The organism is Streptomyces sp. AN091965 (genome assembly GCF_022698285.1).
Classification (GTDB): Bacteria; Actinomycetota; Actinomycetes; order Streptomycetales; family Streptomycetaceae; genus Streptomyces.
Genome location: NZ_JALDMY010000001.1, coordinates 6,937,501 through 7,860,246, shown reverse-complemented (window position 1 = coordinate 7,860,246; position 922,746 = coordinate 6,937,501). Strand labels below are relative to the sequence as shown.

The following is a 922,746-nucleotide window of genomic DNA, read 5'->3' as shown; positions in this document are numbered from 1 at the left end:
CGCCGCGTAGGCGTCGTCGGCGCCGGGCGCGCCCGCGACGAGCCCCTCGGTGGCCTCGTCCATGGCCTGCTGGGCGGCGGTGACGCCGGTGCGGCGGGAGAGGAACGCGCGGATCGTCTCGCCCGGGCGGCGGTCCGGCTCCTGCGGCAGGTGTCCGACGATCGCCGCGGGCGGCGACAGGCTGATCCGGCCGGACTCCGGGGCGTCGACGCCCGCGAGCAGGCGGAGCAGGGTGGACTTGCCGGCGCCGTTCGCGCCGACGAGGCCGATGACGTCACCGGGGGCGACGACGAGGTCGAGTCCCTCGAAGAGGGAGCGGTCGCCGTGGCCGGCGGCGAGTTGCTTGGCGACGAGGGTTCCATTCATCAGGGTTCGAGCCTAACCGCTGCCCTGGGCTGTGACGGTTGCCCCCGGACCACGACGGCGGGGGAAGCGCTACGCGTCGGGGCAGCCGGGGGCGGCGGCGGCCACCAGGACCGCGTCGGAGCTCCGCGCCACCACGTACGGCGCCCCGCCCGGCAGGGCCACCCGGTGCTCCCCGGGCTCCAGGACCTCGTCGAAGACCTCGTGGACGCGGGCCCGGCGCAGCCGCCCCACCCGGTAGGCCGTGAGCCGCACCCGGCACGGCGACGTGACCTCGGTGACCACCGCCCCGTCCGTGACCGCGAGCCGCGCCAGGCGCCGCGCCGCGGGCCCGGGGTCCAGGGCGTACTCGATCTGCGCGACGAGCAGCGGCACGATCGGCGCGAGCCCGTCGACGTACGCGACGTCGACCCCGGCCCGCTCGAAGGCCTCCCGCACGGAGCCCCGCACCCCCTCGGGCACGGCCTGCCCGAACGCCACGGCCCCGTACGTGCGCAGCTCCTCCGCCGGTACGCCCGCCGCGTCCGCGGCGATCTCCGCGCCGATGCCGATGGTGCGCAGGGCCGCGGCGAGCTTCGCGAGCAGCGCGACGCGCGCCCCGACCAGGAGCACGCGCCGTCGCACGGCGCCCGGATCGTCGCCGGTGAGCAGGCGGCCGAGCTGTTCGCGGTACTCCCCGCCGTGGAAGCGGAACGGACCTATGCCGCGGTAGCCGTTCAGCTCCAGGTCGGCGTGGTCGGAGGTCTGCCAGGCGAAGTCACGCCACACGTAGTCGTCGTCGGCGCGCTCGATGACGGCCGTGACGGCGCCGCACTCCAGGCCCTCGCACTCGGGACAGCCGTAGATGACGTACCGGCCGTCGAGCAGCGGCGGGTCCGCCTCCAGGAGGAGCCTGCGCACATGCGTGGTGAAGATCGCCGGGGGGATGTCGGACGCGAGCGGGGAGACGGCGTCGAGGTCGGCGAGCTGGAACAGCAGCGGACGGCCGTTCACCACGAAGTCGACGAAGTCGCGGTGCACTTGGTAGGCACCGCTCGCGAGAACTCCACCGGCGCGCATCGCCGGGGCCAGGCCGAAGGTCGCGTACTCGGCAAGCATGGTGTGAGTATCCCCACCTGTGGGGGCGTCTGCGCTCCCCTTGCGGGGTTCCGCTACGTTTCGGGGATGACGCATGGCGATGACACGGATGTGATCGTGGTGGGAGGCGGCGTCGCGGGGCTCACCACCGCGGTGGTGCTCGCGGAGCGCGGACACCGGGTGCGGGTGTGGACGCGGGAGCCCGCGGAGCGCACGACCTCGGCTGTTGCGGGCGGCCTGTGGTGGCCGTACCGCATCGAGCCGGAGGGCCTGGTCGGTGACTGGTCGCTCGTATCCCTGGAGCGCTACCGGGAGTTGGCGGCCGACCCGGAGCGCACGGGCGTACGCGTGGTCGAGGGCGTACACGCCGAGACGGGCCTGGACACGCTCGGCCCGTGGGCGAAGCGGGTGCCGGGGCTGAGGGCGACGACGGCCGAGGAGTACGCGGGCGTCGGCCTGTGGGCACGGCTGCCGCTGATCGACATGCCGGCGCATCTGGGGTGGCTGCGGAGCCGCCTGCGCGCGACGGGCGGGTCCGTGGAGGTCAGGGCGGCCGCGTCGCTCGCCGAGCCGCTGGCCGAGGCGCGGCACGTCGTCAACTGCTCGGGCCTGGGCGCGCGGAGCCTGGTGCCCGACGCGTCGGTGCGGCCGGTGCGCGGGCAGCTGGTCCTGGTGGAGAACCCGGGGATCCGGACGTGGTTCACGGCCGCGGACAGCGCGTCGCACGAGACGACGTACTTCCTGCCGCAGCCCCGCGGCCTCGTCCTCGGCGGTACCGCCGAGGACGGCTCGTGGTCCCTGGAGCCGGATCCGGCGGTGGCGGAGGCCATCGTGGCGCGCTGTGCCCGGGTGCGCCCGGAGATCGGCGGGGCGCGGATCATCGGTCACCGGGTGGGGCTGCGGCCCGCGCGGCCCTCCGTGCGCCTGGAGCGCGAGCGCACGCACGACGGGCGGGTCCTCGTGCACAACTACGGGCACGGCGGGGCGGGTGTCACGGTGGCGTGGGGCTGCGCGCGGGCGGCGGCGGACCTCCTGACGGAGGAGCCGGACCGGGCGCCGCGGGCGGAGTAGGCGGAGAGGCCGAGCAGGCAGCGCCCCGAAGGGGCGCGGGGCTGTGCCGATATGCGGCTCCGCCGCGCGGGCGCGACCGGCCACGACGGTCCCGCAGGCGATCGACGGCCCAGCGCGGCAATTCCAGCGAAGCGCTTGGAGGCGCCGCAGGCCGAGCAGGGCGGGGCCCCGGTGGGCCGGCCGGGGTCTTCGCCTCAGCCGGGCCCGCCCTCGGGTGAACCCGCCCCGGAGGGTGGACCCGGCCCGGAGGGTGGACCCGGCCCGGAGGGTGGGCCCGCCCCGGAGGTCAGGGCCTCCGGGGCGGGTCACGCCAGCGCGCACCCAGGGCGGCGGTCGCTTCAGCGGGCGGGGTCGGGCCGCGGCGACGGGGTGTCGCCGCCGGTCTCGGCGTCCGTGCTGTCGCTCGGGCCGATCTGGAGCTCGAAGTCCCCGTCGTACTGCTCGTGACCGGCGAGGACGGCCCGCTCCACGGCGTCCGTGCCGTGTTCGCCGCGCACGATCAGCGGGTCGTGGCGCAGGTCCTTCATCAGCGCCACGCACATCCCGATCATCACGAGGACGAAGGGCGCGGCCACGAGGATCGTCAGGTTCTGCAACCCGGTGAGCGCGTTGTCCTTGCCGTCGCCGATGAGCAGCATGACGGCGGCGACCGCGCCCGTGACGACGCCCCAGAAGACGACGACGAGGCGGCCGGGTTCGAGCGAGCCCTTCTGGGAGAGCGTGCCCATGACGATGGACGCGGCGTCCGCCCCGGACACGAAGAAGATGCCGACGAGGATCATCACGAGCAGGCTCGTCGCGGTGGCGATCGGGTACTCGTGCAGCAGCCCGAACAGCTGCGCCTCGGGCGTGGTGTCGCCCTTCAGGCCGCCGCCCTCCTTGACCTTCATGGCGCTGCCGCCGAAGACGGCGAACCACAGCAGGCTGACCGTGCTCGGCACCAGGATCACGCCGCCGACGAACTGCCGGATCGTACGGCCCCGGCTGATGCGGGCGATGAACATGCCGACGAACGGCGTCCAGGAGATCCACCACGCCCAGTAGAAGACGGTCCAGCTGCCCAGCCAGTCCGAGACGCCGTCACCGCTGGACGCCTCGGTGCGCCCGACGAGCTGCGGCAGGTCGCCCAGGTAGGCGCCGATGGAGGTGGGCAGCAGGTCCAGGACGATGACGGTGGGCCCCGCGATGAACACGAAGACGACCAGGAGCAGCGCGAGCACCATGTTGATGTTCGAGAGCCACTGGATGCCCTTCTCGACGCCGGAGACCGCGGACGCCACGAACGCGACGGTCAGGACCGCGATGATGGCGACGAGCAGGCCGGTGCTCGCCTTGTCCATCCAGTCCAGCTCTTCGAAGCCGCTGCCGATCTGCAGCGCGCCGAGGCCGAGGGAGGCGGCGGAGCCGAAGAGGGTGGCGAAGATGGCGAGGATGTCGATGACGCGGCCCCACGCGCCGTGGGCGTGCTTCTCGCCGATGAGCGGGACGAAGACGGAGCTGATGGTCTGGCGCCTGCCGCGCCGGAACGTGCTGTACGCGATGGCGAGGCCGACGACGGCGTAGATCGCCCAGGGGTGCAGCGTCCAGTGGAAGAGCGTCGTCGCCATGGAGGTCTCCATGGCGGCGGCCTGGTCGTCGGGGTGGGTGCCGGGCGGCGGCTTGGTGAAGTGGGCGAGCGGCTCGCTCACTCCGTAGAACATCAGGCCGATGCCCATGCCCGCGCTGAACATCATCGCGACCCAGGACACGGTGCGGAACTCGGGTTCCTCACCCTCCCGGCCCAGCGTGATCTTCCCGTAGCGGCTGACGGCGAGCCACAGGGCGAAGACCACGAAGCCGGACGCGGCCAGCATGAAGGCCCAGCCGCCGTTGTGGATCAGGCCCCCGAGCATGTCCGACGAGACGTCTTCGAGCGTGTCCGTGGCCGTGGCGCCCCACACCACGAAGGCGAGGGTGAGGACGGCGGTGACGCCGAACACCACCCGGTCGGTCTGGGGGGAGCGGCCGCCGGAGTGGCCCCCCACGGACAGTGGCGGGCCTCCTCCGGCGACCGGCTTCTGGGGTTCCTGCGTCACGTGTGCACCTTTCGCGGAGTGATCACGGCTGACGGTTCGTCGGTTGTTCTTCTCTCCGCTAACCCCCTACCACATGTGACGTGTCCCCGCCGGGCTCAACAGTCGGTGTCGGGCTGTCCCGTGACGAGGTGGTAGGCGGCACGGGCGTCGAGCAGCAGCGGCACCAGGGCGCGTGCGGGCTGGCGCAGCGGGACCAGGGCGCCGCCGTGGCCGTCGCCGCGCGCGCTCACGCCGTGCAGGTCGAGTTCGTCCTTGACGTCGGCGTACTGCTCCGGGGTCAGGCGGTAGCCGCAGGCCGGGTCCTGGATGACCTCGGCGGGCTCGGCCGGGTCGTTGTCGGCGCCGCCGAGGTAGACGGGACCTCGGTCGCGCAGGCCCTTGAGGCGGGACGCGGTGGTGGCGGCCTCCAGGCGCCACCTGTGCGCGTCGGCGTAGCTGAACAGGCCCTTCAGGGCGGAGAGTTGGGAGTGGACGCGGCGGCGGTTGTTGTGGGCCGGGTCGTTCTTCTCCTGTTCGGTGAGGGGGTCGACGCGGCTTTCGATGAGCAGGCCCGCGGCGTGTTTGATGCCGGAGACGTTGCGCAGGATGCGTTCCTGGCCGTCGCCCGCGACCTGTTTGACGGGCTCGCCGGTGACGGGGTCGGTCCAGATGCCGTAGGTGCCGGTGGTGTAGCCGTCGGCGGTGGCGGCGGGCCGGACGTAGTCGCGGGAGAGCTGCTCGGCCTCCCGGTGCACCGCGTCATCGGTGTTGAGGTTGCGCGGCCACAGGTCGAACAGGTCCTTGTCGTAGTACTTCGGCGTCGCGCCGTACTCGTGCAGGTCGTAGAGGGCGTCGGGGGCGCGGTCGCGGATGACGGCGGCGAGCGCGCGGGCCTCGGCGGTCTTGAGGGCGATGTGGTCGCGGTTGATGTCGACGCCGTCGGAGTTGCCTCGGGTGTTCGCGGCCCGGCCGTCCGGGTTGGCGGTGGGGACGACGAGCAGCGTGGTGCGGGACAGGAACCGCCGGGTCTTCGCGTCCTTGGCGTAGGCGAGGTCGCGGACCGTGCTCAGGCAGGCCTCGCGGCCCGACGGTTCGTCACCGTGCTGGCTGCACACGAGGAGCACGGTGGACGCGGTGCGGCGCTCGCCGACGCGGACGAGCTGGAGCGGCCTGCCCTGGTCGGTGGTGCCGATGCGGGAGACGGAGACGCGTGCGCTCGCCTTGTCGACGGCGGCGAGGAGCTGCTGCTCCTCGGGCTGACTGGTCCAGCGGGCCCCGCCGCTCTCTTCGAAGCCGGTGCGCGGCGGGGTGGCGGCGGCCTGCGCGGGTGCCGTCACGAGCGGGGCGGTGAGCGCGGCGCAGGCGCAGGCCAGGGCCAGTACGCGGATGCGGGACGTCATGAGGTACGGCCTCCCGGTCGGGGGTTCAGCGGACGCGCGGGGGCCACGCCGTCCAGGCGGGACTCGCGCGGAACGGTAGCGTGCGGGGCGGTCGTGAGGGCCTTGGCGCCGCCGACGAGCGGCACCCGCGCGAATGTGCGGGCGAGGTCCACGGTGAGGGTCGGGGTGTCGGCGGGGGCGGTGATGAGGTTCCGGTCGGTGCCGCCGACGATCAGCGCGAGCCGGTGTCCCTGCGGCACGACGTGGTCGCTCGCGGCCAGGTCGAGGGTGATGGTGACGGGTTCGCCCGGGGTGAGGGGGCGGCCGTGGTGGTCGTCCGCGTGGTTGCCGAGGTCGGCCCAGCCGCGGCTGAAGATGGTGTAGTCGACGGCCTTGGTGCGGGCCGCGGTGTCCTTGAAGCAGGCGCTGTCGCCGTCGGTGCTCGCGCCCCAGCAGCTGCGCGTGGGCAGGGTCGTGATGCCTTCGCCCGCGGCCGCGTAGTCGCGGATGACGGCGGGCCCGACGTCGACGAGTACGGCGCTCAGGTGCGCGGTGCGGGCCGACGGCGTGACGGTGACGGTGACCTTCGAGGAGCCGGAAAGGCGCAGGTCGCGGGCCAGCGGCCGGGTGGTGAAGCCCGCCTTGGCGGGGGTGGAGGTGTCGATGGCGGAGGCCCAGTCGGTCTCGCCGAGGCGCCGGTCGTCGGTGAAGGACTCGGTGCCCTTGCCACGGCGGGTGCCGAGCGTGCCGACGCCCGGATCGGTGCCCTTGGCGGGGCGGAGCGTCACGGTGTCGGTGGCGCGGGGCGGCCAGACGCGGTCGGTGGTCCACCGGTCGGGGGTGCGCTCGATGTCGGCCATGGGCTCGCGGTCGATGCCGTTGCGGTAGCCGAGGAGCTCGTGGTCGAACCAACGGTGCAGGGTGCGCACCCAGTCCGCGCGCCGGAAGTCGAAGGGGTCGACGTGCCCGGCCTGGCTGAGCCACAGCTTGCGCTGCACGCCCGCGTCGCCGAGGGCGTCCCACCACTGGCCGAAGTGCTTCATGCGCACGTTCAGGTCCTGGAGGCCGTGCACGGCGAACACACTGGCCCGTACCTTGTCGGCGTCCGGGACGTAGTCGCGCGCGGCCCACAGCGGGGTCCAGTCGCCGCTGCGCGGCGCGCCCTGGACGAGGCGCTCCTGCACGCGGCCGCAGCGGGCGCGGGCCTCGGGGCTCTCGATGCCGTTGGACAGGCCGTCGGGGCCGCTGTTGAACAGCGGGGCGCCCTTGGCGAAGTAGTAGTCGTACCAGGAGGAGATGGCGCCGATCGGCACGATGGTCTCCAGGCCCTCGACGCCGGTCGCGGCGACGCCGTTGGCGATGGTGCCGTCGTAGCTCTTGCCGATCATGCCGGTGCGGCCGTTGCTCCAGGTGGCGCGGGCGCGTTCGGCGCCGGTGCGCGAGGTGTAGGCGCGGGCACGGCCGCCCAGCCAGTCGACGACGGCCTTGCCGGACTGGATGTCGGAGCGGCCGCCGATGTCGACACAGCCGTCGGAACGGTTTGTTCCGGTGAGGTCGACGGCGACGTAGGCGTAGCCGCGGGGCACGAAGTAGTTGTCGTAGTACAGCGGGAACTGCACCGGCCTGCCGTCGGCGTCGTAGGTCTTCTTCTGGCTCTCGTTGCCCCGGCCGCAGCAGGCGTAGTAGGGGCTCGCGTCCATGATCACGGGTATCTCGCGGCCGTGCTGCGCGGGTTCGCGGGGGCGGACTATGTCGACGGCCACGCGGTCGGTCCTGCCGTCCTCGTCGCCGTCGACCCGGGTGTCGACCCACACGGACTCGCGTATCGCGTCCGCGTAGGAGTAGACGGGTCTGCTCTCCTTCGCCGTCCCCTGCGCCGTCGGGGTGCGCGGCGCGGTGTGCGCGGCGCCCGGGGCGAGGAGGGTGGCGAGCAGGGCGGCCAGTGCCGCCGTCAGAAGCGTTCTCCACATCGGCAGGCGCATGCGCGCGCGTATCGGCATGGCCGGAAGGTACACGCGTCAACTGCGGCCGGAAAGAGGGCCGCAGGGGGCGGTGAAAGGTGCGTGGGACGTCTTGGCACATGTCAGCCGAATGGCGATCGTGTGACATATGCGGCCATGGACATGACTGGGGGTCACGGGGCTCAATAGGGTCGATCGCATCGTGAGTTGTACGGCGCCGGACGGCACGTTCCCGCTCGCCACCCCGTGGCGCGGGGCCGCGTCGCCCGGCGCGATCCACCCGCACCGCCTATCACTTGGAGACTTACGTGCACCGCAGCAGACTCATCGCCCCGGGCGCGCTCGCCGCCTCTCTCCTCCTGGCGATCCCGGCGACGGCTGCCGACTTCACGCCCGGGGCGCCCGGCGTGGGCGACTCCTACTACCCCGACGCGGGCAACGGCGGCTACGACGTCTCGCACTACGACCTGCGGCTGAAGTACCAGCCGAAGACGGACCTGCTCGAGGGCACGGCGACCATCAACGCCACCACCACGCAGGACCTCTCGCGCTTCAACCTCGACTTCGGCCTGAAGGTGAGCGAGGTGCGCGTCAACGGCAAGAAGGCGGCGTTCGCGCGCTCGGGCGAGCAGGAGCTGGAGATCACGCCGAAGTCCGGCCTGCCCAAGGGCAGCGCCGTGACGATCGTCGTGCGGTACGCGGGCAAGCCCTCCGAGGTGAAGATCCACGGCTTCACCGCCTGGCAGCGCACGCCCGACGGCGGGGTCGCGGCCCAGGAGCCGGAGTCGGCCGCCTGGTGGTTCCCCGCCAACGACCACCCGCGCGACAAGGCGACCTTCGACGTGTCGGTGTCCGTCCCCGACGGCACCCAGGCCATCTCCAACGGCGTGCTCCAGCGGCAGAGCTCGCGCCTGGGCTGGACCCGCTTCGACTGGCGCTCCAACAAGCCGCAGGCGCCGTACCTCGCGACGCTCGCCGTCGGCAAGTTCGACATCACGACGGACAAGACCGAGAGCGGCCTGCCCGTCCTCAACGCCTACAGCAAGGACCTCGGCGACAACGCGGGGGCCTCGCGCGCCAGCATCGAGCGGACCACCGAGGTCGCGGAGTGGCTGGAGGAGGTCTTCGGCAAGTACCCCTTCAACGCGCTCGGCGGCTACGTGCCCAACGTGCCGACCAGCTTCGCCCTGGAGACCCAGACGCGGCCGTTCTACAGCCCGAAGGCCTTCGCCAACGGCTCCAACGTCTCCATCGTGGTGCACGAGCTGGCCCACCAGTGGTACGGCGACAGCGTCTCCGTGGAGAACTGGAAGGACATCTGGGTCAACGAGGGCTTCGCCCGCTACAGCCAGTGGCTGTGGTCGGAGAAGGAGGGCGAGGGCACGGCCCAGGAGCTCGCCGACTACACCTACGCCTCGCGTCCCGCCGAGGACCCGTTCTGGCAGGTCAAGCCGGGGGACCCGGGCCCGGAGAACCAGTTCCACGGTGCCGTGTACGACCGTGGCGCCCTGGCCCTGCAGGCGCTGCGGAACAAGGTCGGCGACAAGACCTTCTTCAAGATCCTGAAGGGCTGGCCGACGGAGCGCCAGTACGGCAACGCGAGCGTGGGCGACTTCGTGGCGTACGCGGAGAAGATCAGCGGCAAGCCGCTGTCGGCGCTCTTCGACACGTGGCTGTACAAGCCCGGCAAGCCCGCCGCCCCGGCCGCGAAGAAGGCGGGCCTCGTCCGCTCGGCGGCCAAGGACGCGCCGGCCAAGCCGAAGTCCTGGAAGAAGATCGCCGCGACGAACTCGCTGCACGACCACAGCTGACCCACACGGCGGCGGGCGGCGCCCCTGAAGGGGTGCCGCCCGCTGTCGCTGTCGCAGGTGCCTACTCGGTGAGCTCGGCCGCCTCGCGGTCGGTCTCCCGCGCGGCCTTGCGCTTGATCCCGTACCAGCCCGCGACGAGCGCGGCGGCGACGACCGGGATCAGGAAGAGCGTCTTGCGCCCGACCTCCGCGTCCTTCCACATCAGGCAGAGCACGGCGAGCAGGAAGGCGATCGTGACGTACTCGGTGACGCCGCTGCCGGGCAGCCGGAAGTTCGGCCGCGTGATCAGGCCCTCCTTGGCGCGCTTCACGAACGCCAGGTGACAGACCATGATGCTGATCCAGGTGCCGATGATCCCGAGCGAGGCGACGTTCAGGACGATCTCGAACGCCTTGTCCGGCACCACGCTGTTCAGGCCGACGCCGAGGACACCGATGCTCGCGGTGAGCAGGATGCCGCCGTAGGGGACCTGGTTGCGGTTCATCTTCGCGGTGAACTTGGGGGCCGAGCCCGCCATCGCCATCGAGCGCAGGATGCGGCCCGTGGAGTACAGGCCGGAGTTCAGCGAGGACATGGCCGCGGTGAGGACGACGAAGTTCATCACGTCGCCCGCGCCGGAGACGCCGATCTTGGAGAGGACCGTGACGAAGGGGCTCTCGTCGGCCGAGTACACCGAGCCGGGCAGGAGCAGCGCGAGGAGCACGACCGAGCCGACGTAGAACAGGCCCACGCGCCACATGATCGAGTTCACGGCGCGCGGCACGACCTTGTGCGGGTCCTTGGTCTCGCCCGCCGCGACGCCGACCAGCTCCAGCGAGGCGTACGCGAAGACGACGCCCTGGAGGACGATCACGACCGGCATCAGGCCGTTCGGCAGGAAGCCGCCGTGGTCGGTGATCATGTTCAGACCGGGCGTCTCGCCGCCGACCTCGTGCTGGGTGGACACCAGGAAGATGCCGACGAACATGAAGGCCACGAGCGCGGCGACCTTGACGATCGCGAACCAGAACTCCATCTCGCCGAAGTACTTCACCGAGATCAGGTTCACCGAGAGCACCACCGCGAGGGCGATGAGCGCGAGCACCCACTGCGGGATGTCGGTGAAGAAGCTCCAGTAGTGCGTGTACAGCGCGATCGCGGTGATGTCCGCGATGCACGTCGTCGACCAGTTGAGGAAGTACATCCAGCCGGCGACGTAGGCGCCCTTCTCGCCGAGGAACTCACGCGCGTAGCTGACGAAGGAGCCGGACGAGGGCCGGTACAGGACCATCTCGCCCAGGGCCCGTACGACGAAGAACGCGATGACGCCGCACACGAGGTAGGCGAGGGCGAGCGCGGGGCCCGCCGAGTGGAGGCGGCCGCCCGCCCCGAGGAAGAGACCGGTGCCGATCGCGCCACCAATGGCGATCATGTTGACGTGGCGGGCCTTGAGGTCCTTGCTGTAACCGGCGTCGCCCGCGTCCGCGGGGGCCTGGGACTCAGCGGCGCGCGCTGCGTCCACGGCGGCCGTGTCTACGGCGTCGTTGCTCACGTGGAAGGTCCACTCTGTGGTGCCCGGAAAGAGCTCCCGGGGTCCGGATGTGCTCCGGCCCGTGGCACCCCTGACGCACCACGGACCGACCCGACACCTTCCCTTACGCAACGCCGATAATGCGGTGGCGCACGTCACATAGCGGTACTTCTCACATGGTGAGAGCCGTGTGTACAGGCGCGTGTCACCCGGTGTACAGGCTCTCGATGAGGTCCCGGTACTTCTCCCTGATGACCCGGCGGCGCAGCTTGAGCGACGGCGTCAGCTCGCCGGTCTCGGGGCCCCACTCCTCGGTGAGCAGCAGATGGCGCTTGACCTGCTCGGTGCGGTTGAGGCGCGCGTTGGCCTCCTCGACGGCGCGGGCGACCTCCCGCCGGACCTCGGCGGCGGCCGCCGGGTCGCCCTCGATGCCGCGTGCGGCCGCCCAGGCGGCGGCCGCGTCGGGGTCCAGGACCAGGAGCGCCACCAGATACGAGTGGCCGTCGCCGTGGACCAGGGCCTGGCCGATGAGCGGGTGCTCCTTGAGGGCGTTCTCGACGACGGCGGGCGCGACGTTCTTGCCGGTGGAGGTGACGATCAGCTCCTTCTTGCGGTCGGTCACCCACAGATAGCCGTCCTCGTCGAGCCGTCCGACGTCGCCGGTGGCGAACCAGCCCTCGGCGTCCCGGACGTCGTCGACGCCGCCGTCGGCCCGCAGATAGCCCTCGCACACGTAGGGGCCGCGCACCAGGACCTCGCCGTCGTCGGCCGTACGGACCTCCATGCCGCGCAGCGGCTTGCCCACCGAGCCGAGCCGGAAGGCCCGGGGGCCGTTGGTCGTGACCACGCCGCTGGTCTCGGTCAGGCCCCAGGCGTCCACGACCACCAGGCCGAAGCCCGCCCAGAACCGGGCCACGGCCACCGGCATCGGGGCCGCCGCGCTCGCCGCCCACAGCAGCCGGTCGAGGCCGGCGCGCCGCAGCAGCGGATCGAGGACCTCCGCCTTGGCCGTGCGGAAGGCGGCGTCGAGGTCGGCGGGCGGGGGCTCGCCGCGCTCGCGGCAGGCCACGTGCGCGCGGGCCGTCTCGTTCGCCGCCTCGACGGCGCGGCGCCGCTCCTCGGGCAGGGCGGCGAGGCCCGCCCGGAACGCCGTGGCGAACTTCTCCCACACCCGCGGGACACCGAAGAACTGCTGCGGCCGCAGCTCGGCCACGGTGGCGGCGACCTGGGCGGGGTCGGCGCACAGGTGCACGGGCGCGACGCGCAGCTGCGGCAGGTACATGCCGAGAACGCGCTCCGCTATGTGCGCGAAGGGCAGGTAGCAGAGGTGGCCCGCGCCCGGCGGGAAGCCGATGGCCTCGTCCAGGGCGATGCCGTTCAGGACGACCCCGCGGTGGGTCAGGCGCACGCCCTTGGGGGCGCCGGTGGTGCCCGAGGTGTAGACGACGGTCAGCGGATCGGTGGGGCGGACCTCGCGCCAGGCCTTGTCGAAGGCGTCGGCCCGCTGCGCCCGGCTGCCGCTCTCGCGCAGCGCCGCGTACGTGCCGTGCTCCCCCGCCGCGGCCTCCTCGACGACCACGAGCCGCTCCAGGGGCGTCTCGGCGTCCGCGAGGGCGGGCTCCCAGCGGGCGAGTTCGCGCGCGCCCTCGACGACGGCGAGGCGGGCGCCGCTGTGCCGGGCGATGTGGGCGATCTGCTCGGGCGCCGACGTGCCGTACACGGTGACCGGGACGGCGCCGAGGTGGACCAGGGCGAGATCGCTCAGCCAGTGCTCGGGGCGGTTGGCCATCATCATCAGGACGTGCTCGCCCCGGCGGACTCCGAGGGCCGCGTACCCGGCGGCGAGGACCGCGACATCGCGCCGCACCTCGGCCCAGGTGAGCGTCGCCCAGCCCGGTCCCGCGCGCCAGGACACGGCGGGCAGGTCGGGGTGGTCCTCGGCGTTGCGCAGGAGCAGCGCGGGAAAGGTCAGGTCGGCGGGGTCTCCGGGAAGTCGCGGGCTTGTGCTCATGAACCCCTCCTCACGGTGTTGCGCCCCGAAGGGGCGCGGGGAACTGCGCGACCAGCCACGACGGACCCGCAGACAGAGGGCGGCCCGGCTCGGCAACTCGTACGCGTCCCACCGAGGGTGCAGCCGGGGCTACGTGGCGTGACTGCCCCGGAGACTTTCACAGCGGCGGTGGTACAGCAATACTGTTGCACCGCATTGCCGCACGACCTGGGAGGCGACGCACCGCCATGGCGACGGGCACGGAGGAGCAGGCGACGGGTTCGCACGAGGCGACCTACACGATCGACGAACTCGCCGCACGCGCGGGCGTCACCGTGCGCACCATCCGCTTCTACAGCACCAAGGGCCTGCTGCCGCCGCCCGTGATCGGCCCGCGCCGCGTGGGCCACTACGGCCCCGGGCACCTCTCCCGGCTCGCCCTCATCGAGGAGTTGCAGCACCAGGGCATGACGCTCGCGGCGATCGAGCGGTATCTGGAGCAGCTGCCGCCGGACCTGAGCGCGCACGACCTGGCCATCCACCGCGCGGTGGTGGCCTCGTGGGCTCCGGAGGGCGCGGAGGAGACCTCCCGCGCCGGTCTGGAGCGCCGGGCGGGCCGGGCGCTCTCGGCGGAGGACGTGCGGCGCCTCGCCGCGATGGGCGTCGTCGCGTACGACGAGGAGGCCGACCGCTGCCGGGTGGACCCGGGGCTGCTGCGGCTCGGCCTGCGGCTGCTCGACGTGCCGATCCCGCACGAGACGATCCTGGCGGCGCGCACGGTCCTGATGGAGCACACGCGCTCGGCGGCGCACGAGCTGTCGCGGCTCTTCCGCGACCAGGTGTCGGGGCCCTACCGCGAGCACGCGTCGGAGCCCGAGCACGTGGCCGCGATGAGGTCGCTCTCGGCCCATATGCAGCCGCTGGTGGTGCAGGCCCTGGTCACGGCGTTCCAGCGGTCCCTCAAGGAGGAGCTGAGGGAGTGGCTCACGGAGACGTGAGCCACTCCCCCGCACGGCCGTCGGCTCAGGCGTCGGTGAACTTCTCGCCGCGGTCCGCCTTCGCCACGAGCAGCGCGGGCGGCGCGAACCGCTCGCCGTAGCGCTCGGCGAGCTCGCGCGCGCGGGCCACGAAGCCGGGCAGGCCGCCTTCGTAGCCGTTGATGTACTGGAGCACGCCGCCGGTCCAGCCCGGGAAGCCGATGCCGAAGATGGAGCCGATGTTGGCGTCGGCGACCGAGGTGAGGACGCCCTCCTCCAGGAGGCGCACGGTGTCGAGCGCCTCGGAGAACAGCATCCGCTCCTGCATGTCCCGGAACGGGATGCTGTGCCCGGGCCGGGTGAAGTGCTCGCGCAGGCCCGGCCACAGGGCCGTGCGCCTGCCGTCGTCGCCGTAGTCGTAGAAGCCCTTGCCGCCGCTGCGGCCCGGCCGGTCGAACTCGTCGACCATGCGGTCGATGACGGCCTCGGCGGGGTGGGTGGGCCAGGTGCCGCCCGCCTCCTCGACGGCGCGCTTGGACTCGTTGCGGATCTTGCGGGGCAGCGTCAGCGTCAGCTCGTCCATCAGGGACAGGACCTTCGCCGGGTAGCCCGCCTGGGCCGCGGCCTGTTCGACGGACGCGGGCTCGACGCCCTCGCCGACCATCGCGACGCCCTCGTTGATGAAGTGGCCGATGACCCGTGAGGTGAAGAATCCGCGCGAGTCGTTGACGACGATGGGGGTCTTGTTGATCTGACGGACCAGGTCGAAGGCGCGGGCCAGGGCCTCCTCGCCGGTGCGCTCGCCCTTGATGATCTCCACGAGCGGCATCTTGTCGACGGGCGAGAAGAAGTGCAGGCCGATGAAGTCCACCGGCCGGGCGACGCCCTCGGCGAGCAGGGTGATCGGCAGCGTGGAGGTGTTGGAGCACAGGAGCGCGTCCGGCGCGACGACGTCCTGGACCTCCTGGAACACCTTGTGCTTGAGCTCCGGGTTCTCGAAGACCGCCTCGATGACCGCGTCGCAGCCCGCGAGGTCGGCCGCGTCGGCGGACGGCGTGATGCGGGCGAGCAGCGCGTCCGCCTTCTCGCGGGTGGTGCGGCCGCGGGCGACGGCCTTCTCGCACAGCTTCTCCGAGTAGGCCTTGCCCTTGGCGGCGGCCTCGGCGGAGACGTCCTTGAGGACGACCTCGATGCCCGCGCGGGCGCAGGAGTAGGCGATGCCCGCGCCCATCATCCCGGCGCCGAGCACGGCGGCCTTGCGGACCTGGCGCGGCTCGATGCCACGGGGGCGATTGGCACCGGAGTTGACGGCCTGGAGGTCGAAGAAGAAGGCCTGGATCATGTTCTTCGCGGTCTGGCCGGTGACCAGCTCCGTGAAGTACCGGGCCTCGATGGTCAGGGCGGTCTCGAAGTCGACCTGGGAGCCCTCGACGGCGGCCGCGAGGATGTTGCGCGGGGCCGGATAGGGGGCGCCGTTCAGCTGCTTCTTGAGGTTGGCGGGGAAGGCCGGGAGGTTCGCGGCGAACTTCGGGTGGGCCGGGGTGCCGCCCGGGATGCGGTAGCCGGGAACGTCCCAGGGCTGCTGGGACTCGGGGTGGGCGTCGATGAAGGCGCGGGCCTTGGCCAGCATCTCCTCGGGGGTGGCGGCCACCTCGTGCACGAGGCCGTTCTCCAGGGCCCGCCGCGGGGTGTACTGGGTGCCCTGGAGGAGCACCTTCAGCAGGGCGTCGGCGATGCCCATGAGGCGGACGGCGCGGGTGACGCCGCCGCCCGCGGGGAGCAGGCCGAGCGTGACCTCGGGCAGGCCGATCTTGGAGCCGGGCGCGTCGAGGGCGATCCGGTGGTGGCTGGCCAGACAGATCTCGTAGCCGCCGCCGAGGGCCGCGCCGTTGATGGCGGCGACGACGGGCTTGCCGAGGGTCTCGATGCGGCGCAGCGCGTTCTTGATCGCGGTGCCCGCCTCGAAGGCGGCCTGGGCGTTCTCGGGGCCGACCTGGATCATTTCCTTGAGGTCGCCGCCCGCGAAGAAGGTCTTCTTGGCGGAGGTGTAGACGATGCCGCGGATGGAGTCCTGCTCGGCCTCGGCGCGGTCGGCGATCGCGGCGATGGAGTCCTTGAACGCCTGGTTCATCGTGTTCGCGGACTGGTTCGGGTCGTCGAGGACGAGGGTGACGACGCCGGTGTCGTCCTGTTCCCAGCGGATGGTGGTGCTCTCGGTGGTCATGTGGTGGTCTCCGTAGAAGTCTTGGAAGGCAGTCCGAGCCGCTGGGGGTTACACACGTTCCACGATCGTCGCGATGCCCATGCCGCCGCCGACGCACAGCGTGGCGAGGCCGTAGCGCTTGTCCTGGCGCTCCAGTTCGTCGACGAGGGTGCCGAGGATCATCGCGCCGGTGGCGCCGAGCGGGTGGCCGAGCGCGATCGCGCCGCCGTTGACGTTGACCTTGTCCAGGCTCAGGCCCATGTCCTTGACGAAGCGCAGGACGACCGCCGCGAAGGCTTCGTTGATCTCGACCAGGTCGATGTCGTCGATGGTCAGGCCCGCTTTGGCGAGGGCCTTGCGGGTGGCGGGGGCGGGCCCGGTGAGCATGATGGTGGGCTCGGACCCGGAGACGGCCACGGAGACGATCCGGGCGCGCGGGGTGAGGCCGTAGCGCTCGCCGATCTCCTTGTTGCCGATGGCGACGAGGGCGGCGCCGTCGACGATGCCGGAGGAGTTGCCCGCGTGGTGGACGTGGTCGATCTGCTCCACCCAGTGGTACTTCTGCAGCGCGACGGCGTCGAAGCCGCCCAGGTCGCCGATGTCCTTGAAGGACGGCTTGAGCCTGGCGAGCGAGTCGGCGGTGGTGCCGGGCCGCATGTGCTCGTCGTGGTCGAGGACCGTCAGGCCGCTGCGGTCCTTCACCGGCACGACGGACTTCTCGAAGCGGCCCTCCTTCCAGGCGGTGGCCGCGCGCTCCTGGGAGAGGGCGGCGTACTCGTCGACGTCGCGCCGCGTGTAGCCCTCCAGGGTGGCGATCAGGTCGGCGCCGATGCCCTGCGGGACGAAGCCGGTGTCGATGTTGGTCATCGGGTCGTTGAACCAGGCGCCGCCGTCGGAGGCCATCGGCACCCGCGACATGGACTCGACGCCCCCGGCGAGGACCAGGTCCTCCCAGCCCGAACGGACCTTCATCGCCGCCATGTTGACCGCCTCCAGGCCCGAGGCACAGAAGCGGTTCTCCTGGACGCCCGCGACGGTGTCCGGAAGACCGGCCGCGATGGCGGCGATCCGCGCGATGTCGGAGCCCTGGTCGCCGACCGGCCCGACGACGCCGAGGACGACGTCGTCGACGGCCGCCGGGTCGAGGCCCGGAAGGCGGCGGGTGACCTCCCGCATCAGACCGGTGACGAGGTCGATCGGCTTGGTGCCGTGCAGGGCGCCGTTCGCCTTGCCGCGGCCGCGCGGGGTGCGGATCGCGTCGTACACGTACGCTTCGGAGCTCACTGGGAAGCCTTTCGGGGGAGGGTCGGTCGGGGCGGGGCCCGGCGGGTCGGCCGCGGGGCCCCGGGGCGGTCGGGGGCGTCCGGCGGGGGTCGGTCGAGGGGGCGCGGGTCAGTCGAGGAGGGCGCGGCCGATGATCTCCTTCATGATCTCGGTCGTGCCGCCGTAGATGGTCTGGATGCGGCCGTCGGTGAACGCCTTCGCGACGCGGTACTCCGTCATGTAGCCGTATCCCCCGTGCAGTTGCAGACAGCGGTCGGCGACCCGCTTCTGCAGCTCCGTGGCCCACCACTTGGCCATGGACGCGTGCACCGCGTCGAGCTGCCCGTTCGAGTGATCCACGATGCAGCGGTCCAGGAACGTGCGGGTGACGGCGCACTCGGTGGCCATCTCGGCGATCTCGAACCGGATGTGCTGGAGCTTGGCGAGCGGGCGGCCGAAGGCCTCGCGCTCCTTGACGTAGGCCTTGGTGATCTCCAGGAGGTGCTCGGCGGCGGCGATCCCGGCGACGGCGATGCCCATGCGCTCCTGCGCGAGGTTCGTCATCAGGTGGACGAACGCGCCGTTCAGCTCGCCGAGGAGGTTCTCCTTGGGCACGCGCACGTCGTGGAAGAAGAGTTCGGCGGTGTCCTGGGCCTTCTGGCCGATCTTGTCGAGGTTGCGGCCGCGCTCGAAGCCGGGCATGCCGCGCTCGACGACGAGCAGCGACAGGCCGTGCGCGCCGCCCTCGGGCGTGGTCCTGGCGACGACGATGACGAGGTCGGCGAGGATGCCGTTGGAGATGAACGTCTTGGAGCCGTTGAGCAGCCAGTGGTCGCCGCGGTCCTCGGCGGTCGTGCGGATGCCCTGGAGGTCGGAGCCCGCGCCCGGCTCGGTCATGGCGATGGCCGTGATCAGCGAGCCGTCGCAGAAGCCGGGCAGCCAGCGCCGCCGCTGCTCCTCGGTGGCGAGGCCGGTCAGATACGGGCCGATGATGTCGTTGTGCAGGCCGACGGCGAGGCCCGCGGCGCCCGCGCGGGTGAACTCCTCGGCCAGCACGGCGGCGTAGCGGAAGTCGGTGGTGCCGCCGCCCCCGTACTCCTCGGGCACGGCGATCCCGAGCAGGCCCTGCTTGCCCGCCGCACGCCAGGCGTCGCGGGAGACGATGCCGTCGCTCTCCCACCGCTCGTAGTGCGGCAGCACCTCCTTGGCGAGGAAGGTGCGCACGGTCTCGCGGAACGCGTCGTGCTCGGCGTCGAAGATCTGCCGTTCCATGGTCTTCCGTTCCGTCGTCGGGGGACGTGCGTCGGGGGTCGTGGCGGGCGGTGCGTGCGCGCTGTCCTCAGGAGTGCGGCGCGGCGTCGCGCAGCGCCGGCACGTCCCAGTCGCGGGCGACGTCCTCGGTGTCGGCGCCGGGGCGCGCGGGCCCGGAGCGCACCGCCGTGGGCGTCGCCGAGAACCGGGGCGCGGGCGCGGGCTGGGTGAGGCCGCCGTGCTCGGTGAAGGTGCCGCGGCCGGCCAGGTGCGGGTGGCCGGGGGCCTCGCGCAGCGAGAGCACCGGCGCCACGCAGGCGTCCGAGCCCTCGAACACGGCCGTCCACTCGGCGCGCGTACGGGTCTTGAAGCGGGCGGCGACGGCCTCGCGCAGCTCGCCCCAGCGGGCCAGGTCCCCGCGCGCGTCGGCGACGTCCTTCAGGCCCATCAGCTCGACGAACTCGTCGTAGAAGCGCTGCTCCAGGGCGCCCACGGCCATGGAGCCGCCGTCCGCCGTCTCGTACGTGCCGTAGAACGGGCAGCCGCCGTCCAGGAGGTTGGCGCCCCTGCGGTCCTGCCAGCCGCCCGCCGCGAGCATGCCGTGGATCATCGTGGCCAGATGCGCGGCGCCGTCCACGATCGCGGCGTCCACGACCTGCCCGGTGCCGTGCTCCTGGGCGTGCCGCAGCGCGGCGAGCACCCCGACCACGAGGTACAGCGAGCCGCCCGCGTAGTCCCCGACGAGGTTCACCGGGACGGTGGGCGGCTCCCCGGCCGCGCCGATCATGCCGAGGGTGCCGGTGACGGCGATGTACGCGATGTCGTGCCCGGCGCGCGGCGCGAGCGGGCCCTGCTGCCCCCAGCCGGTCATGCGGCCGTAGACGAGCCGCGCGTTGCGGGCGTGGCAGTCCTCGGGGCCGACCCCGAGGCGCTCGGCGACCCCGGGGCGGTAGCCCTCGATGAGCACGTCGGCGCGCTCGACGAGGTCGAGCACGCGGGCCGCGCCGCCCGGGGCCTTCAGATCGACGAGGACGCTGCGCTTGTTGCGGTTGGTGAGGTCGTACGCGGGGTCGATGGCGAGCCCGGCGCCACCGGGCCGGTCGACGCGCACGACGTCCGCCCCGAGGTCGGCCAGGAGCATGGCGGCGAACGGGCCCGGGCCGATGCCCGCGAGCTCCACCACGCGTACTCCGGCGAGCGGTCCGTGAACGCCCTTGTCCGGCACTGTCATTGAGCCCCCAGCGCTCTGCCGCCGCTATGACACAACTGATGTAACACCAGTGATGCTAAGAACGTGTTCCACTGGGCACAAGCCCTTGACGACCCCGAACGAGCAAGCGCTTAGCCGGGTGGCGGCGCCCGGGCGGCCCGCGGCGGCCCGCAGCGGGGTGTCCGGGCACGCTAGCCTCAGCCCCCGACAACGGCGCGGGACACGGCAGAGAGGTGCCATGACCAGTCACGACAAGGACCGTCCGTACGACATCGCGCTCTTCGGAGCGACCAGTTTCGTGGGCGCGCTCACCGCGGAGTACCTCGCCGCACACGCCCCAGCCGGGCTGCGCTGGGCGATCGCCGGGCGCGACACCGCGAAGCTGGAGCGGCTGCGGGAGCGCCTCGCCGAGGACCACCCCGCGTGCGCGGAGCTGCCCCTGCTCCGGGCGGACGCGGGCGACCCCGCCTCGCTGCGCGAACTGGCCGCCCACGCGCGCGTGGTGGCCACCACCGTCGGCCCGTACCTCACGTACGGCCAGGACCTGGTGGCCGCCTGCGCCGACGCGGGCACGGACTATCTGGACCTGTCCGGCGAGCCCGAGTTCGTGGACCGGATGTACGTACGCCACGACGCCCGCGCGCGGGAGACCGGCGCACGCCTGCTGCACGCCTGTGGCTTCGACTCGGTCCCGCACGACCTCGGTGTGTACTACACGGTGCAGCAGCTGCCCGAGGACGTGCCGCTGCGCGTCGACGGGTTCGTGCGCACCCACGCGCGCTTCTCCGGCGGCACGTTCGCCTCCGCCCTCCAGCAGTTCGCTCGCGGGCGCCAGCTGGTGGCCGCCGCCCGCGAGCGGCGGCGGCACGAGCCGCGCCTGGCGGGCCGCACCGCGTACGCGCCGCCGGGCCCGCCCCGCTACGCCGCGGAGGTCGGCGCCTGGGCGCTGCCGCTGCCGACGATCGACCCGCAGGTCGTGCAGCACTCCGCGCGGGCGCTGCCGCGCTACGGCCCCGACTTCCGCTACCGGCACTACGCCGCCGTGCGCTCGCTCCCGGTGGCCGTGGGCGGCGTCGCGGCGGTGGGCACGGTGCTCGCCGCCGCGCAGGTGCCCCCGGCGCGGCGCTGGCTCTCCGGTCTGGTCAAGCCGGGCGAGGGGCCGGACGCCGCGCGCCGGGCCGCGAGCTGGTTCTCCCTGAGGTACGTCGGCGAGGGCGGCGGGCAGCGGGTGTTCACCGAGGTGAGCGGCGGCGACCCCGGGTACGGCGAGACCGCGAAGATCCTCGCGGAGGCGGCCCTGTGCCTCGCGCTCGACGACCTGCCCGAGACCGCGGGCCAGGTGACGACGGCCATCGCCATGGCCGAACCGCTCATCGCGCGGCTCACGGCGGCGGGCATCGGGTTCCGGGTGGCCGCGGTGCGCTGACGTCCCGCGGTACCGGCCGGTTCAGCGCGTGGCCTCGCGCAGCGCCGCGCGGCACAGGGCGTCCGCCCTGCGGGTGGTCTCCGGCAGCCGGTAGCGGGGGGTGAGGTGCAGGGTGTGGGCCCGCGCGCGTGCGAGGTCCACCCGGTGGCCGACCGACACGAACACCGGCTTCACGCCCGCGCGCGTACGCAGCGCGGCGCCGACCTCCTCCGCGCCGTCGAGGAGCGGCGCCGCGCTGCCGCGCGCGGCGTCCGGGTCCTCGTACGCGAAGGTGAAGGGGTTCTTGGCGACGCCGATCGTGGGGCGCCCGGTGACCACGCCGAGGTGGCTCGCGAGGCCGAAGCGGCGCGGGTGCGCGACGCCGTAGCCGTCGCAGACGACCAGGCCCGGGTCGACGGTGAGGGCGTCCAGGGCGGCAAGCACCGCGGGCAGCTCCCGGAAGGCCAACAGGCCCGGCACGTACGGGAACGCGACGGTGCCCACCGCCGTGGCCTCCTCGACGACGGTGAGGCTCGCCGCGTCCAGGACCACGACCGCCGCGGCGACCACGTCCCGCTCGTCGTCGTACGCCACGTCCACGCCCGTCACGTGGCCGGTGCCGGGCGGCGGACCCGGCTCGTCACGCACCACTCGGGTGCGCAGGGCGTCCTGGACGGCACGGGCCGCCGCCTCGTCCACGGGCCAGTCGGCGGGCAGGGGCGGGATCGTCACGGTGGGCGTGTTCATGGTGATCTCAGCCTAGGGCCTCCCGGGAAGGGGGCTCCGGTACCGTTCTCGGGTCTCCGTCGTCCAGGGCGGGCGCATCGCGCGGGGCCGGGAAGGGTTGGCACAGGACGTGACATCTGGTAGAGCGCGACCACACCGCGAACCGCGAACCGCGAACCGCGAACCGCGAACCGCGAACCGCGAACCGCGAACCGCGAACCGCGAACCGCGAACCGCGAACCGCGAACCGCGAACCGCGAACCGCGAACCGGGCAGGCCTGAGCGCATAGTCGGAGGCCCGCGTGGGCGGTAGCGCGGAGCCGCTGCGGGCCCTGGTCGGGGGCGACGCCTGGCGCTGGTCGACGTTCCAGGGCAGCAGGACCCTGGTCGTGGCCGCGCGCACGGTCACCTCGACGGTACGGATCCTGGAGTGCCTGCCCGCGCTGCTGCGCGGCGACGGCCGGGTGACCGTCGTCTTCGCCCACGACCCGACCTCGGCGTTCGGCGAAGGCGTCGCGGACGTGCTGCACGACGCGGGCTGCCGGGTCCTGCCGTGGGACCGGCTCGGCGGCATCGCGCCGGACCTCGTGCTCTCCGCCAGCGAGAACATCGACGTGCCGGACGGGGACTACCCCGTCCTCGTGCTGCCGCACGGCATCGGCTTCCAGAAGCTCGTCCCCGACTCGCGGACCCCGCGCAGCCGGCTCTCCGGAGCCGTGCCGGACGCGCTCCTGGACACCGGCCGCGCCTGGCTCGCCACGTCGCACCCCGACCAGGAGCGGCAGTTGCTGGCCGCCCACCCCAAGGCCGCCGGGCGCACCCTGCCCGTCGGCGACCCCTGCTTCGACGAGCTCCTTGCGAGCCGGGAGCACGCCGACGCCTACAAGGCCGCCCTCGGCCTGGCGGACGGGCAGCGGCTCGTCCTCGTCAGCTCCACCTGGGGCCCGACGTCCCTGCTCGGCCGCGTGCCGGAGCTGCCCGCGCGGCTGCTCGCCGCGCTGCCCTGCGACGCGTACCGGGTGGCCGCCGTCCTGCACCCCAACGTGTGGTCCGCGCACGGGCCCTGGCAGATCCGCACCGTGCAGGCCGCCGCGCTCGACGCCGGGCTGCTGCTCGTGCCGCCGGTGCACGCCTGGCGGTCCGCGCTCGTCGCCGCCGACGTGGTGGTCGGCGACCACGGCTCGGTGACCCTGTACGGCGCGGCCCTCGGCAAGCCCGTGCTGCTCGGCGCGTACGGCAGCGACGCGGTGCCCGGCACCGCCGTGGCCCACCTCGCCCGCACCGCGCCCCGGCTCGACCTCGACGGCGACGTGCGCGCGCAGGTCGCGGCGGCGCTGCGCGCGCCGTCGGCGGCGGACCCGGCCGAGGTGGCCCGGCTGGCGTTCGCCGAGCCCGGCCTCGCGCTGCCCCGTCTGCGCGCCGCCCTCTACCGGCTGCTCGGGCTGCCCGAACCCACGGGCGAGGCACCGTCCGCGCTGGTCCTGCCGCCGCCCCGGGCCGAGTCGCGGGAGGTCACGTCCTGGGCGGTGACCACGTCCCTCACGGACGGCGCGCGGTCGGCGGACGGGCCCGTCGTGGACGTGGGGCGCAGGCCCGCCGCCGTGTCCGGCGCGGCCGGTGACACCGCGCGTACGTACACCCATCTCGCCTGCGACGAGGCCGAGCGGGACCGCCGCCTCACCGAGAGCGCGTCCGTCCTGACCGCCACGCGGCCCGCGCCGTCGGCCGCGGCGGCGCGGCGGTGGGCCGAGGACGCGCTGGACCGCTTCCCCGGTGCGCTGCTCGCCGCGTCGGCCGTGGCGGACGGCGGCGAGGACAGCGACGTCATCGTGGGCCTGCGCGACGGCCGGGCGGTGGTGGCGGGCACGCGCGAGGACACCGCGCCCGGCCTCGCGGCGGCCGTCGTGTACACGTGCCTGCGGGCCGGGCTGCCGCTGGAGGCGGCGGTGACGCTGCGCGTGGGCGGGCTCCCCGAGCGGCGGGTGACGCTGCGCCGCGCCTAGCGGCTCAGGCCGGGCCGAGCTCCGCGAGCCGGGCGCGCACCGCGTCCGCGCGGGGGCTGCCATAGGCCTCGTACACCTCAAGTGCCCTGGTCAGCAGGGGCCGTACGGCATCCGGGCCGCTTCCCGTGCGGCTGAGGAGATCGGCCAGGGCGGCCCGCGCGTCGGCCTCGTAGCCGTACGCCTCGGTCGTGTGCAGGGCCTCGGCCGCCGTGGTCAGGGCGCGTACGGCGTCGTCGGTCTCGCCCAGGTGGTCGTGGGCGAGGCCGACGGCGAGGGTGGCGCGGGCGGCCATGCGGTGGTCGGCGCGGGCGGTCAGGCGGGCGCGGGCGTCGCGCAGGGTGGCGAGGGCCGCGCGGGGCCGCCCGGCCGCGTCCTCGGCACGGCCGAGGAAGTACGCGGCGAGGGCGGCGCCGCGCTCCTCCCCCGCGGCCGTGTTGAGCGCGAGGGAGGCGCGGTAGGCGGCCATGGCCGCGTCCAGGTCGTGGTGTTCGAGGCAGCGGCCGAGGAACTCCTGGACGGACGCGCGCAGCACGGTGTGGCCCGAGACCTCGGCACAGGCGACGGCCGCGGCCAGCTCGGCGCGGGCCTCGTCGTGTGCGCCGAGGTCGAGCAGGGGCCGCGAGCGCAGGCTGCGCAGCCTGGCCTCGGCCGCGGGGTCGACGGCCGCGGCGGCCGCCTCGGCGCCGAGCGCGAGCGACTCCAGCCAGGGCCCGAGGTGCCGGTGGTGCAGGAACAGGACGGTGAGTGCCTCCGCCGTCTGCCAGAGGGGCACCTGGAGGCCGGGCACGCGGGCGGCGGCGCGCAGCACGCCGAGGATGTTCGGGTACGCGGCTTCGAGCCAGGCCAGCGGGGCGGCCCCGCCGGGCGCCGCGAACGGGTCGGGGGCGTCGCGCAGCACGTCGGCGAGGTCGGCGACGCGCAGCCGGTCCTGCCGCACGGCGCGGTCGGCGAGGGCGGTGAGCCGGAGGTAGTGGTCCAGGACGCGGGCGAGCGCGGCGCGGCCGCTCGCGGGCGCGTCCTCCTGCTCCGCGCGTTCGCGGGCGTGCAGCCGGACGAGGTCGTGGACGCGGTGGCGGCCGTCCTCGGCGGCCTCCAGGAGGCTCAGCGCCTCCAGTTCGCGCAGCTGGGCGCGGGCCTGCGCGAGGTCCGCACCGGCGGCCGCCGCGACGACCTGCTCGTCGAGGACGGTGAGGGGCAGCGTGCCGATGAGCCGGTAGAGCCGGGCCGTCGCGGGCGGCAGCGCGCCGTAGGCGAGGTCGAGGGCGGCGGTCATGGAACGGCTCCTCCCCACGGACAGGCCCGGCAGGCGGTGGGTGGCGTCGGCGAGTTCGTCGGCGAGGCGGGCCAGGGTGAGGCTGCGGGCCGTGCGCAGGCGCCCGGCGACGATGTCGAGGGCGAGCGGAAGGCGCCCGCACAGCTCGACGACGCGGGCGGCGGCCGCCGGGTCGGCGGCGACGGCTTGCGCGCACCGGTCCGCGAGCAGCCGCAGCGCACTGGCCGCGTCCAGCGGGTCGACGTACACCAGCTGGGCGTCGACGGACAGTTCGCCCAGCTCGCCGCTGTCGCCGCCGAAGGTGACGAGGACGACGCTGCCGGGGCCGCGGGGCAGCAGGGCGCGCACCTGCGCGGCACGGCTGACGTTCTCCAGGACGACCAGCAGCGGCTGTTCGGCCGTGCGGGAGCGGAAGCGGGCGGCGCGCTCCTGGAGGGAGTCGGGGATGAGGGGCTCGTCGACGCCGAGGGACCGCAGGAACTGTCCGGCGGCCTCGGAGACGTCGGCGCCCTCCCGCCGGTCCCGCAGGGCGGCGAAGTCGTGGTAGAGCTGCCCGCCCCGGAACAGGGCGCGCTTGCGTTCCGCCCAGTGCCTGATCACCGCGGTGGTGCCGACGCCGGGCAGCCCCTGGAGCACCGCGACGCCCACGGGGACGTCCCGGCCCGGTGCCGCGAGGGCGTCCAGACGCGCCAGGACGTCGACCTGGTTGAAGAACCGGGCGCTGAGGGGCGGCACTTCGTACGGGATCACGTGCTGCCGCGCCGGGGGCGGCAGTACGTTGAGGGTCACGTCCCCCGCGACATGACCGGCTTGAACGCTGTGGCCGTGCACGGTCCCTGACAGGTCGTTTCCCCCGCCGGGTGCCTCATGGTCGCCCAACTCGTCCTCCGCAAGGGTTCTTTGCCGACGCGACACCTCGGTGTGTGCCGTGCGGCTCACCGTATGCCGTGCGGCACCGGCGCGTACCACCGCGCCGCGCCGGTCCCGGCGTTCTGCAAGGTTTCGGCAAGGCACGGGCAAGGCTTCTGTCCGCGGTGCCGGGCATGTCCCTCGCAGAGTCCGTCTCACACCACACCGGGGGGATCCCGTGGAACGTACGCAGTGGCTGACGCTGCCCGGCTGCAAACGCGTCCTGGTCGTCGTGCACACCGAGGTGTACGGGCAGCGCCTGGGGGACGTGCTGCCGCTCCTGGAGTCCGACCTGCGGCTCCAGGTCGACTTCACGGTGGCACCGCACGCCTTCAACGCGGGCGCGCTGCGCTCGCTCCGGGCGCTCGGCACACCCGTCCTGCCCTGGCGCGCCGCGCTGCGCGGCGACTTCGACCTGGTGCTCGCCGCCGGGTCGCAGGGCGTGGACCGGCTGCGCGGCCCGCTGGTGCGGCTGCCGCACGGCGCGGGCCACATCAAGCTGTCCAGGCCCCTGGACGACCGGGATCCGGGGGCGCCGCGCACGGTCGGCGGGCTCGGCCCGCAGTATCTGACGCGGGACGGGCGGGTCGTCCCGGCCGCGCTCGCCCTCGCGCACGAGGAGGACCTGACGACGCTGGGGCGCAGCTGCCCCGACGCGCTGCCCGTCGCCGAGGTGGTGGGCGACGCGACGTACGACCGGATCGTGGCGAGCCTGCCGCTCCGGCGCCGCTACCGGGCGGCTCTCGGGCTGCGCGGCGGACGCAAGCTGCTCCTGGTCTGCTCGACGTGGGGGCCCGGCTCGTCCTTCAGCCGCCTCGACGCGCTTCTGCCCCGGCTGCTCACGGAGCTGCCCCGGGAGGAGTTCCAGGTGGCCGTCCTGGTGCACCCCAACGTGTGGGCCGGGCACGGCGACTGGCAGGTGCGCTCCTGGCTGTCCGCGGCGCGGCGGCACGGCATCGCCGTCCTGCCGCCGGAGGCCGACTGGCGGGCGCCGCTGATCGCCGCGGACTGGGTGATCGGCGACCACGGCTCGGTGACCCTGTACGCGACGCTGACCCGGGCCGCCGTGCTCCTCGCGCGCTTCCCCGAGGCCGACGTCGACCCGGCGTCGCCCGGGGCCGAGCTGGCCAGGGTCGCCCCGGCCCTGTCGTTCGCCCGCCCGCTGCCCGAACAGCTCGCGTACGCGCGCGCCGAGTACCCGGGCGAGCGGTACGCGCGCATCGGCCGCCGCATCTCCTCCGAACCGGGCCGCTTCGGACGCAACGCCCGGCGCCTGCTGTACCGCGTCCTCGGCCTCGGCGAGCCCGCGTACGCGCCCGCCCTGCCGCCGCTCCCGGTGCCCCGGCGCCGGTCGCGCGACCACCGGGACGAGGTGCCCGCGTGACCGGGCCCGTCCTGGTGTGCTTCGACGCGGGGTGCCCCGGCGGCGCGGGCGAGGCCTGGCGGGAGTGCGCGGACGTGCTGTACGGCGGCCGCCCGTACGCCACCGCCGAGGTGCCGGTGGTGGCCGGGCGGCTGCTGGCCCGGTATCCGGGGTGCGCCCTGGTGGCGCTGCGCGTGCGGGGCGGGGGCCGCGTCGCGGTGGGCCGTGGCGGCGCGTGGCACGGGCGTGCCGGGGGCGGGGGCGTCGGAGGCCTCCTGGCCTTCGCCGTCGCGGCGTACGGACACCTGGTTCAGGAGGGTGCGGGCGGGGCCGCGGGGTCCGTCGGCGGGAGCTGCCGGATGCGGCGGGCCAGCCGGTCGGTGTCGGGGGCCCCGGCCGACGTGTAGCGGGCCAGGGAGCCTTCGTACCAGCGAAGGGCCGTTTCCGGGTCGCCGCGGTCCTCGGCGCTCTCGCCGAGCATCTCCAGGACCCGGCCCTGCCAGTGCGTCGCGCCGGTCGCCTCGAACTCGGCGAGGGCGGCGCGCAGTTGCTCCTCGCCGACGGCCCGCTCGCCGCCGCCGATCAGGGTGCGGCAGTGGCCGATGAAGGCCAGGGCGCGGGCCGCGTCGTAGGGGTCGTCCTCGGCGAGCAGGTCGACGCGGGCGCGTGCGAGCGGCTCCAGGGCGTCGTCCGGGCGGCCCGCGGCCAGGGCGACGTCGCCGAGGCAGATCCGTGTCAGGGCGGTGCCGCGCCGGTGGCCGACCGCCTCGCGCAGGGCGAGGGCCCGCTCGAAGTGGTCGGCGGCCTCGGCGAGCCGCCCGGCGAGCCGGCACGACTGGCCGATGCCGTGCAGGGCCTGGGCCTCGGCGCGGTGGGCGGCCGTCAGGGCGGGGCCGCCGCCGTCCGGGTGCCCGGTCAGGCGGGCGACCTCGTCGCGGGCCGCGCGCAGGGCCTGGGTGAACCAGGCGATCGCCTCGTCGTGACGGCCGACGTTGCGCAGCCCGGTGCCGCCGGAGGTGAGCATGCGGCTCTCGCCCTCGCGGTCGCCCGCCCGGCGCGCCGCGGCGAGGCCCCGCTCGTGTGCCTCGATCCACAGGTCGTAGGGGCGCAGCCGCAGGAACATGGGCCACAGCGCGTCGGCGAGCTGCCACACACCGGCGTACATGCCCTTGGCCTCCGCGGTGCGCAGCACGGTCATCAGCTGGGTGCGTTCGGCGTCGAGCCAGCGCAGCGCGCCGGGCGCGTCGGCGAACGGCGGCTCCTGGGCGACGGGTTCGGCGTAGTCGCGGCGCAGCGTGCGGTGGCTCGGGCTCAGCAGGGCTTCGGCGGCGGTCGCGGCGGCGAGGTGGTAGTCCACGACGCGCCGCACCGCGGCGGCCGCTTCCGCGGCCGTCTCCTCGGCCTCGGCCAGACGCTGCGCGTGCGCCCGGACCAGGTCGTGGAACCGGTATCGGCCGAGGCCGGTGCGCGGGTCGGGGCCGAGGTCCTCCAGGAGGTTGACCTCGGCGAGCTCGTCCAGGACGTCCACGGCGGCGTCGCCGGGGCCCAGCCGGCAGGCGGCCGCGGCGACCGGCGGGGTGAGCACGGCGACCGGGGCCAGGCCCAGACAGCGGTAGCAGCGGGCGAGTTCGGGCTCCAGCTGGCGGTACGAGGCGTCCAGGGCGCCGCGCACGGCGTACTCGCCCTCGATGCGCAGCGCGTCCAGTGCGGGGGCGGCGCCCCGGCCGAGCGCGCCCGCCATCGCGGCGAGGGGCTGGCGGGGCCGGGCCGCGAGACGTGCGGCGGCCACGCACACGGCGAGCGGCAGGCCCGCGCAGGCCGTGGCGACCTTGAGGGCCGCCTCGGGCTCGCGGTGCACGCGGTCGGCGCCCACCCGGCGGCTGAGCAGCCGTACGGCGTCCTTGGCGGCGAGCACGTCGAGGGGCTGGAAGGCCGCGCCGTCCATGCCGAGGCCGGTCAGGCGCCCCCTGCTGGTGACGACGGTGAGCGCGCCGTGGGTGCCGGGCAGCAGGGGGCGGACCTGGGCGGCGCTCAGGGCGTTGTCGAGCAGGACCGCGATCCGTGCTCCGGCGGTGGCCGTGCGCCACAGGGCCGCGCGTTCGCGCAGTTCCGCGGGCGGCTGCTCGTGGCCGAGGGCGCGCAGGAACTCGCCGAGCAGTTCGTTGGGGCGGGCCGGGCCCTCGTCGGCGTGGCCGCGCAGATCGGCGTAGAGCTGGCCGTCGGGGAAGGCGTCGGCGTGGGCGAGCAGCCACCGGCGCGCCAGGGCGGTCTTGCCGACGCCCGCGGGGCCGCTGATGACGACGATCCGCGACGCGTGCCGGGCGGCGGCCACGAGCCGGTCGAGGGCGGCGAGTTCGGTGCGGCGGTTGGTGAAGTGGGCGGGCACGGGCGGGAGCTGGCGCGGGGCCGGGGCCGCCGGGAGCCGGGCCGCGGGGTGGATGTGGACGTCGCCGTGGATGCCGTGGGCCTGGACGACGGGGCCGGTGACGTGGACGCCGGGCCCGATGGTGTTGGCGGTGGCCGGGTCCGGTCTTCGGTCCGCGCCCCGAGCGGGGCCCGCCTCCTCGGGGCGGCCGGGGTCTTGGGGCCGGGACAGATCCGGCTCGGCGTCCGTCAGTTCGGTGAGCCAGGCCGTCAGGGCCACCGCAAGGAGTGGCCGCTCGCGCGCGTCCGCCGCGAGGGCCTCGGCGACCGCGTGCACGACCTCCGGATCCCGGTGCCCCGTCTCCGTGGCCGCCCAGGTGCGCACCAGGGCGGCCGTGGCGGGCGCGGCGGACGTCCGGGCGAGCACGCGCAGGGCGTCGCGGTGGCGCGGCAGGGCGGCGGCCCGCGGCAGCGCGGCCATCAGCGCGACGGCCGTCACCTGCTCCATTCCGCCGCCCTTTCCCCGCTTCACCGTGGCCGTGCGCGTTACCGTTCCAGCGTTGTACCCGCCCGCATCTGATCGAATAACTAAGCAATCCGAACGACAAAGCAAATCAAGCCAATAAAAGAAGTCGCATCCCCTCCCGATGTGAACGATATGGACCGCGTGCGATTCTTTAACGCCCAACCAGAGTGCGAGCCGACCTGCGGAGCACCGGGAGGCACTGGTGGACTTGGGCATTCGCGTCCTCGGCCCCGTCGAGCTGCGCCGCGCCGGGCACGGCGACCGCCTCGGGTCGGCGAAGGAGCGCCTCGTCCTCGCCGCCCTCGCGCTCGACGCGGGCCGCCCGGTCTCCCTGGACACCCTCATCCACCGGCTGTGGGAGGACGCCCCGCCCGCCAAGCCGCGCGCCAGCGTGCACGCGTACGCGGCACGCATCCGCCGCCGGCTCCGGGCCGTCTGCGACGGCGAGCTGCTCCTCCAGCAGGCGCACACCTACACGCTCGCCCTGCACCCCCGCCAGGTCGACTGCCACCGCTTCGCCGAACTCGCCGACCGGGCCAGGGCCCTGACCGACGGCGGCGGCGACGCCGAGGCCCTCGGCCTGCTGGGCGAGGCGGAGGAGCTGTGGCACGGCGAGCCGCTGGCCGGGCTTCCGGGGCTCTGGGCCGCCCGGGTGCGCGCGGGCCTGGAGGAGAAGCACCTCGCCGCGCATCTGACGCGCTTCGGCATCGAGCTGCGCCGGGGCCACTTCGCCGAGCTGGTGCCCGAGGTGGGCGCGCTCCTGGAGCAGTACCCGAGCGACGAGACGCTCGCCTGCCAGCTGATGACCGCCGCCTACGGCTGCGGGCGGCAGTCCGACGCGCTGCGCGTGTACGACACCGTCCGCCGAAGACTGCGCGAACAGCTCGGCACCGACCCGGGCGACGCGCTCACCCGGCTGCACCGGCTCGTCCTGAACGGCGCGCCCCTGCACGAGCTCCTGCCGCCGCCCGAGCCCGCCGTGGCCGCGCCCCGCACCCTGCCGAGCCACCCCGAACTGGTCGGCCGCACCCACGAGTTGGACACCATCCTGAGCGCGGCGCCCGCGCGGGCCGAGCCCGGCGCCGTCATCGCACTCCAGGCCATCTCCGGCATGGCCGGGGTCGGCAAGTCCCTGCTCGCCCTGCACGCGGCGCGGCGCCTCGGCGGCCGCTACCCCGACGGCCAGATCCACCTCGACCTGCGCGCGCACTCCCCCGGCCAGGAGCCCCTCACCCCCGAGGCCGCGCTGATGGCGCTCCTGCGGGTCCTCGGCGTACCGGCCCGCGCCGTCCCCGACACCCTCGACGAACTCGTCAACCTGTGGCGTACGTTGCTCAGCGCCCGGCGCGCGGTCATCGTCCTCGACGACGCGGCGGGCCCCGAGCAGCTGCGCCCGCTCCTGCCCGGCGCCTCCCCCTCGCTCGTGATCATCACGAGCCGCCGCCGGATCACCGGGCTTCCCGGGGTGCGGCCCGTCCTGCTCGACGTGTTGCCGCCGGACGACGCCGTCGCGCTCTTCCGGCGCCTGGCCGGGCCGGAGCGCACGGGCCGCGCCCACGAGGTCGCGGACATCGTCCGGCTCTCCGGCTACCTGCCGCTCGCCATCGAACTGGCCGCCGGACGCCTCGCCTCGCGGCCCGCCTGGACCACCGCGAACCTGCTCCACCGGCTCACCCACGGGCACGGGCGCCTCGCGGAGATCCGCGACGGGAGCCGCGAAATGGTGCGCGCGTTTGAAGTCTCGTACATGACCTTGACCGCCGAAGAGCGGGCTGTTTTCCGGAAGCTCGGGCTCCAACTCGGGCCGGATTTCGAGACGTTCACGACGGCCGCGCTCACGGGGCTTCCCGCGCACCGGGCCGAGCGCGTCCTGGAGTCCCTCCTGGACGCGCACCTCATTCAGGAGCCGCGGCCTGAGCGCTATGTTTTCCACGATCTCCTGGGTGAATATGCGCGTACGCTTTCCCTGTCGGAAGATCCAGCCGAGGCGCGCGACGGGGCGCTGCGCGGGCTGATCGATTTCTACGTACAGGCATCCGACGCCGCGGACCGCCTGGTCTATCCCCGCCGGGCCCGCCCCGACCTGCCCCGCCCCGCCCGCGGCCGCGCCCTGCCCGCCTGGCCGAGCCCCGACGCGGCCCGCCGCTGGCTCACCGCCGAACGCGCGGGCCTCGTCGCCGCGGAACGCCACTGCCGCGCCGAGAACGCCTTCGGCGACGCGGCACTGCTCGCCGGGGCGCTGGCGAACTTCCTGGACGAGGAGGGGTACGCGATCGAGGCGCAGCGGATGCACGAGTCGGCCGCGCGGCACTGGCGCACGGCGGCCCGCCCGGACGCGGAGGTCCGCGCCCTGCTCGACCTGGGGACGGCCCTGTCGCGCGGGGGCCGGTACGAGGAGGCGATCGCCGCGATGGGGCGTGCGCGCGAGGTCGCCGACCGCCTCGGCGACGCGGCGGCGCGAGCCGAGACCGAGCACCTCCTCGGCCTCCTGTACTGGCACCTGGGCCGCCAGCCGGAGGCTCTCGCCCACCAGAACGAGGCCCTGGCCCTGCGCCGGCCCACAGGAGACGGCTGGGAGATTGCCCGTTCCCAGAACAATCTGGGCATCACCCATCTGTACTTGGGAAATTTCGCGGATGCCGAGGAGCATTTCCGTTCCGCTGTCGAAGGCTTCCGCGCGTCCGGCGACGAGATCCAGCTGGCCCGCACGCTCAACAACCTGTCCGACCTCAGAACGGCCACCGGTGACCGCGCGGCATCGAGGGACTATCTGCAACAAGCCCTGCGCCTCCTGGAGAAATCCAGCAGCCCGTCCGCGCATGCCATCACTCAAGTAAATCTGGCCAATACCATGAGCTCGCCGACCGAGCTCAACTCGATGCTGGACCTGTTCCAGGATGCCTTGACCACATTCCGTCGCCTGGGCGACCTGCGGAATGCCTCGATCACCCTTCATGGAATGGGGCAGGCTCTGTTAGCCGCCCATGAATTCCACGAGGCGGCACACCACCACCGGCGCGCCCTGGATCTGGCCAGGAGCATCGGCGCCGCGCACGAGGAGGTCCAGGCACTGCACGGCCTGGGCACGGCGGAGCGGCACCTCGACCAGCCGGAGGCGGCGGCCGGGCACCTCACTGAGGCGGTCGCCATGGCGGAACGCACCGGAAACGGGCACGAAGCCGCGCGTGCGCGCGACAGCCTGAGCGTTCTACTCGCGGAGACGAAGCGGCGCGAACAGCGAAATCGACAGTCCCGCCGACAGGCCATGTAATACCAGAAGAGTTCCCGCCGAGGGCCGTGATCACAAAGGTGCCGCCCAAGGGTTGATCTTCCGTGCGCGCCGCGATACTACTGCTGCCGCACCCCCCTCCCCCCTCGCATCAAAGGCAAGGAATTACATGTCCGCAATTCCAACTGAATCCCGGCGGCGGGTCGCCAAGCGCGGTTCGATCGTCGTTCTCATGGCGTTTGTCCTTCTCAGCACCACAGCCATCTGCATGCCGTCGGACGCACGGACCTCGACGAAGCCCCCCACGCGTCTGAGTCGCTGAGCCCCGCACCGCGGCGACGGGCCGGTCCGTCGCCGCGCCTCCGCGATAGCCTCACGATCATGTTCGTCATGGAGCTCACCTACACCGCCCCGGTCGACCGCGTCGACGCCCTGCTCGCCGAGCACGTCGCCTGGCTCGACGCGCAGTATGCCGCCGGGGTGTTCCTCGCCTCGGGGCGGAAGAACCCGCGGGACGGCGGGGTGATCCTGGCCGTGGGGGACAGCCGGGAGGAGATCGAGAGGGTCGCGGCGCTCGACCCGTTCGTCACCGGCGGGGTGTGCGCGTACCGGATCACCGAGTTCCTGGCCACGAAGACGGCGCCCGCCCTTGCCGACTACCGGCAGCAGCTGCCCGCCTAGCGCCGTTCGAGGCGCGCCACGCGGCCCTTCTCGCCCGCCGCCCAGCAGCCGAGGTCCGGCGCGCAGTCCACGGTGTCGTACGAGCCCGCGTCGACCGTGCGCCAGGAGCGCCCCGCGTCCGTCGTGAGGTCGGTGCCGGTGGGCCCGACGGCGAGGGCCGTGGTGCGGCTGTACGGAAGCCAGGCGACGCCCGAGCGGTAGGCGGGCACGGGGCGCGCGGCCGGCCGCCAGGTGCGCCCGCCGTCGCGGGTCACGGCGGCGGCCCGGGGCGACGCCTCCCCGGCGCGGTAGTCGCCGCCGACGGCGAGCCCGTGCGTACGGTCGCGGAAGGCGAGGCCGAAGACCCCGCGCGCCGGGTCCCCCGCCGGGATCGGCGCGTCGGTGGCCGTCCAGGTCAGGCCCCGGTCGGCCGAGTGCAGGACCCGGGCGCGGGCGGCGCCCCCCGTGGCCAGCCACACGTCGCGCGGGCCCGCGCTCACCAGGCACTGGCCGCTCGCGGCGAAGGCGCTCTCGCCCTCCTGGGCGGCGGGCATGCCCATGGCCGGAAGGACCTCCCAGGAGCGGCCGCCGTCCGCGGTGGACAGGATGCGGTACTTGCCGTCCACCGGGTCGCTCATGGCGAGCCCGTGACGGCGGTCGAAGAAGGTCATGCAGTCGTAGAAGGCCTTGGGGTCCGGATTGCGGAAGGCCTCCGTCCAAGTCTTGCCGCCGTCGGCCGTGCGGTAGAGCCGCGAGGCCTCGCCCTCGCCGATCGCGAGGGCCACGGCCCGGCGTCCGTCGAACGCCTCGACGTCGCGGAACTCCAGGCCGGACGCCCCGGGCGGCGAGACGTTCCGCCAGTGCGCGCCGCCGTCCGCGGTGCGCAGCACGGTGCCCTTCGAACCGGCCGCCCAGGCCGTGCTCCGGCTCACGGCGGCGAGGCCGCGGAAGCGGGCGTCGGTGCCGGTGGGCTTGAGGTCCCAGCGCGGGGAGCCGCCCCGGTGCGCGGCGGCCCCGCCGCCACCGGCCTGCGCGGCCGTACCGCCCCGGGCCCCGGCCGCCGCTCCGGCCCCGGGCCCGGCCCCAGCCCCGGCCTCCGCCGCGGCCCGGTCCGCCGCCCCGGCCGCTCCCGGCGCGACCAGGGACGCCGCCGCGAGCGCCACCGCGCCCAGCGCCACTCCCAGACCGCTCGCCCCACGTCGCGTCACCCGTCCCGTACGCACCACACGCCCCCTGACGTCCGTATGCCTCAGCTGCCCCGTGGATCTCCTGGCGGGCGAAGCTAGCCCACGGCGCGGGTGGCGTCCAGATGGCCGAACCGGGGCACTCGTGGGGCCGACGGCCGGAACCGTGCCGCGGTTCTCGGTGTCGCGGTGACAGAGGTCACTCGGTCCGACCGGGCCTCGCATGCACGGATTCCCCGATTCCAACGTCTATTCAAGTGCCCGACCTCCGTCGTGCACACCCAGGTCGTCCAGTCGCCAGAGTCAAGGGAGCAGGCCTTGTCCACTGTCATCGAGCAGGCCGTCGAGGCCCGCCTGGTCGCCGCCGCACCCCGGATGCCGACCATTCCCGCCACGCTCCACTACGACCAGCGCGACCCCTTCGCGGTGCGCATGAGCTTCCCGGCCCCGGCGACCCTTGAGGGCGTCGAGGTGCACTGGACCTTCGCCCGCGACCTGCTCAGCCAGGGCGTGGAGGACACGGTGGGCGACGGCGACGTCCGCGTGCGGCCGTACGGCTACGAGCGCACGGTCCTGGAGTTCCACGCCCCCGAGGGCACGGCCATCGTGCACGTCCGCACCGGTGACCTGCGCCGGTTCCTGCACCGCACGATGGTCCTCGTCCCCGCGGGCCAGGAGCACCGGCACGTGGACCTGGACCAGGACCTGGCCGATCTGATGCGCGACGCCTGCTGAGGCACGGCCGCACCCCGGGCCGCCGCACCCGCCGCACCGGGCCGCCACGCCCCCGCACCGGGCCGCCGCGCGCCCCGCTGTCAGCGGCGGAAGAGGCCGTCGACCTCGCCGAAGTCGAGCCCGCCCGTCAGTGATCCGTACGTTCCCTCGGTGAGCAGTTCCCGCGCCGCCCCGCGCACCAGCGCGTGCGCCGCCTGGGCGATGCCGGAGCCGACGCTGACGCGCGCCACGCCGAGGGCGGCGAGCCGCGCCACCGGCGGTGCCCCCGGTCCCGCCATCACGTTGACCGGCCCGTCGACCTTCGCGACCAGGGCCTCGACGGTCTCCGGGTCCACCACCCCGGGGACGAAGACGCCGTCGGCCCCGGCGTCGAGGAACGCGGCGGCCCGCTCCAGGGTCAGCGCGAACCGTTCCGCCGCCCCCTCCCCCGCGCCGCGCAGATAGGTGTCGACGCGCGCGTTCACGAACAGGGGCACGCCCGCCGCGTCGGCGGCACCGCGCGCGGCCGCGATCCGCCCGGCCTGCTCGGCGACCGGCCGCAGCGGCTCGCCCCCGGTGTGGCGGCCGTCCTCGATGTTCACGCCGACCGCGCCGGCGGCGAGGACCGCCCGGACGGTGTCGGCGACGCCCGCGGCGTCCTCGGCGTAGCCGCTCTCGACGTCGGCGCTGACGGGCACGGAGACCGTGTCCACGATCCGGGCCACGGCGGCGAGTGCCCGGTCACGGGTGAGCCGGTCGCCGTCACCGGCGCCGAGGGCCCAGGCGAGCCCGGCGCTCGTGGTGGCGACGGCGGCGGCTCCCGCCGCCTCCACGAGCCGGGCGCTGGCGGCGTCCCAGGCGTTGGGCAGGACCAGCGGGGACCCGGGGACGTGCAGGTCGCGGAAGGCGGTGGCGAGGTCGTTCGCATGCGTCATGCGCAGCACTCAACCAGCCCCGCCGCACCCGGTCCGGCAGGAATCCGACACGGTCGTCGAGGACGACGCACCCGCGCCCGCGCCCGGGGCGGAGGGAAATCGTGTTGACAGCGCTTCCGGGCGCTTCTTACGGTGGTACCGCTTCTGTTGCCGCCGATTGGAGAAGGACGTTGCTCGTCTGAGGTCTTGAGACACCGCGTCACACAGCCGTTCCACCGCTGTGTGCGTCGCGTGCGACCTCGGCGTACGAGCCGTCCCGCCCCGGCACAGGGCCCTCCTTCCGTGTCCGGCCCCTCAGGCCCGCCACGTCCGGCCCCCGCGGTGTCTCACACGCGTTGCCCCCTTCACACCACCGAGCAACCGCGAGGCCGTATGTCTACCGTCCCCACCCCGTCCATCACCTGTACGTCGCTGTCCTTCGCCTGGCCCGACGGCACCTCCGTCTTCGAGGGCCTCCAGGCCGCGTTCGGCCCCGGCAGGACCGGGCTCATCGGCCGCAACGGCTCGGGCAAGTCCACGCTCCTGAAGCTCGTGGCGGGCGAACTCGCCCCGGCCGAGGGCACCGTGCGCACCGCCGACGACGTCGGCTACCTGCCGCAGAACATCACCCTCGGCACCGCCCTGCGGGTCGAGGAGGTCCTCGGCATCGCCGGGACGCGCGCCGCCCTGCACGCCATCGAGGCGGGCGACGTGCGCGAGGAGCACTTCACCGCCGTCGGCGACGACTGGGACGTCGAGGAGCGCGCCCGGGCGACGCTCGACCAGCTCGGGCTCGGCCACATCGGCCTCGACCGCACCACGGGCGAGGTGTCCGGCGGCGAGTCGGTGCTGCTTCGCCTGGCCGCGCTGCTGCTGCGCAGGCCCGGCGTCCTGCTGCTCGACGAGCCCACCAACAACCTCGACCTGTACGCCCGGCGCCGCCTGTACGCGGCCGTCGACGCCTGGTCCGGCGTGCTCGTGGTGGTCAGCCACGACCGCGAACTCCTGGACCGCGTCGACCAGATCGCCGATCTGCACGAGGGCGAGGTCACCTGGTACGGCGGGAACTTCTCCGCGTACGAGGAGGCGCTGGCCGTGGAGCAGGAGGCGGCGGAGCGCATGGTGCGCGTCGCCGAGGCCGATCTGCGCAAGCAGAAGCGCGAACTGGCCGACGCCCAGGTCAAATTGGCCAGGCGCAAGCGGTACGGCCAGAAGATGTGGGACCAGAGGCGCGAGCCGAAGATCGTCATGGGCAACCGCAAGCGGGCCGCCCAGGAGTCCGCGGGCAAGCACCGCATCCTGCACGAGGAGAAGCTCGCCGAGGCCAAGGAGCGCCTCGACGACGCGGTCGAGGCCGTGCGGGACGACGACGACATCCGCGTCGACCTGCCCCACACGGCGGTGCCGCCGGGCCGCACCGTCCTCACCCTCAGCAATCTGACGCTGCGTTACGGGGCGCGCGTACGGGGCGAGTTCGAGCTGCGGGGACCGGAGCGGGTCGCGCTCGTGGGCCGCAACGGCGCGGGCAAGACCACGCTCCTGCGGACCATCGGCGGGGACCTCGCACCGGTCGGCGGTGAGGCGCTCGCCCACGTGCCGCTGCGCTTCTTGCCGCAGCGGCTCGACGTGCTCGACGACGATCTGACCGTCGCCGAGAACGTGGCGCGGCAGGCCCCGGACGCGACCAACAACCGGGTCCGGGCCCGCCTCGCCCGCTTCCTGTTCCGGGGCGCCAAGGCCGACCAGCAGGCGGCGACCCTGTCGGGCGGCGAGCGGTTCCGGGCGGCGCTCGCGGCGCTCATGCTGGCCGAGCCGGCGCCCCAGCTGCTCCTGCTCGACGAGCCGACGAACAACCTCGACATGGCGAGCGTGCGGCAGCTGTCCTCGGCCCTGGAGGCGTACGAGGGCGCGCTGGTCGTGGCCAGCCACGACGTGCCGTTCCTGGAGTCGATCGGCATCACGCGCTGGCTGCTGCTCGACGGCGAGATCAAGGAGATCACGGGAAACCACCGGGAGAACATGGAAATCCAGACAGGAGCTGTCGGGTATCCCGAATAGCTTCGGCGGTATGCACGCAGCTACCGACCATGGCCACATCACCCTCACCGGCGCCCGCGAGAACAATCTGAAGGAGGTGGGCCTGCGCATCCCGAAGGGCAGGCTCACCGTCTTCACCGGCGTGTCCGGCTCGGGCAAGTCGTCGGTCGTCTTCGACACCGTCGCCGTCGAGTCGCAGCGCCAGCTCAACGAGACCTTCACCTGGTTCGTCCGCAACCGCCTGCCGAAGTACGAGCGGCCGCAGGCGGACGCCATCGAGGACCTGGCGCCCGCGATCGTCGTCGACCAGAAGCCGATCGGCGGCCACTCCCGGTCCACCGTCGGCACGATGACGGACATCTACTCGGTGATGCGGGTCCTGTTCTCGCGGCACGGCAGCCCGAGCGCGGGCCCGGCCACCGCGTACTCCTTCAACGACCCGAGCGGCATGTGTCCGGAGTGCGCCGGGCTCGGCCGCACCGTGCGGCCCGACTACGACCGCATCCTGGATCCGGCCAGGTGCCTGGCGGACGGCGCGGTCCTGTTCCCGCCGTTCGCCGCCGGGACCTGGCAGGGGCAGACGTACACCAACTCCCCCGACCTCGACCCGCACAAGCCGCTCGGCGACTTCACCGCCGAGGAGCGGCACTTCCTGCTGCGCGGGCGCCGGGACACCAGGAAGGTCAGCGTCGACAACACCGGCGGCGCCCGCGCCATCGACTTCGAGGGCCTCGCCGACCGCTTCGAGCGCCTCTACCTCCACCGCGACCTGTCGGCCCTGTCGCAGAAGACCCGCGACCTGGTGCAGGGCTTCCTCGTCGAGGGCCGCTGCCCCGCCTGCGCGGGCGCGCGGCTCAACCCGGCGGCGCTGGCCAGCCGCATCAACGGCCTGAGCATCGCCGACTGCGCCCGCATGGAGGTCACCGACCTCATCGCGGAGCTCGACCGCGTCGAGGGCCCGGTCGCGGGCCCCGTCGCCCGGGCCGCCGTCGCCGCGCTCGAACGCGTCGAGGCGATCGGCCTCGGCTACCTCAGTCTCGACCGCGAGACCTCCACGCTCTCCGGCGGCGAGGGCCAGCGCCTGAAGATGGTCCGGCACCTCGGCTCCAGCCTCACCGGGATGACGTACATCTTCGACGAGCCGAGCGTCGGCCTGCACCCGAGGGACGTGGGGCGCCTGGGCGATCTGCTGCTGCGCCTGCGCGACAAGGGCAACACCGTCCTGGTCGTCGAGCACGACCCGGACGTCATCGAGATCGCCGACCACGTCGTCGACATGGGCCCGGGCGCGGGCACCCACGGCGGCCGGGTCGTCTTCGAGGGCACCCCGGACGAGCTGCGCGCCGCCGACACCCCGACCGGCCGCGCCCTGCGGCGCCCCGCGCGGGTGAAGGAGCAGCCGCGCGAACCCGTCGGCGGCGCCTGGATCAAGGGCGCGGACCTGCACAACCTCCAGAACGTCAGCGTCCGCGTGCCCCTCGGTGTGCTCACCGCGGTCACCGGTGTCGCGGGCTCGGGCAAGAGCACGCTCGTCGCCGGGGCGTTCACCGCGCAGCACCCGGACGCCGTGGTCGTCGACCAGTCGGCCATCGGCATCTCGGCCCGGTCGACCCCGGCGACCTATCTGGGGGTCATGGACCGCGTACGGGCCCTGTTCGCCCGGCACACGGGCACGCAGCCGGGCCTGTTCAGCTTCAACTCCAGCGGCGCGTGCGAGCGTTGCCAGGGCCGTGGCGTCAGCTACAGCGACCTGGCGTTCATGGACCCGGTGACGACGACCTGCGAGGAGTGCGCCGGGCGGCGGTTCAAGCAGGAGGTGCTCCGGCTGACCGTGGGCGGCCGCTCGATCGCGGACGTCCTGGACATGACCGCCGAGCAGGCCCTCGGCTTCCTGGCGGACTTCCCCGACCCGGCGGTGCGCCGCCGCCTCGGCGCCCTGCGGGACGTCGGGCTCACCTATCTCACCCTGGGGCAACCGCTGAGCACCCTCTCGGGCGGCGAGCGCCAGCGCATCAAGCTGGCCACCCAGCTGCACAGGACCGGGACGACGTACGTCCTGGACGAGCCGACGACCGGGCTGCACATGGCGGACGTCGACGGGCTCCTCACCCTGCTCGACCGGCTCGTCGACGCCGGGAACACCGTCCTGGTCGTCGAGCACAACCTGGACGTCGTCCGGCACGCGGACTGGGTCATCGACCTCGGCCCCGACGGCGGCAAGCACGGCGGCCGCGTCGTCTTCGAGGGGACGCCGCGCCAACTGCTCGCCGCCGAGGGGTCGTTCACGGCGGAACACCTGCGTCGCGCGGTGGTCGCGTAGGCCTTCACCGCGGCCCGGTGGTCGCCGGGCCGCGGCGCGTGTTCACTTGCCGGTGAGGGAGATGGCCAGGTCCGTGATGTCCACGGCGGGGAACCGGCCGATGAGCTCGGTCTCGCCGGTGAACAGGTTGACGTTGTAGAGGCTGGACTTCACCGTGCCGGACGGCGGGCCGAGGATGGCGAAGCCCGCGTTCGAGACGGTCTTGCCGCCCGAGAGGGTGCTGTAGATGTCGAGGCCCGCGTTGGGCCCCGCGTCGACGCCCAGGGAACCGACCGACGACAGGGTGCCGTTGTTGGCCGGGGCCTGGACGACCAGCTGGTCCAGCTTGGTGTCGATGTCGAACAAGAGGGTGCCGGTGGCCCCGTTCAGGTCATTGTTCGTATAGGCGGCCGCGCTGACACCCCTGGCCAACCCGGGTGTGGGCGGAGTGGTGAGGACGCCGTCCTCGACCGTGGTGTGGTCGTTCAGGTTGTGCCGCAGGTTCTGGCCGTTGTCACTGATCACCCGGAGCCGGTCGGCCGCCGGGTTGAAGTCGACGCCGAAGTTGGTGCCGTACAGGTCGAACTGGAGCTGGGAGACCTTGGTGGCGGTCGGGGCCGGGACCTCGGGCGGCCACTTGAACGTGTAGATCCCGCCCTTGTCGCCGACCCCGTACAGCTTGCCGTCCTGGACGCGGAAGTCGATGCCGACCACCTTCTGGTCACCCTTGAGGCCGACGATGTCCCGCACCCAGTCCAGTTGCTGCGGATTGTCGGTCTTGAACGCGGCCATCGAGAGGCCGTCGCTGCTGATCCCGTACGCCTGGAGGCTCGGTGTGGCGGCGGGCGCCGCCGAGCCGGTGCCGGGCGCGCCCATCACGAGCGCTGTCGACGCGGTGAGGAGTGCGACCGCCGCCGCGAATCTCCTTCTGCCGTGCGTTCCGCTGCGAATCTTCATCGGTGGTTCCCTCCCGTTGTTCCTTGAATACGTCATGGGGCACATGCGAGGTGTCCCGATCGCCACGGCGTTCCCCCCACGGGCGGGTGCAGGGTTCCCATTAAGCCCAGGTCACCGGGGGCCGACAAGCGCTTGCCGGGACAAGGGCGCCCCGTTCGCGGAACTTTGCGCGCGGTGACAAACGAACGCCCGCCTCCCCGGCCGGAATGTGTGCGAGGTGTGAACGCCGACCGGATTCCCCCTGTCGGGCCCTTCGCGCGCGGTGGCATGCTCTCGGCCATGGGGAGCCTCTTCGCCGAGCTGGCCCGGCAAGCGGCGAACAGCGCGCGCCGGGAGGTAGAGACGTACACGCGCGAGATCCCGGAGTTCGCCTCCCTGGACGCCGACACGCGCGCGCGGGCCGAGACGCTGGAGTACGCGGTGTGGCTGCGCCGCCGGACGCTCGAACTGTCTCCGGACAACACCCCGTTGACGGCGAGCGACCTGGCCGACATCGCCTCGATGGGCGAGGTGCGGGGCGGCTCGGGGATGTCCCTGGAGTCACGGCAGCGGGTCCTGCGCCTGCACACCGCGCTGATGCTGCGCGAGATCAACGAGGCCGTCGAAGCGCAGCCCGGCGGCGGCGCCGAGGAACTCCTGCGGATGATGAGCTGGTTCGCCCCGCAGGGCGAGCGCGGCATCGCCGCCTACTGCCAGGGATTCGTGACCGCCCTGAGCCGCCGTCTGCCGTACGTCGAACAGGTCGCCCTGCTCGCCAGGGCGCTCCTCGCCGACGACCCCATGGCGGCGGAGCTCGCCGCGGCCGTGGACATGGAGCTGCCCGGGTCCTTCGCGGTGACGGTGATCCGGGTGCCGCACGGGGCGGGGGGCCGGCACGGCCCGGAGCGCGAGGTCGAGGCGCTGGTGAAGACCCACCGGGTGCCGATGGTGTGGTGCCCGGCGGGCGACGGGGGCGGCGAGCTGATCGCGCTGGTCCCCGGCACCGACCCGGACCCGGGGCCACGCACCGTGACCGACCGCGCACCCGATCGCCTCCCCGGGCTCGTGTTCGACCCCGTGCCCGACCTCGCTCTCGACCTCGTGCGGGACTTCGCCGGAGCCGTCGGCCGCCCCTGCGCCGCGGGCACCGCCACCGCACCGGTCGCGGAGCTCGCCGACGCCCTGGAAGGAGCCCGGCGGATCAGCCGGGCGACCCCGCTGCGCCGGGCGCCCGCCCGGCTGCGGCCGCACACCGCGGCGGACGTCTTCGTCGAACTCGCTGTCGTGGACGTGCCGTTCGTCGACTCCTGGCTCGCTACAGTGGCCCGGCACCTCGAACCCGGGCCGGACCTCGTACTCACTCTCGACGCCTACTACCACCACGACATGGACCGGGGAGCCACGGCGGCCGCCCTCAACGTGCACCCCCGCACCCTCGACTACCGGCTGCGCCGGGTCCGTGACCTCACCGGTCTCGCGCCGGGCTCGACGCGGGGCGTACGGGTCCTCAGCGCGGCCGTCACGCGGCGCCTGGCGGTGCGCTGAGACCACCGTCACTCTTTACTGCGGGTTTAACCTACGGGAACGTAACCTACGATGCCGTAGGTAACCCCGCTCGCGGCACCCCGTGGCGCCCCCTTCCGTCCCCCCTCCCCCTCCCCCTGGAGCACCCGTGACGCTCACCTCTCCCCACCTCGGCAGCCCGGACACCTGGACCGACGCCCGGTTGCTGTACGCGCTGGAGGAAGTGGTCGAGCAGGAGCTCAACCGCCATCTGAAGGTCGCCAAGGACTGGATGCCGCACGAGTACGTGCCGTTCTCCGACGCGCGGAACTTCCCCGGCCAGTTCGAGGACGGCGAGGCCTGGGCGGTCGGGCAGTCGCCCGTCACCGACGTCGGGCGCATCGCCCTCGTCGTCAACCTCCTCACCGAGGACAACCTTCCGAGCTACCACCACGAGATCGCCACGCTCTTCGGGCGCGACGGGGCCTGGGGCACCTGGGTGCACCGCTGGACAGCCGAGGAGGGCCGCCACGGCATCGTCATGCGGGACTACCTCCTCGCCTCCCGCGCGGTGGACCCGGACGAGCTGGAACGTTTCCGTATGGCACACATGAGCGAGGGGTTCGAGTCGGACAACCGGCACTCGATGCTTCACTCGGTCGCGTACGTGGCCTTCCAGGAGCTGGCCACCCGCATCTCCCACCGCAACACCGGGCACCAGTCGGGCGACCCGGTCTGCGACCGGATGCTGGCGCGCATCGCCACCGACGAGAACCTGCACATGGTCTTCTACCGCAACCTCCTCCGGGCCGCCTTCGACCTCGCGCCCGACGCCACGATGATGGCCGTACGGGACGTCGTCGTCGGCTTCCGCATGCCCGGGCACGGCATTCCCGGCTTCGAGCGGGCCGCCGCGAAGATGGCCATCGGCGGGGTGTACAACCTCCGCATCCACCACGACGACGTGCTCCAGCCCGTGCTGCGCTTCCTCAAGATCATGAGCGTTCCCGGGCTCGGCCCGGAGGGGGCGCGGGCCCAGGAGGAGCTCGGGCTCTTCCTCGACGGGCTCGACGGGGAGGCGCGGCGCTTCGACGAGCGGCTCGCGGCCCGCCAGGCACGCATCGACGCCAGGACCGGGGCCAAGGCCCGGGCCTGAGACCGGCCCGGCCAACAGCCCCACCGCTACCGCGCCGGGCCTTCCTCCCCACCCCCCCCACCCGATACCGCCCCGGCTCCGCGGGCCCGACCCCGACGCTCCGCGCTGCGAGTGGCGCCGCCCCGTGCCCCGACGGGGGCGGGTGGGCGGGGCGGGCCACGCCGCGGGAGCCGTCCCCGGCACTGGGCCGGGGGCCGGTGGGTGGGGCCGCCCCGGCCGCGGGAAGCGGCCCCGACGCCGGCCCGGGGCGGGTGGGCCGGACCGTGCGCCTCCCCGCTGTGGGCAATCGTCCCGCAGGGCGGGACGGGTGGGCACAGCCCCGGGTGCCGAGCAACCGCAGGAGCAGGGGCCCAGCGCCAGGGACCGCCCCAGGTGCCGCCCCGCGTGGAGGACAGGGGCACAGCCCCGGGTGCCGTCCGGCGCTGGGGAGCCAGGGTCCGCCCCAGGTCCGCCGGGACCGTGGTGCGGCTACGGCAAGGGCACCGCCAGCGCCGCGTCCCTGGTGTCGGGGAGGGCATGGCGGCGCAGAGCCGTGAGGAGGTCGCGCCACGGCGGGGGCCAGCCCGTGCGGGAGCCCAGGGTCTGGGCGAGGGAGACGGCGAAGAGGGGCCGGGCGGGGCCGTGGCCCGCGGCCAGGGCCCGGGCCACGGGCAGCAGGGCCGCCCCGGCGAGGGAGGCGTCCACCCCGGCCAGGCGCTCCGCCAGGGCCCGCGCGGTCGCCCCGGCAAGGACGGGCCGCCCCTCGTGCAGCTCCGCGACCCGCTCCAGGGCCGGCCCCACCGCCGCCCCGCCGACCTCCACCGCGGCCACCAGCAGCCCCACGGCCTGCGGCCTGAAGTCCTCGTACGCGGTGAGGAGTTCTCCCGCGCGCCGGGCCACCGACCGCCCCGCCGTCCCCTGCCGCACCACGAGCCGCGCGACCACGTGCTCGACCCGCCGCCGGGCCCCGAGCCCCGCGTCCCCGGGCACGGCGGCCAGCGAGGCGAGCGCCCGGCACAGGGCCTCGTCGCCCCCGACGGCCGTGACCGCCGCCGTGACCAGGCCGTCCGCGGCCGCCTGCCACACGGCCCGGCCCCGCTCCAGATCCGCGCAGGCCGCGCCGAGCACCTCCGCGACCCCGGCCGACCACGGCGCCCACCGGGGCAGCACGCCGAAGGCGAGGACCGCCGTCCCGGCGGCGTCGGCCGCACCCACGTCGCACACGAGGCGCGCGTACCGCTCCCGGTGCGCGGGCGCGACGTCCAGGGGCGACATCCGCAGGACGGCGAACCGCGACGCGGGCTCGCCCCGCACGGCGTCGGCGAGCAGCTCCCCCACGGGCGCCTCGCCGAGCAGCCCGCCGCAGGACGCCACGCACGCGGCCCGCACGTCCGGGTGGGCGCCCGGCGCCCGGTACGCCTCGCGCAGCAGGTCGGCCGCCGCCGTCGCGGGAAGGCGGGTGGCCGCGAGCCGCGCGGCCTCCTTGCGGCTGGTGACCTTGGCCCCGGGCCCGGTGAGGACCTCGCGCAGCGGCCCGGCGAGCAGCGAAGGCGCGGCGTACCGGGAGGCCCGGCCCGCCGCGTACACCGCGACCCGCGCCCGCTCGTCGCCCGCGTGCGCGAGCAGCGCGGACACGGCGTCGCCGGGCCGGTCCGTGCGGGCGAGCGCGGCGAGGCCCGCCTCGGCGAGGCGTACGTCGCCGGCCGCGCTCCAGTGCCGGGCGAGGTCCGCCCCGGCGCCGGGCACGGCCGCGCAGCGGGCGAGCGCGGCGGCGCGCTCCGCGAGCGGCAGCTTCTCGTCGGCCACGGCGGCCCCCAACTGCCGCGCCCACGCCTCCTGTTGCCCGGCCGTCCAGCGCCGCACCGCCCAGGGCGCGGCGCGCAGCGTCCAGGCGGACCCCGCGGCGAGGAAGCGGCCGTACGGCGGCCGCGTACCGAGCAGCGGGTCGAGCAGGTCGGTGCGGCGGTGGGTGAGGACGGTGCGCACGGGGTCGAGGGCGGCCGCCGAGGGCTCCCGGGCGAGGACGCGCGCGACGCGGTCGTCCCGCTCGGCCGAGGTCGGCGCGGCATCGAGCCACAGGCCGATCGCCGTGGCCGCCGTGGGGTTGTCGCCGCTCCGGACCGCCTGCCCCAGCAGCTCCTGGAGCGCGGCCATGCCCCGCGCGCGGCGCCCGACGGCGCGGGCGAGGGCGAACACCAGGCCGTGGTCCGCCTTCTCCGCACCCGCCTCGATCCAGGGCCGCAGCGCCTCGTACACCGCGTGTTCCTGGCCGCGCCGCAGCGCCCGGTCGAGCCGCCCGAAGTCGGCGCGCCCGGTGCTCCCGGTCAGGAGGGTGAGGGTGCGCAGCCCCCACCCCACCAGCTCGGTGCGGGGGTTGCCGGCGTGTTCGCGCAGCACGGCGAGCGCGAGGGAGCTGAGCGCGTCCCTGGTGTCGTACGAGCAGTCGCGCGCGGCCACGGCGTCGGCGGCGATCCGGTCGAGATGCGGCACGGCGTCGGGGGTGAGCAGCGCGGGCCGCACGGCGGAGAGCGCGTACAGGGCCTCGGAGCGCACCGGGTCCTGTTCGTTGGCGAGACGCTCGGCCATGTCCCGTACGACGAGGGCGACTTCAGACGCGTCGCGGGAGCGGGCCGCGTTGCGAACGAGGAACGGCCAGGCCTCGGCGCGGTCGTCGGCGACGGGGCGCCGCGTGGCGGCGACGAGGCGCTCGCGGACCTCCGCGCACGGCAGATGGGACTCGGCGGCGAGCACCGTGGTCCAGTACGCGCCCTCCGCACGGGCTCGGACGGCGACGCGGCGGGCCTCCTCGGCGGCGGCGTGGCGCGGCAGGACGTCCCACAGGGCGCTGTCGACGGTGGCGGCCCCGGGCCCGCGGCCCTCGACGGCGGCCGCGTACAGCGCGGGCCGGGCGGCGGGCGGGTGCGCGGCGAGCAGCAGGGTGAGGGCGGCGGAGTCGTCGGCGACGGAGCGGGCGTAGGCGGTGAGGCCGGGGCCGCCGTGCCGGGCGAGGCGGCGCAGCACGGACCGGGTCAGCCGGCCGCTGCGACGGATCGCCGCGCCCCACTCGCCGGTGAGGAGCCGCAGCACCCGGCCGGGCGCGACGGCGGCGAACACCCCGATGCGGGGGCTGAGTTGGCTGGGGAAGCGGGTCGGCGCGTACCGCTCCAGGAGGTCCAGTACGCGCAGCGGATCGTGTTCCGCGCCCGCGGCGAGGGCCGCACCGCACCGCTCCCAGCAGGCGTCGCGCAGGGCGTCGGGCGCGGCGGCGAGTTCGCGCGTGACGACGTCGAGCAGGACGCCGTGGTGCCGCTTGGCGAGCGCGCTCAAGGCGCGCACGGCGTACAGGACTTCGGGCAGCAGACGGACCACCACGTCGTCGGAGCAGCCGGGGAGGAGACGGGCCGCCTCGGCGTCGCCCCAGTCCCGCCGGACGCCGTCGACGAGCCGGTCGGCGAGGGCGGTGCGGTGCCCGGCGGCGAGCGCGCGCAGCAGATGGCGGCGCACGGCCTGGGGCGCGTCGGCGAGCGCGGCCTCGAAGGCGGTGTCGGGCACGCCCACGGCGTCGGCGGCGCGCAGGGCGTGGCCGCGGACGAACGCGTCGGGGTCGGCGAGGCGGGCCGCGATCCACGCGGTGTCCCCGGTGACGGCGGCGAGCAGCACCGCGACGCCGCGTTCGTGGGCGCGGCCGGGCACGAACCGGCCCGTGCTGTCGCGTCCCCGCCGGGTGCGGCCCCAGCGGCGGCCGGCCCCGGGCGCGGCCGCGCCGCCCTCGAGGACCGGGAGCCACTCCCGCACCTCGCCGCGGCGTGCCTGCCCGACGCGGGCGAGCTGCCGCATCCGTTCCGGGTACGGCAGCGGATCGAGGCCGGCGAGCAGACGGGCGGCCTCAGCGGCCGGATCGGGGCGAGCCATGCGCCGATTCTGCCCGGCGCACCCGGCCGGACGTACCGATTTACGACCCACGGAAACGGTGCCATGTTGGCGGGAGACGGCCCGGACCCACCGCGGTGACTCCAGCGGAGCGCTTGGGCACATCGTCGGCCCCTGGGGGTGGAAAGGCGTGGCACAGACACACGAGTGGATGTTCTACGAGGTCATGTGGCGCGGGTGGGCGGACCGGGCACGGGTGCCCCACCCCGTGCCGTGGTGGGCGCAGGCCGCCTTCCGGCGCTGGAGCGACGACTTCGACCAGGGCACGTACGCGTCGAAGGAGGCCGCCTTCGCCTCCAACGCCCTGTACCGCTACTGGCACATGGTGGGGGTGAAGGACCACCGCCAGGAGTCCCTGGTCGGCCAGGCGGGCGAGATCGAGCCGGTCTACGACAAGTACTGTCTGGCCTTCTTCCTGTACGACCCGGCGGCGGGCACCGTGCGCCTTCCGCAGCTGGCCGAGGGCGGCGCGGTGGAGCAGCGCGTCGAGGCACCGCACCTGCCCGTGGTGGTGACGGCGTTCCGCTCGGCGGACGGCGTCGCGTACGAGCAGCGGACGTTCGCCACCGCGGTCGGTGCGCGGCAGCGGGACCTGGCGGTGACCCGTCTCGCGGTGCGCAGCCCGGACGGGCGCCCCCGCGAGGGCTGGCTGTGCGCGGCGGTGCTGCCCGCGGGGCCGAGCGGCTTCCAGCGGCACGACCGGCGCGGCGAGCAGCTCACCGACCGGCGCCTGACGTTCCTGCGGTATCTCCCCGACGAGGCGCGGGTGGAGACCAACAGCGGCTGGGGCCCGGTGTTCGACGCCCCGCCGGAGCACTACGGCGTGTACGGCAACCCGGACTTCACCACGGACCCCGGGGCGTATCTGGTCCGCAGCCCCTTCCACGACCTGGTCACCGGCGGCAAGCTCAACGCGGCGCTCCAGGCGCAGGACCAGGTGGCGGGGTTGTGCAGCGCGGCGTTCGCGTGGCCGTTCCGGGTCGCGGACGACGGGGTGTTCACGCTGGACGTGCGGCTTCCGGTCGACCTGTACAGCGGCGCGGACGACCTGGCGGAGCTGCGCGCGACGCCCGCCGCGGACCTGGAGGAGGCGAACCGGGCGTTCTGGACGGCGAAGCTCCTCGGCCAGGGCGTGCGGCCCGAGCTGCCGGAGCCCGTGGCGCACCTGGCGGACCGGTTCAGGCAGTGCCGGGCGCAGCTGCTCGTGCTGTCCGACCACGGGGAGATCCACCCCGGGCCGACGGTGTACGACTCGTTCTGGATCCGCGACTCGTCGGTGGAGGCCACGGCGTGTTCGCTCGTGGGCGACACGGCCCTCGCGGAGCACCAGCTGGGCACGCACTACCCGCTGCGGTTCAACCGCGGCACGGGCCGGATCGGGCCGTGCGCCGAGTACGGCTTCTACGGCGGCCCGCACGAGAAGGACGACCGCGAGTGGGACAGCAACGGCCAGGCGCTGTGGGCGATCGGCCGCTTCGACCGCACGCGCGGCCGCGACGCCGCGTTCGGCGCGAAGCTGTACGCGCCGTACGTCGTCGACGCCGCGCGCTGGCTGCGCGACAACCGGGACCCGTACGGCCTGCTGCACAGCGGCTGGAGCGCGGAGCACCTCGGCGAGCGGGACAAGCCGCACTACTGGGACGACCTGTGGGGCCTGGCGGGCCTCTACGAGGCGGCCCGGCTCGCCGAGCGCCTCGGCACTCCCGAGGTGGCCGAACTCTGGGCGGCGTTCGACGACCTGAAGCAGGCCACGGCGGCCTCGATCCGCTGGGTCCTGGCCGAGCAGCGGCGGCGCGGCGACTGGGAGACGTACATCCCGACCGGTCCTGGTGACGTGGGGCGGCTCGACTCGACGATGATCGGCGCGGCGGCGTACTTCCATCCGCTGCGGCTGCACATGGGCGACAAGCTGGGCGGCGACGTCGACCGGGCGGCGCGCTGGACGCTCGACACGATGTACGCGCGCTTCGTCACCGGCGGCTTCCGGCACGAGGCGGCGTGGAACGCGTACGGGCCGTATCTGACGATGCAGCTGGCGCACGCGTATCTGCTCGCCGGGGATCCGGCGCGGACGGACGCGCTGCTCGGCTGGACCGTGGCCGCCGCGTCGCCGCGCACCGAGGGCCGGGCGGTGGCGCTCGGCGCCTGGAACGAGCAGCACGCCTTCCCCATCGCCTCCGACTACGGCGAGGTGCCGTACCGCCACTGGTACATGGGCGACATCCCGCACGGCTGGGCGGCGGCGGAGTATCTGCTCCTCGTCCGCGACATCCTCTTCTTCGAGGCGGACGAGGACCGCGACCCGCATGTGTACGTGGCGCCGGGCGTGCGCCCGCACTGGGTGCCGGACGGCGCGGCGGTGGCGGTCGGGGCGGCGCCGACGCTGTTCGGCGCCCCCTTCGGCTACCGGCTCGCGCACGACGCGGGCGAGCGCACGGTGACCGTGGACGTCACCGACGCGCCGGAGGGCGTGCGGTACGTCTATCCGTGCCGGTTCGGCCCGGTGCGGGCGGCCACGGCGGACGGGCGCCCGCTGCCGGTCGCGGGCGACGACGTGCAGGTGCCCGCGGGCACGGAGCGGTTCACGGTCACGTACGGCTGACGGGCCGCGGCCGCGGCGGGGCGGGCCGCGGCCGGGCGCTCAAGCGGTGCGCGAGACCCTCTCGCGCCGCAGGCTCTGCCGCTCCTTCTCGGAGAGCCCGCCCCAGACGCCGAACCGCTCGTCGTTGTCCAGCGCGTACGCGAGGCAGGCGGAGCGCATGTCGCAGAGGCGGCAGATGCGCTTCGCCTCACGCACCGAGCTGCCGGGGTCGGGGAAGAAGAAGTCGGGTCCGGTCTGCGCGCACAGCGCCTGCTCCTGCCAGGCCAGTTCGGCTTCGGTCACCGTGGTGTCAATGTGCATGCAACGATCGTGGACGAAAGCGCGAAACAACCGATCAACGTTCGATCAACGCGGCGTACGGGGCCCCCGGGGCAAGGGGCGACCGACCGTTCGGCATGACCCACCGTACGGGCCCGCGCAAGGCGCCGTCGCACCTTTGCGCGCACCGGGCGCGTCGCGCCGCGTCGCTTCAAGAATCCGAGGGCGGCCCGTCCACGACCGCGCGGGGTCGGATTCCCGTCACCCTCCGCCGAGCCCGCCGTCACCTTGTGAAGCCGAAAAAGATTCTGAGAGCGCTCTCAGTCACATCTCTTGACGCCGCGTTTTCGGGGCCGGGACAGTGAGGGGTGCCTCAGGCACAGCGACGCACCACCGCGCACCCGGGCCGCGCTCCTGCACCACTCCCCCCACGTTTCAGCCAGGAGAGAGATGCCGTGATCTCGCGCAGAGTGTTCCTGACGTCATCCGCCGCCACCGCGGGCGCCCTCACCTACCCCGCCTGGGGCGGCGCGCTCAGCCCGCGCGCCGAGGCGGCCCCCGCCACCTGCGAACTCGCCCTGCGGAACGCGTCCCTGCCGGGCCAGGTCCGCGCCTACGTCACCGGCCACGAGCCCGGCACCGGCCGCTGGCTGCTCCTCAGGCCGGACGGCGGCGTCCACCGCCCGGAGTCACCCCCGGCCCCGCGGACGCCACTGGCCGTCGACTGCGCCATCCCGCTGGGCCCGGCCGGATCCGCGCCCAAGGTCCTGACCCTCCCCCAGATGTACGGCGCCCGGGTCTACTTCGTGCGCGACGACAAGCTGGACTTCTTCCTCAACCCGGGCCCCGCGCTCGTCGAGCCCGCCTTCGCCACCCCGGCCGACCCCCACTACGGCCGCACGTGGTCGTTCTGCGAGTTCACCTTCAACAGCACCCAGCTGTACGCGAACATCAGCTACGTCGACCTGGTCACGGCCCTGCCCATCGGCCTGACCCTGGAGGGCGACGCCACGCACACCGTGGCGCCGCTGCCCGACGGGGCCGTCGACAGGATCGCCGCCGACCTGGTGGCACAGGCGGGCCGGGACGGGCAGCCGTGGGACAGGCTGGTGATCCGCGGCGGCGGTCGCGTCCTGCGCGTGATCTCGCCGCAGAACGTCATGGCGCCGTACTTCGACCGCCCCGACCAGATGCCGTTCCGCGACCTGTTCACGGCGTACGTCGACCAGGTCTGGGAGAAGTACCGCTCGACGGACCTGCGGATCGACCTCCAGGGCGGCCGGGGCGTCCGCGCGGGCCGGGTCTCGGGCGCGACCCTCACCTTCGCGGGCGGCCACGCCTTCGCCAAGCCGTCCTCGAAGGACGTCTTCACCTGCGACCACGGCCCGTTCGCCAACAACCCGTCCGACCCCGACGACAGGAAGGCCCTGCTCGCCCGGCTGGCCGCCGGCTTCAATCGCGGCCTCATGCTGACCCACCCCACCCAGCCGAACGGCACGACCGCCGCCGACTACTACCGCGGCCCCGTCACCAACCACTGGGCCCGCGTGGTGCACGCCAACTCCCCCATCGGCTACGCCTTCCCGTACGACGACGTACGCCCGGACGGCCAGCCGGACGTCTCGGGCGCGGCCCACGACGGCAACCCCCGCCGCTTCACGGTGTCGGTCGGGGCGTAGCGCCCGCCCCACGACGTGTGCCCCGGCCCGTGGAGGGCCGGGGCACGCGCGCGTCGCCGTGGGCCGCCTAGTCCTTCGCGGCCGTGAGGGGTTCCGTGACGGGGGCGGGGGCCGGGGTCGGCTTCGGGCGTGGAGCGCTGCCGAACTTGCGGACCAGGGGGGACTCCACCCAGGTGAACAGGGCGTAGGCCACGGCGAGGCTCCCCGCGAAGCAGCCGATGAGCGTGGCGAGGGCGGCGCCGTCCGACATGTCCTGGACCAGCCAGCGCTGGGCCGACACCAGGAACATGACGTGCACCAGGTAGAAGGCGAACGACAGCTCGCCGAGCTTGACCATCACGCGCCCGCGCATCGCCGATCGGGTCCCGCGCACGTCGGCCGTCGCGCCGGCGACGACGAGCGGCACGACCCAGAAGGCCGCCGTGCCGCCGACGCTGTAGAGGTACGGCACCTGGGCGTTGAGGAGGTAGCCGCCGAGCGCGAACAGCGCGGCCGGGACCAGGCCGACGCGCGGCACGAACCCGCCGAGGACGAGGCGCGCCACCACGATGCCGAGGACGAACTCGGCCATGCGGGTCACCGGGAAGAAGTACACGAACCACAGCTGCTCGTGGGTGAGGGGCTGGCCCGGCAGCAGCGGGGTGCCGTCGATGACGTTCTGGGCGAAGAGGACCGCGAGCCAGGGGACGGCGGCGAGCACCACGGCCGCCACCCACAGGCCGCGCACCGAGAGGCGTCGCACCAGCGGAAGCAGCAGCGGGAAGCTCAGATAGAACAGGACCTCGCACGACAGCGACCAGGCCACCGGGTTCATACCGGTGAGCACCGGCAGCTCCGGCACCCAGGACTGGACGAGGAAGAGGCTGGTGAAGAACTTCTTCGCCTCGAACGGGTCGGACGCGAGCAGCATGATCACGACGGTGGCCGCGAAGGCGAGCAGGTGGTTCGGGTAGACCTTGATCATCCGGCGCCGCCAGAAGCCCGGCACCGTGTCGCGCGGCCGTGCCGACCAGGTCAGGATGAAACCGCTCAGCACGAAGAAGAAACTCACGCTCGGCGTGCCCGCGTCCTTGAAGAGGTCGGTGAAGAACTCACCGGTATCACCGCGCAGGAACGTCATCCCCGAGGTCCCGTGGAATGCGAAGACCGGCAGAGCCGCGATGAATCGCATCCCGCTCAGGGACGGAAGTCTGGACAGTTTTGGACGTACGGCATCTGTGGCCATGGGAAATCCTCCGGTTGCTGCTGCCCCGTTGCGGGCACCACGTGCCCGTGGCGGGCCCCCCGGGCCCGCGCGTGCCGAACCGCGAGCGCCCCCGCCGAGCAGGTCACCCGAGATCCTCAAGTCGTCCATAGAGGCTGACGGTTGAAGATCCCCGCCGCAAGATTTCCCGGCCTTTTCGCTGTCCCGGGTACCGCCGGTTTCCCGGCCCGTGTACCGCCGACAGTACGGAGGGGGCGGAAGCGGAGGAAGGCTTCACCGCACCGCCGCCCCGACGGCCGCGTTCGGGCGCGGGACCCGGAGGAATCCGGAACGCCGTGCGGCAGCGCACCGCGCACCGGGGCACGGGCCGGGACCGGCTACCGCACGCGTTCGGCGAGGAATTCCTCCCAGGTGCGCTCGCCGACCGACGCGCCGACGAGCGTGAGGTTCTCGCCCGCGCGGTAGGCGCGGCCCGCCTTGCCGGGCATGCGGACCGGCATCAGGATGCGGTGCTTGCCGCGCGCCTTCAGATAGCCGCGGTTCAGCTCGCCCATGCCGTACACCTTCGGCCCGGCCAGGTCGGCCACCAGGCCCGCCGGTTCACCGAGCGTCAACTCGGCGAGCCTCGCGGCCACCTCCCGGGCGTCGACCGGCTGGAAGCGCAGTCCGCCGGGGACCGGCAGCACGGGCAGCTTCGCCATCTTCTCGGCCATGGTGAGCACGAGGTCGTGGAACTGGGCGGCACGCAGCGTGGTCCACGGAATGCCCGACTCCGCCACGGCGCGCTCGGCCGCCAGCTTCGAGCGGAACCACCCGAGCGGCACCCGGTCCGCCCCGATGACCGAGATGTACACCAGGTGGCGCACCCCCGCCGCCCGGGCCGCCCGCACCAGGTGCCCGGCCGCCTCGGCGTCGCCCTTGGGGCCGCCCGCCAGGTGCAGCACGGTGTCGACCCCGGCCACGGCCTCCTCCACGCCCTCGCCCTTGACCAGGTCACCGGCGACGTAGGTGATGCCGTCACCCGGCGCGTGGGCGTGCCTGCTGAGCACCCGCACCTCGTGCCCGGCCGTCCGCAGGAGCGGCACGACGAGCCGCCCGAGCGTGCCCGTACCACCCGTGACCAGGATCGATGCCGCCATGACTACTCCTCGCTCGTGGGGTCCGGGAGGGGGTTCCCGGGCGCTGCCGCCGGATCGGCGGAGTCATCGCTATGACCCCTGGCGGGAGAGAAGTGTGACCGGGTGCGCGGAAAACTTTCGGCGGGCGCCGCGGGACGCCCCTCTCCGGCGTCTCCGCCGCGCCCGTTCCTGGGGCGTCCCCGCGCCTGAGCACACCTGCGGGCGGCGAGCGCCGCCGTGCGGCGCCTGCTCGACCGGTGCCCGCCCGCGCCCCCTTCGGCTACGCCGACTCCCGTCGCACCAGTTGCGTCGGCAGGACGACGCTCGCCGCGTGCCCGACGTCATCGGCGCCCCGCGGCCGTTCCCGCGGGCGTACGCAGCTCTCGTCGGGGACGGGGCACCGGTCCTGGCCGCGCAGCAGCATGGCCGCCATCAGACGGCCCATCTCCTCGATGTCCTGGCGCACCGTGGTCAACGGCGGGTCGGCCTGCTCGGCCACGGGCAGCATGTCGTCGAAGCCGACGACCGCCACGTCGTCCGGTACGCGCCGCCCGGCCGCGCGCAGGACCCGCAGCGCACCGGCGGCCGACAGGTCGTTCGCGGCGAACACGGCGTCCACGTCCGGGCACCGGTCGAGCAGGTGCCGCATGGCGCGCTCGCCGCCCGCGGGCGTGAAGTCGCCCTCGGCGACGAGCCGCGCGTCCCCGGCGGGAAGCACGTCCCGGAAGCCGTCGAGGCGGTCGGCCGCCGATGTCTGGTCCAGGGCCCCGGTGATGTGCGCGATGCGGGTGCGGCCGAGCCCGGCGAGGTGCCGCACGGCCGTGCGTGCGCCGCCGCGGTTGTCGCAGTCGACGTAGCGCACGCTGTCCTCGCCGCCCGTCCAGCCGGGGCGCCCGCCGAACACCGTGGGGACGCCCGCGCCGTTGATGATGACCGGCAGCGGGTCGTCGAGGTGCAACGAGAAGACGAGGGCCCCGTCGACGTGGCCGCCGGACAGATAGCGGCCCACGCGCGCGTGGTCGGCGCGCCCCTCGGTGAGGAGCAGGACGAGCTGGACGTCATGGGCCGTCAGTTCCTTGCTGATGCCGCGCAGTTGGAGCGCGAAGAACGGATCGGCGAAGACCCGGGTCTCCGGCTCGGCGATGACCACGGCGACGGCGTCGTAGCGCCGGGTGACGAGGCTGCGGGCGGCGCGGTTGGGCACGTAGCCGAGTTCGTCCACGGCCCGTCTGACCTTCACGGCGAGGACTTCCCGCACCCCTGCCTCGCCGTTCACGACCCGGGACACCGTCGCGCGCGAAACGCCGGCCCGCGCGGCCACTGCCTCCAGGGTGGGACGCGCCCCTGCCTCGCTCACCTCGGAACTCCTCATCGGCGGTTGCGGATCAGAATAGCCGCGGCGGCTGCGCCCGGAGCGCGCCGGAACGGGCCCTCAGGCCGGTTCGCGCCCCCCGCTGTCCCCCGTTTCGGCGATGGTGCCGCGCGGTGCCGTGCCCCAGCATCGGGATCACCACCGCCACCGGAAGGAACCCCCATGAAGGTCACACGTCGGCTCGCCGCTCTGGCCGCGGCCCTGGTCACGGCCGCGAGCGGCGCCCTCCTCACGGGGGCGGCGCCCGCGGGCGCCGCAGCGCCCGACCCCGGGAGCCTGTTCCGCAACACGGGCAACGGCCTGTGCATGTCCACCGCCGACGACCCCGCCAACGCCTTCCAGGGCACCGCCACCTTCGCGCCCTGCGACCTCGGCGACCCCCGGCAGCGCTGGCGCCTGAACCTGGCGAACCAGCCCGCGTGGCAGATCTCCTCCGTCGCCACCGGCACGTGCCTGGCGGACGTGGCCGGCTGGGGCCTGGCCTGGCTCAGCAGGTGCGACGCGAACGACGTCGACCAGTTCTGGCACTTCAACGGCAACCAGGCCGGTGACCTGTTCTGGGTGTCGCACGACGACGGCAAGCTCCTGAGCACGCCGTACCGCGAGGGCACGTCCTATGTGACGGTCCGCCACGACCTGGCCCCCCAGGACCCGCGCTACAAGTGGCGGCTCCTTGGCTGACGACCGCCATCACGGGGCGCCGCGCAAGCGACGGACGAACGGGACGCGGAGGGCTCGGGCCCGAGCGGGGCAGGCAGGGATGGCGTGGCTTGCACAGGGCAAGAGAACCTCAGAAACCGGCAGTCCCACTCGCTGATCGGAGGCCCGCCGTGCCCGTCACCGCTCCCCACGTGCCCGCGCCCGTCACCGACCAGGTCCAGGAGCTCCAGGAACGCGTGGAACAGCTCAAACAGGCCGTGCACTCGCACGCGGTCATCGACCAGGCCATCGGCGTCGTCCTCACCGTCGGACGGATGACGCCCGAGGAGGCCTGGGACGTACTGCGCGAGATCTCCATGCGCAGCAACACCAAGCTGCGCACCGTGGCCCAACACATGCTGGCCTGGGCACGAACCGGCGCCCTGCCCACAGGCCTCCGCGTCGAACTGGAACGCCAGTTGGCCCAGCGCGAGGCCGCTTGACCGAGGAACGGGCCCCGCCGCAGAGGGAGGGAGCCCCCCTCAGGAGCAGCGGCCCGATCCGCGCCCACCGCGCGTCGGCCCACGGCACCCGGGCCGGCGATCGGCCGACCTCCACGGACCCGCCTAGTGATGGGCCCCGCCCGACTCCGGCTCGGCCCCCGCACGGGCATGGTGCGGCACGTAGTCCGGAATCGTACCGTCCGGCTTCTTCACCAGGAACAGCCCCACCATCCCCATGTCGGAGTGGCTCTGCACGTGGCAGTGGTACATCCACGCCCCCGCGCCGACTCCCTCTCCCGCGATCACCTGGAAGCCGAAGGAGTCCCCCGGTCCGGTGATCTTGTCGTCGAGGATCTGGCTGGGGTCGTCGGGCCCGGTCAGCATGCCCGTGCGGTTGTCCGCCCAGCGGTGACCGTGGATGTGGAAGGTGTGGTAGTACTCGCCGTGCGTGATCGACACGAACTCGACCCGGTCGCCCACGGTGGCCTCGAAGTCCGGGCCCGAGTGCGCGGGTTTGTTGTTGATCATCATGTCGTTGAAGACGATCACGCAGGTCCGGTCGGGCAGGACGTCGCCCTCGCGGCGCACGATCACCGCCCCGTAGAGGCCCTTGCGCAGGCCGCCGGTGCCGTGGTCGGTGCCGACCACGTGGTCGTGGTAGTGCCAGTATCCGGCCGTGCCGGGCCGCCAGGTGCCGTCCTTGCGGCGTCCGGGCACGTGCGTGCGCCAGGTGTACGTGCGCTTCTTGCCCGGCGCCACGTCGGACCTGGTGTGCTTGGTGCCGTCGCTGGAGATCTCGTAGTCCATGCCGTGGACGTGCAGGCTGACGGCGACATCCGTGGTGTTCTCGAAGTCGACGTGCAGCGTGTCGCCCTCGTTGAGCTCGATCAGCGGGCCGGGCACGGACGCCTTGCCGCGCTCCAGGCCGTACCCCATCTGCCCGTCGGGAAGCTTCTCGGCGTACATCGTGATGCGGCGCACCTCGCCGCCCGCCGGGGCCCTCCTGGGCGGCTTCTCGGCCGGTACCGCCTCGGGCGCCACGGCCGACATCGATGTCACCCCGGTCGCCGCGACCGCTCCGCCCACCAGCATCCGTCGGTTGAAGCTCCGTCTGTCCATGCCGAACTCCCCCACTGTGGAATGGAAACTGACACTGCGTCAGGCACGGTCGTGGCGCGCGAGGCACCGGATTCGGCCACACGCTAGCGGCAGCGCACCCGTTTCTCCACAGGCAGGACAAAGTTCGGGTGAAGTGACGTCATAGCCCTTGGCTAGCCGTCGAAAGAGGGCTAGCTTCAACCGCGCTGTTGCTGTAGTCGCCGCAGTCGTGACCAACGAGGGGTCGGTGTTCTCATGCGGCTCACACCGCGTCAACAACCCTTAACCACACGAGAGTTCGGCAGGTCCAGGTACAGAGCCACCCGTCGCTCCTGGGCGGCGGCCATGGCCGCGGGAGCGCTCGCGGCCGGGGTCCTCTCCGGGCCCGCCGCGTCCGCGCGCCCCTTCCCCGAACCGCCCAGTGACGCCGAGGCGATGAAGACAACGATGTCACGGGCCTTGCCCGCGCCCCCCGGTGGCGCGAACGTGCGGGTCCTCGCCTTCTACGGATCCGCGGCCCCCGGCGACGAGTCGCCGGTGGTCGACGCCGCCATCGCCGCGATCGAGAAGATCGGCCAGTCGGGCCCCACAGCCCAGCGGTTCACCGTCACGGCGACCGACGACCCGGTGGTGTTCACCGACGCCGGACGGCTCGGCAGGTTCAACGCCGTCGCGTTCGTCACCGGCGGGGGCGACGTGCTCGACCCCGAGCAGGAGGCGGGCCTGGAGGCCTACATGGAGGCGGGCGGCGGCTTCCTCGGCCTGCACGACGCGGCCCGCGCCGAGCCGTACTCCAGCTGGTTCACGGGCCTGGTCGGGGCCCGCCCCAAGGACGAGGGCCCCGCGGCCGTGCAGCGCGCGACCGTCGAGGTCGGCGACCGGCAGAGCCCGGCCACCAAGGACCTGCCCCTGGAGTGGAAGCGCCCCGACAGGTGGCTCAACTGGGAGACCAGCCCCTCGGGCGCCGTCCACACCGTGGCGCGGGTGCGCGAGAGCACGTACAAGCCGGACGCGGGCGCGAACGGCTGGGACCACCCGGTCTCCTGGTGCCGCGACTACGACGGCGGCCGCTCCTTCTACACCGGCATGGGCGGCACGGCCGACGCGTACGACGAGACGGACTTCCGGGCGCATCTGCGCGGAGCCCTGCTGTGGACGACCCGTCTGGTGCGCGCCGACTGCAAGGCGGCCATCACCGACAACTACAAGGCCGAGCGCCTGACGCAGCCCAACAAGCCCGGCCAGAACGACCAGATCGGCGAGCCGCACGGCCTGGTGACCGCCCCCGACGGCACGGTCTTCTCCATCGGCCGCGGCGGCGCCGACTCCTCCCAGCCGGTGATCACCGACTGGAACAACCCCGACGTCGGCAAGGGCCGCGGCGAGATCCACGTCTACGACCCGCGGACGAAGCAGGTGACGCTCGCGGGCGCCGTGAGCGTCTTCGGCAACAAGGGCGGCGGCGGTGAGCTGACCAAGAACGAGGAGGGCCTGCTCGGCATCGAGCTGGACCCGCGGTTCGCGTCCAACGGATGGGTGTACCTGCACTACACCCCGCACGCCCGGATCAACCGCGAGACGCACATGGGCGAGCGCTACGTCTCCCGCTTCACCTACGACAAGGCGTCCGGCAAGCTCGCCATGGACAGCGAGAAGGTGCTCCTCAAGTGGCCTGTACAGATCCACAGTTGCTGTCACGCGGGCGGCGGGATGGCCTGGGACTCGAAGGGCAACCTGTACATCGCGACGGGTGACAACAACTCGTCCGGCTCCAGCGACGGCTACTCCGGAAACAACCCGCAGCCGAACTTCAAGGGCGTCTCCTTCGCCGACGCCCGGCGCACGGCGGGCAACACCAACAACCTCAACGGCAAGATCCTGCGCATCCACCCCGAGGCCGACGGCACGTACACGCTCCCCGAGGGCAACCTCTTCACCGGCAAGGAGCCGGACGAGGGCGGCGGCAAGACGCGCGGCGAGATCTATGTGATGGGCGTCAGGAACCCGGCCCGCATCTCCGTCGACAAGAAGACCGACACGCTGTACGCGGGCTGGGTCGGCCCCGACGCGGGACAGCCGTCGACGACGTGGGGCCCGGCGAAGTACGACACGTTCGCCGCGATCACCCACGCCTCCAACCGGGGCTGGCCGTACTGCATGGGCAACAACCAGCCCTACCGCGACCGCAATCTGCCCGACCCGAGCAAGCCGCTGGGCTGGTACGACTGCGAGAACCTGCGCAACGAGTCGCCGAACAACGACGGCCTGGTGAAGATCCCGCCCGCCGAGCCCAACACCATCTGGTACTCCCCGCAGGGCGGCGGCATCGACTACCCGCGCGACGCGAACGGCGTCCCGAGCTACAAGACGGAGGAGCAGAAGCAGCTCCTGCCGTGGCTCAAGGGCGGCGGCCAGGCGACGATGAACGGCCCGGTCTACCGCTACGACCCGGCGAGCACCAGCGCGGACAAGTGGCCCGCGTACTGGGACGGCAAGTGGTTCGTCGGCGACTTCTACGACGGCGACCAGCCGCGGCACGCGGTGCTGACCGACCCCAGGACGGTCGGCAAGGGCGGTCTGCCGGTGCACGCCGAGTCCCTCCGCAAGATCGTTCCGGTGGGCAACGACCGCATCAAGAACCTCATGGACTGGAAGTTCGCCCCCGACGGCTCGCTGTACGTCCTCGACTACGGGCGCGGCTTCTTCACCTCGGACGCCAAGTCCGCGCTGTGGCGCGTGACCTACACCGGCGGCGGGGCCACCCCGGCCGCGGGTGACCTGGCACGGAAGGCGGGACGATGAGAGCGGACGGCGGGACGAGGGGGCCCGCGCGCGGGCGGGCACGGCCCGCGAGCGCCTGGGCGGCGGTGCTCGCCGCGCTCGCCCTGGTGCTCGGCCTGACCTCGGGGGCGGCGGCGCGCCCGGACGGGCCGCGCGCACCACAGCAGACCCTGACGTGGACCGCGGACAACGACATCAGCAAGTACACGTCGGCGCCGACGACGGCGGTCGCGGGCAAGGCCACGATCGTCTTCGAGAACAGCGTGGCGACCGGCAACACCACCGGCATGCCGCACACGCTGACGTTCGACGTCTCGGACCCGGAGTACAACAACGACGTCCCGCTGAACCTCCTCGCCAATCCGAATGACGAGAAGGGCGGCAAGTGGACCGCCGAGGTGACCCTCAAGCCCGGCCGCTACCGCTACTACTGCACGATCCCCGGACACGGGGCGATGCAGGGCATCCTCGTCGTGACGGACGGCGGGGGCGCGGACACGACGGCGCCGGAGACCGGGGCGAAGGTCGCCGGGGCGGCCAACTCCGACGGCGCGTACGTCGGTTCGGCGACCGTGACGGTGTCCGCGACGGACGAGGGTTCGGGCGTCGACAAGGTCGAGTACGCCGTCGGGGCCGACGGCGCCTGGCAGCCGTACACCGCGCCGGTCGTGGTGAACACGGTCGGCGCCCACACGATCCGCTATCGCGCGAGCGACAGGGCGGGCAACGTGGCGGCCGAGAAGGCGGTCGACTTCCGGGTCGTGGCGCCGCCGACCGACGACAGGACGCCGCCCGAGACCTCGGCGACGGTCAGCGGCGAGCAGAACGGCCAGGGCCAGTACCTGGGCATGGCCACGGTCACGGTGACGGCCTCCGACACGGGCTCGGGCCTGAACAAGGTCGAGTACGCGCTCGGCGACGGCGCCTGGACGGCCTACACCGCCCCCGTGATGGTGCACGCGGTGGGCACCCACAAGGTGCGCTACCGCGCCTCCGACAAGGCGGGGAACGTGGCCGCGGAGAAGGCGGTCGAGTTCACGGTGGTCGCGCCGCCGCAGGAGGACAGGACCCCGCCCGAGACCTCGGCGAAGGTCGAGGGCGACAAGAACTCCGACGGTGCCTACGTCGGCCGGGCGAAGGTCACGGTGACCGCGACGGACGCGGGCTCGGGCGTGGCCAGGGTCGAGTACTCCCTCGACGGCGGCCCCTACGTGACCTACACCGGGCCCGTGGTGGCCGACCGCGTCGGGCGGCACACCGTGGCCTACCGGGCGAGCGACAAGGCGGGCAACACCGCGCCGGCGAAGTCGGTGGCGTTCACCGTCGACGAGGGCGGCGGGGTCCCCGGACCCAACTGCCCCGAGTACGACGAGCGGTTGACGGTGTTCGTGGGCACGGTCGACACGGGCATCCCGAACCGGGTCACCAACAACCGCTGCCGCGTCGGCGAGCTGATCGAGGACGAGAAGGACTGGTCGTCGCACGCGCTGTTCCTCAAGCACGTCAAGTCGGTCACGGACCGCCTCAAGCGGGCGGGCGAGATCGACCTGCGTGAGTACAACAAGATCAACAAGGCGGCGAAGGAGTCCGGCATCGGCAAGCCCGGCCAGACCGAGGGCTACCGCCCCCTCTTCGACGGCACGCAGAGGTCCTTCGCCAAGTGGAGCCAGGTGGGCGGCGGTTCGTTCGGCCTGAACGCCGACGGCTCGATGACCTCGGGCACCACGAAGAACGGGCTCGGCATGCTGTGGTTCCCCGAGCGCACGTACGGCGACTTCTCGCTGAAGCTCCAGTGGCGGGACGACGCGCCCGGCTCCGGCAACGCCAACTCCGGTGTCTTCGTGCGCTTCCCGCAGGTCCACGACCATCCGGAGGAGTCGCGTCCGGAGTGGGTGGCCATCAAGTACGGCCATGAGGTCCAGGTCCTCGACCGGCCCGACGGCGACATGTACAAGACCGGGTCGGTGTACGGCTTCGACCGGGTCGGCCTCGCGGGCGCGGGCGTGACGCCCAAGGGCACCTGGAACGACTACGAGATCCGCGTGGTCGACCAGCACTACGCGGTCTACCGCAACGGCGTCCTGATCAACGAGTTCGACAACACCGGCGGCCAGGTCTTCGAGCCGCCGCGCGGCGACGACCCGGGCACGGACGGGCGCCGCTTCGCGTCCGGCTACGTGGGCCTCCAGGTCCACGGGGTCACCGACGTGGTGTCGTACCGGGACATCCGGATCAAGGAGCTGTAGGCGCCCCTCCTCCGAGGCGGGTTCAGCCGTCGTCGTGCTTCGCGCGGCTCGGCTGGACCCGCTTCGGCTCGCCCGGCATCTTCGGGTACTCGGGCGGATACGGCAGGTCGCCGAGGCCGTGGTCGCGCTCGTCGCGGTCCGCCTGTTCGAGCAGGCCCTCCAGCGAGAAGGCGTGCTCGTCCATGTCCCGGTGCACGTCGCCGACCTCCGCGAAGCGCCCGGGCATGGTGCCGAGGTCGAAGTCGCGGGGCACCGCGTCGTCCAGCTCCTCCCAGCGCAGGGGCGCGGAGACGGGCGCGTGCGGGCGGGCGCGCACCGAGTAGGCGGAGGCGATGGTGCGGTCGCGGGCGGTCTGGTTGAAGTCCACGAAGATCCGCTCGCCGCGCTCCTCCTTCCACCAGGCGGTCGTCACGGCGTCCGGCATGCGCCGCTCCAGTTCGCGCCCGCAGGCGATGGCGGCCCGCCGCACCTGGACGAAGGTCCAGCGCGGCTCGATGGGCACGAAGACGTGCAGGCCGCGCCCGCCGGAGGTCTTGGGCCAGCCGCGCAGGCCGAACCCGTCGAGCACCGCGCGGAGTTCGTGGGCCGCGCGGACGGCGTCGGCGTAGTCGGTGCCGGGCTGCGGGTCGAGGTCCAGGCGCAGTTCGTCGGGATGGTCGGGCGCGGCACTCCGCACCGGCCAGGGGTGGAAGGTGAGCGTGCCGTACTGGGCGGCCCAGACGACGGCGGCGACCTCGGTCGGGCAGATCTCGTCAGCCGTGCGGCCGCTGGGGAAGGTGATGGTGGCGGTCGGGATCCAGTCGGGCAGGTTCTTCGGCGCCCGCTTCTGGTAGAAGGACTCGCCGCCGACGCCTTCCGGGTAGCGCTCCAGGGTGGTGGGCCGGTCGCGCAGGGCCCGCAGGATCCCGTCGCCGACGGCGATGAAGTACGTGGCGAGGTCCCGCTTGGTGAAGCCGCGCTCGGGGAACAGCACCCGGTCCGGGCTGGAGAGCCGTACCGTCCGCTCTCCCGCCGTCAGCTCCACCGCCGCGCCCGCGCCACCCATGCGAGCCACGCTAGACGCCCGCGCGCGACCCCGCATATCGGGCGATTTCCCCTGCCCCGGAGCAGAATCGGGATCATGGACCTGCCGGTGATGCCCCCCGTGAAGCCCATGCTCGCCAAGTCCGTGGCGAAGATCCCGCCGGGCATGCAGTACGAGGCCAAGTGGGACGGCTTCCGCGCGATCGTCTTCCGGGACGGACCCGAGGTGGAGATCGGCAGCCGCGGCACGAAGTCCCTGACCCGCTACTTCCCCGAGCTGGTCGAGGCCCTCAAGGAGCGGCTGCCGCAGCGCTGTGTCCTGGACGGCGAGATCGTGATCGCGCGCGGCGGGCGCCTGGACTTCGACGCCCTCACCGAGCGGATCCACCCGGCGGACTCGCGGGTGCGGCTGCTCGCCGAGCGGACTCCGGCGTCGTACGTCGCCTTCGACGTGCTCGCCCTGTTCGACGAGCCCGTGGGGGACCTCTCGCTGCGCGACCGGCGCCGACTGCTCGCCAAGGCGCTCGAAGACGTGACGGCACCGGTGCACCTGGCGCCCGCGACGCTCGACGAGGAGGTGGCGCGGGAGTGGTTCGAGCGGTACGAGGGGGCCGGGCTCGACGGAGTGATCGCCAAGCCCCTCGACCTCAGGTACCGCCAGAACGAACGCCTGATGTACAAGATCAAGCACGAGCGGACGGCGGACTGCGTGGTCGCGGGCCTGCGCCTGCACAAGAGCGGGCCCGTCGTGGGCTCGCTCCTGCTCGGCCTGTACGACGACGCGGGCGCGCTCCAGCACGTCGGGGTGTGCGCCGCCTTCTCCATGAAGCGGCGCGAGCAGCTCATGGAGGAGCTCGCACCGCTGCGGATGGACTCCGTCGCGGGGCATCCGTGGGCGGCCTGGGCGGACGAGGCGGCCCACGAGAGCGCGCGGCTGCCCGGTGCGGTGAACCGGTGGTCGGGCAAGAAGGACCTGACCTGGGTGCCGTTGCGGCCCGAGCGGGTGTGCGAGGTGGCCTACGACCACATGGAGAACGGGGCCCGCTTCCGCCACACGGCCCAGTTCCGGACGTGGCGCCCCGACCGGGACCCCGCGTCGTGCACGTACGCCCAACTGGAGGAACCGGCGGGCTACGACCTGTCGGAGGTCTTGGGCTCGGCGCCGGCGTAGACAGGACGACGACGTACGTTCCGCGGCGCTCCGCGCCGGGGCCCTGCCTGGCAAGGCAGAGCCGTCATGGGCGGGTGGGTGGGAGATCCGCCGCGGTAGCGGCGGCACCCCCCCCCACCACCCGCAGACAATTTCCCGCCAAGCCCCACCCACCCCTTCCGCTCAGAAGAGCACGGCCGTAGGCTCCGCGCCTGACACAGGCGTTACCTACGGTAAGGGGAGGGCCGCATGGGGCAGCCGCAGCCAGCGGGGAGCACACGCCGGACGTTCGTCAAGGGCGCGGCGACAGCGGGCGGCGCGGCCGCCCTGGGCCTGGGCGGCCTACCCGGGTCCGCTGGCGCGGCCCCGCGCGCGAGACAGTCCGTCGCCGTGCTGGGCGGCGGCGTCGCAGGCCTCACCGCCGCCCACGAACTCGCCGAGCGCGGCTTCGCCGTCACGGTCTACGAGCGCCGCGCACTGGGCGGCAAGGCCCGCAGCTTCGACGTGCCGGACAGCGCGAAGGGCACCCGCAAACCGCTCCCGGGCGAGCACGGCTTCCGCTTCATCCCGGGCATATACCACAACCTGCCGGACACGCTGCGCCGCATCCCCTTCCCCGGGAACCGCAACGGCGTCTGGGACAACCTGATCGCGCCGCCGGAGATGAGCTTCACCCGCGCGGGCGGCCGCGAGGACATCCGCCTGCCGATCCCCGGCCGCGACGGCGAGCCCGCCGACCTGACGCCCGACGACATCGCCCGCGCCCTCACCGCGTTCCTCGACACCGCGTTCAACATTCCCGCGCACGAGATCGCGTACTTCGTGAACCGCGCCCTGGTCTTCCTCACCAGCTGCGACGAGCGCCGCGACGACCAGTGGGAGGCCAAGCCCTGGTGGGACTTCGTGCGCGCCAAGGACATGTCGTACGACTACCAGCGCATCCTGGCCATCGGCGTGACGCGCAACATCGTCGCGACGAAGGCGGAGGTGGCCAGCACCCGTACCGTCGGGACGCTCGGAGAGGCCTTCGTGTTCAACGCCCTGGGCCGGGGCGCGGACGGCCCGCCCGACCGCATCCTGAACGCGCCGACCAACGAGGCGTGGATCGACCCGTGGGTGGCGCATCTGAAGTCCCTCGGCGTGGAGTTCCGCGTGGGCTGGACCGTGCGCGAGGTCGCGTACGGCGACGGCCGGGTGACCAAGGCGGTGATCGAGGACGCCGGGGGCGCCCGCCAGGACGTCACCGCCGACCACTACGTGCAGGCCATGCCGGTGGAGCACGCCCGCAGGACGTGGGGCGCCGCGCTGCGGGCGGCGGATCCGCAGCTGCCGCGCTGCGACAAGCTGCGGACGGACTGGATGACGGGCATCCAGTTCTATCTGACCGAACGTCCCAAGGTCGTCGACGGGCACTTCAACTGCATCGACTCGCCCTGGTCGCTCACGGGCATCGCCCAGGCCGCGCACTGGAAGGGCCGTGACTTCCCCGCCGAGTACGGCGACGGGCTCGTGGTGGACTGTCTGTCGGTGGACATCTCCGAGTGGGACAAGCCGGGGATCCTGTACGGCAGGACGGCGAAGAACTGCACGCGCGAGGAGATCGCGCGCGAGGTGTGGGCCCAGCTGAAGGCCCATCTCAACGACACCGGCAAGCAGGTCCTGACCGACGGCAAGCTGCACTCCTGGCACCTGGACCCGGGCGTCGACGGCACCGGCGGCCCGGACCCGCGCAACGACGACGAGCTCCTGATCCACCCGGTGGGCACGCTGCACAACCGCCCGTCGGCCGCGACGAAGATCCCCAACTTCTTCCTGGCGGGCGACTACGTGGCCGTGGACATCGACCTCGCCACCATGGAGGGCGCCAACGCGGCCGCACGCCAGGCGGTCAACGCCCTTCTGGACCGGGTGGGTTCGAGCGCGCGGCGATGCACGGTGACGTCCCGCTACCGCCCTCCGGAGATCGAGGGGCTCAAGCGCGCCGACCGCACCCGCTACCGCCTCGGTCTGCGGAACGCCTTCGACCTCGGCTGACAACGGCCGTATTCGGGGTACATCCCCGGCATGGAACGGCGAACACGCGTGGGGCACACGACGGCGCGAGGAGCGCGGGGGTGGCGTGCGGCGGTCGCGGCGCTGGCACTCGCCGCGCTCGCGCCCGCCTGCACCCTCGACAGGGCGGGCACGGACGGGCGGCCGACGGGCCGGGACGAGGGCGGCCGGGTGCTCGCCGTGAAGGTCGACAACGTGGGCCCCGCACGCCCGCAGACCGGCCTGGAGGCGGCGGACGTCGTGTACGTGGAGCGGGTGGAGGCCGGGCTGAGCCGCCTGATGGCCGTCTACGCGCGCCGGCTGCCGCCGGTGGTGGGGCCCGTGCGCAGCGCGCGGGAGACGGATCTGGAGCTCCTTCGCCAGTTCGACGACCCGGCGCTCGCGTTCTCCGGGGCGCAGTCGAAGCTCCTCCCGCTGATCGACGCGGCCCCGCTGCGCGCCCTGCCCGCGGAGGGGGCGCCCGGCAGGGCCTACTACCGGGGCGGCGCGAAGCCCGCGCCGCACAACCTCTACGTCCGCCCGGACGCGCTGGGGGCCCGGGTGTCGGCCGACGGCCTGGAGAGCACGGGCTTCCGGTTCGGGCCGCGCCCGGCGGGCGGCACGCCCACGACCCGGCTCACGCTGCGCTTCCCCTCCGCGCGCTTCACCTTCACCTGGGTCGAGTACGAGGGGCGCTGGCACATCGCGATGGACGGCACGCCCTCCCGCACCGCGTCCGGGGCCGCGCTCGGCGCCGCCACGGTGGTCGAACAGCGCGTCGACATCCGTGACTCGCGCTTCCACGACCGCGCGGGCAGCGCGTCGCCGTTCAGCCGCACGGTGGGCTCGGGCAGCGCGCGGGTGCTGCGCGACGGGCGCGCGTACGAGGCGCGCTGGCGGCGCGACACACCGCGGGACGGCACCACGTTCACGACCCGCGACGGAAAGCCGCTCGCGTTCGCGAAGGGACCGGTGTGGGTGGTGTTCACCCAGGCGTGAGCGCGGTGGCGCTCAGGAGGGCGTCAGGGGCGCCGACCGCAGGTGCTCGGCGGCGTCCGCGACCCGCTGGGCCAGGCCGAGGAACAGCCGGCGCTCCTCGTCGGTCAGCGGGGCGAGGAAGACCTGGTTCATCCGGGCCGTGCGCACCGTCAGCTTGCGGTGGACGCGCCGCCCTTCGGCGGTGGGCCGCAGCAGGGCGCGGCGGCCGTCCTGCGGGTCGCGGACCTTGTCGACGAGGCCGCGGCGGCTGAGCCTGCTGATGACCTCGGCGACGGTCGACCGGTCCAGGCCCACGCGCTCGCCGACGCCGCGCTGATCGAGGCCGGGCTCGGCGACCAGGCTGTTGAGGACGGCGAACTGGGGGGACGTGGTCTCCTCCGAGACCATCGTGTTCCACAGGAGGTGGTGGGCCTGCTGGAGGCGGCGGGCGAGGTGCCCCGGATGGCTGGTCAGATCCACCGCGGCCATGGCGGTCCCCTCCCTGGCAGGACAGTTCGTGCACTGAACGATAGCCGACCTGAGGCAGCCTTGACGGCCCCACGGGGCGGTGGCAGCGTGAACGTGAGTTCGCGGGACGGCAGATGACAATAGTCAGTGCGCTGACGACTGTACGGAGATGAGGCTGCCCGGATGGACAAGGTGGTCGCCACGGCCGCGGCGGCGGTGGCCGACGTGGGGGACGGCGCGTCCCTCGCGGTCGGCGGCTTCGGGCTCAGCGGCGTACCGAACGTCCTGATCGAGGCGCTGCACCGGCGCGGGACCACGGACCTGCGCGTGGTGTCGAACAACTGCGGCGCGCTCGGCACCGGCCTGGCCGCGCTGCTCGCCGCACACCGCATCGCGCGCGTGACGGCCTCGTACATCGGCGGCAACGAAGAGTTCGCGCGCCAGTACCTGGCGGGCGAGCTGGAGGTGGAGCTGATCCCGCAGGGCACCCTCGCGGAGCGCCTGCGCGCCGGGGGCTGCGGCATCCCCGCCTTCTACACCCCGGCCGGAGTGGGCACACAGGTCGCCGACGGCGGGATCCCGTGGCGGTACGACGGGACGGGCGGGGTCGCGGTGGCCTCGCCGCCCAAGGAGACGCGGGAGTTCGACGGCGTGCCGCACGTCCTGGAGCACGGCATCCGCACCGACTTCGCCCTGGTGCGGGCGGCGCGCGGCGACCGGCACGGCAACCTGGTGTTCGCCAAGGCGAGCCGCAACTTCAACCCGCTGGCCGCGATGGCGGGACGGGTGACCGTCGCGGAGGTGGAGGAGCTGGTGGAGCCCGGCGCCATCGACCCGGACGCGGTGCACCTGCCGGGCGTCTTCGTGCACCGCGTCGTCGCCCTCGGCCCGCGCGAGGCCGCCGCCAAGCGCGTCGAGAAGCGGACGGTGAGCGGCTGATGGCGTGGACCCGCGAGCAGGTGGCGGCCCGGGCGGCGGGCGAGCTGCGGGACGGCCAGTACGTCAATCTGGGCATCGGCCTGCCGACGCTGATCCCGGGCTTCCTGCCGCCGGGCGTGGAGGTCGTCGTCCAGTCCGAGAACGGCGTCCTGGGCGTCGGCCCCTACCCCACGGCGGACGCGGTCGACCCGGACCTGATCAACGCGGGCAAGGAAACGGTGACGGCCCTGCCCGGGGCGGCGTACTTCGACTCGGCGCTGTCGTTCGGGATGATCCGCGGCGGCCACCTCGACGTGGCGGTCCTGGGCGCGATGCAGGTCTCCGCGCGCGGGGACCTCGCCAACTGGGCGGTCCCCGGGCGGCTCGTGACGGGGATCGGCGGGGCCATGGACCTGGTGCACGGCGCCCGCAGGGTGATCGTGACGATGGCCCACACCGCGAAGGACGGTTCGCCCAAGCTCGTGCGGGAGTGCGACCTGCCGCTCACCGGCAGGCGGTGTGTGCACCGCGTCATCACGGACCTCGGCGTCTTCGACGTCACCGAGGACGGACTTCAGTTGACCGAGTGCGCGCCGGGAGTCGGCGTCACCGAGATCGTCGCGCGGACGGCGGCGAAGGTGCGCGTCCCCGACGCGTGAGGACCGGCCCCGACCGGTCCGGAAGGGAGCGGCAGCCGCAATGACCCCCCATCCCCCGTACGAGGACCTGACCGCGCGCCGCAGGGGCGCAGGGCGGCCCGCACCGGGCGCGGCCCCGCGGCCCGGCACGCCCCCCGGCGTCCCGCCCTACCGCGGGGCCCTGCTGCGCCATCCCCACCGCTCCGCCGTGCCCGTCCGCGACCCGGAGGCCGTGGAGCTGACCGGTCCGGTCTTCGGCGTCGCGGACGTCACCGACTTCGAGCGCGATCTGACCCGCCAGCACACCGGCGAGCCCCTCGGCGAGCGCATCACCGTCTCGGGACGCCTGACCGACCGCCGCGGTCGGCCGCTGCGCGGCCAGTTGGTCGAGATGTGGCAGGCCAACGCGTCCGGCAGGTACGTGCACCGGCGCGACCGGCACGCGGCGCCGCTCGATCCGAACTTCACCGGCTTCGGCCGCTGTCTGACCGACGACGACGGCGCGTACTCCTTCACCACGATCCGGCCCGGTGCCTACCCCTGGCGCAACCACGACAACGCCTGGCGCCCCGCCCATCTGCACTTCTCGCTGTTCGGCAGGGCGTTCGCGCAGCGCCTGGTGACCCAGATGTACTTCCCGGCCGATCCGCTGCTCGCCTACGACCCCGTCTTCCTGTCGATCCCCGACGAGGCGGCGCGGGCCCGTCTCGTGGCCGCGTACGACCACGGTCTGACGGTGCCGGAGTGGGCGCTCGGCTACCGCTGGGACATCGTCCTGGACGGCCCCTCCGCCACCCGCTTCGAGGACGGTGCCGCATGAGCGCCACGCCGCCGCACGCGCCGACGCCCTCGCAGACCATCGGCCCCTACCACGGCTACGCGCTGCCGTTCCCGCGCGGCGGCGAGATCGCGCCCGCGGGCCATCCGGACGCCGTCACGCTCCACGGGTACGTGTACGACGGCAAGGGCGTGCCCGTGGACGACGGCCTCGTGGAGACGTGGCAGGCCGCGCCGGACGGCTCGCGCGCGGGCGCCCCCGGGTCGCTGCGCCAGGACGCGGTCAGCGGGGTGCCGCGGGGGCGCGACGGGGTGACGTTCACGGGCTTCGGCCGGGTGCCGACGGACCCGGACGGGCACTGGGCGGTCCGCACCCTCAGGCCGGGCGGCGTGCCGTACGTCTGCCTCGCGGTGTTCGCGCGCGGGCTCCTGGACCATCTGTACACGCGCGCGTACCTGACGGACGACCCGGACCACGCCCTGCTCCGCTCGCTGGCCCCCGACCGGCGCGCGACGCTGCTCGCGCGCCCGGACCCGCACGGCACGTACCGGTTCGACATCCACCTCCAAGGGGACGACGAGACGGTGTTCCTCGCGTTCAGGTGACCCCGGTGGCCGTGCGGCGGGCGCGCGGTCAGCGCGCCCCGTACACCGGCTGCGGCGGCTCGGCGCGGGAGAGCAGCTCCCGGGCCGCCTCGCCCGCCTCGGCCGGGCGCCAGCGGGCGCCCTTGTCGGCGCTGGGTCCGGGGCGCCAGCCCTCCATGACCGTGATGCGGCCGCCCTCGGCCTCGAAGACGCGGCCCGTGACCCCGGCCGACGCGGTGGAGCCGAGCCAGACGACCAGCGGGGACACGTTCTCCGGGGCCATGGCGTCGAAGGCGCTCTCCTGGGGGGCGGCCATGGTGTCGGCGAAGGTCTGCTCGGTCATGCGGGTGCGGGCGGCGGGCGCGAGGGCGTTCACGCGCACTCCGTAGGCCGCGAGTTCGGCGGCGGCGACCAGCGTGAGGCCGAGGATGCCCGCCTTGGCCGCGCTGTAGTTGCCCTGTCCCACGCTGCCCAGGAGGCCCGCTCCGGAGCTGGTGTTGACCACGCACGCGTGCGGGGCGCGCCCGGCCTTGGCGGCGGCCCGCCAGTGCGCGGCCGCGTGCTTCAGGGGCAGGAAGTGGCCCTTGAGGTGCACGCGCAGGACGGCGTCCCAGTCGTCCTCGTCGAGGTTGACCAGCATGCGGTCGCGCAGGAAGCCCGCGTTGTTCACGAGGGTGTCCAGGCGGCCGTACGTCTCCAGGGCGGCCTGGACGAGCGATGCGGCGCCCTGGGGTGTCGCGATGTCGCCGCAGTGCGCGACGGCGTCGCCGCCCGCCGCGCGGATCTCCTCGACGACGTCCTGCGCGGGGCCTTTGGAGACGCCGGAGCCGTCGAGGGCCGCCCCGAGGTCGTTGACGACGACTCGCGCGCCCTCCGCCGCGTACGCGCGCGCGTGCGCCCGGCCGAGGCCCCGGCCCGCGCCCGTGACGATCACGACGCGGCCCGCGCAGATCCCGGAATCGACGGCTGCGGTCATGCGGAACTCCTTCGTACGGGCGGGTGTTCGGCGCGCAGGGCGCGGGGCACGGGGGGTCAGTGGTTCACGGTCGCGGCGTCCAGGAACGCGGGCCGCTCGCCGCCGCCGTCCACCTGGAGGGCCGCGCCGCTGATGTACCGCGCGGCGGCGGAGGCGAGGAACACGCAGGCGTCGGCGGCGTCCGCGGGGTCGGCGAGGCGGCCGAGCGGGATCGTGCGGGCCACCGCGGCGACCCCCTCCTCGTCGCCGTAGTGCAGATGGGTGCTCTCGGTGCGGACCAGGCCGAGGACCACGGTGTTCACGCGCACGTGCGGGGCCCATTCGACGGCCATGGTGCGGGCCAGGTTCGCCAGGCCCGCCTTGGCGGCGCCGTAGGCTCCCGAGCCGGGCGAGGGGCGGGTGCCGCTGACGCTGCCGATCATGATGACGGCGCCGCCCGTCTCCTGACGGCTCATCACCTCGTGGGCCGCGAGGGAGGCGTACAGCGGGGCGAGCAGATTCAGCTGGACGATCTTCGTCTGGCGGGCGGCGGTGGTCCCGGCGAGGAGGCCGAAGGGCGTCCCGCCCGCGTTGTTCACCAGGACGTCGAGCCGTCCGTGGTCGGCGGCGACCCCGGTGATCAGGGCGTGCGCCGCCTCGGCGTCCCGCAGGTCCGCCGGGCGGAACTCCGCGGTGGCGCCGGGCACTTCGACGGGCCGCTCGGGCGGCTTGCGGGCGCAGATGACGACGTGCGCGCCGGCGGCCAGGAAGCCGCGGGCGATCCCGGCCCCGACGCCACGGGTGCCGCCGGTGACCACGACCACCTGTCGATTGTCAGTCATCGCTGCTACCTTCCTGAGCAACTAACAAATGTTTGGTTGAAGGCGCTGGTTGAAAGGTAGCGGATCCTCTGATGCCTGTCTCCACTTCGCCCCCCGAGGAGGGCGTGGCCGTCGTCACCGTCGACTACGCACCGGTCAACGCCCTTCCGGTGCGGGGGTGGTTCGCCCTGGCGGACGCGGTGCGCGCCGCGGGCCGCGACCCCGAGGTGCGCTGCGTGCTGCTCGCCGCCGAGGGCCGGGGGTTCAACGCGGGCGTGGACATCAAGGAGCTGCGCCGCGACCCCGGCCACGGCGCGCTGCTCGGCGTCAACCGCGGCTGCGCGGAGGCCTTCGCCGCGGTGTACGACTGCGCGGTCCCGGTCGTCGCGGCCGTCCAGGGCTTCTGCCTGGGCGGCGGCATCGGCCTCGTGGGCAACGCGGACGCGATCGTGGCGAGCGACGACGCCACCTTCGGCCTCCCGGAGCTGGACCGCGGCGCGCTCGGCGCCGCCACGCACCTGGCCCGCCTGGTCCCCCAGCACCTGATGCGCGCGCTGTTCTACACCTCGCGCACGGCCACCGCGGCCGAGCTGCACGCGCACGGCTCGGTGTGGCGGGTCGTGCCGCGCGCCGACCTGCGCGCGGCCGCCCTCGCCCTCGCGCGCGAGATCGCCCGCAAGGACGGCACGCTGCTGCGCCTGGCCAAGGCCGCGATCAACGGCATCGACCCGGTGGACGTGCGCCGCAGCTACCGCTTCGAGCAGGGCTTCACCTTCGAGGCGAGCCTGAGCGGCGTGGCCGCCCGCGTCCGCGAGGGTTTCGGCGCGCCCGCCGCGCCGCACGACAGCTCCGTACCGGCCGGGGAGGACACGGCATGAGCGATCCAGCGGACACCCCTCGGGCCCGGGGCGGCCGGGACAAGACCATGGCTCCCGAGAACGTCGTGGGACGCCTGGAGAGCGGGATGACGCTCGGCATCGGCGGCTGGGGCTCGCGCCGCAAGCCGATGGCCCTCGTGCGGGCCCTGCTGCGCTCGGACGTCACCGACCTGACCGTCGTGGCGTACGGAGGGCCTGACGTCGGCCTGCTCCTTGCCGCCGGGAGGATCCGCAAGCTGGTCACGGCCTTCGTGACGCTCGACTCGATCCCCCTGGAGCCGCACTTCCGGGCGGCCCGCGAGCGGGGCGGCCTCGACCTCGTCGAGCTGGACGAGGCGATGTTCCTGCAAGGCCTCACCGCCGCCGCCCAGCGCCTGCCGTTCCTGCCCGTGCGCGCGGGGCTCGGCTCGGACGTCCTGCGGGTCAACCCCCAGCTGCGGACGGTCGCGTCGCCGTACGAGGACGGGGAGGAGCTCGTCGCCGTCCCGGCCCTGCGCCTGGACGCGGCCCTGGTGCACCTGAACCGCGCGGACCGCCAGGGCAACGGCCAGTATCTGGGCCCCGACCCGTACGTCGACGACTTGTTCTGCGAGGCGGCCGACACGGCGTACGTGTCGTGCGAGCGCCTGGTCGACTTCCGCACACCAGCGGACGGCGCCGCTCCGGCCGCCTCCACCGCCTCACCCGCCTCACCCGGGACGACCGACCGGGCGGCACCCCAGACCCTGCTCGTCTCGCGGCACAGCGTGACGGGCGTGACCGAGACCCCAGGGGGCGCGCACTTCACGTCGTGCGTGCCGGACTACGGCCGCGACGAGCCCTTCCAGAAGGCGTACGCCACCGCGGCGGCCTCCCCGGACGCCTGGGCGGAGTTCCACGACCGCTTCCTGGCCGGCGACGAGGAGGACTACCGACAGGCCGTCCGCACCTGGCACAAGGAGCAGCGATGACGCGCACCACGACCGCCGTCACCCGCGCCGAGTACTGCGTGATCGCCTGCGCCGAGGCGTGGCGCGGCGACGGCGAGGTCCTGGCCGCCCCCATGGGCACCGTCCCCACGCTCGCGGCCCGGCTCGCGAAGCTGACGTTCGCCCCGGACCTGCTGCTCACGGACGGCGAGGCCCTGCTCATCGGGGACGTGCCCGCGCTCGGGGAGCGCTCGGCGGTGACGGAGGGCTGGCTGCCGTTCCGCCGCCATCTGACGATGGTGATGGGCGGGCGGCGGCACGTGATGATGGGCGCGAGCCAGATCGACCGCTTCGGCAACCAGAACATCTCCTGTGTCGGCGACTGGCACCGCCCCGCCCGGCAGCTCCTCGGAGTCCGCGGAGCCCCCGTGAACACCCTGAACAACCCGGTCAGTTACTGGATACCCCGGCACGCGCGGCGCGTGTTCGTCGAGAAGGTCGACATGGTCAGCGGCGTCGGCCACGACAGCGCCGCCGCGGCGGGCCCGTCCGCGACCCGCTACCACGACCTGCGCCGCGTCGTGTCGGACCTGGGCGTGTTCGACTTCGCCACACCGGACCGGTCGATGCGCCTGGTGTCCGCCCATCCGGGCGTGCCCGCGGCGGAGATCCGCGAGGCGACGTCCTTCGCGCTGGCCGTCCCCGACGAGCCGCCCCGCACCCGCGAGCCCACAGCGGCCGAACTGCGGCTGATCCGCGCCGTCCTGGACCCCACGGGGCTGCGCGAGCGCGAGGTCCGCCCGTGACGGCGGCGCCGCTCGCGGAGACCGCGCTGACGCGGCTCGTCGGCGTCCGGTACCCGATCGTGCAGACCGGCATGGGCTGGGTCGCGGGCCCCCGTCTGGTCTCGGCGGCGGCGCAGGCGGGCGCGCTCGGCGTCCTGGCGTCCGCCACGATGTCCCTGGATCAACTGCGCTCCGCGATACGGGAAGTGAGGTCCCGCACGCCCGCCCCGTTCGGGGTCAACCTCCGCGCGGACGCGGCCGACGCACACGACCGCGTCCGGCTCCTCATCGCCGAGGGCGTACGGGTCGCGTCCTTCGCCCTGGCCCCGTCCGAGGCCCTCATCGGGGAGCTGAAGGCGGCCGGAGTCGTCGTGATGCCGTCCGTGGGCGCCCGCAGACACGCCGAGAAGGTGGCGGCGTGGGGCGCGGACGCGGTCGTCGTCCAGGGCGGCGAGGGCGGCGGCCACACCGGTGACGTGGCCACGACCGTGCTCCTGCCGCAGGTCGTGGACGCCGTCGACATCCCCGTCGTGGCGGCGGGCGGCTTCCACGACGGCCGGGGCCTGGTCGCCGCCCTGGCCTTCGGCGCGGCGGGCGTGGCCATGGGCACCCGCTTCCTCCTCACGGCGGAGTCCCCCGTACCGGACGCGGTGAAGGCCCGCTATCTGGCGGCCACGGTCAAGGACGTCACGCTGACCTCGCGCGTGGACGGCCTCCCGCACCGGATGCTCCGCACGGACCTGGTGACGTCCCTGGAGCGCTCCGGCCGCGCCGCGACCCTCCTGCGCGCGCTGCGCCACGCGGCGGCGTTCCGCCGGATGTCGGGCCTGAGCTGGCCCGCCCTGGCGCGCGACGGCCGGGCCCTGAAGCGCGCCAAGCAGCTCAGCTGGCCCCGGGCCCTGCTCGCCGCGAACACCCCCGTGCTCCTCAAGTCGGCCATGGTGGACGGCGACCCGGACCGCGGCATCATGGCCGCGGGCCAGGTGGCAGGCGTCCTGGACGACGTCCCGACCTGCGAGGAGCTGATCGGGAGAATCATGCGGGAGGCCGAGGAGACGCTGAAGCGCCTGGAGGGGCCGTGGCCGCCGCGGCGGACGGCAGGGGTGGATTCAAGCCCGTCCGGCGTTTGAGGACGAGGCCGGAGTCCGATCACCCCCGACCCCGGCCCCGACTCTGGCCCCGGTCCCGGTTCCGGTTCCGGTTCCGCGAAACGCTAGACCCCCGCGAGGAACCGCTCGGCCCGGCCGACCAGCCCGTCGGCCCCGCAGCTGCGCGCCAGCGCGAGCCCGCGTTCCAGCTCCGACACGCTGCCCGAGGCGACCCCGTACTCCACGCGCGCGACCGCGTGTTCGTACGCGCAGGGCGAGGCCTCCAGATACGCGACGGCCTTCGCGTAGAGCGCCACGGAGCGCGGTCCCGAGGCGAGCGCGGCCTCGCACCGGAGAGCCTCGCCGATCGCCGTGTCCGTGCCGAACCGCTCGGCCTGCACGCGTGCGTCGGTGACCACGTCGGCGGCGCGCCGCGGGTCCTCGTCGGCGAGGGCCCGCGCCAGGTCGTACGCCCACGGCGCAAGGACCGTGTTGTACTGGCCGCGCGCGGTCAACGCCTTGGCGGTGGCCTCCAGTTCGTTGAGGCCCTCCTCCCGGCGGCCGAGGGCGAGCAGGAGCCTGCCGCGGACGGACATCGCGTCGGGGACGTAGATCGTGGAGGCGTTGGGCGGCGCGAAGCCGTAGCGGTCGGCGACGGCGCTGGCCTGCTCGGCGTGGCCGCGGGCGAGCAGCGTGTCGATGAGCATGCTGGCCGCCTCCCAGTGCATCGGCAGCCCGCCCTGGCCCACGCGGTCGGCGAGCCGCAGGCTCTCGCGCAGCGACTTCTCGGCGTCCCTGAGCCGCCCGCGCCTGCGGTACACATAGCCGAGGAAGGCGTGGGCGAGCGCGAGGTGGCCGCCGCTCCAGCCCGCCGTCTCGTACGCCTTGACGGCCTCGGTGAACAGGCTCTCGGCGCGGTCGAGCCGGTCGGCGAAGGCGTACGAACCGCCGAGCATCAGGCGCAGTTCGAAGCTCCACTCGGCGTCGGTCCAGCCGAGCCCGGGCGCGAGGCGGCCGTTGACGAGGGCGCGGTCGCAGAGCTCGACGACCTCTTCGGCGTTCTCACCGCGGGTCATCGCGTCGAAGGCGCGCAGGATGAGCAGGGCGCGCTCGGCGTTGTCGCGCCCGGCGAGGGGTCCGGCGAGGGCGGCGAGCCTGCGGGAGCGCCCCGGTGCGTCCTCCTCGCCCGCGTGGATGCCCTCCCACATGAAGTGCACGGCCTGGAGGCGGAGCCGGTCGGTGCCCGCGGGCAGTCGGGCGGCCTCCTCGGTGATGGCGCGCAGGCCGTCGCCGAGCTGGTCGTTGTGCACGAGGGCCTGCGAGAGGCGGCACACGGCGTCGACGCGCAGCTCCTGGCTCAGGCCGCTCGTCGACAGGGCCTCGCGCAGATGCCCGATGGTGGTGACGGGCGAGGTGAGCAGGGTGGCGCAGCCGAGTTCGTAGAGCACGCGGGCGTGCACGTCGGGTCGGGGCGGCTCGCGCAGGGCCCGCTCCAGGCAGCGCCGGGCGGCGTCGGGCGCGCCGACCGCGAGGTGTTCGGTGGCGGCCTCGCGCAGCTGCTCGACGAGTTCGGGATCGTCGTCCGGGATGACTTCGAGCAGGTGCCGGGAGGCCGCGGCGGCGCCGCGCCCCGAGCGGGTGACCGCCCAGGCGGCCTGGCCGTGCATCGCGGTGCGGGTGGCGGGCGGGATGGAGTGGTACACGGCGGAGGCGATCAGCGGGTGCACGAACTCCAGGCCCTCCTCTCCGCCGGTCACGATGCGGGCGGCGCGCAGCCGCTCGGCGCACTGCTCGGCGCCGTCGCGGGGCAGTCCCGCGAGGGTCGCGGCGAGATCGACGGAGATCGCGGAGCCGAGGATCGCGGCGGCCCAGGCGAAGCGGGTGACGTCGGTGCCGAGCTCTTCGAGGCGGGCGACGAGGCCGCGGCCGCGGGCGGAGCGGTTCAGGGCGCGCAGTTCGGCGGCCGAGCCCTCCACCGGTTCGAGCTCGCAGTCCTGCACCTTGGCGAGCAGCTCCACGGACTCGTACGGGTTGCCGTCGGTGACGGCCCAGACCTCGCGGCAGAACGGGCCGTCCGCGTGCTCGCCGAGCGTGGCGCGGGTGAGCCCGGCCGTGGCGTCCGGGGTGAGCTTGCGCAGCTGGGTCGCCGGGCGGGCGGCGGCGCCGATGCGCGCGAGGTGGCGGACGCTGTCGCCCTCGGCCTCGCCGGGGCGGTAGGCGACCACGACGAGCACCGGCAGGTCGTCCAGGCGCTCGGCGAACGCGGCGAGCCAGTGCAGCGTCTCCTGGTCCGCCCAGTGCGCGTCGTCGACGAGCAGCACCAGCGGCCAGTGGAGGTGGGCGAGGCGGGAGACCACCGCGATCAGGCCGTCGCACACGGCCTGCGGCTCGGGCCTGCCGCCACCGGGCTCGGCTATGCCGAGGGCGGGGCCCGCGATGTCGTACCAGTCGCCGAGGTACTCACGGGCCTCGTCGGGGGTGAGGGCCACGAGGGCGGGCTGGAGGAGCTGTCGTACGACGTTGAAGGGCACGGTTTTGAGGGTGGGGCCGCCGCGTGCCGCCCATACGGTGGCCCGGCCGTGGGCGATGCGACGCACTTCGGCCATGAGCGCGGTCTTGCCGAGTCCGGCGTCACCGCTGAAGACGAGCAGGCCGCCCTCGGTCGTCATGTCCGAGCACAGTCCGGACACGGCCCGCTCGGCCGCGCCGATTTCCTCGTCGCGCTCCCACAGCGGGGCCCAGGTGCCACCTCCGGGCCGTCCCTGCGTCATCGCGCTACCTCCCGGGGTCGCTCAATCGACGTACAGAACTTGAGACTAGCCGGGCCGGGGCCGCCGCGGAGCGAGGTCCGGCCAGCTCCTCCCGCACGGGTGACAGACGGTCATATGCCAGGCCACCTGCGGGGTACGGGTGCGGCGCGCCGGGGCGGCACCCGGGACGGGCGTGCGTCGGGGGCCACGCGGTCACAGCCGTTCGATGACGGTGACGTTGGCCTGGCCACCTCCTTCGCACATCGTCTGGAGGCCGAACCGGCCGCCGGTGCGCTCCAGTTCGTGCAGGAGCGTCGTCATCAGGCGGGCACCGGTGGCACCGAGGGGGTGACCCAGGGCGATGGCACCGCCGTTGACGTTGACCCTCTGCGGGTCGGCGCCGGTCTCCCGCAGCCAGGCGAGCACGACGGGCGCGAACGCTTCGTTGATCTCGACGAGATCGATGGCGTCGAGCGTCATGCCGGTCTTCTTCAGGGCGTGCGCGGTGGCCGGTATGGGGGCGGAGAGCATGCGGATCGGGTCCTCGCCCCGCACGGAGAGGTGGTGGACGCGGGCGCGGGGGGTCAATCCGTGGTCGCGCACCGCCCGTTCACCGGCGATGAGCAGGGCGGCGGCGCCGTCGGAGACCTGGGAGGAGCAGGCCGCGGTGATGCTGCCGCCGTCCATGACCGGGGCGAGGGCCGCCATCTTCTCCGGGGTCGTGTCGCGGCGCGGGCCCTCGTCGGCGACGACGTCTGCATAGGCCACGGTCTCGCGGTCGAAGCGGCCTTCGTCGAGGGCGCGCAGGGCGCGCCGGTGGGAGCGGAGCGCGAACTCCTCCATGTCCTGGCGGGATATGCCCCACTTGTCGGCGATCAGCTGGGCGCCGTGGAACTGGTTGACGGGCCGGTCGCCGTAGCGGGCGCGCCAGCCGTCGCTGCCCGCGAAGGGGCCCTCGGTGAGCCCGAGGGGCTCGGCCGCCCGCCGGGACGCGAAGGCGATGGGGATCATCGACATGTTCTGCGTGCCGCCCGCGACGACGAGGTCCTGGGTGCCGGAGAGGACGGCCTGCGCGGCGAAGTGCAGGGCCTGCTGGGACGATCCGCACTGCCGGTCGACGGTCACTCCGGGCACCTCCTCGGGGAGCCCGGCCGCGAGCCAGCTGGTGCGGGCGATGTCCCCGGCCTGCGGCCCGACCGCGTCGAGACAGCCGAAGACGACGTCGTCGACGGCGGCGGGGTCGACGCCGCTGCGCTCCATGAGCGCGGTGAGCACGTGGGCCCCGAGGTCGGCGGGGTGCGCGGCGGCGAGACCGCCGCCGCGCTTGCCGACGGGCGTGCGGACCGCCTCGACGATGAAGGCCTCGGCCATGGCTGCGTACTCCTCGCGTGACGGGCGCCGCGCGGCGGCGCGGGGCTAGGCGCGGACGGCGATGCCGTCCAGGACCATCGACAGGTACTGGCGGGCGATCTCCTCGGGGCTGTGGCCGCCGCCCGGCCGGTACCAGGACGCGGCGACCCAGACGGTGTCGCGCACGAACCGGTAGGTGAGGCGGACGTCCAGGTCGGCGCGGAAGGCGCCGTCGGCGACGCCCCGTTCGAGCGTGGTGAGCCAGGTCTTCTCGAAGCGCCGCTGGGACTCCAGGAGGTACTCGAAGCGGGTCTGGGCGACCAGGTGGCGGGACTCCTTCTGGTAGATCGCGACGGCCGCGCGGTGCCGGTCGATCTCCCGGAAGGACTCGGTGACGAGGGCCTCCAGGGTCTCGCGCGGGCCGAGCGGCGCGGCGAGGACCGCGTCGTACCCGTCCCACAGCTCCGTCAGGAACGTCCGCAGGATCTCTTCGAGCATCGACTCCTTGGAGTCGAAGTGGTAGTAGAGGCTGCCCGCGAGCATGCCCGCGGCGTCCGCGATCTTCCGGACGGTCGTGGCGTTGTACCCCTGCTCGGCGAAGACCTCCGCGGCGATGCCGAGGAGTTCGGCGCGGCGCTCGGGCGAGGGCGGCACCGGGGGCTTCTTCTGCTTCCGGGCCACGGGGGGCGTGACGGGGCTCTGGGTCGGCTGTTTCTGGGTCGGCACGGGCTCATTCTCCGCCTAGGGGTGCTGGCTGCTGACGGAGACCGTCTCGCCCGTCATGTACGAGGAGTAGCCGCTGGCGAGGAAGACGATCACGTTGGCTATCTCCCAGGGCTCGGCGGGCCGTCCGAAGGCCTCGCGCGCGGTGAGCTCGTCGAGCACGTCGGCGGTGGTGACCTTGGCGAGGTGGGGGTGCAGGGCGAGGCTCGGCGCGACCGCGTTGACCCGGATGCCGTGCGGGGCGGCTTCCAGGGCCGCGCAGCGGGTGAGGGCCATGACGCCCGCCTTGGCCGCGGCGTAGTGCGCCTGGCCCTCCTGGGCGCGCCAGCCGAGCACCGAGGCGTTGTTCACCACGACGCCGCCCGTGGCGGTGGCGCGCAGGCGGCGCAGGGCGGCACGGGTGCAGCGGAACGTGCCGGTCAGGGTGGTGTCGACGACCTTGTGCCACAGGTCGTCGGTCATGTCCGTGAGGGCTGCGGTGCCTCCCAGGCCCGCGTTGTTCACCACGATGTCCAGGGCTCCGTGGCGCCGCTCGGCGAGGTCGAGGAGGGCGGTCACGTCGGACTCGTCGGTCACGTCGCAGCGGACGCCGTCGACGCGGTCGGGGCCGAACTCGCCCGCGAGCGCGGCCACCGCGTCCTCGGTGCGGCGGGCGTGCGCGTCGCCGATGACGACGCGGGCCCCTTCCTCCAGGAAGCGGCGGGCGGTGGCCGCGCCGATGCCCGCGCCGGCCGCCGCGGTGACGACGGCGGCGCGGCCGGTGAGCAGACCGTGCCCCGGCACGTACGGCGGCGCTGCCATGGGCGATTCCCCCGATCGAGTGCTCGACGGCTGACCGCTGCCACGATAATCTACCAAACACTTGTTAGGGAAGAGCGGGCGGACGGGCCAGAGACGGGAGCAGGGCGATGGACCTCGACTTCACCCCGGAGGAAGAGGAGTTCAGACTGCGGGCCCGCGCCTGGCTCGCCGCGCACGTCCCCCGTGCTCCGCTGCCGTCCCTGGAGACCGCGGAGGGCTTCGCCGCCCATCGCGCCTGGGAGGGCACGCTGGCGGCGGACCGCTGGTCGGTGGTGTCCTGGCCCGAGGAGTTCGGCGGGCAGGGCGCCGACCTCGTCAAGTGGCTCCTCTTCGAGGAGGAGTACTACGCGGCGGGCGCCCCCGGCCGCGTCTCGCAGAACGGCATCAGCCTCCTCGCCCCCACCCTCTTCGACCACGGCACCCCTCAGCAGCGCGCCCGGGTCCTTCCGCCGATGGCACGCGGCGAGGTCATCTGGGCCCAGGCCTGGTCGGAGCCCGAGGCCGGGTCCGACCTCGCGGCGCTGCGCTCCACGGCCCGGCCCGCGCCCGGCGGCTGGCGCCTCAGCGGGCAGAAGACCTGGTCGTCGCGGGCCGCGTTCGCCGACCGCGCCTTCGGCCTGTTCCGCAGCGACCCGCGCGCGGAGCGGCCGCACCAGGGGCTCACGTACGTCATGTTCCCGCTCGACGCGCCCGGCGTCACCATCCGCCCCATCGGCCGCCTCGACGGCAAGCCCGCCTTCGCCGAGGTCTTCCTGGACGACGTGTTCATCCCCGAAGAGGACGTGATCGGCGCCCCCGGCGACGGCTGGCGCATCGCCATGGCGGCCACCGGCGACGAGCGCGGCCTGACCCTGCGCTCCCCCGGCCGCTTCCTCGCCACCGCCAACCGCCTCGTCCGGCTCTGGCACGCCCACGGCGACCCCGCCGACACGGCGCTGCGCGACCGGGTGGCGGACGCGGTGATCGGCGCCCGCGCGTACCAGCTGTTCACCTGGGCGCACGCCTCGCGGGCGGAAGCGGGCGAGAAGCTCGGCGCGCACTCCAGCCTGAACAAGGTCTTCTGGTCGGAGTACGACATCGCGGTGCACGAGGCGGCCCTCGACCTCCTGGGCGCGGACGGGGAGTTGACGGACCACGGCGAGCACCCCGACCCCGACCCGGCCGCCCCCACCCCTGCCGCCCCGGACCCCGCGCCCTGGACGGAGGGGTACGTCTTCTCCCTCGCCGGCCCCATCTACGCGGGGACGAACGAGATCCAGCGCGACATCATCGCCGAGCGCCTGCTCGGCCTCCCCAAGGGGCGGCGCTGATGAGGTTCCTTCTGGACGACGAGCAGCGGGTGTTCGCCCGGACCCTCGGCGGCGTGCTGAAGGCCGCGGACACGCCCGCGGTGGCGCGGGCCTGGGCCGCCGGGGACCACGCGCCCGGTGCCGCGGTGTGGCGACGCCTCGCGGACGCCGGGGTGTTCGCCCTCGCGGCGGCCGAGGAGTTCGAGGGCGTGGGGCAGTTGCCCGTCGACACGGCCGTGGCCTTCGTGGAGCTGGGGCGGCACGCCGTGCCCGGGCCGCTGGTCGAGACGGTGGCCGCGGCCGCGCTCCTTTCCCGCCTCGCCGAACTCGGTGTGCCGGGGCCCGCGAAGCGGCTCCTTCCACCCCTGGTGACGGGCGAGGCGCGGGCGACCCTCGCCCTCGCCGACACCGGGCCGTACGTCCTCGACGCCGACGCCGCCCGTCTCGTCCTGGCCGTCGACGCCGGGCGGCTGCGGCTCGCCCCCGGCCACGCGCGCGTGCGGGCCTCCCTCGACCCGGCGCGGCGGCTCGCGCGGCCGCTGCCCGGCGGGGAGGTGCTCGCGTCCGGGCCCGCGGTGGACGCGGCGGCGCGGTGGGCCCTGCGCTGGGCGGCGCTCGCCACCGCGGCGCAGTGCCTCGGCGTGGGGTGCGCGCTGCTCGACCGCACGGTGGCGCACGTGCGGCAGCGGACGCAGTTCGGGGTGCCGGTCGGTTCCTTCCAGGCCGTCAAGCACCGCCTGGCGGAGGTGCTCGTGGGGCTCGAGTTCGCGCGGCCCCTGGTGTTCGGCGCCGCGGTGTCGCTCGGCGCGGAGGAGGCCTGGGGGGACGTGGCCGCCGCCAAGGTCTGCGCGGCCGAGTCCGCGTACCGCGCGGCGCGGGCCGCGCTCCAACTGCACGGCGCCATCGGGTACACCGCCGAGTACGACATATCCCTCTGGCTCCTCAAGGCCCGCGCCCTGCGGGGGGCCTGGGGCGGCCCGAGCCGGTGGCGCGCCCGGGTCGTGCCCCCGCCGCCCTGACCCCCTCGGAGCTTCCGACCGGCGCACCGGCGCGGCGAAAGGGGGCACGCGGCGGCGCGGGGCGGTCCCGGACGCGCGGGGGAAATCAAGCCGGTCCGACGACGCGGGACCAGCGCGTCGGCGCTGCGGCGGGGCGGGTGCGGCGGCGCCGTGAAAGGGGCGGGCGGTTAGGGAAGGCATGGCTGCTCTGAGGTTGTGCGCGGGCACGGAGGCGGGCGGAAGGGGCGGGTGAGTGGGGGGAATTGAGCCTGGCGGGCCAGGGCGGCTGGAGGGGGCCCGGTGAGGTGCGGGCATAGTGGGAGGGACCCGGGCCCGGCGCACGGGCTGGCCGAACCGGAAAGAGGAGACTTCGCGTGCGTGTGATCGGCCTGATGTCCGGCACCTCCTACGACGCCATCGACGCCGGCGCCGTCGACCTCGCCCTCGACGGCGACCGCCTCGTCATGACCCCCCTGGGCCTCATCAGCCGCGGCTACGACGACGCGCTCCGCTCGGCCCTGGCCACCGCCCTGCCCCCGGCGACCACCAGCCTGGCCGACGTCTGCCGCCTCGACACGCTCATCGGGCAGGCCTTCGCCGCGGCGGCCGTGGAGGCGGACCGGGAACTGTGCGACGGCCGCGCCGAGTTGGTGGCCTCGCACGGCCAGACCGTCTACCACTGGGTGGCGGACGGCCAGGTGCGCGGCACCCTGCAGATCGGGCAGCCCGCGTGGATCGCCGAGGCCACGGGGCTCACCGTGGTCGCGGACTTCCGCCCGCGCGACGTGGCCGCGGGCGGCCAGGGCGCCCCCCTGGTGAGCCTGGTCGACCAGATGTGGCTGCGCGGCAGGCCGGGTACGCCCGTGGCGCTGAACCTGGGCGGCATCGCCAACATCACCGCCCCCGACGGCACCGCTTTCGACACGGGCCCGGCCAACGCGCTGATCGACGCGGCGGTGCGCGAGCTCACGCCGCAGGGCCGCGCGGCCCATCTGCCGTTCGACAGGGACGGGGAGCTCGCCGCGCGCGGCACCGTGCACGAGGGCCTCCTCGCCCGGCTCCTCGCCGAGCCGTACTACGCGTTGCCCGCGCCCAAGACGACCGGCAAGGAGCTGTTCCATCCGGCGTATCTGCGCGAGGCCCTGGCGGGCCTCGGACCGCTGGGCGCCGAGGACGTGGTGGCGACGCTGACGCGGCTCACGGCCGTGACGGTCGCCCACGCGGTGCGCGCGACCGGGGCCACGGAGGTCATCGCCTCCGGCGGCGGGGTCCGCAACCCCACGCTCATGGCGATGCTGCGGTCCGAGCTGGGCACGGCCGTGCCGGTCCGCGGCTCCGACGACCTGGGCCTCCCCTCGGCGGCCAAGGAGGCGTACGCCTTCGCCGTCCTGGGCTTCCTGACGGCTCACGGCCTGCCCGGCACGGTGGCGACGAGCACCGGGGCCCGGCACCCGAGCGTGCTCGGCTCCCTCACCCCGGGCCGCGCGGGCTTCCGCCTGCCGACCCCCACGGAGGCGGGCCCACCGACACGGCTCGTGGTGAACGGCCACACGCGCTGAACGGCCAGGCACGAGAAGGGCGGGGCCGGGCGTCGGCAGGAGCCCTGCGGCGGGCGCTCGCAGGCCGCCCCCGCCCCCCGCAGCCCCAGCCGCCGCGCCAGGCGCGGAGACACGTAGGGGTGGAGACCGGCGACGCGCAGAGCCCGGTGACGGCCGCGGACCCTCAGCGGGCGCCCGCACCAGACCCCCGGGATCCGGCAGCGGACAGACCCGCAGCAGGCGGAGGCAGGCGGCAGGCGGAGACCGGCGCCGGGCAGGGACACGCGGCAGCCGCTCGTATGCCGGTCCGGAACCCCAGCCACCGCAGCCCCAGCGGAGACCGGCAGCGGGCAGAGACCCGTGACGGACAGGGGCCGGCGGCAGCCGCTCGCACACCGGCCTCGGCAGCTCCAGCCACCGCACCGCCCACGGGGAAGCCCTCCGGCCGAGGGGAAGCCCTCTTGGCCGCCGTCCCCCGCCCGGGCCGAGCCGCCCGGCCCGGCCCGGGCATATCCGCGCGACAGGGGCGAAACCCCGCCGCCCGACCGGAGTTGGCCTGATCCGGCGGACCCCTCTCATCGGGCTTTCAGGCGGGGCCCATACGCTGACGCCCATGACGCACGCGACTCCTCCCGGCTGGTATCCGGACCCCGGGCAGACCCCTGGCGCCCCGCCGTCCGAGCGGTGGTGGGACGGGAACACGTGGACGGATCACGTCCGTGCGCCGGGCGGGGGCGGCTTCCCCACCCCCGGCTACTCCGCCCCCGGCTACCCGGCCCCCGGCTACCCCCAGCAGCCGCCGGGCCCGCCGCGGCGCCGCATACGTACGGCGATAGGCGTGGTCATCGCCCTCGCGGTGCTCGCGGGCATCGGCGGCGGGGTCTACGCGCTGACCGCCGACGGCGACGACGACAAGGACGGCGCCAAGTCCCCGGCCCCGTCGGCGTCCTCGAAGCCCGGCCCGGAGGACGACGGCAAGAGCGAGGGCCCGGAGGGCTCGCCGTCGCCGGGACCGTCCGGGCCGTCCGACGGCCCCCGGACCGAGGAGGGGTACGCCACCGACGGCGCGAGCGGCATCAGCATGCCCGTCCCCGACGGCTGGGAGGGCCAGTCGAACGGCATCGGCGCGGGCGTGACGACCGGCAAGTACCCCTGCCCCGGCGACTCCGCCAAACAGTGCGTGCGCGGCGGCGCCTTCTCCGCGCCCGCGGTCCGCATGAAGGTCACCGCGTCGACGCCGGAGGCCGCGGCCAAGGCCGACATCAAGAAGAACGCCGCGGAGTCCTACGGCGGCGCGATCTACGGCGGCGCCCCGAAGTCGCACGACCAGCTCGCCTCGAAGGCGGTCACGGTGGCCGGGCAGAAGGGCTATCTGGTCCGCTGGAAGGTCGACGCGCGCAAGGGCCCCGACGGCTACGTCCAGTCGCTCGCGTTCAAGTCCCCGGCCGACGGGATGACGATGGTCCTCGTCCGCTTCGGCATCGACATCCACGACGACGCACCGCCCCTGTCGTCCATGGACGAGATCACCAAGGGCATCAAGAAGGCCCGCGGCGGCGGGGGCGGAGGCGGCGACGGACAGCAGGTCCACGCCCCCGCGAACGGCCGGGAGCGGTAGGGACCGCCTGCCGGGCGGACCGGCGGCGAGAGCCCTCGCGGGCGCGCCGGTGGCCAGAGCCACCGCCGGGCGGGCCGAGCACGCTCGGCCCGCCCGGCGGTGGCGGCGCGCCGCCCCCGTCCCCACGGTGCGGCGCGGGCGGGCCCCGGTCCGGTCATCCCCCGGCCCCGGGCCCACGCTTCAGTCGGCGGCGGTGCCGCCCGCGAGACCGAGGACCGGCAGCAGCACCGCGTCCACGAACCGCGTCAGATACTCCGCGTCCGCGTTCTTGCCCTCCAGCATCGGCCGCACCCGCAGCACGCCGAAGAGCTGCGCGGCCACGAACTCCGTCGCCGGATGGTCCGCGGGCAGCTCGCCGCGGTCGACGCCCCTTTGGACGATGACGTCGATCGCCTGCACCTCCGGTTCCACGAGCGCCTCGCGCAGCGCCCGCTGGAGGTCCTCGTCCTGCTGGACGGCGTGGCTGAGCGCCTGCACCAGCATCGTGTCGCGCTCGCTCCAGGCCGCGGCCGAGCGCGCCGCCTCCCGCAGGTCACCGGCGACCGAGCCGGTGTCGATGCCCGCGAACCGCACACAGCGGTTGGCGCGCAGCGCGGCGGCCACGAACTGGGGCTTCGTCTTCCACTGGCGGTAGAGCGTGGATTTGCTGCACCGGGTGGCGGCGGCGACGCCCTCCATGGTCACGGCCTCGTACCCGCACTCGCGGAGCTGCTCCAGGACGGCGTCGTAGAACTCCTGCTCGCGCTCGGGCGTGAGCTTGGAGCGGCGCGAGGCGGACGCCTGGCCGCACCCGTGCTCACGTACCGGTTCCCGCGACGTCATGGCTCTTCACTCCTCGGTGGGGCGGCTCGCCGTGGCCACCTTATCGATACGCCAGTGTACCGGTACGCTTCCGTATCGGTACACTGGCGTATCGATGTGTGCGTTCAGGGGTGCCCACATCACCGCACCACCCAGTCGTCACGTAAAGGGGCCGGGGCATGGAAGCCCGCGAATCCCGCACCGAGGCCGCCTCAGGGGAGCCCGGGATACCCCCGGGGCCGCCGGGGGCAGCCGCCGTACCGCCGGTCGCGGCGGCCGAGCGCGCCGCCGCCCGGCCGCCCCTCGTCCGCGAACTCCTCCTCGTCGTGGGGCTCTTCCTCGTCTACAAGTTCGGCAGGCAGCTCGCGAACGGCCACACCGGCGAGGCGCTCCGCAACGCGCACCGCGTCTGGGACGCCGAACGGACCCTGCGGCTGCCCGGCGAGGGCCTCGTCCAGGACGCGCTGCTGCACGGCGGCGGCCTCGTACAGGTGGCGAACACCTACTACGCGGCCGTGCACTTCCCGGCGACGCTGCTCTTCCTGGTGTGGCTGTATCTGCGCCGGCCCCGGCACTACGTGTGGGCGCGGCGCGTCCTCGCCGTGCTCACCGCCGCCGCGCTCGCGCTGCACCTCGGCTTCCCGCTCGCGCCGCCCCGGCTGCTGCCCGCGGCCCACCTCGTGGACACCGCGCAGGTGTACGGCCCTTCCGTGTACGCGGCGAAGCCCGCGGCCGACACCATGGCCAACCAGTTCGCGGCCATGCCGTCGCTGCACTTCGGCTGGGCCCTGATGCTGGCGATCGGCCTGATCGCGGCGACCGGCTCCCGCTGGCGCTGGCTGTGGCTGCTGCACCCGCTGATCACGCTCCTGGTGATCGTCGGCACCGCCAACCACTACTGGCTCGACGCGCTCGCGGCCGCCGCGCTGCTCGGCATCGCGCTGGCCGTCGTCCGGCCGCCGCGCCCGGCGCGTTCCCGGGTGGTACGCCGCTGGGTGCCCGCCCCGGCCTCCGCTCCCGAACCGGCCCCCGCCCCCGAACCCGTCGGCTCCGGAGCCGGGCGGTGAGCGCCACCCTGCTGGCCGTCGCGCTCTCCCTGGTGTCGGCCGTCGCGTACGCCACCGCGGCCGTGGCCCAGGAGCGCCTGGCCGCGCGCCTCACGGACAGCGGGCCCCGGGTGCTCGGGCTGCTCGGCAGCGGGGCGTGGTGGGCGTCCGTCGGACTCAACGCCTCCGCCGCGCTGCTGCACGTCGCGGCCCTGAAGTACGGGCCGCTCACGCTGGTGCAGCCGCTCGGCGCGCTCACCCTGGTCGCCGCCGTGCCGCTGGGCGCGCGCCTGGCCGGGCGGCGCGTGACCCGCCTGGAGTGGCGCGGCACGGGGCTCACCCTGATCGGCCTGGGCGCGCTGCTGCTCACCGCTTCGGGCCCGGCGCCCGACGACACCCTGACCCTGCCGGAGGCCGTGACGGTCGCCGCGGTGACGGCCGCCGTCATCGGGATGCTCTCCCGGCGCGGCACCCGCCCCGGGCTGCGGCACGCGACGGCGTCCGGCTTCGCCTCGGGGGTCGCCTCCGCGCTCACGCAGACCGTGACGGTCGCGGCGACCGACACCTCCGGGCCGCTGTTCAGCGCGCGGGTCGTGGTCGTGGCGCTGCTCGTCGCGGCGTTCGCCGTGGGCGGCCTCTTCCTGTCGCAGACGGCGTACCGCGGCGGCCTGGGCGCGCCGCTCGCCGTGGTCACGCTCGCCAATCCGGTGGCCGCGTCCGCGATCGGCGTCGCACTGCTCGGCGAGCGGCTGCGGGGCGGCGCGGGCGGAATCCTCCTCGCGGTGGCGGGCGCGGCGCTGGCCGCGTACGGGGTGGTGCTCCTGACCCGCTCGCCGCGCTCCCCCGCGCCCGTCGCCGGGTCGCTGCCGTCGATCCCGGGCCAGCCGGAGCCCGCGGAGGCACTGTCGGCGAAGGCACTGTCCGCGCGGCGCGGCTGACACCTCCTGTACGCGCAACGGCGGCCGCGCTCCCTCGGGAGGGAGCGCGGCCGCCGCCGTACGTACGGGTGCGCGTCAGCCGAGGCCGCGCGAGTCCTGCTTGAGGGCCGTGTCGACGGTCAGGGCCGTCGCCACCACCAGGCTCAGGAGCGGCTCCGGGAGCTGGAAGTGGATCTGGAGGACGTAGTTGTCCGCCGTGGTGAACATCGTCTTGGCGAGGCCTTCCCAGGTCTTGGTGATCCGGGCCACCTCGTTGTCGGTGTGGTCGACGATCGAGAAGTTCCAGGCACGCCAGTTCTCCGCCTTGATGGCACCGACCTGCTGGCCGTTGGCCATCATCGCGAAGTTGATCTTCCCGAAGACGTTCTGCTGGACGATCTCGCCGACCTGCTGGCCGTCCGGGCGCTCCACGACGACCCGCGACTTCATGAACTTGCGGGGGCGGGTCAGGCGCAGCTGCGGCTGTCCGTGGACGTCGCGGATCTCCAGCGTGTGCGTCATGAACTGATCGAGGCTGGAGACGAAGCGGGCGACCTTCTTGAGCGCGCTCTGGTCGACCTGGGTGACCGAACCGAGCTGGTTGCCCGCCTGGTCCATGACCTTGTACTCGTTGGTCAGCTCGATGAGCTTGGCCTTCTGGTTCACCACCAGGACCGGCTCGGTGAACAGGCTGCCGCCGCCCTGCGCGGTCGGCGTGATGCCCGCCTGCTGCTGGACCTGGCGCTGGACCTTCGCCGGGTCGGCCGCCGGGGCCGCCTGCTGCGGCGCGGCGAAGGGCGCCTGCTCGGCGACGGCCTGGGCGGGGGCGGGCGCCGCCGGGCCCGCCTGGGAGGGGACCTGCTGGCCGGGCGCGCCCTGCTGGGCCGCCGTGGTGTGGTCGGTCCACTGCGCGCCGTCCCACCAGCGGAGCAGCTGGGAGGCGCCCTGGGGATCCGGGTACCAGCCTGCAGGAGTGTTCGATTGCGTTGTCACCCGGGCACACTACCCCGCCCCCCTGTGGGCTCCGCCAGCCCCGCGTTCCGCTCAGTGGAACGGTGTGAGCAGCACCTCCACCCGCAGCTCCCCGTCGGCCTCGCGCGCCGCCACCGTCCCCACCCGCCCCGCCGCCCGGACGTCCCGCTCCGCGAGGGCGAACCGGCCGAGCGTCTCGCGCGGGGCCCACAGCTCGACGGCCGCGGCCTCGGCCCGCAGGGAGAGGCGGGCGAGGGACTTGGCCTTGCGGACGTGCGCGATGACCTCACCGGCCGTCGCGAGGACCCTTGGGTCCGCGTCCCCGGCGAGCTCCCGCAGCGCGTCGGCCGACGGCCACGCGGCCCGGTGGACGCTGCCGTCCGCGTACCAGGACCGGACCTCCTCGGTGACGAAGGGCAGGACGGGCGCGAGCAGCCGCACCACCGTGTCCAGGGCGGTGTGCAGCGTCGCCCGGGCCGAGTCGCGCGCCGACGCGCCGCCGTGGTCGCCGTACGCGCGGGCCTTGACCAGCTCCACGTAGTCGTCGCAGAAGCGCCAGAAGAACTGTTCGGCGCGGTCCAGGGCGCGGGCGTGGTCGAAGGCGTCGAAGGCGGCCGTGGTCTCCTCGACGGCCGTGGCGAGCTCGGCGAGCAGGGCGAGGTCCAGTGGCTCGGTCGCCGCGGCGGCGCCCGGGTCGGCGCCGATGCCGAGCACGAACTTCCCGACGTTGAGGAGCTTCGTCGCGAGCCGCCGCCCGACCTTCATCCGGCCGACGTCGAAGGCGGTGTCCGTGCCGGGGCGCGCGCTCGCCGCCCAGTAGCGCACCGCGTCGGAGCCGTGCCGGTCGAGCAGGTCCGTGGGCGTGACGGTGTTGCCCTTGGACTTCGACATCTTCTTGCGGTCGGGGTCGAGGATCCAGCCGGAGATCGCGGCGTGCCGCCACGGCAGGGCACCGTGCCCCGCGTGGGCGCGCACGACCGTGGCGAACAGCCAGGTGCGGATGATCTCGTGGGCCTGCGGGCGCAGGTCCATCGGGAAGACTCCGGCGAACAGCTCCGGGTCGGTCAGCTGCCGCCCGGCGATCTGCGGCGTGAGCGAGGAGGTGGCCCAGGTGTCCATGACGTCGGGGTCGCCGGTGAAGCCGTACGGCTCGCCGCGCTGGTGCTCCGCGTAGCCGGGCGGGGTCTGCGCGCTGGGGTCGACAGGCAGCGCGGCCGCGTCCGGGACGATCGGGCGGGTGTGGTCGGGGCTGCCGTCGCCGTCGAGCGGGTACCACAGCGGGACGGGGACGCCGAAGAACCGCTGGCGGCTGATCAGCCAGTCGCCGTTGAGGCCGCCGACCCAGGCGTCGTAGCGGACCTTCATGTGCGGCGGGTGCCACTGGAGCTCCGCGCCGCGCGCGAGGAGCGCGGCCCGCAGCCGCTCGTCCCGGCCGCCGTTGCGCACGTACCACTGGCGGGTGGTGACGATCTCCAGGGGCTTGTCGCCCTTCTCGAAGAACTTCACCGCGTGCGTGACGGGGCGGGGCTCGCCGTGCAGTGCGCCGTCGGCGCGCAGCAGCGCGACGACGCGCTCCCGCGCGGTGTGCGCGGTGGCGCCCGCCAGTTCCGCGTACGCGGCGCGGGCCTCCGGCGAGGTCAGACCGCTCGGCGCGGTCGCGAGGAAACGGCCGTCCCAGCCGATGACCGGCCGGGTGGCGAGCCGCAGTTCGCGCCACCAGGTGACGTCCGTGGTGTCGCCGAAGGTGCACACCATCGCGATGCCCGTGCCCTTGTCGGGCGCCGCCAGGTGGTGGGCGACGACGGGGACCTCGACGCCGAACAGCGGGGTGCGCACGGAGGTGCCGACCAGGTCGCGGTACCGCTCGTCGTCCGGGTGCGCGACGAGGGCGACGCAGGCGGGCAGGAGTTCGGGCCGGGTGGTGTCGACGAGGACCGTGGCGCCCTCGGGGCCGCGGAAGCCGATCCGGTGGTACGCGCCCGGCCGCTCCCTGTCCTCCAGTTCGGCCTGCGCGACGGCCGTGCGGAAGGTGACGTCCCACAGCGTGGGCGCCTCGGCCGGGTAGGCGTCGCCGCGCGCCAGTTCGTCGAGGAAGGCGCGCTGGGAGGCCGCGCGGGCCGGGGCGCCGATGGTCCGGTACGTCCACGACCAGTCGACGGACAGACCGAGCGCGCGCCACAGCTCCTCGAAGGCCCGCTCGTCCTCGGCGGTGAGGCGCTCGCACAGCTCGATGAAGGTGCGCCGGGAGACGGGGACCTGCCGCTTGCCGGGCCGCTCGGGCGGGGTGAAGTCCGGGTCGTGGGGCAGGGCGGGGTCGCAGCAGACGCCGTAGTGGTTCTGCACCCGGCGCTCCGTGGGCAGGCCGTTGTCGTCCCAGCCCATGGGGTAGAAGACGTTCTTGCCGCACATGCGCCGGTAGCGGGCGACGGCGTCGGTGTGCGTGTAGGAGAAGACGTGGCCGACGTGCAGGGAGCCGCTCACCGTGGGCGGTGGGGTGTCGATGGAGAAGACCGTGTCACGCGGGCCCGTGCGGGCGGCGTCCGCGTCGAAAGCGTATACGCCGTTCTCTTCCCACCGCCGGGACCACTTCTCTTCCAGACCGTCGAGGACGGGCTTGTCCGGGGCGCCGCTCGGGCGGGGGGTGCGGGTCATGCTCCCGCATGCTAACCGCGCTCCCCGCCCGCGGGCTCGCCCTTTTCCGCGGCCCTCAGCGGGCCGTGGCGAGGGCCGGGTCGCTCGTTCCCGGTTCGCCGGTCTCCACGTGGCCCGCGAGGCGGCGGAGGAAGCCGGGGTCGGTGTCGGCCAGGACGGTCAGGTCGTACCAGCGCCTACTGGCGCGCAGGTCGACCGTGTGGTGGACGGTCGTTCCGGGCGCGACCCGGACGGTGTCCTTGCGGCCTCCGTAGGCGTTCGTGACCGTGAGCGCGCAGGTCACGGCCCCCGCGTTGGTGAACGTCAGCTGGAGGTTGCCGGTGGCGCGGTCGTGGCGGGCGGTGACCTCGGGCCCCGCCTTCTTGCCGGGACCCTTGAAGGTGCGCAGGAACCCGTTGGGGCCGTGGACGGACAGGTCGTGGCTGCCGCCCGAGTACGCCGAGTTCCAGGCGTCGGAGATCGTCTTCCCGGCCTCGGTCGTATACGTCCAGGGCCCGTCGCCGCGGTTGCCCGAGCGGACGTGGAAGCAGACCCCCGCCGCGTCTCCGCCGCCGAAGGTGAGCCGGAACTTGCCGTCGGCGGGCGTGGCCGCGCCGTCGACCAGCGGCGCGTACGGCAGCGGGCGGGTGCGCCGGGAGCCGGGCTCCTGTTCCGGCAGGGCCGGGCTCGCGGGCGGCTTCGGGAAGTAGTCGGGGTGGCGCGCGTGGTCCGGCGGCTCGTAGCCGGAGGTGCCGGGCAGCGCGGCCGGGGCGGTGTCCCGGCCCGCGAAGTCGAAGGCGGCGGTCAGGTCGCCGCAGACGGCCCGGCGCCACGGCGAGATGTTCGGCTCGCGCACGCCGAAGCGGCGCTCCATGAAGCGGATGATCGACGTGTGGTCGAGCACCTGCGAGCAGACGAACCCGCCGGTGCTCCACGGCGAGACGACGAGCATCGGCACGCGCTGGCCGAGGCCGTAGTGCCCGGCGGCGTACTGGGCGTTGCCGGGGAAGTGGTCGAGCGCGGTGGCGACGGTGGACAGGCCCTGGTTCGCCGAGGAGGGGACGTAGGGCGGCACGACGTGGTCGAAGTACCCGTCGTTCTCGTCGTACGTGATGAACAGGGCGGTCTTCGCCCACACCTCGGGGTTGGCGGTGAGCGCGTCCAGGACCTGCGCGATGTACCAGGCACCGTAGTTCACGGGCCAGTTGGGGTGCTCGCTGAACGCCTCCGGGGCGGCGATCCAGGAGATCTGCGGCAGCCGGTCCGCCTTGACGTCGGCCTTCAGGATGTCGAAGTAGCCGTCGCCCGCCTTGACGTTGGTGCCGGTGCGGGCCTTGTCGTAGAGGGGGTTGCCGGGCTTGGCGCCGCGGAAGGTGTTGAAGTAGAGCAGGGAGTTGTCGCCGTAGTTGCCGCGGTAGGCGTCCGCGATCCAGCCCCATTTGCCCGCCGCGTCCAGGCCGTCGCCGATGTCCTGGTAGACCTTCCAGGAGATCCCGGCCTTCTCCAGGCGCTCGGCGTACGTGGTCCAGCCGTAGCCCGCCTCCTGGTTGCCGAGGACGGGGCCGCCACCGGTGCCGTCGTTTCCGACGTGCCCGGTGAGCATGTAGTAGCGGTTGGGGTCGGTGGCCCCCATGAACGAGCAGTGGTAGGCGTCGCAGATGGTGAAGGCGTCGGCGAGCGCGTAGTGGAAGGGGATGTCCCCGCGCGTGAGGTACGCCATGGTCCGCTCGGACTTGGCGGGGATCCACTGGTCGTACGCGCCGTTGTTGAACGCCCGGTGGCCGCCCGCCCAGTCGTGGTCGAGCCCGGCGATGAACTGCATGCCCAGGTCGTCCGCGTCCGGATGGAACGGAAGGACCTCCTTGGCGCCGCTCTTCTGGTGCCACACCGGCTTGCCGCCGGGCAGCGTCACCGGGCGGGGGTCGCCGAAGCCGCGCACGCCCTTGAGGGTGCCGAAGTAGTGGTCGAAGGAACGGTTCTCCTGCATCAGGACGACGATGTGCTCCACGTCCTCGATGGAGCCGGAGCGGCGCCGGGCGGGCAGGGACGCGGCGCGGCCGATGCTCTCGGAGAGGGCGGAGAACGCGGCGGTGCCGCCGGCGAGTTGCAGGAACCGGCGCCGGTTGAGTTCGGGCATGGGAAAGGGACCTCACGTGAAGTGGGGGGCGTGGGCGGATGCAGTGTGCCAAGGGAGTCAGGCTGACGGAAGGGGTGGGCGGTGCGATGACCGCCGCGTGACCGGAAGGCCAACGTTGCGGCCCCGTGAACACTCCGCGGCCGGGGAATGCCCGCACGGCGGTCCGGCCTTGTGATCGTTGGTGCGGTGCCCGGGCGGTGCCCCGGCGATGCCCGGCGCCGCCCGACCCGTCCGAGGAGGAAGCGAGGAGCGCATGGCCAAGGCGTATGTGTACACCCGGCACGGCGGACCCGAGGTGGAGGCCCTCATCGACCGGGAGCCGCCGCGGCCGGGCCCGGGACAGCTGCTCGTGGCCGTACGGGCCGCGGGCGTCAACCCCGTCGACCACAAGCTCCGCGGCGGCTACCGCAGGCCGGGCCAGGCGCCCGCCGCACTACCGGAAGTCCTGGGCAGCGAGGCGGCGGGCGTCGTGACGGAGGTGGGCCCGGACGTCACCGGGTTCGCCGTCGGGGACCCGGTGTTCGGGTCCACGCTGACGGGCGGGTACGCCGAGTACACGCTGCTTCCGGTGGCGGTCGCCGCGCACAAGCCGGAGGGTCTCTCGTTCGCCGAGGCGGCGGCCCTGCCCGTCGCCGCCGCGACCGCGTACGACGGCGTCCGCCAGCTCGCCCTGCCGGCCGGGGCCACGCTCCTGGTCACGGGCGTCGGCGGCGGGGTCGGCGGCTTCGTGGCACGGCTCGCCCGCCACGAGGGGCTGCGCGTCATCGGCACCGCGAGCGACGGCAAGAAGGAGTACGTCGAGTCGCTCGGCGTCACCCACGTCGCGCCGGGACCCGACCTCGTGGAGCGGGTCCGGGCCCTGGCGCCGGACGGCGTCGACGGCGTCTTCGACCTGGTCGGCGGCGACCACCTGCGGACCGTCGCCGAGCTCGTGGCGGACCGCACGAAGCTGATCACCGCGGGCGGCAAGGGAATCGTCGGCGAACTGGGCGGCTCCCCCGTCGCCCGGGCCCGCACCGCCGAGGTCCTGGACGCGGTGGCCGCGCTCGCCGCGGCGGACGTGCTGCGCCCGCACCTCACGGCCGTCTATCCGCTCGGGCGTGCGGGCGAGGCCCTGCGGTCCGTCGAGTCGGGGCACGCGCGCGGCAAGGTCGTGATCGAGGTCGGCCCGTGACGGGCGGCGCGCACCCCCTGGACAACCCCGGGCTCGCCTCCCTGACCGGCCCGCACGCCCGGTTCGCCGAGCGGCGCGGGCGCGTGGTGCGCTACCCCGTGGACGTCTCGCCCTGGCTCGGCCTGCCCGCCGAGCCGGACGCGGCGGACTGGGCGGACCTGGCCGCCTTCGCCGGGGCCGACGGGTCGGTGCCGCTGCCCGGCGTCGCCGCCCGGGTGCCCGCGGGCTGGGAACTCACCTTCGACGTGGCGGGCGTGCAGCTCGTCGGCGGGGGCGTGGCGGCGGCGCCCGACGCCGACGCGGTGCGGCTCGGGCCCGCCGACGTGCCCGAGATGCTCGACCTCGTCGCGCGCACCCGGCCGGGCCCCTTCCTGCCCCGCACCGTCGAACTCGGCACCTATCTGGGCCTGCGGGAGGGCGGCGCGCTCGTCGCGATGGCCGGGGAGCGGCTGCGGCCGCCGGGGTTCACGGAGATCAGCGCGGTGTGCACCGACCCGGCGTACCGGGGGCGCGGGCTCGCCGCGCGGCTCGTGCGCGCCGTCGCCCACGGCATCCGGGAGCGCGGTGACACGCCCTTCCTGCACACCTCGGCGCGGAACACCGGGGCGATCCGCCTGTACGAGGCCCTCGGCTTCGAGCTGCGGCGCTCCCTCACGTTCCGGGCGGCGCGGCCGCCGCTCGGGGCGGCGGTGGCCGTGGCCACGGCGGCGGCCGCGGCCGCGGCGGCCGAAAACGGGAGGACGGCCGTCCGGTCCGGTTGATAACTTCCGGATCATGGAACCACTCGGCGAGAAAGAGATCCGCGCGTCCCTGGTGAACTGCTCCAAGGGCGAGGCGCGGCGCCTGACGCTGCCCCCGGGGTTCGCCGAGACCCCCTGGGACGACCTCGACTTCCTCGGCTGGCGCGACCCCAAGGCGCCCGAGCGCGGCTATGTGGTCGCGCGACGGCAGGGCGCGGCGGGCGAGCTCGTCGGGGTGGCCCTGCGGGCGTCCGCGGGGGCGCGCCGGAGCCTGCTCAAGTCCAGCATCTGTTCGGTGTGCGTGACCCCGCAGGCCGGGTCGGGGATCACGCTGTTCGTGGCGCCCCGCGCGGGCGAGGCGGGGCGCCAGGGCAATTCGGTGGGGCTCTACATCTGCGCCGACCTCGCCTGCTCGCTGTACGTACGGGGCAAGAAGACGTCGGCCCTGGCCCGGCGGTTCGAGGAGAGCCTGAGCCTTCAGGAGCAGAACGAGCGGACGCTCCGCAACCTCCACGGCTTCCTGGACCAGGTCCGCGCGACCGCCTAGTTACGTCAGATAGGCCAGGGCGGGGTGGGCCTGCTGGTAGGCGTCGGTCAGGCGGCGCGCCACCGTGACCGAGTCGACCAGGGGGTGCAGGGCGAAGGCCTTGACCGCCGCCGCGCGGGAGCGGCTCTCCACCGCGGTGAGCACCTCGCGCTCCACGGCCTTGACCGCGCAGACGAGCCCCACCGCGTGCCCCGGCAGCGGATCCACGGACACCGGGTGCGCCCCGCTCGCGTCGACGAGGCAGGGCGCCTCCACCACGGCGTCCGCGTCGAGCACCGGCAGGGTCGTGCGGTTGCGGACGTTGAGGATCAGTGTGGTCCGCTCGTCGCGGGCGACGGCCCGCATCAGGGCCAGGGCGACGTGCTCGTAGCCGCCGGACTCCAGGTCCTCCGCGGCCCGCTCCCCCGCCCCCGCCGCCTCCCGGCTCGCCGCCATGTACGTCGCCTCGCGTTCGGCGCGGGTGGCGTCCCAGGTCTCCAGGGCGGGCACCGCGGGTCCGCCGAGGGCGTCGTAGAACCGCGCCTGCTGGTCGCGCAGGAAGGCCCCGCGCGTCCGCTCGGCCCGCTGGTAGGCGGCGACGGCCTCGCGGGTGAAGTAGTAGTAGTGCAGGTACTCGTTGGGGATCGCGCCCAGGGCCTTGAGCCAGTCGGCGCCGAAGAGCTTGCCCTCCTCGAAGGACTCCAGGAGGTCCCGGTCGGCGAGCAGGCGCGGCAGTTCGTCGCGGCCGTCGACCCACAGGCCACGCAGCCAGCCCAGGTGGTTGAGGCCCACGTAGTCGGCCCACGCGCGGTCCGGCGCGATCCCGAGGAGGCGCGCGACGCGGCGGGCCAGGCCCACCGGCGAGTCGCAGATGCCGATGACCCGGTCGCCGAGGTGCCGGGACATGGCCTCGGTGACGAGCCCGGCGGGGTTGGTGAAGTTGATGACCCACGCCTCGGGCGCGAGCCGCGCCACGCGCCGGGCGATGTCGAGGGCGACGGGCACGGTCCGCAGGCCGTAGGCGATGCCGCCCGCGCCCACGGTCTCCTGGCCGAGCACGCCTTCGGCGAGGGCGACCCGCTCGTCGGCGGCGCGGCCCTCCAGGCCGCCGACGCGGATCGCGGAGAACACGAAGTCGGTGCCGCGCAGCGCCTCGTCGAGGTCGGTGGTGACCCGCACCGCCGGGGCGTCCGGCACGCCATCGGCCTGCTCGGCGAGCACCCGCGCGATCGCGCCGAGGCGCGCCGCGTCCACGTCGTACAGGACGACGTCGGTGACGCGGCCCTCCTCGTGGTCGTCGAGCAGCGCCCGGTACACCAGCGGTACGCGGAACCCGCCGCCGCCGAGAATCGTCAGCCTCACGTCTGCGCCACCTTGCCCTCCAGTCGCCCTGCGCCGCACAGGGCGCTCCCCTGAACTCCTACCACTTCAGCGGGGCGGCGCGCCGACCGCCCTGCCCGCCCACGGCGGCGCCTGTTCGACGAGGCCCTCGTGCCGCTCCCGCACGGGCTCGGGGAACGGCACCGAACGGCCCCGCTCCCGGTCGACGTGCAGCGCGAGCAGCTCGGTGGTCGCGACGGGCTCGGCGTCCGGCGCGGGCTCGGCCCCGGGCCCCTCGACGACGTACATCGCGTGGGCGAAGTGCAGCCGGCGCGCGAAGGAGCCGAGGACGCGGGTGCGGATCACCAGGTGGGCGCCCTCGGCGACCTGGCGCAGGAGCCGCACGTGGGCCTCGACGGTCCAGAGGGTGGCGCCCGTGGCGGCACGGTAGTCGGCGTGCAGCCCCGTCGCCTCCATCAGGCTGTCCGTGGCGCGGCCGAACGCCACGCCGTAGTGGGCCTCGCTCAGATGCCCGTCGTGGTCGATCCACTCGGGCGGCACGACCCGGCGGTACAGCGGCAGGTCGTGCCGGACTTCCCTGGTCATGCGCTCTCCTCACGGTTCGCTCCGGCGCACGGCAGCTCGCACGGGCGTTTGGGGCGCACCACACTTTCGCATCGGCGTATCACGCGATGGTGTGACCGCGAGCCCCACGCCGCTTCGAGCGGCGCGCCGGGGGTAGTGCCTGGCTGCCGTACGCCCCCTGTCTGAGGAGACATCCGTATGCCGCGGCCGACACGCCCCTTCGAACTGCCGGACTTCTACATGGTGCATCCGGCACGCCTCAATCCCCATGTGGACGAGGCGCGTTCGCACTCCCTGCGGTGGGCGCGCGGGATGGGCATGCTGGAGGGCTCGGGCGTCTGGGAGCAGGCGGACCTGGACGCGCACGACTATCCGCTGCTGTGCGCGTACACCCACCCGGACTGTGACGGCCGCGCGCTGTCGCTGGTCACGGACTGGTACGTGTGGGTCTTCTTCTTCGACGACCACTTCCTGGAGCTGTTCAAGCGCACCCAGGACCGGGAGGGCGGCAAGGCCTATCTGGACCGGCTTCCCGCGTTCATGCCGATGGACGTGGCGACGCCGATGCCGAAGCCCACCAATCCGGTGGAGGCGGGCCTCGCGGACCTGTGGCGGCGCACGGTGCCCCACATGTCCCTCGACTGGCGCGCCCGCTTCGCGGAGAGCACCCGCAACCTCCTGAACGAGTCGCTGTGGGAGCTGTCCAACATCAACGCCCGCCGGGTCGCGAACCCCGTCGAGTACATCGAGATGCGCCGCAAGGTGGGCGGCGCGCCCTGGTCGGCGGGGCTGATCGAGTACGCGACGGGCGCCGAGGTGCCGGCCGCCGTGGCGGACGCGCGCCCGCTGCGGGTCCTCAAGGACACGTTCGCCGACGCGGTGCACCTGCGCAACGACCTGTTCTCGTACCAGCGCGAGGTCGAGGACGAGGGCGAGCTGAGCAACGGCGTCCTGGTCCTGGAGACCTTCCTCGGCTGTACGACACAGGAGGCGGCGGACTCCGTGAACGAGCTCCTCACGGCGCGCATGCAGCAGTTCGAGGACACGCTGTTCACGGAGCTGGCGCCGCTGTTCGCCGAGAAGGCGCTGCCGCCCGGCCAGTGCGCGGACGTCCTCGCGTACGCCAAGGGCCTCCAGGACTGGCAGTCGGGCGGCCACGAGTGGCATCTGCGCTCCAGCCGCTACATGAACGAGGGCGCCACCGCCACGGCCTCTCCGCCGACGGGCCCCTCGGGCATCGGCACCGCCGCGACGGGCGTCAAGGAGCTGCTGTCCGCGACCGGCGCGCAGCGTCAGCGCCGCTTCACGCACCTGCCGTTCCAGCGCGTGGGCCCCTCCCGGATCCCGGACTTCGACCTGCCGTTCACGACGACGCTCTCCCCGCACCTGGAGCGCTCCCGGCGCGAGGTCGTCGACTGGTGTCTGCGGATGGGCCTGCTCCAGCCGCAGCCGGGCGTGCCCGCCTCGCACGTCTGGGACGCGCACAAGCTCGCCCGGTTCGACTTCGCGCTGTGCGCGGCGGGCATCCACCCGGACGCGACCGCCGAGCAGCTGGACCTGGACACCTGCTGGCTGGCGTGGGGGACGTACGCGGACGACTACTACCCGGCGGTGTTCGGCAGGTCCCGCGACCTGCTCGGCGCGAAGGTGTGCACGGACCGCCTCACCCTGTTCATGCCGCTCGACGGCTCCCCTCCCCCGCCCCCGGCCAACTCTCTGGAGCGGGGCCTCGCGGACCTGTGGGCGCGCGCGACCGCCCCGATGGACGCGCAGGGCCGGGCCGCGCTGCGCCGGTCCCTGGTGGAGATGACGGACAGCTGGCTGTGGGAGCTCGCCAACCAGGCGCAGCACCGCGTCCCGGAGCCGGTCGACTACATCGAGATGCGCCGCCACACCTTCGGCTCCGAGTTCACGATGAACCTGAGCCGCCTGGCCCACGGCGGGCCGATCCCGCGCGAGGTCCTCGACAGCGGTCCGCTGCGCACCCTGGAGAGCGCCGCCGCCGACTACGCGGCCCTGATGAACGACGTCTTCTCGTACCAGAAGGAGATCGAGTACGAGGGCGAGCTGCACAACGCCGTGCTCGTCGTGCAGAGCTTCTTCGACTGCGACCACCCCACGGCGCTGCACATCGTCGACGACCTGATGCGGTCACGCATGCGGCAGTTCCAGCACGTGGTGACGCACGAACTGCCGGTCCTGTGCGCGGACCTCGGCCTGGACGCGCGGACGCGGAGCGCCCTCGACGACCACGTGCGGCACCTGGAGAACTGGCTGGCGGGGATCCACGTCTGGCACCGCGACTGCGGCCGCTACCGCGAGGAACACCTCACGCGCGGGCCCCTGCCGGTGCCCACGGGGCTCGGCATGGAGGTCGTGCGCCCCGCCTGGCTGCGGGAGCTCGCCGCCACGCCCCGGCCCCTCCCGGCCTGAGCGGGTGCCGCCCTCAGGGGTGGCCGTCGCCGCTGTGGACCTGGCGGTACTCCTGCGCCGTCGGCTTGGGCACCTGGGTGCCGGGGCCGTACATGGCGCGGGAGAGCCGGGCCCGCAGCCGGTCGGTGCGGGGGACCTTGCGGGCCACGCCGTTCGCGTCGACGAGCGGCCCGACCTCGAACGGCACGGGCTGCTCGTGGGCGGTGAGCGTGTACCGCTCGGCCTGGCTGAGCGGCTGGTGGACCTCCACGTACTCGCCGTGCGGGAGGCGCTTGATGATGCCGCTCTCCCTGCCGTGCAGCACCTTGGCGCGGTCGCGCCGCTGAAGGCCCAGACAGACCCGGTAGGTGACGGCGTAGGCGAGCGGCGGCACTACGAAGAACGCGATCCGCACGAACCACGTGATGGCGTTGATGGACAGGTGGAAGTGCGTCGCCCAGATGTCGTTGCCGCCGCCGACCATGAGCACCCCGTACAGGGACAGCCAGGCGACGCCGAACGAGGTGCGCGCGGGCGCGTTGCGCGGCCGGTCCGCGATGTGGTGTTCGCGGCGGTCCTTGGTGACCCAGGCCTCCGCGAACGGGTACGCCGCGATCACCATCATGATCAGCGGGAACAGCGCGAACGGGATGAAGACGCCCAGTTCGAGCGTGTGCCCCCAGGCGTTGATCTCCCAGCTCGGCATCACCCGGATCAGGCCCTCGGAGAACCCGAGGTACCAGTCGGGCTGGGCTCCGGTGCCGACCATGTCGGGCCGGTAGGGGCCGAGCGCCCACACGGGGTTGATGGTGGCGAGGGCGCCCATGAGGGCGAGGACGCCGAAGACGAGGAAGAAGAAGCCGCCCGCCTTGGCGACGTAGACGGGGAAGAAGGGCGCCCCGATGACGTTGCGCTCGCTGCGGCCGGGGCCCGCGAACTGGGTGTGCTTGTGGTAGAAGACCAGGATCAGATGGGCCACGACCAGGCCCAGCATGATCCCCGGCAGCAGCAGCACGTGCACCGCGAACAGCCGCGGAATGATGTCGTGCCCCGGGAACTCCCCGCCGAAGAGGAAGAAGGAGACGTACGTCCCCACGACGGGGATCGACAGGATGGCGCCCTGCGCGAAGCGCACGCCGGTGCCGGACAGCAGGTCGTCGGGGAGCGAGTAGCCGGTCAGTCCGGTGATCAGGCCGAGCATCAACAGGGTCCAGCCGAACAGCCAGTTGAGCTCGCGCGGCTTGCGGAAGGCGCCGGTGAAGAACACCCGCATCATGTGCACCAGCATGCCCGCGACGAACACGAGCGCCGCCCAGTGGTGGATCTGCCGGATGAGCAGTCCGCCGCGCACCTCCATGCTGATGTCGACGGTCGACTCGTAGGCGCGCGTCACCAGGACGCCCTTCAGCGGTACGTACGTGCCGTTGTACTCGACCTCCATGCCGCTCGGCTCGAAGAACAGGGTCAGCCAGACGCCGGTGAGGATGAGGATCAGGAAGCTGTAGAGGCAGATCTCGCCGAACATGAACGACCAGTGGTCCGGGAAGACCTTGCGCAGCTGTGACTTGCCGAGGGTGTGGATGCCGAGGCGGCCGTCGGCCCAGTCGGCGAGGCGCTCGCCCTTGGCGGGCGGGGTGGGGCGTCCGTCCTGACCGTGGTCCTGGGTGCGTTCGCTCATGCGGCTCCCCCCTCGGGCGGCTACCAGCGTAGGCGCGCGTCCGGGCTGGGCCAACAGTGCGCACGTCCCCACGAGTCGAGGTGGCCGGTGGTCACCACTCCGCGAACGAGCCGTCCGGCTGGCGCCACACCGGGTTGCGCCAGGCGTGCCCGCGCCGGTCCGCGGCCCGCACCGCGGCCTCGTCGATCTCCACACCGAGGCCCGGCAGGTCCGTGCGGTGCGCATGGCCGTCGGTGAAGCGGAACGGCTCGGTGTCCACGACGTACGACAGCAGGTCGGCGTCCTTCTTGTTGTAGTGGATGCCCCGGCTCTGCTCCTGGATGAGGAAGTGGGGCGTGACCCAGGCGACCTGGAGGCTCGCGGCCAGGGCGATCGGGCCGAGCGGGCAGTGCGGGGCGAGCAGCGCGCCGTAGGTCTCGGCGAGCGCGGCGATGCGCAGCACCTCCGTGATGCCGCCCGCGTGGCTGAGGTCGGGCTGGGCGACGGCAATGCCCGCGGTGAGCGCGGGCAGGAAGTCGGCGCGGCCGTAGAGCCGTTCACCGGTGGCGAGGGGCACGGGGCTCGCGGCGACCAGGCCCGGCAGGAGATGCGCCTGGTCGGGAAGGAGCGGCTCCTCGGCGAACAGCGGGTGCAGCGCGGCCAGTTCGGGCAGGAGGCGGCGGGCGCTCGCGGGGGTGAGGCGGCCGTGGAAGTCGACGGCGACGTCGCGGTGCGCGCCGAGCACCTCGCGGGCGACGGCGACCCGCTCGACGACCGCCGCCGTCTCGGCGGGGGTGGTGAGGGGCGACGTCACCCCCGCCGCGTTCATCTTGACCGCCGTGAAGCCCGCGTCGACCTGCGCGGCGACCTGTTCGGCGAGCGCGCTCGGCTCGTCGCCGCCCACCCAGGCGTACACGCGCGCCCGCTCCCGCACGGGCCCGCCGAGCAGCGCGTGCACGGGCGCGCCGTACGCCTTGCCCGCGATGTCCCACAGCGCCTGGTCCAGGCCCGCGACGGCGCTGGAGAGCACCGGGCCGCCGCGGTAGAAGCCGCCCTTGCTGAGCACCTGCCAGTGGTCCTGGATGCGCGCGGGGTCCTTGCCCAGCAGATACTCGGCGAGGACGTCGACGGCGGCGCGCACGACCTCGGCGCGGCCCTCCACGACGGGCTCGCCCCAGCCGACGACGCCGTCGTCGGTCTCCACGCGGCAGAACAGCCAGCGCGGCGGGACGAGGAAGGTTTCCACCCGGGCGATCTTCAACTGCCGCTCCTTCGAAGCCTCTCGGGGTCAGGCCGAGTCCTTCACCACGCTCCAGCCGCCGTCCACGACCAGGCTCGTGCCGGTGACGTACGAGGCCTCGTCCGCGGCGAGGAACGCGATGGCCGCCGCCACCTCCGCGGGCGAGCCGAACCGGCGGGCCGCGGTGCCCACGACGCTCCGCTGCCGGTCCTCCTCGGTCATCCGGTCCCAGGCGGGCGTCAGGATCGGTCCCGGCAGCACCGCGTTGACGCGCACCTCGGGCCCGTACTCGACGGCGAGCTGCCCGCACAGGGACACCAGGGCGCCCTTGCTCGCCGCGTACCCGGGGTGGCCGGGGATGCCGTGGGTGGCGTGCACGGATGAGGTGACGACGACCGCGCCGCGGTGCGCGCGCAGATCGGCCAGGGCCGCCTTGACGCCGAGGAAGGCACCGGTGACGTTCACGGCGAGCTGGTGCTCGAAGGACGCCCGGGTCATCGCGTGCGCGGGGGCGATCTCGGAGGCGTAGGCGTTGCTGACGAGGACGCCGACCGGGCCGAAGCCGTGGGCGGCGGCGAGGACGCGCTCCCAGTCGGCGGCGTCGGCGACGTCGGCGCGGACGAAGGCCGCCCGTCCGCCGCCGGCCCGGATGCCCTCGGCGACGGCCGTGCCGCGCTCGGCGGCCACGTCGGCGACGACCACGGCGGCGCCCTCCCCGGCGAGGCGCACGGCGGTGGCGGCGCCGATGCCGGAGGCGGCGCCGGTGACGACGGCCACCCGGTCGGTGAAGCGAGCGCTTGCGTGCATGGCGAGGTCGTCCCCTTCTGCGGAGGGCGGCCGTCCCCTCCGGCGGCGGGCCACTGCGTTCGCACGCACGGTACCCCGCGCGGGTGCGCGAACGGCCGCACGGCGCCGCGCGCGGGTGCGGGGCGACGGTGTGAACCGCGCGGCCGGTCCTATCCTGGAGTACTGTTCCGCGCCGCCGGGGAACAGTCGCCGGGGGGGCGGGACGGGCCGAACGCTCCAAGCAACCGGGGGAATTGATGTCAGGCTCGGCGTGTACCAGGGTGCTCCTGGTCGATTCGCATCCCATCTCACTGACGGGGCTCCGCACCATCCTCGACGGCTGTCCCGATCTCGACGTGGTCGCCGTCGCCGAGGACGGGCCGGGCGCCGCGGTCCGCTTCCGCGAGCTGCGGCCGGACGTCGTCGTGGTCAACTCGCACACCGGCGCGGCGGAGGCGCTCGCCTGCGTGTGCGCGCTGTCCCGCCCGGCCCCGCCGCGGCCCGCGAACGTCCTGGTGCTGCTCGACAACGTGGACGCGGCGGCCGGGCAGGTCCTTCGGGCCGGCGTGCGCGGCCTGCTGTCCAGCGCGAGCGGCTCCGGCGAGCTGGCCGCCGCCGTGCGCGCCACGGCGGCGGGGCGCCCCGCGGGCGGACCCGCGCGGGCGCCCGGCGGCGCGGGCCCGCTGCGCCGCCTCACCGACCGGGAGACCGAGGTCTTCAGGCTGGTCGCGCGGGGCTTCAGCAACGCGGAGATCTCCCGGGAGCTGACGCTCAGCGAGAGCACCGTGAAGTTCCACATCCAGCGGATCATGGAGAAGCTGGGGCTCCGCAACCGGGTGCACGCGGTGATCTTCGCCTATGAGAAGGAGCTGATCCGCGTCGGCTCCTGAGCCGCCCCCGGCCGGCCCGTCACCGCGCGGGGCGGGCGGGCGCCGGCAGGATCTGCCGCAGCTTCGGCGACGGGTGCCAGTCGCGCTTCCACTCGCGCGGGTAGCCCACCGACACCTCCTCGTGCCGGATCCCGTCGTGCCAGGTGGTGCGGGGCACGTGCAGATGTCCGTAGACCACCGCCGCCGCGCGGTAGCGCACCGGCCAGTCGGCGGTGGCCTCCGTGCCGCACCACAGGGCGAACTCGGGGTAGCGCAGGATCCGGGTGGGCTCGCGCACGACCGGCCAGTGGTTGATCAGGACCGTCGGCAGGCCGGGGTCGACCGCGTCGAGCCGCTCCTTGGTGATCGCGACCCGGGCCCGGCACCAGTCCTCGCGGCTCGGGTACGGGTCCGGGTGCAGCAGCACCTCGTCCGTGCAGACGACCCCGGTCTCGTACGCGTACTCCAGCGCGTCGCGCTTCGCGTACGTCCCCTCGGGCCGGAACGTGTAGTCGTAGAGGAGGAAGAGCGGTGCGATGGTCACCGGGCCGCCCTCGCCGCGCCAGACCGGGAAGGGGTCCTCCGGGGTCAGCACGCCCAACTCGCGGCAGAGCTCGACCAGGTGGCGGTAGCGGGGCTCGCCGCGCAGCTGGTTGGGGTCGTCCCTGGGCGTCCACAGCTCGTGGTTGCCGGGCGACCAGATCACGGTGTCGAAGCGCTCGGCGAGGGTGCGCAGCGACCACTCGATGTCGGCCGCCATCTCCGCGACATCACCGGCGACTATCAGCCAGTCGCCCTCGTGTTCCGGCCAGAGCTCGTCGACGAACTTCCTGTTTTCGGGATACGCCACGTGCAGGTCACTGATGGCGAACAGCCTCGGTGCCCTCCGTGGTGCTGCAGATGTCGTCACCAAGTGAGGCTAACCGAAGGGGCTGGATCTCCCCTAGCCCGGCCGGGATAGTGGGCCGGGGACCCGGAAGCGCGACCGCAGAGGGGGCTGGGTTGGACGCGGGCACGACAGCGGGCCTACGGATCGCGGCTTCGGTCGTGGTGCCGCTCGTGAAGCGCCTCCTGCTGCCGCCGAAGGGCGGCCCCGGCGCGGAGTTCGGCGAGCGGCCGGTGCGGCTCGGCCGGCTCCTGTCCTTCACCGGCGACCGCCGCACCCTCAGCGAGGCCGACCTCTACCAGCTCGCGCGGGAGCTGGTGCGCCGCGCCGTCCGCGCGGCGGGCCCGCACGACCCGCCCATCGCCCCCGACGAGCAGAACGCCGTGGGCTACGCGCTCGGCCACACCCTGCGCGCCCTCGGCGACCTCGACATGGACGACGTCCAGGCCTTCGGCCTCGGCCCGCAGAAGCTCGCCGAGGCCCTGGTGCGGGCCAGCGCCCCGGAGACCCGGGCGCTGCTGAGCTCCGACGCCGCGCACCTGCACGACCGGCTGCTCGTCACCGCCTGTCTGCACCTGATCCACCAGTTCAGCAAGCGCCCCGGCTTCGAGGCCCGCACCCAGGTCGAGCTGCGCCGCGCCCTGAGCGAGCAGAAGGAGCAGCTGCGGCTGCTCCTCCAGCGGCTGCCCGCCACCGCCGTCGAGGACACCGCCTTCGAAGGGCGCTACGCCCGCTACGTCGCCGCCCAGCACAGCACCCTGACCCTCCACGGCGTGGACCTGCACGACGCGCAGAGCCAGGCCTGGCCCCTGGAGACCGCCTATCTGAGCCTGGAGGCGGTGCCCGCGCGCGACCCGGCCGAGCCGGTGCCCGGGTCCGGCAACGGCTACGCCGACGGGGACCCCGGCGGCGCCGACCCCGACTCCGAGCGCGCCACAGGCCCGGTCGAGGCCGCGCTCGCCGGGCACGACCGCGTCCTGCTGCGCGGCGTCGCGGGCACCGGCAAGACCACCCTGGTGCAGTGGCTCGCCCTCACCACCGCCCGGCAGGAGGGGGTGCCCGGCCATCTGCCGCAGCTCCTCGGCCGGGTGCCGTTCGTGCTGCCGCTGCGCACCCTCGCCCGCGAGGACGCCGAACTGCCCGTGCCCGACGGCTTCCTGCGCTGGATCGGCTGCCCCCTGACGGGCACCGAGCCCGCGGGGTGGGCGGTGCGGGTCCTCCAGGCCGGCCGTGGCGTGCTCCTGATCGACGGCGTGGACGAGATCCCGGAGGCGGAGCGCCCCCGCGCGCGGGCCTGGCTCGCCACCCTGCACGCCGCCTTCCCCGGCAATCTGTGGCTCGTCACCACCCGGCCTTCGGCGCTGCCCCGGGACTGGCTGGGCCGCGAGGGGTTCCGCGAGTTCACGCTCACGCCGATGCGGCCCGGGGACGTCCGGCGGTTCGTGCGGCGCTGGCACGAGGCCGCGGGCGCGGACGAGGAGCTCGCCACGACCCTGCTGCGGTCGGTGCGCGCCAGCCCGGAGCTGAGCCACCTCGCCACCAACCCGCTGCTGTGCGCGCTGATCTGCGCCCTGCACCGCGAGCGCAGGGGCTTCCTGCCGCAGGGCCGGGTGGCGCTGTACGAGGCGGCGCTCTCGATGCTCCTGGAGCGCCGGGACCGCGAGCGCGACCTGTACGGCAGGCTCCCGCCGAAGCTGGACGAGAAGTCCGCGACGGAGCCACTGAAGCGGTTCGCGTACTGGCTGATCCGCAACGAGCGCACCCGGCTGAAGCGGCAGACCGCCGTCGACCTCCTGGACAAGCTGCGCCCATCGGTGCCGCAGCTGGCCCGGGCCGGGAGCGCCGAGGACGTGCTGCGGCTGCTCCTGGACCGCTCCGGGCTGCTTCGCGAACCGGCGTCGGACGCCGTGGATTTCATCCACCGCACCTTCCAGGACTTCCTCGGCGCGAAGGCCGCCCTGGAGGAGCACGACATCGGGGCGCTCGTCGCGCACGCGCACCTGGACCCCTGGGAGGACGTCGTGCAGATGGCCGTCGCGCAGGCCCGGCCCGACGAGCGCGCCGAGCTCCTGACGCGGCTGACGGGCCGGGCCGACCGCGAGGACGACGACGGGGTGCGCACCCGGCTCCGTCTGCTCGCCCTCGCCTCGCTCGACCAGGCCACCCGGCTCGACCCGGCCGTCCGCGCCACCGTCGAGGAGCGGGCCGCGCAGCTCCTTCCGCCGCGCGGCATGCGCGAGGCGCGGGCCCTCGCCGAGACCGGCACGCTGCTGCTCGGCCTGCTGCCCGCCGCCGACGCCCTGACCGGCGACGCCGAGGTGACGACGGTGCACGCCATCTGCCGCATCGGCGGCGACGCGGCGCTCGCCCGCCTCCGCGACTTCCTGGCCACGCCGCAGCCCGCGGTGCGCGCCCAGCTCCTCGCCCACTGGGACCGCTTCGACACCGACGCCTACGCCGAGGAGATCGTGCGGCCCCTGCTCGCCGCCGGCGCCGCCGAGGCCGTCACGGTCCGCTCGCCCGCCGAGCTGAAGGCGCTCAGCGCCCTGTCCGGATACGAACGCGTGGCCCTGCAGGGCGACTTCAGCGAGCAGGACATCCTGGGCGCACTCGCCCCCGGCACGCTGCGCGAGCTGCGCCTGCGCGGCAACCTGCGCCTCACCGGCCTCGACTTCCTCGCCGCGTTCCCCGCCCTGGAGACGCTCGCCCTGCACGGCTGCCGCGCCGTCAGCGACACCGCACCGCTGACCCGCCTTCCGCTCCTTCGCCGGCTCACCCTCGCCGACCTGCCCCAACTGGAGCCGCTCGCCCGGCTCTCGTCCTGCCCGAGCCTGGAGGAGCTGCTGCTCGGCGCGGCCGTGCCGTGGCGAGGTCTGCGCGACCTGCCGCGGCCCGGCGCGCTGCGGCTCCTCGCGCTGCCCCCGGACGCGGTGGAGCTGGCCGCCGTCACGGACCTGACGGAACTGCGCGAGCTGCGTCTGCACAACGCGAGCGACCGGCTGCGGCCCGACGACTGGGACGCGCTGCTCGCCCGGCTGCCCGCCCTGCGCTCGCTGCGCCTGTCCCACGAGCAGCTGAGCATCATGCTGTTCCCGCCCGGCGCGCGCATCCCGCAGCTGACGCGCCTGGAGGTGCGGGCGCGCCCCGGCGCGTCCGTGTCCCTGCGGCGGATCGCCCGCCGTCTGCCCGGCCTTGAGGAGCTGCACCTGACGCTCTTCGACACCGTGGACCTGGTGCACCTCGCGGGTCTGCGCGCGCTGCGCCGGGTGCGCCTGGACTACCCGGGCGAGGTGACCGGGGAGGTGCCCGCGGGGGTGGAGCTCACGGTCCGGCCGCGGTCCTGAGCACCCGACCCCCTGCCCGCAATGTCCTGGCCAGGGAGGTGTGGGAGGTGTAACTTCTTTTGCCTTCGCGGCAGTTGACACGTGGTGGTTGACACCGGCAAGGAGGACGCCCCCGGCCCCGGCGCGAGCGGACGGACAGCAGCGGCAGACAGCGACGGACAGGAGCGGTTTCCGGCGAGATGCACACATCCGAAACACCTCGGCTGTACGCACGCGACCCGCTTCTGCACCACCTCCTCCCCCGGCTCACCGGCCTCGCCTACGCCGAACGCGCCCGCGTGCCCTGGGAGCACGACAAGGACCTGCCGCTGGTGCTGCTCACCGGACGGCACGGCATGGGGCGCACCGCCGTCCTCGCGACCCTGGAGCGGCACTACACGGGGCGGCTGCCGCTCGCCCGCGTCGACACCGCGGCTCAGGGCCTCGTCGTCGAGCTCCTGGAGGAGCTGGTGTGCTCCCTGGCCCCCGACCTGAGCCGACGCTTCCCGCTGCTGCTGCCGGGCCTCGTCGCCGTGTACGGCGGGTACGCCGACGGCGCGGAGCGGGACCGGGCCACCGCGCGCATCGCCCGGCTGCTGCTCGCCTGCCGCCTGGAGTCGGGACCGGAGCCGGGGGTCGCACAGACGTGGGAGACACGGGTGCGGGCGCGGCTCGCGGGGGCGGGGGCCGCGGCTGGAGCGGGGGCCGAGGCCGGGGCGGGAGCTGCTGGGGCCGGGGCGGGGGGTGCGACCGGGGCGGGGACCGAAGCCGGGGCCGGGGCGGGGACCGAAGCCCGGGCCGGGGCGGGGGCCGAAGCCGGGGCGCGAGGCGGTTCCCACGCCGTCGTGCACGCCGTACTCGCCGAGTACTTCGAGCGGTACGCCCGCGCCCGCAGCAGCGCCCCGCTGCGCCAGTGGTACCAGGACCGGTACGCCGAGACGCCCGAGACCTCCGCCGCCGCCCCCGACGGCCAGGGCGGCCCCCGCGGGCTCGAAGGGCTCCTCCGCCTCGCCGATTGGTTCCACCGGGGCGGCGACTACCGGCACGCCGCCGAGCAGACCCTCGTGCACGCCTTCCTGGAGGACGTCGCCGCCGCCCGCACCCGGTGGCAGCGCCTGAACCGCGACCCGCGCCCGCTCGCCCTGCTCGACAACACGCACTCCCCGGCCGGGGCGCGCCTGCTCGACCTCGTCCTGGAGTACCGGGCCCGGCCCGGCGCCGCCCACCACGACCCGCTGGTGGTCGTCGCCACCCGCCTCGGCGACGCGCCCCCGGACGCCACCGAGGCCCTCCACCGCGACCTGCCCGACCTGGTGACGACCACGGGCTGGCGGCGCGCGGGGCACGCGCCGTCCGCGGGCCTGGTCGTGGTGGAGCTCACCCCGCTCAGCCGCGACGACGTCCTGCTGATGCTGGACGCCGCGTCCGCCCCGCTGCACCCGTATCTGGCGTCCGCCCTGCACACCCTCACCGGCGGGCACCCGCTGGCCGGACGGGTCCTGTGCGACGCCGTCCTGGAGCACGCGTCCCGGGCCGGGCCCGCCGCGGCCCCGCTCGCCCCGCGCGATCTGCTCGACCTGACCACCGGGGACGGCCGCCCGGTCTCCGAAGCGATCCTGGAGCGGCTGCTTCCGTCGCCGCACCAGCGCGCCCGGCTCGTCCCGCTCTCGCTGGCCCGCGACAGCACGGCCGCGCAGGCCCTCGCCGCGCATCTGCGCCTGGAGGGCCCCGAGCAGCTGCCCGCGAACGCCGCCGCCGACTATCTGGAGGCCGAGCACTGGCAGCGGGACACCCCGCAGGACCGGCCGCTCGCCGCCGATCCGCTGCTGCACACGCTGCTCGTGCACGAGGCCCGGCGCACCTCGCGGGGCACCGGGTCGCGCCGCGGCTGGCAGGAGATGCACGGCTTCCTGCGCCGGCACCACACCACGCGCGGCGAGGACAGCGAGGCCGACGCGCTGCGGCACACGCTCGCCGCCGGGGACGCGAAGACCGTGGTGGCCGCGCTCTCCGAGGAGTTCCAGGCCGAGCAGGACCGGCTCAGCGCGCTGCGCTGGCTGACCTGTCTGCGGTACGCGGCCACGGCCCCGGCACCGCCCGCGGCCGACTGGGACGACGAGCGGGCCGCGATGGCCGCGGGCGCGCACGACGACCGCTACCGCGACATAGACGAGATCGACCGCTGCATCAACAGGCTGCTGCACGGCCTGTGGTACCTGTCCGACGCCACGGCGGAGCCGGAAGCCGACCTGTGCGACGACATCGGCGCCGAGCTCGCGTTCCTCTCGCTGCGCCACCGCACCTGGCGCGCCGTCCTCGGGCAGGCCGCGAGGACCTGGCCCGCCGCCGCCCGCGACAAGCGCCCCCTGCCGCTGCCCGAACTGTGAGGAAGCATGCGTCTGAGCCGCCGCCGCAACGGGTTCGGCCCCCTCGACAAGGCCGTCGCGATCGTGGTGCCGCTGGTCCTGATCGCCGTCGGCGTGGTCGTCTACCTGCTGCTGCGTCCCGAGGACTGCCCGGGCGGCCTGAGCGAGCACGGCGGGGAGTGCGTGGGCGTCACCCAGGGCGCCTTCGAGGGGGACGAGGGCCTCGACGGCCTCATCCGGGCCGTCGCCGACGAGAACGCCAGGGTCGAGCGCGCCTGGGAGGACCCGGAGCAGGGGCAGGCCCCCATGCCGTACGGGCGGATCGCGCTGATGATGCCGTTCACGTCGGACGAGGCGAGCGCCATGACGGCGGCGATGATCCGCCGTGCCCTGGCGGGCGCGCACGCCGCCCAGCTCAAGGCCAACAGCGGCGGCGGGCCGCACTACCAGCTCCTGCTGGCCCCCGACGGCAAGGACCTGGACCAGTGGCGGCCCGTCGTCGACGACCTGACCGGCCTGGTGGACGACCGGCGCTCCCCGCTCGTCGGGGTGACGGGCCTGCCGAGCAGCACGCCCGAGACCCGGGACGCGATGAAGGAGCTGAGCGCGCGGCGCATCGCGACCGTGGGCCCGGTCATCACCTCCGCCGACATGAACGCCCCGTACTTCTTCAAGACCTCACCGAACAACAGCATGTTCGTGGACGCGCTCGATCACTATCTGAAGCGGAACCGGGGCGACAGGAAAGGGTTCCTTGTATACGACAGCCGTCCGGACGACGTGTACTCGCGCAATCTCCACCGGCTGCTCCAGAAGAAATTCGGCAAGGCCTACGGGCTGCGCCAGCGCTCGGCCTCCTTCCTCGGCTCGACCGGGCCCGCCGCCGGCATCCCGCAGCGATTCCAGTCCGCCGCCCAGAAGATCTGCCTCACCGAATCCGACACGGTGTTCTTCGCGGGCCGCGACCAGGACCTGCCCGCCCTCGTGAAACGCCTGTCACAGGAGTCGTCCTGCGACCGCCGCAGCCCCGTGCGCATCCTGAAAGTCGGCATCGGCCTGGAGCCGACACTGACCACGGACGACCTCACCGCGATGCTGCGGGAAACGAAGACCAGGATCGTCGCGGCGGCCTCGGTCACACCCGCCTGGTGGACGCCGCGCGGGCTGCCCGCCAAGGGAGCCCCGGCGGGCCTCGGCGGCTTCCTGCGGATCTTCCACGACCTCGACGAGCGGTACGGCATCGGCGAGAAGCCCCTCGACGACGGCTACGCGATCATGTACCACGACGCGTTCACGCTGCTGTCCAACGCGTACGACAGGTCGTACTCCGAAGCAAACGAGAAGGCCGGGAGCGGCGACGGGACGCCCGCTCCGGCGCGCACGCCCACGAAGGACGACGTATACAACACCCTCATCAACGCGGGCATCGTCGAGCGGGACGGGCGCCTGCTGTGCACCAACTGCCTTCAGGGCGCGGCGGGTACGTACGCCTTCGAGCAGTCGCCCGAGACGCATCAGTGGCCGATCTGCAAGCCCGTACCGGTGATCGAGTACCCGGCACAAGGGCGCGGCGGGCCGGGGAAGACGTACCGGACTTTCGAGGGCACGTTCGCGTACCCCTGCCCGTGAAGTTCACGGCTCATCCATCGCGCTGAGGCACGCCTAAGTGACCTTGTCCCACCAGCCCTTCTTCCTATGGCACATGACACGAACACGTGCTCAGCACATTTGGCCGGAACCGACGGCGCAGTAGATGTTTACTCAACTTCCTGGTTGTCTAGACCCATTGACACTTCTGGAAGCGCTCTCCTACCGTCACCAAGGTCGCTCGGACAACGCTAAACACCGCCAAAAGCGTGTGGAGGAGTTCGTGAACAGCACTGAAGGTGCCCGCGATATCGCAATGGCCGCGCCCCGGAACGGCGAGGGCCTCCCCGACGTCAGTCTCGATCAAGCACACTCCCCGCAGAAAGTCCTGGCCCACGGCGATCTGCTCCGCCGATTCGTCGCGGACGAGGAGATCAAACCGGTCCACATGCGGATCGGCATCATGGGCGCCTGCAATATGCGTTGCAATTTCTGCAACTTCCATTCACCGAACGAGGAGCAGTTCTACGACCTGTTCTCGTTCAAGGACTCCATCACCACCGACAAGGCGATCAACCTCCTCAAGGAGTTCGCCGAGAACGACGGCCGCGCCGTGACCTTCTGCGGCAGCGGCGAGTGCACCATCCACCCGGGCTACGCGGACATCTGCAACGCCGGGCACGACGTGGGCCTGCACATCGGCCTGATCACCAATGGCTCCCGGCTCGGCCGGCCGAAGGTCGCCGACACCGTCATCAACACCCACACCTGGGTGCGGGTGGGCATGAACGCGGGCACGGAAGCCACGTTCAACGACATCACGCGCGACCGTGAGCAGACGTTCTCGAAGTTCATCGAGAACATCGGCCACCTGCGCGCGAACGCCGTCGCACCGGACTTCCGCATCGGGTTCAACTACGTGATCACGATGCAGAACTACCGCGAGATCCTGTCGGCGGCCCGCATCGCCCACGAGTCCGGGGCGCACTACGTCCGCTTCGAGCCCGAGTTCTACAGCGCGATGGGGCACGAGACCATCGAGACCGTCATGGCGGAGATCTCGGACTCCCTCGTCGCGGCCGCCGCGCTGTCCACGGACTCCTTCGAGGTGTCGGTGCCCAAGCTCGACCGCGGTCCGATGGACCAGGTCGAGGACGTCGAGGGCGACTTCGAGCGCTGCCACTACAGCCGCTTCGTGACCGCCGTCGGGGCCGACGGCCATCTGTACCCGTGCCCGCAGGTGCACCTCAACAGCCGCTACCGCATCGGCGACGTCGTCGACCTCGGGTACCCCCAGGTCCTCGAGGGCGGCCCGCGCGCCGAGTGGGAGGCCTCCAACCCCCGCCGCACCGACCTCTGCAAGTCCTGCTTCTACCGGCCGCAGAACGAGCTGCTCGAACTGCTCAAGCGGGGCCAGATCAAGCTGGACGAGGCGCTGGACGCCTACGCGATCGAGGTCCCCGAGACCTTGCACGCCGACTTCGTCTGAGCCGTCCTCCCCACCCGCCCTGGCCTCAGGGCGGGTCGGGCCCGGCCCCACGCGTCCCGGCCCGTCCGGCGTTCGAGGACGAGCGCGCGGCACGACCCGGCGGGGCCCGGGGGCGCAGCCCCTGGTTTCGGAGAAGGGGCGGGCCTGGGGCGCTCCGCGAAGGCCCACCACCCGCACCCACAGGAGCGAACGAAACCCGCATGCAGACCACCCACCTGCACCATCTGCTCACCGCCGGGCCGGCCCTGCGCTTCGCCCCGCCCCACACCCCCTGGTCCCGCGAACTCCGCGCCGTCGTGCAGCGTCTGGCCCGCGTCGAGCGCACCCCCCTGACCACGACCGGCACCGCCACGACCACCGCGGACGGCCTGCGCCGCGAGCGGCTGGCCTTCGCCTCCCCCCTGCGCGGCACCTTCCACGGCACCGTCACCGCCCCCGCGGACGCGGGCCCGCCCCTCCCCGCGGTCCTGGTCCTCGGCGGCAAGAACGCTCGGATGGAACAGCTCACCGGCGAGACGCCTCCGGACTTTCCCGACCGGAACGTCGCCGAGCACCTCGCCCGCGCCGGGTTCGTCACGCTGTCCTTCGAGCACGGCATCGGCGGTGGCCTCGACGAGGAACGCCGCGCGGGGCGGGACGAGGGCGCCCTCCTCGCGCACGCCTTCGCCCTGACGGGCCGCTCGCTGCTCGGCGCGCTCGTCGGCGACGCGCTCGGCGCCCTGGACGTGCTCGCCGCGCACCCGTGGGCCGACCCCGGCCGCGTCGGCGTGTTCGGGCACAGCCTGGGCGCGGCGGTCGCGCTGCACTCCGCGCTGCTCGCGCCGCGGCCCCTGCCGGTGTGCGCGGCCAGCCATCTGGGCAGCTACCCGGCCCTGTTCGCCCGGCTGCTCACCGGCTACGAAGGTGCCGTCCTGCCGGGCATCCTGGAGTACGCGGACCTGGCCGACCTGTACGGCGCGCTCGCCCCGGCCCCGCTCCAGCTCCAGTACGGCACCGCCGACTCCTTCCTGGAACCGGCCGACGCGCGCACCGCGGCCGACGCCGTCCGCCGCGCCTACGCGTCGGCCGGGGGCGACCTGGAGGTCCACGAGCTGGCGATGGGGCACGGCACCCACGTGGGCCACGCCGCCGCCTTCTTCACGCGGACCCTGTCGGGGCCCGCCGCCGCGCCCGCCGACGTACCCGCGCAGCGCATCCACTTCGACGTCGCGGACCGGCGCGCGGTCCTGGACCGCGTGGACGCGGCGCTCGCCACGGGCCACCTCACCCAGGGCCCCGAACTGGCCCGCTTCGAGGAGCTCTCGCGGACCTGGACGGGCGCCGAGGGCGTGGCCGTGGCGTCCGGCGCCGCGGCCCTGGAGATCGCCCTGCGGGTCATCGGCGTGGCGAACCGCACGGTGCTGGTACCGGTGAACACGTTCTTCGCGACGGCGGCTGCCGCCGTGCGGGCGGGCGCCGCCGTGCGGTTCGTGGACATCGAGCTGGACGGGCTCGGCCTGGACCCGGGCGCGCTGCGGGCCGCCCTTGAGCGCCACCCGGACACGGCGGCGGTCCTGCCCGTCCACATCGGCGGCATCGTGCCCCCGTCCCTCACCGAGGTGCTCGCGCTCTGCGCGGAGCGGGGCGTACCGGTCGTGGAGGACGCCGCGCACGCGCTCGGGGCCACCCTGAACGGCCGGTTCGCGGGCTCCTTCGGCCGGTTCGGGGCGTTCTCCTTCTTCCCCACGAAGGTCGCGGTCAGCGGCGAGGGCGGCCTGGTCACCTGCGCGCGGCCCGACGCCCCCGGCGGCGCGGCCGCCGCCGACGCCGAGCAGGTGCGGCGCTGGCGCGACCACGGCAAGAGCGCACAGGGCTCCACGCTGCACGACCGGCCCGGCGGCAACTGGCGCATGAGCGAGCTGCACGCCGCTGTCGGCACGGTCGACCTGGAGCGCTTCGAGAGGACCCTCGCGGCCCGCCGCGACCTCGCCCTCGCCTACGACGAGCTGCTCGCCGACGTCCCGGCCTTGCGGGCACACGCGGTGCCGTCCGAGGCGCGCAGCAACTACTACAAGTACCTCGCCTACCCGGAGGGCCCCGTCGACCGGCCGCTCCTGAAGAAGCGGCTGCGCGAGCGGCACGGCGTGGCCCTTGCGGGCGAGGTCTACGACCATCTGCTGTGCGACCAGCCGTACTTCGCGGACGCGGCGCCGCGCGCGGACGCCGAGGGCCCGTACGAGCAGGCGCGCTGGTTCGCCCGCCACCACATCGCCCTGCCGCTGTACCCGACGCTCACCCGGGCCGAGCAGACGCGGGTGGTCGCCGCTCTGCGCGAGGAGCTGTCATGACCGCCGCGCCACAGCGCCCGCCCGTCGTCTCGGCCTTCCGCCGGGGCGCGTGGCAGGAGTCCCTGGACACCGCGGCCCTGCCGGGCTCCCCCGCGCGGCGCCTCGCGCTCGTACCGGAGATCGTGGCGCACGCCGACCGCCGCTGGTGGCGGTCGGCCCGGACGGCGCTGCCACCGCTGACCGACCGCCGTGCCCGGATCCGCGCCGCCCTGGAGCTGTTCGCGCACGGCACGGTGACCGTGGGCGGCCTCGGCCCGCAGAGCGCGGCGGCCTTCCGCGGCGCGCTGTGGGAGAGCGCGGGGCTCCCGGGCCCGCTGGTCGAGCGCTGGTGCGCGATGCTGGCCGACGGCGCGGCCCACCGCCCCGCCCCGGACGGCGACGACGCGCTCGCCCTGGTCGCGCTGCCCGGCAACACCTTCACCTGCCTGGACTCCGTGCTCGACCAGGCCGAGCGGTCGGCCGCGGTGTGGGTACGGCCGAGCCGCCGCGAACCGCTGTCGGCGGCCCGCTTGGTCGCGGCGCTGCTCGCGGCGGACTGGCCCGCGGAGCGCATCGGCCTGTACCCCACCGGGCAGCGCGACCTGCACGGCCTGGTGAAGCTCACCGACCGGCACGTCGTGTACGGCGGCGCCGGGCTCGCCGCCTCGATGCGGGACGCGCCCACCCTCACCCTGCACGGGCCGGGGCGCGGCTGCGCCCTGGTGCCGCCCGGCCTGCCGGTGGACGACGCGGTGGCCTGGCTGCTGCCGCTGGTCGCCGCCGACTCCGGCCGGTTCTGCCGCAACGTCCGCACGGTGGTCTGCCTCGACGCCGACCCCGAGCCGGTGGCGAAGGCCCTGGCCGCGGCCCTCGACGGGCTGCACCCCGGGCCCGCCCCCGACCCGGCCGACCCCGACTGGCCGCTGACCGCCTTCCGCGACCCCGGCGAGGCCGAGCGCGCCACCGCCGGCGTCCGCACCCGCCTGCGCGCCGGTGACCGGCTGCTCACCCGCGAGCCGCCGGTCGTCGAGAGCGCGGGCGGCGACGTCCTCGTGCGCCCTCATCTCGTCCTGCTCGACGGCCGCTTCGCCGCGTCCGACGCCGCGCACCCGCTCGTCGGGCACGAGGCGCCCTTCCCGTTCGCCGCCGTGCTCGGCGCCACCGCCGAGGCAGGGCGTGCGATCGCCGACGACTCCCTCTTCGTCCACCGGCCACCGACCCCGCACTCCTAGGAGGAGGCCCATGACGACCACGGCCCGCGACGGGCACACCCCGCAGGTCACCTTCGCCACCCTGTACGACACGCTGCGTGGGCGCGTGCCCGAGCTCGCCGTGGATCTCGACGCGTGGACGCGGCGCATGATGCGCTGGCACTTCTCGCCCGAGACGGGCTCCCCCTTCTGGGTGGCCCGGCTGCCCCGGCTCGGCTTCGACCCGCTCAAGGACGTCGACTCCTTCGCCGCCCTGGAACTGTTCGGCCTGTTCGACAAGGGCGAACTGCGCGCGGCGAGCGCCCTCGACCTGCGCCCGCGCGGCTACCGCGACCGTCCGTTCCGGGTGTTCGAGACGGGCGGCACGACCGGTGCGCCCTGCCGGATCGTCAACGTCACGCGCCTCGCGTACGACGTCGAGGTCTACCGGACGGTCCTTGAGGCGCGCGGCGTCGCGGGCGGTGACGTGCTCGCGATGACGCCGAGCGGCCCGCACGCGTACGGGCACTTCGTGGAGGGGCTCGCGGACAGCTGGCACGGCGCGGTGTTCGCCATCGACTTCGACCCGCGCTGGGTGAAGGCGTCGCTGCGCGCGGGCGGCGAGGCCGACGCGTACACCTCCCACCTGGTGGAGCAGACCCTCACCCTGCTGACCGCCGAGCGCCCCGCGCTCCTGTTCACCACCTCGCGGCTGCTGCTCGAACTCGCGATGCGCCTGCCGCGCCCCCTGCACACGTACGGGATCCGCGCGGTGTGCACCGGCGGCACCACGTGCAGCGCCGCCGAGGCCGCGTTCCTGCGCCAGGAGCACCTGGACGGCGTGCAGTGGATCGACACGTACGGCAACACGCTGGCGGGCCACGCGCTCCAGGCCGACGCGGTGCCGGGCGCGCCCCGGCTGCCCGAGGGCACCGGCCACTCGTACCATCTGCCACCGCCCTTCGCGGTGCTCCAGGTCGTCGACCCGGAGGATCCGTGGCGCGAGGTGGCCGAGGGCGAGCGCGGCCGGGTGCGCGTCACCACCCTCCTCGAAGACCTCTTCCTGCCCAACCTCCTGGAACGGGACAGCGCGATCAGAACCGGGCCGCATCCGTGGTTCCCCTGGGACGGCGTGGCCGCGGTCCGGCCCCACCGCGACGGCCTCGCGGGCACCGAGGAGGCGGTCGAGGGCGTCTACTGACGCGGACCCACGACTATCCCTGACTGATCATCAACTCCGCTTGTACGGCTGCGCCTTGAGCTCTGCGGCCGGGCGCCGCCGTCCCTCTCTTTTGCTCTCTCGTCCCCTGTCGTAAGGACTGCTCTGTCGACCCTGACGTAAGGACTCCCTCGTGAACCTCTCGTCGAACGGCGTACCGATACCCTTTTCGCCCGAGCTCTTCGGCCCGCTGCGCCCCACCGGCACGGAGCCCCTGCCGGACCCCGCCGTGCTGCGGGAGCGGCTGCGTGCCGACGGCTATCTGTATCTGCCCGGGTTCCTCGACCCGGAGGAGGTGCTCCGGCTGCGCTCCGCGTACTTCTCGCTGCTTCCGCGCGGCTACTTCGCGCCGGGCACCACCCCGCGCGAGGGCGTGTTCTCCGGCCGGGTGCCGAAGGGTCTGCCCGAGCACGGCGTGGCCGGGCACCCGGCGCACGCCTTCGTGCGCTCCGAGACCTTCGACCGCTTCCTCGACAACCCCCAGCTCGCCAAGCTGGCCGCCGACCTCCTGGACGGCGACGCCCGGATGCTGCCGCGCCGCATCCTGCGCCACTTCCACCGGGGCACCGCCCGCGCCTCGCGCGCCCACGTCGACCTGGACTACATGGACGAGGGCTCGCCCCGGGTCGTCACGATGTGGATCCCGGTCGGCGACTGCCCGCCGAAGTCGGGCGCCCTGGTGTACCTGGAGGGCTCGCACACGCTGTCCCCCGAGGAGTACGAGCCGCTGCGCGACACCACGGACCGGCCGGAGGACCGGCGGCAGATCTGCCACGACCTGGAGTTCACCGCGCGCGCCCTGGACCGCCGCTGGCTGCACGCGGACTTCGCCGCCGGGGACCTGATGGTGCACGTGCCGAGCGTCATCCACGCCTCCCTGGACACGACGACGGACGCGATGCGGCTCTCCATCGACACCCGGTTCGTCCGCGCGGGCGACACCCCCGACCCACGCTGGCTGCGGCCCTGGTCGGCGGACGACGGGGCCTGAGGCGCCCTGCCTTGCAGGAACGTTCAGCTGGATCCGGTGGGACCCGGACGCCCCGCCGCGGCGATGATCTCGTCGACGATCCGGGCGTCCGACACCGGGCACGCAGGCGGCCGTCCGGCCGCGACCGCCGCCACGAAGTCGGCGATCAGGGGTTGGTGGGGGTTGGACGCCGGCGGCAGCGTCAACTCCCGTGAGCCGTGGGCCGTGCGCACGCGGAGGTGGCCCGAGTCGAGCGGGTCGAGCGTCAGGGTGCGGCCGTCGCCCACGACCTCGAACCGGTCCACGGGCGGCGCGTCGCCCCACTCCGCGACGACGCGCGCCCGCACCCCGGACGCCCAGGCCAGCTCCACCTCGGCCCGCCGCTCCGCGCCCGCAGGGAAGCGGTCCGTGAGCAGGCCGCGGACGTCGTCCGGGCGGCCGAACAGCATGACGAGCAGGTCGAGCCGGTGGCTGCCCGCGTCCGCGAGGACCCCGCCGCCCGCCACGGCCGGGTCGGTGCGCCAGCGCATCGGATGGCCGGGGCCCGGGGCGAAGGCGCAGCGGAACCGCACGTCCACGTGCGCGGGCGGCCGGCCCGCCAGCTCCGCGCGCAGCTGACGCACGGCCGGGGCGAGCCTGCGGTAGTACGCGACGGCGGCGGTCAACCCGCCCTCCAGGGCCGCGGCCTCGCCCAAGTCCTGGTCCAGGCCCCCGGCGAGCGGCTTCTCCACGAGCACCGGGCGCCCCGCCGCCAGCGCCGCGCGCGCCAGCGGGACATGGCGCACCACGGGCGTGGCGACGTACACCGCCTCGACCTCGTCGCCGAGCAGCGCGCGCTCGTCGCTGCCGGAGCCGCGCACGCCGTGCCGGGCGGCGACGTGCGCCGCCCGGTCCGGGTCGCGTCCCCACAGGTACACCGGTTCCTCGCCGAGGGCCCGCAGGGCGGGCAGCACCCGGCGCTCCACGACGTCGCCGTATCCGGCGACCGCCCACCTCACCGTCCGGCCGCCGTCACGGGACGATGACGACCTTCAGGGTCTCGGGCGGCGGCCCGTCGTACGGGGCGCTTTCGGCGTCGGGGTGCAGCGACCTGCTGGCGGACAACTGCTCCATGGCCTTGGGAAGTTCGTCGAGGGCGTAGGTGTGGGTGTGCAGGTCGGGCAGGCGCAGCCGCCCGGCGTCGCGGTGGACGAGCCGTTCGGCGACGGCCAGCGCCTCGGCGCGCGCGGTGTCCACGGGCTCGGCGGAGCTGTGCACGCGCAGGCCCTTGCGCTCCCACGTCACGAGGTCGACGGTGACGTGCGTGTCGACGTGGTGGGTGCCGAGCATCACGACGAGGCCGTTCTGCCTCACCAGGCCCACGCAGGCGTTGAGGGTGGTGGGCGTGCCGACGGCGTCGATCGCGACGTCGTACTCCTCCCCTTCCGCGGCGAACTCCTCCTTGAGGGCGGCCAGTCCGGGCGCGCTGCCGTCGACGTGGCGCACCGCGTCGGCGCCCGCCCGGCTCGAACGCTCCAGGCGCCAGGCATCGAGGTCGACGGCCGTGACGTGCGCGGCGCCGCGCCGCGCCGCCATCCGCAGCGCCATCTGGCCGACCGGCCCCTGCCCGATGATGACGACCCGGTCGCCCAACCGCACCCCGCGCGTGGCGTGCACGGCGAGCGGCAGCAGCTGGAGCATCGAGCCCTGCTCGAAGGGCACGGAGTCGGGCAGCACGCCGACGGCTATCTCCCTCGCGAGGGCGAACTCGGCGTAGCCCGACGTCAGCGGGGTGCGCACGAAGACGCGCTGCCCCGACGCGACGCGGGAGACACCGGGCCCGACGGCCTCCACGACCCCGGCGATCTCATGGCCGTAACAGCCCGTCGCGCAGTGCTCCCTGAGGCCGTAGTAGTGGTAGTACGCGAGGTCGCTGCGGTTGCAGACGCTGCACGCGCGGACGCGGACGAGCACCTGGCCCGGTCCTGGCTCCGGCACCGGCGCGTCGGTGACCAGCCTGATGTCACGCCGTCCGACAAGTTCGTACCGCCGCAAGGGGTTCCTCCTCAGCTCGGCCGCGTTCGGGCCCGGGGCGGCCCGCCGCGCGGTGGCGGGAGTCCGACCCCTGGCTCGTACACGAATTCCATCGCGGGAACGCGAGTCCTACAAGGTGGCCTCTGGGGTGGGGCGCTTCGGCCCGGGTGCCGGTCGGCTTCGGCCGGGGCTTCGGGTCGGGCTTCGGCCGAGACGTCGAGGCACGCTTCGCGCAAGGCGTCGGGGCGCGCTGCGGGCGAGGCATCGGGTCGGCTTCGACCTAGGCGTCGGGTCGGGCTTCGGCCGACACGTCGAGGCACGCCTCGCGCAGGCCGTCGGGGCGGGCTTCGGCCCAGGTGTCGAGGCGGGCTTCGGCCGAGGCATCGGGTCGGCTTCGGGCGAGGTGTCGGCGCGCTCTTCTGCCAAGCGCCGGGGCGCGCTTCGGCCGAGGTCAGGCCGCTGCGCCATGTGCTGGTTCACCTTCCGTTTCCTGGCGGTTCGCATGCCTTGACAGTCCCAAATGCCCTGAGCCAACATCCGATTGGCCTGTACCAAGTCGCGCAGCACGGTGTCGGCCTGCTCTCCCACCCCCGCTCCCCTGTCTCATCGGAGGTCCCGGCATGGTTTCGAGCAGTCCCCCGAGGCTGGAGCAACTCGCCAACTCCGTGCTGCAGCCGGGCTTCGTCGGCACCACCGAGGTCCCCGACTGGCTGCGCCGCAGGATCGCCGCCGGGCTCGGGGGCGTGGTCCTCTTCGGCCGGAACATCGTCGACCGGGACCAGGTCGCGGGCCTCACCGCCGCCCTGCGCGCCGAGAACCCCGACCTGATCGTCGCCATCGACGAGGAAGCGGGGGACGTGACGCGCATGGAGGCCTGGACGGGCGCGTCCCGGCCCGGCAACCTCGCGCTCGGCGCCGTGGACGACATCGACCTCACCGAGCGCGTCGCCCGCGACATCGGGCGCGAACTGCACGCGGCAGGCGTCTCCCTCAACTACGCGCCGAGCGCCGACGTGAACTCCAACCCGCTGAACCCGGTCATCGGCGTACGCTCCTTCGGCGCCCGCACTGACATCGTTTCCCGGCACACCGCCGCCTGGATCCGGGGGCTCCAGTCAGCCGGGGTCGCCGCCTGCGCCAAACACTTCCCCGGCCACGGCGACACCTCCGTGGACCCGCACTTCGGCCTGCCCCGCGTCACCGGCGGCGCCGAGGAGATCGCGCGGACCGCGCTCCCACCGTTCATCGCCGCGATGGAGTCGGGCGTACGCGCCGTCATGACGGCGCACCTGCTCGTGCCCGCGTACGACCCCGCGCTGCCCGCGACCCTCAGCCCGCGCATCCTGAACGACCTGCTCCGCGGCGAGCTCGGCTTCGACGGCATGGTCGTCACCGACGGCATCGAGATGGGCGCGGTCACCGACCGCTACGGCATCGACGGCGCCACGGTCCGCGCCGTCGCCGGCGGCGTCGACGCGGTGTGCGTCGGCGGCGAGCACGCCGAGGAGTCGACGGTCGACCTCCTCACGAGCGCGCTCGTACGGGCGGTACACGACGGCACCCTCCCCGAGGACCGCCTCACCGAGGCCGGCACCCGCGTACGGTCCTTCGCCACCTGGTCCGGAGCCCGCTCCCGCACCGCCACGGCCACCGGCCTCCGCTCCGACATCGGCCTGATCGCGGCGAGGCGCGCGGTACGGGTGCGACCGCGGAGGGAGGAGGAGGCGCTGACGGGAGCCGATGCGGAGATCGCTGGGGCTCCGGGGAGCAGGGAGGCCATGGGTACGCCGGGGACTCCTGGGCCCGGGGCCGGGAGCACGGCGGGGAACAGGGTCGCGGCGGTCGTGGCGGGCAGCGCGGATGCGACGGGCACCGCAGGCAGCACGGGCGCAGCGGGCAGCACAGACACAGCAGATACGGCGGGCAACACAGGCACAGCAGGCACGGCGGGCAGCACAGGCACAGCAGGCACGGCGAGGAGCACGGGTGGAGGGAGCACGGACGCGGCAGGCACTGTGACGAGCGCGGGCACGGCGGGCGCAGGGGGCGCAAGGGGCACAGCGGGCGCTCCGGGAACCCCGGTGGACCCCCTCCTCCCCCTCACCATCGCGCCGCACGTCGTGGAGCTGTCCCCCGTGATGAACCCGGCCGTCGACGGCGGCACGCCCTGGGGCGTGGCCGACCCGCTGCGCGCGCTGCGCCCCGACACGACGTCCGTGCGCCTGACGGAACTGGAGCTCGACGGCTTCGACGACGTCCTGGACCGGGCCGCGCTCACCCCGGCGGACGGCCGCGCACTCGTGGTGGTCGTCCGCGACGCGGCCCGCCACCGCTGGATGACCGAGGCCCTCGCCCGCCTCCTGCGCACCCGCCCCGACGCCCTCGTGGTGGAGATGGGCGTACCGACGGGTGTCCCCCTCGGCGCCGTCCACCTGATCACCCACGGCGCGACCCGAGTCTCGGGCATAGCGGTGGCGGAACTGCTCACGGGCCGGTCCCACGCCCCCGACCCCACGGAAAGCCCCACCTCGACCGAGCCGTTCACGGGCATCCGAGCGGGAACCTGAACCCTCCCCACACCCCACACAAAGAAGGCCCCTCAAGAGGGGCCTTCTTACTGGTGTCCGAGGGGGGACTTGAACTCTCCCTTCGGACACCAGCCCTCTGTGCCGTTGACCTGTTAGAACACCTGCGACACGCCGCAGAGTTGACGAGGCGCGCTGGTCATGCGTTCCCCCCGATTCGGACTGTTTCGGACCGCTGTTGGTCATGCGTTGGTCACGTGGCCAACGGTGCTGACCAGGGCTAATGCACCAGCGCGAAGCGCGCGATCCTAGCCACCCGGAAACCGGATTCAGACAGGCCCGTGGCCAACGGCCGTGGCACCTGCCAGACGCCCTTGACGCTACGCCTCAACAGGGCGACGCTCGTGCAAATTACTGTAAGCCACTCGACACCGGAGGCAGTGATGACACTACGGTTCATCGGGATCGATCCGGACACCGGGCAGCAGGGTTCGCCCACCGTGTGGGTGGATGAGAACAGGCGCGAGTTCGTGTTCCAAGGCTTGAATCCGACTGCGGAGCTTGAAGCGGAGTGCGCGGCTTTCGAGGTACCCGGACACGCTCCGGGCATCCCTCCGCACGAGGCCGTGATCCGAATTCTGTTCCGCATGATGTCGATGTTGAGGGAGGCGTGTGATGTCGCAGAGCGAGCCGGGATTTAACGAACTGCTGGAAGCCGCCAAGCACTCAGCCGTGCACCTGGAGATGCGCGACGTCTACGGAGTGGGCGACGAAGCCGACGACTTCGAGACCTGGAAGCGCACCGGGCAACGCGATGTGGACCCCAGTTCCGCCTACTGGACGCCTTGGGTTGATTTGATTCGGCGTACGGTCTCACGCGGCGTCGTCGTACGCCGTGCGCGTGTGGTCTCCGAGCCGGTAACCGATTACATCCGGTACGAGCACGCGGGCACCGTCGTCAACATCCATGCGGGAGAGCAGGTCCGTTGGCTGGCGAGGCGGCAGGCATCGGACATCGCGTTGCCAGGAAACGATTGCTGGGTGTTCGACGGTCAGTCAGTGCTTTTCAACCACTTCTCAGGTGAGGGCGATTGGTCAGAGCCAGGCTGGGAAGTGCGCACTGAGCCCGCCGTGGCTCAGCTCGCGTCGGCCGCGTTCGAGGCCGTATGGGAGCGCGGCACCCCGCACGAGAAGTACACGGTCTGAACAACGGAGTGCCGAGAGCCAACCCATGTCCGCCTCCCCCTCGTCCAGTGCACAGGCCGCCCGCGAGGTCATCGCCACTCGACTTCGAGACCTCCGCGTCGAGGCTGAGCTAACCGGGCATGAGTTGGCCATCCGGTGCGGCTGGAGCCCTGCCAAGTCGTCACGGATCGAGCACGCCAAGACGCCCCCGTCCGACGCGGACATTCGGGTCTGGTGCACGGCCTGCGGTGCGCAGGACCAAGCCGCGGACCTCGTGGCCGCGAACCGCCAAGCCGACCAGATGTACGTGCACTGGAAGAAACTCCATCGCCATGGGATGCGCAGGGCGCAAGAGGAAGTCGTTCCGCTCTACAAGCGAACCCAGAAGTTTCGTGTCTACTGCTCGAACGTCGTACCCGGCATGATTCAGACCGAGGCATACGCTCAGGCCCTGTTGTCAACGATCGCTGACTTCCAGGGCACTCCGGATGACTCGTCCGAGGCCGCAGCTTCACGTGTCGAACGGTCAAATGTCCTCCACGAAAGCGGCCATAGGTTCGCACTGCTCATGGAAGAGACCGTGCTGCGCTACCGCATCGGCGACGCCGACACGATGGCCGGCCAGCTTGGCTACCTACTGGCGGTCATGGCACTGCCGAACGTGAGTCTGGGAGTCATCCCGTTCACCGCCCAGCGGCGTGTCTGGCCGTTGGAAGCGTTCTATCTGTTCGACGACGAGCGAACGAGCGTCGAGCTCCTGACGGCCGCAGTGAACGTGTCGGCTCCAAGTGAGATCGCGGTCTACGCCAAGGCGTTCTCTCAACTTGCGGAGATCGCTGTGTACGGTTCGGATGCCCGCGCCCTCATCTTGGAAGCGATTAGCTCTCTCCGGTAATCCGCATGCAAGCTTGTGCAAGGTCCTGGCGGTTGAGGTTCCGCCGTTCCTAGCGTGGTCGTCATCGAACCACGCGAGGGGGCGGCGATAGTTCATGGCCAACGAGTGGACCCCCACCCTGGGGACGTACGCGGTGGACACGGCAGATGGCCGGATCGGAGAAGTGCGCCACTTGCTCGAAGGGAACGTGTACCTCGTTCCTCCGGGCGGTGGGATCGAGTGGGACGCTCCTCCCGAGCGACTGCGTAAGCCGACCGACGCCGAGAGATGGCAGGCGCAGGTGTGGACGCGCCCGGTGGGGTCTCTGCCGTGAGCACCCCGGCACGCATTCACAGGGGCCCCATATCTCCGTTACCGGCCCCTGAGTTGGTGTCGCTCGTGGACGACCCCAGCGGCCCGTACGCGGACTCTCCCGAGGGTTGGTGGACAGAGTACGGCGGGGCCCTGGATCAGCCCTCAGGGGTGGTGTACGGCCTCGCGCTGCCCCGGTGCTCCCGCCCGTGCACGCTGTGCGGAACGGCGTGAGTCGAATCGTGCTCGCCGGAATGTCGGGCCCGCCTGTGCAGGAGCGGCCCGCCCAAGCACCCCGCCTCGGTAGATCACGGCCCTAGGACAGCCCGAGCGCTGCCGAGGCGGGGGCTCAACGCCCGTCCGGCCGCACGCCTTCTCATTCCCGTGAGCGGAGTCGGCCGGGCGGGCCAGCAAGTGCAGTGCACCACTCCACGGACAGGAGAACGCACGATGAGCACAGCAGTACAGACGCGGACCCGTGACCCCCGTGTGGCCCTCAACGCCGTTCAGGCGCGCGTGCAGTACCTCGTAGATGATGTGGGAGTAACCGACTTGTGGGAGCGGGAGGTTGCTCTCCTGCTCAGGGACAGCGTGGCCGTGGCGAGCCTTGCTGAGCGCATCCTTGGTCAGGGCATCGCGTACCTGATCACCGCTATGGAGTGCCCCGGCGTAGACATGGGCGTCGGTAAGACCGTGGACATAGGCGTCCATCAGCTCATCCTCGACACGCCGCTCTACTTCGCTCTGTGCGAGGAGTACAACGGCGGGCGGTACAAGCACCACGCCCCGCTGATCGAGCGACGTCGGGACGGCACCGTGATGCGCACGGCCGAGCTGCTGCGCAAGAACGGCTTCGGTGTCGATGACGAGCTGTGGGCGGTCGACGCGTCCGACTGCTCACCGTGTGACAACAAGGTTCCCGACAGCCACTGACGCGGGACTAGAGTGCCCCCGCCCCAACTCCGAACGAGGGGCGGGGGCTCCCTCTTGCCCGCCCCGACACAGAGGAAGCGCCATTGCCCGCACGACACAACATCGAAAGCGAACGCGAGCTCTGGGACACCTTCGCAGAGAGCGCCAAGGACAAGGTGTTCGACGCTGATCCCGTCTTCTGCTGGACGCAGTACGCCGGGCACGGGCCCGGCCCCGAACTGCTGGGCGCCCCGGCAACCGTCCTGGAGAGCGGATGCGGTACCGGGCGAGCGCTGGCCTACCTCGCACAGCAGGGCGTGAAGGCAACGGGTGTGGACCTCTCGCCCGTCATGGTCGCCAACACCACCAAACGATGGGGGCCGTTGGGGGCACGGTTCGTCTGCGCCGAAGTGCTGGATCACCTGAGCGTCACAACCGAGACCTACGACGCCGTTTACTCGATCTTCGGGGCGGTCTGGTTCACCGATCCGACCAAGCTGCTCCCGCTCGTTGCCAAGCGGTTGAACCCGGGTGGTGTGCTCGCCTTCTCCCACCCTCCGGCCATCCCCGGCGCCTATGGGCCCCAGGGAATGTACAAGGGCGGGTTCGCGGGCAAGGCCATGTACACGTACCGGTACAGCTACACGCCCCGGAAGTGGGAAAGTCTCCTTCTGCGGGCCGGATTCGAGAGGGTGGAAGTGCGAGTTCTGGACGCTCCGGAGAAGGACCACATCGGCACCTTGATCGGCCGCGCCTGGGTCTCCTGACAGACTGTCCGAAGCAAAGCAAGAAGCCCCGGCCCATTCGGGCCGGGGCTGCTGTGTGGGTTGGTTGGTTAGAGGAGTGCTCGGAAGGGGTTGGCGTCGAGCGGTTCCGGGCGGTTCGGTTCAGGCGTGGGCTCCGGGGCCTGCTTGGGAGTTGAGCGGTAGGCGTCCATGCGGACGATCGTGGCTCGGTTCTCCTCACGCTCCGGGGCGGCCGGCCACAACTCAGAGTGACGGGGATCGTCCCGGTTCTGCTCACGCTCCGCGCTGGCCGGCTGCGGCGCAGCGTCACCGGAACTGTCACTGCGGAGTGTGAAAACGGTGGCCGGTCGGCCGGTCTTCCCTGACCGTTCCACCGTGACAGCGATTCCGGGCAGTTCCTTGACCTCAGTGGCCGACGCTCCCACGTACGGGAGCACTTGAGACGACGTGGCGCGTCCGCCGTGCAGTTCGATCCGAGCGCGCACCTTGTCCGCGAGGCTGAGCGGCTGACGCTTCATCTTCGGCGCGTCAGCCTCCTTGGTGATCCGTACGGCGTCCTGGACGGAGCGGCGGACGAGCGAGAACGCGGCTGTCAGGATTTCGTCCATGATCGTGTCGGAGCATTCGGAGGCCACGAGGCAGGCGGCCGCCCTGAGCGTCTGTTCTGCCGTTCGCTCGATCATCACGGCCTGTCCCTCGGGCAGGGTCTCGCCCAGGATGCGGGCGTACCGGCGAACGATCCGCCACAGGGGCCGGGCATTTTCGGCGAGGGTGATCACACGAGGCCGGGCGGTGGCCCAGACGTAGGCGTCGGACAGTTCCAAGCCGTCCACCTCGGGCAGGCTCACGCGGTCGTCATCGAGCATCGGCACAGAGCCGAACAACATCCTCTCTGGCGCGCTCGGCGCGGCCGTGCCCAAACGGGACGGCCCGGTTCCTGTCCTCGGTGTGGGAGCCGTGCGGCAACCACGACTGTGACGGCGGCCTGACCCATCACTGCCTGAGGGATGCTCCGCTGTGGACCGTCTACGCCGCCACCGGAGTGCGGCGCAGTGAAGCCCTGGGCATGAAGTGGTCCCTCATCAACTGGGCAGAGGTCTCCATCGAACTGGGCTGGGTCGTGGTCGAGGAGGGCAACACCTACCGGCTGCGCAAGCTCACCAAGGACGGCGACGCCAACGCCGTCATCTACGTGGACCAGGCCGTGATGAACGTCCTCAAGTGGCAGAAGGAACGCCAAGACGCGGAGCGCGAACGCCTCGGCCCCGCGTGGACAGATCATGACCTCGTGTTCGCCCGCGACGGGTTCAAGCTCCAGAAGGGACGTACAGCAGGCGGGCCGCAGGACCCCGAGAAGGTCTCGGCACGGTGGCGCACCCTGCGCACCCGCCTGAAGCTCCCCGAGGAGTTCCGCATTCACGACTGGAGGCACAGCAAGGTCACGAACGATCTGGAGGCCGGGGAGAACCCCGTAGAGGCCTCCGCCAACGTCCGGCACCACTCGCCGGGCTACACCATGGCCCGCTACGGGCACAGCAGGAAGAACGGCGCCCGGAAGCTCGCAGCCTCCGGAGCCAACAGGCTCGGCCTGTCATCCCTGGTCTGACCAGGGAACTCTCTGGACTGTTGGTCACGTGGTTGGTCACGCCACACCCCAGAAAAGCAGAAAACCCCTGATCAACAGGGGTCTCAGCTGGTGTCCGAGGGGGGACTTGAACCCCCACGCCCGATAAAGGGCACTAGCACCTCAAGCTAGCGCGTCTGCCATTCCGCCACCCGGACTAGGTGTCTGCCGCCTTTGCGGTGTTTCCCGCGGCGACGAGGACAACAATACCAAGGTTTCGGAGTGCCTTTCACCTGCGTATCCGCCGGGTACGCCGCGCCGCAGCGCGCCCCGCCCCGGCGGGCGGCTCCGCACCTAGAGTTTCACCATGAGTGACGGTTTGCTTACGGGTGCGCTGGGTGACGTACGGGTCCGGCGGCCGCGGGTGCTGTCTCCCCTGCGCGAGCACCTGCGGGACACGATGTGGTTCGCGCCGACGGCGGGCCTCGTGGGCTCCCTGCTGCTGTGGTGGGTCACCTCCGAGGTGGACGCGCAGTGGGTGCGGTTCCTCCAGGACCACGGGGAGTACGACGCGATCAAGGACATGAACCAGCTCGCCGAGGACACGAAGGTGGTGATCAGCACCATCGGCTCGGCGATGATGACCTTCATCGGTGTGGTCTTCAGCATCTCGCTGGTCGCCGTACAGATGGCGAGCGGCCAGTTCAGCCCCCGGGTGGTGCGGCTCTACGTCCGCTCGCGGATCACCAAGGCCACGCTGACGGTCTTCCTCGCGACGTTCCTGTTCTCCCTGATGACGCTGACGTCGTTCGACAGCGAGAAGGACCCGCGGCTCGTGACGAACGTGCCGCTCGTCGAGGGGCTGCTCGCCCTCCTCATGGTCCTCCTGAGCCTGCTGCTCTTCGTGGCCTATGTGAACGGCACCCTGCGGATGATGCGGATCGGCTTCGTGATCGACCGGATCGCCCGGGAGGCCTTCCGCGTGGCCGCGAAGCACCCGGCGGAGGGGCACGTCGACGACGAGGGCCTCGGCCCGGAGACCGCGCGGATCACCCACGAGGGCCAGGCCGGGGTGTTGCGGGACGTGCACATCGCCCGGGCGGTACGGGCCGCGCGCCGTCAGGGCGTCGTCCTGCGGCTGCTGCCGCGCACCGGGGACTTCGTGGTGCCGGGCACCCCCGTGTTCGCGGTGCACGGCGGCCCGCCGCCGGGGCGCCGCGCCCTGCGGTACACCGTGTACGTCGGGGTCGAGCGCACCTTCCACCAGGATCTGGGCTTCGGTCTGCGGCAGCTGTCCGACATCGCGCTGCGCGCCCTGTCCCCGGCCGTGAACGACCCGACGACCGCCGTGCAGGCCCTGGACCGCATCGTGCAGTTCCTCGCGGTCCTGGCCCCGTACCCGCTGGGTGCGCTGCGCCACCGCGACCGGCGCGGCACGGTACGGCTCATCCAGCCCGTGCCCGACTGGACGGACCTGGTGGACCTCGGTCTGACCGAGATCCGAGGCTGCGCTCCCGGCAACCCTCAGGTCACCCGGCGCATGCTGGCCGGCATCGACGACCTGCTGCTCCTCGCCCCCGAGGACCGCAGAACACCGCTCCTGCGCCACCGGGCCCTCCTCGAGCAGGCGGTGGAGCGGGTGGTGCCCGAGACCGCCGACCGCGAGTTCGCCCTGCTGCCGGACCGCCAGGGGATCGGCTGAGCGGGGGCGGGGCCGTACCGGCTGCGATCGGGGTCGTACTGGCTGCGAACGGGGTCGTACCGGCCGCGAAGGGGCGAAGGCCTCGTGGTCGCCAGGCGGGCGGTCGCGCTCGGCGTCTCCCCCACGCGTACGCCGACCGCCTCCAGGCCCGTCTTCTTGGCCTGCGCCGTCCCGGACGTACCGGAGACGATGGCTCCGGCGTGCCCCATGGCCCTGCCCTCGGGAGCGGTGAATCCGGCGATGGAGGCCGCCGCCCGCTCCTCCGCGTCGCCGCCGATCTCGCCGATCTCGCTGATCTCGCCGATGAGCACGATCAGCTCGGTCTCCGGGTCGGCTTCGAAGGCGGCCAGGCAGTCGATGTGGATGGTGCCGACGACGGGGTCGCCGCCAATGCCGACGCAGGTGGAGAAGCCGATGTCGCGCAGCTCGTACATGAGTTGGTATGTGCGGGTGCCGGACTTGGAGACCAGGCCGACGCTCCCGGGTTGGGTGATGTCGGCGGGGATGAAGCCCGCGTCGGACTGCCCGCGGGTGATGAGGCCGGGGCGGTTGGGTCCGATGATCCGGGTGCCATGTCGTCGCGCTCGCGCGCGTGAAAGGCGACGGTGTCGTGCACGGGGATGCCGTCGAACGCGTTCACCAGGACGCAGGTGACGGACGGGTCGCCGAGGACGACGGCCAGGCCGTGCGCCATGACCTGCGCGGAGGCGCCGCCGTCGATGTCGAGGAAGTTCGCGGGCCGGGCGCCGCGTCCCGCGACGGCGTCGGGCGTCGCCATGACGAGGCCCGCACCGTTGCCGATCACCCCGACCTCGCCGTCGAGCTTCACATAGGTGAGCCCTTTGGCCGCCGCGGCCGCCTCGCGCTCGTCGTCGTACGTCGCGTCCTGAGCGCCCCAGCGGGCCAGCCGGAAGCGCGCGTTGTCATCGAGGGTCACTTTCGCGTCAAGTGCGATCAGCTGCCCCTGGAGGGTGCGAACGAGAGGATTGGCCTCGACGAGGAGTGCGTCCTCGCAGGTCAGAACGCTTCATAGAGCGATCAGGACGTCAGCCGCCCCGGCGGGGAGGCCCGCTGAGGCGGCGATCGCGTCGGCCTTCCTCCGGGTCCCGCCCCCGGCGGGGTCGACGGGCACGCGCACCATCGCCTCGGGGCAGGTCACGGTGACGTCCTCGATGTCCGTACCCCCTCGGGCCGAGGCGATCGCGAGGAACCGCATCGAGGGTCGGTCCAGCACGTACGAGACGTAGAACTCGCTCTCGCTTGGGATCCGTTGGGCCAGCAGGACCGCGCGCACGGTGTGGCCCTTGATGTCCATACCGAGGATCTGGCGTGCCGTCTGCTCGGCGGCGGCCCGGCCCGCGGCCCGCTTCACCCCGCCCGGCTTGCCCCGGCCACCCGCCTTCACCTGCGCTTTCACAATGACGCGCCCACCGAGGTGCTCGGCTGCCGCGCGCGCCTCCTTGGCCGACGTGGCGACCTCGGCGCGCGGCACCAAGATGCCGTGTTCTTCGAAGAGTTCCCTTGCCTGGTGCCCGTACGGGTCCATGTTCGGCTCCTGTCCGAAAGTGCCGCATGCCCCCTGGACACCCTGCATCGGATGCGGGATAACGAGCTTCATACAGTATTCGTCGACTGTATGCAATGCACTGCGAGGGCGGCTCACGCCCCGTGCGAGCGCGCTCCAACTCCCCTACGAAGGGACAGGACTTCGTCATGCCGGACGACAGCAGCGACACGAGCAGCACCCTCATCTCCGGAGGGCATCTGGTCGCCAAAGCACTCAAGGCGGAGGGTGTCGACGTCATCTACACCCTGTGCGGCGGCCACATCATCGACATCTACGACGGGTGCGTCGACGAAGGCATCGACGTCGTCGACGTACGCCACGAACAGGTCGCCGCCCACGCCGCCGACGGCTACGCGCGCGTGACCGGCAAACCGGGCTGTGCCGTGGTGACGGCCGGGCCCGGCACGACCGACGCCGTCACCGGCGTCGCTAACGCCTTCCGCGCCGAGTCCCCGATGCTGCTGATCGGCGGCCAAGGAGCCCACACCCAGCACAAGATGGGCTCCCTCCAGGACCTGCCGCACGTCGACATGATGACGCCCATCACCAAGTTCGCCGCGACCGTGCCGGACACGGCCCGCGCGGCCGACATGGTGTCCATGGCCTTCCGCGAGTGCTTCCACGGCGCCCCCGGCCCGTCCTTCCTGGAGATCCCTCGCGACGTGCTCGACGCCAAGGTGCCCCTGGAGAAGGCACGCGTCCCGCGCGCGGGGCACTACCGCGCCTCCACCCGGTCGGTCGGGGACCCCGAGGCGGTCGAGAAGCTCGCCGACCTCCTGGTGCACGCCGAGAAGCCCGCGATCCTTCTGGGCAGCCAGGTGTGGACCACCCGCGGCACCGAGGCGGCCGTCGAGCTCGTCAGGACCCTCAACGTCCCCGCCTACATGAACGGCGCCGGCCGAGGCACCCTGCCGCCGGGCGACCCCCACCACTTCCAGCTCTCACGGCGCTACGCCTTCGCCAACGCCGACCTCATCGTGATCGTCGGCACCCCCTTCGACTTCCGCATGGGCTACGGCAAACGTCTCTCTCCGGACGCGACGGTCGTCCAGATCGACCTCGACTACCGCACCGTCGGCAAGAACCGCGACGTCGACCTGGGCATCGTGGGCGACGCGGGACTCGTCCTGAAGTCCGTCACCGAGGCGGCCTCCGGGCGCCTCAACGGCGGGGCGTCCCGGCGCAAGGAGTGGCTGGACGAACTGCGCGCGGCCGAGCAGATCGCCGTCGAGAAGCGGCTGCCGCAGCTGCGCTCCGACGCCTCACCCATCCACCCCTACCGGCTGGTCAGCGAGATCAACGACTTCCTCACCGAGGACTCCCTGTATATCGGCGACGGCGGCGACATCGTCACCTTCTCCGGCCAGGTGGTCCAGCCCAAGGCACCCGGGCACTGGATGGACCCGGGGCCGCTCGGCACGCTCGGCGTCGGCATCCCCTTCGTCCTCGCCGCCAAGCAGGCCCGGCCCGACAAGGAGGTCGTGGCCCTCTTCGGGGACGGCGCCTTCAGCCTCACCGGCTGGGACTTCGAGACCCTCGTGCGCTACGACCTCCCCTTCGTCGGCATCGTCGGCAACAACTCCTCCATGAACCAGATCCGCTACGGCCAGCGGGCCAAGTACGGCGCCGAGCGCGAGCGCGTCGGCAACACCCTCGGCGACGTCCCCTACGACCAGTTCGCACGCATGCTCGGCGGCCACGGCGAAGAGGTCCGCGACCCCGCCGACATCGGCCCCGCGCTGCGCCGCGCCCGGGAGTCCGGCAAGCCCTCGCTGATCAACGTATGGGTCGACCCGGACGCCTACGCCCCCGGAACCATGAACCAGACCATGTACAAGTGAGGTGTCCCTGCCATGGCTCACGAGACCCACACCGCCCCTCCCGCCCGGGCGGCGGCCAAGGCCCTCGACGGCATCCGCGTCCTGGACATGACGCACGTCCAGTCCGGGCCCTCCGCCACCCAACTCCTCGCCTGGCTCGGCGCGGACGTGGTGAAGCTGGAGGCACCGACCGGTGACATCACGCGCAAGCAGCTGCGCGACCTCCCCGACGTGGACTCGCTGTACTTCACGATGCTCAACTGCAACAAGCGGAGCATCACCCTCAACACCAAGACCGAGCGCGGCAAGGAGCTCCTCACCGAGCTGATCCGGCGCTCGGACGTCCTGGTCGAGAATTTCGGCCCGGGCGCGGTCGACCGCATGGGCTTCACCTGGGAGCGCATCCAGGAGATCAATCCACGTATCGTCTATGCCTCCATCAAGGGTTTCGGGGACGGTCCGTACACCGACTTCAAGGCGTACGAGGTCGTGGCCCAGGCCATGGGCGGGTCGATGGCGACCACCGGCTTCGAGGAGGGGCCGCCGCTGGCGACGGGTGCCCAGATCGGGGACTCGGGCACGGGCATCCACGTGGTGGCGGGGATCCTCGCGGCGCTGTTCCAGCGCGAGAGCACGGGGCGCGGTCAGCGGGTCAACGTGGCCATGCAGCATGCCGTGCTCAACCTCTGCCGGGTGAAGCTGCGCGATCAGCAGCGCCTGGCCCATGGCCCGCTCGCTGAATATCCCAACGACGACTTCGGCGGCGAAGTTCCCCGGTCCGGGAACGCCTCCGGCGGCGGCCAGCCCGGCTGGGCGGTCAGGTGCGCGCCGGGCGGCCCCAACGACTACGTGTACGTCATCGTGCAGCCCGTCGGCTGGCGGCCCATCACCGAGCTGATCGGCCGCCCCGAACTCGCGGACGACCCCGAGTGGGCCACGCCGGAGGCCCGTCTCCCGCAGCTGGCCAAGATGTTCCAGCTGATCGAGGAGTGGTCCGCCACCCTGCCCAAGTGGGAGGTCCTGGAACGTCTCAACGCCCACAACATCCCGTGCGGCCCGATCCTGTCGACCAAGGAGATCATCGAGGACTCCTCGCTCGTCGCCAACGAGATGATCGTCGAGGTCACCCACCCCGAGCGCGGCAGGTTCACCACCGTCGGCTCCCCGCTGAAGCTCTCCGACTCCCCCGTCGACGTCGTCACCTCACCGCTGCTCGGCGAGCACAACGAAGAGGTGTTCGCCGGTGAACTCGGCCTGGAGGACGAGGAACTGCGCCTCCTCAAGTCGAGCGGAGTGATCTGATTGCCGGCCGACGACCGCTCGGAGCGCGTGCGCGCCCTGCTGGACTCCGTACGCGCCGAGGGGCGCACCTCGCTGACGGCGCCGGAGGGCAAGATCCTCGCCGACGCCTACGGCATCGCCATACCCGGTGAGGAGCTGGCCCGTGACGTCGACGAGGCGGTGGCCCACGCGGCGCGCTTCGACGGACCCGTCGTCCTGAAGATCGTGTCACCGGACATCCTCCACAAGACCGACGCGGGTGGTGTGGTCGTGGGCGTGGAGGGCGCCGAGGACGTCCGCGCGGCCTTCCACCGAATTGTCGACAACGCACGCGCGTACGCGCCGACCGCGCGGGTCGACGGCGTACAGGTCCAGGAGTTGCTGCCCTCCGGCGCGGACGCGCGGGAGGTGATCGTCGGGGCGGTCACCGACCCGACGTTCGGCAAGGTCGTCGCCTTCGGGCTCGGTGGTGTGCTCGTGGAGGTCCTCAAGGACGTCACGTTCCGCCTCGCGCCCGTCGACGGCGACGAGGCCTCCTCGATGCTCGACTCGATCGCCGCGGCCGAGATCCTGCGCGGCGTCCGCGGCGCGGAACCCGTGGACCGCACAGCGCTGGCGCAGCAGATCCGCCGCGTCTCCCAACTGGTCACGGACTTCCCCGAGATCGCCGAGGTCGACCTCAACCCCGTGATCGCCACTCCCCGGGGTGCGCTCGCCGCGGACGTCCGCGTCATCCTCGGCGACCGGGCCCCCGAGGAACGGCACACCTACACGCGCGCGGAGATGCTCGCTTCGATGCGACGGCTGATGCAGCCCCGCTCCGTCGCCGTCATCGGCGCTTCCAACGAACCCGGGAAGATCGGCAATTCGGTGATGCGCAACCTCGTCGACGGTGGCTTCCCGGGCGAGATCCATCCAGTGAACCCCAGGGCCGATGACATCTTGGGCCGCAAGGCGTACAGGAGTGTCACGGATGTTCCCGGTGAGGTGGATGTGGCGGTCTTCGCGATCCCCGCCGCATTCGTCGCCAAGGCCCTGGAGGACGTCGGGCGCAAGGGGATCCCGAACGCCGTTCTCATCCCCTCCGGGTTCGCCGAGACCGGCGAGCAGGCGCTCCAGGACGAGATCGTGGCCATCGGGCGACGGCACGGAGTGCGGCTGCTCGGACCGAACATCTACGGCTACTACTCGACGTGGCAGGACCTGTGCGCGACGTTCTGCACGCCGTACGACGTGAAGGGCGGGGTGGCACTCACCTCGCAGTCGGGCGGCATCGGGATGGCCATCCTCGGCTTCGCGCGCACCACGAAGACCGGCGTCTCAGCGATCGTGGGGCTCGGCAACAAGTCGGACCTCGACGAGGACGACCTGCTCACCTGGTTCGGCGAGGACCCCCACACCCAGTGCATCGCCATGCACCTGGAGGACCTCAAGGACGGCAGGGCGTTCGTGGAGGCCGCGCGCGCCACCGTGCCGAAGAAGCCCGTCGTGGTCCTCAAGGCGGGCCGCACCGCGGCGGGCGCTCGGGCCGCCGGGTCCCACACGGGCGCGCTGGCGGGCGACGACGCCGTCTACGACGACGTCCTCCGGCAGGCGGGGGTGATCCGCGCCCCGGGGCTCAACGAGATGCTGGAGTACGCGCGGGCGCTGCCCGTCCTCCCCACGCCCCGGGGCGACAACGTCGTCATCATCACCGGTGCGGGCGGCTCCGGGGTGCTGCTCTCCGACGCCGTGACCGACAACGGCCTGCGGCTCATGGAGATCCCGCCCGACCTCGACGCGGCGTTCCGCGCCTTCATCCCGCCGTTCGGCGCCGCGGGCAATCCGGTGGACATCACCGGCGGTGAGCCCCCGTCGACGTACGAGTCGACGATCCGGCTCGGCATGGAGGATCCGCGCGTCCACGCGCTCGTCCTCGGCTACTGGCACACCATCGTCACCCCTCCCATGGTGTTCGCCGAGCTGACGGCCCGCGTGATCGCCGAGTTCCGCGCGCGCGGCATCGACAAGCCCGTCGTCGCCTCCCTGGCGGGCGACGTCGAGGTGGAGGAGGCCAGCCAGTACCTCTTCGAACGGGGGGTCGTGGCCTACCCGTACACCACGGAGAGGCCGGTCGAGGTCCTCGGGGCGAAGTACCGGTGGGCCCGCGCGGCGGGACTGTTGGGGGGCCGTCGATGAGGTGAGCAGCGCTCGGGGCGGACGGCGGCGCGCGCCGGCCGCCCCAGGACCCGTACGCGCGCGAAGGACCGGACAGGGGGCGCTGGCCAGCTCTTTCGACGCAAGGGGTGCGACTCGACCATGACCACCACCGACCGCACGACTCCCGTCCCCTTCAGGGAGGTGACGGACCGCAACGGCCGCCGGTACCGCATCGGCGAAACAGACGTCGACATCATGGGGCGACCGCGCTGGACCATGGTGCTCTTCCCGTGGATGGGCATGCTGGGCATCAGCTCCTCGGAGTACGCGTTCACCTCTGCCGAGGACACGCTGCACGACGCACACCTGTGGAGCAGCGGGCACATCTTCTGGCTGATGGGCGTCTGGGTGTTCTTCCAGGCAGCCGTCGCCTTCCCGGCCGGTCAGCTGCGCGAGAGCGGCAGGCTCCCCGCCCGCCACGCGATGCTCCTCGGCGCCTTCGGCACGGTCTGCGGCTACCTCGCGCTCGCGTACGCGCCGCACGTGACAGTCGCGTACGTCGGCTTCGGCATGTTCAGCGGCATCGGCGCCGGCCTGGTCTACGCGACCTGCGTGAACATGGTCGGCAAGTGGTATCCGGAACGCAAGGGAGGCAAGACCGGCCTGGTGAACGGCGGCTTCGCCTACGGCTCCGTGCCGTTCGTCTTCCTCTTCACGTCGTACATGGACTTGAGTAACTACCGCGGCGTCCTGATCTTTGTGGGCGTCGTCTGCGCGTCCGTCGTGGCGTTCGCCGGATGGTTCTTCAAGGACCCGCCCAAGGGCTGGTGGCCGCCGCACGTCGACCCTCTGAAGGTGTCCGCCGACCCGCGCGTCCGGCGGGCCCTGGAGAAGAACCCGCCCGCCGTCAAGCAGTACACCCCCAGGGAGGCCGCCCATACCCCGGTGCTGTGGATGATGTGGTTCTGTCTGCTGTGCACGGCCGGGATCAATATCTTCGGGATCGCCTTCCAGGTGCCGTTCGGCAAGGACATGGGCTTCGCGGGCGGTGTCGTGGCCACCGCGATGTCCCTGAAGGCCATCGTCAACGGCACGGGCCGGGGCGTGATCGGCTGGATCTCGGACCGCTACGGACGGCGCAACACCCTCATCATCGTCTGTCTCGTCCTCGGCACCGCACAGTTCGGCGTCCTGGTGTCGGGCTCCATGGGCAGCATGCCCTTCTTCCTGTGCTGCTCCATGGTCTCCGGTTTCGGCGGCGGCGCCATCTTCCCGCTGTTCGCCGCCATGACGGCCGACTACTTCGGCGAGAACCACAACGCCACCAACTACGGCATGGTCTACAGCTCGAAGCTGATCTCCGGACTCGTCGGCTCCGGCATGGGCGCCGTCGTCGTGGACGCGTGGGACTACGAAGGCGCGTTCGTCATCGCCGGCTGCATCGGCATCTGCTCGGCCGTGCTCGCGCTGTTCCTGAAGGCACCGGGCAGGCCACGGGCCCGGCGCGTCGTACCCAACCCGCACCCCTTAGGTGAGGAGATGGCTTGATATGACGGCGGAGCCCTTCGCCGAACACCCCGCGTCCGGCCGTGCGGACGCGCACGGATCGGACGCCCAGGGACCGGACACCCCGGAGCCCGACACACACGGGCCCGGCTCCCCCAGGCCGGACGCGCACGGGCCCGAGACCCGCGGGCCCGACGCTCACGACCGGGACGCGCCGGACCGGCCGTACCGAGAGCTCACGGACGCGCGCGGGCGCGTCTACCGGGTCGGCGAGAGCGACCGGCAGATCCTGGGCCGCCCCCGCTGGACGATGGTCGCCCTCCCCTGGGTGGCCATGATCGCCATCAGCGTCTTCGAGTACGCCTACGGAGCGGCCGAGGACACCCTGTCGGACGCGCACCACTGGACGTCGTCCAACACCTTCTGGGTGCTGAGCGTGTGGATCTTCTTCCAGGCCGGTGTCTCCTTCCCGGCCGGGAAGCTGCGCGAGAAGGGCATCCTGACCAGCCGGGCCGCGATGCTCACGGGCTCCGTCCTGTCGCTGCTCGGCTTCGTGAGCCTCAGCCACGCGCCCAACGTCGTGACGGCGATGGTCGGCTTCGGACTGCTCGGCGGCGTCGGCTCCGGACTCATCTACTCGACGTGCGTCAACATGGTCGGCAAGTGGTATCCGGAGCGGCGCGGCGGCAAGACGGGCTTCGTCAACGGAGGGTTCGCCTACGGAGCGGTGCCTTTCATCTTCCTGTTCTCCTACGGCTTCGACACCTCCAACTACCGCACTGTGCTCGACCTCGTCGGCTTCTACGTGCTCGCCGTGACCCTGGTGGCGGGCCTGTTCTTCAAGGACCCGCCGAAGAACTGGTGGCCCGAGAGCGTCGATCCGCTGCGGTCCGCGACGGGCACCCGCACGGCCGTCGCGCTCGCCAAGAACCCTCCGGCCGTGGCGCAATTCACCCCAGGGGAGGCGTTACGCACCGGCGTCGTGCCGCTGATGTGGGTGTGCATGCTCTGCTGCGCGGGAGTGTCCATCTTCGGGATCTCGTTCCAGGTGCCGTTCGCCAAGGAGATGGGGTTCGGGCCGATGATCGCCGCGTCGTCCATGGGCGTCATGTCGGTGATCAACGGCACGGGGCGCGGTGTCGTGGGCTGGCTCTCGGACCTGCTGGGACGGCGTCCCACGCTGACGTACGTGTGCCTGGCCCTGTCGGTGGCGCAGTTCGGCGTCCTGTGGGCGGGTGAGATCCGCAACGAGCCCTTGTTCCTCGTCTTCGCCTTCCTGTCGGGCTTCGCGGGCGGTGCTTTCTACCCGCTGTTCGCCGCCCTGGTCCCGGACTACTTCGGGGAGAACAACAACGCCTCCAACTACGGCATGGTCTACAGCGCGAAGCTGGTCAGCGGCCTGTTCGGTGGAGGCGTCGGCGCGATGGTCGTGCACTCCTGGGGCTACATCGGCGCCTATACGACCGCAGGAGCGGTGTCGCTGCTCGCAGCGGGCCTCTCCTTGCTGCTGCGTCAGCCGAGCTCTCCAGGCGCGCGTGGAGAGCTGGCACGGTCGGGCTGAACCGGTCCGGCCAGAAGGGGCCCCGGCCGCCTCGGCGACGGTCGGGGCCCCTGGCAGCGATCGGCTCACTCAGGGCGTCGATCGGCACCCTTGTACGGGCCCGTGGCCGGTCCGACCTTCCGGTCCCGGTCAGTCCCCGCAGCGCTCCCTCAGCGCGTGCAGGTGGGCGCTGGACTTCCGCGCGAAGGCGAAGGAGTCGGACGGGGAGTCGTGTTCCGCCTGCCAGTGGTGGTAGCGGCGCCCTCCATGGGTGCGGGCGGTCACCTTGGACAGGAACTTCTTGTAGTCGATGTCGCCGTCCCCGACATCGACCATGCGGTAGCCGTCGCGGGTGGAGTCGTCACGGATGCCGTCCTTGACGTGGAACAGCGGATAGCGGTGCGGCCGCCGCAGGACATAGTCGATCGGGTCGAAGGGCCTGGGGGTGCCGTCCACCTGCTTCCCGAAGCGGAACCGCGCGCTGTACGCCCAGTAGATGTCCATCTCCAGGTAGACCAGATCGGGGTCGGTCTCGGCGAGGAGCACGTCGTAGAGGCGCACGCTCGGCTTGTCCGTGGCGAAGGAGAACTCCTCCGCATGGTTGTGCTGGTAGAACTTCATGCCTCGCGCCCGGGCGGCCTCGCCGTACGTGTTGAAGTCCTCGGCGGCGCGCTTCCAGGCGTCGACGGTCGTGCCGTGGCGGAAGGGGCCCGACGCGGTGCCGATGTGGCGCAGACCGAGGGCCTCGGCGTCGTCCAGGACCTTGGTGAGGTTCTGCGCGAACGTGTACGCGTTCGGGTCACCGTCGTTGTAGTAGCCGACGTGGCTGCCGATCGCGGTGAGCCCGTGGTCGCGGACCAGTCTCTTGAGCTGGGCGAGCGTGATGGAGCCCGCGGAGCCCTGGGCGTACCCGGCGAACTCGATCTCGTCGTATCCGTACCTCGCCAGTTCGGCGAAGACGGCGGCGAACCCGAGGGACGACACCTTGTCGCGGAGGCTGTAGAGCTGGACGCCGAGTCGGCCGGGCGGCAGGACGGGGCGGCCGCGCCCCTTGCCGGACGGCCGGGACGAGGCCTCGGTCGGGGCGGAGGCGGCCGAGGCCGGGCCTGCGGCGGCAGCGGTACCGGCGAGCGCGGCCGCGGTGGCGCCCGCGGCGACGCCCAGCATGCCGCGCCTGCTCAGTCGGTGGGCGAGCTCGGGGTCGTCGGGCGTCGGCTTGCGGCTCATGCGGGCCTCCCGGGAGGGGGTCAGGGTGGTGTCAGGGATGGGTTCGAAGAACGCCTCGGGGTCAGGTCAGGGGCGAACCCTGATGGCAGCGCCCGCGCTCTCTGGTTCAGTGGAAACCACGCGGACGGGGCGGCGTGGACGACGCCACCGCCGAGCGGGGCGCTGACGGCGCCGCGTCCGCGTGGGCGCTCGCGGGCCTTCAGTCCAGCCCGGCGAGCCGGAGCAGCAGGGACTTCACATCGGTGGCCGCGACGCGGCCGGTGACAGCGCGGGGGGTGGAGCACAGAATGAGCGGTCCGGAATCGGGATCCTCACTCGTCGGGAGGCGGCCGTGGCTGCCGCGAATAGGTGACGGGTCCAGGGGCACCACCGCCATGCGGTAGCGCATGCCGAGCTTCTTGCGTGCGAGCGCTCCCGCTGCCTTCAGCCGGACGTAGGGGTCCTCGGGGTCCATGAACAGTTCGACCGGGTCGTAGCCGGGTTTGCGATGGATCTCGACGAGCTGCGCGAAGTCGGGCGCGCGGGCGTCGTCGAGCCAGTAGTAGTACGTGAACCAGGCGTCGGCTTCGGCGACGGCGACCAGCTCCCCCGAGCGGGGATGGTCCAGGTGGTGGGCCTTCTTCCCCTCATCGTCGAGGAGTTGGTCGATGCCGGCCAGGCCGTCGAGGGTCGCGCGGGTGGCCTCCAGGTCCTCCGGACGCCGCACGTACACGTGGGCGATCTGGTGGTCCGCGACGGCGAAGGCCCGGGAGGCCATCGGGTCGAGGTACTCCATGCCGTCCTGGGTGTGCACGTCCAGGAGTCCGGCGCGGCGCAGCGCGCGGTTGATGTCGACGGGGCGGCTCACCCGTGTGATGCCGTACTCGGACAGGGCGACGACGGTCCGGCCCTCGGCCTTCGCGTCGGCGAGGAGCGGGGCGATCACCGCGTCCAGGTCGGCGGCGGCCCGGTGGGCACGCGGGTCGTCGGGGCCGAACCGCTGTAGGTCGTAGTCGAGGTGAGGGAGGTAGCACAGGGCCAGGTCGGGTCGGCGGCTGTCGAGGATGTGGCGGGTGGCGTCCGCGATCCACCGGCTGGAGACGATGTCCGCGCCGGGGCCCCAGAAGTGGAAGAGGGGGAACGTGCCGAACTTCTCGGTGAGTTCGTCGTGCAGGGCCGGGGGCCGGGTGTAGCAGTCGGGTTCCTTGCGGCCGTCGGCGTAGTACACGGGGCGGGGGGTGACGGTGATGTCGGTGTCGGCGCCCATGGCGTACCACCAGCAGATGTTGGCGACGGTGTAGCCGGGGTGGGCGCGGCGGGCGGCGTCCCACAGCTTGTCGCCCGCGACGAGGCCGTTGTGCTGGCGCCACAGCAGGACGTCGCCGAGCTCGCGGAAGTACCAGCCGTTGCCGACGATGCCGTGCTCGGCGGGGGTGGTGCCGGTGAGGAACGTCGATTGGGCGGCGCAAGTGACGGCGGGCAGGACGGTGCCGAGGGGCGCTCGGGAGCCGGATTCACCGAGGTCCGCGAGGTGTGGCATATGGGCGAGCAGCTGGGGGGTGAGGCCGACGACGTCGAGGACGAGGAGCGGGTTCGGCCGTCCTGGAACGGGAGGTGTCATGGCAGTTCCTTCAGGCCGAGGTCCGTCAGGAGGTCACGGGCGAGGGTGAGTTCGGCGGCGATGCCGTCGACGAGCTGGGGGCGGGCGCGCGGGCGCAGCTCGGGCGGGAGGGCCTGCCAGGTGTAGGTCTCGACCTCGAGGTGGCGGGTGCGCGGGTGCGGTCCGCCGACGAGCAGGGCGAGGGCGTCCTTGAGGACGGAGAGCGTGGAGGTGAGCGGCGGCGCGGGAGCCGCGTGCAGTGGGACGTGGAAGTGGGCGCGCCAGGGCGCCGTGTCGGGCAGGGCGTCGGGGGCGAGGGCCTCGCCGAGGTCGTCGGTACCGCGCAGGACGGTGCCCGGGGTTCCCGCCGTGGCCGGGCGGGCGGAGCCGCGCGGCACGGTGCGGGTCTGGTGCAGGAAGCGGGGCTCGTCGAAGGCGGCGAGGGCCTCGCGTACTTCGGGGAGGTGGGGGTGTTCGGCGTGCAGGGCGGCGGAGAGCTGGGTTTTGACGACAGGGATGCCCGCGGCGGCGAGGGTGTCGAGGGCGGTGTGCGGGTCTTCGAAGGAGGTGGCGAGGTGACAGGTGTCGACGCAGACGCCGATGCGGTGGTGGCCGACCTCGGTGAGGGGTTCGATGGCGTCGCCGGTGGTCTCCACGATGCAGCCGGGTTCGGGTTCGAGGCCGACGCGGATGGACCGCCCGGTGAGTTCGGCGAGGGCGTCGAGGCGCTGGGCGAGCGAGCCGAGGGCGGTGTGGGCGGCCTGGGCGCGGGCCGGGCCGAAGGCGGTGCGCCAGGCCAGCGGCAGGGTGGAGATGGTGCCCTCGGTGACGTCGTCGGGCAGCAGCTGGGCGAGGACGCGGGCCAGGGAGGTGGTGTGCTCCAGGCGCTCCGGGTCGGCCCAGTCCGGCTTGTAGACGCGGTATTTGACCTCGGCGGAGCCGAAGCCCTCATAGGGGAAGCCGTTGAGGGTGACCACTTCCAGGCCGCGCCGGTCGAGTTCGGTGCGCAGCCCGCGCAGCGCGGCCGGGTCCGTGACGAGGGCGTGGGCGGCGTCCTTGGCGAGCCACAGCCCGATGCCGAGACGGTCGCGGCCGAGCCGCTTGCGGACGGGTTCGCAGTGGTCGCGGAGCTGGGCGAGGACGCCGTCGAGGGTCTCGGCGGGGTGGACGTTCGTGCAGTAGGCGAGGTGGACGGTGGAGCCGTCGGGGTGGCGGAAGCGCATGGCTCACGCCCCGCCGCGGAGGATGGAGTTGCCCTCGTGGGTGGCGTCGGTGTCCGCGACGTCCAGGGCGAGGCGGCCACTGAGCCCGTAGAAGGCGACGGGGTTGCGCCACAGCACGTGGTCGACCTCGTCCTCGGTGAACCCGGCGTCGAGCATCGCGTCGCCGACCTTGCGGGTCTTGAGGGGGTCGCTCCTGCCCCAGTCGGCCGCCGAGTTCACGAGGACGTGCTCCGGGCCGTACTGACGCAGGACCGCGACCATCCGCTCCTCGTCCATCTTGGTGTCGGGATAGATGGAGAAGCCGAGCCAGCAGCCCGCGTCCTTGGCTTCCTTGACGGTGGTCTCGTTGAGGTGGTCGATCAGGACCCGGTCCAGGGGCAGCGCGGACTCCGCGACGACGTCCAGGGTGCGGCGCAGTCCCGCGAGTTTGTCGCGGTGCGGGGTGTGCACGAGCGCGGGCAGCTCGTGGTCGGCGGCGAGCTGCAATTGCGCCGCGAGGGCGGTGTCCTCGGCGGGTGTCATGGAGTCGTAGCCGATCTCGCCGACGGCGACGACGTTGTCCTTCACCAGATACCGGGGCAGCAGGTCGAGGACGGGGGTGCAGCGCGCGTCGTTCGCCTCCTTGGGGTTGAGCGCGATCGTGCAGTGATGGGCTATGCCGTATTGGGCAGCGCGGAAGGGCTCCCAGCCGAGGAGGGAGTCGAAGTAGTCGGCGAAGGAGGCGGGCGAGGTGCGGGGCTGCCCCAGCCAGAAGGCCGGCTCGACGATCGCGCGCACCCCCGCTGCGTGCATGGCCTGGTAGTCGTCGGTGGTGCGGGAGCTCATGTGGATGTGGGGGTCGAAGATGCGCATCAGGACTCCTGCTCCTCGCCGGTCGGGGTCGAAGGGGCCGTGACGGTCACGGAAGCCACCGGGTCCGGGAGGTCCGAAGGGTCCGGCGGGGCGGCCAGGGCCAGAACGCGACGCAGATCGCCGGGGACGGGGCGGCCGGCGGCGGTGCGCTCGTCCGCGTAGTCGGCGAGCATCCGGGCCAGTTCGGCGTCGGCGTGGGCCCGGCGCTCCAGGTCGGCGACGGCGTCCACGGGCACACCGGTGAACAGGCACTTGAGGACGGCGTGCCGCCAGGCGTGCGAGGGGAGGTGAGCGGCGGCGTAGGGGCCGAGGGCGGCGGCGAGGAGGCGGGTGTCGTTGGTGCGCAGGGCGTCGTCGACCAGCGGCAGCGCGTCGGGGCCCGACACCAGGAGGGGCAGCGAGCTCAGGACGGCGCGGCGTTCGGCGGCGGTGCCCTGGTCGTAGAGGCGGGTCAGGGTGTCGGTGTCGGCGCGGGCGGCATGGAGCAGCAGCAGACGGGCGGCGTCGGCGTGCTCGGGTCCGCACCGGCGACCGGCCTCGGCGAACCGCAGCTCCCACGTGGGATGGGCGGCCCGGTCGTCGGCAGTGGGGTTCGCGGTGGCTTCGGCGACGGCCTGGTCGAGCCAGGCACGGGCGGCGCCACCGAGGGTGGCGTCGAGGCGGGAGCGGAGGTCGGCGACGGCGGGCGTGTCGGTCACGGGGTTCCTCCTCGGGGTGAGGCCTCGCGGGGCGGCGGCGGGACGGTGACAGGACCGGAGGGAGCACGAGGGGAGGTGAGGGTGCCGCAGGTGTCGGGCTGTGGCCGGGCGACGGCGGCGGCCCGGCGGAGGAAGTCCAGTGACTGGGCCGCGAGTTGCGGTCCGGCATGGGAGTGGCGGGGCAGCTCGACGACGGTCAGGCCTTGGTAGCCGGTGTCGGCGAGGGCGCGCAGCACGGGCGGGAAGTCGATCTCGCCGTGGCCGAAGGGGAGGTGTTCGTGGATGCCTCGGCGCATGTCCTCGATCTGGACGTGCCGCAGCCACGGGGCGGCGGCGCGGACGCAGTCGGCGGGTGACTGCGGTTCGAGGCACTGGCAGTGGCCGATGTCGAGGGTCAGGCCCAGGAGTTCGGGGTCGTCGAGGAGGTGACGGAGGTGGTGGAAGTCGGCGAGGGTGGCGAGGAGATGGCCGGGCTCGGGTTCGACGGCCAGCGGCAGGCGGGCCTTGGACGCGGCGTCCAGGACGGGCAGGAGTGCGTCGGTGAGCCGCGACCAGGCGGTGTTCACGGGGGTGCCGTCCGGTGTGATGCCGCTGAAGCAGTGCACGGCGTGGGCGCCGAGGTCCGTGGCGACCTGCACGGCGCGGACGAGGAGGCGGACCCGCTCGGCACGGCCCTGCGGATCGGGGTCCAGCAGGGAGGGCCCGTGCTTGCGGCGCGGGTCGAGCACATAGCGGGCGCCCGTCTCCACCGTGGCCGTCAGCCCCAGCCGGTCCAGGCGCCGGGCCACCTTCCGGGTGCGGGCGGCCAGGTCGGGGGCGAGGGGGTCGAGGTGCATGTGGTCGAGCGTGAGGCCGACACCGGAGTAGCCGAGGTCGGCGAGGAGGCCGAGGGCGTCGTCGAGACGGAGGTCGGTGAGGCCGTTGGTGCCATAGCCGAAGCGGAGGTGCGCGGGGGCGCCGTCAGCGGGGAGCCCTGCGGTCGGGTCCTCCTGGGAGGCCGGGGCTTCTGTGCGGGGGCCGTCGAGGTGCGAGGCTCCCCGCGCGGGTGGGCGTTCGCCCGGGGCGGTCATGTGACGCTCACCCGGCGGGCGAAGCGGCGGGCCGCCGGGGCCAGGCTCGCTGCGACGAGGGCGCTGCCGAGGGCACCGGACCGCGCGGCGAGCGCGGCCTGCAGCGGGATGAGGGCACGGATGCCGCCACCGACGGCGCGTTGGGTCAAGGGGGGTGAGGGGTTCAGGGCCGCGTGGAGGAAGGGCCGACCGGCGGTCGCGGTGTAGGCCAGGGCGAGTGCGGTCCGGGTGAAGGCACCGGTGTCCTCGCCCTGGCGGGCCGGGCGGGCCGGTCGAGTGGAGCCCGGCAGGCCGAGCCTGACTGCTGGCCGTCGGCCTGCCGGGAGCGAAGGAGGACCGTCCGCCGTCTGCGGGAGCGAAGGAGGACCGCCTGCCGTCTGCGGGAGCGATGGAGGGCCGCCTGCCGTCTGCGGGAGTGAAGGAGAGCCGTGCACCGCCCGCCGGTGCGAAGGAGGGCCGCTCGCTGCCCGCCGGGGCCGGGCCACTGCGTGGGCCAGCGCGAGGGTCGTGGCGAGAGCGCCCAACGGGGCTGTGGTGGAGCCACCCTGGGTCTCATGACGGGAGACGGAGGTGACGGCGAGGGTGTGCGCGCCGAGGGCCAGGGCGGCGGGCAGCGCGGAGCTCACCCGGCCCGCGCTCTCGCGGAGGGCCTGTCCCGCGCGGGCCACCCGGAGAGGCCGACCTGGGCCACCTCCCGAGAGAGCCCTGCCAGGGCTGTCTCCCCTGGCTGCCCCGGCGGACCCCGCGGCCTTGACTGGTCGGGCAGCCCCCGCAGTCCCGGTAGCCGTGGCCGTCCTCGTAACCGTGGCCGTCCTCGCGCGCCCGATTGTCCCGGCGGCCCTCGCGGCCCCAGCGACCCCGGCTGGCCCGGCAGCTCTCCGCCCCCACCCCGCCCCCACGCGCCCCGCGCCCGGCACCGAAGCCGTCGCCGTCGCCGTCGCGCCCAGGAGGAGGTCCAAGGCTCGGGCCGTGGCCATGGTGGTGGGGCCTGCCTTGGTGTGCTTGAGGGTCAGGTCGTAGGCCCAGACGGTGCCGGCCAGGGCGGTGGCCACGGTCAGGGCGGGGCGGCCCGCTCGGGCGGCCAGGGCCAGGCCCGCGGCGGTCAGGGCGGCGGCGGCCGTGAGGGCGGCGGTGGGGTGGACGCGGCCGGAGGGGATGGGGCGGTGCGGGCGGTCCACGGCGTCCTCGGCGCGGTCGGCCCAGTCGTTGAGGGCCATGCCCGCCTCGTAGAGGCAGAGGGAGGAGGTGAGGGCGAGGGCGGTGCCCCGGCCGGGGCGCAGGCCGGTGGCGGCGGCGCCTGCCAGGGCGTCACCGGGAACGGTGAACAGGGCGGGAAGCCGCAGGAGTTCGGCCCAGGCGCGGGCGTGGGCGCGGAGGGAGGGCACGGTTACTCACCCCGTCCCTGCAGGCGGGAGGCGAAGGCGGTGAGCGCGGCGTACTGGTCCCCGAGGGCCGCTGGCGCACCGGGGTCAGGGTCCTTGAAGTAGAAGGCGAGTTCGGGGCGGGGGCCGGTGAGGCCGTGGGCGTCGGCGGCGGAGAGGAGGCGGGCCAGATCGAGGATCAAGGGGGCGGCGAGGGCGGAGTCGCAGCCCTGCCAGGTGGTCTGGAGGATCATGCGGGTGCCGAGGAAGCCGTCGAAGGCGATGTGGTCCCAGGCGGTCTTCCAGTCGCCGAGGGCGGGGACGTCGTCGATGTGGACCTCGCCCTGGGGAACGGCGCCGAGGGTGTCGGCGAGGACGCGCTCCTTGCCCGCGTTCTTGGCGGCGGCAGCGTCCGGGTCGGCGAGGGCGGCGCCGTCGCCGCCGCCGAGGAGGTTCGTGCCGGACCAGGCGCGGACGGCCAGGGCCCGCTGGGCGAACATCGGGCCGAGCACGGAGCGAAGGAGGGTCTGGCCCGTCTTGCCGTCGCGGCCCGCGTACGGGAGTCCGCTGGACGCGGCTAGGTCGGCGAGGGCCGGGTGGTGCAGACCGATGGAGGGGGTGAAGTTCACATAGGGGCAGCCCGCGCGGAGGGCCGCTGTCGCGTAGAGGGAGCTGGCCGGAAGGCGGCGGCCCGGGGGTGACCCCACGCCGGGAGGCATTTCGGTGGGCCCGACGCACGCAGTGACCTCGGCAGACCTGGAGGACCCGGAGGCCCCTGTGGCCTCGACGGCCCCCGCGGCCCCCGCGGCCCCTGCGGCCCCTGCGGCCTCGGCAGTCCCGGCAGACCCCGTGGCCTCGGGAGGCCGGGGCAGCCCGGCGCACCCGGCGGCCTCGGCGGGCCCGACGGCCCGCATGGCCTCGGCAGACCGGGCTGGCACGGCTGACCCGGTCGCCCCGAGGGGCCCGCTCCGTACGGCAGCCCTGGCGGGCCCCGCCCCCGTCGTCGCGGCGGGCCCGGGTGTCGCCGTGAGCCGGGTCGGTTCCGTGGAGGCCACGTTGATGACGACCGCGCGGGCGAGGCCGTGGCGGTGGAGGAAGTCGGAGATTTCGGAGGTGAAGGCAGTGATGAGTTCCTCGTCGGTGCGGGTGTCGCCGGGCAGGGGGCCGCCGGTGCGGATCTCGGCGTCGGCGGCGACGAGTTCGGCGCGGATCGCCGTGGGCAGGCCGTGCGGCAGGACGCCCTGGGCGGCCAGCTGTTCGGCGCGTTTGGGCAGGGGGCACTCCACGGTGTCGTGGCCGCCGAAGACGAGGGAGGACAGGGCGGGCAGCCCGGCGCGGGCGAAGGCCGGGGTCTCCGTGACCATGCCGGTCGGTGGGTGCAGTCCTGCCGATATCGCCGCGCAGCCCGCGACGGCCGTGGTCGCGACGGACCCCCGGGCGCCGATCAGCCACACCCCCGTGGGCTCCTCGGTAGCGGTAGTGGACACGGCTGCCTCCTGTCTCGGCACGCGGTCGGTGCGCATGCGCTCAGTCATCACACGTGCCTCACGAGGAGGCAAGACGGCGACAAGACGTTGGGACGGTGGGCGGAGGTCCGGCGTCCTCCGCCCACCGCCGTCTATCGGGCGCCCGCTCCCCCGGCCTCGGGGGCGGTGGCGGACGCGGCGGGAGCGCGGACCGCGGCCAGGTCCTTCACGCGGATGTCGCGGAAGGCGACCTGGTCGTCGGCACCGTGGTTCTGGATGCCGATGTGGCCGTCGCGCAGGCTGCGGGCGGGGTCGGTGTTGGTGTAGTCGTTGATCAGGGTGCCGTTGAGCCGGATCCGCAGGCGTTCGCCCTCGACGCGGAGTTCGTAGGTGTTCCACTGGCCCGGCGGGTTCAGGGCGCGGTCGCGGGCGGCCAGGTCGGCGGACTGGAAGCCGTACACCGACCCGGTGGTCCTCTCCGGGGCGTCGGTGGCGTCGATCTGGATCTCGTAGCCGTTGTTGACGGCCGACCACGGGTCGTCGGAGGGCGGGAAGCCCACGAAGACACCGGAGTTGTCGTCCTTGTCGGACCCGGTCATCTTCCAGTCGAGCTTGAGGGAGTAGGAGGCGAAGGAGCGGTGGGCGTACCAGAGGAGGCCCATGCCGCCGACGGAGGTGAGGGTGCCGTCGTCGGCCAGGGCGAAGGACCCGGGCCCGGCCTGTTTCCAGCGGGTGAGGGAGGCGGCGGTGCCGTCGAACAGGGAGGTGTAGCCCTGCTCGGGGCGGCAGTCGGCCCGAGCTGCGCCCGTGGCGTACTGGATGCCGCCGAGGAGGTGGCGGCGGAAGGCGGGGTCGGCGTAGGACTGCTTGGTGTGGCCGCCGCCGGTGTAGAAGGAGCGCCCGGCGCCGCCGTCGACGGAGCTCTGGCACCAGGCGATGGGGTGGTCGCCGCCCATCGAGCCGCCGCTGTACGAGGACTCGTCGAGGGAGGCCAGGACCCGGGCCCGAGTGCGGGGATTGGAGCGGTAGTTGTACCACTCGTCGGTGCGGTCCCAGCCGGCGCCGAGGTGGGCCGTCGCCGGGTGGGCGTGGTCCTCGACCTTGATCTTCGCGGGCTGGACGGCCGGGTGCGACTGGAAGTGGGCCCCGACGAGGGCACCGTAGAACGGCCAGTCGTACTCGGTGTCGGCGGCCGCGTGGACACCGGCGTAGCCGCCGCCCGCGCGGACGTAGCGTTCGAAGGCGGTCTGCTGGGCGGAGTTGAGGACGTCGCCGGTGGTGGAGAGCCAGACGACGGCGTCGTAGCGGGACAGGTTCTTGAGGGTGAAGGCGCGGGCGTCGTCCGTCGCGTCGACGGAGAAGCCGTGGGCGGCGCCCAGGCCCCGGACGGCGGCGATGCCGTCCGGGATCGAGTCGTGGCGGAAACCGGCGGTCTTGGAGAAGACCAGGACCCGTTCGCCGTCCTTGCCGCCCGTGCGCCCGCCGTCGTCGGGGTCCGGCCGGGACTGTGCGGGACCCGAGACGCACCCGATCAGCAGGATGGCGGCCGCCGTGGCGACGACGAGCCGCGCGCGTGCGCGCATCGCGGTGCCTCCCTCTCAGCTCGTGGTGAAGGTGAAGTCGTCGACGTCGTACAGGGCGCCCGTGCCCGCGCCCTTGAAGACCAGATAGAGCGTGGTCGTCCCCGCGGGCGCGCCCGTGATGGCCGTGCTGACGTCGGTGTACGTCTCCCACGACCCGGTCGGGTCGACCTTGGCGCTGCCGAGCAGCGTGCCGTCGGCCGCGCCCGCGCGGATCTCCAGGGTGCCGCCGGAGCCCGCGGAGGCGACGCGTGCCGTCAGCTTCGTGGCGTTGCCCACCTGGTAGGGCTTGAAGGAGATCCAGTCGCCGTTGTGGATGTCACCGACCGTCTTGCCGCCGTGGGCGGGGGTGTGGCTGATGACGCTCACGCCCTGGGAGTCGCCGTAGTGCTCGGCCTGGCGGTGCCGGGTCTGGGTGACGTTCTGGTCGTGGGTGGTCAGCGGGGGCTGGCCGCCCGCGCCCTTGTCGGTGTACTCGGCGTCGAAGACGCCGAAGATGTTCGCGTTCGGGTCGTGCTCGCTGTCGGCGGACGTCTGGAGGGTGCCTTCGCAGCCGCCCGCGGAGGTGACCGGGTGGCCGTGGCTGTCGTGGCCGAGGATGTGAGTGACCTTGACCTTGGAGCAGTCGACGGCCCCGTTCGCGCTGTCTTCGGGGTCGGTCACGGTCACCTTGAAGGGCACCTTGTCGCCGAAGGTGAACAGCTGGCCGTCGCCGGGGAGTTCCAGCTTCACGGTGGGCGCGGTGTTGCCGACGGTGACGTGCGCGCTCGCGGTGCCGGTGCGGCCGCCGGGGTCCTTGGCGGTGACGGTCGCGGTGTAGACGCCGTTCTTGTCGTACGTGTGCGAGGGGTTCTGCTCGGTGGACGTGCCGCCGTCGCCGAAGTCCCACGCGTAGGTGAGCGCGTCACCGTCGGCGTCCGTGGCCCTGGCCGTGAACTGGGTCTTCAGCGGGGCCTGGCCGCTGGTCACCGTGGCCGAGGCCTCGACGACCGGCGAATGGCCGCCGGTGGCGTTCTCGATGCGGTACAGGGCGGAGTTGTGGTCTCCGTTGAAGTAGCCGGTGCCGTAGTCGAGGACGTACAGCGCCCCGTCCGGGCCGAACTCCATGTCCATCACTTGGGTGCCCTTCCAGGGGAAGGCGTTGATGGACCTCACGGCGCCGTCCGCGTCCTGGTCGATGCGCTTGATCCAGCGCCGGCCGAACTCACCCGCGAAGTAGTTCCCGTCGTAGGCCTGGGGGAACTTCACCGGCGATGCGAGGTTCGCGTCGTAGCGGTAGACCGGGCCGCCCATCGGCGACTCCGAGCCGGTGCCGAACTCCGGGACCGAACCGCCGTCGTACGGGATCCACGCGGGCTGTGCGGGCGGCAGCTGGGTCAGCCCCGTGTTGCGCGGCGAGGTGTTGCGCGGGGCGGCGCAGTCGAAGGCCGCGCCGGAGGCGCCGGTGGCGAAGTCGTAGTCGACGTACGCGTCGTTCTTGCCGGTGCAGTACGGCCAGCCGTAGTTGCCGGGCTTCGTCACGCGGGTGAACTCGACCTGTCCGGCCGGGCCGCGCTTCGGGTCGGCCTTGCCCGCGTCGGGGCCGTAGTCGCCGAGGTAGACGATGCCGGTGGGCTTGTCGACGCTCATCCGGAAGGGGTTGCGGAAGCCCATCGCGTAGATCTCGGGGCGGGTCTTCGCGGTGCCCTTGGCGAAGAGGTTGCCGCGGGGGACGGCGTACGAGCCGTCGTTCCTGACCTTGATGCGGAGGATCTTGCCGCGCAGGTCGTTGGTGTTGGCGGCGGTGCGCTGGGCGTCGTACGCGGGGTTGCGGCTCGCGCGCTCGTCGATGGGGGTGTAGCCGTCGGAGGCGAAGGGGTTGGAGTCGTCGCCGGTCGAGAGGTAGAGGTTGCCCTGCCGGTCGAAGTCGATGTCGCCGCCGACGTGGCAGCAGATGCCGCGGCTCGCGGGGACGTCGATGACCTTCTTCTCCCCGGCCAGGTCCAGGGTGCCGTCGGGCTTGAGCACGAAGCGGGACAGCCGGTTCACGCCGTCGAACTTCTTGAAGTCCGCCGCGGTGCCGTCGTTGGGCGCGTCGCCCGCGGGGGTGCTCAGGGGCGGGGCGTAGTAGAGGTAGACCGCCCTGTTCTTGCGGAAGTTCGGGTCGATGGCGACGCCCTGCAGGCCTTCCTCGTCGTGCGAGTACACCGGTATCTTCCCGGCGGTCTTCGTCTCTCCCCTGGCGTCCGTCAGGCGCACCGTGCCGTCGCGGGAGGTGTGCAGGACCGAGCGGTCGGGGAGCACGGCGAGGGTCATGGGCTCGCCCATCTCCGGCTCGCCCTTGGCGAGGGTGACCTGCTGGAAGTCCTCCGCGCGCGGTGGCGACGGCGCTTGGGCCGTGCTGTGGGGGGCGGCGACGGTGAGGGTTGCGGCGGTGAGGAGGGTGCCGGTGAGCAGGGCGAGGGCCTTGCGGGGGGTGGGGCGCGGTCTGTGCACGGGGTCCTCCGGTCGGGGGCCGTGTGGGACTGGCTGGTGCCTGGCGCCCGGGGTGCGCCGTCACCCCGGGAGTTATGTCCTGTACACCTCAGCGACGGTAGCCGCGTTTGTCCGTGGCGGATAGCCCTTGTGCGGCGGGGGTGTTGGGCTTCTTCCTTGGGCGGGACAAAGTGGGTGTTCCTCGCGGTGCGCCCCAGACCCACTCCTTCCCGAACCGGGAGCTGCCGCCCCCGCGCCCCCGCCTTTCGGCGCTCCGCGCCTCGTCCTCGAACGCCGGACGGGCTGAAGGGCCCCAGCCCAGCTCGGAAGGAACTACTTCGCGAAGGCCGAATCGAAAGAGGCTGCCGGGGGCTCGTAGTCGTACGTCTTGAGATGGCGGAGGGCCTCGGGGGCGCCCTGGAGGCGGTCCATGCCCGCGTCCTCCCACTCGACCGAGATCGGGCCGTCGTAGGAGATGGCGCGCAGCATGCGGAAGACGTCCTCCCAGGGGACGTCCCCGTGGCCCGCCGAGACGAAGTCCCAGCCGCGGCGCGGGTCGCCCCACGGCAGATGGGAGCCGAGGCGGCCGTTGCGGCCGTCGAGGCGGCGCCGGGCCTCCTTGCAGTCGACGTGGTAGACGCGCTCGCGGAAGTCCCAGAGGAACGACACCGGGTCGAGGTCCTGCCACACGAAGTGCGACGGGTCGAAGTTGAGGCCGAAGGCGGGGCGGTGGCCGACGGCGTCCAGGGCCTGCCGCGTGGTCCAGTAGTCGTACGCGATCTCGCTCGGGTGGACCTCGTGGGCGAAGCGGACGCCCTCCGCGTCGAACACGTCAAGGATCGGGTTCCAGCGCTCCGCGAAGTCCTCGTAGCCGCGCTCGATCATCGACTCGGGCGCGGGTGGGAACATCGCCACCAGGTGCCAGATCGCGGAGCCGGTGAAGCCGACCACCGTCCGCACGCCGAAGGCCGCGGCCGCGCGCGCCGTGTCGGCCATCTCGGCGGCGGCCCGGCGCCGCACGCCCTCCGCGTCGCCGTCGCCCCAGATGCGGGCGGGCAGGATCGCGCGGTGGCGCTCGTCGATGATGGCGTCGCACACCGCCTGCCCGACGAGGTGGTTGGAGACGGCCCAGCACTTCAAGCCGTACTTGTCGAGCAGCGCGCGGCGGCCGTCCACGTACGACGGGTCAGCGAGGGCCTTGTCGACCTCGAAGTGGTCGCCCCAGCAGGCGAGTTCGAGGCCGTCGTAGCCGAAGTCGCGGGCCAGCGAGCAGACCTCCTCCAGGGGCAGATCCGCCCACTGGCCGGTGAAGAGGGTGAACGAGCGGGGCATGACCGGTTCCTTTCCCGACGTCGGACGTCGCGGGCTGTCGCGGGACTCAGATCGCACTCGGGCCGTACTCGGGCCGTACTCAGGTCGCCACCGGTGCGGCCGCCACCGGCGTGTACACGGAGTTCTTCTGCGCGCTCTCCTCCACCGCGGCGAGCACCCGCTGCACGGCGAGCCCGTCGGCGAAGGACGGTTCGGGCGCGGCGCCGGTGGCGATGGCGTGCAGCAGGTCGCGGGCCTGGTGCACGAAGGTGTGCTCGTAGCCGAGGCCGTGGCCGGGCGGCCACCAGGCCGCCAGATAGGGGTGGGTGGACTCGGTGACGAGGATGCGGCGGAACCCGGCCGACGCGGCGGGTTCGGTGTGGTCGTGGAAGGAGAGCTCGTTCAGGCGCTCCAGATCGAAGGCCAACGAGCCGTCGGAACCGTTGAGTTCGAGGCGCAGCGCGTTCTTGCGGCCCGCCGCGAACCGCGTGGCCTCGAAGGTGGCGAGGGCGCCGGAGGGGAAGCGGGCCGTGAAGACGGCGGCGTCGTCGACCGTGACCTGGCCGACCGCGCCCCGGCCCGCCCCGGCACCGCCTGCCCGCGCGCCGCCCGCCCCGGCCTCCCCCGCCCCCGAGCCGCCCGTCCCTGTGCCGTCCGCCCCCGAGCCGCCCGCCGCGAGCCCGCTCGACGCGCCCTCCAGCAGCGGCCGTTCCCGTACGAACGTCTCCGTCAGGGCCGACACGCCCGCGACGAGCTCGCCCGTCAGGTACTGCGCGAGGTCCACGATGTGCGCGCCGAGGTCGCCGAGGGCCCCCGAGCCCGCCCGGTCCCTGCGCAGCCGCCACGTCAGCGGGAAACCGGGGTCGACCAGCCAGTCCTGGAGGTAGGTGAGGCGTACGTGACGCAGCGTCCCGAGGCGGCCCGCGGCGACCATCTCGCGGGCGAGCGCGAGGGCGGGCACGCGCCGGTAGTTGAAGCCGACCATCGCCAGCTGCCCGCGGGTGCGCGCCCGTTCGGCGGCGGCGACCATGGCCTCCGCCTCCTCCACGGTGTTGGCGAGCGGCTTCTCGCACAGCACGTGCTTGCCCGCCTCCAGGGCGGCGATGGCGATCTCCGCATGGCTGTCGCCGGGGGTGCAGACGTCGACGAGGTCGACGTCGTCCCGGGCGATGAGCGCGCGCCAGTCGGTCTCGGCGGCCGCCCAGCCGAGCCGGTCGGCGGCGGCGCGCACGGCCGCGCCGTCACGGCCGCAGACCGCCGCCAGCCGCGTCTCGACCGGCAGGTCGAAGACGCGCCCCACGGTCCGCCAGCCCTGGGAGTGGGCGGCGCCCATGAAGGCGTAGCCGACCATCCCGACGCCGAGGCGGCGCCGCGCGGCCACCGGGTCCCCCGCCGGCCCGGCCCCGGAAGCGGCGGCCCCGGAAGCGGCCTCGTGCTCCGTCTCACTCATGCGGTAACTCCTCCTGGTCGGCGCGTCGACGCCTGGTTCGCGGGTCATGCGCGGGCTGGGGACACCTCACTTGAAGCCGGTGGACATGTACTGGTCGACGTTGTCCTTGTCGACGACGGCCGAGTAGAGCGTGATGGAGGCGGGGATCTCGTACTCGGCCATGCCGCCGATGCCCTTGCCCTGGCCGAGCGCGCGGGCGAGGTCGATCGCGGACGCCGCCATCGTCGGCGGGTACAGGACGGTGGCCTTCAGCACGCCCCGGTCGGCCTTGATCTCCTGGAACGCGGAGAGGGCGCCCGCGCCGCCGACCATCAGGAAGTCGTCGCGGCCGGCCTGCTTGATGGCGCGCAGGGCGCCGACTCCCTGGTCGTCGTCGTGGTTCCACAGGGCGTCGATGCCCTTCTGCGCCTGGAGCAGCTGCGCCATCTTCGCCTGGCCGGACTCGACGGTGAACTCGGCGGCCTGCCGGGCGACCTTCTCGATGTTGGGGTAGTTCTTCAGGGCGTCGTCGAAGCCCTTGGTGCGCTGCTTGGTCAGCTCCAGGTTGTCGAGCCCGGCGAGCTCCACGACGCGGGCGTTCTTCGTGCCCTTGAGCTTCTCGCCGATGTAGTGCCCGGCGTTGAGGCCCATGCCGTAGTTGTCGCCGCCGATCCAGCAGCGGTAGGCCTGCGCGGAGGCGAAGATCCGGTCGAGGTTGACCACGGGGATCCCGGCCTTCATGGCCTTCAGGCCGACCCGGGTGAGGGCCTTGCCGTCGGCGGGCAGGATGACGAGGACGTCGACCTTCTTGTTGATGAGGGTCTCGACCTGGCCGATCTGGGCGGCCGTGTCGTTGGAGCCCTCGGTGGCCTCCAGGGTGACGTCCTCGTACTTCTTCGCCCGCTCCTTGGCGTTGTCGTTGATGGCGTTCAGCCAGCCGTGGTCGGCCTGTGGTCCGGCGAAGCCTATGGTGACTTCCTTGCCGGGCTTGTCGTCGGCGGGCCGGTTGTCGCCCGCGAGCGCGCCGTCGCTGCCGGAGTCCTTCGGCTCGTTGCTGGTGCAGCCCGTCAGGACGGCCCCCGCGGACACGGCGGCTGCCCCGAAGAGCAGCCCTCTGCGACTCGTGCTGTGTGGCATGGCGGTGACCCCTTCAGGTGGTGGCCGTACGGCGCTGCACCAGGACGGCGGCGACGATGATCGCCCCCTTGGCGATCTGCTGGACGGCGGTCTCCAGGTTGTTGAGCGCGAAGATGTTGGTGATCGTGGTGAAGATCAGCACGCCGAGCACGGAGCCGGTGATGGTGCCGCGCCCGCCGCTGAGCAGGGTGCCGCCGATGATCGCGGCGGCGATGGCGTCGAGTTCGTACAGGTTGCCGTTGGTGTTCTGGCCCGAGCCCGACAGGACGATCAGGAGGAAGGCCGCGATGCCGCAGCACAGGCCCGAGAGCAGATAGAGGTAGAGCCGCTGCCGCCGGACGTCGATCCCGGCCAGGCGCGCGGCCTCCGCGTTGCCGCCCACCGCGACCGAGCGGCGCCCGAAGGTGGTGCGGTTGAGCAGCAGCCAGCCGACGAGGGTCACGCCCGCGAAGACGAGCACGAGCGGCGGGACGCCGAGCACGTACGCGTCGCGCTCGCCCAGCTTCAGGACGCCGTCGACGGTGACCATCTGGGTCTTGCCGTCGGTGATCTCCAGGGCCAGGCCGCGCCCGGAGGCCAGCATGGCGAGCGTGGCGATGAACGGCACCATGCCGCCGTACGCGATGAGCAGCCCGTTGACGAGCCCGCAGCCGAGGCCGACGACGACGGCCGTGAAGAGGATCCCCGCGAAGCCGTACTCCTGGGTGGCGACGGTCGTCGCCCACACCGAGGCGAGCGCAACGATCGCGCCGACGGACAGGTCGATGCCGCCGGAGATGATGACGAAGGTCATGCCGACGGTGACGACGCCGATGACGGACGCCTGGGTGAGGATCAACTGGACGTTGTCGGTGTCGAGGAACGCGTCGGGCTGGGTGACGCCGCCGATCACGATCAGGACGGCCAGGACGCCGAGCAGCGACAGGGTCCGCAGGTCGGCGCGGGCGACGAGGGCCCACAGGGGGCCGCGCGCGCCGTCCGCCGGGGGGCTCTTCTCGGTGACGGGCCGGGCGGGCGATGCGGGCTGCGTCATGACTCCGGGCTCCCTTCCGCGGTGACGGTGTCTTCCGGGCCTCGACGGCCTTCGGGACCAGCCGGGCCTTCGGGGCCTCCCCGGTCTTCGGGGCGAGCCGGGCCTTCGGGGCCAGCCGGGCCCTCGCGGCCTGCCCGGTCTTCGGGGCCGCCCGGGCTCGCCCGGCCCGCCGCTGTGCCGGGTGCGCCCGGTCGGCCCGCCGCCGTGCCCGACGCCAGGACCAGGTCCAGTACGCGGTGTTCGTCCAGCTCGCGCGCGGGCGCGGTGTGCACCACCCGGCCCTCGCGGAGCACCAGGACGCGGTCGGCGAGGCCCAGGACCTCGGGCAGCTCGCTGGAGACGAGCAGCACGGCCAGGCCCTCGTCGGCCAGCCGCCGCACCACGGCGTACAGCTCGGCGCGGGCGCCGACGTCCACGCCGCGCGTCGGCTCGTCGAGCAGCAGGACCCGGCAGCCGCGCAGCAGCCACCGGGCGAGGACGGCCTTCTGCTGGTTGCCGCCGGACAGCGTGCGTACGGGCGCCGAGGGGTTGTCGGGCCTGAGCGACAGCTCCCGCGTGGCGGCGCGGGCGGCCTCCCGCTCCTTGCCCCGGTCCAGCCAGCCGCCGCGCGAGAAGCGGGACATGGACGACACCGACACGTTGCGCGTGACGGACTCCAGCATCAGCAGGGCCTGCGCCTTGCGCTCCTCGGGGGCGAGGCCGAGCCCGGCGCGCACGGCCGCGCGGACACTGCCGGGGCGCAGGGCCTTGCCGTGCACGCGGACGTGGCCCGCGGTGGGCCTGCGCGCGCCGTAGATGGTCTCCAGGATCTCGGACCGGCCGGAGCCGACGAGCCCGGCGAGCCCGACGATCTCCCCGGGCCGCAGCGCGAGGTCCAGGGGCGCGAACTCGCCCTCCCTGGCCAGGCCGTGGACGGTGAGGAGCGGCTCGGACGGCGGCTGTCGCGCGTCCTCCTCGGGCCGCTTCGGGAAGACGTACTCCACGCTGCGGCCCGTCATCAGCGCGACGATCTCGCGCGTCGGCGTCTGCCGCGCGGGCAGCCCGGCCGCGACGGCCCGGCCGTCCTTCAGGACGGTGACGCGGTCGCCGATGCGGCGGATCTCCTCGAGCCGGTGCGAGATGTACACGACCGCGACGCCGTCGGCGGTGAGGTCGCCGACGATGCGGAAGAGGTTGTCGACCTCGTCCGGGTCGAGCGCGGCGGACGGCTCGTCCATGACGATGAGACGTACGTCGTGCGAGAGCGCGCGGGCCATCGACACGATCTGCTGCTGGGCGGCGGACAGCTCCCCCACGAGGCGGGCGGGGCTGATCTCGGCGTGCCCGAGTCGCTTGAGCAGAGCGGCGGTCGACGCCTGGGCCGCGCCCCTGCGGACGACGAACCCGGCGGCCGTCGGCTCGTGCCCGAGGAAGACGTTCTCGGCCACGGACAGGTGCTCCACCAGGTCGAGTTCCTGGTAGATGGTGGCGATGCCGAGCCGCATGGCGGCGATCGGCGAGCGCAGGGTGACCGGGTCGCCGCGCCAGGCGATCGTGCCGCCGTCGGGCTGGTGGACACCCGCGAGGACCTTGATGAGCGTGGACTTGCCCGCGCCGTTCTGACCGAGCAGGCAGTGCGTTTCACCGGCCTGTACGTGCAGGTCGACGCCGTCGAGCGCGCGGACGCCGGGGAACGACTTGGTGATGCCGGACATGCGGAGCAGCGGTGGTTCTGGTGCCATGACGGTTCCCTCGTACGGGTGTGGCCGGTTTCAGGGCAGAGCAGGGTGCGCGCTGTACTGGGTGTGCCGGGGTGAGGTGCGCGGTGGCGGGCCGCCGCCGTGTCCGCGGGGCGGGTCAGGCCGGTGAGAACAGGTGGTCGCTGATGAGCCGGGCGCCGCCGGTGACTCCGGCGGCGGGGCCGAGCTCGCCGAGGACGATGGGGAGGTTGCCGGTCGCGAGGGGCAGCGACTGGCGGTAGACCTGCGTGCGGATCGCGGCGAGCAGGGTGTGGCCGAGGCCGGTGACGCCGCCGCCGATCACCACGAGGCCGGGGTTGAAGAAGCTGACGAGGCCCGCGATGACCTGGCCGGTGCGGTTGCCGCCGGCGCGGATCAGGTCGAGCGCGGTGGGGTCGCCCGCGGCGGCCGCCGCGGCGACGTCGGCGGCCGTGAGCGCGCCCGCCGCCTCCAGGCGGGCGGCGAGCTCCGGCGAACGGCCCTGGTGGGCGGCCTCCTGGGCGTCACGGGCGAGCGCGGCGCCGCTGAAGTGGGCCTCCAGGCAGCCCTTGTTGCCGCAGGCGCAGGGGCGCCCCTCGGGTTCCACCTGGATGTGGCCTATGTCGCCCGCGCTGCCGGTCGTGCCCCGGTACACCTGGCCGCCGACGACGATGCCGCAGCCGATGCCGGTGCCGATCTTGACGCAGAGGAAGTCGCCCACGGAGCGGGCCACGCCCGCGTGCTGCTCCCCCATCGCCATCAGGTTCACGTCGTTGTCGACCATGACCGGGCAGCCGAGCTCCTGGCTGAGCGCCTCCCGCACGGGGAAGCCGTCCCAGCCGGGCATGATCGGCGGGGCCACGGGCACGCCCTCGGGGAAGCGGACGGGGCCCGGCACGCCGATGCCCGCGCCGTCGAAGCCCTCCGCGAGGCCCGACGCCCGCAGCTTCGCGGCCATGACGAGGACCTGCTCGAAGACCGCGACCGGGCCTTCGCGCACGTCCATGGGCTGGTTGAGGTGGCCGAGCACCTCCAGCTCGGCGTTGGTGACGGCGACGTCGACCGAGGTGGCGCCGATGTCCACGCCGAGGAAGCGGAGGTTCGGGGCGAGGCGGATGTTGTGCGAGCGGCGGCCGCCGCGGGACGCGGCGAGGCCGTCGGCCACCACGAGGCCCGTCTCCAGGAGGCGGTCCACCTCCACGGCCAGCTTGGACCGCGACAGGTCCACCTGGTCGCCCAGCTGGGCGCGGGAGTTGGGGCCGCCGTCGCGCAGCAGGCGCAGCAGGCGCGCCTGGTGCGCGTTGGCGGGTCGAGCCGTCATGCGTCTCACGCGCCCCTCCCGCCTCATCGGCCTTGTCCCTCTTGCGTGTTGGGCTTTCGAGGGGAACGTAGCAGCGGGTGCCGGGGGTGGGAAGAACTTGCGCGCGAATTGCCCTCTACTTTCTCCTGCGGCAGGACAAAGCCGGGACCTCGCGGCGCGCCCCCGGCCCGCCCCTTCCCGAACCGGGTGCTGCCGCTGGAGGGCGGCGTCCCGTCAGGCGGGGGCGCGGTCGTGGTAGGTGCGGCGGGTGTGTTCCGTGTGGGCCCGCATCACGGCCATGGCCCGCGCCTCGTCCCGCGCGGCGATCGCCGCGATCAGCTCCCGGTGCTCGACCCAGGAACGGATGCCCCGCTGCCGCGCCACCGGCGTGTAGTACCAGCGGACCCGGCCGTCCACCCGGCCCGCGAGCTCGGCGAGGACCACGTTGCCCGCGAGCTCCATGACCTTGGCGTGGAACGCCGCGTTCGTGGCGACGACGAGGTCGACGTCCCCGTCGGCGACGGCCGACTCCCCCCGGGCGCAGAGCTCTTCGAGGGCGGCGATGCCCGCGGAGCCCGCGTTCGCCGCGGCCAGGCGGGCCGCCTCCGCCTCCAGGAGCGTACGGACCGTGAGCAACTGGTCCGCCTCCTCCTCCGTCGGCTCGTGGACGAACGCGCCCTGCGCGGGCCTGAGGTCCACCCAGCCCTCGGTGTTGAGCCGCTGGAGGGCCTCGCGCACGGGCTGCCGGGAGACGCCGAGGTGCCCGGCCAGCTCGCTCTCGACGAGGTGCTGGCCGGGCCTCAGGGCGCGGGTGGTGATGAGTTCGAGCAGCGCCTCGTAGACGCGCTCGCGCAGCGGGCCGGGCCGTTCCAGCTTGGGCACCGTCCCCTGCGGCAGTCCTGCGGACAACATCCCGTCCCCCTCCTGCGCCTCCTGGGCATGGGCTTTTGTCTACAGTTTACCGAGCACCGCGGCCAGGGCCAGAGGGAGTTGGGCCCGCCGCGGCCCGCGTCACGGGCAGCGCACGACTTGCCCCGCGTACGACAGGTTCCCGCCGAAGCCGAAGAGCAGCACCGGGTCGCCGGTGACGATCTCGCCCCGCTCGACCAGCTTGGAGAGCGCGAGCGGCACGGACGCGGCCGAGGTGTTGCCCGAGTCGACCACGTCGCGGGCGACCACCGCGTTCACGGCGCCGATGCGCTCGGCGAGCGGTTCGACGATGCGCAGGTTGGCCTGGTGCAGGACGACCGCCGCTAGGTCGGCGGGGGTGAGCCCGGCCCGCTCGCAGGTCGCGCGGGCCAGCGGCGGCAGCTGCGTCGTCGCCCAGCGGTACACGCTCTGGCCCTCCTGGGCGAACCGCGCGGGCTGGCCCTCGATCCGCACCGCGTGCCCCATCTCCGGCACGGAGCCCCACAGCACGGGGCTGATGCCGGGCTCCTCGTCCTCGCCGCAGGCCTCGACGACGGCCGCGCCGGCGCCGTCGCCGACCAGGACGCACGTGGTGCGGTCCGTCCAGTCGGTGATGTCGGACATCTTGTCGGCGCCGATGACCAGGGCGCGGGTCGCGGCCCCGGCCCGTACGGCGTGGTCGGCGGTGGCGAGGGCGTGCGTGAAGCCCGCGCAGACCACGTTGACGTCCAGCGCGGCGGGCGAGGGCAGGCCGAGCCGGGCGGCGACGCGCGCGGCCATGTTCGGCGAGCGGTCGACCGCCGTGGAGGTGGCGACGACGACCAGGTCCACGGACGCCGGGGCCCGGCCCGCCGCCGCCAGGGCCTTGGCGGCGGCATGCGCGGCGAGCTCGTCGACGGGCTCCTCGGGGCCCGCGATGTGCCGGGTGCGGATGCCGACCCGGGAACGGATCCACGCGTCGCTGGTGTCCACCATGCCCGCCAGGTCGTCGTTGGTCAGCACCTTGGCAGGCTGGTAGTGGCCGACGGCGGCGATGCGTGAGCCGGGCATGGGCGGGTCCCCTCGTGGTGCCGGAAGTACGGGACCGTCCAGTCTGCTGAGCGACTCACGGGTAGCAGGTGACGTAATGCGACAGGATTGGGACCGCTCGTTTGGATGCTTCTCATCATCGCGTCACCCGGTGAAGAGCTGTCTGGCCTTGTGTACGAGTTCATAGAGGCCGTATGCCAGCGGCACGGTCACCCAGAGCCAGGAGCCCAGGATCAGCGCGCGGCGGCGCGGCGGCGGCGCGGGGGCGCCCCCGTCAGCGGGCGGCGGGCTCGGCGGTGTCGTCATCGGCGGCCTCCTTCGGCACGGCGAGGTGGTGGCGGGGGTGGACGGGCCGGACCAGTTCGTTGGCGACGAACCCGACGACCAGCAGACCGATCATGATCGAGAAGGAGAGCCCGTACAGGGCCGCGCCCTCCTTGCCCGCGCCCTCCTGCCGGTCGGCCACCCAGTTCACGATCAGCGGGCCGAGGACCCCGGCGAGCGACCAGGCCGTCAGGAGACGGCCGTGGATGGCGCCCACCTGGTAGGTGCCGAAGAGGTCCTTCAGATACGCGGGGACGGTCGCGAAGCCGCCGCCGTAGAAGGAGAGGATGACCAGCGCGCAGCAGACGAAGAGCGGCTTCGAGTCGTCGCCGAAGCGGGCGATGAGCAGATACATCAGCGCGCCGGCGCCCAGGTAGACCCGGTACACGTTCTTGCGCCCGAGCAGGTCGGAGGCGGACGACCAGCCGATGCGGCCCGCCATGTTCGCGGCCGAGAGCAGGGCGACGAACCCGGCGGCCGCCGACGCGGAGACCGGCGTCGAGGAGTCGGCGAAGAAGTCCGTGATCATCGGCGCGGCCTTCTCCAGGATGCCGATCCCGGCGGTCACGTTCATGCACAGCACGACCCACAGACACCAGAACTGCGGGGTGCGCACGGCCTCGCGGGCCGACACCTGGGGCCCGCCGGACGCGTCCGCCGCGGCCGGGCCGCGGGTGCCCTGTGGCGCCGGGACCCGCACCAGGAGCACGCCGAGCGCCATGAAGACCGCGTACGTCAGGCCGTGCACCAGGAAGGCGAGCGCGATGCCGGAGGAGTCCGTGCCGAACGACTCCAGCATCCGCGCCGACCACGGCGAGGCGATGAGCGCGCCGCCCCCGAAGCCCATGATCGCGATGCCGGTGGCCATGCCGGGCCGGTCAGGAAACCACTTGAGCAGCGTGGACACCGGGGAGATGTAGCCGATGCCGAGCCCGATGCCGCCGACGAAGCCGTAGCCGAGGACGACGAGCCAGTACTGCCGTGTCGCGGCGCCGAGCGCGGCGAGCAGGAAGCCGGAGGAGAAGCAGACGAGCGCGACGGACATCGCCCAGCGCGGGCCGTTGCGCTCCACGAGCGTGCCGCCGAACGCGGCGGACAGGCCCAGCATGACGATGCCGAGCTGGAACGGCAGCGCGCTCTGGGTGCCGCTGAGGTCGAGCGCGGACTCCAGGGGCGGCTTGAAGACGCTCCAGGCGTAGGCCTGGCCGATGGAGAGGTGCACCGACAGGGCGGCGGGCGGCACGAGCCACCGGCTCCAGCCGGGAGGTGCGACGGGGGGCCTCATGATCCCGAACGGTAGGAATCCGGCGGGCCGTTGGGAAGGGGGCGGGCCGGGATTCGTCGACGGTATGCGATGTCGCACGGGGCCCTTGCCGCCCCAACTTCCATACTGTAGACAATATTCCATGAAGCGGCACGGCGTACGGGCCCCCAGCCCTCGCGGCGACTTCACCGGGCGCGGCCCCGGAGCCGCCCCCTCGGAGCCGGCGTGCCCGCGTCGCGGAGTCGGCTGCCACCGCGCGTCACGCGTGCAGGACAATGAGAACGTGAAGGTCACCTCGCCGCCCGGCGGCCCGGCGACCCACGGCAGCCTCGCCAGCAAGGGCCGCTCCGGCCACCAGCACGGACAGAACCGGGACTGATCGACATGGGACGAGTCACGGAGCGCCGCCGCGTCCTCCGCATCCGCGACGGCGCGGTCAGCGAGCGGCCCGACACGCTCGTCGCCGAGGAGCCGATGGAGATCCGCCTCAACGGCAGGCCGCTCGCCATCACCATGCGCACGCCGGGCGACGACTTCGCGCTCGCCGCGGGCTTCCTCGTCAGCGAGGGCGTCCTCGGCGCGGCGGACGAGCTGCGGAACATCGTGTACTGCGCGGGCGCCACCCAGGACGGCTCGAACACGTACAACGTGGTGGACGTGTCGACCGCACCCGGCGTCGCCATCCCGGACATCACCCTCGAACGGAACGTGTACACGACCTCGTCGTGCGGCCTGTGCGGCAAGGCCAGCCTGGACGCGGTCCGCACGACGGCCCGCTGGGCCGTCGACGACGGCCCCGACCCGCTGCGGCTCACCCCCGAACTCCTCGCGGAGCTTCCCGAACGGCTGCGCGCGGCCCAGCGCGTCTTCGACCGGACCGGCGGCCTGCACGCGGCCGCGCTGTTCTCCGAGGACGGCGAGCTGCTCGACGTACGCGAGGACGTGGGGCGCCACAACGCCGTCGACAAACTGGTGGGGCGAGCCCTGCAGAGCGGCCGCCTGCCGCTGTCCCGGACGGTCCTGCTCGTGTCGGGCCGCGCCTCGTTCGAGCTGGCACAGAAGGCCGTGATGGCGGGCATCCCCGTGCTCGCGGCCGTCTCGGCGCCCTCGGCGCTCGCCGTCGACCTCGCGGCCGAGACGGGGCTCACGCTGGTGGGGTTCCTGCGGGGCGCCTCCATGAACGTGTACGCGGGCGAGCACCGGGTGGCCTTGCAGGCCATGGCCGACCGGGGCTAGGCGGGGCCCCGGGGCCCCGCCCCCGGCTGCGCCCCGCTTGCGGCTGGGGTCACCGCGCTGCGCGCTCGTCCTCAAACGCCGGACGGGCTTGATCCCTGCCGGTTCACGTCCGGCGACTCCACCGCCGCCACCCGCGTCAGCATCTCCGTGAAGCGCGCGCGCTCCTCCTCCGACAACGGCGCCAGGAGGTCGGCGTTGGCCCTCTGGGCGGCGCGGGCGCAGCGCTGGACCGTGCGACGGCCCTCTTCCGTGATCGTCACGGCGTTCTTGCGGCGGTCCTTGGGGTCGGGCGTGCGGTCGACCAGGCCCGCGTCCTGGAGGTCGTTGAGGACGCCGACCATGTCCTTGGGGTCGAGCGACACGCTGCGGCCCAGCTCCGCCTGGGCGACGGGGCCGAGGTCGGCCACGGCGGACAGGACCACGTGGTGCCACATCCGCAGGCCCTCGGCCGCGAGGGCGTCGGCGACCAGGGCGCGGCCGCGGGCGGCGGCGCGGCCGAGCAGCCAGCTGGGCAGGGTGCGGATGGTGGACGGGGCGGGCGGGGTCTCACGCATGGGAGGAGCGTACCGAAGAATCGTTGGACTTCCCCATGAAACTGTGGTTATCGTTGGGCATCCCAATGGTTCTGCCCCGAGGAGACACGCATGCGTCGCGTTCGGTACGACCGGCCCGGAGGCCCGGAGGTCCTGCGGCTCGAAGAGGTGCCCGTGCCCACGCCCGGGCCGGGCGAGCTGCTCGTGCGCGTCGCGGCGGCCGGGGTGACGCTGCCCGTCGTGCGCAAGGTGCGCGAGTCCCCCGAGCCGATACCGCTCGGCGGCGAGATCGCGGGCGAGGTGGCCGGACTCGGCCCGGGCGTCACCGGCTTCGCGCCCGGCGACCGCGTCACCGGGCTGACCTTCGGGCACGGCTACGCCGACTACGCCCTGCTGCACACCGCCATGGCCTCCCCCGTGCCGGACGGCGCGAGCGCGACCGACGCGGTGGCCCTGGTCCGCAGCGGCCTGGTCGCCTACGGCGCGCTCCAGGCGGCGCGGCCCGCGCCCGGCGAGGCCGCGCTGATCACCGGGGCGGCCAGCGGCGTGGGCCATCTGGCGGTGCAGCTGGCCGCGCTCGGCGGCGCCGGGCGGGTGGTGGGCGCCGTGTCGGACCCCGCCAAGGCCGGCTTCGTGCGCTCCCTGGGCGCCACCGAGGTGGTCACGTACGACCGGGAGAGCTGGGGCGAGCCCGTCGACTACTGCCTGGACGCGGTGGGCGGCGAGCTGCTCGCCCCGGCCCTGGCCGCGCTCGCCCCCTTCGGCCGCCTGGTCGCCTACAGCTCGGGCGGCGGCACCGTGCGGGCGTACGACCTGCTCGTCGGCGCCAAGTCCGTGACGGGATTTCAGATGGCACTCATCGCCCGGGGACGCCCGGACACCTACGAGGCGTGGCGCCGGGAGCTGTGGCGGCTGTTCGGGGAGGGCGCGCTGCGGCCCGCCGTGCACGCCGCGTTCCCCCTGGAGGAGGCGGCGGGGGCGCACGAGGCCATCGAGTCCCGCGCCAACCTCGGCAAGGTCGTCCTCGTCCCGTAGCGGCCGACGGAGTGGTCACTCCAGCCGCATTCTCACCCGTTAGGAGGGTTGATTCCGGACCCGCTCGCCCGTATGGCTTCAGCTGCACGCGCGGTTCTTGTGCGGCCCCAGCGGCCCAAGTAGCGTCGGCGCCCCGCACCTTGGACATGGGATGTCCATATGTCCGGTCGATATGGTCACTACGAAGGGCCGCCGAATGCCCCTGAGACACCGCGCACGCCCCAGACCTCCCCGGCTCGACCTCGCCGCACCCCCTGCCCGCCTCCGCACGCCCCGGCGCACCGTCGCCGCGCTGACCACGGCCACCCTCACCGCGCTCGCCCTGCCGTCGGCGCTGAGCGGCTCGGCCGCGGCCGGTGACCGGGCGCTGCCGCCCTTCGAGCAACAGGTCCTCTTCAAGGCTTCCCAGGATCCCGGGTACACCTGCTTCCGTATACCGGCCGTGGTGAAGACGGCGAAGGGCACGCTGCTCGCCTTCGCCGAGGGCCGTGTCAACGACTGCAGCGACGCGGGCGACATCGACCTCGTCCTCAAGCGGTCCCACGACGGCGGCCGCACCTGGGGGCCCATGCAGGTCATCAACGAGGGCGCCGGGAACACCCACGGCAACCCGACGCCGATCGTGGACCGGGACACGGGCCGCGTCGTGCTCGCGGAGACGTACAACACGGGACGCACGGACGGCAAGAACTGCGAGGTGCCGTGCGACCGCACCCCGCACCTCCAGTACAGCGACGACGACGGCGTGACCTGGTCGCCGCCGCGGGACCTGAGCAAGGAGATCCTGCCCGCCGGCTGGAACTCCTGGTATGCGACCGGGCCCGTGCACGGCCTGCAGCTGACCCGCGGCCGCCACAAGGGCCGCCTCGTCTTCGCCGTGAACGCCGAGACGTGGAACGGCAGCCGGGTCACCGCCAACCACGCCGCGCTCATCGTCAGCGACGACGGCGGCGACCGGTGGCGGATCGGCGCCACCGACTCGTACCCCGTGGACGCCGCCGACGGCACGTTCCGGCAGAAGCCGTCGGAGATGACCGTCACCGAGCGTCAGGACGGCTCCATCTACGTCAGCGGGCGCGAACAGGACGGCACCGACCTCGGGCACCGCTCCCACACCGTCAGCCGCGACGGCGGCGACAGCTTCATCGCGCCCTTCCGCCCCCAGCCCGACCTGTACACGCCCCAGGTGCAGGGCTCGACGCTGCGGCTCGGCGACCGGCTCCTGCTCGCCTGCCCGGGCGACCCGGACCGGCGCCGCACCATGACCGTCCGGTCCTCCTACGACGGCGGCCGCACCTGGGACAGCTTCGACCGCGGCACCGTCGTCACCACCGACTGGTCCGGCTACTCGGACATGGTGCAGGCCGACGCCGACCACGTGGGCCTGATGTACGAGGGCGGCCCGGTCGACGCCCGCGACGAGATCCGCTTCGCGCGCTTCACCGAGGACTGGCTGAAGCCGCGGCGCGGCCCCGACCCGCACACGAGCGACTGGGCTCCCGGCGCGCCCGGGGCCGCGGTGCTCGGCGGCGCGCGCCGCACCGACGGCGTCACGGGCGACGCGCTCGCCTTCGACGGCACCGACGACGCGGTACGCCTGCGCTTCAGGCCCCAACTCCCGCTGGGCTCGGGAGACTTCACCCTGTCCCTGTGGTTCCGCTACTCCGCCACCAGCGGGGAGCAGCCGATGCTGTGGATGGGCGGCGTCGGCACGAACCAGCCCCAGGTGTGGCTGCGCGGCGAACCCGCGGCGGGCCGCGTCACCGGTCTGATCACCACCCGTGACGGCGGTACGCCGCCCCGCTCGGCGTCCCTGAGCACCCAGGGCGCGTACAACGACGGCGCGTGGCACCACGCCGTGCTGCGGCGCGCCGACGGGGAGCTCACGCTGTTCGTGGACGACACCGAGCTGTCCCGGCCCGACGTGCCGGGCACGGTCAGCCGCAACTCGCCGTTCGGCGTGCACATCGGGCAGCGCGTCGACAGCCGGGCCCACTTCGCCGGAGCCATCGACGAGGTACGGGTCTTCAAGCGCGCCCTGACCGACGCGGAGGTGGACGGGCTCGCCTCGGTGGCCGACCCCGGCGAGCGGCGGGCCGGCCGGTCCGCTGTGACACCGGACACCGTCGCCTGGCTGCCCATGGACCGCGTGCGCCCGAGGAACTAGCGTCCCGGGCGTGTCCCAAGCCACACGCCCGCTCACCGGTCCGACGGCGGCGAACCGGCAGCGGGGCGGCCCCGGTTCACCCGTGCTGTGGGTCGCCCTGCTGGCGGTGCTCGCCTGCGCGGCCGTGCTCCTGACGGCCCTTCCGGACGACGAGGACGACCGGAAGGGCCCGGCGGCGTGCACGGCCCGCGGCGTGGAGTCCTGGCGCCCCGAGACCGGCCTGACCGACGCGTTCGCCGCGTACGGCGACGACGCGGCGCGCGACGACGACTGGAGCGGCGGCGACGGCACCCACTCGGTGAAGCTGCCCGACGGGCGCGTCCTGTGGCTGTTCTCCGACACCTTCCTCGGCCGGGTGCACCCACCGCCCAACCAGCAGGGCAAGCCGCACAAGTGGCGCGACGGCGGCGCCCCGATGGTCCGCAACTCCGGGGTGGTGACGTCCCGCTCCGGAGCCCTGGAGCGGACCCTGCCCACGCCCCTGTTCGCCGACCCCGCGCCCGGGCAGTGGCGGTGGCCGGTCGCCGCGAAGGTCGAGCCGCGCACGCCGGGCGGCGACGAGCAGGTCGTGCGCGTGCTGCTGTGGACCCGGGCCGCGGGCCCCGCGCCGTGGATCTTCGGGGTGCCCGCCGCCACCGAGGTCGCCACGCTCACCCTGCCCGACCTCGCCCTCGAAGGGATCACGCAGATCTCCGACCAGCGCGGCGTCGCCGACCCCGAGCGGCGGGTGCTGTACGGCACCACCACGGTCGACGACGGCGACTGGACGTACGTCTTCGGCGGCAACGACGCGCAGACCGCCTCGCGCCCCTCCTCGCGCGCCTATGTCGCCCGCGTCCCGCACGGCGGCCTCGGCGACCCCGCGGCCTGGCGCTACTGGGACGGCGGCGACTGGTCGCGCGCCGGGGCGAAGCCGCGCTCGGTGCTCGGCGACGACGACCAGAAGGGGGTCGGCAGCGCGTTCACCGTGGTCCGGGACGGCGGCACGTACGTGCTGTTCACGATGGCGGCGGGGGCGCGGGGCCTGACCACCGTCACGTCGTACTGGGCGTGCTCGCCGAGCGGGCCCTGGTACGGCCCCGCCAAGGGCTTCGCGCCGCCGCTGCCCGCGGACTCGGCCGCGTACAACCCGCAGGCGCACCCCGCCCTGAGCGGCGGCGGCCGCCTCGTCCTGAGCTACGACGTGAACGCGCCGGACGCCACGGCGACGGCGGCGGGGCAGGCGAACGTCAACCGGAACGTGGAGCTGTACCGGCCGCGGTTCGTGACGCTGCGCCTGGCCCGGCCGGAGTGAACTCCTCCAGGTCGTGGGAGCGGCGCTTGGCGATCACCGCGCAGACCATCAGCTGCATCTGGTGGAAGAGCATCAGGGGCAGGACCGCGAGCGAGGCCTGCGCGCCGAACAGGACGCTGGCCATGGGCAGCCCGGCCGCCAGGGACTTCTTCGACCCCGCGAACTGGATGGCGACCCGGTCGGCGCGGTCGAAGCCGAGCCGCTTCGCGCCGTACCAGGTCAGGCTGAGCATCAGCGCGAGCAGCACCGCCTCGAGGCCGAGCAGCGCGGCGAGCCGGGCCGGGGTGACCTGGCTCCAGATGCCGCGCACCATGCCCTGGCTGAACGCGGTGTAGACGACGAGCAGGATCGAGCACCGGTCGATCAGACTCAGGACCTTCTTGTGCCGCGTGACGAAGCCCCCGATCCAGCGCCGCAGCACCTGCCCGGCGAGGAACGGCACGAGCAGCTGGAGCACGATCTTCACGAACGCGTCGGCGGAGAAGCCGCCGCCGGTGTCGGCGAGCAGCCAGGCCACGAGCAGCGGGGTGAGCACCACCCCGGCGAGGGAGGAGAACGTGCCCGCGCAGATCGCCGCGGGCACGTTGCCGCGCGCCAGCGAGGTGAAGGCGATCGACGACTGGATCGTCGAGGGCACCAGGGTCAGGAACAGGAAGCCGCTGTAGAGCGCGGGCGTCAGGACGTGCGGCACGAGTCCCTTGGCGGCGAGGCCGAGCAGCGGGAACACCAGGAACGTGCACAGCAGCACGGTGAGGTGCAGCCGCCAGTGCCGCAGCCCGTCCAGCGCCTCCCGGGTCGAGAGGCGGGCGCCGTAGAGGAAGAACAGCAGCGCGACGGCCGTGGTGGAGGCCCCGGACGCGACGTCGGCCGCGGTGCCCCGGGCGGGCAGGAGCGCGGCGAGGCCGACGGTGGCGAGCAGCACCGCGATGAAGGGGTCGACCGGCATCCACGACGGCCAGGACGGGCGTTTCACAGGGCTCCGTGCTCTCGGGGTCTCGGTTCTTCGGGCCCGTCCACGGGCCGGACCCGGTACGTGCCCTCTCCATGGTCCTCCTCTTCCACGTCATCGGGAATCCCGTAGACCGCTCTGACTGTCATCACGTACCGCGATAACCTGGCGGGGTGTACGACCCCGCTCAGCTGCGTACGTTCCTCGCGGTGGCCCAGACGTTGAGCTTCACGCAGGCCGCGCGGCGGCTCGGCCTGCGCCAGTCGACGGTCAGCCAGCACGTGCGGCGCCTGGAGGACGCGACCGGGCGGCCGCTGTTCGCGCGGGACACGCACCGCGTGGAGCTGACCGAGGACGGCGAGGCGATGCTCGGCTTCGCGCGCCGCATCCTGGAGGTGCACGAGCAGGCCACGGCGCACTTCACCGGCGCCCGCCTCGGCGGGCGGCTGCGCTTCGGCGCGTCCGAGGACTTCGTCCTGACCCGGCTCACCGACATCTTGCAATCCTTCCGGCACGAGCACCCGGAGGTCGACCTGGAGCTGACGGTCGAGCTGTCCGGCACGCTGCACGAGCGCCTGGACGCGGGCAAGCTCGACCTCGTCCTCGCCAAGCGGCGCCCGAAGGACCCGCGCGGCGAACTGGTCTGGCACGACGACCTGGTGTGGATCGGTGCGCCGCGGCTGCGCCTGGACCCGGGGCGCCCGGTGCCGCTGATCGTGTACCCGCCGCCGGGCATCACCCGGGCGCTCGCGCTGCGGGCCCTGGAGGACAGCGGCCGCCCCTGGCGGATCGCCTGCACCAGCGGCAGCCTGAACGGCCTGGTGGCCGCCGCGCGCGCCGGGCTCGGCGTGATGGCGCACTCGCGCGGCCTGGTCCCGCCCGGCCTGGTGCGGGTCTCCGACCGGCTCGGCCTGCCGGAGCTCGGCGCGGTGGACTTCGTCCTGCGGCACGGCGAGCGGCGCCCGGCCGCACCGGGCACCCACACGGCGGCGGACGCGCTCGCGGCGGCGATCCTGGCGGGCGGGGACCGGTTGCAGCGCGGGCGCGCCTAGCGCGTGGGCTGGTACGTCAGCTGCTTCACCCGGCGCAGGAACGGCGTCGTCTCCACGTGCTGGACGCCCTCCAGGCGGCCGATCTTCCCGCTGAGGTAGGCGTACAGACTCGCCGTGTCCTTGGCGACGGCCGTCGCCACCAGGTTGGAGGGGCCGGCCGTGGCGGCGGCGTAGGCGATCTCGTGGTGTCCGGCCAGGGCCTTGCCGACGGCGTGCAGGGCGGCGGGCGCGGCGGTGATCCACAGGACCGCGCCGGTGTGGTAGCCGAGGGCCTCGGCGCTGTACTCGATGTCGACGTAGACCGCCCGGGACTCCAGGAGCGCGGTCAGACGGCGCTTGACCGTGGACTCCGAGAGGCCGGTGGCGCGCTGGAGTTCGGGGTATCCGGCACGGCCGTCCGCTTCGAGCGCGGCCACCAGGGGTTCGTCCTCCGGCGCGATCCGGACCGGCCCCTCGGACCGCTCGGGGAGCTTCGGCGTCAGCGCCGCGAGCTCCGCGGCGCTCAGCGGCGCGAGCTTGCCCAGCCAGCCGCACGGCCCGCCGAAGAACGTGTGCAGGAGCTGGTGCGCGCGGATCTCCACGATGTGCGGGGTGCGCGGCAGCTTGCCGAGCAGCAGGTCGTGATCGCCCTGGGTGCGGGGCTTGGTCATGCACAGGACCTCCGTACCGCCGGAGGCCAGGCCCACCCAGAACGTGTCGGGGCGGCGGGCGAGCGCGTGCGCGATGGTCTGCGCGCCGTCCGGCGCGCAGCGCAGCCGGAGCATCCAGTGGTCCTGGCCGAGCCGCTCGGCGTTGCGCAGCACCACGACGCGGAGCCCGACCTCGGCGGTGAGCCGCCGGAAGCGGCGCGCGATGGTCTGGTCCGAGACGCCGAGCACCGCCGCGATCTTGCTGAACGGCGCGCGCCCGTCGGTCTCCAGGGCCTGGAGCAGCTTCTGGTCCAGTGCGTCGAGTATGGAGGATTCCATCGTCATGCACCCCTGAGATGTCGGATACCGCCGCCGTGCGGCCCATGGCCGTCACGATCGTCCGGCCGTCACGGATCGTACGGCATCGGAGCCACCGCCCGGTGGCGTACGGACCAGGGAACGGGAGTAAGACCATGCGCTCATGGGGGCCGTTGACGGCGGTGTGCCTGGGCACGTTCATGCTGCTGCTCGACGTGACGATCGTGGTCGTGGCGCTGCCCGACATGGCGCGGGCGCTCGACGCCTCGCTCAGCGATCTGCAGTGGGTCATCGACGGTTACGCGCTCGCGCTCGCCGCGCTGCTGCTCGGCATCGGCGCCGCCGCCGACGTGGTCGGGCACCGGCGCGTCCAGCTCGCGGGCACCGTCGTCTTCGCGGTCGCCTCGCTCGGCTGCGGGCTCGCGGCCGACGCGCAGCTGCTGGTGGCGGCGCGCGCGGTGCAGGGCCTCGGGGCCGCCGCGATGTTCGCCACGACGCTGCCGCTGCTCGGCGCCGCCTACCAGGGCAAGGAGCGCTCGGTGGCGCTCGGCCTGTGGGGCGCGGTGAGCGGTGCCGCCGCCGCGCTCGGGCCGATCGTCGGCGGGCTGCTCACCGAGGGGCCGGGCTGGCGCTGGATCTTCTTCGTCAACCTGCCGGTGAGCGTGGCCGCGGTGTGGCTGACGCTGCGCGCGGTGCCGCCGTCGCGCGGGCGCGCGGAGCGGCGCGTGGACTGGGCGGGCACGGCGACGTTCGCGCTGTTCGCGGGCGCGCTCACGTTCGGCGTGGTGCGGGCGTCGACGGTCGGCTGGGCCTCGGCGCGCACCGGGGTGACGCTCGCGGTGGCGGCGCTCGCGCTGCTCGCCTTCGTCGTGGTGGAGCGCCGCGCCGCGTATCCGCTGCTCGATCTGCGGCTGCTGCGCAAGCCCGCGTTCACCGGGGTCCTGATCGGCGCGATCGGCTACAACGCGGCCGCGTTCGGCGTGATCCCGTACCTCTCGATCTGGCTGCAGACGGTGCTCGGCATGAGCCCGGTGCACGGCAGCCTGGTCCTGGTGCCGCTGTCGGCCACGTCGTTCGTGGTGGCGGCGGTCGGCGGGCGCCTGCTGCACGGGGTGCCGGGGCGGTACGTCATCGGCGTCGGGCTGCTCCTGATCGGCGCGGGCGGCCTGGCGATGGCGGTACTCGACGCGGGCTCGTCCTGGGGCGCGCTCGTGCCGGGCCTGGTGCTCGCGGGCGTCGGCATCGGTCTGGTCTCGCCGGGGCTCGCGGGCGCCGCGCTCGCCGCGGTGCCCCCGCGCGACGCGGGCATGGCGGGCGGCGCGGTGAACACCTTCCGGCAGCTCGGCTACGCCCTCGGCGTCGCCGTCTTCGGCACGGTCCTGACCTCGCGGATGCAGGACGCGCTCGGCCACGACGCGGCACACACCGTGGCGGGCGGCGGGGCGGCGGCCGTCCGGGGCGCGATCTCCGAGCACAGCGTGCGCGAGGCGTTCGCGTCCGGGCTCAACGGCGCCTCGCTCACGGCGGGGATCACCGGCCTCGTGGCGGGGGTCGCGGTCCTCGTGATGGTCCGGACCAAGCGGACGGCCGACGCAGGTCAGGGGCCCGCCGAGTCCGAACGGACGGTCGAGGGCACGCCCGCGAAGCAGCTCCAGGCGTAACTTCCGCGTACAGATTCGGTGGAGATTACCCCACCGAAACTTACTCATCCGTCAGGAAACTGTCCGGCCCTTCCCCTTGTGGCCGCATTTCACCGGCTGACCTGTGACGATCGTGCCAGTTGGCCCGTTCCCCACCCCCCTCCCGGAAGGGACTGGGGTGGGGTACCGTCACCGGCGCTGTGCGGAGCGCCACAAGGAGCACCATTGCGCGAGTTCACGAACCCTCCCCTGGCGTCGGCTCCCAAGGTGGGCGGCCTTGCCGACGCCGTCTTCGACCATGCCCTGGAGGATCCGGTCCGCGTCGTGCTCGGGCGCAAGGGCGACGACGGCGTCTGGCGGGACGTGACCTCGGCGCAGTTCCGCGACGAGGTCCTCGCGCTCGCCAAGGGGCTGCTCGCCCAGGGCGTGCGCTTCGGGGACCGGGTCGCCATCATGTGCCGCACCCGCTACGAGTGGACGCTGTTCGACTTCGCCCTGTGGACGGTCGGCGCGCAGGTCGTCCCCGTCTATCCGACGTCGTCGGCCGAGCAGGTGTTCTGGATGCTGCACGACGCGCAGGTCACCGCGGCCATGGTCGAGCACGAGGACCACGCGATGACGATCGGCTCGGTCGTGGACCGCCTTCCGCTGCTCCGCTGTCTGTGGCAGCTCGACGGGGACGCGGTGCGCGAGCTCGGCGAGGCGGGCCGCGACCTGGACGACGAGGTGGTGCACCGCCACCGCCGCGCGGTCACGCCCGACTCCGTCGCCACCGTGATCTACACCTCCGGCACCACGGGCCGCCCCAAGGGCTGTGTGCTCACCCACGCGAACTTCATGTTCGAGGTGGACACGGTCATCCGGCGCTGGGAGCCGGTGTTCCACTCCAAGCGCGGCGACGAGGCGTCCACGCTGCTGTTCCTGCCGCTCGCGCACGTCTTCGGCCGCATGGTGCAGGTGGCGGCGGTGCGCGGCCGGGTCAAGCTGGGGCACCAGCCGAGCCTCACCGCGGCGGCGCTGCTCCCGGACCTGGCCGCGTTCCGGCCCACCTTCTTCCTCGCCGTGCCGTACATCTTCGAGAAGGTCTTCAACGCGGCCCGGCGCAAGGCCGAACGGGAGGGCAGGGCGGGCCCGTTCGACAAGGCCGTCGAGGTGGCCGTGAAGTACGCCGACGCGATGGAGGCCAAGGCCTTCGGCACCGGGCCAGGACCCTCGGCGGGCCTGCGGATGCAGCACCAGCTCTTCGACAAACTGGTGTACGCCAAGGTGCGCGAGGCGATGGGCGGCCGGGTGCGGCACGCGATGTCCGGCGGCTCGGGCATGGACCGGCGCCTCGGCCTGTTCTTCGCGGGCGCGGGCGTCACCGTCTTCGAGGGCTACGGCCTCACCGAGTCCTCGGCCGCCGCGACCGCCAACCCGCCCGAGCGCACCCGCTACGGCACGGTCGGCCAGGCCGTCCCGGGCACGACCGTGCACATCGCGGACGACGGCGAGGTGTGGCTGCGCGGCCCCCACGTCTTCCAGGGCTACCTCAACGACCCCAAGGCCACCGACGCGGCCCTGCACGATGGCTGGCTCGCCACCGGTGACCTGGGCGCCCTCGACGAGGACGGCTACCTCACGATCACCGGCCGCAAGAAGGAGATCCTGGTGACCTCCGGCGGCAAGAGCGTGTCCCCCGCCCAGCTGGAGGAGCGGGTGCGCGACCATCCGCTGGTCGCGCAGTGCATCGTCGTCGGCAACGACCGCCCGTACGTCGCGGCGCTCGTCACCCTGGACGCGGAGGCCGTCGACCACTGGCTCGCCCTGCGCGACAAGCCCCCGCTCGCCCTGGCCGACCTGGTGCGCGAACCGGACCTGGAGACCGAGGTGCGGCGCGCGGTGGTCGCCGCCAACACCCTGGTCTCGCAGGCCGAGTCGATCCGGACGTTCCGGATCCTGGCGCACCAGTTCACCGAGGAGCACGGCCTGCTCACGCCCTCCCTCAAGCTGAAGCGCAAGGCCATCGAGCAGGCGTACGCGGACGAGGTCGCGGCGCTGTACCCCTGACGGACCGGTCCGGTGGGCCCGTGGCGGCCCGCCGGTGGGTCACGGGTCAGCCGATCGAGACGCGCAGGATCTTGTCCGCGCCGTCGGGCCGGCCGCCGTTGTTGTCGGCGTTGGTCGTGGACAGCCACAGCGCCTGCGCGCCGGGCACGGCCGTCACCGCGCGCAGGCGGCCGTACCGGCCGACGTAGAACGCCTTGGCGGAGCCGACGTTCTCGTTGTCGGCGTTGATGGGGACGCGCCACAGGCGCTCGCCCTTGAGGGCCGCCATGTAGACCGCCCCGTCCACGACGGCGACGCCGCTCGGCGAGGCCTCGGCGACGCCCCAGGTCTGCTTGGGGTTGGTCATCCCGGACACGTTGCAGGTGCCCTCGCAGGTGGGCCAGCCGTAGTTCTTGCCGGGCTTGATGAGGTTCAGCTCGTCCCTGGTGGCGTCGCCGAGCTCGGCCTCCCACAGGCGGCCCTGCGGGTCGAAGGCGATGCCCTGCGGATTGCGGTGGCCCAGGCTGTAGACGAGCGTGCCGAAGGGGTTGCCGGGGGCGGGCTCGCCGTCCCGGGTCAGGCGCAGGATCTTGCCGTTGAGGGAGTTCTTGTCCTGGGCGAGGTTGCGGTCCTGGGCGTCGCCCGTGGTGGCGTAGAGATGGCCGTCGGGGCCGAAGGCGAGGCGGCCGCCGTTGTGGTACTTGGCCTTCTTGATGCCCTTGACCAGGACCGTGTAGCCGCCGAGCGAGGAGCCGTCGTAGGTCATGCGGGCGATGCGGTTGCCCTCGGCCGCGGTGTGCATGACGTACACGTAGTGGTTGGACGCCCACTGCGGGTCGACGGCGACGCCCATGAGGCCGCCCTCGCCGCCGGTGGTCTGCGCCTCCGGCACCGTGCCGAGCTGCTTCTTCGTGGCCCCGTCGGCCGACACCGACCAGACGCGGAAGTCGTCCCGCTCGGTGACGAGCGCGGACTTGCCGTCGGGGAGCCAGGAGGTGCCCCACGGTATGGTCCAGCCGTTCGAGACGGTCTTGACGCCGGTGGGCTCATCGGCCGGGGCGGGCGGCGCGGCCGCCGCCGAGGGGACGTGGGTCACGAGTCCCGCGGTGAGGACGGCGGTGGCCGCCAGGACCACGCTCCGGACGGTCGGCCTGCTGGTGCCGTGCATGGGTGCCTCCTGTGGGCCGGGGGGGGGGTGGGAGATGCCGGTACGACGCGTCAGACGAGCTGGTAGGCGCGCAGGTCGGACAGGAGCATGTAGGTGTCCCGGATCGAGCCGGAGGTGTCGCCGAGGGAGCGGTAGATGCCCCACTTGGGCCGCACCCGGTCGGCGAGGAAGGTGTCCACGCCGGACGCCTCCCGGTCGACGACCGTCGTGCCGCCGCTCATGAGGATCCAGCGCACGGAGCCCGCCGAGCCGTCGCCGATCGTGATCCGGAAGTCGACATCGGTCCACCGGTCGTGCAGCGGTTCCAGGGCCGTGCGGCCGACGAGGACGTCCTGCCCGAAGACCTTCAGTTCGATGGTCTGGTCGCCGCCGGAGCGGCGCAGGGACTGCACGACGAGCGGCGCGCTGCCCGTGCCGGGCTGCTTCATCTGCATGATGTGCGTGAACGTCGTGGTCGCCCGCAGCGAACTCGGCAGGAACATGCGGTAGGTGACCCGCCAGGTCTCGCCCCGCCGCCACTTCAGGTAGGTGTCGCCGGTGCGGCAGCCGGTGACCTCCTGGCGCTGGCGGTCGGTGCTGGTGTCGCGGTCGACGGTGTGGAGGGCGAAGCGGAAGGTGTCGCCCTCGGCGGAGATGTGCGGCGCGGCCTCGGGGTGCGAGTCGGCGCGGTCGTCCTCCAGGGTCTCGAAGGCGCGGGTCCCGACCTCGCGGGCGGACGGCGCCCAGCGCAGCTGCCATGCGACGGCGGCCGCTCCGGCGGGCGGCGCTCCGGCGGCCGTGGCGGCCGCGCCGAGTGCCGCGCCCAGGACGGCCCTTCGCGACGGGGTCATGCCCGGCTCACCTCTGTTTCCGCAGCTGTTCGTTCATGAGCAGGAAGGCGCCGAGCCCGTGGAAGTCGTTGGTCCGACGGGGCCGGGCGACGTAGAAGGCGTAGTCGCCGACGTTCGTGCCGATGGAGATGTCGGTGAGGTCGGTCAGCCCGTCGGGGCCGCGCGAGATCTTCTCCAGGACCCCTTGATGGCCGCGCCGGGCAACCTCGCGGTACGACGCGGAGACGTAGCCCTTCTCGGCGGCGCGCGCGAGGGCGTAGGTGAACATGCTGGAACAGGACGTCTCGGTCCAGTTCCCTTCCCGGCCCCCCTTGTCGGCGACCTGGAACCAGCGGCCGGTGGCCGGGTCCTGGGTGCGCGCGATGCCCGCCGCGAGCTTCCGCACGGTGCGCAGGAGCTCCTCGCGGCCCGGCCGGTCCTTCGCCGTGGCGTCGAGGACGTTGACGGCGGCCATCGCGTACCAGCCGATGGCCCGGCACCACTGCTCGGGGGCACGCCCCGTCTCCTTGTCGGCCCAGGCCGCGGTGCGCGACTCGTCGAAGGCGTGCTGGAACAGGCCGTTGTCCGCCTGGAGGTGGCGGGCGTAGGTGTTCAGCTGCGCGACGGCCTCGCGGTCGGCGTACGCCTCGTCGTCGAACTCCGCGCCGTACTCGACGAGGAACGGCGTCACCATGTAGACACCGTCCGACCAGAGCTGGTGCGCGCGGCTCGCGGCGTCGGCGTGCCAGAAGCCGCCGTCGGCGGTGCGCGGGTAGGCCTTGAGGCGCTCCCGGATCGTGCGCGCGGCGATCCGGTAGCGGTCCTCGCCCGTCTCGTGGTGCAGGATCACCAGGAGCCGCCCCGCCTGCATGCTGTCGAGGCTGGTGAACTTCTGCGCGGTGTTCCCGTCCTGGTCGACGAACCGGTCGACGTACGCCTTCACATACGTCAGATAGCGCGCGTCGCCGGTGCGCAGATACGTGCGGTACTGGCCGTAGAGGTAGAGCCCGACGGGGTACGACCAGCCGCCGATGGACGTCGGTGTGTGGCGGGCCATGGTGGATTCGACGAGGGCCACGGACCAGTCCTCGGCCGTGCGCGTCGTGGTGGGGGCGGCCGGGGTCGCGGGGGCGGTCCCCACGAGGCCCGCCAGGGCGAGGGCGCACGCCGCCACGGACAGGGCGGGACGTTTCATGATGCTCCTTCGCGGTAGGCGTAGTCGGCCGCGGTCCGCGCGGGCCGGCGCGCGGCGTCGACGAGGGCCCGCACGATCCCGTGGTCGGGCGAGTGCCGGCAGGCGGGGTCCGTGCGGGCGGCGTCACCCGTCAGGGCGTACGCCTGGCAGCGGCAGCCGCCGAAGTCGACCGTCCGCAGCTCGCAGGAGCGGCAGGGCTCGGGCATCCAGGCCTCGCCCCGGTAGCGCGTGAAGGCGGGCGAGGACCGCCAGATCCAGTCGAGCCGCCGCTCCCGCACGCTGGGGGCGGCCGCGCCGAGCAGCTCGGCGGCGGCCGGGCAGGGCAGGACCGTGCCGTCGGGCGCGACGGTCAGGGACACCGCGCCCCAGCCGCCCATGCAGGGCTTGGCGGTGGCGTCGACGTAGTCGGGGGCCACCCACACCAGCTCCATGCGCCCGGTGAGGTCGGCCCGCCACCGCTCGACGGTGCGGCGGGCGCGGGCCACCTGCTCGGGGTGCGGCAGGAGCGCGTCGCGGTTGCGCAGGGCCCAGCCGTAGAACTGGGTGTTGGCGAGCTCGACGCGCTCCGCGCCCCAGGCCAGGCCGAGTTCGACGAGGGAGTCGAGCGCGTCCAGGTTGGCGCGGTGCAGGACCACGTTCAGGCCGAGCGGCAGTCCGGCGTCGCGGACCACGCGGGCCGCCCGCTCCTTGGCGGCGGACGCCCGCGCCCCGGCGATGCGCCGGGCGGCGCCCGGGTCGGTGTGCTGCACGGACAGCTGCACGCTGCGCAGGCCCGCGGCCACGAGGGCGGCGAGCCGGGCCTCGTGCAGGCCGACGCCGCTGGTGACGAGCTGGGTGTGGATCCCCGCGCCGTCGGCGGCGGCCACGATGTGCGGCAGATCGCGGCGCAACAGCGGCTCGCCGCCGGACAGATGGGTCTGGACGACGCCCAGGTCACCGGCCTGACGGAAGACGTCGGCCCACTCCGCCCCGGACAGCTCGGCTGACCGACCAACCAGTTTGGTCGGGTTGGAGCAGTAGGAGCAGCGCAGCGGACAGCCGTGCGTGAGCTCGGCGAGCAGGGCCCAGGGGGGCTCCGGGGGCGGGGGCGGGGCGGAGTCCCGGGACGGGTCCGGAGCCGAAGGTGGCGCCGGGTCCGGGGGCGGGTCCGGAGCCGGGGGCGGCGCGGGGTCCGGAGCCGGGGGCGGCGCGGCGGCGGTCACCGCAGCCACCCCTCGTCCCGCAACTGCTCCAGGAAGACGGGCACTTCGGCGGCGACCGGCGCCTGTGGGTGACGCCGTGTCAGCTCCGCGACGATCGCCTCCACGTCACGCTCCCCGTCGCACAGCGCCACGATGCTTCCGGCGGCGCCGCGCAGGACCACCACCCGCTCGGGCAGGACGAGCAGGTCGACGCCGCGCACCCGGTCGTGACGGAGCATCACCGAGCGGGCGAGCACGGGCCGCCAGTCGAGTCGTACGAGGTCGGTCACGGCGGCTCACTCCTTCGCGTGGGCCCCGGCGGGGCCGCGGTCGACGGCGTCCAGCAGCGACCACAGCACGTCGCACTTGAAGGCGAGCGCGGCCACGGCCCGCTCCTGCTGTTCCCGGGTGCGCGCCCACGCGCGGACCAGGCCGAGCGCCTCCTGTCCGTCGCGGCCGCCCTGTTCCACCCGGCCGCGGAAGTAGGCGAGCCCGTCGGCGTCGATCCACGGGTAGTGCTGCTCGAACGCGGCGATCCGGGTGCGCATCAGGTCCGGCGCGGACAGCTCGGTGAGGGAGGCGGCCACGGCGTCGAGCGCGGGCCGCAGGCGGCAGAAGTTGACGTATCCCTCGACGGCGAGCCGCACCCCCGGCAGCACCCGCGACGCGTCCTGAAGCTCGTCGCGCCCGAGGCCCGCCGCCTCACCGAGCCGCAGCCAGCGCTCGATGCCGCCGTCGCCGGGGCGCTCGCCGTCGTGGTCCCGGATCCGGCGCAGCCAGCCGCGGCGCACGGCCGGGTCGTCGAACTTGGCCAGGATCAGGGCGTCCTTGACGGGGATGTGGCGCTGGTAGTGGAACCGGTTGGCGATCCAGCGGCGCAGCTCGCCGGGGCTGAGGTCGCCGTCGTGCATACGGACGTTGAAGGGGTGGTGGTCGTGGTAGCGCTCGGCGGAGACGGCCCGCAGCCGCTCGGTGAGCTCGTCGGGCGTCCACGGCTCGCGCTCGCCGGGCACCGTGCCGTCCTGGGTGGCCGTCCTCACAGCTCGATCACCATCCGCTCCACCGCGACGCCGAGTCCCCGCTCCGCGAGCTGCTCGTGCTGCTCGGCACCGGGGTCCCCGAGGGGGTTCGTATTGTTCAGATGCGTGTACAGACAGCGGCCCGGCAGGTGCGCGAGCCGGTGCGCGGTGCCACCCGGACCGGTGATCGGCAGATGGCCCATCCCGGTGGCGGTGGTGCGCGAGAACCCGGCCCGCAACGGCTCCTCGTCGTCCCAGAAGGTGCCGTCGACGAGGACGACGTCCGCCGCGCGGGCGGCCTCCTCGAAGGCGTCGCTCCAGGCGGCGAGGGCCGGTGCGTACAGGGCGGTGGCGCCGGTCCCGGTGTCCCGCAGGAGCAGGGCGACGGACCAGGCGTCCCCCTCCGCGGCGGACCCGGTGGCGTCGGCCGCGTAGCGCGGGCGCTTGGCCGAAACGGGCACCGCGCTCACGGCGACCTCGGCCCCCTCGTCCAGAGGCACGGCCGCGGCGGTCAGCTCGCGCCAGCGGATGGTGGTGTAGGGGCCGAGCACGGCCCCGAGGCCGAGCCGCTCGCGGACGGCGTACCGCACCGGCGCGGTGGCCCACACGTCCACGCCGTCGCGGGCCTCCCGCAGCCGGGCGACGCCGAGGGTGTGGTCGAGCTCCGCGTCGGTGAGCAGGACGCCGGCGAGCGGGGAGCGGCGGACGTCGGCCGCGGGATCGGGCAGCAGATCGGGACAGCCTTCGATCTGCTCGCCGATGTCGGGGGTGGCGTTGACGAGGTACCAGCGGCCCGGGCCCGCGCGGACGGCGAGCGACGCGTGGCGTCGGCGGCGCCCGGGGTGGGCACGGGCCCCGGCACAGCCGGGGCACGCGCAGTTCCACTGGGGCAGCCCGCCGCCCGCCGCGGTGCCGAGCACCTGGAGCAGCACGGCCGGTGCTTACCGGTCGGCGAGGCGGTACGCGGTGACCTCCAGCGAGGTCTCGACGACCGTGTACTCGGGGGTCTGCCAGGCCGTGGGGGCGGCCGGGCCCGGAGGAAGCTCCGACGTCTGCGTCTCGTGGCTGTTCATGGGCGTGTCCTGCCTTTCCTGAAGAAGTGGGGGGTTCAGGAGCCACTGGGATACACCACCATCGCTGTGCACAGCGTGTTCACATGGATGGCCTGCGTTCAGTGACGTGCAACAGAGTCGCGGCATGACGGGACGCGGTCAATGGTTCGGACCGATGAGGTCGGAGCTATATCCGGCCATTCTCCAGGGGCCGCCACGGCCCGGACCTGCCCCGGTGAATCCCGGATCCCCCGCCAGGAATGCGGCACGGCCGCCGATCGTTGACCATGGACGTACCACCCGACGACGCATAAGGATCGAAAGCCCGTGAGCAAGGTCCCCCCGATCATCCTGAACAACGGCATCGAGATGCCCCAGCTGGGCTTCGGCGTCTGGCAGGTGCCGGACGACGAGGCGGAGCGGGCGGTCGCGACGGCCCTGGAGTCCGGGTACCGCAGCATCGACACGGCGGCCGTCTACGAGAACGAGACGGGCACCGGCAAGGCCATCGCCGCCTCCGGCGTCGCCCGCGAGGAGCTCTTCGTCACGACGAAGCTCTGGAACAGCGCGCAGGGTCACGACGCGACGCTCCGGGCGTTCGACGAGTCCCTCGACAAGCTCGGCCTCGACTACGTCGACCTGTATCTGATCCACTGGCCGATGCCGGACAACGACACGTACATCGACACGTACAAGGCCTTCGAGGAGATCCTCGCGGACGGCCGCGCCAAGTCGATCGGCGTCTCCAACTTCCTGCCGGAGCACCTGGAGCGCCTCATCGACGCCACGTCGGTGATCCCGGCCGTGAACCAGATCGAGCTGCACCCGCACCTCCAGCAGCGCGCCGCCCGCGAGTACCACGCGCAGCAGGGCATCGCCACCGAGGCCTGGTCGCCGCTCGGCCAGGGCAAGGGCCTCCTGGAGGTCCCGGCGATCGTCGCGATCGCCCAGAAGCACGGCCGCACCCCGGCCCAGGTCGTCCTGCGCTGGCACCTCCAGCTGGGCAACGTGGTCATCCCCAAGTCGGTGACCCCGTCCCGCATCGCCGAGAACATCGCGGTGTTCGACTTCGAGCTCGACCCGGAGGACATGGCGGCGATCAGCGCCCTGAACGAGGACCGGCGGCTCGGCCCCGACCCGGCCGACTTCCACGTCGCATAACGCACGCGAGCGACGTCACGGCCCGTCCGCGCCCCCTCTTCCCCGGGGGCGCAGACGGGCCAGTTCGTCCTTGAGGGCGAGGACGTCGCGGTGGTCCGCGCCGAGCGCGGGCGCGAGGGCGGCCACCGCGCGTTCCAGGACCTCGACGGCCCCGAGGTGGTCGCCCCCGGAGAGCTGCGCGTCGACGAGGTTCCTGGTCATCGCCACGGTGCGGGGGTCCGCGTCACCGAACAGCTCGACGCACCCGTGCAGCGCGGTCCGATACGTCACGACGGCCCGCGCGGGATCCCTCGCCTCCAGGTGCGCGTATCCCAGATAGCTGTACGTCCTGAGCACGTCGGCGTGCCCGTCGCCGAGCACCCGGCGGCGCAGGGCAAGGACCTGGTCGAGCAGGGCGACGGCCCTGTCGTGGCGTCCGGCGCCGAGCAGCGCGACGGCCGTGCGGTCGAGCGCGGCCAGGGTCTCCTCGTGCTCGTCCCCCAGGCTCTCCCGCCGTACGAGCAGCGCCCGTTCGTACACCGGCAGCGCCCGGGCCACGTCACCCATCTCCGCGAAGAGCTCGGCGAGGCGGTCGTAGGACTCCCAGGTCTCCGGGGAGTCCTCGCCCAGCACCTCGCGCTGGAGGTCCAGCGTGCGCTCGTACAGCGGAATGGCCAGGCTCCACGCGCGGTTCGCCCCGTACGCGCGGGCCAGCCACGCGGACGCGCGCAGGGTGGCGGGGTGCCGTGGGCCCAGCGCCTCGTCCACCACGGACCGCCACTCCTTCGCCGCCTCGACCGCGCTCTGCGGATTCCCCGCCCGCACCTCGACGTCGACCAGGTGGCTCCACAGCCGCTGCGTCTCCGGGTGCGCCCCGCCGCGCGCCGCGCGGCTGCGCCGCAGGGCCTCGCGGTAGGCGTTGACGGCGTCGGGCAGCGTCTCCTCCCCGCCCTCCAGGGCGTGGGCGACGTCGCCGAGGGCGCTGATCACCCGGGGGTGGTCCGCGCCGAAGACGCGGGTGAGGTCGACGAGGACCTGCGTGCCCTCGCGCGATGCCCGCCCCCGCTCGCCCGTCGCGTACAGGGCGGCGGCGAGGCGGCCCCGGACGACGAGGGTGTCCGGGTGGTCCTCCCCCAGCTCCCCGCGCGCGGCGGCCAGGGTCGCCTCGTAGAGTTCCACCGCCGTGTGCGACCTCCCCAGGGCCAGGGCCAGGTCCGCGATGGCCGCGCAGGGCAGGACCAGTTGGGGGGACGCCTGTCTGCCGAGGGCACGGAACGCGGACTCGCGCAACGTCGCGAACTGCTCGTCCGCCGCGCCCATGTCTCCCGACTGGCGCTTGAGCGAGGCGAGTTCGACCCGCAGCAGGAGGATGTCCTGAAGCGCTTCGGGGTCGTTCGGGACGGGCAGCCAGCGCGCGGTCTCGCACCGCTGCACCGCCTCCCGCAGGCGGCCCGCCCGCCGCAGCGCGTTCACCAGCAGCCGTGTCGTCCGCAGGCTCTCCGGGGAACCGAACCCGGGACCGCGCTCCCGGCCCGCCTCCGCGCGCTCCAGCAGGGCGACGGCGCGCTCCGCCTGGCCCTGCCCGATGACGAACTCCGCCGTCGCCTCCAGGACGTGGACGAAGTCCGCGTCGTCGTCCTCGGGCGCGACCCGCTCGGCCACGTGGTCGACGTGCGGCAGCAGGGCCTGCCAGCGCGGCCAGGTGACCGGGTCCTCGGCGTCCTCCGGCAGCGCGCCGCCGAGACAGGCCGTGGCATCCGACCGCGCCGCGCGCAGGGCCGCCGGGCCGCGCCACGGGTCGCCCTCGTCCGGCTCGTTGAGGAACTCGTGCACCAGGGGGTGGATGCGCAGCGTGTCGCCGTCGGTGCTGACGAGGCCGGACTCCTCCAAGGTCTCCAGAGCGACGGCGGTGTCGATGCCGGACAGCAGGCCCAGCGGGACCGGCTTCGGGGCCAGGTGGGCGAGGACGTTCAGGACGCGGTGTGCGGTCGGGTCGTCCACCCTGCGCAAGGTGGTGCGGATGGCGTCCGCGGCCACGGGTCGGTCCCTGTCCGCCAGCGTCCGACCGCGTTCGAGGAACATCAGGTACTGGGCGGGGGACATCCCCTCCGCCGCCATGTGCACGGCCGCGGTCGACAGGGCGAGCGGCAGTCGGCCGACGGCTTCGGCCAGGCTGTGCGCGTCCCCCTCCGCCAGGTCCTGGTCCAGGCGGACGCGGAGCAGTTCGACGGCCTCCGTCGGCTCCATGGTGCCGAGTTCGAGGACAGGGCCGACGGCTTCCCAGCCGTGGGCCCGCCTGCTGGTGACCAGGACGCGGCCGCCCGTGCCCAGGCGCTCCAGGAGCGCGGCGATGTCGGCCGGGTTGTCCGCGTCGTCGAGGATCAGCAGCCAGTCGCGGTGTGCGGCCAGCCAGGCGGCGGCGTACTCGCTCATCGGCTCCCGCGTCACGGCGCCCGAGACCTCCGGCTGTAGGGCGCGGGCGAGCTCCGCGAGGCCTTCGGTCAGGGACGACGCGCGCAGCCGCCACACCGGGTTCAGTGACGCGCGGACGGCGTCGCCCGCTGCCCACTGCGCGACCAGCGCCGACTTGCCCGCTCCCGCGCTTCCCCGTACGACCACCGCGTGCGGGCCTTCCGGCTGCGGGCGGGGAGCGAGCAGCCTCTCGTCCAGGCGCTGGAGTTCCGCCGCCCGGCCCACGAACGTCGCCGGGCGAGGAACGTTCGTCAGACCCGGCGGAGCCGACACCTCGTGGGGCGCCGGGAGAGCGGTCACCGAGGGCTCTCCCACCATGGAGGACACGGCGTCCCCGCCCGGCCCCGGCCCGGCCGCCGGGCGGGGCGCCACCCGGATCGCCACCCCCCGAAGCACCTCCAGCGCCTCCTCGCTGACCAGCGCGAACGGCTGCCCCGCCGCGCCCAGTTGACGGGTGCCCCCGCCTCCCGCCACAGGGACCACCGCGCGGAAGGAGCGGGCCGTGGAGCCCATGCGGGACTCGATCTCCTCGCCCAGGCGGGTGAGGAGGTCGGTGACGGCCAGGGACTCGGGGCGCGGCAGGGTCTCGATGAGGGCGGCGCGGGCGCCGGGGGCGAAGTCGTAGAGGCCGCGCTCCGGATCGACGGGTTCCAGGAGGCCGCTGAGCAGGACCTCGGCGAGGTCGCTCGGCCGGGATCCGGGGGTGACGCGCTGCTGGATGAGGCGCATCACGGGGAGCGCGGGCACCGAGAGGGCGACGTGCGCGGCGAGGTCGGCGGCCGTGCGGGACGCGGCGAGCTGGAAGCGCAGGACGCGCTCGGCGATCGGCAGGTCGCCCTCCTCCGCGAGGGGCTCGGCGAGGGCGGGCGGGGCGGCGCCGACGTAGGTGACGGCGGTGTCGCGGGGCCGGTCGCCCGCCGCCGCGACCAGGGCTGCCCAGTCGGCGAGCCACTCCGGCGCGAGTTCGAGCACGGGCACGGGCAGGGCCCCGGCGGGGCGGTGGGCGCGGCCGTGGTGCGGGGTGAAGCGGAGTGCGCTGTTCGGGGCGTGGGCCCGCGCGGCGGTCGCCCTGCCGGGCACGGTGGGCGCGGCGGTGCGCCGCCAGAGGCGTTCGGGCAGCGGCTGGAGGACGGCGGTGGGGCCGCGCCGCGCCCAGGTGTGCAGGGCCTGCCCGGCGCGCCCGGCCCACCAGTGGGGGCCGGAGCAGTCGCTGAGGACCAGGGTGAGCTGACGGCCCGTGGGGTCGGCAGCGGCGGCGGGGGGCACGGCCGGGCGGCCGGGCGAGGGCCGCAGGCCGACGCGGGTGCCGAGGTCGGCGACGTACCAGAGGCGGACGTCGTGGAAGGCCCCCGTGCGCTGGAGCGCGGCCCGCAACTCCCCGGCCAGCGGCCGCCACACGGCCATCGCGGAGCCGGTGTCGACGACGAGGGCCAGGCGCAGCGGGCGGCAGGCGGCGGGCACCAGGACGGGCACCCAGGGGCGGCGCTCGGCCTGTCCGGCGGCGCGGGCGGCGGTGGCACGCTCGGCGGCGCGGGCGGCGGTGGCGTCCTCGTCCAGGACGCGGCGGCGGGGGTCGGGCACGCGCCGCTTGAGGGGGCGCAGGGAGCGCTGGATGGCAAGTTCGTGGCGCAGCGCCTGCGGGGCGGGCACGAGCACGTCGTCGGCGTCGGTGCCGGGCCGTGCGGCGCCGCGCGGCAGGTGCAGGGGCCTCCCGCCGGGCTCCGCGGCCTCCGCCGCCCGGTCGCCCTCGGCCGCGGCCTGCTCCTCGGGGTGCTCCGGGCCCGGCACCGGCGCCCGCTCCCCCGTGCCGCCCGCCGCGTGCGCGTCCGGCGGCAGGCGGGGCCCGCCCGGACGCGGCCGGGGGCCGTCCGCGCCCTCGGGGCTCTCGCATGCCTCGGGCAGCGTGCGGGCGAGCCACAGCATCTCCGCGAGTTCGAGGGGCGTGACCGGCGGGCCGAGGGCCTCAAGGGTGGCGCGCAGCCGGTCAAGCGTCATCGGGGCCCGTCGCCTCGCCGCTCAGATACGGGGCGACCTGGTCGGCCAGCTCGGCCACGCTCTCGGGCGGTTCGCTGAAGGCCGCGTGGTGGCACATGTAGATGGCGTTCAGGAGCTGGTCGTTGGCGAGCAGACCGCCGCCTCGCCGGTCGAAGAAGCGCCGGATGACCGCGTGCGCGCCCTCGGGCAGGGCGCCCGAGCCGTCGCCGACGACACCGCCGAGGTGTTCGCCGACGATCGCGGTCAGCTCCTCGACCGTGGCGGGCTGCTTCAGGTCGACGGTCACGCAGCGGCGCAGGAAGGCGGGCGGGAACTCGCGCTCGCCGTTGCTGGTCATGACCACGAAGGGGAAGACCCGGCAGGTGACGGTGCCGTCGCGGATCTCCACCCGCTCCGTGGTGCTGTCGGCCGTCATCACCTCGGCGGTGGGCTCGGCGCGCCGGGCCAGCTCGACGAGTTCGTACGACCCCTTCTCGAAGATGGTGAGGAGGTCGTTCGGCAGGTCGATGTCGCTCTTGTCGATCTCGTCGACGAGCAGCACGCGGGGGCGGGCGTAGGGCAGCAGGGCGGTGCCGAGCGGGCCGAGGCGCAGATAGTCGCCGATGTCGTCGGCCCGCTCGGGGCCCGCCGCCCCGTCGCGGGCGCGCCCGGCGGCGTACAGGCGCGTCAGCGGGTCGTACGCGTACAGCCCTTCGCGCAGGGTGACGCGGCTGGTGATGGGCCAGTGCAGGACCTTGCCGAGGCCGAGTTCGTGGGCGACGGCGTAGGCGAGGGACGACTTGCCGGTGCCGGGGGCGCCGGTGACCAGGAGCGGCCTGCGCAGATAGAGGGCGGCGTTGACCTGGCGCACGGCGTCGGCGCCGGGGCGGTAGCTGAGGGCCGCGTGCCGGTTGCCGCTGTCGGCGGGCGGGGCGGGCAGCGGCGGGCCGCCGGTGAAGCGCCGCCAGGGCGGCGGGTCGGGCAGCAGGTCGACGCGGTCGTGCGGGGTGCGGCCGCCGGTGTAGACGTGCCAGGCGCGCGACGGGTGTGCGGTCACCTCAGCCCCTCTCCTTGTTCCCCATGGCCAGCGGCGGGTCGGGCCTGCGCTCCGGGTCGTCCCAGAACAGCGCGAGGCGGTGTCCGCAGTGGCCGTCGCCGCCGCGCTCCGGGGAGCGGGCCTCCTTGCGCAACCTCATGACCTCGTACGGGAGCCGGTCGGGGTCGAGCGCGGACACCACCTGGGTGAGCCGGTCGAGGAAGGCGGCGGACGCGCAGTCCGCGTGGCCCCCGCCGCCGCAGTCGCGCCGCCGCCACAGCATGATGGGCATGCCGATGTCGAGCGCCGCCGACAGCCAGGCGTCGCCGGGGGTCGCCGCGTAGGCGAGGGCGCACAGCTGCTCCTGGCCGTCGAGCCAGTCGTAGAACTCCTGGTAGTCCCACGTCAGGGAGCAGGCGACGGGGTGGGGCCGGGTCTCGCCGCGGGCCCGCACGGTCTCCCAGCGCCGGCGGGTGAAGCGGCAGACCATGAGGGGTTTGAGGCGGTCCGTGTGGCGGACCACGACGGGCACGGCGCGCAGCGCCCGGGGCCGGGCCGCGCCGGGCTCGTGCAGCAGCCACTCCTCGAAGGGCTCGTCCATGAGTCCCTGCGGCACGACGAACTCCGCGATCCAGTCGAAGTCGGCGACGGCGCCGACCTGCGCCGCGAGCAGCGCCTCGACCTTCGTCCGCAGCTGCTGGGGGCGGACGCGGACGGGTCCCGCGCGGCCGACCGGGACCCCGTCGACGAGGGCGCACACGGACAGGTCCAGGCTCTTGGCCTTCGTCATCGGCTCCACCCGGACCATGAGGGACCCGGTGCGCACGGCCCTCCCGGCCGGGCCGCGCCCGGCGTCGTCCGGCTGCCAGCGCCGCGTCCAGGCGGTGAGGCGGGCGGCGACGGCGGCGGGCGCGTGGTCCCGCAGCTCGCGCAGCAGCCGTTCGACGCGGCCCTCGCCGGTCAGTTCCTCGGCGACGTACCGCACGGCGTGCCAGGCCGACCGGAAGGCGGGCAGCTCCCGCAGGAACGTCGGGAAGGCCTGGCGCACCGCCAGCGCCACGGCGGCGGGCGCCAGTTCGCCGCCGCCGAGGACCCTCCGCAGCTCGCGGCGCGGCGCGGGCTCCATCCAGGGAAGCGGCAGCAGGTCGTCCAGGTCCTCCCAGTGGCGGCGCACGGTGTCGAGGGGCAGCATGCGGCCCTGGGTGCCGCCGCGCTCGCCCTCCAGCTCCGCGTCGGTGACGATGCCGACGACCTCACCGCTCACCGGGTCGTACACCCCGGCGCCGCTGAACCCCTCGTCGAGGCGGCGCAGATGGGCCTTGTCGACGTCCAGCTCCAGCCATTCGCCGTGCAGTTGCCGGTCGGCGCTGGTGGTCACCGTGACGTACGTGCCGTCGCGCTCGTGCCCCTCGGGGAAGCCGAGGGCGCGCAGCACGTGGGCGGGGCGGCCGCGGTCCGGGCGCAGCGCGCCGAGGGGGGCGAGGGCGCAGGGCGCCGCGCGGACCGGGTGGTCGAGCGCGAGCACCGCGAGGTCGCCGGGGTCGCCGAGGGCGCGCCAGCCGCCCCTCCACACGACGCGCGCCGGTTCCTCGCCGCCGTCTCCGGGCAGCGCCACGCGGACCTCGGCGTGGCCGTCGACGACGTGGGCGCAGGTGATCACCCGCTCGCCGTCGACCAGCACGCCCGCTCCCAACGGCGGGCCGCCGCCGACCGCGTGGATGCGGGCACGCCAGTGCATGTCCGCCATTATTCGCCCCGTGCCGCGCCTTCCGCGCCCCCTGGGGCGCCCCCTTTCGACCACGTCAGCTTGACCGTCAGATGCCCCTCGGCCGCCGTCTTCGCGATGACGGCACCCGCGGCGACGCTCAGCTTCACGCCGAACTCCAGCTCGATCCCGTCCGGGTCGAGCGCCTGCTCCCGGAACGTGCGGAGCGCCGAGAGCGCGGCGCCGCGCACGTTGCCGAGGGCCGACTCGAAACGGCCCTCGACCTCCCGGACCCCGTCGTCGTCCCGGCGCGAGACGGACCGGTAGCCCACGTCCCGCGAGTCCATCTCCACGACGACGGGCCCGTCGTCGGACTCCCAGCGCATCAGCTCCCTCATGCCGCAGAACGTAGAGGCAACAGGCCTGCCGGAGCAGTGGAGTGGCGAAATCTACGTCCACCACGGCATGCGAATACGCATCCCCTCCCCCCGATTATTCAAGTTTGACTAGACTGACGGAATGGCTGAGAAAACCATCCCGCTGCTCCCCTGTCAGTCCATCCAGCCGGTCGTCGACTTCTACACCGCCCTCGGCTTCGAGACGACCTACCTCCAGAAGAGCCCGTACGCGTACGCCGTCGTCGAACGCGGCCCCGTGGAGCTCCAGTTCTTCGGCATGAAGCAGTACGACCCCGCCGGGTCGTACTCGGGGTGCTATGTCCTCACCGACGACGTGGACGCGCTGTACGCGGCGTTCCGGGCCGGGCTCAAGGCCGCGTACGGGAAGGTGCCGCGGCGGGGGCTGCCCCGGATCGGGCCGCTGAAGGACATGTCGTACGGCGTGCGGCAGTTCCTGATGACCGACCCCGCGGGCAACAGCATCCGCGTCGGGCAGCAGCTCAGCGAGGACCAGAGCCACCGGCCAGCGCCGAAGGAGACCTTCGCGCGGGCGCTGCACGTCGCCGACCTCTTCGTCGACTCCAAGGAGGACCTGGAGGGCGCCGCCAAGGTCATCGACCACGCGCTCGCCCTTCAGGACGAGCGGCCCACGCCCGCGCAGCACCTGCGGCTGCTCGTGCTGCGCGGGGACATCGCCCAGCGGCAGGGCGACGACGAGCTGGCGGAGCGCCTCCTGGAGCGGGCCGCCGGGATCGGGCTCGGCGAACCCGGCGAACCCCACGAACTCGGCGAACTCGGCGAGGAAGAGCGGGAGGCCGTGCGCGACGCGCTGGCACGGCTCGACGAGCTGCGGTCGTAGGGCGGGCCGAGGACGGTCGCGGTGCAAGGCTGCGGGCCCCGGGGCGGCCGGGGCCCCGGGTCAGCCCTCCTTCACCGCCACGTGCACCGTGTGCGCCACGAGCAGGAAGACGTCCCGGCGGCGGTGCAGGCTCAGCTCGTCCTCGGGGTCGAGCAGGCGGTTCAGGACCGTCACGTCGTCCGCCGCGAGCGCCTGGGGCCCCTCGGCGGCCGCGAGGCCTCGGTAGCGCTCGAAGGTGTCGATGACGTGCGCCCGCGCCCGCTCGTCCAGGGGCGCGGGCAGGTCGAGCAGGAACGTACGGGTCGCCGTGTGGCGCAGGCCCGCCGCCGTGAGCAGCGCGGCCCAGTCCTCCGTGGTCTCCGTGGCGCCGGGCAGGGACGCGCGCATGCGCGCGAACCACTCCTCGTTGGCCGCGTCGAGGCGGGCCTGCAGGCCGGGGCGGCCCGCGCCGATGTCGCGCGGCAGGCTGCGCGGCGGCAGGCCGCCTTCGAGGACCGCGAGCGCGCCGCCCGGCGCGAGCCGCTCCCCGAGCGCGGTGAGCGCGGCCACCTGGTCGCCCACGTGGTGCACGGACCGCGCCGCCCAGATCAGGTCGGCGGGCGGCAGCTCGCCCAGGCCGTCGGGGAGTTCCGCGCGGTGCGCGCGCACCCGGTCCGCCAGGCCGAGCCGGGCGGCGCGCGCCTCGGCCCGCTCCAGCAAAGCCTGCTCCGGGTCCGCCGCGACCACCTCGGCCTTGGGGAACGCCTGGGCGAGCAGGCTGGTGACGACGCCCGGGCCGCTGCCCGCGTCGACGATCAGGGACGGCTCGGCGGCCGCCGTGCGCAGCTCGCGCAGCCACGCGGCGACCTGCTGGTACACCGGGGCCGTGACCTCGGCGTTCTGCTCCAGTACGGGCGCCATCTCGGCCCAGTCGATGTCGTGGTCGCCGTGGCCGTGGCCGTGGCTGTGGCCGGAGCCGTGCTCGTGGTCATGGCCACCGGTCCTGGTCTCGTACGCCGTCATCGTTCCGCCGCCCTCTCGCCTGGTCTTCGCGAACGCTGCCAGCTTGCGTCGGCGTTCCCCGAACGGCCACTTCCGTTGCTGTTTCGGCAAACGGCGTCCGGGTCCTTCACCCAGGGGCGCTCTTCGTGAACGCGCGCAGTGCGAACTCGGGGTCGGGCCGCCGCACGTCCTGGTCCGGCAGCCGCGCGAGCCGCTCCGCGTACCCCCGTGCCATCGCGCTGTCCGTCGGGATGCTGGTGAACCAGCCGCGGAACAGGTCCTCCGCGGTGCTGCGCGGGCTGCGGCCCTGGCCGTGGCCGGTGAAGCGGGCGCGGCCCGCGGGGGTCAGCCCGCACGCCGCGGCGTAGCCCTCGACGCGGGCGGCCCCGTCCACGGGCTCACGGACGGGGCGGCCCGCCAGGACGGCGTCGATGTCGCTGCCCACGTCGTGGGACGCGGCCTTGTCGACGGTGGTGACGTAGCGGCCGCCGGGCCTGAGGACCCGGGCGCACTCCGCCACCACGGCCGCGGCCTCCGCGGGCTCCGCGAACAGGTGCAGCAGCCACACCGTGGCCACCGCGTCGAACGCGCCGTCGGGGAAGGGCAGTCGGCGGCTGTCCCCCAGGACGACGGCGCCCGGGACCCGCTCGGCGGCCATGCGCGCCATGGCGTACGTGGCGTCCACCCCGGTCACGCCGAGGCCCGGCCGGTCGGCGAGCCGCCGGGTGACGAGGCCCGTGCCGCAGGCCACGTCGAGCAGGGTGCGGGCGCCCGGCGCCAGCAGCGAGAGGACCGCCTCGGCCGCGGCGGCGGCCCGGGGCTCGCCGCCGCGCGACGCGTCGTAGCGGACGGCCTCCTTGCCGTAGTCGAGCATCACGCCGCCCGGCCCGTCGGTCGTCACGCGGCACCGTGGCCGGGCGCCAGCTCCTCGACCCTGCGGGCGAGTTCGAAGTCGCGCTCGGTGAGGGCGCCGCCCGCGCTGTGGGTGCACACCGCGAGCGCCACCGTGTCGTAGCCGAGGGTGATCTCCGCGTGGTGGTCGAGCTCCTGCTGCACCTGGGAGACGTGGACGACGAGCGCGGTGGCCGCGTAGTGCGAGCCGAGGCGGTAGGAGCGGGTGAGGACGCTCCCGGAGGTGCCCGCGTCGCCCGTGCCCTGGGTGACGGACCAGCCGGGCAGCTCGGCGAGCCGGTCCTCGATCTCCTTCTGCGACAGCGGTTCGAGAGGCATGGCCGCGCTCCTTCCTAGGTGTCGGGGGTGCGCTGTCAGCCTGCCACAGCACGTCGCGGGCACGGGACTCAGCGGCGCGCGCATTCCGTCGCGAGGTCGTCCGCGAGCGCCGCGATCACCGCCCGGCCCTCGACGGCTTTCAGCCAGTCGCCCGGAAGGCCGTGGTCGCCGTGCAGCGCGCCGAGCAGATTGCCGCAGACCGAGCCGGTCGAGTCGCTGTCGCCCGAGTGGTTCACGGCCAGGGCCAGGGCGTCCTCGGCCCGGGGCGCGGCCAGGGCCGCGTACACCGCGACGGCGAGGGCCTCCTCGGCGATCCAGCCCGCGCCCAGGGACTCCACCCGGGCGGCGTCCGGCTCCCCCTCGGCGGCCAGGTCGACGGCGCGGGCGAGCGCGGCGGACGTCTCCTCGTGCCCGGGGTACCGGGCGAGCAGCCGCAGGGTGCGCAGGACCGCGCCCTCCAGCGAGTCCCCCGCGACCAGGTGCGCCACGATCGCGGCGAGCGCGCCCGCGGCGTAGGAGCCGGTGGGGTGGCCGTGGGTGATCTGCGCGCAGCGCGCGGCGAGCTCGAAGGCCCGTCCGGCGGGGGCGCGGGTGAGCCCGAAGGGCGCGGAGCGCATGACGGTGCCGCAGCCCTTGGACTCCGGGTTGACCGGTCCGGGCGGCCCGAGCGGGGCGCGCGGGTCGGGCGCGTGCGCGTGGGCCAGGCCGCTGAGGCAGGCGTTGCCGGGCGCGCGGCGGGCGTAGAGCCAGGCCTCGGCGGCGAGGCCGCCGCGTACGTCCGCCGCGGGGCCCGGCCTGTGCTGCGTGTCCAGCCAGCGCAGATACGCCTGAAGGACGAGCCGGGGGGCCGCGCCGCCGAGGCCCTTGCGGCGCTCCCGCGCGTGGGCGGTCTCCAGGGCCTCGACGGTGAACAGCGTCATCTGAGTGTCGTCGCTGATCCGCCACACGCCGTCGGCGTCGGGCAGCGGTCCGGTCACGCCGCGCGGGCCGTGGGCGGCGCGGATGGCCGCCAGCGAGTCGAACTCGACGGCGTAGCCGAGCGCGTCACCGACCGCGCCGCCCAGCAGACAGCCGCGCACGCGCGCCCGGTAGCCGGCGGCGGCCTCCCACGACAGCGGGTCCCACGGGCCGTTCATGCCGGTCATGCACCACTCTTCTTCGCGTTCGCCATGCGGGACTCCTCGATTACCGTCAGGGGTATGACAACTCTGGCTCCCGACAGGCGGAACGGCAAAGGCGGTGCCCCGCGCACGGGCACGGCCTCCGAGGCGGGCACGGCCTCCGAGGTGGGCGCGCTGCTGCGCGGCTGGCGCCAGGAGCGGCGCGTCAGCCAGCTGGAGCTCGCGCTGCGCGCGGAGTCCTCGGCGCGGCACATCAGCTTCGTGGAGACGGGCCGCTCCAGGCCGAGCGAGGAGTTCGTCCTGAAGCTCGCCGAGCACCTCGACGTGCCCGTGCGCGAGCGCAACGCGCTGCTGCTCGCGGCCGGGTACGCGCCCCGCTTCCGGCAGACCCCGCTCGACGACCCGTCGATGGGCGCGCTGCGCGCGGGCCTGGAGCGGCTGCTCCAGGGCTACGAGCCGTATCCGGCCCTGGTCGTCGACGCGACGTACGACGTGGTCGCCGCGAACCGCGGCATCGCCTCGCTCCTCGACGGCCTGCCTGAGCACCTGCTCGCGCCGCCCCTGAACGCGATGCGGATCGTGCTGCACCCCGAGGGTCTCGCCCCGAAGATCCGCAACCTGCGGGAGTGGCGCGGGCACCTGCTGCACCAGATGGAGCGGCAGATCGCGCTCCAGCGCTCGGGCGCGCTGCGCGCCCTGTACGAGGAGGTGGCGGCCTACCCGGTCCTCGACCCGGGCGAGGACACGGCGGCGGACGGGCAGGTGCCGCACTTCGCGCTGCCGCTCAGGGTCGAGCACGAGGGGCGGGTGCTGTCCTTCATCTCCTCGATCTCGACGTTCAACACGCCGATGGACGTGACCGTCGCCGAGCTGGCCGTCGAGACCCTGCTGCCCGCCGACCCGGCGACGGTCAAGTACCTCCAGGACCGGGGGTAGCCGGGTCCGCTCAGGAGGCGCCGGGCCCGTCCTTCTTCCCGTGGTCGTCGCCCTTCTTCCCGGCCTCCTCGTCGTCGACGATCTCCGCCTCGACCACGCCCTCGTCGGCGGGGCCCCGGGTGCCGGCGTCCTGGGGCGCCGCCGTGCTCCCTGCGGCGCCCGCGGCCGCGTACAGGGCCTGCCCCATCTTCTGGCTGACCGCGGCGAGCTTCTCGGCGCCCGCGCGGACGGCGTGGGTGTCGCCGCCGTCGAGAGTGTCCTTCAACTCGGCGGCGGCCGCCTCCACTTCGGCCCTGGTGTCGGCGGGGATCCGCTCACCGTTCTCGCTCAGGAACCGCTCGGTCTGGTAGACGAGCTGCTCGGCCTGGTTGCGGGTCTCGGCGGCCTCGCGCCGCTTGCGGTCCTCCTCGGCGTACTGCTCGGCCTCGCGGACCATCCGGTCGATGTCGTCCTTGGGCAGCGCGGAGCCGCCCGTGACCGTCATGCGCTGCTCGCGCCCGGTGGCCTCGTCCTTCGCCGAGACGTGCATGATCCCGTCGGCGTCGATGTCGAAGGTGACCTCGATCTTGGGCACCCCGCGCGGCGCGGGCGGCAGCCCGGTCAGGTCGAAGACGCCGAGCTTCTTGTTGTACGCGGCGATCTCGCGCTCGCCCTGGAAGACCTGGATGCCGACCGAGGGCTGGTTGTCCTCGGCGGTGGAGAAGGTCTCCGAACGGCGCGTGGGGATGGTCGTGTTGCGCTCGATGAGCTTGGTCATGATGCCGCCCTTGGTCTCGATGCCGAGCGACAGCGGGGTCACGTCGAGGAGCAGGACGTCCTTGACGTCGCCGCGGATCACGCCCGCTTGGAGCGTCGCGCCGAGGGCGACGACCTCGTCGGGGTTGACGCCCTTGTGCGGGTCCCTGCCGGTCAGCTCCTTGACCAGGTCCGTGACCGCGGGCATGCGGGTGGAGCCGCCGACGAGGATGACGTGGTCGATCGCGGAGAGCTGGACGCCCGCGTCCTTGACGGCCTGGTGGAAGGGGCCCTTGCAGCGGTCGAGCAGATCCCCGGTGAGCTCCTGCAGCTGGGCTCGGGTGAGCTTCTCGGCGAGGTGCAGCGGCCCGTCCGCGGAGGCCGTGATGTAGGGCAGGTTGATGTCGGTCTCGCTGGCCGAGGAGAGCTCGATCTTCGCCTTCTCGGCGCCCTCGCGCAGGCGTTGCAGCGCCATCTTGTCCCGGGCGAGGTCGATGCCGTACGCGTTCTTGAACTGCCTGACGAGGTGTTCGACGATGCGCTGGTCCCAGTCGTCGCCGCCGAGCCGCGTGTCGCCGTTGGTGGCTTTGACCTCGATGACGCCCTCGCCCATCTCCAGGAGCGACACGTCGAAGGTGCCGCCGCCGAGGTCGAAGACCAGGACGGTCTGGTCGTCCCCCTTGTCGAGGCCGTAGGCGAGCGCGGCGGCCGTCGGTTCGTTGACGATCCGCAGGACGTTGAGGCCCGCGATCCCGCCCGCCTCCTTGGTGGCCTGGCGCTGGGCGTCGTCGAAGTACGCGGGCACGGTGACCACGGCGTCGGTGACGTCCTCGCCGAGGTAGGACTCGGCGTCCCGCTTGAGCTTCTGCAGGACGCGCGCGGACAGCTCCTGCGCGGTGTACCGGTGGCCGTCCACCGCGCCGCCCTCCGGGAAGCCCCAGGCCGGGTCGCCCATGTGGCGCTTGACGGAGCGCGCGGTGCGCTCCACGTTCGTCACCGCCTGGCGCTTGGCGACCTCCCCGACGAGCACGTCGCCGCTCTTGGCGAAGGCGACGACCGAGGGGGTGGTGCGGGCCCCCTCCGCGTTCGCGATGACGGTGGGTTCGCCGCCCTCCAGGACGGCGACCACGGAGTTGGTCGTGCCGAGATCGATGCCGACCGCACGTGCCATGTCCAACAACCCCTTCCGACGCGGTGATACTCCGCCCTCCAGCACAAAACTTGAGCGGGTTCTTGTCAATGCCGCGTGCGGGGCCGCGCCCGGGCGGGCCCGGCGGGGGTTTCGGACACGACGAAGCCGCCGCCCCGGCGCGCGGGGTCGGCGGCTTCGCCGCGGTGCGGGCGGCGGGTCAGGCCAGCTTCGCCGACAGCGTGATGGTGGTGCCCGTGAGCGCCTGGCTGACCGGGCAGTTGGCCTTGGCGTTCTCGGCGGCGGCGGTGAAGGCCGCCTCGTCGAGGCCCGGCACCTCGCCCTCGACGGTGAGGTGGATGCCCGTGATGCCGGTGCCCGGCTGGAAGGTCACGTCGGCGGACGTGACCAGCTTGGTGGGCGGGGTGCCCGCACCGGTCAGGCCGTGGGACAGCGCCATCGAGAAGCAGCTGGAGTGCGCGGCGGCGATGAGCTCCTCGGGGCTCGTCTTGCCGTTCGCCTCCTCGGCGCGGGACGGCCAGGACACGGCCTGCTGCCCGATGCCCGAGGAGTCGAAGGTCACCGTGCCGGAGCCCTCGGTCAGGCTGCCTTCCCAGACCGTGTGTGCGGAGCGCGTGGTAGCCACGATGCCAAATCCCTTCGGTGAAGTTCCGTGACCCCCATCCGATCACACTCCGGGGGAAATCGCGGCGTACGGGGTCGGTACGGAGCCGTAAGAAGGATCACCCGGGAGGGGGCCCGGCGGGCGCACGCCACCGGCGCGCACTGAACCTTGCGCATCAACTGATCGTCTACGTAAGAAAGTTGAACTCGATTGGGGAAATGTGCGCCATCACCGAAATGAGCACAGAAGTCACCAGGGAAGTCGGCGCAGAAGCCGTCGCGCGAGAGTGGGCGCGGTCACCGTCGCGACAGCGGTGGCCGCGGCGCTCACGGCGGGCCTGACAGGACCGGCGGCGGCCGAGGGGGGCCGGGCGGCCTCCGGGGGCGCCGCGGGGCCCGCCCTGTCGTCGAAGGGCGGAGCCGCGCACCGGCTCACCCTCGTCACCGGCGACCGCGTCGCCGTCGACGCCGGGGGCCGCGTGACGGGCTTCGCCCCCGCGAAGGGCCGCGAGAACATCCCCGTGCGCACCCAGACGGTCGGCGGCCACACGCTGGTCCTGCCGTACGACGCGCGGCGGCTCATCGCCGAAGGCCGGGTCGACCGGCGGCTGTTCGACATCACGGAGCTGAGCCGGAAGGCCACCCGCACGGCCCAGAAGAAGGGCCTGAAACTGATCGTCGGCTACACGGGCGCGGCACGCGGCGCGCGGGCCGGTGTCCGGGCGGCCGGGGACACGACGGTCCGCCGCGTCCTGCCGTCCCTGAACGCGGAGGCCCTCCGCACCCCGCGCCAGGACGCGGCCCTGCTGTGGCGCACCCTCACGGACGCGCGCGGGTACGCCCCCGGGGTGCGCCGGGTGTGGCTCGACGGCGTCCGCGAGGCGAGCCTGGACAAGAGCGTGCCGCAGATCGGCGCCCCGGAGGTCTGGCGGTCCGGGTACGACGGCAAGGGCGTGAAGATCGCCGTCCTGGACTCGGGCGTGGACTCCGCGCACCCCGACCTCAAGGACCAGGTCGTTGCCGAGAAGAACTTCAGCTCGGCCGCCGACGTCGAGGACCGCTTCGGGCACGGCACGCACGTGGCGTCCATCGCGGCGGGCACGGGCGCCGCGTCGGGCGGGAAGCTCAAGGGCGTCGCGCCCGGCGCGAAGGTCCTGAGCGGCAAGGTCCTCGACGACGACGGCTTCGGCGACGACTCCGGCATCGTCGCGGGCATGGAGTGGGCCGCGGCCCAGGGCGCCGACGTGGTCAATCTGAGCCTGGGCGGCGGGGACTCGGAGGGCACCGACCCGCTGGAGGCCGCGGTCGACGAGCTCTCGGCCGACAAGGGCGTCCTGTTCGCCGTCTCGGCGGGCAACGAAGGCGAGTACGGTCCCGGCACCGTCGGCTCCCCGGGCACCGCGAAGGCAGCGCTGACCGTGGGCGCCGTCGACGGCGCCGACAAGCTCGCGGCGTTCTCCAGCCGGGGCCCGATCGGGGACGGCGGCACGATCAAGCCGGACGTGACGGCGCCGGGCGTGGACATCACCGCGGCCGCCGCCCCCGGCAGCCGGATCGAGAAGGAGGTCGGGCAGAACCCCGAGGGCTATCTGACGATCTCCGGCACCTCGATGGCGGCCCCGCACGCCGCGGGCGCCGCCGCGCTGCTCAAGCAGCGGCACCCCACCTGGAAGCAGGCGGAGCTGAAGGGCGCCCTGACGGCGTCCGCGCGGGGCGGCGCGTACAGCCCCTTCGAGCAGGGCGCGGGCCGGATCGCCGTGGACAAGGCCGTCGACCAGACGGTGATCGCCCGGCCGACGTCGCTCGACTTCGGCACGCGGCTGTGGCCGCACACCGACGACAAGCCCGTCACGAAGAAGCTCACGTACGAGAACCTCGGCGAGCGGGACGTCACGCTCGGCCTCGCGGTGGCGGCGACCGACCCGAAGGGCCGCCCCGCGCCCGACGGCTTCTTCACCCTGAGCCGGCGCGAGCTGACGGTCCCCGCGGGCGGCACCGCCGCGGTCGACCTCGTCGCGGACACCCGGCCCGGCGGCTCGGTCAACGGCACGTACGCGGCGTATGTGACCGCGACCGGCGGCGGGCAGAGCGTGCGCACGGCGGCCGTCGTGGAGCGCGAGATCGAGCGGCACGAGGTGACGCTGAGGACCGTCGGCCGCGACGGGCGGCCCGCGCCGCACTATCTGACGCTGCTCCAGGGCCTCACCGGCGGCGACAAGGGCCAGAACCACTGGGTGGACGACGCCTCGGGGACCGTCAGGCTCCGCGTGGCGAAGGGCACGTACCTGCTGGACACGGCGGTCTACGTCGACCCCCGCGACGCCGACAAGGGCACGGACTGGCTGGTCCAGCCCCGGCTCGTCGTGAACAAGAAGACGACCGTGACGCTCGACGCCCGCACGGCGAAGCCGGTCGACATCGGCATCGCCGACCGCACCGCCGAGCTGGTCTTCCTCGACGCCCGGTACACGTACGCGGGCAACGAGCTGGGCGCCCTCAACATCTCGAGGTTCCAGAGCCTGCGCACCGCGCACCTCGGCCCCGCGGTCCCCGCCGGATTCGGCCAGCAGTGGCTCGGGACCTGGCGCAAGGGCGCGGACACGCGCTACGACGTCATGCTCGGCGGCAAGGTCACCCGGTTCGCGACCGGCTACACCCGGCACCTGACGAGGGCCGACTTCGCGAAGCTGACGATCCGCTCCGGCGCGTCGGCCCCCGGCCGGTGGGGCGACCTGTCCATCGCCGGGTACCTCCCGGAGGCGGGCGGCATCTCGCCGATCCTGCCGCCACAGAAGCTGCCACGCACCACGACGGCGCATGTGTCCGCGCTCGACGGCGCGAAGTGGGGCGTCGAGTTCGCGCAGTACGGCGACAAGGACGCAGAGGGCAACCGCCCCCTGGAGAGCTTTTACGAGCGGGACGCGCGGGCCTTCCGGGCCGGGAAGGCCTACACCGCGACGTTCAACACCGGCGTCTTCGGCCCGCGCCTAGGCTCCGGCACGGGCGTCTTCCGCAAGGGCGACGAGCTGCGCGGCCGGATCCCGGTCGTCGCCGACGGCCGGGGGAACCCCGGCTGGACGCGCTACACCACCGAGAAGTCGGTCCTGTACCGCGACGGCGTGAAGGTCGCGGAGAAGAAGGACGCGGTGACGGGCGCCGAGGCCTTCAAGGTCCCGGCGGGCGACGCGGAGTACCGGCTGACGGCCTCCGTGACCCGCTCCCCGAAGCTCGCGGCGGTGTCCTCGCGCGTGGAGGCGAGCTGGACGTTCCGCTCCCGGCACGTGGACGGGGAGGAGCAACTGCCCGTGTCCACCGTCCGCTTCACGCCGAAGGTGGGTCTGGACAGCCGTGCTCCGGCAGGCGTGAAACAGTCCGTCCCGGTCACCGTCCAGGGCCATGCGGCCGGTGGCAATCTCGCGTCCCTGAAGGCGTACGTCAGCTACGACAAGGGGCGTACGTGGACCGCCCTGACGGTCACCGGCGGCAAGGCCGAGGTGACGAACCCGGCCCGCGGCAAGGGCGTCTCCTTCCGCGCCGAGGTCACCGACCGGCAGGGCAACGCGTCGGACGTGACGATTCTCGACGCCTACCTCGGCCGGTAGACGGCAAGTAGACAGCCTCCGTTTTCCGCCAACCGCGCGGCCCCCTCACCGTGTTCGAGGGGGCCGCGCTGGTGCGCGGGGCCGATACGAACACGTGGGCGGCGAACGCCCTGGCCAGCGGGGCCACAGGGGCGGCGCGGCACCCCCGTGACGCGTTCCCTATGGCCGGAATGTCACCTGGGCAAGGCCCTCCGGCAGTGACACTTTTAGGCCCCCTCGACCGCGTGCGGTTCAGCCACGCGACGGGGAGAACCCAGGGGGTAAGGCCATGCGCATGAACTACGCGGACCGCGGTCCGTCTCCGCTGGAGCCGGAGAAGCCGGGCGCGGCCGGGGACCGGGACTCGACGTTCGGCTGGTGGGGCGCCTTCAGCGTCGAGAAGTTCGCCGACGCCTCGCCGCTGTCGTACACGCACGAGGACGCCACCGGCTTCCTCGCGTACCTCCAGCAGTTCTACGACCGCAACTTCTGGTTCGCCGACGGCGGCGTCCAGGTGTGGGCGTACGAGGAGACGTACGACAACTGGCAGGACCGCTACGGCATGGACGCCGTCTGCGCCGTGTACCACTCGGGCCACGGCACCATGGACGGCGGCGGCGTCTTCATCGCGCCGCTCGGCGCGGCCTGGGACGGCCGCACCCGCGCGTACTCGAACCGGATGGCGCTCGGCAACGAGAAGGCGAAGTACGTCTTCTGGTCGACGTGTCTGTCGCTCCGCGTGCTCGACGGGCACTCCCCGATCCGCACCTGGGGCGGGCCCAACCTCGGCTTCCGGATGCTCTTCGGCTTCGAGACCGTCAGCATCGACAACCCGGACTACGGAAAGAAGTTCTGGGAGAAGTGGCGGTCCGGGCAGACGTTCTGCGACGCGTGGCTGAACGGCAGCTGGGACATCTACCACGGCCAGGCCCCGTCCGTGTGCGCGGTCGGTGCCACCCAGGCCGAGGCCGTCAACCGGCTCAACACCGAGCGCTCCTTCTTCCGCGACGCCGTGCCGGACGACTGGTACGCGTGGCGCTGGTACTACGCGCGCGCCGCGCTCGCCGACGAGCCGACCGAGGCGCCGCAGGGCGCGCAGATCGTCCAGCTGGCGCCGCGCGACCCGAGCGCCGAGCTGACCTCGGCCGGGCGCATCGCCGAGTTCCCGGCGGCGGCCCTCGAAGAGGTGCAGGTCGAGCGGCAGGGCGTGCTCAGTGCCGCCTCCGGCGACCGCACGGTCTCCACGGGCCCGCACGCGGTGCGCTGGGTGCGGCTCGCCGAGCCGAACCACCGCAACGCCACGCCGCTGCCCACCGAGCGCGCGGTGGAGCTGGCGCGGGCGTTCGCCGAGCAGCACGCCGAGGGCGCGGAGCTGGTCGTCGACAGCGTGCACGACCTGATGCAGAACTCCGGCACGAAGGACGGCTCGGAGACCGGCGTCCCGACGAGCCTGCAGACGCACGTCACCTTCCGCCAGGCCTTCGACGGCGTGCCCGTGATCAGCCCGGACCGCGGGGTGATCCGGGTCGGCCTCGACAACGACGGCACCGTCGTGCAGGCCCAGCTGTCCACGCGCACGGCGACCGGCACGGCCCGCGAGCCCAGCAGCCGCGTGGCGCCGCCCGCCGCCGAGGGCGCCCCGGCCGCCGGGGCCCCGGCCGCGCGCGACCCGCGGGAGGCCCTCGCGCTCGCCCAGGAGCGGCTGCTCGCCGACCTCGCGGTGCGGGGCGCGGGCGACGACGGCGACGACGGGGCGGCCGTCGCGCGGGAGCGGCGGCCCGAGGTCAGGGACGTGCCCGGCACGTTCCGCGTGGGCTACGAGGTGGTCGGCAACGAGGCGTACCCGGCCGCCCGCAAGCTGATCGAGATCGGCCCCGAGGACGGCTTCAGGACGCAGCGCTGGGTGACGGCTCCGCTGGCACGGTGACGCGTCGGGGCAGGACCCGCTAGGAGGGAGAGTGGCCGGCGGCCCGCTTCTTGCGGGCCGCCATCCACGCGTACACGGGGACGCCCGCGAAGAGGAACAGGACGCCCTGGTAGACGGCCGCGTACCCGGCGCCCGCGACCAGCCACATCGAGAAGCCGAACGCGGCCGAGGCGAGCACGGCGTCGCGCACCAGGCGCCCGCGGCGCACCCGCTCGCGCTGCCCCGAGGCCAGGAAGTAGAGCTGCGCGGCGGTGGCGAGCAGATAGGGCACGGTGGCCGTGAACGTCGTGACGAGCACGAGGACCTCGAAGACCCCGGCGGGCCCCGCCGTGTAGTTGTAGACGGTCAGGAGCGAGGCGAGGACCACGGTCACGAGGACGCCGACGGTGGGCACGCCGCGCCGCTTGGTGGCGAAGGCACTCGGGAACAGGCCGTCCTTCGCGGCGGCGTACGGCGTCTGGGCGCTCAGGAGCGTCCAGCCGTTGAGCGCGCCGACCATGGACACGAGCGCGGCGACCGCGACGGCGGTGCCGCCCCAGGAGCCGCCGAACATCGCGTTCACGGCGTCGGTGAACGGCGCGGTGGAGCCGACGAGCTTGTCGTGCGCGACGGTGCCGAAGACGGCGAGGGTGCCGAGCAGATAGACGAGGGCGGCGCCGAGCGTGCCGAGGACGGTGGCGCGGCCGACGTTGCGCCGCGGGTCGCGCACCTCGCCCGCGCTGACGGCGGCGGACTCCACGCCCAGGTACGAGAAGAGCAGGATGGCGGCGGAGGCGGAGACCGCGCCGAGCGCGCCGTCGTCGCTCGCCCGGAACGGCCCGAGGTTCGCCGGGTCGAAGAAGAAGAGCCCGCCGAAGGCGACGAGCAGCAGCGGCAGGAACTTGAGCACGGTGGCGACGAGCTGCACGGCGCCGACGTACCGGGTCCCGGCGAGGTTGGCGAGCGCGGGGAGCAGCTGCAGCCCGAGCGCGGCCAGGCAGGCGGTCCCCTTGTGGTCGGTCACGGGCATCAGGACGTCGAGGTAGCCGACGGCGGCGACGGCGAGCGCCGCGTTCGACACCCAGGTGGTGATCCAGTACGACCAGGCCGCGAGGAAGCCCGCGAAGTCGCCGAAGGCCTCCCGCGCGTAGACGTAGGGGCCGCCGGTGCGCGGGTCCCGGGCGGCGAGACGGCCGAAGACGAGGGCGAGCGCGATGGCCCCGGCGGTCAGGACGGCGAAGGCGACGAGGCTGATCGTGCCGAAGGGCGCGACGGAGGCCGGGAGCAGGAAGATGCCGCCGCCGATGATGTTGCCCATGACCAGGCAGATGGCGGTGGGGAGGCCGAAGCGGCGCGCGTGCTTGCCGTCGTCGTGCGGCGCGGCGGTCGCCGCGTCCTGCTGCGGGGCCGGAGCCGACGGTGGTGCGGTTCCGGTGTCGTGCATGGGGTGGTGCGCCTCTCGTCGTGCCTGCCGCCCGGGATCACCGGGCGCGGGCCCATGGTCGGGCACCGGGGGCACGCCGCAAAATCACTGCGTTTTGTCCTGTACGACGTGGTCGGGGGCGGGAAATGCTGTCGGTGCCACAGGGTCCGGAAGGCGATCATCCGCAGGTGTGACGCGGGGCACTTCCGGCCCGTGCGCCTCGCGCAGCCAGCGCCGCAGGACCTGGTGCACGGCCTCCGCACCGACGAGTTCGGCGGTGCCGTCGGCGCCCTCGGCGCCCTGCGCGAGGGGCGGCGAGAGGACGAGCGGGGACAGCAGGAACGGCCGGGACTGGGCGCCGCCGAGCCCGCCGTGCGAGCCGATCTGCTCCTCGAACGCGAGGACTTCGCCGTCCAGCGGGTCGTACGCGGAGTTGACCATGATGTCGGCGGTGTGCGGGAAGCCGTCGGTGCGCCGCACGGCGTCGGCGGCGCCGGGCCCGAAGTCGGCGAGCGGCCCGAGGGCGCCGGGACCGGCGTCGGCGGGCAGCTCGTCCAGGTACACCTCGGCGCCGCGCGCGCCCAGGACGAGGGGCCCGCGGTCCTCGCCGCGCACCAGCAGGAAGCCGACGCCGGGGTGGTTGGCGAGCGTCGGCAGGAGCGCCGGGTGGCGCCGGTCGATCTCCTCGCGCGTCATGCGGTGGGGCACGTCGGGGAAGGAGACGAGCCCCAGGTTCCCCGAGGCGAGCACGATGGGCTCGGCGAGGCGGCGCGGCCGGTGCTCGCCGGTGCCCTCCTCGACGGGCCTGCGCAGGGCGGCCCGCACCGCGGCGCGGGCCTCGGCACCGCTGTGGGTGCGGCGCGCCCGGCGTGGCACGGGCAGGCCGCAGCCCGCGCGCACCAGGTCGCCGAGGGTGAGGCCGTAGCGGGCGCGGAAGGTCTCGCCGGGGCTCTGGCCGTGGTCGGAGAGGAGCACGATGCGGTACGGCCGGGGCGCGTGCTCGGCGACCTGGGCGAGCAGCGCGAGAGACCGGTCGAGGCGTCCGAGGACCCGCTCGGCGTCGCCGCTCGTGGGCCCGGAGTGGTGCGCGACCTCGTCGTACGCCACGAGGTCGGCGTACACGGCGGCCCGCCCGGCGAACATGTCCCCGATGACGGCGGCGACCACGACGTCGCGCTCCACGACGGTGGCGAAGGCGCGGATGAAGGGGTACAGGCCGCCGCGGCTCACCCGCGGGCGGCGCCGGCGGATCCGGGCGCGGGTCGACTCGCCGATCTCGCGACCGACCTCGGCGACGAAGGACAGGGCGGTGCGGACGGCGTTCGCCGGGTCGGAGAAGTACGCGAAGTACCCGGCCCGCGAGCGGTTCTCACGGCCGCGCCGCGCGGCCATGGAGAGCACGAGCGCGAGCTGCTCGGCGCCTCCGCTGAAGAGGTTGCCGCGGCTGGCCCCGTCGTGGCTGAGCAGTCCGCCGTCGCCGGTGCGGACGATGGCGCGCCGCTGGAGCTCCGCGGCGGACGCGGGCCGGTTGGACACCATGACCTCGCCGGTGTCCTTCTCGTACCAGCGGAAGGCGGGCACGTCGTGGTTGCTGCCGTGCAGGATGCCGAGCTGGCTCGCGCCGGTCTGGCTGGACCAGTCGGTGCGCCACGGCGTGAGCCGGTGCGTGGCCCGCGCGGCGGGCCCCTCGTCGGCGCCGAGCCAGCGGGCGATCGTGGGCGTCACGCCCTTGCGGGCCGCACGGCACAGGACGTCGTGGCCGACGCCGTCGAGCTGGAGGAAGACCGTGCCCGGGGTGCTGGGGCGGTGCGGGTCCGCGGCACGGCGGCGTCTTCGGTCCGCGAGGCGGTACAGGCGCCGCCGGTAGGCGTCGTCGTCGCGGACGGCGAGCGCGCCGCCCGTCGCGGACGCCACCGCCGACATCACGGCCGCGACGACCACGGCGGTCTCGGCGTTCGCGTCGCCGCGGCCGTCGGGGATGAGCCGCAGCGCGAGCAGCAGCAGCGACCCGTTCAGGAAGAAGGTGAGCAGGCCGATGACCAGGGCGGGGACGAGCAGCAGGGCCCGGACGAGCAGCGGCCACACCAGGGCGGAGAGCAGGCCGAAGGCGCCCGCGCCGAGGGCCGCCGTCACGGCGATGCGGGTGGCGCTGTCGCCGTCGTCGGACTGGAGCTTGAAGTCCGGCAGGAGGCCGGCGAGGACCAGCATCGTGAGCGTGCTCACCGCCCAGACGACGATCACCCGTCCGAGGCCGCGCCCCACCGTCCGCCACCGACCATCACGCACCGCGCTCCGCCTGCCTCACGTCCTGACCTTGCCCTCAGCCTGTCACAGGGCGGACCCCCGCAGGCGGCAGGGCGCCGGGGCGGGGGCTCAGCAGCCGTCGTAGCCCGCCGTCGGCATGGAGAGGCGGCGGTGCACGCGGGCCTTCATGTGGGAGTCGTAGCAGGGCTCCGCGAAGCCCGCGGTCTCGATGCGGACGCCGCGCCGCGCGCACTCCGCGGTGAACTCGTCGGCGGACCGCAGCGCCCGCTCCAGGACCCGGCGGCACGGGACCACGAACAGGTCGACCAGGCCCGCGTCCACGTCGTTCCAGAAGACGGCGTGGTCGGCGCGCAGGCCGTGCACGACGAGCTCCCGGGTCACCACATAGCCGTGGGCGGCGGCCCAGCGCGCGCACATCGCGTGCTGGCTGCGCGAGTCGACGAGGAACGGGTCGCTGTCCAGTTCCTCCAGAGGCGTCAGGCTGGCGATGGCGGCGACCCGCACCGCGCGGGCCGGCCCCCCGCAGGTGTTTCCCATGGCATGCCCCTCACCTCTGGCGTCAGCCGACGACACTACTCCTGGCCGTAGGCTCGGAGACAGTCACACGAAGGAGGAACGAGTGCGGCCGGACGTCACGGTCACTTGGTGGGGCCATGCCACCTGCACGGTCGAGGATTCCGGGACGCGGGTCCTGACCGATCCTCTCTTCGTGCGCAGGCTCGCGCACTTGCGCCGCCGCCGGGGCGCCCTCCCGCCGCCCGCGGCGGCGGTGGCCGACGTCGTGCTGCTCTCCCATCTGCACGCCGACCATCTGCACGTGCCCTCCCTCGCCCGTCTCGCGCCCGGCACCCGGGCGCTGGTCCCGCGCGGCGCCGCGCGTTCGGTGCCGGGGCTTCGCCGCCTGTCCCACCTGCGGTTCACGGAGGTCGCACCGGGCGACGAGGTGCCCGTCGGCGACGCCGGCGTCGTCGTGCGGGTGGTGCCCGCCCTGCACGACGGCCGCCGCCTGCCGGTGGGCCCGCACCGCTCCCCCGCCCTCGGGTACGTCGTCGAGGGCGCGGCCCGTACGTACTTCGCCGGGGACACCGGCCTGTTCGACGCGATGGCCGACGAGGTCGGCCCCGTCGACGTGGCACTCCTGCCGGTCGGCGGCTGGGGCCCCTACTTGGGCCACGGCCATCTCGACCCGGCCCGCGCCGCGGAGGCCCTGGCCCGGATCGCGCCGCGCAGCGCGGTGCCGGTGCACTACGGCACGTACTGGCCGATCGGCATGGACGCGGTGCGGCCGCACGAGTTCCACACCCCGGGCGACGAGTTCGTGCGGCAGGCCGCGCGCCGGGCGCCGGACGTGGCGGTGCACCGTCTCGCGCACGGCGAGAGCGTCCGCCCCGAGGCCGCCCGATGATGCTGGCCGCCGCGGCCCAGGTGTCGCCGGACTCCACCCAGCAGGCGGTCGGCTATCCGTCGCTCTTCCTGCTGGTGGTGGTCGGCGCGCTGGTGCCGGTGGTGCCGACGGGGGCGCTGGTCAGCTCGGCCGCGGTGGTCGCCTTCCACCAGAGTGACACCTCGCCCTTCGCGCTGCTCGTCGTCTTCGGCGTGGCCTCGCTCGCGGCGTTCACCGGTGACGTCGCCCTGTACTGGCTCGGGCAGCGCGGCATGCGCTCCAGGAACGGGTCGCGCTGGCTGGAGGCGATCCGCGACCGCGCGCCCGAGGAGCGGCTCGCCCGCGCCCAGGACAAGCTCCAGGACCACGGCGTCCTGGTCCTCGTCCTGTCCCGGCTCGTCCCCGCGGGCCGCCTTCCGGTCATGCTGGCCTGCCTCCTGGCCCGCATGCCGCTGCGCCGGTTCGCCCGCGGCAACCTCCCCGCGTGCCTCGCCTGGGCGGTCACCTACCAGCTCATCGGCATCCTCGGCGGCTCCCTCTTCAAGGAGCCCTGGCAGGGCGTCGCCCTGGCCGTGGCCCTCACCGTCGTCATCAGCACGGCCCCGGCGGCCTGGCGGCGCCTGCGCAGGAGTGCCGGCCCGTCCGGCGCGTGAGGAGGGTTCAGCCGAGGCCCAGTACCCGGGAGCCGCCCACCGGCAGGTCCCAGAGGTCGCGCGCGGGCAGCCCCGCCGCCGCCCAGGCGCGCCGCACCCGCTCCACGGGTTCGAGGACGGGCTCGGCCGACAGCAGGAACGTGCCCCAGTGCATGGGGGCCATCCGCCGGGCCCCCACGTCGCGCGCCGCCCGCACCGCCTCCTCGGGGTCGCAGTGCACGTCCCGCAGCCACCACCGCGGCTCGTACGCCCCGATGGGCAGCAGTGCCAGGTCGATCCCGGGATACCGCTCCCCGATGCGCGCGAACCAGTGCCCGTAGCCCGTGTCCCCGGCGAAGTACACGCGCTGCCCCGCGCCGTCGGTGAGCACCCACCCGCCCCACAGGCTCCGGCAGGTGTCCCGCAGGCCGCGCTTGGACCAGTGGTGCGCGGGCACGAAGCCGATGCGGACGCCGTCGAGTTCGGCGCTCTCCCACCAGTCGAGCTCGGTGACGCGCGTGAAGCGGCGCCGGACGAACCACCGCCCGAGCCCCGCGGGCACGAACAGCGGGGTGTCGCGCGGCAGCCGCTTGAGGGTGGGCGCGTCGAGGTGGTCGTAGTGGTTGTGGCTGATGACGACGGCGTCGATGCGCGGCAGGGCGTTCCAGGCCACGCCGACGGGGGTGACCCGGGCGGGGGTGCCGAGGATCCGCCGGGACCAGACGGGGTCGGTCAGGACGGTGAGGCCGCCGATCCTGACGACCCAGCTGGCGTGGCCCGCCCAGGTCACCGCGACGGTACGGGCGTCGACGCGGGGCAGCGGCCCCGGGGCGAAGGGCAGCCGGGGGATGTCGGCGAGGCCCGCGGGGGCGGGCCGCAGCGCGCCCTCGCGGGCGAACCGCGCGAGGGCGCGCAGGCCCGGCAGCGGCGCGGTGAGCCGGTCCGCGAAGGACTTGGGCCACAGGCGCGGCGAGCCGGGCACGGACACCGGGGCGAGCGGGCGGCGGGCGGTCGCGGTGCCACGCGCGTCCGGGGCGCCCTGGCCGGTCCGCACGCGCCCCGCCTCGGCGAGGTCGCGGGGGCGGGCCGGGGCGGACCCGGGCGGGGGCGCGTCCGCCGCGCGGGCCGTGGCGGGCCCGGAGCCGGGCGCGTCCGCCGCGCCCGGCCCGTCCGCCGTCTCCGGCCCGTCCGCCGTGTCCGTCGCGTCCGCCGTGCCCGGCCGTCGTGCCCGCTGCGTGCCCTGAGGCTGCTGCTGTGTCTGCGTCACCGAGGAGGCTCCCGTCGCTGTGCTTCTGCGCGGAGCTCGTCGAAGGCCGCGGCGATCCTGGCCAACTCCCGCTCCACGTACGGCGATTCCAGTGGCTCTGGGGCGCTGAGCGCCCGGCCGCGCTCCTCGGGGTCCGGCCCCAGGAGCGGCCCGGTGGACAGGCGTACGCGCAGCGCGTCGATGTCGTCGCCGAAGCGGTGGCCGCCGGGTGCGGGCAGGCCGAGCCGCTCCTGGAGGTGGTCCTCCAGCTCCTGCGCGTCCGTGACGCCGCGGGCGGCGAGCGCGGCGCGCAGCGGGCCGAGGTCGGCGTACACGTGCCGTCCCGCGGCGGGCGGCCGGGCGAGCGCGCCCGCGCCGACGACGGCCTCGCGCAGGGCGGCGGCGAGGTGCGCGTGCAGGCGGTTCGCGGCGGCGAGGCGCGCGGTGACCTCATCGGGCTCGCCGAGCGCGTACGTCGCCGCGGCGGCGACCGGCGCGGCCGGGGTCGCGCCCAGGGCCGTCAGGACGTCGAGGGCGCGGGCGCGCAGCGCGGCGCCCGCGCCGTCCGTGGGGAAGCGGGCGACGGCGGCGGGCAGCGCGGGCGGCAGGAAGGCCCCGGCGAGGTCGCTGACGACGGTGACCCGGCCCGGGGCCATCGCGGCCGGGCCGACCAGGACGGTGTCGCGCGGGTGGTGCAGGGTGTCGCGCCACGTCTCGTCGCTCACGATGTGCAGGCCCTCGCCCGCCGCGGCCTCGACGGCCTCGTGGACGGCGTCGGGCGGCGGCACGGTCGCGGTGGGGTCGTCGGCGACGGAGAGCACGAGCAGCCGCGGCGCGCCGCCCTCGGCGCGGACGCGGCGGACGGTCTCCAGGAGGGCGTACGCGTCGGGGACGCCGCCGCACTCGGCCGGTGTCGGCACGTGGTAGACGGAGCGGCCGAGGAGCCGCACCTGGGGCTCCCACCAGGCGGCGCACGGCCGGGGCAGCAGGACGTCGCCGCCGAGGGCCGCGGCGACGGCGAGCAGCAGGGGCCCGGCGCCGGGCGCGGCGGCCACGTGCTCAGGGCCGGCCGGCAGGCCGCGGCGCTCCCAGTAGCCGCTCGCCGCCGCGCGCAGGGCCGGGCCGCCGCCGGGCGGGGGCGCGTGGCTGTGGCCCGCCGCGGCCGCGACCACGGCGGCGAGCTCCGGCAGGACCGGCAGACCCGGCTCCGGCAGGGGCGGGCCCGACCGGACGCGGCCGCGCCCCGCGTGGTCCGTCCGCCGCATGGGCACCTCCGTGCGCTCGCCTGGCCACCCGTGTGACCGTCCGCGTGCCGTCGGGTCTGTGCGTACCCACGGCGGCGCCGCTCCATCGTCGGGTGGGTGGTGGTCCGTCAGGTTTACTCCGTACGGCGGTCAGCGCGCGGCGGCCCGGTCGCGGCGAAGGCGGTGGACGGCGGCGGCGCACGCGCCCGCCACCAGGACGCCTCCGGCGGCGAGGGCCGCGGGTGAGTCGGTGAAGGCGCCGCCCCCGCCCGCGTGGACGCCGTGCGGCGCGGCGGGAGCGGGCGCGGTGCGCGAGGGGCCCGGTGCGGCCCGGGTGACGGTGAAGGTGGCCTGCCACGGCCCGTCGTCGGGGCACACGCCTTCCACGGACCACTCCGACGCCGGGCCCGCGACCTCCGGGCCGGTGCCCTCGGAGCCGGCGGTGGGGGCGATGCGGGCGGTGCCCTGGTAGCCGACGGCGCCGGGGCTCCGGTTCTGGTGGTCGGGTACGCGCTGGAGCGTGGCGCTGCCCTGCTCGAAGGCCTGGGAGGCGGCGTCCATCGTCTGCGGGGGCGTGGTGCCGGTGGCCGGGCAGGCGACGGAGACGGTGACCTGCTCGCCGGGTGCGGCGCGTGCCGGGGTGACCTCGGCGGCCGTGCCGCCCTCCGCGTGGGCGGGCGGCACGACGGCGAGGAGGGGGTACAGGGCCAGCGGGAGGGCGAGGGCCAGGGGGACGGAAGTGCGCATGCACTCATTCGAGCCGCTGACCGCGCCGCGCGCTCGTCCTCCCGCGCCGGACGGGCTAACCCCCGGCGGGCCGGACGGTGCCGTCAGCCGGCGCGGGCCTCGCGCGCCAGGGAGGTCAGTTCCCGTTCCAGGCCGCGGCCGCGGGAGTCCACGAGGGCGGCCGACACCTCGGAGAGCTTGCGGTTCGTGGTCTGGGAGATGCGCCGCAGCAGGGCGAAGGCCTGGTCCGCGTCGCAGCTCAGGACGTGCATGATGATGCCGCGCGCCTGGTCGACGACGGGCCGGGTGCGCAGCGCCTCGCCCAGGTGGTCCAGCTCGGTGAGGGCCGCGCGGTAGTGGCGGTCGCGGACGAGGCCGGTCGTCGCGAGGTCGCCGAGCGCCTGCGCGGGGCCGCAGCTCACGTCGTCCAGGCTGCCGGGCCGGAAGCTGAACAGGCTGAGCGTGACGGTGAGGCCGGAGCGCCGGAACGGCAGCGTCACGCTGGCGCGGACGCCGGAGTCCAGGGCGAGGGCCCGGTATTCGGGCCAGCGTTCGTCGCGCAGCAGGTCGGCCGCGTCCACCGGCGCGCCGCGCTCCTGCGCGGCCGGGATGGGCCCCTCTCCGGAGCGCAGCTGGACGGAGACGAGCCCGGCGAGGTCGGGGTGGGTGACGGCGGTGGGCAACTCGTCCCCGCCGTCGGTGACCGTGGTGCCGGCGCCGCAGCACGCGGCGGTGCACCGGACGGCCTGTTCGGCGAGTTCGGACAGCCTGCGCTGGGGCAGTGCGGATTCCGGTCCTTCCGGTCCGATCGGCATCGGCATGGCGCTCTCCTCCTTGCTTCCCACCTGTGCGGCTTCCCCCGGAAGCCTCCGGAAAACAGGCGCAGCGGCTACGTTCGACGCATGGGGCAGACGGATGAGTACGGTGAGGAGCTCGCGGACTTCGTGCGCCGCGTCGCGGAGTTGAAGGCGTCCCGTGCCGTGCCGTCCGGAGACCTCGGCACCATGCTCGACGCGGCCCTGTTCGAACTGGACCACGCGGCCGAGCGGTTGTGGCCGGGCTTCGAGCGGCTCTCGGTGGACGGCGCGGCGGCCGTCTCCTCGGACCGCGACGAGCAGCGGCTGCTGCGCGCGGTGTTCCAGCGCTTCCCCCTGCCCGTGGTGCTCGTCGACGGCGAGACCGTGGTGCGGCGCATGAACGTCGCGGCGACGGGCCTGACGGGGGTGCGCGGCGGGTACGCGACCGGGCGCCCGCTGTCCGGGTTCCTCACGCCGTCGGACGGGATCGCGTTCCGCTCGCAGGCCGCGGCGGTCGCCCGCGGCGAGGGCGACCGGAGCCTGACGGTGCGCCTCCAGCCGCGCCCGGAGCAGCCGCTGCGGGCGACGCTGACCGCGCTGCGGCCCGGCACGGAGCCCCGTACGGTCGTCCTCGCCGTGCTACAGCCGGCGGGGGCGGACGAGCCCCGCTCCGACGGCCACGGCTCCTTCGGCCCGCTCCGCGGCCACGTGCCCGACCTGGCGGAGGCGACCCGCCACGCCGAGCTCCTCGAACTGTCGGACGCGATGACGGCGGCGCTGCTCACGGCCCCGCCGGGCGACCCGGCCGAGGTGCTGCGGCGCGCCGCCGGGGTGCTGCACGGCACGTTCGCGGACTGGGTGATCGCCGACGAGGGCGGGGCGCGGCCGCGCCGGACCACGGTCCTGGGGCCCCCGGGCGGGCCGGTGGCGGACGTCCGCGCGCTCGACCCGGCCGACTGTCCGCTGGTCATGGAGGCGGTGCGCTGCGGGGCGCCCGCCCTCCAGGTGCGGCCGCACCCCGAGGACGGCTTCGGCCGGGACGCGTCCGGCGTGCCGGTGCTCGTACGGGCGCAGGTGACGTCCCTGTTGTGCGTGGCGCTGAGCGCGGACACCGGCGGCCCGCCCGAAGGGGTGCTCAGCCTGTTCAGGACCGGCGCGCGCCTCGCCTTCTCGATGGCCGAGGCGCGCGCCGTGGATGTGATGTCCCGTCATATCGCGCTTGCTATGCGGCGTCCCGGGTGACATCGCCGGACGCGACGGGGTGCGGGCGGGCCGGGTGCCGCGCCAGATCACGGGTGATCTCGTCCCGCAGCCGCCCGCAGCAGCGGCTGATCAGGCGGGACACGTGCATCTGGGAGATCCCCAGGTGCTCGGCGATGCGGCTCTGCGTCATGTCGCCGAAGAACCGCATGTAGAGGATGGCCCGTTCGCGCTCGGGCAGCGCCGCGAGGCGCGGCTTGACGGCCTCGCGGTCCACGACGACGTCGAGCGCCGGGTCGGGGCCGCCGAGCGTGTCGCGCAGCGCGTAGCCGTCGTCGCTGCCGGGCAGTTCGGCGTCCAGGGACAGCGCGGTGAAGCTGTCGAGGGCCTCCAGGCCGGTGGCCGCGTCCTCCTCGCTCATCCCGGCCCGCTCGGCGATCTCGGCGATGGTCGGGGCGCGCCCGGACACGGTCTGGGAGAGGTCCTGGCAGGCGAACCGCACGCGGTTGCGCAGGTCCTGGACGCGCCGGGGCACGTGCAGGGTCCACATGTGGTCGCGGAAGTGGCGTTTGATCTCGCCGGTGACGGTGGGCACGGCATAGCTCTCGAAGGCGTTGCCGCGCTCGGGGTCGTAGCGGTCGACGGCCTTCACCAGGCCGAGGGCCGCGACCTGGCGCAGGTCCTCCAGGGACTCGCCGCGGTTGCGGAACCGGCCCGCGAGCCGCTCGGCCATCGGCAGCCAGGCCCGCACGATCTCCTCCCTGAGGGCGTCCCGCTCGGGCCCGTGCGGGAGTTCGCACAGCCTGCCGAAGGCCGCGGCGGTGTCGGGAGCGTCGTCGTGGGGGTGCCGGGAGGCGCGCTGCCGCCGGGCCGGGGACTGCCTGCCGGGCAGGCGCGTCGGTGCCGCCGCGCGCTGCGCGTGCGGGGTGTGCGGGGTGGCGCGGCCGTGGTGCGGGCGCTCGCGGCGCGTGGTCGTGCCCGATGAGGTCTCTTCGGGGACCGCCGCGGCTTCCTCGGGACGTGCTGCGTCCGTTGGCATAGTGCGTCACAACTCCCTTGCCTGTGCTTTGGGTCGCACGGTCACCGTGGGAGTGCGGGCACGTGCCGCGTCAGGGCACACCCGGGGCGAGTGAAGCCTCTCCCACGGACGTGCCTCCGTTCCGAAGCACTGCCTTCCGCCTGCCCCTCGCTCCGCGCACCAAACGCCACGTCGGCGGGGCGGGGTTTTCCCGGGGCCGCGGCGGACACCCGGCCGGGACGCATTCCGCGCCCCGCACCGGAAGGACACCGTCATGAGCACGAAGGTCGCCGACCACATTCTGCAGCGGCTGCGGGCCTGGGACGTCGACTGCGTCTTCGGCTACCCCGGGGACGGCATCAACGGCCTCCTCGCCGCCTGGGGCCGCGCCGACGACCGGCCGCGCTTCCTGCAGTCCCGGCACGAGGAGATGTCCGCGTTCGAAGCGGTCGGCTATGCCAAGTTCGGCCGGCGGCTCGGGGTGTGCGCGGCGACCTCGGGGCCCGGCGCCATCCACCTCCTCAACGGCCTGTACGACGCGAAGCTGGACCACGTGCCGGTGCTCGCCCTGGTCGGCCAGACGCACCGCTCGGCGATGGGCGGCTCGTACCAGCAGGAGGTCGACCTGCACACGCTGTTCAAGGACGTGGCCTCCGACTTCGTGGAGACCGTGACGGTGCCCGAGCAGCTCCCGAACGTCCTGGACCGCGCCATCCGCACCGCGTACGCGCGCCGCTGCCCCACCGCCGTGATCATCCCCGGTGACGTCCAGGAGCTCGACTACAGCCCGCCCCCGCACGCGTTCAAGATGGTGCCCTCCAGCCTGGACCGCAGCGCCTGGACGGCGCTGCCCTCGCCGACCGCCCTGGAGCGGGCCGCGGACGTGCTGAACTCCGGCACCAGGACGGCGGTCCTGATCGGCCAGGGCGCGGCGGGCGCGCGGGCCGAGGTCGAGGAGCTCGCGGAGCTCCTCGGCGCGGGCGTCGCGAAGGCACTGCTCGGCAAGGACGCCCTGAGCGACGAACTGCCGTACGTCACGGGCGCGATCGGGCTGCTCGGCACCCGCCCCTCGTACGAGCTGATGCGTGGCTGCGACACGCTCCTGACGATCGGCTCCAGCTTCCCGTACGCGCAGTTCCTGCCGGAGTACGGGAAGGTCCGCGCGGTGCAGATCGACATCGACCCGCACATGATCGGCATGCGCTACCCCTACGAGGTGAACCTGGTGGGCGACGCGCGCGCCACCCTGCGGCAGCTGATCCCGCTGGTCTCGAAGGAGCGCGCGGCGGCCGGGCGCGACTGGCACGCCGAGGTGCGGGCGAACGTGGAGCGGTGGAACGGCGTCCTCGACCGCCGCGCGCGCCTTGCCGCCGACCCCGTCAACCCCGAGTACGTGGCGCGGGCCCTGGACCCGCTCCTTCCCACGGACGCGATCATCACCTCCGACTCGGGCTCCACGGCCAACTGGTTCGCCCGCCATCTGACGCTGCGCGGCGACATGCGGGCCTCGCTGTCCGGCACGCTCGCGACGATGGGCTGCGGGGTGCCGTACGCGATCGGCGCGAAGTTCGCGCACCCGAACCGGCCGGTCGTCGCGCTCGTCGGGGACGGCGCGATGCAGATGAACGGCATGGCCGAACTGATCACGGCGGCCAAGTACCGGCACCGCTGGGACGATCCGCGGCTCGTCGTCGGGGTGTGGAACAACCGCGACCTCAACCAGGTGACGTGGGAGCTGCGGGCCATGGGCGGCGCCCCGCCGTTCGAGCCCTCGCAGTCCCTGCCGGACGTGCCGTACGCGGACTTCGCGCGCTCGATCGGGCTCACGGGGATCCGCGTGGAGAAGCCGGAGGACGTGACCGAGGGCTGGCGCGCGGCCCTCGACGCGGAGGGCCCCGCCGTCGTGGAGTTCCTGACCGACCCCGCGGTGCCGCCGATCCCGCCGCACGCCACCTGGGAGCAGCTGGAGTCGACGGCGAAGGCCCTGCTCAAGGGCGACGCCGACCGGGGCGCGGTGGCGAAGCAGGGCCTGAAGGCGAAGGTCCAGGACTTCCTGCCGGGCGGCACCAAGCGCGGGTAGCGCCGCCCCGGGCGAGGCATAGGTGGACGGCACAGGGGTACTGCGGGCGAGGTCGCATCGCCGACGGACGAAGGAGGTCTCTGCGGACATGGCGGAGTACGTGAGGCAGGTCATGACACCGGGGGTCGTCGCGGTCAGGCCCGACGCCTCGCTGGTCGAGGCGGCGCAGCTGATGCGCGCCCAGGACATCGGCGACGTCGTCGTGGCCAACGGCGACCAGGTGGTCGGGGTGCTCACCGACCGGGACATCACGCTGCGGGCCGTGGCCGAGGGCGCCGACCCGCTGACGGTCAGTGCGCAGGCCGTGTGCACTCCGAACCCGGTGGTGGTGGGCCCCGACGACGAAGTGGCGGCGGCGGTCGGCCTGATGCGCGACCACGCGGTGCGCAGGCTGCCGGTCGTGGAGGACGGCCGCCCGGTGGGCATGGTGAGCCTCGGCGACCTGGCGATCGAGCAGGACCCGGCGTCCGCGCTCGCCGACATCAGCCGTGCCGCACCCGACGGCGGTGCGGATCCGTCCCGGTGAGGGCGCGCCTCACCGGGACATCACGGCGGAGGGGTTCAGGGGGTGCGGCCGAGCAGGCACAGGAGCTCGGTCTGCGCGTCCGCGCCCGGGGGCGGCTCCACCGGCGGGGCGAACAGGCCGCTCCGCGCCAGGCCGGCCGCGTACGGGGCGACTTCGCACGCGGCCGCGGCGACGAGGGCGTCGGGCAGGCGCTCGTCGGCGCCGATGGCGCGAGCCACGGGGAGGGGACCACAGGGGCCCTGACGGCATGCGGAGTGGCGGGCCCGATGGCACACGGGGGAATGCCAGGGGGAACGACCGGGCCCGCCGGTCCGAAACCGGCCCGGCGCTCACCAGAGCCGGGCCGGAGGTGCCGGGGTTCCGTCCACGGTGCGCCCCGGGAGAAGGCTAGGACCCCCGCGACGCGACCGGTCCACCCGGCGACAGAGCCACGTTAGGCGCGGGCCCCGGCGCCGACGATCCGCTGTGCGCACCGCCTGTCCGGATAGCGCACCGCGTCCGGATAGCGCACGCACCGGCGCCGCCCCGGTCAGCGCCGCAGCGTCTGCGAGGGCAGCTCCCCGAACCGCGCCCGGTACTGCTCGGCGAACCGGCCGAGGTGGGTGAAGCCCCAGCGGTGGGCGACCTCGCTCACGGACCGCTCGCCGGGACCCGACGCGAGCAGGTCCTCGCGGACCCGCCCTAGGCGCACGTCCCGTACGTACGCCATCGGGGACATGCCCACGTAGCGGCGGAAGGCCTCCTGGAGCCAGCGCACGCCGACGCGGCCCTCGGCGGCGAGGGACACGGTGGTGAAGGGGTGCTCGGGGCGCGCCTGGACGGCGTCCGTCACGCGCTTGACCGGGGCGGGGCGCAGCTGGCGCACGGGGTCGGCGAGCCGGTCGCGGTAGCGGTGGTCCGCGGCGAGCAGCAGGCCGTTGAGGAGGGCCTCCTGGAGCGGCTCGGCGACCAGCGGGTGGGTCAGGACGCCGTCGTCCTCGCGCAGGTCCGCCACGACGGTCCGCACGAGGCGGGCCCAGCCGCGCCCGGCGCCCCGGCGCGTGTCGAAGACCGGGCCGAAGGTCACCGGGGAGGGCACCGGCCTGCCGATGAGCCGCTCCAGGCGCCCTTCGAGGGCGGCGCGGTCCACCTTCACGGCGAGCAGGCGGCAGTCGCCGGACCAGCGGTCCAGGACGGTGTCGCCCACCGGCTGGTAGACCGCCGCGCTGCCGACGCCGGCCGCGGCGGCGGGCGCGGTCCCCTGCCGCCAGGAGACGTGTCCGCTGAGCGGGATGTTGACGTGGTAGGCGCCCAGTTCGCCGAAGCGCATGCGGACGTCGGCCCCGCAGCTCATGTCGCCCACGGTGAGCGCCCCCAGCTCCCCGATGTCGTACCGCGCGCTGAAGGGCCGCGGGCCTTCGCACACGTCCATGAAGTTGCTGTAGTACGTGGCCTCGATGAGCTGCCTTGCCTCGTCGACGTCGCCCGTCCTGAAGGACGTCCTCACGGACACGGTGTCTCCAACCGCGCAGCGTACGACGGATTGCCCTGCGCTGCCGGCCACGCTACCGCGCGCGCTCGACCCTGCGCTCGTCCCAGACGGGCTCGGAGGTCTCGCGGACCCGGCCGTCGGAGCCGAAGACGAGGAAGCGGTCGAAGGAGCGGGCGAACCAGCGGTCGTGGGTGACCGCGAGCACCGTGCCCTCGTACGCCTCCAGGCCTTCCTGGAGGGCCTCGGCGGACTCCAGGTCCAGGTTGTCCGTGGGCTCGTCGAGGAGCAGGGCGGTGGAGCCCTGGAGTTCGAGGAGGAGGATCTGGAAGCGGGCCTGCTGGCCGCCGGACAGCTTCTCGAAGCGCTGCTCGGCCTGCCCGGTCAGCTCGTAGCGGCGCAGGCGGGACATGGCCGCGCCCCGGTCCTTGGCGTGCTCCCGCCACAGAATGTCGAGGAGGGTGCGGCCTTCCAGCTCGGGGTGGGCGTGCGTCTGTGCGAAGTGGCCGGGCACGACGCGGGCGCCGAGCCGCCACTGGCCCGTGTGCGCGACGGGGCTCGCGGGGTCGCCCGCCAGGAGGCGCAGGAAGTGGGACTTGCCCGAGCCGTTCGACCCGAGGACGGCTACGCGCTCGCCGTAGAACACCTCCAGGTCGAAGGGGTTCATCAAGCCCGTGAGCTCAAGGTCCTTGCAGGTCACGGCGCGCACGCCGGTGCGGCCGCCGTGCAGGCGCATGGTGATGTCCTGCTTGCGGGGCGGCTCGGGCGGCGGCCCGGCCTCCTCGAACTTCCTGAGGCGCGTCTTGGCCGCCTGGTAGCGCGAGGCCATCTCGTCGCTGCGCGAGGCGTACTGCTGCATGTCGAGCACGAGCTTCTTGAGCTGCGCGTGCTTCTCGTCCCAGCGGCGGCGCAGCTCCTCGAAGCGCGCGAAGCGCTCCTGGCGCGCGTCGTGGTACGTGGCGAAGCCGCCGCCGTGCACCCACACGTCCGAGCCCGCGGGGCTGGGCTCCACGCTGACGATCCGGTCGGCGGCGCGGGCGAGCAGCTCGCGGTCGTGGCTGACGAACAGGACGGTCTTGCGGGTCTCCTTCAGGCGCTCCTCCAGCCAGCGCTTGCCGGGGACGTCCAGGTAGTTGTCCGGCTCGTCGAGGAGCAGGACCTCGTCGGTGCCGCGCAGCAGCGCCTCCAGGACCAGGCGCTTCTGCTCGCCGCCGGAGAGCGTGCGGACCTCGCGCCACTGCGCCTTCTCGTACGGAACGCCGAGGGCGGCCGTGGTGCAGATGTCCCAGAGCGTCTCCGCCTCGTACCCGCGGGCCTCCGCCCAGTCGGCGAGCGACTGCGCGTACTGGAGCTGGGCGGCCTCGTCGTCGACGGTGAGCAGGGCGTGCTCGGCGGCGTCGACGGCGCGGGCGGCCTCGCGGATGCGGGGGTGCGCCACCGAGACGAGCAGGTCGCGCACCGTCGTGTCGTCCCGCACGGACCCGACGAACTGGGGCATGACACCGAGGCCGCCGCTGACCGTGACCGTGCCGCCGTGCGGGCGCAGCTCGCCCGCGATGAGCTTGAGGAGGGTGGTCTTGCCCGCGCCGTTCGGCCCGACGAGCGCGGCCGAGGTGCCCTCGGCGACGCGGAAGGAGACATCTCCCAGCAGCGCCCGGCCGTCCGGGAGGTAGTACTCGATGTGCGCGGCTTCCAGATGTCCCATGAGGCGATTGTCCGTGGGCGGGCTCGCGGGCGGCAAACGGTTTACGGTCCGGCCCGGCGCAGGCACGCGGGGGGCCCGCTCTTCAGGGGCCGGGGGTGGGGTCGATCACTCGGCCGTTGGCCGCGGCGTTCCCCGGGTACCCGGGATTCCATGAGTCCTGACGCCGAGCTCCCCCTGCCCCCCGCCCGTGGGCCCGAGGCCCGTCTCACCTCCCTGGACTGCCGGGTCTTCACCGCCGTGGCCGAGCGGCACTGGCCCGGGGCCGACCACGTCCTGCCGCGGCTGAGCCGGGCCGCGAACCACGGCGTGCTGTGGTTCGCCACGGGCGCCGCTCTCGCGGCGACGCGGCACCCCCGGGCCCGGCGCGCCGCCGTGCGCGGCGTGGCCTCGCTCGCGCTCGCGTCCGCGACCATCAACACCCTCGGCAAGCGCTCCGTACGGCGGGCGCGGCCGCTCCTCGACGGCGTGCCCCTGATGCGGCGGCTCAAGCGCCAGCCCATCACCACGTCGTTCCCCTCGGGCCACTCCGCGTCCGCCGCCGCCTTCGCCACGGGCGTGGCCCTGGAGTCGCGGGGCCTGGGCGCGGCCGTCGCGCCGCTCGCCGGTGCCGTCGCCCTGTCGCGGGTGTACACGGGGGTGCACTTCCCGAGCGACGTGCTCGCGGGCGCCGCCCTCGGCGTGGGCGCGGCCTACGCCGTGCGCGGCCTGGTGCCGACCCGCTCCCAGCTGCCGCCGCCGGGCCGCCCGCGTGTGGACGCCCCCGCCCTGCCCGGCGGGCGCGGCCTGGTGGTGGTCGTGAACGAGGGCGCGCGGACCCCCGACCGGGTGCGCCCGCTGCTCGACGCGCTGCCCCACGCCGAGGTCGTGCGGTGCTCCCCGGACGAGGTGGCCGCCGAGCTCGACAAGGCGGCGGAGCGCGCCCGGGTGCTCGGCGTGTGCGGCGGCGACGGCACCGTCAACACGGCGGCCGCCGCCGCCCTGCGGCACGACGTGCCGCTCGTGGTGGTGCCGGGCGGCACCCTCAACCACTTCGCGCAGGACCTGGGCGCCGAGGACCCGCGCGAGGTGGCCGCCGCGATCGAGGCGGGGGACGCGGTCGCGGTGGACGTGGGCCGGTTCAGCGCGGGCCGGGGCGACGGCTACTTCCTGAACACCTTCAGCCTCGGCGTCTACCCCGAGCTCGTGCGCGAGCGCGAGCGGTGGTCGTCCAAGGTCGGCGGCTGGCCCGCCGGGGTCCTCGCGGCCGCCCACGTGCTGCGCGCGGACCGGCAGCCGCTGCGGGCCGAGTTCCAGGGCACCGAGCGGGCGCTGTGGCTGCTGTTCGCCGGGAACTGCGTGTACAACCGCCTGGGCCTCGCGCCCGCGCGCCGGTTCGACCTCGCCGACGGGCTCCTGGACGTGCGCGTCGTGCACGGCGGCCGCCGGCCCGGCGCCCGGCTGCTCGCGGCCGCCCTGACCTCGCCGGTGGAGCGCTCCCCCGTGCAGACCGCGATCCGCCGCCGGACCCTGCGCGTGGCGGGCCTCGCACCCGGCACCGTGGTCGCGTACGACGGCGAGATCACGCCGGTCGAGGGCGAGTTGCTGGTCGAGAAGCTGCCGGAGGCGCTGACGGTGTACCGCCCGTCGCCGCTGGCGTGAGCGGGGCTCCCGCGGGCCGCGTCCCCGCATCCGCGCGGTCCACATCCTGATACAGGGGTCTCATGATCCGGTACGGCGACGTACGGTTCGGACATGACACAGCCCCTGTCCCAGCACGCCTCGGCGGACGGGCCGCGACGCGACGCGGCCGTCTACACCCACGGCCACCACGAGTCGGTCCTGCGGTCCCACACCTGGCGCACCGCCGCCAACTCCGCCGCGTACCTCGTCGGCTCGCTCCGGGCGCACATGAAGGTGCTCGACGTCGGCTGCGGGCCGGGAACCATCACCGCCGACCTCGCGGCGCTCGTCCCGGACGGGCACGTCACGGGCCTGGACCGGGCCCCGGAGGTCCTGGACCTGGCACGGGCGACGGCCGCCGAACGGGGCCTGGCGAACGTCGAGTTCGCCGTCGGGGACGTCCACGCCCTGGACTACCCCGACGGCGCCTTCGACGTCGTCCACGCCCATCAGGTGCTCCAGCACGTGGGCGACCCGGTGCACGCGCTGCGCGAGATGCGCCGGGTCTGCGCGCCCGGCGGCGTCGTCGCCGTCCGCGACAGCGACTACGCGGCCATGACGTGGCACCCGCGCACCCCCGGCCTGGACGACTGGCTCGACCTGTACCGGCGGGTGGCCCGCGCAGGCGGCGGCGAGCCGGACGCGGGCCGCGCCCTCAAGTCCTGGGCCCTCGCGGCCGGTTTCACCGACGTCACCGCGGGGGCGGGCACCTGGTGCTACAGCACGCCCGAGGAGCGTGCCTGGTGGTCGGGGCTGTGGGCGGACCGGACGGTGGCGTCCTCGTACGCGGACCGCGCGGTCGAGAGCGGGCACGCCGACGCCGAGCGCCTCGCGGCCGTCGCCGAGGCCTGGCGGGAGTGGGGGCGCGCGCCGGACGGCTGGTTCGCGGTGCTGCACGGGGAGGTGCTCTGCCGCCGGTGACCGGGGGTGTGCCCGGGCCCTTGGGGGATACCCGGACGGCAGGAGGTGCACACCATGGTTTTCCTGCTTCTGGTCCTGCTGCTCGTGCTGTTGCTCGCCTTCCTGCCGCGCGGCACGGGCCCCGGCGCGTCCGGGACGCGGCCGCACTGGTACCGCTGGTAGCGGCCCCCTGAGGGCCCGGTCACTCCCTCGGCAGCAGCGGCCCCAGCGGCCCGAGGTCCAGGTTCAGGTCCTCGGGCCGCAGCCCGTAGCGCTCGCGCAGCTCACTCATCCGCTCCTCCAGGAGCATCAGCGTGAGCCCGATGCGCTCCTCCTGATCCTCCGTCAAGTCACCGGTGTCGAAGCGGCGCAGCGCCTGGCGCTCCATGAGCTGGCGCAGCAGCTCCACGACGGTGAGGACGAGCGCGACGAGGTCGCGCTCCACGGTCTGGGGGTCGAGGTCCACGGCGGGCTCCCGTCAGCTCGGCTCGCGGACGGGGGCCCCGCGCTCCGGGTACTCCGGCCAGGGCGACGGCACCGCCGCGCCGACCGTGCTGATCAGCGCCTTCAGGTCGATGCGGACGAGGTCCACGTCCGCGATGCGCAGGGTGATGTCACCCGCGATGACCACACCGCCCGCGAGCAGCCGGTCGAGGAGGTCGACCAGCGCGATCTCCCGGCCGTACAGGGGCTCGATCGCCGTCATCCGGTCTCGGTGTCCTTCCTCGTCGTGTCGGCCGTCTCGCTCTTCTCGCCCGTCTCGCCTGTCTCGCCCTTCCCGGCGTCGGCGCCGCGGTCGTCCGCGTCGCCCGCGCCGTCCGCGTCATCCGTGAAGGAGTACGCCGCCCAGGGGCCCGTCACCTCCACCCGCAGGCCCGGCTGTCCGGCCTCGGTGCGGCCGATCAGCTCCAGGAACTCCTCGGCGTACGAACGGGGCACCAGATAGGCCGCGTTGAGGACGTTCAGGCCCGAGCCCGCGGCGGCGAGGGCCGGGCTCTGCGGCGGGTGCTGCCGGGACGCGGCGGCGGACCGCGCGAGCTCGGCGTGCAGCCGCCGCGCGAACACCTCGGCCCGCGCGGTGGTCTCCTCGCTCGCCGTGCGCTGCTCCTTGCGCCGGCGCAGATAGTCGCGCCCGGAGGCGGGCGCGCCGCGCGGCCGCGACGACCCGGCGGAGGCGAGGCCGCCGGCGTCGGGGTGCAGCCACACCTTGACCCCCCACTCGACGTGTCCGTCGATGCGGTCGAGGATCCGGCCCAGGCGCGCGTTCTCGCCCTCCAGCATGGCGCGCACGCCGCTGTCGTCCCGGAACACCGTCGCGAGCCGCAGCGGCAGCGGGCAGGTCACGGCGGTGAGCGCCCCGATGACGTGCTGATGGGCGCGGGCCGTCTCGGACAGCCAGTCCAGGTCCTCCAGGTGCGCGCGCAGCGGCTCCAGACCGAAGTCGCGGGCCGGGACCGAGCCGACCACGGCGACCAGGCCCGCGTGGGCCAGCTGCCGGGGCGGCGCGCCGCCGACCCCGGTCAGGTCGGCGTGCAGCGGGCCGGACAGGGGCCTGCACACCGCGTAGACGTAGCGCAGTTCGTCGCTCACGCCGTCGATTACGTCATCCCTCGCGTTCGGGTTCACTTTCGCGGTCACGTTCACGCTCACTTCCGCTCTCGGACGCGGCCTCGCCCCGCGTCAGTTCGAGCCGCTCCAGGCGCTGCTTCAACTCGGCGTTCTCCCGGGCGAGTTCGGACCTGCGCGCCTTGCTGGACAGCGCAGGGTCGTCCTCCCACCAGTCGATGCCCATCTCCTTGGCGCGCTCCACCGAGGCGACGACGAGCCGCAGCTTCACGGTGAGCAGCTCGATGTCGAGCAGGTTGATCCGGATGTCCCCGGCGATGACGACGCCCTTGTCCAGGACGCGCTCCAGGACGTCGGCGAGGTTGGTGCCGCCGCCCTGGCCGTACGAATCGGGCAGCCGGCTCGCGGTCGTCATCGGCGGCTCCGGGCGGCCGGTACGCGTTCGTCCTCGTCGGCCTCGTCCTCGGCGTCCACGTCGCCCTCCTCGGCGGCGTCCTCGGGCTCGCCGTCGTCCTCCTCGCCGTCCTCCTCCTCGTACGCGCCGTCCTCGTCCGCGTAGTCCTCGTAGCCGTCGTCGGTCTCGTCCTCGTCGGACTCGTCCGCCTCGTCGGTCTCCTCCGGGTACGTGTCGTCGTCCTCGTGGTACGCCATGTCCTCGGCGTCCTCCTCAGGCTCCACGTCCTCCGCGTCGGTGTCCGTGTCGCTGTCCTCGGCGTCCTGCGCGGCCGAGCGCAGCGACACGTGGCGGGCGAAGTGCTTCAGATCGAGACGGGCCCTGCGGCCCTGGGCGCGCCAGAGGTTGCCGGTGCGCTCGAACAGACCCTTCGGGTAGTACTCGATGACCAGCGCCACCCGGGTCAGGCGCTCGCCGAGCGGATGGAAGCTGACCACGCCCTTCGTGGTGCCCTTGGCGCCCTCCGACGTCCAGGCGAGGCGCTCCTCGGGCACCTGGTCGATGAGGCGTGCCGTCCAGCTCCTGCTGGACCAGAAGACCTTGAGTTTCCAGTGGGACTCGGTGTCGCTCACCTCGGTGGCGTCCCGCACGCCCTTGGTGAACGTGGCGAACTCCTCGTACCGCGTCCACTGCTCGTACGCCTCGCGCACGGGCACGCCGACGTCGACGTGCTCCAGGATGACGGTGGGCTTCTGTCCGCTGCCGCTCTTGCCGCCCTTGCCGCGCGCGTTGTCCAGGGCCCCCTTGAGCGAGCCGGTCACGGCGTCCTTGAGGCGGCCGCCGCCGAGCTCCACGGCGCTGCGCAACGGGCCCTTTCCGGAGGCCAGTTTGCGGCCGCCGTCCAGCGCGAGGCGGGCGAAGCCCGGGCTGCGGCCCTCGGCCACGTCGTTGAGCTTGACGGTGGCGTCGCCGAGCTTGCGGCCGACGCCGACGAGGGCGCGTTCGGCCTGCGCCATGAGGTAGGCCCGCGCCTCGTCCTTCAGGCGGTCGGCGCCGGGGCCGTGCAGGGCGGCGCTCAGCGCGCCCCCGGACCCCTCGCCGTCGCCGGAGCCCGTGGCCCGGCCCGCGGTGTCGCTGATGCGCTCACGCGTGTCAGGCATCGTCGCCTCCCTTCCCGTCGCCGGACTTCCGCGCCGCGGTGCGCTTCGCGGGGGACCTCTTCGCCGGGCTGCGCTTCGCGGTGTCCCGGCTCTGGGTGCCGCGCGCGGACGACGTCTTGCGGGGCGCCGGGCTCTTCTTCCTGGCCTGCCCGGACCCCGTGCCGCCGCTCTTGCCACCGGCGGAGCGGGGAGCCTTCTTGGCCGCGGACCGCGCCTTTCTGGTCGCCGCGCCGGACTTGCCGCGCGGCTCGTCGCGCTCCTCGTGCTCGCCGCGGCCGTCGCGCTCCTCGGGCTCGTCGCGTTCGTCCGACCGATCGGTCCCGTCGCGTTCGTCCCGCTCCTCGTCGGCCCCGGGCACCGCCCCCGCCATCCGGTCCCGTACGTCCAGGGTGCGGTCGTGCAGCCGGTCCGCGAAGGACTCCAGGCGCCGGTCGAGCAGCGAGCCGGTCGCGGCCTTGCCGACGCCTCGCAGGTCGTCCTTGAGCTGACCGCCTATCTCCTTGAACTGCGGGTTGTTCTCCAGTTGGTCGGTCACCGCGCGGGCCAGGGACGCGGGGCTCAGCTTCAGCCTCCGGCCCGCGACCATGGTGCCGACGGCGAAGGCCAGCTTGGCCTTCTTGGTCCGTCCCAAGAGGTACCCCGCGCCTACGCCGAGGCCCACTGCCAAACGGTTCATCGTGTCGCCGTCCTGTTCTCCTCCGGAGCGGCCCCCGGAACGGTCTCCGGAGCCGCCTCCTGCCGGGCGCCGTAGCCGAGCCGCGCCAGCAGCTCGTCCTCACGGCGGTCGAACTCGGCCGCGTCGATCTCGCCCGCCTCCACCCGTTCGGTGAGCCGGGCGAGTTCGGCGCGGATCGCCGAGGGGTCGTAGTACTGCCGCTCCGCCTCCGCGACCACCTGGCGGATCACCCAGAGGGTGCCCCGGGCCGGGGCCAGGGGCAGCGCGAGCAGCTCACCGACGAGTCCCATGCGCGGGCCTCACCGCGCCCGTGCCGCGTCGTCCGCGGGCTGTGCGGCACCGGGGTCGACGAAGCTGTAGGGGGGCAGCGGGCCGTTCACGCGCACGTCCAGGTGCGGCTGGGTCTTGCGCAGTTCCGCGACGGCGGCCACGAAGCCCTCGGCGGACTCGCGGCGCACCAGGAACGAGTAGTTGGCCAGCCACCCCGTGCCCTCCGGGCCCGTGCTGACGGCCTCCGCGCACGGTTCGAGCGCGCGGCGCACCTGGATGCCGTCACCGGCCTCGCGGCCCTGCACGGCGGCGGTCAGCTGCTCGCCGAGCCGCAGCTTCTGCTCGTAGGTGCCGCCGCCCGCCTTGCGGTTGGCCTCGGCCATGGCCCGCAGCTCCGGGTTCTCGGCGAGCACCTGGTGCAGGACGGCCTGCTCGTCGTGGGCGGCCTTCACGTTGTACTCGGCCCTGCCCTCCAGGGAGCGCAGCCGCTCCTCGTAGTGGTCGGCCAGCTCGTCGAGGACTTCGAGGACGGCCGGGTCGTCCTGAGCGAGGCTGCCGAAGCGCATCGGCAGGACGGGGCCGCCCGCGCCCGCCTCGTCCAGGACGTTCTGGTGGGCGAGCAGATCGCGCCGCTTGGGGCGCAGGTCCTCGGGGCTGTCGCTGACGAGCGCGGCGAGCTTGCCGTGCCTGAGGATCCGCACCGGGCGGGCCGGTTCGCCGATGCCGCCCATGCCCTCCGGCAGCGCCGGGTGGCCGGTGTCGGCGATCCCGTAGATGTACGTGGTCACTCCGTCTCCTCCTTCCGGGACCGTGACGTGCTGCGCCGGCGCGGCCTGGCGGCCTCCTCCTCACCGGAGCGGCCGTCCTCGCGCGCCTGCTTGAAGGCGTCCGACACGGTCTGGGCGGCGCCGCTGAGCGCGCCCTTGGACTTGCCGCGCGCGCCCGACTCGGTGATCTCGCCGACCAGGTCGGGCAGGCCGGGGCTCCGCTTCGGTCCGGCCTCCAGGTCGAGGCGGTTGCAGGCCTCGGCGAAGCGCAGATAGGTGTCGACGCTGGCGACGACGACACGCACGTCGATCTTGAGGATCTCGATGCCGACGAGCGAGACGCGGACGAACGCGTCGATCACGAGCCCGCGGTCGAGGATGAGTTCGATGACGTCGTACAGGCCGCTGGTGCCGCCTGCGCCGCCGCTCTGCTGTGCTGGGACGACGGTCATGCCGACCTGTCCTCCTTGCCTTGGGTGATGGCGTCGTGGGTGTTCGGGACGCCCTGGATGTTCATGGCTGTGCCGGGTGGTGCCGGTCAGCCGCCCGTGCGGTGCGGGTCCGCGCGGCCGCGTTCGTAGCGGCGCACCCTGCGGTAGGCGGTGAGCTCGCCGCCCGGGTCCAGGCTCACGGCGTAGGTCGCGAGCAGGCTCATGGTGTCGGGCACGCGGGCGAGTTCGAGGACCTCGACCTCCAGCTCCCAGCCGTCGTCGGTGCGTTCGAACGACGAGACGGACTCGGCGGCGAGGCCGGTGAGTTCCGAGAGCTGTTCCCGCGCGTGCCGCAGCACCGAGATGGGGCCGGGCAGGGCGTCGGACTCGGCTGTCGTGTTGTTCTGCTTGCGTGACGTATGCGTCATGGCCACCTCCTGACCCGAGTGACCTGGTGCCGTGGCGGCAAACCTCCGCCGGCCGTTCAGGCGCCGCGCAGCGCCCGCAGCTTGCGGCGTGCCGGGCCGAGCGCGCGGGGCGAGCGCAGCAGGCCCGCCCAGGGGTCGCCGCGGGCCTGCTCCACGGCGTCGGCGATGGTCCAGCGGGCCGCGTGCGCGCCGGGGGCGTCGAGCTGCTCCCAGGCGAGCGGCACGGCCACCGGGGCGCCCGGCCGCGCCCGTACCGAGAAGGGCGCGACGGCGGTCTGCGCGTATCCGTTGCGCTGGACGTCGAGGTAGAGCCGCCCGCCCCGGTCCTTCTTGCGGACGGCGGTGGTGAGCCGGTCCGGGTGCGCGGCGGCGAGGACCTCGGTGAGCTCCTTGGCGAAGGCACGGACGTCGTCGACGTGGTGGCGGCCGTTGACCGGCACGACCACGTGCAGACCGCGCGAACCGGTCGTCATCACGGCGGACGGCAGACCCACCTGGTCGAGGAGTTCGCCGAGCATCCCGGCGGCCTCGCGCACCGGGCCGTACGCGTCCTGCGGCGTGCCGTCCCCGGCCGGGTCCAGGTCGAACACCATGCGGTCGGGCCGGTCGACGCGGCCGACGCGGGACTGCCAGCGGTGCAGGGTGACGCAGGCCTGGTCGGCGAGGTAGAGGAGCGTGGCGCTGTCGTCGCACACGGTGTGCGTGACAGTGCCGCCCTTCTTGGGCACCTCGGCGCGGGTGATCCAGTCCGGGTAGTGCTCCGGCGTGTCCTTCTGCATGATGAAGCGGGGCCCCGCGACCCCGTCCGGGTGCCGCTCCAGCATCAGGGGGCGGCCGCGCAGGTGCGGAAGGATGAAGGGGGCGACGGACCGGTAGTAGTCGAAGAGGTCCCCCTTCGTGTACGGGGCGGAGCCGGTGCCCTCGGGGATGAACGGCTTCTGCGGCCGGTGGAGCGCGACGGTGCGGCGGCCCGCCCGTACGGTGCGCGTCTCGCTCATGTCCGCTCCCCCGTCATCGCACCACCACGTGTTCCACGAGCAGCCGTACGGCCGCCGCGATCGACTCCGCGTCGATCCCGGCGGCCCGCAGCTGCTCGGCGGGCGAGGCGGACCCCGGCACGCCGCTCACCGCGAGGCGCACCAGGCGCGGCACGGGGCTGCCGTCGCTGAACGCGTCCAGGACGGCGTCACCGATGCCGCCCTCCTGCCGGTGGTCCTCGACGGTGAGCAGACAGCCCGTCCGCTCGGCGGACTCGCGCAGCGTGCGCCGGTCCACGGGCTTGACGGAGTACAGGTCGACGACGCGCACCGGGATGCCCTCGCGGTCGAGGAGACCGGCGGCGGCGAGCGCCTCGTGGACGGTCACCCCGGCCGCGACGACCGTGAGCCGGTCGGCGTCGCTCCACCGCAGCACCTTGGACCCGCCGACGGGGAACTCCTCGCCGGGGCCGTAGAGGACGGGCGTCGCACCGCGCGTGGTGCGCAGGTAGCGCACGCCGTCGAGGTCGGCCATGGCGGCGACCAGGCGCGCCGTCTGCGGGGCGTCGCACGGGTACAGGACGGTGGAGCCGGGCACGGCCCGGAACATCGCCAGGTCCTCCAGGCCCATCTGGGACGGGCCGTCCTCGCCGATGGCGACGCCCGCGTGCGAGCCCACCAGGTTGAGGTCGGCGCCGCTGACGGCCGCCATGCGCACGAAGTCGTGGGCGCGGGTCAGGAACGCCGCGAACGTGGACGCGTACGGCACCCAGCCGCGCCGGGCGAGGCCCACGGCGGCGGCGACGAGCTGCTGCTCGGCGATGTAGCACTCGAAGTACCGCTCGGGGTGCTCCTTGGCGAAGAGTTCCGCGCGGGTGGAGTCGCCGACCTCGCCGTCGAGGGCGACGACGTCGCCGCGTGCCGTGCCGAGCGCCGCGAGCGCCCGGCCGAAGGCGTCCCGGGTCGCGACCTCGTCCCCCTGCTCGTACCGCGGCAGCTCCAGGTGTCCGCTGCGGGTGGCGCGCAGCACGCGGGCCGCCGGGGGGAGCCGGACGTCGACGCGCAGCTGCCCGGGGCCGCCGAGCTCCGCGACCGCGGCCTCGGCGTCGGGCAGCGGCTTGCCGTGCAGGCCCTCGCGGTCCTCCGCGGACGCGACACCCTTGCCCTTGACGGTGCGGGCGAGGACGACGGTGGGCTGGCCCGAGGTGGAGCGCGCCTCGTGCAGGGCCCGGTCGACCGCCTCGATGTCGTGCCCGTCGATGGCGACGACGTGCCAGCCGAAGGCCTTCCAGCGGCGCGCGTACGCGTCGAGGTCCCAGGCGTGCCGGGTGGGCCCGCGCTGGCCGAGCCGGTTCACGTCGACGAGCGCGGTGAGGTTGTCCAGGTGCTCGTACGCGGCGTGCTCCGCGGCCTCCCACACGGAACCCTCGGCGAGTTCGCTGTCGCCGCACAGCACCCAGACCCGGTAGGGGATGCGGTCGAGCCGCTTGCCGGACAGGGCCATGCCGACGCCGACGGCGAGCCCCTGCCCCAGTGAGCCGGTGGCGACCTCGACCCACGGCAGGCGGCGGGGCGTCGGGTGGCCTTCGAGGCGGCTGCCCTGGGCGCGGAAGGTGAGCAGTTCCTCGTCGCCGAGCGCGCCCGCCGCCTTGTACGCGGCGTACAGGAGCGGCGAGGCGTGCCCCTTGGAGAGGATGAACCGGTCGTTGCCGGGGTGGTCGGGGCGCTGGAAGTCGTACTGGAGGTGGTGGGCGAGAAGCACCGCCATCAGGTCGGCCGCGGACAGGGACGAGGTGGGGTGCCCGGATCCGGCGGCGGCCGCGGCGCGCACGGAGTCGACGCGCAACTGCCGCGCGAGCTCGCGGAGGTGGTCCGGCCCGTGGTCGCCGCGCGGGGTGGTCTCGGTCATGGTTCGCTCACTCCTCGGGCTTGGACTCGGACTCGGGTTCGTTCTCCCGGTCGGGGGCGCGTCCGCCGGGCCCGCCGGGCACCCGGGCCAGCTCCGGCGACGACGTGTCGAGCGGCACCGACCACGACCGGACGAGGCCGAGCTGCACTCCCTGGCGGGGCAGCACCGCGTCGAGGAGCCAGTCGGCGGCGACGCGCACGCGATTGCCGGGCATCGCGGCCAGGTGGTAGCCGCGGGTGACGGCCCCGGCGAGCGGCCCGGACAGCGGGACGCCGAGCGGGTTGGCCGCGCCCTTGACGCCGCCGAGGTCGACGGTGAAGCCGAGGTCGTGGTGGCGGTAGGGGGCGCGGCGGCCGATGCCGAGCGAGGCGGCCACGTTGCGGCCCGCGGTCCTGCCCTGCCGCCAGGCGTGCTGGGCGGTCATGGCCGTGAACTGCCCCGGCTCGGCGAGGTCGGGCACGGCCGCCGCGTCGCCGCAGGCGAACACCTCGGGGCGGCCCGGCACGGTCAGGAACGGGTCGACGACGAGCCGCCCGCGCTCCAGGGGCGTGCCGATCCCGGCGACGAGCGGGTCGGGGCGCACGCCGACGCACCACACGAGGGTGCGCGTGTCGACCGTGTCGCCGTCGTCGAGGAGCACGCCCCGGTGCGTGGCCTCCTTCACGGAGGTGCCCGTGCGGACCTCCACGCCGCGCCCGCGCAGGACGCGGTCGGCGGTCGTGGAGAGCCGCCGGTCCAGCTCCGGCAGGACGCGCGGCGCGATGTCCAGGAGCAGCCAGCGGGGTTCGATCCCGGCGCGCAGCGGCTGGCCGCGCACCAGGGACCGGGTGAACAGCTGCCCGTGCGCGGCGACCTCGACGCCGGTGTAGCCCGCGCCGACGACGACGAAGGTGCAGCGCGCCCGGCACGTCGCGGCGTCGGGCGCGGCGGCGGCGAGCTCGATCTGCCGGGTCACGTGGTCGCGCAGGTACAGCGCCTCCGGCAGGCCCCGGAAGCCGTGCGCGTGCTCGGCGACGCCGGGGACGGGCAGCAGCTTGTTGACGCTGCCGACGGCCAGGACGAGCCGGTCGTAGGTCAGCTCGCCGCGCTCGCCCTCCGGCCCGGTGTAGCCCACGGCCCGGCGCTCCAGGTCGATGCGGTCGGCCTCGCCGAGGACCAGCCGGACGTGCTTGAGGGTGCCCGAGAGCGACACGGTGACGCGGCGCGGTTCGAGGACGCCCGCGGCCACCTGGGGCAGCAGGGGCAGGTAGAGGAAGTAGTCGGTGGGGTTGAGCAGGGTGATGTCGACCCGGCGACGGGCGAGGCGCGCGAGGGTCCGCGCGGCCTGGAACCCGGCGAAGCCGGCACCGACGACCACGACGTGCTGGCGGTGGGATTCACGGCTCACGTAGCGCCTCCGATGGAGTGCGGTACGGCATCCGTACGGTGTCTTCCGCACGGATGCCTCTGGGCTACCGGTGCGGGTGCCGGTGCGTGTGCTCCCGCACGGACCTCCCAGGTGCCCGTGGCCGCCGCGGTGAAACGGAATATCCGGTGGCGTCGGCCGGGCGGCGTTGCGACGCTCGCGGTCATGGATGCGCCGAGACAAGCACAGCCGGGGCGGGAAGCACCCTCGCGGCCGGAGGCACCGCCGGAGGTCCTGCTCCTCGGTGGCCGCTCCGGGGCGGGCAAGTCGTCCGTGGGCCGGGAGGTGGCGGCGCGGCTGCGGGCCGCCGACGTCGGTCACGCCCTGATCGAGGGCGACGTACTGGACGCGGTGCACCCCGCGCCGCCGGACGACCCGGACCGCTCGCGGCTCACCACCCGCAACCTGGCGGCGCTGTGGGCCACCTACGCGGCCCTGGGCTGCCGTCGGCTCGTGTACACGAACACGGCGTCCGTGCTCGGCAGCGAGGAGTGGATCTTCACCGAGGCCCTCGGCTCCCCGCTGCTCACCCGCGTCCTGCTCACGGCGACGGACGAGACGGCCGCGCGGCGCCTGACGGCACGGGAGCAGGGCTCGGAGCTGGCCCGCCAGCTGCGCCGCAGCGCGTACATGGCACGGCACCTGGAGGCGCACGTCCCCGCCGGCACCCACCGGGTGGCGACGGACGGCCGCACGGTGGGCGAGGTGGCTCGGGCGGTCCTAGGGGCGACGGGCTGGCTGCCGGGAACCGTGGCGGTGGGCGGGGACGCGTCGTAGGCGGCCCGCACGAGACAGCGGTCGAGCCGCCCACCCGGTCCGCGCGCCGTCGCCGTGCCTCACCGCGACCGGGGGCTCGGACTCGGGCTCGCGCTCGGCGACTCGGGGACGACGGGAGGCTCTGTGGCCCCCGGCGGGCTCGACGGGACCGCGGGGAAGTCGGCGGTGCCGGGGGCCCCGCGAGGAGTCGGGGGCACGGCGGCCGCGGGGGCTTCTGCGGCCGCACGCTCCGGTGTGCCCGTGCCGGGCCGGGAGCCAGGTGTGCCCGTGCCGGGCCGGGAGCGGCCGGGCCGCGCCGCGTTGCGCAGGACCACGGCCACCACCGCGAGCAGCACGGTGACGATCAGGCCCGCCGCCCAGCCGGGCAGGCCGACGGCGACGGCCAGGCCGAGGGTGAGCGCGGCGGCCGCACCCGCGTACAGCGCGGCCGCTCCGGCCGCCGCGTACAGGGAGGCCCTGCGGCGCTGCTTCCGCGCCGCCTCGGCGAGTTCGCTCCGCAGCTCCGTGCGCACCGCCTCCCGCAGGGAGACACGTACCGCCTCGTGGACGACCTGCGACAGCGCGTCGCTCAGCGCCGTCTCCGGCGACGCGAGGCCCGCGGCCTTCTGGCCCGGAGCGCTCGTCGAAGAACGGCCGAAAGGTTGGTGTGGATGGTCCGATGCAGTCATGGCCGCCGAGTACCCCGCGGCCGCGGCGCGTAACGGCCCCCCGCCCCGGGTACCCGGACCGCCCGCACCGGCAGAGCACATGAGGGGTCCGCGAGGACGGACCGGGAGGAAGGCCGACGATGACCGAGCGCGACGACGTCGTGGAACTGCTCACGGCGCAGCACACGACGATCCGCGAGCTGCTCGACAAGGTGGCGACCACGAAGGGCGAGGAGCGCAAGGAGTGCTTCCAGGACCTCGTCCGGCTCCTCGCGGTGCACGAGACCGCCGAGGAGGAGGTCGTCCACCCCTTCGCCCGCAGGAACATCGACGGCGGCGAGTTCGTCGTCGCCGACCGCGTCAAGGAGGAGGAACAGGCCAAGAAGGCCCTGGACCGCCTCGACGACATGGATCCGGACTCCCCCGAGTTCCTGGACCGGTTCGCCGCCCTGCGCCAGGACGTGCTCGCGCACGCCAAGGCCGAGGAGCGCTACGAGTTCGCCCACTTCCACCGCGTCACCGACCGGCGGAAGCTGGAGACCCTCGCCCGCGCCGTGCGGGCCGCCGAGGCCGTCGCGCCGACGCGTCCGCACCCGGGCACCGACACCGCGCTCAAGAACGTCGCGGCGGCGCCGGTCGCCACCGTGGTGGACCGTACGCGGGACGCGATCCGCAAGGTCACCGGCGGCGCCTGAGTCCGCCCGCGCGAGGTCGGCCGAATGGATCTCCTGCCCCCGCCGGGCCAACTAGGCTCGTTCGTATGGAAATCCTGGGTACCGTGCTGCGTGTCTGCGTGAACGACCTGGAGGCGTCCGTCTCCTTCTACGAGCGCCTTACGGGCAGCACAGCGATGCGGTTCGAGCGCGGCGGCGTGTCCGTCGCGTCGGTCGGGTGCTTCCTGCTGATGAGCGGGCCCGAGCACGAGCTGGAGATCCTCCGCAAGGTCACGGCGACGATCGCCGTGAAGGACGTCGACGAGGCCCACGCCACCCTCACCGCCTCCGGCGCCCGCATCGTCGCGGGCCCCGTCCCCACCCCCGCGGGCCGCAACCTGATCGCGATGCACCCCGACGGCACGGTCTTCGAGTACGTGGACCGCAACGCGTAGTCCGTGGTGCGGCTGTGGGCCTCGTCCCGCGGGGCGGGACGGGTGGGCCCGGCCCAGGCCCGCCCCGCACCGGGCGGCTCAGGCCCCGCCGGGCTCCGCGGCGGGCGTCATGCGGAAGTCGTAGCACGGTGGCACCGGCACCCCCGGTGCCACCGTCGCCCACAGCTCCCCCAGCCCCTCGTCCCCCTCCCGAAGGTCCGCCACCTCGAACTCCTCGTCGAGCACCGCCCGCGCCCCCGCCGGGTCGCCCTCCGCGAGCAGCAGCCTGACCTCCAGGAGCCGGAAGCGCCCGCGCCCCCGCACGGCGGGGCTCAGCCGGTCCCAGACACCGCGCGCGGCCTCCGCCCGCCCCACGGCGAGGAGCGCCTCGATCGCCTCGCGCCCGAGCGCCCCCAGTACCCCGGACCGGGCCTCGGACCGGGCCTCTGACTCCCCGAGCCCGGCGAAGGCCTGCGCGTAGCGGTCCGCGGCCCGCTCCCCGTGCCCCGCCTCCAGGTCGGCCACCGCCAGGCACCGCAGCAGCGGCCAGCGCACCGCGGCCGCGGCCCGTTCGAGCCCGCGCTCCCAGCTGCGCACCGCCTGTGCCCGGTCCCCGGCGTGCCACTGCGCGACCCCGAGGTGGTACTCGGCGTGCGGCCGCGCGGGCGCCGTCTCCAGCATGTCCCGCCAGTGCCGGGCGACGAGCGTGGGCCCGGGCGCCCCGGACCCGGACGGCTCCGGCACCGCCCCGGACCGCAGGAGTTCGAGCCACGGCTCCTGCTCGGGCCCGAGCGTGGCCTCCGCGAACGGCGTGCCCGGCAGCTTGAACTCGCCGCGCAGCACTTCGAGCGCGCCCCAGCCGGACCCCACGGCGAGGGTCTGTCCCGGCTCGTCGTCGGCGTACGGCCGCCACCGCTCGAACGCCGCGTCCACCGCCGACGGCGGCAGCACGTCCGCGAGCCGCTCCTCGGCCGCCGCGCGGGCCGCCGCCCAGTCGTCCCCGTGCGCCACGTCCGCGGGGAGCGACAGCGGACCGTACGACTCCAGCCACGCGACCTCGCTCTCCGCGTCGAGCCGCACGTGCTCCAGCTGCGTGCGCGCGAGCCCGGCCTGGATCTCCGCGTACCCGCCGGTGTCCGGGCCCGTCAGCCACTCCTGCCAGCGCCGCCCGCCGCCGCCCGCGCCCCACCGGAACAGCTTGCGCCCGCGCAGCGCGGCCGTGGACGTCTGCACGAGGCCGTGCCCGTCGGCGTCGAGCGCCGCGATCCAGCGGCGCGCACCGTCCGGCACGTCGTAGAAGTGGTCGGCGGCGTAGGGGCCGTGGGGCTCGGGCACCGGCACCCGGGCGAGGGCACGCGTGTAGTCGTAGCGCCAGGCCCGGTCGGCGGGCGCCAGCACCCGGCGCTCCTCGGGCACGGCGGTGTTGGACCACCAGTAGACGGGCACGGGCTTCTCGTGCGGATTGCGGATCCGCACGCCCACGTGCAGGAAGTCGGAGTCCTCCGGCAGCCACAGGTCCACTTGGAAGGGCACGTCGCGCAGCCGCTCCCACTCCCACAGGCGCAGCATCGGACCGCCGTCGGGCGCGGTCACGACGGCGGCGTGCAGCGGCGCGCAGGACAGCGTGGTGTGGCCGGTGGCGCCGATGTTCCACTCGATGCCGCCCGCGTACCAGGCGCCGTTCAGCGCGAAGCACGCGGGCTGGAACACCGGGTTCCGGTACAGCAGTTCCCGCCCGGTCGGCTTGTGCACGAGCGAGTGCACGCGGCCGCCGAGGCCGGGCAGGACAGTGGCGCGCAGCCGCTCGTTCTCCAGGACGAGGACGTCGAAGGAGGCGGGCGCGCGCCGTCGGCCGTAGCCGTCGCGCAGCGGCGCGGGAAGGACCGAGCGCAATGGCTCGTACCCGAGTTGCCGCGCCATGTCGCGCGGCAGGCCCTGCCGCGCGCGGTCGTCGACCCGGTGCGGCTCGCGCGGCAGCCGCAGCGGCGGCAGCGGGTTGTCCGGCCCCAACTCGGCGGCGGGCAGGGTCGTTACGTCGCGTCGCACGGTCGTCGCCACGGCGGTCTCCTCAGGTCATCGGGTCGTTGACCATGGAACACGCTGAACGCCGCCCCCACCAGGGGTCCTGCCGGGTCCGCCGGCGCCGGGAGCGGTCACGTCCGGGCGAAGGCGGCCACCACGACGTCGGTGAGCACGTCGCCCGCCGTGCCCTCGGGGTCGAGGTCCGGGTCGTAGATGGTGACGTTGAGCCCGACGCAGCGCGGCGAGCGGACCAAGGGGCGCAGCAGCGCGAGGAGTTCGTCGGGGTGCAGGCCGTCCTCGTCGGGGCTGTCGACGGCGGGCATCACGGACGGATCGAGCACGTCGGCGTCCAGGTGCACCCAGAAGCCGTCCAGGGACGCGTGCTCCAGGGAGACGACGGCCGAGCGGGCCACGTCGGCGGCGCCCCACTGCCGCAGCTCGCCGACGGTCACGGTCGGGATCTTCAGCTCGCCGAGCTCGGCACGGTCCTCGTCGCCGTCGCGCATGCCGAAGATCCGTACGTCCTCGTCCCGCAGATAGGGGCGCAGGCCTTCGAGGTCGGTGAGGTCGTCCTGGCCGCGCCCGGTGGCGAGCGCCAGCTCCTCGCCGCCCGCCGCGCCGATCCGGTCGGAGTTGCCCGGGTGCCGGAAGTCCGCGGAGGCGTCGAGCGCCGCGAGGCCGTAGCGCCCCATGCGGCGCAGCGCGAGGGACGCGCCCAGCTGGATGGAGCAGTCGCCGCCGAGGACGACGGGCAGTTCACCGGCGCGCAGATGGCGCTCGATGCGGTCCGCGAGCCGGGGCGTGTACGCGGCGATGGCCGCCGCGTTGAACACGCCGTCGCCCTCCCGCCAGTCGCCCCGGTCGTAGCGCGGCGGGACGACGACACCGCCCTCCACGGCGCCGAGGCGGCGCACGATGCCGCGCTCGCGCAGCGCCCCGGCGAGTTTGTAGCAGCCGGGCACGGTGCCCGGCGCGGGCGGGCGCAGGCCCAGGTTGGAGGGGGCGTCGATGACCACGATGTTCCGCATGCGGTCCATCCTCCGGGACGCGGGCCACCGCCTTCAATGGCCGCGTCCGTGGCCGCCGTCACGCTTCACGGGGCCCGGGGGCGGCCGCCTTCACGAGGCACGGTGGCGGCCGCGCGGCGCGGCCCGCATCTCGGTGGTCAGGGCCCACCGCTGGTGGTCGCGCCACGCCCCGTCGATGAACAGGAAGTCCGGCGAGAAGCCCTCAAGACGGAAGCCCAGGCGGCGGGCGAGGGCGATCGACGCGGCGTTGCCCGGCTGCACGTTGATCTCCAGGCGGTGCAGGCGCAGCTCGCCGAACGCGCGGTCCACGACGAGCCCGAGCGCCTCCCGCATCAGGCCGCGCCCGGCGGCGTGCGCGAACACGCCGTAGCCGAGCGCCCCGCAGCGGAAGCCGCCCTGGACGATGTTGTTGATGTTGATGAACCCGGCGATCGCGCCCGACTCCCGCTCGCAGACGAGGAACCCGGCCCTGGCCGGGTCCTCGATGAGCGTGCGCGCGTACGCCGCGTAGGTCTCCTCGGTGGTGGGCGGGAACAGCCAGGGCCGGTGCAGCTCCTGGCTCTCCCGCGCCCGTGCCGTGAACTCGGCCCCGTCCGCGGGGGTGAAGTGGCGTATGCCCGTGCGGGGGCCTTCGGCGAGGTGGCGGGGGCTCGGCTGACGCATCCGCCCCACGTTACCGGGACACCCGGCTCACTTGCGGCGGCGGACGAAGTAGGCCCCGCACACGGCGCCGATGACCGCCGTGCCGAACAGCGCCATCCACAGCGGCATGGTCACTTCGGGGATCAGCAGCCGGATCTTGGTGCTGCGGGTGTTCTCGAAGATGAAGACGAGGGTGAGCAGGGCGATGACGGCGACGGTGATCCTGCCGGGCGTCATCAGCCCGGCCGCGCCGCCCTTCGAGGGACTCTTGGAGCCGCCCGTGGAACTGCTCATGGCGGGACCCTTCCGTGATCCGTCGCAGCGCCGGCCGCTGCCCGTCCCGTCAGGATGGGCAGCGGCGGCGGGCGGCGCACGGCGGGTGACGCGGGCGGGTGGGTCCGTGGGCCGAACAGGTGACGCCCGCTACACCACGGGCAGCCGCAGCACCCCCGTGTCGCCGGGCGCGCTGGTCACCGTCACCGGCTTCACCCCGCGGTTCCCGCCGTACGCCCCGTCGCTGGCCGCGATCACGAACCGCAGCCGGTGCCCCCGCTCGTACCGGTGCACGATGCCCGGAAGCCGGACCGTGAACGCCTCCCGCACGTCCGGCACCCGCACCGGCGCCACCAGACGGTGCACCAGCGTCTGCCCGCCGTCCGGCGCCACGTCGTACAGCTTCGCGAACAGCACCAGCTTGTCGGCGGCGTCGGCGGAGCCCTGCGCCCGCTCGGCGCGGGGCGAGTCCACCCTCAGCGTCGCCTCGGGCGCCCCCACCACGTCGAGGGACCGCTGCAGGGGCGCGGTGGTCCAGCCGAGGTAGGTGCCCTTGGTGTCGTACGGCGCCGGGTCGGGCAGGCCGGCCATCCTGGCGGCCGAGCTCTCCGAGTGGCTCGTGGGCAGCGGCCGGTTGCGGTACGTTCGGCTGCCCGGGGTCACCCGCGCGCGGTCGCCGACGAGCCTGCCGTCACCGGAGAGGTACAGCTCCCGCTCGGGCGCGGGCACGTGCGACGCGGTCGCGTAGGTGCGGCCCGGGTCCTTGATCCAGTCGCGGTAGTAGGCGAAGTCGGGCCCGGTGTCGGCGCTCTCGTCGTGGCGCAGATGGCGGTCGAACCAGGCCAGGACGCGACGGCCGACGTACGTCGACTCCAGGTCGCCCTTGCCGAGGTCGAGCTCGCCCGGGGCGGGGCCGCTCGTGCCGCCGCTGTGCCCCCAGGACTGCCAGATCATCTTCGCCGTGGTGCCGCGCTCCTTGAGCGCGCGGTACGTCGCCTCCGCCTCGTTCAGGTTGAACAGCGTGTCGGCCTGGCCCTGCACGAGCAGCGTCGGTGCCTCGACCCGGTGCAGATACGACGCCGGTGACACGCTGCGGGCGTACGCCAGGAGCCGGCGCGTCCTGTCGTGCGGGTAGCGGCCGGAGTTGAGCGTGCGGATGAGCTCGCAGGCCCGCGTGACGAAGTGCAGACAGTCCAGGGAGTTGATCCGGGACGGGTCGAGGTTCGGCGCGACGAGGGGCTGGCCCTCACCCATGAGGTAGAAGCCGTTCATCCACTGCCACTTGACGGTACCGGGCACCTCGCGGCCCGCGGCCGTCCGCTCGACGGCGTTGTTCGGGTTGAGGGAGTAGCCGAGGTCGTGCCAGGTGATGAGCGGGACGAGGGCGTCCACGCGGTGGTCGTCGGCCGCCGTGGCGAGCTGGATCGCGCCGCCGTACGAGGCGCCGACCATGCCGACGCGTGGGTCGCCCGGGGCGTCCGCGACGACGTAGTCGGCCCTGGTGCCGTCGTCGGCGGCCCGCTCACCGGCGAGGAAGTCCAGGAGCCCCGAGGCGGCCCGGCCGTCGATCCCGGGGTCGTCGAGCGAGATCAGACAGCCGGACTTGCCGAAGCCGAGCCCGGAGTAGACGAGGCCGACGTATCCGCGCTCGGCCATGGCCTTGCCGATGGCGGCCGTGGCGCCGTCGGCCTTGCTGCCGCCGAAGCCGTGGGTGGCGAGCACGGCGGGCGCGGGGTGCGTCCGGTCCACCCCGCGCGGGCGGTACAGATCGGCGTCGACGGTGCAGTGCCGCTCCCCCGCCCGCACGGTGAACGTGAGCGGTGTGACGGTGAACCGGCCGCCCCGCTCCCCCGCGCCGGATGCGGGCGCGGGCGCGGCGACGAGCAGGGGCGCGGCGAGCGCGGCGGCCGCGACCAGCGCGAGCGGCGCCCTCGCTCTCGCCCGGCCACCCCCCTCGGGTGCGGCGCCGGAACGCGGCGGGGTCGCACGGAACGGCGACACGGCAGGGCGGAACTGGGGGAACAGGCGGAACAAGAGGTCCTCCACGGTGTGGGCGTGGCGACCACCGCCCGGCAGGCACCGGTCCGCGCTCCTGCTGGGGCACGCGTCATGCGGGGTCAACGCCCGTGGCACTGGGTTCTTGACGGAGATTCTGCGAACGGGCCGTACGCCACACGCACACGCGACAGCACACGCGCCCCAGGACCTGTCCGACGGGTCGGCGCGGCGTCGCGGCGCCCGGCACTTCCCCAAGCTCTCGGCTTCGCTCAAGCAGGGGGAGGCCCCCTTGCTCGCCGCGTGCCGGGCGCCGCTCCTTGCTCCACGCCGACCCGTGGGACAGGCCCTATGCGAGCGCGGGTATGTCCAGCCTCAGCGTCCCCGCGTCCGCGTCCAGGTGCCCCGGTATCCCGAACGGCACCGTCAGCGCCCCGTCGCAGTGCCCGAACCCGAACTCCTCCACGACCGGCACCCCCAGCCCCCCGAGCCGCTCGGCGAGCAGCGGCCGCAGCCGCTCGTACGGCTCGCACTCCGCCCACGACCCGAGCGCCACCCCGGCCACGCCGTCGAGCCAGCCCGCCCGCGTCAGCTGCGTCAGACAGCGGTCGATGCGGTACGCCTCCTCGCCGATGTCCTCGAGGAAGAGCAGCCCGCCGCGCGCTCCGGTCCGGGACCCCGCCGCGCCCACGTCCGCCGCGAGCAGCGACAGACACCCGCCGAGCGTCACCCCCCGGGCCCGCCCGCCCACCAGCGGCCGGCCCGCGGAGGCGATCTCCCGCACGGACTCCGGCTCGAAGAGCGTGGCCCGCAGGTGCTCCTGCGCCCGCGCGTTCTTCAGGAAGTCGGCGGCCGTCACCATCGGGCCGTGCAGCGTCACGAGCCCCAGGCGGTTCGCGAACGCCTCGTGCAGCGTGGTGATGTCACTGAACCCGAGGAACACCTTGGGCCCCGCCGCCCGCATCGCGTCCCAGTCGAGGAGGTCGACCATCCGCGCCGCCCCGTACCCGCCGCGCGCGCAGAGCACCGCCGCCACCGACGGGTCGCACCAGGCGCTCTGGAGGTCCCGCGCGCGGTCCTCGTCCGTGCCCGCGAGGTAGTCGAACCGCGGGTGCGTGTCCCGGGCGTGGGGGGCCGCCACGGGGTCGAGGTCCCAGCCGCGCAGGACGTCCAGGCCCGCCGCGAGCCGGTCCTCGGGGACGGGCCCGCTGGGCGCGACGACCGCGACCCGGGCGCCGGGGGCGAGCCGCGCGGGCCGCGTCAACGGCTCGACCGCCGCGCTCACTTGGACAGCTCCAGCGTCGGCAGGCCGCCCGCCGGGTCGATCCGGAACACCTGCGCGTACAGCGACAGCTCGGCCTCCAGGGCCCGGACCATGGTCTCGGCCCGCCGGAAGCCGTGCCCCTCGCCCTCGAAGGCGAGGTACGCGTGCGGCACCCCGCGCCCCTCCATCCGCGCCAGGAACCGCTCGCACTGCGCGGGCGGACAGATCACGTCGTCCAGGCCCTGGAGCAGCAGGAACGGCGCGGTGACCTGGTCGGCGTGGCGCGTCGGCGAGCGCTCCTCGTACCGGCCGGGCACCTCGTCGGGCGGGCCGATGAGCGTGTCCAGATAGCGCGACTCGAAGTCGTGGGTCTCCCCGTCGCTCCACGAGGTGAGGTCGAGAACGGGGTAGATGATCGTGCCGCAGGCGTACACGTCCGTCGTCGTCAGGGAGCTCGCCGTGGTCCAGCCGCCCGCGCTGCCGCCGCGGATCGCGAGGCGCGCCCGGTCGGCGGTGCCCTCCTCGGCGAGCGCGAGCGCGACGGCGGCGCAGTCCTCGACGTCGACGACGCCCCACTGCTCGCGCAGGCGGTTGCGGTACTCCCGGCCGTAGCCCGTGGAACCGCCGTAGTTGACCTCGGCGACGCCGATGCCGCGTGAGGTGAAGTACGCGATCACCAGGTCGAGGACGAGCGGCGCGCGCGAGGTGGGGCCCCCGTGCGCCCACACCACGTACGGCGGCAGTTCGTCGTCGGGCGCGAGATGGCCCGGGTGGTGCGGCGGGTACACGTGCGCGTGGATCTCCCGGCCGTCGGGCCCGAGGAAGGTGCGGATCTGCGGCTCGGGGTAGTACGTGGGGTCCACCGGGTCGTCGTGCGGCGCGCCGATGACGCGGGCGCGGCCGGTGCGGTTGTCCAGCTCCACCACCTCGTACGCGCTGCGCGGGCTCGCGGCGACGCCGATGACGCGGGTGCCGCTGACGGCGACGGAGGCCGACCACTCCGTCCAGGGCCCGGCCGCGTCGACGACCTCGCCGGTCTCCGGGTCGAGCACGCCGAGTGCGGTCGCGCCCGTGCCGTGCACGACCGCGATCAGGCCGCTGTCCAGCGGCGCGAACCAGCTGAGGCCGAGCTGCCACAGCGGTCCGCCGAACTCCTCCTCGCGCGGGCACAGCGCGACGGGGGCGCCGTCGAGCGGGGCGCGGTACAGATTCCACCAGCCCGTGCGGTCGCTCGCGAACAGCAGCCGTCCGTCCGGCGCCCACTCGGCCTGCGCGATCGACTCCTGCGGTCCGCCCGCGAACCGGCGCGCGGCGGCGAAGGTGCCGTCCACGCCGACCTCGGCGACCATCAGCTCCGTGCCGTCCCAGGGCATCCGGGGGTGGTCCCAAGCGAGCCAGGCGACGTGCGCGCCGTCCGGTGCCAGGCGCGGCCCGGTGACGAACCGGTGGCGGCCGTCGGACAGCTCCCGCACCGCGGCCCGGTCCCCCGCGGCCGAGCCGTCGAGGGGCACGGCGGCGAGCACGCGCCGCACGTCGGTCTGCTCCTCGCCGGTGAACTCCTCCAGGACGCACCACACCTCGCCCCGGTCGAGGTGGATCCGCGGGTCCGCCCAGCGCAGCCCGCCGCCCACGTCCGACACCGGGGTCAGGGGTCTCGGTTCCGCGCCGGGGGCGTCCGGCTCGTAGGCGTACAGGCGCTGGTCGGCGAAGTGCGCGAACACGATGAGCGGGCCGCGCGGGTCCCCGGGGCGCTCGACGCCGGTCCAGGGCAGGCCGCCGTACTCCATGACCCGGCTGCGGACGTTCCACGGGGCGGGCAGCACCGACTCCTCGTGGCCGTCGGGGCGGCGGCGCAGCAGCGCGCGCCGACCGCCCTCCAGCGGGCGCGGCTCCGTCCACCACGCCTCGCCGCCGACGAAGCCCGCGAAGGCGGGGCGGCCGTCGTGCGCCGCGGCGAGCCCGGCGTCGATCGGGGACAGCCACGAGCCGTACGGCTTGGTCTGCGCCATGTCGATCATCTCCCCCATAGTCCGTTCCCCCATTGGTCCGTCACCTGGTCCGTTGGCCCAGGGGCCCGTCGAGCGGCCCGTCGGCCGGTCAGGCCGTCCGCAGATACCGGTCCAGTACCCGCGTGCCGAAGTGCAGTGCCTCGACCGGCACCCGTTCGTCCACTCCGTGGAAGAGCGCCTGGTAGTCGAAGCCTTCCGGCGTCCGCAGGGGCGAGAAGCCGTAGCCCCGGATGCCGAGCCGCGAGAACTGCTTGGCGTCCGTCCCGCCCGACATGCAGTACGGCATCACGCGGCCCTCGGGGGCGAACTCGGCCACGGCCGCGCGCATCTTGGCGAACGTGGGCGTGTCCACCGGCGCCTGCAACGCCACCTCCCGGTGATGGAACTCCCAGTCGACGTCCGGTCCCGTGAGCCGGTCAAGGGTGGTGCGGAACTCTTCCTCGCCGCCGGGCACGAATCTGCCGTCCACATAGGCGGTCGCCTCGCCCGGGACCACGTTCACCTTGTAACCGGAGCGGAGCATCGTGGGGTTGGCGCTGTTGCGGACCGTGGGCTCGACCAGGGCGGCGGTCGGGCCGAGCTTCTCCATGAAGCCGTCGACGTCGAAGCCGGGGGCGTCCGGGTCGGCCTCCAGGCCGTAGATCCCGGCCAGCTCCACCAGGGCCGCCCGCACGGTGGGGGTCAGCCGCACCGGCCAGTGGTGCTCCCCGATGCGGTGGATGGCGGCGGCGAGCCTGCTCACCGCGTTCTCCTTGTTGACCTTGGAGCCGTGGCCCGCGGTGCCGCGCGCGGTGAGCTTGAGCCAGCCGGTCCCGCGCTCCCCCGCGGCGATCGGATACAGCTGATTGCCCCGGCCGTCGTGGAAGGTGAACGCTCCGGACTCGCTGATCCCCTCGGTGCAGCCCTCGAAGAGCCCGGGGTGCTCGTCGGCGAGGAAGCCGGAGCCGTCGCGGGCGCTGGCCTCCTCGTCGGCGGTGAACGCGATCACGATGTCGCGCCGGGGGCGCACTCCGGCGCGCGCCCAGCCGCGCACCACGGCCAGGATCATCGCGTCCATGTTCTTCATGTCGATGGCACCGCGGCCCCACACGACGCCGTCGCGGATCTCGCCGGAGAACGGGGGCACGCTCCAGTCGGCGGCCTCGGCGGGCACGACGTCGAGGTGGCCGTGGACCAGCAGGGCGTCGGCGCCCGGGTCCGTGCCCTCGATGCGGGCGACCACGTTCGTCCGGCCGGGGGTGCGCTCCAGGAGCGTGGGCTCCAGGCCGGTCTCGGCGAGCAGCGCCGCGGCGTACTCGGCGGCGGGGCGCTCGCGGCACTCGCCGTCACCGCTGTTGGTGGTGTCGATGCGGATGAGATCGGAGGTGAACCGGACGACCTCGTCCAGTGCCGATGCGTCCACCTGCTCAGCCATACTGCTCCTCCACCGCGGCGGAGGCGATCGTGGTGACCGCCTTGAACGTGCGAATGCCTTCGTACATGGTCTCGCTCGTGTACGCGACCTTCCGCTCCGCCACGCGCCGGACCCCGGGAACCACCGTCGCGGCCATCGACAGGTGCTCGGCGTCGAACTCGACCTCCACGGTGAACGGGCCGCCCGCCACCGGCTCGTGCCGCACGGCGAGCGCCGCCGCCTCCTTCGCGGCGGCGCGGATGTCCGCGGCGGTGCGGGCGGGGGTGCGGCACACCGCCGCGTACCGCGACACGTGGTCCTTGACGGCGACCTTCAGCGCGCCGGGCGCATAGCCGAGGGCGTCCTCGCAGGCCAGGTCGTCGCCGGTGACGAGGACCACGGGGACGCCGAACTCGGCCACCACGTGCGCGTTCAGCAGGCCCTCGCTGGCGCGGACGCCGTTGATCCACACGCCCGTGATCTGGTTGGCGAGATAGGTGTGCGCGAGGACGCCCTCCATGCCGGCGCCCGCGTGATAGCCGATGAAGGCGATGCCGTCGACGGCCTGGCTGCCGCCGTGCTGGACGCCCTCGACCATGGAGAGCTCCTTGTGGCGGCCGGTGAGCATCTGGACGCGCTCGTCCAGCTCTTCGAGCAGGAGGTTGCGCATCGTCCAGTGCGCCTCGTTGACGAGCACCTCGTCGGCGCCACCGTCGAAGAAGCCGAGCACCGCCGCGTTCACGTCCGAGGTGAACATCGACCGGCACCGCTCCCACTGCGGCGTACCCGGCAGCACGTCAGCCGGCCAGGTCACACCTGTGGCGCCCTCCATGTCGGCGCTGATGAGGATCTTCATGCCCTGTCACGTTACGGGGTGGCGCGAAATCCTGCTACGACGAGCGGCGCCGACTCGGTCCGATCGACCGCCGCCTCGTCACATGGGGCCTGACGAGCGGTCACCTGCCCCAACCGCAGCACGACGCCCCTCTCCCCAGGTCCGCAACCCCCGGGCCGGGCCAGGAGAGTGCGCCACTCACAGCGTTGCGCATTATTCAGCATTCTTACGTTTTGCGAACGTTATGAAGTTGGCTTCACATCAGGGGCAACCATGATCAATGGCACACCAAGGTGGCCCAACATATCCCTTATGCCCGCGCAACCCCGTCAATCTTCGGGCATCGGCTGCATAGAGTCGTCACCTGATTACCCCTTAAGGGAATCTTCATCTTTGTTTTCTGAAACGGGTTCAGTATGTGGAGACGCGCGCACTCGCGCGGAGTTACAGGGACGCTGGCAGGGCTCTTGACCGGAGCCTTGCTGGCGGGTGCCGCACCGGCAGCGCACGCAGATCCGGCTGCGCGCGGCGAGACGGCAACAAGAACAACGGGGGCAGCAACACCTGACGGAGCGGTGACCGCAGAAGCCGCTCAGGACGAAGCCAGGCGCACGGGCAAGCCGGTCGAAGTGACCTCCATGCGCGGCGAGTCGAGCGATGTCTTCGCCACGGCCGACGGCAATCTGGAAGCTCGGGAGTATGTGCGGCCCGTACGAGCACGGGCGGACGGCGGATGGAAGCCTGTCGATACCGGCCTCGTGAAGGCCGCAGACGGCTCGGTGGCTCCCAAGATGACCACGATCGGGCTGGAGTTCTCCGGCGGCGGGGACGAGCCCCTCGTGCGGATGACGAAGGCAGGCCGCGAGCTTGCCCTCTCCTGGCCGGGGAAGCTGCCCGAGCCCGCCCTCGACGGCAGCACCGCCACGTACGAGAACGTGCTGCCGGATGTAGACCTGCGGATGGGTGCGCAGGAGGACGGTTTCACCCAGCTCCTCGTCGTCAAGTCCGCCAAGGCGGCAGCCAGCCCGGAACTCGCCACGGTGCGTCTGAAGCTCGCGGCCGAGGGCATGGACGTGAAGGAGACCGCCGAGGGCGGGCTGGAGGCGTCGGACAAGGGCGCGCAGGGAGCGGTGTTCGAGGCCCCGCGCCCGATGATGTGGGACTCCAGCCAGGGCGAGGCCCCGGCCAAGCAGAAGGCCACCGGGACGCGGGCCAAGGCACTGCGCAGTGCCGCCCAGGAGCAGAGCTCGGAGCCCACGGCCGCGGAGTCCGGCAAGCTCGCGCCCGTGGGCGTGGAGGTTCCCGAGAGCGGCAAGGAGCTCGTGCTCACCCCGGATGAGGACGTGCTGAAGGGCAAGGGCACGACCTATCCGGTGTTCATCGACCCGCAATGGCACTCGCCACAGGCGACGGCGTGGACGATGGCGTCGAAGTACTGGGCGGACTCGCCGCAGTGGAAGTTCAACGGCGAGAACAACGCGGGCATGGGGTACTGCAACTGGTACTACTGCAAGCCTCATGACACCAAGCGACTCTTCTATCGCATCCCGGTGTCGAGGTTCGCCGGCAAGTCGATCCTCTCGGCAGAGTTCGTGGTGAAGAACACCTGGTCGGCTTCCTGCTCGGACCGCTCGGTGGAGCTGTGGCAGACCAAGGACATCTCCTCGTCGACGACGTGGAACTCGCAGAACGCCTCCGGGTTCTGGAAGAAGGAGTTGTCCTCCAAGTCCTTCGCCCATGGCGCTGAAGGCTGTGCGGCCAAGGACGCGGAGTTCTCGGTGAAGTCGGCCCTGCAGTCCGCGGCCGACGACAAGGCGTCGACGATGACGTTCGGCCTGCGAGCCGGCAGCGAGTCCGACGCGTACGGCTGGAAGCGATTCTCGGACAAGGCGTTCCTGCGGGTGAAGTACAACCGCCCTCCGTCTCAGCTGAAGATGGCGCAGCTGCGCATGGAGTACGGAGGCGTCTGCTCGAAGCCGGGCAGCGCACCGCGGGTGAGGACACTGGGGAAGATCCGCGCCGAGAAGGTGAAGGACCCCGACGGGGACAAGGTCTCGGTGCAGTTCCAGGCCACATGGGATGCCGGTAACGGCAAGACCGGGAGCTGGAAGCCCGACCGCACGTCCGCCAAGAAGTCCGGTTCCGACTTCTCCCTCAGCCTGCCCGGATCGATTCCGGAGAACAAGCAGATCAACTGGTACGCACGGGTCCATGACGGGGCTCAGTACTCGCCGTGGTCCTACGCGGGAGACCCGACCGCCTGCTACTTCATCCACGACACCAAGGTGCCCAAGGGGCCCTCGATCACGTCGAGCGACTACCCGGCCTCCGACTCGGAGGACCCGAAGGACCCCTGGTACGACGGGGTGGGCAAGTACGGGAAGTTCGAGCTGAACGCCGCCGAGAAGGACGTGACGTCCTACCGGTACGGCATCAACGTCAACCCCAGCCCGAAGAACAAGATCGCCACAACGGGCGGGGCCGCCAAGACGCTGTCGGCGCTGCCTGCCGAGGCGGGGCCGAACTTCATCACCGCGCAGTCCTTCGACGCGGCTGGCAACGGCAGTGAGATCCATACGTACGAGTTCCGGGTCAAGGCAGGCCAGCCCGACCGTGCGTCGTGGTCGCTGGACGAGCCCAAGGGAGCGAGCGAGGCCAAGGGGTCGACGCCCCCGCGCATTGCCCAGTTGCACGGTGGAGCCACCCCGGGTGCTTCCGGCGCGCGCGGCTCCGCGGTGTCCTTCAACGGCACGGACGGCTACGCCGCCAGTGACCTGCCTGTCGTGGACACCAGCCGCGGCTTCGCCGTCTCGGCGTGGGCCAAGCTGTCGAAGATGCCCGAGGGCGCCGCGGTGATCGCCACCCAGCCGGGCAACCACAGCCCGGGCTTCGAGCTGTACTACACGCAGAAGTACGACCGGTGGGCGTTCAACCAGTACAAGTCCGACACCCCCGGCGCGGGCATTGCCCGGGTCATGGCGGACAAGCCCGGCGGCGTCAGTGTGGACAAGTGGACGCACCTGGTGGGCTCCTACGACTCGGCGCGTGACGTCCTGGAGCTGTATGTGGACGGCAAGCTGGTCGGCCAGACCGCCTACGCCGATCCGTGGGAGGCCCGCCGCGGCTTCCAGCTGGGTGCCGCTTCCTACAGCGGCACGCCCTCGGCCTTCTTCCCCGGTGCGATCGACGAGGTGCAGCTGTTCGACAAGCCGCTCGCCCAGGACGAGGTCGACAAGCTGCGCGTACACGAGAGCGCCGGCGACCCCGGCCGTCCCGCGGTCGCGGTCTTCGACCTGGACGAGAAGGCGGACGCCAAGGAGATCACCGGCTACGGCGGCGTGCTCCCGGCCGCGTACCAGGGCGGCGTCACCACCGGCGTGCAGGGCGTGACGGGCAAGGCGGCCAAGTTCAACGGCAGCGACGGCTACGCCCGGATCGGCAAGAACAGCGGACCACACGTGAACACCTCGCGCAGCTTCACCGTCTCGGCCTGGGCCAAGCTCAGCAAGAAGCCGGACGGGGCAGCGATCATCACGGCACAGGCGGGGAAGAAGGCGCCGGGCTTCGAGCTGTACTACTCCTCCGCCTACAACAGGTGGGCGGTCAACCAGTACTCCTCCGATGCCGCTGACGCCAAACCCATCCGGGCCGTGCAACCCGAGGGTGACCAGGCATACGTCGGTGAGTGGGCCCACCTGGTCGGTGTGCACGACACGGTCGCCGACACCCTGACGCTGTACGTGAACGGGGCCGAGGCCGGCTCCACCAAGCTGGCAGGAGCGTTCTACGCCGACCAGTCCATGTACATCGGCGCCGGTTCCTACGACGGGCAGGTCAAGAACCACTTCCCCGGCACGATCGACGACGTGCGCCTCCTTGACCGGCCCGTCTCGGCCGAGGAAGTGCGGCAGATGTTCAAGCAGCGCCCGCTGGTCAAGGGCCGCTGGAACTTCGAAACCGTCACCGGCACGAGCCCGGCCACCACACCGGACTCCTCCGACGAGGACCGGCCGCTGACCCTCCACGGAGGCGCCAAGGCCGGCGAGGGCATGGTCGACGATCACGGTCTGGACCTGAACGGCACCAGCGGCTACGCCGCTACCAGTGGCGTACCGGTGGGCACCAGCACCAGCTACACCGTGACCGCCTGGGCCAGGGCAGCCGCGCTGCCCAAGCGCCAGGTCGCGCTGGTCAGCGCGGAGGGCAACCGGCAGAGCGCGTTCACCGTGCGCTTCGTGCCCGACAAGAAGGATCCGGAGGGCCTGGGACGCTGGGAGCTGGCCATCCCCGACGAGGACGACTCCAAGGCCTCCGTCAAGAGCATCGCCCACACCGAATTCACCGACGCACGGCTGTGGAATCACCTGGCGGTCGTCTACGACGGGTTCTCCAAGGAAGCCCGCCTGTATGTGAACGGGGCGCTGCAGGAAGTCGCGTGCGGCGATGCCGACGGTGACGGCGAGGCTGACGAGTCCGGCTGCCAGGACCTCATCTCCTGGTCCGAGGACACGCTGGCCTTCAAGGCGTCCAAGTCGCTCCAGGTCGGCCGCACCAAGACCGACGGCGCATCGGGGGAGTACTTCCCCGGAACCGTCGACGACGTGTGGGTCTTCCAGGGTGCTCTGTCCGACGCCCAGATTCAGCGGATGGAGAACCGAACGATGGATGTTCCGACCGAGGTCCCCACGGACGACTGAGCTGACCGCTCGCAGGGTGGGCCCCGCGTGCCGGGGCCCACCACCCGTACTTCATTTCTGTTCCTGTTCAACGTCACCGACCCTGCCCGCATGCGGCGGGCAGTCAGGCATGCCGCCCTTCCGGCGGCATACAAGGGATCTGAATCATTCAATGAACGGCATATCCAGACCACGCCGTGGCCACAAGGGGCTACGGCGAAGAGTGGCAGTGGCTGTGTCCGCCGTGATGGTGGGCACGCTGCTGCAAGCAGCCGCCACCTCGACGGCGACCGCAGACAGCGGCGGACGTCCCGGGCTTCCCTCGGCGGAGAAGCCCGTCGCGGGCCGCGACGGCGCCAAGGCCGAGCCGCGCAAGACGGACCCGGGGCCAACGACGCCCTCGCGGAAGCCGAAGGCCGCATGGCCGCGCCCCGGCTCCGCCGTGGTGACCGTCCCGGATGCCGCGCCGAAGGCCGCTGGCGCACCCAAGCGGGCCAAGGGGCTGCCCCTGTCCGTCGGTGCCCCGAAGGCCGCTGCCGCCCGTTCCACCAGCCGTAGCGCGACCAAGCCCGGTCCCGCCGCTCGCGGCGGCGTGGAGGCCCGCGTACTGAGCCGCAAGGCAGCCGAACGAGCAGGCGTGAAGGGCCTGCTGTTCACCCTCGAATCCGGAGACCGCAAGGCCGACAAGGCCGGTACGGTCCAGACGAAGGTCGACTACTCCAGCTTCGCCGAGGCCTTCGGTGGCGGCTACGCCTCCCGCCTCACCCTGGTCGAGCTGCCCGGCTGTGCCCTCGATGCGCCCTCGAAGGACAAGTGCCGCACCGGCAAGCCGGTCCGCACGGTCAACGACACCGAGAAGCAGACCCTGACCGCGAGCGCGGTCACCCTGCGCTCCTCCGGCCCGACCGTGCTGGCCGCGGTGGCCGAGGAAGGCGGGAAGAACAGCGACTACAAGGCGACCTCGCTGTCCCCCTCGGCGAAGTGGGACACGGACCTGCGCACCGGTGACTTCTCCTGGTCGTACGACATGCCGGTACCGGAAGTACCGGGTGACCTGAAGCCGAACGTGGGCCTGTCGTACTCCTCGGGCTCGATGGACGGCCGCACCGGCAACACGAACAACCAGGCTTCCTGGGTCGGCGACGGCTTCGACCTGTGGCCCGGCTACATCGAGCGCCGCTACAAGGGCTGCGCCGACGACGGGCAGAAGAACGCGGACGGCAACAAGCCCGGCGACCAGTGCTGGGACTACGACAACGCGTTCATCACGTTCAACGGCAAGGGCGGCGAGCTCGTCCCGATCGGAGACGACGAGTTCAAGTTCCAGCAGGACGACGGCAGCCGCATCAAGAAGCTCGCGTCGGCCAACCGCGGCAATGGTGACAACGACGGCGAGTACTGGCGCCTGACCGACCCCGAAGGCGTGCGGTACTACTTCGGCTACAACCGTCTGCCGGGCTGGAAGGACGGCAAGGCTGCCACCAACTCCGCGTGGACGGTGCCGGTCTTCGGCAACGACAGCGGCGAGCCCTGCCACAAGGACTCCTTCGCCGAGTCCTGGTGCCAGCAGGCCTGGCGCTGGAACCTCGACTACGTCGTCGACCCGCGCGGCAACGCCATCGCCTACTACTACGACGAGGAGAAGAACTCCTACGGCCGCAACCTCAAGGCCGAGGACGACACCCCCTACACGCGCGGCGGCTCCCTCGATCACATCGAGTACGGCCTGAAGTCCTCCTCCATGTACAGCGGCAAGCCGCTGGCCAAGGTCGACTTCACCACGTCGGAGCGGTGCATCGTCGACAGCAAGACGGACTGCAAGGACATCGAGAAGGACGCCTACTACTGGTACGACACGCCGTGGGACCTGAACTGCAAGGCGGGCAGCAAGTGCGACAAGGGCCGCCTGTCCCCGTCCTTCTTCACCCGTAAGCGCCTGACGGGCGTGACCACCCAGGTCCTCAAGGGCGACACGTACAGCAAGGTCGACTCCTGGAAGCTGCGCCACCGCTGGGGCAAGGCGGACGTCGACTACCAGCTCCTGCTCGGTTCGGTGGAGCGCACCGGCCACACCGCCGAGCCCGCGGTGACGCTGCCGCGGACCACGTTCTCCTACACCCAGCTCGAAAACCGCCTGGACAAGATCGGCGACGGATACGCCCCGTTCATCAAGGGCCGCCTGTCCACGATCGCCGACGAGTCCGGCGGCCAGGTCGACGTCAACTACTCGGCCCCGGCGTGCAAGTGGGGCGCACTGCCGACACCGCAGTCCAACACCACTCGCTGCTTCCCCCAGTACATCGGCGGGGACTCGGGGGACGACCCCGAGAAGCAGTGGTTCAACAAGTACGTGGTCACTTCCACGACCACCACGGACCGCACCGGCGGCGCGCCCGACGCCGTCACGACGTACGAGTACCTGGGCGACGCGGCCTGGCACTACGACGATGACGACGGTCTGACGAAGAAGAAGTTCAAGACCTGGTCCCAGTGGCGCGGCTACGGACACGTCCGCGTGAAGTCGGGCGGCCAGGGCGGCGGCGGCGCGCTGAAGACGCAGCAGGACTCCTACTTCCTGCGCGGCATGGACGGCGACCGCAAGGAACCCTCCGGCGGCACCAAGTCCGTCGACGTCGCGCTCGGCGACGACGAGGGCGACCCGATCACCGACCACGAGTCCGCAGCCGGTGTCGAGTACAAGACCGTCGCCTACTCCGGTCCGGGCGGCAAGGCGCTGTCCAAGACCGTGAACCGCCCCTGGCACCACCAGACCGCGAAGAAGGTGCGCGACTGGGGCACGGTGACCGCCAACCTCACCGGTGTCTCCCACAGCAAGACCTGGACCTCGCTGGACGACGGCGCGGGCAAGGACTGGCGCACCACCTCTGTCGCGACGGAGTACGACACCGTCGCGGGACGCCCCGTGCAGGTCGACGACCGCGGTGACAGCACCACAGCCTCCGACAACCAGTGCACCCGCACCACGTACGCCACCAACACCGACAAGAACATCCTGATGCTGCCGTCCCGCGTGGAGACGGTCACGGGCGCGTGCGCCGACAAACCGGACCGTGCCAAGGACGTGGTCTCCGACGTGCGCACCGCCTACGACGGCGGCGCGTACGGCGAGGCCCCCACGAAGGGCGACGCCACGGCGACCGCCACGCTGAAGAAGCACGACGGCTCCAAGGCCACCTATCTGGAGTCCGGCGCGACCTTCGACGACTACGGTCGCCAGCTGACGGCCACCGACCTGACCGCTGACGTCACGGTCACCGGCAGCGGCGATCCTGTCCGCAGCGTGCGCAAGGACGGCCGTACCATCACGACCAGTTACAGCCCGGCCACCGGCTTCGCGGCCAAGGTCACCGAGACGACACCGCCGGCGAAGGCCGCCGATCCGGACTCGGCGCAGACCTCGGTCACCGAACTGGAGCCGCTGCGCGGTCAGCCCTCGGCCACGGTGGACACCAACGGCAAGCGCACCGAGCTGAGCTACGACGCGCTCGGCCGCTCGTCCAAGGTGTGGCTGCCCGACCGCCGCACCAGCCAGACCCCGAGCCACGAGTTCACGTACTTCGTCGACGAGGGCAAGCCGGTCGCGGTCCGCACCCAGACCCTGAACAACAACGGCGGCCAGATCCCCTCGTACACGATCTACGACGGGTTCCTGCGCGAGCGCCAGACCCAGGCGGTCGGCCCGGACGGCGGCCGCATCCTCTCCGACACCTTCTACGACGAACGCGGCCTGCCTGCCAAGACGTTCGCCCCCTATTACACCGAGGGCAACCCGAACCGCGACCTGTTCAAGCCGGACAACGCTCTGAGCGTCGAGTCCCAGATCCGCACCACCTACGACGGCCTGGGCCGCCCGGTCGAGCTGCGTCAGATCGCTGGCAACGGTGACGGCGGCAAGGTCCTGGCCACCACCAAGACCATCTACGGCGGCGACCGCACCACGGTCATCCCTCCCGAGGGCGACACGGCCACCACCACCCTCATCGACGCACGCGGCCGGACCACAGAGCTGCACCAGCACCACAAGCGCAGCGGCGACGCGGAGTTCGACACCACGAAGTACACGTACTCGCCACGTGGCGAACTGACGAAGGTGACGGACCCGGCGGGCAACACCTGGTCGTACGGATATGACCAGATGGGCCGTCAGACCAGCACCGACGACCCGGACAAGGGCAAGACGACCACCACGTACGACGACCGCGGCCAGGTCACCAAGACCGAAGACGCCCGCGAGACCGTCCTGGCTCACGTCTACGACAACCTCGGCCGCGCGACCGAGCTGCGTGAGGGCAGCCCCACCGGCGAACTGCGCGCGAAGTGGGTCTACGACACCATCGACGGGGCCAAGGGCCAACTGGCCGAGTCCACGCGCTACGTGGACGGGGCCGCGTACACGTCCAAGGTCACCATGCTCGACTCCCTCTACCGGCCGATGAAGTCCGCCGTGGTGATCCCCGAGAAGGAAGGCGCCCTGGCCGGCACCTACCAGACCGGCACCCAGTACCTGACCTCGGGACTCGTCGGAGGCGTCAGCTACTCCAAGGCGGGCTCCCTGCCCGGCGGCAGCTACAACACCACCTACGACAAGGAGACCCTGCGTCCCCTGTCCGTCCTGGGCGACGGCCTCAAGGCCGACACCAGCTACTCCCTGACGGGCAAGCCACTCCAGTACACGCTGGGCGCCTCCGGCGGCAAGAAGATCTGGGCCACCAACACCTACGAGTGGGGCACCCAGCGCCTGGCCACCTCCCGCGTCGACCGCGAGGACCAGCCGGGCGTCGACCAGCACGACACCTACCGCTACGACGACGCGGGCAACATCCTGTCCGTCTCGGACGTCTCGCGCACCGGTACCGACACCCAGTGCTTCAACTACGACTACCTGCGCCGCCTCACGGAGGCGTGGACCCAGGGCGACAAGACCTGTGGCACCACCCCCGCCGGTGACAAGGTCGGCGGCCCGGCCCCGTACTGGCACTCCTACACCTACGACAAAGCAGGCAACCGCCTCACCGAAACCCTCCACGACACCAGCGGCGCCACCGGCGACAACGCCAAGGACACCCAGCGCACCTACGACTACCCCAAGCCTGGTGCGCCGCAGCCGCACACCCTGACCTCGGTCACCACTCAGCAGCCCGGCGGGACCGCCACCAAGGACTCCTACGACTACGACCCAACCGGGAACACCACCACCCGCACGCTGCGCGGTGACACCCAGAAGCTGACCTGGGACGCCGAGGGCCACCTGGCCAAGGTCACCGAACCGGACACCAGGGGGAACCGCAAGGCCAAGACCAAGACCACGGAGTACCTCTACGACACCGACGGCAACCGTCTGATCGCCCGCACCCCGACGGAGACCACCCTCTACCTCGGCCACACTGAAGTCACCCTCCCCAAGGGCGCCTCGAAGGCCAAGGCCACCCGCTACACCCCCCTGGGCGGCGGACACGAGGCCGTCACCGCCGACGACGGCACAGTCACCTTCACCACCGCCGACCACCAGGGCACCGGCCAGCTCTCCATCACAGCCGCGGACCTGAAGCTGAACCAGCGCCGCACCCTGCCCTTCGGAGGCCCGCGCGGCGAGCAGCCCAAGGCCTGGCCCGGCACGAAGACGTTCGTCGGCGGCACCGACGACACCGCCTCCACCGGCCTGATCCACCTCGGCGCCCGCGAGTACGACCCCACCACCGGCCGCTTCATCTCCGTCGACCCGATCATGGACCTGACGGACCCGCAGCAGATGAACGGCTACGCCTACGGCAACAACAGCCCGGTGGTGTATGCCGACCCATCGGGCAAGTTCTCGATCTCCAACATCATCGGCGGTGTCGGCAAGACGATTAAGAAGATGGCCAACAGGGTTGTCTCCTACCTCAACGCGGACAGCAACGCCAGCAGAAGCTTCGGCGGAGGCGGCGGAGGCGGCAGCAGGAACATCGGCGGCGGCTACTGGGGCGGCAGCGGGTCCACGAGCAACGCCCTGTACACCGGTGGCGGTGGCGGCCCGATGGCCCAGACCGGATTCAGCCTTCCCGGGAATCCGTTCGGTCGCATGAATGATGCGATATTCCCTCACCTGAGGAGCTTCTTTTCGGGCGGCGGCGCAAAAGACGTGCCGAAAATGATGCTTCCCGATCTCCACTCGTGGAAGACCTGCGGAACGCACCCCGGAGTCACCGTGGAGTGCGCCGAAACCGGCATGGACCTCATTCCATGGGGCAAGGCCCTCAAGCCGTTCAAGGGTGCACTCAAGGGCCTCAAGAAGGCAGAGAAGGGGGAGGAAGCAGCAGGTAAGGCGAGACAGGGAATTCCCTCTGGCTGCAAGTGCTTCCTGGCCGGCACCGACGTCCTCATGGCCGACGGTTCAACCAAGAACATTGAGGACGTCGAACTCGGCGACAAGGTCCAGGCCACCGACCCGGAAACCGGGGAGACCAGCGAACGCGAAGTCACCGCGACCATCGTCACCGACGACGACAAGCAGTTCACCGAACTGACCATCACCACCCCCGACGGCCCCGAAAAACTCACCGCCACCTACGAACACCCCTTCTGGTCGGTCGGCCAGAAGGACTGGATCGAAGCCGGCGACCTCAAGCCCGGCACGACCCTCCGCACAGACGACGGCCGCACGGTCACCGTGGCCGCCACTCGCCAGTACCAGGACCACCAGCGGACCTACAACCTCACCATCGAGGGCCTGCACACGTACTATGTGCTGGCGGGCGCCACACCGGTCCTGGTTCACAATTCCGGGCCATGCAAGGAAGTTGTCCTGGACAGCTTTAGCAGCTTTGAGAAAGCCCGAAACAAGGCGCTCGATCTGCTAGGCGAGATCGATCCCACTACTCGGCAGCCTTACATTGGTCGCCTCGAAGCTGCGCCGACAACCTACGGCAAGGTGGTGGGTTTCACCACTCGCGTGAATGGCGAGTTTAAGAGGTTCAGGATGGACTATGATCCAGAGAAGGGGCCTCACATCAACGTTGAAGTCGGTAAGGGTGACTCTGCGCGCAAGTGGGCCGTGCCGTGGAATGGCACGGAAGACGACTTCGCAAGAATGATTGGCGGAAATTCGTGACGCTCAACGGTGTATACGGGACCAGGCCGGACCTGCTACCCCGGTCCATGGTCCGAGTGGTTCGTGCGGATCCGCAAGGTGATCGACGGCTGACTTGGGTTGGACAGCCAGGGATACAATTGCTGAGCCTGGACCAACATCTTCAGTGCGAGCGTGAAAGCATTAGTCGCTATCCGCGCAACTCTGACGGTGCGATCGAATGGGCTGCGGTGACTGATGATTTGATACTCTGCTCGGTTGATTCGGATTCCGTCGAGCTAAGCACTGTCATCCAGCGGTTCACCCCAAAAGCCAGTAGTCTCATCTTCTTCTGGGAGAGTCTGGCAGTCCCCAGCGTGAAGATGGAGATCGAATCCGCTACCCCTCGCCTGCTGGACATCACAGAATCTGTGCCGGAATTCTGGATCTATTCCCCCAGGGACCAGACTGTGGTGGAGATTTCTTTCTCCGGTGGAGTGACCGCGGCCCGTGTTCCTGTGGCAGCGGATGATCAGATTCCTCTGTAACGCCACTTGACGGCAACGTCAGCGGAGCGCTGGGGGTGGCGGCTCTTTGGAACCGCCACCCTCAGCCAGTGCGTCACCCCCCTGTCAGGCCTGTGGATAAGTCTCACTGGTTCAGACCACTGGCGCGCCTGTGGACAAGTCGGCGCGGCCCGCCACCAGCCAGGTGGACGGCAGCTCGATGCGGGTGCCGTCGGGGGTGAACTCGGTGGTGGACAGGGGGATTTCCCCGCTGGCGAGGATGGCCAGGCCCGCCGCGTGGACGTGGTCGAGGAGTTCCGCGTCGGCGACCTCGGCGGGGGTGAGCCCATGGGCGAAGATCGGCGCCAGCTTGGGCGGCGGGCCGTCCGCGCTCCGGGCCAGGCCGGCCAGCACCGGCCCCGCGGCCTCGGCCAGTTCGACGAGGAAGGCCCGGCCGCGCTCGCCGACGAGCGTCGCGAGGGACTCGGTCAGGGGCCCGCGGTCGGCGGGCTCGCACTGGTGAAGGACGCCCCGCACGTACACGTTCACGTCGCCGAGTTCCGCGTGCAGTTGCTCGGCCGTGCTCTTCTCCGCCGCGTCGAGCTGGCGGTACTCGGCCTGTCCCGCGGGGTCCGCGCGCCGGGCGTGTTCGATCGCGGCGGCCGACAGGTCGAGGCCGAGGACGCGCGGGAAGCGGTCGGCGAGGAAGCGGGTCTGGGTGCCGTTGCCGCAGCCGACGTCGACGACCGGCAGTCCTGGCGCGGCCAGGTGTGGCTCGAACAGAGCCAGGTGGAGGCCCACGGTCAGGGCGGGTTCCGCGTCCCAGAAGACGGCACCCTCGTCCTCGGGTGCCTCGCTCCAGAAGCCCTCCCACGCCTCCCGGTACCGACTCGTGACGCTCATGCCCAGCTCCCCAGGGTGTGACCGGTGTGACCGGTGCCGCCGAAAGCGACGACAAGATCGGTCTACCGCTCAGGGGGGCGCTCGACAAGCCACACGCGCGCACCTTCACGGCGCTTTCGATACGTGTTCCCCGGGCGTGTGCCCGCGTACCGGCGCGAGTGACGGGGCACGGCACGCGCCGCGCGCCCGGATGGATCTACCGGCGCGACGACTCCAGTTCGAACCACACCGTCTTGCCCTTGCTCCCGCTGCTCGTGCCCCACTCCTTGGCGAGCCGCGTCACGATGCGCAGACCGCGCCCGAACTCGTCGCCCGGCCCGGCGTTCAGGAGCGTCGGCAGCGTCGGGTCCTCGTCGTCGACCTCGCACAGGACCCGGCCGGAGCGGACCAGGCGCAGTCCGACGCGGCCCCCGCGCGTGTGCCGTACGGAGTTGGTGACGAGCTCGCTGACCAGCAGGGTCGCGGTGTCCTCCAGGTCGTCGAGGCCCCAGGCGCGCAGTTGGCGGCGCACGAGCTCGCGGGCCCTGCTGACCTCGGAGGGGTCCGCCGCGAGCCGCCAGTGTCCGACGTCCTCGGAGGCGACGCCGTTCAGCCGGGCCATCAGCAGGGCCACGTCGTCCTTGCGCCCGCCCCGGGTGTTGAGCGCGCGGATGATCGTGTCGCAGGCCGCGTCCATGGACGCGGCGGGGTGGGCCGCGGACTCGACGAGCGTGGCGAGGCCGACGCCGATGTCCTCGCCGCGCACCTCGACGAGCCCGTCGGTGCACATCAGCAGCCGGTCACCGGGCGCGACCCGGACCCGGACGGACTCGAAGGGCACGCCGCCGACCCCTATGGGCGCCCCGGTCGGCAGGTCGAGGAGCTCGCTGCGGCCGGAACGGGCGCGGACCAGGACGGGCGGGATGTGGCCCGCGTTCGCCAGGTGCAGATCGCCCGCGATGGGGTCGTACACCGCGTACAGGCACGTCGCCAGGTAGTGCTCGCCGAGCCGCTGTGCCAGGTCGTCGAGGTTCCGCAGGAGCTGGGCGGGCGGCAGGTCGAGCGCGGCCATGGTCTGCACGGCGGTGCGCAACTGGCCCATCATCGCCGCCGAGTTCAAGCCGTGCCCCATGACGTCGCCGACGACGAGCGCCGTTCTCGCGCCGGGCAGCTTCACGGAGTCGAACCAGTCGCCGCCGACCCGGCCGAGCAGGGTGCCCGGGAGATAGCGGGTGGCGATGTCGCAGCCGGACATCCGGGACTCTATGTGCGGCAGCATGCTGTCCTGGAGGGTGTCGGCGACCGACTCCTGGTACGTGTACATGCGCGCGTTGTCCAGTACGAGGCCCGCGCGGGCCGCCAGTTCGGCTCCGGTCACGCGGTCCATGTCGTTGAAGACGGGACGCTCCCGGTGCCGCAGCAGGATCATGAAGCCGAGCACCACGTTGCGTGCCTTCAGGGGCACGACCAGCATCGAGCGGTGGTTGATGAGCGGGCGGATGTCGCGCTTCTCGAACTGCGAGGCGATGGCGTTGCCCATCTCCTCGGTGATGCGCGGGACGAGGACCGGATCGCCCGACGTCATGCACTGGAAGAACGGCGTGTGCGAGGGGAACGGCATGGACTCGCCGACGGGCACGACGTCGTCCCAGCGCCCCGGTTCGTCGGTGTGCTCCACGGCGACGCGGTGCCACAGCGTGGTCTCGTCCGGCACGCCTTCGGGGAAGCCCTCGCCCGCGACGACCTGCTCGCGCAGATACGTGCCCGCGACGTCGGTGAAGCGCGGCACGACCGCCTTGCTGACCTCCTGGATGGTGCGGGCCAGGTCGAGCGAGGAGCCGATGCGGGCGCTCACCTCGTTCAGGAACTCCAGGTGCTCGCGGACCGCCGCGTACTCCAGGTCGTCGGCGTCCTCGGCGCTCTCCGGGCCCGGCGCGAGCCCGGCGGCGGCCGCCTCGGCCGCACGCCGCTTGCGCGCCTGGCGCTCGGCCCGGCGCGGCACGCCCCAGTCGGGCGTGACGGGCACCCGGTCGTGCTGGCTGAACTCAAGCACCGGATAGCCCAGTTCCAGGATCTGCGACACGATGCGGGCGCTCTCGGCCACGCTCATGCTGGGCAGGATGTCCGGGAGCCGCCCCGCGAGGTCGTCCGCCCCGGGGAAGTCGGTGTGCAGCGCGAACCCCGGGGCTATGCGCTCCACGTGGGCGGGGTCCACGTCGTCGCCCCGGGCCAGGCGGGCCGCGTCCGCGGCGAGCACGAGCATCCGCTCCGGGCCGGGGCCGACCAGCGGATAGGCCCACCACAGCACGTCGACGCGCTCGCCGTGCCCGCCGCCGCTCGCCGACGGCGTCAGCCGGGCCCGGCCCGCGGCCGGGTAGGAGATGTGGCCGTCCAGGGAGTTGCCCAGATCGGGCCCCAGGGCGTCGTACGTGCCGTAGCGCGTCCCGTCCTGCGGCGGCAGCGCGCCGGAGACGGGCAGCAGGTCGCCCGCCGGACGGCCCACCGCGTCGTCCCTGACGTAGCCGAACAGACGGCGTGCGCCGGCGCTCCAGTGGGAGACGAGGCCGTCGCCGTCGATGACGACAACGGCCAAGGGGATGCGGCCGGACGCGGCGCTGTGCGCCACGGGCCCGCCGTCCGGGGTCCCACGCTCCATGGCCAAGGCTCCTTCCCACGGCACGGCAAGATCTGCACCGCCCCTCAACCACCGTACGGCCGGGACGGGTTGCCACGCGCTGCCTTGCGCGAATTGGCCGCGTGGGGAGCAATACTGTCCGGTCCTTCCGGTCCGCGGGACCGCACGTTCCGGTCGGCCCACCGGACCCGGTCGGTCCGGTCAGTCTTCGTGGCCCAGCTGCAGGTCCCGCTCCGTCCGGCCGCCACCGGCGACCTGGAGGACCGTGGCGACCGGCGGGTAGCCCGCCGCGATCACCGTGTACTCGCCGGACGACAGGTCGATGAAGCGGAACGTGCCGTCCACGCCCGTGGTGAGCGTGTCGACGACGTTGCCCGCGGCGTCCAGGAGCGTCACGCGCGCGTCCTCGACGGGCCGCCCGCCGGTGGCGCGCACGGTGCCGCGCAGCACGGCGCCGCCGGCGAGCTCGATGTCCTGGCGGGTCTCCCGGGAGGCCTGCACGCTGACCGGCAGGGCCGCGGGGCGGAACGCGGGGGCGCTCGCGGCGAGGGTGTACTCACCGGCCACCAGCTCCGTGATCACATAGCCGCCCTCGCGTCCGCTGCGGGCCGTGGCGACGACGTCGCCGCGGACGTCGGTGAGGGTCACGGCGGCGTCCCGTACGGGCGTGCCGTCGGCGGTGCGCACGGTCCCGGCGAGCCGCCCGGCGCCGCCGAGTACGACGTCGAGCTCCACGGGGCGCTCGCCGACGGTGACGGTGACGGCCTGCGGCTGGTGCCCGCCCGCCGCCGCGATCAGCACGAACGATCCGGACCCGGGGGTGGCGAGCGCGTACCGCCCGTCGTCGCCGCTCGCGCCCCGGCCGATCTGCTGGCCCGCGACGTCGATGAGCGTCAGGGCGGCGCGGGGCACGACGGTGCCGTCGGGGTGCTGCACGGTGCCGCAGACGGGCACACCGGCGACGTACGGGGAGCGGGCCTCGGGGATGACCGGAGGCTCGGCGAGGGAGGCGTGGGTGGACGCGGCACTGGACAACAGGGGTGTCTCCTTGAGGAAGAAGGCGAACAGCAGGCCGAGGACGAGCACCGGCACCAGGTAGAGGAAGATCCGGGGCATCGCGTCGGCGTACGCCTGGATGTAGCCCTCGCGCAGGTGGGCGGGCATCACGTGGACGACCTGCGGGGTGATCGATTCGGGATCCGGCAGGCCGGCGGTGTCGGGCAGCCGGCCGGCCAGCGCGTCGGTGAGCCGGTTCGCGAAGAGCGTGCCGAACACGGCGGCGCCGACGCTGCCGCCGATCTGCCGGAAGTAGTTGTTGGCGCTGGTGGCGGTGCCGAGGTCGGCGGGCGGCACGGCGTTCTGCACGGCGAGCACCAGGACGGGCATGACGAGGCCGACGCCGGCGCCGAGGACGGCCATCCAGACGCTGTAGTGCAGCCGGGGCGTGTCGGCCTCCAGGCGCGAGAGCAGATACATGCCGATCACCGACAGGACGCCGCCGAGGACGGGGTAGATCCGGTAGCGCCCGGTGTGGCTGATGAGCTGACCCGCGACGACCGAGGCGCCGACGAGGCCGCCCATCATCGGCAGCATGAGGAGGCCGGACTCCGTGGCGCTCGCACCGTCGACCATCTGAAGGTACGTGGGCAGATAACTGGCCGCCCCGAAGAGGGCGATTCCCACGACGAGCCCTACTAGACCCGTGATGTTGAAGACGGAATCACGGAACAGGCGCAGCGGGATGATCGGTTCTGCCGCGAACCGTTCGACGACCAGGAAGAGCACGCTCGCCACGACCGCTCCGGCCGCGAGCCCCAGGATGACGCGCGAGCCCCACGCGTACTCGGTGCCGCCCCAACTCGTCAGGAGCACCAGGCAGGTGGAGGCCGCCGTGAGCAGCAGCGCGCCGAGCACGTCGAGGCGTCCCCGGGCCGCGGGCTTGGGCAGCTTGAGCACGAGCGTGACGACGGCCAGGGTGACCAGGCCGAACGGCACGTTGAAGTAGAAGCACCAGCGCCAGGAGACGTGGTCGGTGAAGAACCCGCCGAGCAGCGGACCGGCTACGGACGCGAGGCCGAACGCGGCCCCGATCACGCCCATGTAGCGGCCCCGCGCGCGTGGGGGCACGATGTCCGCCATGATCGCCTGGACGCCGATCATCAGGCCGCCCGCGCCGACGCCCTGGAGGGCCCGGAAGGCGATGAGCTGGTCCATGGTCCGCGACCAGCCCGCGAGCGCGGAGCCGAGCACGAAGACGACGATCGCGAACTGGAAGACGCCCTTGCGCCCGAAGAGGTCGCCGAGCTTTCCGTAGATGGGCAGGCCCACGGTGGACGTGAGCAGATACGCGGTGATCGCCCACGACATCCGGTCCAGGCCGTGCAGCTCGCCGACGATCTTCGGCAGCGCGGTGGCCACGATCATCTGTTCCAGGGCGGCGAGCAGCAGGGCCAGCATGAGGGCGAAGAACACCATGCGCACCCGGCCGGGGCTCAACTCCCGCGGCGTCGGCCCCCGGTCCTCCGGGGGTGGCGGTTCCTGCGCCGCGTCGGCCGCCGGGGCCCGGGTGGCCGCCCTTTCGTCGTGCTCCGCGCTCATCGCCAGCGTCGTCCCGCCCACCTGGTGCTCCCCTCGTCACGCCTGCGCCGCCCATTTCTCGCATTACGCGACAACTGCGAGCAAGCGCGACGAGTCCCCCCGAGAGGTGCACCGGCGCACGTAAGCGCCGGTAGGAGCCCTACGGCGCACCACCGGCCCGCGCCGGAAACCACTCGAAACGGTGAGCGTGGGAACAACCCTGATGGCTTAAACGGGAGTTGGGGCCGGTGCGACACGGCTCCGTGTCGCACCGGCCCCAACTCCCGTGCCGGGTGCGGCGATTTCTCGCCGCCGTTCCTCAACCCCGGCCGCGCGGCCCCGACTGCCCGTCGGCGCCCCGGCCGGTCTCGGCTCCGGCTACTTCTCCACCTCGGCGGCGAGCTTGTCGAGGACGGCGTCGTAGATGCGGGCGAGGCCCTTGGGGGCGAAGGTCTTCTCGAAGAAGCCGCCGATGCCGCCCGCGCCGTTCCACACCGTGGAGACGGCCACGCGCGCCTTGCCCTCACCCGCGGGGGTCACGCGCCAGGTGGTGACCATGGACGAGTTGCGGTCCTTCTCGACCAGCTCGCCGTCGGTGGGCTCGCTCACCTCGAGCAGGCAGTCGCGGACCCGCTTGCTGGTGGCCTGGAGCTTCCAGTGGACGAGGGTGCCCTCGCCGTCGCCGCCCTCGCGCACCTCGTACTCGCTGAAGTGCTCGGACAGGACCTTCGCGCGCGTGCCGCTGTAGTCGGCGAGCGCATCGAAGACGTCCTCCGGCCGCGCCGTGATGATCCGCTCCGTGGTCGCCTCGACCTGCGCCATGGCACTTCCTCCAGTTGGTGTCTCAAAGGTTCGACCGTCACCCAACCACCCCGTGCGGCGGCGCCCCAAATCGGGTCCCCCTCAGGTCGGGGATGACGTCCGCACGATCAAGGGAACATGTGTTCTATTCTGTGGCCAGTGCTACCGAGGAGGCGTCATGCGCTGGGAGAGCCTGTCCGACGGGCCGCGCCGGGGCACCGCGGACGCCGCGCTGTTCGGCGCGGACGCGGTGACCACCCGGACCTTCGACACGCCCGAGTTCCGTGGGATCACCTTCCACGAGGTCCGGGCCAGAACGATCGTGAACCGCGTGCCCGGGGCCTCCCGCATGCCCTTCGAGTGGACGGTCAACCCCTACCGGGGCTGCACGCACGCGTGCGTGTACTGCTTCGCGCGCAAGACGCACAGCTATCTGGACCTCGACACCGGGCTCGGCTTCGACAGCCAGATCGTCGTGAAGGTGAACGCGCCCGACCTGCTCCGCCGCGAGCTGGCCTCGCCCCGCTGGCACGGCGACCACATCGCGATGGGCACGAACGTGGACTGCTACCAGCGCGCGGAGGGCCGCTACCGCCTGATGCCGGGCATCATCGAGGCCCTGCGCGCGCACGCGAACCCGTTCTCGATCCTCACCAAGGGCACGCTGATCCTGCGCGACCTGGACCTGCTGCGGCAGGCCGCCGCCGTCACCGACGTCGGCATCTCGGTGTCCGTCGGCTTCCTCGACGAGACCCTGTGGCGCACCGTCGAGCCGGGCACGCCCGCACCCGGGCGCCGCCTGGAGGTCGTACGCACGCTCACCGAGCACGGCATCGGCTGCGGCGTCCTGATGGCGCCGGTGATTCCCTTCCTGGGCGACCACCCGGACCAGCTGCGCGCCACGGTGCGGGCGGTCGCCGAGGCCGGGGCCACGTCGGTGACCCCGCTCGTCCTGCATCTGCGCCCCGGCGCGCGCGAGTGGTTCATGGAGTGGCTGGGACACCACCACCCGCATCTGGTGCGGCGCTACGAGCGCCTGTACGCGGAGGGTGCCTACGCGCCCAAGTGGTACCAGCGCCGCGTCACCCGCCAGGTGCACGAGCTGGCCGAGGAGTTCGGCATCGGCCCCACGCGCGCGGGTGCCGCGCGCCGCATCCGCGTACCCCGGGAGGCACCCCAGGAGACCGCGTCCGCACCAGAGGCCACGCAGCTCACGCTGCTCTGACCGAAGGGCGGCGGGCACCCGTTCAGACCATGCTCCTTTCAGGTCATTTCTTGTCAGAACGCCCTCTTCCGGGCAGGGATTCCGGGACCATGCGGCGGGGGTCGTGGGCCGCACGGCCCCGAACCCTCCGTCCCGGGAGGCTCGATGAGAAGAAGCGCCGTCTCGCTGTGCGGTGTCGCCGCTCTGATGGCCGGTCTCGTCGCGGCGGTGCCCGCCGCCGCGGGCGCCGACTCACGGACCGCGCCGCGCACCCCCCACCCGCCGAAGACCCTCGTGTGGAAGAAGTGCGCGACCCCCGACCACCCACGCCTGCAGTGCGCGTCCCTGAAGGTGCCGCTCGACCACGACCACCGGCACGGGCAGCAGATCACGCTCGCCCTCTCGCGCGTGCGGCACACCGCCACGACGTACCAGGGGCCCCTCCTGGTCAACCCCGGCGGCCCCGGCGGCAGCGGCCTGACGATGGCCGGATCCGTCGCGGCGGCCCTGCCGAAGAAGGTGGCCGCGCAGTACGACGTCATCGGCTTCGACCCGCGCGGCGTCGGCCGCAGCACCCCGGCCCTCACCTGCCGCCCCGGGCACGCCGCCCCGGTCCGGCCCGACTCGGTGCCGGCGACGCCCGCCCTGGAGAGCGCGAACCTGCGCCGGGTCCAGGCCTTCGCCAAGGCGTGCGCGAAGAAGTACGCGGCCGTGCTGCCGTACATCGACACGGTCAGCGCGGCCAAGGACATCGACGCGATCCGGGCGGCCCTCGGCGCCCGGAAGATCTCCTACTTCGGGTACTCGTACGGCACCTACCTGGGTGCCGTGTACGCGCGGCTGTTCCCCCACCGCGTGCGCCGCATGGTGCTCGACTCCGTGGTCGACCCGACGGCCGTCTGGTACGAGGCCAACCTCGGCCAGGACTTCGCGTTCGACGCCCGCCACAAGGCGTTCCTCGCCTGGGTGGCCAAGCACCACACGACGTACAAGCTCGGCAAGGACCCGGACAAGGTCGAGGCCAAGTGGTACGCCATGCGCGCCGCCGTCGCCAAGAGGGCCGCGGGCAGGAAGGTCGGCGCCGCCGAGCTGGAGGACACCTATCTGCCGGGCGGCTACTACAACGGCTACTGGCCGCTGCTCGCCGAGGCGTTCGCGGCCTACGCGAACCACCGGCGGACCGGGCCGCTCGTGAAGGCGTACGAGAGCCTGGGCGCCGTGGACGCGGCGGGCGACAACGGCTTCTCGGTGTACGCGGCCGTGCAGTGCCGGGACGCGGCGTGGCCGCGCGACTGGGACCGGTGGCGCGCGGACAACTGGGCGGTGTACGCGAAGGCGCCCTTCATGACCTGGAACAACGCCTGGTACAACGCGCCGTGCGCGTTCTGGCCGACCCCCGGCCTGCGCCCGACGGACGTCCGCAACTCCGCGCTGCCGCCGGTGCTCCTCTTCCAGGCGACGGACGACGCGGCGACCCCGTACGAGGGCGCGATCACGATGCACCGCAAGCTGCGCGGCTCGCGCCTCGTGGTGGAGTGGGGCGGCGGCAACCACGGCGTCACCCTGAGCGGGAACGCCTGCCTGGACCGGTACTTGGCGAAGTACCTCGACAAGGGCCAGGTGCCGAGCAGCGGCGGCGAGGTCGACGCGGTGTGCAAGGCGCTGCCGGACCCGAAGCCGCGGCGGGCCCCGGCGCGCGGCACGGCGGCGCGGAGCGCCGAACTGCACGGGCTGCTCGGCTTCCGCAACTGATCCCGCGCCCGGCGGGCCCGCGGAACCGGGCCCGCCGGTGGGGTCCGTGCGACGGCGCCGCGGGCGTTGTCAGACCCATGGTCCACCATGGGGATCATGAGCCGACTGACGCACATCCACGCCCCTGACGGAGTCGCACCCGCCACGGCGTACACCCACGTCGTGACGGGCACCGGCCGTCTGGTCGCCGTCTCCGGCCAGCTCGCCCTGGACGAGCGGGGCGAGCTGGTGGGCGCGGGCGACGCCGCGGCCCAGGCCATGCGGGTCTTCGAGAATCTGCGCCGCTGTCTGGCGGCCGCGGGCGCCACCTTCGACGACGTGATCAAGCTGACGTACTTCGTCACGGACATGGCCCACATGTCCGCGGTGCGCGCCGCGCGGGACGCGCACCTCGATCCGGCGCGCCTTCCGGCGTCCTCGGCCATGCAGGTCGCGGCGCTGATCTCGCCCGAGTTCCTGATGGAGATAGAAGCCCTGGCGGTCGTGCCGGACGAGGACGAGGCCGCCACGGGCGCGTAGCGCCCGCGGACCGGGAGCGCCTCGCCACCGGCCCCGCGCCTCCGCGCCCCGGTCTACCGGAGCCAGCCCATTCCGCGGGTGCCCGCCCGGTCCGCCGGAGTCCGCCCGGTCCGCCGGAGTCCGTACGTGCGCCCCCCCTGGTGCCCGACGGCTCACGCCGATACCCGCGCCAGGGCCGCCGACGCGGCCGCCGCGAGGCGCGGGTGGGCAACGGCGGCCGTGAGCACCGGGATCGCCCGGGCGTCCCCCAGCGCGCCCAGACCCTCCACGCAGGCAAGCGCCACCTTGCCGTAGGGGTCGTTGGGCGCGAGGCGGCGGCGCAGCGTGGTGATCAGCGCGGGCGCCGACTCCGGGGCGCGCAGCTCGGTGAGCAGCCGCACGGGGTGCAGGGCGTAGGCCACCCGTAGCTCGTTCGTGGCGAGCGCGGCCGCCGCGCGTGCCGTGCGCGGGTCGCCGAGCCGGGCGAGCGCGTGCGCGGCGGCCGCGCAGCGCGGCGGGTCCCGGTGGTTGAGGAGCAGCACGAGCGACTCGAAGGCGCGCTTGTCGCCCGCGAGGCCGAGCCGCACCGCAGCCAACTCCCGCGCCCACAGGGGCTGTCCCGCCGCCTGGAGCATCCCCGCCAGCTCGTCCGGATCACTGACGGCCAGCAGTCTCTCGTACGCTTTCTGCGCTCCCGACGCGGCCGCCTCGCGTCGTAAGCGATCCGTCACCGTCCGCAACTCCGCATCCATGCGGTGAGCCTAGTCGCGACCGAGGTCACAGGCACCGGGGGCTGGCGCGCTCGTTACTCACCGGTTAATCTCAAGTGAGCGGGGCACACTCCCCGTAGCAGCTCCACGCAGCAGTTCCACGACTCCTGACGGCCTGGTGACGCAGCCGTCGAGAGTGTTGTCGGTTCGGTACGCACGTACCGCAGGACGACGCGGCTCCGGGACCGGGCCCGTCGGCTCCCCTTCTCGCGCAACTCACGCGCGCCGTACACCCCTTCACGCCGCTCGCGTGGCTGTCACGCGCGCGCCGTCGTGTCCGATGCGCCCCTCCGCGCGCCCCGCGCGTGCGCCCTCTCAGTCGTCACTCACTCCTGGAGTCCCCGCATGGACGCTCCCTCCGCCCGTTCGTCCAGTACGTCCAGCGCGCCGCTGCACACCGTCGCCGTCGTCGGCCTCGGCACGATGGGCGCGGGCATCGCCGAAGTCCTCGCCGTCGCGGGCCGCGAGGTCATCGGCATCGACATCAGCGAGCAGGCCGCCGCGCACGCCGTCGCCGCCCTGGAGGCCTCGACGGCGCGCGCCGTGCGCCGCGAGCGGCTCACCGAGGGCGAGCGCGCGGACGCCCTCGCCCGCTTCCGCACCTTCACCGATCTCCAGGCCGCCGCCGACGCGGACCTGGTGATCGAGGTCGCGCCGGAGTCGTACGAGGTCAAGCAGCAGATCTTCCGCGCGCTCGACGGCATCGTGCGCCCGGACGCGATCCTCGCCACCGGCACCAACGCCCTGTCCGTGACGCGGCTCGCGGCCGAGTCGGCCCGCCCCGAGCGGGTGTTGGGCCTGCACTTCTTCAACCCGGCGCCCGCGATGAAGCTCGTCGAGGTCGTCTCGTCCGTCCTGACCGCCCCCGCGGCCGTCGCCACCGTCACCGAACTCGCCGCCGCGCTCGGCAAGGAGCCCGTCGCCGTCGGCGACCGCCCCGGATTCGTCGCCGACGGACTGCTCTTCGGCTACCTCAACCAGGCCGCGGCGATGTACGAGGCGAAGTACGCGAGCCGCGAGGACATCGACGCGGCGATGCGGCTCGGCTGCGGCCTGCCGATGGGGCCGCTCGCGCTGCTCGACCTGATCGGCGTCGACACCGCCCGCACCGTCCTCGACGCCATGTACGCCGAGTCGCGCGACCGGCTGCACGCACCCGCGCCGATCCTCAAGCAGCTCAGCGAGGCGGGCCTGACGGGACGCAAGGCGGGCCGCGGCTTCTACACGTACGCCGAGCCGGACAGCGGCGAGGTGGTGCGGGACGCGCTGACGCCCGTCGAGGGCGCGCGGCAGGTGCGGGGGCGCGAGGTGCGCTCGGTGGGCGTGGCCGGCTCCGGCACGATGGCGTCGGGGATCGCGGAGGTGTTCGCCAAGGCCGGGTACGACGTGGTCCTCGCGGCCCGCAGCGAGGAGAAGGCCGTCGCGGCCAGGACGCGCGTCGCCAAGTCGCTCGCGCGCTCCGTCGACAAGGGCCGGATGACCGCGGAGTCGGCCGCGAAGACGCTGGACCGGATCACGCCGAGCGGCTCGTACGAGGCGTTCGCGGACGTCGATCTGGCCCTGGAAGCCGTCGCGGAGGACCTGGAGGTCAAGCGGCAGCTGTTCGCGACGCTCGACAAGATCTGCAAGCCGGGCGCCGTCCTCGCCACCACCACGTCCTCGCTGCCGGTCGTGGCCTGCGCCCGCGCCACCTCGCGCCCCGGTGACGTCATCGGTCTGCACTTCTTCAACCCGGCGCCCGCGATGAAGCTCGTCGAGGTCGTGCGGACGGTGCTCACCACCGACGAGGTGCACGCGACGGCCCGGGAGCTGTGCGCGACGATCAAGAAGCATCCGGTGGACTGCGGGGACCGGGCCGGGTTCATCGTGAACGCCCTGCTGTTCCCGTACCTCAACAACGCGATCAAGATGGTCCAGGAGCACTACGCGTCCCTCGACGACATCGACGCAGCGATGAAGCTGGGCGGCGGCTACCCCATGGGCCCCTTCGAGCTCCTGGACGTCGTCGGCCTGGACGTGTCGTTGGCCATCGAGAAGGTCCTGCACCGCGAGTTCCGCGAGCCGGGCCTCGCGCCCGCGCCGCTCCTTGAGCATCTGGTGGCCGCGGGCTGCCTCGGCCGCAAGACGGGCCGTGGCTTCCGCGAATATGCCCGGCGCTGACCCGGCCCCGGAAGGACCGTCCGGCGCGCACGGTGTCGTGCGCGCCGGGCGGGCGGACTGGGGAGGGCTGCTCGAACCCTCGGGCGGTCCGCTCCCGCGGGCGCACTCAGCTGCGCACATGCAGTACGTTCGGGTCATGCCCAAGGCCGCCAAGTCCTCACGTACGCCCGCTACGCCCGACGCTCCGGAGAGCGCCGCGGGCAGCCGTGCCGCCGCGCAGCGGCTCAAGATGCGCCGCGAGCTCGCGGCCGCGGCCATGGAGCTGTTCGCGACCAAGGGGTACGAGGCCACGACGGTCGACGAGATCGCGGCCGCGGCCGGGGTGGCCCGGCGGACCTTCTTCCGCCACTTCCGCTCCAAGGAAGAGGCGATCTTCCCCGACCACGACGACACGTTGATCCGTGCGGAGGCCGTGCTCAACGCGGCGCCCGCGCACGAGCATCCGCTCGACACCGTGTGCCGCGGCATCAAGGAAGTCATGAAGATGTACGCGGCCTCGCCCGCCGTCTCCGTGGAGCGCTACCGCCTCACGCGCGAGGTCCCGACGCTGCGGGAGCGCGAGATCGCCTCCGTGGCGCGCTACGAGCGGCTGTTCACGCGCTATCTCCTGGGCCACTTCGACGAGCACGCCCACCACGACGGCAACGACGACCCGCTGCTCGCGGAGGTCGCGGCGTCCGCCGTCGTCACGGCCCACAACCACGTGCTGCGGCGGTGGCTGCGGGCCGGGGGCCAGGGGGACGTGGAGGGCCAGCTCGACCACGCCTTCGGCATCGTGCGGCGGACCTTCGGGACGGGCATCGGAGCCGGGCGCGACGCGGCCCCCTCGGGGGCGCCCGCGACCGTCTCGGACCGGGGTGAGGTCCTGGTGACCGTGGCCCGCACGGACGCTCCCCTCGACGAGATCATGCGCACCATCGAGAAGGCGCTGCGCACGCGCCCCTGACCCGCCCCGCACTCCCGCCCCGCCCGCCCGCTCCCCCTCGGGAGCGGACGGGCGTCTTTCTGCCTGCCCGGCGCACCCCTTCTGACCTGCAATGATCGATCATCGCTCAGATGAACCGGGGCAATGACAACTGAGTGAAATTGTTGGCACTGAGTGTCTTGCCGACTGGCACGCGGTGTCATACGTTGATGTTGTCCGGGCGGCCGGCGCACGGACACCACCCGTACGCCGGCTGTCCCCGCAAGCCTCGGCGAGCGCGCCCGGACGCCTGCGTCACAGGCACCTCCTGCGCCCCACCACGGCGCCGCCGCAGCACCACCTCCGCCGAACCGACGGCACCACCGCTTCGCACCTCCCGACCCCACGGGTCCGAGGCCCCCTCGCACCCGTCGAGCACCGAGCACCCGCACCCCCTCGAAGCACCCGGGCACCACGCCACGCACCACCCCGACGTACCCCTCAGAGCACCCCCCACGGGGTGCCCTTCGCCGGAGGCAACCCATGCAGGAAATCCTGGACGCGATCCAATCGCCGGACACGTCGGCCGCCGACTTCGCCGCGCTGCCGCTGCCCGATTCGTACCGCGCCGTGACCGTGCACAAGGACGAGACCGAGCTCTTCGCGGGGCTCGCCACGCGCGACAAGGACCCGCGCAAGTCGCTGCACCTGGACGAGGTCCCGGTGCCCGAACTCGGCCCGGGCGAGGCCCTGGTGGCGGTGATGGCGTCGAGCGTGAACTACAACTCCGTGTGGACGTCGATCTTCGAGCCCCTGTCGACGTTCGGCTTCCTGGAGCGGTACGGCAAGCTCAGCGACCTGACGAAGCGTCACGACCTGCCGTACCACATCATCGGCTCCGACCTGGCGGGCGTCGTGCTGCGCACCGGGCCAGGCGTCAACGCCTGGCACCCCGGCGACGAGGTCGTCGCGCACTGCCTGTCCGTGGAGCTGGAGTCCAGCGACGGGCACAACGACACGATGCTCGACCCCGAGCAGCGCATCTGGGGCTTCGAGACCAACTTCGGCGGGCTCGCCGAGATCGCCCTGGTGAAGTCCAACCAGCTCATGCCGAAGCCGGACCACCTGAGCTGGGAGGAGGCCGCCGCCCCCGGCCTGGTGAACTCCACCGCGTACCGGCAGCTCGTCTCGCGCAACGGCGCGGGCATGAAGCAGGGCGACAACGTGCTGATCTGGGGCGCGAGCGGCGGACTCGGGTCGTACGCCACGCAGTTCGCGCTCGCGGGCGGCGCCAACCCCATCTGCGTGGTGAGCAGCCCGCAGAAGGCCGACATCTGCCGCTCCATGGGCGCCGAGGCGATCATCGACCGCAGCGCCGAGGGCTACAAGTTCTGGAAGGACGAGCGCACCCAGGACCCCAAGGAGTGGAAGCGCTTCGGCAAGCGCATCCGCGAGTTCACCGGCGGCGAGGACATCGACATCGTCTTCGAGCACCCCGGCCGGGAGACCTTCGGCGCCAGCGTCTTCGTCACCCGCAAGGGCGGCACCATCACCACCTGCGCCTCCACCTCGGGCTACATGCACGAGTACGACAACCGCTACCTGTGGATGTCCCTGAAGCGCATCATCGGCTCGCACTTCGCCAACTACCGCGAGGCGTGGGAGGCCAACCGGCTCATCGCCAAGGGCAAGATCCACCCGACGCTCTCGAAGGTGTACTCCCTGGAGGAGACCGGGCAGGCCGCCTATGACGTGCACCGCAACCTGCACCAGGGCAAGGTCGGCGTCCTCGCGCTCGCGCCCGCCGAGGGCCTCGGCGTGCGCGACCCCGAGAAGCGCGCCCAGCACATCGACGCCATCAACCGCTTCCGGAACGTCTGAGGACGCCGAGGTCATTGAGAACACCGAGGACACCGAGGTTACGCACATGACGGAACGCCAGAAGGACCGGCCCTGGCTCATGCGGACGTACGCCGGGCACTCCACGGCCGAGGCGTCGAACGAGCTCTACCGGCGCAACCTGGCCAAGGGCCAGACGGGCCTCTCGGTCGCGTTCGACCTGCCGACGCAGACCGGCTACGACCCGGACCACATCCTCGCGCGCGGGGAGGTGGGCCGGGTCGGCGTCCCCGTGTCGCACCTCGGGGACATGCGGCGGCTGTTCCAGGACATCCCCCTGGAGCAGATGAACACCTCCATGACGATCAACGCGACCGCCATGTGGCTGCTCGCGCTCTACCAGGTCGTCGCGGAGGAGCAGGGCGTCGACATCACCACGCTCCAGGGGACGACGCAGAACGACATCGTCAAGGAGTACCTGTCGCGCGGCACCCACGTGTTCCCGCCGGGGCCGAGCCTGCGGCTGACCACCGACATGATCACGTACACGGTGGCGCACATCCCCAAGTGGAACCCGATCAACATCTGCAGCTATCACCTGCAGGAGGCCGGGGCCACGCCGGTGCAGGAGGTCGCGTACGCGATGAGCACGGCGATCGCCGTCCTCGACGCCGTGCGCGCCTCCGGTCAGGTGCCGGAGGAGAAGTTCGGTGACGTCGTCGCGCGCATCTCGTTCTTCGTGAACGCGGGCGTGCGGTTCATCGAGGAGATGTGCAAAATGCGCGCGTTCGGCCGCATCTGGGACCAGGTCACGCGCGAGCGCTACGGCGTCACGAACCCCAAGCAGCGGCGCTTCCGCTACGGCGTGCAGGTCAACTCGCTCGGCCTGACCGAGGCCCAGCCGGAGAACAACGTCCAGCGCATCGTCCTGGAGATGCTCGCCGTCACGCTCTCCAAGGACGCACGCGCGCGTGCCGTGCAGCTCCCGGCCTGGAACGAGGCCCTCGGCCTGCCCCGGCCCTGGGACCAGCAGTGGTCGCTGCGCATCCAGCAGGTCCTCGCGCACGAGTCCGACCTCCTGGAGTACGAGGACATCTTCGCGGGCTCGCACGTCGTCGAGGCCAAGGTCGACGCGCTCGTCGAGGCGTCCCTGGCGGAGATGGACCGCATCGAGCAGATGGGCGGCGCGATGGCCGCCGTCGAGTCCGGCTATCTGAAGTCGCAGTTGGTGTCCTCGCACGCGGAGCGGCGCGCGCGGATCGAGGCGGGCGAGGAGAAGATCGTGGGCGTGAACGTCTTCGAGGCGACGGAGCCGAGCCCGCTCACGGCCGACCTGGACACGGCGATCATGACGGTCGACCCGGCGGTCGAGGCACGCGTCGTGACCGCGCTGCGGGACTGGCGCACCACGCGGCAGGAGTCCTCCGACCGGCAGGGCGGCGGCGACCCGTTCCACTTCCCGACCGTCCAGCAGACCGTCGACCGGCTCAAGGAGGTCGCGCAGGGCACCGGCAACCTCATGGAGGCCACCCTGGAGTGCGCCCGCGCCGGTGTCACGACCGGCGAGTGGGCGGGGGCCCTACGGGAGGTCTTCGGCGAGTTCCGGGCGCCCACGGGCGTCTCCGGGGCGCCGCTCGCGGTCACCGCGGAGGCGGGCACGCCGCTCGCCCTGGTCCGCGAGAAGGTCGAGAAGACGGCCGCGGACATGGGCACCGGCAAGCTCCGCTTCCTGGTGGGCAAGCCCGGCCTCGACGGGCACTCCAACGGCGCCGAGCAGATCGCCGTCCGCGCCCGCGACGCCGGGTTCGAGGTCGTCTACCAGGGCATCCGGCTCACCCCCGAGCAGATCGTCGACGCGGCGCTCGCGGAGGACGTGCACGCGGTGGGCCTGTCGATCCTCTCCGGCTCGCACGCGCAGCTCGTGCCGGACGTCCTGACCCGGCTGCGCGCCGCCGGTGCGCACGACATCCCCGTCATCGCCGGCGGCATCATTCCCAGCAGCGACGCCGAGGACCTGAGGGCGGCGGGCGTGGCCGCCGTCTTCACCCCCAAGGACTTCGGCATCACGGAGATCATCGGCCGTATCGTCGACGAGATCCGCACAGCGAACCACCTCGACCCCCTGGAGGTCCCCGCATGACCCGCCCGTCTCCCGCCACCACCCCTCCGACGAGCGGCTCCGCCGCGCCCCTCCCTGATATCAACCGCCTTCGCCCCCGCCGCTCCTGTCTGGCGGTGCCCGGGAGCAACCCCCGCTTCCTGGAGAAGGCCCAGGGCCTCCCCGCCGACCAGGTCTTCCTCGACCTGGAGGACGCCTGCGCGCCGCTCGCCAAGCCGGAGGCACGGCACACGATCGTCAAGTTCCTCAACGAGGGCGACTGGACGGGCAAGACGCGCGTGGTGCGCGTCAACGACTGGACCACGGAGTGGACGTACCGCGACGTCGTGACCGTCGTCGAGGGCGCGGGCCAGAACCTCGACTGCATCATGCTGCCCAAGGTCCAGGACGCCCAGCAGGTCGTGGCCCTCGACCTGCTGCTCACGCAGATCGAGAAGACGATGGGCTTCGAGGTCGGGCGCATCGGCATCGAGGCGCAGATCGAGAACGCGAAGGGGCTGGTCAATGTTGACGAGATCGCGGGCGCCTCGTCACGACTTGAGACGATCATCTTCGGCCCCGCCGACTTCATGGCGTCGATCAACATGAAGTCGCTCGTCGTCGGCATGCAGCCGCCCGGCTACCCGGCGGACGCGTACCACTACATCCTGATGCGCATCCTGATGGCCGCCCGCATGCACGACCTCCAGGCGATCGACGGCCCCTTCCTCCAGATCAAGAACATCGACGGCTACCGCGAGGTCGCCCAGCGCGCCGCGGCCCTCGGCTTCGACGGCAAGTGGGTGCTGCACCCGGGCCAGGTGGAGGCCGCGAACGAGGTGTTCTCGCCGTCCCAGGAGGACTACGACCACGCCGAGCTGATCCTGGACGCGTACGCGTACTACACCTCCGAGGCGGGCGGCAAGAAGGGCTCGGCGATGCTCGGCGACGAGATGATCGACGAGGCGAGCCGGAAGATGGCGCTCGTCATCTCCGGGAAGGGCCGTGCGGCGGGCATGCGGCGCACGTCGGCGTTCGAGGCTCCGGAGGCGTAAGGGACATGCAGTTCGGCCGTACCTACGAAGAGTTCGAAGTCGGCGCCGTCTACAAGCACTGGCCCGGCAAGACGGTCACCGAGTACGACGACCACCTGTTCTGTCTGCTCACCATGAACCACCACCCGTTGCACATGGACAGCAACTACGCGGAGAAGACGACGGACTTCGGGAAGAACGTCGTCGTGGGCAACTACGTCTACTCGCTGCTGCTCGGCATGTCCGTGCCGGACGTGTCGGGCAAGGCGATCGCGAACCTGGAGGTCGAGTCGCTCAAGCACGTGGCGCCGACCTTCCACGGCGACACGATCTACGGCGAGACCACGGTCCTCGACAAGACGCCGTCGAGGTCGAAGTCGGACCGCGGCATCGTCCACGTGGAGACGAGGGGCTACAAGCAGGACGGCACCCTGGTGTGCGTGTTCCGCCGCAAGGTGATGGTGCCGACCGAGACGTACATCAAGGAGCGCGGCGGCGAGCAGCCCGGCCGCCCGGAGCCGAAGAGCCAGGAGAAGTAGCCATGTCCCGACTCGCCCAGACCGCGGGCCTCACGGATGTCCAGCGGGAAATCCTGTCCACCGTCCGTGACTTCGTCGACAAAGAGATCATCCCGGTCGCGACGGACCTCGAGCACCGCGACGAGTATCCGCAGCAGATCGTGGACGGGCTCAAGGAGTTGGGCCTGTTCGGCCTGATGATTCCCGAGGAGTACGGCGGCCTGGGCGAGTCGCTCCTGACGTACGCGCTGTGCGTGGAGGAGATAGCGCGCGGCTGGATGTCGGTGTCCGGCATCATCAACACTCACTTCATCGTGGCGTACATGCTCAAGCAGCACGGCACGCGGGAGCAGAAGGAGTACTTCCTGCCGCGGATGGCGCTCGGCGAGGTCCGCGGGGCGTTCTCCATGTCGGAGCCGGCGCTCGGCTCGGACGTGTCGGCGATCACGTCGAAGGCGGTCAAGGACGGCGACGAGTACGTCCTGAACGGTCAGAAGATGTGGTTGACGAACGGCGGTACGTCAACGCTCGTGGCCGTGCTCGTCAGAAGTGACGAAGGCCACCCCGAGGGGACGGCGCCGCACAAGTCGATGACGACCTTCCTGGTGGAGAAGGAGCCGGGGTTCGGTGAGGTGCGCCCCGGCCTGACGATCCCGGGCAAGATCGACAAGATGGGCTACAAGGGCGTCGATACCACCGAGCTGGTCATGGATGACCTGCGCATTCCAGCCAATCGCGTGCTCGGCGGGACCACCGGCCGAGGGTTTTACCAAATGATGGACGGCGTCGAGGTCGGCCGCGTGAACGTAGCGGCGCGTGGTTGCGGCGTCGCACAGCGTGCCTTCGAGCTCGGTGTCTCCTATGCCCAGCAACGGCACACTTTCGGCAAGCCGATCGCGCAGCACCAGGCAATTCAGTTCAAGCTCGCGGAGATGGCTACCAAGGTCGAGGCCGCCCATGCGATGATGGTAAACGCAGCACGCAAAAAGGACTCCGGGGAGCGAAACGACCTCGAAGCAGGGATGGCGAAGTACCTGGCGTCCGAATACTGCAAGGAAGTCGTGGAGGACGCGTTCCGGATCCACGGCGGTTACGGGTTCTCGAAGGAGTACGAGATCGAGCGCCTGTACCGAGAGGCACCCATGCTGCTGATCGGTGAAGGAACCGCCGAGATCCAGAAAATGATCATTGGCCGACGACTCCTCGAAGAGTATCGACTTCAGGGCTGAATGCCCGGTTTGGGGCGGTTTCTTCGAGATCTAATCGAGAAGAAGATCACACCCAGTCAGCACGCGCGGGCGGCCGACTCGGCTTCCTGGCTTGCCCAGTTGTGGCTCGCAACCGATACGATCCCGGGAAAGCCGCCGTCCCCCCGTATGCAGTGCGGCATCATCCGCTACGAAGGTCATCCATGCCCCACAGCCAAACCTCTGCACCTCGCGACAGCCTGGCTGGCGTACGCCTCGCGCGCGGAGCATCGCCGTGGCTCCTGCCGACCGTCGCCACCGCGGCACTCAGCCTGGCCCGGTCCCGCCGGTCCAAGGGCGCCGCGGCCCTCGCCGTACCGACCACCGCACTCGCCGCGGGCATGCTGTGGTTCTTCCGCGACCCCGAGCGCGAGATCACCCAGGGCAGGGTGATCTCCCCGGCCGACGGCGTCGTGCAGAGCATCATGCCGTGGAAGGACGGGCGCACCCGCGTCGCGATCTTCATGAGCCCGCTCAACGTGCACGTCAACCGCGCGCCCCTGGCCGGCACGGTGACGTCCGTCGAGCACATCCCCGGCGGTTTCGTCCCGGCGTTCAACAAGGAGAGCGAGAACAACGAGCGCGTTGTCTGGCACTTCGACACCGAGCTCGGCGACATCGAGATGATCCAGATCGCGGGCGCGGTGGCCCGGCGCATCGTGCCTTACGTGCCGCAGGGCACGAAGGTGGAGCAGGGCGAGCGGATCGGGCTGATCCGCTTCGGCTCGCGCGTCGACATCTATCTGCCCGAGGGCGTCGAGGTGGATGTCGAGGTCGGTCAGAAGACCGTGGCTGGGGTGACTCGCATTGACCGTGACTGATCCAGAGGCACAGACGGGCGGCTGGGTGCCCGAGGCCGCCGACGCGGTGGACGACGCCGACGAGGACATGCCGCTGTCGCTGCGCCTGTCAATAGCGGACACGCTCACGCTCGGCAACGCCACGTGCGGATTCATGGCGGTCTACTTCACGACCACCGGCATCCTCATCCCGCACCTCACGGGCAGTGACGAGTCGGGCATGGCCCGGCACAGCGCGGCCACGGCCGTGATCCTGATGCTCTGCGCCGCGGTCTTCGACCTGTTCGACGGCCTGGTCGCGCGCAAGCTGCGGTCCTCGCCGATGGGCGCGGAGCTGGACAACCTCTCGGACCTGATCAGCTTCGGGCTCGCGCCCGCGTACTTCGTGCTCGTGTACGGGATGGTCGCCGACGACGCGCACCAGCGGGTCGCGGCGGTGGGCGCGATCGTGGTGCTCCTGGCGGTGGTGCTGCGGCTTGCGAGATTCTCGTGCGTGACGCTCCGTGACGGAGTGTTCCAGGGGATGCCCTCGCCCTTCGGAGCGCTGACCGTCGTCTCGATCGTGCTCCTGGAGCTGCCCTTCGTGGCCACGCTCCTCGCGATCATCGGCACGGCGTGGCTGATGGTCAGCCGCGTCGAATACCCGAAGCCGCGCGGTCCCCTCGCGGTGGCCATGCTGGCGTGGATCGTCTCGGCGATGGGGCTGCTCGCGGCGTGGGCCTTCGACGCGCCGGGCGGGCAGCTGCTGCTGCAGACGGGCTGCGCGCTCCAGCTGGTGCTCGGGGCCGTGATCCCGCTCTTCGCCACGGCTCGCCGGGTGAACAACTTCCGGGACAACCGGCGCGAGGCGCGGGCGGCACAGCTGCCGTAGCCTTCCGCGACCGACCCGAGCCGGGTGGGCCTGAACCTCGTGGTTCGGGCCCATCCGGCTTTTCGCTGCCCGCACGGGCCCGGCCGGGACGCCGGCTCGGGGGCGGTCAGCGCAGATAGTCCCGCGCGATGCCCTCCGCCAGGCGCTCCAGGAGCGGGCCCGCCTCGGCCACGCAGCGGGCGACGTCCGGTTCGATGTCCGTCAGGGCGTACGCGCGGCGGATGCCCGCCGTGCCGAGGGAGGTCGGCGGCAGGGCAAGGCGCCCGCAGACGGCGATGACCTCGACCCCGGCCGCGCGGGCCGCGGCGGCCACCCCGGCGGGCGCCTTGCCGTGGAGGGTCTGCTCGTCGAGGGAGCCCTCGCCGGTGATGACGAGCTGCGCCCCGGCCAGGGCGGGCGCGAAGCCCAGGACGTCCAGCATGACCTCGATGCCGGGCCGGAAGGACGCGCCGAGCCCCACGAGGGCGCCGAAGCCGATGCCGCCCGCGGCCCCCGCGCCGGGCGCCTCGGCGTGCTCCAGGGCCCGCGGCCCCGCGGACCGGGCGAGCGTCCGCGCGAAGTGCGCGAGCGCGGTGTCGAGCGCCGCCACGTCCTCGGGCGACGCCCCCTTCTGCGGGCCGTACACCGCGGGGGCGCCCTTGGGGCCCGTCAGGGGGTTGTCGACGTCGCTGGCGAGGACGATGTCGGTGTCCTTCAGGCGCGGGTCGAGCCCGGACAGATCGGCGGTCTCCAGGTCGCGCAGCGGCCCGCCGCCCGGGGCGACCGGCTGCCCCGCCGCGTCCAGGAACCGGCCGCCGAGCGCGGCCAGCATGCCCGCGCCGCCGTCCGTGGTGGCGCTGCCGCCGACCCCGAAGACGATGCTGCGCGCGCCCGCGTCCAGGGCGGCGAGGATCAGCTCGCCCGTGCCGTACGTCGACGCGGTGAGCGGTGCGAAGACGCCCTTGGGCAGGCGCTGCAGGCCCGACGCCTCGGCCATCTCCACGACCGCCGTGCCGTCGCGCAGCGCGTACGCCGCGGTGACCTCGTCGCCGAGGGGCCCGGTGACCCGCGCCCGGCGGCGCTCGAACCCGGCCGCGACGGCCGCGTCGACCGTGCCGTCGCCGCCGTCCGCCACGGGAAGGGCGCGCACCGACAGGTCCGGCACGACGCGGCGCAGGCCCGCCGTCACGCGCTGCGCGACCTCGACGGCCGTGAGCGACCCCTTGAACTTGTCCGCGGCGATCAGTACGTGTCCGCGGCCGTGACCGCGCCCCGTCTCACGGCCCCCGTCGTGAGCTGTCGTCCCTGCGTCCGCCACCTTGCGTTCCCCTTGCTTCCGGCCTTGCTCGCGGCAAGGCAGTCGCGCCGCTGCGACCATAACCGCAGGAAGGGCCCCCTGCCCATGGTCAGCTGGGCGCAAGGACGGCGCGTCAGCCGGAAAAAGCTGCGCATACCGCTCCATAGTGGGGCGTCATGAGCACGGAAGTGATCGATCAGCCGCTCCCCGACGGAACCCCCGGCGGCCCGCCGGACCCACCCCCGCCGCCCGGCTCCGCCCCCGACGGCTCCCCCGACTTCACCGTCGTCGGCATCGGCGCCCTCGTCGTCCTCGGCGTCGTCGCCTGGGCGGCCATCGGCAAGACGTCCTTCGAGAACACGACCGGCTCCGCCCTCTCCTGGGTCCTGGACAACTTCGCCTGGCTCTTCGTGATCGCGGCCGACGTCTTCCTGGTCCTGTGCGTGCTGCTCGCCTTCGGCCGCTTCGGCCGGATCCGGCTCGGCGCCGACGACTCCGAGCCGGAGTTCACGAGCCTCGCCTGGATCGCGATGATGTTCAGCGCGGGCATGGGCATCGGCCTGATGTTCTACGGCGTCGGGGAGCCGCTCACGCACTACCTCACACCGCCGCCCGCCTCCGGTGTCGATGCGCGCACCGGGGGCGCCGCCCGCGTCGCGTTCGAGTACTCCTTCTTCCACTGGACCCTGACGCCGTGGGCGATCTACGGCATCGCGGGCCTCGCGCTCGCGTACGCGGGCTTCCGCAAGGGGCGCGGGAACCGGCTCAGCTCGGTCTTCGTACCGCTGATCGGCGAGGCGCGGGCGGCGGGCTGGCCCGGCCGGATCATCGATCTGCTCGCCGTCTTCGCGACCGTCTTCGGCACCGCCACGAGCCTCGGCGTGGGCGCGCTCCAGGTCTCCACGGGGCTGCACCTGACCGCGGGAGCCGACGACAGCACCAGCCTCCAACTGATCATCATCGCCTCGCTCGGCGCGGCCTTCGTGCTCTCCGCCTTCTCCGGGGTGCACCGCGGCGTGAAGTGGCTCAGCACGCTCAACCTCGGGCTCGCCGCCCTCCTGATGCTGTTCGTCTTCGTGCTCGGCCCGACGGTGTTCATCCTGGACGCGATCCCGGCGAGCGTCGGCGGCTTCCTGCACCAGCTCCTGCCGATGGCCACGCGCACCGGCGCCTTCACCGACAGCACCTGGCTCGGCGCGTGGACGATCTTCTACTGGGCGTGGTGGCTGTCCTGGGCGCCGTTCGTGGGCACGTTCATCGCGCGCATCTCCCACGGCCGGACGATCCGGGAGTTCCTCGTCGGGGTGCTGCTCGTGCCGAGCGGGGCGACCGTCGTGTGGTTCTGCGTGATGGGCGGCACCGGCATCCGGCTCGACACGACCGGGGCGGTGGACATGGCGGCCAAGGCCAAGGAGGGCGCCGAGGCGTCCCTGTTCGCCATGCTGGACGGCCTTCCGCTGACCACGGTCACCTCGTGGGTGGCGATGGTCCTCGTCATGACGTACTTCATCACCAGTGCCGACTCCGCCTCGCTCGTGATGGGCTCGCTCAGCAGCCGCGGCTCGCTGCACCCGCCCACCTGGCTCGTCGTCACCTGGGGCGCGCTGATGTCGGCGGTGGCCGCCGTGCTGCTCGTCGCGGGCGGCCTCAAGTCCCTGCAGAGCGCGACCATCCTGGTGGCCCTGCCGTTCGTCGTGGTCATGCTGGCGCTGTGCTGGGCGCTCCTGAAGGAGCTCAGGGCGGACCCGGGGGCGGGGCCCGCGCGGCACACGGCCCTGCACGGCCTGCGGGACGCGGTGCGGGCCATGGTCGGCGACGCCCTGACCTCGCAGTCGACCGACCGCCACCCCAGGCTCCGCCGGATCGCCAGGTCCCGGGGCAGGTCGGACGAGTGAGGCCGCTCGTGGGGTCTTTCCGGGGCTGCGCCCCAGGCCCCCACGCCCGTCTGTGAGCCACCCGTGCAGTTGCCGGGCAACAGACGCCGCGGCCCGCCCGGCGCCGCCGCCGAGGTGGAGGGGTGAGGCGCCGAAGCGCCCCACAGGTAATCCCCCGTAGGACTACCCTTCCCTTCGTCACGGCTCTCGCCTGTGGAGCTGGAGGACGGGCGCCGGGTCGGCTGAGCCGCGTGGGGCGGAGGCACCGGCCCGCGGCGCTCGGCGCGCGGCCGTCGCCGAAGCCAGCGAGAGTCGTGAGGAGAGCGGCGCGAGCCGAACGGCGCGCCGGGCCCAAGGACGGAGCATGCCGATGACAGCGCAGCCGGACCCGCGCGGGCCGCGCGTCCGCACGCACACCTGGGAGCCGCCGGTGCCCTGGGCCGAGGCGGGCGACGTGAGCGGTCCTGAGCTGCTGCGGAAGATCCTCGCCGGGGAGCTGCCGGAGCCGCCCCTGGGCTCGACCCTCGACTACCGCCTGGTCGGCTACGGCGAGGGCACGGCGGTGTTCGAGATCGACCCGGGCGAGCACCTCCTGAACCCCATGGGGACGGTGCACGGGGGCGTCCTGGCCACGCTGCTCGACTCCGCCCTGGGCTGCGCCGTCGCGACCCTGCTGCCGCCGGGCCGGGCCTACACCACGACCCAGCTCAGCGTGAACTTCGTCCGCCCGGTGTTCGCGGACTCACCGCGCCTGCGCTGCGACGCGACCGCCCTGCACGTCGGCAGGACCACGGCCACGGCCGAGGCCCGCGTCGTCAGCTCCGCCGACGGCAAGCTGCACGCCCACGCCACGACGACCTGCGCGGTCTTCGCGGCGCCGCGCCCGGAGGGGGCCGCGTCATGAGCCGTACGACCGTCGTCAACCTCAAGGGGCACCGGGAGGACCCGGACTACGCCGACGTCGTCTATGTGGGCCGGGCCATGCACCGGGGCGGCTGGCAGCTGAAGGGCTCTCCGCTGGCCAGCCCCTTCAGGCCGGGCAAGGACGGGACGCGGGAGGAGGTCGTGGCCCTGTACCGCGACCATCTGCTCAGCCGCCCGGACCTGCTCGCGCTGCTGCCCGGGCTGCGGGGGCACCGCCTCGGCTGCTGGTGCGTGCCGGAGCCCTGCCACGCCGAGGTGATCGCGGAGCTCGCCGACTCGGGGGCCGGCGAGGACTGAGGCGCCCGGGGCCGCGGCTCAGAACAGGGCGGTCCCGCTCTCCAGCTCCAGGAGCCGCCGCTTGCGGTCGAGGCCGCCGCCGTAGCCGGTCAGGCCGCCGCCCGCGCCGATGACGCGGTGGCACGGCACGATGACGCCGATGGGGTTCTTGCCGTTGGCCAGGCCGACGGCACGGGACGCGGCGGGCTTGCCCAGGGCGTCGGCGAGCTCCCCGTAGGTACGGGTCTGCCCGTACGGGATCTTCAGGAGCTGCTGCCAGACGGACTGCTGGAACGGCGTGCCGTCCAGGCGCAGCGGCAGGTCGAACCGGGTCAGCTCGCCCGCGAAGTAGGCCGTGAGCTGCTCGGTCGCCGCGTCGAAGCCGTCGGGGTCGCGGTCGCCGAAGGTCTCCTCCGCGGGGCGGTGGCGCTGCTCGGTCATGTACAGGCCGCTGAGGGTGCCGTCGGTGGCGACGAGGGTGAGCGGCCCGTAGGGGCTGTCGATGACGGTGTGCGTACGGTGCATGGCGGTCGGTCCCGGGGTCTTCAGGGGGCGGGGTGTGCGGGGATGTGGTTGATGGCATGGTCGTCCGTCGCCCACAGGTACTGGACGGCGTACGCCCGCCAGGGGCGCCAGGCCGCCGCGCGGGCGGTGAGCGCGGCGGGCGTGTGCGGCAGCCCGAGGCCCTGGGCGGCGCGGCGGACGCCCAGGTCGGACGGCAGGAAGGCGTCGGGGTCGCCGAGCGCCCGCATCGCGATGACCTCGGTGGTCCAGGGGCCGAAGCCGGGCAGCGCGGTGAGCTGGGCGCGGGCCCGCTCCCAGTCGTTCTCCACGCCGAGCCGGAGCGTGCCGTCGGCGAGACGGCGTACGAGGGTCATGAGGGTGGCGCGGCGGCTGCGGGGCAGCGCGAGGGAGTCGGGGTCGAGCGCGGCGAGCGCGGCAGGGGCCGGGAACAGGTGGGTGAGGCCGCCCTCGGGGTCGTCGACCGGCTCGCCGTGCGCGGTGACCAGGCGCGCGGCGTGGGTGCGGGCCGCGGCCGTGGACACCTGCTGGCCGAGCACCGCGCGGACCGCGAACTCGGCCTCGTCCACGGTGCGCGGCACGCGCCGCCCCGGCGCCTTGTCGACGAGGGGCGCGAGCAGCGGGTCGGCGCGCAGCTGGCCGTCCACGGCGACGGGGTCGGCGTCCAGGTCGAGGAGTCTGCGGCAGCGGCTGATGGCGAGGGTCAGGTCGCGCGGGTCGGTGAGGGTGAGGCGGCAGCCGATGTGGTCGGGGTGCGGGGTGAGCGCGACGACGCCGTGCCCGTAGGGCAGGCGCAGGGTGCGGCGGTACGCGCCCTGGTGCCACTCCTCCACGCCGGGTACGGCGGTCGCGATGAGGTGGCCGAAGAGGTTGTCGGGGTTGAGCGGGGCGCGGAAGGGCAGCCGCAGCGAGAGCGTGCCGTGGGCGGCGGGCGCCCGGCCGCCGGGGCCGCGGCCCCGGCGGGCGGCGCGGGTGCGCAGCTCGCCCGGGGCGAGCGCGAAGACCTCGCGGACGGTGTCGTTGAACGTGCGGATGGAGGCGAAGCCCGCGGCGAAGGCGATCTGCGCCATGGGCAGCGTCGTCGTCTCGATGAGCAGCCGCGCGGTCTGGGCGCGCTGGGCGCGGGCGAGCGCGAGGGGTCCGGCGCCGAGCTCGGCGAGGAGCTGGCGCTCGATCTGGCGGGTGCTGTAGCCGAGGCGCGCGGCGAGGCCGGGCACGCCGTCGCGGTCGACGACGCCGTCGCCGATGAGACGCATGGCGCGGGCGACGAGGTCGGCGCGCTGGTTCCACTCGGGCGAGCCGGGGCTGCTGTCGGGGCGGCACCGCTTGCAGGCGCGGAACCCGGCCTGCTGACAGGCGGCGGCACTCGGGTAGAACGTCATGTTCTCGGGCTTGGGCGGCACGACGGGGCAGCTGGGGCGGCAGTAGATCCGGGTGGTCAGGACGGCGGTGAAGAACCATCCGTCGAACCGGTCGTCCTTGGACTGCACGGCCCGTACGCAGCGGTCGAAGTCCCCGTGCATCCCGGCGGGCGCGGCCGTCGCCGGGGTGTCCCGCGCGTGCGGTGCCGGGCGCGGCTCGGCGGGCGTACGCGGCTCGGATGCGCTGGGGGTCACGGTGGGCATGGCTCAAGGATCGGCGATCGCTGCCCCCGGGGCTGGCGGGAATCCGACATCAGCCTTGGTCGGCCAGCGCTTCCTCGAAGGCCCGGTACGCCGCCGCGTCGAAGAGGACGAACCGCACCTCGCTCACCTCCGGGTGCGCCGCCAGGGCCTCGCGGACCGCGCGGACCGCGATGCGGGCGGCGTCGGCCATCGGCCATCGGTACGCGCCCGTCGAGATCGCCGGGAAGGCCACCGTGCGGGCGCCGAGTCCGGCGGCGGTCCGCAGGGACGCGCGGTAGCAGGAGGCGAGCAGCGCGGAGCGGTCCTCGGTCGCCGACCAGACGGGTCCGACGGTGTGGACGACGTGTGCGGCGGCCAGCTTCCCCGCCGTCGTGGCCACCGCCTCGCCGGTCGGGAGGCCCTTGCCGTAGTGGGCGGCGCGCAGGCGGCGGCAGTCGGCGAGGATCTCGGGGCCGCCCCGGCGGTGGATGGCGCCGTCGACGCCACCCCCGCCGAGGAGCGAGGAGTTCGCCGCGTTCACGACGGCGTCGGCGCGCTGCTCGGTGATGTCGCCCTGGACGAGCGTGATGCGGGCGGTCATGAGGTCGCGTCCTGCTGCCTGAGCCGCTTCCAGACGGCCTTCGCGGCGTTGTGCCCGGACATGCCGTGCACGCCGGGCCCCGGGGGTGTCGCGGACGAGCAGAGGAACACGGCCGGGTGCCGGGTGCGGTACGGGAACGCGGTGAGCCGGGGCCTGAGGAGGAGTTGCAGCCCGCTGGCGGCGCCGCAGGCGATGTCGCCGCCCACGTAGTTGGCGTTGCGCGTGGCGAGTTGGGGCGGGCCCGCGGTGGCGCGGGCCAGGACGCGGTCGCGGAAGCCGGGCGCGAAGCGCTCCAGCTGCCGCTCGACGGCGTCCGTGAGGTCGCCCCGCCAGCCGTTGGGCACGTGGCCGTACGCCCAGAAGACCTCCTTGCCCTCGGGGGCGCGGGTCGGGTCGGCGACACCGGGCTGGACGGTGATGAGGAACGGGGTGTCCGGGGCCCGGCCCTCGCGCGAGGCGGCCCGCAGCGCGGTGCCGATCTCCTGGCTCGTGGCCCCGATCTGCACGGTGCCCGCCCGGCGCGGCGCCTGGGCGGTCCAGGGCACGGGGCCGTCGAGGGCGTAGTCGACCTTGAAGACACCGGCGCCGTACCGGTACGCGTCGTAGTAGCGGCCGAGTCCGGCGATGCGGGCGAGCGCGGTGGGCGAGGTGTCGAAGACGTAGGCGCGCGCGGGCGGCAGGTCGTCGAGGCGCTTGACCTCGTAGTCGGTGTGGACGGCGCCGCCGAGGTCCTTGAGGTACGCGGCGAGCGCGTCGGAGATGGCCTGGGAGCCGCCGCGGGCGACGGGCCAGCCGCGCGCGTGGGCGGCGAGGGCGAAGACCATGCCGACGGCGGTCGTCGCGAAGCCGTTGAGGGGGGCGATGACGTGGGCGACGAGCCCGGCGAACAGCGCGCGCGCCCGGTCGTCCCGGAACCGCCGGAGCAGCCACGTCGACGGCGGCAGCCCCTGGATGCCGAAGCGGGCGAGCAGCACGGGGTCGCGCGGCAGGGCGGTCAGGGGCAGGGACATGAAGTCCCGCGCCAGGGTGTCCCAGTGCGGCAGGAAGGGCTCGACCAGACGCCGGTAGGTGCCCGCGTCGCGGGGGCCGAAGGAGGCGGCCGTCTCGGCGACGGAGCGGGCGAGCACGGCGGCGCTTCCGTCGGGGAACGGGTGGGCCATGGGCAGCGGGGCGTGCAGCCACCGCAGGCCGTACCGCTCCAGGGGCAGGGCGCGGAACGCCGGGGAGTTGATGCCGAGGGGGTGCGCGGCCGAGCAGGGGTCGTGCCGGAAGCCCGGCAGCGTGAGCTCCTCGGTGCGGGCGCCGCCGCCGACGGTGGCCTCGGCCTCGAAGACGGCCACCGAGAAGCCTCGGCGGGCCAGCTCCACGGCGGCGGTCAGACCGTTCGGACCCGCTCCCACGACGACGGCATCGAGCATCGACGGCACCTTCGGACTCCTTCGTCAGCCGGTGGCCAGTGCCGCACAGGATATGCCGGAGGACCCGCGGGGCCCCGGCCGCGGGCCCCGGCGGCAGGGCGGGGCGGTCAGGCCCCCGCCACCAGCGCGTCCGCGACCCGGCGGGCGGTGGCCGCGTCCCGGGCGGCCGTGAACGGCAGCGCGTTGCCCCCGGTGATGGCGAAGGGCACGCCCTCGCGGGTGAGGTGGGCGCCGCCCGCCTCCTCGACGAGGAGCAGGCCCGCCGCGTGGTCCCAGGCCAGCTCCCAGGTGAACGCGACGGCGTCGAGCTCGCCGCGCGCCACCGCCAGGTACTCCAGGCCCGCTGAGCCGCACGGGCGGGCCGCGAAGCCGTCGGTGAACACGCCGAGCAGGGCGTGCTTCTGGTCGTCCGTCGTGAAGTCCGGGTGGGAGGTGGCGACGGTGAGGGGGCGGCCGGGCTCGGGGGTCCCGGCGCGCAGCGGCGTGCCGTTCAGCGTGGCGCCCCTGCCGCGGACGGCCACCGCGCACTGGTCGAGCGCCGGGGCGTACGTCCAGGAGGCCAGGACCACGCCGTCCAGGGCGAGGGCGACCAGGGTGCAGAAGCCGGCGTCGCCGCGGACGAACTGGCGTGTCCCGTCGACGGGATCGACGATCCAGACGGGGGCGCCCTCGGCTATCGCCTCGTACGTCGAGGGGTCGGCGTGCACCGCCTCCTCGCCGACGACGACCGAGCCGGGCAGGAGCGCCGTGAGCTCACGGGTGAGGAACTCCTCCGCCAGGCGGTCGGCGACGGTCACCAGGTCGTGCGGGCCGCTCTTCTGGACCACCTCGTCCTCGGCGAGCTGCCGGAACCGCGGAGTGATCTCCGCGGCGGCGGCGTCGCGGATCACGCGCTCCACGTCGGCGGCCTGACGTGCGAGAAAGTCGTCGATGCTTTCCTTGATTTCCTGCGTTTCGATCATGCCTCCATGAGAGCACGCGCCACTGACATCCCGTGCGGAGGGGGTGAACAAAGGGTGGAATCAGGATGAAATCGCCCGCCAGCTGTCTGCGACCGGCCCCCACCCGTCGGTCGACGGCCCCCTCACCGCCCTACGGCGTACCCCTGCATCCCCCGGGGATTCGCGGCCGCCGAGAGCACTCCGGTGCGCGGGTCCCGTGCCACCGCGCACAGCCGCCCCTCCGACCACGGCTCCCCCACGGTCACGTCGTGCCCCCGCAGGCGCAGCTCCTCGACGACGGCCGGGTCCGTGCGGGACTCGACGGTGACGCTGCCGGGGCGCATGCCACGCGGGTAGAAGGAGCCGGGGAAGGAGTCGTTGTGCCAGTTCGGGGCGTCGATGGCGCCCTGGAGGTCGAGGCCGCCGCGCACGGTCGCGCGAAGGGCGACGGCCAGGAAGAAGTGCAGCTGCCACTGGTCCTGCTGGTCGCCGCCGGGCGTGCCGAAGGCCATGACCGGTACGCCGTCCCTGAGCGCGAGGGACGGGGTCAGGGTGGTGCGGGGGCGGCGGCCCGGGGTGAGCGAGTTGGGCAGGCCCTCCTCCAGCCAGGCCATCTGGAGCCGGGTGCCGAGCGGGAAGCCGAGCTCGGGCACGACGGGGTTGGCCTGGAGCCAGCCGCCGGACGGCGTGGCCGCGACCATGTTGCCCCAGCGGTCGACGACGTCCAGGTGGCAGGTGTCGCCCCGCGTCGCGCCGTCCCGGGCGACGGTGGGCTCCCCGGCGCCCGCCGCGGCCCCGGTGCCCGCCAGGATGCCCTGCGGGTCGTACGGGGACGCGCCGGAGGCGACCTCCCGCGCGCGGGAGGCCAGTTTCGCCTCCCGGCCGCCCGGGCGTCCGGGCCGCAGCTCGTGGGAGGCCTTCGCCCCGATCAGGGCCCGGCGCTCGGCGTTGTAGGCGGCGGAGAGCAGCGCGTCCAGGGGGACGTCGGCGGCGTCGCCGTACCAGGCCTCGCGGTCCGCCATGGCGAGCTTGCAGCCCTCGACGAGCAGGTGCACGTAGTCGGCCGAGCCGTACGCGGGCAGCTCGTCGGGCAGCAGGGCGAGCTGCTGGAGGAAGGCCGGGCCCTGGCTCCACGGGCCGGCCTTGCAGAGCGTCCAGCCCCGCCAGTCGTACGTCGCGGGGTCCTCGTACGTCGCCGACCACCCGGCCAGGTCGGCGGCCGTGAGGGTGCCCGTGTGCCGCGCGCCGCTGGTGTCCAGGGTGAGGCGCGCGGCCTGGCGCACCAGGGCCTCGGCGACGAAGCCGGACCGCCACACCTCGCGGGCGGCCTCGATCTGTGCGACGCGGTCGGTGCCGCCCGCCGCCTCGGCCTCGGCGACGAGGCGCCGCCAGGTGGCGGCGAGGCGGGGGTTGCGGAACAGCTCGCCCGGGGTGGGCGCGGTGCCTCCGGGCAGGTACACCTCCGCCGACGAGGGCCACTCCGTCTCGAACAGCCGCCGCACGGCCTCGACGGTCCGGCCGACGCGCTCCACGGGCGGGTGCCCGTCCTCCGCGTAGGTGATGGCGTACGTCAGAACCTCTCCGAGGTGCTTCGTGCCGTGGTCGCGCAGGAGCAGCATCCACGCGTCGAAGGCGCCGGGCACGGCCGCGGCCAGCGGCCCGGTGCCGGGCACCAGGTCCAGGCCCAGCTCGTCCCGGTAGTGCGCGACGGTCGCCCCCGCGGGCGCGGGGCCCTGCCCGCACAGCACCCGCACGGGTCCGCCCGCGGGCGCCAGGATGATCGGCACCTCCCCCGCGGGCCCGTTCAGATGCGGCTCGACGACATGCAGCACGAACCCCGCGGCGACAGCCGCGTCGTACGCGTTCCCCCCGTCCTCGAGAACAGCCATCGCGGACTGCGAGGCGAGCCAGTGCGTGGAGGACACCATGCCGAAAGTGCCCTGAAGAGTGGGCCGCGACGTGAACATGCCCGGCAGGCTAACGCCGCCCCGCCTCTCGTCACAGGGGCACTGAGTTGGCGTAGAGGGACTTTCCGGGCGGGCCCCGGGAGGCAGCGGACAACAGGAGGATCGCGGTGCACGGCGAGTACAAGGTCCCTGGCGGCAAGCTCGTCGTGGTGGACCTGGACGTCGAGGACGGCCGGCTGCGGAACGTGCGCGTGGCCGGGGACTTCTTTCTTGAGCCCGATGAGGCGATCCTCGCCATCGACGCCGCGTTGGAAGGGGCTCCGGGGGATACGGACGCCGTCGGGCTCGCCGCGCGGGTGGAGGCGGCTCTGCCCGCGGGGACCGTCATGTACGGGCTGACGGCGGAGGGCGTGGCGATCGCCGTGCGGCGGGCGCTTGCGCATGCCGCGGACTGGACGGACTACGACTGGCAGCTCGTCCACGAGGGGCCGCAGCAGCCCGCGCTGCACATGGCGCTCGACCAGGTCATCACCGAGGAGGTCGCCGCCGGGCGCCGGCCGCCGACGCTGCGGGTGTGGGAGTGGGGCGCGCCCTCGGTGATCATCGGCAGCTTCCAGTCGCTGCGCAACGAGGTGGACCCCGAGGGCGCGGCCCGGCACGGCATCGACGTGGTGCGGCGGATCTCCGGCGGCGGCGCGATGTTCGTGGAGCCGGGCAACACCATCACGTACTCGCTGTCCGTGCCCGACGCCCTCGTGCAGGGCCTGTCGTTCCAGGACAGCTACGCCTACCTCGACGACTGGGTGCTCGGCGCGCTCGGCGACATGGGCGTCAAGGCCTGGTACCAGCCGCTGAACGACATCGCCACGGACGCCGGGAAGATCGCGGGTGCCGCGCAGAAGCGGATGGTCGGCCCCGGGGGCGGCCCGGGCGCGGTCCTGCACCACGTGACCATGGCGTACGACATCGACGCCGACAAGATGCTCGACGTCCTGCGCATCGGCCGCGAGAAGCTCTCCGACAAGGGCACGAAGAGCGCCAAGAAGCGCGTGGACCCGCTGCGCCGCCAGACCGGCCTTCCGCGTGAGGCCGTCATCGAGCGGATGGTCGACTCCTTCCGCGGACGGTACGGCCTGACGGCGGGCAAGGTCACCGAAGGGGAGCTGGCCCGCGCCCAGGAGCTCGCGCGGACGAAGTTCAGCTCGCCGGAGTGGACGGCGCGGGTCCCGTAGGCCGCCCCGCGCCGGACTCGGCCGCCGGGGCCTTCCGCCAGGCCGTCGTGCCGATGCGGCCCGTGCTGCCGAGGTCGATCCCGCCGTCCGGGGCGACGGTCCGCGCGGGCCTGCCGGGAACGGGCAGCACCTGGAGGCGGGCGCCGTTGACGGGGTCCTCGGCGGTGTTGGCGTAGGTGTTGCGCCACACCACCCCCGCGGTCGCCGACTCGCCGTGCCGCAGCGTCACGAGGTGCGGCCCGGGGTCCTCCACACCGGTGGTGACGGCCCGCGCGCCCCGCAGGCTGTGGACGTCGAAGGCGGTGCCGTCCTCGTCGAGGACCTGGAGCGTCGGGTAGCCGTCGAGGCGGTAGGTGCCGGTGCCGCAGTGGGTGAGCCACAGCGTCATGGCCCGCAGGCCCATCGCGCTGTCGACGGGGCCCGGTTCGAGCAGGGTGCCGGTCTTGCCGGTGCAGTCGCGCGAGGGCTGCGCGGGCCGCTCCGCCAGTTCCGCCCCGTAGCGCGGGGCATCGGGGTCGAGCGAGTCGGCGGCTACCGGCTGCGAGGGCACTCCTGCCCCGGGGCCGTCGCCCTGCCCGCCCCCGCTGCTCCCGTCCTGCTGCCCACAGCCGGAGACGAGCAGGGCGACGGCGACGGCACCGAGCGCGGCGGCACGCCCCGGGGATATGCGGCTCATGCCGGGATCATGCCACGCCCGGCACCGCACGCACGGCGGGGCGGCGGGATCAGTTCAGGGCCGGGATGACCTCCGCCCCGTAGGCGTCGATGACGTCCTCGCGGGCGTCGTGCATGGCGTACAGGGCGAACTGGTCGACGCCGAGGTCCTTCAGGGCGCGCAGCTTCTCGATGTGCGCGGCGGCGGGCCCGATCAGGCAGAAGCGGTCGACGATCTCGTCCGGCACGAACGTGGTGTCGGGGTTCCCGGCCCGCCCGTGATGGCTGTAGTCGTAGCCCTCGCGCTCCTTGATGTACGCGGTGAGGGCCTCGGGGACCTTCGCGGAGTGCTCGCCGTACTTGGCGACGAGGTCGGCGACGTGGTTGCCGACCATGCCGCCGAACCACCGGCACTGCTCGCGCGCGTGCGCCACGTCGGCGCTCACGTACGCGGGCGCGGCCACGCAGATCTTGACGGCCGAGGGGTCGCGTCCGGCGGCCGCGGCCGCGTCCCGTACGGCCTTGACCATCCACTCGGTCAGATAGGGGTCGGCGAGCTGGAGGATGAACCCGTCGGCCTTCTCGCCGGTGAGGGCGAGCGCCTTCGGGCCGTACGCGGCCATCCACACGGGGAGTTTGCCGTTCTTGATCCACGGGATGCGCAGGGCCTGCCCGCCGACGTCGGCCTCGCGGCCCTCGGCGAGGTCGCGGATCACCTCGATCGCCTCGCCGAGCCGGGCCAGCGTGTGGGGCTTGCGGCCCGCGACGCGCATCGCGGAGTCGCCGCGGCCGATGCCGCACACGGTGCGGTTGCCGAACATGTCGTTGAGCGTCGCGAAGGTGGAGGCGGTGACCTCCGGGGTGCGGGTGCCCGGGTTGGTGACCATGGGGCCGACGATCAGCTCCTGGGTGTGCTCCAGGATCTGGCTGTAGATCACGAAGGGTTCCTGCCACAGGACGGCCGAGTCGAAGGTCCAGCCGTAGCGGAAGCCGTTCTGTTCGGCGCGCCGCATCAGGCCGACGACCTCGGACGCGGGCGGGTCGGTCTGCAGGACGAGTCCGAAATCCACGGGTGCCTCCTAGTTCAGGTACTGGCAGGTCGCGCGGGGCGTGTAGACGCCGTGCCCGGCGCGCCCGGTGAACGTGCGCCGGTCGATGACCGGTTCGCCGCGCGAGAGGACCGTCTCGACGCGGCCGGTGATCCGCTTCCCCTCGTACGCCGAGTAGTCGACGTTCATGTGGTGGGTCTCGGCGGAGAGCACCTGGGTGGCGGCCGGGTCGTAGACGACGACGTCGGCGTCCGCGCCGGGCGCGATGGTGCCCTTCTTCGGATACAGGCCGAACATGCGCGCGGGCGTGGCGCAGGCGATCTCGATCCAGCGGCGGCGGCTGATGTGCCCGTCGACGACGGCCTGGTGGAGCAGGTCCATGCGGTTCTCGACGCCCGGCAGACCGTTCGGGATCTTCGAGAAGTCGCCGCGGCCCAGCTCCTTCTGGCCGGTGAAGCAGAAGGGGCAGTGGTCGGTGGACACCACCTGGAGGTCGTTGGTGCGCAGGCCCCGCCAGAGCGCGGCCTGGTGCTCGCGCGGCCGCAGCGGCGTCGAGCACACGTACTTGGCGCCTTCGAAGCCGGGCTCGGCGAGGTTGTCGGTGGACAGGAACAGATACTGCGGACAGGTCTCGCCGAAGACGGGCAGGCCCTTGTCGCGGGCGGTCATGAGCTCGGCCACGGCCTCCTCGGCGGAGACGTGCACGACGTACAGGGGGGCGCCCGCGACCCGGGCGAGCTGGATCGCGCGGTGCGTCGCCTCGGCCTCCAGGAGCACCTTCCTGACCTCGCCGTGGTAGCGGGGGTCGGTCTCGCCGCGCTGGAGGGCCTGCTCGACGAGGACGTCGATGGCGATGCCGTTCTCGGCGTGCATCATGATCAGGCCGCCGTTGGCCGCCGAGCGCTGCATGGCGCGCAGGATCTGCCCGTCGTCGCTGTAGAAGACCCCCGGATAGGCCATGAACAGCTTGAAGGACGTGATGCCCTCCTCCACGAGGAGGTCCATCTCCTTCAGGGTCCGCTCGTTGACGTCGGAGAGGATCATGTGGAAGGCGTAGTCGATCGCGCACTTGCCGTCGGCCTTCGCGTACCAGGCGTCCAGGCCCGAGCGCAGGGACCGGCCCATGGTCTGCACGGCGAAGTCCACGATGGTGGTGGTGCCGCCCCAGGCGGCGGCGCGCGTTCCGGTCTCGAAGGAGTCCGACGCGAAGGTGCCGCCGAAGGGGAGTTCCATGTGCGTGTGGGCGTCCACGCCGCCCGGGATGACGTACTTCTCGCTCGCGTCGATGACGCGGTCCGCGGTCCAGGCCGCCGCGGCATCGGTGCCGCGGGCCGCGAGCGCGGCGATCCTGCCGTCCTCGACGAGCACGTCGGCGTGGAGTTCCTCGGCGGCGGTGACGACGAGTCCGCCGCGGATCAGGGTGCGGGTACTCATGGTGGTGCGCTCCCTTTCGTACGGGGGTGACGGGCGTCGGCGGCGGACGAGCGCGGGCGCGCCCGCGGAACTAGACCTCCCGAAGGGCCCGTTCGAGGATCGCCGCGCCCTCTTCCGCCTCGGCGACGGTGAGGGTCAGCGGGGGCGCGATGCGCAGCACGCTGGTGCTGTGGCCGCCGCCCTTGCCGATGAGGAGGCCGCCCTCGCGGGCCGCTTCGAGGACGGCGGCGGCCGCTTCCGGGTGGGCCTCGTCAGTGCCGGGCCTGACCAGCTCGACGCCGATCATCAGGCCGCGGCCGCGCACCTCGCGGACGCCGGGCAGCTGCGCGCAGATCGCCCGCAGGCGCTCGATGAGCAGCCCGCCGACCCGGCGCGCGTTGCCCTGGAGGTCGTGTTCGAGCAGGTACGTGAGGTTGGCCAGGCCCGCGGCCATCGTCACCGGGGAGCCGCCGAAGGTGGAGATGGAGTTGGCGTCCAGGCAGTTCATGACCTCGGCGCGGCCGACGACACCGCCGATCGACATGCCGTTGCCGATGCCCTTGGCGAAGGTGAGCAGGTCCGGCGGGCCCGAGCGGGCGTGCGCCTGCCAGCCCCAGAAGTGGTCGCCGGTGCGGCCCCAGCCGGTCTGCACCTCGTCGGCGATCCACAGGGCGCCGTGCTCCTTCAGCACCTCGCGGAAGGCCGCGTACAGGCCGTCGGGCGGCGAGGTGAAGCCGCCGACGCCCTGGATCGGCTCGGCGATCAGCGCGGCGACGCCGCGGGTCTGGCCGAGCATGTCCCTGAGGTCGGCGACGCACGCCTCGGTGAACTCGGCGTCGCTCAGGGCCGCGTAGGGGCCGCGGGTGCGGACGCCGCCGTGGACGTAGAGCGTCTGGAGCGGGGAGAGGCTGGTGGGCGACCAGGAGCGGTTGCCGGTGATGCCGACGGCCGAGAAGGAGCGGCCGTGGTAGCTGTTGCGCATCGCCAGGATCTGGTTCGAGCCGCGGTGGGCGGTGGCGAGCAGCAGCGCCGCGTCGTTCGCCTCCGTGCCGGACGTCGTGAAGAACACGCGCGCGTCCGGGATGCCGGAGAGCGCGGCGACGCGCTCGGCGAGCTCCACCATCGGCCGGTTCAGATACAGCGTCGAGCTGTGGATGATGCGGCCCGCCTGCTCCGCGACGGCCTTGGTGACCTCGGGCAGCGCGTGCGCGGTCATGGTGGTGAGGATGCCGCCGAAGAAGTCCAGGTAGCGCCGCCCCTGGGCGTCCCAGACGTGGCGGCCCTCGCCGTGGGTGAGCTCGATCGGCTCGCCGTAGTAGAGCGCGAGCCAGTCGGGCAGGACGGCCTTGTGCCGGGTGTGCAGGTCCTTCACGGCTTGACCAGCCCTTCGTACGCGTCCGGGCGGCGGTCCCGGTAGAACGCCCACTGCTCGCGGACCTCGTCGATCAGGTCGAAGTCCAGGTCGCGCACGAGGAGCTCCTCCGTCTTGTCGCTCGCCGTCTCGCCGACGAACTGCCCGCGCGGGTCCACGAAGTAACTCGTGCCGTAGAAGTCGTTGTCCCCGTACTCCTCCTGGCCGACGCGGTTGATCGCGGCGACGAAGTACTCGTTGGCGACCGCGGCGGCGGGCTGCTCCAGCTGCCACAGATAGCCGGACAGGCCGCGCGAGGTGGCCGACGGGTTGTAGACGAGCTGGGCGCCGTTCAGGCCCAACTGCCGCCAGCCCTCGGGGAAGTGCCGGTCGTAGCAGATGTAGACGCCGACGCGGCCGACGGCGGTGTCGAAGACCGGCCAGCCGAGGTTCCCCGGGCGGAAGTAGAACTTCTCCCAGAATCCCTTGACTTGGGGGATGTGGTGCTTGCGGTACTTGCCGAGGTAACTGCCGTCGGCGTCGATCACGGCCGCGGTGTTGTAGTAGAAGCCGGACTGCTCGACCTCGAAGACGGGCACGACGATCACCATGCCGGTCTCGCGGGCCAGGTCCCGCATCCGGCGCGTGGTCGGCCCGTCCGGCACCGGCTCCGCCCAGCGGTAGTGCTCCTTCTCCTGGACCTGGCAGAAGTACGGGGCGTTGAAGACCTCTTGGAAGCCGATCACCCTGGCGCCCTGCCTGGCGGCCTCGCGGGCGTGCTCCTCATGCTTGGCGATCATGGATTCGGTGTCGCCGGTCCAGGTCGCCTGGACGAGTGCGGCGCGTACGACGTTGACCATGAGCTGTGCTCCTTCGACAGGACGTCAGAGAGCCTCTACGCCCGTAGACTTGGTGCGTAGACAGACGAACGTAAGCCCCATGGACGGCCTTGCCAAGACCATCGCCTCAACGCGGCGGAGTCGATCTTGTTTCATGGGCCACCGATCACCCGAGCGGGTGCGGGACGGGCGGCCGCGCACACCGCGCGGGCGGCGGTCAGGTGGTGAAGCCCGCGACGCGCAGCGCGTGCACGAGGTCCCAGTGGTGCTCGTCGGAGACCCCCTTGGCCATCTCCAGGAGCAGCGGGATGAGCCGCTGCGCGTCGGCGTGCGCACAGGCCGCGACGTCCTCGGCGGTACGCACGCGCACATATGCGTCGAGGAGCGCGCGGGCCTCGCGTTCGCGCCCCGCGTCCAGGAGCGCGAGCAGCGACTCGGCGATCTCCGGGGCGGGCCGGGCCACGCCCTGGCGCAGGAGTTTGCGGCAGTCGTCGGCGCGGCCCGCGCCCGCGAGCGCGTCGGCGACGGCCACGAGGCGGTCGGGCGGCAGCGAGGCGGCCTCCCACAGCAGGGTCGCCCAGTCGGCCGCGAGGCCCGCGTGGTGCAGCTCGTCGGCGAACAGCGGCAGCCGCGCGGCGGGCCACCCGGCCGCCTCCACGAGCACGCCGTGCGCCTCGCCGCTGCGGCCCTCGCCGCGCAGCCGGATGAGGGCCTTGACCGCGTCGACGGTGGCGCGCTCGTCGGCCGCGGCGCCGTCCGGTGCGGCCGACGGCTCCGGGTGCGCCCGCGGCGGCGCGTCGACGGCCTGGACGTAGCGGGCGCCGCGCGGGGTGCCCGGGGCGGCCTCGGCGGTCGGCGCGGCGACGGGCCCGGCCGCGTCGTCGCCCACGCCGTCGAGGCCCGCGAACCGGGCGCCGCGCGGGCGCCGCCGCACCCCGAGCCGGGAGCGGCCGGACTGGGCGGGGACCCGCGGGGCCGCGTCCCGGCCGGGCTCGCGCTCGGCGTCCCGGCGGGGCGGAACGGGGTCCTCGGGGCTCTGGGGGTGGCCGTAGGCGGTGTCGTGGCCGTCCGTGCCGTAGGCGGCGGCGCGGCCGTCACGGCCGTACTCCTCCGCGCGACCGTCACCGCCGTAGCCGTAGCCGTCGTCGTAGCCGTCGTCGTAGGAGAGCGCGCGGTCGTCGTCGGGCGTGCCGCCTCGGCCGTCGTCGTACGCGCCGCTCCGACCGTCGTACGCGCCGCCCCGGTCGACGGCGGCGCGGGGCTCGGCCGCGGTGCCGGACGGGTCGGCGGGGAACTCCGCGACGTCGACGTCCCCGCCCTCCGAGGGGGCGCCGCCGAAGTCCACCCAGTGCGGCGCCCGCGCCCGGTCGAGCCGCTCCATGCGCCGGCGCAGCTCGCCGCAGCGCGCCGCGGCGCGCTCGTGGTCGTCGCGCACCCAGGCCAGGTCCAGATGGATGCGGTCCACCTCGTCGGGCGTCGCGGCGAGGGCGAGGGCGCGGGCGAGCTCCTGCTCCCGCTCGACCGCGAACCGCTGTTCCTGGAGCATCATGTCGAGCCGGTCGCTGAGGAGTTCGCGGCCGCCGGGCCGGTCGTCGTGCGCCGCCACGGACGCGGCGTGCAGCGACCGGGCGCGGCCGGTCTCCGCCTGCGCGACCCCCACGCCGGCGTCGGCCGCGAGGTCGTGGAGCAGCGCCTGCACCACGTCCCAGGGCGGCACCTCGGTGCCGTCGAGGCAGGCCCGCATGCCGTCGGGGTCGCGGGACCAGAACACGCCGCACCACCCGGCACTCTGGTCGAGGCGCGCCAGGAGGTCGTTCAAGTACCGCGCGAACTCCGTTATTCGTTCCGGGAGTTGTCCCACTGCCATCGTCGGGCACCGTCCCCTGGGAGACTAGGGTCTGCCGGTCCGGAAGATAACACCAGACGCGTTACGGGACGGCTACACGTGGTTTTCCGGAGCCCGCCTTAATTACGTGGACGTGCGGCGGGAAGCGTGGCTAGTCTGCGCACATGTCCAGTCCCGAAGCCGACAGACGGCGGCCACCGGCGCGCTCCGGTGGCCTCGCTCCTGATCCGAGCCGATCCGGCTGATCCGGACGGATCCAGCTGATCCGGCAGCTCCGGCTGATCCGGACGGATCCAGTCGATCCGGCTGACGTCGCGTACGCGTAGCAGCCCCGCAGGGGGCTCCGCGGCGGCCATGCCTCGGGACCATCACCGCGCCGCAGTCACGGACCTTTCCCCTTTTCCTCATCCACTCCGTGGGCCCCCCGTGCACCGTCATGGGTTCGTCGCGCCCACGCCGTGGTGACGTGACGCTGGAGTCCCGCTGTGCCGTTGGTCCTCTACTTGCTCGCCCTCGCCGTGTTCGCTCAGGGCACGTCCGAGTTCATGCTGTCCGGCCTGGTGTCGGACATCGCCGCCGACATGGAGGTGTCGGTCTCCGCCGCAGGCACGCTGACCTCGGCCTTCGCCGTGGGAATGGTCGTCGGGGCGCCACTGATGGCGGTCCTGAGCCTGCGCTGGTCGCGCCGCCGGGCGCTCCTCGCCTTCCTGGTGACCTTCCTGCTCGCGCACGTGGTGGGCGCGCTCACCACGAGCTACGGCGTCCTGCTGGCCACCCGGGTCGTCGGCGCGCTCGCCAACGCCGGGTTCCTCGCGGTGGCGCTCGCGACCGCGACGGGCCTGGTCGCGCCGGACGCCAAGGGCCGGGCGACGTCCGTGCTGCTCGGCGGCACCACGCTCGCGTGCGTCGCGGGCGTGCCGGGCGGCGCACTGCTCGGCCAGCTCTGGGGGTGGCGCGCCGCGTTCTGGGCGGTGGCCCTGGTGTCGCTGCCCGCCGTCGTCGCGGTGGCGCGGTCCGTGCCGTCGGACTCCCCCGGCGCCGCACCGGCGAGCGCACGCTCGGAGCTGGCCGCCCTGCGCGCCCCGCGCCTGCTGGTGACGCTGCTGCTCGGCGCGCTCGTGAACGGCGCCACGTTCTGCGCCTTCACCTATCTCGAACCGCTCGCCACGCACGTCGCCGGGGTCGGGGACGCCTGGATGCCCGGCCTTCTCGCCCTGTTCGGGCTCGGCTCCTTCGTCGGGGTCACGCTCGGCGGGCGCGTGGCCGACAGCCGTCCGCTGCCGCTGCTCGTAGCCGGTTCGCTCGCGCTGCTCGCGGGGTGGGCGGCCTTCGCCCTGACCGCCCAGCACACCGCGGCGACCGTGGCGTTCGCCTTCGTCCAGGGCACGCTGTCGTTCGCGGTGGGCTCCACGCTGATCGCCCGCGCGCTGTACGCGGCGACGGCGGCACCCACCCTGGGCGGGGCCTTCGCCACGGCGGCGCTCAACATCGGCGCGGCGGTGGGCCCCTGGGCCGGGGGCCGGGCGATCGACGCCGGGCTCGGCTACCGCTCGCCGCTGTGGGTCAGCGCCGCGCTGATGGCGCTCGCGCTCGCGACGGGGGGCGGCGCGGCCCTCCTGGCCCGCCGCTCGGCGCGGGTCCGCCCCGCGGACCTCACACCGGGACGAGGACGCACGTCCGTGCCACCTCGTCCATAGACAGTTCGAGGGTCACCGCGAGCGCCGCGACCGTGAAGAACGCGGGCGTCGGCGCCCGGCCCGTCTCGATCTTGCGGAGCGTCTCCGCGGAGATGCCGGCGCTCGCGGCGACCTCCACCATGCTCCGCGCGCCACGCGCCTCCCGCAGCAGTCGGCCGAGCCGCTCACCGCGCTCGCGCTCTTCGGGGGTCAGAGGAGTGCGCACCATGGCGCCAGTCTACGCGCACCCCATTCAAATACCGGTATAGTAATTGGCATGGTGGAACTCAAGACAGACACATCGATCGACGCGATGCGGGAAGCGGGGCGCGTGGTCGCACGGGCCCTGGCCGCGGTGCGGGCCGCGGCGACCGTCGGCGTCAGCCTGCGCGACCTGGACGACGTGGCGCACCAGGTGCTCAAGGACGCGGGCGCGACCTCCCCCTTCCTGCACTACCACCCGGAGTTCGCCCCGGTCCCCTTCCCGGCCACGCTCTGCGCCTCGGTGAACGACGCGATCGTGCACGGCATCCCGGACGACTACCGCCTGCGCGACGGCGACCTGCTCTCCGCCGACTTCGGCGCGCACCTCGGCGGCTGGGCGGGCGACTCCGCGATCAGCTTCGTCGTGGGCACGCCCCGCCCCGAGGACGTCCGCCTGATCGAGACCGCCGAGCGCGCCCTCCAGGCAGGCATCGACGCGGCGGTGGTGGGCAACAGGATCGGGGACATCGCCCACGCCATCGGCACCGTCTGCCGCGCCGCGGGGTACGGCATCCCGGACGGCTTCGGCGGCCACGGCATCGGCCGCCAGATGCACGAGGACCCCTCCGTGCCGAACGAGGGGCGGCCGGGCCGCGGCATGCCCCTGCGCCACGGCATGGTGCTCGCCATCGAGCCGATGGTGATCGGCGGCGGCGAGGACGGCTTCCACGCCGCCCCGGACGGCTGGACGCTGCGCACGGACGACGGCAGCCGCGCCGCCCACGCGGAGCACACGGTGGCCATCACGGCCGCGGGACCGCGCATCCTGACCGCCCTCTGACCGACGCGCGTACGGGAACCCCGTACGACCCGCCCGTACGAGCCCTTGAGGCCCGCCCGAGGGGCTCGTACGGGCCCATGACGGGGCGAGACGGGCTCCCGTACGGGTACGAGGCGGTCCTGCGGGCGCCCGCGCCCCCGGGCACACGCGGCCGCACGACAGCGGCGCGCACGCGCACGGGGCCCGCACCGCCCCAAGGAGCGGTACGGGCCCCGGTGCACACGGTGGCCGAGCGGCTCGTGGCCGAGCGGCTCTCGGCCGAGCGGCTCTAGGAGCTCGGGCGCACCACCATCGCCGATCCGCCGCCCCGGCGCTCCGGCTCCGCCGCCGCGAGCCACTTGCCGCCGGGCAGCCGCTGGACGCCGGTCGCCGCCCCGATCTCCGGGTTCTGCTTGAAGGAGTGGCCGAGCGCCTCCAGGTCGCGCCGCAGCGGGCTGTCCCACAGGCCGGGCTCCAGCTCCGTCTGCGCGGCGTTGCGCTGGCTGGCGCGCGGCGCCGCGATCGCGTCGACCAGTTCCAGATCCCGGTCCAGGAAGCCGGTCAGGGTCTGCAGGACCGTCGTCACGATGGTCGCGCCGCCGGGCGAGCCCAGTGCGACGACCGGCTCGCGGTCCTCGTCGAGCACGATGGTCGGCGCGATCGACGAGCGCGGCCGCTTGCCGGGCCCCGGCAGGTTCGGGTCGTACACGCCGGGCCGGGCGGGCGCGAAGGAGAAGTCGGTCAGCTCGTTGTTCAGCAGGAAGCCGCGCCCGGGCACGGTGATGCCGCTGCCGCCGGTGGACTCGATGGTGAGGGTGTAGGCGACGACGTTGCCCCACTTGTCGGCCGCCGTCAGATGCGTGGTGTTCTCGCCCTCGTACGTCGTCGGGGCCGCCTTGCCGCCGGTGGCGCAGGGCCGCGGGTCGCGCGGGTCACCGGGCGCCACGGGGCTCTTGAGCACCGCGTCGTCCTTGATGAGGCAGGCGCGCGAGTCCGCGAACCGCTGCGAGAGCAGCTGCTTGGTGGGGACGTCCTCGAAGTCGGGGTCGCCCACCCAGCGCCCCCGGTCGGCGAACGCCACCCGGCTCGCCTCGATGAAGCGGTGCAGATAGCGCGCCTTGCTCACGCGCGAGAGGTCGCCGCGCTCCAGGATGTTCAGGGCCTCGCCGACCGTCGTGCCGCCGGACGTCGACGGGGCCATCGAGTAGACCCCGAGCCCGCGGTACGTGGTCTTCGAGGGGGCCTGCTCCTTGACCTCGTAGCCGCGCAGGTCCTTCATCGACAGGTCACCGGCGCGCGCGTCGCGCCCCGAGGCCGGGTCCACCGGCGGCTTGTTGACCGTCCGTACGAAGTCCTTGCCGATGTCGCCCCGGTACAGCGCGCCGATGCCCTCGCGCCGCAGCTCGGCGTAGGTGCGCGCGAGGTCCGGGTTCTTGAACGTGGAGCCGACGACCGGCAGCTTCCCGCCCGGCAGGAACAGCTCCGCCGTGTCCGGGAAGTCCTTGAAGCGCGCCTGGTTGGCCTCGGTCTGCGCGCGGAACGTCCGGTCCACCGTGAAGCCGTCGCGGGCGAGGCGCTCGGCGGGCCGCAGGAGCGTGCCGAGCCGTTCGCTGCCCCAGTTGTCGAGCGCCGCCCGCCAGGTGGCCGGGGTCCCGGGCGTGCCCACGCCGAGGCCGCTGGTCTGGGCGTCCGCGAACGGCAGGGGCTTGCCGTCCTCCAGGAAGAGGTCCGCGTCCGCGGTGCGCGGGGCCGTCTCGCGGCCGTCGAGCGTGTGCACCTTCCGCGTCTTCGCGTCGTAGTACACGAAGTACCCGCCGCCGCCGACGCCCGCCGAGTACGGCTCGGTGACGCCGAGCGCGGCGGCCGTGGCGACGGCCGCGTCCACGGCATTGCCGCCCTTCTTCAGGACCTCGATGCCGACGGCGGACGCGTCCGCGTCGACGCTCGCGACGGCCCCGCCGTAGCCGACGGCCTCGGGCACCTTCTGCGGAGTCCGGGACGCACCGGCCGTAAGGGCCGAATCCGGTCTTGTGTCCGCTTGGGCATGTGTGGCCGCTTCGGCCGCAGTGCCCGGTTCCGCTGTGCGCGAAGGCGAAGGGGGCGCGGCCGCACCGACCGTCACCAATACCCCGCCCACCGCCAATAGCGTCAGATTCCGTACCACGTCATGCCGCATGAACACCTCCGGTCAACAACCCTCCGCGCAGCGTAACTTCGCGCCCGGTCCCCGGCCACGGCGCCTCCCCAGGTGGCCAGGGACGGCCGCTAGCATGCGCGCCCATGACTGAAGACGTACGCCTTCTCGTCCTCGGCCCCGGTGCGGCCGTCGTGAGCGCCGCCCTGGCCCTGTACGCCCGCGCGTACCTGGCTCGGCGCAGGCTGCGGCGCAAGCGGGCGTTCTTCGGGCTGCCCGAGCACTCCGAGTCGCTGTTCGTCGTGAATCGCGAGGCGGGCGGCCCGGAGCTGACCGTGACCCGGCACGACGTGCTCTCGCTGCTCGAACTGTCCGCCGTGGTGAAGGACTGCGGCGCGCACACCCAGGTCGTCGCCCACGACGCCGCCCAGCAGGGCTTCGGCGAGCGCACCGAGTTCTGCCTCGGCAATCCCGCGATCCACCGCCGGATGGCCGCGCACATGCACTCGCTGCTGCCCGGCGTGCGCGTGAACGCCGACCCGGAGCCGGGCCCGGACCGCGGCGCCTTCCAGATCGGCGCGGAGCGCTACCGCATGGAGGCGGGCATCGCGGAGTACGTGCTGCTCGCACGGCTCACCGCCGGGCAGGACGCGCGGCCCGTGTTCCTCTTCTGCGGCCAGCGCGCGATCACCAACCAGGCGGCCACCCGCTATCTCGCCCGCCACCACGAGCGCCTGGCACGCAAGCACGGCGGCTCCTTCGTGCTCCTCCTGAAGGTCGTGAACTCCCAGGCGTACGGCCCGGACGTGGTCGAGCTGATCGGGGAGGTGACCCAGGCCGCCCGGGAACCGATACCGGCACAGTCCGCGCGCAGCTCGCACCGCGCCAAATGAGCACCACCCAAGCACCGAGCAAGCGCCGCACAAGCACCGCACGAGCACCGAGCAAGCGCCGCGCGAGCTCGCGCCAAGTGAGCAAACGTTCACAGAACGCAAGACCCTCATAACGCTTCCATGACGCAGTCCGGATTTTCCGGACAACAGGCAACCGCGGGGAACCCTCCGCCCTCTCACTCCGGGCAGGCATGAACATCCGCACGGAGGTACGTTTCCTTGAGGTCCCGCAGGTCCCTGAGCTCCAGCCGCCGCTCCATACGCCCCCGGTACGCGGCCGTGGCGGGCACCGCGGCCCTGGCCGCCGCCCTGACCGCCTGCTCCGGCGGCGGCTCCGGTGACGGCGCCGAGGCCGAGAAGCCGAAGCTCTCGGTGAACCTCACCGGCAAGCAGGCCAAGGCGGGCGTCCCGGTCACCGTGAAGCTGGCCTCGGGCGACGCCAAGCTGAAGGACGTGAAGGTCGCCGACGCCGAGGGCGGCGAGCTGCCCGGCAAGGTCTCCGCCGACGGCCGCGGCTGGACCTCGGCGCGCGTGGCCGCGCCCGGCACCAGCTACACCGTGCGCGCCACCACTCAGGAGGGCGGCAAGGCCGGCAAGGCGTTCACCACGGCCGCGCCCGAGAAGGTCAACAAGGTCACCATCACGCCGGGCCGGAACATCAAGACCGTCGGCGTGGCCCAGCCCCTGTCGATCGTCTTCGACCACCCCGTCAAGAACAAGGCGGAGGTCGAAAAGCACCTCAAGGTGAAGACGTCCGACGACACCGTCGGCTCCTGGGGCTGGATCAAGAACTACGACGGCAAGGACCGCGTCGACTGGCGGCCCAAGGACTACTGGAAGTCCGGCACCGAGGTCGCCCTCGACGCCCAGCTCAACGGGGTCGACTCCGGCGCCGACGGCGGCTGGTTCGTGCGCGACTACGACACCGCGATGACCGTGGGCAAGAACCAGGTCGTCAAGGTCAATCTTGACAACAAGACCGCTACGTTGACGCGCGACGGCAAGACCGTCAAGACCGTACCGATGTCCGCGGGCACGCCCGGCGGCGAGAAGGCCTCCTGGGGCGGCACGTCGGTCCTGATGGCCAAGGAGGGCACGATCAACATGCGCTCCGAGACCGTCGGCCTGGGCAACGCCTACGACAAGATGGTCGACTACTCGATGCGCCTGACCTGGTCGGGCATGTACGCCCACGCGGCCCCCTGGAACGCGGCGTACTTCGGCAACACCAACCACAGCTCCGGCTGCGTCGGCATGAGCACGGGCAACGCCGCGTGGCTGTACGGCCAGGTCCAGATCGGCGACCCGTTCGAGGTCTCGGGCAACGGCTCCAAGGGCACGCCGGATCCGGGCAACGGCTTCGGCGAGTGGAACCTGTCGTGGGCGGACTGGCAGGCCAAGAGCGCGCTGCGCTGAGGCCGCACGGCGAGCAGCGGAGAAGCCCTGCCCCGCACGAGCTCCACGGCGGATGAACTCCACCGCTCAACTATCGTTACCCGTACGTAACTTACCGACGGGTTACCCGAGGTAATCCCGCGCGGTTACCGTCGGGTCACTTTGCACCGGCATGTGTGAGGAGTGACCCGTGGGAAAAACACGCAGAGCTGTGCGGACCGCCGTTCTGGGTGCGGTATCGGTGGCGCTCGTCGCCGGTGCCGCCCCCGCCGCGCAGGCGGCACCCCCGTCCCGGGCCGCCGCGCCCGGCGTCCGTTTCGTCGACATCCCCGGTGACGGCGGCACTGTCCTCAAGGCCAACGTCGTCACGCCCGAGGGCGCCGCGGCGGACCGCTCGTACCCCGTCGTCGTGCTGCCCACGAGCTGGGCCATGCCGCAGATCGAGTACATCGCGCAGGCCAAGAAGCTCGCCGACGCCGGCTACGTGGTGGTGAGCTACAACTCGCGCGGCTTCTGGCAGTCCGGCGGCGAGATCGAGGTCGGCGGCCCCGAGGACGTCGCGGACGCCTCCCGGGTCATCGACTGGACGCTGCGGAACACCCCCGCCGACCCGGACAAGGTCGGCATGGCGGGCGTCAGCTACGGGGCGGGCATCAGTCTGCTGGCCGCCGGGCACGACAAGCGGGTCAAGGCGGTCGCGGCCCTCAGCGGCTGGAGCGACCTCGTCGAGTCCATCTACAGCGGCCGCACCCAGCACGTCCAGGCGAGTGCCCTGCTCGGCGGCGCGGGCTATCTCACCGGCCGCCCGAGCGCCGAGCTCCAGCGGATCCTGAAGCACTTCCTGGCCTCCGACCTCGACCAGGAGGACGAGATGATCGCGTGGGGCGCCAAGCGCTCCCCCGCGACGCATCTGGACCGGATCAACAGCAACGGCGCCGCCGTCATGCTCGGCAACGCCTGGGGAGACACCATCTTCCCGCCCAACGCGTACGCCGCGTTCTACGAGAAGCTCAAGGGCCCCAAGCGCCTGGAGTTCCGCCCCGGCGACCACGCGACGGCCGAGGCGACCGGCCTGTTCGGCCTGCCCAACGACACCTGGACGAACACCCGGCGCTGGTTCGACCGCTATCTGAAGGGCGAGCGCAACGGCATCGACCAGGAGCAGCCCGTCCAGCTGAAGTCCCGCTCCACCGGCGGCTACGAGGGCTACCCCGACTGGAAGTCGGTCGGCGCCACCCGGCACGAGCTGGACCTCGCGGGCACCACCACGATCCGCGCGAACGTCGACTCCGGCGCCAACGGCGGCATCGTGATGCTCTCCAACGCCCTCGACCAGTTCCTGAAGCTGCCGCCGATGGCGTCGATGCCGCTGCTGCCGCGCCGGTACGCGGCCGTCTGGCAGGGGCAGCGGGCCGAGCGGCCCCAGCGCGTGCGCGGCACGGCGAAGCTGCACACCACGCTCACCAGCACCAAGGAGAGCGGAACCCTCATCGCGTACCTCTACGACGTGGGCCCGCTCGGCCTCGGCAAGCTGGTCAGCAACGCGCCGTACACCTTCCACGGCAAGACCCCCGGCAAGCCGTTCGGCGTCGACCTGGAGCTGTTCTCCACGGCCTACGACGTCCCGGCAGGACACAGGCTCGCCCTGGTGGTCGACACGGTCGACCCGCTCTATATCGAGCACAACCCGTCCGGCGCGCAGCTGACCTTCTCCTCGCCCGGGACCGACCCGTCGTACGTGTCGATCCCCCTGCGCGAGCAGTGATCACCGGCTGCTGCCGGGCGGGCCTGGCCCTCCAGCTACTGCTCCCCCCTAGGGGGCGGGGGCCCTGGGGGGACCCCCTCCCGGCAGCAGCGTCCCTGGTTCAGCCGGGGCGACGTCCACGGCCTCTGTCTTGGGACTGCGCCGCTGGCGCTTGGACACCCAGTAGGCGAACCACGACAGCAGCATGCACATCCCGATGTAGATCGGTGAGATCACCATGACCACGGGGATGAAAGGCAAATCGTAGTCGAGGTTCGACGCGATCAGTTTCCCGGCGTGCAGGAACTCCTCATAGGTGATCAGATAACCGAGCGAGGTGTCCTTCAGGGCCACGACCAACTGGCTGATGATGGCGGGCAGCATGGCCCGCACGGCCTGTGGCACCAGGACGTACGACATGACCTGAGTCTTTCTCATCCCCAGCGCGTAGGCGGCCTCCCTCTGTCCGCGCTCGACGGAGTTGACGCCGGAGCGGAACACCTCGGCGAGCACGGAGCCGTTGTAGAGCGTCAGCCCGGCGACGAGCGCCGGAAGCGGCTGGACCTTCAGCGCCACGAAGACGAAGAAGATCATCACGAGTACGGGCATGGCCCGGAAGAACTCCACGACCAGCGTGGCCAGCCAGCGCACCACGCGGTGCTCGGAGAGGCGCCCGGTGGCCAGCAGCGCGCCGAGTGCAAGGGAGAGCACGGCGGCGATGGCGAAGGCCTTGAGCGTGTTGCCGAGCCCGCGCAGGAGCAGCTCCTGGATGCCCTTGTACTCGAACGGCGTCCACTTGGTGCGCGTGAACTGGTCGGTGTCGAACAGCAGGTACAGGACCCAGGCGACGAGCCCGACGATGACGGCGGTCGAAAGGACGCCGTACAGCAGGTGTCTCCTGCGGGTCCTGGGGCCCGGGATGTCGTAGAGGGCGGTGGCTTCGGCGGTGGTGGTCATCGGGCGACTCCCCAGCGCTTCTCGAGGATGTGGAAGACGGCGCTGATGGCGAGGGTGATGATCAGATAGCCAAGGGCGATCCAGAGGAAGGTCCAGACGATGTTGTAGCCGAGCTCGCTGAGCGTCTTGTAGGTGCCGAGCAGTTCGGTGACGCTGAAGGCGCCGGCGATCGCCGAGTTCTTGGCGAGCGCGATGAGCGTGGAGCCCACGGGCGGGATCACCGAGCGGAAGGCCTGCGGGAGCACCACCACGGACAGGGTCTGACCGAACGTCATGCCGAGGCTGCGGGCCGCCTCGCCCTGCCCCCGGGGCACGGTGTTGATGCCGGAGCGCAGCGCCTCGCAGATGAAGGCGGAGGTGTAGCAGCCGAGCGCGAGGACGGCGAACACCTTGAAGGGCAGCACCAGTCCGAAGCGCGGCAGGCCGAGCAGGACGGCGAAGAAGAGCAGCGTCAGCGGGGTGTTGCGCAGGACGGCCACCCACACCGCGCCGAACACCCGGAAGGAGCCGACGGGCGCCACCCGGAAGGAGGCCATGACGAAGCCGAGCACGAGCGCGAGGACGGAGGCGTACACGGTGAGTTCGACCGTGCCGAGGAAGCCCTCGCCGTAGGTGGAGAAGTTGTCCGTCAGTACGTCCACGACGCCTCCTCAGCTCGCCGGGTAGCGGTCGATGGCGGGCGGCTCCGGCGCGGGGACCCCGGACAGGCCGAGGGTCGCGTCGTACGCCTTCTTCCAGTCGCCGTCGCGTTCGCGGGCGGCGAGGGCGTCGTCGATGGCGAACCGCAGCGTGTTGTCGCCCCGGGGGACGCCGATGCCGTAGGGCTCCTCGGAGAAGGGCTTGCCGACCACCTTCAGCTCGTCGGGGACCTTCGCCGCGTAGCCGATCAGGATCGCGTCGTCGGTGGTGACCGCGTCGACCTGGTACGTCAGCAGGTTGTCGACGCACACCGAGTACGTGTCGTACGCGACGAGCGTGGCCTTCGGGTAGTCCTTCTGGATGCGCTGGTACGGGGTGGAGCCCGCGGCCGAGCACACGCGCTTGCCGTCGAGGTCCTTCGGGCCCTTGATGTCCTCCTCGTCGTGGCGCACGAGCAGCCCCTGGCCCGCCATGTAGTAGGGGCCTCCGAAGCCGACGAGCTTCTTGCGGTTGTCGTTGATGGTGTAGGTGCCGACGTAGTAGTCGATCTGCCCGTTCTGCAGGGCGGTCTCGCGGTTCGCGGAGGCGATCGTCTTGAAGGAGATGCGCTTGGGGTCCAGGCCGAGCGAGGCCGAGACCATCTTGGCGATCTCGATGTCGAAGCCCGAGTAGCGCCCGGTCGCGGGGTCCTTCTCGCCGAGGTAGGGCTGGTCCTCCTTGGCTCCGACGACGAAGCGGCCGCGGTTCTTGGCCTTGCGCCAGGTGCCGGAACCGGGCAGCTCGAAGCCCTCGGCGACCCGGTAGACGGGCAGCTTCCCGGCGGCGGGGCCCTTGGTCGGCGGGCTCCCCTCCTTGCCGCAGGCGGCGGTGGCGAGCGCGGTGAGCGACAGGGCCGTGAGCAGCCCGAGCAGACGTGTCGTACGCATGGGACTCGTCCCCCCGTCAGTGCTTGAGGATCTTGGAGAGGAAGTCCTTCGCGCGGTCGCTCTCCGGGTGGGTGAAGAAGTCCTCGGGCGCCCGGTCCTCGACGATCCGGCCGTCGGCCATGAAGACCACGCGGTTGGCGGCCGAGCGGGCGAAGCCCATCTCGTGGGTGACGACGACCATCGTCATGCCCTCGCGTGCGAGCGACTGCATGACTTCGAGGACCTCGTTGATCATCTCGGGGTCGAGGGCCGACGTCGGCTCGTCGAAGAGCATGACCTTGGGGTCCATGGCGAGCGCGCGGGCGATGGCCACGCGCTGCTGCTGGCCGCCGGAGAGCTGCGCGGGGTACTTCTGCGCGTGCGCGGCGAGCCCGACCCTCTCCAGGAGCTCGCCGGAGCGCCGGTCCGCCTCGTCCTTCTTGCGGCCCCTGACCTTGACCTGGGCCAGGGAGACGTTCTGCTGCACGGTCTTGTGCGCGAAGAGGTTGAACGACTGGAAGACCATGCCGACTTCGGCGCGGAGTCGGGCCAGGGCCTTGCCCTCCTCGGGCAGCGGCTGTCCGTCGAGGCGGATGGTGCCCGACTGGATGGTCTCGAGACGGTTGATCGTCCGGCAGAGCGTCGACTTGCCCGACCCTGACGGGCCGATGACCACGACCACCTCCCCCTTGCCGACGGTGAGGTCGATGTCCTGCAGGACATGCAACTCGCCGTAGTACTTGTTCACATCACGCAGCTCGATCAACGGATCGACGGCCATGCCCGGACCTGCTCACTCTCAGCTGTGTCGGTCCGCGCAAACTATCCACGGCAAAACTGGACTTATGGGACGACACGCACTTACGGGCATTAACCGTATTTGAGACCGGGGGTTCGCCGTCCGGCCACGGACCGGCCGCGTTCCAGCCATGCGCCGGTCATGAGCCGGTCACGCCGCGGCTACGTCTCGGAGGTCTCGGCGTACATCTGGGACAGCTCGGGGGTGCCCTGGACGGCCCAGTCGAGGCCCGCGTCGACCACCTGGAGCTCCCGGCCCGAGACGAGCCGGACGACGGGGGTACCGCCGGGCAGGACGTGCCACACGGCGCCGGGGACGGTGCGGACGATGACCGTGCCGAGGTAGAGGCCCGCGTCGTTGCCGAACCAGGGCAGGGTCTCCGGGTCCTCCCGCCAGCGCGGTGTGAGCTGGTCCAGCGCCGCCAACGACGCGGGTGTGTCGTCCAGTTCGAGCCCGGCGCGCGCCGCCTGGGAGCGCAGCAGCTCGCACTCCGAGAGCAGCTCGGCCACTCCGTCCGGGTCGGCCTCGAAGGCGGCGGCGAGCTTCAGACCGGGGTCGCCCGCGTGCCGCTTGCGCCACTTGTCCAGGAACGGAATGTTCATGACCGGCCTCTCCGTGGGGCGCCCGAGCGTTCGGACGGCGGCTCCGCATTCCAAGGAATGTATCTTGCGGCAGTTGATCACGGAATCAGGCGAATCACTCCCCTTGATGCACCGGCGTACGTGTCGTACCCGCGGCGGGGCCCTGCGCGGTGCCACCGGCGCGGGTGCTCAGCGGCGGGTGAAGGCGAGGATCGTGGCCAGGTTCATCGGACGGCGCGTGGAGAGGTACAGATAGGGCGCGGTGTGGTGCGGGCCCCGCAGCTCCACGCGCAGGGCGGTCGGCACATAGCTGCGCAGCAGCAGGTGCGCGTACGCGTTCGCCTTGCGGGTGCGCCACTCGAAGGCCTCCCCCGCGTCCAGGATCTCGGTCGGGCCGAGCTCGTCGATGGGGATCGCCCGGCCTCCCGCGACGAGCGTGCCCGGCGTCACGACGATGCGCGCCGAGCCGTACCGGTGCACGAGCGGGCCGAAGACGGCGGTGACGAGAAGGAGACCGGCCACGGCGGCCACGGGGCCGAGCGGCAGCAGCAGCCCGGCGAAGAGGCCGCCGCCGAGCACGACGAGGAACCACCACGCGACCGGGACGGTCAGACGCTCATCGTAAAGATGCATGGGCCCATCCTGGCAAAGGGGTTCGGGGACCGGCGGTCGGGGTGACGGACACGGTCGCCGTCTTGACTGGCGTCTGACGGCTCCTTAGCTTCAGGGCGCGTCCACCGTCACACCGAACACCGAGGCTCGGGGAAGGGGCCGTCGTGCGCCGACGTGCCTGGGGCACCGCCGTCGTACTCGCGCTCCTGGGGGGTCTGGCCCCCGTGGGCGCCGCGACCGCCGCGCCGCCCGGATCCGGGCCGCTCCCCCTGGAGCGGCTCTTCGACAACCACGCCGTCAGCGACGACGCGCGGCCCGGTGACGCGGACTTCGACGGTTCGGGCGCCTCGCTGTCCGCGCCGGACCTGGCGGCGGCCGGGTGGACTCCCGGGCGCGCCCTGGGAGTTGAGGGCGCGCGTCTCGCCCTGCCGGACACGCGGGCGGGCGAGCCGGACAACGTGCGGGCCGACGGGCAGTGGGTGCGGCTGCGCGGGCGCGGCGACGCCCTCGCCCTCCTGGTGGCCGGGACGGGCGGCGACGCGCGCGGCACCGGGACCGTGCGCTACCGCGACGGGTCGCGCTCCACGTACCGGCTGACCGCCCCCGACTGGCGCACCGGTCCGCTCGCCACCAAGTCCGTCGCCCTGCCGCACGTCAACACGCCGGACGGGCAACGCGCCGAGAAGGCACGGCTGTACGTCGTCACCGTGCCGCTCGCGCGCGGGCGCGAGGTGGCGTCGGTGCGCCTGCCCCGCGACCCCGGGGCGGCCGATCTGCATGTCTTCGCCCTCTCGGTACGGCCTGTGGCCACCGGGTGGACGGGGACCTGGTCGGCGTCCACCGCCGGGTACGCGCCCGTGGGACCGTGGGCGGACCGGACCGTGCGGCTCGTGGTGCACACCAGTGCGGGCGGGCCCCGGGTGCGGATCCGCCTCGACAACACCTTCGCGGGGGCGCCCGTGCGCGTCGGGAGCGCCAGCGTCGCCGTGCGGGACGCGGGGGCGCGGGCGCGGGGCGCGCCGGTGGCGCTGACGTTCGGCGGTGCGAGGGGGGCCGAGATCCCCGCGGGGGCGCAGGTGTTCAGCGACCCGCTGCGGTTCGCGGTGCCCGCGGGCGCGGATCTGCTGGTCAGCCTCCATCTGCCGGGGACGGTGGCCGCGGCGCCCCTGCACAGCCAGGCCCTCCAGACCTCGTACGTGAGCGAACCGGGCGATCACGCCGCGGACGGGTCGGGGGCCGCGTACACCTCAACGGTGCGGGTGTGGCCGCTGCTCACCGGGGTCGACGTGGCGGGCGGGGCGGGCTCCGTGGTGCTGCTCGGCGACTCCATCACGGACGGGGTCGGCTCCACGCCCGACACGAACCGGCGGTGGCCCGACGTGCTCGCGCGGCGGCTCCTGGAGGAGCCGGGGGCGCCGCGCCACGGCGTCCTCAACCAGGGCGTCTCCGCCAACCGCGTCGTCGGCGACCGCTACCCCGGTGACGGCGTGTCCACCGACACCGGGGGCGTCAGCGCGCTGCACCGCCTCGACCGTGACGTGCTCGCGCAGACGTCCGCGCGCACCGCGGTCGTCTTCCAGGGCATCAACGACCTGCGGGCCGGGACGCCCGCGGCGGAGGTCCTGGGCGGGCTGCGGGAGATCGCCGCACGCGCCCGCGCGCGGGGGCTGCGGGTCGTCGCGGCCACACTGGTGCCGTGCGCCGGGGAGGCCCGGTGCACGGCGGCCGTCGACGCGGAGCGGACCGCGGTGAACGCGGCGCTGCGGCGGGGCGAGGCGGGCTTCGACGCCGTGCTCGACTTCGACGCGGTGCTCCGCGACCCGGAGCTGCCCGCGCGCCTGCTGCCGCGCTACGACAGCGGCGACCACCTGCATCCTGGCGACGCGGGCCTTGCCGCGCTTGCCGGGGCGGTGCCCCTGGAGGTGCTCCGGGGCTAGAGGTCGAGGTCCACGACCACCGGGGCGTGGTCCGAGGCGCCCTTGCCCTTGCGCTCCTCGCGGTCCACATAGGCGTCGCTCACGGCCTTGGCGAACGGGGTGTTGCCGTAGACCAGGTCGATGCGCATGCCCTTGTTCTTGGGGAAGCCGAGCTCGCGGTAGTCCCAGTACGTGAAGGGGTGGTCGTACTTGAGGGGGCGCGGGACGACGTCCGTCAGGCCGGTCTCGCGGAGGGCGGCGAGGGCCGCGCGCTCGGCGGGGGTGACGTGCGTGAGGCCCTCGAACCTGGCGACGTCCCAGACGTCGTCGTCCGTCGGCGCGACGTTGTAGTCGCCGAGGACGGCGAAGGGGCGCGGGCCCGCGGCGTCGGCGGTGACGGCGGCCTTGAGGGCCTCGAACCACTGGAGCTTGTAGGCGTAGTGGGCGTGGTCGACCTCGCGGCCGTTCGGCACGTAGACCGACCAGGCGCGCAGGGGGCCGCAGGTGGCCGCGATGGACCGGGGCTCCTGCGCGCCGTCGTAGTCGGGGCCGCCGGGCAGGCCGGTGGTGATGTCCTCCAGGCCCACGCGGGAGAGCAGCGCGACGCCGTTCCACCTGCCGGTGGCGTTGACCGCCGACTCGTAGCCCAGCTCGCGCAGGGCCTCGGCGGGGAACTGCTCCGCGGTGCACTTGGTCTCCTGGACGCACAGGACGTCCGTGCCGCTCTTCTCCAGCCAGGCCAGGAGACGGGGCAGGCGGGCGGTGATCGAGTTCACGTTCCAGGTGGCGATGCGCATGACGGACAACCTACCTGCCGGGTGTGACAGCGGGCGGCCCGGCGGCGGTCACACCCGCGCGGACTCGCCCGGCGCGAGCCGCGTGTGCTCGGTGCCGCCGAGCCTGCCGATGTGCCCCTCGTAGATGGGCAGCGCCAGGTCCGTGAGCAGCGCGTCGTGGACGTCGTACGCGCGCTGCGGCTTGACCTCGCGGACGTACTCGATGACCTCGGAGATCTTGTTCCAGGGGGCCATCACCGGGACCAGGAGGGTGTCCACGGGGTGCTCGGGGACGGTGAGGGCGTCGCCGGGGTGGAACACGGAGCCGTCCACCAGGTAGCCGACGTTGGTGACGCGCGGGAGGTCGGGGTGGATCACGGCGTGCAGCTCGCCGTGGACCTGGACGTCGAACCCGGCGGCCGTGAACGTGTCGCCGTGGCCGACCCGGTGCACGCGGCCGGGGAAGGCCGCCGCGATCCGGTCGGCGACGGCAGCCAGGGTCCAGATCCCGGCGGCCGGGTTCGCCTCCATGGCGGCGCGCAGGCGGGCCTCGTCGAAGTGGTCGGGGTGCTCGTGGGTGACGAGGATCGCGTCGGCGCCGACGGCCGCGTCGGCCTCACTGAACCCCCCGGGGTCGACGACGAGCGTCCGGCCCTCCTTTTCGAGGCGCACGCACGCGTGGGACTGCTTGGTGAGCTTCGTGCCGGTCGTCGTCATGGATTCCCCTTCTCCGTTCCGTGGTCCCCATCCTGCTCGCCGCGGGGTCCCGCGCTACTCCTGGGGCGTCGTTTCCTCGCGGATGACCGCCTGCGCGACCCGGAAGGCGCTGTTGGCCGCGGGCACGCCGCAGTACACGGCGGCCTGGAGCAGCACCTCCTTGATGTCGGGCGGGGTCAGGCCGTTGCGCAGCGCGGCGCGGACGTGGAAGGCCAGCTCCTCCAGGTGGCCGCCCGCGACGAGGGCCGTGAGCGTGACGCAGCTGCGGGTGCGGCGGTCCAGGCCGGGGCGGCTCCAGACCTCGCCCCAGGCGTAGCGCGTGACGAGCTCCTGGAAGTCCTCGGCGAACTCGTCGGCCGCGGCCAGGGCCTGGTCGACGTGCGCGTCCCCAAGGACCTCGCGGCGCACCTTCATGCCGGTGGCGTAGGCGTCGGGGCGCTCGGCCTGCTCCCGCGGCCGCTCCACGGGCGCGATCTCGGCGGGGGGCGCGGCGGGCGGCGGGGCGAGCACGGGCTTGACGGGCGGCGCCGCGATCGCGTGCTGTCCGGTCGCGCCGATGTCCGGCGCGGCCTGCCAGGCGCTGCCGAAGTGGCGGACGAGCAGGTCGGTGACCGCGGCGGGCTGCTCGACGGGCGCGAGGTGGGAGGCGCCGGGCACCACGGCGAGGCGGGCGTCGGGGATGCCCGCGACGAGGGTGCGGGCCTCGCCCTGGCCGGTCACCTGGTCCTCGGAGCCGACGAGGACCAGCGTGGGCACTCCTATGCTGCCGAGCTCGCCGCGGACGTCGAAGGCGGCGAGCGCCTCGCAGGCGGCGATGTAGCAGCCGGGGTCGGTGGTGCGCACCATCTGCACGGCCCAGTCGGTGATGGCGGGCTGGGCGGCGGCGAAGCCGGCCGTGAACCAGCGCTCGGGCGAGGTCCTGGCCACCGGGTCGAGGCCGTTGGTGCGGACGATCACGCCGCGCTGGCGCCACTCGTCGGCGGTGCCGAACCGCGGCGAGGTGGCGATCAGCGCGAGCGAGGCGACCCGCTGCGGGTTCCTGAGGGCCAGTTCCGCGCCGATGGCGCCGCCGAGCGAACAGCCCGCGTAGCCGAAGCGCTGCACGCCCACCTCGTCGAGCGTGGCCAGCACGCGGGCGGCGAGCTCACCGACGGAGTCCACGGGGTGTGCGGGAGCGCCGCCGTGCCCGGGCATGTCGAAGCGGAGCACCCGCCAGTGCTTGCTCAGCTCGGGCACCTGCCGGTCCCACATGTGCCACGTCGTCCCGAGCGACGGCCCGAGGACCAGGACCGGAGCGTCGTCCGGGCCGTCGAAGCGGAACTGGAGGGCGGGGTTCTTCGTCTCACTCACCCGCTCCACGCTAGCCAGTCACCTTCGGCGTCGAGTGACGGGGGCATCGTCTGGACCGGGCCTCCGCGCCGGTGTCCTCCTCGCCGGTGGGAGGCCGCCCTCTCGTCCGCCCGGTGGCTGTGCTTGCGCGTCTGCGGGACTGTTGTGGCTGGTCGCGCCGTTCCCCGCGCCTCTCAGGGGTCTTTTGCCCGGCCCGGTGCGGTGTTTCGGGGGCGTCGGCATCGGTGAGGGTCATGGGATGAATCCACTACCCGTCTCCCCAGAACCTTCAGGAAATCCCCTCCTTCACATCGGCGCCGACGCCGTCGCCCGGCTCGTTCCCATGGCCGCCGCCGTCGACGCCGTCGAGGCCGCGCTGGCCGGGGGCGGTCTCGACCCGGAGGCGGAGCCCGCCCGGGCCGTGGTCGGGGTGCCGGGTGGGCAGCTGCTCCTGATGCCCTCGGCCACGACGGCGTACGCGGGCGTGAAGGTCGCCTCCGTCACGCCGGACAACCCCGCGCGCGGGCTGCCGCGCATCCAGGGGCTCTACCTCCTCCTCGACGGGGTGACCCACACCCCGCTGGCCCTGCTCGACGGCATCGCGCTGACGTCGCTGCGTACGCCCGCCGTGTCGGGTGCGGCGCTGCGGCACCTGGCCGTGCCCGGGGCGCGGCGGCTGCTGGTGTTCGGGACGGGGCCGCAGGCGTGGGGGCACGTGGAGGCGGTGCGGGCGGTGCGGCCCGGGCTCGCGCACGTGGACGTGGTGGGCCGGGACCCGGGGCGGCGCGCGGCGTTCGTGGAGCGCTGCCGGGGCGCGGGGCTCACGGCGGCGGCCGCGACGCCCGAGGACGTCGCGCACGCCGACGTGGTGTGCTGCTGCACGACGGCGCGCGAGCCGCTGTTCGACAGCGCGCTGCTCGCGCCGCACGCGGCCGTCGCGGCGGTCGGCTCGCACGAGCCCGACGCGCGCGAGGTGGACGAGCGGCTCGTGGGCCGGGCCACGGTCGTCGCCGAGGCCAGGGCCGTGGCGCTGCGCGAGTGCGGCGACCTCGTACAGGCCGTCGCCGCCGGCGCCTTCGACCCGCAACGGCTGCGCACGCTCGGCGAGTTGGTGCGCGGCGAGGTGCCGGTCGCCCAGGGCCGGCCGCGTCTGTTCAAGTCGGCGGGGATGGCGTGGCAGGACCTGGCGGTGGCCGTGGCGGCGTACGAGAAGCAGGGCGCGGGCCCGCGGGACTGACGGCGCTCACACCACCGTCACGGGGTGGCGTACGACGGCGTCGAACAGATAGCCCTGGTGGTTGTGCGGCGTCGTGGGCGGCTGGGTGCGGCCCGTCGCGTCGGTGGCGCGGGCGAGCAGCGTGGCCCGCCCCGTGGCGCGCGGGCGCCAGGTCGTGCTCCAGCGCACCCAGGAGCCGCGGCGCGGCTCGTCGCGCAGCCGGGCCGGGCGCCAGGTGGCGCCGCCGTCGGTGCTGACGTCGACGCGGGCGACGGGGGCCGCGCCGGACCAGGCGCGGCCGGTGAGGCGGTGCCGGGCGCCCGCGGCCAGCGGCGCGTCCCAGGGCAGCTCGAAGGCGGACTTGAGGGTCTGGCGGGTGAGCGGCGCGGAGCCCTCCGCCGGGTGGCCGGGGCCGAACAGGCGGTAGAAGTCGGTGTTCCAGGGCGAGTAGAGCGGGGTCGCCGAGACCTCGATGTCACCCACCCACTTGATGGACGCGACGCCGATCCAGGAGGGCACGAGGACACGCACCGGGTGGCCGTGGTCGGCGGGCAGCGGCTCGCCGTTCATCTCGTACGCGAGGAGTACGTCGTCCAGGGCCTTGGCGAGGGGCAGCGGGCGGCGCACCCGGCCGAGGTTCGTGCCGTCCGCCGTCACGTAGTCGCCGTCGAGGCCGCGGGGCATGACGTCCACGGCGTCGCGGGCGAGGCCCGCCCGGCGCAGCACGTCGGCGAGGCGCACACCGCGCCAGCGTGCCTGCCCGACGGCGCCGAGCGTCCAGGGCGTGCCGGAGACCTGCTGGCCCTGCTGGGCGGTGAACAGGCCGCGGCCGTTGCCCGCGCACTCGACGAACGCGGTGCGGGTCGTCGACGGCAGCCGGTGGAGGTCGGCGAGGGTGAACTCCCGTGGGCCTCCGGTGAGTCCGTCGCCCCAGACGGTGAGTCTCCAGTCGTCGGCGGCGAGTTGGGGCGTGGTGGTGTGGTTGCGGACGAAGAAGTGGGACGCGGGGGTGAGGTGGCCCGTCTCCGCGAGGGCCTCGAACCTGGTCTCGGCGTTCGTGCCGCGCAGCGTGAACACCTCGTCGGGCAGCGCCTTGACGATGCCGGGGGCGGTGGCGGCGTGGGCGCGCGGGGCGCTCCAGACGCCCGGCACGAAGGCCGCGAGGCCCGCGGCGGACGCGAGGCGCAGCAGGTCGCGGCGGGCCACGCCGTCGGCGCGGGCCTCGCCCGCGAGCCACTGGCGCAGCCTGCGCCGGTCGTGGTCGGCTTCGGTCGGGGAGGGGTGGGGCGGCGTCATGGGGGCGGCCTTCCGCGCGGCGTGACAGGGCGGCGTGACAGGAGTGGTGCGGCGTGGCGCGTACGCCGGACGGAGGTCACACGGCGTACGGGACGTGCTCGGCGGGGGTGCGCTGAAGGATCAACAACAGCCGCGCGAAGGCAGCGCACGGGCCCGGTGGGCACCGGGGGCGAAGCTGCCGCGGCCGAGGATCACGGCGCCATGCTACGAGGCCGCGGCGGAACCCGCCACGGCCTCTTCCTGTCGTCGGTCGCGCCCTAGGGCGTCGTCGCGGAGACCACGTAGACCATCGGGTGCTTGGGGTTGGCGCGGCTCACCACGATGTCCTGGGTGGGCGCCGGGTTGTCCTGGTCGTGGGTCACGCCCCACCAGGGGCCGGGGCCCGTGAACTCCCAGCCGACGACGTTCTGGTCGCGCTTGCTGATGGTGATGTCGTCCTTCTTCAGCTTGCTCGCGCTGGTGCCGGTCTCCTTGAGGAACTTCTCCAGGCCTTCGTTGCTGGTGAGGAACTGGACGTACAGCCGGCTGGTGCGCCAGTTGTTCGTCTCGTAGTAGGCGACCTCGGCCGAGTACGGCGGCACCGACACGTCGTACAGGCGGCGCTGGACCTTGGAGGGCCAGCCCGCGGTGAGGCCGGTCGCGGAGTACTTCTTCTCCTTGTCGCGGCCGCTGTCGCGGGACTGGTTCGCGGAGATCAGCAGATAGACCGCGGGCACGCCGATGAGCAGCACGATGATCGTCGCGGTGAGCCAGCGGCGGCGGAGCATGTGGCGGCGGTCCTCGGGGCGCGGCTCCGGCTCCGCGGGGCCGGGCAGGTCCGGGGACGAGGGCTGGCGGGGGACGGTCATCTACTGGCTTCCCTGGGCGGTGCGGTCGTTGGCTCGGCGGGCCTCGGCGTAGCGCTCGTACCGCTCGTAGCGCTCGACGCGGCGGCGGTTGGCGCGGCGGAAGCGGCGGGCGACGAGCCGGGCCAGGTCGGCGGCGCCGACCATGCCGGCCTCGGGGCCGAGCTGGGCGCGGGCGATGCGGGCCTCGGGGCGGTAGCCGCGCCCGGTGAGGTGGCGGCGGAAGGCGTCGCGGGCGGGGCCGATGAGCAGGTCGTCGGCGGCGCTGACGCCGCCGCCGATGACGAAGCAGGACGGGTCGAGGGCCGCGGCGAGGTTCGCGATGCCGACGCCGAGCCACTGGCCGATGTCCTGGAGCAGCTCGACGCACATGGCGTCGCCCTCGCGGGCCAGCTCGGTGATGAGGGGCCCGGTGATGTCGGGGACGTTGCCCTTGACGCGCTCGATGATCCCGTACGCGACCGGGGAGTCGGCGGCGGCCAGCTCGCGGGCCTCGCGGACGAGCGCGTTGCCGGAGCTGTACTGCTCCCAGCAGCCTCGGTTGCCGCACGGGCAGCGGTGTCCGCCGGGCACGACCTGCATATGGCCGAACTCGCCCGCGACCCCGAACTTGCCCCGCTTGACCTGGCCGTCCTCCAGGATCGCGCCGCCGATGCCGGTGCCCAGGGTGATCATGACCAGGTGGTCCTCGCCGCGGCCCGCGCCGAAGCGCCACTCGGCCCAGGCGGCGGTGTTGGCGTCGTTGTCCACCATGACGGGCACCGCGAGACGGCCGGAGATGCGGTCCCGGAGGGGTTCGTTGCGCCAGGACAGGTGCGGGGCGAACAGGACGCGGTTGCGGTCCGCGTCGACCCAGCCCGCGGCGCCGATGCCGACGGCGTGCACGTCGTGCCGGTCGGACAGGTCGAGGACCAGCTCGACGATGGTGTCCTCGACGACCTTGGGGCTCTTGGACTTGTCCGGCGTCTCGGTGCGCAGGGTCTCCAGGATGTTGCCGTCGGCGTCCACGACGCCCGCCATCACCTTGGTGCCGCCGATGTCGATGCCGACCGTGGGGACGCGGGGGGCCGTCAGGTGCGAACGGCGCTCACGCGTGCCCACGGTCCGCAGAACGGTGGCTCGGGCGGAGCCGCGGTGCGTGAGGTCGCGGTAGGTGCTCATCGCGCCGATTCTGCCTCACGCTCGCGGGGGCGCGCACAACGGGGACCCGGGGCGCGGCCGCCCCGGGCTTCCCGCCAGGGCTGGGGGGAGGTGCCCCCTCCAGGGGCGCGGGGCCGTGTCGATGTGCGGCTCCGCCGCGGGGGCGCGCTCGGCGCGCGAAAAGCCGCAGACGCGGCTGCGGAGTGACCGAGCAGCTGCGTCTGCGGCTGTGACCTGGCTTGTCGCGCAGTTCCCCGCGCCCCTTACGGGGTGCTTCCTCGCTCCAGTTCATGGCGGAGGTCTTCCAACTCGGAGCCGCCCGCCATCTGGCGGGTGAGTTCGTCGAGGGTGACGTCGGCCCGTGAATAGGAAGCGGACATCTGGCCGCGCTTGAGGAGGACGAAGCGGTCGCCGACGAGGTAGGCGTGGTGGGGGTTGTGGGTGATCAGGACCACGCCGAGCCCCGCGTCCCGCGCCGCGGCCACGTACTTCAGCACGACACCGGACTGCTTCACGCCGAGCGCCGCCGTCGGCTCGTCCAGGACCAGGACCTTCGCGCCGAAGTACACGGCGCGGGCGATCGCCACGCACTGGCGCTCACCGCCGGACAGCGTGCCGATGGGCTGGTCGACGTCACGCAGGTCGATGCCCATGCGAAGGAGCTCGGCGTGGGTGGTCCTGCGCATGAACTCCACGTCCAGGCGCTTGAACGGGCCCGTGCCCTTCGTGGGCTCGGAGCCGAGGAAGAAGTTCCGCCACACCGGCATGAGCGGGACGACCGCCAGGTCCTGGTAGACGGTGGCGATGCCCCGGTCCAGCGCCTCGCGGGGGCTGGCGAGCCGGGTCACCTCGCCCTCGATGCGGAAGGTGCCCGCGTCGTGCCGGTGCAGACCCGCGACGATCTTGATGAGCGTCGACTTGCCCGCGCCGTTGTCGCCCAGCACGCAGGAGATCTCCCCCGCGTGCACCTCCAGGGAGACGCCTTCGAGGGCGCGGATGTTGCCGTAGTACTTGCTGACGTCGTCGAGCTCGACGAGCGGCGTACCGCCCGCGGGGGCCGTGGCGTCCTTGGATACGGCCTCAGTCGTCACTTCGTCGCCTCCGCGCGCTTGCGGACCCAGGCGTTCAGCAGGGTCGCCAGGAGCAGCATCGCCCCGAGGAAGAACTTGAACCAGTCCGGGTTCCACTCGGCGTAGACGATGCCCTTGCTGGTCATGCCGAAGATCAGCGCACCGACCGCGGCGCCGACCGCCGAGCCGTAGCCTCCGGTGATCAGACAGCCGCCGATGACGGCCGCGATGATGTAGATCAGCTCGTTGCCGACGCCCTCACCGGACTGCACGACGTCGTAGTTGAACAGCAGGTGCTGGCCCGACACCCAGGCGCCGAAGGCGACGCCCATGTAGAGACCGATCTTGGTCCTGCCGACGGGGACGCCGACCGCGCGGGCGGCCTGCTCGCCGCCGCCGACCGCGAAGATCCAGTTGCCCGCACGGGTGCGCAGCAGGATCCAGGTGGCGATCGCGACCATCGCCAGCCACCAGACGATCGTGATCTTGAAGTCTACGCCGCCGATGGTGATCGTCGAGGCGAAGACGTCCTTGGCGGAGGCGAAGCCCTCCATGTCGGAGATCGACTTGGTGGAGACCGTGCCGCTGATCAGCTTGGTGAAGCCCAGGTTCATGCCGGTCAGCATCAGGAACGTGCCGAGCGTGATGATGAAGCTCGGCGGGTCGGTGCGGATCAGCATGACGCCGTTGAACACACCGATGGCGAGGGTCACCAGCAGTGAGACGCCGACGCCGACCCAGACGTTCGCGGTCATCTGGTAGCTGAACATCGACGACATCAGCGCGGACGTCGTGACCATGACGCCCGCCGACAGGTCGAACTCGCCGCCGATCATCAGCAGCGCCACCGGGACCGCCATGATGCCGATCGTGGAGGCCGCGTACAGGACGGTGGCGATGCTGTTGGCCTGGAGGAAGCTGTCCGCGATGATCGCGAAGAACAGGAAGACCGCCACCGCGCCGACGACCGAGCCCAGCTCGGGACGGCCCAGGAGCTTCTTCAGCGGCGAGGTCGTCAGGAGGCGCTCGTCCGCGGCCTTCGCGGGCTGGTGCGGTGCCGGTGCGGTCGCGCTCATCGGGTTCCCCGCTTCGCGTAGTCCTCGAGCTCGCCTGCCTGGTCCTTGGTGACGATCTGCGGGCCGGTGAGGACCGGCTTGCCGCCGCCGAGGACGTCGGCGTTGTACTTGTAGAGCCACAGCAGGTCCACGGCCTCGTAGCCCTGGAGGTAGGGCTGCTGGTCGACGGCGAAGCCGAGCGTGCCGGACTTCAGGCCCCCGGCGACCTTCTCGTTCAGGTCGAAGGTGTCGATCTCCGCCTTGCTGCCCGCGCCCTCCTTCGCCTTCACCGCGGTGTCGGCGAACGGGGCGCCGAGCGTGACGACCGCGTCGATGTCCTTGTCGGCCTGGAGCTTGGCCTCGATGCCGGACTGCACGTCGGGCATGTTGGTGCCCTCCACGTACAGGTTCTTCATCTCGCCCTCGAAGGTCTTCTTGGCGCCCTCGCAGCGCTGCTCGTGGCCCACGTTGCCCTGCTCGTGCAGGACGCACAGGGCCTTCTTCTTGCCCCGCTTGTTGAGCTCCTCGCCGACGGCCTCGCCCGCGATCGTCTCGTCCTGGCCGATGTGGGTCAGGGCGCCGAACGCCTTGGACTCCTCCGAGCCCGAGTTCACGGTCACCACCGGGATGCCGGCCTTGCGGGCGCGGGCCACGGCGGCCTTCATCGCGTCCGGCTTGGCGAGCGTGACGATGATGCCGTCGACCTTCTTGTCGATGGCCGCGTCCACGAGCTGGGCCTGCTGCTGCGCCTCGTCGTGGTGCGAGTACAGGAACTTGATGTTGTCCTTGACGGCGGCCTGCTTCGCGCCGTTCTGGACGATGTCCCAGAACGTGTCGCCGTCGCCCGAGTGGGTGATCATCGCGAAGGTCCAGCGCGGCGTGTCCACCGCGGCCCTGCCCGACGCCTGCGCCGCCTTGCGCGCGTCCTCGGCGCGCTTGCCGCCGGTGCTGCTGCATCCCACGAGGGACGCCCCGAGCACCGCAACCAGCACGGCACCCACCGCACGTACTCCCGTTCGAACCCTTGCCACGTCGCCGTGCCCTTCTTGCTGTGCCGTGCTTGCAGTGCCTGCTGAGATCGCCGTGTTCGCGGTGTGCACAGTGTGCCGCGCCCTGCCGAGCCTCTCGTGCCGCTGGGCCCGGTGACCGGACCCAGCCGCCCAAGTATCGGTCACGCCGTCGCCCCGCATGGTCATCGGGTACCGCGGGCGGTGTACTTCTCCAGCTTCGGAACGTCCTTCCCGGTGACCACGGCGGGCCCGGTCAGGACCGGTTTGCCGCCGCCGATGACGTTCGCGTTGGTCCGGTAGAGCCACAGCTCGTCGACCGCGAGGTAGCCCTGGAGGTAGGGCTGCTGGTCGACGGCGAAGCCGACCTCGCCCGCCTTGAGCCGCCGGACGACCTCGGCGTTCAGGTCGAAGGTGTCGATCTCCGCCTTGCTGCCCGCGTCCTCCTTGGCCTTCACGGAGACGGCCGCGACCGGCGCGCCGAGCGTGACGACCGCGTCGATGCCCTTGGTGGCCTGGAGCTTCGCGCTGATGGACGACTGGGCACCGGGCTGGTTGGTGCCGTCGACGTTCAGGTTCTCCACCGAGCCCCCGAAGGTCTTCCTCACCCCCGCGCAGCGCTGCTCCAGGGAGACGTTGCCCTGCTCGTGGATCACACACAGAGCCTTCTTCCTGCCGCGTCTGTCCAGCTCGTCGCCGACGGCCTCGCCCGCCACGGCCTCGTCCTGCCCGATGTGGCCGAGCGCGCCGAACCGCGGGGAGAACTCGCCGCCCGAGTTGATCGTGACCACGGGGATGCCCGCCCTCTTCGCCTTGCCGAGCACGGCCCGCATGGCCTCGGGCTTGGCGAGGGTCACCACGATCCCGTCGACCTTCTTGTCGATGGCCGTCTGCACCAGCTCGGCCTGCCCCTTGCCCTCCTTGTCGCTGGAGTAGAGGAACTCGACGTTGTCCTTCTTCGCGGCCTCCTCGGCGCCGTTCTGCACGATGTCCCAGAACGTGTCGCCCTCACCGGAGTGCGTGACCATCGCGATCTTCAGGCGCGGGGTACCGGCGGCCTGCCCGCCGGAGCCGCCCTCGCCGTCCGCGCCGTTCGCGGTGTTCTCATCGGCCTTGCCGCCGGAGCCGCTGCAGCCTGCCGCGAGCGCGACGACCGCGATGACGGCTGCTGCCGTGCGGGCTGTACGCATGGTGGTGCCACCCTTCTCCCGGCTTGCTCCCGGCCGCCGCTCCTGTGCGGCTGGAGGGAGTTGTAGCCGGGGGCGCGGCCCACCGTCAATGACTTTGTCAGAACATTCTTACTTCTGTGGCGCCGGGCGAGGTCAGGGGCGTACGAGGAGCTGGAACTCGAAGGAGTACCGCGAGGCGCGATAGATGTGCGAGCCGTACTCGACCGCGCGGCCCGTGTCGTCGAAGGTCGTGCGCCGCATGGTGAGCACCGGCGCGCCCTCCGGCTCGGCGAGCAGCCCGGCCTCCTCCCCCTCGGCGGCGCGGGCGCCCACGGACTGCCGGGCGCTGTGCAGCGTGATGCCCGCGGCCCGCATCAGCCGGTACAGGCCGGTGGCCTCCAGGGCCGCGGTGTCGAGGGCGAGCAGCCCGGCCGGGATGTGGTTGCGCAGCCGGGCCATGGGCTCGCCGTGCGCGAGGCGGAGGCGCTCGACCAGGTGGACGTCGCTGCCCTCGGCCACACCGAGGGCGGCCGCGGTCTCGGCGGAGGCGGCCTCGACCACGTTGCGCAGGACCCGGGTCTCGGGGCGCTGGCCCGCCGCCTCCAGGTCGTCGTACAGGCTGCTGAGCTCCAGGGGGCGCTTGACCTGGCTGTGCACGACCTGGGTGCCGACGCCCCTGCGGCGGACGAGCAGGCCCTTGTCGACGAGCGACTGGATGGCCTGGCGGACGGTGGGCCGGGAGAGGCCGAGGCGCCCGGCGAGCTCGATCTCGTTGCCGAGCAGGCTTCCGGGCGTCAGGGCACCGCGCTCGATCGCCGCCTCCAGCTGCTGGGACAGCTGGAAGTAGAGCGGGACCGGGCTGCTGCGGTCGACGCCGAGGTGCAGGGCCACGGTGGGGTCCACGGCCGGTTTCGCGGCTTTGGCTGCTCCTTGTTCGGTCACGGAGCGAGCGTAGTCCGGGGAGATGATGACGGGAAGTTCGGAAGTTCTGTTGTCAGGACAAACCATTGACAGGAGCGCGGGTCCGTCGCGAGGGTGGGGCCCATGCGCATCGGACTGATCGGAACGGGACGTATCGGCACCTTCCACGCGGCGGCCCTCGTCCGCCGTCCGGAGGTGGAATCGCTCGTCGTCGCGGACGTGGACACCGCGCGGGCGGCGGACCTCGCGGCGCGGCTCGGGGCGACCGCGGCCCCTTCGGTGGACGCGCTGTTCCCGGGCGGGGCCTCGGGCCCCGGCGTGGACGCGCTGGTCATCACGGCGGCGACGGCCGCGCACGCGCCGCTCATCGCCCGGGGGGCGCGGGCGGGCCTGCCGGTGTTCTGCGAGAAGCCCATCGCGCTCGACCTGCCGGGCACCCTCGCCGCGCTCGCCGAGGTCGACTCCGCCGGAACGATCCTGCAGCTCGGTTTCCAGCGCCGCTTCGACGCCGGGTACGCGGCGGCGCGCGCGGCCGTGCGCGCCGGGAAGCTCGGACGGCTGCACACCGTACGGGCCATGACCTCGGACCCGGCGCCGCCGCCCGCCGCGTACCTGCCGCTGTCGGGGGGCCTGTACCGGGACTGCCTCGTGCACGACTTCGACATCCTGCGCTGGGTGACGGGGCGCGAGGTGACCGAGGTGTACGCGACGGGGTCCGACGCCGGTCCCGCGATGTTCCGCGAGGCGGGCGACGTCGACACGGCGGCCGTGCTGCTCACCCTCGACGACGGCACCCTGGCCACGGCGACCGCGACCCGCTGCAACGGCGCGGGCTACGACGTCCGCATGGAGCTGGCCGGGGAGGCCGACCAGATCGCGGTCGGCGTGAGTGCCCGCACCCCGCTCACCTCCGCCGAGCCGGACGGGCCCGGCGGCCCCGACAAGCCGTGGCCCGGCTTCCTGGAGCGCTTCGCCCCCGCTTACGAGGCGGAGCTCGCCGCGTTCGTCGACGTCGTGCGCGGCGAGCTCGCCAACCCCTGCGACGGCCGGGAGGCGCTGCACGCACTGCGCATCGCCGAGGCGTGCGAGCTGTCGCGGGCCGAGCACCGGCCCGTGCGGCTCGCGGAGATCCCCGGGGCCTGAGCCCCGGTCGCCCCCGGCCCGCCCCTCCTCGGGCCGGGGGCTCAGCCCGTCGCGCGGACCGTGCCCTGCGCCAGGGCGCAGAGCGTCTCGGCGCCCTCGCCGTCGACGGTCAGCAGATCGCACCGGACGACGGCCTGACGGCGGCTCGCGTGGGCGACCGCGGCGCGGGCGAGCAGCCGGGCGCCGGTGGCCGGGCGCACGTACTGGATGGAGAAGCCGGAGGTCAGGACCGCCGGGCCGAGGGCCGTGCCCGCGGCGAACGTGATGCCGTTGTCCGCCGCGTACGACAGGACGCCGCCGTGCACGAAGCCGTTCTGCTGGAGCAGTTCGGGGCGCAGGGGGATCTCCAGGGTGGCCGCGCCGTCGCCGAACGCGGTGAGCTCGGCTCCTACGAGGCGGCTGAACGGCTGGGCGGCGAGGGTCTGCTGAGCGAGGGTCAGGTCCAGGGGCGGGGCGTGTTCCACGGCGTCGGTCATGGCAGGACTTCTACCACCCGGTAACTACTGCTGCCCATACCTGGGCCGGGGCTGCGGGGCCGGGTGGAGGACCCGGGCGGGTGCTACCAGCGGACGTCCAGGCGGCGCAGGCCCCGCATCAGCAGGCCCGGGCGCCAGTCCGTCGCGGGGCCGTCCAGGGCGAGGTCCGGGCAGCGCTCCAGGAGCGCGGCGAGGGCGATCCGGCCCTCGACGCGGGCCAGCGGGGCGCCCAGGCAGAAGTGGATGCCGTGTCCGAAGGCGACGTGGCCCTGCGGGGCGCGGTGGAGGTCGAAGTCGTCCGGCGCCCCGTACTTGCCCGGGTCGCGGTCGGCGGCGGTGAGGCTCACCACGACGATGGCACCGGCCGGGATCAGCGTGCCCGCTATCTCGGTGGGCTCGGTGGTGAAGCGGTAGGTGGAATTCTCCACCGGGCCCTCGTGGCGCAGGCCTTCCTCGATCGCGCCGTCCAGGAGGCCCGGGTCGGCCCGCAGCGCGGCCAGCTGGGCGGGGCGGGTGAGCAGGGCGTGCACGGTGTTGGTGATGAGGTGGACCGTCGTCTCGTGTCCCGCGATGAGCAGGAGGTACGCCATGCCGCGCAGCTCTTCGTGGGAGAGCCGGTCGCCGTCCTCGGCGCGGGTGCGGATCAGGGCGCTGAGCAGGTCGTCGCCGGGGACCGCGCGCTTGGCCTCGATCAGCTCGTCCAAATAGGCGGCGAGGGCGACGAAGACCGTGTCCTCCCACTCCTCCGTGGAGGGCGAGGTGGCCTCGTTCGACAGCTGGCGGAAGCGCTCGCGGTCCAGGTCGGGGACGCCGAGCAGTTCGCAGATGACCGTCATGGGCAGCGGGAAGGCGAGCGCCTCCACCAGGTCGGCGCGGCTTCCCTTGGCGAGCATCCCGTCCAGGAGGCCGTCCGTGATCTCCTGGATCCGCGGGCGCAGCGCCTGGACGCGGCGGGCGGTGAACTCCCGGGCGATCAGGGAGCGCAGCCGGGTGTGGTGCGGCGGGTCGACGGTGAGCAGGTGCGGGCCGATCAGCTCCTCGTCCGGTAACGCCAGGTCGATGCCCGTGCTCGACTTGGTGAGGCGGGGGTCGGCGAGGGCGGCGCGGGCCTCTTCGTAGCCCACCACCAAGTAGTGGTCGCTGTCGTGGTCCGGGGGTGGGAAGCGGACGCGGTGGACGGGGCCCCGGGCTCTCAACTCGGCGTATGCCCGGTGGGGGTCGGTGGTGAAGTCCTCGTAGGAGGCGAGGTCGATGGGTGCGTCTGCCATGGGGCGTCCCCTCGTGCGGGTTACCTGGTGTCCGCGGAACGAACGGGGCCGCGCCACCGTTCCCTCGCGGGGCGCCCCTGACCCGCCCCTTCCCGAACAAGGGGGCTCCGCCCCCTTGGACCCCCGTTTTTCGGCGCCCCGCGAGGGATCAGGCCTCGTCCAGCAGGTCCGCGTCGTGGACCAAGAGGGCGATCTGCACCCGGTTGTTGAGGTCCAGCTTCGTCAGGATGCGGGAGACGTGGGCCTTCACCGTGGCCACGCTCAGGAAGAGCTCCGCCGCGATGTCCGCGTTGGAGGCGCCCCGGCCCACCGCCACGGCGACCTCCCGCTCCCGCTCCCCGAGGGCGCCGAGGCGCGCGAGGGCGCGCCGGCGCCGGTCGAGCTGCGGCCCGCCCCCGGTCACCTGGGAGATGAGCTGCTGCGTCACCGTGGGCGAGAGCACGGGCTCCCCCGCGGCCACGGCCCGTACCGCCGCGACGATCTCGGCGGGCGCGGTGTCCTTGAGGACGAACCCGGCGGCCCCGGCGCGCAGCGCCCGCAGCACCTGCTCGTCGGCGTGGAACGTGGTGAGGACGATGACCTCGGGGGCGTCGGCGCGCTTGCGCAGGAGCTCGGTGGCGGCGAGGCCGTCCATCGTGGGCATCCGGATGTCCATGAGGACGACGTCCGGGCGCACCTCACCGACCAGCGCGGCGACTTCGCTGCCGTCCCCCGCCTCGCCCACGATCTCGATGTCGTCGGCGCCGCCGAGCATGAAGGAGAGTCCGGCGCGGACCAGCGGGTCGTCGTCGACGAGCAGGAGCCTGATCGGTTTCATGCGCCCTACCGTAACGATCCCGGTCACCGGCCCCGGCCGGGGTCCGGGTCGGGTGGCGGTCACCGGGGCAGCCGGATCCGCAGCGGGCCGCAGCCCACGCGGTCGGCCTCCGCCGCCACGTAACGGGGCATCAGCGCGCGGAGGTCGGCGGCGCGCTCCCCGTCGTCGGCCCGGATCAGGAAGGTGACGTCGCCGGTCTGGCACTCGGCCTGGTAGAGGGCCATGTCGTCGCGGAGGAAGCCGTGTCCCCGGGAGTGCCTGCGGGTGTCGCCCTCTGCCGTGATGCGCCGCTGCCCGCCGTCGTAGGCGAGGTCCTTGTAGAGGACGGCGAGGCGCGGGTCCGCGACCGTCATCAGGCGCAGCGACGGATGGCCGAAGAGGACGTCGCGGTCGCAGGTGCGCACGGGGGCGTCGCCCGCGGTGACCAGGGGGCGGCGGTAGTGGTCGGCGTCCTTCCCGTCGTGCGTGCGCAGGCCCTCGACGCCGCAGATCGCGTCGCGCTTCTCGTCGGTGAACCGCGCGGGGGCGCCGAGCTCGTCGGCCGGGTCGGCGAGGGTGCGGGTGCAGCCCTGGTCCGTCATGTAGTCGTTGACGAGGGTGACCACGGCGCGGGCGAGCCGGGCCCGTTCGTCGGTGTCGACCTCGTCGTCGTACACCGTCCAGCCGGTCTCCATGTCGACGACGAGCGGGCCGTCGTCCTCGCGCTGGCGGCCGACGCAGCCTTCGGGGACCGCGAGCCACGCGCGCGTGTCGGACACCATGCCGAGCAGTCCGCCGCCGAGGGGCGTCATGCGCGCGGACAGGTACTCGTCGGCCCAGGTGTCGCCCGCGCCGCCGAAGCGTACGTCCAACCGGTGCAGCCGGGCGGTGACGCGGGCCCCGCGCGGGGACGTCAACCGGCAGAGCCCGGAGGGCCCTTCGGAGCCGATCCTGCTGGTGGTGACGGGCACCTCGGAGGCCTCGATGTCCCGCTTGCCGTGGAACAGGTCGGCCACGTCGTCCTCGTCGAACGCGCCCCAGCAGGCCCGTTCCTCGGCGAACGGTCCGGCCTGCGCCTGCCAGGCCACGCCCGTGCCGCCGAGCAGCGCCCCGGCGAGGGCGGCGGCGAGCGCGGGCCTCAGGCGCCCGTGGGTGAGCCGACGCCAGTGCCACCAGGGGCGGCGCGGCGCGGCCGTCGCGACGGCGGCCGCCACGTCACCTCCGCCGTCTCCCGTGTCCGCCGCGGCCGTCGTGCGGTGCTCGCTCATCGGTGCTCCCCCGCGGCAGCAGTAGGCGACTTCGGCGCGAGGGGCGCGCACCCCAGGCGCCGCGTCACCGCGTCGGTGAACGTGGTGAAGTAGCCCTCGGTGTCGCGCGCCGACGAGCCGAGCATCAGGAACGTCGTGGGGCGGCCCGCGCACCGGGCGCGTACGACCTGGTGCCCGGCGGCGAAGACGCCGGTGCCGCGCCAGCCGCGCGCGGGCGCCCGGCTCCCGGTCACGCCGTCGAGCAGCGCGCCGAGGCGTGGCTCGCGGATCATCAGGGCGTCGAAGATCCGGGTGTCCTCGCGCTCGCCGAGCCGCAGGGAGCGGCCGATCCGTACGGAACAGGCCTGCCTGTCCGGGGTGACCGCGCCCGCCTGGGCGACGAGCCGCAGGGCCGCTTCCTTGCCGAGGCCGGATCCGACGTCGAGCCCCGGGATGCGGCAGACGGCGCTCGACGGGCTGGTGTCGTCCTTCTCCGGCAGCCTGAGCAGGGGCGAGGTGACGCGCGACGGCTCCGCCGGGGCGCAGCCCGCGGCCCGCATGCCCTTGTCGGCGGCGGCCAGGAGGAGTTCGACGGCGGCGTCGGCGCCGCCGAGGTCCGTGCCGCCGATGACGTCGTCCGGCTCCTTCTCCTCGGCGCGCAGGGTGACGGCGGTGGGCCGTCCGTCGCGGGTGTCGCAGCGCTTGGGCAGGACCAGCAGGCCGTGGCTGCCGTCGACGGCGCCGGGCAGCCCCTCGGGCAGGGGCATCGCGCGGCCGCCGACGAAGGTGTTGAACCACTCCAGGCGGGCGGCGGCCTTCGCGGGCGCCGGTCCGTACGTCACCGTCACGCGGGTGTCCTGCACGCCCTTGTCGCCGTCGCTGAAGGTGTGCTCGGAGCGTACGGCGAGCACGCACCGCCCCTGCGGCCGGGCCCGGGTGGGCGCGGTCTCCTCGGCCGTGCGGCTGTGGGCGTCGTCGCCGTCGAAGGCCTCGTCGCCGAGGATGCCGGGGCCGCTGTCCTGCGCCCAGGCGCCCCAGCAGTAGCGGTCCCGGCCGTCGAAGGGCCAGGTGTCCGTGGCCCAGGTGCCGAGGCCCGCGGCGAGCAGCGTGACCACGGTGCCGGCGGCGAGCGCGCCGCGCCGGGGCCTGAGGCGTTGCCGTACGCGTATGAGCCGTTTGCCCTCTTGTGGGCGGCCGGTGTCCTCCGGCGCGCTCTCCCCCGTCACTGCCTTCACCTCTCCGGTTACGAGCCGTTGCAAGCTGCCCCTGCTTCGGGCCTTTGCTTCTGTGCAGCGGCCGATCGTAGCCGGGCGGCGACCGCGCCCCCTCACCAGGCCCTGGGGAGTGCGGAGTTGGGGGGTGAAGCGGGGCAAACCAGGCGAGAGGCTCACCCTCGGGGCATCACGCGCAGGGCCTCACCCCAGCGCATCACACGCAGGGCCTCACCCCCAGGGCAGCCATGCCTCGACGACGAAGCCGCCGCCCTGCCGGGCGCCGTGGGAGAGCCGTCCGCCCGCGAGCGACGCCCGTTCGGTGAGCCCGATGAGCCCCTGGCCCGAGCCGGGCACGGGCGGCACATCGCCGGGGGGCGCCGGGTTGCGGACGGTCACGGTCAGGCCTTCGTCGGGCGCACCCGCGACGGCGACGGTGACCTCGGCGCCCGGGGCGTGCTTGCGGGCGTTGGTCAGGGCTTCCTGGGCGATGCGGTACGCGGTGCGGCCGATCGCGGCGGGCACCGCCCCAGGGTCGGCCACGCGCAGGTCGAGCACCACCTTCATGCCCGCCTCACGGGACTCGGCGACGAGGGTGTCCAGGGCCGCGAGGGTGGGCTGGGGCCGCCCGGAGGAGGTCTCCGCCTCGCCGCCGCGCAGCACGCCGATGACCTGGCGCAGGTCCTGGAGGGCCTCGTGCGCGCTCTCCCGGATGACGCCCGCGGCGCGGGCGATCTCCGCCTGGGGGGCGTCGGGCCGGAACTCCAGGGCGCCCGCGTGCACGCTGAGCAGCGTCAGGCGGTGCGCGAGGACGTCGTGCATCTCGCGTGCGATGGCCTCGCGGGCGAGCCGCTGGGCCTGCTCGGCGCGGAGCGCGGCCTCGTTCTCGGCGCGCCTCGCCCGGTCGCGCAGGGCGATCAGGAGCTGGCGCCGGGAGCGTACGAGCATGCCCCAGGCGAGGACGACGAGGATGAGCATCGAGGTCAGCACGACCGACACCACGTACGGCGTCTCGCCGTCGGGCCGCAGCCAGAAGAAGAACGGGATCGTGGCCACCGCGAGGCCGCCGATCGACGCGCTGTACTTGAACGGCCGGTGCACGGCGAGCGTGAAGTAGGCCACGAGCGTGGTGCCGCCCGCGGTGTCGGACACGGGGCCGACGAGCAGCATCGCCACGGCGAGGCCGACCGGCCAGCGCCTGCGCAGCCACACGGCGGCGCAGGACGCGGCCCCGATGAGCTGGTCGATCGCGACCGTGCTGTCGGAAAGGGCCGGGTTCTTGGCGACGCCGTCCGCGCCGATGAGGCCAATGAAGACGGCAACCAGGAAGAACCCGAAGTCGACGACCCAGTCCCGCAGGGTGCGCCGCACGCGCCCGCCCTCGCCGTCGCGGCGGTCCGGGTCCAGCTCGGCGGTGACGGCCGAGGGCAGGAACCAGGTACTGGGCATCACGGGCTCGGCCCCTCCTGAGGGCTCCGTCGCGGCTTGACGGTCCACGCCGACCGGCCGTCCCCCGTCGACGGCCGGTCGTGCGGCAGCGCTGTCGTTCACAAGCGACAAATCTACGCACCGCCCGGCCGGATGGCTTCCCACCAGCGGCGATCGTCGACCAAAGTCACATCACGCGCGACTTTGGACGCATCCCGGCGGGCGTCGATCCGGCCGCCCGGCGGACCGGTCCTCGCCCCGCGGCCGATGTCCGTGGGGGGTACGCGGGACGAGGATCGGTGTCATGAAAAAGCTTCTCGAAGGGATCGGTTTCCTGCTGCTCGTCCAGGGGGCCGCGGGGCTGGTGCACGAGTTCACCGGCTGGGCGCGCGGCTGGGGCGTGATCCAGCACCTGGGCTTCGCCGACGGCTACGAGCTGTATCTGAGCATCGCGCTCGTGGTGCTCGCGGTCGCCCTGTTCGCGGCGGCGGAGAGCACCGAGAAGGCCCGGTGAGCCCCCTGGGCGCCGGTCAGCAGCCGCGGTCGACCAGGTCGAACGTCCGGTAGTGGTCGGCGGTGTAGTAGTCCTCCTGGCTGCGCTCGCCGGTGACGATGCGCCGTGCGCCACGGGTCGAGGAGCCCGGGGTCTTGACGGTGTACTCGTGGTAGTAGCCGGTGCTCTGCTTCGGCAGGACGCCCTCCCGGTTCTGGAAGACGGTGCCGTCCTGCGGGTAGGGGAACGGCCCGTTCTTCGCTATCAGGCGGAGCGTGTCGTGGGCCTGCGAGGGCAGGGCCGAGTAACAGATGTCGCCGACCGAGGCGGCGGAGAACCCGGCCGGGCCGACGACGGCCGGGACCGGCTGCGGGGCGGCGTTCGCGACGCCGGTGACGGAGCCGCCGACGAGGAACGCGGCGGCGAGGGCGGACACACTGACGAGACGGGTGATCCGTGGGGGGATTCGCATGGGCCCAGTGTGACGCGCGTAGAGGTTGATGTGTCAATGACAATGGGACATAAGTCCGAGGAATTTCCCCGGAGTTAACCGGGCCCGGCCGCCCGCCACGGGCGGCCGGGCCCGTGGCGCCGCCCAGGACCCGTCCGACGGAGCGGCCCTAATAACTCCCGTACTCCGGACGGCCCGCGCGGTCGTACGAGTTGATCACGACGCCCTTGGACGTCGTCCGGGACGCGGTGTGCCGGAACGCCGTGGGCAGGCCGCCCTCGGCGAACAGGCGCTTGCCGGTGCCGAGGGCCACCGGGAACGTCAGCAGGTGCAGCGTGTCGATCAGGTCGTGCGCCAGCAGGCTCCGCGCGAGGTCCGCGCTGCCGTGCAGCTGGAGCTCGCGGCCGGGCCGCTCCTTGAGCCCGCCGACGTCCCGCAGCAGGTCGTCACGGCCGATGATCTCGGTGCCCGCCCAGTCGGCGGCGGCCAGCGTGCGGCTCGCCACGTACTTGGGCAGCGCGTTGAGCCGGGAGGCGATCGGGTCGGCGGGGTCGGTCATCTTCGGCCAGTACCCCGCGAAGATCTCGTACGTGCGCCTGCCCAGGAGGAAGGCGTCCACCCGGCCGAACACCTCCTCGACGAAGCGGCCGAAGTCCTCGTCCCCGTACGGCACCGACCAGCCGCCGTGTGCGAAACCGTCGCTGGTGTCCTCCTCGGGGCCGCCCGGGGCCTGGATGACGCCGTCGAGGGTCTGGAACTGCGTGAGCGTGATCTTCATGGCGACCGCCTTCTGTCTCGTGCCGCGTGGCCGACGGGGCGCAGTGCGCGCCCGCCCTCACCCCTTTCGACCCTCGCACCGCCCGGAACTCATCGCTCTGCGAACGCCGTCCGGCACCCCGTGCCTCGGCGTCCGTTTCCCGCCAGCTCCGGGGCACGGCCGCGACTTTGATGGAGCACGCAAGCACGGGGCCGCCACCGGCGGCCACCAGGAACCCATGCGAAAGCGCGGTATGGACAATGTCTTCACTCACCGGCAAGAAGGCCCTGGTCACCGGCGGCAGCCGCGGCATCGGCGCGGCGATCGCCCTGCGTCTGGCCCAGGACGGCGCCGATGTGGCGATCACCTACGTGCAGGGCGAGGACGCGGCCCGTGAGGTCGTCGCCAAGATCGAGGCGGCCGGGCGGCGCGGCTTCGCGATCCGGGCCGACGCGGCCGACGCCGGAGACGCCGCGGGCGCCGTCGCCCGGGCCGCGGACGACCTCGGCGGCCTCGACATCCTGGTCAACAACGCGGGCGCCGGAGTCATCGGCCCGCTGGAGTCCCTCAGCCTCGCCGACGTCGACCGCGTCCTGTCCGTGAACGTCCGGGCGGCGTTCCTCGCCTCCCAGGCGGCGGCCGCGCGGCTGCCGCGCGGCGGGCGCGTCGTCTCCATCGGCAGCTGCATGGCCAAGCTGGTGCCGGGTCCCGGCGGGACGCTGTACGCCACCAGCAAGGCGGCGCTCATCGGCCTCACCAAGGCGTTGGCGCGGGAGCTGGGTGAGCGGGGCGTCACGGCGAACCTGGTGCACCCCGGGCCCATCGACACCGACATGAACCCGGCCGACGGGCCCTACGCCGAGGCGCAGGCGGTCGCCACGGCGCTGGGCCGCTACGGCAGCGCCGCGGAGGTCGCCTCGATGGTCGCGTACCTCGTCGGGGACGAGGCGGCCTACGTCACCGGAGCGGAGCTGTCGGTCGACGGCGGCCACGCGGCCTAGCGGCCGCCTGTACCCACCTCTTGTCGCGCCGGCGCGCTCGTCCTCGAACGCCGGACGGGCTGGATGGTGCCGCTTGCGGCACCATGTCAGCCTCTCCGGCGCTCGAGGAGCGGGGGTCCGGGGGCGGAGCCCCCGGTTTCGGGAAGGGGCGCCCGCGCGCGGAGCGCGCCGATGGACGCAGTGGGGAGGCCCCCGGCAGGGGTCAGCCCAGTTCGCGGTGGCGGGCTCGGAGCGTCGTGGCGCCCGTCTCCGTCAGGCGGCCGAAGAGGCGGAGCCGGGAGATGCCCCCGTCGGGGAAGATGTCCACGCGCGCGTGGGTGCCGACGGCGGTCTCGGGCAGCACGAAGCGGTGGTTCGTGTCCGGCTGCAGCCGGGTGCGCGGCAGGACCTCCACCCACGCGCCGTCGTCCCCGTCCCGCACGGACACGGACGCCCACCCCGCCGAATTCCCCTTGAGGTACGCCGTGTCGATCTCCAGGGCCCGCACGGAGGCCTGCGCCACGAGCCGGTAGCGGATCCAGTCGTGCCCCTGGTCGCGCCGCCGCCGCGTCTCCCACCCGTCGTCCATCTTGCGCGAACGCCCGGGCTGGATGGTGTTGGTGGCGGGCGAGTAGAAGCGGTCGGAGGCGTCCTCGACCTGCCCGCCGTTCTCCAGGGCGACGACGTCGAAGGTGCCGAGCGCGGCGAGCCAGTCGGGGTCGGCGACGACCTCGCCGTACACGCGCAGCCGGGCGATGCCCCCGTCGGGGTGCTGGTTGACCCGCAGGTGGGTGAACCGCTGCGCGGCGTCCACGGCGAAGCCGTTCGCGGCGTGGCCCCCGACGGGCGTGCGCGGGACGAGCACGGTCCACTTGACGTCGTCGGCGAGGAGTTCCTCGGGCGTCGGCGAGCCCTCGACGGCCGTGCCCTCGATGGACACCGCCTGCGGGTAGTTGCCCCGGAAGTGGGCGGTGTCGACGACGACGCCGTGGATGACACCGGGCGCGCCGAGCCGGACGAGGGCCCAGTCGTGGTCGTCCTCGGTGGGCCAGGGCTGCTCGGCGGACACGCCCCGGCGGCGCCGGGTCTCCCACCCGTCCATGACCTTGCCCTTGTGGCCGAAGTGTTCGGGGTCGAACTCGGCGGCGCCCGGCAGGAGCAGGTTCTCGCGCATCGCGAAGAACTCGTCGTTGGCGGCGATGACGCCGGCGCCGAGCTGTCGGTCGGCGAGGTCGGCGTACTGGGTGAAGGGGAAGTCGGCGGTGCGGTAGTCGGCGTAGGGCTCGCCGCCGCCGTAGGGGTGCGCGTCGCCGGTGAAGGTCGGTATCGCCGTCACGGTGATCAGTTCTTCCTTTCCAGTAGGAGGCCCGAGGGGGCGGTGAACTCGCCCTCGGACACGATGCGTTGACCCCGCAGCCAGGTGGACTTGACGACGCCGCTGAGGGTCCTGCCCGCGTACGCGGTGACGCGGTTGCGGTGCTGCAGCCGGGCGGGGTCCACGGTGAAGGTCTCGTCGGGCGCGAGGACCGCGAAGTCGGCGTCGCGGCCGGGCTCGATGGCGCCCTTGCGGTCGAGGCCGACCAGGCGCGCGGTGTGGGTGGACATCCAGCGCACCACGTCCTCCAGGCCGTGGCCGCGCGCGCGGGCCGCCGTCCACACGGCGGGCAGGCTGAGCTGGAGCCCGGAGATGCCGCCCCAGGCGGTGGCGAAGTCCGGCGTCTTGAGCTCGGCGGTGGACGGGGAGTGGTCGGTGACGACGCAGTCGATGGTGCCGTCGGCGAGGGCCTGCCACAGCAGGTCCTGGTTGGCGGCCTCGCGGATGGGCGGGCAGCACTTGAACTCGCTGGCCCCGTCCGGGACCTCCTCGGCGGTGAGCGTGAGGTAGTGCGGGCAGGTCTCGACGGTCAGCCGCACGCCCTCGCGCTTGGCGGCGGCGATCAGCGGCAGGGCGTCGGACGACGACAGGTGCAGCACGTGCACGCGGGCGCCGATGCGCCGGGCCAGGGCGATGAGGCCCTCGATGGCGGTGTCCTCGGAGACGCGCGGGCGGGTCGCCAGGTAGTCCGCGTACTTGGGCCCGCCGCGGACGGGCGCCGCAGCCAGCTCGCGCGGGTCCTCGGCGTGCACGATGAGCAGCCCGCCGAACCCGGCGATCTCCCCCATGGAGGCGGCGAGTCGGTCCTGGTCGAGCTCCGGGAACTCCTCCACGCCCGAGGGCGAGAGGAAGCACTTGAAGCCGTACACGCCCGCGTCGTGCAGGGCCCTGAGGTCCTTCACGTTGTCGGGCAGCGCGCCGCCCCAGAAGCCTACGTCGATGTGCGCCTTGGGCCGGGCGACGTCCTGCTTCGTCCGGAGGTGGCCGACGGTCGTCGTCGGCGGCAGGGAGTTGAGCGGCATGTCGACGAGCGTCGTGATGCCGCCGGCCGCGGCCGCGCGCGTAGCCGTCCAGAACCCCTCCCACTCGGTGCGGCCGGGGTCGTTGACGTGGACGTGCGTGTCGACGAGTCCGGGCAGCAGCGCGTGGTCGCCGACGTCCTCCAGGCGGGCGCCGGGCTCCACGGGCGCGTCGTGGGGGCGGACCGCCACGATCGTGCCGCCGCTGACGGCGACGGACGCGGCACGCGTCCCCTCGGGGGTGATGACGCGCGTCGAGCGCAGCACCAGTTCGACGTCGGACACCGCGACCCCTCTCTCCTGCGGCCCTACCGGCCGACCAGCGGAATTCAACGTTCTGTTGAAGGAGTTTTCCCCTCGTCGCGCGGCCGCGTCAAGGGTCTATACGTTTCCACAAAGTGGAAGTACAATTCCGTAGTTCAGAACGTAGCTATGTACGACGCATACCGTCGAAGGCGCTCCGACCGCCTCGGGGGAGACCGGACAAACACGCACTGACCGGCACGGACGCCCCGCCCGCGCCGGATACGTCCCCGCAGGCGCCCGGTAGGCTGCATACCGCCTGCCAGTCGAAAGGAACGCGCCGTGCCGACGTCCAGCGCCAGCACCACCGACGCCGCGAAGTCCTCCGCTCCCGCGCCCGCGAGCGGGGGCGTCCAGTCCCTCGAGCGCGCCTTCGACCTCCTGGAGCGGATGGCGGACGCCGGGGGCGAGGTCGGCCTCAGCGAGCTGTCCGCGAGCAGCGGCCTGCCGCTGCCGACCATCCACCGCCTCATGCGCACGCTCGTCGCCTGCGGATACGTCCGCCAGCAGCCCAACCGGCGGTACGCGCTCGGGCCCCGCCTCATCCGCCTCGGCGAGTCCGCGTCCCGGCTGCTCGGCACCTGGGCGCGCCCCTACCTCGCCCGCCTCGTCGAGGAGACCGGCGAGACGGCGAACATGGCCCTGCTCGACGGCGACGAGGTCGTGTACGTGGCGCAGGTGCCGTCCAAGCACTCCATGCGGATGTTCACCGAGGTGGGGCGGCGGGTCCTGCCGCACTCCACCGGGGTGGGCAAGGCGCTGCTCGCGCACACGCCGCCGGACGAGGTGCGGGCGCTGCTCGCGCGGACGGGGATGCCCGCCGCCACGGAGAAGACCATCACCACGGCCGACGGCTTCCTCGACGCGCTCGACGAGGTGCGCCGTGCGGGGTACGCGGTCGACGACAACGAACAGGAGATCGGCGTGCGCTGCCTCGCCGTCTCCGTCCCCGACTCCCCCACGGCCGCGGCGATCTCCATCTCGGGACCCGCGGGCCGCGTCACCGACGAGGCCACCCGCCTCATCGTCCCCGTCCTCCAGCAGGTCGCGGCCGAACTCTCCACGGCCCTGGCCAGCTCGGGCCCCTCGGCCTGACCCCCGCGGGGCGCCCCTGGCCCGCCCCTTCCCACTCCGGGGGCTCCGCCCCCGTGCCCCCGTTTTTCGGCGCTCCGCGCTTCGTCCTCAAACGCCGGACGGGCTGGACGGTGCCGCTTGCGGCTGTGTTTCAGCCCCTCCGGCGTTTGAGGAGCGGGGTCCGGGGCGGAGTCCCGGTTCAGGAAGGGGCGGGTCCGGGGCGCACCGCGAAGTCCGCCGGCCGCGCCCTCCGCAACGCCCGCCGCAGGGCGACGGGCACCACGGGCGCGGGCACGACCAGGACGGGGCACCGCGCGTGCGCCTCGGCGTAGCGGCGGATCCGCCCCCGCCACCACCCGCCCCGCGCCCCCACGACCAACAGATCCTCGGGCCGAGAGGCCACCTCGCACAGGGCGCGCCCCGGCCCGTCCCGCACCAGCCGCCGCTCCACCGTGACCCCCGGTGGCTCCCCGCCGAACGCCTCGTCGAAGGCCCCCGCGAGCCGCGCCCGCGCCACACCCCGCCAGTGCGCGGCCCACGCCGGGTCGGGGTGGCGCAGATACAGCGCCTCGCCCTCCGGCGGCTCCCACGCGAGCACCGCTACCAGCGCCCGCCCGCTCCGCCGCGCCTCCCGCGCGGCGACCCGCAGCGCGGCGAGGCTCGCCAGCGAGTCCCCGCTGACCCCGACCACCACGCGCCCGGGCCCTGCCGTCTCTTCGTCCCGCTCGCCGTTCACGTCGTCTCCTCGTACGTCTCTCCGGCCGCTGCCAGGCCAGTACGTCGGCCAAAACAGCGGCTGATCCCGAGTGTGTAGGCTGATTGGCCTGGACAGCAGGGCCAATCGGGAGGATCTGGCATGGCGGAGGCGCACGTGGTCCACTCCGTGGACCGGCGGCTCGGCGGGGCGCGGCTCGCCGGTCTGGTGACGGACCTGGCCGGGGACCGGCCGGGCTACCGCGCTCTCGCCCAGGCGGTCCGCACCCTGCTGCTCGACGGCCGCGTCCCGCTGCACACCCGGCTGCCCGCCGAGCGCGAACTGGCGACGGCACTGGGTGTCAGCCGGGCCACGGTCACGGCGGCGTACGACCTGCTGCGCGACGGCGGGTTCGCGCGCAGCCGCAGGGGCGCGAGCACCTGGACGGAGCTGCCGGAGGGCCGCCGCCCGGCCAGCGTGGCGGCGTTCCCCGTCGGCGACGGGGTCATCGACCTGGCGGTGGCCGCGCCGCCCGCGCCCCAGGCGGAGCTGAGCGCGGCGCTCGCGGCGGCCGCCGCCCGGCTGCCCGAGCACGCGCCGACGGCGGGCTACCACCCCTACGGGCTACCGGAGTTGCGCGCGGCGGTCGCGGAGCGGTTCACGCGCCGGGGCCTGCCGACGCTGCCGGACCAGATCCTGATCACGACCGGCGCCCAGCACGCGATCTCGCTGGCGCTCGCGCTGCTCGGGCGCCCCGGCGACCGGGCCCTGGTCGAGAACCCGTCGTACCCCAACGCGCTCGACGCGATCCGCCGCGCGGGCCTGCGCGCGACGCCCGTGCCCGTCACCGAGGCGGGCTGGGACACCGACCTGGTCGAGTCGACGCTGCGGCAGGCGGCGCCCCGCATCGCCTACCTCGTACCGGACTTCCAGAATCCGACGGGGGCCCTGATGGGCCGGGAGCAGCGGGTGCGGATCCTTCAGGCCGCCCGTGCGACGGGTACCTGGCTGCTCGTCGACGAGACCATCGCCGACATCGCCCTCGACGTGCCGCCGCCCGCGCCGTTCGCCTCGCTCGCGCCGCACGGCGCGGCCGAACAGGTCGTCACCGTGGGGTCGTTGAGCAAGTCGCACTGGGGCGGCCTGCGCATCGGGTGGGTGCGGGCCGGGTCCCGGCTGATCACGGAGCTGGCCATGGCGCGAGTGCCGTCGGACATGGCCACGCCGGTGATCGAGCAGCTCGTGGCGCTGCACCTCCTCGACGGCATGGACGCGACGCTGCGCGCGCGGATCGCCGCGCTGCGGGCCTCGCGGGCGGCGCTCGCGGCGGCCCTGGCGCGGCACCTGCCCGAGTGGCGCTGGCAGCTGCCGCCCGGGGGGCTCTCCCTGTGGGTGGACCTGGGGGCGCCGGTCGCGTCCGCGGTGGCTCGGGCCGCGCTGGGGCAGGGGGTGCGGATCGAGGGGGGCTCGCGGTTCGGTGCGGATCCCGGTACGCATGAGCACCGGCTGCGGATCCCCTTCACGCTGCCGCCCGAGCAGTGCGACGACGTGGCCGCCCGCCTGGCCACCGCCGCCGCGGGCGACCTCGACGCGCCGTTGGGCGCGCCCCGGCCCGGCGACTGGGTGGCGTAGCCCGCACGGGGCGCCCCTGGCCCGCCCCTTCCCTCTTCCTGGGGGCTCCGCCCCCAGACCCCCGCTCCTCAAACGCCGGAGAGGCTGAAACACCGCCGCAAGCGGCACCATCCAGCCCGTCCGGCGTTTGAGGACGAGGCGCGGAGCGCCGAAAAGCGGGGGGCGTGGGGGCGCAGCCCCCGGGATCGGGAAGGGGCGGGCCAGGGGCGCCCCGCGACGGCTAACCCCACGGGTCGCGGAAACGTTCCACCGCCCCCCGCACCCCGGCCAACGCCCCCGTCAAGGCACTGACCGAGCCGATCGACCCCGCGACCAGTAAGAGGGACCTCCGCAGCCGGCGGAGATCGGGCGCCCCCGCCGCGGCCATCGCGGCCAGCGCCGCCAGCTCGTCCTCCGCGATCGCCCGATCGGGGAACTCCCCGGGGTAGGAGGCCAGTTCACGGCGTAAGCGGGACACCGCGGCGCGCAGCTCCGTCACCCGCGGATCCTCGTAGCCGCCCGTCGCCGCTCTCCGCCCCACGCTCCGCAACACAGCTCTCCCCCTCGCACGTCGTTGTGCGGCAGCCGCACCTTTCGGCCACGCCCCGGCCGGAACAGGGTCCCCAGAAGCCATGCGGTAAGCAAGGGTCATGACCGAATCACTGCCACCCGCCCCGTCCGCCTCCGCCGCCGAGGTCGCCGGCCTTCTGCTCGCCGCGGGCGGCGGGCGGCGCCTGGGCGGCTGCCCGAAGGCCCTGCTCGAACACCGCGGGGAGCTGTTCGTGGAGCGCGCCGCGCGGGCCCTGCGCGAGGGCGGCTGCACCCGCGTGCACATCGTGCTCGGGGCCACCGCCGACGTCGTACGGGAGCAGGCGACGCTCCCGGGGTACGTGCTCGTGGACAACCCGGACTGGCGGGAGGGGATGGGGAGTTCGCTGCGCGCGGGCCTGGCGTCGCTGTCCGGCACCGGGGCGCGGGCCGCGCTGGTGACGCTCGTGGACCAGCCCGGCGTCGGCGCGGCCGCGGTGGCCCGGCTCCTTGCCGCACACCGCTCTCCCGCGGACCTCGCGGCGGCCGCGTACGACGGCGAGCGCGGGCATCCGGTCCTGTTCGGCGCGGACCACTGGGACGGCATCGCGGCGGCCGCGACGGGCGACCAGGGGGCGCGCGCCTACCTCAAGGAGCACGCGGGCGCGCTCACGCTCGTGGAGTGCGCTGACGTCGCGGAGCCGTACGACATCGACACGTTCTCGGACCTGGAGCGGCTGGAGTGACGGGCGGGGCGCGGGCGCCCCCTGGCCGCCCCGCCGGAGCCCTGGTCCACTGGGGGTGACGGTGATGGCACTCTGCGCCGCGTTCTGTCGACGAAGAGAATCTCGACATCAACAAACGATTGAACTTCCACCATGAGGAAACTAGTATCCACTGTTCAGAAGCGCCTGACCCGGTGGACGGCGCCCGCGGCCGTTTCCCGGCACCGTGGCACGCGGTGCCATGCGATCGGGCCGACGGTCGTCCCGCCCCCACCGCCGCGCCGCCCGTGAAGCACGCTCGCTGAAGGAAGTGACAGCTCATGTCCGCACCAGCGCCGTCCCCGCTGGCCATCGTCGACGCCGAGCCCCTGCCCCGGCAGGAAGAGGTCCTCACCCCGGCGGCCCTCGCCTTCGTGGCCGAGCTGCACCGGCGGTTCACGCCGCGCCGCGACGAGCTCCTGGCCCGCCGCGCCGAACGGCGCGCCGAGATCGCCCGCACGTCCTCCCTGGACTTCCTGCCGGAGACCGCCGCCGTCCGCGCGGACGACTCCTGGACGGTGGCGCCCGCCCCGGCCGCCCTCAACGACCGCCGGGTGGAGATCACCGGCCCCACCGACCGCAAGATGACCATCAACGCGCTCAACTCGGGCGCCAAGGTCTGGCTCGCCGACTTCGAGGACGCCTCCGCCCCCACCTGGGAGAACGTGGTCCTCGGCCAGCTCAACCTCACCGACGCCTACGAGCGCCGCATCGACTTCACCGACGCGCGCACCGGCAAGTCGTACGCCCTGAAGGACGCGGACTCGCTCGCCACGGTCGTGATGCGGCCGCGCGGCTGGCACCTGGACGAGCGCCACCTCACGGACGAGGCGGGACGCGCCGTGCCGGGCGCCCTCGTCGACTTCGGCCTGTACTTCTTCCACAACGCCCAGCGCCTGCTCGACCTCGGCAAGGGCCCGTACTTCTACCTCCCGAAGACGGAGTCGCACCTGGAGGCCCGCCTCTGGAACGAGATCTTCGTCTTCGCGCAGGACCACGTCGGCATCCCTCAGGGCACGGTGCGCGCCACCGTCCTCATCGAGACGATCACGGCCGCGTACGAGATGGAGGAGATCCTCTACGAGCTGTGCGACCACGCCTCCGGCCTGAACGCGGGCCGCTGGGACTACCTCTTCTCCATCGTCAAGAACTTCCGTGACGGCGGCCAGAAGTTCGTCCTGCCGGACCGCAACGCGGTCACGATGACGGCCCCGTTCATGCGCGCCTACACCGAACTGCTCGTGCGCACCTGCCACAAGCGCGGCGCGCACGCCATCGGCGGCATGGCGGCCTTCATCCCGTCCCGCAAGGACGCCGAGGTCAACAAGGTCGCCTTCGAGAAGGTCCGCGCCGACAAGGACCGCGAGGCGGGCGACGGCTTCGACGGCTCCTGGGTCGCCCACCCCGACCTCGTGCCGATCGCCATGGAGTCCTTCGACAAGGTCCTCGGCGACAAGCCGAACCAGAAGGACCGCCTGCGCGAGGACGTGTCCGTCGCCGCCGGTGACCTGATCGCCATCGACTCGCTCGACGCCAAGCCCACGTACGCGGGCCTGGTCAACGCCGTGCAGGTCGGCATCCGCTACATCGAGGCCTGGCTGCGCGGCCTCGGCGCCGTCGCCATCTTCCACCTCATGGAGGACGCGGCCACCGCCGAGATCTCCCGCTCCCAGATCTGGCAGTGGATCAACGCGGGCGTCGTCTTCGAGAACGGCGAGCCCGCCACCGCCGACCTCGCCCGCGAGGTCGCCGCCGCCGAACTGGCCGCGATCCGCGCCGACCTCGGCGAGGACGCCTTCGCGGCGGGCAAGTGGCAGGAGGCCCACGACCTCCTCCTCCAGGTCTCCCTGGACGCCGACTACGCGGACTTCCTCACCCTCCCCGCGTACGAACGACTGCGCTGAGCCGTCCCCAGCCTTCGCGGTGGGTCCTTCTGCTGTCCGGTTTCCGGTTGGAGAAGGACCCAACTGGCTTGCAGCTGCCCCCTCCCTCGATAGCCTGAGGCCTGAAGCGCTGACGGTGCCGTGCGACGAGGGGACTCAGTTGCCGAACGGGGATGTACACGAGCACTACGAGGAAGTCGCCGCCGACTACGACAAGCACTGGAATTACCGGCCCGGTTACGTCCAATGGATGTCCGCGCGGCTCGCCGAGGCCCTCTCCCTCTCCACCACCGACCGCATGGCCGATGTCGGCTGCGGCACTGGACTGTTCGCCCGGGAGATCGCTCGTACAGTCGGACCCGAGCAGCCCATCCTCTGCATCGACCCCTCCCGTGCCATGCTGCACGCCATGGGCGATCCCCCGCCCGCAGGTCTGACCCCGATCGAAGCGCCTGCCGAGGACATAGCCGAGGCACGGACCGCACTGCCGTACGAAGAGCTCGACGCGGTCTGGCTCAAGGAGTCAGTGCACCATCTCGCCGATCCCGACCGGACTCTGGCAGGGCTCGCCCGTCGACTCTCCCCCGGCGGCCGACTGCTTGTCGTGATGCTGCCCAAGACCATCGAATACCCACTCTTCGCGTCCGCACTGCGGCACTTCGAAGAACTCCAGCCCGACCCTGAAGACATCGCTGACCACCTGACCGCGGCCGGGCTCGACACCCGGATCACCCACGTACAACATGAGCTCCGCATCGACCGCGATCGCTATATGGAAATGGTGCGCGGCCGCTACATGTCACTTCTCTCGGATTTCGACGACACCGCACTTGAGGCTGGAATCAAGGAAATGCGGGCAGCTCACCCCGAGGAGGAGCTGGTCTTCCCCGACCGATTCGCCTTCATCGTCGGCGTGCGGCGCAACGCGCGCATCACGGCTGCACGAGGATGTGCCACGTGACTGCCCGGCAGGTCGACGAACGCCTTCACCGTCTGCGCACGGAACTCGACGACCACACCCGGATCGCCGAGCACCTAGGCCTGGATCTGGAACGGCCCTTGCGCTCACTCAGTGATGGATATCCCGAGAATGCCATCGCGCTGGTCGGACGGCTCACCGAGAAACTGCTGAAGCGACTGTGGCAGCATCACGCAATCGAAGGCGACCCCTCGGGCCGGAGCCTGAACGACCTGATCAAGCGCTGCCGCCCGCACATCCGCAGTGCGCCCGTGCTGGACGCGCTGGACGATATCCGTCGCCTACGCAACCGCTCCACGCATGACGGCTATGAGATCGCTGAAGAAGACGGTCTTCTTGCAGTCCGTCGACTTGTCGATGTTCTTGCCTGGTTCACCAGCACAGGAAGTTCCGTACTCACTGGTGATGGGCCCCGCATGGCACCGGAGGTGGCGCGTCGCTGCGAGTTCCTCGCCGGACTCTACGTGACCCTCGGCTATCGCCTAGCCAAGCGGTTCGTGCTCTCCTCCGACACCGTTTACCAGTTACTGTGCCGAGAGTCAGGAATCCGCCTGGAGTATGTGGAGCTGCTGCTCTCCAAGGACAGTACCGAGTTGCGTACGGTCCTCAGCTCGGACGGCGGCGAGTTGCTGCGCACACGGCTACCGAAGCTCACCCGATTCGTGATTCTGGACGGCACACCAGAGTCTCTGGACGATCTACTCGGGACGGACTACCGATGCGTGCGCTATGACGGTTTTCTATCCACCCTCATAGATCTCGACTCGCACCTTGCACCGCTCACGTCGCAGCCCAACGATCTCTACGGGGCAGAGCTCTCCTCCTCCACTCTGGTTTCGGCTACCGCACTCGCCATCGATGCCCGCACGGGCGACCTTCACATCGATGAGGCCGAGGACGCGCAGACACTCTTGGAGCGTCTGGCGGGACAATCAGCGAACGTTCTACTCGTCGGCCGCCCCGGAAGCGGCAAGTCAACGTTGCTGCGCACCCTGGCTGTAGAGAGGGCAGGCCAACGCTTCCGCTTCTATTTCGATCTGAGCCTCAAACCCAAAGACGAAGCGTTCCCCGACTTCGCGGCGCAACGTCTCGCTCCGTGCTTACGTGTAGAGAAGTCACGCGTGTTCGACCTCTTCCTCTACCTCATTCGCTCAGGCTCGGCACTGTGTGTACTCGACGCGGTGGATGAAGCCGTGGACGAGGCGAGCCCCGGTGGCTTCCTACGCCTCTTCGCTGACCTGGCACCAGTGCTGTCCGCCGAATCGTCGGTCGTGATGAGCTCCCGGGTGTCGTTCCTTGCCGACTCCCCACCGATACGGCAGCTCCTCGACCGCGGTGCGGCACACTCCGAACAACTCGTCGAGCAGATGTATGCGAACGGTGTCGACCCGGACCGTCTGCCGCGATTTCACTTGGTGCGGTTGTCAGCGCAAGGGCCGACCCCCCTGGAGCGCAAACTGAGCACCTCAAGCGGCACGGTCCGCAGGGAAGCCGGACCGCTCGACGTCCTGCTGGGCGCTCATGTGGCACGAGTACTGGCCGACGCCGGGCTCGAAGAACTCGCGCCCCGTCTCGCTGCGGTGCTCGGTCGAGCGTTCCTCACCCGGCAGACGGTCTTCTCCGTACTCGACTTGTACCGGCTGCTCGGCGCGGAGGCCTTCGTCGGCGGCCGACCCGATTTCTCCGCCTTCCTGCTGCGCCCGCTGTTCCGCCCGGCGGGTGACGACAGGCTCGCCTTCACCCATTCTGCCTATCAGGAACTGCTAGCCGCCAGGTATTTGGCCACGAACCCTGGCTCCGTCACGACGGAGTCCAGCCATCTGACGGAGCAAGTGCGGGCCTTTCGCGCGCGCATTCCGGCGCCGCGCAGTGACGACTGCGTACTTCCTACTGGTGTGTACGTGGTGGGGCCGGCCGAACGCCTGCTGCTGCGGCGCGTTTCCCGACCTGTGCGCTTCGATCGACATCCCGTAACGGTGGCTCGCTACCGCGAGTTCCTGGCCTCTCTTCGTCCTGACGGCACGTCTGAGTGGGACCACCCTGAGCAGCCATCGACGGTCACCCATCAGCCGTGGACTGACCGGCTCAGCGACCCCGCCTATTACTCGGATCCGGCGAACGACACCCATCCGGCCAAGTGTGTGAACTGGTGGAGCGCGTACGCCTTCGCTGCGTTTGAAGGAAAGCGGCTCCCGACGGCACTGGAGTGGGAGGCCGCAGCACGCGGCACGGACGGACGGTTGTTCCCGTGGGGTGACTCAGCGGATGACCCGCCGGTGAACTGTGCCGACGCGTGGGTCGGCCGTCCTGTGATCACCTATCAGGCGTGGAAGACAGAATTCGCCGGGGTCGCGATACGCCGTGCCCACGCCACGCCGGTTGACGCCCACCCCGCGAACATCTCCCCCTACGGGATCGTGGGGATGGCGGGCAATGTATGGGAATGGACTGCGACCACGCTCCAAGATCCCGGTGAGGCCGTGATCTGTGGGGGTAGCTACGACAACCCGCTGCGTGCGGTGCAGGCCAGTTCGAAAGGCGTGTACCGCAAACGAGGCGGCAGCAACGCAGTGGGCTTCCGCTGTGTCATGGATGTCGACGACGTCCCGGTGGAGGAGTGATGACTTCGGACAACCACCTGGCACCGCACTACGGTGTGATCGTGGACCGGCGGACGGCCGGTGGAGGAGCAAACGGCAAGCAGGGCATGTACGTCGTCCAGGACGAGGAGGACGGCAGTCACTACAGCTTCGACTACACGGACATCGTGACCGAGGGATTCCGCACCATACGCACCGGCGAGCGCGTTCGCTTCCACCTGCCCCAGCGGCCCTCGTGGCGAGCCGAGTTCGTCATCCGACTCGACCAGCCGGATCCCGAGGCCTACTACCGTTGACCGCTGACCTCTCCGACCTCACCGGTGTGCGTCAGTCGATCTCCGTCATCGTGCCTGTACACCTCAACGTGGATCCGCCCTGGCCATCCGGCCCCCTCCCCATCGAGCAGGGCACGCGTCGCGCTGACACAGCGACCAGGCAGACGTACTTCGCTCCGGCAGCAGCCCGGGCCCTGTACGGACGGCGCTGGCATCGCGCGACGTCCATCTCTGACGGGCCGCTCCATCTCTGCGGACTGGAACTCCTGCATGCCCCGACCTCCAGTTCTCCACGCCGGGGGCTGGCAATATTTCACCTTCGGGTGTCCGGACCACACCTGCTCTCCACTCTGCGCGCGATGGCCCGTCGGCAAGCCGGAGGCACCGATCCGCTCACTGGCCCTCTCGATCCCGCAGTTCTCGTGGCTGGCATCGCCGATACGCGGCTGCCCGCGGGCCCCTTCCCCATGGCGCTTCCCTACACGATCGCGTTCTTCTCCCCGGGCACCACCCACGTCCCGGCCCTCCGCGAGCCCTCCGGCAACCTGCCGCCGTCCGCCGACCGCTGGCTGTGGTCTCTCGCTTCGCGCTCCACGGAGGCAGACTTTCCGATGGCACCGGAACGCTTCCCTGCGGTGGAGCAGGAGGCCGTACGCATCTCCGCAGACTGGAGCGCCTTGGTACTGCGGCACGGCACCGCATTCCTCGGGCACCGTACCGACACAGGCGCGAACGACTTCTACGGCTTCGCAGCTCTGCACGCCCGCACCGTCTATCTCGACGCCCTGCTGCTGGGCACGATCCAGCGCGATCACATCGACGCTCTCACCGACGACCTGTCCGCCGTCTTCGAAGGCCCTGGCCTGGCTCGCCGGGTTGGGGATCTGGAACAGCACATCGCCCATTTCCGCAGCACGTATTGGCGCCAGCACCTCACCGCACACGGCCCCGCCAATGAACTGCTCCTCGCATATCAGGCGCAGTATCGCCTCTCGGAACGATTCGCTGAAATTCTGGGCGAGGCGGCCGACTACAGCCGGCTGGTCCAGACCCAGGAGAGCCAGCAGATCGCCGGCGCCCTGGGAGTCCTCACCATTCTTGGACTCCCGCTCAGCACCGCTCTCTCCATTCTCCAGGTCCTGGGGGACGAACACCCTGTCCACCTGCTGATCGCCGTTGCCGCCGCATTCGCGGCAACGGTCGGCGGACTGACAACACGCTACGGACGTCTGGTGCTCTCCTCCCTGCGTGGCGGAAGGAGCCGTTGAATCCGTCCTGGTGGCGCTACGGCCGTCCGGGACCCAGTACCAGGTCAGCGCTCCGAGTGGCCCAGACTTCGCCCCGGGGCCACTCGGTCACGTACCAGGCGCTTGACGGCCGTGGGCTCGGGGAAGCCCTGGTCACGGCGGTCCCAGACCGTTTCGTCGTCCACCCTGACCAGGAACACGCCGCCCGTGCCCGGCTTGAGGGCGAGTTCGTCGAGCTCCGTCTCGAAGGTGGTCAGGAGTTCCTGGGCCAGCCAGGCCGCACGAGGCAGCCAGCGGCACTGGGTGCAGTACTCGATCTCTACACGGTGGCTCATGGATACCTCTTCGCGGGACGCGGGTCGGGCTTGCCGTGGAGGTTCGGGACCCGCTTCAGCCAGGCCGGGCGGGAGGCCTCCGTGGCCTGGGCGCGGAGGGCGTCCTCGGCGGCCAGTTGGGCGCGGGGCGGGAAGTCCGTGGGGAGCCAGGTCGTGGAGGCGCGGGCGCGGGCCGTCAGGTAGGTGACGTAGGCCTCGCGCAGGGCGTCGGGGGTCGCGAAGCCCGGCTCGTCGGCGAGCCAGGCGTCGGGGACGTCCGCCGTGACCGTGCGCAGCAGGTCCTCGGTGACCAGCGGCGCGAGCTCCGCGTCGGCCGCGCGCGTGTCGGGGCCGTAGCGGCCGAGCGCGTGCTGGCGGAAGTCGTACGCCTTCTCGGCCGTGGCAAGGACCGACGCGGCGTCCCAGCGGTGGTGGAAGACCAGGGCGGCGCCGTGGTCGATGAGCCACAGGCGCGGCGGGCGGACGCCGAACGTGGGCCAGACCATGAGGTTCGAGCTGTGCACGGTGCGGTCGACGTTCGCGGTGAGGGCGTCGAGCCAGACCACCTTGCCCGCCTCCAGCGGGTCCACGTCGAGGTCGGTGTCCGGGGTGAAGTCGTGCGCCCCGGGCAGATAGTCCATGCCCAGGTTGAGGCCCGCGCTGCGGTGCAGCAGGTCCTGGACCTCCTGGTGCGGCTCGTGCGCGCCGAGGGCCGGGTCGAAGTGGGCGAGGACCAGCTCAGGCACGCGCAGCCCGAGGCGGCGGGCCAGCTCCCCGACGACGATCTCGGCGACGAGCGCCTTGCGGCCCTGCGCGGAGCCGGTGAACTTCAGGACGTAGGTCCCGAGGTCGTCGGCCTCGACGACTCCGGGCACGGAGCCGCCCGCCCGCAGGGGTTCCAGATATCGGACAGCCGTCACTTCTCGCAGCACACCCGCCACCCTAACCGGCGCCCTCAACTGCTTTTTTGGAGCGGACCCGCCTTGATCCATAGGATCCGCTGATGATCACCAGAAAACGGCTCGCGGCGGGGCTCTGTGCCCTGTTCGCGGCCCTGAGCATGGGCATCGCGCCCACCGTCGCCCACGCGGCCGACGAACCGGACGACAGCGAGGGCGGGGCGAAGCCCAAGGTCGAGCTCCTCCTCGACGTGAGCGGCTCGATGCGGGCCCGCGACATCGACGGCAAGAGCCGGATGGCCGCGGCGAAGCAGGCCTTCAACGAGGTGCTCGACGCCACCCCCGAGGACGTCGAGCTCGGCATCCGCACCCTCGGCGCCAACTACCGCGGCGACGACCGCAAGACGGGTTGCAAGGACACCGAGCAGCTCTACCCGGTCGGCCCGCTGGACCGCACGGACGCCAAGACGGCGGTGGCCACGCTCTCGCCGACCGGCTGGACCCCGATCGGCCCGGCCCTCCTGAAGGCCGCCGACGACCTGAAGGGCGGCGAGGGCTCGCGCCGCATCGTCCTCATCAGCGACGGCGAGGACACGTGCCAGCCCCTCGACCCGTGCGAGGTGGCGCGGGAGATCGCGGCCAAGGGCATCAACCTGACCGTCGACACCCTGGGCCTGGTCCCGAACACCAAGATGCGCGCGCAGCTGAGCTGCATCGCCGAAGCCACCGGCGGCACGTACACCTCCGTCCGGCACACCGACGAACTCACCGACCGGGTGGGCCAGCTGGTGGACCGCGCGGCCGATCCGGTCGTCAACCCCGTGGCCGTCGACGGCGCCGACAGCTGCTCGGCCGCGCCGGAGCTCAAGCCCGGCCTGTACACCGACCGCGCCGGGTTCGGCGAGCACCGCTGGTACCGCGTGGACGTGGCGCCCGGCAAGGAGCTGCGCGCCTCCGTGAGCGTGGGCGCCGACCGGGCCGTGAACAACGACTACGGCGTGCTCCTGCGGGCCGTGACGAAGCACGACCGCGAGATCGTGCGCGGCTCGGAGGCCGGGGACGGCCGTACGGACGTGATCTCCACAGGGCTCCGGTATCCGAAGCCCGAGCGCGACGACGAGGACGAGGAGAAGGAGACCGTCTGCCTCCAGGTGTCCCACTCCTACGCTGCCGCCGCGGGGGCCGCGGCCAAGGGCAAGCCCGGTCTGCCCCTCGAACTGGCCGTCGACGTCGTGGACGCGCCCGACGGCTCGTCCGACGTGGCGGCCTTCGGCCTCGGCCGCGGCTGGTGGCTGCTCGGCGCGCTCGTGCTCACCGGCTTCGTGGGCGGTGTGCTGTGGGGCTGGATCTCGCGCTGGCGCGTCGCCGTCTGGAGGACCAACTGATGCGTAGGACACGTCTGTTGGCGGCCGCGGGCCTGCTCGGCCTCAGCGCGCTGCTGGCCTCGGGACCGGCGTTCGCGGCCTCCGGTGACGACGACAAGGAGCGCACCGACGCGGGCACCTCCTTCCGTACGGCGACGGAGATCGAGCAGGGCCACAAGGCCACGGCGAGCGCCTCCACCGGCGACTACCTGTACTGGTCCTTCCCCGCGGACTCCGGCCAGCGGCCCACGGTCAAGGCGACCGTGAAGCTGCCCGGGTCCGCCGCGGAGGCGTCCGGCGCCAAGTGGCGGATCGACGTGTACGACGGCCTGCGACGCCGCCAGTCCTGCATGTACGGCATGCAGGCGCGCGAGGCCGCGGGCGAATCGGTCGAGCTCGCCTGCACCCTGCGCACGGTGCGCGCCTGGTCGGAGCCGTGGGCCAACGACCCGCTGCCGGGCACGTACTACGTGCGCCTGACGGCGACCGGCCTGCGCACCGCCGACCTGGGCCAGCCGGTCACCGCCGAGGTCGAGGCCACGTCGAAGGACGTCGGCGGCTCGGCCGCGGTGGACGGCACCCTGGGCGACCCGCTGGTGCCGGGCTCCAAGCCCTCCGCCGCCGAGCCCGAGGACGGCTGGTCCTCGGGCTGGTGGACGGACCGCTGGGTCTGGACGGGCGTCGGCGGCGTCCTCGCCGCGCTGGCGGGCGTGGGCGGCTACTCCCTGACGCGCGGCAACGGCAGGCCTCCCACGAGCCCGTCCGGCGTGTGAGGACGAGGCGCGAGGCGCCGTAGAGGGATCCAGGGGAGGTGCCGTAGAGGGGTCCAGGGGCTCAGCCCCCTGGGCCCCTCACCCTTCCCGCAAGGCCTTGGCCAGCGGCCCGTCCCCGGTCACGGCGATCCGCCCCGCCCGCACCCCGTCGGCCACGCTCAGCACGCCCCGGCCGATCTCGACGGCCGTCCCCGCGTCCAGGGTGACGCGCGCGTCGGGCGCCTCGGGCGCGAGCCCGTCCCCGTACGAGACAAGCCCGTCGCCGTCCGTCCGTACGTGGAACTCGCCTTCCTCCAGGCTCAGCTCCACCAGGCCCTCCGCCAGGGCGAGAGCGTCGAGGAGCGGCAGCGCGAACCAGTGGGCGCGGACCGCGTCGGTGGGGCGGCGCTCGGCGAGTTCGGGGGCGCCCCAGGCAGCGAGGGCGCGCAGGACGGGCGTCAGCTCCCGGCCGCGCGCGGTGAGTTCGTACACGGCCGCGGCGGCGGGCGGCGGCAGTCTGCGGCGGGTGGCGAGGCCCGACTGCTCCAGGTCCTTCAGGCGCGAGGCGAGCACGTCGGTGCTGACGCCCGGCAGGTCGGCGTGCAGATCGGTGTAGCGGCGCGGGCCGAGGAGCAGTTCGCGGACGATCAGCAGGGTCCAGCGGTCTCCGACGGCGTCGAGGGCACGGGCGGCGGCACAGAACTGGTCGTAGCTACGGCGCGGTCGATATGGCATGCGTCGCAGTCTAGACAAGCTGTTGGACTTTCCAAGCTCTAGCTTGGTAAAACCAAGGAACCCACGCTACGGGAGGCACACCGCATGGAGTTCCGGCAGTCCAGCAAGCTCAGCGAGGTCTGTTACGAGATCCGGGGCCCGGTCATCGAGCACGCGAACGCCCTGGAGGAGGCGGGCCACAGCGTGCTGCGGCTGAACACCGGCAACCCCGCCCTGTTCGGCTTCGAGGCGCCCGAGGAAATCGTCCAGGACATGATCCGGATGCTCCCGAGCGCCCACGGCTACACGGACTCCCGAGGTGTCCTCTCCGCCCGCCGCGCGGTGGCGCAGCGCTATCAGGCGCTGGGCATCGACGACGTCTCCGTGGACGACGTCTTCCTCGGCAACGGCGTGTCCGAGCTGGTCACCATGGCCGTGCAGGCTCTCCTGGAGAACGGCGACGAAGTCCTCATCCCGGCCCCCGACTTCCCGCTGTGGACGGCCGTGACCACCCTCTCCGGGGGCAAGGCCGTGCACTACCTGTGCGACGAGCAGGCCGACTGGTACCCCGACCTCGACGACATGGCCGCGAAGATCACCGACCGCACCAAGGCCGTCGTGATCATCAACCCGAACAACCCGACGGGCGCCGTCTACCCGCGCGAGGTCCTCGAAGGCATCCTCGACCTGGCGCGCCGCCACGGCCTGATGGTGTTCGCCGACGAGATCTACGACCAGATCCTGTACGACGACGCGGTGCACCACAGCGTCGCCGCACTGGCCCCCGACCTGGTGGTGCTCACCTTCTGCGGGCTCTCCAAGACGTACCGGGTGGCGGGCTTCCGCTCCGGCTGGCTGGTCGTGACGGGCCCGAAGCAGCACGCGCGGGACTATCTGGAGGGCCTGACGATGCTGGCCTCCATGCGGCTGTGCGCCAACGCGCCCGCCCAGTTCGCGATCCAGGCGGCGCTCGGCGGCCGGCAGTCCATCCACGAGCTGACCGCGCCCGGCGGCCGCCTGCACGAGCAGCGCGACCGCGCCTGGCAGAAGCTCAACGAGATCCCCGGGGTCAGCTGTGTGAAGCCGAAGGGCGCTCTGTACGCCTTCGCGCGCCTGGACCCCAAGGTGCACGCCATCCACGACGACGAGAAGTTCGTCCTCGACCTGCTGCTCCAGGAGAAGATCCAGGTCGTCCAGGGCACCGGCTTCAACTGGCCGCACCCGGACCACTTCCGCATCCTGACGCTCCCGTACGCTGACGATCTCGACGCGGCGATCAGCCGCATCGGCCGCTTCCTGAGCGGCTATCGCCAGTAGCCCCGCGCGGCCCCGGCGCCGGGGCCGCGCCGCGACGAGGAGCACGCCCGTGGCCGACTGTCCCACCTGCCAGGTCCCTTCCCTGACCCAGTTCGCCTCGCCCGGCCTGGTCGGGAAGATCGTGTACGAGGGCCACGACGCGGCCGACGACCCCGCCTGGCGCGACTCGGGCGCGGCCACGCTCGACGACTACGCGCGCTGGTGCAAGCACCTGTGCGGCCTCACCTGTCTGCGGATGGCCCTCGGCGAGGGCGCGCCCTCGCTCTTCGAGCTACGCGACGGGGCCCTCAAGTACGGCGCGTACACGGAGGACCCCGCCGACGGCACGATCAAGGGGCTGATCTACGCGCCGTTCGTCGAGTACGTGCGCGAGGCGCACGGCATCGAAGCGGCGGTGCACCGCCACCTGACGCTCGACGAGGTGTGCGACCTCGTCGACTCCGGGCACACGGTGATCGCGTCCGTGCACTTCGAGATCCGCCGCCCGGAGCGCCCGGCGCCCGGCCGCGGCGGACATCTGGTCCTGGTCACGGCGCGCACGGCGGACGGAGGCCTGCACTTCCACAACCCCTCGGGGATCGACGCGCCCACGCGCACGGCGGAGCTCCCGCGCGCGGAGTTCGAGCCGTTCTTCGCCGGACGCGGTGTATCCATGCGCTGACCTTTGGTCATGACAGGACGTCACCCGCCCTGCCAGGATGGCGCGATGATGCATTCGGGCAGGGTCGCCGTGGTGGGCGGCAGCGTCGCGGGCTGCGCGTCCGCACTGGCCGCGCACCGGGGCGGCGCGGACGAGATCACCGTGTACGAGCGGGCGGCGGGCCGCCTCGCCGACCGGGGCGTGGGTCTGGCCGTCCACAACTCCCGCTACGCGGAGCTGGAGTCGGCGGGCTACCTGGACGCGGACATGCAGTGGGTGCAGCTCGTCCGCCGCCGCTGGTACGTGCGCGACGACGCGGCACCGGATCCGCGCGGGCACCCGGTCGCGGTGACGCCCTTCCCGTTCCGGACGTACAACTGGGGCCCGCTGTGGGGCGAGTTGCGGCGCCGGGTGCCCGAGACGGTCACGTTCCGCACCGCCACCGCGGTCACCGGGGTGCGGGCCTGTCCGGGCGGGGCCGTGGTGGAGACGGAGGACGGCACGGAGCGGTTCGACGTGGTGGTCGGCGCGGACGGCTACCGCTCGGTCGTGCGCGAGTCGGCGTTCCCCGGCCTGCGGGCCGAGTACGCGGGCTATCTGGCCTGGCGCGGCGCCTACCCGGAAGAGCGCCTTCCCGACCCGGACCTGTGGGGCGTCGAGGACTGCGTGTACGCCGTGTTCGACGGCGGCCACGTGATCCTGTACCGCATCCCCGACGGGACGGGCGGGCGCCGCGTGAACTGGGTGCTGTACACGGCACCGCCGCCCGGCCTGGACGCGGACCTGGGCTTCGGCCATCCCCGGAGCCTGCCGCCCGGCGGCCTCACCGACACCCTCAGCGGCCATCTGTCGTACGTCGCCGACGTGCTCCTTCCGCCCTACTGGGGCGCGGTGGTCCGCGCCACCGCGCCGGCCGAGCTCTTCCTCCAGCCCATGTACGACTACACCGCGCCGCGCTACACCCAGGGCCGGGTGCTGCTCGCGGGCGACGCGGCGACGGTGGCCCGGCCGCACACGGGCGCGGGCGCGGTGAAGGCCCTCCAGGACGCCACCGTCCTGGAGTCCGCCATCACCACGGCGGTGACCTGGCCCGACGCCCTGGAGTCCTACGACGCCGACCGCACGGTCGCGGGCCGCACGATGGTCGACCTGGGGCGGCGCCTGGGCCGCGCCTTCGTCCAGGAGACCCCGGACTGGCGCTCCCTCGGCCAGGCGGGCCTTGAGGCGTGGTGGCAGCGGGCGGACGGCGCGGGGGCGTTCGGGGGACGGGAGCTGCGGCGGAAGTGACCGCCGCCTCCCCTGGTGACGGTGGGAGCCGCGGCGGACGTGACGGCCCCCGCCCCGGTGGCGGACGGATCATGGAATACGGTCACCGCCGCGACGGTTCGCACCGAGCAGAACCGAGCAGAACGGAACGCGCGCATGGGTGACCTCCTCCTGGTCCGGCACGGCGAGACGGCGTGGTCGCTGTCCGGCCAGCACACGAGCTGGACCGACATTCCCCTCACCGACCACGGCCGCGAGCAGGCGCGGTCCCTTGCGCCGCTGGTCGGGAAGTACCGGGTCGACGCCGCGTTCACCAGCCCGCGCGCGCGGGCGCGGGAGACCGCCGCGCTCACGGGCTTCGCGGACGCGCGCGTGGACGACGATCTCGCCGAGTGGGACTACGGGGCGTACGAGGGCGTGACGACGGTGGAGATCCACCGGACGCGGCCCGACTGGTTCCTCTTCACGGACGGCGTGACCGCGGGTCCCCCGGAGCATCCGGGCGAATCCCCGTCGCAGGTCGGCGCGCGGGCCGACCGCATGCTGGCCAAGGTCGACGCGGCCCTCGCCAACACGGAGGGCAGCGTGCTCCTGGTCGCCCACGGGCACTTCCTCCGCGTCCTGGCCGCCCGCCGGCTGGGGCTCCCCGCGGCGGCGGGGGCGCACTTCCAGCTGGCCACGGGTACGGTCAGCCGCCTCAGCTTCGAGCACGGCCGCCCGGTAGTAGCCACCTGGAACCTACGCCCCTCGGCGTAGCGCCCCCTCACCTGCCCTCGCCCTCTTCCGCTGCGCGGGCTCTCCCCCACCCGCCCGCCCCTCCATCGCGCTGACGCGCTCGTCCTCAAACGCCGGACGGGCTGGAAGACCTCCGGCTCGGGCTGTGGGTATTCAGCCCATCCGGCGTTTGAGGACGAGGTGCGGAGCGCCGATGAGGGGGTCCAGGGGGCGGAGCCCCCGGTTTCGGGAAGGGGCGGGATGGGGGAGCTCCCAGCAGGGACCGCGTTGTCAGTGGCGTGGGGCACCATCGGACGCAGGGGGTGGTGCTCTCATGGCCAGGCCGACCACGGCCGCGCAGCGGCGGATCATCGCGGAGGCGGACCCGGCGACGGGCCGCCTGCGCGGCACGGAGGCACAGCTGACCGCCCTGGTCAGGCTGCGCCTGGCGTTCAGGCACCCCCGCCCGCCCCACGCGTACTTCCTCACCCCCGCGGGCCACCGTGTCAGGGACGAGCCCCCGGACACCGCACCCGAGACGGCACCCGCGACCCCCGAGCCGGGCGTCTTCGCCCCACGCACCGGCACCGAGGCGAACACCCCGGCCACGGAGGGCCCCGCCCGGCAGCGCGAGGTCCGGGCGGCATGGCTCGGCCTCGTGGAGCTGCGCCGGATGACGAACCCGGAGGGTGACCGGGAGAGACCCTGCGCTTGGGAGCGGGCGCACCAGGTGCGGGCCGTGGCGATAGCCCTGGAGGCAGCGGGCCGCGCACCCGCGACGGCGGGCGGGGACGGGTACCGCGTGGTGGAGTCCGTGCAGCCGGACGCCGTGGAGGTGTCGGAGCCGACGCCGGAGGGCGTGCGGGCCTGCGGGGCGGCGCTGGAGCGGGCGGGGTGGCTGGTGAGCGAGCACGGGGACGCGCGGACGGGCCGCCGCTTCGTGGTGGCGTCGCCGAGGCGCCGCTGAGCCCGTGCGGGGAATGCCGGGACAGGACGGACAGTTGAGGCGTGCACCAGCGGCGTGTCAGCAGGGAAAGGGAGCACCGTGGCGGAGCAGCAGTCGGAGTCCGGGGCGGGGGTGTACTCCGTCGGGATCACCGTTCGGGGGTACGAGACGGATACGCAGGGGCATTTGAACCAGGCCGTGTATCTCCAGTACGCGGAGCACGCGCGGTGGTCGATGCTGATGGCGGCGGGGATCCGGCAGGCGGACCTGATCGAGAAGGGCGTCGGGCCGGTCGCGCTGGAGAACACGCTGCGGTACCGCAGCGAGCTGCGGGCCGGGGAGGAGGTCTCCGTGTCGTGCCGGTTCCTGTGGGGCGAGCGGAAGACCTTCAGGATCGAGCAGGTCTTCACCAAGCCGGACGGCACGGTCGCCGCGGAGCTGACCGGCGTGGGCGGGCTGCTCGACCTGAAGGAGCGGCGGATGGTCGACGACCCGAAGGAGTACTTCCGGGCGCTGGCGACGGACGCCCGGGTCCTCGACCTGTAGGCCCCACGCGGTACGCGTCAGGCCGCGCCCAGTGCCGCCAGGTCCTCCGTGTCCAGGGTGAGCGCGGCCGCCGCCACGTTCTCCTCCAGGTGCGCGAGCGACGACGTGCCGGGGATGGCGAGGACCGCCGGGGACACGGAGAGCGACCAGGCGAGCCCGACCTGCGCGGCGCTCGCGCCGTGCCGTTCGGCGACCCGGCGCAGCGCGGCGATGTGCGGCGCGCCCGCGCCGCCGAGGGGGAAGAACGGCACGAAGGCGATGCCCTGGCGGGCGCACAGCTCGACCAGGGCGTCGGCCTCGGCGTCGCGGGACACCGGGCTGTAGCGGTTCTGCACGGCGGCGACCGGCGCGATCCGCTGGGCCTCGGCGAGTTGCGCGGCGGTGGCGTTGCTGACGCCGAGGTGCCGGATGAGGCCTTCCTCGCGCAGTGCGGCGAGGGCTTCGAAGCGGCCGTCGCCGGGGCCGTCCGCGCCGAGGAAGCGCAGGTAGACGAGGTCGAGGCGGTCCACGCCGAGCTGGCGCAGGTTCCGGTGCACATCGGCCTTGAGCTTCTCGGGGCCCGCGGCGTCCAGCCAGTCGTGGTCCGGGGAGCGGTCGGGGCCGACCTTCGTGGCGATCACCAGGTCGTCCGGGTAGGGGTGCAGGGCCTGCCGGATGAAGGCGTTGGCCGACAGGTCCTTGTAGAAGTAGAACGCGGCGGTGTCGATGTGGTCGACGCCGAGTTCCACGGCCCGGCGCAGCACGGCGACGGCCGCCTCGGGGTCCCCCGCGGGGCCCTCCCAGGTGCGGCCGGGCAGCCGCATCGCGCCGAAGCCCATGCGGTTCACGGGCAGGTCACCGCCCACGTCCCAGCGCCCGGCCGCGGCGGCGGGGGCGGAAGCGGACGACTTCGTCCGGTGCGGGGTGGTGTTCTCGTGCGGCATGGGGACAATTCTGGAGCCGGTGCGGGCCGGGACGGGGAGGGTGGCAGGTTGTTGCCAGCCGGAGCGCGACCGGAGAGGGGCCGTGGAGAGAGGTGGGCGGAATGAGCGAGGGCCACGAGGACGTCGTCACCCTGCGCGGGGAGCGGGAGTTGGTGCTGCGCGCCGGGGACCTGTTCGCCGCCGCGCGCGAGGAGTTCCTGTGCGGGGCCGCCGACCTCGTCACCTGGTCGGGCGGCGTCAACGCCGTCTTCGCCGACGGCAAGCGCCCGCCCCTGCGGAAGCCCGCGCCGCGCGACGGCCTCGCCATGCGCAAGGTGTACACGCGCCGGGCCCTCGGCGACCCGTACTCGGAGCGGCGGCTCGTGGCGATCGCCGCCTCCGGCGCGGACGTGCGGATCTCGTCCGCGCCCCTCGCCCGCGAGGCCATCGTCATCGACCGGCGCATCGCCGTCCTCGCCGGTTCGGAGTCCCGCGGCCCCCGTACGTACACGGTGGTGCGGGTCCCCGAAGTCGTCGACGGGGTGCGGTCGTTGCTGTACGCCACGTGGGATGCGGCCGAGCCCCTCGCCGACGCGCTGCGGGCGTCCGGGCCCGCGCTCGACGAGGAAGCCCGGCTGGTGCTCGGGGCCCTGACCGACGGGCTGACCGACGAGGCCGGGGCCCGGAGGCTCGGGATGTCCTTGCGTACGTATCGGCGGCGGGTGGCCGAGCTGATGGCGGGGGTGGGGGCGACGTCTCGCTTCCAGGCGGGGGTGCGGGTGCGGGGGCGGTAGGCCTCGCGGCGGCGCCCCGGGCCCGCCCCTTCCCGAACCGGGCGCTGCCGCCCCCGTGCCCCCGCCTTTCGGCGCTCCGCGCCTCGTCCTCAAACGCCGGACGGGCTTGGCAGTCGTCTGCTCAGGGTCGCCCATACCGTCTTGCCGATCTCTCGGCTCTCCACGCCCCACGCCTCGGCGAGCGCCGCCACGAGGACCAGGCCGCGGCCCGACTCCGCCTCCTCCGGCGGCAGCCGGACCTCCTCCGGCGGCGCGCACTCCGCCCGGGTGTCCGACGCCTCGATCCGCAGCGTCCCCGCGAGCAGCAGCAGCCTCAGCTCGAAGCTGCGCCCGGGGACCCGCCCGTGCGTCGCCGCGTTGGCCGCCAGCTCGGCGACGATCTGGGCCGCCGCGTCGGAGAGTTCGCTTCCGTAAGGGATTCCCCAGCCGTTCAGCTGGTCGCGGGCGAGCGTTCTCGCCTGGCGGGCCCCTCGCGGGCTGGCGTTGATACGCCGCGTGAACACATGTGCTGGTGTGGGGGTTTGTACCTGGGGTGGCATGCGATCCACGGTGACCGTGTGAACGCGCAGTTCGGGAGGCACCAAACTCGTACGCTCCGTAAGTGTACGAGTGCGAAACGTAGACAGCGGGGGTAACTGCCCGTAAGCATGGGCGCGTTGGCGGGGACGGTAAGCGAGCGTCAGGGGATACCCGTGATGTCGTCAAGCACGCCGGGCTCACAGGAGCCCGAACCGAGTGATGGTCTCAAGGCGTTCGGCGCCGCACTGAAGAGCTTCCGCAAGAGGGCCGGGTACACGCAAGAGACCCTGGCCCCCGAGATCGGCTACTCGACACACTTCATCGCGTCCATCGAGCAGGGCAGGCGCTTCCCGCCACCGCGCTTCGTGGACCAGGCGGAGGCGACCCTGGACGCCTTCGGGACGCTACGGCTGATGGTGAACCAGCTTTCGCGACAGCGGGGGTTGGCCACGTGGTTCCGCCGGTGGGCCCAGCTTGAGCAGGAGGCTGTCACCCTCTACACGTACGAATGCCGCCTGATCCCAGGCCTGTTGCAGACACCCGCGTACGCGGAGAGGCTGTTCGCCAATCAGCTGCCACCGCTGGGCGACGAGCAGATCCAGGCCCAGCTCGCGGCGCGCGTCGAGCGCCAGAAACTCCTCACGGACCGGCCGAACACCTCGTACAGCTTCATCCTCGAAGAGCACCTGTTCCTGCGGAACATGGGCGGGACCGAGGTGACCCGGGAGCTCATCGACCACATCCTTCAGCTCGCCGAGCGCAGGAACATCGAGCTCCAGATCATGCCGCTGGTCAAAGAGAGTCACTCCGGGCTGGATGGACCCATCCGACTCCTTGAGAGCCCGGAGAACCGCTGGTTCGCCTACTGCGAGGGCCAGCGAGGAGGCATGTTCATCTCCGACCCGCGAGAGATCAGCGTGCTCCAGATGCGGTATGCCAGGATGCGCTCACAGGCTCTCTCCCTCGAAGACTCGGTGAGCCTGCTGGAGCGGATGCGAGGAGCATGATGAGCACCCCCAAACTGGCCTGGTTCAAAAGCAGCTACAGCGGCGGTGACGGTGACGACTGCGTCGAGGTGGCCCTCTCCTGGCACAAGTCCAGCTACAGCAGCGGCGGCGATGGCGACTGCGTAGAAGTCGCCACCTGCCCCACCACCATCCACATCCGCGACTCCAAGCACCGGGCCGGGCCCCAGCTGACCGTTGCCCCGGGGGCGTGGGCCGACTTCGTCGCGTACGCGGGCAGCGCTCAGTAGCCCACGCGGAGCCCGTGGGCGCTGAGCACGGGCGCCAAGGGCTGGTAGTACGTCGTCCCGCCGGAGGTGCAGTTGCCGCTGCCGCCCACCAGGAAGCCGAGCCCGGCGTCGCCGCCGAAGGCGGAACCTCCGGAGTCGCCGGGCTCGGCGCAGATCGTGGTGCGGAAGAGGCCGCTCACCGTGCCCTGCGGGTAGGTGATGGTGACGTTCACGGCCTGGACGGTGCCGCAGTGCGTCCCTGTCGTGGGTCCGACGCGGCACGCGGACTGGCCCACGACAGGGTTCGCGGCGCGGTTGACGCGGATGACCTGTGCACCGGCGGCGATCTCGCTCGGGTACGTGTAGTCGGGGTTGGTGAAGCGCACCAGCGCGTAGTCCTTGCCGGGGAAGACGGCTGCCTCGGTGACGCCGACCGGGATGGTGAGGCCCCGGTCGGCGTACCACTGCGTGCCCACGGCGCCGCAGTGGCCCGCCATGATCCCGTAGTAGCGGGTGCCGTTGGTGGCGTTGAAGGCGACCATGCACCGGCCGGAGGGGCTGAAGAGCATGGTGCCGCCGCGCAGCGGTGTCTGCGCCGGGGCGGCGGTGGCGCCCGCGGCGGGGGCCGCCACCAGGGCGAGGGCGCCGAGGAGTACGGCGCACAAGAGCTGGGACACGGCGGTGCGGAGCCTCATGGCGTGCCTCCGGCGGGGGAAGGGTGAGGGCGCCGCCATTGTGGCGGAGGCGCCGTACGCGGGGCGATCGGGCGGACGCCGACCGTTACAGAGGCCCGCGCCTCCGCACGGTGATCCTTTCCATTGGGCAAAAGGCATTGATGCCGCACAGGTCGGCGAACGATGCTGAGGCGGACGGGGAAGATCGCCCCGCAGACCGACCCGCAGACCGACCTGTAGACCGACCTGTAGACCGACCGAAAGGCAGCTCCCATGGACGACGTCGCCGCGATCGGACCGGCATGGCAGCGGTAGTCACGGACCTCATCACGTATCCGGTCAAGGGGTGCGCCGGGGTGGCGCTCACGGAGAGCGACCTGACACCGGCGGGCCTCGCGCACGACCGCGCGTTCATGGTGGTCAACGACTCCGGCGTGTGCCGCACCCAGCGCAAGGACGCCCGGCTCGCGGTCATCCGCCCCGAGGTGAGCTGGGACGGCGGGCTCCTGACGCTGCGGGCGCCGGAAGCGGAGCCGCTGGAGATCGAGGTCGACGTCGAGTCGCCGCGCCGTGACGTGGTTCTGTTCGGGGCGCCGTTCAAGGCCATCGACCAGGGCGCGGAGGCGGCCCGGTGGCTGTCGGACGTCCTCGGCACGGACTGCCGTCTCGTGCGGGTGCCGCCGGAGCACCAGCGGGTCACCGACGGGCTGCACCCCGGCACGTCCGGCTTCGCCGACAGCGGCGCGCTGCACCTGCTGTCCCGGGCCTCGTACGACGACCTCAACGCCCGCATCGAGGCCGCCGGCCAGGCCCCTGTGGCCCTGAACCGGCTGCGGCCCAACGTCGTCGTCGACGGGTGGGACGCGCCGCACACGGAGGACTCCGTCAGGACCGTCGGCATCGGCAACACCGAGCTGGGCTTCGCCAAGCTGGCGATTCGCTGTGCGGTCACGCTCGTCGACCAGGCCTCGGGGGTGCGGGCGGGGCCCGAGCCTCTGCGTACGTTGGCCGCGTATCGGCGGCAGGCGGGTGGGGGTGTCGCGCTGGGGGCCAAGTTCTCCGTGCTGCGCAGCGGGAAGCTGGCCGTCGGCGACGAGCTGGCCGTGACGGCCTGGGAGACAACCACCGACTGATTTCGTCTGCGGCGTCGTGGGGGCTGGTCGCGCAGTTCCCCGCGCCCCTTTGGGGCTCGTGCTACCGTCCACCCTAGTTTTGAAGCGACTGCTTCAAAACCACGTACGTGAATCAGGGAGGGACACCCATGCCGCTCGCGGTCTACGTGTTGGCGCTCGGCATCTTCACGCAAGGGACGTCGGAGTTCATGCTGTCCGGGCTGCTGCCGGGGATGGCGGAGGACTTGGGGGTGTCCGTCCCCGACGCGGGGCTGCTGATCTCGGCGTTCGCGATCGGCATGGTCGTCGGGGCGCCGCTGCTCGCGGTGGCGACGCTGCGGTGGCCGCGCCGGACGGCCCTGGTGGCCCTGCAAGCCGTGTTCGTGGCGGGGCACGTGGTGGGCGCGGTGGCGCCCGGGTACGGCCTGCTCTTCGTGACGCGGGTCGCCAGCGCGCTCGCCTACGCGGGCTTCTGGGGCGTGGCCGTGGCGACGGCCGTGGCGCTCGTGCCCGGCGAGGCGAAGAGCAGGGCGGTGGCCCTGGTCGCGGGCGGTCTGACCCTGGCGACGATCGTCGGCGTCCCCGCGGGCACCGTACTGAGCCAGTCGGCGGGGTGGCGGGCCGCGTTCTGGGCGGTCGCGGCGGCGACGGTGGTCAGCCTGGTGTGCACGGTCGCGGCGGTGCCGGGCGGCGAACGGGGCGAGGCGCCGTCCGTGCGGGCGGAGCTGCGCGGCATGGCGCGCCCGCAGCTGTGGCTCTCGTACGCCGTCACGGCCTTCGCCTTCGGCGCGGTGATCGTGACCTTCAGCTATCTGGCCGCGCTGCTCACCGACGAGACGGGCCTGGGCGAGGGGTGGGTGCCCGCAGTGCTCGCGCTGTTCGGGGCGGGCGGCATGCTCGGCCTGGTCATCGGCGGCCGGACGGCCCGCACGCACGCGGTCGCCACGCTGACGTGGGGGCTCGGCGCGCTCGCGGCGGTCTCGGCGGCGCTCGCGCTCACGGCGGGCTCGGCGGCGGCCGTCGTGGTGACGCTCGTCTTCCTGCTCGGCATGGCGGGGTACGTCACCAACCCCGCCCTCCAGTCACGGGTGTTCACGCTCGCGCCGGACGCGCCCACCCTGGTCGGCGCGACCAACACGGCCGCCTTCAACGTCGGCAACACCCTCGCGCCACTGCTCGGCGGCCTCGCCATCGACGCGGGCCACGGATACGCGGCCGTGGCCTGGGTCGGGGCCGGGCTCGCGGCGCTCGGCTGCGCGGCGGCGGTGGCGGCCGGGATCCTGGAACGGCGGACGCCCGCCGCACCCCTCGCTTCGCCGTCAGCTAGTTTTGAGAAGGTATTCCAAAACGGGTAGGGTCCGGCGCATGGCCAGGCCACGACAGTTCGACGAGGACCGCGTCATCACCGCGGCCATGGAGACCTTCTGGCGCCGCGGGTACGAGGGCACGTCGACGCGCGACCTGTGCGAGTCCACGGGCCTCGGCCCGTCGAGCCTCTACAACACCTTCGGCGGCAAGCGCGAGCTGTATCTGCGCGCGCTCGACCGCTACTACGACACGGTCACCACCGCACAGGTCGAACGCCTCCAGGGCCCCGGCTCCGCCAAGGAACGGCTGCGGGCGATGATGCTGCACTCCCTGGAGAGCGACCTGGACGCGGACGACGGCCGGGGCTGCTTCGCCATCAACGCGGCCATCGAACGGGCCGGGCTCGACGGTGACGTGCGCCGGGCGGTGCGGCGCGGCTTCGACCGCGTCGAGGACGAGGTGTGCGCGGTGACCCGGGCCGGGCAGGCCGCCGGCGAGATCTCCCCCGGCCGCGACCCGCGCGAGGTGGCGCGCCTGGTGCAGAGCACGTACTACGGCCTGCGGGTCCTGGCCCGCGTACGGGACGGCAGGAAGGCACTGGAGACGACCATCGACACCGTCCTGGAGGGGCTGTGACCGGCCCGGACGCGCTCGCCGCCGTCGAGCGGAACCTCGCCGCGCACGCCGGTCACCTGCACCGGTACCTGCCGGGCGCCACCGTCACCGACAGCGGTGACCTGGTCGTCGCGGACAGCGGCATCGACGACGACACCTTCAACATCGTCGCGGCGGCGCGGTTCACCGACCAGAGCGCGGACGGCCGCGTCGCCGCCACCGTGAAGGAGCTGACCGGCACCGGGCGCGCCTTCTCGTGGTGGGTGGGTGGCACCTCGACGCCGGGTGACCTCGGGGCGCGGCTCGCCGCCGCCGGTCTGCCCGCGTCCGAGGCCGAGACCGGCATGCGGCTCGACCTGGGCGTCGCCCCGCCGCCCGCGCACGCGGACGGCCTGGAGATCCGCCCGGTGACCACGGCGGCCGAACTCGACGCGTACGCGACGATTCTGGCCGCCAACTGGGAGCCCCCGGCGGCGACGGTACGCGCCTTCTACACGGCCGTCGCCGAGGGCGCGCTCGCCGCCGGCTCGCCCGCGCGCTACCTCGTCGGGTACGTCGACGGGCGGCCGGTGTGCACCGCCGAGGCGTTCCTGCACGCGGGCGTCGCCGGGATCTACAACATCTCGACCCTCGCCGCCGACCGCCGCCGCGGCTACGGCGGGGCCGTCACCCTTGCCGCGCTGCACGCCGCGCGCGCCGCCGGGGCGCGCACGGCGGTGCTCCAGGCCTCCCCCGAGGGCGAGCCCGTCTACCGCGCGCTCGGCTTCGCGGCCTGCGGCACGTTCACCGAGTACGCCGTGGTCAGCGGGTCCGCAGCTGCGTCGCGGGGATGACCTCCTGCGGCTGGTTCGGGCTGGACCACAGGAGCTTCAGATGGGCCTCGCCGGTCTGCTCCGCGTAGTCGACGCGGATCGCGTGCCGCCTGCCCGCCTCAAGGCGCACCCGGGCCTTGTCGACCTTGGGCTCGTGCGGGCTCCAGGAGTCGATGACCAGCTTGCCGTCGATCCAGACGCGCACGACGTCGTCGGAGACCGTGGTGAGCGTGTACGTCTCCGAGCGGCGCGGCTCGACCGACCCCGTCCAGCGCACCCCGAACCGGTCCGCCGGGACGGACGGGTGCGGTGAACCCGTGTACTTCCAGGAGTGGTTGACCGTGGGGTCGGTCCGGGTGACCTTCGGCGCGCCGGACAGCTCCGCGTTGTCGAAGACCTCCTGCTTGAGGCCCTTGCCGTCGCCGGGGCGGGACGCGCGGCCGGGGTCGACCCGCAGCTCGATCACGGTGGCGGTGGGGTTGGTGGCCGCCCCGGACGGCACCAGGTCGTAGCCGTCGCCGGACTTGATGACGGTGACCCGCTGTGAACTGCCCAGGACCCGGGCCGACTTGACCGTGAAGCCCGTGCGCGCCCTCAGGTGCAGGGACTCCCCCGCGCCCGGCCAGCGCGTGACCGCCGCGTACAGGGTGTCGCCCTTGCGGCTGACCGTGCCCCAGTCCGGCTCCTCGACCAGGCCGCCGTAGCGGGCGCCGAAGACCGCCTCGCCCTGGCCCGCCGTGCGCAGCCAGGCACCCATCTCCCCCAGCCGGTCCACGGAGGGCCGCGGGATGCGGCCGCGCGCGTCGGGGCCGACGTTCAGGAGGTAGTTGCCGCTGCGCGAGGTCGTGGCGAGGAGGTTGCGCACCAGCGCCTGCCCGGACTTCCAGTTCTGGTCGTAGCGGGCGAAGCCCCAGTGGTCGTTCAGGGTCATGCAGGACTCCCAGAGCTGGCCGTCCACCGGGGCGTCGGGGATCTCCTGCTCGGGCGTGCCGTAGTCGCCGTCGACCACGCGGCGCTTGCCGACGCGGTTGTTGATGACGAGGTCGGGGTTCAGGCCGCGCAGATACGCCTCCAGGCGCTCGCCGTCGCGGGCGGTCCACGGGTTGTGCGGCTCGTCGGTGTCCCACTCGCCGTCGAACCAGAGCAGCGCCGGGTCGTAGTTGTCGATCAGCTCCTTGAGCTGCGCGTACATGCGCTTCTCGTACGTCGGGAAGGTCGCCGGGTCGGGGAAGTCCGGGTCGTGCCAGTCCCAGATGGAGTAGTAGAAGCCGAGCTTGATGCCCGCCGCGTCGGCGGCGCGCTTCAGCTCGGCGAGGATGTCGCGCTTCTTGTCGAACGACGAATGGTCGCGCAGGTTCCAGGAGTTGACCTTCGTCGGCCACATCGCGTAGCCCTCGTGGTGCTTGGACGTGATCACGATGTACTTCATCCCGGCGTCCTTCGCCGCCTTCACGACGGCCCCGGCGTCGAAGTCGGCCGGATCGAACGACCGCGCCCGCCGCTCGTACTCGGCCGTCGGGATCTTGCACTGGCGCTTGATCCACTCGGCGTTGCGGCAGACCGTGCCGTCGGGGCGCGCGTACTCGCCCTCCAGCTGGGAGTACGCGCCGAAGTGGATGAACATGCCGAACCGGTCCTGGCGGAACCAGCGGGTGCGGTCGGCCGTGAAGGGGTCGTCGGCGGCGTGGTCCGTACCGGGGCCCGCGGCCCGCTGGGGCCGGGCCTCCCCCTGCGCGGGCGTCACGGCGGACAGCGGCAGGGCGGCGGCGGTGAGGAGCAGGGCGAGCGTGGTGACTCTTCGTCGCATGAGCGGCTCCTGTTCGTCTACGGGACGCTCGGGTTCAGCTACGGGACGCTCGGGAACGTAGGAGCGGATACATCGGATGTCAATGGGATCCACTTCCTCTCGGCTTCAAACGATCCGCCTCTTCCGGGCGTTCTGATCCGATGAATCTCCTTGCTCGCCGGTGTGGTGCGCGCCGCGGATTCTCTGACGGGTGGTTAGCGGACGGGGGCGTCCGGGGCAGGAGTCACCTCGGTGTCCGCCCCGCCCGCCCGACCCCGGGAGCCCCGATGTCCCCCCTGCCCCGCCGCACTCTGCTGACCGCCCTCGCCGGCACGGCCGGGGCCGCCGCGGCCTGCTCCGGAGGGCACGCCGCCGACGGTGCGTCGCGGGCGGCCGTGGGCCCGAGCGGGGACCCCGGGGGCGCAGCGGCCGCCGCGCGGCGGCTGCTGCCCCGGCACGCCGAGCAGATCGCGTTCGAGGTGTCCGGGGCCCCGGACACCTATCGCGTCTCCGGGACGCGCGGCCGTCTCACCGTCGCGGGACCGACCCCGGCCGTCCAGCTCAAGGGCCTGTACCACTACCTGAAGCACGTCTGCCACGCCAACATCACCTGGGCGGGGCACCAGCTCGCCCTGCCGAAGGCGCTCCCGGCCCCCGGCGCGCCGCTCACCGGCCGGGCCAACGCCCCGCACCGCTTCGCCCTCAACGACACCAACGACGGCTACACGAACGCCTACCACGACTGGGCCTACTGGGAGCGCGAGATCGACGTGCTCGCGCTGCACGGCTACAACGAGGTCCTGGTGCACACGGGCGCGGACGCCGTCCACCACCGGGTGTTCCAGGAGTTCGGGTACGGGGACGAGGAGCTGCGGGCCTGGGTGCCGGGGCCCGCGCACCAGCCGTGGTGGCTGCTGCAGAACATGGCGGCCTTCCCGCACCCGGTCTCGCGACAGCTCCTGGAGCACCGCGCCCGGCTCGGGCGGCGCATCGCGGACCGGCTGCGGGCGCTCGGCATGACACCCGTGTTCCCCGGCTACTTCGGCACCGTCCCGCCCGGCTTCGCCGCGCGGAACCCGGGCGCGCGGACCGTGCCGCAGGGCGACTGGGTGGGCTTCGCACGGCCCGACTGGCTGGATCCGCGCACCGACCCCTTCGCGCGGGTCGCCGCCGCCTTCTACCGCGTCCAGGGCGAGCTCCTCGGGCCGTCCACGATGTACAAGATGGACCTGCTGCACGAGGGCGGGAAACCCGGTGACGTGCCGGTGGGCGAGGCCGCGCGCGCCGTCGAGCGGGCGCTGCGGGCCGCGCGCCCGGACGCCCTGTGGGTGATCCTCGGCTGGCAGCACAACCCGCCGAAGGCCCTCACGGACGCCGTCGACAAGGACCGCATGCTCGTCGTCGACGGCCTGTCCGACCGCTTCCCGTACGTCACCGACCGCGAGGCCGACTGGGGCGGCACGCCGTACGCCTTCGGCTCGATCTGGAACTTCGGCGGGCACACCGCGCTCGGCGCGAACACGCCCGACTGGGCGGAGCTGTACGAGCGGTGGCGCACCAAGGACGGCAGCGCCCTGCGCGGCATCGCCCTGCTGCCGGAGGCCGCCGACAACAACCCGGCCGCCTTCGAGCTGTTCTCCGAACTCGCCTGGAGACAAGGCGAGTTGGACCTCAAGGAGTGGTTCACGCAGTGGGCCACCAGCCGGTACGGCGGCGCCGACGCGCATGCCGCGCGCGCCTGGGACGTGCTGCGGCGCACCTGCTACGGCACCACCCGCGCCGACGCGTGGGCCGAGGGTGCCGACGGCCTGTTCGGCGCCCGGCCCGGCCTGACCGTGCGCTCCGCCGCCTCCTGGTCGCCGAAGGACCTCCGCTATCCGGCAGCGGACTTCGAGCCAGCGCTCGACCACCTCCTCCTGGTACGCCGGGAGTTGCGGGACTCGGTGGCGTACCGGCGCGATCTGCTCGACGTGGCGCGGCAGGCGCTGTCCAACCGGAGCCGGGTGCTGCTGCCCCGGATCAAGGCCGCGTACGACGCGCGGGACACCGCCCGCTTCGAGCGGCTCACCCGCACCTGGCTGCGCCTGCTCGGCCTGCTCGACCGCCTCGCCGCCACCGACGCCGGGCAGCTGCTCGGGCGGTGGGTGGCGGATGCCCGCGCGTGCGGCGCCGACGAGCGCGAGCGGGACCAACTGGCCTACGACCAACTGTCGTTGGTCACCGTGTGGGGCACCCGCGCCGGGGCCGACGCGGGCCTGAAGGACTACGCCAACCGCGAGTGGGCGGGCCTCGTCGGCGGTCTGTACCGGCTGCGCTGGACGACGTACTTCGACGCGCTGCGGGCCGCCCTCGACGAGGGCCGCGCGCCGGAGCCCGTCGACTGGTTCGCTCTGGAGGACCGGTGGATCCGCGACCCGGGGCGCCTCGCCGTGACCCCCACCGGAGACACGTACGCGATCGCGAAGAGGGTGCGCGACGCCCTCGCCGGGTCCCGCTGACGCGGGGCCCGGTGTCGTCGCCGTGCCTCCGGACGGCGGTCGGTCCCGCCGGAGGCACGGCCCCCTCGCCAGGAACTAGCTGGTCAGCACCTCAGCCGAGCCGGGTCAGCGCGGGCACTCCTTCCACTTCACGCGGTAGACGGTGCTGATGGCCCCGTCGGTGGAGTCCATCGTCATGAAGCTGGTCTTGGTCCGGTCCGAGCTGCCGATGTCCACCCGCAGCTCGGTGTTGATGTTGAAGTTGCGCTTCTTGCCGCAGGGCGCCCAGACCAGCTGGGTGACCTCGGTCTCGTCGGTGGCCTGCCAGTTGTCCGCGACCGGGCCGGTGAAGGCGTGGGACTTGGCGCCGGTGTCCGGCGAGCCCTGGAAGTAGTACGAGGCCTTCTCGGTGCCCTTGGCGCCCCGCTCCAGCGAGGCGAAGCCGCGGTAGTCGGCGCTCGCGATCGCGTAGGTGAAGCCCTGCGGGACGTGCACGATCAGGCTGAGCTGGCAGTTCTTGCGGAACGCCGTGGGGGCGGAGTTGCCGCCCGCCTGGGCGAGGTAGTCGCTGTAGGTGACGGTGAACGCCGTGTTGTCCTCGGAGACGGCGACGGCTGCCGTCCCTCTGGGGCAACCCGAGCCGTTCACGGTCGCGATCTCGATCACGATCTTGTCGGGCGGCGGGTCGCTGATCTCGGTCGGGTCGTGAGCGGGCAGACCCGCGGCGAGCAGGGTGGCGAGGGCGCCACCCGCGAGCAGTGCAGCGGACATGTTCGTGGTTCTCCCATCGAGTGCTTCGGCCCGTGACGGCACGCACGCAGGGCGTGCCGCCGCGAGGTGGGGGATGGAGCGTGTGCTGGGAGGAACTGACTCAGCCATCGCACGGGTCCGCTCACGCGGTCCGCTCACGGGTCGGCGACCGGTCGGCGTGCGATGAGCGGAGGCTGAGGGTGTTGGGATCGTACGGACCAGCGTGAGCAGCGACTAGGGCGATGACCGGCCATGTACGAGCGCGCTCGTGGGCCCTCTGGGACGCGCCCTCGTGCCGCGTCGGGGGACCGCCGTGACTCCCGTGCCGCGAACCGGACCGGGCCGGGCGGCGGACCGGGCCCGCACCGGACGCGCGCCGGGCCGCGCACCGGACCGTGCTTGACGGGTATACGTCATCTTCGATTTCTGGTAGGAAACCTTCCTAACAAAGCACGGCCCACGCACGGCACCACGAACTCCCCCCTCTGGAGGTTCCGTTGCACTCCCGCCCCACCCCCCGCCGCACCAGCACACGGCGCACCGTCATAGGTCTGATGGGCGCCGCCCTGATAGCGAGCCCCCTGATAGCCACCCAGACCGCGGGCGCCGCGCCCGCGCCCCGCGCCACCGCCCCCGCGAGCTCCGCCGCCGTGGGCCTGGACGACCCGGCGAAGAAGGAGATCGCCATGAAGCTGGTCTCCAGCGCGGAGAACTCCTCGCTCGACTGGAAGGCGCAGTACAAGTACATCGAGGACATCGGCGACAAGCGCGGCTACACCGCGGGGATCATCGGCTTCTGTTCCGGCACCGGCGACATGCTCGACCTCGTCGAGCTCTACGCCAAGCGCAAGCCCGGCAACGTCCTGGAGAAGTACCTGCCCGCGCTGCGCCGCGTGAACGGCTCCGACTCGCACGCCGGCCTGGACCCCAACTACACCAAGGACTGGGAGAAGGCCGCCAAGGACCCGGCCTTCCAGCAGACGCAGAACGACGAGCGCGACCGCGTCTACTTCAACCCGGCCGTCAAGCAGGGCAAGGCCGACGGCATCGGCGCCCTGGGCCAGTTCGCGTACTACGACGCGATCGTCATGCACGGTGACGGCGGCGACAGCACCAGCTTCAGCAGCATCCGCAAGCGCGCCCTGCGCACCGCCAAGCCCCCGGCGCAGGGCGGCGACGAGACCAAGTACCTCCACGCCTTCCTCGACGCCCGGGTCTGGGCCATGAAGCAGGAGGAGGCCCACGAGGACACCAGCCGCGTGGACACCGCCCAGCGCGTCTTCCTCACCAAGAAGAACCTGAACCTTGACCCGCCGCTGGCGTGGAAGGTCTACGGCGAGTCGTACCGCATCGACCGCTGAGCGGCGGCCCGCCGCGGAACACGAGGTGCGCACGGCCCGTGGGGGGCCGTGCGCGCCTTGCGCCCCGGCTGACCCGAAGGGCTCTTGTCGGCGCACCCCCGGACTGTCTACGTTCGCGACCATGACTGACGCGATCACGACGGAGCACACGTACGTCCTCGTGCACGGCACCAACAGCGCGGGCGCCTTCTGGGCCCCCGTCGCCCGGGAGCTGACCCTGCGCGGACACCGCGTCGTCGCGGTGGACCAGCCCTACCACGGAGCGGAGGCGTACCTCCCCGCCTCCTACCAGACACAGGACCTGGCGGCGCTCGCGACCGAGCCGACGCCGCTCGGGCGGATCGGACTCGACGACTTCGAGCGGCGGGTCACCGGCGTGGTGCGCCGGGCGGCCCGCGGCGCCCGCGACGGCAAGGTGGTGCTCGTCGGGCACAGCATGGGCGGCGTCTCCGTCAGCCGGGTCGCCGACGCCGTGCCCGAACTCCTGGAGCACCTCGTCTACATGGCGGCGTACTGCCCCGGCCCCGCCTTCCCCACCATCGCCGCCTGCATGGGCACCCCCGAGGCCGCCGACGCGATCGTGCCCGACGAACAGGTCGTCGGCGACCCGGCGGCCCTGGGCGTGATCCGCCTCAACCTCCGCACCGGCGACGCCAAGGACCTCGCACTGCTCAAGGAGATGGTCTGCGCGGACTACCCCGACGCCGCCTTCCGGAGCATGCTCGCCGGACTCCAGCCCGACGAGTCGAACCGGGTGGCCACCGACCGCGCCGTGGGCGGGACCGGGACCTGGGGCCGGGTGCCGCGCACGTATCTGCGCTTCGGCAAGGACCGCCTCGTCACCCCGGCCCTCCAGGACCTCATGATCGCCGCCGCGGACGAGCGGACGCCCGGCAACCCCTTCCGCGTACGGAACTTCGCCACGGCCCCGCACGTCGGCCCCCTCGACCCCGAGCCACTGGTGGCCGCGCTCGCCGAGCTGGGGCGCTGAGGACGCGGGGGCGGGGCGTGAGCACCACCCCCGGCCGGGCGGTCAGTGCGCGGTCGCCTGCTTGGGGACCCGGGACTCCGAGATCTCGTCGCCGGGTTCCATCGGGGCGGTGACCTCGTCGTCCTCGCTGCCCCTGCCGATGTGGTTGAAGAGGAGGTTGAGGACCACCGCGGCGACGCAGCCCGTGGAGATGCCGGAGTCCAGGATGATCCTCGCGGTCTCCGGGAACGCGTGGTAGAACTCCGGCGCCGAGATCGGGATGAGGCCGACGGCGAGGGACACCGCGACGATCAGGACGTTGTTGTCCTTGTCCAGGCCCGCCTTGACCAGGGTCTGGATGCCGCTGGCGGCGACCGAGCCGAAGAGGACGACGCCCGCGCCGCCGAGGACCGGCCGGGGCACGACCGCGATCAGCGAGGCCGCCATCGGGCACAGGCCCATCAGGACGAGGAAGCCGCCGCCGGTCGCCACGACGTAGCGGCTGCGGATCTTCGTCATCGCCACGAGGCCGATGTTCTGCGCGAAGGCGCTGCACATGAAGCCGTTGAACAGCGGGCTGACCGCCGAGCCGAGGGTGTCGGCGCGCAGGCCCGCCGCGATGGTCTTCTCGTCGGCGGGCCGGTCGACGATCTCGCCGAGCGCGAGCATGTCGGCCGTGGACTCCGTCATGGAGACGACCATGACGACGCACAGGGAGACGATCGCGGCCGCCGTGAACTGCGGGGCGCCGAAGTGGAACGGCGTCGGGAAGCCGACCACGTCCGCCTGCGTGACCGGGTCGAAGTCCGTCACGCCGAACGGGATCGCCACGAGGGTGCCGACGACCAGGCCGAGCAGGACGGCGATCTGCTTGACGAAGCCGCGCGTGAACCGGCGGAGCAGCAGCACGATCAGCAGCGTGATGCCCGCGAGGGCCAGGAACTTCCGCGAACCGTAGTCGTCGGCCGCGGGGTTCGGGCCCTGGGCCCAGCCGAAGGCCACCGGCATCAGGGAGATGCCGATGAGGGTGATGACCGTGCCCGTGACGACGGGCGGGAAGAAGCGGACCGCCTTGGAGAAGAACGGGGCGGCGACGAAACCGAGGATCCCGGCGACGATCACCGCGCCGAAGATGACGGGCAGCGCGTCGTCCTTGTCCTTGGTGGAGTCCACCACCGCGAGCATCGGCGCGACGCCCGCGAAGGTGACGCCGTTGACGAACGGAAGGCGGGCGCCGATGTTCCAGACGCCGAGGGTCTGCAGGAACGTGGCCAGGCCCGCGGTGAACAGACAGGCCCCGGTGAGGAAGGTCAGTTCGGTGGCGGACAGGCCCACCGCCGCGCCGACGATCAGCGGCGGCGCCACGACGCCCGCGTACATCGCGGCGACGTGCTGCAGGCCGGTGGTGGCCATCTTCAGCGGGGGGAGCTTCTCGTCGACGGGGTGCCTGGGCTCCGTCGGGGGCCCTCCGTCGGTCTCGTCTGGGGTGGTGCCTTGCTTGGTGAACCTGGGCTTGTTCGCCACGGCGGCTCCTCCGGTTGTTTTCCGGCCCCGGCCCCTGGGCCGGCGCTTTTCGCTTCTGGGAGGTGGTGCGAGACGTGCTCGGTATGCGGTTGTCGTGCGCCCAGGCAGTGCTGACCGCCCCGGGAACGTGAGGCTTTGGGCCACGTTCCGGGGCGGCACCCGAGCAGCCCGCTCGGCTGCTCGGGTCTCCGGTCAGGGGCCGTCCCCCCTGACCGGAGCTGTGGGGGTTCAGCTCTCGGCGGCGATGCGCGCGAGTCGCTGTGCCTCGTCCCGCGCGGCGCGGGCGATGGCGTCCTCGTCGGCCGTCAGCAGACGGCCGTGCTCGACCACGGGCTCGCCGTCGACGAGGGAGAGGGTCACCGGCGCGGCGGCGCCGAAGACGAGTGCGGTGACCGGGTCGGCGATCGTGGAGTGTCCGATGCCGTCGATCTTCCACAGGACCAGGTCGGCGAGCTTGCCCGCCTCCAGGGAGCCGATCTGGCCCGCGCGGCCGAGGACCTGCGCGCCTCCGTAGGTGCCCAGCCGCAGGGCCTGGCGGGCGTTCAGGGCGGCTTCCTTGTGGGCGCCGAGCCGGTTGATGAGCAGGGCGTTGCGCAGCTCGGTGTGGAGCTCGCCGGACTCGTTGGAGGCGGTGCCGTCCACGCCGAGCCCGACGGGCACCCCGGCGGCGAGCAGGTCGGGGACGCGGGCGATGCCCGCCGCGAGCCGGGCGTTGGAGGACGGGCAGTGGGCCACGCCCGTGCCGGTCCTGGCGAACGCGGCGATGTCGGAGTCGTTCATGTGGACGCAGTGCGCCATCCACACGTCGTCACCCAGCCAGCCCGTGGACTCGAAGTAGTCCGTCGGCCCCTTGCCGAACAGCTCGTGGCAGAACTTCTCCTCCTCCACCGTCTCGCTGCCGTGCGTGTGCAGCCGCACCCCCAGGCGGCGGGCCAACTCCGCTCCCTGCGCCATGAGTTCGGTGGAGACGGAGAACGGCGAGCAGGGCGCGACGGCGACCTGCGTCATGGCGTCGAAGGACGCGTCGTGGTGCGCCCGCACGGTCTCCTCCGTGGCCGCGAGCGCGCCCTCCAGGCTCTCCACGGCGAAGTCCGGCGGCAGGCCGCCGTCCTTCTCGCTGCGGTCCATGGAGCCGCGGGCGAGGGTGAAGCGCACGCCCATGTCGCGGGCCGCCCCGATGATGGCCCCGGAGAGGTCGCCGGAGCCCCGCGGGTACACGTAGTGGTGGTCCATGGCGGTGGTGACGCCGCCGCGGGCCATCATCGCGAGGGAGCCGCGGGCGGCGGCGCGGACCATGTCCTCGTCGATGCGCGCCCACGTCGGGTACAGCGCCACCAGCCAGTCGAAGAGGTTGTGGTCGGTGGCGAGGCCGCGGGTGATCCACTGGTAGAAGTGGTGGTGCGTGTTGATCAGGCCGGGCGTGGCGAGGTGTCCGGTGCCGTCGATGCGGCGTACGACGTTCTCCAGGCCCTCGGGGGCCTTTCCGGCGCCGAGGGACTCGATCCGGTTCCCGGCGACGACTAGGTGGCCGGAGGCGTACTCGGTGTCCTCGGCGTCGACGGTCGCGATCGCGACGTTCTCGATGACGGTGCGCTGCGGGGCTGCCGAAGGTGCCATGGTGCTTCCTTCTCGGGTGGGTGGCGTGGAGGGCCCCCGCTCCTGGGGAGCCGGGGAGGGCACGGCAGGACCCTAGGGGGATTTGAGTGCCGCGACCTCGCTGTGCGCGCTGTCACGGGTGCCGAGATGGTGGAAGAACAGGTTCAGTGCGACGGCGACCAGCGCGCCCGCGCTGATCCCCGAGCCGAGCACGGTCTGCGCCCAGGCCGGGAAGTCGGCGTAGAAGGCGGGCGCGGCGAGCGGGATGATGCCCGCGCCGAGCGCCACCGCGACCAGGACGATGTTGGAGCTGTCGTCGAGGCCCGCCTCGGACAGCGTGCGGATGCCGCTGACCGCGATGGAGCCGAAGAGCACGATGCCCGCGCCGCCGAGCACCGGCATCGGTACGAGGCTGACGACCGCGCCGAGCACGGGGAAGGCGCCGAGCACGATCAGGGCGCCGCCCGCGACGGCGACGACGTAGCGGCTGCGCACCCGGGTCAGCGAGACCACGCCCACGTTCTGGGCGAAGGCCGAGGTCGGGAAGCCGCCGAAGACGGGTCCGACGAGGGTGGCGATGCCGTCGGTGCGCAGGCCCCGGGTGATGGTGGCGCCGTCGGTCCTGCGCTCGCAGATCTCGCCGAGCGCGAGCATGCCCGCGCTGGACTCGGTCATGAGCACGAGCATCACGATGCACAGCGAGAGGATCGCCGCCGGCTGGAACTCCGGCGCTCCCGCGGCGAAGGGCGTGGGCAGGGCCGCGACCGGCGCGGACCGCAGCGCGGAGAAGTCCGCGAGCCCGAACGGGACCGCCACGAGCGTGCCGATCAACAGGCCCATGAGCAGGGCCACTTGCTGGAAGAAGCCGCGCGCGAACCGCTGGAAGAGCAGGATCACCACGAGCGTGAACGCGGCGAGCGCGAGGTAGCGCATGTCGCCGAAGTCGGCGGCCTCCTTGTCGCCGCCCTGGGCCCAGCCGACGGGCACCGGCATGAGCGTGACGCCGATGAGCGTGATGACGACGCCGGTGACCAGCGGCGGGAAGAACCGCAGGAGCCGCCCGAAGAACGGTCCGACGACGAGGCAGAAGAGCCCGGCGACCATCACCGCGCCGTAGATCGCCGGGAGTTGGTGGCCCGTGGCGCTGGTCTCGGCGATGGCGAGCATCGGCGCGATGCCCGCGGAGGAGGCCGCGTTGACGAAGGGCAGCCGGTTGCCGACGACGCCTCTGACGCCGAGCGTCTGCAGGAGCGTGGCGAGTCCGGCGATGAGCAGGCCGGCCGCGATGAGCCGGGTCTGCGCGGCGGCGTCGAGGCCGACGGCCTGACCGATGATGAGCGGAGGAGTGACGACACCCGCGTACATGGCGGCGATGTGCTGGAGCGCGGCGGGGACGAGCCGCGAGACGTGGAGCTTCTCATCCACCGGGTGGCATGCGTCCGGCGGGGTGGAACACGGGCCGTCGGTCGGCCCTTCGGCAGGCTGTGCCATAGCTGTCGTTCCCTCCGGTGTGGCGCGCCCCGCCCCTGCGGCGGGCGGGGCGCGCGTCCCGCGTCAGAGGTTGGTCATGTCGACCGGGATCTTGGCCTCGGCGCCGTCGCGCAGGATCGTGGCCTCGATGAGGCCGTAGGGACGGTCCGCGGCGTAGTAGACCGCGCCCTCCTTGGCGTCGTTGTCGAGGCCGCAGAAGGAGAGGTCCTGGCGGAAGTGGTGCTTGTTGGGCGCGGAGAAGCGGATCTCGTCGATCTCGCCGCGGTTGTTGATGACCCGCGAGCCCATTTGGTAGAGCGTCTGCTGGAGCGAGAGGGAGTACGTCTCCACGAAGGCCTGGAGGATGTGCTTCTTCGCCTGCTCGTAGGACTTGTTCCAGCTCGGCGTGCGCTGGTCGTCGCTCGTCCAGGTGTACCGCCACCACGTCGACAGGGACGTGGCGAGTATGCGGTCGTAGTCCTCCTTGAGCGTCGTGTACTTGTCCTTGATGTAGCCCCAGAACTCCGAGTTCGTGGTGTTCATGACGGTCAGGTCCTTCAGACCGCTGAGTACCTCGAAGTCCTTGCCGTCGTACGTGATCTGGGCGAGGCGGGTCTCCTGGCCCTTGCGCACGAAGGAGTGCTTGACCTCGTCGGCGCCGATGAACTGGGAGTTGCTGTCGGAAGCGGCGATGCGCTCCCAGGAGTACTCCTCGATGCGGATGCGCGCCCGGTGGATGGAGGGCTGGCTGTCCACGAAGTGCCGGGCGAGGTGGATGCCGTAGGCCTCGGCGGACTCGATGCCGTGTTCCTTGGCGAAGGCGAAGCAGGTGTTCTTCGTGGTGTCCGTCGGCAGGCAGTTGGCGTTCGAGCCGTTGTAGTGGACGTCGTCCAGGTCGCCGGAGAGGGCGACGGAGACGTTCAGGTCCTTGATGTGGTGGGTGTCGCCGTCCCGCGTGATCTTTACGACTCGGTTCTCGGCCTTGCCGTACTGGTTCTGTCCCAGGATCGTCGGCATCGCTAGCTCCCTCGATATACGGAGTAGCCGAACGGGTTGAGCAGCAGCGGTACGTGGTAGTGCTCGCCGGGATTGACGGCGAACGTGATCCCTACTTCTGGAAAGAACGCACCGCTGTCCCGATTCGCGGGGGCGTCCTGCTGCGCCTCGGCTTGCTTGGCTTGCTTGCTCAGGAAGTACGGCTCGACGGCGAAGTCGAGGCGCACATGGGTGGTGCCCTCCGGCAGCGCCGGGAGGTCCTTGCAGCGCCCGTCCGCGTCGGTCGCCGAGCCGCCGAGCTCCCGCCAGTCCGCGGCTCCCCCGCTGCGGGCAGAGAGCTGGACGGCGACCGCCGCGGCCGGGCGGCCGACCGAGGTGTCCAGGATGTGCGTGGACACCGAGGCCGTGGTGCTTGTGCTCATGCTGCGTCAGTCCTCTTCAACGACGTCGACGAGTCGGGCAAGGCGGATCCTGTTGATCTTGCCCAGCTCGGCGCGGACGATCTCGCGTTCACGCTCGGGCGTGTTGCCGATCCGGTCCCTGACCGCGTCCCGCATCTGCTCCCCGGTCCTGCCGGTGGCACAGATGAGGAAGACGTGGCCGAACCTGTCCTGGTAGGCCAGGTTGAGTTCGAGCATCTCGGCCTTGAGCTCCGCGGACGCCCCGGCCATGCCCCGCTGCTCGCGGGAGGAGGTCGGGTCGCCCGGCTCGGGGCGGCCGATCGGCGGGTGTCCCGCCATCGCCTCGGCCAGGTCGGCCGCGGTCAGCTCGGCCGTGGCGGCGTCGCTCGCGGCGTACAGGGCGTCGGCGGTGGCGAAGGGGCGCCGGGCCAGGATCGTGTCGCCCCAGACGGTCGAGGCGCAGGCCTCGTGGAGTGCGGTGCGCGCCGCGGCCTCGTCGAGGGCGTTGAACCGGGCGAGGCCCGGCGTCTTGGTGCTCGAAGTCACGGGGGCCTCCGGGGCCTTTGTGCTGGACGGGCTGCGCATAGCTAACGCCGTCCGAAAGTCGACGTCAACACTTTGTTGAAAACTTCGAGAACAAAGACCCCGGGCCAGGGGGGCGCAGCTTCATCGGCGCTTCGCGCCCCGTCCTCACACACCGGACGGGCTCGCAAGAGCCCGTCCGGCGGTGGCTACGTGGAGCGATTCAGATAGTTGTAGACCGTAAACCTGCTCACGCCGATCGCCGTGGCGACCGTTTCCACGCCATGGCGCACAGCGAAGGCGCCGCGCGCCTCCAGGGCGCGCACGACCTCCTGCTTGGCCTTGCGGTCGAGCTCCGCGAGGGGCTTGCCGTGCTTGCGCTCCAGGGCGAGCAGGATGTGGTCCAGGGAGTCGGCGAGCTGCGGCAGCCGCACGGCCACGACGTCCCGGCCCTCCCAGGCGAGCACGACGTCGTCCTCGCCCGCCTCCTCGGGGGCCAGCATCCGCCCGCCCATCGCGTCCACCAGCGGCTTCACCGCGAGGGCGAAGGGGTCGTCGCCGGGCCCCGGCATCAGCCCTCCCCCTCTCCGGCGCCCAGGACGTTCACCTGGAGCGAGACGCGGGTGGCGCCCGCCTTCAGGGAGCGGCGCAGCATCGCGTCCACCGCGGCGAGCACGGCGTCGGCGTCACCCTCCGCGGTGTTGCCGAACGGGCCGACGTCCACGGCGTCGAGGCCCGCCCCCTGGACCACCTCGCGGGCGACCACCGCGTGCGGGGGCGCCTCGTCCAGATCGAAGGGCTCGGTCGTGAACTCCACTCTCAATCGCACGGGCTCAACCTACTTCGGACTCCGGAATCTGCGGCAGCCCCTCTTGACAGCTTCCGCGGAACGGAGGCAGTCTTCCATCAAGCAGAAACAAACTTCCGCCATACGAAATCAGCCCTCGGCGCTCCGGCCACGACATCCCGGCCCCACCGCGCCCCGGCCACGGCACTACGGAAGGAGCGCGGAAGCCCCATGGGATTCTCCGAGCAGCGCTTCGATGTGAACCTGTCGATCCTCTTCACCGAGCTCCCGCTCCTGGAGCGCCCCGCGGCCGCCGCCGCGGCGGGGTTCAAGGCCGTCGAGCTGTGGTGGCCCTGGGTCGAGACCCCCACCCCCGAGCGCTCCGAGCTCGACGCCCTGAAGCAGGCGATCGAGGACGCGGGCGTCCAGCTGGTGGGCCTGAACTTCTACGCCGGGCAGCTGCCGGGCCCCGACCGGGGCGCCCTGTCGATCCCCGGCGAGGAGAGCGAGAAGTTCCGCGCGAACGTCGACGTCGCCGCGGACTTCGCCCAGGCCCTCGGCTGCACCGCGCTCAACGCCCTGTACGGCAACCGCGTCGACGGCGTCGACCCGGCCGCCCAGGACGAACTCGCCCTGGAGAACCTGGTGCTCGCCGCCCGCGCCGCCGACCGCGTGGGCGCGGTGCTGCTGATCGAGGCGCTGAACGCCCCCGAGTCGCCGCACTGCCCGATCGTCAGCGCCCCCCAGGCCATCGAGGTCGTGGACAAGGTCAACGAGGCCACCGGGCTCGGCAACGCGAAGTTCCTCATGGACCTGTACCACCTCTCCATGAACGGAGAGGACCTGCCGCAGGTGATCGCCGCGTACGCCGACAAGACGGCCCACGTGCAGATCGCCGACAACCCGGGGCGCGGCGCCCCCGGCACCGGGTCGCTCCCCCTGGAGGACCTGCTCGACCAGCTGCGCAAGGCCGGGTACGAGGGCCGGGTCGGCCTGGAGTACAAGCCCGGCGACCGGCCGAGCCACGAGTCCTTCGACTGGCTCCCGGCCGGCGCCCGCGGCTAAGCGCTTCGCTGGAATTGCCGCGATGTGCCGTCGATTGCCTGCGGGTCCGTTGGGGCTGGTCGCGCAGTTCCCCGCGCCCCTTCGGGGCGACTCACCCACGTATCCGAGCAGTTAGAGAGGTTCCCTCATGAGCACGCTCCCCAAGGTCGCGTGGATCGGACTCGGGATCATGGGCTCGCCCATGTCCGAGAACCTGATCAAGGCCGGTTACCCCGTCACCGGCTACACCCTGGAGCAGGACAAGCTGGACCGGCTCGCCGCCGCGGGCGGCACCGCGGCCGCCTCGATCGCCGACGCCGTGCGCGACGCCGACGTCATCGTGACGATGGTGCCCGCGTCGCCACAGGTCGAGGCCATCGCCTACGGCCCCGACGGCATCCTGGAGAACGCCAGGTCCGGCGCGCTGCTCATCGACATGTCGTCGATCACCCCGCAGACCTCCGTGGACCTCGCGAAGGCCGCCGCGGCCAAGGGGATCCGGGTGCTCGACGCCCCGGTCTCCGGCGGCGAGGCCGGCGCGATCGAGGCCGTCCTGTCCATCATGGTCGGCGGCGAGCAGGCGGACTTCGACACGGCCGAGCCGCTGTTCGACGCCCTCGGCAAGACCGTCGTGCTGTGCGGCCCGCACGGCTCGGGCCAGACCGTGAAGGCCGCCAACCAGCTCATCGTCGCGGTCAACATCCAGGCCTGCGCCGAGGCCGTGGTCTTCCTGGAGAAGTCCGGCGTGGACCTGGCCGCGGCCCTCGAGGTGCTGGGCGGCGGGCTCGCCGGGTCGACCGTCCTGACCCGCAAGAAGGACAACTTCCTGAACCGGGACTTCAAGCCGGGCTTCCGCATCGACCTGCACCACAAGGACATGGGCATCGTCACCGACGCCGCCCGCAACGTCGGCGCCGCGCTGCCCGTCGGCGCCGTGGTGGCCCAGCTCGTCGCCAGCCTGCGCGCCCAGGGCGACGGCGGCCTCGACCACTCCGCGCTGCTCCGCTCCGTCGAGCGGCTCTCCGGCGGCCCGGCCGCCTGATCCACCCCAGACTTCCGGGCCGTGGCGGCGCTGACACCTGTCCTGTCGCGCCCAGGCGTCGCCGCGGCCCGGAACCCCACCCCACCTCGAACTTCAACAAACTGTTGACGTGATGGATCCGGCATCTCTACGCTCGCGTCACCTCAGCAGCCCATGCAGTTCTGCACGGAAGGCCGACCTACCACCATGCCGAAGCGCGTGCTCACCACCGAGTCCGGCGCCCCTGTCGCCGACAACCAGCATTCCGCCACCGCAGGCGTCGGCGGCCCGCTCCTCCTCCAGGACCAGCACCTCCTGGAGAAGCTCGCCCGCTTCAACCGCGAGCGCATCCCGGAGCGCGTGGTGCACGCCCGCGGCTCGGGCGCGTACGGCTACTTCGAGGTGACCGACGACGTCACCGGCTTCACCCACGCCGACTTCCTCAGCGAGGTCGGCAAGCGCACCGAGGTCTTCCTGCGCTTCTCGACCGTGGCCGACAACCTCGGCGGCGCCGACGCCGTCCGCGACCCGCGCGGCTTCGCCCTGAAGTTCTACACCGAGGAGGGCAACTACGACCTCGTCGGCAACAACACCCCGGTCTTCTTCATCAAGGACCCGCTGAAGTTCCCCGACTTCATCCACTCGCAGAAACGCGACCCGTTCACGGGCAAGCAGGAGCCGGACAACGTCTGGGACTTCTGGGCGCACGCCCCCGAGGCCACGCACCAGGTGACCTGGCTGATGGGCGACCGCGGCATCCCGGCCTCGTACCGGCACATGAACGGCTACGGCTCGCACACCTACCAGTGGACCAACGCCCAGGGCGAGGCCTTCTTCGTCAAGTACCACTTCAAGACGAACCAGGGCATCCGCAGCCTGTCCTCCGAGCAGGCCGCCGAGATCGCGGGCAAGGACCCCAACTCCCACCAGACGGACCTGCTCCAGGCCATCGAGCGCGGGGTGAACCCGTCCTGGACGCTGCACGTGCAGCTGATGCCGGCGGCGGACGCGGCGCACTACCGCTTCAACCCCTTCGACCTGACGAAGGTGTGGCCGCACAGCGACTACCCGCTCCAGCGCGTGGGCCGCCTGGTCCTCGACCGCAACCCCGACAACGTCTTCGCCGAGGTCGAGCAGGCCGCCTTCTCGCCGAACAACTTCGTGCCGGGCATCGGCCCCTCGCCGGACAAGATGCTCCAGGGCCGACTGTTCGCGTACGCCGACGCGCACCGCTACCGCCTGGGCGTGAACCACACCCAGCTCGCGGTGAACGCGCCGAAGGCGACCACCGCGGACAACTACGGCCGCGACGGCTTCATGGCCACCAACGCCTACGGCCGCGAGCGCAAGAACTACGAGCCCAACTCCTACGACGGCCCCGCCGAGACCGGCAGGCCGCTCTCCGCGCCGCTGGCCGTGACCGGCCACACCGGCACGCACGAGGCGCCCGCCCACACCAAGGACGACGACTTCTTCCAGGCCGGTGAGCTCTACCGGCTGATGTCACAGGAGGAGCGTTCCCGCCTGGTCGCGAACATCGCGGGCGGTCTGTCCCAGGTGTCCCGCGAGGACGTCGTCGAGAAGAACCTCGCCCACTTCCACGCCGCCGACGCCGACTACGGCAAGCGCGTGGAGGAGGCGGTCCGCGCCCTGCGCGAGGACTGACCGGCCATCACCACCCAGACTGCGCCGGGGACTTGACGGGAGGTCGGTCCCCCAGCGCGGATCCCGCGATGCCGTGCGCCCGGATGAGGGGTGGCGCCCGGCAGCCGCGGGGGGACGAGGACCGCGGCGGCTCGGGGCGAGCCAGTGCGGTGGTGAACGCCCCGCCCGCTCCTTCGACCAGAGGAGGAGCGGCCCGGGGCCATCGCCCGGCCGTCGCGGTCCCTCGCGAAGCGTGCCAGAACCGGCCGATCAGCCTTCGGCCTCGTCCTCAAACGCCGGACGGGCTCCGTTGTCCGCCCTGTCCGCTCCTTCCTCAGGGACGACCACCGCCTCCGCCGCACGGCGGAGGCGGTTCGGCGTGTGCGGTGACGATCTCCGCGCGGCCGCGCGGAATGCTCATGGGCATGACGACGACCGCAGTCCCCGTACCCCGCTGGGCCGAGCGCGTGGCCCACCTCATCCCGCTCGTCCTGCTCCCCCAGTGCCTCTGGCGACTCCCCTTCGCCTTCGGCTTCGACATGGGCTCCGGCGTGGGCTCCATCGGCAGCCTGTGGATCTCCGTCCCGTACGTCTTCGGTCTGAGCCTGCTCACCGAGGCGCTCGCCCTGCTGTCCTTCGGCCTGGTCCGGGGCTGGGGCGAAGTGGCGCCGGCCTGGGTGCCGCTGATCGGCGGACGGCGGCTGCACCCGGCGGTGGCGCTGGTCCCGGCGACGCTCGGCGGACTCGGCGCGACCCTGCTGTTCGGGCCGTTCACCCTCGGCGCCCTCGACATCGGCTTCCACTTCGACCCGGCCGACAACGCGGCCTGGGGGCTGCTGTTCCGGATCTGCGTCCTGCCCACGGGCCTGTGGGGGCCGCTGGTCCTGGCGCTCACCGCGCACTACGCGCTGCGCCGCCGGGCGGCGAGGCCGTCCGTGAACACCTCCACGGCGAAGGCGAACCGCGTGTCCGCCGAGTCGGGCGCGAGCTCCGCGACCGCCGCCAGGTGAGGCAGCGCGTCCCCCTCCTCGGTACGGAGCCACGGCGGCGGGTGCGCCTGAAGGTCCCCCGGGTCCAGATGGGCCGGGGGACGGTCCCGCGGCGCGTCCTCGAACTCCACGAAGCCGACGACCAGGCGCACGGTCTCCATGCAGGCGCGGTAGGCGTCCGCCGGGGTGAGTCCGAGCGCCGCGTAGAAGCCGATGAGCGCGTCCACGTTGCGGAGCATCACGGGGTGGCCGGCCATCGTCACGTTCTCGCTGAGGGCGAGCGTGGTCATGCCGGGGTGGCGGCGGTAGTGGGCGCGCAGGTCCTCGCAGAAGGCGGCCAGGCCGGCGCGCCAGGCACCGGGGGCCGGGTCCAGGCGGGGCGGCCGCCAGCCCGCCTGGAAGATCCCGGCGGCGACCGCGACCAGGTCCCGCCGGTCGTCCACGTAGTTGTACAGGGCGCGGGCGGACACCCCGAGCTCGGCGGCCAGCGAGCGCATGGTGAGCGCGGCGGCGCCGTGCTCCCCCAGATAGGCGAGCGCGGCCTCCCCCACCGCCTCCCGGGTCAGGGTGGCCCGGCCCTTGCGGTGGGTGGGTCTGCGCCGCGTCGTTCCGCTCATCCCCCGAGGCTAACGGAGGCGCGCGGGCCGCTGGCGACGCGGCCCGCCCGCTGAACTTCACACATGTTGACTTTAAGCTCCGCACCCCTCAGGGTGAGAGCGACTAAGGGTTGCCTCACCTTGCTTGGAGTCTCGATGCCCCGTCTCTCCGGCCTCGCCATGGACCTCGGACCGCTGCGCGAAAGCCGCGACTTCCGGCTCCTCTACGCCGGTTTCCTCGGGGCGATGACCGGCACCCTGATGACCTCGGTGGCCGTCGCGGTGCAGGTGTACGACCTGACCGGCTCGTCCCTCCACATCGGCCTGGTGAGCCTGGCCCGGGCGCTTCCCCTGGTCGTCGGCGTCCTGCTCGGCGGGGTCCTGGCCGACCGGTGCGACCGCCGGACGCTGATGATCGCCACGCGGCTGCCGCTGGCCCTGGTGGCCGCCGCGCTCGCGGCCAACGCGCTCGCTCCGCAGCCCCGGCTCTGGGTGATCTACGCGGCCACCGCCGCGACCGGGCTCCTCGCGGGCCTCGGCGGACCCGCGATGCTGGCCGCGGTCCCGGCCCTCGCGGGCACCGAGCGGCTTGCCGCGGCGGGCGCCCTGCTCTCCGGCTCCACCCAGCTCGCCGCGCTCGGCGGACCCGCCATCGGCGGCGCGCTCATCGCCGGGCCCGGACTCGCCGCGTGCTACGCGGTGGACGCGGCAGGATTCCTGGTGTTCACGGCGGCGCTGTTCTTCGTCAGGCCACTGCCCGTGCCGACGGCCCCCGGCGCCGGGGGCAGGGGCGTACGGCAGGCGTTCGGCTCGCTCGCCGAGGGCCTGCGCTTCGTGCGGCGCCACCGCACGATCCTCGGCCTGCTCCTCATCGACGCCGCGGCGATGGTCTTCACGATGCCGCAGGCCCTGTACCCGGCCCTGGCCGACGAGCGGTTCGGCGGCGGGCCCGCGGCCGTCGGACTCCTCTACGCGGCGCCCGCGTTCGGCGCGCTCGTCGGCGCGGCCACCAGCGGCTGGACGGCCCGCGCGGGCGGGCACGCGCTGGTCGGCGCCGTCCTGCTGTGGGGCGCCGCGCTGACCGGCGTGGGGCTCAGCGGCTGGCTGCCGCTCGCGCTCGTGCTGCTCGCGCTCGCCGGGTTCGGCGACCTGATCTCCGAGACGCTGCGCTCGGCACTGCTCCAGCACAGCACGCCCGACGGGCTCCGGGGCCGCGTCAGCAGCTTGTGGATGGCCCAGGCCACGGTGTCGCCCGCGCTCGGCAACGCCGCGGTCGGCCTCCTCGCGGAACTCACCGGGCCCGCCGCGGCGGTGACGGTGGGCGGCCTGGTCTGTGTGGCGGCCACGCTCGCGGTGGCGGCGGCGTTCCCGTCGCTGCGGGGCGCGCGGCTCGGTGCCGGGGCCGAGGCGGCCTCCACGGCCTCCGCGACCGGGGCCGCCTCCGCGCCGGAGCCGAACTCCGGGGCGGAGGCCGCGCGTTCCGCTCAACCGGACGCAGAGGACGCGGACGTCACACCGTGAGCGCGGGGAGCATCAGGCCTTGAACGTCTTGATCGCGCTCGGGACGTGCCAGGCCTCGGTGGCGACCTCCTCGAACTCGGTCACGTCGCTGATGTCGGCCGTGCGGCTCATCGAGATGTTCGTGATCCGCTCCAGGATCGCCTCCACGACCACCGGCACCCGGAACTCCTGGGCCAGCTTCTTGGCCTGCTCGAAGGCCGCGCCCAGCTCGCCGGGGTCGGTCACGCGGATCGCCTTGCAGCCGAGGCCCTCGGCGACCTTGACGTGGTCGACGCCGTAGACGCCGAGCTCCGGGGAGTTGACGTTCTCGAACTCCAGGTTGACCTGGAAGTTGATGTCCAGACCGATCTGGGCCTGGCGGATCAGGCCCAGATAGGAGTTGTTCACGAGGACGTGGACGTACGGGATGCGGTGCTGGGCACCGACCGCCAGCTCCTCGATGAGGAACTGGAAGTCGTAGTCGCCGGAGAGCGCGACGACCTGCCCCTCCGGGTCGGCCTTCGCGACGCCGAGCGCGGCCGGGATGGTCCAGCCGAGCGGGCCCGCCTGGCCGCAGTTGATCCAGTGCCGGGGCTTGTAGACGTGCAGCATCTGCGCGCCCGCGATCTGGGAGAGGCCGATCGTGGAGACGTACCGCGTCTCGGGGCCGAAGGCCTTGTTCATCTCCTCGTACACGCGCTGCGGCTTGATCGGGACGTCGTCGAAGTGGGTGCGGCGCAGGAGCGTGGCCTTGCGCTCCTGCCCGGCGGCGATCCAGTCGGTGCGGTCGGGCAGCCCGCCCGCCGCCTTCAGCTCGCGCGCGACCTCGACGAAGAGCGCGAGGGCGGCCCTGGCGTCGGAGGCGATGCCGTAGTCCGGCGCGAAGATCTTGCCGATCTGGGTGGGCTCGATGTCGACGTGCACGAACGTCCGGCCCTCGCGGTACACGTCCAGCTTGTAGCCGGTGTGGCGGTTGGCCCAGCGGTTGCCGATGCCGAGGACGAAGTCCGACTCCAGGAAGGTGGCGTTGCCGTAGCGGTGCGAGGTCTGCAGGCCCACCATGCCCGCGTTGAGCTCGTGGTCGTCCGGGATGGCGCCCCAGCCCATCAGGGTGGGGATCACCGGAGTGCCCGTCAGCTCGGCGAACTCCACGAGGAGGTCGCAGGCGTCGGCGTTGATGATGCCGCCGCCCGCGACGATCAGCGGCCGCTCCGACTCCAGCAGGAAGCCGATGGCCTTCTCGATCTGGGCGCGGGTCGCGGCGGGCTTGTAGACCGGCAGCGGCGCGTACGTCTCCGGGTCGAACTCGATCTCGGTGAGCTGGACGTCGATGGGCAGGTCGATGAGGACGGGCCCGGGGCGGCCGGAGCGCATCAGGTGGAACGCCTGCTGGAAGACGCCGGGGACCTGGGCGGCCTCCAGGACCGTCACGGCCATCTTCGTCACCGGCTTGGCGATGGACGCGATGTCGACGGCCTGGAAGTCCTCTTTGTGGATCACGTGGGTGGGCGCCTGGCCCGTGATGCACAGGATCGGGATCGAGTCACCGATGGCCGAGTACAGGCCGGTGATCATGTCGGTGCCCGCCGGGCCCGACGTGCCGATGCAGACGCCGATGTTGCCGGGCTTCGTCCGGGTGTAGCCCTCAGCCATGTGTGAGGCGCCCTCCACGTGGCGGGCGAGCGTGTGGTCGATGCCGCCGCCCTCCTTCAGCGCCTTGTAGAAGGGGTTGATCGCGGCACCCGGCACGCCGAAGGCGGCGGTGACGCCCTCGCGCTTGAGGATCTCAACTGCCGCGCGGGCGGCGGTCATACGAGCCATGGGGTTCTCCTGCTCCAGCTGGCGGATTCGGGCTCCCGTCGCGCCCCGCGGTGAGCTGTGAATTCCGGTCCTGCGGTGGGCCGGCCTCGCGGCCGTGGGCTGGTCTTTCACATTGCGGAATTGAGATTCTGTTATGTGGAAGCAATGTAGGGCGGGGCGGCCGGACCGTCAAGGGAGTGCCGGTCCCGGAGCAGCCGGAAGCTCAAAATCGCGTATCGGGGTAGTTGCGTTCCGTAAGACCATGGGCCCAGGCTGATGCGGCCACGGGTGGCGGGTGACGGGTGGGAGGCGGTGAGGGAGATGACGACGGACGGGGTTCCGGTGCACTGCCCGGTCTGCCGTCACGAGCAGGCCTACGCTCCCCCCGCGTTCCCCTGTTCCTGCGGCGCTCCCGTCGTCCCGCCGGTCGCGTACGGCGCCGCCGCCACCCCCGTCACCGAGCGGAGCTGGGCGGACGACTGGGTGACCGTGCGGTGCCGGGCCTGCGGGCGCGCGGCGGACTGGCCCCAGCCCGAAGTCGGCTGCGCGTGCGGGGCGGTGCTGCGGATCCCGGTCCGCACGGAGGCCGTGTCACCGGCGGGGCCCGACCTCGCCCCGCCCAAGCCGCCGCTGTCCGCGGCCCCGCCCGCGCCCCGGCCCGCGTTCCGGCCCGTCCCGGTGCGCAGCGCGCGCGACGCCGTGACCACGGCCGCGCTGTACCTGCGCTGGCTCGGCTACGCGGACGTGCGGGACGCCGAGCCCGGCGCCGGCGGCCGCGCGCCGTCCGGGGCACGGCTCGCCGCGCGGGGCGTCCTCGCGCACGTCGAGCCGTCGGCGCGGCCCGCGTCCCTGCGCGACCTGGAGTGCGCGTGGCTCACCGCGCTCACCCACGAGGTCACGTGCGTGTGCTTCGCCCTGTCCGACTTCACGCCCGAGGCGTGCGAGCGCGCCGCGGAACTCGGCGTGCCGCTGTTCCTCATCGAGCTGGACGGGGTGCCTGTGGCGCTGAACGGGGCGGCGGACGAGCTGGCCACCCGCGGAGCCTAGGCCCTTCCAGGGCAGGGGGCGCGGGGGTTTTCGCCCTTCGGGCTCGTCCTCGAACGCCGGACGGGCTGAGAGCTTCGCCGGCGTCCGTTCGTCAGTTTCCGAAGCGCTCCCTGAGCTCCACCTTCCGCACCTTTCCGGAGACCGTCATCGGGAAGGCGTCCAGGATCCGGAGGGCCGCGGGGACCTTGTAGTGGGCGAGGCGGCCCTCGCAGAAGCCGCGGAGTTCGTCGAGGGTCAGTCCCTCCACGCCCTCGTGGAGGATCACGCAGGCCAGGGGCACCTCTCCGTAGCGCTCGTCCGGCACCCCGACCACCTGGACGTCCGCGATCTTCGGGTGGGCGTAGAGGAACTCCTCGATCTCGCGCGGGTAGATGTTCTCGCCACCGCGGATGATCATGTCCTTGATGCGGCCCACGATCCGGACGTACCCGTCGTCCCGCATGACCGCGAGGTCGCCCGTGTGCATCCAGCGCCCGGAGTCGATGACGTCGGCGGTGCGCTCGGGCTCGCGCCAGTAGCCGAGCATCACGCTGTAGCCGCGGGTGCACAGCTCGCCCGAGCTGCCGCGCGGCAGCGTGACGCCGGTGGCCGGGTCGACGACCTTGACCTCGATGTGCGGCAGGACGCGGCCGACGGTGGCGGTGCGCCGCTCCAGGTCGTCGTCCATGCGGGTCTGCGTGGACACGGGCGAGGTCTCGGTCATGCCGTAGCAGATGGAGACCTGCTCCATGTGCATCTCGGCGACGACCCGCTTCATCACCTCGACGGGGCACGGCGACCCGGCCATGATCCCGGTCCTCAGCGACGACAGGTCGTACGTGGCGAAGTCGGCGAGGTTCAGCTCCGCGATGAACATCGTCGGCACGCCGTACAGGGACGTGCACCGCTCGCGCTCGACGGCGTGCAGGGTGGAGACCGGGTCGAAGGACGGCGCGGGGATGACGACGCACGCCCCGTGCGAGGTGGCCGCGAGGTTGCCCATGACCATGCCGAAGCAGTGGTAGAAGGGCACCGGCACGCAGATGCGGTCCTGTTCGCTGTAGCCGATGGCGCGGCCCACCCAGTACCCGTTGTTGAGGATGTTGTGGTGGGAGAGGGTGGCCCCCTTGGGGAAGCCCGTGGTGCCCGACGTGTACTGGATGTTCACCGGGTCGTCGCAGGTCAACCCGGTCTCGCGGGCCGCGAGTTCCGCGGGCGTGACCGCGTCGGCGGCGGCGAGCAGGTCGTCCCACGAACCGTCCGCGACGTAGACGACCCGGCGCAGGTCCGGACACTCCTGGCGGACCTGCTCGACCATCGCGCGGTAGTCACTGCTCTTGTGCGACTGCGAGGCGACGAGCAGGCCGATGCCCGCCTGCTTCAGGACGTACGACAACTCGTGGGAGCGGTAGGCCGGGTTGATGTTCACCATGATGGCGCCCACGCGCGCGCTCGCGTACTGGACGAGGACCCACTCGGCGCAGTTCACCGCCCAGATCCCGACCCGGTCGCCCTGCGCGACCCCGGCCCCCATCAGGGCCCGCGCGAGGCGCTCGACGGCCGCTCCGAACTCGGCGTACGTCCAGCGGGCCCCGGACGGCACGTCGACGAGCGCCTCCCGGTCGGGCCAGGCGGCGACGGCCCGGTCGAGGTTCTGCCCGATGGTGTCGCCGAGCAGCGGGACGGGGCTGGTGCCGTGCGCGTACGACAGCTCGTGCGCGGGCGGCGGCTCGTGCGCGGGCGGCGGCTCGTGCGCGGGCGGCGGCTCGACGGCTCCCGCGGCGCCGTCCGGAGCGGAAGCGCTCACCGGAAGTCCTCCTCGCGGTACTCGGCGTCGGACCCCTGGGCCGTGGCCTCGCGCAGCTCGATGCGGCGGATCTTGCCGGACACGGTCTTGGGCAGCGCGCCGAACTCCAGGCGGCGCAGGCGCTTGTAGGGCGCGAGGACGGCGCGCGAGTGCGCGAAGAGCGCCTTGGCGGTGTCGGGCCCCGGCGCGTAGCCCTCGGCGAGCACCACGTACGCCTTCGGCACGGCGAGGCGCACCGGGTCGGGCGCGGGCACGACGGCGGCCTCCGCGACCGCCTCGTGTTCGAGCAGCGCGCTCTCCAGCTCGAAGGGCGAGATCTTGTAGTCGGACGCCTTGAAGACGTCGTCGGAACGGCCCACGTACGTCAGATGGCCGTCGGCGTCGCGCGCGCCGATGTCACCCGTGCGGTAGAAGCCGCCCGCCATGGCCTCGGCGGTGCGCTCCGGGTCGCCGTGGTAGCCCGTCATCAGGCCCACCGGCGCGGCGGACAGGTCGAGCGCGACCTCGCCCTCCTCCGCGCCCGGCTCGCCGGTCACCGGGTCGAGCAGCACGACGCGGAAGCCGGGTGTGGGGCGCCCCATGGAGCCGGGCTTGAGGGGCTGGCCGGGCGTGTTGGCGACCTGTACGGCGGTCTCCGTCTGGCCGAAGCCGTCGCGGATGGTCACCCCCCAGTCGCTCCGCACCCGCTCGATGACCTCGGGGTTCAGCGGCTCGCCCGCGGCCACGACCTCGCGCGGCGGGGTCTTGAGCTGGGTCAGGTCGGCCTGGATGAGCATCCGCCACACGGTGGGCGGGGCGCAGAAGCTGGTGACGCCCGCGCGGTCCATCTCGCGCATCAGGCGGCCCGCGTCGAAGCGCGTGTAGTTGTGGATGAAGACGGTCGCCTCCGCGTTCCACGGTGCGAACAGGTTCGACCAGGCGTGCTTGGCCCAGCCGGGCGAGGCGATGTTCAGATGCACGTCGCCGGGCTTGAGCCCGATCCAGTACATCGTCGCCAAGTGCCCGACCGGGTACGACACATGAGTGTGCTCGACGAGCTTGGGCCGGGCGGTGGTGCCGGAGGTGAAGTAGAGCATGAGCGGGTCGGTGGCGAGGGTGACGCCGTCGGGGGTGAAGGCGTCGGGGGCGGTGTCGACGCCGCCGTACGAGATCCAGCCGGGCGCGGGGGCCGCGGCGGGGACGGCGGGCCCTGCGGGCTCAGTGGCCGTAGCGGGGACGGCGGACCCGGCCGACGTGGCCGCCCCAGCGGGCGCGGTGGCCGCGGCGGGCCCCGCGGATTCGGCGGCCGTCGCGGACTCGGCGGCCGTAGCCGGAGCGGCGGCCCCCGCGGGCTCAGTGGCCGTGGTGGGTACGGCGGACCCGGCGGGCACGGTTGCCCCGGCCGACGTGGCCGCCCCAGCGGGCGTGGTGGCCCCGCCGGGTGTGGGCGCGGCGGGCGTGGGCGCGGCAGGCGTGGGCGTGGGCGCGGCGGGGCCGACCACGATCCGGGTGTAGTCCCCGGGCACGTCCGCGAACTTGGCGGTGTCCTCCGCCCGCACCACCACGTGCCGGGCCCGGCCGCGCTCGATCCGGTCGCGCAGGTCCGCCGCGCCGAGCAGCGGCGTCGCCGGGATGACCACGGCGCGCAGCTTCATCGCGGCGAGCGCGACCTCCCACAGCTCGACCTGGTTGCCGAGCATGACGACGATGCGGTCCCCGGCGGTGACGCCGAGCCCGCGCAGCCAGTTGGCGGCCCGCGCGGAGCGCCGCGCCAGCTCGGCGAAGGTCAGCCGGACCTCGGAGCCGTCCTCCTCGACGATGTGCAGGGCCGTGCGGTCGTTGCCGTCGGCGATGACGTCGAACCAGTCGAGCGCCCAGTTGAACCGCTCCGGGCGCGGCCAGGCGAAGCCCTCGTACGCGGCCGCGTAGTCCTCGCGGTGGCGCAGCAGAAAGTCCCGGGCCGCCCGGAACGTCTCCGTGGCGCCCCCCGTCTCCGTCACCGTCATCGGCATGCCCCGCTCTCCCTAGGTCCCCGCCGTCCACCCGGCCGGCGCGCGGCCGTTCCCCGGCCGACTCCGCATCCGTACCATCGTGGAGTTCGTGATGTGGGTCTCACTACCCCCGGACGGGGGTGCGGTGCGGTGAAAGGGCGGGCGCGTGACGGCTGCGGGCGCGGGTGAGGCGGGGGACGTACGGGCCGCGCTGGTGCGGCTGCGGCGCACCACCGGGCTTCCGGTGGCGTTCGGCGGACTCACCGACACGCCCCCTGCCGCCGCCCCGCACCTGCGGATCGCGGAGCTCAGCGGCACCGGCACGCACGTCCTGCGCGGTCTCGGCATCCGCCTGGGCAACGGCCTCGGCGGCAAGGCCCTCGCCCTGGCCCGGCCGTGCGCCGTCACCGACTACAGCTCCTCGCGGCACATCAGCCACGAGTACGACGCCGCCGTCGAGGCCGAGGGCCTGCGCTCGGTGCTCGCGGTGCCGCTCGTGGTGCGCCGCCGGGTGCGCGGCCTGCTGTACGGCGCCCTGCGCACGGCGCAGCCGCTGGGGGACCGCGCCCTTGCCGCGGCCGTGGCCGCCGCGCGCGACGTCGAACAGGCCCTCGTGGTGCGCGACGAGGCCCGCGCGCTCGTGGCGGCGGCGCGGGACACGGCGGCCGGGCCGGGCCCGGCCGCCTGGGAGCGGGTGCGGGAGGCGCACGGCGCCCTGCGGGCGCTGGCCGCGCGCACCTGCGACCCCGTCCTGCGCCGCGAGCTCCTCGCGGTCTGCACCACGCTGACCTCCCCGGGCGACTCCCCCGTCGTCGCCCTGACGCCGCGCGAACTCGACGTCCTGACCTGCGTGGCCCTGGGCACCACCAACGCCACGGCCGCGGAGCGCCTGGGCCTGCGCCCCGAGACGGTGAAGGCCTATCTGCGCTCGGCCATGCGCAAGCTGGGCGCCCACACGCGGTGGGAGGCGGTGGTGGCGGCACGGCGGGCGGGGCTGCTGCCGTAGCGCGCCGCCGCCCCGCCGGTCCGCGAGGGGCGCGGCCCCGGGCCTACTTGTCGGCGGTGAGCGTGCCCGCCGCCCCCCAGCTCTCGGCCCCGTACTCCTCGATCCACACCGTGACGGTCTCCGCCGGAATCGCGTACGCGTCCACGAACGCGTCCGTGATCCGCCGCACCAGCTCGCGCTTGAGCACGACGTCCCGGGGACCCTGCTGAACGGTGACGGTAGGCATGCTGAACTCCCTTGCGTACGGCCGGAATTACCGGCCCGGTGAGCCGATCTCTCGGTGTCCCCTGCGGGACGACACCAGTTCAGCCCACCCGCGCGCCGCGACCAAGGAGCAGCCCGCGATCGCGGCGATCACGAACCGAGATCGTGAGCCGCGGCCTCGCACGCCGCGAGGAACCCGTCCAGCGGGGCCGCGTCCCGCCGCGCCCCCTCCGGGACCGCGAGCCCCGTCTCCAGGGCGAGCTCCGCCGCGAACGGCACGAAGGCCACCCGGGGGTTGCGCAGCAGCCGCGCGTGCGAGGCGTACACGACGGTCCACAGCGGCGCGGCCCCCGCGCCGATCGTCGCGAGGTTGTCCTGGAGCGAGCCGCCGACCGGCCCGCGCACCGGTGTGAACCCCGCCGTGTGACAGGCGCCGACGACGAGGTCGACCAGGGCCGGGTTGGCCCGGCGCGCGGTGAGCGCGAGGGGCACCTCCGCCAGGTCGGTCAGGGCGGCCTCGGCGCGCGCGGCCACCGGGTGCCCCGCCGGTACCACCGCCACCAGGGGGTCGCGCCACAGCGGTACGACCCGCACCCCGGGCACGGGTACGGCGGCCCGGACGAAGGCGGCGTCGAGGCGCCCGTCCGCGACCCGCGCGAGCCGCTCCGCCGCGCCGGTCGACACGAGCTCGACCGGCACCCCGGGCGCCCGCCCGGCGAAGTGGGCGAGCACGCGCTCCAGGTGTTCGCCGAGCCCCGTACAGGTACCGAGCCGCAGACCGGGCGGGCTCGCGCCGACCGCGGCCCGGGCCCGCTCGGCGGCGGCGAGGACGGCCCGCGCCTCGGGCAGCAGCCGCTCCCCCGCGGCCGTGAGCCGCACCTGGCGCGGCGAGCGGTCGAACAGCTCGGCCCCGAGCTCCCGCTCCAGGCGCCGCACTTGCTGGCTCACCGCCGACTGCACGATGTGCAGCCGCTCCGCGGCCCGCCCGAAGTGCAGCTCCTCGGCGACCGTCACGAAGTAGCCCAGCTGCCGCAGTTCCATGCCGGAAACCCTACGCAGCGGCCCCGCCCGCCCCGACCGGGGGCTCAGCCGTCGACCACGGCCCCGAACCGCACGTCGTACGAGGACGCGCCCTCGGCGAGGACGCGCGCCGTCCGGGCCGCCTCGTCCTCGACGTCCGCGCGCTGCGCCTTCGTCAGCGCCCCGAACGGCTCGACGACGACGGTGACCGGCCCGCCGCCCGCCCCGCCCTCGTCCAGGCGCCACACGCCCGCGAGCACCCCGTCCACCAGGAAGGCGCGGAAGGGCTGGTTGACCTTCACGGTGCGGGCCTTGTACCCGGCGGGGTCGACGCGGGAACGGTCGGCGTGGGACAGCAGGACGTTGTCGTACTCGGGCAGGAAGCGCGGGGGCGCCGGGGTGTCGGGGTCCGGCCGGGGCGCGTCCGGCAGGTCGAAGAGCTCGACGCCGTTCTCGTCGCGGAAGGTACGCAGTCCGGGCCGCAGCCGCTCGAAGGCGTCCCGCAGCCGCGTCAGGCCCATCCAGGCCTGCATGTCCCGCACGGAGGCGGGCCCGAAGGCCGCGAGGTAGCGCGGTACGACGGCGTCGGGCGCGGCCCCCTCCACGAGCGGGCGGCCCAGCCAGTGCTCGGCCGTGGTGAGCGCGACCCGGCCGCTGCGCCGCCACAGGCCGCGCGGGGTCACCTGGACCAGCGGCAGGAGGGCGCGGGCGGCGATGCCGAGCGACTGCGCGTCGGCCTGTGGCCAGTGGCGGGCCAGCTCGGCGCGGAGCTGGGCGGGCGTGCGCGGCTCGTCCTCGACGTACGCGCGGGCGACGGCGGCGAGCCGGTCCAGGTCGACACCGCCGAGGCCCCCGCGGAACGACCGCAGCTCCCGGTCCAGCGCGGCCTGCGTCAACGGGCGCAGCAGGAGCAGGTCGTCGGCGGTGAGGGTGTGCACGGTGGAGCGCATGGTGACGGCCCGCACGGCCGCGCGGTCGCTCATCAGGCCCGAGAGCTCCTCGGGGACGAAGCCGTCGAGGCGGGCGGCGAGCGCGGCGTACGGCGGCCTCACGTTCTGCGCCTGGAGGCCCACGAGGTGGGTGAGGGCGTCCGCGGCGGACATCCGCACCCGGCGCAGCAGGAGCTGCCGGTCGAGGGTGGCGCGGTTCAGGGCGCGGCGGCTCAGCACCGGGGCCGACGGGGTCTTCGTCATGCGCGCACGCTAACGCGCGTTGCGGACAGATCCGGTCCGCGAGACGCCGAGCGGCGCCGGCCGGGGGCGGCAGCGCGTCGCGGACCGGGCGCCGGGGGCGCCACGGCCAGGGACTGGGGCTGAGGCGCGGCACGGCCAGGGGCGGCAGCCGGGTGCCGCCCCTGGCGGCGGCGCGCCGAGGGCGGGGACGGGGGCGCACGGGGGCCGGGGCGGCTGTGCACCGGGCCGGGACGGGGCCACGGACCGGGGCTGGGACGGCGGCGCACCGGGACCAGGACGGGACCGCACACCGAGGCCGGGACAGCCGTGCACCAGGGCGGGGACAGCCGTGCACCGGGGCCAGGACGGGACCGCACACCAGGGCCGGGACAGCCGTGCACCGGGGCCGGAACGGCCGCACACCGGGGTCACACTCGCGTCATCTGCCGCATATATCCTGCTCAGGGTCCTCGCGGCCGGAGGTGCGGCCGGAGGCGTGGCCGCAGGCGTGGCCGCAGGCGTGAGGACCGTATCGGCGACAGGAAGGGCTACCGGTGACCCCGGAGCGACGAGCACACCGCCCACAGTCGACCCGCAAGCACTCCTGGCGGCGCGCGGCGGAGCGCCGCACGCCCGAGCGGCCCGCGACACCACCGGCCGCCGACCCGCCCCGCCGTCGCCCCGAGCACGCCGCGCCCCAGGCACCCAGTGTGGTGGAGGCCGCGCTCTACCGCGACGGCGTCCGCGTGTCCTCGCCCACCACGCTCGCCGAGACCTACCGCGAGCTGCGCGCCCGCCCCGACGGCATGGCCTGGATCGGCCTCGCCCGCCCCACGGAGGCCGAACTCCTCTCCCTGGCCGCCGAGTTCGACCTGCACGAGCTCGCCGTGGAAGACGCCATGGAGGCCCACCAGCGCCCGAAGCTGGAACGGTACGGCGACACCCTCTTCGTCGTCCTGCGCGCCGCCCGCTACCTCGACGCCCCCGAGGAGGTCGACTTCGGCGAGCTGCACGTCTTCGTCGGCCCCGACTTCCTCATCACCGTCCGGCACGGCGCCGCCCCCGACCTGTCCGCGGTACGCCACCGCATGGAGGACGACCCCGAACTCCTGCGCCTGGGACCCGAGGCCGTCCTGTACGCCATCCTGGACGCGGTGGTCGACGGCTACGCGCCGGTCGTCGCGGGCGTCCAGAACGACATCGACGAGATCGAGACCGAGGTCTTCAGCGGCGCCCCCGAGGTCTCCCGGCGCATCTACGAACTCGCCCGCGAAATGGTCGAGTTCCAGCGCGCCACCCGCCCCCTGGTCGGCATGCTCCACGCCCTCATGGCAGGCTTCGCCAAGTACGGCACCGACGAGGAACTCCAGCGCTACCTCCGCGACGTCGCCGACCACGTCACCCACACCAGCGAACGAGTGGACGGCTTCCGCCAGGCCCTGGCAGACATCCTCACCGTGAACGCCACCCTGGTCACCCAACAACAGAACGCAGAAATGCGAGCCCTGGCCGAAGCGGGCTTCGAACAGAACGAGGAGATCAAGAAGATCTCCTCCTGGGCCGCCATCCTCTTCGCCCCCACCCTGGTCGGCACCATCTACGGCATGAACTTCGACACCATGCCGGAACTGAGCTGGACCTTCGGGTATCCGTTCGCGATCGGGCTGATGGGTGTGGTGTGCGTGAGCCTGTACTTCATCTTCAAGCGGCGGGACTGGCTGTAGTGGCGGACTCCAAGCAGTTGATCAACTTCGCGTACGCGAAGGCTTGCTAGGGTTACTCCTGACCCCCTGGGGAGAATCTGGGGAGAAACGCGCTGCGCTGGGGAGTGCGCAATCGCCTCCCCCACCTGCTCTTCCACACCTGTCGAGAGCCTCGGCTCCAGTCGAGCACTTGCCGTTGGCCGTTACCGAGAGTGGCTGGCGAGACGTTCGACATCGGACGAAAACCCGTTGCCTGCCGGTCGCCTTCCTGGTGCGATGCAGGGGTTTCGACGGCGGGAGGGGACGGCTTGGCAGTGTTCGGTTGTGCGGGTTGCGGTGCGGTGCTGACGGCGGCAGTGTCGGAGGTGGCATTGCCGGTCCGCCTGCGCGACACCCATTGGGAGAGGTTGCACCCGCCCCTCCTGGAGGCAGGGACGTAGGCCGTCGCCCCCGAGCCGCACGGTCCGCCCTGGCTGACGTGGGAAGAGTTCGGAGCGCAGGAGGCGGCAGCGCGAGCTTCACCCCGTCCCGCAACCTGTCCGACGGACCGTCGGACACCATCCTCCTCACACCCGGCGACATGCGCGGCACCAGACTGATCCTCGAACGGGCCGCGGGCTACTGCATGGGCATCGACGGACGGGACGGGCCGAACCTCGCCTGCCTGAGCTGCGATCGTCCCGTTGGAACAAGGATGGACGACTGCGGGTGCTGGCAGGTCGTCCGACTCCTCCCGCAGGCGATCGTGCGGCAGCCCGGCCCGCCGGAGCGGCCCGTCATGGACTGGCCGGAGCTGCTGGCCACCGGCGCGCTGGGGCAACGCCTGAGCGAGTACCAGGACATCCCGGCAGGCGTGGCCCTCGCCCACGTAGTGGCGGCTGCCAGGGGCTGCCCGGTAGAGGTGGTGTCCGGTTCGGTCGCCAACCTCTTCGGCCCTGCCCTCATCGCGCTACTGCCAGGAAGGGAAGGCGTGAAGCGGCTGGACCTGGCGGGACCAGGACGTGGTGAACCCGCCACCGAGCTGGTGCTGGTGCCGGTCCATCCGCAGACCGGCGAGATGTGGCAGCAGCACGGCGGCGGTGTGGCCGTGCCCGTCGAAGCCACGCTCTGGGCCGAGTTGGCTTTCCCGCCCCATCGCACGCGCCTGCCGGCGGTCGGCGGACTGCCAACAGGCGTGGAACGGGATGATCCGCTGCCGCCACACCCGTGGCTGCCGTTCCGGCCGTCTGGCGCTGCCTTCCGGTACACGCTGGCGCGGATGCCCGCCGTCCTCGAACCGTGGCTACGGGGGATCTACGACGGGTGTAGCTCTCTTCCGGGGACGGCCCCGATGGTTTGAGCTGGGAGATCGTGGTTGTGGGTGATGGCGGCGTGGTCGGGTCTCTCCCTTGTGGGCGGAGGAGGCGACGCTGATGTGGTCGTTGATCGGGGAGTCGGAGGCGCGGCAGGCGACGGCCCGGGCCGGGTGCGGTCGCCGCCGTCCTCGACGAGTGACGGAACCGCCCGGGCCGCGCCGTGCCGGGGGCCGAGCGGGGCGGGCCGCCCACCGACTAGCATCGCCGAGTTCGTGCCACCCACCGGCCCGGGCATCGCGGCACGGCGTACAGGAGAGCTGACACGGCATGAGAACGAAGAGCGCAGCGGCGTGGGCGGTAGCGGTGCTGATGCTCGGCGCAGCCGTCGGCGGCTGCGCCGAGCAATCGGACAAGGGACCGTCCGGCAGCAGCGCGAAGCACACGAAGTCCCACCGCGAACCCGAGGACAAGCCCGATTCACGGGTCGTCGAGGACGACGACGACCACACCGTCCTCGAACTGTCCGACGGCCGGCAGGTGTCCCTCCGCTTCAGTCGCCGCGGCCTGGAGGCACAGCATCGCCACGCCTCTGACGACGCCTGGTCCGCCTGGAAGACGGTCTATGAGACCGGCACCAAACCGTGCGAGGGCATCAGGGCGAAGGCGTACCGGGACACCGTGTGGCTCGCGGCCGGCTTCGGCGCGTACTGCAGTGACGGCGAAGAACCGCAAGAGGTGATCGCGGCCGTCGCCACCGGGGACCTCTCCTCCTGGACCACCGACCCGACCAAAAACCACATCGTCTGGCCGAAGGTCCGCATCCGCGACGGTGGCGCCCGAGTGGACTTCGTCCATCGCAGCATGCTGCAAACCACCACGCTGACCTGGCGCAAAGGCTCCGGATTCGCCGAGGTGGCCACGGAGTACAAGCCCATCCACCCCTGGTTCGTGGGCCGGTGGCGAGCCACGGACGGCAGCCAGCAGCTGACCATCCACCAAGTCGAGCCGGGCAGACGCGCACGCGTGGTCATCGAGTCCCGCACCGGCCCGCGATGCAAGGGCAGCGCCTTTGTCTCCGGCATCAGCCAGCACGACCTGTCCATGAGCAACTTCAAGCTCGATCAGGGCACCAGGACCGTCAACTGCCCGCCGGAGGAGCTCAAGTACGACTTCGACGTGAAGTCCTCGGACGGCCCGCTGCGCCTACGCACGATCGGCAACCACCCGAAGACCTTCCTTACCTATGAGCGGGCGGGCTGACGTACGACTGCGCATGAGGGGCGGCGGCGTGGTCGGGTCTCCACCGTGTGGGTGGAGGAGGCGACGCTGATGGGGTCGTTGATCGGGGAGTTGGAGGCGCGGGAGGCGGCGGCCCGGGCCCGGGTGGAGGCGCTCAAAGCGGAGCTCGCCCGGCTGACGGCCCGTCTGGAGGACGAGCGGGAGGCATGGTCGCGGCCGCGGATCGCCCGGGAGACGGTGGCCGAGGTGATCATGGATCTGGGCGGGTCCGGAGCGACCGCACCGGTGGTCGGCGGCGCGGAGCCGGAGAACCCGGTGCACCCCGGGGTGCGGGTGGTCGGGGCGATCACGGTGCCGCACTGGCGCCAGGGGCTGTCGGCTGCGGTGCTGCCGGATGTCTACCGGGACATCATCGAGGTCTTACCGACGTCGCGAAGCCGATGCAGGCCAAGCAGATCGTGCCGCGGATCGGGCTGCCCGCGGTGACCGGAAAGATCCGCGATGGCGGGGTTGGTCGCGGCACGACGTCGCACGGCCTCGGCGTCATCAGCGAGCAGTGCCTCTCGTGGGCGAGTTGGTGAATCCCGAGCTCGCTCAGGTGCAGCAAAACGGGTGGCGCAGCGTGCGCTGTGCCACCCGTTCCCCCTCACACGCTCGCGAGGCCCTCTGGTACGTACTCAGGAACCACCCCGCGCAACGCATCGACGGCTGCCCGCCCCTTCCTGCCAGCCTCCGGTATGAAGTGCGCCGGGTGGAAGCACCACGACTTCGGCCAGGAAGGCGCCGCCCAGCGCTACTACCAAGTCGGCTACCAACTCGCCTGTGAAGCCGACTCCCATGGCCACGCCGCCTGGATGATGCGCGCCCTCGCCCACCAGTGCCCTCAGCCTCAAGCAACCCCACCACTGCATCGACCTCGCCGAAGCCGCCCTCAGCCGGAGCGTCGGCCACATCGACGGCCAAACCGAGGCCCTGCTCCACATCACCCACGCCCGCGCCTACGCCGCCACCAACGAGAAGTCCGCCGCGGCACGAGCCCTGCTCGCCGCCGAAGACGCACTCCTCCGCGACGACGGCCCCCAACCCAGCTACTCCCGCGTCAGCGGCCCAGCCGCCGACACCGTGGCCAGCCACACCGCCCGCACCCTGACCGACCTCGCCGACCACGTCGGCACCGAACAACAGCACCGCGACGCCCTGATCCGCTGGGACCCCGTGAAATACAAGCGCGTCCACGCCCTCACGTACGCCGACCTGGGGGACAGCCTCGCTGCCCAGGCCCGCGCCGACGAGGCCGTTGCCGCTTGGTCGCAGGCCCTCACGCTCATGGAGGGCATGACCTCCGACCGCACCCGCAAAGCGATCACATCGCTGCGCTCCACCCTCGCGATCCATCAGCGGCGCAAAGTACCCGGAGCCGCCGAACTCGCCCGCCGCTCACGCGAAGCACTCGCCTAACATGCCCACCACCAGGCCGACGAAGGGACCACCGTGGCTCAGCCGACCACCGACGACCAGCAGCCCAAAGCCCTCAAGCCTGCCCTCGAATCCATGACCCTGCTGGTCGCCGCCGTCATCGTCCACGACAAGGGCACCAATCGCGTCGTCCTCCTCCAGCGCAGCCAGACTGCCAAGTTCGCCCAGGGCATGTGGGACCTGCCCGTCGGCAAGAGCGAACCCGGCGAGCCCATCACCGAAACCGCAGTCCGCGAGCTCTACGAGGAAACCGGCCTGACCGTGAAGCCCGATTCCCTCAAGGTCGCCCACATCATCCACGGCGCCTGGGGCGTCGAAGCGCCCAACGGCTTCCTCACCGTCGTCTTCGCCGCCCATGAGTGGACCGGTGAGCCCGAGAACCGTGAGCCGCGCAAGCACGCCCAGGTCCGCTGGGTCGACGCTGACGCCATCCCCGAGGAGTTCGTGGACACCACCGCGGTTGCGCTTCACTGCTACCTCGATGCAGGCTCGGAAGTCTCCCTCAACGGCTGGGGGCAGTGAGACGCGAGGGCAACACGCTCAACCGCCCCTGAGGACCACGACACATGGCAGGCCATCACTCAGCGCGTCCTCACGACCATGCCCGCGCGCTCGCCCCTCGTGTGCGGGCCTTGCGGGAGGGCCGAGAGTGGTCGCGGGAGCGGCTCGTCAAGGAAGCCGACACGCCGTAGGAACGCTGGCCCGGCTTGAGAGCGAGAGAGCGATCCAGCCGGGCTTCTTCACCGTCGGAGCGGTCGCCGAGGCACTTGAGATCTCCCTCGATGAGCGCTTCCGCGAACCCAAGGGCCCTCCCGGGCCCTGGTTCGCTGGATACGAAGGTCGGGACATCGACTCGTTCGTCGCCTCTCTCCTCGACAGCGGCACCGCTGTCGCGGCGGATGTACGACTCACGCCGATCAGCCGCAAGAAGGGTTTCAGTGCCCCTGGCCGCCGAAATACGAAGACTCGCCACGACTTCGATGAGCCCGAACGCTGTCACCGAGCTTGCCGCGGAGAAGCATCTCGCACTCCCATGCCGAAGCAGCGGCTCACAGAGCCTCGTACCGACATGGGCATCCGTAACACTGAGCCATGCCGCCCAAGGGGGCGCCCGCCAGTGACGCGGGATGACCATCGACCGCGCGCCGTGAGGCTCGGATGCACCTTGGGGGCTCGGGAGGCCACAGGCTCGCCGTCCCCTACGGCGTGTCTGGTGTACCGGGCGGCTGAGACATCTCCGCCACCCGGCTGCGGCGATGCTGCGTCAACAGCACCCCGCCGAGGGGTCCTGGTCCGGGTCGAGGCACAAGAGGCCCTGATGCGCCGCGTGTTGTTCACACTCCACCGACGCTAGGGAAATGATGGTCTGCGGCGGGCTAACTACACCACGGCTCCGTGGACACAAGGGGGCAGAGAAAGGCACCTGACCAGCCGGTTTACCCAAGGATCGAATTCTTCAATTTGGGCTTTACGCTCCATTTTCCGAAGAACCAGGGCGCCTGTTCTTCATCTTTCGCCTGAAGGGCTACCCCTTGTTGTCCTCGCTGGTAAAGATGTTCGCGGCAGGGCGGCCAGCGTCAACTGGCCCCTGTTGGCTCAACTTTGTGCGGGTCGTGGAGCTGGCCGTCGCTGGCACGAGGGCCTAGCTCCGTATTAGGAATCGAGATCTCATGGCCATCATCCGTTCCCGAGCTCTCCCTCACAGGGATCCTGCCGGGCGCTATGTCCGTCAGGGTTCAGTGAGGCTCTTCCAACCTGTCGACAGCAACTGTGAGTTGGACGGATCTACAGAACGGCGAAGCTCCTGGTGGACGAGTCGTCGACCAAGATCAACCGTCGTTCCAGGAGCTCCGTGTGCTTGTCTGCCCGTCGGCCATCGCTCTGTCCATCGCGCACCTGCGCCACCTGAGCCGGGAGTTGGCGGCACGTCGCCGGGAGACAGGCAGTCGGTGGCGGCGGCCGACTCCCCGACGCCAGGCCCTGCTCGCCCTGGCTCATCTGCGGTGCGGCGACACGTATGCGCAGCTCGCGGCCGGGTTCGGTATCGGGATCGCCACCGTGTACCGCTGCGTCCGCGAGGCGATCGGCGTTCTGGCCGTGCTCTCACCGACGCTCGCCGAGGCGATGGTGACGGCTCGTACGAAGGCGTACGTGACCCTGGACGGCACCGTGCTGCCGATCAACCGGATCGCCGCCGACCGGCCCTACTGCTGCGGCAAGAAGCGGCACCACGGCATGAACGTTCAGGTGCCGGCCGATCCGTTCGGCCAGCTGCTGTGGGCTTCGCCCGCGCTGCCCGGCGCGGCACATGACCTGACGGCGGCACGCGAGCACGGCATCATCGACGCCGTTGCCAGCGCCGGCCTCAAGTGCTGGACCGATAAGGCCTGTCAGGGGGCGGCCCGCAACGTCCGGGTCCCGTTCAACGGGCGCCGCCTCAAGCGTGGCAACGACGCCACAACACCACCCACGCCAAGATCCGCTGCACCGGCGAGCAGGCCATGGCCACACTCAAGGGCTGGCGCCTCCTGCGCAAGCCGCGCTGCAGCACCAACCGCATCACCGCGATCGTCAAGGCCCTCCTCGCCCTTCACCTCGCGGCCGCGTCAGGATGAAAAACCCTCAGTCATGCCCTGCATGGCCTCGCCCACCTCAGATTCACCAAGGGTCGGCTCCAGGACGCCGAGCGTCTGAACCATGCCACCTCAACGCAGGGTCAGCCTCAGCCCGGGAGTGGCTACTTCGGAGCAACTTCCACCTGTAATCCCTAGTCGAGAAAATTGCCGACTCACCGCTGTCGAAGCAGACGCCAGGCGGAAGTGACTGAGTTTACGTCGAGCGGCGGCACCACCGCCCGAGCACTCGCACCCGCTATCTGTCTGCGGTGCCAGCACAGCACTTCAGGCCGACCTCACTAGCCGACCATCGTGCGCGAGCCGGACGTCGTCTATCGCGCGAAACGGGGGCCGAGCTGAGAAGCGAGCTGCACAATCAGATTTGAAGGATGCGCTGTTCGTCGGATCCGGCGCAGGCGAAGGGGCCTGCGAAACGGCTTCGACGTGGAAGGTGCGGATGTCCAATGGTCCACGATGACGCCTACCACTGGCCGCCCGAGCTGTTGGAGCTACTGATCGAGCTGGTGCCACGGCCGAGCCGAAGCAAGGACGGGGTCCTGGGGTTCTTCCGTGACGCATGCGGAGACCGACAGAGGCTGACGCGGATCACGCCCTGTCTCGGTCCGCACGAGCGGGGACGTTCCTGATTGTGGGGTGATGTCCGGGTCCCTCAGCCCCTTCATCAGCACGGTGATGACCTCGCGGTCCGGCACCTCGTTGCCACACGGGCCCGGCGCGGCGGTCACCCGGCGGAAACGAAGCGGCGTTACCCCCGCCGCGTCACGAAGATCGCCACGTGGCTTTGAAATGCGCTCGCGCACCTCTGTGGCCTGAATCGCATTCTTGTCGTCGATATCTGCGGTTCCTACTGTCCCATGGCATGGATTCCTCAGCTTTCGGCGTGATCAGGCGGCTCGGTGACCTTCTGGCCGTGCAGGTCAACTCGTCACCCGAGCTCTTTGCTGGGGTGGAAAAGGCAGCGGCTGCCGTCGACCGCGAGCGAGCCAAGCAGAAGGCCACGAACGAGGGTCACGGCCCCCGCACGCCGGACCTGCGTCCATTACCCCGAGCCAAGCGTGATCCTTTACACATAACTCCGTGGGACCTGCTCGCGACGTTCGCGCGCGCGACGACCCTGGCCCGGCAGGGACGAGGCAGAGGGCTGGCTGAGCACTGGCAGGGGCTGAAATACTGCCGGGCCTTCACGGCCGACCGGCACGGGAGTCTACGTCTCACCGATGAGGGGAAGGCTCCCGAGCTGTCCTATCGGGCCATGCAGGCGAGGGAGCTGGGCCGGGCGTTCGGGCTCGCTGTCGCGGAACGGGTGCTTCGCGAACGGTATCCGGACTGCCTGGTCAGCATCGTCGACGCGGAAACTGTCCTGCTTCCTGGCTTCGCGCGGGCCAAGCCGGCCGGGACTCTCGGCGCGAGACCGCGGCCGGACTTTCTGCTGGAGGTATGGCGCCCCGGGGCAGCTTCCCGAGTCTTCGTGGTCACCGTAAACGGCAACCACCAAGCTGTGAAGCCGAAGACCTCCGCAAGCTCCCGCACCACATACAGACAACTGGCTCGCGGCAGTGAGCGCGTAGAGCGGCTCCATCTGGGGCAGCGAAACGAGACTCCCACGCTCATGACCTCGACCGAGTTCCTGGCGACTGCCGGTGTGACGGTGCACGTCCTGCACACAAGAGGTGGTGTCGAACTCCCGGTACGGCCAAGTTCCGGGGCGGGTTCAGCCGATGTGGCTATCGGGCGTCGAGCTCTTCCGTACGTGGACTCCGTGGCCATCCCGACGACACGCGGCGCGGAACGGCACAACGCCTTCTTGATCCCTGAGAAGGAATTCTCCTGGTTCGGCCGGGTGGTCGCACGGGCCCACGCAGCCGGGCAGCTCTCACTGGCCGGCGGCGGAGGGACGGTCGGCCAGTATCTGATCGGTGAGCAAGGAGGCAAGCACTTCAGCGAAACCGCCTTCGCCGGGACCGCTAGTGTGCACGACGCGAAAGTCCGTTTCGCGAAGGAGCAATATGTCGGCACTGACCAGGTCTTCCGTATCAACGGAACACGCGTTGAAGCCTTTTCCGGCATGGCTACAGATCTCTACGATCTGCTCGCGGAGGGCAAGGTGGAGGAGTACCGCAGACGCGCGTATCAACGGCGGAAGGACTGGCCTGAGCCGGACGACATCGACGACTGGGGTGCGAGTTCCTTCCGGCCGGACGGCACTGCGCTCGCGATACGCGTCGTACCGAAGAGTGCATCGCTCGGCAACCGGACCCCGGGGTAACCCAACTGAGGGTGCGTCGAGAACCTCTGGCCGTGGACGTCTCACTACAGGGCTCCTTCCTTCCGTCTCCACGAGCTGCAGGATCCCGTAGGCGCTGAGTCTCGTCAGTCAGGTCGGCCACCTCTCTTCCGGCGCTCAGAGGTGGCCGGATGCTGTCCCTCCCGTTCGCCCTCGGCTGTCTCTTGCAGAGGCCCGCGTGTCAAAGTCGCCGGACAGGCGGGGCAAGCACATACGCGAACACAAGGAGCAGTACATGTACAACGGGGGAACGCCATGGACACTTGCCGTGCCCACAGGCGGTGACACACTCCGGCAGGAGCGTCTCACCCGGGATCTACACGACACTCTGAACAGGACGGATGGTCTCGTCGTCGGTTTCCACGATGCCGACGAGCCCACCGAACGAGGTCATAAGGGTGCTGGCGTGGGCGAGGTGGCTCTCTGGGCCGTCGGCTCCGCTGCCGTCGCCCGCCCGGCGTCCCAGGTCCTGATCACTCTGATCAAGGAATGGTGCGCCAAGGAACGGCACCGCAAGGTCGTGGTCACGGTGGGGGGCGACTCCATCGAGATCACCGGACGTCCGGACGCCACGCAGGAGCGTATGGTCCGTGATTTCCAAGACCGGATCGTCGGCAGCGACGGTCCCGAACCGGATGACGACGCAGCATGACCCGCTTCCATAAACGCCGGGCTCTCCTGATCGGCAACGAGAACTACGACGACGGCCGCTTCTCACCGCTGGCCTCCGTACGAGCAGACCTGTGGGGACTTGCCCAGGTGCTGAAGCACCGCAACATCGGCAACTTCGTCTCCATCCAGACCAATTCCGATCTCACCGCCGATGACATGCGGGCGGTCATCGGTGAGTTCCTCCAGGAGCGCGACGAGGACGAACTAGCGCTCGTATACGTCTCAGGCCACGGCGTACGCACCGTACGCGACGGCGGCGAGTTCCACTTCGTCGCCAAAGACACCGATTACGATCGAGTGGCCGCGACCGGCGTCAGCGCCGGGTTCCTCAACGACGCGCTGGAGGAGTGTGTCGCGCCGCAGAAGATCGTGATGATCGACTGCTGCCGCAGCGGCGGTTTCGCCGTGGGCCTGCGCACGTCGGACCGGCGGGCCGAGAACTCCGTGTCCAAGTCCGGCGAGCAGCCGCCGTTGACCAGCAGGGGCGTGTACGTCCTGTCGTCCTCGCGGGCCGGGGAGGACTCGTTCGCGGACACGGGCGGCGGCGATGACGTGAAGCCGTCGGCGTTCACCGGCGAGGTCGTCGAGGCGCTGCGCACGGGGAAGGTCAGCAAGGACGGCGGCAGCGCTGTGACGGTCAGCGACCTGTTCCACTACGTAAACCGACGCATGCGTGCCCAGGACGGCGGGCGTCAGGTGCCGGTGCAGTCCACACACGGCGTCGATGACCGCATCGTCATCGCGGACAGCCCCTTCGGCCGAGCTCCCATCCTCGATCCTCTGAGCTCTCGGCCCCGGCCCGTTGCTGGCGATGCGGCACAAGCCCGTGTCGCGAAATCCGCACACACACAGCCCAGCTGGGCCAACCTGCTGGACTACTACCGCGAGTGCGTCTTGGCCGAGAGCGCCGAGACACCTCTGATGGACGTGAGCCGTCAGGACGCGTCGTACGTATGCCTGGCCGACGCGGAGAGATTCATCTCCGGTGACGTCGACGACGACGGCTGTATAGCTCTCCCCGAGGAAGCGGCCCCGCTCGTGGACTCGGCATCCGAGGAGGACGCCGAGCTCTGGGCGGGTTACCCGGCTGTGGTCCTCACCGGGCCACGCACCGGGCGCCCCTGGCGGCAGCCGAAGTTCGCCCCCCTGCTGGTACGTCGGGTCGAGATCGTCCAGGACGAGGGCGAGGTGCGGCTCAAGCCGTACGGCCCGGTCCAGCCGCATCCTCAGCTGGCGCTCGACTGGCTGGGCGAGGAAGAGGCCAACCAGCTCATCGACACGTTTCAGCCGTCCTGGCATCGAGGACAGCACGACCGTATGGCGGTGGAGGTGCGCAATCTCCTCACGCAGGAGTTCGAGCTGCCGTGTGTACAGGAGCTCCGTCCCGACCAGCTCGCCGACCGTATCGACGTCCGAACTCCCGGCCATGGGGCCCGCAACACCGCAGTTCTGTTCGCGTCACGCCCTCAGACGGGCTTCACAAAGGGGCTGCTCAACGACTTCGCCGGCATCGCCGACCAGACAAACCAGATCGGGCAGACCGCCCTCGGTGCCCTGGCGCCCGACGCCTCGCAGCGAGCCCGGTCCCACGCCCACACCAGCCCCGAACCGGCGAACCTCGTAACGCCACTGCCCTGCAACGAAGCCCAGACGGCGATTCTCCGGTCCGCCATGACACGCCGCCTCACAGTGGCCACGGGCCCGCCCGGCACCGGCAAGAGTCAGCTGGTCGCCAATCTCGTGGCCACGGCAATTGCGGCAGGTCAGACCGTACTGGTCGCATCGACCAACAACGACGCCGTGGACGAGGTCTGGCGCCGCTGCGACAAGCTGGTGCCCGGCAGTGTCGTGCGCACCGGCTCGGCGAGGAAGAGCGGCAAGAGCAACGCGGAGCACGAGGCGGCCGCGCTGCACGCGCTGCGTACCGGCCCAGAGCCGCCCACCACCGTGGCCACGGCATCCATGGCCACCGCGTTGGCCACCGACCGCCTGTCAGAAGTACGGCAAGGTCTGGCACACCTCGCGGAGACCGAGGCGCGGCTTCACCAGGCAGGCGAAGCCCGTGCCCATTACGCGGAACAGCTCGGAAGCACCGTCACCGAACTCCAAGACCTGCTCATTGGCACACCCCGGCCAAGGGAGCTGGAGACCAAGGCACTCCGCCTCGCCCACGCGCGCTTCTTCGGATCGTGGCGCCGATCCCGATTCCTGCGCACGACCGGGCTGAAGGGACACGCCGGTGATCCCGCCACGGGATGCCTCGCGCTTGCTGGCTTCGCCGCGGCCGAGGCGGACTGGCGTGACGGGCACGAGCAAGCGGCGGCCGTTGATGACACAGCACTCACGCGGACTCTCCATGATGCGGAGAGCACCGTCCAGGACGCTTCGCACACGCTCCTCGCCACAACGGTCCAAGCCGCTGCGTGGGCCGGACGCCGCCGCATTCTCGACCTGTTGGCGGCTCGGGACGGCAAACGGAGTGACTGGCCGCAGATGCGGAGAATTCTGGGTCGCTCGAACGGTTCCACGGACACGCCTGCCGTGGCCGGATGGGCTGTCACCAGTCTTTCCGCCCGGCGGTTCCCACTGGGCCCGGCCCTGTTCGATCTCGTCGTCGTCGACGAGGCCAGTCAGTGCGCCATCCCCCACGTTGTGCCGCTGCTGTTCCGGGCGCAGCGCGCCCTGGTCATCGGCGACCCCATGCAGCTAACGCACATCACGCAGACCAGCCCGCACCGTGAGGCTCTCATCCGGCGCGGGAATGGGCTGCGGTCCGACTGGTTGGAGAAGCACCACCTCGCCTACCGGCGCCACTCAGCCTTCCACGCGGCCGAGCAGTCCGCGGGCGGCACATTGCTTCTCGATGAGCACTTCCGCTGTCATCCGCACATCGCCGGGATCTCCAACAACTTCTTCTACGACGGCGGGCTGACCGTCCTCACCGATACCCGCGGCCGACCTGCTCTGGCTCATCGCCCGGCTGTCATCTGGACGGATGTGACTGGGCGGGCCGCCCGCCCTCCGTTCGGCGGCTCCTGGGTCAACGAGGACGAGATCCGCAAAGTGCAAGACAGCGTCCGCTATCTACTGGAACAGCTCCCGTCCGATGCCACCGTCGGCGTTGTCACTCCCTTCACAGCGCAGGCCGAAGCGCTGCGCAAGCGGCTGCGGACATACGACGAGGAGCGCCTACGCATCGGAACCGTGCACACCTTCCAGGGTGGAGAACGCGATGTCATGGTGTTCTCGCTCGTCGCTGGCGAAGGCATGCATCCTGGCGCCGTCGAGTGGATCGGTGGACAGCTGAACCTGTGGAACGTCGCCATCACTCGGGCACGTGGCCATCTCATAGTGGTGGGGGACAAGGAGCTCTGGCGGAAGCGGGGTGGCGTGGGCGCAGCGCTGCTGGAGGCCGCGGAGCGGAACGGCGTACCCCTCGGTGGCGGAGGTGACGATGTGCTGCTCAAACGCCTGTGCCGGATTCTCTCCCGTACGGAGGAAGCCGCCGTCACGCTGGGCGAGACCGTTCACGGACATTCGGTGGACGCTCTGGTGGGAGGCGTCGGTGCCACCACACCGAGGGCCGTACTACTCGACAGGGGAATCGACGAGGGCTCCGACGCGGCTCGCCATCTTCGGCTCATGCTGCACCGACGCAACCTGCTGGGCAGTGAGCACGGAGAAGTCGAAGCCGTTCGATGGCCAGCTTGGAGGCTGTACGAGACAGACGAACGGCGGGGATGAGCTCTGGCCCGTGCCATGATCCGGCGCGGCACTCGCCCTCCACACGCCCGCCCCGCGGAGCCCGCACACCCTGCAGCTGGACGCCACGAAAGGCCGTGCCATTCCAGCCCTTCGAGTCACCTAGCGGGACGGACCGACCTAACACACCACAACTGCCGTCCGATTCCCGGGAGCCAGCTGGGAGCCAGCCCACTCCCCAATCCCCTTCCGGACCACCCGAGACCGCCCGACCTCAACGCACTGACCAGGAAAGACACCAAACCACCTGGCCCCGACGCCAACCGAACCTCATTCGGGACGAAGAGGTTGTAGGTTCAGCTGCTACCGGCGCTCCTCCTCGGCCCCCGGACGTCTTGTCGGTTGCGTGAGCCACCACGGGCAGCACGCCCCGGACCAGCCGCGCGTCTAGCCTCTCTTACCCCTGTGACTCGACAGCATCGCCGATACCTTGGGTGACGGCTGAGCCATCTCCGAGCAGGCTCCGTATCGCTCTCTCGGTCCCACTGACCGCCGCTCCCCTGGGGAGAATCTGGGGAGAACACGACCCGTTGGGGGAGCGGCTGGTGAGACTCGACCGCACAAACCAGCATTACGACGAAAGCACCGGAAACGATCACCGGCGCAGGTCAGGTTGTCCAACCACCAGATTGCTGCAGGTCAGCGCCCCGAGGGTGACGACTTCAAGAAGATCTCCTCCTGGGCCGCCATCCTGTTTGCTCCCACGCTGGTCGGCACCATCTACGGCATGAACTTCGACACCATGCCGGAACTGAGCTGGACCTTCGGGTATCCGTTCGCGATCGGGCTGATGGGTGTGGTGTGTGTGAGCTTGTACTTCATCTTCAAGCGGCGGGACTGGCTGTAGGGCTGTCGTTCGAATGGAGACAACAGAATCCGTGCCCGGGCGTTCTGGGTACTCCTACCGATCCACACTGCCCAGCCACAGCACGTCCCGGGCCCGGGTCATCGCCACGAAGAGCTGGCTGCGCAACAGCTCTTCGCGTTCACATACTGTTTCGGGCTTCTCAGGGGCCCCGGGGCCGCCGGACAGCGCACCGCTCGGCAGGGCGGCATCGTGCTGGGGAAGAAATACCCGCTTGAACTCCAGCCCCTTGGCCCTGCGGTAGGTGCCCAGTTTGACCGCGTCGACAGGGCGGCCGTCATAGTGCTCCAACAGGCAGACCGGGATCTCCTCCCTGCTGAGCAGCCGCTGATAGTGGTCGATGGCACGCCTGGAGGGGCACAGCACTGCGGTGTCCGCCCGGGCTCCGTCAGGCAGGCCGCGCAGTGCGTCCACGAGCGCCTGGTCGTGTTCCGCCAGGCTCGGCTTCGTGACGCGGACCACCTGTCCGTCGTGGTAGGTGAGATCGACGTCCCGGCGGCCGGGTGTGCGCAGGCCGTCGATGTCATCAAAGGAGTCATCGGCGACGACAGCAAGGGCTATGTCGAGGATCTGCTTGCTGTTGCGGTAGTTGGTGTGCAGGACTTGTCCCCGGTCGCCACGGACGTCGATGCCGGCATCGGCAAGGCGGAACCCACCTGGGTAGACGGCCTGTTGACCGTCTCCGACGAGCAGCAGCCCGTTGGGAACATCGCCGACCAGGGCGTGCAGGAGTCGGACCCCGACGAGGGTGAGGTCCTGGACCTCGTCAACGATCACCGCCGCATATCGCGGCCCGTCCGTGCGCCGTGTCGCCTCTGCCAGCGCAAGGGTGAGCACGTCGTTGAAATCGTGTACGCCGCGCTCCACTCGTAAGGACTCGTACTCCTCGAGCAGCGCCCACACGGCCTGCCGGTGCGGACGCCGCAAGGTCGCCCTGCGGCGGCGCCGGGGCACGGCCGCGTACTCCTCGAAAGCGGTGATGCCGCGGCCCTTGATGACGTAGTCGATCTCCTCGCGCCAGTAACCCGGAGCCGGGTCGATCTCCGCCAGGCAGCTGTCGCGGCCCACGTGCTTCCAGGCCAAGCTGAAGGCGGTCATGGCTTTGTCTCCGTGCAGCCGGACCTGGACGCCGCGCTCCTGCAGGAACTCCTGGGCCCAGGAGTGCAGGCTGCGGAAGTCCACCCGATCCGCGACGGCCGGGGACATTGCCTTGAGGAACGTGCCCTGCACCCGGGGCAGGTTGTTGGCGAAGGTGACGTACAGAATCCGGCCGCCGGCGCGTCGGGCGAGATGGGCCGCGCGGTGGAGGCCGACGACCGTCTTGCCCGTTCCCGCGGGGCCACTGATGCGTGCCGGGCCCGACCAGTTGCGGCGTACCAGCGCGACCTGATCGGGGTGGAGGAACGTCATCCACTGCTCGATGGGGGCCTGAAGCGCCTCCACCATAGCGGCATCCCGTAGACCGGCCAGGTCGAACAGGCCGTCGGATTAATCCTGTTGAGGGCACACCGAGAGCGGCTGCGCCGTCTTCCCGACCGCCGACCCCTCGTAGTCGGGGAAGAATCGCTCCAGATGATCGGCTATCACGCGGACCGATTCCGTGGGCAGCCTCCGACGCTCCGACAGCAGTGCGGGGCCGATCTCGTGTTCGCCCAGCAGCCGGACCCTGCCGATCCCGGCGTTGATCCGCTGCCCCGCAAAGACCATGAGCGGCTGCACTGCCACCGGAGACAGGCCAAGGGAAGCAACCGCGCCTTCAGCGGTCTTGGTCACGGCCAGGAGTTTCGCCACGTGCTCATCGCGCGGCTCGCCCCCGGCACGCAGCTTGCCGCCTGAAGTCTCCGCAGCAGAAACCCAGTTCTTTACGTCGACGACGAAGACCCCGCCGGGGCCCACCAGCAGCATGTCCACATTGGCGGAACGCGTCCCCGGCCACCGGCGATCCACGAGCAGGCGCCACCCACGTTCAGTGCGCACCAACAGCTGGGCAGCGACACGGCGTTCACCCTCACTCGCGGCTTCCCACTGACGCGCCTGTCGGCGGGCAGCCTGCCACTGTTCACGCAGCTGCCGTTCCTGCCGTCGTGCCTCCTGCGCCCGTCGCGACGCCGACCCGCCTGCTGCCATGCCCAGCCCCCTCATTCGCGGAGCAGCGATCGTAGGACGGTCCGCGACTTGAGCGGGAGGGCACACAATCGCCAAGCCGGAGTCCGTCGTCCTCGCCTCCACCCTCGTCGGCACAACGGGGAGGCCGGTTGGTGGTGGTGACGGAGTCGCTTGAGGGCGCTCACCTCATGCACGGCGAGCGCGCGCGGGTGCGTCGGGGCGCTGCCGTCGGCATTCGGCCCCGTGCTCGGTCACTTGGCCGTGCTCGGGGCGCTCCCTCCCGGGGCGATCAGTCCCGTCTCGTAGGCGAGGACGACGGCCTGGACACGGTCGCGCAGGTCCAGCTTCGACAGGATGCGGCCGACGTGGGTCTTGATCGTGGTCGGGCTGAGCGAGAGCCGGGTGGCGAGTTCGGCGTTGCTGAGGCCCGTCGCGAGGAGGCGCAGTACCTCGAGTTCCCGCGTGGTCAGGGCGGACAGATCGCGGTGCGGGGCGTCGGTCCGGGGTTCGTCATGCCCGGCGAAGCGTTCGATCAGGCGGCGGGTGATCGTGGGGGCGAGGAGGGCGTCGCCGGACCGCACCAGGCGCAGGGCGGCCACCAGGTGTTCCGGGGAGACGTCCTTGAGCAGGAAGCCGCTGGCACCGGCCGTGAGCGCGGCGTAGACGTAGTGGTCGAGGTCGTAGGTGGTGAGGATGATGACCCGGGTCTCCTGCGGGCCGTCACCACCCAGCATGCGCGGGGTTTCCCGCGAGCCGTCACCGCCCGGGCTGCGCGGGACTTCCTGCGGACGGCCACCACCCAGGCTGCGCCAGGTCTCCTGCGGACCCTCACCGCCCGGCATGCGCAGGGTTTCCCGCGAACCGTCACCACCCAGGCTGCGCGGGACTTCCTGCGGACGGCCACCGCCCAGGCTGCGCCAGGTCTCCTGCGGACCCTCACCGCCCGGCATACGCCGGGTCTCCCGGGGGCCGCTGCCGAGGATGCGCCGGGTGGCCTCGATGCCGTCCATCTGCGGCATCCGGATGTCCATGAGGACGACGTCGGGGCGCGTGCGGCGGACCGCTGCGACGGCCTCGGCCCCGTCAGCCGCCTCGGCGGTCACCTCGATGCCGTCCGCGGCCAGAATCATCCTGAATCCGGTGCGCACGAGGGCCTGGTCGTCCGCGATGACCACGCGCAGCGGCGGCTTGTCCGCTGTCATTCCGCGCTCCTCGGGATGCGGGCCGTGACCCGGTAGCCGCCGGTGCGTGTCGGACCGGCCGTCAGCTCGCCGTCATAGACCGCCAGTCGCTCGCGCAACCCCAGGTGGCCACGGCCGTTGCTCTCCACCGGTGCGGAACCCCGCACGCCACCCGTGTCCGTGACCTCGATCCGCAGACTGGTGTCGGTGTAGTCGATGGACAGGGACGCCTCCGCGCCGCGCGCGTGTTTGAGGGTGTTGGTCAGCGCCTCCTGCACGACGCGGTACGCCGCGAGGTCCACGCCCGGTGGCAGCGGTTGCGGCGGCAGCGACAGCGCGACGCGCACGGGCGTCCCGGCAGCGCGTACCCGAGCGACCAGCGCGTCGAGCTGCGCGAGCCCGGGCTGGGGCTCCAGGCCGTCGGGCCTCTCGTGGTCCGCGGCCGCCAACAGGCCCATCACATGGCGCAGTTCCGCCATGGCGGCCCGGCCGCCCGCCTCGACGGCCAGCAGTGCCTCCTTGGACTGCTCCGGCATCACATCCATCACTGTGCGCGCCGCGCCCGCCTGGATCACCATCACGCTCACATTGTGCGTGACGACGTCGTGCAGTTCGGCGGCGATGCGGGCGCGCTCTTCCTCAACGGCCCGGCGCATGGCCTGTTCCTGAGCCTGCTGCAGTTCGGTGACCCGTTGCCTGCTGGACGCCAGTCGTAGGTGCAGGAGGCGGACGAGACTGGCCAGCATCCCGGACACCAGCAGCACGAAACCCGGACTGGACCACCCCGGGACCACCGGGTCCGCGTGACGGAAGACGACGCCGGACAGCACAGCGGCGACCACCAGGACGGTGATCGCCACGATCTGGTGCCGGCTGTGCACGACGGCGCTGTAGGCGGCGATGACGCAGGTCAGGAGGGTGATCCAGGAGGCGGAGCTGCCGATGGCCAGGCTCGCGCCGAGCACGGTCGCGAAGACGGCCAGCGGGTAGCGGCGCCGGAGCACGAGCGGCAGGGTCGACAGGAGGACCAGGGTCCAAGGCACTGGAGGAAGGTCTTCCGCCACGGGTGCCTGATCGGGACCGGGCGGCGGCGGGGCCGGGACCCCGGTGCCGGCGTCGATCGTGGGTGGGTCGGGGGCCACCGGCCCGTCGCCGGGATAGCGCACCGCGACGAACACGGCGATGACGGTCAGGACGATCGCCAGCACCACATCGGCGCGCACCGCCCGCCCGGGCAGCGGGGCGGCCTTCGCCTCGGGGCGGAGCGCGTCGATGAGCTGCTGCCGCCTGCCGCGCCGGTGTTCCGTCTCCATCCGCCCATTGTGCTGAGCTCCGCGCCCCACCCGCGTCCGCCTGCCCGGCCAGGGCATCCTCCGCAGGTCCTCGTTCTCGGGGAGGAGTCCGCGGCCGGATCGTCCGGAGGAAGGGGGTGATCTCGGTTCCGCGGCCGACGCGCCCCTCCGGTAGCGGCCCCTAGATTCACCGGGCCGACCACGGCATGTGCCTCTCGCGACCGCAAGACCACAAGGACGGGCCTCTCGCATGACTCAGCTGATCCAACTGAAGGGTGTGGCCAAGCGCTACGACGGCACCGGTGCGCCGGTGCTCGGTCCGCTCACGCTCAGCGTCGCCAAGGGGGAGGCCCTTGCCGTGACGGGTCCTTCCGGCAGTGGCAAGTCCACGCTGCTGAACCTCGTCTCCGGCCTGGACAGACCGACCGACGGTGCCGTGATCGTGGCCGGGAGGCGGATCGACCGGTTGAGCGAGCACGCCCTCGCCAGGTTCCGTCGCGCGCACATCGGCATGGCCTTCCAGTTCTTCCACCTTCTCGACGACCTCACCGTCAGCGACAACATCCAGCTCCCTGCCCGGTTGACCGGGGTCGGACGGCGCGAGGCGGCGTCCCGCGCGGGTGAACTCATGGAGATGCTGGGAATCCAGCAGCACGCCCGCGCCTGTCCGGGCCGCCTGTCCGGGGGTGAACGCCAGCGGGTCGGTGTCGCCCGGGCGTTGGTCAACCGGCCCGAGCTGCTGCTCGCCGACGAGCCCACCGGTGCGCTCGACACCGCCTCGGGCCACGACGTCCGCGACCTCCTGACGGACCTGCACCGCGGTGGCCAGACCATCGTGCTGGTGACGCACGACCTGTCGCTGGCGGGGGCGGTCGCGAGCCGCACGATCCACCTGGTCGACGGTCACCTCACCCTCGACACCCATGCGCGGGCCGTCCGATGAGCCCGCTCGGCAACGGCGCCCTGCGCCGGATCGTGCGCTCCGGGGTGAGCCGACGGCGCGTGCAGACCGTCGTGATCGCCATCGCCACGATGACGGCCGTGGCTTCGGCCGTGGTCGCCGGTTCCCTGATGATCGCCGCGTCCGCGCCCTTCGACCACGCCTTCGCGCGGCAGCGGGGCGCGCACCTCACCGCACAGTTCGATCCGGCCGAGGTGAGCGCGGCGAAGCTGGCGGAGACCGGCGAACTGGACGGCGTCGCCGCGAGCGCGGGGCCGTACTCCTCCACGGCGTTCCGCCCGGTGGATCGGACGGGCTTCCGCCTTCCGACGCTGAGCCTGGTGGGGCGGTCCGGTGCGGACGGTGCCGTGGACCGGGTGGAGCTGAAGTCCGGCCGGTGGGTGCGGAAGCCGGGCGAGATCGTGCTCAGCACGGAGTTCGAGGGGCCCGCCGTCGAGATCGGCTCCCCCCTCAGAACGTCGGGCACCGCGCACGCCACGACCCTCACGGTCGTCGGCTTCGCCCTGTCGACCAGCGGGACCGCCGACGCATGGGCGACCCCGGCGCAGGTCGACGCGGTGGCGTCGCAGGGCCTCCCCCGCACGCGTCAGATGCTCTACCGCTTCGAATCCGCGGACACGGAACAGCAGGTCCGCGTCGCCCGGGCGAGGCTGGCCTCCGCCACGGGCCCCGGGGCACTCCTCGGTACGCGGTCCTGGCTGGACACCAAGCGCGCGGCGGATCAGGGGGCGGCCGCGACCGTCCCGTTCGTGATGGCTTTCGGTGTGCTCGGCATCGTGATGTCGGTGATCATCGTCAGCAGCGTGGTCAGCGGTGCGGTCGGCACCGGTCTGCGCCGGATCGGCATCCTCAAGGCCATCGGCTTCACCCCGCACGAGGTCGTCCGTGCCTACGTGGCCCAGGCGGCGATCCCGGCCTGCGTCGGCATCGCCGTGGGCGTCGGTCTCGGCAACCTCCTGGCCGTGCCGCTGCTGGCGGACACGGAGTCGGTGTACGGCAGCGTCTCCCTCTCGGTGGCGTGGTGGGTGGATGCCGCGGTACCCGCCGCCGCTCTGCTCGTCGTGGCGCTCGCGGCGGTGATTCCCGCACGGCGGGCCGGAAAGCTGCACACCGTCGAGGCCCTCACGGCCGGCCGAGCCCCACGCACGGGACGCGGGCGGTGGGCGCACCGGGCGCTCGGGCGGCTGCCGCTTCCGCGACCGGTGACCTACGGCCTCGCGACCCCCTTCACGCACCCGGTCCGTGCTCTCGCGATGCTGCTCGCGGTGGCGTTCGGCACGGCCGCGGTGACCTTCGCGGTGGGGCTGACCTCGTCCTTGGGCGCGATCAGCACGTCGCAGGACCCCGAGAGCCGCGCCTCGGTCACGGTGACGACGGTCAAGCCGCACGCCGTCGCTCCCCCACCGCCACCTCCCGTCGCGGGCGGCGGGGCGAGCCCGACACCCGTGGGCGACAGCATGCCGGACCCGTCCGGGAACAAGGCCGCCGATCCGGCGAAGGTGCGGTCCGCCATCGAGTCCGAGGCCGGCCTGGGCTCGTACTACGGCAAGCTCCGGACCGAGGTCGTCGTGGCCGGCATCTCCGGCTCGGTCCGGGCCGGCCTCTATGAAGGCGATGCGCGTGACGGCGCCTACGAGATGCTCTCCGGGCACTGGCTCACCGGTGAGGGGCAGGTCGTGGTGCCCACCCGCTTCCTGGAGCGGACCGGCACCGAGATCGGCGACACCGTGCGGGTGACGTACGGAAAAGAGAGTGCCGACTTGAGGATCGTGGGTGAGTCCTTCGACGCTTCGGGCGATCAGCTGGAGATCCACGCGGACATGGCCGACTTCCCGTCGGCCGAGCCCGGCACGTTCCTCGTCACGGTGAAGGACGGCGTCTCGGCGGGCGACTACGCCCGGAAGCTCGCGTCGGTGGTGCGGCCGCTGGGCGGCGACGCCACGACCGCACCCCCGGCACAGCAGGAGGGGGCCATCCTCCTCATGAGCGCGATGGCGGTGCTGCTCACCCTCATGCTGGTCGTCGTGGCCGGCCTCGGCGTGCTCAACTCCGTCGTCCTCGACACCCGGGAACGCATCCACGACCTGGGCGTCTGCAAGGCGATCGGCATGACGCCGCGGCAGACCGTGAACCTCGTGCTCGCCTCGGTGACCGCGATCGGCGTGCTCGGCGGGCTGACGGGCGTGCCGGTGGGGTACGTGCTGCACCGCCTCGTCATGCCGGTGATGGCACACGCCGTGGGCACCACCATGCCGTCGTCGGTGCTCGATGTGTACGGGCCGGCTCGGCTGCTCCTGCTGGGACTCGGCGGGGCCGCGCTCGCCGTCCTCGGCGCGCTGGTCCCGGCGGGCCGGGCGGCCTGGGCCCGTACGGCCGCCGCACTGCACACCGAGTAGCACCGGTGCGGCGCGTGGCCCGGCGTGAGCAGGGCGCGGTCGGGGCCGTGCGGGCCCCCGGCCGGGCCGCGGCGCGGGGGCCTAACCTTGACGACCATGCAGTCATACACGATCGGTCAGGCGGCACGGATGCTCGGCGTCAGCCCGGACACGGCGCGCCGGTGGGCGGACGCGGGCCGGGTGGCGACGCACCGCGACGAGGGCGGCAAGCGGCTCATCGACGGTAAGGACCTGGCCGCCTTCTCCGTGGAGCTCGCCCAGGGCGGAAGCGGCGAGGAGGAGGCTTCCCACACCTCGGTACGCAACGCCTTCCCCGGGATCGTCACCGCGATCAAGCTGGGCGACGTGGCGGCCCAGGTCGAGATCCAGGCCGGGCCGCACCGGCTGGTGTCGCTGCTGACGCGGGAGGCCGTGGAGGAGCTGGGCCTGGAGGTGGGCATGACGGCCACCGCCCGGGTGAAGTCGACGAACGTGCACGTCGACCGCGGCTAGGGCTCCGGCGCGCCGACGTACGGCACGGGCCGGGCCACACCCCACGGCCAGGGCCTCGGCGGCGGCATCAAGCACCAGGCGTCAGGCCTCAGCCGTCAGGCCTCAGCCGTCAGGCCTCAGCCGTCAGGCCTCGCTCCGCAGCACGGCGTACCGCGCGGGCCAGTCCGTCACGCCCGGCTGTCCGCCGAAGTCGGCGATCCGGAGGTCGAGCACGGTGAACCACGGGGCCACCGCGGTGCGGAAGGTCTCCTCGGTGGTCCAGGACGGGCCGCCGGACTGGTCCAGGGCGTCCTCCTCGCCGAGCGCGGCGGCCCCGACGTGGACCCACAGTCCGCCGGGCCCGCACGTCCGGGCCATCGCCGCGGCGAACCTGCGACGCTCACGGTCAGTGGGGCAGGTGTGCAGCACACCCCGGTCGAGGACCACCGGGAACGGGTCCGGGGGCGCGGGGCCGGTGACGTCACGGACCTCGTACCGCACCGGCGAACCATCCGGCGTGCGGCGGCGGGCCTCCTCGATCGCCCGGGGCGAGAAGTCGCACGCCGTCACGGCGTAGCCGCGGGCGGCGAGCCAGCGCGCGGTGGTGCCGAGCCCGCAGCCGACGTCCAGGACGCGGGCCGGGGGCGGTGCGTGCGCGGCGAGGAGATCGCCGAGGACGGGCGGCGGCTCCTCGTCCCAGCGGGCGGCCACGGACTCGTACGTGTGGTCCCATTCGGCCGCGTTGAGGGAGCGCGGCGGCACGGCTTTCCCAGGGGGCATGGTCCTCGGTTCCTCTCCGTACGGTGATCCGGTGCGGGCCGTCACCCCACGACCGGCCAGCGGGTGATGCGGGAGGGCAGCCACCACAGCAGGGAGCCGACCCGGTGCACGAGGCCCGACGCCAGGAACGCCTCGATCTCCCGCGGCCGGAAGTCCGATGCGCGGGCACCGTCCAGGAGTGACGCCAGCTTCTCCTTGTTCACCTTGCGCATGAGGACGCGCCGCTGCGCTCCGTGGCGCAGGTCGGTGACTTCGATGAACCCCACGCCGCGCCGGTAGCCGCACTTGTTCATGTGGAACGTGGTGCGCCACTGATCGAGGACGGCGCCGCCGTCGGGACCGGCCACCGAACGCGGGGGGTACAGATGGCTGAAGAGCCGCCATGCTCCGATCTCGCCGCCGAGGTCCAGGTCCCAGTCGACGGACAGGCCGTGTCCCGTCAGCTCCCGCACGTGGGTGAGCCCTCGGACCGCCGACCGGTCGCTTCCGCTCCCGCCACGGCCGAGGACCACGGGCCCGGGGAGGGCGACGTGCTGGGTGCCCCGCGCGACCAGCTCCGCGACGGAGCGCACAGCGGTGTCCCCGTACGGCTCCTCCCCCATGAAGATGCCGTCCTGCGCGCGTGTCTCCTCGTCGCGTTCCCGCCAGCACCGGAGCGCCGTCGCCGCGCCCGCCTCCGGAGCGCGGCCCGCCGGGCCGTGGAGCAGTGCGGGCACCAGCGCCGGGCCGCCGTCGTGGGTCACCCAGCGCATGAGGTCCTGGTTGGCGGCGTACGGTACGACGTGCACGGTCTGGCCGCCGTCCTCGAAGAGCAGGCCCAGCGTGCGCCAGCGGGACAGCAGGTCCGCCACGTCCTGCGCGTCGACGTCGTGGTCGTCCGCCCGGAGCTTCCTCAGCAGGACGTCGTCGGTGCACGGCTGTTCCAGGAGCCGGAACGCGGCCGTCTCCCAGGGCTCCTCGATCCGCAGGGTGCGCCAGGCGAAGCCGGGCCGGGTGTTGGTCAGGACGACGGAGTCCGTCAGGTCGCACTGCGTGAGGCGCCCTCGGGGGAACTCGTGCCGCCAGGCCTCGATGGCCTTCTCCAGGCGCTCCGCCTGCGTGGGCGAGATGCCTCGGTGCGCCGCGTCGAAGACATAGGCCATGTCGCGGAGTTCGGCTTCGGGGAGGTCGTAGATCACCGCGTAGTGGGCGGCGGGCCGCAGGTCGCCGAAGCCCAGTTCCGGGCGGTTGAAGTAGGGGCTGAAGCGTTCGATGGCGATGCGGGTGACTCCGTTGGGCGGGGCGAGGTGGTGGAGGGCGGGGAACTGGTCGATCACCGACTCGTAGTCCTCCTCGGTCTCGTCCGGGAAGCCGAAGAGGTGGTTCCACACGACGCCGAGGCTCACCGACTCCGCGTCCCGCAGCATGCGGACGTTCTGGCAGCCGGTCACGCCCTTGTCCATCAGCTTCAGGACACGGCCGCTGAGGCTCTCGATGCCGGGCTGCACGTAGTGGATCCCGGCGGCGACGAGGGAGGCGAGCTGCTCGCGGCGCATGTTGGACTTGATCTCGTAGCTGATGCGCAGGTCGCACCCGGCCTCCGCGAGCCTCGGGACCACCGACCGCAGATAGGCCATGTCGAGGATGTTGTCCGCCACGGCGACGTTGAGCACGCGGTGGCGTTCCGTCATCGCGAGGAGTTCGTCGACGAACCGGTCCGGGCTCTTGCTGCGGAATTCCATGAACGATCCGTTGAGCCCGCAGAAGGTGCAGTGGTGCTTCTGCCCCCACCAGCAGCCGCGTGAGCTCTCCACCACCAGGTGGGGCTCGGCCATGGCTCCGGCGCGGGAGGCCGCGTGCTGCTCGAAGTAGTCCGTGTAGTCCGGGGTGACCAGCGCCGACGCCGGCAGCGGGGCCGCGCTCATGGCATTGGCGTGCGACGTGCCGTCTTCGTCGCGCCAGCACAGCCCGGGGATGTCCGCGGGGCTCGACCCGTCGCGGAGGCAGGCGAGGAGCCGCGTGAACGACACCTCGCCCTCGCCGCGATTGACGTAGTCGACGAACGGGAAGCCGCGGTGGAGCGCGGCGCCCTGCGGGCCGTCGCAGTTCCCGCCGCCGAGCACCACGCACACCTCGGGCGCGGCCTCCTTGATGAGCCTGGCCGCGGCGAGCACGGCGCTGTTCTGCGCGAAGGTCGTGGAGAAGCCGACGACGTCGGGCCGGTCGGCGAGGATGCGGCCGACGAGCGAGGCGATGTACTCGGGGGCGAGCGCGTGCAGGTGGCGCCCCTTGTTGAGCATGTCCCCCGGCACGGCCCCCGCCACGAGGTCCGCGAACTCGTCGTTGCGCCACCGCGGGTCGTCGTACAGCGCGGAGGAGAAGATCCACTCGCTGTACCCGGTGAAGTAGGAGTCCCAGCAGAAGGTGTACTCGGCGCGCGTGAGCCCGGCCCGCTCGGTGATCCAGTCGAGGTAGTCCAGATTGGCGTTCACGACGTCGACGCGGCTGTCCGGGAACTCGTCCGTGACGCGTCGCTTGAGGATCCCCAGGGCCAGGGAAGGGAAGTCGATCGAGGCCCAGGGCATGTTGACCAGGGTGATGTGCACCGTGTGACTCCTTCAGCGTGACGGACGCAGGGCCGGTAGCGGTTCCTCGCACGGGACACCGGCGTCCGCGGCGGCGAGCTTGCCGAGCAGGGAGCGGCCCCGCGCGCTGGTCGCGGCCAGGAGCCCGTCCGGCGCGGCCCCTCGGGTCACGTGATCCGTCGGCAGCGCGTACACCTGTTCCCGTACGGGATCGGCCAGCAGGAAGGAACCGCCGTCCGGGCCGTTCGGGGCGAGTCCCGGCGGAGCGCACCGGATCCATGGATGCGGACGCAGCGCCGTCGGCCGTGCCGGGGGCCGCGCCGCGGCTTCGGCGGGTCCGGCCCCCGCCGCGGAGATCCGGCGCATGCCGTGCTTGAGCCGCTGGAGCATCTCGGGGCGCCCGGGGCCGCCCGCGACGGTGTGCCGCGTGCCCACCCTGCCGCCCAGGTAGTTGAGTTCGCGGTTGTCGGCGAACGCGGCGGAGCCGTCGAGGGCCACGCCGAAGCTCCGCGGCTCGGCGAGCAGCCGGGTTCCCGGCTCGACCACCATGAGTTCGAACGCGTCCACGGCGAACTTCTCGCGGTTGCGCTCCAGGAAGCGGAGCGACTCCTCGGCCTCCTCCTCGGTCTCGTCCAACAGGCCGCCCATGACGGAGAGATTGACCCGGATGCCCGCCGCCGCGAGGTTGTCGAGGACGGTCTGGAAGTCCGCGGCGCGGACGCCCTTGTCCAGCCTGTCGAGCAGCCGCTGCGTGACGCCTTCGTAGCCGACGGCCATTCCCTCGCAGCCGAGTGCCGCCAGCTCCTCGCAGAAGGCCGGGTCGAGCAGGACCGGCTCCAGGCGGTTGCGCGTGTTGAACCGGACGCGGAGCCCGCTGTCGCGCACCAGCCGCATCGCTCGGGCGAGCAGGCGCAGGTTGGTGTTCTCGTCGACGACGGTGACGAAGTCGATTCCGGTGCTCTCCACGATCCGGCGTACCGTGTCCGCGAGTTGTCGCGGTGAGGCCTGCTGGTAGGCCCCGCGGGCGAGGGACCGGTTGCCGTAGGAACAGAAGACGCAGCGCCCCCAGAAGCAGCCCACGCAGGACACCATGGACAGGACGACGGTGTCGTTGAGGTAGGAGTGCACCTTCAGACCGCCGTAGTCAGGCGCGCCGACGTCCTTGAAGCGCAGCGCGGGCGGTCGGCCGGGGGCGGTCACGCCGTGGGGGCCCAGCCACCTCATCCCCGGCACGTCGTCGCGCGGTGCCTTTCCGGCGAGATGGGCGAGCCAGCGCTCCAAGGGTTCTTCGCCCGCCGTGACGCAGAGCGCGTCCACCGCCGTCCGTACGGAAGCCATGGCGGCCAGTTCGTCGTGGCGCAGCATGATCTGCTGTCCGCCGAGGCAGACGGGTGTGCCCGGGCGGAGCTCGCGGATCCACCGGGCGAGGAGCAGGGCCGGCGCCACCTGGCTGAAGAAGGCGACCGATATGCCGACCGCGCGCGGCGCGGCCTCGTCCAGGGCCTCCCCCAGCAGACCGCGCAGCTTCCGGGTCGCGAGGTCGAGGGAGCCGACCGGTGCTTCCGACAGGCGCAGCACCGCTCGGTCGAGCGAGTCGAAGTCGTCCCAGACGCGTGCCAACGCCGAATTCCGCAGCATCAGTTGGGCGGCCTGGCGGGCCAGGCGCACCGCGCGCACGGGGCCGAGGCGGGGCGCCGGGCTCTTCGTCAGGACGAAGCCGCGCACCTCACCGAGGTGCCGCAGGGCGGCATCGGCCACCGCCGCCCGGTACCAGGTCGGCAGGTCCTGTGCCGCGTGCAGGGCACGGGCCTGCCGCGCGAGCGCCGGGCCGTCGAGGAGCCGATGGACCAATTCGATGCTCAGATCGACCTGATGCGCGGAATGGCCGGACCGGCGGACGTGGCCGGCGAGATACGGCAGGCTCAGATACGGAAAGAGCGTCGCCTCCGTCAGCGGCGGAAAGAGCAGCAAGAGATCCATGCCATCCGTCCTCGTCCGGGCGGATGGAGCCGACCGGGTACGCGAGGGCGCCCCGCCCCGAAGGGGCGCACCATCCTCGACGATCGCGAAGGGAGAACCGAAAGAGCCCACAAGCGGGCGGCGCTCCGGCCTCGCGAAGGTCAGGCACCACGTGCCTGCCGCGAGGCCGCAGAGGCGTCCCTGCCCCTCTGCCGTTCTGGTGGCGTACTGAACGCCGGAGAAAGCGGAAGGCCTTGTGGGCTCCTCACGAACCGATGCGGTCGGGGCCGGTCAGCCCGTCGCTGTGTCCGACGAGCGGTCGGCGTTCTTGGCGATGTAGTTATAGGCCGTGGACGAACCACTGACGTGCAGTTCATCCATCTCGAGCACCTCTAGCTCGCCGAGGTCGCTCTCCACCTCGGTGCTCATCTCGATGTCCATGAAACCTCCATGCGCGAGTGGTGCGGGAAACTGGAGTGGACTTCTGGGCCTTCGGTCCTCGAACAGGCTCGCCGTGACATTTGATGACGGTCAAGGGCGCTATCGAGCCATGGGCACGTGACGGGCGGGCGTGAGGGACGGCGGCCGTCGGCCCCGGCTCCCGCTGTGACTTCCGGCCAGCCGGGAGCCTCCGCCGTCGTGACGCCGGGCGGCCGGGAGCTCGCGGGCCGTCGAGCGGGGCCCTCCGCCCCGAGCGGCGAGAAGCCGACCGCGGCGCACCTGGCGTGGCGCCGTCCCCGCTGGCCGGACGCGGGGGCGCGCGGCGTCATCCGCCCGCACGCGCCCGGCGTCGCGGCGGCGGCCTCGTGCTCCTCCAGGGTTTTTCGCCGGGACCGACATCGCGGAGCCGTGCACAATGATTCGGCCTTTCGCCTTCTCGATGGAGAAGATCAATTCCTACAGCGATCCTCCGGTTCCATGTCCGGATTTAGCCATCCCCTGTCGATCCGCTTCCTCGATGAACGGAGGCGCTCGCTGCGACTGCCCTTTCGGGCAAGGCTTTTTGCCCTTTGAGGGACGGCTCCGAAGAGCAAAAGAACGACGCGGTGGGTCCGTTGGGGTGCGGGGCTCGGGCGTGGGTCCGGTCCGAGCCGGATTGCATTTGGTTTCAGCCGTTCCGCATTCCGGTTCACGGTTCGTGGTGTTGGCATCTACTCATGGCGTGTACGGTTTTCATAGGGAACTCGACGACTGAGGGAGAGGTCGCCACGGAATATCCCAGCCAGCGCCTCCAGAAAAAACACCAAAAGAGCGAGGTCGCCCGGGCCCCCCTCCAGGGTGGAGCCAGGACGACCTCTGCTGCGGATTTCCTCGCGGTGTAAGCGGGGATTCAGAAGCGCACCGGGAGGGAGCCGAGAGCGGTGCCCTTGCCGGGGACGTCGAAGTACTGGAGTTCCTCGGGCTTGACCGCGAGCTCCATGCCCTGGTTCTGGATCAGGAACGTGTTGATGACGATCTCCGTCTCCAGCTGAGCCAGCGCGGCGCCCGTGCAGTAGTGCGAGCCGCTGCCGAAGGAGAGGTGGCCGACGCCGGCACCCATGTCACGCGCGACGTCCAGCTTCAGCGGGTCCTTGAACTGCCGCGGGTCGTGGTTGACGCCGAGCAGCGAGGGGATCACCGCGTCGCCGGTCTTGACCGGGCAGCCGCGGAACTCGAAGTCCTCCGCCGCGTAGAGCGGTCCGCCGGTCGGCACGGACGTGGCGAAGCGGATCAGCTCCGGCACGGTCCGCCGCGCGAGCAGCTTCGGCTCGGCACGCAGCTTCGCCAGCTCCTCCGGGTGCGTGAGCAGCGCGAGGATCGCCTGGCCCAGGAAGTGCGCGGGCGGCGCGATGCCCGTGCTCGTCAGGAGCAGGAAGATGGCGATGATGGTGTCATCGGTCAGCAGGTCCTGGTCCGGGCCCCCGGGCTTGGTCAGCTCGGAGATGAGGTCGTCGGTCGGCTCGGCGCGACGGCGTGCGATGAGCTCCTTGTAGTACTCGATGATGCTGCCGATGGCCGAGACCAGGCGCTCCGTGTCGTACGACACGAACTCCATGATCCAGCCCATCAGCTTGGGCTGGTCGGCCTCCTCGACGCCCATGAGCTCGCAGATGGCCGCCGCGGTGAACGGGTAGCCGAGCTCCGCGATGAGGTCGCCCTCCTTCTTCGCCGCCAGAGCGGCATAGGTGTCCGCCGCGCTCTTCTCCAGGCCCGCACGGAGCGCGTTGACGCGGCGGGCCGTGAAGGCGCGCGCCACGACGTTGCGCATCCGCGTGTGCTCCTCGCCGTCGGACAGGCCGAGGAGACCGAAGTACTTGAAGTACTCCCGCGGCATGCCCACCTGCTCGAGCATCTCGTCGGTGAGGCTCGGCCCCTCCGCGCCCGGCAGCTTCGACTGGTCCCGGATGAAGCGCGAGTCGTGGAGGACCTCCTTGGCGTCGTCGAAGCCGGCGACGAACCAGACCGGGGACTCCAGGCCCTCGATGGCGGCCCGGAAGAAGGAGCCCTGATCACGCAGGGTCCCGTACTCCGCGGGGTTGCTCACGGTCTTGTTGCTCAGGGTGGTGATCTGCTCCGTCACGGATCTCTCTCTTCTTGGTGTGGCTGCGAGGGGCCCCTCACCTGGCAGGTGAGGGGTACGGGGGTGGGTGCCGGGCCCGGCCGAGTGGGCCGGGCCCGGCACCACGTGCTGCTCCGTCAGTCCGCGAGGTGACGATTGATGACGGTGCAGATCTCGGCCGCGACCTTGGGTGCGGTCAGGCCGAAGTGGGTGGCGTGGACGTCGCTGACGCGGACGTCCCCGTCGACGTACGCGTCCCAGAAGGAGGCCTGGGCCTCCGGACTCAGGGTCGCGTTGAAGAACAGCGCCGTGCCGCGGTAGACGGGCTGGGCGAACTCCTTCGCCAGGCGCACGTGCTCGGACATGATCTGGGCGCCGTTCTCCACCAAGGTCTGGCGCTCGGCGTCCTCGTCCTCGCCCGGCAGGTAACCGGCGAGGAAGTCACGGCCCACGGACCGGTCGAGCACCACGTCCTCGGAGACGAAGGCGCTCGTCGGCGCGGCGTCGAGGAGCGCCACGAAGGGCACCTCGTGACCGCGGCGCTGGAGCTCGGCGGCGACGGCGTGGGACAGGGTGCCGCCCATGGAGTGGCCGACGAAGTGGTACGGCCCCTCCTCCTGCACGGCGAGGATCTGCTCCACGTAGTCCAGGACCATCGCCTCGAAGCTCTCCGGGATCGGCGAGCCGTCGAAGCCGCGGGCCTGGATGCCGTACACCGGCCGGTCCCCGAGCTGCATGGCCATGCCCAGGTACGACCAGGAGAGGCCGAATCCGGGGTGGATGAACCACACGGGGGTGCCGCTTCCGCCGCTCCTCAGCGGCAGGACGACGCCGTACGGGTCGGTGTTCTCCGACCCGGCTCCCTCGCCGCCCGCCGAGAGGCTCTCGGCCAGCTGCGCGACCGTGGGGGCCTGGAAGACCGTCCGCATCGGCACCTCGACCATGAGGACCGCCGCGATCCGGCTGACCAGGCGCGTGGCGCGCAGGGAGTGGCCGCCGAGGTCGAAGAAGTTGTCGTCGATGCCGACCTTCTCCACCCCGAGGACCTGGGCGAACAGGCTCGCCAGGACCTCTTCCTGAGGCGTGCGCGGCGCGCGGTAGGCCGCCGTGCCGCTCAGGTCGGGCGCCGGGAGCGCCCGGTGGTCGAGCTTGCCGTTGGGCGAGAGCGGCAGCCGCTCCAGGGTGACGAACGCCGCGGGCACCATGTACTCGGGCAGCCGCTCGGCGACGAAGGAGCGCAGCTGCGCCGCTTCGAGCTCCACGCCGTCCTCGGGCACCGCGTAGGCGACCAGCTGCTTGCTGCCCGCCGTGGCCCGGGCCACGACCGCGGCCTGGGCGACCTGCGGGTGGGCCGCCACCGCCGCCTCGACCTCGCCGGGCTCGATGCGGAAGCCGCGGATCTTGACCTGGGAGTCGGCACGGCCGAGGTACTCCAGGTGCCCGTCCGCACTCCAGCGGGCGAGGTCACCGGTGCGGTACATGCGCCCGCCCGCCGTGCCGAACGGGTCGGCCAGGTACCGCTCGGCGGTCTGCGCCGTGCGCCCGTGGTAGCCGCGGCCCACGCCCGCGCCGGCGAGGTAGAGCTCGCCGACGGCGCCCTGGGCGACCGGGGTCAGGGACGGCGTGAGGACGTAGCCGCGCAGGTTGTTCAGCGGCCGCCCGATGGGCACCCCCGCGGCGTACGGGGCCTCGCTGTCCAGGACGTGCGAGGTGACGTAGAACGCCTCGCTCGGCCCGTAGCAGTTGACGATCCGCACGGTGGGCCACTGCGCCCGGATGCGGTCCACCAGGGCCGGGGTGAGGGCCTCGCCGCCGAACAGCAGCGCCTTGGGCGTGACGCGCTCGCCGAGCTGGTCGACGAGTTCGGCGAAGGCCGAGGGCACCGAGCTGACCACGTCCAGGTCCCAGCTGTCGCGCTCGGCCAGGGCCAGGACGTCACGGACCAGTTCGACGCTGCCGCCCCGGGTCAGGGTGAAGAACAGCTCGAAGCTGGCCACGTCGAAGCCGATCGAGGTGCTCGCCAGCATCTTGGGGCCCGCCCCCAGACCGACCTCGTCCGCCATGCCGTGCAGGGCGTTGACCAGGTTGGCGTGGGTCAGACCCACGCCCTTGGGCAGGCCCGTCGAGCCGGAGGTGTAGATCTGGTACAGCAGGTGGTCCGGCAGCAGCACGCCGGTGCGCTCGCTGTCGGCCAGGTCCGCGGCGGAGTACGCCGACACGTCCGCACCGTCGAGCAGCAGCAGCTCGGTGTCCACCCCCTCGGGCAGGACGTCCGCCACCGTGGTGTCGGTGATGATCAGACGCGGGTCCGCCGTGTCGAGGATGTGCTGCAGGCGGGTGCCCGGGTAGCCGGGGTCGATCGGCACGTAGGCGGCACCGGACTTGAGGGTCGCGAGGATCGCCACCACCAGCTCGGGCGTGCGCGGCAGGACCACGGCCACCTGGCTGTCCGGGCCGATGCCCTGTGCGGCGAGGTGCCGGGCGAGCCGGTTGGCCCGCGCGTTCAGCTCCTCGTACGTGACCCGCTCGCCCTCGTGGACGACCGCGACGGCCTGCGGAGTGCGGGCGACCTGCTCCTCGACCAGACGGATGGCCGTCTTCGCGGGCACCTCGGCGGCCGTGTCGTTGAACTGCCGCAGGACCAGGTCCTGTTCGGCCTCGTCCACCAGGTCGAGCCGGGCCAGCGGGGTGTGCGGGTCCGCGGCGAGCTGCTCGAGGACCCGGCCGACGAGCGCGGCGATCCGCTCGATCTCGCGGCGCTCGAAGAGGTCCTTGCGGTACTCCACGACCGCCATGGTCAGCTCCGGGTCGGCACCCAGGGTGATCGGGTAGTGGGTGCTGCTGTGGATGCGCATCCCGGTGATCTCGACGCCGGCTTCGCCGTGCGCCTCGCTCATGCCCTCGCGGTCGATCGGGAACGACTCGAAGATGATCATGCTGTCGAACAGGGTGCCGACGCCGGCGGCGTCGTGGATCTCGGTCAGACCGAGGTTCTGGTGGTCCATCAGGACCGCCTGGCGCTCGCGCAGTCCGGTGAGCAGGTCCGCGAGGGTGTCCCGCGGAGTGAACTGCACGCGCACCGGCAGGGCGTTGATGAACAGACCCACCATCTCGTCGATGCCCGGGACCTGCGGCGGACGGCCGGAGACCGTCGTACCGAAGACCACGTCCTGACGTCCCGTCAGATGGCCGAGGACCACGCCCCAGGCGCCCTGGAGCAGCATGTTGAGCGTGATGCCCAGCTCACCGGCGCGGCGCTGGAGCTCCTGCGCCATCCCGGCGGGCAGCGGCAGGTCGACGTGCTCCGTCGCGTCCTGGCCCTCGGGGACCGCCGTGGTGGCGGCCGCCGGGGCGAGCAGCGTCGGCTCCTCGACCCCGTCCAGCTCCCGCGCCCAGGCCTGGTAGGCCTCCTCCTGGTCCTGCTTGCCGAGCCAGGCCAGGAAGTCGCGGTAGGGCCGCACCCGCGGCAGCGACGAGGTGTCCCCGTCCGCCGCGTAGGCGCGGATGAGGTCCTGGAGCATGAGCGGGAAGGACCAGCCGTCGAACAGCACGTGGTTGACGGTGAACACCAGCTCGGAGAGGTCGTCGCTCCGCAGCACCAGGGTCATGCGCATCATCGGCGGCGCCGCCGGGTCGAAGTGCGCTGTCTGGTCCTCGGCGAGGAGCTGCTCGAAGGCCTCCTCCTGCGCCTTCTCGCCGAGGTCCCTCAGGTCCACGACCTTCCAGGGCAGCTCGACGTGGTCGAGGACCAGCTGGACCTGCTGGCCGGAGGCGCTGGACACGTACGCCGTACGGAAGTTGGCGTAGCGGTCGAGCAGGGTCTGCCCGGCCGCGCGCATCCGCTCCGGGTCGACGCCGCCGGCCAGGTGCATCGCGAACTGCACGTGGTAGGCGTCGAAGGAGGTGTCGGCCAGCTGACTCTGGAAGAGCAGACCGGACTGCGCGTCCGTCATCGGCCACACGTCCTGGAGGCCCGGGTACAGCTCCTCCCACGCCTCCAGGTCACGCTGGCGCACCTTCACCAGCGAGACGTCCGACGGCGTCAGGCCGCCCGCGCCCGGGGTGCGGGCGTGCCGGGCCAGGCCTTCGAGGGCGGTGTGCCACAGGTCGGCGAGCTCCTGCGCGTCCGCACGGGCGAGCAGCCCGGCGGGGAAGCTGAGGGAGGCGCTGAACTGCGGGCCCTGCGCCGAGTCCACGACGTAGGAGTTGACCTCCACCGTGGCCAGGGCGGGCATGTCCGCGTCCAGCTCGGCGGCGATGCCCTCCATGTCCCCGGCGATGGCCCAGCCACCGCCGCCGCCCGGCTGGTCGCCGTCGGCGAACCGGCCCAGGTAGTTGAAGGTGACCTGCCCGGCGTGGCGCGCCTGGAGGACCTCGGCGGTCTCCGGGTTGAGGTAGCGCAGCAGGCCGTAGCCGATGCCCTTGTCCGGGATGGCGTTGAGCTGCTCCTTGACGGCCTTGATGGCGTGGCCCGCGGAGCGGCCGCCCGCGACGGCCTCGTCGACGTCGAAGCCCTCGACGCTCAGGCGCACCGGGAACATCGTGGTGAACCATCCGACCGTGCGCGACAGGTCGACGCCGGGCGCCGCCGCCTCCTCACGGCCGTGGCCCTCCAGGCGCAGGAGCAGCGAGGACTCGTCCACGCCGCGGTTCTTGCGCCACTGCGTCAGGGCCAGGGCGAGGGCGGTGAGCAGACCGTCGTTGGGACCGCCGTGGAAGGCGGCGGGCAGCGCGGTCAGGAGCGCCTCGGTGGCCTCGGACGCGAGGCGCACCTCCACGGACTCCATGGTGGCGCGGACGTCCACCGCCGGGTCGAGCGGCCGGGAGCCGATGAGCGGGTCCGGGCCCTCCACGACGCTCTGCCACAGGGCCAGTTCGGCCGTGCGGCCGGGCGACGCGGCCTCCTCGGTGAGGGCGTGTGCCCAGTGGCGCATCGAGGTGGGCACCGGGGCGAGCTCGGGCGTGCGGCCCTCGCGGACCTGCTCCCAGGCCTCGGCGAGGTCCGGGACGAGGATCCGCCAGGACACGCCGTCGACCACCAGGTGGTGCAGCACGACGATCAGTCGGCCCGCGGTCTGCGGCCCGGCGTCGAACCACACGAACCGGGCCACGTCGCCGGACGCGGGGTCCAGCTCCCGTACGGCGGCGTCGAGCGCGGCCTTCGCCTCGTCGCGCCAGGCGGCGTCCTGCCAGTCCCCCGCGGAGGGGACGCGGCGCACCAGGGACGCGACGTCGACGGTGCCCGGCTCGGCCACCTCCAGGCCCGTCTCGTCCGCGGTGACCAGGCGGGCGCGGAGCACGTCGTGGTGGTCGACGACCGCGGCCAGGGTGGCGACCAGGCCGTCCTCGTCGATGCCCCGCGGCAGGTTCACCGCCATGGACATCACGAACCGGTCGTAACCGCCGCCCAGTTCGGTGATGTAGCGGGCGATCGGGAGCAGCGGCATCCAGCCGACGCCGCCGCCCGCCATCTCCTCGCGGACCGGTACGGCAGGACCGCCGGTCGCGGCGGCCACCGCGAGGGCGGCCACCGTACGGCACTCGAAGACCTGGCGCGGCGTGATCTCGATGCCGTGGACGCGGGCCTTGGAGACGACCTGGATGGAGCGGATGGAGTCGCCGCCGACGGCGAAGAAGTCGTCGTCGATGCCGACCCGCTCCAGGCCGAGGACCTCCGCGTACGCGGCGGCCAGGGCCTGCTCCTCGGGCGTGCGGGGTGCCTGGTAGGCGCCGCCGGGCACCTCGGGCTCGGGCAGCGCGGCCTTGTCCAGCTTGCCGTTCGGCGTCAGCGGCAGCTCGTCCAGGAGGACGAAGGACGAGGGCACCATGAACTCGGGCAGGCGGCCCGCGGCGAAGCGCCGCAGCTCCTTGGCGGAGACGCCCGCGGTGATGTCGAAGTGCTCCGCCTTCATCTCGCGGGCACCGGCCGGGACGACGTAGCCGACGAGCTGCTTGCTGCCGCGCACCTCGCGGACGAGGACGACGGCCTGGGCCACGTTGTGGTGCTCGGCGAGCGCGGCCTCGATCTCACCGGGCTCGATGCGCAGACCGCGGAGCTTGACCTGGTCGTCGCTGCGACCGAGGTACTCCAGCTGTCCGTCGGCGCCCTGGCGCACCACGTCGCCCGTGCGGTACATCCGCGAGCCCGCGGGTCCGTAGGGGTCGGTGACGAAGCGCTCGGCGGTCAGCTCGGAGCGGCCGAGGTAGCCGCGGGCCAGGCTGGGGCCCGCCACGTACAGCTCACCGGGCGTGCCCGGGGGCACCGGGGCGAGCTGCTCGTCCAGGACGCGCACCCGGTTGTCGGCCACGGCGGTGCCGATCGGGGTGTGGTCGCTGGTCAGCGGGGTGCTGATGGAGCCGCAGACCGTGGTCTCGGTGGGGCCGTAGGCGTTGACGAAGCGACGCCCCTGCGACCAGGCGGAGGCCAGGCCGGGCGGGCAGGCCTCGCCGCCGACGGTCACCGTGTGCAGGTCGGTGAGGGTGCGCGGGGTGTCGGCGGGCAGCGCGGCGAGCACGCTGGGCGGCAGCATCACGTGGGTGACGCGGCGCTCGGCGAGGGTGCGCACCAGGTCGTCGCCGACCAGGCGCCGCTCGGCCGGGACGATCAGGGCCGCGCCGGTGGTCAGGGACTGCACCAGCTCCCAGAAGGCGGCGTCGAAGCTCGGCGCCGCGACCTGCAGGACGCGTGCGTCCGGGGTGAGGCCGAGCCGCTCCTGGGTGGAGTGGCTGAGCGAGGCGATGCCCGCGTGCGTCACAGTGACGCCCTTGGGACGGCCCGTCGAGCCCGAGGTGTAGATGACGTACGCCGGGTGGTCCAGGTTCAGACCGGTGTCCGGCGCGGTGTCCGGGCTGCCCTGCCAGGCCGCCTGGACGTCGTCCGTGTCGACGGCCACGACGTCGGTGGCCAGGCCCTCCGGCAGGTCCTCGATCGCGGCCCGCGTCACCAGGAGGGCGGCGGGGGCGGCGTCGTCGACCATGTACGTGATGCGGTCGGCCGGGTAGTCCAGGTCGACGGGCATGTAGGCGGCGCCCGCCTTCAGGATGCCCAGGGCGACGGCGACCTGGTCCGCGGAGCGCGGCATGGCCACGCCCACCTGCTGCTCCAGACCGATGCCGCGCGCACGGAGCCAGTGCGCGACGCGGTTCGCCCGCGCGTCCAGCTCCGCGTACGACCACGTGACGTCGGCCGACTCCACGGCCGGGGCGTCCGGGGCCGCCTGCACCCGGGCCGCGAACAGCTCCGGGAAGGTCGCGGGCACGGCCACCTGCTCCGGCTGCTCCCGCTCGGCCGCGAGGAGCTGGCTGCGCTCCTCGGGGGTGAGCAGGTCGGCGTAGCTGATGCGGTGCGAGGGGTTGGTGACCGCGGTGGTGAGCAGGCGCTTCCAGCGGGTGATCAGCGTCTCGATGGTGGAGGCGTCGAACAGCTCGTCGGAGTACTCGGCGGCGATCGAGATGCCCGCGGGCCTGGTCCGGTCCTCGAAGGTCTCGTCGAGGCTCAGGAGCAGGTCGTAGCGGGCGGTGCCGGTGCCGGAGCCGTCGGCCTGCACGCGCAGGCCGGGCAGCTCGAACTGGGCCGCCTCGTTGTTCTGGAGCGCCAGGGCGATCTGGAACAGCGGGTGGACGGAGGGCGAGCGCTCCGGGTTGAGCTTCTCCACCAGGGACTCGAAGGGGATGTCCTGGTGGGAGTAGGCGGACAGGCTGGTCTTGCGGACCTGTGCCAGGAGCTCGGCGAAGGTCGGGTCGCCCGAGGTGTCCGTGCGCAGCACAAGCAGGTTGACGAAGAGGCCGACCAGGTCCTTGAGGTTCTCGTCGGTCCGGCCCGCGATGCCGCTGCCCACCGAGATGTCGGTGCCCGAGCCGAGGCGGGTCAGCAGGGCCGCCATGGTGCTCTGGAGCACCATGAAGGGCGTCGTGCCGGTGGCCTTGGCGAGGTCCGCGATGCCCTGGTGCAGCTCGGCGTCCAGGGTGAAGCGGAGCAGGTCGCCGGTGCCCTTGAGCACGGCGGGGCGGGGCCGGTCGGTCGGGATGGTGACCTTCTCCGGCAGCCCGGCGAGCTGCTCGGCCCAGTAGGCGTACTGCTTGTTGAAGAGGCTGTCCGGGTTGCTCTCGTCACCGAGCAACTCGTGCTGCCACAGGGTGTAGTCGGCGTACTGGACCGGCAGTTCGGTCCACTCCGGTGCGGCGCCGCCCACGCGCGCGGTGTAGGCGGCGGCCAGGTCCAGGGCCAGCGGGGCGTAGGACCAGCCGTCGGCCGCGATGTGGTGGACCACCAGGGACAGGACGGACTCCTGCGGGCCGCTGCGGAACAGCTGGGCGCGCAGGGGCAGTTCGCTCTCCAGGGCGAAGGCGTACCGGGCGGCCTCGGTGAGGACCGAGGCGAGCTCGTCCTCGCCGTCGACGTCGCGCACGGCCAGGGTGACCGGCGCGTCCTCGACGGAGCGGATCCGCTGCTCGGGCCTGCCGTTGACCGCGGGGAAGACCGTGCGCAGCGTCTCGTGGCGGGCCACGAGGTCGTTGAGGGCCGTCTCCAGGGCCGGGATGTCGAGCTCGCCGCTCAGCCGGAGCACGATCGGCATGTTGTACGTCGCCGACGGGCCCTCGAACTGGTCGACGAACCACAGGCGCTGCTGGGCGAAGGAGAGCGGCAGGTGCTCGGGCCGCTCGGCCACGCGGACCAGGGGCGCCTGGGTGCGGACGCTGCCGTCCAGGTGCGGCACGATCCCCGCCACCGTCGGGTGGGAGAAGAAGGTGCGCAGCTCGACCTCGGCGCCGAGGGTGGCGCGGATGCGGCTGATGAGCTTGGTGGCGAGCAGCGAGTGGCCGCCCAGGTCGAAGAAGTTGTCGTCGACGCTGACCCGCTCCAGGTCCAGGACCTCGGCGAACAGGTCGCAGAGCAGCTCTTCCTGGAGGGTGCGCGGGGCCCGGCCGCCGGACTGCGCCGACAGGTCGGGCGCGGGCAGGGCCCTGCGGTCCAGCTTGCCGTTGGCGGCCAGCGGCACGGAGGCGATGGCGACCACGGTGGCGGGCACCATGTGGGCGGGCAGCCGCTCCTGGAGGTAGCCGCGCAGGGAGCCGACCAGGACACCGATCTGGGTGGCCGCGGCCGGGTCGCTGGACAGGTACAGGTCGGCGCGGCGCGACGGGACGAAGGCGCCCCGCACCGGCCGCTCGACGGCGTCGGCGTCGGTCAGGACGACGGCGTCGAAGCTCTCGCCCGCCGCCGACGACCAGGTCATGAGGACGCTCCAGCCGTGCTCGGCGGCCCATGCGCGCAGGGCCTCCGGGTCGACGGCGGACTCGGCCGCGGGGGGCGCGTCGACGATCTTGACCTCGGCGGCCCAGTCGGCCTCCTCGATCATCCGGGCGTTGAGGATGCCGGTGACGCGCAGCGCCGGACCGTCCTGGGCGCGGACCAGCTCCGCCAGGGCGGAGAGCTCGCCGACCTGACGGCCCCAGTCCACGGCGGGCGCGTCGCTGACGTCGAGGAAGTCGACCGGGTCCTTGTGCACGAAGATCTCGTAGCGGTGCCGGGTCAGCTCGTTGTGGGCCTGGCCCGGCTTGAGGCGGATGTCCACCGCGGCCGCGCCGTGCTTCTCGCCGAACTGGTGGAACCACTCGGGGTCCAGGACCAGTTCGGGCTCGGTGAGGATCGAACGGGCGATGGCCGCGTGGGCCGCCGCCGGTGCCTCGTTCGGGTACTGGGTGCGCTGCACGCCGGTGCGCATCAGGTGCAGCGTGCCCGCGTTGCGGACGTCACCGACCACGATGCGGCCGCCGGGCGCGAGCAGGTCGAGGGCCTTGGCGAGGACGTCGTCCAGGTAGGCGGCGTGCGGGAAGTACTGGATCACCGAGTTCAGGACGACGGTGTCGAAGTGCCCACGGGGCAGACCGGTGGTGTCGTCGGCGGTCTGGTGGCGCAGGGTGACCTTGTCGGCGAAGCCGGCCTGCTCGACCTCCTGGGTGAGGCGGCCGATGACCTGCGAGGACAGGTCGGTGGCCCAGTACTCCTCGATGTTGTCGTCGTTGAGGAGGTGGCCCATGAGCAGGCCGGAGCCGACGCCGAGTTCGAGGATGCGGCGCGGGCCGGTGCGCAGGATCTGTGCCACCGCCGCGTCGCGCCAGTCGCGCATCTCGTCCAGCGGGATTTCCTCGCCGGTGTAGCTGGAGTTCCAGCCGGTGAAGTCCTCGCCCCACTCGGTGCCGGTGGCGGAGTAGACCTCGTCGTAGATCTGCTCCCACTCGTCGACCTGCTTGGCGGACTCCTCGATGTAGGCGGTGCCGTCCAGGTCCGGGACCACGTAGGCGATGAGCTGCTTGTCGCCCGCGCCCTCGTGCGGGACCACGACGGCCTGGCCGACGGCCGGGTGGGTGGCCAGGGCGGCCTCGATCTCGGCGGGCTCGACGCGCACGCCGCGGATCTTGATCTGGTCGTCCTCACGGCCGACGTACTCGATCTGCCCGTCGGCGTTCCAGCGGCCGAGGTCGCCGGTGCGGTACATGCGCGACCCGGCCGGGCCGTAGGGGTCGGCGACGAAGCGCTCGGCGGTCAGTTCGGCCTGGCCGTAGTAGCCGCGGGCGATGTTCCCGGCGACGTACAGCTCGCCGACCACGCCCGGCGGCAGGGGCGCGAGGCCCGCACCGAGGATGTAGGTGCGCATGTTGCCCAGCGGGGTGCCGACGGGGGTGTTGTCGGCGGCCTGCCACGCGGTGCCCGCCTCCAGGGCGAAGGTGGTGGCGTAGAAGGACTCGGTCTGGCCGTAGGCGTTGACGACCCGCACGTCGGGCAGCGTCTCGCGGATGCGGTGCACGAGCGTCGCGGGCAGCGCCTCACCGGCGAAGACGACCGTCTCCAGGCCGGTCATGGCGGGCAGCCGGTCGCCCAGCTCGGCGAAGACCGACGGCACGGTGTGGATGACGCTGGCCGACACCTCCTGGCGCTCGGCCAGGACCAGGGCGTCGCGGACCACCTCGATGGTGCCGCCCTCGGCGAGGGTGGTGACGACCTCGAAGACCGAGACGTCGAAGTTGACCGAGGAGTTGGCGAACATCCGCGTGTCCGCGGTGACGCCGACCCGCTCGGCGAGCCGCAGCACGCCGTTGACCACGTTCGCGTGGCTGATCACCACGCCCTTGGGGGTGCCGGTGGAGCCGGAGGTGTACATCACGTACGCGGCGTTGTGCGGCCGCGCGGCCGCCAACTCGGTGCCGTCGGCGGGGCCTTCGAGGTCCAGGTCGCCCAGGAACAGCGACGGGACGTCCGTCTCGGGCAGCACCCCGACGGTGTCGGCGTCGGTGAGGACCAGCTGCGGGCGCGCGGTGGACAGGATGTGGTCCAGGCGCGAGCTCGGGTACTTCGGGTCGATCGGCAGATAGGCGCCGCCCGCCTTGAGGATGCCGAGCATGCCGGTGACCAGGTCGGCGGAGCGCGGCAGCGCGAGGCCCACCACGGTCTCCGGGCCCACCCCGCGCCCGGCCAGCTCCTGGGCGAGCCGGGTCGCGCGGGCGTCCAGCTCGGCGTAGGTGTACGCCACGCCGTCGAAGGTCACCGCGGTCTTCTGCGGCACCTGCGCGACCTGCCGCTCGAAGAGGCCGGGGATGGTCAGCTCGGGCGTCTCGGCGGCCGTGTCGTTGACGGCGTGCAGGCGCTCGCGCTCGGCGGACTCAAGCAGGTCGATCGAGCCGAAGGGGGTCCGCGGGTCCTCGGCCAGCTGCGCCAGGACCCGGCCCAGGCGCACGGCGATGTCCTGCGCACGCTCCTGGTCGAGCAGGTGGTGCTGGTGCTGGAGGCTCACCTTCAGGTGCGGCTCGGCCACCGCGATGACCGTCAGCGGGTAGTGGGTGCCGCTGAGCGGGCTGATGCCGGTCACCGAGATCCCGGCGGCCGAGTACGCCTCGGACAGGCCGGCGCTGTCGATCGGGTAGGACTCGAAGACCACCATCGTGTCGAACAGGGCCCGCAGGCCGGTGCTCTGGTGCAGGTCGAGCAGACCGTGGTGGTGGTGGTCGAGCAGCGCACCCTGGCGGTCCTGGAGGGTGCTCAGGACGCTGCCGAGGGAGGCGCCGGGGGCGCAGTCCACCCGCACCGGCAGGGTGTTGATGAACAGGCCCACCATCTCGTCCACGCCCGCCACCTGCGGCGGACGGCCCGAGACCGTGGCGCCGAACACCACGTCCTGACGCCCGGTCAGGCCCGCGAGGAGCATCGCCCACGCGCCCTGGACCACCGTGTTCAGCGTCACGCCCAGTTCGCTGGCGCGGCGCGAGAGCGCACGGGACTGCTCCGCGGTGAGCGGCACGTCGATCTGGCCGGCGCCCGAGGCCTCGCCCTGCTCGTCGGAGCCGACGGGCAGCAGCAGCGTGGGCTCGTCCACGCCCTGGAGCTCCTCGGCCCAGGCACGGGCGGTGGCGTCCTTGTCCTGGCGGGAGAGCCAGGCCAGGAAGTCACGGTAGTTGCGCGGCTTGCCCAGGTCCGTGGCATCGCCGGCCGAGCCGTACAGACGCATCAGGTCCTGCATGAGCAGCGGGATCGACCAGCCGTCGAACAGGGCGTGGTGGGCGGTGAAGACCAGCTCCCACGCGTCGTCGTCGAGCTTGATCAGCGACATCCGCACCAGCGGGGCCGTGGCCGCCTCGAAGCGGGTGCCGTGCTCGGCGGCCAGGAACCGCTTGAGCTGCTCCTCGCGCTCCGCGCCCGTGAAGGAACTCAGGTCCTCCTCGTGCCACGGGAGTTCGACGTGGCTCTGGATGATCTGGACGCGGTCGCCCGCGCTGTCGGTGGTGAACGCGGCCCGCAGGTTGGGGTAGCGGTCCAGGAGGGCCTGTCCTGCGGCGCGCATCCGCTGCGGCTCGACGGCACCGGCGAGGTGGAAGTCGAACTGCATCTGGTAGGCGTCGAAGGACGCGCCGGCCAGTTCGGTGTGGAACAGCAGACCGCTCTGCATCGCGGTCAGCGGCCAGACGTCGGTCAGGCCCGCGTACTTCTCCTCCCACGCGTCCAGGTCTCCCTGGGCCACCGTCACCAGCGGCACGTCGGAGGGGGTCAGGCCGCCCGCGGCGGGCTGCGCGGCGTGCTGCGCGAGGCCTTCCAGGGCGGTGGTCCACAGCTCGGCGAGCTCCTCCACCTCGGCCTGTGTGAAGAGGCCGGAGGGGTAGTCGAGCCGGGCGGCCAGGCGCGGCCCCTGCTCGCCGTCGGCGACGTACGCGGTGACGTTGAGCGCGGCGAGGGCGGGCATGGCGGCGTCGAGCTCGGCCACCAGCTCGGTGGTGCCCTCGACCTGGGTGAAGCCGAGGCCCCGCAGGTCCTCCGGCATGTTCGCCGAACCGGCGTAGTGGCCCAGGTAGTTGAAGGAGATCTGGCCGGTGGAGTAGCGCTTGAGGACCTCGGCGGTCTCCGGGTTGAGGTAGCGCAGGAGGCCGTAGCCGATGCCCTTGTCCGGGACGGCGAGCAGCTGCTCCTTGACGGCCTTGACGGCGGTGCCCGCGGCCGGGCCGCCGGTGAGCGCCTCGTCGAGGTCGACGCCCGCGACGTCCAGGCGGACGGGGTACATGCTGGTGAACCAGCCGACCGTCCGGGAGAGGTCGGCGCCGGGCGCGGCGGCCTCCTCGCGGCCGTGGCCCTCCATGCGCAGGAGGAGCGAGGACGCGGCGGAGTCGTCGACGCCGCGTGCCCTGCGCCACTTGGCCACCGCGAGGGCGAGCGCGGCGAGCAGACCGTCGTTGACGCCGCCCCGGTAGGCCGCGGGGAGGCTCGTCAGGAGCGCTTCCGTGGCCGCGACGGGCAGGTCCTTGCGGACGTACGCGACCGTCGCGACGGTGTCGACGGCCGGGTCGAGGGGGCGGCTGCCGAGGACCGGGTCGGGTCCGGCGACGATCGAGCGCCACAGGGCGAGCTCCGCGCCGCGCTCGGCGGAGGCGGCCTCGTCGGCCAGGGCGTGCGCCCAGCGGCGTGCGGAGGTGCCCACCGGCGCGAGGTCCGGGGTGCGGCCCTCGCGGACGTCCTTCCAGGCGGCCGCCAGGTCGGGCAGCAGGATGCTCCAGGACACGCCGTCGACGACGAGGTGGTGCAGGACGAGGATCAGTCGTCCGGCGCGCTCGGTACCGGCGTCGAACCACACGAACCGCGCCATGACCCCGGCCTCGGCGGCCAGGCGGTCGGCGGCGGCGTCCAGCTCGGCGGCGGCCTGCTCGCGCCAGCCGTCCGCCCAGGTGCCGTCGCAGGCGATCCGGTGGATCAGGGAAGCGGCGTCGACCGTGCCGGGGGCGGACGCCTCAAGGCCGGGCTGCGCGCCGGTGACCAGGCGCGAGCGCAGCGCGTCGTGCCGGTCGAGGACCGCGGTCAGGGTCGCGGCCAGGGCGGCCTCGTCCATGCCGACGGGCAGGTCGACCGTCATTGACATGGTGAACCGGTCGACGCCCGCGCCGAGTTCGTCGAGCCAGTGGCCGACCGGCAGGTGCGGCATGAAGCCGGTGCCGCCGCCCGCCAGCTCCTCCAGGACCGGACCGGCCTGCACACCGGCGGCGGCGAGCTCGGCCAGCTCGGCGACCGTACGGGCCTCGAAGATCTGCCGCGGCGTGACCTCCACGCCCCGGGTCCTGGCCCGCGCCACCACCTGGATGGAGCGGATGCTGTCACCGCCGACGGCGAAGAAGTCGTCGTCGATGCCGACCCGCTCCAGGCCGAGGACGTCGGAGTAGACCCCGGCGAGGACCTCCTCCACCTCGTTGCGCGGCGCGCGGTAGTCGCTGCCGGTGAACTCCGGCTCGGGCAGGGCCTTGCGGTCCAGCTTGCCGTTGGGGTCCAGCGGGAGCCGGTCCAGCATCACGAACACCGACGGCACCATGAACTCCGGCAGCCGGTCGGAGACGAACCTGCGCAGCTCGCGCGAGGAGACGGCGGCCGTCAGGTCGACGTCGAGATCGCCCACGTTCGCCACCACGCCGGGCTCGGACTCCCACAGCTGCGTGGCCACCACATAGCCCACCAGCTGGGTGCTGCCCTGGTGCTGGCGCGTGACCACCGCGGCCTTCGCGACGCCCGGGTGGGCGGTCAGGGCCGCCTCCACCTCGCCGGGCTCGATGCGGAAGCCGCGCACCTTGACCTGCGCGTCGTCACGGCCGACGTACTCCAGCTGCCCGTGGTCGTTCCAGCGGGCCAGATCACCGGTGCGGTACATGCGGTGCCCGGCCGGGCCGTAGGGGTCGGCCACGAAGCGCTCGGCGGTGAGTCCGGCCTGGCCGAAGTAGCCGCGGGCCACCTCGCCCGCCACGTACAGCTCGCCCACGACGCCCGGCGCCACCGGCTTCAGGCCCGCGCCCAGGACGTAGGTGCGCATGTTGCCCAGCGGCACGCCGATGGGCGCGCCGGCCGAGCCGGTCCAGCCCTCCTCCGCGTGGAAGGCGGTCGCGTAGAACGACTCGGTCTGGCCGTAGGGGTTGATCACGCGCACGCCCGGGATCGCCTCCCGGGCCCGCTCCACGAGGGAGGCGGACAGCGACTCGCCGCCGAAGACGACCGTGTCGGCCTGGATCTTCCCGCCCACCTGGTCCAGGAGCTCGGCGAAGACCGAAGGGACCGAGCTGATCACGCTGCCGGACCAGCCGCCGCGCTCGGCGACGACCAGGGCGTCACGGACCACCTCGACGGTGCCGCCCACCGACAGCGTGGTGACGATCTCGAAGACCGAGACGTCGAAGTTCACGGAGGTGCCCGCGAGCGTCCGCGAGCCCGACTCCAGGCCGACCACATCGGCCAGGCGCGTCACGCCGTTGACGACGCCGATGTGCGTGACCGCCACGCCCTTGGGCTTGCCGGTGGAGCCGGAGGTGTACATCACGAAGGCGGTGTTGTGCGGGTGCAGCGCGGCCGCGGGGGTGTCCGCCGGGCCGTTCTCCAGGTCGACCTCGTCGAGCCGGAGGAGGGGCAGGTCGCCGTCGGGCAGCACCGACTCGGTGTCGGAGTCGGTCAGGATCAGCTGCGGGCGGGCCTCGGAGAGGATGTGGCCGAGGCGGGCGCTGGGGTAGCGCGGGTCGATGGGCACGTAGGCCGCACCGGACTTGAGGATGCCGAGGAGGGCGGTCACCAGGTCCGCGGTGCGCGGCACGGCGAGGCCGATGAGCGTCTCGGGACCGGCGCCGCGCCGGATCAGCTCGTGCGCCAGGCGGTTGGCCCGCTCGTCCAGCTCGCGGTAGGTCAGGTCCTGCGCCTCGGAGGTGACCGCGATCGCGTCCGGGGTCAGCTCGGCGCGCCGCTCGAAGAGCTGGGCGACGGTGGCCTCGGGGGTCGGCTCGGCGGTCTCGTTGCGCCCCGCGAGGACGTTCTGCTCGGCGTCGGACAGCACGTCCACCGCGCCGAGGCGGGTGGTGGGGTCGGCCGCGAGGTGCCGCAGGATGCGGACGAAGCGCTCGCCCATCTCCACGACGGTGTCCCGGTCGAAGAGGTCGGTGGCGTACTCCAGGTGGCAGTGCACGCGGCCCTGCTCGTCGGAGGAGAAGTTGAACTCCAGGTCGAACTTGGACGTCCCGTTGCCGATGGCCTTGAGCTCGACGCCCAGGCCGGGCAGGTCCAGCTCGACGCGGGCGGTGCTCTGCCAGCTGAACATCACCTGGAAGAAGGGGTGGTACGCGGTGGAGCGCTCCGGGTTCAGCGCCTCCACGAGCCGCTCGAAGGGCACGTCCTGGTTCTCGTAGGCGCCGAGCGCCTTGTCCTGGACGCGGTCGAGGACCTGCTCCAGGGTCGGGTTGCCCGACAGGTCCGTGCGCAGCACCCAGGTGTTGACGAAGAAGCCGACCAGTTCGTTGAGCGCGCTGTCGGTGCGGCCCGCGACGGTCTGGCCGATGGAGACGTCGTCGCCCGCGCCGAGGTGGTTCAGGAGCATGGTGAGCGTCGACTGCATCATCATGGCCCGCGTCAGACCGCGCTGGGCGCCGACCGCGTCGACGGCGGCGGCGAGGTCGGCGTCGACGGTGAAGACGACCACGTCACCGTGGTGGCTGGCCTTCGAGGGGCGTGTCCGGTCGGTGGGCAGGCGCAGCTGCTGCGGCGCGCCGTCGAGCTCGCGGCGCCAGTAGTCGAGCTGGGTGTGCAGGACGCTGCCGGGGGTGTCGCCGTCACCGAGGTACTCGCGCTGCCACAGCGTGTAGTCCTTGTACTGGACGGGCAGTTCGGCCCAGCCCGGCTCCTGGGACGCCACGCGGGCGGTGTAGGCCGTGGCCAGGTCCTGGCTCAGCGGCACGATCGACTCGCCGTCGGCCGCGGCGTGGTGCACGACGAGGACCAGGACGTGGGCGTCCGGCGCGGTCCGCAGCACGCGCGCCTGCACCGGTATCTCGTGGGAGAGGTCGAACCGGTAGGCCGCGGCCTCCGCCGTCGCGGCGTCCACTCCCCCGGGCGCCACCTCGATGACCGGCAGGTCCGTCAGGAGACCGTCGGCAGGCAGGATCTGCTGTACGGGCCTGCCCTCGTCGTCCTCGACGAACAGCGTGCGCAGGCTCTCGTGGCGGGTCACGACGTCGCGCAGCGCCAGGCGCAGGGCGTCCACGTCCAGCGCTCCGTCCAGCTGCAGCACGAACGGAATGTTGTACGTGGCCGACGGGCCCTCGAGCCGGTCGATGAACCACAGCCGACGCTGCGCAAAGGACAGAGGGATCATTTCGCGTTAACTCCTCGGTGGGTCTTCCTGCACAGACGGGCCAATTGCATGCGCAAAGGTGGGCGCGGATGGCGCGCGAACTCGACGTCCGTGGGTTTCATGAATTTCGAATGGGCGAGCCGGTCTATCGGTCCGTCTCGTACCTGCCGCTGAATTCACATCGGGATGACGGCGGTCGGGCACTTCGGGCTGACGGCGGAGCGACACTTACTTTTCCCGCAGCGCCCCTCGGGGTCAAGCGAATTCGGGGTGGAGCAGCACGCGGCCGGTGCCCCGTTTTTCCTGGCGACAGGACATCGGGACACCGGCCGGGCCGCGGCGGCCGGGGGCGGCCGCCGCGGGCGGGGCGCCGACGGCGGCGCGGGGGTGCTCAGCCGGCCGCGTGCCGGGTGACGAAGGCCGCCATGCCCTCGACCGTGGGGTGCTCGTAGAGCTCCTGCGTCGGCACCCGGACGGCGAACTCCTCGTCGACCAGCGCGAGCAGGCGCGTGGCCCGGATGGAGTTGCCGCCGAGGTCGAAGAACGAGTCGTCCCTGCCGACCTCGGGCTGGTTCAGGGCGTCCGACCACAGGGCGGCGAGCTGCCGCTCCAGGTCGGTCTCGGGCGCCGTGAAGCGGCGCTTGGGCCGGTCGGTGGCCGTGTCGGCGAGCAGCCGGGCCACGTCGACGGCGCCCGCCGCGTCCCTCGGGACCCGGTCCACGCGCACCAGGCGCACCGGCACCGGGCAGTCCTGCACGCTGGGCGCGACGGCCGCGTGCACGGCCTCCGCGTCCACGCCGTCGGCGGTGTAGGCGACGAGCAGCTCACCGATCCGCAGCTGTTCCGGAACCAGTTCGTCCACGATCGCCGGATTCCCCAGGTCGAGGCCGACGATCAGGTAGTGGTGCGGTGTCACGATGCTTTCCGTGAACAGCCGCAGACCGTCCGAGGCGTTGATGGAACGGAAACCCCGGCTGCGCGCGGGCGCATCGGACTGGTTCTGGTTCATGCCGATGCCCGACCACATGCTCCAGGCCAGACAATGCACGGTGCGGCGGCGCTCGTGATGCCAGTGATCCGCAAATCCGACGAGGAAGCCATTGGCCGCCGAATACGCGCCGAAGGAATGGCCGCCGAATTCTCCGTTCACGGAGCCGAAGAGCACGAGCGAGGCGTCGGGCCGGGTGAGGAGCACCCGCGCCACCGCGAGGGTGCCCGCCACCTTGGCCCCGTACTGGGCGGCGTACGTCTGCTCGGACTCGGCCGCCACGGTGTGCTGTTCGAGGTCGGCCCACTGCCCCGTGGGGTCGGCCCCCGCCAGGTGCAGCGCGCCGTCGAGCGGGCGTCCCCAGCGGGCCTCGGCCGCGGCGACCGCCGCTTCGAGGGCGGCCCCGTCGGTGATGTCGAGCTGCTCGTACACGACGCTGCCGAGCGCGGAGAGCTCGGCGAGCCGGGCCGCCTTCTCGCCCTCGGCGGGCGACCTGCCGACGAGCAGCAGACGCGCTCCGTAGGCGGCGGCGAGATAGCCCGCGATCTCGTGGCCGATGCCGCCGAGGCCGCCGGTGACCAGGTAGAGGCCGCCCGCGACCAGCGGGGCCGCGGCCGGCGCGGCGTCGTCGGCGACCGGGGCCACCTGCGGCTTGAAGCGCCGGCCCGCGCGCACGGCGATGGTGCCCGTGCTCGTGGTGTCGGCGAGTTCGGTGCGCACGGCCGTCTGCCAGGCGCCGGGGTCGGCGGGCAGGTCGAGCTGGCGGATCACGCTGCGGGGGTTCTCGGCGACGGCGGTCCGCACCAGGGCGGGCAGCGCGCACGTGCCGAGGTCGACGGCGTCGCCCTCACGCACGTACACCGAGCCGGAGGTGACCAGGAGCAGCGCCGGGTGGCCGAACGTCCCGTCGGCGAGCGCCCCGACGAGGGCGGAGAGCTCCGCCGTCGCCGCGGTGAGCCGGGCGTGCGGGTCGTCGCCGCCGGACAGCGGCGGGGCGAGGACGACGGTGGCGAGCGGGCCGTGGGCCTCGGTCACGGCCGTGAGCAGCCGCCGCAGGTCCTCGCGGTCGTCCGTCCGCGCCTCGAACCGCAGGGGCGCGCGCTCGGCGAAGCCTGCGCCGCGGCCGACGGTGATGACCGGCCCCTCGATGCCCAGGCGCGCGGCGTCGGCGTCGTCGGCGATGACGAGCCGGACCCCGGCGGCGGAGTCGGCCGCCGCCCCGGCGGGGTCGGGCAGCTCGGTCCACTGCCGCCGGAACAGCCAGGTGTCCGGCACCTCCTCGGCCGTCTCGCCGCCGATGGCGCGGTCGGCGAAGGTCCCGGCGCGGAAGGCGGCGGCGAGCGCGGCCCGCTGGACCTTGCCGCTGCCGGTCTTCGGGAACTCCGCCTCGGTGACGGGCACGAGCAGGTCGGGCGCGATGCCGACCTCGCGGGGCAGCAGGGCGCGCAGCTCCTCGCTGACCCCGGCGAGCGCGTCGGCGTCCCAGCGGACCGGCACGAAGAAGACCACGAGCTGATCCGATTCGGCGCCGGGCTCGCGCACCCCGACGGCGGCCGAGAAGGTGACCTTCACGCCCTCGGCACGCTCCACGACGCTCTCGACCTCGTGCGCCATGTAGTTGATGCCGCGCACGATGATCTGGTCCTTCTTGCGCCCGGCGATCACGACCTCGCCGTCGTGGACGAACGCGAGGTCACCGGTGCGGAACCAGCCGTCCTCGTCGAACGCCTCGCGGTTGGCCTCCTCGTTGGCGAAGTAGCCGTGCATCATCGTCACGCCGCGGATGCGCAGCTCGCCGAGGCGCTCCTCGGGCAGCTCCCGGCCCGCGTCGTCCACGACGCGCAGCCGCACCCCCGGCATGGGGCTGCCGACCGTCGACAGGACGACCGCGCTCTCGTCGTCGGGGGCGACGTGGCGGACGGTGCCGGTCAGCGAGGCCGGGTCGATGGAGACGGTGCCCGCGCCGCGGTCGTCGCGGCTCTGCCGGGTGTAGGTCACTCCTGAGCAGGTCTCGGACATCCCCCAGGCCGGGCGCATGGCGTCGGCGGCGAGGCCGTGCGGTGCGAGCAGCTCCAGGAACCGGTGGCTGGTCGAGGCGATGACCGGTTCGCCGGCGTTGACGATCTCGCGCAGACAGGACAGGTCCCAGGAACGGTTGCTGCTGACCTCCTCGGCGCGCTCGTTGACCAGGGCGAACATGAAGTTCGGCGCCCAGGTGTTCGTCACCCGGTAGCGGTCGACCCAGCCGAGCCACAGCAGCGGGTCGCCCAGGGCGTGCTCGGTCGTGGCGTTGATGTGCAGGCAGCGTGCGAAGACGTCACGGACGTTGTAGAAGGCGACCGTGACGTGGTCGAACGGCATGTACATGAGGCTGATGTCGTCGCCGGTGAGGCCGCAGTGCTCGATCACTGCGAGCGACCGGGCGACCAGGCTGGCGTGGGTGTGGTGCACGCACTTGGGCATGCCGGTGCTGCCCGAGGTGAGCAGGTTGAGCGCCGGGGAGGCCGGGGTGGCGGGGAACCAGTCGCTGTCGGGCTCGAAGGCCAGGAGGTCGGCGACGGTGCTGATGCGCACCTCGGGCTCGCCCCAGAGCTCGCGCACCCCGGCGAGCGCCTCGGCGGTGGCGTCGTCGGTGAGCAGCACGGGCCGGTCGAGCAGCTTCCAGGCGTTGTACAGCTTGCGGTTGGTCTCGTTCTCCGCCCGGTACGTCGTGGCCACGCCGACCGGGGTCGGGACGAAGCCGCCGAGCACACAGGCCCAGAACGCGGTCAGGAAGGCCTTGTTGTCGTCGAACTGGAACAGTGCCGCGTCTCCCGGGCGCAGTCCGGCGGCGCGCAGCCCGGCGAGGACCCGCTCGGCGTCGGCGAGCAGCTCGGCGTAGCTCTGGAACACGTCGTCGTGTCCCTTGGTGAGGTAGACCGTGCCCTTGTCGGGGGCGAGCCGGGCCGCCTGGCTCAGGGCCTCCTGGAGGGTGGTCGGCGCGCCGTCGGGGATGAGCAGGGGGCCGCCGTCCAGGAGGGCGGGCGCGGCGTCGCCGAGGTCCTGCGCCGCCGCGGCGGGCGGGGCCGCCGCGGGGCGCGGGGCGGACGCCGTCCGCACGCCCTTGCGGGCCACGGCGACGGCGTCGCCGACCCCGGGGACCGTCAGGGCGGCCGCGGTGATCCGGCCGGTGATGTCGTCGAGTACGCCGAGGGCGTCCGGGCTCGTCATGCGGTCCTCCCCGCCACCGCGCCCAGCGTCTTCTCGGCGATGGCCGAGACCACGATGCCGGGCGAATCGAGGAAGTAGAAATGTCCGCCGTCGTAGAAGCGGAGCGTGAATTCGGCGTTCGTCTGCTCGCGCCAGCCGTCGAGGGAGTCCTTGGGCGCCTGCGGGTCGGTCTCCCCCGCGAGAACGGTGATGGGGCAGTCGAGCGGCGCCTCGGGGGCCGTGCGGTGGCGCTCCCAGAGGCTGAAGTCGGCGCGCAGCACGGGCACCAGGGAGTCCATGACGAACTCGTCGTTCGCGATCTCCTCGTCGATGCCGCCGAGGGTCAGCATGGCGTCGCGGAACTCGTCGTCGGACAGGTCGTGCAGCTGCCGGATCCCGGTCGCGCCGGGGGCGGCCTGCGCGGACAGGAAGAGGTGCTCGGGCCCGGTCTGCCCCTTCGCGCGCAGGGCCTTGGCGAGCTCGAAGGCGAGCGCCGCGCCGCAGGAGTGGCCGAAGAAGGAGTACGAACCGCCGAGCACGGGCCGCAGCGCGTGGGTCAGCACGCTGACCAGCGGGCCGACCTCGCTGAACGGCTCCTCGGCGATGCGGTCCTGACGGCCGGGCAGCTGCACGGCGACCAGCTCGATCTCCGGCGGCAGCAGGGCCGCCCACTCGGCGTAGGCCGTCGCACCGGCGCCCGCGTGCGGGAAGCAGATGAGCCGGTGCCTGCTCTGCGGCTGCCGGGCGCGCCAGATGTAGGGGGTCTCACCGGCGAGTTCGGGGCTCACTATGGACATGCTGGGTTTCTCCCTAGCTCATCTTGCGCAGTCGGGGGCCGCTCGCTGTGACGATCTCGTCCCAGTGGGCTGCCAGTTCGGCGATGGTCTTGTACTGGAATATCGAGCGAAGGGTGAGCTCCACCCCGAGTTCGTTGCGAATGCGGCCGATGAGCCTGGTCGCGAGCAGCGAATTGCCGCCCATGGCGAAGAAGTTGTCGTCGACGGTGACGTTCTCCCGCTGGAGCACCTCGCCGAAGACCCTCAGCAGGAACTCCTCGCGCTCGCTGCCCGCCGCCCGGGCCGGGCGCGGCGCCTCGGCGGCCTTGGGCAGCCGCTTGACGTCGAGCCGCCCGGTGGCGGTCCTGGGCAGCTCGTTCAGGACCAGGACCGCGCGCGGCACGAGCCGGTGCGGGAGGCGCCGCGCGGCCAGGGCCCGCAGCTCGTCGGGCACGATCCGGGCGCCCTCGGCGGTGACGACGTAGGCGACGGGCCCGCTGTCGTCACTGACCACGGCGGCGGCCGCCACGGCGGTGTGGCCCGACAGCACGGCCTCCAGGGCCAGGTGGCCCCCGGCCTGCTCGGTGGTGCGGCCGAGCGGCTCGTAGCCGCCGTCGGCGGTGACGCGGGCCCGCAGGCCGGTGCGGTAGAGCCGGGCCCCGGCCGGACCGTGGGGGTCGGCGACGAAGTGCTCGGCGGTGCGGGCCCGGTGCCTGGGGTAGCCGCGCCCGTACTCACCGGTGACGTACAGCTCGCCGGTGCCGCCGGGGGCGGTGGGGGCGAGGGAGGGGCTGAGGACGCGGGCGCGGGTGGGGTCGGCGGCGAGCGGGTGGGCTTCCGGCGCGCCCTCGCGGATCTCGACGGTGCGGCCGGCGCCGAGCGCGAGCAGGAGCTCGGCGGCGGGCGTGGCGGGGCCCGCCTCGAGGAGCGCCGCGGCGTCGGAGGCGAAGCCGCGCACGCCGCGCAGGAGAGCGGCGTGGGTGACGGCCAGGGCCTGCGGCCGGGCCGTCGCGTCCGGCGCGTGGGTCAGCAGGGCCAGGCGGCCGGGAAGCGGCCGGACGTGCGGGACGGGCGGAGCAGCGTCCAGGACGTCCAGGGGCACCCGGATGCGGGGCGCGGCGCCCCAGTCGCGGTCGTCGGTCTCCTTGTCGACGATGACGGCGCTCACCGCGGTGTCACGGACGACGGAGCCGGTCCACTCCGGGGAGTCCTCGGCGTCCAGGGGCAGGGCGCAGGCGCCCGCCTTCAGGACGGCGAGCAGGGCGGCCGTGCGGTCCACCGGGTCGACGCAGGCGACGGCCACCACGGAGTCCGGCTCCACGGCGTACCGCAGGAGCTCACCGGCGAGGCGGTCGGCCCGCTCGTCCAGCTCGCGCCGGGTCGTCACCCCGTCGGCGACGAAGGCCACGGCGTCCGGGTCCTCGGCCACCAGACGCGCGAAGAGCTGCGGCACCAGGTCGTCGGACGCGGCCGGGGCCGCCTCCGTGGTGGCCGTGGCCGCGAGCGCGCCGGAGGCGGGGGCGCCCACCGCTCCGACCCTGCTGTGGGGGTCGGCGAGGAAGGCCCGCAGCACGCGGAGGAGGCGCTCCGCGACGTCGGACGCCCCCTCCCGGTCGAACGCGCCGAGCTGGTACTGGAGCCGCAGGCGGAGCAGCGGGTCCTGCTCGGCCATCACGATGAGCGGGTAGTTCGCCCCGGCGATGTTGCGGAAGGTCGGCACGGACAGGCCGGCCGCGGCGCTGGCGTCGGCGATGGCAGCGTTGTCGAAGGGGTGGGACTGGACCAGGACGAGGGTGTCGAACAACTCGTCCAGGCCGGTGGCCTCGTGGATGTCGGCGAGGCCGCAGTCGTCGTGGTCGAGCAGGGCGGCCTGCGAGGCCTGGAGCTCGGTCGCCACCTGGGCGAGGGTCTTGCCCGGTGCGCAGCGCGCGCGGACCGGCACGGTGTTGATGAACAGGCCGACCGTGTCGGCCACGCCCGGCAGCGTCGGCGGGCGGCCGGAGACGGTGGCGCCGAACAGCACGTCGGTGCGGCCGGTGAGCTCGCCGAGGACGACGGCCCAGGCGGCCTGGACGACGTTGCTGGGCGTGCTGCCCGTCTCCGCGGCCCGCCGCACCAGGGCGCGGGCCTCGTCCGGCGTCAGGGCGAGGTCGAGTTCGCCGAAGCCGCTCTCGCCGCCCTCGGCCTTCCCGGGGACGAGCAGGGTCGGCTCGTCGATCCCCACCAGGGCGTCGGTGTGGGCGCGTACCGAGAGCGCGCGCTGTTCCTCGTCGCGGCGCTGGAGGTGGCCGAGGAACTCCTTGAAGGACGGCGCCTTGGCCAGCGCGGACGGGTCGGCGTACAGCCACAGCAGTTCGCGCAGCAGGATCGGCTCGGACCAGCCGTCGAACAGCACGTGCTGGCCGGTGAGGATCACCTCGGTGCGGCCGTCCCCGACGTGCGCCAGGGTCATCCGCAGCAGCGGCGGCTCGGCGGTGTCGAAGGTCGTGGTGCGCTCCTCGGTGAGGAAGGACTCGAACGCGTCCTTGGCCACGGTCACCTCGCGCCAGGGCAGGGTCACGCCCGAGACGACGAGCTGCACGAGGTCGCCGTTGACGTCCGGCACGTAGGCGGTGCGCAGGCTCGCGTGCCGGTCGAGGAGCGCTTGACCCGCCGCCCGCATCCGCGCGGCGTCCACCGGTCCTTCGAAGCCGAAGAGCAGCTGGACCTGGTACATGTCCACGCCGGTGCCGGCCAGCTCGGTGTGGTGCAGCAGACCGGCCTGCAGGTCGGTCAGCGGCCAGACGTCGCTCAGGCCCGGGTACCGCTTCTCCCAGGTCTCGAGCTCCCCCTGGGAGACGCTGACCAGCGGCACGTCCGACGGCGTCAGGCCGCCCGCGCCGGGGGCGGCCGCGTGCCGCACCAGGGCTTCGAGCGCGGACTGCCACAGCTCGGCCAGCTCGGTGACGTCCGCCGCCGGGAGCACCCCGGCCGGGGCGCCGAAGACCGCGCCCAGGCGCGGCCCTGCCGCGGTGTCGGTGACCATCGCGTTGATGTCCACCTCGCACAGCGCGGGCATGGCCGGGTCGTGCCCGGCGTCCAGCTCGGCCAGCTCGGTGAACTCCGCGGCGTCCGCGGTCTGGGTGAAGCCCAGGCCGTGCAGCTCGTCGGGCATGTCACCGGCGGAGAAGCGGCCCAGGTAGTTGAAGCCGATCTGACCGAGGCCGCGCGGGCGCAGGACCTCGGCGGTCTCGGGGTTGAGGTAGCGCAGGAGGCCGTAGCCCAGGCCCTTGTCGGGCAGGGCGAGCAGCTGCTCCTTGACCGCCTTGATGACGGCGCCCGCGGCCTGCCCGGAGGCGAAGGCGTCCGCCACGTCGATGCCGGACAGGTTGAGGCGGACCGGGAAGACGCTGGTGAACCAGCCCACGGTGCGCGAGAGGTCGGCGCCGGGCACCGACTCCTCCTCGCGCCCGTGCCCTTCGAGGCGCAGCAGCGTCGACGGCTCCTCGACGCCGCGGGTGCGGCGCCAGCGGACCACGGCCATCGCCAGGGCGGCGAGCAGCACGTCGTTGACCCCGCCGCGGAAGGCCGCGGGCACGGAGGTGAGGACGGCCTCGGTGGCCGCGCTGGGGAGCACCACGCGGACCTTCTCGACAGTGGCCTGTACGTCCTTGGCCGGGTCCATGCGCCGGGCGCCGAGGACCGGGTCGGGTCCGTCGAGGATCGAGGTCCAGCGGTCGAGCTCGGCCACCCGCTCCGGCCGGGCCGCCTCTTCCACCAGGGCGTGGGCCCAGCGCCGCACGGAGGTCGCGGGGGCCGCGAGCCGCGGGGCCGCGCCGTCGCGCACCTGCTTCCAGGCGGTGGCGAGGTCGGGCATCAGGATCCGCCAGGAGACCCCGTCGACGACCATGTGGTGCAGGCCGACCAGGAGGCGTCCGGGCCCGGCGGGCGGCTGGAACCACACGAACTGCGCGAGGGCGCCCGCCGCCGGGTCGAGGCGCCCGGCCAGGTCCTGGAGCTCGGTCACGAGCAGGGTCCGCCAGGACTCGCCGGACCACTGTCCGTCGCAGGCCACGGTGCGGATCAGCGGGTCCACGTCGACGGTGCCCGCCGGGGCGACGAGCAGCCCGTCGGGCAGCAGCCGCGCGCGCAGCAGGTCGTGCCGGTCGAGGACGGCCGTCAGGGTCGCGGCCAGGCCCTCCCGGTCGATGTCGTGCGGCAGCTCCAGGACCACGGCCTGGAGCAGGGAGTCGAAGCCCGCGCCGTTCTCCAGGATCCAGTGCGCCACCGGCATGAGCGGCATGTGCCCCACGCCGCCGCCGTCGAGCTCGGCCAGGACGGGGCCGCTCTCGCCGGTGTCGGTGGCGGCGACGCCGGCCAGTTCGGCCACGGTCCGGTGCTCGAACACCTGCCGCGAGGTGACCAGGAGGCCGTGGGTCCTGGCCCGTGACACCACCTGGATGGACTGGATGCTGTCGCCGCCGAGGGCGAAGAAGTCGTCGTCGACGCCGACGCGTGCCTGGCCGAGGACCTCGGCGAAGACACCGGCCAGGACCTCCTCGGTCCCGGTGCGCGGCGCGCGGTAGGCGGTGCTCGTGAAGTGCGGCTCGGGCAGGGCGGCCCGGTCCAGCTTGCCATTCGGGGTCAGGGGCAGCCGGTCGAGCACCATGAGCGCGGCCGGAACCATGAAGTCCGGAAGCCCCTTGGAGACGAACTCGCGCAGCTCGGCCGGGAGGTCCGCCGCGTCGGGCGCGGCCGCGCCGTCCTGGGTGGGGACCACATAGCCGACGAGCTGCTTGGCCGTGTCGCCGCCGCGGCCCTCGCGGGCGATCACCGCGGCGTGCGCCACCGCGGGGTGGGCGAGCAGCGCGGCCTCGATCTCGCCGAGCTCGATGCGGAAGCCGCGCACCTTCACCTGGTGGTCGGCGCGCCCCTGGTACACGAGGTCGCCGTTCGCGTCGCGGATCACCAAGTCGCCGGTGCGGTACATCCGTTCACCGGCCGGGCCGAAGGGGCAGACCACGAACCGCTCGGCGGTGAGCCCCGGCCTGCGCAGATAGCCGCGGGCCACGCCGGGGCCCGCGATGTACAGCTCGCCGGGGACGCCCGGCTCCACGGGCCGCAGCTCCGCGTCGAGCACATAGCCCGCGAAGCTGTCAAGGGGCTGCCCGATCGGGACCTCGGCGTCCGGGTCCCGGGTGGGGTCGACCCGGTGGCTGGTGGCGAAGACCGTGGTCTCGGTCGGGCCGTAGCCGTTCACGAAGACGGTGTCGGGGCAGGCCGCCCTGGCCTGGGCGACGGCCTGGGGCGAGACGCGGTCGCCGCCCACCCACACCTCGCGGAGCCCGGTCAGACAGTGCGCGTCCTCCTCCACCAGGAGGTTGAAGAGCGCGCTGGTGATCCAGACGGCGGTGACGTCGTGCCGGGCCACCTGCTCGGCGAGCGCGGCGGGCGTGAGGTCGGGCGAGGGGTCGACGACGACCGTGCCGCCGTTGAGGAGCGGCACCCAGATCTCGTAGACGGAGGCGTCGAAGGCCAACGGCGAGTGCAGCAGCATGCGTTCCTGCGCACCGCCGCGCCAGCGTTCGTCCAGAGCGAGGGCCGCGACGTCGCGGTGGGTGACGCCGATGCCCTTGGGGCGACCCGTCGACCCGGAGGTGTAGATCACGTACGCGAGCGCCAGCGGGTGCGTGACGGCGGCGGGCGTCCCGTCGGTGGCGCCGGTCAGCTCCGCCACGTCCACGGTCGGGCAGGAGCCGGAGAGGCGCGGCGCGGTGTCCCCCGCGCTCAGCAGCAGGGCGGGGGCCGCGTCGCTCAGCATCAACTCGACGCGCTCGACGGGGTAGTCGGGGTCGAGGGGCAGATAGGCGGCGCCCGCCTTGAGCACGCCGAGGAGGGCCACGACGGACTCCGCGGACCGCGGCAGCGCGACCGCGACGAGCGACTCGGGCCGCACGCCGCGCCCGGTGAGGCCGGCGGCCAACGCGGCGGACCTGGTGTCGAGTTGGCCGTAGGTCAGGGTCTCGTCCCCGCAGACCACGGCGATCGCGTCCGGAGTCAGCCGGACCTGCTGGGCGAACAGCTCGAGCACCGTCGTGTCGAGGATCCGTCCGGCCGCACCGTCCCTACTCGTCAGCGGACGGTTTCGCTCCAGCGGAGCATGCACATCCATCACCCCACACAGACAAATGGATCGAAGAAGTGGTTCAGATCAAGCCGCCGCCCGCGGTGACCGGGCGGGGAAATATCCCCGGGCGTACCGCCGCCGGTGAATTCCAGACGCGCCGCCCAAGCCTCCCGGCCTGCGAACACACCCTCATGCCTGCGGCCTGCCGGGGTCAAGCAAAGAAGAGTCCCAGGCAGGGCGTTGCGCGGCGGCCCCCGTGTCCCGTCTACAGGACACCCGAATGGCGCCTGGCGATGCCACTCGGGAGCACGGCGGACACGGACCCGAGCAGGGTTCACGTAAAGCCGCGGAAGGGCAATCCCCGGGCCTGTCCGGGAGCATGTCCCCTACGTTTCCACCGAGTTGCGCGGCGGGATCGCGCGGGCATCCACGAAGGAGATCCGCCGACATCCGCGAAGGCGAGCGCAAGCGTCCGCGAAGGCACCTGCGAGCATCCGCGAAGAACGGCGAAGGGCTTGCGCATCGGCGGCCGAGCACTATCCGCTGTCCCTGTTCTATCCGCTGTCCCTGTTCCGCATCACGCGGGCGGGTCCCGGCTATCCCCCTGCGCGGCGTACGAAACCTCTGCCGCGCGAACGCCAGACATTCCGAGGACCACCCGTGCGTGATTCCCCGGGACACCGCCGTACGACGCCCCCGGTGTCCCGTGGACAGGACATCCGAGATGTCGCGAAGCGGTCTTGTCAGGCACTCTTTCCCTGCTTGACCCCGGCAGGCCGCAGGCGTGAGGGTGTGGCAGCGGGCCGGGAGGCCTGGGCGGCGCGTGCGGAATTCACCGGCGGCGGTACGCCCGGGGATATTCCCCGCCCGGTCATCGCGGGCGGCGGCCCGATCCGAACCAGTTCTTCGATCCATTCGTCCGTGCGGGGTGAGGGACGTACGCGATCCGCCCGGGCTGCTCGACGCCGGGGCGATCCCGTGTCCGGCCGACCGCCCCGCAGCACGCACCTCTGTGGAGTTCTCATGGCGACGGCAGTGATCAGCGGCGGCACCCGGGGCATCGGACTGACGCTGAGTCTGCGGCTCAGCGCCCTGGGCCACCGGGTGCTCGCCCTCTACCGGAGCGACGAGACCGCGGCCAAGGAGGCGGCCGAGGCGGGCGAGGGAAGCATCGTGCCCGTCCGGGCCGACGTCGGGCGGCCCGCGGAGATCCGCGAGGTCTGCGCGCGGATCGTCGAGGAGCACGGCGCCCCCCGGATCCTGGTGAACAACGCCGGGGTCAACCGCGACCGGTCCTTCCTGTCCCTCACCGAGGAGGACTGGGACCAGGTCGTCGCGACCAACCTCTCCGGGCCGTTCCACCTCAGCCAGGCCCTCGCGCCCGCCATGATCGAGGCGGGCGGCGGCTCCATCGTCAACATCGGCGCCACCACGGCGATCCGCCCGCGGGCGAACGGCGCCAACTACTGTGCCAGCAAGGCGGGGCTGCTCCAGCTCACCAAGTGCATGGCCCTTGAACTGGCTCCGCACATCCAGGTCAACGCGCTGCTCCCCGGATTTACCGACACCCCAGAAGTCACCGAGCGCTACCGGCTCGACGAGCCGGAACGACGCGCGGCCGTCATCGACTCCATTCCACAGCAGCGGATCGGCACTCCGCAGGACATCGCCGACGCTCTCGAATTCCTTGTGACCTCGCGGTCCTCCTACATCACGGGTCAGCAACTGATCGTGGACGGCGGACACTTCATGGGGTGAATCCCCGGCGCTACCTCACGTACGCGCCCACTACGTGAATTCCCTTCGCATAAGGAGCGAAAGAAGAATGCGTCTGACTCAGGAGCAGTTGGAGCAGTACCACGAGAACGGGTTTCTGCTGCTCGATTCCCTGCTGGACGAGCGCGAGGTGGACAGCCTGCGCACCGCGTTCCAGAAGGACTGCGAGACGGCGGGGCCGCACCGGATCATCGAGGAAGGCGGCGAGGAGGTGCGCGCGGTCTACTCCTCCCACCTCCGGCAGCCCGAATACGCCCGCCTCATGCGTGATCCGCGGGTGCTGGTCCCGGCCCAGCAGCTGCTCCCCGACGACGTGTACGTCTACCAGTTCAAGATCAATGCCAAGCCGGCCTTCGGCGGCGACAAGTGGGCCTGGCACCAGGACTTCCTCGCCTGGCAGATCTCCGACACCCTGCCCGCCCCGCTCCAGGTGAACGTGGGCGTCTTCCTCGACGACGTCACCGAGTTCAACGGTCCCGTCATCTTCCTGCCCGGCTCGCACCGCGACGGCCTCGTGCACGAGGGACGCAAGGCCGAGCGGAAGTCCTCGCAGCACCTGGACCCGGACGACATCTCGCTCTCGCCGGAGCAGCTGGCCGACCTCGTCGACCGGCACGGCATGGTCAGCCCGAAGGGGCCGGCCGGTTCCGTGGTGCTCTTCTCCCCGGAGATCGTGCACGGCTCGGCCCCCAACATGTCCCCCTTCGCCCGCCGGCTGCTCATCGCGACGTACAACGACGTCTCGAACCTGCCGAGCTGGACCGGCGAGCCGCGCCCCGACTACGTGGTGTGCCGCGACTCCACCCCGCTCGCCCCGCTCGCCGGCTCCTTCCTCGACGACCTCGAGGAGGCGGCCGTATGACCGGGCGCACCGGCCGCGCGGTCGTCCTGGAGGAGTTCGGCAAGCCGCTCGCGCTGCGCGAGTACCCGCTGCCCCCGGCCCCGGAGCGCGGCATGATCGTCGCCTGTGGCTACGGCGGCGTCTGCGGCACCGACCTGCATCTGCACCAGGGCCACCTGCCGATCCCGACCCCGCTCGTCCTGGGCCACGAAGGCCTCGGCGTGATACGGGAGTTGGGCGAGGGCCTCACCCACGACGCCCTGGGCACCGAGCTCAAGCCCGGCGACTCCGTCATGTGGGCCTCGTCCATCGCCTGCGGGACCTGTCCGCCGTGCCGGATCCACCGCGAGCCGACGCTGTGCGAGAACCGCCGTACGTACGGGGTCAACCGCTCCACCACGGCCGGGCCCGAGCTGTCCGGCTCGTGGGCCGACCACATCGTCCTGCAGGAGGGCACCACCGTCGTCAAGGCGGCCGAGGGCGTCGACCCGCTCGCCGCGATGTCGCTGGCCTGCGCGGGCCCCACCGTCGTGCACGCCCTGTACGAGCGCCGCCCCGTGCGGCTCGGTGAGGTCGTCGTCGTCCAGGGCAGCGGTCCGGTCGGCCTCGCGGCCGCGGCGTTCGCCCAGATCTCCGGCGCGGCCAAGGTCATCGTCATCGGCGGCCCGGCCGAGCGCCTGGAGGCGGCGGCACGGGCGGGCATCGGCGACGTCCACCTGAACATCGCCGACGCCGCCGACCCGGACGACATCCTGAACGAGGTGCGCGCGGCCACCGGCGGCCAGGGCGCCGACCTCGTCATCGAGTGCGCGGGTGTCCCCCAGGCCGTCGCCCAGGGCCTGTACCTGGCCCGCAGGGGCGGCACGTACCTGGTCATCGGCCAGTACACGGACGCCGGTGACACGCTGGTCAACCCGCACCAGATCGTCTACCGCCAGCTCGACGTCATCGGCTCCTGGGCCTTCACCGGAGCCCACCTCGTCGAGTACGTGCGCCTGCTGCCCACGCTCGCCGCCCGGTTCGACCTGGCGAGCCTGGTGACGGCCTTCCCGCTCGAGGAGCACGCGGACGCCCTGGCCGCGGTCGCCGACGGATCGGTGATGAAGGCGGTCCTCACGAGCTGACCCGCGCTCGCACCCGGGCAGCGCCGCCCCCGCTCGCCCGCGTGTGCGCAGGGCGCCGGACCTCCCGCCCCACCGGGGCCGGTCCGGCGCCCCGTTCCCCCCACAAAGAGCCGTATCCCCGGCCGCCGGAAGGCGGCCGGGGATACGGCTCGTACGGTGCGCGCCGGGCGCGGCGGTGACGGGGTCAGGCCTCCGTCACCGTGATCGCCTGGGCCGGGCAGGCCCGCACGGCCTCGACCACGTCCTCCTCCAGGTCCGCGGCGGGCCGTCCCTCCAGGAGGAGGACCCGGCCGGTCATCTCGTCCTGGTCGAAGACGTCGGGGACGGTCAGGACGCACTGGCCCGCCCCGACACAGGTCTGTTCATCGACGGTGATGTGCACGTTTTCTCCGTTCGGCTCCGGGCGGTTCCGGTTCATCCGTGAAAGGGGTCCGGCCGCCACGACGTTCGTCTCCACCGGTCCCGTCGACGGGACAGGCAAAAGCGCGGCCGGGTTTTGTCGAAATGACGCGTCGCGCCTCGCCTATCGAGGTCGGACCCGGCACTGCGCACGCGGTTGTTCCGAGGAACACCCGGAACTATGGCACGGCGCGGACGGTCCCGACAGACTCGAACCACGCTGGACGAACAAGGAGTAGGCACGCATGAATCCGTTGTCGCTCGCGCAGCGCCGACTGTGGCTCATTCATCGAATTCAGGGCCCGTCGGCCATGCACAACATTCCGTTGGTACTGCGGATGACCGGGCCGCTGGAAAGGGCCGCGCTGGGACGCGCCGTCAGGGACGTCGTGACCCGGCACGAAGGCCTGCGCACGCTCTGCACCGAGGACGCGGAGGGAGTTCCCGGCCGGCACGTGGTGCCCGTGTCCGAACTCGACCTCGACGTTCCCCTGGTGGAATCGGAGCCCGAGCGGATTTCCGATGCCGTCGCGGCACAGGCGTCCCACCGCTTCGATCTGACCACGGACATTCCCGTGCGCGCCGCCGTCATACGGTGCGCGCCCGAAGACCACGTACTGGTCGTGGTGGTCCACGGCATCGCCGCGGACGAGGAATCGCTGCGGCCGCTGGCGGAGGATCTGGCGGCCGCTTATGCCGCGCGCCGGGAAGGAGCCGCGCCCGACTGGACGGACGCGCCGGTTCCTTATCCGGATTTCGCCTTGTGGCAGCGGAAACTCCTGGAGGAGGAGGGCCCGCAGGGTGTCCACGCGCGCGACACCGCTTTCTGGAGCGCCGAGCTGGCGGGCGCGCCCGCTCCCCTGCCGCTGCCCGCCGACCGGCCGCGTCCGCCGGAGGCGAGCCACCGCGCGGGCCGGGTCCCGCTGGTCGTGGACGAGGGCCTCACCAAGGCGGTGGCGGTCCTCGCCGAGCAGCGTGGGGTGGGCGCCGACGCGGTGCTGCGCGCGGCCCTCGCGGTGGTGCTCCACCAGCTGGGCAGCGGTGCGGACATCCCCATCGGCTCCCCCGCCGCGCGGCGCCCCGACGCGGCCTGGGCGCGCTGCGTGGGCCCCTTCGACGACCCCTGGGTTCTCCGGGCCGACCTGAGCGGCAACCCGGCCTTCACCGACCTCCTGGAGCGGCTGCGCCGCAAGGCCCTGGCCGCCGAGACCCACCGCGACCTGCCGTTCGCCTCCCTGGTGGACGCGCTGGCCCCGCAGCGGTCCCTGGCCCACCACCCGCTGTTCCAGGTGGCGTTCGACCTGCGCGAGGATCCGGGGCCCGCCGTCGCGCTGCCCGGCCTGACGGTGACCGCGCAGTCGGCGGCGCCGGACAGCACCCCCTACGACCTGTCGCTGCGGCTGCGCACGACGGCGGACGGCGCGCGGATCCACGGGACGGTCGTGTACGCCACCGACCTGTTCGACCCCGCGGGCGCCGAGTATCTGGCGGCCTGCTACCTGCGCGCGCTGCGGCACGTGACCGCGGACCCCGGGGTGCGGGTGGGCGCGGTCGACGTCCTCGACGAGGCCGAACGGCGGCGGCTGCTCGTGGACTTCGTCGACACCGCGGCCCCCACCCCGCCGGTGACGATCCCGCAGCTGGTGGCGCCGCAGTTCGCTGCGGCCCCGGACGCCGTCGCCGTGGTCTGCGGGGACGTGTCGCTGACGTACCGCGAACTGGACGAGCGCACCGACCGGTTGGCCCGCACGCTGCTCGCCGCCGGCGTCGGCCCGGAGTCGGTGGTGGGCCTGGCCCTGCCGCGCTCCGCCGACCTGGTGGTGGCGCTCCTCGGCATCCTGAAGTCCGGCGCCGGATATCTGCCGATCGACCCCCGCTACCCCAGCCGCCGCCTGGGCCATCTGCTCCAGGACGCCGCCCCCGGGCTGATCCTCACCGACGCCGGGACCGCGCGGTCCCTTCCGGAGCACGCCGTCACCTGCCTCCTCCTGGAGACCCTGGGCCTGGACGAGCCCGCCGGGGACGAGCCCGGCACCTGGCCCGCGCGGCCGCCGCTGCGCCCGGACAACCTCGCCTATCTCATGTACACCTCCGGCTCGACGGGCACCCCGAAGGGCGTGGCCATCTCGCACGCCAACATCGTCAACGGCGTGCTCCGCCTCGCCGCCACCGTGCGCATGCGGCCCGGCGCGCGGATGCTGGCGAGCAGCTCCATCAACTTCGACGTGTCGGTGTTCGAGGTGTTCACGGCGCTGAGCACCGGCGCCACCGTCGAGGTCGTCCGCGACGTGCTGGAGCTCGGCGAGCGCGGGCGGTGGTCGGGCACCGTCCTGCACACCGTCCCTTCGGTGTTCGCCGAGGTCCTCGAACAGCTCCAGGGCCGGCTGACGGTGGACACGGCGGTGTTCGCCGGGGAGAAGCTCACGGCGGCCCTCGCGGACAAGGTGCGGGCGGCGCTGCCGGACACGACCCTGGTCAACGCCTACGGCCAGACGGAGAGTTTCTACGCCACCACGTACACCGTCCCCGACGGCTGGCGGGGCGAGGGCGGCGTGCCCATCGGGACGCCGCTGGGCAACATGCGCACCTACGTGCTCGGGCCCGGCCTCGTCCCGGTGCCGCAGGGCGTGGTGGGCGAGCTGTTCGTGGCGGGCGCGGTGGGCCGCGGCTACCACGCCCGGCCGGGGCAGACCGCGGAGCGGTTCCTGGCCGACCCGTTCGGCCCGGCGGGCGAGCGCATGTACCGCACCGGCGACGTGGCCCGGTGGAACGCCGACGGGCAGCTGGAGCTGCTCGGGCGCGACGACGGCCAGATGAAGCTGCGCGGCATCCGCATCGAGCCCGCCGAGATCGAGACGGCCCTGGCCACGCACCCCGACATCGCCCAGGCCGTGGTCGCCCTGCGCCCCGCGGCGGGCTCGGGCGCCGGTGCGCTCGTCGCCTACGTGGTCCCGGTCGAGCCGGGCGGCGAGGCGGCGGCCGGGCTCACGGCGCGGGTGCTGCGCCGCTACGTGGCCGACCGGCTGCCCACCTTCATGATCCCGTCCGCGTTCGTGGTGCTCGACCGGCTGCCGCTGGCGCCGAACGGGAAGCTCGACCGGGCCGCGCTGCCCGCCCCGCGCCGGGGCACGGGCAGCGGCGACGGGGACGGTGACCACGGCAGGACGCCGCGCACCGAGCGGGAGGGGGCCCTGGCCGCCCTGTTCGCCGACGTGCTCCAGCGGGCGGAGGCCGGGGTCGACGACCACTTCTTCGACCTCGGCGGCACGTCGCAGCTCGCGGTGCGCCTGAGCGTACGGGCGCACGCGGAGCTCGGTCTGCGGGTGCCGGTGCGGGCGGTGTTCCAGGCGCCGACCCCGGCGCTGCTCTGCGAGCGCCTCGACGCCGTGTAGCCGGGGGACGCGGCAATGCCAGGGCCCCGCCCCCGGATCTCGGGGGCGGGGCCCTGGCGTTGCCGGCGCCCTGGTGGGGCGGCGGCGGTCAGGAGGCCTGTCCGGCCAGTTCCCGTTGCCGTTCGTGCTCGGCGGTGGTGATCGGCATGCTCCGGGTGGCGTGCCGCAGGAACGGCGGGGCCATCATCGAGGTGATCACGGCGATCAGCACCACGATCGTGTACGTGGCGGTGGTCAGGACGCCGAGGTTGAGTCCGACCGTGGCGATGACGATCTCGACGACGCCGCGGGCGTTGAGGCCCGCGCCGATGGCGAGGCCCTCGCCGTGGTCGAGCCGCCCCATGCGGGCGCCGAGGTAGCCGCCCGCGAACTTGGCCAGGGTGGCGATCAGCAGGGTGACCACCGCGGCGAGGAGCACCGTGGGCCGGGTCAGCGCGCCCAGGTCCACCTGGAGCCCGGCGGTGGCGAAGTACAGCGGCGCGAGGACGGACATCACGAACGGGCGCATCGAGTCCAGCGAACGCCGGGCGGAGGTGCCGAGCGAGCTGATCATCATGCCGCACAGGAAGGCGCCCAGGATCGGCTCCATGTCCAGGGCGAGCGTGCCCGCCGAGAACAGCAGGATCATCGTGGCGATCGCGGCGGTGCTGACGTCCGACTGCGGCGAGCGGTCGGTGAACTGCAGGACCTTGCGGGCCACCGGCCGGGCCACCAGGACCGTGCAGACGAGGACCGCGACGAGATAGGCGACGGACTCCAGGACCAGGCCCGCGTGCAGGCCGCGCGTGGCCATCGCGGCGACCACCGACAGGAGCATCCAGCCGACGATGTCGCTGATCGCGGCCGCGCCGATGATGAGCTGACCGACGTTGCGGTGCAGCAGGTCCATGTCGAGCAGGGTCTTGGCGATCACCGGGAGCGCGCTGACCGCGATCGCGACGCCGACGAACAGGGCGAAGGTGCCCCGCTCGGCGCCGGGGGCCATCAGCGAGTGCGGCATGAGGAACCCGAGGCCGATGCCCAGGGCCAGGGGCAGCAGCACGCTGGCCGTGCTGACGTAGCCGATCACCTTGCGCTTGCTGCGGATCAGGCCGAAGTCGATGTGCGCGCCCGTGATGCCGACGAGCAGCAGCACGCCCAGCTGCCCCACCGCGGCGAGCAGGTGCATCTGTGCCGTGTCGTGCGGGAGCAGCCAGTCGCGCAGGTCGGGCAGGAGGTTCCCGAAGACCGAGGGGCCGAGGAGCACGCCCGCGGACAGCTCGCCGACCACGCGGGGCAGCCGGAGCCGGGTGGCCAGCCTGCCGAGGAGGACCGCGACGCCCAGCAGCAGTCCGACCTGGAGCAGGAAGACCAGCATCTGATGGTGGCTGATCGCGGGAAGAGGCGCTTGGGACAGCACCATCGTGATTCCTTTCGGATAAGGACTGAACGGCCGCCACCGCAGGGCGGCGAGGGGAGGGGCGGAACGAGCGGGCGCCAGGGGGAATCACGGAGGGACGGGCGCCCGGGGAGGGACGTGGGGGGCGGGCGCGGGGTGCGGAACGGCGGAGGACCGCCGGGCGTGGGCGAGCCTCCCGGCCGGGCGGCCTCAGCCGCGGGTCCACGGCCTCCGGCCCGGTGGCCTCAGCCCCGGGCCAGCGCCTCCAGGACGTGCTCGGCGACGGCCGCGGGGTTCGCGGCGGACAGCAGGTGTCCGCCGGAGAGGGACGCCACCTCGCAGCGCCCCCGGGTGTGCGCCGACCACGCCTCCAGGCGGGTCAGCGCGGTGTCCCCGGTACCGGCGAGGACCGTCAGGTTCCCGGCCGCGGCGCTCCCGCGGACCAGGTCGATGCACGACTGGGAGAGGAAGAGGTCCGCGCGGATCAACGGATAGGCGCTCTCGGCGAGTTCGGGGTCGCTGATCACTTCCGGGGGTATCTCGCCGCCCATCGCGCGCAGCGCGGCGACCGCGGCCTCGATGGTGTCGAGCTCCTCGGTCCTGATGCGGCCGCGCACCGACGGCGGGGAGTTGGACGCGGCGAGCAGCAGCGGGGGCCGCTCCTGCTGGAGCACGTCGGCCACGCCCAGGGCGAGGTAGGCGCCCAGGCTCTCGCCGTACAGGGCGTCGAGCGGAGCGTCGATGCGGGCGACGAGGTCCGCGACGGCCTCGGCGGCGTCGGTGAGCGGGGTCTCCTGGTAGCGGCGTCCGTGGCCGGGGAGTTCGAGGGCGTGGAAGGTGACCCGGTCACCCAGCTCGCGGCGCAGCCTGCGGAAGTAGCCCGCTCCGCAGCAGGACGGCGGTATGAAGGCGACCGCGGGTCTCGACGTACTGGGTGTGGTCACGGTGCTGCTGTCCCCCGGAGGTGGTGATGGAAGGTGCGGCGCCACCGAGGGGCCCGCGAACGGCGGCCCCGGTGGAGCGCTCAGGGTGACGACCCGCGGCCGGGCAGGCCGCGGGTCGTCGTCCCGTCACGGCACGCCGCTGATCCGCGGCGCGGCCCGGCTTACGCGGGCAGGTACTTCGTGCCGCGCAGCGTCTCCGTGGCGATCTTGTTGTGACCGAACTCGTCACGGCCGCGGGCGAGCACCGCCGACCACTTGTCCAGCGAGATGTTGCCGCCGTACTCCTCGATGTGGTCGGTGCCGGGGTAGATCTGCACCGAGGTGGGCACGTAGCGGGTCGCGAAGCCCATGCGGTAGTTCTTGCCGGTGGCGATGTTCGGCAGCGAGGCGTGCATCAGCGTGGACCAGAAGATGATGCACTGGCCCTTCTCCATCTCGAAGGCGACCGCGTCGTCCTCGTTGGGCTTCCAGTTCGGGTCCTTCTGCAGCTGCCGGTAGTCGTAACCGAAGAAGCCGCGCGGAACGCCGTCCTTGACCTCGGAGTTGATGCGCTCCTCGTTGTAGTCCATCTGCTTGGACTCGTCGTAGTTCATCTGGTGGTGCGTGCCGGGGATGACCTGGAGGCAGCCGTTCTCACGGTTCGACTCGGTGAACGCGGTCCACACGGTGAGCGTGCCGGCGCCGAACGACTCCTCGGACTCACCGGGCCACAGCAGCTGCGGCTTGCCGCTGGCGTTGGCGAAGGTGTCCGCCTGGTGCCAGTCGGTGCCCTCGTCGCCGGGGTACTTCGGGAAGAACTCCGAACGCCAGCACAGCAGGTCCGGGCCGAGGATCGAGGCGACCCGGTCGGTGATCCGCTGGTTCATGACGTGGCGCGCCAGCAGGTCGACGTCCAGGTGCCGGTCGTAGTTGAAGATGTTCGGGGCACCGACGCCCTTGTCCACCTCCGGGTACGCGGCGTGCGACCGGTCCAGCGTCTCGCGCTGGACGGTCTTCCACAGCTGGTCCATCTCCTCGGGCGTGTAGATGGTGATCGGACCGATGTAGCCGTTCTTCTCGAAGAACGCCAGTTCCTCGTCCGACAGCGAGAACTCCGTACGCACGGGGCTGCTGGTCATGTCTGGTGACTCCCTTACTTACTGGTCGGCTCGGTGGTGATCGGCTGCGCGGCGAGGAGCGCCGCGGCCAGGGTCCCGTCGTACGTCGTCTTCATGTCGAGGGAGATGCCGAACGAGTCCCCGAGGAAAACATTCAGCTTCGAGAAGGTCAGCGAGTGGCCGCCGATGTCGAGGAAGTTGTCGGAGCCGCTGATCTCCTGATCGTCCAGCTCGGCACGCAGCCACTTCAGAGCCGATTGCTCCACATCCGCTGCACTCACTGTGCTGGCTTCCTTTTCGTTTGTTGCTGAACCCTGCATGGGAGCGCCCTTCTTTTGGTCTCTCTGTGCGGTGTGAGCGGTCCTGTAACCGGCCGCGCCTCTGCGCGAGGCGCATGCCGGAAGTCCGAATGGCAGTCGAACGGCGTGCGGCAGGAACCAGGAAAGTGCCGGGGCCGACAGGGGACGGACCGCCCCACCGACCGAAGGACCCTTTACGAACGGAAATATCCGTCATCAGGTCCGCCGCTTCGAGGAACGACCACATGTATCGTCAAACGTTCTGGTTCCTTTTCCCGGCCGAGCGTAATACCACTTCCCCGCACGGCTCCAGGGCCCGGAACTCGACAGGCGCAGACCACACTCGATGAAAGCGCATTGCTGCCTCCGGATTGGAAATCGCCCGAATGGGAAAATGATGTTCACCGGCCACGGTCGTTCGTCACGTTAGACCGGGTGCGGAATCCCTACAAGCCTTTTCGAGCGATATCGCACCAGTGACAACGCGTCGTTTACGCCCGTGCGGAATGTCCTGCTGACGGGACGGACGGGAGCCCCCGGGCGGCTGCCGCGTCCGCCTGCCGCGCCCTGACGCCCCCTCACATCCCGGACCTCGCGCACCCCTCGAAGTATTGACAGCCCAACGTCACCCTGCTAGAGCGGCGTCGTCCCGTCGGGCACGAACGGGGCCCCGTGGCCCGGCACGATCAGGTCCGCCACGGCCACGACCCGGCGCCGGGAGGCGCGCAGGACGTCGCGGTCCGGGGCGACGGGGTCGTCCGCCGGGCCCGCCGCGTGCCACCACAGGTCACCGGCGAAGGCCACCACGCCGTCGGCCGTGCCCGCGAGGAGCGTGATGTCCTCGGGGCTGTGCCCCGGGGTGCGGATCAGCCGGAGCGACGGGGTGAGTTCGTGGCCCTCGGCGTCCCGGTTGCGCCACTGGTCGCCCCGGTACTCCACCTTGTGGTCGTGGACCCGGGCCCGGCGGAACAGGCCCGCGTTCATGACGTTGTCCGGGTGGTGGTGGCTGAGCACCACGTCGGTGATGTCGTCGGGGCCGAGCCCGAGCTCCGCGAGCGGCCGGAGGATGTCGTCGGTGCTCGCCACCATGCCGGGGTCGAAGACGATGTGGCGACCCGCGTCGGCGACGTAGGAGACGGTCGCGGCGACGCCGGGGCCGGTGGAGCCCACGTAGCCGGTGGTCAGGATCGTGTGCACGGCGCTGCGGCCGAGCGGTGCGTCTGTCATGCCTCCATCCTTCCGAGCAGGTCAGAGGCGTACGAGTGGCAGCTGTGCCTATGATCGCGGGATTCGTGCCACGTGGCACACTGCCCGCGTGCCGCCCTTCACCAACGTCGCCGCCTACGCCCCGCCCGGGGTCGGCATGCTCGCCGTCGGCGTCGTCGCCGAGGTCTTCGCCCCGCACGGCGCGGACCTGCCCGCCTTCGACTTCGCGCTCTGCGCCGACCGGCCGGGCCCCGTCACCACCGACGTCGGCGTGCCGGTCACCGTGGCGCACGGCCTGGACCGGCTCGCCTCCGCCGAACTCCTGATCGCCCTGCCGTCGGCGGGGTTCCGCACGCCTCCCGGGCCCGCCGTGCTCGACGCGCTGCGGCTCGCCCACGAGCGCGGCGCGCTGGTCGCGGCGCACTGCGTCGGCGCGTTCGCGCTCGCGGCGGCCGGGCTGCTCGACGGCCGCCGGGCGACCACGCACTGGCGCTTCGCCGAACTCCTCGCCCGCCGTCACCCGGACGTCAGCGTGGAGTCCGACGCCCTCTACATCGACGAGGGGCGCGTCGTCACGGGCGCGGGAGCGGCCGCGGGCTTCGACATGTGCCTGCACCTGCTGCGGCGCGAGCACGGCGCGGCGCTCGCCAACACCGTCGCCCGTGACATGGTGCTGCCCTCCCACCGCGACGGCGGGCAGGCCCAGTACCTGGCCGCGCCCGTCCCCGAGGACGCCCGGGACGAGCGGCTCGCCGACGTCCTCGCCTGGGCCCGCGCCCACCTCCACGAGCCGCTGCCCGTCGCGGAGCTGGCCCGGCGCGCCGCGATGAGCAAGCGCTCCTTCGCCCGCCGCTTCACCGCGGCGACCGGCACCACTCCGCACGCCTGGCTGCGAAACCTGCGCCTCAGCGGCGCCGAGGAACTCCTGGAGACGACGGACCTGCCCGTCGAGGAGATCGCCCGCCGCGTCGGCTACGGCAGCGCCGCCGTGCTGCGCGAACAGTTCGTACGCCGCCGGGGAGTGCCGCCCCGCTCCTACCGCCGCTCCTTCACCAACGCGCCGTAGGGTCGGCTCACTTGCGGCACAGCGCGGCGTCCACCACGGCGTCGGCCTTCGCGAAGGCGTCCCGGGTGGGCTCCCTGTTGGCGGTGACGGCGATCGTGGCGGCCCGGCCGCGGTCGGTCACGCCGGGGTAGGTGTAGGAGCCGGGGATGCTCCCGCCGTGCCCCCACATCGCTCCGCCGCAGCTCAGCGGGGTACGGCTCAGGCCGAGCCCGTACCGGACCCCCTTCACCTGGCTGAAGCCGTCGGGCACCTTGACCGTGGTGCGCATCTGGGCGAGCTGCGCGGGCTTCAGGAGCTCGCCGCCGAGCAGCGCGGAGAAGAACCGGTTGAGATCGCCCGGGGTGGAGACCAGCTGTCCCGCGGCCCAGCCCCAGGAGGGGTCGATCCTGGTGACGTCCTTCAGCGGCGCCCCGGGCCGCGCCGCGTCGTAGCCACGGGCGTGCGGGCCCCGGATGCCCTCCTCGCCGACGCCGGGGAAGTAGGTGTGGCGCAGGCCTATGCGGTCGATGACCCGCTCGGTGAGCTGCTCGGCCAGCGGGCGCCCGGTGACCTTCTCGATGAGCAGACCGGCGACGACGTAGTTGGTGTTGCTGTACGCCCAGCGGGCGCCGGGCTCGAAGTCCGCCTTGTGCTTCAGCGCGATGTCCAGCAGGTCGCGGGGCTGGTAGTAGGTGTGGCGGGCCTTGCCGAAGACGTCCTTGAGTATGTGGACGGTGTACTCGGGCAGTCCGCTGGTGTGCTGGAGGAGCTGGCGGACCTTGATGTTCCGGCCGTCGATGCCGTCGCCGCGCAACAGGTTCGGCAGATACGTCTCGACGGGGGCGTCGAGGTCGACCTTGCCCTCGCCGACCAGTTGGAGGACCACGGTCGCGGTGAACGTCTTGGTGTTGCTGCCCGCCCGCACCCGTCCGTCGACCGGCACCTTCCTCTTCGTGCGCAGGTCCGCGACCCCGGCCGTGTAGTGGTGGGCACGCCCGTCGCGGTCGGCCGTGGCGACCAGGGCGGCGGGGAAGCGGGCGTCACGCACCAGGCGCTCCACGTCCTTGCGTACAGAGTCCTTGCGTACAGAGTCCTTGTGTACGGCCTCCTTGCGTACGGCGTCACGCGGGCCCTGGGACGGCGCCCCGGACGCGGGCAGCGTGCCCACGGCGCCCAGGGCGGCGGCCAGCAGCGCCACCACCGCCACGCGCGCACGAGGCCCTGAGCGGTGGGAACGGACGGAGGCTGAACGGTCGGTCACGGTGAACTCCCTTGGGAGAAGAGGCTGGTGGGCCGGAAGCCCGGCCCGTCCATCCTGCGCGCCCAAGATCGACAAACCCATCCGGGCAGCCCCCGCCCGTTCCGTGGGAACCCGCTCCCTGCCTCTGGGAGACCGCTCCCCCGCGGTGGGACCCTGCTCCTGCCGACGGTGCCGCGCAGGGTCAGGGCCGTCGTCCTCGAACCGAAGGGGTGGGACAGCGTGGGGAGTTCGGGAAGAGCAGCCGTCGGCGCCGCCGTGCTCGCGGTCGTGGCGGCCGCCCTCGCCGTGCCGTCCGGGGGCGCCGCGCGGGCGGCGCCGCCGGACGCACTGCGGGCGGACCGGTCCGTGGCCCGTTCCTGTTTCGCGCGGCCGCTGCCGCCCGGGGCGGCGGGCGCCGACCGGCGTGAGGTGACCGCGGACGTGGCCGGGATCGTCCAGGCGCGCCTGACCCCCGGCGGGCGGCCCGCGGGCGACTGGGACCTCGCCGTGTTCGACCGGGACACGGGCAGGGTCGTCGCCGCGTCGGCGGCCCCGCGCTCCCGCGAGCTGGCCGAGGGCTTCGTCGAGCGCGGACAGCGGCTCGTGGTGCAGGGCTGCCGCTACGGCGGGCCCGCACGCGAGGTGCGGCTCGGGCTCGACTTCCTCGCCTCGCCGCCGGGGACGCCCGCGGCCGGGCGCCCGGTGCCGCCGCTGCACGGCGACCGCGCCGGGCCGCCCGCCGCGGCCCCGCCCCAGCTCGTCCGCGTCCGCACGCCCGGCCGGACCGACCGCGACCGCCTCGCCCGGCTCGGCCTCGACGTCACCGGCGGGGGCGACGCGCACGGCCTGGACGTCGTGCTCGCCGGCGCCGCCGACCGGGCCGCGCTGACCCGGACGGGCCTGACCTGGCGGGTCCTCCGGCGCGACCTCGCCCGGCAGGCGGCCGCGGACGCCCGTGCGGACCAGGCGTACGCGGCGCGCACCGCGCGGTCCCCGCTGCCCTCCGGCCGCACCGGCTACCGGCACCTGTACGACTACGAGTTCGAGATGAAGGAGCTGGACCGCGCCCACCCGCGCCTCGTCAGGGCGTTCACGCTGCCCGAGCCGACGTGGGAGGGCCGGGACGTCGTCGGCGTCGAGATCGGCGCGGACGTGCGGCACGGCGACGGCAGGCCCGTGAACCTCACCCTGGGCGTGCACCACGCCCGCGAGTGGCCGAGCGGGGAGGTCGCCCTGGAGTGGGCGTACGACCTGGTCCGCGGCCACGCCCACGACGCGTCCCTACGACGGCTCGTCGCGCGGACGCGGAGCGTCGTCGTGCCCGTCGTGAGCCCCGACGGCTTCGCCGTCTCCCGCGAGGCCGCGCCCCGGGGCGACCAGTCCCGCTTCGACTACGAGTCGAAGCGCAAGAACTGCAGCGTGCGGGACTCGCCGCCCGAGTACGCGACCGGCACGTGCGCGGCCAACCCGGCGGGGCGCGCGCGGGGCACCGACCCGAACCGCAACTACGGCGGCTTCTGGGGCGGCCCCGGCGCCGGGCTCGACTGGCACGGCGACACCTACCGCGGCCCCGCGCCCTTCAGCGAGCCCGAGGTGCGCAACGTCCGCGCCCTGGTGTCCACGCGCCAGGTCACGAACCTGACCACGCTGCACACCCCGGCCGCCCTCGTGCTGCGCCCGCCCGGCCTCGTCGGCACCCGGCCGCCGCTCGACGAGCCCGCCTACCGGAGGCTCGGCGCCGCGCTCGCCGCCCGCACCGGCTATCCGTCCCGGGCGAGCTGGGAGCTGTACGACAACACGGGCTCCACCGAGGACTGGTCGTACTGGGCGACCGGCGGCTGGGGCCTCACCGTCGAGCTGGCGGGCAGCGGCTTCCACGGCCCGTACGCCGAGGCCGTGGTCGCCGAGTACGCGGGCCTGCCCCCGGCGGCGGGCGCGGGCAGGGGCGGCAACCGCGGGGCGCTGCGCACCGTCCTCGCGCACGCCGCGGACCCGGCCACGCACGCGACGCTGACCGGCCGGGCGCCCGCGGGCCACCGCCTGACGCTGCACAAGACGTTCCGGACGCCGACCTCGCCCGTGCTCCAGCCGGACGGATCGACGAAGCCGCCGCTGTCCGTGCGGGACGACCTCACCACGCACCTCACCGCGCCCGGCGGGCGGTTCCGGTGGGCGGTGAACCCCTCGACGCGGCCGTACGTCGCCGGACGGTACGGGCGCGACCCGCAGGGGCCGCCGCAGGACGGCATCGCCGTCGCCAACCCGCCGGGCGTGCCCCCGGTCAACGAGCGCTACCCGGACGACCCGGCGGCGGAGAGCTTCACGTTCCGCGTCGCCGGGCCGCCCGCGGCGGACAACGGCAGGATGACCGTCGGCGTGTCCTGGACGTCGCCGCGCACGCACTGGGACCTGTATCTGTACGACGCCTCCGGCAGGCCCGTCGCCTCGGACACCAGCGGCGAGACGTCCGCCCGTGCCGTCCTCCTCGACCCGCCGCCCGGTGAGTACCGCGCGGTCCTCGTCAACTACGCGCAGGCCGACCCGGGCGCCGTCGACGACTGGAGCGGGCGCGTCGACTTCGCCGCGCCGCTCCCGGCCACGTACGGCGAGAAGGAGGCGTACCAGCTCACCTGTGCGACGCCGCGGGGGCGAATCGTCGGGCTCACCGAGGTCTACGCCGAGCGGGGCGAAAGAGTCGACGTCGGGGACGTCTGCGACGTGACGGCGGTGAGGAGCAGGAGCAGCGCGCCGAAGGTCAGATAGGACACCTCGTCCGGGAACCGTTCGAGGAGCAGGCCCGCGAGCGCGGAGCCGAGCGGCGGCGCCGCGAGCAGGAGCAGCGCGACGCCGCTGTGCACCCGTCCCTGGAGCGTGTCGGGGGTGCGGACGACCTGCGCGTACGTCATGACCGAACCGGAGAGCGAGACGGCCGCCGCGCAGGCGGCGAGCAGCGGGGCGAGGGCGGCGGGAGCGGCGCTCACCGCCATCAGCGGCACCACGAGGGAGCACACCGCGCCGCACGCGAGGAGCACGGTCCGGTACGGCACCCGGTCGACGAGGCGCGGCGCGAGCAGCGCCCCGACGAGCGCCCCGGCGGCCCAGAAGTCGTACAGCAGGCCGATGGTGAAGCTGGACGTGCCGTGCCGCCCGCTGACCACGACGACGGTGAGGGCGACGCCGTCGACGGCGAAGTTCTGCGCGGAGGCGATCAGGGTGAGCCGGCGCAGGACCCGGTCGCGCCACAGGAAGCGGACGCCTTCGCGAAACGCCCGCCACCAGCGCGGCCCGGCCCGTTCCACGGCGTCGAGCGGGGTGCGCAGGGCGTGCACGGTGGCTGCGGAGACCAGGAAGGAGAGCGCGTTGAGCCAGTACGGCAGGCTCGGGTCGAGGGCGAAGAGGGCGCCGCCCGCGAGCGGTCCGAGCAGCCCGGCGAGCTGGCCGCGGACGCGGTTGAGGGTGAGCGCGGCGGCGAGTCTGCTCTCCGGGACGACCTTCTGCACGGAGGCGAGCCCGGCCGTGCTGAACGGCGCGGTGAGCAGGCCGAGCAGCACCCCGGCGCCCAGGAGCACCGGCAGCGGGGCGCGGCCGAGGGCGATGGCGGCGGCGAAGGCGGCGCTGACGGCGACGCGGCCGTACTCGCACCACAGCATGACCGCGCGCCGGTCGAAGCGGTCGGTGAGGGGGCCCGCCGCCAGGCACGCCACGGCGACGGCGCCGGTCCACACCGCCTCGACCAGGCCGACCCGCAGCGGTGAGCCGGTCTCGGCGAGGACGAGCAGCGGCAGGGTCAGGGCGGCGGCGCCGGAGCCGAGGACGGACAGGCCCTGCCCCCACAGCAGCAGCTGGAAGTCGCGGTTGCGCAGCAGCCGGTGGGGCGCGGCGGGCGGGCTCTCGGCGGCGGTCACGGGCAGCGGGCGGCCGGGGCCAGGAACGGCAGGGCGTCCGGCACCGCACCGGTGCGCGCGGCGTGCACGGCGAGCAGCACGCCCGCCGTGCCGGTGGCGAGGTCCATGGACAGGCGCAGCCGGCCGTCGAGGGCGAAGGCGGGGCGGCCCCGGAAGCGCACCGCGTGCAGGGCGAGCGCGTCGAGGTGCGCCTCGGTGGGCGCGCCCAGGTGGGCGCAGGCGTGCAGGACGCCCGCCTGGCCGGTCAACAGGCCGCTGTCCAGCAGGAGTTCGGTGTCCAGGCCGTCGCGGATCCGGTCGCGGACCCCGGCCAGGTGGGGGTCGTGGCGGACACGCAGATACGCGTCGAGGGCGAGGCCGATGCCCGCGCTGCCGCGTTCGAGGCCGGTCACCCAGTGCGGGCCGCTCCTGAGCTGGAGGCGGGGCCCGCGCGGCACGCCGAGGCGGCCGGCGTCGCGCGCGAGGGCCGTCTCGGCGTGCCGCAGCCAGGAGGCGTCGCCCGTGGCCTCGTACAGGCGCGTGAAGAGCAGGGCGGGGCCCGACCAGCCGTGCATCAGGCCGGTCGCGCCGGGGTCGGCGCCGAGGCGGTGGACCAGCTCCCGGCCGACCGCCGTGGCTCCCCCGGCCGACCGCGTCCTGCCGCCGAGGGCGGGTGCGTCCGCGCCGAAGCGCAGCAGGGTGAGCCCGATGCCCGCGAGCCCGCCGAAGAGGCCGGGGCCGCACCGGTGCGGCTCGACGTCCTTCAGCCCTTCGAGGGCGGCCAGCGCCTCGTCGCGCAGGCCGAGTTCGTCGAGGACGCAGGCGACACCCGCCACGCCGTCGTACAGGCCGGGGCGCGGCCACCGGGCGCGGCGGGCGGCAGCGACCAGCCAGTCGGTGTGCTCCGCGAAGGCCGGGTGGTCGTCACGGCCGGTGACGCGCAGCGCGTGCAGCACCCCGGCGGCCCCGAACGCGAGCGCGGCGCCCTGGTGCTCCAACTGCCGTATGTCGCCCGGGAAGAGCCGGTCCTCGCGGTAGGGCGTCGCGCTGTCGACGATCGCGTCGCGCATCCCGTCCAGGAGGGCGTCCCAGTCCTGCAGGGCCTGCGGCCAGGCCGGGCGTGGCGCGTCCTCCTGCGCCGGGGGCGCGAGCGCGCGGCGCAGCGAGGGGCCGAAGTCGGCGGGCACCGGGAAGCGGCGCTCGGCCGCCGCGACGAGCTGCGCGTGCTTGGCGGGCTCCCCGGGCGCGAACCGCAGCAGTTCGGTGAGCGGCAGGTACAGCGCGAGCCGGACGCAGGCGAGGGCGTGGTCGTCGACGGCGAACCCGGAGCGCGCCCAAGGGGCGCTGAACCCCTCGGTGGCCAGGGCCGGGCGCGCGGCGTCGCCGATGTGCCGGGCCGCCTCGAAGTCGACGAGGCAGACGGAGCCGTCGGGGCGGACCATGATGTTGCCGGGCTTCAGGTCGCCGAAGACGATGCCGCGCGCGTGCAGCGCGGCCAGGGCCCGTTCGACGCGCGTGTACGTGATGTCGGCCCAGGCGGCGTAGGCGGCGATCTCGTCCTCGGTGGGGGCGGGCCGCAGCAGCGGGTGGCGGCGGCCGATCGCCTCGTGCAGGGGCTCGCCCTCGATGAACTCCTGCACCAGGAAGTGGTGTTCCCAGTGGCGGACGCGGCCGTACGTCTTCGGGGCGCAGGGCAGGTCGTCGAGGCGCTCCAGCATGGCGTGCTCACGGGCCAGGCGGGTCACCGCGTCGGTGCCGTCCAGGTCGAGCCCGGCGTGCGGGCGGGCCTCGCGCAGGACCACCGTGCGGCCCGTCGCCGGCTCCACGGCGCGGTAGACGCCGCCGCCGTTGCTGAACAGGAGCACCTTCTTGACGCGGTAGGGGAAGGCCCCGGTGCGCTCGGCCCGCGCGGCGTCGATCTGCGCCTGGACGAACGCGGGGACCTCCGCCCACGGGGGCACCTTGAACGAGGCGCCGCGCGTGTCCGGCACGAGTTCGCCGTCGGGCCGGGCCACGGCCGCCACGTACGCGCCCTCGGGCGAGAAGCAGTAGCGCTCCTCGAAGCCGCCGTAGCGCAGGTGGAGCGGGCCGGGGCCCCAGCGCAGGTCGTTGAGGACGTAGGGGCCCTCGACGCCGTGCAGGAGCGCCGAGAGCTCCTTGAGGGCGAGTTCGAGGACAGCGTCGGCGGCGGGGTAGAGGGTGACGAGCTTGCCGCCGGCGGAGCGGGCGGCGGGCTTGCCGTTGACCTGCTTCAGGATCGCGGTGCCGCGCAGGAACTTGAAGGCGATGCCGTGGGCGAGGCAGTAGTCGGCGACCGTGTCGACGACGCGCTCGGCCTCCGCGAGGGTCGCCGACGCGTGCACCTTCCAGCCCTGCCGGGGCAGCCGCGTGCCGACGGCCTGGAGGTTGACCCAGGGGCCCTGCTCGGCGCGCTCCCAGCCGTCCGGCGCGGGGGCGCGGGTGCGGGCGAACCACGTCGCCTCGTCGTCGAAGTGTTCGAGGCCGTCGGCGAACAGCGGGGCGGCGCCGGGGTGGCTCATGGCTCGGGTCCTTCCGTGCGGGGCCGGAGTCGAGCGGCCGCGGCCAGGGCGTCACCGCCGGCCGCTCGACCCTTCAGGAGCGCCGTGACGCTCAGAGGAACGCGAAACCGCTCTGGCTGCTGCCGGAGTTGCAGGGCCACAGCGACAGGGTCTCCTCCTCAAGCTCCTGGAGTTCGAGGATGTCGGTCATGGTGTTCACCTCCTCTCGTACGTCCGGTCGTGCGGGCCGGCCACGGCTGGAGGTGCGGCAGGGCAAGGGCCCCTTCGAAGGCCGCGGCCAGGGCGAGCAGGACACCGGCGGAGCCGGTGGCCAAGTCCATGGAGAGCCGGGGCATCCGCAGCCCCGGGAAGGCGAGCGCGCCCTGCCAGGTGCGGGCGTGCCAGGAGAGCAGGCGGATCTGGGTCTCCAGGGAGGTCCGGTGCGCCGCGGCGCCGTCGTGCGCCGGGGCCCCGTGGTGGGCCGCCGCGAGCGTGGCGATCGCGCCCGCCCGGCCCCTGAGCAGCCCGGGGAACCGCACGTAGACGGTGCCGCAGGTGCGGTGGACGCCGTCGAGGAGGGCCGCCCGGGTGGCGTCGGGGCGGTGGCGCAGCAGATACGGGAGCACGGCCGCGAGGCCCCAGCTGCCGCCGTGCAGATAGGGCAGCATCGTGGTGGCGTGCCGCAGCTGGACGCCGCCGTCGGGCGCGGTCACGCACCGGGCGAGGTCGTGCGCCAGGTGCCGCTCGGCCAGGTCGAGGTGGCGCGCGTCGCCGGAGCGCTCGTGCAGGCGGCAGAAGAGCGCGGCGACGCCGGTCGGGCCGTGCAGCAGGCCGACGGGCTCGTAGCGGTCGGGCCGGGCGCCGGGCCGCGGCGCGGGCGTCTCGGCGGCGAGCGTCCCCGCGAGGCGCAGGGCCTCGTCCTCGAAGCGCCGCTCGCCGGTGACGGCGGCGAAGTGCAGCAGGTTCAGGGCGGCGCCCGCGCGCCCGCCGTACAGGTCGGGCCCTGGCGGGGTCACGCACCGGTCGAGCACGGCGAGCGCCTCGTCGCGGTGGCCGAGCAGGTCCAGGGTGTACGCCACGCCGTGCAGCCCGTCGTACAGGCCGGGCGGCGGGTCGGTGACGGCGCGCGCGGCGTCGGTCAGCCAGCGCGCGAAGCGGTCGGGGACCTCGGCGCCCGCCCGGTGCAGGGCGTAGAGCACCCCGGCCGCGCCGTACCCGAACGCGGCGCCGCCGAGCGCCCGGGGCCCGGTGGGCGTGCCCGGGAAGAGCCGGTCGGCGCGCTCGGGCGTGGCCGAGCGGTGGATGCCGCGGACCAGCGCGTCCCGGACGCGGGGCCAGTCGAGCGGTTCGGCGGTGAACAACTCGCCCGCCGTGTCGGGCCGTTCGGGTCGCCCCTGGGGCAGGAGTCCGGCGAGGATCCGCTCGCCCTGGCCGGGCGGCAGCGGGTAGTGCCGGGCCAGGGCGGCCACGACGGTGGGGACCTTGACGGGGTCGTCGAGGGCGACGGGCAGCAGCAGCGCCACGCGCACGCGGTTCAGCAGATACGCGTGCGCCTGTACGGCGGTGAGTCCCGGGGGCACGGTGTAGCCGGGGTCGCCGTGTGCGGGCGGCCGGTCGTCGTCGAGGGCGGTGGCGGAGGTGAGGTCGACCAGGACGACCTCGCCGCTCGGGCGCAGGACGACGTTGTGGGGCTTCAGCTCGCCCAGGCGCAGGCCCCGTTCGCGGAGGGCGTCGAGGGCGCGGGCCAGGTGCTCCAGGACGCCGTGGGCCCAGCGGGCGTAGTCGGGCGCCTCGCGGCGCGCGTACTCCTCCACTCCCAGGGGTAGTTGGAGGCTCTCGGCGAACAGGTTGGTGCCCTCGATGTACTCCCGTTCGAGGAAGTGGTGCCCCTGGGCGGTGCGGTAGCCCCCCGGCACCGGGACGCAGTCGAGGCCCGCGAGGTGTTCCAGGTTCTCGTGTTCGCGGGCGAGCCGGGTGACGGCGTCGGCTCCGTCGCGGTCGAGGCCCGCGCCGGGGCGGGCCTCCTTGAGGACGACGGTGCGACCCTCGCCGGGACCGGTGCGGGCGAGGTAGGTGCCGCCGCCGCAGCCGAGCCGCAGGGCGCTGCGCACCCGGTACGGGAAGTCGTCGGCGGGCGCGGCGTGCTTGGCGGCGAGGTCGTCGGCGAGGATCCGGGGCAGCGGCCGGTCCTGGGGCGGCGCGAAGACGGCGGTGCCGGGCCGCCCCGGCCCTTCGTACGCGGCGTGGCGCACGTGCAGCGGCCCGTCGCGGTGGGTGAGGGAGCCGAGCACGCGGGGCCCGGTCAGGCCGTGCAGCAGGACGGCGAGGTCGGTGAGCGTGCCGGTGAGGACGGCGTCGTCGACGGCGTAGAGGGTGATGAGCCTGCCGCAGCCGAAGCGGTCGGCGCTGTCGCCGTTGACCTCGCGGGCCGTGGTGGTGCCGCGTACGAAGTCGAAGGGGACGCCGCGCTCCACGCAGTGGCCCCAGACGATCTCGACGGCCTTCTCCAGGGCCGCGAGGCCGACGGAGACGTGGACGAGCCAGCCCTCGGCGGGCAGCGCCAGATCGGCGGGCCGCAGCTGGATCCACCAGTCCGACGTGGTCCGCCGCCAGCCGGGCGGCGCGTCGAGGCGGGCGGCCGCGAACCGGTCGGCGTCGTCGGCGAGCAGCTCGGGGCGTTCGAAGAAGTCGGGGTCGGCGAGCGAGAAGCGGTGGAAGTCCTCCGGCGTCATCATCGGCGGCGGCGGTGGGGCCGCGGGCACAGGCGGGGCGGGCGCCTCGGCCATCACGAGGGCCTGGCGGTGAGGGCGACCGGCACCGGCGCCTTGCGCTTCTCCAGGCGCTCGCGGTCCGCGTCCGCGGCGAACCGGTCGTTGAGCAGCCGGACCGCGCGGGCCCACTCGCGCACGGTCCGCACCGGCTCCAGGACCCCGAGGACGTCCGGGTCGGCCCAGCGCTCCTTGGCGCGGGCCCAGATGGCGTGCGGGTCGTCGTGCAGGAGGTTGCCGACGGAGCCCTCGTACACGGGCATCCAGCGGACCTCGCCGTCGGGCTCGACCTGCATCACGTGGGAGCCGTCGCGCGGCAGGCGCGGGTCGGGCGGCATGACGAGGCCGAGGTTGTCGGTGGTGAAGACGCGGATGTCCGGGCCCGCGATGTCCTGGAGGCGCTGCCGGAATTCCGCGGAAACCAGGTGTTCCATCTGCTCGTCGAACAGCAGTTCCGTCTCGCCGAATTCCACTCCGCTGCCGAGTCCGGCGGGCGCGGCGGCATTGAAGGTGATGCTGCCCAGGCGCGGGAAGCGCTGTGCCATGAGGCGTACGAAATCCTCCAGCTCGTCTATGTTGCTGCGCAGGACCACGTATTCGGAGGTGAAATTCAGCGGTCCGAGGCCCGCGGCGGCGCGGCGCGCGGCCGCCGCGTCGAGGTGGCCGAGCGCGGTCAGGGCGCGGTCGAAGGATCCGGCCCGCCCGCGCACCCGGTCGTGGGTCGCCCCGCGGGCTCCGTCGACGCTGACCGTGATCTGGCTGAACACCTCGGCGAGCCGGTCGGGCAGGCCCTCGTCGAACAGCCAGCCGCTGGTGTACAGGCAGGTGGAGACCGACGCGGCGGTGAGCTTCCCGGCGATGTCCAGGAGGTTCTTGATGAGCAGCGGCTCGCCGCCGGCGAGGGACACCACGCGGGGCTTCAGGGCGAGGAACGCGTCGGCGACGCGCAGGCCGTCCGCGGCCGAACGCAGGTGCCGCGCGGGCCGTCGGCCGGATTCGGAATAGCAGTGGACACAGCGCAGCGGACACGCGTACGTGATGTCCCAGATGATGATCTCCGGGCCTTCGGCACCGTCCATGGATTCCCCCAGATTCGTTCCGCAGGCGTTCGTCCGGCGTCCGGCGGCGGCCCGCCCGTGCGGCCTCCCCCGAATGCGGCCGGCAATTCCCCGACCACCGGGTGACCTCACCATGACGAATGCGGCGGGGGCCGCGCTACGGGAGTTCCACTCACCGGAACACCCGCGCGGCCCCCGCTGACGGGAGCGGGAATTCAGTACAGGAGCATGGCCGAGCGGGCCGCCGCCTCGCGCGGCGGCATCCGGGCCAGCCTGCTCTCGATGGCCGCGGACGCGGCGGCCGTCTCGGCCGCGACCTGGGCGAGCTGCTGGCGCGCGGGCACCACGGCGGCGAGGGCCGCGACGGTGCGCCCGTCCGGCGCCCGCACGGGCACGGCGACGCAGGACACGCCCTCCTGGACCTGCTCGCGGTCCAGGAACGGGCCGCGCGGTCCGTCGGTGAAGACCCGCCCCGCGGCCGTGTCCAGCGGGAAGCTCATGCCGTTGCGCACCGGCACCAGGCCCTCGACCCGGCCGGGCACCGAGGCCACCGTCAGGGCGAGCTCGTCGCGCAGCACGGTGAGCACGACGCTGGCGCCGGTGGTGGCGCGCAGCCGGTGCAGCGGGATGCGGGACGCGGCGCGCAGCCCCGGGTAGGGCTGCCAGGCCTGGCCGAGCCGGAAGAGCTGCGGCCCGACGGCGTAGCGGTTGCCTCTGCGCTCCACGGCGCCGAGCAGGCCGAGCTGGTCGAGGAGGCGGTGCGCGCTGCCCTTGGGCAGGGCGCAGGCGAGGGCGAGTTCGGTGAGTCCGGCCTCGCCGCCGCGGCGACGCAACGCGTCGAGCAGGGCGAAGGCTCCCACGAGCACCCCCCTGCCCTGCTGAAGGGATGCTCCTTGATCATTCGGTGGCGCGGCCTCCCCGTCGGGCCCGCGTTCCTTGCGCCGTTCCTGCCGGAGCTCCTGGCGGGGCGCTCCCCGTTTCGACGTGCCCCGCCCGCGTGCGGGCATGGCTGATGACAGTCCTGTCCCTGGCATGGTCGTTCCCCCGTTTCGCACACCCGTGGCCCCCTGGCGAGGACGCGGGCAACTGGCCATGCTGCGGTGCGACGCGGCCGTCCCGCCAGATGAGATTGCGCCGACTACCGGCCATCCACAGCAGGCCCGGACGCCCCTGTCGTCCCACCCTTCGCAGGCGCGACCGGGCGCGGGGCGGTGGCGCGTCCCCACGGCGCGGGGTGCGTACGGTGGGCGCGCGGTGCGAACGTCCCGCTCATCGGGCTCCCGAGGCGCTATGAACGGGACGTATACACGGCATGTATAGTGCGCGCATGCGTCCGATAGTTATGCCGACCAGCAAGATGACGAAGACAGGGAAGAAGTTGCTTCCGCGCACCAGGTTCGGCGGTGCCGCGCTCGCCGCCGGCGTGGCCGCCGTCCTCGCCCTCACCGGTTGCACCAAGCTCGACACCGTCTCCCCCAGCTCCGTCCGCAAGGGCGCTGCGGACGCGAAGGGCAAAGACCGGGCCGCGTTCGGCACCGTGGACTGCCGCAAGGCCAAGTGCATCGCGCTGACCTTCGACGCGGGCCCCAGCGAGAACACCCCGCGGCTGCTGAAGATCCTCAAGAAGGAGAAGGTGCCCGCGACCTTCTTCACGCTCGGCAAGAACCACATCGAGAAGTACCCCGAGCTGGTCAAGCAGATGGACGCCGAGGGCCACGAGGTCGCGAGCCACACCTGGTCGCACAAGATCCTCACCAAGATCAAGCCCGCGGAGGCGCGGGCCGAGCTGGAGCGCCCGAACAAGGCGATCGAGAAGCTCATCGGCAAGAAGCCGACGCTGATGCGGCCCCCGCAGGGCCGGACGAACGACACCGTCAACAAGCTCTCCCGCGAGCTCGGCCTGGCCGAGATCCTCTGGACGGTGACGGCGAAGGACTACACGACCGAGGACTCCGCGCTGATCGAGAAGCGGGTGCTCGAACAGGCCGGCCGCGACGGCATCATCCTGCTGCACGACATCTACAAGGGCACGGTGCCCGCGGTGCCCGGCATCATCGCCGAGCTGAAGAAGCGCGGCTACGTCTTCGTCACCGTGCCCCAGCTCCTCGCGCCGGGCAAGGCGGAGCCGGGCAAGGTCTACCGCTGACGGTCCCCCTCACCAGGTGAGGTGCAGGGCCTCCGGGGCGCGGTGGATGAGCGAGGGCCGCATCGTGACCCCGGGCCCGTCGGCGGCGATCCTCAACGACGGGAAGCGACGCGTGAACAGCTCCAGGGTCAGCCGCACCTGCTCACGGGCGAGCTGGGCCCCGGGGCAGGCGTGGGCGCCCAGGCCGAAGGCCACGTGCCGGGCGGCGGCGGGCCGGGTGATGTCGAAGACGTCGGGGAGCGGATAGCGCGCGTCGTCGCGCCCGGCCGCGCCGAACGCGACCAGGAGCTCGGCGCCCGCGGACAGCTCGGTGCCCGCGAGCGTCGCGGGCCGCGTGGTGACGCGCCGGAACGCCTGGAGCGCGGTGTCGAAGCGGGCCGTCTCCTCGATCGCGGCCGGGATCATCCGCTCCGGCTGCTCGCACACCATCCGCCACTGGTCGGGGTTGCTCAGCAGGTGCAGGAACACCGTGCCGATCAGGGCGGTCGTGGTCAGGTGCCCGGCGAGCAGGAAGTTGTTCAGATGGGCGACGAGCTCGGTGCGCTGGGCGAGCGTGAGCAGCCCCGGCTCGCCCTCCTCCGCGTCGTCGGCCGTGACCAGCGAGGTGACGAGCTCGCTGCACAGGTCGTCGCGCGGCGCGGCGTACCGGTCGCGCACATAGCCGTCGAGGAGCCGCTTCAGCGCGACCATGTCGTGCGCCGCCGCCAGCTGCTCCTCCTCGCTGAGGGGCCGGAACAGCAGGGCCTCGGTGCGGTGCCCGGCCCGCACCACGAGCGGCACGTCGGCCGGGTCGAAGCCGAGCACGTGCCCGACCACCTGGCCCGGCAGGCGCATGGCGTACGCCTCCATCAGCTCCACGCGGCCCCGGTCCGCGAACGCGTCCACGAGGGCCTCGGCGCGCTCGGCCACGAAGGGCAGCGCGGCGGCCACCCGGGCCGGGCCGAGACCGCGCACGATCGGCGCGCGCAGCCGCTGGTGGGCGAGGCCGTCCGAGGTGACCACCACCCCGCCGCGAGGGCTGAGGCCGTCGCCGTCGGCGAGGACCGCGAGCGCCGCCGGGGAGGGCCTGACGCCCCCGCGGACCGCGTTCGCCGACGAGAACACGTCGGGCCGCCGCAGCACCTCCCGCACGTCCGCGTCCCGCGCCACCAGCCAGGCGCCGAACTCGGGCACGTACGTGAGCCCCTTCGCACCCCGGGCGCGCGCGTACAGCGGATACGGATCGCGCGTCAACTCATCTGCTCGGGCGTGCTGTTGGGGATCCATGCCTCCATGGTGACGCCCCGCACCGGCCTTCGAAACCCACCGGAGCGGCACGGGCGCGACGAAGGGCGCGCGGGGCCGTGGCTCACGCCACCGAGGTGATGCTGCGGGGCGACGGAGCGTCGTGGTGGATGGGGGTGTGGGCGCCCGTCAGGGAGCGGCCGCCGCCGCCCCTGCGGTTCGCCACGACCTCCGCCGCGATGGAGAGCGCGGTCTCCTCGGGCGTACGCGCGCCGAGGTCGAGGCCGATCGGGGAGCGGAGCCGGGCCAGCTCCAGGTCCGTGACGCCGACCTCGCGCAGGCGCGCCGCGCGGTCCAGGTGGGTGCGGCGCGAGCCCATCGCGCCGACGTACGCGACCGGCAGGCGCAGCGCGAGACGGAGCAGCGGCACGTCGAACTTGGCGTCGTGGGTGAGGACGCACAGCACGGTGCGGCCGTCGACCTCGGTGTCCGCCAGGTACTGGTGCGGCCAGCGCACCACGATCTCGTCGGCCTCGGGGAAGCGGACGCGGGTCGCGAAGACGGGCCGCGCGTCGCACACGGTCACGTGGTAGCCGAGGAACTTGCCGACCCGTACGAGCGCCGAGGCGAAGTCGATCGCACCGAAGACGATCATCCGGGGCGGCGGCACGGACGACTCGACCAGGACGGTGAGCGACTGCCCGCAGCGGGAGCCGTCGGCGCCGATCTCCACGGTGCCCGTGCGGCCCGCGTCGAGCAGGGCGCGGGCCTCCCCCGCCACCGTCCGGTCGAGCTCGGGGTGGCCCCCGAGTCCGCCCTCGTGGGCCCCGGCCGCCGCGTCGCCGCGCACCAGCAGCGCGCGGCCGAGCAGTTCCTCGGGGCCTGCCGTGATCCGCGCCAGCGCCGCCGCCCCGCCCCGGGCGGCGGCCGCGAGCGCGGCGGCGAACACCGGCCGCGCGGGCGCGTCCGCGCGGACCGGCGTGATCAGGATGTCGATGACGCCGCCGCAGGTCAGGCCCACGGCGAAGGCGTCGTCGTCGCTGTAGCCGAAGCGTTCGACGAGCGTCTCGCCGTCCTCAAGGGCCTGCTGGCACAGCTCGTAGACGGCGCCCTCGACGCAGCCGCCGGAGACCGAGCCGATCGCCGTGCCGTCACGGTCGACGGCGAGCGCGGCGCCGGGCTGCCGGGGCGCGCTGCCACCGGTCGCCACCACGGTGGCCACCGCGAAGTCACGCCCCTGCTCGACCCACCGGTGCAGCTCTTCGGCGATGTCCAGCATGTCGGTCTCCTCGGGGGTTCGGATGCGTCGAGCGGGTGCGCGTGCCTAATGGACGCCCAGCCAGCTCTCTATCGGGTTGAGGGCGAAGTACACGAGGAAGACCACGGTCAGGCCCCACATGAAGGCCCCGATCTCCCGTGCCTTGCCCTGGGCGGCCTTGATGGCGACCCAGCTGATGACGCCCGCCGCCACACCGGTGGTGATGGTGTAGGTGAAGGGCATCAGGACCACGGTCAGGAAGACCGGGATCGCGGTGGCTCGGTCGGCCCAGTCGACGTGCCGGGCGTTCATCATCATCATCGCTCCGATGACGACGAGCGCGGCGGACGCGACCTCCTGCGGGACGATCGCGGTCACCGGCGTGAAGAACAGGCACGCGGCGAAGAACAGGCCGGTGACGACCGAGGCCAGGCCCGTACGGGCGCCCTCTCCCACGCCCGTCGCGGACTCCACGAAGACGGTCTGGCCGGAGCCGCCCGCGACGCCGCCGATCGCGCCGCCCGCGCCGTCGATGAACAGGGCCTTGGACAGGCCGGGCATGCGGCCCTTGTCGTCGGCGAGGTTGGCCTCGGTGCCGACGCCGATGATCGTGGCCATGGCGTCGAAGAAGCCCGCGAGGACCAGGGTGAAGACGATCATGCCGACCGTCATCGCGCCGACCTCGCCCCAGCCGCCGAACTCGACGTCTCCGAAGAGCCCGAAGTCGGGTGTGGAGACGGCGCTGCCGTGCAGCTCGGGGGCGCCGTTCGCCCACTGCTCGGGGTCGATGACGTCCATCGCGTTCAGGGCCACGGCGACGACCGTGCCGGTCACGATGCCGATGAGGATCGCGCCGGGCGTCTCCCGGGCCTGGAGCATGAAGATCAGCAGCAGCGTGCCCGCGAAGAGCAGGACGGGCCACCCGGCCAGCTCACCGGTGGGACCGAGGGTGAGCGGGGTCGCCTTGCCCTGGTGGACGAAGCCGCCCTTGACCAGGCCGATGATGGCGATGAACAGGCCGATGCCCATGGTGATGCCGTGTTTGAGCGCGAGCGGGATCGCATTCATGATCATCTCGCGCAGCCCGGTGACCACCAGAAGCATGATCACCACGCCGTACATCACGCACATGCCCATGGCCTGCGGCCAGGTCATCTCGGGCGCCACCTGCGAGGCGATCACCCCGGACACCGAGAGTCCGGCCGCCAGGGCGAGCGGCACCTTGCCGACGAAGCCCATGAGCAGGGTGGTGACGGCCGCGGCGAAGGCGGTCGCGGTGATGAGGGCCTTCTGCCCCATCGTGTCGCCCGCGGCGTCCTTGCCGGACAGGATCAGGGGGTTGAGCAGGACGATGTAGGCCATCGCCATGAAGGTCGTGATGCCGCCGCGCACCTCACGCGCGACCGTCGATCCCCGGTGGGATATGTGGAAGTACCGGTCGAGCCAGGACCGTCCGGCGGGGACGCGCGAGCCGCGGCCCGCGTCCTCCGCGGTGGTCCTGGGCTCCATGGACTGCTGGGTCATGGTGCCTGACTCCCAAGGTTCAAAGGGGCACCCGCGTCGGGCGGCGGGATTTGGGATGGTGTGTTGGCTGCACGACCCGGGGGACGGCCCGAGGCGAACGTGGGGGCTCTTCGAGGAGCGGCAGGACCGCGAGCGGTGCGGTACTGGAGGCTCCGGGCGGTGCGGACCGGCGGAAGTGTGACGTTCCTGGGAGGCACACACCGCCCGGAGAGCGGGGGGGCCGGTCAGGTCCCGGTGAGGTGCTCCGGGCGGACCGGCGTCCTGTTCAGTTCGAGCCCGGTCGCCGCGCGGATGGCGGCGAGCACCGCCGGCGTCGACGACAGGGTCGGGGCCTCGCCGATGCCGCGAAGCCCGTACGGGGCGTGCTCGTCGGCGAGTTCGAGCACGTCGACCGGGATGGTCGGCGTGTCGAGGATGGTGGGGAGCAGATAGTCCGTGAAGGAGGGGTTCCTGACCTTCGCGGTCTTGGGGTCGACGACGATCTCCTCCATCACCGCGACGCCCATGCCCTGGATGGTGCCGCCCTGGATCTGGCCGAGGACGGAGAGCGGGTTGAGCGCCTTGCCGACGTCCTGCGCGCAGGCCAGTTCGATGACCTTGACGAGGCCGAGCTCGGTGTCGACCTCGACGACGGCGCGGTGCGCGGCGAAGGAGTACTGGACGTGGCCGTTGCCCTGCCCGGTGCGCAGGTCGAAGGGCTCGGTGGGCCGGTGGCGCCACTCCAGCTCGATGTCCACGGCCTCGTCCTCCAGGACGTCCACGAGGTCGGCCAGGACCTCGCCGCCGTCGGTGACGACCTTGCCGCCCTCCAGGAGGAGTTCGGCGGTGGCCCACGCCGGGTGGTACGTGCCGAACCTGGCGCGGCCCAGCTCCAGGACCTTCTCGCGCACGGCCTCGCAGGAGTTCTTGACCGCGCCGCCGGTGACGTACGTCTGCCGGGACGCGGACGTCGAGCCCGCGCTGCCCACCTGGGTGTCGGCCGGGTGGATCGTCACCTGGGTGACGCCCAGTTCCGTACGGGCGATCTGCGCGTGCACGGTGACGCCGCCCTGGCCGACCTCGGCCATCGCGGTGTGCACGGTGACGACCGGTTCGCCCGCGACGACCTCCATGCGGACCCGGGCCGTCGAGTAGTCGTCGAAGCCCTCGGAGAAGCCGACGTTCTTGATGCCGACCGCGTAGCCGACGCCGCGGACGACGCCCTCGCCGTGCGTGGTGTTGGACAGGCCGCCGGGCAGCTGGCGCACGTCCGAGCCCTCGGTGGTCTCCCACTGGCGCTCCGGCGGCAGCGGCATCGCCTTGACCCGGCGAAGGAGTTCGGCGACCGGGGCGGGCGAGTCGACCGGCTGCCCGGTCGGCATGATCGTGCCCTGCTCCATGGCGTTGAGCTGCCGGAACTCGACGGGGTCCAGACCGAGCTCCGCCGCCAGCTTGTCCATCTGCGCCTCGTACGCGAAGCACGCCTGGACCGCGCCGAAGCCGCGCATGGCGCCGCAGGGCGGGTTGTTGGTGTACAGCGCGATCGCCTCGATCTCCACGTCGTCGACGACGTAGGGGCCGACGCTCAGCGAGGAGGCGTTGCCGACCACGGCCGGGGACGCGGAGGCGTAGGCGCCGCCGTCCAGGACGATCCGGCACTTCATGTGGGTGAGCTTGCCGTCCTTGGTGGCCCCGTGCTCGTAGTGGAGCTTGGCGGGGTGGCGGTGGACGTGCCCGAAGAAGGACTCGAAGCGGTTGTAGACGATCTTGACCGGCTTGCCGGTGCGCAGCGCCAGGAGGCAGGCGTGGATCTGCATCGACAGGTCCTCGCGGCCGCCGAAGGCGCCGCCGACGCCCGCGAGCGTCATCCGGACCTTCTCCTCGGGCAGGCCGAGGACGGGGGCGATCTGCTTGAGGTCCGAGTGCAGCCACTGGGTGGCCACGTACAGATCGACGCCGCCGTCCTCGCCGGGCACGGCGAGGCCGGACTCGGGGCCGAGGAAGGCCTGGTCCTGCATGCCGAAGGTGTAGTCGCCCGTGACGATCACGTCGGCCCGCCGCGCGGCCGCGGCCGCGTCGCCGCGGACGATCGGCTGGCGGTGCACGACGTTCGGGTGCGGGACGTGGCCCGCGTGGTGGTCGTCGCGGCCCTCGTGGACGAGGACCGCGTCCGGCGCCACGGCGCTCGCCTCGTCGGTGATGACGGGCAGCTCGCGGTACTCGACCTTGATCTTGGCGGCGGCGCGGCGCGCGGTCTCCGGGTGGTCGGCGGCCACGAGGGCCACCGGCTCGCCGTGGTGGCGGACCTTGCCGTGGGCGAGGACCGGGGTGTCCTGGATCTCCAGGCCGTAGTTCTTCACCTCGGTCGGCAGGTCGTCGTAGGTGAGGACCGCGTAGACGCCCGCGGTCGCCAGGGCCTCGCCGGTGTCGATGGAGACGATCTCGGCGTGCGCGACCGGGGAGCGCAGGATCTGGCCCCACAGCATGTCCTCGTGCCACATGTCGGACGAGTACGCGAACTCGCCGGTGACCTTGAGGATGCCGTCCGGGCGGAGCGTGGACTCGCCGATGCCGCCCTTGGTCTGCGAGCCCTGGGTGACGTCGGCGGGGATGCCCGTGGTGCGGGTGTCGGCCATGTCCTCAGACCTCCTGGGTCTGGCGCGCGGCGGCGAGGCGGACCGCGTCCAGGATCTTCTCGTAGCCCGTGCACCGGCACAGGTTGCCGGAGAGGGCCTCGCGGATGTCGGCGTCCGTCGGGTCCGGGTTGCGCTCCAGCATCTCGTCGGCGGCGACGAGCAGGCCCGGCGTGCAGAAGCCGCACTGGACGGCGCCCGCGTCGATGAACGCCTGCTGGACGGGCGAGAGTTCCGCGCCCTCGCCGGTGCGGGAGTCGGCGGGCCCGGCCTGCCAGCGCTTGGCCCGGTCCAGGGAGACCCCGCAGGATCCGGTGGCGCCGGTGGCGCAACCGCCGTGCTCCGCGCGCTGCTTGGCGAAGTCCGCGAGGCCCTCGACGGTGACGACCTCGCGGCCCTCCACCTGTCCGGCCGCGACCAGGCAGGCGCACACCGGCACCCCGTCGAGGCGGACGGTGCAGGAGCCGCACTCGCCCTGCTCGCAGGCGTTCTTCGACCCGGGAAGGCCGAGCCGCTCGCGCAGCACGTACAGCAGGGACTCGCCCTCCCACACGTCGTCGGCTTCCTGCGGACGGCCGTTGACCGTGAAGTTGACACGCATTACGCGACTCCCTCCGTGCCACGGCCCGCGCCGCGGTAGGACTCCCAGGTCCAGCCGAGCGTGCGGCGGGCCATGATGCCGACGGCGTGGCGGCGGTAGCTCGCCGTGCCGCGGACGTCGTCGATCGGGTTGGCGGCGCCGGAGACCAGGTCCGCGAACTGCTTGGCGACCGACGGGGTGATGATCTTCTTGCTGTCCCAGAAGCCGCCCTCGTCGAGCGCCGCGTTCAGGAAGTCCTCGGCCGCCTCGGCGCGGATCGGGGTCGGGGCGGCCGAGCCGATGCCGGTGCGCACGGTGCGGGCCTGGGGGTGCAGCGCGATGCCGAAGGCGCACACGGCGATCACCATCGCGTTGCGGGTGCCGACCTTCGAGTACTGCTGCGGGCCTTCCGCCTTCTTGATGTGCACGGCCCTGATCAGCTCGTCGGGGGCGAGCGCGTTGCGCTTCACCCCGGTGTAGAAGTCGTCGATCGGGATCAGCCGGGTGCCGCGCACGGACTCGGCCTCGACCTCGGCGCCCGCGGCGAGGAGCGCCGGATGGGCGTCACCGGCCGGGGACGCGGTGCCCAGGTTGCCGCCGACGCCGCCGCGGTTGCGGATCTGCGGCGATGCCACGGTGTGCGAGGCGAGCGCGAGGCCGGGCAGCTCCGCGCGCAGGTGCTCCATGATGTGGGTGTACGGAACGGAGGCGCCGAGCCGGACGGAGTCCTCGCCGACCTCCCACTCCCGCAGCTCACCGATGCGGTTGAGGTCCAGGAGGTACTCCGGACGCCGGTGGTCGAAGTTGATCTCGACCATGACATCGGTGCCACCCGCGATCGGCACAGCCGTGGGGTGCTCGGCCTTCGCGGCGAGCGCCTCCTCCCAGCTGGCGGGGCGAAGGAAGTCCATGAGTGGCTCTCTCTTCGTAATCGTGCGTCGTCATCGTGCTCGGTGCGCGTACGCGGTGCCGGTACGCCGTGCTGGTACGCGATGCTTCGTGACCGGCGGCGCTGTTGCTGATCGTGAACGCCGGGCGCGGTCTTCCGGGGGACGCGGCCGTCCGCCTTCCGGGTGGTGGCGGTGGTGCGACTTCCGAGTGGAGGCGATCGATCCGGCCACGTGGGCCGCCGGCCTCTCGACTGCTCGTTCATGTGCTGTTAACGCGGAGTGGGGCCAGTACACCGCCCGCTCCTCCCATGGGGTCAGTCACCGAAACCATGAAGGAGTTAGCTGGCCAAGCCGTGAGTCTTGTAGATTCGTATGAAGAACAGGCCCCGGCAACCTCGCGGCTTCCCCCGGGAAACCGCCAGGACGCCGAGGCCCGCGGTCCCCGGAACCCCCGGCGCGGCCGGGCACACACGAAATCGAGACAGATCGGCGGCGACGACACGATGCGGCTGCGCGCACTCCTTGACACCGACGCCCTTGGCCTCAGGCTGCTCGGCGGCGAGGACGAGCTCGACCGCACCGTCCGGGGCGTGATGACCACGGACCTGCGCGACCCCAGCCGCTATCTGGGCGGCGGCGAGCTGGTGCTCACCGGCCTCGCCTGGCGCCGGGACGCCGCCGACACGGAGCCGTTCGTACGGATCCTCGCGACCGCCGGGGTCGCGGCGCTCGCGGCGGGCGAGGCCGAGCTGGGCGACGTCCCCGACGACCTCGTCCAGGCCTGCGCCCGCCACCGGCTCCCGCTCTTCGCCGTCAACGAGTCGGTGGCGTTCGCGACGATCACCGAGCATGTCGTGCGCCAGGTCTCGGGCGAGCGCGCCGGGGACCTCGCGGCCGTCGTGGACCGGCACCGGCGCCTGATGACGTCGGGCCCCGCGGGCGGCGGCCCGGACGTCGTCCTCGACCTGCTCGGCTCCGACCTGGACCTGCGCGCCTGGGTCCTGTCCCCCGCCGGACGCGCCATCGCCGGGGCGGCCGCGGGCGCCCCCGGCCTCTCGGCCCGGATCCGCGCGCGGCTCGCCGGGGAGCACCTGGCCGCCGCCCGCACCGGGCGGCGCGGGCCGCACCGGGTGGGCGTGGACGGGGTCACGTACTCGCTGTTCCCCATCCGCTCCAGCGGCCGGGGCAGCGCGGGCGCCTCCCGGGACGTCCGCGAGACCGTCCTGTCCGACTGGCTGCTCGCCGTCGAGGCCGACGCGGGCGACTGGCCCGAGGAGCGGCTCGACCTGCTCCAGGGCGTCACCCAGCTGATCGCCGTCGAGCGGGACCGCAGGGACGCGGCGCGCACGGTGCGCCGCCGCCTCGCGCAGGAGGTGCTCGAACTGGTCCAGACGGGTGCCGCGCCCGCCGAGATCGCCGCGCGCCTGCGGGTCGCGGCACCGGTGCTCCTGCCCGGGCTCGGCGCGGCCCCGCACTGGCAGGTCGTGGTGGCCCGGGTGGAGTGGGACGAGGTCCAGGGCGGGCCCGCGGCCGACGCCGGCGGGCGCCGGGCGGGCGAGCCCTCGGGATCCCCGATCGACGGCGGGCGCCGCGCGGGCATCGAGAGCGGCCCGGTCGCCCAGGCGCTCCTGGAGGAGATCCTCGTCGACCCGGCGACCGCGGGCCCCGACCCGTCCGACCGGATCGCCGTCGCGCACACCGGCGACGAAGCCATCGCGCTCGTGCCGCTGCCCGCGATGTCCCCGGAGGCCGAGGGCGGCGACGCGGGTCTGCTCGCCGACGCGCTCCTCGCCGCCGTGCGCGAGCCCCTGACGGCGGGCCTCGCCGACGACGGCCGCCTCACCCTCGGCGTCAGCGCGGCCGTGCACTCCGCGGAGGGCCTGCGCGGCGCCCTGGAGGAGGCCCGGCACGCCCGCCGGGTCGCGGCCGCCCGCCCCGGCCGGGTCTGCGCCGCGGGCCACCAGGAGCTGGCCTCGCACGTGCTGCTGCTGCCGTTCGTGCCCGACGACGTGCGCCGCGCGTTCACGGCCCGCCTCCTCGATCCGCTGCGCGAGTACGACCGCCGCCACCGCGCGGAGCTCATCCCCACCCTGGAGGCCTTCCTCGACTGCGACGGCTCCTGGACGCGCTGCGCGACCCGGTTGCACCTGCACGTCAACACACTGCGCTACCGCGTGGGCCGAATCGAGCAGTTGACGGGCCGTGACCTCGCACGCCTGGAGGACAAGCTGGATTTCTTCTTGGCATTGCGGATGAGCTGAGCCACGGGCGCGGGCGTGCGCCGGTCGGCTCAGCCCAAAACCACACCATCCGCCTCCCCCAACTTTGTGAAATCCTTCACCCACCCCCTTGGCCCCGCGCGCCGATCCGTGCTGAGATTCGCCCACGACTCAACAGCTCAATGGTGCGCTAGGGGAGGGCAACGTGGCGCATACCGCCATGTCTGGTACGGGAAATGGCTCAGGGCACGATCCACTCCAGACCGCGGTATGGCGGCTGCGCTCGCGCGGCTGCTGGACCGACGCCGCAGCACTGCTCGCGCCCCGGGAGGGCGCGGCCGCCGCGCTCCAGAGAACCTCGCTGCTCGTCGAGCGCTGCCTGTTCACCGGGGAGGGCTGGGCCGAGGCCGAGGACGGCCTGCGGACGGCGGAGGCCGTCGCCGACGATGACGACGCGCGCGGGGCCGCCGCCTGCGAGCGGGGCCAACTCGCCTACGCGGCCACCGTGTTGGGCGTACGCGACCGCGCCGACGAGGCCCGTACCGCGCTGGGCCGCGCCGCCGCGCTGCTCGCGCCCGGGGCCGCCGGGCGGGCCCTGTTGGACTTCCGCCGCGGCCTGGTCGCCGAGCACCTCGCCGACTCGCCGCAGGCCGCGCGGGCCGCGTACCGGCGCGCGCACGCCGGGGCCACCGCGCACGAGGACTCCCTCCTCCTCTCCTTCACCTGGCGGCACCTCGCCGGACTCGCCCTGCGCGAAGGGGAGTTGGCGGAGGCCAGGCACGGCTTCTCCGAATCCCTGCGGCTGCGCGAGGAGTTGGGGTTCCTGGTCGGCACCGCCCCCGCCCTCGCCGCCCTCGCCGACGCCGAACCCGAGCCCGAGGCCTCCCGCCTCCGCGCCGAAGCCACCCGTCTCTTCCGCCTCCTCGGCGGCGTCCCCTCCTGGCTGGCCCCCCAACTCACCCCACCGGCCCCGGCGGCCTAGCCCGCGCGGGCTACGCCGGGCTCAGCCTCAGGGTCAGGATCTGGAAGGGCCGCAAGGAGACGGAGAGCCCCGCGCCGGTGGTGGCGGCGGGGCGCAGGGGCCGCTCCAGGAGATCCGTGACCTCGGCGCGGGCGACAGGAAACGCCGAGGTCAGCACCGCCCGAGCCCGCCCGCCCCGGGACTCGTACAGCCGCACCACCACATCGCCGCTCCGATCCTCCGCGAGCTTCACCGACTCCACCGTCACCCCCGGGTGGTCGACCCGCACGAGCGGCGCGACGTCCCCCGCCCGGGCCACCCGCACCGGCAGGTTCAGCGCGAGCCCCTCGGCCACGGCGTCCCCCACCTCCGCCCCCGGGAGCAGCGCGTACGTGAACCGGTGCGCTCCCACGTCCGTGTCCGGGTCGGGGCTGTGGGGCGCCCGAAGGAGCGTGAGGCGCACGGTCGTGCCGAGCCCGTCGGCGTGCTCGGCGCGCGTCACGTCGTGGCCGTACGTCGAGTCGTTGAGCACCGCGACCCCGTACCCGTCCTCGCCCACCCGCAGCCACCGGTGGGCGCAGATCTCGAACCGGGCCGCGTCCCAGCCGGTGTTGGCGTGCGTCGGGCGGTGCACGTGGCCGAACTGGATCTCCGCCGTGGACCGTTCGGCGTGTACGTCCAGCGGGAACGCGGCCTTGAGCACCTTCTCCGACTCGCGCCAGTCCACATCCGTGACCACGTCGAGTCGGCGGCTGCCCGCCGCGAGCCGCAGCTCCTGCGTGATCCGCGAGCCGTCGCCGAAGGCGCGTACGACCCGCACGGAGGCGCGCAGCGGCCCGTCCTCGACCAGCTCCACGGACTCGGCGGCCGTCAGGTCGGCGTGCCGGCGGCGGTAGTGCTCGTCCAGGTCCCAGGCGTCGTAGCGGGTGGGGTGGTCCGGGTGCAGCTGGAGGAGGTTGCCGCGGGCCCCGGGCGCGAGGACCTCGCGGTCGTGGTCCAGGTCCCGTACGGAGGCGAGCAGCCCGTCGGCGTCGACGGTGACGCGCAGGTGCTCGTTCGTCAGGATGATCTCGGTGCCGGTCCGCGTCGCCGAGGTCACCGCCTCCGGGGCCCGCTCGTGACCTGCGGCGACGGCGAGGCTGCGGGTGCCGAGCGGGCCCACGTGCACATGCGTGAGCGCGCCGTCGTGCTCGACGACCTCGCTGCGCGCGTACGGCGACGCGTTCAGGACGCAGACGTCACCGGCGCCCAGGTGCCGTACCGCGTCCGCCGTGATGCCGTCCAGCTCGGTGAGCACGCGCGCGTAGGTGTCCCGCGCCTCCCGGTGCACCCACGCGATGGACGAACCCGGCAGGATGTCGTGGAACTGGTGCAGCAGGACCGTCTTCCACAGCCGGTCGAGGGCGTCGTACGGATAGGCGTACGCGGGGTCCTTGAGCGCGGCCGTCGCGCACCACAACTCGGCTTCCCTGAGGGCGTGTTCGCTGCGTCGGTTACCGCGCTTGGTCGCCGCCTGCGTCGTGTACGTCGCCCGGTGCAGCTCCAGATACAGCTCGCCGGACCACACCGGCGCCCGCTCGCCGTACTCCTCCTCGGCCGCCGCGAAGAACGCCGAAGGCCGCTCGATCTCGACCCTCGGCGAGCCCTCCAGGGAGCGCAGCCTGCGGGCCCGCTCCAGCATCTCGCGGGTGGGTCCGCCCCCGCCGTCGCCCCAGCCGAACGGCACCAGGGAGCGGGTCGCGCGCCCCTTCTCGGCGAAGTTCCGCTCGGCGTGGGCCAGTTCGGAGCCGAGGAACTGGGAGTTGTAGGTGTCCACGGGCGGGAAGTGCGTGAACACGCGGGTGCCGTCGATGCCCTCCCACCAGAACGTGTGGTGCGGCATCTTGTTGGACTGGTTCCAGCTCAGCTTCTGGGTGAGGAACCAGCGCACGCCCGCGAGCCGCGCGAGCTGCGGGAAGGCGGCCGTGTAGCCGAAGGAGTCGGGCAGCCAGATCTCCTCGGTGTCGACCCCGAACTCCTCCTGGAAGAACCGCTTCCCGTGCACGATCTGCCGGGCCAGGGCCTCCCCGCCCGGCATGTTCGCGTCCGACTCCACCCACATCGAGCCGACGGGCGCCCAGTTCCCCGCCGCCACCGCCTTCTTGATCCGCTCCCAGATGTGCGGCTGGTGCTCCTTCACCCAGGCGTACTGCTGTGCCTGCGAGCAGGCGAAGACCAGCTCCGGATAGTCACGCGCGAGCGCCGTCACATTGGCGAACGTCCGGGACGCCTTGCGCACCGTCTCGCGCAGCGGCCACAGCCACGCCGAGTCGATGTGCGCGTGCCCGGCAGCCGATACGCGGTGGGAGCTGGCGTGGGCGGGCCGCGCGAGCACCTCGGCCAGCTCCGCGCGCGCCGCCGCGGCGGTCCCCCGTACGTCGTGCGGATCGAGCGCGTCGAGCATGTCCTCCAGGGCGCGCAGGATCTCGTGGCGCCGCGGACGCGCCGCGTCCAGTTCACCCATCAGCTCGGACAGGACCTCGATGTCCAGGAGCAGATGCCAGACGTCCTCGTCGAGTACGGCCAGGTCGGCAGCGGCGAATCGGTACATCGGCCGATCGTCCGCGGTCAGGATGTCGCCGAGCCGGGTCGGCACGAAGTCGCGCAGGACCGCAGGGTTGGCCGCCGCCTCCAGCAACAGGTGCACCGGCTCGCCGCCCTCGGCGGGGGCCGCGACGGGTACGTGCCGGTTGCGCGGGTGAATGCCCTTGAGCGGGACCCCGACGGCGTCGTGGACCAGGCCCTCCGCCTGGAACCCGGGCCCCTCGCCGGTGAACCCCGGATCGACGACCGCCTCCACCCGCCGCCCGCGCCACGCCTCAGGCACCTGCCCCGTCATCCGGAACCAACTCGTCGACCAGGGCTTTCCCCAGGCCGTACCGGCGTCGAAGGGCTCGTACGACGCCGCGAGCGCCTCGGCGACGGGCACCAGCTCGTCGGGCGCGTGCCACACGGAGAGCGCGAGCGGCACGCGGTCCGCGTACTGGGCGGGGCGGATGAACTGCCGCACCGCGCGTTCCAGGCGCTCCTCCACCAGACGTCGGTCGTCGTGCACGGCGACTCCTCCACATGGTCGATCCCGAGTGGTACTCGGCTTCACTTCCCCTCAACCCATCGGCGCATCCGCTTCGTTGGTTGACGAATGGACATGAGTGGGCCCAAGTGGGGCGGGCATGCATCCCGTGAGCATGTTCGATGACGGACTTGTGGGCGGGGGTCATGGTCAGGTATGCGCAAGGAGGTGCCGCCATCGGTTGGGGGGCGGCCCCGGTGAGACGAGAGGACCATCAAGTCGACGGCGTGACGAGCGAGAGCGGGCTCCAGCTGCGGCGCAGGCTGGGGCGTTCCGACCTCAGGGCGGTGTCCGAGGCCCGCGCGGCGCTGCGGGACCTGCTGCGGCGCTGGGGGCGCTCCGGCTCGTCCGACGTGGCCGAGCTCCTCACCAGTGAGCTGGTCACGAACGCCCTGGTGCACACCGACCGGGACGCGGTCCTGACGGCGACGGTGGGGCCGCGGCGGCTGCGGGTGGAGGTCCGGGACTTCGTGGGACGGCGGCCGCGGATGCGGACGCCCGCGGCGGGCGACGCCACGCACGGGCGCGGCCTGATGCTCGTCCAGTCCCTCGCGGACGCGTGGGGCGTGCGGGCGCACGGCGTGGGCAAGGCGGTGTGGTTCGAACTGGACGCGGACGGCCTCTAGCCCTCACGGGGCGCCCCGGGCCCGCCCCTTCCCGAACCAGGGGCTGCCGCCCCTGGGACCCCGCCGTTCATCGCGCTGGCGCGCTCGTCCTCAAACGCCGGACGGGCTGAATACCCACGGCGCGCGCCGGAGACTTTCAGCCCGTCCGGCGTTTGAGGACGAGGCGCGGAGCGCCGAAAAAGGCGGGGGCACGGGGGCGCGGCCCCCGGATCGGGAAGGGGCGGGTCCGGGGCGCCCCCGCGAGGGTTAGCCGAACTGCTGTTCCAGGTCCTTCAGCTTGCGCTCCAGCGAGTCGAGGCGCGGAATCGTCTGCGTGTCGTCCTCGGCCGTGAGATCGACCGTCACGGTCTCAGGACCGCCCTTGACGGCCTGGAGGGAGGGACGGGACCGTACGGGCAACTGCTCCTGCTGCGGCGGAGCCGCTATGGCAGGGTCCGCGCCGACCTGCCCGGACCCCACCGACGGCGCCACGGCCTGGACGTCGACCTGCCGCCCCCCGCGCCCGTGGTAGCCACGGCCCCGGCTGATCGCCTTCAGCTGCGCCCGCTCCAGCTTCTCCTGGTCGCGGCGGCGCGTCCGGGCCTGCTCCTTCTCGCGCCGGTCCTCGCGCACCTCCTCGACCGCCTCGTCGAGCGTGCGCACGCCTTCCAGGAGCATCAGCGACCACGCGCCGAACGTCTCCCGGGGCGCCCGCAGCCACCGTACGATCCGGATCTGCGGCAGCGGCCGCGGTACGAGGCCCTGTTCGCGCAGGGCGGCGCGGCGGGTCTGCTTGAGGGCCCGGTCGAAGAGGACGGCCGCGGACAGGGACATCCCGGCGAAGAACTGGGGCGCGCCCGCGTGGCCGAGGCCGCGCGGCGCGTGCACCCAGTTGAACCAGGCGGCGGCCCCCGCGAACGTCCACACCAGGAGCCGCGAGCCGAGCGCCGCGTCGCCGTGGCTGGCCTCGCGCACCGCGAGCACGGAGCAGAACATCGCGGCCCCGTCGAGCCCGAACGGCACCAGGTACTCCCAGCCGCCCGACAGGTTCAGGTTCTGCCGGCCGAAGCCGACCAGGCCGTGGAAGGAGAGGGCCGCGGCGACAGCCGCGCAGCAGAAGAGGAGGACGTAGGAGGCGGTGCCGTAGAGGGCTTCCTTGCGCCTGCGGCGCTCCTCGTTGCGTTCCCACGAGTCGTCGGCTGCGGCCGCCTTCGTCTGGGCTTTCTTGCCCCGTGCGAGCACCGCCACCGCCACTGCCATGCCCAAGAGCAGGACGCCGCCGGGCAGCAGCCAGTCCAGCGATATGTCGGTCAGTCTCATCTGGGGTCCCTTGCGTCGCGGTAGGGCGTTTCGGGCGCCATAGTGACCCACGCCCGACGGCGCTCAAGGGGTTTTCCGGCAAGAGGACGCCAAGTGGGTGGCAAGGACCGCGCCACGCCGGGAATCGTTCGAACTACTGCCAGGAATATACGAGTTGAGTTCGATTCGGCAGGCGCGCGGGGGCGGCGGGACGGGCCGGAGCGCGTCAGGCCGCGGCCTCGGCGGCCAGCTTGGCGGCGCGGTCCGTGTCGCACATGCGCGGGCAGGTGACGCAGGTCTCCTCGGGCCGCAGCGTGTAGAACATGCAGCAGCTCGCGCGGTCACGGGTGGGCAGCTTCTCGCCGTTCGGCCCGGTCAGTTCGCGGAACGCGGCCGTGCCGACGTACGGCTTGGTGGCGCCGGGGAGCAGTCGCTCAAGCTCGGCGGTGGCGCGCTGCTCCTCGCCGAGGAGGTGGGCGACGTACCAGATGCCCTCGACGATCTCGTCCGTCGCCATCGCCCACAGCGCCCGCCCGCGGCGGCGCATGCGCGGCCCGAAGCCGTCGAGCAGCGGACCCAGGTGCTCGGCCACGGCGGCCCGCACCTCGGCGCGCAGCGCCTCCTCGTCCGGTACGACGGTGGCGCCGGGCAGCGTGGCCGCCGGGTCGTCGGGCAGGCAGGCGAAGGTGGTCGGGCGCACGGCCAGCTTGCCGAGCGCGCGCTGGAAGGAGACGTGCTCCACGGGGTAGCGCGGCACGCGGCGGTGCAGGAACCACGGCACGGTGATCAGCAGACAGGCGGGCCAGGCGTAGCGGTGCAGCGCGAAGCTGGCCACGACGTCGGGCCGGGCGCGCAGGCCGTAGTCCTTGAGGACCTGCGCGTCGTCCCAGGCGAGGAACTCCTCGAACTCCGGCCCGGCCGCGGCGAGCCGCGCGACGGAGACCCAGCCGTCGCCCCGGGGTGCCTGTTCGTCCTCGGCCAGCTCCTGGATCCGCAGCCCGGGGTACACCTCGGTGAGACGGGCGTAGGCGCCCGTGACGGAACTGTGGCGGGGCGCCGAGTGCCGGGCGCCGGGCTCCAGGGTGGGAAGGGACATGCGGGACCGCCGAATCACGATCGATTGCAGGTAAGCCTAACCTTACCCAACATGATCGAGGTTTCAACTGGAGTGCGGTCCGCCTAAGGTGCTTCTCGGGTGATTCGGGTCGTACGTTTCGCGTCCGGCACGATCCCCTAGGTGCTGGGTGGGCCGCGGGAGCGCGGGAGCGGGGAGGTAACAGTGGAGCGGGCCGGAGCGCGTGCGGCGGGGGCCTCCGCCCGCTGCGCCGTCGCGAGGGTCCCGGGGCAGGCCGGGACGGGGAGCGGGGACCGGGGCGCGCCGGGGGAGCCGCCGGAGCGCGGCGGCGTGCGGCGCAGCTCCGTGCGCGGGCAGGTCCTCGACGCCCTGCGGGCCGCGCTCGTCGACGGCGACCTCGCGCCGGGCGAGGTGTACTCGGCGCCCGCCCTCGGGGAGCGGTTCGGCGTGTCCGCGACGCCCGTGCGCGAGGCCATGCAGCAGCTCGCCCTCGAAGGCGCGGTCGAGGTGGTGCCGAACCGGGGGTTCCGGGTCCTGCGGCGCGGCGCGCGGGAGCTCGGGGAGCTGGCCGAGGTGCGGGCCCTGATAGAGGTGCCGGTGATGCTGCGGCTCGCCCGCAGCGTGCCCGCCGGGCGGTGGGAGGCACTGCGGCCGCTCGCGGAGGCCACGGTCGTGGCCGCGGCGGCCGGCGACCGGGCCCGCTACGCGGACGCGGACCGGGCCTTCCACCGGGCCCTGCTCGGGCTCTCCGGCAACGGACAGCTCGTCCAGGTCGCCGACGACCTGCACCGCCGCTCCCAGTGGCCCCTGGTCACCGGCCCCGTCCACCCCCGCCGCGCCGACCTCGTCGCGGACGCGGCCGAGCACACGACCCTCCTGGACGCCCTGATCGCGGGCGACCTGCCGGTGGTGCACACGTTGGTGACGGAACACTTCGCGGGCAGCTGACCCTCAAGGCCTGGGGATGTTGCGCAAGTTGGAGCGGGCCATCTGGACCATGCGGCCCACCCCTCCGTCGAGGACGATCTTGCTGGCGGAGAGGGCGAAGCCGGTGACCATGTCGGAGCTGATCTTCGGGGGGATGGAGAGGGCGTTGGGGTCGGTGACGATGTCGACGAGGGCGGGGCCCTTGTGGGCGAAGGCGTCCTTGAGGGCGCCGGCGAGCTGCTTGGGCTTCTCCACGCGGACGCCGTAGGCCCCGGCCGCCCGGGCCACGGCGGCGAAGTCGGGGTTGTGGTTGGCGGTGCCGTACGAGGGCAGGCCCGCGACGAGCATCTCCAGCTCCACCATCCCGAGGGACGAGTTGTTGAAGAGGACCACCTTCACCGGCAGGTCGTACTGCACGAGCGTGAGGAAGTCGCCCATCAGCATGGAGAAGCCGCCGTCGCCCGACATGGAGATGACCTGCCGCTCGCGGTCGGTGAACTGGGCGCCGATCGCCTGCGGCAGCGCGTTCGCCATGGAGCCGTGGCTGAAGGAGCCGATGATGCGGCGCTTGCCGTTCGGGGTGAGGTAGCGGGCGGCCCAGACGTTGCACATGCCGGTGTCGATGGTGAAGACCGCGGACTCGTCCGCCAGGTCGTCGAGGACCGACGCCACGTACTCGGGGTGGATCGGCACGTGCTTCTCGACCTTGCGGGTGTAGGCCTTGATCACGCCTTCGAGCGTGTCGGCGTGTTTCTTGAGCATCTTGTCGAGGAACTTGCGGTTGCTCTTCGGCGAGACGCGCGGGGTCAGACAGCGCAGCGTCTCGCGCACGTCGCCCCAGACCGCGAGGTCAAGGCGGGAGCGGCGGCCCAGGTTCTCGGGCCGTACGTCGACCTGGACGATCTTCACGTCGTCGGGCAGGAAGGCGTTGTAGGGGAAGTCGGTGCCGAGCAGGATCAGCAGGTCGCACTCGTGGGTCGCCTCGTACGCGGCGCCGTAGCCGAGCAGTCCGCTCATGCCCACGTCGTACGGGTTGTCGTACTGGATCCACTCCTTGCCGCGCAGGGCGTGCCCGACGGGGGCCTTGAGCTTCTCGGCGAAGGCCATGACCTCGGCGTGCGCCCCCGCGGTGCCGCTGCCGCAGAACAGCGTGACCTTGTCCGCCTCGTCGATCATCGCGGCGAACTTGTCGATCTCGGCGTCGCCGGGGCGCACGGAGGGGCGCGAGGTGACGAGGGCGGTCTCGGCGGCCTTGTCCGGGGCGGGCTCGGAGGCGATGTCGCCGGGCAGCGAGACGACGCTGACGCCGGACTGCCCCACGGCGTGCTGGATGGCGGTCTGGAGCAGGCGCGGCATCTGCTTCGGGCTGGAGATCAGTTCGCTGTAGTGACTGCACTCGCGGAACAGCTGGTCGGGGTGGGTCTCCTGGAAGTAGCCGAGGCCGATCTCGGAGGAGGGGATGTGGGACGCCAGGGCGAGCACCGGGGCCATGGAGCGGTGGGCGTCGTAGAGGCCGTTGATGAGGTGGAGGTTGCCGGGGCCGCAGGAGCCCGCGCAGGCGGCGAGGGTGCCGGTGACCTGGGCCTCCGCGCCGGCCGCGAAGGCGGCGGTCTCCTCGTGCCTGACCTGGATCCAGTCGATCCGCGGGGTGCGCCGGATCGCGTCGACGACGGGATTGAGACTGTCGCCGACCACTCCGTAGAGCCGCTTGACCCCGGCGCGGACGAGGATGTCGACGAACTGCTCGGCGACGTTCTGCTTGGCCATGTCTTCATGCACCCCTTCGGTCGCTATGGGTCCATGAATTCACAGGGGCCGCGCTCACGCCTCCCAAACGGCCGCGGCCGTACGGTCATCGGCGTATCCCTTGACCCGTACTTGGGTGTCGGCGAGGAACGCGGCGAGGCCGGGCGGCCCGCCCTCGGACCACCGGCGGGTGAGGTGCCGGGACAGCTCGGGCTCGCCGCGCAGCGGTTCGGCGAGGCCGCCGGTGCACAGCAGCAGCGTGTCCCCCGGGCGGGCGACGGAGGCGCGGAAGCGGAAGGGGTCGCGGGGCGGGGCGGGCGCCGGTTCGTACGGGCTGGGGGGCGTGGTGATGCCCAGGTCCATGGTGAGCCGGTCGCCCTCGGGGGTCTCGGCGGGCGGCGAGCCGAAGCCGACGACGGCGGCGCCCGTGGTGGTGGCGACGCGCGGTTCGATGTCCTGCCACTCGCCGCCGCGCAGCCGGAACAGGCCGCCGGAGCCGACGCCGAAGAACACCCGGGTGCGGCAGCGCGGGTCGGCGGGCAGCAGCAGACAGCGCAGGGACGCTGTGTACTCCTCCGGTTCGAGCCCGAGGTCGGCGGCGCGGGCGCGCAGCTTGCCGAGGCTGCGGTCGGTGAGCCGGTGCAGGCCCGACTTCAGGTCGCCGCGCCGCGCGGCCCTGATGTCCTGGGCGAGCCGGGCGTGGCTGCGGCCCACGGCCCGGCCGATCCAGGCGCAGGCGTCGGCCGCCGCGCGGTGGGCGCCCGCCGTGGCGCGGGCTCCGGTGGCCATGGCGACCAGGACGAGGGCGTCCTCGCCGGTGCCGAAGCGGGCGGTGAGCAGCGCGTCCCGGCGCGGCTCGGCCCGGTACCGGGCGGAGTCCCCGCGTACGGAGGCCGCGCGCAGCGTGCTGGCGCCGTACCGGGCGCCGTCGAGCACGGTGTCGGCGACGAGGCTGCCGAGGTCGTCCGGGTCGGCGGCGGGCAGCCCGGTCGGCTCGGCTTCGTAGGTCGGGGGCCCGTCGCCCACGTACGCCCTGGCGGGGAGCGCCGGGCCCTCACCGACGGGCTCCTGTCCCTCCGGCTCCGCCGGGGCCTTCGGGGGGTGCGAGGACGCGGCGGTGGCGGCGCTGCTCTCCGTGGAGGGCCGCGTGGGCGGCGCGGCGGGCCGCTCGGGCGCGGAGGGGAAGGTGACGGGGCCGGCGGGGGTGGCGGGCGTCCAGGGGGCGGGGGCGCGGTAGGTGGGGGGCGCGGGGGGATCCGCCCGGCGGTCCCCGGGCGGGTCCGCAGGGGGCGCCGCGGAGGGAGGGCGGCGGGGTGCCGGGGTGCGGGCGGAGGGAGTCGCCGGGCCGCGGGGCGGCTCGACGCCGGGGGGCCAGGCGGGGGCCGGGGGTGGGGCGGCTGGAGGTGGGGCGGCTGCTGGGGGTGGGGCGGCCGCTGGGGGTGGGGCGGCCGCTGGGAGTGGGGCGGCTGCTGGGAGTGGGGTGGCCGCTGGGGGCCTGGTGCCCGGTGCGCCGGGCTCGGTGGCGGGTGCGGGAGGCGGGGGCCCCGGGTTCGGCGCCTGGGGTTTCGGGCGGGATTCCCGCCGCGGCTCGCCCCGCGGCTCCCCTCTCGATTCAGCACGCGGCTCCCGCTGCGGCTCGCCCCGCGGCTGGCCCCGCAACTGCCCTCGCGGCTCGCCCCGCGATTGCGCTCCCGGCTCACTCCGCGACTCCCCCCAGGGAACCTCCCGTTGCCCCGGAACGTCGTACGGCTTCGCTCCCCCGCCCACGTCGGGCGGCCTCGCGGGGGCGGGCGGCGGCGTGGGCGCGTCGTCGTCGGGGCCCACCCGGGGTGCGCTGCCCGCGGCGTACGCGGTGGGGTCCCTCGGCGGCAGCTCCCCCGCCGCCGGGGCGGAGGGGCCGCCCCGGGAACCGACCGCGGGCTTCGCCGCGAACGTGCCCCTGGGGGGCGGGCCCCCGGGTCCCGCGTGGTGGTCGGGCGCGGCGGGCGGGCCGTCGCCCGCCTCCTCGCCCACCGTGCCCGCCGCCGAGGCGAACCGGTCGTCCAGGGAATCGGCCGCGGCCGCGGGCCCCGTGTCGTCCTTCGCCTCGTCGTACAACTGCGCCCACCAGTCGGCCTCCTGACCGGTGGGCCTCTCCCCCTGCTGGCTCATGCCCCTATTGTCCACAGCACAGGCCGTACGAAAACGGTGCATCCGGAAATTCCCACCGGTCCGGACGGGGGTGGCGGGCGGTGGCGCGGGGTGCCGGGCGGGCCCACCCCCCACGGGAGGACCGCCCGGCGAGGAGGCCACCCTGGCAGAGCGGCGGGTGGTGCGGTGATGATGTTCGCGGCGGGTTCACGCCGTGGCCGGTTTCCGCCAGCCACGGGCACAACGGCAGGAACGCGCCGGAACGATCGGGGAGGGAGCCGCCGCATGCTGGCCGCTATTGGTCTGGACGAGACGCACGAGGCGGCGTACCGCGCCCTCGTGTCGGTCGGGGCGGCCGACGTGCCGGACCTGGCGCGCCGCCTCACGCTCGCCGAGCCGGACACGGAGCGGGCGCTGCGCCGGCTCGAACGGCACGGGCTCGCCGCGCAGGCCTCGGGCCGGGCCGGGCGCTGGGTGGCGGCGCCGCCCGGCGTGGCCCTGGGCGCGCTGCTCACCCAGCGGCGGCACGAGCTGGAGCAGGCGGAGCTCGCGGCGACGCTGCTCACCGAGGAGTACCGGGGCAGGGCGGCGGAGCCCACCGTGCACGACCTGGTCGAGGTGGTGACGGGCGCGGCCGCCGTCTCGCAGCGCTTCCTCCAGCTCCAGCTCGGCGCGAGCCGCGAGGTGTGCGCCCTGGTGACGGGCCGGCCGGTCGCGGTGACCGGCCTGGAGAACGACGCGGAGGAACAGGCGGCGAGCCGGGGCGTCGCCTACCGCGTGGTGGTGGAGCGCGCGGTCCTCGCCGCGCCGACGGGACTGACCGAGATCGCGGAGGCGATGGGGCGGGCCGAGCGGGTGCGGGTCGTGGACCGCGTACCGACGAAGCTGGTGATCGCGGACGGGTCGCTCGCGATGGTGCCGCTGACCACGCGGACGGCGGAGCCCGCGGCCCTCGTGGTGCACGCGAGCGGGCTCCTGGAGTCCCTCACGGGTCTGTTCGAGGCGGTGTGGCGGGGCGCGCTGCCGCTGCGGCTCGGTGAGGACGGCGCGGTGCGCGAGGCCGCGGACGGGCCCGACGGCACGGATCTGGAGGTCCTTTCGCTGCTGCTCGCCGGGATGACGGACGCGAGCGTGGCGAAGCAGCTGGACCTCGGCCTGCGCACCGTGCAGCGCCGGGTCAAGCGGCTGATGGAGCTGACGGGCGTGACGACCCGGCTCCAGCTCGGCTGGCACGCGTACGAACGGGGCTGGGTGGCCCGCGAGGCGGGCGCCCCGCGACCGGGGCGCGCATAGCCGCCGGGCCCGGCGGCACGGGCGCCGGGACTAACGCGACCTGCGGTTTCGCGGCCGCTCCTGCACCCTGGGCAGATGGGAGCGTGGGAGCTCACGCTGGTCGGCGTGGTGATGCTGCTCGGCCTGTGCGGCGTGCTGGTGCCCGGCGTGCCCGGCTCGTGGCTGGTGTGGGCCGGGGTGCTGTGGTGGGCGCTCCAGGACCCGCACGGCCTGGCCTGGGGCGTCCTGGTGGGCGCGACCCTGGTGCTCCTGCTGTCCCGGGCGGTGCGCTGGCAGCTGCCGCCCCGGCGCCTGCGCGAGTCCGGGGCGGGCCGCCTGACCGCGTACGCGGGGGCCGGGGCGCTGCTCGGCTTCTGTCTGCTGCCCGTGCTCGGCGCCGCGCCCGGGTTCGTGGGCGGGATGTATCTGGCGGAGCGGCTGCGGCTCGGCGGGCGCGGCGAGGCCGTGACGGCGGTGCGCACGGCCCTGCGGGCGGGTGGCTGGAACGTGTTCGTGGAGCTGTACGCGTGTCTGCTGATCGTGGGGGCTTGGGTGGGCGCGGTGCTGGCGAGGGGGTGACGGGGCGGGGCCGCGCGGACTCCCCGAGCCCGAACCCCGGGCCCTGACGGGAGGCCCGGGGCCGCCACCCGGGCCCCGCGCCCGCGACGTGGGCCGACGCGCCGGTGCGCACGCCGGATCCGCGTGCCAGCCTCACCCCATGACCGAATTCAGCGCGGCCGAGCGCGCGTACCTGAAGTCCCAGCGTCTGGGCAGGCTCGCCACCGTCGATCCGAACGGGCAGCCGCAGGCCAACCCCGTCGGCTTCTTCCCGCAGGACGACGGCACGATCCTCATCGGCGGCTACGCGATGGGCACCACGAAGAAGTGGCGCAACCTCCAGGCCAATCCGAAGGTGGCGCTGGTCGTGGACGACATCGTGAGCGAACACCCGTGGCGGGTCCGCGGCGTGGACGTACGCGGCGAGGCGGAGCTGCTCACCGGCCCGCACGAGCTGGGGCCGCGACTGAGCGAGGAGCTGATCCGCATCCACCCGAAGCGCATCCACAGCTGGGGCCTTGAGGAGGACGCGGGGTGACGGTGAGTCAGGAGGCGTGAGGGGCGGCGCAGTTGGGGCGGAGGGTGGCGACGGCTCGGCGGGCCGGGCCCGCCCCCGGGCCCACCGGGGGCTCCGGAGGCGGCGGGTCCGACGCCCCGTCCCCCACCGGCGGCAGCCTCGCCGCCACCGGCCTGACGGTGACGTCGGCGGCGGCCCTCGCGGCGGGCCTCGTCGTGACGGGCTGGTACGCGCGGCGCCGCGCCGGACGGGCCCGGCTCAGCCGGTGACCGAAGGCTCCGGCGGCCCTGCCGGCTCCGTACGCGCCTGAGCGCGCAAGTGCCGCACCGCGTACGACCGCCAGGGCCGCCATGCGTCGTCCACCCGCTCGCCGGGCGGGGCCACGTCCGGGTCACCCAGGGCCCGCATGCGGATGACGGCCGCCGCCGTCGCGTCCACGCCGTCCACGGCGCGCAGCCGCCGCTCGGCGTCGTCGCGGTCGGTGCCCGCGTCCAGGCGTACGACGCCCTCGGCGAGCGCGGCCGCCAACGGCAGCCGGTCGGCCAGGGCCGCGGGCCCGGGGAAGACGTGCGTGAGGCCGCCGCACGGGGACGGCAGCGGCGTGCCGTACTCCGTCACGAGCCGCGCGGCGGCCTCCCGGCCCACGGCCGCGCGGATCGCGAACTCCTCGGGGTCCGCGGCGCCCGGCGAGCGCAGACCGGGCCGGGCGCGCACGAGCGGCGCGAGGCGGGGGTGCGTGCCGAGGCGGTCGTCGACGGCGTACGGATCGGCGTCCAGGTCGAACAGGCCGCGCAGGCGCTGGACGGCCGTGGTCAGGTCCCGCAGGTCCGTGAGGTGCAGCCGGGCCTCCAGCCAGCCGCTCTGCCCGGCGTCGCCGCGCCTGCGCGGGTCGCGCTCCTCGACGGCCACGATGCCCGAGGCGTGCGGGAGGCGCAGCGTGCGCCGGTAGGTGCGGGTGCCGCGCTCGCCGCGTACGTCCTCCACGCCGGGCAGCGCCTCGTCGGCGAGCAGGTCGAAGGCGGCGACGGCCTGGTAGGGCCCGCGGTAGGCGAGGCGCAGCGGGATGCCCGCGGCGGGCGTGGCCCGGCCGCCGCCCCCCTTGGGCGCGGCGGCGCGCAGCGCGGTGGGCGTCAGCGCGTACACGGCGCGGATGGTGTCGTTGAACTGCCGCACGCTGGCGAAGCCCGCCGCGAACGCGATCTCCGTGACGGGCAGGTCGGTGGTCTGCAGCAGCACCCGCGCGGTGTGCGCGCGCTGCGCCCGGGCGAGCGCGACGGGGCCCGCGCCCACCTCGGCGGTGAGCTGGCGCTGCACCTGCCGGGCGCTGTACCCGAGCCGCACCGCGAGCCCGCCGACGCCCTCGCGGTCCACGACGCCGTCGCCGATCATCCGCATGGCGCGGCCCACGACGTCCGCGCGCACGTTCCACTCCGCGGACCCCGGCACGGCGTCCGGACGGCACCGCCGGCAGGCCCGGAAACCCTGGCTCTGCGCGGCGGCCGCCGTCGGATAGAACTTCACGTTCTGCCGCTTGGGCGTGACGGCGGGACAGCTCGGCCTGCAGTAGATCCCCGTCGTGGACACGGCGAAGAAGAACTCCCCGTCGAACCGGGCATCGCGGCTGCGGACGGCTTCGTACCTGGTATCGAGATCGTTCACACACCCCAGTGTGGGCGGCCCCGGGCACCACAGCTAGCGGAAATCGGACACCACGTTTGCCGTCTCCTCTGTGGGCAGCTGGTCCGCCCGGAGGACGGAACGGGTGGGCACAGCCCCGGGCGCCGAGCAACCGTACGACCGGGGCCCGCCCCGGGGCAGCCGGGAGCACCCCGAGCCCGGAACGGAGGCGCTACCGGAGCCGCCCCCGCTTGGCCTCCATCGCGGCCTTGCCCTCGGCCCCCCGCCGCCGCCACTCCCGGCGCATCTCCGCCCGGACCCGCGCATCCGTCTTCGCGACGATCCGCTGGTTCTCGCGCAGCAGCTTCCGGTAGCTGTCGAGCCGCCGCTCGTGCAGCGAACCGTCCTCCAGGGCGGCGAGCACCGCGCAGCCGGGCTCCGCGACGTGCGCGCAGTCCTGGAAGCGGCAGTCCTCGGCCAGCTCCTCGATCTCGGCGAAGACCTGCCCGACGCCGCTGCCCGCATCCCACAGGCCGACGCCGCGCAGCCCCGGCGTGTCGATGAGCACGCCGCCGCCGGGCAGCGGGATGAGGTTGCGGGTGGTGGTGGTGTGCCGCCCCTTGCCGTCGACGTCGCGGACGGCCTGTACGTCCATGACGTCCGCGCCCACGAGGGCGTTGGCGAGGGTCGACTTGCCCGCGCCGGACTGCCCGAGCAGGACGGAGGTGCCGCCGGAGACGACGGCGGAGAGCACGTCGACGCCGTCCCCGTGCGCCGCGCTGACGGCGAGGACCGGCACGCCGGGCGCGGCGGTCTCCACGTCCTGTACGAGGTGGGCGAGGGAGGCGGCGTCGGGCACGAGGTCGGCCTTGGTGAGCACGACGACGGGCTGCGCGCCGGACTCCCAGCCGAGCGCGAGGAACCGCTCGACGCGCCCGAGGTCGAGCTCCGCGGCCAGGGACACGGCGATGACCGCGTGGTCGACGTTGGCGGCGAGGATCTGCCCCTCGGACCGCTTGGACGAGGTGGACCGCACGAACGAGGTGCGCCGCGGCAGATAGTCGCGCACGTACCGCGGGTCGCCGCCGGGAGCGTCCACGGCCGCCCAGTCACCGGTGCAGATGACCCGCAGCGGGTCGTGCGGCGTGACGTACGTGGTGTCGGCCCGGACGACACCTTCCTCGGTGACGACCAGGTCGCAGCTGCCCCGGTCGACCCGGATCACCCGGCCGGGCAGCAGCCCGCGCTCCGCGTACGGGGCGAAGGCGGCCTCCCAGTCCTCGTCCCAGCCGTACGCGGCGAGCGCGTGGCCACCGGCGGCCGGGAAGGAGGAAGCGGAGGAGAAGGAAGAAGAAGACGAAGACAAGGGGGGAACCCTTCACAAGGGCGGCCCCGGCCCGCGCACGACGGCGCGAAGAGCTCTGATCAGCCGGAGACCACGGAGGTGGATGTGATGACGAACGTCCGAACGCGGGCAGCACCCATCGCAACGACAGCCATTGATCACACCTCCACTCCCGACTCGACCGACGGCGGCCTACGCCGCCGGGGAACGTTCAGGACTCTAGACCCGCCCGCCGAAGCCGCGCCACTTCTTTTTCCGCCCGCCCCTGAGCCCGTTCCTGGGCCCGTCCCTGGGCCCGTCCCTGGAGCCGCTCCGGGCCCGTACCCGCACCCGCCGTCGGCCCCTCCGTCACCCACCCGCCCCCACCCCGCCACCCACCCGTCACCGACCCCCCGCCCGTCCAAGCGGACCGGCAGAAATCCAACAACGCCCGGGGCGAAATGATTGAGTGGGCCCGGCCCGGCGCGTTCTGATGGGGGGTATGGAGCTCCCTTACCACGAGGACGTGTCCCCCGGTACCGGCGGTCTGCCGCCCCGTGCGTGGTACGCGGGGTCGGACGCCGCCGTGCTCTCGCTGAACGGAAGCTGGCGGTTCCGGCTCTCGCCCGGGGCCGCGGACGAGGACGAGTCGTTCGCCGCCGACGGGTTCGACGCGGCGGCCTGGGACGAGGTCGTGGTGCCCGGGCACTGGGTGCTGCAGGGCCACGGCGCGCCGATCTACACCAATCAGATGTATCCGTTTCCCGTGGACCCGCCGCGGGTGCCGACCGAGAATCCGACGGGTGACCACCTGCGCGGCTTCGACCTGCCCGATGACTGGCCCGCCGACGGCGGGGCGACGCTGCGGTTCGACGGGGTCGACTCCTGTGCGCGGGTGTGGCTCAACGGCTCGCTCCTGGGCGAGTTCAAGGGCTCGCGCCTGCCGCACGAGTTCGCGGTGGGCGCCCTGCTGCGGCCCCGCGACAACGTGCTCGCCGTGCGGGTGCACCAGTGGTCGTCGGGGTCGTATCTGGAGGACCAGGACCAGTGGTGGCTGCCGGGCGTCTTCCGCGACGTGACGCTGCTGCACCGGCCCGAGGGCGCCGTGCGCGACCACTTCACGCACGCGTCGTACGACCACCGCGACGGGACGGGCACGCTCCGCGTGGAGTCGGACGTGGCGGGGCGCGTGACCGTGCCGGAGCTCGGCGTCGACGTCGCCACCGGCGAGAGCGTGACCGTGGCCGTGGAGCCGTGGTCGGCGGAGCGGCCGCGCCTGTACGACGGGGTCCTCACCACGCCGGGCGAGCGGGTCCCGCTGCGCATCGGGTTCCGTACGGTCGCTCTCCAGGACGGGCTGATCACCGTCAACGGCCGGCCGATCCTGTTCCGCGGCGTGAACCGGCACGAGTTCCACCCGGAGACCGGCCGCGCCGTCGACCTCGACACGATGCGCACCGACGTCCGGCTGATGAAGCAGCACAACATCAACGCCGTCCGCACCGCCCACTACCCGCCGCACCCCGCCTTCCTCGACCTGTGCGACGAGCTCGGCCTGTGGGTCATCGACGAGTGCGACCTGGAGACGCACGGCTTCACGATGCGCCGGTGGCGCGGCAATCCCGTCGACGACGAGCGCTGGACCCCGGCCCTCCTGGACCGCGCGGCCCGCACCGTGGAGCGCGACAAGAACCACCCGTCGGTCGTCATCTGGTCGCTCGGCAACGAGTGCGGCACCGGGCGCGGCCTGACCGCCATGGCCGAGTGGATCCGCGACCGTGACCCGGGGCGCCTGCTGCACTACGAGGGCGATCCGTCGTGCGCGGACACCGACATGTACTCGCGCATGTACGCCGACCACGCCGAGGTCGAGCGGATCGGCCGCCGCGAGGACGGCGGCCCGGGGGCACGCCGCGAACTCCCCTTCATCCTGTGCGAGTACGCGCACGCGATGGGCAACGGCCCCGGCGGACTGAGCGACTACCAGCGCCTCTTCGAGACGTACGAGCGGCTCCAGGGCGGGTTCGTGTGGGAGTGGGCCGACCACGGCCTGAAGCACCCCACGCTCGGGTACGCCTACGGCGGGGACTTCGGCGAGGAACTGCACGACGGGAACTTCGTCTGCGACGGGCTGTGCTTCCCGGACCGCAGGCCGTCGCCGGGCCTGACCGAGTACAAGCGGGTGATCCAGCCGGTGCGGTTCGCGTACGACGCGGACACCGGCACGGTCCGGGTGACCAACCTGTACGACTTCGCGGACCTGGCCGAGCTGTCCTTCGAGTGGACGTACCACTGCGACCGCGCGGACGACGACGTCCCGTCGGTCTCCGGGCCCCTGGACGTGCCGCCGGACCTCGGGCCGGGCGAGAGCGTCGAGCTGAAGCTGCCCGATCCGCCCGCCGCCGCGCGGGACGCCGAGACCTGGCTGCACCTGTCGGCGCTCGTCTGCGAGGAGACCAACTGGGCGGCCCTCGACCACGCGGTGGCGTTCGCCGACTTCCCCGTCACCGCGCGCCCGCCCGTGCCGGTCGCCACGGGTGCGCGGCCGCGCCGCCGCGGCTACGACCTCACCCTCGGGCCCGGCCGCTTCGACGTGCGCACCGGCGAGCTGCGCGGCATCGGCGACGTCACGCTGACGTCCGCGCCCCGCCTGGACGTGTGGCGGGCGCCCACCGACAACGACGACGGCGCGCCGTGGCAGCCCGACACCCGCTACGGCCCGCTCTGGCGCACGCTCGGCCTGCACCGCATGCACCACAGGCTCGACGGCCTCGACGTGGCCGAGGACGCGCTGACCGTGCGCACCCGCGTGGCGCCCGCCGCCCGTGACCTCGCGCTGCGCGCCGTGTACCGCTGGACCTCCGACGGCACCGCCCTGCGCCTGGCCGTGTCGGTGACGCCGGAGGGCGACTGGGAGGTGCCGCTGCCCCGGCTCGGCGTGCGGGTCGGGCTGCCCGCGGCGTACCGGCGCGCGCACTGGTTCGGCAGCGCGGGCGAGGCGTACCCGGACACCCGGGCGGCCGCCCGGATGGGGTGGTGGTCGTCGTGGGTGGAGCAGTTGCAGACGCCGTACCTGCGGCCGCAGGAGAACGGGGCCCGCGCGGACGTGCGCTGGGCGGAGCTGCGTGCGGGCGTCGACGGGCCGGGGGTGCGGATCGTGGGCGACCCGGCGTTCTGGTTCACGGCGCGCCCGTGGAGCACCGAGGAGCTCGACGCCGCCGCGCACCGCACCGACCTCGTGCCCGGCGACACGGTGTGGGTCCATCTGGACCACGGCCAGCGCGGCATCGGCACCCAGTCGTGCGGCCCCGGCGTACTGCCGCAGTACGAACTGCGCCCGGCCTTCGCGGAGTTCGCCCTCACCTTCTCGGCGGCCGGGCCTAGCCGGTGAGAGGAGGCCCGTCAAGGGGGTGTCCGTTTCCTTCAAGACGGGGCGCGGGCACCCCTCCTACGCTCCCGGTATGAACAGCGACAGCAGCAGCACACCCCGCGTCACGCCCCGGCTCGACCTGATCGGCGTCGTCACCTCCGACATGGCGGCCTCGCTCGCCTTCTACCGCCGCCTCGGCCTCGTCTTCGCGCCCGGCTCGGAGGAGGCGCCGCACGTGGAGACCACCCTGCCGGGCGGGCTGCGGGTGGCCTTCGACACGGAGGCCACCATCCGGTCGTTCCACCCGGGCCGGCGGCCGCCCGCCGGGGCCGGGCGGCTCGGGCTCGCCTTCCACTGCGGTACGTCCGGGGGCGTGGACGCGGTGTACGAGGAGCTGGTGGCCGCGGGGTACCGCTCGGAGCTCAAGCCGTTCGACGCGCCTTGGGGTCAGCGGTACGCGGTGGTGCTCGACCCGGACGGCAATGAGGTTGATCTGTTTGCTTGACCTGCGGGTTCGTCGTGGCTGAGCGCGCCGTTCCCCGCGCCCCCGGGAGTACTGCCGCGCAGCAGCGCTCCCAGGGACAGGCCCGTCAAGTTCTTTACCTCGCGCGCCAGATGGGCCTGGTCGGCGAAGCCCGCGACGGCGGCGGTCCCGGCCTGGCCGAGGCCGCCGCGGGCCAGCGCGAGCGCCCGCTGGAGGCGCAGCACGCGCGCCAGCGTCTTGGGGCCGTAGCCGAAGGCGGGCAGCGCGCGGCGGTGCAGCTGGCGGGCGCCGAGCCCCACGGCGGCGGCCGTCTCGGCGACGCCGCGGCCCGCGTTCAGCTGCGCGACCACGCGCGTGAGCAGCGGGTCGGGCGCCGGGGCGCGGTCCGCGCGCTCGTGCGCGAGGAGCTCCAGTGCGGCCACCGGGTCGGTGGCGGCGTCCACGCGCGCGGTCAGCCGCCGGACCTCGGCGCCGCTCCACAGGTCGGCGAGGTCCACACGCCGGTCCCGCAGCTCGTACGCGGGGACGCCGAGGAGCGCGGGGGCCGTGCCGGGAGCGAAGCGGACGCCCACGTACCGGCCGGGAGCCGTGGCGTCGGGCGCGTAGGCGCGGGTGTCGGGGCCCGCGACGAACAGCCTGCCCTCGGTCCACAGCAGGTCCATGCACCCGTCGGGCAGGACGGCAGAGCCGCCGGTGAGGGCCCCGGCCTCGGACCTCTTGGTCCACACGACCGCGCCGGGCAGCAGCGTCGAGCGCCGCTCGGCGTACCCGGCGGCGCCCTCGCCCCGCTCCCCCGCAGCCATGGTTCCCAGGCTACGCCGCGCCCGTGCGGTGCTCCTGCGGGCTGACGCCGTACACCCGCTTGAAGGCGCTGGACAGCGCGAACGCGCTGCCGTAGCCGACCTTGCGGGCGATCGCGGCGATGGTCTGCTCGCTGTCGCGCAGCAGGTCGGCGGCGAGCGCGAGCCGCCAGCCGGTCAGATACGTCATGGGAGGCTCGCCCACGAGCTCGGTGAACCGGCGGGCCAGCGCGGCCCGTGACACGCCCGCCTCCGCGGCGAGCGAGGCCACCGTCCAGGCGTGCGCGGGATCGTCCTGGAGCAGCCGCAGGACGGGGCCGACCACCGGGTCGGCGAGGGCCCGGTACCAGGCGGGGGCCGCCGCCTCCGGGCGGGAGAACCACGCGCGCAGCGCCGCGATGAGCAGCAGGTCGAGCAGGCGGTCGAGGACCACCTCCTGGCCGGGCTCGTCCTTGCCGATCTCCTCGGCGAGGAACGGCGTGAGCGGGCAGTCCCACACCTCGGTGGGCAGCACGAGCAGCGGCGGCAGCGCGTCCAGGAGCCGCGCGGTGATCTCGCCCTGCATCTGGTACGTCCCGATCAGCATCTGGACGGGGCCACCGGGCTGACCCCACTCGCGCAGGCCGAAGCCCGCGTAGTGGCCGTCCGGCGCGCCGTTCAGGGGGGCGCAGGCCTGGCCGGGCCCGATCTCCGCGAGGGGCGCGGTGTCCCGCTCGCCCGCGACGCGGTAGGGGTCGGGGCCGCGCGCGATGGCCACGTCGCCGGGGCGGACGCGCTGGGGGGCGGCCGGGGCGGCGCCCCGGCCCGCCCCGCCCGTCCCTGTGGCCGGACCTTCGGGGACGATCCAGGCGTCGCCCTTGACCATGATCATGACCGAGACCGGTGCCTCGTCCGCGATGCGCACGGCCCAGGGCGGCTCGAAGCACGCCCTGATCATGAAGGCCCCCCGTGCGCGCGGGCCCTCCAGCAAGCCTGCGAGTACGTCCATGGGGGGCAGCGTAGACGCACGCGCATGCGGGTGAGTTCCTGACGGATGGCCGTGGGGTGCGGGCGGCAGTTGACTGAGGGCATGACGACGAACTCGCAGCACACGACGGACGACCCGACCTCCGACGCCGCTCTGACGGTCCTCGTGACCGGGGCCACCGGACGCACCGGAAGCCGGGTCGCGCAGGCCGCACGCGCGGCGGGGCACACCGTGCGCGCCGCGTCCCGCTCCGGTGAGGTCCACTTCGACTGGCACGAACGCTCCACCTGGGACGACGCGTTGCGCGGCGCCGACGCGGCCTACCTCACCTACTTCCCGGACGTCGGCGCGCCCGGCGCCGCGGACGCCGTGGGCGCGCTCGCCCGGCGGGCCGCGGAGCTCGGCGTGCGCCACCTCGTCCTGCTCTCCGCGCGCGGCGAGGACCAGGCCCGCGCCACGGAGCACTCCCTCGCGGAGTCGGGGGTCACCCGCTGGACGGTCGTACGCGCCAGTTGGTTCGCGCAGAACTTCAGCGAGGGCCCGCTCGTCGACGGCCTGCGGGCCGGGGAGCTCGTCTTCCCCGCCGGGGAGGTCCTCGAACCGTTCGTCGACGTACGGGACATCGCGGACGTGGTGGTCGCGGTGCTCGCCGCCGGTGAGCGGTACGCCGGGCGGATCGTCGAGGTGAGCGGGGCGCGGCTGCTCTCCTTCCGGGACGCGGTGGCGGAGCTGTCCGCGGCGATCGGAAAGCCGCTCGTCTATGTGCCGGTGGGGGCGCGCGAATACGGTGCCGTGCTCACGGACTTCGGCGTTCCGGAAGAAGAAGTGGAATTCCTGATCGAGCTTTTCGAGACGAATCTGGACGGGCGCAACGCGCACGTTTCCGATGGGGTGCGTGAGGTGCTCGGGCGGGAGCCGAGGGAATTCAGCGCGTTCGTGCGCGAGGCGGCGGACGCGGGGGTCTGGAAGGCGTGACGCGGCCCCCGCGCCGACCCGTCGGACGGGGCCCCAGGGGCCCCAGGCCCTAGGGCTCGGGTGAGTCGTCCCGTTTGGCGTGGTGGGCCCGCAGGCGGCCCGAGAGGTCGTCCGGGGGCAGGAAGCGGGACCAGCGCTCGGGGAACTCCGAGGGCATGTCGAGGTCGTCGGGGTCCTCCTCGGCCCGCGCGGCGGCGGCCCGCGCGACGAGCTCGGCCGCCTTGGCCTCCTTGACCCGGTCCTGCGCGGCCCGCGCCGCCGCCGTCTGGAGCGACGGCCAGACCCGGTCGATCGCCGCGTTGACGGCGGCGCCGACGAGGACGGCGAAGGCGGACACGCCGATCCACAGGAGGACGGCGACGGGCGCCGCGAGGGAGCCGTAGATGGTGGGCCCCTCCACCGTGCTCGTCAGATAGATGCGCAGCAGGAAGCTGCCGAGCACCCACATGCCGAGCGCGATGAGCGCGCCCGGCATGTCCTCCACCCAGGGCGAGCGCACCGGGACGGACACGTGGTAGAGCGTGGTCAGGAAGACGACGGAGAGCAGGATCACCACGGGCCAGTACAGGATCTGCACGACCGTCGTGGAGCCCGGGACCAGCTTCACCACCGCGTCCGGACCCGCCACCATCAGCGGCAGCGCCACCGAGCCGATGACGAGCGCCACGAGGAAGAGCCCGAAGGCGAGCAGCCGGGTCTTGACGATGCCGCGGGCGCCGTCGAGCCCGTACATGACGGTGATGGTGTCGATGAAGACGTTGACGGCGCGGGATCCCGACCACAGGGCGAAGAGGAACCCTATCGACACGACGTCCGGGCGGCCGACCTTCATGACGTCCTCGAGGATCGGCTGAGCGATCTCGCGCACGCCCTTCTCGGACAGGATCGTGCGGGACGCCTCCAGGATGTTGTTCTCGACGCTCTCGATGGTGTGGGCGCCGGTCCACCGGTCCACGTACGCGAGCAGCCCGATGAGGCTGAGCAGCAGGGGCGGCACGGACAGCAGGGTGAAGAACGCCGCCTCCGCCGCGAGCCCCAGGATGCGGTACTCGATGCAGGAGTTGACGGTGTCCTTCAGGAGCAGCCAGGCGGTCCTGCGCTTGGAGACGTTGCGGTAAAGAGCGCGGGCCCGGTTCCAGCGGCCCGGTGGGCGCCCGGGTGTTTCTTTTGCCTGGTGCACCTCCTTACCGTAGCGGCATGGCAGCCACCACCCACACAGTGACCAACCAGGCTCCGCCCCTGGTGGGATATGACGTCTTCACGTGCGACCGGGCTCTGGCCGAGGGGGTCGAACGTCATCTCGACCCGGCACTCCTCGACGGCGCCCGCGCGGAGCTCTCGTTGCTCGGGCGCACCGCGGGATCCGCGCAGGCGCAGGAGTGGGGGACGCTCGCCAACGAGAACCCGCCCGTTCTGCACACGCACGACCGTTATGGGAACCGTGTCGACGAAGTCGCCTTTCATCCGGCGTGGCACCGGCTGCTCGGCAAGGCCGTCGCGGCGGGCCTCACCTCCGCCTGGAGCCGGCCGGGCGGGCACGTGCGGCGCGCGGCCGGGTTCCTGGTGTGGACCCAGGCCGAGGCCGGGCACGGGTGCCCGGTGTCGATGACGCACGCGGCGGTCCCGGCCCTGCGCACCGACCCGGCGCTGGCCGCCGAGTGGGAGCCGCTCCTGACGTCCACGGTGTACGACGAGGGGCTGCGGCCCGCCGCGCAGAAGGCGGGCGCCGTCTTCGGCATGGGAATGACGGAGAAGCAGGGCGGAAGCGATGTCCGCGCGAATACGACGCGTGCGACGGCGCTTTCCGAGGACGGCACGTACGCACTCGTCGGGCACAAGTGGTTCTGTTCCGCTCCCATGTCCGACGGATTCCTGGTGCTCGCCCAAGCGGAATCCGGTCTCACCTGTTTCCTCGTTCCCCGAGTTCTGGCCGACGGTTCACGGAACGCGTTCGCGATTCAGCGCTTGAAGAACAAACTCGGAAACCGCTCCAACGCCTCCGGCGAGGTCGAGTTCGACGGGACCTGGGCGCGGCGGGTCGGGGAGGAGGGGCGCGGGGTGCGCACCATCATCGAGATGGTGGCGGCGACCCGGCTCGACTGCGTGATCGGCTCGGCGGCGCTGATGCGCCAGGCCGTGGCGCAGGCCGTGCACCACGCCACGTACCGGGAGGCGTTCGGCGGCAGGCTCGTCGACAAGCCGCTCATGCGCAACGTGCTCGCGGACCTGGCCCTGGAGTCGGAGGCGGCGACGACGCTCGCGCTGCGCCTCGCGGCCGCGTACGACGACGGGAGCGAGCGCGAGCAGGCCTTCCTGCGGCTCGCGGTGCCCGCCGCCAAGTACTGGGTGACCAAGCGGTGCACGCCCCTGGCCGCCGAGGCCCTGGAGTGCCTGGGCGGCAACGGCTACGTGGAGGACTCGGGCCTGCCGAGGCTGCTGCGCGAGTCGCCGCTGAACTCGATCTGGGAGGGCTCGGGCAACGTCCAGGCCCTGGACGTGCTGCGCGCGCTCCAGCGGGAGCCACTGGCCCTGAACGCGTTCCTGGAGGAGGTGGGCGCGGCCCGCGGCGCCGACCACCGCCTGGACGCGGCGATCAAGAACCTGCTGACCGAGCTCGCCGACCTGGAGGGCATCGAGGGGCGGGCGCGGCGGCTCGTGGAGCGGATGGCGCTCGTGCTCCAGGGCTCGCTGCTCGTGCGGTACGCGCCGCCCGCCGTGGCGGACGCGTTCTGTGCCTCGCGGCTCGGCGGGGACTGGGGCGCGGCGTTCGGCACGCTGCCGCACAGCCTGGATCTGGGGGCGGTCGTGGAGCGGGCGGCCGTGCACCTCTGAGAGGCGGCCGCGGGCCGCTGAGCGGCCCTGTCACGGGGGTGGTGCTGCGCCGACACGGCACCACCCCCGGTCTTCAGGTCCCCGTCGGGACGGGCGCCGCGCGAAGCGGCGTGCTGCCAAGTTTTGGACACCGCACGACTGTTCGCCAGAGTTGCAGGGGGTTGCAACTCCGGTCTTCAACAACACGGCCGAGGCATGTCCTTCGGCCTGCCCCTACGGGCACGATGAGTACGTGTCCCCTCTGTGGGCCTGCTCGGAGAGCGGGAGGAAACCGGTGATGAACTCGCACGCCACCTTCGACCTGGAGCGGCTCGCCGCCGCGAACGCCGCCCAGGCCACGCGGGCGATCCTGGAGATGCGGGACGCCCGGATCACGGGGCAGCGCGCCAGGTTCGGACCCCGGCCCGTCATCGGCGCGTCGTGGGACCGGATGCTGGCGACCGGCGTCGACCCCGAGCGGGACTTCCGCTCGGGGGTCCTCAGCACGGACGAGGTGGAGCGGCGGCGGCAGGCCTCGCCCCTCAGAGCCGTCCTGCCGGTGCTGCGCGAGGGGCTGCTGTCCGTCGCGGACGTGGCGCAGCACATCATGGTGATAGCGGACGCCGACGGGCGGCTGCTGTGGCGCGAGGGCAACAGGTCCGTGCTCAGGATGGCCGACGGGCACGGCTTCGACGTCGGCGCCGACTGGCGCGAGACCGTGGTCGGCACCAACGGCGTGGGCACCTCGATCGTCACCCGGCGCCCCGTCCAGGTCTTCGCCGCCGAGCACTTCGTGCGCTCGCACCACCCGTGGACGTGCACGGGCGCGCCCATCACCGACCCGCGCGACGGGCGGCTGCTCGGCGTCGTCGACATCAGCGGCCCGCTGGACACCATGCACCCGGCGACGCTCGCCCTGGTCTGCTCGGTCGCCAAGCTCGCCGAGTCGCGGCTGCGCGAGGGGCATCTGACCGCCCTGGACCGGCTGCGCTCGGTGGCGGCGCCGCTCCTCGCCCGCCTCGACGGGCGCGCGGTGGCGGTGGACGCGCACGGCTGGACCGCGGCGGTCACGGGGATGCCGCCGGTGGACCGGGTCACCCTGCCCAAGTCCCTCACGGACGGCCGGGCGTGGCTGCCCTCGCTCGGCCGCTGCGCGGTGGCGCCGCTGCCCGGCGGCTGGCTCCTTCGTGTGGAGGACGACGAGGCCGCCGTGGCCGCCACCTCGGCCACGACCCGGGTGGTGGTGGACGTCAGCGGGGCGCACCGCTGGTCGGTCACCGTCACCGGCAGCGCGGGCTGCTGGACCCACGAACTGTCGCCGCGCCACGCCGAGTTGCTCTATCTGCTCGGTACGCAGCGGGCGGGGCGCAGCGCGGCGGGCCTCGCCGCCGACCTGTTCGGCGACCCCGGCCGCACGGTGACCGTGCGCGCCGAGCTGTCCCGCGTCCGGCGCTATCTGGGCGGCCTCGTCGCGCACCGCCCGTACCGCTTCCACGAGGAGGCGGACGTCGATCTGGTGCTGCCCGACGACGTGACGCGGCTGCTTCCGCACTCCATGGCCCCGGCGGTGATCCGGGCCCGGGCGGGCGCGGTGCCCTGAGGGCGGGGGCGCGCCCGCCGCCGCACCCCGGCCGGAGTGACACGAGTCATTCCCGCTCCCCGGCCCCTCGTGGCGACCCCGGGCGGAGCCGTGATTCCCTGGCCGCCATGAGCATCACTGTCACCACCTGGTCCCTGGAGCAGACCGCTCCCACCGATCTGCGGCCCGCCGCCGTGCCGGACGGCGACGTACGGATCGTGCGGGCCGAGGTGCCCTCGCCCGAGTTCAGCCGGTTCCTGTACTGCGCCGTCGGCGGCGACATCCAGTGGATCGACCGCCTCTCGCTCAGCTACGAACAGTGGCGGGAGCATCTGACGCGGCCGGGCGTGGAGACGTGGGTGGCGTACGAGAAGGGCACGCCGGCCGGGTACGTCGAGCTCGACCCGCAGGCCGACGGGGCCGTGGAGATCCTCTACTTCGGCCTCGCCCCGGCCTTCCGGGGGCGGCGCATCGGCGGCCACCTCCTGGCGTACGGCGCGGCGCGGGCCTGGGACCTGGCCGAGCGGTGGCCGGAGCGGGCGCCCACGAAGCGGGTGTGGCTGCACACGTGCAGCCTCGACGGCGAGCACGCCGTGGACAACTACGTGCGGCGCGGGTTCAAGCTCTTCCGCACGGAGACGGCTGAGCAGCCGGAGCAGCCGACGCCGGGCCCGTGGCCGGGGGCGTACGCGGAGCCGCGCTGAGCGCACCCCCGCCTTTTCGGCGCTCCGCGCCTCGTCCTCGAACGCCGGACGGGCCACAACCGGCCCCTCCGGCGTTCGAGCCGCCCGCGAGGCCTCGACACCCCCCCCCCTTGTCCACTATTCGAGACAACTTCGTCCAGAATGCAGACGGTGGTGGACGGTCCCGAAAGGCGCGTGCCACGCTTTCGCCATGTCTCGAGCTGGAATCGCCTTGGTGAGTCGACGTCACGTCGACCTCGTTCGCGTGTCCAGCGCCATGTGTCCGGCGAGCTGAGAGACCCAGCACCGCCGCTTTCCCTGTACTGACCCCCTCCCCGCGCACCGCCGCGCCTTCGCGCGAGTGCGCAGGTCAGAGCCGCTCTCAGTCTGCTGTGAAGGACGTACCCATGGCCACCGCCCCGGACCGATCCACGCCTGCCGCACCCCGTCGCAAGACGGGCCGCCACCGCGGCGAGGGCCAGTGGGCCGCCGGTCACTTCACGCCGCTGAACGGCAACGAGCAGTTCAAGAAGGACGACGACGGTCTCAATGTGCGGACACGCATTGAGACGATCTACTCCAAGCGCGGCTTCGACTCCATCGACCCCAACGACCTGCGCGGCCGGATGCGCTGGTGGGGCCTCTACACCCAGCGCAAGCCCGGGATCGACGGCGGAAAGACCGCGATCCTGGAACCCGAGGAGCTGGACGACGAGCACTTCATGCTGCGGGTGCGGATCGACGGCGGGCGGCTCACCACCGAGCAGCTGCGCGTGATCGGCGAGATCTCGCAGGAGTTCGCGCGCGGCACCGCCGACATCACCGACCGGCAGAACATCCAGTACCACTGGATCCGCATCGAGGACATGCCGGAGATCTGGCGCCGCCTGGAGGGCGTGGGCCTGTCCACGACGGAGGCCTGCGGCGACACCCCGCGCGTCATCCTGGGCTCGCCCGTCGCGGGGATCGCCGAGGACGAGATCATCGACGGCACGCCCGCGATCGACGAGATCCACCGCCGCATCGTGGGCAACCCGGCCTTCTCGAACCTGCCGCGCAAGTTCAAGTCGGCGATCTCCGGCTCGCCGCTGCTCGACGTGGTGCACGAGATCAACGACATCGCGTTCGTGGGCGTGCGCCACCCCGAGCGCGGGCCCGGCTTCGACCTGTGGGTCGGCGGCGGCCTGTCCACCAACCCCAAGATCGGCCAGCGGCTCGGCGCCTGGGTGCCCCTCGACGAGGTGGCGGACGTCTTCGAGGGCGTCATCTCGATCTTCCGTGACTACGGCTACCGCAGGCTGCGCACCCGCGCCCGGCTCAAGTTCCTCCTCGCCGACTGGGGCGTCGAGAAGTTCCGCCGGGTCCTGGAGGACGAGTACCTGCTGCGCAAGCTCGTCGACGGGCCCGCGCCCGAGCAGCCCCTCCAGCGCTGGCGCGACCACGTGGGCGTGCACCGGCAGCAGGACGGCAACTACTACGTGGGCTTCGCCCCGCGCGTCGGCCGCGTCGACGGCACCACCCTGACGAAGATCGCCGACCTCGCCGCCGGGCACGGCTCGGGCCGCCTCCGCACCACCGCCGAGCAGAAGATGATCGTCCTCGACGTGGCCGAGGACCAGGTCGCGTCCCTGGTGGCGGGCCTGGAGTCGCTCGACCTCACGGTGCGCCCCTCCTCCTTCCGGCGCGGCACCATGGCCTGCACGGGCATCGAGTTCTGCAAGCTCGCCATCGTCGAGACCAAGGCGCGCGGCGCCTCGCTCATCGACGAACTGGAGCGCCGCATCCCGGACTTCGACGAGCCGATCACCATCAACATCAACGGCTGCCCGAACGCCTGCGCCCGCATCCAGGTCGCCGACATCGGCCTCAAGGGCCAGCTCGTCCTGGACGAGAACGGCGACCAGGTCGAGGGCTTCCAGGTGCACCTGGGCGGCGCGCTCGGCCTGGAGGCCGGGTTCGGCCGCAAGGTGCGCGGCCTGAAGGTGACCTCCGCCGCCCTGCCGGACTACGTGGAGCGGGTGCTCAAGCGCTTCCAGGCGGAGCGCGCGGACGGCGAGCGGTTCGCCGCCTGGGCCGCGCGGGCCGACGAGGACGCCCTGTCGTGAGCGCCGCGAGCGAGACGAGGACCACACCATGAGCGAGCGGGCCGCCCCCTTCTACTGCCCCTACTGCGGCGACGAGGACCTGCGTCCCAGTGAGCAGGGCCATGGCGCATGGGAATGCGCGGCGTGCAACCGTGCCTTCCAACTGAAGTTCCTCGGGTTGCTCACCCGTGGGCTTCGGCGCAACGACGGTGGAGAGGCAGCGATATGACGACCATCCAGCAGGTGCGGGACGACACCCCCGCCGACGCGCTGCGGGCGCTCGCCGAGCAGGCCGGGCGCGACCTGGAGGACGCCTCCGCCCTGGAGGTCCTCACCTGGGCGGCCGACACCTTCGGCGCCCGCTTCTGCGTGACCTCGTCGATGGAGGACGCGGTGGTCGCCCACCTCGCCTCCCGCGCGCGCCCCGGCGTGGACGTGGTGTTCCTCGACACCGGCTACCACTTCCCGGAGACCATCGGCACCCGCGACGCCGTCGAGGCCGTGATGGACGTCAACGTCCTCACCCTGACGCCGGCCCAGACCGTGGCCGAGCAGGACGCCGCGTACGGCCCGCGGCTGCACGACCGCGACCCCGACCTGTGCTGCGCGCTACGCAAGGTCAAGCCCCTGGAGGACGGCCTGACGCCCTATCTGGCGTGGGCCACGGGGCTGCGCCGCGACGAGTCGCCGACCCGCGCGCACACGCCCGTGGTCGGCTGGGACGACCGGCGCCGCAAGGTGAAGGTCTCCCCCATCGCCCGCTGGACGCAGGGCGACGTGGACGCCTACGTCGCCGAGCACGGCGTGCTCACCAACCCGCTGCTCATGGACGGCTACGGCTCCGTGGGCTGCGCCCCGTGCACCCGGCGCCTCCTCGACGGCGAGGACGCGCGCGCGGGCCGCTGGGCCGGGCGCACCAAGACCGAATGCGGGCTGCACGGATGACCGCCCCCCGACCCGTCCAGGAGACCGACGTGACCGGAGCCACCGTCTGGCTCACCGGCCTGCCGAGCGCGGGCAAGACCACCATCGCGTACGAGCTGGCGCGCACCCTGCGCGAGCGGGGCCGCGCGGTCGAGGTGCTCGACGGCGACGAGATCCGTGAGTTCCTCTCGGCGGGCCTCGGCTTCAGCCGTGCGGACCGCGACACGAACGTGCAGCGCATCGGGTTCGTCGCCGAGCTGCTCGCCCGCAACGGCGTGCTCGCGCTCGTCCCCGTGATCGCCCCGTTCGCGGACAGCCGCGAGGCGGTGCGCAAGCGCCACCAGGCGGGCGGAACCGCCTACTTGGAGGTGCACGTCGCCACGCCGGTGGAGGTGTGCTCCGTACGCGACGTGAAGGGCCTGTACGCCAAGCAGGCCGCGGGCGAGCTGTCCGGGCTCACCGGCGTCGACGACCCGTACGAGGAGCCCGAGTCGCCCGACCTGCGCGTGGAGTCGCAGGACCAGACGGTGCGGGAGTCCGCGGCGGCCGTCCTGGAGCTGCTGACGCAGCGGGGTGTCGTGTGAGCGCGCCGACGACGGCCGCCCGGCCGCTGCCGACGACGCCCGCACCCGTGCGCCGCGCGGGCGCAGAAGCCAACGAGAGGGTCACCGCATGACGACCGCCGCCGCCGCGACCGAGGACGCGTCGCAGCCCGAGCGGGCCCCGGCCGCCCAGGAGGCCGAAGGGCCCTACGCGCTCAGCCACCTGGACGCCCTGGAGTCCGAGGCCGTCCACATCTTCCGCGAGGTGGCGGGCGAGTTCGAGCGGCCGGTGATCCTGTTCTCCGGCGGCAAGGACTCCATCGTCATGCTGCACCTGGCGCTGAAGGCCTTCGCCCCGGCCGCGGTGCCCTTCTCGCTGCTCCACGTCGACACCGGGCACAACTTCCCCGAGGTCATCGAGTACCGCGACCGCGTGGTCGCCGCGCACCGGCTGCGGCTGCACGTGGCGTCCGTGCAGGACTACATCGACCGCGGCGTGCTCAAGGAGCGCCCCGACGGCACCCGCAACCCGCTCCAGACGCTGCCGCTGACGGAGAGGATCGCCGCCGAGCGCTTCGACGCGGTCTTCGGCGGCGGCCGCCGCGACGAGGAGAAGGCCCGCGCCAAGGAGCGGGTGTTCTCGCTGCGGGACGAGTTCTCGCAGTGGGACCCGCGCCGCCAGCGGCCCGAGCTGTGGCAGCTCTACAACGGCCGGCACGCCCCGGGCGAGCACGTGCGCGTCTTCCCGCTGTCCAACTGGACCGAGCTGGACGTGTGGCAGTACATCGCCCGCGAGGGGATCGAGCTGCCCGAGATCTACTTCGCCCACGAGCGCCCGGTGTTCCTGCGCGGCGGCATGTGGCTGACCGGCGGGGACTGGGGCGGCCCCAGGGACGGCGAGGCCGTCGAGACCCGCCAGGTCCGCTACCGCACCGTCGGCGACATGTCCTGCACCGGGGCCGTCGACTCCGACGCGACCACCCTCGACGCCGTCATCGCGGAGATCGCGGCGTCCCGGCTCACCGAGCGCGGCGCGACCCGGGCCGACGACAAGCTCTCCGAGGCCGCGATGGAAGACCGCAAGCGCGAAGGGTACTTCTAACCATGACCAGCACCACCGCGGAACACCTGGCCGGGCCCTTCGCCACCACACTGCTGCGCTTCGCCACCGCGGGCTCCGTCGACGACGGCAAGTCCACACTGGTCGGCCGCCTCCTGCACGACTCCAAGTCGGTCCTCGCCGACCAGCTGGAGGCCGTCGAGCACGCCTCGCGCAGCCGCGGCGCCGAGGGGCCCGACCTGGCGCTGCTCACCGACGGCCTGCGGGCCGAGCGCGAGCAGGGCATCACCATCGACGTGGCGTACCGCTACTTCGCGACCCCGCGCCGCCGGTTCATCCTGGCCGACACGCCGGGCCACGTGCAGTACACCCGCAACATGGTCACCGGCGCCTCCACCGCCGACCTCGCCGTGGTCCTGGTCGACGCGCGCAACGGCGTGATCGAGCAGACCCGCCGCCACGCCGCGGTGGCCGCGCTCCTGCGCGTGCCGCACGTGGTGCTCGCGGTGAACAAGATGGACCTCGTCGCGTACGCGGAGCCGGTCTTCGCGAAGATCTCCGAGGAGTTCACCGCGTACGCCACGGAGCTGGGCGTCCCGGAGGTCACCGCGATCCCGATCTCGGCGCTCGCCGGGGACAACGTGGTGGAGCCGTCCTCGAACATGGACTGGTACGGCGGCCCGACCGTCCTGGAGCACCTGGAGACCGTGCCCGTCAGCCACGACCTGACCGGCTGCCACGCGCGCCTCCCGGTGCAGTACGTGATCCGGCCGCAGACCGCCGAGCACCCCGACTACCGCGGCTACGCGGGGCAGATCGCCGCGGGCACCTTCCGCGTCGGCGACGAGGTGACGGTGCTGCCGTCGGGGCGCACCACGAAGGTCGCGGGCATCGATCTGCTCGGCAGGGCGGTGGACGTGGCGTGGACGCCGCAGTCCGTGACCGTGCTCCTGGAGGACGACCTCGACATCTCACGTGGTGACATGATCGTCCCGAGCAGTGATACGCCGACGGCCACCCAGGACATCGCCGCCACCGTCTGCCACGTCGCCGACACGCCGCTGCGCGTGGGCCAGCGGGTGCTGCTCAAGCACACCACCCGCACGGTCAAGGCGATCGTGAAGCAGATCCCGTCGCGGCTCACCCTGGACGACCTGTCACAGCACCCGAACCCGGGGCTCCTCGCCGCCAACGACATCGGCCGCGTCCTGGTGCGCACCGCCGAGCCGCTCGCGCTCGACGCGTACGCCGACTCGCGCCGCACCGGCTCCTTCCTCCTGATCGACCCGGCGGACGGCACGACGCTCGCCGCCGGGATGGCGGGCGAGGCCTTCGCCAAGGCCGAGGCACCCGCGCCCGCCGCGGACGACGAGGAAGGGTGGGACTTCTGACCGTGTCCTCTCCCGATGTCTTCTCGACCTTCGCGAAGGAGGGCGGCCGCGTGGGCAGCGGCGCCCTCGGCGCCGGGTCCGGCGGTGTCACGCGATGTGTGCGATGACGTACGCGCACCGCTCGCGCGCCCTCACCCCCCGCCGTCCCTTCGCACGCAGACGAAGATCCGCCGACATCCACCCGGCCGCGCCCTGAACCGTGCTCCCGCCGGGCCAACGAGAGGAACCCCTCCCGTGCCAGCCATCCGCACCTCCGGTCCCCTGTCTCCCCGCGCCCCGCACCCGGCCCGCGCCCGCCGCCTGGCCGCCGCGGCCGCCCTCCCCCTGCTCGCGCTCACGCTCTCCGCCTGCGGATACGGCTCGGACTCCGACAAGGACGACAGCGGCAAGGCGAAGATCGCCGCCGACGCGAAGAAGATCGAGGGTCTGGACGAGGTGAAGATCGGCTACTTCCCGAACCTCACCCACGGCACGGCGCTCGTCGGCGACCACGAGGGCCTGTTCCAGAAGGAGCTGGGCGCCACCAAGGCGTCGTACGCGCAGTTCAACGCGGGTCCTTCGGAGATCGAGGCGCTCAACTCCAAGTCCATCGACATCGGCTGGATCGGCCCGTCGCCCGCCATCAACGGCTACACCAAGTCCGACGGCGAGAACCTGCGCATCATCGGCGGTTCGGCGTCCGGCGGCGTGAAGCTCGTGGTGAACCCCAAGAAGATCAAGTCCCTGGACGACGTCAAGGGCAAGAAGATCGCCACCCCCCAGCTCGGCAACACCCAGGACGTGGCCTTCCTCAACTGGATCAAGGAGAAGGGCTGGAAGGTCGACGCCCAGAGCGGCAAGGGCGACGTCTCCGTGGTCCGCACCGACAACAAGATCACCCCGGACGCCTACAAGTCCGGCTCGATCGACGGCGCCTGGGTGCCGGAGCCGACCGCGTCCAAGCTGGTGGCCGAGGGCGCGAAGGTGCTCCTCGACGAGGCCGACCTGTGGCCCGACAAGAAGTTCGTGATCACGAACGTCATCGTGCGCCAGCAGTTCCTCAAGGACCACCCGAAGGTCGTCGAGGCCGTCCTGCGGGGCGCGGTGAAGGCGAACCAGTTCATCAAGGACAACCCGGCCAAGGCCAAGGCCGCCGCCAACGCCAAGCTGAAGCAGTACTCCGGCAAGGCCCTGCCCGCGCAGGTCCTCGACCCGGCCTGGAAGTCGATCCAGTTCACCAACGACCCGCTGGCGGCGACGCTCGACACCGAGGCCGAGCACGCCGTGACGGCGGGCCTCCTGGAGCGGCCCGACCTCAAGGGCATCTACGACCTGGGCCCGCTGAACAAGGTCCTGAAGGCGGCGGGCGAGCCCGCGGTCGACGACGCCGGCCTCGGCGTCAAGTAACCCGGCATCGCCCACAGTTCAGGTTCTCAGGAGGTGACGACCATGGGCACGACGCTTGCCAAGGCACCGCAGGGCGCCGCACAGGCCTCGCACACCACGGACGCGGGCGGGGTCGCCGCGCGCATCCAGCACGTCTCGAAGTCCTTCGCCACACCGGCCGGGCGCCAGCTCGTCCTGGACGACATCACGCTGGACGTCGGCCAGGGGGAGTTCGTCACCCTCCTGGGGGCCTCGGGCTGCGGGAAGTCGACGCTGCTCAACCTCGTGGCCGGGCTCGACCGGCCGAGCGCCGGCAGCATCGGCACCGACGGCCGCCCGGCCCTGATGTTCCAGGAGCACGCCTTGTTCCCGTGGCTGACCGCGGGCAAGAACATCGAGCTCGCCCTGAAGCTGCGCGGCCTGGCCAAGGCCGAACGCCGCCCCAGGGCCGAGGAGTTGCTCGCGCTCGTCCGGCTCGAGGGCGCGTACGGCAAGCGCGTGCACGAGCTGTCCGGCGGCATGCGCCAGCGGGTCGCCCTGGCCCGCGCGCTCGCCCAGGACAGCAAGCTGCTGCTCATGGACGAGCCGTTCGCGGCGCTCGACGCGATCACCCGGGACGTGCTGCACGACGAGCTGACCCGGATCTGGCGCGAGACCGGCGTCTCGGTCCTGTTCGTCACGCACAACGTCCGCGAGGCGGTACGGCTCGCCCAGCGCGTGGTCCTGCTGTCCTCGCGGCCCGGCCGGGTGGCGCGCGAGTGGACCGTCGGCATCGAGCAGCCGCGCCGCATCGAGGACACGGCCGTGGCCGAGCTGTCCGTCGAGATCACCGAAGAACTGCGTGGGGAGATCCGCCGCCATGGGCAGCACTGACACGACGACCCCCGCGCCGACCACGGGCGACGGGCGGGACGCCCACGACCTGGCGGGCCTGGAGGCGGGCCTCGACGCCCTGGACACCGTCCAGACGCGGCGCGCCCCGCTGCGCGAGACGCTGGTGCAGAAGGTCCTGCCGCCGGTCACGGCGGTCCTGCTCGTCCTCGTGGTCTGGCAGATCCTCGTCTGGGCGGAGGTGACCGACAGCTACAAACTGCCCTCGCCGGACGCGGTGTGGCAGGAGGTCGAACTCGCCTGGCGGCAGGGCACCCTGCTCGACTACATCTGGACGTCCGTCTCGCGCGGCATGCTCGGCTTCCTCATGGCGCTGGCCATCGGCACGCCGCTCGGTCTGCTCGTGGCGCGCGTCCGCTTCGTCCGGGCGGCCATCGGGCCCGTCCTGTCGGGGCTCCAGTCGCTGCCGTCCGTGGCGTGGGTGCCCCCGGCGGTGATCTGGCTCGGCCTCAACGACAAGATGATGTACGCGGTGATCCTGCTCGGCGCCGTGCCGTCGATCGCCAACGGCCTGGTCGCGGGCGTGGACCAGGTGCCGCCGCTGTTCCTGCGGGCGGGCCGCACGCTCGGCGCCACCGGGCTCCGCGGGACCTGGCACATCGTCATGCCCGCCGCGCTTCCCGGGTATCTGGCGGGTCTGAAGCAGGGCTGGGCGTTCTCCTGGCGGTCGCTGATGGCCGCCGAGATCATCGCGCAGTCGCCGGACCTCGGGATGGGGCTCGGCCAGCTCCTGGAGGCGGGCCGCACCAACAGCAGCATGTCGCAGGTCTTCCTCGCCATCCTGCTGATCCTGATCGTCGGCATCGCCATCGACCTGCTGATCTTCAGCCCGCTGGAGCGGTGGGTCCTGCGCAGCCGCGGCCTGTTGGTGAAGTGATCACGATGCACACCGCCGCCTCCCCCGCACTCCTGGTCATCGCCCACGGCAGCCGCGACCCGCGGCACGCCGCGACGGTGCGCGCGCTGGTGCACCGCGTGCGGGCGCTGCGCCCGGGGCTGCGGGTGGAGGTCGGCTTCCTCGACTTCGACACGCCCGCCGTGCCGGACGTCCTCGCGTCCCTGGCCGCCGCCGGCGTGCGGGACGTCGTCGCCCAGCCGCTCCTGCTGACCCGTGCCTTCCACGCGAAGGCCGACATCCCCGCCGTGCTCCGCGCGGCCCCGGCGGGCATGCGGGTGCGGCAGGCGGGGGTGCTCGGCCCCTCGCCGCTGCTGCTCGCCGCGCTCGAACAGCGGCTGTACGAGGCGGGGCTCGACCCCGCCGACAAGGCCACGACCGGGGTGGTCCTCGCCTCGGCTGGCTCCACGGACCCGGAGGCGATCGCAGTGATCGCTGACATCGCGCGGGAGTGGCGGCGTACCGGTTGGTGCGCCGTGCGGCCTGCGTTCGCCTCCGCGGCACTGCCCCCCACCGAGCGGGCCGTCCACCTGCTGCGGGACGTGCCCGGGGTGCGGCGGGTGGCCGTCGCTCCCTATGTACTGGCTCCCGGGTTCCTGCCCGACCGGATCGCCCGGGGGGCCGCCGAGGCCGACGTGCTCGGGGGCGTGCTGGGGGATTCGCCGTTCGTCGCCCGGGTGCTGCTGGAGCGGTTCGACGCGTGCCGCCGCTTCGCCGCGGACTTCGCCCACCCGTCCGCACTGCCGGGGCGCCTCACGGCGGGGCTGCTGGATCTGCCCGCCGTCGGCTAGCACCCTCCACCCCTTCCGCTCAGCCGAAGTCGAGCCCGCCCGTCCGCGTCCGCTTCAGTTCGAACAGGTCCGGATGGCCCGCCAGGACGCGGAAGCTGTCGAAGAGGCGGGCCGCCTCCTCGCCGCGCGGTATCGCCCGCAGCACCGGGCCGAACCAGACCGTGCCGTCGACGTGGACCGTGGGCGTGCCGACGTAGGCGTCGGACTCCGGCTCCTTGCCCGCTTCGTGGCTGCGGCGCAGGGCCTCGTCGTACGCCGTGCGGGACGCGGCCTCCGCGAGCTCCGCCGGGAGGCCGGTCTCGGCGAGGGCCTCGCGCACGACCGCGCCGAAGTCCGTGTGCTCACGGATCTTCCGCTCGTGGATGCGGGTGCCGAGGGCCGTGTACAGATCGCGCAGCACCCCCTCGCCGTGCCGCTCGGCGGCGGCCGTCACGACGCGGACCACGCCGAGCGACTTGTCGACGAGCTCCCGGTACCAGTCGGGCAGGTCGTTGCCCACGTTGTGCAGGTAGAGGCTCATCACGTGGAAGCGCAGGTCCAGGTCGCGGTGGCGCTCGACCTCCAGGAGCCAGCGGGAGGTGATCCACGCGAAGGGGCAGGCCGGGTCGAAGTAGAAGTCGACGCGGGTGGCGGTCGTGGCGGCGTCGGCGGCGGGCGTCGGGCGGGGCGCTGTGGTGGTCATGGCGGAAACACTAGCCAGGGGTGGCACAGTGGAAGGGGCCACTTTCAGGGGACTTTTCTGGGCCAATCACGCCCGGGCGCGGCGGCCCGGCCCCGCGATCCGGCCCAGCGCCCAACGGCCTGGCGGCCCGGTGGCCCGCTCAGCGCTTCGCTGGAATGGCCGCGATGGGGCGTCGATCGACTGCGGGTCCGTTGTGGCTGGTCGCGCAGTTCCTCGCGCCCCTTCGGGGCGCTGCCGGACCGCACCACACTTCCACAAGACCGCTTAGCCGGCGGCCCGGCGGCCCGCCACCTCTGGACCTTGCCCCAGGGGCAGACCTCAGCCTGTCCCTCATGGACAGCGACTACCTGAACCACAGCCCGTACAGCACCCCCGGCCCCCACCTCGACGCCCTGCTCGGCCCGGACCCGCTGCCCCGCTCCCCCGAGGCGCTGGCCGCCATGGTGCGGGGCGTGCTGATGCACCGCGAGGAGCGGGAGACCTGCGGCTGGACGGTGCCCGACGAACGGCTGCACGGGGACGCCGAGTCCCGGTACGTCACGGAGGTCCTGCGCGTCCTGCGCGAGCGCGGCGACACCCCGCTCACCGAGGAGCGCGGGCCCGCGGCGCGGTTCGTCGCCACCTGCCGGGACTTCGCGCTGCTGCTGTGCGCGCTCCTGCGCGAGACCGGCACCCCGGCGCGGCTCAGGGGCGGCTACGGCACGTACTTCAAGGAGGGGTTCCACGACAACCACTGGGTGACGGAGTACTGGTGCGAGGGGCGCGGCTGGGTCCTCGCCGACCCACAGGTGTACGGCGGCCTGCACGACACGGCGTTCGACCCGATGGACGTGCCGCGCGACGCGTTCCTGGTCGCCGGTGACGCCTGGCGGGCGTGCCGGGAGGGGCGCGCGGACCCGGAGACCTTCGGCGTGTTCTCCGTGCCCGACATCAAGGGGCTCGGGCTCGTGCGCGCCGACGTGGTGGCCGACCTCGCCGCGCTCGGCGGCACGGAACCGCTGCCGTGGGACGGCTGGGGGCTGATCGAGAAGGACGACGCCGAGGTCACTGCGGCGGACCTCGCGCTGCTCGACGCCGTCGCCGCCGTCACCTCGGCGGCCGGACACGCCTCGGACCCGGGGCGGCCCGCTGCCGTGCGGCGGCTGCTCGCCGATCCGCGGCTCGCGGTGCCCACCGAGATCGTCTCGCACACGACCTACCGCGGCGTCCGCACCGTCACGCTGCCGCGCGCCGCGTGAGCGCCCGCCCCGTCAGCCGTGGCCGCCCGCCTCGGCGGGCGTGAACGGCGTGCCCTGGTGGAACCAGAGCAGCCAGCCGTCGCCCGTGCGCCGCCACAGCGAACTGCGGTGCACCAGACGGCCGTTGCTGTCGGTGTCGAACGTCAGGTGCACCAGGTCGTCGGCGAGCTGCACGCCCCGCATGCGGGAGGTCGTGACGGGCCGGGCGCCGGGCTCGGCGCTCGCGGTGAGGACCCGGACGATCGACGCCCGGTCCCAGCGCGCGCCCGAGGCGCCGAACTCGGTGAACTCGGGGTGCAGCAGATCGCCGAACAGCTCGGGCGAGGCCCGCACCTCGGGGTCGAGCAGGCGCAGCTCGTTCTCGATGGCCGCCTCCACGGCGGGCGAGCGGTCGGTCATCGTCCGGCCCCCGGGGTCTCGGTCAGCTCCGCGAGCTTGGTCACGGTGTTCCAGTTCCGGCTGGTGGCGACGAGGCCCTTGGTGAGGGCGGGGCGCCCCAGGGCCTCGCCGAGCCGGGACCGGCCGAGCCCTTCGGGCGCGTACAGATACAGGGCGCGCTCACCGAGGCGGAACTCCTCCGGCAGGAAGCCCGCTTGGTCGAGCGCGGCGAAGCGGGCGGCGTCCACGGGCCCGGAGAAGTACGTGACGTGCAGTTGCCTGCCTTCGAGGTCGGCGGCGGGGAAGGGGCAGGCGTCGACCACCGCCCGCAGATACGCGTGGTCGCGCACAAGGAGGTCCACGCCGAAGCCGAACTCCTGCTCCAGGGCCGCCGCGAGCTCGGCCGCGAGGACGTCCTCGTCGCCGTGGTCCGCCGCGAACACCGCGTTCCCGCTCTGCAGGTACGTCCGTACGCCGGTGAGCCCGAGCCCTTCGAGGAGCGCGCGCAGCCGGGCCATCGGCACTTTCCTGCTGCCGCCCACGTTCACGCCGCGCAGCAGCGCCGCGTAGATCTTCGTCGCCATGCGCACACGATAAGGCGGCCGTCGCGCCCCGTGGGGGTGGGCACGACGGCCGCCGGTCCGAAGAGGGCCGCCGCCCCGCCGTGCGGCGGTGCGGCGACCCGGCCGCGACCTACTCGACGACCTTCAGGAGCTTGTTGGGCGTGCCCTCGCTCGGGTTGGAGATCTTGTCCGGCGTCGCGCCGTCGGTCAGCGCCTTGGCGACGTCCGCGGGCTTGGCGTCGGGGTGCGCGGCCACGTACAGGGCGGCGGCGCCGACGACGTGCGGGGTCGCCATGGACGTACCGGAGATCGTCTTGGTGGCGTCGTCACCGGTGTTCCAGTCGGAGGTGATGTCCGAGCCCGGGGCGTAGATGTCCACGGCGGAGCCGAAGTTGGAGAAGTCCGACTGCTGGTCGTCCTTCGTGGAGGAGGCGACCGTGATGGCCTCCTTGACGCGCGCCGGGGAGCCCTGGCTCGCGTCGCTCGACTCGTTGCCCGCGGCCACCGCGAAGGTGACGCCGGAGGCGATGGACTTGCGGACGGCCTCGTCCAGGGCCTCGTCGGCGCCGCCGCCGAGGCTCATGTTGGCGACGGAGGGGCCCTTGTGGTTCTTGGTGACCCAGTCGATGCCCGCGACGACCTGCTCGGTGGTGCCGGAGCCCTGGTCGTCCAGGACGCGCACCGCGACGATCTTCGCCTTCTTGGCGAGGCCGTGCGCCGAGCCCGCGATGGTGCCCGCGACGTGGGTGCCGTGGCCGTTGCCGTCGTCCGCGTTGTCGTCGTTGTCGACCGCGTCGAACCCGGAGACCGCGCGGCCGCCGAAGTCCTTGTGGCTGACGCGCACGCCGGTGTCGATGACGTACGCGGTCGCGCCCTCACCGGCCTGGTCGGGGTAGGTGTACTTCTTGTCGCCCGCCGTGTCGGCCTGGTCGACGCGGTCCAGGCCCCACGACGGCGGGTCGTCCTGGGTGGCCTTGATGGAGAACTTCTTGTTCTGCACGACCTTGCCGACGGCCGGGTCGGCGGCGAGGCGCTTGGCCTCGGTCTCGCTCAGGCCCTTGGCGGAGAAGCCGTTGACGGCCGAGGAGTAGGTGCGGCTGAGGTCGCCGCCGTACTCCTCGGCGAGGTCGGCCTTGGCGTCGTTGCTGGCCTTCTCGTCGAGCAGGACGATGTAGCTTCCGGCCACGGCGCCCTTGGCGTCGGTGCCGTACACCTTGCCCTCGGTGGGGGTCGAGGCGCCGGCGAACGTACCGGCGAAGACGGTCACGCCGATCGCGGTGGCGGCGGTGGCTATCCCTGCGGTGAGCTTCATCGTGCGAGCGCGCTTGTGAGCTGCCATGAAGAGGGGTCTCCTCGTGGGGTGTTGTGGGGGGATGTGGTGCTTTGTGGGGTTGTCAAGCTTTCACTGCGGCGCCCGGTTCGCTCCGAAAGAACTGAAGATCTCCGGGCGTTGGGACGAAACCCTGTCTGAATGACGCGCGCAGATCAATACCTTCATGCGGCTGTGACTTGTTCAACAAGGTTCTGTAATAACAAATCGCCCCGCCCACGACACTTCGGGCACCCCGCCTCCCCCAGCCTCCCTCTGCGCCCTGCCCCTCCCCCGAGCGGGCAGGACGCAGAAGACCTTCGGCGGCGGCTAGGCCGCCGCGGAGACCGGCTGCTCGAAGGAGTCGATCGTCCGCGTGAAGTCCCGGGTCGACAGGAGCAGCTTGTAGATGATGGCGAGTTCGAAGACGAGCAGCAGCGCGCCCGAGACGATGGTCGCCGGGATCACCGCGTCGAAGAGCGGCCCGAGGATGAAGACGCCCATCTGGAACTCGACCCCGCTCACGAGGTGCGTACGGATGCGGTGCCGCAGCAGGAAGGACCGCGCCCGCAGATAGGCGGGGAAGCGGTGCCGGAACTCCTGGTGCAGGTCAATGACTTGCTTGGAGGGCCGGGCGGGCGCGGGCGCGCCGCCCTCCCCGGACAGCCCCGCCCCCACCGGCGCGGCCACCTGGCCCGCGAACGCCTCCGGCTCCCCGGGCACGCCCGCCCCGACGGCCTGGTCCCGCTCCACGTCCGCCTCGGGGTTCTCCCGCAGCAGGTCCTCCATGAACGCGAGCTCGGCCTGGTTCTCCGCCCGCCGCGCGGCCCGCACCCGTGCCTTGATCTGCTTGCGCATGGTGTAGCGGACCTTGAAGATCTCAAGGGAGTTGATGTACCGCAGCGTGTCGAGCCCGACCACGGCGAGCGCGAGCCAGACGTAGGTCACGTCCCCGGTGCGCTCGTACTGCCCGGCCATCAGGGCGACCCCGCACACCATCACGCGGATCCGGTCGAAGACGAAGTCGAGCCACGCCCCGAAGACCGAGCCCTGGCCGGTGAGCCGCGCGACCTTGCCGTCCATGCAGTCCAGGATGAAGCTCAGGTGGTAGATCACGGCGCCGAGGCACAGCCACCGCCAGTCACCGAGGGCGAAGCACGCCGCGGAGCCGAGACCGAGCAGGAACGCGCCCCAGGTGATCTGGTTCGGCGTGATCCGGGTGCGCAGCGCGGTCTGGCGGACGAGCGGCGTGGCGACGGGGTCGACGAGCAGCACGGTCCACCAGGCGTCGCGCTTCTTCTCGGTGATGCGGCGCGCCTCGGCGAGGGGCGGTATCTCCCGGGCCTCCCGTCGCTCGGCCGTGTCGCGTCGCAGGGACTGTTGTGACATGGGTCAACTTCCTGGCGTTCGAATGAAGTTCACCTCACGCTAGGAAGCCGTTGCCCCAAGGAACAAGAAGTGGCCCATGCAACCTTTGACGGGGGGTAAGGGTCGAACCAGTGGGTCGGGTCCATGCATGTGCCAGCACGCACGCGCGTTATCCGAGCGTTATCGAATGACCCAGCCGTTACCGAATGGTCTGACAGAGCGTTATGTCATGCCGTGTCAGGCCATGCCGCACCAAGCGCCAATCCCGGCCAACCAGGTCTGAAGCGCCACCAAACGGTCACGCGCTGACGCCTCCCCTCTTCACGCCGCCGTCACGCCGGCCGCGCACGATCTCCTCCTCGATGAGATCGGCCGCCCGCCGCGTGCCGCCCTCCCCCGTCATCGCCGAGCGCACCTCGCTCAGCCTGCGCGCCACCTCCGGATCGTCGACGAGCGCGAGCACCGCCTCGCGCAGCGTCCGCGCGTCGGCCTCCTCCATCGGAAGGTGCCGGGCGACGCCGAGGGCCTGGAGCATGTCGGCGTTGCCGAACTGGTCGACGGCCTGCGGCACGGCGACCATCGGCGTCTCCGTCGCGAGGCCCTCCTGGCTGCCGCCCGCGCCCGCGTGCGTGATGAACGCGTCCGCCTTCCGCAGGACCGCGAGCTGCGGCACCCAGCGGCGCACCTCGACGTTGGCCGGCACGTCGCCGAGTTCGCCCACGTCGACGTGCCCGCCGATCTGGAGCACCACATGCCATCCCGGCAGGTCACCGAAGGCCTTGACGCACTCGCGGTAGAAGCCCGGCTGCTTGGTGAAGGACGAGCCGAGGGAGACGAGGAGCACCTTCTCCGCGTGCGCCGGGCGCTCCCAGTCGCCCTGCGCGGCGCGGTCGCCCTGGCAGGCGCCGACGAAGGTGTGCACGCTCTCGTCGACCCGGTCGGCGTGCGGCTGGAGCGCCTTGGGGATCAGGACGAGGGAGCGGGGCGGGCGGCCGACGAAGGGGTCGGGGTGCTGGGTGACCCCGTTCTCCGTCAGCCAGTTCTCGAAGCGCTCGTAGTACGCCCGGCCGCGCTCGGTCCGCCGGGGCTCCGCCCACAGGGGCTCGGCGACCTCCTCCTCGTACCCCTCCCAGGCCACCAGGTTCGGCGAGAGCGAGACCTCGGGCACGCCCCAGCGGCGGGCGAGGACCCGGGCCGGGTACGAGGTGATGTCGTGCAGGACGAGGTCCGGCTCGTCGCCCTCGTACGCCGCCGCCAGCTGCGGCAGGGCCTGCACGGCGTCGGCCAGGAACGGCTCCACGTTGTCGAGCAGGGTGTCGCCCCAGGCCTCCGGGTCGTCGTCCGCGCCGGGCAGGGTGGTGCGGTAGAGCACGGGCTCGGCGCCGGTCTCGGCGACCTTCTCCTCGAAGGCGTGCGGGATGGCGTACGTGACGCGGTGGCCGCGGGCCACGAGCTCCCGGATCACTTCCAGGCTCGGGTTCACGTGCCCGTGGGCGGCGATGGAGAACATGGCGATGTGGGCACGCTTGCGTGAGGTCATGGACCGACCATAAGCGAGACGATACGTCTCGTGCAATATATTTCAGGCACCCTCGCGAGCGCCCGCTCCGGGCCCCGCGGGCCTGGGGCTACTCGGCGAGCCTCTCGGGCCCCGCGCCCGGGCCGCCCTCCGCGCCCGCGTTGTACCGCAGCAGATACTCCGCGAACCGCTCCAGATCCGGCCCGCTCCAGCCCGCGAGCCGCTCGTGGAAGGCGATCCGGCGGCTGTCCGTGACCTGCGCGAGCACCCCCTCCCCGCGCTCGGTCAGATGCAGCACGTGCACGCGGTGGTCGGCCGGGTCCTGACGGCGCTCCACCAGACCCCCCTTCTCCAGGGCCGCCACCTGCCTGCTGATGGTCGACTTGTCCAGCGTGTAGTGCGCGGCAAGGTCCGTGGCACGGCAGCCCTGCTGGTACTCCAGATGACTCAGGAGGGTGAAGGAGACGAGCGAGAGCTCGGGGTGCATCCGCGCGGCGGTGGCGCGCGCACGCCGCGCGAACGCGGTCATCTCCCGCTGGATCGTCTCGATCGCGTCGTCCCGGTCGGCCACGGCCCCTCCGCCTCCTCGTGTCCACCGCGCCAGGACCCGGTCGCACCCCGCGTCACGTGCCGTGTTTCCACCCCGGCGCCAATGGTTGTACAGTACAACATGACGTAAGAGTTGTATATGCCAACTATTTCTGCCGACCTTCTGGAGCGATCCGCATGCAGGCGCCTGCCCGTGGCCCCCTGCGCCACGTCCTCGTCCATCTCCTGACCCCGCTGCTGATGTGTCTGGGCATGGGCCTGGCCTATATGAGCGCGTTCGTCACGCCCGAACCGCACGACATGCCCGTCGCCGTCGTCGGTACGGACGCCCGCGCCCAGGCCTTCGCCCGGTCCGTCGGGGCCGAGGCGGGCGACGCCCTCGACGTGCGGACCCTGGCCTCGCGCGCCCAGGCCGTCGACGCGCTGAAGTCCCTCGACATATCCGGCGCCTACGTCCCGGACGCCAGGACGCCCGAGCTGCTCGTCGCCTCCGCCGGATCCGACATGAGCGCGCTGGCCGCCGAGAAGGTCTTCACCCCCCTCGCCGCCGCCCAGGGCGCTCCCCTGAAGGTCACCAACGTGGCGCCGCCGGTCCCCGACGACCCCACGGGCCAGGGCCTGTTCTTCCTGCTCGTCGCGGTGAGCATCGGTTCGTACGCGTCCGTCGCCGCGCTCGGTGCCGCCGGCGGTGCCCTGCGGATGCGGGCGCGCGCGGGCCTCGCCGTCGGCGTCGCCCTCGCCGTGAGCCTGATCGGCACGGCCCTCGCCGGGCCCGTGTTCCACCTCGCGCACCACGGCCTGTGGGGCGTGTGGGCCATGTCCTGGCTCTACTCGGCGGGCATCCTGCTGATCGGCGTGGGCCTGCACACGTTCCTGGGGCGCTGGACGACGCTCGCGATGATGGTCCTCTTCGTGATGCTCAACTTCACCAGCTCCGGCGGGCTCTTCCGGCCCGAGCTGCAGAACGGCTTCTTCGGCTCCCTGCACGCCTTCTGGAACGGCGCGGGCTTCGTCGAAGGCGTCCGCTCCCACCTGTACTTCGGCGGCCACGGCCTCGGCGGACACGTGGGCACGCTGGTGGCCTGGCTCGCCGCGGGCGCGCTGCTCACCGCGGTGGCGGGGCTCGTCGAGCGGCGGCGGGCCGCGGTGGCCGCCGCCCCGGCCCCCGCGACGGCCGCCGCCCAGGAGGAGGAGATGGAGGAGTCGGTCGGCGTGTGAGGCACGGCGGGACTCCGGGGGGGCCGGTGCCTCGCGGGCTCAGCGCTGATAGCGGCGCAGGACCAGGTTCCCGTCCTCGACCAGGCGCTTTTTCAGCTCGTCCAGGCCGATCGCACCGCTGTAGTACTCCTGGAGCGCGGGCGTGGCGACCTTGTCCGACCACTCGGGGTAGCCGCGCACGGACTGCGCGGGGGCGGGGCGCAGGTGCCGGGCCAGGGCCGTGCCCGTCGCCCAGTCGTTCTTCTCCGTGCGCAGCGCCGGGTCCTTGAGGGCCTCCTCGCCGGTGGGCAGCATCCAGTCGCCGCGCGCGAGCCGCACCATGTTGGCGGGGCGCAGGAAGAAGTCGATGAACGCGGCCGCCTCCTTCTTGTGCGGGCTGTCCTCGGCGACCGACAGGGTCTGCGGGCTCACGCCCTGCGCGAGCCCGTCCGCCCCCGCGGGCGCGGGCAGGACCTGCCAGTCGAAGCCCTTCGGCGCCTGCTGGACGATCTGCTGGCGGTAGGAGAAGCCGAGCGGAACCATCGCGTACTTGCCGCCGAAGAAGCCGGGCAGCGTGTCCGAGCCGCCCATGCCGAGGGTGGCTCCGGACGCGCTGCCGTCCACGTTGACCTGGTCGTGGACCGTGCGCGGCACCACCGCGTCGGCGTCCTCGAAGCGGATCTCGGCCTTGCCGTCCGGGCGCCGGTGGAACAGCTCGCCCCCCGCCGACAGCGACAGGTTGAGCGTGGCCGACACCGGCTCCTTCAGGGGCCAGGCCACCCCGTACTTGCCCTTGCCCGCGCCGAGCTCCCGCGTGACCGCGCGGAACTCCGGCCAGCTCCACGGCTTGTCGGGGGTCGGGATCCGGACGCCGGACTCCTTCAGCCACCGCGCGTTGGCGACGAGCACGCGCGGCTCCTGGAGGAACGGCACGCCGTACACCTTGCCGCCGAAGGTCGTCGTGTCCCAGCTCGCCCGGGGGATGTCGTCCCGCAGGCGGCGCGGCAGCAGGTCCCCGAGGTCGGCGAGGTAGCCGCCGTACGCGAAGTCCGCGAGGTCGTCGGACGCGTCGTGGATGACGTCGGGGGCCTCGCCGCCCTCGAAGGAGGTGAGGAGCTGGTCGTGGACGCTCGTCCAACTGCCCTGGACGTACTCGACCCTGACGTCGGGGTGGCGCGCGTTCCACTCCGCCACCAGTTCCTTGTTCGCCGCCACGGACTCCTGCTGCCAGGCGAGCGACTGGAAGCGCAGGGTGATCCGGCCGCCGGAGTCCTCGCCGTCGCCGGAGCACCCGGCGAGCAGCAGGACGAGCGCGGCGGCCGCGGCGGCGAGGACGCGTGCGCGCCGCATCAGCTCTTCACCGCCCCGGCGAGCATGCCGCCCGTGATCCGCTTCTGGATGAGCGCGAAGACGACGAGCGAGGGCAGCGTCGCGAGGAACGCGGCGGCGGCGAGCGGGCCGAGGTCGGCCACGCCCTCCGCGCCGATGAAGTGCGTGAGGACGACCGGCAACGTCTGTTTCTCCGGGGTCTTGAGCAGCACGAGCGCGAAGAAGAACTCGTTCCACGCCGTGATGAAGGCGAACAGGGCCGTCGCCCCGATGCCCGGCGCGAGCAGCGGCGTGGTGACCGAGACCAGCGTGCGCAGCCGGCCCGCCCCGTCGACCGCCGCGGCCTCCTCGAGCTCCACCGGCACGGCACGGACGTACCCGACGAGCATCCACAGCGCGAACGGCAGGGCCCACACCACATAGACCATGATCAGGCCCGGCAGCGAGTTGATCAGGTGCAGGTTCTTCAGGACGAGGAACAGCGGGATGATCACCAGGACGAACGGGAAGGCCTGGCTGACCACGACCCAGCCGGTCGCCGCCCGGGCGAGCAGCGTGCGGTGGCGCGCCATCACGTACGCCATCGGGGTGGCGATGACGACGGCGATCACGGCGGCGCCGAGGGCCGCGATCAGCGAGTTGCCCGCGGCTTCGAGGAGCGGCTGTTCGTCGAAGGCCTGGCGGTAGTTGGCGAGGGTCGGGTCCTCGGGGATCCAGCCGGGGTGCAGACTGGCCAGCTCGCGGGCCGGTTTGAAGGACGTGGAGAGCAGCCACAGGAACGGGAACACGAGGAAGACGAGGTAGGCGAGGAGCGCGAGGTACTGTCCGGCCCGCGCGGCCCCCTTCGTACGGGAGGTCATCGCTCGTCGGCTCCCCTCAGACGGCCCACCAGGTACACGGCGAGCAGCACCGAGATCACCGCGACCATGACACAGCCCATCGCCGCCGCGTAGCCGAACTGGCCGTAGCGGAAGGCCTCCTCGTACGCGAACAGCATCGGGAGCCGGGTGCGTCCGCCGGGGCCGCCGTTGGTGAGCACGTAGACCAGGGCGAAGGAGTTGAAGTTCCAGATGAAGTTGAGCGCGGTGATGGAGAGCGCGATCGGTCTGAGGGCGGGCCAGGTGACGGTGGTGAAGCGGCGCCAGGCGCCCGCGCCGTCCATCGCGGCCGCCTCGTGCAGCTCGCGGGGCACGTTCTGCAGCCCGGCGAGCAGCGCCACCGTGGTCTGCGGCATGCCCGCCCAGACGCCGACGACGATGACGGCGGGCAGCGCGGTGCCGATGCCGGTCAGCCAGTCCCGGCCGTCGCCGAGGCCGAGGTCGCGCAGCGTCTCGTTGAGGATGCCCGCGTCCGGGTGGTAGACGAGCCGCCACATGATGCCGACGACGACCTCGGGCATCGCCCACGGGACGATCGCGAGCGAGCGGGCCAGCCAGCGGAAGCGCAGGTTCTGGTTGAGGAGGAGCGCGAGGCCGAGCGCGAGCAGGAACTGCGGCACCGTCACCCCGACCGCCCAGAGCAGGCCGATGCGGAACGAGTCCCAGAACAGCGTGTCGTGCCGCAGGTCCTGGAAGTTGAGGAGCCCGATCCACTCGGTGGGCTCGGTGCGGCCCGACTGGGAGTCGGTGAAGGCGAGCGCGATGCCGTAGAGCAGCGGACCAACGCTCAGCACCAGGATCGGGAGCAGCGCGGGCAGGACCAGGAACCAGGCCCCGTGGTCCACGGCCCTGCCGGGGCGGGGACCTCTGGAGCCCTTGCCGGACCGCGCCCGTGCGGTCGCCAACGTCACGGAATCGGCTCCTTTGGGCGGATGATGACGGTTTGGCCGACCCGGCGGCCTCCGTCATCGTGCTGACGCGGCCGGGATACGTCAAGCGACCGCGCACGCGAGAAGTCCTGCTGGCCTGTACGAATGCGACACTTGCGCGGCGGCGGGCCCGGTGGCGGCGCGTCGCGGAGCACGGTGAGGCACAGGCTGCGGGAGGCAACGGATGGACGAGGCACGGGCACGGAAGGTCCTGGACGCCGCGGGGCTCGCGGCGGGCCCCGGCGCGGGCGCCGAGCTCCTGGCCCTCGGCGAGAACGCGGTGTTCGCCGTGGGCGACCTGGTGGTCAAGGTCGGCCGGGCCGCGCCGGAACTGCTCGACCGGGCGCGGCGCGAACTCGCCGTCGGCGCGTGGCTGCGGGACGCCGGGGTGCCCGCGGTGCGGCCCGCCGAGGACGGGCCGCGGCTCGTCGACGGGCACCCGGTGACGGTCTGGCACCGGCTGCCCGCGGCCGTGCGGCCCGCGCGCCCCGGCGATCTGGCCGCGCTCCTGCGGCTCGTGCACGCCCTGCCCGCGCCGCCGTTCGAGCTGCCGCGCCGGGAGCTGCTCGGGGGTGTGGAGCGGTGGCTGCGGCTCGCCGGGGACGCGATCGACCCCGCCGACGCGGACTATCTCCGCGACCGCCGGGACGGGTTCGCGGCGGCCGCCGCCGCGCTCGTGCCCCGGCTCGCGCCCGGGCCCGTCCACGGGGACGCGCTGCCGCGCAACGTCCTGGTGGGGCCCGACGGGCCCGTCCTGGTGGACCTGGAGACGTTCTCCTCGGACCTGCGTGAGCACGACCTGGTCGTCATGGCGCTGTCCCGTGACCGGTACGGGCTCGGGGACGACGCGTACGACGAGTTCACCCGGGTGTACGGGTGGGACGTGCGGGAGTGGGAGGGGTGCGGGGTGCTGCGCGGGGCGCGGGAGACCGCGAGCTGTGCCTGGGTGGCCCAGCACGCGCCCGCCAACGCCGGGGCGCTGGCCGAATTCCGCCGCCGCGTGGCCTCGCTGCGCGAGGGCGACACCGAGGTCCGCTGGCACCCGTTCTAGCCCCTCGCGGTGGCGCCCCAGGCCCGCCCCTTCCCGCTTCCTGGGGCTCCGCCCCCAGACCCCCGCTCCTCACACGCCGGAGGGGCTGAACCCTGCCGCGACCGGGAGCCCCCGCTAGGGCACGCGCGCCGGTTCCCGGAGGGGCCATGTGCCGTCGACCACCGCGGTGGTGTCGCCCTTGCGGCGGAGGAAGGACTGGAAGTCCGCGGCCCAGTCCGCGTACCACTCCACCTGGCGCCGGTGCAGCTCCGCCGGGCCGAGGTCGGCGACCTTGGCGTGGCGGTCGGCTATCGCGCGGGCGAGCCGCGCCGCGGCGAGGGCGTCGGAGGAGGCGTCGTGGGCGGACTCCAGGACCACGCCGTACTCCCGGCAGACCGCTTCGAGGTTGCGCTTGCCGCGGCGGTAGCGGTCCACCGAGCGGTCGATGGTGTACGGGTCGATCACGGGCGCGGGGTCGGCCCCGCCGAGCCGGTCGCGCAGCGGCGCGAGGCCGTGCCGGCGCAGCTCGGCGGCCAGGAGGGTCAGATCGAACGCCGCGTTGTACGCGACGACCGGGACGCCCGACTGCCAGGCGGACGCGAGGACGTCGGCGATCGCGTCGGCGACCTCCGCGCCGGGCCGCCCCTCGGCGGCGGCCCGCTCGTCGGTGATGCCGTGCACGGCCACCGCGTCCGGCGGGATCGGCACGCCCGGATCGGCGAGCCACTCGCGGCGGCCCAGCTCCTGTCCGGCCCTGACCTCGACCACCGCCCCCGTGACGATCCGCGCCTCCTGCGGATCCGTGCCCGTCGTCTCCAGGTCGAAGCCGATCAGCAGCTCTCGGTGCCAGCCCATGGCCGCCCCCTTCATCGTGGTGCGTTCCCCCAGTGGCCTCCACGATCCCATGCGCCACTGACAATCAGATGGCCGGATTCCGCTACCGCCCCGGACGCCGTCCTACGACACCGGGCGCGAGTCCGCCCAGGCCGTCTCGAACTCCTCCCGGTACGTCGCGAAGAGGCCCTGCTCGCCGAGGTCGTCCGCCTTGACCACACGGCCACCGCCGCGCAGCACCAGGACCGGCGCCTCCATGCCGCGGGTGCGGCGCAGATAGGACTGGACGACCGCGATGCCGTCCGAGCCGTCGCCGTCGACCAGATAGGCCGTGAAGCGCGGGGTCTCGTCGGAGACCTGGATCTCGAAGGCGCCGGGGTCGCGCAGGCGGGAGCGCACGCGCCGCATGTGGAGGATGTTCGACTCGACGGCCCGGCCCAGCTCGCCCCGCTTGAGGCCCAGTTCGCGCTCCCGGCGCTTGACCGCGCTGCTCGCGGGGTTCAGGAAGAGCAGCCGGACCCGGCAGCCGGACTCGGCGAGCCGGACGAGACGGCGGCCCGAGAAGTTCTGCACCAGCAGGTTCAGGCCTATGCCGATCGCGTCGACGCGCCGGGCGCCCCCGAAGAGGTCCTCCGCGGGGAACTGCCGAAGGAGCCGCACCCGGTCCGCGTGCACGCCCACGACGTCCGCGTACCGGTCGCCGACGAGCTGTTCCACGGCGTCGACCGGCAGGCGCCGCGCGGAGGGCGCGTCCGAGCCCGCGCCGAGGATCTCCAGGAGGCGGGCGGAGGCGCGCTCGGCCTGGGCGAGGACCGTCGGGGACAGGGCGCGGTTGCGCGAGACCACGTTGCGCGTGACCTCCAGCTCGTCCAGGGCCAGTTCGACCTCGCGCCGGTCGTCGAGGTAGGGCTCGAAGCACGGCCAGTGCTGGACGACCAGCTCGCGCAGCTGCGGCAGGGTCAAGAAGCTCAGGACGTTGTCGTCGGCCGGGTCGAGGAGGTAGCCCTTGCGGCGGCTCACCTCGCGCACGGCGACGGCCCGCTGCACCCACTCCTGCCCGGCGGGGCCCGCCGCGGCGACCACCCAGTCGTCCGCGTGGACGGGTTCGTAGACGGGACGCAGAACAGCGGCCACGACCGCGCGCAGCCGCTGTTCCACGAGGTTCAGCCAGATGTAGGCCCGCCCGGCCCGCTGGGCGCGCGTGCGCACCTCGCGCCAGGCATCGGCGTCCCAGTCCAGTTCGGGTCCGATCTGGGACACCGCTTCCATCGGCCGTGCCAAGGACACGGCCGAGGACGGGACGTCCGCGGAGCTCCCCTCGTGACCCTCGTCACCAGGGGGCAGCTCGCGCCCCTCCGAGCTCACCCGTGCACCGCCTTCCGCTCCCCCGGACTCTCCCCCGGTCAACGATCAAGGAAGAGTACTCCGGGACCGGCGCGCGGTGCAGCCGGATGGGCAGGGTCGTGCGGCAACTTCAGGTCCGCGGCCGTCCGTTCACGTCCGAGAGGTCCTGCGGAGTGAGCGGGTTCATGGCCGTCACGTCGCGCGGGGCCAGCGAGAAGCCCTGCCAGTGGACCGGCATGGGCTGCTGGTCCTCGTCGCGCGCGATGTGGTGGAAGCCGATGTTGACCCAGCTGATGGGGTGCTTCAGGGTCTCGCCGTTCGCCCACTTGTCGACGCTGGCCGGGTAGCCGTTCGGGCACCCGATGTTGTTGCTCGCGTACTGCTCGCACTTCTTGTAGTCGGTGAAGAACACGTCGTGCCGCGTGAACGGCCGGCCCGCGTGCTTCTGACTGGCCCCGGGCACGAACTCGTAGCTGCGGGGGTGGCCGTCCTTGTTCTTGCCCGCCGTGCTGACCATGCGCCACCAGCGCATGTCCTGGCGGTCGCCCGCGAGCTCCTTGGTGATGGGCGTGCGGGTCGTCTTCGTGGTGGGGCTGCCCCGGCCGCTGGGCGGGGTGACCTTGGAGTCGTACTGCTCGACCTTGGACTTGGGCGAGCCGTCCAGGCCGAAGTTGAGCCGCCAGAAGACGTTGTGCGAGTGGCTCTCGGCCTTGGCCTGGTCGCCCTTGCCGATGGGCCAGCCGCGGTCGTCGCCGCCGTCGAAGTCGTACGGCGACAGGCTGCCGGTGGCGCCCACGTTGGAGTGGATGGTGCCGTCCGACGAGAAGCGCCACTCGGTGATGTACTCGTACCAGGAGGCCTTGTTGACGGTGTAGACGAGCAGGTCCTTGCCCTGGGAGGCGTAGACCTTGCCGCTGCCGCCGGTGCTCGCGTCGTTGTTGAGGCGGTAGGCGTGCCCCCGCGCGCGGGTGGTGGTGCACAGGCCCGGGACGTTCCCCCCGTCCGGGACCTTCACCGTCTTGATGGTGCCGCCGGGGCATTCGCTCGTCTTGAGCTTCTGCAGCTTCCGGCCGAAGTCGGTGCCCGTGACGTCGTCGAACTCGGCCTCGCCGTCGTCGTAGGGCACGTGGATCTGGGCGAGACGGGCACTGGTCAGCACCGGGATGGGCTTGGGCTCGCTCTTGGGCTGGTAGCTGATGTTGTCGAGGATGAGCCCGGAGTACGTGTTGTAGTGCCAGCACATGCGCCAGGTCGTGCCGCCGTCGAGGGTCTGCTCGATGCGGTAGTCGGCGCTGCAGCCGGCCGCGGGCGCCCGCGGTGCGGCTCCGGGGGCCGCGGTGGCCGGGCCCGCGGTGGTTATCGCGGCTCCCAGGAGCGCGGAGACCGCAAGGGCCGTACCGGCCGCCTTACGGGCGCGCGGGAGTCTGTTGCCGTGCGAGACGTGCATGCGAAGGAGGCTCCTTCGGTCAGGAGGGCAGACGTGTGGATGCCCTGTGCGGGCGGTCAGCGGACGCGGCCGACGTGGCGGTCGCTGAGGTCGACGATGAAGGCCCGGGTGTCGATCCACGGCCCGTTCTTGACCTTGGCCACGACCTGGATGCAGCGGTGCTTGCCGCAGTCTTGGAGGTCGCCGGGGACGCTGTCGAGGGTCTCCTTGCGGAACACGAAGCCGCTCAGGTCCAGGTCGGAGGGGCCCTCCAGCTTCTTCCCCGTGGCCTTCCCGTAGTCGTCCCGCAGGCCCTTGCCGTGCTCGTCGGCGATCAGCAGCCGCGCGGCCTCGGTCAGCTCCTCCTCGCTGGGCGGCGGCTGGACGTTCTGGGCCGTGTTGGTCGACTCGACCTTGCCGGTCTTCAGGTTCACCGTCTTGGAGACGACGGCGTCCTTCTTGTAGTCGTAGTAGACGATCTCCGCGCGGCGCGCCGCGTCGTCCCCGGTCGCCCCCGGCTCGTTCTCCGCGAGGTTCGTGGACAGGCGCTCCGGTCCCCGGTCGCCCTCCACGTCCCGCGCGCGCGAGCGCAGGCCGTTGCTGTCCAGGGCTATCTTCTGGGCCCGCGCGGTCTCGGCGTCGGTCAGCGGGTCGCTGCCGACCCCCTCGGAGCCCTCGTCGGGCGCGGCCTCCACGGTGCCGTCGGGCGCTACGGCGTCCTGGCGCGAGGAGCCCGCGGCCGTGCTGCGGTCGGACTCCCCCGCCCCCGCCTGGTCGGGCAGCGTGACGGCCACCAGCGCCGCGCCGGCCGCCACGGCGAGGGCACCCCCCGCCACGACCTTCCCGAGGTGGCGTCTGGCTAGCTTGCGCACATCCTCCCCCAATCTCCCCTGATGGGCCCAATTCATGGGCATGTCGAGTATGTGGTCAGTCGGTTAGACGGACTCAACTCCTCTGTGGTTGCCCCACTTTCGAGCACACTCTGGCCAAGGCGGCCCCCACGGGGGCGACGAGCGTGGAAGAGTCGTGGACATGCAGGTCTGGCCTGGGCAGGCGTATCCCCTCGGCGCCGCGTACGACGGCGCCGGTACGAACTTCGCGGTCTTCTCCGAGGCCGCGGATCGCGTCGAACTGTGCTTGCTGCACGACGACGGCTCGGAGACCGCGGTGGAACTCCGCGAGTCCGACGGCTTCGTGCGGCACGCGTACCTGCCCGGCGTCATGCCGGGCCAGCGGTACGGCTTCCGTGTGCACGGCCCGTACGAGCCCGCGCGCGGGCAGCGCTGCAATTCGGCGAAGCTGCTCCTTGACCCGTACGCGCACGCGGTGAGCGGCGCGGTGGACTGGGGCGAGGAGGTGTACGGCTACCGCTTCGACGCCCAGGACGAGCGCAACGACATGGACTCCGCGCCCCACATGATGACCTCGGTGGTGGTCAACCCGTACTTCGACTGGGGCGACGACCGCCCGCCGCGCACGCCGTACAACGAGACCGTGATCTACGAGGCCCATGTGAAGGGCCTGACGATGCTGCACCCGGAGCTGCCGGACGAGCTGCGCGGCACCTACGCGGCCCTCGCCCACCCTGCGGTCATCGAACACCTGACGCGGCTCGGCGTGACCACCCTGGAGCTGATGCCGGTCCACCAGTTCGTGAACGACCACCGACTCGTCGACATGGGCCTGAACAACTACTGGGGCTACAACACGATCGGATTCTTCGCCCCGCACAACGCGTACGCCTCCTGGGGCGACCGCGGCCAGCAGGTCCTGGAGTTCAAGTCGGCGGTGCGCGCCCTGCACGAGGCGGGCATCGAGGTCATCCTGGACGTCGTCTACAACCACACGGCGGAGGGCAACCACCTCGGCCCGACGCTGTCGTTCCGGGGCCTGGACAACGCCTCGTACTACCGCCTGACGGACGACCCGCAGTACTACATGGACACCACCGGCACGGGCAACTCGCTGCTGATGCGCCATCCGCACGTGCTCCAGCTGATCATGGACTCGCTGCGGTACTGGGTCACCGAGATGCACGTGGACGGCTTCCGCTTCGACCTCGCGGCGACCCTCGCCCGGCAGTTCCACGAGGTGGACCGGCTCTCCTCGTTCTTCGACCTGGTGCAGCAGGACCCGGTGGTGAGCCAGGTCAAGCTGATCGCCGAGCCCTGGGACGTCGGCGAGGGCGGCTATCAGGTGGGCAACTTCCCGCCGCTGTGGACGGAGTGGAACGGCAAGTACCGCGACACCGTGCGGGACCTGTGGCGCGGCGAGCCGCGCACCCTCGCGGAGTTCGCCTCGCGGCTCACCGGCTCCTCGGACCTGTACCAGGGCGACGGCCGCCGCCCGCTCGCCTCGATCAACTTCGTGACCTGCCACGACGGCTTCACCCTGCACGACCTGGTGGCGTACAACGAGAAGCACAACGAGGCCAACGGCGAGGACAACCAGGACGGGGAGAGCCACAACCGCTCCTGGAACTGCGGCGCCGAGGGCGCCACGGACGACCCCGAGGTCCTCGCGCTGCGCGCCCGGCAGCTGCGGAACTTCCTCGCCACTCTGATGCTGTCCCAGGGCGTGCCGATGCTCAGCCACGGCGACGAGTTCGCCCGCACCCAGGGCGGCAACAACAACGCCTACTGCCAGGACAACGAAGTCGCCTGGGTGCGCTGGCCGGACGGCGAGAGCACCCTCCTGGAGTTCACGCGCGCGATGGCGTGGCTCAGGCGCGACCATCCGGTGTTCCGCAGGCGCCGGTTCTTCCACGGGCGCCCGGTGGAGGGCACCCACGACGAGCTGTCGGACATCTCCTGGTTCACGCCGGAGGGCGCGGAGATGGCCGGGGAGGACTGGGACGCGGCGCAGGCACGGGCCCTGACGGTGTTCCTCAACGGCAACGCGATCTCCGAACCGGGGCCGCGCGGCGAGCGGATCAGCGACGACTCGTTCCTGCTGATGTTCAACGCCTCCCCGGACCCGTTGGAGTTCGTGGTGCCGGTCAACCAGGGACAGCAGTGGCAGGTGGTGGTCGACACCGCGCGCGAGGACGGGGTGCCGCCGGGGACGGGGGCCAAGGTGCGGGCGGGCGAGCGCGTGACGCTGACCGACCGCAGCCTCACGGTGCTGCAGCGTCCGGCGTAGGCGCCTCGGCGGCGCGGTCCCCGCGTGCGGGGGCCGCGCTCCCGTCGGGGACCGCGCTCCCGTCCGGGGCCGCCTGCGGGCGCGCGGCCAGGGCGACGGCGCAGGCCACCGCGGCGGCCGCGCTGCCCAGCGCGAACGCGGCGCCCGGGCCGTGGGATTCGGCGAGCCGCCCGGCCACGGCGAGCGTGACCGCCTGGCCACCGACGAAGGCGCTCGCCGCCCCCGTCATGCCCTCGGCGACGCGCCGCCGGGGCACGGCCCGCTCGGTCAGGGCGAAGCCGGTGACGAGGTTCGGGGCGTAGACCGCGCCGAAGACCGTCACGACGGCGTACAGGCCCACCAGGCTGTGCGTCCACACCAGCGGGAGCGACAGGAGCACGGCGGCGGCCGTGGCGGCGCGCCAGCGGCCGTACAGGCCGAAGCGGTCCGGCAGCGCGGCCATGGACAGGCCCGCGACGGCGCTCATGACGCCCATCACGGCGTAGACGAGCCCCGCGTGGCCCGGCGCGCCGAGCTCCTCGGTGAGCGCCGCGATCCCGGCCCCGCAGGCGCCGAGCAGCACCCCCAGGAAGACCAGCCCGGCGCGGACGACGTACACCGTGCGCGGGAGCGCGGCGCGTGCCCCACGCGCGCGTGGGGCGGCGGCCGGGGCCACGGCCCGCGCCGTCGGGTGCAGCGCGAAGCCGGTGCCGCAGACGGCGACCAGGAGGGCCGCGACGGCGAAGGCGTACGCCGGGTGGCCCGCGACGGCGGCGAGGCCGACGAGGGCGGGCCCGAGCACGAAGGACAGTTCGTCGAGCGTGGACTCCAGGGACAGCGCGGCGTTCACCAGGCCGGGCGGGGCGTCCTCGCGGCGCAGCAGCGCCACCGCGCGGGCGCGGGCCAGCGGACCGATCCCGGGCACGCTCGCGCCCGCCAGGACCGCGAGGGCGAGCAGGACGGGCGTGGGCGGCCGCAGCAGGGCGCCGAGCGCGCAGGCGGCGACGGCGACGGCGTTGAGCGCGGCGAAGGCGAGGACGACCGGCCGCTGCCCGCGCCGGTCGGCGAGCCGCCCGACGAACGGCCCGGCGGTCACCTGCCCGAGGGCGAGGGCGCACGCCACGGCTCCTCCGGTCGCGAGCGAGCCGCTGGTCTCGCTCACCAGGAGCACGCTGCCGAACTGGATCACGGCGACGGGCAGCCGCCCCAGGAACGAGATCACCAAAAGCGCGGCCCCCGTGACCGCGAGCACCGCCCGGTAGGAGTCGGCGGTGCGCCGGACCCGGCCGTACCGCACGCCCCGTGCGCACCGCGCCTTCTCAGTCATCGTCGGACGCTATCGACGCTCCCTGGAACCCACGCATGCGTCGAAGGCACAAAAGCCGCCCGGGCGGGTACGTACGTTCGCATGACGTCTCCGCGCCCCGCGCCCGATGTCCCGCAGCCGCCGACCGCCACGTACCGGCTGCAGCTGTGTCCGGAGTTCCCCTTCGCGGCGGCCGAGGCCGCGGTGCCCTATCTGGCCGCGCTCGGGGTCTCGCACCTGCATCTGTCGCCGGTCCTGGAGGCGGTGCCCGGCTCCGCGCACGGCTACGACGTCGTGGACCACGCGCGCGTGCGGGGCGAGCTGGGCGGCGAGGCGGGCCTGCGGGCGCTCGCGCGCGCGGCGCGGGCGGCCGGACTCGGCCTGGTCGCGGACATCGTGCCGAACCACATGGCGGCCGACCCGCTGCACAACCGCGCGCTGTGGGAGGTGCTGCGGGACGGGCCCGCGTCGCCGTACGCGCGCTGGTTCGACGTGGACTGGGCGGCGGGCGGCGGCAGGCTGCTGCTGCCCGTGCTCGGCCACCGGCTCGGCGCGGACCTCGCGCACCTGCGCGTCGACGGCGAGGTGCTGCGCTACCACGACCGGGTGTTCCCGCTGCGCGCGGGCACCGAGCGGCTGCCGCTGCCGCGGCTGCTCGACGCGCAGTGGTACCGGCTCGCCTGGTGGCGGCTCGCCCGCACCGAGCTCAACTACCGGCGCTTCTTCACCATCTCGGACCTGATCGCCCTACGGGTGGAGGACCCTGAGGTGTTCGAGGCGACGCACGCCACGGTCCTCGGGCTGCTCGGCGAGGGCGTCCTCGACGGCCTGCGCGTCGACCACCCGGACGGGCTCGTGGACCCGGGGGCGTACCTCGGGCGGCTGCACGAGGCGACGGGCGGGCGCTGGACGGTCGTCGAGAAGATCCTGGCCGACGGCGAGCGCCTGCCCGCGGCCTGGCCGGTGGCGGGCACCACCGGCTACGACGCGCTGCGGCACGTCGACGGGGTGCTCACGGACGAGGAGGGCGCCCGCGAACTGGGCGGCCGCTACCGCCGGTTCGCCGCGCCGCCCGCCGACCGGGGCGGCGACTGGCGGGCGACCGTGCGGCGCGCCGCGTACAAGGTCGTCACGCGGGAGCTGGCCGCCGAGGTGGAGCGGCTGACGCGCGAGGCGGACGCGCTGTGCGCGACGGACCCCGGCCTCAGGGACCACGCCCCGTGGGCACTGCGGACGGCGCTGCGGGAGCTGCTCGTGCGCCTGGAGGTCTACCGTCCCTACGCGCGCGGGGGCGCCGACCCCGCGACGGTCCTGACGGCGGGCGCGGCCGCCGAGGCCAGGCGGGTCTTCACGGTGCCCGAAGAGGCCGAAGCGGTCGACGCGGTACGGGACTTGGCGCTCGGCAGGCGGGGCGACGACGAGCGGTGCGCGGCGTTCCGGGCGCGCTTCGCGCAGACGGCGGCGGCGCTGCGGGCCAAGTCCGTCGAGGACACCGCGTTCTACCGGTACGTGCCGCTCCTGTCGGCGGCCGAGGTGGGCGGCGAGCCGGGGCGGCCCGCGCTCGACGTGCCGGAGTTCCACGCGTACTGCGCGCGCGTGCGGCGCGACTGGCCGTACTCGGGCACGGCCCTGACGACCCACGACACCAAGCGCAGCGCCGAGGTGCGGGCGGGCATCAGCGTGCTCACGCAGGCCCCCGAGCGGTGGGACGCGCTGCTCGCCGAGGTGACGCGGCAGTCCACGCGGGCACCCGATCCCCAACTGGCCTGGGCCGCCTGGCAGACGGCGGTGGGCTTCGCCCCGGCCGCGCGCGCCGGGTCCGGCGACTACGGCGGGCGGCTTCGGGAGGCCCTGCTGAAGCACGTGCGGGAGGCGGGCCTGCACACGAGCTGGACGGAGCGCGACGAGGGCTACGAAGGGGCCGTGACGGCGTTCCTGGCGGCGGGCCCGTGCGGCCCTCCGCTGGACGCGGTGGCCGGGTTCGCGGCCGAGCTCGCCCCGCACGCGCGCGTGAACGTCCTCAGCGGCGCCCTGCTGCACCTGACGATGCCGGGCGTGCCGGATCTGTACCAGGGCACGGAGCGCGCCTTCCACGCCCTGGTCGACCCCGACAACCGGCGCCCCGCCACCTTCGACGCGGACCTGCTGGAGGGGCTCGGCACGCGGCGGGACTCCTGGGACCTGTCGGACGAGAAGCTGGCGGTCACCGCGGCGGCGCTGCGGCTGCGGGCGCGGCGGCCCGGCCTGTTCGGGGGCGGCAGCACGTACGAGCCGCTGACGGCGTCCGGGCCCTGCGCGCCGCACTGTCTGGCCTACTGCCGCTCCGGGGGCGTGGTGGTGGCCGTGACGCGGCTGTCGCTGCGCCTCGCGGACGCGGGCGGCTGGCGGGACACGGCCCTTTCGCTGCCCCAGGGGGCGTGGACCGATCTGCTCACTCCGGGGCGCGAGTTCGCTGGGTGCACGCGCGTGGACGAGCTGCTCGCGCCGCTTCCGGTGGCTCTTTTGGAGCGCGTCTGACGGCGGGCGCCGGGGGCACGCTCCGCCCGGAGCGGGGCATACCGCCTCGTGGATGGGACGGATGGAGCGAGCGGAGCCGTGTGTACCAGGCGTGGGCTCCGTGGAGCCCGCCTTCGGGGTGCTTGACACGCGTACCGCCGCGTGGCGTACTGCGGATTGCGTCAGCGGACCAGTCGGGGGTGAGTCAACTGGCGGCGAACCGCTATCCCAGTGTTCCCGAACTCGTCGTGTCCGCGCGGGAGCTGGCGGCTCACCGTCCTGATCTGTGCACGCTGCGCCAGGTCGGCTCCTCGCGCGCGGGCCGCCCCCTGCACCTGCTGTCCGTCGGCCACGGTCCGCGCGCGGTGCTCGTGGTGGCGGGCGCGCACGCCAACGAACCCACGGGCGGCTCGACCCTCGTCGCCCTCGCCGAGTGGACGGTGCGCGACGCCGCGCTGCGGGCCGACACGTCCTGGAACTTCCTGCTGTGCGCCGACCCGGACGGCGCCGACCTGCACCGCACTCCGGCGCCGCGCACCCTCCTGGACTACCACCGGCACTTCTTCCGCCCGGCGGGCCCGGAGCAGCCCGAGTGGTCGCCGTCCGTGCTTCCGCCGGACCGGCTGCCGCCCGAGACCCGCGCCCTGAAGGGCGTCATCGACGAACTGCGGCCCTACTTGCAGGTGTCGCTGCACTGCACCGACCTCGGCGGCAGCTGGGTGCAGCTGACCCGGGACATCCCCGGGCTCGCCGCGCCGTTCGCCGCGTCGGCGGCGCGCCTCGGCATTCCGGTGGAGACGGGCGCGTCGGACGCGGCGGGCTGGCCGGTGTCGGGGCCCGGCGTCCACGTGCTGCCCGGGCCCGGCTCGGCGGCCGCCTATCCGAGCCTGCCGGAGGACGCCCGGCACACCACCTGGCACCACGCGCACCGCTACGGCGGCGTGACGGCCATCGTGGAGGTGCCGATGTGGGCGAGCGACATGGTGGACGACATGGCCGTGCACCCGGCGCCCCGGGCGGCCCTGCGCGGCTTCGCCCGGCGCCTGCGGCACGACGCCGGGCTTGTGGAGGACGTCCTCGGCGACGCGCTGCCCCGGCTCCCGGGCGCGGACGGGCCGCTGTTGCGGGCGGCCCGGTGGGCGCTCGACCTGGTGCCGGGGCTCGCCGACGACTGGGGCCGACTGCCGCCCGCCGGGACGTCGATGGCGTACATCGGCAGCGTGGACGCCTTCGGGCGGCGCCTTCCGCTGCGGGCGGCCGCGATGCTCCTTCGCGTCCTCCGGGAGGCCGACGACCGGGCGGCGCCCCGCCTCGACCACCTGGTGACGCGGTGGAGCGAGGCGTTCGCCGACCGGTTCGAGGCCCGCTGGGTACCGCTGGAGCGCCAGGTCGAGCACCAGGCGCGCACGGCGGTGGAGGCGGCCCGGCACGCGCGCGTACGGGACGTGTGAGGGGCGTCCGGAAGGGGCCGGGCTCTCCTGGGGAGGGCGGCCGGCGCGCGGGCCTCAGGCCGCCGCGAGGCAGAACGACATGTGGCCGAAGGAGACCTGGTCCCCGTCCTGCACGACGGCGGCGCCGATCACCCGGCGGCCGTTGACGGACGTGCCGTTCGTGGAGCCGAGGTCGCGCAGGACCCACAGGCCGCCCTGGTGGATCAGCTCGGCGTGGACGCGCGAGACGGTGTCGTGGCTCAGCCGCAGGCCGTTCGCCGGGTCCCTGCCGATGCGCAGCGGATACGCTCCCGGCGCCGGGAGCAACAGCTTGGGCAGCTTCTCCGCCTGCCAGGCCCGGCGCAGCTTCACCCCGAAGCCGGAGACCGCGCCGACGGTGGCCAGCGCGAGCCGCGTCCAGCGGTTCTCCGTGCGCAGATCGGCGGTGAGCACGGCCAGTTCCTGCCGCTTGCGGGCGGCCAGCGCCAGCTCCATGCGGCGGACGAACGTGTCGTGCGAGAGGCGGCCGAGGGCCGCGCCCTCCCTGAGCACCTCCAGGGCCCGCTCCCGCTCGGCGTCGCTCACCCGTCCCGCCTGTGTGTCGTACTCGGGGGAAGCCGCGGAAGAAAGGGTCACGTCGACGATTGTCGGCCAGCTCAGCCCGGGTGTCCAGAATCGGCCGAACTCCTCCGCCGCGATCACTTCTGGCGCACCATGGAGGGACGGCGACACAGGGGCCAACGAGGGGGGCTGCCGGTGAGGTTCGAGGTGTGGGCACCGCGCGCGGAGCGGGTCGACCTGGTCCTGGAGCACCCGGGGCCGGGCGGCGCCGAGGGCGGCACGCGCGCCCTGGCGCGCGAACCGGGGCGCCCTGGCTGGTGGGCCGTTGAGGCGGCGGCCGAGCACGGCACCCGGTACGGCTTCGCGCTCGACGGCGGCCCCGTGCTGCCCGATCCCCGTTCGGCCCGGCAGCCGGACGGGCCCGACGGCCTGAGCGCCGTCGTCGACCACACGCGGTTCGGCCGGCGCGCGCCGTGGCCGGGGCGCGGCCTGCGGGACGCGGTCCTGTACGAGCTGCACGTGGGCACGTACACGCGCGCGGGGACCCTGGACGCGGCGGCGGAGCGCCTCGACCACCTGGTGGACCTGGGCGTCACGCACGTCGAGCTGATGCCGGTGTGCCCCTTCCCGGGGCGGCACGGGTGGGGCTACGAGGGGGTGTCGCTGTGGGCCGTGCACGAGCCGTACGGCGGGCCCGACGCGCTGAAGCGGTTCGTCGACGCGGCCCACTCCGCGGGTCTCGGCGTGGTCCTGGACGTGGTGCACAACCACCTGGGCCCGTCGGGGAACCATCTGCCCGCCTTCGGGCCGTACTTCACGGACACGCACCACACCCCGTGGGGCGCCGCCGTGAACCTGGACGCGCCCGGCTCGGACGAGGTGCGGGCGTACCTCGTCGGCAGCGCGCTCGCCTGGCTGCGGGACCACGGCGTGGACGCGCTGCGCCTGGACGCCGTGCACGCGCTGTGCGACACCCGGGCGCGGCCCTTCCTGGAGGAGCTGGCGACGGCCGTCGACACGCTCGCCGCCGAGCTCGGCCGACCGCTCGGGCTCATCGCGGAGTCGGACCTGAACGACCCGCGGCTCATCACGCCGCGCGCGGGCGGCGGCCTGGGCCTCGACGCCCAGTGGAGCGACGACTTCCACCACGCGCTGCACACCGCGCTGACCGGCGAGTCCCACGGCTACTACGCGGACTTCGCCGCGGCCCCCTTCGCGGCCCTGGAGAAGACGCTGACGCGCGGCTACTTCCACGACGGTACGTACTCCAGCTTCCGGGGCCGGGCGCACGGGCGCCCGCTCGATCGCGTACGCACGCCCGCGTACCGGCTGGTCGGCTACGCGCAGACGCACGACCAGGTCGGCAACCGCGCGCAGGGCGACCGGCTCTCCGCGACGCTCTCCCCCGGGCTGCTGGCGTGCGCGGCCGCGCTGACGCTGACGGGTCCCTTCACGCCGATGCTGTTCATGGGCGAGGAGTGGGCGGCCTCGACTCCGTGGCAGTTCTTCACCGACCACACCGACCCCGAGCTCGCGCGGGCCGTACGGCAGGGCAGGCGGCGGGAGTTCGCCGCGCACGGGTGGGCGGAGGAGGAGATTCCCGATCCGCAGGACCCGGCGACGCGGGAGCGTTCCTGTCTCGACTGGGCCGAGCGCGAGAAGGGCCACCACGCGCGCGTGCTCGGCTGGTACCGCGAGCTGATCGCGCTGCGCCGGGAGCGGGGCGACCTCACCGACGCCGATCTGGCCGCGGTGCGCGTCGCCCATGACGCGGGGGCGCGCTGGTTCGCCGTGCGGCGCGGGGACCTGCGGATCGTGGTGAACCTCGCGAAGAGCGCCGTCGAGGTCCCGTTGGGCGTGCGCCACGCGCGCGTGCTCGCCGCGTGGGAGCCCGTCGAGGGCCCGGACGCGGACGGGACCGTGCGGCTGCCCGGCGAGTCGTGCGCGGTGCTCGCCGTGGAGTAGCCGGGGGCCGTGTCGGCGCCCCGGCATAGCCTGGTGGCGACTTCGAGGAGGGCACGACGATGGAACAGCGGCGGCTGGGGAGCACGGGACTCCGGGTCAGCGAACTGTGCTTCGGCGCCATGATGTTCGGCGGCGGGGCGGACGAGCGGGTCGCGCACGCGATGCTGGACGCGTTCACGGAGGCGGGCGGCACGTTCATCGACACCGCCGACGCCTATGGCAACGGCGTGTCGGAAGAGGTGCTCGGCCGCTGGCTCAAGGGCCGCGTACGGGACGACCTGGTGATCGCCACCAAGGTGTTCCTGCCGACGGGCGAGGCGCCGAACGCGCGCGGCCTCGGCCGCAAGCACGTCCTGGCGGCGGTGGACGCGAGTCTGCGCCGCCTGGGCACCGACCACGTGGACCTGTACCAGACGCACGTGTGGGACGCGCACACGCCGATCGAGGAGACCCTGTCCACGCTCGACACCCTGGTGCGGGCGGGCAAGGTCCGCTACCTCGGCGTGAGCAACCACAGCCCCGCGCAGCTGCAGAAGGCCCGCGACGTGGCCCACGCGCGCGGCTGGGAGCCGTACGTGTGCCTCCAGCCGATCTACAACCTGCTGGCGCGCGAGGCCGAGTGGGAGCTGCTTCCGCTGTGCCGCGCGGAGGGTGTCGGCGTCATCCCGTACAGCCCGCTGCACGCGGGGTGGCTCTCGGGGAAGTACCGGCGCGGCATGGCCGCACCGCCGCAGGGCGCGCGCGGCGGCGGGCAGTGGGACGAGCGGGCCACGGAGGCGACCTGGCGGGTCGTGGACGCGGTACTGGCTCTCGCCGAGGAGACAGGGCACACGCCCGCGCAGGTCTCCCTGCGGTGGCTGCTCCAGCGGCCGGGGGTGACCGCGCCGATCGTCGGCGCGCGATCCGTGGAGCAGCTCACCGACAACCTGGGCGCGGTGGGGTGGACGCTCGACGCGGACCAGCTGCGGCGCCTCGACGGGGCGAGCGCCCGGCCGCTGCCGCCGCCCTACGACGTCCTCGCGCACTTCGCCCAGGGCTGAGCCCGGCCGCCTCAGTTCACGACGGCCATCTCGCGCGGGGTGTTGTTGAGGCGTCGGCCGCCGTCCTCGGTCACCGTGACGATGTCCTCGATGCGGACGCCGAAGCGGCCCGGCAGATAGATGCCGGGCTCCACGGAGAAGCACATGCCGGGCACGAGCGGCTGCTCCTCGCCCTCGATCATGTACGGCGGTTCGTGGGTGGTGACGCCGATGCCGTGCCCGGTGCGGTGGATGAAGTACTCGCCGTACCCGGCGTCGGTGATGACGGCGCGCGCCACGCGGTCGACCTCCTGGCAGGCGATGCCGGGGCGCACCGCGCGGCACGCGGCGTCCTGGGCCTCGCGCACCACGTCGTGCACGCGCCGCTCCTCGGCGGTGGGCTCCCCGACGTGCACGGTGCGCGAGGTGTCGGAGCCGTAGCCGTGCTTCAGGCCGCCGAAGTCGAGGACGACCATGTCGCCGTGGGCGATGACGCGGTCGCCCGCCTCGTGGTGCGGGCTCGCGCCGTTGGGCCCCGAGCCGACGACGGTGAAGTCCACCTGTTCGTGCCCGAACCGCCGCAGCAGGTCGGCGAGGTCACCGGCGACGTCGGTCTCCTTGCGGCCCGCGAACGGGACCTTCTGGATCTCCTCGTACGTGGCGTCGGCGGCGGCCCCCGCGGCGGTGAGGCGCTCCAGCTCCGCCGCGTCCTTGACGGCCCGCAGCATCGGCAGGGCCTCGGTGAGCGCGACGTAGGAGCTGCCGGGCAACTGCCGCTGCATGCCCAGCAGATGGAGCGCCCAGGCGTTGTCGCTCACACCGAAGCGGCCGTCCTTCGCGAGCAGCGGGGCGGCCACCCCGTACGGGTCGGCGCCGTCGGTCCAGTCGCGCAGGGTCAGCGCGGACGCGCCCGCCGCACGCGCGGCGTCCGGGGCCTCCAGGGTGGGCACCACGAGCACGGGGTCCTGGCCGGGGGCGAGCACGAGCAGGGTGAGCCGCTCGGTGTCGGCGGGCACGCGGTAGCCGGTCAGCCACACCAGATCGGGTCCGGGCGCGACGAGGACGCCCGCGAGGCCCGCCTCGGCGGCGGCGCGCGCGGCGCGGTCCATCCGGGCGCGGTAGTCGTCGGCGGTGAACGGCACGGGCGTGGCCGGGGTCATCGGGCCTCCTGAAGCATCTGCGGCGGCTGCCCGCGGCGGTCCCGGGGGCAGGGATCTTCCCCAGCATCCTGCCCTCGCGCCCCGCACGGCGCGAGCGGGTATCGCGGCCCGGACGGCCCCGCCCGCGCACTGCCGCGCGCCGGGGCAGGCCACCGGTTCCCAGGTGGCTGTTCCCCGGACCCATGACTAATGGTTAGATGCGGCACATCCATTAGTTCGAGGCCGGGCCCGGGTGCGGACAGGGGCACTTGGACGGCGCCCGGGGCATGGGAGGGACGTACGACATGCTGGTACTCGCGCAGATCAGTGACCTGCACCTGGACGGCGGCGCACGGGCGACCGAGCGCGCCGAGCGCGTCATGGAGCGGCTGCGGGCGCTGCCCGGGCCCGTGGACGCGCTGCTCGTGACCGGCGACATCGCCGACCACGGCGAGGAGGCCGAGTACAAGGAGGCGGCGCGCCTGCTGTTCACCGACGCGCCCTGGCCCGTACTCACCTGCCCCGGCAACCACGACCGGCGCACGCCCTTCCGCACCGCCCTGCTCGGCGAGCCCGCGACGAGCGCGTCCGAGGCCCCGGTGAACAGCGCCCACCGCGTCGGCGGCGCCGAGGTCCTCCTGCTCGACTCCAGCGTGCCGGGCCACGACCACGGGCTGCTCGACGAGACGACGTACGCCTGGCTGGAAGACCGGCTCGACGCCCTCGACGGGGAGACGCCGGTGCTGCTCGCCTTCCACCACCACCCCGTGCCCGTGCACCATCCGCGCCTGGACACCGCGTGGCCGCTGCGCGAGCCGTACCGGCTGCGGGCGCTGGTGGAGCGCCGCCCGGAGATCGTGGGCCTGATCATCGGGCACGCGCACACGCCCGCAGCGACCACCTTCGCGGGGCGGCCCCTGCTCGTCGGGCCGGGCGTGGTCTCGACGCTGCGGCTTCCGTGGGAGGGCGAAGGCCTGGTCGACCTGGACGCCCCGGCGGGGTTCGCCCTCCATGTCCTGGACGACGAGGGGCGGTTGACGTCCCACTTCCGCGTGGTCTGACGGTCCCGCCGCGCGCCCTCAGGTGGTGAAGCCCGGGGTGACCGTCAGGGTCCTGCGGGAGCCGGTCGGATGACGCGCTGTCAGAGTGACGTTCCTGCCGGGGCGTGCCGCGGCCACCGCGCGGACGAGGTCCGCCGCCGTGCGCACCCGGGCGCCGTCGAACGCGACGACGACGTCGCGCCGCATGAGGCCCGCCGCGTGGCCGGGGCCCGGCACGTGCACGCCGACGAGCAGCGCGCCGCCCGCCGCCGGGGCGTCGGCCGCCTCGACGCCGAGGACCATGCGCGGGCCCGGGGAACGGAGCGTCTGCGGCCGCGGGCCCGACGGGGCGGCGGCCGTGGCGGTCCTGTCGGTGGACCGCGCGCCGGAGGCCGACTCGCCGGAAGCCGTCCCGCCCTTGGGTTGCCCGCCCGCGGACCGCGCGCCGGGGGGCGCGTGTCCCGGCGCTCCGGGAGGTGCGCCCGCGCCTGCCTGGCGCTGCATCTCCGCGAGGCTGCTCATGCCGATGACGGTGGCGCCGACCGTGCCGAGGCCCACCCCGGTGAGCACCAGGACCGTCGCGCACAGCAGGCCGAGCAGGAGCGTGGTGAGCCGCTTGCCGCGGCGGCGCGCGGCGTGCGGACGGGGGCCCTTGGCGGATCTCCCGCTCGTGGCGGGCTCCCGTCCGGGCATGGGCTTGGGACGCAACGCGGTCTGTTTCATGGCTCGCCTCCGGCCACAGCCCTACCCGGCGTGACCCCGCGCGACGATTCACGAACGGGTGACGTCGAGGCGTGCGGCGAAGGCGGCCGCGGCGCCGCGCAGCGCCCCGGCGTGCAGCAGTTCGGTGCGGTGCACGACGCGGGGCGCGGTGAGCGGTACGGCGACGGTGCCCTCGGCGCCTCGGGCGTCCGGCTCGCTGGTCGCCGCCGAGCGCGGCAGCAGGGCGAGCCCGTGTCCGGCCGCCGCGAGCGCGACCAGGGTCCGTACGTCCGTGCCGTCGTAGCGCAGGGCCGGGCGGAAGCCCGTGCCGCCCGTCGCGGCGCGCAGCTGGTCCAGGGGCAGGCCCGCGCCGGGCGCATCCAGCCAGCGGGCGTCCGCGAGGTCGCCCAGGCGAAGCCCCGCGCGACGGGCCAGCGGGTGCCCGGCGGGCAGTACGACGCACACCGGTTCCTCGCCCGTGCCCCGGGTGGTGAGCGGGGCCACGTCGGGGATGCGCAGCGGGTCGGTCGGCGCGGCGAGCCCGTCGACGAGCCCCAGCTGGGCGGCGCCGGTCGCGACGGCCTCGGGGACGAGGGCCCGGTCGACGACCCGCAGCGTGACGCCCGTCGTCGGCAGGGCCCGCAGCGTGCGGGGGGTCAGGGCGGTGGGCGCGGCGGCCAGCGTCAGACCCTCGTCCGGAGCGCCCGCGAGGGCGAGGACCTCCGCGCGGGCCGCGTCGAGCCGCAGCAGCAGCGGCCCCGCGTGGTCGAGGAGCCGCTCGCCCGCGCGCGTGGGCGCGACGGGGCGGCGGGTCAGGAGCGGCGTGCCGAGGTCCTGCTCCAGGGCGGCGATGTGCTGCGAGACGGCGGACTGGGTGTAGCCGAGGGTGCGGGCGGCGGCGGAGAAGGAGGCGAGGCGGACGACGGTGACGTACGTGCGGAGCAGGTGCGGGTCCATGGAGAACAGGATCACCTTCCGTCATTAGCAGCACTGATGGCGGGTGCAGGATTCATCGTTGGACGTGAACAAGGGCCGGTGCGGAGGATGGCCGTCATGAACGCGAAATCCCAAGAGAGCCCTTCCGCGGACCCTCACGTGGGCTCCGGCCCGAACCTCCACGTGAACCCCCACGCGAACCGCCATGTGAACCCCGATGCGAACCCCACGGGTCCCGCCGGGGGCTCCCCGGCGGGACCCGCCGCGCCCGCGCCCTCCGCTTCCGCCTCCCCGACGGCGCCCGCCCGGCTCGCCCTCGTCGGGGACCGCTCCCCCAACGTCGCCTCGCACAGCCGCGTCCCCCTGCTCCTCGACGCGCTCGCCGCCCGGGACGGGATCGTCCTCGACGCGTACTGGATCCCGACCGAGGACGCCGCCGAGCCGGACGCCGTGCGGGGGTTCGACGCGGTGTGGATGCTGCCCGGGAGCCCGTACCGCAGTGAGGCGGGGGCGCTGGCCGCGATCCGTACCGCGCGCGAGGAGGGCATTCCCTTCCTCGGCACCTGTGGCGGCTTCCAGCACGCGCTCCTGGAGTACGCCCGTCACGCGTGCGGTCTCACCCACGCCGCGCACGCCGAGAACGACCCCGGCGCCGAGGCCCCGCTCATCGCGCCGCTCGCCTGCTCGCTCGTCGGGCACGAGGGGGCCGTGACCCTCGCGCCCGGGTCGCTCGCCGAGGCCGTCCTCGGCGCGGACCGCACGGTGGAGCGCTACCACTGCTCGTACGGACCGAGCGATGTCCGGCTGCTCGACGTGCTGCGGGCGCGCGGGCTGCGGTTCTCGGGCACGGACGCGGAGGGGCAGGTGCGGGTGGCCGAGCTGCCGGGGCACCCCTTCTTCCTCGCGGCCCTGTTCCAGCCGGAGTTGAGCGGGGACGGCACGCGGGCCCATCCGATGGTGCGGGCCCTCGGTCGGGCCGCGGTGGCCCGGGCCGCGGGGCGGGTCGGGTCGGCCTGACGAGAGCTCCCCGCGCCCCCGTCAGGCCGCCGGGTCAGTGGTCGCCGTGGCCGCCGCCGTGGCCACCATGGCCTCCGTGGTCGAACTTCAGGGCCTCCTTGGGCATCACGACGAAGGGGCGCATCATGCCCATGTCCTCGTGCTCCAGCAGATGGCAGTGGTACATGAAGCGGCCGTACGCCCCGTCGAACTTGCCGATGACGCGGAGCAGCTGGCCGCCGGGGACCAGGAACACGTCCTTCCAGCCGCGTTCGTTGGGAGCGATCGGGACGGGTGCGGCCGGGTCGTGCGCGACCGGGGTACGGGTGCCGCCGGCGGCCGGGTCGAAGCCCGAGGCGTCGTACGTGTCGCGGCCGAGGAGCTGGAAGTCGGCCAGGTGGATGTGCATGGGGTGGGTCACGTTCGGCCGGACGGCGAGGTTCAGGAAGCTCCACTGCTCGTACGCGCCCTCGGCGATGGTGAAGCCCAGGCCGTCGTTGAACGTACGGGCCGTCCTGCGGTAGGTCTTCAGGGCGCCGTCGGACCCGCGGACCTGGATGACGCCGTCGGCGGGGAACTGGATGCCGCCGGGGTCCTTGACCTCCTCCATCTCCCAGATCTCCGGGTGTCCGCCGCCGCCCTTGGTGGCCGGTGGGGTGAGCACGATCAGCCGGTGGCCGTGTGGCACGCCGTGGCCGATCGGGCGGAAGGACCCGGAGAGGACCTCGGGGAGCCGGAAGGTGTCCGGTGCGCCGCCGCCCTTGCCGACGCGGAACTCCATGACGTGGGGATGGCGCACGTTCCCCGCGGGGTCGGGGAGGCCCGGGGCCGCGTTCGGCCCCTTGTTGACCAGGCGGAGGCGCTTGCCCGCGAGCGCGCGGAAGTCGACGAGGAGGTCGAAGCGCTCGGCGGGCGCGACGGTCAGCGTGGGCGACGAGCCCGCGGTGCCCCCGAAGTCGATGGGCACCGGGCGCGGCAGCAGACCGCCGTCGCTGCCGATCTGGTGGAGCACGCCGGGCACGGGGCGGCCGGACTCGTCGATGAGGACGAGGTCGTACACGCGCGCGTTCGACGCGTTGACCAGGCGGAAGCGGTACCAGGCCGGGGTCACGTCGGCGTAGGGCCAGATGCGGCCGTTGACCGTGGTGTACGGGCCTGTGAAGGGGAGCGTGACCGGCTTGCCCGTCTCGGCGTTCTTCGGGTCGATGATCGTGGTCTTGTGGAGGAGGCGGCCCGTCAGCCGGCCGTCCTCGTCCGTGTCGAGATTCCGGTCGGCGATGAGGAGGGGGATCTCCCGCTTGCCGGAGGGGAGTTGGAGCGCGTCCTCCTCCTCGTCGCGGACGAGGTAGGTGCCGTACAGCCCGGCGAAGACGTTCCACCTGGTGATGTTCATGGCGTGGTCGTGGTACCACCACTGGACCGCCTGGTGGTCGTTCGGATACTCGGAGAGCTGGGCGTCGCCGGATCCCACGGCGTTGTCCGCCCAGCCGTCGTTGCCGCCGCCCGTCTGGGCGCCGTGGACGTGGGTGACGGTCCAGGCGGGGAGCGCGGCCACGTCCTTGTCCGGCTCGACGCCCTCGCGGCCCGGGAGGGTGCTGGGCGGCTCGCCCGTGCGCTGCACCTCCACCGCGGTGACGGGGAACTCGGTCTCCTTGGGCACGCGGTTGGTCCACGCGATGCGGATGCGCTCGCCGCGCCGCACCTCGATGGTGGGGCCGGGCACGGAGCCCTCGTACCCGAACATCAGGGTGGGCGGGAGCTGCGGGTGCAGCCGCACCCAGGCCGGGCGGACCGCGATCTCCGTCTCTTCGCGGACGTCGCCCCCGGCGGGGCGCAGGACGGGCGGGACGGTCAGCGGCGCCACGTACGGAACGAGCTCGCGGCCGTCGGCTTCCCCCGTGGCCGTGGCGTCGCCGTCGGCCGCGGCGGGCCCGGCGGTCGCATCCGGCTTGTCGGTCGCGTCCGGCTCGTGGGGCGCGCCGGGCTCGTCGGTCCCGCGCCGGACGTCCAAGTCGAGGTCGATGTCGGTCAAGGTGAACACCCCCGTGTTCAGCTGCGTTTCAGCCTTCACCTCAGAAGACTCCCGGCACAGCACGAAAGTTCCATGAATCCCCCATTCCGGAAAAATCTGGCAAGAGTGCCTGTTCAGGGCCTTGGATGAGGAATCGGCAGGGCGAGAGATCCGGTTTCGCCCGCGCGGAAGGGCGCGCGGCCTCTAGGCTGCGGGCCCGTGCCCCGTCGCACGCCCCGCACCCCGGCGGAAGGATGACCGCCCCATGCCCGACGCGCCGCCGCTGCCCGACGCGCCCCGTACGCCCGGCACTTCCGGCGTGCCGCTGCGCGCCGAGCTGCTCCTGGACCAGGACGTCACCGACGCCCTCGGCGACGAACTGGTCGCCGCCCTCGCCGGACTCGGCGTCCGCACCCCGCGGGTACGCCGCGCCGTCGGTCACCGCGGCGCGGGCGACGTGCCCTGGCTGGTCCTCGCCGCGCTGCCGTTGCAGGCGTTCCTCAGCGGCCTGGGCGCGGAGGCGGTGCGGGACGCGTACGGGGCGTTCAAGGCGGCGGTGGGCCGTCTGGCGCGCCGCGACGGAGCCGCCGCCGCGCCGCCGCGCCCCCTCGTGCTGCGGGACGACCGCACCGGCCTGAGCGTCGTCCTGGAACCGGACCTCCCCGCCGAGGCGTATGAACGGCTGGTGGGGCTCGACCTGACGGCGTTCCGGGTGGGCCCCCTGCACTACGACCGACAGCAGTCCCGCTGGCGCTCCGAGTTGGACGAGGCCGCGGGCTGACCCGGCACCGGCCGCTGATCGGGGGCGTGCGAGACGTGGGGGCGCGAACGGATACGGCGTACGCCGCGGCGCGAACGGCCTGCGCCGAGGGCGAGGCCCGGTGGGCCCGCGGGGACGGGCCGGGCGCGGAGGCCTCCTTCCGGCGCGCGGCGGCCCTCGCGCGCCCTGCACGCGCCGACGACGGCTCCCCGCCGGGGACGCCCCTCCTGGCCAACGGCACCCCGGACGCCACCGAGGCCCCGCGCACCACCGGCACTCCGGAGGCCACCGGCACTCCGTGGGCCGCCGACGCCCCGGACGCCACCGGCACTCCGGGGACCACCAGCGCCCCGGACGCCGCCGCCACCGCCGCCACCGCCACCCCGGACGGCGCCGACGTCCTCGCTCGCGCCCGGATCGGCCTCGGGCGCCTGTGCCTCGCCGCCGGGGACACCGCGCAGGCCCTCGTGGAGTTCCGCGGGGCGCGGGAAGCGGACCCCGGCGGGGCCGCGGCCCCCTTCTGGACGGGGTGCGCGCTGGCGCGGCGCGGGGACCTCGCGGCGGCCGATGCGTGCTTCACCGAGGCCCTCGACCGGCCCGACCCGCACCCGCGCGCGGCCGTCCAACGCGCCTACGTGCGCGCCAAGTCCGGCCGTGCGGCCGCCGCGCTCGACGACCTGCGGGCGGCGGCGCGGGCCGGGCCGCTCGACGACGAGGCGCGGTGGGTCGAGGCGGCGCTCGGCGGGGGCGCCCGGGAGGTCGCGCTGCGCCTGCGGCGTGCCGCGCTGACCGCGCTCGGCGGGGACGCGCCCGACCGGGAGCGGGCCGCCGCGCTCACCGCCGCGTCCTGGGGGCTGCGCCGCGAGCGCGGCGCGTTCGTACCGCTGTACGCGGTGACGCTCGTCGTGGGCGGCCGCCGCGACGCGGCCGTCGGCCTCCTCGACGACGCCACCCGGAACGACCCGGCCGATCACCGGGTCACCCACACGCTCGCGCTCGCCCTGGTCAACTCCCGCTCATACAACGGCAGTTCCATCCTCGAACGGTGCGTGGGCGCCTGGGGCGCGCTGCTGCACGACGCCGCCTTCTGGGAGCGCGTGCGGCACGGCGCCGCGGGCCGGTACGGCGTCGACGTGGCAAAGTCCCTCGTGCCGGATCTCCGTACCGCACTGTGCGAGCACCTCGCGCGGCGGCTCACCGACGGCGGCGCCGACACCGGCGCCAGGGTGCCGCCCGACCTGCTGCTCCAGCGCGAGGCCGAGGCGGCGCGGCTGCTCGACGCGGCGGCCGGAGCGCCACCACAGCCGCCCGGCGCGGCAGACGGACCACCTGGAGTGCCCGTGCGCGGCGGCCCCCTGCGGATCGCGGCGCTCGGCGCGGTGCGGGAGTTCGGCGCGTTCGCCGCCGCCCGGCCGGACGACACGCTCGTGCACGCCTTCTCCGAACTCGGCTTCGCCCACATGCGGTTGCGCCACGGGCTGCCCGGTGACGCCCTCGCCGCGCTCGGGGAGCTGCGCTGCCCCGCCTGTCGCGCGCGGGCCCGCGCGGCGGACCCGGGCGCCGCGCCCGTGTGCGAGGCGGACTGCCCGCGCTTCGACGAGCTGAACCCGGGCTACGCGGGCCTGGCCGACCGCCACGAACGGCTCGCTCGCGACGCCAGGGACCTCGCGCTCCACGCCCGCGTCACGCTCGGCCACGACCAGCTCCGCGCCGAGCCGCCGGACTTCGGGGCGGCCGCCGCCTCCCTGCGGCGCGCCCTCGTGCACGCCCGGGAGCTCGGCCGCTACCGCCCGACCCAGGCGAAGGTCGCCGGCCTCGCCCTCGCCACCGCGAAGGACGCCCACCGCGCCGGGCTGCTCAGCCGGGCCGTCGCCACCCTGGAGGCCGCTCGCACGGTCATCGGCGCCAACGAACGGCCGCGCATCGACGGCCAGTTGGCGCGCGCCCTCGCCGACCGGGGCATCGTCGAGGCGAACCGCGAGGGCTCCACGCTCGACGCTCCCGCCGCCGACCTGCGGCGCTCGGTGGCCCTGAGCCCGCACGGGCGGCGGGCGCAGCTCAGCCTCGGTATCGTGCTGCGCGGCCTGGCCCTCCAGCGGTGGGGGTCGGGCAGCCTGTCCGGCGCGCGCGCCGTCCTGGAGGAGGCCGTCGAGGCGCTGACGGCGGCGCTCGCCCGCTTTCCCGACGACCCCGAGATCGCCGAGGAGCGGCGCCGGGCCCAGGACGAACTCGACTTCGTACGCGAGCAGTTCGACGAGAGCGGGAGGTGACCGGCGCCGGTGTACGAGTACGAGGAACTGCGCATCCGCATCCGCCCGTTCGGCCCCTCCCGCTTCCTGGTGGCCGTCAGCGGCCCGTCCTGCGCCGCGGACGTCATCGCCGTGGACGGCGAGCCCGCGGCGCTCCGCGCCCGCTGGGACCGGCTCGTCGAGGCCGACCTCGGCCACGCGCCGATGGGCGAGCGGCACACGGTCGAGCAGCTGCGCGAGCTGGGGCGCGCCGTGTACGGGCTGCTGTTCGGGGACGGCGACCGGGCGGCGCCCGGGGGCCCCGGCCGTCTCCCGTACGCGGCACCGGCCGGGGACTACGGCGGGCCTGCGGCCGTACCTCCCGGCAACACCGGGTTCGGGCCGGGAGCCCCGGGGTTCGCCGCCCCCGGCTACGGTCCGCCGCCCCCGGGCCCCGGCTTCGGTCCCCCCGCCCCGGTGCCCGGCAACCCGGCCTACGGGCCGCCCCGCACCGCCCCGGCCGTGCCTCCCCCGCCCGGCGGGCCCCGCTCCTCCCCCACCGCCGCCTGTCTGGCCTCCGCCCTCGACCTCGCCCAGCGCACCGCCCCGGGCCGCCGCCTGCGGCTCCGCTTCGACCTGCCGCCGCGCCTGCGCGAGCTGCCCCTGGAGGCGCTGTGCGCCCCGGCCGACCTGCCGCACCAGTCGCTGGCCCTCAACCCCGCCTACTCGCTGGTGCGTTCCCTGCCCGGCGGCCCGCTGGGCCGGCGCCTTCCCGCGCCCGCGGACGAGCCGAGCCTGATCCGGCTGCTCGTCGTCTGCGCGTCGCCGCCCGGCGCGGGCCCGGCCCTGCGCCTGGACGCGGAGGTCGCCGCGCTGCGCCAGGAGCTGCCCGAGGTGGCCGTGCGCACCACCGTCGTGGAGGCGGCCACGCGCGAGCGCCTGGAGGCGGCCCTCGCCGCGCACGGCGACCTGCCCACGGCCGTGCTGCTCATCGCCCACGGCCGCTACGACGAGGAGCTCGGCAAGGGCGTCGTCCAGCTGGAGACCGAGTCCGGCGGTGTCGACAGCGTCCCCGCCGATCTGCTCAGCGGCATCCTCCTGAAGGCGCCCCGGCTGCGCCTGGCCGTGCTCAACCTCTGTTCGGGGGCAGACAGTTCGGGCCCCGACGGGATGCACGCCGAGCCGTTCTCGGGGCTCGCGCAGGCACTCGTCGCCGGGGGCCTGCCCGCCGTGGTGGCGATGCGCGGGCGCGTCAGCGACGCGTCCGCGGGCCGCTTCAGCCCCGAGCTGTTCAAGGAGCTCGCGGCCAACCGCACCGTCGACGAGGCGGTGTCCACGGCCCGCCGCCGCATCTCGCACCTGCCGCGCCACACCGCCGTCGAGTGGGCGACGCCCGCGCTGTTCCTGCACGCCGAGTGCCGGCACGGGTGGCTGTTCAAGGCGCGCGAGGTCCGCGACGACGGCGGCGCCGTGGCCGACCCGCTGCGCGAGGGCGCGGACGCCCTGCGCGCCTTCCAGAGCCCGGTCGGGCACGTGGACGCCACCACCCTGATCAGCGCCGCCCGCCACGAGCGCGACCAGGGGCGGTGGCCCCAGGTGCAGCGCATCCTGCGTACGCCCACGCGGCAGTACGAGGACGAGCAGCGGCGCCTGCGCACCGAGGCGGCGTGCGAACTGGCCTGGCCCGAACTGGAGAAGCTGTGCGACCTGCTCGCCCACGAGGGCGACGGGGCCGCCGCGGCCGGGCAGCTCGCCGTGGTCCGCGCGGCGCTGCCCCTGCCGCTGCCGGGGCCGCTGACCGCCCGTGCGGAGCGGCTGCGCCTCGCCGCGGAACTCCTCGACCGCGCGCGGGCGGCGGAGGCCGCCGCCGACTGGGACGCGGCCGTCTCCCTGTACGAGGAGGTGGCCGCCGCCGGGCTCGGCCGGGCGGAGGTCCCCGAGCGCCTGGCCGCCGCGCGCACGGCCCTGCGCGCCGCCTCGGTCCGCGCCGCCGCCGAACGGGCCCACCACGAGGGCGACTGGGACGCCGCCGCGCACGCCTACGCCGAGGCCGCGGCCCTGTGCCCCGACGACCCGGCCACGGCGGCCCGCGCGGCGTACGTCCGCGGCCGGTCGGCGGAGTCGGCGGGGCGGTGGCGCGAGGCCGCGGCGGCGTACGCGGAGTGCGGGGGCGCCCCGGGCGCGTCCGGGCCGAACTCCCCGCACCCGGCCACCGCACCACCCGGCCCGACCTCCTCGGGCCCTACGGCCGCGCCCCCCGGACCGGGCGCCCCGGGCCCTACCGCCGCACCACCCGGACCGGGCGCCCCGGACCCGGCCGACCCGCCACCCGGACCGGAGGTCCCCCACCCCGGCCCCGGCACCCCGGGCCCGGCCGCCCCACGGCGCGCCCCGAGCATCGCCGACGCCGCCCTCCGCCGGTCCTACGCGTGCGGCCGCGCGGCCGCCGACGACGGGGACTGGGCGGCCGCCGTCGCGGCCTTCGAGGAGTGCCGCTCCCCCGGGGACGGCCCCGGCGGACCCGGGACCCAGGGCTCCCCGGCCCTCGCCCACCTCGACTCCGACGGCCGCTGCGCCTACGCCCGGGCGCGGCTCTGCCGCGAGCGGGCCGACTGGGACGGGGCGCTCGCCTGGCTCGGCGGCCTCTCGGGCTCCTTCGCCGACGTGGCGGACCAGGTCCTGTACGCGCACGGCCGGGCCGCCGACGCCCGGGGCGCGTGGGCCGAAGTCATCGACGGCTTCGGGAGGCTGCCCGACACCTACGCGGACGGCGACGTGGGAGTGCGCCGCCGCTACGCCCGCGCCCGGGTCGCGGCCGACGTCCACCGCGACTGGGCGGCGGCCTGCGCGTTGCTCGCGGGCGTGCCGGACACCGCGCGCGAGGGCACCGTCGCCCCGCTGCGCCGCAAGGCGGAGGGCCGCCGCGCGGAGGCGCGCCCCGACTGGGCGGCGGCCTGCGCGATCTACGGGCGCGCCTTCCACAACGGTACCGCCGCCCCGCAGACCCCGGCGGTCACCTCGGCCGCGGAGCCGCTGCACCTCTACCTCTACGCCCTCGCCCGCACCCACGAGGCCGCCGACCGCTGGCACGACGCGGCACGGGTCTACCGCGTCCTGCCGGACGCGTGGGCGGACGTGCCCGCCCGGCGGCGCTACGCCGGTGCGCGCGGCGGCGAGGAACGGGCCACCGGGGCGGCGCAGTGGCTGGCGGTCGCGGCGGCGTACGAGGAGATCGGCGGCGGGCTCGACGGCACGGACTGCGCGGCGCGCTGCCGTTACGCGCGGCTGCGGGCCGCCGAGGCCGAGGGCGAGTGGAACGCCGTCGTGGCGGCGGCCCAGGACCTGCGGGGACGGCCCGACCTGGCCGCCGCGGCCGCCGTGGACACGGTCGACGCGTACGCGCGCGGCCGCATCGCGGACGCCCACCAGGAGTGGGAGAAGGCCGCGGAGGCGTTCGGCGCGTGCCTGGGGCACCGGGACGCCGACGCCCACCTCGCCTATGCGCAGGGGCGGTTGCTGGAGCGCGACGGCCGCTGGAGCGACGCCGTGGCCGCGTACGAGCGCGCGGCGGGCCGGCTCGACCGGGCCGAGGTGCGGCGCCGGCGGCTGCGGCGGCTGCTCGACCTGCTGCCCTGGGCCGACGGCCTGACCCACGCGCCGCTGACCGCCGACCCGTTCGCGCTGCGCGATCCCACGTACCCGTATCTGGCGCTGCGCGAGGCGGGCGTGCACCCCGGCGTGTCGATGGCCGCCGTCAGGGACGCGCCGTACACGCTCCTGGGGCGCGGCGGCATGACCTGGTCCGAGCGGGTCGCCCTGGACCGGCTCCAACTACCGGGCCGCAGGCTCCAGTTGGACGCCTTGCTGTACCGCTGGCACGCGCCCGAGGCCGTGCGCGACGCGCTGGCCACGCTGTCGCCGGACGACGAGCACGCCGGGCCCGGGCTCGTGGACGTGCTGGGCGAGCGCTTCCCGGAGGACGCGCCGCTGCTGCTGCTCCTCGCGCGCGGCCGGGACGCGGCCGCCGCCGAGTGGGAGCGGCGCCTGGCCGCGGCCCCCGGCGACATGGCGGTGGTGCACGGCCTCGCCGTGGCCCGCCTGTGGCAGGCGCAGGAGCTGGAGCAGAGCGGCGCCTGGGAGCACGCCACGCGCACCTGGGAGCAGGCGCTCGCGTACTGGTCGACACTGCTCAGCGACGACGCGTACTGGGACGGCTGGCGGGCCGAGCGCGCCGCCTGCTACGCCCGCGAGCTGACCCCGGAGGACATGAACCGGCTGCGCTGGGAGCTGAGCCGCCACCTGTCCGCGCAGCTGTCCGCGTACGAGCAGCGGCACACGGAGGAGGGGCGGCCCCACCAGGCCGAGGAGTACGGCGAGTTGGCGGCCTTCCTCGAAGCGGAGCTGGGCGGCGCGCGGGTCCTCAAGGACGTGGGCGGGCTTCCCGGGGTGCCCGGGGCGCGCGGCGCGCTCGCCTGCGGGCCGCACTATCTGCGGCTGCTCGACCTGCAACTGCCGCTCGCCGCGCTCGCCGCGCAGCTGGACGCCGCCGCCAAGGACGGCAAGGACCCGGGCGAGTACGCGGCCCGCGAGCTGCGCTGGGCGTTCTCCGGCCTGGCCCGGTCGCTCGCGCTGTGCGCGGTCCACAAGTTCCCCGGGGCCCTGGGCGCCCTGCCCGCCTTCCCGACGCTCACCACGCTGCCCGAGGACTGCGCGGGCCCCGCCGCCGCGGCCGACCCGCGCCGCCACATCGAGGGCTGCGGGCACTGCCGGGATTTCCTGCGCCGGGACCCCGCGTACGTCCAGCTGGCGCACCGGCACGCGCGGCTGCTCCAGGACGGCGTCGAACTGGCCGTGCGCGCCCGCCTCGAACTGTCCCGCACGGCGCTCGCCGACGGCGAGGACGGGCTGAGCCGCGCCCTCGAACAGTGGGAGCGCCTGGTGCGGGTCGCCCGCCGCGCCGGGATGTCGGCCCGCGCGAAGAAGGCGGTCGTGCGCACCGCGCTCGGCCGGGTGGAGGCCCTCGTCAGCGAACCGTCCGGGCCCCGGGCGCGCCGCGGCGACGGCCTCGACGAGGCCATCGCGCTCGTCGAGGCCGTGCCGCCGCTGCTGCACCCGCTGGACCGCGAGGTCCGCGACCAGCTGGACGGCAGGCTCTCCTCGCTGTACTCGATGCGCGGGGTGTGGCGCGGCTACACCCGCACCAAGCACGGCATGCGCGCGGACGTGTACGGCGCCGAGGCCGACCTGCGCCGCGCCCTCGACCTCAACCCGGCCTCCAACCACGCCCGGGACAACCTCGCCCGCGCCCTGGTCTTCACCCTCGACGAGCGCGGCGACCCGCTGCCCGTCCGCCTGCGCCACCTGCACGAGGCCCTCGGCCTGCTCGACGTCGGCCTCGGCCAGGCCCTCACGCACAACTACCGCGAGACCCTCGGCGAGGCCCTGGAGGAGCTGGACCGGCTGCTCGCCACCGACCTGGGCGTCGCGGGCATGGGCGCGCTCATCCGCAGCGACGGCGCGGAGCCGCCGCCGGACGAGGACGACCTGGCCTCCTGGGCCGCGGAGCTGACCGACCGCGCGGAGGCCGAACGGGCCAGGGGCGACGTGCGCAAGGCCCTGCACCACCTGATCCGCGCGACCCGCGCGGACGCGATGGACCCGCGGGTGCGCCGCGCGCTCCTCGACGCGGTGCGCGGCTGGCGCGCCGCCCTGACCGCCGACGCGCCCGCCGAGGGAGGCACCCCGCCGTGATGCAGGACCCCGACAGGCCCCCGAGCCCCTACGACGCGCTCGCGGGGGCCTCGGTCACGCCGTGGACCTCGCACGCCGAGCTGCGGGACGTGCCGTTCGAGCTGCTCGCCCGGCGCCTGATGACCCCGGCCGCGCAGGCGGCGCTGGAGAGACTGCGCACGGTGCCGGGGCGGCTGCTCGTCGACCTCTTCCTGTACGACGTGGACGTGGCGGCCGAACTGCCGGGCGCCGTCGCGGAGCTCGACCGCCTGCTCGCCGGGGCGGCGGGGCCGGACGCGGGGGAGCCGCTGCCCGACGAGGCGGTCGCCGGGCTGCTCGACGAGCTGATCCGGTTCGACGTATGAGGACGGCCGAAGGGTGGCCGGAGGTCCTATGAGGAGGGCACCGTGACCGAGCAGGAGTCCACCGCGGCGGCCGCGCGCGTCGCGTACGAGGGGGCGCGCGCGCTCGCCGAGCGGGACGCCGCGCACCGCGCGCACACCGAGCGGCTGCTCCTGGCGTGCGCCGACGCCCTGGACGCGTGCGACCGGCTGCTCGCCGCCGGGCCGCAGCAGGACCCGGCGGCGTACCGGCGCACGGTACGGCTCATCGCGGGACAGCTGGAGGCGGCCGCGACCGGCGCGGGCCTGGAGCCGCTCGGCGCGGTCGGCGAGCGCGCGGACCCGGCCACGCACCACGTCGTGGCCGTGCGCCCGGCGCCCGCGGGCGCGGTCGACGACGAGGTCCTTGAGGTGGCGCGGCGCGGGTATCGATACCGGGGGCACGTGCTGCGCGCCGCCCGGGTCGTGGTCGCCGCGGGCGACACCGCGGAGGAACGGACCCAGGCAGCACAGGAAGGGACAGCACAGGGATGAAGGCCATCGGGATCGACCTCGGCACGACGAACAGCGCCGTCGCCGCCCACGACCCGCACCGCGACGACATCGCGGTCCTCACCAACAGCAAGGGCGACCGCCTGACGCCGTCGGTGGTCGGCCTCGCGCGGCGCGACGGCAAGGACCAGACCCTCGTCGGCGAGGACGCCCTCAGATGGGCGGTGCGCCAGCCCCGGGAGACCGTCGTGTCCGTGAAGCGCCTGATGGGCCGCGACTTCGCGGACCGCTCGGTGGCGCAGGCCCGCGAGCGCCTCTCGTACGAGATCGTGTCGGGGCCCGACGACGACCCGCGCGCCCACGTGCTGCTCGGCGGCCGCAGCCGCACCCCCTCCGAGATCTCCAGCGTGATCCTCGACAAGCTGGTGCGGGACGCGGCCCGCACCCTCGGCGAGCAGGTGACGCACGCGGTGATCACCGTGCCCGCGTACTTCCGCGACGCGCAGCGCGCCGCGACCCGGGAGGCGGCGGAGCGCGCGGGCCTGGTGGTGAAGAAGATCATCGACGAGCCGACCGCGGCGGCGGTCGCGTTCGGCCTGCACAAGCCGGGCGGGGCGCGCAGCCGGGTGCTCGTCTACGACCTGGGCGGCGGCACGTTCGACATCTCCGTCCTGAACACCGTCAAGGACGCCGAGGGCCACAGCCAGTTCCAGGTGCTGCGCTCCGCCGGGGACATCTGGCTCGGCGGCGACGACTTCGACCTGGCGATCGTGGAGCGGATCATCGCCTGGATGCGGGACGAGCGGGGTGTCGACCCGTCCCGCGACAAGGAGTTCCTGTTCCAGGCGAAGAAGGCCGCCGAGGCCGCCAAGCGGGAGCTGAACGAGCTGTCGGAGACGTACATCGTGATCCCGGCGGCGTACCACGGCCCGGAGGGGATCGTCGACGTCGAAATGGCGCTCACCCGCGAGGAGTTCCAACGGATGATCGCTCCCCTGGTGACCCGCACCATGGACCTCGTCAAGGAGACCCTGACGGGCTACGAGCTGACGCCCGACGACATCTCGGACGTGCTCCTCGTCGGCGGCGGCACCCTGACCCGGCCGGTGTACGAGGCGGTCGAGGCGTACTTCGGCGGCGACAAGGTGCGGCGGAACATCAACCCCATGGAGTGCGTGGCCTACGGCGCGGGCGTGCTCGCCGAGACCCTGAGCGGCGTGGAGTGCCCGGCGCCGCAGTGCCTGAAGGCCAACGAGTACACCGCCGAGGCGTGTGCGGACTGCGGCCAGAGCCTGGTCAACGCGCGGCCGGTGGGCTCCACGGGGCTGTTCGAGTCGACGCCCATGGCGATGGGCATCGCCGCGGTCAAGGGCGCGCGCCGTGACGTGTTCGTGCCGATCATCCCGGCGGGCTCGCCCTTCCCGCTGCCCGAGCCGCGCACGCGCACGTTCCACGCGACGGACAGCCGGCTGATCCGGGTGCCGGTGTACGAGGGCGACAGCCATGTGGCGAGCGAGAACGACGAGCAGGGCGTCGTCGAGTTCGAGCTGCCGCAGGAGATCGAGATCAACCGCCATGTGGACGTGTCGTTCAACTACTCGGCGGACCGCATCATCACGGTCCGCGTCAGCGTGCGCGGCACCGACATGGCTCTGGAGGCGACGCCGCGGCGCGACAAGCCGCGCACGCCGCCGCCCGAGACCGAGCGGGAGGTCGACAGCGCGGTGCTCCGCGAGGAGCTGGGCCTCGCCGAGCGGGAGGCCCAGCACTTCCTGAAGCGGTACGGGCCCTACATCGAGCACACCCAGGAGCTGAAGGTGCGCCGGGACATCACGCAGGCGCAGCGGGCCGTGGAGATGGGCGACAGCGGTGAGTACCAGCGCCTCACCGAGCTGCTGCTCGACGACATGTACCACCAGTGCGGGCTCGCCAGCCAGTTCCGCCAGGCCGAGCTGGCCTCGGACGGCGCGCCCCTGGAGACCGTCAAGGCGATCAGCGAGGCCGTGGAGCAGGTCAAGTCGGCCCACCGCAACGGCAACCGCATCCAGACCGCCGAGCAGGCCAAGAACCTGCGCAGCATGATCGCGGTGGCCTACTCCGAGCGCGCCGTGCCGTCGCTGCCGAGCAGGCGGGACTACGACGGCATCCTCCAAGTCCCTGACGATATGGCAGGCGGATGACGGCAGCGGGGGGCACGGGGGTGACGGCGCGGGACGCCGAGGGCCGGGTCAGCCTCGGCGTGGACTTCGGCGCGACGGGGGTGCGGGCGCTCTACGCGGTGCCCGGCCGGCCGGTGCGCCGCCTCGACCTGCCCGCCGCCGAGTGGCCGTGGCTGGTGTGCGCCCCGGCCGCCGCGGGGGTCCTGCCGGTGGTGTTCCCCAGCGTCAAGTCCCTGCTCGGCAGCGGGAGTCCGGTGCCGTGGCGGGACGGCACGGAGGACGCCGACGCGGTCGCGGCGCGCATGCTGCGGGCGCTGCGCGAGGGCGTCGAGGCCCGCGCGGGGGCCGTGACGCAGACGGTGATCAGCGTGCCCGCCGCCTTCCAGTCGCGGCAGCGCCAGGCCCTGCGCGACGCGGCGGCCGCGGCCGGGCTCGCGCCGGTGCGCCTCATCAGCGACTCGCTGGCCGCCGTCATGGGACACACCACGGACCGCGACAGCGGCACCTTCCTGGTGTACGGCATGGGCTACGACGGCTTCGAACTGGGCCTGGTGCGGGGGGTGCGCGGCCACTACCGCGCGCTCGGCTACGACGGCGCGGCCACCTCCGGCGGCCGGGCCTTCGACGAGGCCGCGCTCGCCTCCGCGGTGCGGCTGCTGCGGGCCCACCGGGGTCCCGCGTCCGTGACCGGCGGCAGCGCGCGACGGTGGCTCGGCCACCGGGAGCGGGCCCAGGAAGCGCGCGAGGAGCTGGGCGCCGCCGAGGGGTCGGCCGCGGACTCCGCCGCGCTCACCCTCGACCTCGGCCACGGACCGCCGCTGCGGATGCGGATCACCCGGCCGCACCTCGACGCCTTCCTCGAACCGCATGTGCGCCGGACCGTGCGGCGCGCCCACGACCTGCTCGGCGAGTCGGCCCTGGCCCGCCCGGACGTGGACACGCTGCTGCTCGTCGGGGGCGCGACGCGGCTCGCCCAGGTCCGCTCGGGCGTGGCGGACCTGGGCCGGAGCACCGCGCACGGGCCCCGGGAGCTGCTCGCGCTCGGCGCCCTCAAGCACGCGGTGCGGCTCGCGGGCGGGGGCGCCTCCGCGTCCGGCGCGGCGTCGCTGGAGGAGGGCCCGCTCGACCCCCCGGATCCGGGTCGCGACACCCTCGCGGAGGCGCCCTCGCTCACCGCGACGCTGCTGGCCCCGGACGATGCCTCCGGCCCGGCGCGCCGCGACGTGGCGCAGGCCCGCGAACTGGCCGGGCAGGGCCGCAGAAGGGAAGCTGTGGCGCTGCTCAGGGACATCGTGGCGGAGGCGCGGGAACTCCTCGAAGGCCTGACGGGGACGACGGCGGCACCGGAGGCGGCGGCGGAGCCGGACGACTCCGACCGGCCGCCCCCCCGCCTCCCCGACCGGCCACGACCACACCTCTCCGACCAGCCACGACCACACCTCTCCGACCGGCCGCCCCGGCAGCCGCCGTCCGGGCAACCGGCCCGGCAGCCGCCTCCAGCGCCCTGCGAGCACCCGGAAGACCCGGCCCCACCGGCGGCCCCCGAGGAGGCCGACCCGCTCAGCCACGCCGCCCGGCGGCAGCTGGCCCGGGCCCAGGTCCTGCTCGACCTCGGCCGGTACGAGCACGCCGTGCAGGCCTCGCACCTGGCCTGGCAGGAGGCCACCGCGCACCCGGCGCGCGCCGACGTGCTCGACGCAATGATCGACGTGCACTGCGCGGCCGCCATGGCCGACGTGGCGCCCGACCACTTCCCCGACGCCGAGCGCTGGCTGCGCTGCGCGTACGGCCACGACCCCACGAACGAGCGGGTGCGGGCCCTGCTCGCCCGCCGCACCTACCGCCACGCCCGGGAGCTGCACCGGCGGGGCGCACGCGATGAGGCGATTGAGGCCCTTGGCAAGTGCCTCACGTGGGACCCTGAACACCCCGACGCCGAGGCGCTGTTGGCCCGGCTGAGCCGCGACGGCAGGAACCGGCGCGGCAGGGGTGACGTCCTCGACTGACGAGGCCCGCATGGGCGAGGCACTCGACGGTCACGCACCGGTCCCGAGACAGGGAGTACGCGCTTGACGCCCGCACAGCTGCTGGACAAGCAGGAGCTCATCAAGCAACTGCAGGACCTTGCGGGACACCCGGCGCTCGGCCCGCGCGCCGCCGAACTCGACGTCCTGGCCCACGACGTGACCAACGACAAACGCCTGGACCGCTGGTCCGAGCTGGACCTCGTGCACGCCTACGTCCGCCCGGAGAGCGTCACCGCGCGCGGCAGGAGACCCTCGGCGCGGCGCGACGGGCTCCTGGAGGCCGCGCTCGGCGCGCTGGTCTTCGTCCCCCTCCTGGTGACCTGGTTCGGCCTGCGCGAGGCGGTGCACGCGTACGGGGAACTGAGCAAGGTGGACCGCAAGGAGGCCACGCGGCCGTTCCTGCAGCTGTGGCAGTCCGGCTTCGGCGGCCATCTGTCGCCGCTGGGGCGGTTCGAGAACGTGGCTCTGATGGCGGTGGTCCTCATCGCCCTGCTCGTCCTGCTGTCCGTGGTGCACGCGCGCGTACGCACGCGGGCCGAGCGCGAGGAGGACGCCCAGGAGGCGGAGCGCGAGCGGCTGCTCGCGGACCTCGCGTCCGTCCTGACCCGCCTCCAGATGCTGCTCGCGCCGCACCGCAGCGCCTCGCCGAAGCAGTTCACCTCCGAACTGACCAAGGCCGCCAAGGAGATGCGCTCGCTCGCCGCCGAGGCCGACAACAACCACAAGGCGCTCGTCGCCGCCACCGGCTCCGTGACCAGCGCGACGACGGCCCTCCAGGCGGCGGCGGGCAAGCTCACCGCCGAGGTGCCGAAGCTGGGCGCGGCCGCCGACCGCATCGAGACGGCGGTGCGCGAGGGCCAGCGCGCCACGGCCGAGGCGAGCACCGTGGGCGTCGCCGCCACGCGGCAGCTCGGCGACCTGGTCAAGACGGTGGGCACGACCGTCGAGACCTCGCTGCGCTCCCTCGTCACCACCCAGAAGGACCTCGTCACCAAGACGGACGCGGTGGCCCAGGCCACCGAGCAGGCCTGCGCGGCCCTGGTGACCAGCACCGGCCGCACGAACGACGCGGTGGACGGCATGCGCGAGGCCACCGAGCGCTGGGACGCGGCGGCCGCGCACTGGCAGGACGCGGCGGCCCGCCTGGAGACGGGCGTCCGGTCCCTCGCGACGGCGTCCCCGCGGAACGGGTCGGAGGGACACCGCGCCGGAACGGACCCGTACGGGGTGGGCGTCGGCGCGTACGCGACCGACTCACCCGCACACGGACGGAGTTCATCGGCATACGGCCCCGGGTCGGGCCCGTACGGGACATCGAGCCCGTACGGGACGTCGAGTCCGTACGGAACGTCCGCCCCGTACGGGGAGCCCGGTCCGTACGGGGCATCGGCCCCTGCCCCGGCACCCTGGCCCGGCACGAACAGCACGACCAGGACGAACGGCACCCCGGCCGCAGCGCCGCACACCCCCGCTTCTCCTCCGGCCGACGAAGCCCTGACGCCCCCGCGGCAAAACCCCGCCCCCGAGCCGGACGTCCAGGACGACCCGGCCCTGAGCGGCGAGCGCCACCACGAGGCCGCCGAGGACGACGTGCGCTCCGACCGCACCACCGCCCTGCGCCCGCCGCCGCGCCGCCCGGCCGCGCCGCCCGGAGCCGACACGTGACCCCGCGCCGACGCCAGCGCGGCAGCCGGATCGCCGGGGTCGTCCTCGCGGGCTGGCTCTTCGCCGACCTGCTCCTCGTCCTCGCCCTGGTGTCGATGGCCGACCGGCCCGACCCGCTGGCGGCGCGCCCGAAGCCGCCGGGCGGCGCGGGCGCGCACGCCAAGGAGAAGCCCGAGCCCACCGGCCCGCCGTCGGTGGCCCGCGAGCCGGAGGAGTTCGAGGTCAAGGGCACCGACAAGAAGTCGCTCGCGCGGCAGATCGGCCGCGAGACCCGCAGGTGGGAGGGGCGCAGGGCCGCGCTCGTGCTGACCTTCGGCGGCGGCCCGAGCGGCACGGCGTATGCCCATCTGGTCAACTCCCAGCTGGGCAAGGGGCGTCCGGCGATGTTCAGCGGCAAGACCGCCACCGACGACTTCCACGACCTGAGCGCCGGCACGTCGACGGCCGTGGTCCGCGTGTACTTCTTCACGGCGCCCGGAGGCTGACCGGTGGCGAAGAGCTGGCGGCCCGGCGTCCGGGCCACGGGCACCGACACGCTGCCGCCGCTGCCCGCGCTCCCCGAGTTCCCCGGCATGCGCGGTTACGCCGCCCTGCGCGCCGCCCTGCACGACCTGGGGTTCCAGCACGCCGCGGGCCTGCTGCGCGAACCCGCGCGGCGGCGCGCGGCCGCCGGGGTCTTCGGCACCCTGCCGCAGGCCGAGACGGACGACGGCTTCCGCGTCCTGGACGGCCTGTGGTTCCCCGGCCGCGGCGGCCTGTGGCAGCGCGTGGACGTGCCGTACGTACGGCAGGCGCAGGACGCGTGGCGGACGTCCGCCGACCCGCGCGCCCTCACCGCGGCGGCCGTCGTGGACACCCTGGAGACCCTCGCCCGCGACGACCCGATGGGCCTGCGCCGGGTGGTCCTGTGGGAGCTGTGCTGTCTGCTGAAGGACCGCGCACCGCGGCCGGAGGGCGCCGCGACCACCGCCGACGACGTGGCCGCGCTCGGCGTGCACCGCAGCGAGTCCCGGCTGCTCGCCGCCGCCGTCGACGCGGGCTTCCCGGCCGAAGGGCCGCTGCGCCGGGCCGCCGAGACCGTCAACGACGTCTGGCCGGGGCTCCGCCTGCGCGCCGCCGAACGCGTGGCCGACGCGCTGCCCCGGACGCCCCGGGACCACGTCCTCGCGCGGCTGCTCGGCTCGCTGCGGGCCCGCTCCGCCGCCGTGGCGCGGCTCGCCGCCCGCGCGGACGCCCTGGAGGAGCGCGGCGACTGGCGCGGCGCCGCCGCCGCGTGGCTCGGCGCGCTGCGGGAGGCCGAGGACGCCCCGGAGACCCGCACGGGCCTGCTGCGCGCCGCCGCCGGCCTGGCCGACGCCACCGCGGTGCCCGGCCGGGCCCCCACCACGGTGACCGTCGACGACCTCCGCGTGCGCCTGACCTGGCGGCCGCCCCGGGTCAGCACCACCGTGACGTACCAGGTGCTGCGCTTCCCCGACGGCGAGCCGGAGCGGGCCACCGAACTCACCGTCCCGCCCTCGGGGTTGACCGCCGAGGACGCCCGGGCTCCCCTCGGCCGAGCCCTGCGCTACGCGGTCGTGCCGCTGCGCGGCGGCCGCGTGATCGGGGTGCCGCTCGTCACCGCGCCCGTCCTGATCGCCCCGGACGCCTCCGACCTGACGGCGGTCCTCGTGCCCGACGGCGTCCGGCTGCGCTGGCACCCCCACCCGGCCGCGACCGCCGTCCGGGTGCGGCGCTCGGCGGACGGCGCCCCGCACACCGTCGTGGCGAGCGGGCCCGACCGCCTCCTGGACGTGCCGCTGCCCGTGGGGACGTACGCGTACGAGGTGAGCTGCGGCTATCCGGGCGGCGGCCCGGGCGGCGGCACCGCCTGGTCTCCGGGGGCGCGCGTCACCGTCCGGGTCGAGGAGTGGCCCGCGCCGGTCACGGAGCTGACCGCCCACCGCGCCGGGGACCGGGTGCGGCTCGCCTGGAGCGCCCCGGAGCGGGGCGGGAGCACGCTGGTGCCCTGGCCCGCGGGCCCGGTCGCACCCGGCGCGGACGTGTCGGCGCGGTGCGCGGAACTCGGCGCCGCCCCGGCCCCGGCGCGCGAGCTGGAGGTGACGGCGCCGCCCGGGCGACGGCTGCGCCTCACCGCGGTGAGCACGCTCGGCGGGCGCGCGGTGGCCGGGCCGAGCGTCGTCGTCGAACACCCCTGCCCTGTCAGTGATGTGACGGTACGTCGGCTCGGTGCGGGCCGGGCCGAGGTGTGCTTCACCTGGCCCGAGCCCGCCGTGCTCGCGTGCGTGGCCTGGGACGACGGGGAGCGCCGCGAGGAGCGCAGCGTGGCCCGCAGCACGCATCTGGCCGCGGGCGGAAAGGTCACCCTCGCCGTGCCGGAGACGGCCTGCGCGGTGACGGTCGCGCCGCTGCCGCGCCCGGACGCCGTGGCCGTCCCGGCCGCGCCCGCCCGGGTCACCCTGCCCGCGGCGCCGCCCCCGCTCCCGCCCGGGCCGCCCGCGCGCAGGCCGTGGTGGCACCGCTTCCTGCGGCGCGGCCCGGCCCCCGCTCCCTGACGGGCACAGGCCCTAGGCCCTAGTCCTTGACCTCGGCCTCCGCGCCGCCGCCGAACTCCAGGAGCAGCCCCTGCTGGAGGCCGACCGTGCGGCCCGGCTCCACGTCCAGGACCGTGCCGTCCTGCTTGCGGGCCGTCCACGTACCGCGGGTGCGGTTGGTGAGGCCGAACCGGCCGCGCTGCTGCGGGTGTTCGGTGACCTCGCCGACCACGGCCCGGAAGTCGTGGCGCTCCGGGTCCCCGTCCAGGTGGTGGGCGTAGAGGCGGGCGCTCGGGTCGAGGCGGATGCCGCGCCGGGTGCGCAGCGTGGTGCCGGTGGCGGTGACCAGCTCCAGACGGGGCGGCAGCTGGAGCGGCTTGCCGCACTTCCAGCAGTCGGGCGGCGCCCCGTCGGGCTGGGTGAGGTTCTGCTTGCCGCAGCCCCGGCACTGCGTGATCGCGTCGAGGACCTGGCTGAGCGCGTCCCGCCACTGGGACTCGCGCACCCGCCGCGCCGGGCTGCGCAGCCCGTGCGTGAACGTCTGGACGAACAGGTCCCGCAGGATCCGCGGCAGGGCCGCCCAGGTGGCGATGACGGTCGGCTGCTCCCCCACCACCGGGCGGTTGCGGGTGTCCTCGGGGTCGTACACGAACACCGGGTCGGAGCCGTACAGCTTGCGCTTGGCGGACTCGCCCATGCAGTGGATGCGCAGGGCGAGGGCGCCGTTGAAGGGGTGGTCGTTCATCAGGAGCAGGAACAGGAGCACCGCGAGCGAGTGCAGGTCGGTCTGGGTGCCGGGCTGGGCGCCCTTGTCGCCGCGCACCAGCTCAGGCGCCATGAAGTCCATGGTGCCCGCGACCCCGGCGAGGGCGCCCTCCACGACCGCGTTGTCGTTGTCGCACACCAGGACGTCGCCGGTGCGCGGGTCGAAGAAGATGTTGCCCCAGTTGATGTCGCGGTAGGCGATGCCCTTGGAGTGCAGCGCGCGGTAGGCCTCGACGGTGTGCAGGGCGACCGTCACCAGGGTGCGCATCGTGGCGTCCTTGACGGACGGGTCGCGGCGGAACAGGGCGGGCAGGTCCTGGAACCGTGCCGGGCGCACGTCCATGAGGTAGCCGAAGCCCGGCTCCTTGCCGTCGGGGTCCATCACGATGGACTGCGGCCACAGGAAGCGGTCGTCGTCCCACCCCTTCTCGATGAGGCCCTCCAGGATGTGCTTCTGGCGGGCGTCGGCGAGCTGCGGGTAGTACCACTTCACGGCCCGGTCGCCGGTGGCCGTCGTGACGCGGTACACCTCGCCCTGGCCGCCGGAGCCGAAGAGCTCCGCGACCGTGACGCGCTCCCCCGACTCGGCCACCAGCTTCTTCCCGCGGGCGAGCATGCCGTTGCTCATGCTGGGGTCCCCGTTCCTTCACTCATGCGGTTCGTGTCCTCCTGTGACGTCACTCGTGTCGTGCCGGGCGGCGAACGCCCCGACGAGGGTCGTGTCGTCGCCCGAGTACTTCGCCGCCCGCGCCAGCCAGTCCGCGAGCTGGCCCTGCACCGCCGCCAGGCCCTGTTCGGCGGCCCGCTCGCGCACCCCGGTGGCGAAGTCGAGGAAGCCCTGGTGGTCGGCGAAGCTCTTCGACAGGCCGTCGGTGGAGAGCAGCACGGCGGGCGGCGGGCCGCCGGTGATGGGCTGCCAGTGCGTACGGGTCTTGCGCCACGGCTCCGGCTCGCACAGCGAGTCGGTCTCGTCGCCCAGGTCCGGGCCGCTGGACAGCGGGGTGTGCGGCTCGCCGCCGTCGTCCACGAGGACGATGTCACCGTCGCCCAACTGCCAGCACAGCAGCGTGTGTTCGGTGAGGACGGCGCCGAGCAGCGTGCTGCCGTACGCGGCCAGGTCCGGGGCGCCGCGGCCGCGCGCCCGCCGGTGGGCGGCGGCGCGCTGGGCGGGGGCGGCGCCGCGCGCGGGCGTGTTGCTGTCGTGGAACAGCGCGCGCCGGTGCCAGCGGTGCCCGACGGCCTGCGGCAGGAGCCGGGCCTCGGCCCGCAGCTCCGGCCAGGCCGCGGCGTCCGCGCCGACCCGCACCGCCTCGTGGGCGAAGACCTCCGCGCACGCCGTGAACTCCTCCACGGCCCAGCGGGCCCCCAGGTCGCTGCGGAAGTGCGCGGCGGAGCCGTGGCCGTCGGCGACCGTGAGGACGACGGCGCGGCCGTCCGCGGTGGCCTTGGCGGCCCAGCAGTCCTGGCTGTACTTCTTGCCGACGCCCTTGACCCCGCCGGTGAGGAGGGCCCAGCGGACGTCCGTGGCGCGGCCTGTCCCCTGCTCGGCGGTCACCAGATGTCGGCTTCGCCCTCGACCTTGGTCAGCGGCGGGCCAAGGGGCGTCGCGGGCTTGGCGTCCTCGACCTTGGGCGTCGAGGCGTCCTTGACGACCGCCGTGGACATCCAGCGGATGGCGGCGGCGAGCTGGCGCGGGTTCTTGGCCTGCAGCGGCTCCAGCTCGGGGTTGGCGAGGAACTCCTTGAGCATGCTCTTGTCCGCGTCGTCGCCGATGGCCACGGCGACGCGCACGGCCCGCTTGCCCCAGGGCGTGCTGTCGATGGCGCGCAGGCCCGCCCGCCAGTCGTCGGTGGGCTGTCCGTCCGAGGCGAGCGCGAGCACCGGCGGCAGCGCGCGCTGCGGCATCGGCGGCGTCTGCAGGGCGCCCGCGGCGAGCTTGAAGGCGGCGCCCATGTCCGTACCGCCGTACGTGTGCACGTCCTCCCAGGAGAAGTTGTTCACCGGGGTCGGCTCACTGACGTGCCAGCTGGCGCCGCTGGCGAAGGAGATGGCGCGGACGAGCAGCGACGCGGCGGGGTTGGAGTCGGCGGCCTGCTGCATCTCCGGGATGGCCTCGCGGATGGCGAAGTTCAGCTGGCCGATCTTGCCGTTGACGCTCATGGAGCCCGAGCAGTCGAGCATCCAGATGAAGTGGACGGGGCGGCTGGCCATGGAGCCGCCCGGGAAGTTGTCGACGATCTCGGTGGTGTCACTGCTGTGGTCGGCTTGTTTCACGCTGGCCCTCTCCAGGTGGATCGGTCGGTACGTAAGGACGCCGGGCGCGGGGCCCCGGTTTCGCTCCGGGGTGCCCGCGGCGGTCAGCGGGCGCGGAAGCTGTTGCGCCAGGCGGTCCACTCCCGGACGCGGTCGATGCCCTGGCGGTCGAGCATGGCGTCGGCCACCTGGGAGAGCCGCCGGTCGTCGAGGCGGACGGCGACGGGCCCGAGGACCTCGTCGAGCAGTTCGGCGGCGACGCGCTGCCAGTCGTGGCTGATGCCGCGGCGCCGGCGCGGCCGCCACAGGTAGTAGTACGCGGCCACCTCGGCGGGCCGCAGCGGGAGCTCGCGCTCCAGGCGGTCCCTGCGGTCCTCGTCGAGCATGAACGCCCGGTAGGGGTCGAGGAGTTCGGGTCCGGCCGCGACCAGCTGGTCGAAGGCGGGCGGGCGGGCCAGCTGGTCGGCGTCCGCGCGGGCCAGGGCGAGGGCGACGAGCCGGAACACGCCGCGCCGCACGGTGCTGCCGAGGGGGCCCGCGTCGACGCACAGCGCCTCGAAGCGGCGCAGGCCCTGCCGCAGGGCCTTGCGGCCGTCGGCGAGGTCCTGGGCGACGACGAGCAGCTCGGCGGTGGCGCGGTCCCGCCGGGGCAGCTGCGTCTCGTGCAGCAGGTCGGCGGCGAACCCGACGAGTTCCCTGTCCACGCCGTCCGGCGCGGCGAGCAGGCCCGTCATGCGCAGCCCGTACCCGGCGGCGACGAGCAGCCGCATCGTGCAGGTGTGCGCCACCCAGGACAGTTCGGCGGGGGCGGGGCAGGAGCTGCCCCAGACCAGCCACCACATCTGCTGGAGCGTGTCCGCGTCGGTGACCCGGCGGCGCGGGAGCACCTCGGTGAGCTTCGCGAACAGCTCCATGCCGCGCAGGCCCGCGCCGCCCGCCCGCCACCGGGCGGCGGCCTCGGCCAGACGCAGCGGCAGCGGCGAGCCCTCGTCGAGGCTGCGGCGCAGCCAGTCGCCGTACGGCGAGTCGGCGAGCTCCACGAGCAGGTCGAGGCGGCGGGTGTGCGGGGTGTCGGCGAGGCGGCGCAGGACGCGGCGGGTCAGCGGCTCGCTGCCGACGTCGTCGAGGACCCGCACGGCCGGTCCGCGTTCGACCCCGGTGGGGTCGCGCAGCGCGCGGGCGAGCTTCTCGATGGCCTCGCCGATGCCGCGCCCGTCGTCGGCGCCGACGGCGAGGGCGATGCGCAGCGGCTCGGCCCAGGTGCCGACGGGGTCGCGCAGGGCGCGCCGCAGCTCCTTGTCGGCGTCGCCGCCGTACTCGCCGCGCAGGGCCCGCTCGGCCTCGGCGCCGAGCGGCACCTCGGCGCAGACGGCGGTGAGTTCGCCGGGCAGCTCCTCGGGGCGCGCGGCGCCGAGCCGGTGCCGGGCGAGGGCGAGCGCGAGGGGGGCCGCGGCGGCGGGGTCGTGGGCGTGCAGCTCGCGGCAGACGGCGAGCAGGCCGGCGGGGTCGGTGCGGGTGTCGGCCACGGACGCGACGAGGGTGGCGACGGCCGTCCGCAGCACGTCGCCGACGAGCCCGGTCAGCTCGCGCCCGGTGAGGAGCCCGGCGCGCAGCAGGGGCGGGACGAGCGGGCCCGGCGCGAAGGGGTCGCCGTCGGCGGCGGCCTCGGGCAGCGGCTCCCCGGCGAGCCAGAGGCGGGCGGTCCAGGTGGCCCAGGTGTCGGCGCGGGGCGGGCTGCCGGGCCCGCCGAGGCCGTCGTGGACGCGGTAGAGGTGGTCGAGGACGGTGGGGTCGCCCCGGTCGAAGTCGGCGTCGGGCCCGATGCCGACGATGTGCTGCGGGGCGCGCCCGGGGTCGGCGGCGCCGGTGGTGAACGTCAGCGACGGCACGTACGCGGCGGGCAGCGAGGCGCAGGCCAGGGCGATCCAGCGGGCGACGGCCCCGGGTCTCTCCTCGGCGACGACGAGCTGCCGTCCGGCCGGATCGTCGAACAGGCGCCGTACGTCGGCGAGGAAGGGGGCGACGCGGGTCTCGTGGGCGCGGGCGAAGGCGACGAGCTCGTCGTGCCCGACGGCGGCGGGCGCGTGGTCCGCGGCGGCTTTCCCCGCTTCGCACGCTTCCCCGGCTTCCCACCAGGTGATGGGCCACTCCTCGGCGAACCGGGCGAGCGTGTCGGCCTCGGACAGGTGGTACGCCGCCACGTCGCCCCCGGTGGCCGTGGCGCACAGCAGGCTGCCGCCGTCCGGCAGCCTGCTGTAACTGAGGCCGGTTCCGTCGCCCGAGTGGCCTCGGCCCCGGGTGTGCCCGGTGCCGAAGGCCAGTTCGGCCCACTCCCGGAGCTGTCGCTGGTCCTCGCGTTCGGCCCCGTCGGCGTGCGCGGACAGAGGTGACGGGGGCGCGGACGCGGGGACAGGGATCAGTCGGACGGCTCCGGTGACCGGCTCCTCGGCGAGCCGGTAGCTGTGGCGGCGGATGGCCATGCCACATTCTGACCACCCGGGGGCGCCGCCCGCAGGCGGTCGGCCAACTTCCCGCCACCAGGGGGAAATCCGGCCGCCCGCCGGGCCCCCGCAACGCCGGTCCCGACGGGCCGCCGCACCCTTGCGCGGCGTGGGATTCGCGGCCATCGTGGCGGTCGTGACCTCCTTCACGCTCCCTCATGACCTGGTGGGCGAAGGCCCGCACAAGGTGATCGCCGTCCACGGCTGGCTCGCCGACCGGTCGGCGTACGCGCCGGTCCTCGCCGACCTGGACACGGGCGCCTTCGAGTTCGCCGTGGTGGACCTGCGCGGCTACGGCGAGGCCCGGGACGCGCCCGGGGCGTTCACCACGGCCGAGGCCGCCGCCGACGTCGTGGCCCTCGCGGACCACCTCGGCTGGGCGCGGTTCTCGGTGGTCGGGCACTCGATGGGCGGCGGCGTGGCGCAGCACGTCCTCGCCGACGTGCCGGACCGGGTGCGCCGGATCGTCGGGATCTCCCCGGTGCCCGCGTCGGGCGTCACGATGCCGCCGGAGCAGCGGGAGCTGTTCGAGTCGGCCGGGCACGCGGCCGACAGCCGCCGGGCCATCATCGACTTCACCACCGGCGGCGGGCGCCCGGCCGCGTGGCTGCGCCGCATGGTGGACCGGTCCTTCGCCCGCAGCGACGCCAAGGCGTTCCGCGCCTGGCTCGACTCCTGGGCGGACAACGACTTCCAGGACCGCGTGACGGGTTCACCGGTGCCCGCGCTCGCCGTGGTCGGCGCCCTCGACCCGGCCCTGTCGGCGGACGTCATGCGCCGGACCTGGCTGCCCGCCTTCCCCCGTGCCGAACTCGTGGAGCTGCCGGGCACCGGGCACAACGCCATGGACGAGTCTCCCCTGGACCTGATCCGCGTGGTGGAGGACTTCCTCCGGGCGGACGACGCGACGGCGGAGACGGGCAGCACGGCCGCGACCGCGCCGGACGCGAGCGGCACCGGGGCCGACAGCGAGTGACCGCCACTCCCGGGCGCCCCCGCCCCCGCGAGCCCCGCCCGGCGGCGGGCGCACCCCCGGAAGGCCCCCCGCCCGCGGGCCCCGGGCCCGGCGGCGTCCCGGACGTCTTCGACCCGCGGCTGTACGCGCGAGCCGTGCCGTACGACCGCTACCGCGTGCTGCGCGACCACCACCCGGTGGCCTGGCAGGACGAGCCGTCGGTGCTCGGCTGGCCCGCGGGGCCCGGGTTCTGGGCGGTGACGCGGCACGCGGACGTGACGACGGTGCTCAAGGACGCGGCGGTGTACTCCTCGTGTCTGGGCGCCACCCAGATCCGCGACCCGGACCCGGAGGACCTGCCGTTCATCCGCCGCATGATGCTCAATCAGGACCGGCCGGACCACGGCAGGCTGCGCCGTCTGGTCAGCCGGGCCTTCACGCCGCGCCGCGTGGCACGGTTCGAGGCCCTGGCCAGGCGCCGGGCGCGCACCCTCCTTGCGGGGGCCGTCGCCGAGGCCCGCGCCGGGGACGGCGGCTGCGACGTGGTCGCGGCGGTCACCGATGACTACGCGGTCCTCAACCTCGCGGACCTGCTCGGCGTGCCGCCCTCCGACCGGGGCCTGCTCCTGGACTGGACGCGGCGCGTCATCGGCTACCAGGACCCGGACGAGGCGGGCGAGCCGGTCGTCGGCCCCGACGGGCGGCCGGTGAACCCGCGCTCCCCCGCGATGCTGCGCGACATGTTCGCGTACGCGGGCGAGCTCGCGGCGTACAAACGGCGCCACCCGGGCGACGACGTGCTCACCACGCTGGCCACCACGCCCGAGGTGAGCGCGCCGGAGCTGGAGATGTGCTTCTTCCTGCTCACGGTCGCGGGCAACGACACCGTGCGCGGGGCCGCGCCCGGCGGTCTGCTGGCGCTCGCCGAGCATCCGGACGAGCAGCGCCGCCTGCGCACGGGCGAGGCCCCGCCGGCCGGGGCGGTGGAGGAGCTGCTGCGCTGGCACCCGCCGGTGCTGAGCTTCCGGCGCACCGCCGCGCGCGACACCGAGCTGGCCGGGCGGCGGATCCGGCGCGGCGACAAGGTGGTCGTCTTCCACGCCGCCGCCCACCGCGACGAGCGCGCCTTCGCCGACCCCGACCGGCTCGACCTGACGCGGTCACCGAACCCGCACGTGGCGTTCGGCGACGGCCCGCACGTCTGCCTGGGCGCGCACTTCGCCCGCCTGCAACTGACCGTCCTGTACGAGGAGTCGCTCGCGGCCACCTCGGCCATCGGCCTCGCCGCCCCGCCCGCCCGCCTGGTCTCGCACTTCATCAACGGCCTCAAGTCACTGCGGCTCACGCTGACCGCCTGACGGGGCGCCGTGGGCCGGGCCCGCCGGTCAGCCCTCGTCGGGCGTCAGCCGCAGCGAGATGGAGTTGATGCAGTAGCGCTGGTCCGTCGGGGTCGGGTAGCCCTCGCCCTCGAAGACGTGGCCGAGGTGGGAGCCGCAGCGGGCGCAGCGGACCTCCGTGCGGACCATTCCGTGCGAGGTGTCCGACAGGAGCTCCACGGCGTCGCTGTCCTTGGGGTCGAAGAAGCTCGGCCAGCCGCAGTGGGACTCGAACTTCTCGCCGGACGTGAACAGCTCCGCGCCGCAGGCCCGGCAGGAGTAGACGCCCTTGGTCTTCGTGTCCGTGTACTCGCCCCGGAAGGCGGGCTCGGTGCCCGCCTGGCGCAGGACGGCGTACTCCGCGGGGGTCAGCTCCGCACGCCACTGCTCGTCGGGCTTCTCGACGTCGTACGCCATGGAACGCATCCCCTTACGTGTAGTACGCGATGTACGCGGTGGTCCTACTGGGCCAGGTGGTCCAGGATCCGCGGGCCGAGGTCGGTGACGTCGCCCGCTCCCATGGTGAGAACGAGGTCGCCGGGGCCTGCCATTCCCGCGATCAGCTCCGGGGCGCTCTCCTTGTCCCGCGCGGCCCGTACGTCGGCGCCCGCGGCGGTGGCGGCGTCGATGATGAGTGCGCTGGTCACGCCGGGGATCGGGTCCTCGCGCGCGGGGTAGATGTCGAGCACGACGGAGGCGTCGGCGAGCGCCAGGGCCGCGCCCATCTCGCGGCCCAGCTCCTGGGTGCGGGAGAACAGGTGCGGCTGGAAGAGGACGAGGAGGCGGGCGTCCGCGGCGGCGCCGCGCATCGCCTCCAGGTCGGCGGTCATCTCCGTCGGGTGGTGCGCGTAGCTGTCGACGACCTGGACGCCGCGCGCCTCGCCCTTGAGCTGGAGGCGGCGCTTGACGCCGGTGTAGGCGGCGAGGGCGGGGGCCAGCTCGGCGGCGGGGACGCCGAGGGCGACGCCCGCGGCGAGCGCGGCGACCGCGTTGTGCGCGTAGTGGCGGCCGGGCACGGACACGGCGAAGCGCAGCTCGGTGCCGTCCAGGACGACGGCGACCTCGCTCTTGAGGCCCTGGGGGGTCACGTCCGTGATCCGCACGTCGGCGTCGGCGGACTCGCCGTAGGTGACGATCCGCAGGTCGGAGCCGCGCTTGGCGAGCCGCCGGGTCAGTTCGCGCGCACCCTCGTGGTCGGCGGCGACGACCAGCGTGCCACCGGGGACGATCTTGTCCGCGAACGTCTCGAAGGACTCGTAGATCTCGTCCATGGAGGCGTAGTTGGCGTGGTGGTCCAGCTCCACGTTGAGGACGATGGCGACCTCGGGCGCGTACGTGTGGAAGCTGCGGTCGCTTTCGTCGGCCTCGGCGACGAAGATCTCGCCGGTGCCGTGGTCGGCGTTGGAGCCCGGGGCGTCGAGGTCGCCGCCGATGGCGTACGAGGGGTGCAGGCCGAGCGCGGACAGGCTCACGGCGAGCATGGACGTGGTCGTGGTCTTGCCGTGCGTACCCGCGACGGCGAGCGGACGCAGGCCGTCCATCAGCGCGGCGAGCGCGTCCGAGCGGTGCACGACCGGGATACCGAGCTCCGCGGCGCGGGCCAGCTCCGGGTTGTCGGCGCGGATCGCCGAGGAGACGACGACGCAGCTGGCGTCGTCCGCCAGGTGCTCCGCGGCGTGCCCGACGTGCACCGTCACGCCGAGCTCGCGCAGGGCGGCAGCGGTCGCGGAGTCCCGGGCGTCGCTGCCCGCGACCCGGGCGCCGCGCTGGGCGAGGATCTTGGCGATGCCCGACATTCCGGCGCCGCCGATGCCGATGAAGTGCGGTCGGGGCATGGCGGAGGGGAGGCCGGGTGCCATCTTCTCTCCCGAGAGGTGTGACGGTGACATGAGCGCCTCCACCCTATCCGCCCCGCCGGAGCCCCATCGGTCGCTCCCGCGCCCGCTACTTCTCGCTGTGCGAGAAGAGCTTCAGGACCGGGACGCCGACCTTGTGGCGCGCCCGGGAGGCCCAGTCGCGGTGGAAGAACTCCTCCACGTAGTGGGGGTCGGTGAGCACGATGACCTCGTCCGCCCCGGCCGCGTCCACGAGCTCGCGCAGCGCGTCCAGCGGGTGGTCCTCGATGAGCCTGCCCTCGGCCGCGCTGCCCGCGGCCCGCAGGGCGGTGAGGGAGACCCTGAGGGCCTGCTCGGCGGGGCCGACGGCCGCGTCGCCCTCCGGTACGTCCCCCTCGCGCACCGCCTCGTCGAGCTCGCCGAGCGCCACGTCGTCGATCGCCCGCAGCAGGCGGTCCGCCTGGTCGCCGCGCGGCTGCAGGAGGACGTGGAAGGTGACCGGCTCCTCGCCGTGCAAGGTGGTGACGAACTCCACGTCGGCGGACGTCAGGGCCTTCTCGATCATCAATACGCTTGTGAACACGACAGGCGCCCTTCTCCTCCGTGGGCCGTGGACAAGGCCCCTGCGGAAACCATCCTGCCCCGTGCCTGGACGGGGGCTGCGCACTTTAGTGTGCCCCGCCGACGGCAAACGGAACGGTGGATTCCGCTGATTCTCAGGACCGACGGTATCGGGTGAAGAGGAACCCGGCCTCTTCCAGTACGGACGTCAGTACGAACCGCTCCGGCACCGGCACCCCGGGGCCGCCCGCGATCCGCTGCGCCCCGCCCGCGGTGAGCATCGGGGACACCGTCAGACACAGCTCGTCGAGCACGCCCGCCGCCACGAACTGCCCGAGCAGCCGGGGCCCGCCCTCGGTGAGCAGCCGGACGAACCCGCGTTCGGCCAGCTCCGCGACCACCCGCGCGGGGTCCGCCCCGGCCCCCTCACCGGCGAGCACGACCTCCGCCCCGGCCTTGCGCGCGGCCTCCACCCGCTCCGTGGGCGCCGCGGCACCGGTCACCAGGAGCGTCGGCGTCAGCGGCGCGGTGAACAGCGGCAGGGTGAAGTCGAGCTCCAGGCTCGCGCTGAGCACGACGACGGCGGGCGCGGGCGGCTGCCCGGCGGCGGCGCGGCGCGCGGCGAAGGCCTCCCGCGCGCGGGCCGGCCGGTAACCCTCCTGGCGTACCGTTTCCGCACCGACCACGACGGCGTCCGCGAGGCCCCGCAGGGCGCCGAAGATCCGCATGTCGGTGGCGCCGGAGAGGGGCTGGGAGCGGCCGTCGTGCTGGGCCGCGCCGTCGAGGGTGGAGACCATGTTGGCGCGCAGCCAGGGGCCCTCCCGGTCCGGGTAGGCGTAGGCCTCGGCCAGCTCGTCGAGGGTCCACTCGCGATCGGTCACAGAACCCGGCGTTCCGGCGGTTTCGGATGTCTGATCGGTCACAGGGAACAGGCGTCGCATGCTCGGCAGTCTTCCACGGTCCAGGACCGGGCCTAGAGTGGATAGACGTGTCAGCCTCCACCGCCGCCTCCGGGCACAGCCCCATACCCGAAGCGGGCCCCCTCTCCCTGTGCGCCCGCGAGCCGCACGTGCCCGCGGACCGCCTCGTCGCCGAGATGGTGCCGCCGCCGCGCTTCGGCTCGGTCCGCTTCGACACGTACGTCCCGGACCCGAACCAGCCGAGCCAGACCGAGGCCGTCGGGGTCCTGAGCACCTTCGCGGCCGGCCTCGGCGGGGCCCACGCGAGCGGCTCCGGGAAAAGAAGGGCGCGCAGCGCTTCCTCAGAGGGGCGGTGGCGGGAGACGGGCGGGCGCCGGTGGTTCGGGCGGGCCAAGCAGGCCGCGCCCGCGGGGCCCCGGGGCGTCTATCTGGACGGTGGCTACGGCGTCGGCAAGACCCATCTGCTCGCCTCCCTGTGGCACGCCACCCCGGCGGAGCCCGCGCTGAAGGCGTTCGGCACGTTCGTGGAGCTGACGAACCTGGTCGGGGCGCTCGGCTTCCAGCAGACGGTCAGGACCCTCAGCGGCCACCGGCTGCTGTGCATCGACGAGTTCGAGCTGGACGACCCGGGCGACACGGTCCTGGTGTCCACGCTGCTCGGCAAGCTCGTCGAGGCGGGCGTCGCGCTGGCCGCGACCTCCAACACGCTGCCGGGCAAGCTCGGCGAGGGCCGGTTCGCCGCCGCCGACTTCCTGCGCGAGATCCAGGGCCTGTCGGCGCACTTCAAGGCGCTGCGCATCGACGGCGAGGACTACCGCCACCGCGGCCTGCCCGAGGCCCCGGCGCCGTACTCGGACGAGGAGGTCACCAAGGCCGCGTACGCCACCGCGGGCGCGAGCCTGGACGACTTCCCGCACCTGCTCGACCACCTGGCGCGCGTCCACCCGAGCCGGTACGGCGCCCTCACCGACGGCCTCCGCGCGGTCTGCCTCACCGACGTCACGCCGGTGCCCGACCAGTCGACGGCGCTGCGCCTGGTGGTGCTCGCCGACCGGCTCTACGACCGCGAGGTGCCGGTGCTCGCCTCCGGCGTCCCCTTCGACCGGCTGTTCGGCGAGGACATGCTCAACGGCGGCTACCGAAAGAAGTACTTCCGGGCGATTTCGCGGCTGACGGCGCTGGCACGCGACGCCAAGGGGCTCGTTAACGCCTGAGACGCGTGGTACACACAATCGGGTCATGTCCTGTCCGCCAGCAGGAGGTTGCCCCATGTCCGCGACACGACCCAGCGCGACCAGACGTCAAGTACTCGCCCGCACCGGCGCCCTGGGGGCGTCCATCGCCTTCACCGGCGCCCTCTCGGAGCTGTTCGCGGGCACGGCCACCGCGGCCGCCCAGGGCAGGGCGGGCTACGGCCCGCTCGTGCCCGACCCGGCCGGACTCCTCGACCTGCCCGAGGGCTTCCGCTACAAGGTCCTGTCCCGCGAGGGCGACCCGCTGCGCTCCGGCGAGGGCAGGGTGCCGAGCAACCACGACGGCATGGCCGCCTTCCGCGGCCGGCGCGGCGGCGTCCACCTGGTGCGCAACCACGAGAACCGCGTCGGCGCGAAGATCGGCGTACCGACCGTCAAGGGCCTGACCTACGACCCGGCCGCCAAGGGCGGCTGTACGGCGCTCGCCCTCGACCGCGACGACGACGTGCTCGGCGAGCGCGTCGCCATCGCGGGCACCGCCGTCAACTGCGCGGGCGGCCCGACCCCCTGGGGCACCTGGCTGACCTGCGAGGAGACCGAGGACAAGGCCGGGACGAACGGCTACACCAAGGACCACGGCTTCATCTTCGAGGTCGACCCCGTCGACCCGCGCCGCACCGGGGCCGTCCCGCTGACGGCCATGGGCCGCTTCCAGCACGAGGCGATCGCGGTCGACCCGTGGCGCGGTGTGGTGTACGAGACGGAGGACGCCTTCCAGAAGCCGTTCGGCCTGTTCTACCGCTTCCTGCCGGACCGGCCCGAGGGCGGCAGGGGCTCGCTGCGCGCGGGCGGCCGCCTCCAGGCGATGCGCGTGCCCGGCCTGCCCGACCTGTCGGCGGTCCAGGAGACCGGCGCATCCTTCCGCGGGGTCGAGTGGGTCGACGTACCGGACCCGCTCGCGGTCTCCACGCCCATCCGCAACCAGGACTTCGGCCCCAAGGGCATCACGCACGCCCAGAAGCTGGAGGGCTGCTACTGGGGCGGCCGCTGCGTCTACTTCGTCTCCAGCTTCGCGCGCAGCGCGGAGGGCTCGGCGGGCGACCACTACGGCCAGGTCTGGCGCTACGACCCCGCGCGGCGCTGCCTCACCCTCGTGATCGTCTTCGGCCCGGACACGGACGTCCAGCTGCCCGGCGAGTCCCCCGACAACATCTGCCTGACCCCCAGCGGCGGCCTGATGGTGTGCGAGGACGGCGGCGGCGCGCAGTACGTGTACGGCGTCACGCGCGGCGGCCGGGTCTACGCGATGGCCCGCAACGCCAAGAACATCGGCACCCCGCAGGATCCCGAGTGGGGCGAGTTCGCGGGCGTCACCTTCTCCCCCGACCACCGCACGATGTACGTGAACTGCTACACGCCGGGGACGACGTTCGCCGTGACGGGCCCCTGGCACGGGTAGCGCTTCGCCGGAGCGGCGCGGGAGGGCCACGGCCCGGCGACAGCGCCGAGCGGCTAGCCGGCCGGGGCGAGCCGCCACAGCGAGGTGACCTCGGCGGCGCGGGCCGTGTGCAGCGGGTCGCCGGGGTCCGAGGCGCGCGGGTGCCGGGGCTTGGCGTCGTGCCGGTCGACGACGCCGAGGCCCGCCGCGTCGAAGGCGTCCAGGAGCTCCTGGCGGCCGCGCAGGCCGAGGTGTTCGGCCAGGTCGGAGATGATCAGCCAGCCCTCGCCCGCGGGCTCCAGGTGCGCGGCGAGCCCGGCGAGGAACGCCTTCAGCATGGCGCTGTCCGGGTCGTACACGCCCTGCTCCACGGCCGAGGTGGGGCGGGCGGGGAGCCAGGGCGGATTGCACACGACGAGCGCGGCGCGGCCTTGCGGGTACAGCGCGCCGTCGTCGACGACCTCGACGCGGCCGGTGAGGCCGAGCCGCTCCACGTTGTCGCGGGCGCAGGCGAGGGCGCGGGGGCTGCTGTCGGTGGCGACGACCCGGCCGACGCCGCGGCGGGCGAGGACGGCGGCAAGGACGCCGGTGCCGGTACCGAGGTCGAAGGCGGTGCCGGTCGCCAGGAGGGCGGGCGCGGGCAGCGGGGCCGTGGCCACCAGGTCGACGTACTCGCCGCGGATCGGCGAGAACACTCCGTAGTGCGGGTGGATGCGGCCGCCGACGGCGGGGATCTCCACGCCCTTCTTGCGCCACTCGTGGGCGCCGATCACACCGAGCAGCTCGCGCAGCGAGACGACCGTGCGCCCCTGGGGCGGGCCGTACGCCTCCGCGCAGGCCCGGCGCACGTCGGGGGCGCGGCGCAGGTCGAGCGCGTGGTCGTCCTCCAGGACGACCAGGAGCATGCCGAGCACGCGGGCGCGGTGGCCCCGGGACTGGCGGTGCCGGTGGAACGTCTCCGCGGGGGTCGCCCCCGGCTTCGGGGCGAGGCGGTCCAGGCGCCGCCCCAGCGCCTTCAGGAGCTGGCGCGCGCCCTGGTAGTCACCGCGCCACAGCAGCGCGGTGCCCTCGCAGACCAGGCGGTAGGCCTTGTCGGCCTTCATCCGGTCGTCCGCGGCGATCACCCGTTTGGGAGCGGCGGCGCCGCTCTCGGAGTGCCAGCGGGCTCCGCGAACGGTCCCGGGCTCGGGCCCCGCGGGCTCGGTCCAGCTGATGTCGGGCGTCTCGGACATCGGTGCCTCGTCAACTCCTCGGGTTCCCCTGGGCGCCGATGGACGCCCTCAGGACGATGGCACACCGTGCCCACCAGGCCAAACGGGCCCCGCGACGACACCTCTCACTTACCCGATTTACCGCTTGTATGCCGATACCGTCCTGCGTGTGATCACTCGTACCCGGAAGTGGACCGCCCTCCTCACCCTCGCCGCGGCCGCCCTCACGGCCTGCGGCACCGCCCCCGGCACCCCCGCCTCCGCGCCCCGGCCCGAGCGGCCCGCCGCCCCCGCCCACCGCGCGGCCCCGCCCACCCTCGCCCCGGGCCCGCAGGGCCTGACCCCGGTGTTCAGCAGGGCGCCCGGCGAGCGGGCGCGGCCCGCCGTGGCCCTCACCTTCGACGCCGACATGACCGCCGGCCAGGGCCCCCGCGCCACCGGGGGCGAGCGGTTCGACAACCCCGCGCTCGTCGCGACGCTGCGCCGCCTCAAGGTCCCCGCGACGTTCTTCATGACGGGCCGCTGGGCCGAGGAGTACCCGGCGCAGGCCCGGTCCATCGGCCGGGACCCGCTCTTCGAGGTGGCCAACCACTCCTACAGCCACTACGCCTTCACGGCGGACTGCTACGGCCTGCCCACGCTGCCCCGCGACCGCGTGCGCGCCGACGTGGAGCGCGCGTTCGCCGCCTTCCGGCGGGCGGGCGTCACCCGGACCGTGCCGTACTTCCGCTTCCCCGGCGGCTGCTACGACCGCGCCGCCCTGCGCGCCCTGGCCCCGGCCGGGGTCACGGCGGTGCAGTGGGACGTGGTGAGCGGCGACGCCTTCGCGACGGACCCGGACGCGGTGGCGCGCCAGGTCCTGCGGGAGGTGCGCCCCGGTTCGGTCGTGGTGCTGCACTGCACGCGCAGCGCGGCCCCGGCCACGGAGCGCGCGCTCCGGCGCATCGTCCCCGAGCTCCGCGAGCGCGGCTTCCGCCTGGTCCGCGTGTCGGAGCAGATCGGGGCCGCCCGCGCCCACGGCCAGGGCGGCTGAACGGCCCGGCTCACTCCCGGCGCGCGCAGGCCCCGCAGGCGAGGGCCACCGCCGCCGCGGCCGCCGCGAGGGCCGCGGCGACCGCCCCCACCGGCAGCGGCACCGTGCCCTCGCGCGAACCGCGCGTGAGGTCGGTGAGGACCGCCTTGGCGGGCGATCCCGTGGTCACCAGGGCCAGGAGCGCGACCAGCAGGAGCGCGGGCACCGCCCGCCCCGGCGAGCGCAGCAGCGGCCTGCTGGTCAGGGCCCCGACGGCCGTGCCGAGCAGCGCGCTGACCAGCATCGCAAGGAGTCCCGCCGCGGCGGCGGGCCCGCGCGCCACGGCCGTCTGGTGGTCGGTGCTCGCCGCGTCGCTGATGACGGCGACGGCCGCGGCGGCCGCCGCCCCGAGGGCGCTCGCCGCCAGGAAGGCGGTGAGCAGCGCGGCGAGGTGTGCGCGCCCGGGCCCCGCGGCGGCCGCCGTGCAACCGCGCGCGGCGGGTGGTTCGTTGGTGACGCAGATCCGCGCCAGCCAGGCCGTCACGGGCAGCAGGGCCGCCGCCGCGTACGCGAGCGAGTCGAGCACGGGCTGCCCGCCCTGGACGCCGACGGCGAGGAACACCGCGTAGAGGATGACCGGCGCGAGCCAGCGCTGGGAGCGAAGGAGCAGGGCCGTCTGGTACCGCAGCAGGGCCGCCGTCACCGCCGCTCCTCCGCCGCCCGTACGCCGACGACGTGCCAGGGCGGGCTCGCCGTGAGCAGGGCGCGCAGGACCAGGTCCGAGTGCGGCTCCGCGACCACCAGGCGCCGGACGTCCGGCTCCGGGCCCGCGTCGGCCGTCCCCGGGAGGCCGGGCGGCAGCGGCGCGCCGTGCGGGCCGCGGACCTCGATGACCACGGCGGGGCCCGCGGCCGCCGGGTCCTGCGCGGGCTGCTCCGCGCGGCGGTGCACGCCCGTGCCGGTCGTCTCGTACGTCTCGTCCGGCAGCCCCGCGAGCCGTCGCGGGTCGTGGTCGACGAAGACGGCGGCGCCGCCGGTGGCCGTGTGCTCGGCGACGGCGCGGTCGAGGACGTCGCGGGCGGCCGTGTCCAGGCCCGTCCACGCCTCGTCGAGGACGAGCAGGCCGGGCTCCGCGAGCAGGGCCTGGGCGACGGCGACCTTCTGGCTGCTGCCCTTGGACAGTTCGGGCAGGGGGGTGCCCGCGTGGCCCGCGGCGTCGAAGCGCTCCAGCCACGCGTGTGCGCGCCGGGCCGCCGTCGCGCCGCTCAGGCCGTGCACGCGGCCCATGTGCGTGAGGTAGCCCGCCGCGGTGAACGGCAGGGCGGCCGGGAAGCGTTCGGGCACGTAGGCGGTGCGGGGGCGGCCGTGGACGCGGCCCTCGGTCGGGGCGTCGATGCGGGCGAGGAGCCGCAGGAGCGTGGACTTGCCGGTGCCGTTCGCGCCCTGGACGCGGGTGAGGGTCCCGGCGCGCACGCCGAGGGTCACGCCGCGCAGCACCCAGGGGCCGCGCAGGCCGTAGCGGCGGCCCGCGCCGTCGAGTCGTAGCGCGAAGTCCGTGGTTCCACTGCCGATGCCCCCCGTGCGTCCCATGCGCCCATCCTCGCGCACCGGCCCCGGGCGCTGTCGGGCGTCCCTGGCAGACTGGTTCGGTGAGTGCTTACGAACCCCAGGCCGACAGTCCCTTCCGTGCCGAGCCCAGCGAGCGCGACCAGGCGCCGCAGTTCGTGCTGCCCCTGGTGGCGCGCATCGAGCGGGCGGCTCCCCCGGCGCGTACGGACGCCCTGGAGACGGCGGCGCGCGCGGTCCTGACGATCCTCAGCGACGAGCGGTCCCTCGGCGAGGGCGCGTGGGCCGAGGCGATGCGGGACTGGCAGGACGCCCGGATCCGCAAGGTGGTGCGCAGGGCGCGGGGCGCGGAGTGGCGCCGCGCGGAGGCCCTGGACGGCATCACGGTCGCGGGCAAGGCGGCGGAGGTCCGCGCCTATCCGCCGGTCCCGCTGGACGGCTGGCCCAAGGACCTGGCCCGCCTCCAGGTGTCGGGCACGGACCTGGACGACCCTGAGCCGCCCCTGGACCCGGAGCCGGGCACGCCGGTGCTCTGGCTGAACCCCGAGGTGACGATGTCGGCGGGCAAGGCCATGGCGCAGGCCGGGCACGGCGCGCAGCTCGCCTGGTGGGACCTGACGGCGGCGGACCGGGCGGCGTGGCGGGACGCCGGTTTCGCCCTGGCCGTGCGGACCGCGCCGCCGTCCCGCTGGCGGGAGTTGACCACGAGCGGCCTGCCGGTGGTCCGGGACGCGGGCTACACGGAGATCGCCCCCGGCTCCTGCACGGTGGTCGCCGACCACCCGGCCCTGCGGGGCAGCTGACCGGCACGACGGAGCCCGTGCCCGGTGGCCGCCGGCCGGCCGGGCCCCGCGCCGCAGGGCACCCGGCCAGTCGGCGGGCCCCGCCGGGCTACCCCGCGCAGTCCTCGCCCTCGTACGCCGACAGGGCCGTCTGCCGCTTCTCGACGAGGGCGCGCATGGTGTCGTCGTCCACGCGGTCGTGCGCGAGGGCGATGGCCGCCTCGTCCTGTACGGCAGCCCAGGCCTTGCGGGCCCGCTTGTTGGCGACGCACCGGGTGTCGCTGCGCAGGAAGCCCGCTCCGGCGGCGAGGCCCGCCGAGAACAGCGCGAGGAAGGCCGCGGGCACGCGCGCGTCCGCGGTGGCGAGGCCCGCGGCGCCGGAGACCCCGGCGAGCAGCGCCGCGGGGAAGCCGAGGACGACGTCGACCACCGCCCACCACAGCGCTCTGCGGTCCGCGCGCCGCACCCGCAGGGTCGCCTCGTCGCGCAGCCGCACGGCCTCGGCGCGCAGCGGGCAGTCGGGCCCCGCCGGGCCCCTGGCACGGAGGGCGGCGCTCGGTTCACCGGGCGTTTCGGCCATGCGTCAGATTCCAGCCGAACGGCCCGTACGCGGACGAGTGCGACCGGGTACGAAAAGACCCCGGCGGCGCTGTCGAGTTCCCACAGGCTCCGAGGCCCGTACCGGCGAGGCTCCGGCATGGCGCGTGACTCCCGTCACAGCCGGGGCCAGTCGTGAACACCCCGCCCACCCCTCCCGTACCTTCCCGTACCACCAAGTGGCTTGGTCAGCAGTTCCGTTGCGGCCCGGGAGGCACCTTGCGGCGCACCATGCCCATCAGGCACATCAACGGCACGGCCCTGATCATCGCGGCCCTCGTCGTCACCGTGGGGGCGCTCGCGTTCCCCGTGTGGTCGTACGCCGACCGCTCCGGCACGGGCGAGGCGAACCTCGACGCCGGGAGCGTGTCGACGCGTTGGGGCCCGCTGTCGGCCACCGACCGGGACTTCCTCGTGAAGGTACGGCTCGCCGGGCTGTGGGAGATACCGGCCGGGCAGCAGGCCGTGGAGCGCGCGCCCACCAAGGCCGTCAAGGAGGCCGGTGACCACCTGATCGTCGGGCACACCGACCTCGACCAGCGGGTGCGCGGGGTCGCCGCGCAGCTGAGCGTGGAGCTGCCCAACCAGCCGAACGAGCAACAGCAGGGCTGGCTCAAGGAGTTGACCGCGGCGAGCGGCGAGACGTACCAGCGCAAGTTCGCGAACCTGCTGCGCGTCTCGCACGGCAAGGTGTTCGCCCTGATCGCCCAGGTGCGGGACGGCACCCGCAACTCGCTGGTGCGCCAGCTCGCCTCGGACGCCAACCAGACCGTCCTGGACCACATCACCATGCTGGAGGGCACAGGCCTCGTCGACTTCGACGCCATCGCGGACGGCAACGCCGCGACCGCCACCGCGAGCCCCACCGGCCCCCCGGCGCCCGGCGGCACGCCCCCGGAGCCCGCCCCCGCCGGTCCGAGCGGCGACGTCTCCGGCACCTCACGGCCCTCGCCCGGGGCCCCCGGCACCGTCAACACCGACCGGCCCGAACCTCAAATGTAGCTCTGAACCCGCTGATCAGAAGGTTCGGGCAGCCCTGTCGCGGTCATGACTCCGGCGTCGAAGGAGGATGCAAAGGCGCGTCACGGAGCGAAGGACCAAGGACACGGGGGGAATCATGGTGCGGTTGGGTACGGGGATCGGCTGGCGGCCGGAGATGGCGGACGCCGTGGAGGACATGCCCGGCATCGACTGGGTCGAGGTCGTGGCGGAGAACGTCTGCCCGGGGCATCTGCCCGAGTCCCTGACGCGGCTGCGCGAGCGCGGCGTCACGGTCGTGCCGCACGGCGTCTCGCTCGGGCTCGGCGGCGCCGACCGGCCCGACGAGGCGCGGCTCGCCGCGCTCGCGGAGCGCGCCGTGGCCCTGGGCGCGCCGCTCGTCACCGAGCACATCGCCTTCGTCCGGGCCGGGGGGCCGCTCACCGTCTCGCAGCAGCTCGAAGCGGGGCACCTGCTGCCGGTGCCGCGCACCCGGGACGCGCTCGCCGTGCTGTGCGAGAACGTCCGGATCGCGCAGGACGCCCTGCCCGTGCCGCTCGCCGTGGAGAACATCGCGGCCCTGATCGCCTGGCCGGGCGAGGAGCTGACGGAGGGGCAGTTCCTCTACGAGCTGGTGGAGCGGACCGGCGTACGGCTGCTCATCGACGTGGCGAACCTGCACACCAACCACGTGAACCGCGGCGAGGACCCCGCGAAGGCGCTGGCCGAGCTGCCCCTGGAGGCCCTCGCGTACGTGCACGTGGCGGGCGGCTTCGAGCGGGACGGCGTCTGGCACGACAGCCACGCGCACCCCGTGCCGCAGCCGGTCCTCGACGTCCTCGCCGACCTGGCCGCGCGCACGGACCCGCCGGGCGTGCTCCTGGAGCGGGACGAGAACTTCCCCGCGCCGGGCGAGCTCGAACGCGAACTGGACGTCATCCGCGCGACGGTGGCGAAGGCGGCGGGGCCAGGGGGCCTCGGCGCCGGGCTCCTCCCCGGCGCGGGCGCGGCCCCGCAGGCCCCGGCCGAAGCCCCGGACGCCGAGGCCCTGGCCACCGCCCGCGAGCGCGTGGCCCTCGCGCAGACGTCGCTGCTGTCCGCGCTCGTCGCGGGGACGCCCGCGCCGGAGGGCTTCGACCGGGTGCGGCTCGGTGTGCAGAGCCGGGCGCTCGCCGCCAAGCGGGCGGACGTCGTGGCGAAGGTCGCGCCCGAGCTGCCGGAGATCCTCGGGGACGCGTACCGGAGCGAGTTCCGCGCCTACGCGGCGGGGCGTCCGATGACGGCGGGCTACCGCCGCGACGCCCTGTCCTTCGCCGAGCAGCTCCTGCTCGCGGGCCGCCCCGAGGACGCCGCGGCGCGCGGCCGCCTCACCCACTGGTGGCTGGACCGCTCGGGACCGCGCCCCCTGGAGGGCCGTCCGGTGACGCGCTGGCTGCGCACGGCGCGGCTCGCGCTGCGCCGGAGCCAGGCGCTCCGCTGACACGGCGCCCCACACGCACACACCGCTCCCGGGGGATCAGCCATGCACCGCACCCACCTGACGCAGACCGCCCTGTCCGACGCGGCCGCAGAGGCCCTCGCCGGCTGCTACGTCCTGCTCGTCGCCGCCTCGTGCGCCGCCGTCGTCGCCGGGGTCTTCCTGACCCGGCGGCGCCCGGGGCACGGCCGCGCGAAACCGCCGCACGGCTCCTTGGACGACGCGTACGAGGCCGCGTTCCTCGCGGGCGGGCCCGGCCGGGTCGCCGACGCCGCGCTCGCCGCCCTGCACGAGGACGGCCGCCTCCTGGTCACGCACCCCGGCCTCGCCGGCGTCGCCCCGGGCGCCGCGGCCCGGCACCCGGTGGAGGCCGCGGTGCTCGCGACGTACGCCACCGCGCCCAGCGGCGCCCTGCACTGGCTGCGCGCCGCGGTGATGCGCGCCCCGGCCGTGCAGGGGCTCGGGGACGGGCTCGCCGCCCGCGGTCTGATGGTGCCGCCGGGCCCGCTGCGGCCCTGGCGGCGCCGGATCACCGCGCATCTGGTCCTGTGCGCGGCGGGCGTGCCGCTCGGCCTCGTCCTGCCCACGACGTCCTCGGTCGGCAGGTCCAACTCCGCGTTCTCCGACCTCCAAGTGGTCCTCGTGGTGCTGCTGGGCGGCGCCGTCGGGGTGCTCTGCTCCCGGGTGGCCAGGGACCGGGCGACCGCGCGCGGCCGCGTGGCGCTGCGCCTGCACCGGGTCCGCACCCGCAAGGAGGAGCGGGGTGCCGCGCACGCGGTCGCCGCGCGCGGCCTGCGCGGCGTCGCGGACACCGAGCTGCGCAAGCAGCTCGCGCAGGCACGGCGGCTGCGCGTCGGCCACCCGCCCGCCGTGCCCGTCGCCGCCTCCCCCGCGCCCTTCGGGGCCACCGCCCTGTGGACCGGCGCCCCCGTCGCCTGGTGCGCGGGCGGCACCGGCTGCGGCGGCCCCAGCTGCGGCACCGCGAACCGCGACGGCGAGGGCGACAGCCGCGACGGGTCCGGCTCCGGCTGCGGGAGCGGCGGGAGCGGCTGCGGCACGGGCGGCTGCGGGGCGGGCTGCGGGGGCGGCTGCGGCGGTGGAGGCGGCGGAGGCGACTGACCGCGGGACACCGGGCGGTCGCGGGGGGCGCCCCCGACGTGCCCCCGCGACCGCCCCTGCCGCATCCCACGGGCGCGCACGACCGCCCCACGTGCACGCCCCCGTACGGACGTTGACGTACCTCGCGCGGTATCGCGGCCCCCGGCCTCCGGCACGCACTAGCGTGCACAGGCGCTACAGGAGGCTTCATGCGATCCCGATTCGTCCGCGGCGGCGGACTCACCCCGGGCGGCGGACTCGTCCGGGGCGGCGGACTCACCCGAGGCCGCGGGCTCATCAGCGGCAGCGGGCTCGTGCTCGTGGGGCTCGTCGTCACCCTGGCCGCGCTGGTCTTTCCGGTGTGGTCCTACGAGGACCGGTCCGGCACCGGTCTCGACGCGCTCAACGCGCAGACCGAGCCGACCGAGTTCGGCCCTCTGTCCGCGCTCGACCGGGACTTCGTCACCAAGGTGCGGCTCGCGGGCCTGTGGGAGCTGCCCGCCGGACAGCAGGCCGAGGAGCGCGGCACCACCCAGGCCGTGCACACCGCGGGCGAGCACCTCGTGGAGGGGCACACCTTCCTCGACGCCCGCGTCCGCGAGGTCGCGGCGCAGCTGCGGCTCGAACTGCCCAGCCAGCCCACGGCCCAGCAGCGGCGCTGGCTGGCCGAGCTGAGCGCGGCGCGCGGCGCGGCGTACGACGAGACGTTCGCGAACGTCCTGCGGCTGGCGCACGGCAAGGTCTTCGCCCTCGTCGCCCAGGTCCGCGCGGGCACCCGCAACTCGCTGGTGCGGGCCCTCGCCGACGACGCGAACACCACGGTCCTCGACCACATCAAGGTCCTGGAGGCCACCGGGCTCGTCGACTTCGACCGGATCGCCCGCGACGGCGCGACCTCGGGCCCGCGGCCCGCGACCCGCTCGCCCGCGCCACCGGGCCCCGTGGACGGCTCGCCGCCCGCGGCGTCGCCGGTGACGCCGACGCCGAGCTTCACGCTGCCGCCCGCCGTGTCCCGGCCGAGGCCCCGCCCCTGAGCCCTGTGATCCTCGTCCACATCGTGGAATTCCGCTGGCGCCGTCACCGGAGGTTCACATAGAAACACCGGCATGTTCTGGGTTCCCCTGCTCCTCCTCGCCTGCACCGTCGCCGCCCTGTCCTGCGGGCGGCTGTGCCTGGCCGCCGTGCACGCCGCGGCCGCCGAGGCCAGGACCCCCCGGTCGACGCGGAGCCTCACGCTGTACGAGGCGGCGTTCCTGTCCGGCGGCCCCGGCCGCGTGGCCGACGTGGCGCTGGTCTCGATGGCGCGACGGCGGCGGCTGCTGCTCGCGCACACCGGCTGGGCCACGGTCGTCGGCCCGGTCGGCGGCGACGCCCGGGACGCCCAGGACGACATGGAGCGGTCGGTCCTGGGCGCGATCGGCCCCGGCGGGCAGTCCCGGATCCCCCCGGTGCGCCGGGCGACGGCCGCCGCGGACGCGGTGCGGGCCCTCGCCGACCGCCTGGTCGCGGCGGGGCTCGCCGTCCCTGACGGCTCCTGGTCGGGCATCGCGGGCGCGCTCCGGCAGGTGCGGGCCGCGGCGGCCGCGGTCGCCGTGCTCGGTGCGTGCGCGACGCTGCTCCCCGGCCAGGGGCAGGGCGACGACCTGCCGGTCGCGGTGTGGTTCGCGCTGCCGCTGCTGCTCACCCTGAGCTGTCTGGCCATCGCCCGCTTCGAGGTGCCCGCCTCGCGCTGGGCGTCGCCCGCCGGGCAGCGGCTGCTCGGCGCGGTGCCCTCGCGCGACGACCTCACGGCGCTCGCCGTGCGCGGGGTGCGCGCCCTGAACGACCCGGGCCTGCGCGCCGCGCTCTCGCACCGGGACCCGAACCTCGACGGCTACCGGTCCACGCGCCAACAGGGTCATTGAGCCGACACCGGCGGACCGGTGCTTTACTTCGCCAACCGCTGAGCGAAACATCCCTTTCGTCACACTTCATGGCTTTCTTGTGCGAAAGGGCCCAGAACCGCGATGAGAGCAGCCGCAGCCGTCCTGTACGGAGCCGCAGGGTCCCTGGTCCTCTCCGCCCTCGTCGCCGCCCCCGCGCACCCCTTCCCCCAGCCCACCCGGGAGGAGCGGGGCACCGCCGTCGCCGCCGAGCGCGCCCGCGCCGCGGGCGTCCGCTTCGGGGCCTGCCCGGCGGCGGAGGGCCTGCCGCCGTCCGTGCGCTGCGGCACGGTCAGGGTCCCGCTCGACTACGCGGACCCCGACGGCGAGCAGATCGAACTGACCGTCAGCCGCGCCGAGGCCACCGGCAGGGCGGGCGGCCACCGGGTGGCACGGCAGGGCGCACTCGTCTTCAACCCGGGCGGCCCCGGCGCGTCCGGCATGTACTTCCCGCTGGTCCGCGGCCTGCCGGAGTTCCGGCGCCTGGCGGCGGCGTACGACCTCGTCGGCTACGCGCCGCGCGGCGTCGGCCGCTCCGCGCCGCTGTCCTGCCAGGACCCGGAGGAGTTCACGAAGGCGCCCACGGACTCGCCGGTCCACCCGGGCCCGGCGGTCAAGGCCGAGCGGATCGAGCGGGCGCGGGCGTACGCGCGCGGCTGCGCCGAGCGGGCCGGTGCCGCCCTGCCGCACTACACCACGCTCAACAACGCCCGGGACCTGGACGTGCTGCGCGCCGCGCTCGGCGAGGAGAAGCTGACCTTCATGGGCGCCTCGTACGGCACGTACTTCGGCGCGGTGTACGCGACGCTGTTCCCCGACCACGTGCGCCGCATGGTGTTCGACTCGGCGGTGAACCCCGACCCGGAGCAGGTCTGGTACGCCAACAACCTCGACCAGTCCGCCGCGTTCGAGCGGCGCTGGGCCGACTTCCGGGCGTGGGTGGCCAAGCACGACAGGACGTACGGCCTGGGCGCGACGCCCGACGCCGTGGCGCGCGCCTACGACAAGGTGCGGGCGGCGGTGACCCGCGAGCCCGCGGGCGGCACGGTCGGCTCCGACCAGCTGCACTCGGCGTTCCTGCAGGCCGGGTACTACGACGACTACTGGCCGATGCGGGCGACCGCCCTGTCGCAGTACCTCAAGGGCAATCCGCGGCCGCTGGTCGCACAGGCCGGGCCCCGGCCCGCGGCGGCCGCCGAGGAGGAGAACGGCAACGCCGTGTACACCGCGGTGCTGTGCAACGACGCCTCCTGGCCCACCGACTTCGCGGTGTGGGACCGCGACAACACGGACCTGGCGCGCACGGCCCCGTTCGAGACGTGGGACAACGCCTGGATGAACCTGCCGTGCGCCTACTGGCCCGCGCCCCGGCAGCGGCCGGTGGACGTGTGGGCCCCGGCGGGCGCCCTGCCGCCGACGCTGGTCCTGGCCGCCGAGCGGGACGCGGCGACGCCGTACGCGGGCGCCAGGGAACTGCACGAGCGGCTCTTCGGCTCGGTCCTCGTGACCGAGCGCGGCGCGGGCACCCACGGCATCGCGGGCGGCCCGAACGCCTGCGTCAACCGCTACGTGGACGCGTACCTGCTGGAGGGCCGCCTGCCCGACCGGCACGCGGAGTGCGCGCCGCACCCGGAGCCGCGGCCCACGACCCGGGCGAAGACGCGCGGGCCGCGGGCCGCCCGGCGGTGAGCGAAGCGGTTACGCCAGGCCCTCCACCAGGTCCGCCACGGACTTGCGGCGGCCGGTGTAGAACGGCACTTCCTCGCGGACGTGCATCCGGGCCTCGGAGGCCCGCAGGTGACGCATGAGGTCGACGATGCGGTACAGCTCGTCGGCCTCGAAGGCCAGCAGCCACTCGTAGTCGCCGAGCGAGAACGAGGCGACGGTGTTGGCGCGCACGTCGGGGTAGCCGCGCGCCATCTTGCCGTGGTCGGCGAGCATGCGGCGACGGTCCTCGTCGGGCAGCAGGTACCAGTCGTAGGAGCGCACGAAGGGGTAGACGCTCACGTAGTTCCGCGGCGTCTCGTCGGCGAGGAACGCCGGGATGTGCGACTTGTTGAACTCGGCCGGGCGGTGCAGCGCCATGTTCGACCAGACCGGCTCCAGGGCGCGGCCGAGCTTGGTGCGGCGGAAGAGGTTGTACGCGGTCTGGAGCTCGTCGCTGGTCTCCGCGTGCCACCAGATCATGATGTCGGCGTCGGCGCGGAGCCCCGACACGTCGTAGACGCCGCGGACGGTGACGTCCTGGGCGGCCAGCTTGTCGAACAGCTCCTGGACCTCGTCCGCGTACCCGAGGCGGCTCTCGGGCAGGACGTCGCGCAGCTTGAAGACGGACCACAGGGTGTAGCGGATGACCTCGTTGAGGTCCTTGGCCTTCTTGCCGGCGTTCGGGATCTTGGCGGGGGCGTCGTCACTCATGCGGCTATTGTCCCGCGCCGCCGTGGAGGCTCTGCACCGGGTGGGCCATCAGCTCCTCGACGCCGGAGAAGTCGCCCCTGAGCTGGTCGACGGCGGCGTACGCGCTGGCGATGCAGGCGGGGATGCCGACGCCGTCGTACGCGGCCCCGCAGACGGCCAGGCCCGGCAGGCGGCCCACGTGGGCGCGGACGCGGGCCACGCGCGCGTGGTGGCCGACGGGGTACTGGGGCAGGCCGTCGTGCCAGCGCGTGACGCGGGCGGCGACGGGCCGCGCGGTCAGGCCGACGGCCGCGCGCAGATCGCCGCGGGAGACGTCGATCAGTTCGTCGTCGTCGCGCTGGAGGTCCTGCTCCTCGCCGTAGCGGCCCACCGAGGTGCGCAGGACGAGGAGGTCCGGGTTCTCCTCGGCGATCCAGCCCCATTTCTGGGAGGCGAACGTGGACGCCTTGATGGTGCGTCCTTCGACGGGCGGCACGAGGAAGCCGCTGCCCTCGGGCAGGGACACGTCGGCGCGCCGATAGGCGAGCGTCATCAGGGCCATGGAGGCGTACTCGACGGCCCGCAGCTCGGCGGCGGCCCCCGGGGACACCGGGTCGAGGAGGCGGGCGGCGTGCGGGGCGGGGACGGCGAGGACCACGGCGTCCGCCGCGATCAGCCGGTCCGCGGCGCGCACCTCCCAGCCGTCGGGCGTCTTGCGCACCGCCTGGACGGAGGTGCCCAGGAGGATCTCGCCGCCCCGCGCGCGGACGGCGTCCGCGACGGCGAGCGGCAGCCGGCCCACGCCGCCCGCGATGCCCATGAACACCGGTCCCGTCTGCCGGCGCGCGGCGGCCAGGGCCTGGATCTCGCGGACCCCGTCCAGCAGGGAGCCGTGGGTGCGCGCGGCCTCGTACAGCTGCGGCACGGCCATGCGCATCGACAGGCGGTAGGCGTCCCCGGCGTACACCCCGCCGAGCAGCGGCTCGACCAGGCGGTCCACGACCTCGCGGCCGACCCGGGCCGCCACGTACGCGCCGACCGCGACGTCCTCGCCGACCTCGGTGGGCGCGAGCTCCGCGTCCCGGGCGACGCGCCGCAGGCCGTCCTCGGACAGCACCCCGGCGAGCACCGAGGGGTCGCCGGGCACGCCCATCACATGGCCCTTGGGCATGGGCACCAGGGCGCCGCGCGTCCACAGCGCGGCGCTCGCGGTGGCGGGTGCCTGGAGCGCGGCGCCGAGCCCGGCCTCACGGGCGAGCGCGACCGCCTCGGGGCGGCGGGCCAGCATCGACTCGGCGCCGAGGTCGACCCGCGCGCCCTCGATCTCGCCCGGGAGCAGCTTGCCGCCGACGCGGTCGGAGGCCTCGACGACGGTCACGCGGCACCCGGCCGCGAGCGCCCGGTGCGCGGCGGCGAGCCCGGCGATGCCGCCGCCCACCACGACGACGTGGGTCGCCTGTCCCGAACGTTCCTGGCCTGCGTGTCCCTGACCTGCCGAGTGATCCGTTGCGCGCATGCCCCCACTGTCTCAGACGGCCTCGGGGCGTCCGACGGCCGTCTCCCGCCGGGGCGAGTCCCGTTCGTGACCGCGCCGGGACCGCTTCGGGACCGTACGGGCCGAACGCCCCGGGCGTCAGGGCCGTCGTAGGGGCACAGTCACGACGAGCTCGGGGGTACGACATGCGCAGGGCCAGGACAGGCGGGGGCGTGCGGGCGCTGGCCGTCGCGCTGCTCGCGGGGACGCTCGCGCTCACGGGGTGCGGCGCGGGCGGCGGCGACGACGGGAAGGCGTCGGGCGGCGACGCGGCCCGGGCCGGGCGGGGCGACGGCGACGCGGGGTTCTCCGAGGGGGCGGGCGGCGCCGACCGGGCCGCCGGTGACGGCAGGGCGGCGGCGCCCGGCGGCAAGGGGGCCGGGGCGAAGAAGCCGTCCGGGCGGCTGCGGGCCGAGGGCCCGCACATCATCCGCACGGCGTCGCTGGCCGTGCGCGTACGGGACGTGCCGAAGGCCCTGGAGCGGGCCCGCGCGGTGGCCGCGGAGGCGGACGGCCTGGTCGGCGACGAGACCACGGACCGCGACCGGCACGGCAGGGAGCGCTCGCGCGTGGTGCTTCGGGTGCCGCAGGAGCGGTACGCGCAGGTCCTCACCGACCTGGCGGGCACGGGCAAGCTCCTGTCGCGCACCGCCAAGGCCGAGGACGTCACCGAGGAGGTCGTCGACGTCGAGAGCCGGGTCAGGACGCAGCGGGCGAGCGTGGCGCGGGTGCGGGAGCTGATGGACAAGGCCACGAAGATCAGCGACATCGTGTCCCTGGAGGGCGAGTTGAGCACCCGTCAGGCGGATCTGGAGGCGCTGCTCGCGCGGCAGGCCTCGCTCAAGGACCGCACGGCGCTCGCCACCGTCACGCTGACGCTCACCGAGTCCCCTGCCGGGCGCGGCGGAGCCGGTGACGACGACGATCCGACCGTCGTGGACGCCCTGGCGGGCGGCTGGGGCGCGTTCGTGACGATGCTGCGCTGGGCGGCGGTCGCCCTGGGCGCGGCGCTGCCGTTCGTGGCGGGCGTGGCGCTCCTGGGCGCGGCGTGGCTGCGGTGGGGCCGGGGGCGCGCGGTGCGGCCGACGCGCACGCCCCGGGCGCCGGAGGTCACGCCTCCGGCGCCGGACGGTTCCTGAGGCGGCCAGGCCGGGCCGGGTGCTGCCGCCCGGCCCGGTCCTGGCGGCAACGCGGGGGTGCGACGGGCGCGTTGACCGGCGACGTAGCGTGGGCGCATGAGCGAAAGACTGGTGGTCATCGGCGGTGACGCGGCGGGCATGTCCGCCGCGTCCCAGGCACGCAGGCTCAAGGCGCCCGAGGAGCTGGAGATCGTCGCGTTCGAGCGCGGCTCCTTCACCTCCTTCTCCGCCTGCGGCATCCCGTACTGGGTCGGCGGCGAGGTCTCCGAACGCGACGACCTGATCGCCCGGACACCGGAGGAGCACCGGGCCCGCGCGATCGATCTGCGGATGCGAACGGAGGTCGTGGAGATCGACCCGGCCCGGCGGCGGGTGCGCTCGCGCGACCTCTCCTCGGGCTCCGAGGAGTGGACGGCGTACGACAAGCTCGTGATCGCCACCGGCGCGCGGCCGCGGCGCCCGCGACTGCCCGGCATCGAGGCGCCGGGCGTGCACGGGGTGCAGACCCTGGGCGACGGCCAGGCCCTCCTTGAGCGGCTCGGGGCCACGCGGGGGCGCAGGGCGGTGGTGATCGGCGCGGGCTACATCGGCGTGGAGATGGCCGAGGCGCTGCTCCACCGGGGCTTCGAGGTGACGGCTCTCAACCGCGGCGAGCAGCCGATGTCGACGCTCGACCCCGACATGGGGCGCCTGGTCGGCGACGCGATGTCCGGCATGGGCATCGCAATGGTGAACGACGCCGAGGTCACGAAGATCCTCACCGGTGAGGACGGCGCGGTGCGGGCCGTGGCCACCGAGGACGCCGAGTACCCGGCCGACGTGGTGGTGCTCGGGATGGGCGTACGGCCCGAGACGGAGCTCGCGCGGGCGGCGGGGCTGCCGCTCGGGGAGCACGGCGGGCTGCTCACGGACCTGTCGATGCGGGTGCGGGGGCCCGTCGCGGACGGGGCCGTCTGGGCGGGCGGCGACTGCGTGGAGGTCCTCGACCTGGTCTCCGGGCAGCAGCGGCACATCGCGCTCGGCACGCACGCGAACAAGCACGGGCAGGTCATCGGCTCGAACGTGGGCGGCGGCTACGCGACGTTCCCGGGGGTCGTCGGCACGGCCGTGAGCAAGGTCTGCGACCTGGAGATCGCGCGCACGGGCCTGCGCGAGAAGGACGCGAAGGCGGTGGGCCTGCGGTACGAGACGGTGACCATCGAGTCGACGAGCCGGGCCGGGTACTACCCGGGGGCGGCGCCGATGACGGTGAAGATGCTGGCGGAGCGCCGGACGGGGCGGCTGCTCGGGACGCAGATCGTGGGGCGCGAGGGGGCGGCCAAGCGGGTCGACGTCGCGGCGGTGGCCCTGACGGCCCGGATGACGGTCGAGCAGATGACGGCCCTGGACCTCGGCTACGCACCGCCCTTCTCCCCCGTCTGGGACCCCGTCCTGGTGGCGGCCCGCAAGGCGGTGACGGCGGTCCGCGGGGCCAGCGGCTGACGCAGCGCGCTCCTGCGGCGGGGGGGGCGAGCCGCCGGGGCGCGTCCCAGTTGGGGCGGGGCGCGCAGGGGCGGGGGGTGCGCGGGCGCGGGCCGGGCCCCGACGGGCGGCCGGGAAGCGCCCCGCCGCGCGGGGCGGTGGGGGCGGAAAGGGGCATTGGTCCGCACCAATTTCCGCCGCCCGCCCGGCGCGAGGCCCCTTCAATTCTCCCGCACAATAGGGCGCCCCCGCCGTCCCGGGCCTCAGGTCCGAAGGTCCGCGCCCCGTATCCCGACGGCAACGCAGGTCGAACGCGCTTTGCGGCCTGCCGTCAAGCCCCGCGCGCCCCCGGACATGGCCGGTTCCCGCGCGCGCCCACAGGAGTGCGGCCGAGGTTGAACGCGCCCCCGCGCACGCCCCTTAGGTGTGGCCGCCAAGCACTTCGGCGGCGAGGCAGACCCGACCCCGTTGAGCGGGCACGGCTCCCCGGCGACGGTTCACGGGTCAACACTCCGTCAAACCCCTTCCCTCTCAGGAGCCGCCTCCCCCACCACACGGTGCTTGCCAGCTCTTTTCCGCCAGATCTCACGGAATCGGCACCACACCCCCGGCGGAGTCGCACTATGTGACGCGTCAGAGTGGCACGGACACGCACCGCGATCTGTGCGCGCGTGCCGTTGGGGGCGGGTCCCGCGGTGTTCCGCACCGTCGTGATCCGACCGCGGAGGGGACCACAACCAGATGAATCGCACCGCACGGGCGGCGGCACTCGGGGCCGGCGCTCTGCTCATCGCGCTCTCGCTGCCCGCTCAGCCAGTGACGGCCGCGGAGCAGCCCCGCATCGACCTACGCGTCCTGGTGGTGACCGACGGCGGCCCCGCGACCGCCGCCATCGCCGCCGAACTCGACGCCCAGGGCACGCCGTTCACCACCGTCGACCTGCGCAGGAGCGGCCGACCGGTGATCGACGCCGCCTTCCTCGCGGACACCGTGGACGGCAGGCCGCGCGCCAGGTTCCAGGCCGTCGTGCTGCCGAACGACAATCCGTTCGGCACCGGCTCGGCCGAGCTTGCCGCGCTCGCCGCCTACGAGCGGACGTACAACATCCCGCAGGTGGACGCCTACACCTACGCCCGCCCGGAGGCGGGCCTGCAGAAACCGGAGTACAGCGGTTCGCTCGACGGCGTCCGCGCCGAGGTCACCGCGGCGGGCGAGGCGGGCCCGTTCGGCTACCTCGCCGGAGCCGTGCCCTTCGAGGACAACTCCCCCACGGTCGGGGAGAGCTACGGCCATCTGGCGAAGCCCGCGCCGGGCGCCGACTTCACCCCGTACGTGGAGGCGGCGGCCCCGGGCGGGTCGAGCCGCGGCTCGCTCGTCGGGGAGTACCGGCACGACGGGCGGCGCGAGCTGGTGGTGACGTTCGTCTACAACCAGCACCAGCAGCAGTTCAGACTGCTCGCCCGGGGCGTCGTCGACTGGCTGACGCAGGGCGTGCGCGTCGGCGCGTCGCGGAACTACTTCGCCGTCCACGTGGACGACGTCTTCGGCTCCGACGACCGCTGGGACATGGAGCTCAACTGCACCCCGGGCGACATCGACTGCCCTCCGGGGCAGGGCCAGCAGGACGGCATCCGGATGACGCCCGAGGACGCCGCGTACGCGGCCGAGTGGTCCGAGCGGCGGGGACTGCCGCTGGACCTGGCCTACAACGGCGGCGGCAGCGAGCTGTACCGCGAGGAGAACGGCGGCGACGACCCGCTCGCCGACCAGCTCATCGAGGACCGGAGCGCCTTCCGCTGGGTCAACCATACCTACAACCACCCCTTCCTCGGGTGCGAGCAGGACACCTCCCATGTGCCCTGGAGCTGCGCGAAGAACCCGGACGGCAGTACGAAGTACGTGTCGCGGGCCGAGATAGACGACCAGGTCTCGCTCAACCGCGCCTGGGGCGAGCGCGCCGAACTGCCGCTGGACAAAGGCGAGTTGGTGACCGGCGAGCACTCGGGCCTGCGCGTCCTGCCGCAGCAGCCCGACGACAACCCGAACCTGGCCCCCGCGCTCGGCGACAACGGCGTGCGCTGGCTCGGCTCGGACAACTCCCGCGAGCCCGGACAGCGCCAGGTCGGCCCCTCGCTCACCGTGCCGCGCTACCCGATGAACGTCTTCTACAACGCGGGCCGCGAGGCCGAGCAGGTCGACGAGTACAACTGGATCTACACCCGCAAGTCCGACGGCGGCAGCGGTCTGTGCGAGAACTCGCCGGTCACGACCTGTCTGGACAAGCCGCTCGACCTCACGACCGGCTACACGGACCACATCGTGCCCGTGGAGTCGGCCATCGCCCTCGGCCACGCCCTGTCGGGCAACCCGCGGCCGCACTTCATCCACCAGTCCAACCTCGCCGAGGACCGCATCGGCTACCCCGTCCTCGACCAGGTGCTCGACGCCTACGAGGAGCTGTACGCCTCGTCCGCGCCGCTGGTGAAGCCGCGCATGGCCGACATCGGGGCGGAGCTGCGCTCGCGCGCGGCCTGGGACGCGGCCCTCGGCGCCGGGCGCGTCACGGCGTACCGCGTCGGTGACACGGTGACCGTGCAGGCGCCCGCGGGTGTCACCGCGACCGCCACCATGCCCACCGGGACGCGGCAGCAACTCGTCGTCGGCACCAAGACGTTCGGCTCGCCGTACGCCGGCAGATCCTCCGGCTGGGTCTCCCCCGGGCTGCTCCAGGACCGGGTGACCCTGACGCTGCCGTCGGCACCCCCGGCCGGCAGGGCGGGCGGCGGCGCGCCCGCTGCGGTGCCCGCGGCCCCGCGCGCGCACGTGCCGTCCGGCGCGGCGACGTACGTGCCGCCGGGGACCGCGGGGCACACCCCCAAGTCCCTGCCGACCGGCCGCTGAACGGCCGCGGGCCGGGCCGCGCCACCGGCGGCTCCGGCCCGCGCCACCGACTCCGGCACCACGCCGGGGACCAACGGGGGCCGCCGTTCCCGCCCGCGCGCCGACGCGGCGGGAACGGCGGGGAAGACCACCCGCCGGGCCCACGGGCCCCGACGGGCCCGCTCCACCTCTCACGCACCAAGGCGACGCGGCGTGTCCCCGCCTGCCTCCGGCACACGGCCGCCCGCCACCCGCACCGCGACGTCACTTGGGGAGCCCCACCCATGCCCACACCGTCCGCGACGGTGCCGTTACCCGCACCCCCGCCCGGCCCGTCCGGGCGCACCCGCGTCACGCTGCTGACCGAGGGCACGTACCCGCACAGCCACGGCGGCGTCAGCGTCTGGTGCGACCAGTTGGTGCGCGGCATGCCCGACGTCGACTTCGGCGTGCTCGCGGTGACCGGCACCGGGCGCGAGCCGCTCGCCTGGGAGCTGCCGCCGCACGTGGCCGAGCCGGTCTGTCTGCCCATGTGGGGCCCGGACCCGGCCGGGCGCCCCCCGCGCGGCCGGGCGCGCCGGGACCTCCTCACCCACTACGAGGCCTTCCTCACCGCCCTGCTCGACCCCACCGCCGAGAGCGCCTTCGCCCCGGCCCTGTACGCCCTGGCCCCCTACGCCCGGGACGGCGCCCTCTCCCCGGCCCTGCGCGGCGACGGCGCGGTCAGTGTGCTCGCCTCGGTGTGGCGCACGCCGGGGCTCGCGGTGGCCGAGGCCCGCCCCACACTGCACGACGCCGTCACCGCGACCCATCTGCTCGAACACGCCCTGCGGCCACTGGCCGCACGCCCGCCGGAGCACGGCGTGGCGCACGCGGTGAGCGGCGGCATCGCGGCCCTGCCGGGACTGATCGCCCGTCACACCCACGGTGTGCCGCTGCTGCTGACCGAGCACGGCGTGTATCTGCGCGAGCGCTACCTGGGCTACCGCACGGGCCCCTACCGCTGGCCGGTGAAGGCGGTCCTGCTCGGCTTCTTCCGGCTGCTCGCCGAGGAGTCGTACCGCAGCGCGGCCCTGATCACGCCCGGCAACCGCTACAACCGGCTCTGGGAGGAGCGCGGCGGCGCCGACCCCGCGCTGATCCGCACCGTCTACAACGGCGTGGACCCCGAGGCGTTCCCCGCCGCGGGCCCCGAGCCGGACACGCCCACCCTGAGCTGGGCCGGGCGCGTGGACCCGATCAAGGACCTGGAGACCCTGATCCGCTCCTTCGCCCTGGTCAGGGAGCGGGTGCCGAACGCCAGGCTGCGCCTGTTCGGCGGCACCCCGCGCGGCGGCGAGGCCTACCGGGAGCGCTGCGAGGCCCTGGCCGCCGCGCTCGGCCACGCCGAGTCGGTGGTCTTCGAGGGCCGCGTGGAGTACATCAAGGACGCCTACGCCGCGGGCAACGTGGTGATGCTCTCCAGCATCAGCGAGGGCTTTCCCTTCACCCTCATCGAGGCCATGTCGTGCGGCCGCGCCACGGTCTCCACCGACGTCGGCGGCGTCCGCGAGGCCGTCGGCCCGACCGGCCTCGTGGTGCCGCCGCGCGCCCCGGAGGCCATGGCGGGCGCGGCCGTCGAGCTCCTGTCGGATCCGGGCCGCCGCGCCGCGATGGGCGCGGCGGCCCGGATCCGCGTCATCGAACAGTTCACGCTGCGGCAGACGGTGGAGGCGTTCCGGGAGATCTACCGCGAGCTGGCCGCGGGCGCCCGGCCCGCGCTCCGGGATCCGCGCGGACCCGCGCCGCGCACCGGGCGGTCGACCGGCCAGGAGCCGGGCCCGACGGCGTACGACTTCGCCGGAAGCGAGGCGGCCGGATGAGCGGACCGATGGCGCTGCCGCCCCGCGAGGACGGCGTCGACGGGCTCGCCGGGCGCCGCCGCCCGTCCTGGGCACTGCCCGACCGCGCCCCCGAGTCCGGCCCCGCGTCCCGCCGCAGACGGCCCTCCTGGGCCCGGGGCGACCCCGAGCCCACAGCGGCGCCCCGCACGCGCCCCGCCCCCTGCCCGCACGCCCCGGGGTGCGGCGCCCGGCCCGGGGGCCACCGTCCCGGCCTGCGGGCCGCGCGCGCCGACGACCCCGTCGACGCGCTCGCCGCCGAACTCGCCGAGGACATCGGGGCCGCCGTGCATCCCTACGAGGTCGCCGCGGTCCTGGAGTCGCAGGGCATGACCGGCGAGCGGATCCAGGAGGAGTACGGGCACCGCGACCTGTTCTCGCTCGCCGACGCCCTCTACCGGCGGGTCCCGCGCAGCCATCCCCAGCCGCCGCTGCCGCCCGACCCCTGGCGGCCCGACCACGCCAAGTGCGCCCTGCGCGGGCTGCTCTTCGCGCTGCCCGGCGCCGCCTACCTCCTCGCCTCGGGCGCCTGGGGCGAGACGGGCCCGCACGGCCTGATCGCCGCGGCCCTGGTGTCGTGGGCCTGGTCGCAGGCGCTCAGCCACCGGGCCTACGTACGGCTCGTGACCGGGCGCCACGAGGCGGCGCGCGCCCTGCTGCGCGGCGCCCCGCCCGGCGTCGGGTGCGCGGCCCTCACCGGGCTCGCCGTGGCAGGGCCCGGGTCCGCCGCCGCGTTCGCGGCCGGGCAGTCCTGCTATCTGGCGGCGGCCGGCGTGCTCCTCGTGCTCGGCCACGAGCGCCGGCTCGCCGTCGCGCTGCTGCCCGTCGTGGCGGGCGCGGCCGCGCTGCCCTGGTGGGACCCCCCGGCGCCGCTGGGCATCGGCCTGCCGGTGCTCACCGTGCTGCTCACCACGGGCGCGGCGGGGCTCGCCCTGCGGGCCGCCCTGGCCACCGCACCGGCGGCCGGGGCCCCGCCGCACCTGGTCCGCTCGCTGCCGTACGGCCTGTTCGGGCTGGCCGCCGGGACCCTCGCGACGGCCGCGGGCCTCCAGGACCCGTACGCCGTCATCGTGCTCACCCTCAGCATGGGCCCCGCCGAGTGGCTGCTCTACCGCTTCCGGGGGCTCGCGATGGCCGCGCTGCGGGCCTCCACCACACCGCTCGGCTTCCGGCTGCGCGCCGCCCGCGCGCTCGGCCTGTGCGTCGCCGCGTATCTGGCGTCCCTCGCCGTGGGCATCCCGCTGACCGGCACCTCCCCGGGCCCGCTGCTCGCCCTCGGCGCGGCCCTGTGGACGGCGCTGCTGCTCCAGGCCTTCGGCGTGGCCTGGGCGTCCGCCGCGCTGTGCCTGGGCGCGGCGGCCGTGGCCACGGCGCTCCCCCGTCTGTCGGACCTGCCCGCGAGCACGGCCCAGCTCGTGGGCTGTACGGCGGCGGCGCTCGCCCTGCTCGGCGCCGCCGTACGCCACTTGGGCAGCCCCACCGCCCACAGCTGAACAGCGCCTCCCGCACCGCTCGACCCACCACGACCGCCAGGAGACCCGCATGACGTCCGCACCGCTCGCCGTCGTCACCGGAGCCGAGGGCTTCATCGGCTCGCACCTCACCGAGGAGCTCGTCGCCTCGGGCCACCGCGTGCGCGCGCTGGTCCAGTACAACTCCTTCTCCTCGTACGGCTGGCTGGAGACCCTGCCCCCCGACGTGCTCGCCGAGGTCGAGGTCGTCCTGGGCGACGTGCGCGACCCCGGCTCGACCCGCGCCCTGGTCACCGGGGCCGAGATCGTCTACCACCTGGCCGCGCTGATCGCGATCCCGTACTCGTACCGGGCGCCGCACTCCTACGTCGACACGAACGTCACCGGCACCCTCAACGTCCTGGAGGCCGTGCGGCACGCCGAGGTCCCGCGCCTGGTGCACACCTCGACCAGCGAGACGTACGGCACCGCGCTGACCGTGCCGATCACCGAGGACCACCCCATCAACACCCAGTCCCCGTACGCCGCTTCGAAGGCGGGCGGCGACCGGCTCGCCGACAGCTACTGCGCGAGCTTCGCGACGCCCGTGGTGACGCTCAGGCCGTTCAACACCTACGGCCCGCGCCAGTCCATGCGGGCCGTCATCCCGACGGTGATCGGCCAAGTGGCGGCCGGGGAACGCACCGTCACGCTCGGCGATCTGCGCCCCACGCGGGACTTCACCTTCGTCAAGGACACCGCCCGCGCCTTCCTCGCCGTCGGCACCGCGCCCGCCGACGCCGTGCTCGGCCGCACCTTCAACGCCGGGACCGGCGGTGAGATCTCCGTCGGCGACCTGGTGCGCCTCATCGGCAAGGTCATGGACACCGCCCTCGACGTGCGGGCCGACGAACAGCGCGTGCGGCCCGCAGCCTCGGAGGTGCTGCGCCTGGTCGCGGACGCCACCCGGCTGCGCGAGGCCACCGGCTGGAGCCCGGAGCACGGCCTGGAGGAAGGCCTCGCCCGGACCGTGGAGTTCTTCCTCGACCCCGCCAACCTGGCCCGCTACAAGACGGACATCTACAACATCTGACGCTCCATCACCACCGACTCACAGACAGGGAGCACCTCCATGCACGCAGTCATCCTCGCCGGAGGCAAGGGCGTCAGGCTCCGCCCGTACACCACCGCGCTGCCCAAGCCGCTGGTCCCGATCGGCGACCAGCACGCGATCCTGGAGATCGTCCTGCGCCAGCTCTCCGCGGCCGGGTTCGCCAGCTGCACCATCGCCATCGGCCACCTCGGCCACATCATCCGCGCCTACGTCGGCAACGGCTCGCGCTGGAACCTGCGCATCGGCTACTCCACCGAGGAGAGCCCGCTCGGCACCATGGGCCCGCTGCTCACGATGCTCGACCGCCTCCCCGAGCACTTCCTGGTCATGAACGGCGACATACTCACCGACCTCGACTTCGCGGACGTCCTGCGCAGACACCAGGAGTCCGGGGCCCCGCTGACCATCGCGACCTACCCGCGCGAGGTGCACATCGACTTCGGCGTCCTGACCACCGAGGAGCGGCGCGTGGTCGCCTTCACCGAGAAGCCGAGCGTCGACTACCGCGTCTCCATGGGCGTCTACGGCGTCTCCCGGGACACGCTCGCCCCGTACACGCCGGGCCTGCCGCTCGGCTTCGACGAGCTGGTCCTCGACCTCCTGAAGACCGAGAACCCGCCGCACGCCTACGCGTTCGACGGCTACTGGCTGGACATCGGCCGCCCCGACGACTACGACCGCGCCAACGCCGAGTTCACCACCCACCGCTCCCTGCTGCTCAAGGGGGCGTGAGCCGTGCGGATACTCGTCCTGGGCGCGACCGGCTACCTGGGCACGCACATCACGCAGCGGCTGCGCGCGCTGCCCGGCGCCCGGCTGCGCACCTGCGGCCGCGCCCCCGCCGCCGACCTGCGCTGCGACCTGGCCACGGCCGCCCCCGGCGACCTGGTGGAGCTGCTGGTGCGGGCCGCGCCCGACGCCGTGGTGAACTGCGCGGGCGCGGTCGGCGGCACCGCCCTGACCCTCGCGGAGGTCAACTCCCGCGGCCCCGCGCTGCTGTGCGAGGCGCTGCGCGCGGCGGCGCCCGCCGCCCGCCTGGTCCACCTCGGCTCCGCCGCCGAGTACGGCCCCCAGCCGCGCGGCGCGCGCACCGCCGAGGACGGCCCGGCCCACCCGGTCGCGCCCTACGGCGCCACCAAGCTGGCGGGCACCCTGGCAGTGACGTCGTCGGGGCTCGACGCGGTGGCCCTGCGCGTGACGAACCCCGTCGGCCCCGGCGCGCCCGCGGCGGGCCTGCCGGGGCGGCTCACCGCCGAACTGCGGCGCGCCGTCGGCGAGTCGCCGCACGGCACGGTCCGCGTCGGAGATCTGTCCGCGTTCCGGGACTTCGTGTACGTGCGCGACGTGGCGCGGGCGGTGGAGCTCGCGGTGACCGCGCCGGGCCCGGTGCCGCCGCTGCTCAACATCGGCAGCGGCCGGGCCGAGCCGGTGCGCGACCTGGTGCACGGCCTGGTGCGGGCGGCGGGCTTCCGGGGCCGGATCGAGGAGTCGCTGCCCGCCACGGGCCGCTCGGCGGCGGTGCCCTGGCAGTGCGCGGACATCGGGGCCGCGGACCGGGTCCTCGGCTGGCGCCCGCGGCACGACCTCGCCGACGCGCTGGCCGCGCTGTGGGCCGCGGACGGGGTCACGGACGCCGGTGCGCGCGTCCCCGCGGACCGGCGATGAGTCCGCTGCTCGTCCCGCTGTACGTCCACCCGGCCGCCGCCCCCGCGGCCTGGCGGGCGCTCGTGGCGGTCGCGCCCCACCTGTACGGCGTCGTGCTGAACGCCGCCGACGGGCCGGGCGCGGCCCCCGACCCGGCGTTCGCCGCCGCCGCGCACGCGCTGCGCTCGGCGGGGGTGCCGGTGCTCGGGTACGTCGACGCGGCGTACGGCGGGCGCCCGGCCCGCGAGGTCGCCGCCGATCTGGACCGGCACCTGGACTTCTACCGGGTCGACGGCTGCTTCCTCGACCGGATCGCGCCGGGCCGGGGCGAGCTGCGCCACTGCCGGCGCCTGGTCCGCCGCGCGCGCGAGCGCGGCCTTGCGCCGGTGGTCCTGAACCCGGGCACGCATCCGGCGTCGCCGGGCTATGCGCGGGCCGCGGATCTGCTCGTCACCTTCGAGGGGCACTGGACGACGTATCTGCGCTCGTTCAGCGCTCCGCCGTGGACGGCGCGGCACTCCCCCGACCGGTTCTGTCATCTGGTGTACGGGGTGCCGCCCGCCCTGTCCCGCCTCGCGGCGCGCACGGCGGCGCGGCGCGGGGCGGGGGTGCACTGCGCGGTGCCGGGGGCGGGCCCCAACCCCTGGATGGAACCGCCGGAACCGCCGGAACCGCCCGAGGTGCCGCGGGCCCCCGGCTGCTGGGTGTGAGGGTCAGCGGGCGGTGCGCGTGTGCACGTACTCCACGAGCCGGGTCAGGGCGTCCGGGTCCATGGAGGGCAGCACGCCGTGGCCCAGGTTGAAGACGTGGCCCTCGAGTCCGGCCGCTGCCGCGAGCACCTCGTCGGTCTTCGCCTCGACGGCTTCGCGCGGGGCGAAGAGCACGGCGGGGTCGAGGTTGCCCTGGAGCGCCTTGCCGGGGCCCACGCGGCGGGCCGCCTCGTCGAGCGGCACGCGCCAGTCGACGCCGACGACGTCGGCCCCGGCCTCGCCGAGCAGTCCGAGCAGTTCGCCGGTGCCGACGCCGAAGTGGATGCGCGGCACGCCGTACGACGCGACGGCGTCGAAGACCTTGCGGGACGCGGGCATGATGGAGCGGCGGTAGTCGGACGGCGCGAGGGCGCCCACCCAGGAGTCGAAGAGCTGCACGGCGGAGGCGCCCGCCTCGATCTGGACCTTCAGGAAGGCGCTGGTGATCTCCGCGAGCCGGTCGAGCAGGTCGGCCCACAGCTGCGGGTCGCCGTACATGAGCGCCTTGGTGTGCTCGTGGTTGCGGCTCGGTCCGCCCTCGACGAGGTAGCTCGCGAGGGTGAACGGCGCACCGGCGAACCCGATGAGCGGCGTGGCGCCCAGCTCGCCGGTCAGCATGCCGATGGCCTCGGTCACGTACGAGACGTCGTCCGGGGTGAGGTCGCGCAGCTGTGCGAGGTCGGCGCGCGTGCGGATCGGCCGCTCCACGACGGGCCCGACGCCCGGCTTGATGTCGAGGTCGACGCCGATGGCCTTCAGCGGGACGACGATGTCGCTGAAGTAGATGGCGGCGTCGACGCCGTGGCGGCGCACCGGCTGCAGGGTGATCTCGGTGACGAGGTCGGGCCGCATGCAGGACTCCAGCATGGCGGTGCCCTCACGGACCTTGCGGTACTCGGGCAGGGAGCGCCCGGCCTGCCGCATGAACCACACGGGCGTGTGCGGCACCGCCTCGCGCCGGCACGCCTTGAGGAAGGCGGAGTCGTACGTCGCTGCGGGCTGCTGGCCGGTGGCCTGGTCGTTGACAGTCACCGGGAAAGTCTCGCACGGCCCGTCCCGCGGCGGAAAAGCCCGTCGGTGTTCGAGGCCGGAGGCGGGGCGTGCGGGCGGCCCGCGGGGGCGGAACACCTCGCCGCGCAACGGCGGGGTGACTGCGCGAAGCCGCAGTTCCCCTTAATGTTCCCCGCATGGCTGCGGCTCAGGGACAACGGTCGGACGGCGCTGGCGAGATGGACGGGGCGCAGGGGGTGGTGGCGGACACGGCGCCGCCGCCCTTTCGCGCGGCGGTCGACGCGCTGCGGGAGACACGGCTGCGGCCGCAGGTCGAGATCGACCCGACGCGGCCGCCGCAGCGGCTCGCGCCGTTCGCGTACGCCTTGGAGGCGGCGGTCGTCGAGGACGACGAGGACCTGGCGGACGGGCGCCTCGTGCTGCTGCACGACCCGGCGGGGCACGAGGCCTGGAAGGGCACCTTCCGGCTCGTGACCCTGGTGCGGGCGGAGCTGGAGCCGGAGATGGCGGCCGATCCGCTGCTTCCCGAGGTGTGCTGGTCGTGGCTGACCGGGGCGCTCCAGGCGCGCGGGCTCTCCTGCGGGGAGCCGAGCGGGACGGTCACGCGTGCGGGGTCGTACTACTTCGGCGGGCTCGCGGAGCGGCCGCCCGCCTCGCAGATCGAGATCCGCGCCTCGTGGACGCCGCGGGAGGGCGCGGGGGGCGTACCGGACGCGGGGGCGCATCTCGCGGCGTGGTGCGATCTGCTGTGCCAGGTGGCGGGGCTGCCGCCCGCGGGGCCCGTGGACGGCTCGGTGGTGACGCTGCCGCAGCGCCGGGGCCCGCGCCCGAGCTGAGGCCGCGGGGCGGCGGCGGGGCGTCACTCGGAACGGCGGTCGGTCCGTCGCACGGGTTGGGGGCGCGTGCGCCCGCTTGACGCGCCGGGTGCGCCATACGCCCAGGTGAATCGTCGGATGATCGATCGTATGTCCGAATCGCCCCGAATTGTTACTCACCAAATCGTGATCATCCCCTAAAGCCCGGGACAGGAGGTGCCGAAGAGGTCTGTGACCTTGAAACGTACGGTTCGCCCCGGCTTCATCCCCGAGCCGGCCCGTCCCGCCGCCACCCCCAGGAGGCCTGGTGTCCGTTCTCCTCGAGCAGCCCGCAAGCCTGGTCGCCTACCGCCCGAACAAGCCGACCGCCATGGTCGTCGTGGCCGACCCCCGTGTCCGCTCCACCGTGACCCGCCACCTGTGGGCCCTCGGGGTACGGGACGTCATCGAGGCCTCGTCCATCGCTGAGGCTCGTCCCCGCATCGGCAACCCCCGCGACATCTGCGTCGCGGACGTCCACCTTCCCGACGGCTCCGGCCTGACCCTCCTGTCCGAGACCCGCGCCGCGGGCTGGCCCAACGGGCTCGCCCTGTCCGCCGCCGACGACATCGGCGCCGTACGCAACGCCCTCGCGGGCGGCGTGAAGGGGTACGTCGTCACCGGCACCCGCACCAACGTCGGGCTCCCCACCCGTCCGGGCGCCGCCCCCATCGGCTCCGCCGCCTCCCGCATGCACCGCCGCCCCCCGGGCGCCCCGAGCCACCCGGGCGGCTACCGCGAGCTGTCGGGCCGTGAGGTCGAGGTCCTGCGGCTCGTCGCCGAGGGCCAGTCCAACAAGGCGATCGGCGTCTCCATGGGCCTGTCCGCACTCACCGTCAAGAGCCACCTCGCCCGGATCGCCCGCAAGCTCGGCACCGGAGACCGGGCCGGAATGGTAGCGGTGGCCCTCCGCACCGGAATCATCCACTGACTGATTTACACCCCCTGCGCGCCCGTCGACGTAACGTTCCGTCGACGGGCGCCGTCCGTTCACAGATACCCTTGACAGGTGACCGACGCCCAAGAGACCGCAGCAGACAGCTCACTGCGAACCACCGGAGGCGCTCCTCCGGACGAAGGCGTCACAGGCGTCTCCGTCGACGGGACTCCCACACCCCTGCTCGAACCACGCGACGGCATCCCGCCCGTCGTGGCGGACCAGGACACACTCACGCAGGTCATCGCGGCATTTGCCACTGGTACGGGACCGGTGGCCGTGGACGCCGAGAGAGCCTCCGGCTACCGCTACGGCCAGCGCGCCTACCTCGTCCAGCTCCGCCGCGAAGGAGCGGGCACCGCGCTGATCGACCCCGTCGCCTGCCCCGATCTGTCCGGCCTCGGCGACGCCCTCGCCGACACCGAATGGGTGCTGCACGCAGCCACCCAGGACCTCCCGTGCCTACGGGAAATAGGCATGATTCCGTCGCTCATCTTCGACACGGAGCTGGCGGGCCGCCTCGCCGGATTCCCGCGCGTCGGACTCGGCGCGATGGTGGAGAGCGTCCTCGGCTACGTCCTGGAGAAGGGCCACTCCGCCGTGGACTGGTCGACCCGCCCCCTGCCCGAGCCCTGGCTGCGGTACGCCGCCCTCGACGTGGAACTCCTCGTCGACCTGCGCGACGCCCTGGAGAAGGAGCTCGACCGGCAGGGCAAGCTCGACTGGGCCCGCCAGGAGTTCGACGCCATCGCCGGCGCGCCGCCCGCGCCGCCCCGCAAGGACCCCTGGCGGCGGACCTCCGGCATGCACAAGGTGCGCCGCCGCCGGCAGATGGCCGTCGTACGGGAGTTGTGGACCGCCCGCGACCGGATCGCCCAGCGCCGTGACGTCTCGCCCGGCAAGGTGCTCAGTGACGGCGCCATCGTCGAGGCCGCCCTCGCCCTGCCCGCCAACGTGCACGCCCTGACCGCCCTGACCGGCTTCGGCCACCGCATGGGCCGCCGCCAGCTCGAACAGTGGCAGGCCGCCGTGGAGCGGGCCAAGGCGCTGCCCGAGGCGGAGCTGCCGCAGCCCGGTCAGGCCGTGACCGGGCCGCCGCCGCCCCGCTCCTGGGCGGACCGGGACCCCGCCGCGGCGGCGCGGCTCTCCGCCGCGCGGGCCGCCGTCTCGGAGCTCGCGGAGCGGCTGAACATGCCGCAGGAGAATCTGATCACTCCGGATACGGTGCGGCGCGTGTGCTGGGAGCCGCCCGCGCCGGTGGGGGTCGAGTCGGTGTCCGCGGCCCTCGCCGCGCACGGCGCCCGCGCCTGGCAGATCGAACAGGTGGCCCCGTCCCTCACGGCGGCCCTCACCTGACCCCACCCGGGCCAGGCGCAGCCACCCCGCGCCTGGCCCGGCCCGGGTCCTGCCACCAGCGCGTCGGCCCTGGCTGGACCCCGCCGCCACGGTGGTGGAGCGCCGGCCCCGCCGCCACCGCGGCGGAGCTCCCCACCCGCCCACCCGGATCTCCCCGGCCTTGCCGCCCCGGCCCCGACGCGGAGCGCTGCGACCGCTCGTCCGGCCCGCCGCTGCCACGGCGGGCTTCCCCCCAGGCGCTCGCGGCCGGCGCCCTGCACGTTCCCGCCCCTGGCGGGGGTGGGCAGGCGGGACCGCCCCGCGGCTTCCCCGGCCGGGGCCCGGCACCCTGCGGAACCACGTCCCGGGCGGAGGGGGCGGCGGGTGGGACAGGGGCGGACGCGCGCAGCACGGGGCCGTGGCACCGGGGCTGCGGGCAGGCCGGTGCCCCAGCCAGGTGTTGTGGAGGCGTGGCGGAATTGCCGGGGGGGGGCACGGGGCGCATGGATTCGGTCAGGTGTCGCGCATGTGACATGGGCCTCCCCGGGACCACCCTTGGCCTACTAGTTACCGGTAAGTAGCATGACCCCAGGAAGCGCGCCGCAGGCGCACCGCACCCTGGAGGAGAGCCATCGTGCCTCGTACCGTCAGGGACGTCGTCTTCGTCGACGGCGTCCGCACCCCGTTCGGCAAGGCGGGCCCGAAGGGCATCTACCACGAGACCCGGGCCGACGACATGATCGTCAAGGCGATCCGGGAGCTGCTCCGCCGCAACCCGGCCCTGGACCCCGCCAAGATCGACGAGGTCGCCGTCGCCGCCACCACGCAGATCGGTGACCAGGGGCTCACCCTCGGCCGCACGGCCGGGATCCTCGCGGGCCTTCCGCAGTCCGTGCCGGGCTACTCGATCGACCGGATGTGCGCGGGCGCGCTCACCGCCGTGACGTCGACCGCCGGGTCGATCGCCTTCGGCGCGTACGACGCCGTGATCGCCGGTGGTGTCGAGCACATGGGCCGCCACCCGATGGGCGAGGGCGTCGACCCGAACCCGCGGTTCGTCAGCGAGAAGCTGGTCGACGAGTCCGCCCTGTTCATGGGCATGACCGCCGAGAACCTGCACGACCGCTACCCCTCCATCACCAAGCTCCGCGCCGACGAGTACGCCGTGCGCTCGCAGGAGAAGGCCGCCAAGGCGTACGCCAACGGCAAGATCCAGCAGGACCTCGTGCCGATCTCGGTGCGGCGCACAACCCCCGAGACCGGTGAGACCGGCTGGGGCCTCGCCACGCAGGACGAGCCGATGCGTCCGGGCACCACCCTGGAGAACCTCGCGGGGCTGAAGACGCCGTTCCGTACGCACGGCCGCGTCACCGCCGGAAACGCCGCCGGGCTCAACGACGGTGCCACCGCCTCGATCATCGCCTCCGAGGACTTCGCCCGCGAGAACGGCCTGCCGGTCAAGATGCGGCTGGTGTCCTACGCGTTCGCCGGGGTGGAGCCCGAGGTCATGGGCTACGGCCCGATCCCGGCCACCGAGAAGGCCCTCGCCAAGGCCGGGCTCGGCATCGGCGACATCGGCCTGTTCGAGATCAACGAGGCCTTCGCCGTCCAGGTGCTCGCCTTCCTGGAGCACTACGGCATCGCCGACGACGACGCGCGCGTCAACCAGTACGGCGGCGCCATCGCCTTCGGCCACCCGCTGGCCTCCTCCGGCGTGCGTCTGATGACGCAGCTGGCGCGGCAGTTCGAGGAGCAGCCGGAGGTCCGTTACGGCCTCACCACCATGTGCGTCGGCTTCGGCATGGGCGCGACGGTCATCTGGGAGAACCCCCACTGGGAGGGCAAGTGAGCACCACCACCGCCGAGCTTCTGAAGGGTGCCGCCGAGCTGTTCCCGGACGAGGTCGTGACCCAGGCGCACGTACGCCACCTCGACCTGCCGGGCGCGGGCCGCTTCGCGCTGATCACGCTCGACAACGGCTTCGACCACACCAAGCCGACCACCTTCGGCCCGCAGTCGCTCGCGAACCTGAACGCCGCGATCGACCAGGTCGAGCAGGAGGCCGCCGAGGGCACGATCGTCGGCGCCGGCATCACCGGCAAGCCGTTCATCTTCGCCGTCGGCGCCGACCTCAAGGGCGTCGAGCTCCTGAAGCGGCACGAGGACGCGCTGGCCATCGGCAAGGGCGGCCACGACGTCTTCAAGCGCCTGTCCGCACTCGCCGTACCGACGTTCGCGTACTACAACGGCGCCGCCATGGGCGGTGGCGTCGAGGTCGGCCTGCACTGCACCTACCGCACGGTGTCGAAGGCGCTGCCCGCCTTCTCGCTGCCCGAGGTCTTCCTCGGCCTCGTGCCGGGCTGGGGCGGCTGCGCCCTGCTGCCGAACCTGATCGGTGCGGACCGCGCGGTTTCGGTCATCATCGAGAACTCGCTGAACCAGAACAAGCAGCTCAAGGGCCAGCAGGTCTTCGAGCTCGGCATCGCCGACGCGCTGTTCGAGGGCGCCGACTTCCTGGAGCAGTCGCTGCTGTGGACGGCCTCCGTCCTCAAGGGCGACGTCGAGGTGGCCCGCGCCGACGTCGACCGCGGCGAGGCCTGGGACGCGGCGGTCGCCCGCGGCCGCGCCATCGCCGACTCCAAGGTGCACGGCGCGGCCCCGGCCGCGTACCGCGCCCTGGAGATCATCGCGGCCGCGAAGGACGGCGACGCCCAGAAGGGCTTCGACGCCGAGGACACCGCGCTCGCCGACCTCATCATGGGCGGCGAACTGCGCTCCGGCATCTACGCGTTCAACCTGGTGCAGAAGCGCGGCAAGCGCCCCGCGGGCGCGCCGGACAAGAACCTGGCCCGCCCGGTCACCAAGGTGGGCGTCGTCGGCGCCGGTCTGATGGCCTCGCAGCTGGCCCTGCTCTTCCTGCGCCGCCTCGAGGTGCCGGTCGTCCTGACCGACATCGACCAGGAGCGCGTCGACAAGGGCGTTGCCTACGTCCACGCCGAGATCGACAAGCTGCTCGGCAAGGGCCGCGTCAACCAGGACAAGGCCAACCGCCTCAAGGCCCTGGTGACCGGTGTCCTGGACAAGGCCGAGGGCTTCTCCGACGCGGACTTCGTCATCGAGGCCGTCTTCGAGGAGATCGGCGTCAAGCAGCAGGTGTTCGCGGAGGTCGAGGCCGTCGCCCCGGCGCACGCGATCCTCGCCACCAACACCTCCTCGCTCTCGGTGACCGAGATGGCGTCGAAGCTGAAGCACCCCGAGCGGGTCGTCGGCTTCCACTTCTTCAACCCGGTCGCGATCCTCCCGCTCCTGGAGATCGTGCGCGGCGAGCAGACCGACGACGCCTCCCTGGCCACGGCCTTCGGCGTCGCCAAGAAGCTGAAGAAGACCGCGGTCCTGGTGAAGGACGCCCCGGCGTTCGTCGTGAACCGCATCCTCACCCGCTTCATGGGCGAGATCCAGAACGTCATCGACGAGGGCACGCCGGTCGAGGTCGCCGAGAAGGCCGTCGAGCCGCTCGGTCTGCCGATGTCCCCGCTCGTGCTCCTGGAGCTGGTCGGCCCGGCCATCGGCCTGCACGTCTCCGAGACGCTGAACCGCGCCTTCCCGGACCGCTTCACGGTCTCCCCGAACCTGAAGGCCGTCGTCGAGGCGGGCAAGCGCGGCTTCTACGTCTACGACAGCGGCAAGCCGGAGCTGGACCCGGAGGTCGCGGCGCTCCTGAAGCAGGGCGACACGGTCCTCACCGAGGAGCAGGTCCGCGACCGCGTCCTGGACGCGGTCGCCCAGGAGATCGGCCTCATGCTCGACGAGGGCGTCGTCGCCGAGGCGCAGGACATCGACCTGTGCCTGATCACCGGCGCGGGCTGGCCCTTCCACCTGGGCGGCGTCACGCCGTACCTGGACCGCGAGGGCGTCAGCGAGCGCGTGAACGGCAAGCGGTTCCTGGCGCAGGGAGTCGCCAGCGTCCCCGCGTAGCACGGACACCGGAAAGGGGCCCGGTCCGCCAGTCGGCGGGCCGGGCCCCTTTCCGTACGGTTCAGCGGCCGGTGACCGGCTGTTCCCACGCCTTCAGGGCGAGGCCCGGCTCGTCCTTGCGGTAGGTCAGGCGCAGGTCGTCGGTGCCGGGCACGAAGGTCGCGGCGACCACCCGGCCCGCGGCGTCCGCGCCGAGCGCGAGGCGCGCGTCCACCGGAAGGGCGGGGCCCGACTCGGCCCACCAGGCGCCCGCCGACTCCAGTTCGGTCGGGTACGCGGCGAAGGCGACGCGGCCGCTGTCCGCGCGCTGGGCCAGCAGCGTGCAGTCGTAACCGTCGAGTTCGCAGCGCACGGCGGTGACGGGACCAGGACCCGCGGCACGCAGGAGCCGCGCGGGCTCCTCGTCCCCGCGCCAGGCGCGCACGTCGCCCTCCTCGTCCGTGAAGAAGAGCGTGGTGTACTCCGCCGAGGTGGCGAGGGCCCGCAAGGTGCCGGGGCGGGCGCGGACCGCCAGCGGCTCGTCCATGACCGGGACCTTGCCCGGACCGCTCTGACGCCAGCGCAGGATCGCGTCCGGCGTGCTCGCGTACGCCACCACGCGCCCCGACTCGGCGGTCACCACGGCGAGTTCGCCCTGGACGCCCTGGCCCTTGAGGTCCCGCCAGGGTCCCCAGCCGCCGAGCTGCTTCTGGCCGCGCATGCTCACTCCGCCGCCCCTGTTCGGTACGAACACGTGGGCGCGGCCCTCGGCGTCGACGGTGACGGCGGGGGTGCCGGTGCGCTCGCCGTTCTTGTTCGGGTGGCCGAGGGGGTTCCAGTCCAGGGCCGCGAGGTGCGGCTGGAAGTGCGTGGAGTGGACCAGGCCGGACTCGCCCGGGACGGTGGGGCGCCACGAGACCAGGTGGGCGTAGGCGTCGGCGCCCTGGGCGACGGCGAGCACCGGGTGCACGCGCTGGTCGCCGCCGACGACGCGGGGAGCGGTCCAGGGGCCGCCCGGGGAGCGCTCGGTGCGGCACTCGACGGCGGTGCCGTCCGGGCCGAAGGCGTACACGCAGAGCCGGCCGTCGCGTCCGCGTATGAGCCAGTCGCCGTTCACGGCCGAGGAGGTGGGGGCTGGGGGCATGCGGCTTCCGGGGCGAGGGGTGGGTGCGGTGAAACCCACTCTAATGCGCGCGGGCCCGGGGCCCCTACCCGGGCGTGCGACCCTTGCCGCATGGAGAGAGTGACCCTTGTGGTCGATGCCGCGAACGTGGTCGGGTCCGTGCCGGACGGGTGGTGGCGGGACCGGAAGGGGGCGGCGGAGCGGTTGCGGGACCGGCTCGTTGCCTGTGCCGAGGGCGGTCTGGACGGGGTGCCGGGGCCCTTGGACGTGGTCCTCGTGGTGGAGGGGCAGGCCCGGGGGGTGTCCTCGGTGCCGGGGGTGCGGGTCGACTCCGCACCCGCGAGCGGGGACGACCGCATCGTGGAGCTGGTCGCCGAGGTGGCGGGGCCCTGCGTCGTCGTCACGGCCGACCGGGGCCTGCGCGCCCGCGTCACCCCCCTCGGCGCCACCTGCACGGGCCCCCGCACGGTCCGGCCGGCCCCCTAGCCCCGCCCCACGGCCGGGCGGCACCCGGGGCCGTGCCCACCCGTCCCGCCCTGCGGGACGATTGCCCGCAGCGGAGACGGGGAGCTGTCCCGCCGCGGTAGCGGCGGAGCCCCCGTTCCCAGCGGCCCGCCGCTAGAGGCGCTTCGCGCTGCGGAGGGTCGAGGCGTAGTACCCGTTGCCGTCCAGGCGCGACGTGCCGCCCTTGTCCCCGATCGTCGGCCCGTTGACCTCCTCGCGGCTGGAGATGAAGATCTTGTGGCCGTCCGCATCGTGGCCGAGGAAGATCCCCACGTGGTCGAGCCGCTGCTTCGTCCGCGCGTCGAGCTTGAAGAAGACCAGGTCGCCGGGCTGGATGACGTCGATGGTCTTGGGGCGGTCCGCCGCGCCGACCCCCTTCAGCTTGATGACCTCCGTGCCGACCTTGCCGCGGGCCATGCCGTTGGCGGTGCGGGGAAGCCCGTCACCGGCGGTGTCGGAGGACATCAGGGGGTACCGCGCGCGGTAGCCGAAGACGGTGCGGATGAAGCCGGAGCAGTCCATGGACCGGGCCCGCTTGGCCTCGGGCTGGATGGTGGTGCCGTCGCGGAAGGTGTAGGGGATGCCGAGGTAGTCGTAGAAGTCGGACTGCTCCTCGCGCAGGTCGTTGCCCTCGCTGCCGTTGGGGTTCAGCGGCCCGAAGTTGGCGTCGCCGCGGTAGGCGATGCCCTCGTCGTCCTTCTTGACGGGCGCCCCCTCGACGTACTGGAAGGCCATGGCGAAGACGTCGTCCTCCTCGCTGCCCGCGAACTGCTTGTACCAGTCCTTGAACCACTTCTCCTTCTCCGCGCCCTTGCGCCACACCTCGGGCATCAGCCGCACCCAGTCGTCGGTGACGACCCGGGACTTGGTGTTGGCGGGCTCGGTGAAGGTGCGGCTCGGCCCGGTGAGGGTCGCGGCGCGGGCCCCGTCGGTGAAGGTGGCGAGCACCTTGCCGCCCTCGGTGCGCAGCACGGAGCGGTCGGGGTTGCGCAGCCGCTCCCAGGTCTGCTTGCCGCCCTGCGCCGAGGCGCCGTTGCTGAGACGGCCGGGGGTGTCGGTGACGGCCTGCACCTCGGGCGCCTTGTCCTGTTCGTCCTTGCGCAGTTCGACGGTCAGGAAGGCGCTGCCTGCGAGCAGGGCGAGCACGGTCGCGGCGTGGAGGGCGGGGCGCTTCTTCTTGGGCGGCATGTGTGGCTCCGGAAGTCAGGCCGAGGTCAGGCGGACGGCATGAAGCCGAGGAGAATCCCGGCGGTGAGGACGACGTAGGCCATGAGCGTCACCGAGCCCGTGGCGAGCAGGGTGGGGCCCTTGGGCTGGCGCACGAGCTGGTAGGCGATCAGGCCCGGCACGATGAAGCCGAGGGTCTGGTTGCTGTACATCAGCGGGAACTCGATGGAGAGCACGATCATCACGGTGGCCTGGAGCACCACGCCGGTCAGGACGACCGCGGCGAACAGGCGCTTGCCGTACAGGATGATGAAGCGCTGCATGAGCAGGGTGCAGACGTAGGTGAGGACGGTGACGCCGACCACCATGGCGGCGCGCTGGAGGTCCTCGACGAGGGTCAGCGCCAGCCAGCCCGGGGTGATCATGCCGCCGGGCGAGAGGTTGGTCGTCAGATAGCAGACCAGGGAGAAGAGCAGCCCGAGCGCGATCCCGATCGCGGCGATCTCGGGGGTGAGGACGGAGGGGATCAACGGGGCTCTCCTGGGCTGTGCCACTGCTGCGTGTCGTCGGCGGCGGGGGAAACGGGCGGGACGCGCGGCTCGAACAGGCCGCGGGGCCGGACCTCGTCCGGCTCGGGCTGGCTGGGCTCCTGGCCCTCGTGCGACGGGTAGGACGCCTCGTAGGGGGTCGCCGTTCCCTGGGGCGCGGACGCGTAGGCGGCCTGCTGGCCGTAGGGGTCGTGGGCGGCGTACGCGTCCTGCTGGTGGCCGGGGTGGCCCTGCGCCGCGTACGACGCGTCGTACTGCTGCTGACCGGGCTGCTGGTCGTACGGCTGGTAGTTCTGCTGCTGGGCGTACGCCTGCTGCTCGTGCTGCTGCTGGTGCTGGTACTGCTGGCCGTACTGCTGCTGGGCGTACTGCTGGTGCTGCTGGTGCTGGTCGTACTGCTGCTGCTCGTACGTCCCGTACGGCTGCTCCGCCGTCCGCTGGGCGGGCACGTGCACGGCCGCGGCGGGCGTCAGCTGGTGGTGGGCGTAGCGGTTCTCGTACGCCTCCGGGTAGTGCTGGTACGGGTCGATGTGCGGCTCGTACATCGGGGTCGGCTGGGTCCGCTCCACGACGCCCTCGGCGGGCGCGGCGCCCTGCGCGGGGGCGGCCGCCGGGGCGGTGGCCGGGTCCTCGCTCTCGTCGGCGGGGAGTTCGGCGAGGTGCTCCAGGAGCACCTCGCCCTGGCCGTGGATGTTGCCGATGGCGACGAGCGAGGAGTCCGGGCCGAGCTGGCCGAGCAGCTGCCCCATGAACTCCTCGGGGTCGCGCCGGTCGCCGCCGAGGTCGACGGCGCGCGAGCGCCACTCGGCGGGGATGGCGTCGATGGCGCTCTTGGCGGGGTGGCCGATGACGAAGACCTTCTCCGGCTGGAGGTCGGGGATGATCTCGCCCATCTGGCCGTTGCGCTCGACGCGGTCGGGGCGGCAGTTGATGACGACGTTGAGCGGGCGGTGGATCGCGCCGAGGTCGAGCAGCTGGTTGATGTTCATCAGCGTCGACTCGGGGTCGTTGGCCGCGAAGACGTTGGCGAAGCGGAGCTTCTTGTCGTCCTCGGTGACGTACCGCTCGACGGAGAGGACACCGGGGTCCGGCGGGGCGTCGTACATGCCCTGGAGGGCGACCTCGCGGCCGACGCCGAGGAGTTCGGCGACCTTGAGCGCGATCGCCACGTTCTCCTTGAAGGTGAACCAGCTGAAGCCGCGCAGCTCGTCGTCGGTGACCGTCTCGGGGTCGGCGTAGATCAGCTCGCAGTTCCGGGCCTCGGCCTCCTCCTTGAGGATGTCGAAGCGGTCCTTCTCCGCGGTCACGCAGATGCCGTTCTCCGGCATGGAGCGGGACAGGGAGCGCGCGACGTCGTCGAGGGTGGGGCCCATCTCGGCGAGGTGGTCCTCGCGGACGTTGCAGAGCACGCCGATGGTGGAGCGGATCAGCTTGGACTGGTTGATCTCCTGGAGCGCGGGCATGACCGCCATGCACTCGATGACCAGGGCGTCCGGGTTGTACGCCGCCGCGCGGCGCACGATGCCGATCTGCTCGACGACGTTGGCGATGCCGAACTTGCGGTAGACCGGCTCCTCGGTGGCGTCCGGGTGGATGAACCGGGCGGCCGTGCCGGTGGTCTTGGCGACGGTCGTCAGGTCGCCGCCGCGCAGCGCGCCCGCGCACAGGCGGGTGATGGAGCTCTTGCCGCGGATGCCGTTGACGAGCACCCGCGTCGGTATGTGCTCCAGGTTCGTGAAGTGCCGCCGCTGCTCGATCACCCCGGCGACCAGCAGGACGGCGCAGCACACCACGAGGACGGTGAAGAGGAAGTACACGGCGGTTCAGTTCCTTCCGGCGAGCGGCGCCGACACGCCGTCCCGCTTGCGCTGCGCACCCGTGGGCAGCTGCTGCCTGATGAGCTCCAGGCTGCGGGTGACGGCACCGACCTCGTCGTGGTGGACCGGGTACAGGACGGTCTTGCGGTCCCCGTCGGCCAGTGCCTCCGCCTGGTCGGCGAGCTTGCGCAGCGGCCGTACGACGACGATGTGCAGCCAGCCGAGGCAGGCCGCGGCGGCGGTGACGCCGAGCATGCCCGCGAGGACGGTGCGGTTCTGCAGCGTGTACGCGGGGATCGGGAGCTGGGAGGCGGGCTGCCAGCTGACCACGGTCCAGCCGAGCGACTTGGCGGCGCCGCCGCCGACGAACGGGGCCGCGGCCGCGATCTGGATGTCACCGCCGTCGCGGTAGAGCACGCCGCTGGGCCGGGGACTGAGGCCGACCTTCTGGCTGGTGCCCTCGACGAGCGCGTTGAGGCGACCGCCGGGCAGGCCCTCGAACTCCAGGTAGCCGGTGTTGCCGCCGATGACCTTGCGGTCCTTGTCGACGACGCGGACCGCGCCGAGGCCGGGGCGCTTGAGCAGCGAGTTGAGGAAGTCGATGCGGAACTCGCCCACGACGGCGGCGCCGCCGCGGCCCGGCACCTCGGCGGTGCCGATGATCACCGGCTCCTTGCCGCCGTCGTCGAGGACCCGGATGGCCTCGTCGGACGGCTCCTTGCCGGAGGGGCTGCGGGGGTCCTGGCCCGCCTTCGACAGGACCTTGCCGTCCTTGTCGAGGACGTACAGGGAGCGGTAGCGGCTGTGCTGGTTCAGGGTGCCGTCGAGGACCTTGCCCATGTCGTCGGGCGCGGTGCGGGCGCCGATGAGGGAGGCCACCGAGGTGAGGTCGGCGTGGCCCTCGTTGAGGGCGCGGCGGACCCGGTCGGTGAGGGTGTCGGTGCGCTCGCGCTGGTCGTTGACGAGCTGCTGCGGCACCTGGACGTCGTCGCCCGCGCGGTTGAGCAGGAGCAGCAGCGGCGCCGACCAGACGAGCAGGAGCACGCCGCAGACCGCGAGGAGGGTGCGGCTGCCGAACGTGCGGCGGCGCGCGGGCTTCTGGTCCGCCGCGGCGGGTTCGCCCAGGAGCTGGCGGCGCAGCCGTTCGAGGGCGGCGCCGATGCGGGCGGCCTCGCCGGACTTGGGCACGGTCACCGGGCGGTTCAGGTCGCCGCGGGTGAGGCGGCGGCTCTCCAGGAAGAGCCGGATCAGCGGGCGCTGCACGGTGCGCAGGAGCAGGAAGACCGTGACGCCGCCGATGAGCAGCAGGGCTCCCGCGGCGATCAGGCCGAACGCCGAGCTGTCGGCCCGGTCCTCGTCCTCGGCGACGGGCTGCATGGCCACGACGCTGAGGCCGAGCCGGGTGGCCACGGTCTGCTCGCCCGGCTCGGGGGCGGCGAGGGTGGCGTAGCCGGCGACGGCCCGCTCGCTGAGGAAGCTGTCGCCGATGAGGTAGCCGCTGACGCCCTTGTAGCCGCCGGAGCCGGGTGCCTTGGCCGACAGGGGGTGCTGGCGCGACTTCTTCGCGGCGGCCTTGGCGAACGCGTTGAGCTGCTTGTTGGACTGCTTGACCTCCTTGCGCTGGAGGTCGGTGAGCACCTGCTCGGGCTCGGGGATGCCGTCGGTGCTCAGGACGTTGCCGTCCTGGCCGACGACGGCGATGGCGCGGAAGTTGCCGAGGCTGATGCCGGGGAAGCGCAGGCTGGTGGAGGCCACGAGGAGTTGCTGCGGCTGGCCCTTCCAGCTGAGCACCGCGAAGGCGAGCAGCCGGGTCTCGCCGTTCTCCAGGCGGACCATGCGCGGCTGGAGGCCGTCGTCGTCCTTGAGCGTGGAGCGGTCGATGGCGGCCAGGGGCACGTTCTCGCCGCGGGCGGCGAGGAGCTTGCCGGACCGGATCTCGACGACGGCGGTGCCCATCCACTTCTGGTAGACGCTGCCGATCTTGTCGAGCACGGCGTCGGCGGGCACCGGCTCGCCGGCGCTGAACAGGCCCGCGGTGCGGGTCAGGTCGGTGACGGACTCGTCGATGGAGGCGCGCAGCGCGATGGCGCCGTCCTCGGCGAAGTGCTGCTGGGACTGCTTGACGGCCTTCGGTACCGCGTCCTGACCGACGCGGCCGAGGGTGAGGGCGGTGACACCCGCCAGGGCGAGGAGCAGGACCGACAGCACGGCGATCGGCGGGCGGATGCCGCCGATGAGTGACATGTCGGTCCTTCGGCGGACCTTGTGCCGCCGCTTCGTGGGCGAAGCGGCCAAGGGGGAGCTCCTCTCCTGGAGTGACACGTTCGTGACACTGAGTACGGAATCAACGCGGTGGGCACACGGCGGCGCTCGGGCGCACGCGAGTGCGATCGGAATGACTTGACCCGTCGGGGACGGGAATGGATGTACGGGGATGGCGAGATGTGACCTACGTCAAAGATCACTTACGCGGCCGCCCCGGGGCGGCCGCGCCTCCGCGACCTGGCGTTAAACCGGGCTTCACGGAATGTTTCAGTCCGGCAGGTCCTCCAGGGCCTCCAGGCCGTCCTGGCCGGCCCCGCGGTTGAGCAGCGTGCCCTGGGTGCGCTCGAAGGCGAGGCGGTAGCGCGAACGCCGCTCCTCGCTGAGCCCCTTGCCGTCACGCAGCGTGGCGGCGACGTCGAGCAGACGGTGGTCCTTGACGGCGCCCTTGGGCAGCTCGCCGGTCTCGTCCGGGTCCGGCGGGATCTCCGTGAAGGTGGGCACGTACTTCGCGCCGACGTCCCACTTGCCGCCGCGCTTGGTGAACGTGAACCAGCCGATGGCGCCCTCCTCGGTCAGCCCGCTGGGCACGTCGTGCCGCGCGATCTGGTTGCCGAGTCCGTACGCGATCCAGGTGTCGCCGATCTTCTCCATCGGCTGGACCACGTGCGCGTGGTGGCCGATGACCAGGTTGATCCCGGTCTCCTCGGCGATGCGGCGGGCCAGCTTGATCTGCGGGGTGCTGGCGTTGGGCTGGTTCTCACGGCCCCAGTGGATGCTCAGGATCACCACGTCGGCGCCGGCGGCACGGGCGGCCTTCTCGGCCGCCGCGATCTTGTCGAAGTCGTTCTGGTTGACGATCCAGGGCTTGTCCTTGGGCACCTCGCGGCCGTTGAAGCCGAAGGCGAAGGCGATCTGCCCGACCTTGACGCCCTTGACGGTCGTGATCAGCGGCTTCTTCGCCTCGGCCGCGCTGCGCGCCGAGCCGGTGTGCTTCAGGCCCGCCTTGTCCAGGGCGTTCAGGGTGCGCGTGACGCCCTTGGGGCCGTGGTCGAGGGTGTGGTTGGACACACTGGAGCACTGGTCGTAGCCGACGCCCTTGACCGCCGTGGTGATCTGCGGCGGCACCAGGAAGTCCGGGTAGCTCTGGAAGGGCCCCTCGGGCTTGCTCACGACCGGCTCGAAGTGACAGATCCCGAGGTCGGCCTTGCTGATGACGGGCTTGATCCCGGCGAGCATCGGGCCGAAGTCGATGCCCTTCTCCCCCTTGCCGGTCGCCTTGGCGTCCTTGCGTGCCTGCTCGGTGAGTTGAGGGTGGATGAGGATGTCGCCCGCGGCCGCGACGGTGAACGAGGGGCCGCCGTCGGAGGCCTTGTCGTCATCGCCGCCGAAGGGGCCGCACGCGGTGCCCGCCAGAAGGGCGAGCGAGGCTGCGCAGGTCGTTATTAGCCTGCGGGAGGGACGTGTCATCACGAGGATATCTTTATACAACCATGACTCACCCTCCAATTCGGTCGATAACAAACGCAAAGCGGCGTCGAGTTCGTCCCCTGGTCGGGGTCGCCGTGGCGCTCGCCGCCGTGGCGAGCCTCACGCAGTGCGGCTCGCCGTCCGACGAGGAGCGCCGCCCCGCCGCGTCGGACGGGACCCGGTCCCCGGAGCGCGAGCCCTCCTCCCCCGCGCCCTCGACGCCGGGGAGCCGCCCCACCGACGCCGACGGCAGTGACGAGGAGAACCTGGAGCGCCTGGTCACCGACTACACGTCGGACTTCGCCGCGGACACCGGCTACCGGCGCCCCTCGGCCGTCGAGCGCCGCAAGGTCGCCGAGGGCGTCTCCCTGCTCGTGGACCGCAAGCGGGAGCGGGCCGAGCGCCGCCTCTCCGACGTGGACTTCACCGTGCGCACGATCACCGACGCGGCCACCGGGCGGCGGTACGCGGAGGTCACCGACCGCTCCGACCACGCCCCCGCGCCGCGCGGCTGGGGCCGGGTCTATGTGGACCTCGACTCCCCGGTGCGCTGGTCCGCGCAGGTGCCGCACCCCGTGGCCGACAAGAACACCGAGCGGCTCGGCGTCCAGCTGATGCGGCGTTCACCGGGTGGCGTACTGATCATCGCTGGCGCACATCGCAAAGCGGGCCGCGGCAACGAGGCGGATGTGGCGCACCGGCGGAAGAGCGTGTTCCACGCCATCTGCGACGAGCTGGCGCGGCGTGGACTGCCCGGGATCCAGATCCACGGCATGGCGGACGACTCGGCGCCGGACCACGATGTGGTGGCCTCCACCGGCAAGGGCCGCGTGGCCGTCGCCGCGGGCCGCGACCTCGCGGACGCGCTGCGCCGCCGGGGCTACGAGGTCTGCCGGGCCTGGGCCCGCTCCTGCCCCCTGGAGGGCCGCACCAATATGCAGGGCCGCGACGCCGCCGACCAGGAGACCGAGTTCCTGCACGTGGAGTTCGCCCCGAAGCTGCGCGGCGAGCGGAAGCACCGGCGGGCCGCCGTCGCGGCCATGGCCGAGGTGACGCGGGACTGGCGGCGGGCGGGGTCGTAGCCGGGCCGTGGACGCCCGGTGGGGGCGGGCGGGGGTCGGTCCCCGCCCGCCCCCACCGGCCGAGGGCCCCTCGGCGCTACTCGGTGCCGCGGCCCGGCGGCCGCAGCACCTCGCCCACGCTCGTCTCCTCGCGCTGTCCGAGGCGGCTGTGCGAGCGCCCGTAGAGGAAGTAGACGACGACGCCGAGGAGCATCCAGCCCGCGAAGCGGACCCAGGTCTCGGCGGGCAGGTTGAGCATCAGCCACAGCGAGGCGGCGACCGAGACGATCGGCAGCACGGGCACCCACGGGGTGCGGAAGGAGCGGTGCAGGTCGGGGCGGGTGCGCCGGAGGATGATCACGCTGACGGCCACGATCACGAAGGCGAAGAGGGTGCCGATGTTCACCAGCTCGGCGAGTTCGCTCAGGGGGGTGAACCCGGCCACGACCGCGATGATCACCCCGAGGAGGATGGTCGGCCGGTGCGGGGTCTTGAAGCGCGGGTGGACGTGCGAGAAGAACCGCGGGAGCAGCCCGTCGCGGCTCATCGCGAAGAACACCCGGGTCTGGCCGAGGAGCAGGATCATGCAGACCGTGGTCAGGCCGACGGCGGCGCCGAAGCTGATGAAGCCCGCGTACCAGGGGTGCCCGGTGGCCTTGAAGGCGTCGGCGAGCGGGGCGTCCACGGACAGCTGGGTGTAGTGCTGCATGCCGGTGACGACGATCGACACGGCCACGTACAGCGTCGTGCAGATGAGCAGGGAGCCCAGGATGCCGCGCGGCATGTCCCGCTGCGGGTTCTTCGTCTCCTCCGCGGCGGTGGCCACGATGTCGAAGCCGATGAAGGCGAAGAAGACGACCGAGGCGGCGGTGAAGATGCCCATCACGCCGAAGTTCGACGGCGCCCAGCCGAACATCAGCTGGATCAGCGGGGAGTGGAGGCCGCCGCCCGCCTCCACGGCCTGGGACTCCGGGATGAACGGGTCGTAGTTGTCGCCCTTGACGAAGAAGGCGCCCGCGACGATCACCACGAGGACGACGATCACCTTGATGGCGACGACGATCGAGGTGATCCGCGCGGAGAGCTTCATGCCGAGCACGAGGATGCCGGTGAGCACCAGGACCAGGGCGGCGGCCATGATGTCGAAGCCGAAGCCGTCGGCGCCGTCCCGGCCGCTGAGTGCCTCCGGCAGCGCCCAGCCCGCGTTGTCGAGCAGCGAGGCGATGTACCCGGACCAGCCGACGGCGACCACCGCCGTGCCGAGCGCGAACTCCAGGACGAGGTCCCAGCCGATGATCCAGGCGGGCAGTTCGCCCAGTGACGCGTACGAGAACGTGTACGCGGACCCGGCCACGGGGAGCGTCGACGCGAACTCGGCGTAGCAGAGCGCGGCGAGGGCGCACACGACACCGGCCACGACGAAGGCCAGGGCGACGGAGGGGCCCGCGTTGTTCTTGGCGACGGTACCGGTGAGCACGAAGATGCCGGTGCCGATGATGACGCCGACGCCGAAGACCGTCAGGTCGAGCGCGGACAGCGATTTCTTCAGCGCGTGCTCTGGCTCCTCGGTGTCGAGGATGGACTGCTCGACCTTCTTCGTCCGGAAGAGGGTGCTGCTCACTGGCGTACCTCCCACGCGAGTCGTCTTCGACATCTTCGAGAGGGGATGTACTCCCAGTGCCCCGGCGCGGTCCGATTCACGCGAAGGGACCCGAAACCTACGGCTGTCCGGGTGGTCCGCTCACCGGGCGGGCGGGGTAGTGCCCCGCCCGCCCGGGTGGGTGGGTCAGTCGCGGACCGGTTCGACGGAGTCCACGGCCGCGCGGCCGCGCTCGACCCGGCCGTCGAGCTTGGCGACGAGCCCCGTGACCTGACGGGCGATGTCGGGCGCGGTCAGCCCGATCTCGGCCATGACCTCCTTGCGCGAGGCGTGGTCGAGGAACCGCGGCGGAATGCCGAAGTCGCGCAGCGGCACGTCCACGCCCGCGTCCCGCAGCGCCTGCGAGATCGCCGAACCGACGCCTCCGGCACGGGAGTTGTCCTCGACGGTCACGACGACCCGGTGCTGCTCGGCGAGCGGCGCCATCGCCTCGTCGACCGGCTTGACCCAGCGCGGGTCGACCACGGTCGTGGAGATGCCCTGCTTGTCGAGGAGGTCCGCGATCTCCAGGCACATCGGGGCGAGGGCCCCGACGGAGACGAGGAGCACATCGGGCCGGGGCGCGTCCGGGCGGCGCAGCACGTCCATGCCGCCGACGCGGGCGACGGCCTTGACGGCCGGGCCGACGGCGCCCTTGGAGTAGCGCACGACGGTCGGGGCGTCGTCGACCTCGACGGCCTCGCGCAGCTGGAGGCGGACCTGGTCGGCGTCGCGCGGCGCGGCGATGCGCAGCGTGGGCACGCACTGGAGGATCGACATGTCCCACATGCCGTTGTGGGAGGCGCCGTCCGTGCCGGTGACGCCCGCACGGTCCAGGACGAAGGTGACGCCGCACTTGTGCAGGGCCACGTCCATCAGGAGCTGGTCGAAGGCGCGGTTGAGGAAGGTGGCGTACACCGCGAAGACGGGGTGGAGCCCGCCGGTGGCGAGCCCGGCCGCGGACACGGCCGCGTGCTGCTCGGCGATGCCGACGTCGTAGACGCGGTCGGGGAACTCCTCGGCGAACTTCTTCAGGCCGACGGGCTGGAGCATGGCGGCGGTGATCGCCACGATGTCCTCGCGCTCGTGGCCGAGCTTCACCATCTCCTCGCCGAACACGGACGTCCAGTCCATGCCGCCGGCGGCGATGGGCAGGCCGGTGTCGGGGTGGATGGGGCCGATGCCGTGGAAGTGGTCGGCCTCGTCCTGCTCGGCGGGCTTGTAGCCGCGGCCCTTCTCGGTGATGCAGTGCACGATGACCGGGCCGTTGAAGCGCTTGGCGCGGGCCAGCGCGGACTCCAGGGCCTCGATGTCGTGGCCGTCGATGGGGCCGACGTACTTCAGGCCGAGGTCCTCGAACATGCCCTGGGGGGCGATGAAGTCCTTCAGGCCCTTCTTGGCGCCGTGCAGCGTCTCGTACAGCGGCTTGCCGACGACGGGGGTGCGCTCCAGGAGGTCCTTGCCGCGGGCGAGGAAACGCTCGTAGCCGTCGGTGGTGCGCAGGGTCGCCAGATGGTTGGCGAGACCGCCGATGGTGGGGGCGTAGGAGCGCTCGTTGTCGTTGACGACGATGACCAGGGGGCGGTCCTTGGCGGCGGCGATGTTGTTCAGCGCCTCCCAGGCCATGCCGCCGGTGAGCGCGCCGTCACCGATGACGGCGACGACGTGGTCGTCCTTCTTGAGGACCTCGTTGGCCTTGGCGATGCCGTCGGCCCAGCCGAGGACGGTGGAGGCGTGGCTGTTCTCGATCACGTCGTGGTCGGACTCGGCACGCGAGGGGTAGCCGGACAGGCCGCCCTTGCCGCGCAGGCCGTCGAAGTCCTGGCGGCCGGTGAGCAGCTTGTGGACGTAGGCCTGGTGGCCGGTGTCCCACAGGACCTTGTCCCTGGGCGAGTCGAAGACGCGGTGCAGGGCGATGGTCAGCTCGACGACACCGAGGTTGGGGCCGAGGTGGCCGCCGGTCTTGGAGACTGCGTCGACGAGGAAGCCGCGGACCTCGGTGGCCAGCTGGTTCAGCTGCTCCGGGCTGAGCCGGTCCAGATCGCGCGGTCCCGTGATGCGGGTCAGCAGCGGCACCCGTGCCTCCTTGCAGTAGAGCGTGTAGCGCTGTTCGAGCATTGCCGGGCCTGTCGAGTCTAATGTTCCGCCGTTGACGACGGAGTCCGGCCCGGGAGTCCTACGTCACGCGATCGGCCGTAAATCGCCGGGAACACGAACGCGTGACTGAAACGAACGTTCTATTCAGCGCGGCGTTCACAGACAGCGGCGTGCCCGGTACCGGAGGGGCCGGTACCGGGCACGAGAGGGCACGAGAGCCCTTGATCAGGCGCGGCCCGCGGACTTCTGGGTGCGCCGGGAGACCGAGTCGATCACGACGGCGGCGAGCAGCACCGCACCGGTGATCATGTACTGGATCTCACTCGCCATGCCTTCCAGGTTCAGACCCTGCTGGATCGACTGGATCACGAGCATGCCGAGCAGGGCGGACCAGATCTTGCCCCGGCCGCCGAAGAGGCTGGTGCCGCCGATGACGGCCGCCGCGATGACGATCATCAGGGTGTTGCCGCTGCCGAGGCTCTTGGTGGCGCCGCCGGACAGGCTCGCGATGAACAGGCCGCCGAAGGCCGCGAGCATGCCGGAGATCGCGAAGACGGTGATCCGTACGCGGTCGACGTTGATGCCCGCGCGCCGCGCGGCCTCCGCGTTGCCGCCGACAGCGAAGACCTGGCGGCCGAAGGTGGTGCGGCGGACCACGAAGTCCGCGATGACGAGCACGGCCAGGAAGAGCACCAGGGCCAGCGGCAGGCCGCGGGCGCCGTCCGGCTCGTTCAGGAAGTACGCGACGACGAAGCACAGGACCGCGAGCACGCCGGTGCGCAGCAGGATCTCGCTGAGCGGCCGCGAGGGCAGGCCCGCGCCCTTGCGGCGCTTGGCGTCGAGCAGCTGCGAACCCGCGTACAGCAGGACCGCGACGAGCGCGAGGCCGTACGCGGCGGCCTTGTCGGCGAAGTAGTGGGTGGTGAGGTCCTCGACGACGGAGCCGCTCGGGGTGTTGATGCTGCCTTCCTTGCCCATCAGCCAGATCTGCAGGCCGCTCCAGCCGAGGAAGCCCGCGAGGGTGACGACGAAGGCCGGCACGCCGACCTTGGCGAAGAAGATTCCGTGGAGGACGCCGATGACCATGCCGCAGACGACCGCGCTGACCACGGAGAGCCAGTCGCCCCAGCCGTGGTTGACGCTCAGCACCGCCCACACGGCGGCGCCCACACCGGCGACGGAGCCGACGGACAGGTCGATCTCGCCGAGCAGGAGCACGAAGACGATGCCGACGGACATGATGCCGACGCCGGAGGTGAACACGGCGATGTTGGCGAGACTGGAGGCCGACAGGAACTTGTCGTTCTGCAGCTGGAAGACCAGGGCGATGACGATGAGGCCCACGACGACGGGCAGCGAGCCGAGCTCACCGCCGCGCACCTTGCGCAGGAACTCCGTCCAGTAGCCGGCGAAGCCCTGCTCGCGCACGAGCAGCCGGGGGTCGACGGCCGCGGCGGGCGTCGCCGACGGCTCGGCGTCGACGGGCGCCGCGGGCTTGTCGGTGGGGGTCTTGGCGAGGTCGCTCACTTCGCGTCCTCCTTCGTGGCGGTACGCGCCCGGCGGCGGGTCACGGCGTTGTCCGTGGCGCCGGTGATGGCGGCGATGATCTCTTCGGGGGAGGTGTCGGCGACGTTGAAGACGCCGTTGTTGCGGCCGAGCCTGAGGACCGCGACGCGGTCGGCGACGGCGCGCACGTCAGCCATGTTGTGGCTGATGAGGATGACGCCGTGGCCACGCTCGCGCAGCCGCTCCACGAGGTCGAGGACCTGCGCGGTCTGCTCGACGCCGAGGGCCGCGGTGGGCTCGTCGAGGATGACCACCTTGGGGTCGCCGACGAGCGCGCGGGCGATGGCGACGACCTGCCGCTGGCCGCCGGAGAGGGCGGCGATGGGGATGCGGACGCTCGGGATGCGGATGGACAGCGTCTCCAGGAGCTCCCGGGCGCGCTTCTCCATCCTGATCTCGTCGAGGACGGAGGCGCTCTTCAGCTCGCTGCCGAGGAACAGATTGGCGACGACGTCGAGGTTGTCGCAGAGCGCGAGGTCCTGGTAGACGGTGGCCACGCCGAGGTTCTGGGCGTCGTGGGGGCGGCCGACGCGGACCTCGCGGCCCTCCCACTCGATGGCGCCCTCGTCGATGGGGTGGACGCCCGAGATGGTCTTGACGAGCGTGGACTTTCCGGCGCCGTTGTCGCCGACGAGGGCGACCACCTCACCGGTGTGGATCTCGAGGTCTACGTCCGTGAGCGCCTGGACGGCGCCGAACCGCTTGGAGACCCCGCGCAACGCCAGCACGGGCGTAGCGGACACGTGAATCATCTCCTTCGCCGCCTGACCGGCGGGGATGGTGGACAAGGGGGTGCCGGTGCCCGCCCTCCGGCTGCGGGGCGGGAGGCGCCGGGATGGACGTGCGGGCACCGGACGCTGGGGAAGGTGTCTCGCGGCCGCGCGGCCGCGTCAACTCCCGGGAGGAAGGGCCGGGGCTACTTGATCCCGGCCTCGTCGCAGGCGGCCTTGAACTGCTTGGTGCAGATCTCGCTCGCCTTGTAGACCTTGTCCTTGACGATCGTGCGGGCCACGTCGTCCTTGGTGATCGCCTGGGCGTCGTAGAGCTTGGCGGGGATGCCCTTGAAGTCGCCGCTCAGGGAGTCGACCTTGCGGTCGATGAGGTCGTCGATCTTCTTGCCCTTGAGCAGGCGGACCGCGATCTCGGCGGTGGTCTCGGCCTCGGGCTTGATCTGCTTGTAGATCGTGAAGTCCTGCTCGCCGCTCAGCAGTCGCTGGATGCCCGCGAGCTCGGCGTCCTGGCCGCCGACGGGGACCTCGATGCCGCGCTGCTTGAGGGCGGTGATGATGCCGCCGGCCATGCCGTCGTTGGCGGAGTAGACGCCGTCGAAGCCGTCCTTGCCGAGCTTGTCGATGGCGGTGGCCATCTTCCGGTTGGCCTCGTCGGGCGACCAGTCGGGGATGTCCTGCTCGTAGACGACCTTCTTCACGTTCTTGTCGAGCACCGAGTGGGCGCCCTTCTTGAAGAACGGGGCGTTCGGGTCGGTCGGCGAGCCGTTGATCATGACCACGTTGGAGCTCTTGGCCTTGGCCCCGAGGGCCTTGACCAGGGCGCCGCCCTGGAGACGGCCGATCTTCTCGTTGTCGTAGCTGACGTACGCGGACAGCGGGCCCTCGGCCAGTCGGTCGTACGCGACGACCTTGACGCCCTCCTTGTCGGCGCGCTCGATCCAGCCCTTCGTGGACTTGTAGTCCACGGAGTCGAGAATGATCACCTTGACGCCCTGCGTAATGAGCGCGTCGAATTGCTTCTTCTGGGTCTCGATGTCCTGTGCGGCGTTGTTGTACTTGATCTCGCAGTCGCCGCAGAGCGACTTGATCTTCGACTCCATGATCGGACGGTCGAAGGTCTCGTAGCGGGTGGTCTTGTTCTCCGGCAGGAGCAGACCAATGGTCTTTCCGTCGCCGCCGCTTCCCTTGTCGTCGTCGCCTCCGGCCTCACCGCAGGCGGCGAGGCCGAGGGCCATGGAAAGGGTCGCGGTGCCTATGACGACGCGGCGCGTCCATGCATTCATTTGGGGGTGCCTCCCTGACGTGGCCGCGTCGTTGCGGCCGAGGTGGCTCGAAGTCAACTCGGCCGCCCGACACGCGTCAAGGAGTAAATCCTTAACGAGATGACAACGGTGCCATGCGTTATCTAAGTGAAGGCAGGTGTGGCGGTCGGAACCGACCCGTCCAAAAGCGTCGAATCCCCCATCTCGCTGAGCGCGAGGGCGAGGGCGCCGAGCACCTCGGCGCGCGAGCCAAGTGCCCCGGGGCGTACGGACAGTTGACGGGCCGCGCTCGGGATGGCGTACCGCCCGACCGACTCGCGGATCGGCCCGAGCACCAGCTCGCCGGCCTCCGCGAGGGCGCCGCCGAGGACCACCCGGCTGGGGTTCAGGAGGTTGCAGAGGTTCGCGACGCCGCTGCCGATGTGCCGCCCGACGTCGGCGATCACCCGGCGGCAGCCCGGGTCGCCCTCGCGGGCGAGGGCGACGACGCGCTCCATGGTCAGATCGGTGCCGTGGCTGGACCGGAGCAGGGGGAGCACGTAGCGCGCGGCGGTGAAGGTCTCCAGGCAGCCGCGGTTGCCGCAGCGGCAGACGGGCCCGGACTCGTCCAGGGTGATGTGCCCGATCTCGCCCGCCGTGCCGCCGGGGCCGCGGTAGATCCGCCCGCTGATCACGAGCCCGGCGCCGACCCCGCTCGCGACCTTGATGTACGCGAGGTCCTTGACGCCCTTGCCGCTGCCCCAGACCAGCTCGCCCAGGGCGCCCAGGTTGGCGTCGTTGTCCACGTGCACGGGCACGCCGAGGCGGTCCCCCAGCTCCTCGGCGGGCTTGGTGCCCGCCCAGCCCGGCAGGATCGAGGTGGAGCCGAGGGTGCCGGACTCCACGTCGATGGGCCCGGGCACGCCGACGCCGACGCCCGCGACCTTGGCGCGGTCCACGCCCGCCTGCTCGATCAGCTGGCCGACCAGGCGCTCGGCCCGGTCGAAGCCCTGGGCCGCGGAGGCGTCCACGTCCAGCGGCTCGGACTGCTCGGCGAGCACCTTGTGGGCCAGGTTGCCTAGGGCCACGCGCAGGTGGGTGTGGCCGAAGTCCACGCCGATGACCATGCCCGCGTCGCCGCTGAGCGAGACGCTGCGGGCCCGGCGGCCGCCCGCCGACGTGGGCGTGACCTCGACGGTGCCGCCGTCCTTCAGCTCCCGGACGATGTTCGACACGGTCGCGGCGGACAGGCCCGTCGTCCTGGCGATCTCCGCCTGCGTGAGCGATCCCGCGAGCCGTACCGCGCGCACGACCCGCTCGAGGTTTGCTCGGTGCAGTGACGACTGCGACCCCGGAGTCTCCATCGACTCATCCACTCCCGCCTATGGCGGACGGCACCCTCGCCGCCCGTACAAGTTGTGAACTCCAAGCTCCGCTGAAGGTGTTACCGCAGTCAAGTCCTTGATGGAAATCAAGGGGTGCTCGGCGGGCCTGTCGGGGGCACGTGCGCGGGCCGGGACCGGAGGCCGAGGTCACACCTCTCCGTCCGGCCCCGGCCCGCGCACGGGGCTCCGTCTTCACTTGATGGGTTGACGCCTGCGGGGCGCCGGGCTCACTTCAGGGTGGCCACGGTGAGGCCCGACTGGACCTGTCGCTGGAAGGACGCGTAGACGACGAAGACCGGGATCATGGAGATCGTCATGCCCGCGTACAGGGCGGGCAGGTCGGTCTCGTAGTTCCCCTGGTTCATCAGGCTCACCAGGCCCTGGGCGAGCATCGAGCGGTCCTCGTCGCCGCCGCTCTGCTTCTGCATGAGGGTGAGCGGCAGGATGTACTGGTTCCACTGGCCGAGCACGTTGAAGATCCCGACGCTGATCAGGCCGGGCTTGGCCATCGGCACCATGATCTGGAAGAAGACCCGGGTGTGCGAGGCCCCGTCGATCACCGCGGCCTCGTGCACGGCCGTGGGCAGCGTCCGGAAGAACGAGTACAGGTAGAACACGGTGAAGGGCAGCGAGTACGCCACGTACACGAGGATCAGCCCTTGGTACGTGTTCAGCATGCCCAGGCGGTCGACCATGAAGTACAGCGGGACGAGCGCGAGGAACACCGGGAACATCGACCCGGCCACGAAGAAGTAGTACAGGAACCGGTTGCCGAAGAACTCGTAGCGGGCCAGGACGTAGGCCGCCATGGCGCCGAGCAGCATCGTGAGCGGGACCGAGAAGACCATCACGATGAGGGTGTTGAGCAGGTAGTCGCCCACGCCCTTCTCCCAGCCGCGCTGGAAGGCGTCGAAGGTCCACTCCGTGGGCCAGGTCCAGGCGCTGGACTTGATCTGCGAGTCGGTCTTGAAGTTGCCGAGCAGGATCCAGAAGAGCGGCAGGACGATCATGATCGCCCACAGGACCAGGAAGCCGTGCGAGAAGGCGTTGAGGGTCTTGCCCTCCATCCCGTCGCGGCGGCCGGGGCCGCCGCGTGTGCCGCCGCGCTGCCCGGGCAGGGCGGCCTTGGTGACGGGGGGTTGCGTCGCGGGAGCCGTCATGTCGCTCGCGCCTCCCTAGTACTCGATGCGCTCGCGGCGGCTGAGCCGCAGCGTGACGATGGACACGATCAGGGTGAGCAGCAGCATCACGACGCCCATGGCGCAGGCGTAGCCGCTCTTGCTGTACGTCTGGAAGTTGCGCATCAGGTACGTCGAGATGACCTCGCTGCTGTGGTCGGGGCCGCCGCCGAAGTCCTGCGAGGTGAGCGTGGAGATCAGCAGGAACGCGTCCATGGAGAGGATCGCGAGGAACACCCAGGCCGTCTGGATGGTCTCCCAGAGCAGCGGGAGCGTCACCCGGAAGAAGGTCTGGATCCGCCCGGCGCCGTCGAGGAGCGCGGCCTCGTAGATGTCCTTGGGGATGGACTGCATGGCGGCGGAGAACAGGACCATGTAGAAGCCCGCGCCGGCCCAGATCATCACGAAGACGATGCACCACAGGACCAGGTCGGGGTCGTTCAGCCACTCCGTCGGGTGGTTCTTGTCGCCGAGCCCGACGGCCTGGAGGCTGCCGTTGATCAGACCCGAGTCGTCGCCGCGGTAGACCGCCTTGAAGAGGATGGCGAGGATCGCGACGGACAGGACCTGCGGGAAGAAGAAGACGATCCGGTAGAAACCGGACCCCTTCACGCCCGAGACGCCGCCCGCGCCGCCGCGCCCGCCGACGTTCACCATGAAGGCGAAGAACAGCGAGAGCAGGATGGTCAGGGTCGGCACGAGGACCAGGAGCAGGGCGTTGTGCTGGAGCGCCTTCAAGAAGACGTCGTCGTCCGCCAGGTCCTTGTAATTGTCGAACCCGACGAAACCGAAGTTCTGGGAGGCGCCGCTCCAGTCGGTGAACGAGTAGCTGATGGTCTGGATGTACGGCCAGATCACCAGCAACAGGTAGAGGCCGACGGGAAGGACGAGGAATCCCACGATGAACGGGTACTTGTTCCGATGCATGACACCCTGCTCCTGGCTCGCCTGAAACCCCGTGGCTACTTCCTCTTGTTCTTGTCCGTGCCCTTGGCGCGTTCCTTGTCGACCGCTTTCTGGCAGCGCTCCAGCCACTTCTTCGGCGTGAGGCGCTTGGCCATCAGTTCACCGGTGGCGTTCTGGATCTCGACGTCCAGTTCGCCGTACCACTCCGAATAGCGGAAGTTGAAGCGCTCCGGGACCGGGCAGTCGTCGACGGCCGCGAGCGCGGTCTTGATGCCGGGGCGCAGCTCGACGCTCTTGTCGACGTACTCCGGGCCGAGCACGGAGAGCGAACTGGCCTTCTTGGCGAAGTCCGTCGCGCCTTCCTTCGACAGCATCCGGCGCAGGAACTCCAGGCCGCCGGGGACGTTCTTGGCCTTGGACGGCACGATGAAGGGCTCGTCGGCGCCGACGCGCACGGCGTGCAGCTTCATCTTGGAGTCGGGGAGCAGCGGCAGCGGCAGGAACGTCATCTCGAAGTCCGCGGGCGTCTGCTTGGCCTGCTCGTTCTCCAGCCAGGAGCCGGACGGGATGAAGACCGCCTTGTACTCGTTCCACTTGGTCTGGGCCTCGGTGTGCTCCAGGGAGTTGGTGCCCGGCATCAACAGGCCCTTCTCCACGATCTCGTAGACCGCCTCGATGGAGCGCTCGGCGGCCTCGTTGCCGACGAACGCCTTGGGGTCGAGGTTGTCGATCGCCTTCACGGCGTCCATGCCGCCGGTCTTGGCGATCAGGTCCATGATCACGATGTTCATGTAGTACGGGTACTTGCCCTGGTGGGCGAGGCCGCCGATGCCCTTGGACTTGGCGTCCTTCATGATGTCGAGGAGCTGGTCCCAGGTCTTGGGGACGTCCCAACCGTGCTTCTTGAAGAGCTTGTTGGAGTACCAGAGGCCCCAGGCCGCGTAGACGTAGAACAGCGCGTGGAACTTCCCGCCGAACGTGCCCTGTTCGATGGTGCCGGGCAGCATGATGTCCCGGATCTTCTTGCTCGGGTCGTCGATGGACGGCGCGTCGAGCAGCTGGGTGAGGTCGGTCAGATGGCCGTCCTTGAACAGCGTGTCGAGCTTCATCTTCTTCGACCCGGAGTCGTCGACGACGTCCGGCGGGTTGCCCTTGTTGAAGCGGGGCTGGAGCTTTCCGGTCACGTCCTGCTCGCCGCTGTGGGAGACCTCGCCGCCGTACTTCTTCTCGAAGGAGGCCTCCCACGCCTTGGCGTACTCGTCGCCGTAGCCGCCCTTGAAGATGAAGACGTCCAGGTCGTTGTCCTTGGCGACGCCGAAGGGGTTGTCCTTGGTCTTCTTGACCGTCTTGGCCTTCTCGTCGTCGTCACCGCCGCCGGAGGCGCACGCGGACAGGAAGCCCATCGTGGGGACGGTGATGAGGCCGAGGGCCGCGCTGCGCTTGATCAGGTCGCGGCGGCCGACGCCGGACATACCGGGCGTTCCAGAGGTGGATCCCATGCTCAAGTCCTCGCTCTCTTCCAGGACTCAGGCGGTGAACCGGATCCTCCCCGGCACCGCGGAGTAGTGAAGCTGGGGTCGTGCGATGGTGCGGGACGTGTCCGGCGGCGCTCGAAAGGGCGAACCACGGCTTGCCGAACGGGCCGTGCGGACGCGCACAGGTATAGTCCACTCGCCACCGAGCAAGCAAGATCGAATGCAGCTTTGGGCAGCCACCTTTTCCGAGTTGAGACCTCTTTATGGCGGGCATGCCGGGAAATAGTACGGACCAATTCGGAAAGTCCAATTCCCGGGGGACGCGGGTGTCTTGACCTTGGGCGGTTCGACGGGGTGCGCGGGCGCGGCGGGGCGCGGCCGCCGGGGCTCGGGGCCACCGGGGCTCGGGGCCACCGGGCCGCCGGGGCTCGGGGCCGCCAAGACACGGCGGGTGGGGCGACCTGGGCGCGGTAAGTGTTCTGGCCGGTACGCGGCGGACGAGACGACCGGGACGACCCGGGGGCGTGGCCACTGGGGCGGCGGTGGGCGGAACAGCCAGAAGGCGACGGACAGTTGCCAGGACACGGTGAACGGTGCGGGTGGGACGCGGTGACGGGGACCGCTGGGCGACGGGCGGCCCGGGCGCGGGGGCCGGGGCCAGGCGGGCGAGGCGGCCGGGGATGCAGCGGCCAGACCGGCCAAGGTGACGGCGGGCGGAACGACCGGAACACGGCGGGCAGTTCGGCCAGGGCGCGGCGAGCGAAGTGAGCGGGACGCGGCGGACGGATCGGCTGGGACTGGGGTGGGCGGGGCGGAGCGGGGCGGGGCAGGGCAGCGGGTGGGGCCGCCGGGGATGCGGTGAGTCGGGCACCCGGGACTGCGGCGGAGCGGGGCGGGGCAGCCGGGGATGCGGCGGGCGGGGCCGCCGGGACTGCGGCGGGGCGGGGCAACTCCGGGGGCTGGTCAGATGGGGCAACCTCCCGGGGGGCTGGCCAGGTGGGGCAACCCGGACTGCGACGGCGGAGCGGCCGGGAGTGCGACGGACGGGGCGGCCGGGGGCCTGTCAGCCGGGGAAGCCCGGCACCACCAGGCCGGATTCGTAGGCGATCACCACGGCGTGGGTCCTGTTCTGGGCGCCGAGCTTGGTGAGCACGTTCCCGACGTGGGTCTTCACCGTCTCCAGGCTCACCGTGAGCGACTCGGCGATCTCCGGGTTGGACAGGCCGGTGGCCATGCGCCGCAGCACCTCCTCCTCGCGCCCCGTGAGCGCCGCGTTCGGCAGCGCGTCGGCGGAGTCCAGCGGGCGGGCCGCGACCATCCGGCGCAGCGCCGAGGGGAAGAGGATCGCCTCCCCCGCCGCCACCACGCGCACCGCCTCCGCGATCTGCGGGACCGGGCGCCGCTTGAGCACGAACCCGCTGGCCCCGGCGCTGAGCGCGGCGGTGACGTAGTCGTCGTTCTCGAAGGTGGTGATCACCACGACCTTCGGGGGCTCGGCGGTGTCGGCGAGGAGGTGCCGGGTGGCCTCGATCCCGTTGCGGCGCGGCATCCGTACGTCCATCAGGACCACGTCGGGGCGCAGCCGCCGCGCCTGCTCCACCGCCTCGACGCCGTCGGCGGCCTCACCGACCACGGCGATGCCCGGCTGCGCCGCGAGCAGCACGCGCAACCCGCTGCGCGTCACCGCGTCGTCGTCCGCGATCAGGAGGGTGACGGGGGTGTCGGCGGGGCCGGGCGCGACAGACGCGGACGCGGGCGCGGGCGCGACGGACGCGGACGCGGGCGCGGGCGCGGGGGAGGCGGAGGCGGAGGCGGAGGCGGGGCCGAGCGCGGCGGACGCGGACACGGAGCCGGGCGCCACGGACGCGGACGCGGGGCCAGGCGCGGCGGACGCGGAGCCAGGCGCGGCCGAGGCGGACGCGGAGCCAGGCGCCACGGACGCGGACGCGGAGCCGGGCGCGGCGGAGGCGGAGGCGGGGTCGGGCGTGTCGGGACCCGCGCCCGCGGCTGCGGCGATCATGCCGACAACCGTACGGGCAGCCGCACCGCCAGCCGCCAGTGGTGCGGCCCGTCCGCGCCGGACTCCATCTCGCCGTGCAGCAGCCGCACCCGCTCGGCGAGTCCGGGCAGGCCGTGCCCGGAGGTCGGGAAGGCGCCCGGGCTCCGGCCGGGACCCGCCCCGGTCCGGTTGACCACGCGGAGTTCGAGGCTGTCGGGCGCGGCCGCCACGCGGACCTGGAGGGGGCCGCCCGCCCCGTGCCGCAGCGCGTTCGTCAGGCCTTCCTGGAGGATCCGGTACGCGGCCCGGGAGAGCGTGCCCTGCACCTGCGCGAGGTCGCCCGTGAGGTCGGGCTCCACCGCCGCGCCCGCGTGCCGCAGCCGGTCGAAGAGCTCGGGCAGATCGGCCAGGGTGCGGGCCGGGGCCGTCTCCGACTCCTGCTCGCGCAGCACGCCGAGCACGTAGTCGAGGTCTTCGAGGGCGGACCTGGCCGACTCCTCGATGCTGCGCAGGGCGGCCCGCGCGGCCACCGGGTCGGCGGCGAGCACCTCGCCCGCGACGGCCGCCTGGATCGTGGTCGCCGTGAGCGTGTGCCCGATCGAGTCGTGCAGCTCGTGGGCGAGGCGGTTGCGTTCGGCGAGGGCCCGCTCCCGCTCGGCCGCGAGCGCGAGCCGCTCGGCCGACGACGGTCCGAGGAGCCCGGGCGCGAGCCACCGCAGGGCGCTCGTCACCGCCGCGCACACGGCCGCCGCGAGGAGCAGGCAGGCGAGCCCCACCGCCCAGCTCGCCCAGCCGTCGCCCGGCCGCGCGGAGCGGCCGAACAGGCTCAGCTCGAGCTCGGCGTCGAGCCAGCCGCCCGGCAGGGTCACGCCCAGGAGCAGCAGCAGGCCGCCCACCAGCGCCCCCGTCCACCCGATGGCCACGTGCAGCAGCAGCCAGAGGGGGGTCCGCAGGCGGTCGACGGCGGGGGCGGGCGCGGCCGCGGGAGCCGGCAACGCCACCTTCAGCAGTCGGCGGGCGGCCGCGACCAGCCCGCGCCGCGTGGTGCGCGCGAGGCCCACCGCGCCGATCAGCGCCGCCCAGACGAGCAGGGTCAGAGCGACCTGCACGCCATAAGGAGCGGACCGCCATCCCAGCGCCGGAAGCATGGCGAAAGGCAGCAGCGGAAGGCTCGCGAAGGCGCCGAGAACGGCGAACAGCATGCCTGCGTATGTGGAGCCGCGCAGCAGCGGCCGTATTCCCCTCAACATGATTCGTCCAGTATCCCCGGAGGTCCCACGGGCGGCCTCCCCCGATCGGGGGAGCTCCTTTTCCCGCTTTTCCGCGATGTGTTTCCGGGCCCCGAAAAGCAGGATCTTTCCCGGAACGACGGACCGGAGGACGACCGATGAACACGCAAGAGCTGGAAATGCACCAGCGCCACCCGGCATGGCCCGCGAGGACGGGAACACCCCACGGAGCCCCCGGCACGCGGGCCCCGGGCGGCGGGAACCGCACGGCCCGGGCCGCCCTGGTCCTCGGTGTCGTCGGCCTGGGCACCTCGGTCGTCTTCGTCGGCGGCCTGCTCGGGGTCGTCGGTCTGGTCCTGGGCCTCGGTGCCCTGCGGACGGCCCGGCGGACCGGCGTCGGCCGGGGCAGGGCCGTCGCCGGTGTGGTGACGTCGGCCCTCGCGATCACGGCGTCCGTCGCGGCCGCCTTCCTCTTCGTCTGGTACGCGAACCAGACGCAGGAGTGCTACGAGCCCGACAGCTTCCGGCAGTACGCGCAGTGCGTCCGCGACCAGTTCGGCGGTGCCTGACCGATGGGAAGGAACATCGTGGCGCGCGCAACCCGCACGGCGTCTCTTCTGGCAGTCGGCATCACGGCGGCCTTCGTCCCGGCCCTGACACCGGCGGCGGCAACCGCCGCACCCGAAGCCGCCACGGCCGGAGATCCTCTTCGCCCGTACGCCCAGCAGCAGCCCCACTGGCAGCGCTGCGACGCCCGGAGCCCCGCCGCCTTTCAGTGCGCGACCCTCGAAGTGCCGCTGGACTACGGCGACCCGGGCGGCACGAGGACGACCATCGCGATATCCCGCCTGAAGGCGACGAGCGCGGCGGAACGCCGGGGCGTGCTGCTGCTCAACCCCGGCGGCCCCGGCGGGCCCGGCCTCCATCTGCCGGTCGACCCGGCGATGCGCCTCTCCGACGACGTACGCGAACGGTACGACCTCATCGGATTCGACCCGCGGGGCATCGGGCGCAGCTCTCCCGTCAGCTGCGGTCTGACGCGCGGCGAGCAGGAGATGGAGCACCCGTACGCGGCGCGGACCTTCGCGAAGGACGTGCGGTGGGCCCGGACGGTGGCCGCCAAGTGCCGGGCCGCGCGGGGCGCCGGGCTGCGGCACCTCACCACCCGCAACACCGCCCGCGACATGGACGTCGTCCGTGCCGTGCTGGGCGAGAAGAAGATCTCCTACCTGGGGTTCTCCTACGGCACCTACCTCGGGGCCGTGTACACGCAGATGTTCCCGCGCCGGGCCGACCGGTTCGTCCTCGACAGCGCGGCCGATCCGGGGCGGTACGGGCGCGGCATGTTCCTGGCGATGGCGGAGGGCGCCGAACCCGCCTTCGCGCGGTGGAGCGCGTGGACCGCCCGGCGGCACGCGGCGTACGGGCTCGGCAGGACCCCCGCCGAGGTCCGGTCGGCCTTCTGGGGCCTGGTCGCCCGGGCCGACCGCGAGCCGCTCGTCCTCGACGGTCAGCGCCTCACCGGTGACGACCTCCGCGCTCAGCGCACCACGTTCTTCCACGTGCGCAAGGCCGCCGTGTGGGTCACCGGGCTGAAGAAGGCGGCCGGGAGCGGGAAGCGGGCCGAAGCCGGGCAGCGGGCCGAAGCCGGAAAGGCGGCCCCGCCGGTCCGGGCCCCGCGTCCCGCCCCGCCGGCACCCGCCCTCGCTGCCCCCGGCGCGCCCGGAACCCCCGGCGCCCACGCCTCCCCCGCCATCCCCGCCGACAACGACACAGCCGCCGCCTGGTCCGTCCTCTGCGCCGACACCCGCGCCTCGTGGCCGAGCGACCCCCAGCGGTACCGGCGCGACGCGATCCGCGACAAGGCCCGGTACCCGCTGTCCGGCGACTTCGCGTCCGGCATCAAGCCGTGCGCCTTCTGGCAGCCGGGCAGCGAGCCCGCGACCACGGTGAACAACACGGCCCGCGCGCTGATCGTGCAGAACGCGTGGGACCCGCAGACGCCCCTGCCCGGCGCCCGGGCCATGCACCGGGTCCTGCACGGCTCCCGGATGGTCACCGTCGCCGGAGGAGAGGGCCACATCGTCAACGGCACCAACTCCTGCGCGGACGACACCGCCACGCGCTACCTGACCACGGGCAGGCTCCCCGCCAGGGACCTGACCTGCCCGACCGACTAGTACCCATTCCCCCATCCCCTTGAGGAGTTGGCTCATGCGCACGCAGACATGGCAGAGGTCCCGCCCGTCCGAGCAGCGGCGGCGACGCGTTCGGCGCTCCCTCGTGCCGTCGGTGTCCGTGGCGGCCGCCGCGGTCATGGCCCTCGGAGCCCTCGCGCCCTCGGCGACGGCCACCGCCGCCGCGCCCGACCCCGTCCAGCGCGGCCTGAACGCCCTGGTGGACCCCCACAGCGTGCCCGGCGCCCTGGCGAGCGTGACGGACCGCGAAGGCCGCACCCGTACGTACACCGCGGGCGTCGGCGACATCGCCACCGGCGCGAAGGTGCCCCGGGACGGACAGGTGCGGATCGGCAGCAACACCAAGGCCTTCACCGCGACCGTCGTGCTCCAGCTGGTCGGCGAGAGGAAGATCCGTCTCAGCGACAAGGTCGACGACCATCTGCGCGGCGTCCTGCGCGGCGACGGCATCGACGGGCGGAAGATCACCATCCGCCAGCTCCTCCAGCACCGCAGCGGCCTGCCCAGTTACGTCGACTACCTCGACGAGGACATCCACCCCTACGAGCCCCGCGAACTCCTGGCCCGCGCCCTGAAGCACAAGGCCCACTTCAAGCCGGGAAGGAAGTGGGAGTACAACAACACGAACTACCTGGTCCTCGGCCTCATCGTGGAGAAGATCACCCACCGCTCGATCGCCCAGGAGATCGAGCGGCGCGTCATCAAGCGCCTCGGCCTGCGCCACACCTACTTCCCCGCCCACGGCGACGCGACCATCAAGGAGCGCCACCCCCAGGGCTACTACCAGTCCGCGGCGGGCGCGCCGCTGGTCGACGCCACGGAGTGGGATCCCTCCTGGGCCTGGGCCGCGGGGCAGATGGTCTCCACGAACACCGACCTGAACCGGTTCTACACCGCGCTCCTGGGCGGGCGCCTGCTCAAGGAGGACCAGCTCGAGCAGATGCAGAAGACCACCCCCGCCACGTACCCGTTCCCCAAGGGGGCCCGCTACGGCCTCGGCCTCGTGAAGACGCCCCTGTCGTGCGGCGGCGTCGCCTGGGGCCACGGCGGCAGCATGACGGGCTACGAGACCCGCGGCGGTGTCGTCCTGAAGCACGGCGAGCCGGTCCGCTCCGTCAACGTCGCCGTGACCACGCAGCCGGGCCAGGCGGTCAAGGACGGCATGGACAAGGTCGTGGACGAGGCCCTCTGCCGCTGACGGTCGGGCCGGGGAATCAGCGGCTGACGGCGGTCTCCCGCGCCACCCGCGACAGCTTCTCGGGGTTGCGGACGTGGTAGGCCCCGGTGACGAAGCCGTTCTCGACCCGCACGGCCACGACACCGTCGACCTCGCCGTCGACGCGGACGACGAGGCCCGGCCCGCCGTTGATCTGGACCGGCTCGACCGACCTGTCGGCGTCGCGCCGCCACCAGCCGCCCGCCAGCAGACGGGCCACCTTGTCCGCGCCCACGATGGGCCGCAACAGGGCGTGTTTCACTCCGCCGCCGTCGCTCAGGGCGACGACCTCCGGCGCGAGGACGTCGAGCAGGCTCTGCAACTCGCCGGTTTCGACGGCTCGCTGGAAGGCCCGGAGCGCGGCTCGGGTCTGGTCCGGGGACACGGCGCCGCGCGGTCGGCGCGCGGCGACGTGTGCCCGTGCCCGATAGGCGAGCTGGCGGACGGCGGCCGGGCTCCTGCCGACGGCCTCGGCGATCTCGTCGTAGTCGAGAGCGAACACCTCGCGCAGCACGAACACCGCTCGTTCGACGGGCGCGAGCGTCTCCATCACCAGGAGCATCGCCATCGAGAGGCTGTCGGCCAGCTCGACGTCCTCGGCCACGTCCGGCGCGGTGAGGAGCGGCTCGGGCAGCCACGGTCCGACGTAGGACTCCTTGCGCCGGCCGAGCGCGCGCATCCGGTCCAGTGCCTGCCGGGTGACGATCCGCACCAAGTAGGCCCGTTCCTCCCGCACGGTCGCCGGGTCGACGGCCGCCCAGCGCAGCCAGGTCTCCTGGAGGACGTCTTCGGCGTCGGCGGCCGAGCCGAGCATCTCGTAGGCGACGGTGAACAGCAGATTGCGGTGGGCGACGAACGCCTCGGTGGCGGAGTCCGCCGACTCCGCCCGGGCGGCGGCAGCCACCGGCTCCGCTCCGGCGGCACGGCCGAGCGGCTCGGCCGTGCCCGTGGTGTGTTCCGTGCGCTCGCTCATCCCCGGCTCCCGCCTGTTCCTTCCCGCCCCTGGCTCCACGCACTAGACGCCGGTGCCCGCCGTTCCGTAACACCCTCCGGCCGGTGGCCTGTGTCACACGGCCGCGGCTGTTACGGGCGGTGGGGCACCGGCGTCTCGTGTTCGTCAGGGCACCGTGCGTACGGACCACCCGTGCCGAGAAGGGCAGAGAACGTGAACACCAGTAAGTTCGCAGTGGCAGGAGCGACCGGGCGGCTGGGACGCCACGTCGTGGACGTCCTCACGGAACGGGGACATCCGGTCGTGCCGATGTCCCGCGCGACCGGCGTGGACATCATCACCGGAGCGGGCCTGGCCGAGGCGCTCACCGGGGTCGACGTCATCGTGGACGTCGCGTCGTGGCACGCCTCCGAGCAGGAGGCCGCCACGGAGTTCTTCCGCACGGCCACCCGCAACCTGCACGAGGCCGGAGACCGTGCCGGGGTCGGCCTCATCGCCGCCGTGTCCATCATCGGCGCCGACAAGGCCACCGCCGGATTCGTCGCCGCCCAGCAGGTCCACGAGGCGGCCCACCTGTCCGGGCCGTTGCCCGCGCGCCTTCTGCGGGCGGCGCAGTTCCACGAACTCGTCGGCCAGCTCCTGGACTGGCAGCAGGGGGACGTCGCCCACATCCCTGATCTGCCCACCCAGCTCGTGGCCTGCCGCACCGTGGCGGAAACGCTGGTCGACCTGGCCACCGAGCCCGACGGGGCGCGTCCCGGCACGCCGGTCCCCGAGGTCGCCGGGCCCCGAAGGGAGAGCATGGCCGAGGCGGCACGGCTCCTCGGCGCCCGCCGGGGCATCGAGGTCGTCGCCGTCGACGGCTCCGGCATGCCCGATGCCGAGATCGCGGCGGCAGGCGGGTTCCTGCCAGGACCGCACGCCAAGCTCGCCGGTCCCGGCTTCCGGGAATGGCTCGACGCCCAGTCCTGACACGTCGGCCGGACGTGCGGATGAGCCACACCGCCGCGAGAAAAGGGACTTCGATGCACAACACTTCTTCCGGGGGCACGCTCTCCCCCGCCAGGGCGGCCACGGCCCGGGTGGTCCACGGTCGCGGCGGCCTCGCACTGCTGCGGGTCGTGGCCGCCCTCGCCTGTCTTGAGACCTTGGTGCAGGGCCTGCTCGCCGGGATGCTGCTGAACGGCGACGTCGATTCGATCGACCCGCACGGCGTCAACGCCTACGTCTTCGAGCTCCTCGTGTTCCTCCAAGTCGCGGCCGCCGTCCTGGTGTGGCGCCGCAACCGCTGGCTGACCTGGCCGCCGAAGGCCACCCTCGGCATCCTGGTGGCCACCTTCACCCAGACCGCGCTGGGTCTTGAGGGCTCGCTCGCCGCACACGTCACCCTCGGCGTGGCCCTGTGCGCGATGGAGACGGCGCTCGTCCTGCGGGCCTTCACGCTCCCCGCGCAGAACGGGGCCGCGCCCGCCTGAGGGCGGTCGGGGCGCGGGTGGGGCGAGGCCGTGGGAGCGCGGCTGCCGCCGCACCCGCCCCCCGGGAAGCCTCCCGGCATCGGCAACACCCTTGACACCGCTCGCCACTTGCCGCCCTACTGGTCCTTGCGCAGCCGCGTGACAACGTTGTCCGGATGGGCAGGGAGGGAGTCAGGGATGGGGTACGGACGTCGGGGACGCAGACCGGGCGGGGGGCTGCTTGTCGGGGTCACCGCCCTGACCGTGGTCGCCGCCTCGCAGGGCGCGGCCGTGGCGGGCCCTGAGCAGAGGCCGCGCGCGGAGCGGGAGTTCAGCTCCTCGTTCGAGGCGGGGCAGCCCGCGCCGGACTGGCTGAACACCGTGGAGACCGGTCCTGACGGCAAGAAGCGCGCCGCCGGCGTGAACGGAGCCTTCACCTCCGGGATACCCGGCGGCGTCAACGACCGGGTCGTGGGCGTCAGGGCCAGCGGCGAGCACAGCGGCTCCGGCGAGGTGAAGGAGAACCTCGTCGACGGCGAGAAGAGCACGAAGTGGCTCACGTTCGCCAAGTCGGGCTGGGTGGAGTTCACGCTCGACTCCCCCACCAAGGTGGCGCGGTACGCGCTGACGTCGGCGAACGACCACGCGCAGCGCGACCCGAAGAGCTGGACGCTCCAGGGCTCGACGGACGGCCGGGACTGGAAGGACCTCGACAAGCGCGAGGGCGAGACGTTCGGCGAGCGGTTCCTGACCAAGACGTACGACTTCGCGAACGACACCGCGTACACGCACTTCCGTCTGGACATCTCGGCGAACAACGGCGGCGCCGAGATCCAGCTCGCCGACCTCCAGCTGTCCGTCGGCGGCTCCGACGTCCCCGTGCCGCCCGAGGACATGCAGAGCGCTGTCGACCGCGGCCCGGCCGGGTCGCCGACGGCGAAGGGCCGGGCGGGCTTCACCGGCAAGCAGGCCCTCAGGTACGCGGGCACGCACACCGCCGCCGGGCGCGGCCACTCGTACAACAAGGTCTTCGACGTGGACGTGCGGGTGGGCCGGGACACCGAGCTCGGGTACCGCGTCTTCCCGTCGATGGACGACGAGGAGTACAAGAAGGCGCCGTACGACGCCACGAACGTCTCCGTGGACCTCGCCTTCACCGACGGTACGTATCTGAGCGACCTCAAGCCAACCGACCAGCACGGCTTCCCGCTCACTCCGCGCGGGCAGGGCGAGGCCAAGGTGCTCTACGCCAACCAGTGGAACGACGTGGCGTCGCGGGTCGGTGACGTGGCGGCCGGAAAGACCGTGGACCGGATCCTCGTCGCGTACGACTCGCCCAAGGGCCCGGTGAAGTTCCGCGGCTGGGTGGACGACATATCCCTGGCGGAGAAGGCCCCGCCCAAACCCAAGGCGCACCCCTCCGACTACGCCTCGACCACGCGCGGCACCAACTCCAGCCGCGACTTCTCCCGCGGCAACACCTTCCCCGCGACGGCCGTCCCGCACGGCTTCAACTTCTGGACCCCGGTGACCAACGCGGGCAGCATCGACTGGCTCTACGACTACTCCCGGGGCAACAACGACGACAACCTCCCCACCCTCCAGGCGTTCAGCGCGAGCCATGAGCCGAGCCCCTGGATGGGTGACCGGCAGACGTTCCAGATCATGCCGTCGGCCGCGAAGGACACCCCGGACGCGGCCCGTGACAAGCGCGCGCTGCCGTTCCGGCACGAGAACGAGACGGCACGCCCGCACTACTACGGCGTGACCTTCGAGAACGGCCTGAAGGCCGAGATGACGCCGACCGACCACGCGGCGATGTTCAAGTTCACCTACCCCGGTGACGACGCGAGCGTGATCTTCGACAACATCGAGAAGACGGGCGACACCCAGCACGCCGTCGGCCTGACCCTCGACAAGGAGAAGGGGATCGTCACCGGCTACTCCGACGTGAAGTCGGGCCTGTCGGCGGGCGCGACCCGCATGTTCGTGTACGGCACCTTCGACCGTCCGGTCACGGACGGCGGCAAGCTGACGGGCGGCGGCACCACGGACGCCACCGGCTACTTCCGCTTCAAGACCGGCGCCGACCGCGAGGTCTCGCTGCGCCTGGCCACCTCCCTGATCAGCGTCGACCAGGCGAAGGCGAACCTGGACGCGGAGATCCCCGCGGGCACGTCCTTCGCCAAGGTCAAGGACAAGGCCCAGAAGCAGTGGGACGACGTCCTGGGCCGGGTCGAGGTGGAGGGCGCGAGCGAGGGCCGGCGGACGTCGCTGTACTCCAGCCTGTACCGGCTCTACCTCTATCCCAACTCCGGCTTCGAGAAAGTCGGTTCGACGTACAAGTACGCGTCCCCGTTCACCAAGCAGCCGAGCCCGGACACCCCGACCCACACCGGCGCGAAGATCGTCGAGGGCAAGCCGTACGTCAACAACGGCTTCTGGGACACCTATCGCACGACGTGGCCCGCGTACTCGCTCCTGACGCCGAAGAAGGCGGGCGAACTGGTCGACGGCTTCGTGCAGCACTACAAGGACGGCGGCTGGACCTCGCGCTGGTCGTCGCCGGGCTACGCGGACCTGATGACCGGCACGTCCTCGGACGTGGCGTTCGCCGACGCGTACGTGAAGGGCGTCAAGGGCTTCGACGCGAAGGCGGCGTACGACGCGGCCGTGAAGAACGCGACGGTCGCCCCCGACAAGTCGGGCTACGGCCGCAAGGGCATGACGAACTCGCCGTTCCTCGGCTACACGCCGTCCGAGACGCACGAGGGCCTGTCGTGGGCCCTTGAGGGGTACGTCAACGACTACGGCATCGCGAAGATGGGCCAGGCCCTCTTCAAGAAGACGGGCGACAAGCGCTACAAGGAGGAGGCGTCCTACTTCCTCAACCGCGCCCGTGACTACGTGAAGCTCTTCGACGCCAAGGCCGGGTTCTTCCAGGGCAAGGACAAGAAGGGCGCCTGGCGCGTCCCCTCGGAGAAGTTCGACCCGCGCGTGTGGGGCCACGACTACACCGAGACCAACGCCTGGGGCTACGCCTTCACCGCCCCGCAGGACTCGCGCGGCCTCGCCAACCTCTACGGCGGCCGGAAGGGCCTGGCGAAGAAGCTCGACACGTACTTCGTGACGCCCGAGACGGCGTCCCCGGAGTTCATCGGCTCCTACCCGGGCGTCATCCACGAGATGACCGAGGCCCGTGACGTGCGCATGGGCATGTACGGGCACTCCAACCAGGTCGCGCACCACGCCGCGTACATGTACGACGCGGCCGGGCAGCCCTGGAAGACCCAGGAGAAGGTCCGCGAGGTGCTGTCCCGCCTGTACACCGGCAGCGAGATCGGCCAGGGCTACCACGGCGACGAGGACAACGGCGAGCAGTCGGCCTGGTACCTGTTCTCCTCGCTCGGCTTCTACCCACTGGTCATGGGCAGCGGTGAATACGCCATCGGCTCCCCGCAGTTCAAGAAGGCGACCGTACGCCTCGACAACGGCGGCACGCTCGTCGTGAAGGCCCCCAAGAACAGCGCGCAGAACGTCTATGTGCAGGGCCTCAAGGTCAACGGCAAGAAGTGGAACTCCACCGCCCTGCCGCACGAGGAGATCGCGCGCGGCGGCGTCCTCGAATTCGACATGGGCCCGAAGCCGTCCGCCTGGGGCTCCGGCAAGGGCGCCCAGCCGGTGTCCGTCACGGACGACGACAAGGTCCCCTCGCCCCGCGAGGACGCGACGCGCGTCGAGGGTGAACTGTTCGACAACTCCTCGTCGACGTACGCGAGCGCCTCGTCGGTCGTGGTGCCGGTCGCGTCCCGCACCAAGGCCGTGCAGTACACCCTCACCTCGGCGGACGCCGCGAAGGCTCCGCGCGGGTGGGTGCTCCAGGGCTCGCCCGACGGCGAGAAGTGGACGACGGTCGACAAGCGGTCCGGCGAGTCCTTCGCCTGGGACCGGCAGACCCGTCCGTTCACCGTCAGCGATCCCGGCTCGTACGTGAAGTACCGCCTGGTCTTCACCGGGGGCCGCGCCAGCCTCTCGGAGGTGGAGCTGCTGCGCTGACGCCGTCGGCGAACTCGGCCCAGACGACCTTGCCGGGGTGGCGCTCCGCCACGCCCCAGCTGTCGGCCAGGGCCGCCACCAGCAGGAGCCCGCGCCCCGACTCGTCGGCGTCCCCTTCGCCGACGAGCCGGGACGTGCCGGTGCCACTGTCGTGGACCTCGATGCGTACGCCGCCGCCGTCGCGGAGCAGCCGGAGCTTGAACCCCCGCCCTGGCGGAGCGCCGTGCACCAGGGCGTTGGTCGACAGCTCGCTCACACAGAGCGTGATGTCATCGGCCCGCTTCTCGATTCCCCAGGCGTCGAGCACGGCGTGTGTGAACGCCCGGGCCGCCGGGACCGACTGCCGCTCCCGCCGGTAGAAGCGTTCCCGGAGGGGCGTGGGGGGAGTTTCGCCATTCACGTGACGACAGTCACACCCCACGGTGGCCATCCAGCAGTGCGCCAGGTCGTACAGATTCGTTGTACGACCTGGCACCGGTAACCGGAGCCGGTGCGTGGGGAGTTGTCAGCACATGAGCAGGCCGAAGCGACGATCGCGGAAGAACGCCTCAGCTATGAAGATGGTGGGCGCGCTGCTCGCCCTCCATCGAGAACGCGCCGGGTACACCCAGAAGTCCCTGGCCGAACACTTCGCCCTCGAGGACCAGATCGCCTCCATCGAGCAGGGCCGACGACTCCTGAAGATGGACCTGGCGATCCAACTCGACGAACTACTGGGCACGTACCGGACGTTCGAGACGGCCGTTGAGCACATGCCAGAGGTCGACTTGCTTCCCCGGTTCGCCGAGGAGTTCATGGACCAGGAGCAAGAGGCCATCGTGATCGAGTGGCTGGAGACCATGCTGGTGCCCGGCCTGCTCCAGACGGAGGCGTACGCGCGAGAGCTCTTCCGGGGCCGCATTCCGCCGTTCGACGAGGGCAAGATCGAGGAACTCGTCGCCAAGCGGATGGCGCGGCAGGGCCTTCTCCATCGCAGGTATCCGCCGATCACCAGCTTCGTGGTGGCGGAGGCGGCGCTGCACGCCCGCCTGGGCGGGAAGAGTGCGCAGGCCGGGCAACTGCGCCACTTGCGGGAGTGTTCCGAACTCCCCGGTCTCACCTTGCAGGTTCTGCCACTGCGCCATACCTCCAACGCGGCGCTCACAGGTCCGTTCATCGTGCTGGAGACCCCCGAGCACCAGCGGCTCGTCTACACGGAGACCCATCGCGGCAGCCACCTGATCGCCGACCCGGACTCGGTGGCGGTCCTCGTTCAGAAGTATGGAATGCTGCGCGCAGAGGCCCTCAACGCCGAGCACACCAGGGCACTGTTGGACAGGTTGCTAGGAGAGCTATGAGCGACAGCACCGCGCTTGAGTGGTTCAAGTCCAGCTACAGCGACGAAGACGGGCAGGCCTGCCTGGAAGTCGCGTACGCGTGGTTCAAGTCAAGCCACAGCGGAAGCGACGGAGGTAACTGCCTCGAAGTGGCAGCCGGGCCGACCGTCGTCCACGTCCGCGACTCCAAGGCCCCGGGCAGAGGGCATCTCACCCTCACCCAGGCCACCTGGACCGCCTTCCTGACCCTCCCCCAGGGACGTCCCTGAAAACGGCGGCGGGCGCGTGCGCTACTACATCTACCTCTCCACCGCCAAACTGGACATGCTCTACGAGCAGATCCCGCCCGGGCTGGCGCGGCGGCTCGCCGTGGAGGCGAAGGTCGACCTGAAGGTCCTCAGCCTGGCCGTGCAGTCGCCGCGTGGCGACACGAGTACGTACGACCGGCTCGACCTCGTGGAGGCGTACCTGGAGCGGGAGTTCGACGTCAGCTGGATGTCGGAGCCGAGCGCCTGGTTCCGGGGGGACCTGGGGCTGCGGATCGTGGGGGACGGCGAGCCGAACAGTCCGACGCTGATGACGGGCCGCGACGGCGACACGGTCGTCGCGCTGATCGGGTCGGCGCACCACCTGATCGGGCATCGGGCCGCGCCGGACCTGCACCGGGTCGGCTACTCGGGGCTGCCGTCGATGTTCCGGCTGCTCCAGGAGGTCCCGCCGGAGTGGGAGAGCCAGTTCAACGGGCGCTGGCGGGGCCGGATGCCGAGCCGGGAGAGCGTGGCGCGCGACGTGCTGCACTTCGCGGAGGCGTTGACGGTGCCGCCGGTGTACTGCGAGTTCCTGGCGCGGCGGCTGCTGAGCGGCACCGTGACGCGCGAGGACGGGCGGGAGCTGACGGTCGTCGTCGGGACGCCGGTGTACGTGGCGATGTCGGACGGTGAGCACGAGGGCGGGGAGGCCTGAGTGAAGGGGGAGCCCTCGATATCCGACCTGGTGCGCATGCGCATGGCGGGCGACGTCGAGGGGCTGTGCCGGGCCGCGCGGTCCGACGCCGTCGACGTCGGCGCGTTCGCCACCATGGCGTTGGGTGGCAGCACGGGTTCGCCGGAGGTCGTCGAGACGCTTCTGGCCTGTCTGCGGCGGCGGGAGAACCCGTCCGTGGGGTCGCCGTGGCAGGCCGCGAGGGCGCTGGGGCGGCTGCGTGCGGAACGTGCCGTACCCGAGTTGCTGTGGCTCGTGGCCGAGGGGCCGCACAGCCGCGGGCAGTTGGACCGCCCGGCCGCCGACGCGCTGGTCGACATGGGCGGGCCGGAGGTCGTCCGAGGCCTGCTGGATCTCCTGGACCGGCAGACGGCCGCCGGGAAGAGCACGTTCCGGGTGATCGACGCGCTGGCCCGGCTGCGGGCGCCCGAGGCCGTGACGCCGCTGCTCGCCACGCTCTGGAGCCGCCTGCCCGCCCAGGCGGAGCACGTGGTGCGGGCGCTGGGCGCGATCGGGGACCGGCGCGCGGGCTCCGCTCTCCTCGTCCTGGCGCAGTCGCCCGCGTCGGGCGAGCACCTGCGCCGGGCGGCGCTCAGGGCGCTGCACGAGCTGCCCGAGGCCGACTGGCCGCCCGCGCACCCGTACCCGGCCGCCGAGACGCTGCTCCACGCCGCGCAACGCGACCCCGACCCCGAAACGGCGCGGCTCGCGACCGCTCTGCTCTCCAGGACCGCCGACGGCAGGGATCACCTGTGGCACGTCGTCCGCGAGGCGGCGCGCACCCCGGACGCGCCCGAGTGCCCGCCCCACGCGGTCGCCGCCGTCTGCGCCCAGGTGGCGACCGAGCCCGGCCTCTTCGTCACGTCGGCCCCCGGTACGTACCACGCGCTGCTCCGGCACCAGCTGCGCGAGTCGGCGGCACCGGCGGTGCGCCGCGCCGCCGCCGGGGCCCTGGCCGCGTTCTCGGGCCCGCCGGCGGCGGACGCCCTCCTCGCGGCGCTGGGCGACCCGCACGTCAGCGACACGGCGGCGGACCTCATCGCCGAGCTCACCCATCCACCGTTTCCTAGGCTCCTGAGCCTGCTCACGAAGGCGGGTCAACAGCGGGGTGCGGCACGTGCGTTGGGGGGCATCGGGGACGCGGAGGCCGCCCCGGCGCTGCTCGCCCTCGCGGCGGACCTGACGGCCCCGGCGGCGGTGCGCGCGTCCGCCGCCGACGCCCTCGGCGCCCTGCGGCACGCACGGGCCGCCGCGCCCCTCGCGGCCCTGGCGGCGGACGAGGAGCAGCCCGGCACGCTGCGCGCCCGGGCCGTCCGGGCCCTCGGCCTGATCGGCGCCCCGGAGTCCCTGCCGGTGGTGCTCGCCTGCGCGCGCTCCCCGCACGAGGCGGTGCGGGCGCGGGCGGTGGCGGCGCTCGGCGGGTTCCCGGTGCCGGAGGCCGCACGGGCGCTCGGGGAGTTCGTCACGCGCGCCCTGGCGCCGGAGGACACCGGTCCCGACATCACCCGTACCGCCGTGCTCGCCCTGGGGCGGATCGGCGCCCCCGCCCTGCCCGTCCTCGTCGCGCTCGCCGACGGCGCGGACGAGTGGGGCGACGACGTGGCGGACCGGCTCGTCGCCGCGCTCGCCGCCCGCCCCGAGGCCGAGGCGACCGCGGCCCTGCTCCGGCTCGCGGCGGCACCGGAGCTGCCGCCGAAGGTCAGGTACGCCGCGCCTCTCGGCGGGCCGCTCGCCCTGTCGCGCCCGGCGCGGGAGGCCGCGTCCCTCGCGCTCGTCGAGCGGGGCACCCCCGAGGACCTCGCTCCCCTGACGGCGCTCCTCGGCCCCGGCGCGTGGTTCGGCGCGCAGGAGGCGGCCGTCCACGCCTTGCTGAGGATCGGCACCGCCGAGGCCCACGAGCACGTGCTGGCGTTCTGCCACCGGGCCGCGCACTTCTCCTCGTGGCACGTCGAAGCCCTGGACGTCGTCGCCGAGGCCCGCGGAGTGCGGCTCGGCCCCTAGGGGCGCGCCCGGAACGCCCTCCGGTAAGCACCCGGTGTCGTACCGAGTGCCCGTACGAAGCGCCGGTGGAGGTTGGTGGCCGAGGAGAGGCCGACCCGGTGAGCGATCGCCTCCAGAGGAAGGTCGGAGGACTCAAGGAGTTCGCGGGCCGCGGTGATGCGCCGGGCGAGGAGCCACTGCCCCGGGGTCGAGCCCAGCTGCTCGGTGAAGCGGCGGGCGAGCGTGCGCCCGGAGACGCCGATGTGTGCCGCCAGGTCCTCGACGGAGAGGGACTCGCCGAGGCGTCCCGTCACCCACTCAAGGAGCGGAGCGAGCGAGCCGTCGATCTGCGCGGCGTGCGGCGCCGCCGCGAACTGGAGCTGCCCGCCCTCGCGGTGGGGCGGCATGACCATGCTCCGGGCCACGCGGGCGGCGTAGTCGGCGCCCTGGTCCGTACGCACCAGGTGCAGGCACAGGTCGATGCCCGCGCCGGAGCCCGCGCTCGTGGCCACGTCGCCGTGGTCCACGTACAGCACGTCCGGATCGACCTGGACCGCCGGGAACCCGGCGGCCAGTTCCGCCGCCCGCGCCCAGTGCGTGGTGGCGCGCCGCCCGTCAAGGAGACCCGCTCGCGCCAGGGGGAAGGCGCCCGAACAGATGCTGGCCACCCGCGCCCCCCGGCCGTGCGCGCGGCGCAAGGCCGACACGATCGCGGCGGACGGCGGCTCCTCGGTGGGCAGCCACCCGGGGACCAGCACGGTGTCCGCCCGGTCGACCTCCTCAAGGCCCGCGGCGACGGACATGTCGTACCCGGCGAGCGTCGGGACCCGCCCGGGGTGCTCGGTGCACACGCTGAACGTGTAACGACGCGGGATTCCGGGGCGCTCGATGCCGAACACATCGGCCGCGCAGCCGAGTTCGAAGGTCGACTGGGGCGGGTGGACCAGGGCAACCACATGATGCATGGCAGGAAAGTACAGCAGATTGTCATTTCTGACACTGGGCCGGGGACTCGGTGACAGGACAGGCTGGCTCCATGACAACGAACTCCCCGCTGACCGGGCGGAACACCCCCGGCTACACCTGGTCCCACGTGCGCGACGCACCCGTCCGCGAGCTCTTCCCCGGCATCCGCCTGCGCCCGCTGTGGAAGGGGGAGAACGGCGCGAGCGCCCAGGTGGTGGAGCTGGATCCGGGCGCGTGCTGGCAGGGCCTGGACGTGCACGACCCGGGCCCCGAGGAGGTGTTCGTCGTGTCCGGTGTCTTCAACGACGGCGAGCGCGACTACCCGGCGGGCTCCTTCCTCCACGCCCCCGCGGGCTCGTCACACGTTCCGCAGACGGCGACAGGGTGCGTCCTGTTCGTCTTCTACCCGGAGGGATGACGCGTCGGGCGACGCCGCGCACTCCGTCCGGCTCGACACGTCTCCGGCACCCTGCTTAAGATCCACCCCAGCATCGCGTGCCGGTCACCGTCCGGGTGAGGCATGGAGGTGTCGGAGATGCCCTCGGAGGCATTCCATGCCAGTACAGCTCAACCACACGATCGTCCACGCCCGGGACAACCGGGAGTCCGCCACCTTCTTCGCGGACCTGCTGGGACTTGAGATCACCACCGAATGGGGCCCGTTCATCGCCGTGGCCCTGGCGAACGACGTCACCCTCGACTTCGCCACCGTCCCCGCGGAACACCTCACCCCGCAGCACTACGCCTTCCTCGTCTCGGAGACCGAGTTCGACGCGGCGTACGAGAAGATCCAGGCACGCGGCCTCGACCACTGGGCCGACCCCCACCAGAAGCACCCCGGCGAGATCAACCGCAACGACGGCGGCAAGGGCGTCTACTTCCTGGACCCGGCGGGCCACGCCATGGAACTGATCACGATCCCGTACGGCGGCCGGCCACAGCGCTAGTACGGACGAAGGGGGTGCGCGGACCGCGCACCCCCTTCGCGCTGCCGCCCTTTGCCCTTGCGTGGGATCCCGTACGGGTAGATCCCGAGCACGGCCACGCCGACGAAGCGCGCAGCCTTCACCGGTTCGAGGGATACCGGTGGGTGCGTTGACTCTGGGAGAGTCTCGGGAGCGGCGTGGGGCGTTTCCGGTTCGAAGCCCTCACAGGATGGACGACACACGAGATGACGCGATGGACGATCCGCCGCGCCCGGCGGCTGGTGCTCAGCGTGGCGGTCGGCGCGTGCGCCCTCACGGCCACGCCGGCCCCGGCGGCGGCGCAGGCACACGAGACCGAGGCCGCGGCCTCCGGATATCTGAACCTGCACCAGTGCGCGTACTACGCGAGCTCGCTCGACGACCACTTCAGCACCTTCGTGACCCCCAGCGGCGACGGGCGCTACTCCACCGGCACCAAGCGCTCCACCACCGCCGACACCACGCCGGACTGCGGCCCGGGCAACGGCAACCACGTGCCCGTCCCCCTCCTGCACGGCGTCAGGGCGCTGAACCTCGGCGCGGGGCGCTACCTCAACCTCCAGCAGTGCGACTACTACCGCAGCGCCAGCACCGACCGCTTCACCACCCTGGTGACACCGAGCGGCGACGGGCGCTACTCCACCGGCACCAAGGTCTCCACCACCCCCGAGACCAGCCCCACCTGCGGCCCCGGCAACGGCAGCCACGTACCCAACCCCGGCCTCTCGGCCTCCCTGCCCCTGGACCTGACCGCGGGCCGCTACCTCAACCTGCACCAGTGCGTGTACTACTCCGAGCGCCACGCCAGCCACCTGACGAGCGTGGTCACAGCCCCCGACAACCGCTACCGGACCGGCACGAACGTCTCCGACACCGCCGACACCCGGCCGGTCTGCGGCCCCGGCAACGGCGACTACGTCCTCATCCCGCTCCTGTCGGCCGCCAAGAGCATCCCCCTGAGCTGATCATCCCCGGTGCCGCGCGCGATAGGCGCGCTGGCGGCAGGCCCGCGAGCAGTAAGTGCGGGGCCGTCCACGCGGCGAGCGCGGCACCGGGGACCCACAGCCGGGGCAGGGGATTTCGTCACGCGAAGGGTGAGCCGCCGTGCTTTCGTCACACGGCGGCTCACCCGTGCGGGCGGCGGTGACGAGGTCCGGGGCCAGGACGCGCCCGCGCGGGGTGTGCGTGGCCAACTCGGCGTCCAGGACCGGGCAGTCACCCGCGATGTCGTCGTCCGTGCAGCTCAGGGCGTGCCGGAGATAGCGCCGGGCCGCCTCCAACTCCGTTATCTGCCGCTCCACTTCCACGAGCTGGGCCTCGATCGCGCCCTGCCAGGCACCGCGCGTGGCCTTGCCGGAGGTGACGACGGCGGCCTGGTCCAGGGGCATCCGCCCGACGACACAGCACAGATAGGCGAGGCCGATGCGGCGCAGGTCAGTATCGCCGTAGCGCCGCTTGCCGCCCTCGCGGGCGGGCTGATTGAGCACGCCCTGCCGCTCCCACCACCGCACCGTGGACGGCGCCAGGCCGTACAGAGCCGCCGCTTCACCGATGGACACCGCGCCTTCCTTCGCCATGAACCCAGTTGACATCAAGACGACTTGAAGAGGCAAGGTCTTACTTAGGTTTACCTAAGTAGCCGCGTCCTCGCGGCAGAGGGGTTCCGTCATGACAACTGGCAAGCACGTCGAGTCCGTCGCGTCCATCGCGTCTGTCGAATACGCAGAGACCGTGATCATCGGCGCCGGACAGCAAGGGTGCGGCGTGGCCGGGGCCCTCCAGGAGCTCGGCCACTCCGCGCTCGTCCTGGAGCGGGGAGAGATCGGCCAGGCCTGGGCCCACGAACGCTGGGACAGCCTGCTGATCGGGAGCGGGAACCGTTCGCTGCGCCTCCCCGGCCGGGAGTACGAGGGCGACGACCCCTACGGCTGCCCCTCGGGCCCCGAACTGGCCCGCGTCCTGCGCCGGTACGCGACGGAACGGGAGCTCCGGATACGGCAGCACACGCCCGTGGCGAAGGTCGAGTGCCCGCCCGGCGCCTCCGACCGCGACGACGTGCGGTTCCGCACCCACCTGGCCACCGGCGGCGTCGTCGAGTCCCGCAACCTCGTCGCGGCCGTGGGCGGCTACGCGGCCCCCCGCACCCCCGCCCTGGCCGCCGACGTCGACCCGTCCGTCCACCAGCTCCACTCCCACGGCTACCGCAACCCCGGGGCCCTGCCGGACGGGGCCGTCCTGGTCGTCGGCGCGGGCATCAGCGGCCAGCAGATCGCGGACGAGCTGGCGGACGCCGGGCGCCGCACGTTCCTCGCGGTCGGGCGGCACCGCGCGTGGCCGCGCCGCTACCGCGGCCGCGGCGTCCAGGAGTGGCTCCGCGCGCTCCCTTCCCTGTACGAGGAGTTCGGGGCCGTGGGCGGCGACGGCGGACCCGTCCTGCCGGGCCTGCCGGTGACCGCCGTGCGGGACAAGCGCCGCGACCTGAACCTCGGCACCCTGGCCGCGAAGGGCGTCACCCTGGTCGGCTCCGTACGCGCGGCGGACGGCGCCGCGCTCCACCTGAAGGACAACGTGGTGGCGGTCGCGGAGGAGTCCGCCCGCTCGTTCCGGCGGGCCGTCGACATCATCGACGCCCGCATCCACGAGCGGGGGTTCGCGGCGCCCCAGGAGCGGCCCGCACCCGAGGTCCCCCTGGAGCACGTGGCCGACTTCGGCGAGCGCCTCGACCTGGCGCGCCACGGCATCACGACCGTCGTCTGGTGCACCGGCTTCGGCCCCGACTACCGCATCCTGCCGGACCACGTCCTCGACGAGCACGGCGCGCCGGTCCAGGAGCGGGGCCTCCTCGGGGCGCTCCCCGGCCTGTACTACGCCGGGCTCCCGGACGGAAGCTCGATCGCCCCCGTGGGCATCGAGGCGAACGTGGAGAACGGCCGGTTCATCGCCCGTCTGATCCACGTCGACCACGTGCTGCGCTCCGGGGCGGCGGCGTCGCTCATCACCGTGTGAGCACGCGAGAGGGCCGCACCCCCGGAGGCTTCCGGGGGTGCGGCCCTCGGCCGCGTACTGTCGCCGCTTACTTGCGGATCAGGTTGCGCAGCACGTACTGCATGATGCCGCCGTTGCGGTAGTAGTCCGCCTCGCCGGGGGTGTCGATGCGGACGACCGCGTCGAACTCGACACCGGTGTCGGTGGTGACCTTCACCGTGCTCGGGGTGGTGCCCTCGTTCAGCTCGGTGACGCCCGTGATGGAGAAGGTCTCCTCACCGGTCAGGCCGAGCGAGTCGGCCGACTGGCCCGCCGGGAACTGCAGCGGCAGGACGCCCATGCCGATGAGGTTCGAGCGGTGGATGCGCTCGTACGACTCGGTGATGACGGCCTTGACGCCGAGGAGCGCGGTGCCCTTGGCCGCCCAGTCGCGGGACGAACCGGAGCCGTACTCCTTGCCGCCCAGGATGACCAGCGGGGTGCCCTCGGCCTGGTAGTTCTGCGAGGCGTCGTAGATGAACGACACCGGCGCGTCGGCCTTGGTGAAGTCGCGGGTGTAGCCGCCCTCGGTGCCCGGCGCGATCTGGTTGCGCAGGCGGATGTTGGCGAACGTGCCGCGGATCATGACCTCGTGGTTGCCGCGGCGCGAGCCGTAGCTGTTGAAGTCGCGGCGGGTGACGCCGTGCTCCGTGAGGTACTGGCCGGCCGGGGTGTCGGCCTTGATGGCACCGGCCGGGGAGATGTGGTCGGTGGTGACCGAGTCGCCCAGCTTCGCCAGGACGCGGGCGCCCTCGATGTCGGAGACCGGGGTGGTCTCCATCGTCATGCCCTCGAAGTACGGGGGCTTGCGGACGTAGGTGGACTCGGTGTCCCACTCGAAGGTGTTGCCGGTCGGGATCGGCAGGGCCTGCCACTGGGCGTCACCCGCGAAGACGTCCTGGTAGGACTTGTTGAACATGTCCTCGCCGATGGCGTTCGCCACGACGTCGTTGACCTCGGCCTCGGTCGGCCAGATGTCCTTGAGGAAGACCGGCTTGCCCTCGGTGTCGGTGCCGAGCGCCTCCGTGGTGATGTCCACCTTCATGGAGCCCGCGAGCGCGTACGCGACGACCAGCGGCGGGGACGCCAGGTAGTTCATCTTGACGTCGGGGTTGATGCGGCCCTCGAAGTTCCGGTTGCCGGAGAGGACCGAGGTGACGGCGAGGTCGTGGTCGTTGACGGCCTTGGAGACCTCCTCCGGCAGCGGGCCGGAGTTGCCGATGCAGGTGGTGCAGCCGTAGCCGACGAGGTTGAAGCCGACCTTGTCCAGGTACGGGGTGAGGCCCGCCTTGTCGAAGTAGTCGGTGACGACCTTCGAGCCCGGGGCGAGGGTGGTCTTGACCCACGGCTTGCGGGTCAGGCCCTTCTCGACGGCCTTCTTCGCGACGAGCGCGGCGGCGACCATCACGTACGGGTTCGACGTGTTGGTGCAGGAGGTGATCGCGGCGACGGTGACGGCGCCGTGGTCGATCTCGTAGGTCGAGCCGTCGGGGGCCGTGACCTGGACCGGGTTGCTCGGCACGCCGTTCGTGGTGGCCGGGGCGTCGGAGGCCGGGAAGGACTCCTTGCCCGCCTCGTCGGCGGTGTCGACGTAGTTGCGCACGTCGAGGGCGAACTGCTGCGCGGCGTTCGCGAGGACGATGCGGTCCTGCGGGCGCTTCGGACCCGCGATCGACGGGACGACCGTGGAGAGGTCCAGCTCCAGCTTCTCGGAGAAGTCCGGCTCGGCGGCCGGGTCCAGCCACAGGCCCTGCTCCTTGGCGTACGCCTCGACGAGCGCGACCTGCTGCTCGGAGCGGCCGGTGAGCTTGAGGTAGTTCAGGGTCTCGCCGTCGATCGGGAAGATCGCGGCGGTGGAGCCGAACTCCGGCGACATGTTGCCGATGGTGGCGCGGTTGGCCAGCGAGGTGGCGGCGACGCCCTCGCCGTAGAACTCGACGAACTTGCCGACGACGCCGTGCTTGCGCAGCATCTCGGTGATCGTGAGCACGAGGTCCGTGGCGGTGGTGCCCGGCTTGAGCTCGCCGGTCAGCTTGAAGCCGACGACGCGCGGGATGAGCATCGAGACCGGCTGGCCGAGCATCGCGGCCTCGGCCTCGATGCCGCCGACGCCCCAGCCGAGGACGCCCAGGCCGTTGACCATCGTGGTGTGCGAGTCGGTGCCGACCAGGGTGTCGGGGTAGGCCTGGCCGTTCCGGACCATGACCGTGCGCGCCAGGTGCTCGATGTTCACCTGGTGGACGATGCCGGTGCCCGGCGGGACGACCTTGAAGTCGTCGAACGCGGTCTGGCCCCAGCGCAGGAACTGGTAGCGCTCCTTGTTGCGGCCGTACTCCAGCTCCACGTTCTGCGAGAACGCGTCGTGGGTGCCGAACTTGTCGGCGATGACGGAGTGGTCGATGACCAGCTCGGCCGGGGAGAGCGGGTTGACCTTCGCCGGGTCGCCGCCAAGGGCCTTCACGGCCTCACGCATCGTGGCGAGGTCCACGACACAGGGGACGCCGGTGAAGTCCTGCATGATCACGCGGGCCGGCGTGAACTGGATCTCCTGGCTGGGCTGGGCCTGCGAGTCCCAGCCGCCGAGGGCACGGATGTGGTCGGCGGTGATGTTGGCGCCGTCCTCAGTGCGGAGCAGGTTCTCCAGCAGGACCTTGAGGCTGTACGGCAGGCGGGCCGAGCCCTCCACCTTGTCCAGCCGGAAGATCTCGTACGACTCGTCGCCCACCTGCAGCGTGCTGCGGGCGTCGAAGCTGTTCGCCGACACGACAGTCTCCTTCATATATGTGCGCGTTCCACCGCATCCTGCCGTCACGCCTCCTGGCCAATCCGCTAAGGTAAGGCTAAGTTAGGTAACCCTTACCGCCGGACTGGCGATGCGTACGGCTGCGGTGCGCCTCGGCAGATATCTCGATGTCGAGATAACTCTAATACATCAGCCGCGCGTGCGCTGGCCCCGGGGCCTTGAGCGGGCTTCGCGCTGCGCGCTCGCCCCCAAACGCCGGACGGGCTTACTTCGCTTCCGTCCGGGACTCGCGCGCGCCCAGGCGTGTGCGCCCCCGGGCTCACCGTGGGTCGGCGCTGCGCCAAGTGGCCGAGTTCCCCGTCGCGGACGTGCGACACACCCGCCGCGCGGGCACAGTGGTGGACGGCGCCCACCTGCGGCTCAACACCTGCGCGACGGCGAGCGCCTGACGGATCGGAATCGGTCATTCCCCTAATGGCCCACCCCAGCGGGTACCTCATCTCATATCTGAGATAGCCTCTGGCGCATGGCAGACGACTACCTCGTACGCATCGGCAAGCTCATTCGTGACGCCCGGCAGCACCGTGGCTGGACACAGTCGCAGCTGGCCGAGGCGCTCAACACCAGCCAGAGCGCCGTGAACCGCATCGAGCGCGGGAACCAGAACATCAGCCTTGAGATGATCGCCCGGATCGGCGAGGCGCTGGACAGTGAAATCGTCTCGCTCGGGTACTCGGGTCCGATGCATCTGCGAGTCGTCGGCGGCCGCCGCCTCTCCGGCTCCATCGACGTCAAGACCAGCAAGAACGCCTGCGTGGCCCTGCTCTGCGGCTCCCTGCTCAACAAGGGCCGCACGGTCCTGCGCCGCGTCGCCCGCATCGAAGAGGTCTACCGCCTCCTGGAGGTCCTCAACTCCATCGGCGTCCGCACCCGTTGGATCAACGACGGCGTGGACCTGGAGATCGTGCCGCCCGCCCGGCTCGACATGGACGCCATCGACGCCGAGGCCGCCCGCCGCACCCGCTCGATCATCATGTTCCTCGGCCCGCTCCTGCACCGCATGGACCGCTTCCGCCTTCCGTACGCGGGCGGCTGCGACCTCGGCACCCGCACGATCGAGCCGCACATGATCGCGCTGCGCCGCTTCGGCCTGGACATCGCCGCGACCGAGGGTCTCTACCACGCGGACGTCGCCCGCGACGTCACGCCCGACCGCCCGATCGTCCTGACCGAGCGCGGCGACACGGTGACGGAGAACGCGCTGCTCGCCGCCGCCCGCTCCGCCGGGACCACGGTCATCCGCAACGCCTCCTCCAACTACATGGTCCAGGACCTGTGCTTCTTCCTGGAGGCGCTCGGCGTCAAGGTCGAGGGCATCGGCACCACGACCCTGACCGTGCACGGCGTGCCGGACATCGACGTGGACGTCGACTACTCCCCCTCCGAGGACCCGGTCGAGGCGATGAGCCTGCTCGCCGCCGCCGTGGTCACCGAGTCGGAGCTGACCATCCGCCGGGTGCCGATCGAGTTCATGGAGATCGAGCTCGCCGTCCTGGAGGAGATGGGCCTCGACCACGACCGCTCGGCCGAGTACGCGGCGGACAACGGCCGCACCCGCCTGGTGGACGTCACGGTGCGCCCCTCCAAGCTGGAGGCGCCCATCGACAAGATCCACCCCATGCCGTTCCCCGGCCTGAACATCGACAACGTCCCCTTCTTCGCGGTCATCGCGGCCTCGGCGCAGGGCAAGACCCTCATCCACGACTGGGTCTACGACAACCGCGCGATCTACCTCACGGACCTGAACCGCCTCGGCGGCCGCCTCCAGCTGCTCGACCCGCACCGGGTGCTCGTCGAGGGCCCGACCCGCTGGCGCGCCGCCGAGATGATGTGCCCGCCCGCGCTGCGCCCCGCCGTGGTCGTGCTGCTCGCGATGATGGCGGCCGAGGGCACGTCGGTCCTGCGCAACGTGTACGTGATCAACCGCGGCTACGAGGATCTGGCGGAGCGCCTGAACTCCGTCGGTGCGCAGATCGAGACGTTCCGGGACATCTAGAGTCGTCCTCTTCCCCTGGTCGCACATCTGTATGGAATCGGCGCGGGCCGTGGTGTGAGGGTGTCCCCCATGACTCCTCGCACCGCGGCCCGCGCCGTCTCCGTACTCGCCGCCCTCGCGCTGGTCGCCGGGTGCGGCGGCGGGTCCGACGGTTCCCGGTCCGACGGCTCGCGCGACGGCGGGCGGGGCGGGTCGTCCCGGACGCCGGACGTCGTCCCGACCGAGAGCCGCGCGCCCGCCCCGGGACGGGGCTCCGGCGACCCGGACGACGTCAACGGCGACGGGCACCCCGACCTGCTGATGACCGTGCCGGTGGCCTGGCCCGCCGGCCACGGCGGCGTGCCCCAGGTCGCCGTCGTCTTCGGCTCCCCGCGCGGGCCCGACCCGACGACGCGGACCCTCTACACCGCCGAGGACCTCGCCGTGCCCGACCCCAGCCCCGTCGGGAACACCCCGCCCTACCCCGGGACCACCGCCGACCTGGACGACGACGGCTTCGCGGACTTCGTCACCCGCACCGGCGAGGAGGTGCCCGAGCGGGAACGGCGCACCGGCGCGCCCGGGAACCGCGTGGTCGAGTACGTCAACTGGGGCGGGCCGCAAGGGCCCCGGCGCGGCGCCGCGCCGACCCGGCTCCGCCTTCCCGCGCCGGACGCGGCGGACGGCTTCGACGACATGGTCCGGGGCGACTTCGACGGCGACGGGCGCCACGACCTGGCGGGCCTGCGGGAGGGCGAGTCGAAGGCCGAGAGGCCGGCCGTGGTACTGCTGTTCGGCCCGTTCTCGCGCGCGGGCGTGGCCGCGCGCACCGAGCGGCGGGCCCTGCCGCAGCCGCAGTACACCTGGTACAGCAGCCTCCGCGCCGACGACATCGCCCCGTCGGGCAAGCCCCGCACCACCGGTCTGTACGCGCACTACGGCAACGACGGCGAGCAGTCGGCGGGCCAGTACTTCGCGGCCCGGCCCGGCGGCGGCCTCGCCGCCACCAGCCGCCCGGTGCGCGAGGGCAACAGCTACACCTTCGGCGACTTCGACGGGGACGGCACCCGTGACCTCGCCGTCGGCGACGGCGGCGGGCGCAACGACGAGCCCGGCGCCGGGGCCGAGGGGGCCGACGTCTCCGGGAGCTACACCGTCTACTCGGGCGACGGCGCCTCCGTCGACACCTACCGCACTCCGGGCGCGGGCGGCACGTACACGGCCGTCGACCACGACGGCGACGGCCGGGACGCGTTGCTGCTCAACAGCCGCCGGGGTCCCGTCCTCTACGAGGGCGGCCGCCGGGTCGGCCTCCTGGTCCGCGAGCCGCCCGCGCGGGTGGACGGCAAGCGGATTCCCTCGGGGAGCGGGCAGTGGCTGGTGCACTCCGCCGCCGATCTCGACGGGGGCGGTGCGGACGAGGTGGTGCTGGCCTGGCAGTCGCCGCGGTTGTACGACACGTACGGCTCGGTCCCGACGCACTGGTGGGTCACGCGCGGGGTGGGCCCGAAGGACGCCGTCGTCTTCTCCACCCGCAAGTTCGCCCCGCCACGCTAGGGCTCGCCCTCGCGGGTGCGCCCCTGGCCCGCCCCTTCCCGCTTCCTGGGGACTCCGCCCCCAGACCCCCGCTCCTCAAACGCCGGAGAGGCTGATTCTTACGCCGGCCCGAGCCGGAGATCTTTCAGCCCGTCCGGCGTTTGAGGACGAGGCGCGCAGCGCCGATCGACGGGGGTCCAAGGGGGCGGGGCCCCCTTGTTCGGGAAGGGGCGGGTCCGGGGCGCACCGCGCGGGTCAGGGCAGCACCGCGAAGCCGTCCAGTTCCACGAGGCACTCCGCGTCCCAGAGGCGGACGACGCCGATGACCGCCATGGCGGGATAGTCGCGGCCCGCCAACCGCTTCCAGATCGCGCCCAGTTCGCGGGCGTGCGCGCGGTAGTCGGCGACGTCCGTGGCGTAGACGGTGACGCGGGCGAGGTCCGCGGGGGTGCCGCCCGCCGCGCGCAGGGCGGCGAGGAGGTTGCCGAGGGCCTGCTCGAACTGCTCGGGCAGCGTGGCCCCGGTGACCTTGCCGTCGGCGTCCAGGGCCGTCTGCCCGGCGAGGAAGACGACACGGCCGCCGGTCGCCACGACGGCGTGGCTGAAGCCGGTGGCCGGGGAGAGCGAGGCGGGGTTCAGACGGTCGAGGCTCACGCGGTCTCCTTCGGGGAGGGGGCGGACGCGTACAACTGCTTGGCGATGACGGCGCGCTGCACCTCGCTCGCGCCCTCGTAGATGCGCGGCGCCCGCACCTCGCGGTAGAGGTGTTCGAGCAGGTGCCCGTGCTGGAGGGCGCGGGCGCCGTGCAGCTGGACGGCGGTGTCGACGACGTACTGGGCGGTCTCCGTGGCGAAGAGCTTCGCCATCGCCGCGCGGCCCGCGATGCCGGGCTCCTCGCGGTCGTGCGCCGCGGCGGCCGCGTACACCAGGAGCCGCGCGGCCTCCGTGCGCGTGGCCATCTCCGCGACCTGCTGGGACACCGCCTGGAGGTCCTTCAGCTTGCCGCCGAACGCGTCCCGCGCCGCGGTGTGCGCGAGGGTCGCGTCGAGCGCGGCCTGGGCCATGCCGACCGCGAAGGCGCCGACGCTCGGGCGGAAGCGGTTGAGGGTCGTCATGGCGACGCCGAAGCCCCGGTCGGCCTCGCCGAGCAGGTCGTCCGTGGTCACGCGGACGCCGTCGAAGGCGAGGGTCCCGATGGGGTGCGGGGACAGCATCGCGAGCGGGGTGCCGCTCAGGCCCGGGCGGTCGGCGGGCACCAGGAAGGCGGTCACGCCGCGGGCGCCCGCGTCCGGTGTGGTGCGGGCGAAGACGGTGTAGAAGTCGGCCTCGGGCGCGTTGGAGATCCAGGACTTCTCGCCGGTCAGGCGCCAGGCGCCGGCCGTGCCGGGCTCGGGCTCGGCGCGCAGCGCGAGGGCCGCGGCGTCGGAGCCCGCGCCCGGCTCGGACAGGGCGAAGGCGGCGACGGCGCGGCCCTCGCGCGCCCCCGGCAGCCACCGCTCGCGCAGCTCCGCCGAGCCGTAGGCGTGCACGGGGTAGGCGCCCAGGCCCTGGAGGGCGTAGGCGGTCTCGGCCTCCGTGCAGCCGCGGGCGAGCGACTCCCGGGTCAGGCACAGGTCGAGGGCCCCGGCGGTGAACAACCCGTCGAGCAGGCCGAGTTCGCCGAGGGCCTCGGTGAGCGGGCGGTTCACGCGCCCCGGCTCGCCCTTCTCGGCGAGGGGGCGGAGACGGGTCTCGGCCAGCTGCCGCAGCCGGTCACGCCGAGCGGCCTGCTCCGGGCCGAGCGAAAATTGCGGATAAGCCTGCGAAGACGGTGAAACCGGCCCATCCGGTGCAGGTGACACAGTCGGCACGTCGGTCATCTCGGGCCTCCCCTGGCGCGGGGCGCGGTGCCGCACCCCGGAGTCTTATCGCGCAGTGTTGACTGCCGTCACCAACACGATACGCTCGTTGGGCGAGCCCATCACTACGCCCGACGGCAAAGGTGGCGAGGCGCCATGGAGACCACAGGGGCAACCTACGGCGACAGCGGCGCCGCGCCCACCGGACACGTCGACACCTTCGCGCGTGAGCACCTCCCCCCGCGCGACCAGTGGCCCGCGCTGGTGCGCGACCGGCCCGAGCTGCACTACCCCGACCGGCTCAACTGCGGCGCGGAGCTCCTGGACGCCTCGGCCCGGCGGTACGGCACCGACCGGCCCGCCTTCGTCGGCGCCGACGGCACGGCGTGGACGTACGGCGAGCTCCAGGACCAGGTGGACCGGATCGCGCACGTGCTGACCGCCGAGCTCGGCGTGGTGCCCGGCAACCGCGTGCTCCTGCGCGGCGCCACCTCGCCCCGGCTCGCCGCCTGCTGGCTCGCCGTGATGAAGGCGGGCGCGGTCGCGGTCACCGTCCTCGCCCAGCAGCGCGCGCAGGAGCTGGCCACCATGTGCGAGATCGCGCAGGTCTCGCACGCGCTGTGCGACGCCCGCGCGGTCGACGACCTGATCAAGGCCGGGGTGCCGGGCCTGCGCGTGACGACGTACGGCGGCGAGGGCCCCGACGACCTCCTGGCCCGCGCGGCGGCCCGCGCGCCGGAGCCGTACGGGGCGGTGGACACCGCGGCCGACGACGTGGCGCTCATCGCCTTCACGTCCGGCACGACGGGGCGGCCCAAGGGCTGTATGCACTTCCACCGGGACGTGCTCGCGATAGCCGACACCTTCGCGCGCCACGTCCTCAAAGCCCGCTCCGACGACGTGTTCGCGGGCAGCCCGCCGCTCGGCTTCACCTTCGGCCTGGGCGGCCTCGTCATCTTCCCGCTGCGCGTCGGCGCGTCCTCCGTGCTGCTCGAACAGGCGGGCCCCAAGCAGCTGTTGCCCGCGATCGCCGCGCACCGGGTGAGCGTGCTGTTCACCGCGCCGACGGCGTACCGGGCGATGCTGGACGCGCTCGACGGGCCGCCCCCGCCGGACGGGTCCGGCCCGTACGACGTGTCGTCGCTGCGCCGGTGCGTCTCGGCGGGCGAGAACCTGCCCGCCGCGACCTGGCAGGCCTGGCACGAGCGCACGGGCCTGCGCGTCATCAACGGCATCGGCGCGACGGAGCTGCTCCACATCTTCATCTCCGCCGCCGACGAGGCGATCCGCCCCGGCACCACGGGCCTGCCCGTGCCGGGGTGGCACGCGCGCGTGGTCGACGCCTCCGGCGCGCCCGTGCCGGACGGCGAGCCGGGCCTGCTCGCGGTGCGCGGCCCGGTCGGCTGCCGCTACCTCGCCGACCCCCGGCAGCACGACTACGTCCGACACGGCTGGAACGTCACCGGCGACACGTACGTCCGCGACGCCGACGGCTACTTCCGCTTTGTGGCGCGCGCGGACGACATGATCATCTCGGCCGGGTACAACATCGCGGGCCCCGAGGTCGAGGAGGCCCTGCTGCGCCACCCGGACGTGGTGGAGACCGCCGTCGTCGGCCGCCCCGACGAGCGACGCGGGCAGATCGCCGTCGCGTACGTGGTGCTGCGCGACGGCGCGACCCCCGACGCCGAGCGCCTGCGCGAGTTCGTCAAGGCGGAGCTCGTGCCCTACAAGTGCCCGCGCGCGGTGGAGTTCCTCGACGCCCTCCCGAGGACGGCCACGGGCAAACTGCAACGCTTCCGCCTGCGGGAACCGGGGGCGGCGCCCGGCGCGGAAGATCCACTCGCGGGTCCGGGGCCCGCGTCCGGGGCCTAGAGTGATCACGTGTCCGAGCAACACGCCCCCAGGTCCCTGATCGTCACGTTCTACGGCGCGTACGGCCGGGCGGCCCCCGGCCCCGTCGCGGTCGCCGAACTCGTCCGCCTCCTCGCGCCGGTGGGCGTCGACGCGCCGTCCGTCCGCTCGTCGGTGTCCCGCCTCAAGCGGCGCGGGCTCCTCGTGCCCGCGCGCACGTCCGGCGGGGCCGCGGGGTACGAGCTGTCCGCGGAGGCACGCCAGCTCCTCGACGACGGCGACCGGCGCATCTACCCGGCCGCGGGCGGGCGCCGCGACGGCGGCTGGGTGCTTGCCGTGTTCTCCGTCCCGGAGGCGGAGCGCAACAAGCGCCACGTGCTGCGCTCACGCCTGGCGGGCCTCGGCTTCGGCACGGCCGCGCCGGGCGTCTGGATCGCCCCCGCCCGCCTCCACGACGAGACCCGGCACACCCTGGAGCGCCTCGGCCTCACGGCGTACGTCGACCTCTTCCGGGGCGAGCACCTGGGCTTCACCCCCACCGCCGAGGCGGTGGCGCGCTGGTGGGACCTCGCCGCCATCGCCAAGGAGCACGAGGCCTTCCTCGACCGCCACGGCCCGGTCCTGCGCGCCTGGCACGCCCGCCCCGACACGCCCCCGCAACAGGCCTACCGCGACTACCTGCTGGCCCTCGACACCTGGCGCCACCTCCCCTACGTCGACCCCGGCCTCCCCGCGGAACTCCTCCCGGAGTACTGGCCGGGCACCCGCTCGGCGGAGGTCTTCCAGGGCCTCCACGACCGCCTCCACCGAGCCGGAGCGGACTTCGTGGCCGGGGACGGGCCGGCCCTCAGAGACTGAGCCGCGGCTTCGGGGCGTCCGTGCGGCCCGTCCGGGGGCGGCGGCTGCCGGCCCGGTAGGGGCGGGGCCACGGGGCGGCGGGGCCCTGGTAGTCCTGCTCGGCGGCCGCGTGGAGGGTCCAGTGGGGGTCGTACAGGTGCGGGCGGGCCAGGGCGCAGAGGTCGGTGCGGCCCGCCAGGAGCAGGGAGTTGACGTCGTCCCAGGACGAGATGGCCCCGACCGCGATGACGGGGAGGCCGGTCTCGTTGCGGATGCGGTCCGCGTACGGCGTCTGGTACGAACGGCCGTAGGCGGGGGCGTCGTCGGAGACCACCTGGCCCGTGGAGACGTCGATGGCGTCGGCGCCGTGGGCGGCGAAGGCACGGGCGAGCGCCACGGCGTCGTCGGCCGTCGTGCCGCCCTCGGCCCAGTCCGTGGCGGAGACGCGGACCGTCATCGGCCGGTCGGCGGGCCAGGCCTCGCGCACCGCGTCGAAGACCTCCAGGGGGAAGCGCAGCCGGGCTTCGAGGGAGCCGCCGTACGCGTCGTCACGGCGGTTGGTGAGCGGGGACAGGAAGCCGGAGAGCAAGTAGCCGTGCGCGCAGTGGAGTTCAAGGAGGTCGAAGCCGCAGCGCGCCGCCCGCCGGGCCGCGGCGGCGAACTCCTCGCGCAGCGCGGGCAGTTCGTCGGCCCGCAGGGCGTGCGGGACCTGGCTGCGCGAGGTGTACGGCAGCGCGGACGGGGCCACCAGGGGCCAGTTGCCCTGCTCCAGGGGCTCGTCGATGCCCTCCCACATCAGTTTGGTCGAACCCTTGCGGCCCGCGTGGCCCAGCTGGACCCCGAGGGCGGTGCCGGGCGCCTGGGCGTGCACGAAGTCCGCTATGCGCGCCCAGGCACCGGCCTGCTCGTCGGTGTAGAGCCCGGCGCAGCCGGGGGTGATGCGGCCCCGCTCGCTCACGCACACCATCTCGGTCATGACGAGGCCCGCCCCGCCGAGGGCCCGCGCGCCCAGGTGGACCAGGTGGAAGTCGCCGGGGACGCCGTCCCGAGCGGAGTACATGTCCATCGGGGAGACGACGACGCGGTTGCGGAGGGTCAGGCCGCCGAGGGTGAAGGGGGTGAACATGGGCGGTGTGCCCTCGGGGCAGCCGAAGTCCCGCTCCACCGCCGCCGTGAACCGCTCGTCGCGCAGGCGCAGGTTGTCGTGGGTGACGCGGCGGCTGCGGGTGAGCAGGTTGAACGCGAACTGCCGGGGCGGCTGGCCGAGGTAGAGGTCGAGCTCCTCGAACCACTGGAGGCTGGCCTGCGCGGCGCGCTGCGTGGACGCCACCACCGGGCGGCGCTCGGCCTCGTACGCCGCGAGCGCCCGCGGGACGTCCGGCTGCTCCTGGAGGCAGGCCGCGAGGGCGAGCGCGTCCTCGACGGCGAGCTTCGTCCCGGAGCCGATGGAGAAGTGCGCGGTGTGCGCCGCGTCGCCGAGCAGCACCGTGTTGCCGTGCGACCAGCGGTCGTTGACGACCGTACGGAAGGTCAGCCAGGACGAGTTGTTCGAGCGCAGGCCGCGGCCGTGCAGGGCGTCCGCGAAGACCTTGGCGCAGCGGTCGATGGACTCGGCGGGATCGGCGTCGGCGAAGCCCGCCGCCCGCCAGACCTCCTCGCGCATCTCGATGATCACGGTGGACTCGGCCGCGGCGAACGGATAGCCGTGCAGCTGCATCACGCCGTGCTCGGTCTCGGCGATCTCGAAGCGGAACGCGTCGAAGGCGAAGTCGGCGGCGAGCCAGATGTAGCGGCAGCGATGGCTGGTGACGGCGGGCCGGAAGACGTCCGCGTGCGCCTCGCGGGTGGCGCTGTGCACCCCGTCCGCGGCGACCACCAGGTCGTACGCCGTCGCAAGGTCGGCGGCGGGCGGGGCCGCGGTGCGGAAGCGGAGGTCCACGCCGAGGTCGCGGCAGCGCTCGTGCAGCACGGCGAGCAGCCCCCGGCGGCCGAGCGCCGCGAAGCCGTGGCCGCCCGAGGTGTGCCGGGTGCCGCGGTGCACGATGTCGATGTCGTCCCAGCGCACGAAGCGCTCCCGCAGGGCCGCGTAGACCACGGGGTCGGCGTGCTCGATGCCGCCGAGCGTCTCGTCGGAGAGGACCACGCCGAAGCCGAAGGTGTCGTCCGGGGCGTTCTTCTCCCAGACCGTGACCTCGCGCGCCGGGTCGAGGCGCTTGAGCAGGGCGGCGGCGTACAGTCCGCCGGGGCCGCCGCCGATGACGGCGACCCGGTGCACGGCGGGGGCCGCGGAGGCCGCGGCGGGCACGGTCACCGCCCCCGCCACTTGGGGGCGCGCTTCGCGGTGAAGGCCGCGTGGAACTCGGCGTAGTCCTCGCCGTTCATGAGGAGCGCCTGGGTGGCCGCGTCCAGCTCCACGGAGGCCGCGAGCGGCATGTCGAGCTCCGCGGTGAGCAGCGCCTTGGTCTGCGCGTACGCGAGGGCCGGGCCCTCGGCGAGGCGGCGGGCGAGGGCGGCGGCGGCCTCGTCGGCCCTGCCCTCGTCGGTCAGCTCGCTGAGCAGACCGATCCGTTCGGCCTCGGGGGCGCGCACCGGTTCGCCGAGCATCAGCAGCCGGGTGGCGTGCCCGAGCCCGACCACGCGCGGCAGCAGATACGCGGCGCCCATGTCGCCGCCGGACAGACCGACCCGGGTGAACAGGAACGCGAACCGCGCCGACGGGTCCGCGACCCGGAAGTCCGCGGCGAGCGCAAGGACCGCGCCCGCGCCCGCGGCCACCCCGTGCACGGCGGCGACCACGGGGAAGGGGCACTCGCGCAGGGCCCGCACGACCTGGCCGGTCATCCGGTTGAAGTCGAGCAGTTGGGCGGTGTCCATGGCGAGCGTGGCGCCGATGATCTCGTCCACGTCGCCGCCCGAGCAGAAGCCGCGGCCCTCGCCCGCGAGCACGAGGGCGCGCACGGACCGCGTACGGGACAGCTCGGCGAGCAGGTCGCGCAGGTCGGCGTACGCGCCGAAGGTGAGCGCGTTGAGCTTGTCGGGGCGGGCGAGGGTGACGGTGGCGACGCCCTCGTCGACGGTCAGGCGCAGATGCTCCCACTCGGGGGTGCGGGCTGCGGAGCCGGTGAAGGGACTCATGACGTGCGGCCTCCTCGGCGGAGTGCGACGGGGGGTTCCCCTTTCGAAGTTATCACCGTTCCATGACTGTCGTCACGAGTGCGCGATATCGGCCGGGCGGGACGGGCCGGTGACAGGCGTGCCGGTGGTCCCGGGAAGGCCCGACCAAGGACCCTGTCGCCACTCCGCTTAGGATTCGTACGGTTGAAGGCAGGACCGCACCGGACCACCTGCTCGCCGAACGGACCCGCACTTGCCCGAGCCGCACTCCCCCGCAAGCTGGCGCATCGCGCTGCCGCACACGGTGGCCGCCGTGCCGATCGCGCGCGCCCTGGTCCGCACGGCGCTCATCGACATCGGCTCCACGGCGGACACGGACACGGCCGAACTGCTCACCGCGGAGCTGGTGGCCAACGCGGTCGAGCACGCGCCGGGGCACGCGCCGATAGAGCTGCTCATTGAGCTGCTGCCGACGCAGTGCCAGGTGGAGGTGCGGGACTCCAACCCCACGCCGCCCGGCGATCTCTCCGATCCCGTCCCCGGCTGCGAGGTCGACCCCTGGCAGGAGCACGGCCGGGGCCTCCTGCTGATCCGCACCCTCAGCACGGCCTGCGGCCACCGGCCGACCGCCTCGGGCAAGGCGGTGTGGTTCACCTTGACGGCGACTCCCTAGCGGGGCTCCCCAAGCCCGCCCCTTCCCGATCCGGGGGCTGCCACCCCCGCGCCCCCGCTCTTGTCGGCGCTTCGCGCCTCGTCCTCAAACGCCGGACGGGCTGAAAGTCTCCGCTGCGGCACCAGCAAGCCCGTCCGGCGTTCGAGGACGAGGCCGCAGGCCGATTACGCCGTCTCCGCCGGGCCCCCGCCCGTCAGCGTGGCGACCAGGACCGCCTTGATCGTGTGGAGGCGGTTCTCCGACTCGTCGAAGACGACCGAGTGGGAGGACTCGAAGACCTCGTCGCTGACCTCCAGCCAGCTCAGCCCGTGCTTCTCGCACAGCGCCCGCCCCAGCGTCGTCTCCAGGTCGTGGAAGGCCGGAAGGCAGTGCAGGAACCGCACGTCCGCGTTGCCGGTCGCGTGCAGGACGTCCATCGTCACGGCGTACGGCGCGAGGTCCCGGATGCGCTCGTCCCAGACCTCCGCGGGCTCCCCCATGGACAGCCAGACGTCGGTGGCGACGAAGTCCGCGCCCGCGACGCCCTCGGCGACCTCCTCGGTGAGCGTGATCCGGGCACCGCTGGCCTCGGCGAGGCCCCGCGCCCGGGCGACCACGTGCTCGGCGGGCCAGTAGGCCCGGGGCGCCACGATCCGTACGTCCATGCCGAGCAGGGCGCCGGTGATCAGATAGGAGTTGCCCATGTTGAAGCGGGCGTCACCGAGGTAGGCGTACGCGATCCGCTCCAGGGGCCCGGCGCAGTGCTCGGTCATCGTGAGGACGTCGGCGAGCATCTGCGTGGGGTGCCAGTCGTCGGTCAGGCCGTTGTAGACGGGCACGCCCGCGTGGGCGGCGAGCGTCTCGGCCGTCGCCTGGGCGTCGCCCCGGTACTGGATCGCGTCGAACATCCGGCCGAGGACGCGGGCGGTGTCCTTCGCGGACTCCTTCTGCCCGATGTGCGAGGCCGAGGGGTCCATGTACGTCGTGGCCGCGCCCTGGTCGGCGGCGGCCACCTCGAAGGCGCAGCGGGTGCGCGTCGAGGCCTTCTCGAAGACCAGGGCGATGTTCTTGCCGCTCAGCCGCCGCTGCTCGCGCCCCTCCCGCTTGGCGGCCTTCAGCTCCGCGGCCAGGGCGAGCAGACCTCGGAACTCCTCGGCGGTGAAGTCCACCTCCTTGAGGAAGTGGCGGCCGGTGAGGTCGAGGCTGGTCGGACCGTTCGCCATGGGGGCGCTCCTGGGGTGCGAATACGTGATACTGGAAGTCTATACGACCGACCACAAATGTATGCACCCCCCCTTTTTCTTGGGAGTCCCCTCAGACCTTGGGGCCCCCGTTCGAGGTCACCCCGTCGGCTCCCGGCCCGACCCGCTCAGCCGCCGACCGGGTCGCGCTCCACCGGGCAGCTCATGCAGCGCGGCCCGCCCCGGCCCCGGCCCAGCTCACTGCCGGGGATCTCTATCACCTCGATGCCCTGCTTGCGCAGATACGTGTTGGTCGTCGCGTTCCGCTCGTACGCGACGACGACGCCCGGCTCGACCGCGAGGACGTTGCAGCCGTCGTCCCACTGCTCGCGCTCGGCCGCGTGCACGTCCTGCGTGGCGGTCAGGACCCGGATGCGGTCCAGGCCGAGGGCCGCCGCGATCGCCCGGTGCATGTGCTCCGGCGGGTGGTCGGTGACCTTCAGCTCGCGCTCGTCGACACCCGGCTCGATGGTGTACGAGCGCAGCATGCCGAGGCCCGCGTACTGCGTGAACGTGTCTCCGTCGACCATCGTCATGACCGTGTCCAGGTGCATGAAGGCCCGGCGCTTGGGCATGTCGAGCGCCACGATCGTGCGCGCGGAGCCCGCCGCGAACAGCTTGTGCGCGAGCATCTCGACGGCCTGCGGCTTGGTGCGCTCGCTCATGCCGATGAGCACCGCGCCGTTGCCGATCACCAGGACGTCGCCGCCCTCGATGGTGGAGGGGTAGTCGGCCTGCCCCTGCGACCAGACGTTGCCGACCTGGCCGTGGAAGAGCGGGTGGTGCTGGTAGATCGCCTCGAAGTGGACGGTCTCGCGCTGCCGCGCGGGCCAGCGCATCGCGTTGATCGACACGCCGTCGTAGATCCACGCGGAGGTGTCGCGCGTGAACAGGTGGTTGGGCAGCGGGCCGAGCAGGAAGTCGTCCAGGTCCATGCAGTGGAAGCGCACGGACGTGGGCTCCGGGTGCCGCTCCAGGTACTCACGCTTCGTCATGCCGCCGACCAGGGCCTCCGCCAGCTCCCCCGACGGCAGCGCCTCGAAGGCGGCGCGCAGGTGGTCGGTGGCGAGCGGGCCGTACTCCTTCTCGTCGAAGACGCGGTCCAGGACGAGCTGCCGGGCCGCGGGCACGTTCAGCACCTCGGTGAGCAGGTCACCGAAGAGATGGACCGTCACCCCCCGGTCGCGCAGTACGTCGGCGAAGCCGTCGTGCTCCTGTCTTGCCCGCCGCACCCACAGGACGTCGTCGAAGAGCAACGCGTCCTTGTTGGTGGGGGTCAGGCGCTTCAGCTCCAGGTCCGGGCGGTGCAGGATGACGCGGCGCAGCCGCCCGGCCTCGGAGTCGACGTGGAATCCCATGTCCCCATCCTCACCTCTCGACGGCCGGGACACGCGTCGAAGGCGCCCAGAACACGTCCAGAACACGTCACAACGCGCCGCGTTGCCGGTGCCCCCCGGGTCGCCCGCCGGGTGTCCCGCAGGGCGTCCTGCCCGGCGGGACACCGGTGTCGTGCGAACCGCGGCAGGTCACAGACGCGGATCCACCGGTTCCGATTCCAGCGCGAGCACCGCGAACACCGCCTCGTGGACCCGCCACAGCGGCTCGCCCTCCGCGAGCCGGTCGAGGGCCTCCAGGCCGAGCGCGTACTCCCGGATCGCGAGCGAGCGCTTGTGGCCGAGGACCCGGCCGCGCAGCTTCGCCAGGTTCTCCGGGCGCGTGTACTCCGGCCCGTAGATGATCCGCAGGTACTCCCGGCCCCGGCACTTGATGCCCGGCTGGACCAGACGGCCCCTGCCGTCGCGGACCAGGGCGCCGACCGGCTTGACGACCATGCCCTCGCCGCCGCGCCCGGTCATCTCCAGCCACCAGTCGACGCCCGCGCGCACCGACTCCTCGTCGCCCGTGTCCACGTACAGGCGGCGCGTGGTGCGCAGCAGGCCCGAGCCGTCGTGCTCCACCACGCGGTCGATCAGGGCCAGTTGCTCGTCGTGCGGCAGCGCGGCCAGGCTCCGGCCCTGGACGGCGAGGATCTGGAACGGCGCCAGGTGCACGCCGTCGAGCCCGTCGGTCGGCCAGCAGTAGCGGCGGTAGGCGTCGGTGAACGCGGCCGCGTCCGCCGCCCGTTCGCGCTGGGCGTCGAGCAGGTCGCCGACGTCGACGCCGCGCCCGACGGCCGCCTCCAGGGCGTTCAGGGCGTCCGGGAAGGCCGCCCCTGACGCGGCGCCCACGGCGGCGTACTGGGTGCGCAGCAGGCCCGTGGCCTTCAGCGACCAGGGCAGCAGCTCGGCGTCGAGCAGCAGCCAGTCGGTGTCGAGCTCCGCCCACAGACCGGCCGCGCCCACGGCGGCCCGCAGCCGGTCGAGGACCTCCTCGGTCATCGCCGGGTCGTCGAAAAAGGGGCGGCCGGTGCGGGTGTAGAGCGAGCCCGTGGGCCCGTCCACGCCGAACCGCTCGCGCGCGGCCGCCGCGTCCTTGCAGACCAGGACCACGGCACGGGAGCCCATGTGCTTCTCCTCGCACACCACCCGCGCGACCCCGTCCGCCGCGTACTGCGCGAACGCCTCGGCGGGGTGCTCCAAGTAGCCCTCGCGCTGCGAGGTCGCCGTGGGCGCCATGGTCGGCGGCAGATACGGCACCAGGCGCGGGTCGGCCGCGAAGCGGCTCATGACCTCCAGGGCCGCCGCGGCGTTCTCCTCGCGCACGGTCACCCGTCCGGCGTTGCGGGTCTCCACGGCCCGGCGGCCGTGCACGTCGCCGAGGTCGAGGGGCCGCCCGTCGTGTCCGCCGGGCGCGTCGGTGCGCAGCGGCCGCGCCGGTTCGTACCAGACCTTCTCGGCCGGTACGTCGACCAGTTCGCGCTCGGGCCAGCGCAGGGAGGTGAGCTTGCCGCCGAAGACCGCGCCGGTGTCCAGGCAGATGGTGTTGTTCAGCCAGGTCGCCGTCGGCACCGGCGTGTGGCCGTACACGACGGCCGCCCGGCCGCGGTACTCCTCGGCCCACGGGTAGCGCACGGGCAGCCCGAACTCGTCGGTCTCGCCCGTCGTGTCGCCGTACAGCGCGTGCGAGCGGACCCGGCCCGAGGTGCGGCCGTGGTACTTCTCGGGCAGCCCGGCGTGGCAGACGACGAGCCCGCCGCCGTCCAGGACGTAGTGGCTGACGAGCCCGTCCACGAACTCCCGCACCCGGGCGCGGAACTCCTCGCTCTCGCCGTCCAGCTGCGCGATCGTCTCCGCGAGGCCGTGCGTGTGCTGGACCTTGCGGCCCTTGAGGTGGCGGCCGAGCTTGTTCTCGTGGTTGCCGGGCACGCACAGGGCGCTGCCCGCGGCGACCATGCCCATGACCCGGCGCAGGACGCCCGGCGTGTCGGGGCCGCGGTCGACGAGGTCGCCGACGAAGACGGCCGTGCGGCCCTCGGGGTGGACGCCGTCGACGTATCCGAGCCGGGTCAGCAGGGACTCCAGCTCGCTCGCGCAGCCGTGCACGTCGCCGACGATGTCGAACGGGCCGGTGAGGTGGGTGAGGTCGTTGAAGCGCTTCTCGGTGACGACCTCGGCCGAATCGACCTCCTCGACGCCCCTGAGGACGTGCACCTTGCGGAAGCCCTCGCGCTCCAGGTGCCGCAGCGAGCGCTTGAGTTCGCGGGTGTGCCGCTGGATGACGCGGCGCGGCATGTCGGCGCGGTCGGTCCGGGAGGCGTTGCGCGCGGCGCAGACCTCCTCGGGCACGTCGAGCACGATGGCGATGGGCAGCACGTCGTGCCGTCTGGCCAGCTCGACCAGCTGCTTGCGGCTCTCGCTCTGCACGCTCGTGGCGTCGACGACGGTGCGGCGGCCCGCGGCGAGGCGCTTGCCCGCGATGTAGTGCAGCACGTCGAAGGCGTCGCGGCTCGCGCTCTGGTCGTTCTCGTCGTCGGCGACGAGACCGCGGCAGAAGTCCGACGAAAGCACCTCGGTCGGCTTGAAGTGCCGCCGCGCGAACGTCGACTTGCCGGAGCCCGAGGCGCCGACGAGCACGACGAGGGAGAGGTCGGTGACGGGCAGGGTCCTGGTCATGCCGCCACCTCCTTGACGCGGTCGCCGCCGTGGCCCGCGGGCTGCTCGCCCCGCGTGAACACCGCCATCTGCGTGGGCGGACCCACCTCGGGGTCGTCCGGCCCGACGGGCGCGAACGCGACCTCGTAGCCGTGCTGCCCGGCGACGGACTCCGCCCACCGCCGGAACTCGGCGCGGGTCCACTCGAAGCGGTGGTCGCCGTGGCGGACGTGGCCCGCCGGGAGGGATTCCCAGCGCACGTTGTACTCCACGTTCGGCGTGGTCACCAGGACGGTGCGGGGGCGGGCCGCGCCGAACACCGCGTACTCCAGGGCGGGCAGCCGCTCCACGTCGACGTGCTCGACGACCTCGCTGAGCACGGCGGCGTCGTACCCCTTCAGACGCTTGTCCGTGTACGCCAGGGAGCCCTGGAACAGTTCCACGCGCTCGGCCTGGCGCTCGCCCATGCGCTCCAGCTTCAGCCGCCGCGCCGCCACGGTGAGCGCGCGCATCGACACGTCGACGCCCACGACCTTGGTGAACCGCACGTCCTTGAGCAGGGCCTGCACCAGCTGGCCCTGCCCGCAGCCGAGGTCGAGCACCCGGGCCGCGCCCGCGGCCTGAAGGGCCGCGAGGATCGCCTCGCGGCGCCGCACGGCGAGGGGCACCGGCTGCTCCTCGGTGTCGACGTCCTCGTTCACTGCGTTGTCGATCTCCGTGACGTCGCTGTCGTCCGCGTCGGCGAGCCGCACCAGCTCCAGGCGCTCCATCGCCTCGCGCGTGAGCGACCAGCGGCGGGACAGATAGCGGCTGGTGATCACCTTCTGCTCCGGGTGCTCCGCGAGCCAGCCCTCACCGGCGCGCAGGAGCTTGTCGACCTCGTCGGCCGAGACCCAGTAGTGCTTGGCGTCGTCGAGCACCGGAAGCAGCACGTACAGGTGGCGCAGTGCCTCGCTCAGCGTGAGCGTGCCGTCCGGCGCGTCGAGGACGAGGCGCACGTACCGCGAGTCGCCCCACTGCGGGAAGCGCTCGTCCAGCGGCACCGGCTCGGCGCGCACCGTCCAGCCCAGCGGCTCGAACAGGGCGCGCACCAGGCCGGGCCCGCCGCGCGCGGGCAGCGCGGGCACCTCCGCGCGCAGCGGCAGCGGCTGCTCCGCGCGCTCGGGCAGGGCCTTGCACACACCGCGCAGGGCGCTGGAGAACACCGTGCTGAGCGCGACGGCGAGCAGCGACGAGGCGGCGTAGGGACGGTCGTTCACGTACTGCCCGAGGGCCGCGTCCGGGGCGCCGCCGCGGCCCTTGCCCCGCCGTACGAGCGCCAGCGGATCCACCTCGAGCAGCAGCGCCGCCGTGCAGCGCTCGTCGCTCGCCTCGGGGTAGAAGACGTGCGCGCGTCCGTAGGACGTGGAGAACGCCTGCGCCTTGCCGGGATGCTTGTGCAGCAGGAACCCGAGGTCGGTCGCGGGACGTTCGGGGCTGCCGGTCGTGCTGATCGTCAGGAACACGGTGGGTCTGCCTTGGTATGCGGCTCGGATCGGACGGGCGCGCGTGGGCGATCACGGCTGGGTCCTTCCCCGGCCCTCGTGTCCGTGCGTGTGCGCCGTCCGCGGTCAGCTCGCCGGTACGGCGCCCTCCCCCGGCGCGTCCGCCCAAACGTACCTCGAACAGTGCGAACGCACCCGGGCATTTCCATGCGGCTGCTCCCGGCCCGGGGTGCGCGGGCCCCGGGTCAGCCCCGCCCGCTGCGGACCCGCTTGACCTCGCGGTCGACGGCCCAGGCGTCGCCGACCGGGCCGATGTGGCCGAGCTTGTCGGGGTTGACCACCGAGCGGATGGTCTGGATCCGCCCGTCGAGCACGTCGAGGGACAGGGTGTGGAGGACCTTGCCGTCGCGGTCGCGGACGACGGCGCCGGGCTGGCCGTTGATCTCGTGCGGCTCGCACGTCACGTCGATCCTGATCAGCCAGGGGAAGACCGTGCCGAGCAGCCGGGCCACGTTCTCCGCGCCCACGACGGCCCGGGCGAGCTGCGGGGCCTTGCCGCCGCCGTCCCCGACGAGCTGGACGTCGGCGGCGAGCAGGTCCTGCAGGCCGCCCACGTCACCGTCCTTCAGCGCGTCGAAGAACCGCGTCGCGAGCTCCTGCCGCTCCGCGCGGTCCGCCTCGAACCGCGGCCGTCCGGCCTCCATGTGCTTGCGGGCCCGCACCAGCAGCTGCCGGCACGCGGCCTCGGAGCGGCCCACCGCGGCGGCGACCTCGTCGTACCCGAAGCCGAAGACCTCCCGCAGCAGAAAGACCGCCCGCTCCAGCGGGCTGAGCCGCTCCAGGAGCAGCAGCGCCGCCATCGACACCGAGTCGGCCAGCTCCACCGCCCGCGCCGGGTCCTGATACGGGTCGCTGAGCAGCGGCTCGGGGAACCACGGGCCCACGTACGCCTCGCGCCGCACCCGCGCGGAGCGCAGCACGTCGATGGCGATCCGGGTCACCGTGGTGGACAGGAACGCCTTGGCCGAAACGGGCTGGGTCGGCGAGGCGTCGAAGCGCAGCCACGCCTCCTGCACCGCGTCCTCCGCCTCGCTCACGCTGCCCAGGATCCGGTAGGCGATCGAGAACAGCAGCGACCGCAGCTCCTCGAATTCCTCGACCTTGCTCACGCCGACTTCCCTCCCCCGGCCCGGGGTCCGCCGCCGGGCCCCGGGCATGGTGCTGTTGGTGCTCAGTGGAACTGCCCGGGGACGTAGTCGCCCGCGGGCTGCTGGGCGATGATATTCAGCCGGTTGGCCATGTTCATGAAGGAGATGTGCAGGGCGAGGACGGTGAGCTGCTCCTCGTCGTAGTGCTCGGCGGCGCGCGCCCACACCGCGTCACCGATCCCGCCGGCCCCGTCCGCGACCCGGGTCGCCTCCTCGGCGAACTCCAGGGCGGCGCGCTCGGCCTCGGTGAAGACCGTGGCCTCCCGCCACGCCGCGACCAGGTGCAGGCGCACCGCGCTCTCTCCGGCCGCGGCGGCCTCCTTGGTGTGCATGTCGAGGCAGGCGGCGCAGCCGTTGATCTGGCTGACGCGCAGCGCCACCAGTTCCTGCGTCGCGGCGGGCAGCGGCGACTCCTTGAGCATCCTGCCCGCCGACATCACGTGCTTGAGCGCCTTCCCGGCGGTCGGGCTGCCGAAGTAGTTCAGTCGCGCGTCCATGGTGTGCTCCTTGGTGGTGGTCCGTGCCTACACCCCCTGGGACGAGGTGGCCCGGACCCCTGTGACATGGACGGATGTGACCTGGGTCTCCCGGCCGCCGGGCGCGGCCGCCGGGGCTACGACAGCTGCGACTGGACCTGCGAGGAGATCAGCTCCAGGTGGTCGAGGTCGGACAGGTCCAGGCACTGGAGGTAGATCCGGCTCGCGCCGATCTCCGCGTACCGGCCGATCTTGTCGACGACCTCGGCCGGGGAGCCCGCGAGGCCGTTGGCCTTGAGCTCCTCGACCTCGCGGCCGATGACGGCGGCACGCCGGGCGACCTCCGCGTCGTCCTTGCCGACGCAGGCCACCAGGGCGCTGGAGTACACCAGGTCGCCGCCCTTGCGCCCGGCCTGCTCGGCGGCCTCGCGCACGCGCGTGAACTGGCGCTCGCTGTCCTGCACGGAGGCGAAGGGGATGTTGAACTCGTCGGCGTGGCGCGCGGCCAGGCGCGGGGTGCGCACGGCACCGTGGCCGCCGATGAGGACCGGCACCCTGCCCTGCGCGGGCTTGGGCAGCGCGGGCGAGTCGGTCAGCTGGTAGTACGAGCCGTCGTAGGAGAACGTCCGGCCCACGGGCGTGTCCCACAGGCCCGTCACGATCGCCAGCTGCTCCTCCAGACGGGCGAACCTCTCCTTGGGGAAGGGGATGCCGTACGCCTTGTGCTCCTCCTCGAACCAGCCTGCGCCCAGGCCCAGTTCGATCCGGCCGCCCGACATCTGGTCGACCTGCGCGACCTGGACGGCGAGCACGCCGGGCAGCCGGAAGGTGCCCGCGGTCATCAGCGTGCCGAGCCGGATGCGCTTCGTCTCGCGGGCGAGCCCGGCGAGCGTGATCCAGGCGTCGGTGGGCCCCGGCAGGCCGTCGCCCGAGCCCATCTTCAGATAGTGGTCGGACCGGAAGAAGGCGTCGAAGCCGAGGTCCTCGGTGGCCTTGGCGACGGTGAGGAGGGTGTCATAGGTGGCCCCCTGCTGGGGCTCCGTGAAGATGCGCAGATCCATGTCTCCATCCTGCACGCTCGAACGCCCGTCAACCTCGTCTGTCCCACCGGTCCCCACCGGCACCGGTCGGGTGAAAGTCCGTCAACCCGGCGGCCGGGGCGGGTCCGTGCCAGTGACTCCCCCGAGCCGGAGATCGTTGGCTCGGGCGGAGCCGGGCCGCCCGGCACCCGCGCCGGCGGCCACCGTCGGCGCGTCCGCCGCATGAACTGCCTCGTCGGGCCGGGACGCTTCCGCCCCGCGCGGGGCGCGGGCCGAGGAGGCCGTGATGTCCCAGGAAGCCGTGCCCGAGCAGGCGCGCGACCACGTCGTGCCAGAGCAGCAACGCGCCCTGCCCCCGGCCGGGCCGCAGGGCGCGCCCAAGGGCCTGCTGCAACAGATGGAAGAGTTGATGGCAGCGCTCAACGCGGATCTGACGCAACTGGACGCCGACCTTCAGCAGTCCACCCGGCCGCCCGCGCAGGAGGGTGACCAGCCCCGCGCCTGACCTCGCGGGCACAGACCCGCGCCCCCTCGGGGGCGCTTCCCCCGAAGACCGGCGGCCCGTACATCCAGCGCTCTGTGTGCGGGCCGTCCGGCCGGGCCGGAGGGCGTCAGCCCTCAAGGACCGTGCCGGTGCACTTCTCGCAGTCGCTCTCGTCCGACAGGGTCCGCTCGCGGGCGGCCAGTCTGCGGAGCATCTCCACCACGCGGTCCCTGGACTCGTCGGCCGCGTCGATCGACTCCATGCACTGCCAGTAAAGGCCCTCGTCCTCGGCGCCCATCGCCACCGAGACGAGGGCGATCCCGGCCTCGGCGAGCAGGGCGCCGAGGCCGAGCAGGGTGTCGTGGGCGTCCCCTATCTCCGTCAGGCCCGCCGCCCGTATCTCCTCCGCCTGGGAGCGGGGCGGGTCCAGGAGGCCGCAGCCCCGGCCGCTCAGCTCGCTCAGGCCCAGCGCCTCGCCCCGTAACTCCGGCGGGCCCGCGACGGCGAGGCGGTGTCCTATCGCCTGGGCCAGAGCCTGGGACTGCCACACCTCCGCCACGATGGCCGCGGGCTCCTGACTCCGCGCCAAGGCGCATCTCGTCGCCTCGATGAGCCTCATCGCATCCATGCGCCGTCCCCATTCATCCCGCGCCCACTCGCGGCACGTACACCAGAACTCCCTTGTTCACTACCCACAGTGAGCGCCTTCCGTTCGAAAAGCCAGAGGAAGCCTGAAATCTGTGGACAAAAATCTGAGTGTGGACAAGGCATCCACTCCGGAGAGTGACGAAGAGGTGTCTTTGACCCTCTTTCCGGCTGTCCAACGGGTGGTGACAGCGGCGGACTTACGGGGTTGCTGGGCCCAGCGGATCGTCTGACGCCGGGCGCCCGCGGCCGTCGGGGCGTACGCGGGGCGCCCCGCGAGGGGTGCGCCGCGGGGGGCCCGGGGCGTGCGCCGGGCGGCGCCTCAGGGCGCCGGGAACCGCTGCTCGTTCCGCTCGATCTTCGCCGCGAGCGCGTCGAGCGGGTCGACGCCGAGCACCGCGCAGAACTGGAGGAGGTAGGCGAGCACGTCCGCGACCTCGTCCGTGACGCGGTGGGCGGAGTCGGCGTCCTCCATGACGCGGGCCGACTCCTCCGGCGTCAGCCACTGGAAGATCTCCACGAGTTCGGAGGCCTCGACGCTGAGCGCGGCGGCCAGGTTCTTGGGCGTGTGGTACTGCTCCCAGTTCCGCGCGGCGGCGAACTCGGCCAGCCGGTGCTGCAGTCCCGCGATGTCTTGATCGGTCACGGGCCCCAGTCAACTACATCCCGTGACAGCGCGTCCGTCCGAGGTTCACCACGGTGACGCCGTCGGCCGCCGCGGCCCAGGTGGCGTCCGCGACGGCCCCGATCAGGCGGATGTGCCCGCGCCCGCACGCACGGGCCGCGAGGTCCGCGAGGGCCCGCTTCTGCCGCTGGTCCAGGCAGCGGTCGAAGCCGTCGGCGAGGACGGTCAGGCTCTGGTACGCCTCCGGGACCTCCGCGACCGGGTCGACCTCCAGGACCCGGGGGCCGGTGAGCAGCACGAGCGCGAGCGCCAGATAGCGCAGTTCGCCGTCGCCGAGCCGCCCCACGCACGTCCGCACCCCGTCACCGCGGTCCAGGACGGCACGCAGGGCGCCGTCGCCCGCCTGCTCGGCGAGGACGTCGGCGACCGGCCCCGCGCACCCGGCGCGCAGCGCGGCGACGAGCTGGGCGTGCCGGTTGCCGCACTCGGCGCGGGTGCGCCACAGGACCTCGGCGAGGTTGTCGCAGCCGCCGAGCAGCCGGCCCGCGCCCGCGAGCCCCCCGGCCCCCACCGCCACCGGCTCGCGCATCCGGGCGGGGCGCGGGTCGCAGGCGAACACCGACCGCAGCGCGACGACGACCTGCTCGGCGGCGGCCAGCACGAGCCGCTGCCCGTCGGTCTTGCCCGCGACGCGCAGCGGAAGCAGGGCCGTGCCGAGCCGGTCGTCGGGCAGCGGCGCGCGGGTGACCGGCGCGGCGCCCGCCGTGTGCCAGGAGGCCTGTACGGCGCGGCGGCCGGGGTCGCGCAGGGCGGTCTCCAGGAGGGTGAGCCCGTCGCGGGTCAGGCGCTCGCCCGCGATGCGCAGCTCCGGCTCGGCCTGCACGGCGACGTCGAGGCGGACGGGGCCCGCGGGGCCGTCGACGGTGCAGCCGATGCGGAAGCCGCGGCGGGCCTGGCCGTCGGCGCGGGCCCGCTCGGGCACGCAGCGGGCGGGCTGCGGGAACACGTCGACGAGTTCGGCGCCCGAGCCGAGCAGCGCGAGCGCCTCGTACGCGCGCAGTGCGCTGCTCTTGCCGCTGCCGCTCGGCCCCGAGAAGAGCGTGAGCGGGCCGAGCGGGAACGCGGCGGCCCGGTGCCCGGCGAAGGCGGAGAGCCGCAGTTCGGTGACGCGCGGCTTGTCCCGGGCCAGGGCCGCTGGATCCTGCGCGAACGTCCGGCGGGAGTGCACAGTCATGCACGGAAGCTAGGCCGAAGTGGATCAGGCGAACCGTTTTGCCCGGCCGACCTTCGCCCGATCGGGCGATCACCACCCAACGGGCCGTGTGAGCTGGGCGGTTGGGCTACGGGACACGCGCGGGACCCGCCGGGGGCCCGGTCAGACGGTGGCCGCCTCCACCAGGCCCTGCACCTCGGTGTCGGGCGGCGAGAGCAGGAAGACGTTCTTCTCCACCCGGTGCATGCCGCAGCCGAGGCCGAAGACGACGCCGCTGCTGAAGTCGAGGACCCGCTTGGCGGTCTCGGTCTCGGCGCCGCTGAGGTCGAGGAGGACGGGGATCTGCGCCATCAGGTTCTCGGCGACCTCGCGGGCGTCGGAGAAGACGTTGACGCGGGTGACGACGAAGCGCCGCCGGGTCTCGGTCTCGGCGTCGGGCAGCGAGCGGTGCCCCGGCCACGACGGCCATTCGTTGCGGCCGCGCAGCGGCACGACCTGGGCGAGCCCCTCCCACTGTTCGTCGGTGGCTTCGTTGCTGGTCACAGAGCAACCCCGTCCTGGCTCGTCCTCAACGTCTGTACCAGGCAATTCTTACGCCACTTCACCCGGTTGGCCCAATTGCGACACGAGGAGGACACCTCGGCGGGAACTTCTGCGCCCGCGCGCCCGACCACCTGCCCGGCGCCGGGTGTCCCCTGCCCGCGCCACCGCCTCAGTCTCGGGAGCGCCGATGCCCAGTCCGTCCAGACCGTCCGGTTCACCCCCGCCGCGCGCCTGGCGGCCGCCGCCCGCCCTGCTCGGGTTCCTCGCGCTGCTCGCCGTCGTCTTCGTCGTCGCGTACCAAGTCGGCGACTCCGTGGGACCGGTGGCGCCGGGCATGCGGTCCTCGACGTCCGACGGGGACGGCGGCTCCGGGGGCGGCCACGGCGGCGGGCACGGAGGGCACGGCTGATGGACACCGCCACCGGTACGGCCCCCGCCCCCGAGGTGACGACCACCGACCTGGTCGTCGGCGGCATGACCTGTGCCGCGTGCGTGAACCGCGTCGAGAAGCGGCTCGGCAAGCTCGACGGGGTCAGTGCGAGCGTCAACCTCGCCACCGGGCGCGCCCAGGTGACGCACCCGGCGGACACCACCGCGCAGGAGCTCGTCGCGGTCGTCGTACGGGCGGGCTACACGGCCGAGGTGCCCGCGCCGCCCGCGCCCGAGCGGGCGGCGGGCGGGGCCGCCGAGGACGACGGCGCGCGGGCCGAGCGCACCAGGCTGCTCGTCACCGCGCTGCTCTCGCTGCCGGTGCTCGCCCTGTCGATGGTGCCCGCCTGGCAGTTCCGCAACTGGCAGTGGCTGTGCTTCGTCCTCGCGGCGCCGGTGGCGGTGTGGGGCGCCTGGCCCTTCCACCGGCGGGCGCTGCGGGGCCTCAGGCACGGGGCGGCCACCATGGACACCCTGGTGTCGCTCGGCGTCGCCGCGTCCTTCTCCTGGTCGGCGTACGCGCTGTTCCTCGGCGGGGCGGGCGAGCCGGGCATGCGGATGCCCTTCGCGTTCCTGCCGTCCGCCGGGGGCGGGGCCGCGCATCTGTATCTGGAGGCGGCGGTCGGGGTGCCGCTCTCGGTGCTCGCCGGGCGGTTCTTGGAGGCACGGGCCCGCCACGGCACGGGCGCGGCGGTGCGCTCGCTCGCCGAACTCGCCGCCAAGGACGTGGCGGTGCGCGGCCCGGACGGCACCGAGCGGCGGGTGCACGTCGGGCTGCTGCGGGTGGGCCAGGAGTTCACCGTGCGGCCCGGCGAGCGCGTCGCCACCGACGGCGTGGTGGTCTCGGGTGCGTCCGCGCTCGACGTGTCGCTCGTCACCGGCGAGAGCGAACCGGTGGAGGCCGCCGCCGGGCAGGCCGTCGTCGGCGGCGCGGTCAACGCGGGCGGGCTGCTCGTCGTCCGGGCCACCGCGGTCGGCGCGGACACCCAACTGGCGCGGATCACGAAGATGGTGACGGAGGCCCAGACCGGCAAGGCCCGCGCCCAGCGCCTCGCGGACGCCGCGGCGGGCGTGTTCGTGCCCGTGGTCCTGACGCTCGCGGTCACCGTGCTCGGCTTCTGGCTGGGCGCAGGGGCCGACCCGCAGGCCGCCGTGACCGCGGCCGTGGCGGCGCTCGTCGTCGCCTGCCCCTGCGCGCTCGGCCTCGCCACGCCCACCGCGCTGCTCGCCGCCACCGGGCGCGGCGCCCAGCTCGGCGTCCTCGTCAGCGGGCCGCGGGCCCTGGAGACGCTGCGGCACGTCGACACCGTCGTCCTGGACAAGACCGGCACGCTCACCACTGGGAACATGACCGTCGCGCGCGTCACCGCCGTGCCCGGCGGCCTCGGCGAGAACGCGGTGGTGCGGCTCGCCGGGGCCGTGGAGCAGGGCTCGGAGCACCCACTGGGCCGCGCCCTGGTGACGTACGCACAGGAGCACCTGGAGGACGGGGCGTTGCCGCCGGTCGAAGGGTTCCTGGCGACGCCCGGCACCGGTGTCGGCGGTGTGGTGGAGGGCCACCGCGTGGAGGTGTGCGTGCCGGGCGACGGGCTGCCGGAGGAGCTGGCCGCCGCGCTCGCCGAGGCGGAGGAGGCCGCCCGCACCGCCGTCCTCGTCCGCGTGGACGGCGTCGACGAGGCGGTCGTCGCCGTCGGCGACGTGCTGCGGCCCGGCAGCTACCGCGCCGTGGACCGGCTGCGGCGCCTCGGCGTCGAACCGGTGCTCGCCACCGGCGACCGGGCGGCGACCGCGCACGCCGTGGCCGCCGAGCTCGGCATCACCGAGGTGCACGCGCGCTGCACGCCCGAGGAGAAGGCCGCGCTCGTGGGCCGGCTGCGCGCCGAGGGCCGCCGCGTCGCGGTGCTCGGCGACGGCGTGAACGACGCCGCCGCGCTCGCCCGCGCCGACCTGGGCATCGCCATGGGCTGCGGCACCGACGCGGCGATCGGCGCGGCCGACGTGACGCTCGCGGGCGGCGACGTCGGCGCGGCCGCCGTGGCCGTCCGGCTCGCCCGGCGCACCCTGGCCACGATCCGCGCCAACCTCGTCTGGGCGTTCGGCTACAACGCGCTCGCCGTGCCGCTGGCCGCGGTGGGCCGCCTCGGCCCGATGACGGCGGCCGTCGCCATGTCCGCGAGCTCCCTGCTCGTGGTCGCCAACAGCCTGCGCCTGCGGACGTGGGAGCCGGTGCCGCGCGCGGCCCGGGGAAGGAACCGTCGATGAGCTCCCCGTACGCACGGCTGCGCCCCGGCCTGCTCGCCGCGCTCGCGCCGGTCCTCGCCGCCGCGCTGACCCTGGGCGGGCTCACGGCCTGGGTCGCGGCCGGTGCCGCGGGCGGGCCCGCGCGGATCTCGGTGACGGACGGGCGGGTGTTCCTGACCTACGGCAGCGTCGCGGAGACCGCCGCGTTCTTCCGGATCACCAACTCCGGCGAGTCCGACGACGTACTGGAGTCCGTGCGCTCGTCCGCCGCCGGCGACGTGATGCTCAGCCGGACCGTGGAGCGGCCGGGCCGCAACGTCGAGTCGATGCGGATGGTCGAGTCGGCGACCGTGCCCGCGGGCAGGCGGATCACCATGAAGCCCGACGGGCTCGACGTGATGCTCCGCCCGAAGCAGGCCCTGCGGCTCGGCGCCGAGGTGCCGTTCGTCCTCCGGTTCCGGCACAGCGGCGAGGTGCGGGTGACGGCCCTGGTGGTGCGGCCCGGCAGCTGAGGCCGCGCGCAGGGCGCGACCGGGCCGGGACGTGCGTACGGTCACGACGTCCTTCGGGGCGCACGGGAACTCCGCGCGCCCGCCGTCCGACTACTGCCGCACACGGCGTGAGCCGAGGCGGCGGAAGGAAGGCGCGTGAGGGCCGATGGGCGGGCTTGAGGTACAGCTGCGCGACGTGACCTGCGGGCACGGGCGCGTCGTCGCCGTGGACGGCGTGGACCTGGAGGTCGCGGCGGGCGAGCGCGTGGCCCTGACCGGGACGAACGGCTCCGGAAAGTCCACGCTGCTGCGGGCCGTGCTCGGGCTGCACCGGCAGACCAGCGGCACGGTTCTCGTGGGTGGGCGCGGCACCCGCTCGGCCGCCGACCGGGCCTGGCGGCGGCGCGCCTGCGCGTGGGTGCCGCAGAAGCCCGCGACGGGCCGCTTCCCGCTGCTCGCGGGCGAGTTGCTGGACTCCAGCGGCGCCCCGGGCCCGGCGGCGGACGCGGCGGAGGACCTGGGCATCGGAGGGCTGCGCCGCAAGCCGCTGCACACCCTGTCCGGCGGCCAGCTCCAGCGGACCTATCTGGCGCGCGCGGTGGGCTGTGTCGCCGCCGGTGCCGGGGTGCTGCTCGCGGACGAGCCCACCGCCGCCCTGGACTTCGCGGGCCAGGAGGAGGCCGCCGGGCTGCTCACCGCGCTGCCCGTCACGCTCCTGGTCGTCACGCACGACCGGACGCTCGCCGCGCGGTGCGACCGCGTCCTGGACATGGCGGCGGGCCGCCTGCGCGAGGTCCCGCCGACCGATGCCGTGAGGGGGGCGGCCGGATGACCCTCGCCACCGCCGACCTCGGCCTCATGCTCCAGCTCGTGCCGGTGCAGCGCGCCGCCTTCGCGCTGCTGCTCGCCGCCGTGGGCCTGCCGATCGTCGGCGTCGTGATCGTCGGGCTCGACATCATGCCGGTGCGGTTCGCGATGATGCACGTCGCGCTGCTCGGCATCGCGGTCGGGCTGCTCACGGGGCTCGACCCGATGCTGTGCGCCCTGGTGGCCTGCGCGCTCGCGGGCGCGGGCGTGGCGCCCCTGGCCCGCACCCCGGACGGCCTGTCGGGCGCGATGGGCCTGCTGATGAGCATGGCCATCGCGGCCGCGCTGCTCGTCCTGTCGGTGGCCGGGGTCAACGCCTCCGGCGCGTTCGCGCTGCTTTGGGGGTCGATCCTGTCGGTCACCACCGCCGACATCGTCGTCGTCGCGGTGCTCGCCGTCGCCGTACCGGCGCTGTTCTTCTGGCGGCGGCGCGACCTCGCGCTGCTGCTGTACGACCGTGAGCTGGCGCAGTGCTCCGGGGTGCCCGTCGGCGGGCTCACCGTGGTGCTGCTCGTCCTGGTCGCCGTCGCGGTGGGCGGGGCGATCAAGCTGACCGGCGCGCTGCTCGTCGACGCGCTCACGCTGCTTCCCGCGCTCGCCGCGCGCCGCCTCGGCAACCGGCTCACCACGATCGCGCTGTGGGCCGTGGCCATCGGCGTCGTCGTGAACACCACGGGCTTCCTGCTCGCCCTGTGGCTGGACTGGCCCCCCGGGCCCGTCCTCGTCCTGCTGGCGGGGGCCGTCGTCCTCGCCGTCCACCTCATCCCCGAACGGAGCATCACCTCATGGCGCGCACCGGCGTCCGCATCCCCCAGCACCTCTCCCGCACGGCCGGGGCCGTGGCACTGAGCGCCGCCCTCGCCCTCACGGCCACCGCCTGCGCCGACGAGAACCAGCCGAAGAAGACCGACGCGGGCGAGGGCGGCGGGCCCGTGGTCGTCGCCACCACCACCTGGGAGGGCGCGTTCGCCAAGGCCGCCGGGGCCAAGGACGTCACCGTCCTGGTGCCGCCGTCCACGCACCACGCGCCGGACTACGACCCCAAGCCCTCCGACCTCGCGGCCGTCGCCAAGGCCGACTTCGTGCTGTACGCGCCCTTCGAGCCGTACGCCGACAAGATCAAGGAGGCGGCGGGTTCGAAGGCCGAGCTCGTCCAGGTCGACCTCGACAACGACGCGGGCAAGGCCACCGGCGAGGTGACGCGGCTCGGCGGGCTCTTCGGCACCGAGGTGTCCGCGAAGAAGTGGAAGACCTCCTTCGAGCGTGAGTACGCGAAGCTGTCCGCGGACCTCAAGTCGGCCTGGCCCGGCGGCAAGGCGCCCACCGCGGTCAGCCAGGTCTTCACCACCTGGTCGGCGCGGATGGCGGGCGCCCGCACCGTCGGCACGTACGGCCCCGAGCCCGTGAAGGCCTCCCAGGTCGCCGAGCTGGCCGCGAAGAAGCCCGCGCTGGTGCTCGACAACGCGCACATGTCGACCGGCACGGTCCTGCCCGGCTCCGGCGCCGAGCAGCTGAAGATCGTCAACTACCCCGGGGACGACCTGGACCTGCTGCCGGTGTACCGGAATGCGGCGGCTCAGCTGAAGAAGGCGCTGCGGGCGGAGTAGCACGCGCAGCACGAGGGCCCCGCCGGTCAGGAACCGGCGGGGCCCTTCTGCTGCTGCTTCTGCGTCTTCTGCGTCTTCTGCGTCTTCTGCGTCAGGAACCGGCAACCGCTCGCTCCCGCAGGCCCTTCCGGTCCGGCTTGCCCGCCGGGGTCAGCGGCAACTCCGTGACGAGCAGCAGTCGTTCGGGGTGCTTGACCCGGTCGAGGCCCCGCCCCGCGAGGTGCTCGCCGAGCGCGTCGAGGGTCAGGGGCGCCCCGTCCTGCCCGCCGGAGACGGGCACCACGCAGGCCGCGAGCCGCTCCCCCATGACCGGGTCGGGGACGCCGACGCACACCACGTCCCGGATCAGCGGATGGGCGCTCAGCTCGCGCTCCACCTCGGCCGGGCTGATGTTGGCGCCGCCGCGGATCACCACGTCCTTGAGGCGGCCGACGACGTGCAGCACGCCGCCGTCGTCGATCAGGCCGAGGTCGCCGGTGCGGACCCAGCCGTCGGGCGTGCGGTAGCGGGCGTCGAGCTCGGGGGCGCCGACGTAGCACAGCGGGGTCATCGGGCCGCGCGCCACGATCTCGCCGACGGCGCCGTCCGGCACCGGCTCGTGGGTGGCGGGGTCGGCGACGCGGATGTCGGCGACGCGAGGGTCGGGCCGCCCCGCCACGACGCCGTGCTCCCGGGCGGAGCCCTCCTCGTACCCCTCAAGGCCCGTGTGGCAGTTGACGCCGTCGGCGGAGCCGTAGAGGTTCACGACGGGGCAGCCGAAGGCCTCCCGCGCGGCGGCCGCCGTGGTGGCGTCCAGCGGGGAGCCGCCGAGCACGAGCGCGGTGGGCGGCGGCAGCGTCCCGCCGTCGGCCGCGAGCCGGTCCAGGATCATCCGCGCCATGGTCGGTACGCCGAGGACGTGCGTGGGCTCGTGCTCCCGGATCGCGGCGATCGCGGCCTCGGGCGTGAAGTGGTCGAGCAGGACGAGCGTGCCGCCGTGCCGGGCGAGGGCGACGGCCGTGCCGTTGGAGCCGAACGCCGAGGCCAGCGGCACCAGGAAGAGGCAGCGCGGCGGGGTCGCCCCGGCGGGCATGAGCGAGGCGAAGAAGTTGCCCCGGCCGCCCGCCAGGGCGTTGTGCGAGTACGCGACCATCTTCGGCTCGGCCTCGGATCCGGAGGAGACCAGGATGCGGGCGGGGCCGTCCGGGTCGGGCCGCGCGGCCACGAAGTCCTTCGGGTCGGAGCGCAGCAACTCCCTCAGGGCGAGCGCACCTTCGGGCTGCGGGCCCCGGCCCGCCGCGACGACGTGGCGCAGCGCGGGCAGGGCGGCCCGCGCCTCGGCGAGCGCCCGCGCCGGGTGCGCGCCCCGGTGCTCCGCCGCCGCGACCACCGCGACGGCCTCCGCGCGGCGCAGCAGGCTCGTAGCCTCCGCCGCGCCCCGGCCGACGGGGAAGGGCAGCGCGACGGCGCCGAGGGCGGCGAGGGCGAGGTCGGTGACGACCGCGTCGCGCCCGTTGGACAGCTGGACGCCGACGACGTCGCCCTGGCCTATGCCGAGCTCTCTGAGCCCGACGGCCAGACATCGGACCTTGCGGTCCAGGGCGGTGTAACAGAGCTTGCCCTTGCCGTCGACGACGGCCGCGCGATGCAGATCACTGACCTGCCGCGCCCGGAACAGGCTGTACAGGTCGAGGTCGGGACAGACCCCCTCCACCGCCCAGCTCCTGCGGAGGGCGACGGGGAGGAGGTCGTGGAGGGCGGGGGGCATGGGGGCTCCTTGGGGTGGGGTGAAGGGTGAGGGGCCCTCGCGGGGCGCCCCGGGCCCGCCCCTTCCCGATCCAGGGGCTGCCGCCCCCGTGCCCCCGCTCTTTCGGCGCTCCGCGCCTCGTCCTCAAACGCCGGACGGGCTGAAAGATCCAGCCCCTCCGGCGTGTGAGGAGCGGGGGTCTGGGGGCGGAGCCCCCAGGAATCGGGAAGGGGCGGGTCAGGGGCGCACCCGCGAGGGAACGGGCGTCAGCCGAAGGTCCACGGGTCCGGCACCACGGGCGCCCCGTACGCGTCGCGCCCGAGTGCCCCCGGCAGGAGCGCCCCCGGCCCGGGGGCGACCACGGCGGCCCCCAGCCCGTGCGAAGAGAGCAACCGCACCGCGTCGACCGCGGCCAGACCGCCCAGGTCGTACGCGCCGACGGCACCGGCACACCCGTCCGCGGGAGCCACCCACCCGTCAGTGGTCCGCAGGGGCCGCCGGAACCCGGCGGGGCGGCGCGCGCCCCGCGCGAGGGCGGGCCCGACCAGCATGTCGGCGGCCCCGAGCAGCGAGGAGTCGACCCGCACGCCCCGCCCCCCGGCCCGCTCCCGCAGCAGCAGCCCCGCGAGCACGGCCTCCGCCCCGAGCAGCCCGCCGAGGACGTCGAGGAGCGTCATCAGGGAGGGCGCGGGCGGCTCGTCGGCGGGCCGCACGGCCTCGCCGACGCCGGTGCGCGCCTGGACCATGAAGTCCGTGCCCATGGGCGCGCCCTCGATCCGGCCCGCCCAGCCGCTCGTGTACGCGTACACGAGGCCGGGGTTGACCCGCGCGAGGTCGTCCGCGTCCAGGGCGAGCTGCGCGGCCTTGCCCGGCGCCCAGTTGTGCAGGAAGACGTCCGCGTCGGCGACGAGGTCGCGCAGCCTGCGGCGGCCGGAGGGGGACTTGATGTCGGCCTCCACGGCGTCCTTGCCGCGGTTGAGGGCGAGCCAGCGCGCGGAGACGCCGCCGCACGCGGGCGGCATGCCGCGCAGCGGGTCACCGCCCGGCGGCTCGATCCGTACGACGTCGGCCCCGAGCAGCCGCAGCAGGTGCGCGGCCAGCGGGGCCTGGATGCGGCGCCCCGCCTCCAGGACGGTGATCCCGGCCAAGGGCCGGTCGGCGGTGGGGACCTGACGGCGCGCCACAAGCCTGCCCGGGCCGTACGGCGTGAGCGTCCACGGCGGCGCGTGGTCGTGCTCGGCGGCGCGCTCGGCGAGCGTGCGCAGCGCGCACACCTCGGCTCCGGACGCGGCGGCGGCCGCCTGGATCCGGCTCCAGGCGGCGCCGCGCACGGTGGTGTGCAGGGCCTCGGGGAAGGGCGCGCAGGCGGTGGCGTACCGGAACTGGAAGGGGCGCCAGCCCGAGCGCAGCGCGTCGGCGGGCGCGCCGAGGGCCCGCCAGAACGCGGCCCAGGCGCCGGGGTCCAGGGTCTCCAGCTCGAAGACCACGCCGTCGGCGGAGGTGAACGGCGGCCCGCCCGGTGCGAGCGGCGCCGCCTCGCCCTCGTCGGCCCCGGCCGCAGCGACGTACTGCGAGACGGCGAGCAGGCCCGCGCGCACCGCGCTCGTCGTCACCCGGCCCGCGGACCCGCCGCGGGCCTCCGCGACGAGCCCGGCGAGCAGGCCCTGCACGGCGAGGACGCCCGCGGCGGTCGCGGTGTAGTCGACGCCGAGGCCGCGCGGGGAGCCGTCGCGGCGCCCGTGCACGGACATGACACCGGTGACGGCCTGGGCGGTGGCCTCGTCGTGGACGGCGCCGAGGCCGGGCCCGGGGCCACCGGGAGCGACGTCCGCGGGCGCGGCCACGGCGTCGCGCGCCGGGCCCATCGGGTCCGTCCACAGCACCTCCGCCGCCTGCGGCCCGAAGCCCCCGCCGCCGAGCACCGCGCGTCCGCTGCCGCCCGCGTCGGCCTGCCGGGCCGTGTGCGCGCCGAGCAGCCGCAGGTGCGCCTCGACGACACCGGTCAGCTCGGGCGGCCCGCCGATGTCGCAGCGCAACGCGTCGAGGGGCCGCGCCCCGGCCCGTGCGGTGAGGTCTTGTGACGCTGCCTGGGTCATGTCCGTCGTGTCTCCTCTTCCGGTGCGGCGGCCGCCGCACCGGGGCCGCCGCGAAGGCGGGAACTCGGGGGCGTCGGCGCCCGACCAGTTCCATGGAGAGTCAGTCGGGCGCCCGGGCCCGCGGGTTCCCGGCGAGGGAAAGGAAACGGAGACGTCGGTGGCAGAGTTGACGGAGCTGACGGAGTCAAAGGTGTCGAGGGAGTCCGACGAGCCGGACAGGGCGGCCCCGGGGCTCGGCGAGCGCGTCGGGGCGTTCGTACGGGAGCACGTCATGCCCCGTGAGGGCGTCCTGGACGCGGGCGGGCCCGAGGCCGACGAGGCGCTGCGCGCGCTGCGGACCCTGGCCCGGGACGCGGGCCTCTGGGCACTGCCGCTGCCCGCCGAACTGGGCGGCCAGGGCCTCGACTTGAGCGCGTACGCGCGCCACGCGGAGGCGGAGGGCGCCAGCGACCACGGGCCCGCCGCACTCGGCTCCGCGCCGCTGCTCGACGTACGGATGCTGCTGCGGCACGGCGGCGACCGCGTCCGGGCCGCGTACCTCCCCGGGCTCGTCGCGGGCGGGCTGCGCGCCTGCTACGCGATGACCGAACCGGAGAGCCCCGGCACCGACCCGTTCCTGACCGCGACCACGGCGGTGCGGCGGGCCGACGGGGACTGGGTGGTCAGCGGCCGCAAGTGGTTCACGTCCGGGGCGGCGGGCGCGGACCTGGTGACCGTGCTCGCCCGCACCGACGGCGCACCGCGGGACCGGCACGGCCTGTCCCTGTTCGTCGTGCCGACGCGCTCGCCCGGCTTCCGCGTCGTGCGCGAGCTGCCCGTGCTCGGCGCGAGCGGCCAGTGGGAGATCGCCCTCGACGAGGTCCGCGTGCCCGGTGACCACCTCGTCGGCGAGCGCGGCGAGGGCCTCGCCGTCGCCGCCGAACGGCTCCAGCTCGGCCGTACGCTGCGGAGCCTGCGCTGGCTCGGGCAGGCCCAGCGGGCCTTCGACCTGCTGGCCCGGCGCGCCGCCACGCGCGGCGGCGCCCGCGGCCCGCTGCACACCCACCAACTCGTGCAGCAGCACGTCTTCGAGTCCCTGCTCGCGCTGCGGACGACGCGGCCGCTGGTCCACGAGGCGGTCGCGCGGCTCGCCGCGGGCGAGGACGCGCACGTCGAGGTGGGCCTCGCGAAGGTCGCCGCGGCCCGTGCCCTGCACCAGGTCGTGGACGCGGCGATCCAGGTCCACGGCGCCGCCGGGCTCGGTCCCGACACGCCGCTGCCCGCGCTCCTTCGCACGGCACGCGCGGCGCGGATCCTCGACGGCCCGGACGAGCTGCACGTCACGTCGGTGGCGCGCCGCGTCGTGGACGCCTACGCGTAGCTACGCCCGTGACGCCTGGCTACGTCTACACGTCGCCGGGGTGGACGAGGCCGGTGAGGACGGCGAGGCCGAGGGCCAGGAAGTAGTCGCCCCAGACCAGTTCGTGCCGCTCGGCGGTGCCGGTGGCGGCGTCGTAGCAGCCGTCGAGCAGCATCCCGTCCCTCAGGTGCGCCGTCACCAGGCGGTGCAGGACGGCGGTCGCGCGCCGCGTGAGCTGCCCGGCGTCGGCGCCGGGCAGCGCGGCGAGCTTGAGCAGCGCGACGGCGGTGATCGCGGCGGCGGAGGTGTCGAGGAGGCCGCCCGGCTCGGCGGTGTCGGCGGGCGGCACGAGAGGTTCCCCCGGAGCCGGGGCCGCGCCGAGCCACGTCGCCGCCCGGCGCAGCCGGTCAGGGCGCCAGACCTCGCTGTCCGCGCGCGCCAGCGCGTCCGCGACCGCGAGCAGCAGCCAGGCGCGGCCCCGGCTCCAGCCGGGCGCCGGTTCGGCGAGCGGGCACCAGCCGCCGCCCGGCACGTACCGCCAGGCCATGGCTCCGGCCCGGCACAGGTCCAGGTGCCGGTGCAGATGCGCGGCGGCGGCCTCCGCCCCGCGCGGCCCCGCCGCGGCGAGCAGCGGCACGAGCCCGGGCACGGCATCGGCCCGCGCCACGAGCCTCGGCCCTCCGAAGGCCGCGCCCCAGGGGACGAGGCCCAGGCCGGGGTCGAGGGCGTCGAGACAGACCCGGGCGGCTTCGGCGCGCAGCGCGGCAGCGTCGACGGGGGCTCCGTCGGCAGGGGCGGACTCCGGCGAGGCGAAGGCCCGGCCGGACCCGGGGCCGTGGCCCGCCACGGCGGGGCGCTCGGCCTGCGGGGCGGCTCGGGCGGCGGGGGTGGTGGGGTTCGGGGCGGGGGCGGGGCGTGGACCGGCGGGGCGTGGACCGGCGGGGCGGTCGGGCGGGGCGGCGGCGTCCGCGCGGGGGGCGGCGGAGCGATCCGGAGCGGCAGCGGGGCGCGACCCGTGAGCGCGGTCCCCCGCGGCAGCGGCGGGGCGATCCGGCGCGGCGGCCGGGCCCGGCCCCGCGGCGCCCTCCCCGTGCGCGGCAGCGGCGGTGCCGTCCTGCCAGGCGGGGCCCGGCGCCGGAGGGGCAGGCCCCGCCGAAGCCGTGCCGTACCAGAGGATCAGGCCGCGCGTCGCCGTGTCCGCGTGGAGCCAGTGGGCGAGCCGGGCCGTGCACTCCGCCGCGGCGTCGCGGTCCTCCGCCGTGCCCGTGGAGCGGGCGCGGAGCCACAGCAGGCCCGCCCAGAAGCCGCCGGTCCAGGCGCCGCGCCGGGTCGTCGTCCACGTACCGGTTGCGGGGTCGGCGAACAGCGGGAAGCGGGCGCCGACCTCCGCCCGGGTCACGGCGGCCCGGTCGAGCACGGCGCGCAGGGCGGGACCGGCCCAGGCGGGGGGCTCCTCGGGTCCGCGCACGTCAGGCCTCCCCCGCCCGGCGCCGCGCGCCCCGCTCCCGTACCGCCCACGTCAGGCCCACCGCGCACGCCCCGGCGAACTCCGCCGCGACCAGGGCCCAGCCCCAGCCGTAGCGGCCCGCGTCCGCGAGGACGCCGAAGAGGGGCGGGCCCAGGGCGAAGCCCGCGAAGAAGCCCGCGGAGACGAGGGCCGAGTCCTGGCCCGCGCGGCCGGGCGCGGCGCGCTGCATGACGAGGACCATGGAGACCGCGTTGGCCGACACCGCGAACACCCCGACGGCGACCGCCGCGAGCCACACCAGCGGGCCCACCGCCGCCGCGGCGAGGAGCAGCAGCGCCGCGCCGACCGCCCCCGCCGCGAGCCACCCCGGCAGCCAGGGCGCCCGGCCGGGAGTCGCCGCCCGCGACCAGGCCACGCGCCCGCCGATCCCGGCCACGCCGAGCACCGCCACCAGCGCGGCGGCGGCCGCCGGCGGCAGGTCGAGGCGGTCCGCCCCGTACAGCGCGAGGTAGGTGTTGACCGAGGCGATGCCGCAGCCGAGCAGCAACGAGAAGGCCGCGAGCCAGGCGATGGCGCCGCCCGGCTGCGCCGAAGCGGCCCCGCCGGTCCGGGGAGACTCGGCCCCACCGGTCCTGGGCGGGGCGGCCTCACCCGTCCTGGGCGGGGCGGCCTCACCCGCCAGGGAAGGCGCGGCCCCGGCGGCCTGAGACGGCGCGGCACCGGCAGGCCGCTGAGGCCCGCCTGCCGCAGGCCCCGCAGGCGCAGGCCCCGCGGACCGCCGAGGCCCGCCTCCCCCAGGCGCAGTCGCGGGCAGCGCCCGCAGCGCCCACGCCGCCGTCAGCACCGCCGCGCCCGCCGCCGTCCACACCGCCGCGCGCCAGCCGAGCCACCCGGCGAGCCCCGCCAGGGGCAGGCCCGCCGCGAACGCCCCCAGTTGGACGCCCGACTGCTTCATACCGGTCACCGCGCCGCGCCGCGCGGGCTCCACGGACGCCAGGATCGCCTTGTTCGTGGCCGGGTTGGCAAGGGCCTGCGGCAGGCCGCCGAGCGCGACCGCGGCGAGCAGGAAGCCCGCGCCGGGCGCCGCGCCGATCAGCGCGAGGGCCACCGCCGAGAGCAGGAGCAGCGCGGCCAGCGCGCGGCGCGGTCCCACCCGGTCGACGACGCGGCCGCCGACGGGCGACAGGACGGCGGCGGTGCCGAAGCCGATCGTCGTGGTCAGGCCGAGCGTGGTCGGCGAGACGTCGAGGTCGTCCACCAGGCGCGGCCCGAGCGCGCCGAGCAGGAAGAGCTGGAGCATCGAGAAGGCCATGGCGCAGGTGAGCAGCGCGGTCGGCACGCCCCGCGCCCGGGCACCGCCACCGTCCCGCGCCTGCGTAGCCTCGCCGCCCCCGGCCACGGCCCCAGCCCCGGCCCCGGCCTCGCCGACGGCGGGCGTACGCGACGCGGCGGCCCCGCCCCCGGCCCCCGCCGCCGCATCTCCGTGCTCTCTCGCCACGCGGCCGCTCCCCTGCTCGACGGTCGGCCGATCGGAGTCGGCCGACCAGGAGTCGGCCGCGCGCCCGCGCCGGTTCCCGGCACCCCGAGTGACCCGCGCCACACGACGGCCCCGTGCGGAACATTCCGGACCCGCCCGCTGGCCGCGCCGGGCGGATGCAAAGATGAGGCCGCCATGTCTGGGGGCCGAAGCTGTCGCGCGATACGGGCCGCGGTGTTCGCGGCCGCCTGTGTGCTGCTCGCGGCCACCGGCCACGCCCTCATGTCGGCGTCCCCGCTGCCGTGGTGGGCGCTGCCGGGCGCGGGCGCCGCGACGTTCGCGGGGGCCTGGCTCCTGGCCGGGCGTGAGCGCGGCGTCCTCGTGGTGACCGCCGCGTCCGTCGTGGCGCAGGCCGCGCTGCACACCTGGTTCTCGCTCGCGCAGGCCGCGGCCCAGTCCTCGGCGTCCGGCGGGGCGTCCCTCGCCCAGCAGTGGGCCCGCCATCTGCTCTGCGGGGCGGACGGCATGGGAAGCATGTCGGAGGCGGACGCGCTCCGCGCCGTGACCGACGCGGGACTCGCGGACCGGTTGCACGAGGCCGCCGGGCACACCCGGCACTCGATGGGCATGCAGGAGACGGCCGTCCCCTCGCCCGGCGCGCACGACATGACGCACATGACCTCCGCGGAGGGCCACGGCGACACGATGTCGGGCGCGATGTCCGACACGATGTCCGGCATGCACGCCGGGCACGACATGGGCGGCATGTCGCCGCTGGGGATGCTCGCCGCGCACCTGATCGCCGCCCTGCTGTGCGGCCTGTGGCTCGCGTACGGCGAGCGCGCCGCGTTCCGCATCGGCCGGGCCGTGGCGGGCTGGCTGGTGGCGCCGCTGCGGCTCGCCTTCCGGCTGCCGCCGCCCGCGCACCGGCCGCGCCTGCGCCCGCGCCGCGACCACCGCGCGCGGCGGCTGCGGCGGCTGCTCCTCGTCCACGCCATCACCTCACGGGGCCCACCCCTCGGGATCGCTGTCAGCTGACAGCCGGTACCCCGGCCCGCCACGACGGCGGCCCCGGCCCGGCGCCGCCCGGCGCCGCGCCGCCCCTCGTCGTCCGCGCACCGGGCATCGGCCCGCACCGCCCCACCCGGCGGCACCGGGCCGTACGACACCCCTCACCGGCCGCGCGCCGTCGCGGCCGGATCCCGAAACTCCGCACTCCGGATGCTGCACCTCCGGTTTCCGGACACCCGTAAGGACCACAGGCGATGACTGCTGCCCTGGCGACCCCACCTGCCCGAAAAATCCCGAAAGGCCAGCCCCGTCGACCGACGGGCCGCCGCACCGACGCCGCCGACGAACCCGTCACGCGGCTCGCGCTCGCCGCGCGCGACGGCGACCAGGAGGCCGTCGACCGTTTCGTACGGGCCCTGCACCGCGACGTACTGCGCTACGTGGCGCACCTGAGCGCCGACCCGCAGGCCGCCGACGACCTCGCGCAGGACACGTTCCTGCGGGCGCTCGGCAGCCTGCACCGGTTCGAGGGCCGTTCCTCGGCGCGGACCTGGCTGCTCTCCATCGCGCGGCGCACCGTCGTGGACAGCCTGCGGCACGCGGCCGCCCGGCCCCGGCTCTCCGACCGCGACGACTGGCAGACCGCCGCCGAGCAGGCCCAGCCGCGCGGCCTGCCCGGCTTCGACGACGGCATCGCGCTCGCCGAACTCCTCGCGGGCATACCGGCCGAGCGGCGCGAGGCGTTCGTCCTCACCCAGCTCCTCCAGCAGCCGTACGCGGAGGCCGCCGCGGCCATCGGCTGCCCCGTCGGCACGGTCCGCTCCCGCGTGGCCCGGGCCCGCGCCAACCTGATCGAGGCCCTGGACGCGGCCTGATCCGGCACGGCCGGAAGGGGGGTGGCGCCGCCGGGCGTCACCCCCCTCCGCCCCCGCGGTCGGGGCGGTCGGGCGGTCGGGGCGGTCGGGGCGGTCGGGGCGGTCGGGGCGGTCGGGGCGGTCGGGGCGGTCGGGAAAACCCGACCACAAAGTGTCGATCTACCTGTCATGACCGCACCCGTACCGCGCGGCTGCAATGGACGGGTGCTGATCGACAGGACGACGACTCCCCCGCCGCGAGCCACGGATCCACGTACGCGTACGTGGCCGGGCGCCCTGCCCCGCCGCGCCGTCTGGGTCGCGGGCTGGCTGGCCGCCGCCGCGTGGGCCCTGGCCTTCCCCCTCGTCTCCACGCTGGCGACGCACCGCGCGTGGGGGCTCTCCGCTGCGGCCGGATACGCCGGTGCCGCGCTCGCCGCGTGGTGGCTGCCCCGGCCCCGGGCCCGCGCGCTGTCGCTGGGGTGCGCGGTCGCGGGCGCCGTCGTCGTACCGCTGGCGCTGTTCCTCCTGACCGGCCATGGACAGAGCGAGGTCGGGGTGATCGAGCGCTCGGGCGTCCTGCTCGTCCACCGGGCGAGCCCGTATCTGACCGACCCCCGGACCGTCGGCGAGTACACCCCCTACCTGCCCGGGATGGCGCTGTTCGGGCTGCCCCGGGCCCTGTTCGGCGACGCCACGCTGCCGCTGCGGGTCCTCGGGGACGCGCGGCTGTGGTGCGCGGGGGTGTTCCTGGTGTGCCTGCGGGCGGGTTTCGCGTGCCTGGCCGCGCGGCCGGGGACGGCCCACACGCCCCGGGCCGCGTACCGCACCGGCCTGGCCGCCCTGCTCGCCTCCCCCGTCGTCGCCCTGCCGCTGTGCGTGAGCGGAGTGGACCTGCCGCTCGCGGGCCTGTGCTGCCTCGGGCTCGCGCTCGCCGCGCGCGACAGGCCGGTGGCGGCGGGCCTCGCCCTCGCCGCCGCGTGCGCGCTCAAGTGGACGGCGTGGCCCGCGGTGGCGGTCGCCGCGGCACTGCTCGGCAACGTGTCGGGAACCCGGGCCGCGCTGCGCTGCGCGGGCACCGCGGTCGCCGGGGCGGTGGCCGTCGCCCTGCCGAGCGCGCTGCTCACGCCCGGCCCCATGGTCCGCCAGGTCCTCGCCTTCCCCACCGGACGCGGTGACGTCCCCACCCCCGCGGCGAGCCCCCTGCCCGGCCGCCTGCTCGCCGACCTCGGCCCGCTCGGCTGGTACGCGGCCGTGGCCCTGCTCCTGTGCGGCGGAGCCGCGGTCGCGGCGACGCTCGTCCTGCGCCCGCCCGCCACCGCCGTGGCCGCGGCCGACCGCCTCGCGGCGGGCCTGTGCACGGCGTTCCTCCTGGCACCGGCGGGCCGGTTCGGCTACTTGGCGCTGCCGGTGCTCCTTGTGGTGTGGCCGCGGCTCGCGGTGGGCGGCAGACGCGGGGACGCACGGGTGCGGGGGGCGGGGCGCGGGCACGCGCCGGGCGTGGAGGCCGGAGGGCGCCGGGCGCGAAGGTCGTGAGGGTAGGGAAAACCCACCCCTGAGCACACCGGAAGGCCCACTCCCCGGGCCGCCTGACGCCCGCCTAGGCTTTTCCCGATCACGAGGCGTGATCGCGGAAGGCGACATTCGGCGGGAGGGCACCGATGCCGGGGCACCCGCAGGACGACCGGACGGCCGAGGAGTCCGCACCGGCACCAGGACCGGCACCCGTCACCGTATGGACGGTGATGCGCCACCACCCACCCCACCGCTTCCTCCTCTCCTCCTGGCCGCTGCGGTGCTGGGCGTACGTGTGCGGGGGCGTGCCGCTGGGGCTCGCGGTGCTGCTCGTCATGCTGGTGCTCGTAGCCGGAGGGCTGCTGACGTCCGCCGTGGGGATCGGCCTGGTCCTCCTGACGGCGGCCGCGCTGTCCGGCATCCCCCTGGGACGCCTGGAGCGCCGCCGCCTCCGCCTGGTCGAACCGACACCGCTGCGCGACCCGCACCGCCCCCTCAAGGGCGCCGGGCTCCGCGCGCGGCTGCGGACGCGGTGCGGGGAGCGGGCGACGTGGCGGGAGCTCGGCTACGCATGGCTGCTGGCCCTGGTCTTCTCGGCCGCGGGCCTCGGCGTGGCCCTGCTGCTGCTCTTCGCGCTCGTACTCGTCACGTGCCCGGTCATCGTCTGGGCCCTGGCACCGGACACGGTGATGATCATCCCGGGGCAGGCGGTCCCGCACCCGCCGGCCGGCCTGCCGTTCACCGCCGCGGGACTCCTGTTCCTGGCCCTGGCCGCGTACGCGGCGGGGCTCCTTGCGGGCGTACAGACACGCACGGCGCACTTCCTCCTGGCCCCTCGCGAGGAACCGCTCACCCGGCACGTCGTCGAACTCACCCGCTCCCGGGCACGCCTGGTGGACGCCTTCGAGGCGGAGCGCCGCCGTATCGAACGGGACCTGCACGACGGCGCGCAACAGCAGCTCGTCGCCCTGACCATGACGCTCGGCCTCGCCGAGATGGAGCTGGGCGACGGCAACCCGGCGGCGGCCGCACTCCTCGCGCGCGGCAGGGGCGAGGCCCGCCACGCCCTCGACCAGCTGCGTGACCTGGTGCGGGGCATCCACCCGCAGGTCCTCACGGACCACGGCCTGGCCGCGGCGGTCACGGAGGTCGCGCTGCGGCACCCGATACCCGTGACGGTCGACATCGACCTGCCGCACCGCCTGCCCGACGCCGTGGAGACGACGGCGTACTTCACCATCACGGAAGCCCTCACGAACGCGGCGAAACACAGCGGGGCCACGGAAGTACAGGTGCGCGGCCGCCTTCGGAAGGAACGCCTTACGCTGACGATCACCGACAACGGCCGGGGCGACGCGGACCCCGCCCGCGGCACGGGCCTGACCGGCCTGGCCGACCGCCTGGCGATCCTGCGCGGACGCCTGACGGTGTCCAGCCCCGTCGGCGGACCGACCCGACTGACAGTGGAGGTACCGTGCTCCGCGTAGTCCTCGCCGAGGACGCCGTACTGCTGCGCGCCGGACTCGTGGAACTGCTCACGCGCGGCGGCCACGAGGTGGTCGCGGCGGTGGGCGACGCCCCGTCCCTGACCCGCGCGGTCGAGACCGAGCGCCCGGACGTCGTCATCACGGACGTCCGCATGCCCCCCGACTTCCGCGACGAGGGCCTCAAAGCGGCCCTCGACCTCCGCGCCCGCCACGGCCGGCTCCCCGTCCTCGTCCTCTCCCAGTACGTCGCCACGGCCTACGCGACCCAGCTCCTGACCGGCGACGGCGCGGGCCTTACGGGCCTCGGCTACCTCCTCAAGGACCGGGTCGGCGAGGTCGCGGACTTCCTCACCACCCTGCGCCGGGTCGCCGCGGGCGAAACGGTCATCGACCCCGAGGTCGTCCGCGTCCTCCTCTCCCGCCGCACCGAACCCCTGACCCGCCTCACCCCCCGCGAACGAGAAGTCCTCTCCCTGATGGCCCAGGGCCTCAACAACCAGACCATCGCCACCCGCCTCACGGTCACCGAGGCCTCAGTCGTCAAACACGCCAGCAACATCTTCACGAAGCTCTCCCTGGACCCGACGGAGGGCAACCGCAGGGTGCTCGCGGTACTGGCCCACTTGCGCGGGAATCCGGGGGCGGGGGCCTGAGGACGCCCCGCAGCCTTCCCCCAACTCGGGCGTGTACTACTGTTGTTGACGCTGCGCACCTTCCCGGAGGGTACGACAGCGGTGTTCAGGTGCCTCTGCCCGGTCGGCTGTCGAGTGGTTTCCACCATGTGTCTCACATGGTGTGAGTGCGGATGCCCGGTAGGGCGATCCCTGCCATTCCCAGCTCATCCCGAGGAGTGGTTGCCGCATGAACCCCGTTGAGTACAAGCCTGCACGTCGTCACCGGTTTCGCGAGATCCTGGCCGACGTCGCCGTAGGTGTCGTCACCAACCTCATGGTGGCGTGCCTCGTCGCGGCAGCGCGCCTGGTCTTCTGACCCAGGCAGGTGGCGGGCCCGGAGAGCCCGCCACTCCGCGTCACCGCGCACAGCGCCGGTCAGAACAGTCGCATCTCAGGTCCTTGCGCCCCCGACACGTTGCGGTTCCGGCGGGGACGCCTGCCTCTTCGCGGTCGGGGCTGATGCGGTATCCGGGCCTCCTGCGGCAGGTTCTCCCAGGTGGGACGCAGCCCGTGGAACTCGACCTCACCGACGCGTCCCTTCAGATAGGCGCGCGTTTCCTCATCCGTGGAGTACAGCACCGTCGCACGGCTCGCCCGGGTCATCAGCACGTGGTAGGCATGGCGCACGAGCCGGGCGAACTCGTCGTCGTCGACGCTCGACGCCCTCACCTTCGGGTCGAACGAACCCGGTGTGCCGACGCGCTTGATCCTTCGGTCCGGGCCCTCGCCCGCCTTGCCCCGGCGGAACAGCCACCGGCCGTCACGCCACACCATGTCCTCGCCCATGATCACGCCGCACCAGTCCCACTCCAGCCCTTGCGCCGTGTACACACAGCCAATCTGGTCGATGCCGTTCTCGTGCACGGACCAGATCTTCGACGGGGGCGCGCCGTCCGCACAGAAGCTCTCGCTGTCCGCGTTCCACGGCCGGTGCCAGCCGCCGATGCGCACGTCGGCCTCCAGCCGCTTCTCCTCGCCGAGCGGCTTCGTCCAGGGCCAGCAGTAGCCCGCGACCATACGGGCGGACGCGCCCGCCCGTGCTTCGGTACGAATGACGCGTTCGAGTTCCTCGGGGGTGTCCGCCACCTCGACGTGCATGAGCCCGTCCGGTGCCCACTGCTCCGGCGGCTCATCTGTGACCCCGAGCGCGGCGCGCACCCAGCCGATGTAGGCGTCGCTGCCGCCGCACCGGAACTGCTCCCGAAGGCCGTACCGCACGAGCCGGGCATCGTGCCGCCGCGCCGCCTCCTCGATCAGGCCGACCGTGCCGACCTCGTTCGGCCGTACGGTCTGGTCCTCGTCCAGGAAGAAGACCGTCAGCCGGGACGCGTCGAGGAGCTCGTCCACCTGCGGTCGTGTGCCCTGCTTCTCGGGCTTCCAGAACCGGCTGGTCGAGCGGTCGCGAAGACGGTGCGCCTCATCGCAGATCAGCACGTCCAGCGGCGGTTCGGGGGTCGTCACGAAGCTGTGGAAGTAGGTGAACGTCTCCTTGAACTCCCGGTCCCCGTAGCCCACGTGCTCCTGGATCGCGCTGTTGAACGCCCGGCTGCCGCTGGCGTACTTGACCGACCGGCCCTGCGCCTCCAGCTCCGCCTTGACCTGGAGTCCGATGGCGCTCTTGCCGGTTCCGGCCCCGCCGGTCACCAGGAAGACCACACGTCTCTCATCGGGCACGAGAGCGGGGCGCTCAGGGTCGGGAAGCACCTTGCACGCCGTGTCCAGGATCTGCTCGGCGGCCTCCCTCTGGCGCCCCCTCAGCGTGAACACGCTGTCGTCACCGCGTGACCGGATCATGGCGTCGAGCAGCGGCGTGTTGCGCAGACCCATCCTCTGCAGGAGGAGCTCCGCGGCCGAGGCGCTGCCCTCTTCGGCGAAGCTCTCACGGAGCGAGGCCAGGAGCCGCTCGCGCCCGTCGTTCGTGTACACGCGGGCACAGGGGCCGGTCGGCGCGTCGATGTCGATCAGTGGCCGTACGGAGTCGTCCGTGGCGTTGTGCAGGTAGGCGAAGCCTCCGCATTCGAACGCGAGCCCGCTGAACGGTCCCCTGTCGCTGGTGAAAGCCTCGTAGTACTCACGCAGTTGCAGGGCGGGATGCTTCTTCGTGCCCATCCCCGGAACGTGCACCACCTCCGCGGTGGCCCGCTCCACCCGGGTCACCAGGGACCACCGTTTCAACTCGACGAGCTGCACGGACAGTCGGTGTTCCTGCGGATGATGCCCCACGAGAACGACATCGATGAGCCGGGGAGCACCTGACCGGTCGGCCTCGTCGACCGTGGCGGCGCACTCGACGATCATCTCTACGTTGCCGCGTCCGGCGGCGACCAGGTCGTTCGCGAGACTGACCAGGCTCTCCGCCCATGCGGAACTCTCCGTCAGTGAGGCGTCAGCCCCTCGGAAGTGCCGCCATCTGGCGGCGAGGTGCGACACCATGCGGCGCCTCGCGTCCAGAGCGAGCAGATCCTGCGCCGCCAGTTTCAGCAGGAGCATGGACACGAGATGGTTCCCCCCAGGGCACGAGTGACTCGTGCGGGTGGGGGCGTGTCCTCGTGGGGAAGCCCGTCGGGCCGCAACCGGTACCGGCGATCATAAGAACACCGCCGCTCTCCACGAAGCGGCATCTGTCACTCACGGCTCGAACGGCCGACGTCGTGGCCGGATCACGCTCTCAACGCCCTGGGCGCCTACAGGTTCACGACCGAGTCGGCGCGGTGCCACGCACCTCGGAGCGGCCGTCCGCGGCGGAGTCGTACGCCAGCCCGGCGCACGCCAGCTCCCGCAGCTTCTCCTGCGTCTGCGCGTCGGTCGAGTACACGATCGTGCCGATCATTCCGCGGGTCAGCAGCACCTTGTACGTGTTACGGATGAGACGGTCCACATCGGCGTCGGGCGTGGACCTCTTGAAAACCGGGTCCTTGGACGCCGTGCGGTCCGTCACCCAGCGATCTCCCCGCCAGACCAGGTCGGGGCCGATGATGACGCCGGACCAGTCGTACTCGAACCCCTGGGCCGTGTAGACGCAGCCGACCTGTCCGAAGCCCGCGGGGTCGGTGGCCCAGAGCGCGGCCGGGGGCGCCCCGGCGACAGAGCGGTCACCTCGCAGGTTCCAGGGCCGGGCCCAGTCACCGATGACGACGTCGGCGGGCAGCGGTTCACCGGGCTTGGGCTCCGGGGACCAGCGCCAGCAGTAGCCGGCGGACACCCGTGCACTGTAGTTCCCGGCACGGCGGGCCTGGAGGAACGCTTCCATCTCCCCCGGGCTCTCCGCGACCAGCAGGCTCATGCGGTCGTCGGGCTCCCACTCCACCGGGCCGCCGGGCTCCAGGCCCAGCAGTCGTACGACCCACCGCAGGTACGCGTCGCTGCCGCCGCAGCGGAACTGGCTCTCCAGCGGGACGACATGGCAGTCCAGACCCTTCGCCGCCGCGGCCGCCCTGATCTCGTCCACGGTACCCATCTCACCGGGGCGCACCACCTGGTGCTCGTCCAGGAGGAAGACGGGGACCCGGGCGGCGTCGATGAGTTCGTCGATCTGCCGCCGGCCGGTGCGGTGGGCCGCGGGCGTGTAGCGGTTGGCCGAGGTCTCACGGATGCGGTGGGCCTCGTCGCACAGCAGGACGTCGAGGCTGTTCTTCTCCGTCGCCATGAAGCTGTTGAAGTACTTGAACAGCTCCTGCACCTGCCGCTTGCGCGCGCCCGCGACCTTCCGCATCGTCTTGGTGAACGACTGTGAGCCGGTGGCGTGCAGTGCGGAAACGCCCTGCCGGTACAGCTCACCGAGCAAGGAGAGCGCGATGACGCTCTTGCCGGTGCCGGGCCCACCGGTGACGATCACGACTTCCTTGTGGTCGGACCGTTTGGCCCTGCGCACGGCGTTGAGCACCAGCCGGTACGCGACCTGCTGCTCGTCCAGGAGGACGAACTCCGCTCGCTCCCGCACTTCTTGGGCCGCTACCGTCATCAACTGCTTCGACGGGGCGGTCCTGCCCGCCAGCAGTTCATCGGCCGCGTGAGCACCTGAGTGATCAGGGCTGAGCCTGGCACGGAGGTGGTCGATGAACTCCCCGCGCCGCTCGGCGGTGAACAGCTGACCGTGGTCGTCCCGTTCCCTCGCGCGCAGAGCCCCGACACCGAACTCCGTGGCGTTGTGGAGGAACGCCACGCCGCTGACGCGGCCGGGGTGCTCGGCCAACGCACCGTTGAAGTCGACGAGGTACTCGCGGTAGCGCCGCACCTGCTCGATGGGGTTGAGCACGGGGTGCGCGTAGGCGTCGACGCGACACAGGGCGAGGTCGTCCTCATCGGGCTCGGCCTGGCTCCACTGTTTGAGCTCCACGACGACGTAGGACGGCTCGCCCGACACCGGATGGACTCCGGCGAGCACCACATCGGCACGCTTGCTGTTCAGGGGCAGCGTGTACTCGACCATGACCTCGACGTCGCCCAGCCCCGCGTCGTTGAGCACGGCGGTCAACGCCGGAAGGCTCCGCTCCCAGGAACGCACCTCCGAGGTACCTGGCCGGTAGCCGCGCGCGTGGAAGAACTGCTCGGCGAGGTGGTGGTAGAGCGACGTGTCGAGCGCCATGACGGCGACCGTCTTCGCGGACGCGCGGAACAGCAAGGACTTCCCCTAGGCAGCACGAAGTGACTCGCGCGGGTAGGGGCGTGTCCTTCGAGGCTCCACCGAGATGGAGCCGGAAGCCCGTCGGGCCGCGTTGACGATGCGTCCGAGCGTACCTCGCAGCTCCAAGGGCCACGCTGGTGGCCACCGGGGCGACGGACGACACGGACCAGCCCGCCCGGAACCCGATGGGAACGAGCCCGGACGAAGGCCGCCGACAGCTCAGCGACGCCTCTCCACCGGCTCAAGAATCGCCACGCACTCCACATGATGAGTCATCGGGAAAAGATCGAACGCCCGAAGCATCCGCACCCGGTACCCGCCCTCCCGGAAGTACCCCAAGTCCCGGGCCAGCGCAGCCGGATCGCAGGCCACGTAGGCGATGCGGCGGGCGCCCAGGCCCGCCAGGTGGTGGACCGTGGTCTTGCCGGCGCCCGCGCGGGGCGGGTCCAGGACGATGACGTCGACCTCGGTGATGCCCGTGCGCGGGAGGACCGATTCGACCTTGCCCTGTTCGATGCGGACGCGGTCGAAGGCGGCGAGGTTGTGGCGGGCGTCCTCGACGGCGCGCTTTGAGGACTCGATGCCGAGGACGGCGCCCTCGTCGCCGACGCGGTCGGCGATGGCGCCCGCGAAGAGGCCCACGCCGCAGTACAGGTCGAGGGCCGTCTCGCCCTTGCGCGGGAGGAGGCCCTGCATGACCGCCGTCACCAGCGTGTCCGCGGCCTTCGGGTGGACCTGCCAGAAGCCGCCGCTGCCGACGCGGTACGTGCGGCCGTCCGCGCGCTCGCGGACGAAGGGGCGGCCGTGGACGCGGTGGACCCCGCCGTCCTTCTCGCCGACCCGCATGACCGAGACCGGCTGGTCGAGCTCCACGATGGGCAGGCGGGCCCCGGGCCGCGGGGTGAGGATGACCTGGCGGTCCTGGGAGCCCGTCGCCGCGATGGCCTCGACCGACTCCATGCCCGCCCAGCCGCGCTGCTCGATGCCGAGGTCGCTGATGCCCGCCGCCGCGATCATGCAGTGGTCGACCGGCTCGACCTCGTGCGAGCGGTGGCGGCGCAGGCCCGCCCGGCCGGACTCGGCGTCCACCGCGTACTGGACGCGGGTGCGCCACTGCGGGACCTCGCCCGCCGGGAGCTTGTCGCCCTCCGCGGGCATCACCGTGCCGTCCCAGCCCGCCTCCTCGGGCGTCAGGCCCGCGAGCCGCTTCAGCTGCTCGGCGATGACCTCGCCCTTGAGGCGGCGCTGCGCGCCCGGCTTGGCGTGCTGCCAGTCGCAGCCGCCGCAGCGACCGGGGCCGGAGTAGGGGCAGGGGGCCGTCACGCGGTCCTTGGACGGTTCGAGGACCGTCACCGCGTCCGCGCGCAGGAAGCGGGAGGACTCGTCGCCCTCCGTGACACGCGCGACGACCTTCTCGCCGGGCAGGGTGTGGCGCACGAAGAGGACGCGGCCCTCGGCCGTACGGGCGATGCAGTGGCCGCCGTGGGCGACGGGGCCGACCTCGACCTCGTACTCCTCCCCCACCAGTGAATTCTTCGGTTCTGCCTGCATGGCGGGGTGACTCCACAACGTCAAAGGATGAGCGGCCGGACAACAGCCCACCAGTCTACGTGGGTGTCGTCCGGCCGCTCACTCAGGCACACGGAAGGCGTACCCGGGCCGCCCAGGAACCCCGGGCTGCGCAGGGGCCCCGGGCCGCGCAGGAGCCCCGCCAGGGGCCCGCTCAGCCCTTGCCGCTCTTCTCCTTCGCCCGCTTCTCCACCGGCCCCCGCCGTACCGACCCCGGCGCGTTCCACTCCTGGCGCCTGCGGGCCCGCTTCTTCGCGGCCTCGGAAGACTCCAGCTGGTAGGGGACGGAGGTGACCATCACGCCGGGGGTGAAGAGCAGGCGGCCCTTGAGGCGCAGGGCGCTCTGGTTGTGGAGGAGGTGTTCGTACCAGTGGCCCACCACGTACTCGGGGATGATCACGCTCACCGCGTCGCGCGGGCTCTCGCGGCGCAGCGACTTCACGTACTCGATGATCGGGCGGGTGATCTCGCGGTACGGCGAGTCGAGGACCTTCAGGGGCACGGAGATGCCGCGCCGTTCCCACTCGGCGCGCAGGGCCTTGATCTCCGCCGGGTCGACGTTGACGCTCAGCGCCTCCAGGGTGTCCGTGCGCATCAGCTTGGCGTACGCGAGGGCGCGCAGCGTCGGCTTGTGGATCTTGGAGACGAGGACGATGGAGTGCACCCGGGAGGGGCGCACGCTGTCGTCGGTCGGGCCCTCGGGGGCGGCGATCTCCTCGGCGACCCGGTCGTAGTGGCGGCGGATCGCGGACATGGTCGCGTAGAAGATGACCATGCCGAGCAGCGCGACCCAGGCGCCGTGCGTGAACTTGGTGACGAGGACGACGATCAGGACCAGGCCCGTGAAGAAGGCGCCGAAGGTGTTGATCGCGCGGGAGCGGACCATGTGGCGGCGCTTGCCCGGGTCCTGCTCCGTGGACAGATGGCGGTTCCAGTGCCGGACCATGCCGATCTGGCTGAGCGTGAAGGAGACGAAGACGCCGACGATGTAGAGCTGGATCAGGCGGGTGGAGTCCGCGCCGTAGACCCAGACGAGGAGGGCGGCGGCGCCCGCGAGGAGCACGATGCCGTTGGAGAACGCGAGGCGGTCGCCGCGGGTGTGCAGCTGGCGCGGCAGATAGCGGTCCTGCGCGAGGATCGAGCCGAGCAGCGGGAAGCCGTTGTACGCGGTGTTCGCGGCGAGGAAGAGCACGAGGGCGGTGGCCGCGGCGAGCACGATGAACAGGAAGCTGCCGTTGCCGAAGACGGCCTCGGCGACCTGGGAGATCACCGGGTTCTGGACGTAGTCGCCGCCGACGGGGACGCCGTTCTCCAGGAGGTCCTTGGCGGGCTTCTCGGCCATGTGGACGTTGGTCGCCATGGCCAGGCCGATGATGCCGCAGAACATGGTGACGGCGAGGGCGCCCATGAGCGCGAGCGTCGTCGCGGCGTTCTTCGACTTGGGCTTGCGGAAGGCGGGCACGCCGTTGCTGATCGCCTCGACGCCGGTGAGCGCGGCACAGCCGGAGGAGAAGGCGCGCAGCAGCAGGAAGACGAGGGCGAAGCCCGCGATGCCCTGGTGCTCGGCCTTGATCTCGAAGTCGGCGGTCGGGGCCTTCATGGTGTCGTCGAGGACGAAGCCGCGGAAGGCGCCCCAGGCGATCATGAGGAAGACGCCGACGACGAAGACGTACGTCGGGATCGCGAAGAGCTTGCCGGACTCCTTCACGCCGCGCAGGTTCATCAGCGTGAGCAGCACGATGACGGCGACCGCGCAGAGCACCTTGTGCTCGACCACGAAGGGGACCGCGGAGCCCAGGTTCTCGATGCCGGAGGAGATGGACACGGCGACGGTCAGGACGTAGTCGACGAGCAGGGCGCTCGCGACGGTCAGACCCGCCTTGGGGCCGAGGTTGGTGTTGGCGACCTCGTAGTCGCCGCCGCCGCTCGGGTACGCGTGCACGTTCTGCCGGTACGACGCCACGACGGTGAACATCAGCACGACGACCGCGACGGCGATCCAGGGGCTGTAGTGGTACGCCGACGCGCCCGCGATCGACAGGACGAGCAGCACCTCGCCGGGCGCGTACGCGACGGAGGAGAGCGGGTCGGATGCGAACACGGGGAGGGCGATGCGCTTCGGCAGGAGCGTTTCTCCCAGCCGGTCGCTGCGCAGTGCGCGCCCGATGAGGATCCGTTTGGGCACGTCGGTCAGTTTGGACACGCAGAGGATCGTAAGCGCTCCGTCAGCGTGTCGCCCACCCAGTACCCCCGACTTGTCAAGACCTCCTGGGGAAAAGGTTAAAGAGATGTTCAAGCGACGGGTGGGTGGCCCGTCCGGTCCCACGGGACCGGACGGGCCACCCACCGCTGACCGAGGCGCGCCCGCTCACCGTCCGGGCGTCGTCCCGACCCCGGTGACCAGCGGCTCCGCGCCCGGGGCCGGCTGCGGAACGTAACCGCGGGTCAGTCGCTCCTCGGCGCGCCGCACCGCCTTGGAGGGCCACCACGTGGCGCGGCCGAGCAGGAGGAGCGCCGCCGGCAGGATCATGACGCGGATCACGAAGGCGTCGACCAGGACCGCCACCGCGAGCACGAAGCCCATCTGCTTCATCTCCAGGATGTGCAGCATCACGAAGCTGGCGAAGACGGTGACCATGACGATCGCCGCGCTGGTGACGACCTTCGCCGAGGAGGCGATGCCGTCGATGACGGCCTTGCGGGTGGGCACGCCGTTCAGCGCCGCCTCGCGGATCCGGCTGACCACGAACACCTGGTAGTCCATCGAGAGCCCGAAGAGGATCACGAAGAGGAACAGCGGCACGCGCGAGGAGATGCCGTGCAGTGACTCGAACGACAGCAGGCCCTCCGCCCACTCGCCCTGGAAGACGAGGACGAGCAGTCCGAGCGCGGACGCGGCCGACAGCAGGTTGAGCACGATGCCGAGCAGGCCGAGCACGACGGACCGGAAGGCGTACACGGTCATGGCGAACGTCAGCAGGAGCAGCGCGCCGAGGACCAGCGGCAGCTTCTCGTTCTGGTGGGCCACGTAGTCGACGCCGCGGGGCACGTCGCCGCTGACGGCCGTCTCGACGCCGTGCAGCTTGCCGACGGTGGCGGGCAGGTAGTCGTCGCGGAGGTGGTCCAGGGTCCGCACGGCCTCGTCCGCGTACGTGGCGTGCCGGGCGCCGAGGTCCAGGGTGCTGATGCGGCCGTCCGCGGACGTCCTGATCCGCGGCGTGTCGTGGCGGGCGAAGAGCGGGTCGGCCGCGGCCTCGCGGTCCAGGGCGCGCAGGGCGCGTACGACGTCGTCCGACCGTTCGGGCGCGGAGCGGGCGACGACCTGGAAGCGCAGGCGCTCGTCGGGGAAGGCGGCGAGCAGCCGGTCGTACCCCTGCATCGCCGGGATCTCGCGCGAGAAGCTGTCGCGGGCCGGGTCCTTCAGCTTCAGGTCGAGCGCGGGAAGGGCGAGGCCGACCAGGGCCAGGACCGCGAGCCCCAGGGTGAGTGCGGGGCGCTTGCGGGCGGGCGCGAGCAGGGCGTTCCAGAACCGGCCCGGCGTCCGCTCCTCGTGGAGCCGCACGCGCTTGCCCTCGGCCCGGCGCCGGGCCGCCCGGCGTTCGGCCCGCTGCCCCAGCTTGACCAGCATCGCGGGCAGCACGGAGACCGAGCTGGCCACGGCGACCGCCACGACCAGGATGGTGCCGGTGGCGAGCGAGTCGAAGATGACGTCGTCGGCCAGGAACAGGGCCGCGGTGGAGACGATGACGGCGAGCCCGGAGACCACGATCGCGCGCCCCGCCGTCGCGGCGGCGGCCTCGACGAGCGCCTCGGAGGAGAGCCTGCCGCCCGCGCGGGCCCGCTCCTCGCGCTCGCGCTTGAGGTAGAAGAGCGTGTAGTCGACGCCGACGGCCATGCCGATGAGCAGGATCATGCTCAGCCCGACGCCGGTGTCGGGCAGCAGGTGCGAGGCCAGCATCGCCAGGCCCATGGTCGCCGCGATCGAGGTGACGGCGAGCAGCAGCGGTACGCCGACCATCAGCAGCGAGCCGAACACCAGGGCCAGCGTGATCAGCGTGATGGGCAGCGTGATCGCCTCGGAGAACGCGAGGTCCTCGTCCCGCTGGTCGTCGACGCCCTTGCTCACGGACGCGGCGCCGGTCTCCTCGATCACCACGCCCGGATGGGCCTTCTTGATCTTCTCGGTGAGCTCCTGGAGCGGGACGACGATCTCCCGCGCCTCCTGCTCCGGGCCGTTGAGTGTCACGGGTACGCGGATGACCTCGCCGTTCGCGGAGCGGACGGGCGCGCCCACCTCGTCGACCTCGGGCAGCTGCTTCATCCGCCGGGTGACGTCCCGTACGGCGGCGTCGGCCGCGGCCTCGTCCGGCTTCCCGGCCCTGCCGCTGATCAGGATCTGCTCCAGCGACTTGATCTGCAGGTCGCCCTCGGAGGCCATGGCCTCGGCGCGCCCGGCCTCGCCGACCCGGAAGTCCTCCGAGGCCGCGCTGTTCATCCCGGCCGCGCTGCCCGCGACGAGGCACAGCGCCACGAAGACGAACCAGCCGACGATCGCCCGCCACGGATGCAGCGCGCTCCAGCGCGCCACCCGCACGGTCACCGACCGCCGCTCCCCGCCCGACCCTCGTATCCCCATCTCCGACCCCCATGAATAGCCGTGCTTCATGTGTAAGAACTGACTTACATGTGATGTGTAAGCGCAGACTGACAGGTGAAGGATGAGTACGTCAACTGTCAGATCCGGCGGGAAACTCCGGGTCGACGGAGGGTTTGACAGTGCTTCACGGCGTGCGTAAGCCTTGGCTGACAGGTATCGGGACGGCACAGAGGCGGGCCATGAACAGCGAGGAGCTGCTTGCCTTCCTCTCGGCGGTGGGCCACGCGCAGCGGATCCGGATCATCAAGGAGCTCGCCACGGGCCCCATGTACGTCAGCGAGCTGGCACGGCGCCTGGGCGTCTCCCGGCCCCTGCTCTACATGCACCTGGAGCGCCTGGAGAAGGCGGACCTCGTGTTCGGCAGGCTGGAGCTCTCCGACGACGGCAAGGCCCTCAAGTACTTCGAACTCGCGCCGTTTGACGTGCGGTTGAACGTGGATACGATTCTTGCCGCGGCCCGGCAGGACGGGGCGAGCGAGGCCGGACAGCACTCACCCGAGGAGACGCCCCCATGAGCGACGCGATCATCCCGATCGCCTTCTTCCTGATACTCGCCGGAGCGATCGTCTCCGTCGCGCACTTCCAGACGCAGCGCAGCCGCGAGCGCGACCGCGAGTACGCGGCGGCGATGGAGGCCTACCGCCAGGCCCTGGACACCGCCCGGTCCGAGGCCGACGCCGTGCGCAACCAGCTCACCGAGCTGAACGTGCGGGTCAGGTCCATGGAGAGCATGCTGCGCTCCGTCGACTAGCGGCCCGCGGCGAGGGCGCGCGGACTCCGGCTCCGGCCCGCGCGCGAAAGCCGTTACCGTGGACTCTGCAAACGCACCCGGATCACACCGGGCCGGTCGGGAGCGCCCCGCACCGCGAGCCGCTGGGCGGGATGCGCCGCCGCCGCGCAGGCGCGCCGAAAGAGAGTCATGAGTAGGGCATTTACGCAGGTCAAGTGGGCCGTGAGGAGCGCGGGGTAGCGACGTGCACATCGTCATCATGGGCTGCGGGAGAGTCGGTTCCGCTCTCGCGCAGACCCTGGAACAGCAGGGGCACACGGTCGCCGTGGTCGACCAGGACCCCACCGCCTTCCGCCGTCTGGGCTCCGGCTTCGGCGGCCGTCGCGTGACCGGGGTCGGCTTCGACCAGGACACCCTGCGCGAGGCCGGCATCGAGGACGCGGGTGCCTTCGCCGCCGTCTCCAGCGGCGACAACTCGAACATCATCGCCGCCCGGGTGGCCCGCGAGATGTTCGGCATCGAGAACGTCGCCGCCCGCATCTACGACCCCCGCCGCGCCGAGGTCTACCAGCGCCTGGGCATCCCCACGGTCGCCACGGTCCGCTGGACCGCCGACCAGATGCTGCGGCGGCTGCTGCCCTCCGGCGCCGAGCCGCTGTGGCGCGACCCCACCGGCGGCGTCCAGCTCGCCGAGGTGCACGCCTCCGCCTCCTGGATCGGCCACAAGATCAGCCGCCTGCAGGAGGAGACCGGCGTGCGCGTCGCCTTCCTCACCCGGCTCGGCGAGGCGGTCCTGCCGACCTCGCAGACGGTCCTGCAGGAGGGCGACCTGGTGCACGTGATGATGCGCACCGACGAGGTCGAGAAGGTCGAGGCGGCATTCGCCGAGGGCCCCGAGGAAGGCGGTCACTGATGAGGGTCGCCATTGCCGGAGCGGGTGCGGTGGGCCGTTCCATCGCCGGTGAGCTCCTGGAGAACGGGCACGAGGTGCTGCTCGTCGACAAGGCGCCGACGGCCATCTCCGTCGAGCGCGTCCCGCAGGCCGAGTGGCTGCTCGCCGACGCCTGCGAGATCACCTCCCTGGACGAGGCGGCGCTCCAGCGCTGCAACGTGGTCATCGCCGCGACGGGCGACGACAAGGTGAACCTGGTCGTCTCGCTCCTCGCCAAGACCGAGTACGGCGTCCCGCGCGTCGTCGCCCGCGTCAACAACCCCAAGAACGAGTGGCTCTTCAACGAGTCCTGGGGCGTCGACGTCGCGGTGTCCACGCCGCGTCTGATGTCCGCGCTCGTCGAGGAGGCGGTGAGCGTCGGCGACCTGGTGCGCCTGCTGCGCTTCAGCCACGGCGACGCGAACCTGGTCGAGCTGACGCTGCCGCCGGAGTCCGCCTTCGCGGGCACCCGGGTCGGTGACGTCCAGTGGCCCGAGGACACCTCGCTCGTCACCATCATCCGGGGCACGCGCGTCCTCACGCCGACCCCCGACGACTCGCTCGAAGCGGGTGACGAGCTGCTCTTCGTGGCCGCGCAGGCGCGCGAGGAGCAGCTGGAGGACCTGCTGTCAGCGCGCAACTAGAGCCGTAGGGCTTTGTACGCAGGTGGGGGGCGCCCGAAAGGTTCGGGCGCCCCCCACCTGCGTTTCCGCCTGCCCGCCCCAAATGGGGCGGGCAGGCGGGAGAAAATCAGGCCTGGCGCTGCTGCTGCTCGGCGGCCGCCTTGCGCTCCTCCTCGGCGCGCTCCTCCGCCTCCATCTCCGCGAACACATCGATCGGCGGCGGGGCCTTCGCCAGGAAGATCCAGGTGAAGTACACCGCGAGGACCATCGGCGGCAGCTTCAGGGCGATCAGGACCCAGCCGAGCTTCTCGGTGTCCGACCACCAGTACAGCGGGAAGAGGATCGCGTACTTGGCGAGGAAGATCAGGCCCCAGGCCAGGGACGCCTTGGTGTACGCCTTCTTGCGGCCCGGGTTGCGGGTGCGCCAGGAGAGGTTCTCCCGGAAGACCGGCCCGAGCAGCAGGCCGAGCAGCGGGAAGCCCACGAGCGCCGAGAGGAAGAAGGCGGCGCCGAGGCCGGTGCCGTAGATCATCCCGGGCAGATAGAAGTCCTTGGCGTTGCCCGTGAACATGGCGAAGGCCACGCCGAACGCGACGCCGAAGACACCGCTGAACGCGTGCTTGACCGTGTCCCGACGGACCAGCCGGACCACGACCAGGAGCACCGCGACGCCGAGCGCGGCGATCGCCGAGCTGTGCAGGTCCTTGGTGATCGTGTAGATCAGCACGAACAGCAGGCCCGGGACCATCGTCTCGACCGTGCCGCGGATGCCGCCGAAGGCGTCGAAGAGCGCGGCCTGCGTCAGAGCCCTGGTGTCCGTGTCCTGGGGGCTCGCGCCCGCCAGGCCCTGGTCGGTCGGCTTGTCGACTGACGTCACCGGCTACTCCCGTCCGAGCGGTCTGAGTTCGTACTTGGGGTTGAAGAGCACTCTGCGGCCGCGGTCTATGGATATCCGCCCCGAGGCGATCAGGCGGCGGCCCGGCTCGATGCCGACGATGGAACGCCTGCCGAGCCACACCACGTCCACCGCGGCGGAGCCGTCGAACAGCTCCGCCTCCAGGGCGGGCACACCGGCCCGTGGCCGCAGGGTGACCGTGCGCAACGTACCAGTAACCGTGACGATCTGGCGGTCGTGGCAGTCGCCGATGCGGGTGCAGCCGGCCGTCTCGGCGTCCTCGCGCAGTTCCTGGGAGTCCAAGTCCTGCTGGGAGGACGACAGCCGGTCGAGCATGCGCCGGAAGCGCCCTGCGGGCTTGTCGGATCCAGGAACAGCACTCATACCCCGAGCCTACCCGTGCTGCCCGACACCCCCGCAACGCCGGTGCGCGGCCCCCGGCAGGTCACCGCTCGAAGCGGTAGCCCATCCCCGGCTCCGTGATGAAGTGCCGAGGGTGCGCCGGGTCCGTCTCCAGCTTGCGCCGCAGCTGGGCCATGTAGACCCGCAGGTAGTTCGTCTCCGTGCCGTACGAGGGCCCCCAGACCTCCTGGAGGAGCTGTTTCTGGCTGACGAGACGGCCCGCATTGCGTACGAGGACCTCCAGGAGGTGCCATTCGGTGGGGGTCAGGCGCACGTCGCGCCCGCCCCGGTTGACCTTCTTCGCGGCCAGGTCGACCGTGAAGTCCTCGGTCTCGATCGTGACGTCGTCCTCGCCCGCCCCGGTGGGCTCGGCCCGCCGCACGGCGGCCCGCAGCCGGGCCAGGAGCTCGTCCATGCCGAAGGGCTTGGTCACGTAGTCGTCGGCGCCCGCGTCCAGGGCCTCGACCTTCTCGTCGGAGCTGTGCCGGGCGGAGAGCACCAGGATCGGCACCCGCGTCCAGCCGCGCAGCCCCTTGATCACCTCCACCCCGTCCATGTCGGGCAGACCGAGGTCGAGCACGATCACGTCGGGGTGGCGGGCGGCGGCGAGCTGGAGGGCGGTCGCGCCGTCCGGTGCCGCGTCCACGTCGTACTTGCGCGCCTTCAGGTTGATCACGAGGGCGCGTACGATCTGCGGCTCGTCGTCGACCACGAGCACCCGGGTCATTCCTACCTGCCTTTCGGGCTTGTCAGCGCCGCTCGTGCGGCTGGTCGTGCCCCGTGCGCGGCCGGCGGTGGCGGTCACGAGGTCATCTGGGCGGAGAGGTCGGGCACGACGGGCGGCCTGCCGACCGCCACCTGGAGCGTCAGCACCATCGTGAGGCCGCCACCGGGGGTGTCCTCGGCGTTGAGGGTGCCCCCCATGGATTCCACGAACCCGCGGGCGACGGCGAGACCGAGGCCCACGCCACTGCCGCGTGGAGCGTCACCGTAGCGCTGGAACGGCTCGAAGATGCGCTCCTTGGCGTCATCGGGGACGCCGGGGCCGCGGTCCACGACGCGCACTTGCACCTGGTCCCCCAGGGCGCTCGCCGACACCAGGACCGGCGCGTCCTCGGGCGCGTACTTGACGGCGTTCTCCACGACGTTGGCGACGGCGCGCTCCAGGAGGCCCTTGTCGACCGCGACCATCGGCAGGTCCTCGGGGACGTCGAGGTCCACGCTGCCGTCCGGTACGCCGCCGAGCGCCATCGGCACCACCTCGTCGAGGTCGATCTCGCGGATCAGGGGGGCGACGGTGCCGGTCTGGAGGCGGGACATGTCCAGGAGGTTGCCGACGAGGTGGTCGAGCCGGTCGGCGCCCGCCTCGATGCCTTCGAGCAGCTCGGCCTGGTCCTCGTCGGACCACTCCACGTCCTCGGAGCGCAGGCTGGTCACGGACGCCTTGATCCCGGCGAGGGGGGTGCGCAGGTCGTGGCTGACGGCGGCGAGCAGGGCGGTGCGGATGCGGTTGCCCTCGGCGAGGGTGCGCGCCCGGTCGGCCTCGGACTGCAGGCGCTGCCGGTCGAGGACCACGGCGGCCTGCGCGGCGAACGCGCCGAGCACGCGGCGGTCCTCGGCGGGCAGCACCCGGCCCGACAGGGCGAGCGCCATGTGGTCGCCGACGGGTACGTCCACGTCGGCGTCCTCGGGGCGGCCCACGTGCGCTCCGGTGCCGACGCTGCCCGCGCAGGTCCAGGGCGCCGTGTCGCTCTCGCGCTCCAGGAGGGCCACGGCCTCCATCGCGAAGGTCTCCCGCATGGTCTCCAGGAGCGCGGCGAGGCTGTTCTCGCCGCGCAGCACGCTGCCCGCGAGGTGGGAGAGGATCTCCGACTCGGCCCGCAGACGGGCGGCCTGGTGGGTGCGGCGGGCCGCCAGGTCGACCACGGACGCCACGGACACCGCGACGGACACGAAGACGCAGATCGCGACGATGTTCTTGGCGTCGGAGATCGTCCACTGGTGCAGCGGCGGCGCGAAGAAGTAGTTGAGCAGCAGGGACCCGAAGGCCGCGGAGGCGAGGGCCGGGAGCATGCCGCCGAGCAGGGCCGCCGCGACCGTGAGGGTCAGGAACAGCAGCATGTCGTTGGCGAGGCCGAGGTCGGCGTCGATGTGCGTCAGGAGCAGGGTGAGCAGCGCGGGCCCCACGACACCGGCGAGCCAGCCCCAGATGAGGCGGGAGCGGCCGAGCCGGGCGCCGCGCGCGACGGGAAGCCCGCGCCCCTTGGCGACCTCGCTGTGCGTGACGATGTGGACGTCCAGGTCGGGCCCGGAGTCGCGGGCCACGGTGGCGCCGACGCCGGGGCCGAACACGTACTGCCAGGTCTTGCGGCGCGAGGAACCGAGGACGATCTGGGTGGCGTTGATGCCCCGGGCGAAGTCGAGCAGCGCGGCGGGGATGTCGTCGCCGATGACGTGGTGGAACGTTCCTCCCAGGTCTTCGACCAGGGTGCGCTGGACGGCGAGCTCCTTGGGCGAGGCCGCGGTCAGGCCGTCGCTGCGGGCGATGTAGACCGCGAGGATCTCGCTGCCGGAGCCCTTGGCGGCCATGCGCGACGCGCGCCGGATGAGCGTGCGGCCCTCGGGGCCTCCGGTGAGGCCGACGACGATGCGCTCCCGGGCCTGCCAGGTCGAGCGGATGTTGTGCTCGCCCCGGTACTGCTGGAGGTACTCGTCGACCCGGTCGGCCACCCACAGCAGCGCCAGCTCCCGCAGCGCCGTCAGATTGCCCGGCCGGAAGTAGTTCGACAGCGCCGCGTCGACCTTGTCCGCCTTGTAGATGTTGCCGTGCGCCATCCGGCGCCGCAGCGCCTGCGGCGACATGTCGACCAGCTCGATCTGGTCCGCCCGGCGCACCACCTCGTCCGGCACCGTCTCGCGCTGCCGCACCCCCGTGATCGACTCCACCACGTCACCCAGCGACTCCAGGTGCTGGATGTTCACCGTGGATATGACGTCGACGCCGCCTTCGAGGAGCTCCTCGACGTCCTGCCAGCGCTTGGCGTTGCGCGAGCCCGGCACGTTCGTGTGGGCCAGCTCGTCCACGAGCGCCACGGCCGGGGCCCGGCGCAGCACGGCGTCCACGTCCATCTCGGTGAAGGCCGCGCCCCGGTAGCCCAGCTCCCCGCGCTCCACCTGCTCCAGGCCGTGCAGCATCACTTCCGTGCGCGGCCGCCCGTGGTGCTCGACGAACGCCACCACGCAGTCCGTGCCGCGCTCGACACGGCGGTGGGCCTCGGACAGCATCGCGTACGTCTTGCCGACACCCGGTGCCGCACCGAGGTAGATCCGAAGCTTGCCGCGTGCCATGGCCCCATTGTCTTCCTGAAACTGCTGTGTACGCAGCGTCGACCTTACGGCCAACAATCGCGGTAAAACGGACGAGGCGGGCGTTCCCGAGGGTCCTTGACGCAACCCTGATGGTCCTGGCCCGCGGACGCGCGGAAGCGGGCCCGCGGGCCCCGGGTGCTCCGGGGCCCACGGGCCGTGCGCGGGCCGCTGACGGGCAGGTCAGCCCTTGGCGGCGACCAGGTGCTTCAGGGCGATGTTGAGCTTCAGGACGTTCACCCGGGGCTCCCCCATGAAGCCGAGGACGCGGCCGTCGGTGTGGTCGTCGACCAGCTTCTCGACGTCCTTGACGTCCAGGTGGTTCTTCTCGGCGATCCGGTGCGCCTGGAGGTCGGCGTACTCCGGCGAGATGTGCGGGTCCAGGCCCGAGGCGGAGGACGTGACCGCGTCCACCGGGACGTCCGACGGGCTGACCTTGAAGTCGGCCGTCGAGTTGTCCTTGACCACGGCGTCCCGCGCGGCCTTCACCTGGGCGCACAGCCCGTCCTCGGCCTTGGGGTCGCAGACCTCGTTGCCGTCCTTGTCCTTCATGGCCCCGGAGTCGCCCGAGAGGTTGGTCGCGCCGGACAGGAGCAGCTTGTACCGGGTGTTCACGCTGTTGCTGCCGAGGCCGTTGGAGGGCCGGGGCTGGAACCACTTCAGGTCCGGGTCCGGCGTCTCCTGGCCCTTCTTCAGGGGCAGGTCGTAACGCTGGCCGATGAGCTCGGAGCCGACGACCTTGCCGCCGTCCTTGATCTCGGAGCCGTTGGCCTTGTTGTGGAAGACGGCCTGGGCGACGCCGGTGACGACGAGGGGGTAGATCACGCCGCAGACCACGGTCAGGACGAGCACGGCCCGCAGGCCCGCGCCCAGCAACCGGGCGGTGTTTCCGACGGAGTTATTCATGCCAAGTCACCCAATGCCGGGGATGAGGGAGAGGAGCAGGTCGATGACCTTGATGCCGATGAACGGCGCGACCAGACCGCCGAGACCGTAGATCCCGAGGTTGCGCCGGAGCATCCGGTCGGCGCTCATCGGGCGGTACTGCACGCCCTTCAGGGCCAGCGGCACCAGGGCCACGATGATCAGCGCGTTGAAGATGACGGCCGACAGGATCGCGGACTTGGGGCTGGACAGGTCCATGATGTTGAGCTTGTCCAGGCCCGGGTAGACCACCGCGAACATCGCCGGGATGATCGCGAAGTACTTCGCCACGTCGTTGGCGATCGAGAAGGTCGTCAGGGCGCCGCGCGTGATGAGCAGCTGCTTGCCGATCTCCACGATCTCGATGAGCTTGGTCGGGTTGGAGTCCAGGTCCACCATGTTCCCGGCCTCCTTGGCGGCCGAGGTGCCGGTGTTCATGGCCACGCCGACGTCGGCCTGCGCGAGCGCGGGCGCGTCGTTCGTCCCGTCACCCGTCATCGCCACGAGCTTGCCGCCGGCCTGCTCGCGCTTGATGAGCGCCATCTTGTCCTCGGGCGTGGCCTCCGCGAGGAAGTCGTCCACGCCCGCCTCGTCGGCGATCGCCTTGGCCGTCAGCGGGTTGTCACCCGTGATCATGACGGTCTTGATGCCCATGCGGCGCAGTTCCTCGAACCGCTCCCGCATGCCTTCCTTGACGACGTCCTTGAGGTGGATGACGCCGAGCACGCGGGCGCCGTCGGTGTCCTCGATCGCCACAAGGAGCGGGGTGCCGCCCGCCTGCGAGATCGTGTCGGTGAGCTCCTGGGCCTCGTCGGAGACGGTGCCGCCGCGCTCGCGGACCCAGGCGACGACCGAGCCGGTCGCGCCCTTGCGGACCTTGCGCCCGTCCACGTCCACGCCCGACATCCGGGTCTGGGCGGTGAAGGCGATCCACTCGGCGTCCACCAGCTCGCCCTGGTGGCGCTCGCGCAGCCCGTACTTCTCCTTGGCGAGGACGACGATGGAGCGGCCCTCGGGCGTCTCGTCGGCCAGCGAGGAGAGCTGCGCGGCGTCGGCGACCTCGGCCTCGGTGGTGCCCCGCACCGGCACGAACTCGGCGGCCTGGCGGTTGCCGAGCGTGATGGTGCCGGTCTTGTCGAGCAGCAGCGTGGAGACGTCACCGGCGGCCTCGACGGCGCGCCCGGACATGGCGAGGACGTTGCGCTGGACCAGGCGGTCCATGCCCGCGATGCCGATCGCGGAGAGCAGGGCGCCGATGGTCGTCGGGATGAGGCAGACCAGGAGCGCGCAGAGCACGATCATGGACTGCTCGGCACCGGCGTACACGGCGAACGGCTGGAGCGTGACGACCGCGAGCAGGAAGACGATGGTCAACGAGGCGAGCAGGATGTTCAGCGCGATCTCGTTGGGCGTCTTCTGCCGGGCCGCGCCCTCGACCAGGTTGATCATCCGGTCGATGAAGGTCTCGCCGGGCTTGGTCGTGATCTTGATGACGACGCGGTCGGAGAGGACCTTCGTACCGCCGGTGACCGCCGACCGGTCGCCGCCGGACTCACGGATGACGGGCGCCGACTCACCGGTGATCGCCGACTCGTCGACGCTCGCCACGCCCTCGACGACGTCACCGTCGCCGGGGATGATGTCGCCCGCCTCGCAGACGACCAGGTCACCGATCCTCAGGTCGGTGCCGGGCACCTGCACTTCGTTCTTGCCGGGCCCGCCGTCGGCGGACAGGCGCCGGGCGACCGTGTCGGTCTTGGCCTTGCGCAGCGTGTCGGCCTGGGCCTTGCCGCGGCCCTCGGCGACCGCCTCCGCCAGATTGGCGAAGACCGTGGTCAGCCACAGCCACGCGGCGATCGTCCAGCCGAACCAGTCGCCCGGGTCCTTGAAGGCGAGCACGGTGGTGAGCACCGAGCCGATCAGGACCACGAACATCACGGGCGACTTGACCATCACCCGCGGATCGAGCTTCCTCAGGGCGTCCGGGAAGGACCTCAGGAGCTGGGCCGGGTCGAAGAGACCGCCGCCGACCTTGCCGTCGTCCGGCTTGTGGCCGGTCGGCACGTCCTGGTGCGGCGCGCGCGTGGGAGTAGCGGTGGTCATGGAGCTGCGCTCCTCTTGCTTCCTGGTGTGGGTGGTCATGACGCGAGACCCTCGGCGAGCGGCCCGAGCGCGAGCGCCGGGAAGTACGTCAGACCGGTGATGATCATGATGGTGCCGACGAGCAGGCCCGTGAACAGCGGCTTCTCGGTGCGCAGGGTGCCCGCCGTCTTCGGGATGGGCCGCTGCTCGGCGAGGGATCCGGCGAGCGCGAGCACGAACACCATCGGCAGGAACCGGCCGAGGAGCATCGCGAGACCGATCGTGGTGTTGAACCACTGCGTGTCCGCGTTCAGGCCCGCGAAGGCCGAGCCGTTGTTGTTGGCGCCGGAGGTGAAGGCGTACAGGATCTCCGAGAAACCGTGGGCGCCGCCGTTGGTCATCGAGTTCTTGGGCGTGTCCATCGCCATCGAGGCGCCGGTGAAGCCGAGGACGAGCGCGGGCGTGACGAGGATGTAGCAGGCCGCGAGCTTGATCTCGCGGGTGCCGAGCTTCTTGCCCAGGTACTCGGGGGTGCGCCCGACCATCAGACCGGCGAGGAAGACCGCGATGATCGCCATGACGAGCATGCCGTAGAGGCCGGACCCGACGCCGCCGGGTGCGATCTCGCCGAGCTGCATGCCCAGCATCGTGATCCCGCCGCCGAAGCCGGTGTACGAGGAGTGGAAGGAGTTCACCGCGCCGGTGGAGGTGAGCGTGGTGGCCACCGCGAAGATCGACGAGCCGCCGACGCCGAACCGCGTCTCCTTGCCCTCCATCGCCCCGCCCGCGAGGTCGAACGCCGGGCCGCCGTGGTGGAACTCGGTCCACATCATCAGCGCGGTGAAGCCGAGCCAGATCGTCGCCATCGTGGCGAGGATCGCGTAGCCCTGCCGGAGCGAGCCGACCATCCGGCCGAAGGTCCGGGTCAGGGCGAACGGGATCACCAGGATCAGGAAGATCTCGAAGAGGTTCGAGATCGGGTTCGGGTTCTCGAAGGGGTGGGAGGAGTTGGCGTTGAAGTAGCCGCCGCCGTTGGTGCCCAGCTCCTTGATGACCTCCTGGGAGGCGACCGCGCCGCCGTTCCACTGCTGCTCGCCGCCCAGGAACTGGCCGACGCCGTGGATGCCGGAGAAGTTCTGGATCGCGCCGCAGGCGACCAGGACGAGCGCGCCGACCACGGAGATCGGGATCAGGATGCGCACGACACCGCGCACCAGGTCGGCCCAGAAGTTGCCGAGCTCACCGGTGCGCGAGCGGGAGAAGCCGCGCACCAGCGCCACGGCGACGGCGATGCCGACGGCCGCCGAGACGAAGTTCTGCACCGCGAGACCGGCGGTCTGCACGACGTGGCCCATGGCCTGCTCGCCGTAGTACGACTGCCAGTTGGTGTTGGCGACGAAGGACGCGGCGGTGTTGAACGCCTGGTCCGGGTCGATCGACTTGAAGCCGAGCGAGCCCGGGAGCGAGCCCTGGATCCGCTGCAGCAGGTACAGGAAGAGCAGGCTCGCCAGGGAGAAGGAGAGCACGCCGCGCAGATAGGCGGGCCAGCGCATCTGGGTGCCGGGGTGGGCACCGATGCCCTTGTAGATCCACTTCTCGACGCGCAGATGCTTGTCGGAGGAGTAGACGCCGGCCATGTAGTCGCCGAGCGGACGGTACGCGAGGGCCAGCGCGGCCACGAGCGCGAGGAGCTGGAGCACGCCAGCGAGAACGGGACTCATGTCGGGGCTCAGAACCTCTCCGGGAACACAAGGGCGAGGACGAGATAACCGAGCAGGGCGACGGCCACGACGAGGCCGACGATGTTTTCGGCGGTCACAGCTTCGCCACCCCCTTGGCGACGAGAGCCACCAGCGCGAAGACCGCGATCGTGGTGACGACGAAGGCCACGTCGGCCATCGTGTGCTCCTAGATGAGATTCGGAATTGCTGACATCCCGAGGAAACCGCCTCAATGGCGAATTTCGATCGCCGTTGACGTCTCCCTAGCGGCCATTGGCGCGGCGTTGACGAATCTCTTACGGCACTGCGTTCAACCAGTTCACACGCGTATACGCCAAGGGGCCGCACTCCCGATTCGGGAGTGCGGCCCCTTGGTGCGCACTGCTTTACGTCAGCTGCACGTCAGCTCTCGTGCCGGTGCCGACGGCCTTCTTTTCCGGCCCGCGTCGCCGTCAGCGCGCCGTCAGCGGACCTCGGTGATCTCCGGCCCCCGGGCCAGCTGGCCCATGCCGCCGGAGAAGCGGGAGGACTCCTGGTCCTCCTGCTGAACGCCTTCGGCGACCATCTGCGCGTCGTCGGGCAGCTTGAGGACGATCGGGTCCCGCGGGGCCATCGGGCCCTCGCCGCGGACGACGACCGTGTCCCGGAAGATCTGCTCCAGCAGACCCGCGGCCTGCGGCTGCACCGCGCCCTGCCCGGAGATCACTCCGCGCAGGAACCAGCGCGGGCCGTCCACGCCCACGAACCTGACGACCTGGAAGCCGCCCGTGCCGTCCGGCAGCTGCACCGGCACCTGCGCCCGCAGCTCCCAGCCGAGCGGCCCCTCGACCTCGTCGATGACACCGCCCTGCTGGGTGATGCCGGAGGCGATCTCCTCGCGGACCTCGCCCCAGATGCCCTCCCGCTTGGGAGCGGCGAAGGCCTGCAGCTGCACGGCGCTGTCCTGGAGCACGACGGTGGCCGCGACGATCGCGTCACCCGCGACCTCCACGCGCAGCTCCATGCCCTCGACCCCCGGCACGAACAGACCGCCGAGGTCCACCCGGCCCTCGCCGGGCTCACGGACCTCGGAGTCGTCCCAGGGACCGTCCGGGCGCGGCTCCGGCTCCAGTCGCACGCGCTGGGGCGCGGCGTCCTCGGACTCCGCGTCCTCCGTGCCGTCGACGACCTGCTCGGCCTCGCCCGCCGCGTCCTCGGCGGCACCGCTCTTCTTGCGACGTCCGAACACGTCACTGTCCTTCCCGGTCGGATACGGCCGATGCGTATCGATTCCCACCCGTTTGTTCGCCCGGGCTGACGCCCACGGCAGCGTGACCGCCCGTCGACCCGAAGCCCCCCTCGGCCCGCGCCGAGCCGGGAAGCTCCGCAACCTCCTGGAAGCGCACCTTCTCGACCTGCTGGACGACCAGTTGGGCGATCCGGTCGAAGCGCTCGAACCGCACGCTGTCGCGCGGGTCGAGATTCACCACGATCACCTTGATCTCCCCACGGTACCCGGCATCAATCGTCCCTGGGGCATTCACCATGGCGACACCGCAGCGGGCGGCGAGCCCGGACCGGGGGTGCACGAAGGCCGCGTACCCCTCGGGCAGGGCGATGGAAACCCCCGTCGGCAGCACCGCCCGCTCTCCGGGCGCGAGTTCGCAGGCCTCGGTCGTCCGCAGATCGGCGCCGGCGTCGCCGGGCATCGCGTACGCCGGCAGCGGTACGTCGGGGTCGACGCGCCTGATCAGCACGTCCAGGGGGGCACGGTCGGTCACGGGTTCACCTCGAAGGCGCGGGCGCGCCGGATCTGGTCCGGGTCGTTCATGGCCGCCCGGATCTCCTGCGGACGGCCGTTGTCGATGAAGTGGTCCACCTTCACCTCGATGAAGAGGGCGTCGGCACGGACGGCGAGCGGGCCTTCGGGGCCACCTATGCGCCCCCGCGCCCGCGAGTAGATCTTCCGTCCGGCGACGGCGACGACCTCGGCCTCCAGGTGCAGCACCGTGCCGACCGGCACCGGCCGTACGAAGTCCGTCTCCAGGCGCCCGGTCACGGCGATCACCCGCAGCAGCCAGTTCAGGGAGCCGAGGGTCTCGTCGAGCGCGGTGGCGAGCACGCCGCCGTGGGCGAGACCGGGCGCACCCTGGTGCGCCTCGCGCACGGTGAACTCGGCGGTGACGGTGACGCCCGCACCGGCGCGCGCCGCGAGGTGCAGCCCGTGGGCCTGGCCCTCGCCGCAGCCGAAGCACTGCGCGTAGTGCGCGCCGATCAGCTCCCCGGGCGCGGGCGCGTCGGGGTGGCGCACGGGGGGTATGGCGTCGGCCGGAGGCCGCAGGGCCGCAGTTGTACCACTCACAGGCGCAGACCTTACCTCCGCGTCAGCGGCGGTCGCGCACCATGCCAAGCTTGGCTTCATGCAGCCTTACGAAGAACGCCTGACCGCGCCCCGTTCGTGGTGGCTCGTCTCGGTGCTCGTCGGCATCGCGGCGGGTCTGATCGTGCTCCCGTTCGGCACCCTGCCGTTCCTGGGCGGCCTGGTCGCGGGCGCGGCGCTCGCGGCGGTGCTCACCAGCTCGTACGGCTCGGTGCGCATCCGGGTCGTGGCGGGCTTCCTGGTCGCGGGCGACGCCAAGATCCCGCTGACGGCGCTCGGTCCCGCCGAGGCCCTGGACGCGGCCGAGGCGCGCGCCTGGCGGACCCACAAGGCGGACCCGCGCGCGTTCATGGTCCTGCGCAGCTACATCCCGACGGCCCTGCGCGTCGAGATCACGGACCCCGAGGACCCGACCCCGTACGTGTACGTGTCGACGCGGAACCCGCAGGCGCTGGCGAAGGCCCTGGGGACGGTCACGGCGTCGTAGCCCCGCCGCACGCGGCGCGCGTCCTGCGGCGCCGGGATCGCCGGAGGATCAGGACTCCAGTTCCTTGGGGCCGGTGAGCGGCGGCAGCTCCCCCAGGGCGTCCCAGGGCACCTGGGTGCGCCGCAGGTCGGCGCGGACGCGCTCCGCGAGCTTCTTGGTGTCACGGCGGTTCATGAACGCCCCGACCGCGGCTCCCACCATGAACGGCATCAGGTTCGGCAGGTTCCGCACCATGCGCTTCATGATCTGCTGGCGCAGCTCCCGCTTCAGCTGGCCGCCGAGCGCGGCGTTCACCGACGCGGGCTTGGCCACGTCGATCCCGCGCTCCTCGGTCCACGACCGCAGGTACTCGGTGCTGCGCTGCTTGAGGGTGCCGGGCGGGCGCCGTCCGTACACCTCGTGCAGCTCGGCGATGAGCTTCAGCTCGATCGCGGCCACGCCGGTGATCTCGGCGGCGAGCTCCGCGGGCATGGCCGGAGGCACCGGCAGCATGGCTGCGGCGCCGACGCCGGCGCCCACCGTGGAGGTGGCGTTCGCCGCGCCCGCGATGAGCTTGTCCGCGAGCTGATCGGGGCCGAGGCCCGGGAACTGCTCGCGGAGGGTGGCCAGGTCCCGGACGGGGACCCGAGGGGCGTTCTCGATGATCCGGTCGGCCAGATAGCCGATGCCGGCCTTGGCTCCGCGGCCACCGCGGAGCGCCCCGTTCTTCAAGCCGTTCGCGACGGCGGCGAAACGCTTGCCCTTGGTCACAGGGCCCTCGTCTCCCGCCGTCGTCGCGGTGTCCACGGCTTCGACGGCCTGGTGCGGCGACGAAACCGCCGCCTCGTGCACGAGCGCGGGGACCGCCTCGTACGCCGTCTCAGCGCCGTTCTGCGCCCTGTCCCGGCCCTGGTGGCCGACGAGGTCGGCCGGGGCCGCTCCCGGCGCGTCGGGAGGCCTGAGCGAGGCCTCAGGGCCCCGCTCGGCGTCCGTCTCGCCGGCGGGCACGGCTGCGTCCGCTTCGTGGTCGCCGAAGCGGTTCTTCCCGGGCGGGGTCGAGCCTGTCACGGCCGACCCTGCCTCAGTCGCAGTCGCGGCAGATCGGCTGACCGTTCTTCTCCCGGGCCAGCTGGCTGCGGTGGTGCACCAGGAAGCAGCTCATGCAGGTGAATTCGTCCTGCTGCTTGGGGAGCACGCGCACGGCGAGCTCCTCGTTGGACAGGTCCGCTCCGGGCAGTTCGAGGCCTTCGGCGGCCTCGAACTCGTCGACGTCGACGGCCGAGGAGGACTTGTCGTTCCTCCGGGCCTTCAGCTCTTCAAGGCTGTCCGAGTCGACGTCGTCGTCGGTCTTGCGTGGGGTGTCGTAGTCCGTTGCCATGTCGCTCTCCCCCTCTGGGTGTCTGCGGTGTCTCAGCGCACGTAACGCGTGAGAGGCCGGACTTGTGCCCGACCTGAGGCGGAGATTTTGCCTCACATCAAGGTCTGTTACTCAATCGACACCCAACCGCACCCCTGAAGAGGTGATCGGTTTGGATGGCGATCGGGACCGTACACGGTCCGAATGTCGCACTTCACGGGCGCCACCCCGTGTACTTCCCGTGATCAAGACCCTCGAAAACCCGGATTTTCCCGGCTTTCCGACGACTTTCGCGGTCACGGAGAGTGGATGTCCAGAAATTCGCTCCTGTGATCGATCACACACGAAATTAGCAGGATCAGATCCTGAAAATTCCGCTCAAAGCGAACATCCGGCGTGGTCACGCGGCAGCATCTCAGATCGGCAGGGTGACGCGCATCACGAGCCCACCCCCCTCACGAGGCTCCGCGATGATACGGCCCCCGTGGGCGCGCGCCACCGACCGGGCGATGGACAGGCCGAGACCCACCCCCTTGTCGCTGCCGGTGCGCTCCGTGCGGAGCCTGCGGAACGGCTCGAAGAGGTTGTCGATCTCGTAGGCGGGCACCACGGGTCCGGTGTTCGTCACCACGAGCACGGCCTGGCCGTGCTGGGCCTCCGTGGTGACCTCGACCCAGCCCGCCTCCTTCACGTTGTACCGGACGGCGTTCTGGACGAGGTTCAGGGCGATGCGCTCAAGGAGGACGCCGTTGCCCTGCACGATCGCGAGGCCGCGCTCGCCGCGGATCTCGACGCCCTTGTCCTCGGCCTCGGCGCGCGCCTGGTCGACGGCGCGGTTGGCGACCTCGGCGAGGTCCACGGGCTTGCGCTCGACGATCTGGTTGTCGCTGCGGGCGAGCAGCAGCAGGCCCTCCACGAGCTGCTCGCTGCGCTCGTTGGTGGCGAGGAGGGTCTTGCCGAGCTGCTGGAGCTCGGGCGGTGCGCCCGGATCGGAGAGCTGTACTTCGAGGAGCGTGCGGTTGATCGCGAGCGGGGTGCGCAGCTCGTGCGAGGCGTTGCCGACGAAGCGCTGCTGGGCCGTGAAGGCGCGCTCCAGGCGGTCCAGCATCTCGTCGAAGGTGTCGGAGAGCTCCTTCAACTCGTCGTCGGGGCCGTCCAGTTCGATGCGGCGCTTGAGGTCCGTGCCCGCCACGCGGCGTGCGGTACGGGTGATGCGGCCGAGCGGCGACAGGACGCGGCCCGCCATCGCGTACCCGAAGGCGAAGGCGATCACGGCGAGGCCGAGCAGGGCGAGCAGCGAGCGGCTCAGGAGGTTGTCCAGGGCGTGCTGGCGCTGTTCGTTCACGCACGCGTTCATCGCGGCGTTGAACTCGTCCGGCGAGGCGCGGCTCGGCAGGTCGCAGACCTTGCTCTCCACCCGGCCCGAGACGATCTTGAAGGGCAGCTCACTGCCCACGTTCAGCGCCTGCGCGGCGAGCAGGTAGATGATCGAGAGCAGCAGGATGCCCGCGATCAGGAACATGCCGCCGTACAGGAGCGTGAGCCTTATGCGGATGGTGGGGCGCAGCCACGGGAAGGGCGGTTCGACCTTCCGAGGGTCCCATGTCGGCTTGGGGGGCGCCGCTGGCGGCGCCGGTGTCGCGGCCACCGGAGATCAGATCCGGTAGCCCGAGCCGGGCACCGTGACGATGACGGCGGGCTCGCCGAGCTTGCGGCGCAGGGTCATGACCGTGACGCGGACGACGTTCGTGAACGGGTCCGTGTTCTCGTCCCAGGCCTTCTCCAGGAGCTGCTCGGCGGAGACCACGGCGCCCTCGCTGCGCATCAGGACCTCCAGGACGGCGAACTCCTTCGGCGCGAGCTGGATCTCTCGGCCCTCGCGGAACACCTCGCGGCGGTTCGGGTCGAGCTTGATGCCGGCGCGCTCCAGGACGGGCGGCAGCGGCACGCTGGTGCGCCGGCCCAGGGCGCGCACGCGGGCCGTCAGCTCGCTGAACGCGAACGGCTTGGGCAGGTAGTCGTCGGCGCCGATCTCCAGGCCCTCGACGCGGTCGCTGACGTCGCCGGAGGCGGTGAGCATCAGGACGCGCGTCGGCATGCCGAGCTCGACGATCTTGCGGCAGACGTCGTCGCCGTGCACGAGCGGGAGGTCGCGGTCCAGGACGACCACGTCGTAGTCGTTCACGCCGATGCGCTCCAGGGCGGCCGCGCCGTCGTACACGACGTCGACGGCCATGGCCTCCCGGCGCAGTCCGGTGGCCACCGCATCGGCGAGCAGCTGCTCGTCCTCGACGACGAGTACGCGCACGTCGCTGTCCTTCCTCTGTGCCCGGCCCCGGTTCTCCCGTGGGCGAGGGCAGGTCTGATCTGGGGGTGAGACCTCCATCCTGCCCCTTTCGGCCATAAACCGGCTGTAAGACGGCCGGTGCCCCTGGGAACACGGGAATTTCTCGGACTTCCGCCGGTGTTTGAGGTTTCCGTGAGGAAGGCCGGGGGGAGGACGGCCTTACACCCCGCGATCACGCTTCGTATGTGATGTGCCACGGCGCGCTCCACGCAGCGTCATCGGACGTGATCGCCGCTTCTCGGGCACACCCCCGTGCCACCGACCCACACGACCCAGCCGAGGGGGCGCAACCATGGACGCATTCACCGCAGGTCTCCTGCAGCGCATAAAGACCACGGAATCCGACCTCGCGCAGGCCCGCGAGACGGGCGACGACTTCCTGGCCGAGGTCGAGCTGGCCGAGCTGGAAGACCTCCACCGCCTGGCCGCCGAGCACGGCGTGGAGGTCGCTGTCTCGTCCTCCTGACCGGCCGACACGTCCTGTGCCAGGGCCCCGGCACCCCGCGTCCACGGGGGCCGGGGCCCTGGTGTGTCGTCCCGGGTCGTACGGCCCGGCCTAGTCGTGCCAGGCGCCCCGCTCGTCCAGGAACGTCTGCAGGGGCTCGAAGAGGCCGGGCGGGCCCGCCACCGTCAGCTCGCCGGACAGGGGCTCGCCGGGGCGGCCGCCGGTGAGCGCACCCGCCTCGCGCGCCACGAGGTCTCCGGCGGCGAAGTCCCAGGGGTTCAGGCCGCGTTCGTAGTACGCGTCCAGACGGCCCGCCGCCACGTCGCACAGGTCGATCGCCGCCGAGCCGCAGCGGCGGATGTCCCGCACGAGCGGCAGCAGCTCCCGGGCGACCTCGGCCTGGTGGGCGCGGCGCTGTGCGACGTACCCGAAGCCGGTGCCGATCAGGGCCTGCTCGAACGGGGGCGCGGGGCGGGTGCGCGCCCGCCTGTCGTTGACGTACGCGCCCTGGCCGAGCACCGCGCGGAACGTCTCGCCGCGCACGGGCGCGTGCACGACGCCGACGAGGGTCTCGCCGCCCGCGCGCGCGGCGATGGACACCGCCCAGTCCGGCCGTCCGTACAGGTAGTTCACGGTGCCGTCGATGGGGTCGATCACCCACTGGACGCCGCTGCTGCCCTCGGAGCTCGCGCCCTCCTCGCCGAGCACGCCGTCATCGGGCCTGCGCTCGGCGAGGAAGTCCGTGATGAGCTTCTCCGACGCGATGTCCATCTCCGTGACGACGTCGACGGCGCTGCTCTTCGTGGCGGCCACCCCCAGGTCGTCCGGGCGGCCGTCGCGCAGCAGCTCACCGGCCCGGTGCGCGGCCTCCAGGGCGACGGCGAGGAGCTCGGCCTTCAGGCCGTCCAGAGCGGTGGAGTGGTCGGTCACGGGGGCTCCTCAGGCGAAGGGGCTGTCGGCGCCCGCGGCGGCGGGCTTCGGGGTGCGTGCCGGGCAGCAGCCCACCGGGCACAGGTCGTGACTGGCGCCGAGCGCACCCAGGGCGCAGGGCGTCACCGCGCGGCCGCTCTCGGCCGCCGCGCGCTCCAGGACCAGCTCGCGCACCGCGGCGGCGAACCGCGGGTCGGCGCCCACGGTGGCCGAGCGCCGCACCGGCAGGCCGAGCTCGGCCGCCTTCGCCGTGGCCTCGGTGTCGAGGTCGTACAGGACCTCCATGTGGTCCGACACGAAGCCGATCGGGACCATCACCACGGCGGGCGCCCCGGCGCCGTGCCGCTCCTCCAGGTGGTCGCAGATGTCGGGCTCCAGCCACGGGATGTGCGGGGCCCCGGAGCGCGACTGGTAGACCAGCTCCCAGGGGCGGTCGACGCCGGTCTCGGCGCGCACGGCGTCCACGATGACGCGGGCGACGTCCAGGTGCTGGCGCACGTACGCCCCGCCGTCGCCGTGGCCGGCCACCGGGCCCGAGGTGTCGGCCGCGGCCGTCGGGATGGAGTGCGTGGTGAACGCCAGGTGCGCGCCGTCCCGCACCTCTTCGGGGAGGTCGGCCAGGGACTTCAGGACGCCGTCGACCATGGGGCGCACGAAGCCCGGGTGGTTGAAGTAGTGCCGCAGCTTGTCCACGCGCGGGGGCTCCAGGCCCTCCTCCCGGAGGGTCGCCAGGGCGTCCGCCAGGTTCTCGCGGTACTGCCTGCAGCCCGAGTACGAGGCGTAGGCGCTGGTGGTGAGGGTGAGCACGCGGCGGTGGCCGTCGCGCGCGAGGTCCCGCAGGGTGTCCGTCAGATACGGCGCCCAGTTGCGGTTGCCCCAGTACACCGGCAGGTCGAGGCCGTGGTCCGCGAAGTCCTTGCGCAAGGCGTCGAGCAGGGCGCGGTTCTGGTCGTTGATGGGGCTGACGCCGCCGAAGAGGAAGTAGTGCTGCCCCACCTCCTTCAGACGCTCCTTGGGGATGCCGCGGCCCCGCGTCACGTTCTCCAGGAACGGAACGACGTCGTCCGGGCCCTCGGGCCCGCCGAACGAGAGCAGCAGCAAGGCGTCGTACGGAGTGGGATCCAGTGGGGAATCCAGCGCATCGGACATGTCTTTGATCCTGCCACTCGGCACTGACAGCCGGAAAACGGCGGTACTCCTCACCGGGGACGACGCCGCTTCGCCGCACCGGGGACGCCGTCGTTTCCCCGCGCTCGCGCGAGGCTCCCCCGGCACGTGCGTGGCGCTTCTCCGGCACGTGTACGGGCGCCTCCCCGGCACATGTACGGGCGCTTCCCCAGCGCGTGTGTGGGCGCTTCCCCGGCACGTGTGTGGGCGCTGCCCCGGCACGTGTGTGGGCGCTGCCCCAGTGCTGCACCGGCACTCCCCCGGTGATTCGCGCGGGACGGAAATTACCGGTGCGCCGGAGGGCCTCGCGGCCGTAAGCTGTATCAGCCATCTTCACGCCTTACCGGAGCCGCGCGACCCCTCCCGGGTCGGCCGCCCCTGCGCCCCCGCGGAGTCCACGTGCCGAGCCCCTACCGCGCCCTCTTCGCCGCCCCCGGCAGCAAGGGCTTCTCCGCCGCCGGTCTCATCGGGCGGATGCCCCTGTCGATGATGGGCATCGGCGTCGTGACGATGGTCTCCCAGATGACCGGGCGGTACGGCCTCGCGGGCGCCCTGTCGGCGACGGTCGCGCTGTCCGCCGCCGCGATGGGCCCGCAGATATCCCGGCTCGTGGACCGGCACGGCCAGCGCCGGGTGCTGCGGCCCGCGACCCTGGTGGCGCTCGTCGCCGTCGCGGGCCTGCTGCTGGCCGCGCGGTTCGAGCTGCCGGACTGGACGCTGTTCGTCTTCGCCGCGGTCGCGGGCTGCGTGCCGAGCCTCGGCTCGATGGTCCGGGCGCGCTGGGCGGCCCTGTACGGCGGCACCCCGCAGCTGCACACGGCGTACTCCTTCGAGTCCGTCGTGGACGAGATCTGCTTCATCTTCGGGCCGATCATCTCGATCGGCCTGTCCACGGTGTGGTTCCCCGAGTCGGGGCCGCTGCTCGCAGCCGTGTTCCTCGCCGTGGGCGTCTTCTGGCTGACCGCGCAGCGCGCCACCGAGCCGGTGCCGCACCCGCGCGAACACCACACCCGGGGCTCGGCGTTGCGCTCCCCCGGCCTCCAGGTCCTGGTCGCCGCGTTCGTCGCCACGGGCACGATCTTCGGCGCCGTGGACGTGGTCACGGTCGCCTTCGCCGAGGAGGAGGGCCACAAGAGCGCCGCGAGCCTGGTCCTCGCCGTGTACGCGCTCGGCTCGTGCCTCGCGGGCGTCGGCTTCGGCCTGGTGCACTTCAGCGGGGCGCCCGCGCGCAGGTGGCTGGTGGGTCTCTGCGCGATGGCCGTGAGTATGATCCCGCTGCAACTGGTCGGGAGCCTGCCGTTCCTGGCCGCGGCGCTCTTCCTCGCGGGCCTGTCCATCGCACCGACGATGATCACGACCATGGCCCTCGTCGAACAGCACGTACCACGCGCGAAGCTGACCGAGGGCATGACCTGGGTCAGCACCGGGCTCGCCGTCGGGATCGCGCTCGGCTCCTCCGTGGCCGGCTGGGTGATCGACGCCGCGGGACCGAGCGCCGGGTACGGCGTGCCGGGCGTGGCCGGGGCGCTCGCGGCGGCGGTCGGGTTCCTGGGGTATCGCCGGCTGAAGCGGCCGGATCCGCGACGGGGAGGGACCCATGAGCAGGGCAACGGGCAGGGGCGCGGCAGTGACCAGCGGGAGGAGTCGAGCGGCGTGGCGTAACTGGGCGGGCACCGTCAGCGCGCACCCCGCGCGCGAGGCGACGCCCGCCTCGGTCGACGAGCTCGTCGCTGCGGTCCGCGGGGCCAGGGCCGACGGCCTGCCGGTGAAGCCCGTGGGCACCGGCCACTCCTTCACGGCCGCCGCCGCGACCGACGGCCTGCTGATACGCCCCGACCTGCTCACGGGCATCCGTGCGATCGACCACGCCGCGGGCACCGTCACCGTCGAGGCGGGCACCCCGCTCAAGCGCCTGAACGCCGCGCTCGCCCGCGAGGGCCTGTCGCTGACGAACATGGGCGACATCATGGAGCAGACGGTCTCGGGGGCCGTCAGCACCGGGACGCACGGCACGGGCCGCGACTCCGCGTCGATGGCCGCCCAGATCGCAGCGCTCGAACTGGTCACCGCGGACGGCCAGGTCCTCACCTGCTCCCGGGACGAGCACCCCGACGTCTTCGCCGCCGCGCGCGTGGGCCTCGGCGCGCTGGGCGTCATCAGCGCGATCACGTTCTCCGTAGAGCCCCTCTTCTTCCTCCAGGCACGTGAGGAGCCGATGTCGTTCGACCAGGTCACCAGGTCGTTCGACGAACTCGCCACGGAGAACGAGCACTTCGAGTTCTACTGGTTCCCGCACACCGACAACTGCACCACCAAGCGGAACAACCGCAGCCTGGGCCCCGCGGCCCCGCCCGGCACGATCAGCGCCTTCGTAGAGGACGAACTGCTCTCCAACGGCCTCTTCCAGGTCGTCAATTCGCTCGGCCGTGCCGTGCCCGCGACCATCCCCGCCATCGCCAGGATCTCCAGCAAGGCCCTGTCGGCCCGCACCTATACGGACATCCCGTACAAGGTCTTCACCAGCCCCCGGCGCGTGCGCTTCGTGGAGATGGAGTACGCCGTCCCGCGCGAGGCGCTGGTGGACACGCTGCGGGAGCTGAAGACGATGATCGAGCGCTCCCCGCTGCGCGTCAGCTTCCCCGTGGAGGTCCGCACGGCCCCCGCCGACGACATCACGCTCTCCACGGCGTCCGGCCGCGACAGCGCCTACATCGCCGTGCACCTCTACAAGGGCACGCCCTTCCGCACGTACTTCAGCGCCGCGGAGCAGATCTTCGTCGCCCACGAGGGGCGGCCCCACTGGGGCAAGCTCCACACCCGCGACGCCGCGTACTTCGCTAAGGCCTACCCGCGCTTCGGCGAGTTCACGGCGCTGCGCGACCGCCTCGACCCGGACCGGCTCTTCGCCAACACCTATCTGCGGCGGGTCCTCGGCGACTGAGCCCCGGTCCGGGGCCCGGTCACCGGGCTCACTGCTCGGGGGACTGCTGCTCCTGGGCGCCGTTCCCGCCGCCGCCGTTGGCCGGGGTGGGCGTCGGGGTCGGGGTGGGCGTCGGTGTGGGTGTGGGGGTGGGCGTCGGCGTCGGGTCGACCTTGGAGCCGCCGTCGCCGGAGTCACCGCCGTCGTCCTTGCCGCCGTCGTCGGGCTTGCCGCCCTGGTCCTTGCCGGTGTCGGTCCCGGTGTCCGAGCCGGTGCCGTCGTCCGGCTTGTCGCCGGAGTCCTTGGAGGGGTCGTCGCCCTGCTGGGAGCCGTCGTCCTCGCCGGTGGTGCCCTGGTCGGACGGCTGGTCCGAGTCACCGCCGGACTGCCGATCGTCCGACGCGGAGGAGGAGTTCTTGCCCTTCACGAAGTCGGCGATGGAGGTGCTCTTGTCGTCACCGCTGAAGCTCTGACCGCTCACCAGCTCGTACGTGGTGATGCCGGTGAGCGCCACACCGAAGACGACGGCGGCGGCGACCAGGGGACGCTTCCAGCTCGTCACCCGTGCGCGGTGCGTGGTGCCCTCGGTGAACTCGTCCGAAGGGAACGGCGGTTGCGGCAGCTGCGGCGAGCCGGGAGCCGCGGGGCCCGTGGCGCGCAGCACCTGGGTCTTCTGGTCGCGCGGCAGCAGCTGCGTCGCGTCCACGGATCCGAGGAGCTGCGTCTGCTCGGTGTCGGCGGAGACGGCGGGCAGGGCGGTGGTGGGATCGCCCGCCCCGACCGCGGGCAGGGCGGCCGTCGGGTCGGCGGCACCGGCGATCGGCAGCGCGGCCGTCGGGTCGGCTCCCGCGATCGGCAGCACGGCCGTCGGGTCGGCTCCCGCGATCGGCAGCGCGGTCGTGGGGTCGGCGTCCGGGACGCGGTGGGGTGCCGACTGCCTGCCCCAGGTGGTGGTCACCGGGCCCGAGCCGGTCGCGTAGCCGGACGCATGACCGGTCGCACGGCCAGGGGCGTGGCCGGGCGGAGGCGTGGTCGGCGCGGCTCTGAAGACCTCGGGCACCGGAGTGGCCGCCGTCACCGGCACCTGCTGCGCCTTCGGCTTGGCCTGCACCGCGGCGTCGCGGATCTGCTCGCCGGTGCGCTTGAAGAAGTGCTGGAAGACCGTGCCGCCGCAGGTGGCGATGCCGCTCACCACACCGGCGCCGAGGATCGTTCCGTACACGCCGAAACTGGACGCGAGCTTCGCGGCGAGCACCGCGGCCACCGCGCTGCCCGCCACCTGCGGCACGCTCAGATCGAGCCGCTTCTTCGGCGCGCCCTCCGACGTGCCTTCCGACGTGTCCTCCGACGTGCCTACCGACGCCTTGCCGGTATCCGGCTTTCCACGCATCTCCGACCCTTGTCGCCTTTCTCGCCTTGCGGGCTTCACACCTGATTCGCGTACGAGCCACGCGAGTCACATGAGAAAGGGACGTACGTGCGAAGAAAATAGTTCCGCTTCTGGCGTTTACGTGAAGAGCGCCACCTGTGCGCGGGGCGCTCGCGCCCTTTGACGCCATCAACTCCCTTCACCCGGGAGAAGTTCGGCGGCGTGCCGGTCCACCCGGGTGGCCCGAATGGAGTAGTGTTGCGAGCCCTGGGTCCGGTCTCCCACCAGGGTGCCCGGAGCCAGCCAGGACCGCCGGGAGGGGGCTCGCTGCACAGGGTGACCAAGTTGGTCACTTAGCGTTGCGAATAGGTAACCGTGCCATAACGGCGATCCCGGGCCCTCGCCCGACACGCCGGGCAACTCGGCAAGGTTGTGGCAGGCTGCACCCGGGCAGGCCACACTCGACTAGCGGAAGCAGCGACGCACGTGACGTCGGCAGGCACCACCCGGGAGGTCCCCATGCCCGAACTGCGTGTCGTGGCCGTCAGCAACGACGGCACACGGCTGGTGCTGAAGGCTGCGGACAGCACGGAGTACACGCTTCCCATCGACGAACGGCTCCGTGCCGCCGTACGCGGCGACCGCCCGAGACTCGGCCAGATCGAGATCGAGGTGGAGAGCCACCTCCGGCCCCGCGACATCCAGGCCCGTATACGCGCTGGAGCCAGCGCGGAAGAAGTCGCCTCGCTCGCCGGCATCCCCGTCGACCGCGTCCGCCGCTTCGAGGGCCCCGTCCTCGCCGAGCGCGCCTTCATGGCCGAGCGCGCCCGGAAGACCCCCGTGCGCCGCCCCGGCGAGAACACCGGACCGCAGCTCGGCGAGGCCGTCCAGGAGCGGCTGCTGCTGCGCGGCGCCGACAAGGAGTCCGTGCAGTGGGACTCCTGGCGCCGCGACGACGGCACCTGGGAGGTGCTGCTCGTCTACCGCGTCGCCACCGAGCCGCACTCCGCCAGCTGGACGTACGACCCGCCGCGCCGCCTCGTCCAGGCCGTCGACGACGAGGCCCGCGCCCTCATCGGCGAGACCGACGACATCGCCGCGCCCGAGCCGAGCTTTCCGTTCGTGCCGCGCATCGCCCGGCTGCCCCGGGACCGCCCGCTGGAGCGCGCGCTCGACCGCCCCGGCACCCCGGCGCCGGAGCCCGACGAGCCGGGCCCGAGCGGCGCGGTCGCCGAGCAGGAGCGGGACTCGCTGACCAGCCTCCTGGAGGCGGTGCCGAGCTTCCGGGGCGACATGGTCGTCCCGGAGCGCCCCACCACCGCACCCTCCGAACTGCCGTCCGCACAGGACGAGCCGGAGCAGGAGCCCGAGGCCGAGGAGCCCCCGGCGACCGCGGCGTCGGCCGGTTCGGCGTACGCGGACGTGCTGATGCCGCGCGCCGTCGCCAGCCACCGCGAGCGCCTGGTCGGCTCCACGGACCGCCAGGCCGAGGCGGACGGCGTCCGGCCCGGCCGCCGCGCCGCCGTGCCGAGCTGGGACGAGATCGTGTTCGGCACCCGCCGCAAGAAGCAGGAGTAGCCGCGCGGAGGTGGAGGAACCATCCTCCGCACACCCCGCGGACACATCGAAGGGCCCGTACGCAAGATCCGTACGGGCCCTTCACATGACACCCACTCGTCACAGAACGTGACAGTCAGTCGCCTACGGAGCGTGACGGTCACGTCGTCGCACCCGGCTTCGCGCGCGCCGACGACGTCCCCGGCCCCTTACTGCGGATCCGGCCCCTTCGCCACCGGACGAGCCGCGTCCGAGGACCACTCCGACCACGAACCGACGTACAGCGCCGCCGGAATGCCCGCCACCGCGAGGGCGAGGACCTCGTGGGCGCCCGAGACCCCCGAGCCGCAGTACACCCCGACCTCCGGGGCGTCGGCGGCGCCCAGGCCGGTGAAGCGGGCCGTGAGCTCCCCCGCCGGACGGAATCGGCCATCCCCGGAGACGTTCTCCGTCGTGGGGGCCGAGACCGCACCCGGGATGTGCCCGCCCACGCGGTCGATCGGCTCGACGTCACCCCGGTAGCGCTCCGCGGCCCGGGCGTCCAGGAGCAGACCCGAGCGGGCCAGGGCGGCCGCGCCGTCCGCGTCGAGCCGCGCGATCGAGTCGGGCACCGGCGTGAACGCGCCCTCCGCGGGCGGTCGTACGTCACCGGACTCCAGCTCGCCGCGCCAGGCCGCGAGCCCGCCGTCGAGGACGCGCACCGACGGGTGCCCCGCCCAGCGCAACAGCCACCAGGCGCGCGCCGCGGCCCAGCCCTGCCCGCCGTCGTACACGACCACGTCCCGGTCCCCCGAGACGCCCGCCGCCCGCATCGCCGCGCCGAAGCGTCCGGTGTCCGGCAGCGGGTGGCGACCCTCCACCCCGGCCGGACCGGCCAGTTCCGCGTCCAGGTCGACGAAGACCGCCGACGGGATGTGCGCCTCCTCGTAGGCGGGCCGCTGGTGCGGGCCGCCGAGCTGCCAGCGGACGTCGAGCAGCACTGGCGGATTCCCGCCCGCCAGGTCGCTCGCGAGTTCGGATGCGGAGATGATGGCTTTCATAAGCCCCAACCTTGCCCACGGGGTGGCCGCCGCGTCCAGGTCCGGCTAGCCTGCTCGGCCGGACCCGCCCGAACACGTGGCGTACGGAACCGGGCACGCCCCGTACCGAAGACGGACACGGCTCGGCAATCGCACGTTTACGGATGGGAAACGGCAGACCGGGCATCCTCCGCCAGGAAACAGGAAAAGGCGGCGCGGCCGGGGGGCGCCGGGCGGCGGGTGGTGCAAGCATCTGCACGGACGGGCATGCGCGCGGCCAGGGTACGCGCGTTCGAAAGGCGAGTCGAAGCGGAGTGGCGGCGGCTGACCGACGGCGGGTGGCGGACGGCAGCGGGCGGACGAGCGACGTCATGGAACAGCAGATGACGGATCGCGAATCCGGCCCCCTGGCGTCGGCGGCCGGTGCCGTCCGTGAGCTGCCGCCGCCACGAGGGCCCGAGGAGAGAGTGACGATGACCGAGGCACGGTGGCCGGACAGCCGACGCGTACGGACCGCGCGGCCCGCACCCGGCACGCCCTGCTGGGTGAGCCTGATGGCGCACGACCTGGCCGCGACCAAGGAGTTCTACGCGCGGCTCTTCGGCTGGACGTACCGGCCCGGGCCGCAGCAGCTGGGCCCCTACGTGCGCGCCTTCCTGGACGACCGCGAGGTGGCCGGGATCGGCGAGCTGCCGGCCGACCGGCGCCTGCCGATCGCCTGGACCCCGTATCTGGCGTCGGACGACGCCGACGAGACGGCGGAGACGGCCCGGCACTGCGGCGGCACGGTCGGCGTCGGCCCGCTGGACGCGGCCGAGGCCGGGCGCATGGCGATCGCGTCGGACCCCGCGGGCGCGGTGTTCGGCATCTGGCAGCCCGCGGAGCACCTGGGCGCCGCGGTGGCCGGGGTGCCCGGCGCACCCGCCTGGAACGAGCTGGTGACCCGGGAGACGGCGGAGGTCGCCAAGTTCTACCGGACGCTGTTCGGCTACACCGAGGAGGCGTCCGGCGCACCCGACGCGGACTTCCTGACGCTCTTCCTGGAGGGCCGTGCGGTGGCGTCGGTGCACGGCGTCGGCGGCGCGCTGCCGCGCGACCGGGGCGCGTACTGGATGACGTACTTCGAGGCGGCGGACGTGGACGCGGCCGTGGAGCGGGCGGTCGGGCTCGGCGGCCGTCTCGTGCGTCCCGCGCGTGAGGGCACGTACGGGCGGATCGCGACGGTCGCCGACCCGGAGGGCGCGGTGTTCACGCTCGTGCACACCGAGCGGTCGTGCCAGGAGCCGCCGGGGACGCCCTGACGGCGCGCTCCGGGGGCTCCAGAGGTCCCTCAGGCTCCAGCGGCCCCAGAGGCCCTAGGAGCGCTCCAGGGTGCCGACGGCGCTGTCGCTGTCGAGCGGCAGGACGTCGGGCGACAGGGCGCCCGCGTGGGCGGACGCGGCGGTCATGCGACGGCGGTGGTGACGGCGGCACACGACCTCGTAACCCACCTCGTCGGCGGCCTGGTTGACGTCTCCGACGACGACCTGAGCGCCTTCGACGACCATGTGGCCGCCGACGGTGCGGGCGTTGTGGGTGGCGCGGGCGCCGCACCAGCACAGGGCCTCGACCTGGAGGACCTCTATGCGGTCGGCGAGCTCGACGAGCCGCTGCGAGCCGGGGAAGAGCCGGGTGCGGAAGTCGGTGGTGATGCCGAAGGCGAAGACGTCGAGGCCGAGGTCGTCGACCACGCGCGCGAGCTGGTCGACCTGCTCCGGGGTGAGGAACTGCGCCTCGTCGACGATGACGTAGTCGGCGCGGCCGCCCTGCGAGAGGCGGTCGACGAGGTGGGCGTAGAAGTCGAGCCCGTCGGCGACTTCGAGGGCCTGGGTGACGAGGCCGAGGCGGGAGGAGAGCTTGCCCGCGCCCGCGCGGTCGTTGCGCGCGAAGATCAACCCCTCCAGGCCGCGGGCCGAGCGGTTGTGCTCGATCTGCAGCGCGAGGGTGCTCTTCCCGCAGTCCATCGTTCCGGAGAAGAACACCAGCTCAGGCATGGGGAGTTGAGGGCCTTTCGTCATGTGGGGGCGTGCGGGGGCGCGCGGCGGCTAGGAGCGTACTTCGAGCAGCGGTACGAGCTGTTCGGCGGGGGTCATGGAGCCGTGGTTGCCGACCATCGCGGACTCGTGGGGCTCGGTGCGGGAGGCGATGATCAGGGCGTCGTCGTGGGCGGCGGCCACCACGTCGCCGATGCGGCCGTGGACGCGCTCGTCGACGCGCGGGCCGAACCACCCCGCGGCTATGGCCTCCTCGCGTCCGGCCACCCAGAAGCGGTCCCCGAGGACCTCCCGCCAGACGGTGAGGACGTCGGCCTCGGCGCCGGGGACGGCGTAGACGTGGCGGGCGCGGCCCTCGCCGCCGAGCAGGGCGACACCCGCGCGCAGCTCCCAGTCCTCGTCGAAGTCGATCCGGGACTCGTCGTCGAAGGGGATGTCGACCATGCCGTGGTCGGCCGTGACGTACAGGGCGCTGCGCGGCGGGAGCTGCTCGGCCAGGCGCTGGACGAGACGGTCGACGTACATGAGCTGGCCGCGCCAGGCGTCGGAGTCCAGGCCGAAGCGGTGGCCCTTGCCGTCGACCTCCGCGTAGTACGTGTAGACCAGCGAGCGGTCACCGGCGGCGAGCTGCTCGGCGGCGAGGTCCATGCGGTCCTCGCCGGAGAGGCGGCCGCGGAAGGTGCCGCCGCTCAGCGCGACCTTGGTGAGCGGCGTGTGCTCGAAGGTCGGCGAGGAGACCTGGGCGGTGTGGACGCCCGCCTCGTGGGCGCGCCGGAAGACCGTGGGGTAGGGCTGCCAGGCGTGCGGGTCGGTCCAGGGCTTCCAGCGGAGCTGGTTCATCAGCTCGCCGGTGTCGGGGTTGCGGGCGGTGTACCCGGGCAGGCCGTGGGCGCCCGGGGGCAGGCCGGTGCCGACGGAGGCGAGGGAGGTGGCCGTGGTGGCGGGGAAGCCCGCGGTGATGGGGCGTCCGGTGCCGCCGCGCGAGGAGCCGAGGAGCGAGGTCAGGAACGGCGCTTCGGCGGGGTGGGCGCGCAGCTGCTCCCAGCCGAGGCCATCGATCAGGAAGACGCAGTTCCGGTCGGCGGGGGCCAGCTCGGCGATGGCGGGCGCGAAGCCGTCGACCTCCTGGTGCGCGACGAGGGTGGGCAGCAGGTCGGCGAGCGACCCGGTGCCGTACTCGGGCAGGGGTGCGGTGGCGAGCTCCAGGGGCTGTACGTCGTCCCAGCCGCCGGTCCAGTCGGCTGTGACCATCAGCGGGTGGCGCCCGTGCCGCCGGCGGTGGCCGCCGTGGCCTCGGAGAGGGCCTGGGCGAAGGCGAGGGTCTGGCGGACCGTGTCGGGGCCGTCGCCGGCCTCGCTGACGCGCAGGCTGAGGTCGTCGGCGGTGGAGCTGCCCGTGTAGCCGTGGTCGGCCTCGCAGTTGGGGTCGCCGCAGGCGGCCGGTTCGAGGTCGATGCGGGAGACGGCGCCCCAGCCGATGGTGAGGACGACCTCACGGGGCAGGGAGCCGGGAACGTACTTCTCGGGGTTGGCGACGACGCGGCTGACGACGACCGACGAGATCCGGCCGATCTTCACGGACTCGGTGGAAGTCGTGGCGTACGGGGTCGGCGAGGTGCTGTCGGCCGCCTGCTCGTCGGTGTGGCTGACGATGAAGCGGGTGTCGGTGAGGACGAGCACCGTCACATGACGGCGTACTTCGTTGGCGTCGAAGGTGGTCTCCTGGTGGACCAGGTACGACCCGATGGTCTCGCCGCCGACCGCGGCCTCCACCGCCTCGGCCACGAGGGCCGGGTAGTAGCCGCTGCGCTCGATCGCCGCGCGCAGCCCCTGGGTCGTGGTACCGGTCTTTGCCATGACGCCCATCCTACGGCCCGGCGCCCGCCCGACGGTGCGCGGTGGCCGCCTCGGCGGGCGCCGCGGGCTCGTCAGTAGGCGGGCAGGGTGCGCGGCCCGAGGTCGTCGCGGGCCGGGGGCGGGGCGAGGCGGACGGTGCCGCTGAGGACGGACAGGCCGTCCTGGGCGACGACCACCGGTTCCAGTGAGACGGTGACCACTTCGGGATGGTCGTCGACCAGGCGCGAGACCCGCTGGAGGAGCTCCTCCAGGGCGGGGGTGTCCACGGGGGCCGCACCGCGCCAGCCGAAGAGGAGGGGCGCGGTCCGGATCGATCCCACGAGGGTGCGCGCATCGCGGTCGGTGACGGGAATCAGTCGGTGGGCGGTGTCCCCGAGGAGTTCGGACGCCGCGCCCGCAAGGCCGAAGGACAGCACCGCTCCGGCGGCGGGGTCGTGCCCCGCGCGCACCACGGTGTCGACGCCCCGCGCGACCATGGCCTGGACGACGGGCCGCAGCTCGGCGGGGCGGCCGAGGGCGTGGGCGAGCTCGCGGTAGGCGCGGCGCAGCTGTTCCTCGTCGGCGAGGTCCAGGCGTACGCCGCCGAGGTCGGGGCGGTGGCGCAGGTGCGGGGCGGTGGTCTTGAGGGCGACGGGGTAGCCGAGCCTGTCGGCGGCGTCGGCGGCCGCGTCGGCGTCGGGCGCGGGCAGGACGGCGTGGACGGCGATGCCGTAGCGGCCGAGCAGGTCGCGGGCGTCGTCGGGGTCGAGGGTCAGGCCGTGAGGGTCGCCGCCCTTGGCGAGGAGGTCCGCGATGAGGCCGGCGGCGCCCTGTTCGTCGATGTCGTCGTACTCGGGCACCTTGCCGGGGTCGGCGATGTCGTGCCGCCACTGGGCGTAGGTGACGGCTTCGGCGAGGGCGCGCACGGCCCGCTCGGCCGCGGGGTAGGCGGGGATGCGGGCGTGCGGCGGCGGGGCCTCGGCCGTGGGCGGGACGGCGGGCGGCCGGTCGGCAGGGCGGGCGGCGGGTGACCCGGGCTTGGTGCTCGCGGCGGCGGAGAGGGCTTCGGCCAGCTCGCCGAGCTCCACGTGGACGACGGCAACGGGCTTGGTGGGGCACGCGGCCGCGGCGGCCCGCAGGGCGGTGGCCAGGGTCTCCCCCTGGCCCGCGCGGCTCGACTCGCCGAGCGAGGGGATGACGGTGACGACGGCCGCGTCGCAGGTGTCGGCGGCGAGCGCGGCACCGAGGGCGGCGCGGAAGTCCTCGGGCGTCGCGGCCGTGGTCAGGTCGCGCGGGGGCAGCGGGCGCAGGCCTTCGGCGACGCACGCGTCGTAGGTGAGCAGGCCGAGGGACTCGGAGTTGCCGAGGATGGCGACGCGGGGCCCGGCGGGCAGCGGCTGGCCCGCGAGCAGGAGCCCGGCGTCGACGAGCTCGGTGACGGTGTCGACGCGGATGACCCCGGCCTGGCGGAGCAGCGCGGAGACGGTGGCGTGCGGCAGCCGGGTCGCGGCCCCGGCGTGGCCGGTGGGGGCGATGCCGCTGTGCCGGGCGCCCTGGACGACGACGAGGGGCTTCGCGGCGGCGGCGCGGCGGGCGAGGCGGGTGAACTTGCGGGGGTTGCCGATGGACTCCAGGTACATGAGCGCGACGTCGGTGTCGGGGTCGTCGTACCAGTACTGGAGGACGTCGTTGCCGGAGACGTCGGCGCGGTTGCCCGCGCTGACGAAGGACGACAGGCCCGCGCCGCGGCGGTGCAGCCGGGACAGCAGGGCGATGCCGATGGCACCGGACTGGGTGAACAGGCCGATGCGGCCCGCGGCGGCCAGTTCGGGGGCCAGCGAGGCGTTCAGGCGGACGGCGGAAGCGGTGTTGATGACGCCGAAGGCGTTGGGGCCGATGAGGCGCATGCCGTAGGAGCGGGCCTGGCGGACGAGTTCGCGCTGGCGCTCCAGTCCTTCGGGGCCGCTCTCGGCGTATCCGGCGGAGAGGACGACGAGGCCCTGGACGCCGTGTTCGCCGCACTCGGCGACCGCTTCCGGCACGTGCTCGGCGGGGACGGTGATGACGGCGAGGTCGACGGGCCCGGCGATGTCGCGCACGGAACGGTGGGCGGGGGCTCCCTCGACGCCCTCGGTGGTGGCCTGCTCCGTGAAGGCGCGGTTGACGGCGTGGACGCGGCCGGTGAAGCCCGCGCGCAGCAGGTTGCGCAGGACGCCGCGGCCGACGCTGCCCTCGGCGCGGCCGACGCCGACGACCGCGACGGAGCCGGGCGCGAGCAGCCGCTGGACGGAGCGGGCCTCGGCGCGCTGTTCGCGGGCGTGCTGCACGGCGACGGAGCGGTCGGTGGGCTCCAGGTCGAGTTCGAGGCGCACGACGCCGTCCTCGAAGCTGCGCTGCTGCTGGTATCCGGCGTCCGTGAAGACCTTCACCATCTTGGTGTTGGAAGGCAGGACTTCGGCGGCGAAGCGGCGGATGCCGCGTTCGCGGGCGACGGCGGCGATGTGTTCGAGCAGCGCGGAGGCGACGCCGCGGCCCTGGTGGGCGTCCTGGACCAGGAAGGCGACCTCGGCCTCGTCGGAGACGGGCGGGGCGGGCGCGGAGCGCCCTCCGGCAAGGGTGGTGGTGGGAGACGGGCGGGCGGAGGCGGGGCGGCCCTGGGCGTCGATGCGGTCGTAGCGGACGGTGGCGATGAACTCGCCGCCGATGGTGGCCGCGAGCCCGACGCGGTCCACGTGGTCGTGGTGCGTGAAGCGGTGCACGTCCTTGGCGGACAGGCGGGGGTAGGGCGCGAAGAAGCGGTAGTACTTCGACTCGTCCGAGACCTGCTCGAAGAAGCTGACCAGACGTTCCGCGTCGGCGGCGGTGATGGGCCGGATGCGGGCGGTCCCACCGTCGCGCAGCACCACGTCGGCCTCCCAGTGGGAGGGGTAGGGGTGCTGGTCCGCCGCCGGGGCGGAGGCGGCGTCGGCCGCGGGGGCGTGCGGGGCGGCGGGCACAGGCGTGCGCGGGGCGGTGGGCGCCGTGCCGTCCGCCGGAGCGTGCGCGGCACTGTCCGACGAGGTGTGCGCTGAGCCGTCCGCCGGGGTCTGCATGGGGCCAGGGTACGGGTCGCGCGGCCGCCGGGCCCGGGGCAATGTAGGAGGGGTCGAAGGCCCTCGGGTGGCGGGACGCGGCCCGTGGGGCAGCGCTCCGCCGGTCCTGCGGGAGCACTCGGGTCGGCATGAGACACTGGTCTAGACAAGTGTGAGACACCTGGAAGGGCAGCAACACATGGCTGAGCGCCGCGTCAACGTCGGCTGGGCCGAGGGCCTCCACGCCCGGCCCGCCTCCATCTTCGTCCGTGCGGCCACGGCCTCGGGCGTCCCCGTGACGATCGCGAAGGCCGACGGCAACCCCGTCAACGCGGCCTCGATGCTCGCGGTGCTCGGCCTGGGCGCGCAGGGCGGCGAGGAGATCGTGCTCGCTTCGGACGCCGAGGGCGCGGACGCCGCCCTGGACCGGCTGGCGAAGCTCGTCGCCGAGGGCCTCGAGGAGCTCCCGGAGACCGTCTGACACGGTCGGACACCACGTGCCGGAGCCGCGCGAGCCACTCGGTGGCCGCGCGGCTCCGTCGTTTTCCGGGGGCGCACCCCGAGGCGCACCCCTGCGGGGTCCCGCCCGGCGAACGCCCTATGCGAATTCATGAGCCGGTGGCGCACCACCGGTGGCACAAAGGCGGCGCCCCCGCGAGTAAATCCGGCGGGGAATTCCCCCACGGGCATGCCGGGCTTTCACGGCGCCACGCATGAGGTCGCGTACGCGCACTCCGTTAATCCTGCGTACGGGGCGTAATCCTGCGTACAGGGCGTAATCCTGTGTACGGGGCGCCTGTTAATTCCGTACGCCTACTTTGTTGACGGCGTGTTGCGAACCCCTCACACGCCCGGCGCGCGGCCGGTACGCGGACGCCGTGCGCTCGGCGTGCAGGAGCGTGAGCGCGCGGGCCCGGTCCGCGTCCTGGCGGGCGACCGCGTCGACGACCGCGGCATGCCCGGCCCACAGGTCCGTGGCCGCGGCCGGCGCGTCCGCCACGTACATCCAGGCGACCTTGTGGCGGAGCTGGGTGAGCAGGGCGATGAGGCCGGGGCTGCCGGAGGCCTGGGTGAGCGTCTCGTGGAACCAGCCGTCGAGCGCGCGCAGGTCCTCGCCGCCGCCGCGCCGGGCCCGCTCCTGACCGAGTCGCACGAGGCCGCGCAGGACCTTCAGATGGGCTTCGGTGCGGCGCTGGGCCGCGCGGGCGGCCGCCAGCGGCTCCAGGAGCGTGCGGACCTCCAGGAGGTCGGCGGCGTCCTGCTCGGTCGGCTCGGCGACGCAGGCGCCCGCGTGTCTGCGGGTGACGACGAAGCCCTCGGCCTCCAGGGTGCGCAGGGCCTCGCGCACGGGGACGCGCGAGACGCCGTAGCGGCGGGCGAGGAGTTCTTCGGTGAGCCGCGTGCCGCGTTCGTAGACACCGGAGACGATGTCGTCCCGGATGGCCGTGCAGACCGAGTGCGCGGGAATGCGCATGACGGACCTCCGCTTTAATGCCCGCGAAACGCGTCGAGCGACGCGTTGAAGACGCTGGTGCGGCGACTCCATGGACGCTGCCACGACGGACTCTATTGCAGATGGCCGCATTTTCCGATGGGGCACCGGAATCCATGGATATCTTTTGGCCAAAGGTGTGCGCGGCGGCGCGCTTACCGGTCGTGGGCGCTTAGGGCCGGGCCGTGCCCCGATGCCGAAAGCCCCGGCTCGGTGAGCCGGGGCTTTCGGGACGTGCGCGGGCGCGGGGCGCGCGCCGTCGATGCGTCAGACGCCCACGCCGTGGGAGCGCAGGTACGCGATCGGGTCGATGTCCGAGCCGTACTCGGCGCCGGTACGGGCCTCGAAGTGCAGGTGCGGCCCGGAGGAGTTGCCGGTGGAGCCGGAGAGGCCGATCTGCTGGCCGGGGGTGACGGCCTGGCCGACCGTGACGCTGATGGACGACAGGTGGCCGTACTGGGTGTACGTGCCGTCGTTCATCTTGATCACGATGTTGTTGCCGTAGGCGCCGCCCCAGCCCGCCTCGACGACGGTGCCCGCGCCGACCGCCTGCACCGAGGTGCCGGACGCTGCGTGGAAGTCGATGCCGGTGTGGCTGCCGGAGGACCACATGCCGCCGCCGGCCTTGTAGGAGGTGGAGACGTAGGAGCCGGCGACCGGGGCGACGTAGGCGTTCAGGCGCTTGCGCTCGGCGTCACGGGCGGCGCGCTCGCGGGCCCGCTCCTTGGCCTCCTTCGCCGCCTTGGCCTCGGCTTCCTTCTTGGCCTTCTCCTTCGCGGCGGCCTCGGCCTTGCGCTTCTGCTCGGCGGCCTTCTGCCGCGCCGCCTCTTCCGCCTTCTTCTGGGCGGCGGCGTCGTTGGCCGCCTGCTTCTGGGCGGCGGCCTGGGCGTCGATCTCGTCGGCCAGCGTGTCGTTGATGGCGATGGCCTGCGTGAGGCCGGTGCTCGCGTGGTCCGCGGAGCCGTCGGCGGCGAGGGCCGGAGCGGCCAGGCCCGAGATCACACCGGTGGTGGTGAGGGCGGCGACGCCCGCGGCGCTGGCAGTGGTGCGTGTGATGCGGCTCGGACGGCGGTGCTTGCCGGTCGGGCGGATGAGCGCCATGAAGCGGCTGGTCCTTTCCTTCCTTCTCGCCTACCGGGTTAGCTGACGGGTTCGGAGCAGGAAGGTCTCCTACGGACTCCTCGCCTCGCGGCAAGGGGACCGATTCACCCCAGGGGACGTGTGGGTCCCCGGCTCCCCTGGCTCACGCCGTACGGGGACTCGGCGATGACTGTCCGGTGCCGCGGGCGCGGCGTACTGCGTGACGTACAGCCGCACTGACGCTAAACGCCTCATCTTTCAATCGACAAACGGATCCTGCCTTTTGTAGCGCACGCCACACGGCAGACGCCCAACCTCCATGTCAATTCGGACATATGGCAGCATGCAGGGACCCCGGAGGCTTCCTGAGCCTCCGGGGTCCCTTGAGTTACACGGCGTTCGCGCCGGTTTGTCCCACCCCTATGGGTGCGGGGCAATCAGCCGGTGACGACCGTCACTTCGCCGATGCCGAGGGCCCTGACGGGCTCCTCGATCTGTGCGGCGTCACCGACGAGCACCGTCACCAGACGGTCGCTCGGGAACGCGCTCACGACGGCCGCGGTGGCCTCCACCGTGCCTGTCCCGGCCAACTGCCGGTACAGGCTCGCCTGGAAGTCGTCCGGCAGCTCCTGCTCCACCTGGTCGGCGAGCGTCGCGGCGACGGCGGCGGCCGTCTCGTACTTCAGCGGGGCCACCCCCACCAGGTTCTGCACGGCCACGTCGCGCTCGGCGTCCGTGAGGCCCTCGGCGGCGAGGGTGCGCAGGACCTTCCACAGGTCGTCGAGCGCCGGGCCCGTGTTCGGCGTGTCCACGGAGCCGCTGATGGCCAGCATGGCGACGCCCGGGGCGCCCTCCGGGGACCGCGGCGCCGCGGAGCGCAGCACCTGGCTGAAGGCGCGCACGCCGTACGTGTACCCCTTCTCCTCGCGCAGGACGCGGTCCAGGCGCGAGGTGAGGGTGCCGCCCAGGCAGTACGTCCCGAGGACCTGCGCCGGCCAGACGATGTCGTGCCGGTCCGCGCCCACGCGGCCGATGAGGAGCTGCGTCTGGACGGCGCCGGGGCGGTCCACGATGACGACGCGGCCGGTGTCGTCGGCCGACACCTGGGACATGGCGTGCGGCTCCGCCGACCCGCCCGTCCAGGCGCCGAGGGTGTCGGTGAGGACGGCGTCGAGGTCCGTGCCCGTGAGGTCGCCGACCACGACGGCGGTGGCCGCGGCGGGGCGCACGTGCTTCTCGTAGAAGGCGCGTACGGCCGCGGAGTCGATGGCGGTGACCGTCTCCTCGGTTCCCTGGCGCGGGCGCGACATGCGCGAGGTGGCCGGGAAGAGCTGCTTGGCCAGCTCCTTGGCGGCGCGGCGCGCGGGGTTGGCGGCCTCGTGCGGGATCTCGTCCAGGCGGTTGCGGACGAGGCGCTCGATCTCGCTGTCCTCGAAGGCGGGCGCGCGCAGCGCGTCGGCCAGCAGACCCAGGCCCTTCGCCAGGCGGGAGACGGGCACTTCGAGGGAGAGCCGGACGCCGGGGTGGTCGGCGTGCGCGTCCAGCGTGGCGCCGCAGCGGTCCAGCTCGGCGGCGAACTCCTCGGCGGAGTGCTTGTCGGTGCCTTCGGAGAACGCCCGCGCCATGATCGTGGACACGCCGTCCAGGCCCTGCGGCTCGGCGTCCAGGGGCGCGTCGAGGTGGACCTCGACGGCCACGAGCTGCTGGCCGGGGCGGTGGCAGCGCAGCACCGTCAGGCCATTGGCCAGGGCGCCGCGCTCGGGGGCCGGGAAGGCCCAGGGCTTGGCCGTGCCCGCCTGGGGCTGCGGGTGGAACTGCATCTTCACGGACGTCTCAGCCTCGCTCACTTCGCCGCCTCCTCTTCCTGCTGGGTCTCGGCGGCTTCCTGCTGGGTCTCGACGGCCGTGCCGTCGGCGTCCTCCGCGGCGGCCACCGGCTCGTACACCAGGACCGCGCGGTTGTCGGGGCGCAGGCGCGCCTTGGCGACCTCCTGGACCTCGGCCGCGGTGATGTCGAGGACGCGCTGGACGGCGGTGAGGGCGAGCTGCGGGTCACCGAAGAGGACGGCGAACCGGCACAGTTCGTCCGCGCGGCCCGCGACCGTGCCGAGACGGTCGAGCCACTCGCGCTCCAACTGGGCCTGGGCCCGCTCCATTTCCTCCGGGGTCGGGCCCTCCTCGGCGAACCGGGCGAGCTCCTCGTCGACGGCGGCCTCGATGACGGGGACCTCGACGTCGCCGGAGGTCTTCACGTCGAGCCAACCGAGCGAGGGCGCCCCGGCGAGCCTCAGCAGGCCGAACCCGGCGGTCACCGCGGTGCGGTCACGGCGCACCAGGCGGTTGTAGAGCCGCGAGGACTCGCCGCTGCCGAGCACCGTCAGGGCCAGGTCGGCCGCGTCGCACGCGCGCGTGCCATCCTGGGGCAGGCGGTAGGCGGCCATCAGGGCGCGGGCCGGGACGTCCTCCTCGACGACCTCGCGCAGCTCCTCGCCGATGCGCTCGGGCAGCGAGCCGTCGCGCGGCGGCTGCTTGCCGTCGTGCCCGGGGATGGAGCCGAAGTACTTCTCGACCCAGGCGAGCGTCTGCTCCGGGTCGATGTCGCCGACCACGGACAGGACCGCGTTGTTCGGCGCGTAGTACGTGCGGAAGAAGTTCCGGGCGTCGTCGAGGGTGGCCGCGTCCAGGTCGGCCATCGAGCCGATCGGGGTGTGGTGGTAGGGGTGGCCCTCCGGGTACGACAGGGCGGTGAGCTTCTCGAAGGCCGTGCCGTAGGGGACGTTGTCGTAGCGCTGGCGGCGTTCGTTCTTCACCACGTCGCGCTGGTTCTCCATGGACTCCTCGTCGAGTGCCGACAGGAGGGAGCCCATCCGGTCCGCCTCCAGCCACAGGGCGAGCTCCAGCTGGTGCGCGGGCATGGTCTCGAAGTAGTTCGTGCGCTCGAAGCTGGTGGTGCCGTTCAGCGAGCCGCCGGCGCCCTGCACCAGTTCGAAGTGACCGTTGCCGTGCACCTGCTGGGAGCCCTGGAACATCAGGTGCTCGAAGAGGTGAGCCAGACCGGTGCGCCCCTTGACTTCGTGGCGCGAGCCCACGTCGTACCAGAGGCACACCGCGGCGACCGGGGTCAGGTGGTCCTCGGATAGCACCACGCGCAGGCCGTTGGCCAGCCGGTGCTCGGTCGCTGCCAGACCGCCGGAGCCTGCCGCGGCTGTGGCCGTGTGACCCATGGGCATGTACGTCCCTTCGATCGCTGAATCCTCAATAGCTTTTGCCGGTCCTGCCACTGTATGCAAGCCCGCAGACCCCTGGCGAAGTTCCCGTTCCGCGCTCCGGGTCGTCGGTGTTCGCCGTGGGCGTGATCGCGGTGGGGCGCGCGTGGGCGGGTGCGGGGGCGCCGGGGGCCGCCGCGGGCCCCGGCGCCGCCCGGTTCCGCCCGCGGTGCTGTCGGGTTCCGCCCCCGGCCCTGCCCGGTTCCGCCCCCCGGCTCCGCCTGGTTCCGCCCCCGGCTCCACGCCGGTTCGTCGCGCGGAACGGGGGCGCCGCGCGGCCGTGTCGTGCCCGCGCCACGCCGCCGACCGCCTGGTCGCCGCGCGGGTGGGCCCGGGTCGTGGTCGGGGTTGTCAGTGGGACGGTCCACAATGGTCGGCGTCAGATCCCGCACTTGTTGGTGAAGGAGCCGCAGCAGCGATGGCCCGCCGCAGCACGAAGACCCCACCGCCCGACGACTCGTTCGAGGAGAAGATCCTCGACATCGACGTCGTCGACGAGATGCAGGGCTCCTTCCTCGAGTACGCCTACTCGGTCATCTACTCCCGCGCCCTGCCCGACGCCCGCGACGGCATGAAGCCGGTGCAGCGCCGCATCGTCTATCAGATGAACGAGATGGGCCTGCGCCCGGAGCGCGGCTATGTGAAGTGTGCCCGCGTCGTCGGCGAGGTCATGGGCAAGCTGCACCCGCACGGCGACGCGTCCATCTACGACGCGCTGGTCCGCATGGCCCAGCCGTTCTCCATGCGCCTGCCCATGGTCGACGGCCACGGGAACTTCGGCTCGCTGGGGAACGACGACCCGCCCGCCGCGATGCGGTACACGGAATGCCGCATGGCGGACGCCACGTCCCTCATGACGGAGTCGATCGAAGAGGACACGGTCGACTTCACGCCGAACTACGACGGCCAGGAGAAGGAGCCGGTAGCCCTCCCGGCGGCGTATCCGAACCTTCTGGTGAACGGCTCGTCCGGCATCGCCGTCGGCATGGCGACGAACATGCCGCCGCACAATCTGAGCGAGGTCATCGCGGCCGCCCGGCACCTGATCAAGTACCCGGGCGCCGACCTCGAGACGCTCATGAAGCACATCCCGGGCCCCGACCTGCCCACCGGCGGCCGGATCGTCGGCCTGTCCGGCATCCGGGACGCGTACGAAACGGGGCGCGGCACCTTCAAGATGCGTGCGACGGTCGCTGTGGAGGCCGTGACCGCGCGCCGCAAGGGCCTGGTCGTCACGGAGCTGCCGTTCAGCGTCGGCCCGGAGAAGGTCATCTCCAAGATCAAGGACCTGGTGGGGTCCAAGAAGCTCCAGGGCATCGCGGACGTCAAGGACCTCACCGACCGCGCGCACGGCCTGCGCCTGGTCATCGAGATCAAGAACGGCTTCGTCCCGGAGGCCGTCCTGGAGCAGCTGTACAAGCTGACGCCGATGGAGGAGTCCTTCGGCATCAACAACGTGGCGCTGGTGGACGGCCAGCCCCTCACGCTCGGCCTCAAGGAGCTCCTGGAGGTCTATCTCGACCACCGCTTCGACGTGGTGCGCCGCCGCAGCGAGTTCCGCCGCGGCAAGAAGCGCGACCGGCTGCACCTGGTGGAGGGCCTGCTCATCGCCCTCCTGGACATCGACGAGGTCATCCGCCTCATCCGCTCCAGCGACAACAGCGCGCAGGCCAAGGAGCGCCTGATGGAGCGCTTCTCCCTGACCGAGGTCCAGACGCAGTACATCCTGGACACCCCGCTGCGCCGCCTCACCAAGTACGACCGCATCGAGCTGGAGTCCGAGCGCGACAAGCTGAACGCGGAGATCGACGAGCTGACCCGCATCCTGGAGTCGGACGCTGAGCTGCGCAAGCTGGTCTCCGCCGAACTGGCGGCCGTGTCGAAGAAGTTCGGTACGGAGCGGCGCACGGTGCTCCTGGAGTCCGCGGGCGCCCCGGCCCCCACGGTGTCCCTCCAGGTCGCGGACGACCCGTGCCGGGTCCTGCTGTCCTCGACGGGTCTGCTGGCCCGCACGGCCAACGGCGAGCCCTTCTCGGAGAGCGACGGCAAGCGCGTCAAGCACGACGTGATCGTCTCGGCGGTCCCGGCGACCGCGCGCGGCGAGGTGGGCGCGGTGACGTCCGAGGGGCGTCTGTTGAGGCTCTCCGTGGTCGATCTGCCGCAGCTCCCGGACACGGCGTCCGCGCCCAACCTCTCCGGAGGCGCCCCGGTCGCCGAGCTCCTCTCCCTGGAGACGGACGAGAAGCTGATCTGCCTGATGACGCTCGACGAGTCCTCCCCGGGCCTGGCGCTCGGTACGGAACAGGGCGTGGTCAAGCGCGTGGTGCCCGACTATCCGGCGAACAAGGACGAGCTGGAGGTCATCACCCTCAAGGACGGTGACCGCATCGTCGGCGCGATCGAGTTGCGCACGGGCGAGGAGGACCTGGTCTTCATCACGGACGACGCCCAGTTGTTGCGCTATCCGGCGGGGCAGGTGCGTCCGCAGGGACGCCCGGCGGGCGGCATGGCGGGCATCAAGCTCGCACAGGGCGCGAAGGTCATCTCCTTCACGGCGGTCGATCCGGCGGTGGACGCCGTGGTGTTCACGGTCGCGGGTTCGCGCGGCACGCTCGACGACTCCGTGCAGACGACGGCGAAGCTGACGCCGTTCGACCAGTACCCGCGCAAGGGCCGCGCGACGGGCGGCGTGCGCTGCCAGCGCTTGCTGAAGGGCGAGGACTGCCTGAGCTTCGCCTGGGCGGGCCCGACGCCGCCGCGCGCGGCACAGCGCACGGGCATCCCGACGGAGCTTCCGGAGCCCGACCCGCGCCGGGACGGCTCCGGCGTCTCACTGGCCAAGCCGGTGGCCGCGGTGGCGGGGCCGGTGTAGTCAGCGGCCGGGGCCGGTTCCCGTGGCGGGGCCGGTCCCGGGGCCGGGGTCGGCTGCGGAGCCGGGGCCATCGTGGTCGTCAGCGCCGAGGTCGTCGACGTCATCGGCGTCGGAGCCGAAGTCGAGGTCCGAGTAGTTGCGGTCTGAGTAGTTGCGGTCTGAGTAGTCCAGGTCCGAGTAGGGGTCGGGACCGGCGTCCGGCTCGGCGTCGCCATCCACGTCACCGTCGAGATCGACACCGGCGGTGGCATCGGAGGAGGCGGTATCGGCTTCCGGCCCGGCCCCGGTTCCGGACCCGCTCCCGCCCTCGGCCCCGGGCGTCTCCTCCGCTCCCGGCTCCTGGACGTACCGCAGGACGCCCCACATGCCGAACTCATCCGCGTGCGGGGCGTCCTCGTCGTTCTCCCGGCACAGCGTCAGCTGGGTGTGCAGCTCCGGTACGTCGATGCCGGAGCCGATGAGGACGAGCTGTGTGAGGCGCTTCTCGCCGGACTCCCACGGCTCGGGGTAGTAGCGCAGGAACCGTCCCACGGAGTGCACCGCGTACCGGTTGCGCGCGTCGGCGGCGCCGAAGTCGACGTACCCCTTGATGCGGTAGAGCCCTTCCGGCCTGCTGTCGAGGAAGGCCATGAGGCGGCGGGGGTTCATGGGCGCTTCGGAGGTGAAGGCGAGGCTCTCGTAGGCGCTGTGCAGATGGGTGTGACCACAGCCGCCGCGCGAAGAGGCACGGCCGACGTCGCCGTGCGAGGCGGGGTTGCTGGGGTCGCCGTGCGGGGCGGCGTTGCCGGGGTCGCCGTACGAGGCGAGGTGGCCGGGGTCGCCGCAGTGGCACTCCTCGCCCGTCTCCGGGCCGCCGTCGGCCTCCCGGGGACCGCCGTCCGCGTACGGGTCCTCGCCGTGGTCGTGCAGGTCGTCGAAGGAGAGCTGTCCGACGCGCTCGCCCACCGGCTTGCGGTCCAGGAGGAGCTCGACGTCCACGCGCCCGTACGTGGCGGCGACGACGGCGGCCCGGTCGGTGTGACGGCGCACCTCGTCGAGGACGCGGTCGCGCTCCCCCGTCGGCACCCGGTCGGCCTTGTTGACCACGACGAGGTCGGCGATCTTCAGATGCCGGTCGACCTCGGGGTGCCGCTGCCTGGTGGCGTCGAACTCGGCGGCGTCCACGACCTGCACGAGACCGCCGTACACGATGTGCGGGTTCTCGCTGGCCAGCACCATGCGCACCAGCTCCTGCGGCTCGGCGAGCCCGCTCGCCTCGATGACGATGACGTCGATGCGGGACGAGGGCCGGGCGAGCCGCTCCAGATACACATCGAGCTCGCTGGCGTCGACGGCGCAGCACAGACACCCGTTGCCGAGGGACACGGTGGAGTCGCCGAGCTGGCCCGCGACGGCCATGGCGTCGATCTCGATGGAGCCGAAGTCGTTGACGATCGCGCCGATGCGACTGCCTCCGCTGCGGTGCAGCAGATGGTTCAAGAGTGTCGTCTTGCCCGATCCCAGGAATCCCGTGAGGACGACGACTGGAATCTGCTGCTCACGCACGTGTGGCCCCTCGCATCAACACACATCAAGGTCGATCAATTCGCTCAAGACGCGTACACCTCGCAGGCGACGAGCACGTACGGCATTTGAACACCACTCCAGGATATGTGCGCGTAGACGTGCCGGTAGGCGAACGATTCCGTGCGGCGCCGACGGGGCACACATTGGGCACGGCGCAGGGATGTCAGACATCGGATTCCTGCCGTGCTTCCGTGCGCCTCCTCTCCGCCTCCCGGCCGATCAGAGCCGCTCGGCACCCTGGGAGACGGCAAGCGCCGCCCATCGCTCGCCGGTCCGCCCTGCCGCCCCACGCCCGAAGACCGGCGGACGGTCGCCTGATTCGGGGGTTGACATGGCCACACAGAAATACTGGATACGGGAGATCGGACCGGCCGCGATGGCGGGCCTCGCGATCACGACCGGAGCGCTGACCCTCGCGGCCGCGCGGCTCCGCAGGCACATGGCCCTGGCCGAGCAGCACCGCCTGCACTTCGCCCTGCTCTGCAAGGCCCTGGAGGACGAGACGCTGGCCGCCGTCCTGGACACGTACGACAGCGAGGTACCGGCGGACAGGCACCGCCAGTTCTTGTTCGCCAACGCCCTCTACACGAACGCGCTCCACGCGTACCGGACCGGGGCCATGAGCCTGGGAGAGCTCTACGGACACCTTCGGGTGATATGCCAGAACCCGATCTTCCGCGAGTACTGGGAGATCACCCGCCACCACCGCGCCAGCCTGCGCCGTTCGTCCGAGGAAGCGGAGGTGGGCCGCCTCATGGACGAACTGGCGCGGGACCTCCTGGAGGCCGACACCGACGAATGGTGGGTGGTGGGACATCCGCCCGGGGAGCAACAGGAGCGCAACCACCCTTGAGGCATATCCAGTTGGGTGCCCAACAGCTCCCATAGATAGACATTCGGGGCTAATGTGTCATCGCGCTCATCTCTGATGTGCCATCACACTCATCCCCGATCACTCAAGGACCAGGTTCCCCTTGTACATCCTGCGCCGCATCGGCGCCTCCCCCCGCGAGCGGGGCAGCGCCTCCGGTCAGACGTGCCCCGACATCTTCGAGCTCAGCAACGGCGATTTCGCCGTCATCGGGACCGAGATGACTACGGTTCTCGACGGCGGACTTCCCGCCGACGCGGCACGCGCCGACTACGAAGGCATCGTCGTCATCAGCCGAGAAACCCTCATCCGGGCCAAGGCCGACATCCCCGACGCCTGATCGGCACCAGGAGCAGGACGCGACGCCCGACTCCGGCGACCCGCTTCCGAGCCGCCTCCCCGTGAGTGATCCCTCACCATCGGCGCCTCTCCTCCGCTCGCCCCCGTGCTCTTCCCGCCCCACGCCCCAACGGAGTTCCGCTGTGCTCAAAATCCTCCGTCGAATAGGCGCCGCTCCGCGTGAGCGGGGCAGCCTCGCCGGCGCCAACTGCCCGGACATCTTCGAACTGTCCAACGGCGATTTCCTCGTGATCGGAACCGAGATGACCGCGGTCCTCGACAGCGGACTTCCCGCCGACGCGGCACGCGCCGACTACGAACGCATCGTCGTCATCAGCCGAGAAACCCTCATCCGGGCCAAGGCCGACATCCCCGACGCATAGCCTGTCGGCGGATCCAGCATCCTGCGGCGCCCGCACCCCGGGCGCCGTTTTCTGTACTCGCCCCTGGGAAGACTCGCCCAGGGGTGACTGATGCCAAGTCGACCGGCGTGGGGTTCGGCGCGCACCGCCTTCCTGTGGAGCGCCGCCGTCACCGTCGGCATCACGCTCGTGGGCCTGGCGTCCATCGTCGTCAGCGGTCTGTTGATACGGGGCGTGGAGACCGCCAACGGCGACAGCCGGACGGCGGAGAAGCGAAGTCAGATCGGTGACTACTTCGGCGGTGTGAGCGCCGTCTTCTCAGGCCTCGCTCTCCTGCTGCTCATCGCCACCCTGCTCCTGCAACAGCGTGAGCTGCGCATGCAGCGCCAGGAGCTCGCACACCAGCGCGAGGAACTGTCGGCGTCACGAGCGGAGTTGCACCGCAGCGCCGAAGCCGACATGCGGTCCCTCCATGTGCAACTGACCGAGATGGCCATGAACAACCCCGACCTGGCCGAGGTCTGGGACGACCTCCCCCGGGAGTCGACCACCGAGCTGCGCCAGAACCTGTTCTCCAACCTGACGTTCAATCACTACGTCCTGGCGCTGAGCTGGGGCACCTTCTCCGAGGAAGACCTCGTCGTCTACGCGTCGAACCTGCTGTCCAGCCCCGCCTTCCTGCGCTACTGGAACGCCACCCGCGCGCACAAGAGCCAGCTGCCCGCCGACAGCGCGGAGGGCCGCATGTTCCGGGTCTTCGAGCGTGCCCTGGCCGACCAGCGCGCCGGAGCGCCCCCGCCCGCGGCGTGACCGGGGGCGCCATAGGCCCCGCTCGACGCCTGGCCGCCGGGCGCCCGGCGCGGCTCAGGCGAGCGGCGGCACCGCCACCGGCGGCTCCTCCCCCACATACCGGGCCGCGGGCCGGATGATTTTCGAGTCCTGCGCCTGCTCCAGGATGTTGGCGCTCCAGCCCACCACACGCGCGGACGCGAACGTCGGCGTGAACATCTCGCGCGGCAGCCCGCACAGCTCCATGACCACGCCCGCGTAGAACTCCACGTTCGTGTGGAGTTCGCGCCCCGGCTTGAGCTCCGCGAGGATGGCCTCGACCTGCCGTTCGACCTCCACCGCGAACTCCACGAGCTCGCCGCCGAACTGCTGCGCGATGCCGCGGAGCATGCGGGAGCGCGGGTCCTCCGTGCGGTAGACGGGGTGTCCGAAGCCCATGATGCGCTCGCCCGCGAGCACGCGTTCCCGGATCCAGGAGTCGATGCGCTCGGGTGTGCCGATCGCGTCGAGCGTGTCCAGGGCGCGGCTGGGCGCACCACCGTGCAGCGGACCGGACAGCGCGCCGACGGCTCCGACGAGGCAAGCTGCCACGTCCGCACCCGTCGACGTGATGACGCGAGCCGTGAACGTTGACGCGTTGAAGCCGTGGTCAATGGTTGAGATCAAGTATTGCTCGACCGCCCGGGCCCGGGCCACGTCCGGCTCCGAACCGGTCATCATGTAGAGGTAGTTGGCGGCGTACGACAGGTCGTCACGGGGCTCCACGGGGTCGAGCCCCTGGCCGAGGCGGTACAGCGCGGCGAGCAGGGTCGGCACCACGGCGGAGGCGGCGAGCGCGTCGGCGCGGCGCCGGTCGCCGTCGATGTCGTACACGGGCCGGAAGCCCTTCGAGGCACCGAAGAGCGAGAGCGCGGTACGCAGTCCGGAGAGCGGACCGGAGAGCGCGCTGGCACGGGCGATGGCGGGCAGGGCGTCGCGCACCTCGTCCGGCAGGTGCCGCAGGGCCGCGGTCTGCTCGGCGAAAACGGCCCGCCGCGCGGCGTCGGGCAGCGTTCCGTGGAACATCAGGTGCCAGACATCCTCGAAGCCGCGGGTCTGCGCGAGCTCCACGGCGGAGTACTGGCGGTAGTGGTAGAAGCCCTCGTATCCCCTGACGTCCCCGAGCTGAGTCTCGGTGACGACGACGCCCGCGAGGCCGCGGGGGACCTCGATGGGTGCGGTAGGGGTGGCGGCGGAGCCATTGATCGGCATGGTGTTCCTCGACTTCCTCCCTGGACTTGACTTGACTGTCCATGCTTGACTCAATCCCTGTCAATATTGATTGAATCAATGTATAAGTACAGCTATCCGGACGCAGATACGGTGACGCCCATGACGGATCAAGAAGCGGGTGCACTCGCACACGAAGGTCGGCGGATCAGCACCAAGGAGGCCGCGGAGCTGCTCGGCGTGAAGCCCGAGACCGTGTACGCGTACGTGAGCCGGGGCCAGCTCACCAGCCGCCGCGGCCCCGGCGGGCGCGGCAGCACCTTCGACTCCAAGGAGGTGCGGACCCTCGCGCGCAGAAACCGCCGCGAGCCTGCCGCCGCGACCGCGGCCAACGAACTCTCCGTCCGCACCCGCATCACGCTGATCGACAAGGACCGCTACTACTTCCGCGGCGTCGACGCGGCCGAGCTGGCCCTGCGCCACTCCTACGAAGAGGTCGCCGAGTGGCTGTGGACCGGCGTCCTGCGCCCGGGCGTCCACTTCACGGCACCGCCCGAGCCCGCCGGTGCCGCGCGACTCGCCGTACGCGCCCTGCCCGCGCACTGCGCCCCCACGGACCGCCTGCGCGTGGCGGCCATCTCCGCGGCGGCCGCCGACCCGCTCCGCTTCGACCTCTCCGAGGAGGCGGTCGTCGGGACGGCCCGCACGTTGATCCCCACCATGGTCGCCGCGCTCCCGCCCGTCCTCACCACGCACCGCGACGGCGGCCCGCTCGCCGGGCGGCTGTGGGGACGGCTGAGCGGCCACAAGCCCGAGGACGCGTCGCTCCACGCCCTGGACACCGCCCTCGCGCTGCTCGTCGACCACGACCTCGCGGCGTCCACACTGGCGGTGCGCGTGGCCGCGTCCGCCCGCGCCCATCCGTACGCGGCGGTGTCGGCCGGCCTCGGCGTCCTGGAGGGCCCCCTGCACGGCGCGGCGAGCGGCCTCGCCCACCGCATGCTCCTGGAGGTGCTCGACCGGGGCACCGCGGCACCGGTCGTCGCGGACGAGCTGCGCGCGGGCCGCCGCGTCCCCGGCCTCGGCCATCGCCTGTACGCGGGCGAGGACCCGCGTGCCCAGGCCCTGTTCGGCCTGCTCGAAGTGATGCCCAAGGCCGGCCCCGCCCTCGCGGCGGCGCGCGACGTGGTGGCCACCACCGCCCGCCACACCGACCTGCACGCCAACATCGACCTCGCGCTCGCCGTCCTCACCGTGTCGTCCGGCATGCCCGCGGAGGCGGGCGAGACCGTCTTCGCGGTGGCCCGCACGGCCGGCTGGATCGCGCACGCCCTGGAGGAGTACGAAGAGCGGCCGATGCGCATGCGTCCTGTCGGCCAGTACGTCGGACAGCGCCCGCCACAGCCGTTGCCCACCAAGCAGGACACGTGAGTCCGGCCGGGGCCTCAGGTTAGGCTCACCTCCGTGAGTACCTGCGCAACCGCATCGCGGGACCTGAGCGAACCCCTCACGGGCACCGCGGCCACCGCCAAGACGTGGCTGCTCCTGGAACAGCCCGGCCCCTGGGGTGCCAAAGCGCTCACATCAAGCCACTTGGACCCGGAGGTCGGCCGCGCGCTGGAGCGGGCGGCCGAGTCCACGGGCGTCCGGGTCGCCCTCATCCGGCGCCCCGGGCGGCACGCCGACTGTCACACACCCGCGCGGCACCGGGTGTTCATCGCGCACACCACCCCCGGAGCCACCTGGCTGCGCGCCCATGTGATCGACGACCCGCGGCAGTTGCTCGACCTGGACTTCGCGTCGCTCGGCGCGGGCGACCACGGCGGCTTCGGCCGTCCGCACAGTGGCGACCCGCTCGCGCTCGTGTGCACGAACGGCAAGCGGGACCGCTGCTGCGCCCTGCTCGGCCGCCCGCTCGCCGCCGAACTCGCCGCCTCCGGCGAGGAAGGCGTCTGGGAAGTCACTCATCTAGGTGGTCACCGCTTCTCCCCCACCCTGTTGGTGCTGCCGTACGGATACGCGTACGGCCGGACGGCGGCGTACGCCGTCAAGGGCGTCCTGCAAGCGGTGCGCGAAGGACGTGTTGTCACCGAGGGCTGCCGGGGCAACTCCGCCTGGGAGCGCCCCGGGCAGGCTGCCGAGCTCGCGGTGCGCACGGCCGTGGGCGAGGACCGCGCGGGGGTCCTGAGCGTCGTACGGACGACAGGTGACGCCCCGCGCTGGGAGGTCACCGTGGGCCATGCCGACGGACGGCACTGGCTGGTCACCGTCGCCCAGGGCGCCTCGCTGCCGCCGCGCCCGGAGAGCTGCGGCGCGGCCCTCGGGTCACCGGCACGCATGGACGTGATGGCGGTCCGCGAGCTCACGGGGTCCCGGTCGACCGGGGCCGAGGGCGGGCGCGACGGCGAGAGCACGGACGGAAGCGGGGGTGATCGCGGGGGCGCGGGCAGGGACGGGGGCGCATCCGCGCTCGGAACGCTCGCCTAGGCGCACAAGGGGCGCGCGGGGGCGCACAGGCAGTCCGACAGGCCCCAGGGGCGCTACTCGGCGGCCTCCGGGGAAGCCACGCGAGGGCTGACGAGATCCACGCCACACTCCCTTAAGAGAAGACCGCCCGCCGCCGTACCGTTCGTCACATGAGCCCGACTCCTCCTGCCCGACGACTGCGCCTCGGCCTGCCGCGGCGCGTCTTCTCGCAGGTCCTGCTGATGCAGCTGGCGATCGCCGCCGGGGTCACGGTGCTCGCCACCGGTCTGTTCCTGGCGCCGCTCAGCAAGCAGCTCGACGACCAGGCCATGCGCCGCGCGCTCGCCATCGCGCAGACGACGGCGGCACAGCCGCAGATCGTCCGCGACCTCACCTCGACGCGTCCGGCGGCCGACGGGCCCGTCCAGGCGGCGGCCGAACGCATCCGCGAGGCCAGCGGCGCCGAATACGTCGTGATCATGAACAAGCTGGGGGTGCGCTGGTCGCACACCGACCCCGGCGAGATCGGCAAGGTCGTCTCGACCGACCCCAGCGACGCGCTGGCCGGCCGTGACGTCATGCAGATCGACAACGGCACCCTGGGGCGCTCCGCGCGCGGGAAGGTGCCCCTGCGGGTGGCGGGTGGCGAGATCGTCGGCGCCGTCTCCGTAGGCATCGAGTACGACAGCGTCCGCGACCGTCTGATCCATACGATCCCGAGCCTCTTCGCGTACGCGGGCGGGGCGCTCGCCGCGGGCGCGCTCGCCGCCTACCTGATCTCCCGGCGCGTGCAGCGCCAGACCAGGGACCTCGCCTTCTCCGACATCTCGGCGCTGCTCGCGGAGCGCGAGGCGATGCTGCACGGCATCCGCGAGGGCGTCGTCGCCCTCGACCGCGGCGGACGCGTCCGACTGCTCAACGACGAGGCGCAACGGCTCCTCGGGCTCGGCACAGAGGTGATCGGCCGGCCCTTGGACGAGGCGCTCGGACCGGGCCGTACGACGGACGTCCTCGCGGGGCGCGTCACGGGCACCGACCTACTGACCGTACGCGGCCAGCGCGTCCTGGTCGCCAACCGCATGCCCACGGACGACGGAGGTGCCGTCGCGACCCTGCGCGACCGCACCGAGCTGGAGCAGCTGGGCCGGGAGCTCGACTCCACGCACGGCCTCATCGACGCCCTGCGCGCCCAGGACCACGAGCACGCCAACCGCATGCACACGCTGCTCGGCCTGCTGGAGCTTGAGATGTACGAGGAGGCCGCGGAGTTCGTCGGCGAGGTGGCGGGCGCCCACCGGGTGACGGCCGAGCAGATCACCGAGAAGGTCCACGATCCGCTCCTCTCGGCCCTGCTCGTCGGCAAGGCGACCGTGGCCACGGAGCGCGGCGTGGCACTCGCCGTCTCCGGAGACACCGCGTTGCCCGACCGGCTCGTCGACCCCGGCGGCCTCGTGACCATCGTCGGGAACCTCGTGGACAACGCGTTGGACGCGGCAGCAGGCACACAGCACGCACGCGTGGAGGTCGTTTTGCGTACTGACGGTCTACAGGGACGCACCGTTGTCCTCCAGGTACGCGATACAGGCCCCGGGGTTCCGCAGGATCAGCGCGAGGCAGTGTTCACGGAGGGGTGGACAACGAAGGAGCCGCCCGCGCACGGGCAACGGGGCATCGGACTCGCACTGGTCCGCAGGCTCGCCGAACGCCAGGGCGGCAGCGTACGGGTCGGCACGGGACCGGACGGGGGCGCCGAGTTCACCGTGGTCCTCCCTGAAGGCCTTGCAGAGCCACAGCCCATGGACAGGGACCCCGCCACCACGGAACCCCGGTCGGTCACCCCACCGGTCGCCACGGAGGAAGCGCGATGATCGAGGTACTGGTCGTGGACGACGATGTCCGGGTCGCGGACGTCAACGCCGCCTACGTGGAGAAAGTGCCCGGCTTCCGCGTCGCAGGCCGGGCCCACAACGCCGCCGAGGCGCTGCGCCTGGTCGAACAGGTCCCCGTCGACCTGGTGCTCCTCGACCACTATCTGCCGGACGAGACGGGCCTCGCCGTGGTGCGCACGCTGCGCGAACGCGGCCACCAGACCGACGTGATCATGGTGACGGCGGCCCGTGACGTCACCACCGTGCAGGCCGCGATGCGCCACGGCGCGCTCCAGTACCTGGTGAAACCGTTCTCGTACGCGGGGCTCCGTACGAAACTCGACGCGTACGCCACGCTGCGCCGCACCCTGGACGGCGGCGGCGAGGCGGAACAGGCCGAGGTCGACCGGATCTTCGGTGCGCTCTCGGCGACCCCGGCACCCGAACTGCCCAAGGGGCACTCCCCCACGACCGCGGAGCTGGTCCGCAGGGCCCTGATGGCCGCCGAGGGGCCGCTCTCCGCGCAGGAGCTGGGGGAACGCACCCGGCTCAGCCGCCAGACCGCACAGCGCTATCTGAAGCTCCTGGAGCGCACCGGCCGGGTGCGACTGAGCCTGAAGTACGGCGACACGGGGCGTCCCGAGCACCGCTACGAGTGGGCGTCCAGCCGCTGACCCGCGCCTCGGGCAGGCCCGGCTACACGGCGCCCGCCCCGGTCAGCGAACGCACCTCCGTCTCCGCGTGCTTGGCCTCGTCCGCTCCCTCCGCCGACGTGACCGTCCCGAGCCAACCCGCGACGAAGCCCAGCGGGATCGAGACGAGCCCCGGGTTGTCCAGCGGGAAGTACTGGAAGTCGACCCCCGGGAACAGCGAGTCCGGGCTCCCGGACACCACCGGCGACAGCACCACGATCACCAGGGCGGGCAGCAGCCCGCCGTACACCGACCACACGGCGCCCCGCGTGGTGAACTCCCGCCAGAACAGCGAGTACAGCAGCACCGGCAGATTCGCGGACGCGGCGACCGCGAAGGCCAGCCCCACCAGGAACGCCACATTGAGATCCCGGGCGAGCAGGCCGAGCCCGATCGCGACGGCCCCGATCCCGGCTGCGGCGACGCGCGCCACCGCCACCTCGCTGCGCTGCTTGGTCCGCCGCCGCAGGGACGCGTACAGATCGTGGGCCACGGACGCCGAGGAAGCGAGCGTGATCCCCGCGACCACAGCGAGGATCGTCGCGAACGCCACGGCGGCGACCACCGCGAAGAGAACCGTTCCTCCCGTGGAATCCGCGCCCCCGCCCAGATCGAGCGCCAGCAGGGGCACCGCCGTGTTGCCCGCCGCGTTCGACCCGCGGACCGCTTCGGAGCCGACGACCGCCGCCGCCCCGAACCCGAGCACGATCGTCATCAGGTAGAAGCTGCCGATCAGGCCGATGGACCAGACGACGGAACGGCGGGCGGCTCGCGCGGTGGGCACGGTGTAGAAGCGCGAGAGGATGTGCGGAAGCCCCGCGGTGCCGAGCACGAGGGCGAGCCCCAGGCTGATGAAGTCCAGCCGGGCCGTCCAGTCCCCGCCGTACTTCAGCCCGGGTGCCAGGAACGCGCTTCCGTGCCCGCTGCGGTCGGCCGCCGTACGCAACAACTGATCGAAGTCGCCGTGGAAACGCATCAGGACCAGCACCGTCAGCGCGATCGCACCACCCATCAGCAGCACCGCCTTGACGATCTGGATCCACGTGGTGGCCCGCATCCCTCCCAGCGACACATAGATGACCATGAGCGCACCGACCCCGATCACCACCCACGTCCGGGCGGCATCACCCGTCTCCCCGAGCAGCAGCGCCACCAACGAGCCCGCACCCACCATCTGCGCCACCAGATAGAGCACGGACACCGTCACCGAGGACGTACCCGCGGCGATGCGCACCGGCCGCTCCCGCATCCGCGCCGCGACGACGTCGGCGAGCGTGAACCTGCCGCAGTTGCGCACCAGTTCCGCCACCAGGAACAGCACGACCAGCCACGCGACCAGAAAGCCCACCGAGTAGAGCAGCCCGTCATAGCCGTACAGGGCGATCAACCCGGAGATACCGAGGAACGACGCAGCCGACATGTAGTCCCCCGCGATGGCAAAACCATTCTCCATGGGAGAGAACAGCCGCCCGCCCGCGTAGAACTCCTCCGCCGAACCCTGCCTGTTACGGCTCACATAGGTCGTGATCGCCAGCGTGATCGCCACGAACACGCCGAACAGCACGAGCGCCAGCGTCTGATGGTCACCGCTCACCGCTCGGCCCCCTGCCTCAGCTCCCGCTCTCTGTTCTGCTCGAACACGGCCCAGCGCAGATCAAGCGCCGCCCGGTCCCGCCGCAGCCGGGCATGCCGGGCATACGCCCAGGTCAGCAGGAACGTCGTCAGGAACTGTCCGAGCCCAGCCAGCATCGCCACGTTCACCGCTCCGGCGACCGGCCGCGCCATCAGCCCCGGCGCCGTCGTCGCCGCCACGACATACGCCAGGTACCAGGTGAAGAAGGCGGCCACCCCCGGGACGACGAACCTCCGGTAGCGGCGGCGCACTTCCTGGAACGCCGCGCTCGCCTGCACCTCCAGATAGATGTCGGCCGCGCTCCCGTGCCGCCGCGGCGCGGTGGCGGGACCCGTGGGGGTCGGCGTGCCCGTGCCGTCCAGCTCGCCCCAACCCGCTGCGAGCTCGTCGTACCACGGATCCTTCAGGTCACCGGGCCTGTCACGCCCGGCATCGCGGCCGTCGTCCTTGTCCACCGAACTCTCCTTGTCCGCAGCCATGTTCGGCCGCGAGCCCAAGGATGGGCAGAAGGGGAAGATCCGTCCCTCCTCTCTCCCCGCTCTTCACCCCATCAGGTGACGGTGATCCTCACCTGCGGGTACTCCCCGGCAGCTGCGCGAGACCGTGCCGGTAGGCGTAACGCACCGCCTGCGCACGGTCCTTGAGGCCCGCCTTGGCGAAGAGATTGTTGATGTGGGTCTTCACGGTGGCCGTGGAGACGTGCAACGCCCGTGCGATCTCCTGGTTGGTCAGCCCCTCTGCGATCAGAGCGACCACCTCCGTCTCCCGCAGCGTCAGGCCGTCCGGCGGCTCCACCGGCCGCACGGACCGCTCCGGCTCCGAAAGCCGCTCCAGGAGCCGTCTTTGGATCTCTGGCGAGAGACCGGCCTGCCCCGAGAGCACATCCTCGATGGCCCGCACGATCTCCTCGCCACCCGCATCCTTGGTGAGATAGCCCCGCGCCCCGGCCTTGAGCGCGGGGAACAGCGACTCGTCGTCGGCATACGTGGTGAGCACCACCACCTGCGTACCCGGGTACTCGGCGCGGATCCGGCGGGTGGCCTCCGCCCCGTCGCAGCGTGGCATGCGCAGATCCATCAGCACCACGTCCGGCGAGAGCTCACCCACGAGTCGCACCGCCTCCTCGCCGTCGCCCCCGGCCCCTACGACCTCGACCCCGGGCAGCAGCCCCAGGAGCATCACGATGCCCTCACGCACCACGGTCTGGTCATCGACGACGACCACGCGCGCGGGCGCCTTGTCCTCTCTCCCGCCTCCCTGGCCCGCCGACCTCACCGCCCCGGCCTCGGCACCCACGCCTATTCCAGAGCCACCACTTGTCCGTGCCCCGAATCCAGCCCCGGCGCCCAGCTCGGCACCAGCACCAGCACCAGCACCAGCACCAGCCACGGAAGCGCCGTCGCGGCGCCCGTCGTCCCCTGTCATCCCGGCACCCTCAGCCTCACGGCGAAGCCCTCGTCCTCCGGCCCCGTCTCCAGCGAGCCGCCGAGCAACTCGGCACGCTCACGCATTCCCAGCAGACCGTACCCGGCTCCCGATGCCGCGAATTCCCCCGGCGCTCCCCCCGAATCGGTTACATCCAGCGCGACTTCCCCCTCTCCGTACGCGAAGCACACAGTCACCTTGGCTCCCGGCGCGTGCTTCCGTACGTTCGTCATCGCCTCCTGCGCCACCCTTCGCACCGCCTGCGAAGCCTCCGCGGGGAGGGCCCGCCGTTCCCCGGTGACCGCGACCGCCGCACCGTCCGTCCGGGCGAGCTCCCTCAGGAAGTCCTCGACGGGTGTCATCTCGCCACGCAGTGCCGACAGCGCCTGCCGCGTCTCGGCGAGCCCCTCGGCAGCCATCGCGCGCGCCGCCACGACCCGGCCCAGAACTTGCTCCCGGTCCGCGTCACGCTCGATCAACAGCCGGGCCGCCTCCAGGTGGACCAGCTGTGCGGAGAGGCTGTGCGCCAGCACGTCGTGGATCTCCCGGGCGATACGGGTGCGCTCTCCCAGAGCCGCCGACTCCGCCTCCGCAGCCCGCGCGGCCCTCTCTTGGGTGAGCAGCCGCTGCGCGTTGCCCCGTGCCTCGGCGTCCATGCGCAGGACATACCCGGCGAGGCCGAGCCCCACAGTGACAGCCGCCGTGGTGGGCCAAGGGTCCTCATTCACCGCAGCGAACGCCCCCAGTGACGTCAGCGCCCCGATCACCCCCACGGCAAGGGGCAGCCGCTCCAGCGCGAACATCGCGCAGGCGCACCACAGCACGGCCGCGGGTGTGTCGAACCCGGTCCCCTGCGCCGCCACGCCCGCCATCAGCAGCACGCCCCACGACATCAGGGCCGGCCATATGCGCCGCTCCAGCGTGACGTGGATGAACACCGCCGCCGCCCCCGCACAGAGAACGATCACGAACAACGCCAGCGCGAGGCCCCAGCCAGGCATCTCCCGTCGCGCGAAGGTGCTCCACAGCAGCATGCTGATGAACACCGCACGCACGACCCAGGTGAGCAACCGGCGGGGCCGTGTCAGCTCCTCCTGAGTGAGCGCCTCCCGCGCGGGCCATCGCGTCCAGATGTCACGCGTCACGCCCGGTCCTTCCCCTTGGTGCGGCCACCGTGTCACCGTACGGCGCCGGTGAGTGCCGGGCCCGAGCGGAGCGTGTGGGCCCGCAGCTCCAGAAGGCCGGCGCGCACCAGCAGGGACGCCGCCAGGGCGAGGAGCAGCGCGCCAGTGCCTTGGTGGATGCCAATGAGCAGACCTATGCCCATGAGCCCGAGCCGCGAGGCGATGCCGACCACCCACACCACAGCTGTGGCCTTGGTGCCGCGGCTCCAGACCGACCCGTCCTGCTCGGCCCAGACATGGCTGGTGCGGGCCCAGGCGACGCCCATCAGGAGGCCTATGAGCACCTCGCCACTGAGCAGCGCGAGCGACTCCGCCCGGTGGCTCGGGTCGATGAGGCCCGATTCCCGCAGGCCGCAATACGCGAGCACAGCGGGCACCAGCCACCAGCGCCGGGCGTCGGCCAGTCGCTGCGGCTTCATCTGGCGTATGACGACGAGCGCTATGACTGCGGGGATCAGCAGCGCTTGGGCGAACCCTGACATCACGGCCTCCGAGGACGTGCGCGAACGATGAAGTACGACGTCATCGAAGTTACGGACTCGGCCCGGCCGCGAGATCGGAGCAGGGGTGGATCAAGGGTGGATTAGCTGCCTCCACCCGAGGGTGGAGACACCCGACGTGGCGGGTCGGCGGGCATGGCGGGTCGGCGGACGGACAACGCCCAGTCGACAGCTCGCCTGCCAGCCAGCAGACCACCGGCGTGCCGCCTGACGGACTCTGCCTGCCCGACACCCAGCTCGCCCCGCCCCGCCCCGCCCTACCGGCCACCGGCCCGTGCCTACGCGTCGATCCGCGAGCGGTCCAGCGTCGCCGCGGAGCTCGTGATGAACTCCTTACGAGGAGCGACCTCATTGCCCATGAGCAGGTCGAAGACCTGCTCGGCCGATTCGAGGTCGGTGATGTTGATGCGGCGCAGCGTGCGGTGGCGCGGGTCCATCGTGGTCTCGGCCAGCTGATCGGCGTCCATCTCACCGAGGCCCTTGTAGCGCTGGATGGAGTCCTTGTACCGCACGCCCTTGCGCTCGAACTCGAGCAGGGTCTCCCGCAGCTCGCGGTCCGAGTACGTGTAGACGTACTTGTCCTGGCCCTTCTTGGGCTGGGTCAGCTCGATGCGGTGCAGCGGCGGGACGGCGGCGAAGACGCGGCCGGCCTCGACCATCGGCCGCATGTAGCGCTGGAAGAGGGTCAGGAGCAGGCAGCGGATGTGGGCACCGTCCACGTCGGCGTCGACCAGCAGAATGATCTTGCCGTAGCGGGCGGCGTCGATGTCGAAGGTCCGGCCGGACCCCGCTCCTATGACCTGGATGATCGCGCCGCACTCGGCGTTCTTGAGCATGTCCGAAACGGACGACTTCTGGACGTTGAGGATCTTGCCACGGATCGGCAGAAGGGCCTGGAACTCGGAGTTCCGGGCGAGCTTGGCCGTGCCGAGCGCGGAGTCACCCTCGACGATGAAGAGCTCGCTGCGGTCGACGTCGTCGCTGCGGCAGTCGGCGAGCTTCGCCGGGAGCGAGGAGGACTCGAGCGCGGTCTTACGGCGCTGGGCGTCCTTGTGCTGCCGGGCGGCGATGCGCGTCCGGGCGGCGGCGACGACCTTCTCCATGACGGCGCGGGCCTGCGCCTTGGCGTCCCGCTTGGTGGAGGTCAGGAACGCCTTGAGTTCCTTGGCGATGACGTTGGCGACGATGCGGTTGGCCGCCGACGTGCCGAGGACTTCCTTGGTCTGGCCTTCGAACTGCGGCTCGGCCAGACGGACGGTCACGACGGCCGTCAGCCCCTCCAGGGCGTCGTCCTTGACGACGTCGTCCTCGGCGACGCGCAGCAGCTTCTGGGTGCGCAGCACCTCGTTCACCGTCTTGGTGAGGGACCGCTCGAAGCCGGTGACGTGGGTGCCGCCCTTGGGCGTGGCGATGATGTTGACGAAGGACCTGATCGACGTGTCGTACCCGGTGCCCCAGCGCAGGGCGACGTCCACGCCCAGCTCGCGGGTGACCTCCGTCGGCGTCATCTGGCCGTGGTCGTCGAGGACCGGAACGGTCTCCTTGAAGGTGCCCTGCCCGGAGAAGCGCAGGACGTCGCAGACCGCCTTGTCCTGTGCCAGGTATTCACAGAATTCGCTGATGCCACCGTCGAAGCGGAAGGATTCCTCACCCTTCGTGCCGCCCTCGCCGAGGCCGTACTCATCGCGGACGACGATGGTCAGACCCGGCACCAGGAAAGCGGTCTGACGCGCGCGCTGGTGCAGGTTCTCCAGGCTGAGCTTGGCGTCCTTCAGGAAGATCTGGCGGTCGGCCCAGTACCGCACGCGAGTGCCGGTGCGGGCCTTGGGGACCTTCTTGACCTTGGTCAGGCGCGCCGCCGAGTCGAAGGCCGCATCGGGACCCGCCTTTGCGAACGCACCGGGAACGCCACGTCGGAAGCTAATGGCGTGTGTGTGCCCGGCACGATCCACTTCGACGTCCAGACGGGCCGACAGGGCGTTCACCACGGAAGCGCCCACGCCGTGCAGACCGCCGGAGGCCGCGTACGAGCCGCCGCCGAACTTGCCGCCCGCGTGCAGCTTGGTCATGACGACCTCGACTCCGGAGAGCCCGGTCTTCGGCTCGACATCCACGGGGATACCTCGGCCGTTGTCCCGGACCTCCACGGAGGCGTCGTCGTGCAGGATGACCTCGATGTGGTCACAGAACCCGCCCAGGGCCTCGTCGACGGAGTTGTCGATGATCTCCCAGAGGCAGTGCATCAGGCCGCGGCTGTCCGTCGAGCCGATGTACATGCCCGGACGCTTGCGGACGGCCTCGAGCCCTTCCAGGACGAGCAGGTGCCGCGCGGTGTAGTTGGAACCGTCCCGGTCGGCTCCTGTCAGCAACGCTGTGGACGTCTCGGCGGTCACGCGGTTCGCTCCTCGCTGAATTTCAAGGGAGGCCCTTGGGGGTAAGGGCTCGGCTTCTGCTGCCGGTGAGAGGGTACCGAGGCCTGGTAGAGCCGTTGTCACGCCACCCTCAAGTCAACCCGCACCAGGTCCAGACTAGTCCAGAAGCGTACGCGTGTTCGATCCCTCGATGGAGTGAAGCGCACGTCACGTTCCCTTCCAGGCATGAACCATTTAGGCTCCGGGCACGTCCTCATGAACAACCGGCAAGCCAGCCGGCGAAGGACCTGACCTGACAGACAGCGCGAAACCGTACGACACGTAAGACACGCAATACGGCTCATTCGCCGCCAACCGGCAGCAGACAGCCTCCTCGAAAGAAAAAATCGAGGAAAAGCCACGAGCGGGAACGTTTTCGGGCTGGTTGGATGTTGACCCTGGTACGACAGCTCGTCGAGCTAGAGAAGAGGCGACGTGACTACTGTTCTGACCCCCGCGAGCCCCCTGACGGCCGCTGACCGCTGCGACCGCTGCGGCGCCCAGGCATATCTGCGCGTCGTCCTGCTGAGTGGCGGTGAACTGCTCTTCTGCGCCCACCACGGTCGCAAGTTCGAGCCGGAACTCAAGAAGATCGCCGCCGAGATACAGGACGAGACGGAGCGCCTGACGGCCGTGCCGGCCAGCGTGACCGAAGAGGAACGCTGACGCCTCGCACCCACGACGAGCGAGCGCCGGACCACCAGACCGGCACGGGCGGCTACCCCTGCAACCCAGGGGCAGCCGCCCGCTCTCATTCCCGGCCCCTGCCGGGCCATCCACGCCCCGAGCCGCCAGGGGACCCGCCGGGCACTGCCAGGGGCCTGGGCGAGGCCTCCAGGGGCCACACAGCGTCTCCATTGCAGGCCTCCTGGGCTCGCAACTCCGTCTCGTAACGCGATCCGGAGCCACCCAGCCTTCAAGGGCGTCGCTGCAGCCCTTCAAGCGGCCAGCGGCCACCCATGGGGCGCCAGGGGCCCTCCTGGGCCCCCAGCCCACCGCAGCTCCTACACGTACCGCTGCACCACCCGAGCAACGTCCGAGACGCGCGTATAGACCCCGGGGCTGTCCGCCCGGCCGCAGCCGCTTCCCCACGACACCAGGCCGATGAGCCGTCCGTGGGCGACCAGCGGCCCACCGCTGTCTCCCTGGCAGGCGTCCCGGCCCCCCTGCGGTTCGCCCGCGCACAGCATCGAAGAGCGCGTGTACGTCCCGTCGACGCTGCCCCGGTAGGCCCGCTCGCACACCGAGTCCGCCAGCACCGTCACGCGCGCGGAACGCAGCGTGCGCGCGTAGTGACCCATCCCCGTCGTATCGCCCCAGCCGTACACGGCAGCGCCCGTGCCCGGCTCGTACGCGGTGTCCCCGGCACGCGCCATGGGGATCGCCTGGGTCTTCGGGAGCGGCTTGGACAAGGTGAGGACCGCGACGTCACCGGCGTTCGTGTACGGGTCGTACTCGGGATTGACCCATACGTCCTGCACGGGGATCTCACTGCCCGCAGTGCCGTCCAGGTCCTCACGGTCGGCGATCACCCTGAGGTCCTTCATCTCTCGGAAGGGCACGCCGAGCACCTCCTCGCCCATGCAGTGGGCCGCGGTCAGGACCGTCGACGGCGCGACCACGACACCACCGCAGAACTGGCCCGAGCGCGTACCCCCGAACTGGTCACGGCTGGCGAGCGCCACCGCCCACGGGCTGTCCGCCACCCGCGCGGGCGCACCTCCGACGACCACGCTGTCGGCCGCCACAGGCGGCGGGGAAGCCAGCGGCAGGGCTGCCACCGCGGCCCCCAGGGTCAGCGTTCCCACCAGCGCTCGGGCGAAGGGACGACGCATGCGATCTCCTCACTCTGGGTTGCCATCGCGTACCCAGAGTCAACTACCGTCGCGCGCGCCGCACACTCTGCCACGCGGACAGACGAAAGACCCGGGGCCCTTCCCTTGCGGGAGGGACTCCGGGTCTTCCGGTTGTCCTGCGACGCGGCCCGGTGACGTGACGAGGCCGAGAAGCCGGGATCTAGTCCAGGTAGTCGCGCAGGACCTGCGAGCGCGACGGGTGGCGCAGCTTCGACATCGTCTTCGACTCGATCTGACGGATGCGCTCACGCGTCACCCCGTAGACCTTGCCGATCTCGTCGAGGGTCTTCGGCTGACCGTCGGTGAGACCGAAGCGCATCGAGACGACGCCCGCCTCGCGCTCGGACAGGGTGTCGAGGACGGAGTGCAGCTGCTCCTGGAGGAGCGTGAAGCTGACGGCGTCGGCCGGGACGACGGCCTCGGAGTCCTCGATGAGGTCACCGAACTCGCTGTCGCCGTCCTCGCCCAGCGGGGTGTGCAGGGAGATGGGCTCGCGGCCGTACTTCTGGACCTCGATGACCTTCTCCGGGGTCATGTCGAGTTCCTTGGCCAGCTCCTCCGGGGTGGGCTCGCGGCCCAGGTCCTGGAGCATCTGGCGCTGCACGCGCGCGAGCTTGTTGATGACCTCGACCATGTGCACCGGGATACGGATGGTGCGGGCCTGGTCGGCCATGGCGCGGGTGATCGCCTGACGGATCCACCAGGTGGCGTACGTGGAGAACTTGTAGCCCTTGGTGTAGTCGAACTTCTCGACCGCGCGGATCAGACCGAGGTTGCCCTCCTGGATGAGGTCCAGGAAGAGCATGCCGCGGCCCGTGTAGCGCTTGGCCAGGGAGACCACCAGACGGAGGTTGGCCTCCAGGAGGTGGTTCTTGGCGCGGCGGCCGTCCTCGGCGATGATCTCCAGCTCGCGCTTGAGCTTCGGCGCGAGCTTGTCGGCGTTGGCGAGCTTGTCCTCGGCGAACAGGCCGGCCTCGATGCGCTTGGCGAGCTCGACCTCCTGCTCGGCGTTGAGCAGGGGGACCTTGCCGATCTGCTTCAGGTAGTCCTTGACCGGGTCGGCGGTGGCGCCGGCCGCGGCGACCTGCTGCGCGGGCGCGTCGTCCTCGTCCTCGTCGGACAGGACGAAGCCCTGGGCGCCCTCCTCCGCGGGCTCGCCCTCGCCGGGCTTGCCCACGGCGGGCGTCTCCTCGGTGGCCTCCTCGTCGAGGAACTCACCGGCGTCCTTCTTGGAGGCGGTCTTCTTGGCCGTCGTCTTCTTGGCGGCGGTCTTCTTCGTGACGGTCTTCTTGGCCGTCGTCTTCTTGGCAGCGGCCTTCTTGGCGGTGCCGTCCTCGTCCACGCCTTCGGCGGCCGACTTCGCGGAAGCGGCCGTGGCGGTGGTCTGCTTCACGGTGGTGGTCTTGGCCGCGACCGTCCTGGTCGCGGTGCGCTTGGCCGGACTCTTCGCTGCGACGCTCTTGCGGGGGCGCTTCGGCTCCGCGGCACTGACCATCAGCGTCACACCCTCTTCCTCGAGGATCTGGTTGAGGCTGCGCAGAACGTTCTTCCACTGAGTGGCCGGGATCTGGTCAGCTTCGAAGGCACGACGCACGTCGTCGCCGGCGATCTGCCCATCAGCCTTTCCCCGCTCGATGAGCGCCATCACAGAGACGGATTCGGCAATCTCCGGCGGGAGCGTACGGGATGTGCTGGCCGACACGAACAACCTCTCGGAACGTTGGAAAACGGCTTCCGGCCCCGTCCACCATGGATCGGAGCCGACGACCGACGGCTGGGGATTGTGCCGACGGCGCGGGCGGGACCGTGGAGCTGCACAGCGCCGTGAACGACGTCTGTATTCCCTCCTCGGCTGTCACCTCTTAGGTCATCGCGCTGCCTCTGGGAGCGTTACGCCCAATCTACGTGGCCCGAGTCACACCCCGTATGCGTCTAAAAACGTCCAGATCCGGTCAGAGTCGACGAGCATCCGGCGAAGAGTGGTCGTACCTTCAACCATTAGCCCTTGACTACGGCCGTTTCTTCGGGGCTGCCGACACGTTTCCTCACGCCGGGCTCGCGCATCCCCAGGCCCGGCGAGCGCATGCCTGCGCCTCCGCGGCTCCCGTCCCGAGGCTGCTGCGCCCGTGTCGCCGGGCCCCCGGCCCCGGACAGGGCCCCGGGAGTCCGGCGACACGGGAGCGGTCAGCGGAAGGGGAGGCAGCGAAACGATGCTGCGCGGCGCGCACGGCTGCGGTGCCGACGCGGATGCGCGGTCAGTGCTCGCGAGGGGCGGGCACGACCCGCTCCACCTCCGGGTGGACGGTCAGGAGCTGGCGCGTGGCGGCCTCGGCGGCGGCTCCGTCGCCCGAGGCGAGGGCGTCGACGATCCGGCCGTGGTGGGCCAGCGAGGCCTCAGTGGGGCGGTCACAGCCGGTGACGGGGCCGCCGGAGACCTGAAGGGCGGCCGAGACGATGCCGGACAGGTGCTCCAGCATGCGGTTGCCCGCGACCTGGATGAGCAGCGAGTGGAACTCGGCGTCCGCGCGGGCGAAGGTGATCGAGTCGCCCTGGCCGAGCGCGTGCCGCATGATCTCGACCATGTCGGCGAGGCGCTGCTGGATCTCTTCCCGGCCGTGCCCGGCGGCGAGCCGGGCCGCGAGCGGCTCGATCGTCCAGCGGAGCTCGCTGAGCTCGCGGCGCTGGTCGTCGCGCTGCGGGCCGAACGCCCGCCACTCGATGATGTCCGGGTCGAGCAGGTTCCAGTCGCTGACCGGGCGCACGCGCGTGCCGACGTTGGGGCGGGCGCTGACGAGGCCCTTGGCCTCCAGGACGCGCAGGGATTCGCGGACGACGGTGCGGGAGACCTCGAACCGCTGACCGATCTCCTCCGGGACGAGGGGCCGGTCGGCGCCCAGGTCCCCGGAGACGATCATCTGGCCCAGCTGCTGGACCAGTTGGCCGTGCAGTCCGCGGCCGCGGCTTCCGGCCGCTCGTCGGCCCACGCGGGCCAGGTCCTGGTCGGCGCTGTCCCAGGCGGGCGCGACCACGCGGTCGGCGCCGTGGGCCTCGGCGTAGGGGTAGCGGTCGAGTTCGCCCGGGCCGGCGAGGCCGGTGTCTGCGGAGCGGGCGGTGGTCATCATGGTGTGCGCAAGGGTACTCACGGATTCAGTTGTCGGCCTGGCCCCCAAGTCCCTTGAGGTCTTTGGTGAAAAGCACACGAAAGGGTGATCGCTTACCTCGCTGCAATTGACGCCTTATCGGAAAGAAGTGGCTGTCCTGCGAAGACTTGCGCACAACGCGGGGCCGAAAGGCGGCAGACGCTCGTCAGCGGCCCGATCAGGAGACCGACACGCGTCGACGGCCGCGGCCCGTCCCCCGTGCTCGCCGAAGGCGGCGGAGGCGTCAGCGCGCCCGCCCACGGACCGCCGTCAGCAGGTACGCGCCGAGCAGCGCGACGAGCGACAACATCAGCGCGCTGCCCACGGGTTGAGCCACCACCCTCAGCCCTCCGACGACGTACCGCTCGGCGCCGAACGGCCACTCCACCAGCGTGAGCTCTCGCAGCCGCCCCGGAAATCCAGCGGCCGATCGAACGGACGGCCCTTCCAGCGCCTTCTGTACGAGCGGTACGACGACGATCGGCACCGCGAGCACCGCGGCGAGTCCAGCGGTGGTGGACCGGAAGACTCCGGCAGCCAGCACTCCGGCCCAAGCGCATCCGATCATCAGGGAAATCCAACTGACGCTCGCCGAAAGCCAGTCGGAGGGAACTTCTGTGAGCTCGCCTCCGTATACCAGGTGGAGCAGCAAGGCGTCGCACCCCACAGTGAGCCCGGCGAGCAGCAGCGCGGTGGCGGCGGCGACGGCGAGCTTCGCGACGAGCAGCCCCAGGCGGCGGGGCACGGTGCCGCGATCCGCAGCGAGGGCGGGGTGGCGGAACTCCTCACCGAAGGCGAGCGCGCCCAGCAGCCCGGCACCCAGGGCCGCGGGCGGCAGTGGAAGTTCGCTGGGCCACGCAGCGAGCAGGTGCAGCTGCGGCGTGCGTCCGGTCCGGGCGAGGAACAGGCACAGGAGTGCGGACAAGGCGATCACCGCAGCCGCCGTGAGGTATCCGGTGCCGACACCGGCGGCGCGGCGCACCTCGTAGCGCAGCGGACGCAGCGGGTTCGGTGCCGTGCGCAGGGCGATGGGAGGGGGCAAGGGAGACGACGGGGACTGCGGTGCGCTCGAAGCGCGTGGCGTACTCGAAGCGCGTGGCGTACTCGAAGCACAAGGCGCGCTCGAAGTGGCGGCATCGGTGTCCGGCGCCGGAGAAGTGCCGCCGGTGGCGGGCGAGTGCTCGACCGCCGTGTCGTACGCAGACGTGGGAGCGGCTTCCTCGAGCGACTCTCGCCGCTCACCCGAGGCGCATACCGCGGAGCTCACGGGCCTCTGCTGCGCCGCGGGGCCGCTCTGCGCGCCCGGCCCGCCTTCGAGCGCCGCCCTACGCCCCTGCCCTACCGGCGCCCGCTCCCGCGCATCAGCCAGGGTGTGGCCCGCGTCCCCGACTTCGTCGGCAAGTTGATGCACGAGAATGCCGTGGCGGAACGCGGCCTCCCCCACCTCCCCGCATGTACTTCCGTAGACCGAAAGACGGCTGCCGTCCTCCTGCACCACCTCGACGGACCGGTGCCGCGAGCGGGCCTCCTTGGCGATCAAGGCGGCGAGACGTGCGGCATGCGGGCTGCGCACGGCGACCCGGGGCCTGAGCCGTGTGCGGGCGAACTCCGCCGCGTCCTGATCCGCGACGAGCCGCCCCGCGTCCAGGGCGACGACCCGGTCGGCGGTCCGAGCCGCTTCCTTGGTGTCGTCCGTGGTGAACAGGACCGTGCCTCCCCGCGCGGCATGGGCCCGCAGGATGCCGTGCAGCCAGTCGCTCTCGCGGGCCGAAAGGCTGCCGGTGGGCTCGTCCAGAACGAGGGTGTGCGGGTCCGCGAGCAGCGCACAGGCCAGCCCGAGGCGGCGGTCCATCCCGCGGGAGAGCGTGCCGAGGCGCTGCTCACGCAGGCTGACGAGCCCGACCCCTTCGAGTACGTCATCGGCGCGTGTGACAGGCGCGCCCACCGCGGCGCAGAGCATGCGCAGATGGCCTCTCACCGTGCGGGCCGGGTGCCCCGGGACATCACCGAGCAGGACGCCCACCTCGCGCGACGGGTGCGCGATGCGGTGCAGCTGCCGCCCTCTGAAGTAGGTGACGCCGCGCCCCTGTTGGAGTTCGAGCATCAATCTGAGCGTCGTCGTCTTGCCTCCGCCCGAGGCGCCCAGAAGCGCGGTGACACGGCCCGTGCGCGCTTGGAAGGAGACGTCGTCGACGGCGGGCGGGAGGTCCTTGCGGGGGTTGCTGGTCAGTCCGATGGCCTGGATCATCGCTTCTCTCGCAGGATGTGCGACCGCTCGCGGGCGGGACCGGTCCGCCGGATCGGGGACGGACGAGCCCCGTGGGTACCGCAGCAAGATAACGCGACATTTCTGGCTTTTCGCTCAGGGCATGGACTGCGGGTGTCAATCCCCAGCCCTCATGCGGCCGACGACGCGCCCACGCCGGACAGCGGGCAGCCGTCGAACCCGGGCCGGATCAGACGTCGGGCCTCAGCATCGGCGGGTTGAGGAGCGTCGCGCCTCCTGCGCGGAAGAGCTGGGCCGGGCGGCCGCCCTGGCGCGTCGTCGTCCCCCCTGTGGGCACCAGGAATCCCGGCGTGCCCGTCACCTTCCGGTGGAAGTTGCGCGGGTCGAGGGCGACACCCCATACCGCTTCGTACACGCGCCGCAGTTCGCCGACCGTGAACTCCGGCGGGCAGAACGCCGTCGCCAGCGAGGAGTATTCGATCTTCGAACGGGCGCGCTCCACTCCGTCCGAGAGGATCTGCGCATGGTCGAACGCCAGCGGCGCGGCCTGCTCCCCCTCTCTGCCGTACCCGCCCTGGTGGAGCAGGGCCTCGACCGGGGCCCAGCGCGCGCTGTGCGCGTCACCGCCGGGACGGGGCGCCGGCAGGTCCGGCGCGAGGGCGAGGTGGGCGACGCTGACCACACGCATCCGCGGGTCGCGCTTGGGGTCGCCGTACGTGGCCAGCTGCTCGAGGTGCGCACCATTGGCCTGAACCGGACTGTCCGGGTCGTGGGCACAGAGCCCCGTCTCCTCCACCAGCTCGCGCGCCGCGGCCGCCGAGAGGTCCTCGTCCGCCCGCACGAAACCCCCGGGCAGTGCCCAACGCCCCTGGAACGGCGGCTCACCACGGCGCACGGCCAGGGCGCACAGGGCGTGACGGCGCACGGTCAGCACGACCAGATCGACGGTGACAGCGAAGGGCGGGAAGGCCGACGGGTCGTAGGGCGACATGCCGCGATCATAGTCGTCTGCCTGACGATAAACACCTCCTACACCATCTGCTTCCGGCCCCGCTCTCTGAGGCCCTCCCGTCCGGCCCGTCGCACCCGTGGTGCCGTGGCTCAGCAGCATCACACCCCCAACTGCAGCCCGTCGGCCGCCTCCTCCACCATGGCGAGGCCGAGCCTGCTGACACGTACGGAGAAGGGCGCGCCCGACACGCGCAGCGCCGTCAGGCCCAGCTCTCCCAAGGGCGCACTGCGGACCGGCCGGAGCGTCACCGTGCCTGCCGGAGCGTCCGGGCGGATCCCGGCCAGCACGGTCAGGAGCTGCACTCCGGCTGCAGCGCTGACGGCCGCGGGGCGGCAGGCCGCGGGGTGTGGGAGCGGTGCGCTCCCGGCCACCCGCTGCTCGCCGCCGTACATCTCCGGCAGCCGGAACCCGAAGGCGGCAGCGGCGTCCAGCGCTCCTCGCAGCAGCGCACCGGCTTCCTTCTCGTAGCCCGCCGCCGCCAGGCCCGTGACGGCCGTGGCCGTCTCGTGGACCCGGACCGCCCCACCGCGGTGTCCGAAGGGGTTGTACGCCGCTTCTTTCGAGCCCAGGCTGCGCAGGCCCCAGCCCGAGTCCATGGCAGGCCCGCCAAGGAGCCTCGCGACCTGCTCGGTCTGCACCTTGTCGAGCAGGCCGGGGGCGACCTCGCCGGATCCGAGGAGCCCCGTGTCCAGGAGGTGGGCGGCACCGCCGGTGAGATGCGGCAAGGGCCGCCCGTCGGGCTCGAGTGCCACGGCGGGCCTGCCGCCCGTCCGGTCCTCCACCCAGAACGCCCTCTGGAACCGGGTCCGCAGCCGCTCCGCCCACTGCCGCAGCTCCGCTCCTCCCGAGCCCTTGAGCGCGTCGAGGAGGTCGGCCCCCAGCAGCGCCGCCCGGTGCGCGTGCGCTTGGATCTCGCAGCGCACCGGCCCGTAGGGCGGGGAGGCCGGGTGGGCATCCCGCACGAATTCCCCGGCCGCGCTGCCTTCGAGGAGCCACCGCAGACAGCGCTCCGCCGGCACCAGCAGCTCCGCGACGTCGGCCTCCGGCATCCCCCAGCGCCACGCCTCGGCGAGAAGGGTGGGGAACAGCAGGGTCGCCTCCACTCCCGTGCACCCGGGCGGCAGATGGGGGCCGGTGTCCCGCATCGGCCCCGGAATCATGCCCGCGCTGGGCCCGGAGCGGGTGAGCTGGTCGCGGGCGAGCGCACGCAGCGTGCTCTCCGCGAGCCGGGTGCCGAGCGGCAGGACCATCCGCGCGGCCGTGAGGGCCTCGGCGGGCGCGAGGCCGCACCGCCAGGGCGCTCCGGCGGCCACGTACAGGTCCGCGGGGTGGGCCGGGTCGCGCAGCAGCAGGGCCCTGAGGTCCGCCACCGAGGTGTCCAGCAGGCGCTGGACCGTGGGGTCGTCCCCGGCCGCTTGGGCCGAGGACAGAGGGCTGGTCACGCCGTGCCCCACCGGTCTCAGGGGCCCCGCGCCGTGCGGTCTTACCCGCAGCTCCACGCTCTGGCTGCCGCCCGGTGGCAAGTGCACCTCCCAGCGCAGCAGCCCCGCGGAGGCCAGCGCGTCCTTGGGCGCCGGGACGGCCGTCACCACACAATGGCCTTCCCCGGAGGACCAGCGCATGCCCGAGTCGTGGACGCTGGCGGGCAGTTCCGGACCGGCGCGGCCGGACGCGACCGCGCCGAGCTCCGCCAGGTCCGTGCCCAGCGACACCTCGACCGGCAGCCTCAGGGGGCGGCTGGCCGAGCTGTGCAGCGTGATCCTTTCGGTGCCGTCGGCATGTCGGGTCCGCTCCACGACGACGTCCGGGTCCGGCCCTCCGTCCGCCGAGGGGAGGAGAGCTGCCACGAAGCGGGCGCTGTCCGCCGAGAGCATCCGCGCCTGTACGGCGATCGGCTCGCGCCCGGCCACGCGTACCTGGCAGCGGGACAGCATGCGCCGGCCCGCGCGATAGAACCCTTCCAGTCCCTGGCCGTTCAGCTGCCCCTGGTCCGTGGAGACGGCGAGCGCGGGAAGGGCGACGCAGACCAGCGCGTCGTGCACGGGCGGCAGCGCGGCGGAGCGACGCGGCCCGGGGCCGGGCGCGTGGCCGCTGGGTGGGCGCCTGGGGGCCGACGCGGGTGCCCGGAAGGCGTGCGGCTCCGGGCCGCCGCTTCTCTCGGGCCAGGGGGAGACGGGAGACGAGGCGGGAACGGACATGGGGCAGCCACTTCTGCGTTCTCTGCGCTACGGAGACTCGGTCACGGAACAGCGTCACGACGAGGACGCGGGTACCGCCACTCAGGTGAACGGCACGGGACCGCCCCAAGTCACGCATGTGTTCCAGGAAGCCGCCCATCCGGCGGTGCATGCGCATGGCGGACTGCGCCGCACGTGTCAGGAACGAATGCTTCGGCCGGGGACCGGAGACTGCCGTTGGCCGGGGCTTGGCCGCCGACTCCGACCTGGGCCCGACCGCCGATGTGGTCACCGGTCGCGCCTCGCGCCACGGCGGACCGTGTCCCGTCGGTTCCGTGGTCCCGTGCCCGCGCCGCCGACGGGTCGGGAGCCCGGGCCAGAAGCGGGTCGGGAGCCCGGGCCGGAAGTGCGAGGCGGGCGCCGGCGTCCACGGGGCGCCGTCCTGACGCCGACGCCGGCCCCTGCGTGATCAAGAGGGTCGGTGCTGTCCGGACGGTCCGGTGAGCTCCCGGGCGGCGTGACTTCCGGCGCTCCGGGGGCCTTCTGGTCCTCGGCCTCTTCAGTCTTCCTGGGCTCCTCAGCGCCCATGTCAGGCTTCTCGGCGTCCAGGTCGGGCTTCTCAGTACCCACGCCGGGCTTCTCAGCGCTCGCGCCGCCCTCTGCATTGTCGCCCTCCCGACGGTCGCGCTCCAGCACCTCAGCGCGCTCGGCTCCGCTGGTCTCGGCGCTCCTGGTTCCGCCGACGTTCGCGGCTGCTTCGGCGTACTGCCGGACGTCGGATCGGACGGGGCTCCGACCTTGTGCCGTCGCGTCCCGTTGAGCGCGCTCGCCACGCAGAATGCGGCGGATCGGCTCCGGGTCGTCATCCGCGCTGCACGCCGGGTGCAGGAGCAGGGCGAAGGCGTAGTGCGGATCGGCGATCAACGCCATGGTGAGCGCTTCCTGCCCTTCGGCGAGGTCGCCGAGGGACCAGGCCACCCAGCCCGCGAGGGTCAGCGGAGCGGCGGCGTGTTCTCGGTACTCCCGGACGCAGCGCCGGGCCAGGGCGCGCCAGAGCCTGAGGGCCGGAACCGCCTCGTCCCCTTCCATCCACTCGGCGGCGCGGTCGCGGGTCGTGCGGTCCTGAAGCCCGAGGATCAGCGCGGCGGCCTCCTCGTGGCCGACCAGCTCGTCGTCGTGGACGTCGGCTTCGAGCGTGTCGGCGATGGGAGGTGCGGCGGCCAAGCGGGCCATGACGCGACCGGCGAGTTCGAGGGTCTCGGCGGCGACTTCGGCGTGACCGCCGTCGTCGAGGATCCTGGGTACGAGTGCGCACGCCGTGTCATGGAGCACGCGCGCCTGGTCGCTTGCGGCGGCGGTCCGCCAGGGAGCGAGCCGGGCCCTGATCCGCCCCTGCGCGGGACCGACCTGGAAGCCCGCGTACACGGTGGCGGCAGCCAGCACCGACGTCCCCGCCGGGAGCAAGGGGGTGCCTTCGGAGGGGCAGCAGCGCTGGTCCGGGCAGCAGTACGTCCAGAAGCGGCCGTCGGAGACGCACACGACTTCGAGGACGGGAACGTCGAGGTCTCCGCACTCGGTACGCAGTGCCTGGGCCAGCGGCCTGAGGCGCTCCATCACCTGCTGACCGGAAGCGTCCCCCGCGAACGCTTCCGGCTCCTGGCAGAGGAAGGCGACGACTCCGTCCGGCCGGGCCTCGCGCCGCTCGCATCCGCTCACGAGGCACTGGGCCAGCTGCTCGGCGACGGACGGCCAGTCGTCCGGGCGCTCCGGGATGCCGAGGCGCGCCCGTCCGCCGAATCGGCCTCGCGGGCCATGCAGGGCGATGAGGACCACGCTGTTCTCGGGCCGGAAGCCAAGCAAGTACGGCAAGGCGTCGGCTAGTTCGGCGGGCGTGCGAAGGGTGACGACGGTCTCGTCGATCGGGTCTGCTGATTCGCTGCGATGGGTCATGTGCCGACTCTGCACCGGAATCAATGTCTCCGGTTATGGCTGTGGATAACCCTGAGCAGGGCCACGCCAAGAGTTATCCACAGTCTGGCGGTCGCGTTCGCCGGATGTCCGACCCATCAGGTTGCATGGAGCCATGAGCAACGAAGACCTGCGCACGGCGGCCGACGCCGTCCTCGCCCGCCTCGTCGGCGGCCCCTCCCCCGCGTCCGACGGGACGCGGCCTCCGGACGGCCCGCGTCTGCGCGAGGACCAGTGGAAAGCCATCGAGGCGCTGGTCGCGGAGAAGCGGCGCGCGCTCGTCGTGCAGCGCACCGGCTGGGGCAAATCGGCGGTGTACTTCGTTGCGACCGCGCTGTTGCGGGAGCGCGGCAGCGGTCCGACCGTGATCGTCTCTCCCTTGCTCGCACTCATGCGGAACCAGGTCGAGTCGGCGGCACGGGCCGGTATCCGCGCCCGTACGATCAACTCGTCGAACACCGAGGAGTGGGACACCATCCAGGCCGAGGTCGCGGCGGGCGACGTCGACGTGCTGCTCGTGAGCCCGGAGCGGCTCAACAACCCGGAGTTCCGCGACCAGGTCCTGCCCAAGCTCGCCGCCGCGACCGGCCTGCTGGTGGTCGACGAGGCCCACTGCATCTCCGACTGGGGCCACGACTTCCGGCCCGACTACCGCCGACTGCGCACCATGCTCGCCGACCTCCCGCCCGGCGTCCCGGTCCTGGCCACGACAGCGACGGCCAACGCGCGCGTGACCGCGGACGTCGCCGACCAGCTCGGTACCGGCGGAGGGTCGGACGCCCTCGTCCTGAGAGGGCCGCTCGACCGGGAGAGCCTGAGCCTCGGCGTGCTCCAACTGCCGAACGCGGCGCACCGTCTGGCCTGGCTAGCTGACCACCTGGGCGACCTGCCGGGTTCCGGAATCATCTACACCCTCACGGTCGCCGCTGCCGAGGAGGTCACCGCTTACCTCCGCCAGCGCGGCCACGTCGTCACCTCGTACACCGGCAAGACGGAGAACGCGGACCGGCAGCAGGCGGAGGAGGACCTGCTCGCCAACCGCGTGAAGGCCCTGGTCGCCACGTCCGCGCTCGGGATGGGGTTCGACAAGCCCGACCTGGGCTTCGTCATCCATCTCGGCTCACCCTCCTCGCCGATCGCCTATTACCAGCAGGTGGGCCGCGCCGGGCGCGGCGTCGACCACGCGGAGGTGCTGCTCCTGCCCGGCCAGGAGGACACGGCGATCTGGAACTACTTCGCCTCCCTGGCCTTCCCGCCCGAGGAGCAGGTGCGTCGCACCCTGGAGGTCCTCAGTCAGGCGGACCGCCCCCTGTCACTGCCCGCCCTGGAGCCGCTGGTCGAGCTGCGCAGATCACGCCTGGAGACGATGCTCAAGGTCCTCGACGTCGACGGTGCGGTGCGCCGGGTGCAAGGAGGCTGGATCGCCACGGGCGCTCCCTGGACGTACGACACCGAGCGCTACGCCTGGGTCGCCAAACAGCGGCAGGCCGAGCAGCAGGCCATGCGCGAGTACGCCACGACCACGTCCTGCCGCATGGAGTTCCTGCGCCGCCAGCTGGACGACGAGGAAGCCGCGCCGTGCGGCCGCTGTGACAACTGCGCGGGAGGTCGCTTCGACGAGGCCGTCTCGTCCACGGCCCTGGATTCGGCGCGAGGTGAGCTCGCCCGGCCCGGTGTGGAGGTCGAGCCCCGCAAGATGTGGCCCACCGGACTCGCCGCCGTGGGCATGACCCTCAAGGGCCGCATTCCCGCTGGTGAACAGGCCTCCTCGGGCCGGGCTCTGGGACGTCTGTCGGACATCGGCTGGGGCAACCGCCTCCGTCCGATGCTCGCGCCCCAGGCGCCGGACACCCCGGTGCCCGATGACGTCACCAAGGCCGTGGTGGAAGTACTGGCCGACTGGGCCAAGGGCCCGGGCGGCTGGGCGTCGGGCGGCCCCGACGCCGGGCCCCGGCCGGTGGGCGTGGTGACGATGCCCTCCCGCTCGAAGCCCCAGCTGATCCAGTCACTCGGGGCGCGGATCGCCGAGATCGGCCGCCTTCCGCTCCTCGGTGGGCTGGAGTACGCCGCAGAGGCGGCGGACGTACGGGTGCCGAGGAGCAACAGCGCCCAGCGGCTGCGTGCCCTGGACGGCGCTCTGATCGTGCCGCCCGCACTGGCTGCGGCCCTCCAGGAGGCGGACGGCCCCGTGCTCCTCGTCGACGACGCGACGGAGACCGGCTGGACGCTTGCCGTCTCCGCGCGCATGCTCCGACGGGCAGGGGCGAAGGGGGTGTTGCCGCTGGTCCTGGCCGTGCAGGGGTGACGTCCGCATTACCGTGCGATGTCCTGGGCAGGGATATGCAAGACGTATTAGCGGATACTGGTCAGGCGGCTTCAATTGCTCGTTGCCGCAAGCCAGTACGACGGGAAGAATTGGTACCGCTCCCGCGCGGCTCCCCGTGGTCCGGTAGGGCTGTGTCGCGGTGCGCTCCCCCCAGTCCGACCCCGCCCTCCTTGGGGGCGCGTAGCCGAAGGGAGGACCGTGACCTTCGGATTCGCTCCGTCCGCTGCGGCGTCGGCATCGGATTCCCTGGCCGCTGCCGCGACGACCGACACCGGTCGACAACCGACCCGGATGCTTGAGCCCTCAGAGTGGTCGGCCGCCGAGATCCCCCTGCTCCGGAACCCGCGCGAGGTCGTGAGCGGACTGCACGCCCGGCACCGGCCCACCCAGGCCACCGCGATCGTGGCCGTGCTCGATCCGGAGGAGCGGATCAGAGCCTCCGCGTCGTTCGCCCGACGGGCGAGCGCGGTGGACGGATGGGTGTTCCGTAACGCGCTGCTCGCCCAGTTGCGCCGGGTCATCCCCCACGACCTGCGCCGCCGCACGCCGGTGCGCACCGCCGTACTGCTCTACTGCCGTGACGGGGACGGGCGTTGGACGCAGGAGGACGGCGCGTGGATGTGGGGGCTGCGGGACGCCTGCACGCTGCACGGCCTGCGGTGCGGGGCGTACATCACGCTGACCCGGGAGGGTTGGCAGGTCCTCGGCGAAGGCCGCGGGGGGCGTAGGCCGAGCGCCGGTTCGCCGCCCGAGGACCTCGCCGGTACGGCCCACGCCCCGGGTGGAACCGCGGCGGGCGATCCGCGTCAGCTGCGGACCGGGGGCGCGGCGTCCGAGATGTCGCGGCGCGTGGCGGCACGGTAGACCTCAGCGGCGCAGTGAGGGCCAGGCCGCGCGTGATGACGCGTCGAGGCCTAGGCGACGTGGTGAAGCCATACGGCAGTCGACCACACCGCGAAGTGCCGCGCGACGCGGCCCCTGAGGCCCCACGCGCATCGGCGCACCGCTGCAGGGCAGGGGTGAGCGCAGTGCGGCACCCCTACGGCTGTGGATCCCCCGGGCCGCGGCGTACGCACCGCGGCTCGCCCGCCGGGCGGGAGCGTCAGACGCTCGCGCCCAGCATGGCGTTGATGCGCTGCGGGTCGCCGCAGACGATCAGCAAGGCGCCGGCCCGGCCGAGCGCCGCGGGCAGGGCCGCGATCTCGGCCTCCTCGCTGCCGCCGTTCAGCGCGACAACGACTGCGGGGCGGGCCGTGGCGCGGGACAGGGCGACGGCGTCGGCGTAGAAGACGTCGTCACCCGCCTCGTGCTGGGCCCAGTAGGCGTCCTCGCCGAAGGACAGCTCGTGCGTGGCCCACGGGTGAGGCTCGCCGGTGGTGACCACCAGGACCTCACCCGGAGCACGACCCGAGTCGAGCAGCAGATCGACGGCTTCCTCGGCGGCGTCGAGGGCGCCGTCGGCGGAGGCCGGGATCAACTGGATCTGCGGAGCCGCGGCGCTGTCGGCCGAGGCTTCCGGGGCGACCGGAGCGGCGGGCCCCGGCTTCACGGCCGGGGCCTGCGGCCCTGGCTTGACGGCCGGCTCGCGCGTCGCGCGCTGCGCGGGCGGCATCGGCCGCGCGGGGCCGGGACGGCCGGGGCGCGACGGAGCCGCGGGACGCGGACCGGGTACGGGGCGAGGGGTCGGCGCGGTGCGGCTGTTGGCCGAAGCGGCGCGGGGACCCTGGGCACTCTCGTGAATCTGAGGCTCCTCGGGAATGAGAGGCATGCGTTGTTGTCTATCAAACGCCGATGCGACGCGCGTCGGCGGGTGGCACATGAGTGCGGCTGGAACCGCGGAAAACATCAGAACTCAAAGCCGAGCTGGCCCTTGATTTCCGGAACGTTTCCCTCCGCCCAGCTGCGGGCTTTCTTGAGGTGCCGCCACTGGGGCAGCGCATCAAGATACGCCCACGAAAGCCGGTGGTACGGGGTGGGCCCCCGTTCCGCCAGCGCGGCCTTGTGCACCGGCGACGGATAGCCGGCGTTGGCCGCAAAACCGAAGTCTGCATGTTCGATGCCCAGTTCGGCCATCATTTTGTCGCGCTGAACCTTGGCGATCACCGATGCCGCCGCGACGGCCACACAGGACTGGTCGCCCTTGATGACCGTACGGACCCGCCACGGATCTCCGAGGTAGTCGTGCTTCCCGTCGAGAATGACCGCGTCCGGCCGCACCGGCAGTGCTTCGAGGGCGCGGACCGCGGCGAGCCGCAGCGCTGCCGTCATGCCCAGATCATCGATCTCCTCCGGCGAAGAATGGCCCAAGGCGTGTGCCGTGACCCACCCCGTCAGCTCCTGGGCGAGCTCGGCCCGCCGCTTGGGGTTGATCAACTTGGAGTCGGTGAGCCCCGCGGGTGGCCTGCGCAGTCCCGTGACCGCCGCACAGACGGTGACCGGGCCCGCCCACGCTCCGCGTCCGACCTCGTCGACACCGGCGACGATCTTCGCTCCGGTGGTGGCGCGCAAGGAGCGCTCGACGGTATGGGTGGGTGCTTCGTACGGCATGGCGCCTGACAGCGTACGCCGCCGGTGACCACTCGCGACACCCCGGTTCGCCTCACCCCGGGCCGGTTCGCGCCACGGCACCCGCGGGTGCCGTACGGCCGCCCGGTTCCGGGCGGCCGCATTCCGCTTCCCCCGTGACTTGCGGACGGATGCCGACGCGCTCCGTCGCGAGGTGTCGGCGAGCCCCCGGAAGACCTCCCAGGGCGCACGAGACGCCCCGGGAAGATCTACGGACGGAGCAGCGGGACCATGACCTGGTCGATGAGGTCCGTGAATTCCTTGTCGGGCCATTCGCTCCCGCACACCTTGGACTGGTACATCATCATGGCCGGAATCACATCGCAGACGTACTTGTCCGTCGCTCCGGAACGGACTTCTCCGCGCTCGATTCCACGCCGCATGACCTGCCGGATGAGTTCCACACTCGGCTCGATCACACCCTCGACGATCACCTCGTGGAAGCGCTCGGCGGTTGCCGTGTCACATTCGTGAAGGACAGCGAGCAGAGCGTAACCGGGGCGGGAGGTCATGGCCGCGCGCATCTGGCGGCACAGCTGCAGCAGGTCTTCCCGAACGCTGCCGCAGTCCGGCACCTCGTCGAGCTTGGGCAGTCCGGCCTGCAGGGCGTGGATGACGAGGTCCTCCTTGGACGGCCAGCGACGGTACACCGCGGCTTTGCCCGTCTGGGCACCCGCGGCCACACCTTCCATCGTGAGGCCGTTCCAGCCGACCGTACTGAGCTGCTCCAGCGCGGAATCGAGAATCGCGCGCTCCAGCACGGGCCCCCGGCGGCGCGAGGAGACCGCCTGAGCGGAAGCGGTCTTCCAGCGCGAAGTAGGCATCTACATCTCTCCGTTGAGGATTCGAGGTAGCCCCCAGTGAACGGTTGCGTTCACTCTTCGGGGTTCACTACCGTGGGGCGCGGCAGTGAACGGATGCGTTCACTAACGCACTTGCGGGGGTCTCATAGTGACAACCTCTCAGTTAACGCAAGATCAAAAGCCCGGTGCCGCCCGCCGGGAGGGGCATCCCGGCGTGGCTCTCACCATCATCGCCGCCTGCCAACTCATGGTGGTCCTGGACGCGACGATTGTGAACATCGCGCTCCCGCACATCCAGGACGCGCTGGAGTTCTCGACGACGGACCTCACCTGGGTCGTCAGTGCGTACACCCTCACCTTCGGCGGCCTGCTGCTGCTCGGCGGCCGTGCCGGTGACATCCTCGGCCGCCGCCGGGTCTTCATGTTCGGCATCCTGCTGTTCACGTTCGCCTCGCTCCTCGGCGGATTCGCCCAGGAGCCGTGGCAACTCCTCGCGGCACGCGCCCTACAGGGCGTCGGTGGCGCGATCGCGTCGCCCACCTCGCTCGCGCTGATCACGACGACCTTCCCCGAAGGCCCAGCACGCAACCGCGCGTTCGGCGTCTTCGCGGCCGTCTCCGCGGGCGGCGGCGCCATCGGCCTGCTGGCGGGCGGCATGCTCACCGAGTGGCTCGACTGGCGCTGGGTGCTGTTCGTAAACGTCCCCATCGGCGTTCTGATCGCCTTCCTGACCCCCCTCTACATCAGTGAGTCCGAGCGGCACCCGGGCCGCTTCGACTTCGTGGGCGCCCTGACCTCGACCGCAGGCATGGCCTCCCTGGTCTACGGCTTCATCAGGGCGTCCGAGGACGGCTGGCGCGACGGCCTCACGCTCGGGTCGTTCGGGGCCGCGGTCGTGCTGCTCCTGGCGTTCGTCCTCATCGAGAGCCGCGCCAAGGAGCCGATCACTCCGCTCCGGATGTTCGCCGACCGCAACCGCTCGGGCACGTACGTGATCATGCTGAGCCTGGCCGCGGCGATGTTCGGCATGTTCTTTTTCATCGTGCTCTTCGTCCAGAACGTCCTGGACTACACGCCCATCCAGGCGGGCCTGGCCTTCCTGCCCGTCACGGCCGCGATCGTGGTCGGCGCGGGCCTCTCACAGCGGTTGCTGCCGGTACTCGGGCCCAAGCCCTTCATGGTGACCGGCTCATCGATCGTCGCTCTGGGGCTCGGCTGGCAGACGTTCATCACCCCGGACAGCTCGTACCTCAGCGGGGTCCTTGGCCCGATGCTGTTGTTCGGCTTCGGCATGGGCCTGAACTTTGTGACCCTGACGCTGACGGCGGTCTCCGGAGTCGCCGTGCACGAGGCGGGCGCCGCGTCGGGCCTTCTCAACGCGACGCAGCAGGTGGGTGGTTCGCTCGGTCTCTCCATCCTGACCACGGTCTTCGGTACTGCGAGCCGGGACGAGGCCAAGGAGCAGATCCCGGACTTCATGGCGAAGGCCTCACCGGAGCAGAAGGCCGCGTTCGCCAAGTCCCACGAGCTCCCCGCGCCGTGGGGCCACGAGGTGCTGTCCAAGGGCATTTCCACGGCCTTCCTCCCGGCCGTGGCCATGGCCGTGCTCGCCCTGGTGACCGCCCTGCTGGTCATCCGGGTGCGCAAGAGCGACCTGGACGCGCTCGCGGGTACGGCGAGCGCCGCGGGCCCCTCCGGGGGCTGAAGCACCGTGGGTGCCGGGCCGTCGGCGACGGCGGAGCGGACCGGGCCCGCCCGACGCCCGGCGGACCGCCTGGCACCCACGGGAACCGTCGGTTCCGCCGGTGTAGCCGCGCAACCCGTCGGCCCTGCCTACGGCCGCTTCCAGTCCTGACGGGGCCCGCCCATGGTCCTTTCAGGACTGAGAACTGGCCCGAGCCCTCCCAGCACGTCAGCCGACCTCGGTCCGCACGCCCCAGCAGGTCAGCGCGCCTCCGTGGGCACCCACTCGGGCAGCGCCTCTGTCCGCTCCAGCCACGCCGCCGGTGGCGTGCCACCGGCGGCCGCCACGACTCCTCCGACGATGGCGCAGGTGGTGTCCATGTCGCCGCCCACAGCCACCGTGGCCCAGAACGCCCGCCCGTAGTCGTCCAGCGCACGGGCCGCCGACCACAGCGCGAAGGGCACCGTGTCGTGGGCCGTCGTACGGCGGCCGCATCCGAGGACGGCGGCGACCGTCCCGGGGTCGTCGTAGTCGAGCATGTCCCGGGCCCGGCGAAGGCCCGCGCCCACGGCGCTGCGGGGCACCAGGGCGATGACACCGTCGAGTAGCGCCTTGGAGGTCGGCGGCCCTTCCGGGTCGGCCGCCAGTGCGGCTGCGGCGGCGACCGCCATGGCCCCGACGACGGCCTCCCGGTGCTGGTGGGTCGTATAGGCCGAGATCTCCGCCTGATGCGTGGCCTGCTCCGGGTCGGTGGCGTACCAGGCGCCGAGCGGCGCGATCCGCATGGACGCGCCGTTGCCCCAGGAGCCCTGCCCCTTGAACAGGGCGGAGGCCAGCTCGCGCCAGTCCCCGCCACCCCGGATCTGGTCGAGGAGGCGGTTGACGGCCGGGCCGTACCCCCGGTCCACGTGGTGGTGCTCGGCGAAGGAGCGGGCCAGGGCGTCCTGGTCGATGCGGCCGTGGGCGGTGAGGACGGCCAGCACGGAGCACGCCATCTCGGTGTCGTCGGTCCAGGGCCAGGGGCCGTCCGGCAGCTCGCGCCGCTTGAGCAGTGGGTAGTGCGCGGGCGTGAAGAACTGGGAGCCCAGCGCATCTCCCACGGCCAGGCCGCGCAGGCTCGCCAGGGCGCGGTCCAGGCGCTGGTCAGGAGGGAGGTCAGCGGTCATCGCCTTGTCACTCTATCCGGTGATGCCGTACGGCTCCGGCTCACGCCAGCGCTCGAACGGTCGGTCGAGTGTGTACTTGCCGTGTCCACCGAGCAGCAGCGTCCGTGTCTCGCCGTTGCCCGGGTTGGACAGCGATTCGAAGTCGGCCACCGTCCAGTGGAACCAGCGCATGCAGAACAGGCGCATGGTCAGGCCGTGCGTCACGAGCAAGACGTTCGGCGGGTGATCGGGGGCCTCGAAGCTGCGGAAGAGGCTCTCCAGGAAGGAACCGACCCGGTCGTACACATCGGCGCCCGACTCGCCCTGGGCGAAGCGGTAGAAGAAGTGTCCGTAGGCGTCGCGATAGGCCTTCTGGAGCTTGACGTCGTCCCGGTCCTGCCAGTTTCCCCAGTCCTGCTCCCTCAGCCGGGGCTCCTCCCGCACGCGCACCTGCTCCGGTGCTAGGTGGAAGGCTCGGAAGGTCTCGTGGGTGCGGCGGTACGGCGAGAGGTACACGCTGACCCGCTCCTGACCGAAGAGATCCCGCAGCCCCTTCCCTGTCTCCTCCGCCTGACGCCACCCCGTCTCGGTCAGGGCGAGCGCGTGGTCGGGCTCGCGCTCGTACACGGTGTCGTCGGCATTTCCTGCCGACTCGCCGTGCCGGACGAGGACGATGCGCCGCGGTCGAGCCATGGGTCGACCCTAGATCGGCCGCTCCGGGCATGGGTCAGCCGGGTAGCCCACCGGACTCCATCCGGAGTATTCGGCCCGTGAAGCGGCTTCGGAGGAGTCGGTCGTGCGAGACGACCACGAGGGCGCCGGTCCACTGGTCGAGGGCCTGTTCCAGCTCTTCGACGAGGGTGAGCGCCAGATGGTTGGCCGGTTCGTCGAGCAACAGCAGATCGGCGGGGCGGGCCAGCAGCCGAGCGAGAGCGAGCCTGCGGCGCTGCCCGGCGGAGAGCGACCCCACGGGGACGTGGAGGTCGTGGGGACGGAACAGGCCGTAGGAGAGCAGCAGTTCGGCCTGCTCCTCCTCGGTGAGCGGCAGGCCGCTGCCGAAGGTTTCGAGCACTCGCTCGGCGGGGTGACGCACCGGGATCTCCTGGGCGAGGTAGCCGATGCGGCCGCGGCGCACGACCACGCCCTCGTCCGGGTCGAGCACACCCGCCATGGTGCGCAGGAGCGTGGACTTCCCGGCACCATTGCCCCCGTGGACGAGCAGGCGCTCACCTGCGGAGATCGTGAGCTCCGGCACGTGGAGACGGTCTCCGACCCGCACGTCCCGGAGCGTCACCAGGGGCCCTTCGACCGCTCCGGCCGTGGGCCGCGCGGCGAACCGCAACGGCTCCGGCGGCTTGGGCACCGGGTGCTCGCGCAGACGACGCAGCCGCTCCTGGGCGTTGCGGACGCGGCCCGCGACGGAGGCCTGCACCCGGCCTCCGGCCCGGTCGTACGCCATTTTGTTGTTGTCCTTCATGGCGCGGCCTCCGGCCACGGCGTGTGCCGTGGTCGCCGTGAACTCCTCCAGGCGCCGCGCTTCCTCGCACCACTCGGCGTAGGCCTGCTCCCAGCGCTGCCGGGCTGCCTCACGCTCGGCGAGCAGACCTCGATAGCCGTCCCCGTAGCGCACGACCGTGCGGCGGGCGTCGTCCACTTCGAGGATCGCGGTGGCGACGCGCTCCAGGAACGTGCGGTCGTGCGAGACCGCGACGACCGTGCCCCGGTGTGCGATCAGGGCGGTCTCCAACCAGTCCAGCGCGCTTTCGTCGAGGTGGTTGGTGGGCTCGTCCAGGAACATCACTTCGGGGGCCGCGGCGATCAAGCAGGCCAGGCGGAGTCTCGCCTGCTCACCGCCGGACAGGCTGCCCAGGCGGCGGTCGCGGTCGATGTGCGCGAGCCCGAGTGCGTGCATGGCTTTGTCGACGCGCGCGTCGGCCTCATAGCCACCGCGCAGTTCGAAGGCGGTGAGCAGGTCGCCGTACTCCTCCAGCGCCGCGCCGGATGCCGCTTCGAGGTCCACTTCGAGGTCGCGCAGACGCCGCTCCATGGAGCGCAGGTCGGCCATGGCGGCATCGATCGCGTCGCCGACGCTGCGCTCGGCGGGCAGTTGGGGTGTCTGCGTCAGGAGCCCGGCACCGCCCTCGGCGACCGTCACCGCCTCACCGTCGTCGGGCTGCGCGCCCCCTGCGAGGAGATGCAAGAGCGTGGACTTGCCCGAGCCGTTCTCCCCGACGACCCCCACGCGCTCCCCCGGGCGCACGGTGAAGGACACGTCGTCGAACAGCAGCCGGTCCCCCTTGGACTTGGTTACGCCGCGCACTGAGATCTGAGTAGGCATGGTCACCCCCGCTTCCGTACAACCTGCATCCACCCACCGACAGGCAAACGCAACGCTTGTCGCATTACGATGAGTGTGACACGACGAGCCCACTAATGCAACAGACGTTGTGATTGGATGTCGGTTCACGATGCACGCAGAAGGAGAGCTATGACAGACGAAGCCGTTCCTGCTGGTCAGAGCCGCAAGACCAGTGTCACGAACATGTCCGGGCAGCCCGACGAGATTGATCACCCAGGCACGGCCATGCAGGCGAAGCGCAGCCCCGCCCAGGCACCACGCAGAGGGCAGCCCAAGGGTCGGGCCTCGGCGGACGACGACGCCCCTCGCCCCGGCCAGACCGAAATGGACACCACCAACCTCACGGCTCCGCACCCTGCGAACCCCTCGAACCCTCGCCCCGCCCCCGGAACCAGCCGCCCCGGCGGACGCACCGCCCGCACCCGCGCGGCCGTGCGCGACGCGGTGCTGAGCGGCCTGAGCGACCACGGTTACCCGGGCCTCACCATCGAGTACGTGGCCGAGCACTCCGGCGTCCACAAGACGACGCTGTACCGCCGCTGGGGCGGCCTGGAGGGGCTGGTGGCCGACGCCCTGGACATGGCGGGCGAGGACACCTGGACGCCGCCGGACACCGGCACTCTGGAAGGCGATCTGCGCGCGCTCGCCCGCGAGGTCGTGGACGCGTTCGCCGATCCGGCGAACGCCGCCGCGCCGACCGCGTTCATCGCCGCCGCCTTCCAGTCCCCACGCGCGGCCGACGCCCTGCGCGCGTTCTACACCGAGCGGTTCACTCGCTGCGAGGCCGTCGTCGCGCGCGCGGTGACGCGTGGCGAGACGGCGGCGGACACCGACGCGGCGGCACTCGTCCGAGCCGTGTCGGCGCCACTCATGCTGCGGCTTTTCATCACCCGAGAGCCCATCGACGCCGCGCTCGCCGATCAGTCGGCGGCGGCCGCGGTGGCCGCCACGCGCGCGGGAGCGTTCGACCGGCCCAGTACTGCCGAGAGCCGCTGACGCGTGGCCGCTGACGCGCGCGGAAGCGTTCGCACGCCTTGGACAGCACCTGCCCTCAGCCCCAGAAAGGCCCCGAATTCCCCTTCACGGCCAGCCGCGTCACACCGTCCAGGACGGCTCCAGCTCCACGACGTCGCCCGCGAGCGCCGCGACATCGGCCTCCGTCTGCGCGCGCAGCGAGAGCCGTTCCACACGCTCCGCACGGTACTTGCCGTGCTCGGCGGCCGACTGCCACATCGACAGGACCAGGAATTCGTGCCCCGGGGCCTCACCGAAGAGCCCTCGGACCATGCCCGGCGAGCCGGCCATCGCCGGGTTCCAGACCTTCTCCTGCATCAGCGCGAAGTGTTCGACCCGCTCCTCATGGACGCGGCAGTGCGCCACGCGCACCACGTCGGTGTCCGTGAAGCGCGGCTCAAAGCCCGTCTTCACGTCGAAACGGTGGTCGAACAGCTTGACCTGGATGTCTCTGTAGGTGCCCACCTGCGCCGCCGCGAGCCGGTCGTGCGAGCGCGCCATGAAGGAGTCGTAGAAGGCCCGGCTTTCCCAGAACGCGAAGACGTGCGCCACGTTCGGCCGACCACGACTCCATCCTCCGCCCTGTCCCCGGAAACCCGGCTCCCCCAGAAGCCCCGCCCACTTTCGCTGCGCCCGCTCGAATCCCCGGCGGTCCACGACGGTGCAGCGAATCCACTTGACCAGCACCGCGCCATCGTACGGTGCGGCGCGTGGCACGGGTCACGCTCCCGGGTAGTGCCCCCGAATCAAGTCGGGGAGCTCCTCCTCGCTGAGCTCGATACCGAACTCGCGCACGAGCACGTCCCTCAACTCGCCTCCGGTTACGGCTCGTTTCTCCAGTTCGCCGTCGGGTGCCGTGACGACCAGCTCCGTACCGGCCAGTCGAAGGCGCACCTCAGGGGTGGCCTTCTGCAGGATGGGGCGGCGAACGAAGGGGGACTTGGGGTGGGTGGAGATGAAGTGGTTCATGACGGTGTAGTCGACGGGGAGGCAGGGAGTCGACGTGTATGAGTAGAGGTCGAACCAGCCGTCAGGGTGCTCGGTCCGCAACACCATCACGCCGTCCGGCTCGCTCTTCAGACTGAACCGCCACTCCCCTTGACGCTCGTCGACCCCATCGTGCAACAGGAGGGGCTCGAGCAGCCCTTCGCCACCGAAACCGACGTCACAGTGCCACTGTTCACCGTCTGCCTCGACCTTCAGCAGCATGTGCGTCACCGGGCGCACAGACGGCGCTCCCGCTCTCACGCGGGCGCCGAGTCCCGTCACGGAGAAGCCGATGCGCTCCAGTGCCGCGGCGAACAGCAGGTTCTGTTCGTAGCAGTAACCACCGCGTAGACGGCGCACCATCTTGTCCTGCAGAGCGGCCACGTCCAGCAGGACGGGACGGCCGAGCATGATCTCAAGGTTTTCGAAAGGGATGGCCGTCACGTGCGCGCGGTGCAGCGCGCGCAGCGTCGCCAGATCGGGCTTCGTCTCCCCTTCGTAGGCGATCCTGGCCAGATAGGCCTCGACATCCAGTTCCTTCTCGTTCCATGTCACGCGACAATGATCACCGCGGGGGCGCGCGACGCAAAGCCACGGGCCATGAGGCCGATGTCAGTGGGAAGCCTTAGCGTGTCCGTAGCACTGGCAACCGGCCGACGGTGAGGGGGAGTTCGGTGAGCAACATCAGGAAAGGGCTCAAGAAGGTCGAGGTCGGCCTGAGATGGGACCCGAGCCCTCTCGGCGCGTCGCCCCACGACCTGGACATCGTCGCCGCGACGTACACCTCCGAGGACCCCTACGGCAGCCCCGCCTACCTCGTGCACTTCGACAGCCGCTCCCCGGACGGCACGATCATGCTCAGCAGGGACAGCAGGACCGGCCAGGGTTTCGGCTACGACGAGGTCATGGTCCTGGAGCTGGAGCGGCTCGCCGAGAGGTACGTGCGCGTGGTGGTCGGCGTGGCCATCCAGCAGCCTCCGGAGGGCAGGGTCTTCAGCGACATAGTGAATGCCTCGGTCCGGATCCGCGAGGGGTACACGGACCTCACGGAGCACGACTTCACCGAAGTGGCCGGCAGCACGGCCTGCGTGGTCGCCGAGTTCGCCCGGGACCAGCCGGGCGGACCCTGGACCTTCCGGGAGCTGCTCCACGGCTTCGACACCGACCTGGCGTCCTTCACGTCCACCATGGGCGGCGTCCGCTGACAAAGCGATGAGGGGCGGCGGGCCCGAAGGCCCGCCGCCCCTCATCTCACGGCGTCAAGCGGTCAGCTGCAGCCACTGGTGGAGCCGCAGCCCTCGCAGATGTAGCACGAGCCGGCGCGCTGCATCTTCGTACCGCAGGAGAAGCACAGCGGCGCATCCGCCTGGATGCCCAGCTGCATCTCGACGAGCTCGGCGCTGGTGTGCGCCTGCTGCGGAGCGGGCACCTCGGCCTTCGCCACCGGGGCGGCGACGGCCTTCAGGGTCTCCGTCTGGCGCGGAGCGGACTGGGCCAGGCCCTCCACGTCGACGTCCTCGTCGGCCGGCTCGTACGAACCGGTCTCCAGGTGACGCTGACGCTCCTCGGCGGAGTGGATGCCGAGCGCGGAGCGGGTCTCGAAGGGCAGGAAGTCCAGCGCCAGGCGGCGGAAGATGTAGTCGACGATCGACTGCGCCATCCGCACGTCCGGGTCGTCGGTCATGCCGGCCGGCTCGAAGCGCATGTTCGTGAACTTGGAGACGTACGTCTCCAGGGGCACGCCGTACTGCAGACCGACGGAGACGGCGATGGAGAAGGCGTCCATCATGCCCGCGAGGGTGGAGCCCTGCTTGGACATCTTCAGGAAGACCTCACCGAGACCGTCGTCCGGGTAGGAGTTCGCGGTCATGTAACCCTCGGCGCCGCCCACCGTGAAGGAGGTGGTGATGCCGGGACGGCCCTTGGGCAGACGCTTGCGGACCGGACGGTACTCGACGACCTTCTCGACGGCCTCGCGGATCGTTGCCTCGGTCTTCTCCGTGACTTCGGCCTTCTCCTCTTCCTTCTTCTTGGCGGAGAGGGGCTGGCCGACCTTGCAGTTGTCGCGGTAGATCGCGAGCGCCTTGACGCCCATCTTCCAGGCCTCGAAGTAGACCTCTTCGACGTCCTCGACGGTCGCCGTCTCCGGCAGGTTGACCGTCTTGGAGAGCGCGCCGGAGATCCACGGCTGGATGGCCGCCATCATGCGGACGTGGCCCATCGCGGAGATGGAGCGCTCGCCCATGGCGCAGTCGAAGACCTCGTAGTGCTCGGTCTTCAGGCCCGGGGCGTCGATCACATTGCCGTGCTCGGCGATGTGGGCGACGACCGCCTCGATCTGCTCCTCCTGGTAGCCCAGGCGGCGCAGGGCCTGCGGCACGGTGCCGTTGACGATCTGCATCGAGCCGCCGCCGACGAGCTTCTTGAACTTGACCAGGGCCAGGTCGGGCTCGAGGCCGGTGGTGTCGCAGGACATCGCGAGACCGATGGTGCCGGTGGGGGCGATGACCGAGGCCTGGGAGTTACGGAAACCGTTCTTCTCGCCGAGGCGCTGGACGTCCTGCCAGGCCTCCGTGGCGGCGGCCCAGATCGGGGTGTCCAGGTCGTCCATGCGGACGGCCGTGGCGTTGGCGTCGGCGTGCTGCTTCATGACGCGCTGGTGCGGCGCGGCGTTGCGGGCGTAGCCGTCGTACGGGCCGACGACCGCGGCGAGCTCGGCGGAGCGCTTGTACGAGGTGCCGGTCATCAGCGACGTGATGGCACCGGCGAGGGCGCGGCCGCCGTCGGAGTCGTACGCGTGGCCGGTGGCCATCAGCAGGGCGCCGAGGTTGGCGTAGCCGATGCCGAGCTGGCGGAAGGCGCGGGTGTTCTCGCCGATCTTCTGGGTCGGGAAGTCGGCGAAGCAGATGGAGATGTCCATCGCCGTGATGACCAGCTCGACGACCTTGGCGAAGCGCTCGGACTCGAAGGCCTGGTTGCCCTTGCCGTCGTCCTTGAGGAACTTCATCAGGTTCAGCGAGGCGAGGTTGCAGGACGTGTTGTCCAGGTGCATGTACTCGCTGCACGGGTTCGAGCCGTTGATGCGGCCGGACTCCGGGCAGGTGTGCCAGGCGTTGATCGTGTCGTCGTACTGGATGCCCGGGTCGGCACAGGCCCAGGCCGCCTCGGCCATCTTGCGGAAGAGCGACTTGGCGTCGACCTCCTCGATGACGTCGCCGGTCATCCGGGCGCGCAGGCCGAACTTGCCGCCGGACTCCACGGCCTTCATGAACTCGTCGTTCACGCGGACCGAGTTGTTGGCGTTCTGGTACTGGACGGACGTGATGTCGTCGCCGCCCAGGTCCATGTCGAAGCCCGCGTCGCGCAGCGCGCGGATCTTCTCCTCTTCCTTGACCTTGGTCTCGATGAAGCCCTCGATGTCGGGGTGGTCGACGTCGAGGATGACCATCTTGGCCGCGCGGCGGGTGGCGCCGCCCGACTTGATCGTTCCTGCGGAGGCGTCGGCGCCCCGCATGAAGGAGACCGGGCCCGAGGCGTTGCCTCCGGAGGACAGCAGTTCCTTGGAGGAACGGATGCGGGAGAGGTTCAGGCCGGCGCCGGAGCCGCCCTTGAAGATCATGCCCTCTTCCTTGTACCACTCGAGGATCGACTCCATGGAGTCGTCGACCGAGAGGATGAAGCAGGCGGAGACCTGCTGCGGCTGGGGCGTGCCGACGTTGAACCACACCGGCGAGTTGAAGCTGAAGACCTGGTGCAGGAGGGCGTACGCCAGCTCGTGCTCGAAGATCTCCGCGTCCGCGGGGGAGGCGAAGTACTTGTGGTCCTCGCCGGCCTTCCGGTACGTCTTCACGATGCGGTCGATGAGCTGCTTGAGGCTGACCTCACGCTGCGGGGTGCCGACCGCGCCCCGGAAGTACTTGCTCGTGACGATGTTGACCGCGTTCACCGACCAGAAGTCGGGGAACTCGACGCCGCGCTGCTCGAAGTTGACCGAACCGTCGCGCCAGTTGGTCATGACGACGTCACGACGCTCCCAGGCCACCTCGTCGTAAGGGTGCACGCCGGGGGTCGTGTGGATGCGCTCGATGCGCAGGCCCTTGCCGCCCTTGGCTCCCTTGGCGCGGGAACCTCGTGCGGGGCCGCTCGTCGTCTCGGTCATGCCGCCTCCCTGTATCAGGCTAAAACGCCCTGAAGTGCCGCGTTCTTCCCGCAGCACGGTGTGTGTCTTGATGTCGCGAGCGCCCGCGGGGGCACCTCGTGACAGGTCTGGTTGCCGCCGATCCGTCGGCAGGACGGTCAGTCGGCGGCAGTGGCAGGCTGCGGGACTTCTGCAGTCCCTCCGGGCCCGCGGCCGGTCGCGGCACGCTCCGCGCCGGAGCCGTCCGGCGCGCGGTCACCCCGCTCCTCGCGCCGGTCCCTCAGCTCCACGATCGCGGCCTCGAAGTCCTCGAGCGAATCGAACGCCCGGTACACGGACGCGAAGCGCAGATAGGCGACGAGGTCGAGCTCCTGCAGCGGGCCGAGTATGGCGAGGCCCACGTCGTGGGTGGTCAGTTCGGCGCTTCCCGTGGCCCGCACCGCTTCCTCGACCCGCTGGCCCAGCTGAGCCAGCGCGTCCTCCGTCACCGGCCGCCCCTGGCATGCCTTGCGGACGCCATTGATGACCTTGGTACGGCTGAAGGGTTCGGTCACGCCGCTGCGCTTGACCACCATCAGTGAGCACGTCTCGACCGTCGTGAAACGGCGCGAGCAGTCCGGGCACTGACGACGCCTGCGGATCGACGTGCCGTCATCCGTGGTGCGGCTGTCGACTACGCGGCTGTCGGGGTGCCTGCAGAAGGGGCAGTGCATGGAACTCCCAACCCTCCTTCATGGCACGACTCACAAGCCTCTGCGGACCCTTGAGGCCCTCGAAGCAGCCCCAAGCATAGGCGATGCCGGAGGTCCCGATGGACCAGGGACCACAACTTCTGGGCTGCGGTCGCAATCCAACCACTAGATCTGGGGTTTGCCGGAAATTTCGACGCCGTCGCGTGTCGCGTCGGCCACCTCCGCGCGCCGCGCCGTCCACCCCTTGCGCGCCCTGGGTCCGACCGCACCAACGCCACCCGAGAGGGGTCGGTGCGGGGTTGACGAGGCCGCGGATGGCACTATGAGAGCCTCACTCGACAGGGTTACGACCCCGGCGGTGAAGCGTACCGTAATGAGCCGAAATGCCTTTCGGTCCGCGCGATAGCCATACACCTGGACACATGATCACGGCAGGCAATCTGCGATTTTTCACTCGAACGTGTGTTTGGCGCAACCTTTCGAAAGCAACTACCGTTGGCTAACTAGGGAGAACATCTCGTAGAGGGGCCGACCGACGTGACCACCACCGCAGACAGCGCCACTATCACTGCCCAGGACCGCTCCCGGAGCCGATTCGAGCCGGTGCATGCCATGAATGACGCAGCCACGAACCAGGAGGGGCCCAAGCCCACTCGCTCCCTGCCGGGCCGACCTCCAGGAATCCGCGCCGACAGCTCCGGGCTCACGGATCGCCAGCGCAGGGTGATCGAGGTCATCAGGGACTCGGTGCAGCGGCGTGGTTACCCGCCGTCGATGCGGGAGATCGGGCAGGCGGTCGGCCTCTCCAGCACTTCCTCGGTGGCGCACCAGCTGATGGCTCTGGAGCGCAAGGGGTTCCTGCGCCGTGACCCGCACCGCCCGCGCGCGTACGAGGTCCGCGGCTCGGACCAGCCCAGCACCCAGGCCACCGACACGACGGGCAAGCCCGCCGCCTCGTACGTCCCCCTCGTCGGCCGCATCGCCGCGGGTGGTCCGATCCTCGCCGAGGAGTCCGTCGAGGACGTGTTCCCCCTCCCCCGGCAGCTCGTCGGCGACGGTGAGCTGTTCGTCCTGAAAGTCGTCGGCGACTCCATGATCGAGGCCGCGATCTGCGACGGCGACTGGGTGACGGTCCGTCGCCAGCCGGTCGCGGAGAACGGCGACATCGTCGCCGCCATGCTCGACGGCGAAGCCACCGTCAAGCGCTTCAAGCGCGAGGACGGCCACGTCTGGCTGCTGCCCCACAACGCTGCGTACCAGCCGATCCCCGGCGACGAGGCGACGATCCTCGGCAAGGTGGTGGCGGTCCTGCGCCGGGTGTGAGCCCCGTGCCCCCGACCGGGCCCCGGAACCCACTGCGCCGGTTCCGGGGCCCCGCTCTGTGCCCTGACGCTCAGGGCTGCGCGCTGGCTCTTCGAAGGGGGTCAGAGTGCGCCTAGGCGCCGCCCGGGGAGGGCAGGGCAGGGCAGCCAGGGAGAGCGTCGTGGGCATCCGGATGGCGCCCGGGGCTGGTCTCCGTGACGTGAGGGCGTCGGACGGCCCTGTGACGCCGCCCGCGCGGTAACGCCGTCCGGGGTAGTGCCGCCCGCGCAGCGACGCCGCACGTCTGGTGACGGCTACCTTCGGGGACGGCCACCCGGTAGCGCGGCCGCCCGCCTACGCGGTGGCACCGGCCCTACGCGGTGGCGCCGGCGCCCGCCGGACGCGCCCCTCCCCCGTCTACTCGCTCTTCTCCTCGGCCGCAGCGCCCTTCTCCTTGGCCACCGCGTCGATCGCCGCCAGTGAGCGGCGCGCCTGATTCCGGTCCGTGGTGTACCAGAAGTCGGGAAGCGACGCCCTCAGATAGCTGCCGTACCGGGCCGTGGCCAGGCGCGGGTCCAGGATCGCGACCACACCGCGGTCCCCCGACGCCCGTACGAGACGGCCGGCGCCCTGCGCCATCAGCAGGGCGGCGTGCGTCGCCGCGACCGCCATGAAGCCATTGCCGCCCGCCTCGTCCACGGCCTTCTGGCGGGCGCTCATCAGCGGATCGTCCGGGCGCGGGAACGGGATCTTGTCCATGACCACCAGCTGACAGCTGGTGCCCGGCACGTCGACGCCCTGCCACAGCGAGAGCGTGCCGAAGAGGCAGGTCTGCTCGTCGGCCGCGAAGTTCTTGATCAACTCGCCGAGGGTCTCCTCCCCCTGGAGCAGGATCGGCATGTCGAGGCGTCCGCGCAGCTCCTCGGCCGCCGACTGCGCCGCGCGCATCGAGGAGAACAGGCCGAGCGTGCGCCCGCCCGCGGCCTCGATCAGCTCGGCGAGCTCGTCCAGCATGTCCTCGCGCGTGCCGTCGCGTCCAGGGCGGGCCAGGTGCTGGGCGACGTACAGGATGCCCTGCTTGCGGTACTCGAAGGGCGAGCCGACGTCCACGCCCTTCCACACCGGGGTGTCGTCGGCGCGCGTGCCCTCGGGGGCCAGGCCCAGGGACGCCCCCACCCCGTTGAAATCGCCGCCGAGCTTGAGCGTGGCGGAGGTGAGGATCACCGAGCGGTCGGTGAAGAGCTTCTCCCGGAGGAGGCCCGACACCGACATGGGCGCCACGCGCAGGGAGGCGCCGAAGCGGTCGTGGCGCTCGTACCAGACGACGTCGTACTCGGAGCCGGTCGTGATGCGCTCGGCCACGTCGTGAATGGTCTCCACGGAGGCCAGGGCCTGCTTGCGGACGGCGTCCTCGTCCTGGACCGACTTGTCGCGGGTGGTGCCGAGCGCGGTGATGACCGTCCGGGCGGCGTCCCGCAAGGCCATCAGCGCGTAGGCGAGGTCCTCCGGGATCTCCTCCAGGCGGCCGGGCAGTGCCAGCTCCATCAGCCGCTCGAAGCCCTCGGCGGCCGTCTGGAGCTGGTCCGCGACCTTCTCGTCGACCAGCTTCGCCGCGCGGCGCACCGCGCGGTTGACCTGCCCCGGAGTGAGCTCACCCGTGGCGACGCCGGTCACCCGGGAGACCAGCTCGTGGGCCTCGTCCACGATCAGCACTTCGTGCTGCGGGAGGACCGGGGCGCCCTCGATCGCGTCGATGGCGAGGAGCGCGTGGTTGGTGACCACGACCTCGGCGAGCTTGGCGCGCTCGCGGGCCGCCTCGGCGAAGCACTCCTGGCCGTACGCGCAGCGGGAGGCGCCCAGGCACTCCCGGGAGGAGACGGACACCTGGGCCCAGGCCCGGTCGGAGACCCCGGGGGTGAGGTCGTCGCGGTCGCCGCTCTCGGTCTCGTCCGCCCAGTCCCGCAGGCGCAGCAGGTCCCGGCCGAGCTTGCTGGTGGGGGCCGCCGCCTCGAACTGGTCGAAGAGCCCCTCTTCCTCCTCCTGCGGCACGCCTTCGTGGAGGCGGTGCAGGCACAGATAGTTCGACCGGCCCTTGAGCATGGCGAACTGGGGGCGGCGGCGCAGCAGCGGATGCAGGGCGTCCACCGTCCGCGGCAGGTCCCGCTCCACGAGCTGGCGCTGCAGCGCCAGGGTGGCCGTCGCGACGACGACCCGCTCCCCGTGGGCCAGCGCGGGCACCAGATAGCCGAGGGACTTGCCGGTGCCTGTGCCGGCCTGGACCAGCACGTGGGAACCGTCGTCGATCGCCTCGGCGACGGTCTCGGCCATGGTCACCTGGCCAGGGCGCTCCGTGCCTCCGACGGCGGCGACGGCGGCGTGCAGGAGCTCGGGGAGTGAGGGCTTCGTCATAGCCCGACCACCCTACGGTGCCCCACTGACAACGCCGTCCTCAAGGCTGATGGAGCGGGTTCGGCACGGTCCCGTGAACGGCGGCGTGCGGGCGCTCGGAGCGGTCGCGGTAGCCGTCGAGGTGGAGCCGGTTGCGGTTCAGGCACAGCCGGTCGATACGGGGAGTGAGCAGGTCGAACATCTCGTAGCGCTCCTTGAGCTCGGGAGCGCGGGCCTGGTGGCGCAGGATCTCGGCACGGACGAGAGCCCAGAAGTCGGACTCGGTGACGCCCAGTTGTTCCTCGCACAGCGGAGCCAGATAGCGGAAGACGCCGACGAAGAGCCCGGCGTGAAGGAACTGGGTGAGGAAGGCGGGAGGCTCGGTCAGCAAGATGTCGCGCACGGCAGACGGCATGGAGTCGTGCTCCGGCACGCGCTTGGCGCTGACGTTCACGTCGTCTACGAAGTCCTTCACCGCGAGCCGTACGGGAACGTCACTGTCGTCGAAAACGACGATGGTGTTCTCACCGTGGGGCGAGAACACCGTGCCGTACCGGTAGAGGAACTGCAGCAGGGGCGGCAGGAGCGCCGTGAACAGATGGCTCAGCCAGACGGTCGGCGTCAGGCCGGAGCGGTCGACGAATTCGGCGACGAGGGCGCGCCCCTGTGGGTCGGTGTGCAGCAGACAGGCGAGGGTGCGGGCGCGCTCCCCCGGCGCGAGGTAGCGCGTGAGGGGCTCGCGCCAGATGGCACCCAGCAGTTCCTTGTACTGATAGGGAACTTCCGGCAACGAGTCGTATACGGGGTGCTCGACGGCTACGGAGGCGACTTCTCCGAGGAGGATGACGCGGCACTCGTCGCGCAGGAACGTGTCGGCATCGCGCAAGGCGTGCACCCAGGAGGTGACGGCCGGGGCGGCGAGAGTGCGCTCCGTGGGCAGGCCGCGCCAGACGAGGGTGTTGAGGACCGACAACGGCAGCTTGATGGTGTGCCGGTCGGGGCGCGTGGTGTTCAGGAATGTGCGGATGGACTGTTGGGGCAGGCGCAGGTCGCCGTCGGTCGGCAGCGGGACGACCTTCCCGGAAGCGACGGACGGCGCGAAGAGGGGCAGCACGACGTCGTCCCACTGCCACGGGTGCACCGGAAGATAGAGGTACTCCTCCGGATCGAGCCCACGCGCGCGGAGCAGGGCGGCGTAGGACTCCTGCGTGCCGGGGGCGAGTTCGCGGGCGTAGAGCTTGTCGGAGGTGGCCAGGCCGGTCACGCCGCGGTAGCGGGCGAGGCTGGTGTGGACCGCGATCCAGGGGATCGTCGTGCTGGTGCAGGCCTCGGGTGCCCAGTGCCGTGCGTCGGTCGCGGAGAAACCGATGCGGCCCTTGTTGAGGACGAGCCAGGGGTGGCCGGTCTGGTGCCCTTCGAGTTCCGCGTATCCGAGGTCGGCCAGCTGGGCCGCGCTCAGCGCCCCGTGGTCGAGCCGGGTGTCGGCGCTGAGGGTGACGGTCAGTTCGCGGATGAGGTGGCCGAGCGTGGCGCCGTCCAGGCCGAGGGTGCGGCGCGCGGCGGTCAGGAACCGCAGCGGGTCGGTCAGCGCCTGGGGCCGGTCGGTGCCTTCGGCGAGGGCCAGGCTGGCCGGGTCCACGCGCCAGCTGCCGTATGCACCGCGCCGGGCGCGGAAGGTGAGGAGGGGACGGGGCTGCTCGCCCGTGAGGGGTTCGTCGAGGGGGAGGCGGTACGCCTCCGAGCCCTCGTCCGCGGGGACGGGCTGGATGATCTCCTCGTACGCGAACTCGCTGATGATCTTGGCGAGCAGGCGTCGGCCCGCTTGCTCCCAGCGGTCGTGTGTCAGCTCGGGCGGGTCGTAGAGCGCGGCGGGGTCCTGGGGTTTGTGGGGTCCTGAGGGATTCGGCACGGGGACTCCTCTGGGAGGGAACCGGATCGGGTCGGGCGGTGTATGAGAAGTGAGCAGGTCGGGCTGAGCGGGTCAGAGCAGGTCGCGCAGGGCTCGGTCACGGATCATGAGCGCGGCCCGCTTGTCGGGGAGGTCGACCTCGTCGGCGAAGCGGAAGCCTGCACCGAGAAAGGCAGAGATGGAGGGGGTGTTGCGCAGGTCCGGTTCAGCTACGACACGTGCGCAGGAGGGGCGGTGGTCGAGTACGAGATCGGCGACGGCTCTGAGCAAGGTGCTGCCGAGTCCTCGACCACGGTCGGCGGCTCCGCCGATCAGGAGGTGAATTCCGGTGTCGTGGGGGCGGGCTGGGTAATGGCGTGCCAGCGGATCGAGATCGGCACGGTAGATCTCCCAATAGCTCATGGGGGTGCCTGCGAGGACACCTAGGCACGGGACGCTGCGTCCGTCTCCGCCGCACTGGGCCCGCAGGTGGGCGTCTGTGACGGAGGGGGGTCCGGCGAGCTCCCAGAACGCGGCGACGGCTGGGTCGTTCATCCACCGGCTGATGAGCGTCAGGTCGTGTTCGGGGCGCACGGGGACGAGGTGGAAGGCGCCGGCGTCGGTGGCCGCCGGGCCCCAGGCCGCGATGTGGTCGAGGAGGTCCTCCGGTGCCGGGGTGCCCGCCCCGCCTGCCGTCGGGTGCGCGTCGCCACGGGGGTCGGCGGCCGCGCGGGCCGGTCGCCCGCCGCTCTGGGGATTCGGCGCGCCGAGTTCGTCGGGCTGCCGCAGGTCGAAAGTCTCTTCGAAGTCCGTCGCGCCCGCGGTGGCGGGCTCGGTTCCGGCGTCGGTGCTCGCGTCGGTGGGAGGCACGACGTCGCTCCTCTCGGCAGGGGGGCGGGCGGGTTCAGTGGGGGCCGGGTGTGGTCCTCAGGGGTGGATCATGACGGGCATGGGGCAGGGCTGTGGGCGGAGTGGAGGGTCACATGTGGAGGGGGTTGGCGATGGTGACGTAGACGGATTGGGTGTCGACGGGCCCGACCAGCTCGTCGAGGCCGTGCAGCCGGGTCAGCAGGTTGGCCTTGCAGCGCAGCGCGGGTGAATCGAGCAGCCGGGCGGGCAGGGGCGAGCGCAGTCGCCCGGGTCCTGAGGCCACATCGGTGAGGAAGCGGCGGAATGCGGCCAGCAACAGCCGTTCATCGGCCAGACGTTGGGACCCGAGGGCTCCGATCAGACCGAGGACGTTGTTGATGCCGAGGTAGTAGGCGAAGCGTTCGTCGGTCACCTCGTCGGAGACGAAGGTGTCGCTGTGCTGCCCGATCCCGGGAAGTCGCTTCTCCAGCTCGGGGCGGTGGGACTCACGGAAGTAGTAGCCCTGGTTGTCCCGGTAGCGCCCACCCTTGGGCCAGCCGTCGGGGTCGAGCAGCAGCACCGTGTTCTGCTGGTGGGCTTCCAGGGCGACCCCTGCCTCGCTGTCCAGCCACAGCACGGGGCGGACGACGCTTTCGAGGTACCGCAGGAACCACTCGGCGGCGACGGCTCCGCGCGGTCGGCCGGTGCGCCCGGCGAGACGAGTGATGATCTCGGCGAGCCGGGAGCGCATCGGCGGACGGTCCTGGTCTTCGCCCCGGCCCGTCGGCCGGGGCGAGACGAGGCCTGCGACGCAGGTGGCGTCGTCGGTGGGGCCGAAGGGGTTGTGCCGGATCATGACGTCGAGTCCGGCGACGGGGTTTCTGTCGGCCCCGGTGACGGCGAGCCAGGCGGGGTCGCGGATCACGTCGAAGCCGGGGTGGGCGGCCTGCCACTGTTCGCCGAGGCCGCTGCGCAGCAGGCGGTGGACCTCGACGCCGCGGTGGAGTTCCTTGTGGAGGTTCTCGCGACGGGAGTTGGTGATGCGCAGGCCCAGCGACAGCTTCAGCATGGCCGGGGCGCCGGAGCGGTAGAGGGTGCGCACGGAGGAGGTGGGTGACCAGGGCGTGCCGTGCGGGCCGCAGTCCTTGAGGAGCCCGGCGGCCAGGAGGTCGGCGGCTTCGGGGCGGTGCTTGAGTTCCCGCATCTGCCACGGGTGCACGGGGAGCAGGGCGTGGCCGTCGGGCGGGGTCAGCCCGGGCCCGGCCAGGCGGGTGGTGAGCTGCTCGGCCGGGACGGTGCGGCCTCTCTCGGTCCACGCCGAGGCCATGGCCAGGGCGGAGTGGTCGACCGCGAGCCAGTGCAGGGGGAAGGAGCCGCGCAGCTCAGGTGAGTAGAGCCGGGATTCGGTGCGGGACAGGCCCTCGCGGCTCTTCGGGGTCGGATGCAGGGGGTGACCGAGAAGGAGGGATTGTTCGGCGGCGAGGAAGAGATCAGGGGTGTCGTCCAGGTTGTCCCTGCGGTCGGCGAGGAAGTCGGCGGTGCGGCGGACGGAGTCGGCGACGCGGGCGACGAGGTCGGCGCCCTCCGCGGAGTCCTGGGGTGCGGGCGTGGAGGTCCTCGACGCGTCGGGCATCGCGGGCCCGCCCCCGGCTGGGGCCGTCCCAGGGAGGGCTCCGGCCTCACCTGCTCCGGTCGCGTCCGGTGCCGGAAGGCCTGTCGGGGGCTGCCGGGTGGGCATCTGAGAGCTGGGCGGCTGGCCCGTGGCGCCCGGGTTCAGCGTGGCGGCCTCGGATGCCCTGGCCTCCGGCGCGGCCTGGTCGGTCGCCTTGGTCTCAGGCGCCTCGGCCTCGGACGAGGCTGCCTCAGCCTCCTTGGTCTCAGGTGCCGCGACCTCGGACGCCCTTGCCTCCGCCTTCTTAGCCTCAGCCGCATGAGTCTCAGGCGGCTGAGGAGCCGATGACGCCGGGCCCGGCGTAGTCGGCTCGCCCAACTCCGGCTTGCTGTCGGCCTGTTCCTGCCCAGGCAAGGGGGCGGTCTGCCCAGCGCGGGAGGCACCGGAGGTCTCGGGCGCGGGTGCGCCGCCTCCCTCCGCGGCAGCGTTCTCGCGGCTCAGCAGGGCGGCGACCGTGACCGCGTCGACCGGAGGTGCGGAGTCGGGGCCGTCCTCCAGATAAGGGAGGCCGAAGCGGTGCCAGCCGGTCGGGGACCAGTAGTCGACGGGGACCAGCAGGGCGGTGGCGCTGGCTCGGAGGGGGATGCGCAGGGAGCCGTGGTCGGGCGCGGGGATGGCGTTCTCCCGCACCCAGCAACGCAGCAGGTTCTCGACGGCAGCGGCCTGGGCGGCGACCTGCGGGTCGGGGTGGTCGAGGAGGTCGGCCGTGCTGTGCGGCAGGCGCTTGGCCTCGTGGGTCCTGCCCTTCTGCTGGGGGACCGTGCCGGACTCCGCAGCCAGCGGGGATTGCGTGCCGCAGGCGCCTGAGGGGTGCGGTTGGGGACGGCCGTCGGGTGCGGGGGTGGCGTTCAAGGGGCTTCCTTGCGTGGTGTCGGGCTCCGTGTGGCGACGGGCAGGGGCTGGGCTGGGACGAGGGGCGGGACACGGGGTGCGGTCGGCTGCCGGCGGAGCAGTCCGGCTCCGTCGTGATCAACGGAGAAGGGAGGCGGCGGACAGTGGGGCGAGGGAGGCGGTGGCTATCTGCGCTGGGCGCGTGTCGCCGTGTCGAGCGCGTCGGCGAGGCGATCGAGGACGGCGGTCGCCTGTTCGTCGGTGATGGTGAGGGGCGGCAGGAGGCGTACGACGCTGGAGTGGCGGCCGCCGAGTTCGACGATGAGTCCGCGGCGCAGGCACTCGCGCTGCACGGCGGCGGCGAGTTCGGGGGCCGGTGGGTGAGGACGGGATTCCGGAAGGTCGTGCGCGGTGTCGCTCGGACGCTGATGAGGGTCGGCGTGTTCCCCCGACGCGGGCGAGTCGCATCGAGAGGGATAAGGGTGGGCGCCTGCGGAGTCGGGCCCTTCGGCGCGGGCATTCCCCTGGCGGGCGGCGGGGACGGTGCGCGTGGAGCCGGGGTGGTGGCTGTGCGCGGCGGATTCGGGGGCGGTTCCGGTGCGCCCGTCCGTCCCGGCGGAAGGCGGGCCGTCGTATCGGGAGGCGCTCCTGGCACGGCCGAATTCGCTGTCGCTCAGGGCGGGTTGGCGGCCGCTCGGGTCGACCAGTTCCATGCCGAGCATGAGCCCGCGGCCGCGCACGTCGCCGACGCAGGAGTGCTCGTGGGCCAGGGAGCGCAGCCCGGCGAGCATGCGGGTGCCGACGTCCGCGGCGCGCTCGGCGAGGCGGTTCTCGCGGACGTGGGCCAGGGTCGCCGCGCCCGCGGCCATGGCGAGCTGGTTGCCGCGGAAGGTGCCCGCGTGGGCGCCGGGCGGCCAGACGTCGAGGTCGTCGCGGTAGACGACGACGGCGAGGGGCAGGCTGCCGCCGATGGCTTTGGAGAGGACGAGGACGTCGGGTGTGATGCCGCTGTGTTCGACGGCCCAGAAGGCGCCGGTCCTCCCGACGCCGGTCTGCACTTCGTCCGCGATGAGTGGAATGCCCCGTGCCGCCGTGATGTCGCGCATCCGGCGCATCCAGGCGTCGGGGGCAGGGAGTACGCCGCCCTCCCCCTGTACGGGTTCGACGATCATCCCTGCCGGAGCGGGGACGCCGGACTTGGAGTCATCCAGGACGCTCTCGGTCCAGCGGGCCGCGAGTTCGGCGCCGCGGGGACCGCCGATGCCGAAGGGGCAGCGGTAGTCCTGCGGATAGGGCAGGCGCGCCACTCGTACGTCCCGCGCGCCGCCGGATGCTTCGAGCGCCCCCGCCGTCATGCCGTGATACGCGCCGGTGAAGGCGAGCAGGCCTTCGCGTCCGGTGGCGGCACGCACCAGTTTCAGCGCCGCCTCCACCGCGTCCGTGCCCGCGGGGCCGCAGAACTGGACGCGGGCGCGCTCGGCGAAGCCGCGCGGGAGAGTGCGGAACAGCTCGGTGGTGAAGGCGTCCTTGACCGGTGTGGCCAGGTCGAGGACGTGCAAGGGCGCGCCGGAGTCGAGCACGGCGCGGATGGCTTCCAGGACGACGGGGTGGTTGTGCCCGAGGGCGAGGGTGCCCGCACCGGAGAGGCAGTCCAGATAGCGCTGCCCGTCGGCGCCCTCGATCGTCATCCCTCTCGCGCGGACGGGCACGATCGGCAGGGCGCGCGCATAGGTGCGCGCGGCGGACTCGCGCGCCGATTGACGGCGCAGGATCCCTTCGTGCGCCGCGGACACCACCGCGGGGACAGGCTCGGTCACGGCCACGGCTTTTCGTCCTCCCGCTGGGACTGGGCAGGTGCCCGTCGCATCCGGCCGGGTGCGGCGGGCGAGTTGACGCGGGGGCTGAACGCGTGTGGCGTGTCCCCCGTACGTACCAACGACGGCGAGTGCGGGGGATCACGGGTCGACCGAAGATCCTTGCCGTGACGGAACCGTTGCTGTTCCGTCGGCCGTCCCCAACGGCACCGGCATAGTGTGGGGTGCCGTTCATCAGCACCAAGGCGTTCAGAACCCCTGAGCACCACGGTGTCCAGTGATGACCGGCGCTGCCGCGACAGGCGTACGGAACCCGTACGTAATGGCGTACGACGCCACGATGTCCGGCATTTGGAACATATTCGAAGCCCAGGGGGATTCTCACCATGCGACCCATACGTCCGCTCTTCACCGCTCGTCGTGGGAGGAGCGCGCGCGGCAAGACCTCCCCCGCGGCAGCCGCTGTCGTGCTCGGCGCGGCACTCGTCCTGACGGCGACGGCCTGTGGTCCCGGCGACGACAAGGACGACTCGTCCGCGTCCCAGCCGGGCGGCGACGGCGACGGTGACGGCAAGATCCAGCTTCCCGGCGATCTCAAGGACCGGCTCAAGGAGCACGGCATCGACATCGACAAGTGGAAGGACGGCGCCTGGCGGAACTGGGACAAGGACGACTGGCTGCGCGAGGCGGGCGACTTCGTCAACCCGATCATCGAGGGCCTGTGGGACCCGGACCGCATGCGGGACGCCGACAAGAACCCGGACCGGGGCGTCGACGACAACGACATCTCCGGTGACCAGGGCGTGACGGACCCGACCCCGAAGCCGGTCGAAGCGGCGTCCGTGAAGGCGCCGTACCACGACCAGGTCCCCGCGGCCGGGAAGCTGTTCTTCGACGGCCCCGAGGGCTCGATGGTCTGCTCGGCCACGGTCGTGAAGGACCCGAAGAACCCCGGCAAGTCGAACATGGTGTGGACCGCGGGCCACTGCGTCCACGCGGGCGCCAAGGGCGGCTGGTACCGGAACATCGCCTTCGTTCCCTCGTACAACAACGCGGGCAAGGCCACCGCGGACCTCCAGGGCGCGCCGAAGGAAGAAGTCGCTCCGTACGGCGTGTGGTGGGGCGACTGGGCGCAGACCTCGGACCAGTGGATCGAGCAGGGTGGTCCGACCGGCGGCAAGGGCGCTCCGTACGACTTCGCGGTGATCCATGTGACGCCGGAGAAGGGCAGCGAGGGCAAGTCCCTGGAGGAGACGGTCGGCAGCGCGCTGCCGGTGGACTTCAACGCTCCGGCCGTGCCGGACATCAAGGACATGACGGCGACTGGCTACCCGGCGGCGCCGCCGTTCGACGGCCAGAAGCAGTTCCAGTGCGCGGACAAGCCGGGGCGGCTTTCGATCAGCGAGCCCGATCCGACGATGTACCGCATCGGCTGCACCATGACCGGCGGTTCGTCCGGCGGCGGCTGGGTCGCCGCGGGCAAGGACGGCAAGCCCGCCCTCGTGTCGAACACCTCGATCGGCCCGGTGACCGCCGGCTGGCTGGCGGGTCCGCGCCTGGGTGACGAGGCCAAGGGCATCTACGACGCGGTCAGCAAGAAGTTCGCGGGCCGGTAGCGGCTCGCGGAAGCGCACGGCACGCGGTGGGTTCGCCCGCGAGGCGAACCCACCGGCCGGGCGCGACCGCGCCGCTCGGGGTCCATGGGGGCCACACCCTGTGCGCCGCATGAGCCCCGGCCTCCGCCGGGTCCAGAGGACCGGCGCTCAACCGGCCCCGGAGTCCAGCCACCACGCACGGCGTGGATCCGCACCACGCGCCCCCGGACCTGCACGACGCGCCCCGCGCACCCCGCACCGCACGTCCCGCGCACCCCGCACCGCACGTCCCGCGGACCCCACGCCGCACGTCCCGCGGACCCCACGCCGCACACCCATGGATCCACCCGGCGCACCACACAGATCCGCTTTGTACGCGTACGCGTCCGTACGTATGCGTACGCCGACGGGGGCGGCGAAACCTTCACGGGCTCGTCGCCGTTCGTCCCCAACTGCACAGGCATAGTGGGAGGCCACGTTGGCCCGGGCGGCGGATGCCGCGCCCACGCCTGACACGCACATGGCAAACACACGTTCCCACGGGGGTTACAGCTCCATGCGTTCCATTCGTGCGCCCTTCGCGCGCGGCCGCGGTCGCCGTACCGCGCTCGCCGTCACCGGGCTCGCCGCGGCCCTGGCGCTCACCGCCACGGCCTGCGGGCCGGGCGACGACAAGGCCGACGACAAGGCCGACTCCGGCACCTCGCAGGGTGCCGACAAGGGGTCCGACTCGGGCGGCGGGCTGCCCTCCGACCTCACCGACCGGCTCAAGGAGCACGGCATCGATCCGGACAAGTGGAAGGACGGTGCCTGGAAGGACTGGAGCAAGGACGACTGGCTGCGCGAGGCCAAGGACTTCGTCAACCCGGTCATAGAGGACCTCTGGAAGCCCGAGCGCATGCGCAAGGCCAAGGACCCGAACAAGACGATCGCGGCGAAGGACGCGGCCGCCGACCAGGGCGCGACCGACCCGGAGCCCGCGCCGGTCAAGGCCGAGCCCGAGAAGACGCCGTACCACGAGCACGCCGCGCCCGTCGGCAAGATCTTCTTCGACTCCCCCGAGGGCTCGATGGTCTGCTCGGGCACGGTCGTGAAGGACCCGCGCAACCCGGGCAAGTCCAACCTCGTGTGGACCGCGGGCCACTGCGTGCACGCGGGCTCGAAGGGCGGCTGGTACCGCAACATCACCTTCGTGCCCGCCTACAACGACCTGGGCAAGTCCGAGGCCGAGCTGAGCAACGCCGCCCCGCAGGAGGTCTCCCCGTACGGCCAGTGGTGGGCGGACTGGGTGTCGACCTCCGGTGAGTGGATCGACCAGGGCGCCGCGTCGGGCGGCGCCGGTGCGCCGTACGACTACGCCGTGCTGCACGTGAAGCCGCAGCAGGGCAGCAAGTCCTTGGAGGAGACGGTCGGCAACGGGCTGGATGTCGACTTCTCGACCCCGTCCGCGCAGAGCGTGGGCTCGATGGGCGCCTGGGGCTACCCGGCCGCGCCGCCGTTCAACGGCCTGACCATGCACAAGTGCATCGGCAAGCCGGGCCGTCTGTCGTTGGACCCGGCGCAGCCGACGATGTACCGCATCGGCTGCACGATGACCGGTGGTTCGTCCGGCGGCGGCTGGTTCCGCCGGGCGAGCGACGGCGAGACCAAACTCGTGTCCAACACCTCGATCGGCCCGGCGGAGAACACCTGGCTGGCCGGTCCGCAGCTGGGCTCCGGCGCCAAGCAGGTCTTCGACATGATGAGCGAGAAGTACGGGGCGCAGTAGGCCCTGGCCGATCGCTGCCGGGCCCTGCCGGTTCACGGCAGGGCCCGAAGCCCGGCACGGCGGAGGCCCCGCCCCCCTCGGAAGGGGGCGGGGCCTCCGCCGTGTGCGTGCGCGCGTGGCGCGGGCTTCAGTGCGCCGCAGGGACGAACGGCGCCAGCTCCGCCGCGAGCTCCTCGTGCACCCGTGCCTTGAGCAGCGTGCCCTCGGCCGTGTGCTCCTCGGAGAGCACCTCGCCGTCGGCGTGCGTGCGGGCGACGAGCTTGCCGTGGGTGTACGGCACGAGGGCCTCGATCTCGACCTCGGGCCGCGGCAGCTCGGCGTCGATGAGCCCGAGCAGCTCCTCGATGCCCGCGCCCGTGCGCGCGGAGACCGCGATCGCGTGCCGCTGCGTGCGCAGCAGCCGCTGGATGGTCAGCGGATCGGCAGCGTCCGCCTTGTTGATCACGACGATCTCGGGGACGTCCACCGCGCCGACCTCGCGGATCACCTCGCGTACCGCGGCGAGCTGCTCCTCGGGGGCGGGATGCGAGCCGTCGACCACGTGCAGGATCAGATCGGACTCGCCGACCTCCTCCATCGTGGAGCGGAACGCCTCCACCAGGTGGTGCGGCAGGTGCCGGACGAATCCGACGGTGTCCGCCAGGGTGTACAAGCGGCCGCTCGGCGTCTCGGCCCTGCGGACGGTGGGGTCGAGGGTGGCGAACAGGGCGTTCTCCACCAGGACGCCCGCGCCCGTGAGGCGGTTGAGCAGCGAGGACTTGCCCGCGTTCGTGTATCCGGCGATGGCGACCGAGGGGACCTTGTTGCGCTTGCGCTCCTGGCGCTTGATCTCGCGGCCCGTCTTCATCTCCGCGATCTCCCGGCGCATCTTCGCCATCTTCTCGCGGATCCGTCGCCGGTCCGTCTCGATCTTGGTCTCACCGGGGCCACGGGTGGCGAGGCCGCCGCCCTTGCCGCCGCCCATCTGCCGGGACAGCGACTGGCCCCAGCCGCGGAGCCTCGGCAGCATGTACTGCATCTGGGCCAGGGCGACCTGGGCCTTGCCCTCTCGGGACTTGGCGTGCTGGGCGAAGATGTCGAGGATCAGGGCGGTCCTGTCGATCACCTTGACCTTGACGACGTCTTCGAGGTGGATCAGCTGGCCGGGGCTCAGCTCACCGTCGCACACGACGGTGTCCGCGCCGGTCTCGAGCACGATGTCCCGCAGCTCCAGGGCCTTGCCGGAGCCGATGTACGTGGCCGGGTCCGGCTTGTCGCGGCGCTGCACGACGCCGTCGAGCACGAGGGCGCCCGCCGTCTCCGCGAGGGCGGCCAGCTCGGCGAGGGAGTTCTCCGCGTCCTGAACCGTCCCGGAGGTCCAGACGCCGACGAGGACGACGCGCTCCAGACGGAGCTGTCGGTACTCGACTTCGGTGACGTCCTCGAGCTCGGTGGAGAGGCCCGCGACGCGGCGCAGCGCCGCCCGCTCGGCACGGTCGAACTGCTCGCCGTCCCGCGCTCCGTCGATCTCGTGGCTCCAGGCGACGTCCTCTTCCATCAGGGCATCGGCCCGAAGACCTTCGGGGTAGTTCTGCACGAAGCTCTGTGCGTCCTGGGAGGAGGAAGAAGAGGAGGTCATTGGGTCCTTTACGTCGATGGGAATCCGATGCGAGGCTCCTTGGGGACGTCTGCCGTCCCCTGTCGCACCCTGGGTGCGACAGTGTCTCGCGAGCGACGGCGCCACCCGTCACATCCGACAACGCGCACGACCGCCCCGGGATTCCCCGGATCGGACGGAACCGACCCTGAGATCTCCCCGAGGGGATGTCCCGGACGGGCCGCGCCGTCGACTTGAAGATGGTTGCACGGGACGGCCCGTCTCGTCACCTGGGTTATTGCCGGGTCTGTCACCTGGCGAAACGCCGTCCCGCAGGGTGTGCGGGACCTGCTCAGTGGTGGGTGTGCCCGGCGACGTCGGGGCCGCCGCCCGCCCGGCCCGCCTGCTTCTTGCCCGGGGCCTCCGACGTCCAGTCCGGGTGGCCCGGCATCGGCGGCGTCTTGGTGCCGTACAGCCAGGTGGCGAAGAACTCGCGCAGGTCCCGGCCCGAGACGTGGGAGGCCAGGTGCGTGAAGTCGGCCGTGGTCGCGGTGCCGTCGCGGTGGGCGCGCACCCACGCGCGCTCCACGCTCTCGAAGGCGGCCCGTCCGATCTCCTGCCGCAGCGCGTAGAGCACCAGGGCGCTGCCGTCGTACACGACGGGCCGGAAGAGGCTGATCTTCTCCCCCGGCTTGGGCGCCTTGGGTGCGGCGGGCGGACCGCCCGCGGCGCGCCACTGGTCCGAGTACCGGTAGGCCTCGCGCATGCGCGTGCGCAGCTTGTGCCCGGACTTCTCCTCGCCGTAGAGGGCCTCGTACCAGGTGGCGTGCCCTTCGTTGAGCCACAGGTCGGACCAGGTGCGCGGGCTGACGCTGTCGCCGAACCACTGGTGCGCCAGCTCGTGGACCATGATCGTGTCCACATACCACTCCGGGAACTCGGGCCGCGTGAACAGCTGCTTCTCGAAGAGCGACAGCGTCTGCGTCTCCAGGGCGAAGCCGGTCTGGGCGTCGGCGACGAGCAGACCGTAGTTCTCGAACGGGTAGCGGCCGACCTTGCCCTCCATCCACGCGACCTGGCCGGGCGTCTTCTTGAGCCACCGCTCCAGCTTCTTGTGGCCCTTGGTCGGTACGACGTCCCGTACAGGGAGGCCGCGCGGGCCGGTGCGGTGCAGCACCGTGGAGCGGCCGATGGAGACCTGCGCCAGTTCGGTGGCCATGGGGTGTTCGGTGCGGTACGCCCACGTGGTGGTGGCCCCGGCGCGCGTCGTGGCCAGCGGGACGCCGTTGGCGACGGCCGTGAGCGCCTTGGGGGCGCTGACGCGGAAGGTGAAGCGGGCCTTGTCGGCCGGGTGGTCGTTGCAGGGGAAGACGCGGTGTGCGGCGTCGGCCTGGTTGGCCATGGCCAGGCCGTCGGCGGTGCGCACCCAGCCGCCCTCCTCCTTGCCGCCGACCGGGTGGCTGGTGTGGCGGACGGTGACCCGCATGCGCTGACCGCGCTCCACGCGCGCGTGGGGGGTGACGACGAGGTCTTCGCCGCTGGTGTCGAAGGTGGCGGGCGCTCCGTTGACGTCGACGGAGCGGACCTTGCCCTGCGAGAAGTCGAGGTTGATCCGCTCCAGCGGTGCGGTCGCGCGGGCGTCGATCTTCGTGACGGTGTCGAGCGGCTTGGCGTTGTCCCCGCCGTACGTGAAGGCGATGTCGTACTCCAGGACGTCGTATCCCGGGTTGCCGAGGTGCGGGAAGAGCCGGTCGCCGATGCCGAGCGGGGCGGCGGGCTGCGGAACGCTCGCGGCGAGCAGGGCAGCGGAGGCGGCGGTCGCGAGGAGGGCGATGGCGACGCGGACGGTCTTGGGCCGCGCGACCGTGGTCCTCGTGGCCTTGGGGCGTGGGGTGAGCAGCATGAACTACCGCTATCAGCGCCTGCCTTCCGTGCCGTGATGACGCGCGCCGGGCCACTCGAACGAGTCGGGGCGGGGGTGGCCGGATGCCTCAGCGGCGCGGCCGGGCGAGCGGATCGGAGCCCGCTGGGGCGCGGCGTGGTTGGCGGGCGCCCCTCACTGCCCCAGGGCGCCGACAGCCCTCCAGGTCGTCGCCGCAGCCCTTCTCAGGACGTCGCCGCGACCCTTCTCAGGATGTCGCCGCAGCCCTTCTCAGGACGTCGCCGCGGCCCGGTGCTGCGCCCTGCTCACGTCGTACACGCCGGGTACGTTCCGCATCGCACGCATCAGGCCGGGCAGGTGGGCGGCGTCCGGGAGCTGCAGGGTGTACGTGTGGCGGACGCGCTGCTGGCTGGGCGGCTCCACGGTCGCCGAGACGATGGCGGCGCCTTCCAAGGCGATGGCTTCGGTGAGGTCGGCGAGGAGGTGCGGCCTGCCGAACGACTCGGCGATGAGCGTGACCCGGCATTCGGCGCTGTCCCCCCAGCGCACGCCCACCTCCGGGCGCCCCACGCCCTTCATGCGCGCCACCGCCGGACAGCTGACGCGGTGGACGGTGACGACGCCGCCGCGGACCGCGAATCCTGTGACCTCGTCGGGCGGTACGGGCGTACAGCAGCCGGCGAGGCGCACGGTGGCGCCCTCCCGGTCGACCACGACATTCGCGGCGGCCGGGCGCAGGGCCGCCGCCACCGGTGGTCGTGGGGCCGCGGCGGGCACGGTCGCGGGCGGCGGGTGTGCCAGCGCGGGCTGGCCGGCGGCCGGGGTCGGGTGGGAGGCGAGCCAGCGCCGGATGGCGATCCGCGCGGCGGGGGTGCGGGCGTGGTCGAGCCACTCGCGTGAGGGCCCCGACGTGGGGTCCTGGCCCATGAGGAGCTGCACCGAGTCGCCGTCCCGCAGGACCGTGCTGAGCGTCGCGAGGCGGCCGTTCACGCGCGCCCCGATGCAGGCGTGGGCGTCCTCGCCGTACTGGGCGTAGGCGGCGTCGACGCAGCTGGCGCCCGCGGGAAGGCCGAGCGTGCCGCCGTCGGGGCGGAAGACGGCGATCTCGCGGTCCTGGGCGAGGTCCTCGCGCAGCGTGGACCAGAACGTGTCGGAGTCGGGCGCGGCCTGCTGCCATTCGAGGAGGCGCGAGAGCCAGCCGGGCCGGGTGGGGTCGGCGCGCTCGCCGTCGGCGGGCTGCTCCTCCACGGGGGGCGCGTACGGGCTGCGCAGGGCGACGACGCCCGCCTCGGCGACGCGGTGCATCTTGTGGGTGCGGATGAGGACTTCGGCGACCTCGCCGTCCGGGCGCGCGACGGCCGTGTGCAACGACTGGTAGAGGTTGAACTTCGGTACGGCGATGAAGTCCTTGAACTCCGCCACGACCGGGGTGAAGCAGGTGTGCAGCTCACCGAGCACCCCGTAACAGTCGGCGTCCTCACTGACGAGGACGAGCAGGCGCCCGAAGTCGGCGGGGCGCAGCCCGCCGCGTTTGCGGTGCACGCGGTGCACGGAGACGAAGTGGCGCGGCCTGATGAGCACTTCGGCCGCGATGCCGGCCTCGCGCAGCACGCCGCGTACCTCTTCGGCGATGTCCGCGAGGGGGTCGGAGCCGTCGGCGTTCTTCGCCGCGATGAGGCCCTCGACCGCGGCGTACTCCTCGGGGTGGAGGATCGCGAAGACGAGGTCCTCCAACTCGGTCTTGAGGGCCTGTACGCCGAGCCGCTCGGCGAGCGGGATGAGCACGTCGCGGGTGACCTTGGCGATGCGTGCCTGTTTCTCGGGGCGCATCACGCCGAGGGTGCGCATGTTGTGCAGGCGGTCGGCGAGTTTGATCGACATCACGCGGACGTCGTTGCCGGTGGCGACGAGCATCTTGCGGAAGGTCTCGGGCTCGGCGGCCGCCCCGTAGTCGACCTTTTCCAGTTTGGTGACGCCGTCGACCAGGTAGCACACGTCCTCGCCGAACTCGGCGCGCACCTGATCGAGCGTCACGTCCGTGTCCTCGACCGTGTCGTGGAGCAGGGACGCGGTCAGGGTGGTCGTCTCGGCGCCCAGTTGGGCGAGGATCAGGGTGACGGCGAGCGGGTGGGTGATGTACGGCTCGCCGCTCTTGCGCGTCTGGCCGCGGTGCGAGGACTCCGCGAGGACGTAGGCGCGGCGCAGCAGCTCCAGGTCGGCGTCCGGGTGGTGGCCGCGGTGGGCCTCGGCGACGTGGCTGATCGCGTCCGGGACGCGGCCGCGCGCGGCGGTTCCGAGGAGCGCGGCCCAGCCGAGTCTGCGCAGGTCCAGCCGGGGGCGGGCGCGGCGCCGCTGGCCCGTGGATCCCGCTGTCGCCGGGATCGGGCCCGTGGGCGTCGCGGGGCCGGGCGTCGCGGGATTCGTGGCCTCCGCACTCATGGGCACCTCCGGCAGCTCCGACCGGCGGTGTACGAACGGCAGCCTGCTCCGTCCGGGCCGGTGCTTGATGCTACCGAGCCCATCACGCGGTGCTGACCCGCTCTCGCCGAGCGTGAAACGGATCACCCATTCGAGCGACAGTTCTGTGGAGTGCTGTTTCGAGTGATGATTCGACTGGGACGAGTACTGATTCGACACGGAGGAGCGCCATCGTGACGGGGCAGGCCCCCGTTTCGACTGTTTCCACCGCCGTACGGGCGCCCGGCGGCGCCTGGGGCCGTTGCGCGGGGTGGGTGCGGCCACGTGGCGCAGAGGCGGCGCCCTGACGCTCGTGCCGAGGGCTGGACGACCGGCAGCGCGGCCCCCTCACCGGGCTCGGGCACCCAGACCTCGGGAGCGCCTGGCCGCCACGCGCGCGGCAGGCCCAGCGCTCCTCCGGGCGGTCAGCGGCTCACCCCTCGACCTCAGCGCGTGACCGCGGCCAGCCACTCCGGGGCGATCTCGCCTTCGGCGACGATCATGGCGGGGCCCGTCATCTCGATCTCGCCGTCGGGCCGCTCGGTGATCACCAGGCTGCCGCCGAGCACGTCCACGGTGTACGTCACCGGGGTGCCGGTCGCCGCGGGGTCCAGGCCGTCCCTGCGGGCCGCTGCGACAGCGACGGCGCACGCGCCCGTGCCGCACGAGCGGGTCTCGCCGACGCCGCGCTCGTGCACGCGCATGGCGACGTGGCGGGGGGCACGGTCGACCACGAACTCCACGTTCACCCCGTCCGGGTACGCGGTGGCCGGGGTGAAGGGCGGCGGCTCGTAGAGGTTGCCCGCGTGCGCCAGGTCGGCGACGAAGGCGACGGCGTGGGGGTTGCCCATGTTCACGTTGCGCGCGGGCCAGTGGCGTTCGGCCACGGACACCGTGACGTCGCCTTCGGGGAGCACGGCCTTGCCCATGGCGACGGTGACGTCCCCGTCCGGGCCGCCGGGAGTGGCGGGCTTGGCGATGTGCACGCGCTTCACGCCGCCGCGGGTGGCCACGGCCAGGTCGCCCTCGGTGACGAGTCCCGCGCGCTGGAGGTAGCGCGCGAACACGCGCACGCCGTTGCCGCACATCTCGACGATGGAGCCGTCCGCGTTGCGGTAGTCCATGAACCATTCGGCCTCGTCGGCCAGATGCCGCGCGTCCGGGTGCGCGGCGGAGCGCACGACGTGCAGCAGGCCGTCGCCACCGATGCCCGCGCGCCGGTCGCACAGGGCCGCTACGGCGGCCGGGGACAGCTCGATGGTGTTGTCGGCGTCGGGGACGATCACAAAGTCGTTCTCGGTCCCGTGCCCCTTGAGGAAGGCGATCGGCGTGCTCATTCCTCGATCGTACGGGGTGAGTACGACACCGCCGGAAGTGCGGCCCCGCGCGGCCTCCGGGTCAGCGGAGCCGGGCCACCCGCCACACCGCGAGGACGGCGGCGGTGGCGACGACCAGGGTGTACGCGCCGACCACCCGCCAGTCCGGGCGCCGCCCCGAGCCGCGCTCCGGCAGGCCCGGCCAGGTGTAGCCGACGCGGCGGGCGGCCATCATGCCCCAGCCCGCCGCGCAGGAGCTGATGAGCAGCCCGAGCATGGCGACCACGGCACCGCCGTCGCCGAACTCGAAGGCCAACGGGAAGGCGAACATCAGGGAGCCGACGGCGGCGAGGATCACGATCGGCGCGAGCTGCCAGATGCGCAGCCGACGCTGGGGACGCAGTTCGACCTCGACCTCGGGCTCCGCGGCGAGCTCCGCCTCGGAGGGTCCGTCGTCGGTCACGCCGCCCGCGGTCACGTCCTGGCTGTCCGGGCCGTCCGGGCTGAGCCGCGGTCCGTCCGGAGCGGTGTGCCGCTCGCCGTCATGTGCGGTGTCACGAGGGCCGGCCTCCATCGCCACGCGCCCTCCCACTTCGGACTCCACTGGTCGATCGATGGTCGATGATGGCACGGCGTCAGGTGCCGCGATGACCGGCGGAGCGTCCCGATGCCATCACGTGATCAGGCTGTGACCGCTCGTTCGACCAACGCCGCTGCTCGCCCGGGGAGTTCCCCGCGGTCGACGGCGGCTCCGCTGAGCCAGTGCACCCGGGGGTCACGGCGGAACCACGAGTCCTGACGGCGCGCGAAACGCTTGGTAGCGCGTACGGTTTCGGCGCGCGCCTCTTCCTCGGTGCACTCCCCCGCGAGCGCCGCGAGGATCTGCTGGTAGCCGAGCGCGCGGGACGCCGTGCGCCCCTCCCGCAAGCCCTGCGCCTCCAGCGCGCGCACTTCGTCGACGAGCCCCTCCTCCCACATGCGGTCCACGCGCACGGTGATGCGCTCGTCCAGCTCGGGACGGCCCACGTCGACGCCGATCTGCACGGTGTCGTACACGGACTCGTGACGGGGCAGGTTGGCGGTGAAGGGCTTCCCCGTGATCTCGATGACCTCCAGGGCGCGGACGATACGGCGGCCGTTGCCGGGCAGGATCGCTCGAGCCGCTTCAGGGTCGGCGGCGGCGAGCCGGGCGTGCAGCACTCCGGGGCCGTGCAGCTCCAGCTCGTCCTCCAGGCGGGCGCGCACGGCGGGGTCGGTGCCGGGGAAGTCCAGGTGGTCCACGGCCCCCCTGACGTACAGGCCCGAACCGCCGACGAGGATCGGCCAGCGGCCCTCGGCGAGCAGCCGGTCGATCTCGGCGCGCGCCAGTTTCTGGTACTCGGCGACGCTCGCGGCCTCGGTGACGTCCCAGATGTCCAGGAGGTGATGCGGGACGCCGGCGCGCTCGGCCAACGTCAGCTTGGCGGTACCGATGTCCATCCCTCGGTACAGCTGCATCGAGTCGGCGTTGACGACTTCGCCGCCGAGGCGCTGTGCCAGGAAGACTCCCAGATCGGACTTTCCGGCCGCTGTGGGCCCGACGACGGCGATGACCCGCGGGGCGGGGGCTGCACTACTCACCGCCCCAGTCTCGCAAATCACCCCGCGACTGCCCGAACGAGCTACGTGACGGCACGGCTGCGGGTTCGTTGCCTGTTGCGAGGTCCCGACCGCCGGTTTCGAAGCCGGTAACCCGGGCGACGCAATCGGACGCACCGGGCGGCGCGGGATTTCGCCCACACGAGTAACGTATGGAGTAGTTATGGGTGTTTTTTCACGGTTCCGCCGCAAGAAGTCCGAGGCCTCGACTGAGGAGGCAGCGGCGGCGACGCTCACGGCGGAGCCGGAGGGCGCCGCTGAGTCTTCCGATGCCACGGAAACCGCCGAGGCAGAGGCGGCCGCCTCGGACGATGCCACGAGCGAAGCGAAGGCCGAGGCCGAGGACGGCAAGGACGATACGGGCGACAAGGCGGAGGCCACCGAGGCGGCCGCCGCGGAGAACGTGGAGATCCCCAAGCAGCAGTCCGCCCAGGAGGCGGCCGACAACGAGGCCGGTGAGGGCGCCCGCAAGTGACTCCCGGTGAGGCAAGGTGAACCGATGGGCTTCCTGCAGAATCTGAAAGCCAAGCTCGCCCCCGCGAAGGACAAGGTCTCCGGCCTCGCGCAGCAGCACGGGGACAAGATCGACCAGGGCCTGGACAAGGCCGCGAAGATGGTCGACAGCAAGACCAAGGGCAAGTACAGCGACAAGATCCAGACGGGGACGGGCAAGGCGAAGGACGCCCTCGATCGCCTCGCCGGGAGCCACGACGGCAAGGGCACGGGGGACGGCACCACTCCCCCGTCGTCGCCGTCACCCCCGTCGGCCTCCTGAACACACCGACGGACGGCCGTGAAGCGCGCTCAGCTTCACGGCCGTCGGCGTGTGCGGTGGGCCGAGGGCGGCGGGTGGGGGCGCAGGGGGCCCTCGCGATGTGTGTCGATGCGTGTGGTCGTGACGTGTGGTCGACGTGTGCGGTCACGACCTGTGGTCGACGTGTGCCGAGCCCGTCGTGGGCGTCGGCATGTGCGGGGGACGTCGTCGGGGTGTCCGCCGGGGCCATCGCGGGCTTACCGAGGCCATCGGGGGCCCGACAGGGCCATGGCAGGCCTACCGAGCCCGTCGGGTGTCGGCCAGAGTCAGGTGGGCACGCCGAAGCCGTCGGCGGGCCACTGAGATCGCTCACGGCCGGCCGGGGCTGCTTGAGGCCCGCCGAGGCCACTCGCGGGCACGGCGCCTACCTGGGCTGCTGACCGGCCCGCCCAGGGCACTGGCGACCGCGGGCACCGCGCCGTGAGCACCGCTCACAGTCAGGCCGCCGCCAGCCCCGCCTAGGACCAGGCCGCCACCAGATACCCCACCCCGTAGGGCGCGTCGTCGAAGAGCAGGGCTCCGCGCAGGCCCGCGCCCTCGGCGGCGCCCGCGAGCACCTGCCAGGGGGCGCGGCCCGCGGCCTTCAGCTCGTACGCCAGCTCGGCGTCCAGGGACTTGAGGGCCGCCACGTCCGCCGCGCCCAGCGCCTCGGCGACGCGCGCGTCGAAGCCCTCCGCCCGGTCGTCGAGATAGCCGGGCGCCTTCAGCGTGCGGCAGGCGCTGGAGTCGCCCATGACCAGCAGTGCCACCCGGTCCGCGCGGGCGGCGATTCCCTCCCCGCTCTGGATACACCGCTCGGGCTCGAGCGGTTCCCCCACGCCGAGGCCCTCCACGGGCGCGGCCGACCACTTCGTGCGGCCGAGCAGCCACGCGCCGACGGCCAGGGACGTCGGGAGCTCACGCTCCGGCGCCGTAGCGCCCGGCACGGGGGCCGTCTCGCCCAGCGTGACGTCGAGGTCCACACCGAAGCCGCGGAACGACCCGGGGGCGCCTTGCGCATGAGGGCCACGGCCGCTCTGGTCGGCAGGGCCGACGACCACCAGGAGGTCCGGCCGGGAGGCCGCGAGGACGGCGATCGCGTCCGAGCAGGCCGCACGCGCGGCGTCCAGCTCGGGCGCGGCGCCCGCGGCGACCTCGGGCACGAGCAGCGGCGGGCAGGGGCAGACGGCAGCGGCGACAAGCATGATCCGCAGCGTAACGCTCCCCACGGACAGCGGGGAGGGCGACCGCCGGGGCGCGGTCGACACAGTGCCTGTCGACGAGGCCCGCCATCGACCGGACGCGTGGGGGCCCGCCGAGGAGGCGGGCAGGACGGGAGACAGGGCGGCCCGGGCACCCGTGCGGGGCGCCCGGCCGCGAACCGTCAGTCCAGGCTGCAGCCGCCGCCCGTGGCCACCGGCAGGGGCTCCGGGACGCCCACCTTGGGGAGGCCCAGCAGGACACCGGCCGGCTTCGTGGCCTCGGCGGTGTTGCGCTTCTCCCAGGCGTCGCCCGCGCGCGTGCGGCGCACGTCGAGCACGGGGCCCTCGGCGAGCAGGTGGTGCGGCGCCGCGTACGTCACCTCGACGGTCACCACGTCGCCGGGGCGCACCTCGGTGTCCGGCTTGGTGAAGTGGACCAGGCGGTTGTCGGGGGCGCGGCCGGAGAGGCGGTGCGTGGCGCCGTCCTTGCGGCCCTCGCCCTCGGCGACCATGAGGTCCAGGGTCCGGCCGACCTGCTTCTTGTTCTCCTCCCAGGAGATCTCCTCCTGGAGGGCCACCAGGCGCTCGTAGCGCGCCTGCACGACCTCCTTGGGGATCTGGCCGTCCATCTCGGCGGCGGGGGTGCCCGGCCGCTTGGAGTACTGGAAGGTGAAGGCCTGGGCGAAGCGGGCCTCGCGGACCACGTGCAGGGTCTGCTCGAAGTCCTCCTCGGTCTCCCCGGGGAAGCCCACGATGATGTCCGTGGTGATGGCCGCGTGCGGGATGGCGGCGCGGACCTTCTCGATGATGCCCAGGTAGCGCTCCTGGCGGTAGGAGCGGCGCATCGCCTTCAGGACGGGGTCCGAGCCGGACTGCAGCGGCATGTGCAGCTGGGGCATCACGTTCGGCGTCTCGGCCATCGCGGCGATCACGTCGTCCGTGAAGTCGCGCGGGTGCGGCGAGGTGAAGCGGACCCGCTCCAGGCCCTCGATCGCGCCGCAGGCGCGCAGGAGCTTGCTGAAGGCCTCGCGGTCGCCGATGTCGGAGCCGTACGCGTTGACGTTCTGGCCGAGGAGGGTGATCTCGGAGACGCCCTCGGCGACGAGGGCCTCGATCTCGGCGAGGATGTCGCCGGTCCTGCGGTCCTTCTCCTTGCCGCGCAGGGCGGGCACGATGCAGAAGGTGCAGGTGTTGTTGCAGCCGACGGAGATCGACACCCAGGCCGCGTACGCGCTCTCGCGGCGCGTGGGCAGCGTCGAGGGGAACGCCTCCAGGGACTCGGCGATCTCGATCTGCGCCTCTTCCTGGACGCGGGCGCGCTCCAGGAGGACCGGCAGCTTGCCGATGTTGTGCGTCCCGAAGACGACGTCGACCCAGGGAGCCTTCTTGACGATGGTGTCCCGGTCCTTCTGCGCCAGACAGCCGCCGACGGCGATCTGCATGCCGGGGCGCGAGGTCTTCCTCGGGGCGAGACGGCCGAGGTTGCCGTACAGGCGGTTGTCGGCGTTCTCACGCACCGCGCACGTGTTGAAGACCACGACGTCGGCGTCGCCGTCGGAGCCTTCGGGGGCGCGCACGTACCCCGCGCCCTCCAGGAGCCCGGAGAGGCGCTCGGAGTCGTGGACGTTCATCTGGCACCCGTAGGTGCGCACCTCATAGGTCTTCAATCCGTCCACTGCTCCACCAGCCACGTCGTCACCGCTCACCCGTCCAGGGTAAAGGCTTGGATCAGTACACCGTGCGGAGCGGCCCGGCGGCCCCGTCCGGGCGGGGACAGACCTGCGGGGCAGCGCCCTCCCGGCCGGGCCGGGCGCCCCCTTGTGGCGGTCCGGTTCTGGGCACCCAACTCACCCCGCTAGATTGCGTGTTGGCAACCGCACCGGCCCACCCCTCGCGCCAGGAGGCGATCACGTGACCGGGAACCCTTCCCCTGAGGTTCCACCGAGCGCCCAGGAACCGTCCCCCAAGGACGCCGCCGACGCCGTACGGAGCCGGATCAACACGGCGCAGCCGCACACGGCGCGGATCTGGAACTACTGGCTCGGCGGCAAGGACAACTACGCGGTCGACCGGGAGGCGGGCGACCGCATCCGTGAGCTGCACCCCGGGATCGGTGACTACGCGCGCGCAGACCGCCTTTTCCTGGGCCGTGCGGTGCGCCACCTGGTGACCGACCTCGGAGTACGCCAGTTCCTCGACGTCGGCACCGGCCTGCCGACGGCCGACAACACGCACGAGGTGGCCCAGCGGATCGCCCCGGAGTCACGCATCGTCTACGTGGACAACGATCCGCTCGTCCTCACGCACGCGCGTGCTCTGCTGACCAGCTCCCCGGAGGGGCGCACCGACTACCTGGACGCGGACATGAGGGACGTCGAGAGCGTCCTGAAGCACGCGGCGCGCACCCTGGACTTCAGTGAGCCGGTCGCACTGATGCTCCTGGGGGTCGTGATTTTCATCGACGACGACCAGGAGGCCTACGGTCTCGTGCGCCGCCTCATGGACGCCCTGCCCGCCGGGAGCCATCTGGTCCTTTCGCACACGATCACCAGCCCGGCGATGCCGGACGTGGACGCGGCGGTGACCTTCTGGAACGAGCACGGCACTCCGAAGCTGACGCAGCGCACGCCCGACCGGGTGGCCCGGTTCTTCGAGGGCCTCGATCTGCTGGAGCCCGGCGTGGTCTCGTGCTCGCGCTGGCGCCCGGAGGGGACCGACGGCGATCCGTCGGCGCTGCCGGACGAGGTGGCCATGTACGCGGGCGTGGCCCGCAAGGGCTGAGCCGCACGCGCAAGGGATCCCTGCGCGGCCCGTCAGGGCAGCGGGGCCCACAGCGTGCGCCCCCGGGAGTCCCGTTCGGCCCGGCCGAAGACCACATCCGCGAAGTGGACGCCGAAGCCCAGCGTGCCGGGCTCCGTCAGCTCGTTCACGAGCCAGTGGCGGTACTCGGCCGCGACGCCGGGGTCGTGGTCGACGGCCGCCGACCACTCCGGGTGGGTGATCTGGACCGGCGAGTGCAGGGCGTCGCCGAAGGCCAGGAGCCGCTGCCCGCCCGAGGTGATCTCGAAGGTCACGTGCCCCACGGTGTGGCCCGGCCGCACGAGGGCGCGTACGCCGGGGAAGACCTCCTGGCCGTCCGTGAGCGTGCGCACCTTGGGCGCGAGGACGGCCAGGACCTCCTCGGTCGCGCCGTGGCTCGCGGCCAAGTGGCGCTGGTCCCACTCGGGCTGCGCGAAGAGGTAGGCGGCGCGCGTGAAGGCGGGTTCGGTGCTGCCCGGGGCGGGATTCCATGCCCACCCCAGGTGGTCGCCGTGCAGATGCGTGAAGGCGACCGCCTCGATCGTGCCGGGGTCGCGGCCCAGCTCGTCGAGGCTGTCGAGGAGTCGGCCGCTGCTCAGGGCGCCTATGAGGGGGTTGTCCGGGGCGTCCGCGAAGGCCTGCGGGCCGAATCCGGCGTCGATCAGCAGGGCGCGGTCGCCGTGCTCGACGAGCAGCCCGCCGACGCTCGCCACGAGGTGTCCGTGCTCGTCCAGGTGGTCCGCGTACGTCGCCCAGTCGCTGTCGGTCGCGGCGGGCAGCCAGCCACCGGGCTTGAGGCCCACGGCTCCGTCCGCCACATAGCTGACGCGCAGTTCGCCGAGGGGGAACGTGCGGGTGCGGGCGGGCCTGCGGAGTCGCTCGGCGGCAGCCTCCGCGCGCGGCGGCGCGACGGTGTCGACGGGCACGTCAGCGATGTTCTCGGGCGTGGGCATGGGGCCTCCAGGGCAGTCGGTTCAGCCGTCGGCGCGGCCGTCGCGCCGCCGCACCGAGAGAAACGTTAGAGCTAGAACCATTCGAGCTGCAACCATTTGAGTTGCATGGAGTGAGTAGGCTGGGAGCCATGGCGAACACGCGCGGGAACGCTCAGGAAGCCGACCAGGCGGGCCGTACGGCGGCCGCGAGCGCGCAGACGGGCCCGGAGACGCGTGAGGGCCTCCCAGCGGCCGACTGGCGCGTCTGCGGCCTCGTGAACGCCCTCGCCCGGCGGATCGAGACGCACGTGCGCGAGCACGCCACCGCCCTCGGCCTGACCGCGCCGCAGGCGATCGCGCTGCGGGAACTGACCGGGCCCCTGACCCTGCGCGAGCTGGCACAGCGGATGAGCTGCGAGCCGTCCAACGCCACGTTCGTCTCCGACCGCCTGGAGGAGCAGGGCCTCGTCGAGCGCCGCCCCCACCCGAGCGACCGCCGAGCCAAGCAACTCGTCCTCACCCCCCAAGGCACCGCCCTGCGCGAGCGCCTGATGGCGTCGCTCTCCAAGGAGTCCCCCCTCAGCCCCCTGTCGGACCGGGAGCAGGACACGCTCCGCGACCTCCTGACGCGGGCCGTGGTGCGCTAGGCCCCCTCCCGAAGAGGACGCCCTTCCCGTCGGGCCGCTCGGGCCCTGGTCACCACGGCGAGGGAAATGGCAGGATCGCGCCCATGTTCGCGGCCCTGCCCCACCTCACCCGACGGCGCGCCCTCCAGGGCTCGGCCGCGGGTCTCGTGGTGTTCGGGCTGCTCCTGTGGTGGCTGCTCCCGGTGGGCGACGAGTCGCCCAAGGGGCAGATGAGCTTCAGCACGGGCGTCAAGGGCGCCGTCTACGAGACGTACGGGAACCTGCTGCGGGGCGCCGCCGCCAAGGACATGCCGGACGTCACCATCGACCTCCTGAACAGCCAGGGGTCGCAGCAGAACGTGCAGCGGGTGGCCACCGGGAAGGCCGACTTCACCATCGCGGCGGCCGACGCCGTGGAGAAGTACCGCCTGGACGGCGGGCCCGGGGCGGACCGGCTGCGGGGCTGCGCCCGGCTGTACGACGACTACGTGCACATCGTCGTGCGCCGCTCGTCGGACATCATGTCGGCGCGGGACCTGCGCGGGAAGAAGGTCGCCGTCGGACAGCCGCGCTCCGGGGTGCAGCTGATCGCCGACCGCGTCCTCCAGGCCGCCGGGCTCGACCTGAAGAAGGACCTCACGGCGCTGCCCGCCGGCATAGACACCGCGCCCGAGCTGCTGCGGCGCGGCAAGATCGATGCCTTCTTCTGGTCCGGCGGGCTGCCCACGACGTCCGTGCAGAAGCTCTCCGAGCGCATGAGCATCCGCCTCGTACCGCTCGGCGACCTCGTCGACGCCCTGCACCGACAGGGCCGCGAGTCGCGCTACTACCGTGCCGCCGTCATGCCCGCCGACGCCTACCCGGAGGCCCAGCAGAACGCGTCCGTGCGGACCCTGGCCGTGGCCAACCTCCTGGTGACCACCAACCGCGCCGACCCGAAGCTGACGGAGGGCCTGACCCGTACGGTCATCGACAGCCGCGACCGCATCGGCGCGCGCGTGCACGCCGCGCAACTGGTCGACCTGCGGACGGCCCTGTACACGCACCCCTTGGCGCTGCACGAAGGCGCGCGGCGCTACTACCGCTCGGTCAAGCCTTAGCCGTCGGCGGGCCCGCGGGAGCCTGCCGGGGCACCCCGACCGTCGCTTTCAGACCGTGCGGCTCGTGGCGCGCGTACTCCAGGGAGCCCCCGCCCGCGGCGAGCAGCGCCCGGGAGATCGACAGGCCGAGGCCGGAGCCCTTCACGTTCTGGTGGCGGTTGCTGCGCCAGAAGCGGTCGCCGATGCGGGCCAGCTCGTCGTCGGTGAGGCCCGGGCCGCCGTCGGTGACGACGACCGTCGTCGTCGCGTCGGCCGAGGCGACCCGCACCTCGACCCGTTCCCCCTCCGGCGTGAACTTCAGGGCGTTGTCGATCACCGCGTCCAGGGCGCTGGACAGCGCGATCGGGTCCGCCCAGCCGGTGGTCGCCGGGCAGTGCCCCTCCAGGCGCACGCCCCGCTCCTCGGCGAGCGGACGCCAGGACGCCACGCGCTCGGCCGCCAGCTCGCCGATGTCGGTGAGCTGGAGGTCCGCCGCGGCGTGCTCGGCGAGCGCCAGGTCCAGGAGGTCGTCGAGGACCTGGGCGAGACGCTTGCCCTCGGTGCGGACCGAGGCGATCTCCTCATTGCCCTCGGGCAGCTCCAGGGCGAGCAGCTCGATGCGCAGGAGGAGGGCGGACAGGGGGTTGCGCAGTTGGTGGGAGGCGTCGGCGACGAAGGCACGCTGCTGCTCCAGGACGTCCTCGACGTGGTCGGCCATCTCGTTGAACGAACGGGCCAGGCGCCGGAGTTCCGGCGGCCCGCCGGCCGCCGCGACCCGGGAGGCGAGGCGCCCGGTCGCGATGTCGTGCGTGGTCGCGTCCAGGACGCCCACCGGACGCAGGATCCAGCGGGTGAGGCGCAGCGCGGCACCGACCGCGAGGAGCATCGCCGCCGACTCGCCCGCGACGATCAGGAGCCAGCCGTGCAGGGTCTTCGCGCGCATGCGCCCGGTGGGCGAGTCGGTGACGACGACGGCGACCACGTCTCCGTCGCGGATCACCGGTGACGCCACGACGATGCGCCCGCCCTCCTGCCAGGGCCACACCTGGGGCGGGTCGTGGCTCCCCCGGGAGCGCAGTGCCTCTTCGAAGGCGTCGCTCACGGGGTGGCCCGCGCCGGGCAGGAACCACGCGGCCGGGGCGTGCGCCATGGGGTACCTGTCGCGGAAGAAGACGCCCGCCTTGATGCCGTAGACCTCGTTGTAGTAGTCGAGTTCCTTCTGGAGGGTCTCGCGGCGCTCGTCCTTGTCGCGCAGGCGCGAACCGGCGGGCCGTTTCGTGACGAACTGCGCGAGCGAGGCGAAGCGCGCCGTGTCGTCGATGCGGTCGACGACGACCTTCTGCTGCTGGGCCGACGCCACGCTCACGGCGAGAGGGAAGCCCAGGGCCAGCAGGACGCCCGCCATCAGGACGATGAGCAGCGGCAGGAGACGGGCGCGCACCTGGGCCCGCTACGACGCCGGGGCGACGAGCCGGTACCCGACTCCGCGCACGGTCTCGATCAGGGCGGGCATGTGCAGCTTGGCCCGCAGGGACGCGACGTGCACCTCCAGCGTGCGACCCGTGCCCTCCCAACTGGTGCGCCACACCTCGCTGATGATCTGCTCCCGGCGGAAGACCACCCCGGGCCGCTGGGCGAGCAGCGCGAGCAAGTCGAACTCCTTGCGGGTCAGTTGCACCTTGGCACCGTCCACGCTGACCTGACGGGTGGGCAGTTCGATGCGTACGTTGCCGAGCCGCAGCTCCGTCTCGGCGGGAGCCGCGGCGGCCTCGGCCGCGGACGGGCGGCGGGTGACCGCGTGGATGCGCGCGATGAGCTCCCCGGTGTCGTACGGCTTCACCACGTAGTCATCGGCTCCGAGGTTCAGGCCGTGGATGCGGGAGCGCACGTCGGCGCGGGCCGTCACCATGATGACCGGGGTCTGCGTGCGCTTGCGGATCTTCCCGCAGACCTCGTAGCCGTCCTGGTCGGGCAGGCCGAGGTCGAGGAGCACCACCCCGAAGGGTGCCGCGTCGCCGGGCAGCAGGGCCTGGAGGGCTTCCTCGCCGTTGCGCGCGTGGGTGACGGCGAAGCCGTGCCGGGCCAGGACCGCGGACAAGGCGGCGGCCACGTGGTCGTCGTCCTCGACGAGCAGCAGTCTCATGCGGCCCTCCTCCAGCCCATAGGCTCCCCTGTAGTTCATCGGTCGTACCGTCAGTTCATTGATCGTTCCGCTCCCGCTCGCGTGCGGGGTACGCCCTTTGTCGTAGGCGTCTCGTACGCGCGCGTGCGCGCGGAACCAGCGGTGTGCCGGACGCTTCGACGCGCCCCAAGGCATCCACGCCGATGGATAAGGACCGCGTCAAGGCCCTTCGGGTCACGGACACGTTCCGTTATGCACCCGGTACGCGCGCGGGGCGCCCTCTTCACACGGTGTGTCCGGTTGCGGCCGGATCGTTATGCTCAATTTCCCCTCAGATGTAATGACGCTGGTCGCACCGGGTTACTACTGTCCTCCCAACCCGAGGAGGATGGAGCAACAAGCCGTGACCGAAGTATCGGTGACCAAGGACGCCATACCCGCGGCGGACGACCTTGTCGTGCTGAAGAACGTCAACAAGCACTTCGGCGCACTGCACGTCCTCCAAGACATCGACCTGACCATCGCCCGCGGCGAAGTCGTCGTCGTGATCGGGCCCTCCGGGTCCGGCAAGTCGACGCTGTGCCGCACGATCAACCGCCTGGAGACCATCGACTCCGGCGCGATCACGATCGACGGCAAACCGCTGCCCCAGGAGGGCAAGGAGCTCGCCAGGCTCCGCGCCGACGTGGGCATGGTCTTCCAGTCCTTCAACCTCTTCGCGCACAAGACCGTGCTCGAGAACGTGATGCTGGGCCAGGTCAAAGTGCGCAGGACGGCCAAGGCGGAGGCGGAGGAGAAGGCACGCGGTCTGCTCGACCGCGTGGGCGTCGGCACCCAGGCCGACAAGTACCCGGCACAGCTCTCCGGTGGCCAGCAGCAGCGTGTGGCGATCGCCCGGGCGCTCGCCATGGGGCCCAAGGTCATGCTCTTCGACGAGCCCACGTCGGCGCTCGACCCCGAGATGATCAACGAGGTCCTCGAGGTGATGCAGCAGCTCGCCCGGGACGGCATGACCATGGTCGTCGTCACCCACGAGATGGGCTTCGCCCGGTCGGCCGCCAACCGGGTCGTCTTCATGGCGGACGGCCGGATCGTCGAAGAGGCCACGCCGGACCAGTTCTTCAGCAACCCGCGCAGCGACCGTGCCAAGGACTTCCTGTCGAAGATCCTGCACCACTGACGCGCCGCACGCGCTCCCGCGCGCGGGACGCCTCATCAGACGCATGACGCTCGGCAGCGTCTCCCCCAACCTCCGCCGAAACGAAGGATGTTCACCATGAAGGTTCGCAAGGTCACCGCGGCAGCCTCCGTTCTGCTCGCGCTCTCGCTCACGGCCACCGCGTGTGGCGGTGACGACGACAAGGACGACAAGGGCTCCGGCGGGGGCGGCAAGGTCACCATCGGCATCAAGTTCGACCAGCCCGGCCTCGGCCAGAAGACGCCGGACGGCAAGTACGAGGGCTTCGACGTCGACGTCGCCACCTACGTGGCCAAGAAGCTCGGCTACAAGGAGGGCGACATCGAGTGGAAGGAAGCCAAGAGCGCCGACCGCGAGACGATGCTCCAGCGCGGTGACGTCGACTTCATCGCGGCGACCTACTCGATCACGCCGGAGCGCGAGGAGAAGGTCGACTTCGCCGGTCCGTACCTGCTCGCCCACCAGGACGTCCTGGTCCGCGCCGACGACAAGTCGATCAAGTCACCGAAGGACCTGAACAGCAAGAAGCTGTGCTCGGTGACCGGTTCGACCTCGGCGCAGAACGTCAAGGAGAAGCTGGCGCCCAAGGCCCAGCTCCAGAACTACGGCGCGTACTCCCAGTGCCTGACCGGCCTGCAGAACGACGCCATCGACGCGCTCACCACCGACGACTCGATCCTCGCCGGTTACGCCGCGCAGAAGAACTTCCAGGGCAAGTTCAAGCTCGGCGGCTTCAAGATGACCAACGAGAACTACGGCATCGGCGTCAAGAAGGGCTCCGACCTCAAGAAGAAGATCAACGACGCGCTGACCGCGATGGTCAAGGACGGCTCGTGGGAGAAGGCCGTGAAGGACAACTTCGGCCCGGCCAGCTACAAGAACGAGCCCGCCCCGAAGATCGGCGACATCGTCAAGTAAGCAGGACGTGAGGGGCGTGCCGCTCATCATGGCGGCGCGCCCCTTCGCCCTCTACGCGGAAGCTGTCCCTCTACGCGGAAGCGCGGGAGAACGTGTTCGACTTTCTTGAAGGCTATGACCTGTGGGGGGCCTTCTGGGAGACGGTGAAACTCACCGGACTCTCAGCGGTCGGCTCCCTGATATGGGGAACCGTGCTGGCGGGCATGCGCGTCAGCCCCGTGCCCCTGATGCGCGGCTTCGGAGCCGTCTACGTCAACGTCGTGCGGAACATTCCGCTGACCATCATCATCGTGTTCACGTCGCTCGGCCTGAACCAGACGCTGGGCATCAGTCTGGGCGCCGAGGACTTCGACACCATCAACTTCCGTCTCGCCGTGCTCGGTCTGACCGCCTACACCGCCGCCTTCGTCTGTGAGGCGCTGCGCTCGGGCATCAACACCGTGCCGATGGGGCAGGCGGAGGCCGCCCGGGCGCTCGGGCTGAGCTTCACGCAGGTCCTCACCCTCGTCGTGCTCCCCCAGGCCTTCCGCTCGGTGGTGGCACCGCTCGCCAACGTCCTGATCGCGCTCACGAAGAACACCACCGTGGCCGCCGCGATCGGCGTCGCCGAGGCGGCCCTGTTGATGAAGGGCATGATCGAGAACGAGGCCCAGACGATCGCGATCGCCGCCGTCTTCGCGTTCGGCTTCATCTGCCTCACGCTTCCGACCGGTCTGATCCTCGGCTGGGTCAGCAAGAAGGTGGCGGTCAAGCGATGAACTCCGTCCTCTACGACGCCCCGGGCCCCCGCGCCAAGCAGCGCAACATCATCTACTCGGTGGTCTTCGTGATCGCCTTCGGCCTGGTGGCCTGGTGGGTCTACAGCTCCCTCTCCGACAAGGGCCAGCTCGACTGGGAGAAGTGGAAGCCCTTCTTCACGGACAGCCGGGCCTGGACGACGTACATCTGGCCCGGCCTGGAGAACACGCTCAAGGCAGCTGCGTACTCCATGGTCATCGCGCTGCCCCTGGGTGCGGTCCTCGGCATCGCGCGCCTCTCGGACCACCGCTCGGTGCGCATCGTGGCCGGCGCGATCGTGGAGTTCTTCCGCGCGATCCCGGTCCTGATCCTGATGCTGTTCGCCAACGAGGCCTTCTCCAAGTACAGCGACGTCTCCTCCGACGACCGGCCCATGTACGCGGTCGTGACCGGTCTCGTCCTGTACAACGCCTCCGTGCTCGCGGAGATCGTACGAGCGGGCATCCTCGCCCTGCCCAAGGGCCAGACCGAGGCGGCCAAGGCCATCGGTCTCCGCAAGGGCCAGACCATGCGGTCCGTGCTCCTTCCGCAGTCGGTCACGGCGATGCTGCCCGCGATCGTCAGCCAGATCGTGGTCATCGTGAAGGACACCGCGCTCGGCGGCGCCATGCTCACGTTCTCCGAACTCCTGTCGACCGTCAGCACGATGAGCGGCTACTACGGCGCCAACGTCATCGCCAGCTTCACGATCGTCGCGTTGATCTACATCGCGCTCAACTTCGCCCTCACGACGTTCGCGAGCTGGCTGGAGCGGCGGCTGCGGCGGGCCAAGAAGTCCACCGGCGTGGTGTTGCCTCCGGCGGCCGTGGCCGGCACCGAATCGACTGGAGCCGGTGGCACGATCTGAGCCCCCCGGGCGCTCACCCGATGATCTGCAAGAACGAAGGCAGTGGCGATCACGCCACTGCCTTCGTCGCTTGACGCAGGAACCAGCAGTGGGTTGCATACGTTCTGTGATCGTGCACCGGGTTTCAACTGCCATTTCCTGTACGTACGTCCAGCGCTCGCGGGCAGTCCTGGCAGGAGGCCGTGCGCCGTGGACCCGGTGATCGTCGTCGGCGCGGGCCCCGTGGGGCTCACGCTCGCCCTGGCTCTCGCCCGTCACTCGGTTCCCACCGTGGTCTTGGACGAGGGGCCCGGCAAGGACGAGCAGCGCCCCGCGCGGACCGCCGTCCTGCGGGAGGACACGGCGGCACTCGTCGAGCGCCTCTGCGGGGCGTCCTTCGGGGGCCCGGACGCGGGCGCGCGCTGGGGCGGCTGGCGGTCGATGCGGCGCAAGCAGGTGATGCGGCAGCTCACGTTCAGTGACGAGATGCCCTCGCCGTTGCACGTGCCGCAGCACGTGCTGACCGGTGCGCTGCGGGACGCCATCGTCGACGAGCGGCTCGTGAAGATCGCGGTGGAGAGCAAGCTGGACACCTTGGAGCAGGACGCCTCGGGGCTCACGGCCCACACGCGCGGGCCCAAGGACACCTGGTGGCGCGGCAGCTATCTCGTCGGCTGCGACGGCCCCCGGTCGACCGTCCGCAAGCTGCTCGACATCCGCTTCCCGGGACGCACCGCGGTCGAGCGGCACGCGGTCGCCGCCCTGCGGACGGAACTTCCCTGGCCCGGCGAAGCGTTGCTGCACCGGAGCCCGCCGTGGCCCGGCGGGGGCCCCGAGGTGACGGCGCGTCCGCTGCCGGGTGGCGTCTGGCGGATCGACTGGCTGCTCCCGCCGCGCGGCGACCTGGTGACGCCCGACGCCCTCGTCTCCCGCGTCCGAGACACCCTCTCGGGCTGGTGCGGCGCCACTCCCCCGTACGACCTGCTCGACACCGGGGTCCACACGGTCCACCACCGGCTCGCCCGCCGCTGGCGCTCCGGGCGCTGCTTCCTGGCCGGGGACGCCGCCCACCTCCTCGGCGCCGTCGGCACCCAGGGCCTGGACGAAGGCCTCCGGGACGCCGACAACCTCGCCTGGAAGCTGGCGCTCGCCTGGCACCACGGCGCGAGCGGCGCACTGTTGGACAGCTACCAGACCGAGCGGCGCGCCGCCGTGGCCGCGCGTCTGCGCGCCGCCGACCAGTCGCTGCCCGTGCTCCGCGGCGGCGGTGGGCTGCGCTCGTACGTGCCGGGGGCCGCGCGCGGTCAGGACGCGCTGCTCACGGACGGCCATGTGGGGCGCGGCCAGCTGGGCGCGCCGGGGGCGTACGCCGACTCGCCGCTGTCCCCCGGAAGTTCGGACTCCACGGTCCTCGTGGCCACGGAGCCGGGCGCCCCGGTCACCGACGTCGCCGTGACGGCCCCCGACGGTTCCGTCGTACGGCTGCGGGACCGGTTCGGCCTCAGCCAGCTCCTCGTGGTGCTCGTGGCGCCCGGCACCGTCGTGTGGGACCGGCGCCACTGGATGAAGGCCGGGATCATGCCCCGCCTCGCCGCCGCGGTGACCGCGCTGCCGGCCCCCGCCGAGCTCCTCGTCGCGGAGAGCTACCCGGGCGCCGCGGCGCACACGGTCCTGCTCGTACGCCCGGACGGCCATCTGGTCACCGCGCTGAACGGCGTACGCCCCGCGGAGCTGTACGCGGCCGCCGAGGCGGCCCTGGGCAAGGCGGTGCGGGAAACACCGGAGAAGGGACGGGCAAAGGGCGCGCCGAGGAAGGACAGCGGCCCGAAGGACGCCGGGGCCGCCCCCGGAAAGCCGGCCAGCGAGCCCGGCGACGCCCGAGCAGCCGACCGAACAGTCCACGAAATGCCCGGGTCGGATGCGAAGAGTGGCCGAGCAGCCGGGGAGAAACCCTCCACCGGGCCATCGAGCGAGCCGAAGAAGCCCTCCCCGTAGGCCCCCGATCCAGACCTCCCGGCCAGGTCAAGCGGCTGCCCCAGGCCCCGTAGACAGCTGCTGTTGAACCAGAAACGACCGTCCGACCGCATGCTGAGCGCGAGTTGACCACTTCCCACGGTCATGGTCTACTCCGGACCATGACCGACACCGCTGTCCGCTTGTGGCGGAGGGTCCACATGGACCTCGTCCGCTATGCGGGCTGCGTGTGTCAGCCGTCCTGCTGAATTCGCCATCACCACCCTTCTCGCGCGCCCGTCGTCGGCGCGCCGTTCCGCGAACTCCCAGGACGGTCCCATGTCAGCGTCTGTCTCCAGCCCTGCCCCCTTGCCCTCCCCCGCCGGTTCCCGCGTGGCCCCGCCCACCTCGGCCGACCTCCTCCACTTCGTGCGCCGCACCGCCGCGGACACCGACCTCGTCGCCTCCCTCCCCCTCGACCCCGAGGGCCGCACCTGGGTGCGCCTCGACGGACCCGGCGGCAGCGAGGCCTGGCTGATCGGGTGGCCGCCCGGCACCGGTACCGGCTGGCACGATCACGCCGAGTCGGTCGGCGCCTTCACCACCGCGTCGGGCGCCCTCAAGGAGAACTCCCTCGCCGCCCGGCTGCCCACCGACGGCTGGAAGACCCTGGAACTCACCGAGGGCATCGACCGCGAACGGCGGCTGCCCGCCGGACAGGGACGGGCATTCGGCCGCAACCACGTGCACGAGGTGCTCAACGAGTCCCCTACGGAGCACGCCGTCTCCGTGCACGCGTACTATCCGCCACTTCCACGGATCCGTCGCTACAGCCGCACCGGTGACGTGCTACGCCTTGAGCACGTCGAGCGTCCGGAGGACTGGCAGTGAGTGCGGGCCTTGAGCTGAACGGAATCCCGGGTGTACCGACGGCCTCGGCGATCGCCGACGAGCCGCTCGCACCCGTGGGCATAGACGAGTTCCTCGAACGCGTACGGCGCGGCCTCGACCGGGTCACGCCCCGCCAGGCTCACGAGATCGACCGGTCCGGCGGCCTCCTCGTCGACATCCGGTACGCGGCGCTGCGCGAGCGCGACGGCCTGATCCCGGGGGCGCTGGTCGTCGAACGCAACGAACTGGAGTGGCGCCTCGACCCCCAGGGCAGCCACCGCGCCCCGCAGGCCGTCGGCCACGACCTGCGCATCGTCGTGGTCTGCAACGAGGGCTACGCGTCGAGCCTCGCGGCCCACTCCCTGCGCCAGCTCGGGCTGCGGCACGCGACCGACCTCGTCGGTGGTTTCCAGGCCTGGAAGGCGGCCGGTTTCCCCGTCACCGAGTGACTGCTCTCTTCCGCGTACGGGTTCGCATGCACGCGTGGGCGCCCCTTACCGTGCTCCCGTAGGAGCGTGAGTAAGGGGCGCCCACCATTGCGTACCGCCCCTTACTCCTTGGCCGACGCGACCGTGACCGGCAGCGGCTTCAGAGCGGCGCGGCCGGGCAGCGCCGTGGCCATCAGGGCGAGCAGCCCCGCCACGGCGACCACCGTGACGTACAGCAGCGGCAGGACCACGGGGGCGGCGGAACCGGTCATGCCGACGCTGAACGCGGTCAGGACGGCGAGGGCGATCCCGCTGCCCAGGGCGGTCGCGATGAGCAGGACCGACAGCGCCTCGGTGCGCAGCATCCCCCGGACCTGGCGGCCCGTGGCGCCCGCGAGGCGCAGCAGCGCGAACTCCCGGACCCGCTCCGACACCGACATCGCGAGCGTGTTGACGACGGCGATCGCGGTGAAGGCCAGCACGAGCCCCATGGCGAGGAGGTTCACGTCGGCGCTCGACTGGCCGCGCTCGGCCTGGAGGCGGTCGACAGCGTCCGGGGAATCCACCCGCACGTTCGGGAACTCCCGCAGAGCCGCCGCGAGTTGGTCCTTCGTACGGTCGCTCCTGACGAGGACCGTGGCGGCGAGCGGGTTGTCGACGTGGCGGGCGACCAGGTCGTGCGCCAGGGTCAGGTCGCCGAAGCCGAGCCCGCGCGCGTAGACGGCGCTGACCTTCAGGGTGGTCGGGGTGCCGTCGCCGAGGGTGAGCTTGAGGCTGCTGCCCGGCTTGAGGCCGAGCCGGTCGGCGGCGAGTTCACTGACGGCGATGTCACCCGCGCCGAAGGACGCCAGCGAGCCCGCTGTGACGTCCGGGTCCCAGGTGCGGGTGAGGCCCGCCGGAGTCACGCCCTGCGCCGGGTATTTGTCGAGTCCGACACGCACGGTCGTGCGGACGACCTCGGTGACGGCCTCGACGCCTTCGGCCGCCCGCAGCCGCCGCGCGGCCGCCGCCGGTACGCCGGGGCCCTGCGCGGCGAGCGACCAGTCCGCTCGGACGCCGTCGCGCGCCTCGGCACGGGCGGCGGCCGTGAGGGTGGGCTGCGTGAAGAGGACCGTGCACGTCATGCCGATGAGCAGCACCAGCGGGGTGACGGCGGCGGCCATGCGGGCGGCGTTGCCCCGGAGGTTGGCGTGCGCGAGCCGCCCGACCGGGCCGGTGAGCCGCAGCACGCGGCCGAGGACGGCGGCCGACGCCCTGACGACGAGCGGGCCGAGCAGGGCGACGGCCGAGGCGAGCACCACCACGGCCAGGAACGTGACGGGAGTCGACGCGGGCTCGGTCCGCAGCACGCTGAGCACCAGCACGAGGACGACACCGCCCGCGAGGAGGAGCAGACCGGCGGCGATGCGCACCCAGGAGAGCTTCGTGCGCTCCATGCTCGCCTCGGCCAGGGCCTCCCCGGGGCGGATGCGGGCGATGCGGCGGGCGGAGACGCGCGCGGCCGCCCAGGCACCGAACAGCGTCGCGGCGACGGCCACGAGCGGCGGGAAGAAGCTGACGACCCGGTCGAGCGTCGCCGGAACCACTCCCTCGTCGATGAACTTCCCGTACAGCAGCCCTCCGAGCGGGATGCCCGCCAGCGAGCCGAGCACTCCGGCGGCCGCCCCGACGAGGAGCGCCTCACGGCCGAGGAGCTTGCGGAGCTGCTTCGGGCTGGCGGCGATGGCCCGCAACAGGGCGAGTTCGCGGTAGCGCTGCTGGATGGACAGGGCGAAGGTGCCGACGACCACGAGCACGGCGACGAGCAGCGACGTCCCGCCCATCGCGCCGCCCATGCTGACGAGCTTCACCCGCGCGCCCGCCGCGTCGAGGAACTCGACGGAGCCACGGCCGTCACCGCTGGTGACCTGCGCGGTCGTACCGTCGAGGGCCTTCTTGACCGCCGCCTTGAGCTCCTGTGCGGACGTGCCGTCGGCCGGCAGGACGCCGAGGGCGGTGACCCGGCCGGGGTGGGCGGCGAGTCGCTCGGCCTCGCGGTCGGAGAAGAACAGGGAGGTCTGGTGCGCGAGGGCCTTCCCGCCGCCGTCCGGGGCGGCGATGCCCGAGACGCGGTAGGTGCGCGGAGCCCGCGTCGACTGGACGGTGAGCCGGTCACCGGGCTTGAGGCGGGCGCGCTCGGCGAGGCCGCGGTCGACGACCAGGTCCGCCGCGGTGCGCGGGGCGCGGCCGTCGACGATCCGGAAGGGCGCGAGGGAGGCCGACGACCAGGCGTGCCCGTACGCGGGACGGTCCGGGTCACTGGCCTCGGGCGTCAACGGCTGCGCCAGGAAGGTCAGTTCGGGTACGACCGTGCCGACGCCCGGCACCCCCTCGAGCCGCTCGGTGACCTCGCGCGGCAGCCAGGCCCGTTCGGCGATGGGCTTCGCCTTGTGCTTGACCTTCGTCTTGCCCTTCTTGTGCTTGACGGTGGTCTGGTGCACGTTTTGATCGGCGGAGACGAGCACGGGGGCGGCGTCGTAGCGCTCGGGGCGGATGGTGCCGCGCAAACCCGTCTCCAGGAGCGTGCCGCAGGCCGTGATGAGCGCGGCGGCGCACATCAACGCGACGAAGGCCCCCAGGAACCCGCCCTTCCGGTCGCGGATCGTCTGTAGTGCGTAGCGCAGCATCATGAGGTCTCGGTCTCTCTTCTGTTGTCATCGGGAGTGCCCGGAGGGACGGCTGCCCCGGCGTCCGTCGGCGCGGCTGCCGGTCCGGCCGCCGGTGCAGGGAAGGCCAGGAGGCGGGTGAGGACGGTGCGGGCCCCGGGCGGGGTGTCTGCGTCGGAGCGCTTGTAGCGATTGAGGAGGGCGATGTACTCCTCGAAGAAGTCGCGCAGCTCGGCCACCGTCAGCCGCATCGTGCCGCGCGAATACGGGTAGGCGTCGGCCCACTCGTCCTCGGAGCCGCCGCTCTCGCGCTGGAGCCGCTCGAAGAGCTCCAGGTCGGCGGCGTACGACAGGTGGTTCAGCTCGTCCATGACGAGGCGCGTCTCGGCGTTCTGCCTGCTGCGCGGGGGAAAGCGCCGGTCCCCGGGCACCGCGCGCCACCAGCGCTCGCGCCCGTGCCCGGTGCCGTCCGTCTCTTCGACGAAGCCGTACCGGGCGAGCTCGCGCAGGTGGTAGCTCGTCGCCCCGGTGTTGAGGCCCAGGGCCCGGGCCAGGGTCGCGGACGTGGCGGGCCCGTGCACGGTCAGGTGCTGGAGCATCTGCTGCCGCCGGGGCTGCGCCAGCGCCTTGAGGACCTTCAGGTCACTCAGCTCTTCGGGAACGGGCGTGGTGCCGTCGGCCCGGGCGCGACCGGTCTCGTCGGCCCCGGCGCCGCCGGACCCGACGGCGGCACCGGACTCCGCGGCCGGACCGGCTTGCGCGGCCCCGCTGGGGGCTCGCCCCTCGCTTCTGCCCTGGTGATGAACCATGCGTACACAGTCGCCTGTGCACAGGTTCCTGTGCACGGTGGTGACCAGGCGTCTTGCATGGGGGGTTAACCCCCCTACGGGATCTCGCGCCAGGGCTCGCCCGGGACCCCGGCCCGGAGGCCGCCCCCGGAGGCACGTCGGACCTCACCCTCAGAGGTCCTCCCGAGGCCGCGGCTCCGATGGGTCCGGCGACCGCTCAGAGGCCCTCGTACCCGAGGTCCTCCGTGTCCTCCCCCTCGTGCTCCAGCGCCTCACGGACCACGCGCAGCGCCATGCCCTCCGGATATCCCTTGCGGGCGAGCATGCCCGCGAGGCGGCGCAGCCGCTTGTCGCGGTCCAGGCCACGGGTGGAGCGCAACTTGCGGGCCACGAGCTCGCGGGCGGTGGCCTCCTCCTGCTCCGCGTCGAGCTGGCCGACGGCCTCGTCGATCAGGGTCGCGTCCACGCCCTTGGTCCGCAGCTCGCGCGCCAGGGCCCGGCGGGCGAGGCCCCGGCCGTGGTGCCGGGACTCCACCCAGGCGTCCGCGAAGGCCTCGTCATTGATCAGGCCGACCTCTTCGAAGCGGGACAGCACCTCGTCCGCCACGTCGTCGGGGATGTCCCGCTTGCGCAGGGCGTCGGCCAGCTGCTTGCGCGTGCGGGGCGTCCCGGTGAGCAGGCGCAAGCAGATGCCCCGCGCCCGCTCAGCGGGATCCCCCGAAGGCGGTTCCCCGTTCTCGGCCCTCGACGAGGACGGGGAACCGCTGTCCTGATGGCCGCCGAAGCCGCCGCGCCGCCGACGGCGACGGCCGCCCCGGCCCTCCTGGTCGCCGCTCCACGGGCCGTCGGCATCGGCACCCGCCCCCTCCGGTCCGCCGCCACTCCAGTGGCCGCCTCCCGAGGGGTCCGTGTGCTCCGCCCAGTCGGTACGTCGCGTCACGGCCTAGCTCTTGGCCGCCGCGGTCTTGGACTTCGTGGCCTTCGCCGCCGGAGCGGGCACCGTCTTGGCGGCGTCGGCCGCCGGTGCCTCGGCCGCCGGGTCCGCGGCGGGCTCGCTCTCGGTGCTCTCCGGCCGGACGCCGACGCCCAGCTTCAGCTTGATCTTCTTCTCGATCTCGTTGGCGAGGTCGGGGTTGTCCTTCAGGAAGTTGCGGGCGTTCTCCTTGCCCTGGCCGAGCTGGTCGCCCTCGTACGTGTACCAGGCACCGGCCTTGCGGACGAAGCCGTGCTCCACGCCCATGTCGATCAGGCCGCCCTCGCGGGAGATGCCCTGGCCGTAGAGGATGTCGAACTCGGCCTGCTTGAAGGGGGGCGCGACCTTGTTCTTGACGACCTTGACGCGGGTGCGGTTGCCGACCGCGTCCGTGCCGTCCTTCAGGGTCTCGATGCGGCGGATGTCCATGCGCACCGAGGCGTAGAACTTCAGCGCGCGGCCACCGGTCGTGGTCTCCGGGGAGCCGAACATCACACCGATCTTCTCGCGCAGCTGGTTGATGAAGATCGCGGTGGTCTTCGACTGGTTGAGCGCGCTGGTGATCTTCCGCAGGGCCTGGCTCATCAGACGGGCCTGCAGACCCACGTGCGAGTCACCCATCTCGCCCTCGATCTCGGCGCGGGGCACCAGGGCCGCCACGGAGTCGATGACGATCAGGTCGAGCGCGCCGGAGCGGACCAGCATGTCGACGATCTCGAGGGCCTGCTCGCCGTTGTCCGGCTGGGACAGGATGAGGTTGTCGATGTCGACGCCGAGCTTCTTCGCGTACTCCGGGTCGAGGGCGTGCTCCGCGTCCACGAAGGCGACGGCGCCGCCGGCCCGCTGCGCGTTGGCCACGGCGTGCAGCGTGAGGGTCGTCTTACCGGAGGACTCCGGGCCGTAGATCTCCACCACGCGGCCGCGCGGGATGCCGCCGACACCGAGCGCGACGTCGAGCGCGGTCGAGCCGGTCGGGATGACCTCGATGGGCTCATTCGACCGCTCGCCCATGCGCATGACCGCGCCCTTGCCGAATTGCCGTTCAATCTGTGCGAGCGCGGCGTCGAGCGCCTTCTCGCGGTCGGTTCCTGCCATGGGTTCCACCCGGTTTGCTTGAGTCGATCGCTTCACGTCAAAGACGCTAACGCCTGCCACTGACAATGCGCCCCGACGCCCGTCCGGCCTGTGGATAACTCAGGCCCCTCGGCCCGTCGAAAACCACCGGCGTGCCCGGGAATCCCCCCGCGAACCCCCGGTACGACGCCGCCGGAGCCCCCATAAGAATGGATGTTCGATTTTGCTGTCAAGCGCACCACGCCAGGCGCGCCCGACGGGTCGACCCATGAGCGGAACCCGTGCTTCAGCCGCCGGAGTCCGGCGGAACGCGGCCCGGCGGAGCCCTCAGCCCTCGCGCCCCGGAGGCGTCAGCGCACGCCGCAGCCGGTCGAGCAGGGGCGTGCCGCCGCGGCGGCGGTGTCCGTGCACCCGCGGGTCGTCCGTGACGTCGTACCGCTTCACGTACGCCCCGAGGAACGCCTGCAGCGTCGCCACCGCCGGGATGGCGATCAGGGCGCCGACCGCGCCGAGCAGCGCCGTGCCCGCGATGACTGACCCGAAGGCGACCGCCGGGTGGATGTCCACGCTCTTGGCGGTGAGCTTGGGCTGCAGGACGTAGTTCTCGAACTGCTGGTAGATGACCACGAAGCCCAGCACCCACACCGCGTACCAAGGGTCGACGGTGAAGGCGATCAGCATCGGCAGGGCGCCCGCCAGGTACGTACCGATCGTCGGGATGAACTGCGACACCAGGCCCACCCACACCGCGAGGGCAGGGGCGTAGGGCACTTCGAGGATCTGCAGCAGGATGTAGTGCGCGATCCCGGAGATCAGTGCCATCAGGCCGCGCGAGTAGAGGTAGCCGCCGGTCTTGTTGACCGCGATCTCCCAGGCGCGCAGCACCTCGGCCTGCTTGGCGGGCGGGAGCACGGAGCACAGCGCGCGCCGCAGCCGGGGCCCGTCGGCGGCGAAGTAGAACGAGAACAGCAGGATCGTCAGGAGCTGGAAGAGGCCCCCGAGCACCTGCGCGGAGACGTCCAGGACGCCGCTCGCGCTGTTCTGCACGTACTTCCGCAGCCAGTCGGAGTGGACCAGGCTGTCCTGGACCTCGACGCGGGACAGGTCCGTGTCGAAGGTCTGGTTGATCCAGCGGATGACCTTGTCCAGGTAGTCCGGGAAGTCCTCGACCATGTCGACGATCTGGCCCGCGAGCATCGAGCCCATCATCGTGATGAAGCCCGCGGTGGCGATGATCACGCCGAGGAAGACGATGCCCGTGGCCAGGCCCCGGCGCAGCCCGCGCGCCGCCATCCAGCTCACGGCGGGCTCGACGGCGAGCGCCAGGAAGAACGCGATCAGGATGTTGATCAGCAGTCCGGTCAGCTGGTGGAAGGCCCAGCTGCCGAGCTGGAAACAGGCGACCAGGGCGAGCGCGAGCACCATGGCACGCGGCAGCCAGCGCGGCATGCCCGCGCCACGTCCCTGCTCGGCCCCGGCAGGGGGCTGGGCGGGCGGCGTGGTGCCGGGCGGCGTCATGGCCTCGGAGGTGATCTGCGCGGTGTCGTCTGTGGGTGCCACCGTGCCAGTCTCGCCCACGGAGGCGGCGATCGGCCGTCGCCCCCGCCTGTTCGCGGCGCTCCTCACATCCCGCACGCGGCGCCGCGGACTCCGTGCGCCCGCGCGGGGCTCCGTGTGCTCGCCCCGGGGACACCTCCCGGCCCCTGGAGGGACGTCTCGTCGCCTCCGTGGATCAGCGTTTTTCGGCCGGTACGTCCACGGCCTTGCACACCGCCCGCCAGACCTCCTTCGCCTCCCAGCCCGCGTCCAGTGCTTCGTGCACCGTCCGTCCGCCCAGCTCGGACATCACGTGGTCGCGCGCGAAGGAGTCCGCGTACCCCGCGCCGAAGTGGGCTGCCATTCGCTGCCAGAAGACCGTCAACCGCATGCGTCCAGTATCGCGCCCCTGAGAGTGCAGCCGAGCCCGGAGGGCTTGTCGGCGGCGCATTCCGCCCTACCGTCGGAACATGGCCGAAAACGGAGCGTCCCCGCACGCCGCGTCCTCCCCGCTCGCGCGCGCCGAACAGTTCGTCTGGCTCACCGCGCGCGTCCTCGAACAGCGACGCTTCGCGTACCACTTCCTGAACGGCACAGACGGCACAGACGGCACGGACAGCGCCGACGGCGCCGACACGGTGGAAACGGCGCTGGCCGCGTACGGCAACGCGGACGGTGGGTACGGCCACGCGCTCGAACCCGATCTGCGCGGACCCGTCAGCCAGCCGCTGCACACCGGTCACGCGCTGCGGGTCCTGGACTCCATCGGCCGCTGCGGCGGGCTGCGGGTGGAGCGCGTGTGCCGTTATCTGACCTCGGTGTCGACGGCCGACGGCGCCCTGCCGGCGATCCATCCGAGCCAGCGCGGCTACCCCCTGGCGCCGTTCGTGCCCGTGGTGGACGACCCGCCGAGCGAGCTGCTCGCCACCGGGCCCGTGGTGGGCCTGCTGCACCGCAACGAGGTCTGGCACGCCTGGCTGTTCCGGGCCACCGACTTCTGCTGGCAGGCCGTGGAGTCCCTGGAGAAGTCGCATCCGTACGAGGTCCAGGCTGCGGTCGCCTTCCTGGACGGCGCGCCGGACCGCCCGCGCGCGGAGGCGGCGGCCGACCGGCTCGGCCGTCTGGTGCGCGAGCAGCGCCTCGTGGCCCTGGAGCCGGAGCGGGCCGACGCGTATCCGGTGCCCGAGGGGTACGCGCCGGGTGAACACCACTTCGCCCACGACTTCGCGAAGTCCCCGGACTCGCTCGCCCGCGCCTGGTTCACGGACGAGGAGATGGCGCGCTCCCTGGACTTCCTCGTGAACGACCAGCAAGAAGACGGCGGTTGGCCGATCCGGTGGCGTCAGTGGGCTCCGGGCACCGCCCTGGAGTGGCGGCCGATCGTGACGATCGAGGCCCTGCGCACGCTCGCCGCGCACGGGCGGCCGATCGGCTGAGCCGGTCCCCGGGGTGGCGGCCCGGCCGTCACCCCGTGAGTGCCCGCACGCCCGCCGTGACGGCGACGGCGGCGGCGATGACGACCAGGAACGGCGCGCGCAGCAGCAGCGCCACGACGGCCGCCGCGAGCCCCGCGGCCTTGGCGTCGAGCACCAGGGTCCGGCCGTCGGCGAAGGCCTGCTGGGCGGTGAGGGCGGCGAGCAGCGCGACCGGCAGCAGGGCGGCCATGCGCTTCACGAGCGGCCGCTCCAGGGCTCCGGCGGGCACCAGGAGCCCCGCGAGCTTGACCGCGTAGCAGCTGACGGCGGTCACGGCGATGGCTGTCCAGATGTTCAACGGTCGCCCCTTTGGGTCGTGCGCTGGGCGCGGAGGCCCTCTCCGTAGAGGACGATCGGCACGGCGAGCGCGGCCGCCAGGACCGGTACGCCCGCGGGCAGCACGGGCAGCAGTCCGAGTCCCAGGAGGACCGCGACGGCGGCGACCGTGCGCTCCTGGGCGGTACGGACCATCGGTGCGAGGAGGGCGAGGAAGACCGCGGGGCCCGCGGCGTCGAGGCCCCAGGCGTCGGTGTCCCCGATCGCCTCGGCGCCGACCGCGCCCGCGAGGGTGGTCAGGTTCCACAGCGCGTAGAGGCTGAGCCCCGTCACGGTGAAGCCGATGCGGGCACTCCGCCGTCCGCGCTGCGCGAGCGACACAGCCGCGGTCTCGTCGATCACCCAGTGGGCCGCGAACGGCCGCACCGCGCGCGGGAGGGCCAGCAACTGGGAGAGCCGCAGCCCGTAGAACGCGTTGCGCACGCCCAGGAAGAACGCGCCCGCCGCAGCGGTGAACGGGTTCCCGCCCCCGGCGAGCGCGCCCACCAGGGCGAACTGGGAGGCCCCCGTGAACACCAGAAGGCTCAGTGCACAGGTCTGCAGCACGGTGAGGCCACTGCCCGCCGAGGTCACGCCGAAGGCGAATCCCGAGAGGCCGACGGCGATGCCGACGCCAAGAGCGTCACGGACGACGGCGGAGTCCGGACGGTCCGAGACGGTCTCCGCATCGACTGCGGGGGCTGCCACCTCGTCCGCGGGGGCTGCCACCTCGTCCGCGGGGGCTGCCACCTCGTCCGCGGGGGCGTCGAGAGGGTCGACGCCCCCGGCTATGTCCGTGCTGGTGATGTCTGCGGGTGATGTTCGTTCTGCCACGCCGAGGACGCTACGAGGAGCCCGCCCGGACGGTCTTGTACGTTCTTGCGCTCCCGCTGGTACGCGCCCGGGGGCACGCCCACGATGCGGGTGAAGTGGCGGTTGAGGTGCGGCTGGTCGGTGAAGCCGACGGCCACGGCCGCGTCGGCGGGCGTCGTACCGGCGTCCAGGAGGTGGCGGGCGCGGCGCACGCGCGCGTCGGTGAGCCAGGCGTGCGGCGGCATGCCGTACGCGTCACGGAAGGCGCGCAGCAGGGCGAAGGGCCCGACGCCGAGGTCGGCGGCCAGCCGGTCCAGGCTCGGCGGGTCGGTGAGGCGCTCTTCGAGCACGGCACGCGCGCGTGCGGCGACGCGGTGGCCCGCCGACCGCACGGCCCGCTCGGGCAGGGCGCCGCCGTTGAGCCGCAGCATCCGGGTCACGGTGATCCGCAGGAACGTGTCGGCGGCCAGGGCGTTGCCTTCCTCGGCGGCGCGCAGCACCTGGTGGACGAGGGCCACCGCGTACGCGTCCTCGAACACCGGCTGAACGAAGCCGGGCGTGCCGCGGAGGGCCGTCGTCTCCGCGGCGATGGCCGCGACCAGCTCCGGCGCCGGGTACACCGCGCCGTACCGCCAGCCCTCGGGCCCTCCGCCCCGCCCGGTGTGCGAGGTGTCGGGGTTGATCAGGGCGAGCATGCCGGGGCCCGCGTGCCGGTCGGCGCCGGTGTGGTGGAAGACGTCGACGCCTTCGGTGACCGCGGCCAGCACGAAGTGCTCGTGGGTGTGCCGCGCGAAGGTCTTGCGGACGTAGCGGGCCCGCAGCAGGTCGACGCCGGGCAGCTCGGCGTAGGTCCAGTGCCGCGCCCGCTCAGCCGAACCTGTCATGCCGCCATTCTGCGCCAGTGGCGCAAACCGTTTCCCGGCCCGCGGCACCGGCCCGCGGCACCGGCTCGGCGGCCGGGCCCCGGCGCACTGGGCACGGCCGGGCGGGAAGCGCCGCCCGCGCCGCTCAGGGCATGTCGTTCACGCAGGTCAGGGCCATTGTCAGTGGCGGGGTGCACGATGGGTCCATGGCTCGGTCCGCGCGCAGCGCCCCCGGCGCCCCCGGCGCCCTCGACGGATTCTCCCCCGCGACCCGCGGCTGGTTCACGGGGGCCTTCTCCGCGCCCACGTCCGCCCAGGCGGGAGCCTGGCGGGCGATCGCGGAGGGCTCGGACGTGCTCGTGGTCGCCCCGACCGGCTCCGGCAAGACCCTGGCCGCGTTCCTCGCCGCGCTGGACCAGCTGGCCTCGTCCCCGCCCCCGGCGGACCCCAAGAAGCGCTGCCGGGTGCTGTACGTGTCGCCGCTCAAGGCCCTCGCGGTCGACGTGGAGCGCAATCTGCGCAGCCCGCTCACCGGCATCCGGCAGGAGTCCGTGCGCCTGAGCCTGCCCGAGCCCGAGGTGCGGGTGGGCATCCGCTCCGGTGACACTCCGGCGGCCGAGCGCCGCGCCCTGGCCACCCGGCCGCCGGACATCCTGATCACGACACCGGAGTCGCTGTTCCTGATGCTCACGTCCGCCACGCGGGACGCGCTGACGGGCATCGAGACGGTGATCCTGGACGAGGTGCATGCGGTCGCGGGCACCAAGCGCGGCGCGCATCTCGCCCTGACCCTGGAGCGGCTCGACGCGCTCCTGAAGCGCCCCGCCCGCCGGATCGGCCTGTCCGCCACGGTCCGCCCGGTGGACGAGGTGGCGCGCTATCTCTCGCCGCAGCGCAGGGTGGAGGTCGTCCAGCCCGCATCGGGCAAGGAGTTCGACCTGTCGGTCGTCGTCCCGGTCGAGGACCTGGGCGAGCTGGGCGGCTCCCCGGCGGCCGACTCCGACCAGGGAGCGGAGCGCCCGTCCATCTGGCCGCACGTCGAGGAGCGCATCACCGACCTCGTCCAGGCCCACCGCTCGACGATCGTCTTCGCCAACTCCCGCCGCCTGGCCGAGCGCCTGTGCAACCGCCTCAACGAGATCGCGTACGAGCGGGCCACGGGCGAGCCCCTCCCCGAGGACCACTCCCCGGCCGAGCTGATGGCGGAGTCGGGCGCCGCCAAGGGCGCGCCCCCCGTCCTCGCCCGCGCCCACCACGGCTCGGTCTCCAAGGAGCAGCGCGCCCAGGTCGAGGAGGACCTGAAGGCGGGCCGCCTCCCCGCCGTGGTCGCCACCTCCAGCCTGGAGCTGGGCATCGACATGGGCGCCGTCGACCTGGTGGTGCAGGTCGAGTCGCCGCCGTCCGTGGCCTCCGGGCTCCAGCGCGTGGGCCGCGCGGGGCACCAGGTGGGCGCGGTCTCCACCGGAGTCGTCTTCCCGAAGTACCGGGGCGACCTGGTCCAGGCCGCCGTCGTCACGGAGCGGATGCGCCAAGGCGCCATCGAGTCCCTGCGCGTCCCGGCGAACCCACTGGACGTCCTGGCCCAGCAGCTCGTCGCGATGGTGGCCCTGGACGCCTGGCAGGCGGACGACCTCCTGGCCCTGGTCCGCCGTGCCGCACCGTTCAGTGCGCTGCCCGAGTCGGCGTTCATCTCGGTCCTGGACATGCTCGCCGGGCGGTATCCCTCCGACGCGTTCGCGGAGCTGCGCCCGCGCGTGGTGTGGGACCGGGTCGCGGGCACGGTCACCGGCCGCCCCGGGGCACAGCGCCTCGCGGTGACCTCCGGGGGCACGATTCCCGACCGGGGCCTCTTCGGGGTCTTCCTCGCAGGCGCCGACCCGAAGAAGGGCGGCGGCCGCGTCGGTGAGCTCGACGAGGAGATGGTCTACGAATCGCGCGTGGGCGACGTCTTCACGCTGGGCACCAGCTCCTGGCGCATCGAGGACATCACGCGCGACCGCGTCCTCGTGTCCCCCGCACCCGGCGTCCCCGGCCGACTGCCGTTCTGGAAGGGCGACCAGCTGGGCCGCCCGCTCGAACTGGGGCGCGCCCTGGGGGCGTTCCTGCGCGAGATCGGCTCGCTGCCGCAGGACGACGCGCGCGAGCGCCTCCGGGCGGCGGGCCTCGACACCTGGGCAGCGGACAACGTACTGGCGTACCTCGCCGAACAGCGCGAGGCCTGCGGGCACATCCCGGACGACCGCACGATCGTGGTCGAGCGGTTCCGCGACGAGCTGGGCGACTGGCGGGTCGTCGTGCACTCGCCGTTCGGCGCGCAGGTGCACGCGCCCTGGGCCCTCGCGCTCGGCGCCCGCCTCACCGAGCGGTACGGCATGGACGCCCAGGTGATGCACGCCGACGACGGCATCGTGCTGCGCCTGCCGGACGCCGACCTGATGGGCCTCGACCTGCTCGACCAGGAGCCGGTGGACGTCACCGTGGACTCGGCGTTCGACCCCGAGCAGGCCCCTGTCGGCGCGGCGGACGTCACCTTCGACAAGGGCGAGGTCAGCCAGGTCGTCACCGATCAGGTGGGCGGCTCGGCACTGTTCGCGGCGCGCTTTCGCGAGTGCGCCGCCCGCGCGCTGCTGCTGCCGCGCCGCAATCCCGGCAAGCGCACCCCGCTGTGGCAGCAGCGGCAGCGTGCCGCCCAGCTCTTGGAGGTCACCAGCGAGTTCGGCTCCTTCCCGATCATCCTGGAGGCCGTCAGGGAGTGCCTCCAGGACGTCTTCGACGTTCCGGGCCTCACGGAGCTGATGGGCGACATCGAGTCCCGCCGCGTCCGGCTCGTGGAGGTCACCACCCCGGAGCCGTCCCCGTTCGCCCGCTCCCTGCTGTTCGGATACGTAGCCCAGTTCCTGTACGAGGGCGACTCACCCCTCGCCGAGCGCCGCGCGGCCGCCCTGTCCCTCGACTCCCGTCTCCTCGCCGAGCTCCTGGGCCAGGCCGAGCTGCGCGAACTGCTCGACGCGGACGTCCTCACCGAGCTGGAGCGCGAGCTCCAGTGGCGCACGGAGGACCGCCGCGTCAAGGACGCCGAGGGCGTCGCCGACCTGTTGCGCCTGCTCGGCCCGCTCACGGACGCCGAACTGGCCGAGCGGGGCGCGGAGCCCGCCTGGGCCGAGGACCTCGCGGCGGCCCGCCGCGCCATCCGCGTCCGGATCGCCGGGGCCGACCACTGGGCTGCCATCGAGGACGCGGGCCGCCTGCGCGACGCCCTGGGGACGGCCTTGCCGGTCGGTGTCCCCGAGGCCTTCACGGAGCCCGTGAAAGACCCCCTCGGCGACCTCCTCGGGCGCTATGCCCGCACCCACGGCCCGTTCACCTCCGCCGGGGCCGCCGCCCGCTTCGGCCTCGGCGCCGCCGTCACGGAGGGCGCGCTGCACCGCCTCGCGGCGAACGGCCGCGTCGTCCAGGGCGAGTTCCACCCGGCGGGCATCGGCCAGGAGTGGTGCGACGCGGCCGTGCTGCGCCGTCTGCGCCGCCGCTCCCTCGCCGCGCTCCGCCAGGAGCTGGAACCGGTGCCCCCGGCCGCGCTCGCCCAGTTCCTGCCGCAGTGGCAGCACCTGAGCGGCCACGGCCTGCGGGGCGTCGACGGCCTCGTACGCGCGATCGAGCAGCTCCAGGGCGCGTCCGTGCCCGCTTCGGCCCTGGAGAAGCTCGTGCTGCCCTCCCGCATGGCGGGATACGCCCCGGCGATGCTCGACGAGCTCACCGCCGCCGGAGAGGTGCTGTGGGCCGGAGCCGGGTCCCTGCCGGGCAAGGACGGCTGGGTCTCGCTCTATCTGGCCGACGCCGCGCCCCTGCTGCTGCCGCCCGCGCACCCCCTGGAGCTCACCGCGGTCCATCAATCCGTCCTGGACGCGCTCTCCGGAGGGTACGGCCTGTTCTTCCGGCAGATCGCCGACCAGGTCCGCGCCACCACGCACCCGGACGCCACCGACCCCCAGCTGGCCGACGCGCTGTGGGACCTGGCCTGGTCGGGCCGGCTCACGAACGACACGCTCGCCCCCATGCGCTCCCTCCTCGGTTCGGGCCGCACGGCGGGGTCCACGGCCCACCGTGCGAAGCGCGCCGTCCCGCGCGGGCGCTACGGCAGCCTGACCGCCGCCGCCCGCCCCGTCTCCCGCACCGGCCCGCCGACCGTCGCGGGCCGCTGGTCGCTGCTGCCCGCCCGTGAGCCCGACCCGACCCTGCGCGCCCACGCGCTGGCCCGCACGCTGCTCGACCGGCACGGCGTGGTGACCCGGGGCGCGGTCGCCGCCGAGGGCGTCGAGGGCGGCTTCTCGGCGACGTACCGGATCCTGTCGGCCTTCGAGGACAACGGCCAGGCCCGTCGCGGGTACGTGGTGGAGGGGCTCGGCGCGGCCCAGTTCGCCATGGACGGCGCCGTGGACCGGCTGCGCGCCACGGCCAGCGCGCGGGAGCGCTCGGCCACCGGGCACAGCACCGGGCACAGCACCGACCCCCAGGCGGTCGTCCTGGCGGCCGCCGACCCGGCGAACGCGTACGGGGCCGCCCTGCCCTGGCCCGACCCCCCGGCCGAAGCCGGTCACAAGCCGGGCCGCAAGGCGGGCTCCCTGGTCGTCCTGGTCGACGGCGAGCTGGCGCTGTACGTGGAGCGCGGCGGCAAGACGGTCCTGGCCTGGGCGTCGTCCGAGGCCGACCAGGACCCCAGGCTCCTCGCGGCCGCGACCGCGCTGGCCTCGGCCGCCAAGGCGGGCGCGCTGGGCACGGTCACCGTGGAGCGCATCAACGGCGCCCCCGCTCTGACCTCCCCCTTGGCCCCCCTCCTGGAGCACACCGGCTTCCACGCCACCCCGAGAGGCCTCCGCGTGCGCGCCTGACCCCGCCCGGCCCCGGGACGGCCGCCCGGCCGGGAGCTGGGGCAGCCTTGCAGCCCGGGCCCGGGACGACCCCCGGGGGCCCGCAGCGGTCGTCCGATCCGGCCCGTGGCGACCTCCCAGCCGGGCACCGGGGCGCCCCAGCCCGGCCGCAGCGGCCCGACCGGTCCAGACCCGTGGCAACCTCCAGCCCAGCACCAGGGGGCCGTCCGGCGCCGGGCAACCTCCCCAGCACCGGCACAGCGCCAGAACCTCAGCGTCGAGACCTGCCCACCCGCAATGCTCATCACCACACCAGTGCCCACCCCGACACCCAACACCCGCCCTCAGCCCCCAGCACCGGGCTGGCCCCCAACCCAGGCCAACCCCCGCCCCACCACAAAGTGACACCCTGTTCCCATGCCCGAAGGAGACACAGTCCACCAGACGGCCCGCCGCCTCCACCGGGCCCTCGCCGGTCGCACCCTGACGCGCTCCGACCTCCGCGTCCCCAAGCTGGCCACGGCCGACCTGACCGGCCGCGCCGTCCTGGACGTCACCCCTCGCGGCAAGCACCTGCTCACCCGCGTGGAGGGCGGCCTCACCCTCCACTCGCACCTGCGCATGGACGGCTCCTGGAAGATCTACGCCCCCGACGAACGCTGGCGCGGCGGGCCCGCCCACCAGATCCGGGCCATCCTCGCCACCGCCGACCACACGGCCGTGGGGTACCGCCTGCCCGTCCTCGAACTGCTCCGCACCGCCGACGAACAGCGCGCCGTCGGCCACCTGGGCCCCGACCTCCTCGGCCCCGACTGGGACCCCGACCAGGCCCTGCGCAACCTCCTCACGGCCCCCGAGCGCGCCCTCGGCGAGGCCCTGCTCGACCAGCGCAACCTCGCGGGCATCGGCAACATCTACAAGAGCGAGCTGTGCTTCCTGCTCGGCGTCACCCCCTGGCTGCCGATCGGCGAACTCCCCGCCGATACGGCGAACCGGCTGCCCGCCCTCGCCAAGAAGCTCCTGGAAGCCAACCGCGACCGCCCCGACCGCACGACCACGGGCGTCCCCCGCCCCGGCCGACGGCTGTACGTGTACGGCCGGGCGCCGCGCCCCTGTCTGCGCTGCGGCACCCCCGTACGGACGGCGGACCAGGGCGACGGCTCCCGCCAGCGCCCGACGTACTGGTGCCCGACCTGTCAGCGAGGGCCGACGCCCCCGACCGGTAACCGCCCCGCCCCAACTAATTGACGGCCCGTCAGCTCTCTCCTACGGTCCCGTCATGCCCCTCAAGGCGTACGACCTCACCGGCCGCACCGCGTTCGTCACCGGCGCGGCGAGCGGCATCGGCCGCGCCAGTGCCGTCCTGCTCGCGCGGGCGGGAGCCGCGGTGCACTGCGCCGACCGGGACGCACCGGGCCTGCACGAGACGGCCGGCCTCATCAAGGAGACCGGCGGCACCGCCCATCCGCACCTCCTGGACGTCACCGACCGGGCGCAGGTGGAGCGGGCCGTGGCGGACGCGGCCACCGCGACGGGCCGCGTCGACGTCCTGGCCGCCATCGCCGGGATCATGCACAGCAGCACGGTCCTGGAGACCCGCGAGGAGGACCTCGACCGGGTCCTGGGCGTGAACTTCAAGGGAGTCCTGTACGCCTGCCGGGCGGCGGCCCGCGTGATGATCGAAGCGGGGGCGGGCGGCAGCATCGTCACGATGGCGTCGGGCGCCGTGGACACGGGCGGGCCCGGACTGCTCTGCTACGGCGCTTCGAAGGCCGCGGTGGTGCAGCTGACGAAGACGCTGGCCACCGAGGTCGGACCGCACGGCATCCGCGTCAACGCCGTGGCGCCGGGCTGGATCCGTACGCCGATGACCGACCGCCACGACGCCGCGGCGCGGGCCCACACCGAGGACCTCATGGCCCGGAGGTCGCCGCTCGGCCGCGTCGGCGAGCCGGAGGACGTCGCCCATGCCGTGCTGTACCTGGCCTCGGACGCAGCGGCGTTCACGACCGGCCAGATCCTCCGCCCCAACGGCGGCGTGGCGATGCCTTGGTAGCGGAGCCGCGCACCGACCGGCCACGCCCCCACGCCCGGGGAGCCGGACGCCCCCGCACCCGGGCCCGCTCCGTCCCCGCGGCCGCGCGCCCCCGCACCCCGGTACCGCGCCGGCGAGGGCCCGCCACGCCCAGCGCCCGCTCCTTGGGCACGCAGTGCACGGGCAGCAGGCTCAGCCCCCAGCCCCCAGCGGCGATCGTGCCCTCCAGTGCCCCCGCGTCGGGCGTCACCGCGAGCCGCAGCACCGCCCACCACCACAGGGCGGCGAGACCGAGAGCCGAAGTCCACCGCAGGACGCGCCCCGCCACGGCTGTCACCTCCCGCCAGACGACGCTAGACCCGGCCCGTCCCCCGGCGGCAGGGCGCACCGGGCGCACCGAAGGTGCGCGAGCGCCGTCGACCGGCCCGCCCACCGCGGCGGGCGCCCCGCCGGTGCGGAGCCGCTATCCGTTCTCGGCCTGGAACATCCAGTGGTGCTTCTCCAGGTCGGCCGTGATGCCGATGAAGATGTCCTGGCTCACCGGATCGGCGTCGCCGGTGGCGTTCACCCGCTCGCGCATCCGCGTGATCACCGCGCCGAGGGCCGCCACGAGCGTGCCCACCGCGTCCGTGTCCTTGACCCAGCCTTCGGGGACGGCGCCGATGCCGCTGCTGCCCGCCACGGTGGCGGCGCGGCCGTCGGGCGGGACGCCGAGCGTCGAGGCCCGCTCCGCGACCGTGTCGGAGTGCAGCCGTGCGGTGTCGACGACCTCGTCGAGCTGGAGGTGGATGGAGCGGAAGCGCGGCCCGACCACGTTCCAGTGGATCTGCTTGGCGATCAGGGACAGGTCGACGAGGTCGACGAGCGCGCCCTGCAGGGCCTCGGACACCGTCTTCAGATCAGCGTCGGGCAGCGGACTCTTGACGACGTACATCGGTCACCTCCGGCTACACGGGGTCATCCAGGCGTGTTCGACCACGCGGATACCCGCGCCCGGGGCCGAACACCCATCAACCATCGCGCACCGGCTCTACTACGGCCACTTCGGAAAGCAGGCCGCTCCACGGGCGGCGGCGCGCAGGGCGCCGCGTACCGTCGCAGGGACAGCGAAGGCCCCGGCCGGAACACCCGGCCAGGGCCTTCACCACGTATGGTCACCCGGAGGTCACGCGGCGACGACGTCGACCGCCTCCGCGGGTGCCTTGATCGTGACCCGTTCCGGTGGCACGCCGGTCACCGAGACGGAATTGAGCATCGGGCGGACCGGTGCCCGCACCGGTTCCGTGGCCGCTGCCGACTCGGCCAGCTCGGCGAGCGAGAGCTCGTCGCTCACTTCTCGCATGAGCTCGGACATCCGTACGTCAAGCGCGTCGCAGATCGCGGAAAGCAGCTCGGAGGAAGCCTCCTTCTGCCCCCGCTCCACCTCGGAGAGATAGCCGAGTGAGACTCGGGCGGACGAGGAGACTTCGCGCAGAGTACGGCCCTGGCGCTGGCGCTGCCGACGCAGCACGTCACCCAGCAGGCGACGGAGCAGAATCATCGGTGGCTCCCTCCTCGGACCGCGTAGCCGCATCCTTCACGCCCCACCGTACCGCCTTGCGCGGCGGCCGTGCGGGGAGCGATGTCGTGTTCACTCAGGGCTGCAAACATCAAGTCCCCCCGTTCTGTTCCGTATCCTGTGCGCGCTCGTTCCCGGCGCGTTCGCCGGAGAGCTGCTCTAGGAGCAGGCATAGCACGCCGCGGACGCTCTCCATACGGATTTCCGTACGGTTTCCGTTCAACCGCAGAGTCGCTACTTTCCCCTCAGAGCGAAGCGGGGAACCAGCATCCGCAACGCCCGGAGCGACCTCGGCAGAACCGATTGCGCCTCCCGCACCTGCGGAAACCGCCACGTACACCGTCCCCACCGGCTGTCCGTCCTGTGGTTCGGGCCCGGCGACGCCGGTGGTCGCGATCCCCCAGTCCGCCCCGAGGAGCCGCCGCACCCCGGCCGCCATCTGCAGGGCGACCTCGGCGTCCACGGCCCCGCGGGCGGCGAGCAGGGCGCCGTCGACCCCGAGGAGCTCCCGCTTGAGCTCCGTCGCGTACGCGGTCACGGACCCCCGGAAGACCCGCGAGGCTCCCGGTACGGCCGTCACCTCGGCGGCCACGAGGCCTCCGGTCAGCGACTCGGCGACCCCCAGGGTCTCACCCCGCTCGCCGAGCAGCCGCAGCACCTCGGCCGCGGCCCCTGCGGCGGCCTCGGCGGACGCCTCCGCGGCGGCGTCTCCCGGCTCGGCAGCCGCCCCAGCCGCCGCCATGCCGGAAGACCCCGAGGACCTCACTTGGCCGCCCCCGGCTCCCCTGCCTCGGAGGTCCCGGCGGCATCGGAGACGTCGGAGCCACCAGAGCCCTGGGAAGCCGCAGCGACCTCGGAGACCTCGTACGCCTCAGGCGCTACAGCAGCCTCAGGTGCCACAACAGCCTCGGACGTCCCGGCAGCCTCGGCCATGCCCCGCCGCCGCAGCACCACGGCCTGTTTCACATAGTCGAGCCCGGTCACCACGGTCAGCACGACGGCGACCGCCATCACCCAGAACCGCAGCGTGGCCAGCGGCCCGGTCAGCGCCAGGACGTACATCCCGACGGCCGTGCCCTGGGCGAGCGTCTTCATCTTGCCGCCACGGCTGGCCGGAATGACGCCGTAGCGGATCACCCAGAACCGCAGCAGCGTGATCCCGAGCTCGCGCCCGAGGATCACGAGGGTCACCCACCACGGCAGGTCCCCGAGCCAGGACAGACAGATCAGGGCGGCGCCCATGATCGCCTTGTCCGCGATGGGGTCGGCGATCTTGCCGAAGTCCGTGACCAGGTTGTACGTACGCGCCAGATGCCCGTCGAACAGGTCCGTGATCATGGCGATGGCGAAGGCGGCCCAGGCGAAGGAGCGCCACGCCGGGTCGTACCCGCCGTTGGCGAGCAGCAGCATCACGAATCCGGGCACGAGCAGCAGCCGGATCATGGTCAGCAGGTTCGCGACGTTCCACAGACTGGCCTGGTCCATCGCGGCGGCGCCGAGCTTCCCGCCGCGCACCGGCTTCGCGCCGGGCGCGCCGGAGCCGCCCGCCGCGGATGCCGGGACCTGGGTCATCTGCCCGTCCCTTCACCGGCTCCATGGGGTCGGTCGGAAGCCTCCAGGACCTCGCACTGCTCAGCCAACAGATCCACGCCCTCCGTGCCGACGACCTTTGCCACGACCATACGGCCGATCTCCAGGCCGTCCCCAGGGGCGGAATCCACGAAACGGATCTGTCCGTCGGTCTCGGGCGCCTGGTGCGCGGCCCGGCCGATGGCGCCCTCCTCGTCGTCGACGGCCTCGATAAGGACCTCGACGCGCTCGCCGACGCGCTCCTCCGCGCGCTGGGACGTCAGCTCCTCGGCGAGCCGCGCCACGCGCGCGAGCCGCTCGTCGACGACGTCCTGGTCGAGCTTGTGCTCGTAGGTCGCCGCCTCGGTGCCCTCCTCGTCGGAGTAGCCGAAGACGCCGATGGCGTCCAGGCGGGCGCCGGTGAGGAAGCGCTCAAGCTCCGCCACGTCGGCCTCGGTCTCGCCGGGGAAGCCCACGATGAAGTTGGAGCGCACACCGGCCTGCGGCGCCTTGCTCCGGATCGTGTCGAGCAGCTCCAGGAAGCGGTCGGTGTCACCGAAGCGCCGCATGGCCCGCAGGACGCCGGGCGCGGAGTGCTGGAAGGACAGGTCGAAGTACGGCACGACCTTCTCCGTCGACGTCAGGACGTCGATCAGGCCGGGGCGCATCTCGGCGGGCTGGAGGTAGCTCACCCGCACCCGCTCGATGCCGTCGACGGCCGCGAGCTCGGGCAGCAGCGTCTCCAGGAGGCGGATGTCGCCGAGGTCCTTGCCGTACGAGGTGTTGTTCTCGGAGACCAGCATGATCTCCTTCACGCCCTGCTCGGCGAGCCAGCGCGTCTCGCCGAGCACGTCCGAGGGGCGGCGCGAGATGAACGAGCCGCGGAAGGACGGGATGGCGCAGAACGAGCATCTGCGGTCGCAGCCGGAGGCCAGCTTCACGGAGGCCACGGGGCTCGCGCCGAGGCGGCGGCGCAGCGGCGCGCGCGGCCCGGACGCGGGCGCGACGCCGTCCGGCAGGTCGACCGGGGCGTGCCCGGGCAGGGCGACCTCCGTGCCGGCCTCCTGGCGCTCGGCCGGGCTGATCGGCAGGAGCTTGCGGCGGTCACGCGGGGTGTGCGCCTCGACACTGCCGCCGCCGAGGATGACCTGGAGGCGGTTGGAGATGTCGGCGTAGTCGTCGAAGCCGAGGACGCCGTCGGCTTCGGGCAGCGCGTCGGCCAGTTCCTTGCCGTAGCGCTCGGCCATGCAGCCGACGGCCACGACGGCCTGGGTGCGGCCGTGACCCTTCAGGTCATTGGCTTCGAGCAGGGCGTCGACGGAGTCCTTCTTGGCGGCTTCGACGAAGCCACAGGTGTTGACGACGGCGACATCCGCTTCCTCGGCGTCCTCCACGAGGGCCCAGCCGTCCGCCTCCAAGCGGCCTGCGAGCTCCTCCGAGTCCACCTCGTTACGGGCGCAGCCGAGCGTGACAAGGGCGACAGTGCGGCGTTCGGGCATGGTCTCAAGACTACTTCGTCCATGCGTCGGCGCCCGCCGCCAGGGTTCCTGGGCTCGCGACGGGCGCGGGGAGGGGTCCTCGGACGCCGCTGGTCAGCCGACCTCCGGGTCGCCCTTCGTGTAGGTGAGGCGCTCCACCTGGCCCGGCTCGAACTCGTTCTCGACCTGCTTGCCGTTCACGAAGAGGCTGATCGCACCGGCGTCGCCGAGCACGAGGTGGATCCTCTGCTTGTCCTGGAAGGTCTTGGACTCGCCCTGCTTGAGCAGGCCGTCGTAGAGCAGCCGGCCGTTGTGGTCCTTGGCCGAGATCCAGCTGCGCCCGTCGGAGGCGTCGACCTTGACGGTCACCTTGTCCCGGGGCACACCGGCGATGGCGCTGTCCGACGGGTCCGGCTTGGGGTCGGCGGGCTTGGAGGGGCTCGGCTTCTCGGCGGGCTTGCCGCTGGTGGGCGTGGAGCCCTCGGCAACCTGCTGTGACGAGCCCTCGTCGTCCCCGCCGCTGAACGCGGTGTACGCGACGAAGCCGATCACGGCGACGATCGCGGCGACCATGGCTGCCGTCCAGTTCGGCCGGCGCGGCTCGGAGCGGATCCGCTCGGCCTCGAACAGCGGCGCGGCCGAGGTCGGCGCCGGGGGCCGCCCGCCGCGCCCCTCGTCGTACTGTGCGAGCAGCGGGGCGGGGTCGATGCGGACGGCGCGGGCGAGCGTACGGATGTGCCCGCGCGCGTAGACGTCGCCGCCGCAGCGGGAGAAGTCGTCCTGTTCGATCGCGTGCACGATCGGGATGCGCACCCGGGTGGTCGTACTGACCTCGTCGACGGTCAGGCCCGCGTCGATGCGCGCCTGCCGGAGCACGCGGCCGATCGGGGGACGGTCCTCCGCGGGACGCTCCTGGGCAGGGCCTTCCGCGGGCCCGTCCGCGACAGCGCGGTCGTCTGCGGGGCGGTCGTCTGAAGGGCGGTCGTCTTCGGGGGAGTTGCCGATGGACACGGGTGCGCCTTTCGAGCGTGTAGCCACCTGCCGGACATTCAGTCTAGGGGGGCTGAGAAAGGGTGGGGCAACCGGGCGGACGGACTTTGTACGCCATCAGAATGGCCGGACATCCTGACGGGGGGACACGGTCTTGCGCTTCCCTCAACTTGACGTACGCCGAGGGGAAACGGTTGCCTGCGTTCCCGTACGGGTGAGCTCGGCCCCCGTACGGGCCAGACGGTCCCCGCACGCGGCGCTCCCGGCCGTCGTACGAGGTCAGACCCTGTGCTTGTGCGGTGTTTCCGGACCTCTAAGAAGCCTCCCCGCGGAGTACGGCGAGCACTCCATCCAGCTCATCAGGTTTCACGAGAACATCACGAGCCTTTGACCCCTCGCTCGGACCCACGATGTTGCGCGACTCCATGAGGTCCATGAGGCGGCCGGCCTTGGCGAAGCCGACGCGCAGTTTGCGCTGGAGCATCGACGTGGACCCGAACTGGGTGGAGACGACCAGCTCCGCCGCCTGGCACAGCAGGTCGAGGTCGTCGCCGATGTCCTCGTCGATCTCCTTCTTCTGCTTGGTGCCCACCGTGACGTCGTCGCGGAAGACCGGCGCCATCTGGTCCTTGCAGTGCTGTACGACCGCCGCGATCTCGTCCTCGGTCACGAAGGCGCCCTGCATACGGACCGGCTTGTTCGCCCCCATCGGCAGGAAGAGGCCGTCGCCCTTGCCGATGAGCTTCTCCGCGCCGGGCTGGTCGAGGATGACGCGGCTGTCGGCGAGCGAGGAGGTGGCGAAGGCGAGCCGGGAGGGCACGTTCGCCTTGATCAGACCGGTCACGACGTCCACGGACGGCCGCTGGGTGGCGAGCACCAGGTGGATGCCGGCCGCGCGCGCGAGCTGGGTGATGCGCACGATCGAGTCCTCGACGTCCCGCGGCGCGACCATCATCAGGTCGGCGAGCTCGTCGACGATCACCAGGAGGTACGGGTACGGCTTGAGCTCGCGCTCGCTGCCCTCGGGCGTCTTGAGCTTGCCGTCGCGCACGGCCTTGTTGAAGTCGTCGATGTGGCGGTAGCCGAACGCCGCGAGGTCGTCGTAACGCAGGTCCATCTCGCGCACGACCCACTGGAGCGCCTCGGCGGCCCGCTTGGGGTTGGTGATGATCGGCGTGATCAGGTGCGGGATGCCCTCGTACGCGGTGAGCTCGACGCGCTTGGGGTCGACGAGGACCATCCGGACGTCCTCGGGCGTCGCTCTTATCATGATCGAAGTGATCAGGCAGTTGATGCAGGACGACTTGCCGGAACCGGTGGCTCCGGCCACCAGGATGTGCGGCATCTTGGCCATGTTGGCCATGACGTAGCCGCCCTCGACGTCCTTGCCGAGCGCGACGAGCATGGGGTGGTCGTCCTCGGCCGCGTCCGCGAGGCGCAGCACGTCGCCGACGTTGACCATCTCGCGGTCGGTGTTCGGGATCTCGATGCCGACCGCGGACTTGCCGGGGATCGGCGAGATGATCCGGACGTCCGGGGAGGCGACGGCGTACGCGATGTTCTTGGCGAGCGCCGTGATCTTCTCGACCTTCACGGCGGGGCCGAGCTCGATCTCGTAGCGCGTGACCGTCGGGCCGCGCGTGAAGCCCGTGACGACGGCGTCGACCTTGAACTCCGTGAAGACGTTCGACAGCGAGTCCACGACCGCGTCGTTGGCGGCGCTGCGGGACTTGCCGGGGCCGCCGCGCTCCAGGAGGTCGAGCGACGGCAGCGCGTACGTGATGTCCCCGGAGAGCTGGAGCTGCTCCGCGCGCGGGGGCAGGTCGCGCGGCTCGTCCGGCGCGGCCTTGGTCAGGTCGGGGACGCCGGCGCGCGCGGGCTCCTCGGCCGCGGCCCTGCGGCCCGGCACGACGTCCGCGCCGCGCGCGGGAGGCACCGGCCCGGACGGGTCCTGCGGGGCGCGCTCCACGGAGACGCCCTGCGTGAGGTCCGCGACCAGCGGCGACGGCGGCATGCCGTGCATCACGGCGCCGTCGAGCGCGGCGGCCGCGGCGGCGGCCACGTCCACCGCGTCCATGGGGCGGTCCGCAGCGGGCTGCACGGAGGCCCTGCGGGGCCTGCGGCGCTTGGAGAGGGCCTCTTCCTCGGCCTGGTCCGGGGAGGGCTCCTGAGGGCCGTCAGCGGGCCGCCTGCGGCCCCGGGAGCGGGGGCGCGCGGGCAGCGCCTCGCGCCACTGCTCGTCGTACCGCTCGTCGTCCTCGGTGTACTCGGCGTACTCCGTGTACTCCTCGGACGTGGCGGGCTCCTCGATGACGCCGAGGCGCACGCCGAGCGCGCGCAGGCGCTGCGGGATGGCGTTGACCGGGGTCGCGGTGACGACGAGCAGGCCGAAGACCGTCAGCAGGACCAGCATCGGCACGGCGAGGACCTCGCCCATGGCCTTGGTCAGGGGTGTCGAGGCGCCCCAGCCGACGAGGCCGCCCGCGTCCCTTATGGCCTGCATGCCGTCCCCGCGCGCGGGCGAGCCGCAGGCGATGTGCACCTGCCCGAGCACGCCGAGGACCAGCGCGGACAGGCCGATGACGATGCGGCCGTTGGCGTCGACCTTCTCGGGGTGGCGGATGAGGCGCATGGCCATGCCCGCGACCAGCAGGGGCACGAGCAGGTCGAGCCGTCCGAAGGCGCCGGTCACCAGTATCTCGACGAGGTCGCCGACGGGGCCGCGCAGATTGGACCAGGTGCCCGCCGCGACGATCAGGGCGATACCGAGGAGAAGCAGCGCGAGGCCGTCCTTGCGGTGCGCGGGGTCCAGTCCTTTGGCGCCGCGGCCCACGCCGCGGAACATCGCGCCCACGGCGTGCGCGATGCCGAGCCAGATGGCGCGAACCAGGCGGTAGAGGCCGTTGGTGGGGCCCGGCGTCGGCTTCGGGGCGGGCTTCTTGGGCGCCGCGGCCTTCTTGGCGGGCGCCTTCTTCGCCGCGGCCTTCTTCGCGGGCGGCTTCTTGGCGGCGGCCTTCTTCGCCGGAGCCTTGGTCGGCGCGGCCGCCTTCTTCGCGGGCGTCTTCTTGGCTGCGGGCTGACGTGAGGCCATGGGTGTGAGATTACCGGGGGAGGCGACGGTGGACACGTGTGCCTACTGCTTCACCCGTTTGTGTCGCCCTGGCGCGGGCGGCGAACTGACGAGGCTCCACAGGACGGCTGACGAAGGCTCACGGCTGATGCCGCGAGCCACCGACCGACGGCTCGCGGCAGATGCCGGGAGCCACCGACGCATCGTACGGAACCATTGCTTCCGGCGCCTGCGCGGCAGCGCCGGGCACCACAGTGCGGCAGCGCCGCGGACCGTGGCACGACAGCCGCGGGCGCCGCGCGGACGGCCGCCCGGGCCGCCGTCAGTTCTGCGAGGGCACCGACGGCGCGCCGCTGCCGGTGCCCGGCTCCAGGGCGTCAAGAGCCCTGCGCAAACCGGTGAGTTTGCGTTCGAGATGGGCTGCCGTGGCGACGGCCGCCGCGTCGGCGGAGTCGTCGTCGAGCTGTTTGGACAGGGCCTCGGCCTGCTCCTCGACGGCGGCGAGCCGCGCGGACAGTTCGGCCAGGAGACCGGCGGGCTCCTTGGTGTCCTCGGCCGCCGCCTTGCCGCCGCCCTCCAGCTGGAGGCGCAGCAGGGCCGCCTGCTCGCGCAGTTGGCAGTTCTTCATGTACAGCTCGACGAACACCGAGACCTTCGCGCGCAGGACCCACGGGTCGAAGGGCTTGGAGATGTAGTCCACGGCGCCGGCCGCGTACCCCCGGAAGGTGTGGTGCGGGCCGTGGTTGATCGCCGTGAGGAAGATGATCGGGATGTCCCGGGTCCGCTCCCGCCGCTTGATGTGCGCCGCGGTCTCGAAGCCGTCCATGCCTGGCATCTGGACGTCCAGGAGAATGACCGCGAAGTCGTCCGTCAGCAGCGCTTTGAGCGCTTCCTCCCCGGACGATGCCCGCACCAGCGTCTGATCGAGCGCAGAGAGGATGGCCTCCAGCGCCAGCAGATTCTCCGGCCGGTCATCGACCAGGAGGATCTTGGCCTTCTGCACCATGGCCCGCCCTCCTCGCCCCGGCGGTACACCGGGCGCCGCCCCAGGGGACGACTTTCTTGCGTCGTCCGTCCTTGTGCCGGTCATGGTAGCCGCACCCCGCCCGTCGCCACACCCTGTCACCGCGATGTCACTGTGCACGTAGCAGAAACGCAGTGGCGGACCAGAAGGTTCCCCGAATACCGCGGTTCTACACGGCGTCGGCCACACTCTGTCAGCAACTCCGCGTAGCGGTGCGGCTTCTCCGGACGCCTCACCCGCGGTCCGCGGGAACGGCCGGGGGCGGGGCGGCGGCCACGCTCCGTCACTCCGTCCGCATCCACTGCTCCATCACCGACAACAGGTGGTCGGGATCGACCGGCTTCGTCACGTAGTCGGAGGCTCCGGAGTCGATGGCCTTCTCGCGGTCGCCCTTCATCGCCTTCGCGGTGAGCGCGATGATCGGCAGCCCGGCGAACTGAGGCATCCTGCGGATCGCCGTCGTCGTCGCGTAGCCGTCCATCTCCGGCATCATGATGTCCATCAGAACGACCGTTACATCGTCGTGCTGCTCCAGGACCTCGATGCCCTCGCGGCCGTTCTCGGCGTACAGCACCGACAGGCCGTGCTGCTCCAGGACGCTGGTGAGCGCGAACACGTTGCGGATGTCGTCGTCGACGATGAGGACCTTCTCGCCGTCGAACTGGAACCCCGCGCGCGTGGCCGTCGCGTCCTGCGCGGCGCCCTCCTGCCACTGCTCCTGCACTCCCCCGCCGGCCCTGGGGCCGGGCTGCGGAGCCCCGCCGACGGGCTCCGCGGGCAGCGCGGCCCGGCGGCGGCGCCGGAACAGGGCGGCGGGCCCGGCATGCCGCTCCGCGGCCTCCGCACGCGCCGTCCCGGAAGCCGCGGTGTCGTCGGCCGCGTTCCCCGCGGCCTCGGTCAGGCTCTCCAGGGCGGGCAGCGCGGGGGCCGCGGGCGACGCGAGCTGGGCGTACCCCTGCGGCGGCAGTTCGCTCGGGTGCAGGGGCAAATACAGCGTGAAGGTGGAGCCTCGGCCCGGTTCGCTGGCCGCGTGGATCTCGCCGCCGAGCAGCCGGGCGATCTCCCGGCTGATGGACAGGCCCAGACCAGTGCCGCCGTACTTGCGGCTGGTCGTCCCGTCCGCCTGCTTGAACGCCTCGAAGATCACCCGCATCTTGCTGGCCGCGATGCCGATGCCGGTGTCCGCCACGGAGAAGGCGATCAGATCGGCGTCCGGGTCGCGCAGCGAACCGGCCTCCAGGAGCTGCTCCCGGATCGCGTTCGGCACGTCGTTGCTGGCGAGCCGGATGACGAGCTCCACCGCACCGGTGTCGGTGAACTTGACCGCGTTGGCCAGCAGATTGCGCAGTACCTGAAGGAGACGTTGTTCGTCCGTGTGCAGCGTCGCGGGCAGCTCCGGCGATACGCGTACGGAGAAGTCGAGCCCCTTCTCGGCGGTCAGTGGACGGAAAGTGGCCTCTACGTAGTCCACAAGTTGGACGAGCGCGATGCGCGTCGGGCTGACGTCCATCTTGCCCGCCTCGACCTTCGACAGGTCCAGGATGTCGTTGATCAGCTGGAGCAGGTCCGAGCCCGCCCCGTGGATCGTTTCGGCGAACTCCACCTGCTTGGGAGTGAGGTTCGCGTCGGCGTTGTCCGCGAGCAGCTTGGCGAGGATCAGCAGCGAGTTGAGCGGCGTCCGCAGCTCGTGCGACATGTTCGCCAGGAACTCGGACTTGTAGCGCATCGACACCGCGAGCTGCTCGGCCCGCTCCTCGAGGACCTGCCGTGCCTCCTCGATCTCGGTGTTCTTCACCTCGATGTCGCGGTTCTGCTGGGCGAGCAGCGCGGCCTTCTCCTCCAGCTCGGCGTTGGAGTCCTGGAGCGCCTTCTGCCGGTTCTCCAACTCCTCGGAGCGGTCGCGCAGTTGCTCGGTGAGCTCCTGCGACTGCTTGAGCAGCATCTCCGTCTTCGTATTGACGCTGATGGTGTTGACGCTCGTCGCGATCATCTCGGCGATCTGGCTCAGGAAGTCCTTCTGGATCTGTGTGAACGGCTGGAACGACGCCAGCTCGATCACTCCGAGCACCTTGCCCTCGAAGAGCACCGGCAACACGATGACCTGCGCCGGAGGCGCCTCACCGAGCCCGGAGGCGATGCGCAGATAGCCCGAGGGCGTGTTCTCCACGAGGATCGTGCGGCGCTCCTTGGCGGCCGTGCCGATCAGCGTCTCACCGGGCCGGAACGACGTGGGCATCGACCCCATCGAGTAGCCGTAGCTGCCCAGCATCCGCAGTTCGTACGCGTCCTCGTCGCGCCCCGGGTCGTTCGCGTCCTCGGTGGCCATCGCGAGGAAGAACGCGCCGTGCTGCGCCGAGACCACCGGCGTCAGCTCGCTCATGATCAGCGAGGCGACGTCCTCCAGGTCGCGGCGGCCCTGCATCAGACCGGAGATGCGGGCCAGGTTGCCCTTGAGCCAGTCCTGCTCCTTGTTGGCGAGCGTGGTGTCGCGGAGGTTCGCGATCATCGTGTTGATGTTGTCCTGGAGGACCTGGATCTCGCCCGCCGCGTCCACGTCGATCTTCAGATTGAGGTCGCCCCGGGTCACCGCGGTGGCCACGGCCGCGATCGCGCGCACCTGCCGGGTGAGGTTCCCGGCCATCTCGTTCACGGACTCCGTGAGGTCGCGCCAGGTGCCGTCGATGTCCCGTACCCGCGCCTGGCCGCCCAGCTGGCCCTCGGTGCCCACCTCGCGGGCGACGCGGGTCACCTCCTCGGCGAAGGACGACAGCTGGTCGACCATCGTGTTGATGGTCGTCTTGAGCTCCAAGATCTCACCGCGCGCGTCGATGTCGATCTTCTTGGTGAGGTCGCCCTTGGCGATGGCCGTCGTGACCATCGCGATGTTGCGGACCTGACCGGTCAGGTTGGACGCCATGCCGTTGACGGACTCGGTGAGGTCCTTCCACGTGCCCGAGACGCCCGGGACGCGGGCCTGACCGCCGAGGATGCCGTCCGTGCCCACCTCGCGCGCCACCTTGGTGACCTGGTCGGCGAACGAACTCAGCGTCTTCACCATGGTGTTGAAGGTGTCGGCGAGCTGCGCGACCTCGCCGCGCGCCTCGATCGTCACCGTCTTCGTCAGATCGCCGTTGGCGACGGCCGCGGCGACCTGGGAGATGTTGCGCACCTGCATGGTCAGGTTGTTGGCCATCAGGTTGACGTTGTCGCTGAGGTCCTTCCAGATGCCCGTGACGCCCGGGACGCGGGACTGCCCGCCCAGCTTGCCCTCGGTGCCCACCTCACGCGCGACCCGCGTGACCTGCTCGGCGAACGACGACAGCTGGTCCACCATCGTGTTCACGGTCGTGACGAGTTCGAGGATCTCGCCCTTGGCGTCGACGGTGATCTTCTTGGACAGATCGCCGCGGGCGACGGCCGTCGTGACCTCGGCGATGTTGCGCACCTGGAGCGTCAGGTTGTTCGCCATGCCGTTCACGGACTGCGTCAGGTCCTTCCACGTACCCGACACGCCCTGCACCTCGGCCTGACCGCCCAGGATGCCGTCCGTACCCACCTCGCGGGCGACGCGCGTCACCTGCTCCGCGAAGGCGGAGAGCTGGTCCACCATCGTGTTGAGGGTGTTCTTCAGCTCCAGGATCTCGCCGCGCGCGTCCACGTCGATCTTCTGCGACAGGTCGCCGCGCGCCACCGCGGTGGCGACCTGCGCGATGTTGCGGACCTGCGCGGTGAGGTTCCCCGCCATGCCGTTCACGGAGTCCGTGAGGTCACGCCACACGCCCGCGACGCCGGGGACCTGCGCCTGGCCGCCGAGCCTGCCCTCCGTGCCCACTTCCCGGGCGACGCGCGTCACCTGGTCGGCGAAGGCGGAAAGCTGGTCGACCATCGTGTTGATGGTGTTCTTCAGCTCCAGGATCTCGCCGCGGGCGTCCACGTCGATCTTCTGGGAGAGGTCGCCGCGCGCCACCGCCGTCGTCACCTGGGCGATCTGGCGTACCTGGGAGGTCAGATTGCCCGCCATGAAGTTGACGGAGTCCGTCAGCTCCTTCCAGGTGCCGCTCACGCCGTCCACGCGCGCCTGACCGCCCAGACGGCCCTCGGTGCCCACGTCCCGGGCCATCCGCGTGACCTGGTCGGCCATCGAGGACAGCTGGTCCACCATCGTGTTCACGGTGTTCTTCAGCTGGAGCATCTCGCCGGAGACGTCCACGGTGACCTTCTGCGACAGGTCGCCGTTGGCCACCGCCGTCGTCACCTGCGCGATGTTGCGGACCTGGCCCGTGAGGTTGCGGAAGGCGGTGTTCACCGAGTCGGTGAGGTCCTTCCAGGTGCCCGCCGCGCCCGGCACCTGCGCCTGGCCGCCGAGCTGGCCCTCGGCGCCGACCTCGCGCGCCACCCGGGTCACCTCGTCACCGAAGGACGACAGCTGGTCCACCATCGTGTTCACGGTGTTCTTGAGTTCGAGCATCTCGCCCGCGACGTCGACCGTGACCTTCTGCGACAGGTCGCCGTTCGCCACCGCCGTCGTCACCGTGGCGATGTCACGGACCTGCGTCGTCAGATTCCGGAAGACCGTGTTGACGGAGTCCGTCAGGTCCTTCCAGGTGCCGGCCGCGCCCGGAACGTTGGCCTGACCGCCGAGCTGCCCCTCCGCGCCGACCTCGTTGGCCACGCGCGTGACCTCGTCGGCGAACGTCCGCAGCGTCTCGGTCATCTGGTTGATGGTCCCGGCGAGCTGCGCCACCTCGCCGCGCGCGCTCACCCGTACCTTCTGCGACAGATCGCCGTTGGCGACCGCCGTCGTGACCTGGGCGATGCCGCGCACCTGCGCCGTGAGGTTCCCGGCCATCAGATTGACCGAATCCGTGAGGTCCTTCCACACGCCCGCGACGCCCGGCACCTGCGCCTGCCCGCCGAGCTCGCCCTCCGTACCGACCTCGCGCGCGACGCGGGTGACCTCCGAGGAGAACGAGGACAGCTGGTCCACCATCGTGTTGACGGTGTTCTTGAGCTCCAGCATCTCGCCGGCCACGTGCACCGTGACCTTACGGGACAGATCGCCCTTCGCCACGGCGGTCGTCACCAGCGCGATGTCCCGCACCTGCGCCGTCAGGCGGTACGCCATCGTGTTGACCGAGTCCGTGAGGTCCTTCCACGAACCTGACATGCCGCGCACCCGGGCCTGCCCGCCCAGCTTGCCCTCCGTGCCCACCTCGCTGGCCACGCGCGTGACCTCGTCGGTGAACGTGGACAGCTGGTCCACCAGGTTGTTGACCGTGCGCCCGACCTTCAGGAACTCGCCGCGCAGCGGATGGCCGTTGCCGTCCGCCACGTGCGCGCGCAGCTCCATGCGCTGCTCCAGATCGCCGTCGGCGACCGCGGAGAGCACCCGGCCGACCTCGGAGACCGGACGTACGAGATCGTCGACCAGGTCGTTCGCCGCGTCGATCGCGGCCGCCCAGGAGCCCTCCATCGCCCCGGCCTCGAGGCGCTCTGTGAGCTTGCCCTCACGCCCCACCGTGCGCCGCACCCGCGACAGCTCTCCGGTGAGGTGCAGATTACGGTCCGCGACCTCATTGAAAACGGCGGCGATCTCCGACATCGCGTCGTCGCCCGTGACCGTGAGCCGTTTGCGGAAATTCCCGTCCCGCATGGCCACAAGGGCGGTCAGCAGCCTGTTCAGGGCCGCCGCCTCCACCGTGACCGTCGTCCCGTTCCGCGGCTTGCGCTGACCGTTCAGGGACCGTCCGTCTTTCGCGCGCGTCTTACTGCCCCGCGTCGCAGCGCCAGACTCCACTGTGTCCCTCCCTCAAGGGTCGACCGTACTGCTCGTCTCAAGCCTGCCCAGTGTTTCACCACGGCCGAACCAGGCCATAACAGTTCGGCAGCTTCGCACACCGTCCGCACACCCTCCGGGCGGAAACACTGGCGACCGGCATCAGCATGGACGGCGAAGGTAAGTAACCTGGCATCCGGCTGTCCAACCACCCCGGTCCTGCCCGGCCAGGGCGGTGGCACACATATTCGGCGGGCATCGGAGGGGCGGCCGCACCATGGGACTGCAGATTCCCGGGGGACAACGGACGAGGAGCTCTGTGATCACCGCGCGCGCGGCTGCGACTTTCGAACCCGTCGGGCGTTCCGTCGCGACGGCCCGCTCGTTCGTCAGGGACACCCTTCAGGGGTGGGGGTTTTCGGACATCGTCGACGACGCGGTCGTCCTGACCAGCGAGCTGGTCACGAACGCCGTCGTGCACGCGGGCACCGCCGCCGACGTCCAGTGCCTGCGCACCGACGACACCGTCCGCATCGAGGTCTCCGACCGCTATCCCGAGCGCGAGATCCCCCTCCAGAACTCCCCCGCGACCATGGGCAGCCCCGACCGCGAGGGCGGCCGCGGCCTCCAGCTCTGCGCCGCGCTCGCCACCCGCTGGGGCGTCGACTACACCCCCACGCACAAACAGGTCTGGTTCCAACTCGACCTGCCCGACCGCCCCGTGGGCACCCGCACCGCAGGACCCACGCTGCCGCCCGACCTGCTCCCGATCACCGACGGCCGGGTCCGCGTCGCCGTCGTCCAGATCGACCGCGCGGGCGCCATCTCCGCCTGGAACGAGGACGCGGAAGAACTCTTCGGGTACGTCGCCGAGCAGGTCACGGGCAAGCCCCTCACGGACTTCGCCGCCTGGCCGCACACCCCGGGCACCAGCACCGGCATCGCCGACGCCCTCCAGCTCTCGCGCTGGGAGGGCAGCTACGGCATCCGTGACGCCGACGGCCGCGTCACCCCCGTCTACGCCTCCCACCTGCGCGTCCGCGACACCGACGGCGAGCCGTCCACGGTCTGTCTGCTCGTACGCGACGACGAGCGCGCGGTCCTGCAGACCCCGCTGCGCGGCCCGTCGCCGGAGTCCGGCGCCCTCAGCGAGCCGCACGCCGCCGACCCCTTCGAGGTCTTCATCGGCACCCCCACGCCCGAGGACCTGGACGGCCTGCTCCAGCGCACCGTCGAGCGCGCCCGCGACATGCTCGACGGCGACGCGGCCTTCCTGCTCCTGGCCACGGACGACGAGACGGAACTGGAAGTACGCGCTTCCACCGGCCTGCCCTCCGCCCGCCAGCGCTTCGCCCGCGTCCCCGTGGAGGCGGGCACCGGACGCTACGGCTCCGCCCGCATGCCCGCCGTCCACGAGGACCTCACGGTCGTCCCGGACGCGGTGCCCCTCCTGAAGAGCACGGGCATGCGCTCGGTCGTCACCGTCCCCCTGAAGGTCGAGGGCCGCCTCACGGGCTCCCTCGGCGTCGCCGCCGAGGCGCCGAACCGGTACTCGAACGAGGAGGCCCTGCGCCTGCAGTTCGCCGCCGACCGCATCGCCCTCGGCATCGAGTCGGCCCGGCTCGGCGATCTGCAGCGGCTGCGCCGCGGCTCCCTCTCCTTCCTCGTCGAGGCCTCCGACCTGCTCGCGGGCACGCTCGACCGGGACCAGACCCTGGCGCTCATGGCACAGATGACGGTCCCCACGCTCGCCACCTGGTGCGCCGTCTACACCATCGCCGACCAGGCATCGGAGCCGTACCTCTCGTACGTCCTGCACGAGGACGAGGAGCGCATCGATGGCTTGAAGGCGCTCCTCAAGAAGGTCGACCCGCCGGAGCCGGTGCCCACCCCGGGCGCCCGCATCTGGAAGGCCCCGTCCGAGGCCGCCCACCAGTCGGCCCTGCGCACCTCCATGCGCAACCTCGGCCTCGGCGAGCCCATGTCGTCCCTCGGCGGCATCGGCACGTCGCTGTCCACGGCGTCCGCGGTGGGCGGCGAGACGGTCGTCCTGCCCCTGGTCGCCCGCAACCGCGTCATCGGCATGCTCACGCTCGGCAAGCCCGCCGACGAGCACTTCCGCCAGGAGATCCTGGAGCTCGCCGAGGACCTGTCCCGCCGGGCCGCCCTCGCCCTGGACAACGCCCGGCTGTACTCGGAGCGCACGGCCATCAGCCAGTCCCTCCAGCGCAGCCTGCTCCCGCCCGGCCTGCCCCAGGTCCCCGGCGTGGAGGTCGACGTCATCTACCGCGCGGCGGGCGAGGGCAACGAGGTCGGCGGCGACTTCTACGACCTGTTCCCTATCCGCGACGGCGCCTACGGCTTCGCCATCGGCGACGTGTGCGGCACCGGCCCCGAGGCGGCCGCCGTGACCGGCCTGGCCCGGCACGCGCTGCGCCTCCTCGCCCGCGAGGGCTTCGGCGGCCCCGCGGTCCTGGAGCGTCTGAACGCGGCGATCCTCGACGAGGGCGCCCGCAGCCGCTTCCTCACCCTCCTGTACGGCGAGTTGTGGCCCCAGGAGGACGGCTCGGCGGTCCTGAAGGTCGTCTGCGCGGGGCATCCGCTGCCGCTGCGCCTGCGCCAGGACGGCACGGTCGAGCCGTACGCGGAGCCGCAGCCGCTCCTCGGCGTCATGGAGGACCTCGAACTGTACGAGCAGACGATGACGCTCGACCCGGGCGACGTCCTGCTCTGCGTCACCGACGGCGTGACCGAGCGCCGCGAGGGCACCCGCATGCTGGGCGACGACGGCCTCGCGGACGTCCTGACGACCTGTACGGGTCTCACGGCGGGCGCGGTGGCGGCGCGCATCATGCGCGCGGTGGAGCGCTTCGCGACGGACGCGCCGTCGGACGACATGGCGATCCTGGCGATGCGCGTCCCGGAACTCCACAGCTGAATTCCCGTGCCGGTCCCCGTGCCGCGGAAGGGCAGGGGGACCGGCCAGTGAAACGAAAAAGGCCACCGCCTGTGAGGCGGTGGCCTTTTCGAATGGAGCCCCCAAGCGGAATCGAACCGCTGACCTTCTCCTTACCATGGAGACGCTCTACCGACTGAGCTATAGGGGCCAGTTGCGCCTTTCGCGGTTTTCCGCGCGGCAACGAAATAAATCATACCCGAACATCAGGCGGTCTCGAACCACCCTGCTCCAGCGGCTAAAACGCCGGCTGGAGCAATCCTCCGAGCGCGTTGCACGCCGATACGATCCGCTGGAGGTCGCGCCGGGACAGCCAGGCGTCGACGGGCAGCGCCAGCGCCTCGTCCGCGGCCCGCTCCGTCTCCGGCAGCTCCACGTCCCGCCAGAACTGCGGCGTGCGGTGCAGCGGCGTCTTCACGGGCACCCGGCAGTCGACTCCCTTGGCCCGCAGGACCCGCGCGAAGGCGTCCCGGTCCGGCCGCCCGTTGCCGGGCACGCGCACGACGTACCGCTGGTAGCTGTGGCTCTCGCCGCCGGCGGGGGTGTGCACGCCCTTCAGCCGGGCGGTGAGGTACGCGGCGTGCGTCCGCCGCCGCGCGACGTCGTCGTACGTCGCGTCCTGTTCACCTTCTTCGAGCACCAGCATCCCGTGCCGCTGCCCGAGGGCGTGCATCCGCGGCATGTCGGCCTGGCCCCCGAAGCGCCGGACGACGACGACAGCCGCCGTGTGCTCGGTGCGGACCGCGTCGACCGCGTCGACGTCGAGGCAGTACGTGGCCGGGTCGATGTCCGCGAACACCGGCATGGCTCCTGCGGAGATCACGGCTTCGGCGATCGAGGAACTCCCGTACGCGGGTACGACGACCTCGTCGCCGCTGCCTACGCCTGCCGCTCTGAGCAACGCTTCTGTCCCCATGTGACGGATGCTGATCGCGCAACGTGAACGGCAAGTAACGCAAAACAAAAAAGAGCTGGTCCCTGAACCGAAGTTCAGGGACCAGCTCTTATCAAAGTTTGTTCGGCGGCGTCCTACTCTCCCACAGGGTCCCCCCTGCAGTACCATCGGCGCTGTAAGGCTTAGCTTCCGGGTTCGGAATGTAACCGGGCGTTTCCCTCACGCTATGACCACCGAAACACTATGAAACTGTGAACTACCGCACCACACCATCCCAGGTGTGGGGTTGTTCGTGGTTTCAGAACCAACACAGTGAACGCGAGCAACTGAGGACAAGCCCTCGGCCTATTAGTACCAGTCAACTCCACCCGTTACCAGGCTTCCATATCTGGCCTATCAACCCAGTCGTCTACTGGGAGCCTTACCCCATCAAGTGGGTGGGAATACTCATCTTGAAGCAGGCTTCCCGCTTAGATGCTTTCAGCGGTTATCCCTCCCGAACGTAGCCAACCAGCCATGCCCTTGGCAGAACAACTGGCACACCAGAGGTTCGTCCGTCCCGGTCCTCTCGTACTAGGGACAGCCCTTCTCAATATTCCTACGCGCACAGCGGATAGGGACCGAACTGTCTCACGACGTTCTAAACCCAGCTCGCGTACCGCTTTAATGGGCGAACAGCCCAACCCTTGGGACCGACTCCAGCCCCAGGATGCGACGAGCCGACATCGAGGTGCCAAACCATCCCGTCGATATGGACTCTTGGGGAAGATCAGCCTGTTATCCCCGGGGTACCTTTTATCCGTTGAGCGACGGCGCTTCCACAAGCCACCGCCGGATCACTAGTCCCGACTTTCGTCCCTGCTCGACCCGTCAGTCTCACAGTCAAGCTCCCTTGTGCACTTACACTCAACACCTGATTACCAACCAGGCTGAGGGAACCTTTGGGCGCCTCCGTTACCCTTTGGGAGGCAACCGCCCCAGTTAAACTACCCATCAGACACTGTCCCTGATCCGGATCACGGACCCAGGTTAGACATCCAGCACGACCAGAGTGGTATTTCAACGGCGACTCCCCCGATACTGGCGTACCGGGTTCACAGTCTCCCACCTATCCTACACAAGCCGAACCGAACACCAATATCAAACTGTAGTAAAGGTCCCGGGGTCTTTCCGTCCTGCTGCGCGAAACGAGCATCTTTACTCGTAGTGCAATTTCACCGGGCCTATGGTTGAGACAGTCGAGAAGTCGTTACGCCATTCGTGCAGGTCGGAACTTACCCGACAAGGAATTTCGCTACCTTAGGATGGTTATAGTTACCACCGCCGTTTACTGGCGCTTAAGTTCTCAGCTTCGCCACCCCGAAGAGTGACTAACCGGTCCCCTTAACGTTCCAGCACCGGGCAGGCGTCAGTCCGTATACATCGCCTTACGGCTTCGCACGGACCTGTGTTTTTAGTAAACAGTCGCTTCTCGCTGGTCTCTGCGGCCACCCCCAGCTCTGGCAGCAAGTGCCGTCACCGGGTGTGGCCCCCCTTCTCCCGAAGTTACGGGGGCATTTTGCCGAGTTCCTTAACCATAGTTCACCCGAACGCCTCGGTATTCTCTACCTGACCACCTGAGTCGGTTTAGGGTACGGGCCGCCATGAAACTCGCTAGAGGCTTTTCTCGACAGCATAGGATCATCCACTTCACCACAATCGGCTCGGCATCAGGTCTCACCCTCATGTCATCCGGATTTGCCTA

General features: G+C 73.0%; 719 protein-coding genes, 2 tRNA genes, 2 rRNA genes, 7 pseudogenes and 1 riboswitch (2 of these 731 cut by a window edge). Of the genes and pseudogenes, 323 read left to right on the top strand and 407 right to left on the bottom strand.

Annotation, left to right across the window (positions count from 1 at the left end):
- Both MQV74_RS33330 and MQV74_RS33325 read right to left on the bottom strand, forming a co-directional pair.
- Positions 1-366, bottom strand: partial view of an ABC-F family ATP-binding cassette domain-containing protein gene (locus MQV74_RS33330; RefSeq protein ID WP_242726342.1) — the 5' end (the start) only. 1,281 nt of this gene lie to the left of the window's left edge; only the first 366 of its 1,647 coding nucleotides appear in the window; the start codon lies at positions 364-366; the stop codon falls past the left edge of the window.
- 69 nt (positions 367-435) lie between these two features.
- Complete coding sequence (locus MQV74_RS33325) at positions 436-1,461, bottom strand: oxidoreductase (protein ID WP_242726340.1); 1,026 nt, start codon at positions 1,459-1,461, stop codon at positions 436-438.
- A gap of 66 nt (positions 1,462-1,527) precedes the next feature.
- On the opposite strand from MQV74_RS33325, the gene MQV74_RS33320 reads away from it, so the two are divergent.
- The gene (locus tag MQV74_RS33320) at positions 1,528-2,511 is read left to right on the top strand and encodes an FAD-dependent oxidoreductase (RefSeq protein WP_242726338.1); all 984 of its coding nucleotides are present in this window, start codon (positions 1,528-1,530) and stop codon (positions 2,509-2,511) included.
- A gap of 338 nt (positions 2,512-2,849) precedes the next feature.
- Here the strand turns inward: MQV74_RS33320 and MQV74_RS33315 are convergent, their stop codons facing one another.
- From MQV74_RS33315 to MQV74_RS33305, 3 genes are all read right to left on the bottom strand, one after another.
- A complete protein-coding gene (locus MQV74_RS33315) occupies positions 2,850-4,541 on the bottom strand; it encodes a BCCT family transporter (protein ID WP_242729287.1) in 1,692 nt (563 codons plus the stop codon).
- A gap of 140 nt (positions 4,542-4,681) precedes the next feature.
- Positions 4,682-5,965, bottom strand: a complete 1,284-nt coding sequence (locus MQV74_RS33310) for a M14 family metallopeptidase (RefSeq protein ID WP_242726336.1) — start codon at positions 5,963-5,965, stop codon at positions 4,682-4,684.
- On the bottom strand, positions 5,962-7,944 hold the full coding sequence (locus tag MQV74_RS33305; RefSeq protein ID WP_242726334.1) for a Xaa-Pro dipeptidyl-peptidase: 1,983 nt from the start codon (positions 7,942-7,944) through the stop codon (positions 5,962-5,964). The genes MQV74_RS33310 and MQV74_RS33305 overlap by 4 nt, the downstream gene beginning before the upstream one ends.
- Before the next feature lie 269 nt (positions 7,945-8,213).
- Here MQV74_RS33305 and MQV74_RS33300 point away from each other — a divergent pair, with 269 nt between their 5' ends.
- Entirely contained in the window at positions 8,214-9,716 is a 1,503-nt protein-coding gene (locus MQV74_RS33300) for a M1 family metallopeptidase (RefSeq protein ID WP_242726332.1), read from the top strand.
- A 61-nt stretch (positions 9,717-9,777) separates the two neighbouring features.
- Here the strand turns inward: MQV74_RS33300 and MQV74_RS33295 are convergent, their stop codons facing one another.
- Complete coding sequence (locus MQV74_RS33295) at positions 9,778-11,247, bottom strand: amino acid permease (protein WP_242726331.1); 1,470 nt, start codon at positions 11,245-11,247, stop codon at positions 9,778-9,780.
- 184 nt (positions 11,248-11,431) lie between these two features.
- Positions 11,432-13,237 carry an AMP-dependent synthetase/ligase gene (locus MQV74_RS33290; RefSeq protein ID WP_242726329.1) on the bottom strand — a complete coding sequence of 602 codons (1,806 nt, stop codon included), beginning with the start codon at positions 13,235-13,237 and terminating at the stop codon, positions 11,432-11,434.
- A gap of 227 nt (positions 13,238-13,464) precedes the next feature.
- On the opposite strand from MQV74_RS33290, the gene MQV74_RS33285 reads away from it, so the two are divergent.
- Entirely contained in the window at positions 13,465-14,214 is a 750-nt protein-coding gene (locus MQV74_RS33285; RefSeq protein WP_242726327.1) for a MerR family transcriptional regulator, read from the top strand.
- Between the two features lie 25 nt (positions 14,215-14,239).
- Here the strand turns inward: MQV74_RS33285 and MQV74_RS33280 are convergent, their stop codons facing one another.
- The 4 genes from MQV74_RS33280 to MQV74_RS33265 form a co-directional block, all read right to left on the bottom strand.
- Positions 14,240-16,417, bottom strand: a complete 2,178-nt coding sequence (locus MQV74_RS33280) for a 3-hydroxyacyl-CoA dehydrogenase NAD-binding domain-containing protein (protein ID WP_242726324.1) — start codon at positions 16,415-16,417, stop codon at positions 14,240-14,242.
- A gap of 48 nt (positions 16,418-16,465) precedes the next feature.
- Positions 16,466-17,680: an acetyl-CoA C-acetyltransferase gene (locus MQV74_RS33275; RefSeq protein ID WP_242726322.1), complete on the bottom strand. Its 1,215-nt coding sequence runs from the start codon at positions 17,678-17,680 to the stop codon at positions 16,466-16,468.
- A 108-nt stretch (positions 17,681-17,788) separates the two neighbouring features.
- Positions 17,789-18,931, bottom strand: a complete 1,143-nt coding sequence (locus MQV74_RS33270) for an acyl-CoA dehydrogenase family protein (protein ID WP_242726319.1) — start codon at positions 18,929-18,931, stop codon at positions 17,789-17,791.
- A 67-nt stretch (positions 18,932-18,998) separates the two neighbouring features.
- A complete protein-coding gene (locus MQV74_RS33265) occupies positions 18,999-20,141 on the bottom strand; it encodes a CaiB/BaiF CoA transferase family protein (protein ID WP_242726317.1) in 1,143 nt (380 codons plus the stop codon).
- Positions 20,142-20,358: 217 nt separating this feature from the next.
- Between MQV74_RS33265 and MQV74_RS33260 the strand changes: the two genes are divergently transcribed.
- Positions 20,359-21,546 carry a saccharopine dehydrogenase family protein gene (locus MQV74_RS33260; protein WP_242726315.1) on the top strand — a complete coding sequence of 396 codons (1,188 nt, stop codon included), beginning with the start codon at positions 20,359-20,361 and terminating at the stop codon, positions 21,544-21,546.
- A 21-nt stretch (positions 21,547-21,567) separates the two neighbouring features.
- Here the strand turns inward: MQV74_RS33260 and MQV74_RS33255 are convergent, their stop codons facing one another.
- Entirely contained in the window at positions 21,568-22,272 is a 705-nt protein-coding gene (locus MQV74_RS33255; RefSeq protein ID WP_242726313.1) for an endonuclease V, read from the bottom strand.
- Positions 22,273-22,553: 281 nt separating this feature from the next.
- Between MQV74_RS33255 and MQV74_RS33250 the strand changes: the two genes are divergently transcribed.
- Positions 22,554-24,254, top strand: a complete 1,701-nt coding sequence (locus MQV74_RS33250) for a hypothetical protein (protein ID WP_242726311.1) — start codon at positions 22,554-22,556, stop codon at positions 24,252-24,254.
- 4 nt (positions 24,255-24,258) lie between these two features.
- On the opposite strand, the gene MQV74_RS33245 is transcribed toward MQV74_RS33250, so the two are convergent.
- Positions 24,259-26,316, bottom strand: coding sequence for a hypothetical protein (locus tag MQV74_RS33245; protein ID WP_242726309.1), 2,058 nt, complete (start codon positions 26,314-26,316; stop codon positions 24,259-24,261).
- Between the two features lie 298 nt (positions 26,317-26,614).
- Between MQV74_RS33245 and MQV74_RS33240 the strand changes: the two genes are divergently transcribed.
- The gene (locus tag MQV74_RS33240) at positions 26,615-27,820 is read left to right on the top strand and encodes a hypothetical protein (RefSeq protein WP_242726307.1); all 1,206 of its coding nucleotides are present in this window, start codon (positions 26,615-26,617) and stop codon (positions 27,818-27,820) included.
- Positions 27,817-28,206 (top strand): hypothetical protein, encoded by a 390-nt coding sequence (locus MQV74_RS33235; protein ID WP_242726305.1) that lies wholly within the window; start codon positions 27,817-27,819, stop codon positions 28,204-28,206. The genes MQV74_RS33240 and MQV74_RS33235 overlap by 4 nt, the downstream gene beginning before the upstream one ends.
- On the opposite strand, the gene MQV74_RS33230 is transcribed toward MQV74_RS33235, so the two are convergent.
- Positions 28,110-30,671 (bottom strand): ATP-binding protein, encoded by a 2,562-nt coding sequence (locus tag MQV74_RS33230; protein WP_242726303.1) that lies wholly within the window; start codon positions 30,669-30,671, stop codon positions 28,110-28,112. The two genes, MQV74_RS33235 and MQV74_RS33230, sit on opposite strands and share 97 nt — an antisense overlap.
- 220 nt (positions 30,672-30,891) lie before the next feature.
- On the opposite strand from MQV74_RS33230, the gene MQV74_RS33225 reads away from it, so the two are divergent.
- Positions 30,892-33,960: an AfsR/SARP family transcriptional regulator gene (locus MQV74_RS33225; protein WP_242726301.1), complete on the top strand. Its 3,069-nt coding sequence runs from the start codon at positions 30,892-30,894 to the stop codon at positions 33,958-33,960.
- Between the two features lie 339 nt (positions 33,961-34,299).
- Positions 34,300-34,599, top strand: coding sequence for a YciI family protein (locus MQV74_RS33220; RefSeq protein ID WP_242726299.1), 300 nt, complete (start codon positions 34,300-34,302; stop codon positions 34,597-34,599).
- Here the strand turns inward: MQV74_RS33220 and MQV74_RS33215 are convergent.
- Positions 34,596-35,786, bottom strand: a complete 1,191-nt coding sequence (locus MQV74_RS33215) for a WD40/YVTN/BNR-like repeat-containing protein (RefSeq protein WP_374120729.1) — start codon at positions 35,784-35,786, stop codon at positions 34,596-34,598. The genes MQV74_RS33220 and MQV74_RS33215 overlap by 4 nt on opposite strands.
- A 294-nt stretch (positions 35,787-36,080) precedes the next feature.
- On the opposite strand from MQV74_RS33215, the gene MQV74_RS33210 reads away from it, so the two are divergent.
- Positions 36,081-36,497: an SsgA family sporulation/cell division regulator gene (locus MQV74_RS33210; RefSeq protein ID WP_242726297.1), complete on the top strand. Its 417-nt coding sequence runs from the start codon at positions 36,081-36,083 to the stop codon at positions 36,495-36,497.
- A gap of 80 nt (positions 36,498-36,577) precedes the next feature.
- On the opposite strand, the gene MQV74_RS33205 is transcribed toward MQV74_RS33210, so the two are convergent.
- The gene (locus MQV74_RS33205; protein ID WP_242726295.1) at positions 36,578-37,411 is read right to left on the bottom strand and encodes an isocitrate lyase/PEP mutase family protein; all 834 of its coding nucleotides are present in this window, start codon (positions 37,409-37,411) and stop codon (positions 36,578-36,580) included.
- A 372-nt stretch (positions 37,412-37,783) separates the two neighbouring features.
- On the opposite strand from MQV74_RS33205, the gene MQV74_RS33200 reads away from it, so the two are divergent.
- Positions 37,784-39,448 (top strand): ABC-F family ATP-binding cassette domain-containing protein, encoded by a 1,665-nt coding sequence (locus MQV74_RS33200; RefSeq protein WP_242726293.1) that lies wholly within the window; start codon positions 37,784-37,786, stop codon positions 39,446-39,448.
- A gap of 10 nt (positions 39,449-39,458) precedes the next feature.
- Positions 39,459-41,747 (top strand): ATP-binding cassette domain-containing protein, encoded by a 2,289-nt coding sequence (locus tag MQV74_RS33195; RefSeq protein WP_242726292.1) that lies wholly within the window; start codon positions 39,459-39,461, stop codon positions 41,745-41,747.
- 42 nt (positions 41,748-41,789) lie between these two features.
- Here MQV74_RS33195 and MQV74_RS33190 read toward each other — a convergent pair whose 3' ends face one another.
- Positions 41,790-42,683 (bottom strand): DUF4394 domain-containing protein, encoded by an 894-nt coding sequence (locus MQV74_RS33190; RefSeq protein WP_242726289.1) that lies wholly within the window; start codon positions 42,681-42,683, stop codon positions 41,790-41,792.
- Between the two features lie 279 nt (positions 42,684-42,962).
- On the opposite strand from MQV74_RS33190, the gene MQV74_RS33185 reads away from it, so the two are divergent.
- Together MQV74_RS33185 and MQV74_RS33180 are read left to right on the top strand one after the other, a co-directional pair.
- Positions 42,963-44,207, top strand: coding sequence for a PucR family transcriptional regulator (locus MQV74_RS33185; RefSeq protein ID WP_242726287.1), 1,245 nt, complete (start codon positions 42,963-42,965; stop codon positions 44,205-44,207).
- A 127-nt stretch (positions 44,208-44,334) separates the two neighbouring features.
- Positions 44,335-45,321 carry an acyl-ACP desaturase gene (locus MQV74_RS33180; RefSeq protein ID WP_242726285.1) on the top strand — a complete coding sequence of 329 codons (987 nt, stop codon included), beginning with the start codon at positions 44,335-44,337 and terminating at the stop codon, positions 45,319-45,321.
- A gap of 468 nt (positions 45,322-45,789) precedes the next feature.
- Here the strand turns inward: MQV74_RS33180 and MQV74_RS33175 are convergent, their stop codons facing one another.
- Entirely contained in the window at positions 45,790-49,212 is a 3,423-nt protein-coding gene (locus MQV74_RS33175; protein WP_242726283.1) for a hypothetical protein, read from the bottom strand.
- 148 nt (positions 49,213-49,360) lie between these two features.
- On the opposite strand from MQV74_RS33175, the gene MQV74_RS33170 reads away from it, so the two are divergent.
- Complete coding sequence (locus MQV74_RS33170) at positions 49,361-51,832, top strand: hypothetical protein (protein WP_242726281.1); 2,472 nt, start codon at positions 49,361-49,363, stop codon at positions 51,830-51,832.
- A 39-nt stretch (positions 51,833-51,871) separates the two neighbouring features.
- Here the strand turns inward: MQV74_RS33170 and MQV74_RS33165 are convergent, their stop codons facing one another.
- Complete coding sequence (locus MQV74_RS33165; protein WP_030668194.1) at positions 51,872-52,132, bottom strand: WhiB family transcriptional regulator; 261 nt, start codon at positions 52,130-52,132, stop codon at positions 51,872-51,874.
- Positions 52,133-52,545: 413 nt separating this feature from the next.
- Here MQV74_RS33165 and MQV74_RS33160 point away from each other — a divergent pair, with 413 nt between their 5' ends.
- Entirely contained in the window at positions 52,546-53,769 is a 1,224-nt protein-coding gene (locus MQV74_RS33160; protein WP_242726279.1) for a glycoside hydrolase family 64 protein, read from the top strand.
- Positions 53,770-53,836: 67 nt separating this feature from the next.
- On the opposite strand, the gene MQV74_RS33155 is transcribed toward MQV74_RS33160, so the two are convergent.
- From MQV74_RS33155 to MQV74_RS33145, 3 genes are all read right to left on the bottom strand, one after another.
- A complete protein-coding gene (locus MQV74_RS33155; protein WP_242726277.1) occupies positions 53,837-54,940 on the bottom strand; it encodes an acyltransferase family protein in 1,104 nt (367 codons plus the stop codon).
- A gap of 410 nt (positions 54,941-55,350) precedes the next feature.
- Entirely contained in the window at positions 55,351-56,112 is a 762-nt protein-coding gene (locus MQV74_RS33150) for an SDR family oxidoreductase (protein WP_242726275.1), read from the bottom strand.
- Between the two features lie 259 nt (positions 56,113-56,371).
- A complete protein-coding gene (locus MQV74_RS33145; protein ID WP_278194266.1) occupies positions 56,372-57,463 on the bottom strand; it encodes a LacI family DNA-binding transcriptional regulator in 1,092 nt (363 codons plus the stop codon).
- Positions 57,464-57,625: 162 nt separating this feature from the next.
- On the opposite strand from MQV74_RS33145, the gene MQV74_RS33140 reads away from it, so the two are divergent.
- Entirely contained in the window at positions 57,626-58,144 is a 519-nt protein-coding gene (locus MQV74_RS33140; protein ID WP_242726271.1) for a ricin-type beta-trefoil lectin domain protein, read from the top strand.
- Positions 58,145-58,293: 149 nt separating this feature from the next.
- Positions 58,294-58,605 carry an ANTAR domain-containing protein gene (locus tag MQV74_RS33135; RefSeq protein WP_242726269.1) on the top strand — a complete coding sequence of 104 codons (312 nt, stop codon included), beginning with the start codon at positions 58,294-58,296 and terminating at the stop codon, positions 58,603-58,605.
- Between the two features lie 123 nt (positions 58,606-58,728).
- Here MQV74_RS33135 and MQV74_RS33130 read toward each other — a convergent pair whose 3' ends face one another.
- Positions 58,729-59,724 (bottom strand): multicopper oxidase domain-containing protein, encoded by a 996-nt coding sequence (locus tag MQV74_RS33130; RefSeq protein ID WP_242726267.1) that lies wholly within the window; start codon positions 59,722-59,724, stop codon positions 58,729-58,731.
- 324 nt (positions 59,725-60,048) lie between these two features.
- Here MQV74_RS33130 and MQV74_RS33125 point away from each other — a divergent pair, with 324 nt between their 5' ends.
- Entirely contained in the window at positions 60,049-62,505 is a 2,457-nt protein-coding gene (locus MQV74_RS33125; RefSeq protein WP_242726265.1) for a ThuA domain-containing protein, read from the top strand.
- On the top strand, positions 62,502-64,730 hold the full coding sequence (locus tag MQV74_RS33120) for an OmpL47-type beta-barrel domain-containing protein (protein WP_242726263.1): 2,229 nt from the start codon (positions 62,502-62,504) through the stop codon (positions 64,728-64,730). The genes MQV74_RS33125 and MQV74_RS33120 overlap by 4 nt, the downstream gene beginning before the upstream one ends.
- Positions 64,731-64,752: 22 nt before the next feature.
- Here the strand turns inward: MQV74_RS33120 and ligD (MQV74_RS33115) are convergent, their stop codons facing one another.
- A complete protein-coding gene (gene ligD / locus MQV74_RS33115) occupies positions 64,753-65,775 on the bottom strand; it encodes a non-homologous end-joining DNA ligase (protein WP_242726261.1) in 1,023 nt (340 codons plus the stop codon).
- Positions 65,776-65,850: 75 nt separating this feature from the next.
- Between ligD (MQV74_RS33115) and MQV74_RS33110 the strand changes: the two genes are divergently transcribed.
- The 3 genes from MQV74_RS33110 to MQV74_RS33100 all read left to right on the top strand — a co-directional run bounded on the left by MQV74_RS33110 (position 65,851) and on the right by MQV74_RS33100 (position 69,933).
- Positions 65,851-66,924: an ATP-dependent DNA ligase gene (locus MQV74_RS33110; RefSeq protein WP_242726259.1), complete on the top strand. Its 1,074-nt coding sequence runs from the start codon at positions 65,851-65,853 to the stop codon at positions 66,922-66,924.
- A 228-nt stretch (positions 66,925-67,152) separates the two neighbouring features.
- The gene (locus tag MQV74_RS33105) at positions 67,153-68,937 is read left to right on the top strand and encodes a hydroxysqualene dehydroxylase (protein WP_242726257.1); all 1,785 of its coding nucleotides are present in this window, start codon (positions 67,153-67,155) and stop codon (positions 68,935-68,937) included.
- A gap of 30 nt (positions 68,938-68,967) precedes the next feature.
- Positions 68,968-69,933, top strand: coding sequence for a DUF3048 domain-containing protein (locus MQV74_RS33100; RefSeq protein WP_242726255.1), 966 nt, complete (start codon positions 68,968-68,970; stop codon positions 69,931-69,933).
- 12 nt (positions 69,934-69,945) lie between these two features.
- Here MQV74_RS33100 and MQV74_RS33095 read toward each other — a convergent pair whose 3' ends face one another.
- Positions 69,946-70,401, bottom strand: coding sequence for a MarR family winged helix-turn-helix transcriptional regulator (locus MQV74_RS33095; protein WP_242726253.1), 456 nt, complete (start codon positions 70,399-70,401; stop codon positions 69,946-69,948).
- Between the two features lie 162 nt (positions 70,402-70,563).
- Between MQV74_RS33095 and MQV74_RS33090 the strand changes: the two genes are divergently transcribed.
- From MQV74_RS33090 to pcaG, 4 genes are read left to right on the top strand one after another with little or no spacing between them, the layout of a single operon-like run.
- Positions 70,564-71,319, top strand: coding sequence for a CoA transferase subunit A (locus MQV74_RS33090; RefSeq protein WP_242726251.1), 756 nt, complete (start codon positions 70,564-70,566; stop codon positions 71,317-71,319).
- Complete coding sequence (locus MQV74_RS33085) at positions 71,319-71,957, top strand: 3-oxoacid CoA-transferase subunit B (RefSeq protein WP_242726249.1); 639 nt, start codon at positions 71,319-71,321, stop codon at positions 71,955-71,957. The genes MQV74_RS33090 and MQV74_RS33085 overlap by 1 nt, the downstream gene beginning before the upstream one ends.
- A 40-nt stretch (positions 71,958-71,997) precedes the next feature.
- Positions 71,998-72,756: a protocatechuate 3,4-dioxygenase subunit beta gene (gene pcaH, locus MQV74_RS33080; protein WP_242726247.1), complete on the top strand. Its 759-nt coding sequence runs from the start codon at positions 71,998-72,000 to the stop codon at positions 72,754-72,756.
- On the top strand, positions 72,753-73,319 hold the full coding sequence (pcaG, locus tag MQV74_RS33075) for a protocatechuate 3,4-dioxygenase subunit alpha (protein ID WP_242726246.1): 567 nt from the start codon (positions 72,753-72,755) through the stop codon (positions 73,317-73,319). Before pcaH ends, pcaG begins: the two co-directional genes overlap by 4 nt.
- Positions 73,320-73,347: 28 nt before the next feature.
- Here pcaG and MQV74_RS33070 read toward each other — a convergent pair whose 3' ends face one another.
- Complete coding sequence (locus MQV74_RS33070) at positions 73,348-74,274, bottom strand: SDR family oxidoreductase (RefSeq protein ID WP_242726244.1); 927 nt, start codon at positions 74,272-74,274, stop codon at positions 73,348-73,350.
- A gap of 56 nt (positions 74,275-74,330) precedes the next feature.
- Positions 74,331-75,095, bottom strand: a complete 765-nt coding sequence (locus tag MQV74_RS33065; RefSeq protein WP_242726242.1) for an SDR family oxidoreductase — start codon at positions 75,093-75,095, stop codon at positions 74,331-74,333.
- A 71-nt stretch (positions 75,096-75,166) separates the two neighbouring features.
- Between MQV74_RS33065 and MQV74_RS33060 the strand changes: the two genes are divergently transcribed.
- The 4 genes from MQV74_RS33060 (at position 75,167) to MQV74_RS33045 (ending at position 78,775) form a co-directional block, all read left to right on the top strand.
- The gene (locus tag MQV74_RS33060; protein WP_242726240.1) at positions 75,167-75,952 is read left to right on the top strand and encodes an enoyl-CoA hydratase family protein; all 786 of its coding nucleotides are present in this window, start codon (positions 75,167-75,169) and stop codon (positions 75,950-75,952) included.
- The gene (locus MQV74_RS33055) at positions 75,949-76,902 is read left to right on the top strand and encodes a CoA transferase subunit A (protein ID WP_242726238.1); all 954 of its coding nucleotides are present in this window, start codon (positions 75,949-75,951) and stop codon (positions 76,900-76,902) included. The genes MQV74_RS33060 and MQV74_RS33055 overlap by 4 nt, the downstream gene beginning before the upstream one ends.
- A complete protein-coding gene (locus tag MQV74_RS33050; protein ID WP_242726236.1) occupies positions 76,899-77,666 on the top strand; it encodes a CoA-transferase subunit beta in 768 nt (255 codons plus the stop codon). Before MQV74_RS33055 ends, MQV74_RS33050 begins: the two co-directional genes overlap by 4 nt.
- Before the next feature lie 71 nt (positions 77,667-77,737).
- Positions 77,738-78,775, top strand: coding sequence for an NAD(P)H-dependent flavin oxidoreductase (locus MQV74_RS33045; protein ID WP_242729285.1), 1,038 nt, complete (start codon positions 77,738-77,740; stop codon positions 78,773-78,775).
- A gap of 83 nt (positions 78,776-78,858) precedes the next feature.
- Here MQV74_RS33045 and MQV74_RS33040 read toward each other — a convergent pair whose 3' ends face one another.
- The 4 genes from MQV74_RS33040 to MQV74_RS33025 form a co-directional block, all read right to left on the bottom strand.
- The gene (locus MQV74_RS33040) at positions 78,859-81,504 is read right to left on the bottom strand and encodes an ATP-binding protein (RefSeq protein ID WP_242726234.1); all 2,646 of its coding nucleotides are present in this window, start codon (positions 81,502-81,504) and stop codon (positions 78,859-78,861) included.
- Between the two features lie 192 nt (positions 81,505-81,696).
- A complete protein-coding gene (locus MQV74_RS33035; protein WP_242726232.1) occupies positions 81,697-82,854 on the bottom strand; it encodes an acetyl-CoA C-acetyltransferase in 1,158 nt (385 codons plus the stop codon).
- Positions 82,855-82,899: 45 nt separating this feature from the next.
- The gene (locus MQV74_RS33030) at positions 82,900-83,514 is read right to left on the bottom strand and encodes a TetR/AcrR family transcriptional regulator (protein ID WP_242729284.1); all 615 of its coding nucleotides are present in this window, start codon (positions 83,512-83,514) and stop codon (positions 82,900-82,902) included.
- 60 nt (positions 83,515-83,574) lie between these two features.
- The gene (locus MQV74_RS33025) at positions 83,575-84,357 is read right to left on the bottom strand and encodes an SDR family oxidoreductase (RefSeq protein WP_242726230.1); all 783 of its coding nucleotides are present in this window, start codon (positions 84,355-84,357) and stop codon (positions 83,575-83,577) included.
- A gap of 107 nt (positions 84,358-84,464) precedes the next feature.
- Between MQV74_RS33025 and MQV74_RS33020 the strand changes: the two genes are divergently transcribed.
- The 4 genes from MQV74_RS33020 (at position 84,465) to MQV74_RS33005 (ending at position 89,800) form a co-directional block, all read left to right on the top strand.
- Positions 84,465-85,667 (top strand): acyl-CoA dehydrogenase family protein, encoded by a 1,203-nt coding sequence (locus MQV74_RS33020; protein WP_242726228.1) that lies wholly within the window; start codon positions 84,465-84,467, stop codon positions 85,665-85,667.
- Positions 85,667-86,665 (top strand): acyl-CoA dehydrogenase family protein, encoded by a 999-nt coding sequence (locus MQV74_RS33015; protein WP_242726226.1) that lies wholly within the window; start codon positions 85,667-85,669, stop codon positions 86,663-86,665. Before MQV74_RS33020 ends, MQV74_RS33015 begins: the two co-directional genes overlap by 1 nt.
- A 353-nt stretch (positions 86,666-87,018) precedes the next feature.
- Positions 87,019-88,203, top strand: a complete 1,185-nt coding sequence (locus MQV74_RS33010; RefSeq protein ID WP_242726224.1) for an anhydro-N-acetylmuramic acid kinase — start codon at positions 87,019-87,021, stop codon at positions 88,201-88,203.
- A 592-nt stretch (positions 88,204-88,795) separates the two neighbouring features.
- On the top strand, positions 88,796-89,800 hold the full coding sequence (locus MQV74_RS33005) for a DUF2510 domain-containing protein (RefSeq protein ID WP_242726222.1): 1,005 nt from the start codon (positions 88,796-88,798) through the stop codon (positions 89,798-89,800).
- Between the two features lie 180 nt (positions 89,801-89,980).
- On the opposite strand, the gene MQV74_RS33000 is transcribed toward MQV74_RS33005, so the two are convergent.
- Positions 89,981-90,622, bottom strand: a complete 642-nt coding sequence (locus tag MQV74_RS33000) for a TetR/AcrR family transcriptional regulator (protein WP_242726221.1) — start codon at positions 90,620-90,622, stop codon at positions 89,981-89,983.
- A 158-nt stretch (positions 90,623-90,780) separates the two neighbouring features.
- On the opposite strand from MQV74_RS33000, the gene MQV74_RS32995 reads away from it, so the two are divergent.
- Both MQV74_RS32995 and MQV74_RS32990 read left to right on the top strand, forming a co-directional pair.
- The gene (locus tag MQV74_RS32995) at positions 90,781-91,668 is read left to right on the top strand and encodes a phosphatase PAP2 family protein (RefSeq protein ID WP_242726219.1); all 888 of its coding nucleotides are present in this window, start codon (positions 90,781-90,783) and stop codon (positions 91,666-91,668) included.
- A complete protein-coding gene (locus MQV74_RS32990; RefSeq protein ID WP_242726217.1) occupies positions 91,665-92,585 on the top strand; it encodes a DMT family transporter in 921 nt (306 codons plus the stop codon). Before MQV74_RS32995 ends, MQV74_RS32990 begins: the two co-directional genes overlap by 4 nt.
- A 75-nt stretch (positions 92,586-92,660) precedes the next feature.
- Here MQV74_RS32990 and MQV74_RS32985 read toward each other — a convergent pair whose 3' ends face one another.
- From MQV74_RS32985 to MQV74_RS32975, 3 genes are read right to left on the bottom strand one after another with little or no spacing between them, the layout of a single operon-like run.
- Positions 92,661-93,557, bottom strand: coding sequence for a phospholipid scramblase-related protein (locus MQV74_RS32985; protein WP_242726215.1), 897 nt, complete (start codon positions 93,555-93,557; stop codon positions 92,661-92,663).
- A 51-nt stretch (positions 93,558-93,608) separates the two neighbouring features.
- On the bottom strand, positions 93,609-96,188 hold the full coding sequence (gene valS / locus MQV74_RS32980; RefSeq protein ID WP_242726205.1) for a valine--tRNA ligase: 2,580 nt from the start codon (positions 96,186-96,188) through the stop codon (positions 93,609-93,611).
- Positions 96,189-96,243: 55 nt separating this feature from the next.
- A complete protein-coding gene (locus tag MQV74_RS32975; RefSeq protein ID WP_242726197.1) occupies positions 96,244-98,304 on the bottom strand; it encodes a phosphocholine-specific phospholipase C in 2,061 nt (686 codons plus the stop codon).
- A gap of 253 nt (positions 98,305-98,557) precedes the next feature.
- Between MQV74_RS32975 and MQV74_RS32970 the strand changes: the two genes are divergently transcribed.
- From MQV74_RS32970 to MQV74_RS32960, 3 genes are read left to right on the top strand one after another with little or no spacing between them, the layout of a single operon-like run.
- Positions 98,558-99,478 carry an NADP-dependent oxidoreductase gene (locus MQV74_RS32970; protein WP_242726194.1) on the top strand — a complete coding sequence of 307 codons (921 nt, stop codon included), beginning with the start codon at positions 98,558-98,560 and terminating at the stop codon, positions 99,476-99,478.
- Positions 99,475-100,239 (top strand): GNAT family N-acetyltransferase, encoded by a 765-nt coding sequence (locus tag MQV74_RS32965; RefSeq protein WP_242726192.1) that lies wholly within the window; start codon positions 99,475-99,477, stop codon positions 100,237-100,239. The genes MQV74_RS32970 and MQV74_RS32965 overlap by 4 nt, the downstream gene beginning before the upstream one ends.
- A gap of 13 nt (positions 100,240-100,252) precedes the next feature.
- Positions 100,253-100,765 (top strand): FBP domain-containing protein, encoded by a 513-nt coding sequence (locus MQV74_RS32960; RefSeq protein ID WP_242726190.1) that lies wholly within the window; start codon positions 100,253-100,255, stop codon positions 100,763-100,765.
- On the opposite strand, the gene MQV74_RS32955 is transcribed toward MQV74_RS32960, so the two are convergent.
- Positions 100,766-102,106 carry a 6-phospho-beta-glucosidase gene (locus MQV74_RS32955; RefSeq protein WP_242726188.1) on the bottom strand — a complete coding sequence of 447 codons (1,341 nt, stop codon included), beginning with the start codon at positions 102,104-102,106 and terminating at the stop codon, positions 100,766-100,768.
- A gap of 66 nt (positions 102,107-102,172) precedes the next feature.
- Positions 102,173-102,670 carry a thioesterase family protein gene (locus tag MQV74_RS32950; RefSeq protein ID WP_242726186.1) on the bottom strand — a complete coding sequence of 166 codons (498 nt, stop codon included), beginning with the start codon at positions 102,668-102,670 and terminating at the stop codon, positions 102,173-102,175.
- A gap of 177 nt (positions 102,671-102,847) precedes the next feature.
- Between MQV74_RS32950 and MQV74_RS32945 the strand changes: the two genes are divergently transcribed.
- Positions 102,848-105,082, top strand: a complete 2,235-nt coding sequence (locus MQV74_RS32945) for a terpene synthase family protein (protein ID WP_242726184.1) — start codon at positions 102,848-102,850, stop codon at positions 105,080-105,082.
- A 13-nt stretch (positions 105,083-105,095) separates the two neighbouring features.
- Here the strand turns inward: MQV74_RS32945 and qcrB are convergent, their stop codons facing one another.
- From qcrB to MQV74_RS32930, 3 genes are all read right to left on the bottom strand, one after another.
- On the bottom strand, positions 105,096-106,739 hold the full coding sequence (gene qcrB, locus MQV74_RS32940) for a cytochrome bc1 complex cytochrome b subunit (RefSeq protein WP_242726182.1): 1,644 nt from the start codon (positions 106,737-106,739) through the stop codon (positions 105,096-105,098).
- Positions 106,740-106,830: 91 nt separating this feature from the next.
- Entirely contained in the window at positions 106,831-107,979 is a 1,149-nt protein-coding gene (gene dgoD / locus MQV74_RS32935) for a galactonate dehydratase (RefSeq protein ID WP_242726180.1), read from the bottom strand.
- Between the two features lie 27 nt (positions 107,980-108,006).
- Complete coding sequence (locus MQV74_RS32930) at positions 108,007-108,765, bottom strand: SDR family NAD(P)-dependent oxidoreductase (protein ID WP_242726178.1); 759 nt, start codon at positions 108,763-108,765, stop codon at positions 108,007-108,009.
- 260 nt (positions 108,766-109,025) lie between these two features.
- Between MQV74_RS32930 and MQV74_RS32925 the strand changes: the two genes are divergently transcribed.
- Complete coding sequence (locus tag MQV74_RS32925; RefSeq protein ID WP_242726176.1) at positions 109,026-109,634, top strand: response regulator transcription factor; 609 nt, start codon at positions 109,026-109,028, stop codon at positions 109,632-109,634.
- 19 nt (positions 109,635-109,653) lie between these two features.
- Here the strand turns inward: MQV74_RS32925 and MQV74_RS32920 are convergent, their stop codons facing one another.
- Positions 109,654-110,523: a metallophosphoesterase family protein gene (locus MQV74_RS32920; RefSeq protein WP_242726174.1), complete on the bottom strand. Its 870-nt coding sequence runs from the start codon at positions 110,521-110,523 to the stop codon at positions 109,654-109,656.
- Positions 110,524-110,615: 92 nt separating this feature from the next.
- On the opposite strand from MQV74_RS32920, the gene MQV74_RS32915 reads away from it, so the two are divergent.
- From MQV74_RS32915 to MQV74_RS32880, 8 genes are all read left to right on the top strand, one after another.
- On the top strand, positions 110,616-113,843 hold the full coding sequence (locus tag MQV74_RS32915; RefSeq protein WP_242726172.1) for an NACHT domain-containing protein: 3,228 nt from the start codon (positions 110,616-110,618) through the stop codon (positions 113,841-113,843).
- A gap of 179 nt (positions 113,844-114,022) precedes the next feature.
- Complete coding sequence (locus MQV74_RS32910) at positions 114,023-116,209, top strand: ATP-binding protein (RefSeq protein WP_242726170.1); 2,187 nt, start codon at positions 114,023-114,025, stop codon at positions 116,207-116,209.
- Between the two features lie 6 nt (positions 116,210-116,215).
- The gene (locus MQV74_RS32905; protein WP_242726162.1) at positions 116,216-117,817 is read left to right on the top strand and encodes an ABC transporter substrate-binding protein; all 1,602 of its coding nucleotides are present in this window, start codon (positions 116,216-116,218) and stop codon (positions 117,815-117,817) included.
- A gap of 274 nt (positions 117,818-118,091) precedes the next feature.
- The gene (locus MQV74_RS32900) at positions 118,092-119,264 is read left to right on the top strand and encodes a radical SAM protein (RefSeq protein ID WP_242726160.1); all 1,173 of its coding nucleotides are present in this window, start codon (positions 118,092-118,094) and stop codon (positions 119,262-119,264) included.
- 200 nt (positions 119,265-119,464) lie between these two features.
- Positions 119,465-121,591 (top strand): DegT/DnrJ/EryC1/StrS family aminotransferase, encoded by a 2,127-nt coding sequence (locus tag MQV74_RS32895; protein ID WP_242726158.1) that lies wholly within the window; start codon positions 119,465-119,467, stop codon positions 121,589-121,591.
- Complete coding sequence (locus tag MQV74_RS32890) at positions 121,588-122,802, top strand: hypothetical protein (RefSeq protein WP_242726156.1); 1,215 nt, start codon at positions 121,588-121,590, stop codon at positions 122,800-122,802. Before MQV74_RS32895 ends, MQV74_RS32890 begins: the two co-directional genes overlap by 4 nt.
- Before the next feature lie 10 nt (positions 122,803-122,812).
- Complete coding sequence (locus MQV74_RS32885; protein ID WP_242726154.1) at positions 122,813-123,961, top strand: hypothetical protein; 1,149 nt, start codon at positions 122,813-122,815, stop codon at positions 123,959-123,961.
- A 151-nt stretch (positions 123,962-124,112) separates the two neighbouring features.
- Positions 124,113-124,970, top strand: coding sequence for a phytanoyl-CoA dioxygenase family protein (locus MQV74_RS32880; RefSeq protein ID WP_242726152.1), 858 nt, complete (start codon positions 124,113-124,115; stop codon positions 124,968-124,970).
- A 23-nt stretch (positions 124,971-124,993) separates the two neighbouring features.
- On the opposite strand, the gene MQV74_RS41230 is transcribed toward MQV74_RS32880, so the two are convergent.
- A complete protein-coding gene (locus MQV74_RS41230) occupies positions 124,994-125,947 on the bottom strand; it encodes a Gfo/Idh/MocA family protein (RefSeq protein ID WP_242726150.1) in 954 nt (317 codons plus the stop codon).
- A gap of 13 nt (positions 125,948-125,960) precedes the next feature.
- Entirely contained in the window at positions 125,961-126,983 is a 1,023-nt protein-coding gene (locus MQV74_RS32870; protein ID WP_242726148.1) for a zinc-dependent alcohol dehydrogenase, read from the bottom strand.
- Between the two features lie 599 nt (positions 126,984-127,582).
- Here MQV74_RS32870 and MQV74_RS32865 point away from each other — a divergent pair.
- The 6 genes from MQV74_RS32865 to MQV74_RS32840 all read left to right on the top strand — a co-directional run bounded on the left by MQV74_RS32865 (position 127,583) and on the right by MQV74_RS32840 (position 133,537).
- On the top strand, positions 127,583-129,529 hold the full coding sequence (locus MQV74_RS32865; RefSeq protein WP_242726146.1) for a glycoside hydrolase family 3 N-terminal domain-containing protein: 1,947 nt from the start codon (positions 127,583-127,585) through the stop codon (positions 129,527-129,529).
- Positions 129,530-129,930: 401 nt separating this feature from the next.
- Complete coding sequence (locus MQV74_RS32860; protein WP_242729283.1) at positions 129,931-130,188, top strand: hypothetical protein; 258 nt, start codon at positions 129,931-129,933, stop codon at positions 130,186-130,188.
- The gene (locus tag MQV74_RS32855) at positions 130,163-130,693 is read left to right on the top strand and encodes a DUF6879 family protein (RefSeq protein WP_242726145.1); all 531 of its coding nucleotides are present in this window, start codon (positions 130,163-130,165) and stop codon (positions 130,691-130,693) included. Before MQV74_RS32860 ends, MQV74_RS32855 begins: the two co-directional genes overlap by 26 nt.
- 25 nt (positions 130,694-130,718) lie before the next feature.
- Positions 130,719-131,567 (top strand): helix-turn-helix domain-containing protein, encoded by an 849-nt coding sequence (locus MQV74_RS32850; protein ID WP_242726144.1) that lies wholly within the window; start codon positions 130,719-130,721, stop codon positions 131,565-131,567.
- Positions 131,568-132,308: 741 nt separating this feature from the next.
- Positions 132,309-132,791 (top strand): hypothetical protein, encoded by a 483-nt coding sequence (locus MQV74_RS32845; protein WP_242726142.1) that lies wholly within the window; start codon positions 132,309-132,311, stop codon positions 132,789-132,791.
- An 83-nt stretch (positions 132,792-132,874) separates the two neighbouring features.
- The gene (locus tag MQV74_RS32840; RefSeq protein ID WP_242726140.1) at positions 132,875-133,537 is read left to right on the top strand and encodes a class I SAM-dependent methyltransferase; all 663 of its coding nucleotides are present in this window, start codon (positions 132,875-132,877) and stop codon (positions 133,535-133,537) included.
- 68 nt (positions 133,538-133,605) lie between these two features.
- On the opposite strand, the gene MQV74_RS32835 is transcribed toward MQV74_RS32840, so the two are convergent.
- On the bottom strand, positions 133,606-134,382 hold the full coding sequence (locus tag MQV74_RS32835) for a hypothetical protein (protein WP_242726138.1): 777 nt from the start codon (positions 134,380-134,382) through the stop codon (positions 133,606-133,608).
- An 80-nt stretch (positions 134,383-134,462) separates the two neighbouring features.
- On the opposite strand from MQV74_RS32835, the gene MQV74_RS32830 reads away from it, so the two are divergent.
- Positions 134,463-135,122 (top strand): tyrosine-type recombinase/integrase, encoded by a 660-nt coding sequence (locus MQV74_RS32830; RefSeq protein ID WP_308402335.1) that lies wholly within the window; start codon positions 134,463-134,465, stop codon positions 135,120-135,122.
- 88 nt (positions 135,123-135,210) lie between these two features.
- Here the strand turns inward: MQV74_RS32830 and MQV74_RS32825 are convergent.
- Positions 135,211-135,298 (bottom strand) — tRNA-Leu (locus MQV74_RS32825).
- 176 nt (positions 135,299-135,474) lie between these two features.
- Here MQV74_RS32825 and MQV74_RS32820 point away from each other — a divergent pair.
- Positions 135,475-136,782 (top strand): DUF2254 domain-containing protein, encoded by a 1,308-nt coding sequence (locus tag MQV74_RS32820; RefSeq protein WP_374120808.1) that lies wholly within the window; start codon positions 135,475-135,477, stop codon positions 136,780-136,782.
- Positions 136,783-136,874: 92 nt separating this feature from the next.
- Here the strand turns inward: MQV74_RS32820 and MQV74_RS32815 are convergent.
- A pseudogene (locus MQV74_RS32815) lies at positions 136,875-137,560 on the bottom strand (succinate--CoA ligase subunit alpha); the annotation flags it as partial.
- A gap of 249 nt (positions 137,561-137,809) precedes the next feature.
- Positions 137,810-138,328, bottom strand: a complete 519-nt coding sequence (locus MQV74_RS41440; RefSeq protein WP_374120728.1) for an ATP-grasp domain-containing protein — start codon at positions 138,326-138,328, stop codon at positions 137,810-137,812.
- 167 nt (positions 138,329-138,495) lie between these two features.
- Here MQV74_RS41440 and MQV74_RS32805 point away from each other — a divergent pair, with 167 nt between their 5' ends.
- The 5 genes from MQV74_RS32805 (at position 138,496) to MQV74_RS32785 (ending at position 146,656) form a co-directional block, all read left to right on the top strand.
- Complete coding sequence (locus MQV74_RS32805; protein WP_242726134.1) at positions 138,496-140,190, top strand: thiamine pyrophosphate-binding protein; 1,695 nt, start codon at positions 138,496-138,498, stop codon at positions 140,188-140,190.
- Between the two features lie 12 nt (positions 140,191-140,202).
- The gene (frc, locus tag MQV74_RS32800; RefSeq protein ID WP_242726132.1) at positions 140,203-141,471 is read left to right on the top strand and encodes a formyl-CoA transferase; all 1,269 of its coding nucleotides are present in this window, start codon (positions 140,203-140,205) and stop codon (positions 141,469-141,471) included.
- Positions 141,472-143,628, top strand: coding sequence for an acetate--CoA ligase family protein (locus MQV74_RS32795; protein ID WP_242726130.1), 2,157 nt, complete (start codon positions 141,472-141,474; stop codon positions 143,626-143,628).
- Between the two features lie 120 nt (positions 143,629-143,748).
- Positions 143,749-145,137 carry an OFA family MFS transporter gene (locus MQV74_RS32790; RefSeq protein ID WP_242726128.1) on the top strand — a complete coding sequence of 463 codons (1,389 nt, stop codon included), beginning with the start codon at positions 143,749-143,751 and terminating at the stop codon, positions 145,135-145,137.
- Position 145,138: 1 nt separating this feature from the next.
- Positions 145,139-146,656 carry an OFA family MFS transporter gene (locus MQV74_RS32785; RefSeq protein ID WP_242726126.1) on the top strand — a complete coding sequence of 506 codons (1,518 nt, stop codon included), beginning with the start codon at positions 145,139-145,141 and terminating at the stop codon, positions 146,654-146,656.
- Positions 146,657-146,785: 129 nt separating this feature from the next.
- On the opposite strand, the gene MQV74_RS32780 is transcribed toward MQV74_RS32785, so the two are convergent.
- The 20 genes and pseudogenes from MQV74_RS32780 to MQV74_RS32685 form a co-directional block, all read right to left on the bottom strand.
- Positions 146,786-147,862, bottom strand: a complete 1,077-nt coding sequence (locus tag MQV74_RS32780) for a sugar phosphate isomerase/epimerase family protein (RefSeq protein WP_242726124.1) — start codon at positions 147,860-147,862, stop codon at positions 146,786-146,788.
- Between the two features lie 199 nt (positions 147,863-148,061).
- Positions 148,062-149,462 (bottom strand): nucleotide pyrophosphatase/phosphodiesterase family protein, encoded by a 1,401-nt coding sequence (locus MQV74_RS32775; RefSeq protein WP_242726122.1) that lies wholly within the window; start codon positions 149,460-149,462, stop codon positions 148,062-148,064.
- Positions 149,459-150,664 (bottom strand): metabolite traffic protein EboE, encoded by a 1,206-nt coding sequence (gene eboE, locus MQV74_RS32770; protein WP_242726120.1) that lies wholly within the window; start codon positions 150,662-150,664, stop codon positions 149,459-149,461. Before eboE ends, MQV74_RS32775 begins: the two co-directional genes overlap by 4 nt.
- A 3-nt stretch (positions 150,665-150,667) precedes the next feature.
- A complete protein-coding gene (locus MQV74_RS32765; protein WP_242726118.1) occupies positions 150,668-151,516 on the bottom strand; it encodes a TatD family hydrolase in 849 nt (282 codons plus the stop codon).
- Positions 151,516-152,214, bottom strand: a complete 699-nt coding sequence (locus MQV74_RS32760; protein ID WP_242726116.1) for an EboA domain-containing protein — start codon at positions 152,212-152,214, stop codon at positions 151,516-151,518. Before MQV74_RS32760 ends, MQV74_RS32765 begins: the two co-directional genes overlap by 1 nt.
- Positions 152,211-153,284, bottom strand: a complete 1,074-nt coding sequence (locus MQV74_RS32755) for a sugar phosphate isomerase/epimerase family protein (protein WP_242726114.1) — start codon at positions 153,282-153,284, stop codon at positions 152,211-152,213. Before MQV74_RS32755 ends, MQV74_RS32760 begins: the two co-directional genes overlap by 4 nt.
- The gene (locus MQV74_RS32750; protein WP_242726112.1) at positions 153,281-154,669 is read right to left on the bottom strand and encodes a UbiA family prenyltransferase; all 1,389 of its coding nucleotides are present in this window, start codon (positions 154,667-154,669) and stop codon (positions 153,281-153,283) included. Before MQV74_RS32750 ends, MQV74_RS32755 begins: the two co-directional genes overlap by 4 nt.
- Positions 154,670-154,671: 2 nt before the next feature.
- Positions 154,672-156,132 (bottom strand): inositol-3-phosphate synthase, encoded by a 1,461-nt coding sequence (locus MQV74_RS32745; RefSeq protein WP_242726110.1) that lies wholly within the window; start codon positions 156,130-156,132, stop codon positions 154,672-154,674.
- Between the two features lie 131 nt (positions 156,133-156,263).
- Entirely contained in the window at positions 156,264-157,694 is a 1,431-nt protein-coding gene (locus tag MQV74_RS32740) for a ThuA domain-containing protein (RefSeq protein WP_242726108.1), read from the bottom strand.
- 15 nt (positions 157,695-157,709) lie between these two features.
- Positions 157,710-160,166, bottom strand: coding sequence for a PQQ-dependent sugar dehydrogenase (locus tag MQV74_RS32735; protein WP_242726106.1), 2,457 nt, complete (start codon positions 160,164-160,166; stop codon positions 157,710-157,712).
- Positions 160,167-160,478: 312 nt separating this feature from the next.
- Positions 160,479-161,477 (bottom strand): sugar phosphate isomerase/epimerase family protein, encoded by a 999-nt coding sequence (locus tag MQV74_RS32730; protein ID WP_242726104.1) that lies wholly within the window; start codon positions 161,475-161,477, stop codon positions 160,479-160,481.
- Between the two features lie 79 nt (positions 161,478-161,556).
- Positions 161,557-162,906, bottom strand: a complete 1,350-nt coding sequence (locus tag MQV74_RS32725; protein WP_242726102.1) for a Gfo/Idh/MocA family protein — start codon at positions 162,904-162,906, stop codon at positions 161,557-161,559.
- Positions 162,907-162,972: 66 nt separating this feature from the next.
- A complete protein-coding gene (locus MQV74_RS32720) occupies positions 162,973-164,022 on the bottom strand; it encodes a substrate-binding domain-containing protein (RefSeq protein ID WP_242726100.1) in 1,050 nt (349 codons plus the stop codon).
- Positions 164,023-164,035: 13 nt separating this feature from the next.
- Positions 164,036-165,055, bottom strand: coding sequence for an ABC transporter permease (locus tag MQV74_RS32715; protein WP_242726098.1), 1,020 nt, complete (start codon positions 165,053-165,055; stop codon positions 164,036-164,038).
- Positions 165,056-165,252: 197 nt separating this feature from the next.
- Positions 165,253-166,776: pseudogene (locus MQV74_RS32710) on the bottom strand (sugar ABC transporter ATP-binding protein); the annotation flags it as partial.
- Positions 166,777-166,891: 115 nt separating this feature from the next.
- Entirely contained in the window at positions 166,892-168,073 is a 1,182-nt protein-coding gene (locus MQV74_RS32705) for an ROK family transcriptional regulator (RefSeq protein ID WP_242726096.1), read from the bottom strand.
- 213 nt (positions 168,074-168,286) lie between these two features.
- Entirely contained in the window at positions 168,287-168,964 is a 678-nt protein-coding gene (locus MQV74_RS32700) for a GntR family transcriptional regulator (RefSeq protein ID WP_242726094.1), read from the bottom strand.
- Between the two features lie 99 nt (positions 168,965-169,063).
- Positions 169,064-170,011 (bottom strand): beta-ketoacyl-ACP synthase III, encoded by a 948-nt coding sequence (locus MQV74_RS32695; RefSeq protein WP_242726092.1) that lies wholly within the window; start codon positions 170,009-170,011, stop codon positions 169,064-169,066.
- Positions 170,012-170,134: 123 nt separating this feature from the next.
- Positions 170,135-170,296, bottom strand: coding sequence for an MFS transporter small subunit (locus tag MQV74_RS32690; protein ID WP_172382705.1), 162 nt, complete (start codon positions 170,294-170,296; stop codon positions 170,135-170,137).
- On the bottom strand, positions 170,265-171,599 hold the full coding sequence (locus MQV74_RS32685; RefSeq protein WP_242726090.1) for an OFA family MFS transporter: 1,335 nt from the start codon (positions 171,597-171,599) through the stop codon (positions 170,265-170,267). Before MQV74_RS32685 ends, MQV74_RS32690 begins: the two co-directional genes overlap by 32 nt.
- Positions 171,600-171,962: 363 nt before the next feature.
- On the opposite strand from MQV74_RS32685, the gene fdhD reads away from it, so the two are divergent.
- Positions 171,963-172,814: a formate dehydrogenase accessory sulfurtransferase FdhD gene (gene fdhD / locus MQV74_RS32675; protein WP_242726088.1), complete on the top strand. Its 852-nt coding sequence runs from the start codon at positions 171,963-171,965 to the stop codon at positions 172,812-172,814.
- Between the two features lie 71 nt (positions 172,815-172,885).
- Here the strand turns inward: fdhD and MQV74_RS32670 are convergent, their stop codons facing one another.
- Entirely contained in the window at positions 172,886-173,368 is a 483-nt protein-coding gene (locus tag MQV74_RS32670) for a MarR family winged helix-turn-helix transcriptional regulator (protein ID WP_242726086.1), read from the bottom strand.
- A 90-nt stretch (positions 173,369-173,458) separates the two neighbouring features.
- Here MQV74_RS32670 and MQV74_RS32665 point away from each other — a divergent pair, with 90 nt between their 5' ends.
- The 3 genes from MQV74_RS32665 (at position 173,459) to MQV74_RS32655 (ending at position 177,843) form a co-directional block, all read left to right on the top strand.
- Entirely contained in the window at positions 173,459-174,382 is a 924-nt protein-coding gene (locus MQV74_RS32665; protein ID WP_242726084.1) for a quinone oxidoreductase family protein, read from the top strand.
- 196 nt (positions 174,383-174,578) lie between these two features.
- A complete protein-coding gene (locus MQV74_RS32660) occupies positions 174,579-176,549 on the top strand; it encodes a sialidase family protein (RefSeq protein WP_242726082.1) in 1,971 nt (656 codons plus the stop codon).
- Between the two features lie 10 nt (positions 176,550-176,559).
- On the top strand, positions 176,560-177,843 hold the full coding sequence (locus MQV74_RS32655) for a DUF4185 domain-containing protein (RefSeq protein ID WP_374120727.1): 1,284 nt from the start codon (positions 176,560-176,562) through the stop codon (positions 177,841-177,843).
- On the opposite strand, the gene MQV74_RS32650 is transcribed toward MQV74_RS32655, so the two are convergent.
- A complete protein-coding gene (locus tag MQV74_RS32650) occupies positions 177,779-178,816 on the bottom strand; it encodes a bile acid:sodium symporter family protein (protein WP_242726080.1) in 1,038 nt (345 codons plus the stop codon). The two genes, MQV74_RS32655 and MQV74_RS32650, sit on opposite strands and share 65 nt — an antisense overlap.
- 149 nt (positions 178,817-178,965) lie before the next feature.
- Here MQV74_RS32650 and MQV74_RS32645 point away from each other — a divergent pair, with 149 nt between their 5' ends.
- On the top strand, positions 178,966-179,844 hold the full coding sequence (locus MQV74_RS32645; RefSeq protein ID WP_242726078.1) for a LysR substrate-binding domain-containing protein: 879 nt from the start codon (positions 178,966-178,968) through the stop codon (positions 179,842-179,844).
- On the opposite strand, the gene MQV74_RS32640 is transcribed toward MQV74_RS32645, so the two are convergent.
- Positions 179,841-180,818 (bottom strand): Lrp/AsnC family transcriptional regulator, encoded by a 978-nt coding sequence (locus MQV74_RS32640; protein WP_242726076.1) that lies wholly within the window; start codon positions 180,816-180,818, stop codon positions 179,841-179,843. The genes MQV74_RS32645 and MQV74_RS32640 overlap by 4 nt on opposite strands.
- Before the next feature lie 128 nt (positions 180,819-180,946).
- Between MQV74_RS32640 and MQV74_RS32635 the strand changes: the two genes are divergently transcribed.
- A complete protein-coding gene (locus tag MQV74_RS32635; protein ID WP_242726074.1) occupies positions 180,947-182,452 on the top strand; it encodes an MFS transporter in 1,506 nt (501 codons plus the stop codon).
- Positions 182,453-182,656: 204 nt separating this feature from the next.
- Complete coding sequence (locus tag MQV74_RS32630; protein WP_242726072.1) at positions 182,657-184,480, top strand: AMP-dependent synthetase/ligase; 1,824 nt, start codon at positions 182,657-182,659, stop codon at positions 184,478-184,480.
- A gap of 46 nt (positions 184,481-184,526) precedes the next feature.
- Here MQV74_RS32630 and MQV74_RS32625 read toward each other — a convergent pair whose 3' ends face one another.
- From MQV74_RS32625 to pqqA, 8 genes are all read right to left on the bottom strand, one after another.
- Entirely contained in the window at positions 184,527-185,627 is a 1,101-nt protein-coding gene (locus tag MQV74_RS32625; protein ID WP_242726070.1) for a PQQ-dependent sugar dehydrogenase, read from the bottom strand.
- Between the two features lie 50 nt (positions 185,628-185,677).
- Positions 185,678-186,457 carry a polysaccharide lyase gene (locus tag MQV74_RS32620; protein ID WP_242726068.1) on the bottom strand — a complete coding sequence of 260 codons (780 nt, stop codon included), beginning with the start codon at positions 186,455-186,457 and terminating at the stop codon, positions 185,678-185,680.
- 7 nt (positions 186,458-186,464) lie between these two features.
- The gene (locus MQV74_RS32615) at positions 186,465-187,631 is read right to left on the bottom strand and encodes a glycoside hydrolase family 88/105 protein (protein ID WP_242726066.1); all 1,167 of its coding nucleotides are present in this window, start codon (positions 187,629-187,631) and stop codon (positions 186,465-186,467) included.
- Complete coding sequence (pqqE, locus tag MQV74_RS32610; RefSeq protein ID WP_374120807.1) at positions 187,628-188,692, bottom strand: pyrroloquinoline quinone biosynthesis protein PqqE; 1,065 nt, start codon at positions 188,690-188,692, stop codon at positions 187,628-187,630. The genes MQV74_RS32615 and pqqE overlap by 4 nt, the downstream gene beginning before the upstream one ends.
- A 137-nt stretch (positions 188,693-188,829) precedes the next feature.
- Positions 188,830-189,051: a pyrroloquinoline quinone biosynthesis peptide chaperone PqqD gene (gene pqqD / locus MQV74_RS32605; RefSeq protein WP_242729280.1), complete on the bottom strand. Its 222-nt coding sequence runs from the start codon at positions 189,049-189,051 to the stop codon at positions 188,830-188,832.
- A 57-nt stretch (positions 189,052-189,108) separates the two neighbouring features.
- The gene (pqqC, locus tag MQV74_RS32600; RefSeq protein ID WP_242729279.1) at positions 189,109-189,825 is read right to left on the bottom strand and encodes a pyrroloquinoline-quinone synthase PqqC; all 717 of its coding nucleotides are present in this window, start codon (positions 189,823-189,825) and stop codon (positions 189,109-189,111) included.
- Between the two features lie 23 nt (positions 189,826-189,848).
- Positions 189,849-190,763: a pyrroloquinoline quinone biosynthesis protein PqqB gene (gene pqqB / locus MQV74_RS32595; RefSeq protein ID WP_242726062.1), complete on the bottom strand. Its 915-nt coding sequence runs from the start codon at positions 190,761-190,763 to the stop codon at positions 189,849-189,851.
- Positions 190,764-190,772: 9 nt separating this feature from the next.
- A complete protein-coding gene (pqqA, locus tag MQV74_RS32590; protein WP_242726060.1) occupies positions 190,773-190,904 on the bottom strand; it encodes a pyrroloquinoline quinone precursor peptide PqqA in 132 nt (43 codons plus the stop codon).
- Between the two features lie 348 nt (positions 190,905-191,252).
- On the opposite strand from pqqA, the gene MQV74_RS32585 reads away from it, so the two are divergent.
- Positions 191,253-192,044 carry an aldo/keto reductase gene (locus MQV74_RS32585; protein WP_242729278.1) on the top strand — a complete coding sequence of 264 codons (792 nt, stop codon included), beginning with the start codon at positions 191,253-191,255 and terminating at the stop codon, positions 192,042-192,044.
- A gap of 15 nt (positions 192,045-192,059) precedes the next feature.
- Here the strand turns inward: MQV74_RS32585 and MQV74_RS32580 are convergent, their stop codons facing one another.
- Genes MQV74_RS32580 through MQV74_RS32565 form a run of 4 tightly spaced genes read right to left on the bottom strand, consistent with a single transcriptional unit; the run spans position 192,060 to position 199,608 of the window.
- Positions 192,060-196,490, bottom strand: a complete 4,431-nt coding sequence (locus MQV74_RS32580; protein ID WP_242726058.1) for an SAV_2336 N-terminal domain-related protein — start codon at positions 196,488-196,490, stop codon at positions 192,060-192,062.
- The gene (locus MQV74_RS32575; protein ID WP_242726056.1) at positions 196,480-197,526 is read right to left on the bottom strand and encodes an AAA family ATPase; all 1,047 of its coding nucleotides are present in this window, start codon (positions 197,524-197,526) and stop codon (positions 196,480-196,482) included. The genes MQV74_RS32580 and MQV74_RS32575 overlap by 11 nt, the downstream gene beginning before the upstream one ends.
- Before the next feature lies 1 nt (position 197,527).
- Positions 197,528-199,243 (bottom strand): VMAP-C domain-containing protein, encoded by a 1,716-nt coding sequence (locus MQV74_RS32570; protein WP_242726054.1) that lies wholly within the window; start codon positions 199,241-199,243, stop codon positions 197,528-197,530.
- 8 nt (positions 199,244-199,251) lie between these two features.
- Positions 199,252-199,608, bottom strand: coding sequence for a CU044_2847 family protein (locus MQV74_RS32565; RefSeq protein WP_138962627.1), 357 nt, complete (start codon positions 199,606-199,608; stop codon positions 199,252-199,254).
- Positions 199,609-199,729: 121 nt separating this feature from the next.
- On the opposite strand from MQV74_RS32565, the gene MQV74_RS32560 reads away from it, so the two are divergent.
- Positions 199,730-200,467, top strand: a complete 738-nt coding sequence (locus tag MQV74_RS32560; protein WP_242726052.1) for a bleomycin resistance protein — start codon at positions 199,730-199,732, stop codon at positions 200,465-200,467.
- A 60-nt stretch (positions 200,468-200,527) separates the two neighbouring features.
- Here the strand turns inward: MQV74_RS32560 and MQV74_RS32555 are convergent, their stop codons facing one another.
- The 4 genes from MQV74_RS32555 to MQV74_RS32540 form a co-directional block, all read right to left on the bottom strand.
- The gene (locus MQV74_RS32555) at positions 200,528-201,469 is read right to left on the bottom strand and encodes a class I SAM-dependent methyltransferase (RefSeq protein WP_242726044.1); all 942 of its coding nucleotides are present in this window, start codon (positions 201,467-201,469) and stop codon (positions 200,528-200,530) included.
- 106 nt (positions 201,470-201,575) lie between these two features.
- Complete coding sequence (locus tag MQV74_RS32550; RefSeq protein WP_242729277.1) at positions 201,576-202,322, bottom strand: class I SAM-dependent methyltransferase; 747 nt, start codon at positions 202,320-202,322, stop codon at positions 201,576-201,578.
- A gap of 23 nt (positions 202,323-202,345) precedes the next feature.
- On the bottom strand, positions 202,346-202,678 hold the full coding sequence (locus tag MQV74_RS32545; protein ID WP_242726042.1) for a 4a-hydroxytetrahydrobiopterin dehydratase: 333 nt from the start codon (positions 202,676-202,678) through the stop codon (positions 202,346-202,348).
- A 68-nt stretch (positions 202,679-202,746) separates the two neighbouring features.
- The gene (locus tag MQV74_RS32540; RefSeq protein ID WP_242729276.1) at positions 202,747-203,814 is read right to left on the bottom strand and encodes an ADP-ribosylglycohydrolase family protein; all 1,068 of its coding nucleotides are present in this window, start codon (positions 203,812-203,814) and stop codon (positions 202,747-202,749) included.
- Between the two features lie 63 nt (positions 203,815-203,877).
- Here MQV74_RS32540 and MQV74_RS32535 point away from each other — a divergent pair, with 63 nt between their 5' ends.
- The gene (locus tag MQV74_RS32535) at positions 203,878-204,735 is read left to right on the top strand and encodes a helix-turn-helix domain-containing protein (RefSeq protein WP_242726040.1); all 858 of its coding nucleotides are present in this window, start codon (positions 203,878-203,880) and stop codon (positions 204,733-204,735) included.
- A gap of 10 nt (positions 204,736-204,745) precedes the next feature.
- Here the strand turns inward: MQV74_RS32535 and dnaK are convergent, their stop codons facing one another.
- Both dnaK and MQV74_RS32525 read right to left on the bottom strand, forming a co-directional pair.
- Complete coding sequence (dnaK, locus tag MQV74_RS32530) at positions 204,746-206,641, bottom strand: molecular chaperone DnaK (protein WP_242726038.1); 1,896 nt, start codon at positions 206,639-206,641, stop codon at positions 204,746-204,748.
- A 178-nt stretch (positions 206,642-206,819) separates the two neighbouring features.
- Positions 206,820-207,245, bottom strand: a complete 426-nt coding sequence (locus tag MQV74_RS32525) for an OsmC family peroxiredoxin (RefSeq protein WP_138962621.1) — start codon at positions 207,243-207,245, stop codon at positions 206,820-206,822.
- A gap of 265 nt (positions 207,246-207,510) precedes the next feature.
- Between MQV74_RS32525 and MQV74_RS32520 the strand changes: the two genes are divergently transcribed.
- The gene (locus tag MQV74_RS32520) at positions 207,511-210,825 is read left to right on the top strand and encodes a S8 family peptidase (protein WP_242726035.1); all 3,315 of its coding nucleotides are present in this window, start codon (positions 207,511-207,513) and stop codon (positions 210,823-210,825) included.
- Between the two features lie 268 nt (positions 210,826-211,093).
- A complete protein-coding gene (locus MQV74_RS32515; protein WP_242726033.1) occupies positions 211,094-212,731 on the top strand; it encodes a DUF6345 domain-containing protein in 1,638 nt (545 codons plus the stop codon).
- 19 nt (positions 212,732-212,750) lie between these two features.
- On the opposite strand, the gene MQV74_RS32510 is transcribed toward MQV74_RS32515, so the two are convergent.
- From MQV74_RS32510 to MQV74_RS32500, 3 genes are all read right to left on the bottom strand, one after another.
- Positions 212,751-214,154: an amino acid permease gene (locus MQV74_RS32510; protein WP_242726031.1), complete on the bottom strand. Its 1,404-nt coding sequence runs from the start codon at positions 214,152-214,154 to the stop codon at positions 212,751-212,753.
- An 84-nt stretch (positions 214,155-214,238) separates the two neighbouring features.
- Positions 214,239-216,419: a phage holin family protein gene (locus tag MQV74_RS32505; RefSeq protein WP_308402334.1), complete on the bottom strand. Its 2,181-nt coding sequence runs from the start codon at positions 216,417-216,419 to the stop codon at positions 214,239-214,241.
- Positions 216,420-216,506: 87 nt separating this feature from the next.
- Positions 216,507-216,935 carry a hypothetical protein gene (locus MQV74_RS32500; protein ID WP_242726029.1) on the bottom strand — a complete coding sequence of 143 codons (429 nt, stop codon included), beginning with the start codon at positions 216,933-216,935 and terminating at the stop codon, positions 216,507-216,509.
- An 82-nt stretch (positions 216,936-217,017) separates the two neighbouring features.
- On the opposite strand from MQV74_RS32500, the gene MQV74_RS32495 reads away from it, so the two are divergent.
- Together MQV74_RS32495 and MQV74_RS32490 are read left to right on the top strand one after the other, a co-directional pair.
- Positions 217,018-217,803, top strand: a complete 786-nt coding sequence (locus MQV74_RS32495; RefSeq protein WP_242726028.1) for an MBL fold metallo-hydrolase — start codon at positions 217,018-217,020, stop codon at positions 217,801-217,803.
- Positions 217,803-218,435 carry a DedA family protein gene (locus MQV74_RS32490; RefSeq protein ID WP_242729274.1) on the top strand — a complete coding sequence of 211 codons (633 nt, stop codon included), beginning with the start codon at positions 217,803-217,805 and terminating at the stop codon, positions 218,433-218,435. The genes MQV74_RS32495 and MQV74_RS32490 overlap by 1 nt, the downstream gene beginning before the upstream one ends.
- A gap of 7 nt (positions 218,436-218,442) precedes the next feature.
- Here the strand turns inward: MQV74_RS32490 and MQV74_RS32485 are convergent, their stop codons facing one another.
- The 4 genes from MQV74_RS32485 to MQV74_RS32470 all read right to left on the bottom strand — a co-directional run bounded on the left by MQV74_RS32485 (position 218,443) and on the right by MQV74_RS32470 (position 222,451).
- Complete coding sequence (locus MQV74_RS32485; RefSeq protein ID WP_242729273.1) at positions 218,443-219,468, bottom strand: MBL fold metallo-hydrolase; 1,026 nt, start codon at positions 219,466-219,468, stop codon at positions 218,443-218,445.
- Positions 219,469-219,677: 209 nt separating this feature from the next.
- Positions 219,678-220,925: an aminotransferase class I/II-fold pyridoxal phosphate-dependent enzyme gene (locus MQV74_RS32480; RefSeq protein WP_242726026.1), complete on the bottom strand. Its 1,248-nt coding sequence runs from the start codon at positions 220,923-220,925 to the stop codon at positions 219,678-219,680.
- A gap of 129 nt (positions 220,926-221,054) precedes the next feature.
- Positions 221,055-221,651 (bottom strand): hypothetical protein, encoded by a 597-nt coding sequence (locus MQV74_RS32475; protein ID WP_242726016.1) that lies wholly within the window; start codon positions 221,649-221,651, stop codon positions 221,055-221,057.
- A gap of 83 nt (positions 221,652-221,734) precedes the next feature.
- Positions 221,735-222,451 (bottom strand): ANTAR domain-containing response regulator, encoded by a 717-nt coding sequence (locus MQV74_RS32470; protein ID WP_242726014.1) that lies wholly within the window; start codon positions 222,449-222,451, stop codon positions 221,735-221,737.
- Positions 222,452-222,532: 81 nt separating this feature from the next.
- On the opposite strand from MQV74_RS32470, the gene MQV74_RS32465 reads away from it, so the two are divergent.
- Complete coding sequence (locus MQV74_RS32465) at positions 222,533-223,669, top strand: PAS domain-containing protein (RefSeq protein WP_242726012.1); 1,137 nt, start codon at positions 222,533-222,535, stop codon at positions 223,667-223,669.
- On the opposite strand, the gene MQV74_RS32460 is transcribed toward MQV74_RS32465, so the two are convergent.
- On the bottom strand, positions 223,650-224,666 hold the full coding sequence (locus MQV74_RS32460; protein ID WP_242726010.1) for an RNA polymerase sigma factor SigF: 1,017 nt from the start codon (positions 224,664-224,666) through the stop codon (positions 223,650-223,652). The genes MQV74_RS32465 and MQV74_RS32460 overlap by 20 nt on opposite strands.
- Positions 224,667-224,919: 253 nt before the next feature.
- On the opposite strand from MQV74_RS32460, the gene MQV74_RS32455 reads away from it, so the two are divergent.
- Together MQV74_RS32455 and MQV74_RS32450 are read left to right on the top strand one after the other, a co-directional pair.
- Complete coding sequence (locus MQV74_RS32455) at positions 224,920-226,725, top strand: thiamine pyrophosphate-requiring protein (protein ID WP_242726008.1); 1,806 nt, start codon at positions 224,920-224,922, stop codon at positions 226,723-226,725.
- An 88-nt stretch (positions 226,726-226,813) separates the two neighbouring features.
- Positions 226,814-227,251 (top strand): CBS domain-containing protein, encoded by a 438-nt coding sequence (locus MQV74_RS32450; protein WP_242726000.1) that lies wholly within the window; start codon positions 226,814-226,816, stop codon positions 227,249-227,251.
- A 35-nt stretch (positions 227,252-227,286) separates the two neighbouring features.
- Here the strand turns inward: MQV74_RS32450 and MQV74_RS32445 are convergent.
- The 3 genes and pseudogenes from MQV74_RS32445 to MQV74_RS32435 form a co-directional block, all read right to left on the bottom strand.
- Positions 227,287-227,469, bottom strand: a pseudogene (locus MQV74_RS32445) (TIGR03086 family metal-binding protein); the annotation flags it as partial.
- 311 nt (positions 227,470-227,780) lie between these two features.
- Positions 227,781-228,743, bottom strand: a complete 963-nt coding sequence (locus MQV74_RS32440) for an AraC family transcriptional regulator (RefSeq protein WP_242725998.1) — start codon at positions 228,741-228,743, stop codon at positions 227,781-227,783.
- Positions 228,744-228,795: 52 nt separating this feature from the next.
- Positions 228,796-230,424 carry an ABC-F family ATP-binding cassette domain-containing protein gene (locus MQV74_RS32435; RefSeq protein ID WP_242725996.1) on the bottom strand — a complete coding sequence of 543 codons (1,629 nt, stop codon included), beginning with the start codon at positions 230,422-230,424 and terminating at the stop codon, positions 228,796-228,798.
- Between the two features lie 150 nt (positions 230,425-230,574).
- Here MQV74_RS32435 and MQV74_RS32430 point away from each other — a divergent pair, with 150 nt between their 5' ends.
- Together MQV74_RS32430 and MQV74_RS32425 are read left to right on the top strand one after the other, a co-directional pair.
- The gene (locus MQV74_RS32430; RefSeq protein ID WP_242725994.1) at positions 230,575-232,062 is read left to right on the top strand and encodes a bifunctional phosphatase PAP2/diacylglycerol kinase family protein; all 1,488 of its coding nucleotides are present in this window, start codon (positions 230,575-230,577) and stop codon (positions 232,060-232,062) included.
- Positions 232,063-232,155: 93 nt separating this feature from the next.
- Entirely contained in the window at positions 232,156-233,004 is an 849-nt protein-coding gene (locus MQV74_RS32425; protein WP_242725992.1) for a class I SAM-dependent methyltransferase, read from the top strand.
- A 181-nt stretch (positions 233,005-233,185) separates the two neighbouring features.
- On the opposite strand, the gene MQV74_RS32420 is transcribed toward MQV74_RS32425, so the two are convergent.
- From MQV74_RS32420 to MQV74_RS32360, 13 genes are all read right to left on the bottom strand, one after another.
- Entirely contained in the window at positions 233,186-233,449 is a 264-nt protein-coding gene (locus MQV74_RS32420) for a gas vesicle protein K (RefSeq protein ID WP_242725990.1), read from the bottom strand.
- Between the two features lie 12 nt (positions 233,450-233,461).
- Positions 233,462-233,689, bottom strand: coding sequence for a gas vesicle protein (locus tag MQV74_RS32415; RefSeq protein ID WP_242725988.1), 228 nt, complete (start codon positions 233,687-233,689; stop codon positions 233,462-233,464).
- Entirely contained in the window at positions 233,686-234,573 is an 888-nt protein-coding gene (locus tag MQV74_RS32410; protein ID WP_242725986.1) for a GvpL/GvpF family gas vesicle protein, read from the bottom strand. The genes MQV74_RS32415 and MQV74_RS32410 overlap by 4 nt, the downstream gene beginning before the upstream one ends.
- Before the next feature lie 13 nt (positions 234,574-234,586).
- Complete coding sequence (locus tag MQV74_RS32405; protein WP_242725984.1) at positions 234,587-234,964, bottom strand: gas vesicle protein; 378 nt, start codon at positions 234,962-234,964, stop codon at positions 234,587-234,589.
- A complete protein-coding gene (locus MQV74_RS32400) occupies positions 234,961-236,103 on the bottom strand; it encodes an SRPBCC family protein (RefSeq protein WP_242725982.1) in 1,143 nt (380 codons plus the stop codon). The genes MQV74_RS32405 and MQV74_RS32400 overlap by 4 nt, the downstream gene beginning before the upstream one ends.
- A complete protein-coding gene (locus tag MQV74_RS32395; protein WP_242725980.1) occupies positions 236,096-236,779 on the bottom strand; it encodes a DNA primase in 684 nt (227 codons plus the stop codon). Before MQV74_RS32395 ends, MQV74_RS32400 begins: the two co-directional genes overlap by 8 nt.
- Entirely contained in the window at positions 236,776-237,069 is a 294-nt protein-coding gene (locus MQV74_RS32390; RefSeq protein ID WP_242725978.1) for a gas vesicle protein GvpG, read from the bottom strand. Before MQV74_RS32390 ends, MQV74_RS32395 begins: the two co-directional genes overlap by 4 nt.
- A 9-nt stretch (positions 237,070-237,078) precedes the next feature.
- Positions 237,079-237,837 carry a GvpL/GvpF family gas vesicle protein gene (locus MQV74_RS32385; RefSeq protein WP_242725976.1) on the bottom strand — a complete coding sequence of 253 codons (759 nt, stop codon included), beginning with the start codon at positions 237,835-237,837 and terminating at the stop codon, positions 237,079-237,081.
- Positions 237,834-238,268, bottom strand: coding sequence for a gas vesicle structural protein GvpA (locus MQV74_RS32380; protein ID WP_242725974.1), 435 nt, complete (start codon positions 238,266-238,268; stop codon positions 237,834-237,836). The genes MQV74_RS32385 and MQV74_RS32380 overlap by 4 nt, the downstream gene beginning before the upstream one ends.
- 86 nt (positions 238,269-238,354) lie before the next feature.
- The gene (locus tag MQV74_RS32375) at positions 238,355-238,675 is read right to left on the bottom strand and encodes a gas vesicle protein GvpO (protein WP_242725972.1); all 321 of its coding nucleotides are present in this window, start codon (positions 238,673-238,675) and stop codon (positions 238,355-238,357) included.
- A gap of 56 nt (positions 238,676-238,731) precedes the next feature.
- The gene (ligD, locus tag MQV74_RS32370; protein ID WP_242725970.1) at positions 238,732-239,673 is read right to left on the bottom strand and encodes a non-homologous end-joining DNA ligase; all 942 of its coding nucleotides are present in this window, start codon (positions 239,671-239,673) and stop codon (positions 238,732-238,734) included.
- 13 nt (positions 239,674-239,686) lie between these two features.
- Complete coding sequence (locus MQV74_RS32365) at positions 239,687-241,561, bottom strand: transketolase (protein WP_242725968.1); 1,875 nt, start codon at positions 241,559-241,561, stop codon at positions 239,687-239,689.
- Positions 241,562-241,568: 7 nt separating this feature from the next.
- Positions 241,569-242,948, bottom strand: a complete 1,380-nt coding sequence (locus MQV74_RS32360) for an NAD(P)/FAD-dependent oxidoreductase (RefSeq protein ID WP_242725966.1) — start codon at positions 242,946-242,948, stop codon at positions 241,569-241,571.
- 183 nt (positions 242,949-243,131) lie between these two features.
- On the opposite strand from MQV74_RS32360, the gene MQV74_RS32355 reads away from it, so the two are divergent.
- Complete coding sequence (locus MQV74_RS32355) at positions 243,132-243,743, top strand: zeta toxin family protein (protein WP_242725964.1); 612 nt, start codon at positions 243,132-243,134, stop codon at positions 243,741-243,743.
- A gap of 59 nt (positions 243,744-243,802) precedes the next feature.
- Here MQV74_RS32355 and MQV74_RS32350 read toward each other — a convergent pair whose 3' ends face one another.
- Complete coding sequence (locus MQV74_RS32350; RefSeq protein WP_242725962.1) at positions 243,803-244,411, bottom strand: phage holin family protein; 609 nt, start codon at positions 244,409-244,411, stop codon at positions 243,803-243,805.
- Between the two features lie 119 nt (positions 244,412-244,530).
- Here MQV74_RS32350 and MQV74_RS32345 point away from each other — a divergent pair, with 119 nt between their 5' ends.
- On the top strand, positions 244,531-245,085 hold the full coding sequence (locus tag MQV74_RS32345; RefSeq protein ID WP_242725959.1) for a hemerythrin domain-containing protein: 555 nt from the start codon (positions 244,531-244,533) through the stop codon (positions 245,083-245,085).
- Positions 245,086-245,150: 65 nt separating this feature from the next.
- Positions 245,151-245,498, top strand: coding sequence for a VOC family protein (locus MQV74_RS32340; protein WP_242725957.1), 348 nt, complete (start codon positions 245,151-245,153; stop codon positions 245,496-245,498).
- 78 nt (positions 245,499-245,576) lie between these two features.
- On the opposite strand, the gene MQV74_RS32335 is transcribed toward MQV74_RS32340, so the two are convergent.
- The 9 genes from MQV74_RS32335 to MQV74_RS32295 all read right to left on the bottom strand — a co-directional run bounded on the left by MQV74_RS32335 (position 245,577) and on the right by MQV74_RS32295 (position 256,959).
- Positions 245,577-247,535, bottom strand: a complete 1,959-nt coding sequence (locus MQV74_RS32335; protein ID WP_242725955.1) for a DUF5107 domain-containing protein — start codon at positions 247,533-247,535, stop codon at positions 245,577-245,579.
- A 95-nt stretch (positions 247,536-247,630) separates the two neighbouring features.
- A complete protein-coding gene (locus MQV74_RS32330) occupies positions 247,631-248,527 on the bottom strand; it encodes an arginase family protein (RefSeq protein ID WP_242725953.1) in 897 nt (298 codons plus the stop codon).
- A gap of 90 nt (positions 248,528-248,617) precedes the next feature.
- Entirely contained in the window at positions 248,618-249,190 is a 573-nt protein-coding gene (locus MQV74_RS32325) for a GNAT family N-acetyltransferase (protein ID WP_242725951.1), read from the bottom strand.
- Positions 249,191-249,217: 27 nt separating this feature from the next.
- Positions 249,218-249,463, bottom strand: coding sequence for a LapA family protein (locus MQV74_RS32320; RefSeq protein WP_030667718.1), 246 nt, complete (start codon positions 249,461-249,463; stop codon positions 249,218-249,220).
- A gap of 129 nt (positions 249,464-249,592) precedes the next feature.
- Positions 249,593-251,329 (bottom strand): CocE/NonD family hydrolase, encoded by a 1,737-nt coding sequence (locus MQV74_RS32315; protein ID WP_242729272.1) that lies wholly within the window; start codon positions 251,327-251,329, stop codon positions 249,593-249,595.
- A gap of 457 nt (positions 251,330-251,786) precedes the next feature.
- Positions 251,787-252,722 carry a S66 peptidase family protein gene (locus MQV74_RS32310; protein WP_242725949.1) on the bottom strand — a complete coding sequence of 312 codons (936 nt, stop codon included), beginning with the start codon at positions 252,720-252,722 and terminating at the stop codon, positions 251,787-251,789.
- On the bottom strand, positions 252,719-254,719 hold the full coding sequence (locus tag MQV74_RS32305) for a dipeptidyl-peptidase 5 (protein ID WP_374120806.1): 2,001 nt from the start codon (positions 254,717-254,719) through the stop codon (positions 252,719-252,721). Before MQV74_RS32305 ends, MQV74_RS32310 begins: the two co-directional genes overlap by 4 nt.
- A gap of 79 nt (positions 254,720-254,798) precedes the next feature.
- Complete coding sequence (locus MQV74_RS32300; protein ID WP_242725947.1) at positions 254,799-256,124, bottom strand: M20/M25/M40 family metallo-hydrolase; 1,326 nt, start codon at positions 256,122-256,124, stop codon at positions 254,799-254,801.
- Positions 256,117-256,959, bottom strand: a complete 843-nt coding sequence (locus tag MQV74_RS32295) for a M55 family metallopeptidase (protein ID WP_242725939.1) — start codon at positions 256,957-256,959, stop codon at positions 256,117-256,119. The genes MQV74_RS32300 and MQV74_RS32295 overlap by 8 nt, the downstream gene beginning before the upstream one ends.
- A 617-nt stretch (positions 256,960-257,576) precedes the next feature.
- On the opposite strand from MQV74_RS32295, the gene MQV74_RS32290 reads away from it, so the two are divergent.
- The 3 genes from MQV74_RS32290 to MQV74_RS32280 all read left to right on the top strand — a co-directional run bounded on the left by MQV74_RS32290 (position 257,577) and on the right by MQV74_RS32280 (position 269,231).
- Positions 257,577-261,635, top strand: a complete 4,059-nt coding sequence (locus tag MQV74_RS32290; protein WP_242729270.1) for a LamG-like jellyroll fold domain-containing protein — start codon at positions 257,577-257,579, stop codon at positions 261,633-261,635.
- Between the two features lie 226 nt (positions 261,636-261,861).
- On the top strand, positions 261,862-268,725 hold the full coding sequence (locus MQV74_RS32285) for a polymorphic toxin-type HINT domain-containing protein (protein ID WP_242729269.1): 6,864 nt from the start codon (positions 261,862-261,864) through the stop codon (positions 268,723-268,725).
- Positions 268,726-268,844: 119 nt separating this feature from the next.
- On the top strand, positions 268,845-269,231 hold the full coding sequence (locus tag MQV74_RS32280) for a hypothetical protein (protein WP_242725937.1): 387 nt from the start codon (positions 268,845-268,847) through the stop codon (positions 269,229-269,231).
- A gap of 111 nt (positions 269,232-269,342) precedes the next feature.
- On the opposite strand, the gene MQV74_RS32275 is transcribed toward MQV74_RS32280, so the two are convergent.
- From MQV74_RS32275 to MQV74_RS32260, 4 genes are all read right to left on the bottom strand, one after another.
- A complete protein-coding gene (locus MQV74_RS32275) occupies positions 269,343-270,092 on the bottom strand; it encodes a class I SAM-dependent methyltransferase (RefSeq protein ID WP_242725935.1) in 750 nt (249 codons plus the stop codon).
- Positions 270,093-270,288: 196 nt separating this feature from the next.
- A complete protein-coding gene (locus tag MQV74_RS32270; protein WP_242725933.1) occupies positions 270,289-272,727 on the bottom strand; it encodes a SpoIIE family protein phosphatase in 2,439 nt (812 codons plus the stop codon).
- A gap of 180 nt (positions 272,728-272,907) precedes the next feature.
- On the bottom strand, positions 272,908-275,325 hold the full coding sequence (locus tag MQV74_RS32265) for an MFS transporter (RefSeq protein ID WP_374120726.1): 2,418 nt from the start codon (positions 275,323-275,325) through the stop codon (positions 272,908-272,910).
- 336 nt (positions 275,326-275,661) lie between these two features.
- Positions 275,662-276,105, bottom strand: a complete 444-nt coding sequence (locus tag MQV74_RS32260) for an SRPBCC family protein (protein WP_242725931.1) — start codon at positions 276,103-276,105, stop codon at positions 275,662-275,664.
- 157 nt (positions 276,106-276,262) lie between these two features.
- Here MQV74_RS32260 and MQV74_RS32255 point away from each other — a divergent pair, with 157 nt between their 5' ends.
- From MQV74_RS32255 to MQV74_RS32245, 3 genes are all read left to right on the top strand, one after another.
- The gene (locus MQV74_RS32255; protein ID WP_242725929.1) at positions 276,263-277,309 is read left to right on the top strand and encodes an Rv2578c family radical SAM protein; all 1,047 of its coding nucleotides are present in this window, start codon (positions 276,263-276,265) and stop codon (positions 277,307-277,309) included.
- Between the two features lie 144 nt (positions 277,310-277,453).
- Entirely contained in the window at positions 277,454-279,040 is a 1,587-nt protein-coding gene (locus MQV74_RS32250) for an alpha/beta hydrolase (RefSeq protein WP_242725927.1), read from the top strand.
- A gap of 96 nt (positions 279,041-279,136) precedes the next feature.
- Positions 279,137-279,559, top strand: coding sequence for a RidA family protein (locus MQV74_RS32245; RefSeq protein WP_242725925.1), 423 nt, complete (start codon positions 279,137-279,139; stop codon positions 279,557-279,559).
- 152 nt (positions 279,560-279,711) lie between these two features.
- On the opposite strand, the gene MQV74_RS32240 is transcribed toward MQV74_RS32245, so the two are convergent.
- Positions 279,712-280,290: an adenylosuccinate lyase gene (locus MQV74_RS32240; protein WP_172386247.1), complete on the bottom strand. Its 579-nt coding sequence runs from the start codon at positions 280,288-280,290 to the stop codon at positions 279,712-279,714.
- Between the two features lie 363 nt (positions 280,291-280,653).
- Between MQV74_RS32240 and MQV74_RS32235 the strand changes: the two genes are divergently transcribed.
- From MQV74_RS32235 to pssA, 9 genes are all read left to right on the top strand, one after another.
- Positions 280,654-282,468 (top strand): 3-hydroxyacyl-CoA dehydrogenase family protein, encoded by a 1,815-nt coding sequence (locus tag MQV74_RS32235; protein WP_242725923.1) that lies wholly within the window; start codon positions 280,654-280,656, stop codon positions 282,466-282,468.
- A 136-nt stretch (positions 282,469-282,604) separates the two neighbouring features.
- Positions 282,605-283,414, top strand: a complete 810-nt coding sequence (locus MQV74_RS32230; RefSeq protein WP_242725921.1) for a TetR family transcriptional regulator — start codon at positions 282,605-282,607, stop codon at positions 283,412-283,414.
- Positions 283,415-283,915: 501 nt separating this feature from the next.
- Positions 283,916-285,253, top strand: coding sequence for a crotonyl-CoA carboxylase/reductase (gene ccrA / locus MQV74_RS32225; protein WP_242725919.1), 1,338 nt, complete (start codon positions 283,916-283,918; stop codon positions 285,251-285,253).
- A gap of 46 nt (positions 285,254-285,299) precedes the next feature.
- Positions 285,300-287,351, top strand: a complete 2,052-nt coding sequence (locus MQV74_RS32220) for a protein meaA (protein WP_242725917.1) — start codon at positions 285,300-285,302, stop codon at positions 287,349-287,351.
- Positions 287,348-288,364 (top strand): HpcH/HpaI aldolase/citrate lyase family protein, encoded by a 1,017-nt coding sequence (locus MQV74_RS32215; RefSeq protein WP_242725914.1) that lies wholly within the window; start codon positions 287,348-287,350, stop codon positions 288,362-288,364. The genes MQV74_RS32220 and MQV74_RS32215 overlap by 4 nt, the downstream gene beginning before the upstream one ends.
- Before the next feature lie 5 nt (positions 288,365-288,369).
- Positions 288,370-288,882, top strand: a complete 513-nt coding sequence (locus tag MQV74_RS32210) for a MaoC family dehydratase (protein ID WP_242725912.1) — start codon at positions 288,370-288,372, stop codon at positions 288,880-288,882.
- Positions 288,883-288,884: 2 nt separating this feature from the next.
- Complete coding sequence (locus tag MQV74_RS32205; RefSeq protein WP_242725910.1) at positions 288,885-290,090, top strand: acyl-CoA dehydrogenase family protein; 1,206 nt, start codon at positions 288,885-288,887, stop codon at positions 290,088-290,090.
- 182 nt (positions 290,091-290,272) lie between these two features.
- The gene (locus tag MQV74_RS32200; RefSeq protein ID WP_138962569.1) at positions 290,273-290,929 is read left to right on the top strand and encodes a phosphatidylserine decarboxylase; all 657 of its coding nucleotides are present in this window, start codon (positions 290,273-290,275) and stop codon (positions 290,927-290,929) included.
- On the top strand, positions 290,916-291,779 hold the full coding sequence (gene pssA, locus MQV74_RS32195; protein ID WP_242725908.1) for a CDP-diacylglycerol--serine O-phosphatidyltransferase: 864 nt from the start codon (positions 290,916-290,918) through the stop codon (positions 291,777-291,779). The genes MQV74_RS32200 and pssA overlap by 14 nt, the downstream gene beginning before the upstream one ends.
- A 106-nt stretch (positions 291,780-291,885) precedes the next feature.
- On the opposite strand, the gene MQV74_RS32190 is transcribed toward pssA, so the two are convergent.
- Positions 291,886-293,004, bottom strand: a complete 1,119-nt coding sequence (locus MQV74_RS32190; RefSeq protein WP_242729267.1) for a glycerate kinase — start codon at positions 293,002-293,004, stop codon at positions 291,886-291,888.
- 227 nt (positions 293,005-293,231) lie between these two features.
- On the opposite strand from MQV74_RS32190, the gene MQV74_RS32185 reads away from it, so the two are divergent.
- From MQV74_RS32185 to MQV74_RS32175, 3 genes are all read left to right on the top strand, one after another.
- On the top strand, positions 293,232-294,950 hold the full coding sequence (locus MQV74_RS32185; RefSeq protein WP_242725906.1) for a BCCT family transporter: 1,719 nt from the start codon (positions 293,232-293,234) through the stop codon (positions 294,948-294,950).
- A 343-nt stretch (positions 294,951-295,293) separates the two neighbouring features.
- Positions 295,294-295,833, top strand: a complete 540-nt coding sequence (locus tag MQV74_RS32180) for a PaaI family thioesterase (protein ID WP_242725904.1) — start codon at positions 295,294-295,296, stop codon at positions 295,831-295,833.
- A complete protein-coding gene (locus MQV74_RS32175) occupies positions 295,830-296,150 on the top strand; it encodes a DUF4326 domain-containing protein (RefSeq protein WP_242725902.1) in 321 nt (106 codons plus the stop codon). Before MQV74_RS32180 ends, MQV74_RS32175 begins: the two co-directional genes overlap by 4 nt.
- A gap of 18 nt (positions 296,151-296,168) precedes the next feature.
- Here MQV74_RS32175 and MQV74_RS32170 read toward each other — a convergent pair whose 3' ends face one another.
- The 6 genes from MQV74_RS32170 to MQV74_RS32145 form a co-directional block, all read right to left on the bottom strand.
- A complete protein-coding gene (locus tag MQV74_RS32170) occupies positions 296,169-296,654 on the bottom strand; it encodes a methylated-DNA--[protein]-cysteine S-methyltransferase (RefSeq protein ID WP_242725900.1) in 486 nt (161 codons plus the stop codon).
- A 20-nt stretch (positions 296,655-296,674) separates the two neighbouring features.
- A complete protein-coding gene (locus tag MQV74_RS32165; RefSeq protein WP_242729266.1) occupies positions 296,675-298,174 on the bottom strand; it encodes a DNA-3-methyladenine glycosylase 2 family protein in 1,500 nt (499 codons plus the stop codon).
- Positions 298,175-298,325: 151 nt separating this feature from the next.
- A complete protein-coding gene (locus MQV74_RS32160) occupies positions 298,326-298,856 on the bottom strand; it encodes an O-acetyl-ADP-ribose deacetylase (protein WP_242725898.1) in 531 nt (176 codons plus the stop codon).
- Entirely contained in the window at positions 298,853-300,274 is a 1,422-nt protein-coding gene (locus MQV74_RS32155; protein ID WP_242725896.1) for a phytoene desaturase family protein, read from the bottom strand. Before MQV74_RS32155 ends, MQV74_RS32160 begins: the two co-directional genes overlap by 4 nt.
- A 107-nt stretch (positions 300,275-300,381) precedes the next feature.
- On the bottom strand, positions 300,382-301,236 hold the full coding sequence (locus tag MQV74_RS32150; RefSeq protein ID WP_172386235.1) for an inositol monophosphatase family protein: 855 nt from the start codon (positions 301,234-301,236) through the stop codon (positions 300,382-300,384).
- A 122-nt stretch (positions 301,237-301,358) separates the two neighbouring features.
- Positions 301,359-303,182: a gamma-glutamyltransferase family protein gene (locus MQV74_RS32145; protein ID WP_242725894.1), complete on the bottom strand. Its 1,824-nt coding sequence runs from the start codon at positions 303,180-303,182 to the stop codon at positions 301,359-301,361.
- A gap of 107 nt (positions 303,183-303,289) precedes the next feature.
- Here MQV74_RS32145 and MQV74_RS32140 point away from each other — a divergent pair, with 107 nt between their 5' ends.
- Positions 303,290-304,354 (top strand): lipoyl protein ligase domain-containing protein, encoded by a 1,065-nt coding sequence (locus MQV74_RS32140; RefSeq protein ID WP_242725891.1) that lies wholly within the window; start codon positions 303,290-303,292, stop codon positions 304,352-304,354.
- Here the strand turns inward: MQV74_RS32140 and MQV74_RS32135 are convergent.
- The 6 genes from MQV74_RS32135 to MQV74_RS32110 form a co-directional block, all read right to left on the bottom strand.
- Complete coding sequence (locus MQV74_RS32135) at positions 304,320-305,030, bottom strand: DUF4232 domain-containing protein (RefSeq protein ID WP_242725889.1); 711 nt, start codon at positions 305,028-305,030, stop codon at positions 304,320-304,322. The genes MQV74_RS32140 and MQV74_RS32135 overlap by 35 nt on opposite strands.
- 49 nt (positions 305,031-305,079) lie before the next feature.
- Positions 305,080-306,078 carry a TIGR03842 family LLM class F420-dependent oxidoreductase gene (locus MQV74_RS32130; RefSeq protein ID WP_242725887.1) on the bottom strand — a complete coding sequence of 333 codons (999 nt, stop codon included), beginning with the start codon at positions 306,076-306,078 and terminating at the stop codon, positions 305,080-305,082.
- Between the two features lie 9 nt (positions 306,079-306,087).
- A complete protein-coding gene (hydA, locus tag MQV74_RS32125; RefSeq protein ID WP_242725885.1) occupies positions 306,088-307,491 on the bottom strand; it encodes a dihydropyrimidinase in 1,404 nt (467 codons plus the stop codon).
- Positions 307,492-307,561: 70 nt separating this feature from the next.
- Positions 307,562-308,842, bottom strand: a complete 1,281-nt coding sequence (locus MQV74_RS32120) for an aspartate aminotransferase family protein (RefSeq protein ID WP_242725882.1) — start codon at positions 308,840-308,842, stop codon at positions 307,562-307,564.
- Entirely contained in the window at positions 308,839-309,681 is an 843-nt protein-coding gene (locus tag MQV74_RS32115; RefSeq protein WP_242725879.1) for a nitrilase-related carbon-nitrogen hydrolase, read from the bottom strand. The genes MQV74_RS32120 and MQV74_RS32115 overlap by 4 nt, the downstream gene beginning before the upstream one ends.
- Before the next feature lie 196 nt (positions 309,682-309,877).
- Complete coding sequence (locus MQV74_RS32110; protein WP_242725876.1) at positions 309,878-311,527, bottom strand: hypothetical protein; 1,650 nt, start codon at positions 311,525-311,527, stop codon at positions 309,878-309,880.
- Between the two features lie 464 nt (positions 311,528-311,991).
- Here MQV74_RS32110 and MQV74_RS32105 point away from each other — a divergent pair, with 464 nt between their 5' ends.
- Complete coding sequence (locus MQV74_RS32105; RefSeq protein ID WP_242725873.1) at positions 311,992-313,203, top strand: Cmx/CmrA family chloramphenicol efflux MFS transporter; 1,212 nt, start codon at positions 311,992-311,994, stop codon at positions 313,201-313,203.
- On the opposite strand, the gene MQV74_RS32100 is transcribed toward MQV74_RS32105, so the two are convergent.
- Positions 313,160-313,411 carry a helix-turn-helix domain-containing protein gene (locus tag MQV74_RS32100; RefSeq protein WP_138962549.1) on the bottom strand — a complete coding sequence of 84 codons (252 nt, stop codon included), beginning with the start codon at positions 313,409-313,411 and terminating at the stop codon, positions 313,160-313,162. The two genes, MQV74_RS32105 and MQV74_RS32100, sit on opposite strands and share 44 nt — an antisense overlap.
- A 48-nt stretch (positions 313,412-313,459) precedes the next feature.
- On the opposite strand from MQV74_RS32100, the gene map reads away from it, so the two are divergent.
- Together map and MQV74_RS32090 are read left to right on the top strand one after the other, a co-directional pair.
- A complete protein-coding gene (gene map, locus MQV74_RS32095) occupies positions 313,460-314,227 on the top strand; it encodes a type I methionyl aminopeptidase (RefSeq protein WP_242725870.1) in 768 nt (255 codons plus the stop codon).
- Between the two features lie 77 nt (positions 314,228-314,304).
- The gene (locus MQV74_RS32090) at positions 314,305-314,499 is read left to right on the top strand and encodes a hypothetical protein (protein ID WP_242725867.1); all 195 of its coding nucleotides are present in this window, start codon (positions 314,305-314,307) and stop codon (positions 314,497-314,499) included.
- Here MQV74_RS32090 and ggt read toward each other — a convergent pair.
- Positions 314,496-316,382 carry a gamma-glutamyltransferase gene (gene ggt / locus MQV74_RS32085; RefSeq protein WP_242725864.1) on the bottom strand — a complete coding sequence of 629 codons (1,887 nt, stop codon included), beginning with the start codon at positions 316,380-316,382 and terminating at the stop codon, positions 314,496-314,498. The genes MQV74_RS32090 and ggt overlap by 4 nt on opposite strands.
- Positions 316,383-316,486: 104 nt before the next feature.
- Between ggt and MQV74_RS32080 the strand changes: the two genes are divergently transcribed.
- From MQV74_RS32080 to MQV74_RS32070, 3 genes are all read left to right on the top strand, one after another.
- Entirely contained in the window at positions 316,487-317,233 is a 747-nt protein-coding gene (locus MQV74_RS32080) for a hypothetical protein (RefSeq protein ID WP_242725861.1), read from the top strand.
- Positions 317,234-317,452: 219 nt separating this feature from the next.
- Positions 317,453-318,649 carry a L,D-transpeptidase gene (locus MQV74_RS32075; RefSeq protein WP_374120725.1) on the top strand — a complete coding sequence of 399 codons (1,197 nt, stop codon included), beginning with the start codon at positions 317,453-317,455 and terminating at the stop codon, positions 318,647-318,649.
- A gap of 190 nt (positions 318,650-318,839) precedes the next feature.
- Positions 318,840-320,393, top strand: a complete 1,554-nt coding sequence (locus tag MQV74_RS32070; RefSeq protein ID WP_374120805.1) for an alpha/beta fold hydrolase — start codon at positions 318,840-318,842, stop codon at positions 320,391-320,393.
- Positions 320,394-320,441: 48 nt separating this feature from the next.
- Here MQV74_RS32070 and MQV74_RS32065 read toward each other — a convergent pair whose 3' ends face one another.
- From MQV74_RS32065 to MQV74_RS32040, 6 genes are all read right to left on the bottom strand, one after another.
- A complete protein-coding gene (locus MQV74_RS32065; protein WP_242725855.1) occupies positions 320,442-321,329 on the bottom strand; it encodes an amino acid ABC transporter permease in 888 nt (295 codons plus the stop codon).
- Positions 321,326-321,970, bottom strand: a complete 645-nt coding sequence (locus MQV74_RS32060) for an amino acid ABC transporter permease (RefSeq protein WP_138962542.1) — start codon at positions 321,968-321,970, stop codon at positions 321,326-321,328. The genes MQV74_RS32065 and MQV74_RS32060 overlap by 4 nt, the downstream gene beginning before the upstream one ends.
- Positions 321,971-321,979: 9 nt before the next feature.
- A complete protein-coding gene (locus tag MQV74_RS32055; protein WP_242725852.1) occupies positions 321,980-322,894 on the bottom strand; it encodes a glutamate ABC transporter substrate-binding protein in 915 nt (304 codons plus the stop codon).
- A 16-nt stretch (positions 322,895-322,910) separates the two neighbouring features.
- A complete protein-coding gene (locus tag MQV74_RS32050) occupies positions 322,911-323,654 on the bottom strand; it encodes an amino acid ABC transporter ATP-binding protein (protein WP_242725849.1) in 744 nt (247 codons plus the stop codon).
- Between the two features lie 179 nt (positions 323,655-323,833).
- Complete coding sequence (locus tag MQV74_RS32045) at positions 323,834-324,274, bottom strand: DUF6278 family protein (RefSeq protein WP_242725846.1); 441 nt, start codon at positions 324,272-324,274, stop codon at positions 323,834-323,836.
- Between the two features lie 168 nt (positions 324,275-324,442).
- Positions 324,443-324,886 carry a DUF3093 domain-containing protein gene (locus MQV74_RS32040; RefSeq protein WP_242725843.1) on the bottom strand — a complete coding sequence of 148 codons (444 nt, stop codon included), beginning with the start codon at positions 324,884-324,886 and terminating at the stop codon, positions 324,443-324,445.
- Between the two features lie 143 nt (positions 324,887-325,029).
- On the opposite strand from MQV74_RS32040, the gene MQV74_RS32035 reads away from it, so the two are divergent.
- The gene (locus MQV74_RS32035; RefSeq protein ID WP_242725840.1) at positions 325,030-326,802 is read left to right on the top strand and encodes a GDSL-type esterase/lipase family protein; all 1,773 of its coding nucleotides are present in this window, start codon (positions 325,030-325,032) and stop codon (positions 326,800-326,802) included.
- On the opposite strand, the gene MQV74_RS32030 is transcribed toward MQV74_RS32035, so the two are convergent.
- Genes MQV74_RS32030 through pcaDC form a run of 3 tightly spaced genes read right to left on the bottom strand, consistent with a single transcriptional unit; the run spans position 326,799 to position 329,624 of the window.
- Positions 326,799-327,578: an exodeoxyribonuclease III gene (locus MQV74_RS32030; protein WP_242725837.1), complete on the bottom strand. Its 780-nt coding sequence runs from the start codon at positions 327,576-327,578 to the stop codon at positions 326,799-326,801. The two genes, MQV74_RS32035 and MQV74_RS32030, sit on opposite strands and share 4 nt — an antisense overlap.
- Positions 327,579-327,626: 48 nt before the next feature.
- The gene (locus MQV74_RS32025; RefSeq protein WP_242725822.1) at positions 327,627-328,274 is read right to left on the bottom strand and encodes an MBL fold metallo-hydrolase; all 648 of its coding nucleotides are present in this window, start codon (positions 328,272-328,274) and stop codon (positions 327,627-327,629) included.
- A 54-nt stretch (positions 328,275-328,328) separates the two neighbouring features.
- Positions 328,329-329,624: a bifunctional 3-oxoadipate enol-lactonase/4-carboxymuconolactone decarboxylase PcaDC gene (pcaDC, locus tag MQV74_RS32020; RefSeq protein ID WP_242725819.1), complete on the bottom strand. Its 1,296-nt coding sequence runs from the start codon at positions 329,622-329,624 to the stop codon at positions 328,329-328,331.
- A 238-nt stretch (positions 329,625-329,862) separates the two neighbouring features.
- Here pcaDC and MQV74_RS32015 point away from each other — a divergent pair, with 238 nt between their 5' ends.
- Complete coding sequence (locus MQV74_RS32015; protein ID WP_242725816.1) at positions 329,863-330,840, top strand: ornithine cyclodeaminase family protein; 978 nt, start codon at positions 329,863-329,865, stop codon at positions 330,838-330,840.
- Positions 330,841-330,846: 6 nt separating this feature from the next.
- Here MQV74_RS32015 and MQV74_RS32010 read toward each other — a convergent pair whose 3' ends face one another.
- The 8 genes from MQV74_RS32010 to MQV74_RS31975 form a co-directional block, all read right to left on the bottom strand.
- The gene (locus MQV74_RS32010; protein WP_242725813.1) at positions 330,847-332,115 is read right to left on the bottom strand and encodes a sulfite oxidase; all 1,269 of its coding nucleotides are present in this window, start codon (positions 332,113-332,115) and stop codon (positions 330,847-330,849) included.
- Positions 332,116-332,372: 257 nt separating this feature from the next.
- Entirely contained in the window at positions 332,373-332,963 is a 591-nt protein-coding gene (locus MQV74_RS32005) for a sugar kinase (RefSeq protein WP_138962532.1), read from the bottom strand.
- Positions 332,964-334,121 carry an ROK family glucokinase gene (locus tag MQV74_RS32000; protein ID WP_138962531.1) on the bottom strand — a complete coding sequence of 386 codons (1,158 nt, stop codon included), beginning with the start codon at positions 334,119-334,121 and terminating at the stop codon, positions 332,964-332,966.
- Positions 334,122-334,363: 242 nt separating this feature from the next.
- Positions 334,364-335,191 carry an ATP-binding cassette domain-containing protein gene (locus MQV74_RS31995; protein ID WP_242725810.1) on the bottom strand — a complete coding sequence of 276 codons (828 nt, stop codon included), beginning with the start codon at positions 335,189-335,191 and terminating at the stop codon, positions 334,364-334,366.
- A complete protein-coding gene (locus MQV74_RS31990; RefSeq protein ID WP_242725806.1) occupies positions 335,188-336,246 on the bottom strand; it encodes an ABC transporter permease in 1,059 nt (352 codons plus the stop codon). The genes MQV74_RS31995 and MQV74_RS31990 overlap by 4 nt, the downstream gene beginning before the upstream one ends.
- Positions 336,243-337,256 carry a sugar ABC transporter substrate-binding protein gene (locus MQV74_RS31985; RefSeq protein ID WP_441349346.1) on the bottom strand — a complete coding sequence of 338 codons (1,014 nt, stop codon included), beginning with the start codon at positions 337,254-337,256 and terminating at the stop codon, positions 336,243-336,245. Before MQV74_RS31985 ends, MQV74_RS31990 begins: the two co-directional genes overlap by 4 nt.
- 161 nt (positions 337,257-337,417) lie before the next feature.
- The gene (locus tag MQV74_RS31980) at positions 337,418-338,422 is read right to left on the bottom strand and encodes a sugar ABC transporter substrate-binding protein (protein ID WP_242725800.1); all 1,005 of its coding nucleotides are present in this window, start codon (positions 338,420-338,422) and stop codon (positions 337,418-337,420) included.
- Positions 338,423-338,554: 132 nt separating this feature from the next.
- Complete coding sequence (locus MQV74_RS31975; RefSeq protein ID WP_308402393.1) at positions 338,555-339,304, bottom strand: GntR family transcriptional regulator; 750 nt, start codon at positions 339,302-339,304, stop codon at positions 338,555-338,557.
- A gap of 141 nt (positions 339,305-339,445) precedes the next feature.
- Here MQV74_RS31975 and MQV74_RS31970 point away from each other — a divergent pair, with 141 nt between their 5' ends.
- Positions 339,446-340,465 (top strand): Gfo/Idh/MocA family protein, encoded by a 1,020-nt coding sequence (locus MQV74_RS31970; RefSeq protein WP_242725797.1) that lies wholly within the window; start codon positions 339,446-339,448, stop codon positions 340,463-340,465.
- A gap of 41 nt (positions 340,466-340,506) precedes the next feature.
- On the opposite strand, the gene MQV74_RS31965 is transcribed toward MQV74_RS31970, so the two are convergent.
- The 6 genes from MQV74_RS31965 to MQV74_RS31940 form a co-directional block, all read right to left on the bottom strand.
- A complete protein-coding gene (locus MQV74_RS31965; RefSeq protein ID WP_242725794.1) occupies positions 340,507-340,941 on the bottom strand; it encodes a PaaI family thioesterase in 435 nt (144 codons plus the stop codon).
- A gap of 83 nt (positions 340,942-341,024) precedes the next feature.
- Positions 341,025-342,209 (bottom strand): cytochrome P450 family protein, encoded by a 1,185-nt coding sequence (locus MQV74_RS31960; RefSeq protein WP_242725791.1) that lies wholly within the window; start codon positions 342,207-342,209, stop codon positions 341,025-341,027.
- Positions 342,210-342,357: 148 nt separating this feature from the next.
- Entirely contained in the window at positions 342,358-343,026 is a 669-nt protein-coding gene (locus tag MQV74_RS31955) for a response regulator (protein WP_242725788.1), read from the bottom strand.
- A gap of 59 nt (positions 343,027-343,085) precedes the next feature.
- On the bottom strand, positions 343,086-344,273 hold the full coding sequence (locus MQV74_RS31950; protein ID WP_242725785.1) for a hypothetical protein: 1,188 nt from the start codon (positions 344,271-344,273) through the stop codon (positions 343,086-343,088).
- Positions 344,270-345,478 (bottom strand): hypothetical protein, encoded by a 1,209-nt coding sequence (locus MQV74_RS31945; RefSeq protein ID WP_242725782.1) that lies wholly within the window; start codon positions 345,476-345,478, stop codon positions 344,270-344,272. Before MQV74_RS31945 ends, MQV74_RS31950 begins: the two co-directional genes overlap by 4 nt.
- A gap of 216 nt (positions 345,479-345,694) precedes the next feature.
- Positions 345,695-346,912 carry a sensor histidine kinase gene (locus MQV74_RS31940; protein WP_242725779.1) on the bottom strand — a complete coding sequence of 406 codons (1,218 nt, stop codon included), beginning with the start codon at positions 346,910-346,912 and terminating at the stop codon, positions 345,695-345,697.
- 283 nt (positions 346,913-347,195) lie between these two features.
- On the opposite strand from MQV74_RS31940, the gene MQV74_RS31935 reads away from it, so the two are divergent.
- Entirely contained in the window at positions 347,196-347,405 is a 210-nt protein-coding gene (locus MQV74_RS31935; protein WP_242725776.1) for a hypothetical protein, read from the top strand.
- Between the two features lie 16 nt (positions 347,406-347,421).
- Here the strand turns inward: MQV74_RS31935 and MQV74_RS31930 are convergent, their stop codons facing one another.
- Together MQV74_RS31930 and MQV74_RS31925 are read right to left on the bottom strand one after the other, a co-directional pair.
- Entirely contained in the window at positions 347,422-347,856 is a 435-nt protein-coding gene (locus MQV74_RS31930; protein ID WP_242725773.1) for a ribonuclease, read from the bottom strand.
- A 148-nt stretch (positions 347,857-348,004) separates the two neighbouring features.
- On the bottom strand, positions 348,005-348,613 hold the full coding sequence (locus MQV74_RS31925; protein ID WP_242725770.1) for a dihydrofolate reductase family protein: 609 nt from the start codon (positions 348,611-348,613) through the stop codon (positions 348,005-348,007).
- Between the two features lie 239 nt (positions 348,614-348,852).
- Between MQV74_RS31925 and MQV74_RS31920 the strand changes: the two genes are divergently transcribed.
- Entirely contained in the window at positions 348,853-349,593 is a 741-nt protein-coding gene (locus MQV74_RS31920; protein ID WP_242725767.1) for an SDR family oxidoreductase, read from the top strand.
- Between the two features lie 202 nt (positions 349,594-349,795).
- On the opposite strand, the gene alc is transcribed toward MQV74_RS31920, so the two are convergent.
- Together alc and allB are read right to left on the bottom strand one after the other, a co-directional pair.
- Entirely contained in the window at positions 349,796-350,908 is a 1,113-nt protein-coding gene (gene alc / locus MQV74_RS31915; RefSeq protein ID WP_242725765.1) for an allantoicase, read from the bottom strand.
- A 5-nt stretch (positions 350,909-350,913) separates the two neighbouring features.
- Positions 350,914-352,251, bottom strand: a complete 1,338-nt coding sequence (gene allB, locus MQV74_RS31910) for an allantoinase AllB (RefSeq protein WP_242725762.1) — start codon at positions 352,249-352,251, stop codon at positions 350,914-350,916.
- 300 nt (positions 352,252-352,551) lie between these two features.
- Between allB and MQV74_RS31905 the strand changes: the two genes are divergently transcribed.
- Positions 352,552-353,364 (top strand): IclR family transcriptional regulator, encoded by an 813-nt coding sequence (locus MQV74_RS31905; RefSeq protein ID WP_242725759.1) that lies wholly within the window; start codon positions 352,552-352,554, stop codon positions 353,362-353,364.
- A gap of 178 nt (positions 353,365-353,542) precedes the next feature.
- Here the strand turns inward: MQV74_RS31905 and MQV74_RS31900 are convergent, their stop codons facing one another.
- Positions 353,543-354,079, bottom strand: a complete 537-nt coding sequence (locus MQV74_RS31900) for a universal stress protein (protein ID WP_242725756.1) — start codon at positions 354,077-354,079, stop codon at positions 353,543-353,545.
- 120 nt (positions 354,080-354,199) lie between these two features.
- Between MQV74_RS31900 and yczR the strand changes: the two genes are divergently transcribed.
- A complete protein-coding gene (yczR, locus tag MQV74_RS31895; RefSeq protein WP_242725740.1) occupies positions 354,200-355,669 on the top strand; it encodes a MocR-like transcription factor YczR in 1,470 nt (489 codons plus the stop codon).
- Between the two features lie 220 nt (positions 355,670-355,889).
- On the opposite strand, the gene MQV74_RS31890 is transcribed toward yczR, so the two are convergent.
- Entirely contained in the window at positions 355,890-356,201 is a 312-nt protein-coding gene (locus MQV74_RS31890) for a DUF5955 family protein (RefSeq protein ID WP_242725738.1), read from the bottom strand.
- Between the two features lie 97 nt (positions 356,202-356,298).
- Here MQV74_RS31890 and MQV74_RS31885 point away from each other — a divergent pair, with 97 nt between their 5' ends.
- The 6 genes from MQV74_RS31885 to MQV74_RS31860 all read left to right on the top strand — a co-directional run bounded on the left by MQV74_RS31885 (position 356,299) and on the right by MQV74_RS31860 (position 363,945).
- On the top strand, positions 356,299-356,922 hold the full coding sequence (locus MQV74_RS31885) for a nucleotidyltransferase family protein (RefSeq protein ID WP_242725735.1): 624 nt from the start codon (positions 356,299-356,301) through the stop codon (positions 356,920-356,922).
- 299 nt (positions 356,923-357,221) lie between these two features.
- Complete coding sequence (aceB, locus tag MQV74_RS31880; protein WP_242725732.1) at positions 357,222-358,844, top strand: malate synthase A; 1,623 nt, start codon at positions 357,222-357,224, stop codon at positions 358,842-358,844.
- Positions 358,845-358,983: 139 nt separating this feature from the next.
- Positions 358,984-359,784, top strand: coding sequence for a class I SAM-dependent methyltransferase (locus tag MQV74_RS31875; protein ID WP_242725729.1), 801 nt, complete (start codon positions 358,984-358,986; stop codon positions 359,782-359,784).
- Positions 359,781-362,423, top strand: a complete 2,643-nt coding sequence (locus MQV74_RS31870) for an SUMF1/EgtB/PvdO family nonheme iron enzyme (protein WP_242725726.1) — start codon at positions 359,781-359,783, stop codon at positions 362,421-362,423. The genes MQV74_RS31875 and MQV74_RS31870 overlap by 4 nt, the downstream gene beginning before the upstream one ends.
- Positions 362,423-362,698, top strand: a complete 276-nt coding sequence (locus MQV74_RS31865; RefSeq protein WP_242725709.1) for a hypothetical protein — start codon at positions 362,423-362,425, stop codon at positions 362,696-362,698. The genes MQV74_RS31870 and MQV74_RS31865 overlap by 1 nt, the downstream gene beginning before the upstream one ends.
- Positions 362,699-363,099: 401 nt before the next feature.
- Positions 363,100-363,945 (top strand): hypothetical protein, encoded by an 846-nt coding sequence (locus tag MQV74_RS31860; protein WP_242725706.1) that lies wholly within the window; start codon positions 363,100-363,102, stop codon positions 363,943-363,945.
- A 44-nt stretch (positions 363,946-363,989) separates the two neighbouring features.
- On the opposite strand, the gene MQV74_RS31855 is transcribed toward MQV74_RS31860, so the two are convergent.
- Both MQV74_RS31855 and MQV74_RS31850 read right to left on the bottom strand, forming a co-directional pair.
- Positions 363,990-364,259: a SelT/SelW/SelH family protein gene (locus MQV74_RS31855; RefSeq protein WP_242725703.1), complete on the bottom strand. Its 270-nt coding sequence runs from the start codon at positions 364,257-364,259 to the stop codon at positions 363,990-363,992.
- Complete coding sequence (locus MQV74_RS31850) at positions 364,256-365,170, bottom strand: HipA family kinase (RefSeq protein WP_242725700.1); 915 nt, start codon at positions 365,168-365,170, stop codon at positions 364,256-364,258. The genes MQV74_RS31855 and MQV74_RS31850 overlap by 4 nt, the downstream gene beginning before the upstream one ends.
- A gap of 71 nt (positions 365,171-365,241) precedes the next feature.
- Between MQV74_RS31850 and MQV74_RS31845 the strand changes: the two genes are divergently transcribed.
- Both MQV74_RS31845 and MQV74_RS31840 read left to right on the top strand, forming a co-directional pair.
- Positions 365,242-366,522 carry a VWA domain-containing protein gene (locus MQV74_RS31845; protein ID WP_242725697.1) on the top strand — a complete coding sequence of 427 codons (1,281 nt, stop codon included), beginning with the start codon at positions 365,242-365,244 and terminating at the stop codon, positions 366,520-366,522.
- Complete coding sequence (locus MQV74_RS31840; RefSeq protein ID WP_242725695.1) at positions 366,522-367,274, top strand: hypothetical protein; 753 nt, start codon at positions 366,522-366,524, stop codon at positions 367,272-367,274. The genes MQV74_RS31845 and MQV74_RS31840 overlap by 1 nt, the downstream gene beginning before the upstream one ends.
- Before the next feature lie 78 nt (positions 367,275-367,352).
- Here MQV74_RS31840 and MQV74_RS31835 read toward each other — a convergent pair whose 3' ends face one another.
- Positions 367,353-367,988: a winged helix-turn-helix transcriptional regulator gene (locus tag MQV74_RS31835; RefSeq protein WP_242725692.1), complete on the bottom strand. Its 636-nt coding sequence runs from the start codon at positions 367,986-367,988 to the stop codon at positions 367,353-367,355.
- Between the two features lie 84 nt (positions 367,989-368,072).
- Here MQV74_RS31835 and MQV74_RS31830 point away from each other — a divergent pair, with 84 nt between their 5' ends.
- From MQV74_RS31830 to MQV74_RS31805, 6 genes are all read left to right on the top strand, one after another.
- On the top strand, positions 368,073-369,284 hold the full coding sequence (locus MQV74_RS31830) for a pyridoxal phosphate-dependent aminotransferase (RefSeq protein WP_242725689.1): 1,212 nt from the start codon (positions 368,073-368,075) through the stop codon (positions 369,282-369,284).
- 49 nt (positions 369,285-369,333) lie between these two features.
- Complete coding sequence (locus MQV74_RS31825; protein ID WP_242725686.1) at positions 369,334-369,945, top strand: C39 family peptidase; 612 nt, start codon at positions 369,334-369,336, stop codon at positions 369,943-369,945.
- Between the two features lie 48 nt (positions 369,946-369,993).
- On the top strand, positions 369,994-371,211 hold the full coding sequence (locus MQV74_RS31820; protein WP_242729263.1) for an FAD-dependent monooxygenase: 1,218 nt from the start codon (positions 369,994-369,996) through the stop codon (positions 371,209-371,211).
- A 135-nt stretch (positions 371,212-371,346) separates the two neighbouring features.
- Positions 371,347-371,946 carry a histidine phosphatase family protein gene (locus MQV74_RS31815; protein WP_242725683.1) on the top strand — a complete coding sequence of 200 codons (600 nt, stop codon included), beginning with the start codon at positions 371,347-371,349 and terminating at the stop codon, positions 371,944-371,946.
- A gap of 292 nt (positions 371,947-372,238) precedes the next feature.
- Positions 372,239-372,871: a hypothetical protein gene (locus MQV74_RS31810; RefSeq protein WP_242725680.1), complete on the top strand. Its 633-nt coding sequence runs from the start codon at positions 372,239-372,241 to the stop codon at positions 372,869-372,871.
- 78 nt (positions 372,872-372,949) lie between these two features.
- Positions 372,950-373,396 carry an acyl-CoA thioesterase gene (locus MQV74_RS31805; RefSeq protein ID WP_242725677.1) on the top strand — a complete coding sequence of 149 codons (447 nt, stop codon included), beginning with the start codon at positions 372,950-372,952 and terminating at the stop codon, positions 373,394-373,396.
- Between the two features lie 17 nt (positions 373,397-373,413).
- On the opposite strand, the gene MQV74_RS31800 is transcribed toward MQV74_RS31805, so the two are convergent.
- Positions 373,414-374,319: an oxidoreductase gene (locus tag MQV74_RS31800; RefSeq protein ID WP_278194260.1), complete on the bottom strand. Its 906-nt coding sequence runs from the start codon at positions 374,317-374,319 to the stop codon at positions 373,414-373,416.
- A gap of 101 nt (positions 374,320-374,420) precedes the next feature.
- Here MQV74_RS31800 and MQV74_RS31795 point away from each other — a divergent pair, with 101 nt between their 5' ends.
- Complete coding sequence (locus MQV74_RS31795) at positions 374,421-375,092, top strand: DNA-binding response regulator (protein WP_242725674.1); 672 nt, start codon at positions 374,421-374,423, stop codon at positions 375,090-375,092.
- Positions 375,093-375,181: 89 nt separating this feature from the next.
- Here MQV74_RS31795 and MQV74_RS31790 read toward each other — a convergent pair whose 3' ends face one another.
- Positions 375,182-375,631, bottom strand: coding sequence for an ATP-binding protein (locus tag MQV74_RS31790; RefSeq protein ID WP_242725671.1), 450 nt, complete (start codon positions 375,629-375,631; stop codon positions 375,182-375,184).
- Between the two features lie 156 nt (positions 375,632-375,787).
- Between MQV74_RS31790 and MQV74_RS31785 the strand changes: the two genes are divergently transcribed.
- Both MQV74_RS31785 and MQV74_RS31780 read left to right on the top strand, forming a co-directional pair.
- Positions 375,788-376,618, top strand: a complete 831-nt coding sequence (locus tag MQV74_RS31785; RefSeq protein ID WP_242725668.1) for a helix-turn-helix domain-containing protein — start codon at positions 375,788-375,790, stop codon at positions 376,616-376,618.
- Entirely contained in the window at positions 376,618-376,866 is a 249-nt protein-coding gene (locus MQV74_RS31780) for a DUF397 domain-containing protein (RefSeq protein WP_242725665.1), read from the top strand. Before MQV74_RS31785 ends, MQV74_RS31780 begins: the two co-directional genes overlap by 1 nt.
- Here the strand turns inward: MQV74_RS31780 and MQV74_RS31775 are convergent.
- Positions 376,860-377,540: a S1 family peptidase gene (locus MQV74_RS31775; RefSeq protein WP_242725663.1), complete on the bottom strand. Its 681-nt coding sequence runs from the start codon at positions 377,538-377,540 to the stop codon at positions 376,860-376,862. The genes MQV74_RS31780 and MQV74_RS31775 overlap by 7 nt on opposite strands.
- Positions 377,541-377,821: 281 nt before the next feature.
- On the opposite strand from MQV74_RS31775, the gene MQV74_RS31770 reads away from it, so the two are divergent.
- The 4 genes from MQV74_RS31770 (at position 377,822) to MQV74_RS31755 (ending at position 381,387) form a co-directional block, all read left to right on the top strand.
- Positions 377,822-378,652 carry an MOSC domain-containing protein gene (locus MQV74_RS31770; RefSeq protein WP_242725661.1) on the top strand — a complete coding sequence of 277 codons (831 nt, stop codon included), beginning with the start codon at positions 377,822-377,824 and terminating at the stop codon, positions 378,650-378,652.
- Between the two features lie 128 nt (positions 378,653-378,780).
- A complete protein-coding gene (locus tag MQV74_RS31765; RefSeq protein WP_242725658.1) occupies positions 378,781-379,986 on the top strand; it encodes a Cmx/CmrA family chloramphenicol efflux MFS transporter in 1,206 nt (401 codons plus the stop codon).
- Between the two features lie 10 nt (positions 379,987-379,996).
- The gene (locus tag MQV74_RS31760) at positions 379,997-380,575 is read left to right on the top strand and encodes a TetR/AcrR family transcriptional regulator (protein ID WP_242725655.1); all 579 of its coding nucleotides are present in this window, start codon (positions 379,997-379,999) and stop codon (positions 380,573-380,575) included.
- On the top strand, positions 380,572-381,387 hold the full coding sequence (locus MQV74_RS31755) for a GNAT family N-acetyltransferase (protein WP_242725652.1): 816 nt from the start codon (positions 380,572-380,574) through the stop codon (positions 381,385-381,387). The genes MQV74_RS31760 and MQV74_RS31755 overlap by 4 nt, the downstream gene beginning before the upstream one ends.
- Here MQV74_RS31755 and MQV74_RS31750 read toward each other — a convergent pair.
- Positions 381,356-383,173, bottom strand: a complete 1,818-nt coding sequence (locus MQV74_RS31750; protein WP_242725649.1) for an alpha-L-fucosidase — start codon at positions 383,171-383,173, stop codon at positions 381,356-381,358. The genes MQV74_RS31755 and MQV74_RS31750 overlap by 32 nt on opposite strands.
- 266 nt (positions 383,174-383,439) lie before the next feature.
- Here MQV74_RS31750 and MQV74_RS31745 point away from each other — a divergent pair, with 266 nt between their 5' ends.
- Positions 383,440-385,650, top strand: a complete 2,211-nt coding sequence (locus MQV74_RS31745) for an alpha-N-acetylglucosaminidase (protein ID WP_242725646.1) — start codon at positions 383,440-383,442, stop codon at positions 385,648-385,650.
- A gap of 105 nt (positions 385,651-385,755) precedes the next feature.
- On the opposite strand, the gene MQV74_RS31740 is transcribed toward MQV74_RS31745, so the two are convergent.
- Positions 385,756-386,400 carry a DUF4360 domain-containing protein gene (locus tag MQV74_RS31740; RefSeq protein ID WP_242725643.1) on the bottom strand — a complete coding sequence of 215 codons (645 nt, stop codon included), beginning with the start codon at positions 386,398-386,400 and terminating at the stop codon, positions 385,756-385,758.
- A gap of 533 nt (positions 386,401-386,933) precedes the next feature.
- Between MQV74_RS31740 and MQV74_RS31735 the strand changes: the two genes are divergently transcribed.
- Positions 386,934-387,740, top strand: a complete 807-nt coding sequence (locus MQV74_RS31735) for a chitosanase (protein WP_242725640.1) — start codon at positions 386,934-386,936, stop codon at positions 387,738-387,740.
- Positions 387,741-387,861: 121 nt separating this feature from the next.
- Positions 387,862-388,731: an alpha/beta fold hydrolase gene (locus tag MQV74_RS31730; protein WP_242725637.1), complete on the top strand. Its 870-nt coding sequence runs from the start codon at positions 387,862-387,864 to the stop codon at positions 388,729-388,731.
- A 42-nt stretch (positions 388,732-388,773) separates the two neighbouring features.
- Here the strand turns inward: MQV74_RS31730 and MQV74_RS31725 are convergent, their stop codons facing one another.
- The 8 genes from MQV74_RS31725 to MQV74_RS31690 form a co-directional block, all read right to left on the bottom strand.
- Positions 388,774-390,123: a nucleobase:cation symporter-2 family protein gene (locus MQV74_RS31725; RefSeq protein WP_242729261.1), complete on the bottom strand. Its 1,350-nt coding sequence runs from the start codon at positions 390,121-390,123 to the stop codon at positions 388,774-388,776.
- Positions 390,124-390,462: 339 nt separating this feature from the next.
- Positions 390,463-391,851, bottom strand: a complete 1,389-nt coding sequence (locus MQV74_RS31720; protein ID WP_242725635.1) for an 8-oxoguanine deaminase — start codon at positions 391,849-391,851, stop codon at positions 390,463-390,465.
- Between the two features lie 72 nt (positions 391,852-391,923).
- A complete protein-coding gene (locus MQV74_RS31715; RefSeq protein WP_242725632.1) occupies positions 391,924-393,321 on the bottom strand; it encodes a nucleobase:cation symporter-2 family protein in 1,398 nt (465 codons plus the stop codon).
- A 63-nt stretch (positions 393,322-393,384) separates the two neighbouring features.
- On the bottom strand, positions 393,385-394,317 hold the full coding sequence (gene pucL / locus MQV74_RS31710; protein ID WP_242725629.1) for a factor-independent urate hydroxylase: 933 nt from the start codon (positions 394,315-394,317) through the stop codon (positions 393,385-393,387).
- 2 nt (positions 394,318-394,319) lie between these two features.
- A complete protein-coding gene (gene uraH, locus MQV74_RS31705; RefSeq protein ID WP_242725626.1) occupies positions 394,320-394,718 on the bottom strand; it encodes a hydroxyisourate hydrolase in 399 nt (132 codons plus the stop codon).
- Between the two features lie 6 nt (positions 394,719-394,724).
- On the bottom strand, positions 394,725-395,282 hold the full coding sequence (gene uraD / locus MQV74_RS31700; protein ID WP_278194259.1) for a 2-oxo-4-hydroxy-4-carboxy-5-ureidoimidazoline decarboxylase: 558 nt from the start codon (positions 395,280-395,282) through the stop codon (positions 394,725-394,727).
- A gap of 146 nt (positions 395,283-395,428) precedes the next feature.
- The gene (locus MQV74_RS31695; protein WP_242725621.1) at positions 395,429-395,791 is read right to left on the bottom strand and encodes a helix-turn-helix domain-containing protein; all 363 of its coding nucleotides are present in this window, start codon (positions 395,789-395,791) and stop codon (positions 395,429-395,431) included.
- Entirely contained in the window at positions 395,791-396,048 is a 258-nt protein-coding gene (locus MQV74_RS31690) for a thiamine-binding protein (RefSeq protein ID WP_242725618.1), read from the bottom strand. The genes MQV74_RS31695 and MQV74_RS31690 overlap by 1 nt, the downstream gene beginning before the upstream one ends.
- Positions 396,049-396,237: 189 nt before the next feature.
- Between MQV74_RS31690 and MQV74_RS31685 the strand changes: the two genes are divergently transcribed.
- From MQV74_RS31685 to MQV74_RS31670, 4 genes are all read left to right on the top strand, one after another.
- Positions 396,238-397,071, top strand: a complete 834-nt coding sequence (locus MQV74_RS31685; protein ID WP_242725615.1) for a TIM barrel protein — start codon at positions 396,238-396,240, stop codon at positions 397,069-397,071.
- Between the two features lie 127 nt (positions 397,072-397,198).
- Complete coding sequence (locus MQV74_RS31680; RefSeq protein WP_242725612.1) at positions 397,199-398,092, top strand: 2-hydroxy-3-oxopropionate reductase; 894 nt, start codon at positions 397,199-397,201, stop codon at positions 398,090-398,092.
- A gap of 186 nt (positions 398,093-398,278) precedes the next feature.
- A complete protein-coding gene (locus MQV74_RS31675; RefSeq protein WP_242725609.1) occupies positions 398,279-399,736 on the top strand; it encodes a catalase in 1,458 nt (485 codons plus the stop codon).
- A gap of 404 nt (positions 399,737-400,140) precedes the next feature.
- Positions 400,141-400,725, top strand: a complete 585-nt coding sequence (locus MQV74_RS31670; protein ID WP_242725607.1) for a hypothetical protein — start codon at positions 400,141-400,143, stop codon at positions 400,723-400,725.
- On the opposite strand, the gene MQV74_RS31665 is transcribed toward MQV74_RS31670, so the two are convergent.
- Positions 400,617-401,321: a TetR/AcrR family transcriptional regulator gene (locus tag MQV74_RS31665; protein WP_242725604.1), complete on the bottom strand. Its 705-nt coding sequence runs from the start codon at positions 401,319-401,321 to the stop codon at positions 400,617-400,619. The genes MQV74_RS31670 and MQV74_RS31665 overlap by 109 nt on opposite strands.
- 135 nt (positions 401,322-401,456) lie before the next feature.
- Between MQV74_RS31665 and MQV74_RS31660 the strand changes: the two genes are divergently transcribed.
- Positions 401,457-402,821: an MFS transporter gene (locus MQV74_RS31660; protein WP_242725601.1), complete on the top strand. Its 1,365-nt coding sequence runs from the start codon at positions 401,457-401,459 to the stop codon at positions 402,819-402,821.
- A gap of 12 nt (positions 402,822-402,833) precedes the next feature.
- Here the strand turns inward: MQV74_RS31660 and gcl are convergent, their stop codons facing one another.
- Positions 402,834-404,612, bottom strand: coding sequence for a glyoxylate carboligase (gcl, locus tag MQV74_RS31655; RefSeq protein WP_242729260.1), 1,779 nt, complete (start codon positions 404,610-404,612; stop codon positions 402,834-402,836).
- 309 nt (positions 404,613-404,921) lie between these two features.
- Between gcl and MQV74_RS31650 the strand changes: the two genes are divergently transcribed.
- A complete protein-coding gene (locus tag MQV74_RS31650; RefSeq protein ID WP_242725598.1) occupies positions 404,922-405,647 on the top strand; it encodes a hypothetical protein in 726 nt (241 codons plus the stop codon).
- 91 nt (positions 405,648-405,738) lie between these two features.
- On the opposite strand, the gene MQV74_RS31645 is transcribed toward MQV74_RS31650, so the two are convergent.
- Both MQV74_RS31645 and MQV74_RS31640 read right to left on the bottom strand, forming a co-directional pair.
- Positions 405,739-407,337 carry an AMP-binding protein gene (locus MQV74_RS31645; RefSeq protein ID WP_242729259.1) on the bottom strand — a complete coding sequence of 533 codons (1,599 nt, stop codon included), beginning with the start codon at positions 407,335-407,337 and terminating at the stop codon, positions 405,739-405,741.
- A 92-nt stretch (positions 407,338-407,429) separates the two neighbouring features.
- Positions 407,430-409,418 carry an AMP-binding protein gene (locus MQV74_RS31640; protein WP_242729258.1) on the bottom strand — a complete coding sequence of 663 codons (1,989 nt, stop codon included), beginning with the start codon at positions 409,416-409,418 and terminating at the stop codon, positions 407,430-407,432.
- A 151-nt stretch (positions 409,419-409,569) separates the two neighbouring features.
- Here MQV74_RS31640 and MQV74_RS31635 point away from each other — a divergent pair, with 151 nt between their 5' ends.
- Positions 409,570-410,409 carry a helix-turn-helix transcriptional regulator gene (locus MQV74_RS31635; protein ID WP_242725595.1) on the top strand — a complete coding sequence of 280 codons (840 nt, stop codon included), beginning with the start codon at positions 409,570-409,572 and terminating at the stop codon, positions 410,407-410,409.
- 43 nt (positions 410,410-410,452) lie between these two features.
- Here MQV74_RS31635 and dmpI read toward each other — a convergent pair whose 3' ends face one another.
- The 3 genes from dmpI to MQV74_RS31620 all read right to left on the bottom strand — a co-directional run bounded on the left by dmpI (position 410,453) and on the right by MQV74_RS31620 (position 412,826).
- A complete protein-coding gene (dmpI, locus tag MQV74_RS31630) occupies positions 410,453-410,635 on the bottom strand; it encodes a 4-oxalocrotonate tautomerase DmpI (protein ID WP_138962471.1) in 183 nt (60 codons plus the stop codon).
- Positions 410,636-410,763: 128 nt separating this feature from the next.
- Positions 410,764-411,654 (bottom strand): LysR family transcriptional regulator, encoded by an 891-nt coding sequence (locus MQV74_RS31625; RefSeq protein ID WP_242725592.1) that lies wholly within the window; start codon positions 411,652-411,654, stop codon positions 410,764-410,766.
- Positions 411,655-411,698: 44 nt separating this feature from the next.
- Complete coding sequence (locus tag MQV74_RS31620) at positions 411,699-412,826, bottom strand: winged helix DNA-binding domain-containing protein (RefSeq protein WP_242725589.1); 1,128 nt, start codon at positions 412,824-412,826, stop codon at positions 411,699-411,701.
- A 533-nt stretch (positions 412,827-413,359) separates the two neighbouring features.
- Between MQV74_RS31620 and MQV74_RS31615 the strand changes: the two genes are divergently transcribed.
- From MQV74_RS31615 to MQV74_RS31560, 11 genes and pseudogenes are all read left to right on the top strand, one after another.
- A complete protein-coding gene (locus MQV74_RS31615) occupies positions 413,360-414,529 on the top strand; it encodes a magnesium and cobalt transport protein CorA (protein ID WP_242725586.1) in 1,170 nt (389 codons plus the stop codon).
- Positions 414,530-415,088: 559 nt separating this feature from the next.
- Positions 415,089-415,847, top strand: coding sequence for a hypothetical protein (locus MQV74_RS31610; RefSeq protein ID WP_242725583.1), 759 nt, complete (start codon positions 415,089-415,091; stop codon positions 415,845-415,847).
- A 283-nt stretch (positions 415,848-416,130) separates the two neighbouring features.
- Positions 416,131-417,063, top strand: a complete 933-nt coding sequence (locus MQV74_RS31605; protein ID WP_242725580.1) for a hypothetical protein — start codon at positions 416,131-416,133, stop codon at positions 417,061-417,063.
- A 45-nt stretch (positions 417,064-417,108) separates the two neighbouring features.
- Positions 417,109-417,528 carry a hypothetical protein gene (locus MQV74_RS31600; RefSeq protein ID WP_242725576.1) on the top strand — a complete coding sequence of 140 codons (420 nt, stop codon included), beginning with the start codon at positions 417,109-417,111 and terminating at the stop codon, positions 417,526-417,528.
- A gap of 260 nt (positions 417,529-417,788) precedes the next feature.
- Positions 417,789-418,500, top strand: a pseudogene (locus tag MQV74_RS31595) (tetratricopeptide repeat protein); the annotation flags it as partial.
- A 33-nt stretch (positions 418,501-418,533) separates the two neighbouring features.
- The gene (locus MQV74_RS31590) at positions 418,534-419,040 is read left to right on the top strand and encodes an NUDIX domain-containing protein (protein ID WP_242725573.1); all 507 of its coding nucleotides are present in this window, start codon (positions 418,534-418,536) and stop codon (positions 419,038-419,040) included.
- Positions 419,041-420,372: 1,332 nt separating this feature from the next.
- Positions 420,373-421,133, top strand: a pseudogene (locus MQV74_RS31580) (transposase family protein).
- Between the two features lie 880 nt (positions 421,134-422,013).
- Positions 422,014-423,420, top strand: coding sequence for a hypothetical protein (locus tag MQV74_RS31575; RefSeq protein WP_242725570.1), 1,407 nt, complete (start codon positions 422,014-422,016; stop codon positions 423,418-423,420).
- A 253-nt stretch (positions 423,421-423,673) separates the two neighbouring features.
- Positions 423,674-424,090 (top strand): effector-associated constant component EACC1, encoded by a 417-nt coding sequence (locus MQV74_RS31570; RefSeq protein ID WP_242725567.1) that lies wholly within the window; start codon positions 423,674-423,676, stop codon positions 424,088-424,090.
- The gene (locus tag MQV74_RS31565; RefSeq protein ID WP_242725564.1) at positions 424,087-427,854 is read left to right on the top strand and encodes a caspase, EACC1-associated type; all 3,768 of its coding nucleotides are present in this window, start codon (positions 424,087-424,089) and stop codon (positions 427,852-427,854) included. Before MQV74_RS31570 ends, MQV74_RS31565 begins: the two co-directional genes overlap by 4 nt.
- 679 nt (positions 427,855-428,533) lie before the next feature.
- Positions 428,534-428,719: pseudogene (locus MQV74_RS31560) on the top strand (CorA family divalent cation transporter); the annotation flags it as partial.
- Between the two features lie 54 nt (positions 428,720-428,773).
- Here MQV74_RS31560 and MQV74_RS31555 read toward each other — a convergent pair.
- The 5 genes and pseudogenes from MQV74_RS31555 to MQV74_RS31540 all read right to left on the bottom strand — a co-directional run bounded on the left by MQV74_RS31555 (position 428,774) and on the right by MQV74_RS31540 (position 433,337).
- On the bottom strand, positions 428,774-430,183 hold the full coding sequence (locus MQV74_RS31555) for a UvrD-helicase domain-containing protein (RefSeq protein ID WP_242725561.1): 1,410 nt from the start codon (positions 430,181-430,183) through the stop codon (positions 428,774-428,776).
- Positions 430,184-430,225: 42 nt separating this feature from the next.
- On the bottom strand, positions 430,226-430,864 hold the full coding sequence (locus MQV74_RS31550; RefSeq protein ID WP_242725558.1) for a nuclease-related domain-containing protein: 639 nt from the start codon (positions 430,862-430,864) through the stop codon (positions 430,226-430,228).
- A gap of 230 nt (positions 430,865-431,094) precedes the next feature.
- Positions 431,095-431,718 (bottom strand): LuxR C-terminal-related transcriptional regulator, encoded by a 624-nt coding sequence (locus MQV74_RS41435; RefSeq protein ID WP_441349360.1) that lies wholly within the window; start codon positions 431,716-431,718, stop codon positions 431,095-431,097.
- 96 nt (positions 431,719-431,814) lie between these two features.
- Positions 431,815-432,045 (bottom strand): annotated as a pseudogene (locus tag MQV74_RS41430) (response regulator transcription factor); the annotation flags it as partial.
- Positions 432,042-433,337: a sensor histidine kinase gene (locus MQV74_RS31540; RefSeq protein ID WP_242725555.1), complete on the bottom strand. Its 1,296-nt coding sequence runs from the start codon at positions 433,335-433,337 to the stop codon at positions 432,042-432,044. The pseudogene MQV74_RS41430 and the gene MQV74_RS31540, both read right to left, overlap by 4 nt.
- 229 nt (positions 433,338-433,566) lie before the next feature.
- Here MQV74_RS31540 and MQV74_RS31535 point away from each other — a divergent pair, with 229 nt between their 5' ends.
- The 3 genes from MQV74_RS31535 to MQV74_RS31525 all read left to right on the top strand — a co-directional run bounded on the left by MQV74_RS31535 (position 433,567) and on the right by MQV74_RS31525 (position 437,165).
- Positions 433,567-434,259, top strand: coding sequence for an ABC transporter ATP-binding protein (locus MQV74_RS31535; RefSeq protein WP_242725552.1), 693 nt, complete (start codon positions 433,567-433,569; stop codon positions 434,257-434,259).
- A complete protein-coding gene (locus tag MQV74_RS31530) occupies positions 434,256-436,673 on the top strand; it encodes an ABC transporter permease (RefSeq protein WP_242725549.1) in 2,418 nt (805 codons plus the stop codon). Before MQV74_RS31535 ends, MQV74_RS31530 begins: the two co-directional genes overlap by 4 nt.
- Before the next feature lie 96 nt (positions 436,674-436,769).
- Positions 436,770-437,165 (top strand): TOBE domain-containing protein, encoded by a 396-nt coding sequence (locus tag MQV74_RS31525; RefSeq protein WP_242725546.1) that lies wholly within the window; start codon positions 436,770-436,772, stop codon positions 437,163-437,165.
- Between the two features lie 123 nt (positions 437,166-437,288).
- Here the strand turns inward: MQV74_RS31525 and MQV74_RS31520 are convergent, their stop codons facing one another.
- The 9 genes from MQV74_RS31520 to MQV74_RS31480 form a co-directional block, all read right to left on the bottom strand.
- Complete coding sequence (locus MQV74_RS31520) at positions 437,289-437,924, bottom strand: class I SAM-dependent methyltransferase (protein ID WP_242725543.1); 636 nt, start codon at positions 437,922-437,924, stop codon at positions 437,289-437,291.
- 41 nt (positions 437,925-437,965) lie between these two features.
- Complete coding sequence (locus MQV74_RS31515) at positions 437,966-440,509, bottom strand: RiPP maturation radical SAM C-methyltransferase (RefSeq protein ID WP_242725540.1); 2,544 nt, start codon at positions 440,507-440,509, stop codon at positions 437,966-437,968.
- A 12-nt stretch (positions 440,510-440,521) separates the two neighbouring features.
- Complete coding sequence (locus tag MQV74_RS31510; protein ID WP_242725524.1) at positions 440,522-442,468, bottom strand: B12-binding domain-containing radical SAM protein; 1,947 nt, start codon at positions 442,466-442,468, stop codon at positions 440,522-440,524.
- A 270-nt stretch (positions 442,469-442,738) separates the two neighbouring features.
- Positions 442,739-442,888 (bottom strand): hypothetical protein, encoded by a 150-nt coding sequence (locus tag MQV74_RS31505; protein WP_242725522.1) that lies wholly within the window; start codon positions 442,886-442,888, stop codon positions 442,739-442,741.
- Between the two features lie 889 nt (positions 442,889-443,777).
- Positions 443,778-445,007 (bottom strand): cytochrome P450, encoded by a 1,230-nt coding sequence (locus tag MQV74_RS41225; protein ID WP_242725519.1) that lies wholly within the window; start codon positions 445,005-445,007, stop codon positions 443,778-443,780.
- A 116-nt stretch (positions 445,008-445,123) separates the two neighbouring features.
- Positions 445,124-462,634 (bottom strand): non-ribosomal peptide synthetase, encoded by a 17,511-nt coding sequence (locus tag MQV74_RS31495; protein ID WP_242725516.1) that lies wholly within the window; start codon positions 462,632-462,634, stop codon positions 445,124-445,126.
- 370 nt (positions 462,635-463,004) lie between these two features.
- Positions 463,005-466,811, bottom strand: a complete 3,807-nt coding sequence (locus MQV74_RS31490; protein ID WP_242725513.1) for an SDR family NAD(P)-dependent oxidoreductase — start codon at positions 466,809-466,811, stop codon at positions 463,005-463,007.
- On the bottom strand, positions 466,808-467,587 hold the full coding sequence (locus tag MQV74_RS31485; protein WP_242725510.1) for a thioesterase II family protein: 780 nt from the start codon (positions 467,585-467,587) through the stop codon (positions 466,808-466,810). The genes MQV74_RS31490 and MQV74_RS31485 overlap by 4 nt, the downstream gene beginning before the upstream one ends.
- 13 nt (positions 467,588-467,600) lie before the next feature.
- On the bottom strand, positions 467,601-473,636 hold the full coding sequence (locus tag MQV74_RS31480; protein ID WP_242725507.1) for a non-ribosomal peptide synthetase: 6,036 nt from the start codon (positions 473,634-473,636) through the stop codon (positions 467,601-467,603).
- A gap of 1,059 nt (positions 473,637-474,695) precedes the next feature.
- On the opposite strand from MQV74_RS31480, the gene MQV74_RS31475 reads away from it, so the two are divergent.
- The 3 genes from MQV74_RS31475 to MQV74_RS31465 all read left to right on the top strand — a co-directional run bounded on the left by MQV74_RS31475 (position 474,696) and on the right by MQV74_RS31465 (position 477,413).
- Positions 474,696-475,430 carry an SDR family NAD(P)-dependent oxidoreductase gene (locus MQV74_RS31475; RefSeq protein WP_242725504.1) on the top strand — a complete coding sequence of 245 codons (735 nt, stop codon included), beginning with the start codon at positions 474,696-474,698 and terminating at the stop codon, positions 475,428-475,430.
- 67 nt (positions 475,431-475,497) lie between these two features.
- A complete protein-coding gene (locus MQV74_RS31470; protein ID WP_242725501.1) occupies positions 475,498-476,310 on the top strand; it encodes a phytanoyl-CoA dioxygenase family protein in 813 nt (270 codons plus the stop codon).
- Entirely contained in the window at positions 476,307-477,413 is a 1,107-nt protein-coding gene (locus MQV74_RS31465; protein ID WP_242725498.1) for a zinc-binding dehydrogenase, read from the top strand. The genes MQV74_RS31470 and MQV74_RS31465 overlap by 4 nt, the downstream gene beginning before the upstream one ends.
- 184 nt (positions 477,414-477,597) lie before the next feature.
- On the opposite strand, the gene MQV74_RS31460 is transcribed toward MQV74_RS31465, so the two are convergent.
- A complete protein-coding gene (locus tag MQV74_RS31460; protein ID WP_242725495.1) occupies positions 477,598-477,795 on the bottom strand; it encodes a ferredoxin in 198 nt (65 codons plus the stop codon).
- A gap of 262 nt (positions 477,796-478,057) precedes the next feature.
- Here MQV74_RS31460 and MQV74_RS31455 point away from each other — a divergent pair, with 262 nt between their 5' ends.
- Positions 478,058-481,204 (top strand): non-ribosomal peptide synthetase, encoded by a 3,147-nt coding sequence (locus MQV74_RS31455; protein ID WP_242725493.1) that lies wholly within the window; start codon positions 478,058-478,060, stop codon positions 481,202-481,204.
- A gap of 88 nt (positions 481,205-481,292) precedes the next feature.
- Here the strand turns inward: MQV74_RS31455 and MQV74_RS31450 are convergent, their stop codons facing one another.
- The 5 genes from MQV74_RS31450 to MQV74_RS31430 all read right to left on the bottom strand — a co-directional run bounded on the left by MQV74_RS31450 (position 481,293) and on the right by MQV74_RS31430 (position 486,149).
- Positions 481,293-482,606, bottom strand: a complete 1,314-nt coding sequence (locus MQV74_RS31450; protein ID WP_242725490.1) for a cation:proton antiporter — start codon at positions 482,604-482,606, stop codon at positions 481,293-481,295.
- A 221-nt stretch (positions 482,607-482,827) separates the two neighbouring features.
- Complete coding sequence (locus MQV74_RS31445) at positions 482,828-483,526, bottom strand: thioesterase II family protein (protein WP_242725487.1); 699 nt, start codon at positions 483,524-483,526, stop codon at positions 482,828-482,830.
- A gap of 161 nt (positions 483,527-483,687) precedes the next feature.
- Entirely contained in the window at positions 483,688-484,644 is a 957-nt protein-coding gene (locus tag MQV74_RS31440; RefSeq protein ID WP_242725484.1) for a chlorinating enzyme, read from the bottom strand.
- Positions 484,645-484,658: 14 nt separating this feature from the next.
- Positions 484,659-484,904, bottom strand: a complete 246-nt coding sequence (locus tag MQV74_RS31435; RefSeq protein ID WP_172387784.1) for an acyl carrier protein — start codon at positions 484,902-484,904, stop codon at positions 484,659-484,661.
- Positions 484,905-485,555: 651 nt separating this feature from the next.
- Complete coding sequence (locus MQV74_RS31430) at positions 485,556-486,149, bottom strand: MBL fold metallo-hydrolase (RefSeq protein ID WP_242725481.1); 594 nt, start codon at positions 486,147-486,149, stop codon at positions 485,556-485,558.
- A gap of 136 nt (positions 486,150-486,285) precedes the next feature.
- Here MQV74_RS31430 and MQV74_RS31425 point away from each other — a divergent pair, with 136 nt between their 5' ends.
- The gene (locus MQV74_RS31425; RefSeq protein ID WP_242729256.1) at positions 486,286-487,194 is read left to right on the top strand and encodes a GlxA family transcriptional regulator; all 909 of its coding nucleotides are present in this window, start codon (positions 486,286-486,288) and stop codon (positions 487,192-487,194) included.
- 7 nt (positions 487,195-487,201) lie between these two features.
- Here MQV74_RS31425 and MQV74_RS31420 read toward each other — a convergent pair whose 3' ends face one another.
- Positions 487,202-488,434 (bottom strand): serine hydrolase domain-containing protein, encoded by a 1,233-nt coding sequence (locus MQV74_RS31420; RefSeq protein ID WP_242725479.1) that lies wholly within the window; start codon positions 488,432-488,434, stop codon positions 487,202-487,204.
- A gap of 219 nt (positions 488,435-488,653) precedes the next feature.
- On the opposite strand from MQV74_RS31420, the gene MQV74_RS31415 reads away from it, so the two are divergent.
- Positions 488,654-491,176, top strand: coding sequence for a M14 family zinc carboxypeptidase (locus MQV74_RS31415; protein ID WP_242725476.1), 2,523 nt, complete (start codon positions 488,654-488,656; stop codon positions 491,174-491,176).
- Here MQV74_RS31415 and MQV74_RS31410 read toward each other — a convergent pair.
- The 5 genes from MQV74_RS31410 to MQV74_RS31390 all read right to left on the bottom strand — a co-directional run bounded on the left by MQV74_RS31410 (position 491,086) and on the right by MQV74_RS31390 (position 499,502).
- Positions 491,086-492,318 carry an MFS transporter gene (locus tag MQV74_RS31410; protein ID WP_242725473.1) on the bottom strand — a complete coding sequence of 411 codons (1,233 nt, stop codon included), beginning with the start codon at positions 492,316-492,318 and terminating at the stop codon, positions 491,086-491,088. The genes MQV74_RS31415 and MQV74_RS31410 overlap by 91 nt on opposite strands.
- Positions 492,315-494,837 carry a class III lanthionine synthetase LanKC gene (lanKC, locus tag MQV74_RS31405; protein ID WP_242725470.1) on the bottom strand — a complete coding sequence of 841 codons (2,523 nt, stop codon included), beginning with the start codon at positions 494,835-494,837 and terminating at the stop codon, positions 492,315-492,317. The genes MQV74_RS31410 and lanKC overlap by 4 nt, the downstream gene beginning before the upstream one ends.
- A 158-nt stretch (positions 494,838-494,995) precedes the next feature.
- Positions 494,996-497,551 (bottom strand): serine/threonine protein kinase, encoded by a 2,556-nt coding sequence (locus MQV74_RS31400; RefSeq protein ID WP_242725467.1) that lies wholly within the window; start codon positions 497,549-497,551, stop codon positions 494,996-494,998.
- Between the two features lie 50 nt (positions 497,552-497,601).
- Complete coding sequence (locus tag MQV74_RS31395) at positions 497,602-498,663, bottom strand: radical SAM protein (RefSeq protein WP_242725464.1); 1,062 nt, start codon at positions 498,661-498,663, stop codon at positions 497,602-497,604.
- A gap of 194 nt (positions 498,664-498,857) precedes the next feature.
- A complete protein-coding gene (locus tag MQV74_RS31390) occupies positions 498,858-499,502 on the bottom strand; it encodes a helix-turn-helix domain-containing protein (RefSeq protein WP_242725461.1) in 645 nt (214 codons plus the stop codon).
- A 497-nt stretch (positions 499,503-499,999) separates the two neighbouring features.
- Between MQV74_RS31390 and MQV74_RS31385 the strand changes: the two genes are divergently transcribed.
- Positions 500,000-500,788 carry a polysaccharide deacetylase family protein gene (locus MQV74_RS31385; RefSeq protein ID WP_242729255.1) on the top strand — a complete coding sequence of 263 codons (789 nt, stop codon included), beginning with the start codon at positions 500,000-500,002 and terminating at the stop codon, positions 500,786-500,788.
- A 9-nt stretch (positions 500,789-500,797) separates the two neighbouring features.
- Here the strand turns inward: MQV74_RS31385 and MQV74_RS31380 are convergent, their stop codons facing one another.
- The 6 genes from MQV74_RS31380 to MQV74_RS31355 all read right to left on the bottom strand — a co-directional run bounded on the left by MQV74_RS31380 (position 500,798) and on the right by MQV74_RS31355 (position 508,897).
- Positions 500,798-502,054 (bottom strand): cytochrome P450, encoded by a 1,257-nt coding sequence (locus MQV74_RS31380; protein ID WP_242725458.1) that lies wholly within the window; start codon positions 502,052-502,054, stop codon positions 500,798-500,800.
- 82 nt (positions 502,055-502,136) lie between these two features.
- Positions 502,137-503,291 carry an XdhC family protein gene (locus MQV74_RS31375; protein ID WP_242725455.1) on the bottom strand — a complete coding sequence of 385 codons (1,155 nt, stop codon included), beginning with the start codon at positions 503,289-503,291 and terminating at the stop codon, positions 502,137-502,139.
- Between the two features lie 45 nt (positions 503,292-503,336).
- Positions 503,337-504,794, bottom strand: coding sequence for an NCS2 family permease (locus MQV74_RS31370; RefSeq protein ID WP_242725452.1), 1,458 nt, complete (start codon positions 504,792-504,794; stop codon positions 503,337-503,339).
- 224 nt (positions 504,795-505,018) lie between these two features.
- Positions 505,019-507,409: a xanthine dehydrogenase family protein molybdopterin-binding subunit gene (locus MQV74_RS31365; protein WP_242725448.1), complete on the bottom strand. Its 2,391-nt coding sequence runs from the start codon at positions 507,407-507,409 to the stop codon at positions 505,019-505,021.
- Positions 507,410-507,413: 4 nt separating this feature from the next.
- Positions 507,414-508,007 (bottom strand): (2Fe-2S)-binding protein, encoded by a 594-nt coding sequence (locus MQV74_RS31360; RefSeq protein WP_242725443.1) that lies wholly within the window; start codon positions 508,005-508,007, stop codon positions 507,414-507,416.
- A complete protein-coding gene (locus MQV74_RS31355; RefSeq protein WP_242725438.1) occupies positions 508,007-508,897 on the bottom strand; it encodes an FAD binding domain-containing protein in 891 nt (296 codons plus the stop codon). Before MQV74_RS31355 ends, MQV74_RS31360 begins: the two co-directional genes overlap by 1 nt.
- Before the next feature lie 482 nt (positions 508,898-509,379).
- Here MQV74_RS31355 and MQV74_RS31350 point away from each other — a divergent pair, with 482 nt between their 5' ends.
- On the top strand, positions 509,380-511,137 hold the full coding sequence (locus tag MQV74_RS31350; protein ID WP_242725435.1) for a PucR family transcriptional regulator ligand-binding domain-containing protein: 1,758 nt from the start codon (positions 509,380-509,382) through the stop codon (positions 511,135-511,137).
- Positions 511,138-511,300: 163 nt separating this feature from the next.
- Positions 511,301-512,077 (top strand): hypothetical protein, encoded by a 777-nt coding sequence (locus MQV74_RS31345; RefSeq protein ID WP_242725432.1) that lies wholly within the window; start codon positions 511,301-511,303, stop codon positions 512,075-512,077.
- 10 nt (positions 512,078-512,087) lie between these two features.
- On the opposite strand, the gene MQV74_RS31340 is transcribed toward MQV74_RS31345, so the two are convergent.
- Positions 512,088-515,150 (bottom strand): alpha-mannosidase, encoded by a 3,063-nt coding sequence (locus MQV74_RS31340; RefSeq protein ID WP_242725429.1) that lies wholly within the window; start codon positions 515,148-515,150, stop codon positions 512,088-512,090.
- A gap of 245 nt (positions 515,151-515,395) precedes the next feature.
- Between MQV74_RS31340 and MQV74_RS31335 the strand changes: the two genes are divergently transcribed.
- The gene (locus MQV74_RS31335) at positions 515,396-515,794 is read left to right on the top strand and encodes an ATP-binding protein (protein WP_308402333.1); all 399 of its coding nucleotides are present in this window, start codon (positions 515,396-515,398) and stop codon (positions 515,792-515,794) included.
- A 246-nt stretch (positions 515,795-516,040) separates the two neighbouring features.
- Here the strand turns inward: MQV74_RS31335 and MQV74_RS31330 are convergent, their stop codons facing one another.
- A complete protein-coding gene (locus MQV74_RS31330; protein WP_242725423.1) occupies positions 516,041-517,093 on the bottom strand; it encodes a DUF2637 domain-containing protein in 1,053 nt (350 codons plus the stop codon).
- 205 nt (positions 517,094-517,298) lie between these two features.
- The gene (locus MQV74_RS31325) at positions 517,299-518,168 is read right to left on the bottom strand and encodes a (2Fe-2S)-binding protein (protein WP_242725420.1); all 870 of its coding nucleotides are present in this window, start codon (positions 518,166-518,168) and stop codon (positions 517,299-517,301) included.
- 183 nt (positions 518,169-518,351) lie between these two features.
- On the opposite strand from MQV74_RS31325, the gene MQV74_RS31320 reads away from it, so the two are divergent.
- A complete protein-coding gene (locus MQV74_RS31320) occupies positions 518,352-519,095 on the top strand; it encodes a GntR family transcriptional regulator (protein WP_242725417.1) in 744 nt (247 codons plus the stop codon).
- Between the two features lie 3 nt (positions 519,096-519,098).
- Here MQV74_RS31320 and MQV74_RS31315 read toward each other — a convergent pair whose 3' ends face one another.
- Together MQV74_RS31315 and MQV74_RS41425 are read right to left on the bottom strand one after the other, a co-directional pair.
- Positions 519,099-520,841, bottom strand: coding sequence for a pyruvate dehydrogenase (locus MQV74_RS31315; protein WP_242725404.1), 1,743 nt, complete (start codon positions 520,839-520,841; stop codon positions 519,099-519,101).
- 54 nt (positions 520,842-520,895) lie between these two features.
- Entirely contained in the window at positions 520,896-521,846 is a 951-nt protein-coding gene (locus MQV74_RS41425) for a protein phosphatase 2C domain-containing protein (RefSeq protein WP_374120723.1), read from the bottom strand.
- Positions 521,847-522,618: 772 nt separating this feature from the next.
- Between MQV74_RS41425 and MQV74_RS41420 the strand changes: the two genes are divergently transcribed.
- The 5 genes from MQV74_RS41420 (at position 522,619) to MQV74_RS31290 (ending at position 525,566) form a co-directional block, all read left to right on the top strand.
- On the top strand, positions 522,619-522,942 hold the full coding sequence (locus MQV74_RS41420) for a hypothetical protein (RefSeq protein ID WP_374120722.1): 324 nt from the start codon (positions 522,619-522,621) through the stop codon (positions 522,940-522,942).
- Between the two features lie 293 nt (positions 522,943-523,235).
- On the top strand, positions 523,236-524,243 hold the full coding sequence (locus tag MQV74_RS31305; protein WP_242725398.1) for a helix-turn-helix transcriptional regulator: 1,008 nt from the start codon (positions 523,236-523,238) through the stop codon (positions 524,241-524,243).
- Between the two features lie 75 nt (positions 524,244-524,318).
- Positions 524,319-524,801 (top strand): DUF456 domain-containing protein, encoded by a 483-nt coding sequence (locus MQV74_RS31300; RefSeq protein WP_242725395.1) that lies wholly within the window; start codon positions 524,319-524,321, stop codon positions 524,799-524,801.
- 139 nt (positions 524,802-524,940) lie between these two features.
- Positions 524,941-525,318, top strand: coding sequence for a PPOX class F420-dependent oxidoreductase (locus tag MQV74_RS31295; RefSeq protein ID WP_242725392.1), 378 nt, complete (start codon positions 524,941-524,943; stop codon positions 525,316-525,318).
- A gap of 44 nt (positions 525,319-525,362) precedes the next feature.
- Positions 525,363-525,566 carry a hypothetical protein gene (locus MQV74_RS31290; RefSeq protein ID WP_242725372.1) on the top strand — a complete coding sequence of 68 codons (204 nt, stop codon included), beginning with the start codon at positions 525,363-525,365 and terminating at the stop codon, positions 525,564-525,566.
- Here MQV74_RS31290 and MQV74_RS31285 read toward each other — a convergent pair.
- Together MQV74_RS31285 and rsgA are read right to left on the bottom strand one after the other, a co-directional pair.
- Entirely contained in the window at positions 525,556-526,956 is a 1,401-nt protein-coding gene (locus MQV74_RS31285) for a bifunctional transcriptional activator/DNA repair enzyme AdaA (protein ID WP_242725367.1), read from the bottom strand. The genes MQV74_RS31290 and MQV74_RS31285 overlap by 11 nt on opposite strands.
- A gap of 190 nt (positions 526,957-527,146) precedes the next feature.
- Positions 527,147-528,280, bottom strand: coding sequence for a ribosome small subunit-dependent GTPase A (gene rsgA / locus MQV74_RS31280; RefSeq protein WP_242725355.1), 1,134 nt, complete (start codon positions 528,278-528,280; stop codon positions 527,147-527,149).
- Between the two features lie 460 nt (positions 528,281-528,740).
- Between rsgA and MQV74_RS31275 the strand changes: the two genes are divergently transcribed.
- Entirely contained in the window at positions 528,741-531,629 is a 2,889-nt protein-coding gene (locus MQV74_RS31275; protein WP_242725350.1) for a glycoside hydrolase family 2 TIM barrel-domain containing protein, read from the top strand.
- 70 nt (positions 531,630-531,699) lie between these two features.
- On the top strand, positions 531,700-532,113 hold the full coding sequence (locus tag MQV74_RS31270) for a VOC family protein (RefSeq protein WP_242725333.1): 414 nt from the start codon (positions 531,700-531,702) through the stop codon (positions 532,111-532,113).
- On the opposite strand, the gene MQV74_RS31265 is transcribed toward MQV74_RS31270, so the two are convergent.
- Together MQV74_RS31265 and MQV74_RS31260 are read right to left on the bottom strand one after the other, a co-directional pair.
- On the bottom strand, positions 532,056-532,895 hold the full coding sequence (locus MQV74_RS31265) for a DUF6597 domain-containing transcriptional factor (RefSeq protein ID WP_242725330.1): 840 nt from the start codon (positions 532,893-532,895) through the stop codon (positions 532,056-532,058). The two genes, MQV74_RS31270 and MQV74_RS31265, sit on opposite strands and share 58 nt — an antisense overlap.
- A 10-nt stretch (positions 532,896-532,905) precedes the next feature.
- Positions 532,906-533,880, bottom strand: a complete 975-nt coding sequence (locus MQV74_RS31260) for an AraC family transcriptional regulator (protein WP_242725327.1) — start codon at positions 533,878-533,880, stop codon at positions 532,906-532,908.
- A gap of 81 nt (positions 533,881-533,961) precedes the next feature.
- On the opposite strand from MQV74_RS31260, the gene MQV74_RS31255 reads away from it, so the two are divergent.
- Entirely contained in the window at positions 533,962-534,834 is an 873-nt protein-coding gene (locus MQV74_RS31255) for an NmrA family NAD(P)-binding protein (RefSeq protein ID WP_242725324.1), read from the top strand.
- A 49-nt stretch (positions 534,835-534,883) separates the two neighbouring features.
- On the opposite strand, the gene MQV74_RS31250 is transcribed toward MQV74_RS31255, so the two are convergent.
- The gene (locus tag MQV74_RS31250; protein ID WP_242725321.1) at positions 534,884-536,014 is read right to left on the bottom strand and encodes a YihY/virulence factor BrkB family protein; all 1,131 of its coding nucleotides are present in this window, start codon (positions 536,012-536,014) and stop codon (positions 534,884-534,886) included.
- Between the two features lie 17 nt (positions 536,015-536,031).
- On the opposite strand from MQV74_RS31250, the gene MQV74_RS31245 reads away from it, so the two are divergent.
- From MQV74_RS31245 to MQV74_RS31185, 14 genes are all read left to right on the top strand, one after another.
- Complete coding sequence (locus tag MQV74_RS31245) at positions 536,032-537,666, top strand: acyl-CoA dehydrogenase family protein (protein WP_242725318.1); 1,635 nt, start codon at positions 536,032-536,034, stop codon at positions 537,664-537,666.
- A gap of 277 nt (positions 537,667-537,943) precedes the next feature.
- Positions 537,944-539,245 carry a GAF domain-containing protein gene (locus MQV74_RS31240; protein WP_242725314.1) on the top strand — a complete coding sequence of 434 codons (1,302 nt, stop codon included), beginning with the start codon at positions 537,944-537,946 and terminating at the stop codon, positions 539,243-539,245.
- A gap of 107 nt (positions 539,246-539,352) precedes the next feature.
- On the top strand, positions 539,353-539,928 hold the full coding sequence (locus MQV74_RS31235; protein WP_242725310.1) for a GNAT family N-acetyltransferase: 576 nt from the start codon (positions 539,353-539,355) through the stop codon (positions 539,926-539,928).
- A gap of 190 nt (positions 539,929-540,118) precedes the next feature.
- Positions 540,119-540,202 carry a putative leader peptide gene (locus MQV74_RS41415; protein ID WP_318783855.1) on the top strand — a complete coding sequence of 28 codons (84 nt, stop codon included), beginning with the start codon at positions 540,119-540,121 and terminating at the stop codon, positions 540,200-540,202.
- Positions 540,203-540,314: 112 nt separating this feature from the next.
- Positions 540,315-542,012, top strand: coding sequence for a nitrite/sulfite reductase (locus tag MQV74_RS31230; protein WP_242725307.1), 1,698 nt, complete (start codon positions 540,315-540,317; stop codon positions 542,010-542,012).
- A gap of 28 nt (positions 542,013-542,040) precedes the next feature.
- Positions 542,041-542,220 (top strand): hypothetical protein, encoded by a 180-nt coding sequence (locus tag MQV74_RS31225; RefSeq protein ID WP_242725305.1) that lies wholly within the window; start codon positions 542,041-542,043, stop codon positions 542,218-542,220.
- Positions 542,217-542,936: a phosphoadenylyl-sulfate reductase gene (locus tag MQV74_RS31220; protein WP_242725301.1), complete on the top strand. Its 720-nt coding sequence runs from the start codon at positions 542,217-542,219 to the stop codon at positions 542,934-542,936. The genes MQV74_RS31225 and MQV74_RS31220 overlap by 4 nt, the downstream gene beginning before the upstream one ends.
- Positions 542,933-543,499: an adenylyl-sulfate kinase gene (gene cysC / locus MQV74_RS31215; protein ID WP_374120721.1), complete on the top strand. Its 567-nt coding sequence runs from the start codon at positions 542,933-542,935 to the stop codon at positions 543,497-543,499. The genes MQV74_RS31220 and cysC overlap by 4 nt, the downstream gene beginning before the upstream one ends.
- Before the next feature lie 88 nt (positions 543,500-543,587).
- Positions 543,588-544,559 (top strand): sulfate adenylyltransferase subunit CysD, encoded by a 972-nt coding sequence (cysD, locus tag MQV74_RS31210; protein WP_242725295.1) that lies wholly within the window; start codon positions 543,588-543,590, stop codon positions 544,557-544,559.
- A 2-nt stretch (positions 544,560-544,561) separates the two neighbouring features.
- Complete coding sequence (locus tag MQV74_RS31205; protein ID WP_242725292.1) at positions 544,562-545,908, top strand: sulfate adenylyltransferase subunit 1; 1,347 nt, start codon at positions 544,562-544,564, stop codon at positions 545,906-545,908.
- Between the two features lie 234 nt (positions 545,909-546,142).
- A complete protein-coding gene (locus tag MQV74_RS31200; RefSeq protein ID WP_242725288.1) occupies positions 546,143-547,294 on the top strand; it encodes an ABC transporter substrate-binding protein in 1,152 nt (383 codons plus the stop codon).
- A gap of 42 nt (positions 547,295-547,336) precedes the next feature.
- Positions 547,337-548,146 (top strand): ABC transporter ATP-binding protein, encoded by an 810-nt coding sequence (locus MQV74_RS31195; protein ID WP_242725285.1) that lies wholly within the window; start codon positions 547,337-547,339, stop codon positions 548,144-548,146.
- The gene (locus tag MQV74_RS31190; RefSeq protein WP_242725282.1) at positions 548,133-549,041 is read left to right on the top strand and encodes an ABC transporter permease; all 909 of its coding nucleotides are present in this window, start codon (positions 548,133-548,135) and stop codon (positions 549,039-549,041) included. The genes MQV74_RS31195 and MQV74_RS31190 overlap by 14 nt, the downstream gene beginning before the upstream one ends.
- Before the next feature lie 5 nt (positions 549,042-549,046).
- Positions 549,047-549,850 carry a sirohydrochlorin chelatase gene (locus tag MQV74_RS31185; protein WP_242725279.1) on the top strand — a complete coding sequence of 268 codons (804 nt, stop codon included), beginning with the start codon at positions 549,047-549,049 and terminating at the stop codon, positions 549,848-549,850.
- Between the two features lie 19 nt (positions 549,851-549,869).
- Here the strand turns inward: MQV74_RS31185 and MQV74_RS31180 are convergent, their stop codons facing one another.
- The gene (locus MQV74_RS31180) at positions 549,870-550,532 is read right to left on the bottom strand and encodes a mycothiol-dependent nitroreductase Rv2466c family protein (RefSeq protein ID WP_242725277.1); all 663 of its coding nucleotides are present in this window, start codon (positions 550,530-550,532) and stop codon (positions 549,870-549,872) included.
- Between the two features lie 332 nt (positions 550,533-550,864).
- Here MQV74_RS31180 and MQV74_RS31175 point away from each other — a divergent pair, with 332 nt between their 5' ends.
- Positions 550,865-551,770 carry a transglutaminase-like domain-containing protein gene (locus MQV74_RS31175; protein WP_242725247.1) on the top strand — a complete coding sequence of 302 codons (906 nt, stop codon included), beginning with the start codon at positions 550,865-550,867 and terminating at the stop codon, positions 551,768-551,770.
- Between the two features lie 12 nt (positions 551,771-551,782).
- Here the strand turns inward: MQV74_RS31175 and MQV74_RS31170 are convergent, their stop codons facing one another.
- From MQV74_RS31170 to MQV74_RS31145, 6 genes are all read right to left on the bottom strand, one after another.
- The gene (locus MQV74_RS31170; protein ID WP_242725243.1) at positions 551,783-552,169 is read right to left on the bottom strand and encodes a nuclear transport factor 2 family protein; all 387 of its coding nucleotides are present in this window, start codon (positions 552,167-552,169) and stop codon (positions 551,783-551,785) included.
- Positions 552,166-552,732, bottom strand: coding sequence for a DUF1697 domain-containing protein (locus tag MQV74_RS31165; RefSeq protein ID WP_242725240.1), 567 nt, complete (start codon positions 552,730-552,732; stop codon positions 552,166-552,168). Before MQV74_RS31165 ends, MQV74_RS31170 begins: the two co-directional genes overlap by 4 nt.
- Positions 552,733-552,841: 109 nt before the next feature.
- Entirely contained in the window at positions 552,842-554,050 is a 1,209-nt protein-coding gene (locus MQV74_RS31160; RefSeq protein ID WP_242725237.1) for a S8 family peptidase, read from the bottom strand.
- Between the two features lie 300 nt (positions 554,051-554,350).
- A complete protein-coding gene (locus tag MQV74_RS31155; RefSeq protein WP_242725235.1) occupies positions 554,351-555,409 on the bottom strand; it encodes a CDP-alcohol phosphatidyltransferase family protein in 1,059 nt (352 codons plus the stop codon).
- 277 nt (positions 555,410-555,686) lie between these two features.
- Entirely contained in the window at positions 555,687-556,928 is a 1,242-nt protein-coding gene (gene mgt / locus MQV74_RS31150; RefSeq protein WP_242725232.1) for a macrolide-inactivating glycosyltransferase, read from the bottom strand.
- Between the two features lie 88 nt (positions 556,929-557,016).
- Entirely contained in the window at positions 557,017-557,478 is a 462-nt protein-coding gene (locus tag MQV74_RS31145; RefSeq protein WP_242725229.1) for a MarR family winged helix-turn-helix transcriptional regulator, read from the bottom strand.
- Positions 557,479-557,633: 155 nt separating this feature from the next.
- Between MQV74_RS31145 and MQV74_RS31140 the strand changes: the two genes are divergently transcribed.
- A complete protein-coding gene (locus MQV74_RS31140) occupies positions 557,634-558,674 on the top strand; it encodes a hypothetical protein (RefSeq protein WP_242725226.1) in 1,041 nt (346 codons plus the stop codon).
- Positions 558,675-558,713: 39 nt separating this feature from the next.
- Here the strand turns inward: MQV74_RS31140 and MQV74_RS31135 are convergent, their stop codons facing one another.
- The 3 genes from MQV74_RS31135 to MQV74_RS31125 are packed head-to-tail and all read right to left on the bottom strand — an operon-like array spanning position 558,714 to position 561,771.
- Positions 558,714-560,003 (bottom strand): ABC transporter substrate-binding protein, encoded by a 1,290-nt coding sequence (locus tag MQV74_RS31135; RefSeq protein WP_242725223.1) that lies wholly within the window; start codon positions 560,001-560,003, stop codon positions 558,714-558,716.
- The gene (locus MQV74_RS31130; protein WP_242725220.1) at positions 560,003-560,842 is read right to left on the bottom strand and encodes a carbohydrate ABC transporter permease; all 840 of its coding nucleotides are present in this window, start codon (positions 560,840-560,842) and stop codon (positions 560,003-560,005) included. The genes MQV74_RS31135 and MQV74_RS31130 overlap by 1 nt, the downstream gene beginning before the upstream one ends.
- Positions 560,839-561,771 carry a carbohydrate ABC transporter permease gene (locus MQV74_RS31125; RefSeq protein ID WP_374120720.1) on the bottom strand — a complete coding sequence of 311 codons (933 nt, stop codon included), beginning with the start codon at positions 561,769-561,771 and terminating at the stop codon, positions 560,839-560,841. The genes MQV74_RS31130 and MQV74_RS31125 overlap by 4 nt, the downstream gene beginning before the upstream one ends.
- Positions 561,772-561,973: 202 nt before the next feature.
- On the opposite strand from MQV74_RS31125, the gene MQV74_RS31120 reads away from it, so the two are divergent.
- Positions 561,974-562,840 carry a phosphotransferase enzyme family protein gene (locus tag MQV74_RS31120; RefSeq protein ID WP_242725217.1) on the top strand — a complete coding sequence of 289 codons (867 nt, stop codon included), beginning with the start codon at positions 561,974-561,976 and terminating at the stop codon, positions 562,838-562,840.
- Between the two features lie 114 nt (positions 562,841-562,954).
- Here MQV74_RS31120 and MQV74_RS31115 read toward each other — a convergent pair whose 3' ends face one another.
- The 4 genes from MQV74_RS31115 to MQV74_RS31100 all read right to left on the bottom strand — a co-directional run bounded on the left by MQV74_RS31115 (position 562,955) and on the right by MQV74_RS31100 (position 567,295).
- Entirely contained in the window at positions 562,955-563,674 is a 720-nt protein-coding gene (locus tag MQV74_RS31115) for a 3'-5' exonuclease (RefSeq protein WP_242725215.1), read from the bottom strand.
- A 102-nt stretch (positions 563,675-563,776) separates the two neighbouring features.
- Positions 563,777-565,018, bottom strand: coding sequence for an SAV2148 family HEPN domain-containing protein (locus MQV74_RS31110; protein WP_242725212.1), 1,242 nt, complete (start codon positions 565,016-565,018; stop codon positions 563,777-563,779).
- 109 nt (positions 565,019-565,127) lie between these two features.
- Complete coding sequence (locus MQV74_RS31105) at positions 565,128-566,444, bottom strand: copper amine oxidase (protein WP_242725209.1); 1,317 nt, start codon at positions 566,442-566,444, stop codon at positions 565,128-565,130.
- A 56-nt stretch (positions 566,445-566,500) separates the two neighbouring features.
- Positions 566,501-567,295 carry a Tat pathway signal sequence domain protein gene (locus tag MQV74_RS31100; protein ID WP_242725206.1) on the bottom strand — a complete coding sequence of 265 codons (795 nt, stop codon included), beginning with the start codon at positions 567,293-567,295 and terminating at the stop codon, positions 566,501-566,503.
- A gap of 160 nt (positions 567,296-567,455) precedes the next feature.
- Between MQV74_RS31100 and glgX the strand changes: the two genes are divergently transcribed.
- Complete coding sequence (glgX, locus tag MQV74_RS31095; RefSeq protein WP_242725203.1) at positions 567,456-569,564, top strand: glycogen debranching protein GlgX; 2,109 nt, start codon at positions 567,456-567,458, stop codon at positions 569,562-569,564.
- Here the strand turns inward: glgX and MQV74_RS31090 are convergent.
- The gene (locus tag MQV74_RS31090) at positions 569,539-570,870 is read right to left on the bottom strand and encodes an MFS transporter (RefSeq protein ID WP_242725200.1); all 1,332 of its coding nucleotides are present in this window, start codon (positions 570,868-570,870) and stop codon (positions 569,539-569,541) included. The two genes, glgX and MQV74_RS31090, sit on opposite strands and share 26 nt — an antisense overlap.
- A gap of 81 nt (positions 570,871-570,951) precedes the next feature.
- Between MQV74_RS31090 and treY the strand changes: the two genes are divergently transcribed.
- Together treY and MQV74_RS31080 are read left to right on the top strand one after the other, a co-directional pair.
- Entirely contained in the window at positions 570,952-573,366 is a 2,415-nt protein-coding gene (gene treY / locus MQV74_RS31085; protein WP_242725196.1) for a malto-oligosyltrehalose synthase, read from the top strand.
- Between the two features lie 179 nt (positions 573,367-573,545).
- A complete protein-coding gene (locus tag MQV74_RS31080; protein WP_374120719.1) occupies positions 573,546-574,796 on the top strand; it encodes a M14 family zinc carboxypeptidase in 1,251 nt (416 codons plus the stop codon).
- A gap of 54 nt (positions 574,797-574,850) precedes the next feature.
- Here MQV74_RS31080 and MQV74_RS31075 read toward each other — a convergent pair whose 3' ends face one another.
- Positions 574,851-575,411, bottom strand: a complete 561-nt coding sequence (locus MQV74_RS31075; RefSeq protein ID WP_242725193.1) for a DUF1707 and FHA domain-containing protein — start codon at positions 575,409-575,411, stop codon at positions 574,851-574,853.
- 120 nt (positions 575,412-575,531) lie between these two features.
- On the opposite strand from MQV74_RS31075, the gene treZ reads away from it, so the two are divergent.
- Together treZ and MQV74_RS31065 are read left to right on the top strand one after the other, a co-directional pair.
- Positions 575,532-577,301 carry a malto-oligosyltrehalose trehalohydrolase gene (gene treZ / locus MQV74_RS31070; RefSeq protein ID WP_242725190.1) on the top strand — a complete coding sequence of 590 codons (1,770 nt, stop codon included), beginning with the start codon at positions 575,532-575,534 and terminating at the stop codon, positions 577,299-577,301.
- A 59-nt stretch (positions 577,302-577,360) separates the two neighbouring features.
- Entirely contained in the window at positions 577,361-578,341 is a 981-nt protein-coding gene (locus tag MQV74_RS31065; protein ID WP_242725187.1) for an aldo/keto reductase, read from the top strand.
- Between the two features lie 11 nt (positions 578,342-578,352).
- Here the strand turns inward: MQV74_RS31065 and MQV74_RS31060 are convergent, their stop codons facing one another.
- A complete protein-coding gene (locus MQV74_RS31060; RefSeq protein WP_242725183.1) occupies positions 578,353-579,480 on the bottom strand; it encodes an aminopeptidase P family protein in 1,128 nt (375 codons plus the stop codon).
- 284 nt (positions 579,481-579,764) lie between these two features.
- Here MQV74_RS31060 and MQV74_RS31055 point away from each other — a divergent pair, with 284 nt between their 5' ends.
- A complete protein-coding gene (locus tag MQV74_RS31055; protein ID WP_242725179.1) occupies positions 579,765-580,520 on the top strand; it encodes a metallophosphoesterase in 756 nt (251 codons plus the stop codon).
- Positions 580,521-580,538: 18 nt separating this feature from the next.
- On the opposite strand, the gene MQV74_RS31050 is transcribed toward MQV74_RS31055, so the two are convergent.
- Positions 580,539-581,222 (bottom strand): PDZ domain-containing protein, encoded by a 684-nt coding sequence (locus MQV74_RS31050; RefSeq protein WP_242725177.1) that lies wholly within the window; start codon positions 581,220-581,222, stop codon positions 580,539-580,541.
- Between the two features lie 48 nt (positions 581,223-581,270).
- Entirely contained in the window at positions 581,271-582,158 is an 888-nt protein-coding gene (locus tag MQV74_RS31045; RefSeq protein WP_242725173.1) for a LysR family transcriptional regulator, read from the bottom strand.
- A 96-nt stretch (positions 582,159-582,254) separates the two neighbouring features.
- Between MQV74_RS31045 and MQV74_RS31040 the strand changes: the two genes are divergently transcribed.
- Positions 582,255-583,154 carry a CTP synthase C-terminal region-related (seleno)protein gene (locus MQV74_RS31040; RefSeq protein WP_242725170.1) on the top strand — a complete coding sequence of 300 codons (900 nt, stop codon included), beginning with the start codon at positions 582,255-582,257 and terminating at the stop codon, positions 583,152-583,154.
- 34 nt (positions 583,155-583,188) lie between these two features.
- On the opposite strand, the gene phsA is transcribed toward MQV74_RS31040, so the two are convergent.
- Entirely contained in the window at positions 583,189-584,997 is a 1,809-nt protein-coding gene (phsA, locus tag MQV74_RS31035) for an O-aminophenol oxidase PhsA (RefSeq protein ID WP_242729252.1), read from the bottom strand.
- Between the two features lie 412 nt (positions 584,998-585,409).
- On the opposite strand from phsA, the gene MQV74_RS31030 reads away from it, so the two are divergent.
- From MQV74_RS31030 to MQV74_RS30985, 10 genes are all read left to right on the top strand, one after another.
- Positions 585,410-585,925 (top strand): hypothetical protein, encoded by a 516-nt coding sequence (locus MQV74_RS31030; RefSeq protein WP_242725167.1) that lies wholly within the window; start codon positions 585,410-585,412, stop codon positions 585,923-585,925.
- Positions 585,926-585,960: 35 nt separating this feature from the next.
- Complete coding sequence (locus tag MQV74_RS31025) at positions 585,961-588,174, top strand: hypothetical protein (protein ID WP_242725164.1); 2,214 nt, start codon at positions 585,961-585,963, stop codon at positions 588,172-588,174.
- Positions 588,175-588,183: 9 nt separating this feature from the next.
- Positions 588,184-593,883: a CHAT domain-containing protein gene (locus MQV74_RS31020; protein WP_308402332.1), complete on the top strand. Its 5,700-nt coding sequence runs from the start codon at positions 588,184-588,186 to the stop codon at positions 593,881-593,883.
- On the top strand, positions 593,880-594,227 hold the full coding sequence (locus tag MQV74_RS31015; protein WP_242725161.1) for a hypothetical protein: 348 nt from the start codon (positions 593,880-593,882) through the stop codon (positions 594,225-594,227). Before MQV74_RS31020 ends, MQV74_RS31015 begins: the two co-directional genes overlap by 4 nt.
- Positions 594,228-594,269: 42 nt before the next feature.
- Positions 594,270-594,737: a nucleotide exchange factor GrpE gene (locus MQV74_RS31010; RefSeq protein WP_242725159.1), complete on the top strand. Its 468-nt coding sequence runs from the start codon at positions 594,270-594,272 to the stop codon at positions 594,735-594,737.
- The gene (locus tag MQV74_RS31005; protein WP_242725156.1) at positions 594,734-596,875 is read left to right on the top strand and encodes an Hsp70 family protein; all 2,142 of its coding nucleotides are present in this window, start codon (positions 594,734-594,736) and stop codon (positions 596,873-596,875) included. Before MQV74_RS31010 ends, MQV74_RS31005 begins: the two co-directional genes overlap by 4 nt.
- Complete coding sequence (locus MQV74_RS31000) at positions 596,872-598,860, top strand: Hsp70 family protein (RefSeq protein ID WP_242725153.1); 1,989 nt, start codon at positions 596,872-596,874, stop codon at positions 598,858-598,860. The genes MQV74_RS31005 and MQV74_RS31000 overlap by 4 nt, the downstream gene beginning before the upstream one ends.
- 63 nt (positions 598,861-598,923) lie before the next feature.
- The gene (locus MQV74_RS30995) at positions 598,924-600,546 is read left to right on the top strand and encodes a sulfur globule family protein (protein WP_242725149.1); all 1,623 of its coding nucleotides are present in this window, start codon (positions 598,924-598,926) and stop codon (positions 600,544-600,546) included.
- Positions 600,543-601,031, top strand: coding sequence for a hypothetical protein (locus tag MQV74_RS30990; RefSeq protein WP_242725146.1), 489 nt, complete (start codon positions 600,543-600,545; stop codon positions 601,029-601,031). The genes MQV74_RS30995 and MQV74_RS30990 overlap by 4 nt, the downstream gene beginning before the upstream one ends.
- A 3-nt stretch (positions 601,032-601,034) precedes the next feature.
- Complete coding sequence (locus MQV74_RS30985) at positions 601,035-603,101, top strand: hypothetical protein (RefSeq protein ID WP_242725144.1); 2,067 nt, start codon at positions 601,035-601,037, stop codon at positions 603,099-603,101.
- A gap of 19 nt (positions 603,102-603,120) precedes the next feature.
- On the opposite strand, the gene MQV74_RS30980 is transcribed toward MQV74_RS30985, so the two are convergent.
- The 4 genes from MQV74_RS30980 to MQV74_RS30965 form a co-directional block, all read right to left on the bottom strand.
- Positions 603,121-604,473, bottom strand: a complete 1,353-nt coding sequence (locus MQV74_RS30980; RefSeq protein WP_138962350.1) for a protein kinase domain-containing protein — start codon at positions 604,471-604,473, stop codon at positions 603,121-603,123.
- An 18-nt stretch (positions 604,474-604,491) separates the two neighbouring features.
- Positions 604,492-605,400 (bottom strand): protein phosphatase 2C domain-containing protein, encoded by a 909-nt coding sequence (locus tag MQV74_RS30975; protein ID WP_242725141.1) that lies wholly within the window; start codon positions 605,398-605,400, stop codon positions 604,492-604,494.
- Entirely contained in the window at positions 605,397-606,056 is a 660-nt protein-coding gene (locus MQV74_RS30970) for a vWA domain-containing protein (RefSeq protein WP_242729250.1), read from the bottom strand. The genes MQV74_RS30975 and MQV74_RS30970 overlap by 4 nt, the downstream gene beginning before the upstream one ends.
- Positions 606,057-606,202: 146 nt before the next feature.
- Complete coding sequence (locus MQV74_RS30965) at positions 606,203-608,578, bottom strand: GTPase-associated protein 1-related protein (protein WP_242725138.1); 2,376 nt, start codon at positions 608,576-608,578, stop codon at positions 606,203-606,205.
- Between the two features lie 157 nt (positions 608,579-608,735).
- On the opposite strand from MQV74_RS30965, the gene MQV74_RS30960 reads away from it, so the two are divergent.
- Together MQV74_RS30960 and MQV74_RS30955 are read left to right on the top strand one after the other, a co-directional pair.
- Positions 608,736-609,575 carry an alpha/beta fold hydrolase gene (locus tag MQV74_RS30960; protein WP_242729249.1) on the top strand — a complete coding sequence of 280 codons (840 nt, stop codon included), beginning with the start codon at positions 608,736-608,738 and terminating at the stop codon, positions 609,573-609,575.
- 119 nt (positions 609,576-609,694) lie between these two features.
- Positions 609,695-610,912: a cytochrome P450 gene (locus tag MQV74_RS30955; RefSeq protein ID WP_242729248.1), complete on the top strand. Its 1,218-nt coding sequence runs from the start codon at positions 609,695-609,697 to the stop codon at positions 610,910-610,912.
- 27 nt (positions 610,913-610,939) lie between these two features.
- Here MQV74_RS30955 and msrB read toward each other — a convergent pair whose 3' ends face one another.
- The 4 genes from msrB to MQV74_RS30935 form a co-directional block, all read right to left on the bottom strand.
- Entirely contained in the window at positions 610,940-611,347 is a 408-nt protein-coding gene (msrB, locus tag MQV74_RS30950; RefSeq protein WP_242725135.1) for a peptide-methionine (R)-S-oxide reductase MsrB, read from the bottom strand.
- Positions 611,348-611,391: 44 nt separating this feature from the next.
- Complete coding sequence (murC, locus tag MQV74_RS30945) at positions 611,392-612,789, bottom strand: UDP-N-acetylmuramate--L-alanine ligase (RefSeq protein WP_242729247.1); 1,398 nt, start codon at positions 612,787-612,789, stop codon at positions 611,392-611,394.
- A gap of 85 nt (positions 612,790-612,874) precedes the next feature.
- Positions 612,875-613,348, bottom strand: coding sequence for an indole-3-glycerol phosphate synthase (locus tag MQV74_RS30940; RefSeq protein WP_242725132.1), 474 nt, complete (start codon positions 613,346-613,348; stop codon positions 612,875-612,877).
- 133 nt (positions 613,349-613,481) lie between these two features.
- Positions 613,482-614,267, bottom strand: coding sequence for a pyrimidine reductase family protein (locus tag MQV74_RS30935; RefSeq protein WP_242725130.1), 786 nt, complete (start codon positions 614,265-614,267; stop codon positions 613,482-613,484).
- Between the two features lie 47 nt (positions 614,268-614,314).
- On the opposite strand from MQV74_RS30935, the gene zapE reads away from it, so the two are divergent.
- Both zapE and MQV74_RS30925 read left to right on the top strand, forming a co-directional pair.
- On the top strand, positions 614,315-615,460 hold the full coding sequence (zapE, locus tag MQV74_RS30930) for a cell division protein ZapE (RefSeq protein WP_242725126.1): 1,146 nt from the start codon (positions 614,315-614,317) through the stop codon (positions 615,458-615,460).
- A gap of 55 nt (positions 615,461-615,515) precedes the next feature.
- Positions 615,516-616,898 (top strand): alkaline phosphatase PhoX, encoded by a 1,383-nt coding sequence (locus MQV74_RS30925; RefSeq protein ID WP_242725123.1) that lies wholly within the window; start codon positions 615,516-615,518, stop codon positions 616,896-616,898.
- A 53-nt stretch (positions 616,899-616,951) separates the two neighbouring features.
- Here the strand turns inward: MQV74_RS30925 and MQV74_RS30920 are convergent, their stop codons facing one another.
- Positions 616,952-618,109 carry a methyltransferase gene (locus MQV74_RS30920; protein ID WP_242725119.1) on the bottom strand — a complete coding sequence of 386 codons (1,158 nt, stop codon included), beginning with the start codon at positions 618,107-618,109 and terminating at the stop codon, positions 616,952-616,954.
- A gap of 148 nt (positions 618,110-618,257) precedes the next feature.
- Here MQV74_RS30920 and MQV74_RS30915 point away from each other — a divergent pair, with 148 nt between their 5' ends.
- Positions 618,258-619,121 carry a polysaccharide deacetylase family protein gene (locus MQV74_RS30915; protein ID WP_242725116.1) on the top strand — a complete coding sequence of 288 codons (864 nt, stop codon included), beginning with the start codon at positions 618,258-618,260 and terminating at the stop codon, positions 619,119-619,121.
- A 10-nt stretch (positions 619,122-619,131) separates the two neighbouring features.
- Here MQV74_RS30915 and MQV74_RS30910 read toward each other — a convergent pair whose 3' ends face one another.
- Positions 619,132-619,803: an ABC transporter gene (locus tag MQV74_RS30910; protein WP_242725114.1), complete on the bottom strand. Its 672-nt coding sequence runs from the start codon at positions 619,801-619,803 to the stop codon at positions 619,132-619,134.
- Entirely contained in the window at positions 619,800-620,690 is an 891-nt protein-coding gene (locus tag MQV74_RS30905) for an ABC transporter ATP-binding protein (RefSeq protein WP_242725110.1), read from the bottom strand. Before MQV74_RS30905 ends, MQV74_RS30910 begins: the two co-directional genes overlap by 4 nt.
- Positions 620,691-620,749: 59 nt before the next feature.
- On the opposite strand from MQV74_RS30905, the gene MQV74_RS30900 reads away from it, so the two are divergent.
- The gene (locus MQV74_RS30900) at positions 620,750-621,469 is read left to right on the top strand and encodes a peptidyl-tRNA hydrolase (RefSeq protein WP_242725107.1); all 720 of its coding nucleotides are present in this window, start codon (positions 620,750-620,752) and stop codon (positions 621,467-621,469) included.
- A gap of 88 nt (positions 621,470-621,557) precedes the next feature.
- On the opposite strand, the gene MQV74_RS30895 is transcribed toward MQV74_RS30900, so the two are convergent.
- On the bottom strand, positions 621,558-622,028 hold the full coding sequence (locus MQV74_RS30895) for a hypothetical protein (protein ID WP_242725104.1): 471 nt from the start codon (positions 622,026-622,028) through the stop codon (positions 621,558-621,560).
- 254 nt (positions 622,029-622,282) lie between these two features.
- Here MQV74_RS30895 and MQV74_RS30890 point away from each other — a divergent pair, with 254 nt between their 5' ends.
- From MQV74_RS30890 to MQV74_RS30865, 6 genes are all read left to right on the top strand, one after another.
- On the top strand, positions 622,283-623,047 hold the full coding sequence (locus MQV74_RS30890) for a DUF4142 domain-containing protein (RefSeq protein WP_242729246.1): 765 nt from the start codon (positions 622,283-622,285) through the stop codon (positions 623,045-623,047).
- Between the two features lie 115 nt (positions 623,048-623,162).
- Positions 623,163-624,503: a DUF692 domain-containing protein gene (locus MQV74_RS30885; RefSeq protein WP_242725101.1), complete on the top strand. Its 1,341-nt coding sequence runs from the start codon at positions 623,163-623,165 to the stop codon at positions 624,501-624,503.
- Positions 624,504-624,545: 42 nt separating this feature from the next.
- A complete protein-coding gene (locus MQV74_RS30880; RefSeq protein ID WP_242725098.1) occupies positions 624,546-625,619 on the top strand; it encodes a TIGR04222 domain-containing membrane protein in 1,074 nt (357 codons plus the stop codon).
- Positions 625,620-625,807: 188 nt separating this feature from the next.
- Positions 625,808-626,632, top strand: a complete 825-nt coding sequence (locus tag MQV74_RS30875; protein ID WP_242725095.1) for a DUF4142 domain-containing protein — start codon at positions 625,808-625,810, stop codon at positions 626,630-626,632.
- 72 nt (positions 626,633-626,704) lie between these two features.
- Positions 626,705-627,502, top strand: a complete 798-nt coding sequence (locus tag MQV74_RS30870; RefSeq protein ID WP_242725092.1) for a TIGR04222 domain-containing membrane protein — start codon at positions 626,705-626,707, stop codon at positions 627,500-627,502.
- A 102-nt stretch (positions 627,503-627,604) separates the two neighbouring features.
- Positions 627,605-629,209 carry an alpha/beta hydrolase gene (locus MQV74_RS30865; RefSeq protein WP_242725089.1) on the top strand — a complete coding sequence of 535 codons (1,605 nt, stop codon included), beginning with the start codon at positions 627,605-627,607 and terminating at the stop codon, positions 629,207-629,209.
- A 9-nt stretch (positions 629,210-629,218) separates the two neighbouring features.
- On the opposite strand, the gene hemQ is transcribed toward MQV74_RS30865, so the two are convergent.
- Positions 629,219-629,938 carry a hydrogen peroxide-dependent heme synthase gene (gene hemQ, locus MQV74_RS30860; RefSeq protein ID WP_138962332.1) on the bottom strand — a complete coding sequence of 240 codons (720 nt, stop codon included), beginning with the start codon at positions 629,936-629,938 and terminating at the stop codon, positions 629,219-629,221.
- 4 nt (positions 629,939-629,942) lie between these two features.
- Positions 629,943-631,433, bottom strand: a complete 1,491-nt coding sequence (gene hemG / locus MQV74_RS30855; RefSeq protein ID WP_242725085.1) for a protoporphyrinogen oxidase — start codon at positions 631,431-631,433, stop codon at positions 629,943-629,945.
- 164 nt (positions 631,434-631,597) lie between these two features.
- Between hemG and MQV74_RS30850 the strand changes: the two genes are divergently transcribed.
- The 9 genes from MQV74_RS30850 (at position 631,598) to MQV74_RS30810 (ending at position 643,730) form a co-directional block, all read left to right on the top strand.
- Entirely contained in the window at positions 631,598-632,590 is a 993-nt protein-coding gene (locus tag MQV74_RS30850; protein ID WP_242725082.1) for a DUF4349 domain-containing protein, read from the top strand.
- 96 nt (positions 632,591-632,686) lie between these two features.
- A complete protein-coding gene (locus MQV74_RS30845) occupies positions 632,687-634,072 on the top strand; it encodes an FAD-dependent oxidoreductase (protein WP_242725065.1) in 1,386 nt (461 codons plus the stop codon).
- A 720-nt stretch (positions 634,073-634,792) separates the two neighbouring features.
- Positions 634,793-636,952, top strand: coding sequence for a hypothetical protein (locus MQV74_RS30840; protein ID WP_242725062.1), 2,160 nt, complete (start codon positions 634,793-634,795; stop codon positions 636,950-636,952).
- 263 nt (positions 636,953-637,215) lie between these two features.
- Entirely contained in the window at positions 637,216-638,793 is a 1,578-nt protein-coding gene (pelF, locus tag MQV74_RS30835) for a GT4 family glycosyltransferase PelF (RefSeq protein ID WP_242725060.1), read from the top strand.
- Complete coding sequence (locus MQV74_RS30830; protein ID WP_242725056.1) at positions 638,790-640,304, top strand: hypothetical protein; 1,515 nt, start codon at positions 638,790-638,792, stop codon at positions 640,302-640,304. The genes pelF and MQV74_RS30830 overlap by 4 nt, the downstream gene beginning before the upstream one ends.
- 49 nt (positions 640,305-640,353) lie before the next feature.
- Entirely contained in the window at positions 640,354-641,355 is a 1,002-nt protein-coding gene (locus MQV74_RS30825) for an SDR family NAD(P)-dependent oxidoreductase (RefSeq protein WP_242725053.1), read from the top strand.
- A 39-nt stretch (positions 641,356-641,394) separates the two neighbouring features.
- Positions 641,395-642,108, top strand: coding sequence for a nucleotidyltransferase family protein (locus MQV74_RS30820; RefSeq protein WP_242725037.1), 714 nt, complete (start codon positions 641,395-641,397; stop codon positions 642,106-642,108).
- A gap of 3 nt (positions 642,109-642,111) precedes the next feature.
- Positions 642,112-643,041 (top strand): NAD-dependent epimerase/dehydratase family protein, encoded by a 930-nt coding sequence (locus MQV74_RS30815; protein ID WP_242725036.1) that lies wholly within the window; start codon positions 642,112-642,114, stop codon positions 643,039-643,041.
- Positions 643,038-643,730, top strand: a complete 693-nt coding sequence (locus tag MQV74_RS30810) for a spherulation-specific family 4 protein (RefSeq protein WP_242725034.1) — start codon at positions 643,038-643,040, stop codon at positions 643,728-643,730. Before MQV74_RS30815 ends, MQV74_RS30810 begins: the two co-directional genes overlap by 4 nt.
- Positions 643,731-643,733: 3 nt before the next feature.
- On the opposite strand, the gene hemE is transcribed toward MQV74_RS30810, so the two are convergent.
- The gene (gene hemE, locus MQV74_RS30805) at positions 643,734-644,801 is read right to left on the bottom strand and encodes a uroporphyrinogen decarboxylase (RefSeq protein ID WP_242725031.1); all 1,068 of its coding nucleotides are present in this window, start codon (positions 644,799-644,801) and stop codon (positions 643,734-643,736) included.
- Between the two features lie 155 nt (positions 644,802-644,956).
- Between hemE and MQV74_RS30800 the strand changes: the two genes are divergently transcribed.
- The 5 genes from MQV74_RS30800 (at position 644,957) to MQV74_RS30780 (ending at position 651,881) form a co-directional block, all read left to right on the top strand.
- A complete protein-coding gene (locus MQV74_RS30800) occupies positions 644,957-645,616 on the top strand; it encodes a DUF3000 domain-containing protein (protein ID WP_242725028.1) in 660 nt (219 codons plus the stop codon).
- A gap of 286 nt (positions 645,617-645,902) precedes the next feature.
- Positions 645,903-646,565, top strand: a complete 663-nt coding sequence (locus tag MQV74_RS30795; RefSeq protein ID WP_242725025.1) for a response regulator transcription factor — start codon at positions 645,903-645,905, stop codon at positions 646,563-646,565.
- Between the two features lie 78 nt (positions 646,566-646,643).
- Positions 646,644-647,927 carry a ribonuclease D gene (locus tag MQV74_RS30790; protein ID WP_242725022.1) on the top strand — a complete coding sequence of 428 codons (1,284 nt, stop codon included), beginning with the start codon at positions 646,644-646,646 and terminating at the stop codon, positions 647,925-647,927.
- A gap of 613 nt (positions 647,928-648,540) precedes the next feature.
- Complete coding sequence (locus MQV74_RS30785) at positions 648,541-649,755, top strand: thiolase family protein (protein WP_138962318.1); 1,215 nt, start codon at positions 648,541-648,543, stop codon at positions 649,753-649,755.
- Positions 649,752-651,881 carry a 3-hydroxyacyl-CoA dehydrogenase NAD-binding domain-containing protein gene (locus MQV74_RS30780; RefSeq protein ID WP_242725019.1) on the top strand — a complete coding sequence of 710 codons (2,130 nt, stop codon included), beginning with the start codon at positions 649,752-649,754 and terminating at the stop codon, positions 651,879-651,881. The genes MQV74_RS30785 and MQV74_RS30780 overlap by 4 nt, the downstream gene beginning before the upstream one ends.
- A gap of 61 nt (positions 651,882-651,942) precedes the next feature.
- Here the strand turns inward: MQV74_RS30780 and MQV74_RS30775 are convergent, their stop codons facing one another.
- Complete coding sequence (locus tag MQV74_RS30775) at positions 651,943-652,977, bottom strand: hypothetical protein (RefSeq protein WP_242729245.1); 1,035 nt, start codon at positions 652,975-652,977, stop codon at positions 651,943-651,945.
- Positions 652,978-653,094: 117 nt separating this feature from the next.
- On the opposite strand from MQV74_RS30775, the gene MQV74_RS30770 reads away from it, so the two are divergent.
- Positions 653,095-653,469 (top strand): NTP pyrophosphohydrolase, encoded by a 375-nt coding sequence (locus MQV74_RS30770; RefSeq protein ID WP_242725000.1) that lies wholly within the window; start codon positions 653,095-653,097, stop codon positions 653,467-653,469.
- Between the two features lie 132 nt (positions 653,470-653,601).
- Here MQV74_RS30770 and MQV74_RS30765 read toward each other — a convergent pair whose 3' ends face one another.
- From MQV74_RS30765 to MQV74_RS30745, 5 genes are all read right to left on the bottom strand, one after another.
- Positions 653,602-654,675 (bottom strand): C40 family peptidase, encoded by a 1,074-nt coding sequence (locus tag MQV74_RS30765; protein ID WP_242724997.1) that lies wholly within the window; start codon positions 654,673-654,675, stop codon positions 653,602-653,604.
- Between the two features lie 26 nt (positions 654,676-654,701).
- Complete coding sequence (locus tag MQV74_RS30760) at positions 654,702-655,184, bottom strand: poly-gamma-glutamate biosynthesis protein PgsC/CapC (RefSeq protein ID WP_030682587.1); 483 nt, start codon at positions 655,182-655,184, stop codon at positions 654,702-654,704.
- Complete coding sequence (pgsB, locus tag MQV74_RS30755) at positions 655,181-657,019, bottom strand: poly-gamma-glutamate synthase PgsB (RefSeq protein WP_242724994.1); 1,839 nt, start codon at positions 657,017-657,019, stop codon at positions 655,181-655,183. Before pgsB ends, MQV74_RS30760 begins: the two co-directional genes overlap by 4 nt.
- Positions 657,020-657,025: 6 nt before the next feature.
- Positions 657,026-659,263: a HAMP domain-containing protein gene (locus tag MQV74_RS30750; RefSeq protein WP_242729244.1), complete on the bottom strand. Its 2,238-nt coding sequence runs from the start codon at positions 659,261-659,263 to the stop codon at positions 657,026-657,028.
- A 288-nt stretch (positions 659,264-659,551) separates the two neighbouring features.
- Complete coding sequence (locus MQV74_RS30745; RefSeq protein WP_242724991.1) at positions 659,552-660,751, bottom strand: CapA family protein; 1,200 nt, start codon at positions 660,749-660,751, stop codon at positions 659,552-659,554.
- Between the two features lie 95 nt (positions 660,752-660,846).
- Between MQV74_RS30745 and MQV74_RS30740 the strand changes: the two genes are divergently transcribed.
- Entirely contained in the window at positions 660,847-661,833 is a 987-nt protein-coding gene (locus tag MQV74_RS30740; protein WP_242724988.1) for a hypothetical protein, read from the top strand.
- Positions 661,834-661,909: 76 nt separating this feature from the next.
- On the opposite strand, the gene MQV74_RS30735 is transcribed toward MQV74_RS30740, so the two are convergent.
- The 11 genes from MQV74_RS30735 to MQV74_RS30685 form a co-directional block, all read right to left on the bottom strand.
- Positions 661,910-663,433, bottom strand: coding sequence for an amino acid permease (locus MQV74_RS30735; RefSeq protein ID WP_242724985.1), 1,524 nt, complete (start codon positions 663,431-663,433; stop codon positions 661,910-661,912).
- Positions 663,434-663,598: 165 nt separating this feature from the next.
- Positions 663,599-665,527, bottom strand: coding sequence for a 1-deoxy-D-xylulose-5-phosphate synthase (dxs, locus tag MQV74_RS30730; protein WP_242729243.1), 1,929 nt, complete (start codon positions 665,525-665,527; stop codon positions 663,599-663,601).
- A 246-nt stretch (positions 665,528-665,773) separates the two neighbouring features.
- Positions 665,774-667,075 carry a sugar ABC transporter permease gene (locus MQV74_RS30725; RefSeq protein ID WP_172386991.1) on the bottom strand — a complete coding sequence of 434 codons (1,302 nt, stop codon included), beginning with the start codon at positions 667,073-667,075 and terminating at the stop codon, positions 665,774-665,776.
- Positions 667,072-667,866, bottom strand: coding sequence for an ATP-binding cassette domain-containing protein (locus MQV74_RS30720; RefSeq protein WP_144321456.1), 795 nt, complete (start codon positions 667,864-667,866; stop codon positions 667,072-667,074). The genes MQV74_RS30725 and MQV74_RS30720 overlap by 4 nt, the downstream gene beginning before the upstream one ends.
- 164 nt (positions 667,867-668,030) lie before the next feature.
- Positions 668,031-669,128, bottom strand: a complete 1,098-nt coding sequence (locus tag MQV74_RS30715) for a substrate-binding domain-containing protein (protein WP_242724982.1) — start codon at positions 669,126-669,128, stop codon at positions 668,031-668,033.
- 122 nt (positions 669,129-669,250) lie between these two features.
- Positions 669,251-670,450, bottom strand: coding sequence for an ROK family transcriptional regulator (locus MQV74_RS30710; protein ID WP_172386990.1), 1,200 nt, complete (start codon positions 670,448-670,450; stop codon positions 669,251-669,253).
- A 248-nt stretch (positions 670,451-670,698) separates the two neighbouring features.
- Positions 670,699-671,631, bottom strand: a complete 933-nt coding sequence (locus MQV74_RS30705) for a carbohydrate ABC transporter permease (protein ID WP_242724978.1) — start codon at positions 671,629-671,631, stop codon at positions 670,699-670,701.
- Positions 671,632-671,646: 15 nt separating this feature from the next.
- Positions 671,647-672,576, bottom strand: coding sequence for a carbohydrate ABC transporter permease (locus MQV74_RS30700; RefSeq protein ID WP_242724975.1), 930 nt, complete (start codon positions 672,574-672,576; stop codon positions 671,647-671,649).
- 35 nt (positions 672,577-672,611) lie between these two features.
- Complete coding sequence (gene ngcE / locus MQV74_RS30695; protein WP_242724972.1) at positions 672,612-674,054, bottom strand: N-acetylglucosamine/diacetylchitobiose ABC transporter substrate-binding protein; 1,443 nt, start codon at positions 674,052-674,054, stop codon at positions 672,612-672,614.
- A gap of 1,039 nt (positions 674,055-675,093) precedes the next feature.
- Positions 675,094-675,735 carry a response regulator transcription factor gene (locus MQV74_RS30690; RefSeq protein ID WP_242729242.1) on the bottom strand — a complete coding sequence of 214 codons (642 nt, stop codon included), beginning with the start codon at positions 675,733-675,735 and terminating at the stop codon, positions 675,094-675,096.
- 311 nt (positions 675,736-676,046) lie between these two features.
- Complete coding sequence (locus tag MQV74_RS30685; RefSeq protein WP_278194250.1) at positions 676,047-677,231, bottom strand: sensor histidine kinase; 1,185 nt, start codon at positions 677,229-677,231, stop codon at positions 676,047-676,049.
- 185 nt (positions 677,232-677,416) lie between these two features.
- Here MQV74_RS30685 and MQV74_RS30680 point away from each other — a divergent pair, with 185 nt between their 5' ends.
- The 3 genes from MQV74_RS30680 to MQV74_RS30670 are packed head-to-tail and all read left to right on the top strand — an operon-like array spanning position 677,417 to position 680,654.
- Positions 677,417-677,827, top strand: coding sequence for a DUF4190 domain-containing protein (locus MQV74_RS30680; RefSeq protein ID WP_242724966.1), 411 nt, complete (start codon positions 677,417-677,419; stop codon positions 677,825-677,827).
- A gap of 3 nt (positions 677,828-677,830) precedes the next feature.
- Positions 677,831-679,438 (top strand): alpha/beta hydrolase, encoded by a 1,608-nt coding sequence (locus MQV74_RS30675; protein ID WP_374120718.1) that lies wholly within the window; start codon positions 677,831-677,833, stop codon positions 679,436-679,438.
- Between the two features lie 34 nt (positions 679,439-679,472).
- Entirely contained in the window at positions 679,473-680,654 is a 1,182-nt protein-coding gene (locus MQV74_RS30670) for a serine hydrolase domain-containing protein (RefSeq protein WP_242724961.1), read from the top strand.
- 16 nt (positions 680,655-680,670) lie between these two features.
- Here MQV74_RS30670 and MQV74_RS30665 read toward each other — a convergent pair whose 3' ends face one another.
- Positions 680,671-681,645 carry an RNA polymerase sigma-70 factor gene (locus MQV74_RS30665; protein WP_242724959.1) on the bottom strand — a complete coding sequence of 325 codons (975 nt, stop codon included), beginning with the start codon at positions 681,643-681,645 and terminating at the stop codon, positions 680,671-680,673.
- A gap of 192 nt (positions 681,646-681,837) precedes the next feature.
- Between MQV74_RS30665 and MQV74_RS30660 the strand changes: the two genes are divergently transcribed.
- From MQV74_RS30660 to MQV74_RS30650, 3 genes are all read left to right on the top strand, one after another.
- Complete coding sequence (locus MQV74_RS30660; protein ID WP_242724957.1) at positions 681,838-682,596, top strand: SDR family oxidoreductase; 759 nt, start codon at positions 681,838-681,840, stop codon at positions 682,594-682,596.
- A gap of 53 nt (positions 682,597-682,649) precedes the next feature.
- Positions 682,650-683,099: a hypothetical protein gene (locus MQV74_RS30655; protein WP_242724955.1), complete on the top strand. Its 450-nt coding sequence runs from the start codon at positions 682,650-682,652 to the stop codon at positions 683,097-683,099.
- A gap of 177 nt (positions 683,100-683,276) precedes the next feature.
- The gene (locus MQV74_RS30650; RefSeq protein WP_242724954.1) at positions 683,277-687,134 is read left to right on the top strand and encodes a GH92 family glycosyl hydrolase; all 3,858 of its coding nucleotides are present in this window, start codon (positions 683,277-683,279) and stop codon (positions 687,132-687,134) included.
- Here the strand turns inward: MQV74_RS30650 and MQV74_RS30645 are convergent.
- Positions 687,088-687,534, bottom strand: coding sequence for an ATP-binding protein (locus MQV74_RS30645; RefSeq protein WP_374120717.1), 447 nt, complete (start codon positions 687,532-687,534; stop codon positions 687,088-687,090). The genes MQV74_RS30650 and MQV74_RS30645 overlap by 47 nt on opposite strands.
- A gap of 154 nt (positions 687,535-687,688) precedes the next feature.
- On the opposite strand from MQV74_RS30645, the gene MQV74_RS30640 reads away from it, so the two are divergent.
- Genes MQV74_RS30640 through MQV74_RS30625 form a run of 4 tightly spaced genes read left to right on the top strand, consistent with a single transcriptional unit; the run spans position 687,689 to position 691,432 of the window.
- A complete protein-coding gene (locus MQV74_RS30640) occupies positions 687,689-688,471 on the top strand; it encodes a helix-turn-helix transcriptional regulator (RefSeq protein WP_308402330.1) in 783 nt (260 codons plus the stop codon).
- Entirely contained in the window at positions 688,468-688,719 is a 252-nt protein-coding gene (locus tag MQV74_RS30635; protein ID WP_242724938.1) for a DUF397 domain-containing protein, read from the top strand. The genes MQV74_RS30640 and MQV74_RS30635 overlap by 4 nt, the downstream gene beginning before the upstream one ends.
- A gap of 16 nt (positions 688,720-688,735) precedes the next feature.
- Complete coding sequence (locus MQV74_RS30630; RefSeq protein ID WP_242724929.1) at positions 688,736-689,413, top strand: DUF7019 family protein; 678 nt, start codon at positions 688,736-688,738, stop codon at positions 689,411-689,413.
- Positions 689,414-691,432 carry a HEAT repeat domain-containing protein gene (locus MQV74_RS30625; protein ID WP_242724927.1) on the top strand — a complete coding sequence of 673 codons (2,019 nt, stop codon included), beginning with the start codon at positions 689,414-689,416 and terminating at the stop codon, positions 691,430-691,432.
- Here MQV74_RS30625 and MQV74_RS30620 read toward each other — a convergent pair.
- The gene (locus MQV74_RS30620; protein ID WP_242724925.1) at positions 691,429-692,376 is read right to left on the bottom strand and encodes a helix-turn-helix domain-containing protein; all 948 of its coding nucleotides are present in this window, start codon (positions 692,374-692,376) and stop codon (positions 691,429-691,431) included. The genes MQV74_RS30625 and MQV74_RS30620 overlap by 4 nt on opposite strands.
- Positions 692,377-692,447: 71 nt before the next feature.
- On the opposite strand from MQV74_RS30620, the gene MQV74_RS30615 reads away from it, so the two are divergent.
- From MQV74_RS30615 to MQV74_RS30605, 3 genes are all read left to right on the top strand, one after another.
- Positions 692,448-692,795: a cupin domain-containing protein gene (locus MQV74_RS30615; protein WP_242724924.1), complete on the top strand. Its 348-nt coding sequence runs from the start codon at positions 692,448-692,450 to the stop codon at positions 692,793-692,795.
- A 136-nt stretch (positions 692,796-692,931) separates the two neighbouring features.
- Positions 692,932-693,324, top strand: coding sequence for a VOC family protein (locus MQV74_RS30610; RefSeq protein WP_242724922.1), 393 nt, complete (start codon positions 692,932-692,934; stop codon positions 693,322-693,324).
- Between the two features lie 224 nt (positions 693,325-693,548).
- Positions 693,549-694,307 (top strand): hypothetical protein, encoded by a 759-nt coding sequence (locus MQV74_RS30605; RefSeq protein ID WP_242724920.1) that lies wholly within the window; start codon positions 693,549-693,551, stop codon positions 694,305-694,307.
- Here MQV74_RS30605 and MQV74_RS30600 read toward each other — a convergent pair whose 3' ends face one another.
- A complete protein-coding gene (locus MQV74_RS30600; protein ID WP_242724918.1) occupies positions 694,308-694,919 on the bottom strand; it encodes a MerR family transcriptional regulator in 612 nt (203 codons plus the stop codon).
- A 91-nt stretch (positions 694,920-695,010) separates the two neighbouring features.
- On the opposite strand from MQV74_RS30600, the gene MQV74_RS30595 reads away from it, so the two are divergent.
- Complete coding sequence (locus tag MQV74_RS30595) at positions 695,011-696,348, top strand: flavin-containing monooxygenase (protein ID WP_242724916.1); 1,338 nt, start codon at positions 695,011-695,013, stop codon at positions 696,346-696,348.
- Positions 696,349-696,415: 67 nt separating this feature from the next.
- On the opposite strand, the gene acnA is transcribed toward MQV74_RS30595, so the two are convergent.
- The gene (gene acnA, locus MQV74_RS30590; protein WP_308402329.1) at positions 696,416-699,130 is read right to left on the bottom strand and encodes an aconitate hydratase AcnA; all 2,715 of its coding nucleotides are present in this window, start codon (positions 699,128-699,130) and stop codon (positions 696,416-696,418) included.
- A gap of 505 nt (positions 699,131-699,635) precedes the next feature.
- Here acnA and MQV74_RS30585 point away from each other — a divergent pair.
- Complete coding sequence (locus MQV74_RS30585) at positions 699,636-701,165, top strand: UDP-N-acetylglucosamine 1-carboxyvinyltransferase (protein ID WP_242724912.1); 1,530 nt, start codon at positions 699,636-699,638, stop codon at positions 701,163-701,165.
- Between the two features lie 69 nt (positions 701,166-701,234).
- Complete coding sequence (locus MQV74_RS30580; protein WP_242724910.1) at positions 701,235-702,701, top strand: hypothetical protein; 1,467 nt, start codon at positions 701,235-701,237, stop codon at positions 702,699-702,701.
- Positions 702,702-702,935: 234 nt separating this feature from the next.
- Here the strand turns inward: MQV74_RS30580 and MQV74_RS30575 are convergent, their stop codons facing one another.
- Together MQV74_RS30575 and MQV74_RS30570 are read right to left on the bottom strand one after the other, a co-directional pair.
- On the bottom strand, positions 702,936-703,334 hold the full coding sequence (locus tag MQV74_RS30575) for a RidA family protein (RefSeq protein WP_242724908.1): 399 nt from the start codon (positions 703,332-703,334) through the stop codon (positions 702,936-702,938).
- A complete protein-coding gene (locus tag MQV74_RS30570) occupies positions 703,331-704,521 on the bottom strand; it encodes an acyl-CoA dehydrogenase family protein (RefSeq protein ID WP_308402392.1) in 1,191 nt (396 codons plus the stop codon). The genes MQV74_RS30575 and MQV74_RS30570 overlap by 4 nt, the downstream gene beginning before the upstream one ends.
- A gap of 153 nt (positions 704,522-704,674) precedes the next feature.
- Between MQV74_RS30570 and MQV74_RS30565 the strand changes: the two genes are divergently transcribed.
- Positions 704,675-706,393, top strand: a complete 1,719-nt coding sequence (locus tag MQV74_RS30565) for an AMP-binding protein (RefSeq protein WP_242724906.1) — start codon at positions 704,675-704,677, stop codon at positions 706,391-706,393.
- Positions 706,394-706,402: 9 nt separating this feature from the next.
- Positions 706,403-707,230, top strand: coding sequence for a PaaX family transcriptional regulator (locus MQV74_RS30560; protein WP_242724903.1), 828 nt, complete (start codon positions 706,403-706,405; stop codon positions 707,228-707,230).
- On the opposite strand, the gene MQV74_RS30555 is transcribed toward MQV74_RS30560, so the two are convergent.
- The gene (locus MQV74_RS30555) at positions 707,220-709,520 is read right to left on the bottom strand and encodes a bifunctional salicylyl-CoA 5-hydroxylase/oxidoreductase (protein ID WP_242724890.1); all 2,301 of its coding nucleotides are present in this window, start codon (positions 709,518-709,520) and stop codon (positions 707,220-707,222) included. The two genes, MQV74_RS30560 and MQV74_RS30555, sit on opposite strands and share 11 nt — an antisense overlap.
- Positions 709,517-710,344 carry an enoyl-CoA hydratase family protein gene (locus MQV74_RS30550; RefSeq protein WP_030682496.1) on the bottom strand — a complete coding sequence of 276 codons (828 nt, stop codon included), beginning with the start codon at positions 710,342-710,344 and terminating at the stop codon, positions 709,517-709,519. The genes MQV74_RS30555 and MQV74_RS30550 overlap by 4 nt, the downstream gene beginning before the upstream one ends.
- A 232-nt stretch (positions 710,345-710,576) precedes the next feature.
- Between MQV74_RS30550 and MQV74_RS30545 the strand changes: the two genes are divergently transcribed.
- On the top strand, positions 710,577-710,996 hold the full coding sequence (locus MQV74_RS30545) for an ATP-binding protein (RefSeq protein WP_242724881.1): 420 nt from the start codon (positions 710,577-710,579) through the stop codon (positions 710,994-710,996).
- A gap of 164 nt (positions 710,997-711,160) precedes the next feature.
- Here the strand turns inward: MQV74_RS30545 and argF are convergent, their stop codons facing one another.
- The 7 genes from argF to MQV74_RS30510 form a co-directional block, all read right to left on the bottom strand.
- Positions 711,161-712,198, bottom strand: coding sequence for an ornithine carbamoyltransferase (gene argF / locus MQV74_RS30540; protein ID WP_242724879.1), 1,038 nt, complete (start codon positions 712,196-712,198; stop codon positions 711,161-711,163).
- 146 nt (positions 712,199-712,344) lie between these two features.
- Positions 712,345-713,574, bottom strand: a complete 1,230-nt coding sequence (locus MQV74_RS30535) for an arginine deiminase (protein WP_242724871.1) — start codon at positions 713,572-713,574, stop codon at positions 712,345-712,347.
- Between the two features lie 168 nt (positions 713,575-713,742).
- Positions 713,743-716,268 carry a polynucleotide kinase-phosphatase gene (locus tag MQV74_RS30530; protein ID WP_242724862.1) on the bottom strand — a complete coding sequence of 842 codons (2,526 nt, stop codon included), beginning with the start codon at positions 716,266-716,268 and terminating at the stop codon, positions 713,743-713,745.
- A complete protein-coding gene (locus tag MQV74_RS30525) occupies positions 716,265-717,752 on the bottom strand; it encodes a 3' terminal RNA ribose 2'-O-methyltransferase Hen1 (RefSeq protein ID WP_242724845.1) in 1,488 nt (495 codons plus the stop codon). The genes MQV74_RS30530 and MQV74_RS30525 overlap by 4 nt, the downstream gene beginning before the upstream one ends.
- A gap of 224 nt (positions 717,753-717,976) precedes the next feature.
- Positions 717,977-718,900 (bottom strand): RNA polymerase sigma-70 factor, encoded by a 924-nt coding sequence (locus tag MQV74_RS30520; protein WP_242724843.1) that lies wholly within the window; start codon positions 718,898-718,900, stop codon positions 717,977-717,979.
- A 62-nt stretch (positions 718,901-718,962) separates the two neighbouring features.
- Positions 718,963-719,436 carry a carboxymuconolactone decarboxylase family protein gene (locus MQV74_RS30515; RefSeq protein ID WP_242724841.1) on the bottom strand — a complete coding sequence of 158 codons (474 nt, stop codon included), beginning with the start codon at positions 719,434-719,436 and terminating at the stop codon, positions 718,963-718,965.
- A gap of 116 nt (positions 719,437-719,552) precedes the next feature.
- Positions 719,553-720,476 carry an LLM class F420-dependent oxidoreductase gene (locus tag MQV74_RS30510; protein ID WP_242724839.1) on the bottom strand — a complete coding sequence of 308 codons (924 nt, stop codon included), beginning with the start codon at positions 720,474-720,476 and terminating at the stop codon, positions 719,553-719,555.
- 265 nt (positions 720,477-720,741) lie between these two features.
- Between MQV74_RS30510 and MQV74_RS30505 the strand changes: the two genes are divergently transcribed.
- Positions 720,742-720,960 (top strand): hypothetical protein, encoded by a 219-nt coding sequence (locus tag MQV74_RS30505; protein ID WP_242724837.1) that lies wholly within the window; start codon positions 720,742-720,744, stop codon positions 720,958-720,960.
- Positions 720,961-721,066: 106 nt separating this feature from the next.
- Here the strand turns inward: MQV74_RS30505 and MQV74_RS30500 are convergent, their stop codons facing one another.
- The 4 genes from MQV74_RS30500 to MQV74_RS30485 all read right to left on the bottom strand — a co-directional run bounded on the left by MQV74_RS30500 (position 721,067) and on the right by MQV74_RS30485 (position 723,965).
- Entirely contained in the window at positions 721,067-721,567 is a 501-nt protein-coding gene (locus MQV74_RS30500; protein ID WP_242724835.1) for a DUF6099 family protein, read from the bottom strand.
- A gap of 339 nt (positions 721,568-721,906) precedes the next feature.
- On the bottom strand, positions 721,907-722,230 hold the full coding sequence (locus MQV74_RS30495) for a nucleotide pyrophosphohydrolase (protein WP_242724833.1): 324 nt from the start codon (positions 722,228-722,230) through the stop codon (positions 721,907-721,909).
- A gap of 13 nt (positions 722,231-722,243) precedes the next feature.
- Positions 722,244-723,443 carry an ATP-binding protein gene (locus MQV74_RS30490; protein ID WP_242724831.1) on the bottom strand — a complete coding sequence of 400 codons (1,200 nt, stop codon included), beginning with the start codon at positions 723,441-723,443 and terminating at the stop codon, positions 722,244-722,246.
- 141 nt (positions 723,444-723,584) lie between these two features.
- Complete coding sequence (locus MQV74_RS30485; protein WP_030682464.1) at positions 723,585-723,965, bottom strand: cell division protein SepF; 381 nt, start codon at positions 723,963-723,965, stop codon at positions 723,585-723,587.
- Between the two features lie 187 nt (positions 723,966-724,152).
- On the opposite strand from MQV74_RS30485, the gene MQV74_RS30480 reads away from it, so the two are divergent.
- From MQV74_RS30480 to MQV74_RS30455, 6 genes are all read left to right on the top strand, one after another.
- Complete coding sequence (locus tag MQV74_RS30480) at positions 724,153-724,374, top strand: hypothetical protein (RefSeq protein WP_138962272.1); 222 nt, start codon at positions 724,153-724,155, stop codon at positions 724,372-724,374.
- Positions 724,374-726,656 (top strand): heavy metal translocating P-type ATPase, encoded by a 2,283-nt coding sequence (locus tag MQV74_RS30475; protein ID WP_242724829.1) that lies wholly within the window; start codon positions 724,374-724,376, stop codon positions 726,654-726,656. The genes MQV74_RS30480 and MQV74_RS30475 overlap by 1 nt, the downstream gene beginning before the upstream one ends.
- Positions 726,653-727,147, top strand: a complete 495-nt coding sequence (locus tag MQV74_RS30470) for a copper chaperone PCu(A)C (RefSeq protein ID WP_242724827.1) — start codon at positions 726,653-726,655, stop codon at positions 727,145-727,147. Before MQV74_RS30475 ends, MQV74_RS30470 begins: the two co-directional genes overlap by 4 nt.
- Positions 727,148-727,292: 145 nt before the next feature.
- Positions 727,293-727,958 (top strand): ABC transporter ATP-binding protein, encoded by a 666-nt coding sequence (locus tag MQV74_RS30465; RefSeq protein ID WP_242724825.1) that lies wholly within the window; start codon positions 727,293-727,295, stop codon positions 727,956-727,958.
- On the top strand, positions 727,955-728,842 hold the full coding sequence (locus tag MQV74_RS30460) for a metal ABC transporter permease (RefSeq protein WP_242724824.1): 888 nt from the start codon (positions 727,955-727,957) through the stop codon (positions 728,840-728,842). Before MQV74_RS30465 ends, MQV74_RS30460 begins: the two co-directional genes overlap by 4 nt.
- Complete coding sequence (locus MQV74_RS30455) at positions 728,779-729,600, top strand: metal ABC transporter solute-binding protein, Zn/Mn family (protein WP_242724822.1); 822 nt, start codon at positions 728,779-728,781, stop codon at positions 729,598-729,600. The genes MQV74_RS30460 and MQV74_RS30455 overlap by 64 nt, the downstream gene beginning before the upstream one ends.
- A gap of 91 nt (positions 729,601-729,691) precedes the next feature.
- Here the strand turns inward: MQV74_RS30455 and MQV74_RS30450 are convergent, their stop codons facing one another.
- Together MQV74_RS30450 and MQV74_RS30445 are read right to left on the bottom strand one after the other, a co-directional pair.
- Positions 729,692-731,347: a class I adenylate-forming enzyme family protein gene (locus tag MQV74_RS30450; RefSeq protein ID WP_242724820.1), complete on the bottom strand. Its 1,656-nt coding sequence runs from the start codon at positions 731,345-731,347 to the stop codon at positions 729,692-729,694.
- A gap of 245 nt (positions 731,348-731,592) precedes the next feature.
- Positions 731,593-733,422: a CoA transferase gene (locus tag MQV74_RS30445; RefSeq protein ID WP_242724818.1), complete on the bottom strand. Its 1,830-nt coding sequence runs from the start codon at positions 733,420-733,422 to the stop codon at positions 731,593-731,595.
- A gap of 190 nt (positions 733,423-733,612) precedes the next feature.
- Between MQV74_RS30445 and MQV74_RS30440 the strand changes: the two genes are divergently transcribed.
- Positions 733,613-734,782: an acyl-CoA dehydrogenase family protein gene (locus MQV74_RS30440; protein ID WP_242729239.1), complete on the top strand. Its 1,170-nt coding sequence runs from the start codon at positions 733,613-733,615 to the stop codon at positions 734,780-734,782.
- A gap of 25 nt (positions 734,783-734,807) precedes the next feature.
- Here the strand turns inward: MQV74_RS30440 and MQV74_RS30435 are convergent, their stop codons facing one another.
- Positions 734,808-736,229 carry a sugar ABC transporter permease gene (locus tag MQV74_RS30435; RefSeq protein WP_242724816.1) on the bottom strand — a complete coding sequence of 474 codons (1,422 nt, stop codon included), beginning with the start codon at positions 736,227-736,229 and terminating at the stop codon, positions 734,808-734,810.
- A gap of 1 nt (position 736,230) precedes the next feature.
- Positions 736,231-737,541 (bottom strand): MFS transporter, encoded by a 1,311-nt coding sequence (locus MQV74_RS30430; RefSeq protein ID WP_242729238.1) that lies wholly within the window; start codon positions 737,539-737,541, stop codon positions 736,231-736,233.
- 360 nt (positions 737,542-737,901) lie between these two features.
- On the opposite strand from MQV74_RS30430, the gene MQV74_RS30425 reads away from it, so the two are divergent.
- From MQV74_RS30425 to MQV74_RS30400, 6 genes are all read left to right on the top strand, one after another.
- The gene (locus MQV74_RS30425) at positions 737,902-738,744 is read left to right on the top strand and encodes a hypothetical protein (RefSeq protein WP_242724814.1); all 843 of its coding nucleotides are present in this window, start codon (positions 737,902-737,904) and stop codon (positions 738,742-738,744) included.
- A gap of 227 nt (positions 738,745-738,971) precedes the next feature.
- Positions 738,972-739,592 carry a sigma-70 family RNA polymerase sigma factor gene (locus tag MQV74_RS30420; protein ID WP_242724812.1) on the top strand — a complete coding sequence of 207 codons (621 nt, stop codon included), beginning with the start codon at positions 738,972-738,974 and terminating at the stop codon, positions 739,590-739,592.
- A gap of 168 nt (positions 739,593-739,760) precedes the next feature.
- Positions 739,761-741,107 (top strand): glycosyltransferase 87 family protein, encoded by a 1,347-nt coding sequence (locus MQV74_RS30415; protein ID WP_242724803.1) that lies wholly within the window; start codon positions 739,761-739,763, stop codon positions 741,105-741,107.
- Positions 741,108-741,316: 209 nt separating this feature from the next.
- On the top strand, positions 741,317-742,573 hold the full coding sequence (locus MQV74_RS30410) for a sensor histidine kinase (RefSeq protein ID WP_242729237.1): 1,257 nt from the start codon (positions 741,317-741,319) through the stop codon (positions 742,571-742,573).
- The gene (locus MQV74_RS30405; RefSeq protein ID WP_242724801.1) at positions 742,561-743,226 is read left to right on the top strand and encodes a response regulator transcription factor; all 666 of its coding nucleotides are present in this window, start codon (positions 742,561-742,563) and stop codon (positions 743,224-743,226) included. The genes MQV74_RS30410 and MQV74_RS30405 overlap by 13 nt, the downstream gene beginning before the upstream one ends.
- A gap of 208 nt (positions 743,227-743,434) precedes the next feature.
- Positions 743,435-743,563, top strand: coding sequence for a DUF6408 family protein (locus MQV74_RS30400; protein ID WP_242724799.1), 129 nt, complete (start codon positions 743,435-743,437; stop codon positions 743,561-743,563).
- Positions 743,564-743,622: 59 nt separating this feature from the next.
- On the opposite strand, the gene MQV74_RS30395 is transcribed toward MQV74_RS30400, so the two are convergent.
- The 5 genes from MQV74_RS30395 to MQV74_RS30375 form a co-directional block, all read right to left on the bottom strand.
- Positions 743,623-745,737 carry a DUF2075 domain-containing protein gene (locus tag MQV74_RS30395; protein WP_242729236.1) on the bottom strand — a complete coding sequence of 705 codons (2,115 nt, stop codon included), beginning with the start codon at positions 745,735-745,737 and terminating at the stop codon, positions 743,623-743,625.
- Between the two features lie 202 nt (positions 745,738-745,939).
- On the bottom strand, positions 745,940-747,868 hold the full coding sequence (locus tag MQV74_RS30390; RefSeq protein WP_242724796.1) for a DUF2075 domain-containing protein: 1,929 nt from the start codon (positions 747,866-747,868) through the stop codon (positions 745,940-745,942).
- A gap of 222 nt (positions 747,869-748,090) precedes the next feature.
- Positions 748,091-749,422 carry a class I SAM-dependent RNA methyltransferase gene (locus tag MQV74_RS30385; protein WP_242724794.1) on the bottom strand — a complete coding sequence of 444 codons (1,332 nt, stop codon included), beginning with the start codon at positions 749,420-749,422 and terminating at the stop codon, positions 748,091-748,093.
- Positions 749,423-749,594: 172 nt separating this feature from the next.
- Entirely contained in the window at positions 749,595-751,643 is a 2,049-nt protein-coding gene (locus MQV74_RS30380; RefSeq protein WP_242724792.1) for an APC family permease, read from the bottom strand.
- Between the two features lie 165 nt (positions 751,644-751,808).
- On the bottom strand, positions 751,809-754,076 hold the full coding sequence (locus tag MQV74_RS30375) for an MMPL family transporter (RefSeq protein ID WP_242724790.1): 2,268 nt from the start codon (positions 754,074-754,076) through the stop codon (positions 751,809-751,811).
- 200 nt (positions 754,077-754,276) lie between these two features.
- Here MQV74_RS30375 and MQV74_RS30370 point away from each other — a divergent pair, with 200 nt between their 5' ends.
- From MQV74_RS30370 to MQV74_RS30355, 4 genes are all read left to right on the top strand, one after another.
- Positions 754,277-754,612 (top strand): ArsR/SmtB family transcription factor, encoded by a 336-nt coding sequence (locus MQV74_RS30370; protein WP_242724788.1) that lies wholly within the window; start codon positions 754,277-754,279, stop codon positions 754,610-754,612.
- Positions 754,609-754,848 (top strand): hypothetical protein, encoded by a 240-nt coding sequence (locus MQV74_RS30365; protein ID WP_242724786.1) that lies wholly within the window; start codon positions 754,609-754,611, stop codon positions 754,846-754,848. The genes MQV74_RS30370 and MQV74_RS30365 overlap by 4 nt, the downstream gene beginning before the upstream one ends.
- 223 nt (positions 754,849-755,071) lie before the next feature.
- Complete coding sequence (locus tag MQV74_RS30360; protein ID WP_030682402.1) at positions 755,072-755,740, top strand: potassium channel family protein; 669 nt, start codon at positions 755,072-755,074, stop codon at positions 755,738-755,740.
- Entirely contained in the window at positions 755,740-756,402 is a 663-nt protein-coding gene (locus MQV74_RS30355; protein ID WP_138962254.1) for a potassium channel family protein, read from the top strand. Before MQV74_RS30360 ends, MQV74_RS30355 begins: the two co-directional genes overlap by 1 nt.
- A gap of 106 nt (positions 756,403-756,508) precedes the next feature.
- Here the strand turns inward: MQV74_RS30355 and MQV74_RS30350 are convergent, their stop codons facing one another.
- The 11 genes from MQV74_RS30350 to MQV74_RS30300 all read right to left on the bottom strand — a co-directional run bounded on the left by MQV74_RS30350 (position 756,509) and on the right by MQV74_RS30300 (position 768,112).
- Positions 756,509-757,258, bottom strand: a complete 750-nt coding sequence (locus tag MQV74_RS30350) for a DUF3159 domain-containing protein (protein WP_242724784.1) — start codon at positions 757,256-757,258, stop codon at positions 756,509-756,511.
- Positions 757,259-757,261: 3 nt separating this feature from the next.
- On the bottom strand, positions 757,262-757,660 hold the full coding sequence (locus MQV74_RS30345; RefSeq protein WP_242724775.1) for an OB-fold nucleic acid binding domain-containing protein: 399 nt from the start codon (positions 757,658-757,660) through the stop codon (positions 757,262-757,264).
- 61 nt (positions 757,661-757,721) lie between these two features.
- Complete coding sequence (locus tag MQV74_RS30340; RefSeq protein WP_138962251.1) at positions 757,722-758,405, bottom strand: response regulator; 684 nt, start codon at positions 758,403-758,405, stop codon at positions 757,722-757,724.
- A gap of 74 nt (positions 758,406-758,479) precedes the next feature.
- Positions 758,480-761,026: a sensor histidine kinase gene (locus MQV74_RS30335; RefSeq protein ID WP_242724773.1), complete on the bottom strand. Its 2,547-nt coding sequence runs from the start codon at positions 761,024-761,026 to the stop codon at positions 758,480-758,482.
- 201 nt (positions 761,027-761,227) lie between these two features.
- Positions 761,228-761,950, bottom strand: coding sequence for a potassium-transporting ATPase subunit C (locus MQV74_RS30330; RefSeq protein ID WP_242724771.1), 723 nt, complete (start codon positions 761,948-761,950; stop codon positions 761,228-761,230).
- Between the two features lie 6 nt (positions 761,951-761,956).
- Positions 761,957-764,071 (bottom strand): potassium-transporting ATPase subunit KdpB, encoded by a 2,115-nt coding sequence (kdpB, locus tag MQV74_RS30325; protein WP_374120716.1) that lies wholly within the window; start codon positions 764,069-764,071, stop codon positions 761,957-761,959.
- Positions 764,072-764,106: 35 nt separating this feature from the next.
- On the bottom strand, positions 764,107-765,771 hold the full coding sequence (gene kdpA / locus MQV74_RS30320; protein ID WP_242724763.1) for a potassium-transporting ATPase subunit KdpA: 1,665 nt from the start codon (positions 765,769-765,771) through the stop codon (positions 764,107-764,109).
- A gap of 8 nt (positions 765,772-765,779) precedes the next feature.
- Positions 765,780-765,869 (bottom strand): K(+)-transporting ATPase subunit F, encoded by a 90-nt coding sequence (kdpF, locus tag MQV74_RS30315; protein ID WP_033264828.1) that lies wholly within the window; start codon positions 765,867-765,869, stop codon positions 765,780-765,782.
- Positions 765,870-766,234: 365 nt separating this feature from the next.
- Positions 766,235-766,999 (bottom strand): DUF3710 domain-containing protein, encoded by a 765-nt coding sequence (locus MQV74_RS30310; RefSeq protein WP_242724755.1) that lies wholly within the window; start codon positions 766,997-766,999, stop codon positions 766,235-766,237.
- Between the two features lies 1 nt (position 767,000).
- On the bottom strand, positions 767,001-767,531 hold the full coding sequence (dut, locus tag MQV74_RS30305) for a dUTP diphosphatase (protein ID WP_242724753.1): 531 nt from the start codon (positions 767,529-767,531) through the stop codon (positions 767,001-767,003).
- The gene (locus MQV74_RS30300; protein WP_242724751.1) at positions 767,528-768,112 is read right to left on the bottom strand and encodes a PaaI family thioesterase; all 585 of its coding nucleotides are present in this window, start codon (positions 768,110-768,112) and stop codon (positions 767,528-767,530) included. The genes dut and MQV74_RS30300 overlap by 4 nt, the downstream gene beginning before the upstream one ends.
- 58 nt (positions 768,113-768,170) lie before the next feature.
- Here MQV74_RS30300 and MQV74_RS30295 point away from each other — a divergent pair, with 58 nt between their 5' ends.
- Positions 768,171-768,617, top strand: coding sequence for a DUF3093 domain-containing protein (locus MQV74_RS30295; protein WP_242724749.1), 447 nt, complete (start codon positions 768,171-768,173; stop codon positions 768,615-768,617).
- 48 nt (positions 768,618-768,665) lie between these two features.
- On the opposite strand, the gene MQV74_RS30290 is transcribed toward MQV74_RS30295, so the two are convergent.
- The 4 genes from MQV74_RS30290 to MQV74_RS30275 form a co-directional block, all read right to left on the bottom strand.
- Positions 768,666-769,664: an EcsC family protein gene (locus MQV74_RS30290; RefSeq protein WP_242724747.1), complete on the bottom strand. Its 999-nt coding sequence runs from the start codon at positions 769,662-769,664 to the stop codon at positions 768,666-768,668.
- Between the two features lie 13 nt (positions 769,665-769,677).
- Complete coding sequence (locus MQV74_RS30285; protein WP_030680288.1) at positions 769,678-769,974, bottom strand: DUF4193 domain-containing protein; 297 nt, start codon at positions 769,972-769,974, stop codon at positions 769,678-769,680.
- Positions 769,975-770,368: 394 nt separating this feature from the next.
- Positions 770,369-771,601: a sensor histidine kinase gene (locus MQV74_RS30280; protein WP_242724745.1), complete on the bottom strand. Its 1,233-nt coding sequence runs from the start codon at positions 771,599-771,601 to the stop codon at positions 770,369-770,371.
- Positions 771,602-771,607: 6 nt separating this feature from the next.
- Complete coding sequence (locus MQV74_RS30275; protein ID WP_030680296.1) at positions 771,608-772,261, bottom strand: response regulator transcription factor; 654 nt, start codon at positions 772,259-772,261, stop codon at positions 771,608-771,610.
- Between the two features lie 331 nt (positions 772,262-772,592).
- On the opposite strand from MQV74_RS30275, the gene MQV74_RS30270 reads away from it, so the two are divergent.
- Positions 772,593-772,766 carry a hypothetical protein gene (locus MQV74_RS30270; RefSeq protein ID WP_242724743.1) on the top strand — a complete coding sequence of 58 codons (174 nt, stop codon included), beginning with the start codon at positions 772,593-772,595 and terminating at the stop codon, positions 772,764-772,766.
- A gap of 90 nt (positions 772,767-772,856) precedes the next feature.
- Here the strand turns inward: MQV74_RS30270 and MQV74_RS30265 are convergent, their stop codons facing one another.
- Positions 772,857-773,675: an inositol monophosphatase family protein gene (locus MQV74_RS30265; protein ID WP_242724740.1), complete on the bottom strand. Its 819-nt coding sequence runs from the start codon at positions 773,673-773,675 to the stop codon at positions 772,857-772,859.
- Positions 773,676-773,684: 9 nt separating this feature from the next.
- Entirely contained in the window at positions 773,685-774,824 is a 1,140-nt protein-coding gene (locus MQV74_RS30260) for a ferrochelatase (RefSeq protein WP_242724738.1), read from the bottom strand.
- Between the two features lie 417 nt (positions 774,825-775,241).
- Between MQV74_RS30260 and MQV74_RS30255 the strand changes: the two genes are divergently transcribed.
- Together MQV74_RS30255 and MQV74_RS30250 are read left to right on the top strand one after the other, a co-directional pair.
- Positions 775,242-776,504: an MFS transporter gene (locus MQV74_RS30255; RefSeq protein ID WP_242724731.1), complete on the top strand. Its 1,263-nt coding sequence runs from the start codon at positions 775,242-775,244 to the stop codon at positions 776,502-776,504.
- Positions 776,440-777,783: a D-arabinono-1,4-lactone oxidase gene (locus MQV74_RS30250; protein ID WP_242724724.1), complete on the top strand. Its 1,344-nt coding sequence runs from the start codon at positions 776,440-776,442 to the stop codon at positions 777,781-777,783. The genes MQV74_RS30255 and MQV74_RS30250 overlap by 65 nt, the downstream gene beginning before the upstream one ends.
- A gap of 28 nt (positions 777,784-777,811) precedes the next feature.
- Here the strand turns inward: MQV74_RS30250 and MQV74_RS30245 are convergent, their stop codons facing one another.
- Complete coding sequence (locus MQV74_RS30245; RefSeq protein WP_242724722.1) at positions 777,812-779,152, bottom strand: hypothetical protein; 1,341 nt, start codon at positions 779,150-779,152, stop codon at positions 777,812-777,814.
- A 498-nt stretch (positions 779,153-779,650) separates the two neighbouring features.
- Between MQV74_RS30245 and sepH the strand changes: the two genes are divergently transcribed.
- Entirely contained in the window at positions 779,651-780,709 is a 1,059-nt protein-coding gene (gene sepH, locus MQV74_RS30240; protein ID WP_242724720.1) for a septation protein SepH, read from the top strand.
- A 188-nt stretch (positions 780,710-780,897) separates the two neighbouring features.
- Here sepH and MQV74_RS30235 read toward each other — a convergent pair whose 3' ends face one another.
- Positions 780,898-781,728 (bottom strand): sulfurtransferase, encoded by an 831-nt coding sequence (locus MQV74_RS30235; protein WP_242724718.1) that lies wholly within the window; start codon positions 781,726-781,728, stop codon positions 780,898-780,900.
- 452 nt (positions 781,729-782,180) lie between these two features.
- Between MQV74_RS30235 and MQV74_RS30230 the strand changes: the two genes are divergently transcribed.
- Positions 782,181-783,008: a VOC family protein gene (locus MQV74_RS30230; protein WP_242729235.1), complete on the top strand. Its 828-nt coding sequence runs from the start codon at positions 782,181-782,183 to the stop codon at positions 783,006-783,008.
- A gap of 54 nt (positions 783,009-783,062) precedes the next feature.
- On the opposite strand, the gene MQV74_RS30225 is transcribed toward MQV74_RS30230, so the two are convergent.
- The 4 genes from MQV74_RS30225 to MQV74_RS30210 form a co-directional block, all read right to left on the bottom strand.
- The gene (locus MQV74_RS30225) at positions 783,063-783,740 is read right to left on the bottom strand and encodes a thymidine kinase (RefSeq protein ID WP_138962234.1); all 678 of its coding nucleotides are present in this window, start codon (positions 783,738-783,740) and stop codon (positions 783,063-783,065) included.
- 51 nt (positions 783,741-783,791) lie between these two features.
- The gene (locus tag MQV74_RS30220) at positions 783,792-784,991 is read right to left on the bottom strand and encodes an alkaline phosphatase family protein (protein WP_242724711.1); all 1,200 of its coding nucleotides are present in this window, start codon (positions 784,989-784,991) and stop codon (positions 783,792-783,794) included.
- Complete coding sequence (locus MQV74_RS30215) at positions 784,991-785,596, bottom strand: DUF5998 family protein (RefSeq protein ID WP_242724709.1); 606 nt, start codon at positions 785,594-785,596, stop codon at positions 784,991-784,993. The genes MQV74_RS30220 and MQV74_RS30215 overlap by 1 nt, the downstream gene beginning before the upstream one ends.
- A gap of 71 nt (positions 785,597-785,667) precedes the next feature.
- Positions 785,668-788,667, bottom strand: coding sequence for a bifunctional acetate--CoA ligase family protein/GNAT family N-acetyltransferase (locus tag MQV74_RS30210; protein WP_242724701.1), 3,000 nt, complete (start codon positions 788,665-788,667; stop codon positions 785,668-785,670).
- 178 nt (positions 788,668-788,845) lie between these two features.
- Here MQV74_RS30210 and MQV74_RS30205 point away from each other — a divergent pair, with 178 nt between their 5' ends.
- Entirely contained in the window at positions 788,846-789,127 is a 282-nt protein-coding gene (locus MQV74_RS30205; RefSeq protein WP_003981826.1) for an HPr family phosphocarrier protein, read from the top strand.
- Positions 789,128-789,445: 318 nt separating this feature from the next.
- On the opposite strand, the gene MQV74_RS30200 is transcribed toward MQV74_RS30205, so the two are convergent.
- The 4 genes from MQV74_RS30200 to MQV74_RS30185 all read right to left on the bottom strand — a co-directional run bounded on the left by MQV74_RS30200 (position 789,446) and on the right by MQV74_RS30185 (position 794,447).
- A complete protein-coding gene (locus tag MQV74_RS30200) occupies positions 789,446-790,120 on the bottom strand; it encodes a GntR family transcriptional regulator (protein WP_242724699.1) in 675 nt (224 codons plus the stop codon).
- 285 nt (positions 790,121-790,405) lie between these two features.
- Positions 790,406-791,239 carry a M23 family metallopeptidase gene (locus MQV74_RS30195; protein WP_242724697.1) on the bottom strand — a complete coding sequence of 278 codons (834 nt, stop codon included), beginning with the start codon at positions 791,237-791,239 and terminating at the stop codon, positions 790,406-790,408.
- A gap of 13 nt (positions 791,240-791,252) precedes the next feature.
- Positions 791,253-791,414, bottom strand: a riboswitch (cyclic di-AMP (ydaO/yuaA leader).
- A gap of 241 nt (positions 791,415-791,655) precedes the next feature.
- Positions 791,656-793,038, bottom strand: a complete 1,383-nt coding sequence (locus MQV74_RS30190) for a M16 family metallopeptidase (protein ID WP_242729234.1) — start codon at positions 793,036-793,038, stop codon at positions 791,656-791,658.
- Positions 793,039-793,061: 23 nt separating this feature from the next.
- Positions 793,062-794,447, bottom strand: coding sequence for a M16 family metallopeptidase (locus MQV74_RS30185; protein ID WP_242724695.1), 1,386 nt, complete (start codon positions 794,445-794,447; stop codon positions 793,062-793,064).
- Between the two features lie 454 nt (positions 794,448-794,901).
- Here MQV74_RS30185 and MQV74_RS30180 point away from each other — a divergent pair, with 454 nt between their 5' ends.
- Positions 794,902-797,355, top strand: coding sequence for a DNA gyrase/topoisomerase IV subunit A (locus tag MQV74_RS30180; protein WP_242724693.1), 2,454 nt, complete (start codon positions 794,902-794,904; stop codon positions 797,353-797,355).
- Here the strand turns inward: MQV74_RS30180 and MQV74_RS30175 are convergent, their stop codons facing one another.
- Complete coding sequence (locus MQV74_RS30175; protein WP_242724691.1) at positions 797,356-798,900, bottom strand: CobW family GTP-binding protein; 1,545 nt, start codon at positions 798,898-798,900, stop codon at positions 797,356-797,358.
- A 352-nt stretch (positions 798,901-799,252) separates the two neighbouring features.
- On the opposite strand from MQV74_RS30175, the gene MQV74_RS30170 reads away from it, so the two are divergent.
- The 4 genes from MQV74_RS30170 (at position 799,253) to MQV74_RS30155 (ending at position 801,303) form a co-directional block, all read left to right on the top strand.
- The gene (locus MQV74_RS30170; protein WP_242724689.1) at positions 799,253-799,774 is read left to right on the top strand and encodes a DUF6082 family protein; all 522 of its coding nucleotides are present in this window, start codon (positions 799,253-799,255) and stop codon (positions 799,772-799,774) included.
- A 121-nt stretch (positions 799,775-799,895) separates the two neighbouring features.
- Positions 799,896-800,132: a hypothetical protein gene (locus tag MQV74_RS30165; protein WP_242724682.1), complete on the top strand. Its 237-nt coding sequence runs from the start codon at positions 799,896-799,898 to the stop codon at positions 800,130-800,132.
- A 142-nt stretch (positions 800,133-800,274) separates the two neighbouring features.
- Positions 800,275-800,514 (top strand): hypothetical protein, encoded by a 240-nt coding sequence (locus MQV74_RS30160; RefSeq protein WP_242724679.1) that lies wholly within the window; start codon positions 800,275-800,277, stop codon positions 800,512-800,514.
- Positions 800,515-800,604: 90 nt separating this feature from the next.
- Complete coding sequence (locus tag MQV74_RS30155; RefSeq protein WP_242724677.1) at positions 800,605-801,303, top strand: DUF6082 family protein; 699 nt, start codon at positions 800,605-800,607, stop codon at positions 801,301-801,303.
- A gap of 54 nt (positions 801,304-801,357) precedes the next feature.
- On the opposite strand, the gene MQV74_RS30150 is transcribed toward MQV74_RS30155, so the two are convergent.
- Positions 801,358-802,533 (bottom strand): citrate synthase/methylcitrate synthase, encoded by a 1,176-nt coding sequence (locus MQV74_RS30150; protein WP_242724675.1) that lies wholly within the window; start codon positions 802,531-802,533, stop codon positions 801,358-801,360.
- Positions 802,534-802,653: 120 nt separating this feature from the next.
- Here MQV74_RS30150 and MQV74_RS30145 point away from each other — a divergent pair, with 120 nt between their 5' ends.
- The 4 genes from MQV74_RS30145 to MQV74_RS30130 all read left to right on the top strand — a co-directional run bounded on the left by MQV74_RS30145 (position 802,654) and on the right by MQV74_RS30130 (position 807,499).
- Positions 802,654-803,922, top strand: a complete 1,269-nt coding sequence (locus MQV74_RS30145) for a citrate synthase (protein WP_242724673.1) — start codon at positions 802,654-802,656, stop codon at positions 803,920-803,922.
- A 33-nt stretch (positions 803,923-803,955) separates the two neighbouring features.
- Positions 803,956-804,978, top strand: coding sequence for a sucrase ferredoxin (locus tag MQV74_RS30140; protein WP_242724671.1), 1,023 nt, complete (start codon positions 803,956-803,958; stop codon positions 804,976-804,978).
- Positions 804,979-805,127: 149 nt separating this feature from the next.
- A complete protein-coding gene (locus MQV74_RS30135) occupies positions 805,128-806,825 on the top strand; it encodes a sensor histidine kinase (RefSeq protein ID WP_242724669.1) in 1,698 nt (565 codons plus the stop codon).
- A complete protein-coding gene (locus MQV74_RS30130) occupies positions 806,822-807,499 on the top strand; it encodes a response regulator (RefSeq protein WP_242724667.1) in 678 nt (225 codons plus the stop codon). Before MQV74_RS30135 ends, MQV74_RS30130 begins: the two co-directional genes overlap by 4 nt.
- Before the next feature lie 22 nt (positions 807,500-807,521).
- Here MQV74_RS30130 and MQV74_RS30125 read toward each other — a convergent pair whose 3' ends face one another.
- The 6 genes from MQV74_RS30125 to MQV74_RS30100 form a co-directional block, all read right to left on the bottom strand.
- Complete coding sequence (locus tag MQV74_RS30125; RefSeq protein WP_242724665.1) at positions 807,522-809,111, bottom strand: solute symporter family protein; 1,590 nt, start codon at positions 809,109-809,111, stop codon at positions 807,522-807,524.
- A complete protein-coding gene (locus MQV74_RS30120) occupies positions 809,108-809,605 on the bottom strand; it encodes a DUF485 domain-containing protein (protein ID WP_242724663.1) in 498 nt (165 codons plus the stop codon). The genes MQV74_RS30125 and MQV74_RS30120 overlap by 4 nt, the downstream gene beginning before the upstream one ends.
- Positions 809,606-809,717: 112 nt before the next feature.
- On the bottom strand, positions 809,718-810,425 hold the full coding sequence (locus MQV74_RS30115; RefSeq protein WP_374120804.1) for a response regulator: 708 nt from the start codon (positions 810,423-810,425) through the stop codon (positions 809,718-809,720).
- Between the two features lie 146 nt (positions 810,426-810,571).
- A complete protein-coding gene (locus tag MQV74_RS30110; RefSeq protein ID WP_242724656.1) occupies positions 810,572-811,720 on the bottom strand; it encodes a sensor histidine kinase in 1,149 nt (382 codons plus the stop codon).
- 32 nt (positions 811,721-811,752) lie between these two features.
- The gene (locus tag MQV74_RS30105; RefSeq protein WP_242724654.1) at positions 811,753-812,241 is read right to left on the bottom strand and encodes a CcdC protein domain-containing protein; all 489 of its coding nucleotides are present in this window, start codon (positions 812,239-812,241) and stop codon (positions 811,753-811,755) included.
- Positions 812,242-812,537: 296 nt separating this feature from the next.
- Positions 812,538-814,652, bottom strand: coding sequence for a DNA gyrase/topoisomerase IV subunit B (locus tag MQV74_RS30100; RefSeq protein ID WP_242724652.1), 2,115 nt, complete (start codon positions 814,650-814,652; stop codon positions 812,538-812,540).
- Positions 814,653-815,105: 453 nt separating this feature from the next.
- Here MQV74_RS30100 and MQV74_RS30095 point away from each other — a divergent pair, with 453 nt between their 5' ends.
- Positions 815,106-815,336 carry a DUF7455 domain-containing protein gene (locus MQV74_RS30095; RefSeq protein WP_138962214.1) on the top strand — a complete coding sequence of 77 codons (231 nt, stop codon included), beginning with the start codon at positions 815,106-815,108 and terminating at the stop codon, positions 815,334-815,336.
- A gap of 338 nt (positions 815,337-815,674) precedes the next feature.
- Here MQV74_RS30095 and MQV74_RS30090 read toward each other — a convergent pair whose 3' ends face one another.
- The 7 genes from MQV74_RS30090 to MQV74_RS30055 form a co-directional block, all read right to left on the bottom strand.
- Positions 815,675-816,505, bottom strand: coding sequence for a S1 family peptidase (locus MQV74_RS30090; protein ID WP_242724650.1), 831 nt, complete (start codon positions 816,503-816,505; stop codon positions 815,675-815,677).
- A 181-nt stretch (positions 816,506-816,686) separates the two neighbouring features.
- Complete coding sequence (locus MQV74_RS30085; protein WP_172386539.1) at positions 816,687-818,234, bottom strand: RNA polymerase sigma factor; 1,548 nt, start codon at positions 818,232-818,234, stop codon at positions 816,687-816,689.
- Positions 818,235-818,781: 547 nt separating this feature from the next.
- Positions 818,782-819,669 carry a FadR/GntR family transcriptional regulator gene (locus MQV74_RS30075; protein ID WP_242724641.1) on the bottom strand — a complete coding sequence of 296 codons (888 nt, stop codon included), beginning with the start codon at positions 819,667-819,669 and terminating at the stop codon, positions 818,782-818,784.
- Positions 819,670-819,910: 241 nt separating this feature from the next.
- Complete coding sequence (locus MQV74_RS30070) at positions 819,911-821,914, bottom strand: ATP-binding cassette domain-containing protein (RefSeq protein ID WP_242724639.1); 2,004 nt, start codon at positions 821,912-821,914, stop codon at positions 819,911-819,913.
- Positions 821,915-822,122: 208 nt separating this feature from the next.
- Positions 822,123-822,884: an NUDIX hydrolase gene (locus MQV74_RS30065; RefSeq protein ID WP_242724631.1), complete on the bottom strand. Its 762-nt coding sequence runs from the start codon at positions 822,882-822,884 to the stop codon at positions 822,123-822,125.
- 119 nt (positions 822,885-823,003) lie between these two features.
- Positions 823,004-824,956 carry a glycogen debranching N-terminal domain-containing protein gene (locus tag MQV74_RS30060; RefSeq protein WP_242729231.1) on the bottom strand — a complete coding sequence of 651 codons (1,953 nt, stop codon included), beginning with the start codon at positions 824,954-824,956 and terminating at the stop codon, positions 823,004-823,006.
- 414 nt (positions 824,957-825,370) lie between these two features.
- The gene (locus MQV74_RS30055; protein ID WP_242724629.1) at positions 825,371-827,032 is read right to left on the bottom strand and encodes a DUF4192 domain-containing protein; all 1,662 of its coding nucleotides are present in this window, start codon (positions 827,030-827,032) and stop codon (positions 825,371-825,373) included.
- Positions 827,033-827,165: 133 nt separating this feature from the next.
- On the opposite strand from MQV74_RS30055, the gene MQV74_RS30050 reads away from it, so the two are divergent.
- The gene (locus MQV74_RS30050; RefSeq protein WP_242724627.1) at positions 827,166-829,355 is read left to right on the top strand and encodes a RecQ family ATP-dependent DNA helicase; all 2,190 of its coding nucleotides are present in this window, start codon (positions 827,166-827,168) and stop codon (positions 829,353-829,355) included.
- 219 nt (positions 829,356-829,574) lie between these two features.
- Positions 829,575-830,240 (top strand): hypothetical protein, encoded by a 666-nt coding sequence (locus MQV74_RS30045; protein ID WP_242724625.1) that lies wholly within the window; start codon positions 829,575-829,577, stop codon positions 830,238-830,240.
- Positions 830,241-830,478: 238 nt separating this feature from the next.
- Here MQV74_RS30045 and MQV74_RS30040 read toward each other — a convergent pair whose 3' ends face one another.
- From MQV74_RS30040 to MQV74_RS30030, 3 genes are all read right to left on the bottom strand, one after another.
- A complete protein-coding gene (locus MQV74_RS30040; RefSeq protein ID WP_242724623.1) occupies positions 830,479-831,144 on the bottom strand; it encodes a hypothetical protein in 666 nt (221 codons plus the stop codon).
- A gap of 77 nt (positions 831,145-831,221) precedes the next feature.
- Positions 831,222-831,923 (bottom strand): ribonuclease HII, encoded by a 702-nt coding sequence (locus MQV74_RS30035; protein ID WP_138962204.1) that lies wholly within the window; start codon positions 831,921-831,923, stop codon positions 831,222-831,224.
- A gap of 227 nt (positions 831,924-832,150) precedes the next feature.
- Positions 832,151-832,765 (bottom strand): TetR/AcrR family transcriptional regulator, encoded by a 615-nt coding sequence (locus MQV74_RS30030; RefSeq protein ID WP_242724621.1) that lies wholly within the window; start codon positions 832,763-832,765, stop codon positions 832,151-832,153.
- A 127-nt stretch (positions 832,766-832,892) separates the two neighbouring features.
- On the opposite strand from MQV74_RS30030, the gene MQV74_RS30025 reads away from it, so the two are divergent.
- Positions 832,893-834,449, top strand: a complete 1,557-nt coding sequence (locus tag MQV74_RS30025) for an MFS transporter (RefSeq protein ID WP_242724614.1) — start codon at positions 832,893-832,895, stop codon at positions 834,447-834,449.
- Between the two features lie 239 nt (positions 834,450-834,688).
- On the opposite strand, the gene MQV74_RS30020 is transcribed toward MQV74_RS30025, so the two are convergent.
- Genes MQV74_RS30020 through abc-f form a run of 3 tightly spaced genes read right to left on the bottom strand, consistent with a single transcriptional unit; the run spans position 834,689 to position 837,911 of the window.
- A complete protein-coding gene (locus tag MQV74_RS30020; RefSeq protein ID WP_242724612.1) occupies positions 834,689-835,594 on the bottom strand; it encodes an ADP-ribosylglycohydrolase family protein in 906 nt (301 codons plus the stop codon).
- Positions 835,595-835,606: 12 nt separating this feature from the next.
- Complete coding sequence (locus MQV74_RS30015) at positions 835,607-836,266, bottom strand: histidine phosphatase family protein (RefSeq protein WP_242724610.1); 660 nt, start codon at positions 836,264-836,266, stop codon at positions 835,607-835,609.
- Positions 836,267-836,300: 34 nt separating this feature from the next.
- The gene (abc-f, locus tag MQV74_RS30010) at positions 836,301-837,911 is read right to left on the bottom strand and encodes a ribosomal protection-like ABC-F family protein (protein WP_242724608.1); all 1,611 of its coding nucleotides are present in this window, start codon (positions 837,909-837,911) and stop codon (positions 836,301-836,303) included.
- Between the two features lie 345 nt (positions 837,912-838,256).
- Here abc-f and MQV74_RS30005 point away from each other — a divergent pair, with 345 nt between their 5' ends.
- Complete coding sequence (locus tag MQV74_RS30005; protein WP_242729230.1) at positions 838,257-838,928, top strand: TetR/AcrR family transcriptional regulator; 672 nt, start codon at positions 838,257-838,259, stop codon at positions 838,926-838,928.
- Between the two features lie 99 nt (positions 838,929-839,027).
- On the opposite strand, the gene MQV74_RS30000 is transcribed toward MQV74_RS30005, so the two are convergent.
- Positions 839,028-839,633 (bottom strand): YdbC family protein, encoded by a 606-nt coding sequence (locus MQV74_RS30000; protein WP_242724601.1) that lies wholly within the window; start codon positions 839,631-839,633, stop codon positions 839,028-839,030.
- A 33-nt stretch (positions 839,634-839,666) separates the two neighbouring features.
- Positions 839,667-840,488, bottom strand: coding sequence for an arylamine N-acetyltransferase family protein (locus tag MQV74_RS29995; protein ID WP_242724599.1), 822 nt, complete (start codon positions 840,486-840,488; stop codon positions 839,667-839,669).
- Positions 840,489-840,607: 119 nt separating this feature from the next.
- Here MQV74_RS29995 and MQV74_RS29990 point away from each other — a divergent pair, with 119 nt between their 5' ends.
- Positions 840,608-841,138 carry a TerD family protein gene (locus MQV74_RS29990; protein WP_242724597.1) on the top strand — a complete coding sequence of 177 codons (531 nt, stop codon included), beginning with the start codon at positions 840,608-840,610 and terminating at the stop codon, positions 841,136-841,138.
- Between the two features lie 62 nt (positions 841,139-841,200).
- Here MQV74_RS29990 and MQV74_RS29985 read toward each other — a convergent pair whose 3' ends face one another.
- The gene (locus MQV74_RS29985) at positions 841,201-844,092 is read right to left on the bottom strand and encodes a vitamin B12-dependent ribonucleotide reductase (RefSeq protein WP_242724595.1); all 2,892 of its coding nucleotides are present in this window, start codon (positions 844,090-844,092) and stop codon (positions 841,201-841,203) included.
- Positions 844,093-844,229: 137 nt separating this feature from the next.
- Complete coding sequence (gene nrdR, locus MQV74_RS29980) at positions 844,230-844,784, bottom strand: transcriptional regulator NrdR (RefSeq protein WP_242724587.1); 555 nt, start codon at positions 844,782-844,784, stop codon at positions 844,230-844,232.
- A 516-nt stretch (positions 844,785-845,300) separates the two neighbouring features.
- Here nrdR and lexA point away from each other — a divergent pair.
- The gene (gene lexA, locus MQV74_RS29975; protein ID WP_138962193.1) at positions 845,301-846,086 is read left to right on the top strand and encodes a transcriptional repressor LexA; all 786 of its coding nucleotides are present in this window, start codon (positions 845,301-845,303) and stop codon (positions 846,084-846,086) included.
- A gap of 396 nt (positions 846,087-846,482) precedes the next feature.
- Here the strand turns inward: lexA and MQV74_RS29970 are convergent, their stop codons facing one another.
- The 5 genes from MQV74_RS29970 to MQV74_RS29950 form a co-directional block, all read right to left on the bottom strand.
- Positions 846,483-848,474: an ATP-dependent DNA helicase gene (locus MQV74_RS29970; RefSeq protein ID WP_242724584.1), complete on the bottom strand. Its 1,992-nt coding sequence runs from the start codon at positions 848,472-848,474 to the stop codon at positions 846,483-846,485.
- Between the two features lie 40 nt (positions 848,475-848,514).
- Positions 848,515-850,362, bottom strand: a complete 1,848-nt coding sequence (locus MQV74_RS29965) for an IucA/IucC family protein (RefSeq protein WP_242724582.1) — start codon at positions 850,360-850,362, stop codon at positions 848,515-848,517.
- A gap of 72 nt (positions 850,363-850,434) precedes the next feature.
- Complete coding sequence (locus tag MQV74_RS29960) at positions 850,435-851,211, bottom strand: GNAT family N-acetyltransferase (RefSeq protein ID WP_242724576.1); 777 nt, start codon at positions 851,209-851,211, stop codon at positions 850,435-850,437.
- A gap of 109 nt (positions 851,212-851,320) precedes the next feature.
- On the bottom strand, positions 851,321-853,714 hold the full coding sequence (locus MQV74_RS29955) for an IucA/IucC family protein (protein WP_374120715.1): 2,394 nt from the start codon (positions 853,712-853,714) through the stop codon (positions 851,321-851,323).
- A 164-nt stretch (positions 853,715-853,878) separates the two neighbouring features.
- Positions 853,879-855,516, bottom strand: a complete 1,638-nt coding sequence (locus MQV74_RS29950) for a diaminobutyrate--2-oxoglutarate transaminase family protein (RefSeq protein ID WP_242724568.1) — start codon at positions 855,514-855,516, stop codon at positions 853,879-853,881.
- Between the two features lie 377 nt (positions 855,517-855,893).
- On the opposite strand from MQV74_RS29950, the gene MQV74_RS29945 reads away from it, so the two are divergent.
- Complete coding sequence (locus MQV74_RS29945) at positions 855,894-857,123, top strand: trypsin-like serine peptidase (RefSeq protein ID WP_242724566.1); 1,230 nt, start codon at positions 855,894-855,896, stop codon at positions 857,121-857,123.
- Between the two features lie 535 nt (positions 857,124-857,658).
- Positions 857,659-858,870 (top strand): trypsin-like serine peptidase, encoded by a 1,212-nt coding sequence (locus tag MQV74_RS29940; protein WP_242724564.1) that lies wholly within the window; start codon positions 857,659-857,661, stop codon positions 858,868-858,870.
- A gap of 127 nt (positions 858,871-858,997) precedes the next feature.
- Here the strand turns inward: MQV74_RS29940 and hflX are convergent, their stop codons facing one another.
- The 6 genes from hflX to miaA form a co-directional block, all read right to left on the bottom strand.
- Positions 858,998-860,488: a GTPase HflX gene (gene hflX, locus MQV74_RS29935; protein ID WP_242724562.1), complete on the bottom strand. Its 1,491-nt coding sequence runs from the start codon at positions 860,486-860,488 to the stop codon at positions 858,998-859,000.
- Positions 860,489-860,798: 310 nt separating this feature from the next.
- A complete protein-coding gene (locus tag MQV74_RS29930; protein WP_242724554.1) occupies positions 860,799-862,349 on the bottom strand; it encodes a M1 family metallopeptidase in 1,551 nt (516 codons plus the stop codon).
- Positions 862,350-862,598: 249 nt separating this feature from the next.
- Complete coding sequence (locus tag MQV74_RS29925) at positions 862,599-864,767, bottom strand: RelA/SpoT family protein (RefSeq protein WP_242724552.1); 2,169 nt, start codon at positions 864,765-864,767, stop codon at positions 862,599-862,601.
- Between the two features lie 464 nt (positions 864,768-865,231).
- Complete coding sequence (gene dapF, locus MQV74_RS29920; RefSeq protein ID WP_242724550.1) at positions 865,232-866,122, bottom strand: diaminopimelate epimerase; 891 nt, start codon at positions 866,120-866,122, stop codon at positions 865,232-865,234.
- 61 nt (positions 866,123-866,183) lie between these two features.
- Positions 866,184-866,675 (bottom strand): hypothetical protein, encoded by a 492-nt coding sequence (locus tag MQV74_RS29915; protein WP_242729228.1) that lies wholly within the window; start codon positions 866,673-866,675, stop codon positions 866,184-866,186.
- A gap of 107 nt (positions 866,676-866,782) precedes the next feature.
- Positions 866,783-867,721: a tRNA (adenosine(37)-N6)-dimethylallyltransferase MiaA gene (gene miaA, locus MQV74_RS29910; protein ID WP_242724534.1), complete on the bottom strand. Its 939-nt coding sequence runs from the start codon at positions 867,719-867,721 to the stop codon at positions 866,783-866,785.
- Between the two features lie 181 nt (positions 867,722-867,902).
- Between miaA and MQV74_RS29905 the strand changes: the two genes are divergently transcribed.
- Positions 867,903-868,214, top strand: coding sequence for a hypothetical protein (locus tag MQV74_RS29905; RefSeq protein WP_242724532.1), 312 nt, complete (start codon positions 867,903-867,905; stop codon positions 868,212-868,214).
- Between the two features lie 24 nt (positions 868,215-868,238).
- The gene (locus MQV74_RS29900; RefSeq protein WP_138962181.1) at positions 868,239-868,514 is read left to right on the top strand and encodes an antitoxin; all 276 of its coding nucleotides are present in this window, start codon (positions 868,239-868,241) and stop codon (positions 868,512-868,514) included.
- Positions 868,515-869,011: 497 nt separating this feature from the next.
- Here MQV74_RS29900 and MQV74_RS29895 read toward each other — a convergent pair whose 3' ends face one another.
- Both MQV74_RS29895 and miaB read right to left on the bottom strand, forming a co-directional pair.
- The gene (locus tag MQV74_RS29895; protein WP_242724525.1) at positions 869,012-869,737 is read right to left on the bottom strand and encodes a class III extradiol dioxygenase subunit B-like domain-containing protein; all 726 of its coding nucleotides are present in this window, start codon (positions 869,735-869,737) and stop codon (positions 869,012-869,014) included.
- A gap of 179 nt (positions 869,738-869,916) precedes the next feature.
- Positions 869,917-871,425: a tRNA (N6-isopentenyl adenosine(37)-C2)-methylthiotransferase MiaB gene (gene miaB, locus MQV74_RS29890; protein ID WP_374120803.1), complete on the bottom strand. Its 1,509-nt coding sequence runs from the start codon at positions 871,423-871,425 to the stop codon at positions 869,917-869,919.
- Between the two features lie 220 nt (positions 871,426-871,645).
- On the opposite strand from miaB, the gene MQV74_RS29885 reads away from it, so the two are divergent.
- Entirely contained in the window at positions 871,646-872,515 is an 870-nt protein-coding gene (locus tag MQV74_RS29885; protein WP_374120714.1) for an SAM-dependent methyltransferase, read from the top strand.
- A gap of 32 nt (positions 872,516-872,547) precedes the next feature.
- Here MQV74_RS29885 and MQV74_RS29880 read toward each other — a convergent pair whose 3' ends face one another.
- Positions 872,548-873,486, bottom strand: coding sequence for an MBL fold metallo-hydrolase (locus MQV74_RS29880; RefSeq protein ID WP_242724523.1), 939 nt, complete (start codon positions 873,484-873,486; stop codon positions 872,548-872,550).
- A gap of 128 nt (positions 873,487-873,614) precedes the next feature.
- On the opposite strand from MQV74_RS29880, the gene MQV74_RS29875 reads away from it, so the two are divergent.
- Complete coding sequence (locus MQV74_RS29875; RefSeq protein WP_242724515.1) at positions 873,615-874,112, top strand: MarR family winged helix-turn-helix transcriptional regulator; 498 nt, start codon at positions 873,615-873,617, stop codon at positions 874,110-874,112.
- Positions 874,113-874,195: 83 nt separating this feature from the next.
- Positions 874,196-875,191, top strand: a complete 996-nt coding sequence (locus MQV74_RS29870; RefSeq protein ID WP_242724513.1) for a TAXI family TRAP transporter solute-binding subunit — start codon at positions 874,196-874,198, stop codon at positions 875,189-875,191.
- Here the strand turns inward: MQV74_RS29870 and MQV74_RS29865 are convergent.
- Both MQV74_RS29865 and MQV74_RS29860 read right to left on the bottom strand, forming a co-directional pair.
- Entirely contained in the window at positions 875,181-876,611 is a 1,431-nt protein-coding gene (locus tag MQV74_RS29865) for a sensor histidine kinase (RefSeq protein WP_242724510.1), read from the bottom strand. The genes MQV74_RS29870 and MQV74_RS29865 overlap by 11 nt on opposite strands.
- Positions 876,612-876,620: 9 nt before the next feature.
- Entirely contained in the window at positions 876,621-877,313 is a 693-nt protein-coding gene (locus MQV74_RS29860; protein WP_242724509.1) for a response regulator transcription factor, read from the bottom strand.
- A gap of 382 nt (positions 877,314-877,695) precedes the next feature.
- Here MQV74_RS29860 and MQV74_RS29855 point away from each other — a divergent pair, with 382 nt between their 5' ends.
- From MQV74_RS29855 to MQV74_RS29825, 8 genes are all read left to right on the top strand, one after another.
- Complete coding sequence (locus MQV74_RS29855) at positions 877,696-878,472, top strand: amino acid ABC transporter ATP-binding protein (protein ID WP_030680539.1); 777 nt, start codon at positions 877,696-877,698, stop codon at positions 878,470-878,472.
- A 96-nt stretch (positions 878,473-878,568) separates the two neighbouring features.
- Positions 878,569-879,408, top strand: coding sequence for a glutamate ABC transporter substrate-binding protein (locus MQV74_RS29850; protein WP_242724507.1), 840 nt, complete (start codon positions 878,569-878,571; stop codon positions 879,406-879,408).
- A gap of 92 nt (positions 879,409-879,500) precedes the next feature.
- Positions 879,501-880,166 (top strand): amino acid ABC transporter permease, encoded by a 666-nt coding sequence (locus MQV74_RS29845; RefSeq protein ID WP_172386124.1) that lies wholly within the window; start codon positions 879,501-879,503, stop codon positions 880,164-880,166.
- Positions 880,163-881,053 (top strand): amino acid ABC transporter permease, encoded by an 891-nt coding sequence (locus MQV74_RS29840; protein WP_242724500.1) that lies wholly within the window; start codon positions 880,163-880,165, stop codon positions 881,051-881,053. The genes MQV74_RS29845 and MQV74_RS29840 overlap by 4 nt, the downstream gene beginning before the upstream one ends.
- A gap of 189 nt (positions 881,054-881,242) precedes the next feature.
- Positions 881,243-883,027: an FAD-dependent monooxygenase gene (locus tag MQV74_RS29835; protein ID WP_242724498.1), complete on the top strand. Its 1,785-nt coding sequence runs from the start codon at positions 881,243-881,245 to the stop codon at positions 883,025-883,027.
- Positions 883,028-883,167: 140 nt separating this feature from the next.
- The gene (locus MQV74_RS41410) at positions 883,168-883,254 is read left to right on the top strand and encodes a putative leader peptide (RefSeq protein ID WP_361832679.1); all 87 of its coding nucleotides are present in this window, start codon (positions 883,168-883,170) and stop codon (positions 883,252-883,254) included.
- 70 nt (positions 883,255-883,324) lie between these two features.
- Complete coding sequence (locus MQV74_RS29830; RefSeq protein WP_242724492.1) at positions 883,325-883,876, top strand: cysteine dioxygenase; 552 nt, start codon at positions 883,325-883,327, stop codon at positions 883,874-883,876.
- A 14-nt stretch (positions 883,877-883,890) separates the two neighbouring features.
- On the top strand, positions 883,891-884,325 hold the full coding sequence (locus MQV74_RS29825; RefSeq protein WP_242729225.1) for a rhodanese-like domain-containing protein: 435 nt from the start codon (positions 883,891-883,893) through the stop codon (positions 884,323-884,325).
- 101 nt (positions 884,326-884,426) lie between these two features.
- Here MQV74_RS29825 and MQV74_RS29820 read toward each other — a convergent pair whose 3' ends face one another.
- The 6 genes from MQV74_RS29820 to MQV74_RS29795 all read right to left on the bottom strand — a co-directional run bounded on the left by MQV74_RS29820 (position 884,427) and on the right by MQV74_RS29795 (position 891,711).
- Complete coding sequence (locus MQV74_RS29820) at positions 884,427-886,973, bottom strand: FtsX-like permease family protein (RefSeq protein WP_242724490.1); 2,547 nt, start codon at positions 886,971-886,973, stop codon at positions 884,427-884,429.
- Entirely contained in the window at positions 886,970-887,758 is a 789-nt protein-coding gene (locus tag MQV74_RS29815) for a helix-turn-helix domain-containing protein (protein WP_242724489.1), read from the bottom strand. The genes MQV74_RS29820 and MQV74_RS29815 overlap by 4 nt, the downstream gene beginning before the upstream one ends.
- A 196-nt stretch (positions 887,759-887,954) precedes the next feature.
- Entirely contained in the window at positions 887,955-888,677 is a 723-nt protein-coding gene (gene recX / locus MQV74_RS29810; RefSeq protein ID WP_242724487.1) for a recombination regulator RecX, read from the bottom strand.
- Positions 888,678-888,680: 3 nt separating this feature from the next.
- Positions 888,681-889,805, bottom strand: a complete 1,125-nt coding sequence (gene recA / locus MQV74_RS29805; RefSeq protein WP_242724481.1) for a recombinase RecA — start codon at positions 889,803-889,805, stop codon at positions 888,681-888,683.
- Positions 889,806-890,111: 306 nt separating this feature from the next.
- Positions 890,112-891,344: an AI-2E family transporter gene (locus tag MQV74_RS29800; protein ID WP_242724474.1), complete on the bottom strand. Its 1,233-nt coding sequence runs from the start codon at positions 891,342-891,344 to the stop codon at positions 890,112-890,114.
- A gap of 172 nt (positions 891,345-891,516) precedes the next feature.
- Positions 891,517-891,711, bottom strand: a complete 195-nt coding sequence (locus MQV74_RS29795) for a DUF3046 domain-containing protein (protein ID WP_138962164.1) — start codon at positions 891,709-891,711, stop codon at positions 891,517-891,519.
- A gap of 79 nt (positions 891,712-891,790) precedes the next feature.
- Between MQV74_RS29795 and MQV74_RS29790 the strand changes: the two genes are divergently transcribed.
- Positions 891,791-892,756: a hypothetical protein gene (locus tag MQV74_RS29790; RefSeq protein ID WP_242724473.1), complete on the top strand. Its 966-nt coding sequence runs from the start codon at positions 891,791-891,793 to the stop codon at positions 892,754-892,756.
- Between the two features lie 28 nt (positions 892,757-892,784).
- Here the strand turns inward: MQV74_RS29790 and MQV74_RS29785 are convergent, their stop codons facing one another.
- From MQV74_RS29785 to MQV74_RS29775, 3 genes are all read right to left on the bottom strand, one after another.
- Complete coding sequence (locus tag MQV74_RS29785) at positions 892,785-893,093, bottom strand: AzlD domain-containing protein (RefSeq protein ID WP_138962162.1); 309 nt, start codon at positions 893,091-893,093, stop codon at positions 892,785-892,787.
- Complete coding sequence (locus tag MQV74_RS29780) at positions 893,090-893,818, bottom strand: AzlC family ABC transporter permease (RefSeq protein ID WP_242729224.1); 729 nt, start codon at positions 893,816-893,818, stop codon at positions 893,090-893,092. The genes MQV74_RS29785 and MQV74_RS29780 overlap by 4 nt, the downstream gene beginning before the upstream one ends.
- An 80-nt stretch (positions 893,819-893,898) precedes the next feature.
- Positions 893,899-894,807 carry an AraC family transcriptional regulator gene (locus MQV74_RS29775; protein WP_242724472.1) on the bottom strand — a complete coding sequence of 303 codons (909 nt, stop codon included), beginning with the start codon at positions 894,805-894,807 and terminating at the stop codon, positions 893,899-893,901.
- Between the two features lie 185 nt (positions 894,808-894,992).
- Between MQV74_RS29775 and MQV74_RS29770 the strand changes: the two genes are divergently transcribed.
- The 3 genes from MQV74_RS29770 to MQV74_RS29760 all read left to right on the top strand — a co-directional run bounded on the left by MQV74_RS29770 (position 894,993) and on the right by MQV74_RS29760 (position 901,707).
- Complete coding sequence (locus MQV74_RS29770) at positions 894,993-899,672, top strand: ATP-dependent helicase (RefSeq protein WP_242724471.1); 4,680 nt, start codon at positions 894,993-894,995, stop codon at positions 899,670-899,672.
- 396 nt (positions 899,673-900,068) lie between these two features.
- Positions 900,069-900,899: a DNA-formamidopyrimidine glycosylase family protein gene (locus tag MQV74_RS29765; RefSeq protein WP_242724465.1), complete on the top strand. Its 831-nt coding sequence runs from the start codon at positions 900,069-900,071 to the stop codon at positions 900,897-900,899.
- Positions 900,900-900,930: 31 nt separating this feature from the next.
- On the top strand, positions 900,931-901,707 hold the full coding sequence (locus tag MQV74_RS29760; RefSeq protein ID WP_242724464.1) for an SDR family NAD(P)-dependent oxidoreductase: 777 nt from the start codon (positions 900,931-900,933) through the stop codon (positions 901,705-901,707).
- Positions 901,708-902,149: 442 nt separating this feature from the next.
- Here the strand turns inward: MQV74_RS29760 and MQV74_RS29750 are convergent, their stop codons facing one another.
- From MQV74_RS29750 to MQV74_RS29710, 9 genes are all read right to left on the bottom strand, one after another.
- Positions 902,150-902,620, bottom strand: a complete 471-nt coding sequence (locus MQV74_RS29750) for a Dps family protein (RefSeq protein ID WP_242724461.1) — start codon at positions 902,618-902,620, stop codon at positions 902,150-902,152.
- A gap of 231 nt (positions 902,621-902,851) precedes the next feature.
- Positions 902,852-903,226, bottom strand: a complete 375-nt coding sequence (locus MQV74_RS29745) for a helix-turn-helix domain-containing protein (protein ID WP_030688912.1) — start codon at positions 903,224-903,226, stop codon at positions 902,852-902,854.
- A 109-nt stretch (positions 903,227-903,335) separates the two neighbouring features.
- Entirely contained in the window at positions 903,336-903,902 is a 567-nt protein-coding gene (locus MQV74_RS29740) for a CinA family protein (RefSeq protein WP_242729223.1), read from the bottom strand.
- 104 nt (positions 903,903-904,006) lie between these two features.
- Positions 904,007-904,816, bottom strand: coding sequence for a CDP-diacylglycerol--glycerol-3-phosphate 3-phosphatidyltransferase (gene pgsA, locus MQV74_RS29735; protein ID WP_242724460.1), 810 nt, complete (start codon positions 904,814-904,816; stop codon positions 904,007-904,009).
- Entirely contained in the window at positions 904,813-906,312 is a 1,500-nt protein-coding gene (gene rimO, locus MQV74_RS29730; protein WP_242724459.1) for a 30S ribosomal protein S12 methylthiotransferase RimO, read from the bottom strand. The genes pgsA and rimO overlap by 4 nt, the downstream gene beginning before the upstream one ends.
- A 93-nt stretch (positions 906,313-906,405) precedes the next feature.
- Entirely contained in the window at positions 906,406-907,302 is an 897-nt protein-coding gene (locus tag MQV74_RS29725; protein ID WP_242724458.1) for a helix-turn-helix domain-containing protein, read from the bottom strand.
- A 292-nt stretch (positions 907,303-907,594) separates the two neighbouring features.
- On the bottom strand, positions 907,595-910,372 hold the full coding sequence (locus MQV74_RS29720; protein WP_242724457.1) for a DNA translocase FtsK: 2,778 nt from the start codon (positions 910,370-910,372) through the stop codon (positions 907,595-907,597).
- 301 nt (positions 910,373-910,673) lie between these two features.
- Positions 910,674-911,357, bottom strand: a complete 684-nt coding sequence (locus MQV74_RS29715) for a response regulator (protein WP_144321270.1) — start codon at positions 911,355-911,357, stop codon at positions 910,674-910,676.
- Positions 911,358-911,658: 301 nt separating this feature from the next.
- Positions 911,659-917,172 (bottom strand): HAMP domain-containing protein, encoded by a 5,514-nt coding sequence (locus tag MQV74_RS29710; RefSeq protein WP_242724455.1) that lies wholly within the window; start codon positions 917,170-917,172, stop codon positions 911,659-911,661.
- Positions 917,173-917,428: 256 nt separating this feature from the next.
- Here MQV74_RS29710 and MQV74_RS29705 point away from each other — a divergent pair, with 256 nt between their 5' ends.
- Complete coding sequence (locus tag MQV74_RS29705; protein ID WP_242724453.1) at positions 917,429-920,089, top strand: SpoIIE family protein phosphatase; 2,661 nt, start codon at positions 917,429-917,431, stop codon at positions 920,087-920,089.
- 93 nt (positions 920,090-920,182) lie between these two features.
- On the opposite strand, the gene MQV74_RS29700 is transcribed toward MQV74_RS29705, so the two are convergent.
- The 4 genes from MQV74_RS29700 to MQV74_RS29685 all read right to left on the bottom strand — a co-directional run.
- Positions 920,183-920,258: transfer RNA gene (locus MQV74_RS29700), tRNA-Thr, on the bottom strand.
- Between the two features lie 87 nt (positions 920,259-920,345).
- Positions 920,346-921,008, bottom strand: a complete 663-nt coding sequence (locus tag MQV74_RS29695) for a DegT/DnrJ/EryC1/StrS family aminotransferase (protein WP_242729222.1) — start codon at positions 921,006-921,008, stop codon at positions 920,346-920,348.
- Positions 921,009-921,123: 115 nt separating this feature from the next.
- Positions 921,124-921,240: ribosomal RNA gene (gene rrf / locus MQV74_RS29690) — 5S ribosomal RNA — on the bottom strand.
- A gap of 90 nt (positions 921,241-921,330) precedes the next feature.
- Positions 921,331-922,746: ribosomal RNA gene (locus MQV74_RS29685) — 23S ribosomal RNA — on the bottom strand (it continues 1,708 nt past the right edge of the window).

Coding starts and splice junctions, on each gene's coding strand:
- MQV74_RS30330 (WP_242724771.1), bottom strand. CDS start 761,950: ATGAATAACTCCGTCGGAAACACCGCCCGGTTGCTGGGCGCGGGCCTG.
- MQV74_RS31115 (WP_242725215.1), bottom strand. CDS start 563,674: ATGGGCTGGCACCGAGAGCTGCTGATCGGCTTCGACCTGGAGACGACG.
- MQV74_RS31135 (WP_242725223.1), bottom strand. CDS start 560,003: ATGCGGCGCGCACGCGTCCTCGCCGCCGCGGCCGCCGCGCTCGTCCTG.
- MQV74_RS30640 (WP_308402330.1), top strand. CDS start 687,689: ATGAAGATGGTGGGCGCGCTGCTCGCCCTCCATCGAGAACGCGCCGGG.
- lanKC (WP_242725470.1), bottom strand. CDS start 494,837: ATGAGCCACCCCGGCGCCGCCCCGCTGTTCGCCGACGGCCTCGAACAC.
- MQV74_RS32395 (WP_242725980.1), bottom strand. CDS start 236,779: ATGAACCGTTTGGCAGTGGGCCTCGGCGTAGGCGCGGGGTACCTCTTG.
- ligD (WP_242725970.1), bottom strand. CDS start 239,673: ATGAGCGAGACGCGCACCGTACGGGCGGGCCGCCGCACCGTCGCGCTC.
- MQV74_RS31980 (WP_242725800.1), bottom strand. CDS start 338,422: ATGCGTACAGCCCGCACGGCAGCAGCCGTCATCGCGGTCGTCGCGCTC.
- MQV74_RS31495 (WP_242725516.1), bottom strand. CDS start 462,634: ATGATCCCTCTGTCCTTTGCGCAGCGTCGGCTGTGGTTCATCGACCGG.
- MQV74_RS32790 (WP_242726128.1), top strand. CDS start 143,749: ATGACCACCACCGACCGCACGACTCCCGTCCCCTTCAGGGAGGTGACG.
- cysC (WP_374120721.1), top strand. CDS start 542,933: ATGACCGCCCCCCGACCCGTCCAGGAGACCGACGTGACCGGAGCCACC.
- nrdR (WP_242724587.1), bottom strand. CDS start 844,784: ATGCACTGCCCCTTCTGCAGGCACCCCGACAGCCGCGTAGTCGACAGC.
- MQV74_RS31940 (WP_242725779.1), bottom strand. CDS start 346,912: ATGCCCAGTACCTGGTTCCTGCCCTCGGCCGTCACCGCCGAGCTGGAC.
- MQV74_RS32775 (WP_242726122.1), bottom strand. CDS start 149,462: ATGACACCTCCCGTTCCAGGACGGCCGAACCCGCTCCTCGTCCTCGAC.
- murC (WP_242729247.1), bottom strand. CDS start 612,789: ATGGCACCCGGCCTCCCCTCCGCCATGCCCCGACCGCACTTCATCGGC.
- MQV74_RS30035 (WP_138962204.1), bottom strand. CDS start 831,923: ATGCCGTACGAAGCACCCACCCATACCGTCGAGCGCTCCTTGCGCGCC.
- MQV74_RS31670 (WP_242725607.1), top strand. CDS start 400,141: ATGACGACGACCGCAGTCCCCGTACCCCGCTGGGCCGAGCGCGTGGCC.
- MQV74_RS31795 (WP_242725674.1), top strand. CDS start 374,421: ATGAGCGAGGGCCACGAGGACGTCGTCACCCTGCGCGGGGAGCGGGAG.
- MQV74_RS31360 (WP_242725443.1), bottom strand. CDS start 508,007: ATGCGTGTCAACTTCACGGTCAACGGCCGTCCGCAGGAAGCCGACGAC.
- MQV74_RS31675 (WP_242725609.1), top strand. CDS start 398,279: ATGCCGAAGCGCGTGCTCACCACCGAGTCCGGCGCCCCTGTCGCCGAC.
- MQV74_RS31820 (WP_242729263.1), top strand. CDS start 369,994: ATGCATTCGGGCAGGGTCGCCGTGGTGGGCGGCAGCGTCGCGGGCTGC.
- MQV74_RS32350 (WP_242725962.1), bottom strand. CDS start 244,411: ATGACTGCATCGGACCATCCACACCAACCTTTCGGCCGTTCTTCGACG.
- MQV74_RS31610 (WP_242725583.1), top strand. CDS start 415,089: ATGCGCGGCACCAGACTGATCCTCGAACGGGCCGCGGGCTACTGCATG.
- MQV74_RS31745 (WP_242725646.1), top strand. CDS start 383,440: ATGTCCCCCCTGCCCCGCCGCACTCTGCTGACCGCCCTCGCCGGCACG.
- MQV74_RS31380 (WP_242725458.1), bottom strand. CDS start 502,054: ATGGATCCCCAACAGCACGCCCGAGCAGATGAGTTGACGCGCGATCCG.
- MQV74_RS33095 (WP_242726253.1), bottom strand. CDS start 70,401: ATGGCCGCGGTGGATCTGACCAGCCATCCGGGGCACCTCGCCCGCCGC.
- pelF (WP_242725060.1), top strand. CDS start 637,216: ATGCCCACACCGTCCGCGACGGTGCCGTTACCCGCACCCCCGCCCGGC.
- MQV74_RS30185 (WP_242724695.1), bottom strand. CDS start 794,447: ATGCCCATGGGTCACACGGCCACAGCCGCGGCAGGCTCCGGCGGTCTG.
- sepH (WP_242724720.1), top strand. CDS start 779,651: ATGCCCGAACTGCGTGTCGTGGCCGTCAGCAACGACGGCACACGGCTG.
- MQV74_RS31800 (WP_278194260.1), bottom strand. CDS start 374,319: ATGCCGCACGAGAACACCACCCCGCACCGGACGAAGTCGTCCGCTTCC.
- MQV74_RS30820 (WP_242725037.1), top strand. CDS start 641,395: ATGCACGCAGTCATCCTCGCCGGAGGCAAGGGCGTCAGGCTCCGCCCG.
- MQV74_RS33110 (WP_242726259.1), top strand. CDS start 65,851: ATGGACCTGCCGGTGATGCCCCCCGTGAAGCCCATGCTCGCCAAGTCC.
- MQV74_RS33320 (WP_242726338.1), top strand. CDS start 1,528: ATGACGCATGGCGATGACACGGATGTGATCGTGGTGGGAGGCGGCGTC.
- MQV74_RS32475 (WP_242726016.1), bottom strand. CDS start 221,651: ATGCGCACTTCCGTCCCCCTGGCCCTCGCCCTCCCGCTGGCCCTGTAC.
- MQV74_RS31000 (WP_242725153.1), top strand. CDS start 596,872: ATGACGGCAGCGGGGGGCACGGGGGTGACGGCGCGGGACGCCGAGGGC.
- pcaH (WP_242726247.1), top strand. CDS start 71,998: ATGACCCCCCATCCCCCGTACGAGGACCTGACCGCGCGCCGCAGGGGC.
- MQV74_RS30620 (WP_242724925.1), bottom strand. CDS start 692,376: ATGCATCATGTGGTTGCCCTGGTCCACCCGCCCCAGTCGACCTTCGAA.
- MQV74_RS31255 (WP_242725324.1), top strand. CDS start 533,962: ATGACGACGAACTCGCAGCACACGACGGACGACCCGACCTCCGACGCC.
- MQV74_RS31845 (WP_242725697.1), top strand. CDS start 365,242: ATGATCACCAGAAAACGGCTCGCGGCGGGGCTCTGTGCCCTGTTCGCG.
- MQV74_RS29765 (WP_242724465.1), top strand. CDS start 900,069: ATGCCCGAAGGAGACACAGTCCACCAGACGGCCCGCCGCCTCCACCGG.
- MQV74_RS32670 (WP_242726086.1), bottom strand. CDS start 173,368: ATGCGTGAGACCCCGCCCGCCCCGTCCACCATCCGCACCCTGCCCAGC.
- fdhD (WP_242726088.1), top strand. CDS start 171,963: ATGGGACGAGTCACGGAGCGCCGCCGCGTCCTCCGCATCCGCGACGGC.
- MQV74_RS31270 (WP_242725333.1), top strand. CDS start 531,700: ATGAACAGCGACAGCAGCAGCACACCCCGCGTCACGCCCCGGCTCGAC.
- MQV74_RS30810 (WP_242725034.1), top strand. CDS start 643,038: ATGAGTCCGCTGCTCGTCCCGCTGTACGTCCACCCGGCCGCCGCCCCC.
- MQV74_RS30850 (WP_242725082.1), top strand. CDS start 631,598: ATGCGCAGGGCCAGGACAGGCGGGGGCGTGCGGGCGCTGGCCGTCGCG.
- MQV74_RS32500 (WP_242726029.1), bottom strand. CDS start 216,935: ATGGGAAACACCTGCGGGGGGCCGGCCCGCGCGGTGCGGGTCGCCGCC.
- MQV74_RS32720 (WP_242726100.1), bottom strand. CDS start 164,022: ATGCCACACAGCACGAGTCGCAGAGGGCTGCTCTTCGGGGCAGCCGCC.
- MQV74_RS32695 (WP_242726092.1), bottom strand. CDS start 170,011: ATGCCCGGCTCACGCATCGCCGCCGTCGGCCACTACCAGCCTGCCAAG.
- MQV74_RS30130 (WP_242724667.1), top strand. CDS start 806,822: ATGATCGAGGTACTGGTCGTGGACGACGATGTCCGGGTCGCGGACGTC.
- MQV74_RS31565 (WP_242725564.1), top strand. CDS start 424,087: ATGACCCGCTTCCATAAACGCCGGGCTCTCCTGATCGGCAACGAGAAC.
- MQV74_RS31385 (WP_242729255.1), top strand. CDS start 500,000: ATGACGAAGACAGGGAAGAAGTTGCTTCCGCGCACCAGGTTCGGCGGT.
- MQV74_RS31840 (WP_242725695.1), top strand. CDS start 366,522: ATGCGTAGGACACGTCTGTTGGCGGCCGCGGGCCTGCTCGGCCTCAGC.
- MQV74_RS31090 (WP_242725200.1), bottom strand. CDS start 570,870: ATGACTGAGAAGGCGCGGTGCGCACGGGGCGTGCGGTACGGCCGGGTC.
- MQV74_RS31365 (WP_242725448.1), bottom strand. CDS start 507,409: ATGGCCGACACCCGCACCACGGGCATCCCCGCCGACGTCACCCAGGGC.
- MQV74_RS29970 (WP_242724584.1), bottom strand. CDS start 848,474: ATGACGAAGCCCTCACTCCCCGAGCTCCTGCACGCCGCCGTCGCCGCC.
- MQV74_RS32945 (WP_242726184.1), top strand. CDS start 102,848: ATGCCGCGGCCGACACGCCCCTTCGAACTGCCGGACTTCTACATGGTG.
- MQV74_RS32580 (WP_242726058.1), bottom strand. CDS start 196,490: ATGACGCTTGACCGGCTGCGCGCCACCCTTGAGGCCCTCGGCCCGCCG.
- MQV74_RS30270 (WP_242724743.1), top strand. CDS start 772,593: ATGGACGCATTCACCGCAGGTCTCCTGCAGCGCATAAAGACCACGGAA.
- MQV74_RS32455 (WP_242726008.1), top strand. CDS start 224,920: ATGAGCACGAAGGTCGCCGACCACATTCTGCAGCGGCTGCGGGCCTGG.
- MQV74_RS31160 (WP_242725237.1), bottom strand. CDS start 554,050: ATGGCAGCTCACAAGCGCGCTCGCACGATGAAGCTCACCGCAGGGATA.
- MQV74_RS30400 (WP_242724799.1), top strand. CDS start 743,435: ATGAACCCCGTTGAGTACAAGCCTGCACGTCGTCACCGGTTTCGCGAG.
- MQV74_RS30410 (WP_242729237.1), top strand. CDS start 741,317: ATGCGCCACCACCCACCCCACCGCTTCCTCCTCTCCTCCTGGCCGCTG.
- MQV74_RS30205 (WP_003981826.1), top strand. CDS start 788,846: ATGGCTGAGCGCCGCGTCAACGTCGGCTGGGCCGAGGGCCTCCACGCC.
- mgt (WP_242725232.1), bottom strand. CDS start 556,928: ATGACCTCACGCAAGCGTGCCCACATCGCCATGTTCTCCATCGCCGCC.
- frc (WP_242726132.1), top strand. CDS start 140,203: ATGGCTCACGAGACCCACACCGCCCCTCCCGCCCGGGCGGCGGCCAAG.
- MQV74_RS29705 (WP_242724453.1), top strand. CDS start 917,429: ATGGGACTGCAGATTCCCGGGGGACAACGGACGAGGAGCTCTGTGATC.
- MQV74_RS29895 (WP_242724525.1), bottom strand. CDS start 869,737: ATGCTTGTCGCCGCTGCCGTCTGCCCCTGCCCGCCGCTGCTCGTGCCC.
- pqqD (WP_242729280.1), bottom strand. CDS start 189,051: ATGCTCCGTCACGACCGGGTGCGCGGCGTCGACCTGCTCGTCCTGCCC.
- hemQ (WP_138962332.1), bottom strand. CDS start 629,938: ATGAGTGACGACGCCCCCGCCAAGATCCCGAACGCCGGCAAGAAGGCC.
- MQV74_RS31055 (WP_242725179.1), top strand. CDS start 579,765: ATGCTGGTACTCGCGCAGATCAGTGACCTGCACCTGGACGGCGGCGCA.
- MQV74_RS30195 (WP_242724697.1), bottom strand. CDS start 791,239: ATGGCGCTCATCCGCCCGACCGGCAAGCACCGCCGTCCGAGCCGCATC.
- MQV74_RS32015 (WP_242725816.1), top strand. CDS start 329,863: ATGAATCCACTACCCGTCTCCCCAGAACCTTCAGGAAATCCCCTCCTT.
- MQV74_RS31815 (WP_242725683.1), top strand. CDS start 371,347: ATGGGTGACCTCCTCCTGGTCCGGCACGGCGAGACGGCGTGGTCGCTG.
- MQV74_RS30800 (WP_242725028.1), top strand. CDS start 644,957: ATGGCTGCGGCTCAGGGACAACGGTCGGACGGCGCTGGCGAGATGGAC.
- MQV74_RS30470 (WP_242724827.1), top strand. CDS start 726,653: ATGAGCTCCCCGTACGCACGGCTGCGCCCCGGCCTGCTCGCCGCGCTC.
- MQV74_RS33065 (WP_242726242.1), bottom strand. CDS start 75,095: ATGACTGACAATCGACAGGTGGTCGTGGTCACCGGCGGCACCCGTGGC.
- MQV74_RS30500 (WP_242724835.1), bottom strand. CDS start 721,567: ATGGATGCGATGAGGCTCATCGAGGCGACGAGATGCGCCTTGGCGCGG.
- MQV74_RS31735 (WP_242725640.1), top strand. CDS start 386,934: ATGGGCGCCGCCCTGATAGCGAGCCCCCTGATAGCCACCCAGACCGCG.
- MQV74_RS30335 (WP_242724773.1), bottom strand. CDS start 761,026: ATGGCACGCGGCAAGCTTCGGATCTACCTCGGTGCGGCACCGGGTGTC.
- MQV74_RS30965 (WP_242725138.1), bottom strand. CDS start 608,578: ATGGCCATCCGCCGCCACAGCTACCGGCTCGCCGAGGAGCCGGTCACC.
- MQV74_RS31725 (WP_242729261.1), bottom strand. CDS start 390,123: ATGGCCACCACCGGCCTGCAGCACGTCGCCGCGATGTACGCGGGCGTC.
- MQV74_RS30840 (WP_242725062.1), top strand. CDS start 634,793: ATGAATCGCACCGCACGGGCGGCGGCACTCGGGGCCGGCGCTCTGCTC.
- hflX (WP_242724562.1), bottom strand. CDS start 860,488: ATGACCTCCTCTTCTTCCTCCTCCCAGGACGCACAGAGCTTCGTGCAG.
- MQV74_RS32515 (WP_242726033.1), top strand. CDS start 211,094: ATGCGCATGAACTACGCGGACCGCGGTCCGTCTCCGCTGGAGCCGGAG.
- MQV74_RS30550 (WP_030682496.1), bottom strand. CDS start 710,344: ATGAGTCCCTTCACCGGCTCCGCAGCCCGCACCCCCGAGTGGGAGCAT.
- gcl (WP_242729260.1), bottom strand. CDS start 404,612: ATGACCGCCGCCCGCGCGGCAGTTGAGATCCTCAAGCGCGAGGGCGTC.
- MQV74_RS32490 (WP_242729274.1), top strand. CDS start 217,803: ATGCTGGCCGCCGCGGCCCAGGTGTCGCCGGACTCCACCCAGCAGGCG.
- MQV74_RS32100 (WP_138962549.1), bottom strand. CDS start 313,411: ATGGTGCGCACTCCTCTGACCCCCGAAGAGCGCGAGCGCGGTGAGCGG.
- MQV74_RS30635 (WP_242724938.1), top strand. CDS start 688,468: ATGAGCGACAGCACCGCGCTTGAGTGGTTCAAGTCCAGCTACAGCGAC.
- MQV74_RS32295 (WP_242725939.1), bottom strand. CDS start 256,959: ATGAAGATCCTCATCAGCGCCGACATGGAGGGCGCCACAGGTGTGACC.
- MQV74_RS30430 (WP_242729238.1), bottom strand. CDS start 737,541: ATGGCCTTCTCGATGCTCCAGCTCTTCCTGCTCGGCGCGCTCGGGCCG.
- MQV74_RS30610 (WP_242724922.1), top strand. CDS start 692,932: ATGCCAGTACAGCTCAACCACACGATCGTCCACGCCCGGGACAACCGG.
- MQV74_RS29760 (WP_242724464.1), top strand. CDS start 900,931: ATGCCCCTCAAGGCGTACGACCTCACCGGCCGCACCGCGTTCGTCACC.
- MQV74_RS33045 (WP_242729285.1), top strand. CDS start 77,738: ATGGGCTGGGTCGCGGGCCCCCGTCTGGTCTCGGCGGCGGCGCAGGCG.
- MQV74_RS32730 (WP_242726104.1), bottom strand. CDS start 161,477: ATGCCCCGCTCGTTCACCCTCTTCACCGGCCAGTGGGCGGATCTGCCC.
- MQV74_RS32640 (WP_242726076.1), bottom strand. CDS start 180,818: ATGACGATGGAATCCTCCATACTCGACGCACTGGACCAGAAGCTGCTC.
- MQV74_RS29925 (WP_242724552.1), bottom strand. CDS start 864,767: ATGAGTGCGGAGGCCACGAATCCCGCGACGCCCGGCCCCGCGACGCCC.
- MQV74_RS31455 (WP_242725493.1), top strand. CDS start 478,058: ATGAATCCGTTGTCGCTCGCGCAGCGCCGACTGTGGCTCATTCATCGA.
- MQV74_RS31865 (WP_242725709.1), top strand. CDS start 362,423: ATGACTTCGGACAACCACCTGGCACCGCACTACGGTGTGATCGTGGAC.
- MQV74_RS33205 (WP_242726295.1), bottom strand. CDS start 37,411: ATGACGCATGCGAACGACCTCGCCACCGCCTTCCGCGACCTGCACGTC.
- MQV74_RS31240 (WP_242725314.1), top strand. CDS start 537,944: ATGAACTCGCACGCCACCTTCGACCTGGAGCGGCTCGCCGCCGCGAAC.
- MQV74_RS30675 (WP_374120718.1), top strand. CDS start 677,831: ATGGGAAGGAACATCGTGGCGCGCGCAACCCGCACGGCGTCTCTTCTG.
- MQV74_RS31330 (WP_242725423.1), bottom strand. CDS start 517,093: ATGAGACTGACCGACATATCGCTGGACTGGCTGCTGCCCGGCGGCGTC.
- MQV74_RS31195 (WP_242725285.1), top strand. CDS start 547,337: ATGGGCACGACGCTTGCCAAGGCACCGCAGGGCGCCGCACAGGCCTCG.
- treY (WP_242725196.1), top strand. CDS start 570,952: ATGACGTCTCCGCGCCCCGCGCCCGATGTCCCGCAGCCGCCGACCGCC.
- MQV74_RS31920 (WP_242725767.1), top strand. CDS start 348,853: ATGTCTTCACTCACCGGCAAGAAGGCCCTGGTCACCGGCGGCAGCCGC.
- MQV74_RS32405 (WP_242725984.1), bottom strand. CDS start 234,964: ATGACGACCGCGAGCCGGCTGCCCGATTCGTACGGCCAGGGCGGCGGC.
- dapF (WP_242724550.1), bottom strand. CDS start 866,122: ATGAGCACGCCGATCGCCTTCCTCAAGGGGCACGGGACCGAGAACGAC.
- MQV74_RS32165 (WP_242729266.1), bottom strand. CDS start 298,174: ATGCACGGGGACTTCGACCGCTGCGTACGGGCCGTGCAGTCCAAGGAC.
- MQV74_RS30615 (WP_242724924.1), top strand. CDS start 692,448: ATGACAACGAACTCCCCGCTGACCGGGCGGAACACCCCCGGCTACACC.
- MQV74_RS31235 (WP_242725310.1), top strand. CDS start 539,353: ATGAGCATCACTGTCACCACCTGGTCCCTGGAGCAGACCGCTCCCACC.
- MQV74_RS33050 (WP_242726236.1), top strand. CDS start 76,899: ATGACGCGCACCACGACCGCCGTCACCCGCGCCGAGTACTGCGTGATC.
- MQV74_RS31465 (WP_242725498.1), top strand. CDS start 476,307: ATGACCGGGCGCACCGGCCGCGCGGTCGTCCTGGAGGAGTTCGGCAAG.
- MQV74_RS32275 (WP_242725935.1), bottom strand. CDS start 270,092: ATGAGCGTCACGAGTCGGTACCGGGAGGCGTGGGAGGGCTTCTGGAGC.
- MQV74_RS30475 (WP_242724829.1), top strand. CDS start 724,374: ATGGACACCGCCACCGGTACGGCCCCCGCCCCCGAGGTGACGACCACC.
- MQV74_RS33200 (WP_242726293.1), top strand. CDS start 37,784: ATGTCTACCGTCCCCACCCCGTCCATCACCTGTACGTCGCTGTCCTTC.
- MQV74_RS32380 (WP_242725974.1), bottom strand. CDS start 238,268: ATGACCGTCGTCCCAGCACAGCAGAGCGGCGGCGCAGGCGGCACCAGC.
- MQV74_RS31040 (WP_242725170.1), top strand. CDS start 582,255: ATGAACGCGAAATCCCAAGAGAGCCCTTCCGCGGACCCTCACGTGGGC.
- MQV74_RS33055 (WP_242726238.1), top strand. CDS start 75,949: ATGAGCGATCCAGCGGACACCCCTCGGGCCCGGGGCGGCCGGGACAAG.
- MQV74_RS31325 (WP_242725420.1), bottom strand. CDS start 518,168: ATGTCCCTTCCCACCCTGGAGCCCGGCGCCCGGCACTCGGCGCCCCGC.
- MQV74_RS32845 (WP_242726142.1), top strand. CDS start 132,309: ATGAGCACAGCAGTACAGACGCGGACCCGTGACCCCCGTGTGGCCCTC.
- MQV74_RS31510 (WP_242725524.1), bottom strand. CDS start 442,468: ATGGATCTCTTGCTGCTCTTTCCGCCGCTGACGGAGGCGACGCTCTTT.
- MQV74_RS32930 (WP_242726178.1), bottom strand. CDS start 108,765: ATGCACGCAAGCGCTCGCTTCACCGACCGGGTGGCCGTCGTCACCGGC.
- kdpB (WP_374120716.1), bottom strand. CDS start 764,071: ATGACCACCGCTACTCCCACGCGCGCGCCGCACCAGGACGTGCCGACC.
- MQV74_RS31740 (WP_242725643.1), bottom strand. CDS start 386,400: ATGTCCGCTGCACTGCTCGCGGGTGGCGCCCTCGCCACCCTGCTCGCC.
- MQV74_RS32970 (WP_242726194.1), top strand. CDS start 98,558: ATGGCCAAGGCGTATGTGTACACCCGGCACGGCGGACCCGAGGTGGAG.
- MQV74_RS31400 (WP_242725467.1), bottom strand. CDS start 497,551: ATGATGACGCCGGAGGACTTCCACCGCTTCTCGCTCGCCGACCCCGAC.
- MQV74_RS32430 (WP_242725994.1), top strand. CDS start 230,575: ATGAGTCCTGACGCCGAGCTCCCCCTGCCCCCCGCCCGTGGGCCCGAG.
- MQV74_RS32435 (WP_242725996.1), bottom strand. CDS start 230,424: ATGGGACATCTGGAAGCCGCGCACATCGAGTACTACCTCCCGGACGGC.
- MQV74_RS31300 (WP_242725395.1), top strand. CDS start 524,319: ATGGGAGCGTGGGAGCTCACGCTGGTCGGCGTGGTGATGCTGCTCGGC.
- abc-f (WP_242724608.1), bottom strand. CDS start 837,911: ATGCCTACTCAGATCTCAGTGCGCGGCGTAACCAAGTCCAAGGGGGAC.
- MQV74_RS32780 (WP_242726124.1), bottom strand. CDS start 147,862: ATGAGCCGCAAGCCGACGCCCGACGACCCCGAGCTCGCCCACCGACTG.
- MQV74_RS30225 (WP_138962234.1), bottom strand. CDS start 783,740: ATGCCTGAGCTGGTGTTCTTCTCCGGAACGATGGACTGCGGGAAGAGC.
- MQV74_RS30245 (WP_242724722.1), bottom strand. CDS start 779,152: ATGCGTGGAAAGCCGGATACCGGCAAGGCGTCGGTAGGCACGTCGGAG.
- MQV74_RS33265 (WP_242726317.1), bottom strand. CDS start 20,141: ATGACAGTGCCGGACAAGGGCGTTCACGGACCGCTCGCCGGAGTACGC.
- MQV74_RS30385 (WP_242724794.1), bottom strand. CDS start 749,422: ATGCAGGCAGAACCGAAGAATTCACTGGTGGGGGAGGAGTACGAGGTC.
- MQV74_RS32115 (WP_242725879.1), bottom strand. CDS start 309,681: ATGGTCAACGTCGTACGCGCCGCACTCGTCCAGGCGACCTGGACCGGC.
- MQV74_RS32045 (WP_242725846.1), bottom strand. CDS start 324,274: ATGAACATTCCGTTCCTGGACAAGTGGCGCAAGCGGCACGCGGGCGAC.
- MQV74_RS33150 (WP_242726275.1), bottom strand. CDS start 56,112: ATGGCGGCATCGATCCTGGTCACGGGTGGTACGGGCACGCTCGGGCGG.
- MQV74_RS32625 (WP_242726070.1), bottom strand. CDS start 185,627: ATGCACGGCACCAGCAGGCCGACCGTCCGGAGCGTGGTCCTGGCGGCC.
- MQV74_RS29900 (WP_138962181.1), top strand. CDS start 868,239: ATGGGCTTCCTGCAGAATCTGAAAGCCAAGCTCGCCCCCGCGAAGGAC.
- MQV74_RS31230 (WP_242725307.1), top strand. CDS start 540,315: ATGGCCACCGCCCCGGACCGATCCACGCCTGCCGCACCCCGTCGCAAG.
- MQV74_RS29790 (WP_242724473.1), top strand. CDS start 891,791: ATGGCCGAAAACGGAGCGTCCCCGCACGCCGCGTCCTCCCCGCTCGCG.
- MQV74_RS32850 (WP_242726144.1), top strand. CDS start 130,719: ATGTCCGCCTCCCCCTCGTCCAGTGCACAGGCCGCCCGCGAGGTCATC.
- MQV74_RS30770 (WP_242725000.1), top strand. CDS start 653,095: ATGGAGAGAGTGACCCTTGTGGTCGATGCCGCGAACGTGGTCGGGTCC.
- MQV74_RS32340 (WP_242725957.1), top strand. CDS start 245,151: ATGGAAATCCTGGGTACCGTGCTGCGTGTCTGCGTGAACGACCTGGAG.
- MQV74_RS31050 (WP_242725177.1), bottom strand. CDS start 581,222: ATGAAACAGACCGCGTTGCGTCCCAAGCCCATGCCCGGACGGGAGCCC.
- MQV74_RS31350 (WP_242725435.1), top strand. CDS start 509,380: ATGCGGCTGCGCGCACTCCTTGACACCGACGCCCTTGGCCTCAGGCTG.
- MQV74_RS32835 (WP_242726138.1), bottom strand. CDS start 134,382: ATGCTCGATGACGACCGCGTGAGCCTGCCCGAGGTGGACGGCTTGGAA.
- MQV74_RS33140 (WP_242726271.1), top strand. CDS start 57,626: ATGAAGGTCACACGTCGGCTCGCCGCTCTGGCCGCGGCCCTGGTCACG.
- MQV74_RS32470 (WP_242726014.1), bottom strand. CDS start 222,451: ATGCCGATGCCGATCGGACCGGAAGGACCGGAATCCGCACTGCCCCAG.
- MQV74_RS31955 (WP_242725788.1), bottom strand. CDS start 343,026: ATGAAACCGATCAGGCTCCTGCTCGTCGACGACGACCCGCTGGTCCGC.
- MQV74_RS33220 (WP_242726299.1), top strand. CDS start 34,300: ATGTTCGTCATGGAGCTCACCTACACCGCCCCGGTCGACCGCGTCGAC.
- MQV74_RS33185 (WP_242726287.1), top strand. CDS start 42,963: ATGGGGAGCCTCTTCGCCGAGCTGGCCCGGCAAGCGGCGAACAGCGCG.
- MQV74_RS31260 (WP_242725327.1), bottom strand. CDS start 533,880: ATGGACGTACTCGCAGGCTTGCTGGAGGGCCCGCGCGCACGGGGGGCC.
- MQV74_RS31730 (WP_242725637.1), top strand. CDS start 387,862: ATGACTGACGCGATCACGACGGAGCACACGTACGTCCTCGTGCACGGC.
- MQV74_RS31295 (WP_242725392.1), top strand. CDS start 524,941: ATGACCGAATTCAGCGCGGCCGAGCGCGCGTACCTGAAGTCCCAGCGT.
- ngcE (WP_242724972.1), bottom strand. CDS start 674,054: ATGGGATCCACCTCTGGAACGCCCGGTATGTCCGGCGTCGGCCGCCGC.
- MQV74_RS30510 (WP_242724839.1), bottom strand. CDS start 720,476: ATGGATCTGCGCATCTTCACGGAGCCCCAGCAGGGGGCCACCTATGAC.
- MQV74_RS31550 (WP_242725558.1), bottom strand. CDS start 430,864: ATGGCAGCAGGCGGGTCGGCGTCGCGACGGGCGCAGGAGGCACGACGG.
- MQV74_RS32330 (WP_242725953.1), bottom strand. CDS start 248,527: ATGCGGAACATCGTGGTCATCGACGCCCCCTCCAACCTGGGCCTGCGC.
- MQV74_RS31950 (WP_242725785.1), bottom strand. CDS start 344,273: ATGAGCGAGCACCGCACGACGGCCGCGGCGGACACGGGAGACGGCGGA.
- MQV74_RS32325 (WP_242725951.1), bottom strand. CDS start 249,190: ATGCGTCAGCCGAGCCCCCGCCACCTCGCCGAAGGCCCCCGCACGGGC.
- MQV74_RS32565 (WP_138962627.1), bottom strand. CDS start 199,608: ATGAGGGAGCTGATGCGCTGGGAGTCCGACGACGGGCCCGTCGTCGTG.
- MQV74_RS30465 (WP_242724825.1), top strand. CDS start 727,293: ATGGGCGGGCTTGAGGTACAGCTGCGCGACGTGACCTGCGGGCACGGG.
- MQV74_RS32230 (WP_242725921.1), top strand. CDS start 282,605: ATGCCCAAGGCCGCCAAGTCCTCACGTACGCCCGCTACGCCCGACGCT.
- MQV74_RS30670 (WP_242724961.1), top strand. CDS start 679,473: ATGCGCACGCAGACATGGCAGAGGTCCCGCCCGTCCGAGCAGCGGCGG.
- MQV74_RS31395 (WP_242725464.1), bottom strand. CDS start 498,663: ATGGACGGTGCCGAAGGCCCGGAGATCATCATCTGGGACATCACGTAC.
- MQV74_RS31045 (WP_242725173.1), bottom strand. CDS start 582,158: ATGGACCCGCACCTGCTCCGCACGTACGTCACCGTCGTCCGCCTCGCC.
- MQV74_RS31830 (WP_242725689.1), top strand. CDS start 368,073: ATGGAGTTCCGGCAGTCCAGCAAGCTCAGCGAGGTCTGTTACGAGATC.
- uraD (WP_278194259.1), bottom strand. CDS start 395,282: ATGCGCAGCCCGTCCAGCACAAAGGCCCCGGAGGCCCCCGTGACTTCG.
- MQV74_RS31695 (WP_242725621.1), bottom strand. CDS start 395,791: ATGCCGGGGCCCGGCGACGACCCCTTCGCCCTCGCGGTGAAGCCGCTG.
- MQV74_RS32740 (WP_242726108.1), bottom strand. CDS start 157,694: ATGCGCGCACGCGCGCGGCTCGTCGTCGCCACGGCGGCCGCCATCCTG.
- MQV74_RS29850 (WP_242724507.1), top strand. CDS start 878,569: ATGAAGGTTCGCAAGGTCACCGCGGCAGCCTCCGTTCTGCTCGCGCTC.
- MQV74_RS41410 (WP_361832679.1), top strand. CDS start 883,168: ATGACCGACACCGCTGTCCGCTTGTGGCGGAGGGTCCACATGGACCTC.
- MQV74_RS33105 (WP_242726257.1), top strand. CDS start 67,153: ATGGGGCAGCCGCAGCCAGCGGGGAGCACACGCCGGACGTTCGTCAAG.
- MQV74_RS33125 (WP_242726265.1), top strand. CDS start 60,049: ATGGCCGCGGGAGCGCTCGCGGCCGGGGTCCTCTCCGGGCCCGCCGCG.
- MQV74_RS32905 (WP_242726162.1), top strand. CDS start 116,216: ATGCGTCTGAGCCGCCGCCGCAACGGGTTCGGCCCCCTCGACAAGGCC.
- MQV74_RS30250 (WP_242724724.1), top strand. CDS start 776,440: ATGAGCAGGGCAACGGGCAGGGGCGCGGCAGTGACCAGCGGGAGGAGT.
- MQV74_RS31065 (WP_242725187.1), top strand. CDS start 577,361: ATGGAACAGCGGCGGCTGGGGAGCACGGGACTCCGGGTCAGCGAACTG.
- MQV74_RS31990 (WP_242725806.1), bottom strand. CDS start 336,246: ATGAGCGCGACCGCACCGGCACCGCACCAGCCCGCGAAGGCCGCGGAC.
- MQV74_RS30885 (WP_242725101.1), top strand. CDS start 623,163: ATGGTGCGGTTGGGTACGGGGATCGGCTGGCGGCCGGAGATGGCGGAC.
- MQV74_RS30070 (WP_242724639.1), bottom strand. CDS start 821,914: ATGATCCAGGCCATCGGACTGACCAGCAACCCCCGCAAGGACCTCCCG.
- MQV74_RS30745 (WP_242724991.1), bottom strand. CDS start 660,751: ATGACACGTCCCTCCCGCAGGCTAATAACGACCTGCGCAGCCTCGCTC.
- MQV74_RS30215 (WP_242724709.1), bottom strand. CDS start 785,596: ATGGCAAAGACCGGTACCACGACCCAGGGGCTGCGCGCGGCGATCGAG.
- MQV74_RS32535 (WP_242726040.1), top strand. CDS start 203,878: ATGACAACTCTGGCTCCCGACAGGCGGAACGGCAAAGGCGGTGCCCCG.
- MQV74_RS30050 (WP_242724627.1), top strand. CDS start 827,166: ATGAGCAACGAAGACCTGCGCACGGCGGCCGACGCCGTCCTCGCCCGC.
- MQV74_RS31430 (WP_242725481.1), bottom strand. CDS start 486,149: ATGACAGACGCACCGCTCGGCCGCAGCGCCGTGCACACGATCCTGACC.
- MQV74_RS30895 (WP_242725104.1), bottom strand. CDS start 622,028: ATGGCCGAAACGCCCGGTGAACCGAGCGCCGCCCTCCGTGCCAGGGGC.
- MQV74_RS32415 (WP_242725988.1), bottom strand. CDS start 233,689: ATGACGGCGATCGAGCCCCTGTACGGCCGGGAGATCGCGCTGGTCGAC.
- MQV74_RS30200 (WP_242724699.1), bottom strand. CDS start 790,120: ATGCGCATTCCCGCGCACTCGGTCTGCACGGCCATCCGGGACGACATC.
- MQV74_RS30210 (WP_242724701.1), bottom strand. CDS start 788,667: ATGCAGACCCCGGCGGACGGCTCAGCGCACACCTCGTCGGACAGTGCC.
- MQV74_RS30920 (WP_242725119.1), bottom strand. CDS start 618,109: ATGTCCGAGACGCCCGACATCAGCTGGACCGAGCCCGCGGGGCCCGAG.
- MQV74_RS31960 (WP_242725791.1), bottom strand. CDS start 342,209: ATGGCAGACGCACCCATCGACCTCGCCTCCTACGAGGACTTCACCACC.
- MQV74_RS30925 (WP_242725123.1), top strand. CDS start 615,516: ATGTCCGCGACACGACCCAGCGCGACCAGACGTCAAGTACTCGCCCGC.
- MQV74_RS32400 (WP_242725982.1), bottom strand. CDS start 236,103: ATGCCTGACACGCGTGAGCGCATCAGCGACACCGCGGGCCGGGCCACG.
- MQV74_RS31205 (WP_242725292.1), top strand. CDS start 544,562: ATGACCAGCACCACCGCGGAACACCTGGCCGGGCCCTTCGCCACCACA.
- MQV74_RS33015 (WP_242726226.1), top strand. CDS start 85,667: ATGAGGTTCCTTCTGGACGACGAGCAGCGGGTGTTCGCCCGGACCCTC.
- MQV74_RS30020 (WP_242724612.1), bottom strand. CDS start 835,594: ATGACCGCTGACCTCCCTCCTGACCAGCGCCTGGACCGCGCCCTGGCG.
- MQV74_RS32025 (WP_242725822.1), bottom strand. CDS start 328,274: ATGACGACGACCGGCACGAAGCTCACCAAGCAGTCCCACGCGTGCGTG.
- MQV74_RS31220 (WP_242725301.1), top strand. CDS start 542,217: ATGACGACCATCCAGCAGGTGCGGGACGACACCCCCGCCGACGCGCTG.
- MQV74_RS31105 (WP_242725209.1), bottom strand. CDS start 566,444: ATGCACGTCTCGCACGGCAACAGACTCCCGCGCGCCCGTAAGGCGGCC.
- MQV74_RS32000 (WP_138962531.1), bottom strand. CDS start 334,121: ATGAGCACCTACCGCGACCTCACGCACCGCGGCTCCGCCCGAGCCACC.
- MQV74_RS32180 (WP_242725904.1), top strand. CDS start 295,294: ATGCCGATGACAGCGCAGCCGGACCCGCGCGGGCCGCGCGTCCGCACG.
- MQV74_RS32200 (WP_138962569.1), top strand. CDS start 290,273: ATGCCCCACAGCCAAACCTCTGCACCTCGCGACAGCCTGGCTGGCGTA.
- MQV74_RS31765 (WP_242725658.1), top strand. CDS start 378,781: ATGCCGCTCGCGGTCTACGTGTTGGCGCTCGGCATCTTCACGCAAGGG.
- MQV74_RS32620 (WP_242726068.1), bottom strand. CDS start 186,457: ATGACCCCGTCGCGAAGGGCCGTCCTGGGCGCGGCACTCGGCGCGGCC.
- MQV74_RS30145 (WP_242724673.1), top strand. CDS start 802,654: ATGACGGATCAAGAAGCGGGTGCACTCGCACACGAAGGTCGGCGGATC.
- MQV74_RS30515 (WP_242724841.1), bottom strand. CDS start 719,436: ATGGACGCGCGACTGAACTACTTCGGCAGCCCGACCGCCGGGAAGGCG.
- MQV74_RS32355 (WP_242725964.1), top strand. CDS start 243,132: ATGGATGCGCCGAGACAAGCACAGCCGGGGCGGGAAGCACCCTCGCGG.
- MQV74_RS33000 (WP_242726221.1), bottom strand. CDS start 90,622: ATGACGTCGCGGGAACCGGTACGTGAGCACGGGTGCGGCCAGGCGTCC.
- MQV74_RS31470 (WP_242725501.1), top strand. CDS start 475,498: ATGCGTCTGACTCAGGAGCAGTTGGAGCAGTACCACGAGAACGGGTTT.
- MQV74_RS31785 (WP_242725668.1), top strand. CDS start 375,788: ATGTCGTCAAGCACGCCGGGCTCACAGGAGCCCGAACCGAGTGATGGT.
- MQV74_RS30535 (WP_242724871.1), bottom strand. CDS start 713,574: ATGGGATTCCACGTCGACTCCGAGGCCGGGCGGCTGCGCCGCGTCATC.
- MQV74_RS30340 (WP_138962251.1), bottom strand. CDS start 758,405: ATGACCCGGGTGCTCGTGGTCGACGACGAGCCGCAGATCGTACGCGCC.
- MQV74_RS31485 (WP_242725510.1), bottom strand. CDS start 467,587: ATGTCCATAGTGAGCCCCGAACTCGCCGGTGAGACCCCCTACATCTGG.
- MQV74_RS32255 (WP_242725929.1), top strand. CDS start 276,263: ATGCGCTGGGAGAGCCTGTCCGACGGGCCGCGCCGGGGCACCGCGGAC.
- MQV74_RS30870 (WP_242725092.1), top strand. CDS start 626,705: ATGTTCTGGGTTCCCCTGCTCCTCCTCGCCTGCACCGTCGCCGCCCTG.
- MQV74_RS33085 (WP_242726249.1), top strand. CDS start 71,319: ATGGCGTGGACCCGCGAGCAGGTGGCGGCCCGGGCGGCGGGCGAGCTG.
- MQV74_RS33005 (WP_242726222.1), top strand. CDS start 88,796: ATGACGCACGCGACTCCTCCCGGCTGGTATCCGGACCCCGGGCAGACC.
- MQV74_RS32690 (WP_172382705.1), bottom strand. CDS start 170,296: ATGACGACACCGCCGAGCCCGCCGCCCGCTGACGGGGGCGCCCCCGCG.
- MQV74_RS30665 (WP_242724959.1), bottom strand. CDS start 681,645: ATGAGCGAGCGCACGGAACACACCACGGGCACGGCCGAGCCGCTCGGC.
- MQV74_RS31180 (WP_242725277.1), bottom strand. CDS start 550,532: ATGACCACCACAGCGCCCCGCCCGACGCCCGCCGCCGACGCCGCCACG.
- MQV74_RS32365 (WP_242725968.1), bottom strand. CDS start 241,561: ATGACCGAGACCACCCCGCGCGGCGACCACGGGCCGGACCACCTCCGC.
- pucL (WP_242725629.1), bottom strand. CDS start 394,317: ATGCCGACGATCCTGGGACAGAACCAGTACGGCAAGGCCGAGAACCGA.
- MQV74_RS30750 (WP_242729244.1), bottom strand. CDS start 659,263: ATGTCACTCATCGGCGGCATCCGCCCGCCGATCGCCGTGCTGTCGGTC.
- MQV74_RS30415 (WP_242724803.1), top strand. CDS start 739,761: ATGACCGCACCCGTACCGCGCGGCTGCAATGGACGGGTGCTGATCGAC.
- MQV74_RS33190 (WP_242726289.1), bottom strand. CDS start 42,683: ATGAAGATTCGCAGCGGAACGCACGGCAGAAGGAGATTCGCGGCGGCG.
- MQV74_RS32145 (WP_242725894.1), bottom strand. CDS start 303,182: ATGTTCACGTCGCGGCCCACTCTTCAGGGCACTTTCGGCATGGTGTCC.
- MQV74_RS32560 (WP_242726052.1), top strand. CDS start 199,730: ATGGCTGAGAAAACCATCCCGCTGCTCCCCTGTCAGTCCATCCAGCCG.
- MQV74_RS32570 (WP_242726054.1), bottom strand. CDS start 199,243: ATGCACTGGCGTGCCCGCATCCACGCGGTCGGCGGCGGCCCGCCGTTG.
- MQV74_RS30180 (WP_242724693.1), top strand. CDS start 794,902: ATGGCCCGCCGCAGCACGAAGACCCCACCGCCCGACGACTCGTTCGAG.
- MQV74_RS33325 (WP_242726340.1), bottom strand. CDS start 1,461: ATGCTTGCCGAGTACGCGACCTTCGGCCTGGCCCCGGCGATGCGCGCC.
- MQV74_RS32150 (WP_172386235.1), bottom strand. CDS start 301,236: ATGATCGAAACGCAGGAAATCAAGGAAAGCATCGACGACTTTCTCGCA.
- MQV74_RS32345 (WP_242725959.1), top strand. CDS start 244,531: ATGACCGAGCGCGACGACGTCGTGGAACTGCTCACGGCGCAGCACACG.
- MQV74_RS30135 (WP_242724669.1), top strand. CDS start 805,128: ATGAGCCCGACTCCTCCTGCCCGACGACTGCGCCTCGGCCTGCCGCGG.
- MQV74_RS31555 (WP_242725561.1), bottom strand. CDS start 430,183: ATGGTGGAGGCGCTTCAGGCCCCCATCGAGCAGTGGATGACGTTCCTC.
- MQV74_RS32635 (WP_242726074.1), top strand. CDS start 180,947: ATGCGCTCATGGGGGCCGTTGACGGCGGTGTGCCTGGGCACGTTCATG.
- MQV74_RS31190 (WP_242725282.1), top strand. CDS start 548,133: ATGGGCAGCACTGACACGACGACCCCCGCGCCGACCACGGGCGACGGG.
- MQV74_RS30680 (WP_242724966.1), top strand. CDS start 677,417: ATGAACACGCAAGAGCTGGAAATGCACCAGCGCCACCCGGCATGGCCC.
- MQV74_RS33040 (WP_242726234.1), bottom strand. CDS start 81,504: ATGACGCAGGGACGGCCCGGAGGTGGCACCTGGGCCCCGCTGTGGGAG.
- MQV74_RS32910 (WP_242726170.1), top strand. CDS start 114,023: ATGCACACATCCGAAACACCTCGGCTGTACGCACGCGACCCGCTTCTG.
- MQV74_RS31030 (WP_242725167.1), top strand. CDS start 585,410: ATGCCCGACGCGCCGCCGCTGCCCGACGCGCCCCGTACGCCCGGCACT.
- MQV74_RS30395 (WP_242729236.1), bottom strand. CDS start 745,737: ATGCTCCTGCTGAAACTGGCGGCGCAGGATCTGCTCGCTCTGGACGCG.
- MQV74_RS31540 (WP_242725555.1), bottom strand. CDS start 433,337: ATGGAGACGGAACACCGGCGCGGCAGGCGGCAGCAGCTCATCGACGCG.
- MQV74_RS30710 (WP_172386990.1), bottom strand. CDS start 670,450: ATGGAGACTCCGGGGTCGCAGTCGTCACTGCACCGAGCAAACCTCGAG.
- MQV74_RS30935 (WP_242725130.1), bottom strand. CDS start 614,267: ATGCGACGCCTGTTCCCTGTGACCGATCAGACATCCGAAACCGCCGGA.
- MQV74_RS30450 (WP_242724820.1), bottom strand. CDS start 731,347: ATGCCCCCCGCCCTCCACGACCTCCTCCCCGTCGCCCTCCGCAGGAGC.
- MQV74_RS33260 (WP_242726315.1), top strand. CDS start 20,359: ATGACCAGTCACGACAAGGACCGTCCGTACGACATCGCGCTCTTCGGA.
- MQV74_RS31275 (WP_242725350.1), top strand. CDS start 528,741: ATGGAGCTCCCTTACCACGAGGACGTGTCCCCCGGTACCGGCGGTCTG.
- MQV74_RS29830 (WP_242724492.1), top strand. CDS start 883,325: ATGTCAGCGTCTGTCTCCAGCCCTGCCCCCTTGCCCTCCCCCGCCGGT.
- uraH (WP_242725626.1), bottom strand. CDS start 394,718: ATGAGCACAAGCACCACGGCCTCGGTGTCCACGCACATCCTGGACACC.
- MQV74_RS32890 (WP_242726156.1), top strand. CDS start 121,588: ATGACCGCCGCGCCACAGCGCCCGCCCGTCGTCTCGGCCTTCCGCCGG.
- MQV74_RS31570 (WP_242725567.1), top strand. CDS start 423,674: ATGTACAACGGGGGAACGCCATGGACACTTGCCGTGCCCACAGGCGGT.
- MQV74_RS31505 (WP_242725522.1), bottom strand. CDS start 442,888: ATGGACATCGAGATGAGCACCGAGGTGGAGAGCGACCTCGGCGAGCTA.
- MQV74_RS33255 (WP_242726313.1), bottom strand. CDS start 22,272: ATGAACACGCCCACCGTGACGATCCCGCCCCTGCCCGCCGACTGGCCC.
- MQV74_RS30705 (WP_242724978.1), bottom strand. CDS start 671,631: ATGACGGCTCCCGCGACGCAACCCCCCGTCACCAAGGCCGCCCTGCCC.
- MQV74_RS29915 (WP_242729228.1), bottom strand. CDS start 866,675: ATGGAGGCCGGCCCTCGTGACACCGCACATGACGGCGAGCGGCACACC.
- MQV74_RS32215 (WP_242725914.1), top strand. CDS start 287,348: ATGACCCGCCCGTCTCCCGCCACCACCCCTCCGACGAGCGGCTCCGCC.
- MQV74_RS30845 (WP_242725065.1), top strand. CDS start 632,687: ATGAGCGAAAGACTGGTGGTCATCGGCGGTGACGCGGCGGGCATGTCC.
- MQV74_RS32975 (WP_242726197.1), bottom strand. CDS start 98,304: ATGCCCGAACTCAACCGGCGCCGGTTCCTGCAACTCGCCGGCGGCACC.
- MQV74_RS32010 (WP_242725813.1), bottom strand. CDS start 332,115: ATGACGCCGCCCCACCCCTCCCCGACCGAAGCCGACCACGACCGGCGC.
- MQV74_RS32110 (WP_242725876.1), bottom strand. CDS start 311,527: ATGGCAGTGGGACAACTCCCGGAACGAATAACGGAGTTCGCGCGGTAC.
- MQV74_RS30155 (WP_242724677.1), top strand. CDS start 800,605: ATGCCAAGTCGACCGGCGTGGGGTTCGGCGCGCACCGCCTTCCTGTGG.
- MQV74_RS30285 (WP_030680288.1), bottom strand. CDS start 769,974: ATGGCAACGGACTACGACACCCCACGCAAGACCGACGACGACGTCGAC.
- MQV74_RS32250 (WP_242725927.1), top strand. CDS start 277,454: ATGAGAAGAAGCGCCGTCTCGCTGTGCGGTGTCGCCGCTCTGATGGCC.
- aceB (WP_242725732.1), top strand. CDS start 357,222: ATGTCCGCACCAGCGCCGTCCCCGCTGGCCATCGTCGACGCCGAGCCC.
- MQV74_RS33060 (WP_242726240.1), top strand. CDS start 75,167: ATGCCTGTCTCCACTTCGCCCCCCGAGGAGGGCGTGGCCGTCGTCACC.
- MQV74_RS32460 (WP_242726010.1), bottom strand. CDS start 224,666: ATGCCAACGGACGCAGCACGTCCCGAGGAAGCCGCGGCGGTCCCCGAA.
- MQV74_RS31780 (WP_242725665.1), top strand. CDS start 376,618: ATGAGCACCCCCAAACTGGCCTGGTTCAAAAGCAGCTACAGCGGCGGT.
- kdpA (WP_242724763.1), bottom strand. CDS start 765,771: ATGAGTCCCGTTCTCGCTGGCGTGCTCCAGCTCCTCGCGCTCGTGGCC.
- MQV74_RS30980 (WP_138962350.1), bottom strand. CDS start 604,473: ATGAGCAACGGCATGCTCGCCCGCGGGAAGAAGCTGGTGGCCGAGTCG.
- MQV74_RS31685 (WP_242725615.1), top strand. CDS start 396,238: ATGGGATTCTCCGAGCAGCGCTTCGATGTGAACCTGTCGATCCTCTTC.
- MQV74_RS31935 (WP_242725776.1), top strand. CDS start 347,196: ATGAAAAAGCTTCTCGAAGGGATCGGTTTCCTGCTGCTCGTCCAGGGG.
- MQV74_RS30015 (WP_242724610.1), bottom strand. CDS start 836,266: ATGGCTCGACCGCGGCGCATCGTCCTCGTCCGGCACGGCGAGTCGGCA.
- MQV74_RS31225 (WP_242725305.1), top strand. CDS start 542,041: ATGAGCGAGCGGGCCGCCCCCTTCTACTGCCCCTACTGCGGCGACGAG.
- glgX (WP_242725203.1), top strand. CDS start 567,456: ATGCAGGTCTGGCCTGGGCAGGCGTATCCCCTCGGCGCCGCGTACGAC.
- MQV74_RS29775 (WP_242724472.1), bottom strand. CDS start 894,807: ATGACAGGTTCGGCTGAGCGGGCGCGGCACTGGACCTACGCCGAGCTG.
- MQV74_RS30030 (WP_242724621.1), bottom strand. CDS start 832,765: ATGCCTACTTCGCGCTGGAAGACCGCTTCCGCTCAGGCGGTCTCCTCG.
- MQV74_RS31770 (WP_242725661.1), top strand. CDS start 377,822: ATGGCAGCGGTAGTCACGGACCTCATCACGTATCCGGTCAAGGGGTGC.
- pqqA (WP_242726060.1), bottom strand. CDS start 190,904: ATGAACAGCCACGAGACGCAGACGTCGGAGCTTCCTCCGGGCCCGGCC.
- MQV74_RS29870 (WP_242724513.1), top strand. CDS start 874,196: ATGTTCGCGGCCCTGCCCCACCTCACCCGACGGCGCGCCCTCCAGGGC.
- MQV74_RS31790 (WP_242725671.1), bottom strand. CDS start 375,631: ATGCCACCCCAGGTACAAACCCCCACACCAGCACATGTGTTCACGCGG.
- MQV74_RS32080 (WP_242725861.1), top strand. CDS start 316,487: ATGACTGAAGACGTACGCCTTCTCGTCCTCGGCCCCGGTGCGGCCGTC.
- MQV74_RS32240 (WP_172386247.1), bottom strand. CDS start 280,290: ATGGATGCGGAGTTGCGGACGGTGACGGATCGCTTACGACGCGAGGCG.
- MQV74_RS31520 (WP_242725543.1), bottom strand. CDS start 437,924: ATGCCCCCTGGGAAAGCCGTGCCGCCGCGCTCCCTCAACGCGGCCGAA.
- MQV74_RS32290 (WP_242729270.1), top strand. CDS start 257,577: ATGCGCGGCGAGTCGAGCGATGTCTTCGCCACGGCCGACGGCAATCTG.
- MQV74_RS30040 (WP_242724623.1), bottom strand. CDS start 831,144: ATGCCTCTCATTCCCGAGGAGCCTCAGATTCACGAGAGTGCCCAGGGT.
- MQV74_RS32220 (WP_242725917.1), top strand. CDS start 285,300: ATGACGGAACGCCAGAAGGACCGGCCCTGGCTCATGCGGACGTACGCC.
- MQV74_RS30530 (WP_242724862.1), bottom strand. CDS start 716,268: ATGACCAGGACCCTGCCCGTCACCGACCTCTCCCTCGTCGTGCTCGTC.
- MQV74_RS31245 (WP_242725318.1), top strand. CDS start 536,032: ATGGCAGCCACCACCCACACAGTGACCAACCAGGCTCCGCCCCTGGTG.
- MQV74_RS32260 (WP_242725931.1), bottom strand. CDS start 276,105: ATGGCGCAGGTCGAGGCGACCACGGAGCGGATCATCACGGCGCGGCCG.
- MQV74_RS30865 (WP_242725089.1), top strand. CDS start 627,605: ATGAGAGCAGCCGCAGCCGTCCTGTACGGAGCCGCAGGGTCCCTGGTC.
- MQV74_RS32160 (WP_242725898.1), bottom strand. CDS start 298,856: ATGACCGCCCGCATCACGCTCGTCCAGGGCGACATCACCGAGCAGCGC.
- MQV74_RS32090 (WP_242725867.1), top strand. CDS start 314,305: ATGACGGGGCGAGACGGGCTCCCGTACGGGTACGAGGCGGTCCTGCGG.
- MQV74_RS33025 (WP_242726230.1), bottom strand. CDS start 84,357: ATGGCAGCGCCGCCGTACGTGCCGGGGCACGGTCTGCTCACCGGCCGC.
- MQV74_RS32170 (WP_242725900.1), bottom strand. CDS start 296,654: ATGCACCGTACGCACACCGTCATCGACAGCCCCTACGGGCCGCTCACC.
- MQV74_RS32700 (WP_242726094.1), bottom strand. CDS start 168,964: ATGTTGTCCGCAGGACTGCCGCAGGGGACGGTGCCCAAGCTGGAACGG.
- MQV74_RS32960 (WP_242726190.1), top strand. CDS start 100,253: ATGGAACCACTCGGCGAGAAAGAGATCCGCGCGTCCCTGGTGAACTGC.
- valS (WP_242726205.1), bottom strand. CDS start 96,188: ATGACCCGCACCCCCCGCCCGAGCGGCGCCCCGGACAAGCCCGTCCTC.
- MQV74_RS29840 (WP_242724500.1), top strand. CDS start 880,163: ATGAACTCCGTCCTCTACGACGCCCCGGGCCCCCGCGCCAAGCAGCGC.
- dmpI (WP_138962471.1), bottom strand. CDS start 410,635: ATGCCTACCGTCACCGTTCAGCAGGGTCCCCGGGACGTCGTGCTCAAG.
- MQV74_RS32685 (WP_242726090.1), bottom strand. CDS start 171,599: ATGAGGCCCCCCGTCGCACCTCCCGGCTGGAGCCGGTGGCTCGTGCCG.
- MQV74_RS29715 (WP_144321270.1), bottom strand. CDS start 911,357: ATGGTGCAGAAGGCCAAGATCCTCCTGGTCGATGACCGGCCGGAGAAT.
- MQV74_RS33305 (WP_242726334.1), bottom strand. CDS start 7,944: ATGCCGATACGCGCGCGCATGCGCCTGCCGATGTGGAGAACGCTTCTG.
- MQV74_RS30880 (WP_242725098.1), top strand. CDS start 624,546: ATGCACCGCACCCACCTGACGCAGACCGCCCTGTCCGACGCGGCCGCA.
- MQV74_RS32665 (WP_242726084.1), top strand. CDS start 173,459: ATGCGTCGCGTTCGGTACGACCGGCCCGGAGGCCCGGAGGTCCTGCGG.
- MQV74_RS31965 (WP_242725794.1), bottom strand. CDS start 340,941: ATGACCGACGCCGTGGAACACGCCCCGCCCCTGGACCTGACCCTCGCT.
- MQV74_RS32155 (WP_242725896.1), bottom strand. CDS start 300,274: ATGCTCGATGCCGTCGTCGTGGGAGCGGGTCCGAACGGTCTGACCGCC.
- MQV74_RS30235 (WP_242724718.1), bottom strand. CDS start 781,728: ATGAAAGCCATCATCTCCGCATCCGAACTCGCGAGCGACCTGGCGGGC.
- MQV74_RS29770 (WP_242724471.1), top strand. CDS start 894,993: ATGGCTCGGTCCGCGCGCAGCGCCCCCGGCGCCCCCGGCGCCCTCGAC.
- MQV74_RS30005 (WP_242729230.1), top strand. CDS start 838,257: ATGGACACCACCAACCTCACGGCTCCGCACCCTGCGAACCCCTCGAAC.
- map (WP_242725870.1), top strand. CDS start 313,460: ATGGTGGAACTCAAGACAGACACATCGATCGACGCGATGCGGGAAGCG.
- ggt (WP_242725864.1), bottom strand. CDS start 316,382: ATGCGGCATGACGTGGTACGGAATCTGACGCTATTGGCGGTGGGCGGG.
- argF (WP_242724879.1), bottom strand. CDS start 712,198: ATGGCGAACGGTCCGACCAGCCTCGACCTCACCGGCCGCCACTTCCTC.
- recA (WP_242724481.1), bottom strand. CDS start 889,805: ATGGCAGGAACCGACCGCGAGAAGGCGCTCGACGCCGCGCTCGCACAG.
- MQV74_RS33020 (WP_242726228.1), top strand. CDS start 84,465: ATGGACCTCGACTTCACCCCGGAGGAAGAGGAGTTCAGACTGCGGGCC.
- MQV74_RS30585 (WP_242724912.1), top strand. CDS start 699,636: ATGGCAGACGACTACCTCGTACGCATCGGCAAGCTCATTCGTGACGCC.
- MQV74_RS32425 (WP_242725992.1), top strand. CDS start 232,156: ATGACACAGCCCCTGTCCCAGCACGCCTCGGCGGACGGGCCGCGACGC.
- MQV74_RS31715 (WP_242725632.1), bottom strand. CDS start 393,321: ATGGCACAGCCTGCCGAAGGGCCGACCGACGGCCCGTGTTCCACCCCG.
- MQV74_RS41440 (WP_374120728.1), bottom strand. CDS start 138,328: ATGGACCCGTACGGGCACCAGGCAAGGGAACTCTTCGAAGAACACGGC.
- MQV74_RS32785 (WP_242726126.1), top strand. CDS start 145,139: ATGACGGCGGAGCCCTTCGCCGAACACCCCGCGTCCGGCCGTGCGGAC.
- MQV74_RS33175 (WP_242726283.1), bottom strand. CDS start 49,212: ATGGCTCGCCCCGATCCGGCCGCTGAGGCCGCCCGTCTGCTCGCCGGC.
- MQV74_RS30715 (WP_242724982.1), bottom strand. CDS start 669,128: ATGAATGCATGGACGCGCCGCGTCGTCATAGGCACCGCGACCCTTTCC.
- MQV74_RS29940 (WP_242724564.1), top strand. CDS start 857,659: ATGCGTTCCATTCGTGCGCCCTTCGCGCGCGGCCGCGGTCGCCGTACC.
- MQV74_RS31170 (WP_242725243.1), bottom strand. CDS start 552,169: ATGACCGACCGCTCGCCCGCCGTGGAGGCGGCCATCGAGAACGAGCTG.
- MQV74_RS30700 (WP_242724975.1), bottom strand. CDS start 672,576: ATGCATCGGAACAAGTACCCGTTCATCGTGGGATTCCTCGTCCTTCCC.
- MQV74_RS31750 (WP_242725649.1), bottom strand. CDS start 383,173: ATGCGACGAAGAGTCACCACGCTCGCCCTGCTCCTCACCGCCGCCGCC.
- MQV74_RS30685 (WP_278194250.1), bottom strand. CDS start 677,231: ATGCTGTTCGCCGTTCTCGGCGCCTTCGCGAGCCTTCCGCTGCTGCCT.
- MQV74_RS31305 (WP_242725398.1), top strand. CDS start 523,236: ATGCTGGCCGCTATTGGTCTGGACGAGACGCACGAGGCGGCGTACCGC.
- MQV74_RS33090 (WP_242726251.1), top strand. CDS start 70,564: ATGGACAAGGTGGTCGCCACGGCCGCGGCGGCGGTGGCCGACGTGGGG.
- MQV74_RS30460 (WP_242724824.1), top strand. CDS start 727,955: ATGACCCTCGCCACCGCCGACCTCGGCCTCATGCTCCAGCTCGTGCCG.
- MQV74_RS32860 (WP_242729283.1), top strand. CDS start 129,931: ATGACACTACGGTTCATCGGGATCGATCCGGACACCGGGCAGCAGGGT.
- MQV74_RS32585 (WP_242729278.1), top strand. CDS start 191,253: ATGCCCCAGCTGGGCTTCGGCGTCTGGCAGGTGCCGGACGACGAGGCG.
- MQV74_RS29815 (WP_242724489.1), bottom strand. CDS start 887,758: ATGGTTCATCACCAGGGCAGAAGCGAGGGGCGAGCCCCCAGCGGGGCC.
- MQV74_RS30370 (WP_242724788.1), top strand. CDS start 754,277: ATGAACAGCGAGGAGCTGCTTGCCTTCCTCTCGGCGGTGGGCCACGCG.
- MQV74_RS31155 (WP_242725235.1), bottom strand. CDS start 555,409: ATGTCACAACAGTCCCTGCGACGCGACACGGCCGAGCGACGGGAGGCC.
- MQV74_RS30970 (WP_242729250.1), bottom strand. CDS start 606,056: ATGGCCAGCCGCCCCGTCCACTTCATCTGGATGCTCGACTGCTCGGGC.
- MQV74_RS30355 (WP_138962254.1), top strand. CDS start 755,740: ATGAGGGTCGCCATTGCCGGAGCGGGTGCGGTGGGCCGTTCCATCGCC.
- MQV74_RS29945 (WP_242724566.1), top strand. CDS start 855,894: ATGCGACCCATACGTCCGCTCTTCACCGCTCGTCGTGGGAGGAGCGCG.
- MQV74_RS30055 (WP_242724629.1), bottom strand. CDS start 827,032: ATGACCCATCGCAGCGAATCAGCAGACCCGATCGACGAGACCGTCGTC.
- MQV74_RS30150 (WP_242724675.1), bottom strand. CDS start 802,533: ATGCCGATCAATGGCTCCGCCGCCACCCCTACCGCACCCATCGAGGTC.
- MQV74_RS31605 (WP_242725580.1), top strand. CDS start 416,131: ATGAGAACGAAGAGCGCAGCGGCGTGGGCGGTAGCGGTGCTGATGCTC.
- hydA (WP_242725885.1), bottom strand. CDS start 307,491: ATGAGTACCCGCACCCTGATCCGCGGCGGACTCGTCGTCACCGCCGCC.
- MQV74_RS29795 (WP_138962164.1), bottom strand. CDS start 891,711: ATGCGGTTGACGGTCTTCTGGCAGCGAATGGCAGCCCACTTCGGCGCG.
- MQV74_RS30220 (WP_242724711.1), bottom strand. CDS start 784,991: ATGGTCACAGCCGACTGGACCGGCGGCTGGGACGACGTACAGCCCCTG.
- MQV74_RS31185 (WP_242725279.1), top strand. CDS start 549,047: ATGCACACCGCCGCCTCCCCCGCACTCCTGGTCATCGCCCACGGCAGC.
- MQV74_RS33270 (WP_242726319.1), bottom strand. CDS start 18,931: ATGGAACGGCAGATCTTCGACGCCGAGCACGACGCGTTCCGCGAGACC.
- MQV74_RS32715 (WP_242726098.1), bottom strand. CDS start 165,055: ATGACGCAGCCCGCATCGCCCGCCCGGCCCGTCACCGAGAAGAGCCCC.
- MQV74_RS32725 (WP_242726102.1), bottom strand. CDS start 162,906: ATGAGTGAGACGGAGCACGAGGCCGCTTCCGGGGCCGCCGCTTCCGGG.
- MQV74_RS31625 (WP_242725592.1), bottom strand. CDS start 411,654: ATGGAACTGCGGCAGCTGGGCTACTTCGTGACGGTCGCCGAGGAGCTG.
- MQV74_RS31060 (WP_242725183.1), bottom strand. CDS start 579,480: ATGACCCCGGCCACGCCCGTGCCGTTCACCGCCGACGACTACCGCGCC.
- MQV74_RS32005 (WP_138962532.1), bottom strand. CDS start 332,963: ATGACCGTCCCCCGCCAGCCCTCGTCCCCGGACCTGCCCGGCCCCGCG.
- qcrB (WP_242726182.1), bottom strand. CDS start 106,739: ATGAGCGAACGCACCCAGGACCACGGTCAGGACGGACGCCCCACCCCG.
- MQV74_RS31355 (WP_242725438.1), bottom strand. CDS start 508,897: ATGGACTTCCTTCGCCCCGCCAGCTGGGAGGAGGCGCTCGCCGCGAAG.
- MQV74_RS32450 (WP_242726000.1), top strand. CDS start 226,814: ATGGCGGAGTACGTGAGGCAGGTCATGACACCGGGGGTCGTCGCGGTC.
- MQV74_RS32805 (WP_242726134.1), top strand. CDS start 138,496: ATGCCGGACGACAGCAGCGACACGAGCAGCACCCTCATCTCCGGAGGG.
- MQV74_RS31760 (WP_242725655.1), top strand. CDS start 379,997: ATGGCCAGGCCACGACAGTTCGACGAGGACCGCGTCATCACCGCGGCC.
- MQV74_RS31620 (WP_242725589.1), bottom strand. CDS start 412,826: ATGACGAAGACCCCGTCGGCCCCGGTGCTGAGCCGCCGCGCCCTGAAC.
- MQV74_RS31835 (WP_242725692.1), bottom strand. CDS start 367,988: ATGCCATATCGACCGCGCCGTAGCTACGACCAGTTCTGTGCCGCCGCC.
- MQV74_RS30365 (WP_242724786.1), top strand. CDS start 754,609: ATGAGCGACGCGATCATCCCGATCGCCTTCTTCCTGATACTCGCCGGA.
- MQV74_RS32705 (WP_242726096.1), bottom strand. CDS start 168,073: ATGACGGCTCGACCCGCCAACGCGCACCAGGCGCGCCTGCTGCGCCTG.
- MQV74_RS31680 (WP_242725612.1), top strand. CDS start 397,199: ATGAGCACGCTCCCCAAGGTCGCGTGGATCGGACTCGGGATCATGGGC.
- MQV74_RS32900 (WP_242726160.1), top strand. CDS start 118,092: ATGGCCGCGCCCCGGAACGGCGAGGGCCTCCCCGACGTCAGTCTCGAT.
- MQV74_RS32285 (WP_242729269.1), top strand. CDS start 261,862: ATGGTGGGCACGCTGCTGCAAGCAGCCGCCACCTCGACGGCGACCGCA.
- pgsA (WP_242724460.1), bottom strand. CDS start 904,816: ATGACCCAGGTCCCGGCATCCGCGGCGGGCGGCTCCGGCGCGCCCGGC.
- MQV74_RS32995 (WP_242726219.1), top strand. CDS start 90,781: ATGGAAGCCCGCGAATCCCGCACCGAGGCCGCCTCAGGGGAGCCCGGG.
- MQV74_RS30230 (WP_242729235.1), top strand. CDS start 782,181: ATGACCGAGGCACGGTGGCCGGACAGCCGACGCGTACGGACCGCGCGG.
- MQV74_RS30260 (WP_242724738.1), bottom strand. CDS start 774,824: ATGTCCGATGCGCTGGATTCCCCACTGGATCCCACTCCGTACGACGCC.
- MQV74_RS32510 (WP_242726031.1), bottom strand. CDS start 214,154: ATGCACGACACCGGAACCGCACCACCGTCGGCTCCGGCCCCGCAGCAG.
- MQV74_RS32480 (WP_242726026.1), bottom strand. CDS start 220,925: ATGCGGCGGACGGACCACGCGGGGCGCGGCCGCGTCCGGTCGGGCCCG.
- MQV74_RS29820 (WP_242724490.1), bottom strand. CDS start 886,973: ATGATGCTGCGCTACGCACTACAGACGATCCGCGACCGGAAGGGCGGG.
- MQV74_RS33195 (WP_242726292.1), top strand. CDS start 39,459: ATGCACGCAGCTACCGACCATGGCCACATCACCCTCACCGGCGCCCGC.
- msrB (WP_242725135.1), bottom strand. CDS start 611,347: ATGGCGTACGACGTCGAGAAGCCCGACGAGCAGTGGCGTGCGGAGCTG.
- MQV74_RS31165 (WP_242725240.1), bottom strand. CDS start 552,732: ATGGCGACGAAGATCTACGCGGCGCTGCTGCGCGGCGTGAACGTGGGC.
- MQV74_RS31925 (WP_242725770.1), bottom strand. CDS start 348,613: ATGAAGATCACGCTCACGCAGTTCCAGACCCTCGACGGCGTCATCCAG.
- MQV74_RS33120 (WP_242726263.1), top strand. CDS start 62,502: ATGAGAGCGGACGGCGGGACGAGGGGGCCCGCGCGCGGGCGGGCACGG.
- MQV74_RS30765 (WP_242724997.1), bottom strand. CDS start 654,675: ATGCCGCCCAAGAAGAAGCGCCCCGCCCTCCACGCCGCGACCGTGCTC.
- MQV74_RS33130 (WP_242726267.1), bottom strand. CDS start 59,724: ATGGACAGACGGAGCTTCAACCGACGGATGCTGGTGGGCGGAGCGGTC.
- MQV74_RS31440 (WP_242725484.1), bottom strand. CDS start 484,644: ATGACCAGCAGCCCCGTGCGTACGGAGTTCTCGCTGTCGGACGAGGAA.
- MQV74_RS32055 (WP_242725852.1), bottom strand. CDS start 322,894: ATGCGTACGACACGTCTGCTCGGGCTGCTCACGGCCCTGTCGCTCACC.
- MQV74_RS30455 (WP_242724822.1), top strand. CDS start 728,779: ATGGCGCGCACCGGCGTCCGCATCCCCCAGCACCTCTCCCGCACGGCC.
- MQV74_RS41415 (WP_318783855.1), top strand. CDS start 540,119: ATGTCTCGAGCTGGAATCGCCTTGGTGAGTCGACGTCACGTCGACCTC.
- MQV74_RS30580 (WP_242724910.1), top strand. CDS start 701,235: ATGACTCCTCGCACCGCGGCCCGCGCCGTCTCCGTACTCGCCGCCCTC.
- MQV74_RS31970 (WP_242725797.1), top strand. CDS start 339,446: ATGCGCATCGGACTGATCGGAACGGGACGTATCGGCACCTTCCACGCG.
- MQV74_RS30655 (WP_242724955.1), top strand. CDS start 682,650: ATGCACAACACTTCTTCCGGGGGCACGCTCTCCCCCGCCAGGGCGGCC.
- hemG (WP_242725085.1), bottom strand. CDS start 631,433: ATGCGCGCAACGGATCACTCGGCAGGTCAGGGACACGCAGGCCAGGAA.
- MQV74_RS30650 (WP_242724954.1), top strand. CDS start 683,277: ATGGGGTACGGACGTCGGGGACGCAGACCGGGCGGGGGGCTGCTTGTC.
- MQV74_RS32885 (WP_242726154.1), top strand. CDS start 122,813: ATGACGACCACGGCCCGCGACGGGCACACCCCGCAGGTCACCTTCGCC.
- MQV74_RS30190 (WP_242729234.1), bottom strand. CDS start 793,038: ATGCAGTTCCACCCGCAGCCCCAGGCGGGCACGGCCAAGCCCTGGGCC.
- MQV74_RS32135 (WP_242725889.1), bottom strand. CDS start 305,030: ATGAGCCGCATATCCCCGGGGCGTGCCGCCGCGCTCGGTGCCGTCGCC.
- MQV74_RS31120 (WP_242725217.1), top strand. CDS start 561,974: ATGGACGAGGCACGGGCACGGAAGGTCCTGGACGCCGCGGGGCTCGCG.
- MQV74_RS33285 (WP_242726327.1), top strand. CDS start 13,465: ATGGCGACGGGCACGGAGGAGCAGGCGACGGGTTCGCACGAGGCGACC.
- MQV74_RS31175 (WP_242725247.1), top strand. CDS start 550,865: ATGGACAGCGACTACCTGAACCACAGCCCGTACAGCACCCCCGGCCCC.
- MQV74_RS33230 (WP_242726303.1), bottom strand. CDS start 30,671: ATGGAGCAGGTGACGGCCGTCGCGCTGATGGCCGCGCTGCCGCGGGCC.
- MQV74_RS29860 (WP_242724509.1), bottom strand. CDS start 877,313: ATGAGACTGCTGCTCGTCGAGGACGACGACCACGTGGCCGCCGCCTTG.
- MQV74_RS32235 (WP_242725923.1), top strand. CDS start 280,654: ATGGACGCTCCCTCCGCCCGTTCGTCCAGTACGTCCAGCGCGCCGCTG.
- MQV74_RS29875 (WP_242724515.1), top strand. CDS start 873,615: ATGGCGAACACGCGCGGGAACGCTCAGGAAGCCGACCAGGCGGGCCGT.
- MQV74_RS30505 (WP_242724837.1), top strand. CDS start 720,742: ATGTCCCAGGAAGCCGTGCCCGAGCAGGCGCGCGACCACGTCGTGCCA.
- MQV74_RS31650 (WP_242725598.1), top strand. CDS start 404,922: ATGACGACGGACGGGGTTCCGGTGCACTGCCCGGTCTGCCGTCACGAG.
- MQV74_RS30065 (WP_242724631.1), bottom strand. CDS start 822,884: ATGTCGCCCTACGACCCGTCGGCCTTCCCGCCCTTCGCTGTCACCGTC.
- MQV74_RS31265 (WP_242725330.1), bottom strand. CDS start 532,895: ATGGCTGCGGGGGAGCGGGGCGAGGGCGCCGCCGGGTACGCCGAGCGG.
- cysD (WP_242725295.1), top strand. CDS start 543,588: ATGACGACCGCCGCCGCCGCGACCGAGGACGCGTCGCAGCCCGAGCGG.
- MQV74_RS31490 (WP_242725513.1), bottom strand. CDS start 466,811: ATGACGAGCCCGGACGCCCTCGGCGTACTCGACGACATCACCGGCCGG.
- MQV74_RS31810 (WP_242725680.1), top strand. CDS start 372,239: ATGGCCAGGCCGACCACGGCCGCGCAGCGGCGGATCATCGCGGAGGCG.
- MQV74_RS33165 (WP_030668194.1), bottom strand. CDS start 52,132: ATGCACATTGACACCACGGTGACCGAAGCCGAACTGGCCTGGCAGGAG.
- MQV74_RS31660 (WP_242725601.1), top strand. CDS start 401,457: ATGCCCCGTCTCTCCGGCCTCGCCATGGACCTCGGACCGCTGCGCGAA.
- MQV74_RS29985 (WP_242724595.1), bottom strand. CDS start 844,092: ATGACCGAGACGACGAGCGGCCCCGCACGAGGTTCCCGCGCCAAGGGA.
- MQV74_RS30905 (WP_242725110.1), bottom strand. CDS start 620,690: ATGGGACGCACGGGGGGCATCGGCAGTGGAACCACGGACTTCGCGCTA.
- MQV74_RS31370 (WP_242725452.1), bottom strand. CDS start 504,794: ATGACCCAGCAGTCCATGGAGCCCAGGACCACCGCGGAGGACGCGGGC.
- MQV74_RS32185 (WP_242725906.1), top strand. CDS start 293,232: ATGAGCACGGAAGTGATCGATCAGCCGCTCCCCGACGGAACCCCCGGC.
- MQV74_RS30825 (WP_242725053.1), top strand. CDS start 640,354: ATGACGTCCGCACCGCTCGCCGTCGTCACCGGAGCCGAGGGCTTCATC.
- MQV74_RS30565 (WP_242724906.1), top strand. CDS start 704,675: ATGGAGACCACAGGGGCAACCTACGGCGACAGCGGCGCCGCGCCCACC.
- MQV74_RS30445 (WP_242724818.1), bottom strand. CDS start 733,422: ATGACCCAGGCAGCGTCACAAGACCTCACCGCACGGGCCGGGGCGCGG.
- MQV74_RS30105 (WP_242724654.1), bottom strand. CDS start 812,241: ATGTCAGGGTTCGCCCAAGCGCTGCTGATCCCCGCAGTCATAGCGCTC.
- MQV74_RS33100 (WP_242726255.1), top strand. CDS start 68,968: ATGGAACGGCGAACACGCGTGGGGCACACGACGGCGCGAGGAGCGCGG.
- MQV74_RS29720 (WP_242724457.1), bottom strand. CDS start 910,372: ATGGCCTCACGTCAGCCCGCAGCCAAGAAGACGCCCGCGAAGAAGGCG.
- MQV74_RS31720 (WP_242725635.1), bottom strand. CDS start 391,851: ATGGCACCTTCGGCAGCCCCGCAGCGCACCGTCATCGAGAACGTCGCG.
- MQV74_RS32540 (WP_242729276.1), bottom strand. CDS start 203,814: ATGAACGGCCCGTGGGACCCGCTGTCGTGGGAGGCCGCCGCCGGCTAC.
- MQV74_RS32855 (WP_242726145.1), top strand. CDS start 130,163: ATGTCGCAGAGCGAGCCGGGATTTAACGAACTGCTGGAAGCCGCCAAG.
- MQV74_RS30600 (WP_242724918.1), bottom strand. CDS start 694,919: ATGGCGAAGGAAGGCGCGGTGTCCATCGGTGAAGCGGCGGCTCTGTAC.
- ligD (WP_242726261.1), bottom strand. CDS start 65,775: ATGGGTGGCGCGGGCGCGGCGGTGGAGCTGACGGCGGGAGAGCGGACG.
- MQV74_RS33035 (WP_242726232.1), bottom strand. CDS start 82,854: ATGGCCGAGGCCTTCATCGTCGAGGCGGTCCGCACGCCCGTCGGCAAG.
- MQV74_RS31425 (WP_242729256.1), top strand. CDS start 486,286: ATGCTCGCCGTCGGCGTCGTCGCCGAGGTCTTCGCCCCGCACGGCGCG.
- MQV74_RS32305 (WP_374120806.1), bottom strand. CDS start 254,719: ATGATCGACATGGCGCAGACCAAGCCGTACGGCTCGTGGCTGTCCCCG.
- MQV74_RS31535 (WP_242725552.1), top strand. CDS start 433,567: ATGACTCAGCTGATCCAACTGAAGGGTGTGGCCAAGCGCTACGACGGC.
- MQV74_RS30605 (WP_242724920.1), top strand. CDS start 693,549: ATGACGCGATGGACGATCCGCCGCGCCCGGCGGCTGGTGCTCAGCGTG.
- MQV74_RS31375 (WP_242725455.1), bottom strand. CDS start 503,291: ATGCTGGACATCGCCGAAGAGCTGCACCGGTGGGTCGAGCAGGGGCGT.
- MQV74_RS31140 (WP_242725226.1), top strand. CDS start 557,634: ATGCAGGCGCCTGCCCGTGGCCCCCTGCGCCACGTCCTCGTCCATCTC.
- MQV74_RS33290 (WP_242726329.1), bottom strand. CDS start 13,237: ATGAGCACAAGCCCGCGACTTCCCGGAGACCCCGCCGACCTGACCTTT.
- MQV74_RS30830 (WP_242725056.1), top strand. CDS start 638,790: ATGAGCGGACCGATGGCGCTGCCGCCCCGCGAGGACGGCGTCGACGGG.
- MQV74_RS32270 (WP_242725933.1), bottom strand. CDS start 272,727: ATGGAGCGTGGGACCCCGGACGGCGGGCCCGTGGCGCACAGCGCCGCG.
- yczR (WP_242725740.1), top strand. CDS start 354,200: ATGGCGGAGGCGCACGTGGTCCACTCCGTGGACCGGCGGCTCGGCGGG.
- MQV74_RS31640 (WP_242729258.1), bottom strand. CDS start 409,418: ATGACGGTGACGGAGACGGGGGGCGCCACGGAGACGTTCCGGGCGGCC.
- MQV74_RS32615 (WP_242726066.1), bottom strand. CDS start 187,631: ATGAAACGTCCCGCCCTGTCCGTGGCGGCGTGCGCCCTCGCCCTGGCG.
- MQV74_RS32065 (WP_242725855.1), bottom strand. CDS start 321,329: ATGACCACCACCGCCGAAGCCACCGCCCTCTACGACATCCCGGGCCCC.
- dnaK (WP_242726038.1), bottom strand. CDS start 206,641: ATGGCACGTGCGGTCGGCATCGATCTCGGCACGACCAACTCCGTGGTC.
- MQV74_RS32210 (WP_242725912.1), top strand. CDS start 288,370: ATGCAGTTCGGCCGTACCTACGAAGAGTTCGAAGTCGGCGCCGTCTAC.
- MQV74_RS29745 (WP_030688912.1), bottom strand. CDS start 903,226: ATGATTCTGCTCCGTCGCCTGCTGGGTGACGTGCTGCGTCGGCAGCGC.
- MQV74_RS30875 (WP_242725095.1), top strand. CDS start 625,808: ATGCGATCCCGATTCGTCCGCGGCGGCGGACTCACCCCGGGCGGCGGA.
- MQV74_RS30375 (WP_242724790.1), bottom strand. CDS start 754,076: ATGGGGATACGAGGGTCGGGCGGGGAGCGGCGGTCGGTGACCGTGCGG.
- MQV74_RS31775 (WP_242725663.1), bottom strand. CDS start 377,540: ATGAGGCTCCGCACCGCCGTGTCCCAGCTCTTGTGCGCCGTACTCCTC.
- MQV74_RS32030 (WP_242725837.1), bottom strand. CDS start 327,578: ATGCGCATCGCCACCTGGAACGTGAACTCGATCACCGCCCGCCTGCCC.
- MQV74_RS32320 (WP_030667718.1), bottom strand. CDS start 249,463: ATGAGCAGTTCCACGGGCGGCTCCAAGAGTCCCTCGAAGGGCGGCGCG.
- MQV74_RS30425 (WP_242724814.1), top strand. CDS start 737,902: ATGTCTGGGGGCCGAAGCTGTCGCGCGATACGGGCCGCGGTGTTCGCG.
- MQV74_RS32050 (WP_242725849.1), bottom strand. CDS start 323,654: ATGGCCGTCGATCCGTTGATCGAGCTGCGTGATGTGAACAAGTACTAC.
- MQV74_RS30345 (WP_242724775.1), bottom strand. CDS start 757,660: ATGAGTGCTGTTCCTGGATCCGACAAGCCCGCAGGGCGCTTCCGGCGC.
- MQV74_RS31665 (WP_242725604.1), bottom strand. CDS start 401,321: ATGAGCGGAACGACGCGGCGCAGACCCACCCACCGCAAGGGCCGGGCC.
- MQV74_RS31315 (WP_242725404.1), bottom strand. CDS start 520,841: ATGGCCAAGCAGAACGTCGCCGAGCAGTTCGTCGACATCCTCGTCCGC.
- MQV74_RS30170 (WP_242724689.1), top strand. CDS start 799,253: ATGGCCACACAGAAATACTGGATACGGGAGATCGGACCGGCCGCGATG.
- MQV74_RS32300 (WP_242725947.1), bottom strand. CDS start 256,124: ATGGCTGAGCAGGTGGACGCATCGGCACTGGACGAGGTCGTCCGGTTC.
- MQV74_RS32865 (WP_242726146.1), top strand. CDS start 127,583: ATGGTTTCGAGCAGTCCCCCGAGGCTGGAGCAACTCGCCAACTCCGTG.
- MQV74_RS32755 (WP_242726114.1), bottom strand. CDS start 153,284: ATGACCGCCCCGGGCGAACGCCCACCCGCGCGGGGAGCCTCGCACCTC.
- MQV74_RS30480 (WP_138962272.1), top strand. CDS start 724,153: ATGCCCAGTCCGTCCAGACCGTCCGGTTCACCCCCGCCGCGCGCCTGG.
- ccrA (WP_242725919.1), top strand. CDS start 283,916: ATGCAGGAAATCCTGGACGCGATCCAATCGCCGGACACGTCGGCCGCC.
- rimO (WP_242724459.1), bottom strand. CDS start 906,312: ATGCCCGAACGCCGCACTGTCGCCCTTGTCACGCTCGGCTGCGCCCGT.
- MQV74_RS32895 (WP_242726158.1), top strand. CDS start 119,465: ATGCAGACCACCCACCTGCACCATCTGCTCACCGCCGGGCCGGCCCTG.
- MQV74_RS32950 (WP_242726186.1), bottom strand. CDS start 102,670: ATGACCAGGGAAGTCCGGCACGACCTGCCGCTGTACCGCCGGGTCGTG.
- MQV74_RS32245 (WP_242725925.1), top strand. CDS start 279,137: ATGAGCCGACTGACGCACATCCACGCCCCTGACGGAGTCGCACCCGCC.
- MQV74_RS31575 (WP_242725570.1), top strand. CDS start 422,014: ATGGATTCCTCAGCTTTCGGCGTGATCAGGCGGCTCGGTGACCTTCTG.
- MQV74_RS31525 (WP_242725546.1), top strand. CDS start 436,770: ATGCAGTCATACACGATCGGTCAGGCGGCACGGATGCTCGGCGTCAGC.
- MQV74_RS32040 (WP_242725843.1), bottom strand. CDS start 324,886: ATGCATCTTTACGATGAGCGTCTGACCGTCCCGGTCGCGTGGTGGTTC.
- MQV74_RS31450 (WP_242725490.1), bottom strand. CDS start 482,606: ATGGTGCTGTCCCAAGCGCCTCTTCCCGCGATCAGCCACCATCAGATG.
- MQV74_RS31885 (WP_242725735.1), top strand. CDS start 356,299: ATGACCGAATCACTGCCACCCGCCCCGTCCGCCTCCGCCGCCGAGGTC.
- MQV74_RS29905 (WP_242724532.1), top strand. CDS start 867,903: ATGGGTGTTTTTTCACGGTTCCGCCGCAAGAAGTCCGAGGCCTCGACT.
- MQV74_RS30595 (WP_242724916.1), top strand. CDS start 695,011: ATGACAACTGGCAAGCACGTCGAGTCCGTCGCGTCCATCGCGTCTGTC.
- MQV74_RS32465 (WP_242726012.1), top strand. CDS start 222,533: ATGGGGCAGACGGATGAGTACGGTGAGGAGCTCGCGGACTTCGTGCGC.
- MQV74_RS33070 (WP_242726244.1), bottom strand. CDS start 74,274: ATGACCGCAGCCGTCGATTCCGGGATCTGCGCGGGCCGCGTCGTGATC.
- MQV74_RS31855 (WP_242725703.1), bottom strand. CDS start 364,259: ATGAGCCACCGTGTAGAGATCGAGTACTGCACCCAGTGCCGCTGGCTG.
- MQV74_RS30420 (WP_242724812.1), top strand. CDS start 738,972: ATGACTGCTGCCCTGGCGACCCCACCTGCCCGAAAAATCCCGAAAGGC.
- MQV74_RS33155 (WP_242726277.1), bottom strand. CDS start 54,940: ATGCGATTCATCGCGGCTCTGCCGGTCTTCGCATTCCACGGGACCTCG.
- MQV74_RS33310 (WP_242726336.1), bottom strand. CDS start 5,965: ATGACGTCCCGCATCCGCGTACTGGCCCTGGCCTGCGCCTGCGCCGCG.
- MQV74_RS32555 (WP_242726044.1), bottom strand. CDS start 201,469: ATGACGGCGTACGAGACCAGGACCGGTGGCCATGACCACGAGCACGGC.
- MQV74_RS30090 (WP_242724650.1), bottom strand. CDS start 816,505: ATGCGTCGTCCCTTCGCCCGAGCGCTGGTGGGAACGCTGACCCTGGGG.
- MQV74_RS30720 (WP_144321456.1), bottom strand. CDS start 667,866: ATGATTCACGTGTCCGCTACGCCCGTGCTGGCGTTGCGCGGGGTCTCC.
- MQV74_RS33145 (WP_278194266.1), bottom strand. CDS start 57,463: ATGAGGAGTTCCGAGGTGAGCGAGGCAGGGGCGCGTCCCACCCTGGAG.
- MQV74_RS29880 (WP_242724523.1), bottom strand. CDS start 873,486: ATGCCCACGCCCGAGAACATCGCTGACGTGCCCGTCGACACCGTCGCG.
- pcaG (WP_242726246.1), top strand. CDS start 72,753: ATGAGCGCCACGCCGCCGCACGCGCCGACGCCCTCGCAGACCATCGGC.
- MQV74_RS32390 (WP_242725978.1), bottom strand. CDS start 237,069: ATGGGACTCGTCGGTGAGCTGCTCGCGCTGCCCCTGGCCCCGGCCCGG.
- eboE (WP_242726120.1), bottom strand. CDS start 150,664: ATGCGCTTCCGCCACCCCGACGGCTCCACCGTCCACCTCGCCTACTGC.
- MQV74_RS32545 (WP_242726042.1), bottom strand. CDS start 202,678: ATGCCTCTCGAACCGCTGTCGCAGAAGGAGATCGAGGACCGGCTCGCC.
- MQV74_RS31475 (WP_242725504.1), top strand. CDS start 474,696: ATGGCGACGGCAGTGATCAGCGGCGGCACCCGGGGCATCGGACTGACG.
- MQV74_RS32765 (WP_242726118.1), bottom strand. CDS start 151,516: ATGCGCATCTTCGACCCCCACATCCACATGAGCTCCCGCACCACCGAC.
- MQV74_RS31930 (WP_242725773.1), bottom strand. CDS start 347,856: ATGCGAATCCCCCCACGGATCACCCGTCTCGTCAGTGTGTCCGCCCTC.
- MQV74_RS31005 (WP_242725156.1), top strand. CDS start 594,734: ATGAAGGCCATCGGGATCGACCTCGGCACGACGAACAGCGCCGTCGCC.
- MQV74_RS29930 (WP_242724554.1), bottom strand. CDS start 862,349: ATGCTGCTCACCCCACGCCCCAAGGCCACGAGGACCACGGTCGCGCGG.
- MQV74_RS30295 (WP_242724749.1), top strand. CDS start 768,171: ATGCAGCCTTACGAAGAACGCCTGACCGCGCCCCGTTCGTGGTGGCTC.
- MQV74_RS31130 (WP_242725220.1), bottom strand. CDS start 560,842: ATGACCTCCCGTACGAAGGGGGCCGCGCGGGCCGGACAGTACCTCGCG.
- MQV74_RS33280 (WP_242726324.1), bottom strand. CDS start 16,417: ATGACCACCGAGAGCACCACCATCCGCTGGGAACAGGACGACACCGGC.
- MQV74_RS29750 (WP_242724461.1), bottom strand. CDS start 902,620: ATGTACGTCGTCAAGAGTCCGCTGCCCGACGCTGATCTGAAGACGGTG.
- MQV74_RS32175 (WP_242725902.1), top strand. CDS start 295,830: ATGAGCCGTACGACCGTCGTCAACCTCAAGGGGCACCGGGAGGACCCG.
- MQV74_RS32660 (WP_242726082.1), top strand. CDS start 174,579: ATGCCCCTGAGACACCGCGCACGCCCCAGACCTCCCCGGCTCGACCTC.
- MQV74_RS31530 (WP_242725549.1), top strand. CDS start 434,256: ATGAGCCCGCTCGGCAACGGCGCCCTGCGCCGGATCGTGCGCTCCGGG.
- MQV74_RS32205 (WP_242725910.1), top strand. CDS start 288,885: ATGTCCCGACTCGCCCAGACCGCGGGCCTCACGGATGTCCAGCGGGAA.
- MQV74_RS32550 (WP_242729277.1), bottom strand. CDS start 202,322: ATGCTCGACTACGGCAAGGAGGCCGTCCGCTACGACGCGTCGCGCGGC.
- MQV74_RS30490 (WP_242724831.1), bottom strand. CDS start 723,443: ATGACTGTGCACTCCCGCCGGACGTTCGCGCAGGATCCAGCGGCCCTG.
- MQV74_RS32375 (WP_242725972.1), bottom strand. CDS start 238,675: ATGACGCATACGTCACGCAAGCAGAACAACACGACAGCCGAGTCCGAC.